This is a genomic window from Massilia sp. FBCC-B171, assembly GCF_059134155.1.
Map to the genome: position 1 here is coordinate 3,475,207 of NZ_CP101443.1, position 909,934 is coordinate 4,385,140.

Annotated in this window: 816 protein-coding genes, 8 tRNA genes, 2 other RNA genes, 5 pseudogenes, 2 riboswitches and 2 other annotated features (1 of these 835 cut by a window edge); of the genes and pseudogenes, 355 read left to right on the plus strand and 476 right to left on the minus strand. The window is 64.6% G+C overall.

What is annotated here, in order from left to right:
- The 5 genes from NMB41_RS15705 to NMB41_RS15725 form a co-directional block, all read left to right on the plus strand.
- On the plus strand, positions 1-389 hold the end of the coding sequence (locus NMB41_RS15705) for a phosphonate ABC transporter ATP-binding protein (protein WP_494378746.1). It extends 424 nt beyond the left edge of the window; 389 of the gene's 813 nt are visible here — the last part of the coding sequence; its start codon lies off the left edge, out of view; its stop codon occupies positions 387-389.
- Positions 390-391: 2 nt separating this feature from the next.
- Entirely contained in the window at positions 392-1,219 is an 828-nt protein-coding gene (locus tag NMB41_RS15710; RefSeq protein ID WP_494378747.1) for a PhnE/PtxC family ABC transporter permease, read from the plus strand.
- The gene (gene phnE / locus NMB41_RS15715) at positions 1,216-2,010 is read left to right on the plus strand and encodes a phosphonate ABC transporter, permease protein PhnE (protein ID WP_494378748.1); all 795 of its coding nucleotides are present in this window, start codon (positions 1,216-1,218) and stop codon (positions 2,008-2,010) included. The genes NMB41_RS15710 and phnE overlap by 4 nt, the downstream gene beginning before the upstream one ends.
- Before the next feature lie 14 nt (positions 2,011-2,024).
- Positions 2,025-2,669: an ABC transporter ATP-binding protein gene (locus tag NMB41_RS15720; RefSeq protein WP_494378749.1), complete on the plus strand. Its 645-nt coding sequence runs from the start codon at positions 2,025-2,027 to the stop codon at positions 2,667-2,669.
- Positions 2,670-2,916: 247 nt separating this feature from the next.
- Positions 2,917-3,204 (plus strand): hypothetical protein, encoded by a 288-nt coding sequence (locus NMB41_RS15725; RefSeq protein WP_192054864.1) that lies wholly within the window; start codon positions 2,917-2,919, stop codon positions 3,202-3,204.
- A 24-nt stretch (positions 3,205-3,228) separates the two neighbouring features.
- Here the strand turns inward: NMB41_RS15725 and NMB41_RS15730 are convergent, their stop codons facing one another.
- The 4 genes from NMB41_RS15730 to NMB41_RS15745 form a co-directional block, all read right to left on the minus strand.
- A complete protein-coding gene (locus NMB41_RS15730; RefSeq protein WP_494378750.1) occupies positions 3,229-3,891 on the minus strand; it encodes a hypothetical protein in 663 nt (220 codons plus the stop codon).
- Between the two features lie 40 nt (positions 3,892-3,931).
- Positions 3,932-4,897: a Ppx/GppA phosphatase family protein gene (locus NMB41_RS15735; protein ID WP_494378751.1), complete on the minus strand. Its 966-nt coding sequence runs from the start codon at positions 4,895-4,897 to the stop codon at positions 3,932-3,934.
- Between the two features lie 276 nt (positions 4,898-5,173).
- Complete coding sequence (locus tag NMB41_RS15740; protein WP_494378752.1) at positions 5,174-6,364, minus strand: GGDEF domain-containing protein; 1,191 nt, start codon at positions 6,362-6,364, stop codon at positions 5,174-5,176.
- The gene (locus tag NMB41_RS15745) at positions 6,358-6,633 is read right to left on the minus strand and encodes a hypothetical protein (protein ID WP_494378753.1); all 276 of its coding nucleotides are present in this window, start codon (positions 6,631-6,633) and stop codon (positions 6,358-6,360) included. Before NMB41_RS15745 ends, NMB41_RS15740 begins: the two co-directional genes overlap by 7 nt.
- A 42-nt stretch (positions 6,634-6,675) precedes the next feature.
- On the opposite strand from NMB41_RS15745, the gene NMB41_RS15750 reads away from it, so the two are divergent.
- The 3 genes from NMB41_RS15750 to NMB41_RS15760 all read left to right on the plus strand — a co-directional run bounded on the left by NMB41_RS15750 (position 6,676) and on the right by NMB41_RS15760 (position 10,772).
- Positions 6,676-7,512 (plus strand): spermine/spermidine synthase domain-containing protein, encoded by an 837-nt coding sequence (locus tag NMB41_RS15750; protein WP_494378754.1) that lies wholly within the window; start codon positions 6,676-6,678, stop codon positions 7,510-7,512.
- Between the two features lie 120 nt (positions 7,513-7,632).
- On the plus strand, positions 7,633-10,482 hold the full coding sequence (locus NMB41_RS15755; protein WP_494378755.1) for a bifunctional diguanylate cyclase/phosphodiesterase: 2,850 nt from the start codon (positions 7,633-7,635) through the stop codon (positions 10,480-10,482).
- Between the two features lie 80 nt (positions 10,483-10,562).
- Positions 10,563-10,772: a hypothetical protein gene (locus tag NMB41_RS15760; RefSeq protein WP_494378756.1), complete on the plus strand. Its 210-nt coding sequence runs from the start codon at positions 10,563-10,565 to the stop codon at positions 10,770-10,772.
- Between the two features lie 51 nt (positions 10,773-10,823).
- Here NMB41_RS15760 and NMB41_RS15765 read toward each other — a convergent pair whose 3' ends face one another.
- Complete coding sequence (locus NMB41_RS15765) at positions 10,824-11,195, minus strand: hypothetical protein (protein ID WP_494378757.1); 372 nt, start codon at positions 11,193-11,195, stop codon at positions 10,824-10,826.
- An 84-nt stretch (positions 11,196-11,279) separates the two neighbouring features.
- Positions 11,280-11,417, minus strand: coding sequence for a hypothetical protein (locus NMB41_RS15770; RefSeq protein ID WP_494378758.1), 138 nt, complete (start codon positions 11,415-11,417; stop codon positions 11,280-11,282).
- Between the two features lie 193 nt (positions 11,418-11,610).
- On the opposite strand from NMB41_RS15770, the gene NMB41_RS15775 reads away from it, so the two are divergent.
- Complete coding sequence (locus tag NMB41_RS15775; RefSeq protein WP_494378759.1) at positions 11,611-11,784, plus strand: hypothetical protein; 174 nt, start codon at positions 11,611-11,613, stop codon at positions 11,782-11,784.
- Between the two features lie 59 nt (positions 11,785-11,843).
- Here NMB41_RS15775 and NMB41_RS15780 read toward each other — a convergent pair whose 3' ends face one another.
- Positions 11,844-12,014, minus strand: a complete 171-nt coding sequence (locus tag NMB41_RS15780; protein ID WP_494378760.1) for a hypothetical protein — start codon at positions 12,012-12,014, stop codon at positions 11,844-11,846.
- Between the two features lie 108 nt (positions 12,015-12,122).
- Entirely contained in the window at positions 12,123-12,302 is a 180-nt protein-coding gene (locus NMB41_RS15785; protein WP_494378761.1) for a hypothetical protein, read from the minus strand.
- A 130-nt stretch (positions 12,303-12,432) separates the two neighbouring features.
- Between NMB41_RS15785 and NMB41_RS15790 the strand changes: the two genes are divergently transcribed.
- Positions 12,433-13,368, plus strand: coding sequence for an alpha/beta hydrolase (locus NMB41_RS15790; RefSeq protein ID WP_494378762.1), 936 nt, complete (start codon positions 12,433-12,435; stop codon positions 13,366-13,368).
- Here the strand turns inward: NMB41_RS15790 and NMB41_RS15795 are convergent.
- Positions 13,337-13,633: a 2Fe-2S iron-sulfur cluster-binding protein gene (locus tag NMB41_RS15795; RefSeq protein ID WP_494378763.1), complete on the minus strand. Its 297-nt coding sequence runs from the start codon at positions 13,631-13,633 to the stop codon at positions 13,337-13,339. The genes NMB41_RS15790 and NMB41_RS15795 overlap by 32 nt on opposite strands.
- A 122-nt stretch (positions 13,634-13,755) precedes the next feature.
- Between NMB41_RS15795 and NMB41_RS15800 the strand changes: the two genes are divergently transcribed.
- A complete protein-coding gene (locus NMB41_RS15800) occupies positions 13,756-14,745 on the plus strand; it encodes a L,D-transpeptidase family protein (protein WP_494378764.1) in 990 nt (329 codons plus the stop codon).
- Positions 14,746-14,770: 25 nt separating this feature from the next.
- Positions 14,771-15,493, plus strand: coding sequence for a M23 family metallopeptidase (locus NMB41_RS15805; protein WP_494378765.1), 723 nt, complete (start codon positions 14,771-14,773; stop codon positions 15,491-15,493).
- An 8-nt stretch (positions 15,494-15,501) separates the two neighbouring features.
- Here the strand turns inward: NMB41_RS15805 and NMB41_RS15810 are convergent, their stop codons facing one another.
- The 5 genes from NMB41_RS15810 to NMB41_RS15830 form a co-directional block, all read right to left on the minus strand.
- Positions 15,502-17,307 carry a M4 family metallopeptidase gene (locus NMB41_RS15810; protein WP_494378766.1) on the minus strand — a complete coding sequence of 602 codons (1,806 nt, stop codon included), beginning with the start codon at positions 17,305-17,307 and terminating at the stop codon, positions 15,502-15,504.
- A 164-nt stretch (positions 17,308-17,471) separates the two neighbouring features.
- Positions 17,472-18,071 carry a hypothetical protein gene (locus NMB41_RS15815; RefSeq protein WP_494378767.1) on the minus strand — a complete coding sequence of 200 codons (600 nt, stop codon included), beginning with the start codon at positions 18,069-18,071 and terminating at the stop codon, positions 17,472-17,474.
- 12 nt (positions 18,072-18,083) lie between these two features.
- Positions 18,084-19,268 carry a zinc-dependent alcohol dehydrogenase gene (locus NMB41_RS15820; protein ID WP_494378768.1) on the minus strand — a complete coding sequence of 395 codons (1,185 nt, stop codon included), beginning with the start codon at positions 19,266-19,268 and terminating at the stop codon, positions 18,084-18,086.
- A gap of 186 nt (positions 19,269-19,454) precedes the next feature.
- On the minus strand, positions 19,455-20,339 hold the full coding sequence (ypfJ, locus tag NMB41_RS15825; protein ID WP_494378769.1) for a KPN_02809 family neutral zinc metallopeptidase: 885 nt from the start codon (positions 20,337-20,339) through the stop codon (positions 19,455-19,457).
- Positions 20,336-20,512 carry a hypothetical protein gene (locus NMB41_RS15830; RefSeq protein ID WP_494378770.1) on the minus strand — a complete coding sequence of 59 codons (177 nt, stop codon included), beginning with the start codon at positions 20,510-20,512 and terminating at the stop codon, positions 20,336-20,338. The genes ypfJ and NMB41_RS15830 overlap by 4 nt, the downstream gene beginning before the upstream one ends.
- Positions 20,513-20,698: 186 nt before the next feature.
- Here NMB41_RS15830 and NMB41_RS15835 point away from each other — a divergent pair, with 186 nt between their 5' ends.
- Positions 20,699-21,646: a methyltransferase gene (locus NMB41_RS15835; RefSeq protein ID WP_494378771.1), complete on the plus strand. Its 948-nt coding sequence runs from the start codon at positions 20,699-20,701 to the stop codon at positions 21,644-21,646.
- Positions 21,647-21,649: 3 nt separating this feature from the next.
- On the opposite strand, the gene NMB41_RS15840 is transcribed toward NMB41_RS15835, so the two are convergent.
- Positions 21,650-23,785 carry a TonB-dependent receptor gene (locus tag NMB41_RS15840; RefSeq protein ID WP_494378772.1) on the minus strand — a complete coding sequence of 712 codons (2,136 nt, stop codon included), beginning with the start codon at positions 23,783-23,785 and terminating at the stop codon, positions 21,650-21,652.
- A 134-nt stretch (positions 23,786-23,919) separates the two neighbouring features.
- Between NMB41_RS15840 and NMB41_RS15845 the strand changes: the two genes are divergently transcribed.
- Entirely contained in the window at positions 23,920-25,131 is a 1,212-nt protein-coding gene (locus NMB41_RS15845; protein ID WP_494378773.1) for a PepSY-associated TM helix domain-containing protein, read from the plus strand.
- A gap of 3 nt (positions 25,132-25,134) precedes the next feature.
- On the opposite strand, the gene NMB41_RS15850 is transcribed toward NMB41_RS15845, so the two are convergent.
- From NMB41_RS15850 to NMB41_RS15875, 6 genes are all read right to left on the minus strand, one after another.
- A tRNA-Ser gene (locus NMB41_RS15850) sits at positions 25,135-25,224 on the minus strand.
- Between the two features lie 453 nt (positions 25,225-25,677).
- Positions 25,678-25,767: transfer RNA gene (locus tag NMB41_RS15855), tRNA-Ser, on the minus strand.
- 71 nt (positions 25,768-25,838) lie between these two features.
- Complete coding sequence (gene serS / locus NMB41_RS15860; protein WP_494378774.1) at positions 25,839-27,134, minus strand: serine--tRNA ligase; 1,296 nt, start codon at positions 27,132-27,134, stop codon at positions 25,839-25,841.
- Positions 27,135-27,205: 71 nt separating this feature from the next.
- The gene (locus NMB41_RS15865; protein WP_494378775.1) at positions 27,206-28,510 is read right to left on the minus strand and encodes a replication-associated recombination protein A; all 1,305 of its coding nucleotides are present in this window, start codon (positions 28,508-28,510) and stop codon (positions 27,206-27,208) included.
- 141 nt (positions 28,511-28,651) lie between these two features.
- The gene (lolA, locus tag NMB41_RS15870; RefSeq protein WP_494378776.1) at positions 28,652-29,272 is read right to left on the minus strand and encodes an outer membrane lipoprotein chaperone LolA; all 621 of its coding nucleotides are present in this window, start codon (positions 29,270-29,272) and stop codon (positions 28,652-28,654) included.
- 133 nt (positions 29,273-29,405) lie between these two features.
- A complete protein-coding gene (locus NMB41_RS15875; RefSeq protein ID WP_494382851.1) occupies positions 29,406-31,889 on the minus strand; it encodes a DNA translocase FtsK in 2,484 nt (827 codons plus the stop codon).
- 192 nt (positions 31,890-32,081) lie between these two features.
- On the opposite strand from NMB41_RS15875, the gene trxB reads away from it, so the two are divergent.
- The 5 genes from trxB (at position 32,082) to NMB41_RS15900 (ending at position 37,704) form a co-directional block, all read left to right on the plus strand.
- Complete coding sequence (gene trxB / locus NMB41_RS15880) at positions 32,082-33,041, plus strand: thioredoxin-disulfide reductase (protein WP_494378777.1); 960 nt, start codon at positions 32,082-32,084, stop codon at positions 33,039-33,041.
- A gap of 28 nt (positions 33,042-33,069) precedes the next feature.
- Complete coding sequence (locus tag NMB41_RS15885; protein WP_494378778.1) at positions 33,070-33,729, plus strand: Smr/MutS family protein; 660 nt, start codon at positions 33,070-33,072, stop codon at positions 33,727-33,729.
- 142 nt (positions 33,730-33,871) lie between these two features.
- The gene (locus NMB41_RS15890; RefSeq protein ID WP_494378779.1) at positions 33,872-36,061 is read left to right on the plus strand and encodes an ATP-binding protein; all 2,190 of its coding nucleotides are present in this window, start codon (positions 33,872-33,874) and stop codon (positions 36,059-36,061) included.
- An 83-nt stretch (positions 36,062-36,144) separates the two neighbouring features.
- Positions 36,145-36,753: a trimeric intracellular cation channel family protein gene (locus NMB41_RS15895; protein ID WP_494378780.1), complete on the plus strand. Its 609-nt coding sequence runs from the start codon at positions 36,145-36,147 to the stop codon at positions 36,751-36,753.
- A gap of 228 nt (positions 36,754-36,981) precedes the next feature.
- Positions 36,982-37,704: a PEP-CTERM sorting domain-containing protein gene (locus NMB41_RS15900; RefSeq protein ID WP_494378781.1), complete on the plus strand. Its 723-nt coding sequence runs from the start codon at positions 36,982-36,984 to the stop codon at positions 37,702-37,704.
- 16 nt (positions 37,705-37,720) lie between these two features.
- Here NMB41_RS15900 and NMB41_RS15905 read toward each other — a convergent pair whose 3' ends face one another.
- Positions 37,721-38,059 carry a P-II family nitrogen regulator gene (locus NMB41_RS15905; RefSeq protein WP_192054780.1) on the minus strand — a complete coding sequence of 113 codons (339 nt, stop codon included), beginning with the start codon at positions 38,057-38,059 and terminating at the stop codon, positions 37,721-37,723.
- A gap of 33 nt (positions 38,060-38,092) precedes the next feature.
- The gene (locus NMB41_RS15910) at positions 38,093-40,141 is read right to left on the minus strand and encodes an NAD(+) synthase (protein WP_494378782.1); all 2,049 of its coding nucleotides are present in this window, start codon (positions 40,139-40,141) and stop codon (positions 38,093-38,095) included.
- A 30-nt stretch (positions 40,142-40,171) separates the two neighbouring features.
- On the opposite strand from NMB41_RS15910, the gene NMB41_RS15915 reads away from it, so the two are divergent.
- Entirely contained in the window at positions 40,172-41,305 is a 1,134-nt protein-coding gene (locus NMB41_RS15915; RefSeq protein WP_494378783.1) for a GNAT family N-acetyltransferase, read from the plus strand.
- A 117-nt stretch (positions 41,306-41,422) separates the two neighbouring features.
- Here NMB41_RS15915 and NMB41_RS15920 read toward each other — a convergent pair whose 3' ends face one another.
- On the minus strand, positions 41,423-41,938 hold the full coding sequence (locus NMB41_RS15920) for a GNAT family N-acetyltransferase (protein WP_494378784.1): 516 nt from the start codon (positions 41,936-41,938) through the stop codon (positions 41,423-41,425).
- Positions 41,935-42,828: a LysR family transcriptional regulator gene (locus NMB41_RS15925; RefSeq protein ID WP_494378785.1), complete on the minus strand. Its 894-nt coding sequence runs from the start codon at positions 42,826-42,828 to the stop codon at positions 41,935-41,937. The genes NMB41_RS15920 and NMB41_RS15925 overlap by 4 nt, the downstream gene beginning before the upstream one ends.
- A 270-nt stretch (positions 42,829-43,098) precedes the next feature.
- On the opposite strand from NMB41_RS15925, the gene NMB41_RS15930 reads away from it, so the two are divergent.
- The 9 genes from NMB41_RS15930 (at position 43,099) to NMB41_RS15970 (ending at position 53,448) form a co-directional block, all read left to right on the plus strand.
- Positions 43,099-45,471, plus strand: coding sequence for a TonB-dependent receptor (locus NMB41_RS15930; RefSeq protein WP_494378786.1), 2,373 nt, complete (start codon positions 43,099-43,101; stop codon positions 45,469-45,471).
- A gap of 101 nt (positions 45,472-45,572) precedes the next feature.
- Positions 45,573-46,445 (plus strand): alpha/beta fold hydrolase, encoded by an 873-nt coding sequence (locus NMB41_RS15935; protein ID WP_494378787.1) that lies wholly within the window; start codon positions 45,573-45,575, stop codon positions 46,443-46,445.
- A gap of 21 nt (positions 46,446-46,466) precedes the next feature.
- Entirely contained in the window at positions 46,467-47,660 is a 1,194-nt protein-coding gene (locus tag NMB41_RS15940) for a substrate-binding domain-containing protein (protein WP_494378788.1), read from the plus strand.
- A gap of 1 nt (position 47,661) precedes the next feature.
- Positions 47,662-48,453 carry an ABC transporter ATP-binding protein gene (locus NMB41_RS15945; protein WP_494378789.1) on the plus strand — a complete coding sequence of 264 codons (792 nt, stop codon included), beginning with the start codon at positions 47,662-47,664 and terminating at the stop codon, positions 48,451-48,453.
- Positions 48,425-49,186 carry an ABC transporter ATP-binding protein gene (locus tag NMB41_RS15950; RefSeq protein ID WP_494378790.1) on the plus strand — a complete coding sequence of 254 codons (762 nt, stop codon included), beginning with the start codon at positions 48,425-48,427 and terminating at the stop codon, positions 49,184-49,186. Before NMB41_RS15945 ends, NMB41_RS15950 begins: the two co-directional genes overlap by 29 nt.
- A 9-nt stretch (positions 49,187-49,195) precedes the next feature.
- A complete protein-coding gene (locus NMB41_RS15955) occupies positions 49,196-50,233 on the plus strand; it encodes a branched-chain amino acid ABC transporter permease (RefSeq protein ID WP_494378791.1) in 1,038 nt (345 codons plus the stop codon).
- A 6-nt stretch (positions 50,234-50,239) separates the two neighbouring features.
- On the plus strand, positions 50,240-51,313 hold the full coding sequence (locus NMB41_RS15960) for a branched-chain amino acid ABC transporter permease (RefSeq protein ID WP_494378792.1): 1,074 nt from the start codon (positions 50,240-50,242) through the stop codon (positions 51,311-51,313).
- A gap of 283 nt (positions 51,314-51,596) precedes the next feature.
- Positions 51,597-52,034 carry a post-PEP-CTERM-1 domain-containing protein gene (locus tag NMB41_RS15965; RefSeq protein ID WP_494378793.1) on the plus strand — a complete coding sequence of 146 codons (438 nt, stop codon included), beginning with the start codon at positions 51,597-51,599 and terminating at the stop codon, positions 52,032-52,034.
- Positions 52,027-53,448 carry a PA domain-containing protein gene (locus NMB41_RS15970; RefSeq protein WP_494378794.1) on the plus strand — a complete coding sequence of 474 codons (1,422 nt, stop codon included), beginning with the start codon at positions 52,027-52,029 and terminating at the stop codon, positions 53,446-53,448. The genes NMB41_RS15965 and NMB41_RS15970 overlap by 8 nt, the downstream gene beginning before the upstream one ends.
- Before the next feature lie 70 nt (positions 53,449-53,518).
- Here NMB41_RS15970 and ppa read toward each other — a convergent pair whose 3' ends face one another.
- From ppa to hemC, 5 genes are all read right to left on the minus strand, one after another.
- The gene (ppa, locus tag NMB41_RS15975; RefSeq protein ID WP_494378795.1) at positions 53,519-54,058 is read right to left on the minus strand and encodes an inorganic diphosphatase; all 540 of its coding nucleotides are present in this window, start codon (positions 54,056-54,058) and stop codon (positions 53,519-53,521) included.
- A gap of 157 nt (positions 54,059-54,215) precedes the next feature.
- Positions 54,216-55,382 (minus strand): heme biosynthesis protein HemY, encoded by a 1,167-nt coding sequence (locus NMB41_RS15980; RefSeq protein WP_494382852.1) that lies wholly within the window; start codon positions 55,380-55,382, stop codon positions 54,216-54,218.
- 34 nt (positions 55,383-55,416) lie between these two features.
- Positions 55,417-56,577: a uroporphyrinogen-III C-methyltransferase gene (locus NMB41_RS15985; protein WP_494378796.1), complete on the minus strand. Its 1,161-nt coding sequence runs from the start codon at positions 56,575-56,577 to the stop codon at positions 55,417-55,419.
- Positions 56,574-57,341: a uroporphyrinogen-III synthase gene (locus NMB41_RS15990; RefSeq protein WP_494378797.1), complete on the minus strand. Its 768-nt coding sequence runs from the start codon at positions 57,339-57,341 to the stop codon at positions 56,574-56,576. Before NMB41_RS15990 ends, NMB41_RS15985 begins: the two co-directional genes overlap by 4 nt.
- 15 nt (positions 57,342-57,356) lie before the next feature.
- Positions 57,357-58,355 carry a hydroxymethylbilane synthase gene (gene hemC / locus NMB41_RS15995; protein WP_494378798.1) on the minus strand — a complete coding sequence of 333 codons (999 nt, stop codon included), beginning with the start codon at positions 58,353-58,355 and terminating at the stop codon, positions 57,357-57,359.
- 165 nt (positions 58,356-58,520) lie between these two features.
- Between hemC and ppc the strand changes: the two genes are divergently transcribed.
- Positions 58,521-61,337 (plus strand): phosphoenolpyruvate carboxylase, encoded by a 2,817-nt coding sequence (gene ppc, locus NMB41_RS16000; protein ID WP_494378799.1) that lies wholly within the window; start codon positions 58,521-58,523, stop codon positions 61,335-61,337.
- A gap of 212 nt (positions 61,338-61,549) precedes the next feature.
- Here the strand turns inward: ppc and NMB41_RS16005 are convergent, their stop codons facing one another.
- The 3 genes from NMB41_RS16005 to rpoD form a co-directional block, all read right to left on the minus strand.
- Positions 61,550-62,359, minus strand: a complete 810-nt coding sequence (locus tag NMB41_RS16005) for a transporter (RefSeq protein ID WP_494378800.1) — start codon at positions 62,357-62,359, stop codon at positions 61,550-61,552.
- Between the two features lie 99 nt (positions 62,360-62,458).
- On the minus strand, positions 62,459-64,354 hold the full coding sequence (locus NMB41_RS16010; RefSeq protein WP_494382853.1) for a methyl-accepting chemotaxis protein: 1,896 nt from the start codon (positions 64,352-64,354) through the stop codon (positions 62,459-62,461).
- A gap of 250 nt (positions 64,355-64,604) precedes the next feature.
- Entirely contained in the window at positions 64,605-67,199 is a 2,595-nt protein-coding gene (gene rpoD / locus NMB41_RS16015) for an RNA polymerase sigma factor RpoD (RefSeq protein WP_494378801.1), read from the minus strand.
- 579 nt (positions 67,200-67,778) lie between these two features.
- Here rpoD and NMB41_RS16020 point away from each other — a divergent pair.
- Genes NMB41_RS16020 through NMB41_RS16035 form a run of 4 tightly spaced genes read left to right on the plus strand, consistent with a single transcriptional unit; the run spans position 67,779 to position 70,993 of the window.
- Positions 67,779-68,339 (plus strand): ProQ/FINO family protein, encoded by a 561-nt coding sequence (locus tag NMB41_RS16020; protein WP_494382854.1) that lies wholly within the window; start codon positions 67,779-67,781, stop codon positions 68,337-68,339.
- A 22-nt stretch (positions 68,340-68,361) separates the two neighbouring features.
- Entirely contained in the window at positions 68,362-68,961 is a 600-nt protein-coding gene (locus NMB41_RS16025) for a 3'-5' exonuclease (RefSeq protein WP_494382855.1), read from the plus strand.
- A gap of 53 nt (positions 68,962-69,014) precedes the next feature.
- Positions 69,015-69,728, plus strand: coding sequence for a c-type cytochrome (locus NMB41_RS16030; protein ID WP_494378802.1), 714 nt, complete (start codon positions 69,015-69,017; stop codon positions 69,726-69,728).
- A complete protein-coding gene (locus tag NMB41_RS16035; RefSeq protein WP_494378803.1) occupies positions 69,725-70,993 on the plus strand; it encodes a c-type cytochrome in 1,269 nt (422 codons plus the stop codon). The genes NMB41_RS16030 and NMB41_RS16035 overlap by 4 nt, the downstream gene beginning before the upstream one ends.
- 245 nt (positions 70,994-71,238) lie before the next feature.
- Here NMB41_RS16035 and NMB41_RS16040 read toward each other — a convergent pair whose 3' ends face one another.
- On the minus strand, positions 71,239-72,153 hold the full coding sequence (locus NMB41_RS16040; protein WP_494378804.1) for a retron system putative HNH endonuclease: 915 nt from the start codon (positions 72,151-72,153) through the stop codon (positions 71,239-71,241).
- 35 nt (positions 72,154-72,188) lie between these two features.
- Positions 72,189-74,465 (minus strand): AAA family ATPase, encoded by a 2,277-nt coding sequence (locus NMB41_RS16045; protein ID WP_494378805.1) that lies wholly within the window; start codon positions 74,463-74,465, stop codon positions 72,189-72,191.
- 445 nt (positions 74,466-74,910) lie between these two features.
- Here NMB41_RS16045 and NMB41_RS16050 point away from each other — a divergent pair, with 445 nt between their 5' ends.
- Positions 74,911-75,387, plus strand: a complete 477-nt coding sequence (locus tag NMB41_RS16050) for a hypothetical protein (RefSeq protein WP_494378806.1) — start codon at positions 74,911-74,913, stop codon at positions 75,385-75,387.
- 61 nt (positions 75,388-75,448) lie between these two features.
- Here NMB41_RS16050 and NMB41_RS16055 read toward each other — a convergent pair whose 3' ends face one another.
- From NMB41_RS16055 to NMB41_RS16070, 4 genes are all read right to left on the minus strand, one after another.
- Entirely contained in the window at positions 75,449-76,741 is a 1,293-nt protein-coding gene (locus NMB41_RS16055; RefSeq protein WP_494378807.1) for a PQQ-dependent sugar dehydrogenase, read from the minus strand.
- Positions 76,738-77,169, minus strand: a complete 432-nt coding sequence (locus NMB41_RS16060; RefSeq protein ID WP_494378808.1) for a DUF2231 domain-containing protein — start codon at positions 77,167-77,169, stop codon at positions 76,738-76,740. The genes NMB41_RS16055 and NMB41_RS16060 overlap by 4 nt, the downstream gene beginning before the upstream one ends.
- A 186-nt stretch (positions 77,170-77,355) precedes the next feature.
- Positions 77,356-78,477, minus strand: a complete 1,122-nt coding sequence (locus tag NMB41_RS16065; protein ID WP_494378809.1) for a type IV pilus twitching motility protein PilT — start codon at positions 78,475-78,477, stop codon at positions 77,356-77,358.
- Positions 78,478-78,732: 255 nt separating this feature from the next.
- The gene (locus NMB41_RS16070) at positions 78,733-79,206 is read right to left on the minus strand and encodes a DMT family transporter (protein WP_494378810.1); all 474 of its coding nucleotides are present in this window, start codon (positions 79,204-79,206) and stop codon (positions 78,733-78,735) included.
- A 165-nt stretch (positions 79,207-79,371) separates the two neighbouring features.
- On the opposite strand from NMB41_RS16070, the gene NMB41_RS16075 reads away from it, so the two are divergent.
- The gene (locus NMB41_RS16075; protein ID WP_494378811.1) at positions 79,372-80,148 is read left to right on the plus strand and encodes a head GIN domain-containing protein; all 777 of its coding nucleotides are present in this window, start codon (positions 79,372-79,374) and stop codon (positions 80,146-80,148) included.
- A 39-nt stretch (positions 80,149-80,187) separates the two neighbouring features.
- On the opposite strand, the gene NMB41_RS16080 is transcribed toward NMB41_RS16075, so the two are convergent.
- From NMB41_RS16080 to purU, 3 genes are read right to left on the minus strand one after another with little or no spacing between them, the layout of a single operon-like run.
- The gene (locus NMB41_RS16080; RefSeq protein WP_494378812.1) at positions 80,188-80,652 is read right to left on the minus strand and encodes a copper chaperone PCu(A)C; all 465 of its coding nucleotides are present in this window, start codon (positions 80,650-80,652) and stop codon (positions 80,188-80,190) included.
- A 26-nt stretch (positions 80,653-80,678) separates the two neighbouring features.
- Positions 80,679-81,224 carry a YaeQ family protein gene (locus NMB41_RS16085; protein WP_494378813.1) on the minus strand — a complete coding sequence of 182 codons (546 nt, stop codon included), beginning with the start codon at positions 81,222-81,224 and terminating at the stop codon, positions 80,679-80,681.
- A 20-nt stretch (positions 81,225-81,244) separates the two neighbouring features.
- A complete protein-coding gene (purU, locus tag NMB41_RS16090) occupies positions 81,245-82,114 on the minus strand; it encodes a formyltetrahydrofolate deformylase (RefSeq protein WP_494378814.1) in 870 nt (289 codons plus the stop codon).
- A gap of 143 nt (positions 82,115-82,257) precedes the next feature.
- On the opposite strand from purU, the gene NMB41_RS16095 reads away from it, so the two are divergent.
- The 4 genes from NMB41_RS16095 to NMB41_RS16110 all read left to right on the plus strand — a co-directional run bounded on the left by NMB41_RS16095 (position 82,258) and on the right by NMB41_RS16110 (position 85,454).
- Positions 82,258-83,283 carry an NADP-dependent oxidoreductase gene (locus tag NMB41_RS16095; protein ID WP_494378815.1) on the plus strand — a complete coding sequence of 342 codons (1,026 nt, stop codon included), beginning with the start codon at positions 82,258-82,260 and terminating at the stop codon, positions 83,281-83,283.
- A gap of 108 nt (positions 83,284-83,391) precedes the next feature.
- Positions 83,392-84,339 carry a hemerythrin domain-containing protein gene (locus NMB41_RS16100; RefSeq protein WP_494378816.1) on the plus strand — a complete coding sequence of 316 codons (948 nt, stop codon included), beginning with the start codon at positions 83,392-83,394 and terminating at the stop codon, positions 84,337-84,339.
- Positions 84,340-84,450: 111 nt separating this feature from the next.
- Positions 84,451-84,831: a KGG domain-containing protein gene (locus tag NMB41_RS16105; protein ID WP_494378817.1), complete on the plus strand. Its 381-nt coding sequence runs from the start codon at positions 84,451-84,453 to the stop codon at positions 84,829-84,831.
- A gap of 104 nt (positions 84,832-84,935) precedes the next feature.
- Positions 84,936-85,454, plus strand: coding sequence for a YgjP-like metallopeptidase domain-containing protein (locus NMB41_RS16110; protein WP_494378818.1), 519 nt, complete (start codon positions 84,936-84,938; stop codon positions 85,452-85,454).
- A gap of 202 nt (positions 85,455-85,656) precedes the next feature.
- On the opposite strand, the gene NMB41_RS16115 is transcribed toward NMB41_RS16110, so the two are convergent.
- The 4 genes from NMB41_RS16115 to NMB41_RS16130 all read right to left on the minus strand — a co-directional run bounded on the left by NMB41_RS16115 (position 85,657) and on the right by NMB41_RS16130 (position 91,688).
- The gene (locus NMB41_RS16115) at positions 85,657-88,791 is read right to left on the minus strand and encodes an efflux RND transporter permease subunit (protein ID WP_494378819.1); all 3,135 of its coding nucleotides are present in this window, start codon (positions 88,789-88,791) and stop codon (positions 85,657-85,659) included.
- Positions 88,792-88,801: 10 nt separating this feature from the next.
- Positions 88,802-90,010, minus strand: a complete 1,209-nt coding sequence (locus NMB41_RS16120; RefSeq protein ID WP_494378820.1) for an efflux RND transporter periplasmic adaptor subunit — start codon at positions 90,008-90,010, stop codon at positions 88,802-88,804.
- On the minus strand, positions 90,007-91,272 hold the full coding sequence (locus NMB41_RS16125; RefSeq protein WP_494378821.1) for a TolC family protein: 1,266 nt from the start codon (positions 91,270-91,272) through the stop codon (positions 90,007-90,009). The genes NMB41_RS16120 and NMB41_RS16125 overlap by 4 nt, the downstream gene beginning before the upstream one ends.
- A gap of 80 nt (positions 91,273-91,352) precedes the next feature.
- Positions 91,353-91,688 (minus strand): hypothetical protein, encoded by a 336-nt coding sequence (locus NMB41_RS16130; RefSeq protein ID WP_494378822.1) that lies wholly within the window; start codon positions 91,686-91,688, stop codon positions 91,353-91,355.
- 165 nt (positions 91,689-91,853) lie between these two features.
- On the opposite strand from NMB41_RS16130, the gene NMB41_RS16135 reads away from it, so the two are divergent.
- From NMB41_RS16135 to NMB41_RS16165, 7 genes are all read left to right on the plus strand, one after another.
- On the plus strand, positions 91,854-92,192 hold the full coding sequence (locus NMB41_RS16135) for an ArsR/SmtB family transcription factor (protein WP_494378823.1): 339 nt from the start codon (positions 91,854-91,856) through the stop codon (positions 92,190-92,192).
- Positions 92,189-92,668 (plus strand): arsenate reductase ArsC, encoded by a 480-nt coding sequence (locus NMB41_RS16140; RefSeq protein ID WP_494378824.1) that lies wholly within the window; start codon positions 92,189-92,191, stop codon positions 92,666-92,668. Before NMB41_RS16135 ends, NMB41_RS16140 begins: the two co-directional genes overlap by 4 nt.
- 45 nt (positions 92,669-92,713) lie before the next feature.
- Positions 92,714-93,457 (plus strand): aquaporin, encoded by a 744-nt coding sequence (locus NMB41_RS16145; protein WP_494378825.1) that lies wholly within the window; start codon positions 92,714-92,716, stop codon positions 93,455-93,457.
- The gene (arsH, locus tag NMB41_RS16150; protein WP_494378826.1) at positions 93,457-94,170 is read left to right on the plus strand and encodes an arsenical resistance protein ArsH; all 714 of its coding nucleotides are present in this window, start codon (positions 93,457-93,459) and stop codon (positions 94,168-94,170) included. Before NMB41_RS16145 ends, arsH begins: the two co-directional genes overlap by 1 nt.
- A 141-nt stretch (positions 94,171-94,311) precedes the next feature.
- Positions 94,312-95,556, plus strand: coding sequence for a hypothetical protein (locus NMB41_RS16155; RefSeq protein ID WP_494378827.1), 1,245 nt, complete (start codon positions 94,312-94,314; stop codon positions 95,554-95,556).
- Between the two features lie 8 nt (positions 95,557-95,564).
- Positions 95,565-95,996 carry a phosphate ABC transporter substrate-binding protein gene (locus NMB41_RS16160; protein WP_494378828.1) on the plus strand — a complete coding sequence of 144 codons (432 nt, stop codon included), beginning with the start codon at positions 95,565-95,567 and terminating at the stop codon, positions 95,994-95,996.
- A gap of 10 nt (positions 95,997-96,006) precedes the next feature.
- Positions 96,007-98,715, plus strand: a complete 2,709-nt coding sequence (locus NMB41_RS16165; RefSeq protein ID WP_494378829.1) for a bifunctional diguanylate cyclase/phosphodiesterase — start codon at positions 96,007-96,009, stop codon at positions 98,713-98,715.
- Between the two features lie 83 nt (positions 98,716-98,798).
- Here NMB41_RS16165 and NMB41_RS16170 read toward each other — a convergent pair whose 3' ends face one another.
- The 6 genes from NMB41_RS16170 to NMB41_RS16195 all read right to left on the minus strand — a co-directional run bounded on the left by NMB41_RS16170 (position 98,799) and on the right by NMB41_RS16195 (position 104,161).
- Positions 98,799-99,356 carry an LOG family protein gene (locus NMB41_RS16170; protein WP_494378830.1) on the minus strand — a complete coding sequence of 186 codons (558 nt, stop codon included), beginning with the start codon at positions 99,354-99,356 and terminating at the stop codon, positions 98,799-98,801.
- Between the two features lie 10 nt (positions 99,357-99,366).
- Entirely contained in the window at positions 99,367-100,053 is a 687-nt protein-coding gene (locus tag NMB41_RS16175) for a TetR/AcrR family transcriptional regulator (RefSeq protein WP_494378831.1), read from the minus strand.
- 89 nt (positions 100,054-100,142) lie between these two features.
- Complete coding sequence (locus NMB41_RS16180) at positions 100,143-100,643, minus strand: phasin family protein (RefSeq protein ID WP_494378832.1); 501 nt, start codon at positions 100,641-100,643, stop codon at positions 100,143-100,145.
- On the minus strand, positions 100,640-101,992 hold the full coding sequence (locus tag NMB41_RS16185; protein WP_494378833.1) for an alpha/beta fold hydrolase: 1,353 nt from the start codon (positions 101,990-101,992) through the stop codon (positions 100,640-100,642). Before NMB41_RS16185 ends, NMB41_RS16180 begins: the two co-directional genes overlap by 4 nt.
- Positions 101,989-103,638, minus strand: a complete 1,650-nt coding sequence (locus NMB41_RS16190) for a GMC family oxidoreductase N-terminal domain-containing protein (protein WP_494378834.1) — start codon at positions 103,636-103,638, stop codon at positions 101,989-101,991. The genes NMB41_RS16185 and NMB41_RS16190 overlap by 4 nt, the downstream gene beginning before the upstream one ends.
- A 1-nt stretch (position 103,639) precedes the next feature.
- On the minus strand, positions 103,640-104,161 hold the full coding sequence (locus NMB41_RS16195; protein ID WP_494378835.1) for a twin-arginine translocation signal domain-containing protein: 522 nt from the start codon (positions 104,159-104,161) through the stop codon (positions 103,640-103,642).
- Between the two features lie 261 nt (positions 104,162-104,422).
- Here NMB41_RS16195 and NMB41_RS16200 point away from each other — a divergent pair, with 261 nt between their 5' ends.
- The 4 genes from NMB41_RS16200 to NMB41_RS16215 all read left to right on the plus strand — a co-directional run bounded on the left by NMB41_RS16200 (position 104,423) and on the right by NMB41_RS16215 (position 107,941).
- A complete protein-coding gene (locus NMB41_RS16200; RefSeq protein WP_494378836.1) occupies positions 104,423-104,890 on the plus strand; it encodes a hypothetical protein in 468 nt (155 codons plus the stop codon).
- The gene (locus NMB41_RS16205) at positions 104,890-105,789 is read left to right on the plus strand and encodes a DUF2145 domain-containing protein (protein ID WP_494378837.1); all 900 of its coding nucleotides are present in this window, start codon (positions 104,890-104,892) and stop codon (positions 105,787-105,789) included. Before NMB41_RS16200 ends, NMB41_RS16205 begins: the two co-directional genes overlap by 1 nt.
- A 306-nt stretch (positions 105,790-106,095) precedes the next feature.
- A complete protein-coding gene (locus NMB41_RS16210) occupies positions 106,096-106,518 on the plus strand; it encodes a post-PEP-CTERM-1 domain-containing protein (protein ID WP_494378838.1) in 423 nt (140 codons plus the stop codon).
- A complete protein-coding gene (locus NMB41_RS16215; protein WP_494378839.1) occupies positions 106,505-107,941 on the plus strand; it encodes a PA domain-containing protein in 1,437 nt (478 codons plus the stop codon). The genes NMB41_RS16210 and NMB41_RS16215 overlap by 14 nt, the downstream gene beginning before the upstream one ends.
- A 65-nt stretch (positions 107,942-108,006) precedes the next feature.
- Here the strand turns inward: NMB41_RS16215 and NMB41_RS16220 are convergent.
- Together NMB41_RS16220 and NMB41_RS16225 are read right to left on the minus strand one after the other, a co-directional pair.
- A protein-coding gene (locus NMB41_RS16220; RefSeq protein WP_494378262.1) for an IS3 family transposase occupies positions 108,007-109,379 on the minus strand; the annotation gives its coding sequence in 2 pieces (ribosomal slippage) (positions 108,007-108,905 and positions 108,905-109,379; 1,374 coding nt in all).
- Positions 109,380-109,445: 66 nt separating this feature from the next.
- A complete protein-coding gene (locus tag NMB41_RS16225; RefSeq protein ID WP_494378840.1) occupies positions 109,446-110,195 on the minus strand; it encodes an RNA methyltransferase in 750 nt (249 codons plus the stop codon).
- 175 nt (positions 110,196-110,370) lie between these two features.
- Here NMB41_RS16225 and NMB41_RS16230 point away from each other — a divergent pair, with 175 nt between their 5' ends.
- The 7 genes from NMB41_RS16230 to NMB41_RS16260 all read left to right on the plus strand — a co-directional run bounded on the left by NMB41_RS16230 (position 110,371) and on the right by NMB41_RS16260 (position 116,288).
- Positions 110,371-111,150, plus strand: a complete 780-nt coding sequence (locus NMB41_RS16230; protein WP_494382856.1) for an inositol monophosphatase family protein — start codon at positions 110,371-110,373, stop codon at positions 111,148-111,150.
- Between the two features lie 211 nt (positions 111,151-111,361).
- A complete protein-coding gene (locus NMB41_RS16235; protein WP_494378841.1) occupies positions 111,362-112,771 on the plus strand; it encodes a DEAD/DEAH box helicase in 1,410 nt (469 codons plus the stop codon).
- A 155-nt stretch (positions 112,772-112,926) separates the two neighbouring features.
- Positions 112,927-113,727, plus strand: coding sequence for a hydroxypyruvate isomerase (hyi, locus tag NMB41_RS16240; protein ID WP_494378842.1), 801 nt, complete (start codon positions 112,927-112,929; stop codon positions 113,725-113,727).
- Positions 113,728-113,781: 54 nt separating this feature from the next.
- Positions 113,782-114,147 carry a VOC family protein gene (locus tag NMB41_RS16245; RefSeq protein WP_494378843.1) on the plus strand — a complete coding sequence of 122 codons (366 nt, stop codon included), beginning with the start codon at positions 113,782-113,784 and terminating at the stop codon, positions 114,145-114,147.
- A gap of 98 nt (positions 114,148-114,245) precedes the next feature.
- Positions 114,246-115,118, plus strand: coding sequence for a hypothetical protein (locus NMB41_RS16250; RefSeq protein ID WP_494378844.1), 873 nt, complete (start codon positions 114,246-114,248; stop codon positions 115,116-115,118).
- 13 nt (positions 115,119-115,131) lie between these two features.
- A complete protein-coding gene (locus NMB41_RS16255; protein WP_494378845.1) occupies positions 115,132-115,755 on the plus strand; it encodes a hypothetical protein in 624 nt (207 codons plus the stop codon).
- 170 nt (positions 115,756-115,925) lie between these two features.
- Entirely contained in the window at positions 115,926-116,288 is a 363-nt protein-coding gene (locus tag NMB41_RS16260) for a TraR/DksA family transcriptional regulator (protein ID WP_494378846.1), read from the plus strand.
- Here the strand turns inward: NMB41_RS16260 and phbB are convergent.
- From phbB to NMB41_RS16285, 5 genes are all read right to left on the minus strand, one after another.
- The gene (gene phbB, locus NMB41_RS16265) at positions 116,285-117,031 is read right to left on the minus strand and encodes an acetoacetyl-CoA reductase (protein ID WP_494378847.1); all 747 of its coding nucleotides are present in this window, start codon (positions 117,029-117,031) and stop codon (positions 116,285-116,287) included. The genes NMB41_RS16260 and phbB overlap by 4 nt on opposite strands.
- 175 nt (positions 117,032-117,206) lie before the next feature.
- Complete coding sequence (locus tag NMB41_RS16270) at positions 117,207-117,767, minus strand: hypothetical protein (RefSeq protein WP_494378848.1); 561 nt, start codon at positions 117,765-117,767, stop codon at positions 117,207-117,209.
- 94 nt (positions 117,768-117,861) lie between these two features.
- Positions 117,862-118,731, minus strand: a complete 870-nt coding sequence (locus NMB41_RS16275) for a M90 family metallopeptidase (RefSeq protein ID WP_494378849.1) — start codon at positions 118,729-118,731, stop codon at positions 117,862-117,864.
- A gap of 28 nt (positions 118,732-118,759) precedes the next feature.
- On the minus strand, positions 118,760-119,503 hold the full coding sequence (locus NMB41_RS16280; RefSeq protein WP_494378850.1) for a glutathione peroxidase: 744 nt from the start codon (positions 119,501-119,503) through the stop codon (positions 118,760-118,762).
- A 211-nt stretch (positions 119,504-119,714) separates the two neighbouring features.
- The gene (locus NMB41_RS16285) at positions 119,715-120,320 is read right to left on the minus strand and encodes a winged helix-turn-helix domain-containing protein (protein WP_494378851.1); all 606 of its coding nucleotides are present in this window, start codon (positions 120,318-120,320) and stop codon (positions 119,715-119,717) included.
- A 462-nt stretch (positions 120,321-120,782) separates the two neighbouring features.
- Here NMB41_RS16285 and NMB41_RS16290 point away from each other — a divergent pair, with 462 nt between their 5' ends.
- Together NMB41_RS16290 and NMB41_RS16295 are read left to right on the plus strand one after the other, a co-directional pair.
- A complete protein-coding gene (locus NMB41_RS16290; RefSeq protein WP_494378852.1) occupies positions 120,783-121,808 on the plus strand; it encodes an OmpA family protein in 1,026 nt (341 codons plus the stop codon).
- A gap of 129 nt (positions 121,809-121,937) precedes the next feature.
- Positions 121,938-122,870: a YihY/virulence factor BrkB family protein gene (locus NMB41_RS16295; protein ID WP_494378853.1), complete on the plus strand. Its 933-nt coding sequence runs from the start codon at positions 121,938-121,940 to the stop codon at positions 122,868-122,870.
- Between the two features lie 73 nt (positions 122,871-122,943).
- On the opposite strand, the gene NMB41_RS16300 is transcribed toward NMB41_RS16295, so the two are convergent.
- From NMB41_RS16300 to NMB41_RS16310, 3 genes are all read right to left on the minus strand, one after another.
- Positions 122,944-124,206 carry an AI-2E family transporter gene (locus NMB41_RS16300; RefSeq protein WP_494378854.1) on the minus strand — a complete coding sequence of 421 codons (1,263 nt, stop codon included), beginning with the start codon at positions 124,204-124,206 and terminating at the stop codon, positions 122,944-122,946.
- 44 nt (positions 124,207-124,250) lie between these two features.
- The gene (locus tag NMB41_RS16305) at positions 124,251-124,565 is read right to left on the minus strand and encodes a BON domain-containing protein (RefSeq protein ID WP_494378855.1); all 315 of its coding nucleotides are present in this window, start codon (positions 124,563-124,565) and stop codon (positions 124,251-124,253) included.
- Between the two features lie 72 nt (positions 124,566-124,637).
- Entirely contained in the window at positions 124,638-125,240 is a 603-nt protein-coding gene (locus tag NMB41_RS16310; protein WP_494378856.1) for a hypothetical protein, read from the minus strand.
- Between the two features lie 194 nt (positions 125,241-125,434).
- On the opposite strand from NMB41_RS16310, the gene NMB41_RS16315 reads away from it, so the two are divergent.
- A complete protein-coding gene (locus tag NMB41_RS16315; RefSeq protein ID WP_494378857.1) occupies positions 125,435-125,890 on the plus strand; it encodes an outer membrane lipoprotein in 456 nt (151 codons plus the stop codon).
- 80 nt (positions 125,891-125,970) lie between these two features.
- The gene (locus NMB41_RS16320; protein ID WP_494378858.1) at positions 125,971-126,369 is read left to right on the plus strand and encodes a hypothetical protein; all 399 of its coding nucleotides are present in this window, start codon (positions 125,971-125,973) and stop codon (positions 126,367-126,369) included.
- Positions 126,370-126,631: 262 nt separating this feature from the next.
- Here NMB41_RS16320 and NMB41_RS16325 read toward each other — a convergent pair whose 3' ends face one another.
- Genes NMB41_RS16325 through NMB41_RS16350 form a run of 6 tightly spaced genes read right to left on the minus strand, consistent with a single transcriptional unit; the run spans position 126,632 to position 129,785 of the window.
- Entirely contained in the window at positions 126,632-127,039 is a 408-nt protein-coding gene (locus NMB41_RS16325) for a hypothetical protein (protein WP_494378859.1), read from the minus strand.
- A gap of 25 nt (positions 127,040-127,064) precedes the next feature.
- Positions 127,065-127,451: a phage holin family protein gene (locus NMB41_RS16330; protein ID WP_494378860.1), complete on the minus strand. Its 387-nt coding sequence runs from the start codon at positions 127,449-127,451 to the stop codon at positions 127,065-127,067.
- A 20-nt stretch (positions 127,452-127,471) separates the two neighbouring features.
- Complete coding sequence (locus NMB41_RS16335; RefSeq protein WP_494378861.1) at positions 127,472-127,804, minus strand: ElaB/YgaM/YqjD family protein; 333 nt, start codon at positions 127,802-127,804, stop codon at positions 127,472-127,474.
- 54 nt (positions 127,805-127,858) lie between these two features.
- Entirely contained in the window at positions 127,859-128,398 is a 540-nt protein-coding gene (locus NMB41_RS16340; RefSeq protein WP_494378862.1) for a ferritin-like domain-containing protein, read from the minus strand.
- Between the two features lie 31 nt (positions 128,399-128,429).
- Positions 128,430-129,353 (minus strand): OmpA family protein, encoded by a 924-nt coding sequence (locus NMB41_RS16345; protein WP_494378863.1) that lies wholly within the window; start codon positions 129,351-129,353, stop codon positions 128,430-128,432.
- Positions 129,354-129,404: 51 nt separating this feature from the next.
- Positions 129,405-129,785, minus strand: a complete 381-nt coding sequence (locus NMB41_RS16350) for a DUF4398 domain-containing protein (RefSeq protein WP_494378864.1) — start codon at positions 129,783-129,785, stop codon at positions 129,405-129,407.
- Between the two features lie 207 nt (positions 129,786-129,992).
- On the opposite strand from NMB41_RS16350, the gene NMB41_RS16355 reads away from it, so the two are divergent.
- The 3 genes from NMB41_RS16355 to NMB41_RS16365 all read left to right on the plus strand — a co-directional run bounded on the left by NMB41_RS16355 (position 129,993) and on the right by NMB41_RS16365 (position 132,720).
- Positions 129,993-132,059 carry an AsmA family protein gene (locus NMB41_RS16355; RefSeq protein WP_494378865.1) on the plus strand — a complete coding sequence of 689 codons (2,067 nt, stop codon included), beginning with the start codon at positions 129,993-129,995 and terminating at the stop codon, positions 132,057-132,059.
- Positions 132,060-132,162: 103 nt separating this feature from the next.
- On the plus strand, positions 132,163-132,477 hold the full coding sequence (locus tag NMB41_RS16360; RefSeq protein WP_494378866.1) for a BON domain-containing protein: 315 nt from the start codon (positions 132,163-132,165) through the stop codon (positions 132,475-132,477).
- A 21-nt stretch (positions 132,478-132,498) separates the two neighbouring features.
- Positions 132,499-132,720, plus strand: a complete 222-nt coding sequence (locus tag NMB41_RS16365; RefSeq protein ID WP_494378867.1) for a YMGG-like glycine zipper-containing protein — start codon at positions 132,499-132,501, stop codon at positions 132,718-132,720.
- 147 nt (positions 132,721-132,867) lie between these two features.
- On the opposite strand, the gene NMB41_RS16370 is transcribed toward NMB41_RS16365, so the two are convergent.
- Positions 132,868-133,599, minus strand: a complete 732-nt coding sequence (locus tag NMB41_RS16370; RefSeq protein ID WP_494378868.1) for a Crp/Fnr family transcriptional regulator — start codon at positions 133,597-133,599, stop codon at positions 132,868-132,870.
- 227 nt (positions 133,600-133,826) lie between these two features.
- On the opposite strand from NMB41_RS16370, the gene NMB41_RS16375 reads away from it, so the two are divergent.
- The 4 genes from NMB41_RS16375 (at position 133,827) to NMB41_RS16390 (ending at position 136,058) form a co-directional block, all read left to right on the plus strand.
- Positions 133,827-134,561 (plus strand): glycine zipper 2TM domain-containing protein, encoded by a 735-nt coding sequence (locus tag NMB41_RS16375; RefSeq protein ID WP_494378869.1) that lies wholly within the window; start codon positions 133,827-133,829, stop codon positions 134,559-134,561.
- A gap of 221 nt (positions 134,562-134,782) precedes the next feature.
- Positions 134,783-135,022 carry a hypothetical protein gene (locus NMB41_RS16380; RefSeq protein ID WP_494378870.1) on the plus strand — a complete coding sequence of 80 codons (240 nt, stop codon included), beginning with the start codon at positions 134,783-134,785 and terminating at the stop codon, positions 135,020-135,022.
- An 88-nt stretch (positions 135,023-135,110) separates the two neighbouring features.
- Positions 135,111-135,257 carry a lmo0937 family membrane protein gene (locus tag NMB41_RS16385; protein ID WP_136223041.1) on the plus strand — a complete coding sequence of 49 codons (147 nt, stop codon included), beginning with the start codon at positions 135,111-135,113 and terminating at the stop codon, positions 135,255-135,257.
- 132 nt (positions 135,258-135,389) lie between these two features.
- Positions 135,390-136,058, plus strand: coding sequence for a YiaD family glycine zipper/OmpA-like lipoprotein (locus tag NMB41_RS16390; protein ID WP_494378871.1), 669 nt, complete (start codon positions 135,390-135,392; stop codon positions 136,056-136,058).
- 1 nt (position 136,059) lies between these two features.
- Here NMB41_RS16390 and NMB41_RS16395 read toward each other — a convergent pair whose 3' ends face one another.
- Positions 136,060-136,266 carry a hypothetical protein gene (locus NMB41_RS16395; protein ID WP_494378872.1) on the minus strand — a complete coding sequence of 69 codons (207 nt, stop codon included), beginning with the start codon at positions 136,264-136,266 and terminating at the stop codon, positions 136,060-136,062.
- Between NMB41_RS16395 and NMB41_RS16400 the strand changes: the two genes are divergently transcribed.
- From NMB41_RS16400 to cls, 3 genes are all read left to right on the plus strand, one after another.
- Positions 136,265-136,732, plus strand: coding sequence for a hypothetical protein (locus NMB41_RS16400; RefSeq protein WP_494378873.1), 468 nt, complete (start codon positions 136,265-136,267; stop codon positions 136,730-136,732). The genes NMB41_RS16395 and NMB41_RS16400 overlap by 2 nt on opposite strands.
- Positions 136,733-136,898: 166 nt before the next feature.
- A complete protein-coding gene (locus tag NMB41_RS16405) occupies positions 136,899-139,040 on the plus strand; it encodes a site-specific recombinase (RefSeq protein ID WP_494378874.1) in 2,142 nt (713 codons plus the stop codon).
- On the plus strand, positions 139,037-140,425 hold the full coding sequence (gene cls, locus NMB41_RS16410) for a cardiolipin synthase (RefSeq protein WP_494378875.1): 1,389 nt from the start codon (positions 139,037-139,039) through the stop codon (positions 140,423-140,425). Before NMB41_RS16405 ends, cls begins: the two co-directional genes overlap by 4 nt.
- A 51-nt stretch (positions 140,426-140,476) precedes the next feature.
- Here cls and NMB41_RS16415 read toward each other — a convergent pair whose 3' ends face one another.
- Both NMB41_RS16415 and NMB41_RS16420 read right to left on the minus strand, forming a co-directional pair.
- A complete protein-coding gene (locus NMB41_RS16415) occupies positions 140,477-141,313 on the minus strand; it encodes a metallophosphoesterase family protein (RefSeq protein WP_494378876.1) in 837 nt (278 codons plus the stop codon).
- Positions 141,314-141,329: 16 nt separating this feature from the next.
- On the minus strand, positions 141,330-142,061 hold the full coding sequence (locus NMB41_RS16420; protein WP_494378877.1) for a phosphatase PAP2 family protein: 732 nt from the start codon (positions 142,059-142,061) through the stop codon (positions 141,330-141,332).
- Positions 142,062-142,194: 133 nt separating this feature from the next.
- On the opposite strand from NMB41_RS16420, the gene NMB41_RS16425 reads away from it, so the two are divergent.
- The 3 genes from NMB41_RS16425 (at position 142,195) to NMB41_RS16435 (ending at position 144,800) form a co-directional block, all read left to right on the plus strand.
- Complete coding sequence (locus NMB41_RS16425; protein ID WP_494378878.1) at positions 142,195-142,407, plus strand: hypothetical protein; 213 nt, start codon at positions 142,195-142,197, stop codon at positions 142,405-142,407.
- Between the two features lie 189 nt (positions 142,408-142,596).
- Positions 142,597-143,604: a sulfate ABC transporter substrate-binding protein gene (locus NMB41_RS16430; protein ID WP_494378879.1), complete on the plus strand. Its 1,008-nt coding sequence runs from the start codon at positions 142,597-142,599 to the stop codon at positions 143,602-143,604.
- 149 nt (positions 143,605-143,753) lie between these two features.
- Entirely contained in the window at positions 143,754-144,800 is a 1,047-nt protein-coding gene (locus NMB41_RS16435; protein WP_494378880.1) for an SDR family oxidoreductase, read from the plus strand.
- A gap of 102 nt (positions 144,801-144,902) precedes the next feature.
- Here NMB41_RS16435 and NMB41_RS16440 read toward each other — a convergent pair whose 3' ends face one another.
- The 7 genes from NMB41_RS16440 to NMB41_RS16470 form a co-directional block, all read right to left on the minus strand.
- Entirely contained in the window at positions 144,903-145,340 is a 438-nt protein-coding gene (locus tag NMB41_RS16440) for a hypothetical protein (protein WP_494378881.1), read from the minus strand.
- 100 nt (positions 145,341-145,440) lie between these two features.
- Positions 145,441-146,517, minus strand: coding sequence for a porin (locus NMB41_RS16445; RefSeq protein ID WP_494378882.1), 1,077 nt, complete (start codon positions 146,515-146,517; stop codon positions 145,441-145,443).
- A 128-nt stretch (positions 146,518-146,645) separates the two neighbouring features.
- Entirely contained in the window at positions 146,646-148,355 is a 1,710-nt protein-coding gene (locus NMB41_RS16450; RefSeq protein ID WP_494378883.1) for a diguanylate cyclase domain-containing protein, read from the minus strand.
- Between the two features lie 180 nt (positions 148,356-148,535).
- Positions 148,536-149,171 (minus strand): class I SAM-dependent rRNA methyltransferase, encoded by a 636-nt coding sequence (locus NMB41_RS16455; RefSeq protein ID WP_494378884.1) that lies wholly within the window; start codon positions 149,169-149,171, stop codon positions 148,536-148,538.
- 238 nt (positions 149,172-149,409) lie between these two features.
- Positions 149,410-149,499: transfer RNA gene (locus tag NMB41_RS16460), tRNA-Ser, on the minus strand.
- A 52-nt stretch (positions 149,500-149,551) separates the two neighbouring features.
- Complete coding sequence (locus tag NMB41_RS16465; RefSeq protein ID WP_494382857.1) at positions 149,552-151,600, minus strand: putative bifunctional diguanylate cyclase/phosphodiesterase; 2,049 nt, start codon at positions 151,598-151,600, stop codon at positions 149,552-149,554.
- 1 nt (position 151,601) lies between these two features.
- On the minus strand, positions 151,602-152,768 hold the full coding sequence (locus tag NMB41_RS16470) for an HDOD domain-containing protein (RefSeq protein ID WP_494378885.1): 1,167 nt from the start codon (positions 152,766-152,768) through the stop codon (positions 151,602-151,604).
- A 256-nt stretch (positions 152,769-153,024) separates the two neighbouring features.
- Between NMB41_RS16470 and NMB41_RS16475 the strand changes: the two genes are divergently transcribed.
- The 4 genes from NMB41_RS16475 to NMB41_RS16490 all read left to right on the plus strand — a co-directional run bounded on the left by NMB41_RS16475 (position 153,025) and on the right by NMB41_RS16490 (position 160,490).
- A complete protein-coding gene (locus NMB41_RS16475) occupies positions 153,025-155,091 on the plus strand; it encodes a carbon starvation CstA family protein (protein WP_494378886.1) in 2,067 nt (688 codons plus the stop codon).
- Positions 155,091-155,288 (plus strand): YbdD/YjiX family protein, encoded by a 198-nt coding sequence (locus NMB41_RS16480; protein WP_494378887.1) that lies wholly within the window; start codon positions 155,091-155,093, stop codon positions 155,286-155,288. Before NMB41_RS16475 ends, NMB41_RS16480 begins: the two co-directional genes overlap by 1 nt.
- A gap of 197 nt (positions 155,289-155,485) precedes the next feature.
- Positions 155,486-158,293: a response regulator gene (locus NMB41_RS16485; protein ID WP_494378888.1), complete on the plus strand. Its 2,808-nt coding sequence runs from the start codon at positions 155,486-155,488 to the stop codon at positions 158,291-158,293.
- Between the two features lie 13 nt (positions 158,294-158,306).
- Positions 158,307-160,490, plus strand: a complete 2,184-nt coding sequence (locus NMB41_RS16490; protein ID WP_494378889.1) for a putative bifunctional diguanylate cyclase/phosphodiesterase — start codon at positions 158,307-158,309, stop codon at positions 160,488-160,490.
- Here NMB41_RS16490 and NMB41_RS16495 read toward each other — a convergent pair.
- Positions 160,476-162,902: a penicillin acylase family protein gene (locus NMB41_RS16495; protein WP_494378890.1), complete on the minus strand. Its 2,427-nt coding sequence runs from the start codon at positions 162,900-162,902 to the stop codon at positions 160,476-160,478. The two genes, NMB41_RS16490 and NMB41_RS16495, sit on opposite strands and share 15 nt — an antisense overlap.
- Before the next feature lie 189 nt (positions 162,903-163,091).
- Here NMB41_RS16495 and NMB41_RS16500 point away from each other — a divergent pair, with 189 nt between their 5' ends.
- Positions 163,092-163,373 carry a hypothetical protein gene (locus NMB41_RS16500; RefSeq protein WP_494378891.1) on the plus strand — a complete coding sequence of 94 codons (282 nt, stop codon included), beginning with the start codon at positions 163,092-163,094 and terminating at the stop codon, positions 163,371-163,373.
- 24 nt (positions 163,374-163,397) lie between these two features.
- Here the strand turns inward: NMB41_RS16500 and NMB41_RS16505 are convergent, their stop codons facing one another.
- The 9 genes from NMB41_RS16505 to ubiD form a co-directional block, all read right to left on the minus strand.
- The gene (locus tag NMB41_RS16505) at positions 163,398-164,192 is read right to left on the minus strand and encodes a DUF2334 domain-containing protein (protein WP_494378892.1); all 795 of its coding nucleotides are present in this window, start codon (positions 164,190-164,192) and stop codon (positions 163,398-163,400) included.
- A complete protein-coding gene (locus NMB41_RS16510; RefSeq protein WP_494378893.1) occupies positions 164,179-165,315 on the minus strand; it encodes a glycosyltransferase family 4 protein in 1,137 nt (378 codons plus the stop codon). The genes NMB41_RS16505 and NMB41_RS16510 overlap by 14 nt, the downstream gene beginning before the upstream one ends.
- Positions 165,316-165,423: 108 nt before the next feature.
- Complete coding sequence (gene recR, locus NMB41_RS16515; protein WP_494378894.1) at positions 165,424-166,014, minus strand: recombination mediator RecR; 591 nt, start codon at positions 166,012-166,014, stop codon at positions 165,424-165,426.
- 1 nt (position 166,015) lies between these two features.
- Positions 166,016-166,306, minus strand: coding sequence for a YciI family protein (locus tag NMB41_RS16520; RefSeq protein WP_494378895.1), 291 nt, complete (start codon positions 166,304-166,306; stop codon positions 166,016-166,018).
- Positions 166,306-166,635 carry a YbaB/EbfC family nucleoid-associated protein gene (locus tag NMB41_RS16525; protein WP_494378896.1) on the minus strand — a complete coding sequence of 110 codons (330 nt, stop codon included), beginning with the start codon at positions 166,633-166,635 and terminating at the stop codon, positions 166,306-166,308. The genes NMB41_RS16520 and NMB41_RS16525 overlap by 1 nt, the downstream gene beginning before the upstream one ends.
- A 35-nt stretch (positions 166,636-166,670) precedes the next feature.
- Positions 166,671-168,845: a DNA polymerase III subunit gamma/tau gene (locus tag NMB41_RS16530; protein WP_494378897.1), complete on the minus strand. Its 2,175-nt coding sequence runs from the start codon at positions 168,843-168,845 to the stop codon at positions 166,671-166,673.
- Between the two features lie 104 nt (positions 168,846-168,949).
- Positions 168,950-170,422: a methyl-accepting chemotaxis protein gene (locus NMB41_RS16535; protein WP_494378898.1), complete on the minus strand. Its 1,473-nt coding sequence runs from the start codon at positions 170,420-170,422 to the stop codon at positions 168,950-168,952.
- Positions 170,423-170,656: 234 nt separating this feature from the next.
- Positions 170,657-170,755: signal recognition particle sRNA small type (ffs, locus tag NMB41_RS16540), an RNA gene on the minus strand.
- 87 nt (positions 170,756-170,842) lie between these two features.
- On the minus strand, positions 170,843-172,327 hold the full coding sequence (gene ubiD, locus NMB41_RS16545) for a 4-hydroxy-3-polyprenylbenzoate decarboxylase (RefSeq protein WP_494378899.1): 1,485 nt from the start codon (positions 172,325-172,327) through the stop codon (positions 170,843-170,845).
- 571 nt (positions 172,328-172,898) lie between these two features.
- Here ubiD and NMB41_RS16550 point away from each other — a divergent pair.
- The gene (locus NMB41_RS16550; protein WP_494378900.1) at positions 172,899-173,714 is read left to right on the plus strand and encodes a transglycosylase SLT domain-containing protein; all 816 of its coding nucleotides are present in this window, start codon (positions 172,899-172,901) and stop codon (positions 173,712-173,714) included.
- Between the two features lie 279 nt (positions 173,715-173,993).
- Here NMB41_RS16550 and nusB read toward each other — a convergent pair whose 3' ends face one another.
- From nusB to ribBA, 3 genes are all read right to left on the minus strand, one after another.
- Positions 173,994-174,464: a transcription antitermination factor NusB gene (nusB, locus tag NMB41_RS16555; protein ID WP_494378901.1), complete on the minus strand. Its 471-nt coding sequence runs from the start codon at positions 174,462-174,464 to the stop codon at positions 173,994-173,996.
- Positions 174,465-174,475: 11 nt separating this feature from the next.
- Entirely contained in the window at positions 174,476-174,961 is a 486-nt protein-coding gene (gene ribH, locus NMB41_RS16560) for a 6,7-dimethyl-8-ribityllumazine synthase (protein ID WP_494378902.1), read from the minus strand.
- A 167-nt stretch (positions 174,962-175,128) separates the two neighbouring features.
- Positions 175,129-176,241, minus strand: coding sequence for a bifunctional 3,4-dihydroxy-2-butanone-4-phosphate synthase/GTP cyclohydrolase II (gene ribBA / locus NMB41_RS16565; RefSeq protein ID WP_494378903.1), 1,113 nt, complete (start codon positions 176,239-176,241; stop codon positions 175,129-175,131).
- A 350-nt stretch (positions 176,242-176,591) separates the two neighbouring features.
- Between ribBA and NMB41_RS16570 the strand changes: the two genes are divergently transcribed.
- Both NMB41_RS16570 and NMB41_RS16575 read left to right on the plus strand, forming a co-directional pair.
- Entirely contained in the window at positions 176,592-179,285 is a 2,694-nt protein-coding gene (locus tag NMB41_RS16570) for a two-component system response regulator (RefSeq protein WP_494378904.1), read from the plus strand.
- A gap of 59 nt (positions 179,286-179,344) precedes the next feature.
- Positions 179,345-182,197, plus strand: coding sequence for a M16 family metallopeptidase (locus NMB41_RS16575; RefSeq protein ID WP_494378905.1), 2,853 nt, complete (start codon positions 179,345-179,347; stop codon positions 182,195-182,197).
- A gap of 69 nt (positions 182,198-182,266) precedes the next feature.
- Here NMB41_RS16575 and NMB41_RS16580 read toward each other — a convergent pair whose 3' ends face one another.
- Positions 182,267-184,210, minus strand: coding sequence for a S9 family peptidase (locus NMB41_RS16580; RefSeq protein ID WP_494378906.1), 1,944 nt, complete (start codon positions 184,208-184,210; stop codon positions 182,267-182,269).
- Between the two features lie 200 nt (positions 184,211-184,410).
- On the opposite strand from NMB41_RS16580, the gene NMB41_RS16585 reads away from it, so the two are divergent.
- A complete protein-coding gene (locus NMB41_RS16585; RefSeq protein ID WP_494378907.1) occupies positions 184,411-185,229 on the plus strand; it encodes a nuclease-related domain-containing protein in 819 nt (272 codons plus the stop codon).
- On the opposite strand, the gene NMB41_RS16590 is transcribed toward NMB41_RS16585, so the two are convergent.
- The 9 genes from NMB41_RS16590 to glyA all read right to left on the minus strand — a co-directional run bounded on the left by NMB41_RS16590 (position 185,193) and on the right by glyA (position 192,011).
- The gene (locus NMB41_RS16590; protein WP_494378908.1) at positions 185,193-185,822 is read right to left on the minus strand and encodes a riboflavin synthase; all 630 of its coding nucleotides are present in this window, start codon (positions 185,820-185,822) and stop codon (positions 185,193-185,195) included. The genes NMB41_RS16585 and NMB41_RS16590 overlap by 37 nt on opposite strands.
- Before the next feature lie 12 nt (positions 185,823-185,834).
- Positions 185,835-186,914, minus strand: coding sequence for a bifunctional diaminohydroxyphosphoribosylaminopyrimidine deaminase/5-amino-6-(5-phosphoribosylamino)uracil reductase RibD (gene ribD, locus NMB41_RS16595; RefSeq protein ID WP_494382858.1), 1,080 nt, complete (start codon positions 186,912-186,914; stop codon positions 185,835-185,837).
- A gap of 41 nt (positions 186,915-186,955) precedes the next feature.
- Positions 186,956-187,516, minus strand: a complete 561-nt coding sequence (locus NMB41_RS16600; RefSeq protein ID WP_494378909.1) for a GspH/FimT family pseudopilin — start codon at positions 187,514-187,516, stop codon at positions 186,956-186,958.
- Positions 187,513-187,953 carry a type IV pilin protein gene (locus tag NMB41_RS16605; RefSeq protein ID WP_494378910.1) on the minus strand — a complete coding sequence of 147 codons (441 nt, stop codon included), beginning with the start codon at positions 187,951-187,953 and terminating at the stop codon, positions 187,513-187,515. The genes NMB41_RS16600 and NMB41_RS16605 overlap by 4 nt, the downstream gene beginning before the upstream one ends.
- Before the next feature lie 21 nt (positions 187,954-187,974).
- Positions 187,975-188,601, minus strand: coding sequence for a pilus assembly PilX family protein (locus NMB41_RS16610; protein WP_494378911.1), 627 nt, complete (start codon positions 188,599-188,601; stop codon positions 187,975-187,977).
- Positions 188,602-188,608: 7 nt separating this feature from the next.
- Positions 188,609-189,541: a PilW family protein gene (locus NMB41_RS16615; protein WP_494378912.1), complete on the minus strand. Its 933-nt coding sequence runs from the start codon at positions 189,539-189,541 to the stop codon at positions 188,609-188,611.
- Positions 189,538-190,089, minus strand: a complete 552-nt coding sequence (gene pilV / locus NMB41_RS16620) for a type IV pilus modification protein PilV (protein ID WP_494378913.1) — start codon at positions 190,087-190,089, stop codon at positions 189,538-189,540. The genes NMB41_RS16615 and pilV overlap by 4 nt, the downstream gene beginning before the upstream one ends.
- A gap of 115 nt (positions 190,090-190,204) precedes the next feature.
- Positions 190,205-190,663 (minus strand): transcriptional regulator NrdR, encoded by a 459-nt coding sequence (nrdR, locus tag NMB41_RS16625; RefSeq protein WP_494378914.1) that lies wholly within the window; start codon positions 190,661-190,663, stop codon positions 190,205-190,207.
- A 100-nt stretch (positions 190,664-190,763) separates the two neighbouring features.
- On the minus strand, positions 190,764-192,011 hold the full coding sequence (gene glyA, locus NMB41_RS16630) for a serine hydroxymethyltransferase (RefSeq protein WP_494378915.1): 1,248 nt from the start codon (positions 192,009-192,011) through the stop codon (positions 190,764-190,766).
- Between the two features lie 106 nt (positions 192,012-192,117).
- Positions 192,118-192,225, minus strand: a riboswitch (ZMP/ZTP riboswitch).
- Between the two features lie 139 nt (positions 192,226-192,364).
- On the opposite strand from glyA, the gene NMB41_RS16635 reads away from it, so the two are divergent.
- The 9 genes from NMB41_RS16635 (at position 192,365) to NMB41_RS16675 (ending at position 198,824) form a co-directional block, all read left to right on the plus strand.
- Entirely contained in the window at positions 192,365-193,111 is a 747-nt protein-coding gene (locus NMB41_RS16635) for an SDR family oxidoreductase (RefSeq protein WP_494378916.1), read from the plus strand.
- 250 nt (positions 193,112-193,361) lie between these two features.
- Positions 193,362-193,766: a tol-pal system-associated acyl-CoA thioesterase gene (ybgC, locus tag NMB41_RS16640; protein ID WP_494378917.1), complete on the plus strand. Its 405-nt coding sequence runs from the start codon at positions 193,362-193,364 to the stop codon at positions 193,764-193,766.
- A gap of 46 nt (positions 193,767-193,812) precedes the next feature.
- A complete protein-coding gene (gene tolQ / locus NMB41_RS16645) occupies positions 193,813-194,496 on the plus strand; it encodes a protein TolQ (RefSeq protein ID WP_192054914.1) in 684 nt (227 codons plus the stop codon).
- Positions 194,497-194,511: 15 nt separating this feature from the next.
- Complete coding sequence (locus NMB41_RS16650) at positions 194,512-194,943, plus strand: biopolymer transporter ExbD (protein WP_494378918.1); 432 nt, start codon at positions 194,512-194,514, stop codon at positions 194,941-194,943.
- 3 nt (positions 194,944-194,946) lie between these two features.
- The gene (gene tolA / locus NMB41_RS16655; RefSeq protein WP_494378919.1) at positions 194,947-195,951 is read left to right on the plus strand and encodes a cell envelope integrity protein TolA; all 1,005 of its coding nucleotides are present in this window, start codon (positions 194,947-194,949) and stop codon (positions 195,949-195,951) included.
- 46 nt (positions 195,952-195,997) lie between these two features.
- Positions 195,998-197,263: a Tol-Pal system beta propeller repeat protein TolB gene (gene tolB, locus NMB41_RS16660; protein ID WP_494378920.1), complete on the plus strand. Its 1,266-nt coding sequence runs from the start codon at positions 195,998-196,000 to the stop codon at positions 197,261-197,263.
- Positions 197,264-197,302: 39 nt separating this feature from the next.
- A complete protein-coding gene (gene pal, locus NMB41_RS16665) occupies positions 197,303-197,824 on the plus strand; it encodes a peptidoglycan-associated lipoprotein Pal (RefSeq protein ID WP_494378921.1) in 522 nt (173 codons plus the stop codon).
- Between the two features lie 96 nt (positions 197,825-197,920).
- On the plus strand, positions 197,921-198,676 hold the full coding sequence (ybgF, locus tag NMB41_RS16670; RefSeq protein WP_494378922.1) for a tol-pal system protein YbgF: 756 nt from the start codon (positions 197,921-197,923) through the stop codon (positions 198,674-198,676).
- 72 nt (positions 198,677-198,748) lie between these two features.
- A tRNA-Lys gene (locus NMB41_RS16675) sits at positions 198,749-198,824 on the plus strand.
- Between the two features lie 115 nt (positions 198,825-198,939).
- Here NMB41_RS16675 and NMB41_RS16680 read toward each other — a convergent pair.
- A complete protein-coding gene (locus tag NMB41_RS16680) occupies positions 198,940-199,335 on the minus strand; it encodes a GYD domain-containing protein (protein ID WP_494378923.1) in 396 nt (131 codons plus the stop codon).
- A gap of 340 nt (positions 199,336-199,675) precedes the next feature.
- On the opposite strand from NMB41_RS16680, the gene NMB41_RS16685 reads away from it, so the two are divergent.
- Positions 199,676-202,363, plus strand: coding sequence for a bifunctional diguanylate cyclase/phosphodiesterase (locus NMB41_RS16685; protein ID WP_494378924.1), 2,688 nt, complete (start codon positions 199,676-199,678; stop codon positions 202,361-202,363).
- A gap of 28 nt (positions 202,364-202,391) precedes the next feature.
- On the opposite strand, the gene NMB41_RS16690 is transcribed toward NMB41_RS16685, so the two are convergent.
- Positions 202,392-204,131: a methyl-accepting chemotaxis protein gene (locus tag NMB41_RS16690; protein ID WP_494378925.1), complete on the minus strand. Its 1,740-nt coding sequence runs from the start codon at positions 204,129-204,131 to the stop codon at positions 202,392-202,394.
- Between the two features lie 257 nt (positions 204,132-204,388).
- On the opposite strand from NMB41_RS16690, the gene NMB41_RS16695 reads away from it, so the two are divergent.
- From NMB41_RS16695 to NMB41_RS16715, 5 genes are all read left to right on the plus strand, one after another.
- Entirely contained in the window at positions 204,389-205,789 is a 1,401-nt protein-coding gene (locus NMB41_RS16695; RefSeq protein ID WP_494378926.1) for an L-cystine transporter, read from the plus strand.
- A 100-nt stretch (positions 205,790-205,889) separates the two neighbouring features.
- Complete coding sequence (locus NMB41_RS16700; RefSeq protein ID WP_494378927.1) at positions 205,890-206,654, plus strand: histidine phosphatase family protein; 765 nt, start codon at positions 205,890-205,892, stop codon at positions 206,652-206,654.
- A 5-nt stretch (positions 206,655-206,659) separates the two neighbouring features.
- Positions 206,660-207,676, plus strand: coding sequence for an NAD(P)H-hydrate dehydratase (locus tag NMB41_RS16705; protein ID WP_494378928.1), 1,017 nt, complete (start codon positions 206,660-206,662; stop codon positions 207,674-207,676).
- A gap of 299 nt (positions 207,677-207,975) precedes the next feature.
- Positions 207,976-208,461 carry a hypothetical protein gene (locus NMB41_RS16710; protein WP_494378929.1) on the plus strand — a complete coding sequence of 162 codons (486 nt, stop codon included), beginning with the start codon at positions 207,976-207,978 and terminating at the stop codon, positions 208,459-208,461.
- A 324-nt stretch (positions 208,462-208,785) separates the two neighbouring features.
- Entirely contained in the window at positions 208,786-209,175 is a 390-nt protein-coding gene (locus NMB41_RS16715) for a hypothetical protein (RefSeq protein WP_494378930.1), read from the plus strand.
- Between the two features lie 53 nt (positions 209,176-209,228).
- On the opposite strand, the gene NMB41_RS16720 is transcribed toward NMB41_RS16715, so the two are convergent.
- The 3 genes from NMB41_RS16720 to NMB41_RS16730 form a co-directional block, all read right to left on the minus strand.
- Positions 209,229-212,471: an efflux RND transporter permease subunit gene (locus NMB41_RS16720; protein ID WP_494378931.1), complete on the minus strand. Its 3,243-nt coding sequence runs from the start codon at positions 212,469-212,471 to the stop codon at positions 209,229-209,231.
- A 3-nt stretch (positions 212,472-212,474) separates the two neighbouring features.
- Entirely contained in the window at positions 212,475-213,653 is a 1,179-nt protein-coding gene (locus NMB41_RS16725; RefSeq protein WP_494378932.1) for an efflux RND transporter periplasmic adaptor subunit, read from the minus strand.
- 186 nt (positions 213,654-213,839) lie between these two features.
- A complete protein-coding gene (locus NMB41_RS16730) occupies positions 213,840-214,259 on the minus strand; it encodes a divergent PAP2 family protein (RefSeq protein WP_494378933.1) in 420 nt (139 codons plus the stop codon).
- Between the two features lie 153 nt (positions 214,260-214,412).
- On the opposite strand from NMB41_RS16730, the gene NMB41_RS16735 reads away from it, so the two are divergent.
- Together NMB41_RS16735 and NMB41_RS16740 are read left to right on the plus strand one after the other, a co-directional pair.
- The gene (locus tag NMB41_RS16735; protein ID WP_494378934.1) at positions 214,413-215,471 is read left to right on the plus strand and encodes a DUF475 domain-containing protein; all 1,059 of its coding nucleotides are present in this window, start codon (positions 214,413-214,415) and stop codon (positions 215,469-215,471) included.
- Between the two features lie 90 nt (positions 215,472-215,561).
- Entirely contained in the window at positions 215,562-215,981 is a 420-nt protein-coding gene (locus NMB41_RS16740) for a DUF8785 domain-containing protein (RefSeq protein WP_494378935.1), read from the plus strand.
- Between the two features lie 196 nt (positions 215,982-216,177).
- Here the strand turns inward: NMB41_RS16740 and NMB41_RS16745 are convergent, their stop codons facing one another.
- Positions 216,178-218,505 (minus strand): coiled-coil domain-containing protein, encoded by a 2,328-nt coding sequence (locus NMB41_RS16745; RefSeq protein ID WP_494378936.1) that lies wholly within the window; start codon positions 218,503-218,505, stop codon positions 216,178-216,180.
- Between the two features lie 120 nt (positions 218,506-218,625).
- Entirely contained in the window at positions 218,626-219,636 is a 1,011-nt protein-coding gene (locus NMB41_RS16750) for a serine/threonine protein kinase (protein WP_494378937.1), read from the minus strand.
- A gap of 92 nt (positions 219,637-219,728) precedes the next feature.
- Between NMB41_RS16750 and NMB41_RS16755 the strand changes: the two genes are divergently transcribed.
- Together NMB41_RS16755 and NMB41_RS16760 are read left to right on the plus strand one after the other, a co-directional pair.
- Positions 219,729-220,421 carry a UPF0149 family protein gene (locus NMB41_RS16755; protein WP_494378938.1) on the plus strand — a complete coding sequence of 231 codons (693 nt, stop codon included), beginning with the start codon at positions 219,729-219,731 and terminating at the stop codon, positions 220,419-220,421.
- Positions 220,422-220,555: 134 nt separating this feature from the next.
- Positions 220,556-223,024 carry a hybrid sensor histidine kinase/response regulator gene (locus NMB41_RS16760; protein ID WP_494378939.1) on the plus strand — a complete coding sequence of 823 codons (2,469 nt, stop codon included), beginning with the start codon at positions 220,556-220,558 and terminating at the stop codon, positions 223,022-223,024.
- Here NMB41_RS16760 and NMB41_RS16765 read toward each other — a convergent pair whose 3' ends face one another.
- Entirely contained in the window at positions 223,025-224,152 is a 1,128-nt protein-coding gene (locus tag NMB41_RS16765) for an HPP family protein (protein WP_494378940.1), read from the minus strand.
- Between the two features lie 194 nt (positions 224,153-224,346).
- On the opposite strand from NMB41_RS16765, the gene NMB41_RS16770 reads away from it, so the two are divergent.
- Both NMB41_RS16770 and NMB41_RS16775 read left to right on the plus strand, forming a co-directional pair.
- Complete coding sequence (locus tag NMB41_RS16770) at positions 224,347-225,384, plus strand: alpha/beta hydrolase (RefSeq protein WP_494378941.1); 1,038 nt, start codon at positions 224,347-224,349, stop codon at positions 225,382-225,384.
- Between the two features lie 118 nt (positions 225,385-225,502).
- Positions 225,503-226,456: an MBL fold metallo-hydrolase gene (locus tag NMB41_RS16775; protein ID WP_494378942.1), complete on the plus strand. Its 954-nt coding sequence runs from the start codon at positions 225,503-225,505 to the stop codon at positions 226,454-226,456.
- Between the two features lie 56 nt (positions 226,457-226,512).
- Here NMB41_RS16775 and NMB41_RS16780 read toward each other — a convergent pair whose 3' ends face one another.
- Both NMB41_RS16780 and orn read right to left on the minus strand, forming a co-directional pair.
- On the minus strand, positions 226,513-228,984 hold the full coding sequence (locus tag NMB41_RS16780) for a hybrid sensor histidine kinase/response regulator (RefSeq protein ID WP_494378943.1): 2,472 nt from the start codon (positions 228,982-228,984) through the stop codon (positions 226,513-226,515).
- An 86-nt stretch (positions 228,985-229,070) separates the two neighbouring features.
- Positions 229,071-229,601 (minus strand): oligoribonuclease, encoded by a 531-nt coding sequence (orn, locus tag NMB41_RS16785; protein WP_494382859.1) that lies wholly within the window; start codon positions 229,599-229,601, stop codon positions 229,071-229,073.
- A 101-nt stretch (positions 229,602-229,702) separates the two neighbouring features.
- On the opposite strand from orn, the gene NMB41_RS16790 reads away from it, so the two are divergent.
- The 6 genes from NMB41_RS16790 to NMB41_RS16815 all read left to right on the plus strand — a co-directional run bounded on the left by NMB41_RS16790 (position 229,703) and on the right by NMB41_RS16815 (position 235,024).
- The gene (locus tag NMB41_RS16790; protein ID WP_494378944.1) at positions 229,703-230,965 is read left to right on the plus strand and encodes a M48 family metallopeptidase; all 1,263 of its coding nucleotides are present in this window, start codon (positions 229,703-229,705) and stop codon (positions 230,963-230,965) included.
- Positions 230,962-231,294, plus strand: coding sequence for a 4a-hydroxytetrahydrobiopterin dehydratase (locus NMB41_RS16795; RefSeq protein ID WP_494378945.1), 333 nt, complete (start codon positions 230,962-230,964; stop codon positions 231,292-231,294). Before NMB41_RS16790 ends, NMB41_RS16795 begins: the two co-directional genes overlap by 4 nt.
- A complete protein-coding gene (gene rsgA, locus NMB41_RS16800) occupies positions 231,291-232,190 on the plus strand; it encodes a ribosome small subunit-dependent GTPase A (protein ID WP_494378946.1) in 900 nt (299 codons plus the stop codon). The genes NMB41_RS16795 and rsgA overlap by 4 nt, the downstream gene beginning before the upstream one ends.
- A 164-nt stretch (positions 232,191-232,354) precedes the next feature.
- Entirely contained in the window at positions 232,355-233,284 is a 930-nt protein-coding gene (gene argF / locus NMB41_RS16805) for an ornithine carbamoyltransferase (RefSeq protein ID WP_494378947.1), read from the plus strand.
- Positions 233,281-233,679 (plus strand): VOC family protein, encoded by a 399-nt coding sequence (locus NMB41_RS16810; protein ID WP_494378948.1) that lies wholly within the window; start codon positions 233,281-233,283, stop codon positions 233,677-233,679. The genes argF and NMB41_RS16810 overlap by 4 nt, the downstream gene beginning before the upstream one ends.
- A gap of 112 nt (positions 233,680-233,791) precedes the next feature.
- Positions 233,792-235,024, plus strand: a complete 1,233-nt coding sequence (locus tag NMB41_RS16815; protein ID WP_494378949.1) for an argininosuccinate synthase — start codon at positions 233,792-233,794, stop codon at positions 235,022-235,024.
- A 56-nt stretch (positions 235,025-235,080) separates the two neighbouring features.
- Here NMB41_RS16815 and NMB41_RS16820 read toward each other — a convergent pair whose 3' ends face one another.
- The 7 genes from NMB41_RS16820 to NMB41_RS16850 form a co-directional block, all read right to left on the minus strand.
- On the minus strand, positions 235,081-235,509 hold the full coding sequence (locus NMB41_RS16820) for a hypothetical protein (RefSeq protein ID WP_494378950.1): 429 nt from the start codon (positions 235,507-235,509) through the stop codon (positions 235,081-235,083).
- A gap of 37 nt (positions 235,510-235,546) precedes the next feature.
- Positions 235,547-237,403 carry a multicopper oxidase family protein gene (locus NMB41_RS16825; RefSeq protein WP_494378951.1) on the minus strand — a complete coding sequence of 619 codons (1,857 nt, stop codon included), beginning with the start codon at positions 237,401-237,403 and terminating at the stop codon, positions 235,547-235,549.
- Positions 237,404-237,431: 28 nt separating this feature from the next.
- Positions 237,432-238,031 (minus strand): SCO family protein, encoded by a 600-nt coding sequence (locus NMB41_RS16830; protein ID WP_494378952.1) that lies wholly within the window; start codon positions 238,029-238,031, stop codon positions 237,432-237,434.
- A gap of 46 nt (positions 238,032-238,077) precedes the next feature.
- Positions 238,078-239,427 carry an HlyD family type I secretion periplasmic adaptor subunit gene (locus NMB41_RS16835; RefSeq protein ID WP_494378953.1) on the minus strand — a complete coding sequence of 450 codons (1,350 nt, stop codon included), beginning with the start codon at positions 239,425-239,427 and terminating at the stop codon, positions 238,078-238,080.
- A 10-nt stretch (positions 239,428-239,437) separates the two neighbouring features.
- Positions 239,438-241,117, minus strand: coding sequence for a type I secretion system permease/ATPase (locus NMB41_RS16840; protein ID WP_494378954.1), 1,680 nt, complete (start codon positions 241,115-241,117; stop codon positions 239,438-239,440).
- Between the two features lie 27 nt (positions 241,118-241,144).
- Positions 241,145-241,849, minus strand: a complete 705-nt coding sequence (locus NMB41_RS16845; protein WP_494378955.1) for a hypothetical protein — start codon at positions 241,847-241,849, stop codon at positions 241,145-241,147.
- 149 nt (positions 241,850-241,998) lie between these two features.
- Positions 241,999-248,406 carry a peroxidase family protein gene (locus NMB41_RS16850; RefSeq protein ID WP_494378956.1) on the minus strand — a complete coding sequence of 2,136 codons (6,408 nt, stop codon included), beginning with the start codon at positions 248,404-248,406 and terminating at the stop codon, positions 241,999-242,001.
- A 677-nt stretch (positions 248,407-249,083) separates the two neighbouring features.
- Between NMB41_RS16850 and NMB41_RS16855 the strand changes: the two genes are divergently transcribed.
- The 3 genes from NMB41_RS16855 to NMB41_RS16865 all read left to right on the plus strand — a co-directional run bounded on the left by NMB41_RS16855 (position 249,084) and on the right by NMB41_RS16865 (position 251,301).
- On the plus strand, positions 249,084-250,106 hold the full coding sequence (locus tag NMB41_RS16855; protein ID WP_494378957.1) for an FKBP-type peptidyl-prolyl cis-trans isomerase: 1,023 nt from the start codon (positions 249,084-249,086) through the stop codon (positions 250,104-250,106).
- A gap of 74 nt (positions 250,107-250,180) precedes the next feature.
- Complete coding sequence (locus NMB41_RS16860) at positions 250,181-250,417, plus strand: hypothetical protein (RefSeq protein WP_494378958.1); 237 nt, start codon at positions 250,181-250,183, stop codon at positions 250,415-250,417.
- Between the two features lie 38 nt (positions 250,418-250,455).
- A complete protein-coding gene (locus NMB41_RS16865; RefSeq protein ID WP_494378959.1) occupies positions 250,456-251,301 on the plus strand; it encodes a Crp/Fnr family transcriptional regulator in 846 nt (281 codons plus the stop codon).
- Here the strand turns inward: NMB41_RS16865 and NMB41_RS16870 are convergent.
- Positions 251,244-251,954, minus strand: coding sequence for an SDR family oxidoreductase (locus NMB41_RS16870; RefSeq protein ID WP_494378960.1), 711 nt, complete (start codon positions 251,952-251,954; stop codon positions 251,244-251,246). The genes NMB41_RS16865 and NMB41_RS16870 overlap by 58 nt on opposite strands.
- A gap of 151 nt (positions 251,955-252,105) precedes the next feature.
- Here NMB41_RS16870 and NMB41_RS16875 point away from each other — a divergent pair, with 151 nt between their 5' ends.
- Positions 252,106-253,095, plus strand: coding sequence for a GGDEF domain-containing response regulator (locus tag NMB41_RS16875; protein ID WP_494378961.1), 990 nt, complete (start codon positions 252,106-252,108; stop codon positions 253,093-253,095).
- 32 nt (positions 253,096-253,127) lie between these two features.
- Here NMB41_RS16875 and murB read toward each other — a convergent pair whose 3' ends face one another.
- Positions 253,128-254,156, minus strand: a complete 1,029-nt coding sequence (murB, locus tag NMB41_RS16880; protein WP_494378962.1) for a UDP-N-acetylmuramate dehydrogenase — start codon at positions 254,154-254,156, stop codon at positions 253,128-253,130.
- Between the two features lie 147 nt (positions 254,157-254,303).
- On the opposite strand from murB, the gene NMB41_RS16885 reads away from it, so the two are divergent.
- The 3 genes from NMB41_RS16885 (at position 254,304) to NMB41_RS16895 (ending at position 258,777) form a co-directional block, all read left to right on the plus strand.
- The gene (locus NMB41_RS16885; protein ID WP_494378963.1) at positions 254,304-254,789 is read left to right on the plus strand and encodes a YajQ family cyclic di-GMP-binding protein; all 486 of its coding nucleotides are present in this window, start codon (positions 254,304-254,306) and stop codon (positions 254,787-254,789) included.
- A gap of 175 nt (positions 254,790-254,964) precedes the next feature.
- On the plus strand, positions 254,965-256,230 hold the full coding sequence (locus tag NMB41_RS16890) for a nitronate monooxygenase (protein ID WP_494378964.1): 1,266 nt from the start codon (positions 254,965-254,967) through the stop codon (positions 256,228-256,230).
- Positions 256,231-256,371: 141 nt separating this feature from the next.
- Positions 256,372-258,777 (plus strand): putative bifunctional diguanylate cyclase/phosphodiesterase, encoded by a 2,406-nt coding sequence (locus tag NMB41_RS16895; protein WP_494378965.1) that lies wholly within the window; start codon positions 256,372-256,374, stop codon positions 258,775-258,777.
- 233 nt (positions 258,778-259,010) lie between these two features.
- Here NMB41_RS16895 and NMB41_RS16900 read toward each other — a convergent pair whose 3' ends face one another.
- Complete coding sequence (locus tag NMB41_RS16900; RefSeq protein ID WP_494378966.1) at positions 259,011-259,949, minus strand: exopolyphosphatase; 939 nt, start codon at positions 259,947-259,949, stop codon at positions 259,011-259,013.
- 318 nt (positions 259,950-260,267) lie between these two features.
- Between NMB41_RS16900 and NMB41_RS16905 the strand changes: the two genes are divergently transcribed.
- The 4 genes from NMB41_RS16905 to NMB41_RS16920 all read left to right on the plus strand — a co-directional run bounded on the left by NMB41_RS16905 (position 260,268) and on the right by NMB41_RS16920 (position 264,868).
- On the plus strand, positions 260,268-261,554 hold the full coding sequence (locus NMB41_RS16905) for a sensor histidine kinase (RefSeq protein WP_494378967.1): 1,287 nt from the start codon (positions 260,268-260,270) through the stop codon (positions 261,552-261,554).
- 93 nt (positions 261,555-261,647) lie between these two features.
- The gene (locus NMB41_RS16910; RefSeq protein WP_494378968.1) at positions 261,648-262,409 is read left to right on the plus strand and encodes a LytR/AlgR family response regulator transcription factor; all 762 of its coding nucleotides are present in this window, start codon (positions 261,648-261,650) and stop codon (positions 262,407-262,409) included.
- Positions 262,410-262,592: 183 nt separating this feature from the next.
- Positions 262,593-263,750, plus strand: coding sequence for a PAS domain-containing sensor histidine kinase (locus NMB41_RS16915; protein WP_494378969.1), 1,158 nt, complete (start codon positions 262,593-262,595; stop codon positions 263,748-263,750).
- 101 nt (positions 263,751-263,851) lie between these two features.
- Positions 263,852-264,868, plus strand: coding sequence for a porin (locus NMB41_RS16920; protein WP_494378970.1), 1,017 nt, complete (start codon positions 263,852-263,854; stop codon positions 264,866-264,868).
- Between the two features lie 63 nt (positions 264,869-264,931).
- Here NMB41_RS16920 and NMB41_RS16925 read toward each other — a convergent pair whose 3' ends face one another.
- Positions 264,932-265,582 carry a class I SAM-dependent methyltransferase gene (locus NMB41_RS16925; protein ID WP_494378971.1) on the minus strand — a complete coding sequence of 217 codons (651 nt, stop codon included), beginning with the start codon at positions 265,580-265,582 and terminating at the stop codon, positions 264,932-264,934.
- Between the two features lie 19 nt (positions 265,583-265,601).
- Complete coding sequence (locus NMB41_RS16930) at positions 265,602-266,540, minus strand: CysB family HTH-type transcriptional regulator (RefSeq protein WP_494378972.1); 939 nt, start codon at positions 266,538-266,540, stop codon at positions 265,602-265,604.
- 168 nt (positions 266,541-266,708) lie between these two features.
- Here NMB41_RS16930 and NMB41_RS16935 point away from each other — a divergent pair, with 168 nt between their 5' ends.
- Genes NMB41_RS16935 through cobA form a run of 6 tightly spaced genes read left to right on the plus strand, consistent with a single transcriptional unit; the run spans position 266,709 to position 272,730 of the window.
- Entirely contained in the window at positions 266,709-268,394 is a 1,686-nt protein-coding gene (locus NMB41_RS16935) for a nitrite/sulfite reductase (RefSeq protein ID WP_494378973.1), read from the plus strand.
- The gene (locus tag NMB41_RS16940; RefSeq protein WP_494378974.1) at positions 268,387-268,944 is read left to right on the plus strand and encodes a DUF934 domain-containing protein; all 558 of its coding nucleotides are present in this window, start codon (positions 268,387-268,389) and stop codon (positions 268,942-268,944) included. The genes NMB41_RS16935 and NMB41_RS16940 overlap by 8 nt, the downstream gene beginning before the upstream one ends.
- 8 nt (positions 268,945-268,952) lie before the next feature.
- Complete coding sequence (locus NMB41_RS16945; protein WP_494378975.1) at positions 268,953-269,669, plus strand: phosphoadenylyl-sulfate reductase; 717 nt, start codon at positions 268,953-268,955, stop codon at positions 269,667-269,669.
- A 25-nt stretch (positions 269,670-269,694) separates the two neighbouring features.
- Positions 269,695-270,633, plus strand: coding sequence for a sulfate adenylyltransferase subunit CysD (gene cysD / locus NMB41_RS16950; protein ID WP_494378976.1), 939 nt, complete (start codon positions 269,695-269,697; stop codon positions 270,631-270,633).
- Positions 270,633-271,940 carry a sulfate adenylyltransferase subunit 1 gene (locus NMB41_RS16955; protein WP_494378977.1) on the plus strand — a complete coding sequence of 436 codons (1,308 nt, stop codon included), beginning with the start codon at positions 270,633-270,635 and terminating at the stop codon, positions 271,938-271,940. The genes cysD and NMB41_RS16955 overlap by 1 nt, the downstream gene beginning before the upstream one ends.
- 13 nt (positions 271,941-271,953) lie before the next feature.
- Positions 271,954-272,730: a uroporphyrinogen-III C-methyltransferase gene (cobA, locus tag NMB41_RS16960; RefSeq protein WP_494378978.1), complete on the plus strand. Its 777-nt coding sequence runs from the start codon at positions 271,954-271,956 to the stop codon at positions 272,728-272,730.
- A 3-nt stretch (positions 272,731-272,733) separates the two neighbouring features.
- On the opposite strand, the gene NMB41_RS16965 is transcribed toward cobA, so the two are convergent.
- Complete coding sequence (locus NMB41_RS16965) at positions 272,734-273,186, minus strand: hypothetical protein (RefSeq protein ID WP_494378979.1); 453 nt, start codon at positions 273,184-273,186, stop codon at positions 272,734-272,736.
- Between the two features lie 289 nt (positions 273,187-273,475).
- On the opposite strand from NMB41_RS16965, the gene yghU reads away from it, so the two are divergent.
- Positions 273,476-274,318 carry a glutathione-dependent disulfide-bond oxidoreductase gene (gene yghU / locus NMB41_RS16970; protein WP_494378980.1) on the plus strand — a complete coding sequence of 281 codons (843 nt, stop codon included), beginning with the start codon at positions 273,476-273,478 and terminating at the stop codon, positions 274,316-274,318.
- 104 nt (positions 274,319-274,422) lie between these two features.
- Here the strand turns inward: yghU and NMB41_RS16975 are convergent, their stop codons facing one another.
- From NMB41_RS16975 to lptF, 3 genes are read right to left on the minus strand one after another with little or no spacing between them, the layout of a single operon-like run.
- Positions 274,423-274,800, minus strand: coding sequence for a sirohydrochlorin chelatase (locus tag NMB41_RS16975; RefSeq protein ID WP_494378981.1), 378 nt, complete (start codon positions 274,798-274,800; stop codon positions 274,423-274,425).
- A complete protein-coding gene (gene lptG, locus NMB41_RS16980) occupies positions 274,800-275,993 on the minus strand; it encodes an LPS export ABC transporter permease LptG (RefSeq protein WP_494378982.1) in 1,194 nt (397 codons plus the stop codon). Before lptG ends, NMB41_RS16975 begins: the two co-directional genes overlap by 1 nt.
- Entirely contained in the window at positions 275,990-277,144 is a 1,155-nt protein-coding gene (lptF, locus tag NMB41_RS16985) for an LPS export ABC transporter permease LptF (protein WP_494378983.1), read from the minus strand. Before lptF ends, lptG begins: the two co-directional genes overlap by 4 nt.
- 68 nt (positions 277,145-277,212) lie before the next feature.
- On the opposite strand from lptF, the gene NMB41_RS16990 reads away from it, so the two are divergent.
- Positions 277,213-278,709, plus strand: a complete 1,497-nt coding sequence (locus NMB41_RS16990; RefSeq protein WP_494378984.1) for a leucyl aminopeptidase — start codon at positions 277,213-277,215, stop codon at positions 278,707-278,709.
- A 358-nt stretch (positions 278,710-279,067) separates the two neighbouring features.
- Here the strand turns inward: NMB41_RS16990 and NMB41_RS16995 are convergent, their stop codons facing one another.
- The 12 genes from NMB41_RS16995 to NMB41_RS17050 form a co-directional block, all read right to left on the minus strand.
- On the minus strand, positions 279,068-279,676 hold the full coding sequence (locus tag NMB41_RS16995) for a hypothetical protein (RefSeq protein WP_494378985.1): 609 nt from the start codon (positions 279,674-279,676) through the stop codon (positions 279,068-279,070).
- Positions 279,673-280,017, minus strand: a complete 345-nt coding sequence (locus NMB41_RS17000; protein WP_494378986.1) for a hypothetical protein — start codon at positions 280,015-280,017, stop codon at positions 279,673-279,675. Before NMB41_RS17000 ends, NMB41_RS16995 begins: the two co-directional genes overlap by 4 nt.
- Before the next feature lie 185 nt (positions 280,018-280,202).
- Positions 280,203-280,811, minus strand: a complete 609-nt coding sequence (locus NMB41_RS17005; RefSeq protein ID WP_494378987.1) for a hypothetical protein — start codon at positions 280,809-280,811, stop codon at positions 280,203-280,205.
- Entirely contained in the window at positions 280,808-281,170 is a 363-nt protein-coding gene (locus NMB41_RS17010; RefSeq protein ID WP_494378988.1) for a hypothetical protein, read from the minus strand. The genes NMB41_RS17005 and NMB41_RS17010 overlap by 4 nt, the downstream gene beginning before the upstream one ends.
- Positions 281,171-281,183: 13 nt before the next feature.
- Positions 281,184-281,594, minus strand: coding sequence for a hypothetical protein (locus NMB41_RS17015; RefSeq protein WP_494378989.1), 411 nt, complete (start codon positions 281,592-281,594; stop codon positions 281,184-281,186).
- Positions 281,581-281,943 carry a glycosyltransferase gene (locus NMB41_RS17020; protein WP_494378990.1) on the minus strand — a complete coding sequence of 121 codons (363 nt, stop codon included), beginning with the start codon at positions 281,941-281,943 and terminating at the stop codon, positions 281,581-281,583. The genes NMB41_RS17015 and NMB41_RS17020 overlap by 14 nt, the downstream gene beginning before the upstream one ends.
- 634 nt (positions 281,944-282,577) lie before the next feature.
- The gene (locus NMB41_RS17025) at positions 282,578-283,000 is read right to left on the minus strand and encodes a hypothetical protein (protein ID WP_494378991.1); all 423 of its coding nucleotides are present in this window, start codon (positions 282,998-283,000) and stop codon (positions 282,578-282,580) included.
- Positions 283,001-283,177: 177 nt separating this feature from the next.
- A complete protein-coding gene (locus tag NMB41_RS17030; protein WP_494378992.1) occupies positions 283,178-284,383 on the minus strand; it encodes a glycosyltransferase family 4 protein in 1,206 nt (401 codons plus the stop codon).
- A 3-nt stretch (positions 284,384-284,386) separates the two neighbouring features.
- Positions 284,387-285,817 (minus strand): HlyD family type I secretion periplasmic adaptor subunit, encoded by a 1,431-nt coding sequence (locus tag NMB41_RS17035; protein WP_494378993.1) that lies wholly within the window; start codon positions 285,815-285,817, stop codon positions 284,387-284,389.
- Positions 285,814-287,913, minus strand: a complete 2,100-nt coding sequence (locus NMB41_RS17040; RefSeq protein WP_494378994.1) for a peptidase domain-containing ABC transporter — start codon at positions 287,911-287,913, stop codon at positions 285,814-285,816. Before NMB41_RS17040 ends, NMB41_RS17035 begins: the two co-directional genes overlap by 4 nt.
- A 669-nt stretch (positions 287,914-288,582) precedes the next feature.
- Positions 288,583-288,771 carry a DUF1653 domain-containing protein gene (locus NMB41_RS17045; protein ID WP_494382860.1) on the minus strand — a complete coding sequence of 63 codons (189 nt, stop codon included), beginning with the start codon at positions 288,769-288,771 and terminating at the stop codon, positions 288,583-288,585.
- Positions 288,772-288,784: 13 nt separating this feature from the next.
- Complete coding sequence (locus tag NMB41_RS17050) at positions 288,785-289,132, minus strand: phiTE_015 family protein (RefSeq protein ID WP_494378995.1); 348 nt, start codon at positions 289,130-289,132, stop codon at positions 288,785-288,787.
- Positions 289,133-289,571: 439 nt separating this feature from the next.
- On the opposite strand from NMB41_RS17050, the gene xth reads away from it, so the two are divergent.
- A complete protein-coding gene (gene xth, locus NMB41_RS17055) occupies positions 289,572-290,336 on the plus strand; it encodes an exodeoxyribonuclease III (RefSeq protein WP_494378996.1) in 765 nt (254 codons plus the stop codon).
- Between the two features lie 50 nt (positions 290,337-290,386).
- Here the strand turns inward: xth and NMB41_RS17060 are convergent, their stop codons facing one another.
- Both NMB41_RS17060 and NMB41_RS17065 read right to left on the minus strand, forming a co-directional pair.
- On the minus strand, positions 290,387-293,299 hold the full coding sequence (locus NMB41_RS17060; RefSeq protein WP_494378997.1) for a sensor domain-containing protein: 2,913 nt from the start codon (positions 293,297-293,299) through the stop codon (positions 290,387-290,389).
- Between the two features lie 120 nt (positions 293,300-293,419).
- Positions 293,420-294,547, minus strand: coding sequence for an ISL3 family transposase (locus tag NMB41_RS17065; protein WP_494378998.1), 1,128 nt, complete (start codon positions 294,545-294,547; stop codon positions 293,420-293,422).
- Positions 294,548-294,620: 73 nt separating this feature from the next.
- On the opposite strand from NMB41_RS17065, the gene NMB41_RS17070 reads away from it, so the two are divergent.
- A protein-coding gene (locus tag NMB41_RS17070) for an IS3 family transposase (RefSeq protein ID WP_494378999.1) occupies positions 294,621-295,843 on the plus strand; the annotation gives its coding sequence in 2 pieces (ribosomal slippage) (positions 294,621-294,909 and positions 294,909-295,843; 1,224 coding nt in all).
- Positions 294,899-295,015 (plus strand) — a sequence feature (AL1L pseudoknot). (Overlaps the previous gene by 117 nt.)
- Before the next feature lie 259 nt (positions 295,844-296,102).
- Here NMB41_RS17070 and prpF read toward each other — a convergent pair.
- The 5 genes from prpF to prpB form a co-directional block, all read right to left on the minus strand.
- Positions 296,103-297,293: a 2-methylaconitate cis-trans isomerase PrpF gene (prpF, locus tag NMB41_RS17075; protein WP_494379000.1), complete on the minus strand. Its 1,191-nt coding sequence runs from the start codon at positions 297,291-297,293 to the stop codon at positions 296,103-296,105.
- An 81-nt stretch (positions 297,294-297,374) separates the two neighbouring features.
- On the minus strand, positions 297,375-299,975 hold the full coding sequence (acnD, locus tag NMB41_RS17080) for a Fe/S-dependent 2-methylisocitrate dehydratase AcnD (RefSeq protein ID WP_494379001.1): 2,601 nt from the start codon (positions 299,973-299,975) through the stop codon (positions 297,375-297,377).
- Positions 299,972-300,511, minus strand: coding sequence for a GNAT family N-acetyltransferase (locus tag NMB41_RS17085; RefSeq protein ID WP_494379002.1), 540 nt, complete (start codon positions 300,509-300,511; stop codon positions 299,972-299,974). The genes acnD and NMB41_RS17085 overlap by 4 nt, the downstream gene beginning before the upstream one ends.
- 6 nt (positions 300,512-300,517) lie before the next feature.
- Entirely contained in the window at positions 300,518-301,669 is a 1,152-nt protein-coding gene (prpC, locus tag NMB41_RS17090) for a bifunctional 2-methylcitrate synthase/citrate synthase (RefSeq protein ID WP_494382861.1), read from the minus strand.
- A 24-nt stretch (positions 301,670-301,693) separates the two neighbouring features.
- Positions 301,694-302,578: a methylisocitrate lyase gene (gene prpB, locus NMB41_RS17095; RefSeq protein WP_494379003.1), complete on the minus strand. Its 885-nt coding sequence runs from the start codon at positions 302,576-302,578 to the stop codon at positions 301,694-301,696.
- Positions 302,579-302,779: 201 nt separating this feature from the next.
- On the opposite strand from prpB, the gene prpR reads away from it, so the two are divergent.
- A complete protein-coding gene (prpR, locus tag NMB41_RS17100; RefSeq protein ID WP_494379004.1) occupies positions 302,780-304,387 on the plus strand; it encodes a propionate catabolism operon regulatory protein PrpR in 1,608 nt (535 codons plus the stop codon).
- A 12-nt stretch (positions 304,388-304,399) separates the two neighbouring features.
- Here the strand turns inward: prpR and NMB41_RS17105 are convergent, their stop codons facing one another.
- Positions 304,400-305,092, minus strand: a complete 693-nt coding sequence (locus NMB41_RS17105; protein ID WP_494379005.1) for an Lcl domain-containing protein — start codon at positions 305,090-305,092, stop codon at positions 304,400-304,402.
- 313 nt (positions 305,093-305,405) lie between these two features.
- Between NMB41_RS17105 and NMB41_RS17110 the strand changes: the two genes are divergently transcribed.
- Positions 305,406-306,794, plus strand: a complete 1,389-nt coding sequence (locus tag NMB41_RS17110) for a pyridoxal-phosphate dependent enzyme (protein WP_494379006.1) — start codon at positions 305,406-305,408, stop codon at positions 306,792-306,794.
- The gene (locus tag NMB41_RS17115; RefSeq protein WP_494379007.1) at positions 306,791-307,969 is read left to right on the plus strand and encodes a trans-sulfuration enzyme family protein; all 1,179 of its coding nucleotides are present in this window, start codon (positions 306,791-306,793) and stop codon (positions 307,967-307,969) included. The genes NMB41_RS17110 and NMB41_RS17115 overlap by 4 nt, the downstream gene beginning before the upstream one ends.
- Positions 307,970-307,984: 15 nt before the next feature.
- Here the strand turns inward: NMB41_RS17115 and NMB41_RS17120 are convergent, their stop codons facing one another.
- The 3 genes from NMB41_RS17120 to clpS form a co-directional block, all read right to left on the minus strand.
- On the minus strand, positions 307,985-309,565 hold the full coding sequence (locus tag NMB41_RS17120; protein ID WP_494379008.1) for a methyl-accepting chemotaxis protein: 1,581 nt from the start codon (positions 309,563-309,565) through the stop codon (positions 307,985-307,987).
- 198 nt (positions 309,566-309,763) lie between these two features.
- Positions 309,764-312,064: an ATP-dependent Clp protease ATP-binding subunit ClpA gene (gene clpA, locus NMB41_RS17125; RefSeq protein WP_494379009.1), complete on the minus strand. Its 2,301-nt coding sequence runs from the start codon at positions 312,062-312,064 to the stop codon at positions 309,764-309,766.
- Positions 312,061-312,363, minus strand: a complete 303-nt coding sequence (gene clpS, locus NMB41_RS17130; protein ID WP_305509342.1) for an ATP-dependent Clp protease adapter ClpS — start codon at positions 312,361-312,363, stop codon at positions 312,061-312,063. Before clpS ends, clpA begins: the two co-directional genes overlap by 4 nt.
- Before the next feature lie 342 nt (positions 312,364-312,705).
- Here clpS and cspE point away from each other — a divergent pair, with 342 nt between their 5' ends.
- Positions 312,706-312,909, plus strand: a complete 204-nt coding sequence (gene cspE / locus NMB41_RS17135; RefSeq protein ID WP_020653506.1) for a transcription antiterminator/RNA stability regulator CspE — start codon at positions 312,706-312,708, stop codon at positions 312,907-312,909.
- 100 nt (positions 312,910-313,009) lie between these two features.
- Here the strand turns inward: cspE and NMB41_RS17140 are convergent.
- From NMB41_RS17140 to icd, 4 genes and pseudogenes are all read right to left on the minus strand, one after another.
- Positions 313,010-313,513, minus strand: a pseudogene (locus tag NMB41_RS17140) (ISL3 family transposase); the annotation flags it as partial.
- A 33-nt stretch (positions 313,514-313,546) separates the two neighbouring features.
- Positions 313,547-315,102 (minus strand): IS3 family transposase gene (locus NMB41_RS17145; RefSeq protein ID WP_494379010.1). Its coding sequence is split into 2 segments (ribosomal slippage): positions 313,547-314,640 and positions 314,640-315,102, totalling 1,557 coding nucleotides; the frame shifts between segments, so codons are not numbered across the junction.
- Between the two features lie 39 nt (positions 315,103-315,141).
- Positions 315,142-315,816 (minus strand): ISL3 family transposase, encoded by a 675-nt coding sequence (locus tag NMB41_RS17150; RefSeq protein WP_494382862.1) that lies wholly within the window; start codon positions 315,814-315,816, stop codon positions 315,142-315,144.
- A 217-nt stretch (positions 315,817-316,033) separates the two neighbouring features.
- On the minus strand, positions 316,034-317,290 hold the full coding sequence (gene icd / locus NMB41_RS17155) for an NADP-dependent isocitrate dehydrogenase (protein ID WP_494379011.1): 1,257 nt from the start codon (positions 317,288-317,290) through the stop codon (positions 316,034-316,036).
- A gap of 161 nt (positions 317,291-317,451) precedes the next feature.
- Between icd and NMB41_RS17160 the strand changes: the two genes are divergently transcribed.
- Positions 317,452-318,027, plus strand: a complete 576-nt coding sequence (locus NMB41_RS17160) for a pseudouridine synthase (protein WP_494379012.1) — start codon at positions 317,452-317,454, stop codon at positions 318,025-318,027.
- 215 nt (positions 318,028-318,242) lie between these two features.
- On the opposite strand, the gene NMB41_RS17165 is transcribed toward NMB41_RS17160, so the two are convergent.
- Together NMB41_RS17165 and rpsT are read right to left on the minus strand one after the other, a co-directional pair.
- Entirely contained in the window at positions 318,243-320,477 is a 2,235-nt protein-coding gene (locus tag NMB41_RS17165) for an NADP-dependent isocitrate dehydrogenase (protein WP_494379013.1), read from the minus strand.
- A 300-nt stretch (positions 320,478-320,777) separates the two neighbouring features.
- Positions 320,778-321,044 carry a 30S ribosomal protein S20 gene (rpsT, locus tag NMB41_RS17170; protein ID WP_494379014.1) on the minus strand — a complete coding sequence of 89 codons (267 nt, stop codon included), beginning with the start codon at positions 321,042-321,044 and terminating at the stop codon, positions 320,778-320,780.
- 209 nt (positions 321,045-321,253) lie between these two features.
- On the opposite strand from rpsT, the gene murJ reads away from it, so the two are divergent.
- Entirely contained in the window at positions 321,254-322,804 is a 1,551-nt protein-coding gene (gene murJ / locus NMB41_RS17175; RefSeq protein WP_494379015.1) for a murein biosynthesis integral membrane protein MurJ, read from the plus strand.
- On the opposite strand, the gene NMB41_RS17180 is transcribed toward murJ, so the two are convergent.
- The 12 genes from NMB41_RS17180 to NMB41_RS17235 form a co-directional block, all read right to left on the minus strand.
- Positions 322,805-323,473, minus strand: a complete 669-nt coding sequence (locus NMB41_RS17180; protein ID WP_494379016.1) for a type II secretion system protein — start codon at positions 323,471-323,473, stop codon at positions 322,805-322,807.
- Positions 323,467-323,847, minus strand: coding sequence for a type II secretion system protein (locus NMB41_RS17185; RefSeq protein ID WP_494379017.1), 381 nt, complete (start codon positions 323,845-323,847; stop codon positions 323,467-323,469). The genes NMB41_RS17180 and NMB41_RS17185 overlap by 7 nt, the downstream gene beginning before the upstream one ends.
- Positions 323,848-323,849: 2 nt before the next feature.
- Complete coding sequence (locus NMB41_RS17190) at positions 323,850-324,347, minus strand: prepilin-type N-terminal cleavage/methylation domain-containing protein (RefSeq protein ID WP_494379018.1); 498 nt, start codon at positions 324,345-324,347, stop codon at positions 323,850-323,852.
- Positions 324,344-326,314, minus strand: coding sequence for a secretin GspD/PilQ domain-containing protein (locus NMB41_RS17195; protein WP_494379019.1), 1,971 nt, complete (start codon positions 326,312-326,314; stop codon positions 324,344-324,346). The genes NMB41_RS17190 and NMB41_RS17195 overlap by 4 nt, the downstream gene beginning before the upstream one ends.
- Complete coding sequence (locus NMB41_RS17200; protein ID WP_494379020.1) at positions 326,314-326,832, minus strand: hypothetical protein; 519 nt, start codon at positions 326,830-326,832, stop codon at positions 326,314-326,316. The genes NMB41_RS17195 and NMB41_RS17200 overlap by 1 nt, the downstream gene beginning before the upstream one ends.
- A complete protein-coding gene (locus tag NMB41_RS17205) occupies positions 326,829-327,392 on the minus strand; it encodes a hypothetical protein (protein ID WP_494379021.1) in 564 nt (187 codons plus the stop codon). The genes NMB41_RS17200 and NMB41_RS17205 overlap by 4 nt, the downstream gene beginning before the upstream one ends.
- Entirely contained in the window at positions 327,389-327,931 is a 543-nt protein-coding gene (locus tag NMB41_RS17210; RefSeq protein WP_494379022.1) for a hypothetical protein, read from the minus strand. Before NMB41_RS17210 ends, NMB41_RS17205 begins: the two co-directional genes overlap by 4 nt.
- A complete protein-coding gene (locus NMB41_RS17215; protein WP_494379023.1) occupies positions 327,928-328,737 on the minus strand; it encodes a hypothetical protein in 810 nt (269 codons plus the stop codon). Before NMB41_RS17215 ends, NMB41_RS17210 begins: the two co-directional genes overlap by 4 nt.
- Positions 328,730-330,427, minus strand: a complete 1,698-nt coding sequence (locus tag NMB41_RS17220; protein ID WP_494379024.1) for a GspE/PulE family protein — start codon at positions 330,425-330,427, stop codon at positions 328,730-328,732. Before NMB41_RS17220 ends, NMB41_RS17215 begins: the two co-directional genes overlap by 8 nt.
- A complete protein-coding gene (locus tag NMB41_RS17225; protein ID WP_494379025.1) occupies positions 330,424-331,611 on the minus strand; it encodes a type II secretion system F family protein in 1,188 nt (395 codons plus the stop codon). The genes NMB41_RS17220 and NMB41_RS17225 overlap by 4 nt, the downstream gene beginning before the upstream one ends.
- Before the next feature lie 33 nt (positions 331,612-331,644).
- Positions 331,645-332,088, minus strand: coding sequence for a type II secretion system major pseudopilin GspG (gene gspG / locus NMB41_RS17230; RefSeq protein ID WP_494379026.1), 444 nt, complete (start codon positions 332,086-332,088; stop codon positions 331,645-331,647).
- A 116-nt stretch (positions 332,089-332,204) separates the two neighbouring features.
- Positions 332,205-332,636: a hypothetical protein gene (locus NMB41_RS17235; RefSeq protein ID WP_494379027.1), complete on the minus strand. Its 432-nt coding sequence runs from the start codon at positions 332,634-332,636 to the stop codon at positions 332,205-332,207.
- A gap of 302 nt (positions 332,637-332,938) precedes the next feature.
- On the opposite strand from NMB41_RS17235, the gene NMB41_RS17240 reads away from it, so the two are divergent.
- The gene (locus NMB41_RS17240; RefSeq protein ID WP_494379028.1) at positions 332,939-333,211 is read left to right on the plus strand and encodes a hypothetical protein; all 273 of its coding nucleotides are present in this window, start codon (positions 332,939-332,941) and stop codon (positions 333,209-333,211) included.
- A gap of 79 nt (positions 333,212-333,290) precedes the next feature.
- On the opposite strand, the gene NMB41_RS17245 is transcribed toward NMB41_RS17240, so the two are convergent.
- From NMB41_RS17245 to NMB41_RS17385, 29 genes are all read right to left on the minus strand, one after another.
- Complete coding sequence (locus NMB41_RS17245) at positions 333,291-333,878, minus strand: NF038129 family PEP-CTERM protein (RefSeq protein ID WP_494379029.1); 588 nt, start codon at positions 333,876-333,878, stop codon at positions 333,291-333,293.
- 11 nt (positions 333,879-333,889) lie between these two features.
- Positions 333,890-336,880, minus strand: a complete 2,991-nt coding sequence (locus tag NMB41_RS17250) for an ExeM/NucH family extracellular endonuclease (protein ID WP_494379030.1) — start codon at positions 336,878-336,880, stop codon at positions 333,890-333,892.
- Between the two features lie 167 nt (positions 336,881-337,047).
- Positions 337,048-338,124 carry a TIGR03790 family protein gene (locus NMB41_RS17255; RefSeq protein ID WP_494379031.1) on the minus strand — a complete coding sequence of 359 codons (1,077 nt, stop codon included), beginning with the start codon at positions 338,122-338,124 and terminating at the stop codon, positions 337,048-337,050.
- Between the two features lie 10 nt (positions 338,125-338,134).
- Entirely contained in the window at positions 338,135-338,872 is a 738-nt protein-coding gene (locus tag NMB41_RS17260; protein WP_494379032.1) for a PEP_CTERM-anchored TLD domain-containing protein, read from the minus strand.
- 166 nt (positions 338,873-339,038) lie between these two features.
- Positions 339,039-340,457 (minus strand): mannose-1-phosphate guanylyltransferase/mannose-6-phosphate isomerase, encoded by a 1,419-nt coding sequence (locus NMB41_RS17265; RefSeq protein ID WP_494379033.1) that lies wholly within the window; start codon positions 340,455-340,457, stop codon positions 339,039-339,041.
- Between the two features lie 10 nt (positions 340,458-340,467).
- A complete protein-coding gene (locus tag NMB41_RS17270) occupies positions 340,468-341,631 on the minus strand; it encodes a nucleotidyltransferase family protein (RefSeq protein ID WP_494379034.1) in 1,164 nt (387 codons plus the stop codon).
- Positions 341,632-341,735: 104 nt separating this feature from the next.
- Complete coding sequence (galE, locus tag NMB41_RS17275; protein ID WP_494379035.1) at positions 341,736-342,740, minus strand: UDP-glucose 4-epimerase GalE; 1,005 nt, start codon at positions 342,738-342,740, stop codon at positions 341,736-341,738.
- Positions 342,741-342,852: 112 nt separating this feature from the next.
- The gene (locus tag NMB41_RS17280; protein ID WP_494379036.1) at positions 342,853-343,623 is read right to left on the minus strand and encodes a WecB/TagA/CpsF family glycosyltransferase; all 771 of its coding nucleotides are present in this window, start codon (positions 343,621-343,623) and stop codon (positions 342,853-342,855) included.
- An 8-nt stretch (positions 343,624-343,631) separates the two neighbouring features.
- On the minus strand, positions 343,632-344,711 hold the full coding sequence (gene wecB / locus NMB41_RS17285; protein ID WP_494379037.1) for a non-hydrolyzing UDP-N-acetylglucosamine 2-epimerase: 1,080 nt from the start codon (positions 344,709-344,711) through the stop codon (positions 343,632-343,634).
- An 86-nt stretch (positions 344,712-344,797) separates the two neighbouring features.
- Complete coding sequence (locus NMB41_RS17290; protein ID WP_494379038.1) at positions 344,798-346,759, minus strand: heparinase II/III family protein; 1,962 nt, start codon at positions 346,757-346,759, stop codon at positions 344,798-344,800.
- Positions 346,756-347,829 (minus strand): glycosyltransferase family 4 protein, encoded by a 1,074-nt coding sequence (locus tag NMB41_RS17295; protein WP_494379039.1) that lies wholly within the window; start codon positions 347,827-347,829, stop codon positions 346,756-346,758. Before NMB41_RS17295 ends, NMB41_RS17290 begins: the two co-directional genes overlap by 4 nt.
- A gap of 133 nt (positions 347,830-347,962) precedes the next feature.
- Entirely contained in the window at positions 347,963-349,246 is a 1,284-nt protein-coding gene (locus NMB41_RS17300) for a phenylacetate--CoA ligase family protein (RefSeq protein ID WP_494379040.1), read from the minus strand.
- Positions 349,228-350,457, minus strand: a complete 1,230-nt coding sequence (locus NMB41_RS17305; protein ID WP_494379041.1) for a glycosyltransferase — start codon at positions 350,455-350,457, stop codon at positions 349,228-349,230. Before NMB41_RS17305 ends, NMB41_RS17300 begins: the two co-directional genes overlap by 19 nt.
- A gap of 123 nt (positions 350,458-350,580) precedes the next feature.
- Positions 350,581-351,435 (minus strand): beta-1,6-N-acetylglucosaminyltransferase, encoded by an 855-nt coding sequence (locus tag NMB41_RS17310; protein WP_494379042.1) that lies wholly within the window; start codon positions 351,433-351,435, stop codon positions 350,581-350,583.
- Between the two features lie 46 nt (positions 351,436-351,481).
- Positions 351,482-353,719 carry a heparinase II/III domain-containing protein gene (locus tag NMB41_RS17315; protein WP_494379043.1) on the minus strand — a complete coding sequence of 746 codons (2,238 nt, stop codon included), beginning with the start codon at positions 353,717-353,719 and terminating at the stop codon, positions 351,482-351,484.
- A 271-nt stretch (positions 353,720-353,990) separates the two neighbouring features.
- Positions 353,991-354,755, minus strand: a complete 765-nt coding sequence (locus tag NMB41_RS17320) for a glycosyltransferase family 2 protein (RefSeq protein ID WP_494379044.1) — start codon at positions 354,753-354,755, stop codon at positions 353,991-353,993.
- Positions 354,745-355,956 carry a glycosyltransferase family 4 protein gene (locus NMB41_RS17325; protein WP_494379045.1) on the minus strand — a complete coding sequence of 404 codons (1,212 nt, stop codon included), beginning with the start codon at positions 355,954-355,956 and terminating at the stop codon, positions 354,745-354,747. Before NMB41_RS17325 ends, NMB41_RS17320 begins: the two co-directional genes overlap by 11 nt.
- Position 355,957: 1 nt before the next feature.
- Positions 355,958-357,466, minus strand: coding sequence for an oligosaccharide flippase family protein (locus tag NMB41_RS17330; protein ID WP_494379046.1), 1,509 nt, complete (start codon positions 357,464-357,466; stop codon positions 355,958-355,960).
- A gap of 31 nt (positions 357,467-357,497) precedes the next feature.
- Positions 357,498-358,988 (minus strand): O-antigen ligase family protein, encoded by a 1,491-nt coding sequence (locus tag NMB41_RS17335; protein WP_494379047.1) that lies wholly within the window; start codon positions 358,986-358,988, stop codon positions 357,498-357,500.
- An 11-nt stretch (positions 358,989-358,999) separates the two neighbouring features.
- The gene (gene epsI, locus NMB41_RS17340) at positions 359,000-359,686 is read right to left on the minus strand and encodes an exosortase-associated protein EpsI, B-type (protein ID WP_494379048.1); all 687 of its coding nucleotides are present in this window, start codon (positions 359,684-359,686) and stop codon (positions 359,000-359,002) included.
- Positions 359,683-360,771 carry an exosortase B gene (gene xrtB, locus NMB41_RS17345; protein ID WP_494379049.1) on the minus strand — a complete coding sequence of 363 codons (1,089 nt, stop codon included), beginning with the start codon at positions 360,769-360,771 and terminating at the stop codon, positions 359,683-359,685. Before xrtB ends, epsI begins: the two co-directional genes overlap by 4 nt.
- Entirely contained in the window at positions 360,772-361,656 is an 885-nt protein-coding gene (gene epsG, locus NMB41_RS17350) for a chain length determinant protein tyrosine kinase EpsG (RefSeq protein WP_494379050.1), read from the minus strand. It abuts the gene before it with no gap.
- Positions 361,657-361,668: 12 nt separating this feature from the next.
- Positions 361,669-363,078, minus strand: coding sequence for a chain length determinant protein EpsF (epsF, locus tag NMB41_RS17355; protein ID WP_494379051.1), 1,410 nt, complete (start codon positions 363,076-363,078; stop codon positions 361,669-361,671).
- A 16-nt stretch (positions 363,079-363,094) separates the two neighbouring features.
- Positions 363,095-363,895 carry a polysaccharide export protein EpsE gene (gene epsE, locus NMB41_RS17360; protein ID WP_494379052.1) on the minus strand — a complete coding sequence of 267 codons (801 nt, stop codon included), beginning with the start codon at positions 363,893-363,895 and terminating at the stop codon, positions 363,095-363,097.
- A gap of 31 nt (positions 363,896-363,926) precedes the next feature.
- Positions 363,927-364,874 carry an EpsD family peptidyl-prolyl cis-trans isomerase gene (locus NMB41_RS17365; RefSeq protein WP_494379053.1) on the minus strand — a complete coding sequence of 316 codons (948 nt, stop codon included), beginning with the start codon at positions 364,872-364,874 and terminating at the stop codon, positions 363,927-363,929.
- Between the two features lie 102 nt (positions 364,875-364,976).
- Positions 364,977-365,981: a GDP-L-fucose synthase gene (gene fcl / locus NMB41_RS17370; protein ID WP_494379054.1), complete on the minus strand. Its 1,005-nt coding sequence runs from the start codon at positions 365,979-365,981 to the stop codon at positions 364,977-364,979.
- Between the two features lie 211 nt (positions 365,982-366,192).
- A complete protein-coding gene (locus tag NMB41_RS17375; RefSeq protein WP_494379055.1) occupies positions 366,193-367,575 on the minus strand; it encodes an undecaprenyl-phosphate glucose phosphotransferase in 1,383 nt (460 codons plus the stop codon).
- Positions 367,576-367,597: 22 nt separating this feature from the next.
- Positions 367,598-368,794: an XrtB/PEP-CTERM-associated polysaccharide biosynthesis outer membrane protein EpsL gene (gene epsL, locus NMB41_RS17380; RefSeq protein ID WP_494379056.1), complete on the minus strand. Its 1,197-nt coding sequence runs from the start codon at positions 368,792-368,794 to the stop codon at positions 367,598-367,600.
- Between the two features lie 320 nt (positions 368,795-369,114).
- Positions 369,115-371,022 carry an ATP-binding cassette domain-containing protein gene (locus tag NMB41_RS17385; protein WP_494379057.1) on the minus strand — a complete coding sequence of 636 codons (1,908 nt, stop codon included), beginning with the start codon at positions 371,020-371,022 and terminating at the stop codon, positions 369,115-369,117.
- A 239-nt stretch (positions 371,023-371,261) separates the two neighbouring features.
- Here NMB41_RS17385 and NMB41_RS17390 point away from each other — a divergent pair.
- Positions 371,262-371,336: transfer RNA gene (locus tag NMB41_RS17390), tRNA-Arg, on the plus strand.
- Between the two features lie 46 nt (positions 371,337-371,382).
- Here the strand turns inward: NMB41_RS17390 and NMB41_RS17395 are convergent.
- Positions 371,383-371,568 carry a hypothetical protein gene (locus NMB41_RS17395; RefSeq protein WP_494379058.1) on the minus strand — a complete coding sequence of 62 codons (186 nt, stop codon included), beginning with the start codon at positions 371,566-371,568 and terminating at the stop codon, positions 371,383-371,385.
- Between the two features lie 389 nt (positions 371,569-371,957).
- Between NMB41_RS17395 and NMB41_RS17400 the strand changes: the two genes are divergently transcribed.
- On the plus strand, positions 371,958-372,392 hold the full coding sequence (locus NMB41_RS17400; RefSeq protein WP_494379059.1) for a hypothetical protein: 435 nt from the start codon (positions 371,958-371,960) through the stop codon (positions 372,390-372,392).
- An 86-nt stretch (positions 372,393-372,478) separates the two neighbouring features.
- On the opposite strand, the gene NMB41_RS17405 is transcribed toward NMB41_RS17400, so the two are convergent.
- A complete protein-coding gene (locus NMB41_RS17405; RefSeq protein ID WP_494379060.1) occupies positions 372,479-372,634 on the minus strand; it encodes a hypothetical protein in 156 nt (51 codons plus the stop codon).
- A 115-nt stretch (positions 372,635-372,749) separates the two neighbouring features.
- On the opposite strand from NMB41_RS17405, the gene NMB41_RS17410 reads away from it, so the two are divergent.
- A complete protein-coding gene (locus NMB41_RS17410) occupies positions 372,750-373,385 on the plus strand; it encodes a DedA family protein (protein ID WP_494379061.1) in 636 nt (211 codons plus the stop codon).
- Between the two features lie 3 nt (positions 373,386-373,388).
- Here the strand turns inward: NMB41_RS17410 and NMB41_RS17415 are convergent, their stop codons facing one another.
- The 5 genes from NMB41_RS17415 to NMB41_RS17435 form a co-directional block, all read right to left on the minus strand.
- Positions 373,389-374,057, minus strand: a complete 669-nt coding sequence (locus tag NMB41_RS17415; RefSeq protein WP_494379062.1) for a response regulator — start codon at positions 374,055-374,057, stop codon at positions 373,389-373,391.
- 53 nt (positions 374,058-374,110) lie between these two features.
- Positions 374,111-378,328, minus strand: a complete 4,218-nt coding sequence (locus NMB41_RS17420; protein ID WP_494379063.1) for a hybrid sensor histidine kinase/response regulator — start codon at positions 378,326-378,328, stop codon at positions 374,111-374,113.
- 180 nt (positions 378,329-378,508) lie between these two features.
- Complete coding sequence (gene ggt, locus NMB41_RS17425) at positions 378,509-380,290, minus strand: gamma-glutamyltransferase (RefSeq protein ID WP_494379064.1); 1,782 nt, start codon at positions 380,288-380,290, stop codon at positions 378,509-378,511.
- A gap of 95 nt (positions 380,291-380,385) precedes the next feature.
- Entirely contained in the window at positions 380,386-381,144 is a 759-nt protein-coding gene (locus NMB41_RS17430) for a 3-hydroxyacyl-CoA dehydrogenase (RefSeq protein WP_494379065.1), read from the minus strand.
- Positions 381,145-381,266: 122 nt separating this feature from the next.
- Positions 381,267-381,884 (minus strand): hypothetical protein, encoded by a 618-nt coding sequence (locus tag NMB41_RS17435; RefSeq protein ID WP_494379066.1) that lies wholly within the window; start codon positions 381,882-381,884, stop codon positions 381,267-381,269.
- 183 nt (positions 381,885-382,067) lie between these two features.
- Between NMB41_RS17435 and NMB41_RS17440 the strand changes: the two genes are divergently transcribed.
- The 6 genes from NMB41_RS17440 (at position 382,068) to NMB41_RS17465 (ending at position 387,048) form a co-directional block, all read left to right on the plus strand.
- Complete coding sequence (locus NMB41_RS17440) at positions 382,068-383,366, plus strand: acetyl-CoA hydrolase/transferase family protein (protein ID WP_494379067.1); 1,299 nt, start codon at positions 382,068-382,070, stop codon at positions 383,364-383,366.
- A 95-nt stretch (positions 383,367-383,461) separates the two neighbouring features.
- The gene (locus NMB41_RS17445; RefSeq protein ID WP_494379068.1) at positions 383,462-383,902 is read left to right on the plus strand and encodes a DoxX family protein; all 441 of its coding nucleotides are present in this window, start codon (positions 383,462-383,464) and stop codon (positions 383,900-383,902) included.
- A 57-nt stretch (positions 383,903-383,959) separates the two neighbouring features.
- Positions 383,960-384,970, plus strand: coding sequence for an acyl-CoA dehydrogenase family protein (locus NMB41_RS17450; RefSeq protein WP_494379069.1), 1,011 nt, complete (start codon positions 383,960-383,962; stop codon positions 384,968-384,970).
- Positions 384,958-385,752: a PIG-L deacetylase family protein gene (locus NMB41_RS17455; protein WP_494379070.1), complete on the plus strand. Its 795-nt coding sequence runs from the start codon at positions 384,958-384,960 to the stop codon at positions 385,750-385,752. Before NMB41_RS17450 ends, NMB41_RS17455 begins: the two co-directional genes overlap by 13 nt.
- Entirely contained in the window at positions 385,733-386,335 is a 603-nt protein-coding gene (locus tag NMB41_RS17460; RefSeq protein WP_494379071.1) for an SAM-dependent methyltransferase, read from the plus strand. Before NMB41_RS17455 ends, NMB41_RS17460 begins: the two co-directional genes overlap by 20 nt.
- On the plus strand, positions 386,332-387,048 hold the full coding sequence (locus tag NMB41_RS17465; protein WP_494379072.1) for a glycosyltransferase: 717 nt from the start codon (positions 386,332-386,334) through the stop codon (positions 387,046-387,048). The genes NMB41_RS17460 and NMB41_RS17465 overlap by 4 nt, the downstream gene beginning before the upstream one ends.
- Positions 387,049-387,061: 13 nt before the next feature.
- On the opposite strand, the gene NMB41_RS17470 is transcribed toward NMB41_RS17465, so the two are convergent.
- Complete coding sequence (locus NMB41_RS17470) at positions 387,062-387,256, minus strand: DUF1059 domain-containing protein (protein ID WP_494379073.1); 195 nt, start codon at positions 387,254-387,256, stop codon at positions 387,062-387,064.
- Between the two features lie 84 nt (positions 387,257-387,340).
- Between NMB41_RS17470 and NMB41_RS17475 the strand changes: the two genes are divergently transcribed.
- Complete coding sequence (locus NMB41_RS17475; RefSeq protein WP_494379074.1) at positions 387,341-387,868, plus strand: DsbA family protein; 528 nt, start codon at positions 387,341-387,343, stop codon at positions 387,866-387,868.
- A 33-nt stretch (positions 387,869-387,901) separates the two neighbouring features.
- Here the strand turns inward: NMB41_RS17475 and NMB41_RS17480 are convergent, their stop codons facing one another.
- The 7 genes from NMB41_RS17480 to NMB41_RS17510 form a co-directional block, all read right to left on the minus strand.
- A complete protein-coding gene (locus NMB41_RS17480) occupies positions 387,902-390,073 on the minus strand; it encodes a sodium-translocating pyrophosphatase (RefSeq protein WP_494379075.1) in 2,172 nt (723 codons plus the stop codon).
- A gap of 180 nt (positions 390,074-390,253) precedes the next feature.
- Positions 390,254-390,910 (minus strand): adenylate kinase, encoded by a 657-nt coding sequence (gene adk / locus NMB41_RS17485; RefSeq protein WP_494379076.1) that lies wholly within the window; start codon positions 390,908-390,910, stop codon positions 390,254-390,256.
- 195 nt (positions 390,911-391,105) lie between these two features.
- Positions 391,106-391,858 (minus strand): 3-deoxy-manno-octulosonate cytidylyltransferase, encoded by a 753-nt coding sequence (kdsB, locus tag NMB41_RS17490; protein ID WP_494379077.1) that lies wholly within the window; start codon positions 391,856-391,858, stop codon positions 391,106-391,108.
- The gene (locus NMB41_RS17495; RefSeq protein WP_494379078.1) at positions 391,855-392,025 is read right to left on the minus strand and encodes a Trm112 family protein; all 171 of its coding nucleotides are present in this window, start codon (positions 392,023-392,025) and stop codon (positions 391,855-391,857) included. Before NMB41_RS17495 ends, kdsB begins: the two co-directional genes overlap by 4 nt.
- Positions 392,006-393,040 carry a tetraacyldisaccharide 4'-kinase gene (lpxK, locus tag NMB41_RS17500; RefSeq protein ID WP_494379079.1) on the minus strand — a complete coding sequence of 345 codons (1,035 nt, stop codon included), beginning with the start codon at positions 393,038-393,040 and terminating at the stop codon, positions 392,006-392,008. The genes NMB41_RS17495 and lpxK overlap by 20 nt, the downstream gene beginning before the upstream one ends.
- Before the next feature lie 49 nt (positions 393,041-393,089).
- The gene (locus tag NMB41_RS17505; RefSeq protein WP_494382863.1) at positions 393,090-393,530 is read right to left on the minus strand and encodes an ExbD/TolR family protein; all 441 of its coding nucleotides are present in this window, start codon (positions 393,528-393,530) and stop codon (positions 393,090-393,092) included.
- Positions 393,530-394,138, minus strand: a complete 609-nt coding sequence (locus tag NMB41_RS17510) for a MotA/TolQ/ExbB proton channel family protein (RefSeq protein WP_494379080.1) — start codon at positions 394,136-394,138, stop codon at positions 393,530-393,532. Before NMB41_RS17510 ends, NMB41_RS17505 begins: the two co-directional genes overlap by 1 nt.
- A 1,250-nt stretch (positions 394,139-395,388) precedes the next feature.
- On the opposite strand from NMB41_RS17510, the gene xseA reads away from it, so the two are divergent.
- Together xseA and NMB41_RS17520 are read left to right on the plus strand one after the other, a co-directional pair.
- Positions 395,389-396,750 carry an exodeoxyribonuclease VII large subunit gene (xseA, locus tag NMB41_RS17515; protein ID WP_494379081.1) on the plus strand — a complete coding sequence of 454 codons (1,362 nt, stop codon included), beginning with the start codon at positions 395,389-395,391 and terminating at the stop codon, positions 396,748-396,750.
- A gap of 111 nt (positions 396,751-396,861) precedes the next feature.
- Entirely contained in the window at positions 396,862-397,440 is a 579-nt protein-coding gene (locus NMB41_RS17520; protein WP_494379082.1) for a superoxide dismutase, read from the plus strand.
- A gap of 65 nt (positions 397,441-397,505) precedes the next feature.
- Here the strand turns inward: NMB41_RS17520 and NMB41_RS17525 are convergent, their stop codons facing one another.
- On the minus strand, positions 397,506-397,904 hold the full coding sequence (locus NMB41_RS17525) for a nuclear transport factor 2 family protein (RefSeq protein ID WP_494382864.1): 399 nt from the start codon (positions 397,902-397,904) through the stop codon (positions 397,506-397,508).
- 87 nt (positions 397,905-397,991) lie between these two features.
- Positions 397,992-400,001: pseudogene (locus NMB41_RS17530) on the minus strand (oxidoreductase); the annotation flags it as partial.
- 130 nt (positions 400,002-400,131) lie between these two features.
- Here NMB41_RS17530 and NMB41_RS17535 point away from each other — a divergent pair.
- The 3 genes from NMB41_RS17535 to NMB41_RS17545 all read left to right on the plus strand — a co-directional run bounded on the left by NMB41_RS17535 (position 400,132) and on the right by NMB41_RS17545 (position 402,924).
- The gene (locus NMB41_RS17535) at positions 400,132-400,662 is read left to right on the plus strand and encodes a PadR family transcriptional regulator (protein WP_494379083.1); all 531 of its coding nucleotides are present in this window, start codon (positions 400,132-400,134) and stop codon (positions 400,660-400,662) included.
- Between the two features lie 110 nt (positions 400,663-400,772).
- Positions 400,773-401,459: a response regulator gene (locus NMB41_RS17540; protein ID WP_494379084.1), complete on the plus strand. Its 687-nt coding sequence runs from the start codon at positions 400,773-400,775 to the stop codon at positions 401,457-401,459.
- A 175-nt stretch (positions 401,460-401,634) separates the two neighbouring features.
- The gene (locus NMB41_RS17545) at positions 401,635-402,924 is read left to right on the plus strand and encodes a YihY/virulence factor BrkB family protein (protein WP_494379085.1); all 1,290 of its coding nucleotides are present in this window, start codon (positions 401,635-401,637) and stop codon (positions 402,922-402,924) included.
- Positions 402,925-402,933: 9 nt separating this feature from the next.
- Here the strand turns inward: NMB41_RS17545 and NMB41_RS17550 are convergent, their stop codons facing one another.
- Both NMB41_RS17550 and NMB41_RS17555 read right to left on the minus strand, forming a co-directional pair.
- Positions 402,934-403,632 carry a hypothetical protein gene (locus NMB41_RS17550; RefSeq protein WP_494379086.1) on the minus strand — a complete coding sequence of 233 codons (699 nt, stop codon included), beginning with the start codon at positions 403,630-403,632 and terminating at the stop codon, positions 402,934-402,936.
- 2 nt (positions 403,633-403,634) lie between these two features.
- Positions 403,635-404,480, minus strand: coding sequence for a MipA/OmpV family protein (locus NMB41_RS17555; protein WP_494379087.1), 846 nt, complete (start codon positions 404,478-404,480; stop codon positions 403,635-403,637).
- 365 nt (positions 404,481-404,845) lie between these two features.
- Here NMB41_RS17555 and NMB41_RS17560 point away from each other — a divergent pair, with 365 nt between their 5' ends.
- The gene (locus NMB41_RS17560) at positions 404,846-406,150 is read left to right on the plus strand and encodes an ATP-binding protein (protein WP_494379088.1); all 1,305 of its coding nucleotides are present in this window, start codon (positions 404,846-404,848) and stop codon (positions 406,148-406,150) included.
- 21 nt (positions 406,151-406,171) lie between these two features.
- Here the strand turns inward: NMB41_RS17560 and NMB41_RS17565 are convergent, their stop codons facing one another.
- The 7 genes from NMB41_RS17565 to ylqF all read right to left on the minus strand — a co-directional run bounded on the left by NMB41_RS17565 (position 406,172) and on the right by ylqF (position 413,508).
- A complete protein-coding gene (locus NMB41_RS17565; RefSeq protein ID WP_494379089.1) occupies positions 406,172-406,486 on the minus strand; it encodes a hypothetical protein in 315 nt (104 codons plus the stop codon).
- Positions 406,483-407,148, minus strand: coding sequence for a thiol:disulfide interchange protein DsbA/DsbL (locus tag NMB41_RS17570; protein ID WP_494379090.1), 666 nt, complete (start codon positions 407,146-407,148; stop codon positions 406,483-406,485). The genes NMB41_RS17565 and NMB41_RS17570 overlap by 4 nt, the downstream gene beginning before the upstream one ends.
- A 271-nt stretch (positions 407,149-407,419) precedes the next feature.
- A complete protein-coding gene (locus NMB41_RS17575; RefSeq protein WP_494379091.1) occupies positions 407,420-408,292 on the minus strand; it encodes a cobalamin-binding protein in 873 nt (290 codons plus the stop codon).
- Positions 408,289-409,101: an ABC transporter ATP-binding protein gene (locus NMB41_RS17580; protein WP_494379092.1), complete on the minus strand. Its 813-nt coding sequence runs from the start codon at positions 409,099-409,101 to the stop codon at positions 408,289-408,291. Before NMB41_RS17580 ends, NMB41_RS17575 begins: the two co-directional genes overlap by 4 nt.
- Positions 409,098-410,147 (minus strand): FecCD family ABC transporter permease, encoded by a 1,050-nt coding sequence (locus NMB41_RS17585; RefSeq protein ID WP_494379093.1) that lies wholly within the window; start codon positions 410,145-410,147, stop codon positions 409,098-409,100. Before NMB41_RS17585 ends, NMB41_RS17580 begins: the two co-directional genes overlap by 4 nt.
- Positions 410,148-410,160: 13 nt before the next feature.
- Positions 410,161-412,155: a TonB-dependent receptor gene (locus NMB41_RS17590; RefSeq protein ID WP_494379094.1), complete on the minus strand. Its 1,995-nt coding sequence runs from the start codon at positions 412,153-412,155 to the stop codon at positions 410,161-410,163.
- Between the two features lie 70 nt (positions 412,156-412,225).
- Positions 412,226-412,455, minus strand: a riboswitch (cobalamin riboswitch).
- A gap of 132 nt (positions 412,456-412,587) precedes the next feature.
- Positions 412,588-413,508, minus strand: a complete 921-nt coding sequence (gene ylqF / locus NMB41_RS17595; protein ID WP_494382865.1) for a ribosome biogenesis GTPase YlqF — start codon at positions 413,506-413,508, stop codon at positions 412,588-412,590.
- A 218-nt stretch (positions 413,509-413,726) separates the two neighbouring features.
- Here ylqF and NMB41_RS17600 point away from each other — a divergent pair, with 218 nt between their 5' ends.
- Entirely contained in the window at positions 413,727-413,975 is a 249-nt protein-coding gene (locus tag NMB41_RS17600; RefSeq protein ID WP_494379095.1) for a hypothetical protein, read from the plus strand.
- Between the two features lie 51 nt (positions 413,976-414,026).
- On the opposite strand, the gene NMB41_RS17605 is transcribed toward NMB41_RS17600, so the two are convergent.
- From NMB41_RS17605 to NMB41_RS17620, 4 genes are all read right to left on the minus strand, one after another.
- A complete protein-coding gene (locus tag NMB41_RS17605) occupies positions 414,027-414,911 on the minus strand; it encodes a hypothetical protein (protein ID WP_494379096.1) in 885 nt (294 codons plus the stop codon).
- 175 nt (positions 414,912-415,086) lie between these two features.
- Positions 415,087-416,343 carry a choice-of-anchor X domain-containing protein gene (locus NMB41_RS17610; protein WP_494379097.1) on the minus strand — a complete coding sequence of 419 codons (1,257 nt, stop codon included), beginning with the start codon at positions 416,341-416,343 and terminating at the stop codon, positions 415,087-415,089.
- Positions 416,333-417,187: a hypothetical protein gene (locus NMB41_RS17615; protein ID WP_494379098.1), complete on the minus strand. Its 855-nt coding sequence runs from the start codon at positions 417,185-417,187 to the stop codon at positions 416,333-416,335. Before NMB41_RS17615 ends, NMB41_RS17610 begins: the two co-directional genes overlap by 11 nt.
- A gap of 202 nt (positions 417,188-417,389) precedes the next feature.
- Positions 417,390-418,322, minus strand: a complete 933-nt coding sequence (locus NMB41_RS17620) for a histone deacetylase family protein (protein WP_494379099.1) — start codon at positions 418,320-418,322, stop codon at positions 417,390-417,392.
- Positions 418,323-418,492: 170 nt separating this feature from the next.
- Here NMB41_RS17620 and NMB41_RS17625 point away from each other — a divergent pair, with 170 nt between their 5' ends.
- The 5 genes from NMB41_RS17625 (at position 418,493) to NMB41_RS17645 (ending at position 424,442) form a co-directional block, all read left to right on the plus strand.
- The gene (locus NMB41_RS17625) at positions 418,493-419,413 is read left to right on the plus strand and encodes an AAA family ATPase (protein WP_494379100.1); all 921 of its coding nucleotides are present in this window, start codon (positions 418,493-418,495) and stop codon (positions 419,411-419,413) included.
- A 10-nt stretch (positions 419,414-419,423) separates the two neighbouring features.
- Positions 419,424-420,422, plus strand: coding sequence for a DUF58 domain-containing protein (locus NMB41_RS17630; RefSeq protein ID WP_494379101.1), 999 nt, complete (start codon positions 419,424-419,426; stop codon positions 420,420-420,422).
- Positions 420,419-422,440, plus strand: a complete 2,022-nt coding sequence (locus NMB41_RS17635; RefSeq protein WP_494379102.1) for a transglutaminase TgpA family protein — start codon at positions 420,419-420,421, stop codon at positions 422,438-422,440. The genes NMB41_RS17630 and NMB41_RS17635 overlap by 4 nt, the downstream gene beginning before the upstream one ends.
- Positions 422,437-423,645, plus strand: a complete 1,209-nt coding sequence (gene mltB, locus NMB41_RS17640; RefSeq protein ID WP_494379103.1) for a lytic murein transglycosylase B — start codon at positions 422,437-422,439, stop codon at positions 423,643-423,645. The genes NMB41_RS17635 and mltB overlap by 4 nt, the downstream gene beginning before the upstream one ends.
- 452 nt (positions 423,646-424,097) lie before the next feature.
- The gene (locus NMB41_RS17645; protein WP_056344418.1) at positions 424,098-424,442 is read left to right on the plus strand and encodes a hypothetical protein; all 345 of its coding nucleotides are present in this window, start codon (positions 424,098-424,100) and stop codon (positions 424,440-424,442) included.
- Positions 424,443-424,652: 210 nt separating this feature from the next.
- On the opposite strand, the gene cysM is transcribed toward NMB41_RS17645, so the two are convergent.
- The 16 genes from cysM to gyrA form a co-directional block, all read right to left on the minus strand.
- Positions 424,653-425,555: a cysteine synthase CysM gene (cysM, locus tag NMB41_RS17650; protein ID WP_494379104.1), complete on the minus strand. Its 903-nt coding sequence runs from the start codon at positions 425,553-425,555 to the stop codon at positions 424,653-424,655.
- A 68-nt stretch (positions 425,556-425,623) separates the two neighbouring features.
- Positions 425,624-426,988 (minus strand): M28 family peptidase, encoded by a 1,365-nt coding sequence (locus tag NMB41_RS17655; RefSeq protein ID WP_494379105.1) that lies wholly within the window; start codon positions 426,986-426,988, stop codon positions 425,624-425,626.
- Positions 426,989-427,091: 103 nt separating this feature from the next.
- On the minus strand, positions 427,092-427,460 hold the full coding sequence (locus NMB41_RS17660; RefSeq protein WP_494379106.1) for a ComEA family DNA-binding protein: 369 nt from the start codon (positions 427,458-427,460) through the stop codon (positions 427,092-427,094).
- 96 nt (positions 427,461-427,556) lie between these two features.
- Positions 427,557-428,534, minus strand: a complete 978-nt coding sequence (rfaE1, locus tag NMB41_RS17665; RefSeq protein ID WP_494379107.1) for a D-glycero-beta-D-manno-heptose-7-phosphate kinase — start codon at positions 428,532-428,534, stop codon at positions 427,557-427,559.
- 17 nt (positions 428,535-428,551) lie between these two features.
- Positions 428,552-429,727 (minus strand): lipopolysaccharide assembly protein LapB, encoded by a 1,176-nt coding sequence (lapB, locus tag NMB41_RS17670; RefSeq protein WP_494379108.1) that lies wholly within the window; start codon positions 429,725-429,727, stop codon positions 428,552-428,554.
- A 36-nt stretch (positions 429,728-429,763) separates the two neighbouring features.
- The gene (locus NMB41_RS17675; RefSeq protein WP_494379109.1) at positions 429,764-430,072 is read right to left on the minus strand and encodes a LapA family protein; all 309 of its coding nucleotides are present in this window, start codon (positions 430,070-430,072) and stop codon (positions 429,764-429,766) included.
- Between the two features lie 299 nt (positions 430,073-430,371).
- Positions 430,372-430,677: an integration host factor subunit beta gene (locus NMB41_RS17680; RefSeq protein ID WP_056344442.1), complete on the minus strand. Its 306-nt coding sequence runs from the start codon at positions 430,675-430,677 to the stop codon at positions 430,372-430,374.
- A 21-nt stretch (positions 430,678-430,698) separates the two neighbouring features.
- Positions 430,699-432,381 carry a 30S ribosomal protein S1 gene (rpsA, locus tag NMB41_RS17685; RefSeq protein ID WP_494379110.1) on the minus strand — a complete coding sequence of 561 codons (1,683 nt, stop codon included), beginning with the start codon at positions 432,379-432,381 and terminating at the stop codon, positions 430,699-430,701.
- 137 nt (positions 432,382-432,518) lie between these two features.
- Positions 432,519-433,181 (minus strand): (d)CMP kinase, encoded by a 663-nt coding sequence (gene cmk / locus NMB41_RS17690; RefSeq protein ID WP_494379111.1) that lies wholly within the window; start codon positions 433,179-433,181, stop codon positions 432,519-432,521.
- 27 nt (positions 433,182-433,208) lie between these two features.
- Positions 433,209-434,546 carry a 3-phosphoshikimate 1-carboxyvinyltransferase gene (aroA, locus tag NMB41_RS17695; protein WP_494379112.1) on the minus strand — a complete coding sequence of 446 codons (1,338 nt, stop codon included), beginning with the start codon at positions 434,544-434,546 and terminating at the stop codon, positions 433,209-433,211.
- Entirely contained in the window at positions 434,543-435,448 is a 906-nt protein-coding gene (locus tag NMB41_RS17700) for a prephenate dehydrogenase (RefSeq protein ID WP_494382866.1), read from the minus strand. Before NMB41_RS17700 ends, aroA begins: the two co-directional genes overlap by 4 nt.
- Complete coding sequence (gene hisC / locus NMB41_RS17705) at positions 435,448-436,569, minus strand: histidinol-phosphate transaminase (protein WP_494379113.1); 1,122 nt, start codon at positions 436,567-436,569, stop codon at positions 435,448-435,450. The genes NMB41_RS17700 and hisC overlap by 1 nt, the downstream gene beginning before the upstream one ends.
- Positions 436,570-436,590: 21 nt before the next feature.
- Positions 436,591-437,661: a prephenate dehydratase gene (pheA, locus tag NMB41_RS17710; protein ID WP_494379114.1), complete on the minus strand. Its 1,071-nt coding sequence runs from the start codon at positions 437,659-437,661 to the stop codon at positions 436,591-436,593.
- Positions 437,662-437,861: 200 nt separating this feature from the next.
- Complete coding sequence (gene serC / locus NMB41_RS17715; RefSeq protein ID WP_494379115.1) at positions 437,862-438,950, minus strand: 3-phosphoserine/phosphohydroxythreonine transaminase; 1,089 nt, start codon at positions 438,948-438,950, stop codon at positions 437,862-437,864.
- A gap of 45 nt (positions 438,951-438,995) precedes the next feature.
- Positions 438,996-439,526, minus strand: a complete 531-nt coding sequence (locus tag NMB41_RS17720; RefSeq protein ID WP_494379116.1) for a DUF2059 domain-containing protein — start codon at positions 439,524-439,526, stop codon at positions 438,996-438,998.
- Between the two features lie 65 nt (positions 439,527-439,591).
- Positions 439,592-442,210: a DNA gyrase subunit A gene (gene gyrA / locus NMB41_RS17725; RefSeq protein ID WP_494379117.1), complete on the minus strand. Its 2,619-nt coding sequence runs from the start codon at positions 442,208-442,210 to the stop codon at positions 439,592-439,594.
- Positions 442,211-442,624: 414 nt separating this feature from the next.
- Here gyrA and ompA point away from each other — a divergent pair, with 414 nt between their 5' ends.
- From ompA to NMB41_RS17770, 9 genes are all read left to right on the plus strand, one after another.
- Positions 442,625-443,338 (plus strand): outer membrane protein OmpA, encoded by a 714-nt coding sequence (gene ompA / locus NMB41_RS17730; protein ID WP_494379118.1) that lies wholly within the window; start codon positions 442,625-442,627, stop codon positions 443,336-443,338.
- Between the two features lie 119 nt (positions 443,339-443,457).
- Positions 443,458-444,159 (plus strand): bifunctional 2-polyprenyl-6-hydroxyphenol methylase/3-demethylubiquinol 3-O-methyltransferase UbiG, encoded by a 702-nt coding sequence (ubiG, locus tag NMB41_RS17735; protein WP_494379119.1) that lies wholly within the window; start codon positions 443,458-443,460, stop codon positions 444,157-444,159.
- 25 nt (positions 444,160-444,184) lie between these two features.
- A complete protein-coding gene (locus NMB41_RS17740; RefSeq protein ID WP_494379120.1) occupies positions 444,185-444,880 on the plus strand; it encodes an HAD family hydrolase in 696 nt (231 codons plus the stop codon).
- Between the two features lie 104 nt (positions 444,881-444,984).
- Entirely contained in the window at positions 444,985-445,608 is a 624-nt protein-coding gene (locus NMB41_RS17745; RefSeq protein WP_494379121.1) for a glycine zipper 2TM domain-containing protein, read from the plus strand.
- A gap of 147 nt (positions 445,609-445,755) precedes the next feature.
- Positions 445,756-446,114, plus strand: a transfer-messenger RNA (tmRNA) gene (ssrA, locus tag NMB41_RS17750).
- 95 nt (positions 446,115-446,209) lie between these two features.
- Positions 446,210-446,737, plus strand: coding sequence for a DUF6538 domain-containing protein (locus NMB41_RS17755; protein WP_494379122.1), 528 nt, complete (start codon positions 446,210-446,212; stop codon positions 446,735-446,737).
- A 133-nt stretch (positions 446,738-446,870) separates the two neighbouring features.
- Positions 446,871-447,677, plus strand: coding sequence for a site-specific integrase (locus NMB41_RS17760; RefSeq protein WP_494379123.1), 807 nt, complete (start codon positions 446,871-446,873; stop codon positions 447,675-447,677).
- Between the two features lie 141 nt (positions 447,678-447,818).
- Entirely contained in the window at positions 447,819-449,222 is a 1,404-nt protein-coding gene (locus tag NMB41_RS17765) for a hypothetical protein (RefSeq protein ID WP_494379124.1), read from the plus strand.
- A gap of 182 nt (positions 449,223-449,404) precedes the next feature.
- Positions 449,405-450,112 (plus strand): hypothetical protein, encoded by a 708-nt coding sequence (locus NMB41_RS17770; RefSeq protein ID WP_494379125.1) that lies wholly within the window; start codon positions 449,405-449,407, stop codon positions 450,110-450,112.
- Between the two features lie 94 nt (positions 450,113-450,206).
- On the opposite strand, the gene NMB41_RS17775 is transcribed toward NMB41_RS17770, so the two are convergent.
- Positions 450,207-450,863, minus strand: coding sequence for a recombinase family protein (locus NMB41_RS17775; protein WP_494379126.1), 657 nt, complete (start codon positions 450,861-450,863; stop codon positions 450,207-450,209).
- Positions 450,864-451,608: 745 nt separating this feature from the next.
- Here NMB41_RS17775 and NMB41_RS17780 point away from each other — a divergent pair.
- On the plus strand, positions 451,609-452,289 hold the full coding sequence (locus tag NMB41_RS17780) for a hypothetical protein (protein WP_494379127.1): 681 nt from the start codon (positions 451,609-451,611) through the stop codon (positions 452,287-452,289).
- Between the two features lie 921 nt (positions 452,290-453,210).
- Here NMB41_RS17780 and NMB41_RS17785 read toward each other — a convergent pair.
- Together NMB41_RS17785 and NMB41_RS17790 are read right to left on the minus strand one after the other, a co-directional pair.
- Positions 453,211-456,495, minus strand: a complete 3,285-nt coding sequence (locus NMB41_RS17785; RefSeq protein WP_494379128.1) for an efflux RND transporter permease subunit — start codon at positions 456,493-456,495, stop codon at positions 453,211-453,213.
- 6 nt (positions 456,496-456,501) lie between these two features.
- Positions 456,502-457,680: an efflux RND transporter periplasmic adaptor subunit gene (locus NMB41_RS17790; RefSeq protein ID WP_494379129.1), complete on the minus strand. Its 1,179-nt coding sequence runs from the start codon at positions 457,678-457,680 to the stop codon at positions 456,502-456,504.
- Between the two features lie 341 nt (positions 457,681-458,021).
- Between NMB41_RS17790 and NMB41_RS17795 the strand changes: the two genes are divergently transcribed.
- The 4 genes from NMB41_RS17795 (at position 458,022) to NMB41_RS17810 (ending at position 459,861) form a co-directional block, all read left to right on the plus strand.
- Entirely contained in the window at positions 458,022-458,513 is a 492-nt protein-coding gene (locus NMB41_RS17795) for an Hcp family type VI secretion system effector (protein WP_494379130.1), read from the plus strand.
- A complete protein-coding gene (locus tag NMB41_RS17800; RefSeq protein ID WP_494379131.1) occupies positions 458,513-458,932 on the plus strand; it encodes a Rap1a/Tai family immunity protein in 420 nt (139 codons plus the stop codon). Before NMB41_RS17795 ends, NMB41_RS17800 begins: the two co-directional genes overlap by 1 nt.
- Entirely contained in the window at positions 458,929-459,423 is a 495-nt protein-coding gene (locus NMB41_RS17805; RefSeq protein WP_494379132.1) for a T6SS effector amidase Tae4 family protein, read from the plus strand. The genes NMB41_RS17800 and NMB41_RS17805 overlap by 4 nt, the downstream gene beginning before the upstream one ends.
- A 90-nt stretch (positions 459,424-459,513) precedes the next feature.
- Complete coding sequence (locus NMB41_RS17810; RefSeq protein WP_494379133.1) at positions 459,514-459,861, plus strand: MmcQ/YjbR family DNA-binding protein; 348 nt, start codon at positions 459,514-459,516, stop codon at positions 459,859-459,861.
- 183 nt (positions 459,862-460,044) lie between these two features.
- Here NMB41_RS17810 and NMB41_RS17815 read toward each other — a convergent pair whose 3' ends face one another.
- The 3 genes from NMB41_RS17815 to NMB41_RS17825 form a co-directional block, all read right to left on the minus strand.
- The gene (locus NMB41_RS17815; protein ID WP_494379134.1) at positions 460,045-460,671 is read right to left on the minus strand and encodes a type 1 glutamine amidotransferase domain-containing protein; all 627 of its coding nucleotides are present in this window, start codon (positions 460,669-460,671) and stop codon (positions 460,045-460,047) included.
- Positions 460,672-460,748: 77 nt separating this feature from the next.
- On the minus strand, positions 460,749-461,048 hold the full coding sequence (locus tag NMB41_RS17820) for a MerR family transcriptional regulator (protein ID WP_494379135.1): 300 nt from the start codon (positions 461,046-461,048) through the stop codon (positions 460,749-460,751).
- 27 nt (positions 461,049-461,075) lie between these two features.
- On the minus strand, positions 461,076-462,005 hold the full coding sequence (locus tag NMB41_RS17825; RefSeq protein ID WP_494379136.1) for a DnaJ C-terminal domain-containing protein: 930 nt from the start codon (positions 462,003-462,005) through the stop codon (positions 461,076-461,078).
- 175 nt (positions 462,006-462,180) lie between these two features.
- Here NMB41_RS17825 and NMB41_RS17830 point away from each other — a divergent pair, with 175 nt between their 5' ends.
- The 7 genes from NMB41_RS17830 (at position 462,181) to NMB41_RS17860 (ending at position 470,601) form a co-directional block, all read left to right on the plus strand.
- A complete protein-coding gene (locus NMB41_RS17830) occupies positions 462,181-462,564 on the plus strand; it encodes a BlaI/MecI/CopY family transcriptional regulator (RefSeq protein ID WP_494379137.1) in 384 nt (127 codons plus the stop codon).
- Positions 462,561-464,357, plus strand: a complete 1,797-nt coding sequence (locus NMB41_RS17835) for a penicillin-binding transpeptidase domain-containing protein (protein WP_494379138.1) — start codon at positions 462,561-462,563, stop codon at positions 464,355-464,357. Before NMB41_RS17830 ends, NMB41_RS17835 begins: the two co-directional genes overlap by 4 nt.
- A 45-nt stretch (positions 464,358-464,402) precedes the next feature.
- Positions 464,403-464,780 (plus strand): MBL fold metallo-hydrolase, encoded by a 378-nt coding sequence (locus tag NMB41_RS17840; protein WP_494379139.1) that lies wholly within the window; start codon positions 464,403-464,405, stop codon positions 464,778-464,780.
- Positions 464,781-464,819: 39 nt separating this feature from the next.
- Entirely contained in the window at positions 464,820-465,299 is a 480-nt protein-coding gene (locus tag NMB41_RS17845; RefSeq protein ID WP_494379140.1) for an MBL fold metallo-hydrolase, read from the plus strand.
- A gap of 44 nt (positions 465,300-465,343) precedes the next feature.
- A complete protein-coding gene (locus tag NMB41_RS17850) occupies positions 465,344-466,747 on the plus strand; it encodes an MATE family efflux transporter (protein ID WP_494379141.1) in 1,404 nt (467 codons plus the stop codon).
- A gap of 94 nt (positions 466,748-466,841) precedes the next feature.
- On the plus strand, positions 466,842-469,061 hold the full coding sequence (locus NMB41_RS17855; RefSeq protein WP_494379142.1) for a S9 family peptidase: 2,220 nt from the start codon (positions 466,842-466,844) through the stop codon (positions 469,059-469,061).
- Positions 469,062-469,404: 343 nt separating this feature from the next.
- A complete protein-coding gene (locus NMB41_RS17860) occupies positions 469,405-470,601 on the plus strand; it encodes a right-handed parallel beta-helix repeat-containing protein (protein ID WP_494379143.1) in 1,197 nt (398 codons plus the stop codon).
- 97 nt (positions 470,602-470,698) lie between these two features.
- Here NMB41_RS17860 and NMB41_RS17865 read toward each other — a convergent pair whose 3' ends face one another.
- Positions 470,699-470,878, minus strand: coding sequence for a CsbD family protein (locus NMB41_RS17865; protein WP_494379144.1), 180 nt, complete (start codon positions 470,876-470,878; stop codon positions 470,699-470,701).
- A gap of 196 nt (positions 470,879-471,074) precedes the next feature.
- Here NMB41_RS17865 and NMB41_RS17870 point away from each other — a divergent pair, with 196 nt between their 5' ends.
- Positions 471,075-472,175: an AI-2E family transporter gene (locus tag NMB41_RS17870; RefSeq protein ID WP_494379145.1), complete on the plus strand. Its 1,101-nt coding sequence runs from the start codon at positions 471,075-471,077 to the stop codon at positions 472,173-472,175.
- Between the two features lie 57 nt (positions 472,176-472,232).
- Here the strand turns inward: NMB41_RS17870 and NMB41_RS17875 are convergent, their stop codons facing one another.
- The 4 genes from NMB41_RS17875 to NMB41_RS17890 all read right to left on the minus strand — a co-directional run bounded on the left by NMB41_RS17875 (position 472,233) and on the right by NMB41_RS17890 (position 477,842).
- The gene (locus NMB41_RS17875) at positions 472,233-472,412 is read right to left on the minus strand and encodes a CsbD family protein (RefSeq protein WP_494379146.1); all 180 of its coding nucleotides are present in this window, start codon (positions 472,410-472,412) and stop codon (positions 472,233-472,235) included.
- 80 nt (positions 472,413-472,492) lie between these two features.
- Complete coding sequence (locus NMB41_RS17880; RefSeq protein WP_494379147.1) at positions 472,493-473,116, minus strand: class I SAM-dependent methyltransferase; 624 nt, start codon at positions 473,114-473,116, stop codon at positions 472,493-472,495.
- Positions 473,117-473,120: 4 nt separating this feature from the next.
- A complete protein-coding gene (locus NMB41_RS17885) occupies positions 473,121-475,184 on the minus strand; it encodes a M13 family metallopeptidase (RefSeq protein WP_494379148.1) in 2,064 nt (687 codons plus the stop codon).
- Positions 475,185-475,208: 24 nt separating this feature from the next.
- Positions 475,209-477,842, minus strand: coding sequence for a M1 family metallopeptidase (locus NMB41_RS17890; RefSeq protein WP_494379149.1), 2,634 nt, complete (start codon positions 477,840-477,842; stop codon positions 475,209-475,211).
- A gap of 274 nt (positions 477,843-478,116) precedes the next feature.
- On the opposite strand from NMB41_RS17890, the gene NMB41_RS17895 reads away from it, so the two are divergent.
- Complete coding sequence (locus NMB41_RS17895; protein WP_494379150.1) at positions 478,117-478,398, plus strand: flagellar protein FliT; 282 nt, start codon at positions 478,117-478,119, stop codon at positions 478,396-478,398.
- Between the two features lie 531 nt (positions 478,399-478,929).
- Here NMB41_RS17895 and NMB41_RS17900 read toward each other — a convergent pair.
- Positions 478,930-480,132: a FimV/HubP-related protein gene (locus tag NMB41_RS17900; RefSeq protein WP_494379151.1), complete on the minus strand. Its 1,203-nt coding sequence runs from the start codon at positions 480,130-480,132 to the stop codon at positions 478,930-478,932.
- Between the two features lie 97 nt (positions 480,133-480,229).
- Between NMB41_RS17900 and fumC the strand changes: the two genes are divergently transcribed.
- The 3 genes from fumC (at position 480,230) to NMB41_RS17915 (ending at position 482,332) form a co-directional block, all read left to right on the plus strand.
- Positions 480,230-481,624 (plus strand): class II fumarate hydratase, encoded by a 1,395-nt coding sequence (gene fumC, locus NMB41_RS17905; protein ID WP_494379152.1) that lies wholly within the window; start codon positions 480,230-480,232, stop codon positions 481,622-481,624.
- Between the two features lie 105 nt (positions 481,625-481,729).
- The gene (locus NMB41_RS17910; RefSeq protein ID WP_494379153.1) at positions 481,730-481,942 is read left to right on the plus strand and encodes an RNA-binding S4 domain-containing protein; all 213 of its coding nucleotides are present in this window, start codon (positions 481,730-481,732) and stop codon (positions 481,940-481,942) included.
- 105 nt (positions 481,943-482,047) lie between these two features.
- On the plus strand, positions 482,048-482,332 hold the full coding sequence (locus NMB41_RS17915) for a DUF883 family protein (protein ID WP_494379154.1): 285 nt from the start codon (positions 482,048-482,050) through the stop codon (positions 482,330-482,332).
- A gap of 105 nt (positions 482,333-482,437) precedes the next feature.
- Here NMB41_RS17915 and bufB read toward each other — a convergent pair whose 3' ends face one another.
- From bufB to NMB41_RS17955, 8 genes are all read right to left on the minus strand, one after another.
- Positions 482,438-484,084, minus strand: a complete 1,647-nt coding sequence (gene bufB / locus NMB41_RS17920; RefSeq protein WP_494379155.1) for an MNIO family bufferin maturase — start codon at positions 484,082-484,084, stop codon at positions 482,438-482,440.
- Positions 484,085-484,087: 3 nt separating this feature from the next.
- Entirely contained in the window at positions 484,088-484,387 is a 300-nt protein-coding gene (locus tag NMB41_RS17925) for a BufA1 family periplasmic bufferin-type metallophore (RefSeq protein ID WP_494379156.1), read from the minus strand.
- Between the two features lie 80 nt (positions 484,388-484,467).
- Positions 484,468-484,659, minus strand: a complete 192-nt coding sequence (locus NMB41_RS17930; RefSeq protein WP_494379157.1) for a YjfB family protein — start codon at positions 484,657-484,659, stop codon at positions 484,468-484,470.
- A 19-nt stretch (positions 484,660-484,678) separates the two neighbouring features.
- Positions 484,679-485,251: a molybdopterin-guanine dinucleotide biosynthesis protein B gene (gene mobB / locus NMB41_RS17935; RefSeq protein WP_494379158.1), complete on the minus strand. Its 573-nt coding sequence runs from the start codon at positions 485,249-485,251 to the stop codon at positions 484,679-484,681.
- Entirely contained in the window at positions 485,238-485,966 is a 729-nt protein-coding gene (locus tag NMB41_RS17940; RefSeq protein WP_494379159.1) for a general secretion pathway protein GspB, read from the minus strand. Before NMB41_RS17940 ends, mobB begins: the two co-directional genes overlap by 14 nt.
- Entirely contained in the window at positions 485,967-487,547 is a 1,581-nt protein-coding gene (locus NMB41_RS17945) for an ExeA family protein (protein ID WP_494379160.1), read from the minus strand.
- Positions 487,548-488,018, minus strand: coding sequence for a hypothetical protein (locus NMB41_RS17950; protein WP_494379161.1), 471 nt, complete (start codon positions 488,016-488,018; stop codon positions 487,548-487,550).
- Positions 488,015-488,200 carry a hypothetical protein gene (locus NMB41_RS17955; protein ID WP_494379162.1) on the minus strand — a complete coding sequence of 62 codons (186 nt, stop codon included), beginning with the start codon at positions 488,198-488,200 and terminating at the stop codon, positions 488,015-488,017. The genes NMB41_RS17950 and NMB41_RS17955 overlap by 4 nt, the downstream gene beginning before the upstream one ends.
- Before the next feature lie 177 nt (positions 488,201-488,377).
- Here NMB41_RS17955 and NMB41_RS17960 point away from each other — a divergent pair, with 177 nt between their 5' ends.
- Positions 488,378-489,709, plus strand: a complete 1,332-nt coding sequence (locus NMB41_RS17960; RefSeq protein WP_494379163.1) for a GIN domain-containing protein — start codon at positions 488,378-488,380, stop codon at positions 489,707-489,709.
- A 69-nt stretch (positions 489,710-489,778) separates the two neighbouring features.
- On the opposite strand, the gene NMB41_RS17965 is transcribed toward NMB41_RS17960, so the two are convergent.
- The 3 genes from NMB41_RS17965 to NMB41_RS17975 all read right to left on the minus strand — a co-directional run bounded on the left by NMB41_RS17965 (position 489,779) and on the right by NMB41_RS17975 (position 491,090).
- Positions 489,779-490,192: a hypothetical protein gene (locus tag NMB41_RS17965; RefSeq protein WP_494379164.1), complete on the minus strand. Its 414-nt coding sequence runs from the start codon at positions 490,190-490,192 to the stop codon at positions 489,779-489,781.
- A 143-nt stretch (positions 490,193-490,335) separates the two neighbouring features.
- Positions 490,336-490,572 carry a helix-turn-helix domain-containing protein gene (locus NMB41_RS17970; RefSeq protein WP_494379165.1) on the minus strand — a complete coding sequence of 79 codons (237 nt, stop codon included), beginning with the start codon at positions 490,570-490,572 and terminating at the stop codon, positions 490,336-490,338.
- On the minus strand, positions 490,572-491,090 hold the full coding sequence (locus tag NMB41_RS17975; RefSeq protein WP_494379166.1) for a DUF2975 domain-containing protein: 519 nt from the start codon (positions 491,088-491,090) through the stop codon (positions 490,572-490,574). Before NMB41_RS17975 ends, NMB41_RS17970 begins: the two co-directional genes overlap by 1 nt.
- A 97-nt stretch (positions 491,091-491,187) precedes the next feature.
- Here NMB41_RS17975 and NMB41_RS17980 point away from each other — a divergent pair, with 97 nt between their 5' ends.
- The 7 genes from NMB41_RS17980 (at position 491,188) to NMB41_RS18010 (ending at position 499,488) form a co-directional block, all read left to right on the plus strand.
- Positions 491,188-492,009, plus strand: a complete 822-nt coding sequence (locus NMB41_RS17980) for an alpha/beta hydrolase (RefSeq protein WP_494379167.1) — start codon at positions 491,188-491,190, stop codon at positions 492,007-492,009.
- Between the two features lie 191 nt (positions 492,010-492,200).
- Positions 492,201-493,076 (plus strand): glucosamine kinase nucleotide-binding domain-containing protein, encoded by an 876-nt coding sequence (locus NMB41_RS17985; RefSeq protein WP_494379168.1) that lies wholly within the window; start codon positions 492,201-492,203, stop codon positions 493,074-493,076.
- Positions 493,073-494,158, plus strand: a complete 1,086-nt coding sequence (gene nagA, locus NMB41_RS17990; protein ID WP_494379169.1) for an N-acetylglucosamine-6-phosphate deacetylase — start codon at positions 493,073-493,075, stop codon at positions 494,156-494,158. The genes NMB41_RS17985 and nagA overlap by 4 nt, the downstream gene beginning before the upstream one ends.
- 8 nt (positions 494,159-494,166) lie before the next feature.
- Positions 494,167-495,177: an SIS domain-containing protein gene (locus NMB41_RS17995; protein WP_494382867.1), complete on the plus strand. Its 1,011-nt coding sequence runs from the start codon at positions 494,167-494,169 to the stop codon at positions 495,175-495,177.
- Position 495,178: 1 nt separating this feature from the next.
- The gene (gene nagZ, locus NMB41_RS18000) at positions 495,179-496,747 is read left to right on the plus strand and encodes a beta-N-acetylhexosaminidase (protein ID WP_494379170.1); all 1,569 of its coding nucleotides are present in this window, start codon (positions 495,179-495,181) and stop codon (positions 496,745-496,747) included.
- A gap of 195 nt (positions 496,748-496,942) precedes the next feature.
- Complete coding sequence (locus NMB41_RS18005) at positions 496,943-498,280, plus strand: hypothetical protein (protein ID WP_494379171.1); 1,338 nt, start codon at positions 496,943-496,945, stop codon at positions 498,278-498,280.
- 137 nt (positions 498,281-498,417) lie between these two features.
- Positions 498,418-499,488 (plus strand): flavodoxin family protein, encoded by a 1,071-nt coding sequence (locus tag NMB41_RS18010; protein WP_494379172.1) that lies wholly within the window; start codon positions 498,418-498,420, stop codon positions 499,486-499,488.
- A 27-nt stretch (positions 499,489-499,515) separates the two neighbouring features.
- Here NMB41_RS18010 and NMB41_RS18015 read toward each other — a convergent pair whose 3' ends face one another.
- From NMB41_RS18015 to rpsP, 10 genes are all read right to left on the minus strand, one after another.
- On the minus strand, positions 499,516-500,310 hold the full coding sequence (locus NMB41_RS18015) for an SDR family oxidoreductase (protein ID WP_494379173.1): 795 nt from the start codon (positions 500,308-500,310) through the stop codon (positions 499,516-499,518).
- Between the two features lie 116 nt (positions 500,311-500,426).
- On the minus strand, positions 500,427-503,168 hold the full coding sequence (locus NMB41_RS18020) for a M16 family metallopeptidase (protein WP_494379174.1): 2,742 nt from the start codon (positions 503,166-503,168) through the stop codon (positions 500,427-500,429).
- Positions 503,169-503,313: 145 nt separating this feature from the next.
- Positions 503,314-503,760: a CBS domain-containing protein gene (locus NMB41_RS18025; RefSeq protein ID WP_494379175.1), complete on the minus strand. Its 447-nt coding sequence runs from the start codon at positions 503,758-503,760 to the stop codon at positions 503,314-503,316.
- A 122-nt stretch (positions 503,761-503,882) separates the two neighbouring features.
- Complete coding sequence (locus tag NMB41_RS18030) at positions 503,883-504,230, minus strand: DUF3579 domain-containing protein (RefSeq protein ID WP_494379176.1); 348 nt, start codon at positions 504,228-504,230, stop codon at positions 503,883-503,885.
- A 90-nt stretch (positions 504,231-504,320) separates the two neighbouring features.
- The gene (locus tag NMB41_RS18035; protein WP_494379177.1) at positions 504,321-505,280 is read right to left on the minus strand and encodes a CobD/CbiB family protein; all 960 of its coding nucleotides are present in this window, start codon (positions 505,278-505,280) and stop codon (positions 504,321-504,323) included.
- 91 nt (positions 505,281-505,371) lie between these two features.
- Entirely contained in the window at positions 505,372-506,028 is a 657-nt protein-coding gene (locus NMB41_RS18040; RefSeq protein WP_494379178.1) for a CoA pyrophosphatase, read from the minus strand.
- 96 nt (positions 506,029-506,124) lie between these two features.
- Complete coding sequence (gene rplS / locus NMB41_RS18045; protein WP_494379179.1) at positions 506,125-506,511, minus strand: 50S ribosomal protein L19; 387 nt, start codon at positions 506,509-506,511, stop codon at positions 506,125-506,127.
- A 125-nt stretch (positions 506,512-506,636) separates the two neighbouring features.
- The gene (gene trmD, locus NMB41_RS18050) at positions 506,637-507,395 is read right to left on the minus strand and encodes a tRNA (guanosine(37)-N1)-methyltransferase TrmD (RefSeq protein WP_494379180.1); all 759 of its coding nucleotides are present in this window, start codon (positions 507,393-507,395) and stop codon (positions 506,637-506,639) included.
- 26 nt (positions 507,396-507,421) lie between these two features.
- Positions 507,422-507,985: a ribosome maturation factor RimM gene (gene rimM, locus NMB41_RS18055; protein WP_494379181.1), complete on the minus strand. Its 564-nt coding sequence runs from the start codon at positions 507,983-507,985 to the stop codon at positions 507,422-507,424.
- Between the two features lie 15 nt (positions 507,986-508,000).
- A complete protein-coding gene (gene rpsP, locus NMB41_RS18060; RefSeq protein WP_494382868.1) occupies positions 508,001-508,249 on the minus strand; it encodes a 30S ribosomal protein S16 in 249 nt (82 codons plus the stop codon).
- A 270-nt stretch (positions 508,250-508,519) separates the two neighbouring features.
- On the opposite strand from rpsP, the gene NMB41_RS18065 reads away from it, so the two are divergent.
- Positions 508,520-508,924 (plus strand): NINE protein, encoded by a 405-nt coding sequence (locus NMB41_RS18065; RefSeq protein WP_494379182.1) that lies wholly within the window; start codon positions 508,520-508,522, stop codon positions 508,922-508,924.
- Between the two features lie 19 nt (positions 508,925-508,943).
- Here the strand turns inward: NMB41_RS18065 and NMB41_RS18070 are convergent, their stop codons facing one another.
- Complete coding sequence (locus NMB41_RS18070; protein WP_494379183.1) at positions 508,944-509,501, minus strand: hypothetical protein; 558 nt, start codon at positions 509,499-509,501, stop codon at positions 508,944-508,946.
- A gap of 376 nt (positions 509,502-509,877) precedes the next feature.
- On the opposite strand from NMB41_RS18070, the gene NMB41_RS18075 reads away from it, so the two are divergent.
- On the plus strand, positions 509,878-511,251 hold the full coding sequence (locus tag NMB41_RS18075; protein ID WP_494379184.1) for an IS1182 family transposase: 1,374 nt from the start codon (positions 509,878-509,880) through the stop codon (positions 511,249-511,251).
- Between the two features lie 143 nt (positions 511,252-511,394).
- Here the strand turns inward: NMB41_RS18075 and NMB41_RS18080 are convergent, their stop codons facing one another.
- The 7 genes from NMB41_RS18080 to NMB41_RS18110 all read right to left on the minus strand — a co-directional run bounded on the left by NMB41_RS18080 (position 511,395) and on the right by NMB41_RS18110 (position 519,710).
- Positions 511,395-513,185, minus strand: coding sequence for an acyl-CoA dehydrogenase (locus tag NMB41_RS18080; RefSeq protein WP_494379185.1), 1,791 nt, complete (start codon positions 513,183-513,185; stop codon positions 511,395-511,397).
- A 191-nt stretch (positions 513,186-513,376) separates the two neighbouring features.
- A complete protein-coding gene (locus tag NMB41_RS18085; RefSeq protein WP_494379186.1) occupies positions 513,377-514,309 on the minus strand; it encodes an electron transfer flavoprotein subunit alpha/FixB family protein in 933 nt (310 codons plus the stop codon).
- Between the two features lie 36 nt (positions 514,310-514,345).
- Positions 514,346-515,095: an electron transfer flavoprotein subunit beta/FixA family protein gene (locus NMB41_RS18090; protein WP_494379187.1), complete on the minus strand. Its 750-nt coding sequence runs from the start codon at positions 515,093-515,095 to the stop codon at positions 514,346-514,348.
- A gap of 182 nt (positions 515,096-515,277) precedes the next feature.
- Complete coding sequence (locus NMB41_RS18095; RefSeq protein ID WP_494379188.1) at positions 515,278-515,535, minus strand: sulfurtransferase TusA family protein; 258 nt, start codon at positions 515,533-515,535, stop codon at positions 515,278-515,280.
- A gap of 248 nt (positions 515,536-515,783) precedes the next feature.
- Entirely contained in the window at positions 515,784-518,393 is a 2,610-nt protein-coding gene (gene alaS, locus NMB41_RS18100) for an alanine--tRNA ligase (RefSeq protein ID WP_494379189.1), read from the minus strand.
- A gap of 203 nt (positions 518,394-518,596) precedes the next feature.
- Positions 518,597-519,367 carry a glycerophosphodiester phosphodiesterase gene (ugpQ, locus tag NMB41_RS18105; protein WP_494379190.1) on the minus strand — a complete coding sequence of 257 codons (771 nt, stop codon included), beginning with the start codon at positions 519,365-519,367 and terminating at the stop codon, positions 518,597-518,599.
- 1 nt (position 519,368) lies between these two features.
- Positions 519,369-519,710: a DUF1294 domain-containing protein gene (locus NMB41_RS18110; protein WP_494379191.1), complete on the minus strand. Its 342-nt coding sequence runs from the start codon at positions 519,708-519,710 to the stop codon at positions 519,369-519,371.
- 157 nt (positions 519,711-519,867) lie between these two features.
- Here NMB41_RS18110 and NMB41_RS18115 point away from each other — a divergent pair, with 157 nt between their 5' ends.
- Both NMB41_RS18115 and NMB41_RS18120 read left to right on the plus strand, forming a co-directional pair.
- A complete protein-coding gene (locus NMB41_RS18115; protein WP_494379192.1) occupies positions 519,868-520,509 on the plus strand; it encodes a hypothetical protein in 642 nt (213 codons plus the stop codon).
- Positions 520,510-520,562: 53 nt separating this feature from the next.
- The gene (locus NMB41_RS18120) at positions 520,563-520,994 is read left to right on the plus strand and encodes a DUF3597 domain-containing protein (RefSeq protein WP_494379193.1); all 432 of its coding nucleotides are present in this window, start codon (positions 520,563-520,565) and stop codon (positions 520,992-520,994) included.
- On the opposite strand, the gene NMB41_RS18125 is transcribed toward NMB41_RS18120, so the two are convergent.
- Together NMB41_RS18125 and trpS are read right to left on the minus strand one after the other, a co-directional pair.
- On the minus strand, positions 520,991-522,040 hold the full coding sequence (locus NMB41_RS18125) for a serine endopeptidase (protein ID WP_494379194.1): 1,050 nt from the start codon (positions 522,038-522,040) through the stop codon (positions 520,991-520,993). The two genes, NMB41_RS18120 and NMB41_RS18125, sit on opposite strands and share 4 nt — an antisense overlap.
- Positions 522,041-522,158: 118 nt before the next feature.
- Positions 522,159-523,190, minus strand: a complete 1,032-nt coding sequence (gene trpS, locus NMB41_RS18130; protein ID WP_494379195.1) for a tryptophan--tRNA ligase — start codon at positions 523,188-523,190, stop codon at positions 522,159-522,161.
- A 487-nt stretch (positions 523,191-523,677) separates the two neighbouring features.
- On the opposite strand from trpS, the gene NMB41_RS18135 reads away from it, so the two are divergent.
- Positions 523,678-525,996 carry a family 1 glycosylhydrolase gene (locus tag NMB41_RS18135; RefSeq protein ID WP_494379196.1) on the plus strand — a complete coding sequence of 773 codons (2,319 nt, stop codon included), beginning with the start codon at positions 523,678-523,680 and terminating at the stop codon, positions 525,994-525,996.
- A 21-nt stretch (positions 525,997-526,017) separates the two neighbouring features.
- On the opposite strand, the gene NMB41_RS18140 is transcribed toward NMB41_RS18135, so the two are convergent.
- On the minus strand, positions 526,018-526,653 hold the full coding sequence (locus NMB41_RS18140) for a hypothetical protein (protein ID WP_494379197.1): 636 nt from the start codon (positions 526,651-526,653) through the stop codon (positions 526,018-526,020).
- Positions 526,650-528,071: a cytochrome P450 gene (locus tag NMB41_RS18145; protein WP_494379198.1), complete on the minus strand. Its 1,422-nt coding sequence runs from the start codon at positions 528,069-528,071 to the stop codon at positions 526,650-526,652. The genes NMB41_RS18140 and NMB41_RS18145 overlap by 4 nt, the downstream gene beginning before the upstream one ends.
- Positions 528,072-528,160: 89 nt before the next feature.
- Here NMB41_RS18145 and NMB41_RS18150 point away from each other — a divergent pair, with 89 nt between their 5' ends.
- The 3 genes from NMB41_RS18150 to NMB41_RS18160 are packed head-to-tail and all read left to right on the plus strand — an operon-like array spanning position 528,161 to position 532,220.
- Positions 528,161-529,093, plus strand: coding sequence for an AraC family transcriptional regulator (locus tag NMB41_RS18150; protein WP_494379199.1), 933 nt, complete (start codon positions 528,161-528,163; stop codon positions 529,091-529,093).
- A gap of 53 nt (positions 529,094-529,146) precedes the next feature.
- The gene (locus NMB41_RS18155; RefSeq protein WP_494379200.1) at positions 529,147-530,922 is read left to right on the plus strand and encodes a cation:proton antiporter domain-containing protein; all 1,776 of its coding nucleotides are present in this window, start codon (positions 529,147-529,149) and stop codon (positions 530,920-530,922) included.
- A 47-nt stretch (positions 530,923-530,969) separates the two neighbouring features.
- The gene (locus tag NMB41_RS18160; protein ID WP_494379201.1) at positions 530,970-532,220 is read left to right on the plus strand and encodes a CaiB/BaiF CoA transferase family protein; all 1,251 of its coding nucleotides are present in this window, start codon (positions 530,970-530,972) and stop codon (positions 532,218-532,220) included.
- Positions 532,221-532,334: 114 nt separating this feature from the next.
- On the opposite strand, the gene NMB41_RS18165 is transcribed toward NMB41_RS18160, so the two are convergent.
- From NMB41_RS18165 to NMB41_RS18210, 10 genes are all read right to left on the minus strand, one after another.
- Positions 532,335-532,661 carry a hypothetical protein gene (locus NMB41_RS18165; protein ID WP_494379202.1) on the minus strand — a complete coding sequence of 109 codons (327 nt, stop codon included), beginning with the start codon at positions 532,659-532,661 and terminating at the stop codon, positions 532,335-532,337.
- Positions 532,662-532,891: 230 nt separating this feature from the next.
- A complete protein-coding gene (locus NMB41_RS18170; RefSeq protein WP_494379203.1) occupies positions 532,892-533,332 on the minus strand; it encodes a hypothetical protein in 441 nt (146 codons plus the stop codon).
- A 160-nt stretch (positions 533,333-533,492) separates the two neighbouring features.
- Positions 533,493-534,119: a hypothetical protein gene (locus tag NMB41_RS18175; RefSeq protein WP_494379204.1), complete on the minus strand. Its 627-nt coding sequence runs from the start codon at positions 534,117-534,119 to the stop codon at positions 533,493-533,495.
- Positions 534,120-534,187: 68 nt separating this feature from the next.
- A complete protein-coding gene (locus NMB41_RS18180) occupies positions 534,188-534,937 on the minus strand; it encodes a hypothetical protein (RefSeq protein ID WP_494379205.1) in 750 nt (249 codons plus the stop codon).
- Positions 534,934-537,669 carry a type VI secretion system Vgr family protein gene (locus NMB41_RS18185; RefSeq protein WP_494379206.1) on the minus strand — a complete coding sequence of 912 codons (2,736 nt, stop codon included), beginning with the start codon at positions 537,667-537,669 and terminating at the stop codon, positions 534,934-534,936. The genes NMB41_RS18180 and NMB41_RS18185 overlap by 4 nt, the downstream gene beginning before the upstream one ends.
- A gap of 152 nt (positions 537,670-537,821) precedes the next feature.
- Positions 537,822-539,039: an MFS transporter gene (locus tag NMB41_RS18190; protein WP_494379207.1), complete on the minus strand. Its 1,218-nt coding sequence runs from the start codon at positions 539,037-539,039 to the stop codon at positions 537,822-537,824.
- Positions 539,040-539,111: 72 nt separating this feature from the next.
- On the minus strand, positions 539,112-539,981 hold the full coding sequence (locus NMB41_RS18195) for a hypothetical protein (protein ID WP_494379208.1): 870 nt from the start codon (positions 539,979-539,981) through the stop codon (positions 539,112-539,114).
- Between the two features lie 14 nt (positions 539,982-539,995).
- A complete protein-coding gene (locus tag NMB41_RS18200; RefSeq protein WP_494379209.1) occupies positions 539,996-540,784 on the minus strand; it encodes a hypothetical protein in 789 nt (262 codons plus the stop codon).
- On the minus strand, positions 540,774-541,289 hold the full coding sequence (locus NMB41_RS18205) for a hypothetical protein (protein WP_494379210.1): 516 nt from the start codon (positions 541,287-541,289) through the stop codon (positions 540,774-540,776). Before NMB41_RS18205 ends, NMB41_RS18200 begins: the two co-directional genes overlap by 11 nt.
- 25 nt (positions 541,290-541,314) lie before the next feature.
- Entirely contained in the window at positions 541,315-541,605 is a 291-nt protein-coding gene (locus NMB41_RS18210; RefSeq protein WP_435761582.1) for a DnaJ domain-containing protein, read from the minus strand.
- 251 nt (positions 541,606-541,856) lie between these two features.
- Between NMB41_RS18210 and NMB41_RS18215 the strand changes: the two genes are divergently transcribed.
- From NMB41_RS18215 to NMB41_RS18225, 3 genes are all read left to right on the plus strand, one after another.
- Positions 541,857-543,611: a glutamine--tRNA ligase/YqeY domain fusion protein gene (locus tag NMB41_RS18215; protein ID WP_494379211.1), complete on the plus strand. Its 1,755-nt coding sequence runs from the start codon at positions 541,857-541,859 to the stop codon at positions 543,609-543,611.
- Positions 543,612-543,772: 161 nt separating this feature from the next.
- The gene (locus NMB41_RS18220) at positions 543,773-545,587 is read left to right on the plus strand and encodes a CHASE domain-containing protein (protein WP_494379212.1); all 1,815 of its coding nucleotides are present in this window, start codon (positions 543,773-543,775) and stop codon (positions 545,585-545,587) included.
- Between the two features lie 279 nt (positions 545,588-545,866).
- Positions 545,867-546,622 carry a glycine-rich domain-containing protein gene (locus tag NMB41_RS18225; RefSeq protein ID WP_494379213.1) on the plus strand — a complete coding sequence of 252 codons (756 nt, stop codon included), beginning with the start codon at positions 545,867-545,869 and terminating at the stop codon, positions 546,620-546,622.
- 87 nt (positions 546,623-546,709) lie between these two features.
- Here NMB41_RS18225 and NMB41_RS18230 read toward each other — a convergent pair whose 3' ends face one another.
- Positions 546,710-546,970, minus strand: coding sequence for a hypothetical protein (locus NMB41_RS18230; protein WP_494379214.1), 261 nt, complete (start codon positions 546,968-546,970; stop codon positions 546,710-546,712).
- A gap of 38 nt (positions 546,971-547,008) precedes the next feature.
- A complete protein-coding gene (locus NMB41_RS18235; protein ID WP_494379215.1) occupies positions 547,009-547,917 on the minus strand; it encodes a sugar nucleotide-binding protein in 909 nt (302 codons plus the stop codon).
- Positions 547,918-547,929: 12 nt separating this feature from the next.
- Between NMB41_RS18235 and NMB41_RS18240 the strand changes: the two genes are divergently transcribed.
- Complete coding sequence (locus NMB41_RS18240; RefSeq protein WP_494379216.1) at positions 547,930-548,958, plus strand: CDP-6-deoxy-delta-3,4-glucoseen reductase; 1,029 nt, start codon at positions 547,930-547,932, stop codon at positions 548,956-548,958.
- An 85-nt stretch (positions 548,959-549,043) separates the two neighbouring features.
- Positions 549,044-550,294 (plus strand): MFS transporter, encoded by a 1,251-nt coding sequence (locus tag NMB41_RS18245; protein WP_494379217.1) that lies wholly within the window; start codon positions 549,044-549,046, stop codon positions 550,292-550,294.
- Here NMB41_RS18245 and NMB41_RS18250 read toward each other — a convergent pair.
- On the minus strand, positions 550,283-550,426 hold the full coding sequence (locus tag NMB41_RS18250) for a hypothetical protein (RefSeq protein WP_494379218.1): 144 nt from the start codon (positions 550,424-550,426) through the stop codon (positions 550,283-550,285). The genes NMB41_RS18245 and NMB41_RS18250 overlap by 12 nt on opposite strands.
- A 12-nt stretch (positions 550,427-550,438) precedes the next feature.
- Here NMB41_RS18250 and NMB41_RS18255 point away from each other — a divergent pair, with 12 nt between their 5' ends.
- Positions 550,439-550,768 (plus strand): HPF/RaiA family ribosome-associated protein, encoded by a 330-nt coding sequence (locus NMB41_RS18255; protein WP_494379219.1) that lies wholly within the window; start codon positions 550,439-550,441, stop codon positions 550,766-550,768.
- Between the two features lie 43 nt (positions 550,769-550,811).
- Here the strand turns inward: NMB41_RS18255 and NMB41_RS18260 are convergent, their stop codons facing one another.
- Positions 550,812-551,627, minus strand: coding sequence for a helical backbone metal receptor (locus NMB41_RS18260; protein ID WP_494379220.1), 816 nt, complete (start codon positions 551,625-551,627; stop codon positions 550,812-550,814).
- A gap of 111 nt (positions 551,628-551,738) precedes the next feature.
- Here NMB41_RS18260 and NMB41_RS18265 point away from each other — a divergent pair, with 111 nt between their 5' ends.
- Together NMB41_RS18265 and sbcB are read left to right on the plus strand one after the other, a co-directional pair.
- On the plus strand, positions 551,739-552,704 hold the full coding sequence (locus NMB41_RS18265) for a GGDEF domain-containing protein (protein ID WP_494379221.1): 966 nt from the start codon (positions 551,739-551,741) through the stop codon (positions 552,702-552,704).
- Between the two features lie 73 nt (positions 552,705-552,777).
- Entirely contained in the window at positions 552,778-554,226 is a 1,449-nt protein-coding gene (sbcB, locus tag NMB41_RS18270) for an exodeoxyribonuclease I (RefSeq protein WP_494379222.1), read from the plus strand.
- A gap of 135 nt (positions 554,227-554,361) precedes the next feature.
- On the opposite strand, the gene pyrF is transcribed toward sbcB, so the two are convergent.
- The gene (pyrF, locus tag NMB41_RS18275; RefSeq protein ID WP_494379223.1) at positions 554,362-555,183 is read right to left on the minus strand and encodes an orotidine-5'-phosphate decarboxylase; all 822 of its coding nucleotides are present in this window, start codon (positions 555,181-555,183) and stop codon (positions 554,362-554,364) included.
- A 148-nt stretch (positions 555,184-555,331) separates the two neighbouring features.
- On the opposite strand from pyrF, the gene NMB41_RS18280 reads away from it, so the two are divergent.
- The 7 genes from NMB41_RS18280 to NMB41_RS18310 all read left to right on the plus strand — a co-directional run bounded on the left by NMB41_RS18280 (position 555,332) and on the right by NMB41_RS18310 (position 560,392).
- Positions 555,332-555,943, plus strand: a complete 612-nt coding sequence (locus NMB41_RS18280; protein ID WP_494379224.1) for a LemA family protein — start codon at positions 555,332-555,334, stop codon at positions 555,941-555,943.
- Between the two features lie 2 nt (positions 555,944-555,945).
- The gene (locus NMB41_RS18285; protein ID WP_494379225.1) at positions 555,946-556,773 is read left to right on the plus strand and encodes a TPM domain-containing protein; all 828 of its coding nucleotides are present in this window, start codon (positions 555,946-555,948) and stop codon (positions 556,771-556,773) included.
- The gene (locus NMB41_RS18290; protein ID WP_494379226.1) at positions 556,773-557,303 is read left to right on the plus strand and encodes a TPM domain-containing protein; all 531 of its coding nucleotides are present in this window, start codon (positions 556,773-556,775) and stop codon (positions 557,301-557,303) included. Before NMB41_RS18285 ends, NMB41_RS18290 begins: the two co-directional genes overlap by 1 nt.
- A gap of 76 nt (positions 557,304-557,379) precedes the next feature.
- Positions 557,380-558,144 carry an SDR family NAD(P)-dependent oxidoreductase gene (locus tag NMB41_RS18295; RefSeq protein ID WP_494379227.1) on the plus strand — a complete coding sequence of 255 codons (765 nt, stop codon included), beginning with the start codon at positions 557,380-557,382 and terminating at the stop codon, positions 558,142-558,144.
- Positions 558,145-558,755: 611 nt separating this feature from the next.
- Positions 558,756-559,067: a hypothetical protein gene (locus NMB41_RS18300; RefSeq protein ID WP_494379228.1), complete on the plus strand. Its 312-nt coding sequence runs from the start codon at positions 558,756-558,758 to the stop codon at positions 559,065-559,067.
- A 79-nt stretch (positions 559,068-559,146) separates the two neighbouring features.
- Positions 559,147-559,545, plus strand: a complete 399-nt coding sequence (locus NMB41_RS18305; protein WP_494379229.1) for a VanZ family protein — start codon at positions 559,147-559,149, stop codon at positions 559,543-559,545.
- A gap of 157 nt (positions 559,546-559,702) precedes the next feature.
- On the plus strand, positions 559,703-560,392 hold the full coding sequence (locus NMB41_RS18310; protein ID WP_494379230.1) for a hypothetical protein: 690 nt from the start codon (positions 559,703-559,705) through the stop codon (positions 560,390-560,392).
- Between the two features lie 86 nt (positions 560,393-560,478).
- Here NMB41_RS18310 and NMB41_RS18315 read toward each other — a convergent pair whose 3' ends face one another.
- From NMB41_RS18315 to NMB41_RS18340, 6 genes are all read right to left on the minus strand, one after another.
- Positions 560,479-561,486 (minus strand): TraB/GumN family protein, encoded by a 1,008-nt coding sequence (locus tag NMB41_RS18315; protein ID WP_494379231.1) that lies wholly within the window; start codon positions 561,484-561,486, stop codon positions 560,479-560,481.
- 201 nt (positions 561,487-561,687) lie between these two features.
- On the minus strand, positions 561,688-563,493 hold the full coding sequence (locus NMB41_RS18320) for a glycoside hydrolase family 2 protein (RefSeq protein ID WP_494379232.1): 1,806 nt from the start codon (positions 563,491-563,493) through the stop codon (positions 561,688-561,690).
- The gene (galK, locus tag NMB41_RS18325; protein WP_494379233.1) at positions 563,480-564,577 is read right to left on the minus strand and encodes a galactokinase; all 1,098 of its coding nucleotides are present in this window, start codon (positions 564,575-564,577) and stop codon (positions 563,480-563,482) included. The genes NMB41_RS18320 and galK overlap by 14 nt, the downstream gene beginning before the upstream one ends.
- Positions 564,577-565,665: a M24 family metallopeptidase gene (locus NMB41_RS18330; RefSeq protein WP_494379234.1), complete on the minus strand. Its 1,089-nt coding sequence runs from the start codon at positions 565,663-565,665 to the stop codon at positions 564,577-564,579. The genes galK and NMB41_RS18330 overlap by 1 nt, the downstream gene beginning before the upstream one ends.
- Positions 565,662-566,720, minus strand: coding sequence for a galactose-1-phosphate uridylyltransferase (gene galT / locus NMB41_RS18335; RefSeq protein WP_494379235.1), 1,059 nt, complete (start codon positions 566,718-566,720; stop codon positions 565,662-565,664). The genes NMB41_RS18330 and galT overlap by 4 nt, the downstream gene beginning before the upstream one ends.
- A gap of 449 nt (positions 566,721-567,169) precedes the next feature.
- A complete protein-coding gene (locus tag NMB41_RS18340) occupies positions 567,170-568,687 on the minus strand; it encodes a dipeptidase (RefSeq protein WP_494379236.1) in 1,518 nt (505 codons plus the stop codon).
- A gap of 112 nt (positions 568,688-568,799) precedes the next feature.
- Between NMB41_RS18340 and NMB41_RS18345 the strand changes: the two genes are divergently transcribed.
- Together NMB41_RS18345 and NMB41_RS18350 are read left to right on the plus strand one after the other, a co-directional pair.
- Positions 568,800-569,675 (plus strand): pirin family protein, encoded by an 876-nt coding sequence (locus tag NMB41_RS18345; protein WP_494379237.1) that lies wholly within the window; start codon positions 568,800-568,802, stop codon positions 569,673-569,675.
- A gap of 79 nt (positions 569,676-569,754) precedes the next feature.
- Positions 569,755-570,786, plus strand: a complete 1,032-nt coding sequence (locus NMB41_RS18350) for an asparaginase (RefSeq protein ID WP_494379238.1) — start codon at positions 569,755-569,757, stop codon at positions 570,784-570,786.
- 1 nt (position 570,787) lies between these two features.
- On the opposite strand, the gene NMB41_RS18355 is transcribed toward NMB41_RS18350, so the two are convergent.
- The gene (locus NMB41_RS18355; RefSeq protein ID WP_494379239.1) at positions 570,788-571,648 is read right to left on the minus strand and encodes a hypothetical protein; all 861 of its coding nucleotides are present in this window, start codon (positions 571,646-571,648) and stop codon (positions 570,788-570,790) included.
- 199 nt (positions 571,649-571,847) lie between these two features.
- Here NMB41_RS18355 and NMB41_RS18360 point away from each other — a divergent pair, with 199 nt between their 5' ends.
- Positions 571,848-572,633: a uracil-DNA glycosylase family protein gene (locus tag NMB41_RS18360; protein ID WP_494379240.1), complete on the plus strand. Its 786-nt coding sequence runs from the start codon at positions 571,848-571,850 to the stop codon at positions 572,631-572,633.
- Positions 572,634-572,635: 2 nt separating this feature from the next.
- On the opposite strand, the gene NMB41_RS18365 is transcribed toward NMB41_RS18360, so the two are convergent.
- Positions 572,636-575,296 (minus strand): hybrid sensor histidine kinase/response regulator, encoded by a 2,661-nt coding sequence (locus NMB41_RS18365; protein ID WP_494379241.1) that lies wholly within the window; start codon positions 575,294-575,296, stop codon positions 572,636-572,638.
- 176 nt (positions 575,297-575,472) lie between these two features.
- Positions 575,473-576,552, minus strand: a complete 1,080-nt coding sequence (locus NMB41_RS18370; RefSeq protein ID WP_494379242.1) for an aldose epimerase family protein — start codon at positions 576,550-576,552, stop codon at positions 575,473-575,475.
- Between the two features lie 105 nt (positions 576,553-576,657).
- On the opposite strand from NMB41_RS18370, the gene NMB41_RS18375 reads away from it, so the two are divergent.
- Complete coding sequence (locus NMB41_RS18375) at positions 576,658-578,544, plus strand: PAS domain S-box protein (RefSeq protein WP_494379243.1); 1,887 nt, start codon at positions 576,658-576,660, stop codon at positions 578,542-578,544.
- Between the two features lie 117 nt (positions 578,545-578,661).
- Here the strand turns inward: NMB41_RS18375 and NMB41_RS18380 are convergent, their stop codons facing one another.
- The 4 genes from NMB41_RS18380 to NMB41_RS18395 form a co-directional block, all read right to left on the minus strand.
- Positions 578,662-580,050, minus strand: a complete 1,389-nt coding sequence (locus NMB41_RS18380) for an HD-GYP domain-containing protein (protein WP_494379244.1) — start codon at positions 580,048-580,050, stop codon at positions 578,662-578,664.
- 91 nt (positions 580,051-580,141) lie between these two features.
- Positions 580,142-581,044 (minus strand): DMT family transporter, encoded by a 903-nt coding sequence (locus tag NMB41_RS18385; protein ID WP_494382869.1) that lies wholly within the window; start codon positions 581,042-581,044, stop codon positions 580,142-580,144.
- A 223-nt stretch (positions 581,045-581,267) separates the two neighbouring features.
- Positions 581,268-581,849: a PEP-CTERM sorting domain-containing protein gene (locus NMB41_RS18390; RefSeq protein ID WP_494379245.1), complete on the minus strand. Its 582-nt coding sequence runs from the start codon at positions 581,847-581,849 to the stop codon at positions 581,268-581,270.
- A gap of 18 nt (positions 581,850-581,867) precedes the next feature.
- A complete protein-coding gene (locus NMB41_RS18395) occupies positions 581,868-583,370 on the minus strand; it encodes a PhoX family protein (protein ID WP_494379246.1) in 1,503 nt (500 codons plus the stop codon).
- A gap of 252 nt (positions 583,371-583,622) precedes the next feature.
- On the opposite strand from NMB41_RS18395, the gene NMB41_RS18400 reads away from it, so the two are divergent.
- A tRNA-Ser gene (locus NMB41_RS18400) sits at positions 583,623-583,713 on the plus strand.
- 468 nt (positions 583,714-584,181) lie between these two features.
- On the opposite strand, the gene NMB41_RS18405 is transcribed toward NMB41_RS18400, so the two are convergent.
- From NMB41_RS18405 to NMB41_RS18420, 4 genes are all read right to left on the minus strand, one after another.
- Positions 584,182-585,404 (minus strand): IS3 family transposase gene (locus NMB41_RS18405; protein ID WP_494379247.1). Its coding sequence is split into 2 segments (ribosomal slippage): positions 584,182-585,116 and positions 585,116-585,404, totalling 1,224 coding nucleotides; the frame shifts between segments, so codons are not numbered across the junction.
- Positions 585,010-585,126: a sequence feature (AL1L pseudoknot), on the minus strand. Its footprint overlaps the gene before it by 117 nt.
- A gap of 28 nt (positions 585,405-585,432) precedes the next feature.
- Positions 585,433-586,020 (minus strand): hypothetical protein, encoded by a 588-nt coding sequence (locus NMB41_RS18410; protein WP_494379248.1) that lies wholly within the window; start codon positions 586,018-586,020, stop codon positions 585,433-585,435.
- Positions 586,021-586,157: 137 nt separating this feature from the next.
- A complete protein-coding gene (locus NMB41_RS18415; RefSeq protein WP_494379249.1) occupies positions 586,158-586,361 on the minus strand; it encodes a hypothetical protein in 204 nt (67 codons plus the stop codon).
- Between the two features lie 7 nt (positions 586,362-586,368).
- Positions 586,369-587,519 (minus strand): IS3 family transposase gene (locus NMB41_RS18420; protein ID WP_494379250.1). Its coding sequence is split into 2 segments (ribosomal slippage): positions 586,369-587,279 and positions 587,279-587,519, totalling 1,152 coding nucleotides; the frame shifts between segments, so codons are not numbered across the junction.
- Between the two features lie 99 nt (positions 587,520-587,618).
- Between NMB41_RS18420 and NMB41_RS18425 the strand changes: the two genes are divergently transcribed.
- Positions 587,619-588,029 carry a hypothetical protein gene (locus NMB41_RS18425; protein WP_494379251.1) on the plus strand — a complete coding sequence of 137 codons (411 nt, stop codon included), beginning with the start codon at positions 587,619-587,621 and terminating at the stop codon, positions 588,027-588,029.
- Positions 588,030-588,163: 134 nt separating this feature from the next.
- On the opposite strand, the gene NMB41_RS18430 is transcribed toward NMB41_RS18425, so the two are convergent.
- Complete coding sequence (locus tag NMB41_RS18430; protein WP_494379252.1) at positions 588,164-588,379, minus strand: hypothetical protein; 216 nt, start codon at positions 588,377-588,379, stop codon at positions 588,164-588,166.
- A gap of 441 nt (positions 588,380-588,820) precedes the next feature.
- A complete protein-coding gene (locus NMB41_RS18435) occupies positions 588,821-589,210 on the minus strand; it encodes a RidA family protein (RefSeq protein WP_494379253.1) in 390 nt (129 codons plus the stop codon).
- A 171-nt stretch (positions 589,211-589,381) separates the two neighbouring features.
- Here NMB41_RS18435 and NMB41_RS18440 point away from each other — a divergent pair, with 171 nt between their 5' ends.
- Positions 589,382-589,591, plus strand: coding sequence for a ParD-like family protein (locus NMB41_RS18440; RefSeq protein WP_494379254.1), 210 nt, complete (start codon positions 589,382-589,384; stop codon positions 589,589-589,591).
- Positions 589,592-589,593: 2 nt separating this feature from the next.
- Complete coding sequence (gene map, locus NMB41_RS18445; protein WP_494379255.1) at positions 589,594-590,361, plus strand: type I methionyl aminopeptidase; 768 nt, start codon at positions 589,594-589,596, stop codon at positions 590,359-590,361.
- Here the strand turns inward: map (NMB41_RS18445) and NMB41_RS18450 are convergent.
- A complete protein-coding gene (locus tag NMB41_RS18450) occupies positions 590,358-591,884 on the minus strand; it encodes a sensor histidine kinase (RefSeq protein ID WP_494379256.1) in 1,527 nt (508 codons plus the stop codon). The genes map (NMB41_RS18445) and NMB41_RS18450 overlap by 4 nt on opposite strands.
- Before the next feature lie 227 nt (positions 591,885-592,111).
- Here NMB41_RS18450 and NMB41_RS18455 point away from each other — a divergent pair, with 227 nt between their 5' ends.
- Positions 592,112-592,432 (plus strand): hypothetical protein, encoded by a 321-nt coding sequence (locus NMB41_RS18455; protein WP_494379257.1) that lies wholly within the window; start codon positions 592,112-592,114, stop codon positions 592,430-592,432.
- 51 nt (positions 592,433-592,483) lie between these two features.
- Here NMB41_RS18455 and NMB41_RS18460 read toward each other — a convergent pair whose 3' ends face one another.
- From NMB41_RS18460 to acs, 3 genes are all read right to left on the minus strand, one after another.
- On the minus strand, positions 592,484-594,775 hold the full coding sequence (locus tag NMB41_RS18460; protein ID WP_494379258.1) for a TonB-dependent receptor: 2,292 nt from the start codon (positions 594,773-594,775) through the stop codon (positions 592,484-592,486).
- 69 nt (positions 594,776-594,844) lie between these two features.
- Positions 594,845-595,216, minus strand: a complete 372-nt coding sequence (locus NMB41_RS18465; RefSeq protein WP_494379259.1) for a DUF2946 family protein — start codon at positions 595,214-595,216, stop codon at positions 594,845-594,847.
- 58 nt (positions 595,217-595,274) lie between these two features.
- Positions 595,275-597,272, minus strand: a complete 1,998-nt coding sequence (acs, locus tag NMB41_RS18470) for an acetate--CoA ligase (protein WP_494379260.1) — start codon at positions 597,270-597,272, stop codon at positions 595,275-595,277.
- A gap of 202 nt (positions 597,273-597,474) precedes the next feature.
- On the opposite strand from acs, the gene NMB41_RS18475 reads away from it, so the two are divergent.
- From NMB41_RS18475 to NMB41_RS18490, 4 genes are all read left to right on the plus strand, one after another.
- On the plus strand, positions 597,475-598,083 hold the full coding sequence (locus NMB41_RS18475) for a TIGR00645 family protein (RefSeq protein WP_494379261.1): 609 nt from the start codon (positions 597,475-597,477) through the stop codon (positions 598,081-598,083).
- Between the two features lie 23 nt (positions 598,084-598,106).
- Complete coding sequence (locus tag NMB41_RS18480) at positions 598,107-599,639, plus strand: fumarate hydratase (protein ID WP_494379262.1); 1,533 nt, start codon at positions 598,107-598,109, stop codon at positions 599,637-599,639.
- A 58-nt stretch (positions 599,640-599,697) separates the two neighbouring features.
- Positions 599,698-600,564: a glutamate racemase gene (gene murI / locus NMB41_RS18485; protein ID WP_494379263.1), complete on the plus strand. Its 867-nt coding sequence runs from the start codon at positions 599,698-599,700 to the stop codon at positions 600,562-600,564.
- A gap of 76 nt (positions 600,565-600,640) precedes the next feature.
- A tRNA-His gene (locus NMB41_RS18490) sits at positions 600,641-600,716 on the plus strand.
- Between the two features lie 135 nt (positions 600,717-600,851).
- Here the strand turns inward: NMB41_RS18490 and NMB41_RS18495 are convergent.
- A complete protein-coding gene (locus NMB41_RS18495) occupies positions 600,852-602,486 on the minus strand; it encodes a methyl-accepting chemotaxis protein (protein ID WP_494379264.1) in 1,635 nt (544 codons plus the stop codon).
- A gap of 187 nt (positions 602,487-602,673) precedes the next feature.
- Between NMB41_RS18495 and NMB41_RS18500 the strand changes: the two genes are divergently transcribed.
- Positions 602,674-603,129, plus strand: coding sequence for a cache domain-containing protein (locus tag NMB41_RS18500; RefSeq protein WP_494379265.1), 456 nt, complete (start codon positions 602,674-602,676; stop codon positions 603,127-603,129).
- An 84-nt stretch (positions 603,130-603,213) separates the two neighbouring features.
- Here NMB41_RS18500 and NMB41_RS18505 read toward each other — a convergent pair whose 3' ends face one another.
- The 7 genes from NMB41_RS18505 to rfbD all read right to left on the minus strand — a co-directional run bounded on the left by NMB41_RS18505 (position 603,214) and on the right by rfbD (position 610,322).
- Positions 603,214-603,651 carry a YXWGXW repeat-containing protein gene (locus tag NMB41_RS18505; protein WP_494379266.1) on the minus strand — a complete coding sequence of 146 codons (438 nt, stop codon included), beginning with the start codon at positions 603,649-603,651 and terminating at the stop codon, positions 603,214-603,216.
- 242 nt (positions 603,652-603,893) lie between these two features.
- A complete protein-coding gene (locus tag NMB41_RS18510) occupies positions 603,894-604,235 on the minus strand; it encodes an energy transducer TonB (protein WP_494379267.1) in 342 nt (113 codons plus the stop codon).
- A gap of 80 nt (positions 604,236-604,315) precedes the next feature.
- Entirely contained in the window at positions 604,316-606,076 is a 1,761-nt protein-coding gene (locus tag NMB41_RS18515; RefSeq protein ID WP_494379268.1) for a methyl-accepting chemotaxis protein, read from the minus strand.
- A gap of 476 nt (positions 606,077-606,552) precedes the next feature.
- On the minus strand, positions 606,553-607,563 hold the full coding sequence (gene dusA / locus NMB41_RS18520; protein WP_494379269.1) for a tRNA dihydrouridine(20/20a) synthase DusA: 1,011 nt from the start codon (positions 607,561-607,563) through the stop codon (positions 606,553-606,555).
- A 219-nt stretch (positions 607,564-607,782) separates the two neighbouring features.
- On the minus strand, positions 607,783-608,007 hold the full coding sequence (locus tag NMB41_RS18525) for a WbqC family protein (RefSeq protein WP_494382870.1): 225 nt from the start codon (positions 608,005-608,007) through the stop codon (positions 607,783-607,785).
- A gap of 98 nt (positions 608,008-608,105) precedes the next feature.
- A complete protein-coding gene (locus tag NMB41_RS18530; protein WP_494379270.1) occupies positions 608,106-609,254 on the minus strand; it encodes a DegT/DnrJ/EryC1/StrS family aminotransferase in 1,149 nt (382 codons plus the stop codon).
- 162 nt (positions 609,255-609,416) lie between these two features.
- Positions 609,417-610,322, minus strand: a complete 906-nt coding sequence (gene rfbD, locus NMB41_RS18535) for a dTDP-4-dehydrorhamnose reductase (RefSeq protein ID WP_494379271.1) — start codon at positions 610,320-610,322, stop codon at positions 609,417-609,419.
- Positions 610,323-610,677: 355 nt separating this feature from the next.
- On the opposite strand from rfbD, the gene NMB41_RS18540 reads away from it, so the two are divergent.
- Positions 610,678-611,808 (plus strand): hypothetical protein, encoded by a 1,131-nt coding sequence (locus NMB41_RS18540; RefSeq protein WP_494379272.1) that lies wholly within the window; start codon positions 610,678-610,680, stop codon positions 611,806-611,808.
- A 192-nt stretch (positions 611,809-612,000) separates the two neighbouring features.
- Here NMB41_RS18540 and NMB41_RS18545 read toward each other — a convergent pair whose 3' ends face one another.
- The 4 genes from NMB41_RS18545 to NMB41_RS18560 form a co-directional block, all read right to left on the minus strand.
- On the minus strand, positions 612,001-612,285 hold the full coding sequence (locus NMB41_RS18545) for a methyltransferase domain-containing protein (RefSeq protein WP_494379273.1): 285 nt from the start codon (positions 612,283-612,285) through the stop codon (positions 612,001-612,003).
- An 81-nt stretch (positions 612,286-612,366) separates the two neighbouring features.
- Positions 612,367-612,615, minus strand: coding sequence for a hypothetical protein (locus NMB41_RS18550; protein WP_494379274.1), 249 nt, complete (start codon positions 612,613-612,615; stop codon positions 612,367-612,369).
- A gap of 363 nt (positions 612,616-612,978) precedes the next feature.
- Positions 612,979-613,245 carry a hypothetical protein gene (locus tag NMB41_RS18555; protein ID WP_494379275.1) on the minus strand — a complete coding sequence of 89 codons (267 nt, stop codon included), beginning with the start codon at positions 613,243-613,245 and terminating at the stop codon, positions 612,979-612,981.
- 108 nt (positions 613,246-613,353) lie between these two features.
- A complete protein-coding gene (locus NMB41_RS18560; protein ID WP_494379276.1) occupies positions 613,354-614,217 on the minus strand; it encodes a class I SAM-dependent methyltransferase in 864 nt (287 codons plus the stop codon).
- A 229-nt stretch (positions 614,218-614,446) separates the two neighbouring features.
- Here NMB41_RS18560 and NMB41_RS18565 point away from each other — a divergent pair, with 229 nt between their 5' ends.
- The 5 genes from NMB41_RS18565 to NMB41_RS18585 are packed head-to-tail and all read left to right on the plus strand — an operon-like array spanning position 614,447 to position 618,719.
- Positions 614,447-615,133 (plus strand): WbqC family protein, encoded by a 687-nt coding sequence (locus NMB41_RS18565; protein WP_494379277.1) that lies wholly within the window; start codon positions 614,447-614,449, stop codon positions 615,131-615,133.
- Positions 615,134-615,186: 53 nt separating this feature from the next.
- Positions 615,187-615,654, plus strand: a complete 468-nt coding sequence (locus NMB41_RS18570) for a GNAT family N-acetyltransferase (RefSeq protein ID WP_494379278.1) — start codon at positions 615,187-615,189, stop codon at positions 615,652-615,654.
- Entirely contained in the window at positions 615,647-616,015 is a 369-nt protein-coding gene (locus NMB41_RS18575; protein WP_494379279.1) for a hypothetical protein, read from the plus strand. Before NMB41_RS18570 ends, NMB41_RS18575 begins: the two co-directional genes overlap by 8 nt.
- On the plus strand, positions 615,907-616,536 hold the full coding sequence (locus NMB41_RS18580; protein ID WP_494379280.1) for a class I SAM-dependent methyltransferase: 630 nt from the start codon (positions 615,907-615,909) through the stop codon (positions 616,534-616,536). Before NMB41_RS18575 ends, NMB41_RS18580 begins: the two co-directional genes overlap by 109 nt.
- Complete coding sequence (locus NMB41_RS18585) at positions 616,533-618,719, plus strand: O-linked N-acetylglucosamine transferase, SPINDLY family protein (RefSeq protein WP_494379281.1); 2,187 nt, start codon at positions 616,533-616,535, stop codon at positions 618,717-618,719. The genes NMB41_RS18580 and NMB41_RS18585 overlap by 4 nt, the downstream gene beginning before the upstream one ends.
- 50 nt (positions 618,720-618,769) lie before the next feature.
- Here the strand turns inward: NMB41_RS18585 and NMB41_RS18590 are convergent, their stop codons facing one another.
- The gene (locus tag NMB41_RS18590; RefSeq protein WP_494379282.1) at positions 618,770-620,107 is read right to left on the minus strand and encodes an IS4 family transposase; all 1,338 of its coding nucleotides are present in this window, start codon (positions 620,105-620,107) and stop codon (positions 618,770-618,772) included.
- 85 nt (positions 620,108-620,192) lie between these two features.
- Positions 620,193-621,700 (minus strand): transposase gene (locus tag NMB41_RS18595; RefSeq protein ID WP_494382871.1). Its coding sequence is split into 2 segments (ribosomal slippage): positions 620,193-620,809 and positions 620,809-621,700, totalling 1,509 coding nucleotides; the frame shifts between segments, so codons are not numbered across the junction.
- A gap of 362 nt (positions 621,701-622,062) precedes the next feature.
- Here NMB41_RS18595 and NMB41_RS18600 point away from each other — a divergent pair.
- Both NMB41_RS18600 and NMB41_RS18605 read left to right on the plus strand, forming a co-directional pair.
- On the plus strand, positions 622,063-622,920 hold the full coding sequence (locus tag NMB41_RS18600; RefSeq protein WP_494379283.1) for a flagellin N-terminal helical domain-containing protein: 858 nt from the start codon (positions 622,063-622,065) through the stop codon (positions 622,918-622,920).
- 85 nt (positions 622,921-623,005) lie between these two features.
- Positions 623,006-623,839: a hypothetical protein gene (locus NMB41_RS18605; RefSeq protein ID WP_494379284.1), complete on the plus strand. Its 834-nt coding sequence runs from the start codon at positions 623,006-623,008 to the stop codon at positions 623,837-623,839.
- A 105-nt stretch (positions 623,840-623,944) separates the two neighbouring features.
- Here the strand turns inward: NMB41_RS18605 and NMB41_RS18610 are convergent, their stop codons facing one another.
- From NMB41_RS18610 to NMB41_RS18640, 7 genes are read right to left on the minus strand one after another with little or no spacing between them, the layout of a single operon-like run.
- Positions 623,945-626,038, minus strand: coding sequence for a flagellar biosynthesis protein FlhA (locus tag NMB41_RS18610; RefSeq protein WP_494379285.1), 2,094 nt, complete (start codon positions 626,036-626,038; stop codon positions 623,945-623,947).
- On the minus strand, positions 626,035-627,168 hold the full coding sequence (flhB, locus tag NMB41_RS18615; RefSeq protein WP_494379286.1) for a flagellar type III secretion system protein FlhB: 1,134 nt from the start codon (positions 627,166-627,168) through the stop codon (positions 626,035-626,037). Before flhB ends, NMB41_RS18610 begins: the two co-directional genes overlap by 4 nt.
- Positions 627,161-627,937 carry a flagellar biosynthetic protein FliR gene (gene fliR, locus NMB41_RS18620; protein WP_494379287.1) on the minus strand — a complete coding sequence of 259 codons (777 nt, stop codon included), beginning with the start codon at positions 627,935-627,937 and terminating at the stop codon, positions 627,161-627,163. The genes flhB and fliR overlap by 8 nt, the downstream gene beginning before the upstream one ends.
- Positions 627,938-628,207 (minus strand): flagellar biosynthesis protein FliQ, encoded by a 270-nt coding sequence (fliQ, locus tag NMB41_RS18625; RefSeq protein ID WP_494379288.1) that lies wholly within the window; start codon positions 628,205-628,207, stop codon positions 627,938-627,940. It lies immediately after the preceding gene.
- 9 nt (positions 628,208-628,216) lie between these two features.
- Positions 628,217-628,981, minus strand: a complete 765-nt coding sequence (fliP, locus tag NMB41_RS18630; RefSeq protein ID WP_494382872.1) for a flagellar type III secretion system pore protein FliP — start codon at positions 628,979-628,981, stop codon at positions 628,217-628,219.
- Positions 628,981-629,322, minus strand: coding sequence for a FliM/FliN family flagellar motor switch protein (locus NMB41_RS18635; RefSeq protein ID WP_494379289.1), 342 nt, complete (start codon positions 629,320-629,322; stop codon positions 628,981-628,983). Before NMB41_RS18635 ends, fliP begins: the two co-directional genes overlap by 1 nt.
- Positions 629,323-630,108, minus strand: coding sequence for a FliM/FliN family flagellar motor switch protein (locus tag NMB41_RS18640; RefSeq protein ID WP_494379290.1), 786 nt, complete (start codon positions 630,106-630,108; stop codon positions 629,323-629,325).
- Positions 630,109-630,526: 418 nt separating this feature from the next.
- Between NMB41_RS18640 and fliE the strand changes: the two genes are divergently transcribed.
- From fliE to NMB41_RS18725, 17 genes are read left to right on the plus strand one after another with little or no spacing between them, the layout of a single operon-like run.
- The gene (gene fliE / locus NMB41_RS18645; RefSeq protein ID WP_494379291.1) at positions 630,527-630,862 is read left to right on the plus strand and encodes a flagellar hook-basal body complex protein FliE; all 336 of its coding nucleotides are present in this window, start codon (positions 630,527-630,529) and stop codon (positions 630,860-630,862) included.
- Between the two features lie 29 nt (positions 630,863-630,891).
- Positions 630,892-632,595, plus strand: coding sequence for a flagellar basal-body MS-ring/collar protein FliF (gene fliF / locus NMB41_RS18650; protein ID WP_494379292.1), 1,704 nt, complete (start codon positions 630,892-630,894; stop codon positions 632,593-632,595).
- Positions 632,576-633,595 carry a flagellar motor switch protein FliG gene (locus NMB41_RS18655; protein ID WP_494379293.1) on the plus strand — a complete coding sequence of 340 codons (1,020 nt, stop codon included), beginning with the start codon at positions 632,576-632,578 and terminating at the stop codon, positions 633,593-633,595. Before fliF ends, NMB41_RS18655 begins: the two co-directional genes overlap by 20 nt.
- Positions 633,592-634,278, plus strand: a complete 687-nt coding sequence (fliH, locus tag NMB41_RS18660; protein ID WP_494379294.1) for a flagellar assembly protein FliH — start codon at positions 633,592-633,594, stop codon at positions 634,276-634,278. Before NMB41_RS18655 ends, fliH begins: the two co-directional genes overlap by 4 nt.
- Complete coding sequence (gene fliI / locus NMB41_RS18665; protein ID WP_494379295.1) at positions 634,275-635,591, plus strand: flagellar protein export ATPase FliI; 1,317 nt, start codon at positions 634,275-634,277, stop codon at positions 635,589-635,591. The genes fliH and fliI overlap by 4 nt, the downstream gene beginning before the upstream one ends.
- The gene (gene fliJ, locus NMB41_RS18670; RefSeq protein ID WP_494379296.1) at positions 635,588-636,037 is read left to right on the plus strand and encodes a flagellar export protein FliJ; all 450 of its coding nucleotides are present in this window, start codon (positions 635,588-635,590) and stop codon (positions 636,035-636,037) included. Before fliI ends, fliJ begins: the two co-directional genes overlap by 4 nt.
- 30 nt (positions 636,038-636,067) lie before the next feature.
- Entirely contained in the window at positions 636,068-637,423 is a 1,356-nt protein-coding gene (fliD, locus tag NMB41_RS18675) for a flagellar filament capping protein FliD (RefSeq protein ID WP_494379297.1), read from the plus strand.
- 10 nt (positions 637,424-637,433) lie between these two features.
- The gene (gene fliS / locus NMB41_RS18680; protein ID WP_494379298.1) at positions 637,434-637,823 is read left to right on the plus strand and encodes a flagellar export chaperone FliS; all 390 of its coding nucleotides are present in this window, start codon (positions 637,434-637,436) and stop codon (positions 637,821-637,823) included.
- A complete protein-coding gene (locus tag NMB41_RS18685; RefSeq protein ID WP_494379299.1) occupies positions 637,816-638,133 on the plus strand; it encodes a hypothetical protein in 318 nt (105 codons plus the stop codon). The genes fliS and NMB41_RS18685 overlap by 8 nt, the downstream gene beginning before the upstream one ends.
- On the plus strand, positions 638,130-639,290 hold the full coding sequence (locus NMB41_RS18690; protein ID WP_494379300.1) for a flagellar hook-length control protein FliK: 1,161 nt from the start codon (positions 638,130-638,132) through the stop codon (positions 639,288-639,290). The genes NMB41_RS18685 and NMB41_RS18690 overlap by 4 nt, the downstream gene beginning before the upstream one ends.
- A gap of 16 nt (positions 639,291-639,306) precedes the next feature.
- Positions 639,307-639,783 (plus strand): flagellar basal body-associated FliL family protein, encoded by a 477-nt coding sequence (locus tag NMB41_RS18695; RefSeq protein WP_494379301.1) that lies wholly within the window; start codon positions 639,307-639,309, stop codon positions 639,781-639,783.
- 14 nt (positions 639,784-639,797) lie between these two features.
- Positions 639,798-640,547: a FliA/WhiG family RNA polymerase sigma factor gene (locus tag NMB41_RS18700; protein WP_494379302.1), complete on the plus strand. Its 750-nt coding sequence runs from the start codon at positions 639,798-639,800 to the stop codon at positions 640,545-640,547.
- Between the two features lie 43 nt (positions 640,548-640,590).
- Positions 640,591-641,502, plus strand: a complete 912-nt coding sequence (gene motA, locus NMB41_RS18705) for a flagellar motor stator protein MotA (RefSeq protein ID WP_494379303.1) — start codon at positions 640,591-640,593, stop codon at positions 641,500-641,502.
- A gap of 3 nt (positions 641,503-641,505) precedes the next feature.
- Complete coding sequence (locus NMB41_RS18710; protein WP_494379304.1) at positions 641,506-642,453, plus strand: flagellar motor protein MotB; 948 nt, start codon at positions 641,506-641,508, stop codon at positions 642,451-642,453.
- Positions 642,454-642,487: 34 nt separating this feature from the next.
- Positions 642,488-642,763 carry a flagellar biosynthesis anti-sigma factor FlgM gene (flgM, locus tag NMB41_RS18715; protein ID WP_494379305.1) on the plus strand — a complete coding sequence of 92 codons (276 nt, stop codon included), beginning with the start codon at positions 642,488-642,490 and terminating at the stop codon, positions 642,761-642,763.
- Between the two features lie 5 nt (positions 642,764-642,768).
- Complete coding sequence (flgN, locus tag NMB41_RS18720; RefSeq protein ID WP_494379306.1) at positions 642,769-643,188, plus strand: flagellar export chaperone FlgN; 420 nt, start codon at positions 642,769-642,771, stop codon at positions 643,186-643,188.
- On the plus strand, positions 643,175-643,891 hold the full coding sequence (locus NMB41_RS18725; protein WP_494379307.1) for a glucosaminidase domain-containing protein: 717 nt from the start codon (positions 643,175-643,177) through the stop codon (positions 643,889-643,891). The genes flgN and NMB41_RS18725 overlap by 14 nt, the downstream gene beginning before the upstream one ends.
- On the opposite strand, the gene flgA is transcribed toward NMB41_RS18725, so the two are convergent.
- Positions 643,881-644,591, minus strand: a complete 711-nt coding sequence (flgA, locus tag NMB41_RS18730) for a flagellar basal body P-ring formation chaperone FlgA (protein WP_494379308.1) — start codon at positions 644,589-644,591, stop codon at positions 643,881-643,883. The genes NMB41_RS18725 and flgA overlap by 11 nt on opposite strands.
- A 72-nt stretch (positions 644,592-644,663) precedes the next feature.
- Here flgA and flgB point away from each other — a divergent pair, with 72 nt between their 5' ends.
- The 12 genes from flgB (at position 644,664) to NMB41_RS18790 (ending at position 654,388) form a co-directional block, all read left to right on the plus strand.
- Positions 644,664-645,023 carry a flagellar basal body rod protein FlgB gene (flgB, locus tag NMB41_RS18735; protein WP_494379309.1) on the plus strand — a complete coding sequence of 120 codons (360 nt, stop codon included), beginning with the start codon at positions 644,664-644,666 and terminating at the stop codon, positions 645,021-645,023.
- Between the two features lie 4 nt (positions 645,024-645,027).
- The gene (flgC, locus tag NMB41_RS18740) at positions 645,028-645,432 is read left to right on the plus strand and encodes a flagellar basal body rod protein FlgC (RefSeq protein WP_494379310.1); all 405 of its coding nucleotides are present in this window, start codon (positions 645,028-645,030) and stop codon (positions 645,430-645,432) included.
- A gap of 2 nt (positions 645,433-645,434) precedes the next feature.
- Positions 645,435-646,106 (plus strand): flagellar hook capping FlgD N-terminal domain-containing protein, encoded by a 672-nt coding sequence (locus tag NMB41_RS18745; RefSeq protein WP_494379311.1) that lies wholly within the window; start codon positions 645,435-645,437, stop codon positions 646,104-646,106.
- A gap of 18 nt (positions 646,107-646,124) precedes the next feature.
- Positions 646,125-647,312 carry a flagellar hook protein FlgE gene (locus NMB41_RS18750; RefSeq protein WP_494379312.1) on the plus strand — a complete coding sequence of 396 codons (1,188 nt, stop codon included), beginning with the start codon at positions 646,125-646,127 and terminating at the stop codon, positions 647,310-647,312.
- 14 nt (positions 647,313-647,326) lie between these two features.
- Entirely contained in the window at positions 647,327-648,052 is a 726-nt protein-coding gene (locus NMB41_RS18755; protein ID WP_494379313.1) for a flagellar basal body rod protein FlgF, read from the plus strand.
- A gap of 31 nt (positions 648,053-648,083) precedes the next feature.
- Positions 648,084-648,869: a flagellar basal-body rod protein FlgG gene (gene flgG / locus NMB41_RS18760; protein ID WP_494379314.1), complete on the plus strand. Its 786-nt coding sequence runs from the start codon at positions 648,084-648,086 to the stop codon at positions 648,867-648,869.
- 29 nt (positions 648,870-648,898) lie between these two features.
- A complete protein-coding gene (gene flgH, locus NMB41_RS18765) occupies positions 648,899-649,525 on the plus strand; it encodes a flagellar basal body L-ring protein FlgH (RefSeq protein ID WP_494379315.1) in 627 nt (208 codons plus the stop codon).
- Positions 649,526-649,537: 12 nt separating this feature from the next.
- Positions 649,538-650,662 carry a flagellar basal body P-ring protein FlgI gene (locus NMB41_RS18770; protein ID WP_494379316.1) on the plus strand — a complete coding sequence of 375 codons (1,125 nt, stop codon included), beginning with the start codon at positions 649,538-649,540 and terminating at the stop codon, positions 650,660-650,662.
- Complete coding sequence (locus tag NMB41_RS18775; RefSeq protein ID WP_494379317.1) at positions 650,662-651,006, plus strand: rod-binding protein; 345 nt, start codon at positions 650,662-650,664, stop codon at positions 651,004-651,006. The genes NMB41_RS18770 and NMB41_RS18775 overlap by 1 nt, the downstream gene beginning before the upstream one ends.
- Before the next feature lie 61 nt (positions 651,007-651,067).
- Positions 651,068-652,438 (plus strand): flagellar hook-associated protein FlgK, encoded by a 1,371-nt coding sequence (flgK, locus tag NMB41_RS18780; RefSeq protein WP_494379318.1) that lies wholly within the window; start codon positions 651,068-651,070, stop codon positions 652,436-652,438.
- Between the two features lie 9 nt (positions 652,439-652,447).
- The gene (flgL, locus tag NMB41_RS18785; protein ID WP_494379319.1) at positions 652,448-653,359 is read left to right on the plus strand and encodes a flagellar hook-associated protein FlgL; all 912 of its coding nucleotides are present in this window, start codon (positions 652,448-652,450) and stop codon (positions 653,357-653,359) included.
- A gap of 3 nt (positions 653,360-653,362) precedes the next feature.
- Positions 653,363-654,388: a hypothetical protein gene (locus NMB41_RS18790; RefSeq protein ID WP_494379320.1), complete on the plus strand. Its 1,026-nt coding sequence runs from the start codon at positions 653,363-653,365 to the stop codon at positions 654,386-654,388.
- On the opposite strand, the gene NMB41_RS18795 is transcribed toward NMB41_RS18790, so the two are convergent.
- From NMB41_RS18795 to aroG, 15 genes are all read right to left on the minus strand, one after another.
- A complete protein-coding gene (locus NMB41_RS18795; protein ID WP_494379321.1) occupies positions 654,385-656,142 on the minus strand; it encodes an ABC transporter ATP-binding protein in 1,758 nt (585 codons plus the stop codon). The genes NMB41_RS18790 and NMB41_RS18795 overlap by 4 nt on opposite strands.
- Before the next feature lie 154 nt (positions 656,143-656,296).
- Positions 656,297-658,129, minus strand: a complete 1,833-nt coding sequence (gene typA, locus NMB41_RS18800) for a translational GTPase TypA (protein ID WP_494379322.1) — start codon at positions 658,127-658,129, stop codon at positions 656,297-656,299.
- Between the two features lie 198 nt (positions 658,130-658,327).
- Positions 658,328-659,248: a tRNA pseudouridine(55) synthase TruB gene (gene truB, locus NMB41_RS18805; protein WP_494379323.1), complete on the minus strand. Its 921-nt coding sequence runs from the start codon at positions 659,246-659,248 to the stop codon at positions 658,328-658,330.
- Positions 659,245-659,673, minus strand: a complete 429-nt coding sequence (gene rbfA, locus NMB41_RS18810) for a 30S ribosome-binding factor RbfA (RefSeq protein WP_494379324.1) — start codon at positions 659,671-659,673, stop codon at positions 659,245-659,247. The genes truB and rbfA overlap by 4 nt, the downstream gene beginning before the upstream one ends.
- A 177-nt stretch (positions 659,674-659,850) precedes the next feature.
- On the minus strand, positions 659,851-662,667 hold the full coding sequence (gene infB, locus NMB41_RS18815) for a translation initiation factor IF-2 (RefSeq protein WP_494379325.1): 2,817 nt from the start codon (positions 662,665-662,667) through the stop codon (positions 659,851-659,853).
- A 46-nt stretch (positions 662,668-662,713) separates the two neighbouring features.
- Positions 662,714-664,279, minus strand: coding sequence for a transcription termination factor NusA (gene nusA / locus NMB41_RS18820; RefSeq protein WP_494379326.1), 1,566 nt, complete (start codon positions 664,277-664,279; stop codon positions 662,714-662,716).
- On the minus strand, positions 664,276-664,764 hold the full coding sequence (gene rimP / locus NMB41_RS18825) for a ribosome maturation factor RimP (protein WP_435759021.1): 489 nt from the start codon (positions 664,762-664,764) through the stop codon (positions 664,276-664,278). Before rimP ends, nusA begins: the two co-directional genes overlap by 4 nt.
- A gap of 328 nt (positions 664,765-665,092) precedes the next feature.
- Positions 665,093-667,075 carry a 23S rRNA pseudouridine(2605) synthase RluB gene (rluB, locus tag NMB41_RS18830; RefSeq protein ID WP_494379327.1) on the minus strand — a complete coding sequence of 661 codons (1,983 nt, stop codon included), beginning with the start codon at positions 667,073-667,075 and terminating at the stop codon, positions 665,093-665,095.
- Entirely contained in the window at positions 667,062-667,796 is a 735-nt protein-coding gene (gene scpB, locus NMB41_RS18835; protein ID WP_494379328.1) for an SMC-Scp complex subunit ScpB, read from the minus strand. The genes rluB and scpB overlap by 14 nt, the downstream gene beginning before the upstream one ends.
- Before the next feature lie 502 nt (positions 667,797-668,298).
- Entirely contained in the window at positions 668,299-669,309 is a 1,011-nt protein-coding gene (locus tag NMB41_RS18840) for a glucokinase (protein WP_494379329.1), read from the minus strand.
- Between the two features lie 151 nt (positions 669,310-669,460).
- Entirely contained in the window at positions 669,461-670,399 is a 939-nt protein-coding gene (locus tag NMB41_RS18845) for a DedA family protein/thiosulfate sulfurtransferase GlpE (protein WP_494379330.1), read from the minus strand.
- The gene (locus NMB41_RS18850; protein ID WP_494379331.1) at positions 670,378-672,147 is read right to left on the minus strand and encodes an ABC transporter ATP-binding protein; all 1,770 of its coding nucleotides are present in this window, start codon (positions 672,145-672,147) and stop codon (positions 670,378-670,380) included. Before NMB41_RS18850 ends, NMB41_RS18845 begins: the two co-directional genes overlap by 22 nt.
- Positions 672,148-672,154: 7 nt before the next feature.
- Positions 672,155-673,171: an ABC transporter permease gene (locus NMB41_RS18855; protein WP_494379332.1), complete on the minus strand. Its 1,017-nt coding sequence runs from the start codon at positions 673,169-673,171 to the stop codon at positions 672,155-672,157.
- Complete coding sequence (locus NMB41_RS18860; RefSeq protein WP_494379333.1) at positions 673,168-674,106, minus strand: ABC transporter permease; 939 nt, start codon at positions 674,104-674,106, stop codon at positions 673,168-673,170. Before NMB41_RS18860 ends, NMB41_RS18855 begins: the two co-directional genes overlap by 4 nt.
- 316 nt (positions 674,107-674,422) lie before the next feature.
- Positions 674,423-675,484 (minus strand): 3-deoxy-7-phosphoheptulonate synthase AroG, encoded by a 1,062-nt coding sequence (gene aroG / locus NMB41_RS18865; RefSeq protein WP_494379334.1) that lies wholly within the window; start codon positions 675,482-675,484, stop codon positions 674,423-674,425.
- A 487-nt stretch (positions 675,485-675,971) separates the two neighbouring features.
- On the opposite strand from aroG, the gene NMB41_RS18870 reads away from it, so the two are divergent.
- Both NMB41_RS18870 and NMB41_RS18875 read left to right on the plus strand, forming a co-directional pair.
- Positions 675,972-678,833: a TonB-dependent receptor gene (locus NMB41_RS18870; protein WP_494379335.1), complete on the plus strand. Its 2,862-nt coding sequence runs from the start codon at positions 675,972-675,974 to the stop codon at positions 678,831-678,833.
- 305 nt (positions 678,834-679,138) lie between these two features.
- A complete protein-coding gene (locus NMB41_RS18875; protein ID WP_494379336.1) occupies positions 679,139-681,799 on the plus strand; it encodes a TonB-dependent receptor in 2,661 nt (886 codons plus the stop codon).
- Between the two features lie 70 nt (positions 681,800-681,869).
- Here NMB41_RS18875 and tldD read toward each other — a convergent pair whose 3' ends face one another.
- The 3 genes from tldD to NMB41_RS18890 all read right to left on the minus strand — a co-directional run bounded on the left by tldD (position 681,870) and on the right by NMB41_RS18890 (position 688,380).
- Positions 681,870-683,330, minus strand: coding sequence for a metalloprotease TldD (tldD, locus tag NMB41_RS18880; protein ID WP_494379337.1), 1,461 nt, complete (start codon positions 683,328-683,330; stop codon positions 681,870-681,872).
- Positions 683,331-683,422: 92 nt separating this feature from the next.
- A complete protein-coding gene (locus NMB41_RS18885) occupies positions 683,423-684,220 on the minus strand; it encodes a carbon-nitrogen hydrolase family protein (RefSeq protein ID WP_494379338.1) in 798 nt (265 codons plus the stop codon).
- A gap of 2 nt (positions 684,221-684,222) precedes the next feature.
- Positions 684,223-688,380 carry a YhdP family protein gene (locus tag NMB41_RS18890; protein WP_494379339.1) on the minus strand — a complete coding sequence of 1,386 codons (4,158 nt, stop codon included), beginning with the start codon at positions 688,378-688,380 and terminating at the stop codon, positions 684,223-684,225.
- A 166-nt stretch (positions 688,381-688,546) separates the two neighbouring features.
- On the opposite strand from NMB41_RS18890, the gene glnE reads away from it, so the two are divergent.
- From glnE to NMB41_RS18910, 4 genes are all read left to right on the plus strand, one after another.
- Positions 688,547-691,291, plus strand: a complete 2,745-nt coding sequence (gene glnE, locus NMB41_RS18895) for a bifunctional [glutamate--ammonia ligase]-adenylyl-L-tyrosine phosphorylase/[glutamate--ammonia-ligase] adenylyltransferase (RefSeq protein ID WP_494379340.1) — start codon at positions 688,547-688,549, stop codon at positions 691,289-691,291.
- Positions 691,292-691,368: 77 nt separating this feature from the next.
- Positions 691,369-692,130: a type I methionyl aminopeptidase gene (gene map / locus NMB41_RS18900; protein ID WP_494379341.1), complete on the plus strand. Its 762-nt coding sequence runs from the start codon at positions 691,369-691,371 to the stop codon at positions 692,128-692,130.
- Positions 692,131-692,516: 386 nt separating this feature from the next.
- On the plus strand, positions 692,517-695,285 hold the full coding sequence (locus NMB41_RS18905) for a TonB-dependent receptor domain-containing protein (protein ID WP_494379342.1): 2,769 nt from the start codon (positions 692,517-692,519) through the stop codon (positions 695,283-695,285).
- A 120-nt stretch (positions 695,286-695,405) separates the two neighbouring features.
- Positions 695,406-696,431, plus strand: coding sequence for an IS110 family RNA-guided transposase (locus tag NMB41_RS18910; protein ID WP_494379343.1), 1,026 nt, complete (start codon positions 695,406-695,408; stop codon positions 696,429-696,431).
- Positions 696,432-696,777: 346 nt separating this feature from the next.
- Here the strand turns inward: NMB41_RS18910 and gap are convergent, their stop codons facing one another.
- A complete protein-coding gene (gene gap, locus NMB41_RS18915) occupies positions 696,778-697,788 on the minus strand; it encodes a type I glyceraldehyde-3-phosphate dehydrogenase (protein ID WP_494379344.1) in 1,011 nt (336 codons plus the stop codon).
- Positions 697,789-697,874: 86 nt separating this feature from the next.
- Entirely contained in the window at positions 697,875-699,872 is a 1,998-nt protein-coding gene (tkt, locus tag NMB41_RS18920; protein WP_494379345.1) for a transketolase, read from the minus strand.
- Positions 699,873-700,102: 230 nt separating this feature from the next.
- Here tkt and NMB41_RS18925 point away from each other — a divergent pair, with 230 nt between their 5' ends.
- Positions 700,103-700,828 (plus strand): 16S rRNA (uracil(1498)-N(3))-methyltransferase, encoded by a 726-nt coding sequence (locus NMB41_RS18925; protein WP_494379346.1) that lies wholly within the window; start codon positions 700,103-700,105, stop codon positions 700,826-700,828.
- Between the two features lie 166 nt (positions 700,829-700,994).
- Here the strand turns inward: NMB41_RS18925 and NMB41_RS18930 are convergent, their stop codons facing one another.
- Positions 700,995-704,147, minus strand: a complete 3,153-nt coding sequence (locus tag NMB41_RS18930; protein WP_494379347.1) for a TonB-dependent receptor — start codon at positions 704,145-704,147, stop codon at positions 700,995-700,997.
- A 544-nt stretch (positions 704,148-704,691) separates the two neighbouring features.
- On the opposite strand from NMB41_RS18930, the gene NMB41_RS18935 reads away from it, so the two are divergent.
- A complete protein-coding gene (locus NMB41_RS18935) occupies positions 704,692-706,329 on the plus strand; it encodes an NAD(P)/FAD-dependent oxidoreductase (RefSeq protein ID WP_494379348.1) in 1,638 nt (545 codons plus the stop codon).
- On the plus strand, positions 706,329-707,180 hold the full coding sequence (locus NMB41_RS18940) for an EamA family transporter (protein ID WP_494379349.1): 852 nt from the start codon (positions 706,329-706,331) through the stop codon (positions 707,178-707,180). The genes NMB41_RS18935 and NMB41_RS18940 overlap by 1 nt, the downstream gene beginning before the upstream one ends.
- 4 nt (positions 707,181-707,184) lie before the next feature.
- On the opposite strand, the gene corA is transcribed toward NMB41_RS18940, so the two are convergent.
- From corA to glnA, 5 genes are all read right to left on the minus strand, one after another.
- Entirely contained in the window at positions 707,185-708,153 is a 969-nt protein-coding gene (gene corA / locus NMB41_RS18945; protein WP_494379350.1) for a magnesium/cobalt transporter CorA, read from the minus strand.
- Positions 708,154-708,220: 67 nt separating this feature from the next.
- Complete coding sequence (ntrC, locus tag NMB41_RS18950) at positions 708,221-709,681, minus strand: nitrogen regulation protein NR(I) (RefSeq protein WP_494379351.1); 1,461 nt, start codon at positions 709,679-709,681, stop codon at positions 708,221-708,223.
- Positions 709,682-709,743: 62 nt separating this feature from the next.
- Positions 709,744-710,835, minus strand: coding sequence for a nitrogen regulation protein NR(II) (gene glnL / locus NMB41_RS18955; protein WP_494379352.1), 1,092 nt, complete (start codon positions 710,833-710,835; stop codon positions 709,744-709,746).
- Positions 710,832-711,344 carry a DUF4124 domain-containing protein gene (locus tag NMB41_RS18960; protein ID WP_494382873.1) on the minus strand — a complete coding sequence of 171 codons (513 nt, stop codon included), beginning with the start codon at positions 711,342-711,344 and terminating at the stop codon, positions 710,832-710,834. The genes glnL and NMB41_RS18960 overlap by 4 nt, the downstream gene beginning before the upstream one ends.
- 151 nt (positions 711,345-711,495) lie before the next feature.
- Complete coding sequence (gene glnA, locus NMB41_RS18965; protein ID WP_494379353.1) at positions 711,496-712,911, minus strand: type I glutamate--ammonia ligase; 1,416 nt, start codon at positions 712,909-712,911, stop codon at positions 711,496-711,498.
- 318 nt (positions 712,912-713,229) lie between these two features.
- On the opposite strand from glnA, the gene NMB41_RS18970 reads away from it, so the two are divergent.
- Positions 713,230-713,688, plus strand: coding sequence for a rhodanese-like domain-containing protein (locus tag NMB41_RS18970; RefSeq protein ID WP_494379354.1), 459 nt, complete (start codon positions 713,230-713,232; stop codon positions 713,686-713,688).
- Between the two features lie 176 nt (positions 713,689-713,864).
- Here NMB41_RS18970 and NMB41_RS18975 read toward each other — a convergent pair whose 3' ends face one another.
- The 4 genes from NMB41_RS18975 to NMB41_RS18990 all read right to left on the minus strand — a co-directional run bounded on the left by NMB41_RS18975 (position 713,865) and on the right by NMB41_RS18990 (position 721,678).
- The gene (locus NMB41_RS18975; protein ID WP_494379355.1) at positions 713,865-715,820 is read right to left on the minus strand and encodes a CocE/NonD family hydrolase; all 1,956 of its coding nucleotides are present in this window, start codon (positions 715,818-715,820) and stop codon (positions 713,865-713,867) included.
- A 61-nt stretch (positions 715,821-715,881) separates the two neighbouring features.
- Entirely contained in the window at positions 715,882-717,273 is a 1,392-nt protein-coding gene (locus NMB41_RS18980) for a TAXI family TRAP transporter solute-binding subunit (protein ID WP_494379356.1), read from the minus strand.
- Positions 717,261-720,497: a transglycosylase domain-containing protein gene (locus NMB41_RS18985; protein ID WP_494379357.1), complete on the minus strand. Its 3,237-nt coding sequence runs from the start codon at positions 720,495-720,497 to the stop codon at positions 717,261-717,263. Before NMB41_RS18985 ends, NMB41_RS18980 begins: the two co-directional genes overlap by 13 nt.
- Positions 720,498-720,841: 344 nt before the next feature.
- Positions 720,842-721,678, minus strand: a complete 837-nt coding sequence (locus NMB41_RS18990; RefSeq protein WP_494379358.1) for an EI24 domain-containing protein — start codon at positions 721,676-721,678, stop codon at positions 720,842-720,844.
- 130 nt (positions 721,679-721,808) lie between these two features.
- Between NMB41_RS18990 and NMB41_RS18995 the strand changes: the two genes are divergently transcribed.
- Positions 721,809-722,162, plus strand: coding sequence for an FKBP-type peptidyl-prolyl cis-trans isomerase (locus tag NMB41_RS18995; RefSeq protein WP_494379359.1), 354 nt, complete (start codon positions 721,809-721,811; stop codon positions 722,160-722,162).
- A gap of 190 nt (positions 722,163-722,352) precedes the next feature.
- Positions 722,353-722,607: an acyl-CoA-binding protein gene (locus NMB41_RS19000; protein WP_494379360.1), complete on the plus strand. Its 255-nt coding sequence runs from the start codon at positions 722,353-722,355 to the stop codon at positions 722,605-722,607.
- Between the two features lie 55 nt (positions 722,608-722,662).
- Here NMB41_RS19000 and NMB41_RS19005 read toward each other — a convergent pair whose 3' ends face one another.
- Entirely contained in the window at positions 722,663-722,944 is a 282-nt protein-coding gene (locus tag NMB41_RS19005) for a polyhydroxyalkanoic acid system family protein (protein ID WP_494379361.1), read from the minus strand.
- A 158-nt stretch (positions 722,945-723,102) separates the two neighbouring features.
- On the opposite strand from NMB41_RS19005, the gene NMB41_RS19010 reads away from it, so the two are divergent.
- From NMB41_RS19010 to NMB41_RS19040, 7 genes are all read left to right on the plus strand, one after another.
- The gene (locus tag NMB41_RS19010; RefSeq protein ID WP_494379362.1) at positions 723,103-724,647 is read left to right on the plus strand and encodes a hypothetical protein; all 1,545 of its coding nucleotides are present in this window, start codon (positions 723,103-723,105) and stop codon (positions 724,645-724,647) included.
- Positions 724,644-724,925 (plus strand): protealysin inhibitor emfourin, encoded by a 282-nt coding sequence (locus tag NMB41_RS19015; protein WP_494379363.1) that lies wholly within the window; start codon positions 724,644-724,646, stop codon positions 724,923-724,925. Before NMB41_RS19010 ends, NMB41_RS19015 begins: the two co-directional genes overlap by 4 nt.
- A 187-nt stretch (positions 724,926-725,112) precedes the next feature.
- Positions 725,113-725,436 (plus strand): ferredoxin FdxA, encoded by a 324-nt coding sequence (fdxA, locus tag NMB41_RS19020; RefSeq protein WP_494379364.1) that lies wholly within the window; start codon positions 725,113-725,115, stop codon positions 725,434-725,436.
- A 140-nt stretch (positions 725,437-725,576) separates the two neighbouring features.
- Positions 725,577-726,674 (plus strand): NAD(P)/FAD-dependent oxidoreductase, encoded by a 1,098-nt coding sequence (locus NMB41_RS19025; protein WP_494379365.1) that lies wholly within the window; start codon positions 725,577-725,579, stop codon positions 726,672-726,674.
- Between the two features lie 299 nt (positions 726,675-726,973).
- Positions 726,974-728,209 carry a polyhydroxyalkanoate depolymerase gene (locus NMB41_RS19030; RefSeq protein WP_494379366.1) on the plus strand — a complete coding sequence of 412 codons (1,236 nt, stop codon included), beginning with the start codon at positions 726,974-726,976 and terminating at the stop codon, positions 728,207-728,209.
- A 163-nt stretch (positions 728,210-728,372) separates the two neighbouring features.
- Positions 728,373-728,984, plus strand: coding sequence for a hypothetical protein (locus NMB41_RS19035; RefSeq protein WP_494379367.1), 612 nt, complete (start codon positions 728,373-728,375; stop codon positions 728,982-728,984).
- A gap of 21 nt (positions 728,985-729,005) precedes the next feature.
- Entirely contained in the window at positions 729,006-729,587 is a 582-nt protein-coding gene (locus NMB41_RS19040) for a hypothetical protein (RefSeq protein ID WP_494379368.1), read from the plus strand.
- Positions 729,588-729,662: 75 nt separating this feature from the next.
- Here the strand turns inward: NMB41_RS19040 and NMB41_RS19045 are convergent, their stop codons facing one another.
- Together NMB41_RS19045 and NMB41_RS19050 are read right to left on the minus strand one after the other, a co-directional pair.
- The gene (locus NMB41_RS19045) at positions 729,663-729,860 is read right to left on the minus strand and encodes a hypothetical protein (RefSeq protein WP_494379369.1); all 198 of its coding nucleotides are present in this window, start codon (positions 729,858-729,860) and stop codon (positions 729,663-729,665) included.
- Between the two features lie 122 nt (positions 729,861-729,982).
- Positions 729,983-730,414: an RcnB family protein gene (locus tag NMB41_RS19050; protein WP_494379370.1), complete on the minus strand. Its 432-nt coding sequence runs from the start codon at positions 730,412-730,414 to the stop codon at positions 729,983-729,985.
- 143 nt (positions 730,415-730,557) lie between these two features.
- Here NMB41_RS19050 and rsxB point away from each other — a divergent pair, with 143 nt between their 5' ends.
- Both rsxB and nth read left to right on the plus strand, forming a co-directional pair.
- On the plus strand, positions 730,558-731,265 hold the full coding sequence (rsxB, locus tag NMB41_RS19055; RefSeq protein WP_494379371.1) for an electron transport complex subunit RsxB: 708 nt from the start codon (positions 730,558-730,560) through the stop codon (positions 731,263-731,265).
- Positions 731,265-731,966, plus strand: coding sequence for an endonuclease III (gene nth / locus NMB41_RS19060; protein WP_494379372.1), 702 nt, complete (start codon positions 731,265-731,267; stop codon positions 731,964-731,966). Before rsxB ends, nth begins: the two co-directional genes overlap by 1 nt.
- 4 nt (positions 731,967-731,970) lie before the next feature.
- Here nth and NMB41_RS19065 read toward each other — a convergent pair whose 3' ends face one another.
- The 7 genes from NMB41_RS19065 to rplU form a co-directional block, all read right to left on the minus strand.
- Entirely contained in the window at positions 731,971-733,575 is a 1,605-nt protein-coding gene (locus tag NMB41_RS19065) for a methyl-accepting chemotaxis protein (protein WP_494379373.1), read from the minus strand.
- A gap of 241 nt (positions 733,576-733,816) precedes the next feature.
- Positions 733,817-734,179: a nuclear transport factor 2 family protein gene (locus tag NMB41_RS19070; RefSeq protein WP_494379374.1), complete on the minus strand. Its 363-nt coding sequence runs from the start codon at positions 734,177-734,179 to the stop codon at positions 733,817-733,819.
- 8 nt (positions 734,180-734,187) lie between these two features.
- Positions 734,188-735,306, minus strand: coding sequence for a glutamate 5-kinase (gene proB / locus NMB41_RS19075; RefSeq protein WP_494379375.1), 1,119 nt, complete (start codon positions 735,304-735,306; stop codon positions 734,188-734,190).
- Positions 735,307-735,316: 10 nt separating this feature from the next.
- The gene (locus tag NMB41_RS19080; protein ID WP_494379376.1) at positions 735,317-735,733 is read right to left on the minus strand and encodes a hypothetical protein; all 417 of its coding nucleotides are present in this window, start codon (positions 735,731-735,733) and stop codon (positions 735,317-735,319) included.
- Complete coding sequence (obgE, locus tag NMB41_RS19085; protein WP_494379377.1) at positions 735,723-736,841, minus strand: GTPase ObgE; 1,119 nt, start codon at positions 736,839-736,841, stop codon at positions 735,723-735,725. The genes NMB41_RS19080 and obgE overlap by 11 nt, the downstream gene beginning before the upstream one ends.
- 105 nt (positions 736,842-736,946) lie before the next feature.
- A complete protein-coding gene (gene rpmA, locus NMB41_RS19090; protein WP_494379378.1) occupies positions 736,947-737,231 on the minus strand; it encodes a 50S ribosomal protein L27 in 285 nt (94 codons plus the stop codon).
- Between the two features lie 36 nt (positions 737,232-737,267).
- Positions 737,268-737,579, minus strand: a complete 312-nt coding sequence (gene rplU, locus NMB41_RS19095; protein ID WP_082493710.1) for a 50S ribosomal protein L21 — start codon at positions 737,577-737,579, stop codon at positions 737,268-737,270.
- Between the two features lie 345 nt (positions 737,580-737,924).
- Between rplU and ispB the strand changes: the two genes are divergently transcribed.
- Both ispB and NMB41_RS19105 read left to right on the plus strand, forming a co-directional pair.
- A complete protein-coding gene (ispB, locus tag NMB41_RS19100; RefSeq protein WP_494379379.1) occupies positions 737,925-738,854 on the plus strand; it encodes an octaprenyl diphosphate synthase in 930 nt (309 codons plus the stop codon).
- 154 nt (positions 738,855-739,008) lie between these two features.
- Positions 739,009-739,085 (plus strand) — tRNA-Pro (locus NMB41_RS19105).
- 68 nt (positions 739,086-739,153) lie between these two features.
- Here NMB41_RS19105 and NMB41_RS19110 read toward each other — a convergent pair.
- On the minus strand, positions 739,154-739,792 hold the full coding sequence (locus tag NMB41_RS19110) for an NAD(P)H-dependent oxidoreductase (protein ID WP_494379380.1): 639 nt from the start codon (positions 739,790-739,792) through the stop codon (positions 739,154-739,156).
- Between the two features lie 225 nt (positions 739,793-740,017).
- Here NMB41_RS19110 and NMB41_RS19115 point away from each other — a divergent pair, with 225 nt between their 5' ends.
- Complete coding sequence (locus tag NMB41_RS19115) at positions 740,018-740,401, plus strand: DUF4398 domain-containing protein (protein WP_494379381.1); 384 nt, start codon at positions 740,018-740,020, stop codon at positions 740,399-740,401.
- A 9-nt stretch (positions 740,402-740,410) separates the two neighbouring features.
- On the plus strand, positions 740,411-741,289 hold the full coding sequence (locus NMB41_RS19120) for an OmpA family protein (RefSeq protein WP_494379382.1): 879 nt from the start codon (positions 740,411-740,413) through the stop codon (positions 741,287-741,289).
- A gap of 102 nt (positions 741,290-741,391) precedes the next feature.
- On the opposite strand, the gene NMB41_RS19125 is transcribed toward NMB41_RS19120, so the two are convergent.
- Positions 741,392-742,024 carry a hypothetical protein gene (locus NMB41_RS19125; RefSeq protein WP_494379383.1) on the minus strand — a complete coding sequence of 211 codons (633 nt, stop codon included), beginning with the start codon at positions 742,022-742,024 and terminating at the stop codon, positions 741,392-741,394.
- A gap of 4 nt (positions 742,025-742,028) precedes the next feature.
- Entirely contained in the window at positions 742,029-743,273 is a 1,245-nt protein-coding gene (locus NMB41_RS19130; RefSeq protein WP_494379384.1) for an ROK family transcriptional regulator, read from the minus strand.
- 128 nt (positions 743,274-743,401) lie between these two features.
- Here NMB41_RS19130 and NMB41_RS19135 point away from each other — a divergent pair, with 128 nt between their 5' ends.
- The 4 genes from NMB41_RS19135 to NMB41_RS19150 all read left to right on the plus strand — a co-directional run bounded on the left by NMB41_RS19135 (position 743,402) and on the right by NMB41_RS19150 (position 746,100).
- Entirely contained in the window at positions 743,402-743,710 is a 309-nt protein-coding gene (locus NMB41_RS19135) for a SemiSWEET transporter (RefSeq protein WP_494379385.1), read from the plus strand.
- A gap of 125 nt (positions 743,711-743,835) precedes the next feature.
- The gene (locus tag NMB41_RS19140) at positions 743,836-744,090 is read left to right on the plus strand and encodes a hypothetical protein (protein WP_494379386.1); all 255 of its coding nucleotides are present in this window, start codon (positions 743,836-743,838) and stop codon (positions 744,088-744,090) included.
- Positions 744,091-744,402: 312 nt separating this feature from the next.
- On the plus strand, positions 744,403-745,152 hold the full coding sequence (locus NMB41_RS19145) for a DUF6345 domain-containing protein (RefSeq protein ID WP_494379387.1): 750 nt from the start codon (positions 744,403-744,405) through the stop codon (positions 745,150-745,152).
- Between the two features lie 3 nt (positions 745,153-745,155).
- The gene (locus tag NMB41_RS19150; RefSeq protein ID WP_494379388.1) at positions 745,156-746,100 is read left to right on the plus strand and encodes a hypothetical protein; all 945 of its coding nucleotides are present in this window, start codon (positions 745,156-745,158) and stop codon (positions 746,098-746,100) included.
- Between the two features lie 18 nt (positions 746,101-746,118).
- Here NMB41_RS19150 and NMB41_RS19155 read toward each other — a convergent pair whose 3' ends face one another.
- From NMB41_RS19155 to NMB41_RS19185, 7 genes are all read right to left on the minus strand, one after another.
- Positions 746,119-748,833: a molybdopterin-dependent oxidoreductase gene (locus tag NMB41_RS19155; RefSeq protein WP_494379389.1), complete on the minus strand. Its 2,715-nt coding sequence runs from the start codon at positions 748,831-748,833 to the stop codon at positions 746,119-746,121.
- 13 nt (positions 748,834-748,846) lie between these two features.
- Positions 748,847-750,061: an NAD(P)/FAD-dependent oxidoreductase gene (locus tag NMB41_RS19160; protein WP_494379390.1), complete on the minus strand. Its 1,215-nt coding sequence runs from the start codon at positions 750,059-750,061 to the stop codon at positions 748,847-748,849.
- Positions 750,058-750,399 (minus strand): nitrite reductase small subunit NirD, encoded by a 342-nt coding sequence (gene nirD / locus NMB41_RS19165; RefSeq protein ID WP_494379391.1) that lies wholly within the window; start codon positions 750,397-750,399, stop codon positions 750,058-750,060. Before nirD ends, NMB41_RS19160 begins: the two co-directional genes overlap by 4 nt.
- Before the next feature lie 10 nt (positions 750,400-750,409).
- Complete coding sequence (gene nirB / locus NMB41_RS19170; RefSeq protein ID WP_494379392.1) at positions 750,410-752,935, minus strand: nitrite reductase large subunit NirB; 2,526 nt, start codon at positions 752,933-752,935, stop codon at positions 750,410-750,412.
- A 21-nt stretch (positions 752,936-752,956) separates the two neighbouring features.
- Positions 752,957-754,249 carry an MFS transporter gene (locus NMB41_RS19175; RefSeq protein WP_494379393.1) on the minus strand — a complete coding sequence of 431 codons (1,293 nt, stop codon included), beginning with the start codon at positions 754,247-754,249 and terminating at the stop codon, positions 752,957-752,959.
- 301 nt (positions 754,250-754,550) lie between these two features.
- Positions 754,551-755,723, minus strand: a complete 1,173-nt coding sequence (locus NMB41_RS19180; protein WP_494379394.1) for a CmpA/NrtA family ABC transporter substrate-binding protein — start codon at positions 755,721-755,723, stop codon at positions 754,551-754,553.
- 19 nt (positions 755,724-755,742) lie between these two features.
- A complete protein-coding gene (locus tag NMB41_RS19185; protein ID WP_494379395.1) occupies positions 755,743-756,378 on the minus strand; it encodes an ANTAR domain-containing response regulator in 636 nt (211 codons plus the stop codon).
- Between the two features lie 160 nt (positions 756,379-756,538).
- Between NMB41_RS19185 and NMB41_RS19190 the strand changes: the two genes are divergently transcribed.
- Together NMB41_RS19190 and NMB41_RS19195 are read left to right on the plus strand one after the other, a co-directional pair.
- Entirely contained in the window at positions 756,539-758,899 is a 2,361-nt protein-coding gene (locus NMB41_RS19190) for a S9 family peptidase (RefSeq protein ID WP_494379396.1), read from the plus strand.
- 76 nt (positions 758,900-758,975) lie between these two features.
- Complete coding sequence (locus tag NMB41_RS19195) at positions 758,976-761,198, plus strand: RIFT barrel domain-containing protein (RefSeq protein WP_494379397.1); 2,223 nt, start codon at positions 758,976-758,978, stop codon at positions 761,196-761,198.
- Positions 761,199-761,463: 265 nt separating this feature from the next.
- Here the strand turns inward: NMB41_RS19195 and NMB41_RS19200 are convergent, their stop codons facing one another.
- Both NMB41_RS19200 and NMB41_RS19205 read right to left on the minus strand, forming a co-directional pair.
- On the minus strand, positions 761,464-762,699 hold the full coding sequence (locus NMB41_RS19200) for a M20/M25/M40 family metallo-hydrolase (RefSeq protein WP_494379398.1): 1,236 nt from the start codon (positions 762,697-762,699) through the stop codon (positions 761,464-761,466).
- Positions 762,696-763,928 carry a urate hydroxylase PuuD gene (locus tag NMB41_RS19205; RefSeq protein WP_494379399.1) on the minus strand — a complete coding sequence of 411 codons (1,233 nt, stop codon included), beginning with the start codon at positions 763,926-763,928 and terminating at the stop codon, positions 762,696-762,698. The genes NMB41_RS19200 and NMB41_RS19205 overlap by 4 nt, the downstream gene beginning before the upstream one ends.
- A 102-nt stretch (positions 763,929-764,030) precedes the next feature.
- Between NMB41_RS19205 and NMB41_RS19210 the strand changes: the two genes are divergently transcribed.
- On the plus strand, positions 764,031-764,969 hold the full coding sequence (locus tag NMB41_RS19210) for a LysR substrate-binding domain-containing protein (protein WP_494379400.1): 939 nt from the start codon (positions 764,031-764,033) through the stop codon (positions 764,967-764,969).
- Between the two features lie 75 nt (positions 764,970-765,044).
- Positions 765,045-766,799, plus strand: coding sequence for an allantoate amidohydrolase (locus NMB41_RS19215; protein ID WP_494379401.1), 1,755 nt, complete (start codon positions 765,045-765,047; stop codon positions 766,797-766,799).
- Here the strand turns inward: NMB41_RS19215 and NMB41_RS19220 are convergent.
- Positions 766,789-767,082 carry a hypothetical protein gene (locus tag NMB41_RS19220; protein ID WP_494379402.1) on the minus strand — a complete coding sequence of 98 codons (294 nt, stop codon included), beginning with the start codon at positions 767,080-767,082 and terminating at the stop codon, positions 766,789-766,791. The genes NMB41_RS19215 and NMB41_RS19220 overlap by 11 nt on opposite strands.
- 122 nt (positions 767,083-767,204) lie before the next feature.
- Between NMB41_RS19220 and NMB41_RS19225 the strand changes: the two genes are divergently transcribed.
- On the plus strand, positions 767,205-767,675 hold the full coding sequence (locus tag NMB41_RS19225; protein ID WP_494379403.1) for a GNAT family N-acetyltransferase: 471 nt from the start codon (positions 767,205-767,207) through the stop codon (positions 767,673-767,675).
- Between the two features lie 21 nt (positions 767,676-767,696).
- Here the strand turns inward: NMB41_RS19225 and NMB41_RS19230 are convergent, their stop codons facing one another.
- From NMB41_RS19230 to aptA, 9 genes are all read right to left on the minus strand, one after another.
- Positions 767,697-768,554, minus strand: coding sequence for a DMT family transporter (locus tag NMB41_RS19230; protein ID WP_494379404.1), 858 nt, complete (start codon positions 768,552-768,554; stop codon positions 767,697-767,699).
- Positions 768,555-768,611: 57 nt separating this feature from the next.
- Positions 768,612-768,941, minus strand: a complete 330-nt coding sequence (locus NMB41_RS19235) for a hypothetical protein (RefSeq protein WP_494379405.1) — start codon at positions 768,939-768,941, stop codon at positions 768,612-768,614.
- Positions 768,942-769,011: 70 nt separating this feature from the next.
- Positions 769,012-770,253, minus strand: coding sequence for a Zn-dependent hydrolase (locus NMB41_RS19240; protein ID WP_494379406.1), 1,242 nt, complete (start codon positions 770,251-770,253; stop codon positions 769,012-769,014).
- Positions 770,254-770,281: 28 nt separating this feature from the next.
- Positions 770,282-771,667 carry a dihydropyrimidinase gene (hydA, locus tag NMB41_RS19245; protein WP_494379407.1) on the minus strand — a complete coding sequence of 462 codons (1,386 nt, stop codon included), beginning with the start codon at positions 771,665-771,667 and terminating at the stop codon, positions 770,282-770,284.
- A 16-nt stretch (positions 771,668-771,683) separates the two neighbouring features.
- The gene (locus tag NMB41_RS19250) at positions 771,684-773,165 is read right to left on the minus strand and encodes an NCS1 family nucleobase:cation symporter-1 (RefSeq protein WP_494379408.1); all 1,482 of its coding nucleotides are present in this window, start codon (positions 773,163-773,165) and stop codon (positions 771,684-771,686) included.
- Positions 773,166-773,292: 127 nt separating this feature from the next.
- Entirely contained in the window at positions 773,293-774,612 is a 1,320-nt protein-coding gene (preA, locus tag NMB41_RS19255; RefSeq protein WP_494379409.1) for an NAD-dependent dihydropyrimidine dehydrogenase subunit PreA, read from the minus strand.
- Positions 774,600-775,970, minus strand: a complete 1,371-nt coding sequence (locus tag NMB41_RS19260; RefSeq protein WP_494379410.1) for an NAD(P)-dependent oxidoreductase — start codon at positions 775,968-775,970, stop codon at positions 774,600-774,602. Before NMB41_RS19260 ends, preA begins: the two co-directional genes overlap by 13 nt.
- A gap of 183 nt (positions 775,971-776,153) precedes the next feature.
- Complete coding sequence (locus NMB41_RS19265; RefSeq protein ID WP_494379411.1) at positions 776,154-777,668, minus strand: CoA-acylating methylmalonate-semialdehyde dehydrogenase; 1,515 nt, start codon at positions 777,666-777,668, stop codon at positions 776,154-776,156.
- A 12-nt stretch (positions 777,669-777,680) separates the two neighbouring features.
- Positions 777,681-778,997, minus strand: coding sequence for an omega-aminotransferase AptA (gene aptA, locus NMB41_RS19270; protein ID WP_494379412.1), 1,317 nt, complete (start codon positions 778,995-778,997; stop codon positions 777,681-777,683).
- 324 nt (positions 778,998-779,321) lie between these two features.
- Between aptA and NMB41_RS19275 the strand changes: the two genes are divergently transcribed.
- The 7 genes from NMB41_RS19275 (at position 779,322) to NMB41_RS19305 (ending at position 783,061) form a co-directional block, all read left to right on the plus strand.
- Positions 779,322-779,909, plus strand: a complete 588-nt coding sequence (locus NMB41_RS19275) for a GNAT family N-acetyltransferase (protein WP_494379413.1) — start codon at positions 779,322-779,324, stop codon at positions 779,907-779,909.
- Between the two features lie 94 nt (positions 779,910-780,003).
- The gene (locus NMB41_RS19280) at positions 780,004-780,255 is read left to right on the plus strand and encodes a hypothetical protein (protein ID WP_494379414.1); all 252 of its coding nucleotides are present in this window, start codon (positions 780,004-780,006) and stop codon (positions 780,253-780,255) included.
- Between the two features lie 2 nt (positions 780,256-780,257).
- The gene (locus tag NMB41_RS19285) at positions 780,258-781,148 is read left to right on the plus strand and encodes a sensor histidine kinase (protein ID WP_494379415.1); all 891 of its coding nucleotides are present in this window, start codon (positions 780,258-780,260) and stop codon (positions 781,146-781,148) included.
- On the plus strand, positions 781,145-781,909 hold the full coding sequence (locus tag NMB41_RS19290; protein ID WP_494379416.1) for a LytR/AlgR family response regulator transcription factor: 765 nt from the start codon (positions 781,145-781,147) through the stop codon (positions 781,907-781,909). The genes NMB41_RS19285 and NMB41_RS19290 overlap by 4 nt, the downstream gene beginning before the upstream one ends.
- 54 nt (positions 781,910-781,963) lie before the next feature.
- Positions 781,964-782,401 (plus strand): VOC family protein, encoded by a 438-nt coding sequence (locus NMB41_RS19295; protein ID WP_494379417.1) that lies wholly within the window; start codon positions 781,964-781,966, stop codon positions 782,399-782,401.
- Positions 782,401-782,655, plus strand: a complete 255-nt coding sequence (locus NMB41_RS19300) for a DUF1272 domain-containing protein (RefSeq protein ID WP_494379418.1) — start codon at positions 782,401-782,403, stop codon at positions 782,653-782,655. The genes NMB41_RS19295 and NMB41_RS19300 overlap by 1 nt, the downstream gene beginning before the upstream one ends.
- 19 nt (positions 782,656-782,674) lie before the next feature.
- A complete protein-coding gene (locus NMB41_RS19305; protein WP_494379419.1) occupies positions 782,675-783,061 on the plus strand; it encodes a VOC family protein in 387 nt (128 codons plus the stop codon).
- A 70-nt stretch (positions 783,062-783,131) separates the two neighbouring features.
- On the opposite strand, the gene NMB41_RS19310 is transcribed toward NMB41_RS19305, so the two are convergent.
- From NMB41_RS19310 to xapA, 9 genes are all read right to left on the minus strand, one after another.
- On the minus strand, positions 783,132-784,169 hold the full coding sequence (locus NMB41_RS19310) for an Imm71 family immunity protein (protein ID WP_494379420.1): 1,038 nt from the start codon (positions 784,167-784,169) through the stop codon (positions 783,132-783,134).
- Between the two features lie 13 nt (positions 784,170-784,182).
- Entirely contained in the window at positions 784,183-785,724 is a 1,542-nt protein-coding gene (locus NMB41_RS19315) for a hypothetical protein (protein WP_494379421.1), read from the minus strand.
- On the minus strand, positions 785,721-788,747 hold the full coding sequence (locus tag NMB41_RS19320; RefSeq protein ID WP_494379422.1) for a type VI secretion system Vgr family protein: 3,027 nt from the start codon (positions 788,745-788,747) through the stop codon (positions 785,721-785,723). Before NMB41_RS19320 ends, NMB41_RS19315 begins: the two co-directional genes overlap by 4 nt.
- 267 nt (positions 788,748-789,014) lie before the next feature.
- On the minus strand, positions 789,015-789,419 hold the full coding sequence (locus tag NMB41_RS19325; protein ID WP_494379423.1) for a cytidine deaminase: 405 nt from the start codon (positions 789,417-789,419) through the stop codon (positions 789,015-789,017).
- Positions 789,420-789,427: 8 nt separating this feature from the next.
- On the minus strand, positions 789,428-790,753 hold the full coding sequence (gene deoA, locus NMB41_RS19330; RefSeq protein WP_494379424.1) for a thymidine phosphorylase: 1,326 nt from the start codon (positions 790,751-790,753) through the stop codon (positions 789,428-789,430).
- 202 nt (positions 790,754-790,955) lie between these two features.
- Complete coding sequence (locus NMB41_RS19335; RefSeq protein ID WP_494379425.1) at positions 790,956-793,334, minus strand: aldehyde dehydrogenase family protein; 2,379 nt, start codon at positions 793,332-793,334, stop codon at positions 790,956-790,958.
- An 18-nt stretch (positions 793,335-793,352) separates the two neighbouring features.
- Entirely contained in the window at positions 793,353-794,309 is a 957-nt protein-coding gene (gene deoC, locus NMB41_RS19340) for a deoxyribose-phosphate aldolase (protein ID WP_494379426.1), read from the minus strand.
- Positions 794,306-795,499: a phosphopentomutase gene (locus NMB41_RS19345; protein WP_494379427.1), complete on the minus strand. Its 1,194-nt coding sequence runs from the start codon at positions 795,497-795,499 to the stop codon at positions 794,306-794,308. Before NMB41_RS19345 ends, deoC begins: the two co-directional genes overlap by 4 nt.
- 18 nt (positions 795,500-795,517) lie before the next feature.
- Positions 795,518-796,363 (minus strand): xanthosine phosphorylase, encoded by an 846-nt coding sequence (xapA, locus tag NMB41_RS19350; RefSeq protein ID WP_494379428.1) that lies wholly within the window; start codon positions 796,361-796,363, stop codon positions 795,518-795,520.
- Between the two features lie 262 nt (positions 796,364-796,625).
- On the opposite strand from xapA, the gene NMB41_RS19355 reads away from it, so the two are divergent.
- Genes NMB41_RS19355 through NMB41_RS19365 form a run of 3 tightly spaced genes read left to right on the plus strand, consistent with a single transcriptional unit; the run spans position 796,626 to position 799,609 of the window.
- Positions 796,626-797,762, plus strand: coding sequence for a carbohydrate kinase (locus tag NMB41_RS19355; RefSeq protein WP_494379429.1), 1,137 nt, complete (start codon positions 796,626-796,628; stop codon positions 797,760-797,762).
- A 16-nt stretch (positions 797,763-797,778) separates the two neighbouring features.
- A complete protein-coding gene (locus tag NMB41_RS19360) occupies positions 797,779-798,696 on the plus strand; it encodes a pseudouridine-5'-phosphate glycosidase (protein WP_494379430.1) in 918 nt (305 codons plus the stop codon).
- 10 nt (positions 798,697-798,706) lie between these two features.
- A complete protein-coding gene (locus NMB41_RS19365) occupies positions 798,707-799,609 on the plus strand; it encodes a LysR family transcriptional regulator (protein ID WP_494379431.1) in 903 nt (300 codons plus the stop codon).
- 9 nt (positions 799,610-799,618) lie between these two features.
- On the opposite strand, the gene pcp is transcribed toward NMB41_RS19365, so the two are convergent.
- Both pcp and NMB41_RS19375 read right to left on the minus strand, forming a co-directional pair.
- Entirely contained in the window at positions 799,619-800,227 is a 609-nt protein-coding gene (gene pcp / locus NMB41_RS19370) for a pyroglutamyl-peptidase I (protein WP_494379432.1), read from the minus strand.
- A 10-nt stretch (positions 800,228-800,237) separates the two neighbouring features.
- A complete protein-coding gene (locus NMB41_RS19375; protein WP_494379433.1) occupies positions 800,238-800,417 on the minus strand; it encodes a hypothetical protein in 180 nt (59 codons plus the stop codon).
- Positions 800,418-800,488: 71 nt separating this feature from the next.
- Here NMB41_RS19375 and NMB41_RS19380 point away from each other — a divergent pair, with 71 nt between their 5' ends.
- A complete protein-coding gene (locus tag NMB41_RS19380; protein ID WP_494379434.1) occupies positions 800,489-801,655 on the plus strand; it encodes an NHL domain-containing protein in 1,167 nt (388 codons plus the stop codon).
- Between the two features lie 20 nt (positions 801,656-801,675).
- Here the strand turns inward: NMB41_RS19380 and NMB41_RS19385 are convergent, their stop codons facing one another.
- Complete coding sequence (locus NMB41_RS19385; protein WP_494379435.1) at positions 801,676-801,978, minus strand: YciI-like protein; 303 nt, start codon at positions 801,976-801,978, stop codon at positions 801,676-801,678.
- A gap of 168 nt (positions 801,979-802,146) precedes the next feature.
- Here NMB41_RS19385 and NMB41_RS19390 point away from each other — a divergent pair, with 168 nt between their 5' ends.
- The 5 genes from NMB41_RS19390 to NMB41_RS19410 all read left to right on the plus strand — a co-directional run bounded on the left by NMB41_RS19390 (position 802,147) and on the right by NMB41_RS19410 (position 808,102).
- On the plus strand, positions 802,147-803,016 hold the full coding sequence (locus NMB41_RS19390) for an alpha/beta hydrolase (protein WP_494379436.1): 870 nt from the start codon (positions 802,147-802,149) through the stop codon (positions 803,014-803,016).
- Positions 803,017-803,404: 388 nt separating this feature from the next.
- Positions 803,405-804,412, plus strand: coding sequence for a BMP family lipoprotein (locus NMB41_RS19395; protein WP_494379437.1), 1,008 nt, complete (start codon positions 803,405-803,407; stop codon positions 804,410-804,412).
- A 97-nt stretch (positions 804,413-804,509) separates the two neighbouring features.
- Positions 804,510-806,039 (plus strand): ABC transporter ATP-binding protein, encoded by a 1,530-nt coding sequence (locus NMB41_RS19400; RefSeq protein WP_494379438.1) that lies wholly within the window; start codon positions 804,510-804,512, stop codon positions 806,037-806,039.
- Positions 806,040-806,044: 5 nt separating this feature from the next.
- Complete coding sequence (locus NMB41_RS19405) at positions 806,045-807,130, plus strand: ABC transporter permease (RefSeq protein ID WP_494382874.1); 1,086 nt, start codon at positions 806,045-806,047, stop codon at positions 807,128-807,130.
- A 3-nt stretch (positions 807,131-807,133) separates the two neighbouring features.
- Entirely contained in the window at positions 807,134-808,102 is a 969-nt protein-coding gene (locus NMB41_RS19410) for an ABC transporter permease (protein ID WP_494379439.1), read from the plus strand.
- Between the two features lie 317 nt (positions 808,103-808,419).
- Here NMB41_RS19410 and NMB41_RS19415 read toward each other — a convergent pair whose 3' ends face one another.
- From NMB41_RS19415 to acsA, 6 genes are read right to left on the minus strand one after another with little or no spacing between them, the layout of a single operon-like run.
- On the minus strand, positions 808,420-809,061 hold the full coding sequence (locus NMB41_RS19415) for a SagB/ThcOx family dehydrogenase (protein WP_494379440.1): 642 nt from the start codon (positions 809,059-809,061) through the stop codon (positions 808,420-808,422).
- 21 nt (positions 809,062-809,082) lie between these two features.
- A complete protein-coding gene (locus tag NMB41_RS19420; RefSeq protein WP_494379441.1) occupies positions 809,083-809,328 on the minus strand; it encodes an acyl carrier protein in 246 nt (81 codons plus the stop codon).
- Positions 809,329-809,340: 12 nt separating this feature from the next.
- A complete protein-coding gene (locus NMB41_RS19425; protein WP_494379442.1) occupies positions 809,341-810,519 on the minus strand; it encodes a dihydrolipoamide acetyltransferase family protein in 1,179 nt (392 codons plus the stop codon).
- The gene (locus NMB41_RS19430) at positions 810,516-811,499 is read right to left on the minus strand and encodes an alpha-ketoacid dehydrogenase subunit beta (RefSeq protein WP_494379443.1); all 984 of its coding nucleotides are present in this window, start codon (positions 811,497-811,499) and stop codon (positions 810,516-810,518) included. The genes NMB41_RS19425 and NMB41_RS19430 overlap by 4 nt, the downstream gene beginning before the upstream one ends.
- The gene (pdhA, locus tag NMB41_RS19435) at positions 811,496-812,515 is read right to left on the minus strand and encodes a pyruvate dehydrogenase (acetyl-transferring) E1 component subunit alpha (protein WP_494379444.1); all 1,020 of its coding nucleotides are present in this window, start codon (positions 812,513-812,515) and stop codon (positions 811,496-811,498) included. The genes NMB41_RS19430 and pdhA overlap by 4 nt, the downstream gene beginning before the upstream one ends.
- Positions 812,512-814,275: an acetate--CoA ligase gene (acsA, locus tag NMB41_RS19440; protein ID WP_494379445.1), complete on the minus strand. Its 1,764-nt coding sequence runs from the start codon at positions 814,273-814,275 to the stop codon at positions 812,512-812,514. The genes pdhA and acsA overlap by 4 nt, the downstream gene beginning before the upstream one ends.
- Before the next feature lie 128 nt (positions 814,276-814,403).
- Between acsA and NMB41_RS19445 the strand changes: the two genes are divergently transcribed.
- From NMB41_RS19445 to NMB41_RS19475, 7 genes are all read left to right on the plus strand, one after another.
- Complete coding sequence (locus NMB41_RS19445) at positions 814,404-817,199, plus strand: AMP-binding protein (protein WP_494379446.1); 2,796 nt, start codon at positions 814,404-814,406, stop codon at positions 817,197-817,199.
- 124 nt (positions 817,200-817,323) lie between these two features.
- Positions 817,324-817,629: a GYD domain-containing protein gene (locus NMB41_RS19450; RefSeq protein WP_494379447.1), complete on the plus strand. Its 306-nt coding sequence runs from the start codon at positions 817,324-817,326 to the stop codon at positions 817,627-817,629.
- A gap of 25 nt (positions 817,630-817,654) precedes the next feature.
- Positions 817,655-818,014 (plus strand): hypothetical protein, encoded by a 360-nt coding sequence (locus NMB41_RS19455; RefSeq protein ID WP_494379448.1) that lies wholly within the window; start codon positions 817,655-817,657, stop codon positions 818,012-818,014.
- Between the two features lie 42 nt (positions 818,015-818,056).
- Positions 818,057-818,632: a hypothetical protein gene (locus NMB41_RS19460; RefSeq protein ID WP_494379449.1), complete on the plus strand. Its 576-nt coding sequence runs from the start codon at positions 818,057-818,059 to the stop codon at positions 818,630-818,632.
- 204 nt (positions 818,633-818,836) lie between these two features.
- The gene (locus NMB41_RS19465) at positions 818,837-819,358 is read left to right on the plus strand and encodes a BCAM0308 family protein (RefSeq protein WP_494379450.1); all 522 of its coding nucleotides are present in this window, start codon (positions 818,837-818,839) and stop codon (positions 819,356-819,358) included.
- A complete protein-coding gene (locus tag NMB41_RS19470) occupies positions 819,355-821,133 on the plus strand; it encodes an adenosylcobalamin-dependent ribonucleoside-diphosphate reductase (protein ID WP_494379451.1) in 1,779 nt (592 codons plus the stop codon). The genes NMB41_RS19465 and NMB41_RS19470 overlap by 4 nt, the downstream gene beginning before the upstream one ends.
- A gap of 316 nt (positions 821,134-821,449) precedes the next feature.
- Positions 821,450-822,616 (plus strand): CapA family protein, encoded by a 1,167-nt coding sequence (locus tag NMB41_RS19475; RefSeq protein ID WP_494379452.1) that lies wholly within the window; start codon positions 821,450-821,452, stop codon positions 822,614-822,616.
- A gap of 433 nt (positions 822,617-823,049) precedes the next feature.
- On the opposite strand, the gene NMB41_RS19480 is transcribed toward NMB41_RS19475, so the two are convergent.
- From NMB41_RS19480 to puuE, 12 genes are all read right to left on the minus strand, one after another.
- Positions 823,050-824,441, minus strand: coding sequence for a hypothetical protein (locus NMB41_RS19480; RefSeq protein WP_494379453.1), 1,392 nt, complete (start codon positions 824,439-824,441; stop codon positions 823,050-823,052).
- A gap of 112 nt (positions 824,442-824,553) precedes the next feature.
- Positions 824,554-825,381, minus strand: coding sequence for a MipA/OmpV family protein (locus tag NMB41_RS19485; RefSeq protein WP_494379454.1), 828 nt, complete (start codon positions 825,379-825,381; stop codon positions 824,554-824,556).
- 73 nt (positions 825,382-825,454) lie between these two features.
- Positions 825,455-825,805 (minus strand): hypothetical protein, encoded by a 351-nt coding sequence (locus NMB41_RS19490; RefSeq protein WP_494379455.1) that lies wholly within the window; start codon positions 825,803-825,805, stop codon positions 825,455-825,457.
- 164 nt (positions 825,806-825,969) lie between these two features.
- Complete coding sequence (locus tag NMB41_RS19495; RefSeq protein ID WP_494379456.1) at positions 825,970-827,022, minus strand: S1/P1 nuclease; 1,053 nt, start codon at positions 827,020-827,022, stop codon at positions 825,970-825,972.
- Positions 827,023-827,050: 28 nt separating this feature from the next.
- Complete coding sequence (locus tag NMB41_RS19500) at positions 827,051-828,754, minus strand: bifunctional metallophosphatase/5'-nucleotidase (RefSeq protein WP_494379457.1); 1,704 nt, start codon at positions 828,752-828,754, stop codon at positions 827,051-827,053.
- A gap of 169 nt (positions 828,755-828,923) precedes the next feature.
- Positions 828,924-832,337, minus strand: a complete 3,414-nt coding sequence (locus NMB41_RS19505; protein WP_494379458.1) for a TonB-dependent receptor — start codon at positions 832,335-832,337, stop codon at positions 828,924-828,926.
- Positions 832,338-832,863: 526 nt separating this feature from the next.
- Positions 832,864-834,378 carry an adenosine deaminase gene (locus NMB41_RS19510; RefSeq protein ID WP_494379459.1) on the minus strand — a complete coding sequence of 505 codons (1,515 nt, stop codon included), beginning with the start codon at positions 834,376-834,378 and terminating at the stop codon, positions 832,864-832,866.
- Positions 834,379-834,631: 253 nt separating this feature from the next.
- The gene (gene guaD, locus NMB41_RS19515) at positions 834,632-835,951 is read right to left on the minus strand and encodes a guanine deaminase (protein WP_494379460.1); all 1,320 of its coding nucleotides are present in this window, start codon (positions 835,949-835,951) and stop codon (positions 834,632-834,634) included.
- The gene (gene xdhC, locus NMB41_RS19520) at positions 835,951-837,042 is read right to left on the minus strand and encodes a xanthine dehydrogenase accessory protein XdhC (RefSeq protein WP_494379461.1); all 1,092 of its coding nucleotides are present in this window, start codon (positions 837,040-837,042) and stop codon (positions 835,951-835,953) included. The genes guaD and xdhC overlap by 1 nt, the downstream gene beginning before the upstream one ends.
- On the minus strand, positions 837,042-839,381 hold the full coding sequence (gene xdhB, locus NMB41_RS19525) for a xanthine dehydrogenase molybdopterin binding subunit (protein ID WP_494379462.1): 2,340 nt from the start codon (positions 839,379-839,381) through the stop codon (positions 837,042-837,044). The genes xdhC and xdhB overlap by 1 nt, the downstream gene beginning before the upstream one ends.
- A gap of 10 nt (positions 839,382-839,391) precedes the next feature.
- The gene (gene xdhA, locus NMB41_RS19530; RefSeq protein ID WP_494379463.1) at positions 839,392-840,855 is read right to left on the minus strand and encodes a xanthine dehydrogenase small subunit; all 1,464 of its coding nucleotides are present in this window, start codon (positions 840,853-840,855) and stop codon (positions 839,392-839,394) included.
- Positions 840,856-840,951: 96 nt separating this feature from the next.
- Positions 840,952-841,899 carry an allantoinase PuuE gene (gene puuE / locus NMB41_RS19535; protein ID WP_494379464.1) on the minus strand — a complete coding sequence of 316 codons (948 nt, stop codon included), beginning with the start codon at positions 841,897-841,899 and terminating at the stop codon, positions 840,952-840,954.
- A 106-nt stretch (positions 841,900-842,005) separates the two neighbouring features.
- Between puuE and uraH the strand changes: the two genes are divergently transcribed.
- From uraH to NMB41_RS19570, 7 genes are all read left to right on the plus strand, one after another.
- On the plus strand, positions 842,006-842,359 hold the full coding sequence (gene uraH, locus NMB41_RS19540; protein ID WP_494379465.1) for a hydroxyisourate hydrolase: 354 nt from the start codon (positions 842,006-842,008) through the stop codon (positions 842,357-842,359).
- A 52-nt stretch (positions 842,360-842,411) separates the two neighbouring features.
- A complete protein-coding gene (locus NMB41_RS19545; protein ID WP_494379466.1) occupies positions 842,412-842,969 on the plus strand; it encodes a ClpP family protease in 558 nt (185 codons plus the stop codon).
- A gap of 233 nt (positions 842,970-843,202) precedes the next feature.
- Positions 843,203-844,456 (plus strand): hypothetical protein, encoded by a 1,254-nt coding sequence (locus NMB41_RS19550; RefSeq protein WP_494379467.1) that lies wholly within the window; start codon positions 843,203-843,205, stop codon positions 844,454-844,456.
- Between the two features lie 9 nt (positions 844,457-844,465).
- Positions 844,466-844,873: a hypothetical protein gene (locus tag NMB41_RS19555; protein ID WP_494379468.1), complete on the plus strand. Its 408-nt coding sequence runs from the start codon at positions 844,466-844,468 to the stop codon at positions 844,871-844,873.
- 125 nt (positions 844,874-844,998) lie between these two features.
- Positions 844,999-846,564 carry a methyl-accepting chemotaxis protein gene (locus tag NMB41_RS19560; RefSeq protein WP_494379469.1) on the plus strand — a complete coding sequence of 522 codons (1,566 nt, stop codon included), beginning with the start codon at positions 844,999-845,001 and terminating at the stop codon, positions 846,562-846,564.
- A 558-nt stretch (positions 846,565-847,122) separates the two neighbouring features.
- A complete protein-coding gene (pilB, locus tag NMB41_RS19565) occupies positions 847,123-848,808 on the plus strand; it encodes a type IV-A pilus assembly ATPase PilB (RefSeq protein ID WP_494379470.1) in 1,686 nt (561 codons plus the stop codon).
- 7 nt (positions 848,809-848,815) lie between these two features.
- Positions 848,816-850,051 (plus strand): type II secretion system F family protein, encoded by a 1,236-nt coding sequence (locus tag NMB41_RS19570; RefSeq protein ID WP_494379471.1) that lies wholly within the window; start codon positions 848,816-848,818, stop codon positions 850,049-850,051.
- 264 nt (positions 850,052-850,315) lie between these two features.
- Here NMB41_RS19570 and NMB41_RS19575 read toward each other — a convergent pair whose 3' ends face one another.
- Positions 850,316-851,476 (minus strand): IS30 family transposase, encoded by a 1,161-nt coding sequence (locus NMB41_RS19575; RefSeq protein WP_494379472.1) that lies wholly within the window; start codon positions 851,474-851,476, stop codon positions 850,316-850,318.
- A 939-nt stretch (positions 851,477-852,415) separates the two neighbouring features.
- On the opposite strand from NMB41_RS19575, the gene NMB41_RS19580 reads away from it, so the two are divergent.
- The 5 genes from NMB41_RS19580 to NMB41_RS19600 are packed head-to-tail and all read left to right on the plus strand — an operon-like array spanning position 852,416 to position 856,010.
- A complete protein-coding gene (locus tag NMB41_RS19580; RefSeq protein ID WP_259213780.1) occupies positions 852,416-852,844 on the plus strand; it encodes a nuclear transport factor 2 family protein in 429 nt (142 codons plus the stop codon).
- A gap of 11 nt (positions 852,845-852,855) precedes the next feature.
- Positions 852,856-853,374: an RNA polymerase sigma factor gene (locus NMB41_RS19585; RefSeq protein ID WP_494379473.1), complete on the plus strand. Its 519-nt coding sequence runs from the start codon at positions 852,856-852,858 to the stop codon at positions 853,372-853,374.
- Complete coding sequence (locus tag NMB41_RS19590) at positions 853,371-854,171, plus strand: anti-sigma factor family protein (protein WP_494379474.1); 801 nt, start codon at positions 853,371-853,373, stop codon at positions 854,169-854,171. The genes NMB41_RS19585 and NMB41_RS19590 overlap by 4 nt, the downstream gene beginning before the upstream one ends.
- Positions 854,168-854,602, plus strand: a complete 435-nt coding sequence (locus tag NMB41_RS19595; protein ID WP_454160720.1) for a DUF305 domain-containing protein — start codon at positions 854,168-854,170, stop codon at positions 854,600-854,602. The genes NMB41_RS19590 and NMB41_RS19595 overlap by 4 nt, the downstream gene beginning before the upstream one ends.
- On the plus strand, positions 854,589-856,010 hold the full coding sequence (locus tag NMB41_RS19600; protein ID WP_494379475.1) for a YncE family protein: 1,422 nt from the start codon (positions 854,589-854,591) through the stop codon (positions 856,008-856,010). Before NMB41_RS19595 ends, NMB41_RS19600 begins: the two co-directional genes overlap by 14 nt.
- Positions 856,011-856,028: 18 nt before the next feature.
- On the opposite strand, the pseudogene NMB41_RS19605 reads toward NMB41_RS19600, so the two are convergent.
- Together NMB41_RS19605 and NMB41_RS19610 are read right to left on the minus strand one after the other, a co-directional pair.
- Positions 856,029-856,438 (minus strand): annotated as a pseudogene (locus NMB41_RS19605) (transposase); the annotation flags it as partial.
- A 317-nt stretch (positions 856,439-856,755) separates the two neighbouring features.
- Complete coding sequence (locus NMB41_RS19610; protein ID WP_494379472.1) at positions 856,756-857,916, minus strand: IS30 family transposase; 1,161 nt, start codon at positions 857,914-857,916, stop codon at positions 856,756-856,758.
- Between the two features lie 171 nt (positions 857,917-858,087).
- Here NMB41_RS19610 and NMB41_RS19615 point away from each other — a divergent pair, with 171 nt between their 5' ends.
- From NMB41_RS19615 to NMB41_RS19650, 8 genes and pseudogenes are all read left to right on the plus strand, one after another.
- Positions 858,088-858,417: a winged helix-turn-helix transcriptional regulator gene (locus NMB41_RS19615; RefSeq protein ID WP_494379476.1), complete on the plus strand. Its 330-nt coding sequence runs from the start codon at positions 858,088-858,090 to the stop codon at positions 858,415-858,417.
- 407 nt (positions 858,418-858,824) lie between these two features.
- Positions 858,825-859,556, plus strand: a complete 732-nt coding sequence (locus NMB41_RS19620) for a TnsA-like heteromeric transposase endonuclease subunit (RefSeq protein WP_494379477.1) — start codon at positions 858,825-858,827, stop codon at positions 859,554-859,556.
- Positions 859,526-861,682: a transposase gene (locus tag NMB41_RS19625; protein WP_494379478.1), complete on the plus strand. Its 2,157-nt coding sequence runs from the start codon at positions 859,526-859,528 to the stop codon at positions 861,680-861,682. Before NMB41_RS19620 ends, NMB41_RS19625 begins: the two co-directional genes overlap by 31 nt.
- Positions 861,683-861,846: 164 nt before the next feature.
- Positions 861,847-862,848 carry a TniB family NTP-binding protein gene (locus tag NMB41_RS19630; protein ID WP_494379479.1) on the plus strand — a complete coding sequence of 334 codons (1,002 nt, stop codon included), beginning with the start codon at positions 861,847-861,849 and terminating at the stop codon, positions 862,846-862,848.
- 97 nt (positions 862,849-862,945) lie between these two features.
- Positions 862,946-863,338: pseudogene (locus tag NMB41_RS19635) on the plus strand (TniQ family protein); the annotation flags it as partial.
- 555 nt (positions 863,339-863,893) lie between these two features.
- Complete coding sequence (locus NMB41_RS19640; protein ID WP_494382936.1) at positions 863,894-864,748, plus strand: hypothetical protein; 855 nt, start codon at positions 863,894-863,896, stop codon at positions 864,746-864,748.
- A gap of 184 nt (positions 864,749-864,932) precedes the next feature.
- Positions 864,933-865,325: pseudogene (locus NMB41_RS19645) on the plus strand (TniQ family protein); the annotation flags it as partial.
- A 390-nt stretch (positions 865,326-865,715) separates the two neighbouring features.
- On the plus strand, positions 865,716-866,723 hold the full coding sequence (locus NMB41_RS19650; RefSeq protein WP_494382937.1) for a hypothetical protein: 1,008 nt from the start codon (positions 865,716-865,718) through the stop codon (positions 866,721-866,723).
- 473 nt (positions 866,724-867,196) lie between these two features.
- Here the strand turns inward: NMB41_RS19650 and NMB41_RS19655 are convergent, their stop codons facing one another.
- The 8 genes from NMB41_RS19655 to NMB41_RS19690 form a co-directional block, all read right to left on the minus strand.
- The gene (locus NMB41_RS19655; protein WP_494379480.1) at positions 867,197-867,643 is read right to left on the minus strand and encodes a YjjA family protein; all 447 of its coding nucleotides are present in this window, start codon (positions 867,641-867,643) and stop codon (positions 867,197-867,199) included.
- Positions 867,644-867,780: 137 nt separating this feature from the next.
- On the minus strand, positions 867,781-867,930 hold the full coding sequence (locus tag NMB41_RS19660; protein ID WP_494379481.1) for a lmo0937 family membrane protein: 150 nt from the start codon (positions 867,928-867,930) through the stop codon (positions 867,781-867,783).
- 158 nt (positions 867,931-868,088) lie between these two features.
- Positions 868,089-868,427 carry a hypothetical protein gene (locus NMB41_RS19665; protein ID WP_494379482.1) on the minus strand — a complete coding sequence of 113 codons (339 nt, stop codon included), beginning with the start codon at positions 868,425-868,427 and terminating at the stop codon, positions 868,089-868,091.
- Positions 868,428-868,666: 239 nt separating this feature from the next.
- Entirely contained in the window at positions 868,667-870,775 is a 2,109-nt protein-coding gene (locus tag NMB41_RS19670) for a hybrid sensor histidine kinase/response regulator (protein ID WP_494379483.1), read from the minus strand.
- Entirely contained in the window at positions 870,775-871,986 is a 1,212-nt protein-coding gene (locus tag NMB41_RS19675; protein WP_494379484.1) for an ABC transporter substrate-binding protein, read from the minus strand. The genes NMB41_RS19670 and NMB41_RS19675 overlap by 1 nt, the downstream gene beginning before the upstream one ends.
- Before the next feature lie 67 nt (positions 871,987-872,053).
- Positions 872,054-873,229 carry an aminotransferase class I/II-fold pyridoxal phosphate-dependent enzyme gene (locus NMB41_RS19680; protein WP_494379485.1) on the minus strand — a complete coding sequence of 392 codons (1,176 nt, stop codon included), beginning with the start codon at positions 873,227-873,229 and terminating at the stop codon, positions 872,054-872,056.
- A 78-nt stretch (positions 873,230-873,307) separates the two neighbouring features.
- The gene (locus tag NMB41_RS19685) at positions 873,308-873,976 is read right to left on the minus strand and encodes an RES family NAD+ phosphorylase (protein WP_494379486.1); all 669 of its coding nucleotides are present in this window, start codon (positions 873,974-873,976) and stop codon (positions 873,308-873,310) included.
- Positions 873,969-874,634 (minus strand): hypothetical protein, encoded by a 666-nt coding sequence (locus NMB41_RS19690; RefSeq protein ID WP_494379487.1) that lies wholly within the window; start codon positions 874,632-874,634, stop codon positions 873,969-873,971. Before NMB41_RS19690 ends, NMB41_RS19685 begins: the two co-directional genes overlap by 8 nt.
- Positions 874,635-874,871: 237 nt before the next feature.
- Here NMB41_RS19690 and NMB41_RS19695 point away from each other — a divergent pair, with 237 nt between their 5' ends.
- From NMB41_RS19695 to NMB41_RS19710, 4 genes are all read left to right on the plus strand, one after another.
- Entirely contained in the window at positions 874,872-875,735 is an 864-nt protein-coding gene (locus tag NMB41_RS19695; protein ID WP_494379488.1) for a prepilin peptidase, read from the plus strand.
- A 4-nt stretch (positions 875,736-875,739) separates the two neighbouring features.
- The gene (gene coaE / locus NMB41_RS19700; RefSeq protein ID WP_494379489.1) at positions 875,740-876,387 is read left to right on the plus strand and encodes a dephospho-CoA kinase; all 648 of its coding nucleotides are present in this window, start codon (positions 875,740-875,742) and stop codon (positions 876,385-876,387) included.
- A gap of 64 nt (positions 876,388-876,451) precedes the next feature.
- A complete protein-coding gene (gene zapD / locus NMB41_RS19705) occupies positions 876,452-877,207 on the plus strand; it encodes a cell division protein ZapD (protein WP_494379490.1) in 756 nt (251 codons plus the stop codon).
- A 17-nt stretch (positions 877,208-877,224) separates the two neighbouring features.
- Positions 877,225-877,416 (plus strand): DNA gyrase inhibitor YacG, encoded by a 192-nt coding sequence (locus tag NMB41_RS19710; protein WP_494379491.1) that lies wholly within the window; start codon positions 877,225-877,227, stop codon positions 877,414-877,416.
- A 239-nt stretch (positions 877,417-877,655) separates the two neighbouring features.
- On the opposite strand, the gene NMB41_RS19715 is transcribed toward NMB41_RS19710, so the two are convergent.
- The 5 genes from NMB41_RS19715 to secA all read right to left on the minus strand — a co-directional run bounded on the left by NMB41_RS19715 (position 877,656) and on the right by secA (position 884,798).
- Positions 877,656-878,957, minus strand: coding sequence for a D-amino acid dehydrogenase (locus NMB41_RS19715; RefSeq protein WP_494379492.1), 1,302 nt, complete (start codon positions 878,955-878,957; stop codon positions 877,656-877,658).
- A 9-nt stretch (positions 878,958-878,966) separates the two neighbouring features.
- The gene (locus NMB41_RS19720) at positions 878,967-879,401 is read right to left on the minus strand and encodes an NUDIX domain-containing protein (protein WP_494379493.1); all 435 of its coding nucleotides are present in this window, start codon (positions 879,399-879,401) and stop codon (positions 878,967-878,969) included.
- A gap of 226 nt (positions 879,402-879,627) precedes the next feature.
- Positions 879,628-880,518 (minus strand): ATP-binding protein, encoded by an 891-nt coding sequence (locus NMB41_RS19725; RefSeq protein WP_494379494.1) that lies wholly within the window; start codon positions 880,516-880,518, stop codon positions 879,628-879,630.
- 7 nt (positions 880,519-880,525) lie between these two features.
- Positions 880,526-881,764 carry a bifunctional glutamate N-acetyltransferase/amino-acid acetyltransferase ArgJ gene (gene argJ / locus NMB41_RS19730; RefSeq protein WP_494379495.1) on the minus strand — a complete coding sequence of 413 codons (1,239 nt, stop codon included), beginning with the start codon at positions 881,762-881,764 and terminating at the stop codon, positions 880,526-880,528.
- Between the two features lie 253 nt (positions 881,765-882,017).
- Positions 882,018-884,798: a preprotein translocase subunit SecA gene (gene secA, locus NMB41_RS19735; RefSeq protein WP_494379496.1), complete on the minus strand. Its 2,781-nt coding sequence runs from the start codon at positions 884,796-884,798 to the stop codon at positions 882,018-882,020.
- Between the two features lie 254 nt (positions 884,799-885,052).
- Here secA and NMB41_RS19740 point away from each other — a divergent pair, with 254 nt between their 5' ends.
- Positions 885,053-885,523, plus strand: coding sequence for a DciA family protein (locus NMB41_RS19740; protein ID WP_494379497.1), 471 nt, complete (start codon positions 885,053-885,055; stop codon positions 885,521-885,523).
- Between the two features lie 95 nt (positions 885,524-885,618).
- Here NMB41_RS19740 and lpxC read toward each other — a convergent pair whose 3' ends face one another.
- The 19 genes from lpxC to mraZ all read right to left on the minus strand — a co-directional run bounded on the left by lpxC (position 885,619) and on the right by mraZ (position 905,780).
- Positions 885,619-886,554 (minus strand): UDP-3-O-acyl-N-acetylglucosamine deacetylase, encoded by a 936-nt coding sequence (gene lpxC / locus NMB41_RS19745; RefSeq protein ID WP_494379498.1) that lies wholly within the window; start codon positions 886,552-886,554, stop codon positions 885,619-885,621.
- A 71-nt stretch (positions 886,555-886,625) separates the two neighbouring features.
- Positions 886,626-887,468, minus strand: a complete 843-nt coding sequence (locus NMB41_RS19750) for a DMT family transporter (RefSeq protein ID WP_494382875.1) — start codon at positions 887,466-887,468, stop codon at positions 886,626-886,628.
- 35 nt (positions 887,469-887,503) lie between these two features.
- Entirely contained in the window at positions 887,504-887,950 is a 447-nt protein-coding gene (locus NMB41_RS19755; RefSeq protein WP_494379499.1) for a GNAT family N-acetyltransferase, read from the minus strand.
- Positions 887,951-888,008: 58 nt separating this feature from the next.
- Positions 888,009-888,515 carry a peroxiredoxin gene (locus NMB41_RS19760; protein WP_494379500.1) on the minus strand — a complete coding sequence of 169 codons (507 nt, stop codon included), beginning with the start codon at positions 888,513-888,515 and terminating at the stop codon, positions 888,009-888,011.
- Positions 888,516-888,699: 184 nt separating this feature from the next.
- Positions 888,700-889,896, minus strand: coding sequence for a cell division protein FtsZ (gene ftsZ, locus NMB41_RS19765; RefSeq protein WP_494379501.1), 1,197 nt, complete (start codon positions 889,894-889,896; stop codon positions 888,700-888,702).
- Between the two features lie 148 nt (positions 889,897-890,044).
- Positions 890,045-891,277 (minus strand): cell division protein FtsA, encoded by a 1,233-nt coding sequence (ftsA, locus tag NMB41_RS19770; RefSeq protein ID WP_494379502.1) that lies wholly within the window; start codon positions 891,275-891,277, stop codon positions 890,045-890,047.
- Positions 891,278-891,288: 11 nt separating this feature from the next.
- Entirely contained in the window at positions 891,289-892,113 is an 825-nt protein-coding gene (locus NMB41_RS19775) for a cell division protein FtsQ/DivIB (RefSeq protein WP_494379503.1), read from the minus strand.
- A 3-nt stretch (positions 892,114-892,116) separates the two neighbouring features.
- A complete protein-coding gene (locus NMB41_RS19780; RefSeq protein WP_494379504.1) occupies positions 892,117-893,073 on the minus strand; it encodes a D-alanine--D-alanine ligase in 957 nt (318 codons plus the stop codon).
- Positions 893,070-894,476, minus strand: coding sequence for a UDP-N-acetylmuramate--L-alanine ligase (murC, locus tag NMB41_RS19785; RefSeq protein ID WP_494379505.1), 1,407 nt, complete (start codon positions 894,474-894,476; stop codon positions 893,070-893,072). Before murC ends, NMB41_RS19780 begins: the two co-directional genes overlap by 4 nt.
- Before the next feature lie 5 nt (positions 894,477-894,481).
- Positions 894,482-895,558, minus strand: a complete 1,077-nt coding sequence (gene murG / locus NMB41_RS19790; protein WP_494379506.1) for an undecaprenyldiphospho-muramoylpentapeptide beta-N-acetylglucosaminyltransferase — start codon at positions 895,556-895,558, stop codon at positions 894,482-894,484.
- Positions 895,555-896,772 (minus strand): putative lipid II flippase FtsW, encoded by a 1,218-nt coding sequence (ftsW, locus tag NMB41_RS19795; protein WP_494379507.1) that lies wholly within the window; start codon positions 896,770-896,772, stop codon positions 895,555-895,557. Before ftsW ends, murG begins: the two co-directional genes overlap by 4 nt.
- A complete protein-coding gene (gene murD / locus NMB41_RS19800) occupies positions 896,772-898,268 on the minus strand; it encodes a UDP-N-acetylmuramoyl-L-alanine--D-glutamate ligase (RefSeq protein WP_494379508.1) in 1,497 nt (498 codons plus the stop codon). Before murD ends, ftsW begins: the two co-directional genes overlap by 1 nt.
- Positions 898,268-899,437: a phospho-N-acetylmuramoyl-pentapeptide-transferase gene (mraY, locus tag NMB41_RS19805; RefSeq protein WP_494379509.1), complete on the minus strand. Its 1,170-nt coding sequence runs from the start codon at positions 899,435-899,437 to the stop codon at positions 898,268-898,270. The genes murD and mraY overlap by 1 nt, the downstream gene beginning before the upstream one ends.
- Complete coding sequence (locus NMB41_RS19810) at positions 899,437-900,807, minus strand: UDP-N-acetylmuramoyl-tripeptide--D-alanyl-D-alanine ligase (protein WP_494379510.1); 1,371 nt, start codon at positions 900,805-900,807, stop codon at positions 899,437-899,439. The genes mraY and NMB41_RS19810 overlap by 1 nt, the downstream gene beginning before the upstream one ends.
- Position 900,808: 1 nt before the next feature.
- Positions 900,809-902,338, minus strand: coding sequence for a UDP-N-acetylmuramoyl-L-alanyl-D-glutamate--2,6-diaminopimelate ligase (locus tag NMB41_RS19815; RefSeq protein ID WP_494379511.1), 1,530 nt, complete (start codon positions 902,336-902,338; stop codon positions 900,809-900,811).
- Positions 902,338-904,113, minus strand: coding sequence for a peptidoglycan D,D-transpeptidase FtsI family protein (locus NMB41_RS19820; RefSeq protein WP_494379512.1), 1,776 nt, complete (start codon positions 904,111-904,113; stop codon positions 902,338-902,340). Before NMB41_RS19820 ends, NMB41_RS19815 begins: the two co-directional genes overlap by 1 nt.
- Positions 904,110-904,385 carry a cell division protein FtsL gene (gene ftsL / locus NMB41_RS19825; protein WP_494379513.1) on the minus strand — a complete coding sequence of 92 codons (276 nt, stop codon included), beginning with the start codon at positions 904,383-904,385 and terminating at the stop codon, positions 904,110-904,112. Before ftsL ends, NMB41_RS19820 begins: the two co-directional genes overlap by 4 nt.
- Positions 904,382-905,344 (minus strand): 16S rRNA (cytosine(1402)-N(4))-methyltransferase RsmH, encoded by a 963-nt coding sequence (gene rsmH, locus NMB41_RS19830; RefSeq protein WP_494382876.1) that lies wholly within the window; start codon positions 905,342-905,344, stop codon positions 904,382-904,384. The genes ftsL and rsmH overlap by 4 nt, the downstream gene beginning before the upstream one ends.
- Positions 905,345-905,351: 7 nt before the next feature.
- Positions 905,352-905,780, minus strand: coding sequence for a division/cell wall cluster transcriptional repressor MraZ (gene mraZ / locus NMB41_RS19835; RefSeq protein ID WP_494379514.1), 429 nt, complete (start codon positions 905,778-905,780; stop codon positions 905,352-905,354).
- Between the two features lie 429 nt (positions 905,781-906,209).
- On the opposite strand from mraZ, the gene NMB41_RS19840 reads away from it, so the two are divergent.
- The 4 genes from NMB41_RS19840 (at position 906,210) to NMB41_RS19855 (ending at position 909,843) form a co-directional block, all read left to right on the plus strand.
- Positions 906,210-906,836 (plus strand): IS607 family transposase, encoded by a 627-nt coding sequence (locus NMB41_RS19840; RefSeq protein ID WP_494379515.1) that lies wholly within the window; start codon positions 906,210-906,212, stop codon positions 906,834-906,836.
- A complete protein-coding gene (locus tag NMB41_RS19845) occupies positions 906,827-908,029 on the plus strand; it encodes an RNA-guided endonuclease InsQ/TnpB family protein (RefSeq protein WP_494379516.1) in 1,203 nt (400 codons plus the stop codon). Before NMB41_RS19840 ends, NMB41_RS19845 begins: the two co-directional genes overlap by 10 nt.
- Positions 908,030-908,132: 103 nt before the next feature.
- Positions 908,133-909,083: an AAA family ATPase gene (locus NMB41_RS19850; protein ID WP_494379517.1), complete on the plus strand. Its 951-nt coding sequence runs from the start codon at positions 908,133-908,135 to the stop codon at positions 909,081-909,083.
- A 64-nt stretch (positions 909,084-909,147) separates the two neighbouring features.
- Positions 909,148-909,843 (plus strand): fumarylacetoacetate hydrolase family protein, encoded by a 696-nt coding sequence (locus tag NMB41_RS19855; protein WP_494379518.1) that lies wholly within the window; start codon positions 909,148-909,150, stop codon positions 909,841-909,843.
- Positions 909,844-909,934: the final 91 nt, after the last annotated feature.

The following is a 909,934-nucleotide window of genomic DNA, read 5'->3' on the forward strand; positions in this document are numbered from 1 at the left end:
TCTATGCGCGGGTCGACCGCCTCTCGGGCGGCGAGCGCCAGCGCTGCAGCCTGGCGCGCCTGCTGCTGTCGAACGCCGAGGCCTTCCTGGTCGACGAACCGATTTCCGCCCTCGACCCGTCCCTGGCGCGCATCACCCTGGCTACCCTGCAGCAGGAAGCGGCCGCGCGCAAGGCGACGCTGGTATGCAGCCTGCATCAGGTCGAGATGGCGCGCGCCCATTTCGGGCGCATCGTCGGCCTGCGCGAGGGACGCATCGTGTTCGACCTGCCGCGCGAGCAGGTGACCGACGCCATGATCGCCGCGCTCTACGAAAACGAGATGGCCGAAGCGCATCCGCACCAGTTGCACGAGCCGCCCGAACGCATCGCCGTGGGCGCCTGCTTCTGAGGATGGCGGCGCCTTCCTTACATCCGGATCCGGCCTGGCGCGGCCGCCTGATTGCCTGCGCCGCCGCGCTGGCCCTGCTGTGGCCGGCGCTCGTCTACAGCGAATTCAAGCCCTGGATCCTGTTCGACCTGCAAAGCCTGGCCGCCGCCGGCGGTTTTCTCTCTGATTTCTTGCGTCCGGCGCATGGGGCCGAATTCCTGATGATGGTGCTGCGCGAGACCTGGATCACGGTGGCCATCGCCACCGCCGGCCTGGCGCTGGCACTGCTGGGCGCGATTCCCGCCACGCTCCTGGTGAGCGAACGGCTCTCGATTTCGCGCCTGGGCACAGGCCGCGTGCGCTGGCCGGCGGCGCTGCTGCGCCAGGGCGTGCGCTGGCTGCTGGTGCTGCTGCGCAGCGTGCCGGAACTGGTGTGGGCGCTGCTCTTCGTGCGCGTGGTGGGCCTGGGGCCGACCGCCGGCGTGCTGGCCATCGCCCTGACCTATTGCGGCATGCTGGCCAAGGTGTATGCCGAAATCCTGGAGTCGAGCGACGCCCACGCCACCGACGCCCTGCTTGCGAACGGCAGTGCGCGCCTGCCGGCCCTGCTCTATGGCGCCCTGCCCGACGCCGCCGCCGAACTGGTCTCCTACACCATCTACCGCTGGGAATGCGCGATCCGCGGCTCGGCCATCATGGGCTTTGTCGGCGCCGGCGGCCTTGGCCAGCGCATGGACGAATCGACCAAGATGATGGCGGGCGGCGAAGTGGCGACCATGCTCTTCATGTTCGTGCTGCTGGTGGCCGCGGCCGACCTGGTCTCGACCCTGCTGCGGCGGAGGCTCGGATGAACAAACCCGCCCTGCCGCCGGCGCCGCCGCGTTCCTGGAGCACGCCCCTGCTGGTGCTGGCCCTGATCGCGCTGATCGTCGCCAGCTTCGCCACGCTGAAGCTCGACCTGGCCGCCTTCTTCACGCCGGAAGCGGTCAGCACCACCAGCGAATTCCTGGGCGGCTTCGCGCCGCCGGAAATGGCCGCACCCTTCCTGCTCAAGACCCTGAACGCGGCGCTCGAAACCCTGTCGATGTCGGCGCTGGGCACCTTGCTGGCGGTCCTTGCCGGCCTGGTGCTGGCGCTGCCGGCGGCCGGGCGCTGGGGCGCCGCGCCGCGCGCCGCCGTGCGCATCGTCTTGAATGTCCTGCGCTCGATTCCGGAACTGGTGTGGGCCGCGCTGCTGCTGGTGGCCGCCGGCCTCGGACCCTTCGCCGGCACGCTGGCGCTCGCCGTCCACACGGCGGGCGTGCTGGGGCGCCTGTTCGCCGACGCGCTGGAAAACGCCGAGCCGGCGCCGGAAGCGGCCCTGCGCGCGAACGGCGCGCCGAGCCTGGCCGCCTTCTTCTATGCCACCTTGCCGCAAACGCTGCCCCAAATGCTCTCCTACACCCTGTACCGCTGGGAGAACAATATCCGCGCCGCGGCCGTGCTGGGCGTGGTCGGCGCCGGGGGCCTGGGCCAGATGCTGAAATACCACCTGTCGCTGTTCCAGATGCAGAACGCCGCCACCGTCGTGCTGGCGATGCTGGTGCTGGTCGCCCTGGTCGATGCGATCAGCTTCGCGCTGCGGCGCGCCCTCACGCGCTAAGTGTAAAAGGATCCATGCTCGAACTCGCCAAGCTCACCAAAACCTATGGCGGACGCACCGTGCTGGCCGCGCTCTCGCACCGCTTCGCGGCCGGCCGCTTCGTCGCCATCATGGGCGAATCGGGCGTCGGCAAGTCGACCCTGCTGAACCTGATCGCCGGGCTCGACGCCCCCGACAGCGGCGAAGTGATCGTCGACGGCATCCACATGGCGGCGCTCGACGACGATGCCGCCACGCGCCTGCGCCGCACGCGCATGGGCTTCATCTTCCAGGCCTTTCACGTGCTGCCGCATCTGACGCTGCAGCAGAACGTGGCGCTGCCCCTGCTGCTCAATGGCGCGGGCACGGCGCGGGCCGACGACATGCTGGCGGCGGTGGGATTGAAAGGTCGCGGCGCCGACTTTCCGCGCCAGCTCTCGGGCGGCGAACTGCAGCGCGTGGCGATCGCGCGCGCCCTCGTGCACAAGCCGGCCCTCTTGCTGGCGGACGAACCGACCGGCAACCTCGATCCGGAAACGGCGGGCGGCATCCTGCGCCTCCTGCGCGACGAAATCCGCGCGAATGGCGCCGGCGCCATCATGGTGACCCACTCGCATGCGGCGGCCGAGATGGCCGATGAGGTACTGCTGTTGACGCGCGAAGGTTTGCGCCCGGCGTGAAGATGAGCGTAAATTCCAAGCGGAAATAAGCACGTTAGACACCGTTCGCGACGAATAGTGCGGCGCCTACCGCACAGGCGTAGTAATATCACAACGACCCGACCGCAGAGGAGCGGCTAACAAAACCTTCAGGACAAGCCGCTTTTGCGGCGATGATGGTTTTGTCAGGCGCTTCCAGCCAACACAATATCGGGCGCTTCCAAAACGGTCCTGTTCCTCAACCAAAGTACGCATTTTGGAGGAGTACATGAACGTACGCCAAAAAAAACAGGAAATGCTGGCCGCAATGCACCGCGCACGCGCCCTCGAACCATCGAGTTTCGTGCCGAACAAGCTGCTCGACACCTTGATCGAAAAACTGCATCTCAAAAATGATGCGGAGCTGTGCCGCGTGCTCGAAGTGCAGCCGCCGATCATCAGCAAGATCCGGCATCGCAAGCTCAACGTGGGCGCGACGATCTTGTTGCGCATGCACGAGAAGTCGAATATCCCGATCCGCGAACTGAAGGAGCTGACCTCGGCCGCGCTGCATTAGAACAGCCGATGCGTGGCCCTTGCGTTACACGCTCGGCGGGCGACCGGTTTTAAGCTGCGGCAGGCTATCGAGTACCTGGCGCAGCGTCGCGATGTCGAGGCGCCCGACCAGGGCCACGCCGATGCGCAGCAACTCGCTCTTCTTGATCTCGAAACCGGCCTTCAGGCAGGCCTGCTTCACGCTGGCCAGCACCGCATATTCACCGTCCGGCATGGTGAAGCTGTCGCGCACCAGGCTTGGCCGCGCACCGGTCTGCGCGGGCGCCGGCGCTGCACGGGTGCGACGGGCCGTCGGCGCTTGTTTGCCGGCCTTGACCAGCGCTTTCGCGGCATTCTTCACGCCGATTGCGGACGTCCTGGCGGGCGTGGCGCGTGCTGTGGTCTTTGCGGGGGGCTTGATCGCTTTCGCAGGCGCTTTGGCCGAGGCCTTGGCTGACGCCTTTGCGGCGCTCTTCGCCGGCGGCGCTTTTGCTGCCGCCTTCGCAGCGCTCTTCGGCGCAGCCTTGACGGCCGCGCTCTTCGCAGCGGCCGTTTTCACGGGCAGGGATTTCGAGGATGTGGCCGCGCGCTTCGGTGCGGCGGCGCTGGCCGGGGTCGTGCGGGCCGCCTTGGCGGCTGCCGGGACTGCTTTTGCCCGCGCCGATGCGGCTGCGGCCGTACCCTTGGCGGGTACCGGTTTTTTGGTCATTGCGTATTCCACTACTTAACAAGGTAAACAATATAGTCGATCAGGCGCATTCCGGGAAGGGGCGCTCCGTTGGCGTGCGCCTGTGCAGTTCGCGGATGACGCCGGCGCGCAGGCCCGTCGGCACCGGCACCAGCTCCTCGATGCCGAGCTCTTCGACCAGCGCCAGCAGCAGCGCCAGGCCGCCGGCCATCTGGGCCGCGCGCGCCGGCTGCTGCGACAGGGCGGCGATGCGCATGAAGCCGCCCTCCTCGACCAGCGCATGGCGCAGCGCGACCAGGCCGGCCGCATGCGCACCGCGCCCGTCGGAGGCCTGCGCCCCGGCCAGTTCGAACAGGGCGCGCACCGTGCCCGAAGCGCCGTAGGCGCGTTGCCAGCGCAGTGCTCCGGCAAGTGCGCCGGCGTCGGCGAAGCGGCTGCGCGAGGACGCCAGCGCCGCCTCGAAGGCCGCCGGCGTGATGCCGTTGCCGAAAAACGCCAGGCCCTGGCGCAGCGCGCCGACGCCGTAGGACTGCACCAGCTCGACCTCGTCCGCGCGCCCGACCACGATTTCGGTCGAGCCGCTGCCGACATCTAACACCAGGCGCCGCTCCTGCGTCTCCGGCAGCGCGCCCGCCACGCCCAGGTAGACCAGGCGGCCCTCTTCTTCGGCGCCCAGCACCTCGACCGGATGCCCGATCGCCGCCTGCGCCGCCGGCAGGAAGGCCGGCGCATTGCAGGCCACGCGCAGCGCCGCGGTGGCGACCACGCGCACGGCGCGCACATCCCAGTTCGCCAGGGCCAGCCTGAACTGGTGCAGGCATGCCAATGCGCGCCCCATCGTCTGCGCATCCAGGCAGCCATCCGCGCCGATCCCCGCACCGAGGCGTATCGGCTCGTTCAGGGTCGCGGCCACCGCCATGGCGCCGTTTTCCCAGCTGGCCACGTGCAGGCGAAAGCTGTCGGACCCGAGTTCGACGGCGGCGTAGAGCGGTGCGGAAAATGTGGGGTATGGAGCGCAAGCTGGCATGGTTCGCCCTGGCTGGAAGAACCCGCAGTGTGCACCGGCTTTGTGACGTACCGATGACTGGATGCCGCAGATCAAAAGCTGCTGGTCGACGTTTACCGTAGGGTGGGTACTCCGTGCCCACGCGTTACGGGCGTGTCTGGCATACGTGGCGCCGACGGTTCGCTCGCACGGCAGCCGGCCACCACGTACACCTTCCGCGGTGCGAGCGGTCGTCACCGATCCAGGTGGAAGCATGCGCACGTAAGGCGTGCGCGGCGGCTAACGATTGACTGAAGCTTAATTTTCCGGCGCGGTCTCGCGTGGCGCGAGGCGAATCGCATTACGCCCGCCTTCCTTGGCGGCGCGCATGGCGCTGCCGGCGCGGCCGAACAGGGTGACGTTGCTGTCGTCCGGGCGGATCGTGGTCACGCCGAAGCTGGCCGTCATCGAGATCATGGCGCGCTCGGTTTTCACGGGCGTGGCCTCGATCGCGGCGCGCATGCGCTCGGCCACGAGCATGGCTTCGTCAGAGCCGGTGCGCGGCAACAGGAGGGCGAATTCGCCTCCGACCAGGCGGCCCAGCAGGTCGCTGTCGCGCAGCTGGCGCTTGCACAGGTCGGCCACGTGGCGCAGCACGACGTCGCCGACCGGATGGCCGTAGCCGTCGTTGACGCGTTTGAAGCTGTCGAGGTCGAGCACGACCAGGGCGGTGGGCGAACCAGGGCGGCGCGCCAGCGCCATCCAGGGCGCGAGCGCATGGAAGAAGCCGCGCCGGTTCGGCGCCTCGGTCACCAGGTCGAGCGTTTCCAGGCGTTCCAGGTCCGCTTGCAGGCGCTCGCGTCCCAGCAGCAGGAAGCCGAAGCCGTTGACCAGCATGAGGAGATAAAAAGCGATGGTCGAGAGCTGGCGCAGCAGGTCGTGCGAAAGCCAGCGCCAGCCGTCGGGCATGACCAGCACCAGGATGCCGCGCGCGGCCACCACCAGCGCCAGGATGGCCGAGACGATGGCCAGCGCGCGCTGCAGCATCGAGGCCTCCTTCCAGCCGCGCGCCAGGGCCGCCGCACCGGCGAGATAAAAGGCGCCGAGGATCAGGGCGGCGGCGAGCGTGCGCAGGCCGAGCGGATCGATCCAGTAGGAGACCAGGAAAATGAAGACGGCGCCGACCGCGAGCGGCACCATGGCGCGCTGCAGATGGCGCCGGTGCGCGGTTTCCCACATGGCGGCCGATTCCGCCGCGACGCCGGCGATCAGGAGGGCCCAGCCGCCGGGCAGCGCCAGCGGCTCGGGGATGACGCGCGCGCCGCCCAGCGCGAGCAGGATCCAGCTTGCCGCCTGCACCTGCTTGGACAAGCCCCAGCTGGCCAGTGCCGGTGCGCGCACGTTGCCGTAATCGAAGAAGAACAGCACGCTGCACAGCGCCAGGTTGCCCAGGGCGAGCACCAGCATCATCGTGGTCGAATCCATGGTCAGCATGGCGCCGCTCAGCATTCGTGCTCCACCTGCTCGGTGCCGTCGCCGACCTTGCTGGCCCAGGCGCTGGCAAAAATAGCCCGTTCGGCCTCGCTTGGCACCTCGCTCCAGAACACGATCAGGGTACCCTTGTGGTCGTGCAGCTGGGTCAGCTTGTCGACGAACTGGGCGTTGCCGGCGCTGTCGGCCAGCGCCATGGCGTAGCCGTAGACGCGATTGAGCCGCTCGATGCGGTCGGGTTCGAGCGCGCTGTTGGTGGCGGTGATCGTCGGGTGATCGAGAAACATACGGAACTCCTGTGGCGGCAAGGGCCAGCTTAGCAGAGTTTCATGCCTGTGAACAAGACGCAGCAGCGGCCGGAAGTTGTCGCATGGCGTGTGTTTACTGCCGCCCTTCTCTTCTATACTGATGCCATGCCCGAACGCGCCGACACCGCCGATCCTTCGCTTCCATCCGTGCCGCGCGTGCGCACCCGGGGCAACCGGCGCACCCTCGAATTCGAGGGCGGCGACATCCAGAGCGAGATGCTGCTGTCGCACCCGGACGCGCTGGTGCTCGACTACGCGCGCGCGATGATGTGCTTTGCCCTGTTCACGCCGCGTCCGCGCCATATCCTGATGGTGGGCCTGGGCGGCGGCTCGCTGGCCAAGTTCTGCTACCGCCACTTTCCGCAGGCCCGCATTACGGTGCTGGAAATCTGCGCCGAGGTGATCGCCCTGCGCGATGACTTCCAGGTGCCGCCCGACGACGCGCGCTTACGCATCGTGCACGCGGACGCCGCCGACTATATAGAGGCCATCCCGGCCAGCGTGGACGCAATCCTGGTCGACGGCTTCGACGCCGCCGGCATGCCCGCCGCCCTCGGCAGCGCGGCTTTTTACCGCGCTTGCCGGCGCGCGCTGCGCGAGGGCGGCGTGTTGGTTGCGAACGTCCTCAGCTACGATCCTGCGCACAACGCGATTGTCGAACGCATCGACGACGCTTTTGAGCGCCGGGTCTGCGAGTTTCCCGGCATTGCCGGCAACAACCACCTGCTCTTTGCCATGCATACGGCAGCCGGCGCCGCCGGGCGCCCCTTCGCACGCCGGCGCGGCCTGGGTTTTTCCTTCTTGAACAAGCTGCTGGCGCGGCTGCTGGTTGCCTGGCTCGCACGGCGGCCTGTCTGATCGCGGCGACACCCGCGTTTTCAGGGCGCCTGGGGTGAGGATTTGTTTGCGAAAAACGACCAACCTATGACACACTCCACTGCTTTGGTGCTCTCAAGCAAATAATTTTCAGGAACCGTCATGTTGCGTCGCCTGCCGTTTTCATTTACCCGCGCGGCGGCCCTCACGCTGGGAGCCGGCCTGGCCGCCTCGACAGCCCTGTTCGTCGGCGTGAGCCATCTCGAATACGACAACCTGGCGCTGTCCTTCGGCCAGCGCGCCGAGCAGCGCGTGGCGACGGTGCGCCAGGGTTTGCACGACGCGGTTGAAGTGGTAACGGTGACGAACCAGCTGTTTGCCCTCGGCGCCCCGGTCACGCGCGCCCAGTTCCATGACTTCACCGCCCCGCTCCTGCTGCGCCATCCCTTCATCAAGGCCTTCAACTACCACCGCATCGTGCCGGACAGCGAACGCGCGGCGGCCGAGGCCGAGTTGCAGCTTTTCATACCCGGTACCGTCATCACCGACGACCTGAGCGGGCGCCGCGGGCCGGCCGGGCGCCGCACCGAGTACAGCATCGTCGACTACCTGGTGCCGCTCAAGGGCAACGAGGCAGCGTTCGGTTTCGATGCCGCGACGCGCCCGCAGATCAACAGCGCCCTGGCCCGTGCCCATGCCGACAAGCGCGCCACCGCCACCCCGCTGTTCCCGCTGGTGCAGGACGCCAATCCGCAGCCGAGCTTCCAGGTGCTGCTGCCCGTCTACGACACCAAGGGACAGCTGACGGGCGACACCGCCGTCGTGGTGCGAGCCCAGGAGCTGGTCAGCATGGCCCTGGCCGGCGCGGGCCTGCTCGACGACAGCCAGATCGTGATGTCGGTGTATGCCGGCGCGCGTCCCGAGGCGGCCGACCTGGTCTTCACCACCAGCATGGACGGCGCGAGGCCGGCGCGCGAGCTGCTGGGCAGCTGGATCGCCCCTGAATTCGACACCCGCATCGTGCGCACGCTCGACGTCGCCGGCCGTCCCTGGCTGGTCGAGGTGGGCATGAAGCCGCGCCCGTTCGCGGCCGACCACCTGGCCTCGCTGGCGATGCTGGCCGGCGGCATCCTGCTCAGCCTGATGACGGCGGCCTGGGTCCAGGCCTCCGGCGAGCGTGCGCGGCGCGTGCAGCAGCTGGTGCGAAAGCGCACCGCCGACCTGAAACGCACCAACCGGCGCCTGGTCGACGACATGGTCGCGCGCGAGCGCACCGAAAAGGCGCTGCAGCAGAGCGAGCAGCGCTTCCGCCAGCTGGTGTCGATGTCCTCGGACTGGTACTGGGAGCAGGACAGCAGCTTCCGCTTCACGATGGTCACCGGCGGTTTTTCCGAAAAGGCCGGCGTGCTGGTCGACCACCTGCTTGGCAAGACGCGCTGGGAATACGTGCCGGCGCTGATCGACACCGAATACGGGCGCAAGCACATCGCCCAGGTGCGCGCCAACCTGCCCTTCACCGACCTCGAATACCAGGTGGTCGACGACAACGGCCAGACGCGCTGGTTCCTGGTCAACGGCCAGCCCGTGTTCGACGAGCTCGGCCAGTTTGCCGGCTACCGCGGCACCGGCAGCGACATCACCGAGCGCAAGCTTACCGAGCAGCGCGTGCACCACGTGGCCCAGCACGACGCCCTGACCGGCCTGCCGAACCGCTCGCTGCTGCAGGACCGCCTGAGCCAGGCAGTGGCGTACACCAGCCGCAGCGGCAACCCGGTCTGGGTCATGCTGATCGACCTCGACCGCTTCAAGTTCGTCAACGACAGCATGGGCCACAAGGCCGGCGACGTGCTCCTGATGACGGTGGCGGCGCGCCTGCGCTCGTCCCTGCGCGACGCCGACACCGTGGCGCGCCTGTCGGGCGACGAATTTGTCGTCATCGTCTCCGAGCGCGGCGACCAGGAACTCACGCCCGACATCGTGCAGCGCGTGATGAATGCGGTCGCCCAGCCGGTCATGCTCGGCACCAAGGAATTCTTCGTCACCTGCAGCATCGGCGTGGCCGTGTATCCGAGCGAGAGCACCGACGCGGACACCCTGATCGAGCATGCCGACATCGCCATGTACCGCGCCAAGAAACTGGGCCGCAACAACTTCCAGTTCTATACGCCGGCCATGAACGAGGAATCGCTGGAACGCGTGCGCATCGAGAGCGCGCTTCGGAATGCCGTCGAACGCAACGAATTCGTCCTGTATTACCAGCCCCAGCTCGACATGAAGACCGGCAAGATCTGCGGCATGGAAGCGCTGATCCGCTGGCAGCATCCGGAACTGGGCATGGTGCCGCCGGGACGTTTCATCAGCATTGCCGAGGAAACCGGGATGATCGTGGCGATCGGGGCCTGGGTGTTGCGCACCGCCTGTGCCCAGAACAAGGCCTGGCAGGACGCCGGCTTCGACAAGCTGCGCGTGGCCGTGAACCTGTCGGCGCGCCAGTTCGGCGCGGCCGACCTGATCGAGAACCTGGCCGGCGTGCTGCTCGATACGGGCCTCGAGCCGAAATACCTGGAAATCGAGCTCACCGAAAGCCTGTTCATGAGCGACATCACGCCGGCCGTCGACCTGCTGCACCGCATGAAGGCGCTGGGCGTGAACCTGTCGATCGACGATTTCGGCACCGGCTACTCGAGCCTGTCCTACCTGTCGCGCTTCCCGATCGACGTGCTCAAGATCGACCGATCATTCGTCGCCGACATCACGCGCGACGCCAACGACGAAGCCATCGTCACCTCGATCATCGCGCTGGCGCACAACCTGAAGCTGGCAGTGATCGCCGAAGGCGTGGAAACGGGCGAGCAGCTCGACTACCTGCGCCGCCATGGCTGCGACGAAATGCAGGGCTATTACTTCAGCAAACCACTACCGGCGCACGAGTTCGAGCAGCTTCTGGTCGAGGGCCGCGGCCTGGCGCCCCACGAAATCATCACGCCTGAGCCAGCCATCCCGCAGATTTGAAGGATTATTCCTACAAGATTGTGGCATTTTGGATATCGTTGTTCTACAATAGGAATGTCTCTATTGCAACGTGCGGGAACATGATGAACATCGAAGAAGTACAAACGCAGCAGTCGGCAAATGCACGCGTGGTGAGGACCGATTCGCGCACGCGCGACCTGGTCAACCAGGCAGTGGCCTCGATTCCAACGCTCGGCTTGCAGCGTGCCGCCGAGTTTCTTGCTGCGATGAATGTGCCGGCGGAGATAGCCGTGCGCACGCTGGTGTATCCACACCGCCGCCGCCGCTAGGGCGCGGCAGCCGGCAGTGCATCAGCCCCTGCAGGCGCAGGGGCATCCAACTTACTTCTTTGGTTCTTGCGCCTGAATATCGGCCAATGACTCCAGGCCGCGTGGCGTGACCTCGAAGCCGCCTTCCTCGCGCGGCACGATATGCGACTTGCGAATAAGGAATTGCGCGACGTCGCCGGCCACCGTTGCGGCCGGATCCTGCGCAAGGCTCGTCAATGCTTCGATACAGGCGCGCAGGAACAATACCTGCTGGCCCTTCTCCGTCAGGTCCAGCTTGCCGTCGCGCGCATAGGCAATCATCTTCAGGCCGGCCAGGCGCTTGGCATTACGCCCGACGCAGGCGTTGACCCGATCGGTACGCGCACCGCGCCGGATGAATTCGAGGGCGTTGTACTCGTCTGTCGTCAGTTTTTCGTTCTTCATTACCGCTCATTTAACTTGCTGGGCAGCCATGGTAACCGCCATGACGCGCCGCGGCAACCAATGAACGCCTGAGCGTTCTACTACTCAGCGCAAAGTGCGCAATGCGATCCACAGCAAGCCGGCGCCGACGATGGCCCCGACAGCCAGTACGCCCTGGAAGCGGCGCGATGCGAAACCGGTGCTCCGGCCCAGGTAAATCTTGTTATGCAGCGAATTGCCCATCTGAGTCTCCGTCGTGTGTCAGTAAAATCCATGAGTAGATATTATAAAAAAACTCACACAATGGGAACGTTCGGCAACGTACATAATTGTAACGATCTGTGTTTTTCAGCAAGATTGCCACACTCTCGTATTGCGCGCCGGAGCTAGGTCGCCACTGTTAGGATTGTTCTAACATCGAACAGGAGGAAGCACCATGAATCAATCGCGACAACCAACCGACCCGGCAGCCAACGGCGGCGCCATCCTGCATGAAGACGACATCGGCAGCGGCGAAAAAACGCCGGCGGAGAAGGAAACCGAAGAGATGATCAAGGAAATCCCGCCCCTGAAGGGCACCAACGGCAGCGAGCAGCCCCCAAAGGACTGAAGCAGGACTGCAGCGACAAATGAAAGCGCCACCCTCGGGTGGCGTTGCTGTTTCTAGCGCTAGTGCGCGCGGATCGGCGGCTCGGGGATGACGGGTTCTTCGACGGGTGCATGTACCGGATCGGGTACGTCGTCGGGAACCGGAATCGTCGGTGGCGGCTGCTCCGGGTCGGGTGTCGAATGGGCATGCAGGGCGCCGCGGCTGCCGTCATGCGGGGCGATGGTATCCATCAGCGTCTCTCCAAAAATGTCCGTACAAGCGGCGCCATGGCCGGGAGGGGCGCGGCGCCGCAAGGATGCCGGCGGCCGCGATGGCGGCCGGCAGACTGTTCGTGCAGATCAGTGGTTTTGCTTCTGCTTGGCGCCGCCGCCGGCGCCTTCGTTCGAGCCGGCTTTTTCACGCGACATGTGATCGTGGCTGCTCTTGTCCTCTTTGCCTGCGCGCTGCTTGGCCAGGTCTTCTTCCGACATGCGGTCCGACTGCTTGCTCTGGTTGTCGTTGGCTTTCGATTCATTCATGGTGGTTCTCCCGTGGTGGTTGAAAACGTTGACGTTTTGTGCAGACTAGCATGGAAGAACTTCGCAGGTTTTCAATCGTGCGCATCATTAAAACATGGGTATAGTGCATGTTTTCGGTCCCCGTTTACCTATGAAAATCCGCCTCCTTCCACTGCTCACCCTTCTTCCGGCCCTGGTGTCGGCTGCCCCGATGAAACTTGCCGACTACATGGCCCTGACCGGCCCCGCCCCTGCCGCGCGCGTCGCCTATGGCGCCGCCCCTTCCCAATACGCCGAGCTGTTCCTGCCGAAAGGCGCCGGCCCCTTCCCGGTCGCCGTGCTGGTGCATGGCGGCTGCTGGACCGAGAAGTTCGGCGGCATCACCCAGTTGCGCAGCATGGCCGGCGCCCTGGCCGAACGCGGCATCGCATCCTGGAATGTCGAATACCGCCGCGTCGACGAAGCCGGCGGCGGCTATCCCGGGATGTACGAAGACATGCATGCCGCGCTCGACACCCTGGCCGCGCAAGCAGGCCCGCACCGCCTCGACCTGGAACGGGTGGTGGCGGTGGGCCATTCGGCCGGCGGCCAGCTGGTGCAATGGATTTCCGGGCGCGCGCGCATTCCGGCCTCGAGCCCCCTGCACCGCACGCGCATGCTGCCGGTGCGGGCGGTCGTCAGCCTGGGCGGGCTTGCCGACCTGCGCGGCGAACGCGAGCTGATCAAGTCGAGCTGCGGGCGCGATACGCCGGAACTGGCCGGCCAGCCGAGCTCCGTGCGGCCGGACGTCTATGTCGATACAAATGCGGCCGAGCTGATGCCGAACGGCAGCCACACGATCCTGGTGACGGGGGAACTGGATACGATCTCGCCGCCGCGCGTGGCGCATGACTACGCCGCGCGGGCGCGCAAGGCCGGCGACAGCGCGGAAGTGGTGATCCTGCCAGGCGCGAGCCACTACGACGAAGTCGCGGCGAGTTCGCCCTCCTGGCCGCTGGTGGCGGCGGCCATCGAACGCGCGCTGGCGCAGCTTGGCGCGAACAGCAAGGAAACGATCAGCCCCGCCGCTTCGCCAGCGGCGCGCTGACGACGAGGTCGGAGGTCGCCACGGCGACGCAGGGCAAGAGGTAGTCTTCGCGCTTTTCCTCGATCGACAGGCCGGGCCAGTCGACCAGGTAGCGCACCGTTCCGGCGCTGAGCCGGCACAGGCAGGTGCGGCAGGTGCCGTTGCGACAGGAATTGGGCAAGTCGATGCCGGCCGCCTCGGCCGCCTGCAGCACCGTGGCGCCGGCCGCGGGAAAGCTGCAGCCGAGGGGGTCGAGCGTGATGATGTGGGAAACGTCGTCGGTCATGAGAGGATTGTAGCGCCGCCGCGGCGAGCGGAGGCGCCGATGCCTGAGTTCGTTAGCGAACAGACCGCTGAGTGTGGCGCGCCTACGCTGGGGTTTCCTATCGTAAGTATTGCAGGTGCCAAATGAAAAAACTCGTCGCTCCCCTCCTTCTCGCCGTCCTCGCTGGCGCCCTTCCCTTTGCCGCCAGCGCTGCCAAGCCTGCGCAACAAGCCGCCGCACAAACGGCCCAGCAGCCGGGTGCGGCAGACGCCACGCAGGAACGCAGCGAATTCGACCGCCTGCTGCGCGCCCAGGTCCTGCTCGACCGCATGCACTTTTCGCCGGGCGAGATCGACGGCGCCTATGGCTCGAACATGCGCCAGGCGCTCTCGGCCTTCCAGAAATCCCGCAGCCTGGAGGCGACCGGCAAGCTCGACGAAGCCACCTGGAATGCGCTCAACACCGACACAACGCCAACGCTGACCAATTACGTGTTGACCAATGAGGACGTGGCCGGTCCCTTCCAGCCGATTCCTGAAGACATGATGGAAAAGGCCAAGCTGCCGAAACTCGGCTATGCAAGCTCTGCGGAAGGCCTGGGCGAGAAATTCCACGCCAGCCCCGAGCTGATCATGCGCCTGAACCCAGGCAAGAATTTGACGAAGGCCGGCGAGCAGATCGTCGTGCCGAGCGTGCACGGCGGCCCTGCCCTGCCTGCCGCATCGAAAGTGGTGGTGAGCGACAGCCGCAAGGTGCTGATGCTGTTCGACGCATCCGATCGGCTGATCGCGCAATATCCGGCCTCGACCGGCAGCGAAAATGATCCACTGCCGGTGGGCAATTGGAAGATCAACGGCGTGCATCCGAATCCGACCTACTATTACAACCCGAAACTGTTCTGGGATGCCGAGCCGGGCGACAAGAAGGCAAAGATCGCGCCGGGACCGAACAATCCGGTCGGCGTGGCCTGGATCGACCTGTCCAAGGAACACTACGGCATCCACGGCACGCCGGTCCCGAAATTCATCGGCAAGACCGAGTCGCACGGCTGCATCCGCCTGACCAACTGGAGCGCCGCCGAAGTGGCAGCCGTGGTGGCAGCGGGCACGGCAGTCGTCCTGCAGCAGGAATGATTTTTACTAACGGGGAGGTTTGCTCATGAAGTGGCTGCTCAGCTTTGTGCTTGGCGTGGTCGTCGGCGCCGGCGGTTTGTTTATCTATCTGCGCGAGATTGCCGACGCGCCAAATCCGATCATCACCGACGGCGGCGCGCTGCCGGCGCCGCCGAGCGATCCGCCGGCCGCGGCCTTGCCGGCAGCGGCCCCTGCGGCCGCGACGGGCGATCGCCTGGTGCAAACCGACCTGTCCGATGCCAGCCTGCCGATCCGCCCTGCGCCGCAATCGACGACGGCGCCCCCGGCCGCGCCGGAACTGGGCGCCGGCGGCAGCATGCCGAACAAGCTGCTGGTGCCGGTCGAGGGCGTGGCCTATGCCAAGCTGACCGACACCTTCGACCAGCCGCGCGGCCAGGAACGCCACCATGAAGCGCTCGACATCATGGCGCCGAAAGGCACGCCGGTGCGCGCGGTGGCCGACGGTAAAGTGGTGAAACTGTTCGAGAGCAAGCCCGGCGGCACGACCCTGTACCAGTTCGATCCGAGCGAGCAATACGCCTATTACTATGCCCACCTCGACAAATACGCCGACGGGATCAAGGAAGGCATGCAGCTCAAGCGCGGCGACCTGATCGGCTATGTCGGCGTGACCGGCAACTCCGACCCGAACGCGCCGCACCTGCATTTCGCCGTGGTCGCCCTGACGCCCGAGAAGCAGTGGTGGAAAGGCACGCCGGTCAATCCGTACCCGCTGCTGTCGGACTGATCGCCTGCTTATTGCGCGGCCGCTGCCGGTTCCGGCGCGGCCGTTTCGTCGACGTCGGCTCCCACATTGATGGCGGCGTAGGCCCGCTGCACGGCCACCGCCTCGCGGCTGGCGGCGCCATATAATTCCTGCGCCGCTTCGATCATCTTGGCGCGCGCATCGGCGTAGTTCGTGCTCGAGGTGAACTTGGTCGTGTTCGCCTTGAACCAGATTTTGAACGCCTTGTCGGTGCCGATGCCGCTCATCGCGCCGGGCGACTTCACCAGGTATTTGCTGTAGTAGTCGCCCTTCTTGTCCTCTTTCGATCCCTGCGACAGGAAATAGAACATCCGGTTGTTCGGGCCGCTGCTGTAGTGCACGTCCAGGCGCCGCAGCGAGGTGCTCCAGGCGTCCGGGCTGCTGCCGTCCTTGCTGGGGCGGTACATCCAGCGCAGGGGCGTGTTGTCGCGGCTGATTTCGGTGCCGAGCATCCAGTCGTTGCCCGTCGATGGAATACTCTCGCCGGTGCCGCCGGCGCGCGCATAGGCTTCGACCACTTCCCCGCCGATGTCCGAACTCGATTCGTTCAGGCCGCCCGATTCGCCCGAATACACGAGGTCCGAGGTGGCGGCGGTGACGCCATGGCCCATCTCGTGGCCGATGACGTCGATCGAACCGAGGCTGTTGAAACTCGAGCCGTCGCCGATGAACATGCAGCGGCAGGTATCGCTGTAATAGGCGTTGTCGTAGGCGGTGTTGACGTGCACGGCGATATAGGTCGACGTGTTCTTTCCGTCCAGTGACTGCCAGCCGAGCACGTTCTTCAGCGCGTCATAGGTATTCATCAGCCCCCACATGGCGTTCACCGCCGCGGTCTGGCCGTTGGCGTCCGTGGTGCTGCCGCCGCGGATGTACTGCTTGCCGTCGCCCCAGGTGTTGCTCGCGTTGGTGTACATCTCGCCGGCCTTGCTGCTGCCGTTGGCGTTCGTGATCGCCATCGCGCCATAGGTGCCGCCGGTGCCGCGTTCCGGATCGAGCATGCGGTAGCTGCCGTTGGCGAAGGTGGTGCTGATCGGCACCTCGCCGTTGTATTGGCTCTTGCCCACCCCCACCACATTCTGCAGCGCGCTCCAGCGATCCAGGATGCGCCCGTCCTTCGCGCTGACGATGGTGTCGTGATAGTGCGGATGGTCGCCGCGCTGCATGCGCGTGCGCACCAGGTAGGCCAGCTCGTAGCGCTCGACGACTTCCTGCACGTCGAGGGCATTGAGTTCTCCTTCGAGCTTGTTCACCGCGCCCGGCAGGCGTTCGATCTTCATGACCGGATAGACCAGCAGTTCGGCGCTGGGCGGCACGACATGGGTAGCATCCTCGCCGGCGTCGGCCAGCGTGGCGCCCACGGCGGCATCGATCGCGGCCTTGGGCGGTACCTGCGGCTTGACGTTGAAGTCCTGCGTGGCCGCGCCCAGGCGGTTGGCGCCGCCCCGGCCCAGGTGCAGGCGGCGGTTCGATGCCGATTCGGAAACGATCGCGCCCGCCGCGTCGATCACCACCACCGACTCGGAACCGAACACCCGCACGCCCTTGTAGGTGTGGGCGGCGCGCACCACCTGCGTACCCTGCACGCCGGGATGCTGCTGGGCGACGGAGAAGCCGTGGTTATTGTCCAGCCCGCGCGCCGCGCGGCCCTGGGCCAGCTTCGCCACCAGCGCGGCCGTGGCCGCGACGGAGGGCGTTGCCGGCGCACTCATCATCGGCGCCGGCGCGGCGGCCGCGCAGGCACCGGCAATCAGGAGGCTCAGGGGAGTGACCAGCAGGCGGGTACGAAGTTTCATCGCGTCTCCATTCGAAAATTCCCGGCAGGAAAGGGCCGGAGATCATCGAAGTGTGGACGAGTGTCAAGAAAAGGATTTGCTCAAACGCAAGAAGCCCCGCACGCTGCGCAGCTGCGCAACGGCGGGGCTTTATCTATGCACCCGGCTGGACGGGTGCGGCTGCTTTAATAGTCGTCGTTGTCGCGACGGCTGAGCAGGTAATACGCCGCGGCGCCCACGGCGCCGGCAATGGCCACCTTCTTCGCCAGGCCGGCCTTGTTGTGCTGCCACTCCGATTTCAGGCCCATTTCCCCGAGGATGTTCGGCACATGGCCATGCGCCAGGTCGTCGACGATGCCTTCGACGACATTGATGCGGTCGGCGCCCAGCAGGATCAGCCAGTGGCGCAGGTCGTTCTCGGTGTACTTGAAGGCGGCGCGCCGCAGCATGCCCGACAGCCCGGACGGCGGCTGGGCCGTGCCGTGCAGCTGGGTGATGCCGGGGCGCTCGTTCGACACCAGCACCTCGACCCGCTGCACCTGGGCCTGGGGTTCGGGCATGTCGGCCGGGGTGTAGCGCGGCGGCGTGCGCTCCATCGGCACCGCGGGCCGGTTCTTGTGGTCGAGGTCGGCTCCCCAGCCCTTGATGTGGCCCATTTCCTCGCGCGTCTTGCGGTGCTGGCGCAATTGCGGCTGCACCGGCAGGTGCTCGTGGTGGCCATGGGCGTGCGCGTCCTTGCCCTCGTTGTCGTGGCCGATATGGACGGTCATGTCGCGGTTATCCATGCGTGTGCCTCCTTAGATCGATACGCTGGCCGTCACCGCGCGCACTTCGTGGGCGCGTGGCGGGATCAGGATCGGCTTGATGCAGTTATCGAGTTTGCTCGAGAAGATGTGGTACGCGTCCGCCACGTCTTCCAGCGGAATGCGGTGGGTAATGATCTGCTTGGGATCGATGTGCCCGGCGCGGATGTGCTCGATCAGGCGCGGCAGGTGGCGCTTGACGCTGGCCTGGTTCATGCGCATCGTGATGCCCTTGTTGAGCGCATTGCCCATCGGGACGGCATTGAAGGTCGGGCCGTACACGCCGACGATCGAGACATTGCCGCCCTTGCGCACCGAGTTGATACACCAGTGCAGCACCGTCGCCGCACCCGCCTGCATCTTCATCAGGCGCCCGGTGACCGTTTGCGCCATGCTGCCGGCGGCGTCGCCTCCGACGGCATCGATGCAGACGTCCGCGCCCAGCCAGTCCGTCATCTTCTTGATGTGCAGGGCCATGTCGCCCACGTCCTTGAAGTTCACGACCTCGCACTGGGCGTAGTGCTTGACGAATTCGAGGCGGTACTCGACTTCGTCGACCACGATCACGCGCCCGGCGCCGAACAGCCAGGCCGACTTGGCGGCAAAGATGCCGACCGGGCCGGCGCCGAACACGACCACGGTGTCGCCCTCCTTGATGTCGCCCATTTCGGCGGCCTGGTAGCCGGTCGGCAGCGCATCGGTCAGCAGCACCGCGTCGTCGTCGACGATGTCGTCGGGGATCTTGATCGGACCGACGTCGGCCATCGGCACGCGCACGTATTCGGCCTGGCCGCCGTCGAAGCCGCCGGCCGTGTGCGAATAGCCATAGATGGCGCCGACCGCGGTCGACATCGCATTCACGTTGTGGCAGTTACCGTAGAGTTCTTTCTGGCAGAAGAAGCAGGAACCGCAGAAGATATTGAAAGGCACCAGCACGCGGTCGCCCACCTTCAGGGTTTCCACTTGCGAGCCGACCTCTTCGATGATGCCGATGAACTCGTGGCCGAAGGTGTGGCCGACCCGGGTGTCCGGCACCATGCCGTGGTAGAGGTGCAGGTCGGAGCCGCAGATGCACGAGCGGGTGACGCGCACGATGGCGTCGCCCGGGTGCTCGATGACGGGATCGGACTTGTGGGTCGCACGGACGCGGTAAGGCCCCCGATAGTTCATTGCCAGCATAAATTCCTCCTCGAAAGTTTTGCGTCACTCATTTGTCGATGAGTGCGTAGAACCTTAAGTTATGTCAAAACGCTATCGAATGCGATAGGCGCACGACAAGGAACCCATGTTTTGTAAGGCGATGTAGACGGAAGATAGGCAGATGTTCGCAGCAGGAAACCGACAATTCCTGCTGGAACCCCTTTATTAAAGCGTGCGCGCCTCGAAGGTATTGCACTGCTGCACGTCACCCTGCTCGAAACCACGCTTGAACCAGCGCACGCGCTGCTCGGAACTGCCGTGGGTGAAGGAGTCCGGCACCACCGTCCCGCGCGACTGGCGCTGAATGGTGTCGTCGCCGATGGCCGAGGCCGTCGCCAGCGCGCTTTCGATGTCGCCCGTCTCGAGGAAGGCTTCCTTCTGCTGGGTCTTGTTGGCCCAGACGCCGGCGAAGCAGTCCGCTTGCAGTTCGAGACGCACCGACAAGGCATTGCCTTCGGTTTCGGAGGCCTGGGCCTGGGCCCGGTTCACCTGGTCCGACACGCCCACGAGCTTTTGCACGTGGTGGCCGACTTCGTGGGCGATCACATAGGCCTGGGCAAATTCGCCGCCGACCTTGAAGCGCTCTTCCATCAGGCGGAAGAAACTCAGGTCGATGTAGACCTTCTGGTCGCCCGGGCAATAGAAGGGACCGCTGGCCGCATTGCCGGTGCCGCAGGCAGTCGGTACGCGGCCTTCGAACAGCACCAGTTTCGGCGCCTTGTAGGTGCTGCCCTGGGCCGCGAAGATCGGCGTCCAGGCGTCCTCGGTATAGCCCAGCACGGTACGCACGAAGCGCGATTCGCGGTCGTCGGCCTGGGGCGCGGCCGGGTCGCGCTGCTGCTGCACCTGGGGCGCCGGTCCTTCGCCGCCGCCCATCATGCCGATCACGGTGCCCGGGTCGACGCCGAAGAAGAGCGAGGCCACCAGCGCGATGGCGATCGTGCCGATGCCGATGCCCTTGCCGCCGATGTTGAAGCCGCCGCCGCCGCCACCGCCACCGCCGCGGCGGTCCTCGACATTATCGCTCTCGCGGTCGCCTTCCCACTTCATTTCGGCCGCCGCAGGTTGGACGAATTCATGTTTTCGCGTGCATCTTTCATGCGGAATTCGTCGTCCAGCGCCAGGCCGGCGCGGGCGTCGTCGTTGAGGCTGCGTTCATGGCGTTCGCGCTCGACTTCGCGGTCGAGGCGGACACGTTGCTGGTCCGGGAAAAGTGGCTTCATGGCTGTCCTTGGTTCGCTTGTTTTGTGATCTTGTCGGCACCCTTGCCAACTTGAATATGACTGGAGTATGGACGTGCCGCAGAAAAAGGTATGTTCGGGTATTCACATAAGCGCACGCGCGCAGTCATCGTCCGCTTTGTACGCCAGCGTACAGAGAACCCGATGACCATGCCGCATGCTGCCAGCATGACCGCCCCCCCCATCGATACCGAGACCCTGCTCGCCCTCGGCCAGGCCCTGCAGCAAGCAGGCTATCAATTCACGACCATCACCCCAAGCACCCACCGGCGCGTCAACGCCCGCCCCGAGAACGCCTGGGCGCGCGACCTGCGCGGGGTGTTCGGCTGGAGCCGGCCGTTTCGCGCGGACACGCTTCCCGCCGAGCTGGTAATGCTGATGCGGCGCGCCGGCGTGCTGGACGAGGACGGCGACGTACTGCGCGCCAGGGTGCGCGCTTCGACCATCGGCACGCGGCTCTACTTCCACTCCGCCTTTCCCACCCATGCCGAGGATTCGGTCTTCTTCGGCCCGGACACCTACCGCTATGTGGCGGCTTTGATGCGGGCCATGGAAACATTGAGCCCGCCGCGCCGCGCGGTCGACATCGGCGCCGGCGGCGGGCCGGGCGCCATCGAAGTGGCGGCGCGCTTTCCCGAGGCCGAGACCTTTGCCGCCGACATCAACGACCGCGCGCTGGAACTGGCCGGCGTGAACGCGCGCCTGGCCGGCGCTTCAAACGTAGAAGCACGCCACAGCGACCTGCTGAAAGACCTGGACGGCGAATTCGACCTGGTGCTGTCGAACCCGCCCTTCATCCTCGACCCGGACAAGCGGCGCTACCGGCACGGCGGCGACATGCGCGGCGCCGGCCTCTCGCTGCAGATCGTGGATGCGGCCCTGGCCCGTCTGCGTCCCGGCGGGACGCTGCTGCTGTACACGGGGGTGGCGATCGTCGATGGGGTCGACGAATTCCTGGAAACCATACGGCCGCGGCTCGACGCCGCCTGTGCGGAGTGGACCTATGAAGAGCTGGACCCGGACATCTTTGGCGGCCAGCTCGATAGCGACGGGTATGAAGAGGTGGAGCGGATTGCCGCGGTGTGGCTGCGCGCCGTCAAGCGCGCAGCTGCATAAGACTTAGAAGGTGCGGTTCCAGTTGACGGCCAGCGTGCGTCCGCGGCCGGCATAGGTGCCGGCTGCATCGAGCGCCGCCGCCGACTGCGCGTAATAGCCGACATACTGCTTGTCGAACAGGTTTTCCATGCTGACGCCGAACTGGCCCCAGGACGTGTTCCAGGTTACGGCGGCGTCCGCCAGCGTGTAGCCGACGAAATGCTCTTCCAGCCTGGCGGTGCCGACCTGGCGGCCAATGTTGATGTCGCGGTCGAACAAATGGGCCGCCTGCAGGCGCAGCTGGGCTTGGGGAGCGAAGCGCCAGTTGGCGCCCAGCACCGCCTTGTCCGGACCCTGCGAGCGCGCGCCCAGGTCGAGGTCGAGCGGCGCGCCCTGTGCGGCGGCGGTCTTGCCGTCGGTGACGGCATAGGTGCCGAACAGCGACCAGTCCTTGGCCGGACGCCATTCGCCGTTCGCTTCCCAGCCCTTGACGACCGTCGGCACGCGCTCGACCACGCCGACGCCGGTGGCGACGATGCGGATTACGCTGCCCAGTTTCGAGCGCGAGTCGTAGCGCGAAAAGCCGACGTGGCCCTGGGCGCCGCGCCAGTTCAGGCCGATTTCATTATTCCGGGTGACGATGGGCTGCAAGGAAATCAGGTTCGACACCGACTGCCCGTTCGTATTCACGCCGCGCAGCACCAGGCCCGCGTCGGGCAAGCCGAAGCCTTCGGAACTCGCCGCGAACACCGACCAGCCCGGCGCCACGCGCCACACCGCGCCGATGTTGTGCACTGACTTGGAGAACTCGGCCGAGCCACCCTGGACTTGCCTGCGTCCGTAGGCAGCAAGCGTGGTGTAGGTGTCGACCTCGAGCTCGGCGTTCTCGCGGCGCACGCCGGCGCGCAGGGTCACGGGGCCGATTTCGTATTCGAGCTGGGCGAAGGGCGCCAGCGATTCGAACTTCAATTCCGGCACCCAGGTGCGGCCTGTCGCCGCCAGGCGCTGCAGGGTGTGGTCTTTCAGGAAGTCCAGGCCAGCCGTCACTTCCAGGCCGCGCACCAGCGTATCCGGACGCACATAGGTCATGCGCGAGCCGAGCTTGTCGGCCACGATGTGCGACTGGTCGAAGAGCGTATTGTTGGGCGCGATGCGGGTGTCCTGGAAGGTCACGGTATTGGTCGCGCCATACAGGGACTCGAAATCGTGCTTGAACAGCTGTACCGTCAGGGCGCCGCCGGCCAGGGCCGCATGGCGGTAATCCAGGCTGGCGCTGCGCACCTTGTTGCGGGCCGGGTCGCCAGGCGGCCTGCCTTCGACGGAGGTCGTGGTCACGCCCTGGGCCACAATGCCCGGTTCGTTTTTGTAGTCGCCGTCGCCGGCCATGTTGAAGCGGTTGACCGACAACTGAATGCGCTGGTCGCCGAAGTTGTGGCCGATTTTCAGGAACAGGTCGTCGCCGTGCGAGTCGAGCGTGTCGCCCTGCACGCTGTCGATGCCCAGGCGCCGGCCGTTGCCGTCATAGCCCATGCCGCGCCGCTGGACGCTGGCATAGCCCAGCAGATCAAAGGCGTCCGACTTGTGGCTGACCGAATAGCCGGTCTTCCAGTCGAGGCTGTCCGAGCGGAACTGGGAGGCCGCCCGCACGTTGACGCCGAAGCGCGTGCCGTCCGCCTTCGGGGTTTTGGTGATGTAGTTGATGATGCCGCCGGTCGCGCCCAGGCCCTGCACCGCCGAAGCGCCGTTGATCACTTCGATGCGTTCGATGATCGCGCTGTCGGCGAAATAGCCTTCGCGCATGCCTGCGCGCAGCGGGTTCGACTGGGGAATGCCGTCGAGCAGGATCAGCGGCTGGCGCCCGCGCAGCGATTCGCCGGTCGAGGTCATCTTCTGGCGGCTCGGGGCATAGCCCGGGATATAGGTGGCCAGCGCCTGCGAAGGGTCGTCGGCGATCAGGTACTGGGTCGACAGCTCCTGCTGGCTGATGACCGACACCGCGCCCGGGATCTTGTCGACCGCCTTGGCGCCGCGCGTGGCGGTGACGATGACGGTTGCCGTGTCATTCACATCCGCGGCGTCTTGCTGGGCGAACGCGGGTGCGGCAGCCATGAAGGCGCAGGCGGTGCCGACGGCGAAACTGATGGGCTTAAGCGTGGTCATAAAGAATCTGGTACCGGAAAAGTGTGAGACTTTTCTACTGGGCAATGTAAAATGAGAATGATAACGATTCCTATTTGGAACAGCAAGCGATAACCCATCTATTTATCCAGCCCCTCATGTCGACAACGAAATCTTTGACACGCACCCTGCACCTGTGGGCCGGCCTGGTGTTCGGCACTCTGCTGGTCCTGCAGGGTCTCACCGGCAGCATCCTGAGCTGGCGCCACGAACTCGACGCCGCGCTCAATCCCGGCCTGCTGCAGGTGGCGCCGCCGCCCGGCACGCGCCAGGGCGAGACGCTGCGCGTGGCCCCAGGCAAGGTGCAGGCGGTCAACACGCGGCTGTCGGAGGCCCCCGGCTATGGCCGCCCGAACATGCTCATGATTCCGGAGCATGCGGGCGACGTCTTCATCGCCTGGTACCGGCCGGGCAAAACCAGCTCGCTCTGGCAGCAAGGCGTGACGCGCCAGGTGATGGTCGACCCGGCCAGCCTGCGCATCCTGGGCGAACGCAACTGGGGCGAAGCGGGAATGAGCCGGCCTCTCGTGCTGCCCACCCTCTTCCACCTGCATCACTATTTGCTGACCGGCGACGGCGGCAAGGTCGTGGTCGCGGTCGAGGGCCTGGCGCTGCTCTTGCTGTCGATCACCGGCATCATCGTCTGGTGGCCAAAGTTCACGCGCTCGGCCTTCTGGCATGCGATCACCTTCCGCCTCGGCAGTTCCTGGCCGAAGCTCAGTTTCCAGCTGCACCGCGCCGCCGGTTTCTATGTCGCGCCGGTGTTCCTGCTGCTGGCCGTATCGGGCGTCTACTTCAACATGCCGGGCTGGGTGACGCCGGCCGTCGGCGCCCTCGGCAGCATCACCCCGAACGAGAAGCCGGCCAACCGCAGCGCGCCCGGACTTGCCCCGCTGGCGGCGCAGGACGTGGTTGCGGCGGCGCAGGCCCTGTTTCCAACAGGACGCGTCTCGCGCCTGAGCTTCCCGGCCAAGCCGGGCCAGCCCTACGAAGTGCGCGTGCGCCAGCCGGGCGAGATGCGCCACGGCGACGGCGCCACCCGCATCACCATCGATTCCGGCGACGGTGCCGTGCTGCGCGTCGTCGATCCGCTGACCATGCGTGAGGGCGACCGCTTCCTGTCATGGATGTTCCCGCTGCATACGGGCGAAGCCTTCGGCACCGCCGGGCGCGTGTTCATCAGTTTTATCGGGCTCATGCCGCTGGTGTTTTTCGTCACCGGGCTGGTGATGTGGCTGAAGTTCCGGCGGCCGAAGCAAGGCAAGCGCGGAGCCGACGAGAAAATACGGACGAAAAAAAAGCTCCCGGTCGGGGAGCTATTTTCCTGATGCTGGCGGAGAGGGTGGGATTCGAACCCACGGTACGATTTAACGTACGCCTGATTTCGAGTCAGGTACATTCGACCACTCTGCCACCTCTCCTGAATCGGTGTTGCGGTCGCTGCAAGGCTGGCATTATAGCGGTCGGTTTTCGCTAGCGCAAGGAAATGATGTCAGAGGCATACACCAGAACGGCTCCCTGCGGGAGCGCGGTACGGGGGTGGGATTCGCCCACGTTCCGCGGGCCGCCCCCTCGCTTGCAAGCAAGGGGCTTCGAATCCCACACGCGAAGCGCGCAGGCGCTTCGCTCCTCTCCGCCAGCAAATAAAAAAGGCCCCCAAAAACTGGGGGCCTTTTTCATTGTCAGAGGCATACACCAGAATGGCTCCCTGCGGGAGCGCGGTACGGGGGTGGGATTCGCCCACGTTCCGCGGGCCGCCCCCTCGCTTGCAAGCGAGGGTCTTCGAATCCCACACGCGAAGCGCGCAGGCGCTTCGCTCCTCTCCGCCAGCAAATAAAAAAGGCCCCCAAAAACTGGGGGCCTTTTTCATTTACTGGCGGAGAGGGTGGGATTCGAACCCACGGTACGATTTAACGTACGCCTGATTTCGAGTCAGGTACATTCGACCACTCTGCCACCTCTCCTAAATCGGTGTCACGGTCGCTGCAAGAGACCAGCATTATAGCCAGCCTCTTCCGAAAACGGAAGAGCTATTTCAGGCGGCAGGTGCCAGGCGTTCGAGGCCGCCCATGTACCCACGCAGCACTTCCGGAATCACGACACTGCCATCCGCCTGCTGGTAATTCTCCAGCACCGCCACCAGGGTACGTCCCACGGCCAGGCCCGAGCCGTTGAGCGTGTGCAGCAGTTCCGGCTTGTTCTGCGCGTTGCGGAAACGCGCGCCCATGCGGCGGGCCTGGAAGGCTTCCATGTTCGACAGCGAAGAAATCTCGCGGTAGGTGTTCTGCGCCGGCAGCCACACTTCCAGGTCATAGGTCTTGGCCGAGCCGAAGCCCATGTCGCCGGTGCACAGCAGCATCACGCGGTAAGGCAGGCCCAGGCTCTGCAGGATGAACTCGGCATGGCCGACCATCTCTTCCAGCACCGCGTCCGACTGTTCCGGGTGGGCGATCTGCACCATTTCGACCTTGTCGAACTGGTGCTGGCGGATCATGCCGCGGGTGTCGCGGCCATAGCTGCCGGCTTCCGAGCGGAAGCATGGGGTGTGCGCCGTCATCTTGATCGGCAGCGCGTCGAGCGGGACGATCTCGTCGCGCACGACGTTGGTCAGCGTCACCTCCGAAGTCGGGATCAGGTAGAAGGTCTCGCCCTCGCCTTCCGCGCCGCCCTTCTTCACCGAGAACAGGTCTTCTTCGAACTTCGGCAGCTGGCCGGTGCCGCGCAGCGAATCGGCGTTGACCATGTAGGGCGTGTAGCATTCGAGATAGCCGTGCTTGTCCGTGTGCGTGTCGAGCATGTACTGGGCCAGCGCGCGGTGCAGGCGCGCGATGCCGCCCTTCATGACCGAGAAGCGCGAGCCGGTGATCTTGGTCGCGGTTTCAAAGTCCAGGCCCAGCTTCTCGCCGATGTCGACGTGGTCCTTCGCTTCGAAATCGAAGGCGGGCGGCGTGCCGACCTTGCGCACTTCGACGTTGCCCGTTTCGTCCAGGCCGGCCGGGACCGATTCGTGCGGCAGGTTCGGGATCGATTCCATGAACTCGGCCATCTTGCGCTGCACCTCGGCCAATGCGGCTTCGTTGGCTTTGAGCTCGTCGCCCAGACCGGCCACTTCCGCCATCACGCCGGAGACGTCTTCGCCCTTGCCCTTCAACATGCCGATTTGCTTCGACAGCGAATTGCGCTTGCCCTGCAGTTCTTCGGTACGGGTCTGGATCGACTTGCGCTCGGCTTCGAGCGCGTTGAAGCCAGCCACGTCGAGCTGGAACTTGCGCGCGGCCAGGCGGGTGGCGACGGTGTCGATGTCTTTGCGAAGGAGTTGGATGTCTATCATGTCGGAGTCAAGGCAGCAGTATGTCGAAAACGCAATTGTACCAAGCGGGCAGCGGTTCTTGACGCCGAGTTTTACGTCCCGTTCGCGTCTTCATCGAGCTGGCGCAGGAAGGCCAGCTTGTCCGCCACCTTCGCCTCCACCCCGCGCGGCACCGGCTGGTACCAGCGCGGCTCCGGCATGCCGTCGGGCAGGTAGGTTTCGCCGGCGGCGTAGGCGTTCGGCTCGTCATGGGCGTAGCGGTAGGCGTGGCCGTAGCCGAGCTCTTTCATGAGCTTGGTCGGGGCGTTACGCAGGTGCACCGGCACCTCGCGCGACTTGTCCTTGCGGATAAACGCCATGGCCGCGTTGAAGGCGTTGTAGCCGGCATTGCTTTTCGCCGCGATCGCCAGGTAGACGACGGCCTGCCCCAGCGCCAATTCGCCCTCCGGGGAACCCAAGCGCTCGTAGGTGGTCGCGGCGTCGTTGGCGATCTGCAGCGCGCGCGGGTCGGCCAGGCCAATGTCTTCCCAGGCCATGCGCACGATGCGGCGCGACAGGTATTTGGCGTCCGCCCCGCCATCGAGCATGCGGCACAGCCAGTACAGGGCCGCGTCCGGGTGCGAGCCGCGCACCGACTTGTGCAGGGCCGAAATCTGGTCGTAGAAATTGTCGCCGCCTTTGTCGAAGCGGCGCGAGTTCAGGGTCAGCGCGTTGTCGACGAATTCACCGGTGATCGTCGTGATGCCCGTCGTTTCGGCCGAGGTCTTGGTCTGTTCCAGCAGGTTCAGGAAACGCCGCGCGTCGCCGTCGGCATAGCCGATCAGCGTACTAACCGCGATCTCATCGAATTTCAGGTGGGCGAGCACGCGTTCCTGGGCGCGCTTGAGCAAGAGGCGCATTTCGTCGTCGGTCAAGGCTTTCAGCACGTACACCTGCGAGCGCGACAGCAGTGCCGAGTTGACTTCGAACGAAGGATTTTCGGTGGTGGCGCCAATCAGGGTGACCAGGCCCGACTCGACAAAAGGCAGCAAGGCATCCTGCTGCGATTTGTTGAAGCGGTGGATCTCGTCGATGAAGAGGATGGTGTGCTTGCCGCGCGCCAGGTACTGCTCGGCCTGCTCGACCGAGGCGCGGATGTCCTTCACGCCCGACAGCACGGCCGACAGCGCAATGAATTCGCAGTCAAAAGCATAGGCGGTCAGGCGCGCCAGCGTGGTCTTGCCCACGCCCGGCGGGCCCCACAAGATCATCGAATGCGGCTTGCCGGATTTGAACACCAGGTTCAGCGGCTTGCCGGGACCGAGCAGATGGCTCTGGCCGATGACTTCGTCGATGGTGCGCGGGCGCAGGGCTTCGGCCAGCGGCGCGGCGGGTTCGTTTCGGAACAAATCATCCACGGCGGCCTCCGCCGGCGCGTGGACGTGAAAATTTGGCTGGAAAGTTGTGCATGCGGCTAGTGTAGCCGATGCGCCGGGGCCCGCGCTGCACACGGCCTGCGCCGACGCACAAACAATTGTTTTATATATTAAAACAATTGTTTACTGTTTATTGACCTCGGCACCCTTCGGAATCTCGAACTTGAACTGCTGCGCGCCCAGCGATGGATTGCGCTGGAAGCTGGTGAATTTCAGCACCGAGGTCTGGCCGAAAGTGTCCTTCAGTTCCATCGCTTCCGGCAGGCCGTTTTTCAGGCCGATGCTGATCTGCTCGAAGGTGGTGTCCTTCGATTTCGGCACGGCGTTCAGCCATTCGAGGCCGTCGCGGGTGCCCGCTTCGGTCAGGGTGAAGTTCTTTTCCAGGTCGTTGCTGCCGAACAGGATCGCGGCCGGCGAGGAGCCGAGGGCGTTGCCCAACTTGCGCACGGTGACCTGGTTCAGGTCCTTGTCGTAGATATAGAGCTGGTCGCCGTCGGCCTGCAGCAGCTGGTCGTAGGGCTTCTGGTAGTTCCAGATGAATTTGCCGGGGCGGGCGAAGACGAAGCTGCCGCTGGAGATCGGGGCGATCTTGCCGGTCTGGGATTTGCGTTGCTGTTGCTGGGTGAATTCGCCCTTGGCGGCCTTGGTGGTGGCGACGAAGGATTTGAACTGGTCGAGCGCGGCCGCGTGGGCGGCGCCCGAGATGGTCAGGGTGGCGATCAGTGCGGCGATGGTGGTTTTCATGTTGTTTGGCATCGTGGTCCTTTATTGAGTGTGCGGCGTGCAGGGGTACGACCGCGTGGGCACAAGTGCCCACCCTACGCTGCACAACGTAATCGGTCGGTGCGGGAGCAAACAGGCCGCTACAAAAACCTGCTTACTCCGCCTGGGTGGCCGGCACGAGGATGTCGCGGTTGCCGTTGCTTTGCATGGGCGAGACGACACCGCTGTTTTCCATCTGCTCGAGCAGGCGGGCGGCGCGGTTGTAGCCGATGCGCAGGTGGCGCTGGACCAGGGAGATCGAGGCGCGGCGGTTTTTCAGCACCACGGCCACGGCCTGGTCGTACATGGCGTCGGCCTCGCCGCCGCCTTCGCCGGCCGGCATGCCGTCGCCGCCCGTCGCACCCTCTTCCAGCGTGCCGCCTTCCAGGATGCCTTCAATGTAATTCGGCTCGCCCATCGATTGAAGATGTTTTACAACTCGATGCACTTCTTCATCCGACACGAAGGCCCCGTGCACCCGCACCGGCAGGCCGGTACCCGGCGGCATGTAGAGCATGTCGCCCATGCCGAGCAGCGCTTCGGCGCCCATCTGGTCGAGAATGGTGCGCGAGTCGATCTTCGAGCTCACCTGGAACGCGATCCGGGTCGGGATGTTGGCCTTGATCAGGCCGGTAATCACGTCGACCGACGGCCGCTGGGTAGCTAAAATCAAGTGAATCCCCGCCGCGCGCGCCTTCTGCGCGATACGGGCGATCAGCTCTTCCACCTTCTTACCGACGACCATCATCAGGTCGGCCAATTCGTCGATGATGATGACGATGGTCGGCAGCTTTTCCAGCGGCTCCGGATTGTCCGGCATGATCGAGAACGGATTCGGGATGTGCTCTTCGCGTTTTTGCGCGTCCAGGATCTTGGTGTTGTAGCCGGCCAGGTTACGCACGCCGAGCTTCGACATGAGTTTGTAGCGGCGCTCCATCTCGTTCACGGCCCAGTTCAGCGCGTGGCCGGCCTGGCGCATGTCGGTCACAACCGGCGCGAGCAGGTGCGGGATGCCTTCGTAGACCGACATCTCCAGCATCTTCGGGTCGATCAGGATCAGGCGCACATCAAGCGGATCGGATTTGTACAGCAGCGACAGAATCGTGGCGTTGATGCCGACCGATTTACCCGAGCCCGTGGTACCGGCCACCAGCAGGTGCGGCATCTTGGCCAGATCGGCCACCACCGGTTTGCCGGCGATGTCCTTGCCGAGAGCGACCGTCAAATTCGAGGTGGAGTCGTTGTAGACCTTGGAGCCGACGATTTCGGTCAGGCGCACGATCTGGCGCTTCGGGTTCGGCAGTTCCAGCGCCATGTAGTTCTTGCCGGGGATGGTTTCCACGACGCGGATCGAGGTCAGCGACAGCGAACGCGCCAGGTCGCGCGCCAGGTTGACGATCTGGCTGCCCTTCACGCCGGTCGCCGGTTCGATTTCGTAGCGCGTGACGACCGGGCCCGGGAAGGCGGCCACGACCTTGGCATCGACGCCGAAGTCCGACAGCTTCTTCTCGATCAGGCGGCTGGTGAATTCGAGTACTTCGACCGAGACCGTTTCCTGCACCGGCGGCGGTTCGTCCAGCAGCGACAGCGGCGGCAGGGGCGAGTCGCCCGGCAGGTCGCGGAAGAGCGGCGTCTGCTGCTCTTTCACCGCGCGTTCGCCCTTCGGCACCGTCATCATCTGCGGTTCGATCTTGATCGGCGCAGGCTCCATCGGCATGGTCTGGGCAGCCGCCGCGCCCGGGGCGGCAGGCGCCGAGAGCGATGGCGCCACGCGCACCGGCGCACGCACCGGTTCGTGATCATCGTCGTCGTCAAACTGCGGCTCGGCGCGTCCGATCGCCGCCGGCTTCTCGACAGTGCGGGCACGCTCGGTGACCACGGCTTCGTCGCGCTTGACGGCCGCCACTTCCCCCTGGCGCCGGTCTTCGCGGTCTTCGACGCGCATGCGGAACCAGTCCATGGTCGATTCGAACAGCTCGCCGATGCGCTCGGCCACGGCCAGCCAGGAGACGTGGAAGAAGAGCGAAAAACCCAGGCCGAAGAGCAGCAACAACAGCAGCGTGGCGCCGGTGAAGCCGAAGGCGACCTGCGAGGAATGGCCCAGCAGCTGGCCCAGCACCCCGCCCGGCGCGCGCGGCAGTTCCACGTCCCAGGACCACATGCGCAGGTATTCGAGGCCGACGCTGCCGGCGAACATCAGGCCGAAGCCGATCCAGCGGACGATGAATTCGTCCTGGTGTTCCGGTTCGCTTGCCGAGGGCAGCTTGTCGGTCAGTTTGCGCCAGCCGCGCCAGACGGCGCGCAGGAAGAGCGCTCCCCACCACCAGGCGGAGAAGCCGAATATGAACAGCAACAGGTCGGCCAGCCAGGCGCCGGCCTTGCCGCCGAGGTTACTAATGCTGGCGACGGTATTCGCGTGCGACCAGCCCGGATCGGCCTTGTTGTAACTCAGCAATATCAGCACGAAGTACAGGAAGGCGACGGCCATGGCGATCCAGCGCGCTTCCAGCAGGAGGCGGGCGAGACGGCGCGGCATCGGCGACCGTGGGGCCGGATGACGGGGAGGGATTGGGGTTTGTGCGGGACTCTTCTTGCTCATGCTGCCAGGGCTGATGTGTTCGCCATTTCGGAATCCGATCATTCTAAGGCATATGGCGTCGCGAGGCCCGTGATTCATGCTGAGATAGGTTCTCTTATGCATCATCGTCTATAATCTCGGATGCATTGGGCGCCTTGATTTGTGTCTACTTCGCCCCCAGTTTCCCATCTCTTACCTCACTACCTGCACCCCATGACCACTAAGAAACACGCCAAAGTCCTCATCCTCGGTTCCGGTCCTGCCGGCTACAGCGCCGCCGTCTACGCCGCACGCGCCAATTTGAGCCCGATGCTGGTGACCGGCGTCGAACAGGGCGGCCAGCTGATGACCACGACCGATGTCGAGAACTGGCCGGGCGACCCGCTGGGTGTGCAGGGTCCGGAGCTGATGGCGCGCCTGCTGCAGCACGCCGAGCGCTTCAATACCGAGATCGTGTTCGACCACATCCACACGACCTATTTGAACGAAAAACCGATCCGCCTGGTCGGCGACTCGCATGAATTCACCTGCGACGCCCTGATCATCGCCACCGGCGCCTCGGCCCAGTACCTCGGCCTGGAATCGGAAACGGCCTTCATGGGCCGCGGCGTGTCGGCTTGCGCCACCTGCGACGGCTTCTTCTACCGCAACCAGGAAGTGGCGGTCATCGGCGGCGGCAATACCGCGGTCGAGGAAGCGCTCTACCTGGCCGGCATCGCCTCGAAAGTCACCCTGATCCACCGCCGCGACAAGTTCCGCGCCGAGCCGATCCTGGTCGACCGCCTGATGCACAAGGTCAAGGAAGGCAAGATCGTGCTGGAACTGAACCAGACGCTGGACGAAGTCGTGGGCGACCAAAGCGGCGTGACCGGCCTGAAAATCCGTTCGACCGATGGCGCCGTGCAGAAGGACCTGACCGTGCACGGCCTGTTCGTGGCGATCGGCCACAAGCCGAACACGATGATCTTCGACGGCCAGCTCGACATGCACAACGGTTACATCAAGACCAGGAGCGGCACCGAGGGCATGGCGACCGCCACCAGCGTGCCGGGCGTGTTCGCGGCCGGCGACGTGCAGGACCACATCTACCGCCAGGCGATCACCAGTTCGGGCACCGGCTGCATGGCCGCGCTCGACGCGCAGCGCTACCTGGAAGCGCTCGAAGATTCCTGATGCGTGAGAAGTAGCGGAGATGGCGGGCATGAAAGACTTTGCCGACCTTAAATCCTTGCGCGACCAGCTCAAGGAAGACGAACGCCTGCGCGCCATCGCGCAGGCCGAACGCGAAAAACGCGAGCGCATCGCGCGCGAACGGGCCGTCGAGTTCCGCAGCGCCATGGACGGCGTCAGGAAGATGCCGGAATCGAACCGCTATATCTACCGCCCGGTTCAGGAAGCGCTGCTGCGCGAGAAGCCGGAGCGCCGCTTCCTGTCGCAGGATGAGGACGACGCCCTGGTGCTGCAGCAGTCGCTGTCGGACGGCTTCGACGTCGACGGCCTGCTCGACGACGACCCGACCCTCAGTTATGCAAAAGATGGCGTCGGTCCCGACGTCGTCAAGAAGCTGAGAAAACGCCACTGGCCGGTCCAGGACGAACTCGACCTGCACGGCATGACGCGCGATACGGCGCGCGGCCAGGTGGGCGATTTTGTCCGCCGCTCGGTACGGCGCGGCGTGCGCTGCGTGCGCCTGATCCACGGCATCGGCTACGGCTCCCCGAACGGCGAACCGGTGCTGCGCTCGGTCGTGCACAGCTGGCTGGTGCAGCTGGACGAGGTCGTCGCCTTCTGCGTGGCCAGCCGGGCCGACGGCGGCAATGGCGCGCTGATCGTGCTGCTCAAGCCGGCGCTCGACCACTGATGCTGGGTGAATACAACACTCGATGCAGGGCAATACTGTTGAGGCGACACCGGAGTGGCTGGCATTGTAGAATTCGTCAAATATTGCCGGCTGCGGCGCCAACCATAAGGGAAATCCATTGAAGTCAAGTACGATCGTTCCTATGTCCGCGGCGCCACTGGTCGACCTGCAATCCTGCGCGGACGAGCCGATCCACATCCCGGGCTTCATCCAGCCCCATGGCTTCTTGCTGTTTTTCGCGCCGGACGGCACGCTCGAAGGATGGAGCGCAAACGTCCCGGCTGAATTATCGAACCTGCAGCCAGGCCAGCATTTCGACCGCCTTCCCTTGCCGGCGCTGGCTGCCGAACTCCTCGAAGAGTGCGTTGCCTGCCAGGTCGACGGCGAATGCGCGCCGGCCTTTATTGCCGTTGAACTCGGCACTATCCAGTACGACTGCATCGTGCATGCCACGCGCGGCCGCATCATCGCCGAATTCGAATCGCGCGAGGTCGCGGCCGACACGGTGGCCCTGTTCGCGGTCAAGGCGCACAGCTCGATCGAGCGCGTGCGGCGCCAGAAAAGTATCGACACCCTGCTCGAGACGGCGGTGCGCCAGGTGCGCGAATTTACCGGTTTTGATCGCGTCATGGCCTACCGCTTCCGCGAAGACGACAGCGGCGACGTCGTGGCGGAAGCGCGCCGCGAGGACCTGGTGCCCTACGTCGGCCAGCGCTATCCAGCCAGCGACATCCCGGCGCAAGCGCGCCGCATGTATATCCTGACCACGCTGCGCATGATCGCGCAAGTCGGCTACCAGCCGGTGCCCCTGCTGGGCGCGCCCGGCGCGCTGCCGCTCGACATGAGCTACAGCGTGCTGCGCAGCGTCTCGCCGATCCACATCGAATACCTGCAGAACATGGGCGTATGCGCCTCGATGAGCGTCTCGATCGTGATCAACGGTCGCCTCTGGGGCCTGCTGGCCTGCCATCACATGGCGCCGAAACAGGTGCCCTACCCGATCCGCATGGCGGCCGACGTGCTGGCCCAGGTGATGGCCTCGACCATCCAGAGCATCGAGGCGCGCCAGGACGCCGAGCAGGTCGAACAGGCCGCGCGCGTGCGCACCAGCCTGGTCGAGTCGTTGCTGATCGACGAGGAGCCGCTCGACGCGCTGGCCCACCATGCCGAGGCCTTGCAGGAAGCGACCGGCTCGCATGCGATGGTCTGCGTCCACAACGGCAAGGTCATCAGCTTCGGCGCGATCGAACGCGCCACGGCCGAGGCCATCGTGCGCGCCCTGCCTGTCGACGCCAGCGACCTGCTGGTGCGCGACAAGCTCGGCGACTGGCCGGCGGAGCTGCAGCCGACGCTTGGCAAATGGGTCGGCATGCTGGCGCTGCCCTTCGACCCGCCCGGCGGCGGCTGGTGCCTGCTGCTGCGCACCGAGCAGATCGAGCAAGTGTGCTGGGCCGGACGCCCTGAAAAGACGGTCGCCCATGGTCCGCTGGGCGCGCGCCTGACCCCGCGCGGCTCCTTCGACGCCTGGCAGGAAACCGTGCTCGGACGCGCTCAGGCGTGGCAAGCGCCAGTGCAGAGCAATGCCCGGCTGATGCTGTCCGAACTGCTGCGCGCGTCGAACGCGCGCCGCGCCCAGACCGAATCGACGCGCGCCCAGCTGCTGGCCATGCTTGGCCACGACCTGCGCGACCCGCTCCACTCGATCAACATGGCCGGCACCCTCCTCGAGCGCGGCAACGGCGGCGGCAACCAGCCGACCCTGGGCAAGCGCATCCAGTCGTCCTCGAACCGCATGCAGCGCCTGATCGGGCAGGTGCTCGACATGAGCCGCATCGATGGCGGCTTGGGTCTCGGCATCCTGCTCGAGCCGCTCGACCTGGCAGAGCTGGTCGAGGACATGGTCGAGGAGATGCGCCTGGCCTGGCCGGACATCACCTATGAATACACGAATCCCGGGACGACGCTGGTGCGCGCCGACGCCGGGCGCATGTCGCAGGTGTTGTCGAACTTGATGAGCAATGCGCGCCACCACGGGCAGGTCGGCCATCCGATCCGGGTGCGCCTCCTGTCCGGCGCCGGCTGGGCCACGCTGGAGGTGGCGAACAACGGCACGCCGATTGCGGAAGAACTGGCCTCGACCCTGTTCAATCCCTTCAAGCGCAGCTCGCTGCACAACCCGCAGAACCGCACCGGCATGGGCCTGGGGCTCTACATCGTGGCCTCCATCGTGCGCGAGCACGCGGGCGAGATCAGCTACCGGCATGAAGGTGGGCAGGTGGTGTTCAGCGTGCGCCTGCCGCTGGCGGAAACCGAGCGCGCCGGCGCGACCTAGGTTTTTCGTAGGGTGGGCACTTGTGCCCACGCGGGCTCTGCCGCATGTTAGTCTAGCAACATGCCCACTGAATAGCCCGCTGCATGACCCTCATCAAGTTCATCGAAATCATGGCAATCCTGGTCGGCGCATTTTCCGGCTTCATCGAAGCGCGCCGCAAGCGCATGGACCTGGTGGGCGTGTTCACGGTCGCCTTCATCGCTGCCTTCGGCGGCGGCACGCTGCGCGACATCCTGCTCGACCGGCGCCCGCTGTTCTGGGTCACGCACCAGGAATACGCGATCCTGATCTTCGTGCTGGCCCTGATCGCATCTCCCCTGATCCGCACCCTGCGCCACATCGTCTCCGAACGCCTGATCGTCATTGCCGACGCAGTTGGCCTGGGCCTGTTTTCGATTGCAGGCGTCTCGGCCGCGCTGGACGCGAACATGCCGATCTTCATCGCCTCGATGATGGGCGTGATTACCGGGATCTTCGGGGGCGTGCTGCGCGATATCGTCTGCAACGAAGTACCGATGGTGTTCCGCGACGGGAAACCATATGCGCTGTGCGCATTCCTCGGCAACTGGATGTTCCTGCTGATGGGGCTCTACACCGACGTCTCGCACGATTTCGCGCTGTGGACCAGTGCGCTGTCGATCAGCGTGATGCGGCTCGCGTCGTGGAAATTTGATCTGCAGATGGGGCGCTGAGGCCGCTGCGCCCGGCCAGGTTGTTGCGATTTCTCACCGTGTGTTTAGCAACCGGCAACGAACGATTAATACCGGAAACAACATTCATCCTGTAACTATTTGTCGAAAAAACTTACATCTATGCAGCGGCCGTCGCTATTCATCCTGCATACGCCCTGTATTTACGCATGGCACGCGTATTGCTCTTCGCTTAATGCCAGCACTGGCACATAACTAACGGGAGAGATCGTGTTAAAACTTAAAAAAATCGTCTGTGCCGCCACACTTGCCCTCGGGCTCCCCGGCATCGCCGCAGCAGTCCCGATCGTGCTCGATTTCGAAGGCGTCGCCGACCGCGCCTCGGTCAATAATTTCTACAATGGCGGCACCGACTCTGCTGGCAACAGCGGCATCAACTATGGCATCAATTTTTCATCCCGCAGCCTGGGCACGATTGATTCCGACGCTGGCGGCACCGGCAACTTTGCCAACGAACCCTCGGCGAGTACGGTCGTTGCCTTCCTGGTGGGGGGCTCTGCGATCATGAATGTCGCGGCCGGCTTCGACACCGGATTTTCCTTCTTCTACAGCAGCGCCGAAAATGGCTTCGTCAACGTTTTCGATGGCCTCAACGGCACGGGCAACTTGCTCGCCTCGCTGGAACTGCACGATAATATCGACGCTTGCGGCGGCGACCCGAGCGGCACCTTCTGCCGGTTCACGGCCGTCGGCATCACCTTCGACGGCATTGCCCGTTCGGTAGACTTCGCCGGCGCCACCAATAACATCGGCTTCGACAACATCACCCTGGGCAGCTTCACGCCGGGCCTGCCGGACATTCCGGGCGACCCGGACGAACCTGATACGCCGGACACGCCGGGCGAGGTGCCGGAGCCGGCCACCCTGGCCCTGTCGCTGCTGGGACTGGCCGGCCTGGCAGCCGCGCGCCACCGCGCCCCGCGGGCGGCGTAGAGGCTGGCGGGCTTGATTACACCGCGTCCGCGCCGGTCTCGCCGGTACGGATGCGAATCACCTGCTGCACGTCCTGCACGAAAATCTTGCCGTCGCCGATCTTGCCGGTGCGGGCGGCCTTGATGATGGCGTCGACCACCTGGTCGACCACGGCGTCGTCCACCACCACTTCGATCTTCACCTTCGGCAGGAAGTCGACCACGTATTCGGCGCCGCGATAGAGTTCGGTGTGGCCCTTCTGGCGCCCGAAACCCTTCACCTCGGTGACCGTCAGGCCGGTGACGTTCACGTCGGCCAGCGCTTCGCGCACTTCGTCGAGTTTGAACGGTTTGATCACGCACGTAATCTGTTTCATGTCTGCTCCAGTTAGTATTGAAAGTCGTCGAAATCAGTCCGGAATATTCGCCAGGTCGTCGAGCCAGACCGTCGCTTCCGAATCGCTCGGGGCGCGCCAGTCGCCGCGCGGCGAGAGCGAGCCGCCGTTGCCGACCTTGGGGCCGTTCGGCACGCAGCTGCGCTTGAACTGGCTGGTCTTGAAGAAGCGCCACAGGAAGATCGAGAGGTTGCGCTTGATCGCGGCGAGGTCGTATTCGTTGCGCGATCCATGCTCGTCGGGCCAGCGGCCCTCGCCCTGCGCGCGCCAGGCCGAGTAGGACAGGAAGGCCACTTTCGAAGGCGTGAAGCCGTAGCGCAGGATGTAATAGAGGTTGAAGTCCTGCAGCTCGTAGGGCCCGATCACGTTCTCCGTGATTTGCGCCGGCTTGTCGTCGCCTTCCTTGCCCGGCACCAGCTCGGGACTGATCGCGGTATCGAGCACGTTGAGCAGCACCTGCGCGCCGCCCTTGACCACGGCGCCGGTTTCGGCCACCCAGCGCACGAGGTGGGTAATCAGGGTCTTGGGCACGCTGGCGTTCACGTTGTAGTGCGACATGTGGTCGCCCACGCCGTAGGTGCACCAGCCCAGCGCCAGCTCGGACAGGTCGCCGGTGCCGATTACGATCGCGTTCAAATGGTTCGCAAGCCGGAACAGGTGATTCGTGCGCTCGCCCGCCTGTACATTCTCGAAAGTGACGTCGTACTGTTCCTTGCCGTCGGCATAAGGGTGGTTAAGGTCCTTGAGCATCTGCAGGCAGCTCGGGCGGATGTCGATTTCCTTGGCCGTGCAGCCCACCACTTCCATCAGCGCGTGCGCCTGCTGCAGCGTGCGTCCGCTGGTGGCGAAGCCCGGCATCGTGAAGGCGAGGATATTCGTGCGCGGCAGGTTCAGGCGGTCCATCGCGGCCGCGCAGACCAGCAGCGCATGCGTCGAATCGAGCCCGCCCGACACGCCGATCACCACCTTCTGGATTCCGCTCGACGACAGGCGCTGGATCAGGGCCTGCACCTGGATGTTATAGACCTCGGTGCAGCGCTCGTCGCGCAAGGCGCGGTCGGCCGGCACGTAGGGGAAGCGTTCGATCTCGCGCGCCAGCGGCAGCGTTGTCTCGAAGGGCAGGGCCAGTTTGACGCGCTGGATGCGGAAGGCGGCCACTTCGGCCGCATGGCGGCGCGCCGACTGGGCGAAGGTGGTCGCGCGCATGCGTTCCTGCGACAAGCGTTCGAGGTCGACGTCGGCAAAGATGATGTGCGACTCGTCGAGGAAGCGGGCCGACTCGGCCAGCAGCTCGCCCTTTTCGTAGATGATCGCCTGGCCATCCCAGGCCATGTCGGTGGAGGATTCGCCGCGCCCGGCCGAGGTGTACAGGTAAGCGGCCATGCAGCGCGCCGACTGCTGGCTCACCAGCTGGTGGCGGTAGGTGCTTTTTCCCACCAGGACGTTCGAGGCCGACAGATTCACCAGCACGGTCGCGCCGGCCATCGCCGCGAACGAGGACGGCGGCACCGGCACCCAGACGTCTTCGCAGATCTCGACGTGGAAACGCAGCAGCGGCAGGTTTTCCACTTCGAAGACCTGGTTCGCACCAAAGGGCACGGACTCGCCGAACAGTTCGACCGCATCGACGGCGGCGCATTCGGCGGCCGAAAACTGGCGCGATTCGTAGAACTCGCCATAGTTCGGCAGGTAGCTCTTCGGCACCAGGCCGAGCACGCGCCCGCCGGCGACGACAGCCGCACAATTGAACAGCTGGTGATTGACCCGCAGGGGCAGGCCCACTACCATCGCAAGGGGCAGCGTGTTCGATGCCTCGACGATGGCGCGCAAGCCTTCTTCGCATGCATCGAGCAAGGCCTTCTGGTGGAACAGGTCGTCGCAGCTGTAGGCGGACAGGCCCAGTTCCGGAAAGGCCACCAGGGCCGCGCCCTGCCCGGCCGCCTGGCGTGCCAGCGTCAGGGTTTGTTCGACGTTGTAGGCCGGGTCGGCGATGCGGCAACGCGGGATGGCCACGGCCACGCGCGCGAAGCCGTGGGAATACAGGTTGTAGAATCGGTTGTTCATGTGGTGCCCTGAATAGGTATAAGAGCAATTTTGAATTATCGCACGCATATCGTATCTTCCCTGTCCGAGATCGGGAAGGCAGCCTGGGACGGCTTGCTGGCGCAGCAAGCAGAAGCGAACCCCTTCCTGTCCTACGCTTTTCTCCATGCCCTGCACGAGTCAGGCAGCGCATCGCCCGAGACCGGCTGGCAGCCGCAATACATCGCGCTCTACGATGGCGACACGCTGGCGGCGGCCCTGCCGCTGTACGTGAAGGGCCATTCCTACGGCGAGTACGTGTTCGACTGGGCCTGGGCCGATGCCTACCAGCGCCATGGCCTCGACTACTACCCGAAGCTCTTGTGCGCCGTGCCGTTCACGCCGGTGGCCGGCCCGCGCCTGCTGGCGGTCGATGCCGACGCGCGGGCTGCATTGATTGCCGTGCTGGTGGCCACGCAGCGCGCGACCGAGGTCTCGTCGACCCACATCCTGTTCCCGCCCGAAGCGCATGCGCGCCAGCTGCAGGATGCCGGCTTCATGCTCAGGAGCGGCGTGCAGTTCCACTGGCTCAATCCTGGCTACGCGAATTTCGACGAATTCCTCGCCACGCTCGAACAAAAGAAACGCAAGAACATCCGCGCCGAACGGCGCAAGGTACGCGAGGCCGGCGTCACCATGCGCCGCGTGCGCGGGGCCGACATCACGGACGCCGACTGGAAGCTGTTCAACCGCTGCTACCGCCATACCTATGCGGCCCACTACTCGACGCCCTACCTGAACCTGGATTTCTTCCGGCGCTTAGGCAGCACCATGCCCGAGAATATCCTGCTCGTGATCGCCGAGCGCGAGGGACAGGCGATCGCGGCCTCCCTCGTGCTCCACAGCGCCGACACGCTCTATGGGCGCTACTGGGGCGAACTCGAACACGTGCCCTGCCTGCATTTCGAGGCGGCCTATTACCAGCCGCTCGAGTTCTGCATCGAGCAAGGCATCAAGACCTTCGAAGGCGGCGCCCAGGGCGAGCACAAGATGGCGCGCGGCTTCCTGCCGACCCGGACCTTCTCGGCGCACTGGCTGGCGCATCCGTCGTTTGCGGATGCGATCGAACGCTTTCTCGAGCGTGAGGCGGGCGGGATCGACGACTACATGAATGAGCTGAACGAGAGGAATCCGTTCAAGGGATAAGTCCGCGGCTGTTGCATATCGTAGGGTGGGCACTTGTGCCCACGCGGTGCGGCTGTCGAACAGTCGATCAGTCGATCGGCACGCATCGGCATGACCGCGTGGGCACAAGTGCCCACCCTACAACAGCTTCAGCGCTGCCGCGATCCGATCCGCCTGCAGCACATAGCGCCCGTACGGCACACCCCTGATCGGCGCCAGGTCGCGGTCGCGCTGGAAGCCGATGGCGCTGTACATTCGCAGCGCCGACGCCATCAGCGGCGTGGTATGCAGCCCGATTGCCGGCGCACCGGCCGCCTGTGCGCAGGCGAGGCAAGCAGCCACCAGCTGCCGCCCAACACCCTGCCCGCGCGCTTCGGGCGCCACGACCAGCATGCGGATCACCGACCAGTCCTCGGGAAAGACCGCACTGCGCGGCCTGCCGGGACCGATGTGGACCACCGCGCCGACGACGATCCCGTCGCACTCGGCCACGAACAGGTCGCCATCCGCGGCCAGGTCGGCCATGCGCCCGATCCCCTCGATGAAGCTGGGCCAGTCGGCATACGCCCCCTCGTACTGTGCAAACGCGGCCCGCGCACGCGCATTTACCCATTCCTTGTCCGCGGCCGCAAAGGGCCTGACGATGCAGTTCATACGAACAGCGAAGGCTGGCTGTCCGCGTAATCGCGCAGCAAATTCCACACCACCTTGACCCGCCGCAGGCGGTACAAATCGGTCGGCGCGGCCAGCCAGAACGAGCGCTCGGCGAAGAAGCCCGGCAGCACCGGCACCAGCTTGCCGTCGTCGGGCACCGCATAGGGCGGCGCCATCATCAGGCCCATGCCGAGCGAGGCGGCCTCGATCTGCGCAGTCATGCCCGAGCAGCACAGGCGGCGGCGCGGGGTGAAGCCGAGTTCGTCGAGATAGGACAGCTCGCGGCTGGCCAGCGTGTCCTGCACGTAGTCGACGAAATAATGCTGGGCCAGGTCGGACTGCTGGCGGATCGGCGGGTGCTTGTCGAGGTAGATCGGCGAGGCGTACAGGTAGAAGCGAAACGAGGCCAGGCGCGTGACCATGTAGCGGCCCGTGGTCGGCGGGTCGAGCATCACGCCGAGGTCAGCCTCGCGGTTGGCCAGGTTGGCGAAACGCGGCAGCGCCAGCAGGTCGATCGTCAGGTCCGGGTTCGCATCGAGCAGCCCGACCAGCAGCGGCGCCACCACCTTCACGCCGAACACTTCCGGCACGCCCAGGCGCACCACGCCGTGCGCCGCCACCTCGGCCCCGCCCAGCTGCTCGGCCGCGGCCAGCGCCGCCCCTTCCATCGCTTCCGCATGCGGCAGCAGCGCCAGGCCCATTTCGGTCAGCTCATAGCCTTCGCGCGAACGGTCGAACAGGGTGGTGCCGAGCTCTTTTTCGAGGCGGTCGATGCGCCGCGCCACGGTGGTGTGCTCGACATCGAGCCGGCGCGAGGCGCCCGACAAGGTACCGGCACGCGCCAGTTCGAGGAAGAATCGGAGATCGGTCCACTCAGGCAAGGTATTCATCGGAGCATTGTCAAATGTCAATGCTGGCTATTGTGCACCAGTGCACATTCCTCCGGCAATCTATTCCCATATGCATGTTTGAGAGCACACAAATTGTGCACTTGCAGCATTCCTCCTGCATGACGGCCGCCCCAGCATGGTGCAGGGAGCTGTGCATTCACGCACAAGGGGTGGGCGCTGCCTTGTCTTTTCAGCCAGACAGAACAGGTGCACACTGCTCTTCGTGCGATTCCGAGCATGCCGCCATATCAAAAAACTAGGAGACAAGAAATGCGTGTTAGTAACAACAAGCTTGCGCTGTTGAACCGTTCTGCCATTTCCACCGCCGTACTGCTGGCCATCTATGGCGGCCCGGTCGGAATCGTCCATGCCCAGCAAACCGTAGGAGCCCAGGAAACGCAGGCCGGCGCCATCAACGCCGACGGCACCGTCAACAAGGTCATCGTCACGGCGCGCCGCCGCGCCGAACTGATCCAGGACGTGCCGGGCGCCGTCACCGCGCTCTCGGGCGCCGAGCTGGAAAAGCAGGCCATCCCCGACATCACCGCCCTCACCGAAAAAGTCCCTAACACGACGCTGAAAGCCTCGCGCGGCACCAATACCACGCTGACCGCCTTCATTCGCGGCGTCGGCCAGCAAGACCCGGTCGCCGGCTTCGAGCAAGGCGTCGGCATCTATCTCGACGACGTCTACCTGGCCCGTCCACAGGGCGCACTGACCGACATCTATGACCTCGAGCGCATCGAAGTGCTGCGCGGTCCGCAGGGCACGCTGTACGGCCGCAACACGATTGGCGGCGCTGTCAAGTACGTGACCCGCAAGCTGGCATCGAAGACGACCTTCGACGTTAAGGCCACCGTCGGCAATTACGGCCAAAAAGACCTGGTTCTCAAAGGCAGTGTCCCGGTCTCCGACATGCTGCGCCTGGGCGCGACGGTCGGCACCTTTAACCGCGACGGCTTCGGGCGCAACGTCGTCAACGGCCGCGAAAACTACAACAAGGACGTGCTGGCTGGCCGCTTCAGTGCCGAGCTGACCCCGACCAGCGACCTGTTCGTGCGCTTCACCGCCGACAAGACGGTCGACAAGTCCGAACCAAAGCAGGGCTACCGCCTGACCGCGGGCCCGGCCCCTGCCAACCTCGCTCCGCTGGGCGACTTCTACGACACCCGCGCCAACCTGTATGCGGTCAATGGCCACGAGTCCGAGGTGACCACCGAAGGCCAATCGCTGCTGCTCGAATACACCATCGACCCGACCCTGTCGGTGAAATCGATCACCGCTCACCGCAAGTCGCTCTCGTATGCCCCGATCGACTTCGACTCGCTCAATACGCCGACCTGGGAAGCGCCGTCGATCTACAGCGACAAACAGACCAGCCAGGAATTCCAGCTGACCTACACCGGTTCGCGCGTCCAGGGCGTCGCCGGCGTGTTCTTCATGAAGACCAACGCCTTCAACGAATTCGACGTGCTGTACAACGCAGCCGGCGGCCTGTCGCTGCTGACCCGCGACGACATCGACACCAAGACCTGGGCCGTGTTCGCCGATGCCAGCTACAGCCTGACCGATACTTTCAACATCACCCTCGGCGGCCGCTATACCAACGACCAGCGCGAGGCCGCCATCTTCAAGCGCACCTACCTCGGCCTGGCCGGCTCGCCGAACCTGGGCAATCCTGCCGCCATTCCCGCCGCCGCACCGAACACCGACCTCGGCCCGAACGACCTGCACCGCACCGACAAGAAGTTCACACCGAAGGTCGGCTTCGGCTGGAAGCTGGCGCCCGAACATAATGTCTACAGCACCTTCGCCAAGGGCTTCAAGGGCGGCATGTTCGATCCGCGCATGGACCTGGTCGCCACCGGCGGCCCGAACAGCGCGGCCTCGCTGGTCAAGCGCCAGGGCGTCGAGCCGGAGGAAGTCAGCACCATCGAGCTGGGCCTGAAGTCGGCGCTGAACGGCGGCCGCATCCAGACCAATGCGGCGGTGTTCTACACCGACTACAAGAACGTGCAGGTGCCGGGCTCGATTCCGACCTTTAACGCGGCCGGCGCCGTGAATGGCTTCGCCGGCAGCCTGACGAATGCCGGCAAGGCCAAGATCAAGGGCGTGGAACTGGAAGCGATCGCCTACGTGACGAACCAGTTGAGCGTCAACGCGATGTACAGCTTCATCGACGCCAACTACAAGGAATGGTTCGTCGCGAATGCCACCGGCCTGGTCAACATCGCGCCGAACACCGAATTCCAGAACACGCCGCGCAACGCCGCCAATATCGGCGTGAACTACGACTGGCCGTTCGCACTCCTGGGCCGCAACGGTTCGCTCAGCCTGGCCAACAGCCTGTCGTACAAGAGCAAGGTCTACCAGACCGAGATCGTCAGCGCGCCAGGCATCCCTGCGCTCGATCCGACCGTCCCGGGCAACCTGGCGCTGGCCCAGAGCGGTTATACGCTGTGGGATGCGGGCCTGGTGTGGACCAGCGCCGACCGCAAGATCCAGTTCGGCCTGCATGGCCGCAACCTGGCGGACAAGCGCTACAAGGTGGCAGGCTATAACTTCTCGGGCTTCTTCAACACCGTAACCGCGTTCTACGGTGACCCACGCACCGTGCGCGCAACGCTGAACTACAAGTTCTAACCTAACCCGTCGATGGAAAAAGAGGTGCCTGCAAAGGCGCCTCTTCTTCAGGCACGCCTGTAGGCCGGCGTGACTATCCTCCTCATTGATTACGGGGCCACATGTCCACCTACACTGAAATCAGCTTTACGAGCGATGATGGCCTGCGCCTGTACGCCCGCGATTACGCCCCTGCCTCGGGTCCCGCGCGCCTGCCGGTCGTGTGCCTGCACGGGCTGACCCGCAATTCGGGCGACTTCGACGAACTGGCGCCGCAGATCGCCAGCCTCGGGCGGCGCGTGATCGCACCCGACGTGCGCGGGCGCGGCCACTCCGCACGCGATCCGAACCCCGACAACTACAACCCGGTCGTGTATGCCGGCGACGTCGTCAAGCTGCTGCGCGACCTGGGCATCGCGCGCGCCGTCTTCATCGGCACCTCGATGGGCGGCCTGATCACGATGACGCTGGCCGTGCGCCACCTCGAACTGATCGCCGGCGCGGTGATCAACGACGTCGGCCCGGTGCTGTCGGTCAAGGGCCTGGCGCGCATCGCCGGCTACGCGGGCCGCTGCAATACGCTCGCTTCCTGGGACGATGCCGCCGCCTACCTGAAGGACATCAACGCCTGCGCCTTCCCGGACGCGCCCGACCAGGAATGGGGCAAGTGGGCGCGCCGCGCTTTTGCCGAGGACGAAACAGGCAAGCTCGCCTTGCGCTACGACCCCAGTATTGGGATAGCATTGCAAACAGGTAAACTGCGCCCGACTTCGCTGGCCGGTCGCCTCGCCTTCAAGCGCCTTGCGCACAAGCGCCCGGTGCTGCTGGTGCGCGGCGTCCTGTCGGACCTGGTCGAGCCGGAACAGGCAGCATGGATGCGGCGTGCAGCGCCGACGATGCAGTACACCGAAGTGCCGAACGTCGGCCATGCGCCGATGCTCACCGAACCGCAAGCCCTGGAAGCGATTCGCGCCTTTCTGGCGCGGCTTCCTTAAAACAGAACCACAGGAGACAGCATGAACCACTTGATCAAGCCCCTGAGCGCAGCCCTCATCGCCGCCTTTGCCGCCACCGCCGCGCCCTACGCGCTGGCCGCCGACCTGAAGATCGCCCTGATCGCGGGCAAGACCGGCGCCCTCGAGGCCTATGCCAAGGAAACCGAGACCGGCTTCATGATGGGCCTGGAATACCTCACCGGCGGCAAAATGGAGATCGGCGGGCGCAAGCTCAAGGTCATCGTCAAGGACGACCAGAGCAAGCCTGACCTCGGACGGACCCTGCTGGCGGAAGCTTATGGCGACGACAAGGTCGACATCGCGGTCGGCACCTCTTCGTCCGGCTCGGCGCTGGCCATGCTGCCGGTGGCAAAGGAATACAAGAAGGTGCTGATCGTCGAACCGGCCGTGGCCGACGCGATCACCGGCGACAAGTGGAACAAATACATCTTCCGCACCGCGCGCAGCTCGATGCAGGACGCGATGGCCGCCGCCAGCACCCTCAAGGGCGGCAGCGTCGCTTTCCTGGCGCAGGATTATGCCTTCGGCCGCGACGCGGTCAAGGCCGGCAAGGAAGCCTTGAGCGCAACCGGCAGCAAGGCCAAGGTGGTGCACGAAGAGTATGCGCCGGCCGCCGCGACCGACTTCACGGCGCCGACGCAGCGACTGTTCGACGCGCTCAAAGACAAGCCGCAGCCGCGCGTGCTGGGCATCATCTGGGCCGGCCCGAACCCGATGAACAAGATCGCCGACATGAAGCCCGAGCGCTTCGGCATCTCGCTCGCACCAGGCGGGAACATCCTGCCGGTGATGAAGACCTGGAAGAACTACGCCGGCACCGAAGGCACTGTCTATTATTACTACGCCTTCCCGAAGAACAAGATGAACGACTGGCTGGTGGCCGAACACACCAAGCGCTTCAAGGCGCCGCCCGACATGTTCACCGCCGGCGGCTTCGCCGCGGCCAGCGCCGTGTTCACCGCATTGTCGAAAGTCCCGAGCGGGAACAGCGAGCAGCTGATCACGGCCATGGAAGGCATGAGCTTCGAGACGCCGAAAGGCCCGATGAGCTTCCGCAAGGAAGACCACCAGGCGCTGCAGTCGATGTACCACTTCCGCATCAAGAAGGACCAGAAGAACGAATGGGACTTGCTGGAACTGGTGCGCGAAATCCCGACCGCCGAGCTGCCGCTGCCGATCAGGAACAAGCGCTGAGATGGACGTGACAACGCTACCAGCAGCGCAGCAGCCCTCGCTGTCGACCCGCGACCTGACGATCCGCTTCGGCGGGCACGTCGCGGTGAACGCGGTGACGGCCGACTTCTACCCCGGCACCTTGACGGTGATCGTCGGCCCCAACGGGGCCGGCAAGACGACCTATTTCAACCTGGTCTCGGGCCAGCTGCCGGCCACCTCGGGCAGCGTCCTGCTCAAGGGCGCCGACGTCACGCGCGCGGGCGCGGCACGGCGCACGCGGCTCGGCATCGGCCGCGCCTTCCAGTTGACGAATCTGTTCCCGCTCCTGACGGTGATCGAAAACGTGCGCCTGGCGGTGCAAAGCCGCGCGGGCGTGGGCATGAACATGTTCTCGGTCTGGTTCGGCCACAAGGAACTGATCGAGCGCGCCGAACATTACCTCGAGCGCGTGGCCATGCTGGCCAAGCGCGACATGCTGGTCGGCGCCCTCTCCCACGGCGACCAGCGCAAGCTGGAAGTGGCGATTTTGCTGGCGCTCGAACCCGACATATTGATGTTCGACGAACCGACCGCCGGCATGAGCGTGGACGAGGTGCCGGTCGTGCTCGAGCTGATCCACACCGTGAAACGCGACGCCAACAAGACCGTGCTGCTGGTCGAGCACAAGATGGACGTGGTACGCCAGCTGGCCGACCGCATCATCGTGCTGCACAACGGCACACTGGTCGCCGACGGCATCCCCGGCGAAGTCATGCAATCGAAGATCGTACAGGAAGCCTATCTTGGAACACCCGAAACCGAACCCGCCTGAACTGGCCGTGCCTGACGCGCTGCTTACGCTCTCCGGCGTGCACACCCACATCGGCCAGTACCACATCCTGCAAGGCGTGGACCTGGTCGTGCCGCGCGGCGGCCTGTCGGTCCTGCTGGGCCGTAACGGCGCCGGCAAGACCACGACCCTGCGCACCATCATGGGGCTGTGGCAGGCCAGCGCCGGCAGCATCAGCTTCGACGGCCGCGACATCACGAAAATGGCCACGCCCGACATCGCGCGGCTGGGGATCGCCTACGTCCCGGAAAGCATGGCCGTGTTCTCAAGCCTGACGGTACGCGAGAACATGCACCTGGCCGCGCGCAACGGGCCGATGGACCAGGGGCGCATCGACTGGATCTTCGGCTTCTTCCCGGCCCTGAAAAAATTCTGGAACTACCCGGCCGGGAATCTTTCGGGCGGCCAGAAGCAGATGGTGGCGATCGCGCGCGCGATCGTCGAGCCGAGAAAGCTGCTGCTGGTGGACGAGCCGACCAAGGGCCTGGCCCCGGCCATCGTGCAAAGCCTGATCGCGGCCTTCCGCGAGCTCAAGGACACCGACACCACCATCGTGCTGGTCGAGCAGAACTTCAATTTCGTGCGTTCGCTCGGCGACACCGTCAGCGTGATGGACGACGGCCGCGTGGCCCATGCCGGCACGATGGCGGCGCTGGCCAACGACGACGAGCTGCAGCAGCGCCTGCTCGGCCTGTCGCTCGACTCCCACCAATAGGATTCATCGATGAGTGCAACCCTCCCTCGCGTGCAAGCGGCTGACCTTAAGCCCGATACCCCGCTGCCCTCTGCGCCGCGCGACATCGCGCCGCTGCTGCTCGTGCCCGTGCTGGCCTTGGCCATGCTGCCCCTGATCGGCAGCTTCCCGACCTGGGTCACCCTGACCGTGGCCGGTCTCGCGATGGGCATGATGATCTTCATCATGGCCAGCGGCCTGACCCTCGTCTTCGGCCTGATGGACGTGCTGAACTTCGGCCATGGCGCTTTTGTGTCGGTCGGCGCATTTACCGCCACCATGGTGCTCATTCCAATGCGCTGGGCGCTGGAAGCCGATTCGCTGCTGCTCAACCTGGGCGTGCTGGGTCTGGCCGTGACGCTGGCGATGGTGGTCACGGCGCTGCTTGGCTGGGCCTTCGAGCGCATCATCATCATGCCGGTCTACGGCCAGCATTTGAAACAGATCCTGATCACGATGGGCGGCATGATCGTGGCCGAACAGCTGATCAACGTGATCTGGGGCGCCGAAACCATTCCGCTGCCGCTGCCCACTTCCCTGCGCGGCGCTATTTTCATCGGCGATGCGGCGATCGAAAAATACCGCCTGCTGGCGGTCGTGGTCGGCCTGGTCGTGTTCGCGGTGCTGTTCCTGACCCTGAACCGCACCAAGATCGGCCTCCTGATCCGCGCCGGGGTAGAAAACCGCGACATGGTCGAAAGCCTGGGTTACCGGATCCGGCGCCTGTTCGTGGCCGTGTTCGCGGCCGGTTCCGCGCTGGCGGGCCTGGGCGGCGTGATGTGGGGCCTGTACAAGGAAACCCTGTCGGCCGCGATGGGCGGCGAGACCATCGTCATGATCTTCATCGTCATCATCATCGGCGGCCTCGGTTCGGTCGGCGGCTGCTTCATCGGCTCGATCCTGATGGCGCTGGTGGCCAATTATGCCGGCTTCCTGTCGCCGAAATTCGCACTGGTCTCGAACATCGCCCTGATGATCGCGGTGCTGATGTGGCGTCCGGCCGGGCTGTATTCGAAAGTGCGAGGCTAAGACCCAATGAACCGACTTCTCTCCGGCGACCTGCCGCGCAGCCGCATCCTCACCATCGTGCTGCTGCTGGTGTTCCTGGGCCTGGCCTTCGCCCCCTTCCTCACCAGCGGCGCGCGTCCGCTCAACACGGCCGCCACGATCTGCGTCTACATCGTGCTGGTGGCTTCCTACGACCTGCTGCTGGGTTATACCGGCATCGTCTCGTTCGCGCACACGATGTTCTACGGGATCGGCGCCTACGGCATCGGCCTGGGCCTGGCCTCGGTCGACGAGCCGACCTGGTCGGCGGCGCTGACGGGGCTGGGCCTGGCGCTCTTGCTGGCGCTCGCACTGGCGTTTGTCGTCGGCCTGTTCGCCCTGCGCGTGCGCGCCATCTTCTACGCGATGATCACGCTGGCCGTGGCGTCCTCGTTCGCGGTGCTCGCCTCGCAACTGTCGGACTTCACCGGCGGCGAAGACGGCAAGACCTTCAGCGTGCCGGAAGTGCTTTCGCCAGGCTTCACGCTGTTCGAAAACGAGGTGTTCGGGCGCGCCATCGATGGCAAGCTGCTGACGTATTACTTGGTCTTCTTCGGCTGCCTGCTGCTCTTCCTGTTCCTGCTGCGCCTGGTGAACTCGCCCTTCGGGCGCGTGCTGCAGGCGATCCGCGAGAACGAGTTCCGCGCCGAGGCGCTGGGCTACCGCACCGTCGTCTACCGCATCTGGGCCAACTGCCTGGCGGCCCTGGTGGCGGCGCTGGCCGGCGCGCTGATGGCGCTCTGGCTGCGCTACGTCGGTCCCAAGACCTCGCTCGGCTTCGAGGTGATGACCGACATCCTGCTGATCGTCGTCATCGGCGGCATGGGCACGATGTACGGCGCAGTGGTCGGCGCCGCGCTCTTCATCCTGGCCCAGAACTACCTGAAGGAACTGATGGCGCATGCGTCAACCGCGACGGAAGGCGTGCCGATCCTTAGCGCCGCCCTGCATCCGGACCGCTGGATGCTGTGGCTGGGCGTGCTGTTCGTGTTGTCGATCTACTTCTTCCCGATCGGGATCGTCGGCAAGCTGCGCCTGCGCAGCCATCTCGCCCGGCGCTGACCCGTTTCCCGCGGACGGCGTCCTGCCGTCCGCGCCCGCGCCGTGCACCATTATGGTGCATCGCCCGCTCCCCCGCTAACCACATCCAAGCCAGATCAAGGTTGGTGATCGTTCAACTCCTATGATGAACCGAGCCCGCACTGAACCAGCGCGGGCCCGATACGGTCTGAATCGTGACGGCGAAGCCTGAACCGCCGGCCTACTTATTGCCGGCCCCTGGCCTGGGCGCGCCCTGCTTGATGCGCCGCAAGCCGTCGATCTGAAGCTTGAGCGGAGACCCACCATGTTCTACAAAAAAACCCTTGCTATCCTGCCGTGCGCCGCGCTGTGCGCCGGCTTGTCTTCACCAGTCCTGGCCCAGCAGCAATCCGGCACGGCGCAGCCCCCAGCCGCGCAAGCGGGAACGACGCAGTCCGGCATGGTCGTCGTACGTGACCCCCAGACCGGGCAGCTGCGTGCCCCCACCGCCGCCGAGAGCCGTGCGCTGGCGCCGCCACCGTCAGCCGACATGCGTGCCGCGCAGGCGCCGCCGGCCATGGTGACCCATCCCGGGGGCACCCGCCAGGTGCACCTCGGCGAACGCGGCCTCGTGTACTCGGTCGTCACGCGCGGCGCCGACGGCAAGCTCGTCGAACAGTGCGTGCATGGCGCGGCGGCGGCCGACAAGGCCGTCCACGCTCCGGCCTCCACCCAGCAGAACGAGGAACATCGCCATGATTAAATCCGCACTGCGCAGCATGTCCGCCTTCGCCCTGTCCTGCGCCGCCTTCGCCGGCGCCCAGGCCGCCACCATCACCATCGTCAACCAGAACGCGCCGGGCATCGGCTTCAACGATCCGACACCGGCCATCCCGGTCGGCGGCAACCCCGGCACCACGCTCGGCCAGCAGCGCCTGATCGCCTTCCAGCACGCGGCCGACATCTGGGGCGCAACGCTCACCAGCAATGTGCCGATCCGCGTCGGCGCTTCGTTCGTGCCGCTGTCCTGCACCGCCGACAGCGCAGTGCTCGGTTCAGCCGGCGCCAACGAAATCTGGTCCGACTTCAGCAACGCCCCGCGCGCCGCCACCTGGTATCCGAGCGCGCTGGCGAGCAAGCTGTCCGGCACCGACCAGTCCAGCCCGGGCGAGCCGCACATCATCTCGCGCTTTAATTCGCGCCTCGGCCTGTTCCCCGACTGCCTGCCCGGCCCCGGCTTCTATCTTGGCCTGGACAACAATGCCGGCCCGGCGATCGACCTCGTTACCGTGCTCCTGCACGAAATGGGCCACGGCCTGGGCTTCCAGACCTTCACCGACGACGAGACCGGCGCGCCCCTCCAGGACCTTCCTTCGGTCTGGGATCACTTCCTGGTCGATAACCGCACCGAGCAGACCTGGGTCAACATGACGCCGGAACAGCGCGTGGCTTCGGCCATCAGCCTGAACCGCTTGTCCTGGAACGGCCCGAACGTCACGGCGGCCGTGCCGGCGGTGCTCGATCCACGCTCGCGCCTGACTGTCGCCGGCAAGGCCGCCGGCAAGGCGGCCGGCAACTACGCGGTGGGCGATGCCTCCTTCGGCCCTGCGCTCGGACGCAAGCCCGTCAAAGGGCAGCTGATGCCGGTCGTCGACCAGCCCGACGGTACGGGCCTGGCCTGCGCGCCTCTGTCCAAACGCAATGCCTGGGCGGTGCGCGGGAATATCGCCCTGGTCTCGCGCGGCACCTGCGGCTTCGTAGACAAGGCGCGCAACGTGCAGGCGGCCGGCGCGATCGGCATGGTGGTCGCGGACAATGCGCCCGGCGAGCCGACCGGCATGAGCGGCGACGATCCCGCCATCAGGATTCCCGCGGTGCGCGTGACGCAGGACGCCGGCATCAAACTGCGCGGGGCGCTTCAGGGACGCTCGCGCAACCGCTCCGGCGTCGTCGCCAGCCTGGGAGTCGATCCGCACCGCCTGGCCGGTGCCGACACACGGCGCCGCATCCTGATGTATACCCCGAACCCGAATCAGCCGGGCTCGTCGGTGTCTCACTTCACGACCGATTCCAAGCCGAACCAGCTGATGGAGCCGTCGATCAATTCCGACCTGTCGCACCTGGTGACGCCGCCGCAGGACCTCACCTACCCGCTGTTGCGGGACCTCGGCTGGTAAAAGGCACGCAGCAATAAAAAAGGCCCGGCCACCCCAAAGGGTGCCGGGCCTTCTCACGCGCGCAGGCGTATTACTTCTGTGCCTGGGCCTTGTAGGCTGCGACGCCGTTGACGATCTCTTCCTTGGCCGCGTCCGGACCTTCCCAGCCTTCGATCTTGACCCACTTGCCTTTTTCGAGGTCCTTGTAATGCTCGAAGAAGTGCTGGATCTGCTGCAGGCGCAGGTCTTGCAAGTCCTCCGGCTTTTGCCAGTGGCTGTAGATCGGCAGGATCTTGTCGACAGGCACGGCCAGGATCTTGGCATCGCCGCCGGCTTCGTCGGTCATCTTCAGCACGCCGATGGCGCGGCAACGCACTACCACGCCCGGGAACAGCGGGAACGGGGTGATCACCAGCACGTCGCACGGGTCGCCGTCGTCGGACAGGGTTTGCGGCACGTAGCCGTAGTTGCACGGATAGTGCATCGCGGTACCCATGAAGCGGTCGACGAAGATCGCACCCGTGTCCTTGTCCACTTCGTACTTGATCGGATCGGCGTTCATCGGGATTTCAATGATGACGTTGAAGTCGTTCGGCACATCGCGGCCGGATGGGACGTTGTTCAGGCTCATGGGTCGTTCCTTGGTTGCTGAAGATTCAATAAAGGGGAGCATTATATCGAATAGGCATGAGCTTGTGCAGCGTAGGGTGGGCACTCCGTGCCCACGCGTGCAGCCTGCACGGTGATGGCCGGGACTTTCGTGGAACGAAGCCAACACCCTCCGGCGATCACAAAATATTCGCCAGCGCACTCTGCCGATAATGATTCGCCGCCGGCGCCTCCTGCCCCAGCGCCTCGTGCAGCTGGGCCAGTTTCAGGTGGATGTCGCGCACCATGTTCGAGGCGGTGGCGTCCGACAAGGCCTGCTCCAGGTAGCGCTGGGCCTTGCCCCAGAGTTTCTGGCGCAGGCACAGGGCGCCGAGCGTGAGCGCCAGTTCCGCATCGTTCGGGCGTTCGCGCAGCCAGGTTTCGCAGTGCTCGATCTGGGCCAGCAAGGTCGGCGAGCCCGCCGGCCCCGCCGCGTCGCGGTAGGCGCGCAGCACGCGCTCGTCCCAGCCGGCGCGCAGGGCATCCTCGGCGATGACGCGTGCTTCGTCCTGCAGGCCGCTGGCATTGAAGGCCTGGGCGGCGCGCGCGGCAATATACGGCTTGGTGCGGTCGCTCGAAGGCACGCCGGCCCAGACGCGGCGGATCGCTTCCGGGTCGCGCCCTTCTTCCGACAGCAGCGCCTCGTAGGCCAGCTCGCGCAGGCGGCCGGCGAGCGCCGGGTGCAGCGCCTTGCGCTTGTCCAGGATGCGCACCAGGCGCAGCACTTCCGGCCAGTTGCGCGCCTGCTGGTTCGCCTTCATCGACCATTGCAGGGCGTGGATGTGGCGCTGGCCGCTGGCGTTCAGTTCCGCCACGGCGGCCAGCGCCGCTTCCGGCTGGTGGTCGTCGACCAGCAGCTCGATGATCGTCATCAGGCGCGCGGTTTTCAAGCCGTTGTCGTGGGCCACGCCGGCCAGCCAGGCATCGCGCCGGGCCGGTTCGCGCATGCGGTGCGCCGCGCGCGCGCCGATCAGGGCGGCCAGGGCCGCGTTCTCGGGCAGGTCGGCGGCGCGCATGGCGGCTTTTTCGGCGTGGCCAAAGCGGCCCTCGAATAAAGCTTTCAGCGCGTCGCGCAAGCCCTTGTTGCCGTCGCGCTCGCGTTTGCGCAGGCGGTAGGCGGCCACGCGGTCGGGCATGCGCAGCGCCGAGACAACCGCGCGCGCCAGGCCGTACAAGGTCAGGAACAGGAGCCCCATCAGCACCACGAACAGGTTCAGCGACATGTCGATCCGGTGCGGCGGGTAAAACAGCACCACGTTGCCCGGATTGAAGCGCGCCGTCACGGCGATGCCGATGGCCGCGGCCATCAGGGCGACTAACCAGAGAAGTAGACGCATTTTATTAAGGCTTCTTGTAGTTGCGCACGGCGTTCAGGCTGTCGGCCAGCGTCGGCATCTCGATCGCGAGATTGTTCGCCTGCACCTGGCGCAGCGCCGACTGGGCTTGCTGCGTGGTGCGGGCGCGCGTGTCGAAATACTTGTCCAGCGTCTCCTGGGCCGCCCTGAGATCGCCGGCGAAGGTCGTCTCGTCGCGCGAGAGCAAGGCCAGGCGCGCGTTCAGCAGGCGCAGCTTGAGGTTCTCGCGCACGAAATAATTCTGGTCCGGCGAGAGCATCAGCGCTTCGGGCGTGTTCACGCTGCGCACGCGGATCAGCTGGCGCACGTCGTCCCACATTTCCGCACTCCAGTTGCGCCAGGTGGCGAGCATGCGCTCGCCAATGCCCATCGCGGCGTCCGGCGTGGCGGCTCCCGCGGCCGCTTTTTGTGCACGCTCTTCGCGCACAGGTGCGGCCGGCAGCAGCGGCTTTTCGCCCGAGAGCAGCGGCAGCGTGTCGACCTGGGCGATGACGCTGTCCAGGCGCAGGGCCACGCCCGCGAGATCCACGGCCGGGGTGGCCTTGAGTTTCTCCAGGTCGGACGCGATCGCGCGGCGCACGATAATGAATTGCGGCTTGTCCGAGCGCGACAGCGAACGGTCCGCGTTCTGCAGCGCGATCAGCGCGCCCTGCACGTTGCCGGACAACTGCAACTGCTGGCTGGCGGTGGACAGCACCTGCTCGACTTCCGACAGCGCCCACTCGTCGCGGCTCTTCGACAAATCCTGGTAGAGCTGCTCCAGGGCGAGCTGCTGGCTCTGGTTTTCCAGCTGGCGGCTCTCGAGCACGCCCACCTTCAGCTGCAAGGCTTTCGATTGCTCGACGACGTCGCGTGCCAGCGAGGCCGTTTCGGCATTCACCTCATTGCCTTTTTGCAGGCTGCGCGCCATTTCGTGGCGCAACGTGTTGATGCGGCTGTGGCTCGACCAGGTCTGTGCCATCAAGAGCACGGCCAGGGCGATCACGGCCAGCGGCAGCGGGCGCGTGATCTGCTCGGCCAGGCCCGGGCCGGCGCGGCGCTCCGGAGCGCGCGGGCGATACGATTCAGGCGCCGGCGCGGGAGGCGCAGGGTGGGCGGCGGGTGGCTGCGTCGGTGGCAGCTCTGGTTGGTTCGGCAGTTCGTTCATTTTTGAGATTGTAACGCGGCAAGCAAACGCTCGTCGCCCGAGCCGGTAAGCGTCACCTGCGCCAGCCCGAGCGCCTGCGCGGTGGCGGCAATCCGGGCGTGCGGCACGATGACGTGCTGCTGTTGCATCTGGAGGACAAACGCATCGCCGAGCTCGGCCAGCAGGCCGAACAGCCCGCGCAAAGCCTCCGAGCTCGTGATTATCCAGTCGTTCGGCGCGGCCAGCAAGGCGTGCAGTTGCGCGGCCAGTTCAGGCGTGAGCGCCGGCACGCTGCGCCGGTAAGCCGGCACCACGTTGACAGCAGCGCCGGCGCCCCGAAAACCGTCGGCCATCAGCTCGCGCCCGGCGTCGCCGCGCACGATGAGCACCTGCTTGCCCGCCAGCGCGGCCAGGTCGAGCGAAGCGAGCAAATTCTCGGAGTCGCTGCGCGTCGGATCGAGCGGCCCGAGGATGGTGGCGTTATTCGCGTCCAGCCCGTGCCGTGCCAGCGCCGCGCGGCTGCCCTCGCCCAGCACGGCCAGCGCCACCTGGCGCGGCCACTGTTCGATATGCGCGAAGGCCGCGTCGATGGCGTTCGGCGACACAAACGCGACCAGCGCGTAGCGCGGCAGGTCGGCCAGCGCCGCCGCCAGTTGCGACTGGTCGGCCAGCGGCGCGATCTCCAGCAGCGGCAGCAGCACCGGCGTACGCCCGAGCGCCGCCACGGCCTCGGCCAGGGCCTGGCCTTGCGCGCGTGGCCGGGTGATGATGACCTGGCGCGGCATCAGCCTGACACGGCCTCAGACATCGGCCGCGGCCTCCTGCCGGCAGACGGCCAGGATCGCCTGCGCATCCTGTTGTTCGAGCAGGCTCGACACCTGCTCGCCGAGCAGTTCCGGCTGGTCCGCCGGGCCGCGCAACTCGGCGAACGCGCTGCGCGTGCCGTCGGGCGTGGCGACCATCGCGCGCAAATGCATCTGCGCGCCATCGACCGTCGCGTGCGCGGCCAGCGGAATTTGGCAGCTGCCTCCAAAGATCTTCGAGACCTTGCGCTCGGCCAGCACGGCGTGCAGCGTGTCCGCATGGCTCAGGGGCGCCAGGATGGCGTGCAGGTCGACGCCGTCAAGACGCGCGCCGCTCGCCACTTCGATCGCCATCGCGCCCTGCCCGGCCGCCGGCAGGCTGACTTCTGGGTCGAGCACGCTGCGGATGCGCTGCGGCAGGCCGAGGCGGATCAAGCCCGCGGCGGCGAGGATGATGGCCGCGTACTCGCCGCGATCGAGTTTGCCCAGGCGCGTATCGAGATTGCCGCGCAGGGGCTTGATGACCAGCTGCGGGTAGCGCGCCGCGACCAGGGCCTGGCGGCGCAGGCTGCTCGTGCCCACGACAGCGCCGGCCGGCAGCTGGTCCAGGCTGGCATAGTCGTTCGACACAAAGGCGTCGCGCGGATCTTCGCGCTCGAGCACGGCCGCCAGCGCAAAGCCTTCGGGCAGGTCCATCGGCATGTCTTTCAGCGAATGCACGGCCAGGTCGGCGCGGCCCTCGGCCATCGCCACTTCGAGCTCCTTGACGAAGAGGCCCTTGCCGCCTACTTTTGACAGCGTGCGGTCGAGGATCTGGTCGCCGCGCGTCGTCATGCCGAGGATGCTGATTTGGCAATCTGGATATAATGCGGCGAGACGATCGCGCACGTGCTCGGCCTGCCACATGGCCAGGCGGCTCTCGCGCGACGCGATGATCAGCTGTGCCGGCAAGCGTACTGCGGGTTTCTGCTCCTGCTCCTGTCCCTGCTGCGTCATGTAATAGCTTTCAAAACGAATGTTCCACTGTCGTTGCGCCGACCGGGCCGATGCCAGTAAGAGCGCTTGCGAAGAATCACAAATTTTAGCATGCGCCCTCCCTCACAACATGGCCGACCGCCGTGTCTATTTTGGTGTACCTGACAACTGAGAACAGTGGCCGATATGGATAACCCCGTTGCACCCGAAACGAATGCAGGCGCCGACAAGGACGCCCCGTTAAAAGAAGACATCCGCCTGCTCGGCCGCCTGCTCGGCGACGTGCTGCGCGACCAGGAGGGCGACGCCGTCTTCGACGTCGTCGAAACCATCCGCCAGACCGCCGTGCGCTTCCGGCGCGACGCCGACCCCGAGGCCGGCGAAGAACTGACTTCGCTGCTGCACAAGCTCACGCGCAACCAGACCATTTCGGTGGTGCGCGCCTTTTCCTATTTTTCGCACCTGGCCAACATCGCCGAGGACCAGCACCACAACCGGCGCCGCCGCGCGCACCTGCTGGCCGGTTCCAGCCCGCGCGAAGGCAGCGTCGGCCACGCCCTGGGCAAGCTGCGCGGCGCCGGCGTCGACCAGAACACGGTCGAGACTTTCCTGCGCAACGCCCTGATCGCACCGGTGCTGACGGCCCACCCGACCGAAGTGCAGCGCAAGTCGATCCTGGACGCCGAGCACGACATCGCGCGCCTGCTGGCCGAACGCGACCAGCCGCTGACGCCCAAGGAGCAGGTGCGCAACCTGCAGCTGCTGCAAGCGCGCATCGCTACGCTGTGGCAGACGCGCATGCTGCGCTACACCAAGCTGACGGTGGCCGACGAGATCGAGAACGCCCTCTCCTACTACCGCATTACCTTCCTGCGCGAGCTGCCGGCGCTGTACGACGACATCGAAGACGAGATCGGCGTCCAGTACCACGGCAGCGCACCGCAGCTGGGCGACGCGGCCTATGTGCAGATGGGCAGCTGGATTGGGGGCGACCGCGACGGCAACCCGAACGTGAACGCCGACACCATGCGCCACGCGACGATGCGCCACGCCACCACCATCCTCGACTTTTACCTCGACGAAGTGCATGCGCTGGGCGCCGAGCTGTCGACGTCGACCCTGATGGTCGACATCACCCCGGCCATGCAGGCGCTGGCCGCGCGCTCGACCGACCAGTCCGAGCACCGCGCCGACGAACCCTACCGGCGCGCCCTGATCGGCATGTACGCGCGCCTGGCGAGCACCGCGCGCGAACTGGGCGCGACCAACATCCTGCGCAAGGAAGTCGGCCACGCCGAGCCCTATGCGGACGCAGCCGAGTTTGCGGTCGACCTGAACGTGCTGGCCGAATCGCTGAAGCTGAACCACGGCGCCATGCTGGTCGTGCCGCGCCTGGCGGGCCTGATGCGCGCGGCGCACATCTTCGGCTTCCACCTGGCCTCGCTCGACATGCGCCAGACCTCGGACGTGCACGAGCGCGTGCTGGCCGAATTGTTCGAAAAGGCCAAGGTCGAGGCGGACTACGCGGCGCTGTCGGAAGAGGACAAGGTCAAGCTCCTGCTGCTTGAAATCGCCCAGCCGCGCCTGCTGTATTCGCCCTTCGAGACTTATACCGACGAGACCCAGTCGGAGCTGGCCATCGTGCGCGCCGCGCGCGAGATCCGCCAGCGCTACGGCGTGCGCGCAATCCGCAACTACATCATCTCGCACACCGAAGCGGTATCGGACCTGCTGGAAGTGCTGCTGCTGCTGAAGGAAGCGGGCCTGGTGCGTCCGTCGGCGGGCGTGTCGGACGTGATGGTGATCCCGCTCTTCGAAACCATCCCCGACCTGCAGCGCGCCGGCGACATCATGGAAGCCTGGATGGCGCTCGCGCCCGTCACGCGCATCGTCCACAACCAGGGCCGCCTGCAGGAAGTCATGCTGGGCTATTCGGACTCGAACAAGGATGGCGGCTTCCTCACCTCGAACTGGGAGCTCTACCAGGCCGAATTGAAACTGGTCGACGTATTCGAGCGCGCCGGCGTCAAGCTGCGCCTGTTCCATGGCCGCGGCGGCACCGTCGGGCGCGGCGGCGGTCCGAGCTACCAGGCGATCCTGGCGCAGCCGCCGGGCACGGTGAACGGCCAGATCCGCCTGACCGAACAGGGCGAGATCATCGCCTCGAAATTCTCGAATCCCGAGATCGGCCGGCGCAACCTGGAACTGCTGGTGGCGGCCACCCTGGAAGCGAGCCTGATGCCGCATGCGCTCGAAGGCGAGAAGGCCGAGCAGCTTGCCGTGTTCGAAGGCGTGATGGCCGAGCTGTCGCAGCGCGCCTACGCGGCCTACCGCGACCTGGTCTACGAAACGCCGGGCTTTACCGACTACTTCTTCGCCGCCACGCCGATTGCCGAAATCGCGGAACTGAACCTCGGTTCGCGACCGGCTTCGCGCAAGTCGACGCGCCGCATCGAAGACCTGCGTGCGATTCCCTGGGGCTTCTCCTGGGGCCAGTGCCGCCTGCTGCTGCCGGGCTGGTACGGTTTCGGGGCGGCCGTCGCGGGCTGGCTGCAGGAAGACACGGGCGGCGAGCGCCTGGCGACGCTGCAGACCATGTTCCGCGAATGGCCCTTCTTCGCCACCCTGCTCTCGAACATGGACATGGTGCTGGCCAAGACCGACCTGGCGATCGCCTCGCGCTATGCCGGACTGGTGCCGGACGTGGCGCTGCGCGAACGCATCTTCAAGCGCATCGCCGCCGAACATGGCGAAACGCTGCGCCAGCTGGAAGCGGTCACCGGCGCCAAGGAGCGCCTGGCGGCCAACCCGCTGCTGGCGCGCTCGATCCAGAACCGCTTCGCCTATCTCGACCCGCTGAACCACCTGCAGGTCGAGCTGATCCACCGCCACCGCGCCATGTCGCGCAAAGTCAGCGAAGGTGGAGAGATGGATCCGCGCGTGCACCGCGGCATCCATTTGTCGATCAATGGCGTCGCCGCGGGCTTGCGCAACACGGGATGATGTCGTGCTGACGGTGGCGTAACGTAGGGTGGGCACTCTGTGCCCACGCGGACGTATGCGCCGCGTTGGCGGCATTACGGCCGCACCGCCCGCGAATCGGAAACGTATGCGGATGATCCGCCATGACCCGTTCGACTGGATTGCGTTATCGCCGCGAGCATACGCCAACATGACGCACGCTTTCGCGTGGGCACAGAGTGCCCACCCTACGGTTAGCGCCTGATCGACAGCCCCACGGTGAAGCTGGCGTAGGGCGTGCGATGGTTCAGCCCACGCGAAAACATCGTATCGATCTGAAGATCGTTCGACAGGAAGTAAGCGGCGCCGACGTCGAAGCGCGCCTGCGTGCCGCCATGCCGGCTGCGCGCGATCTGCGGCAGCGCGACTTCCACAAACCCATGCAGGCGTTCGCTGAAGCCCTTTTCCAGCACGACGCCGAAGATGCCGTAGTTGTAGCGGCCGCTCTCGTCCCTGTTTTCGACAGCCAGGCCGGGCATGACGCCCAGTTCGAACTCGCCCGGCAGCTCCCACTCGCTGACCACGCGCAGCCCCGGCCGCACGCCCTCGCCGCGCAGGCGTGCCGACCCGGTCGGCAATTCGGCGTCGACCAGGACAGACATCGACGGCCGCATGCCGCCTGCATCGAGCACGTGCCAGTTGAAGCCGATCGCCGTATCGGCATAGCCGGCAAAGCTAGCGCGCTCGCCGCTGGCCTTGTCGCGGCGGTGCTGCACGGTGCGCCCTTCGCTTTCGATGCGCAGTTCGACCGTGTCGCTCAAGCCGACACGCAGCAGGGTCGGCATCGAATAGGTGCGTTCGTGTTCGTCGGCGCTGCGTTCGCGCTCGACCAGGAAACCGGATTCGAGCTGGACCCTGCCCTTGCCGACGACTTCACTCGTCTCGACCAGATCGGGGCGGTCGCTCACGAGTTTCCCGTCGTTCTCCTGCGCCCCTGCGGCAGCGCAGGCAAAGGCAAGCAGCATAGCGCAGGCGGCGGGATGGATTGCAGTTCTTCGGGACATGCTCAGCTCCTGGCGGTCGGTCAAACCGGCGGACCGACCGCCGGCGAGCTGACAATTTTACAACTGCCGCCCTCGCCAGGCTCGCCCGATTGGAGGAGCTCAGTCCCCGGCAGGCGCCGCCAGCAAGCGGCGCCCTGCCGGCTGCGGCGCGGCCGCATGCCCTTCTTCTTCCAGCTTGAAGACACTGACCACGCGCGCCAGCGTCGCGGTCTGTTCTTCCAGCGCGCTGGCGGCAGCCGCCGCTTCCTCGACCAGGGCCGCGTTCTGCTGGGTCGCATCGTCCATCGTTGCGATCGACTCGTTGACCTGGCCGATGCCCTGGCTCTGCTCGGTGCTGGCCGCATCGATCTCGCGCATCAGGTCGGCCACGCGGCCCACCGCCTGCACGATGCCGGTCATGGTCGCGCCGGCCGCATCGACCAGGCGCGTGCCCGCTTCGACCTTGCTGCTCGAGTCGTTGATCAGTTCCTTGATTTCCTTGGCCGCCGCGGCCGAGCGCTGGGCCAGGTTGCGCACTTCGCTGGCGACGACCGCGAAGCCGCGGCCCTGTTCGCCCGCGCGCGCCGCTTCCACGGCCGCGTTCAGGGCCAGGATGTTGGTCTGGAAGGCGATGCCGTCGATCACGCCGATGATGTCGGCAATCTTGCGCGAGCTGTCGCTGATCGATCCCATCGTGGTCACGACTTCGCCCACCACCTGGCCACCCTTGTGGGCCTGGTCGCTGGCCGACACCACCAGGGTATTGGCCTGGCGCGCGTTGTCGGCATTCTGGCGCACGGTCGAGGTCAGTTCTTCCATGGCGGCCGCGGTTTCTTCCAGGCTCGAGGCCTGGGCTTCGGTACGGCTCGACAGGTTCATGTTGCCGGCGGCGATTTCGCTCGATGCGCCGGCAATGGCGTGGCTGCTGCGCCGCACTTCGCTCATCGTGTGGTTCAGCGAGGAGACGAAGCGGTTGAAGGCGTCGGCCAGCAGCCCGACTTCGTCGCCGGATTCGACCGGCATGCGGCGCGTCAGGTCGCCCTTGCCGTCGGCGATTTCGCCCAGCATGGCCGCGGCACGCGCGACCGGTGCGGCAATCGCGCGGCTGACCAGGAAGATGACGAACATGCCGATGCCGCCGCCGACGACGCCGGCAACCAGGGCTGCGATCGTGGCCGAACGCGCCAGGTCGCCCAGCACTTCGGACTCCGGCACCTGGGCGACGACGTACATGTCGAGTTCCGGGACATACGAGGATGCGAAGATCAGGCTTGCCTGGCCGGCAGCGCTCTCGGCGTGAGTGAATTCGCTCTTGTTGAACAGCTGCGCGATCAATGCGCTCGAGAAGCCCGGCAGGTCCTTCATGTTGTGCTCGCCATCGGAGAGCTTCGCTTCGCGGTGCAGCACGATGGTGCCGTTCGGCCGGGCCAGGAACACGTGGCCGGACTTGCCGACCTTGTGGGCGCGCACGGCGTCGGCCATCGCGTTGACCGACAGCCCCAGGCCCGCCACGGCCAGCTTGCCGTCGCCCGCGTCGACCCGGGCGTTGATGAACAGCTTCATTTCGCCGGTTTTCGGGTCCGGGTCGAGGTTCAATGCGTAGGGCTTGCCGGTGGCGAGGAAGGCGTCCATCCAGGCGTCGCGCGGATTACCCTTCTCCATCATGTAGCTCAGGCCGGTCTGGTCCATGAATTTCATCTGGCTCGGCGAGGCCCAGAACACGGTGGCGGCCTTGTTCACCTCCTTCATTTTCGCCGCGTAGGCGCGCCACGCATCGAGACCGGCATCGGCCAGGTTGTCGCGTTCCCAGGCATGCAGGAAGGTGTTGTTCGCCACCGCCATCGAGGCCGTGGCCGGGCCGCCGATCTGGCGCAGGATGTCGTTGCGGATGGCGCCGACGATCGCCGGCAGTTCCTGCCCGACCGCGCGCTCGCGCAGGCCCTTGCCGGTCAGCGCGACGCTGAGGGTGGAGGAAAGGACAAGGAAGAGCAGCAGGCAGGCGGCCATGCTGAGCATGAGCTTGGTTTTGATCGACGAACGACGGAGAATCTGGGCGAGCATGGTTGGTGGGAGTTGGAGAGAATTGAAGGGAATATTGCCTTGCAGCATGTTCCCGCGCCCTCGCCCATGCGTCAACTTGTTTACCGAAAAGCGTTTATACAGTTTTAAGGAACTGTTGTGATTCGGTCGGATTGATAGTGAACACGCAAGACAAAAAAAATGCCGCTCAGCGAATGAGCGGCATTTTCATCAAGCCAAGCAAGGCTTATTTATCATGCAGGAAGGTCTTGAGCTTGTCCGAACGCGACGGCTGGCGCAGCTTGCTCATGGCCTTCGCTTCGATCTGGCGAATACGCTCGCGCGTCACGTCGAATTGCTTGCCGACTTCTTCGAGCGTGTGGTCGTTCGACATCTCGACGCCGTAGCGCATGCGCAGCACTTTCGCTTCGCGCGGGGTCAGCGAGTCCAGCACTTCCTTGATCACGTTGCGCATCGAGGCGTGCAGCGCGGCGTCCAGCGGCGCCAGGGTGGTGTTGTCCTCGATGAAGTCGCCCAGCTGCGAATCGCCGTCCTCGCCCATCGGGGTTTCCATCGAAATCGGCTCTTTGGCGATCTTCATGATCTCGCGAACCTTGTTCTCCGGCATTTCCATTTTCAAAGCCAGGGTTGGCAGGTCCGGCTCGCTGCCGGTTTCCTGCATGATCTGGCGCGAGATGCGGTTCATCTTGTTGATCGTCTCGATCATGTGCACCGGCACGCGGATGGTGCGGGCCATGTCGGCGATCGAACGCGTGATCGCCTGGCGGATCCACCAGGTCGCGTAGGTCGAGAATTTATAGCCGCGGCGGTATTCGAATTTATCGACCGCCTTCAAGAGGCCGATATTGCCTTCCTGGATCAGGTCGAGGAATTGCAGGCCGCGGTTAATATATTTTTTAGCAATGGAGATCACCAGACGCAAATTCGCGACGGTCATTTCGCGCTTGGCGGTGCGGGCGCGCTTCTCGCCGGCCGCCATCTGCTTGTTGATCTTGCGCAGGTCGGCCAGCGGCAGCGCCACGCGCGCCTGCAGGTCGATCATGCGCTGCTGCAGTTCCTTGATGGCAGGCAGGTTACGGCCCAGCACGGCGCTGTACGGATAAGCGCAGTCGACTTCGCGGTCGCCCCAGGCCAGGTCGGTTTCATTGCCCGGGAAGACCTTGATGAAGTGGGCGCGCGGCATGCCGCAGCGGTTCACGCAGATGTCGAGCACGGCGCGCTCGATGGCGCGCACTTCGTCCATCTGGTGGCGCAGCGTGTCGCACAGCTTTTCCACGACTTTCGCGGTGAAGCGGATGCCCAGCAGCTCGTTCGAGATGATGTCCTGCGCCTTTTCATACGCAGGCGAGCCGTAGCCGCTGGTCTTGAAGGCGTGGCCCATGCGGTCGAACTGCTCTTCGATCAGGGCGAATTTTTCGAGCGCGCCGCGGCGCAGCTGCGCCAGCTGCTCGGTCGAATAGCCGGCCGCGCCGCCGGCGGCGTCGCCGTCTTCTTCCTCTTCGACTTCTTCCTCTTCTTCTTCGTCCTCATCCGAGGCGGCAGCCTTGGGAGCGGCAACGGGTGCCGGCGCAGGCGCGCCGCTGTCGTTGTGGTCGACGAAACCATCGACCACTTCGTCGATCTTCATTTCGTCGGCGGCGATCTTGTGCGACAGCGAGATGATTTCCGAAATCGTGGTCGGGCAGGCCGAAATGGCCTGGACCATGTCCTTCAGGCCTTGCTCGATGCGTTTCGCGATCTCGATTTCGCCTTCGCGCGTGAGCAGCGAGACGGCGCCCATCTCACGCATGTACATGCGCACCGGGTCGGTCGTGCGGCCGAAGTCGGAGTCGACCGTCGACAGCGCGGTTGCGGCGGCGGCTTCGACTTCGTCTTCGCTCGTCGGCGTCACGGCATTGTCCGACAGCAGCATCATTTCCGCTTCCGGCGCGCGCTCGTAGACGGCGATGCCCATGTCGTTGAAGGTCGCGATAATGCCTTCGATCGCTTCCGGATCGATGATGTTTTCCGGCAGGTGGTCGTTGATCTCCGCATGGGTCAGGTAGCCGCGCTCCTTGCCCATGTTGATCAGGTTGCGCAGCTGGGTGCGGCGCTTTTCCAGTTCCACTTCCGAGAAGCCCTGTTCGGTGCCCAGCGTCGGCATGCCCTTGGCCTTGCGCTCGCGCGCCTTCGACACGGCCTTCAGTTCGGCGCGTTCGACGGCGTTCAGCGCCGCGACTTCGTCGTTTTCCGGCGTGAACTCGCTTGGTTTGCGGCCACGGCGGCCCGGCACCTTCACTTGCGGGAGCAGGTAGCCGGTGGTGTCGACCGCGGCGAGGGTGGCCGCGTCGGTGGTCTGGCTGACCGAGCTGCCGGCGGTCTGGATCACGGTCGCCAGCGGCTCGACGCGACGCGCGACGCGGGCCTTGCCGGCTTTCGGGGCTTCTTCACCGCTTGCTTCCGGCGCTGCCGGCACTGCCGCTTCTGGCACAGGTGCTGCCGCTTCAGCGTTTTCGCTTGCCGCCAGGGCGGCCAGTTTCGAGCCGCGCTTGCGCACGATCACCGGAGCCGCTGCAGGCGCTTCCTGCGCTTCGACAGCGTCGGCGGCCGGCGCGACAGCGAGCTCGGCCATTTCCGCTGCCGGCGTCTCCGTCCTCGCCTCATCGGCCTGGGGCTTGATCGCAGCCAGGCGCGAACGCGTCTTGACCACCGTCACCTTGGCCGCCGCTTCCGTTTCGAGGAAGTAGGAGGTCGCGGTTTTCGGCACCGCCAGCTGCGCCGTGGCGCTCTTGGCCGGCGCTTTCTTTGCGGTCAGTGTCAGTGTCTTGGCGGTGTTCTTCATGAAAAGCTCTCCTGTCGAGGCGGGTGCGCGCCTGCGAGGTCAAATGGGCACCACGGCCTGCAGGCGGCCGCGGTTAAAGTGTCGGGAAGGGCCCTAAATCAGGGCGGACAAGCCGTAAATCAAGCGCGGCCTCACCTGCGGCGGCATGCGGCGGGGCCGGATGCGCAATAAGCAGGAATAAAGAAGGCAGTGGTCAGGATCGCGGTGTGCATGTCAAAACGAAAAAAAGCCCGTCGGCTGGGAAACGGGCTTGCATCTATCTTTCTGGATTCAAAAGACGGGACAGGCAACAGTATGCCTCAAGGCAAGAATTGGTGATAATTGATATATCGGATAAGCGATATAACCAAATCACATATTGTTGCTTTTCAGTCCACGAATGGCTCTCCAGTCCTTCTGCGCCGACGCAAGCCGTGCGCAAGGCAAGAGGCGGATCATACACGATTTCGCGAATGCAGGCGCCACCCTGCGCATGACGAACGGTCACACTCGCCTGCTCAGCAGAAGTCACACGATTGGCAGCGCACTAGTGCGGGCCAGCATGCTATCCTTCGGATTCCTGTTATTACCATGAAGTCAATGAATACCATCAGTTCTGCCGCCGAGTCCGTCGACGCCAACACCCCTTCCCCAGCCCAGACCCCGAACACTGAGGCATTGATTCCGCAAGACGCGGTGGAAAGCAATCCTGATGCCGCTGTTGAAACGGCTGCGGCTTCCGCGCCGGCCGCAAGCGCTACGCCAGCCCCGTCGGCACGCGCCCTGCTCAAGCAGCTGCAGCAGCAATTCCCCGCCTTCCGCGATTGCCTGCCGCTGGCCATCGGCATCGACAAGCAGCTGCTGGCACGCATCCCGGGCCTGGACCGCAAGGCCATGCGCGCCGCGCTCGGCATCCACACCGGCTCGATGCGCTACCTGCGCGCGATGGAAAAGGCCACCGTGCGCTACGACCTCGACGGCGTGGCCGGCGCGGAAGTGACCGACACCCACCGCCTGCACGCCAAGGAACAGCTGCAGCTGCGCTTCAAGAAGGAAGCCGACCGCAAGAAGGCGGAAAAGGCTGCCGAGGCCGAAGCCGAAGCTGCGCGCCTGCGCCAGGAAAAGCTGCAGCAGCTCGCCTCCAAGTTCTCGCGCGGCTGATCGAGTGGCAGTGAGCGGCCCGATGGGCGACATTCCCGAAGCCGAAGAAGCGCTGCCGCCCTACGAAGGCATCGCCCTGGCCGACGTCGTGCTCGTCAAGTCCGACGCCGAGGCGGCTGCTGCCCTGGCGGCGCTCTCGATGTCGGACGTCGTCGGTTTCGACACCGAATCGAAACCCACCTTCGCCAAGGGCGAGGAGTCGACCGGCCCGCACCTGGTGCAGCTGGCCACCGACAGCACGGCCTACCTGTTCCAGATCGGCGCCCGGCCCAATGCCGTCAACGTCGACCTGCTGCGCGCGGTGCTCGAGGCGCCCGGCATCCTGAAGGTGGGATTTGGCCTGGGCGACGACTTGCGCCGCCTGCGCAGCAAACTCGGTATCGAAACGCAAAACGTGGTCGACCTGTCGACCACGCTGCGCCGCCGCGGCGAACGCAATACGCTCGGCGCCAAGACCGCGGTGGCACGCTTTTTCGGCCAGCGCCTGCAAAAGTCGAAACGCATTACCACCACCAACTGGTCGCTGCCGCGCCTGTCGGAGCAGCAGATCCGCTACGCGGCCGACGACGCCCACGTCGCCTTGAAAATCTATCGCCACTGGCGCGCAAACCCACCAGGTTGAGTGAGCCAATGCGTTGTCGGTTATCATCCTGTCATTGATAACCTGGATGTCGTATGCCGCTCCCTGCACCGCTACGTTTTTCAGCACTACTGTTCGCCGCCCTGCCCGCATTTGCCGCGGCCCAGGGAGGCGTCACTGTCCCCGATACCCTTGAACAGCGCATCGCCGCCTGCATCGCCTGCCATGCGCCCAAGGATGGCGCGGGCACCAGCGTGGGCGGCGTGTATTTCCCGCGCATCGCCGGCAAACCGGCGGGCTACCTGTACAACCAGCTCGTGAACTTCCGCGACGGCCGGCGCCAGTATCCGCTCATGACCTGGATGGTGACCCACCTGCCCGACCCCTACCTGCATGAAATCGCCGGCTATTTCGCGAGCCAGCATCCGCCCGTTCCGGCACCGGCCGCGCCCCTGGCGCCGGCGGCCGTGCTCGAACGCGGCCAGCGCCTGGTGCGCCAGGGCGACCCGGCGCTGAAGGTTCCGGCCTGCATCGCCTGCCACGGCCAGCAGTTGGCCGGGGTCGAGCCGGGCATTCCGGGCCTGCTGAACCTGCCGCGCGATTACGTCAACGCCCAGTTCGGCGCCTGGCGCAACAAGGTGCGCCGCGCCCATGCGCCCGACTGCATGGCGACCATCGCCGAGCGCCTGGGGCCGGGCGACGTGGCCGCCATCTCCGCCTGGCTGGCCGCCCAGCCGACGCCGCCGGGCGCGCGGCCCGCCGAGCGCCTCACGCAGCCTTTGCCGATGCCTTGCGGGAGCGCGCCATGAAGCGGCGTTTGCTCCTTGCCCTGCTCGTGCTGCTGGCCGTAGCGCTGGCGGCGGTCGTCATCGCCTGGCCACGCGAAGAATTCATCGCCTCGCGTGCACCGGGCGACCACGCGGCCACCAACGCCAACCTCGCGCGCGGCGCCTACCTGGCGCGCGCCGGCGACTGCATGGCCTGCCACACCGCGCGCGGCGGCGTGCCGTATGCCGGCGGCCGCGTGCTCGACACGCCCTTCGGCCGCCTGCTGGCCCCCAACATCACGCCCGAGCCGACCACCGGCATCGGCAACTGGACGCCCGACGACTTCTGGCGCGCCCTCCACAACGGCAAATCGAAAGACGGCCGCCTGCTGTATCCGGCCTTCCCCTACACGAACTACACCAAGGTGACGCGTCTTGACTCGGACGCGCTCTTTGCCTACCTGCGCAGCCTGCCGCCGGTGCGCCAGCAAAATGCGCCGCACGAGCTGCGTTTCCCCTACAACCAGCAGCTCACCCTGGCCGGCTGGCGCCTGCTCTACTTCAAGCCGGGCGTCCAGCAAACCGACACCGCGAAGGACGCGCGCTGGAACCGCGGCGCCTACCTGGTCGAAGGGCTCGGCCACTGCGCCGCCTGCCACAGCACGCGCAACCGTTTCGGCGCCACCGACAGCACGCTCGGCGGCGGCCTGATTCCGACCATCGGCTGGTATGCGCCTTCGCTGACCTCGGAAAAAGAAGCGGGCCTCGGCACATGGAGCGAGGCGCACATCGTGCAGCTGCTGGGCACCGGCGTGGCGCCCGGCGCCAGCGTCACCGGGCCGATGGCCGAGGTGGTGGTGCAAAGCCTCCAGCACCTGAGCCATGACGACCTGGGCGCGATGGCGACCTATCTGAAGTCGCTGCCCGCCACGCCCGCACCCGCACGCCCGGCCGCGCCGCAGCCGTCCGAGCAGCTCATGCTGGCGGGAGAAAAGCTGTATGGCCAGCATTGCGCCACCTGCCACGGCGAGCGCGGCGAAGGCAAGGGGCCGTATCCGGCCCTCGCCGGCAACCGCGCCCTGACCTTGGCGGAACCGGTAAATGCGATCCGCGTCGTGCTCAACGGCGGCTTCGCGCCTGGCACCCAGGGCAACCCGCGCCCCTATGGCATGCCGCCCTTCGGCCATGCGCTCGGCGACACGGAAGTGGCGACGCTGGTGAGCTTCCTGCGCGCCAGCTGGGGCAATGCGGCAGAGCCGGTGTCAGCTGCGCAGGTGAACCGCTACCGCAGCGTGCCGCTCGACTAGATTTCTGCACAAGACCTGGACGAAAGAAAAGGGGAGCAACGAAAGTTTTAATTTTAAAGATCTCGTCGGATGCAGACGAAACTGCCTCGTCTGGGAATACGCGTATTTATATACACACCTAAGAAATTCAATGTTAGCTGCAAATCTATAGGCGCCATCAATTTTTGCTGTTCCGCATCAGCCACGCTTAACAAAAACAGCGCATTATTCGCGACCGACCATTGTTAGATAGTAAGCAGCGCTCATCAAATTAAATCCCGAAGGTCGACCCCTAGGGATTTCAAATCAGCAAACTCATCATTTTTTTCCCCGTCCAAGATGTAGTTCCTTAGCATGCCAAGATATGGCGCGCTCTTTCCAAACATCTCTAGCATCTGAGCCTGCAACTTACTGATCTGATCTAGGTTCTCATTGATCTTTTTTCGCGATACGCGACAGGACACCAACGTATTATGATTTCCCAGAAGAAATCTCATAAGCCCAACGTAATAGACAAAATTATTGAGGCATTTTTGCCGCTCCTCGACCAGCAATTTTCTTTGTAATGCATAAACGTCAATTGAGGTTTTAGCTTTCCGTCCTCTGAACGCAGATTCACTATGCACAGGATGTATTAAACCATTTAGATCATATCTAAGAAGCTTTTCTGGATCTTCCTTACACGGGTCGATCAAGAGCCTCACTCGCTCTTCTGCCGATAAATCACTGCTATGTTTTCTTACTCTTTGCCGCTCATCGTCTAAAGGGAATTGGGCACCTTTTCCTAGCCGAATACGGGCAGCCTGCCCAGGAACCGAATGATTCCGCACCCGATTGCAGTCCACACAGGAAATAAGTAGGTTCGCCCAATTAGCTGCGAGCCAAAAATATCCCGGGTAAAGACTCCTCACTCCATTATCAATTTCAGCTTTTGGCCGGAAATGCTCTACCTCTTTAGGCGTAACGTGAGCATAATTGCTTTCGCAGTATGCGCATTTGCCGTTAAAAACTAACTCCAATTCATGGGCGAGCTCTACATCCTTGTATAGTCGGAAAGTAAACCCTTTGTCGCAAAGCTTAACGTTTTTTGCATAATTAAGTTTATTTGTAAAAAAAGTTCTAGCTCTATCAATCTCATTTTCTTCTGGCGATTTTATCGAGGCTGAAGGCCGAAGATACATCGTAATCTTCGGGCATTTCGGTCGTTTTATGTAAATCAAGTCTTTGGGCCCTTCACAGCAGCGACGTTTCCCTCCCAGATGTCCGAAATCTGCTTAACAGCTTCGTCATTAAGATTTACGCGTGGAATTTTTTTCTTAATAGTACCATCCACAATTAATTTATCAATTGCATGGTACATTAGCTGTTCTCGGAGAGTACCACCAAAATATTTTCTATCCTTTAGTTTATCGGTAAGCTCGATTAGACGAGCCGCCTCCACGGGTGTCCTCGTTACTTTTGCTAGAAGTGCATAGTATTCATCGAAATCACGTTCAACTTCTTCGTCAAATGTCGTATTTAAACCAAAGAATTCTGAGGTGAGTATTTGATCGATTCTAAAATCAGCGGGAGATGGCAAATCAGTAATTGCGACGACCTGCTGCTCAAGATCTCGCTTCAGGACCACTACCTCTTTCTGCCCTAACCCACGCAAACACAATGGATCATGAGTTGTAGAGATGAATTGAACGCCAGGCAAAGCACGGCGTAAGCTCCCGACAATACGCATCTTCCAAGTTGGATGTAAATGAGTACCTATTTCATCCAGAAGCACTATACCTTCAGCATTGGAAAGCGTTTTCCACAAGCGTTGTCCTACTTCAAGTATATCCATGGTTAAAGCCACGACCGACTGATAACCGTCACTTAGATGCCTTAACAAAAACTTTGGGCGATGGAGGTTAACAAATACTTCTCCATTTATTCGCGAGAACCTTGTATCTTCTGGCAATGAAAGAAGATCTTTCAGTGCCAGAGCCATGACGTCAAAATTGTTCTCACTGGCGTTTAACAGCACTGAGTTCGCGTCGGCCAACGCGACAAATGGGTTAAACAAGTTTCCAGTTCGAATAAACTCTCCTCGTCGACTCACACTAATTCCCCTAGGCAATAAGCGGGTAGCCCCGTATCCCAATAACATAACTTGTGCATCCCATTGCTCCCCTGATATAAGCGGGCCTTTCCTGGAGACACTGACTGTCGATATATTCCCGCTTGGACTGACAAACTTGATTGCACCTTCGATGAAATGAACTTGATGAGGCCGATCAAACCCTGTCACTTTTACAGTTATCCGCCCACTTTTGCACCGGTAGCGTATGAAATCAGAGGGATTAATATTTTGCTCAGAAATTAGTTCAGTGAAACGTTCTGGCCCCATCAATGCGACTGCGACAGATTGAAGCACAGAGCTTTTCCCAGTCCCATTTTCACCTAACAGCATGAGCCAAGGGGTTTTTCCTTCCTCAGCAACCCGTAAATCAAGTTCAAGTTCCCGGATACTTTTTATGTTTTTAATCGAGATGTGTTCAATTAATCGACTTTGAGATCGATACATCTCGCGTCCCTTTTCAGTATCTAGCGAGTATGCTGATCGACGAGCATGGTATACTTTATATGACTGCTTGGCCTCATCAATCGTTTTTCTAGATCTTACACCAAGCGTTTGTCTAAGATTTTTTCCCAAAAACCGTGACACATCGACTTTTTTTGAGAAGGTGCCGACGATTTGACGCGCCATGCCAGCATACTCATGGTCGTTAGATACGTAAGACCGTATCTCCGCTGCAATCGACTCGTATTTGCCCCCACTCATTACATTATCGGATTCATCCTTTGAAACCTCCTCCTTGGCGAGTTTAAGAAGAAATAGCAGCCTTTGCGCTAAGGTTTTTCGAGCCGCGATCAACCCTGGACGATTTAAACCCAACAAATCGATGGTCATTTGAGCGCGTTTATACTTGCTTGCAACCGTCCCATCCAGGTCAAAGATTAAATATTTCTCAACAGGATCCACGCAAGGATTCAATATCAGAGGAGTCTCAAGGGTTTCCTCACCTTCTCTAAAGGCTCGTTTTTTTTCATCCTGCAATGGAAAGCGATTACCTTTTCCATGAATGGATGCGCCATACTTGCGCGGTCGATTGCAATCAACACAGGTTAATAAGAGGTTATCCCAGCTACTTGCAAGCCACCAATATCCAGGATGATTTTCACTTTCGACTACTGGCGCCTTCGGGCGATAGTGTTCGATGTCTGCTACTGAACCTGAGTTCAACCTTGATTCGCAGAATGCACACTTCCCGTAGAAAAGAATAAATAAAGCGTCGAGAACCTCAGGATGACGATATGCTTCAAACTTAAAACGTCGCTGAGAATTCACTCGATTTTTGAAAAATTTGCGGGCAGCCTCACGTTCTGTAGAAGCGAATGATTCCGGGCTTTCCGAAAGAACTTGAGGGGTCAGTACACTTGAGCGATCAATACTAATCAAGGATTTTCCAATGCGTTATTTTAGGTCAAGGCGTAATTTTTTGGGCAGCAGCTACTTACTGCCACAGATAGAGGGTCTTATTAGACATTAAGTTCAGACATGCTGCATACCGAGGCCCCAATATGAAGCTATTTCGCGCTGATAGGACTGGTGTGACCCTTGCCCGCGCCTAAGTTGCACCTTGTGTACCAGGAGTGTACTGGCTTTGTTGCCGCCATTGCAAGCAGGTGGTTCAGGCACACACTCTAGGCTATGAAAATTCGAGTGTGGGACTGAGCCGGTGCATTCGCTGGATGGTGGAACTCGGACAGAGATTAAAGCATGAAAATTGACTTAGCCTAGCTTACGACTGGGTGCTGTTCGTTGGAGCGTGCGTGGCGACGTTATTACGACGGATCCTTACAATTGGAAGTTCGAGCAACTTCAATTTAAGTAGGAATCAAAGATGACAAAAGCCCGCAGCCTCCTCCCCTCCGCCCTGATCGGCGCCGTCGCCAGCGCACGCTCGATGACGCCCATGGCCACCATTGCCGCCGCACGCCTCGCTCACCGCGATACGCCGGGCGAACTGTTCCTGCTCGACCGCCCGACATTCAAATACGGCGCCATGCTGATGGGTGTCGGCGAACTGTTTGGCGACAAGATGAAGTCGGCGCCCGATCGCACTGTGTTCCTGGGTCTGTTGGCGCGCGTGATGAGCGCCGGGATTGCCGGTGCGGCATTGGCGCCGCGTGGCGAAGAAAAGGCCGGGGCCGCGATTGCGGTGGCAACAGCCGTGCCGCTGGCCTACCTGACCCTGGCCGGGCGCAAGCAAGCCATGGCGCGCATCGGCCAGACCAAGAGCGGCCTGATCGAAGACGCGCTGATCGTCGCCGCCGGGGCGGCAATCGTGGCGCTGGCGACCAGGTCGCAGGACAAGTAATTTATATGCAGCGCCTACCGGGCAGGCCTGGCCTGCCCGGTAGGCGCTAGCCAGTTGCAGGCTAGCGGTTGCGGACCACCCGCCACACCGTGTTCGCCAGGTCGTCCGCGACAATCAATGCCCCGCGCGGATCGACCGTCACGCCCACCGGCCGGCCGCGCGTCTTGCCGTCGGCATCGCGAAAACCGGTCACGAAGTCGACTGCCGCACCAGCGGGACGCCCATTCGCAAACGGCACGAAGATCACTTTATAGCCGACCGGATTCTGGCGGTTCCAGCTGCCGTGCTCGCCAACGAAGACGCCGTTGGCAAACGCCTCGCCCATCTCGGGCCGCGAAAAGTCCAGGCCGAGGGCGGCGACGTGCGAGCCCAGGCTGTAATCGGGCTTGATGGCGGCGGCCACCTTCTTCGGATCCGACGGCATCACGCGCGGATCGACGTTCTGGCCCCAGTAGCTGTAGGGCCAGCCGTAGAAGCCGCCTTCCTTCACCGAGGTCAGGTAATCCGGCACCAGGTCAGGTCCCAGTTCATCGCGTTCATTGACCACGGACCACAACTGCCCGGTGCCCGGTTGCATCGCCAGGGCTGTCGGATTGCGCAGGCCCGTCGCGAACGGCTTATAGGCGCCTGTCGTGACGTCGATCTGCCAGACCATGGCCCGGTCGACTTCCGCTTCCATGCCGCGCTCGGTGATATTGCTGTTCGAGCCGATGCCGACGTACACGAAGCGCCCATCCGGGCTGATCGTCATCGCCTTGGTCCAATGGTGGTTGATCTCGGACGGCAGCTTCGCGATGGTGGTTGGCGCGCCCTCGGCCTTGGTCTGGCCTTCCTTGTAGTCGAAGCTGACCAGCGCATCCTGGTTGGCGACGTAGAGCTTGTTGTTAGCGAAGGCCATGCCGTAGGGGGCGTTCAGGTTTTCAGCGAAGACGGTTTTGAGCTCGTACTGGCCGTCGCCATCGGCGTCGCGCAGCAAGGTCAGCCGGTTGCCGCCCTTGACCTGGGTATTGCCCTTGGCCTTGATGTAGCCGGCAATCACATCCTTTGGCTTGAGCTTGGCCGCGCTGCCGCCACGGCCTTCCGCAACGAGGATATCGCCGTTCGGCAGCACCAGCGTCTGGCGTGGAATCTTCAGGTCGGTCGCGATTGCCGTGACGGTGAAGCCCTGGGGCACCGTGGGCTTCTGACTGCCCCAGGCAACCGGCTCGGCGATTTTCATCTTGGGCAGCAAACCGCGTTGCGGTTCCGGCAGCTTGGGATCCGGACCGTAGGCTTGGGTGGTGTTGGCTTCGTCGCTGCATGCGGCGACCAGCAGGGTCATGCTCAATAAGGTCAGTGCGCTCTTGCGGTTCATTTCACACCTCCCGAGCGTGCGTTCAATCCCACCCACGCCGTCATGACGATCAGGAGGCATACGATGGCCGACAGGACCAGGCCCGACGGCATGACTGCCCAGGCATCCTTGGCGTGCTGGAAGGCGTTCACCAGTCCTAGCACCCAGGTCACCAGGAGCAGCACGAAGTACACCAGGGGCTGCCCCGATTTGCGCTCGGCGCGGATCAGATTTACCAGGGCAAACAGCAGCGCCAGCCCGGCAAACAGCAAGCCGCCGGCGATGAGCCAGGATGCGAAGTTACTCCACTGAATCTGGTAACTCTTGAAATAAGCGAGGTCGCTCAGGAATGCGCCGAGAAACAGGGGGACGGCTCCGGCAAGCAGGATCGCGTGAAGCGGGCCTGGCCGGTCGCGATAGGTCGGGCTGACCGTGGCGGCAGAAGACATTGAATGGTCCTTGATATGATTTGGTTATACAAATCATATCGCCTATGCAAATGTGTTGTCGCATAGTTGATTACCATTCCCCACTTCGAGGGCTGGGGTCAGGTCTGACATTCAGACACGAGCTCAACTACAAACAGCCAATGACGGCAGAGCTTGTGTCCGAATGTCAGACCTGACCCCAGCTTTTCACATCAGATCGGCGAAGCCAACGCGGTCGGTGGTGGCCGCGCGCGCATCGTCGATGCCGATCTTGTGGCTCGACAGGAGCCGCTCGAGCGAGGCGTTCATCGTGTGGCAGCCGGGGTCGCGTCCGCTGTTCATGTGTTCGCGCAGCGCGCCCAGTTCACCGTCCTCGATCAGGCGCACCACTGCCGGGCTCGGGGTCAGGCATTCGGTGGCCAGGTGGTAGCGGTTGCCTTCGATCGAAGGCAGCAGCGCCTGGCACAGCACGCCGCGCAGCGCATGGGCCAGCGCCTGGGCCTGGGCGTCGGAATTGCCGAGCAGGCGCAGCATCTTCTGCAGGCCCATCTCGGTCGAGCGCGCATGCAGGGTCGCCAGCACCAGCGGGCCCGATTCGGCCAGGGCCAGGGCTTCCTGGGCCGTCTGGGCGTCGCGGATCTCGCCGATGACGATCACGTCCGGCCGCTCGCGCAGCGCGTCCAGGGCGCCCAGGTAATAGCTTTCGACGTCGCCGTCGATGCCCACTTCGCGCTGGGTGATGATGCATTTGCGCTGGGGGATCAGGGTCTCGACCGGGTCTTCGATGGTGATGATGTGGCCCGAGCGGCGCTTGTTGATCTCGTCCAGCATCGATGCGATCGTGGTCGACTTGCCCTGGCAGGTGTCGCCAATAATGAGAACTAAGCCGCTGGTGAGGCGCGCGAATTCCTGCGCATCGAGGTCGAGCCCGAGGTCGGCCAACGCCATCGGCTCTTTCGGGAAGCGGCGGATCACGCAGCCCAGGCGCTTCTTGCCCTGGAAGGTAAAACAGTTGGCGCGGATGCGCGCCGTGTGCAGGTCGATCGAGCGGTCAAACGCCCGGTCGGCAATCCGCTCGGCCCAGTTCGGCTCGATGACTTCGAAGAATTCTTCCAGTTCCTCGCGCGTGATCGGCGAGTCGGTGACCGCCACCAGGCCCTTCGGCTGGCGCAGCATCAGCGGGCTGTTCTGGTGGATGATGACGTCGGAGAACACCAGGCGCGAGTTCAGCAGGTGCAGGATCTGCTCGACCAGGGTGCCGAAGACCGGATGGTCTTCGTTTTCGACATACGACAGCGTGGGGATTTGCGAGGACTGGTGGAATTCCATCTTGGCGCGGTTCTCAAATGAGGGTGTCGTTCAGACAATGTCGCTCATTATAGAACCATGCTCGTCAGAAATTGCAGCTGCTGGATAGAAATTGTTTGGAGCCTGCCACAGTAGACCGGGGGAAGCTTATGGCGATGCCTGGCAAGCGCGGGCAAGGCGCGAGGAGGCCGCATGGCTGGGCCATGCAACGACGAGCAACGCAGCCCCCGCTTGCCAGGCGCGCCACAAGCGACTCCGGGCTGCTGCGGCAGGTTCCTAACGTGCCAATGCAGCAACAATCCGGTCGCCGAACAAGGTTAGCGCCACGCCGGCCACGACCACCAGCGCGCCGGCCATCCGAATCGGCGAGACATTGCGCACCGCCATCTGCACCAGGCCGAAATGGTCGATCGCCATCGACATGATCAACTGGCCGGCGATCACCAGCACCACCAGGTTCAACAAGCCAATGCGCGGCGCCAGGAACACGGTGCCGAACACGAAGGCGGCGCCGAGCATGCCGCCGGTCAGCTTCCACAGCGGCTGCTGGGTCAACAAGGCGAGCGACTCGCCCACCCCGCCGCGGGCAAAGGCCGCGACGCCGAGCACGACCGTGCCGACGCTGAACGAGATCAGCGCCGCCACCACCGAGTTGGCGTGCAGCGCACCGGCAAGCTGGCTGTTGACGGCCGCCTGGACCGAAATGAAGATACCGACACAAAAGGCCAGGACGAACAGGGCCGCATTCATAATGAATCCTTAACACGCGTTGCCGCAACAAAAAGGGCAAGATTGTAGTGGAAGTGGGGCGGACGTGCAGCCTGGCCGCGTTCCTGCGCAGTCTGTCGCAATGTTGAAGCAGCCGGGCGGGTCCGGGGCTAGAGTCTCAGCATCGACAACCCTGAGGACAAGATCATGAAAAAGGCTTTCTCCAGCTTCGCCCGCCGCACCCTGCTCGCCGCCTGCATCGCCGGCAGCCTGGCCGCCACCGCCCATGTCGCCGCCGCGCCCTGGGACTGGGGCGGCGAACAGGTGCAAGGCAGCGGGCGCATCGTCAAGCAGGTGCGCCAGGTCGGCAATTTCAATGGCCTCTCGCTGGGTTTGCCGGGCCATCTCGAACTGCGTATCGGCAATAGCGAAGGCATTACCATCGAAGCGGACGACAACCTGCTGCCGCTTGTCGAGACCGTCGTCGAAGGCGGGACACTGAAGATCCGGCCGACCAAGCGCAACCTGAACCTGCGCTCGGAATCGATCCGGGTCGTGGTGCAGGCCCGTTCGATCGAGCGCCTGGCCCTGGGCGGCGCAGGCAGCATCGACGCCGACCCGCTGCGCGGGCGCAAGCTCGACGTCGACCTGGGCGGTTCGGGCACGATCCGGCTGAAAGGCGTCGAGAGCGACACGATGGCTGTGTCGCTCGGCGGCAGCGGCGACCTGCAGGCAGCACGCGGTACGGTCGGCAAACTCACCGTGTCCATCGGCGGCTCGGGCGACGTCGACCTGGGAAAGGTACAGACCAACAGCGCCAGCGTGACGATTGCGGGCTCGGGCGAAGCGACGGTCTGGCCGCGCAATGAACTGAGCGCGACGATTGCCGGCTCGGGGGACGTGAATTATTACGGCGATCCGAAGGTCAGCAAGTCGACCGTCGGATCGGGCGGCGTGCGGCGCATGGGCGCGTCACCGCAATAAGGATTTGCAGGGTGGCCGGGAGACCCGTCCACCCTACGATCAATGCTGGTGCGCCGTTGCCGCAGCCGGCGCCACATAGGTCATCGGCTGCACCTTGGCCTCCACCGTCACGCTGCTGCTCTTTTTCGCCCCGTCCTGCACCACCAGCGTCACCGGCACGGTCTCGCCTTCCTTCAGCTGGCGCTTCAGGTCGAACAGCATCACATGGTAGCCGCCCGAGGCCAGGTTCACCGCTTTGCCCGCCGGCAGATCGATGGCGTCGACCTGGCGCATGCGCATCGTGTTGTTTTCCATGGCCATCTCATGCAGCTCCGCGCGGCCCGCGGCCGGGGTGCTGATGCCAACCAGGCGCGCCGCCGTCGCTGATTGCACGCGCATGAAGGCGCCCGAGGCTTTCTGGTTCGGCACCGTGGCGCGCACCCAGGGGTCGCTCACGGTCACTTGCGCCAGTGCGCTGGTGGAAAACAGGCCGGCGGCCAGCAGGGCGGAGAAAAGACGGGTCATGGTGAACTCGAAAAAAGTGAAACGGCTCAGGCAGCCGCCGCCTTGAAGCTCTCGCGCTCGACCAGCACCGTGTCGACGCTGTCGGTCAGATAAAGCTGCGCATCCTGGATCGTGCATTGCAGCTGCATCGAGCGCTTGGCCAGCCGCGCCAGGGCTTCGCTGGTCTCGGCCGGGATATTGATGACGGTGAGATTGCGTGCCCGCTCGAGCTTGTTGGCGATGCCCTTCCACCAGATGTGGCTGGTCGCGCTGTAGCAGTACACATACACGTGCTCGGCACGGCCGCAGGCTTTCAGCAGGCGCTTTTCGTCCGGCTGGCCGACTTCGATCCAGGTCTGGATCGCGCCAGTCAGATCCTTCTGCCACAGGTCCGGCTCGTCGGTATCGAACAGGCCTTTCGTGAATGCCAGCGCTTCGCTCGCGTGCAGGGCAAATGCGAGCAAACGGATCATCACGCGCTCGTCGGTTTCGGAGGGATGGCGGGCAATCGTCAGCCCATGCTCCGCGTAATAGTTGCGGTCCATGTCCGCAATCTGGATGTCTGCCTTGTAGATCGTCGCCTTGAGAGCCATTGATACGATAAAACCTATAGTTATTTGAAAACGACCGTGCGGTCGCCGTTTTGCAAAATGCGGTGTTCCACGAACCACTTGACCGCGCGCGCCAGCACCACGCATTCGACGTCGCGCCCGATCGCGGTGAGTTCCTCGATCGTCATCGCATGGTCGACCCGCTCGACGTCCTGCTCGATGATCGGACCTTCGTCGAGTTCGCCCGTCACGAAATGGGCTGTCGCGCCGATCAGCTTGACGCCGCGCGTGTGGGCCTGGGCATACGGCCGCGCACCCTTGAAGCTCGGCAGGAACGAGTGGTGGATATTGATCGCCCTGCCCTGCAAGGCATTGCACAGGCCCGGCGACAGGATTTGCATGTAACGCGCCAGCACCACCAGGTCGATCTTGTGCATGTCGAGCAGCTCGATGATGCGCGCTTCCTGCGTCAGCTTGGCCTCGTCGGAAGTACCCGTCGCCAGCGGCAAGTGGTGAAACGGGATATTGTAACTTGCCGCAAGCTGGTAGAACTCCATATGGTTCGAGACGATCGCCGGAATCTCCACCGGCAGCAGCCCGCTCTTGTAGCGAAACAGCAGGTCGTTCAGGCAATGCCCGATTTTCGACACCATGATCAGCACGCGCGGCTTGGCCTTCGCATCGTTAAGCTGGCCGCGCATCGCGTTCGCTTCGCACAGGGCGGCGAAGGCGCCGCGCAGGTCGGCGTCCAGCACCGCAGTGTCTTCGAGCGCGAAGTGCACGCGCATGAAGAACAGCTGCGACTCCGGGTCGCCAAACTGGGCCGAATCGATGATGTTGCAGCCGTGCTCGGCCAGGAAGCCGGCCACGCGCAGCACGATGCCGCGCTGGTCGAGGCAGGACAGGGTCAGGATGTATTCCGGATGCGTCATGGTGGGGCGGTCGTGTTGAAGAAGGCTCCGGCATTGTCGCACGGCTTGCAAAATGGGCCATACAAAAACATGCCCGGAAAAAGCGCACGACCGTCCTTTTTTGGGTATAGTTGGCAGTTCAAACAACACCATGGAGAGACAACATGACGCAAGCCACCAACGACCAATTCCTGCTGGCCGCCCGCCCGGTCGGGATGCCCAAGGACAGCGACTGGCAGCGCGCCACGCCGCCCCTGGCCGAGCTCCTTGAGGGCGAAGTGCGCGTCAAGATCCTCTACATTTCGCTCGACCCGGCCATGCGCGGCTGGATGAACGACGCCCGCTCCTATGTGCGCCCGGTCGCCATTGGTGAGGTCATGCGCGCCGGCGGCGTCGGCGTGGTGACGGAATCGAAGTCCCCGAAATTTGCCGCCGGCGACCACGTCATGGGCGTGATGGGCGTGCAGCGCTACTGGACCGGCGCGGCCGACGACAAGGGCGCCATGCTGGCCAAGGTCGACCCGAACGTTGCTCCCCTGCCGACCTGGCTCAACGCACTCGGCATGCCGGGCATGACGGCCTATTTCGGCCTGCTCGAAGTCGGCCAGCCGAAGGCGGGCGAGACGGTGGTGGTGTCGGGCGCGGCCGGTGCGGTCGGGATGACGGTCGGCCAGGTGGCGAAACAGCTGGGCTGCCGCGTGGTCGGCATTGCCGGCGGCGAGGACAAATGCCGTTTCGTGGTCGAAGAACTGGGTTTTGATGCCTGCATCGACTACAAGGCAGGCCCCGTGCAGGCCGGGCTCAAGCAGCACTGCCCGCAGGGCGTGGACGTCTATTTCGACAACGTCGGCGGCGACATCCTCGACGCCGTGCTTACCCGCATCAACATGAAGGCGCGCATCGTCATCTGCGGCGCGATCTCGCAGTACAACGCCACCGAAGCGGTCAAGGGCCCGGCCAACTACCTGGCGCTGCTGGTGAACCGCGCCCGCATGGAAGGCATGCTTGTCACCGACTATGCCGCCCGCTATCCTGAAGGCGTGGCGACGCTGGCGCGCTGGATGAAGGAAGGCAGTTTCAAGAGCCGCGAACATATTGTCGAGGGCTTCGATACCTTCCCCTCCACGCTGCTGATGCTGTTCAGGGGCGAGAACCTCGGCAAGCTGGTGCTGAAGGTGGCCGACGCCTGAGTTATTTCTGGACCTCGCTTGCGCCAATCGCTGGCGCAAGCAAATTCCTCTGAACTTGATCGATCCTGCGGCGTCTACTGAGACTTCAGTATTTACGCCGAGGATGTCATGCCTGCCTTTGTTCCTGCCTTACCCGACCTGCGCACCCAGTTCGAAGCGCAGGTCGACTTCCTGCACCAGGTATCGCGCCACACGGTCGACACCCTCAAGCAAGTAAGCGACCTCAACCTGCATATGCTGCGCCGGCAGCTCGACGACGGCGTTCGCCTCGGGCGCGCGCTCGCCTCGTCCAGCGACCCTGCCCAGATGGGTGCGCTGGCAATGCGCGGCATTCCGTCCGCGGCCGACGCCTGGCGCGCCTGGCACAGCGCGCTCATGAGCACCCTCACCGCGAGCGGCGCCACCCTCGCCCACGACGCCAACGACGGCAGCTGGCAAGCCGCCCGCAGCGCCGCCGGCGCGGCCCGCACCCCCATGATCGACCCACCCCAAGGAGAAGCAATGGCATCCATTGGCAGTAACCAGGACAGGCCGGCAGACGCGCTCGCGCTGCTGCGGGCCGAACACGAACAGGTGCTCCTGCTGTTCGCACGCTACGAGAGCCTGCGCGGCCTGGAAGACGCGGAGGAAACGATGGCCGAACTGGTCGACGACCTCTGCGAAGCGCTGGTCAGTCACACCATGATCGAGGAAGAACTGTTTTATCCGGCGCTGCGCGCGGCCACGGGCGACGACGAATTGTTCGACGACGCCGAACTCGAACATGCGGGCGCACGCGAGCTCATCAGCCAGCTCGAAGTCATGTACCCGGGCGACGAGCATTTCGACGCCACGCTGGCAGTGCTGTTCGAGGAAGTGGCGCACCACATCGCCCAGGAAGAAGGCGAGATGTTCGCGCTGGCGCGCACGGCCGGCGTCGACCTGGTGGCCCTCGGGCAGCGGCTGGCGCTGCGGCGCGCCCAGCTCGACGAAGACCTGAGCGCGCCGCCCACCGCCTTCGACGGCGTGCCCGTGCCGCACGAGGGCAGGCGCACGCCGCCGCGCGCGCCGGACTGAGGGCGGCGCGCGCATGGATGGGGAACTAAGAGAGGAGCGTTGTCTCTAACCGGACGAGCGCGGCAATGTGCGTTCACTTCCACTTGACTGCAGGGCAACCAGGAGAACGACATGGCGACAAGCAAGGAGAGCGGCAAGGGCGCGGGCAGCTCCGGCGGCAGCGCGCAAAAGAGCGGTGGTGGCAGCGGTAACGGTCCGGCAAAACGTGGATTCGCGGCGATGGACCAGAACCAGCAGCGCGAGATCGCCAGCAAGGGTGGCCAGGCCGCGCACCAGAAAGGCACGGCGCACGAATTCGATTCCGAGGAAGCGCGCCGCGCAGGCCAGAAAGGCGGTGAGGCAGTCAGCCGCAACCGTGCACACATGGCCGACATCGGCCGCAAAGGCGGCGAGAGCCGTCAATCTGCCAGCCGGGCGGCGGCGGCGGCGGCGGCCAGCGGCAACGCCGCGGCGCCAAAAGGCGGCAATCGCCAGGGAGGCAAGGAAAGCTGATGCACCGCCGCGCCGCCAGAACGGTGGCGCGGCGTAAGCGCAGCGTCGGGTCATGCGGCGCATGCGGCTGCAGGAGCGCGGCGGCTATGCTAAAGTCCCGCCCCATGTCCGAACTCCGCTACCTCACCGCCTATCCCGACCAGCTGCGCCAGCAAGCCGCCGCCCTGCTCCAGGAAGGCCGCCTTGGCACCCTGCTGCGCTCGCGCTATGCCGGCGCGCACGGCCTGCGCACCGACCGCGCCCTGTACGACTACGTGCAGGACCTGAAGATCGAATACCTGCGCAACGCCGAGCCGATCGCGAAAGTCGCCTACGACAGCAAGATCCACGTGGTGCAGCATGCCCTCGGCCTGCACACCGCGATCTCGCGCGTGCAGGGCAGCCGCCTGAAGGCGAAACACGAAATCAGGATCGCCAGCGTGTTCCGCGACGCCCCGCTGGAATTCCTGCGCATGATCGCCGTGCACGAACTGGCGCACCTGAAGGAAAAGCAGCACGACAAGGCGTTCTACAAACTGTGCTGCTGGATGGAGCCGCAGTACCACCAGTTCGAGCTCGATTTGCGGCTGTATCTCACCCACATGGAACAGACGGGCGAGCGGCTCTGGGGCGACGCCGCCTGAAGCTGGCCTGGGTTCGTGGGGCTGTTGCCTGAGGCGTTATTGGTTCGTCCAATCCGCGTGGGCACAGGTGCCCACCCTACGGAACACGCCAACAGCGAGTTCATGCAAAACCCGGATCGTTAACCCTTTCCGTAGGGTGGGCACCTGTGCCCACGCGGATTCAAGGTACCGATAACAGGACAGGCAACAGCCCCACAAACCATCACGCCCTCCCGCGCCCTGCCCTGCCGCCATGCGCCCAGACATACAGCACCGGCAAGATCAGCAGCGTCAGCAAGGTCGACGACAGGATCCCGCCGATGACCACCGTCGCCAGCGGCCGCTGCACCTCCGCTCCGGTACTCGTCGCCAGCGCCATCGGCAGGAAGCCGAGGGAGGCGACCAGCGCCGTCATCAGCACCGCCCGCAAGCGTGCCTGGGCGCCCTCGCGCATGGCCTGCTCGGGCCCATGGCCCTGCTCGCGCAGGGAACGGACGAAGGCGATCATCACCAGGCCGTTGAGCACGGCAACCCCGGACAAGGCGATGAAGCCGACCGAGGCCGAGAGCGACAGCGGCAAGCCGCGCAGCCACAGCGCCAGCACGCCGCCGGTCATGGCGAACGGAATGCCGCTGAAGACCAGCAAGCCGTCCTTGACGCTGTTGAACATCAGGTACAGCAGCGCGAACACGAGCGCCAGCGCCGCCGGCACCACCAGGCCCAGGCGCGCGCTTGCCGCCTCCAGGTTTTCGAACTGCCCGCCGAGGCTGAGCCAGACCCCCGCCGGCAGCTTCACCTGCACCAGGGCCGCCTTGAGCTCGGCCACGAAGGATCCCAGGTCTTGCCCCCTGACGTTGGCGGTCACCACCACGCGCCGCTTGCCGTTCTCGCGGCTGATCTGGTTTGCTTCCGGCACGAAGCTTAAGGTGGCAATTTCGGACAAGGGAATGCTGGCCGCGCGTCCTCCCTGCGCCGGGAGCGAAATCGGCAGCTGCCTCAGGCTGTCGACGTCGTTGCGCGCCCCTTCGGGCAGCCGCACCGTGATGGCAAAGCGCCGGTCGCCTTCGAACACCATGCCGACATCGCGCCCGCCCACCAGGGTGCCGAACGCTTCCTGCACATCCGCGACATTGAGGCCATAGCGCGCCGCCTTGATGCGGTCCACCGTCAGCGTGAGCGCGGGCAGTCCCTCGGTTTGCTCCACCTTGACTTCAGAGGCGCCGGACAGCTTGCCCATCGCGCGCGCGACCTGCTGCGCCGTTGCCGCCATCGCGCCGGCATCGTCGCCGAATACCTTGACGGCGATGTCGCTGCGCACGCCCGAGATCAGCTCGTTGAAGCGCAGCTGGATCGGCTGCGAGAACTCGTAGTTATTCCCGGGAATCCGGCCCGCCGCCTCGGCAATCGCTGCGACCAGCTGCGCATGCGACTTGCGCGGCTTCGGCCATTGCGCCTGCGGGCGCAGGATGATGTAGCTGTCGGCAGCGTTCGGCGGCATCGGATCGGTTGCCACCTCGGCGGTGCCGACACGGGCGAACATGCGCTCGATCTCGGGAAACTCCTTGAGCAAGGTGCGCTCCAGGTGCTGCTGCATCGCCACCGATTGCGCCAGGCTGGTGCCGGGAATACGCATGGTGAGCACCGCCAGGTCGCCTTCGTTCAGGTTGGGCGCAAACTCGGTGCCCAGCCGTGTCGCCAGCATGCCGGACAACAGCACGCAGAGCGCCGCGAAGGTTAATGCAACCGACCGGTTGCGCATTGTCCAGTCAAGCGCCGGCCGGTACAGGTCGCGCGCCTTGTGCATGAGCTTGTTTTCATGCTCCGCCACGCCCTTGCTTACGAACAGCGCCACCGCCGCCGGCACGAAGGTGACCGAGAGCAGCATTGCCGCGACAAGTGCCATGACGACGGTGATCGCCATCGGATGGAACATCTTGCCCTCCACGCCGGACAGCGCAAAGATCGGGAGGTAGACCGTCATGATGATCAATTGGCCGAACAACAGCGGCCGCCTGGCTTCGGCGGCGGCCGCCGCAACTTCCGCGAACCGCTCTTCCCGGCTCAGGAGCCTGCCCGCCGCGCGCTGGGCCAGGCCGAGACGGCGGATGCAGTTCTCGACGATGACGACGGCGCCGTCGATGATGATGCCGAAGTCGAGTGCGCCGAGGCTCATCAGGTTGGCGCTGACGCCGGCGTTGAGCATGCCGGTAAACACCATCAGCATGCTCAAGGGAATGACCAGGGCGGTGATCACGGCGGCGCGCAGGTTGCCAAGAAACAGGAACAGGATGGCGATCACCAGCAAAGCGCCTTCGAGCAGGTTCGTGCGCACCGTCGCGATCGCCTTGTTCACGAGCACCGAGCGGTCGTACACCGGCAGCGCCTGCACGCCCGCGGGCAGCGAGCGGTTCACGTCGTCGAGCTTGCGGCGCGCGGCTTCCGCCACGGCGCGGCTGTTTTCGCCGATGAGCATGAAGACGGCGCCGAGCACCACTTCGCGCCCGTTTTCGGTCGCCGCACCGGTGCGCAGCTCGCGGCCGGGCTCCACGTCCGCCACATCGCGCACCCGGACCGGCGCGCCCTCCACCACATCGAGGACAATATTGCGAATCTCTTCGAGCGACTTGACCTGGCCGGGCGTGCGCACCACGAACTGCTCGCCGCCACGCTCGATATAGCCGGCGCCTGCATTGGCATTGTTGCGGTCGATGGCGTTGACCAGGGTCGCCAGCGACAGGCCATGCGCCGACAGCTTGGCCAGGTCGGGCGCCACCTGGTATTCCTTCAGGTAGCCGCCAATGGTGTTGACCTCGGTGACCCCGGCCACGCCGCGCAATTGCGGCGCCACGATCCAGTCCTGGATTTCGCGCAGGTCGGCCGGGGTGTACAGGCTGCCGTCAGGCTTGCGCGCGCCCTCCTTCGTCTCCACGGTCCAATAGAAGATTTCGCCCAGGCCCGTTGCGGTCGGCCCCATCGACGGCTGGACGCCGTCCGGCAGCTTCGCCTTTGCCTCCTGCAGGCGCTCGCTCACGAGCTGGCGCGCAAAATAGATGTCGGTGCCGTCCTTGAATACGACCGTCACCTGCGACAGGCCGTATTTCGACAGCGAGCGGGTCTGCTCGAGCCGGGGCAGGCCGCTCATCAGGGTCTCGATCGGGAAGGTGATGCGCTGCTCCACCTCGAGCGGCGAGTAGCCTTCGGCGCCCGTATTGATCTGCACCTGGACATTGGTAATGTCGGGAACGGCGTCGATCGGCAAGCGCCCATAGCTGTAGAGTCCCGAGGCCGCGAGGCAGGCGACGGCAAAGAGGATCAGCCAGCGCCGGGCGATGGAAAGTTCGATTATTTTCTGGAACATGGTTGCCCGCTCAGTGATGCTCTGCTTCGGCTTTGCCGAGGTCTGCCTTGAGCAGGAAACTGCCGCTCGCCGCGTAGTGCGCGCCGGCCGCCAGGCCGTCGACGATCTCGGTACGTTTTCCGTCCGAGCGCCCAAGCGTCACGCCGGCCGGCCGGAAGCCGCCGGCCGTGCGCACGAAGACCACGCTGCGCTCGTGGATGGTCTGGATGGCCTCGCTCGCCACGCTGACCGGCACACTGGCTTGCTGTCCCAGCAGGTCGACGCTTGCCAGCATCCCGGGCCGCAGGCGCAGTCCCGGATTGCTGAGCTCCACCCTGGCCGTGGCCATGCGCGTCGCCTCGCCCAGCACCGGGCCGACAAAAGCGACCTTGCCCTCGCGTTCCTGCGGCTGCGCGTTGATGCTGACCCTGGCCGGCATGCCCGTGGCAACCTGTGCCAGGCGCTCCGCGGGCACGGCCGCTTCGACCCAGACCCGCGACAGGTCGGCAATCGTGAGCAGCGCTTTGCCCGGGTCGACGGCCTGGCCGGCGACCACCGGCTTGTCGAGCACGATGCCGCTAAAGGGCGCGCGCACGGTGACGCTCCCGGACACCGGGCCGCCGCCCGCAATCCCGAAGGCGGCCAGGCGCTGCCTGGCCGCCTGGGCGCCGAACTCGGCCTCTTTCAAGGCGGCTTCTGCCGCGTCGAGGTCCTGGCGCGCCGAGATGCGCTGCTCCCACAGGGTTTTTTCGCGCTGATAAGTCGTCCGGGCCAGCGCCAGCCGCTGGCGCGCACTGGCCTCCTCAAGGCGCCACTGCGCCACCTCGGGACTCTGGATGACCACCAAGGCTTGCCCCTGCCTGACTGCGGCGCCCGCCGACACCGGCACCGACTGCACCATGCCGGCGGCGGGCGGCGCCAGCGCGACCGTGCGCTCGGCGTCGACCTTGACCTGCGCCGGCAGATGCAGGCGCTCGCGGATCATTGCGGGACCGGCGCTGTCGATGGCGATCCCGTTGGCCTTGATTTGCGCCTCGGTCATCGCGATGCCTCCCTCCCCGGCGGCCCCGGCTTTTCCCTCGGCGGCGTCTTCGTGGCGATCGTCATGGCCGTGCGAATCGGCATGCGCATCGTGGCCCTGCCCCGAGCTCTGGCCGGGCGCCCGCCACAGCATCAGGGCGGCAAGAACGGCGGCGACCGCGCACATCAGCGCGATCAGGATTTTTTGTTGCTTGGTCATGGGTACGATCCCGGTTCGGTTGATCTGTCTTGTTCTGCTATGGGAGCGGCGCCGGCCAGGCGTTCGATGTCGGCATAGGCGCGCCAGGCCTCGAGCAGCGCGTTCGCATGGCGCGACCGGGACTGGACCAGGGTGCGCTGGGCGTCGAGCACGTCGAGGATGGAGAATTTGCCGTACTCGAAGCCCTTCAGGGTCAGCGCATACGCGGAATCGGCACTGGGAAGCACGTCCTGGCGCAGCAGGCTGGCCTGCGTGCGCGCCAGGTCATAGCGGGTCCAGGCGTTCGCCAGCGCCGCGGCGGCGGCAAGCTCGGCGGCGGCCAGCTCCTCCTGCGCCCTTTCGGTTCGGCGCAATGCCGCCCCGAGCCTGCCCTGGTTGCGGTTGAACAGCGGCAGCGGCACGGACAGGCCGATGACGCCCTGGCGCGCGCCGGCGCCGTCCTCCTTTTGCGTGCCGATCGAAACCGTCACATCGGGAATCCGTGCGGCCCGTTCGACCTCGGCCTGCGCACGCTGCGTCGCGAGCACGCCGCGTGCGCGCCTCACCGCTGCCGATTCGCCGCCTGCGGCCAGCAGCGCCGCCAGCGGCTGGACTGCGGGAAGCTGCTCGGGCTGGCCGGCGGCCAACACCATCGCGTCGGCCGGCATGCCGATCAAGGCGGCCAGCTGCGTCCTGGCGATGGCGAGCGCACCATTTGCCTGGTTCAGTTCGCCCGCCGCGTCGACGGCGGCAAGGCGCGCCTTCGTCTCGTCGATGGGCGAGATCTTCCCGGCCACGACCCGCTTGCCGGCGACCTCCACGCCCTGGCGCGCCAGCTCGACCAGCGCGCCTGCCAGCGTTTGCCGCTCCTGGGCGACCAGCACGCCATAAAAGCCGGCGACGACCTCGGAGCGGATCTCCTGGCGCCGCGCCGCCAGTTCGCTGCGGGCCAGGCCGGCTTCGCCTTCGGCCACGGCAAGCCGCGCCCGCCGCTTGCCGCCGAGTTCGATCGGCTGCCTGATCTGGACCGTGGTGGTCCTGTTGCCGGCTTGGTGGCCTTCGCGCAGGTAGTCCAGCTCGGGGTTCGGATACGCGCCCGCCTGCTGGACGGCAGCTTCGCTTGCCGCCACTTCGTGGGCCGCGGCGCGCAGTGAGGGCTGGTCGAGGGCGAGCCGGATCGCGGCCGGCAAATCGATGGGCGCGCTCCGGGCGGCGGCGCCGCAGCACCAGGCCATGAGGGATACGGCGGCCAGCATCGGCAGCCACTTGGGTTGGATGGTCATCTGTACTCCTGAAAAAAATGTCGTTCAGGCGCGCAGGACCGCGCGAGCCGGATGGCTCGCCAATGGGAAGGGCCTGCGCGCTAGTGAGCGGCAGCAGGCCAGTTGGGCCGCTCGGGGCGGCTTGCCGGCACCGAGCTCAGGAAGGGAATCGGGGAAGTAATCGCGGCCGTGTGACGGGCCACGGCAGGCGGCGCATTGACATGCGACGAAACGGCCGAGACCTGCGCGAACACGCAGGCCGGACAGTGGGGATCGGCCAGCGCCGCGTCGGCCTCGTCGTCGAGAAAGACCGGTTCGGCCGTGGGCGCGCCCTGCTTCTGGGCGGTGCCGTGATGGGTGACGCCGATTGACGTCATCACGCAGCACTGGTCCGCCATGGCCAGGGAGACCTGGAACGGATAGATCAGCAGGAGCATGATGAGAAGCCAGCGGCGCATCGGATTCGAGTCAAGGAAGTCGAACTGCCATCATACTTGTTACTCCGGCATCCGGCCATCGTGGCGGTCAATTCGATATTATTTGAAATGTCGTAATGTTGTCATATACTGGTGCCATCATCGCAGCATCACACCGGAGCTTTCATGGACACGAAAACCGTATTGGCCGCGCTCGCCGCGCTGGCGCAGGAATCGCGCCTGAGCGCCTTCCGCCTGCTGGTGCAAACCGGTCCGCAAGGGCTGGCGGCCAGCAAGATCGCCGAGCAACTGGGCATCGCGCCCTCCTCGCTCTCCTTCCACCTGAAGGAGCTGGCCCACGCGGGCCTGGTCGTGGCGCGGCAGGATGGCCGGTTCGTCATCTACAGCGCCAATTTCGACACCATGAACGGCCTGCTGGCCTTTTTGACCGACAACTGCTGCGGCGGCGCTCCGTGCGCGCCGGCCGGCACCGCATGCATTCAACCTGAACTGGAATTTTCATGAACGTACTGATCCTCTGCACCGGCAACTCCTGCCGCTCCATCCTGGGCGAAGCGACCTTCAATCACCTGGCCCCGGCCGGCTGGCATGCCCTCAGCGCCGGCAGCAAGCCCGCGGGTTACGTGCATCCACGCTCCCTGGCCCTGCTCGAGCGCGAAGGGATCAGTACCGAGGGCTATCACAGCAAATCCTGGGATGACTTGCCGGTGACGCCGGACATCGTCATCAGCGTCTGCGGCAATGCCGCCGGCGAGGAATGTCCGGCTTACCTGGGCCCGGTGCTGCGCGCCCACTGGGGCGTGGAAGATCCGGCCCACGCGACTGGCACCGACGCGGAGATCGATGCCGCCTTCATGCATGCCTACCGCACGCTGCGCAAGCGCATCGAAGCCTTCTTCTCCCTGCCCCTGGCCGAGTTGCAGCAGGACCGGGCGCGCCTGAAGGCCGAGCTGGACCGCATAGGCAGCCTGCAAGCCTGAGCCGGAGAAGCACATGAACGCTTTAATTATTCGCGGCGTCCAGCCATGACGCTGGCACGGCGCCTGGTGGCCGAAGGACTTGGGACTGCGCTGCTGCTGGCGGTGGTGGTTGGTTCGGGCATCATGGCCGAGCGCCTCGCCGGCGGCAACGTGGCCATCGCCCTGCTGGCCAACACCATTGCAACCGGGGCCGGCCTGGTGGCCCTGATCCTGATGTTCGGCACCATCTCGGGTGCGCACTTCAACCCGGCGGTGACCCTCTCCGAGGCCTGGCAGAAAAATGTGCCGGCGCGCGAGGTAGTGCCCTATATCGCAGTGCAGGTGGCAGGCGCGTTTGCCGGCGTGGCCGCGGCGCACGGCATGTTCGATCAAGCGCTGTTTTTCGCTTCAACCCATGCGCGTACCGGGCCCTCGCAGTGGTGGAGCGAATTCGTCGCGACCTTCGGCCTGGTTGGCGTCATCATCGGCTGCTCGCGCAGCCGGCCCGCCAGCACGCCGTTTGCCGTGGCGGCCTATATCACGGCGGCCTACTGGTTCACCGCCTCGACCTCGTTTGCCAACCCGGCCGTGACCCTGGCGCGCAGCGCCAGCGATACCTTCGCCGGCATCAGGCCGGTGGACGCGCCTGGATTCATCCTGGCCCAGCTGGCCGGCGCCATGGTGGCGACCCTGGTCTTCTGCTGGCTGTATCCGGCGCCGCCGCCGGCGGCAACCGTGGGCGGCACGGTCGCGCCGGGCGACTTTGCCAACACCGCCCAATCCACTTCCCCTAACCAAGCGAGTACCTGATGCCTCTTTCCGACCTGCCGAATATCCAGGAACACCTGCTCGACCTGCCCGACATGGCCAAGCTCGCGCCCCAGGGTGAGCTGACGCATCCGCCGCGCATCCTGCTGCTGTATGGCTCCCTGCGCGAGCGCTCGTTCAGCCGCTTTCTTGTGTTCGAGGCGGCGCGCATCCTCGAGCACTTCGGGGCCGAGGTGCGCATCTTCGATCCGATGGACTTGCCGATGGCGGGCAGCGTACCTGAAACGCACCCGAAAGTCGTCGAACTGCGCGCCTTGTCGCTGTGGTCCGAAGGCCAGGTCTGGTGCAGTCCCGAGCGCCACGGCGCGGTGACGGCCGTCATGAAGAACCAGATCGACTGGATCCCGCTCGAGCAAGGCGCGCTGCGCCCGAGCCAGGGCCGGACGCTGGCGGTGATGCAGGTATGCGGCGGCTCGCAATCGTTCAATGTGGTGAACACGCTGCGTTTGCTGGGCCGCTGGATGCGCATGTTTACGATCCCGAACCAGTCCTCGGTGCCGATGGCCTACAAGGAGTTCGACGAGGAAGGCCGCATGCGCTCGTCCGCCTACTACGACCGCGTGGTGGACGTGATGGAGGAACTGGTGAAATTCACCCTCCTGACGCGTGGAAGCACCGATTACCTCACCGACCGCTACAGCGAACGCAGCGAGCGCGCACGCCAGGCCATCGACCGCCAGCTGCAGAAAATCTGAGCCGTCGTTTCCTTGCGGGCAATGCAATTTTCGTTGCCATGTAACAACGCTTGCGCCGGGTCAAATCGTTTCCATGCGTAAATATATCGACTTGACCCGGGGTGGTCCGCTACAGTCGCCGGACCCGAACGAAAGCGATCCATGTTTTTCCCATCCACTGCCCTGTCCCTGCCCGCCTGCACGGGCGCCGTCCTGATTTCCCTGGGGAGCCCTGCCTGCGCGCAAACGGCCCCAGACTGGAAACTGTCGGGCTTCGGCACCGTGGGCGCAGTCCACTCGAATGAGCGCCAGGCCGATTTCGTCGCCTCGGTCATGAAGGGTGACGGCGCCGGACGCAGCGCCGGCTGGAGCCGCCACGTCGACAGCCGCCTCGGCGGCCAGCTCGACTTTCGGTTTGACGCCCGCTGGTCGGCGGTGGTGCAGGTCGTGTCCGAGCAGCGCCTCGACTACAGTTACCAGCCGCGCGTGGAATGGGCCAACCTCAAATACCAGGTGACGCCGGAACTGGCCCTGCGCTTCGGGCGCATCGCCCTCCCCATGTTCATCGCCGCCGACTACCGCAAGGTCGGCTACGCCTATCCGTGGATCCGCACGCCGATCGAGGTGTACCGCGTCCTGCCTCTTGGTAACAGCGACGGGGTCGACCTCAGCTGGCGCTGGAATGGCGAAGCCATGCGCAGCACCACCCAGCTGCTGTACGGCCGCACCGACATGCCGCTTTTCGACGGCGCACGCCTGCGCGGGCACGGTATTGCCGGGTTTTCGCATACGGTCGAGCGCGGGGCATTGAGCGCACGCGCCTCGCTCATCACGGCGCGCCTGTCGGTAAGCCTGTTTCCGGAACTGTTCAGCGCCATCGACAGCTTCGGCGCCCAGGGCCGCGACCTCACCCGCCGCCTGAAGGTCGAGGACAAACGTGCCTCGGCCATGAGCATCGGCCTGAACTACGATCCGGGCCGCTGGTTCGCCATCGGCGAAGCCGGCTACAGCAAGGTCGACGGCTACCTCGGCGGCACCCGCTCGGCCTACCTCAGCAGCGGCTGGCGCCAGAATAATTTCACGCCCTACCTTGGCTATGCCCGGGTCCGGGGCCGCTTGCCGGACGGGCCGACGCGGCTGGAACTGGGCGGCCTGCCGCCGGCCTACGCGGTAGCCGGCGCCGGCCTGAATACGGCGCTGGCGGCGATGATGCGCGCGGTGCCGTCGCAATCGACCATCAGCGCCGGCCTGCGCTGGGATGTCGCCTCGAACCTTGCGCTGAAACTCCAGCACGAGCGTGTCACGACGCGAAACGGCTCGCGAGGCATGTTCATCAATTCGGTCCCCGACTACCAGTCCGGGCGCACGGCGCAGGTGACCAGCGCCGCCCTCGACTTCGTCTTCTGAGGGCCGGCATGACACGTCAACCAATCAGGCTGCTGGCAGCCCTGCTCTTCGCATGCTGCGCCAACCTGGCGCAGGGCGGCGAACTCGTTGTGGTCGTCTCGGCGCGCAGCCAGGTCGAGTCCTTGCGCACGGAACAGGTGGCCGCGATTTTCCTGGGCCAGTCGCCGCGTTTTCCGAACGGGGCGCTCGCCACCGCGCTCGACCAGCCGGTCGGCTCGTCCGAACGCGACCAGTTCTACGCCCGCGTGGCCGGCAAGACGCCCGCCCTGTTGAAGGCCTACTGGTCGAAGATGGTGTTCACCGGCCGCGGCCAGCCCCCGCGCGAGCTGGCCGGCAGCGCCGCGGTGCGCAAGGCGGTGGCCGACGATCCGGAGCTGGTCGGCTACATCGAGCGCGAGGCGCTCGACCCGAGCGTGCGCCAGGTATTGCTGGTGCGCTGAAAGGACACCCATGTTTTCACGCCCCCCAACTCCCCGCATGCAGGCGCAGCGCTCGACGCTGGCGCGCTGGCTCGGGCGCGGCCTCGACACCCACATTTCGCTGCCCCTGTTCGCGGCCCTGCTGGTTATCGGCCTGTGGATCCTGACGCTGCGCGTGATCGACGCCGACCGTGCCGCCGCCGCGCAGGCGGTTCACGCGGCCACGCTCGAACGGGTCGAGACCTATGAAGCGCAGATGGCGCGCAGCCTGAACGGCATCGACCAGACCCTGAAGGTACTCAAGTACGCGGTCGAACTGAACGGCGCTGCGGGCGCGATTTCCGCGCTGCGCGAACAGGGCCTGCTGCCGCCCGGCCTGGTGTTCGTGGTGGCGGTGACCGACCACGAGGGACGCGTCGTCGCCAGCAATCCGGACGGCGATACGCACGACGTCTCCGGCACCACCTATTTCCTCTACCACCGCAACAACAACCTCGGCCTGCCTTTTGTGGGCGCGACCGTGGGCGACAGCGCGAAAGCCGAACCGCACCTGCACTTCACGCGCCGCATCAACGATGCCGCCGGCGCTTTCGCGGGCGTCGCCATCGTCGAAGCCGACCCGTCCTATTTCACCAGCGCCTACGAACGCTCGCGCGACGGCGAACAGGGCATGCTGGGCCTGGCCGGCCTCGACGGCCAGATGCGCGCGCTGCGCGTCGGCGAGCGCGTGACCTGGGGCCAGCGCATCGAACTGGGCACGGCCAGCGGCGCCGTCAGCCTGCACAAGGGCCCGGACGGCGTGCAGCGCTACACCAGCGTGCAGCGCGTGCACGGCTTCCCGCTGGCAATCGTGGTCGGCCTGTCCCAGCAGGAGCAATTCGCGCCCTTCGAGCAGAAGCGCCGCAACTACCTGCTGGCCGCCGCCAGCGCCAGTGCGCTGCTGCTGCTGGTGGTGGGCGTGATCGCGCTCTGGGCCTGGCAGCTGGCGCGGGTGCGGCGCCGGGCGCGGCGCGCGCAGGAAACCTATGCCGCCGCCTCCGAAGGCAGCCTGGACGCCTTCTTCGTGCTGCGCACCGTGCACGGCCCCGGCGGCGCGGTGCTCGACTTCGTCGTGGAGACGACCAATTCGCGCGCCGAAGGCCTGGTCGGCCTGCCGCGCGCGCAGATGGAAGGCATGCTCCTGTGCGACATGCTGCCGCACTTTCGCGGGAACGGAATTTTCGACGACGTTGCCCTCGTCGCGCTGGACGGCCAGCCGCGCGAAGGCGAATGGCAGAGCAGCTCGCGCCTGTCGACCGGCCGCTGGCTGCACCGCCAGGTGGTCGCGGTCGAGGACGGCGTGGTCGTGATCGTGCGCGACATCAGCGAGCGCAAGCAGGTCGAAGCGCGCATCTTCCACATGGCGCACCACGACGAGCTGACCGGCCTGCCGAACCGTAACCTGATGCACGACCGCATCGAGCAGGCGATCCACAATGCCGAGCGCCATGGCGATGCCGTCGCCCTGGCCTTCGTCGACCTCGATGGTTTCAAGCTGGTCAACGATGGCCTGGGCCACAAGGCCGGCGACGAACTGCTGAAAGTCGTCAGCAAGCGCATCGGCGCCTGCCTGCGCCGCAGCGACACGCTGGCGCGCTTCGGCGGCGACGAATTCGTGATCCTGCTGCCCGACCAGGGCCGCGATCCGCAGGCGCTGGCGCCGCTGCTCGAGAAGATCCGGGTCGCCGTCACGGAACCAGTCCAGGTGGCCGGCCAGTCGGTCCAGGTCAGCTGCAGCATGGGGGTGGTGATGTACCCGCGCGACGGGATCGACGCCAATGCCCTGTTGATGAACGCCGACGCCGCGATGTACCGCGCCAAGGACCTGGGCAGCAACAACGTCCAGTTCTATGCGCGCGAGATGAATGCCAGCGTCGAGGAAAAACTGGTGCTGCTCGACGGCCTGCGCCAGGCGGTGCAGGCAACCAGCGATGGCGCGCTCGATAACGGTTTCCGCCTGCTGTACCAGCCGAAGGTCGACCTGCGCACCGGGCGCGTGTTCGGCGTGGAAGCGCTGATCCGCTGGCAGCATCCGGAGCACGGCATGATCGCGCCGCAGCGCTTCATCGGCCTGGCCGAGGAAAGCGGCCTGATCGTCGAGATCGGCGACTGGGTGGTGCGCGAAGCCTGCCGCCAGGCGCGCGCCTGGGTCGATGCCGGCCTGCCTCCGGTGACGATGTCGGTGAACGTGTCGGCGCGCCAGTTCGGGGAAGCGCGCCTGGTCGAGCGCGTCGCCTGCGCCCTGCGCGACACGCGCCTGGCGCCGGAACTGCTGGAACTGGAAGTGACGGAAAGCCTGATCATGCGCGACCTGCAGAAATCGGTCGCGAAGATGCGCGAGCTGGAGGCCATGGGCGTGTCGCTTTCGATCGACGACTTCGGCACCGGCTACTCGAGCCTGTCGTCCCTGAAGACCTTCCCGATCAGCCGCCTGAAGATCGACAAATCGTTTGTCAGCGAACTGGCCGACAACCCGGACGACCAGGCCATCGCCATGGCGGTGATCTCGCTCGGCCACAAGCTCAACTTGCGCGTGATCGCCGAAGGCGTCGAAACCGAGCAGCAGCGCGCTTTCCTGCGCGAGCACGATTGCGACGAGATGCAGGGGTATTTGTTCAGCAAGCCGGTGCCGGCGGAGGCGATCGTGGATATGCTCGAAGCGTATGCGCTGGAGCTGGAGCTGGAGCTGGCCGCGGCGTAACGCGGCTTTTAACAGTACTGCACTGCTTGATCAGACCCGTAGGGTGGGCGGGGAACCCGCCCACCCTACGGGTCTGCTCGTCATCAATTGGTCGTTGACGACGCCGCGTCGCGCAACCGCCGCACCAGCGCTTCCGGATCCGCATCCACCTGCATCATCTCCCCGTGCCCTTCGCGCACGAAGCCCTCTTCGACCTGGTGCTTCACGAAGCCCATCAAGCCGTCGTAGAAGCCGCCGACATTGAGCAGGCCAATCGGCTTGGCATGGATGCCCAGCTGCGACCAGGTCACCATCTCGAACAGTTCTTCCAGCGTGCCGAAGCCGCCCGGCATGGCAATGAAGCCTTCGGACAGCTCGGCCATCATCGCTTTGCGCTCGTGCATGTCCTTGACCACGAACAGGCGCGTCAGGCCCGCGTGGCCGACTTCGCGTTCGACCAGGGCGCGCGGGATGACGCCGGTGGCTTCGCCGCCCAGGCGCAGCACTTCGTCCGCGATCACGCCCATCAGGCCGACCTTGCCGCCGCCGTAGACGAGGGCGATGTTGTGCTCGACCAGCACGCGCGCCAACTGGCGTGCGGCGTCGGCATACAGGGCTTGGGCGCCGTTCGAGGCGCCGCAGTAGACAGCGATGGATTTCATGGGGATTCTACTAAGTTGGGTCGCGGCCCTCGTCGGGCAGCTTCTTCAAATATTCTTCGGACAGCTTCTCGAACAGCAGGCTGGTATCGCCGCGCAGGTAGGGTCCGAGCATCGACAGCACCTGGTAGCAGCCGCGCGCCAGCGCATCGGCGATGGCCTGCTGCTCGCTGTACTTGCGCGGGTTGCGCACATATTCGTAGGACAGCCAGTAGGTCGCCACCACGACCATATTGGTCGCCATCGCGCCGATCTGCTGGTCGGAGGCTTCCAGCGACTGTTCGCTGCGCAGGTCTTCGCAGAGCTGGCGCGCGACCTTGATCTTGTGGGCGAGGATGGCCTTGAAGTGCAGTTCGAGCTTGCGGTTGCGCGAGAGCAGATCGTTCAGGTCGCGGTAGAAGAAGCGGTAGCGCCAGATCAGTTCGAACATCAGGTGCAGGTAGAGCCAGACGTCTTCCATGTTCGAACGCCGTCCCGCCGGCACCGTCAGGATGCGCTCGATCTCGGCTTCGAACTGCACGAAGATCGAATTGACGATGTCGTCCTTGTTGCGGAAATGGTAGTACAGGTTGCCGGGCGAGATATTCATCTCCTCGGCAATGACGGTCGTCGTGATGTTCGGCTCGCCGAACTCGTTGAACAGCCTGAGCGAGAGCTCGAGGATGCGTTCACGGGTACGGCGTGGAGCTTTCTGTAGCATGGAAGGCGGCGTAGGTGGTGTCACCCGCAAGCATATCACTGAACCGCAGGCCGACGGCAGCGTATTGGCACGGTCGTGCCAATTTCAGCTCAGCCGGCGCTGCCTTTGGTCGTGCGGCCCTTGGCGGCCGGGCGTTTGGCGGGCGGCTTGGCTGCGGCGGCTTTCTTCGGCGCCGGCTTTGCGGCCTGCTTGCGCAGCTGCTCGCCGGCCAGCTCGGCCACCATGCGCTCGAGTTCGTCGATGCGGTGGTTCAGCGCTTCCATTTCGCTGCGCGCCGGCACGCCGATGGTGGCCAGGGCGCGCGCCACGCGTTCCTCGAACACCTGTTCGAGCTTGCCCCAGGTGCCCGTGGACCGGCGGCTGGAGCGCTCGGCCTTGCGCGCGACCGTGTCGGTCGCATCCTCGACCTGGCGCGCGCGCTTTTGCAGCTCGCTGCCGTCGCGCACCAGGCGGGTGAATTCGCGCCCGCCGGCCTGCTGGGCCTTGGCAAACGCCCCCAGGCCGGCCTGCCAGATCTGCTGCGCCGAACTGCGCACCGCGCGCGCGAGCTCTTCTTCTTCCTGCTCGAGTTCCTTGATATTTTTTGTCATCGCTTCCTCATGCTGTGCTCACCCGCATTGTAATCGGCACGCGCGCGCTGCGTGGCGAAGGCCTCGTGCAGCAGTGCGAGTAAAGCGTCCAGGCGCCAGGGCTTGGGGTGGAAGGCGTCGGCGTCGCGCCTGGCCAGCGCCGCGGCAATCGCCGGATCGTCGGGCGCGCCCGAGAGCAGGATGCGAAAGCTGGCCGGATCAAGCCGGCGCGCCTGCGCCAGCAGTTCCGCGCCGCTCATCGCCGGCATCAGGTGGTCGCTCAGGATGACGGCCACCCGTTCGCGTTCCAGCAGCGTCAGCGCTTCTGCCCCGTCGCTTGCGCTCAGCACGCGCCAGCCGTGGCCCGCGACGGCATTGGCCAGCATCTCCCGCATGAAGGGGTCGTCGTCGACCAGCAGCAGGACCGGCGCCGCCTCGGCGCGCAGCGTGAGCGCGCCCAGCTCCTCCATCACCGTATCGAGCACGCGCCCGGTGCAGCCGAGCGCCACGTGGCCGACGCCGCCCAGCGCGATATTGCGCGCACCCGGCAGTTCGCTCGAGGTCTGCGGCGAGACGATGTTGTCGTGGTGGCTGAAGATGGAAGTGACCAGGGCGCGCCGCGCGGCATCCTCGTGCTTGCCCAGTTCCTGCAGCCAGTCGCAGGCCGCGCCCTTCACGCGCCGCATTTGCGCGGCGTTGGCGCCCAGGCCGAAGCTGGCCAGGCCCGTGCCGTGGTGCGGCGTGCCGAGCGTGATCAGGCGCGCCACGCGCGCGCTGCCGTGCACGCGCATCCAGGCGCGCGCCACCAGCCCGCCCATGCTGTGGGCGACGATCGCCACCTGGGCCGCGCCGGTGGCCGCGCACAGGTCTTCCACCGCGTTCTGGATGAGGGGCACGTAGTCGTCGATCGCGCCGTCCACCGGTTCCAGGTCGATGCTGGCGTGGCTGATGAAATTGCGGTCCAGGCGCGGCACCAGATAGCTCCAGTAGCCGCTGTTGCAGCCATAGCCGTGCACCAGCAGCACGGGTACGGCGGTCGACTCCGGATGGATGCGGCGCCAGGCGGCGGCGCGCGGCATGAACCAGGAGCTGTTGAGCATGCTGGCCTTGAATTCCCCGCCCAGCAGACCCAGGCGAGCGCGCGCCCCGAGATGAAATTCGCGCGGGGTCGGGCTGGCGTAGCAGGCGCTGAGCAGAAAATTGTTCATGTTGATGACCAGGCGCACCAGCACCACGCAGGCCAGCCCGAGCGCGGCCGCCGCCCAGGGCGCGGCATCGAACCAGTACCAGGCCGACCAGGCAATCGCGACCGCGCCGGCGGCCTGCACCACCAGCAGCACGCGCAGCATGCGCCGTGCGCTCAAGCTCATGCCGTCACCCTTGGCGCCGGCTTGCCGGTGAGGCTGGTGGCCAGGCCGCTCGCCAGGCGCGCCGTGATGCCGTAGATCGAGAGCTGCGGATTGGCCCCGATCGAGGTCGGGAACAGCGAGCCGTCGTGCACCGACAGGTTGGCCAGTCCCCGGTAGCGGCCGTCGGGCGCGACGACGCCGCGTTGCTCACTGCCGGCCATCGTGCAGCCGCCCATCACGTGGGCCGAGGCCACGCGCGTCATGTGCAGCTGCTGCGGCAGGGCCGCGATGGCGCGCTTCGCTTCAGCCCAGGAGGTATAGGGGCGCGCCGTTTCGTGCGCCGGCTGCACGGAGGTCGCGCCGGCGGCGAACTGGATTTCGGCCATGCTGAGCAAGGCGCGGCGCGCGCCGTCCCAGAGGAAATCGTTGAGCGGATAGTCGAGCACCGCGGCGCCGTCCTTGAGCTGCACGGCGCCGCCGGGCGACTCTTCATGGAAGCCGTCGCGCAGCAGCGCCAGCATCCCCTGCATGTGCGGGAACTGGCGCATCAGCTCCGCGTGGCCCTGGCCGAAGCCGTTCAGGGTCGTCGCCAGCAGCACCGGATGCAGCGGCGGGGCTTCGAGCTTGTAGCCGATCGCGCCGTCGATCGGCGCGGTGTGCAGGAAATGGTCGGAGTAGACGGTCTGCGGGGCACCGGCCCAGGCCTCGACGGGCTGCCCGAAAATGCCGGCCGAGATCAGGGTCGGATGCAGGAAGGTGCGCTTGCCGAGCAGCCCATGCGGATCCGGCGCGCCTGAACGCATCAGCAAGGCCGGCGAATTGATGGCACCGCCCGCCACGACAAAATGTTTGGCGCGCAGGCGCAGCACGCGGCCGGTGGCGGCCACGCCGTCCTGCGAGAGCGCGCTGCAGAGCAGCTCGTCGGCGTGCTCGCCGCGCAGCACAAAACGTTCGGCGCGCGCACGCGTCACCAGCGTGGCGCCATGGTCGAGGGCGGACGGGATGGTGGTCACCAGCATCGACTGCTTGGCGTTGGTCGGGCAGCCCATGCCGCAGTAGCCCAGGTTCCAGCAGCCCTTGACGTTGCGGCGGATGAAGCCCGATTGGAGGCCGAGCTTGTCGAGGCCCTGCTTCAGGAGGCCGTTGTTTGCGTTGGGCGGCGCCTGCCAGTCGCTGACATGCAGGCGCGCTTCCATCATGGCGAACCAGGGGACCAGACTGTCGGTCGTGTAATCGGCCAGGCCGAATTGGTCGCGCCAGTAGTCGAGCGTGAGCGTGGGGGTGCGAAAGCTCGAGGTCCAATTGACGGTGGTCGAGCCGCCCACGGTGCGTCCCTGCAGGATCTTGACGCCCTTGTCGAGCGTCTGGCGCGCCGCCGACTCCTGGTACAGCGAGGGATAGGCATCGGCCTCGCGCATCTTGAAATCGGACGAGGAGCGCAGCGCGCCTTCTTCCACGATGAGGACCGACAGGCCGGCGAGGGCCAGGATTTCGGCCGTCACGCCGCCGCCGGCGCCGCTGCCGACGATGACGACGTCGGCTTCCAGGGTGCGGTCCGCTTGCAGCGAGGCGGCATCGACGATCTTCCAGCCGCGGGCCAGGCCTGCGCGGATCGGGTCGGGAATGATGCCGGCCTTGCCCGCCAGGTGAATGGGCTGGTCGTTCATGTCAGGACAGTTCCTTCATCGGGCCGGGATAACCGATCGCGCCCCAGCTGGCCGGCTGCGCGTACCAGGCCCCCAGCGACAGGTCGTGCAGGGCGCCGTAGGCGGTGCGCAGCAAAGCGAAGCGGTGCAGGCGCCAGTCCTGCAGGAAGGCGCTCACTTCTTGCGGGTCGGCCATGGCCCAGCCGCCCGATACTCCGGTGAGCAGGCGCCGCGCAGGGGCCAGGGCGAGCAGGCCGAACAGGTCCTGCACTTCCTTCTGCACCGCCAGCGGCAAATTCGAAATCGCGGTATGGACGCCCTCGACCGTGCGGGAAACCGCAGCGCTGCGCTCGGCTGGATCGGCCGGCAGCGCGCCGGCGAGCACGGCGGGCACGATGGCGCCCAGCGCGGCGCGCGCCTCGCCATCGAGCACGAAGCGTTGCGGGCGCGGCGTGTGCACGGCGCGGTAGATGCCGCCGCCGGCGGCCAATACCACCGTGGCCAGCAAGCCGGCCTTCAGGAAGGACCTGCGGTTTGTCTCCATCTGACATCCTTGTGGTTTTTTAGCATAGTGTACGCCAGCCCGGGGCTGCCGAAACCGCGTGGAACTAGAGGAAATCGTCGGAATGATGGCCGTTCGATCGCATGTGCAAATATGCTTTGCATGTGGGGCTCGCCATGCAAATTTTGTTTGCATCGCGCGACGCGCTGCCGGGTATCGCGGCGCACAGCCGGCGACAAGCCTTCTCAAGCGCGCGGCGGCCTTGTACCATGTCGGCATTGAGCTCTACTACGAAAGCACCACATGACCACTTCCCTCCTCTCGCGCGCCGCCCTGCTGGCCGTCTTCACCGCCGCCTGCGCCCTGCCCGTCCAGGCCGCCAGCACCGCCGCTTCGTCCGCTTCCAGCGCGGGGTCGGCGTCCTCGGGCAGCGTGTCCGATTCGATCGGCTCCTCGAGCGACAGCGGGGGCGACGACAAACGCGTGGCTGCCGGTGAATACCGCGTGATCGACGTCGCCGCCGCACCGGGCAAACCCGGCACCACGCGCATGACCCTGCACGCGGCCGCCGCGGGCGCCAGGCAGGAATTCACCCTCGACGTGCCGAACCGCGCCCTGGCGCAGCGCGCCGTGAAAATGGGCGAGCTGGTGCAGGTCAATGCGCGCGAATACGGCTACGAATTCGCCCACGCCGACAGCAAGCAGGCCTTCTTCCTGGCCCTCGAAGACAACTGGTACCGCGAACTGGGCTCGCAAAAAGTCGCGATCTGATGCGCAAGCGCCATCGGGCGCTGCTGGCGACGTTCGCCTTCTGCGCCAGCGGCAGCGCCTGGGCCGGCCTGCCGGCCTTCTGCGAGCGCGGCAAGGAAATCAGCGCCGCCGACCAGGACCGCGTGCTGCGTTTCGCCGGCATCGTCAAACGTGAGCTGGTGCAGTCTGGCGAGCGCGTCGCCCTGGTCTCGCGCGCCGGTACCGACCTGAGTCGCTTTGGCCTCCTGTATTCGCACGCCGGCATCGCCCTGAAAGACAATCCCGCCAGTCCCTGGGCCGTGCGCCAGCTGTATTACGCCTGCGACGAATCGCGCCCGCGCCTGTTCGACCAGGGCGTGGCCGGTTTTGCGCTCGGCGCCGACGCACCCGGCCGCGGCCATATGTCGCTCGTCTTCCTGCCCGAGGAGGAAGGCGCCCTGCTCGAAACAACCGCGCTCGACAAACCCTTCGCCCTGTCCCTGCTCGCCGGCCGGTACAGCGCGAACGCGTACGCCTTCGGCACGCGCTACCAGAACTGCAACCAGTGGGTGGCCGAGCTGCTCGCCAGTGCCTGGGGACGCCTGGACGGCCGGCATGCCCCGCGCGAGCAGGCGCAAGCCTGGCTGCGCACGCAGGGCTACACGGCGGGGCCCGTCAAGGTCGGATCGCACGCCATGATGTTCGCCGGCCAGTTCGTGCCGCTGCTGCACGTGAACGACCATCCGGTCGAGGACATCCACGCGCTGGCGCTGCAGGTGAGCGTGCCGGAGTCGATCGAGGCTTTTGTGCACGCCAAGGCGCCTGGCGCGCGGCGGGTCGAGCTCTGCCACGACCGCGAGCGCATTGTCGTGCGGCGCGGCTGGCAACCGATCGGCGCCCAGTGCCGGCCTTTGCCGGGCGATGAAGTGATCGCGCTGTAGCGGCACAGTCCTGGCGCGTATTTTTGCCAAATAAAATTCTGCCGCGCAACAAATTTACCGTTTGATATCTCAAGGACGCCACACTTTCGTGGCGAAAATATCATGCGGGCTCGTCATCACAGATTGCGTCATCTCCCTGTATTAGCCAAATAATATTCACGGGTTATTAGTCATAACAATATAAAATTTTTCATCAACATGTTCAATTTGTTTGGCGTGAAAGCTATAGTCGCTTCGAACCGGCGCCAAGACCGCGGAAATAAACGATTCACCGATCGAAGTAAATTTTCCGAGAGACAATTGCACATGCACACCCCCGCATTTACCCTGCGCAGCATCGTCGCCATCGCGGCGATCGCGCTCACCGGTTCGGCGTTCGCCGCCGGACAGGACGGCCAGACCGTTCACAAGGACCCACGCACCGGCAAGATCCGCAACGCGACCGCCGCCGAAGCCAAGGAGCTGAACGACCTGCGCGCCGCCGACCGCGCCGCCCAGAAGGCGGCCCGCAAGGCAGCCGGTGCGCCGGCCGCGGGCGTCGTGCGCCTGCAGCAGAACGGCATCGTCGCCGCCCACGTGGATGAAGAGTCGATCGTGTACTCGGTGATGCGCCGCACTGCGGACGGCAAACTCGAAGCCGATTGCATCCACGGCAAAAGCGCCGCCGAACACGCCTTGCACCACGCAGTGACCACGCCATCCAAGGAGCACCAGCATGAAACTGAATAAGCGCCCGAACCTGACGCTGCTGGCAGCAAGCCTGGCCCTCTCGTTTGCCGCTGCGGGCACCGCCCAGGCAGCCGCGACGATCGTCATCAACAACCTCAACGCGCCTGGCGTCGGCTTCAACGATACGACCCCTGCTACCCCGGTCGGCGGCAATACCGGCACCACGCTCGGCCAGCAGCGCCTGATCGCGTTCACCCACGCGGCCAACATCTGGGGTGCGACGCTCACCACGAACGTGCCGATCGTCATCAATGCCCAGTTCCGTCCGCTGACCTGCACCGCCACCGGCGCCGTGCTCGGCAGCGCTGGCGCCACCCAGGTGTTCGCCGACTTCCCCGGCGCGCCGAAGGCCGGCACCCTCTACTCGTACGCACTGGCAAACAAGCTCTACGGCAGCGAGATTTCGGATACCCCGGGCGCCCAGATCAACGCGAACTTCAATTCCGAGCTGGGCAAGCCGAATTGCCTGGCCGGCAGTTCGTTCTACCTGGGCCTGGATGCCAACGAAGGCAACAACATCGACTTCGTCGCGACCCTGCTGCACGAAATGGGCCACGGCCTGGGCTTCCAGACCTTTACCAATGGCGCAACCGGCGCCCAGTTCGCCGGCTATCCATCGGTGTGGGACCACAACCTGCTCGACAACACGACCAACAAGCTGTGGGTCAACATGACCAATGCCGAGCGCGCTGCCTCCTCGCTCAAGCCTTCGGGCCTGTCCTGGACCGGCGCCCGCGTGACCGCGGCCGTGCCGTCGGTGCTGGCCGCCACGGCCCAGCTGCGCGTCGTCGGCGCCGGCGCCAACGCGCCTGGCGGTGACTTGTACGCGGTCGGCCAGGCCGATTTCGGTCCGAAGCTGGACAACTCGCCAGTGACCGGCCAGATCGCCGCGGTCGCCCTGCAAGCGGACAGCCCGGGCTCTGCCTGCACGCCGTTCAACGCGGCCAATGCCGAAGCGGTGCGCCGCAAGATTGCCCTGGTCAGCCGCGGCACCTGCGGCTTCACGGTCAAGGTCAAGAACGCGCAGGACGCGGGCGCCATCGGCGTCATCGTGGCCGACAACGCACCGGGCGCCGTGACGGGCCTGGGCGGCGCCGATGCAACGATCACGATCCCGGCGCTGCGCGTGACGCAAGCCGACGGCGCCCTGATCGCTGCCGGCCTGACCAAGCCGAACGGCAATACGGCCGGCACCGTGGCCAAGTTCGAGCTGTCGAAGACCTCGCTGTCGGGCGCGGATGCCCAGCGCCGCATCACGATGTTCACGCCAAATCCGTACCAGCCAGGTTCGTCGGTCTCGCACTACAACACGACCGCCACCCGCAACCAGCTGATGGAGCCATCGATCAGCGCCGACCTCACCCACGCGGTGACGGCGCCGACCGACCTGACGTTTGAACTGTTCAAGGACATCGGCTGGTAATCCAACCGGCTTGAATGCAAAAACCGCCTGTTCTGAACTGACCCCATAAAGTTGGACGGTTAAATCTAGTCAGCTGCAAAGGGCTGGGTTCTGTATTGAACAGGACTCAGCCCTTTTAGCTTCATCTTGATGCGGTCGTAATTGTAGTAGCGGATGTAGTTCTTGAGACCGGTTTGCAGTTCGTCGACGCTGCTGAATTTGTTCAGGTAGAAAAACTCCGACTTCAGCACGGCAAAGAAGCTTTCCATGGCGGCGTTGTCCAGGCAGTTCCCCTTGCGTGACATGCTCTGCTCGACGCTCTTCTGCCTTAAGGCCCGTTGGTAGGCCGACATTCGATACTGCCACCCTTGGTCCGAATGCAAGATCGGCTGGTCTCCCGGGTTGAGCTTTTTCAGCGCCTTTTTGAGCATGCTGCCTACCAGGCTAAATTCAGGCCGCTTGGCGGTCTCGAAAGCGATGATCTCGCCGTTGTACAAATCCATGACCGGGGACAAATACAATTTTTCGCCGGCCACATTGAACTCGGTGACGTCAGTCACCCATTTCTGATTGATGCACGTGGCCTCGAAGCGCCTTTGCAGAACATTTGGCGCAGCACTGCCCACTTCTCCTTTGTACGAGCGGTATTTCTTGGGTCGAACCAGTGACTTCAGGCCGAGCTTACCCATCAGGCTTTGCACCGTCTTGTGATTGACCTTCGTACCAAGCTGTCGAATGGCTGCCGTCACGCGCCGGTAGCCATAGCGCCCTTTGTGGCGGGCGAAGAGCGTACCGATCTGCGTTTTCAAGGCTTCGTACTTATCGCCCGTCTGAGCTATTTTCTGTTGATAGTAGAAGGTGCTGCGCGCCAAACCAGCCAGCTTCAGCAGGCCGGCAAGAGGGAAGTGTCGCCTCAGTTCAATGACTACTTGCGCTTTTTGCGCGTTGTCGTCCGCTGCTGTTGCTGCGCTTGAACCAAGGCTCTCAACTTTTTTAGGTAAGCTACCTCCATGCGCAGCTGGTTCACCTCAGCGACCAACTCTTCATGGGTACGGCCAGCTGCATCAGGCAGCGCTTCTGTTTTTGTATCCGGCACTTGAGGCATTTTCTTTGAACGGCCGCGCTTGCGCGGCGTCAGCGTTTCTAGACCGCCCGCATCATAACAGCGCTTCCATCGTCCGATGCATCCAGCGCTGCGAATATTGAATAACGCAGCAGCCTCCGCATTAGAAAGCTCATCGGCCCGCATGCGCTGTATCACTTCAAGTCGGAACTGTGCACTGTAATGGCTGAACTTCTTCTTCAGCCCATCAGCCCCATGGGCGCGGTACAGCTTCACCCAAGTCTCCAGGCTCTTGCGTGGGACATCGTGCAACTCGGCCAGCCGCTGATACCCCATCGTCCCGTGCAGATACTCGCGGACGACTTTGAGCTTGAGTTGCTCATCGTATTTCGTCATGAAAAACCCCCAAAAGTTGTGTCCAACTTTTGGGGGTCAGTTCATTCGCAGGCGGTTTTTTTTGGTCTAGCGCTTCAGGATCTGGCGTGCGATCCCGCGCAGAATATTCACTTCCTCAGTTTCCAACTGCGTGCGCGAAAACAGGCGCTTCAAACGCGGCATCAGCTTCTTCGGATTATCGGCATTCAGGAAGCCGATCGACACCAGCGCCTCTTCCAGGTGCACATACATGCCTTCGATCTCGGTCACGCTCGCCGCACTGCCGTGGAAACCAACCGGCGTTTCCAGCACGCCGTCGCCGATCCCCGCCATCCGGCATTCATAGGCCAGCACCTGCGCCGCCTGCGACAGGTTCAAGGACGAGTAGGCGGGATTGGCCGGAATATTAATCAAGACATTGCACTTCTCGACAATCTCGTTCGGCAAGCCAACCCGCTCGTTGCCGAGGATGAGGGCCGCCTTCACCTCGCCCTGCCCTGCCGCGTGGCCCGCAAACGCGCGCGGCGTCCACACCGGCGGCGAGAATTCGCGCAGCCGGGCCGAGACGGCGGCCGCGAAATTGCAGCCCTCCAGTGCTTCACCAATACTGCCGACGACGCGCGCGTTCTGCAATACGTCGAGCGCGCCGCTGGCAAAGGCGACCGCTTCCGGGTCGTTCACAAAGTCGGCGCAGCGCGGCGAAACGAGCACGAGTTCGGTAAAACCCATGGTTTTCATGGCACGCGCGACCGAGCCGATATTGCCGGCGCGGCTGGTTTCGACGAGCACGAAGCGTAGGCGGGTGAAAAGAGACGTGTCGGAATTTGGCGGGTTCATTTAAAATAGCGCTATCGCGCGGCAACGAGCAATTGAACTTCTGGCATCAAGGGCCGGGATTTTAACGGGTTCCTTGCCGCTTTGCTCTTTAATTCAATTCAATCTCGACGGTGCACGGCGCTTCATGCGCGGTGGGCGTCAGCGTTTTTTTCAGGGAAAAGATCACATGCATCCAATGCTCAATACGGCCATCAAGGCCGCACGCCGCGCCGCCACCGTCATCAACCGCTCGTCGTTCGATCTCGACCGGATCGAAATCTCTGAAAAACAACATAACGATTTCGTCACCGACGTCGACGTGGCGTCCGAGCAGGCCATCGTCGAGACCTTGTTGAAAGCTTACCCCGACCACGCCATCCTCGGCGAAGAGTCGGGCGCCTCGCGCAACCTGAACGACGACAGCGAGTTTGTCTGGATTATCGATCCGCTCGACGGCACCACCAATTTCCTGCACGGCTACCCGAACTACTGCATCTCGATCGCGCTTCAGCACAAGGGCGTGATCACCCAGGCCGTCATTTACGACCCGGTCCGCAACGACCTGTTCACCGCCACCAAGGGCGCCGGCGCCTACCTGAACGACAAGCGCATCCGCGTCAAGAACCACGACCGCATCGGCAAGGCCCTGATCGCCTCCGGCCACGGCGCCGATCCGCGCGCGCTGGCCGAATACCTGCGCATGTACGAAGTCGTCGCTTCGCGCTGCCACGGCATCCGCAGCAGCGGTTCGGCCGCACTCGAACTGGCCAACGTGGCCGCTGGCCGCGTCGATGCCTATTTCGAAAAAGGCCTGAAGATCTGGGATATCGCCGCCGGCTCGCTCCTGGTCACGGAAGCGGGCGGCATCTGCGGCGAGTTCAGCGGCGAGTCCGCCTACCTGAACAAGGGCGACATCATGGCCGCCGGCCCGAAGGTATTCGCCCAGTTGGTGCCACTGATGGTCCCGTTTGCGTAATTAGCGTAAAATAGCGGTCTACCTTGCCGCCGTGACGCAGTGCACACGGCGGTATCCCATGCCTTCCAGTATTTCCACTGCGCAACAAAATCACTATAATGCTCCGGCTTGACGGATGACCACGTTGTAACGTGGCCCGCTGCCCTGCACCTGTTCCGATCCTGGCGCCGCTTGCGCCGGCGGCGGAATCAAACCTTACCAGAAGAAATCAATGACCTTTGCTACCCTCGGCTTGTCCGATGCTATCGTTCGCGCCGTCACCGAACAAGGCTACACCGTCCCGACCCCGATCCAGGCACAGGCGATTCCCGCCGTCCTCGGTGGCGGTGACCTGCTCGCCGGCGCCCAGACCGGCACCGGCAAGACCGCCGGCTTCACCCTGCCGCTGCTGCAGCGCCTGTCGACCGACGCGGTCGGCGCCGCCTTCACCAGCAAGAACTCGCCACGCCGCATCCGCGCCCTGGTCCTGACCCCGACCCGCGAACTGGCGGCCCAGGTCGAGGAAAGCGTGCGCCTGTACGGCAAGTACACCAACCTGAATTCGGCCGTGATTTTCGGCGGCGTCGGCATCAACCCGCAGATCAAGCTCCTGAAGCAAGGCGTCGACGTCCTCGTCGCTACGCCGGGCCGCCTGCTCGACCACGTCGGCCAGCGCACCGTCGACCTGTCGAAAGTCGAAATCCTGATCCTCGACGAAGCCGACCGCATGCTCGACATGGGCTTCATCCACGACATCAAGAAAGTGCTGGCCGTGCTGCCGTCGAAGCGCCAGAACCTGCTGTTCTCGGCCACTTTCTCGGACGAGATCAAGGCCCTGGCCGACAAGCTGCTGAACAACCCGGCCTCGATCGAAGTCGCGCGCCGCAATTCGACCGTGGAAGTGATCGCCCAGAAGATCCACCCGGTCGACCGCGACAAGAAGCACCCGATGCTGTCGCACCTGATCAAGGAAAACGACTGGAGCCAGGTGCTGGTGTTTACGCGCACCAAGCACGGTGCGAATAAACTGGTCGAGCAGCTCGGCAAGGACGGCATCGGCGCGATGGCGATCCACGGCAACAAGAGCCAGACCGCCCGCACCAAGGCCCTGGCCGAGTTCAAGGACGGCAGCCTGCAGGTGCTGGTCGCCACCGACATCGCCGCGCGCGGTATCGACATCGACCAGCTGCCGCACGTGGTCAACTACGACCTGCCGAACGTGCCGGAAGACTACGTCCACCGCATCGGCCGTACCGGCCGCGCCGGCGCCACCGGCGAAGCCGTGTCGCTGGTCTGCGTCGACGAGCACCAGATGCTGAAAGACATCGAGAAGCTGATCAAGCAAACGCTGCCGCGTCACGTGATCCCTGGCTTCGAGCCTGACCTGAACGCCAAGGCCCAGCCGATCCAGCTGCGCAGCGGCGCCCCAGGCCATGGCGGCCGTAGCCGTGCACCCGGCGGTGGCGGCGGTGGCCGCGGCCAGGGCGCACCACGCAGTGCGGCCCCAGCCGGCGGCGCGCGTCCGGCCGGCAACGGCGGCGGTGGCCGTCCAGCCTCGGCTGGCGGCGGCGGCAACCGCGGCGGCAATGCCGGCGCCCCGCGTTCGGCCTCCGCGCCGCGCACGGGCGGCCGTGGCCGCTAAGCGCTTGCGCGAGTCCTTCTGAAGACAGCCCGGAACTCCCGGGCTGTTTTTTTATGCGCATCCGGTCTCGGCTGACCCTACCGCACGATTGGGCGAGGGCTGCATCAAGCGCGACACGGTGCTACGATAACGGGCTAACAACATTCGAGACCGCCATGCCCAAATTCGCCGCCAACCTGAGCACGATGTTCACCGAGCTCAGCTTTCTCGACCGCTTCGCCGCGGCGCGCGAAGCCGGGTTCGACGCCGTCGAATTCCAGTTTCCCTACGCCTGCGAGCCGGAATGGATAGCCGGGCGCCTGGCCCGCTACCAGCTCGAACTCGTGCTGCACAATTTTCCTGCCGGCGACTGGCCGGGCGGCGATCGCGGCATGGCCTGCGATCCGCGCCGCATCAGCGAATTCCAGGACAGCGTCGAGCTCGCCCTCGACTATGCCGACGAACTCGGCGTCAAACAATTGCACTGCATGGCCGGCATCCTGCCGCCGCACGTGCCGCGCGAGCGCGCCCACGCCACCTATGTCGCCAACCTGCGTTTCGCCGCTGCGGCCCTGAATGAAAAAGGACTCGACCTCCTGATCGAGCCGATCAACGACCGCGACGTGCCCGGCTATTTCCTGACCGGTTCGCGCCAGGCTGCGGCCGTGATCCGCGAATGCGCGGTCGACAACCTGTTCCTGCAATTTGATATTTATCATGCGCAGCGCATGGAAGGCGACCTGGCCAATACGCTGCGCGAGCTGCTGCCCCTGATCCGCCACATCCAGATCGCCGATGTGCCGGGGCGGCATGAACCAGGCACGGGCGAGATCAATTTCCCCTACCTGTTCCGCGTCCTGGACAAGCTCGGCTACGAGGGCTGGGTCGGCTGCGAATACACGCCCAAGGCCGGCACGCTCGAGGGACTCGGCTGGCGCGGCCTGCCCATGCCCTCGCCCGCGCTGGCCGGGAACTAGACAAGCCGCACGCGCTGCGGCACCATTGCCTCCTTACCAACAAGGAGAACAATCATGATCCAGGGACTGCGCACCGTCATCTATCCCGTCACCGAACTGGCGCAGGCGGCCGAATGGTACGGACGGGTGCTCGACAAGGCGCCCTATTTCGACCAGCCTTTCTATGTCGGCTTCGAAGTCGGCGGTTTCGAACTGGGCCTGATCCCGGACGGGGTGCCCGGCAGTACCGGCGCCACCGCTTACTGGGGCACCCAGGATGCGCAGGCGGAACTGGCGCGCCTCGAAGGCCTGGGCGCCACCGTCGAGTCGCCGCTGGCGGACGTCGGCGACGGCATCCGTGTCGCCACCGTACGCGACCCGTATGGCAACCTGTTCGGCATCATCGAAAATCCGCACTTCGACCGTGCCAAGGTCGCTTGATTTGACCTAGTAATTGATCCAATGCAACGCCGCTTCCTGCGGCGTTTGCCAGAATGGGGTCTTTCCGTCCGGCATCTTCGCCGGTTCGAGAGGACCCGATGACATCCTTCCGACTTGCCCTCCGCATTTCCTTCGCATCCAGCCTGTTCGCCGCGAACCTGCTGCTGGGCGGCTGCGCTTCGACAAGCGGCCCGGTCAGCCTGGTCGAAGTGCGCGAATTCGCCGACGCCTCGGCCAAGCTTGGTGGTTATGGCGAACTTTCGCGCCGCTACCGCGACACCTATGAGCGCGAACAGCCCTACCTGCCGGCGTCGAGCGACAAACTGGCGCGCGAAAACGACGCCAAGCGGCGCGCCGTGTACGAGGATTTCGTCAGCGTGCAAAAGGCGCTCGTGCTCTACATGCAAACGCTGAGCCTGCTGGCGGGCGACGCCCGCTACGACCTGACCGAGCGCATCGACGACCTCGGCAACGGCCTGAAAGCGAACGCCGAATCGGGCTTGCAGCAGCGCCATGTCGCCGCCTACACGGGTTTAACGCGCCTGCTGACCCGGGCGATTGCCTCGGGCTACCAGAACCGCAGCGTCGAAACCATGGTGCGCGACGGCGATGCCGACGTCCAGACCCTGCTGGAGGCGATGATCTCGCTCACCCGCCTCTACTACAAGACCAACGAGAATGAAAAGAAGACGATCCTCGGCATTTTCGACGTCGAGATTCCTTTCGCCAAGGGCCGCGACGACCGCATGCTGGTCACCCTGGCCAAGGTGCATTACCTGAACAAGGCGAGCGAGTACAAGCTGATCGACCGCCGCTACGACCTGGCCTTGCAGGGATTGACCAAGGTGGCGCTCGGGCACCAGAAGCTGCGCGAAAACCTGCACAAGCTGTCGCAGGAGGACGTCAAGCGCATGCTCGGCAATTACGGACGCGACCTGCGGATGATCCGCGACGGCCTCGCGGCCCAATGACCAGGGAGACTGTATGGCGAACGAAACGAAATCCAAGGGCGATGCCACCGACATGGCGATCGACGCCGTCGCCGGCGCCATGGCCGGCGCCGTCTCGCAAGAGCCCGGCGCCGCCCAGGCAGCTCCCGCCAAGGCCGGGAGCACACCGGCGGCCAAGGCGGCAGGCGCACCGGCGAGCGCCGCCAACGGCGGCCTGGCCAGCGTGGCGCAGATCGTCGAACTGGCCGACCAGCTCTCGGCCTGCGCCGACCAGCTGCACGAACGCATCATGCGCGACATCCGCGCCTACGACGGCGGCATCGTGCCGGCCCATGTGCAGGCCACGGCGCGCGCCTTGCTCGAGGACGAGTTGCTGCTGCGCCAGCGCGCCAACGGCCTGTACGCCGACGCCGCCACCTATGTGGTCAAGTCGCTCGGCAAATCGCAGCAGAACGTGGTGGCGCTGACGAGCGCCGCCTCCGAGAAGATCCGCAAGATCGCCCTGATCGGCGACATCACCGGGCTGGTGGCGGGCCTGCTGCACCTGGCGGGCGCCGCGGCAACCGGCCAGGCCGCCTCGGTGATTGTGGCGCTCGACAAGATCCATACGAATATCAAGGCCATCGAGAGCCACAAGGCGCCGGCCAAGCCTGCCTGAGCCCGCCGCCGCGTTCGTGTGCGGATGCGTGTGCGCCCATGTTCTTTGGGCGCACATCGCGCTACACTAGCCCCACACCAGTTCATGTGGGAGGTCGCAATGAACGGCTTTTCCTGGCTCCGGCCATGCGCATGGCTTTGCGCTGTCCGCCGCTGACGCGCACATTTCCCATGAACACGCTCGATGCAGGCCAGTTGGCCCAGTTGCGCGCCGCGCTCGAAGCGCAGCTCAGCGCGCTCAGCCGCACCGACGAGCCGCCCGTGCTGGACGGCACGCGCGATTTACCCGTTTCCGAAGTCGAAACTTCGCCCGCCGACAAGGCCACGGTACGCCTGTTGAACGATCTTGCACTCGAGGCCGCCGGCCACCACGCGGCACAGATGCAGGTCCTGCGCCACGCCCTGGCGAAATTCGAGGACGGTAGCTACGGCCTGTGCGAGGAGTGCGGCGGCGACATCGGTTTCTCGCGCCTGCAGGCCAGGCCCGAGGCGCGCCTGTGCATCGGTTGCCAGACGCGCCTGGAGCGGCGTTAGCGCATGTGCTGGCCGCCATTGATCGCAATGTCGGCGCCCGTGATGAAGCCGGCGGCCTCGGAGCACAGGTAGCCCACGAGCGCTGCGACTTCGTCCGGCTCGCCGAGGCGGCCGAGCGGGATTTGCGGCAGGATTTTCGTCTGCATGATGTCCTGCGGCACGGCCTCGACCATCTTGGTGCGCAGGTAGCCGGGCGAGACGGTGTTGACGGTCACGCCGTAACGCGCCGTTTCCAGCGCCAGCGCCTTGGTGAACCCGTGCATGCCGGCCTTGGCCGCCGCGTAATTGGTCTGGCCATAGGCGCCGCCGTTCGCGTTGACCGAGGAGATGTTGATGATGCGGCCCCAGCGCTGCGCCGTCATCGGGCCGACGGCCTGGCGGCTCATGTGGAAGACGCTGTCGAGGTTGGTGCGCAGGACGGCGTGCCAGTCATCGAGCGTCATCTTGCGCAGGCTGGCGTCGCGCGTGATGCCGGCGTTATTCACCAGCACGTCGATGCGGCCGAGTTCATCGAACATGGCGGCCATCATCGCTGCGCAGGCACGGTCGTCGGTCACGTCGAGGCGCCAGGCGCGAAAGCGGTAGCCTTCGTCGCGCTGGGCGGCCAGCCAGCCTTCGGGCGAGGGATTCGAGGGCGAATAGGTGGCGGCGACCGTAAAGCCCATGTCCTCGAGCTGGCGGCAGAGTGCCGTGCCAAGTCCGCCCATGCCGCCCGTTACCAACGCAACCTTGTTCTTGTCCATGTCTTCCCCTTGTCATATGCGGCCGGATGGCCGAAAGCGACAAGTCTAGGAGTCCGGACGAGGACGCCTTTGACATGGATCAAAGTTTACAAGACTGTCGAGCGCGCATTAGCGCTGTGCTCATGACGAGGCCGCTTGCGCCCGGATCGCAACAGTGCTCCGATCCGGGCGGCATTTATCCTGCGTGAATAATGTCGGGCGGCAGGGAGGCATCAAAGTCAGCCCAGTCGCCATTGACGATATTGCCGCGCGCGCGTTCGATCTGAACGGCGCCGAGACGGTGGAATACGTCCACTGCACGCGACTCCTCGCCCGCATCGTCGAAGGCAACCGCGACCAGCATGCCGGCCTTGCGCTGCTCGACCGGTGCACGGCCGCCCTCTTCGCCTTCGCCGGCTTCCTTCATCTTGGTAAAGCTGAACAGCGAGCCGACGTGGGCGCCGACCAGGCCGCCGACGATGGGGCCGGCCGGCCCGGTGAGGGGGATGGTGGCAGCGCCGATGACGGCGCCCACCGCGCCCCCGGTGGCGCCGCCCTGCAGCACGCCCAGCGGCGTTTCCTTGGCGCCCGGGGACAGCAGGTTATCGCCGCCGATCGGCGTCATGTCGTGCTGGCCCGCCTGGCTGAGGTAAAAGGTGCTCAGGCGCGCTTCGCTGAAGCCGGCCTGGACCAGTGCCTGGGACGCGGCATCGGCCTCGTCCTGGGTTTGAAAATGCCCTGCAATAATGAAAGACATCGGTTTCTCCCGCATCGTTATCGTTAGTTACCCAGCATGCGCCTGCCGGGCCAGGCGCTCTGTACGCAAACGCACACAGTTCAGGGCCGAACGATCAGTGCCACTGCCCATAGGCCATTCCCTCGACCTCCGGCTGCGGCGCGGGCGCCGCTTGCCAGGCGCGCGGGTCGATCCGGTAGTATTTCAGGAATTCGTCGTAAAGGGCCGGGTGGCGCGCGGCGAGCCGGTGCGGCTGCTCGAAGAAGGCTTCGGTGGCGACCGCGAAGAACTCGGCCGGGTTGGTCGCGCCATAATGGTCGAGCACGCCCTCATGGCCGAACCAGGCATCGTGGCGCAAGGCCGCGAAATCACGCGAGAGCACCTCGGACCAGCTGCGGTAGCGCTCCTGGCTGCCGAGATAGGGCGCGCCGTTCGTGGTGCCCGATTCGCTGTCGAGCTGGTGGGCAAATTCGTGCAGCACCACGTTGTGCGAGGGTGGCTCATCCATGCCGGCGCGGCGCACGTGGTCCCAGGACAGGATGACGCGGCCGTCGCCCCAGGATTCGCCCAGCAGGTCCTGGCGCTCCTCGGTGACGACGCCCGCCGCGTCGACCTGGCGCCGCGGCACCAGGAAGGCGCCCGGGTAGACCAGCACCGCGTTCAGGGTCGGATACACGGCCTCGCCGCGTGCGCCCAGCAAGAGCAGGCAGGCCTGGCCGGCAATCGTCAGGCGCATTTCCTCGGTGATCTCGAGGCCGGCGCAGCCGACGAAGGTTTTTTCATGCAGAAAACGCCGTACCAGGCGCCCGAGCCGGGCCTGCTGCCCCGCATCCATCGCCCGGTACTGGTCGACGTTGCGCGCCAGGATCGCCAGCTCGGAGGGTGCCAGCGGCCGCGCCAGGGCGCGCCGCAGGCGCCAGCGCGGCACGCCCCAGGCCAGCAGGCCCGCGGCCAACAGGGCTGAGACGGTCAACAAGGCTTCCATCACACCACTCCTGCAATAGGCCCTTGCTTCATGCGGCGGCCAGGTGAGCGTCGAGTTCGTCCGCCCCGCCGATCAGGCGTCCGCCGATGAACACCTGGGGCCAGGTCATGCTTCCGCTGACCGCGCGCAGGACGCTGGTATTGATTTTCTGGTCCTGCGAGATCTCGGTATAACGCAGCTGGCGTTCCGAGAGCGCCGCCTTGGCACGCGCACAGAAGGGGCAGCCGGGGCGCGAGAAGACGACGATCGGTTCCGGCGCGCGCGCCTCTGGATTGATGTGGCGCAGCATGGTGTCGGCGTCGGACACCTTGAACGGGTCGCCCTCGCCCTCTTCCTCGATGAAGACCTTCTCGATGATGCCGTCGCGAACCAGCATCGAATAACGCCAGGAACGCATGCCGAAGCCGAGCTCGCGCTTGTCGACCAGCATGCCCATGCCGCGCGCGAAATCGCCATTGCCGTCCGGGACGAAATTGATGGCGTCCGCTTCCTGGCCCTGCTTCCATTCGTTCATCACAAAGGCGTCATTGACCGAGAAGCACAGGATATCGTCGATGCCATTGTCGCGAAACACGCTCGCCAGTTCGTTAAACCGCGGCAGATGGGTGGACGAACAGGTGGGCGTATAGGCGCCCGGCAGGGAAAACACGACGACCGTCTTGCCCTTGAACAGGGCGTCGGTGGAGAGGTCGCGCCAGTCGTTGTCGAGACGGGCCTTGAAGGTGACCTGGGGGACGGCGTGGCCTTCCAGCGATTCGGCAGTTGGCAGCATGGGGAACTCCTTGGATGGGAAAACATGGCGGGATCGCCTTCGTGCGCAGGTGGGGACTGTTGCAGGCTTTTCAATATTGCGGCGGGGAGCTAGCAAGAGGGAATGTAAACGGCAAACGCCGCGCAGTGCGCGGCGTTGGCTTGACGACAGCGATCGTCGATTACGGGAAAGTGCGCCGGGTCTCCACCGCCGCGCCTTCCGTCAGGCGGTCTTACTTGCCGATCTGGCTGGGCGCCGGGCCGAACAGGGCGGCAACCAGCGGATCGCGGGTGACCGGGCTGCGGTTCACGCGGATGGCGTAATGGGTGTCGTCGGCCAGGATGTGGAAGTGACGGCCGCTGCCGGCCATGCTCTGCTCGCGCAGGCCTGGACGTTCCTTGCGTGGGGCGACGCCTTCGCGCTTTGGCTGGCAGATCGCGGCGAGGAAGGCTTTCACGCGTTCCTGGTCTGGGCAGATCTGGTAGACAGCCTTGCCGAGATAGGTGGCGGTGCCTTCGATGTAGCGGGCCAGTTCGATCACGCCGGCTTCGCGCAGGTCGCGGATGTATTTGCGGGCGCCGGACGGCGAGAACTTCAGGAACCAAGCGATTTCGTCGGCCAGCATTTCGTGGGTCGACAATTCGTTGATCAGCTTTTGCATGTTCTCGATCCGACGCTGCGTGGCAGAGGTCGACCGCACGCGCTCGATCGGCGCCAGCGAGATGGGCGCACGTTCGGTTGGCTGTGGCGGGACGCGTTCGATCAGCGCTGAATTGCTGGAAGTGTGCACTGCGCCTACGTCGCCTTGCACCGCGTTGTGATGAGTCGTTGCATGCATGTTGGTTTACTCCAATAAAGAGAGAGACTGGGAGGTCCGGGTCGCTGTGTGTGGTCTGACACTCTGACAACACCTCGGGTTCCGCTTAACTGGCCTCAAGATTGCCTGTGTCAGCATTGCCGGTCTGTGCGCCATCCCACATTGGCTAAATTCCTCCAAGCATTCTGTTAATCCTGTCTTTACGGAAACTCAGTCAACAGTTGAGAACTCGATAGTTGTCGCAAAAACACAACAGATTTCAACAATTTATTTTGAAAGAATTTAACTGAAGAAATTACACGAATTCTCTTCTCTATATAGAGGGGAAGATATTCGGAACGCATATTGTTGTAATTTTGTCACTCATCAATAAAGCTAGGTGCGCTAGCGCACCGACCCTGCGGAACTCGGACTCGTATCCTTCACTCCAACATCACTGCTTAGCACGCGATGTCACCAACTTTTTAACTTATGGAGTTTCCTGTGAACAATACGAAGAAGATCGCCCTGGCTGTCGCCATGCTCTGCGCCACCGGCACCACGATGGCCCAAGAAATCAATCCATCCTGGTACATCCAGCCTAGCGTCGTGGCCATGAAGCCTGACGCAGACTTCGGCACGGACGAGCGCGACATCGGCGGTGGCCTGAAGTTCGGTAAAGCCATCAACCAGCTGTGGGACGTCCAGATCGGCGGCACCCACGTTCGCACCGAAGAAGGTTCGGCACGTTATCGCCAGACCGTCATCGGCGCCGATGCGCTGCTGATGCTGTCGCGTTCGAAAATCCGTCCATTCGTCCTGGTCGGCGCTGGCGTCGAGCGTGACAAGGTCGAAAACAACTTCCGCAATGTCAGCAAGAACTCGCCTTACATCACCGCCGGTATTGGCGTCCAGGCCAGCCTGACCCCACAGCTGTCGCTGCAAGCCGACCTGCGTTCGGTGCGCGGCTTCCTGCGTCATGACGAGCTGTATGGCTTCTCGCGCAGCAACAACAAGTACCTGACCGTCGGCCTGAACTATGCGTTCAACCCGCCTCCAGTCGCCGCAGCGCCAGTGATGGCACCGGCACCAGTGATGGAAGCACCAGCACCGGCGCCAGCGCCGGCACCGGTCGCGCCACCGGCACGCTTCGAGAAGGTCACCCTGTCGGCCACGAAGATGTTTGAATTCGACAAGGCAACCCTGATCATGCCGGCGCCACGCCTGGACGAGATCGCAGCTGCCCTGCAAGCCGATACCAGCATCACCAATGTCGACATCACCGGCTACACCGACCGTCTGGGTTCGGAAAAGTACAACCAGAAGCTGTCGGAGCGTCGTGCTCAGGCCGTGCGCGAATACCTGGTCGGCAAAGGTGTCGACGGTAGCCGCCTGAACGCCATCGGCAAAGGCGAAGCCAATCCAGTGGTCAACTGCACCGAGAAGAACCGTGCTGCCCTGATCACTTGCCTGGAACCAAACCGCCGCGTTGAAGTCGAACAGATCACGATCGAAAAGCGCGTGAACTAATCGGCTTTCCAGCCATGACGCACCTTCTGGTGCGGCTCAAGGGGTACTTTGCCTGGTCTTTCCAAGGTCTCACGACACTGGAATGACTTGGGGCCAGGTGCCCCTTTTTCATTTTCTCGGAGAGTCTTTATGGATACTGTCAGCAGCGACAAAAAACAATGGTTCCCCTACTCGCGCCAGATCGTCCACATCCTCAAGTGCGCGGTTACCGAATGGCTGGCCCACCGCGCCGCCAGCAAAGGCGCGGCCCTCGCGTTTTACACGCTGTTTTCGATGGCCCCGATCCTTGTGCTGGTCATTGCCGTGGCCGGATTTTTCTACGGTGCGGAAGCGGCACAAGGCCAGCTCATGAGTGAATTGGGCGGACTGGTCGGCAAGGACGGTGCCACCACCATCCAGGCCGTGCTGGCCGGCGCACAGGACAAGGAAACTGGCAAGTTCGCTACCATTGTCGCCACCGTGCTGCTGCTGGTGGGCGCCACCAGCGTGTTTGCCGAGCTGAAAGACAGCCTGGACGAAATCTGGGCGGTGCCCGCGCCGAAAGACGCCGGCTGGTGGGACATCGTACGCACCCGCGTGCTCTCGTTCGGCCTGATCCTGGTGCTCGGCTTCCTCCTGCTGGTGTCGCTGGTCGTGAGTGCAGCGATGGCCGTGGTCGAGAACTACATCGGCGGCGTCTGGAAGGATTCGGCCGTCATCCTGGGCTGGATCTCGTCGGGCGTCGGCTTCCTGGTCATTGCCATCATGTTTGGCACCATCTACAAGCTGCTGCCGCGTATCAAGCTGTCCTGGCATGACGTGATCATCGGCGCGCTCGGCACCGCTGCCATGTTCACCTTGGGAAAATTCTTGATCGGACTGTACATCGGCAACAGCGGCGCGGCCAGCAGCTTCGGCGCAGCCGGCTCCCTGATCGCCCTGCTGCTGTGGGTGTACTACTCGGCCCAGATCTTCTTCCTCGGTGCAGAGTTCGCCCGCCAGTACGCGCTGCAACTGGGCAGCTTGCGCCACAAGCCCGATCACGTAACGGGCGCCGACCAGGCGAAGAAACGCACGGCTTGAGTGGTTTGATCGGTGCAATGCAAAACGGCGCGGAGTCCACATGGATCCGCGCCGTTTTGAATGGAAGAGCAAGCTACTCGCCGAGCAGCTCCGCCACGACCTCCATGCCCTCGACCCGCTCGGCCACCGTCTTGAGGATCACTACCACCGGCACGCCCAGCAATAAACCCCACATGCCCCATAGCCAGCCCCAGAACAGCAGGCTGACGAACACGGCCGCCGGGTTCATCTTCGCAATCTTGCCGGTCATCCAGGTCGTGACGACCATGCCGACCAGGGTGGCGATGCCCATCGACGCGCCGGCGACCAGGATCACCATGCGCAGCGACTCGAACTGCATGAAGGCGACCAGGCCGGTGGCGGCGGTGATCAGGAGCGGGCCGAAGTAAGGCATCACGTGCGCCACGCCGGCGAAGATCGCCCAGGCGCCGGCATTGTTCAGGCCGATCGCGCGCAGGGTCACCCACATCAGCAACGCCAGCAGGATGTTCGTCACCAGGAGCATGAACATGTAGTTCTGGATCGAGGTATTGATGTCGTCCAGGATATGGACCGTGACTTTCTTGCGCGTGAGCGAAGGGCCCGTGAGCTTGACCAATTTACGCTTGAAGGTGTCGCCCGCCAGCAGCAGGAAGAACACCAGGAACAGCACCATCGTGGCCTGGGTGACGAAGGCGGCCAGGCCGACGGAACCGGCCAGCAGCCAGTCGGTGACGCGGAAGGCCGGCGACGGCGGCTGCGACACGGTCGGGCGGCGCTGGATCAGGCGCGCGTCCTTGTTCTGGCCGACGCTTGCGGTGGCTTGTTCGATTTCGGCGGCGGCTTTGCGCATCTGGTCGATGGTCGAACCCTGCCCGCTGGCCGCGCCCGAGATCAGCTTCGTCACCTTCTGGGTGAGCGTCGGCAGTTCGTCGATGATGTTGAAGAATTCGTCTTGCAGGCGGTACATGGTGGCACCCAAGCCGCCGATCAGTATAGCGGTGACGAGGGTCGCGCCGATGACGCGCTTGATATGGATGCGCTCGAGCCAGCGGACGACAGGGCTGAGGGTATAGGCAATGAAGATGCCGAGCAGGAGCGGCACGAAAAATTTTTGCGCCCACTGGAGTGCGAATACGAAGGCAACGGTGGCCAGGATGCCGAGCGAAAGACCGCGGGCATTGACGTGGATGGGCAGGCGCAGGGCGCCGGAGTGCAGGGTAATGTCGTCAGGAGAGCCAAGACCGGACCCGTTGAGGGGGTCCGGCTTCGCGGCATCGGTCATGATGACCGATGCCTCCGGAGCGGCGGAAGAGTTCGGCTCGGCTGGAGCCGAGCCAGGACTGGCGAGTTGCATGTATTAGCCAAATAAAAGTTGCCGGACCGCCGCCCGGGAGCGGATTACTTCACGCGGATGTCGTTCTTGACCGACGTGACACCCTTCACGCCGCGTGCCAGCTCAACCGCGCGCTGTGCATCGCCTGGCTGGGCAACGAAGCCCGACAGCTGGACGTCGCCCTTGAAGGTTTCGACGTTGATTTCGGTGGCTTTCACGGTTGGATCAGCGGCGAAAGCTGCCTTCACCTTGCCGGTGATGACGCTGTCGTCGATGTATTCGCCGGCGCTGGCTTTTTGCGGGCCCGAAGCGCAGCCTACCATGGTCATTGCGAGTGCGCCTGCGAAGACGGCGGTGGCGAGACGTTGGGTGATTTTCATGATGATCCCTTTCTTTCGTTGGTCAAAGTCAAAGTTGCTCTGGGTTGCTCGAAAATGAGCGAATCCGGTACGTTACTTGCCGTACGCGGTTTTTGCGGCGTCGACGCACTGGTCTTTCGCCGCGCCGGCAAACGCGTCGCACTTCTCGAGTGCGACCCGGTATTCCGCCGTCAGTTTGTCTTCACGCGCATTGCTGCGCGCTTCGATCATCTTGCGATCCGCGGTGGCATCGGCCTGGGCGGCAATCAAGGTCGCCTTGGCCTGCTTGATGCACACGTCGCGGGTGTTGCCCGTTACCGCGCCGCAGCGTGCCTTGTCGCGATCGTAGTTCGCGTCGGCAATGCGCATGCGTGCCTGGGTATAGGCTTTCAGGGTGTTCTTGTAAGCGGCGCCCGCTTCTTCCTCGACCCGCACGCGTTCGGCTTTCGCCTCGGCGGCGCAGACCTCGCGCGGATTGCCGGTTACGGCGTCGCAGCGTGCTCTAGCCACCTTGTAATTGGCGGCGGCCATGTCGCGGGCCGTGTTGTAAGCCGTCTTGGCGTCCGGCACTGCAACGGGCTGAGCCGCCGACTGCGGGACGGTAACTGCAACCGGCTGGGCCCGTGCATGGGCGGACCACAGCATGGCGGCGCCGATAATGAGCAGGGCGTGGACGTTTTTCATCTTGGTTGTCATGTTCTTGTTCTCCGTGTGGCTTGACCTTGAGTGATGTTTTACGCCGATCGCGGCAGGTCTTCTGTACGCTGTCGAACACAACAGGAGATGTCGGATAGATAATATTAATCTGGCAATTCACCGTGCGTCATCGCACAGACCGCACTGTTGCGTGCTCGTATTCTTGACTCACACCTTTTTGCCAGGAGAACAATATGAAGACACCACGCACCCTCGCCGCCGCAGTCATCGCCGCAGTCGCCCTCCTCTCGGGCTGCGCCAGCTCGCCGTCGAACAATGGCTACAGCAGCGGCTATAACAACACCGCATCGATGGGCTACGGCACCATCGAATCGATCCAGGTGACCCAGGCCGAGAACCGCACCAGCGGCGGCGGCGCGGTCGTCGGCGCGCTGGTCGGCGCATTGGCGGGTAACCAGGTCGGCAGCGGCAGCGGCCGTACGGCAGCCACCGTGGCCGGCGGCGTCGGCGGCGCCCTGGTTGGCAACAACATCGAAAAGAACCGCAATGCAGGCGGCGGACAGGAGATGTACCAGCTCAATGTGCGCATGGATAACGGCGAATACCGCACCGTGGTCCAGGACAGCGTCTACGACCTGCGCGTGGGCAACCGCGTTCGCCTGGTCGACGGCCGCGTCTACCGCTACTGATCGCGTGTGAGCACCGAAGCCGGTGCCTGATGCAAGACGGGCCGGCATTTGCCGGCCCGTTTCATTTTGTGGAGATCATCATGAAGAGTCTGTCCAACAAGAAGCAGCTGCTCTGCGCCGTCCTGCTCGCCGCCTGCAGCAGCATGGCCGCGGCCCAGACCGCGCAAGATGCGGCGCCGCCCGCTGCGGAGAAGAGCAACGACGCGATGGTGGCGCCGGCTGCCGCGACCAAGCAAGCACGCGAAATCGCCCAGGGCGACCCGGCGCGCTGGCATCGAGAAGACGCAAGCGCCCAGGAACGCTGGCGCACGCGCTCGAAGGAAATTGGCGCCGCACTCGACGAAGCGAAAAACGCCTGCCGCCAGGGTCCGGCGGCGCAGCGCCCAAGCTGCCTGAAGGCGGCCCAGGCGACCTGGAAGGAAGAGATGGGCGCAGCCCGCCTCGAGGCCGGGGTGCAGCAGAAAACACAGACACGCTAGTACATGCCGCTGCACCCGGCGCACGCCGCGTCGCGCGCGAAACTGGGACAGATTGTCTCAGTTTCGCGGCACTCCCCTGCGGCCCGATGCGGACCGACAAAAAAAGACGGCGTCCAATCAAAGATTGCGACGCCGCTCAAGCCCCACCATATTCTGTAAAACCGACTACTGCAACCATCATGCGCCAGCCCCTGCGAGCGTGGCGCCCGATAGGGGCCGAAGCGCACTGGAAAGGCGGCCCAGGGCCGCCTTCCGGCCAGTCTCAGAAGTCGTGCTGCGCGCGACGCTTCTTCATGTACCAGCCAACCGCGCCCATCAACACGGCGCCTGCCAGAGCCGCTTTGCCCATCCGGCGTCGACGCACGAAATTATATGCAGTCATGGCGTAAGGCAGCAGGACCGACACGCTCGTACCAGTGGGTTTCAGCAGAGCATCTGCCCTGGTTCGCAACGCCCATGTCGCCTGGTCCAATGCAGAATGTAGCATGACTTCGGGCCGCGCACTGTGCTTTACCTGTGCCTTCGCGTAGCTGACGCCGGCGCGATAGAACTCGCCCTCGCGCAGCAGCTCGGCCTTGCGCTTGACCGGGTCCTGGCTGTGCTTGTGGCCAGCCAGTCCGGTCGGCTCGTCCTTGTGGCCGTGATGATCCTTGTGCTCGTGTTTTTCCATCGTGTTCCCCCAGTAGGTGGCTGCTTTACAGCAGCGCGTCGCGGTCGTTCCGGAGTTCGTTCATCGTTTCCGGGAAGGCGAGCTTGCCTTGCTTGAGCATGGCCAGTCCCTTCATCACCAATGCAACCGTGATCGCCAAAAACACCAGGAACATCACCAGCAGGATCTTCCAGCCCCAGCTCTCCCAGGCCAGCATCACGATCGTCGCGGTGCCGTAAGCCAGTGCGAACCACACGGCCAGAACGGCGCCGGCGAAAATCGCCAGCAGTTCGATCGCGTGGTTACGCACTTCCGACATCTCGAGCGCCGCCAATTCCACGCGCGACACGATGAGGCCGAACAGGTTTTTCGCCAGGCCGGAGATGCCGCCCATGAGTCCAGGACCATGTACGACGGTTTCGGTCTTTTCCATGGCGTTATCTCCGGCGCGAATTATTTACGACCCAGGAAGATGCCGACCAGCAGGCCGACACTCGCTGCGGCAACGACGGTACGCCATGGGTTATCTTTAACATAGACATCGGCGGTCTCTGCCAGTTCCTTGCTCTTGATGACTGCTTGACCTTGATACTGGCTGGCCTTGCCCATGGCGCGGTCCAGCAGTTCCATGCCGCGCGAACGCAGTTCGTCTGCCTTGTCGCCGGTCAGCGAAGTGGCGGCCGACAGCAGCGCCTGGGCGTCCTTGACCAGGACCTTCATGTCGGCGCTGGCATTGGCCAGGTTGGTATCGATCGAGTGGCCGGCGCGGGTGGTGGTGTCTTGCATGGTGAACTCCTGTTGTAGGTTGTGGTTAGTAAAAAAGTGATGCAGGCGCGACGATCACGGCACGAGAAAATCGTGCATGTCGTCGGCGTGTTCTTCTTCGACAGCAAGGATCTCGATCAGCATCTGCTTCGTGGTCGGATCCTTGTCGCCGATTGCCAGGATCATCTGGCGGTAGGACTCGATCGCAACGCGCTCGGCGATCAGGTCGGCGCGCACCATGGCCTGGGTGTCTTCCGACTCGTCGTACTCGGCGTGCGAACGGGCCGTCAGCGTGGCCGGGTTGAAGTTCGGCGAGCCATTGAGCTGGACGATGCGTTCGGCGATGCGGTCGGCGTGCTCCTGCTCCTGCTGGGCGTGCTCGAGGAACTCCGCTTTCAGGGCGCCGTTGTTCGGGCCGCTGACGGTGAAGTAGTGGCGCTTGTAGCGCAGCACGCACACCAGTTCGGTGGCGAGGGCGCTGTTAAGCATCGCGATAACCGCTTCGCGGTCGGCCGCGTAACCGTCGGTGACGGCACCGTCATCGAGGTTGGCCGCGGCGCGGCGGATGGCCTCGACATCGAAGCCATGCGCCAGGGAGCTCATGTTCTGTTCCATGATGTTTCCTTAAAAAACCGGGTCAAGCCGCTCAGCGGGCGGCCGTACGCGCTGGAATCGGCGCGTTCTCGTTCGACAGCACGATCTCGACGCGGCGGTTCATCTGGCGATCGGCAGCCGTATCGTTGCCGGCAACCGGGTAGGCTTCGCCATAGGCCTTCATGGCGATGCGGTCACGTCCGACGCCCATGCCGCCCAGGGCGCCGGCGACGGCATTCGCGCGGCGCTGCGACAAGTCCTGGTTATAGCTCGAGCTGCCGGTGCTGTCGGTAAACCCTTCGACCAGCACAGTGCGCTCCGGGTTCTGCGCCATCACGTCGGCCAGCTTGCGCAGGGTCGACATTCCGTTCGGCGTCAGGTTCGCTTGACCGGTGGCAAACAGCACGTCGCCGATGGTCACGACCATGCCGCGTTCGGTTTTCTTCGCGTTCAGCTCGACCAGCAGGACTTCGAGCTTGGCGGTGCGCTCGGCCATCGCGCGGGTCTGCTCCTGGGCCATGGCGGCCTGCTGCTGGGACATCGCTGCCTGCTGCTGGGCGGCGGCGGCGGCGGCCTGGGCTTCGGCGGCCTGGCGTTTTGCACGATCGGCTTCCGCGGTGCGGGCTTCGAGCGAAATTTCGGTGCGCTGGCGCGATGCGTCGGCGATGTTCGCCTCGGCCGCTTTGGCGCGAGCGATTTCCTGGGCGGTGGCGATCTTCTGCTTGGCGATATAGGCCAGGCGGTCGATGTCTTCCAGGCTGTCCTTCTTGGCCGCGGCCACGTTGGCGGCGTTCAGGGCATCGCTGGCCTGCTTGAATTCCAGCGGCGCGTAGCTCGTCACCTGCGGGTTATTGCTGGCAACAACGAAATCGGCGCGGGCCTGGTCCAGCTGCGCGGTGGTGGTTGGCGTGCTGCTGCAGGCGGCCAGCAGGATGGCGCTGGCAAATACTGCGGGCTTGAAGAAACGTGGTGTCATGATGATCCCCTTCTCGCGGGGCGCCCGAGGGGCGCCGGCGCATGTGTGTGATTATTGCGAATTGGTGCGGTCGACTTCCTGGCGCAGCACGCGCAGGTCTTCATTCAGCGCGTTCGACGCGGCGGTGGCCTTGGCCGAATTGGCCTTGCTCTGCGCCAGCTGCGCATCTGCCTGGGCCTGCATCGCCAGTTCGCGTGCCAGCTTGTAGTCCTTGGCGGCGAGGGCTTCGTTGGCGCGCATCATCTTGGCGCGCGCTGCCGTGATCTCGGCCGGAGCCAGGTCGGCGGCGCCGGCCTGCACTGCATTGTCGACCGCATTACGCGACACCGCGACGTCGGCCGTGGCCGGGGCCTTCTGGCTGGCGCAGGCGCCCAGCGCCAGTACCGCGGCAATGGCCGCGGCGCGGCCCAGCTGGTGCATTGAACGATTCATGTCCATTTCTTTCTCCTGAGATGTAAGCAACTTGTTAACGTTATAAGCCCGTTATCGGCCGCGTTCGGTTCGGTGCCGCACATAGATTGCACATCGCGGGGGGCCAGGGGCTACTCATCCGGCGCACCGTGCGACACCGCACATTGATGACCACCTCGTTTGCGCTAAGCTTGGTCGCCAGACCGATACTCAAATTGAAGGATCGTCATGCCCGATACCACCTCCCAGCGCGACCCCGTCCAGAAGCATGGCGGCAAAAAGAAAAAGAAAATCCTGCTTGCCCTGCTGGCCACCCTGATCGCGATCCCGATCATCGCCATCATTTTCATCCTTACCTTCGACTGGAACAAGGCCAGGCCCTGGCTCAATGCGAAGGTGAGCGAAGCCATCGAGCGTCCCTTCGCGATCCGCGGCAACCTGGAGGTGGAATGGGAAGTGCCGGCCAAGCGCATGGCCAAATCCGACCGCCACCTGCGCGACTGGCTGCCCTGGCCGCACCTGATCGCCAACGACGTTCACGTCGGCAATCCTGCGAGCATGAAGCAAATGGACATGGCGCGCGTGAAGCAGTTCTCGTTCTCGCTCAATCCCCTCAAGCTGATGCACCACACCATCGGCATTCCCGTGCTGCGCTTCGATGCGCCTTATGTCGAACTGCAGCGCACCGACAGCACCCACTACAACTGGGTCTATAAAAAGAAGGACACCGCGTCGAAGTGGGAGCTCGACCTCGAGCGCATCGTGCTGACCGACGGCGTGGTGCGCGTCGTCGACGCAGTGACCAAGGCCTACGTCACGGCGAACGTGCGCACGCTGGGCAAGGACACGAAATACGGGATCGGCTTCAAGGTCACGGGCAGCTATAACGGCGTCCTGGTGACGGGTGGCGGCAAGGTGGGCCAGGTGCTCTCGCTGAAGGATCAAAACACGCCCTACCCGATCCAGGCCGACCTGCGCAGCGGCCCGAGCCGCATCGCGGTCGAAGGCACCGTCACCAGCCCGGCCAAACTCAAGGCCGTCGACCTGCAGCTGGAGCTGGCCGGACGCAGCATGGCGCGCCTGTACAACTTCACCGGCATCACGCTGCCGGAGACCCCCGCCTTCTCGACCTCGGGCCACCTGAAGGGTGAGCTCGACCGCGAACATGGCCGCTGGACCTACGACAACTTCAAGGGCAAGGTGGGCTCGAGCGATATCGGCGGCAAGCTGGTGTATGAAGGCGGCAAGCCGCGTCCCAAGTTGTCGGGCAATGTCTCGACGCGCAAACTGGTCTTCTCCGACCTGGCGCCCCTGATCGGCGGCGACTCGAACGCGAGCAAGAAGGCGCGCGGCGTCGAGACCGTGCAGCCGGGTGGCAAGGTGCTGCCGGTGGAGGAATTCCGCACCGAGCGCTGGAAGGCGATCGACGCCGACGTGCGCTACGCGGCCGGCCAGATCATCCGCGACAAAGCGCTTCCGATCAGCAAGCTGTCGACCCACCTGATCATGAAGGACGGCGTCATCACGCTCGCCCCACTCGACTTCGGCGTGGCCGGCGGCACGCTGCGCTCGACCATCCGGATGGACGGCAGCGGCGCCAAGGGCAACACGATCGCCGCCACGGCCAAGGTCAGCGCGCGCCACGTCCAGATCAGGCAGCTGTTCCCGACCATCGAGAAGATGCAGGCCACGGTCGGCCAGATCAACGGCGACGCCCAGCTCTCGGCCACCGGCACCTCGGTTGCGGCCCTGCTCGGCTCCTCGAACGGCGAAGTCAAGGCGCTGGTCAACGAGGGCACGATCAGCAAGATGCTGCTCGAACAGATGGGCCTGAACGTGGGCAACATCATCGTCACCAAGCTGTTCGGCGACAAGCAGGTGCAGATCAATTGCCTGGCCGCCGACTTCAATGTCAACAAGGGCGTCATGCAGTCGCAGGTCTTCGTGGTCGATACCGAGGAAGCCATCGTCGGCGTGAACGGCACCATCAATCTCGCGAACGAGCAAATGGACCTGACGATCAAGCCCGAGACGAAGGCCCTGCGCCTGTTCACGCTGCGCGCGCCGCTGTACGTGCGCGGCCCGTTCAGCAAACCCGATGTCTCGGTCGACAAGGGCGTGCTGGCCCTGAAAGCCGGCGGCGCCGCGGTGCTGGCGACGGTGGCGGCGCCGGTGGCTGCCCTGCTGCCGCTGATCAATACCGGTCCGGGCCAGGACAGCGATTGCGCCCGCCTGGTGGCGCTGGCCAAGGAACGCCCGACCGCGCCGCCGCCTGGCCAGGCAAAGAAACGCTGATGAGTAAAACTGCGTTTCTGTGTGTTGTCTAACAGACTCTTCACTACGTGGGCTTTACTCTGGAGCCAACGCTGAAACAGGAACACGGCCTCAAGGAAACCGCATGACGCATTCGAAACCGGCCCTGGCCTTGCTGGCGGCCCTGATGTTCGGGGGACCACTAGCCGGCTGCGGCAGCACCGCCGGCCTGCTGGCGACAAGCCCGAAGGTGGACGATTCCACCATCACGCTTGGCGTCACGGAGGCCATCAAACGGAGCACCGAACTCGTCACCGCGGACATTGATGTCGCTACCAGCGAAGGCATTGTCCAGCTGAGCGGCTATGTCAGCTCAGCGGAAAGCGTGGCAACCGCAGCGTCGGTTGCACGGACAGTAAAGGGCGTGAGATCGGTCAGGAATGACCTGCGCCTGAAGTAAAACCCACCCAAGGAGAACAGCATGAAAAATATCAAACATCTGGCAGTGAGCGCTACCCTGGCAACCCTGGCCCTGGGCCTGACCGGTTGCTCGAGCATGTCGCATCAGGACAAAGCCACCGCAGTCGGCGCAGGCGCCGGTGCAGTGATCGGCGGCGCCCTGACCGGCGGCAGCCCTGCAGGCGTGGTCGGCGGTGCAGCTGTCGGCGGCGTGGTCGGCAACCAGGCCGGCAAGACCAACTAAATTTTCACCTTGTAGTACCGCACGGCAAACACACACACACGAAACGCCCCGCTTGCGTCCTGCGCAAGCGGGGCGTGACGTTTGTGGGGCCGGATATTCGAGTTTGCGTGTGTTCGTTGAACGCGTGGGCGGGAAGACCCGCCCACCCTACACGAATGCGCTCGACAGGGCGCTCGCGCCGGCTTCCTTGACGATCTCGTAGCAGGTACACGAGGCCGCGGCCAGCCCTTCGGCATCGAGGATCTCGATATTGCCGCGGCTGTAGATGATCAACCCCTGCTGCTGCAGCGCGCTGGCTGCCTTGGTGACGCCGACGCGGCGCACGCCCAGGGCGTGGGCCAGGAATTCGTGGGTGAGGTGGAATTTATCGGACTGCAGGCGGTCGCGCGTGATCAGGAGCGAGCGCGCCAGGCGTGCTTCGAGCACGTGGAAGCGGCTGCAGACGGCGATCTGGATGGCCTGCGCCAGCAAGGTGTCGGTGTAGCGGTACAGGACCCGCTGCAGGGCGCCGTTGCGGGCGAATTCGGTGCGAAAGGCCGCGCTGTCCATGCGGCTGGCGCTGCCGGGACGCTGCACCACGGCGCGCACCTGGGCCGATTCGTGGCCGAGGGCGACGGTGGCGCCGAGCATGCCTTCGCGTCCCACCAGGCCGACCTCGAGCGTCATGCGCCCGCCGGCCACGCCCAGCAGCGAAATGAGGCAATCGTGTGGAAAATAGATATGCTTGATCGGCTTGCCAGCCTCGCCCAGCACCTCGCCGGCCTCGACGTGAACCTGGTCGAGCATGGGCAGCACCTGGGCAAGCTCCTGCGGCGGGAGCGCGGCCAGCAGCAAATTGGCGTTGTGCTCGGCGACGTCGGGAGAAGCAGCAAAGTTCATCGAACCCTCGCAGTAAAATAAGAAGCCCGTCGGGCCCGGCAGGTGCCGGGACGCGTGACGGATACATTTGCAAACAATTTCGATCAGGTTAAATGCTCTGATAGGGGGCGTATGTTCGGTGACGCACGGAATACCTTGTTGTTCCTAGGGACAATGTTTACATCGGCAGGCAGCATGCCCGCCGCCGCGGAAAGCGTACGCCGACCGCAACTATCGGAGAACAAGCCATGAACAACATCCCCACTCCACCGGCCCGCGCCCAGCACCATCCCCTGCTCCTGCTCGCGGCGCTTGCCGTCCTGCTGTTCTGCCTGGTGGGCACCGCGGCCATCATGGGCTGGATCCCTTCCTCGATCGGCGGCAATGCGAGCCGCCAGCTGAGCGATGCCGAGCGCGCCGCGCTGGCCTCGACCATGCCGCCGGCCAGCCAGGCCGTACCGCTCGCGCCTGCCGCCAGCATGGCGCAGCTGGCGCCGCAAGGCGGCGCGTATGCGCCTGCGCCTGCCGCCCCGGCCTACCCGTCGCAGCAGCTGGCACAGGGCTATGCCGAGGAGCGTGAACCCGCCCCGGCACCGCGCACGGTGGTGAAATCGAAGCCGGTGCAGGTGGCGGCGGCCGAACCGAAATGGTGCGGCAATTGCGGCAACGTCGAATCGGTGCGCGCCATCAAGCACCGCGCCCAGGGCAGCGGCCTGGGCGCCGCGGGCGGCGCCGTCATCGGCGGCCTGCTGGGCAACCAGGTCGGCGGCGGCAGCGGCCGCCAGATTGCCACCGTGGCCGGTGCGGTCGGCGGCGCCGTGGTGGGCAACCAGGTCGAAGGCAACATGAAGGCGACCACCAGCTATGAAATCCGGGTGCGCCTGGACGACGGCACCCTGCGCACCTTCCAGCAGACGAGCCAGCCGCAATGGCGCAACGGCGACCGCGTGCGCATCGTCAAGGGCCGCCTGCGCGCTGCCTGATGCCACGGGGCCGGCAGCGCCGGCCTTCTTCGCAGTCCCCTCAAGACCCGGCCGTCCCCCAGGACCGCCGGGTCTTGATATTTTCCTCAGTGCAATGTGCGCCACCGCACGGAAATACTGTTGAGCTAGAACGACAATGGATGAGCGCCACAGAAAGCGCTCGCACGCACCGGCGTGCAGCGGCAAACGCCGCTCATCCAACTTCGTAAAAGGGGAACACCATGAACAGCCTTGCATGGATCGGCATCATCGTCTGGGGTCTGGTCGTCACGGGTTTCGGGCTTGTTTCAGCCACGCCGCTCGAGCACCCGGGTGAACTGGCGGCGCACGACGTCTTCTTCCTCGTCAGCGGGGGCCTGCTCACCTGCCTGATCGGCATCGTCGGCCTGCTCGGTTTCATGGGCTGGATCCCGGGGCTCGGCAGCACGGGCTTGCGCAGCGAACAAAAATCTCGCGCATAATGTACGCCAGCGAACGGTTGTGCTGAGCTGAAGCACCGATACTGGATTCACGGCGCCACATGGCGCAAACCCAGTGAGGAGTCTCATCATGCTCTATACCATCGCTATTGTTCTGATTGTCTTGTGGCTGCTCGGCCTGGTTACCTCGTACACCATCGGCGGCTTCATCCACATCCTGCTCGTCGTTGCCGTCATCATGATCCTGGTGCGCCTGATCAGCGGCCGCGGCATATAGCAGATCGCATGCAATTTGAAACTGGTTGTACCAACCAGGCAGCACCCGCAGTAGCCTGACCAATCCGTTTCGCGGTCGTGCCCCCTGGGCGCGCCTACGAAACGGATTTTCTTTTTTTCTAGGAGATCCACTATGCGTACTAACTTCACCAAATCCGCTGTTGCAGCCACCATCCTCGCCCTGGGCGTTTCCGGCTGTGCCGACATGAGCGCCACCCAGCGCGGCACCGCCACCGGCGCTGGCGCCGGAGCGGCCCTCGGCGCGCTCATCGGCGGAACGACCAGCGGCGGCGGCGGGAGCCGCGCTGCAAAGGGCGCCGTCATTGGCGGCGCTGCCGGCGCCGTCATCGGCAACATCTGGTCGAAGCGCATGGAGCAGCAAAAGCAGGCCATGGAACAAGCCACGCGCGGCACCGGCGTGGAAGTATCCCAGACCGCGGACAACCGCCTGAAACTGGCCATCCCGAGCGACGTGTCGTTCGACACCGGCCGTTCGGACATCAAGCCGAACTTTGCGCCTGTGCTGCAGCGTTTCGCTACCACGCTCAACGAGAATCCGGCGACGAACGTCGTCATCATCGGCCACACCGACAACACCGGCAGCCCGAGCGTCAACCAGCCGCTGTCGGTCGACCGCGCAGCGCGCACCCGCGACTACCTGTCGGGCCGTGGCGTGAATCCGGCGCGCATCACGATCGAAGGCCATGGCGAGCGCGAGCCGGTTGCAGCCAATACCGACAACGCAGGGCGCGCACGCAACCGCCGCGTCGAGATCTATGTGGCCGAACCAGGCCGTGGTTGATTCAGTTGATTAAGTAATGAACCGATAGCCAGTCATAAGCTTGTCTTATGCCCGGCAGTCGGGAAAGCCGCCCCGTGCAAACCGGGCGGCTTTTTTCATGAGCACGCGCAAATGGCAGTCGGGCTTTGTTTTCGGCGCCGCAAGACAGGTGCGTCGCGGTGGCGGGATAGTGTTGCTTCATTTCGGCAACATTTCCTTTCGCCATCATGCCCGATACCTGCGCTCCCGATTCCGCCCTGTTCGATGCCGCCGGCGACGCCCCTGCCCTCTGGCGCCCGTCCGCCGTGGCCGCCTGGAGCCTGCTGTTCACGCCCGTGTTCGGCTCCTGGCTCTTGATGCACAACTGGACCGTGCTGGGCCAGGCCAGGGCCGCGCGCAGCGCCCGGCGCTGGCTGCTGGCCAGCCTGGCGGTGCTGGTGGTGGAAGTGCTGGCCGTGGCGGTCACGGAACGCGTCCGGGGCACCACGCCGCTGGCGCAATTGATCGCCCTGGCCTGGCTGGGGCTGTGGCTGCTGGCGGCGGCGGCGCCGCAATGGCGCCTGGTGCGGCGCCGCTTCGGGCGGCGTTATGCGCGGCGGGGCTGGAATGGGGCGCTGGGCATGGCGGCCGTCGGCGGCCTCGCGTGCTGGACGGCCGGGTTCATGCTGACGAGTTTGATGTTGGCGTTTACTTGAAAACTCCCTTGCGGCGCTGGCATTTCCTTCGCCCATGAAGTCGCCGTAACCCCCTCCCGTCCCCGCCTTACCACACCGCTGCGCCATCTCCCTGCTGTGTACGCTGCCGTACCAATCCTGGCGGCCCCAGCGCGTACACTGTCGTCTACAGGGAAACGGAAATTGTATGCTTGACATTCTTGAACGCATCGACCCGCACAGCGACCGCATCGACTTGCTGATCGAGCTGGTCGATTGCTTGCGGCCGCGGCGGCGTCATCGCGACTATGCGCGCGCGGCCGTGCGCACGCTCACACAGCTGCTGCGCGGTAATCCCGCGCAGGCCTGGGCGCTGCGCAGCTATATCGTGACCCTGCTCGAAAAACGCCGCCACACCAGCCTCTACAGCGACATCGGCATCCTCTCGAACGACGGCTTCTTCACCGAACTCAAGCGCCGGATCGCCTGGCGCCTGCTGCCGCCCGCGCTCGACGACCTGTATCTGTCGGACGCGCTCGACCAGGTGCTGTATGCCGAAGAAGACCACCGCTGGATCCGCTCGGTGCCCGACGCCGACTGGCTGGCCCTGTTCGACGTCGTCGCCGACGCACCGCTGCCGCCCGACGCCGCGCCGGGCCGCGCGCGCCTGGTCACGACCATGGGCATGCTGGACGCCATCCGCACCCTGTCCTGCCGCATCTGCGCGCTGGGGCTGGAACCGCGCCTGGTGCACAGCTACAGCGAGATCGAGGATTTCGACTCGCCCTTCCTGATGCAGAATATCGAGGTCAACCAGTACCTCGACGAATACGGGCGCTTCCTGGAAGGCGGCATTGCCCATCCGGGCGACCCGCGCCACCTCCTGGTCATGCTTGACCAGTGCGACGAGGTGGTGGCCAAGATCCGCCGCAATTCGCTGTCCTTCGGCACCAGCGTGGCGCTGACCTATGTCCTGGTCGCCATCACGCAGAGCATCGAACGGCTGCACAAACTGCTGTTCCTGGTCGACGTCAGCGAGTCTGCGATCGAAGAAGCACCCGGCTTGCTGAGCGCCCCGCAGGACGCGCCCGAGGCCTTCGAGGGCGCGCCCTCCGAAAGCCGCGCGATGGTGGCCACGCCCCGCCAAGCCCAGGAGCGGCCGCCCAGCGCCCAGCGGGCGGCGGCACTGGCCCTGGCCCAGGAACTGGTCGAAGCCCACAACACCAAATACCAGGTGCGCGGCCTGTTTCGCGACAATATCCACCTGCTGGCGCGCAACGTCACCGAAAACGCCAGCCGCACCGGCGAGCATTACATCGCGGAGAGCCGCGCCCAGCTGCGCAGCATGTTCAAGGCGGCGGCCGGCGCCGGCTTCATCGTCGGCTTCATGGCGATGTTCAAGATTTTGCTGGGCTACCTGCGCGCCGCGCCCCTGGTCGAAGCCTTCCTGTTCAGCATGAACTATTCGTTAGGCTTCATGCTCGTGCACATGCTGCGCTGGACGATCGCGACCAAGCAGCCGGCCATGACGGCCCAGCGCATCGCCGCCGGCCTGCACAGCCCGGACGGACGCAGCATCGATTTCGACCGCATGGCCGAGCTCGTCAACAAGGTGTTCCGCACCCAGATCGTGGCCGTGCTCGGCAATGTGCTGCTCGCCTTCCCGACGGCGCTGCTGATTGCGATTGCCTACCAGCAGATGATGGGCAATCACCTGGTGTCGCCCGACAAGGCGCTGCACCTGCTGCACGACATCGATCCCTTCGGCACGCCGGCCCTGCTCTACGCGGCCATTGCCGGGGTCTGGCTGTTCGTGGCCGGGCTCATCTCAGGCTATTATGACAACAAGGCGCTCTACACGCGCATGGGGCAGCGGGTGCGCCAGCTGCGCTGGCTGGGAACTCTGCTCGGGATCGAGCGGCGCGACCGCCTGTCGCGCTATGTCGAAAACAATCTCGGTGGCCTGATGGGTAATTTCTTCTTCGGCATCCTGCTCGGCACCACCGGCACGGTCGGCTTCCTGCTCGGGCTGCCGCTCGACATCCGCCACGTGACCTTCTCGACGGCCAACTTCGCCACCGCCCTGGTCGGCCTCGACTACCAGATGAGCTTGCCGATGGTGGCGAATGCCGCGGCGGGGGTGGCGCTGATCGGCGCGGTCAACCTCCTGGTGAGCTTCAGCCTGGCCCTGTGGGTGGCACTGCGCGCCCGCAAGATCCAGTTCAACCGCAGCATCCTGCTGCTGCACGCACTCGGCCGGCGCTTCCTGTACGCGCCGATCGACTTCTTCATCGGGCCCCGGGATGTCGATAGCATCGACATCCCGGTCTCCACAAGGGAAAACAAATGAACAAGCAACCCGTCAAATGGTGGATCGCCGCCCTCGTGCTGGTCGGCGCGATGGCGTCCTGCCGCACCCTGCCCGACGCCGACACGCTGCCCGACACTGCGCGCAAGACCAATCCGACGATCGAGCACGCGCGCGGCCCCATGTCGAAGGGCCAGACCTCGGCGCTGCTGCAGCGGCGCTGGGCGAGCGCCACCACCGACCTGAAACAGCTGGCGGTGCTCGAAGAACAGGCCACCGGCCTGCCCCTGATCGCGGGCAACCAGGTGCAGCTCCTGTTCGACGGCCCGGCCACGATGCGCGAGATGATGGCCGCCGTGCGGGGCGCCACCGCCACGATCAACCTGGAAACCTATATCTTCGACCAGGACCCGATCGGCCTGCAGTTCGCCGAACTGCTGATGGAAAAGCGGCGCCAGGGCGTGGTCGTCAACGTCATGTACGACAGCGTCGGCACCTTCGGCACGCCCCAGGAGTTCTTCGACCGCATGAAGGCGGCCGGCATCAGCATGGTGGCCTTCAACCCGGTCAACCCGGCCAAGGCCAAGGGCGACTGGTCGATCAACAACCGCGACCACCGCAAGCTGATGGTGGTCGACGGCAAGGTTGCCTTCACCGGCGGCATCAACATCAGCAGCGACTATGCCAACAGCTCGCTGTTCCGCTCGCGCAAGAAGCCGGGCAATGTCGACAAGAACAAGATCGGCTGGCGCGACACCCACGTGAAAATCGAAGGCCCGGCCGTGGCCACGCTGCAGTGGGCCTTCATCAACGCCTGGGTGCGCCAGGAAGGCGGCGAACTGATCACCAGCGACTACTTCCCGCGCCTGGCCCCGGCCGGCGGCAAGTTCGTGCGCGTGCTCGCCACCGAGCCCGAAGGTCACTCGGAAATCTACAAGTCGCTGATGGTGGCGATCAACGAAGCCAAGAAATCGGTCCACATCACCTCGGCCTATTTCGTGCCCGACCAGCAGATCGTGGACGCCATGATCGCCGCTGCAAAACGCGGCGTCGACGTGAAACTGGTGCTGCCCGGCGTGTCCGACCACGGCCTGGTCATGTACGCGGGCCAGGCGTTCTACGACCAATTGCTGGCTGGCGGCGTGAAGATCTTCCAGTTGCAGGTGGCGGTGCTGCATGCCAAGACCGCGGTGATCGACGAAGCCTGGTCGACGATCGGCTCGGCGAATATCGACCGCCGCAGCTTCATCCACAATTACGAATTGAACGTGGTGATCATCGATCCGTCCTTCGGGCGCGAGATGGAAAGCGCCTTCAACGAAGATTTGCGCGATTCGAAACAGGTGACCCTCGAGCAATGGCGCAACCGCCCCTGGGCCGACCGGGTCAAGGAGTGGGCATCGCGTTTGACCGAGTACTGGATCTGACGTAAAAGAAGGCCGGCTTCTCGCCGGCCTTCCTGTTTCTGCTACCGGGATTTACAAGCCGGCGGCCATCATCCCCTCAGCGGCCGGCGCCCATACGTTTCCGCTGCGCAGGAATTTTTCCGTGAGAATGACGCGGAAGGTATTCGTCAGCGCATCCCAGCCATAGCGGTCGATCTCGACCCGCTCGTGCTCGATGCGCAGCAGGTTGAAGGAGTTGACTTCTCCCCTGCCCCGGGTCGAGGTTGCCGTGCCGGCCTGCACCACCAGCGCGGCATAGGCGTCGATCTGGTAGCGCGAAGCCGTGCTGGCCGCATGGCTGACGTGCATGTGCCCGGCCAGCAGCACGTCGACGCCGCATTCGGCGAAGGTCTCCATCGCCATCTCCGCGCGGTCGACCAGGTCTTTTTCCTCGAACGTGGTCGGCAGGTCGAACGGATGATGGGTGACGACGATGCGGGTGATGTGCGGGGCCAGGCCCGCGAGCTGGGTGCGGATGCCCGCCACCTGCTCCTTGTTCAGGCGCCCGTCCTTGATCGTCAGCGAGCGCGCCGTGTTCACGCCCACGACCGCGATTTCATCGTCCGTGAAAATCGGGTCGAGGTCGTCGGTGATGTAGCGCTTGAAGCGGTCGAGTGGCTTCACGAAGCGGCGGAACACGTTATACAGGGAAATGTCATGATTGCCCGGCACCACGATCTGTGGCCCCGGCAAGGTGTCGAGGAAGGCGCGCGCCTCTTCGAACTGCTCGGTGCGGGCGCGCTGGGTCAGGTCGCCCGACACCACCACGACGTTCGGCGCGATCGAATGGATCAGGTCGCGCAGCGGACCCAGCAGGGTTTGGTCGACACGTCCGAAATGCAGGTCGGACAGGTGGATGATTGTTCGCATCAGGATTCCTCGGTCATCAGTATTCGGTTTGTCGGGCACGGCCCGCCTGGCGCTGGCGCAGCGTGGCCACGCCAGTGACGCAGATCGCCAGCCAGGCACAGCCCTCGAGCATGCCGGCCAGTACGTCCGACAGATAATGGGCGCCCAGGTAGAGGCGCGAGCCGGCCACCAGCAGGACCATGGCGCAAGCGGCGATGACGATGGCGGCGCGCGCCTGCCAGCTGCGCGCACGCCGCGCCAGGTAGCAGGCCAGCACGCCGTACAGCAAGGTCGCGGCGACCGTATGGCCGCTCGGGAAGCTGTAGGTGGAGAGCGTCAGGATCGGCTCGTCGAAATGCGGGCGCGCGCGCTCGAAGGTGTGCTTCATCGCCACGTTCAGCAGCATGCCACCCGGCACTGCCGCGATCAGGGTCAGCATCCAGTGGCGGGCATCGCGCCGCACCAGCCACCAGCCGGCCAGCGCCGTCAGGCTCAAGACGCCGGGCGTGCTGTGCAGGTGCGTCACACCGAGCAGGAAATTGCGCACTAGCGCGCTGTCGTGGGCGTGCGCATGCAGCCAGGCGGCCAGGCGAAGGTCGAGCTCGGTGATCGGCGCACCATCGACGACCGCCCCGGCGATGCGCGCGAAGCCGGCCATCGCCAGCAGCAGCGCCAGCACGCCCAGCGTCAGGTGCAGGCCGAACTCCTCCTGCGGCGAAAAGCGCGCTGCGGCGAAGCGGTGCAGGCGGGTGGTCAAGGACTTGTTCATCAAACGTGGACCATGGCAAAAAAACTACAGTTGAAATTTTTTACTGGTGTTATGTACAGTAACTGTGGATTTATACAGTGGTTATGCTATCCTGTTTTCACTGACCAACATAAATCAAACAAGGGAAACGTCAATGACCACTCTGAACAACTCTTTCGGCCTGGAATACGCTCCTGCACCTTTTCTTATGCGCATCGGACGCCGCGAAATCCTGATCACCCGTGACTTCCGCAAACGCTTCTACCCGATCAACCCGATCATGGAATGCGATACCGGCATCGAGGCTGGCCACGTCGAAGTCTTACTTTTCGGCCGCTGGTTGTTGATCCTGTCGAAAGCACACTGAGCTTTGGCATCAGCGGGCATGCGCTGGCACAACGCCAGTATCGCCCGGCTGGCGGCTTATCGCCAACGCGCACGCTCCAGGCGCCACGGTTGAAAATCGCATAACCATAGCTGAAATCATTCGTTTTCTTCGGATGAGCGGAGCAATACCCTAGTGGTAACCCTGTTCTAACTCATCCGAAAGAAACGTATGTTCAAGAAACTTGCTCAATCGCTGGTAGCCGTTGCGCTGCTGGCCCAGTCCGCCGCATTTGCGGCCGACGTCACGCTGCTCAATGTCTCATACGACCCGACGCGCGAGCTGTACCAGGATTTCGACAAGGCCTTCGCCAAGCACTGGAAGGCCAAGACGGGCGACGACGTCACCGTGCGTCAATCTCACGGCGGCTCGGGCAAGCAGGCGCGCGCGGTGATCGACGGCTTGACGGCTGACGTTGTCACCTTGGCACTGGCTTACGACATCGATGCTATCAGCGAACGCGGCCTTATCGCGCACAACTGGCAGGATCGCCTGAAGAACCGCAGCGCGCCTTACACCTCGACCATCGTGTTCCTGGTGCGTAAAGGCAATCCGAAAGGCATCAAGGACTGGGGCGACCTGGTCAAGCCGGGCGTTTCGGTGATCACCCCGAACCCGAAAACCTCGGGCGGCGCACGCTGGAACCACCTGGCAGCCTGGGGCTATGCCCTGCGCCAGCCGGGCGGCAGCGAAGCGACGGCACGCGAATTCATCAACAAGCTGTATAAAAACGTGCCGGTGCTCGACTCGGGCGCGCGCGGCGCCACCACGACCTTCGTCGAACGCGGCATCGGCGACGTGCTGCTGGCCTGGGAAAACGAAGCACTGCTGGCCCTGCGCGAACTGGGCCCGGGCAAGTTCGAGATCGTCGCGCCGTCGGTGAGCATCCTGGCCGAGCCGCCGGTGGCCGTGGTCGACAAGGTGGCCGACAAGCGCGGCACCCGTCCGGTAGCCCAGGCTTACCTGGAATACCTGTACAGCGACGAAGGCCAGGACATCATCGCCAAGAACTACTACCGTCCATCGGTCGAGAAGTTTTCGCGCAAGTACGCCTCGCAATTCCCGAACATCAAACTGTTCACCCTCGACCAGGTGGCCGGCAACTGGACCACTGCCCAGAAAGCCCACTTTGCCGATGGCGGCGTGTTCGACCAGGTGTACAACCCAAGCAAAAAATGACTTGAAATCGGCGCCATGGCCACGACTGTAGTTCATTCGATCGATGCAATTCGATCAGCTGGACTTACAGCGCGTGGCCTGCTCCCTGTACGCCCCGAGCGCGAACAGGGAGCGGTCCTTCCCGAACCTGCCCGTGGAAAGGAAGCCTCATGTCAGCCAAGCTTCGCAACATCAATGAACAGGTAATCGTCATCACCGGTGCCAGCAGCGGCATCGGCTTGACCACCGCCCGCATGGCCGCCGAACAGGGCGCCAAACTCGTCCTCGCCGCGCGCAATGGCGAGGCTCTCGACCAGCTTGCCAGCGAACTGCGGCGCCAGGGTTGCCAGGTGGCGACCGTCGTTGCCGACGTCGGCAACGCGCAAGACGTCGAGCGCATCGGCCAGACCGCCCTCGAGCGCTACGGCCGCATCGATACCTGGGTCAACAATGCCGGCGTCGGCACTTTCGGACGCCTCGAAGACGTGCCGCTGGAAGACCACCAGCGCCTGTTCCAGACCAATTTTTGGGGCGTGGTAAATGGCTCGCTGGAGGCGGTAAAGCGCATGAAACAGCGCGGCGGCGGCGCCCTCATCAATGTCGGCAGCGAAGTCTCGGATGCCCCGATTCCCCTGCAAGGCATGTATTCGGCCTCGAAGCACGCCGTGAAAGCGTTTACGGAATCGCTGCGCATGGAATTGCAGAAAGAAGAGGCGCCGATTTCGGTCACCCTGATCAAGCCGGCCGCGATCGATACCATGTTCGCCGTGCACGCCAAGAACTACATGGAGAAGGAAGCGGCCTTGCCGGCGCCGGTCTACGCGCCCGACATCGTGGCCAAGGCCATCCTGCATTGCGCACGCCATCCGAAGCGCGAAGTGTACGTCGGCGGCGCGTCGAAACTAGTCTCCGCCGGCCACGCCCACATGCCGCGCCTGCTCGACCGCTATGTGCGCGCCACCATGTTCAGCCAGCAAAAATCGAAATTCGACAAGATGCCCGGCCGTCCCGACGCCCTGCACGCGCCGGATCCGTCCAACGCCCTGCGCGAGCGCCAGGGCGTGACCGAGCGCAGCGTCAAGGAAACCTCGGCCTACACCACCCTCAGCCTGAACGCCAAGCCGCTGTGGACCGCCCTGCTCGGCGGCGGCGCCCTGTTCGCGGCCTGGAAACTGGCCCGGCCGCAGATGGCACGCCGGCGCCTCGGCCACCTGTAAGCCAGAGGGAGGGACGAAAAAAGGGCGCGCAAGAGTTGCGCGCCTTTTTACTGGCCGTCACCGGCTCCGGTAAACGCGCCCTTCAAGCGGCGCGCACCACCCTTATTTCTTGTCGTCGGCGCCGATCGGCGGCCGGCTGGCCAGGAAGTCGGTGTCTTCTTCCGTCAGCGGCAGGTCGGGAATCGATTCGATGCGGTCGGTGTCGATGTCGGCGCCATCCTTGACCACCGTATCGCGGCCCGCGGAGGCGCGCTCGCCGGTGCCGCCTACGTCGCTGTCGCTGGAAAAATTGGCATCGCCGACGTCAGGTCCGGCGGTGTCGCCGGCGTGGCTCATTTCCATGTCGGATGTCGTGCCTTCGTCCAGGTGCAGCACCTGGTCGTCGTCGAGGTTGGTCGAGAAGCCCGGGCCGCCGACCACGTCGCTGCCGGTGTCGGACGTGTCGCTCGGACCCAGCGAATCGATGCCATGGCCCTTGCCAAGGCTGCGGTCTGGACTTTCCGGAAAGTTGTCCGGATCAAGGGTGCTAATACCAGTCATGATGCCTCCGTGAAGATGGTTGTCGGATAGTTCAGAGATAGTGTCAGGCTACAGGCAATTGCCCGCGCGCGTCGCAGCGCAGGCCCGGCGTCGCGACGCATCAAAACGCGTGGCGCATGCCGATGTTAATGGCCGAATTGCCGCTGCCGCGCTCGCTGGCGTTGCCGACCGTATAACGGGCGCCGTTGCGGTTCTTGATGTGCGAATAGGCGGCATAGAAATCGGTGCGGCGCGAGATCGCATGGCTGGCGCCCAAGGCCACCTGGTTGGCGTCCTGGTTGGCCAGGTCGCGGTCGTCCTTGCAGATATAGGAAGCAAGCAGGGTCGTGCCCTGGCCGAGGGGGACCGCCAGGCCGAACAGGCCGTCGCGGCTGTTGCTCGATGCGGTGCGCGCCAGTCCCGCCGCGGCATACGGATTGTCGGGATTGAACAGGGGCGAGCCGCCCCAGCCACGGCTCAGGCTGTAAGCGGCGTAGGCCGTGCCCCAACCCAGGCGCAGGTTCGCTGCCAGGATGGAATTGCGCGCCACGGTGTCGTTGCTGGTCTTGCTGTTGAGCTGGACACGCACGGCGTTCTGGTTCTGGTGGGCGGCGCGCACCGTCAGCGGCCCCGCCTCGATGCCGACCGTCATGCCCCAGGCGCGGCCTGCCGGCGAGGTGTCGACTTTTTCCTTGAACGAATACGAGGCGCCGGCCGACACGCCGCGCCTGAGTGCGCCGTAATACTGGACGCTGTTGTCGGCGCGGCGTCCGCCGCCGATCAGGTTGCTTGCACTGCCCGCCATGCCGCCCTTGAACGGGTCGCCGACATCGGTCAGTGCCAGGTATTGGAGGTTGTACTGGCGTCCAACGGTCACGGCGCCGTATTCGCCGGCCAGGCCGACATAGGCCTGGCGCCCGAACACGCGATCGTCCGGGGCGCTGCGGCCGGTATCGAGCCGCACGCCGCTCTCGAGCGCGAAGATGGCTTCCACATTGCCGATCGGCTCGCGGCCCTGGATGCCGACATACGATTCGGATGCCAGTCCGCTGCCGACCTGGGTGGCACAGGTACCGGCGCAACCTTTCTGGCCAACGACGCCGGCGTCGATCACGCCATACGTCGTGACGCCGCCCTGCGCACAGGCAACCGCGGCACTTCCTCCCAGCACTGCAAATGTGACTAACGACTTAAGCATCGGCGTATCCTCTCTACGCCTCTACATTACCCCGCCCAGACAGCTTCATCTGTCGAATGTCGCACATACCGCTGACTAGTTAGGCTCGTCTTTATGTAGGCAAATTCTGACGTTTCGAAAAAGTAACCTTATGCTGCCAGCGCAACTGTGTTCTTGCCGCCACGTTTCGCGGCGTACATGGCGCAATCGGCGCGGGCCAGCCAGGTGTCCAGATCGTGCGCATCGCCCGGCAGGTGCAGTGCCACGCCGATGCTGGCGCCGACGCTCACGGTGGCGCGCTTGAGGGTGTAGGGACTGCGCAGCGCTCCCAGCAGATTGTCGGCTTTCTCATAGGCGTCATCGGCATCGCCCAGGCTCTCGAGCACCACCACGAATTCGTCGCCGGCCAGGCGAGCGACCAGGTCGGTCTTGCGCACGGCGTCGAGCAGCCGGGCGCCGAACTGGCGCAGCAGCTCGTCGCCTTCCTCGTGGCCATGGGTATCGTTGACGCTTTTGAAGCCGTCCATGTCGAGGAACAGCAAGGCGCAGGGCTTGTGGGCGCGCGCGGCGCGGTGCATGGCGTCGGGCAAGGTCTGCATCAGGGCGCGCCGGTTCGGCAGTCCCGTCAGGGCGTCGTGCAGCAGCAAGGCCTGCAGTTCGGCGGTGCGCGCGGCGACCGTGCTCTCTAACTGGTGGTTCATCGTCTCGAGCGCGCTGCGGTGTTCTTCCTCGCTGCGCACCAGTTCGCGCATCGCGCGCGACAATACCTGTGCCTCATGGAAGCCGTCGACCACCGGAATGTCGGCGGCCCGCCCGCCGCGGCGCGTGGTTTCGACCGCCTGCTCGATCGCGCCGCCGAGCGCATCCATCGGCCGCGTCAGGCGGCGCGCCAGCAAGGCTGCGCAGCCGGCCAGCACGATCGCCATCAGCACGCTCAGCCAGATCATGCGCCGCTCCAGCACGCGCGCCCCGGCCAGCGCCGCATCCTCGGTGTGGCGCACCAGCACCGCCCAGCGCAGCGTCGACGGATCGCCGTCGGTACCGGTGCGGCTGTAGCCGGTCAGGTAGACCTTGCCGTCCGCTGCCTCCTCGCGCAGCGAACCGGTACCCCCTGCCAGGGCCAGGCGCAGGCTCGGGCTATCGATCTTCTTCTCGACCAGCTCCTCCGGTCCCAGTAGCACGGTGCCGTCGGCGCGCACCACCAGCACCTCGGCGCCGTATTCGCGCAAGGCGGGCGTGAGCAGCTGGCGCGCGCGGTTGCGCACCCATTGCCAGCTCATGTGCACCCCCACCACGCCATGCACGGCGCCGTCGTCGCCGGCCAGCGGCGCCGACATGTCGATGAAGCGCCACGGATCGCTCGCTTTCGGCAGCAGCTTGTTCAGCAGCAGGGCCGGGTGGTAATCGGTCGCGTGCGCGCCCTTCAGGCCGGTCTGGAACCAGGGCCGGGCATCGACCTGCGCGCCTTCGAGCATTTGCCCGGTGGCCACCCTCACCTTGCCTCGCGCATCGGCCACGCCGATCCAGGCGTAGTCGGCCACCGCGCGCTGGAGCGATTCGAGCACGCGGCGGGTTTCCTCGGGTTTTTCGTAAGAGCGAACCTGGGGCAATTCGGACAGCAGCTTGACCGTCACGATCGCGTTGCTCGTCACCCGGTTGAGCGCATCGCGCATTTGCCAGGACAGCTGCTGCAGGCGCAGCTGCGCTTCCGTGCGTGCCTGCTTGTGCGCGAAATGGCTGACCAGGGCAAGGTGCAGCAAGACCGTCAGGGTGACGGCGATGCTGACGGTCAGCATGGTAATGGTCGCCAGGCGCAGGGGACGTCGCGTCGCCTCGGGGGCGCGAACCGGGTTCTTCATGCGGTGAATTCGTCGAAAGAATCGGACATGATAGCCATGAGCACTTGTCCGAACAATAAAATTGTGCCCGAAGGCACTAATTGTCTACGAATTCGACGAAAGCGCATTGAGGATGCCAGCAAAGCAACAATGGGTGTCGCGCGCGGCGAAGCGATGTCACAAATAGCGAAGCAAGGCGGCTCAACGCGGGTAAGTAAACCCGGTGCGGATATCCATCGGCGCCAGCCGTTTTCCCTCGCGCACCATCAGCTTCTGGGGCGGCTCCTCGCCGGCGAGCGCGCGTGAGAAGACGGCCAGCCCCTCGCCCTGGCGCAGCAGCTCGTCGCAGCGTTCGTACACATTCGGGCAACCGGTTTCCTTCAGCAGCGCCTGCACGACTGCCACCTTCCACAGCTCGACGCCGGCCGCGTTGAACTGGCAGACCAGGTAGCCTTCCCGGCCGCCGTAGCTGTGCACCAGCAGGCCCGGCAAGCCGTCCTTTTCGCCGTCGACCAGCTGGAACAGTTCCTGCGGATCGGCAGTGACCCAGGGGCCGGTCCGGCGCTGCAGGGCGGCCTGGACGCGGCGCTTGATCAGCGCGTGGTCGATCGGTTCGTCTTCGCGCAGGGTCCAGACGCGGGCGGCGATCTGGGATTTGGCGTTGTAGGCGGCGCGGGCGAGGAACTGGCGGGAAGAAGACTGGATCGTGGCGGTGGCGCCGGGTTTCTTCAGCTCTTGCGGTTTGCCGTCGATGCGTTCGATGGCGGAGAGGTAGATCCAGGGGTCGCCGGCGAGGATGGACTTTTCTTTGCCTTGTTTGATGGTGATGATGAGCATGTTTGGCTTTCGGTTTTCTGGGCTGGATAATACAGCAGGCCGCTACTGCCTGATCAGAGGTAGAACGCGCGCCTGCGGCGGCGCGGGGCTGCCCGCTGCGCGGGCAGCAGATGGGCGATTCGGAGAGGGCTGGGCAAGTATGCCCAGCCCTTCGATTCTCACACGGGGAGCGCGCAGGCGCTCCCCTCGCTTCCGACAGGCAACAAAAAACCGCCCAAGGGGCGGTTTCTTTGTTTCCTGGCGGAAGCGGTGAGATTCGAACTCACGAACGGGTTCCCCCGTCGGCAGTTTTCAAGACTGCTGCCTTCAACCACTCGGCCACGCTTCCTGAAGTCCGGCATTATACATAAATCATTCTATGGAGGGCAGGCAATCGCCCCCTACTCCACCAGCAGCCAGTTGTCGCGCAGCCCCTGTTCGAACCTCGCCGCCGGCAGCGGCGCCGCGTACAGGTAACCCTGCACCTCGTCGCAGCCCGACTCGCGCAGGAATGCGAGCTGTTCCAGCGTCTCGACGCCCTCGGCGATCACGCGGTGCCCAAGCTGGCGGCCGATGCTGATGATGGTGCTGGCAATCGCGCAGTCGCTGGCGTCCAGCGGAATGCCGGTCGTGAACGAGCGGTCGATTTTCAGGGTGTGGATCGGGAAGCGCTTCAGGTAGGAGAGGCTCGAGTAACCCGTGCCGAAGTCGTCCAGCGAGAGCGCGACGCCCAGCGCATTGATGCGGTCCATGATGCCGATCACGCGGTCGATGTCGTGCATCAGCGTGCTCTCGGTGATTTCCAGCTCGAGCCAGCAGGCGTCCAGTTCGTAGCGCGCCAGGGTGGCGGCCACGCGGGTCGGCAGCGACTCGGTGAATTCGCGTGCCGAGACGTTCACGGCCAGGCGGAACGGGCGCAAGCCGGCGCGCTGCCAGACCGCGGCCTGGGCGCAGGCCTGCTCCAGCACCCATTCGCCGACCTGCACGATCAGGCCCGTCGTTTCGGCCAGCGGGATGAATTCGATCGGCGGCACCAGGCCGCGCTCCGGATGGTTCCAGCGTACCAGCGCTTCGGCGCCGATCAGGCGGTCGCTGCCGATCTCGAACTTCGGCTGGTAGTACAGCAGCAGTTCGCCGTGGCCGAGCGCGTGGCGCAGGCCGGATTCGATGCGCATGCGCTCGTGCATGCCCTGGTTCATGTCGAAGCTGTAGAAGGCGACGCTGTGGTCCGGGTTGGCATGGCCTTGCTTGGCGCGCGCCATGGCGATGTCGGCGTTGCGCAGCAGCGTGTCGGCTTCCATTCCATCCTGCGGGAAGACGCTGATGCCGACGCTGGCGCCCACGCGCAGGTCGTGGCCTTCGATCAGGAAGGGGGCGTCGAGCGCGCACTGCAGCTTCTGGGCCACGGTGGTGGCCTCGAAGTGCTGGCGGATGTCGAACAGGCCGACCGCGAATTCGTCGCCGGCCAGGTGGCCCACCACGTCCTCTTCGCGCAGGGTGGCGCGAAAGCGCGCCGCGACCTGGCGCAGCAGTTCGTCGCCGATGCGCCGTCCCAGGGTGTCGTTGACCATCTTGAAGCGGTTCAGGTCGATGAACAGCACGCAGCCGGTGGCGACGTTCCTCTGCGCGACCATCAGCGCCTGGTCGACCAGGCGCGCGAACAGGGTGCGGTTCGGCAGGCTGGTCAGCTCGTTGTAATAGGCCAGGTGGTGCAGCCGCTCCTCGGCCTGTTTGCGCTCGGTGATGTCGGTCAGGTAGGCGATCAGGCCGACCGGGCGTTCTTCCAGGTCGCGCAGCGGCGTGAGCGACAGGCTGGCCCAGAAGACCTCGCCCGATTTCTTCCGGCGCTGCACTTCCATCATGCGCCCGCCGCCTGCGGCAAAGCCGTCCGGCAGGCTCTCGTCCTCGTCGACATACAGGAACAGGATGCTCTGTCCCACTGCCTCGAGCGACGAATAGCCGAACAGGCGTTCGGCGCCGCCGTTCCAGCTGGTGATGTAGCCCATCAGGTCGAGCGTAAGCACCGACTCGTGGATCTGGTCGAGGATTTGCGACTGCTGCGCCAGTTGCGCTTCGATGCCGGCATAGGCGTGGGTCGCGCGGCGCGCCAGCGAGTGCACCTGCAGCAGCGTGCCGGTCAGCGTGGCGAGACCGGCCAGCTTGCGCCGGTCTTCGTCGTCATAGCCGCCGCGCCCGCTGACCTCATAGCAGCCATGGTAGGCGCCGTCGGTATGGATCTCCTGCACCAGCATGCCCGGCGGCGCGGCGCAGGGTTCGGCGCCGTTCGGCGCCAGCGGGTCGACCGGCACATAGCGCCCTTCAGGGCAGGCCAGCAAGGCGCGCGCGATGCGGCCCAGTTCCGCCGCCAGCGCGTCGCCGCGCAGGCGCATGACGGCCTGGCTCAGCGCGGCGCTGCAGGCGACGAAATCGTGGGTAGGCAAGGCCAGCACGTCAGACATTGCGGCCCACCTGGATTGCCCAGTGATGCGCGTGCAGCTGGCTGTCCCACCAGGTGGCGGCGTCGACCTGGGCGCGTATCAGGGCCGCGGCGTCGGGGCCGCGCTCGGTCAGCAGCAGGCGCTGGCCCAGCACGCCTTCGCGCGCCAGCAAGGCGCCCGTCACCGCGTCGGGCAGCTGCAGGTTGGCCAGGATCTCGCGCATCGGCATGCCGAGCAGGCGGTCGAGCAGGGAAAAGGCGCCGGTCATGAAGGCCAGGTCCTGCGCATCGCGCTCGCCGCCCTCGCGCTTGCACAGCATCTCGAGCTGGCCGGCGCGCAGGGCCGCCAGCGGCAGCAGCAGGTTCGGCAGGCCGTCGGCGCTGCTCCTCGCATACAGCAGCAGCTGCAGCCAGCGCTGCAGCTGGCGCCGGCCAAGGACCGCAATTGCCTGGGCATAGCCGGTGATCGTGGTGTTGACGGCAAACGCGGCCGAATTGACCAGCTTGAGCAAGTGGTAGGACAGCGCCGGATCCTGCTTGAGCAGGAGTTCGATTTCGCGCGAATCGGCGTCGGTGGCGAGCAGGGCCAGGAGGCCCAGGATGCGGCGGCGCGAAGTGCCGTCCTGTGCATGCTGGCCGCTTTCCATGGCCAGCGGATAGTCGCCGCTGAACCAGCTGAAGCCGGCGCGCATGCATTCCACCAGGCGGGCCGCGCTGTCGACGCCATGCGCCAGGTGCGGGCCGTACAGCGCCAGCAGGCTTCCCGCGGGCGGCGCGGCTTCGCGGCAGTCCTGCGAGACGGCGCGCAGCTGGGCCGGACGCGCCACGCCAGGCGGCAGCACGCCGTCGAGCATCACGCGGTAGCCGGCATCATGCAGGGCGGCCAGGCGCTGGGCCGTGCCCTCCTGCGCCAGCGCGGCGGCGGTAAAGCTCAATACGACCCGGTTCGGCGGCAGCAGGCCGAGTAGATTGGGCGTGAGCAGGGCCGGGTCGGCCAGCAGCAGCACGCAGTCGAGGGGGGCGACCGCCGCCAGCAAGTCGGGGGTGCCGAACAGCGCCGGCACCAGTTCGGGCAGGCTGCCGTCCATCATCTCCATGCGCAGCGCCACCCACTCGTTCTGGCCATTGGCCACCGCGTGCATGCGCACCAACGGGAGGGTTGTAAGGTCCAGCAAGGCCATTGGCGTCTTCGTTGGTAGGTAGTCGGACAATATTAGTCGACCAGATAATCAAATGCAATGAGAATGTTTCCATATGGATACATTTACCAAGGGATAATACGTAGTTATTTTGCTACTACCGGCGGTTAGAATCATGCGCTTGCCGTTCCCATAATAGGGCAAGATACGGGTCGGATTCCCCTTTGTCCATGCAGGCGTTCTCGTCAGCGTGGGTGGATGCGCCGCACCCTTTCGCATAACGACTTAAGGAGCCACCATGAAAAGCCTCGGAAATCGACTCGGCTGGGCGGCGCTCTCACTCCTCGGCGCAGGTGCGCTCGCTTACGTAGCCCTGCGCCGCGGCGAGTCCATCAACGCCGTCTGGGTGGTTGCCGCTGCCGTCTGCGTCTACCTGATCGCCTACCGTTTCTACAGCCTCTACATCGCCACGAAGGTGATGGGGCTCGACCCCGCCCGCCAGACCCCCGCCTACAAGTACAACGACGGCCTCGACTACGTGCCGACGAATAAATATGTGCTGTTCGGCCACCACTTCGCCGCCATTGCCGGCGCCGGCCCGCTGGTCGGTCCCGTGCTGGCGGCCCAGATGGGCTACCTGCCGGGCATGATGTGGATCCTCGCCGGCGTCGTCTTCGCCGGCGCGGTGCAGGACTTCATCGTCCTGTTCATGTCGATGCGCCGCGACGGCCGCTCGCTGGGCGAACTGATCAAGTCGGAAATGGGCGAGATCCCGGGCATCATCGCCCTGTTCGGCACCTTCATGATCATGGTCATCATCCTCGCTGTGCTGGCGCTGATCGTCGTGAAAGCCCTGACCGGCTCGCCATGGGGCAGCTTCACCGTGATGGCGACGATCCCGATCGCGCTGTTCATGGGCATTTATTCCCGCTACATCCGCGTCGGGCGCATCGGCGAAATTTCCTTCATCGGCTTCATCCTGCTCATGCTCGCCATCGTCGCCGGCCAGTGGGTGCACGATTCGCCCGTGCTCGGCCCGATGTTCACCTTCACCGGCACCGAGCTGACCTGGATGCTGATCGGCTACGGCTTCGTCGCTTCCGTGATCCCGGTCTGGCTGCTGCTGGCACCGCGCGACTACCTGTCGACTTTCCTGAAAATCGGCACCATCGTGGCGCTGGCCATCGGCATCCTGCTGGTCGCCCCGCACATGCAGATGCCTGCCGTGACGCGCTTCGTCGACGGCTCGGGACCGGTCTGGTCGGGCAACCTGTTCCCCTTCCTGTTCATTACCATCGCCTGCGGCGCCGTGTCGGGCTTCCATGCGCTGATCGCCTCGGGCACCTCGCCCAAGATGATCGAGAACGAAACCCACGCCCGCTTCATCGGCTACGGTGCGATGCTGATGGAATCGTTTGTGGCCATCATGGCGCTGGTCGCCGCATCGACCATCGACCCGGGCATCTATTTTGCGATGAACGCGCCGGCGGCGCTGCTCGGTACCACGGCTGAATCGGCCGCCGCTGCCGTCTCGAGCTGGGGCTTCGTGATCACTCCCGACGCCCTGACCCAGATGGCCAAGGACGTTGGCGAGCACAGCATCATTTCGCGTGCCGGCGGCGCCCCGACGCTGGCGGTCGGCATGGCCAATATCCTGTCGAACGTCATCGGCGGCAAGGCGATGATGGCCTTCTGGTACCACTTCGCGATCCTGTTCGAGGCGCTGTTCATCCTGACCGCGGTCGATGCCGGCACCCGTGCGGGCCGCTTCATGCTGCAGGACCTGCTGGGCGCCTTCGTGCCCTCGCTGAAACGCACCGAATCGCTCCCGGCCAACTTGCTGGCCACGGGCCTGTGCGTCGCCGCCTGGGGCTATTTCCTGTACCAGGGCGTGGTCGATCCGCTGGGCGGCATCAATACCCTGTGGCCGCTGTTCGGCATCGCCAACCAGATGCTGGCCGGTATCGCGCTGATGCTGGGCACCGTCGTGCTGTTCAAGATGAAGCGCGGCAAATACGCCTTCGTCACCGTCATCCCGACCATCTGGCTGCTGATCTGCACCCTGACGGCGGGCTGGCAAAAGATCTTCCACGAAAACGTGAAGGTCGGCTTCGTGGCACATGCCCAGAAGTTCCAGGCCGCCCTGGATGCGGGCGAGGTGCTGGCGCCGGCCAAGTCGCTCGACCAGATGCGCCGCATCATCTTCAACGATTATGTCGACGCCACGCTGGCCGGCTTCTTCATGGTGGTCGTCCTCGCGGTGCTGTACTACGGCATCCGCACGGTGATCAATGCGCGCAACAGCGCCAGCCCGACGGTGAAGGAATCGCCCTTCGTCGCCGCGCCTTCGCCCCAGGTGCCGTAATGTTCTCCACCCTCGCCCAGGCCGGCCGTTATCTCGGGCAAAGCATGCGCCTGATGGTCGGCCTGCCTGAGTACGACACCTACCTGGCGCACATGGAGCGCGAGCATCCGGACAAGACGGCGATGACCTACGAGGAGTTTTTCCGCGAGCGCCAGGAAGCGCGCTACGGTTCCGGGCGCAGTGGCGGCTGTTGTTGACGGGAGGCCGGCCATGCCGGCCTCCTGAACCGCTCCCCAACGCCCCCATCCCTCCCGCCTTGCGCCACCGCAAGGCCACCCCCTCCCCTCCCACGTAATATTTTTTCTTGCAGGAATTTGCATTTCTGCAAGGAGGGCATGCGCGTGCTGGACCGCGCAGGCCCGTGCCGCCATGCCGCTCCTGCACACTTGCCTCCATGCCGAACTTCGCGCGTTCCAGCCTGTACCGCAAACTGACGACGATGTCGCTGCTGTCGACCGGCACCGCCCTGCTGTGCGTGTTCCTCGCCTTCTCGGTCGCCTCGGTGGTGAACAAGCGCGAGAACGAAGGGCGCCACCTGTCCTCGCTGGCCGGCGTGGTGGCCACCAGCAGTGCCGACGCGCTGATCTTCAACGACCCCACGCTGGCGCTGACCCTGCTCGTCTCGCTGGAGGCGAAACCCGAAATTTCGCGCGCCGCCCTGTACGACCGCAAGGGCAAGCTGTTCTCCTCGTACAGCTCGCCCTCGCATGCGACCGAGAAGCCGGCCCCCATGCTCGAGGCCGTCGATGAAGCCACGCTGGCCGCGGCCAACTTAGAGGGCGGCAAGCTCACCTCGGCGCGCCTGCGCCTGTACCGGCCGGTCCTGGGCGGCAAAGCCCAGGTCGGCGTGCTCGTGATCGAACTCGACCTACTGCCGATGTGGCGCGACATCCTGCACAGCGTCGGCGTGCTGGCCGGCGCGATGTGCATCTCGCTGCTGGTGTCGCTGGTGCTGGCGCGGCGCTTCACGCGAGGCATCACCGATCCGGTGACGCGGCTGATCCAGGCGGCGCAAAACGTGTCGGAGAGCCAGAACTACACGCTGCGGGTGCCGCATACCCGGCGCGACGAACTGGGCAAGCTGATCGACAGCTTCAACGACATGCTGGCCCAGATCGAAGGCCGCGGCGCCGCCCTCACCACGCACCGCGACGAACTCGAACGCCAGGTCTCGGTGCGTACCGAGCAGCTGGAACGCGCCAAGAACGCGGCCGAAGCGGCAAGCCGCGCGAAAAGCGCTTTTCTCGCCACCATGAGCCACGAGATCCGCACCCCCATGAACGGCGTGCTGGGCATGACCGAGATGCTGCTCGGGACCAACCTGAGCGAAGCCCAGCGCAACTACACGCGCCTGGTCAAGCGCTCGGGCGAGCACCTGCTGGTGATCATCAACGACATCCTCGACTTCTCGAAGATCGAGGCCGGCAAGCTGACCATCGAATACATCAACTTCAACCTGTGGGACCTGTTAGAGGACATCCACACGGTCTACACGCCGCAGGCCCAGAACAAGGGCATTGCACTCGACTTCGACATCGCCAACGACATCCCGGTGGCGATCTGCGGCGACCCCAACCGCCTGCGCCAGATCATGGCCAATTTGCTCGGCAACGCGATCAAGTTCACCGAGCAGGGCCGCATCGAAGCGCGCGTGCGCGTGGCCAGCGAAGACAGCCAGGCCGTGATGCTGCGCTTCGAGGTGATCGATACCGGCATCGGCATTTCGCGCGAGGCGCGCGGGCGCCTGTTCGAGGCCTTTTCCCAGGCCGACGATTCGACCACCCGCAAGTTCGGCGGCACCGGCCTGGGCCTGGCGATCTCCAAGCAGCTGGTCGAACTGATGGGCGGCGCGATCGGCGTCGACAACGGCGCCAAACAGGGTTCGGTGTTCTGGTTCACGGTCAGCTTCGACAAGCGCCGTGTCGATCCCGACGCGCCCGGCGGCCAGCAGCAGGTGCAAGGCGGCATGCGCGTGCTGGTGGTGGACGAGGACGAGACCACGCGCATCGCGCTGGAACGCCACCTGACGGCCTGGAACCTGGCCTGCGAAGGCGCCGCCAGTGCGCGCGCCGCGCTCGAGCTGCTCGGGACCCGTGCGCGCGCCTGCCAGCCATTCGACGCCGCCATCATCAACATGGAACTGACGCACTCGAGCGGCCTGCTGCTGGCGGCGACCATCAAGGCCGATCCGCTAACGCGCCCGACGCGCCTGATCCTGCTCAGCCCCGAGCGCGTGGCGGCCGACCCGGTCCAGCGGCGCGAAGCGGGCGTGGCCTACCAACTGATCGAACCGGCCCGCGCGGCCGACCTGTTCGCCTGCCTCGGCACCCGGCCGCGCGGCCTGACCGCGCCGGCGCCGCACTTCCTGCCGCCGCCGCAGGTCCCGCGCGGCGATGGCAATGCACGCGTCCGGCGCGTGCTCCTGGCCGAGGACAATCCGGTCAATATCGAAGTGGCGAAAGCCATGCTCGAGAGCCTGGGTTTGCAGGCCCAGGTCGCACAGAATGGCCGTCAAGCGCTGGAGGCCGTGCGCAACGAGACCTTCGAGGCGGTGCTGATGGATTGCCAGATGCCGGTGATGGACGGCTTTGCCGCGACCTCCGAAATCCGCCGCGAAGAGCAGGACGCCGGCCGTCCGCGCACGCTGCCGGTGATCGCGATCACGGCCAATGCGCTGCAGGGCGACCGCGAGGCTTGCCTGGCCGCCGGCATGGACGACTACCTGTCGAAACCGTTTACCCAGGCGGAACTGGCCGGCGTGATCGGCCGCTGGATCGCCTTGCCGCTCGCCGCCAGCGTGCACCACGACGATGCCGCGCCGACCCTGCCCGAGGCGGCGCGCGAGGTGATCCAGCGCGACGTCATCAACGCCAAGGCGCTGGAGAACATCCGCGCGCTGAGCCAGCACGGCGGCGACGCGCTGGTGCGCAAGGTGATTGCCGCCTATGTCGGCGACGCCCCGCAGCACCTGCGCACGCTGCGCCAGGCCGTCGGCGGGCAGGATGCCGCTACCGTGCGCCGGGTCGCGCACAGCCTGAAGTCGGCCAGCGCCAACGTCGGCGCCGACACCCTGGCACGCCTGTGCAGGGACCTCGAACAAATGGGCCGCAGTGCCAGCGTGCTGGGGGCGGCGACCCTGCTGACCGACATGGAAGAAGAGTTCCAGGCGGTGCAGCAATCACTGAACGCCATGATGGTCTAGAGAAGGAAACACGATGTCAGCCTCCCCTTCCCCACAACGCGGTGTCGTGCTGGTCGCCGATGACGATCCGGTGATGCGCCTCCTGATGCTCGAGATGCTGCAGCAGGTCGGGCTGGACGCCATCGAGGCCGAGGACGGGCGCCAGGCGCTGTCCCTGGCGCGCGAACACCGTCCCGACCTGATCCTGATGGACGTCGAGATGCCGCACCTGGACGGTTTTGCCGCCTGCCGCGCGATCCGCCGCGGCGACGGTCCCGGCGCTTCGGTCCCGATCGTGATGGTCACCGGCGGCGACGACATCGAGGCGGTCACCAGCGCCTACGAGGCCGGCGCCACCGATTTCGTCTCGAAGCCGATCAACTGGCCGATCCTCGGCCACCGCGTGCTGTACGTGCTGCGCGCCAGCGACGCGATCGCGCGCCTGCGCATCGCCGACGCCCAGAACCGCGCCGTGCTGGCCGCCATCCCCGACACCTTCTTTCGCATGAACCGCGACGGCTTCTATCTCGACTACGAGCCGGGACGCGGCTTCCCGAGCCGCGAGCGCGATGGCGCCGTGCCCTTCACGACCGAGCGCTGTGTCGGGCGCCACATCACCGAAGTGCTGCCCAAGGATATCGCCGGGCGCATGATGGAGCAGCTCGGAGAAGTCTTGCGCAACCAGCAGATCCGCTCGATCGAATACGAGCTGCTGCGCTTTGGCGCGACCCAGCATTTCGAAGCGCGCCTGGTGGCGACCGGCCCCGCGGAAGTACTGGGCCTGGTGCGCGACATCAGCGAGCGCAAACGCAGTGAAGAGCAGATCCGGCGCCTGGCCTATTGCGACAGCCTGACCGGCATCCCGAACCGCCAGGCTTTCCTGGAGACGCTCGAGCGCGAACTGCAGCGCTCGAAAGTCGGCAACAAGAAATTCGCCGTGCTGTTCATGGACCTCGACGCCTTCAAGCGCATCAACGACACGCTCGGCCACAACGTCGGCGACCATCTGCTGAAAATCGTCTCGGAGCGTTTGCGCGAAACCATCCGCCCGAGCGACCTGGTGTCGCGCAGCGAAGCGTCGCCCGGCTCAGCGCTACCCGGCGAAGCGGCGCCTAGCGAATACTCGAACTCGGCCACCAACCTGGCGCGCCTGGGCGGCGACGAATTCACGATCCTGATTCCCGACCTCGAGCGGGTCGAACATGCACTCAACGTCGCGCACCGGGTCAAGGAAGCGATGCGCCGGCCCTTCCTCATCGACGGCAACGAGATCTTCGTTACCGCCAGCATCGGCATCTCGCTGTTCCCGGAAGACGGCGACGACTGCAATTCGCTGCTCAAATTCGCCGACACGGCCATGTACCACGCCAAGAACTGCGGCAAGAACAACGCCAAGCTGTACAGCTCTTCGCTGACGATGCAGATCATGAGCCACGTGAAGCTCGAAGTGGGCCTGCGCAAGGCGCTGCAGAACGACGAACTGTATTTGCTGTACCAGCCGCAGCTCGATGTGCGCTCGCTCGAGATCGTCGGCGTCGAAGCGCTGGTGCGCTGGCGCCATCCCGAGCGCGGCATCATTTCGCCGACCGAATTCATCCCGCTGGCCGAAGAGACGGGCCTGATCGTGCCGATCGGCGAATGGGTCCTGCGCACCGCCTGCAACCAGGCGCGCGCCTGGCAGCGCGCCCTGCACCGCTCGGTGCGCATGGCGGTGAACCTGTCGGCCAAGCAGTTCAAGGACGAGAACCTGTCGCAGATCGTGCTCTCCGCGCTCGACGAAACCGGTCTCGATCCGAAGCTGCTGGAGCTGGAACTGACCGAAGGCACGCTGATGGACGACGCCAAGGCGACCCTGGCCACCCTGGAACAGCTGCGCGGCATCGGCGTCTACCTCTCGATCGACGACTTCGGCACCGGTTACTCGTCGATGAACTACCTCAAGCGCTTCGACGTGCGGTCCCTGAAAATCGATCGCAGCTTCATCTGCGGCCTGCCGCAGGATTCGGAGAACGCGGCCATCACGCGCGCCATCATCGCCATGGCCCATGGCCTGAAAATGGCGGTGGTGGCCGAAGGGGTCGAGACCGACGAACAGCTGGTCCTGCTCGAAGAATACGGCTGCGACCTGGTGCAGGGCTTCTTCCTCGGCCACCCCTCCAGCGCGGAGGCGATCACCGACATGCTCGGGCCGGTGCGCCTGGTGCTACCGGCGCCCTGAGACCGCGGGCGTCAGCGTGAGCGTATGGCGCGCTGGCCCGGGCAGGAGCGGCACCGGGCGGCCGCGCACCCAGTCGGCATGCCCGTGCAGGAAGAAGGGCGAGAGCGGATGGCCGCTCTGCCCGCCCGGCATGTTGTAGAGTCCCGCCTCCTCGCGCCCCGGCGACACCGTCATGCGTTCGGACTGGCCGAACTTCGGGCCGGCCACGCGCGGCATGTGGGCGTCGCCGGCCAGCTGGTCCGGCGGCACGCCGAGCCAGCCTTTCAATAGCGGCATGGCCAGCGCGATCGGGTGGGCAACAGCGGCCGTGTTGCGCGCGCCCCAGGTCGCTTCCGCCAGCGGCACGCCCTCCTTCTCCAGCTCGGCGAGCACACGGTCGACCGCCGCCAGCTGGACCTCGCGCCAGTCGCGCCGCCCCGGGGGCAGCCAGCCGGCCGGCTGTTCGTCGAGCAGGCGCGTGAGCACGGCCGGCCAGCGCGGGTTCGCCAGCGCCATCGTCGCCTTCGGATCGAGCGCCGCCAGCTGCGCGTTGACGCCGGCAAAAGCCAGGTCGTGCAGCGCCCACATGAAACTGCGCGCCAGCCGGTAGCCGACCGAGTCGACGTCGGCGCGGCCGTTCCAGCTGGTCGCGAGCAGGCGCCGGAAGGCGGCGCGCTGCGGCTGCCCTTCGAGCGCCGCCTTGTCGAGCACAGCGAGCGCACGCTCGCGCCACAGTGCGATAAACAGCGCGCGGTCGTCGAGCGCCACGGCAAAGGCGCCCTGCTCGTCGGTGCGGGGCCCGAGCCGGCGCAGGCGCTCGGCAAGCTGGCTGCTGCGCGCGCCCAAATCGAGGCCGCCGTCGCCGATCAGGCTGGCCGCGGGACCGTGCAGCTGGCGGCTATTCGCGGTAGAGAGCTGGCCGTCGGACGGATTGAGCACGCGCGGATAGGCTTGCGGCGCAAGCAGGCCGTCCCAGGGCGGCGTTGCCGTGCCTGCGGCGAGCGGAAAACTGGCGCCGGATCTGTCGACTGCGCCCTCGGCCGCGCGCCGCGGCAGGCGGCCGGCGATGGTCCAGCCGATATTCCCGGCGGCGTCCCCGGCAATGAAATTCTGGGCCGGGATGCCGTCGGTCGCGGCGATCGCCAGCGCCGCGTCGACCGTCGCCGCCCCTTCCAGCTGCAGGTGGTTCAGGTTGAGCGCACCCGGATCGTGCGCGACCCAGTGCACTGCCCAGGTTCTGCCGCCGGCTTCGCGCAGCGGACCGAAGGCGCTCTCGCGCACCACCAGCCGCTCGCTCGGCGCGTCCTTCACGGCGATCGTTTCGACATGCTCGGCCGGGCGCTCCCAGCCCTTCGGCGTGCGCACCTGGCCGGGCCGCGCGGGATCGACGGCGACTTCGACCAGGTCGAGGTAGTCGCCATAGCTGTTGGTAAAGCCCCAGGCGACCTGGCCGTTGCTGCCGGCGATGATCAGGGGCGGCGCGCCGGGCAGGGTCACGCCGACCAGCCGGCGCTCGCCGCCTTGCGCGTGCGGCACCGTGAACGCCAGCCGGTACCAGATGTTCGGCAGCTGCAGGCCCAGGTGCATGTCGTCCGAGACGATCGCCGCGCGCGTCGTGCTGCGGCTGCCGGCGATCGCATAGTTGTTACTGCCGACCATCTCGCCGCGCTCGAGCAGCGCCAGCGGCGCCGCCGGCCTGCCCGCCCTGCCCCACCACGTTGGCGCGGCAGGTGGCATTGGCGCATCCAGCGGCGCGAGCATGTTGTCGAGCGCCGCGTCCCAGCGCGAGGCCTGCGGCAGCAGGAAGGCCAGCTGCGCCGCGTCGCTGTGTTCGCGCAGCCAGCCGCGCGCCAGCGCGCGCGGCTCCTGGTTGCCCTGCAGGTCGATGAACATCGCCCATACCGCCAGCAGGCAATCCTCGGCACGCCAGGGCGCGGGCGGGGTGCCCGTCAACAGGTATTCGAACGGCCGGGCGCCGAGCGCCTGCAGGCCGTCGTTGACGCCGCCGGCGTAGCGCTCGATGAAGGCGCGTTCGGGCGGCGCCAGCGCTGCCAGGGCGCGTATGGCGCGGGCGCGGAAGCGGTGCAGGCGGCGCGCGCGGTCGAGCGGCAGTGCGCGCGCACCGAACAGCGCGGCCAGTTCGCCACCGGCCGTGCGGCGCAGCAGGTCCATCTGGAAGTAGCGCTCCTGGGCATGCACGAAACCGGTGGCATAGGCCACGTCGAGCCGGCTGGCGCCGCGGATCAGCGGGACGCCGGCAGCATCGCGCGCAATCGTCACGGGCGCCGCCAGTGCGGGCGCGGCCCGTGTGCCGTCGAGCTGCGCCAGGCTGGCGCGCAGCAGCAGCCAGGCGGCAAGCAGGCCCAGCAGGGCCAGGACGATGAAGGCCAGCGCCAGGCGCAGGCTCCAGGTTTTCCAGCGGCGTGGCCCCATCGCTCCCCCGCATTACTTTTTCGATGCGGACGATCTTGCCAGAAAAACCATACCTGAGCCAGCTTTCGGGCACATTCCATGCGGGGCGCATGGCGGCCTGAGGGTGTGTCCGATTGGACCGGATCGAGCAGTGTCCTGAATCTTGCGCTAAGCTCGAAACCAGGGAAGTTCACTGCAAAGGAGCTCGCTATGCGTACAACGATCGTACTGGCAGCGGCAGTGCTGCTGAGCGCCTGCGCCACGCCGCAGGAACGCGCGGCGCGCAAACAGGCGGAGATGGCCGACATGATCATCGTCTACGGCCCCGCCTGCGAACGCCTCGGCTATGCCCCGCAAAGCGACCAATGGCGCAGCTGCATCATCAGCCTGAGCACGAAGGACGAGGTGCAGCGCTACGGGGGCTATGCCGGGTACGGCGGGCCCTGGCACGGACGCTATTGGGGTGGCGGGTACTGGGGCCCGGGCTGGTAATAAGCTGTCCCAGCAGGATGCGTTCTAGGCCGCCAGCAGCCGCTTCGCACACTCCGCTTTCGTGACCGCCTCGCGCGTGGCCAGCATGCGCTCGACCAGGCACTGCGCGTGGGAGACCAGGCGCGGGTGGCGCACGTCGGGCGGATGCAGACTCAGGCGCATGAGCGGCGACTGCGCCATGCAGCGCGCGGCCAGGCTGGCGGCAAGCGGCGAGAGCACCCGGCCGGCCGGGTTGCGGGCGGTGTAGACGAGCGAGGGCGCGAACACCGACCGTCCCTGGCGCAGCAAATGAAAGCGCGTGAAGGTCGTCGTGTACGAGAACGCGAACTCGGGCAGCACGCGCCAGGACTCCTCGCCCAGCAGCCAGGCCGGCGGCACGAAGCCCGAGACCGGCCAGTCGCGCTGGCGGAACCATTCCAGGCCCAGCGCAATGCGCTCGCGCGCCTCGCTCGCCGCCAGTGCCGCGAACTCGCCTTCACGCTGGGTATAGACGCCGCGCAGGAAGCGCTGGCGCAGGCCGGCCGAGCGTTCGGCCGTATCGAGATGGGTGAGCCCGTGCAGCGCCAGTTCGTCGCCGCGCGCCAGCGCCGCATCGAGGCCGGCACGCATGGCGCGCTCGTCGTGCTCCTCGCCTGGGCGCGCGTGATAGCGCGGCACCACCAGCCAGGTCAGGCGGATGTCGGCGGCATGGCGCATCGCCCGCGCCAGGCGCGCGCATTCTTCCCAGGTGGCGGGCGCGACGTCGTGGATCGAGACGCAGAGCATGGGCGGCTCGGCGGCCAGCTGGCGCGCTCGCGATGGGAACTCAGTCGGTGACACAGATGCTCCTCGCCCCCGGCTCGTCCTGCCCGCGCGTGCCGAGCACGGCGTTATAGCGCCGCATCACCTGCGGCAGGATCTCGTTCCAGTCGTAATACTCGGCCGCCTTGCGCCGCGCATTGGCGCCCAGCAGGCCGAGGTCGCGTTCGTAGATGGCTTCGATGGCGCCGGCCAGGCTGTCGACGCAGTTCGGCCGGAACAGGATGCCCGTCGCTTCGTCGACCAGCTCGGCCACCCCGCCGCCGGTGGTGGCCACCACCGGCAGGCCGCAGGCCATCGCTTCGAGCACGATCAGGCCGAAGGTTTCGCAGTCGCCCGGATGCACCAGCACGTCGCAGCTGGCCAGCAGGCGCGCGAGATGGCGCTGGTTGCGCTTGAACGGGAGATAACTGACCTGCGGGTAGCGCGGCAGCTCGATGCCGCCGCCGATCATGAGCAGGTGATACGGCCGGCCGAGTTTGCGCACCGCCTCGATCAGGAGCGGCAGTTTTTTCTCCTGCGTGAAGCGCCCGGCATACACCAGCAGGCGCGCATTGGCCGGCAGGCGCAGGTGCGCGCGCAGGGTGTCGACCCGGCGCGCCGGATGGAAGGTGCTGCTGTCGATACCCAGCGGCTGGTGGCGCGCGTCGCGCACGCCCATCTCGTGCAGCTGCTCGACCATGGCGCGGCTGGGCGCGAGCACGAGGTCGAACTGGCGGTACAGGTGGGAAAGGTATTTGCAGGTGACGCCCTCGGCGGTCTGGCCGAAGCGCGGGCGCACCAGGCGCGGCAGGTCGGAATGGTAGAAGGCGATTGCCGGCACGCCGAGCCGGCGCCGCAGCCGCAAGGCCGCCCAGGCGCTGTGGCCGGCGTCGCCCGCTTCGATCAGGTCGGGCCCGGCCTGGCGCAGCAGGCGCGCCGGAGCGCGCACCGAGGTGGGCATGCGAAAGCCGTTGATGCCGGGCAGCGCCATGGCCGGCACGCGCACCAGCGCCGGGGCGGCGCCGCCGCTGTCGACATTCGGGCTGAGGATGGTGTGCTGGACGTGGCTATTGCTCGCCAGCCAGCGCGCCTTGGCATTCAGATAGGTGCTCACGCCGTTGCCTTCGGCGGCGTAAAACATCGTGATATCGACGAGGTGCATGCTTGCGGGGTCCATTGAACTAGACCCACGATAGCAGCGGCGTTTCATACGCGATTGCGCACACGCAAATGGCTACCGCCGCTCGATCAGCGGGATCATGTCAGAAGATTATGCACTGCGGCGATCGAGCATGGCGCGCGCGATGGTGCCCGCGTCCACGTACTCGAGCTCGCCACCGACAGGCACCCCGCGCGCGAGGCGGCTGACCCTGAGCCCGCGCGCCTTGAGCATCTCGCTGATGTAGTGGGCGGTGGCTTCGCCCTCGTTGGTGAAATTGGTCGCGAGCACGACCTCCCCCACCACGCCGTCGGCCGCGCGGCCAACGAGTTTATCCAGGTGCAGGTCCTTCGGACCGATGCCGTCCAGCGGCGACAGGCGTCCCATCAGCACGAAGTACAGGCCTTTGTACGTCAGGGTCTGTTCGATCATGATCTGGTCGGCCGGCGTTTCGACAATGCACAGCAGCGTACGGTCGCGCGCCTCGTCGGCGCACATGTCGCACACTTCGCTGTCGGCGAAGGTATTGCACATGGCGCAGTGGTGCACCGAGTCGACCGCCTGGTAGAGCGCGCGCGAGAGCATCGCGGCGCCTTCGCGGTCGTGCTGGAGCAGGTGGAAGGCCATGCGCTGGGCCGATTTCGGGCCGATGCCGGGCAGGCGGCGCAGCGCCTCGGTCAGGAAGTCGAGGGACTTGGACATGCTAGCGCGCGCGCCAGGCGGACAAGGCCTCGGCCGTCATGCTCGGGGTGAATTCGGTGATCTCGTAGCGCGCCAGGCTAGCCAGCGCGAACGGGTCTTCGCTCAGTATGCTTTCCAGCGCAGCGCGGCTGGGCGCGTGCGCGAGGATGATGCCGCCGTCGCGCGGCACCTTGGCGCCCGACATCAGAAACACACCGGCTGCGTATTGCGCGGCCAGGTAGTCGCGGTGCGCGGCCAGGTGTGCGTCGACTTCCGTCAGGGGCGCCGTGTAACTGAGCGAAACAATGAACATTAGAAGGGCATCTTGAAGCCAGGCGGCAGGCCCGGCATGCCGGCGGTCAGGCCGCTCATCTTCTCGGCGGAGGTCGCTTCGGCCTTGCGCACGGCGTCATTGAAGGCGGCGGCGACCAGGTCTTCCAGCATGTCCTTGTCTTCGGCCAGCAGCGATGGATCGATCTGCACGCGCTTGACGTCGTTCTTGCAGGTCATCGTGACCTTCACCATGCCTGCGCCCGACTGGCCTTCGACTTCGATCAGGGCCAGCGCGTCCTGCGCCTTCTTCATGTTGTCCTGCATGGCTTGCGCCTGTTTCATCAAGCCTGCGAGCTGGTTCTTCATCATGGTGTGGTTCTCCAATTAATCGTTGAAAGGGGTGGTCAGACCGGCGGGCGCACCGAGCCGGGCACGACAAAGGCGCCCAGCACGCGCTCCATCTCCTGGACGAAGGGGTCGCCGGCGACAATGGCTTCAGCCAGGCGCTGGCGCTCTTCGCGTGCGGCTTTCGCCTCGGCGCTGGCCGTGTACCAGACCGGACCGATTTCGGTTTCGATGGTGATGCGCTTGCCGGCAAAAATATCCTGCACGGCCGCTTGCAGCTTTTCGCTGTTGCCGCTGGCGCGCAGGGTGTCGACCGGCACGCGCAGGCGCAATATCGCCGAACCGGCGTCGGCATGGCAGTCGATCAGTTCGGTCTGCAGGGCCAGCTGCTGCGACACGCCGCGCAGCGGCAGGCGGGCGGCCAGCGCCGGCCAGTTGCCGTCCCAGTCGAGTTCCGGCACCGGGGTGACGACGTAGTCATGGGCAGGCTTGGCCGGCGCACGCGCTGACACCGGCGCGCTGACGGGCGGCGCCACCGCGGCGGCGGCCGCTTCGTTGGCAACGGCGGTGTCGTGGGAAAATTCGGTGACCCAGGATGGCGGTTCGTCTTCGGCGGCCTCGTTGCCCACGCGTGCCTGCGCTTGCGGCTGCTGCTGTGCCTGCGCCTGTGCGCCTGATTGGCCCCAGGGCGGCGACGTTCCCGGACGGGCGGCGGCGGCGGGTGCCGAACCAGCGGCCGGCGGCGCCATGCGCGCACCTGAAGCGCCGGGCGCTGCGCTTGGTCCCACATTGATTGGACGTGCCGGCGCCGGCGCTTCGGCAGGCGCAGCGGCCGCAGGCGGATTGTCGGCACCCGGGCGCTTGGGTGGCGTACGCTGGCCCGAGGCCGCGCGCGCCGCTTCGAGCGCCGCGTTGATCGCGGCGCGGGCCGAATTCATGGCCGGCGCCGGATTGGCGGCAGCGGCAGGAGCGGCGGGAGCGGCCGCGGCAGCCGGCGGCGGTGCGGCCGGACGCGGCGGCGCGCTGACAGGAGCCGGTGCGGCTGCGGCCGCGGCCGACGCCGCGCGTCCCACCGGCGCGGCGGCGCGCGGTGCAGCCACGGCGCTCGGCGCAGCGGTGCGCTCGGCGCCGCCCTGCCCCGGACGGAAGGCCAGCATGCGCAATAAAGTCATCGTGAAGCCGGCGTACTCGTCCGGCGCGAGTCCGATCTCGTTGCGGCCGTGCACGGCGATCTGATAGAAGAGCTGCACTTCCTGCGGGTCGAAGGCCTCGGCCAGGCGCAGGATGTCGGCCAGCTCCGGCAAATCCTGCGGCACCGCGTTCGGTACCGATTGCGCCAGCGCGATCCGGTGCAGCAAGGTGCCGAGGTCCTGCAGCGCGCCGTTGTACGACAGGCTGCGGCTGGCCATCTCGTCGGCCACGGCCAGCAGGTCGGCGCCGTTTTCCTGGGCCAGCGCATCGAGCAGGCGCACCAGGTAGGACTGGTCGAGCGCACCCAGCATGCCCTGCACCGCCTCCAAAGTGACGGCGCCGGCGGCGTAGGCGATGGCCTGATCGGTCAGCGAGAGCGCGTCGCGCATCGAGCCGTGCGCGCCCTGGGCCAGCAGGCGCAGCGCCGGCTGTTCGAAGCTCACTTCTTCCTGGCCCAGGATGTTTTCCAGGTGGCCGACGATGTGACCTGGCGGCATTTGCTTCAGGTTGAACTGGAGGCAGCGCGACAGCACCGTGACCGGGATCTTTTGCGGGTCGGTGGTGGCGAGGATGAACTTGACGTGCTCGGGCGGCTCCTCGAGCGTCTTGAGCATCGAGTTGAACGCGTGGTTGGTCAGCATGTGCACCTCATCGATCATGTAGACCTTGAAGCGCGCATTGCTCGGTGCGTAGACGGCCTGCTCGAGCAGCTGGGCCATTTCGTCGACGCCGCGGTTGGAGGCGGCGTCCATCTCTATATAGTCGACGAAGCGCCCGGCATCGATCGCGCGGCAGGCTTCGCAGGCGCCGCAGGGCTGGGCCGTGATGCCGCCCTGCCCGTCCGGGCCGATGCAGTTGAGCGACTTGGCCAGGATGCGCGAGAGCGTCGTCTTGCCGACGCCGCGGGTGCCCGTGAACAGGTAGGCATGGTGCAGGCGGCCGGTGCCGAGCGCGTGGGTGAGCGCGCGCACGACGTGCTCCTGGCCAACCAGCGTGTCGAAGTTCTTGGGGCGGTATTTGCGGGCGAGGACTTGATAGGACATACAGCGATTTTACCGCAGTTGGGCTTAGGTGCGAACTTTCCCGGCTGAGGGAAAGTTCGCCCGGCAGGCTTGACAGGGCGGCAAACCGGCTGGCTTTTTTCGAATCAGGCGGCCAGCAAGGCCGGGCGCCTTGTGCTGCCCTGGACTGCGCCGTTTGCACCATCCAGGTGGAACACCGCCACCACCTCGGCCAGGTGGCTCGCTTCGTCTTTCAGCGCGCCGGCCGCGGTCGCCGCTTCGCGCACCATGGCCGCGTTGTTGCGGGTGTCGTCGTCCATCGCGCCGATGGCCTGGCTGATGGCCGCGATCTCCTGCGCCTGCTCGCGGCTGGCGCCGCTGATCTCGCCGATGATGCCCGAGACCTTGTGCACGCTCTCGACCACTTCTTCCATCGTGCGCCCGGCCTGCTGGGCCAGGGTGCTGCCGGCGCTCACTTGCACCACCGACTCTTCGATCAGGGCCTTGATCTCGCGCGCGGCGCCCGCCGAACGCTGGGCCAGGTTGCGCACTTCGCTGGCGACCACGGCAAAGCCACGGCCCTGCTCACCCGCACGGGCCGCTTCGACGGCCGCATTCAGGGCCAGGATATTCGTCTGGAAAGCGATGCCGTCGATCACGGAAATAATATCGCCGATGCGGCGCGAGGAGGCGTCGATCGCCTGCATGCGTTCGACCACCTGGCTCACGACCTGGCCGCCGCGCGTGGCCACGTTCGAGGCGGACCCGGCCAGCGCATCGGCCTGGCGCGCGTGTTCGGCATTCTGGCGCACGGTGTCTGTCAGTTCCGCCATCGAGGCGACGGTGGCGCGGATGGCGTCGGCCTGGCGCTGGGTGCGCTGGGACAGCTCGGCATTACCTTCGGCAATCTGGTGCGAGGCGCTGCTGGTGGTGTGCACGCTGCGCTGGACGCTGGCCAGCGCCCGGCCCAGCAAGGCGACCACTTCCTGCAGTGCGCGGCCGCTGTCGCTTTGCGCCGGCAGCTGGGTGCGCAGGTCGATCGCGCCGTTGGCCGCTTGCAGCGCCGCGACGCTGACGCGCAATTCGGCCGACTGCACCGCTTCTCGCTGCAGGATCCGGGCCAGGTAGCAGAGCACGATGGTTTCAGCCACCACATAGCCTGCATGCACCAGCACGATGCCGATGCCTGGCTCGACCAGGCAGCGCACGCCATAGCCCATCTCCTGCAGGTAATTAAAGGACAGGTGGTGCAGTGCCGTCAGGCCGGCCGCGGCGACGATCACGGTCCAGTCGCGGTAGCACAGCAGGAAGGCAAGCGCCACGAAGAGGCCGAAGTGCAGCTCGTCGCGCCCGCCGCCCTGGTGGATATGCAGCGCGCACATGACGATCAGGGCCAGGGCGGTGGCAAAGCGCGTCACGCGCGCGCCGCCGGCGGTCAGCATCAGGACGGTCGGGATGGCGGCGGCGGGAATACCCACCGCGAGCGCCCAGCCCAGCGTGTCGTGCATGCCCGAGAGAGCGAGGGCGACGGCGAACATTGCCCACAGAATCATCACCATCAAGCGGTCTGCCCGGTGCGAGTGCTGGCGTAGTGCTTCGTCCACGTGCAAGTTACTCATCCTGATCCTCGATTTATTGGAATTATTGAAGAGACAGAGAATACAGCAATATTGTTGCCGCACAGAACTATAATTAACAGAAAAACGGGACAATGCTGTCCCGGCAACTACCGAATTTGACGAAAAAACAATTGTTTATTCAAGTCCAACAAATGTTCGTGTCGCGCGGCGGATGCGCGCGACAAAACGGCAGCGCGGTGCTGGCGAAAGATCGATGGGGGGGATAAAAAGGAAGGAGGCGAGCCTGATCTGCGGCACTTGCGGTGAACGGCTTTGGCTGCTTCGTTCCCGACCTGACCAGGTAAACCATGCCACAATGCGCAGGGGCCCGCCAGACCGCATTATAACCGAGGCCACGCGGCTTGTGGCGCGGTTTTTATTCTGGCCAGAAACGGGCGGCGTGCGCCGCCCTCCTCTGCATCAAATGCCCAGCTCCTGCCACAGCGTATCGATGCGCGTCTTGATTTCCGGCGACATCGTGATCGGCGTGCCCCACTCGCGGTTGGTCTCGCCCGGCCACTTGTTGGTGGCGTCGATCCCCATCTTGCTGCCCAGCCCGCTGATCGGCGAAGCGAAGTCGAGGTAATCGATCGGCGTATTATCGACCAGCACCGTGTCGCGGGTCGGATCGACCCGGGTCGTGATGGCCCAGATGACTTCCTTCCAGTCGCGCACGTCGACGTCCTCGTCGACCACGACGATGAACTTCGTATACATGAACTGGCGCAAGAAACTCCAGACCCCGAACATGACGCGCTTGGCGTGCCCGGCGTACTGCTTCTTCATCTGCACCACGGCCATGCGGTAGCTGCAGCCTTCCGGCGGCAAATAAAAGTCCGTGATCTCGCTGAACTGTTTTTGCAGCAGCGGAATGAACACTTCGTTCAGCGCCACGCCCAGCACGGCCGGCTCGTCCGGCGGCTTGCCGGTATAGGTCGAGTGGTAGATCGGGTCGCGCCGCATGGTGATGCGGTCGATGGTGAAGACCGGGAAACTGTCCTGCTCGTTGTAGTAACCCGTATGGTCGCCATACGGCCCTTCCATCGCATGCTCGAAGCCGGACGGGTGGTTCGCATCCGGATAGATATGCCCTTCCAGTACGATCTCGGCGGAGGCCGGCACGCGCAGCTCGCTGCCGATGGCTTTGGTGAGCGTCGTGCGCTGGCCGCGCAGGAGGCCTGCGAACTGGTATTCCGACAGGCTGTCCGGCACCGGCGTCACCGCACCCAGGATGGTGGCCGGATCGGCGCCGAGGGCCACGGCCACCGGATAGGGCTGGCCCGGATTGGCGATCGCATGCTCGCGGAAGTCGAGCGCGCCGCCGCGGTGCGCCAGCCAGCGCATGATGACCTTGTTCGGCCCCAGCACCTGCTGGCGGTAGATGCCCAGGTTCTGGCGCTTCTTGTTCGGTCCCTTGGTAATGACCAGGCCCCAGGTAATGAGGGGCGCGACGTCGCCCGGCCAGCAGTGCTGGATCGGCAGCCGAGACAAATCGACGTCATTGCCTTCCCAGACGATGTCCTGGCAGGGGGCGCCCTTCACTTCCTTCGGCGCCATGTCCCACACGGCTTTCACGAGCGACCCGAGACCCATGAGGTCCTTGAAGCCGCGCGGCGGCTCCGGCTCCTTCAGCCGCGCCAGCACGTGGCCGATGCGGCGCAATTCGCTGACGCTGTCGGCGCCCATGCCCATCGCCACGCGTTGCGGCGTGCCGAACAGGTTGGTCAGCACCGGAATAGTGTGCCCGGTCGGATTTTCGAAGAGTAGCGCCGGTCCGCCGGCGCGCAGCACCCGATCCGACACCTCGGTCATCTCGAGATACGGCGAAACCGGGGCAGTTACACGCTTTAAGTCGCTATTTAGTTGCAATTGGGACATAAAATCCCGAAGATCTGAATATTTCATCAAGTTTTGCTTGTTTTTTCGATTGCTTGCGGTTAATCAAATTGCGCCGCCAAGTGTTTGATTTGGCAAGGTATTGCTGAGCTCAATGGCGAAAAGTCAGATCTAAAAGTAATAAAGCGCAGTCGTGCTAGTATTGACTTGGTATAAACGACCTCCTACAATCGCACCTACTTGATGAGACGGCCATTTTTAAAAGCAGATTGTAGCCGCTCTCATAACTTCACGGGGTCGGGGCCCCAACGACATTTTTAAGGAGTGTTTCCTCCAGGCTTCTGCCTGAACCCCCGACACAGTTGTTGAGCCACTGGACCATCCCCATCGGGAATCGGCCAGCTGAAGCAAAGCAATGACGGCGTTTTGGCCTTCCACACTTGGAGGCCCTGACGATTTTTCTGATGCACGGCATTGGTAACCACCGTAGCGCTTCAAGCGCCACGACGGGATCCTTTTCGCCGCGACAAAGGGGACTTCGATGAGCAAAAGTTTCATCGGCACGAGCGCAAAGCTCGTCCAATCCATGGCCAGCCAGCCAGTCACGTTTTCACAAGTGAGCAAAACGGTACGCGGTCTCATGACCACGATGCAACACACCCTGACCGCGTTCGGTCTCTCGGCAGTGGCGGTACTTGCCCTGCTCTACACGAACCCGGATGCAGCGAAAAAGGTTTCTGAGTTCTTGTATCCAGAAACGACCGCCGCTTCCGCACCTGTTGCCACCATCGTGGCCGCCGCCCCAGCGCCGCTCCAGGACGTCGCGGTGGCAACGACGCATGACCAGCTCGAGGTCAAGCACCTCGGCAACAGCAAGCAGCAGCAGAACGTGACCTCCTGGCTGGCCAAGCGCTACCGGGTGGCAGGCGACGCGGCCAACATGCTGGTCTCGACGGCCTACATGACGGCCCACGAGATCAAGCTCGACCCGCTCCTGATCCTGGCCGTGATGGCCATCGAATCGGGCCTGAATCCCTTCGCGGAAAGCGCGATGGGCGCCAAGGGCCTGATGCAGGTGATGGCAAAGGTGCACCATGACAAGTTCCAGGAAGTCGGCGGCGCCCAGGCGGCCCTGAATCCGGTTGCCAACATCCGTGTCGGCGCCCAGATCCTGAAGGATTACGTCAAGCGCACCGGTTCCATTGAAGGCGGTCTCAAGACCTATGTCGGCGCTGCCGACATGGAAAGCGATTCCGGCTACGGGGCCAAGGTGCTGGCGGAATACCACCGCCTGAAGCAAGTTGCCGGCGGCAAGAAGGTCCCGACCACCAATGTCGCGCCTCCGACCCAGATGGTGGTGAAAGCCGCCCCTGCCGCAGCCAAGCCGGCGGCCGCGCCGAAGGCCGAGGAGCCAGTCGCCGCCGAACCGCATGCGGAAGCGCTGGCAACGCTGTAAGCTGTCACGACAGGACGTTCGCGTCACCTGGCCACCGCTTGCGGTGGCTTTTTTTATAAGTGCCTGCGTCGAGGTAATCGTAGGGTGGGCTCTTGAGCCCACGCGGTATCCCGTATGCGCGTCGCACCGCTCTCCGGAGACGACATGCCAGCGCATCGGCACGGCCGCGTGGGCACGAGTGCCCACCCTACGATTTGCAAACGCACCGTCCAACAAAAAAGCCACCGCGCCCGAGGGCAACGGTGGCTTTTCGCCATCCCTACTATATATAGCTGGAAATCAACGCCGGGCGTCGGCGCCGACCTCTTCCGGACGCAATTGCGAAGCCAGCTTGTCGAGCACGCCATTGACGTACTTGTGGCCATCGATACCGCCGAAGGACTTGGTCAGCTCGACCGCTTCGTTGATGACGACGCGGTAAGGGATTTCCGGGTGGTTCTTCAGCTCGAACGCGCCCAGCAGCAGCACGCCGTGCTCGATCGGCGACAGTTCGGCCACCGTGCGGTCGATCAGCGGGGCGATCGTCTCGCGCAGCGCGACCGAGGTCGCGATGGTGCCGTTCAGCAGGGTCGAGAAATACTCGCCGTCGGCCTTGTCGAAACCGTGGGCGGCGCGGATGTTGCTGGCCACCTGGGAGGATGGCTCGTTATTGAGCAGCCATTGGTACAGGCCCTGCAGCGCGAACTCGCGCGCGCGGTGGCGCGGGGTGCGGTTCTTGCTCGGGTTGGCGTGGGTCGTCTTGTCGGTCATGATCGTCCTTCTTACTCTTCTTCTTCCTCAGGGTGCAGCTCTTCCAGCGCCAGCAGCAGGTTGGCCATCTCGACCGCCACCTTGGCCGCGTCGGCGCCCTTTTCGGCCATGCGCACTTCAGCCTGCTCGTCGGTCTCGGTGGTGAGAATGGCGTTGGCGATCGGGATGCCGTAGTCCAGGCCGATGCGGGTGATGCCGGCGCCGGACTCGTTCGAGACCAGCTCGAAGTGGTAGGTCTCGCCGCGGATGACCGCGCCGAGCGCGATCAGCGCGTCGAACTGCTGGGTCTCGGCCATCTTTTGCAGGGCCAGCGGCACTTCCAGCGCGCCCGGCACGGTCACGTGCAGGATGTCTTCGTCGGCCACGCCCAGACGCTTGAGCTCGGCGAGGCAGGACGACAGCAGGCCATGCCCGACGTCGGCATTGAAGCGCGCCTGCACGATACCGATGCGCAGGTCCTCGCCTGTCATGTTGCTTTCATAAGTTCCTACCGTCATGGCTGCCCTCTTTCGTATTGTCTTTAAGTGATTATGAATCCTACAGCGTCTCGAAGCCTCGAGAAACCGTAGCGAGCGGAAGAAATTTCGGTCGAGAAGCGCAGCTGTACAAATGTACAGCGAGCATCGCAGACCGAAAGTTCGACGCGCAGTAGGTTTATCGAGGCTTAATCCACAGGATTCGCAATGTAGCCTGTGACTTCCAGGTCGAAGCCCGTCATCGACGGCATCTTGCGCGGATTGGCCAGCAGCTTCATCTTGCCCACGCCGAGTTCCTTCAGGATCTGGGCGCCGATGCCGTAAGTACGCAGGTCCATCGTCGCGGCGCGGCCGGTCGGGCGCGCACCCGGCGCGTCCAGCGAACTGAACTGCGCGAACAGCTGCTCGGCCGTCTCGCCGCAGTTGAGCAGCACGACGACGCCGGACTCGCTCTTCTTGATCGCTTCCATCGCCGAGGCCATGGTCCAGGAATGGGTCGTGGCGCGGTGTTCCAGCACGTCCAGGATCGAGACCGGCTGGTGCACGCGCACCAGGGTTTCGACCTCGCGTTTCAGTTCGCCATGCACCATCGCCAGGTGGGCGCTGCCGCTTGGCTTGTCGCGGTAGGCGATCAGCTTGAATTCGCCGTGCGCGGTGTTCAGGGTGCGCTCGGCCACGCGCTCGACCAGGCTCTCGTTCTCGCTGCGGTAGTGGATCAGGTCGGCAATCGTGCCGATCTTCAGGTTGTGCTCTTTTGCGAACTCGATCAGGTCCGGCAGGCGCGCCATGGTGCCGTCTTCCTTGATGATCTCGCAGATCACCGAGGCCGGGGTCAGGCCGCCCATCTCGGTCAGGTCGCAGCCCGCCTCGGTGTGGCCGGCGCGCATCAGGACGCCGCCCTTGACCGCGCGCAGCGGGAAGATGTGGCCCGGCTGGACCAGGTCGTCGGGCGTGGCGCCCTTGTTCACGGCAACCTGGATGGTGCGTGCGCGGTCGGCTGCCGAGATGCCGGTGGTGACGCCTTCGGCCGCTTCGATCGAGACCGTGAAATTGGTGCCGAACGAGGTGCCGTTGCGGCTCGTCATCATCGGCAGGGCAAGCTTGTCGCAGATCTCTTCGGACAAGGTCAGGCAGACCAGGCCGCGCGCATGGCGGATCATGAAATTGATCGCCTCGGGCGTGACGAAGTCCGCCGCCAGGACCAGGTCGCCCTCGTTTTCGCGGTCTTCTTCGTCGACCAAAATGACCATGCGGCCGGCGCGAAGTTCGGCAACGATTTCCTGGGTGCTGGAGATAGACATGCGGATTTCCTTGAAACGGTGACGCGTCGTGCGTAATCCGCTATTTTAAAGGATTTACCGGGTTTCAACCGAGTCGATGGAGAGAACTCGGCAGGACATTTTCGCCTGCAAGCCGAAATTGAACACGCTATCCGTTGCGCAACAGCAACATATTACAGTTGTTCAAAAACAATTGTTAATTCCTATGTTTTAATATGCAACTTTGTGGTGTTTGCGACATCCACAGGATTATGATTGATCGCAATCAGGTCTAACGTGCCGGCGTGCTGCCGCGGGCGCATTCATGGAGTTGTCATGCTGGTTTCGAATTTTGTCCCCCAGGCCACTGCCGCAGCGCGAAAGAGTCATTGATGGCCACCATTCTGATTGTCGATGACCGTCCGAGCAACCGTGCCTACCTGCTGGCCCTGCTCGGCTTTACCGAACACCGGCTGCTCGAAGCCGAAGACGGCGCCGCGGCCCTGCAGCTGGTGCGCGCCGAGCACCCCGACCTGATCATCACCGACATCCTGATGCCGACCATGGACGGCTACGAGTTCGTCCAGCGCCTGCGCGCCGACCGCGCCCTGGCCGCCACCCGCGTGATCTTCTATTCCGCCGTCTACGCCGAGCGCGAGACGGTGGCCATGGCGCGCAGCTGCGGGGTGCAGACCGTGCTCTCCAAGCCGTCCGACCCGCAGGACATCATGAATGCGGTCAATGCCGAGCTGGGATTGTCGGCAGCCGCGGCTCCGCAGGACGCTGCGGTCGCAACGCGCAGCGCGGGCGGCTTCCTGCCCCCGCCCGTCACGCCACCCGCCGACAGCCGCCTCGCCGCGCGCCTGGCCGCGCTCGAAGATATGTCCCTGCACATGGCCGGCGAACGCCGCGCCGAGGGCCTGGTCGAGGTCTTCCTGCAGGCCGCGGCAAGCATCCTCGACGCCGACCAGCTGGCCCTGTGCCTGCTCGAGGGCGACGAACGCACGGTCCGCCACCTGAGCGCGCGCGGCCTCGACCATGCGCTCCTGCTGCCGCATGCGACCGGCACGCGCCTGCCCGGCGCGCTGCTGCAATCGCGCCAGGCCCTGCTGCTGGCCAAAGGCGACCCGCTGCTGGGCACCCTGCCGCCCGGACTGCCGCGCTGCGGCTCCTTCCTCGGCCTGCCGGTGCGCTGCCTGCGCAACCTGTATGGCTGGGTGTACTTCGTGCGCGCCCCAAGCGCGGCGCCCTTCGGACTCGAAGACGAGCGCTGGGCCCTGGTCCTGGCCGCGCACCTGGCGCTGGCCTACGAAAGCCTGAACCTGTACGGCGTCGTCCAGCGCCACGCGGCCCAGCTGCAGCTGGAAGCGACCGCCCGCGCCCAGGCCGACGCCGCCCTGCGCGAGAGCGAACACCGGCTCGAGCTCGCCCGCCAGGTCTTCGACAGCACCCAGGAAAGCATCATGATGACGGACGCCTGCGCGAACATCGTCGCGGTCAATCCGGCCTTCGAGCGCATCACCGGTTTCCGCGAAGCGGACGTGATTGGCCTGAACCCGCGCGTGCTGCGCTCGGGCCGCCATGAAACGCTCTTCTACCGCGCCATGTGGGAGGGCCTGGAACAGAACGGCCAGTGGCGCGGCGAAATCTGGAACCGCCGGAAAAACGGCGAGGTTTATCCGGAGCGCACCAGTATCAGCGCAGTGCGCGACGACGAAGGCAAGCTGACAGCCTATGTCTCGGTCTCGACGGACATGTCGGCCTTGATCGCGGCCCACAACCAGCTCGACTTCCTGTCGAACCACGACGCCCTGACCCTGCTGCCGAACCGCTCGCTGTTCCACGACCGCCTGCAGCAGTCGATCGCGGCGGCGCGGCGCGACGGCAGCCAGCTGGCCCTGCTGCTGGTGAACGTCGACCGCCTCTCGCGCATCAACGACAGCCTCGGGCACGCCGCCGGCGACACCCTGCTGCGCGAAGTGGCGCGCCGCGCCAGCGACATCGCGTGCGCCGCCGATACTGTCGCGCGCCTGTCGGGCGACGAGTTCGTCCTGCTCACCAGCTGCGAAGATACCGAGGACATCATCCTCAAGGCCCAGCGCCTGATCGAGGCCATCGCCCAGCCGTTTGCGGTGGACGGGCACGACGTCGTCGTCACCGGCAGCATCGGCATCAGCGTCTTCCCGCGCGACGGCGACGCCCCCGGCGACCTGCTGAAAGCCGCCGACGCGGCGCTGGCGCACCAGAAGGACGCCGGCCGCAATGGCTTCCGCTTCTTCAAGGGCGAGATGAACGCCCAGGCGATGCGCTGGCTGGCGCTGGAAACGCGCCTGCGCCGCGCCATCGGCCAGGCCGAACTGGCCCTGCACTACCAGCCGCAGTTGGCGCGCGTGTCCGGCGAGGTGCTCGGCATGGAAGCGCTGCTGCGCTGGCACAGTTCGGAACTGGGCCGCGTCTCGCCCGCCGATTTCATCCCGCTGGCCGAGGACACCGGCCTGATCCTGCCGATCGGCGACTGGGTGATCCGCCAGGCCTGCCTGCAGAACAAGGCCTGGCAGGATGCCGGCCTGCCCTGCGTGACGGTGGCGGTGAACGTCTCGGCGCACCAGTTCAAGGCCGGCACCGTGCCCGCCGTGGTGCGCGCGGCTCTGGCCGAATCCGGCCTGGAAGCGCGTTATCTTGAAGTCGAACTCACCGAAAGCGTGATGATGGGCGACACCACGGCGGCCGAAGCCCAGCTGGCCGAGCTGCGCGCGATGGGCGTGTCGCTCTCGCTCGACGATTTCGGCACCGGCTACTCCTCGCTCGGCTACCTGTCGCGCTTCTCGCTCGACAAGCTCAAGATCGACCAGGCGTTTGTCCGCAACATCACGACCGACCCGCGCAGCGCCGCCATTGCCCAGGCCACGATCGCGCTGGCCGAAGGCCTGTCGCTGAAGGTGGTGGCCGAAGGCGTCGAGACGATCGCCCAGCGCGACTTCCTCGGCAAGATCGGCTGCGAAGTGCTGCAGGGTTATCTCTACAGCATGCCGCTACCGGCGCGCGAGATGGAAATGCTGCTGCAGGCGGGACGCGTGAACGTTTGAAATCCTGGCGCGCTCTCCCGTTACAATGGCCGCTCGACGCCATTCAACGGAAGACCCCGATGTTCTTTCAACACCTACGCAGCGCCTGCCTGGCCGCAGCCCTCCTCTCGGTATCGTTTGTCGCAAGCGCCGCCCTCAAGCTCGATGCGCCCATTCCCGTCGGCCCGCAAGTCAAGGTCGGCAAGCTCGCCAACGGCCTGACCTATTACGTCCAGAAGAACGCGCGCCCCGAACGCAAGCTCGAATTGCGCCTGGTGATCAAGGCCGGCTCGATCCTGGAGGACGAGGACCAGCAGGGCCTGGCGCATTTTGTGGAGCACATGGCCTTCAATGGGTCGACCAACTTCAAGAAGCACGAGCTGGTCGACTATCTGCAATCGATCGGCGTCAAGTTCGGCGCCGACCTGAATGCCTACACCTCCTTCGACGAAACCGTCTATATCCTGCCGATCCCGCTCGACCGCCCGGAAAACCTCGGCAAGGCGTTCCAGGTGCTGGAAGACTGGGCGCATGGCCTGGCCTTCGACGAAGCCGTCATCGAGAAGGAGCGCGGCATCGTGCTCGAAGAACTGCGGCTCGGGAAAGGCGCGGGTGACCGCATCGGCAAGCAGATTTATCCGAAGATCTACAACGGCTCGCGCTATGCCGAGCGCCTGCCGATCGGCAAAGAGGAAGTGCTGCGCAACTTCAAGCCCGACACCCTGCGCCGCTATTACCGCGACTGGTACCGGCCCGACCTGATGGCGGTGGTGGCGGTGGGCGACATCGATCCGAAGGCGATCGAAAAGCTGGTCAAGGTCCACTTCTCGAAACTCAAGAATCCGAAGCCCGCGCGCCCCCGCGTGTACGCCGAGATCCCGCGCCGCGAAGAGACCGAAGCGGTCGTCGTCCAGGACCGCGAGGCCGGCGGCAACAGCATCCTGGTGCGCTACCCGGTGCAGCCGGTGCGCGAACCCGACACGGTGCGCGGCTACCGCGAGCAGCTGGTCGAAAGCCTGTTCGCCAGCATGCTCGGCTACCGCCTGGTCGAACTGTCGCAACTGGCCGAGCCGCCCTTCCTGGGTGGCGGCAGCGCCTTCGGCAAACTCACGCCCTTCTACAAATCCTTCAATGCCAGCGCGGCCGTCGGCCCGGGCGGCGCACCGAAAGCGATCGAGGCCCTAGTGCGCGAAAACGAGCGCGCGCGCCGCTACGGTTTTGGTGCCGGCGAATTCGACCGCGCGCGCAAGAACCTGCTGCGCACTTACGAGCGCCTGTACAGCGAGCGCGAGAAGACCGACTCGGGCGTGTATGTCGCCGAATACCTGCGCAACTTCCTGCAGCAGGAACCGATTCCCGGCATGGCCGCCGAATACCGCTACGCCAGCGAAATGCTGCCCGGGATCACGCTCGACGAAATCAATGCCTATACGCGCCGCACGATTCCGGCCAACTCGGGCAAGCTGGTGATCTATACCGGCATCGAGCAGCCGGGCAGAGCGCCGCCGCAAGGCGAAGCGCTGCTGGCGGCCCTGGCCGCGGCGGAAAAGGCCGAGGTCGCGCCCTACGAAGAGAAGTCGCTCGGCACCGAGCTGCTGGCGCAGCCGCCGAAAGCGGGCAGCATCGTGCTTGAATCCGTCGACAAGACGCTCGGCCTGACCCGGTTGACGCTGTCGAACGGCGTCAAGGTGATCATGAAGCCGACCGATTTCCGCAACGACCAGGTCGTGATGAGCGCGGCGCGCTTCGGCGGCCAGAGCCTGTATGGCGAGGACGACATCCTGAACGCGCGCTACGCCAACGCGATCGTCGCCAGCATGGGGCTGAAGGATTATTCGCCGCTCGACCTGTCGAAAGTCCTGGCCGGAAAAGCCGCGGCAGTGACGATGGGCGTGGGCGCCTACAGCGAAGTGCTGGGCGCGTCCTCCGGCGCGACCGACATCGAGACCATGCTCCAGCTCCTGTGGCTGCGCTTCGACGCCGTGCGGCGCGACGAAGACCTGTTCAAGTCCTTCATCGGCAAGCAGGTGGAAGCGGCGCGCAACCGCCTGGCCCAGCCGGGCGCGCGCTTCGGCGACACCGTCGTCGCCGCCCTCTACGGCAACCACCCGCGCGCACCGCGTCCGCTGCGCCCGGAGGAGTTCAGCCAGATCAGCCTGGAACGCAGCATCGCGATCTACCGCGAGCGCTTCTCGAGCGCCAAGGACCTCACCTTCGTCATGGTCGGCAGTTTCGACCCCATCAAGGTCAAGCCACTGCTGGCCACCTATCTCGGCAGCCTGCCCACGCCCGACCTGCCGACCGCCTGGCGCGACGTTGGCCTGCGCCCGGTGAAGGGTGTCGTCAAGCGCGCCGTCTACAGCGGCAGCGAGCCGAAAAGCACGGTGTCGCTCACCTTCACGGGCGAGGCGCCCTTCTCGGAGCTCGAGCAGATGCGCCTGCAGGCGCTGGTCGAAGTGCTCAACATCCGCATCATCGAGGTCCTGCGCGAGCAGCTCTCGCTGATCTACGGCGGCAGCGCGGGGGCCTCGCTGGCGCGCATCCCCTACGGGAACTACACGCTGGCCGTGACGCTCCCGACCGGCCCTGAAAACGTCGACAAGGTGCTGGCCGCCACCTTCGCCGAATTCGAGCGCCTCAAGCGCGAAGGCCCGACGGCGGCCGACCTCACCAAGGTCAAGCAGAACTGGATCCAGAACCACCGCAAGGCGCTGCGCGAGAACGGCTACTGGCTGGGACGGATCCAGTCCGCGCTGCTGGACGGGACCGACCCGGCCGCGATCCTGACCCACGAAGAGCGCGTGAACGCCTTGAGTGCGGCGGAGGTGCAGGAGGCGGCGCGGCGTTACCTGAATACGGAGAATTACGTGCAGGTGGTGCTGTATCCGGAGAAAAAAGTAGAAGCAGTGCAGGCCGCTAATCAAGCGAACTGAAACGAAGGGACGTAGGGTGGGCGGGTTCCCCGCCCACGCGTTCAGCCAGTGCCGGCGTTTCCGTGCGATTCATTTCAAATACTTCTCAAACCACTCAATCGTCCGCCTGCGCTGATCAAGCTGATGCTCCGGCTTGCGAATCGCATGCCCTTCCCCATCGTAGATCACCAGCGCGGTCGGCGTGCCGATCGCGCGCAGGCCGTGCCAGAACTCCATCGACTGCGCCGCCGGCGTCTCGACGTCGCGCTCGCCCACATACATCAGGGTCGGCGTCGTCGCATTCCTGATCGACTCGATCGGCGAGGCCGCGCGGTAGACCGCGGGGTCGTCGTACATGGCGGCGCCAAAGAAGGGCACCATCCACTGGTCGATGCCGTTCTGGCCGTAGTAGCTGATCCAGTTGGCGATGCCGGCGCCGGCCACCGCCGCCTTGAAGCGCTTGCTGTGGGTGACGCCCCACATCGTCATGAAGCCGCCATACGAGTGGCCCATCAGGCCAAGGCGTTCGCCGTCGACGGGCGCCTCCTTGATGACCGCATCGACCCCGGCCAGGATGTCGCGCCAGTCGCCGCCGCCGAAGTCGCGCCGGTTCGCCTGGGTGAAAGCCAGGCCCTGGCCGAAGCTGCCGCGCGGGTTCGGCTGGAACACGTAATAGCCGCGCTCGACCAGTTCGCGCACCAGCGGGTTGCCAAAGTCGCCGGGAGCGACGAACCGGGGCGTGGCCGCCGATGCCGGGCCGCCGTGCACCAGCACGATCATCGGATGCTTCCTGCCCGCCTGCGGCTTCTTCGGCCCGATCAGCCAGCCCTGGCTGCGCATGCCCTCGTTGGTCCAGGTCAGGCTGCGGCTCGCCACTTGCGGCGCGAAGCCGGCATTGTCGCGCGTGACCGGCAACAGCGTGGGCAGGCGGCCGGCGACGATGCGCGGCGCCGTTTCATAGGTTTCGTGCACCGAGACCGTCGAGCTGCCGTCACCGCTGAAGACGAAGCGCCCGGCGCTCGAGCCATTCGCCGTCACCGCGCCGCGCCAGAGGGCGCGCGTGGTGCGCGCCGCCGGGTCGATCGCAACGACCGCCATCTCGCTGCCCTGCAGGGCTGAGGCCAGCAGGCCGCTGCCGCGCCAGGCCAGGCCGTTGAAGGAGCCGGGATAGTTCGGCGTCACGTCGACCGGCTCGCCCCCGGCGAAGGGCACCGTGAAGACGTTGCCGCCGACCGAGCCGAAGTCGCTCATCAGGCCGCCGACGAAGGCGACCGTCTGGCCGTCGGGCGAGAGGTGCGGCAGGCTGGCCTGCATCTTCGGGGCGGCGATGACGCGCAGCGCGCCGCTGTGCACGTCCACATGGCCGAGCGTGGCCACCCACCAGTTGTTGTCGCCATTCCCCCTGGCGCTGGTGGCGACGAAGCCGCGCCCGTCCGGCATCCAGTCGTATTCATAAACATAAGCGTCCGGCGGCGACACCAGGCGCAGCGTGCCGCCCGCGCTTGGGACCAGGGCGATGCGCTGCGCGTCGTCGCTGATGCCGATCTCGCCGACCTGGCGCGCGCCCGCCTCCACGGCGCCGGTCTGCTTCTTTGCGTCGACGGTGGCCAGCAGCGCGATGCTGGCGCCGTCGGGGGCCCAGCGCGCGGTATTGGCCACGCCCTTGACGCTGGCCGCGGCAGTGACCTTGCCTTCGCGCGCCACCCACAGGGTCGCCAGGCCCGCCGCGCGGTCGGCGCCGATGAAGGCGAGGGCCTTGCGGTCCGGCGACCAAGACGGGAAATCATAGGAACAGGTGGCGCAGGGGTCGTATTCGGCGGTGATCCTGCCGCTGGCGGCGTCGCGCACGACGATGCGCGCGTGCGCACGCTGGCCGGGAATGCCCGGGTCGCTCGATTCGATCGCGGCGATCGCTTCGCCGCCGCTGCTGATCGCCACCTGGCGGTATTCGCGCATCGATGCGCCCTGCGCCGCTGCCGCGCCAAGCAACACTGCCACCAGCGCCGCCCGCGCCATCCTGTTTTCAACGCTCATCGCTTCTCCTCGGTCCGGCCGCCGCGCCTTGTGCGGGCAAGCTCATGTTTGATTTGCTGCGCAGTCTACGCCCATTTGCCTGAGTCTGGAGCGCAACAAATTGGATGCAGACGGGATAATCTTGCTTGCCCTTAATGAAATCGATGTTGATTTATTGACGCAGAGCTAGAGTTGAAATTCGAGTTCAGGAGGAGTTGACCATGATCTACAAGGATGGCGACAACAAGATGCCGGTGGTCGCGATTTTGCAGCGCATGCTGGCGCTGGCAGGTCCCGACAAGCGGCCGCTGATCGAGCGCGAGCTGCGCATGATGCGCGCGGGGATAGCCGCCGAGCGCGAGGCGACCGGCCTGATCGACATGTACCTGAAAAACGCCACGCGCACGGCGGTCGTGCACGACCTGCGGCTGGTGTCGAAAGATGGCGAGGCGGCCCAGATCGACCACCTGCTGATCCACCGCTCGCGCCGCTTCTACCTGCTCGACACCAAGCAGTTCGCGCAGGGCCTGAAGATCACCGAGGAAGGCGACTTCCTGCGCTGGAACGAGGCGAGCAAGCGCCTGGAGCCGATGCCCTCGCCGCTGGACGCGCTGGCGCGCCAGGTCTCGGTGCTGCGCGACGCGCTCGAGCCCCTCGGGATGGACGATGCGCCGGTCGAGACGCTGGTGCTGCTGGCCCCGAATGCGCGCATCGACCGCCCGCGCCGCTTCGACAGCGCGCGCGTGATGAAGGCCGACCAATTCATGGAAAAGCTCAACAACGGCGCCGACCAGTCCCAGGTCGTGGCGGCCCTGGGCAACCTGAACCGGACAAGAATGCTTGATTCCATCGGCGACATCGCACAGCGCCTGATCGCCCTGCACCGCCCGTCGACGGCGGACACCATGGCCCGCTTCGGGCTAAGGCGCGATGCCCAGCCGGCACAGCCGGGCGACCCGGCAGCGCCGGAAGCGGAGCCCGACAACACGCTTGAAGCCGGAACTCAGAGCTTCGAAGCCGACAGCATGCGCTCGACGTAGCGCGCGATCAGGTCGATCTCGAGGTTCACTTTCGAACCGGCCTTCAGGTGCTTGAGCGTGGTGACTTCGATCGTGTGCGGGATCAGGTTGATCGAGAAGCGGCAAACCTTCGCGCCATCGAGCGCCAGGTCTTCCACCCGGTTCACGGTCAGCGACACGCCGTTGACCACCACCGAGCCTTTATAGGCAAGGAATTTGGCCAGTTCCTGCGGCGCGTCGATGACCAGCTCGCGCGATTCGCCCACCGGCTCGAAGCTGTGCACGGTGCCCAGGCCATCGACGTGGCCCGACACCAGGTGCCCGCCCAGGCGCTCGGCCAGGGTCAGCGCCTTTTCCAGGTTGACTTCGCCCATGGCATCCAGGCCGGCGGTCTTGCTCAGGCTTTCGCGCGACACGTCCACGCAGAAGCTCGACGTCGTCTTTTCGACGACCGTCATGCAGGCGCCGTTGATCGCGATCGAGTCGCCCAGGCCGACGTCCGCCAGCGGCAGGCCGCCGGCGTCGATCTGCAGGCGCACGCCGGCGTCCAGGCCACCGGCCAGGGGGGACACCGAGTTGATGTTGCCGACGGCGGCGACGATTCCAGTAAACATGCAGCGATTCCTTCAGGTTGATTGTTCGGTTTGCAAGCGCGCGAGGATGCGCAGGTCGGCGCCGACCGGCGTCACCGCATGGAAGCGCAGCGCGATCTTGTCGGCCAGGCGTGCCGGCGGCGGCAGCGCGAACATGCCCTGCCCGGCCCCGATCAGGGATGGGGCAAGGTAGACCAGCAGCTCGTCGACGCAGCCTTCGCGCACCAGCGAGGCGTTCAGCTTCGATCCCGCTTCGACGTGCACTTCGTTGATCTCGCGCCGGCCCAGTTCCAGCATCAGCGCCGGCAGGTCGACCTTGCCGGCCGCGTTGGCCAGCAGGATGACCTCGTGCCCGGCCGCGCGCAGCAGCGCTTGTTTTTCCGCGTCCGGTACGGCAGCGACGATCCAGCACGGCGCGCCCTGCAAAATACGGGCGTCCGGCGCGATGTCGAGGCGGCTGTCGACGATCACGCGGCGCGGCTGGCGCGGCGTGTCGATGCCGCGCACCGTCAGCTGCGGATCGTCGGCCTTCACGGTGCCGATCCCGGTCAGGATCACGCAGGCGCGCGCGCGCCAGGCATGGCCATCCTGGCGCGCTTCCGGTCCCGTAATCCACTGGCTCTCACCGTTCTCGAGCGCCGTCATGCCGTCCAGGCTGGCCGCCGTTTTCAGGCGCACCCAGGGCCGGCCACGGCGCATGCGCGAGAAGAAGCCGATGTTCAACTCGTAGGCCGCGTCGGCCAGGAGGCCGGAGGCGGTCGCGATGCCGGCCGCGTCCAGCTGTGCCATGCCACGCCCGGCCACCAGCGGGTTCGGGTCGCCCATCGCGGCCACCACGCGTCCGAGTCCCGCTTCGATCAGCGCGTTCGAGCACGGCGGCGTGCGGCCGTAATGGCTGCAGGGCTCGAGCGTGACATAGGCCGTCGCACCGCGCACATCGTTTCCGCGCGCGGCGGCGTCGCGCAGCGCCTGGATTTCGGCATGGGCCTGGCCGGCCGGCTGGGTGTGGCCGGCGCCGATCACTTCGCCGCCGCGCACGATCACGCAGCCCACGCGCGGGTTGGGGGCGGTGATAGTCATGCCCTTGGCGGCCCATTCCAGGGCCAGCGCCATGGCGTCGGTATCGGTATCGATGTGCACAGTGTCGTTCTTGGTCAGTCCAGGGAGGGCGCGTCGGCGCCGTCGCAGTTGTCGTCGCGCGCCGGGTTGCAGGCGCGCGCCCGGCCCAGCATGTTGATTTTAATACGCCGCGCCGCGCCGCCGTGGAACAGCGACAGCGTGCCCCAGCGCGCCGCGGCGCTGCTGGCCGCGCTGCAGCTGCGCCCGGCGCCATTGTAGGCGATGTAATACGGCGCTGCAGGACTCGTGAAGGCAAAGGCGCTGCCGAAGCCCTCCGCCAGCGCCTCGTGCACGGCCAGGACTTCGTCGCCCGGGCCGGGCACAGCGTCGCCGTCGCGGTCGACGAAGACGCGCCAGCCCTGCGCCCAGTCGACCCCGGCCGGGTCGCGCGGCACGACGAGGACGCGTTCGTTGCGCGCGATCGCCTGGGCCCGCGCCAGGCCGATCGCGCCGAACAGGTCGTGGGTAGCGGTGCGCAGCTGCTGGGCGCGCAGCAGGCCGGCCAGGTCGGGCAAGGCCACGCCCACCAGCACGGCGGCAATCGCGGTCACGACCAGCAGTTCGGGCAGCGAAAAGCCGGCCCGCGCCCGCCTCATGGCCAGCAGCGCTTCGACGGACCGCTGGCGCCCTGCTCGCCCGTGCTGAGCAAGGTCAGTGCGCCGCATTCGGCATCGCGAAAGCGAACGTCGACGTTCGCGGTGCCGGGACGCGCCCGCAGCTGCACGCAGTCGCGCAGCGTGCGCGCCGGGCAAGCCTCGGCATCGAGTTCGTAGAAGCTGGCGCCCGCCGCCGTTCCCGACCACCACGGCAAGCCCGCCACCGGCGCCGCGCTCGAAAACGCGATATAGCTGTGGTGCAGCGCGTGGTGCTGCTCCTGCTGCTGCATGGCCATGATCAGCGCGACCTTGCCCTCCATGCGCCGGGTCTTGGTGAGATAGGCGGCGTAATTCGGCCAGGCGATGCTGGCCAATATGGATACGATCAACAGCGCGACCAGCACTTCGATCAGGGTGAAACCGCGCATGCGCGCCATCGTCGTCTCCTCGGGAATGGGTCAATCGGATGCGGCCTTGTGCAGCGCCGGCCAGTTGGCGATCTCGCGCCAGCCCATGCGCCTGCCCGGCTGGCCGCCGGCGGCGCGCCGGTAATGGCCCTGCAGGACGACGACGGTGGCCGGGTCGGCGCCCACGCCGAGCGCGGTGATGCGAAACAGGGGCTGTGCGCCCGGCAGCAATTCGACCAGGTAGCGCGGCGCGCTAGCCGGCAGCGTGCCGAAACCCGTCGGCAGCGTTCGCCCGCTGAAGCGGCCGTATTCGACGCCCGCCTCCCCGGCCAGGTCGGCCGCCTGCCAGGCCGGCGGCGCCTTGCCCTGCGCCGGTTTGCACAAGCCCGCCATCTCGGCCTGGCCGCGGCAACGCTCGGAAAACGCATCCGCATCGATTGCGGCGAAAATGGCGGTGCGCGGCGACGCGGGCCCGGCGGCGCCGTCGATGTCGCGCTCGGCGTCGCGCAGCGCCGCTTCGGCCGCCGCATGTGCGACCTGGCGGTCGCGTTCGTAGCGCGCGGACTTGGCCCCGGCCAGCGCCGCGCGCGCCGCCGACAGCGACATCATCGACAGCGCCAGCATCAGGACCAGCATGGTGACGAGCGCGGCGCCGCGCTCCGGGCCGGCTATTCTCATGACCGGTTCAAGGCTGGGCCGCGCCGACCGCGAACACGGCGCTGAACAGCCGCCGCGACGGCGCCGGGCCGCTGCCGCTCAGCTGCGCCTGCGACAATTGAACGCCCGCGTCAGCACCGGCATGGGCAGCAGCATAGACCGGGCCGAACAAGGCGTAGGCCGCCGCCGGCATGGGCGCGGCCGTGGGGCGCTCCCCGTGCAGCAGCAGGGCTACCTGCACGCTGGCCACGCGCTTCCACCAGGTCTTTTCGTTCAGTTCGGCCTGGCCGCCGCCGGCCAGCGGCAGCGCCGCGTCCAATGCGGCCAGCGCGCTCGCGTTCACGTAGCGGTTCGGAATGCCGTCCGGCGGCGTGTCGGTATCGATGCCATACAAGACCTGGAAACCGTCGACGCCGGCCACGATCGCGTCCGCGCTCCAGTTGGCGGCGCCCCGATACTTGCAGCGCAGCTCGGCCAGGCCCTCGCTGTTCTTCGCGACATAGAAGATGCTCCAGCCCTCCTTGGCTTCGTGCACGGAGAAGCCGGCGCAGTTGATCACGCTGCCGTCGCCATCGGGCGCCGCGCCCGCGCCCGGATAACGCACCGCCAGCACGTCGCTGCCGTTCACGGCCGCGTCCACCGGTTTGTCGATGCCGCTGGTCGCCTTGCCGAGCGACTGGCCGTCGAGCCCCGCAAGCGGCGCCGGCAAGGCCTTGACGGGCGCGGCGCTGATCCGTTCCCAGTCGATGAAGGCGCCCTGGCGCACCGCGCGCCCGATCAGCGCCAGCGCGTAGCGCCCGCCGTCGTCGATGCCGGCCGCGTCTTCATGGGCGACATAGGCCCGGTTCGCGCCGATCATCAGCACGCCGCCGGCCAGCAGCACGCCAAGGCCGAGCGCCAGTGCGACCAGCAGTTCGGCAAGGGTAAGGCCGCCTTGAGCGCTCAGGCGAGGCGCGATCATCCCGCCACCACCATGGCAATGAAGGGCGCCGTCTCAGGCGCGGCTTCGCCCGCGCGCGCCGGCAAGCGCCAGCCCAGCTTGACCACCACCGGCGCATTGCCGCTGCCGCTGCAGGCCCACGTGAACGCCTGCAGCGTGGCGTCCCAGCCGCCGTCGTCGCGGCAGACCGCAATGCGCCCGCCGGGAAAGGCCGCGTGCACGATGCGCGCCGCGTCATAGAGGTCGTGCGCGGCCAGCTGGGCCGGGGCGCAATTGGCGGCGCCGAAACACTGCACGGGCGGCGGCGTGGGCGCGCCCGCAAGCGCGTCGTACTCGAACTGGAGATAGGGGTTGGAGGCGTCGGGCAGCGCCATTTGGGCGGCGTTGACGCGCATGCGCGCGCCCAGCGAGGCGGCGAGCTGCACCGCTTCGGATTCGAGCGCGGCCTGCTGGCGCAGGCGCGCCGCCGAGATCTGCGTGGCCGCCGCACCCACGACGCCCAGCGCCAGCACGCATAGCGCGACCAAGACCTCGACCAAAGTAAAACCGCCAGGACGACAGCGCAGCAAGGCACACCTCCACAGTTCAAGCGCGTCAATTCGCGCGAGCTGCGAAGTTATCAGTGAGGGTAAGGACGCGCCTGCGCTGGCTCAAGCGTGCGCGGGCTGCTTAAAACGACTTGATCTACTTGCGGGGATGGCCCACTTCAGCCAGGGCTTGCTGGAACTCGGCCAGATCCTTGAAGTCTTTATAGACGGAGGCAAAGCGGATGTACGCGATCTCGTCGAGGCGCTTGAGCTCCTGCATCACGAGTTCGCCGACATAGCCGGTATCGACTTCGCGCCGGCCGCTGGTGAGCAGCTTTTCCTCGATCGAGGCGACGGCGGCGTCGATCGCTTCGGCGGACACCGGGCGCTTGCGCAGGGCCAGCATCAGGCTGCCGCGCAGCTTGCTGCTGGCAAACTCGGCGCGGCTGCCGTTTTTCTTGACGATGATCGGCATCGACAATTCGATGCGTTCGTAGGTCGTGAAGCGCTTGTCGCATTGCACGCAGCGGCGCCGGCGGCGGATGGCGTCGCCCTCCTCGGATACGCGCGTATCGAGGACCTGGGTGTCTTCATGCTGGCAGAACGGACATTTCATGGGGCGCCGGTGATGCTCGTGAACCTGTGATGCGAAGGAACGGCGTCCGGATGCCCGGCGCCGTTCCTGAACTCTACTACGTCTGAAACAAAAATACTGTTTACGCCGCGTACACCGGGTACTTGTCGGTCAGCAGCTTGACTTCAGCCTTCACACGCTCGATGGTGGCAGCGTCGTGCGGGTTGTCGAGCACGTCGGCGATCAGGTGGCCGACACGGGTCGCGTCTTCTTCCTTGAAGCCGCGCGTCGTGAAGGCCGGGCTGCCCAGGCGAATGCCCGAGGTCACGAAAGGCTTTTGCGGGTCGTTCGGGATGCCGTTCTTGTTGCAGGTCATGTGGGCCTGGCCGAGGATGGCTTCCGCTTCCTTGCCGGTGAGGCCTTTCGCGCGCAGGTCGACCAGCATCACGTGCGATTCGGTACGGCCCGACACGATGCGCAGGCCGCGTGCGATCAGCGCCTCGGCCAGGGCCTTGGCGTTCTTCACGACTTGCTGCTGATACTGCTTGAACTCGGGCTCAAGGGCTTCCTTGAAGGCCACGGCCTTGCCGGCAATCACGTGCATCAGCGGACCGCCCTGGATGCCCGGGAAGATCGCCGAATTGATCTGCTTCTCGAACTCGGCCTTCATCAGGATGATGCCGCCGCGCGGGCCGCGCAGCGACTTGTGCGTGGTCGAGGTCACGAAGTCGGCAAACGGCACCGGGTTCGGGTACTCGCCGGCGGCGATCAGGCCGGCGTAGTGGGCCATGTCGACCATGAAGTACGCCCCGACTTCCTTGGCGATTTTGGCGAAGCGCTCGAAATCGATGCGCAGGGCAAAGGCCGAGGCGCCGGCGATGATCATCTTCGGCTTGTGCTCGCGCGCCAGGGCTTCCATGGCTTCGTAATCGATGTCTTCTTCCGGGGTCAGGCCGTAGGACACGACGTTGAACCATTTACCCGACATGTTCAATGCCATGCCGTGGGTCAGGTGGCCGCCTTCGGCCAGCGACATGCCCATGATGGTGTCGCCAGGCTTGAGCATGGCGAAGAACACGCCCTGGTTGGCCTGCGAGCCCGAGTTCGGCTGCACGTTGGCGGCTTCCGCGCCGAACAGTTGCTTGACGCGGTCGATCGCCAGCTGCTCGGCGACGTCGACGTATTCGCAGCCGCCGTAGTAGCGCTTGCCCGGATAGCCTTCGGCGTACTTGTTCGTGAGCTGGGAGCCTTGTGCTTCCATCACGGCCGGCGAGGTGTAGTTTTCAGATGCGATCAGCTCGATGTGGTCCTGCTGACGGGTGTTTTCTTTCTGGATGGCGCCCCACAGTTCCGGGTCAACCTTGGCCAGCGTGTGATCTTTTGCAAACATGAACAGAACTCCAATCGATAAGAAACCGGACAACGGCAGTGTTGGATCGGCACGAGGCCGGCAAACGACAGGCGCGCTGCATCGACAAGATGCGCGCGAACCCATTGTCGGTTGCCCAGGCGAACGGCGGATGAAATCTCACGCTCCCCGGTGGGTGCCCACCTTGCCCCAGCGCTGAGAGCGCCTGGGATTTTCGCCAGTTACGTGAGACATAAATGGACTGGGGATTGTATGTGAACTGCCCGCTTAGGGCAAGGAAAGCCCTGCCAGCCTGATAAGCTGGTCCCTCCCCGGTCAACATGGTCATTTCGGCTACAATCGCATAAAAGCACCCGCCAACCGAGGAATCCACCATGATCGTTTTCATCACCGGCGCCTCTGCCGGATTCGGCGCCGAAATGGCGCGCACTTTCGTCCGCAACGGCCACCAGGTCGTGATGGCCGCGCGCCGCATGGAGCGTCTCGATGCGCTGGCCGCCGAACTGGGCGAATCGGCGCTGCCGGTCGAACTCGACGTCACCAGCAAGGCCTCGATCGAGGAAGCGCTGGCCATGCTGCCCCAATCCTGGCGCCAGATCGACGTCCTGATCAATAACGCGGGCCTCGCGCTCGGCACCGAGCCGGCCCACAAGGCGCCGCTGGACGACTGGGAAACCATGATCGCCACCAACTGCAAGGGCCTGGTGACGATGACGCGCGCCCTGCTGCCGGCCATGGTCGAGCGCGGCAGCGGCCTGGTGATCAACCTCGGCTCGGTGGCCGGCCACTACCCCTACCCGGGCGGCAACGTGTACGGCGCGACCAAGGCCTTCGTGGAACAGTTCACGCTCAACCTGCGTGCCGACCTGGTCGGCACCGGCGTGCGCGCCACCAACCTGGCGCCTGGCCTGTGCGGCGGCACCGAGTTTTCGAACGTGCGCTTCCATGGCGACGACGCGGCCGCGGCTAAAGTGTATGAAGGCACGACGCCGCTGACGGCCAAGGATATCGCCGAGACCGCCTACTGGATCGCGACCCTGCCGCCGCATATCAACGTCAACAGCATCGAGATGATGCCGACCTGCCAGGGCTTCGCGCCGTTCAACATCAAGCGGGTATAAAACCGGCGACGATGGCGAGGATACCCGTAGGCTGGGCGGCTCTGCCGCAACCGCGCCGTGCGCCCGCGATTTGATAATTGTGAGAAAGTGTTACAGTTATTGTCCTGACAGCGACACCTCTCGTCTACTAAGCCGCGCCTGACAAAATTTCAACGAATACCCCAAGCGAGCTGCCCGACTGGTGTGTTCGCTGGCGTACATATGCGCGGATAGCGTAAAATGTTTCCTTTTATCACTTATGGCAGATCAGATGCCTTCGCTTTTCACCTGGACAGTACGGGTTTATTACGAAGATACGGACGCAGGCGGTATCGTGTTCTACGCGAACTACCTGAAGTTTTTCGAACGTGCGCGCACCGAATGGCTGCGCGCCGCCGGCGTTGACCAGCATGCCCTGATCGAGCGCGAAGGCGCTGCGTTCGTCGTCAAGAACGCGACCATCGATTACCACGCCCCTGCCAGGCTCGACGATGAAATCACCCTGACGCTCGCCATCGAAAAGCTGGGCCGTGCGTCCATCGCCTTCATCCAGAAAGCCTACCGCGGCGAGCTGCTGCTGGTCGAAGCGAGCGTGAAAGTGGGCTGCGTCGACATCGCCACCGTGCGGCCGCGCTCGCTCCCCGGCGACGTGGCTGATAAAATGCGTGCCGCTTGATCCATTCAACAAACTGCTTATTTGCCGCTTATTTTCTAATTAACCGATGACACCAACCCACGACCTCTCCTTCCTGGCTCTTATCAGCAACGCGCACCTGATCGTGCAGCTCATCATGCTGTTGTTGCTCGTGCTGTCCGTGGTCAGCTGGTCGTATATCTTCCGCAAACTGTTCGCCATCCGCGCCGCCCGCCGCCAGACCGAGCAGTTCGAGCGCAGCTTCTGGGCCGGCGGCAACCTGCACACCCTGCACCAGTCGGCTTCGGCCCAGCGCGACCAGAGCGGTCCGCTGGCGCGCATCTTCGAAGCCGGCATGGGCGAATTCATCAAGGGCAAGCAAGCCTCGCGCGACGCGCTCGACATGGGCGCCGTGCTCGACGGTTCCCGCCGCGCCATGCGCGCCGCCTTTCAGCGCGAGCTCGACGGCCTCGACCTGCACCTGAACTTCCTGGCTTCGGTCGGTTCCGTATCTCCCTACATCGGCCTGCTCGGCACCGTCTGGGGCATCATGAACGCCTTCCGCGGTCTTGCCAGCGTCCAGCAGGCAACCCTGGCCGTGGTCGCGCCCGGCATCGCCGAAGCGCTGATCGCCACCGCGATCGGCCTGTTCGCGGCCATTCCGGCGGTGGTTGCCTACAACCGCTTCACGCATGACATCGACCGCCTCGCCACGCGTTTCGAGAGCTTCGTCGAGGAATTCTCGAACATCCTGCAGCGCCAGTCGCGCTGATCGAGAGGATTCACCATGGCTTTTTCCAGCAGCATGCGCGGCGGACGCCGCAGCAAACTGAAATCCGAAATCAACGTCGTGCCCTACATCGACGTGATGCTGGTGCTGCTCATCATCTTCATGGCGGTGCCGGCCAACGTCACGCCGAACGTGGTCAACCTGCCAGGCGCGGAAAAGTCTTCGCTGCCGCCGGACACCTATATCCACATCACGGTGAAACCGGACGCCACGCTGTCGATTGGCGTGAGCGGCAAGGAAACGATTGCAGCCGAATCGATGCCGGACCGCAAAGCCCTGCTCGAGCGCCTGCGCGAACTGCACGCGAGCAACCCGGACTATCCGGTGATGATCGCGGGCGACCGCGAAAGCAAGTATGCCGACGTAATCGAACTGATTTCCGAAGCCAAGAAGCTGGGGATCAACCGCGTCGGCCTCGCGACGAAATAAGTAATGTCCGCAATGAAGCCAGCCACCAACGGCGCCCAGTACACGCTGCCGCCAGAACCGAACCGCATGCCCGCCATCCTGCTGGCGCTGGCGGTGCACGCCCTGCTGCTGGCCTTCTTGTGGATCGGCGTGAACTGGCAGAAGGCCGAGCCGCCCGCGGTCGAGGCCGAAGTCTGGGACATGAAGGTCGAGTCGGCCGCCGCACCGGCATTGCCGGCGCCACCGCCGCCGGAAGTACGCGAACCGGAGCCGGAGCCGACCCCGGTCCCGCCTGTGCCTGTGCCTGTGCCTGTGCCTGTGCCTGTGCCGAAAGTCGCCGAACCGGAACCGGTCAAGCCGGCCGTGCCCGACATTAATCTCGAACGCGAAAAGAAACTGGCCGAGCAGAAGAAGCAGCGCGAACTGGAAAAGCGCGAGCTGGAAAAGAAAGAACGCGAAGAGCTGAAAGCCAAGGAACTGGCCGACAAGAAGGCCGCGGATAAAAAGCTCGCCGAGAAAAAAGAACTCGAGAAGAAAGAGCTCGAGAAGAAAGCCGAAGCGGACAAGAAACTGGCCGCCGAAAAGCTCGCCGCCGACAAGAAGAAGCTTGCCACCGACAAGGCCGCGAAAGCGAAAGCCGACGCCGCCGAACAGGCCAAGCTCGACAAGCTGCGCGACGAGGAACTCAAACGCATGATGGGCGCCGCCGGCAGCACCGGCAGCGCGCAGAAGTCGAGCGCGCCGAAAATCGATGCTGGTTATGTCGGCAAGATCACGGCCCTCATCAAGAGCAACACGACGTATGCCGGCAGCCTCGATGCGCCAGGCAATCCGAAAGCCGTGTTCAAGGTTGAGCAATTGCCCACCGGAGAGATCCTGTCGGTGCGCCTGACCAAGAGCAGCGGTGTGCCTGCCTTCGATGAGGCAGTTGAGCGCGGTATTAACAAATCGACACCACTACCAAAGAAAAAAGATGGTACGGTGGAGCGCACCCTCGTGGTCAATTTCTCCATGAAAGACCTGGACTAAACACAGCCGAAACCTGAGCTGAACAATTTTTCCGAGAAAAGAACGCATGAAAAAACTTCACTATTTACTGTTTTCCGCCACCCTGGTCATCGGGTCGGCGGCCAATGCACAGCTGCAAATTGAGATCGCCGGCGTCGGCAGCAACCAGATCCCGGTGGCCGTTGCGGCCTTCGCCGACGAATCGATCGCCCCGGCCCAGGTCTCGGCCGTCATCCGCGCCGACCTCGAACGCAGCGGCGTCTTCAAAGTGATCGACGCCGGCCAGGTCATCAGCGACAGCGCCAGCATCGATGCCAGCGCCTGGAAAGGCCGCGGCGCCGACGCACTCGTGGTCGGCAGCGTCCAGCGCCAGCCGGATGGCCGCCTGGCCGTGCGTTACAAGCTCTACGACACCGTCAAGGGCAGCCAGCTGTCCTCGCTGGGCGGCGAAGTGCAGCCGAAATACACGCGCCTGCAGGCCCACCGCATCGCCGACGACGTGTACGAAAAGCTGACCGGCAGCCGCGGCATCTTCTCGACGCGCATCGCCTACGTGAAGGAAAACCGCGCCGGGCGCCAGTACGCGCTGGCCGTGGCCGACGCCGACGGCGCGAACGAGATCGTCGCCGTCAGCGGCCGCGAGCCGATCATCTCGCCGGCCTGGTCGCCCGACGGCGGCCGCGTCGCCTACGTCTCCTTCGAAGACCGCAAGCCGGTCATCTACATGCAGGACCTGGTCACCGGCAAGCGCCGCGTGATTTCCAATGAAAAAGGCAGCAACTCGGCGCCGTCGTGGTCGCCGGACGGCAGCCGCCTGGCGATCGCCCTGTCGAAGTCGGGCAGCTACCAGGTCTACATCGTCGGCGCCGACGGTTCCGGCCTGCGCCGCCTCTCCAACAGCAACGGCATCGACACCGAGCCGCAATTCTCGGCCGACGGCCAGAGCATCTATTTCACGAGCGACCGCAGCGGCGGCCCGCAGATCTACAAGATGAGTGTTTCGGGCGGCAACGCTACCCGCGTCACCTTCAACGGCAACTACAACATCAGCCCGCGCGTTTCTCCAGACGGCAAGACCCTGGCCTGGATTTCCCAGCGCGACGGCGGCTACTCCCTTTACGCGAAAGACCTGGCCAGCGGCCAGGAGCTGCGCCTGGCCGATGGGGCCACCGAACCGAGTTTTTCGCCGAACGGCAAATACATCATGTATGCGAACAAAGGCGGCGGGCGTGCCTCGCTGGCTGTCGTATCGACGGATGGTCGGGTCAAGCAGCGCTTGACTACGAACGCGGGAAACATTCGGGAGCCCAGCTGGGGTCCCTTCATGAAGTAAAGAAGTAAATCATTACCAACCAAGACCAGGAGAAAACCCATGCGCAACGTTAAGAGTGTAGCTTCCATCATCGCCACTGCAGCCCTGCTTGCAGCTTGCAAAACGCCAGCACCAGCAACCGACACGCCAGTCGTCGAGCGCCAGCCGACCGCCCCTGTCGCCACCGATACCCGCGACATCCGTCCAGTGGAAACGGCTACCGTCGATCCGCTGAACGACCCGAAAGGCGTGCTGGCCAACCGCAGCGTCTACTTCGACTTCGACAGCTATGTCGTGCGTGAAGATGGCAAGCCGGTCGTCTCGAACCATTCGAACTACCTGAACCAGAACAAGTCCCGCAAGGTCCTGATCCAGGGTAATACCGATGATCGCGGCGGCAGCGAATACAACCTGGCCCTGGGCCAGAAGCGCGCCGAAGCCGTGCGTCGCTCGATGTCGACCCTGGGCGTAGCCGAGACCCAGATGGAAGCCGTGTCGCTGGGCGAAGAAAAGCCGAAGGCAACCGGTTCGGGCGAAGCCGCCTGGGCTGAAAACCGTCGTGCAGACATCGTCTATCAGTAATCCTTAAGCTTAGTTGAATTGACAGCGGGGGCGGGAGCAGTGCAGACTGCTACCGCCCCCGTTTTTCATCGCAACACAAGATAGAAAGAATACGACATGATCAAATGGTCCCCGTCCCGTCTTGCCTGCCTGGTGCTGGCCGCCTGGCTGCCGCTGCAGGCATCCGCCGGCATCCTGGACGACGATGAAGCGCGCCGCGCCATCCTCGACCTGCGTGCGAAAGTCGACGCCATCACGCGCGACCTCACCACCCGCCTCGACGCCAAATCGGACAAGACCGCCACGCTCGACATCCTGAACCAGCACGAGCAGACCCTGGCCGAGATCGCCAAGCTGCGCGGCCAGATCGAAGTGCTGGCCAACGAAGTGTCGAAAGCCCAGAACAGCCAGCGCACCCTGTACGCCGACCTCGACGCCCGCATCAAGAAGCTCGAGCCGCGCGCCGAGACCATCGATGGCGAAACGGCGCAGGTGCTGCCCTCGGAAAAGCAGGCCTACGACGCCGCCATGGCCAACTTCACCGCGCGCGACTACAAGGCCGCAGCAAGCGCCCTGCAGGACTTCGTGAAGCGTTATCCGGAATCGGCCTACGCCGCCAACGCCCAGTACTGGCTCGGCAACGCCTATTACGCCCAGCGCGACTACAAGAACGCGATCGCCGCCCAGGAAGTGGTGACCACCACCTACGCCAGCAGCGCCAAGGCCCCGGACGCGATGCTCAATATGGCCACCAGCTATGCCGAACTGAAGGACAAGGTCAAGGCCAGGAAGACCCTGCAAACCCTGGTCTCGAAGTTCCCGGATTCGCAAGCCGCGCAGTCCGCCAAGGACCGCCTGGCCGCGCTAAAGTAAGGCCGCACAGCAATAATTTGGGGCCGCACGTTTGACAGCGCGACGGCAGCGCCCTATAATCTTGCTTCTTTCGGGTCGTTAGCTCAGCTGGTAGAGCAGCGGACTTTTAATCCGTTGGTCGCAGGTTCGAATCCCGCACGGCCTACCACGAATGCTCAAGAAGCCCACGAATTTCGGTTCGTGGGCTTTTTGTTTTCTGGTCGCGCTTAGTGAACAAAAACGCCAGGCACGGCCTGGCGTTTTTGTTTCTGCAATATTCCCGTTCATTCATTTCGACCTTGCGCACCTGACCTAAGATGCCCGCCCTCGCCTTCCCAATTGGCGACCTCGGGGGCCATGTCATAGCCCGGTGGACGATAGCTCACGGTCTTGGTCACGGCCGCATCGATTTCCTGAGGCGTCAGCAGCACCGTCGTCTTGCACGTGGTGATGCCGGAGGCATCGACCCTGAGCGCCAGCGCCGCGGCGGTAGCGTTGTCGGGAAGCTCGCCGATGATGACGACATCCCTGTCGCCGAACACGAAATAAAAGGCTTCGACCTTCCCGCCTAGCGAGTGGAATAATTGATCGACAGCCTCGCGCCGCCGCGTGCCGCCTTCCTTCAGCAGGCCCTTGATCCCCTCGCTGAGATAACTCGCTTCAACCAGATACTTAGCCATGTGAAGTCCTTCCAGAATCATCTTCCCGACGGAAGAATTCGCTTCATGCGCTTGCCGGCGGTGCTCGGCTGCCGCCGTATCGCCCGGCCGCCGGTTTGCGTCGACCTATGTTTGACAGTTCGCAGGGCGCGGCGGTTCAACCAGTGCGTGTGTGAGCAGCCAACTGAGTTCGCTCGCCCTCTACTTACCCCTGTTCAGTTACTCGCGTGCCAGCATTGCGCACCTTATTGCATAATTGTCGCAAGGCATCCGCAACGCCGGCCGCCCGGATAGCGGCGCTTCCCCTACAATGCAGCATGGCCCATTTACCACGCCCACGAGGCAGATCGATGCGTCGAACATGACATCACGCGGTCCTTCCCCGCCTACCGCCACGCCCACGCCGCCCCTGCGGCTCGGCCCCTATTCGCTGGCAAGCCTGGGGACCCTGACCGCGCTCCTGATCCTGGCGCTGGTGCTCGGCACCGGCGCCATGCTCCAGGTCAGCTACGAGGACGCGCTGCGCCAGCAAAAGACGACGCTGCGCAACCTGGCCATCGCCTTTGCCGCGCAGACGGAGATCGTGGCCCGGGCTGTCGACCAGGCCATCGGCCAGGTCGAGCGCAGCTACAAGCCGGGCAAGGGCGGGCAGCCGGCGCGGCTCGATTATTTCAACGAAGAAGGCGCGGCCCAGGAGTATCTGCTGGGCGTGTATGTGTTCGACCTGCAGGGACGCCTGCTGGCGCACGGCGCCCCTGGCAGCGCCGGACCAGGCGTGCCCCCGCCCGCCCCACCCGCGCCCGCGTTGTTGCGCAGCGGGACGCTGCACATCGGCATCACGCAAGTCGATGCGAAAACCGGGCGCGGCATCATCCAGGTCGCGCGGCCCTTGACGGACAGGGCCGGGCGGCGCATTGGGTCGGTACTGGCCCTGGTCGATTCCGAGCGCTTCGAACGCATCTACAGCCTGGTCGAACTGGGCGAAGGCGGTTCGGTGACGCTGTTCCACCGCGATGGCACGATGCTGGTACGCGGGCCGAGCTACCCGGCAGGGATCGGACGTTCCTTCCGTGATACCCCCCTGTTCCAGACCTACCTCCCGGCCAGCGAGCGCGGCACCATCGAAGCGGCAAGCCCGCTCGATGGCCAACCCCGGCTGTATGGGTACGATGCCGTCACGAATTATCCGCTCGTGATCATCAGTGGCATGAACAAATCCGTGGCGCTGGCATCCTGGTACGGCCGCTTGTGGACGGCCGTGTCGCTGCTGGTGCTGGTGTGCATGGTGGTGCTGTTCCTGGCCTGGCGCGTGGCGCGCGACACGGCCCGCCAGCGGGCATTGATCGCCAGGCTGGAAGCGAGCGAAGCGCGCGCGGGAAAGAGCGCCGGCTATCTGGCGGCGATCCTGAACGCGGTGCGCACCCCGATCTGGGTGCTCGACAGCTCGCGCCGGGTGGTGATGTGCAACGAGGCCTTTGCCCGCTTTGTCGGACGCCCGGCGCAGGAGATCGCCGGCCACGAGGAAGCGAACCTGCTCGACCCGGGCAGCGTGTTCGAACGCGCACGCCGCTATGCGCTGGTGCTGGGCGGCGGCCGGGCCGACGAAGCGCCCGCCATCGTCAAGGACAGCAGCGGCGACCCGCGCACGGTGATCCAGCAAACCTCGCAGTTGCTCGACGCCTCGGGCCAGGTCCAGCTGGTCAACCTGCTGACCGACGTCACCGAGCGCGAACGGGCCGAGGCACACCTGGCCTACCTGGCGAACTTCGATGCGCTCACCGGGCTGCCGAACCAGAACCACTTCCGCCACCTGCTGGGCGCCGAACTGGCCGATGCCGCGGCCAAGGGCACCCAGCTCGGCACCCTGGTGGTGTCGCTGGCCCGCCTGCACGAAATCAGCGACCTGCTCGGGCACGAGGCCGGCAATGCGGCGCTGCGCGAAGTGGGCGCCCTGTTCCAGTCGCAGTTGCCGCGCGCGGCCGGCGTGGCGCGCATCAAGGACAACGAGTTCGCGATGGTCGTGCATGCCCACCACGGGCGCAACGAGCTGGAGGAATTCGCGATCGCCCTGCACCGGCGCCTGTCGAACGTCTTGAGCGTGAACGGACGCGAGTTCTTCCTCGGCCCCATGGTCGGGGTCTCGGTCTTTCCCGAGGATGGACAGGAAGCGGACGAATTGTTCCGGCGCGCCGACAGCGCCCGCAACCGGTTTGGCGCCGACGGCGACACCATTCACTTCTTTTCCGAAAGCGCGCAGATCGACCTCGACGAGCGCCTCACGGTCGAAGCGCAACTGCGGCGCGCGCTCGAACGCGGAGAAATGCGCATGGTCTACCAGCCGAAGGTGGCGATCGGCTCCGGGCGCATCGTCGGCCTGGAGGCGCTGCTGCGCTGGAATAACGGGGAACTGGGCGAAGTCTCGCCGGTGCGCTTCATTCCGCTGGCCGAACGCACCGGCCTGATCGTGCCGATCGGCGCCTGGGTGCTGGAAGAAGCCTGCCGCCAGGTGGCGCGCTGGAATGCCACGGGGGCCGAGCTGAAAGTGTCGGTCAACCTGTCGCCGCGCCAGTTCGACCAGAAGGACCTGATCCCGATGGTCGAGCGCTGCATCCGCGCGAGCGGCATCGACGCCAGCTGCCTGGAACTGGAAATCACGGAGACGACCCTGATGAGCCGCGAAGGCGAAGTCGACGTCCTGATGCACGCGATCCGCGCGCTCGGCGTGGAACTGTCGGTCGACGATTTCGGCACCGGCTACTCGAGCCTGGCCGCGTTGAAGCGCTTCCCGGTGCAGCGCCTGAAGATCGACCGCGCCTTCATCCGCGACCTGGGCCGCGACGACGACAGCGCCGCCATCGTGCGTTCCATCATCAACCTGGCGCGCAACCTGAAGCTGGCCGTGGTGGCCGAAGGCGTCGAGACCGAAGAACAGCTGGCCATCCTGCGCGGCCTGGCCTGCGACGACTACCAGGGTTTCCTGTTCAGCCGCCCGGTCGAAGCCGAGGCCGTGCGCGCACTGGTGGAACAGAACCGCGCGGCCTTCGCCTGAACGCCACGCGGTTCTCTACTCGCTTGCCTTAGAACTCTTCCCAGCCGTCGGCCGTCGTGGCCGGCACCTTGTCGGCGGCAGGCGCCTTGACCGGCGCCTTGACTGGCGTTCTGGCTGGCGACTTGACCGGCGCGGTGCGCGCCGCCGGCTTGGCCAGCTGAGGACGCGCCGTTGCCTTGACTGCGGCCGGCGCCGCTGCAGCGACCGGTGCCTCCAGCACGCCGGCGCTTCCCGCGATGCGGAAGGCGCCCACGGTGTGCGCCAGCGTCGCCGCTTCCTGCTGCAGCGACTGCGCCGCCGCCGAGGCCTCCTCGACCAGCGCTGCATTTTGCTGGGTGGTCTGGTCCATCTGGACGATGGCCACATTCACCTGCTCGATGCCGGCGTTCTGTTCCTGGCTGGCCGCGCTGATCTCGGCCATGATGTCGGTCACCCGGCCGACGCTCTCGACGATTTCCTTCATCGTCGCGCCGGCCTGGTCGACCAGGGCCGTGCCATGCTGCACCTTGCCGACCGAATCGTCGATCAGGCTCTTGATTTCCTTGGCCGCCGAGGCACTGCGCTGGGCCAGGTTACGCACCTCGCCCGCCACGACCGCGAAGCCGCGGCCCTGTTCGCCGGCGCGCGCCGCTTCCACGGCGGCGTTCAGCGCCAGGATGTTGGTCTGGAAGGCGATGCCGTCGATCACGGCGATAATGTCGACGATCTTTCCGGCCGACGTGTTGATGCCGCCCATGGTCTCGACCACCTGCGCCACCACGGCGCCGCCCTTGCCGGCGATCGTTGATGCGGAACCGGCCAGCATGTTGGCCTGGCGTGCATTGTCGGCATTCTGGCGCACGGTCGAGGTCAGTTCTTCCATCGAGGACGCGGTTTCTTCGAGCGCCGCGGCCTGCTGTTCGGTGCGCGCGGACAGGTCGAGGTTGCCGGCGGCGATTTCGCCGGAGGCGGTCGCCATCGTGTCGGTGCCGGCACGCACCCGGGTCACGATCTGCACCAGCGAATCGTTCATGTCGCGCAGGGCGCCCATCAGGCGGCCGGTCTCGTCGTTGGAACGTACTTCGATGTGCTGGGTCAGGTCGCCCTGGGCCACGGCGCCGGCGATCTTGATCGCTTCTTCCAGCGGACGCACGATGGCGCGCACCAGCAGCCAGCCCAGCACGGCGGCGAAGGCCAGGCCGATCACGAGGCCGGCGAAGCAGACGATGCGCACGATTTCCGCGATGTCCTGCGACTGCTTGAAATTGCTGGCGGCGACGTCGGTCTGGATCTTGATCAGGGCGGCGAGCTCCTGGCCCATCGGGATGGCCAGCTTGTGCATCGGACCGTTCATGCGCGCACCGGCGCGGTCGACGTCGCCCTCGCGCAAGGCGGCGATGATCGGCTTCATGGCCATTTCCTGGAAGCGCGCGCGCGAGGCCGCGAACTGCTGGCTCAGGCGCTTTTCGTCGTCGGCCATCTTGCTCGCCGCATAGGCGTTCCACGCCTTGTCGGCCACGGCCGTGTTAGCGTCGACCTGGTCCAGGATGGGCGCAGGAGGCACGCCGGTCTGGATCGCCTTGCCCACCAGGATCTGGTTCAGCATGACGACGCGCTCGATGTCGGCCAGCTGGGTCAGCGCGACCAGGCGGTTGTCGTACATGCTCTTCATGGCATCGTTCGCCTTCTCCAGGTTCAGGATGCCGATGGCAAAGCCGGCGACGAGTTCGATGGCGAGAAAACCGATGACGAAAATCAGGCGTGTCTTGATGGTAATGTTCTTGAACATGATTCGACCGCTAAGGTAATAAGTAAATCGGAGGCGCTCAGCCCTGCTAATTGGATTATAGAAACTTACGAATCCCCAAGGAAACACTATCGGATATCTACACTGTATTGATGCGAATCGTGGCCTGCGGGCAACAGAAAGATGGCAGGTAGTCAAGCATCCGGATTGAAATGACAAGCCCGCCTTCCTGCGGCCCCGGTGATTTGCCTATAAAATGCTCCGAATTAATTTCCGCACACCTTGCTCTGAAGGCCGTCATGACCCTGCCACTGATTCTGAACCTGGCCGTCGCCCTGCTCGTCTGCGCCCTGCTCTACCGCATGCAGGCCAGCCACGCCTCGTTCACCAAACGCGTCTTCACCGGCCTGGGGCTGGGCGTACTGCTGGGCGCGGCGCTGCAGGCGATCTACGGCGCCGGCTCGCCCGTGATCGCCGCCACCAATGCCTGGCTCGACGTGCTGGGCAGCGGCTATGTGAAGCTGCTGCAGATGATCGTCATTCCGCTGATCATGGTCTCGATCATCGGTGCCATCCTCAAACTGCGCGACGCGGCCTCGCTCGGCAAGATCAGCGCGCTGACGATCGGCATCCTGATCGCCACCACCGCGGTGGCGGCGATGATCGGCATCCTGATGGCCAAGCTGTTCGGCCTCACGGCGGTGGGGCTCACGGCGTCGGCGGCGGAAGTGGCGCGCGGCGAATACCTGCAGGGTTCGCTCGCGACGGCCAAGGACATCTCGTTGCCATCGATGCTGCTGTCGTTTATTCCAGCCAATCCCTTCCTCGACATGACCGGCGCGCGCAAGACCTCGACCATTGCGGTCGTCTTCTTCTCGGTGTTCGTGGGCATTGCCGCCACCGGTATCGCCGTCAAGAAACCGAACGAATTCGCTTCCTTCAGCCACTTCGTGCACGTCGCCCACACCATCGTGATGCGCATGGTGACCCTGGTGCTGCGCCTGACGCCCTATGGCGTGTTCGCGCTGATGGTCAAAGTGGTCGCGGGGTCGAGCCTGCAGGACATCCTGAACCTGCTCGGCTTCGTGCTGGCCTCGTACAGCGCCCTGATCCTGATGTTCGGCGTGCACCTGCTGCTGGTTGCCATGTCCGGCCTGAACCCGGCACGCTTCTTCAAGAAAATCTTCCCGGTGCTGGCCTTCGCCTTCACCTCGCGCACCAGCGCCGGCGCCATTCCGATGAGCGTGGCGACCCAGACCACGCGCCTGGGCACGCCGGAAGGCATTGCCAACTTCGCCGCCTCGTTTGGCGCGACCATCGGCCAGAACGGCTGCGCCGGCATCTATCCGGCCATGCTGGCCGTGATGATCGCCCCCACCGTCGGCATCGACCCGTGGACCGCGAGCTTCATCCTGCCGCTGCTGGCCATCGTCGTGTTCGGCTCGATCGGCGTGGCCGGCGTGGGCGGCGGCGCCACCTTCGCCGCCCTGATCGTGCTCTCCGCAATGGACCTGCCGGTGGCGCTGGCCGGTTTGCTGATCTCGATCGAGCCCCTGATCGACATGGGCCGCACGGCGCTGAACGTGAGCGGGTCGATTACGGCCGGCACCCTGACCTCGCGCATCCTCGGCAGCACGGACATGAAGGTATTCAATAGCGACGCGGAAACCAATCTGGACGGCGAAGAACAAGCCGCTTAGCAATTAGAAAATGTTAATAGTTTGCGCACGGAATCGTGCGCGGACCCCTTGTCGAATCCGTCTATGATGATGACATGTCAACATCAACGGCGGACCGGTAATGGAACAAAAGTGGCCTCAGGAAATTTGGCTGATCAGGCACGGACAGAGCGCCGGCAACGTCGCCCGTGACCTTGCCGAAGCCGCCGCCGGCCACGAAATCGACATTGCCGAACGCGATGTCGATGTGCCGCTGTCCGAGCTGGGCATTCGCCAGTCCGAGGCCCTGGCGTCCTGGTTCGCCAGCCTGCCGCAGGCCGAGCGCCCGAACGTCGTGCTGCATTCGCCTTATGTGCGCGCGGCCGAGACCGCCAAAATCATCATCCGCCGCCTCGAGCGCGATTCGCTCCTGGCCATCAATGCCGACGAGCGCCTGCGCGAAAAGGAATTCGGCATCCTCGACCGCCTGACCACGCACGGCATCGCCCACAAATATCCCGACCTGTACGCCCAGCGCCAGCACGTCGGCAAGTTCTATTTCCGCCCGCCCGGCGGCGAAAGCTGGGCCGACGTCATCCTGCGCCTGCGCAGCGTGCTCGATACGCTCAGCCGCGATTACTGCCACGAGCGCGTCGTCATCGTCGCCCACCAGGTGATCGTCAACTGCTTCCGCTACCTGTTCGAACGCCTCGACGAGGCGACCATCCTGGCGTTCGACCGCGCCGGCGACGTGCCGAACTGCTCGGTCACCTCGTATTCCTTCGATCCGATCCAGGGCAAGCATGGCCGCCTGGTGGTTCGGCTCGTCAATTTCGTCGCCCCGCTAGAAGACACCGGTACCCCGGTGACGGTCGGCAAAGACATGCCCACCGCGCCGAAAGCCTGATCCCCATGAATGCCGCCGTGTGCCCCACCGATGCCGCACCTGCCGTGCACGATGTCACCACGCAACTGTTGCGCGCGTGGCCGCTGCCCATGCCGGGCGACGACGGCGACAAGGAAGAACGCGGCCACGTGCTGGTGCTGGGCGGCTCGCGCGAAATACCGGGCGCCGTGATCCTGGCCGCCACGGCCGCGCTGCGCGCCGGGGCCGGCAAGCTCACTGTCGCCACGGGCGAGAGCGTCGCCCAGCTGGTGGCGCTGGCCATGCCCGAAGCGCGCGTGATCGGCCTGGCCGAAACCGAGGCCGGCGGCTTCCTGCCTGACGCAATCGCCCGCCTCGACCCGCTGGCCGACCGCGTCAACGCCATCCTGATCGGCCCGGGCATGCAGGACGAAGCGGCGGCGGCCGAACTGGTGCATGGCCTGCTCGACCGCCTGCACGGCAGCAACACCGCCATTGTGCTCGATGCCTGCGCCATGGGTACCCTGATGTACACGCCGCCAGCGTGGGCGCCGGGCGAAGCCTTCCGCTTTCGCGAGCCCGTCATCGTCACGCCGCATTGCGGCGAGATGGCGCACCTGACCGGCATCGAAAAAACAGATATCGTGTCCGGACCCGACGCCCGGGCGCTGGCCTCGGCCGAGGCATGGAACGCCGTCGTCGCCCTGAAGGGCGCGCGCACAGTCATCGCCTCGCCGCAGGGAACAATGTGGCAGCACGAAGGCGGCAATGTGGGCCTGGCCATTTCCGGCTCGGGCGACACCCTGGCCGGCATCATCGCCGGGCTGGCCGCGCGCGGCGCCGCGCTCGAACAGGCCGCCTGCTGGGGCGTGGCGCTGCATGCGCGCGCCGGCGAACGCCTGGCTGAACGCATGGGCGTGCTCGGCTACCTCGCCCGCGAGATCCCGAACGAGATCCCGGCGCTACTCGAATCGATTGCCGGCCGCAAGGCAGGCAAGCAGGAGGAGCCAGGCCAGCCCGGCTCCCGCAACGACCATCCGGCCAACGCCGGGGGACTGGTGTAAACGGAAGCCGTTTTAACCAGTATCAAACTCCGCACGCTATATCGCGGAACAAAGCAAGAAGTGCGCGATTCGACGAACTGGCGTTCATCACGGCAGTCTAATTTTTACAGTCGAATTCGTGCACTGAATGGGGCCGCGTGTTGCGTCGGTTCCCTAAGGTTTTTGCCAATGAACACATGCATCGGGTAATCGATGTTGCCAACAAGAGGTTCATGGCAAAACCGAACTGGCGCCGTTGTTCTCCACCGCCTCACCTGGAGAAAACGGCACAAGATAGACGTGAACGAGGAGTTTAAACAATGAACGCAATGACCAAAGCACCAAAAATCCTGCTGACCGCCGCCCTGCTCGCATCGATGCTGGGCGCATGCAAGAAGAACGATACGGCCGGCACCGCTGGCGACACGTCGGCAACCTCGCCGACTTCGACCTCGGGTACGAGCGGCACCACGGGTACCACCGGCACCACGGGTGACACCACCGGCACCACCGGCGCCACTGGCACCACCGGCAGCGGCGCAATGGGCACCACGGGCGACACCACCGGCACCGGCGCGACCGGCACCACCGGCGCCATGGGCACCACCGGCAGCACCGGCACCATGACCGACCAGAGCGGCGCAGGCGCTGCAGCTCCGACCGGCGCGACGGGGACCACCGGCACCAGCGGCACCTCGGGCACCACCGGCGTGACCGGCGCGGGCGGCACCACCAACAATACCGACTCGACCGGCACCGGCAGCGCCGGCGCGGGTACCACCGGTACGACTGGCACTGGCCGCTAAGCAGCGTTGTTTGTCCACAAACCGGAGCCCCACAACGCGGGCTCCGCGTTTGCGTCTGGCCGGCGGCTTTCATGCCGGTTCTGACATCCAGCTTGCCCGTCCGGCCGGCTGGCTATCTTCCCCCGCCCCTACAATGTTTCAGCATTCCCCACGTCTTCCCGCGCTCCGCTGCCGTAGGCCGCGTCGCCTGCGCGCACCGACTGGCCTGCTTTGTCAAACAGCGCACAGTGAGGCCCGGGTGCGCCATGCCACAATCAAGGCAATCCCGCCACCGCTTGCTTTCAGCACGCGGCAACGGCATGCCATCGAACAAGGAGCCTCACCATGAACACCATGCACAACGTACCGAAAATCGTCCTGACCGCCGCCCTCCTCGCCGCCATGCTCGGCGCCTGCACCAAGAAGGATTCGGGTGTCGGCGGCGCCGGCGACGCCGCCGAAGTGACCAGCAGGACCGAAGGCTCGGGCGCCGGCGCGGCCGCCGGCGTCAGCGGCGCCACCGGCAATGCGGGCAATGCCGGCCTGTCCTCGACCGACTACAGCACCAACAACACGCCACGCACCGTCGGCAAGGAAGACAGCACGGACAAAGCCAGTATGGGCGCAACGGGCGGCGCCAGCGGTTTCGACGGTGTCAAACCGGTTGACGGCAGCGGCAAGACCACCGGAGGCACCGGCAACACCACCGGCACCGGCCCCGCGCCGACGAAATAAGGAAGCAAAAAAAACCCGCTTGCGCGGGTTTCTTTTTACCTGGGCCGGAACAATCAGACCCCTTCGGTCACCTTCATGGCGGGCGCTTTCGCCAGCGGCACCGGCTTGGGCTGCGCGCGTCCCGTCGCGAAACGGAAACCACGCATGACCAGGCGGTACAGCAGGCGCACGAAGACCAGCGTCAGGATCGCTTCCACGAAGGTCGCCAGGAAGGCCAGCAGCGCAGGATACCGCGCGGCGCGCCGATGGAACTTGGCGACCATGCGGTCACGCGCGATCTCGATGCTGTCGTAGAAGGTCGGCACGACCAGCAGCGTCAGGAAAGTCGAAGTGATCGTGCCCCCGATGATGGCCACGGCCAGCGGCTGATAAAACTTGCCGTCCGGACCCAGCGCCAGGGCCACCGGCAGCATGCCGGCGATCAGCGCGAAGGTCGTCATCAGGATCGGGCGCAGGCGCATGCGGCCGGCCTTCATCAGCGCGTCCTCGCGGTCATAGCCTTCCGCTTCCAGCGCACGGGCCGCATCGAGCAGCAGGATCGCGTTCTTCGCCACCAGGCCCATCAGCATGATGATGCCGATCATGCTCATCAGATTAAGGGTGCCGCCGGTCAGCAGCAGTGCCAGCACGACGCCGATCAGGGACAGCGGCAGCGACATCATCACGCCCAGCGGCGCGGTGAAGGAGCCGAACTGCATCACCAGGATCAGGTACATCAGGCCGATACCGCCCAACAACGCGGTGATCATCGCGCCGAAGAGGTCGGCCTGGTCCTTACCGGCGCCGCCGAGCGCCAGTCCATACCCTGGCGGGAAGTCGAAGGTCTTGGCCAGGGCCATGGCGTCCTGCGTCACTTCGCCGTTGGAACGGCCCTGGGCATTCGCTGACACGGTAATCACGCGTTTGCCGTCCTTGTGCACGATTTCCGAAGGACCTTTGCCCATGCTGATGCGGGCAATTTGCTCGAGCGGCACCATGGTGTTGGTGCCGGCGATCAGGATCGGAAGGCGCTCGATATTTTCGATGTTGACGCGGTCTTGCGGATGCAGGCGCACCGCGACGTCGCGCGTTTCGCCGGTCGGGTCGACCCAGTCGCCTACTTCGATGCCCGCGAACGCAACGCGCAAGGCGGTGGCGGCGTCGCCCACCGACACGCCCATCGAGTTGGCCAGGCCACGGTCGAGCTCGATCTGCAGCTCGTTCTTCGGATCCTGCTGTGACAGCGTGACGTCGACCGCACCCGGGACCTGGCGCAGCTTTTCCATATAGGACGAGGTCAGCTCCATGAGTTTGCGCGAATCGGGGCCGGTGAATTCGATCTGCACCGGCTTGCCGTTGCCGTTGAGGTCGTCAAGTACGGTGTACTCGGCGCCTACCAGGCCGGCCACCTTGACGCGCAGCTCGGCGGCAATTTCGGAGGCACTGCGCTTGCGGGTGTTGCGCTTGCCGATCTCGACATAGATCTGGCCGCCGTTCGGGCGCGCCACGACGTCGGTGGCACGCACATCCTTCATCGCCAGCGCCAGCCCTTCCGCCTGCTGCATCTTCAGCTTGGCGTAATGCAGGCTCGACGAGGCAGGGGTGCGCACCTCGATCATGATCTTGTTGCCGTCGCCCTTGGGCAGGAAGCTCGAGCCGCCGAAGAAGTACTGCAAGGCGATCGCGCCGGCGAAACTGGCCACGGCAATCGCACCCATCCAGCGGCGGTGGTGCAGCGCCCAGGCAATCACGTTGCCGTAGCGGGTGGCCTGATGGTCGAACCAGTGGTTAAAACGGGCCAGTACCTTCGAAATACCCTTTTTCGGTGCATGGTGGTGGCCGGGAGGATCGCCCCAGTAGGCCGACAGCATCGGATCGAGCGTGAACGAAATGAAGAGCGACACCAGCACCGAACAGGTCACGGTCAGCGCAAACGGACCGAACCATTCGCCGGAGATGCCTGGCATGAAGGCGACCGGAATGAACACGGCCATGATCGAGAACGTAGTGGCAGCCACGGCCATGCCGATTTCCGAGGTACCCACCAGCGCGGCGGTGCGGCGGTCGGCGCCCATTTCCATGTGGCGCACGATGTTTTCCCGCACGACAATGGCGTCGTCGATCAGCACGCCGATCGCCAGCGACAGACCGAGCAGGGTCATGAAATTGAGCGTGAAGCCGCACAGCCAGACGGCGATGAACGCGGCCAGCACCGAGGTCGGCAGCGACAGCGCGGTGATCAAGGTCGAACGCCATGAATTGAGGAAGGCGTAGACCACGAACACGGTCAGCACGGCGCCGAAGATGAGCGACTCGATCACGTTGTTGAGGCTGCTTTGTGCTTCCTCGCCGCCATCGCGGGTGATCGTCAGTTCGGTGCCCTTGGGCAGTTCCTTGTTGATCGCGGCGACTTCCTCGCGCACCCGCTTGGCAATCGAGACGGTCGATGCCTCGCGCGAGCGGACGATCTGGATGCCGACGTTCGGGTTGCCACTGTGAATCGAGGCGCTGTCGATGTCGGCGAAGCCGTCCTGGATTTCGGCCACCTGGTTCAGGCGCACGATGGTATCGCCGCTGCGCTTGACCACGATCTGCGAGAAGTCTTCCGGACGCTCGATGCGGCCGATCAGGCGGATACCCTTCTCGTCCATTTCGCCGCGCACCTTGCCGACCGGCGCATTGGTGTTCTGGTTGCGCAGCGCATTCGCCACTTCCGACACCGAGACATTGTATTCGCGCAGCTTCTCGGCGCGTAGCAGCACCGAGAGCTCACGCCGCAGGGCGCCGTTGACGCTCACCGTAGCAACGCCGTCGATGCCGCGGAAGCGGTCGGCCAGCTCGTCTTCGGCCTGGCGCGACAGCTCGGCATGGGATTGCCCTTTCGAGGACAGCGCCAGGCCCATGATCGGGCGTGCGGAAGGGTCGACGCGGCGCAGGATCGGCTCGCGCATCTCGATCGGCAGCTTGTAGCGCACCGCCGAGATGGCGTTGCGCACGTCGTCGGAGGCCTCGATCAGGTTACGGTCGAAGTCGAATTCCATCACCAGGGTGGCGCTGCCTTCGTTCGCATAGGCAGTGACTTCGGTCACGCCCTGCACGCTTTGCATCTGCTTTTCGAGGCGGTCGACAATCTCGCGCTCACTGGTCTCGGGCGATGCCCCCGGGTAAGGAATGTTGACCACGATCACCGGAATGTCGACGTCGGGTTCCTGGTTGACGCGCAGTTTGGACAGAGCCAGCAGGCCCATGCACATCATGCCCAGGATCAGCACGATCGTCGCGATCGGCTTTTTAACTGAGAAATTGGACAGGAACATGGCTTATTTACCTTCGACCGGCTGTGGCGCGACGCTGGCAAGGGTCTTGCCGGCGCCCTGGGCGGCACCGGTCAGTTCGACCTTCTGGCCATCCTTCAGGTTCGAGCTCGGGTTGCGCAGCACGGTGTCGCCGGCGGCCAGGCCCGATTTGATCTCGATGTTGCCGGTGCGCTGGTCGCGCATGCCGGTCTGCAGGTCGACTTTCGACAGCAGGCCGCCCTTGACGCGCCAGGTGTAGGTCTTGTCGCCGGCTTTCACCATGGCGCTTTCCGGCAGCATCAGGACGTTCGAGCTCTCGGCGTCGATCCGCCCCTCGGCGTACAAGCCCGCAACGCGGGGTTGTTCGCCAGTTAAGCCGACCAGCACCTCGACCTGGCGCGTGATGTCGTTGGCCGAGGCGTCGATGCGTTTCACGACGCCCGTGAACTGCTGGGTGCCATAGCCGTTGATGTGGTACTTGACCGGCTGGCCGACCTTGATCGTGCTGATCTTGTCGGTCGACACGCGCCCTTCGAAGCGCATGCTGGCCGGATCGATGACCTTGACCAGTTCCTTGCCGATGGTGGCGGTGTCGCCGCTGGAGACCTTGCGGTCGCTGACGATGCCGTCGAACGGCGCGCGCACCAGGGTGCGGGCGATCTGCTGGCGTGCCAGCGCGGCACGGCTCCTGGCGGACGACAACTCGCTCTGGGCGGTGTTGCGGCGCACTTCGGCTTCGTCCTGGGCCGCGGCCGAGGTCATGCCCGAGGCGCGCAGGGTTTTCAGGCGTTCGAGCTGGCGGTTCGCCTGGTCGAGCGCCTGGCCTGCCGCGCGCACGCCGGCATCGGCCGAGACCAGGGTGTCGCGGATCGCGGTTTCGTCGAGTTTGACCAGCAGGTCGCCTTTCTTGACCGGCTCGCCGTTTTCCTTGAGTACCTGGAGTACCACGGACGAGACTTCGGCGCGCAGGTCGGCGCGGCGCTCGGGCTGGATCGAGCCGGTAATCACGGGGCCGGAGGCGAGCGAATCGTTGGAGACCGTCAGCAAATCCTGGGGAGCGACCAGCAGCTGGCTTGGCTTGGTGTCCTTCTGGTCGGCGGAGGCGGTGGTCTTGCCGTCTGCCTTGGCCGGATCCTTGGCCTCCTTGCTGCAGGCGCCGAGAGCGGACGCGATGGCAAGGACGAGTAGAGTGTTGCGCAGCATTGAGGAATCTCCCGAGTTGGACGCTGGTGACGTATTTATAGAATTTGGATGGAACATGTCAGCGCGCAGTATCTAGGAGGCGGCCCAACCCGTCAATTGACGATCCCGCCCGTTGTTATTTTGGTGGGATGAACTGCGAAATGGTGCGATGAGCTGCATGCATTTCGGAGGACCTGCAGGGAGGGATCAGCCGCCGAAGAGGGCGTGGATCAGGAAGCCCATGCCGACGCCGGTGACGATGCCGCCACCGATTTCGACCAGCGTATGCCCCATGCGCTCGCGCAGCGTGATGTGGCCGGTGACGGCAATGGCCAGGCGATTGATCGCCGCGGCCTGGCGGCCGACGTGCTGGCGCAGGCTGTTGGCGTCGATCATGACGATGAAGGCCAGGGTGACGGCCACGCCGAAGGCCGGGTGATCGATGCCTTCGCGCAAGGCGATCAGGGTCGCCATGCTCGTGACGACCGAGCTATGGTTGCTGGGAAAGCCGCCATTTCCAACCAGGTTGAAGGCCCAGCGCCGCTGGCGCGCACTGCTGATCAGGAATTTGATCGGCCCGACGACCGCCCAGGTCAGGAAGGGCGTGATGAGGTAAGTAAAGTCCATGAAATCCTTGTCTGGTAGGTACATATGCCGGGCAGAATTATCGCAGAAGCAATGCGCTACGGCGACCTGCGCTGCGCCGCCCTGCCCCGGCTACGGTTAAGATTCCTGAAACTGTGGCATTTCAACCAATAAAGCAATCGTAAGGATGCGGCCATGCGCCATTTCAGGCTTTCCTTTGCCGTCACCATCGCACTGATGGGCGTCGCGGGCTGGTGGGGCTACACCCATGGCGGCATGCATGGCCTGCTGAGCGCGCTGTGGATCACGGCGGTGCTGGGGGTGCTCGAAGTCTCCCTCTCCTTCGACAACGCGGTGGTGAATGCCTCGGTGCTGCGCCACTGGAACGAATTCTGGCGCAAGCTGTTCCTGACCGTCGGCATCCTGGTCGCGGTCTTCGGCATGCGCTTGCTGTTCCCGCTGGTGATCGTCTCGGTCGCCACGGGCCTCGGCCTGGTCGACGTCTGGCACATGGCGATCGACACCCCGAAGGAATACTCGCGCCACCTGATGGAGCACCACGCCGAGGTCTCGGCTTTCGGCGGCGCTTTCCTGCTGCTGGTTTTCCTGAACTTCCTGTTCGACAGCGAAAAGGAACTCCACTGGCTGGGCTGGATCGAAGAGAAAGTGGGCAAGTACGGCTCCGAAGGGCTGGCGATCCTGCTCACGCTGCTGGCCGTGTGCGGCGCGATGAGCCTGATGATTGAGGAGCGCAAGCTGGCCGTGCTCATCGCCGGCGTGGTGGGGGTGCTGGTGTATGTGGGGGTCGACTTCATCAGCAGCTTGCTGGAGGAAAAAGAAGAAGACCCGAGCGTGGGCAAGATGATTTCCCAGGGCAGCATCGGCGGCTTCCTCTACCTGGAAGTGCTGGACGCTTCGTTCTCCTTCGACGGCGTGATCGGCGCGTTTGCGATTACCAACGACGTCGTCATCATCATGCTGGGCCTGGCGATCGGCGCCATGTTCGTGCGTTCGCTGACCGTGTTCCTGGTATACAAGGGGACGCTGCAGCAATTCGTCTACCTGGAACACGGCGCCCATTACGCGATCGGCATCCTGGCGCTGATCATGTTCGCCAGCGTGCACTACCACATCCCGGAATGGTTCACGGGGCTGTCGGGCCTGGCCTTCATCCTGGTCTCGCTGTGGTCCTCGATCCGGCACCGCAAGCGCAGCGAACTGGAGGAAACACATGGCAAGGAGGAGATTGCTTAAGAGTGGATTAAACGGGTGCGCTGCCATTTTGACAATCGGGCGGCGCGTGGCAGAATGAGGCCCATCCTTACTGACTGAACCCACCACATCATGCCGAAAGCCCTGCCGCGACGCGCCGTCGCAATCCTGCTGTCCCTCGTCGCCGCCCTGGCCGTGATCATGGCGATCTACACCTGGTTCACGCTGACCTGGTCGTATTCCGAAGGCACGCGTGCCGGCTACCTGCAGAAGTTCTCGAAAAAAGGCTGGCTGTGCAAGACCTGGGAAGGCGAAATCCTGCTCTCGAGCATGCCGGGCGCGATTCCCGAGCGCTTTACCTTTACCGTGCGCGAGGACAGCCTGGTGCAGAAGCTGCAATCGACCATGGGCCAGCGCGTCGAGATCAGCTACGAACAGCACAAGGGCGTGCCGACCGCCTGCTTCGGCGAGACCGAGTATTTCGTGAATAGCGTGAATACCGGGCCGCAGTCGCCGGTGTCGCCGAGCGAGGCGCCGAAGGTGGCGCAGTGATATTCAAGGCATATCACCACCAATGAGTGATATGCAAATGATATCAAGCGAAGGGACGTAGGGTGGGCGGGTCTCCCGCCCACGCGTTCAACGCACGCATGCACAGCCGAAACGTTCCTGCCTTGCGTCTCTACACTGTTTGAACGCGTGGGCGGGGAACCCGCCCACCCTACGGGTATATCGGTAACGTTTCCGCTTATTCCCCGACCGACCTGCGCTGGTGCATGATCACCTCGGCCAGCCTGGCCGCGGCCTGCTGCGCCGACGGCTGCTTCTTGAGCCGCCCCAGCACTTCGCGGGTGATGTTTTCCGATGCCGTGCGCTGGCGCAGTTCGGCCTGGCGCTCGTTGACGGCGTCTTCGGTCGCCGACAGCTCGGCCGCCTGCTCTTCCAGGCGCTTCGTTTCCAGTTCCAGCAACTCGCGCCGGGCGTCGGCCATCTGCTGCGTGGTCGCGGCGGTGCGGCGCTGCATGTCGGCGTGGGCGCGGGCGTGTTCCAGCAGCGCGCGCTGGGCGTCGCGCTTGTCGAGCGCCGCCTGCGCGGCGCTTGATTCGGCCAGCTCGTGTTCGCGCGCCAGGCGCGCCGTTTCTTCCTCGGCTTCCTGACGCACGCGCGCTGCCAGCGCCGTTTCCTGTTCCGACGCCAGGCGCGCCGCCGCCGCCGCGTTGGCGCGCGTATCGCGCTCGAACTGCTCCTGCTGCGCGGCCAGCTGCTGCTCGGCCAGCGCCAGCGCTTCGCGCCCCGCTTCGACCGCCAGCCGTTCGGCTTCCAGCGCCGCCTCGGTGGCCGCCAGGCGCGCCTGTTCGACGGCCGCGCGTTCGCCCTGCAGGCGCGCCAGTTCGGCGGCAAGCTGGGCTTCGGCCTGGGCCGCCGCCGCCGCGGCTTCTTCCTGCGCCGCCGCTTCTACCAGCTTGGCCGCTTCCAGCTGCTGGGCTTCCAGCGCCGCCTGCTGGGCGTCCTGCGCGCGGCGCTCGGCCTCGGCCTGCTCGTGCAGGGCGGCTGCCTGGGCCGCCTCAGCCTCGGCACCGGCAGCCGCCGCCTGGGTCAGGGCGCGTTCGGCCTGCTGCCGTTCCTGCACCTGGGCCAGGGCCAGGCTTTCCGCGTCATGGCGGGCGCGTTCGGCGTCCGCCAGCAGCGCGGCTTCGCGCATGCGCTGCTCGGCCAGGCTGGCCGCCTGCTGTTCCTGTTCGATCGTTTCACCGGCGAGCGCCAGTTCGGCCTCCTGCGCCGCGTTGCTGCGGGCGCGCGCATCGGCCGCAAGCCGGGCCTGGGCCGCGCGTTCCTCGGCCAGCGCGCGCTCGCGCTCCTGCTCTCTGGCGTCGACTTCGGCCGCCAGCGCGGCCTGGCGGTCGGCCTCGGCGCGCTCGCGTGCGTGCGCAAACGCTGCCGCTTCGGCCTGCAGGCGCACTTCCACCTGCTGGCCCGCTTCGTGTTCGGCTTCGGCGCGCGCCAGGGCGATTTCGCGCAGCTTGCGGTCGGCCTCGATGCGCGCTTCGGTCGCCACCGCGATACGGGCCTCGGCGTCGCGCCGCGCTTCGGCGGTCGAGGCGGCGGTCTGTTCGAGGCGCTCGCGGTGGATCGCGGCGTCGCGCAATTCCTTTTCCAGCTGCAGGCGCGAACGCAGGGTGTCGGCCGCGATCTTGGTCGAATCGGCCTGCGACCGGGCGATCGATTCGCGCTCATGTTCGACGTGGGCCAGCGCGCGCGCTTCCTCCAGCGCGCGCGCTTCGGCCGTGGCGCGGGCGAAGGCGGAACTGAGCGCCACCTGGTCGGCGCGTTCGCGCTGCAAGGCCAGTTCCAGCGCTTCGGCTTCGACCTGCGCCAGTTTTTCGGCGGTCTGGCGCGCGGCTTTTTCGGCCCGTTCGCGCTCGCGCGCCAGCACGGCAACGCGCGCGTCGGCGCTGGCGCTGTGCAGCACTTCTTCGCGCGCGGCCTGCACGGCGGCGACGCGTTCGGCGGCCTGGCGCCGGGCTTCCTCGGTTTCGACCAGCAGGTCTTCGGCGGCGCGCGCGGCTTCCTGGGCCATTGCGGCCTCGGCTTCCATTTGTTCGGCGGCGCGGCGGCGCGCTTCGTCGGCGGCGCGCGAACGCGCCTCGACCGCAAGGCGCCCTTCGGTGTCGGACTGGACCCGGGCGCGCAGCTCGGCCGTCTCCAGGCGCATCGCTTCCAGGCGTTCGCTCGACGCCTGGGCGGCAGCGCGCAGGGTTTCCAGGCGATCGCGATTGAGTTCGATGACTTCTTCCGAGGCCTGGGCGTTGGCCAGGGCCGCGGCGGCGGCGGCGGCGTCAAGGGCGGCGCGCTCCTCGGCCAGCGAGCGGGCGCGCGCCTCGGCGTGGGCGCGCGTTTCGGCGGCGACGTTGGCCTTGGCTTCGGCTTCCACACGGGCGATCGCTTCCTTGATCGCCGCCTTTTCCAGCGCGCCGCGCTCGGCTGACGGCGCCGGCGCCGGGACGTGCTGGAGCTGCGAGGCCGGCATGTCGATGGTGAAGTCGGTATCGTCGTCTGGTGCTGGGGCTTGTTCCATGATTGTTCTCGTTGTGGCGGCGCGCAGTTCGGGCTGTTTCATTATCGGCGAAACCGGGCAATCATGGCACGCCGAACTGCACCGTGAAAGACGCGCAATTCAAGGCTTGAACCTGGCGCGTCAGACTGGCCACAGGGGCGGCTCGTCCATGAGGGCGACCTGCTCCCTCAGCTCGAGAATACGGTCCTGCCAGTAGCGCTGCGTATTAAACCAGGGGAAAGCCGCCGGGAAGGCCGGATCGTCCCAGCGCATCGCCAGCCAGCCCGCATAATGGATCAGGCGCAGGGTGCGCAGGGCTTCAACCAGGTAGAGCTGGCGCGGATCGAAATCGCAGAAGTCCTCGTAGCCGGCCAATACGTCGGCCATCTGGCGCACCATGTCCTGGCGCTCGCCCGAGAGCAGCATCCACAGGTCCTGCACGGCCGGGCCCATGCGGCTGTCGTCGAAGTCGACGAAATGGGGTCCGTCGCCGGTCCAGAGCACGTTGCCGCCATGGCAGTCGCCGTGCAGGCGCAGGGCCGGCAGTTGGCCGGCGCGCTCATAGCAGCGGGCCACGCCCGCGAGCGCCTGCTCGACCACGCTGGCATAGGTCGCGCGCAGTTCCAGCGGGATGAAGTCGTGCCTGAGCAGGAAATCGAAGGGCTCGCGCCCGAAGGTCTGGGGATTGAGTTCCGGGCGCAGCGCATACGGCTTGACGGCGCCGACGGCATGGATGCGCCCGATGAAGCGGCCCATCCATTCCAGCGTATCCGGGTTGTCCAGTTCCGGCGCCCGTCCGCCGCGGCGCGGGAAGACGGCGAAGCGGAAGCCCTCGAATTCGTGCAGGGTGCGCCCATTGATGGTCATGGCCGGCACCACCGGAATTTCGTGCTCGACCAGTTCGGCCACGAAGGCATGGTCTTCGAGGATGGCGTCGTCGCTCCAGCGGTTCGGGCGGTAGAACTTGACCACCACCGGCTCCTGCTGGTCGCGGCCAACCTGGTAGACCCGGTTTTCATAGCTGTTCAGGGCCAGCAGGCGGCCGTCGCCGAAGAGGCCGACGCTGTCGACGGCGTCCAGCACCCGGCTGGGGTCGAGCCTGGAAAACGGGTGCGCCGGGCTTTCCCCTGCTGAAGTAGACTCTTTATCCATGTCGTCATTGTACGGCGCGGCGCCTTTATTTAGTACGCATACCGCCCGCAAGCGTTAAACTGGCAGACTTCACTGAATTAAGAGCCCCAACCATGCAACTCGAACAGCCCCTGAGCGAAAAAGAATTCGACGAACTCGACCAGTTCCTCCTCTCCGAGCGCAGCCCGGAAGATGCGATGACGATGGACACCCTGCACGGCTACCTGACCGCGATCGCGATCGGGCCGGAAACCATCATGCCGGCAGAATGGCTGCCGCGCGTCTGGGGCCAGGAAGACGGCGCCGCGCCGAAGTGGAAGAACGCCAAGGAGGAGGAACGCATCCTCAACCTGATCATGCGTTTCATGAACGAAGTCCTGATCACCTTCGAAGTCGCGCCGAAAGAGTTCGAGCCGCTGTACTGCGAACACGAACACAATGGCCAGACCCTGATCGACGGCGAAGCCTGGTGCTGGGGCTTCTGGGAAGGCATGGAACTGCGCCCGGGGTCGTGGGAGCCGATCTGGAAGTCCGAGGTCGCCGAACTGATGCGCCCCCTCTATCTGCTGGGCGCCGACGAGATCGAGGAAGCGGAACTGCCGCTGGTCGAAGACCCGGCCAAGGCGCACCAGCTGGCGCTCGAGATCGAAGCGAACCTGCCGGCCATCTACCGCTACTGGCTGCCGCTGCGCAAGGCCGCGGTCGAAACCGTGCGCCACGAGACGCCCAAGCCGGGCCGCAACGACGACTGCCCTTGCGGCAGCGGCAAGAAGTTCAAGAAGTGTTGCGGCGCCGAGACGACCTAAGCGGCATGCGTAAAAAACCGGGATTTTCCCGGTTTTTTTTCGTCCTGGCGCGATCCGTTTGCGCCGCGCTCCGCATACCGGGCCACATGCGCGTATCATCTTCGGACTTAACTTTTTTTTAACAGACCACGCCGATGAACGCGCCCTTCCCTGCCCGCACCGAACGCGAGCGTCTTGCCGCGCTGGACGCCTACGGCATCCTCGACACGCCGACCGAGCGCGCCTTCGACGACATCGTCGCCCTGGTCGGCCAGCTGCTCGACGCCCCGATCGTCGCGGTCAACCTGCTGGCCGAGGACCGCCAGTGGTTCAAGTCGGAGCTTGGCCTGGGCACGCGCGAAATGCCGCTCGACGATTCGATCTGCAAGTTCGCGCTGCTGCAGCCGGACCGGATGGTGGTGCCCGATACCCTGCTCGACGCGCGCTTCGAGCACAATCCCCTGGCCACGGGCGCGCCCGGGCTGCGCTTCTACGCCGGCGAGCAGCTGGTCACGCCCGAGGGCATGGTGCTCGGCACCCTGTGCGTGCTTGATCTCGCGCCGCGGCCCGCGGGTTTGAGCCCGCAGCAGGCGACCGTACTCGAAACCATGGCGCGCCAGGTGATGAGCCTGATCGAACTGCACAAGGCCCTGCGCGACCAGCAGGCGGTCCAGGAAGAGTTGCGGCGCGAGCGCGACCACTGCCAGCGCCTGTTCGAAGGCATGGACGAAGGTTTCGTGCTGCTCGACGCGCAATTTCGCCTGCGCCAAATTAATACCGAGGCGCTGCGCTACGAGACACGCAGCGCCGAGGAACTGCTGGGTCTCACGCACTGGGAAGCCTGGCCCGGTTCCGAGGATTCGTTTTCCGCCCATCAGTACAGGCACGCGTTGGCGGAGCAGGTGCCGGTCAACTTCGAGCAGAACTACATTTTCCCCGACGGGCACAGCTACTGGCTCGACATCCGCGCCATGCCGGCCGACGACGGCTTGGCCGTGTTTTACCGCGACATTACCGAACGCAAGGAAACCGAGGCGGCCTTGCGCGCCAGCCAGGCCCATGCGCTCGAGACCGCCGGCCAGGCCGAGCGCGAGCGCCAGCGCCTGGGTGCCCTGCTCGAAGCGGTCCCGGCCGGCATCATCATGGCCGATGCCAACGGGGCGGTGGTCCATGTGAATGCCGAGAACCGCAGGATTTGGGGCCTCCATCCAACGCCGGCCGGCATCGAGCAGTATGTCGAATGGAAAGGCTGGTGGGCCGACGGGTCCGACAAACACGGCCAGCCGCTGGGCATGGAGGATTGGGCGATAAGCCAGGCGCTGGCGGGGATCCCTTCTCCGCGCCAGGTGATCGAAGTGGCCTCTTTCGACCAGCCCGCCAAGCGCCGGATCGTGCTGAATTCGGGCGCGGCGGTCCGCAACGACGCCGGCGAGATCATCGGTGCGGTGGTGGCGCAAATGGACATCACCGACCGCATCAAGGCCGAGGAAGCGCTGCGCCAGGCCGACCAGAAGAAGGACGAATTCCTCGCCATGCTGGCGCACGAACTGCGCAACCCGCTCGCGCCCATCACCTCGGCGGCGGCCATCCTCTCGAACCAGGCGATCGACGCGAGTACCGTGCGCCGCACCAGCGCCATCATCGCGCGCCAGGCGAAACACATGACGGGCCTGATCGACGACCTGCTCGACGTCTCGCGCGTGACGCGCGGCCGGGTCGACCTGACCAGCACCGAAATCGATATCAAGGACGTCATCGCCGACGCCATCGAGCAGGTGCGCCCGCTGGTCGAAAAGCACGCGCACCGGCTGCTGGTGCAGCTCGCGCCCCTGCCCTCGATCGTGCTGGGCGACCGCAAGCGCCTGGTGCAGGTGATGACGAATTTACTGAGCAACGCCGCCAAGTACACGCCCAACGGCGGCGCGATCGAAGTGCTGCTGGAAGCGGACGGCGACACCCACCTGATCACGGTGCGCGACAACGGCATCGGCATGAGCCCGGAACTGATCGGCGACGCCTTCGAGCTGTTCTCGCAGGGCAAACGCAGCCTGGACCGCAGCCAGGGCGGCCTGGGGATCGGCCTGGCCCTGGTGAAAAGCCTGTTGCTGCTGCATGGCGGCACGGTCGCCGTGGACAGCGCCGGACTCGATCGCGGCACCCGTTTCCGCGTGCGCCTGCCGGCGCTGGCGCGCGCTGCGGCCGACGCGGGCGCCATCACGCCGGCGGCGAACCCCGGCGCGCCGGCGCAGCTGCGCATCGGCATCGTCGACGACAACGAAGACGCGGCGGCCACGCTGTGCATGTTCCTGCAGGCCTACGGGCACGAGGTGACGACGGCGCATTCGGGCCGGCATGCCTTGCGCGACTTCCCGGCCTTCGGCCCGGACGTCTGCCTGCTCGATATCGGCTTGCCCGGGATGGATGGTTTCGACCTGGCGCGCGCCCTGCGCGCAGCACCCGAGACGCGCGGCGCGGTGCTCATCGCCATTACCGGCTATGCCCAGGAAAAGGACCGCCACGAGGCGCGCGGCGCGGGGTTCGACGAGCTGTTTGCCAAGCCGGTGGACCTGAACGCGCTCAATGCCTTGCTGGTGCAGGTGGCGCAGCACCGGCTGGGGCGTTAATCAGGCGGCCGTTTCCAGCCGCTCCTCGCACAGCGCCGCCAGCAAATCGGACTGGCTGACCAGCCCCACCATCACCCCATCCTTCTCCGTGATCGCCACCTGGTGGTAGCCCCCGTCGCTCAGCAGCGGCAGCAGCTGCGCCAGCGGCGCGTCGACCGCGAGGGCGGCCACGCGCTGCTGCATCGCATCCTGCACGCGCAGGGCGGCGCCCGGCACCAGCTCGCGCAGGCGCGCGCCCCAGCCGGCCTGGCGCAGCAGGTCTTCCTGGGCCAGCACGCCGCGCAGGTGGCGCGTCTCGTCCAGCACCGGCAGCGACTGCAGGCGGTGGCGCAGCAGCAGTTCGCGCGCATGCGCGAGCGTGTCGCGCGGGGACACGAACACGATTTGGGTCGACATCAGCTCGCCGCAGGTGCGCTCCTTGAAATGGCGGTGCAGCGCCAGCTGGCGCGCGTCGTCGACGATGGCCAGCAAGTCGTCGCGGCTCACGTCGAGCACTTCGCCATAGCGCACCAGGGCCGCTTCCAGGTCTTCCTCGGTGATGCCCAGGCGCGCGTTCGGCGCCGGATCGCCCGTGCCGTGCAGGTTGCGGTCGGCCGCATGCTGGGCGTGCGGATAGCGCCGGCCGGTGAGGTTGTTGTACAGGAGCGCCGCCAGCACGATCAGGATCGAATTGAGCGCCACGGGACTCAAGGCAAACATCCAGCCGGCGTCGAACACCGCATGCCCGCCGAGCACCGTCGTCAGGGCCACCGCCCCGCCCGGCGGATGCAGGCAGCGCAGCGCGAACATGGTGCCGATCGCCAGGCACCCGGCCAGCGGCGCCGCCAGCAGCGCGTCCGGCACCAGGTGGGCGCAGGCGTAGCCGATCAGGGCCGAGATGGTATTGCCGCCCACGACCGCCCAGGGCTGGGCCAGGGGGCTGGACGGCACGCAGAACAGCAGCACGGCCGAGGCGCCCATGGGCGCGATCAGCCAGGCGGCAAGGCCGGGCGCCAGCACATGGGTCAGGAGCGCGGTGACGAACAGGCCGATGCAGGCGCCGAGGGCCGCGCGCAGGGGCTCGAACTTGCCGGTCGGAAGAGGCTGCGGCAGGAAGCCGTGCAGCCATTGGTTAAATGTTGCGCGCATAAAACATTAATGAAGCAAAGAGCACAATTACACCACAAACCCCCGCCTGCCCGCAGGAGGCGCCTGAATCATCAGATTTGTCAAATGCGCGTTCGCGCACGGACGGACCAGTTCGCTTCAGCGACGCTGTCATTCGTGATCATGGACGGCGCACCGCGCCGCGTGATGTCAAATTCGATAATTAAGGAGCCTTTATGAAAGCAATTCCACTGACGCTGATCGCCGGCGCAGCCCTGCTCGCCACCAGCGCCTGGGCCCAGACGCCTGCCAAGGCACCGAAGGCCGAACCGCACATGCAGAAGGTGCTCGACGCCCATGCTTCGCTCAATCCGAAGCCGATCGAGACCTTGACCCCGGAAGAAGCGCGCAAGCAGCCCACGCCGGCCGACGCGGTGAAAAAGGTCCTGACCGACATGAAGAAATCGACCGCGCCGGAACCCGGCGTGACGATGACGACCAGGACGATCGGCAGCGGCGACGCCAGCTTCCCGATCCATGTTTTCACGCCTGAAGGCAAAGGCCCGTTCCCGGTGATGGTGTACTACCACGGCGGCGGTTTCGTGATCGCCGACACCAAGGTGTATGAGGCCAGCCCGCGCGCATTGGCCAAGATGGCGAACGCGATCATGGTCTCGGTCGACTACCGCCGCGCGCCGGAACATCCATTCCCGGCCGCGCCGAACGACGCCTTTACGGCCTACCAGTGGGTGCTCGCGAATGCGAAGGAAATCAACGGCGACCCGATGCGCGTTGCAGTCGGCGGCGAGAGCGCGGGCGGCAACCTGGCGACCGTGGTGTCGATGATGGCGCGCGATAAGAAGGTGGCGCTGCCGCTGCACCAGCTGCTGGTCTACCCGGTCGTGAACGACGACATGAACACGCCTTCGTACAAGCAGAACGAGAACGCCAAGCCGCTGAACAAGGCGATGATGGGCTGGTTCTTCAAGCACTACCAGGGCGACCCGAAGAGCCCTTACGCGCTGCCGATGAAGGCCGCCTCGCTCAAGGGCCTGCCGCCGGCCACCATCATCGCGGCCGAGATCGATCCCCTGCTGTCCGAAGGTAAAGCCTATGCGGACAAGCTCAAGAAAGATGGCGTGACGGTCAGCTACAAGGAATACAAGGGCGTGGCGCACGAGTTCTTCGGCATGGGCGCAGTCGTGCCGAAGGCGAAGGAAGCGGAGCAGTTTGCGGCGGACGCCTTGAAGAAGGCGTTCGCGGCGAAGAAGTAAGCGTACAGCGCGCGGCGTCCCGGCGCCGCGCGTTTTTACCCATGCATATCACCGCCATCAACCGATGATGTACGATAGGTAAGGCTGTCATATCGACCACAACATCACTGGAGACTTCATGTCCGCACCATTTACACGCATCGCCCTGGCCGCTGCCTGCGCCGCCTTCTTAGCCGCCCCCGCTTTCGCCGCCGCGCCGATGGCAAAAACCCCGGCCCCCGGCTACTTCCGCATGATGCTGGGCGAGTTCGAAATCACGCCGCTGTCCGACGGCACGGTCGACCTGCCGGTCGACAAGCTGCTGACGCAAAAGGCCGACAAGACCAATAGCGCGCTGACCAAGGCGCACCTGAAGGCGCCGCTGGAAACTTCGGACAACGCATACCTAGTCAATACCGGCAGTAAACTCATCCTGATCGACACCGGCGCCGGCGTGCTGTTCGGGCCGACCCTGGGCAAGATCCAGGCGAGCATCAAGGCGGCCGGCTACACCCCGGAACAGGTGGACGAGATCTACCTGACCCACATGCACAGCGACCACCTGGGCGGCCTGACGGCGCAGTCGAAAGCGGCCTTCCCGAACGCCCTCGTGCGCGCGGCAAAAGCCGAAGCGGACCAGTGGCTCAGCCAGGCCAACATGGACAAGGCGCCGGAAGACGGCAAGGGGACGTTCAAGAATGCGATGGCCGCGCTCGACCCGTATGTCAAGGCCGGCAAATTCAAGACCTTCGAGGGCGACGCCGACCTCTCTCCGGGCATTCGCGCCCAGGGCGGGCACGGCCACACGCCGGGCCACACGACCTATGTCATCGAAAGCGGCGGCCGCAAGATGGTCGCGATCGGCGACCTGATTCACGTGGCGGCGGTGCAGTTCGAGGACCCGGCGGTGACGATCGGTTTCGACGGCGACCAGAAGGCCGCCGCAAGCGCGCGTAAAAAACTGTTCGACGCGGCGGCCAAGGATGGCGCCCTGATCGGCGGCGCCCACCTGCAGTTCCCGGGCCTGGGCTACCTGCGCAAGGAAGGCAAGGGTTATCGCTTCATTCCGGTGAACTACACCCAGATGCGCTGAACAAATCGGGGGTTATGTAGGGTGGGCCGGGCCGCGAATGGCACTCCGTGCCCACCCTACGCCGCCTGCGCCGCGGGACGGATCGTGGCCAGCAGCTTCATGAGCCGGTCGATATCGACCGGTTTCACCAGGTGGTGCGCAAAGCCGGCCGCGAGCGCCGTCTTGCGGTCGTGTTCCTGGCCATAGCCCGACACCGCGATCAGCACGCTGTGCGCCGTCTCCGGCTGCGCGCGCAGGCGCCGCGCCAGCTCGTTGCCGTCGACCTCGGGCAGGCCGATGTCGAGCAGGCAGGCGTCGGGCCGGGCGCTGCGCGCCAGCTCCAGCCCGCGCAGCGACTCGTGTTCGATGAAGACTTCATGGCCTGCGCCTTCGAGCAGCATCGCCAGCGTGGTCGCGGCGTCGACATTGTCGTCCACCACCAGCAGGGTCAGCGGCGCCGCGGCATTGACGGGCGAGGCGGCCTGCGGCGCCTGCGCGGCGGGGCTGGCCGCCAGCGGCAGCGTGACGGTGAAGCTGCTGCCCTGCCCCAGGCCGGCACTGGCGCACGACACCGCGCCGCCGTGCAGTTCGACCAGGTTGCGCACCAGCGCCAGGCCGAGGCCCAGGCCGCCCTGCGAACGGTCGGAGCTGCGCTTGGCCTGGGCGAACAGGTCGAACGCGCGTTCCAGCAGCTCACGTTCCATGCCGATGCCTTCGTCGCGCACCGCCAGCACCAATTGACCGTCCACCGCCTGGGCGCTGACGTCGATCGCGCTGTCATCGGGCGAATACTTGACCGCATTGCCCAGCAGGTTGGACATCACCTGCACCAGGCGCGCGCGGTCGCCTTCGACCACCAGCGGCAGGCCGGGCAGGTGCAGGGTCAAACGCTGGCGCCGCGCCATCAGTTGCGGGCGCACCTGCTCCACGGCCTCGTCGACGATGGCGCGCACGTCGAGCGTCGTGCGTTCCAGTTCGATCAGGCCTCGCGTGACGCGCGAGACGTCGAGCAAATCGTCGACCAGGCGCGTCATGTGGCGCACCTGGCGGCCGATGATGGCGCTGCTCTGGCGCACCCGGGTTTCGTTGAGCGAGCCCATGTCGAGCAGCATGGCCGCCGCGCTGATCGGCGCCAGCGGGTTTCGCAGCTCGTGCGCCAGCATCGCCAGGAATTCGTCCTTGCGCTGGTCGGCCTCGTTCAGCCCGGCCTCGGCCAGTTTGCGGTCGGTGATGTCACGGAAGAACACGGCGATGCCGCCGTCCTGGGTCGGGAAGGCACGGATTTCATTCCAGCCCCCGCGCCCGTCGATCTCGGGTACCCGGTATTCGACGGAACCCGCTTCGCGCCGCGCCATCGCACGGTGCAGCATGTCGCCGGCGTTCGTTCCCTCCACCTCCGGGAACAGCGCGAAATGCTGGTGCCCGATCACCTCGTCGGCACGCTTGTGGCAGATGCGCAGGCCCTCCACGTTCATATTGGTGATAGTCCAGTCGGGCGCCATCAGCGCGAAGCCCTCGACCATGGTATCGAAGATATAGCGGCTGCGGTCGCGTTCGGCGCGCAGTGAGGCCTGAGCGCGCGCCGCTTCCAGTGCGGACCAGGTGCGTTCGGCGGTGTCGCGCGTCAAGCGCGCATCGTCTTCGGTCCAGTGGTAGGGTTCGGCGCGGTGCAGGCTGAGGATGGCGGCGAGGCGCTGGTCGCGCACCAGCGGCACGGTGATCGATGCGCCGATGCGTTCGTCGCGGTAGCGCTGACGAAATCCGGCCGTCACTGGATCGTTGGCTGCGTCGTTGATCACGAGGGTTTCATCGCGGCACAACACCTCGATCAGGGCGGGACCGAAGTCGTCGATTGGGAAGCGCCGGGTCGACAGCTCGGCCATGCCGTCGATGGTCCATTGGCAGGCCGTGACGAAGGTGGCGGAGGCACTGTCCACCTCGCAATACAATGCGCGCGACAGGCCCAGTTCCGCGCCCAGCAATGCGCTGGCCGTGGCCAGCACCTCCTCCGGCGAGCGCGAGGGCCTCAAGGCGTCCGACAGCTTGAGCGTGATCGCGGATCGGCGTTCGGCCAGTACGCGGCTGGTCGTCTCCATGACGGTACAGTACATGCCCGCCACGTTCCCGGCGCCGTCGTGCAGCGGGGAATACGAGAACGTGAAATAACCCTGCTCCGGAAAGCCCTGGCGCTGGACGACCAGGGCCAGGTCTTCGTAGAAAGCGGACTTGTTCGATAGCGCGCGGTCGATGATCGGCACCAGGTCATCCCAGATCTCGGCCCACACCGCCTGGAAAGGCTGGGCCAGGGCAGCCGGATGCTTGGCGCCGAGGATGATGGCATAGGCGTCGTTGTAGAGGAAACGCAGCTCCGCCCCCCAGGCGACAAACATTGGAAAGGCGGAATTGAGCGCCATGCCAACGGCAGTGGCCAGCTCCGGCGGCCAAGTGTCGGGGTGCCCGAGCGGGGAATCGGTCCAGTCGTGCGCAGCATACAAGGCGCGCACACCGTTCAAGGGAAATGGAGCGTTATTGGTCAGAAATCCGGACATGTCTGGATTGTCCCACAGTCAGGCAATGACCGGAGCGCAGCTTACTCCGATGCATTGCCTGATCGTCCCAATTTACGCCTTGCGTATCACAGTTTAATAAAGTGCTCGCGGTAATACTTCAGCTCTTCGACCGATTCGATGATGTCGGCCAGCGCCGTGTGCTTTTGGTGCTTCTTGAAGCCCGAAGCCAGTTCCGGCTTCCAGCGGCGGCACAATTCCTTGAGCGTCGACACGTCCAAGTTGCGGTAGTGGAAGAAGGCCTCCAGCTTCGGCATGCCGCGCGCCATGAAGCGGCGGTCCTGGCAGATGGTGTTGCCGCACATCGGCGACTTGTTCGACGGGACGAAATTCTTCAGGAACGCAATCAGGGCGACTTCGGCATCGGCTTCGGTAACGGTCGAGGCCTTCACGCGGTCGATCAGGCCCGACTTGCCGTGGGTGCCCTTGTTCCAGTTGTCCATCTTGTCGAGCGTCTCGTCGGACTGGTGGATCGCGAAGACCGGGCCCTCGGCCAGCACATTCAGGTGCATGTCGGTGACGACGACGGCGATCTCGATGATGCGGTCGGTATCGGGGTCGAGTCCGGTCATTTCCATGTCGACCCAGACCAGGTTCATGTCGTTCGGACGCTGGGCGCTGGCAGGGACTGCGGAATTGGTTGGGTGTGACATAATTCTCTCTTTGCCTAATCAATCCTGCATTTTCTCACAGGCACAGAATGTCTTCACTCGCGTTTTCGGTTTTGTTCGTCGTTTTCTTCGTGCTCACGCTGGGGCTGCGCTTCTGGCTGGCCAACCGCCAGATCCGCCACGTGCTGCGCCACCGCGCCAGCGTGCCGGCCGAATTCGCGCCCAAGGTCTCGCTCGAGACCCACCAGAAGGCGGCCGACTACACGGTCGCGAAAACCCGTTTCGGCATCGCGGCCCTGCTCTGGGGCGGCCTGGTGCTGGTCGGCTTTACCCTGCTCGGCGGCCTGCAGGCCCTGTCAAACGCCCTGCTGCCGGTGGCCGGCCCCGGCATGACCCATCAGCTGCTGCTGGTGGCCGCCTTTGCCGTCCTGTCCGCCGTGCTCGACCTGCCTTTCGAATATTACCGCCAGTTCGTGCTGGAAGAGCGCTTCGGATTCAACAAGATGAGCGTCAAGCTGTGGATCGCCGACGGCATCAAGGGCGCGGCTGTCGGCGCCGTGATCGGCCTGCCGCTCTTGTGGGTGGTCTTGAAGCTGATGGAGTCGACCGGATCGCTCTGGTGGTTCTGGACCTGGCTGGTCTGGAGCGGCTTTCAATTGCTGATGATGGTGCTCTACCCAAGCGTGATCGCGCCGCTCTTCAACAAGTTCACGCCGCTGTCCGACGAAAGCCTGAAAAGCCGCATCGAAGGCCTGATGGCGCGCGTCGGTTTCGCTTCGAAAGGCCTGTTCGTGATGGACGGCAGCCGCCGCAGCGCGCACGGCAACGCCTATTTCTCGGGCTTCGGCGCGGCCAAGCGCATCGTCTTTTTCGACACCCTCATCGAGCGCCTGGCGCCGCACGAGATCGAAGCGGTGCTGGCGCACGAGCTGGGCCACTTCAAGCTGCGCCACATCGTCAAGCGCATCGTCGTCATGTTCGCCCTGTCGCTGGCCTTCCTGGCGCTGCTTGGCTACCTGAAGGAGCAAAGCTGGTTCTACACGGGCCTGGGCGTCGCGCCGCTTCTGGACGGCCCGAACGACGCCATGGCGCTGCTGCTGTTCATGCTGGTGCTGCCGATCTTTACTTTCCTGTTCGGGCCCTTGAGCGCGATCACCTCGCGCAAGCACGAATTCGAGGCCGATGCCTTTGCGGCCAAGCACAGCGATGCCGGCCACCTGATTTCGGCCCTGGTCAAGATGTACGAGGACAATGCCTCGACCCTGACGCCCGATCCGCTGCACTCGGCCTTCTACGATTCGCACCCGCCGGCCTCGGTGCGCATCGCCCATCTGAACGGCGCGCAAGCATGAACCCGCGCGAACAGCATTGCACCCACGGTGCGCCGGCCCTCGACGCCGAGGCGCTCACGGCCCTGCTGGCGCAGCTGCCAGAGTGGCAGCTGCACGCGAACCGCATCGTGCGTTCCTACGAATTCAAGGACTACCACGAGACCATCGCCTTCGTGAATGCGCTGGCCTGGATGGTCCACGCGCAGGACCACCATCCCGACCTGACGGTGCGCTACCGCCACTGCGTCGTCGCCTACACCACCCATTCGGCGGGCCATGCGGTTTCGCTGAACGACATTATCTGCGCTGCGAAAGCCGACGCAATCTACGAAGAACGGACACGCGCATGAGCAAGCAGCCGGACCTGAGCGGTACCATCATTGCGGCGCACGGGCGCCATTACCTGGCCGATGCGAACGGCGAAAAACTCCAGTGCGTCACGCGCGGCAAGAAGACCAATGTCGCCGTCGGCGACGTGGTGCACCTGGTGAAAACCTCGGACAACCAGGCCGTGATCGAAAAGATCGCCGAGCGCACCACCCTGCTCTACCGCTCGGACCAGTACAAATCGAAACTGCTGGCGGCGAACATCTCGCGCCTGTTCATCGTGATCGCCACTGAACCGGGCTTCGCCGACGATCTGGTCTCGCGCTCGCTGGTGGCGGCCGAAGCGGCCGGCATCGAGGCCCACCTGATCCTGAATAAAACCGACGTCGAAGACCTGCTGCCGCGCGCACGCGAACGGGCCGACGTGTACGGCCGGCTCGGCTATCCCGTTCATGAAGTCTCGGCGCGCGCCAATCCGGAGCATGCGCTGGACGTGCTGCGCCCTTTGCTGGCCGGCCAGTCCTCGATCTTCATCGGCCAGTCGGGCATGGGCAAGTCCTCGCTGATCAACCTGCTGGTGCCGGATGCCGACATCGCCGTGCGCGAAATTTCGGCGGCGCTCGACACCGGCAAGCACACCACGACCTTCACCCGCCTGTACTGGCTGCCCGACGGCGCGGCGATCATCGATTCGCCCGGCTTCCAGGAATTCGGCCTGTACCACCTGAGCGAAGGCATGCTGGAGCGCGCTTTCGTCGAGTTCAAGCCTTACCTGGGCGGCTGCAAGTACTACAACTGCCGCCACCTGGCCGAGCCGCAATGCGCGGTGCTGACCGCCCTGGCCGAAGGCAAGATCGCACGCCACCGGCACGAACTGTATGGCCAGCTGCTGCACGAGTCGGCGCAGACGCTGTATTAACCAACAGCTGGGGTCAGGTCTGACATTTGGACACGAGCTCTGCCGTGGACAAGAAATCGTCGGGCGCGACGGCCGCAACGCCTGAGGCCGTGTCCGAATGTCAGACCTGACCCCAGCCTTGAAAACCACTATAATCGGAGGGATACCTTCCTCCGCGAAACGATATGCCAGGCTCCAACCCGATCAAGCATTTCCTGCAGTTCTCCGACTTCTCGCTCGACGAATTCGAATACGTGATCGAGCGTGCGAAGGTCATCAAGCGCAAGTTCAAGGCCTACGAGGTGTACCACCCGCTGGTCGACCGCACGCTGGTGATGGTGTTCGAGAAGAGTTCGACGCGCACGCGCCTGTCGTTCGAGGCCGGCATGCACCAGCTTGGGGGCGCGGCGATCTACCTGAACACGCGCGACAGCCAGTTGGGACGCGGCGAACCGGTCGAAGACGCCGGCCAGGTCATGAGCCGCATGTGCGACATCATCATGGTGCGCACCTTCGGCCAGGACATCATCGAGCGCTTCGCGGCCAATTCGCGCGTCCCGGTGATCAACGGCCTCACCAACGAACACCATCCCTGCCAGGTGCTGGCCGACATCTTCACCTTCTACGAGCACCGCGGCCCGATCGCCGGCAAGACGGTCGCCTGGATCGGCGACGCCAACAACATGCTGTATTCCTGGCTGCAGGCGGCCGAAGTGTTCGGCTTCCACCTGAATATTTCGACGCCCAAGGGCTACGACCTGGATCCGGCGCTGGTCTCGACCACCCGCTACACCCGCTTCGAGAATCCGTCGGACGCCTGTATAGGCGCGCACCTGATCAATACCGACGTCTGGACCAGCATGGGCTTCGAGAAGGAAAACGCCGAGCGCCTGAAGGCCTTCGATGGCTTCATCGTCGACAGCGCCAAGATGGCGCGCGCCACGCCCGACGCGATCTTCATGCACTGCCTGCCGGCCCACCGCGGCGAGGAAGTCTCGGCCGAGGTCATCGACGGGCCGCAGTCGGTGGTCTGGGACGAAGCCGAGAACCGCCTTCATGTGCAGAAGGCGCTGATCGAATACCTGCTGCTGGGCCGCATCGAAGGGCAATCGTGATCGACCACACCGGCATCATCGTCAGCGAGGTCGCCCGCAGCCGCAGCTTTTATACCGCCGCGCTGGCGCCCATCGGCTACACGGTCCTGGCCGAGATCCCGGCCGCCGTGACCAAGTCGACCGACGTAATCGGCTTCGGCGAAGCGCCGAAACCCGATTTCTGGATCTCTGGCGCGAGCGCCGAGCGCCCGGTGAACCACCCGCCGCTGCACGTGGCCTTTCGCGTGACGAACCGCACCCAGGTCGACGCCTTCTACCATGCGGCGCTTGCCGCCGGTGGCCGCAACAACGGCGCGCCGGGCCCGCGCCCGCATTACCACCCGAATTATTATGGCGCCTTCGTGCTCGACCCGGATGGCCACAATATCGAGGCGGTCTGCCACGAGCCGGCATGATTTTTTTGACCGTTTTTTTTTGAACGACTGACACCACGCTTTGTTTGATCGTTGGCCCGCCAGGGCCAGCTGACCATTTAAAACCCCACCTCCCCTCCACACTGGAACCTCCATGAGCGACATCAAAAAAGTAGTTCTCGCCTACTCCGGCGGCCTCGACACCTCCGTCATCCTGAAATGGCTGCAAGATAATTACGGCTGCGAGATCGTCACCTTCACCGCCGACCTCGGCCAGGGCGAAGAACTCGAGCCGGCGCGCGCGAAAGCCATCAAGTTCGGCATCAAGCCGGAAAACATCTACATCGACGACGTGCGCGAAGAATTCACGCGCGATTTCGTGTTCCCGATGTTCCGCGCAAACACCGTCTACGAAGGCGAATACCTGCTCGGCACCTCGATCGCGCGTCCCCTGATCGCGAAACGCTTGATTGAAATTGCGAACGAAACCGGCGCCGACGCCGTCTCGCACGGCGCGACCGGCAAGGGCAACGACCAGGTGCGCTTCGAGCTCGGCGCCTATGCACTGAAGCCGGACGTGAAAATCATCGCCCCATGGCGCGAGTGGGACCTGCTGTCGCGCGAAAAACTGCTGAAGTACGCGGAAGACGCGGGCATCGCGGTCGACATGAAGCACAAGAACGGCGGCGCGCCTTATTCGATGGACGCCAACCTGCTGCACATTTCCTTCGAAGGCCGCCACCTGGAAAACCCGAGTGCCGAAGCCGAAGAATCGATGTGGCGCTGGACCGTGTCGCCGGAAGCGGCGCCCGATCAAGCCGAATACCTGGACATTGAATACGAGCGCGGCGACATCGTCGCCCTGAACGGCAAGCGCATGTCGCCAGCCGAAGTGCTGACGGAACTGAACCGCGTCGGCGGCAAGCACGGCATCGGCCGGCTCGACCTGGTCGAGAACCGCTATGTCGGCATGAAGTCGCGCGGCTGCTACGAGACCCCGGGCGGCACCATCATGCTGCGCGCGCACCGCGCGATCGAATCGATCACGCTCGACCGCGAAGTGGCGCACCTGAAGGACGACCTGATGCCGCGTTACGCCAGCCTGATTTATAACGGCTACTGGTGGGCGCCGGAACGCGTCGCCCTGCAGACGCTGATCGACCACACCCAGGCCACCGTCAACGGCTGGGTGCGCGTGAAGCTCTACAAAGGCAACGTGATCGTCGTCGCGCGCGACTCGAAGACCGATTCGCTGTTCGACATGAACATCGCGACGTTTGATGAAGACGGCGGCGCCTACAACCAGGCCGACGCCGGCGGCTTCATCAAGCTCAACGCGCTGCGCATGCGCATCGCGGCCAAGGCACGCGCCAAGCGCGGGCAGTAAAACTGGCCGCACCATGAAGCCGCCTGCGGGCGGCTTTTTTGTTGGCAGCGTGGCGCCTATGTCCTGCTGCACCATCCCAGCCTGAGCCGCAGCAAGGTGAACTCGTCCGGCATCCCGTCCGCGCCGGGCCACGCGTCCCCCTTGGCATACGCCTCCATGTAACGGCGCAAGCGTGCCGGGCTGGTAATGGCTGGCTGCAGGGTCAGTGAATACAGATAGGCGTCGCTGGCACCCGCCCCGGGCAGATGGCGGGCGGGCGGCAGGCACAGGCTGGTGCTGTCGGCGTACTGCAGGTTCAGGACGGCCAGCCGCCCCGACACGAGATCATTGCAGAAATAAACATCGCGCCCAACGTGGGTTTGCAGCGTGGGTGTCGAAAACCGCGCCACCAGCTGCTTGCGGTGCACGGCCGGCATGACCCGGGCCGCAGGGTTGAGCAGCTGTGCGGCCGCAGCAAAGGCTAGAAAAGATCTGCGTGTCTGCATATTGCCGTCCTTGCCTCCATGTAGATATCGTGTACCCTCAAGGCACGACGTCGAACCGCACCATCATGTGATGATCCTCATGGATCGTGTTATGGCAGTGCATGATGTACTTGCCAACGAAATCCTCGAAGCAGATCAGGATCCGCACCACTTCGCCCGGCTTGAGCTCGAACACATCCTTTCGTCCCCGTTCGTGCGGCGGCGGCGGCACACCATTGCGCGACAGGATGCGCGCTTCTTCGAAATGGATGTGCACCGGATGGCTCCAGCTGCCCTTGCCCTGCAGCTCCCAGATTTCGTCCACGCCGCGCTTGATGATCGCGGCCGGCCTGGTCACGTCGAACAGCTTGCCGTTGACTGTCCACAAATCGTTTTCGCGGTCGAACTCCCAGCGCCTGACTTTCGTTCCCGGCAGCACCACCGCACGGCGCAAGGGGCGCAGGACGGACGGCACCTGGCTCAGGTCCGGTTCCGCCGGTTCGGCGTCGACATCGAAGCGCAGGATCTGGGTGCCGGGCGTCAGGCGTCTCCCGGTGGGACCGCGTCCGTCCAGGTGCTCGAGCCGGTTTACCAGGTAGACCTTGCTGCCGAGCGGGAATCTGGAAAAATCGATGACGATATCGCCGCGTTCCGCCGTTGCCAGGCGCAGCCGGTCTGTATAAATCGGGGCGGTCAGCAGGTTGCCGTCATTGGCGATGTGGTGGAATTTCTGGTCGGCGCCGTTGTACACCAGGTAGAACTCATAGAAGCGCAGCGCTGAAGCGTTCAGCGCGCGGAAACGGTACTTGCGGCGCTCCACCGAAAAATACGGCTGGATCTTGCCGTTGACGCAGAACTTGTCGCCCACCATCCCTTCCGGGTCGAACTGGTTGAAATACAGGTAACCACCGGAATCGAAGCTCTTGTCCTGGAACATGACCGGGATATCGTACTTGCCGACTCCGCTCGGCAGGCGCAGCGCACCGGCGCGCGTGTCGCGCTCGTTGCCCGTGTCGAGGCCGTCGAACACGAGGTAGAAGCCGGCCAGTCCCTTGTACACATTCGGCGCCGTGAATTCCATGCGGTGGTCGTGGTACCAGAGGGTGCCCAGCGCGCCTTCCGGGTCACCATCCGTGTCCGGGAAGTCATTGCTGTTTGACAGCTTGTTCGGATAATGGTGGTCCTTGAACTTGCCGGCGCGGGTGATGGTGGGTCCGAATTTCGTGCGGCTGAAGTAGTCCCCGGGAAAGCCGTCGCTTTCGGACGGGGTATGGCCGTTGTGCACGTGGGTCGAAATCTCGGGCGAACCGAAGCCGGTGGAATCGTCCGGCAAATCGTTCTCGATGCGCACCAGGATCGGCTCGCCATACCATGCGACGAATGTCGGGCCCGGCAGCAGGCCGTCGAAGCCCCAGATGTCCTGCTCCGGCAAGTGCGGATGGAAGGAATGCGAGCCCTTCTTCGCGCGCAGCCGGTAGAACTTGCGCGGCGGGTACTTCTCCCAGACCTGGTGCGGCAGGCGCCCCGCTTCGTCCTCGACAGGATCCTTTTCCGGCGCCGGGCTCAGGCTGCTTTCCGGCTCCTTGACTTGCGGGATCGGTAGCGCCACCATCCAGGGCGGCGTCGCCGGTGCCTTGCCGACTCGGCTTTGCATGAAGTCGTCGCGCACGCTGCTTGTCGTTGCCTGGACCGGAGCCGTCGTCAGCGTCGCCGTGCCCGATGCTGCCGGCGCCTTGGCCGCGGCGGCCGGGGCCGCCTGTGCGGGGGCGGTTGCGGGTGCCAGGTTGGCGTTGTCGCGCACGGCTGCCAGTACTGCGGCGCCGGCCGCGGCCAGGCCGCCCGTCACCGCCCAGCGCCGGGTGTTCTTTGATTCCTTCGCTTCTTTCAGTTCTTTTGTCTCATCGGATGTGTCCATGATGCTTCCCCAGGTTTTTTGTCTTGCCTTACATGTAGCCGGAAATCGAGTTGACGATCTGCTCCGGCGCCGCAATGGCCGGGATCATCGACCAGCGGTCGCGCCCGGCGTGGCCGATGCGCAGCATGCCGGTATGCTGTTTCAGGTCGCTGTCGGCAACGGTGTCGAGCGAATAAAAACCGAGCCGCAGGCGCAGCAGCTCGACGTGGTCCGGTTCGCCCGTCAGGTAGGTCCAGCCGCGCCTGGCCCCGAATTTGTCCATGTAGCGGCGCAGGTCGAGCGGCTTGTCGATCGCCGGCTGCAGGGTCAGCGAGTACATGAAGACGTCCTTGCCCACTCGCCCGCCCAGCAGCTCGTGCACGCGCAGCAGGTTGGCCGTATTCGCCGGGCACAGGTTGCTGCAGTTCGCGTACATCATGTTGATGACGACCAGCCGGTCCCTGACCAGGTCGTCGTAGAACCGGACGTGGCGGCCTTCGTGGGTCTGGAGCGCCACATTCGGCGGGCCGCGCCCGTCGTCGTCCGGCAAGGGGGTCGATGCCGGCGTCAGCGCGCCGGCATGCCTGAACGCCGGGTAGAGCAAAGGTGTGGCAGCCGCCGCCGCCAGGAAGGTCCTGCGCGATTTCATGATCTTCTCCCTCGTGGTTGATAACACTGCCTGCTTGCGACCCTGCCTACAGCTGGCGCCCCGCCTTGCGGAACGTCGACATGATCGGCTCGACCAGGTACTGCAGCGGGGTCTGGTCTGCACCGTCGATGTAGACCTCGGCAGGCATGCCGGCCTGCAGCTTGACCGCATGGCGCGCATCGATCGCCTTTTCGTCGGCCGCCACCAGCACGCTGAAATACGCCTGCCCGGTCGCCTTGTCCGCCAGCCGGTCGGCCGAGATATACGTCACCTCGCCATCGACCATTGGCGCGCTGCGGTACTTCAGCGCCGTGAATTTGACGCGCGCCTTCTGGCCCAGGTGGACGTGGTTGATTTCCTCCGGGCGGATACGCGCTTCGAGCATCAGGCGCGCTTCCGACGGCACGATCTCGGCGATCGAATCGCCAGAGCGCACCACCGCCCCCGGCGAAGTGAATTTCAGGTCGATGATTTCCCCGCTGGCGGGCGCGACCACGACCTGGCGGCTGGCCGCGTCGTTGGTTTTGCGCATCTCCTGGTCGATGTCCGTCAGGCGCGCCACGCTCGCCTTGACCTCGTCGCTGGCCGTCTGTACGTAGGCGTTTTGCAGCGAGCGGATGCGCAGGTCAATGTCGGCAATGCGCTGGGCGGCGCGCGCCAGTTCCGAGCGGCGCTCGTCGGCCTTGGCTGCGTAATCGGCCACGCCAGCCTCGATCTGGGACAGCTTGGCGGCCGAGATGAACGAGTCGCGCTGCAGGCCGCGGTTCAGTTCCAGGTCCTGGCGCTGCAGCGTCAATGAACGCTCGATGTTGGCGATCTGGGCGCGCAGCGAGGCCGCTTCGCTGCCGATCTGCTGGCGCTGGGTGCGCAGCAGCGCCACTTCGCTCTCGAGCGAGGTGCGGCGGCTGGCAAACAGGCTCGCTTCCTTGGCCATCGCCTGGGCAATGCGCGGGTCGCGCTCGGCCGCCTCGCGCAGGTCGTCCGGGAACTGCAGGCTGGCCATGCGCAGCTGCTCTCCTTCCAGCCGCGCCAGGCCGGCGCGTTCGACGATGGCGCGGTAGGCGAGCCGGTTGCGGTCGACGTCGACCCCGACGTCGCCCAGGATCAGCACCGGTTCGCCGGCACGCACGCGCTGGCCGTCGCGCACCAGCACCTGGCGCACGATGCCGCCTTCGAGGTGCTGGATCGGGCGCCGGTTCAGGTCGACCTTGACATAGGCCGGGGCCACCACCGCCATCGCCAGCGGCGCGCTGCAAACCCAGGCCCCCATCGGCACCAGCGCCAGCAGGAAAATCGTCAGGCCGAGGCGGCCCAGGCGTTGCCCCTGAGCGCGGCTGCCGAGCGACTCCAGCTCGCCCATCGTCATTGCGTTGTTCATCATCAAAGGGTTGTTCATGGTTGTCTCCTCAGGCGGCGCTGGCGGTGTCGACCACGGCCTGCGCCTGTTGCCGCATCTCGCGCATCACGTCGGCCGCGGCGCCGTAGCGCTTGGCGCGGCCGTTCTCGAGTACCAGGATCTTGGTGACGTGCGCAATCAGGGACGGCCGGTGCGTGACGATGACCGTGGTGACACCGTCCACGCGCAGGGCGCTGACCGCGTGGGCAAGCGCCAGTTCGCCGGCCCCGTCCAGGTTCGAATTGGGCTCGTCGAGCACGACCAGGCGCGGGTTGCCGTACAGGGCGCGCGCCAGGGCGATGCGCTGGCGCTGTCCGGGCGACAGGCGCATTCCGCCCTCGCCCACCAACGTGTCGTAGCCGTCGGCGAATTCGACGATCATGTCGTGGGCGTTGGCGCGTTTGGCCGCGGCGATGACGCGTCCGGAGTCGACCTCCTCCAGGCGGCCGATATTGTCGGCCACGCTGCCATCGAACAGCTCGACGTCCTGCGGCACGTAGCCGATCCACTGGCCCAGCTGGGCCCGGTCCCAGCGCGCGACGTCGGCCCCGTCCAGGCGTACGGTGCCGGTCGCCCCGGTCCAGACGCCGATCAGGAGCCGGGCCAGGGTCGATTTGCCGGCCGCGCTGGCGCCGATGATGGCGAGCGACTCGCCCGGCTCGAGCGAGAGCGCCAGGTTGTAGAGCACCGGCTTGCCCGAGCTCGGCACGCGGTAGGACAGGCTCTCGACCTGCAGCCGCCCGGCCGGGCATGGCAGCGCCACCTGGGCCGGGCGGCCGTTTGTATCGAGCTCGGCCAGGCGGCGATAGGCGGCGCGGCCGTCGGCCAGCGCGCGCCAGCTGCCGACCAGCTGCTCGACCGGCTGGAGGGCGCGTCCGAGCAGCACAGTGGTGGCGATCATGATGCCGGCCGAAGCTTCCTGGCTGATGACGAGCCAGGCGCCGAGCGCCAGCATCGCGATCTGGATCGCCTGGCGCAAAAAGCGCGTCAGGGCGCCAAAGGCCACGCCGGTGCGACCGGCGCTGTCTTGCAGGGAGGCCACCTCGACCTGCAGCGCGCGCCAGCGGCCCAGCAGTCTGCCGGTCATGCCGAGCGCCTGCAATACCTCGGCATTGCGCAGCGAGCTGTCGACATAGCGCGCGGCGCGCCTCCCGTCCTGCTGCAAGCCTTCGATGGCAGCGCGGCTGCTGCGGTGGTTGGCCCAGGCCAGCACCAGCATCAGGGACACCGAAAGCAGTGCGCCCAGGCCCAGCAACGGGTGAAAGCTCCAGATCAGCACCACGAACAGCGGCGCCCAGGGAGCGTCGAACAGCGAGGCGAGCGCGTTCGAGGAAAGCACCGTCTTGAGCGTGCCGAGGTCGCGCATGCCTTCCCCCACAGCGGCGTGCGGCGTGCGGGCGGCGCGTTCGACCAGCGATTCGACCAGCGGGCGCGCCAGCTGCTCGTCGGCGATGGCCGCCAGCACGCCCTGCAGGCGCTGGCGTACATAGTCGAGCAGCAGCATGACGATCATGGCGACGGCGGTACCGGCCAGCAGCACCACCAGCGTTTCACGACTGTGCGTGGTCAGTACCCGGTCGAATACCTGCAGCATGAACAATGCCGGGATCAGGTAAAGCAGGTTCACGCAGAAGGAAAACAGCCCCATGTACACGAGCAGGGGTCGCAGCTCTCGCCAGACTTGTTTCATGACGGTCTCCTGGAAGCAGCGTTTGAATTACGCCTGGCCGTCCCCGGTACCGGCACGTGGCGCAGCGTGGCGGCGCGCGCGCACGCGCCAGAGAGCGATGCCCGCCAGGGTGAAGGACATCAGGATGCTCGGTTCCGGAATCGGCGCGTCCTGCAAGCCGCCCAGCCGGATTTGCCGGATATCGGCGATGTTCGACGCGGAGAAGATCGATATGCCGCGCAGCAGCGTCTCGTTGTCCGCCTGGATCGTCAGCACATTGTTGCCGTTTCGCAGTTGCTGCTGGAAGCTGGCCGTGCTGCCGTCGAAGGCGGTGACGAGGATGTCGGCAAAGCGCCCCACCGGGTTGCCCGCCACCTGGTCGACACGCAGGTTGTAGAAAATGGTGGTGAAGGCGCCATCACGCACCTCGATGCCCAGCGCGCGCAGCGCGCCGTCCGTGGCCCGCACCGTGGGCGGAACCGCAGGCGTAGCGGTCGGGTTCTCGAAGGCGATCAGGAGTTCCTCGGCCGAGATGTCGACCAGGTAGTCGGTGCGTCCGGCGATGCCGGTGACGGTGGTGGCCGGCCCAAGGAAGACGCCGGCCCTGGTCGGGTCGAAGCGCACGTTTTCCACGGTTCCCGCAGTGGGGGTGACGCCCGGGCTGAAGATGACGCCAGCCTGGACACTGCCTGCCATCAGCACTGCGGCCAGGCACAGGCCGGCGCTGCGGAACGACTTCTTGACGATTTGCATGGTGATACCCCTAGTTTGGTATGTGTCGCTGTAGTTTTTACGGTTCATTTCCCGGCACGACGCCACCGGCGTCGGTGCCAGGAATGCTGCTTGCTGCCTGCCTTGCTGTCTCCTTCTTCTTGCCTCCTTCTTCTTGCCTCCTGTTGAAGTTATGCCCCCGCCAGCGGCGCCGCGGTCAGGCCCTGGAAGACCGGCACCGTGCCCCCGCTGAGCAGGAAGTCGTCGATCGTCAGCGCCGACAGCTCGCCCACGCCCTGCAGAACGAAGGAACCGGAGAGGCCGATCGTCACCCGTGTATCGAGACCGAGGTCGAGGAAGGTCACGCCCGAGGCAAAGCTGGCCGCGGTGATGCCCAGCCCCGAGATGTCGAGCAGGTCCTGGCCACCGGTCGCGTTGGCGTCGAATCCGGTGATGGTGTCGGCACCAAACGGGCCCGGACCGAAGACGAAGATGTCGTTGCCCTCGCTATCCTGGATCACGTCGTTCCCCGCGCCTCCCTCCAGCCGATCATTGCCGGCGCCGCCGCGCAGGATGTCGTTCCCGGCGCCCCCCTTGATGATGTTCGACAGCGCGTTGCCGGTCAGCGTGGCCGCGGCGCCCGTCTGCGTCAGGTTTTCGACGTTGGCACCGAGCGTGTAGGCAGTGGACGTGGAGAACACCGTATCGGTGCCGGCCCCCAGCCCTTCCTGGACGAGGTCGGCCGCGACATTGACGAAGTAGCTGTCGTTGCCGGCGCCGCCGCGCAAGGTGTCGTTGCCGGTGCCGCCATTCAGGCTGTCGTTGCCGTTGCCGCCGGTGATGGTGTTGGCCAGGTTGTTGCCGACTCCGGTGAAGTTGCCGCTGCTGATATAGGTCAGGTGCTCGATGTTGTTGGCCAGCGTGAAGCTCGCTGCGCTGGCCATCACGTGGTCGGTACCGGCGCCGGCCGCCTCGATCACGACATCGGTGGACGAATCGACCATGTAGACGTCGTTGCCGCCGTTGCCGCGCAGCGTGTCGTTGCCGGTTCCGCCGTCGAGACTGTCGTTGCCGGCACCGCCGATGAGGGTGTTGGCCAGTTCGTTGCCTTCGCCGACAAAGTCGCCGCTGCCGATAAAGGTGAGATTTTCGATATCCGACCACAGCGCATAGCTCTGCAGCGTGGTCTGGACCGTGTCGGTACCTTCGCCACCGAACTCGACTGCATCGTCGAGCGCCTCGTCGATGATGTAGATGTCATTGCCTCGTCCGCCGAACATGACGTCAACGCCTGCGCCGCCGTCGAGCCGGTCGTTGCCGATCCCGCTCACCAGCACATTGCTCAGCGCGTTGCCGGTACCGGTGAAGTTGCCGCTGCCGGTGTAGGTCAGGTTCTCGACGGCGCCGCCGAGTACATAGCTCGCCAGCGTCGTGGCCACGATATCGGTGCCTTCGCCGCCGGCCTCGACCACGGTGTCGCCGGCGCTGTCGACGATGTAGGCGTCGTCGCCGCTGCCGCCGCTCATGGCGTCGAGCCCGTTCCCGCCGTTGAGCGTGTCGTTGCCGACGCCGCCTTCCAGCACATCGTTGCCGGCGCCGCCGGCCAGCATGTCGTCCCCGTCCAGGCCGAGCAGGCGGTCGTTGCCGCCCAAACCATCGAGCACGTCGTTGCCCAGGCCGCCAGTGATGCCGTTGTTGCCGTTGTTGCCGTTGCCGACGAAGTTGCCGGTGCCGGTGTACACCATGTCTTCGATGTTGTTCGCCAGCGAGAACGAGCCAAGCGACACACGCACCGTATCCTGGCCCTGGGTCAGCGCCTCGACCACGGTGTCGCCGCTGTCGCTGACGATATAGGTATCGTTGCCGATACCGCCCACCATCCGGTCCGCGCCCGCACCGCCGTCGAGGATGTCGTCGCCGCTGCCGCCGGTGATGACGTTGGCCAGCGCATTGCCGGTACCAAGGAAGGCGCCGGCGCCGGTAAAGGTCAGGTTCTCGAGGTTGGCGCCCAGGGTGTAGGCGGCCAGCGTCGTCTCCACCGTATCGGTGCCGCCGCCGTCGGCTTCGTTGATGACGTCTTCCAGGTTGTCCACCACATAAGTATCGAGCCCGGCGCCGCCGGTCATGACGTCGGCCCCGGCTGCGCCGTCGAGCCTGTCGTTGCCGGCCAGGCCAACGAGCTCGTCTGCCCAGGGCGTGCCGACCAGCGTATCGGCGAGGGCCGTGCCGGTCTTGTTGTCGCCGACCGGCGCCGTCGCGTCGGAATACACGACGCGATTGACGCCGGCGAGGTCCCTGAAGCTGGCCATCAGGCGCAGCTCGAGGCCGACCTGGGCCTGCTGCGGCACGAAGGTGAGTCCTGTGGCGCCGGCGATGTTGACGTAACCGGCACCGCTCCTGACTTGCCACTGGTACGTGACCGCCGACTCGGCAACGCCGCTGAATTGCGCGATCGTGCCCGGCAGGGCCGTCAGCGCACGCAGCTCGGTCGGGGTCGTGTCGCTGATGGCCGGTTCCCCGGTCAGGTTCATGATGCGGTCGCTGAACTGGAGGCGCTCGATGTTGCGGATGCGGTCCGTGCCGTCGGCCGCGGTGCCGCGCAAGTGGGCCACGGTCCAGGTACCATCCTCGTTGCGGGTGATGTCGTAACTGGCGCGCAGGTCGGAATAGACGGCAGTGTCGATGTCGTCGGCCGCGGTCTGCGGCTGCAGGATCTCGCGCACGATCACCAGCTGACCGGGGTTGATCTCGCCCGACAGCATGCGTGTCTTGAGATCGGCGATGGTATCGACCGAGAACAGTTCCTGCGTCGGATCGAGGCGGTCGCGCACACTGACGCGCACGTTGAGCCAGGCGTCGCCATCGATCAGGTCATTACCATTCTTGCCGGTAATGCGGTCGCTTCCGCCGCCGCCGATCAGGATGTCGGCGCCCGTACTCGGGTCGAACACGACAGCCTCGCCATTGGCCTCTGCCGGTCTTCCGAGCAGCTCCTGCAAGCCATTGATCAGCGCGACGTTCTTTTGCAGCAGCATGCTGTCGGTGGTGGGCGCGCCGATGATGCCCCCTCCGCCATCGCCGGCGGCGCCGGTCGGCCGGACGGTGCCGGTCAGGACGTCGTCGAACTTCCAGCCCGACAAAGCTTCGACCGAGTCGAAGCGGTCACGCAGGATGAACGGCTCCTGCTGGCCGAACAGCGGGATGCCGAGGTCGGAATTGGCAGCCACCGGATCGCCCTTGTGGATGGCCCAGTCGAAGCCGAGCATGCCGTTGCTGCGCTGGATGCCGGCGCCCTGCACCATGATGTCGTCGCCGGACTCGCCGTCGTAGTCGGTATCGTTGCCCTGGCCATTGAGGACATCGTGGCCGATGATGCTGCTGTTGAAGAACAGCTGCGAGTTTTCGCCGGACAGGCCGTCGAAGCCTTCGCCGCCCTCGATCCAGTCGTCGCCCTCGTTGCCCATCAGGACGTCCGGGCCATTCCCGCCGATCAGGAAGTCATTGCCTTCGCCGGCGAAGATTTCGGTGAAGTCGGGGCCGACGATGAAGAAGTCGTTGCCGGCGCCGCCGAACACGATGTCGTTGCCGGCGCCGTTGCTGATGACGTCGTTGCCGTTGTCGCCGCGCAGGAAGTCCGCGGCCCCGGCCGGGGTGCCGTGGTCGGTGATGATGTCGTCGCCGTCGCCGCCATGCACCTGGTCGGCTTCGTCGCCGCCGTCGAGGATATCGTTGCCGGCATCGCCCCAGAGCGTGTCCATGCCGCGCCCGCCCTTGATGATGTCGTTGCCGGGCGTACCACCCAGCACCACGTGGTCGGCGCCGTCGTAAGCGTAGATCAACTGGCCGCCATCCGCGTGGCCGTCGCGGTCGACGTCAGCGCCGGGAGCTACCCGTGTGACGAGGGAAGTGAAGGCATTGAGCACCGGATTGTGGCGGCCCGGGTCGCCATTGTTGTTCGCGCCGATGCCGGTCAGCTGGTCGGACTGGTTCATCTCCAGCGTATAGCTTGGCGCGGTGAACAGCAGCGCAGGCAGGTGGGTCGTGCTTCCGGTGGCGCCGAGGTCGGTATTTCGCATCACCATGGCCGAGAACAGGTTGGCCTCGAGCTCGTTGAGCATGTTCAGGCCCTGGGTGCGGCTCAGGTAGTAGAAGCGGTCGCCGTTCTGCAGCTTTTCCATCTGCGACTCGAACACGAAGTTGAAGGTCGGCGCCAGCATGCCGCCGAACTCGAGCTTGGCTTCGGCGAGGCCGCCGATCCAGAAATCGACCTTGTTCAGGCCGGTTTCCTGCGTTTCCCAGCCATCGGTGCTGTTGAGGAAGGCGACGCGGTCGGCTGGTGCGAGGTCGACGCTGCCGTTCTTGTCGAGGTCCATGTCGCCCATCACCAGCAGCGTGGCGGCGGCGCGCTTGCCGGCCACCGTCGTCTCGGCCAGGATGGTCGGGTGCATGCCGTAGGCGGCGATGAAGTTGATGATCGAGGCCGGGTTCTTCATGTGTGGCGCGAAATCGGCCCAGCTGGTGTAGGGCTTCAACTGGGCGTCGCCGGTCATCTCGAAGAAGGCCCTGCGCGCCTCGTTGAAGCTGGGCGCGCCGGTGTCGCGGGCACGGGCAATGTTCAGCGTGGCGAGATCGAGCGGCAGCCCGACCAGGTTGTTGCGCAGTGCGTCGGTGACGAATTCGTCGATCTCGTTGCCGACCTGGCGCGACATGCCGCGCACGATCTGGCCGATTGCCAGGCTCGGATCGAGGGTGCCGTCCTTGTCGAAGGCGATCGGATTGAGGAAGGCCTCGATCAGGCCGATGTCGCTCGACTGCAGGTCGCCGTCCAGCCGCGCCACCGTTTCGTTGAGCATCGAGTGCCCGAAGCGGTACACCACGTTAGCGAATTCTTCCATGATGGACGGATCGATATCGGCCGAATTCGAGAACACGAAGGGATCGATGCTTGGCTGCACCGCCCGCGCGAATTCCTCGAACACCATGTGCTGGTACTGCATTTCATTGGCGAAGCGGCCGGCCTGGAACAGGCGCTCGCCGTCCCACTGCAGCGCGGCGATGCCTGCCTCGGTGGTCGGGACGGCGTCGATGTCGACTGCCAACCACTCGTTGATGACGGCCAGGTCGCCGCTGCCGAGGATGGTGTGCTTGTAGTCTTCAACCAGGCGGTTGTGCCCGTCGTGGAAGATGGCGTGGATGGCGGTCAGGCCGATGTTCTCGTTGCCGCGGCCGTCGCCGGTGATGAAGTGGCGGCCAAGCAGCTCGTCGTCATAGGTGCCGGCTGGCTGGGCCAGGAATTCACGGTTGGTCGCGGACGTCGGCTGGGATGGGTCGTAGCCGGGATTCCGGATCGGGCCCGCCTCGCCGTCGAGGTCGGCCGTCATCGGCACGGCAGGCGTGTGCCGCATGCCGTCATGGTCCCAGGTGCCCGGCGCGGCCGTGTGCGCGATATCGTCGAGGAAGGCGTGACCGGTGCGCAGCGTGTTGGCCGGAAGCGAGGTGCCGAGGCCGCCGTTGTCGGCAGGATTGGCTTCGATCAGGCCGGTGTCGGTGACGATCTGCACGAAGCCGTTCGGCCCGCGCAGGAATTCGCCGTAGCGGTCGGTCGCCAGCAGCGGCACGTTGAAGATGTCGGTATCGGTCAGGCGGATGCCGAGCATAGTGGCAGCCTGGGCCTTGACTTCGGCCCAGTTGCCGATCCCGTGCTCGCCGTCGATCAGGCGGCCGGTGGCCAGCGGCTTGTTCCCCACCATCTGGTACTCGCGCAGGAAGACCTGGTGCGATGGATGCGAGGTATAGGTCTGGTTCTGGTCGATGAAGGGTGTGGTGGTGTTCAGGTGGCCGGTCAGGTCGTCGGGCGTGCCCATCTTGCCGTCGGGGCCGGGATGATTGTTGGAGGCCCGCGTGAGCACCATGAAATTGGTCTGACTGCCCGCGACGTACAGTGGATCGTCCGGCTGCAGCGGCACGAAGACGGTGCCGCCGCCCTTGCTGATCAGGTCCAGGCCATGGTCGAAGAACTGGCCGAACAGCGCCATCATGCCGTTGAACGGGGGCGACAGGCCGATGTCGGGCGACTGATTCGGAATGGGCAGCGTTCCGGCGGCGGTTGTGTCGACATCCTCCATGCCGGGAAAGGTGGCGATGTCGGCGCGGTCTTTGGCGGCAGCGACGGCGGCCGGATTCGTGTTCGTCTGGTCGACGATCAGGTTCGAGATCAGGCGGGGCTGCGAGTCGAACACCATGTTGCCGGGATTGGTCTGTGCGTAGCTGGTCGGGGTGGACGGCGCGCCAGGCGGCAGGAACATGGCCGGCACGTTTTCCGCGTCATGCCAGACGCCCGCGATCAGGCGCGGCATGATGTTGTCCGCCGCGCCCATGCGCTCCATGCCGGGGAGGAGGCTATTCCAGGTGCCGTCCACCGTGCGCAGGCCGTGCGGCAACAGGGTGCTGCCTACCAGCTCGCGCAGCACGTCGCCGTTGACCGAACCGTCGGGGTTGGTACTGGCTTCCGAAATCTTGATTTGCTTGAGGATAAACGCGAGGTCGTCGAGATTGACGTTGAAATTGTACTGCGAATTCGGAGGCTGACTCTGTGACATGGTATTTCCCCTAGGATAGATTGGACCACGTTGCATTATTCGATCGCCCGTCATTGACGTCGTATGGTTCCATGCTAAATCCACCTCCCCCTGAACCGTCGGGCAAAGGGGTGCCCTTACGCCTGGTTAGGCATTCGAAGATGAATGCGGCACGCAGGAATAACCAGTAGTGACAGTCGGTGTATTTACTAAATTAACACATAAATTTACGCAATCTGCATAAAAATTTAGGTGTTCCAAAACCCCCACAACGTCAAATTTTCGTTCCATAAATTATAACTATCGTTAAAATTTTGATCATAGTCATGTAGGAAGGAGCCTACAGGTTAAGTAGGAAGCCGAAATGACGCGGTTTACGAATGTCGATCACTACGCCCCGCAAAGCGTGACGTCGACGCTGACTGGCGTGTAGGCCTCATATTCAGGGTGCATAAACGTTTTACTGACCTTGGAGTCACATTTCTCCAGTTGCGCTTTTTATGATTGCGTGTCCAGAATACAGGGGGCACGCTCTTTTTCGTCAATTACACGGTGGGCTTTATATAGGCTCGCAATTGAATTCTAGAAACAAATATAACGATAAGTAGCTGGGCCTTGTCCGGCCCAGTTGATATAAGGCAATTCCAAAACCGGGGGAGATAATGATGCCTGCACTATTGCCTGATAATCGGTCCCGCTTGCCGGACACTGCACTGCTCGTGTTTTTGTGCCTGGGATTGAGCGGCTGCGGCGGCGGTGGTGGTGGTGGTGGCGCAAGCGCCGGTACGAACACCGCCAGCGTCAACCCTCCGGTGACCGTGCCCCCGCCGCCGCCGAGCCCGACCACCCTGGCGCCCTACGTCGGTACCTGGTACGGCCCCTGCCAGGGCCGCATGCAGGACACGGCGGTCGTGACGCCGTCCGCCGGCGGCGCGAATGCGGTGCAACTGAACCTGGTGCGCAACTTCCACGCCACCGATAACTGCACGGGCGCCGTGGCCGGCACCGAGACCCTGAGCGCGGATTTCTCGCTGGCCTACGGCAGCACGACGACAGCCGGCGCAATCCTCAGCGCGGGCGCAGCAGCGCAGCAGGTGCCGCTCGACCTGGTGACGATCACGATTCCCGCTTACACCCGCACCCGCAGCGGCCCGGCGGTGACGGCCAGCACGAATGCGGCCGGCGTGCGCACATGGTGTATCGCGTATGCCGACGGGCCGCTGTGCAGTACCGACGCCGGGCTGCAACCGGCAGCGAATGCGGCCGCTGCGCTCACCCTCGACAAGGGCGACCTGGTGCTGCTCTCGCCCGCGGGCGGCGGCTACCTCGCGGACGCGCGCTATACCAAGGAGCGCGCGACCACAACGCCCGGCCAGGGTCCGGCTTTCCAGCGCATCGACACCGTGCTGGGCACGGGCGCCATTGCCAGTTCGGGACGCACGCTGACAGTGAATTACACCGGATGGCTGTATGACGCGACCAGGCCCGACTTCAAGGGCGCCCAGTTCGACACCTCCGCCGGCAAAACCCCCTTCAGCTTCCGGCTTGGCGCCGGCCAGGTGATTGCCGGCTGGGACCAGGGTCTGCCAGGCATGCGGGCGGGTGGCAAGCGCACCCTGATCATCCCGGCCGCGATGGCATATGGACGCGCGGGTAGCGGAACGTCGATTCCGCCGGATGCGCCGCTCATCTTCGAGGTCGACCTCATCACCGTGCAATAGCGCGACCGTTCGACCCGGCCGCCCGTGCCGGGAAGCGGCAATGCAGATCCTGGGGAGAGATGGTGGAGAACGCGTTGACAGAACGCCGCGGGGATCGGCGCGCCGATCCGATCCTTGCCACGCTGGTCGATGTGGCCATTGCGTACCGCGACAACCTCGGTTTTACCGTGGCGCAGGCGTTTTTGCGTGAAACCGGCGTGCCCGAGGCACTGGCAAAGCGCGTGCTGGACGGCACTGCGAGCGCGCGGGCAACAGTGCCGCGCCGGCGGGCCGGGCAGACACTGTCCGCCCGGGCTGCATCCCCGGCCTGACACCGCCCGGCCGGGCGCATCTCATACAGGAGGCAATCATGGAGCAGCAGCAAGGTTCGGTAACAGCCCACCGGCCGCAGGCGGCATCGTTGAGCTATCTCCAGGCAGGACGCCAGTGCCAGGGCCCCCTGTGGTCCACGCTGGAGGAGGTGTGTGCGTTGCTGCAGGTTCCTGCCGCCTCGCCCGCTTCGGCCAGGGTGCTGTTCCAGCGGGTGCAGTGCAGCACCGGGCAGCGGATCCACCGGATGGGCCAGACCTTCGACACGCTCCATGTCATCAATGCGGGCTTCCTGAAAACCGCCGTGGTCGACGAGGCCGGCAACGAACAGGTGCTGTGCTTTCCCATGAAGGGCGACATGATGGGCATGGACGCAATCCACGGCGGCACGCATACGTCCGAAACGCGGGCGCTGTCGGACTGCGACCTGATCCTGCTGCCGTTCGCCCGGCTGAACAATCTCAGCCGCGTGACGCCGGATATCGAACACCTCATGGTCCACATGATGAGCCGCGAACTGGCCCTGCGCCAGGCGCTCGTCGGCATGCTCGGCACCCTGTCTGCCGAAGCGCGTGTCGCCCGTTTCCTCGTTGCGATGTCCGACCGTTATGCCGCGATGGGCTACTCGAGCACAGCCTTCAATTTGCGCATGACACGCCAGGAGATCGGCAGCTATCTCGGCCTGACGCTGGAAACGGTCAGCCGTACCATCTCGCTCTTGAACGAATCCGGTCTGATAACCGTCCACCATCGCAGCATCTGCATCATCGATGCGCCAGCACTGAGGGCGCTGCGCCGCCTGGACGCGGCGCAAGCGCAGCCAGGCCCTCAGGCGTCGCGCAAATCCGCGACCGCCTGGCGCCCGAAGCCTTCGGCCAGCAGGTAGTCGACCAGCTTGCGCGCGCAGTCTTCGGGTGCGGCCAGCGCTCCTTCCTGCTTCATCTGGACGAACCGCTCCTTCATCGGAAAATTCGACGCGGGCGTGGCGCGGATCTGCGCCTGCATGCCGGTATCGATCACGCCCGGCGCCAGGCTGGTGCAGCGCACCGTGGCGTCGCCATCCTGCAGCACCGCTTCGGCGTGGCGGTCGAGCGCGGCCTTGGTGGCGCAGTAGACGCTCCAGCCGGGGTAGGCATTGCGCCCCGCTCCGCTCGAGACGTGCAGGATGCGCCGTTCGCCGCGGCTGGCGCGCACCACGGCCGCCGCCAGCGCCAGCGGCGCGGCCACGTTCAGGGTAACAGCGCGCAGGCAGTCGAGCGGGTCCTGTTCGGCCAGCGGCCCCACCGGGCTCACGACGCCGGCATTGTTGACCAGCAGCGTCGCCCCCTCGTCGCCCAGCCAGCTTGCCAGCGTATCGCTGGATACGAAGGCGGCCAGGGCGGCGCTGTCGGAGAGGTCGACCTCGACCTGGGTCAGCAAGGTCGCATCTGCTGCGGCGCGGCCGCGCGCCAGGCCGAGCACGGGGATGCCGCGTTCGATCAGTTCGGCAGCGATGGCGGCGCCGAGCCCCTTGGTGTGGCCGGTAACGATGGCTTTCATGTTCTCCCCTTGATGAAATGATATTGAAGGATAGCCGAATGCGGGCGGCCGCCGCAGACCGTTGTATGCAGACAGGCAAAGTAGGCGTGATGCAACATTTTGCAAGTTCCTCGGGGTAGAATGGGGCCGCCCTGTCTACCGTCCCCATCAGATGCCTTCTGCTACTGCCTTTGCGTCACTGAACAGTCCATGCCGCGTCCTGCTGGTAGGCGCGCCGCCGTTTGCCGGTGCGCTGCGCGAGATGCTGGCCGGGGCCGACGATATCGAACTGGTGCTCACCGATGCCGCCCAGGCGCTGGGACAGGCTGCGGCCCTGCGTCCCACCGTGCTGGTGCGCGCACTGGGCGGGCGCGAGGACAGCGGCGACTTCATCCGCGCCTGCCGCGCCAGTCAAGCCTTCGGCAGCCTGCCCTTGCTGGTGCTGGCGCCGAATGCCGGCAACGCCGGGCGCGACGCGGCCTTTGCCGCCGGCGCCAGCGACTACCTGGCCGAACTGCCGACCCGCACCGAACTGCTGGCGCGCCTGCGCTACCACGCCCAGGCCAGCCAGGCCGTGGCGGAACGCGAGGACGCCCTGCGCCGCCTGGCCGAGACCCAGGCGCTGTTGGCACGCGCCCAGGCCGAACTCGACCGCATCGATGGCGTCGACGGCCTCACCGGCATCCCGAACCGGCGCCGCTTCGACCAGGTGGCACAAGGCGAATGGCAGCGCGCACGGCGCAACGGCCAGCCGCTCTCGCTGCTGGTGTGCGACGTCGACAGTTTTGGTTACTTCAATCACCGCATGGGACGCGAAGCGGGCGACCTGTGCCTGCGCAAGATGGCCGGCGTGCTGACCGGCCAGCTGAAACGCCCGTCCGACCTGGCCGCGCGCTACGACGGCAAGCAGTTCGCGATCCTGCTGCCGGACACCGGCCTCGATGGCGCGGTGCAGGTGGCCGAAGCCTGCCGCACGGCGCTCGAGCGCCTGGCGCTGTCGCATCCATTGCCGGAGCGGCGCATCGTGACGATGTCGGTTGGCGTGGCCTCGACCGTGCCGTCCGAGGAAAGCGTGTTCGACGCGGTGCTGGCGCGTGCCGGCGAGGCGGTGCAGGCGGCCAAATCGCGTGGACGCAACCGCGTGGCGGCTTTCCGCGCCTAATTACCGCATGGAGTCAGGACTCCACCCTACGTCTAGACGAATACCGGTTCCGGTTCCAGTTCCACACCAAAGCGTTCCCGCACATCGTGCTGGATCGCGCGCGCCAGCGCCTGTACTTCCGCCCCGGTCGCTCCGCCATTGTTCACCAGCACCAGCGCCTGCTTCGGATAGACGCCGGCCGCGCCCAGCTGTTTGCCTTTCCAGCCGCACTGGTCGATCAGCCAACCCGCCGCCAGCTTTTCGCTGCCGTCCGGCTGCACGTGGTGCACCAGCTGCGGGAAGCGCTCCAGCAAGGCCGCGCAAGCGGCTGCCGGCACCACGGGATTCTTGAAGAAGCTGCCGGCATTCCCGATCTCGGCCGGGTCGGGCAGCTTGCGGCGCCGGATCGCGATCACGGTATCGCTCACCTGGCGCGGCGTCGGCGCAGTAAACCCCGCGGCCTCGACGGCCTGGGCCAGCTCGGCATAGCGCAGGTTCGGCTGCCAGGCGCGCGGCAGGGCGAAGGTGACATCCAGCACAATGAGATTCACCCCGGCCGCGTGCTTGAAGACGCTGTCGCGGTAGCCGAAGCGGCAGTCAAGCGCGCTCAAGCTGCGCTGCGTGCCAGTGACCATGTCGAACACGGTCAGCGAATGGAAGACGTCCTTGATTTCCAGGCCATAGGCACCGATGTTCTGGATGGGCGCCGCGCCCACGGTGCCGGGAATCAGGGACAGGTTTTCCAGTCCGCCCAGGCCTTGCGCGAGCGTATAGTCGACGAACGCGTGCCAGTTTTCGCCGGCGCCGGCGCGCACCAGCACCTTGCCGTTTTCTTCGCCGACAATCTCGCGCCCTGCGATCGCCATGTGCAGCACCAGGGCCTCGACATCCTGCGTCAGCAGCACATTGCTGCCGCCGCCGAGGACGAAGCGCGGCAGGCTTGCCAGCGCGGCGTCGGCGTGCAGGGCGCCGAGTTGCGCCGCGCTGGTCACGCGCAGGTAGCGGCGCGCGCTGGCGGCCAGGCCGAAGGTATTGAAGGCTTGCAGCGGAACGTCGTGTTCGATCGGGAGTGCGATAGGCATGAGGTATGAACGGTCGAGAGGGCGAAATCCGGGTGATTATAGAGGCTGGGCTAGCCCGTCCGGCAAAAACGGTCGTTCTATTCTTGCTAGTCCGTTAAAATACTGCCACTCGCAAATTCAGCCTTACCTAAATAAAAGGAAACCACCATGCCATCGTTTGACGTGGTCTGCGAAGCAGACATGGTCGAAGTGAAAAACGCCGTCGAGCAATCGAACAAGGAAATCACCACCCGCTTCGACTTCAAGGGCAGCTCGGCCAAGGTCGAGCAAAAGGAAAAAGAACTGACGCTGTTCGCCGATTCCGACTTCCAGCTCAGCCAGGTGTACGACGTGCTGGTCAATAAAATGACCAAGAGGAAAGTTGACGTGCGCTTCCTCGACGAGGAAAAGGTCGAGAAGATCGGCGGCGACAAGGTCAAGCAGCTCATCAAGGTGCGCAACGGCATCGAGACCGAGGACGCCAAGAAGATCACCAAGGCGATCAAGGAAAGCAAGATGAAGGTGCAGGCCAGCATCCAGGGCGAAACCGTGCGCGTCACCGGCGCCAAGCGCGACGACCTGCAGGCCGCGATGGCCCTGCTGAAAAAGGACATCCTGGACCTGCCGCTGGCATTCAACAACTTCCGCGATTAAAAATCATGCTCGAATGCGAACCGGGGCAGCGCTCCGTTTCGCGCGCCATCTTCGATCGCTGCACGCCTCGCGCTGCCCCCTTTTTGCTTGGGGTAGAATTGAGGCTGAACAAACTCGCTCGAATCAGGCTGCATAAAATTTGAGCCAGAGCAACTTCGGTAGTCTAAGGATAGCAATGAAACGTGTTGATGATTTCCGCCTGCGTCTGGGCAACAACGAATACGTGCCCATCATGATTGGTGGAATGGGCGTGGATATTTCGACCTCCGAGCTTGCGCTGGAAGCGGCGCGCCTGGGCGGCATCGGCCACATCTCGGACGCAATGGTGCAGGACGTCTCGGACCGCAAGTTCGAAACGACCTTCGTCAAGGACAAGACCAAGCTCTACAAATTCAACATCAACAACATGGACAAGGCGGTCGTGAAGTTCGACCTCGAGCGCCTGGCCGAAGCGACGCGCCTGCACGTGGGCGCGACCATGGCGGCGAAAAAAGGCGATGGCCTGATTTTCGTGAACTGCATGGAAAAGCTGACCATGAATGCGCCGAAGGAAACCCTGCGCACCCGCCTGGCGTCGGCGCTGGACGCCGGCATCGACGGCATCACCATGTCGGCCGGCCTGCACCTGGGTTCCTTCGAGCTGATCAAGGATCACCCGCGCTTCCGCGAAGCCAAGCTCGGCATCATCGTGTCTTCGGTGCGGGCGCTGCAGCTGTTCCTGCGCAAGGTCGCCAAGCTGAACCGCCCGCCCGATTTCATCATCGTCGAGGGTCCCCTGGCCGGTGGCCACCTGGGCTTCGGCTTCGACTGGAAGAACTACGACCTGCACCTGATCATCGACGAGATCATCGCCTACATGCGCGCCGAGAACATCGATATCCCCCTGATCGCGGCCGGCGGCGTGTTCACCGGCTCGGACGCGGTGGCCTTCCTTGAAAAAGGCGTGGGCGGCGTGCAGGTGGCGACCCGCTTCACCGTCACCCGCGAGTGCGGCATGCCCGACAGCGTCAAGCAGGAATACTTCCGCGCCAGCGAAGAAGACATCATCGTCAATGGCATCTCCCCGACCGGCTATCCGATGCGCATGCTGAAAAGCACGCCGGCCATCGGTTCCGGCATCCGTCCGGGCTGCGAATCCTACGGCTATCTGCTCGATGCGACCGGCAATTGCGCCTACATCAATTCGTACAACCGCGAAGTGCTGGCCAATCCGGACGTCAAGAATCCGCCAGTGATGGACAAGACCTGCCTGTGCACGCACATGCGCAACTACAATTGCTGGACCTGCGGCCACTACACCTACCGCCTGAAGGACACCACGCACAAGCTGGCGAACGGCGACTACCAGATCATGAGCGCCGAGCACGTGTTCAAGGATTACCAGTTCAGCGTCAACAATGAGATCGTCCTGCCGGAAAAGCTGGAGAGCGCCGCGGCTTGAGGCCCTTGGGCCTTTTCCCCTTCGAAAAAAGCCACGCTCAGCCGTGGTTTTTTTGTTCTGGAACAACCGCGACAGAAGTTCGGGAACGGGTGTAGGCTAGGCTAGTCCAACTGAGGATGCCCACTTTCAAAGGCGCCCAGCATGACCATGCCCGTACCGACTGCCAATGCGGCCTTCCTTGTCGATGAGGGAGGCATCATTGCGACCTGGAACAATGCGTGCGCAAAGCTGCTGGGTTTTTCCGCCGAAAATGCCATCGGGCACGCATTCGGTAATCTCCTCGTCGGAACCGACCCGAGGGACTGGGGCGCGCGCTGGCACGGGCTCGCGGAGAACCATGGCCATTCCAACCAGGTCGTGCTGCGCCATGCCGGCGGTACCACGGTGGCGGCCAACCTGGCGCTCCAGCCCCAGACCGGCGCCGACGGCGTCACGCGTTTCTGGGTGGCGGCCATCGACAATGTGCACGACGACGACACGCCCGATTCGGTACTGGTCGGCCGCACCCCGCTGGCCGCCCTCGTCGATTTCCTGCCCGGCACCGTTTACGCCCTGAACCGCGAGGGCCGCTTCGTGCTCTGGAACCGCAACCACGAACGCGTCACCGAGCTCGCCCCCGAAGAGATGGCCTCCGCCACCGCGCTCGAGCTGTTCGACTTTGAAACCCGGCCGCTGATCGCCGAGAGCATGCGCCGCGTCTTCGAGGACGGCGAGGAAGTCACGATCGAGGCCGACGTCATCGCGCGCAGCGGGCGCGAGACGCCGATGCTGCTGTGCGGCGCGCGCGTCAACTGCAATGGCGGGCAATATCTGTTCGGCATGGGCATGGACATCACGGCGCGGCGCCGCCAGGAACGCATGCTGCGCCTGCGCGAACGGGCCTTGCATGCGGCCAGCAACGGCATCGTCATCACCGGCATCGACGGGGCCGACTGCCCGATCGAATACGTCAACCCGGCCTTCGAGCGCATCACCGGCTACAGCGCCGACGAAGTCATCGGGCGCGATTCGCGCTTCATGGAAGCGCCGGGCATGGACACGAACGAGCGCTTCCAGGTGCAGGAAGCGATCGCAGCGCACCAGGCGGTCAACGTGGTATTTCGCAACATGCGCAAGGACGGCGAACTGTTCTGGAACGACCTCTCGATCACGCCGGTCCTCGACGAACACGGCGTTACCACCCATTTCATCGGCGTCATTCTGGACGTCACGGCAACCAAGCAGCGCACCGCCCTCCTCGAGCACGAGGTCAACCACGACCCGCTGACGGGCCTGGCCAACCGCAACCTGCTGTGGGACCGCCTCGACCAGGCGCTGCATATGGCGCAGCGCCAGAAGTCGCTGGTCGGCGTCCTCCTGATCGACCTGAACAATTTTAAAAGCATCAACGACACCCATGGCCACGAAGCGGGCGACGTGGTGCTGAAGGTCGTCGCCCGGCGCCTGCAGGCCTCGGTGCGCGACAGCGACACGGTGGCGCGCCTGTCGGGCGACGAATTCGTGCTGGTGCTGGTCAACCAGCCCTCGCTGCGCTACACGCTGCGCATGATCGAGCGCCTGCGCCAGGGACTGACGCAGCCGGTCAACTTCATGCACAAGGAGATCGAAGTCGGAGCCAGCCTGGGGGTCGCGGTCTATCCGCACGACGGCCTCACCGCGGTCGACCTGGTGCGCTCGGCCGACGTCGCCATGTACCACGCCAAGGCCACCGGCCGCAACGAGATCTACTTCTTCTCGAACGACATGAAATCGACCACCGAGGCCCGCCAGCGCCTCGACGCCTCGATGTCGCACGCGATCGAACGCGGCGAACTGTTCATGCTCTACCAGCCCTGCATCGACCCGAGGAGCGGCAAGGTGGCCTCCTTCGAAGCCCTGCTGCGCTGGCAGCACCCCGAGCACGGCGTGCTGCTGCCGTCAGGCTTCCTGGCCGAAGCCGAAGAAAACGGGCGCATCGTCGAATTCGGCGCCTGGGTGCTCGACCAGGCCTGCGCTTTCCTGTTCGACCTGAAAAATCTGGGCGTGACGGACGTGCCCGTCACGGTGAACGTGTCGGCGCGCGAATACGGCCAGCAGGGTTTCGTGGCGGGCATCGCCTCGCGCCTGGTGGCCTATGGCCTCACGCCCGGCAGCCTGCAAATCGAACTGCGCGAGGAAGCCGTCAACCGCAATCCGGGCCAGGTGCGCGACCTCGCCACCCAGCTGCGCCAGCTCGGCCTGACGCTGTCGATCGACGAATTCGGCCAGGGCATGACCGACCTCGGCTTCCTGCGCGAGCTGTCCGTGGGCCAGCTGAAACTGTCGAAAAACGCCGTGCACGCCATCCTCGCCGACGAACCCGAGGGCGACGGCGGCACCATGGTGCGCACCCTGATCGACATCGGACACAACCTCCGAATGCAGGTGATCGGCGAAGCGGTCGAGACGCGCGCGCAGCGCGATTTCCTCACCATGCATGGGTGCGAGGCGCTGCAGGGGATGCTGCTGAGCGAGCCGATGACGGTGGAGGCGGCGCGGGAGCTGGTGCGGGATCGGATGCCGGCTTAGTGGGGCTGGGTTCGCTACAGTTTGTGGGGCTGTTGCCTGTGGCGTTCGTGGTGTTTTTAATCCGCGTGGGCACGGGTGCCCACCCTACGAGATACGGTACGTATCCGGGTTTCGTATGACCTTGCCGTTATCGGTAACCGTAGGGTGGGCACCCCGTGCCCACGCGGATTAAAAACACCGCGGAAGGAACAGGCAACAGCCCCACCCCACCCGCACACCTCTTTCAACGAACCCTAACCTTCGCTCGTAATCCGCTGAATCAAGGCCCCCAGCACATCCTCCGCCATCGCATTATCCACCTGACAAGTCCCCGCATTCTCATGCCCGCCCCCGCCATACTCGAGCATCAGGCTGCCGATATTGGTCCTGGAGGTCCGGTTCAGGATCGATTTGCCGGTCGCGAACACCGTGTTCTGGTTTTTCAGCCCCCACAGCACGTGGATCGAGATATTCGTCTCCGGGAACAGCGCGTAAATGATGAATCGGTTGCCGGCGAAGATGGTTGTCTCTTCGCGCAGGTCGAGCACGACCAGGTTGCCGTGCACGCGCGCGCAGCGGCGGATCTGTTCCTTGCACAGGTTGCTGTGCTCGAAATAGAGTTTGGTGCGTTCCTGCACGTCGGGCAGGGCCATGATGGTGTCGATCGAATGCGTGCGGCAGGCCTCGATCAGTTCCATCATCAGCTGGTAGTTCGAGATGCGGAAGTCGCGGAAGCGCCCCAGTCCCGTACGCGCGTCCATCAGGAAGTTGAGCAGGTTCCAGCCGGCCGGCTCCAGCACCTCTTCGCGCGAAAAGCGGGCGCTGTCGGCCTTGTCGACGGCCGCCATCATGTCGAGCCAGGCTACCGGGAACACCTTCTGGCCGCCGTAGTGGTCCCAGACCACGCGCGCCGCGGACGGCGCTTCGGGCTGGATCACGTGGTTGGCGCGCAGGCCGGTATTGCGGATGGTCTCGGACAGGTGATGGTCGAACGCCAGGTGCGCGCCCGCCACATAGGGCAGGTTGGTCGTGATGTCGCGGTTCGTGATCGCGATTTTCCCGTCCTGCATGTCCTTCGGGTGGACGAACAGGATATCGTCGATCAGGTTCAGGTGCTTGAGCAGGACCGCGCAGACCAGTCCATCGAAATCGCTGCGGGTAACGAGGCGGAATTGTTTTGGAACGGCAGACATCGGCGGACCCTTTCGTCGAAAAAGCGGTGAGATGTGTTTTTATCATACCGCGCAAAGTTTCCCGCCGTCAGTTTTGGTCTTGATTTTTGCAGGGACTTTTAGCCAGCGACAAGCGGTCCTGGCGCCACCGTATGCATTCCACGCCCCGCATCGTGCAGGCTGTCGCAAAGCGCATGCGGCGCCGTGTGCCGGCAGATAAAGTTGCGACATTCCAACAACCTGGATGCCATGGAATGCCATTTGGATAAGGCAAACCGGCACCGGGTAGCGGGGACGCGGTACACTCGCTCCGCCCACGAATCGATGACAAGACCTGACATGCAAGCGCGCAGCTCCACCCACCACTATTTTTCCGGCGTCCTGTCGTCGCTTTACCGCGCCTTCGACGCCGTCGCCACCTGGGTCACCCAGCTGTCGTGGTGGAAATTCTTCCTGTTCGCCGCCCTGACCCTGATTGCCGGCGCCATCTTGCAGGAAGAATTGTTCTCCGGCGGCGAAGTCGAGATTGCCGCCAGCGAGCGCGCCGCGCGGCGCGACCAGACCAGCATCGTGATCGACGACAGCGGCATCCGTTTCAATCCCCGCAACAAGCCGAAACCCGGCACGCCCGAGTCGCCGCCCCTGCCCCCGGCGCCGCCCGCGCCGGACGCCCCCGCCGCGACGCCGCCGGCCCCCGGCACCGGTTCCGGCAGTGCGCCGCTGGCAACGGCGCCCGACCTGGCCTTGCCGAAAGGCGCCCATCCGGGCAGCGACGCCGTCCACATCGAATTGCCGCCGCAGATCGCCGAAGAATTGTCGGTGGCGATCGAAGGCGCCGTCGACGATGCGGCCGAAGCGAAAGTGTCGCGTTATCACAAGCAAGCATCGACTTGGTTCAACAGCTTCGTGCTGCTGCTGGTGATGGCGCTGTTCGGCATCAAGGCCCTGATGGGCGGCAAGAAACGCGCCGAACAGCAGACCCAGAGTGCGAACGCCGCCGCCGAGCGCGAATCGATGCAGCGCCAGCTGTCGGAAGCGAAGATGCAGATGATGCAGGCGCAGGTCGAGCCGCACTTCCTCTTCAACACGCTCGCTTCCGTCGAGCACCTGATTGAAACCAATCCGCCGCGCGCCTCGGCCATGCAGCGCAGCCTGATCCAGTACCTGCGCGCGGTGCTGCCGCAAATGCGCGACAACACCCTGGTGACGAACCTGGGGCGCGAAGTCGACATGGTGACGGCCTACCTGGACTTGCTGAAAATGCGCATGGAAGAACGCCTGACGGTCGACATGCGCATCCCCGATGGCCTGCGCAGCGCAGCCTTCCCGCCGATGATGCTGCAGTCGATGGTCGAAAACGCGATCAAGCACGGTCTCGAATGCAAACCCGAAGGCGGCACCCTGAAAATTGTCGCCGACGTCGCCGACCACAAGCTGCGCATCACCGTCACCGACGACGGCGTCGGTTTCGGCGTGGTGCCGAGCAACGGCACGGGCCTGGGCCTGCCGACCATCCGCGAGCGCCTGCGCCTGCTGCACGGGGAAGCCGGCCAGCTGCACATCGCCGCCAACAGCCCGAGCGGCGTGATTGCGATGGTCGAGGTTCCGTATCAGGTTGGACGCTGAGTGCGCTCCTGAAAATCGTGGCGACTGCCGGCCTTGCCTGCGGCGCCGTTTCGTTGAATAATTGTCACTCCCTTTTTCCGCCAGGACCGAACCATGCCGACCGCAATTATTGCCGATGACGAAAGACTGATGCGCGACCAACTGCGCATGCGCCTGGAACAGGTGTGGCCGGAACTGGACATCGTGGGCGAGGCGAAAAACGGCGAGGAAGCGGTCGAACTGGTCGGCCAGTGCAAGCCCGATTTCACTTTCCTCGATATCCGCATGCCTGGCAAGACCGGCATCGAAGCGGCGCGCGAAATCGGCGATCGCAGCCAGATCGTGTTCGTCACCGCCTACGACCAGTATGCGGTCGAGGCCTTCGAGCGCGGCGCCGTCGATTACGTGCTGAAACCCTCGGAACCCGAGCGCCTGAAGGTGACCGTCGAACGCCTGAAGGCGCGCCTGGACAAGCCGGGCCTGGTGGTGAACGACAGCGTCACCGCCATGCTGTCGCAGCTGGCCGAAAAAATCGCCGCACCGAAGCCGAAGCATTTGCAATGGATCCAGGCCAGCATCGGCCAGGACTTGCGCATGATCCCGGTCGAGGACATCCTGTTCTTCCGCTCGGACGAAAAATACACCTGCGTGCAGACGGCGAGCTTCGAAGCCCTGATCCGCAAACCGGTGCGCGACCTGGCCGACGAACTCGACCCGGCCCTGTTCTGGCAGATCCACCGCGCCACGCTGGTAAACGTGAACGCCATCGAAGGCGTGACGCGCGACATCCGCGGACGGCATCTGGTGCTGGTCAAGGGCAGGTCGGAGAAGCTGGAAGTGAGCCGCAGCTTCCTGCATTTGTTCAAGCAGATGTAAGCCCTTGGCTTCGGTATGACGTACGGGATTATTAAGGGCCATTGGCCTGAATGACCCCATACGATGCACCACCGTCCCGGACTCATCCGTCCCGCTTGTCGTCCCTCAAGCACCCCTCTCCCCGCCCGCCGTATCGTAGCGTTTGGTCCGCATGCGCGGACATTACCGCAGGCGTCTATCCACATGAAACAACAGCACAGTGCGCGCCCACGCGGGCGCGGCCTGGCGATGCTCGCGCTTGGCTTCCTGGGCGGGCGTTTGCTGGCCCGGAGCAAGGGCAACGGCGCGGCCGAGGGGCCGGGCCACGACAGCCGGCGCATCGTCCACAATGCCGGCGAAGCGATCATCGCTGCCGACGAGAACAGCCGCATCGTGCTGGCCAATCCGGCCGCGGCCAGCATGTTCGGCGTGACGGTGGCGCAGATGGAAGGCAGGCCGCTGTCCGATTTCATCCAGGCGCCGCACACGATTGACGCCAAACCGCTCGATTATTTCCAGGCCGATGGCCGCGCCGGGCGCCGCGGCACCGATTACGCCGGCATGGGCCTGCGCGCCGGGGGCGAACCCTTTGCCATCGAGGGCTCGATCGCCGATACCACGCAGGACGGCGGCACCGTCTACACCATCATCCTGCGCGACGTCTCGGCGCGCCAGCGCGTGCAACGCAAGCTTGCTCGCTCGCACGACCAATTGCGCCAGCTGTCGTCGGCGCTGCAGACCATCCGCGAAGAAGAACGCACCCACATCGCGCGCGAACTGCACGACGACCTCGGCCAGCTGCTCGCCTCGCTGCGCATGGACCTGACCCTGCTGCAGGAAGCCTGCGGCAATACACCAAATGCCTTGCACCTGATCCAAGGCATGGACGGCAACCTGCTCACCGCCATCACCTCGCTGCGCCGCATCGCGACGAATTTGCGCCCACGCGCCCTCGACGAAGGCGGCCTGTTCTTCGCCCTGCAAGGCCTGCGCGACGATTTCGTCGAACGCCACGGCATTGCCTGCCAACTGCTGGCCGACGAAGCGGAATTGCGCCTCGACGACCAGGCCAGCACGGCGATCTTCCGCATCGTGCAGGAAGCGCTGACCAACATCGCGCGCCATGCGCAAGCGAGCCAGGTGACGATGAATTTTTACCGCATCAACAGCGAACTGTTGATTACCATCCGCGACGATGGCCGCGGCATCCGCGAAGAAGACATGGAAAAGGCCGCGTCGCTGGGCCTGATCGGCATGCGCGAACGGGTCTGGGGCCTGAACGGCGACATCACCATCAGCGCCGACGAAGCGCCGGGCACGCGCATCGATATCGTTCTCCCAGTAAAACACCACCTCGTTTAGCAAGCTGTCATCAGCCGGAAATATTGCTTCGATAAGATTCGCTGGACCTTGAGTTTGCCGCAAGCCAACTCAATCCTTCGTCACCCTTATTGGAGATCTTCATGCAATACAAAGCCCTGGCCGCCGCGCTGATCACGACCCTTCCGCTGTTCGCGTATGCGCAGACCAACGTCACCGTCTACGGCGTCATGGACGCGGCCATCGCCAGCGAGGATTCCGACGCACCGGGCGAAAATCGCCGCACCGTCATCAACTCGGGCAACCAGTCGAGCAGCCGCCTGGGCTTTCGCGGCACCGAAGACCTGGGCAATGGTCTGAAGGCGATCTTCAACATCGAAGCCGGCGTCGCACTCGACACCGGCGCGGCTGACTCGGCCCTGTTCGGGCGCCGCTCGGTGGTCGGCCTGCAAGGCGGTTTCGGCCAGCTGACGGTGGGCCGCGAATACAGCCCGATCGCGTCGGTCGCTGCCGCTACGGACGTCTTCGGCCAGGGTTTCTACGGCAGTAACTTGTCCGCGTTCAACGCCAACCGCCTGACGCGCCGCCTGTCGAACTCGGTGAACTTCAAGAGCGCCCCGATGGCGGGCTTTTCCCTGCTGGCGGCCTACTCGGCCGGCGAGCGCGCCACCGACGGCCCGTCGGGCAACCTGATGGGCGTGGCGCTGGAATATGCGAAGGGTCCCTTCTACCTGGGCGCCGGCTACCACGAACTGGAACGCCTGGCGACTGAGGACGACAAGGAACTGGCTTTTGGTGCCGGCGTCAAGCTGGGCGACTTCGACATCAAGGCCAACTACCTGTCGGCCGACCAGGCCGGTGCGAACAACGAGTTCGAGCAGATGAACCTGGGCGCGGCCTACACCATGGGTGCGAACAAGTTCTTCGTGAACCTGCAGCGCAATGAAATCGAAAGCGGCGCCAAGGGCGATGCCTGGGCCGTGGCCTACAGCTACGCGCTGTCCAAGCGCACCAACGTGTACACGAGCTACGGTTCGATGCGCAACAACGAGCGCGCCGTGTTCGGCCTGAACTCGTCGTCGACCAACCTGACGCCGGTGGCGACCGCGCTGGGCGCCGATCCGACCGCGTTCACGGTCGGTGTGCGTCACGCGTTCTAAATCTGAAGGTGGAATGAAAAACGCGCGTGCACAGGATGCACGCGCGTTTTTTTTATTGCCCGCTTACTTCAAGCGGCAGGTCAGGATCCAGAAGAACTCGATCCGCTCGATCTTGATCTGCTTCACGGCATCCCCCAGGCGCTTGCGCAAGGCGCTGTCCGACGGGTAGCTCTTCGGCACTTCGATCCGTTCGCCCTCCGGCGTGGTCAGGATCTGGTAGGTCGTCCCGTCCGCATCCGTGCGCGCGATGGTCTCGCTGAAGCCTTCGACGAAGGCATCGTCCAGGATCACCAGCAGCACGTCCTTGCCCAGGCGCTTCTTCAAGGTCGCCAGCAGTTGCTCCTGCTCTTTCTTGTTCAGGTGCGCCCACAGGAAGCTGACCAGCACCGCCGAAAACTTGCCGATATCTTCAGGCAGGTCGAGGGCATCCAGCACGCGGAACGTGACCTTGCCTTCGGTCATCGGACGCTCGCGGGCGATGTCGACCAGCGAGGGGTTAATGTCGACAGCCAGCACCGAAGCCGCCGATTCGGCCGCCACTTCGGTCCAGAAACCGGTGCCGCAGCCCAGTTCCAGCACCGTGTGCCCGGCAAGGACGTTGCCGAGGTGGATGCTCATGTCGTCGATGTCCTCGTCCATGTCCGGCTCGAGGTATTTGTCTTCGAGGGCTTCGCCCAGCAGGGCATAGTATTTTGCTACGTGTTGATTGTTCATGGTTCGCGTCTAAAAATGCTTACAGCTCGTAGTTTTCGCCGCCGCGCATTGCGGCTTCGACCATCTTGCGCGTCAGGCTCGGGGCCAGCAGCTCGATGAAAGTATAAATATAACTGCGCAGGTAGGCGCCCTGCTTTACCGCCACACGCGAGACGTTCATGCCGAACAAATGCCCGACCGGAATCGTGCGCAGGTTGCGGTCGCGCTCCGGATCGAAGGCCATGCCGGCGATGATGCCCACGCCCATGCCCAGCTCGACATAAGTCTTGATGACGTCGGCATCGATCGCCTCCAGCAGCACGTCGGGTTTGAGTTCGCGCAGGTTGAACGCGTGGTCGATCTTGCTGCGCCCGGCAAAGGCCGCGTCATAGGTGATCAAGGGGTAGCCGGCGATTTCTTCCAGCGAGACCGCTTTCGAGCGCAATAAATCGTGTTCCGGCGGCACCACCACCACGTGCTCCCACTGGTAGCAGGGCAAGGTGACCAGCCCATCCATCGCGGCAATGGCCTCGGTAGCGATCGCCAGGTCGGCCTGGCCGCTCTTGACCATGTCGGCGATCTGCTTCGGATTGCCTTGCAAAAGAGACAAGCGCACCTTCGGGAACTTGACCATGAAAGCCTGCACCACTTTCGGCAGCATGTAGCGCGCCTGGGTGTGGGTCGTGGCAATCGTAAAACTGCCGCTGTCGTGGGCCGCGTACTCCTTGCCGATGCGTTTCAGGCTTTCGATCTCCTGCATGATCAGCTCGACCGATTCCAGCACCAGCCGGCCCGGCTCGGTCAGGCCGCGGATGCGCTTGCCGTGGCGGGTGAAGATGTCGACGCCGAGCTCTTCTTCGAGCTCGATGATGGCCTTCGACACCCCGGGCTGGGACGTGAACAAGGCCTTCGCGGCATCGGTCAGGTTGTAGTTCTGGCGCACGGCCTCGCGCACGAAACGCAGTTGGTGAAGGTTCATTCCTGTTGTTGTCTGATGGTATGGAAAACGTCAACCCGTATTTTATGCGATTGCTTATGCCCCTACCGTATATAAGCAAATAAATTGTCAGTCGTTTGGAATAAAGCCCCCTGGGCGTACCATTCAGGCTAGCTAAGGGGTACTCATACCCGTCCTATAGGATTCCACATGTACCGTTACGACCAATACGACCATCTCATCGTCCGCGAGCGCATCGCGCAATACCGCGACCAGGTTGCGCGCCGCCTGAACGACGAGCTGACCGAAGAAGAGTTCCTGCCGCTGCGCCTGCAAAACGGCCTGTACATGCAGCGCCACGCCTACATGCTGCGCATCGCGGTGCCCTACGGCCTGCTGTCGACCGCGCAAATGCGCATGTTCGCCCACATTGCCCGCAAGTACGACCGCGGCTATGGCCACTTCACGACGCGCCAGAACATCCAGTTCAACTGGATTGAGCTGGAACAAACGCCGGATATCCTGACCGACCTGGCCTCGGTGGAAATGCATGCCATCCAGACCTCGGGCAATTGCATCCGCAATATTACGACCGACGAGTTCGCCGGCGTGGCCGCGGACGAGATCATGGATCCGCGCCCGTTCGCCGAGATCCTTCGCCAGTGGAGCACTTTCCACCCAGAATTCATCGCCCTGCCCCGCAAATTCAAGGTTGCCATCAATGGCGCCGTGGAAGACCGCGCCGCGATCGCGATCCACGATATCGGCCTCACGCTCACCCATAACGAAGCGGGCGAAGCCGGCTTCAAGTTCATGGCCGGCGGCGGCATGGGCCGCACGCCCATCATCGGCAGCGTGATCCGCGACTTCCTGCCCTGGCAGCATCTGCTCACTTACACCGAAGCCGTGATGCGCGTGTACAACTCGTACGGCCGCCGCGACAACAAGTACAAGGCCCGCATCAAGATCCTGTTGAAAGCCCTGGGCGTGGAAGAATTCTCGCGCCTGGTCGAAGAAGAGTGGCAAGACCTGAAGGATGGCCCGGAAACATTGAGCCGCGAAGAATACGACCGCGTCGCGGCTTATTTCGAAGCGCCTGCCTACGCCACGCTCGAGAACATCGATCCAGTCGCAGCCCATGCGGACAGCAAGCCCTTTGCGAACTGGCTCAACCGTAACGTCAAGCCGCACAAAGTGCCGGGCTATGCCTCGGTCGTTCTGTCGCTGAAGAAAACCGGCGTGCCGCCGGGCGACGCGACCGCCGAGCAAATCGATTTCGTGGCCGATCTGGCCGACAAGTTCAGCTTCGGCGAACTGCGCGTGACCCACGAGCAGAACCTGGTGCTGGCCGACGTCAAGCAGTCGGACCTGTTCGAAGTCTGGAGCCTGGCCAAATCGAAGGGCCTGGCTACGCCGAACATCGGCCTCTTGACCGACATCATTTCCTGCCCGGGCGGCGATTTCTGCTCGCTGGCGAATGCGAAATCGATCCCGATTGCCGCCGCCATTGCCGAGCGTTTCGACAACCTCGACTTCCAGCACGACATCGGCGACATCGAACTGAACATCTCGGGCTGCATCAATGCCTGCGGCCACCACCACGTCGGCTCGATCGGCGTGCTGGGCGTCGACAAGGATGGCAGCGAGTGGTACCAGGTCTCGATCGGCGGCGCACAGGGCAATAACTCGGCGATCGGCAAGATCATCGGCCCGTCGTTTGCCGGCGGCCAGATGCCGGAAGTCGTGGCGCGCCTGTTGCAGGTGTATGTGCAGAACCGTTTCGAAGGCGAGCGTTTCGCCGAGACGGCGCAGCGCCTCGGTATCGCGCCATTCAAGGAACACGTGTATGCCACGCCGATCGCGGCGGGCGAACTGGTTGGGGAAGACCATGCTTGAAGCACATAAAGAAATCATCAAGGGCCGCGAAGTCGTCGCTGACGACTGGAGCGTGCTGCGCCTGGCCGAAGGTGACACGCCGGAAGCCGTCGTCGTCCCTGAAGGCAAGGTCATTGTCCCGTTGACGGTCTGGCTGGCGCAGAAGGACGCGCTCATCAAGCGCGCGGAACTCGGCGTCTGGATCGCCGCCGACGAGCGTTTCGAAGTCCTGAAGGGCGAGTCCGACCGCTTTGCCGTGATCGCCGTCGATTTCCCGAAGTTCAGCGATGGCCGCGGCTATTCGATCGCCTACAACATCCGCAAGCGCCTCGCTTACACGGGCGAACTGCGCGCCATCGGCGACGTGCTGCGCGATCAACTCTTCTCGATGTCGCGCGTGGGCTTCAATGCCTATGCCACCCGCCAGGACCGCTCGATCCACGAGGCCCTGAAGGGTCTCACCGTGTTCTCGGAAACCTACCAGGCCTCGGTCGACCAGCCGCTGCCGCTGTTCCGCCGCAAGGAACGCGACGTGCCGCTTGAGCACAGCGACCTCGGCGCCGGGATCTGAGGTCGAGCATGAGCGATCTCGCCCTCCGCGTCGCCGACACGCAAGCCATCCTGGCGCGCATCGCCGCCGACTTCACGCCGGCCGTGTTCGCGTCTAGCCTGGCGGCCGAAGACATGGTGCTGACCGACTTGATCCTGCGCGCACAGCTGCCGATCGGCATCTTCTCGCTGGAAACGGGCCGCTTGCCGAAGGAAACCCTGGCCGTGCTGGACGCGGTGAAGGCGACCTATGGCTATGAAGTCGCCCTGTTCCGCCCGGACCCTGCGGCGGTGGACCGCTACGTGACGCAGAACGGCCTGAACGCTTTCTACGACAGCGTCGAGATGCGCAAGGAATGCTGCCGCATCCGCAAGGTCGAGCCGCTCGGGCATGCCCTGGCCGGCAAGAAGGCCTGGATCACGGGCCAGCGCCGGGCCCAGTCGAGCACGCGCGCCGAACTGAACGTGCAGGAAGACGATGCGGCGCACGGCATGGCCAAGTTCAATCCGCTGGCGGACTGGAGCGAGGCCGAGGTCTGGGAATACATCCGCGCCAACAATGTCCCGTACAACGCCCTGCACGACCGCGGCTATCCGTCGATCGGCTGCGAACCCTGCACCCGCGCCGTCCAGCCGGGCGAGGACGTGCGCGCCGGACGCTGGTGGTGGGAAAACCCCGAGTCGAAGGAATGCGGCCTGCACGTGGTCGACGGCAAACTCATTCGCATCAAATCCGTGGCCGCCTGAGCCACAAGAACGAACAAGGCAACTCATGACCAAGCTCTCAGACAACGCCGGCATCCTGGCCACCGTCAACGCGCGCCACCTCGACGCCCTCGAATCGGAAGCGATCCACATCCTGCGCGAAGTGGCGGCCGAATGCAGCAATCCCGCCCTGCTGTTCTCGGGCGGCAAGGACTCGGTCGTGCTGCTGCGCCTGGCCGAAAAGGCTTTCCGTCCAGGCAAATTTCCCTTCCCGCTGGTACACATCGACACCGGCCATAATTTCGACGAAGTCATCACCTTCCGCGACAAGCGCGTGGCCGAACTCGGCGAGCGCCTGATCGTCGGCTCGGTCGAAGACTCGATCAAGAAGGGCACCGTCCGCCTGCGCAACCCGGCCACCGACTCGCGCAACGCGGCGCAAGCCGTGACGCTGCTGGAGACGATCGCCGAACACGGTTTTGACGCCTGCATCGGCGGCGCCCGCCGCGACGAAGAGAAAGCCCGCGCCAAGGAGCGCATCTTTTCCTTCCGCGACGAATTCGGCCAGTGGGACCCGAAGGCCCAGCGTCCGGAACTGTGGGACCTGTATAACACCCGCGTCCACCCGGGCGAAAACATGCGCGTGTTCCCGATTTCGAACTGGACCGAACTGGACGTGTGGCAATACATCGCGCGCGAAAAGCTGGAACTGCCGACGATTTATTTTGCGCACCAGCGCCAGGTGATCCCGCGCAACGGCCTCTTGGTGCCGCTGACCCCGCTGACGCCGGCGAAAGAAGGCGAAACGGTCGAGACGCAAACCGTGCGCTTCCGTACCGTGGGCGACATCAGCTGCACCTGCCCGGTATCCTCGGACGCATCGACCGTCGAGTCGATCATTGCCGAGACAGCCGTGACCCAGGTGACCGAACGCGGCGCGACCCGGATGGACGACCAGACCTCCGAAGCCTCGATGGAAAAACGCAAGAAGCAAGGATATTTCTGATGAACGCGCTGAACGATAAACTCACCCAACACAGCCTGCTGCGCTTTATCACGGCCGGTTCCGTCGATGACGGCAAGAGCACCCTGATCGGCCGCCTGCTGTTCGACAGCAAGGGCATCTTTGCCGACCAGCTGGCCGCCGTGTCGCGCTCGAAGCACAAGCGCACCGTGGGCGACACCATTGACCTGTCGCTGCTGACCGACGGTTTAGAGGCCGAGCGCGAACAGGGCATCACGATCGACGTGGCCTACCGTTATTTTGCGACCCCGAAGCGCAAGTTCATCATCGCCGACACCCCGGGCCACGAGCAGTACACCCGCAACATGGTCACCGGCGCTTCGACCGCCGACGCCGTGATCATCCTGGTCGACGTCTCCAAAGTGAAGCTGCGCGAAGACGGCGGCGTGGATTTGCTCATTCAAACGAAGCGCCATTCGACGCTGGCCCACCTGCTGCAGATCGAGCACGTGATCGTGGCTGTGAACAAGATGGATTTGATCGGCTACGACCAGGCGATCTACGACCGCATCGTCACCGCCTACCGCGAATTCGCCGATTCGCTCGGCCTGAAGGACGTGACCGCCATTCCGCTGTCGGCCTTGGCCGGCGACAACGTCGTCGACCGGTCGGAGAAAATGGACTGGTACACGGGTCCTACCCTGATCGAGCTGCTGGAAAACATCACGGTCTACGACGAAGCGCACGATGCGCCCTTCCGCTTCCCGGTGCAGCTCGTCGCCCGCCACAATGGCCATGAGGCGAACGACTTCCGCGGCTACATGGGCCGGATCGAGTCGGGCAGCGTCGCCGTCGGCGACAAGCTGGTGGTGCAGCCTTCGGGCCAGAGCGCGACGGTGAAAGAAATCCTGACCTTCGACGGTTCGCTCGACACCGCCGCGGCAGGCGCATCGGTCACGCTGCTGCTCGAGGAATACCTGGACATTTCGCGCGGCGATACGCTGGCCGGTGCAGGCGCGCCTGCGACCCTGCTCAAGCAGGTGGTGGCGGACGTGTGCTGGATGTCGGACGAGCCGCTGGACGCCCGCCGCAAGTACTGGATCAAGCACGGCACGCGCCAGACGGCGGCGAAAATCACGAAAGTGGACACCCTGCTCGACATCAATACCCAGCAGCGCCATCCTGCCGAGGGCCTGAAGCTGAACGACATCGCGCGCATCCACCTGAACGTCCAGCAGCCGCTGGCGGCCGACGCCTATGCCGACATCCGCGCAACCGGCGCCTTTATCCTGATCGATGAAGTCACGCACCAGACTGTTGCTGCGGGTATGATTCGCCTGGGTGAATAACACAGGAGCGGCCATGGCCTTGCTTGAAGATCCACTGCCGGCGCGATCCGGCAGCTCCGGCAAGGTCTGGCTGGTCGGCGCCGGCCCCGGCGCCGCCGACCTGATCACCGTGCGCGGCGCGCGCATCCTCGCGCAAGCCGATGTCGTGCTCTACGACGCCCTGGTGACGCCGGACATGCTGGAACTGTGCGCGGGCGCCGAGCTGATTTCCGTCGGCAAGCGCTCGGGCCAGCGCTCCACCGCGCAGGACGCGATCAATGCGCTGCTGGTGGACTGCGCCTTCAAGTTCAAGCGCATCGTGCGCCTGAAAGGGGGCGATCCGATGCTGTTCGGGCGTGCCGACGAGGAGTTGCGCGCACTCGAAGCCGAGGGCATCGAGGTCGAGATCGTGCCTGGCATTACCACCGCGGTCGCTGCGGCCGCCGCCACCAAGCAGCCGCTGACCAAACGCGGGGTCGCGCGCAGCGTCGCCTTCTTCACCTCCAGCACCGGCCCCGACCAGCCGGAACACGCCGCCCTGCCCCACACCGACACCATGATCCAGTACATGGGCGGGCGCGAGGCCGCCGCCACCGCCGAACGCCTGCTGGCGCAAGGCCGCCCGGCCGGAACGCCGGTGGTGGTGGTGGAAAATTGCAGCCGTCCGGACGAACGCATCGAACGCCTGCTGCTGTCGGACCTGGCGAAGGGCCTGCACGCGGCGCACGGTCCGGTGCTGGTGATGATCGGGGAAGCGCTGCGCTTGCGCGAACATCAGCCGGCCCTGGCACAGCAGGCCGCCAGCGACTGAGCTTCAGCCCGGGCAAGGCCCGCGGGTGCTGTCGTACTCTTCGATTTGCAGCAGCAGCCGGTCGGCCGCCGCGTGGGTGTCGGCATTGACCCGGTTCAGGCGCGCGATCGCCGCCTCCAGGCGCTTGCCGGCCCGTCCCGCGCATTCGCGGCTGTGCCAGCGCGCCAGGTCGCGCCGCATCCCGCTCAATTCTTCCTTCAGTTCGCCCAGCATGCGGCGCAGGCTGCGGTCCGCGTCGACCATCCCCGGAACGCTGCCCGCGTGCAGGCGGTTCGACAGGCGCGTGATCTTGCCGCCCATTGCGCCCACGCGGCGCGCGGTGGCGTCGATGTGGCGCGCGCAGCGTGCCTGCGCGAACAGGCCGCCCGGCAGGCGCAGGCCTTGCCAACAGGCTTGCTGGCCCGCCTGCGGATGCAGGAGCCTGGCGATGATCTGCTTGACGAAGTTTGCAAGCATGGGAGTGGATGGTTGGATGGAATGGAGTCCGTTGGGAAATGCCCGAGCAGTGTGGAAGGCTTCGCAGGGGCTGTCAAACCGCTCGGCGATACCCTGACATGATGCGGAACAATCCTACGGCAGATGGCTGCAAAGCTTGCCGGTGTATCAATGGAAAACAGCCGATATTGGACATTCGCGGGGCGCGCCGACGCAAATGCGCGGAGTCGGGTAAGCTCCTCGTTCAGGAACGACAAGCCGCGCGCGTTCGCATGGCGCATGCGCATCCGACAACGACAAGGAGACATCGATGACCGAACAATCGAACTACGTGCCGGCGAAAGTCTGGACCCCGCCGGCCGCGCCCGGCGGCATGTTCGCCAACATCAACCGGCCGGTCGCCGGCCCGACCCACGAGGCCGAGCTACCGGTCGGCAAGCACCCGCTGCAGCTGTATTCGCTGGCCACGCCGAACGGCCAGAAGGTCACGATCCTGCTCGAAGAGCTGCTCGCGGCCGGCCACAAGGACGCCGAATACGATGCCTGGCTGGTACGCATCAACGAAGGCGCGCAGTTCTCGAGCGGCTTCGTCGAGGTGAACCCGAATTCGAAGATCCCGGCGCTGATGGACAGGAGCGGTCCCGAGCCGGTGCGCGTCTTCGAGTCCGGCGCGATCCTCTTGTACCTGGCCGAGAAATTCGGCGCCTTCATCCCGACCGCCCTGCCCGCGCGCACCGAGACGCTGAACTGGCTGTTCTGGCAAATGGGCGCCGGCCCGCTGCTGGGCGGCGGCTTCGGCCACTTCTACGCGTATGCGCCGGAAAAACTCGAATACCCGATCGACCGCTACGCGATGGAAGTCAAGCGCCAGCTCGACGTGCTCGACCGCCAGCTGGCCAACAACCAGTACATTGCAGGCAGTGAGTACACGATTGCCGACATGGCGATCTGGCCCTGGTATGGGGCACTGGTGCAGGGCGAGATCTACGAGGCGGGCGAATTTTTGTCGGTGCACGAGTACAAGCACGTCAAGCGCTGGGCCGACGAGATCGGCGCGCGTCCGGCGGTGATGCGCGGGCGCAGGGTCAACAAGGTGCGTGGGAAGCCGGCGGAGCAGGTGCCGGAAAGGCATTCTGCGGCGGACCTGGATTGATGTAGGGTGGGCTCTCCGAGCCCACGCGGTGATACGCAACGGCTCCGATGTCGTGCTCGATGTTCTCGCCGTCGCGTATCACCGCGTGGGCACAGGTGCCCACCCTACGAAATCGACCGGACACAATAGTCCGTCATGGCGGCCAGTACACCCGGATCTTCCCCGACGGCGTCGGCCACCGTCAGGCGCAAGCCCGGATGCGCGGCCCGCAAGCCTTCGGCCAGCAACGGCAAGTCACGTAATAAATGCCCGCCCTGCCCCAGGAACACCGGCACGATCGTCACGTCCTCGACGCCTTCGAGTATTAGCTGCGCCACCGTCTCCGGCAAGCGCGGCTCCATCAATTCCAGGAAGGCGAGGCGCACCACGCAATCGGGCAGCCGCGCGGCGGACGCATCGCGCAGGCGCTCGAAAGGCGCCGCCCATGAAGCCGCGCGGGCGCCATGGGCGAACAGGACCAGCGCTTTGTTGATTGGTTCCATCAGTGACGCTCCACCCAGCGCAGCGCGCCGATTGCCAACAGCAGGAACAGCAGGCTCGGGGCCACGGCCGTGAAGATGGACGGCCAGGCCGAGAGCATGCCCAGGTTCGAGAACAGAGAATTGATCAGGATGAAGCCGACGCCGATCATGATGCCGATGAAGATCTTCAGGCTCACGCCGCCGCTTCGCGTGTGGAGGTAGGCAAACGGCAGCGCCAGCGCCATCAGCACGAAAATTGCGAGCGGGTCGAAGATCTTCTTCCAGAAGGCGATGCGGAAACGTTCGCTCTCCTGGCGGTTTTCGACCAGGTGGCGCGAATACACAGCCAGTTCGTTGGCCGACATGCGTTCCGGATCGCGGCGCGAAACCTGCAGGATCTTGGGCGTGATTTCCGAGGCCAGGTCGAGCGTGGGCAGCTTGCGCGTGGCGACCGCGCTGGTCTCCTGGCCATAGGTGCTCTGGATGGTCTGGCCCTGCGGCACCGGTGCGCCCGGCAGGGGCAGCGTGCGGCTGTTGGTGAACTGGGTTTCGCTCACGTCCTTCAGGCGCCAGATGCCGTTGCCGCTGAAGGTCGCGCTGGTGGCCGTGATCAGGGCGCGCATGCGCATCGCCTTGTCGAATTCGTAAAGGCGCACGTCGATCAGCTGGCCGTCCGGGCGAATCTCGCGCGCGTTGAAGAAACGCGAGCCGACCGCCTCGCCGCGCGCGCCGCCGGCGCCTTCGGCGTAGACGTTATCCTTGGTCCACATCCCGGAGCGGAATTCCGAGGCCAGCGTCGCGCCCTTGGCCGACAGGCGCACCTTTTCCGCCAGCGGCGCGGTGCGCGGCGTGATCAGTTCGCCGAAGACGAAGGTGACGATCACCAGCACGATGCCGATCTTGAACAGCATCCAGCCCGCCATGCGCGTCGACATCGAGGAGGCGCGCATGATGGTGAATTCCGAGCTTTGCGCGAACTGCGAGAGCGCGTAGATGGTGCCGATCAGGGCCGCCACCGGCATGACCTCGTAGACGTGCCCGGGCAGCATCAGCGCCACGTACAGCAGCGCGTGCTGGAACGAGTAGTTGCCCTTGCCGACCGAGGGCAGCTCGGAGGTCAGGTCCATGAAGGAGATCAGGCCGAGGAAGGCGATCAGCACGAAGACGACCGCCTGCAGGATGTTGACCGCGAAATAACGCTGTAAAACTTTCATCGGGACTCCACCGCGGCTGGCAGCTGCGCGTGCTTCTTGCGCAGGCGCTGGCGCTTCCAGGCATTGATCAAGACCAGCGGGTGGTAGTGATGGTTCACGTTCAGGCGCCACGCGAACAGGGCAACGACGATCGCCGCCACGATCAGGTGCAGCGGCCACCAGGCCAGGGCGAAATCGATCTTGTCGCGCTTGACGCTCGCCTCCACCATTTTCACCAGGTTGTTATAGGTGAAGAAGATCAGGAGCGCGAGGATCAGGTTGGCCGAGCTGCCGGCGCGCGGGTTCACGAAGCCCAGCGGAATGGCGAGTAGCACCAGCAGCAGGCAGACGATCGGCGCGGAGATGCGCGAAAGCAGTTCGGAGCGCGTGAAGCGGTTCTCCACCGCCAGCAGCGCCACGGTCGACATGGCAGCGAGCGGCACCTCGGCGCCGAGCACGGGGACCTTGGTCGCCACGCGCATGCTGTAGCGCTCGAACTCCATCGACTGGAAATCGGCCTGGCCGGGCACGCCCTGGTAGCGGCGCCCGTTTTTCAGCACCAGGTACTGGCCGCCCTTGCCGTCCGGTTCGATCACGCCTTCGCGCGCCACGACGATCGAGCTGTCCTTGTCCTCGGTGCTGCTCACAAACACGTTCTTCACCACGGTCGACCCGCTGGTGCTGCCTTCGACAAAGAACACGCGGTCGCTCGAGGACGATTCGCGGAACTGGCCGGGCGCCACGCGTTTGAGGTCTTCGCGCTTTTCGAAGCGCTGAATGAATTCCGCGCTCTTCATCTTGGCCCAGGGCGCCACCACCAGCGACAGCGCGCCCACGATCAGCACCATCGGCACGCCGAAGGTCAGCACGGGACGGATCCAGGCAAGCAGCGACTGGCCCGAGGCGAACCAGACGACCATTTCGGAATCGCGGTAGCTGCGCGTGATCGCGACCAGCACCGAAATAAAGCTGGTGAGGATCAGGACAGTTGGCAGATAATTCACCGATTGAAATGCAATCAATGCGACGACGTCGCCGGAATCGACCCGTCCGCCCGCGGCGCGGCCGAGGATGGCGATCAGGGTCCAGGTGACGGTCACCGTGAACAAAACCGTGAAGGTTGCCCCGGCTGCGCTGGCCAGTTCACGATGCAGGGCGCGTTGAAAAATCATTCGATAGTTATAATTGCAGGTTGAGCAGTGGTCTAGCCAGATGCGCACAAAACGAAACGGAGAATCAAATGGACTTTAGCATAAAAGCATTCGACACCAAGAACACCCTGACCGCGGCCAAGACCGGCTGTGTGGCAGTGGCGGTGTTCGAAAACAAAAAACTGTCGCAGGCTGCGAAAGCCCTCGATCAAACCGGTGAAATCACTGCGGCACTGAAGTCGGGCGACATCACCGGCAAGGCCGGTTCGACCCTGCTGCTGCGCGGTGTGGCCGGTGTGGCCGCACAGCGCGTGCTGCTGGTCGGGATGGGCGCGGACGAGGCGGTAAGCGAAAAGAATTTCATGAGCGCGGTCGGCGCGACGTTCAAGGCATTCGCGTCGCTGGGCGCGGCAGACGCCATTATCGCATTTCCGATGACGGAAGTGAAAGAGCGCACGCCTGAGTGGGCCACGCGCGCGATCGTCGTCGCCGCCAACGAGAGCGAATTCCGCACCGACGCGCAAAAGAGCAAGAAGGATCCGGTCCAGGCCGGCGTGCGCAAGATCACCCTGGCCCTGCCGCTGGCCGACAACGCCGCCAAGGCCACGCTGGCGCAGGCCACCGCGATCGCCAACGGCATGAACCTGACCAAGGAACTGGGCAACCTGTCGCCGAACGTCTGCACCCCGACCTACCTGGCCACGGTGGCGCGCAAGCTGGCCGACGACCATGGTTTCGAGGTCGAAGTCCTCGAGCGCAAGCAGCTCGAAGCCCTGAAGATGGGTTCCTTCCTGGCCGTGGCCAAGGGCAGCGACGAAGCGCCGAAGTTCATCGTCCTGAAGCACATGGGCGGCAACAAGAAGGACGCACCGGTGGTCCTGGTCGGCAAGGGCATCACCTTCGACTCGGGCGGCATCTCGCTCAAGCCCGGTCCCGGCATGGACGAAATGAAGTACGACATGGGCGGCGCCGGCTCGGTGCTGGGCACCTTCCGTGCGATCGGCGAGATGAACCTCAAACTCAATGTGATCGGCATCGTCGCCACCTGCGAGAACATGCCCTCGGGCCGCGCCACCAAGCCGGGCGACATCGTCACGTCGATGAACGGCCTGACCATCGAGATCCTCAATACCGACGCCGAAGGCCGCCTGGTGCTGTGCGACGCCCTCACCTATGCCGAGCGCTTCAAGCCGGCCGCCGTGGTCGACATCGCCACGCTCACCGGCGCCTGCATCGTCTCGCTCGGCCACCACAACAGCGGCCTGTTCACGCGCCACGACGCGGCGCACGATGCGCTGGCCGAGGAACTGCTGGACGCGGGCAAGCAGACCGGCGACGGCGCCTGGCGCCTGCCGATCGGCGAGATCTACAACGAGCAGCTCAAATCGAACTTCGCCGACCTGGCCAACATCGGCACGCCCGGCGGCGCCTCGATCACTGCAGCCTGCTTCCTCGAGAACTTCACCCGCAACTACACCTGGGCCCACCTGGACATCGCGGGCACGGCGTGGAAGAGCGGCGCGGCCAAGGGCGCGACCGGACGTCCGGTGCCGCTGCTGACGACCTTCTTGATGAACAGGGTTTGATGCGCTTAGCTTGACATGGAAACGGGCCGCTCGATGCGGCCCGTTTTTTTTGGGGTGCTGGATTACCGAATGCGTCGACCATGCCTGCGAACGGCATGCCGCAGCTGAAAGATTCGGTCAGCTGCGCGCCTTCGACGAATTCGCCCTCAAACCACAGGGTCCAGATTCATTGATAAAACGGCTGCCGTTCGGATCGGTCAGCGGATTTTTCAAGACGACCGGGTCTCTCGCCCCTCCAGATCGGCATACGACGCTACGGTGGTTGCAACCAGTTTGCTGAGCTTAGCTATATCGGTGATGGCCATTCTCTTCTTTCAGGTTAGTAATTTTTGAATGAATACAAATGAGATGCGTTGTCTCATTCTGTCGATGCCTGGGGTCCGGCATAAAGGGCACGCGCGAACCGGTCGTAGATATCAGGCTTCAGCTTGCAGCTCTGTGAGGTGGGCGCATGCAGGATCACGTTTTCCGGCTTGGTCCACTCGTAATAAAAGTAGGTGAGGCTCGCCGCGGGTTTTCCGCTCGCCAGGTCGGTGATCAGTTCCTGGTTCCGCTGGAAGCGCTCGTCGTGCGGGAATACCTTGCGCACGTATTGGAACTGGTAGCGCACTGGCTGCGTCTCGTCGGCGGGCGACAGGATGAATTCGCCCGGCCGGTTCGGATCGCGCACCGCATCGAACCATTTGCCCTGCTTGTCCGGGACCCGAACGAAGGCGACATGTCCGAACGAAAAGGGCCGGCGGTACCGGTCGCTGCTCTGCCCAGAGATCGGCTCGTCGACGATCCAGCCGACATTCTTCTCCAGCCGTTCATAGACCCTGTAGCCGCCCTCTTCCTTGCACAGCGCCTCGAATTTCCTCTGACCGGTCGCGGAATCCCGGTTGTACAGAAGTACACCGAGTATCAGCAGGACTAGAAAGCCACCCGCCACATAAATGCGTCGATTGCTTCGGAAGGTGCCGATCATGCCGCTGCTTCCCGCCGCGCCGCAGGCAGCCCCGGCAAACGTCGGTAAGCCGCAATTCCAGCGCCGACCGTGTAACAGTGGCGCACCGACTGCCCGGCGCGCGCGCGGATATCGGCGCAGTCGTCCGGCGCCACCAAGATCTGTCCGACCTTGTAGCGATTGATCGCTGCGATGTCGTACTTGACGAAATCCGGCTCCGGAATAAATTCGTTAGCAAATGCCATGGTGTTCTCCAATTGAATCGATACTTCTGGCAGGTAAGCTGCGCAGCGGCGTGCCATTTTTTGGGTCATCGGCGCGCAATCAATATTCAGCATGCTGAGGTTGTTTCGCGCATCCATCGTTCAGTTCGGTCGTGCACGCCCAGCAGCGCGCGGTAACGCGTCACGCCCTGCTGGCCCCCGTCAGGTCGCCATACGACGCGACGGTGGTTGCAACCAGTTTGCTGAGCATAGCGATATCGGTGATGGCCATTCTCTTCTTTCAGGTTAGTAATTTTGAATGAATACAAATGAGATGCGTTGTCTCATTCTGTCGATGCCTGGGGTCCGGCATAAAGAGCACGCGCGAACCGGTCGTAGATATCAGGCTTCAGCTTGCAGCTCTGTGAGGTGGGCGCATGCAGGATCACGTTTTCCGGCTTGGTCCACTCGTAATAAAAGAAAGTGAAGCTCGCCGCGGGTTTTCCGCTCGCCAAGTCGGTGATCAGTTCCTGATTGCGCTGGAAGCGTTCGTCGTCCGGGAATTCATGACGCAGGTATTGGTACTGGTAGCGCACTGGCTGCGACTCATCGGCGGGCGCCAGGATGAATTTGCCCGGCCGGTCCGGATCGCGCACCGCATCGAACCATTTGCCCTGCTTGTCCGGGACCCGAACGAAGGCGACAGGCCCGAACGAAAAGGGCCTGTGGTACAGGTCGCTGATCTGCCCGGCGATCGGCTCGTCGACGATCCAGCCGACATTTTTCTCCAGGCGTTCATACACCCTGTAGCCGCCGTCTTCCTTGCACAGCGCCTCGAATTTCCGCTGACCGGTCGCGGAATCGCGGTTATACCAAAGTACACCGAGTATCAGCAGGATCAGGACGCCACCCACCCGATAGACGCGCCGATTGCTTCGGAAGGCGCCGATCATGCCGCCACTCCCCGCCGCGCCGTAGGCAACCCCGGCAAACGTCGGTAAGCCGCAATCCCGGCGCTGACCGTGTAGCAGTGGCGCACCGACTGTACGGCGCGCCCGCGGATCTCGGCGCAGTCGTCCGGCGCTGCCAAGATCTGTCCGACCTTGTGCGTGATCGCCTGTGCATGGTCATTCATCATCTCGCGAATGATGCCGCGTACAGAATCTCCACCCTGCGTCACGCTGCCGCGCGGATAGCCGGCGGCAGACTCAATCGAAAGCTGCTTGACGAGCTCCTTCAACTTGTCAGCGGTATCGTATTTGGCCGGGTTGTTCTTCAGCTCATCAAGAGCTTGTTGCGCTGTGTATGCCATTGTTGTCGTCCGCTCAGAAATTGAAGGTGGCGTTGCTGCTGATGCGTGGCGAGTTTACGCCTGCGCCCTTACGGGCAGTCAGCGCTTCCTTTAAATCGGAGAGAATCTCGCTGCGTTGCGTCTGCAAATGCGGCGGCAGCTTCAACTTGAGCAAAACATAGTGTGTCCATCCAGTGAGATCGGGCATCGTGTCACCCGTCTCGCGCAGTTCCAGTTCAATCAGGTCGCCCTTCCAGTAGAGCGAGTAGCCATGGTCTCCCGCAAATTCAAATCGACCGGAGAAAACGCGGCTCAGATAAATATCGCGCGCACGATCGATGGTCAATTCCGCATCGCTATCGCTCTTGTTGTAGCGAAAATTGATTGCTGCAATGCCGTATTTGACGAAGTCCGGCTCGGCAATAAATTCGTCAACAAATACCATGGTGTTCTCCAATCAAATCGATAATTCTGGTAGGTAAGCTGTGCAGCGGCGCGACATGTTTCTCTTTTTTTTGTAAATCCATCGTTCGGTTCAGCCGTGCAACCCAAGCAGCGCGGTAGCGCGACACGCCCTGCTGCATCGAAAAATGCGCGCGCACGGACGCGGCGGCGCCCAGGCGCACGGCCTGCGATGCGTCCGGATTCTCCAGCACGCGTGCTACGCGCTCGGCAATGGCATTCGCATCGAAAAAATCCACCAGCCAGCCGTTCTCGCCGTCGCGCATGACTTCCCGCACCGGCGCGGTGTCCGACGCCACCAGCGCGCAGCCGCAGGCCATCGCTTCAAGCATGGACCAGGACAGCACGAATTGAAAGTTGCTTGAGTACTGACGTCGGCCGAATACACACCAGCGCCGTTACGAGTGGTCAGTGCTTCTTTTAAGTCGGACAAAATCTCGTCGCGCTTTTCGTTCAGATGGCTAGGCAGCTGAAATTCAAGCAAAACGTATTCCCTACGTGCGGTGAGATCGGGGTACGTTTCGCCCTGTTCACGCAATTCAAGTTTAATTAGGTCGCCTTTCCAGTACAGCGTATAGGTGTGGTCACCGGAACACTCTTCCCGACCTGCAGCAACTTCGCGGAGATAGATATCGCGCTCACGGTCAATAGTCCAGTGCGACCGAAAATCGCTCTTGAGGTAATAGCGATTGATCGCGGCAATTCCGTATGTAACGAAATCTGACTCCGGTATAAATTCGTTAACAAATGCCATGGTGTTCTCCAGTCGATTTAATAGTTCAGGTGTGGCGCTACGCGGCGGCGTGCAATGTTGCTAGTCGCCAACGCATAATCAATATTCAAAATGCTTCTTCATATTCAGCAATGCTTCCTTGGCGGTGACATCTGCAGGAATGTTTTGCAAAAGTGCTATTGCGGTTTCGTAAGTAATCGTCATGTTCTTGTGTTGTACGAAAATAAAGGCGCTTATACGTCCAGGGTCAGCGAAAACGGAAAGCCGCTGGAATAGATGCCACCGTTCTTGTATGCGAGCAATGCCTCACGAAGCACTTCGATAATCTCGTCCCTATGTGCTTCCAGGCGGGCTGGCAGGTTGATGTAACGAAGCGCCTTGTGTCCTGTGCCAGGTCCATTCAAGCGTCCTGTCGCTGACAAGTTATCGATGCCGATCTCGATCAGCTCGCTGTCAAACCACAGGGTCCAGATACCTTGGTGAAACAGTTCGATTTCGCGCGGGCCATTGGCGACTTGGCGCAGATAAATGTCGCGTTCCCGATCGATCGTCCACTGCCCGGAGCTAGTGCCGCCGACGACGTAACGCTTGTCGATTTCCTTGATGCCATAAGCCGCACTCTCCTGTGGCGAGATGTATTCATTTACGAAGGCCATGCTGTTCTCTACAAATTCAACAATGTTGATTGAGCAAACCGTGTTCGTGCACCCTGTCAGATCGCGATACGCGTCACCGTCTTCACGCAGTTTCAGGTTAACTTGACGAAATCCGCTTTCGGGATCAATTCGGTAACAAATGCCATGGCGTTCTCCCAATCGAATGAATAGTTCAGTTCAAGTGCGTAAGCCAAGCAGAGCGCGATAGGCCTGCACGCCCTGCTGGATCGAAAAATGCTCACGCACGTCGCGGGCAGCGCGCAGGCGCAAGGCACGCGACGCGTCCGGATTCTCCAGCACGCCTGCCACGCGCCCGGCAATGGCATTCGCATCGAAAAAATCAACCAGCCAGCCGTTCTCGCCGTCGCGCATGACTTCCCGCACCGGCGCGGTGTCCGACGCCACCAGCGCGCAGCCGCAGGCCATCGCTTCAAGCATGGACCAGGACAGCACGAAGGGATAGGTCAGGTAGACGTGGGCGGCCGATACCTGCAGCAGGCTGCGGTAGGCCTCGTAGGGGATCTTGCCGAGGAAGTGAACGCGGTCCGAACGCAGGTTCAGCTCGCCCAGCATTTTTTCGCGCCAGTTCGCCGCTCCCCGTGGTTTGCTGCCATAGCTGACGTCGTCGCCGCCGACGATCACCACCTCGCAACCGGGATGGCGCGCCAGCAGCAGCGGCAGCGCGCGCATGAAACTGTGGAAGCCGCGGTAGGGTTCCAGGTTGCGCGCGACATAGGTCACGACCGGGTCGCCCGCACGCAGCACCTTCCCGGTCGGCAGGGTGAAGCTGGCCAGCGGATCGGCTTGCATGAATTCGGTATCGATGCCTTCATGCAGGACCGCGATCTTGTCCTGGTAGGCCTGCGGATGCAGGTGCTTCTGCCAGGCGGTCGGGGCCACCGCCGCGTCGCAATGTTCCAGACTCATCAGGAGCAGCGCATTGCGCGTGCGGATGCGCGCGGCGTCGTCGAGCGACATGGGGAATTCCGGATCGAAGCCGGCATCCGCGCCGCGCGCGTGGTAATAGAATTCGCAGAAATGCACGAGGCGCGCGCGCGGAAAGACGTCCTTCACGAAGAGCGTCTCGCCCCAGCCCGGGTGGCCGAGGACGACGTCCGGCACGAAGCCTTCGCCCGCCAGCTGCTGCAGCAGCCGCGCCACCGCCTGGCCGTACACGATGCCCGATTCGAACGGCCTGGCGTAACGGTGGGTGCTCGCGGCCGGCGCGCGCTCGATCGCATAGGTCAGCAGGCGCGCGCCGGGCAGTCCGGGGCAGCCCTGCTTGCCGATGACGACGAGCGAGACGTCCGGGTCGCTCGCCAGGTTGCGCGCGAGTGCGCGGAACTGGCCCGGGAAGTTCTGGTGGATGATGAGAATACGCACGGCTTATCGCTCCCTGGCCGCTTCCTGGGTTGCCTTGCGCACCGGCGAGAGCAGGTACTCGAGCACGGTACGCTTGCCCTGGCTGATCTCGGCCACGACCTGCATGCCGGGCGCGGTGACCAGCACATTGCCCTGGGCGTCGACCAGGGTTTGTCCGGCCAGCCGGATGCGCGCCTTGTAGGTACCGCCTTGCTGCGCGCCGGCCGCATCCTGCTGCCCGTTGGCGTTTTGCTGGTAGGGCAGCTCGCGCGCGTCGGCGCTCAGGCGGATTACCCTCCCGCTCAGCATGCCGTGGCGCTGGAACGGATACGCGGCCAGCTTGATCTGGACGTGCTGGCCAACGTGGACGAAGCCGACGTCCTCGTTCTTGATCGACACGTCGGCGTAGAGCTGCTCGCCCTTCGGCACGATCGTCAGCACCACCGTGCCCGGCTGGACCACGGCGCCGACCGTGGTCGTCGCCAGGTCCTTGACCGTGCCGCTTTGCGGCGCCTTCAGTTCCATCAGGCCTTCGCGATACGCCGTCTTGTCGAGCGCCGGCTGCAGCTGGGCGATGCGGGCGCGGACGTCGGCCAGCTCCTTTTGCAGCTCGGACTGGTAATTGCTATGGATCTGGCTCAGGCGCATTTGTTGGGCCGACATGGTCGAATCGAGCGCCGCCACCGTGGAGCGCTGGGCGTCCAGGTCCTTGGCCTTTTCGAGCGCCTCGCGCTGCCGCTCCGCCGTCGCCAGGCCGCCGTAGAAGCCTTCTTTTTCGAGGCGGCCGTAGGATTCGGCCACCTTGGCATAGACCGGCAAGGTCTGTTCAAGTTTGCTAAGAATTTGGGCGGCACTCCTGCGCTCATGCTCGGCCTTGGCCAGGATCGCCTGTTCCTGCGCCACGCTGTCGAGGAAGGCCTTGCGGTGCGCGCTGTACTGGCTCTGCACCTGGGCGGTCAGTTGCGGGTTGTCGCCGGCCTTGAACGGCATGGGCCGCCCGGCCAGTTCGGACTCGATGCGGCGCACCTGCAAGCGCTGGATGGCCAGATCGGAGGCGACACCGGCCCCTTCGGCTCGGGCTATCGTGGTGTCGAGCCGGGCCAGCACCTGGCCGGCCTGCACACTGTCGCCCTCTTGCACCAGCAACTGCTTGACCACGCCCGACTCGGCCGGCTGCACCACCTTCAGCAGGGTTTGCGGCACCAGTTTGCCTTCGGCGCTGGCGATGATGTCGATCTGGCCGACGCTGGCCCATACCAGCAGGACCAGCACCAGCAGCGCGACCACCCACAGCACGATGCGGCGCATGGTCTCCGGCGCTTCCTGCTCGACCAGCTTGAGCGGGTCATGCCAGCGGTTCGGGACGCGCAAGGGAATCACCTGGGCGGTGGACGGCGCCGTCGCGGACGCCGCCGCTGGAGCGGCTTCCTGCTGCGCCTGGTTTATCGGATTCATTGCGGCTCCTTTGTCATCGGCACGGAACGCACGGTCGGACGGCGCGTCGCATCACCCGCGGGTGGACTTGCCTGCGGCATCAGCTCGGCCCCGCTGGCGGTCAGGCGGAACACGGCGTCCACCTTCAGTCCTTTCGGCAAACCGTGCGTGATGAAGATGAGCGTCACCTTGCCCCGCAGGCTGTTAATGGTGTGGGCGAATTGTTCGGCGGTAGGACCATCGAGCGCACTGGTGGCTTCGTCGAAGACCAGGATGCTGGGACGCTTGAGCAGTGCGCGGGCAATCGCGATGCGTTGCTTCTGGCCGCCGGAGAGCCCTGCCCCGCGCTCGCCGATCTCGGTCTGGTAGCCTTGCGGCAGCGCTTCGATGACTTCGTGGATTTCGGCCATCCTGCAGGCAGCGGTAATCTGCTGGAAGCTCGCATCCGGGCTTGCCATCTGCAGGTTGTCGTAGATCGTGCCGGAAAACAGCGTCGTCTCTTGCGGCACCACGCCGAAATAGCTGCGCAGCTCATTGGCCGCGAGGTAGCGGATATCGACGCCGTCGATCAGGATACGTCCCGCGCTCGGTTGGTAGAAGCCTTGCAGGAGCTTGGCCAGCGTGCTTTTGCCGCAGCCGCTGGGACCCATGATGCCGATGGCTTGGCCGGGCTGGATCGTGAGCGACAGGTTCTCGTAAACCTGCGGCAAGTGCTCACCGTATTTGAAGGCGATTTGCTCGATCTGCACCAGGCCGCGTTTGACGGTATTGCGGGCCGGGACGACCGAATAGGGCTCGACCGGCGCGTTCATGAGGTCGCCCAAGCGCGCTACCGCCAGGCTCGCTTGCTGGAATTGCTGCCACAGGCCGACGAGACGCAGCACCGGTTGCGAGAGACGCCCGGAAAACATCTGGAAGGCCACCAGCATGCCGATGGTAAAAGTACTGTCGTTCATGACGGTATAGGCGCCAATGCCGAGAATAAGCAGGGTCATCAGCTGCTCAAGCAGGTTCGATGCGGTGTTATAGCTGTTCGAGAGCTGCTTGGTGACGAAGCCGGCACGCAAGTAGGCCGCCAGGTAACCGCTGTAGCGGCTGTTCAACTGCGGCTCGAGCTGGAGCGACTTGACCGTTTCGAGGCCGCCGACATACTCGGTCAGGAAGGCTTGGTTACGGGCGCCGAGGAGGAACTGCTCTTGCAGGCGCGACTGGAACATAGGCGCCACGATCAGGCTCAGGATGACGATCACGCCGATCACGGCCAGCACGATCAGGGTCAGCGTCACACTGAAATAGAACATGATGCCCACGAAAATCAGCAGAAAGGGGCAATCGAGCACCAGGGTCACAGCAGCACTGGCGACGAATTCACGGATGGTTTCGACACCATGCAGCCTGGCGGCGATGACACCGGTCGGGCGATGCTGGAAATACATCGGCGGGAGTTTGAACAGGCGCTCGAATACCGATGCGCCCAGGACGGCATCGACACGATTACCCGTGTGCAGCACGAGATACTGGCGCAGCCATGACAGCCCTGCTGAAAAGAGCATGAACACGGCCATGCCGGCGACCAGCACGACCAAGGTGCTCTGGCTTCGGTGCACGACGACCTTGTCGATGATTGCCTGAGTGAACAATGGCGTTACGAGGGCAATCAACTGGATCACAAAAGAGCCCAGCAGCACTTCCTGCCAAAGCTTCTTATGTTTCAACAGCTCGGGCACGAACCATGAGAAACCGAATTTACGCGCCTGCCGTGACTGCTCTTCGCTGTCCGGATCGACAGCGGGATCATGCTGGGGCGTTACCCGGCTGACTTGGCCGCGGTAACGCGCGCCGAACTCGTCGACAGGCACCGTCACCGGCGTATCGTCGCCGCATTCGATCATCAACACCTGTCGGGCATCAGCTTGCAGTACCAGTGCCGGCACGACCACGGGTCCATGCTCCGAGGCAGACGTCGGCGACGGCGCCAGCCAGGCAACGATCGGAAACGCCTGCTTATGAATTTTACCGACCGCGCACTTGCGCAGATTCGCTTCGAAACCGAACGCATCAGCAGCAGCAATGAACGATGCGACGGAATGCGGCGCTGCGAGCTGCTGGCGGGCCAAGTCTGACGAATACGGTTTGCGATGCATCCCGCATATGCTTTGGAGAGCCCAAAAAAAAGGCGGCTTCCTCGATCTTCCATTCTTTCATTACCTGAGCCTTGGACAATCACAGCGTCGCGCCCCAGGTATCGAGAAAGGCGCGCCATGCCGCTAGGTGTCTTAATTTTAAACAAGGCCGGATGTTACTGTGTGCCAACAACTAAGGCACGGAAAAAATATGCTAGCTGAGGGGACGTTTTTACCACAGTCTTCGGCAGCTGTGCAGGCTCGCTGTAATACCTGCCAAACCGATAAGACCTTTACCAATCGCAGCGGAGGCAATCATCACAGACTGTAACGTTCAATCCCGCGGTGCAGGTGCTGCGTGCATTCACATGTGAGTTTTCGTAATAATCAAGAAATTTCCGACGAATCAGACATTCCTGTTGTCAAGAAATATTTTTTACGTAGGGAAGCTGCTTGGCCACATAATCACCTGAATCACTGGCTGGCAGCGTTGGGCGTGGAATCGGCCGATGGAATGAAAACGGGCCGCTGAAGCGGCCCGCCTTGAATCGAGATTTGCAGCGGGCAGGCTGATGGCCCGACCGCCGATGAGATACGACACTAGCCCGCAGCTGAAATATTATTTCACCGACCGCGCTTCCATGAAATATTATTTCATGCGGCTTAAGACACCGGCGCGAAGCGCGGCACCATCAGTCCCTCGACCTCGATGAGTTCGAAGAACACCGCCTTCGGGCGCGCCCATACCGACCCGTCATGGGCCCGGTAGATGATCATCGGCGTGAGATCGGCCTCGAGCGTGGCCTCGCAGACCAGCTCGTAGAGACCGCCCTTGTAATGCCGGTACTGAATCAAGCCTGCACCTTCACGCCTGCTCGGCCGTAGCCTTCTGCTTCTTCTTCAGGCTCTGGATGACCTTCAGCACCCCTTCGATGCCGGTGTCTTCGTCCAGGTCGCTGAAAGCGTCGAGCACTTCATTGAGTACGCGGTTGCGTACTGCGGCCTCGTCCGGCTGCACCGCCTTGGCGGCAGCTTCGGCACCGGCAAACTTCGACGGCGCGGCGTCGGCGGCCTTGGCGCCGTGCGCCAATGCTGCCTGCCAAATCACCCAGCGGCGCTGGGTTTCGTAGACGAGGTATTCCTCGGGCTTGTCCTCACGGCGACGAACGATGTGGCCATCGCGCTGGGCCCATGCTTCAAATGCACTGCGCATCTCTGTCCTTTTCTTATGGGTACCAATACTCGCTATAGAAACAGCAATATTTCGCCATAGTACCATTTCATTACTAAAAGCCTTGCACGAGTGAATCTCAATCGTGCGCATGACGGCGGAGGCCGCCAGTCAGGATAGTACAGTGCGCGTTATGTAAAAACAACTGAATATTACCTATAAGTAATAATAGGGGATTGTGAGATCTTCTCCCCCAGCTGTTACATATTGCTAGAGCTTAATATCATCCATGTGAAAGGACAATATATTTTAAACCACAAACTTGTCGCCGGAGCACTGCGCTTGTAATTTGAGCACGCAAACTACAACGCGTCCACACAGGCTTGCGTTGCGAGAAAAGTTGCAGGAATTTCTCCTGCCGTCGATACTGCGCGCAGTCGCGGCGGGTGGTCCGCCGCGTGACATTTACCACGCGCCGACAATGAAAATAGCAACCTGGAACGTCAATTCGCTGAAGGTACGCCTTCCCCACCTGCTGCGCTGGCTGGAAACCAACCCGATTGACGTGCTCTGCATTCAAGAGACCAAACTCACCGACGATAAGTTCCCGGTTTCGGAAATTAATGCGGCGGGTTATCAAGTCGCCTATACCGGCCAGAAAACCTATAACGGCGTCGCCATCCTGTCGCGCCTGCCGATCGAGGATGTCGTCAAGAACAACCCGCTGTTCGAGGACGCCCAGCAGCGCATCATCGCCGCCACCATCGGCGGCGTGCGTTTCGTCTGCGCCTATATCCCGAATGGCCAGGCGGTCGATTCGGACAAGTATGTGTATAAAATGGCATGGCTGAAAGCCCTGCACGAATGGCTGGGCGCCGAATTGCGAGCGCATCCGCAGCTGGCTCTGCTTGGCGACTACAACATCGCGCCGGAAGACCGCGACGTGCACGACCCGGTCGAATGGGAAGGCAAGATCCACTGCTCGGCGCCCGAACGCGCCGCCATGGTCGCGCTGGTCGACCTGGGCCTGGCCGACTCCTTCCGCATGTTCGAGCAGCCGGAAAAACAGTACAGCTGGTGGGATTACCGCATGCTGGGATTCCGCCGCAACCGCGGCCTGCGCATCGATCACATCCTGCTCTCGCCTGAGCTGGCCAAGCGCTGCACGGCCTGTCACATCGACCGCGAGCCGAGGAAGTGGGAGCAGCCGTCGGATCACACGCCGGTCATCGCCACAATCGAGTGAACGTGCGTTGAACGCGTGGGCGGCAGAGCCGCCCACCCTACGTCCCGGATTCAGACAGCCGGGGCAAGCACCCTGCGCTGGTCCTCGACCAGCAAGGCTTGCGCCGCGTTCGCATCGAGCGCGCGCGCGAACAGCCAGCCCTGCACATACTGGCAGCCGTAGTCGCGCAGGAGCGCGAGCTGTTCCTCGGTCTCGACGCCTTCGGCGACCACCTGCAGCTGCAGGCTGCCCGCCAGCGCCATGACGGCGGCGACGATCGCGCGGTCTTCGCTGCTTGCCTCGAGCTCGCGGATGAAGGCGCGGTCGATCTTGATCTTCCTGACCGGGAAGCGTTTTAGATAGGCCAGGCTCGAGTAGCCGGTGCCGAAGTCGTCGATCGACAGGCGCATGCCCATGCGGTTGATCTGGTCGAGGATTTCGAGGGTCTGCTCGCCGTGCTGCATTAGCGCCGTTTCCGTGATCTCGAATTCGACCAGGGCCGGATCGATGCCCGTCTCGTCGACGATGCGCTTGATCGAGGCCACCAGGGCGCGGTGCATGAACTGGCGCGCCGACAGGTTGATCGCCAGCGGCACCGGCGCCAGACCCGCGCGCTGCCAGGCCATGCTCTGCTCGCAGGCGCGCCGGATCACCCATTCGCCGACTGGCACGATCATCCCGTTTTCTTCGAGCGTCGGGATGAAGTCGTCGGGCAGCACCAGGCCATCGTTCTGCGCATGGCCCGGACGGCGCCAGCGCAGCAGCACCTCCAGGGCATGCACGCGGCGATTGGCCATGTCCATGATCGGCTGGTAGAAGGGTTCGAATTCGCCGTTGGCCAGCGCCTGGCGCAAATTCGTCTCGAGCGCGAAGTGCCGCTCGGCCGCGCCGTTCATGCGCTCGGTGAAAAACTGGTAGTTATTGCGCCCGGCCGCCTTGGCCTGGTACATCGCCGCGTCGGCGTGGCGCATCAGGAGGTCGACATCGAGGCCGTCGTCCGGATAAATGCAGATTCCGATCGAGGGCGAAATATGCAGGCTGTGGCCTTCGAAGCGCACCGGCATGCCCAGCACGTCGATGACCTTGTCGCCGATCACACTGCATTCGTCCTGGGTGCCCACGCCCGGCATCAGCACCACGAATTCGTCGCCGCCCAGGCGCGCCACCGTATCGCTGGCGCGCACGGCATGGCACAGGCGGCTCGCGACTTCCTTCAACAAGAAGTCGCCGGTCGCGTGGCCGAGCGAATCGTTGATCGTCTTGAAGCGGTCGAGGTCGAGGAACATCACCGCCAGGCGCGTGCCGGCACGTTGCGCGGCGAGGATGGCGCGTTCCAGCCGGTCCGACAGCAGCGCGCGGTTCGGCAAGCCGGTCAGGCTGTCGTGGTAGGCCATGTGATGCACGCGCGCCTCGGCCTGGCGCCGTTCGACGATCTCGTCCTGCAGCAGCGCGTTGGCGCCGGCCAGTTCCGCCGTGCGCGCCGCCACGCGCAGTTCCAGTTCGTCGCGCGCGCGGTGCACGGCATCGGTGGCCTCGTGCTGGGCGGTGACGTCGTCGACCAGCCACAGGCTGCGTCCGCCCGGGTCGTTCTGGTCGAAGGGTCGGCCCGACAGGCGGCCCCAGAAGGTGACGCCGTCGCCGCGCACCAGCAGGCGCTCGCTGACGCTCACGCGGCCCGCCGCGAAGTCGCGCGCCGTGTCCAGCCGCGCCGCCTGCCAGCCTTCGGCATCGGGATACAGCGAGCGGATCGACATGCCGTTGATCGAGCCCGTCCCGCACCCGAACAGCTCTTCCATCTTGCGGTTGCCGTGCAGCGTGTGGCCGTTCTCGACGACGGCGATGCCCAGCACCGCGGTGTCGAAGATGGCCTGGTTTTCCTGCAGCGCCTCGCGCAGCGCCTGCTCGTCGCGGCGCTGGCGCGTGCGGTCCTTCACGATCCAGACATAGCCCTGCGACACGTCGTCGGGATCGACCGGATAGCCGATGATCTTGCCCCAGACCGGGCTGCCGTCCTTGCGCGCCAGTTCGGCCTCGGTTTCATAGGTCTGACCGGCGGCGAACAGCGGATAGGCGGCAGCGGCCATGCGCGTGAAGTCGTCGACGCTCGGGTGCAGGCTTTGCACGGGCAGGCCGATCGCTTCGTCCGCGGCATGGCCGAACATGTCGACGAAGCCGGCGTTGATGCGCCGCACCCGCTGGTCATGCGTGAACATGATCGCCAGCGAGGCATTGTTCATCAGGGCCAGCAGTTCGCGCCGCGCCTGGCGCGTTTCGCTCACGTCCTCGATGATCCAGATGGTGCCCGCTTCGCGCCGCCCCGGCACCACGGCGCTGGCGCGCACCCGGGCCCAGAACAGCGAGCCGTCGCGGCGCCGGAACTGGCATTCGCTTTTCTCGAACATCAGGCCCTGGGCCAGCGCGGCGAAGGCCTCGTCGCGGAACTCGTGATAGACCTCCTGCGAGGCGAACATCTCGCCGGCGTCGCGGTCGGCCAGTTCCTCGACGCTGTAGCCGATCATCTGCGCCAGGCGCGGATTGCATTCCTTGAGCAGGCCCGGCTTGGTAAACACGATGCCGACCGGCGCATGGTCGAGGATGGCTTTCTGCTCGCGCATGGTGGTGCGCAGCGCGCCATGGCTGCGCTCCCAGGCGCTGACGTCGGTGAAGACAAAGGTGGCGCCGGGCGCGCCGCGGCCCGCCGGCAAGGGCTTGGCGCGCACCACGACGGCGACTTCCTCGCCATCGACGCTCAAGGACGTGCGCCAGCACCGTTCGCTGCTCGTGGCGGCAGCCAGTTCGGCGCCTGCCAGCTGGGCCGCCTCGCCGCAAAACAGGTCGAGCAGGGATTTCCCCTCGGGCGAACAGCCGGCCAGCAGCGCCATCTCGGCATTGGCCGCGACGACAACGCCCAGCGCATCGCAGGCGCAGGCGGGCGCCGCGATCAAGTGTAGCGCGTCGGCCACGACGCCAAGTGTATTCGACATTCTGTCCATGACCAGGTGTTCCCTGTAGGCGCGCTCTCTCAGGCGGAACGCTCCATTGTTGCAGAATGATAACTTAGTAAGTACGTAATCTCTACAAAGTAGTGACAAAAAAAAGGTTCATCACGGATTTCCGGGAAACGCGGCTTTGATCTTGAGGAAGAAGAAGTCGCTATCCCGGTAGCCGTAGGCCATCCGTTTCATTACTTTGATACGGTTGTTGATGCCTTCGAGCTGGCCGGTATGCATCGGCCAGCGCAGCCGTGCTGCGATGCCTCGCCAGTAAGGCTTGAGCTTTGCTGCAAACTTTCTGAGCGGTTCGATTCCGCTGTCGCGCGCCATCTTGAGCCAGTTGCGCCAGGCGAGAAGCCACCGCCAGCCGCCCGATGTCTGCCAGAGTTCCTTGAGTGCTGTCTTCATCACGTACACCGTCATTAAGGCCTGGTTGGCGGCAAGCAGCTCGTCCAGATTAGCCTGCTGGGCTGGCGGGACGTTTTCCCGGTTGCGCAGCAAAAGCCAACGAGAGCGCTTGACGACTTTGCGCTGAGGGCGGTCGTCGCGCAGGCGGTTTGCCTCGTCGACCCGTACCCGGTCGATCACCTCACGGCCGTACTTGGCAATGACGTGAAACAGATCGTAGACCACGCGCGCCTTCGGGCATTGCTGCTGTACTTCCAGGTCAAAAGCGGTATTCATGTCCATTGCGACGGCTTCGATGTTGGCGCAGCGGTCGGGGCCGAGCCATTCGAAGAACGGACGGATGGCCTCGCGGCTGCGGCCCTCGCCGACCCACAGTACCCGCCGGCTGTCCGCATCGAGCACGACAGTGGCGTAACGATGCCCCTTGAACAGCGCGAATTCATCCATGACAAGCCGCGTTGGCTGCGCTGCGGGCAAAGCAGCCAGTTCACGTTCGAGCTTGGCACGCTCGATAGTGCGCACCGTCTCCCAGTGCAGCTGCGCCAGTTTGCACACGTGGGCAACTGGAAGCTTCTCGCACCACAAGCCGACAAACTCGGCCAGGGAGCGGGTCACCCGGGCATGGCGATCGAGCCACGCCACGCGCTCGACCCTGGTGCCGCATGTGCTGCATTTCAGACGACGCAGTGGCACCCGCAGCCGTACCGGCTTACCCTGCATCGGCAGCTCTCGGATGATGCGCGTCGCGCCATCGTGCACCTGGTAGCAATGCACGCCGCACCCGCCACAGACCATCGCTGCGCTCGCATCCCGCCGCAGCGTAATCCACACGACATCGTCCTTCACATCCAATTTGAATCGCCCCGGGTTTTGTAGAGGCTCCATTGTTTGAGAGAATGGAGCTATGAAAAAGCAACCCAAGTATTCCCCCGAAGTCATCGAGCGCGCCGTGCGCATGGTCAGCGAAGCCGGCAGCCAGTACCACTCGCAGTGGGCCGCAATCACGTCGATCGCTGCCAAGATCGGCTGCACACCGGAGACGCTGCGCCGCTGGGTGCGCCAGCAGGAGCGTGATACCGGCCAGCGCCCAGGACCAACCACTGCCGAAGAGGAGCGCGTCAAGGCGCTCGAGCGAGAAGTGCGCGAGCTGCGCAAGGCAAACGAGATCCTTCGCTTGGCGAGTGCGTTTTTCGCCCAGGCGGAGCTCGGCCGCCACTTCAAGCCGTGAGGGCTTTCATCGACCGGTACCGCCATGCCTACGGTGTCGAGCCGATCTGCAAGGTGATGCAGGTCGCGCCGTCGGGCTATTGGCGTCACGCTGCGCAGCAACGCAACCCGGCACTGCGCTGTGCCCGCGCCCAACGCGACGACGTGCTGAGCGGCGACATCGAGCGGGTGTGGCAGGCGAACCTGCAGGTCTACGGAGCTGACAAGGTTTGGCGCCAGCTCAGGCGTGAGGGAACGGAGGTGGCCCGCTGCACCGTGGAGCGCCTGATGCGCAAGGCCGGGCTGCGCGGCGTCATGCGCGGCAAGGTGGTACGCACGACGGTTGCCGATGCAAAGGCCCCATGCCCGCTCGACCGCGTTAATCGACAGTTCAAGGCCCAGCGACCAAACCAACTGTGGGTCAGCGATTTCACCTACGTCTCGACCTGGCAGGGTTTCGTCTACGTCGCGTTCGTCATCGACGTCTTTGCTCGAAGAATCGTTGGCTGGCGCGTCAGCAGCTCGATGCGGACTGACTTCGTGCTCGATGCACTGGAGCAGGCGCTGTACGCTCGTCAGCCCGAACGGAACGAGCTGGTCCATCATAGCGACAGGGGCTCGCAATACGTATCGATAAAGTACAGCGAGCGACTGTCAGAAGCCGGCATTGAGCCGTCTGTTGGCAGCAAGGGCGACAGTTACGACAATGCACTGGCCGAGACCATCAATGGGCTTTACAAGGCTGAACTGATCCACCGCCGCGCTCCCTGGAAAACGCGTGAGGCCGTCGAACTGGCCACGCTGGAATGGGTGTCCTGGTTCAATCATCATCGACTGCTGGAACCGCTCGGCTATATACCGCCAGCGGAAGCTGAGGCAAACTATTACAAGCAACTGAGCAGTCAAGCCGTCGCGGCCTGACTCACACCAACCGGCCTCCACGAAACCCGGGGCGATTCAATTTGGTAGCGGTAAAGCCTTCCCAGAACGGGAGGCTGAGACTATGATCTGGCATGAGAGCGGTAGGTTGAGTTGGTTGGGTTTGGTCGCACAAACACAATAACTCTTCCTTACCGCTCTCTTGCGTTTACAACACGGTCATCCCGGAAATCCGTGATGAACCAAAAAAAAGCCCGGCGACTGCACAGGGCAGCGGCCGGGCCGGTGGCGGCGCGGGAGTTTAGAAGGCGTCGCCCGGCACCCGCACCCAGCCTTCCATCAGCACGCGCGCGCTGCGGCTCATCACCGCCTTGGTGACGCTCCATTCGCCTTCGACCTGCACTGCTTCGGCGCCCACGCGCAGGGTGCCCGAGGGGTGGCCAAAGCGCACCGCATCCGGTTTGCCGCCGCCGGCCGCAAGGTTGACCAGCGTGCCCGGCACGGCGGCCGCGGTGCCGATCGCCACGGCGGCGGTGCCCATCATCGCGTGGTGAAGCTTACCCATCGAGAGCGCGCGCACCACCAGGTCGATGTCGGTGCTGGCGACCTGCTTGCCGCTCGAGGAAACGTAGTCGAGCGGACGCGCCACGAAAGCGACCTTCGGCGTGTGCTGGCGCCCCGCCGCCTCGCCCGTGTCCTTGATCAGGCCCATGCGCACGGCGCCGTGCGCGCGGATGGTTTCGAACATGGCCAGCGCGCGCACGTCGCCATTGATCGCGTCCTGCAGTTCGGCGCCGGTATAGCCGACGTCTTCGGCATTGACAAAAATGGTCGGGATGCCGGCGTTGATCATGGTCGCCTTCAGGGTGCCGAGACCGGGCACCTCGAGCTCGTCGATCAGGTTCCCGGTCGGGAACATGGAGCCGCCCGCGCCCTCCTCGTCGGCCGCCGGATCCATGAATTCGAGCTGCACTTCGGCCGCCGGGAAGGTCACGCCATCGAGTTCGAAGTCGCCCGTTTCCTGGACGGCGCCGTTCGTCACCGGGACGTGGGCGATGATGGTCTTGCCGATGTTGGCCTGCCAGATGCGCACGGTCGCCATGCCGTCCTGGGGAATGCGTTCGCGCGCGACCAGGCCTGCGCTGATCGCAAACGAACCGACCGCCGCGGACAGGTTGCCGCAGTTGCCGCTCCAGTCCACGAAAGGCTTGTCGATCGAGACCTGGCCGAACAGGTAGTCGACGTCGTGGTCAGGGCGCGTGCTTTTCGAGAGGATGACCGTCTTGCTGGTGCTCGAGGTGGCGCCGCCCATGCCGTCGATCTGCTTGGCGTAGGGGTCGGGGCTGCCGATGACGCGCAGGAGGAGCTTGTCGCGTGCCGTTCCCGGAACGCGCGCGGCTTCAGGCAGGTCGTCGAGGCGGAAGAAGACGCCCTTGCTGGTGCCGCCACGCATGTAGGTGGCGGGGATGTTGATTTGGGGGGTGTGTGGCATATTGTTGGTTCCAATTCCAGGGATGTAGGGTGGGCGGGTCTCCCGCCCACCCTACGGGTTCCCAGCGACGTCTCAGGTCATTTACGCGGCGACTTTAGACGACGCCAGGAAGTCCTGCGCAAAGCGCTGCAGCACGCCGCCGGCTTCGTAGATCGACACCTCTTCGGCCGTGTCCAGGCGGCAGATCACCGGCACCTCGACGCGCTCGCCGCTGCGGCGGTTGATCACCAGCGTGAGCATCGCGCGCGGGGTGCGCTCGCCGATCACGTCATAGGTCTCGGTGCCGTCCAGGCCCAGGGTCAGGCGGTTCACGCCCGGCTGGAATTCGAGCGGCAGCACGCCCATGCCCACCAGGTTGGTGCGGTGGATGCGTTCGAAGCCTTCGGCGGCAATCGCTTCCACGCCCGCCAGGCGCACGCCCTTGGCCGCCCAGTCGCGCGAGGAGCCCTGGCCGTAGTCGGCGCCGGCGATCACGATCAGCGGCTGCTTGCGCTCCATATAGGTCTCGATCGCTTCCCACATGCGCGTGACTTGCCCCTCGGGCTCGATGCGTGCCAGCGAACCCGCACGCACGGTGCCATCAAGATTGCGCACCATCTCGTTCTTCAGCGTCGGGTTCGCAAACGTCGCACGCTGCGCCGTCAGGTGGTCGCCGCGGTGCGTCGCGTAAGAGTTGAAGTCCTCTTCCGGCAAGCCCATCTTGAACAGGTATTCGCCGGCGGCCGAATCCATCATGATCGCGTTCGACGGCGACAGGTGGTCGGTCGTGATGTTGTCGCCCAGGACCGCCAGCGCGCGCATGCCGGTCAAGCTGCGCTCGCCCGCCAGCGCGCCTTCCCAGTACGGCGGACGGCGGATGTAGGTGCTCTGCGCACGCCAGTCGTACAGCGGCGAGACGGCCTCGCCGTCGTCGGCCACGCGCGCGAACATCGGCGTGTAGACCTTGCGGAACTGCTCGGGTTTCACGCTCTGCGCGAACACGGAATCGATCTCTTCGTCGGTCGGCCAGATATCGGCCAGGCGGATCGGATTGCCTTGCTCGTCCAGGCCCAGCACGTCCTTCTCGATATCGAAGCGGATCGTGCCCGCGATCGCGTACGCAATCACCAGCGGCGGCGAAGCCAGGAAGGCCTGCTTGGCGTACGGGTGGATGCGGCCGTCGAAATTCCGGTTGCCCGACAGGACGGCAGTCGCATACAGGTCGCGTTCGATGATCTCCTGCTGGATGACCGGGTCGAGCGCGCCGCTCATGCCATTACAGGTGGTGCAGGCAAAGGCGACGACGCCGAAGCCCAGCTTTTCCAGCTCGCCCATCAAGCCGGCTTCTTCGAGGTAGAGCGAGACCGCTTTCGAGCCTGGCGCGAGCGAACTCTTCACCCAGGGTTTACGCAGCAGGCCGAGCTTGTTGGCGTTGCGTGCGATCAGGCCCGCCGCGATCATGTTGCGCGGATTATTCGTGTTGGTGCAGCTGGTAATGGCGGCGATGATGACGGCACCGTCGGGCATGCGGCCCGGCTCGTTTTCCACCACGCCCGAAATGCCGCGCGCGGCCAGTTCCGAAGTCGGCATGCGCTTGTGCGGGTTCGACGGACCGGCGATATTGCGCACCACCGTCGACAGGTCGAAATGGAGCACGCGCTCGTAGTCGACGTTCGTCAGCGTGTCGGCCCACAGGCCCGTCTCTTTGGCATAGCTCTCGACCAGCGCCACCTGCGCATCTTCGCGGCCGGTGAGTTTCAAGTAGTCGATGGTGCGGTCGTCGATGTAGAACATCGCGGCCGTGGCGCCGAATTCGGGCGCCATGTTGGCGATCGTCGCGCGGTCGCCCAGGGTCAGGTTCGACGAGCCCTCGCCGTAGAACTCGAGCCAGGCCGAGACGACTTTGGAATTGCGCAGGAACTCGGTCAGCGCCAGCACCACGTCGGTCGCGGTGATGCCCGGCTGTGGTTTACCGGTCAGTTCGACGCCGATGATGTCCGGCAGGCGCATCCAGGACGCCCGGCCCAGCATGACGCTCTCGGCTTCCAGGCCGCCCACGCCGATCGCGATCACGCCCAGCGCGTCGACCATCGGGGTGTGCGAATCGGTGCCGACCAGGGTGTCGGGGAAGGCGATGCCGTCCTTGACTTGCACAACGGGGCTCATGCGCTCGAGGTTAATCTGGTGCAGGATGCCGTTCCCGGGCGGGATCACGTCGACGTTCTTGAAAGCCTTCTTGGTCCAGTCGATGAAGTGGAAGCGGTCTTCGTTGCGGCGGTCTTCGATGGCGCGGTTCTTTTCGAAAGCGTCCGGATCGAAGCCGCCGCATTCGACGGCCAGCGAGTGGTCGACCACGAGCTGGGTCGGCACCACCGGGTTCACCAGCGCCGGATTGCCGCCCTCCAAAGCGATGGCGTCGCGCAGGCCGGCCAGGTCGACCAGGGCCGTCTGGCCCAGGATGTCGTGGCAGACCACGCGCGCCGGGAACCAGGGGAAGTCGAGGTCGCGCTTGCGTTCGATGAGCTGTTTCAGGGACGGCACCAGGGCCATCGGCTCGCAGCGGCGCACGAGGTTTTCGGCCAGCACGCGCGAGACGTAGGGCAGCTTGTCCCAGGCGCCGGCTTCGATACTATCGACGGCGTCGCGCGCATCGAAGTAATGCAGGTTGGTGCCGTGCAGGGGTTTGCGGTAGGCGTTGTTCATGATTGTGGTGTTACCAGTGAGAGTTGTCGGTGCTGCTTGGCGCAGTAGATCCCGTCATGGAGGAAGGCGTCCGGCTCGCGGCCAAACTGAACGAAGCCGAAGCGCTCGTACAGCCCTTCGGCTGCCGTATTGCCCTCGCTGACCGTGAGCGTGATCTGGCGCAGGTAGCCGAGCGCGCGTGCGGAATCGATCAGATGCGCGACGAGGGCTGCGCCGATGCCGCAGCGCTGGCGCCGGGGGTCGACGACCAGCGCGTTCAGGCTGGCCGAGTGGCGAATTTTTTCTCCGTCCTGCGTGCGCAGGCAGATCGCGCCCACCAGGTCCGTGCCATGGAAGGCGCCGAACCAGTATTCGCCCGCCTTTGCCAGCCTCGCTTCGGCCCACGACAGCGGCTGGGCCAGCGCTTCTTCAACCGAAGGACGGAAAGCGTGCGGAAAGGCGCGCAGGCCCGCCAGCCGCAGCGCGCGGTACTGCGCGGCATCGGCAGAGCCGAGCCGGCGCAGCAGGAACGCGGCAGTGGGCGGATGGTGAAGCATGTGCGGTCAGGTACGGTCGGCGATCGGCACGAACTGCAGGTCTTCCGGACCGACATAATTCGCGCTCGGGCGGATGATCTTGTTGTCGATGCGCTGCTCGATCACGTGCGCGGCCCAGCCGGACGTGCGCGAGATGACGAACAGCGGCGTGAACATCGCGGTCGGCACGCCCATCATGTGGTACGAGACAGCCGAGAACCAGTCCAGGTTAGGGAACATCTTTTTGACTTCCCACATCACCGATTCGAGGCGCTCGGCGATGTCGAACATCTTGGTCGAACCGGCCGCCTGCGACAGCGAACGCGCCACTTCCTTGATGACGACATTGCGTGGATCGCTGATGGTGTAGACCGGATGCCCGAAGCCGATCACGACTTCCTTGTTTGCCACGCGGTTGCGGATGTCGGCTTCGGCTTCGTCGGCGTTCTCGTAGCGCTTCTGGATGTCGAGCGCCACTTCGTTGGCGCCGCCGTGCTTCGGACCGCGCAGCGCGCCGATGGCGCCGGTGATGGCCGAGTGCATGTCGGAGCCCGTGCCGGCGATGACGCGCGCGGTGAAGGTCGAGGCATTGAATTCGTGCTCGGCGTAGAGGATGAGCGAGGTGTGCATCGCTTTCACCCACTCTTCGCGCGGCGCGTGGCCGTGCAGCAGGTGCAGGAAGTGGCCGCCGATCGAGTCGTCGTCGGTTTCGGTTTCGATGCGCTTGCCGTTATGGCTGTAGTGGTACCAGTAGAGCAGCATCGAGCCGAACGATGCCATCAAGCGGTCCGCGATGTCGCGTGCGCCCGGCACATTGTGGTCGTCCTTTTCCGGCAGCGTGCAGCCCAGCGCTGAGACGCCGGTGCGCATCACGTCCATCGGGTGGCTGGCGGCCGGCAGCGCTTCGAGCGCCAGTTTGACCGATTGCGGCAGGCCGCGCAGGGATTTGAGCTTGGCCTTGTAGCCTTTCAGTTCGCCGCTGTTCGGCAGTTTGCCGTGCACCAGCAGGTAGGCGATCTCTTCGAATTCGCTGGAGGTGGCGACGTCGAGGATGTCGTAGCCGCGGTAGTGCAGGTCGTTGCCGGTCTTGCCGACCGAGCACAGGGCCGTGTTACCGGCGGTGACACCCGACAGGGCGACGGATTTTTTTGGCTTGAAGGCTGGTGCTTGTTCGGTCATGTCGATCTCCAGTTCAGGTTTCAATTATTTTTTCTGCGCAGCGAACAGTGCATCGAGGTGCTGTTCGAAGTCGTGATAGTTGATGCGGTCGTACAGCTCGGCGCGGGTCTGCATGGTATCGAGCACGGCCTTCTGGCCGCCGTCGCGGCGAATCGCAGTGTAGACGTTTTCGGCGGCCTTGTTCATGGCGCGGAAAGCGGACAGCGGGTACAGGACGATGCCGACGTCGGCCGTTTTCAGCTCATCGACGGTGAACAGCGGGGTCGCACCGAATTCGGTGATGTTGGCCAGGATCGGCACGCCGACCGCCTTGGCGAAGCGCGAATACATGCCCAGGTCCGTCATCGCTTCCGGAAACACCATGTCGGCGCCCGCTTCGACGCAGGCCACGGCGCGCTCGATGGCGGCGTCGATGCCTTCCACTGCCAGCGCATCGGTGCGCGCCATGATCACGAAGCTCTCGTCGGTGCGCGCGTCCACTGCGGCCTTGATGCGGTCGACCATTTCCTGCTGCGAGACGATTTCCTTGCCCGGACGGTGGCCGCAGCGCTTGGCGCCGACCTGGTCTTCGATGTGGATGGCGGCGGCGCCGAACTTGATCATCGATTTCACGGTGCGCGCGACGTTGAAGGCCGAGGAACCGAAGCCGGTGTCGACGTCGACCAGCAGCGGCAGGTCGCACACGTCGGTGATGCGGCGCACGTCGGTCAGCACGTCGTCCAGGTTCGAGATGCCGAGGTCAGGCAGGCCGAGCGAACCGGCGGCGACGCCGCCACCGGAGAGGTAGATGGCCTTGAAGCCGGCACGCTTGGCCAGCAGCGCGTGGTTCGCATTGATGGCGCCGACAACTTGCAGCGGGGATTCTTCCTGGACGGCGATACGGAACTTGGCGCCTGCGGATTGGATCATGGGGTCTCCTGGGGTGATCGGCAAAATAATGTCCTATGCATTGCAAGGAGCGTGCCAGTATGCCTGCTGCTGTTGGACCTGCCGAAAACGACATCGTTTCAATCACTTAGCGCGCGCGGTGCTCAGCTTTGCGACAGCGCAGTGTTTCAGTTTTGCGTTCCAGATGAAACAAGTGGAACACTGTTGCAGTAGAATTGCAACATGCGCCCTCTTCCCCCTGCTTCCCAAGACGCCGACAAGCCCGTCATCTGGACCGTCTCGGTCTCGCGCCTGTCCGAGCTGTTTCGCGACATTACGCTCGAGTACGACCACCTTGCCACCATCGAGCCGATCGACCTGGGCTTCGACGAAGCGACGCGCCACATCCGCGAGCGCATGGCCAGCGAACGCTGCGACGTCGTCATTGCCGCCGGCTCGAACGGCGCCTACCTGAAAGGCCGGGTCTCGGCGCCGGTGATCGTGGCCAAGGCCAGCGGCTATGATGTGATGGGGGCGCTGGCGCGGGCACGCAAGGTATCCAGACGCATCGGCGTGATCAGCTACCAGCAGCCGCTGCCGGAACTGGCCGAGTTCAGCGCGACCTTTGGTCTACCCGTCGCCCAGCGCAGTTATGTCACGCGCGAGGATGCGCGCGCGGCGATGGACGAGATGAAGGCGGCCGGCATCGAGGTCATCGTCGGCGCCGGCCTGATCACCGACCTGGCCGAGGAAGCGGGCCTCACCGGCATTTTCCTGTATTCGGCCGCCTCGATCCGCCAGGCCTTCGACGACGCGCTCGAGCTGGCACGCCTGACCCACCTGGAAGCGAACCGCATCCGGCGCGGGCCCGCCAACGAGTCGCGGCGCGCGCGGCGCGGCCTGAACGACCTGCGCGGCGAGTCCGAAGCCATGGAGCGCTTGCGCCAGACGGTGGTGCTGTATGCGCGCTCGCCGGCCACGGTATTGATCCATGGCGAGACCGGCAGCGGCAAGGAGCTCGTCGCCCAGGCGATCCACCGCGAAGGGCCGCGCAGCCTGGGGCCGAACCGGCCGTTTGTGGCGGTGAATTGCGGGGCGATTGCCGAGTCGCTGCTCGAATCCGAACTGTTCGGCCACGAGGAAGGCGCGTTTACCGGCGCGCGGCGCGGCGGCCACGCGGGCCTGTTCGAGGCGGCGAACCGCGGCACCTTGTTCCTGGACGAGATCGGCGAAATGCCGCTGGCGCTGCAGACGCGCCTGCTGCGGGTGCTGGAAGAGCGCGAAGTGATGCGGGTCGGCGGCACGCGGCCGGTGCCGATCGACGTGCGGGTGGTGAGCGCCACCCACTGCGACCTGGAAGCGCGGGTGCGCGAGGGACGCTTCCGGGCCGACCTGTTCTACCGGCTGGCGGTGCTGCGCCTGGCCCTGCCGCCGCTGCGCGCGCGCCTGCCTGATATCGTGCCGCTGGCCGAATGGTCGCTCAAGCAGTCGCTGGCGGCGCTTGGCGCGAAGCCCCATCCGAACCTGCACGCGGAGATCAATGCCTGCGCGCCGCTCCTGCTGCGCCATGCCTGGCCGGGCAATGTGCGCGAGCTGCGCAACCTGATGGAGCGCCTGGCGCTGTTCCTCGCGGCCGAGCCGCTGCAGTCGCTGACGCCGAATTTTTTACTGGGGATTGCGCCTGAACTGGGCGCTCCGGAGGCCGCGCTGACGCCGGCGCTGCCGGAGACTGCGGCCGGCGAAAGCATCGCCGCCGTGCTGGCGCGCTTTGGCGGCCAGCGCGACGCCGCCGCGCGCCACCTCGGCATCAGCCGCACGACCCTGTGGCGGCGGCTGAAGGCCGAAACATAAACGCCCTGGCGATTACTTCATGCAGGTGACGTAGGCCTTGTTTTCCTTCGGGTAGGCATTCGATGCGCCGCTGCCGAGGTTGACCGCGAAGTGCGTGTCGGCCGTGCTGCCGGCGGTCGCGCTCCAGGCGTCGCCGGTCGCCCAGCCCTGCCCGCTCAGCGTGCCGGTCGCGACCAGGGCCGCCAGCTCGAATTGTCCCGGCAGCTTCCAGCCGGTCGTGCCCTGAATCTTCGTGTTCTTGCAGTAGGCGTCGGCCTGGGCCCAGGTCAGGGCGACGGTGGCGGGCATCCAGACCGCGCCTGAGCTTGTCACATACCCTGCCGTCGACGCAGGCGCCACGCACTGGCCGTTTTCGTTGACCAGCGGCGCCTCGCACACCCGTTTCGCGACCGTCAGCACGGTGCTGGTCGAGGTCGGGTTGTAGCTGCCCAGTTCCCCTTGCCGCGCCGTGATGGTGGCGGTGCCGGCAACGCCGACGGTGACCGTGTCGCCCTCGATGGTCGCGACGCGCGTGTCGCTGCTGGAGTAGGAAAAGGCCGCAGGGCTCTTGGAACTTGGCGCCGTCAGCTTGAAGGGCGCATCGCCTTCGGTCTTGCTGATCGCAGGAAATTCGCCGAGCTTGACGCCGTCATCGCTGCCGCCACAGGCGGTCAACACGGTGAATACGCAGACAGTAGCCAGGGCAGAGAGACGGTTCATGGTCATGGAATGTGTGAACGTGGAAAGATGATGCTCCAGTATAACAGTTGCCTATGGAGCAATTTCAGGATTTTTTTCGGGCGAGCCACTCTAGCGCCCGCCGACCCGTCTACCCGTGACAAAGCGCATATCCATCCTCGTTTATCTTATTTATTAGATAACGATACCTCGTGCTAAGGTGCGCCCGTCACAACACGCGCCAGTGCAAACCATCGCGCCCGAAACCGCCGTACCATGTTCTTTTCACACAGGCCGGACGCCCATCTGCGTCCGCTTATCTGCGTTCGCGGCGCCCACAAGGCGCCTTCCTGGAGGCATCATGCAACGCCCACTGCAACATGCGTCTCAAGCAGCAATTTTCTCTTTGATCGGCAATACCCCGCTGGTGCAAGTCACCCGCATGGACACCGGTCCATGCCAGCTTTTCTTGAAACTGGAATCGCAAAACCCCGGCGGCTCGATCAAGGACCGCATCGGCCGCGCCATGATCGAGCAGGCCGAACAGGACGGCAGCCTGAAGCCCGGCGGCACCGTGGTCGAGGCCACCGCGGGCAATACGGGCCTGGGCCTGGCGCTGGTGGCCCGCATCAAGGGCTACCGCGTGGTGCTGGTCGTGCCCGATAAAATGGCGGCCGAAAAGATCCTGCACCTGAAAGCCCTGGGGGCCGAGATCCACCTCACCCGCTCCGACGTCGGCAAGGGCCATCCCGAGTACTACCAGGACTATGCCGCCCGGCTGGCGCGCGAGATTCCGGGCGCCTGGTTCGCCGACCAGTTCAACAATCCCGCCAACCCGCGCGCCCACGAAACCACGACCGGCCCGGAACTGTGGGAACAGACCAGCCACGAACTCGACGCCATCGTCGTCGGCGTCGGCTCGTCGGGCACCCTCACCGGCCTGTCGAACTATTTTGCGCGCGTCCAGCCCGCGCTAGAATTCGTGCTGGCCGATCCGAAGGGCTCGATCTTGGCCGACTACGTCAACACCGGGCATCTGGCGAAAGAAGCCGGTTCCTGGGCGGTCGAAGGCATCGGCGAAGATTTCATCCCCGGCATTGCCGACCTCTCGCGCGTAAAGAGCGCCTACACCATCAGCGACGAGGAAAGCTTCGGCACCGCGCGCGCCCTGCTCCAGCATGAAGGCATCCTGGCCGGCTCCTCGACCGGCACCCTGCTGGCCGCCGCGCTCAAGTATTGCCGCGCACAGACCACGCCGAAGCGCGTCGCCACTTTTGTCTGCGACACCGGCACCCGCTACTTGACCAAGGCCTACAGCGATGGCTGGATGGTCGACCAGGGCCTGCTGCAGCGCCCCAAAACGGGCGACCTGCGCGACCTGGTCGGGCGCCGCTTCGACGCCGGCGAAGTCGTCACGGTCAGTCCGGGCGACACCATGCTCACCGCTTTCAATCGCATGCGCTCCGCCGACCTGGCCCAGCTGCCCGTGATCGAACACGGCCGCCTGGTGGGCATCGTCGACGAATCGGACCTGCTGCTGCACGTGACGACCGAACCCTCGCGCTTCCAGACCACGGTGGCCAGCACCATGACGCGCGAGCTGCAAACGCTGGCGCCGTCCGCCAGCATGGCCCAGCTGCGCGAAATCCTGGACCGCGGCCTGACCGCCGTGATTGCCGATGGCGAGCGCTTCTACGGCCTGATCACCCGCTTCGACCTTCTCAACCACTTGCGCAGGACCTTATCGTGACTTCACCCGACAACAAACTCCACCTGTCCACCCGCGTCATCCACGGCGGCCAGTCGCCGGAGCCAGGCACCGGCGCCGTGATGCCGCCGATCTTCGCCACCTCGACCTTCGCCCAGCAAAGTCCGGGCGTGCACAAGGGGCTCGACTACGGCCGCTCGCACAACCCAACGCGCTGGGCGCTCGAGCGCTGCGTGGCCGACATCGAAAGCGGCAGCGGCGCCTTTGCCTTCGCCTCGGGCCTGGCGGCGATTTCGGCCGTGCTCGAACTGCTGCCCGCCGGCTCGCACATCGTGGCCGGCGACGACATGTACGGCGGCACCTACCGCCTGTTCGAGCGCGTGCGGCGCAAGAGCGCGGGCCACCACTTCACCTACGTGAACCTGGCCGATCCCGAAGCACTGGCAGCAAGCCTCACGCCTGAGACGCGCCTGGTCTGGGTCGAGACGCCGACCAATCCGATGCTCAAACTGGCCGACCTGGCGGCGATTGCCCAGCTGTGCCGCGCGCGCGGCATCATCACCGTCTGCGACAACACTTTCGCCAGCCCGATCAACCAGCGCCCGCTGGAACTGGGCATCGACATCGTCGTGCACTCGACCACGAAGTACATGAACGGCCATTCGGACGTGATCGGCGGCGTGGCGGTGGTCGGCAATGCGGCGCACCATGCGGAGTTGCGCGAGCAGCTCGGTTTTATTCAGAACGCGGTGGGGGCGATCCAGGGCCCCTTCGACAGCTTCCTGGTGCTGCGCGGGATCAAGACCCTGGCCCTGCGCGTGGAGCGCAGCAATGCCAATGCGCTGGCGCTGGCCGAATGGCTCGAGCGCGAGCCGAAGGTGAGCAAGGTGTATTACCCGGGACTGGAAACACATCCCCAGCATGCGCTGGCGCGGCGCCAGATGAGCGGTTTCGGCGGCATCGTTTCGATCGAGCTGGCATCAGACTTGCCCGGTGCGCGGCGCTTCCTGGAAGCGTGCAAGGTCTTCACGCTGGCCGAAAGCCTGGGCGGTGTGGAAAGCCTGATCGAGCATCCGGCCCTGATGACGCATGCCACCATCCCCCAAGCCCAGCGCGCGGAACTGGGCATCAGCGACACCCTGATCCGGCTCTCGGTCGGGATCGAGCATGTGGAGGACCAGCGCGCGGATTTGCAGCGCGCGCTCGCCGCGGTCTGAGTCAGGTCATCTGCCTCAGGCCGGCGCCAGCAGGCGCGGCGCGGCGAGCGGCCGGCGCACCTGGAAGGTGCCGACCAGCCGCGACAGCGCCGCCGCCTGGCCGCGCATCGATTCGGCGGCCGCCGCCGCCTCTTCCACCATGGCCGCGTTCTGCTGGGTCGACAGGTCGATCTCGGCGATCGCGCGGCCGACCTTGCTCACGCCGTCGGCCTGCTGTTCGCTGGCGCCGTGGATCGCCTCCAGCAGCGTGGCCACTTCCCGCACCTTGCCCAGCACCACGCGCATGGTGTCGCCCGCGCCCTGCGCGATGCCGGTGCCGGCGTCGATCTCGCCGCTCGATTGTGCGATCAGCTGTTTGATTTCCTTCGCCGCCCCGGCGGAATGCTGGGCCAGGTTGCGCACTTCGGCCGCGACCACGGCAAAGCCGCGTCCTTCGGCGCCGGCCCGCGCCGCCTCGACGGCGGCGTTCAGGGCCAGGATATTCGTCTGGAAGGCGATGCTGTCGATCATGCCGGTGATGTCGACAATTTTGTCCGCCGAGGCCTTGATGGCTTCCATGCGCGCGACCAGCTGGGCCACGGCGGCGGCGCCCTCGCCCGCCACCGTCGATGCCGACCGGGCCAGCAGCTTGGCGTCGCGCGCGCTGTCGTTGTTGCTGGCGATGGCGCCGCTCAAGGCCTCCATGGCGAGCGTGGTCTGGCGCAGGGCGCCGGCCTGGCGTTCGGTGCGCTGCGACAGGTCCTGGTTGCCCGCCGCGATTTCGTTCGAGGCCGCGTCGATGCCGAGCGCGCCGCGCAAGACCTCGCTCACGGTCGCGGAAACGCCGCCGGTCATGCCGTTGAGCGCATCGAACAGGCGCCCGAGTTCGTCGAAGCGGCGGTGGCGGATGACCGGGCGCAGGTCGCCGCGTGCGACCGCTTCGGCCAGGCTGACCGCCTGCTGCAGCGGGCCGACGATGCTGTTCGTGAGCAGCCAGCCAAGGCCGGCGCCTCCCGCCAGCGCAGCCGCGCCCAGTGCGAGCAGCAACAGGCGGCTGAAGGCGGAGGCCGCGGCCGAGTCGTCGGCCAGGCTGTGCGCCTGGCGCGCCTGGTGCTGCAGCAGCGCTTCGAGGCTGGTGCTGTAGCGGGCGAAGGCGGGTTCCAGCGCGCGCGCCAGCAGTTCCTCGGCTTCCTGGGTGCGCCCCAGGTCCTTCGCGGCGAACACGGCTTTGGTCGCGTTCGCAAGCGCGGTCTTGTGTTCGTTCATGGCGCGCAGCAGCGCCTGTTCCGCGCTGGACGCGGGCAGCGCGCGCATCGCCGCTTCGATCGCGGCGGCCTGCTTCTCGCCGCCCTGCAGCTGTTCCTTGTAGAGGTCGGCCAGTTCCAGGCTGTCGCTGCGCGCAATCGACATGCTGCGCAGGCCGTTCAGGCGCGCCACGCCCAGCAGGTCGGAGGCGAGCTGCTGCTTGGCCAGCTTGTCCTGCACCAGGTCGCGCGTGATGGCGTCGGCCGCCTGCATGCGCCAGAGGGCGACGGCAGTGATCAGAACCATGAGGAGGGAGACGAGGAGGAAGGAGCCGAGGATCTTGGTGCCGGTCTGGAGTCTGGTGGAGAACATGCGCTTTGGCTTGGGTGGGAATTGCCCTAATGTAACTAGCGAATGTGACCACTGTATGAATGCCGGGCGCTGATCATCGTCACCCCACAAGAAAACGCGGACGAAAGAACAACACCCTACAAGTCTAGTAACTTATAGGGTGGAGGGTGACCATCTCATTAACCGCGCACCAGACGCGGTTTTTTGTGAGGGCAGAGCTTACTCGATCTCGACCGTCTCGGCCGGGGCCGGCGGCGGCAGTGCGTCCCCTTCCGGGAACTCGAGCGTGACTTCGTCCTTCTCGTTCAGGTCGACCGTGATGCGTCCACCGTTGACCAGGCGGCCGAACAGCAGCTCGTCGGCCAGGGCTTTGCGGATCATGTCCTGGATCAGGCGCGACATCGGACGTGCACCCATCTGCGGATCGAAGCCCTTCGCGCCGAGGAACTTGCGCAGCTTCTCCGTGAAGATGGCTTCCACCTTCTTCTCGTGCAGCTGCTCTTCCAGCTGCATCAGGAACTTGTCCACGACGCGCAGGATGATTTCCTCGTCCAGCGCGCGGAAGCTGATGGTCGCGTCCAGGCGGTTGCGGAACTCCGGCGTGAACATGCGCTTGATGTCGGCCATCTCGTCGCCTGCCGCCTTGTTGTCGACGAAGCCCACCGAACGCTTGGTCAGGCTTTCGGCGCCCGCGTTCGTGGTCATGACGATGATCACGTTGCGGAAATCGGCCTTGCGCCCGTTGTTGTCGGTCAGCGTGCCGTGGTCCATCACCTGCAGCAGGATGTTGAAAATGTCCGGGTGGGCCTTTTCAATCTCGTCCAGCAGCAGCACCGCATGCGGCTTCTTGGTAATGGCCTCGGTCAGCAAACCGCCCTGGTCGAAACCGACATAGCCCGGCGGCGCACCGATCAGGCGCGACACGGCGTGACGCTCCATGTACTCCGACATGTCGAAGCGAATCAGCTCGATGCCGAGGATGAAGGCCAACTGCTTGGCCACCTCGGTCTTGCCGACACCGGTCGGACCGGAGAACAGGAAGGAGCCGATCGGCTTGTCCTGCTTGCCCAGGCCCGCGCGCGCCATCTTGATGGCGGACGCCAGCGCATCGATCGCAGGATCCTGGCCGAAGACGACGTTGCGCAGGTCGCGGTCGATCGTCTGCAGCTTGCTGCGGTCGTCCTGGTTGACCGTTTGCGGTGGAATGCGCGCGATCTTGGCGATGATTTCCTCGATCTCGGCCTTGCCGATGGTCTTCTTCTGCTTCGACTTCGGCAGGATGCGCTGGGCTGCACCGGCTTCGTCGATGACGTCGATCGCCTTGTCAGGCAAGTGACGGTCATTGATGAAGCGTGCCGCCAGCTCGGCCGCCGTGGAGAGCGCCGACGACGAATACTTCACGCCGTGGTGCTCTTCGAAGCGCGACTTCAGGCCGCGCAGGATCTGCACGGTCTGCTCGACCGTCGGCTCGTTGACGTCCACTTTCTGGAAGCGGCGCGACAGTGCATGGTCTTTCTCGAACACGCCGCGGAATTCCGTGAACGTGGTCGCGCCGATGCATTTCAGCTGGCCGTTGGCGAGCGCAGGCTTCAACAAATTCGATGCGTCGAGCGTGCCGCCCGAGGCCGAGCCGGCGCCGATGATCGTGTGGATCTCGTCGATGAACAGGATGCCGTTCGGCGTGTCCTTCAATTGCTTGAGGACGGCCTTCAGGCGCTGCTCGAAGTCGCCGCGGTATTTGGTACCGGCCAGAAGCGCACCCATGTCGAGCGAGAACACGACCGCGTTCTGCAGGATCTCGGGCACTTCTTCCTGGACGATGCGCCACGCCAGGCCCTCGGCAATTGCCGTCTTGCCCACGCCAGCCTCGCCGACCAGCAGCGGGTTGTTCTTGCGGCGGCGGCACAGGATCTGGATCACGCGGTCGACTTCTTCCTCGCGTCCGATCAGCGGATCGATCTTGCCGTCGGCGGCAGCCTTGTTCAGGTTCTGCGTGAACTGGTCGAGCGGGCTTTCTTTCGTTGCCCCTTCGACCTGCGCTTCTTCCACGCCTTCCGACGCCTTCTGGCTGTCGATCTGCTGGTCCTTGCGCACGCCATGCGAGATGAAGTTGACCACATCGAGACGCGTTACGCCCTGCTGGTGCAGGTAGTAGACGGCGTGCGAGTCTTTCTCGCCGAAGATCGCGACGAGCACATTCGCGCCCGTGACTTCCTTCTTGCCGTTCGAGGCCGACTGGACGTGCATGATCGCGCGCTGGATCACGCGCTGGAATCCGAGCGTCGGCTGGGTGTCCACCTCGCCCGTGCCGGGCACGGTCGGGGTGTTGTCACCAATAAAATTGGTCAGGGTCTTGCGCAGGTCATCGATATTGACCGCGCATGCACGCAGGACTTCCGCGGCCGAGGGATTGTCGAGGAGCGCAAGCAGCAGGTGCTCCACGGTAATGAACTCGTGCCGTGCCTGTCGAGCTTCGACAAAGGCCATGTGTAGGGATACTTCAAGTTCCTGCGCAATCATACTTCCTCCATCACGCACTGCAGGGGATGGCCCGCCTTGCGCGCATGCGTTAAGACAAACTCCACTTTGGTACACGCTATATCTTTGGAAAACACGCCGCACACTCCTTTACCATGACGGTGTACGGAAAGCATGATCTGCGTCGCCGTCTCGCGATCCTTGTTGAAGTACTCCTGAATGATTGCCACCACAAATTCCATGGGTGTGTAGTCATCATTCAGCAACGCCACCTGATACAGGGGCGGTGGTTTTACGACTTGCCGCTCCAGCAGCTGTTCGGTATCTTGCTTGGTTGCCATGGGCGTATTCTAAAGCGTTCAAGGATGCTGCAAAGCGGAAATATCAGACACTGAGACCAGCTCACTTCGATTCGCCTTCATCTTACTTGTTTTCCGTTGATAGCGCAGATGGCGTTCCGTTTGCCGAAATCAAGGGGGTCTGTAGAGCGTCTATGCAATACGTATGAAAAAATTAACAACAGTCGCATCAAAGGGCTTGACTTCAAAACTTAGTGCATCAACAATGGTTACATTGACATGGTCCCCGGAACGTGTTGATAAGAAGTGAGCAGGCTGAGGAGGGGGCAAGAAGCTTCTTGCTTTTATGGCTCGTGTGATTTGTTTATATTTGAAAGTTCTTTTATGGCAACTGGTACTGTTAAGTGGTTCAATGATTCCAAAGGCTTTGGCTTCATCACTCCAGATGACGGCGGCGAGGATCTGTTCGCGCATTTCTCCGCAATCAACATGAACGGTTTTAAGACCCTCAAAGAAGGTCAGAAAGTCCAATTCGAAGTCACGCAAGGCCCTAAAGGCAAGCAAGCTTCCAACATCCAGGGCATGTAATTCCGCCCACGGAAGCGAGAAACCCCGCTCCAAGCGGGGTTTTTTTTCGCCCATGCACACTGAATAATACCCTGCCCCGCCAGGTATAAAAAAAGGTTCATCACGGATTTCCGGGAAACGCGGCTTTGATCTTGAGGAAGAAGAAGTCGCTATCCCGGTAGCCGTAGGCCATCCGTTTCATTACTTTGATACGGTTGTTGATGCCTTCGAGCTGGCCGGTATGCATCGGCCAGCGCAGCCGTGCTGCGATGCCTCGCCAGTAAGGCTTGAGCTTTGCTGCAAACTTTCTGAGCGGTTCGATTCCGCTGTCGCGCGCCATCTTGAGCCAGTTGCGCCAGGCGAGAAGCCACCGCCAGCCGCCCGATGTCTGCCAGAGTTCCTTGAGTGCTGTCTTCATCACGTACACCGTCATTAAGGCCTGGTTGGCGGCAAGCAGCTCGTCCAGATTAGCCTGCTGGGCTGGCGGGACGTTTTCCCGGTTGCGCAGCAAAAGCCAACGAGAGCGCTTGACGACTTTGCGCTGAGGGCGGTCGTCGCGCAGGCGGTTTGCCTCGTCGACCCGTACCCGGTCGATCACCTCACGGCCGTACTTGGCAATGACGTGAACGGTGTTTGTCAACGTAGTTGTCGCGTCATCTCACGCAACCTGCTTTGATTCTTCTGGCCGAATCCGTTCCGGATTCAACCAGACATGATCGTCCAGATTCCAGTTTCTGACACCCCGCGACCAGCGCTGCGGATGGCGGCTTCTGGCCTGTCGATACACTTGTTCGCGATGTTCCAGGATCGCTCCGGCTTGACCACCGTGGCGCTGTGCCGGCGTCACGAATTTCAGGCCGCTGTGCTTATGATCCTGGTTGTACCAGCGCACGAATTTCTGCGTCCATGCGCGTGCGTCCTCCAGCGTCTGGAACGGCTTACTTGGGTAATCCGGGCGATATTTGCAGGTTCTGAACAGCGACTCGGCGAACGCATTGTCGTTACTCACGCGGGGCCTGCTGAACGACGGTGCAACGCCTAACTGTTCCAACGTGGCCAGCATTGTCGAACCCTTCATTGCGCTGCCGTTGTCCGAGTGCAGAACCAGCGGCCGGCCCGCCAGGCCTTCGGCCAAGCTGGCCCGGCGCATCAGCCGCGCTGCCGACTCTGCCGATTCCGCCTCATGGACTTCGTGACCGACGATTTTCCGGCTGTAGATGTCGAGCACCATGTACCAGTAGTGGTACTTGCCCTTGATCGCGGCCGGCAGCCACGTGATATCCCAACTCCAAACCTGGTTTGGCGCCACGGCGCAATGGCTTGTGAGCACGCGAGCACTTGGCTTCTTTGCCTTGCCGCGATGCTGCTGCTGCGAAGCCGCCTTCAACACGCGGTAGAAACTCGATTCCGATGCCATATAAACGCCGCGATCGGCCAGCGTCGGTACGATCTGGCTTGGCGGCAGGCTGGCGAACTCCTCGCTGTTGGCGACAGCGAGAATCTCGGCCCGTTCGTCCTCACTGAGCTTGTGGGCAGGCTCTGGCCGCGCACTCGTCGGGCGGCTGTCGGCAGCTACAGCAGCGTCGCCGTCGCGCACCCACCGCTGAAACGTACGCAGGGTAATGCCGAGCTCCTGGCAAGCCGGTGACAACCGACTACCTGCTGCCTCTGCTTCGCGGATCAACGCAACACACGACAGGCGATCTGGGACGCTGATCAGTCTTCCTCTTTGTCCCCCCAGATCGCCTGGGCTTTTTTTCGCAGGATCAGCAGCGCTGCCGCCTCGGCCAAGGCCTTCTCCTTGCGCTGCAAGTCCCTCTCCAGCTGCTTGATGCGTTTCTTGTCTTCCTTCGATTGCGTCTGCTGACCGCGCACCTGCTGCGCCACGTTCACGTTAGCCGCCATGCACGCAGCCCGCCACGTGGCGATCTGCTCTGCGAAAAGCCCCTTGCGGCGGCAATACTCCGACAGCTCGCTTTCGTTCAGCGCTGCTGTTTCGAGCACCACCGCGAACTTGTCCTCCGAAGTCCATTCCTCAGCATTTTTCTCACTACCTGGCACCGGCGTTCCTTGATTACGAAGTTGACGGCGCCAAGTATAAAGCGTCTGCTCGGTGATCCCACTCTCACGGGCCAGTTCCGACACCACCCGGTTCTGGGGCGGCATCATCTGCCGTAGTAACGCTTCTTTTCGTTCTGCTGAATACTGCTTCACACGCTCTCTCTTGCCCGTCCCCGGTATGGCTTTACTTCATCAAGTGACGCGACAACTATTCTGACACCGGGGGTGAAACAGATCGTAGACCACGCGCGCCTTCGGGCATTGCTGCTGTACTTCCAGGTCAAAAGCGGTATTCATGTCCATTGCGACGGCTTCGATGTTGGCGCAGCGGTCGGGGCCGAGCCATTCGAAGAACGGACGGATGGCCTCGCGGCTGCGGCCCTCGCCGACCCACAGTACCCGCCGGCTGTCCGCATCGAGCACGACAGTGGCGTAACGATGCCCCTTGAACAGCGCGAATTCATCCATGACAAGCCGCGTTGGCTGCGCTGCGGGCAAAGCAGCCAGTTCACGTTCGAGCTTGGCAAGCTCGATAGTGCGCACCGTCTCCCAGTGCAGCTGCGCCAGTTTGCACACGTGGGCAACTGGAAGCTTCTCGCACCACAAGCCGACAAACTCGGCCAGGGAGCGGGTCACCCGGGCATGGCGATCGAGCCACGCCACGCGCTCGACCCTGGTGCCGCATGTGCTGCATTTCAGACGACGCAGTGGCACCCGCAGCCGTACCGGCTTACCCTGCATCGGCAGCTCTCGGATGATGCGCGTCGCGCCATCGTGCACCTGGTAGCAATGCACGCCGCACCCGCCACAGACCATCGCTGCGCTCGCATCCCGCCGCAGCGTAATCCACACGACATCGTCCTTCACATCCAATTTGGTAGCGGTAAAGCCTTCCCAGAACGGGAGGCTGAGACTATGATCTGGCATGAGAGCGGTAGGTTGAGTTGGTTGGGTTTGGTCGCACAAACACAATAACTCTTCCTTACCGCTCTCTTGCGTTTACAACACGGTCATCCCGGAAATCCGTGATGAACCAAAAAAAAGCCCGCCTTTAAAAGACGGGCCGATCATGCATTGCGACTGTTTATTGCATCTGCTCGATCATGACCTCGCCGAACCCCGAGCACGACACCTGGGTCGCGCCTTCCATCAGGCGCGCGAAGTCATACGTGACGCGCTTCGAGGTAATCGCCTTTTCCATCGACGAGATGATGAGGTCGGCGGCCTCGAACCAGCCCATGTGGCGCAGCATCATCTCGGCCGACAGGATGAGCGAGCCCGGGTTGACGTAATCCTTGCCGGCGTACTTGGGCGCGGTGCCGTGGGTGGCTTCGAACATGGCGACCGAATCGGACATGTTCGCGCCCGGCGCGATGCCGATGCCGCCGACCTGGGCCGCCAGGGCGTCCGAGATATAGTCGCCATTCAGGTTCAGGGTCGCAATCACGCTGTATTCCGCCGGGCGCAGCAGGATCTGCTGCAGGAAAGCGTCGGCGATCGAATCCTTGATGGTGATATCGCGCCCGGTACGCGGATTCTTGAATTTGCACCATGGGCCGCCGTCGATCAGTTCGGCGCCGAATTCTTTTTGCGCCAGTGCGTAGGCCCAATCGCGGAAACCGCCTTCCGTGTATTTCATGATATTGCCCTTGTGGACAATCGTCACCGAAGGCTTGTCATGATCGATCGCGTACTGGATCGCCTTGCGCACCAGGCGCTCGGTACCCTCGCGCGAAACCGGCTTGATGCCGATGCCCGAGCTTTCCGGGAAACGGATCTTCTTGACGCCCATTTCCTTGGTGAGGAAATCGATGACCTTCTTGACGCCTTCGGAACCGGCCTCCCATTCGATGCCGGCATAAATGTCTTCCGAGTTTTCGCGGAAGATCACCATGTCGGTCTTTTCGGGTTGCTTAAGCGGCGACGGCACGCCGGCGAAATAGCGCACCGGGCGCAGGCAGACGTAGAGGTCGAGTTCCTGGCGCAGCGCGACGTTGAGCGAGCGGATGCCGCCGCCGACCGGCGTGGTCAGCGGACCCTTGATCGAGACCACGTAATCCCTGACCACGTCCAGCGTCTCCGGCGGCAGCCAGACGTCCGGGCCGTAGATGCTGGTCGACTTCTCGCCGGCAAAGATTTCCATCCAGCTGATCTTGCGCTCGCCGCCGTAGGCCTTGGCCACGGCCGCGTCGACCACCTTGAGCATCACCGGGGTAATGTCCGCGCCGGTGCCGTCGCCTTCGATGTAGGGGATGACCGGGTTCATCGGCACGCTGAGCGAGAAGTCGGGATTGACGGTGATCTTCTGGCCGTCGGCGGGTACGTTAATATGTTGGTACATCGTGTTCTCCCAGGTGGACGCGGCGAACTGCGGCAAGTTCCGCTAGTCCTCTATAAGACATAAAATGGCGACTTGCATTATGCACCACTATTTTGCCAGATGCCACGCCGCGGCGGCCAGCGTTTCAGCCGCCCTTCCCGCTTTTGCCCCAAACATAATTCATGCCGCTTATTCTCTTCAATAAACCCTTCCAGGTGCTGTGCCAGTTTTCGCCGCAGGAAGGCCGCGAGTCCCTTGCCGACTACCTCACCATTCCCGGCATCTACCCGGCCGGCCGGCTCGACGCCGACAGCGAGGGCCTGATGCTGCTGACCGACGATGGCCCCCTGCAGCACAAGATCGCCCATCCCGACCACAAGGAAGCGAAGACCTACCTGGTGCAGGTCGATGGCGTGCCGGATGCGGATGCCCTGGCGCGCCTGCAGGCGCCGATCGACCTGGGCGACTTCGTGACGAAACCGTGCCGCGCGGTGCGCATCGCCGAACCGGACTGGCTGTGGCCGCGCAACCCGCCGATCCGCGCGCGCCAGGACAAGCCGACGAGCTGGATCGCGATCACGCTGGAAGAAGGCAAGAACCGGCAGGTGCGGCACATGACGGCGGCCGTCGGGCTGCCGACGCTGCGGCTGGTGCGCAGCAGTATCGGGCCGTTCAGTTTGCAGACGCATCCCCTGATGCCGGGGGAGTTTGTTGAGGTGCCGGTCGCGGCACTGCGTTCGAATCCCGCTAAACGTTGAGATATACCCGTAGGGTGGGCGGGTCCCCCGCCCACGCGTTCAGCTAGCGGATGAATACCCGCGACGGCAGCGCGAACGTGCGTTGAACGCGTGGGCCTCGGCGGCCCCGCGGTCACCCGCCCACCCTACGTCCCAAGTTCAGACGTTTCGATCAGACGTAAAAAAACCCGCCGCCCCTTTCAGGACGGCGGGTTTTTCACTGTCAGCCCAAAGGCTTACTTGCCCAGCGATTCAAGCGCAGCATTGAAGGTCGCGCTCGGGCGCATGATCGCCTTCACCTTCGCTTCATCGGCCTTGTAGTAGCCGCCGATGTCAGCCGGCTTACCCTGCACTGCCAGCATCTCGGCAACGATCTTCTGCTCGTTCTCAGCCAGGTTCTTGGCCAGCGGCGCGAAGTAAGCGGCCAGTTCGGCATCTTCCTTCTGCGCGGCCAGTTCCTGGGCCCAGAACAGCGACAGGTAGAACTGGCTGCCGCGGTTGTCGAGCTCGCCGGTCTTCGGCGAAGGCGACTTGCGGTTGTCCAGCAGCTTGCCGGTTGCGGCATCTAACGTCTGCGCCAGGACCTTGGCCTTGGTGCTGCCGGTCTTGATGCCGAGGTCTTCCAGCGACACGGCCAGGGCCAGGAACTCGCCCAGCGAATCCCAGCGCAGGTGGTTTTCTTCGGTCAGCTGCTGCACGTGCTTCGGAGCCGAGCCGCCGGCGCCGGTTTCATACATGCCGCCGCCGGCCATCAGCGGGACGATCGACAGCATCTTGGCGCTGGTGCCCAGTTCCAGGATCGGGAACAGGTCGGTCAGGTAGTCGCGCAGGATGTTGCCGGTCACCGAGATGGTGTCCAGGCCGCGGCTGACGCGTTCCAGCGTGTAGCGCATCGCGCGCACCTGCGACATGATCTGGATGTCCAGGCCGGTGGTGTCGTGATCCTTCAGGTAGATGCGCACCTTCTTGATCAGTTCGTTCTCGTGCGGACGGTACGGGTCGAGCCAGAACACGGCCGGCATGCCCGAGTTGCGCGCGCGCGTCACGGCCAGCTTGACCCAGTCGCGGATCGGCGCGTCCTTGACCTGGCACATGCGCCAGATATCGCCCTGCTCGACGTTCTGCGACAGCAGCACTTCGCCGGTGGCGACATCGGTGATGTTGGCGACGCCGGCTTCGGCCATCTCGAAGGTCTTGTCGTGCGAGCCGTATTCTTCGGCCTGCTGGGCCATCAAGCCTACGTTCGGGACCGTGCCCATGGTCTTCGGATCGAAGGCGCCATGCCATTTGCAGAAGTTGATGATCTCCTGGTAGATGCGGGCAAAGGTCGATTCCGGGATGACGGCCTTGACTTCCTTGAGCTTGCCGTTGGCGTCGTACATCTTGCCGCCGGCGCGGATCATGGCAGGCATCGAAGCGTCGACGATGACGTCGTTCGGCGAATGGAAATTGGTGATGCCCTTGGTCGAGTCGACCATGGCCAGCGCCGGACGGTGTTCCTGGCAGGCGTGCAGGTCGCGCTCGATTTCTTCGCGCTGCGAGGCAGGCAGGTTGGCGATCTTGTTGTACAGGTCGGCCATGCCGTTGTTGACGTTGACGCCGAGGCTGTCGAACAGGGCGCCGTGCTTTTCAAACGCTTCCTTGTAGAACATGCGCACGCAGTGGCCGAAGACGATCGGGTGCGAGACCTTCATCATCGTCGCCTTGACGTGCAGCGAGAACAGCACGCCGGTTTCTTTCGCATCCATGATCTGCTGCTCGTAGAACGCAAGCAGGGCCTTGCGGCTCATGAACATCGAATCGATGATCTCGCCGTCCTGCAGCTTCACGCTTGGCTTGAGCACGATGGTCTGGCCGCTCTTGGTGATCAGTTCCATCTTGACCTCGCGCGCGCCCTGCACCGTCAGCGATTTTTCGCCGTGGTAGAAGTCGCCGTGGGTCATGTGCGAGACGTGGGTGCGCGAGGCGGGCGACCATGGCGACATCGAGTGCGGGTTCTTGCGTGCGTACTCTTTGACGGCGCGCGGTGCGCGGCGGTCCGAGTTACCTTCGCGCAGGACCGGGTTCACGGCCGAACCGATGCACTTGTTGTAGCGTGCCTTGATCGCTTTTTCTTCGTCGGTCTTGGCGTCGGCCGGGTAGTCAGGCAGGTTATAGCCCTTCTCCTGCAGTTCCTTGATCGCGGCGGTCAGCTGGCCAACCGAGGCGCTGATGTTCGGCAGCTTGATGATGTTCGCATCCGGCTCGAGCGTCTTCTTGCCCAGTTCGGCCAGGGCGTCCGGCACGCGCTGCTCAGGCGTCAGGTTCTCCGGGAAGGCGGCCAGGATACGGGCTGCGACTGAAATGTCGCTCGACACGACGTCGATGCCGGCGGCCTTGGTGAAGGTGCTGACGACAGGCAGGAAGGCGTGGGTTGCCAGCAGCGGCGCCTCGTCGGTCAGGGTGTAGATGATGGTCGGATTACTGCTCATGAGCTTTTTCCTCGGTTCTCGCGAAAGGTTCGCGATCTATGAATCTTGATAAGTAACGCTGGTCGTCCCGAAGACCTCTACAGCGGCCAAGTCTTCTATAAGACATAAGACGAGCGTTTCACATTATGCACCAGTATTTTACTAGGCGCTACAGCTTTAGCAAGCACCGGGGCAAGGAAATCGCATTCCGGAACCGGATAAAAAACACTCCGAAAGCGGAAAAACCCGCCGGGCATGCACCGGGCGGGTTCTTCTTCCACTGTACTGCCAGCGCGGCCGAGGCCGCGCGCCAACCGGCTATTAGGCCGACAGGGCTTTCAGGGCAGCAGCCAGGCGGCTCTTGTGGCGAGCGGCCTTGTTCTTGTGGATGATCTTCTTGTCAGCGATGCTGTCGATGGTCGAGACCGACGACTGGAAGATGCTGGTTGCTGCAGCTTTGTCGCCTGCCTGGATGGCTTTGCGGACGGCCTTGATGGCGGTGCGCAGGGTCGAACGCTGCGAGCTGTTGTGTGCGTTTTGCTTAACTGCTTGACGAGCGCGTTTGCGCGCTTGTGCGGTATTTGCCATGGAATTTCCTAAATCGGGGTCAAGTTGCGTTTGCAAACATTAGCGAGTCAAACTGGCCCATTCCAGTGCCTGCCAAAACATTGTGTCTGCCAACAGAATTCAGTACAGCCCACGATTATAGCGAAGGAATCCACTACCGGCAATTCATTCTTGCTATTTGGCGCCACAGATGCCGCGCAGGGGGTGTTGCCCAGCTATAATCTCGCCCCATGAATCTGCTCAAGACCCTCGCTGCCATTTCCAGCATGACCATGGTGTCGCGCGTGACCGGACTGTTGCGCGAAAGCCTGTTCGCCACCGCCTTCGGCGCCTCGAACTTCACCGACGCCTTCAACATCGCCTTCCGCCTGCCGAACCTGCTGCGCCGCCTGTTTGCCGAAGGCGCCTTCTCGCAGGCCTTCGTGCCGATCATTACCGAATACAAGACCAAGCACGGCCAGGAAGCCACCAAGACCCTGGTCGACCATGTGGCCACCGTGCTGATCTGGGCAACCCTCCTGGTCAGCATCGCCGGCATCGTGGCCGCGCCCGTCCTCATCTACTGGATCGGCGGCGGGCTGCAGCGCGAACCGGCCGCCTTCGACGCCGCCGTCGTCATGACGCGCATGATGTTCCCCTACATCGCCTGCATGGCCTTCGTCGCGCTGGCCAGCGGCGTGCTCAACACCTGGCGCCAGTTCAAGATTCCGGCGATTACGCCGGTGCTGCTCAATCTGTCCTTCATCTTCGCCGCCCTGGTGCTGGCCGATTATTTCGAGCAGCCGATCTATGCCATGGCCGTGGGCGTGTGCATCGGCGGCGTGCTGCAGGTCGCGCTGCAGATCCCTTCCCTGTTAAAGATCGGCATGCTGCCGCGCCTCTCGGTCAATCCGCTGGTCGGCCTGCGCGACGCCGGCGTGCACCGCATGCTGGGCAAGATGGGGCCGGCCGTGTTCGCCGTGGCCGCGGCCCAGATCAGCCTCCTGATCAATACCACCATCGCCGCCTCGCTGGCGGCGGGCGCCGTCTCGGCCCTGCAGTATGCGGACCGGCTGATGGAGCTGCCGACCGCCCTGCTCGGCGTGGCGCTGGGGACGATCCTGTTGCCGGGCCTGGCGAAAGCCAATACCGAAGGCGACACGCTTGAGTACTCCTCGCTGCTCGACTGGGGCCTGCGCCTGACCTTCCTGCTGTCCATTCCGGCCGCGGTGGGCCTGGCGACCCTGGCCGAGCCGATGATCGCCACCCTGTTCCACTACGGCGCCTTCGACAACCAGGACGTGGCCGCCTCCTCGCTGCCCCTGATGGCCTATAGCGCGGGCCTGCTCGGCTTCATCCTGGTCAAGACGCTGGCGCCGGCCTTCTTCGCGCGCCAGGACGTGAAGACGCCGGTGCGCATCGCTGTCGGCGTGCTGGTGGTGACCCAGCTCCTGAACCTGGTCTTCGTGCCGACGCTGGGCGTGGCGGGCCTGGCGCTGTCGATCGGCGTGGGCGCCTGCATCAACGCGGCCCTGCTGTACGCGGGCCTGCGCAAGCGCCGGATCTACGTGCCGCAGCCGGGCTGGGGCAGCTTCTTCTTCAAGCTGATGGTGGCCGTGACGGTAATGGGCGCGGTCGCCTGGTTCGCCCAGGCCCAGTTCAACTGGATCGCCATGCGCGCCCAGCCCTTCCTGCGCGCCGGCGCCCTGCTCGCCATCATCACGGCCTGCGGCATCAGTTATTTCGCCGTGCTCGGGATGCTGGGCTTCCGCCCGCGCGACTTCAAGCGCCGCTCCAAGTAATCAAGAACCCGACACCGTCTGCCCGGCCGGCGGCGTTTCGGGTTCGGCCGGCGCCTGTTCCGGTTCGGGCTCGGGCTCGGGTTCGGGTTCGTTCGCTGGCGCCTCCGGCGGCGGCGGGTCCGCAGGCGCCGCCGGAGGCAAGGCAGGCATCTCCAGCGGTGGCGGCTTGATCCCCACCGGCGCCCCTGCCGGCACCACGCCAACTCCCGCCGTGAACTTCCACTCCGACAGATGCTCCTTGTTCTCGAAGCCGGCAAAGCGCGCGTCGAAATTCGCCAGCTTCAGCGGCTGCGCCTGCGACAGGCTGTAGACCGCCAGCACCCCCAGCTTGTCGCCCTGGTACTGCACGCCCCACTCGGTCGATCCGGTGATCGGGTCGACGAAAATCTTGCGCAAGTGGCGCCGGGTGCCGGGAAAGCGCGGGTCCCTCAATAAATCCTGCAGCGTCGGCGGCACCGGCGCAAAGCCCTGCGGCGTGGCCGCGGCATAGCTGCGCAGCGCTTCGCCGAAGGCGGCGCCGATGTCCAGCAGCTCCTGCTCGGCCTGGGCGCGCCGGAGCAGGCCATCGACCTTCAGCGTCGCCGCCCCCACCAGGCCCAGGATCGCGACGAAGACCACCAGCCCGACATAGGTGAAGCCGGCCTGGCGTGACAAGCGGCGCGCTACCATTGCGCGTAAGGCCGGCCGCGGCGGTCGTTCCCCGGCGCGCCGCTATGGATGTCGTAGACCGCGCCCGGCGCCTGGCCCTCCTCGGGCGGGGCTATGATCCAGCCGCTGTCGGATTCGAGGATCGGGTCGACCGGCAGGCGCGCCAGGTATTTTTTCTCGACCAGCTCCTCGAGCGAATCGGGATAGCGTCCGGTGTCGGCATGGTACTGGTCGATCACGGCGCGCACGCTGCGCAGGTTGTCCTGCAGGATGGTCTCCTTGGCGCTGTCCACGCTCGGGAAGAAGCGCGGCACGGCCAGCGTCAGCAGCAGGGCCACGATGGCCAGCACCACCAGCAATTCGATCAGGGTGAAGCCGCGTCTGAGCTTGCGCATGCTTACCACCGCCCGTAGGGAATGCCGTTCAGGCCAATGCGGCCGGACGCCGAAAACACGTCGTACACGTCGTCGCCCTCCTTCGGCTCATTGGCCTCGCTGGCGTAGCTGCGCTTGCCCCAGGTCGCGCCGTCTTCCAGTTCGGGGTCGGGCTGGAAAGGGTCGCGCGGCAGGCGGCGCAGGAAGTAGATCTTCGCGCCTTTCGGGCTGCGCAGGTCGCGCACGCCCTCGACCAGCAATTCCAGCGTGGCCGGGTAGCCGGTCGCGCCGGCGGTTTTTGCGATGCGGCCTTCGTCGGCGGTGCGTTTATAGGCGTCGATGGCCTGGCGCATCTCGCGCAGCGACTGGCGCAGCACTTGCTCGTTGCGGCGCTGGACCACGGTCTGGCCGACCGGGATCACCAGGGTGGCCAGCAAGGCGAGGATGGCCAGCGTGACCAGCAATTCGATCAGCGTGAAGCCGCGCCGATGCGATCGTGCGTTGAACGCGGCCAGGCTCATTGGACGGGTGTGGTGACCGGTTGGGGAACGGGCGTGACCTGCACGCCGGGCGGCACCGTGTACGGCGCCGGCGGCATGCTCGTCGGCAGCGAGAGCGGCATGCCGCTGACCGGCGCAGGCGGGGGCGCGGCAGCCGGCGCCACCGGCACGGCGACGGGCGGCGGCACAGGCCGCGCACCCGGCTGCACCGTCGGCAGGCGCACGGCGGTATCCGGACGGCGGCGGAAGCTCGCTTCGGTCCCGGCTGAAAACTCCGATGCGCCGGCCGCCGGACGCTGGACCGTGCGCACCAGGTGCGGCGTGATCGAGAGGACGATCTCGGTCTTGTCGTTGGCATCGCGCGTGCTGCCGAACAGGCGGCCCAGGATCGGCAGGCTGCCCACGCCCGGCACCTTGCTGCCGCTGCTGCGCTCTTCGCTGTTGATCAGGCCAGCGAGCACCTGGTTCTCGCCATCCTTCAACTGCAGCATGGTCGCCGCCGAGCGGGTGCCGATGCGGTAGGCGACCGAGCCGTTGTCGGTCTGCACCGTGTCGACCAGGTTGCTGACCTCGAGCGAGATGCGGATGCCGACTTCGTTGTTCAGGTAAATGGTCGGTTCGACGTTCAGGGTCAGGCCGACGTCGACATAGGTGATCGACTGCGAAAAGAAGTTGCCAGTCGCGCCAGGCGACACATTGGTCGTGATGTTCGGCACCTTGTCGCCGATGACGACCTTGGCTTTTTCCTTGTTGCGCACGCGGATGCGCGGATTGGCCAGGGTGTTCGAGTCGGAATCGGTCTTGTTGGCGTTGACGGTCGCGCGCAGGCCGGAGACGCCCACCAGGGAACTGTTCAGGCCACGCAGCTCGTCGATCGAGATCGGCGTGCCGCTGGTCCCGATCAGCGGCACAATGCCGAGGCTCTGCGGCCAGGCCACGCCCAGGTCCATGATGCGCGAACGCTTGATCTCGAGGACTTCGACGTCCAGCATGACCTCGGATTCGGCCACGTCCTGCAGCGCGACGAGCTGGGTTGCGAGCTTGATCGCCTCGGGGCTGTCGCGCAGGATCACGAGGTTGAGCTTTTCGTCGACAACGACGTCGCGCGATTTCAGGATGGTCTTGAAGGTGTTCGCGATGCTCTTGGCGTCGGCGTTCGCCAGGTAAAAGGTCTTGACCGTCAGCTCCTGGTATTCCTTGAGCTTGGCGGGGTTGTTCGGGTAGACCAGGATCGTGTTGCCGTCCATGACCTGGCGCTCGAGCTGGTTCGTCACCAGCAGGAAGTGCACGGCGGCGTCCACCGTGCTGTTTTTCAGGAAGATCGAGGTGCGCGCATCGGAGCGCACGTCCTTGTCGAAGATGAAGTTCAGTCCCGAGTGGCGCGCGATGATCTCGAAGATCTGGCGCAGCGGCGCTTCGCGGAACTCCAGGCTGATGGGCTTGCGAAAAGCCGCGGCCAGCGCGGTGTCGGCGGCCGGCGTTGCCGCCTTCTCGTCGAGCTCCACCAGCAGCAGGCGCGCCGCTTCATGACCCGGCCGCTCGGTGAGGATGGTGGCCAGCTTCTGGCGCGCAGCGTCGGTATCCTTCTTCTCGAGGTCGAGGCGCGCCGCATCGAACAGGGCCGCGTGGCGGCGGTCGGCCTCGAGCTGGCGCAGGCCGGCGCGTCCGCGTTCGTTGGCCGGATCGATCTCGAGCACCTTCAGCCAGGCGGCGCGCGCGGCATCAAGGCGCCCGGCCGCCAGCTCGCGCTCGGCCTGCTCGAGCAGGCGCGTGGCGCTGGCATCGCGTGCGCGCAGCAGGGCCACGCGGTACACCGCATTGCCCGGATCTGCGGCCACCGCTTCGCGGTATTTCGCCAGGCCCTCACTGACCTGTTCCTGCGCGACCAGCGCATTGCCTTCCTGGTAGGCGCGCTGCGCCGTGCAACCGGCCAGCAGCGCGCTAGCTGCGAGCGCGCCGGCGAGGGCAACCATCCGTGACAGAACCATTACTCGAATACTCCAATGTTGAGCTGCTGGACCTGGTTCAGCGGCAGGTAAGTCAGGGTCATGAGGGGCGGCGCGATGCGCTCGACGCGCCAGGCGCCGTCGAGCACCACGCCGTCCGTCGCGAGATGGGTACGGTTGCCGCTGGCCAGGAACACCTGCCACTTGCCGTCTTCGAGCGATTTACCAAGCACGGTAAACGGCAGCGGCGGCGCAACGGGCGGCGGCGGCGGCGCCGGTTTCGGGGGCGGCGGCGGTGGCGGGGTCCAGTCCTGGCGGCCGAAGAGCGCATCGGCGCCAGCCGCGTCGCCCTCGCCGATCAGGGTCCCACGCGGCACCAGGCGCGCGATCACGGGCATGGCTTTTGCGGGCGCCGTCGCCGCACGTACGCTGCGTACCGGCGCGGCTTGCGGACGCTCGACCGCTTCGGCCAACTCGCCTTCGGGACTGCGGTCGCCGAAGGCCAGCAGGCCTGCTGCCAGCACGAGCGCGGCGCCCATCGCCATGTGACGCGGCTTCATCGCGGCGCTCCCGGAGCGTCCAGCAGATACAGGGTGAAACGCAGGCGCGCTTCGACATTGGGCTCGCCGATGCTGTCGCGCTTGAAGCTGATGTCGTCCAGCGCCGCGTAGGGAATCGCGCGCAGCGCCAGCAGCGAGAACTGCCAGACCTGGGCGTAACTCCCCTTCACCGGCAAATCGATCTGGTAAGTATGGAGCTGGGCATTGCGCTCGACCCCGCGCTTGTACTCGCCCTGGCGCAGCACCAGCCCGGTCCTGGCGGCGAGCCGGAAAAGGACCGCAAGCTGGGGCTCGACATTCGCCTGGCGCCCGAGCGCCGTGCGGAACAGGGCCAGGTTGCCGGCCGCGCCGCCGCCAATTTCCAGGGGCGCCACAACGGGCGGCGGCAGCCTGGCGGCGCGCCGCGCCTGTTCGCGTTCGGTCTCGAGCGACTCGCGCGCCGGCGCCACCCAGGCCAGGGCCGCGATTCCCGCCGCGCACAGCAGGACGGCGCCGATCGCCACCGGGTGGATGGCGCGCAGCGCGAGCCGCAGGCGCAGCCAGGCAGTCGTCAAGCTCATGGCGTGCCCCAGGCGGCGTCGAGCTGGAAGCGCAGCGGCCGGTTCGGGTCCTGTTCGACCACTTCGTGGCGCACCAGGGTGACCGCGCCGAACAGCTTGCCTTCCCCGAGCGCCGTCACATAGGCCAGCATGTCCTCGCTGGTCCTGGTCTCGGCGCTGATGCGCAGCACGCGTTTCTTCGCGTCCGGTTCCAGCGCCAGCAGGGCGACGCTGGCTGGCGTGGCCGCGCGCACGGCGTCGTGCAGCGCGCGCCATGGCAGGTTCAGCTTCGCGATGGCGCCGTTCACCGCCGCCGCTTCCGGTTCGCTGATCGGGGACTGTTGCGGCACGCTCGCCTGCACCGGCACGGCCGCGCGTGCGCGCAGTGCCGCCAGCTGGGCGTCGACCTCTTCGCGGGCCTCGCGATAGTCCTGTACCTGCACCAGTGCAGCCGAGCAGAGCGCCAGGCCGCCAAAGGCCGCGCCCCAGGCGGCCCGCGGCGCCCGAAACAGCGTGCGGCGCAGGCTGGGCGGGGCGAAGTCGACACGCACGCGTTTCATGCCTCGCTCCCGGTGCAGGCCAGGCGCACGGCGGCAGAAGCGTCCGGCGCATCGCCGCCCAGCAGCGTGCAGGCGAATTTCAGGCGTCCCTCATGGCTGGCCCAGCTGCGCGGCGCAGTGCCGCAGACCTGCAGCCGCTCCGGACGCCCTATTCCGAGGCGCAGCACTTCGCGCGCAACATGGCTCTCGAGCCAGTCGCGGCCGGCCCCGGGCGGCACCACGGCCGTGCGCAAGGCCGCCAGCTGCGCGCCGTCGTAGGCGGCCAGGCTCAGCACCTGGCCATGCACGAGGCCAAACCAGGCGCCGGGCCGGCGCAGCTTGCGCCAGCCGTTCAGCGCGGCGACAAACTGCGGCACCACCTCGACCAGCGTGCAGCGCGCCTCGCGCGCGCATTGCGCCAGGGTGTCGAGCAAGGCAGCCGGCAAGGCGGCGGCCAGGAAGGGTTGCGCCGCATGCCAGTCGGCGGCGATGGTCCAGCCGCCTGGGGGCGCACCGAACAGGCCGGCATAGCGCATGGCGGCGGCAGCCTCCAGGTCGGCGGGACTGGAAGCTTGCGGCGGCGGCGCCACCTGCCACATGCGCGCCAGTTCGTCGGCCAGCACCACGCGCAGGGGCCAGCCGGCCACTTGCGCATCGGCCAGCAGCGCGCGCAGGTTTGACGCCAGCGCCTGCACGTCGTGGGCGCCACCGATGCGCAGCCCGGCCACGACGGCGTGGCGCTTGCCGAACCAACTGTCCGTGCGCACCAGGGCCAGGCTGTCGTGGTCCAAGCCCAGGCGCAGCGCTTGTCCGGGCAGTCTACGCATGCTGGGTCACCCGCTTGATTTCGTCGAGGGTGGTGGCGCCGCGCCGCACCAGGTCGAGCGCGGCCAGGCGCAGGCTGCGCGTGCCGTTCGCGTGCGCCGCAGCCTTGATGCGGCGGATCGGCTGCTTGTCGACGATCAGTTCGCGGATCTCGTCGTTCAGCGTCAGGATTTCGGCGATCGACCGGCGGCCCTTGTAGCCGGTGCCGCGGCAGTCGCCGCAGCCCTTCCCGCGCATGAACACGAAGTCTTGCACCTCGCCGCGTTCGAGCCGCGCCGACGCCAGTTCGGCGTCCTCCGGCACGTACTGCACCGCGCAATGCGGGCAGTTCATGCGGATCAGGCGCTGGGCCCAGATGCCGTTCAGGGCCGACACGAAGGCGTACGGGTCGATCCCCATGTGGGTGAAGCGCCCGAACACGTCGAACACGTTGTTGGCGTGGACGGTGGTCAGGACCAGGTGGCCGGTCAGCGCCGACTGCACCGCGATCTCCGCCGTTTCGCGGTCACGGATCTCGCCGACCATGATCTTGTCCGGGTCGTGGCGCAGGATCGAGCGCAGGCCCTTGGCGAAGGTCAGGCCCTTCTTTTCGTTGACAGGAATTTGCAGGATGCCGGGCAGCTGGTATTCGACCGGGTCTTCGATCGTGATGATCTTCTCGCGCCCGTTATGGATCTCGGTCAGCGCCGCGTACAGCGTGGTCGTCTTGCCCGAGCCAGTGGGCCCGGTCACCAGCAGCATGCCGTAAGCCTCCTGGGCCAGCATGCGCAGCGTCGCCAGCGAGGGTGCGTCGAAGCCCAGCGCTTCCAGGGTCAGCGCGCCATAGGCTTCAACCATGGCGCGCTTGTCCAGGATACGGATGACCGCATCCTCGCCGTGGATGCTCGGCATGATCGACACCCGCAGGTCGATCTCGCGCCCGCCGGACTCGACCCGGAAGCTGCCGTCCTGCGGAATGCGGCGCTCGGCGATGTCGAGTTCGGCCAGCACCTTCAAACGCGAGATGATGTGCTCGGCCAGTTCGATGCCGCCGACGCTGGTGGCGTGATCGAGCACGCCGTCGACGCGGTATTTGACGGCTAGTCCCGTGGACGTGCTCTCGAGGTGGATATCCGAAGCGCCGGCTTTCAAGGCGTCGTACAGCGTCGAATTGACCAGCTTGACGGCCGGGCTGCCCGCTTCCGAGACCGAGGCAAACGACAGCACGGCCGCCGTCTTGCCGTCGCGCCGGGCGTCGCCGCTGCTGGGCGCGAGCGTGTCGACCGCGCGCGCCGAGGCTTCCTGGCGCGTCAGGTAGGCCTGGATGTCCGACGCCAGCGCCAGGCGCAGGTGCAGCGGAGAACGCGGCGTGGCGCCTGCCTGCGCCGAGAGCCAGGTCTGCTGGTCGAGGTCGAAGGGGTCGGCGATGACGCCGGTGACCTGGCCGTCCGCGGCGCGCAGCAGCACGCAGTGGCGCGACAGGGCCTGGGCCAGCGGCAGCAGGTCGAAAGCCGGCTGCTGGCTCAGCATCTCGGCCGTCTCCATCACGCACAGGCCAAAGGGCTCGGCCAGCGCGGCGACCAGCTGGCGCCGCTCGAACCCGGTCAGGGCTTCGAGTTCGGCCACCAGCGCGCGCTGCGACTGGCGCGATTGGGCACGCGCGCGTGCCAGCAGCGCGGAATCGAGCGCCAGGGTCACGACATCGCCTCTCAAGACATATCCCCTGCCAGGTCGAAAATCGGCATGTACAGCAGCACCACGATGGCCCCGACCACCAGGCCAATGGCCGCCATCAGGAGCGGCTCGAAGGTGCGCGTGAAACGGTCGATCCAGCGGCTGATCTCGCCGTCGTAGAAGGCGGCCGACTGGGTCAGCATCGGTCCCATGTCGCCGGTGCGCTCGCCGACGCGCAGCATGCGCAGCGAAATCGGCGTGGTCAAGCCATAGGCCTCGAAGGCGTCCGAGAGCGGGCGGCCCGATTCGATGGCGGCGCGCGCATTCGACAGGGCCGTGCGCAAGCTGGGCGACACCATCGCCTGCACGGTGTCGATCGCGCCGACGATGGTGATGCCGCCTTCGGTCAGCATGCCGAGCGTGAGATACAGGCGCGAGAGTTCGTAGATGCGGGCCCGTTCGCCAATGCCTGGCAGGCGCGCCAGCAGGCGCGGGATGCCGCCGCTGCGCAGCAGCCGGCGCACGCCGACGAAGGCCAGCGTCGCCAGGGCGATTGCGGCGAGCAGGATGGCGCTGCCGTGCTGCGCCGCGAACTGGCCCCAGTCGAGCAGCAGGCGGCTCATCCACGGCAGTTCGCGCCCCGCGCCCTGGTAGACCTCGGCGAAGCGCGGCACCACATAGCCGATCAAAAAGCCGCTCACGGTGCCGCCCACGCACAGCAGGATCACCGGATAGATCGAGGCGCTGACGATTTTCGAGCGCACCGTGTCGATGCGCTGCTGGTAGTCGATGTAGCGGGACAGTGCGCGCGGCAGGTCGCTCGTGCCTTCGGCGGCGCGCACGATGCCCACGAACAGCGGCGGGAACAGCGCGGCCTGTTCGGCCAGCACGCTGGAAAAGCGCTTGCCGTCGCGCAGACCCGCCAGCAGGCGTTCGAGCACGCCGCGCGCGGCCGGATTGGCTTCCTTTTCCAGCAGCGCCTCCAGGCCTTCGACAATGCCCAGGCCCGCGTTCAGCAGGGCCAGCAGCTCCTGGCTGAACAGGACGAGATCGAGTTTCGGTCCACGCGCGCGCGCGAGACGCGCCCCGCCCTGCGCCTTGATCGCGCTGACGAACAGGCCTTGGGCTTCAAGCTGGCGCCGCGCGTCGGCTTCGTCGAGCGCGTCGATGACCACGTTCGTGATCGTCAGGTCGGGCGCGAGGGTGCGGACTGCAAACTGCATGAAGGCCTGCCAGGGTAGGAAGTGGAGATGAAATCAGAGCGAGGAGATGTCGGCGTTGTCGCCGGCGCCGCCAGGCTGGCCATCACGGCCGAAGGAAACGATCTCGTATTCTCCCTTGCTGGCGGGCGAACGGTATTGATAGGAATGGCCCCAAGGGTCGGACGGCACGCCCTTCTTGAGGTAGGGGCCGTTCCATTTCAGGCCGGCGCTGGCGGGCGCGGTCATCAGCGCACCCAAGCCTTCTTCCCCAGTCGGGTAGCGCCCGACGTCGAGGCGGTAGGTGTCGAGCGATTTTTCGAAGGCGTCGATCTGGGCCTTGGCGATGGTGACTTCGGACTTGCCGAGCTGGGAGAAATACTTGGGACCGACGTAAGCGGCAAGCAAGCCGATGATGACGATCACGACCAGCAATTCGAGCAGCGTGAAGCCACCCGCGACAAGGCGCGGCGACAGGGACTTGCGGGTTACGACTTGCATCCAGACACTCCTGAGTTGACCGTTTGATCAAACCCGTGAAGCGTATCACGGCAATATACTCCAGGCAACCAATCTGGCGCCCGGAGCGCGTGCTTTTGCACAGCCGCAAACAAGTCTCAGCGCACCAGTTGCGCCTCGCCCAATTGGCAGGTATTTGCCCGGCAAGCCGCAGGCGGCGGCGTCAGCACGCGGCAGTTCGAGATCCTGCCCGAACTGTCGTTGCCGGCCTGCTGCTCGGTCTTGTAGCGCTCGGCCAGCGCCTGCAGCTCACCCGCGCTGGTCTTCGCATTCGACCAGGCGAGGAACCCAGCCGGGCCGCCGCAGGCCTTGGCGCCGATCGGCAATACCTGGCATTGGCTGTCGCTGGTGCACTCGGCCTTGCCGATCATTGCCTGGATCTGGCCCAGGGTGCCGGACGCCGCCGGCGCGGCCCCTGACGGCACGGGCTGGTCAGCGGCCGGGGCCGTGGCCTGTCGGGAGGCCGGGCCATCGGCCCGGGTGGTGCAGGCCGCGCAGGCCAGCAATAAGAGGATGGCAAGTTTTTGCATGGGCTCATCATACCGCCCGCCCGAGCGGGGTCAAGCGTGCGCGGGGGCACTGCCGGAAACAGGATGAGGTCAAGCACTTGGGAGGCTGTGGAAAAGATGCCACACGGCAATATTCGAGGACAGGTGAGAACTTCTCTTTTCTCGTAGGATAGTTCCTACTAACACCATTCAACTTCTTCTATCGTGCGCTTATCGTGCGTTCAATATCTCCCATCTTCATCGATCTATTTAGAAAGCAATTGATCTTCAGAAAGATTCTCCGCTACAATTAAAGCCATCACTGACGAGCCCGCCTCTACACCATGAAAACCTTCCGCCTGCCTAGCCTTATCAGCATCACCCTGATCGCCGCTGCGCTCAGCGCCTGTGGAGGCAGCGTGCCCGAGAACGCCGTCCCCGCCGTGCAGACCGCGGCTGCGGCCAAGGTCGTCGACCTCTCTATCGACCCGGCCGCCGCCGGCCAGATGCCGGCGCCCGATTGCGCCGACCAGAACTGCAGCGGCCTGCGCATCATCGACGGCAATGCCGAAGCCTTCCGCATCGATGCCATGCGCCGCGCCGGCCAGGGCAGCTAAGTCCTCGCCGAGGTGACGAAATAAAAAAAAGGCACATCCGGCCTGCGCCGGATGTGCCTTTTTGTTTGCGACTGTCTGCTTACTTACGGCGTGCGCGCAGGGTCGAACCCATCAGTGCCAGGCCGAGCGCCAGCGAGGCCAGCGTCGCCGGTTCCGGCACTTCGACCAGGCGCACGACCTCACCACCGACGCTCACGCCAACGGCCGTCTCCGGCAACAGTTCGAAGCTGGCCAGGTTGCCCTCCACCAGCAGGTAGCTGCCGAAGTCCGGGGTGTACAAGGCGACACCGAGCGTGGTCCCGTCACCGAATGCGTCGACGTCGCCAAAGGACACGTCGAACCCGAAGCGCCCGCCCAGGTTGACCTCCTGGGTGAACGCGTTGAAGGCGCCGCTGTTACCCAGCAGGACGCCCAGCGCGACATCGCCGCTGGCATCGCCCTCGAGCGTGCTGCCTGGGCCGAAATCGCCGTAGAAATTGCTCAGCCTGGCGCTGGCCGTGGCCGAGCTGCCCAGTCCAAGGAAGGTGAAGTCGAGCAGGCCCTGGCCTTCCAGGGGCGCGGTGTCGAAGCTGACCCGGTAGGTCGGGCCGGCAAAGGCGGCACCGGCGCCGGTGACCAGCATCAGCGCCAGCAGCGCACGGGTGAACAGGTTTTTCAGATTAAACATGGATCAGTTCCTTAGAATGTGCCGTTGATCAGCTTCGCGGTGTAGCCAATGCTGGTTTTCGATGGATTGGTGAAGGTCGTGGTCACGGTGACCGAAGCGCCGGCCGCAAGCGACGTACCCGGCAGGGTCAGGTAAGGTGCACCGCCCTGCTCGCCGCTCTTGCCGTCGAGCGTGACGCCGGCCGGCAGGGCTTGCAGCACCAGGTGCAGCGGGCCATTGAGCGCCGCGCCGCTGGTGTTGGTGATCTTCACGGTGCCGCTGTACTTGCCGGTGACGCGGTTCATGGTGATGCCCGAACGCAGCATCGTGCTCGACGCCGTCACGTCGGTAAAGGTCGCCGCCAGGTTCAGGCTGACCACCACCGGGTCGTGGTCGGAGGCGCGGTAAGGATCGGCCTGGTACGGATCCTGGCCGGTCGTCTCGAGGTTGTAGTCGATCGCTTCCGGCTCGTCGGCATTGTTATGCCATTCGGTCACGCCGGCCACCTGCGCCGACAGGCTGCTGCTGGCCAGTGCGTGGTCGAGGTAACCGCTCTCGCTGCCGAACACATACGAATACGGCACGCCATGCGGACGCACGAAGCGCTCGATTTCATTGACATAGCCGGCGGCGTTGAGCAAGCGGATCGGGTCTTCCATGCCGTAGGCATTCATGTCGCCCACGACCAGCACGTCCGGATCGTTGGCAGCGGCCACGACCTGCGGCAGGAAAACATCGCGCAGGCGCGCGGCTTGCTCGACGCGGGTGGCGTTCCAGCAGCCCTGGCCGTCGCCGCTGTCGGTGTTGCCGGCTCCACCGCCGCAGCTGCCCTTCGATTTCAGGTGGTTCACCACCAGCGAGAACTTGCCGCCGTTGGCCGCCTTGAAGGTCTGGGCGATCGGCGCGCGGTTGTTCACGCTATGGCCGTCCGACAATGCGGCGCCCACCAGGCTCACCGCGGTCGGCTTGTAGATCATCGCCACGCGGATCGCGTCGGTGCCGGTCGCGGCCGGCTTCGGCACGACGGCATAGGTGCCGGCGCCCAGCGCGCCATTGAGTGCATCGACCAGATAAGTCACGGCGATGTCGTCGTTGTTCTGGATTTCCATCAGGCCCACGACATCGGCATTGACCGCGGCCAGCGAGGCGACGATCTTGTCGCGCTGGCGCACGAATTCGGCCATGTTGTCGGCGCCGCGGCAATTCGACTTGTTGGTGGTCGTGCCGATCTTGCAGCCCTGGCCAGTGCGGCCCCAGGCGTCGTTGCCGTTGGTGAAGGTGGTGAAGAAGTTCAGCACGTTGGCGCTGGCCACCCGCACATTGCCTGCGGCAACAACTGGCGCCGGGAGACGCGCATTGGTGCGCGAGAAGCGCGGCGTGACGGTCGGCTGCAGCTTGAAGGCCGCGCCGACGTCGCCGCTGGCGCCGAAATCGAGCACGCCGGTGAGGTCGGTGACGGTGTCGCCGCTACGCACGGTGCCGTCCTGGAACAGGTAAGGAATGCTGGCCGGCGCGACGAAGATGCCGTCGTCGAGCACGACGACGTTCGCCGCATTGCTGGCCGCCAGGGCGCGCGCTTCAGGCGAACCCGGCGCGTAGCGGTTGGTCGGGATTTCGCGCCGGCCGCTGGACAAGGTCAGCTCGCCGCGGGTGCCGAGCGAGGCATTGCCGTTGACCGTCAGCGGCGTCGTGAAGCGCACCAGCATGCCCTCGAAGCGGGCCAGGTCGTCGTTCGGCATCTCGACATTGGCCGGGCTGATGCTGCCGGTTCCGATCTTGGTAGTGGCGCTGAGGTTGGTCAGTTCGGTGTAGGAGCGCGTTGCGCCGCTCGGGGAGTATTCGGTGACGGTGCCGGTGACGCGCACCAGGTCGCCCACGGCCACGCCGGCGTTCGAGCCGAACACGAAGATGCCGTCCGAGGTCGCCGGGTTGCCGTCGCCATTCGCGTCCTGCAGGAAGTAGCCGCTGCCGACCAGCGCGGTCACCACGCCCTGGGTCGTCTGCACCGAATTGGCATAGGCGCTCTTCGGCTCGGCGCCCTGGATCTGCGGGATCGTCAGCTGGCCGGCGACGCGCACGGCAACCGTGCAGCTGGCGTTCTGGCCATCGTTGTTGCCGAAGTTGATGATGACTGGATAGTTGCCCGCGGCGACATTGGCCTCGACATTCAGGCTGGCGCTGGCGCCGGCCCCGATACCTGATGCGGCCACGACATTGCGCAGCTCGATGCCGGCGACGGCGCCGGACGCCAGCACGATGCTGTTGACGATGCTGTCCTTGTCGCTGGCCGTGATGGCCGCGCTGCCTGCGCTGCCCTGCGCGACCTGCAGGCTGGCTGGGCAGACAGGCACGATCGGCTGCGCCGGGGTCGGGACCGGGTCCGTGCCGCCGCCCGGGCAGACCTTGAAGTCCGAGCCCTTGTGACGCGGGAGGGGTGTCGGCACGACGCTGAAGTCGTTCCGATTGTGATCGGTATCGGTGCAGCCGTCCTCGGCACGCTGGAGCGCGCTGATCGCCGATGGCGATGCCGCCGCCTGGGTTTCGCTCAGGTTGGCGGTGCCGTAGCCGACCAGGTCAATGATCGCGTCTTGCGTCGTGCTCGTCATCTGGACCGTCGTGGCGGCCAGCGCCACCTTGCCGGATCCGGCCGCCATTTGCACGCTCCACTCATGGTTGACGTCGGGGAGCGCGCTGCCGCCTTGCGTTTGCACCGTACTTGCTACCAGAAAGTATTGGCCCGGCTGCAAAGTCACGTCCGGCAAGACCGTCGTCGACGACCAGGTGCCCGCCGTCGCCGCATACTGCAGGCTCTTGCCCTTCAGCCCGACAACATCCTTGCTGCGATTGAACAGTTCGACGTACTCGCGGTTATAGGTCGCGCTGGTGCTGCCGGCACCGCCGAAGACCCGGCTGATGACGAGATCGGGCGAGGCGGCAAACGTGTTCGTCGACAATCCAGCCAGCAGCGCGGCCAGGATGGTGAGCCGGCCGGCCGGCGTGTTCGTTGCAACGTGCATTTTCATGGGCGTCCTGAAGAGATGAGGGGGCAGAATTCTTGTTGTCTATGCTGCTAGGCATTTTATTACCAGAAATAATTTTACGGAGACAATTTGACCGGAGAATGACATGTTGCAAGGCGGACTTTCTCCGAATGAGGTATGCCGACAACACATTGATTCCACGGAGAAACTTAGCGCACGGGCGTGCGGGAGCGGGGCCGGAACGGTGCGGCCAGCGGTTCGCCGATGAAGACGCCCTGCGCCGGCCAGGCGACGCTCTTCCAGTAAGCTTCGATGGCGGTGTCGCCGTTCAGGTAATGGCGCAGCAGCACGGACGGGTTCGGAAACTTCTGCCAGTGGTTGCAGGGTTCGCCGACCGTGCCGTAGCTGGCCGTGGCGCCGGCCGACAGCCAGCGCAGGCTGCTCATCTGGCCGCCACCCTGCAGTTCGCCGCCGTGCGAGGTCAGGTGGTCGGCCAGCGCCCCCGGCACGAAGCGCACGCTCTCGAGCCGCTCGACCTGGGCCTTGCCGAGCTGGTAGACCAGCACGTCGCCGGCATCCTCGAGGGCGTCGGCCTGCAGGCGGTGGACGGTCAGCTCGTGCGCGGGACGGTAGCCGGGCGCGGGAAAGAACATGGCGCGGGCATTGCGCGCCGCGTCCGAGGTGCGCAGGTACCAGGCGTGGACGGGCATGCGGCGCATGCCGCTCACCGCCCCGCGGTCGATCAGCGCCCTGGCGTGCTCCTGCGATTCGATCGGCAGCAGCATCGACAGGCGCAAGCCGTGCCGGCTGAAGGGGCCGGCGCCGAACGCGTTGAAGTAGCTGCTGGGCCGCGCGGCGCCGCAGGTGTTGGCGCACAGGGCTGCGTCGTAGCCCAGGGTATAGGCGCCGGTGATCCCGTGGCAGCCCACCTTCCAGGGCGCGGTCCAGACCATGAGTACAGCCTCGATTTGCGGCCCGAGGCGGCTGTCGATCTCTTGCTTCAGTTGGCGAAAGCGCTCCGGCGTCATGGCGGACGGGCGGCCCGGGATGCGCACATGGACGACATTCGCCGCGGGGATCGCGCGCCGGCGCTGGTAATAGGCGCCGATGGCGACGCTGTCCGGGTCGTCGTCGTTGATGACGATGGCCAGCTGGCCTGCCTCCAGGCCGGCTGCCGGCGGCGCGGCGGGCGCGTCACCCGCCCTCGCCGGGCTCGGCGCGATGCATGCCAGCAGCAAGGCCAGCGGAGACGGGCGCAGGGACGCCGCAGGCGTGCATCGGAGCATGGGCCGCCTGTCAGGCGGGCATGACGTAGCTCACCTGCGCCGGGCGCCCTGCTCTCTTCCTGCGCGCCATGGCCAGCGCCACCAGGCCCAGGCCGCCCGCCAGCATGGCCGCCGCCGCGGGTTCGGGAATCGGCGAGACCGCATAGGCTTCCATGGCATCGATCGCAAAGAAGCGTCCGCCGACCGAGCCGTCGATGATGCTGCGCCCTTCCCCGGCCGGGTCGCCATAGCTCAGGCGCCAGGACAGGGCCGTGTCCAGGGATTCGTCGACGAAGAGGTCGGGGCCGGCGCCGAAGGTCGGGCCCTGGTCGATCGCATTGAAGGTCTGGAAGCTGCCCTGGCTAGGCAGCTCGAAGCTGCTCGGCACCTGGCGGTAGACGGCCGGCGCCGTGTAATTGAAGATGAAGGCGCTGCGCTGGAAGTCGCGCTGCGTGAAATGCCAGCCGTCGTCGCTGTCCCAGCTTTGCGGGTTGTAGCCGCCCACCAGCCAGGCCTGGCCCGCCGCATCGCTCACGCGCAGCAGCGTGAAGCTCGGCCCGCGCCCATCGGCGGCGGCATGGAAGTCGGGCGCGCTGTCAGCCGCCCCCTGGCGCGTGTAGATGTTGTCGAAAATCTGGTCGCCGGCCCCAAGCCAGCGTTCGAGCTGGCCTTCGAGCACGGGATCGAGCGGCGGCGCGCCGGTCTGGGCGGCGGCCTGGGGTAGAGCCAGGGCCAGCGCAAGCGCAGCGCTGGCTAGGAGCGTCTTCATGATCACCTCCTGACGGGGTTCACTGACCATCCATTGTATGCCGCAGCCGCAGCGGGCTTCACACTGTTGACTTGGAAACCTTGTTCAAAATGGGGTGGCGCGCGCCAGGAAAACGGACGAAAAAAAACGGACATCGCTGTCCGCTTTTTCCTCGCCTCAAGCGTGCTTACGAACGCTTGTAGATGTCCTCGAAGCGGACGATGTCGTCCTCGCCGAGGTAGCTGCCGGACTGCACTTCGATGATGTGCAGCGGCAGTTTGCCCGGGTTCTCGAGGCGGTGGTTCATGCCGATCGGGATATAGGTCGATTCGTTCTCGGACAGCAGGCTGATCTTCTCGCCGCAGGTGATGCGTGCCGTGCCCGACACCACGACCCAGTGCTCGGCGCGGTGGTGGTGCATCTGCAGCGACAGCTTCTCGCCCGGCTTCACCGTGATGCGCTTGACCTGGAAACGGTCGCCCGCGTCGATCCCCTCGTAGTGGCCCCACGGGCGATACACCTTGGTGTGGTGCAGGTGTTCGGTCCGTTCCTTCGACTTCAGGTGGTCGACCACCTGCTTGACGCGCTGCACCGCGTTCTTGTGGGCGACCAGCACGGCGTCGTTGGTCTCGACCACGACGATGTCTTCCAGACCGACCACGGCCACGATGCGGCTTTCGGCGCGCACCAGCGAGTTCTTCACGCCATCGAGGTAGACGTCGCCACGCTGCGAGTTGCCGTGTTCGTCGTGCGGCTGCACTTCCCACAAGGCCGACCAGGAGCCGACGTCGCTCCAGCCGATATCGGCCGGGACCACGACTGCATTGGCGGTGTGCTCCATGACGGCGTAGTCGATCGAGTCCGACGGGCAGCTCGAGAAGGCGGTTTCGTCAAGGCGGCAGAAATCGAGGTCGCGGTAGCCTGCGGTGACGGCCTGTTCCGCAGCGATTGCAATTTCCGGTGCAAATTTCGCCAGTTCGGTGAGGTATTGCTCGGCGGCGAACATGAACATGCCGCTGTTCCAGTAGTAGCCGCCATCGGCCACGAAGCCTTCGGCGGTGGCCAGGTCCGGCTTTTCGACAAAGCGCTCGACCTGGTAGCAGCCGTCGCAGTCCGGGAGGGCCGTGCCGCGGCGAATATAGCCATAGCCGGTTTCCGGCGACTTCGGCACGATGCCGAAGGTCGCCAGGCCGCCGCCCTGCACCAGGCTTGCCGCACGGGTGACGGCTCCCTTGAATGCTTCGGCGTTGTCGATCACGTGGTCGGCCGGCAGCACCAGCATGACCGCTTCAGGATCGATCGACTTCAGGAAATGGGCAGCCGCGGCCACCGCCGGGGCGGTATTGCGGCCAACCGGCTCGAGCAGGATCCCCAGCGGCGTGATGCTGGCTGCGCGCAGCTGCTCGGCCACCATGAAACGGTGGTCGTTGCCGCACACAACCAGTGGTGCCATCAGCCCCGGCAGGCCGGCCACGCGCAGCGCGGTGTCCTGCAGCATGGTCTTGTCGGCGACGATCGGCAGCAGCTGCTTCGGCAGCACGGCGCGCGACAAGGGCCACAGACGGGTGCCGGCGCCGCCGGAGAGGATCACTGGGTAAATTTTCATGCGGTGCTTTCTATCGACTTTTACCGGTTGTTACGTGTTGTTGGCCTACGCCTTCTTTTCGGCTGCTGCGGCGGCGGTCGCGCGCATTCAGCCACTCTTCGGAGCTGTACTCGGACGCGTGCTTCATTTCCCCTGCGCGGTCGACACTGTATTCTTTAAACACGATCATTTCGTTAAGCGTTACATCGTGCAACACACGAGTATATTCAAACAATACACTCCTGACAACTTCAGCGCCCTCGCAAATATGGCTGCCGTGGCCAATCCACGTCGGTCCGACGATATGCACACCCGCTTCGATACGAACGCCCGAACCGATGTAGACCGGGCCTTCGATGGTGGTGCCGTTCCAGTCGATGCTCGTGTTCAGGCCAACCCACAGGCCCGGTTCGATCTGGGTGCCCGGAACGTCCATGTGGTTGACTTCGCCGGTGAGCACGGTTTGCAGCACTTCCCAGTAGTCGGACATGGTGCCGATATCGAGCCAGTTGAAGGGCCGGCCCTGGGCATAGAACGGCAGGCCGCGCTCGGCCAGCAGCGGGAACAGTTCCGAGCCGATGTCGAAGGCGACGCCCGACGGAATCAGGTCGATCACTTCCGGCTCGAAAATATAGATGCCGGTGCTGATGAAGTTCGACTTGGCGTCTTCCTGGTTCGGCTTTTCCTGGAACTCGGTGATGCGCCCTTCTTCGTCGGTGACGACCACGCCGTAGGCGGACACTTTGTCCCACGGCACTTCCTTGGTGATGACCGTGGCCATCGCGCCCTTGCGCCGGTGTTCGAGCAAGGCAGCCTTGAGGTCGAGGTCGATCAGCGCATCGCCGCACATCACGATCGTGGTGTCGTCGAAGAAATGGCCGAATTCCTGGATCTTCTTCATGCCGCCGGCCGAGCCGATCGGCTCGGGCACGATGGTGCCGTCATCGGTGGTATAGCCTTCGAAGGAATAGCCGATCTGGACGCCGAACTGCTCGCCCTCGCCGAAATACTCTTCGATCTTTTCGTGCAGCCAGCTGACGTTGACCATGATTTCGGTCACGCCATGCTTTTTCAGGTGGTCGACCAAGTAGGCCATCACCGGTTTCCCGAGCAAGGGAATCATCGGTTTCGGGAGGTCGTACGTGAGCGGGCGAACGCGCGTGCCCTTGCCTGCCGCGAGAATCATTGCTTTCATCAAAACCATCCTTATTCTGTGTGCTGCCGGGAGCGCGCTGCCGAACGTCGTCAGCGCCGCGGCCCGGATTGTCTGGTTGACGCTGTCATCGGCGCCGTGCGAATTCAGGCCTTGGCGGACATCGTCTGGTAGCGCCAGGTGTCGGCGCACATCTGGGCGACGTCGCGCGTGGCAACCCAGCCCAGTTCGTCGCGCGCGTGCGCCGGATCGGCGTAGCACTTGGCGATGTCGCCCGGACGGCGGTCGACGATCTGGTAGGGCACCGGGCGCCCGCTGGCCTGCTCGAAGGCGCGCACCATTTCCAGCACGCTGTTGCCGTGGCCGGTGCCGAGGTTATAGGTCACCAGGCCCGGGCCTTGCGCCAGTTTGTCGAGCGTCTTGACGTGGCCGATCGAGAGGTCGACGACGTGGATGTAGTCGCGCATGCCGGTCCCGTCCGGGGTCGGGTAATCGCCGCCGTAGACCGACAGCTTTTCGCGCTGGCCGGTCGCTACCTGGGCGATGTAAGGCACCAGGTTGTTCGGGATGCCCGACGGCGACTCGCCGATCAGGCCGCTTTCATGGGCGCCCACCGGGTTGAAGTAGCGCAGCAGCGCGATATGCCAGTCCGGCTCGGCCTTGATCAGGTCGCGCAGGATGTCTTCGATCATCAGCTTGCTGCGGCCGTAGGGATTGGTGGCCGACAGCGGGAAGTCTTCCGTGATCGGGACCGAGGCCGGATCGCCGTAAACCGTGGCCGACGAGCTGAACACGATCGTCTTGACGCCGAATTTCGCCATCGTCTCGAACAGCACGACGCTGCCGGAGACATTGTTGTCGTAGTAGCGCAGCGGCTGCGCCACCGATTCGCCGACCGCTTTCAGGCCGGCGAAGTGAATCACGGCGTCGACCTTGTGCGCCGCAAAGGCCGCTTCCATGGCTGCGCGGTCGCGGATGTCGGCTTCGACGAAATCGAAGGACTTGCCCGTGATTTTCTGCACCTGGTCCTGGACCGAGCGCCGGGCGTTGGAGAGATTGTCGACCACGACCACGTCGTACCCGGCATTTTGCAACTCGACGACAGTATGGGAGCCAATATAGCCCACGCCGCCGGTAACCAGAATCTTCATTGTCGTTACTCTCTAAACAGTTGTTGCGCGCCTGTTTGCGGCGCTCAAGAACGGCAATCGTTACCGTTCCCCTCTTTGTCTTTCGGCCGCGGTTCTGTGACCGCGTCATCCCTTACTTCGTGCGTCCCGCGGAACGCCTTTTTCTTGCCTCGGCCGCCTCTTTGACCAGGAGCCCGATGAAGGCCATGTCCTCGATAAAATAGCGGCGGAACATGCGCCGCGGCTCCTGCAAAAACCGGTAAAACCATTCCAGTCCGGCGCGCTGCATCCAGCGCGGGGCACGCTTGACGCGGCCGATGGCCACGTCGAAGGTGCCGCCCACGCCCATGGCGAAAGGCACGCGCATGGTTTCTTGCCAGCGTCCGAGAAATTGTTCCTTCTTGGGCGAGCTGATCGCCACGAACAGCAGGTCGGCGCCGCTGGCCCTGACCTGCTCGGCCACTTGCGCTTCCTCCGCTTCGCCCTGCCAGTAGCCGTCGCGCCAGCCGGCAATGACCAGCTGCGGGTAACGGCGCCGGTAGGTCTCGGCCACCGCCCCTACTACCTCGGCACGTGCGCCGAGCAGAAACACCCGCCAGCCGCGCTCGTTCGACCTGCGCATCAGCGCTTCGAACAGGTCGACCCCGGCGACCCGCTCCTTCAGGGGACTCCCCAGGAGGCGCGAGGCCCACACCACCGGCATGCCGTCGACGTTGACCAGTGCGCAGTCATTGATGATGCGGCGCAGTTCTTCGTCGCGGCTGGCCTTGACCAGCTTGTCCACATTCACCACCACGTGCTGATGGGGCTTGCCGGAGCGGATGAATTCCTCGATACGACCGAGGGTCTCCTCCATCGACAGGTTGTCGATCCTGCAGCCCATCATCGTGATGGCGGGGGTCATCGCATTTCCTATGCCATTTTGCGCGCCAATTCGCGGGCCAGTACTTCCACGATGCGTTCGGCGGCCTTGCCATCCCACAGATGCGGACGGCGGCCCTGCTTGCCGTCGCCGCGCAAGACCTTGCGCGCTTCCAGCATGATTTTTTCCGGATCGGTGCCAGCCAGCACGTTCGAACCCTCTTCCACCGTCACCGGACGCTCGGTGTTCTCGCGGATGGTCACGCAGGGCACGCCCAGGGCCGTCGTCTCTTCCTGCAGGCCGCCGGAATCGGTCAGCACCACGGCCGCGTCTTTCCAGAGATTGAGGAAGGCCATGTAGGCTTGCGGGCCGGCCAGGGTCACGTTCGGACCGAGGTCGATGCCGAATTTTTCGATGTTGGCGCGGGTACGCGGGTGCACCGGGAAGATCAGCGGCAGTTCGCTCGCGATTTCCTTGAGCGCGCCGGCGATGCGGGCGAACATGACCGGATCGTCGACATTGCTCGGACGGTGCATGGTGACGACGCCGTAGCGCCCGCCGTCTTTCTGCGCGGTAGCCTTGAAGGCGGCGGTCTCGAAGCCGGAGGTATCGGCGCGGGTCAGCTTGTCGGCCTGGAACAGGACATTGTCGACCATCACGTGGCCGACGTAGTGCACGGCCGAATCGGGCTTGCCTTCGCGGCGCAGGTGTTCGACGGCGGCCGGCTCGGTGGCGAAGAACCAGTCCGAAATGCTGTCGGTGACGAGGCGGTTGATTTCCTCGGGCATCGACATGTCGCCGCTGCGCAGGCCCGCTTCGACGTGGGCGACCGGAATATTGAGTTTCTTGGCGACGATCGAGCAAGCCAACGTGGAGTTCACGTCGCCGACGACCAGCACGCCGGCCGGGCGCTCGGCCATGCACAGTTCCTCGAAACCGACCATGATCTTGGCGGTTTGCTGGGCATGGCTGCCGCCGCCGGCGGCCATGAAGACGTCCGGCTGCGGAATGCCGAGTTCCTCGAAGAACACGTCGTTCATTTCGCGGTCGTAGTGCTGACCCGTGTGGATGATTTTGAACGACAGCGCCGACTGTGCCTGCAGGGCACGCACGATCGGAGCGATCTTCATGAAATTGGGCCTAGCGCCCGCGACCAGATAAATAAGCATGTTCAGACTTCCCTATACAACTCTAATAATTATGAAAGATTAACGACTTAAAAAAACGTTATTGTAAACCTGCACTCCACCGGAACGGCGGACGATACGGTTGAGATACGCAACACGTCGCTCGGTTCCTTCGCTTCGTAGCAGCGCGAATACCAGCCCAGCGGCGGGTTCTCGGCGCCGCGCACGAGTTCGAGTTTCAGGTCGGCGCCGCTGGCCTGCATCTGCAGGGCAAAGCGCTTGCCCCGCACGTGCAGGCCGGTGCTGGTCAGGCGCACGTTCAGTTCCGGTGCGAAATGCCAGAACAGCTCGAGCGGATGGGCCTTTTTCGCAGCCACCTCATCGCGTACCACCAGGGTGCTGGTTGCGGCGTCGAAACGCACGCTGCGCAGGTGGCGCACCGGGTCCGACAGGCGCGCGTATCCGTCGTGCGAACCGCGGAAATCGAATTCATGGGGCGAGGCCGGCATGCGCTCGATGCTGGCGCGCGCCTTGCGCAGCCACATGAAACGCCCGCCCGAGACCGACTGGTCGCGCCCGTCCACGCGCACCGTATTGTGCGCCGAGGTGCCGCGGAAGTAATCGCGCCACTTCTGGTCCTGCCAGTACGAATAGGTGCCCGGGTCGACCAGCACCTGCTCCCCCGCCACCGACAGCGTCATCGACAGGGCGTCCGCATGGCCATGGGCGGCGATGCCGAGGTAGCCGAGCGGGCCGCAGTCGAGCATGCCCTTGATTTCGTTCTCTTCGCCGAACTGCGAACCGAACAGCAGGTAGCCGCCGTCCGGAAAGGCCCAGCCTGTATCGGATTCGTGCGGGTCGGCATCGGGACGCTTGCCGGGCAGCGCGTGCAGCAGCCAGCGCACGCCCGCGTGCTCGGCTGCCTGGGCGCCGAACACGGTCTCGCCCAGGGCCAGCAGTTGGGCCGCGCGGTCGCTGCCGGCCACGTCCAGGCGGAACACGCTGCCGTCGTCGCTGTCGCCCACCATCGGCACATGCCCGCCGACATCGCGCACCGAGCGCAGGAAGCGCAGCGCGCGCTGCAGCACGCTCCAGTAGGTGCGCGAAAACGCGACATCGCAGGCCTGGCCGACCAGGCCGGCAACGAACAGGAACTCGGCCGAGAACACGTGGTAGCCAAAGGCTTGCTCGCGGTTCACGCCGTCGAGCGAATACTGCAGGCGCGCCTGCTGCTCGAGTTCGCGCCGCGCCTGCTCCATCCAGGCGCCGGAGGCCTTCCAGCAGGGCCAGACCGAGGCGGCGACAAACAGGCCCGTCAGTTCGCCGATCAGGTGGTTGTTGGCCGAGGAATGGCGCGACAGGTTGCGCGAGATGGTGCGGCAATGGGCATGGATGCTATCCAACCAGTCGGTGCGCAGGCGCTGGCCCGACTCGCCGGCGAAGAGCGTGCTCGCCTCGCCGCCCACCAGTTGCCACAGCAGCGCCCAGTTGACCAGGCGGATGCCCAGCTCCATCGGGCTGATCCAGTTCGGACCGGTGAGCGGCGGACACTGGTCGAGCCAGCTGCGCAGCTGCTGCTCGAGCGCGTGCAGCCAGCGCACGTCGCCGGAGACGCTCCAGGCTTGCGCCAGGCGCACGAGATGCAGGTGGCGGTTCAGTTCCCAGACGTGCTTGATGTCGCCGACCAGCTCGGGGTTGTCGATGGCGATGTCGCCGGAAAACACCGAAGGACCGGTGACGCCGCTGTCCGGATCGCGGTTCCAGACGGTCGGCACGCCGACGTCGAAACTGCGGTCGGCGAACAACACGACGTGGCCGGCGCAGATGCGGTCGGCCTCGGCCAGCAGCGCGTCGACCTGGGCCGGGCCCAGCATGGGTGCACCGTGGACGTTGAAGGTGCGTGCCCGCGGCAAGGGAGCGGGCGCTGCGCGCAAGGCGGCCCCGCGGGCCATTTTCGCGCGTGCCGCCTGGCGCACCCGGTAGCCGATTTCGGCCACGGACATGCAGCGCAGACGATTCACCCACCAAACCATGCGTACTGTTGCGTTCATCGTGTCCCCGCCAAATCGTTATAGATCGCAGTCAACTGGCTGCAGATCACCTCTGTTGAATAGTGTTGCGCTACCCGCGCGCGTGCGCGTATGCCGAGTTCTTCCTGCAAGCGTGCATCCTGGAGGATACGCCCCAGCGCCGCGGCCAGCGCTGCGCCGTCGCGCGGCGGCACCAGGAGGCCATTCTCGCCGTCGTGCACGGCCTCGGGAATCCCCCCGACCGCGCTGGCGACCACGGCCTTGCCTGCCGCCATTGCCTCCAGCAGCGCCATCGGCAAGCCCTCGGCATGCGACGGCAGGCAGAAGACGGCAGCGCGCGCCAATTGTTCTTCGCGTGCGGCGGCGTCGAGCCAGCCGGTGAATTCGACCCGAGCGCCGATGCCGCGCTCGCAGGCGGCGCGGCGCCATGCTTCCAGCTCGCCGCTTCCGGCCAGCACCAGGTGCAGGCGCGGGAAACGCGGCGCCAGCAGCGCGGCGGCGTCCAGCAGTTCGGCCACGCCCTTGGCAGCCTCGACGCGGCCGAGGAAGAGGATGCGGCCGGGCTCGGCACGCCCGGCGCGCAGCTGCGGCAGCGGCACCGCATTCGGCACCACGGTCACGCGGGCGCGCGGCGCGAAGCTGCGCAAGAACCCGGCCCAGCCTTCGGTCAGCGCGATCACGAGCGAACTGCGCTCGAGCGTATGGCGGATCCAGCGCCGCAGCAGCGCGTTCGATTTGACGGTGGCGAACTGGCGAAAGCCCCCGCCGTGCAGGTGGAAAATGGTCTGGCAGCCGGCGCAGCGCGCCAGCCACAGCAGCAGGGACTTGCGCGCGAAACTGCCGTGCGAGGACGCATGCGCGTGCACGATGGCCGGCCGGCGCCACAGGCAGGCCTGAACAGCCTGGCGAAAGCCGCTGGCCGCCGCCGCCAGCCTGGCCGCCAGGCTGCCCTCGCAGTGAGTGCTCACATAGCGCACCGAGGCGCTGTCGAACAAACCGCCGGCACGCAAGACCGCCACCAGCGCCGCGACACCGCCATGCCCCTCGGGCGCGGTGCCCAGCATCAGGATGCGCGGCGCACGCGCTTTCATGCGCACGCCCCGGCAGCGGAGGGTGCTGGCATGCTGAGCGCGTGTGATCTGATGGCGGGAGACGGTTTCACTATTCTTAATAAAGGTACAATATTTCGATCATACATCAACTGTTGCCCCTTCCGCGCACGGTTCAGCCTTCCACGGCCAGAAATTCGAACTTGCCGTTCGGGCCGCGCGCAATCGCGGCAACGCGCTCGACCACGACCTCCACGCCCGGTACGCGCAGCAGGAAAGCCGCCACCAGCGCGGCCTCGTGCGTGGCCGTAAAGCCCTGCGTGGCGACGATCCGCAAGCGGAACCTGCCGTCGCTGCCATACAACACCTGGCCCTCGATCAGGTGCCGGTCGTGCCCCTGGAACACGCGGTCCAGGCGGGTGATGATGCGCCCGTCCGGCAGGGTCACGCTGCGCTCCTGGCGCCCGATGACGCGCTCGACCGTCGGAAACACCCGCCCGCAGGGGCAAGGCTTGCCGTCGCCCGGCACCACCCGGTCGCCGGTGCGGTAGCGCTGCAGCGGCATGGCGGGGTTGTTCAGGGTGGTGCCCACCAGTTCCCACTCCCCGCTTTCGCCCGCCAGCAGTTCGACGCCGCCATAATCGGTGAGCACGTGATAGCGGCCGCGTTCGCAGGTGCCGATCGCCGCCACCCGCTCGGCCTGCCCGTACCAGTCGAAGACACGCACGCCGAAGGCGCGTTCGACCAGCGCGCGCACGCCGGGCTCGAGCGTTTCGGACGAGGTGAGCACGCCGCGCAGCGCCCTGCCGCGGTAGCGCCGGCCATGCGCCTCGAGCCAGGCCGCCAGCGCGCCGACCGAGGACGGGTAGGCGTGCAGCACCACCGGGTCGTAACGTTCGAGCGCGTCGATGTAGGCGCCGATGGAAGACTCGGACAAGTGGTAGGAGGACATCAGCAGCATCCTGCCGAACCAGTCATGGCACCAGTAGCGGGCATCGAGCGGACGGTCGGCGCAGACGATGTCGCCGCGGATCCAGGCCCGCCGCTGTCCGGGACGCCAGCCGATCCAGCGCAGCTGGCGCTGGATGAAACCTTCTTCGCGGATCACGGCGCCCAGGGTCTGCACCAGCGTCAGGGGCGTGCCCGAGGTGCCGCTGGTACGGATGGCGTTGCGCAGCAGCGAGCCGGGCGCACGCCGGCGAACGAAACGCTCGGGGTGGCTGCGCAACATGGTTTTGGTGACGAAGCGCGCCGCCGGATCGGCGCGGCGCAGCCGGGTAGCGTCGGGCGCGACCTGTACCCCCAGGCGCCAGGCGCGCAGCAGGACGTCGCGGTTGAGGCGCGCCGCCGAGCGCTCGTGCGCAAGCAGGCTGGGGTAGACCAGCAGACGGCCCCACAGGCCGCGCAACAGCGTGCGCACCAGGGAGCGCAGCGTGGCCTTCAGCGACCAGGTCCACATGGCGTCAGGATCCGCTGATAGGCGCTTGCCACCTCGCGCGCCAGGATGTCGTAGGTGCGGTGCGCCAGCACCCAGGGCGGGCCGCGTTCGGCGCAGCGCGCCGCCAGCGCGGGCTCGCGCAGGAGGCGCAGCGTGGCGTCGGCAAAGGCGTCGGCCTGCATCGGCACGCACAGGCCTGCGCCGCTTTCCTCGATCACCCGGCGTTGGTCGGGGATGTCGTTGGCCACGCCCGGGATGCCCAGCGCCAGGTATTCGACCAGCTTGGTCGGTGAGGACACGTCGAACAGCACCCCGCGCGGAATCGGCGACAGGCCCACTTCGGCCCGCACCGCATAGCCCAGCGCCCGCGCCTGCGTCAGCCAGCCCGTGAACAGCACGTGGTGGCCGAGCCCGCGCCCCGCAATGGCATGGCGCATCCAGACCATTTCGTCCGGCGAAGGCGCCTCGCCGGCGATCACGAGCAGCACCTCGGGCAGTTGCAGACGCAGGCGCTCGGCCACGTCGAGCAGGAAGTCCGAGCGGCGCGACCTGGCCACCCGCCCCAGGTAGAGCACGACACGCCGGCCGGCAAGGCGCGGATCAGTGCTGGGCTTGATGGCGGCGCGGTCGAACAGGGCGGCGTCGACGCCCATCGGCACCGGCGTCATGCGGCGAGGCGCGATACCGCGCGTGGCGAGCCAGTCGCGCATGGCCTCGCTCTGGACAAACACGTGGTCGGCGCGCGGCAGCACCAGCCGGTAGATGACGGGACGCGCAAGCAAGGCGCGCAGCGCATGCCCGCACCATGCCAGCAGCCGGTATTGCCGCAGCAGCGCATCGCGCCGCACCTCGAAGCCTTCGACGATCGGAAACGACATCCAGTAGACAAAAGGAAGATGCAGCAGCCGCGCCGCCAGCAGGCCAAGCAGCGCACTGCCCACCTTGTCGCGCACCTGGATGCAGTCGGGCCGCGCGCGGCGCCAGGCGCGCAGCAGGCCGAGCGCATCCCAGAGCGGGGCCAGCACGCTGGCGAAGCGGCTGCGCAGGCTGCCGACGATGTGCATTCCGCCAGCGCGCCAGGGCTTGCCGTCGAGGCTGCCGCCCTGCCCCACCAGCTCGGTCTGCACGCCGTGGCGCGGCATCTCGGCGCCGAACAGGGTGGCGAGATCGGCGCGCAGCGGCGGCAGCGGGTCGCGCACGATGAAGGCAATCGAAAATGGGCGGGTGCGCATGGAAGCCTTGTCGAGGTGTCGGTCGATACTAGCGCACGGCCTTCGCAACCGGGCCGGCCGGCGGGCAAGCGCGCGGGGCGCGCGATTGAGGGCGATCAAGGAGCAAAGGCCAGCCGGCGCTGGCTAGTCCGGATCGGCAGCCCCGGCGTCGAGCCGCGCGCGCAGGCCGGCGCTTTTCTCGCCCTCGAGCTTGCGGCAAAAATGCGCGCCCGAGGCGCGGATGCGCGCGAAGTCGGCGTCCACCAGCACTTGCGGATTGCGCGCCGCGCCGGCCGGCCATTGCACATACCGGTAATTGCGGCCCAGGACCCGGTCCCTGGCGGGCGATGCCATCACCAGTGTCTGGAAAAACATTTCGTCGGCACACAGCACCGTGCGAAAAAACCGCGCCAGCTCGGGGCGCGCATCGGCCAGCGCCAGCAGTTCGGCCAGGCAGGCGCGCGAGAGCGTCCACCAGGTCGAGCCGCCGTACGGCTGCAAACCCGCGGGAAAGCGGCGCGTGCGGCGCAGCAGGCGCAGCGCGCGGTTGGCCAGCGCGCAGGCCAGCCGCAGCGGCAGCGCACTGCCCTCGCGATAAAAATACTGGTAGCGGTAGGCGGCCGGCCAGCCCCCGGGGCCGATCGGCACGGTGTCGATCAGCTCGACGCCGCGGGCGGCCGCCAGCGCCGCCTTCAGCGCGCCCCTGGACAGCACCGGATAGTCCTGCGCCGACAGGAACACCAGCTTGTCGAAGTCCGGCTCGCGCGCGAGCACGTAGCGCAGCGAGGCAAGCGTGGCCTGCACCTGGCTGTAGCCGCCCCAGCGCACGTCCACGCGTGGCGCGACCTGGTGCGCGCGCCGGTCGACCAGCGCGGGATCGACCTGCCACTTGCGGTCCAGGTGCAGGTAGAGGGCGAACTCCGGGTCGCACAGGCGCGCCACCAAGGCATTGAGCTGGACCAGGTCCTTGTGCGCATGGATCAGGAAAACCTGTTTCATGATTCCCTCCGCACCTACTCTAGCGCGGCCTGGCGCCCGGCTGCGTTCAATTCAACGTGACACTTTGCCCCGCAACAGTGACGGTACGCACTGTGCCGGACGTGCTCACCTGCACCGCCGGGCGCTTGCAGCCGACGTCGAGCAGCACCAGGAATTCGGCGACCGACTTGCCGTCGTTCGGCAGGTAGAAGGCGCCATGGTCTTCGACCACGTTGGTCTTCGCTCCCGGACCGATCCACTGGGAAAAACTGGCATTCGCGTTCAGCGAGCGCACGCATACCGACTGGCCGTTGATCGCGATCTTCACCGCGCTCGGGCTTTCGACCGTCATCGCCACCGGGGCATGCAGGTTGAATTCGTAGGTATGCGGAACCGTCGCCGACAGGCGGTCGCGCACCAGGATCGCATTGCTTGCATTGCGCAGGTGCCAGACCTGGCGCTTGGCCATCGTCAACTGGCCGCCATAGGCGGCGGTGGCATCGCCTTCGGCAAAGTCATAGCTCGGCTGGGCGGCAAAACCGATGATCTTGCCGTTGCGCTGGAGCTGCTCGCGGTAGCCGGTCACCAGCTGGCCCTTGCCGCCATCGAAGGTGATCGAATTCTGCGAACGGGTCTGGTGGTACCAGTCGCTCCAGTAAGGCGAACCGTACCAGTCGTACCAGCCGGCCTTCACCAGCAGCGGCTGCCCGGCCACCGACAGCAGCAGGCCGTTCTGGTCGCCATGGCTGTGGTTGAACGAGCCGTAGGGGCTGGACTTGAAGAACAGCGAGCTGCGCGCGGTCGAACCGATGTCGCTGTGCATGGCGACCCAGCCGATGCTCGGGTAATACGCGCTCGAGGACGGCGGCGAGAGGACCTTGGTGTCGGCCACCGGCATCGGGTATGGCGCCTGCAGCAGCGAGAGCGTGTCTTCGGTGCCGCCCAGTTTCGAAACATACCAGGCCGCGCGCGGCGAGACCATGCGCGAACCGAAGGCGTGGAAGACGCGGGTGTCGGGCTTGGTTTCCGAACCGTCGCCGAAGGCATGGATTTTCGAACCCGGCGGCGTGAACTGCGTCGCGAAATCGAGGAAGCCGAGCGCCCAGGGCTTGGCGTAGAAGTTCACGCCGGTTGCCTGCGTGAGCGGATCCCACAGCTGCACCAGGTAGCCGGCCGCGTATTCGGCATAGGCGGTGCCGTTGGCAAAGCCGCCTTCCGGGCCGGCCCAGGGCGACGGCGCATTGGCGTAGGCGCGGAAGGAGAAATCGAACCACTTCTGCGCTTCGGGAATGTCGCCCAGCGAGAGCGAGGAAATGAGCACCAGGAACACCAGGCTCGTGTTGCCGTGCGAGTCGAACGGGTACTGGTCGAGGCGGCCGTTGTCGCCGGCCAGGTTGCGGTAGATTTCCTCGGTACGCACCCGCACCGTTTCGAGCCAGCGCGCCTTGCGCGCGGCGTCGAGGTCTCCCGCGAGCGAGTCGATTGCCTTGATCAGCGAGACCGAGATCTGGCGCGTGGCCTGGTCCTGGTTGACATAGCTGGTCGGGCCTTTCGGATCGAGGCTGGCCAGCTGGTCGCCCCGGCGCAGCGCCTCATTCAGGAACAGCGGATCGCGCTTCATGCGCCACATCGCGCTGGCCGCTTCGAGCTGGCGGCTCGCTTCGTTGATGCGCTGGCGGATGTCGGTCTGCTGCGCGGCCATGGCGGCCGTGAGCGGGGTCAGGATCGTGATTGGCCAGCGCCCGTCGACGAGGTTTGGCAAGGCATTCATCTGCAGCTTGATCTCGTTGGTCATGCGGCTGACGTAGGGATCGAGCTCGGCCTTCTTGCCCGCGCTCCAGGTCGAATACAGCGTAAACGACGGCGGCAAGGCGCGCGGACGCGACTTGGACGCGATGCGTGAGCGCAGCGTGGCGTTATCGGGCACTTCGAACACCGTCGAGCGGGTCGTCAGCGAAAAACTGCGCGCCGTCGACCAGTCGCTGCTGCCGCTGGGACGCACGCGCCAGGTGTAATTCCCGAGCGGCAGCGCCTTGGTCGGCAGATACCAGTTGCGTTCGACCACGGCGACGATCGGCGCGCCGCCGGCGGGGGTGATCTCGATGTCATAGGCGGCCGGGCCGGTCGGATGGCGCGCCCAGGTAAAGCCGGGCGGATTTTGCGCCTGGATGGCGCCGCCTGCAGGACCCGGCTGGACGATCAGCGGATCGCTTGCCAGTGCCCAGTCCGCGTGCGCGTTGAGCGACAGTGCACACAGCGATGCCAGGGCAAGGGCCTGGACCAGGCCGCGAAGATGGGATTTCATGAATGATGCTCCGAGAACGATGGATGACTTCCGGCGGACCTGTGGTCCGCACACTGCTGGAACAGCGTATTTACGTAGAGCAACGCTGTTCGACGCAAAATGATGTTACCGCAGTAAGAAATTGAACAAAGGCAACTTTTTATCGGAACTCATCAATTTCTCAGGTTGCCTCATGGAAATACAACGCCGGAGCAATACAGTTGTTTGTCCTAGATTTCACAGTGCTAATAGCTGTGTTTTGTTCACAAAGTCAAAGCGCCAACATGCCTTGTCAGCGGGGATCGGCACTTGCCTTGCGCAAGCGATGCATGCGCTTGAGGTAACGCAGGCAATACATGGCGAAGGCCAGCGGCGCGCGCCCTGCGTGGCGCCGCCGCACCCGGAATTCTTCCTGGCGCGCACGCAGCTTGTTGGCCGACGAGACGCTGCCGGCGTGTTCACGGAACACGGCCAGGGTCGCGTCCAGCTGCGCCGGGGCGGCCAGGGCGCCCAGGCGCAGCCAGAGGTCGATGTCCATCGCGTAGCGCAGGCCGGGATCGAAAGCGCCGACGCGCGCGAACCATTCGCGGCGCACGAAGACGGCTGGATGGGCGATGCTCACGCGTCCCGCCGCGTAGGCCTGGTAGCTGTAGGGGCGCATCGGGAAGGGCGGCACGAGGCGCCCTTCCTTTAATACCTGGATCTTGCCGACGACCCAGGCGGCGCCGCTCCCATCGAACTGCCGCGCTACTTGCGCCAGCACCTCGGGGCTGGCGTAATAATCGTCAGCGTGCAGGTGGGCGACGATCGCGCCGCGCGCCGCCGCGATACCCTGGTTCATGGCGCGGCTGATCCCGCCGCCCACGTCGCGCAGGATCCGCTTGTTGCCGGGATAGGCGGCGAGCATGTCCAGGGTGGCGTCGTTTGACCCGCCGTCGACGAACACATGCTCGAAATCGCGCCAGGTCTGGCTTTGCAGCGAGGCCAGCGTGTCGCCCAGGGTGGCGGCGCTGTTCCAGGTGCAGGTGACGATCGAGAAGCGCGGTTCATTCGGCATACAGGTCCACCAGGCGGGAAATGACGATGGCGGCGTCGGCGCCGAAGCGCGCCGCCAGCAGATGCGGCCATGGCGGTGCCGCCAGGGTGGCGTGCAGGCGTTCGACCAGCTCGACCATGGTGTCGGCCAGCTGCAGCTGTCCCGGGTATTGCTGGTAGCCGGCCAGTTCCGGCGTGCCGCCCCGCGCCAGCGCCAGCACCGGCTTAGCCAAGGCCAGGGCTTCGAGCACCGTAGTGCTGCATGCCTCCTCGCACACCGAGGGCACGACGCAGGCATGGCTGCGCGCGGCCAGGGCGAGCGCCGCCGGATAGTCCTGCCAGCCGAGGAAGCGCACCTGCGCACCGGCGTGGCGCTCCTCCAACGGCGCGCGCTCGGGGCCGTCGCCGGCGAGCGTGATGACGGCATGCGGCGGCAGCCGGCCGCTGGCCGCGGCCAGGAATTCTCCAAAACCTTTGCCGGCATCGATGCGCCCGACCAGGGCCACCTCCCCTGCCCGCGCCGCCGGCGCGCCTTGCGCCGCCTGGCGCAGCGCCGCGTAGTCGACGAAATTCGGGATCACGCGGCAGCGTGCCAGGTCGGCGCCCGGCACCGCGCGCATGAACTGGCGGCGCAGGAACTCGGACACGAAGACCGTCTTGTGCCTGGCAAATGCGCGCGCGCTGGCATGGCGGTAGCCATCGACCGCCATGGCCGTAACCGCTTGTCGCAGCGCGCCTGCGCCCGGCCCGATGCAGGCGCTGCAGTCGCGCGCATTGCGCGTCGTGCACACGTCTCCATCGCGAAAGCGCAGGTGGACCAGGCACTCGCTGCCCTGGTCGTGGCGGGTCTGCACGAAATTGATGTGGGGGTCGACGTACTGGCCAAGCAGCGGCAGGTGGCCGTGGTAATGCACGACATCGAAGTTGGCGGCATGGCGCTCGAGGGCGGCCGCGATCTTGCGGGCGAAATAGGGGCGTTTCAGGGGATTGAACACGCCCAGCTGCTTTTCCTTCCAGCCCGGATGGGCGAGATCGAAGCCCGGGACGAACCGGCCCCGAAAGCCGATCTGCGCCGCTCCCCCCTCCGGAGCGCAATCGTTGCGCCCCAGAATCTGTACCGCATGGCCGCGCGCCAGCAAGGCATTGCCAAGCGTGACCACGTGCTTGCCCAGGCCGCCGATGCGCTCGCCTGGCAAGTCTTCGGAAACGAGGAGGATGCGCATGCTACCAGCCACCCGCCAGCGCCTTGACGCGCGCCCAGGCCCAGCGCCGGTCGACCGGCTCGGCGACGAAGGTCATGCCGAAGAGCGTCAGCAAGGCCGCCGTGGTGGCCGCGATCAACACGAAATCGACCGTGCCGCGGTCGAACATGCGCTCGGCCAGGGCGGCGCCCAGCGCGACGGCGCCGGCCGCCCCGAACCCGGGCAGGTAGGCATGCTTGCACAGGCGCGCGAGGCCGGTCGGCACGGTGCGGCCATGGACGGCCACCAGAAAGGCCAGCGTGAACACGATCGATGCGGCCAGGTGGCCCCAGGCCGCGCCGGCGATGCCCCAGCCGGCCACCCCGAGGTAGACCATGCCCAGCCCGGCCAGCGCACGCGCCACCGCGAACAGGCCGGACAGGCGCGGGTGGCCCATGCCGTCGTTCACGAGCGATGGCAGGCTGGTGAGCGAATCGACGAATTGCGAACAAGCCATCAGGGCCAGCACGATGGCGCCGCTGCGAGCAAAGCCAGGGCCGATCCACAGCGCCAGCAAGGGGTAGGCAAAGACGGCCAGCAGCACCAGCATCGATGCGTTCAGGTAGACGACGTAGCGTGTCGCCTTGATATAGGCACGGTCCAGCCGCGCCAGCTCGCCGCCGGCCGCCATTGCGCTCGCTGCCGGAAAAAAAACGCCGGAGAGGCGAAAGCTCAGCCCCAGCACGCGGTTGGCCAGGGTCGCCGCCACCGTGAAGTAGGCCAGGCCGGTGACGCCCACCAGCGCGCCGATGATGAGTTTGTCGGCATGCGCATACGACAGCGCCGCGAAGCGCGACAGGAAGGACCAGGCGGAAAAGCCGAGGATGTTCGCGCGCAGGCTGCGCTCCGGCCAGCGCCAGCGCAACTGCGGCAGCAGGCGCCGGACGCCGCGCCACAGCACCAGGCAATGCAGGGCGCTGGCAAGGATCCGCAGCAGGATCACCTCGAACAGGCCCTGCCCCGCCAAGAGCACCGCGACCGTCAGCAAGGGCACCAGGGTGCCGAACACCATTTCGATCAGCCCCGACACGTCGAAGCGCATCAGGCCCTGGGGCACGCTGTTGAGGTAGCTTTGCAGCTGCCCGAACAGGAAGCCGAGCGCGGCCAGTTGCAGGCAGGCGATTGCTTCCTGCATCAGCGCGGGCGGCACGGAAAATACGCGCGTCACCAGCGCCTGGGCGCCGGCGTAGATGGCGAGCGCGCCGGCCAGGCCGATCAGGGCGTAGACGACCAGCCCGAAGCACATGGTCGCCGCGACCCGGTCGTGCTCGCCGCGCGCATGCTGGCCGGCGATGTACTTCACCGAGCCGGCCGTGACATTGATGTCGATCACCGCAAAATAGCCGACGATGGCCGTGACCAGCGAGTACAGGCCGTATCCGGCGTCGCCCAGCCCGGCCACGACCAGGGGCATGGTCGCCAGCGCCGCCAGCGCCGGTACGGCGGCGCCGAGCAGGTTCGCCCAGGCGTTGCGATACAGGCGCAGGTTCATGGCGGATGGCCGGCGGCCGGCGCGCGCGCCATCATGCCGGCGCCACGTCGGGACGCAGGCGCACGTGGGTGCTGCGCGTGGCGGTGGCGGGAACGCTGCCGGCCGCCAGCGCCACATATGGCAGGGCCAGCGCAAGGGCCAGCATCTGCGTCGTGCGCACCTGGGGAAATGGCGTGCCGATCAGGAGGTCCGGGATCATGAAGGCGACGGCGGCCACGCCCGCCGTGCCCAGGCCCAGCAGCTCGGGCGGCAGGGTGCGCAGTGCATGGCGCGCCGCCAGCACGAAGGCCCATACCGTGCCGACCAGCAGCGCCAGGCCCGGCAAGCCGCTCTTGAGGGCGATGTGCAGCACGCCGCTGTGCACGAACAGGCCTCCGTCCGGATTGGCTTGCCAGGAAATCTGCTGGTAGCCTGTGTAGCGGCCCCAGGCGCCGATGCCGGTGAAGGGCCGCGCCAGGATGTCGGCCAGCACCAGTTTGAGTTCCAGCACGCGCTCGCTTTCGGGACCGAAGCGGCCCGACTGCATGTCGTAGAACAGGCTGGCCAGGCCCTCGCTGCCACGCGTCTGGCCAAGGCGGCGCAGGGCCGCGTAGCCTAGCGCGCCGCCCACCAGGGGCAGCGCCGCCAGCACCAGCTGCACGCGGCGGCGCAGCGGAAAGCGCAGCAGGACGATGGCACAGCCGCACACGAACCCGATCCAGGCGCTGCGCCGGAAGGACAGCACGATGCAGGCCGCCGTCGCCAGCAGCGTCAGCCATTCGAACGCGCGCCAGACCGGCCGGCCCGCCGCCGCGGGAGCGCCTGCCGCCGGCACGATGGGAGCCGGGCGCGGCCCGAACAAGCCCATGGCCGCGATGGCGCACGCCATCATGCACAGCATGCTGTCGTTGATGTCGAAAAAGGTAAGCCGGATCCGGATCGCATTCATGTTCGCATAAACATTGTTCGGGTCGCCGCCGAAGGCCGCCCAGCGAGCCAGGCCGTACAGGGCGCGCACCAGGCCGGCCAGCATGATGAAGCGCCCCAGCTCGATCGCATGTTCGCGGGTGCGGAAGGCGAGCAGCATCAGCGCGATGAGCGGCCCCATCCAGACGATATTGGAAAAGCCCGAGGGCGCCAGGGCCTCCTTCGGCGGCACGCCGGCCAGCACGGCCGCGCCGAGGTGGGCGCACAGCAGCGCCGTCCAGCCCCAGAACCAGGGACGCAGGTTGCAGGGCGCTGCCGTGCCGTGCGTGAAAATGGCCGCCACCCGCGCGCAGCACCAGGCACCGAGCATGGTCCACAGCACCACCGGAAACAGTAGCAGGCCGGAGCCGCGGCTGTAGACGCCGGGCGTCACGAACAGGGCGAGGCTGCCGTAGCTGGTGGAGGTGATCCAGAAGAACGCGCACAAATACGGGTAGACCAGCAGGCGCGGCCATACCAGGCCGAGCCCGGCGGCCAGCAACCCGGCCAACGCCAGCATCACCACCACCACGAAGGGCAGCGAGCTGAAGAAATACTGGAGGACGGTAGCGGACATGGCGGTCAAGCTCAGCGGGCGCCGGAGCCGATGAGGCGGACACGGTCGGCCGCGCCCAGCGCGGCCAGCAATTCGGCGATGAAGCGGTCTTGCATGCGCCAGGCGCCGGGCTCGTCTTCCGCAATGCTCGATACCCGCACCAGCATGCCGTCGGGAATCTCACCGGACAAGCCATAGGCCAGGCGGCGCAGCTTTTGTTCGATGCCGGAGCGGGTGGCGTGTTCGCCGATCGTGATCCAGTAGGTAATCGGCTCGTTGCGTTCCTGCTGGCGGGCGACCAGCCGCTGCACCGGCAGCGGCCCATACGCCGTCGCGAGGCGGTCGCTGCCGTCGCGGATCAGCTGGAAACCCTGGGCCACGTAGCAGACCTCGGGCAGGTGCAATTGCAGGGCCTTGCTCTGGTCGCCGCCATAGGCAATCGACAGCATCACACGCCGCCCTGCCCCATCGACATAGGTGCGCGACAGGGTCTGGTCGTAGATCTTCGCGAGCACGCCCTGCTGCTCGGGGTTCGGCGTGAGCGGAATGATATGCGGATCGATGCGCCAGGACCCGAAGCGGGCCGGGATCATGGCCTCCAGGCTGAACGCGGCCTGGGCTTGCGCGGCTTTCGGCGTTGGCGTCAGGGCCACGGTCAGGGCCGAGGTGACGGCCATGGCGGCGCCGAGCACGAGGCTGGCAAAGAAGCGCCGGCTCATTTGCGCCACCTTTTGCCCCGCCTCTTGCCCCGCCGTGCGCCGCCGGTACGCCGGCGCGCAGCCCATTGCAGGCTCGAGTCCACCGCCAGGATCAGCGCCAGCGCCGTGAGGAACAGCACCATGCCGGCAAACCCGTGCAGGAAGCCCTGCCCGGCGGCGTCGCCCAGATAATACGTGACCAGGGTCAGCACGATCACGCGGATGACGTTGGCCGAAAACGAAATCGGGATGATCAGGAGCGCCAGCCCGACATTGCGAAACGCCGACGGGTGGCGCATCAGGTTCAGGTAGAACAGCCCGAGCGCTTCGAGCGTGAGCAGGGTTTGCAGGCCGGCGCAGGCATCGGCCACGAGCAGCTGGTACTGGCCGATCTGCAGGATGACGCCGGAGCGGGCCACGGGATAGCCGGCGGCGAACAGGATCTGCTCGGTGGCCCAGGAGACCGCCATTTTCATCGGCATCGTCACGGCAGCGACGAATTCGCTCGGCAGCGGCACCATGAACAGCATGAAAAAGAAGGGAAACCAGAGCACGCGCAGCGCGCGCACGCCGCGCTTGACCAGCACGATGGCGGCCAGCGCGAGGACGATGGCGCCGATCTCGAACATCAAAATGTGCTGGGTGCGCCCGAGCAGGTGCAGCAGCAGGCCGAGGATCAGCACCGGCCAGCCCATCGCCGACGCGTCAGGCTCCAGGACACGCACCTCGGGCCACTTGCGGTAGATCAGCCACAAGGCCAGGCCGAAAATCATCGGCCCGTGTCCCTGCTCCTCGCCGATCCAGGCGCCGGTGAACAGGTCGGCAAAGGTGGGCAGGAACAGCAGGGCCAGGCCGAGCCAGATGGGCCACCATTCCGGCAAGGCTTCGCGCAGGCCGGCGCGCAGCCGGTCGAGCACGTCCTGGGGCCGCGCGCCGGCCCGGTCGCGTTGCGGGCCGCTGCCGAGCGTGCCGGTGCCGGTGCCGGTGCTGCTGCCGGTGCTGCTGCCGGCGCCACTCGCGCGGGCCGGTTCGGCGCCAGGCGCTGCGCTCTTGCCGCTGCCTGGCGCGCCTGGCAGCGCGACGCCGGAGCGTGCGTCCCCGTTCACTCAGAACTCCATCACGACGGCGCCGACGATTTCGGCCCCCGCCTCGACCAGCTGCTCGGCCATGCGCGCCACATCGGCCACCCGCGTATGGTCCTTGCGCGCGGCCAGCAGGACCCCGCCTGCCTGCCCGGCCGCGGCCAGCGCATCGGCGCCGGCGCCGAAGGGCGCCAGGTCGTAGAGCACGATGTCGTAGCGGCTCGAAAGCAAGGTGTGCAGGCTGCGGAAGGCTTCGCGGCTGAGCAGCTCCTGCGGATTCGGGGGCACGGTTCCGGCAGGCAGCACCGACAGGTCGACGAAGTCGGGCACGCGCACGATGACGTCGAGTCCGGTACGCCCGGCCAGCAGGTCGGACAGGCCCTGGCGCGGCTTGAGCCCGAAGATCTCGTGCTGGTGCGGGCCGCGCAGGTTGGCGTCCACCAGCAGGGTCTGCTCGCCAAGCTGGGACAGGACGACCGCGAGGTTGGCCGCGAACAGGGAGGCGCCATCGTCCGGGTCGGCGCCGACGACGGCCAGCGCGCGCTGGCCGCGTGCGAACCAGCGCAGCATCAGCTGGCTGCGAATCGCGCGCAAGGCCTCGACCTGGGGCGAGAATGGCTCATAGGCGGCGACCAGCCGCGCCGAATAGCCGGCCTGCCCCGGCAGCACGTAGGGATAGGCGAACTGGCGGGCCAGCGCCTGGCGGATGTCGTCCTCGCCCACCAGGCCCAGGCGCAGCGCCGCTTCGCCATAGCGGATGCCGAGGTCACGGTGCATGCGCAGCACGCGCTCGGCGTCCTCCGGCGTCAGCTTGCCCGCCTCCTGCAGGAGCATGCCCATGCGTGAATCGGCGACGTCGACGGCTTCGGCCGCATCGAGCGGCAAGGATGACAGGATCGGTGAATTCATCGCAGCGTCCTTTCAGTTCAGGCGCAGGGGCCGGCGTGGTCCGATCAGGGCGCGCAGGCCGGTGCGCCGGGGCGCCGCATGCCACTCGATGGTGCCGAGCACGGGAATGCCAAGCAGCTCCTGCATGTCGCCGCCCGACCTCACTGGACGCTGCAGCAATTCGAGCAGCAGGGCCAGCCCCAGCCCCAGCACGGTGCCGAGCAGGATCGCGACGAGCGTATTGAGCAGCACACGGGGACCGGACGGCTCGCTCGGCGCCACCGCCGGATTCAGGACCGCGATGTCCGACTGTTCGGCCTGGGCCTCGATCCGGGTTTGCGAGAAGCGTCCGCTGGCGGAGTCAAACGCGCGCTGGGCGCTGTCGAGGTCTTTGAGCATGACGCTCAGTTCGTCGCGCGTACGGTTCAGTTCGAGCACGCGCGTCTTTTGCGCGGCCAGTGCGGCGCGCAATTGATCTTCGCGCTGGCGCAGCACTTGCGCATTGCCGCCGACACTCTTCGAGACCATGCCGAGCGCCGCATTCAGGTCAGAGCGCATCTTGTCGACCTCGGCGCGCGCGGCCTGGTATTGCGGATGATTGCTGCCGTAGCGCGCCATGCCCTCGGCCAGCTTGGCCTCGGCCGCGGCCAAAGCGACGCGCAGGTTCTGGATCAGCGGATTGTTGGCCACGTCGGGCGAGTTGGCGGCGCCGCTGCCCGCCATCCGTTCGCGCGAGGTCGCCTCGAGCGCCGCCGCCTGCGCCGCCACCAGCTGGGTCGACAAGTCGTTCAGGCGCGACAGTTCGACGTCGACGCGGTTGTTGTCCAGGCTGACGATGCCCTTCTCCTGCTGGTATTTCGACAGGCGCGCCTGGGCGTTTTCCACGTTGTCGCGCAATTGCTTCGTCTGTTCGTTGAAATAGGACGCGGTCTTTTTCATCGGATCGGTCTTGAGCTGCACGCTGGCGTTCTGGTATTGCTCGGCGAACGCGTTCGCCACCGCTGCGGCAAAGGCGGGGTCGGCGCCCTTGAAGCTGATCTCGACCACGCTCGATTCGCGCGCCGGCTTGATGTCGAGCCGCCTGAGCAGCAAGTCCGCGAGCCAGTCGCGTACCGTTCCCTTGCCCTCGGTCGCTTCCTGGAACTGGGCGAGGACGACCGGGCTGGTGGCCAGGCGCAGCCGGTCCACCACGCGCAGGGCCACGTTCTTGCTGCTGATGATGTCGATCTGGGTCGCCATATAGCCCGGCAGGAGCTGCCCCGGCATCGTCACGCCGGTCAGTGGATCGACGCCCTTGTAGTTCAGCAGGACCGACGCGGTGGCGGTATAGGTCTTGCTCTGCACCAGGCTCCAGCCCAGCGCAAGCAGAACGGTGGCGAACAGGCTTGCCAGGATCAGCCGGCGGCGCGCACGCAGCAGGGACAGGAATTGGCGCAGGTTCATGGCAGCTCCGGTCGGCTCAGAACCAGCTCTCGCGCACGGTGATCACGTCGTCGACCTGCACCGGGTCGCTGGCGCGCACCTCGAGCGTGACGGGACGCCCGTCGGGATCGCGCCGGGTGATGCGCATGCCGCTGTCGCTGCCGCGCTGCGTAAGGCCGCCACCGGCCGAGATCGCTTGCTGGACCGTCATCCCGCGCTCGATGCGAAACGCACCGGGCCGCTGCACTTCACCCGTCACATAGGCGCGCGGCGCCCGCTCGACAAAAATGATGTCGCCGCCGGCCACCTCGACGTCCTTGTCGAGCTCACCCTTGCGCACCATGTCGACGATGTCGATCGTCTCGCGCGTGGTCTTGCCGTCGCGCGTGCGTACCAGGCTGATCAGGTCGCTGCCCTCGGCGCTGACGCCGCCCGCCATCGCCAGCAGGTCGAGCACCTTGCGCCTTCCTTCGACCGGGTAGCGCCCCGGCCGGTTGACCTGGCCCAGCACCGACACCTGCTGGCTCGCCAGCGTCGTGACCAGCATGTTTACTTCGGCCTTCTTGAGGTAGCCGCCTTTTTCCAGCAGGCTGCCGATTTTCTTTTCAGCCGCCGCCACCGACATGCCGCCCACGGCGACCTGGCCGAGCAAGGGAAAGGTGATCGCGCCGCCTTCGCTCACGCGCGTCTCGACCGACAGGTCGGGGCTGCCGTAGACGGACAGGCGCACCACGTCGCCCGGGCCGAGCAGCACTTCGGCCGCCACGGCAAGTCCTGGGCCGAGCCCTGCGCCAAGCGCCAGCAGGCCGGCGGCAATCCAGTGTGCAAATGTCTTCATGATCGCTCCTCGCTGAATCCATCCATTGCGCTTACTTCAGGCCGGCGACGCCACGGTCGAGTGCGGCGTTATCGGGTACGGGCTTGTTGGCGGCGCCTGCGGCAGGCGCGCTCTTGCGATCGAGCGCCAGGTCCTTGTTCAGGTATTCGATCTTCGCGCCCTGGCGCAGGCGTTCGACTTCGGCCGCCGCCAATTCCTTGTTCTTGCGGGTGACGAGAAACTGCGCGATCTGGGGCGCGGCGACCGTCAGCGGCACCGGCGCGTCGCGCACCTCGGCCAGCGACAGCAGCATGGCGCGTTCGCCCTCGCGCACGCTGAACAGCTGGCCCTTCTTCATGCCCAGCAGCTTCTTTGACAGGGCCGCATTGAGGTCGGCGGTGCTGCGCGTGACCTGGGCGCGTCCGTACTTGATGCCTTGCGCATCGAGCCAGACAGCCACTTCTTCGAGCGAGCGCGCGCCGTCGGCCGCCGCACGCACGTCGGGCGTGAGGTCGGTTGCGGCGAGCGTGAGCTGCTCCATGCTGAACTGCTTGCGCTTGTCGAAGAAATCGGGGTGCTCCTTGTAATAGGCCTCGACTTCGGCCGGCGTGGGCGGCGGCAGCTTGGCGAGGCGCTTTTGCATGTAGGCCTGGGCCACGATCAGCGAACGCGCCCGTTCGATCGCCCCCATGACCTTCGGGTCGCGGTCGAGCTTTTCGCCCACGGCCGCGCGCTCGAGCAGTTCGCGGTCGATCAGCGCCTGCAGCAATTGTTTGCTGGCCTGCTGCTGGCGGGCCGCCGGAACGCCCGCGCGCTGCAGCTCCTCGTTCAATTGCAGGACCGTGATCTCTTCGCCATTCACGTTGGCCAGCGCCTGTCCGGGCTTGGCCGGCGGCGCCTTGTCGCCGCAACCCGATAACGGCCCCAGCACGAGCAGCACCAAAGCGGCGCCCCAGCCCGCCCTGCTTCGTGTTCCTTCCCTGCGAGCGATAGTCAACATAGGTCCTCGACAATGATGAAAGCGCGCCCTCCCCGCATGCGGGGATGGCGGTGAAGGCGCAGCCGGCCGCGGGCCGGGACGGCAATCGGCGCACCTGCCGCATCAGGCCGCGACATCGGCGACCTGCGCTGCAAGAAAGGCCGCGTAGGCGTGCTGCAAACCTTCGCGCAGCGGCATGCTGGCGCTCCACCCGAGCGCGCGCAGTTTCGATACGTCGAGCAGCTTGCGCGGGGTGCCATCGGGTTTGCTTGCATCGAAGACGATGCGCCCCTCGAAACCAACGACCTCGCGCACCATCTGGGCCAGGTCGTGGATGCTGACGTCCAGGCCGGTACCGACGTTGATGTGCGAATGCATCGGGTCGGTGCTGCTCGCGTAGTCCTCGGGTGCCAGGTTCATCACATGGACGCTCGCTGCGGCCATGTCGTCGACATACATGAATTCACGCATCGGCTTGCCGCTGCCCCAGATCACGACCTCGCCCGCCCCGCTCGCCTTGGCATCGTGGAAGCGCCGTACCAGCGCCGGGATCACATGGCTGTTTTGCGGATGGTAGTTGTCGCCCGGTCCATACAGGTTGGTTGGCATCACGCTGCGAAAATCGGTGCCGTACTGGCGGTTGTAGCTTTCGCACAGCTTGATGCCGGCGATCTTGGCGACGGCATACGGCTCGTTCGTGGGTTCGAGCGCGCCTTCCATCAGGAATTCCTCGCGAATCGGCTGCTGCGCCAGGCGCGGATAGATGCAGGAGGAGCCAAGAAACAGCAGGCGTTCGACGCCGGCGCGCCAGGCTTCGTGCACGACATTGGCCTGCACCATCAGGTTGTCGTAGATGAACTGCGCCGGATAAGTGTTGTTGGCATGGATGCCGCCGACCCTGGCCGCGGCCAGATACACCTGGTCGATGCGCTCGCTGCGAAAGAAGGCCCGCACCGCAGGCTGGTCGGTCAGCTCGAGCTCGTCGTGCGTGCGCATGACGATGGTCGAGTGGCCGCGGGCACGCAGGGCGCGCACGATGGCCGATCCAACGAGGCCGCGGTGGCCGGCGACATAGATACGGGGCTCTGGATGACTCAACGCTTCCTCCGATCCGGTTGTATTCGCCATGACGATGCCCACAATGGCGGCACTCATCTTCAAACGGGACGCCGTGCCAGCGTACCTGTCGTGGTCTGCGCGCTTCTTGACGAGCATCGCCGTTTTCTGGGGAACCAAAACCGCCGAGCGCAATCGGACAGCGCGGGCGCGCACGCCATGAAAGGCAATCTCAGGCAGGCGGCGGCTGCCCTGCGCTTAAGCCGCGTTGAAGGGCTTGGCCTCAAAACGCGTTCTCACGCGTCAAAATTACGCGCACTGTCTTTAAAATGATCCACAGGTCGAGCCATACCGACCAGTTGCGCAAATAGTCGAGGTCGTACTGGATGCGCGCTTCCATCCGGTCGAGCGTGGCCGTCTCGCCGCGCAGGCCGTTTACCTGGGCCCAGCCGGTAATGCCAGGCCGCACCTTGTGGCGCAGCATGTAGCCTTTGATCAGTTTTCTGTACTGCTCGTTGTGCGCGACAGCGTGCGGCCGCGGCCCGACGATGCTCATGCTTCCCTGCAGGACATTGACGAATTGCGGCAATTCGTCGAGCGAGGTGCGCCGCAGGAAGCGCCCGATCGGCGTCACCCGCGCGTCGTCGCGGCGCGCCTGGACGATCTGGCTGCCGTCGTCGAGCGTCCACATCGAGCGGAATTTGTAGACCATGATCTCCTCGCCATACAGGCCGTAGCGGCGCTGGCGGAAGATGACCGGCCCGGGCGAGGTGCACTTCACGGCGAGCGCGATCGTCAGCATCAGGGGGGCCAGCAGGATCAGGATGATGCTGCCGAAGACGATGTCGCTGGCCCGCTTGATCATGCTGTTCAGGCCCATGAAGGGGGTCTCGCGGATGGCGATGACGGGCATGCCGCCGACATTGTCGAAGCGCGCCTGCATCAGGTCGAACACATACACGTCCGGCAGGAAATAGACCGACGCGGTGGTGTCCTGCAGTTCGTCGATGAGGCGGCGGATGCGCGGCTGGCCCGAAATCGGCTGGCTGATGAAAATGAGCTTGATGTTATTGCTGCGCACGTAGCCGATCAGGTCGCCCACCTGGCCGAGCACCGGATGGCGCAGGCCCGGCGGGTGGCGCACCCTGGCGCGGTCGTCGAAGAAGCCGTGCATCTGCATGAACAGGTTCGGATGAAAGTCGCAGATGCCGGCGAATTTTGCCCCCACCTCATTGGCGCCGACGACGATCACCGAGCGCACTTCGTGCCCGCGGACAGGCCGCCCGGCCGCCCGCCGCACCAGGATATGGCTGACCAGCAAGGTGATGGGCGTGGCGATCGCCCAGGCCAGCAGGACGCGTTCGTCGTAATAATATTTGAGGCCGCTGGCCGAGCCGAGGAAGTACAGCACGCCGATCGTCACGCACCAGCCGAACACGGTATCGCGCGCATAGGCCAGCATGCGTCCGCTGCGCCAGGTGCGGTAGGGATCGACGTGCTGGTAGACCGCCGAGGAGATGAAAAAAGCGAGGATCATCAGCACCAGCGAATAGCCCGAGAAAGGTTCGCGGAAAACGAGCGAGGACACATACAGCGAGCCCATGATGATCAGGGGATCGAGTACGCGCTGAAAGAACGAGATGAGCGGAATGTCGTTGACGGTCATCGCAGGGAGAGTCGGAACGGCGTCAGAACTGCGCGCTGGCGTTGATGACGAAGGTGTTGGCCTTGAAGTCGCCGATGCCGAGCACGGGCGAGCCGCTGCGCGACTGGTACAGCCACGCCGCCGACAGCGTCAGCTTGCGCCGGACCAACCAGCTTGCCTTGAGGCTGGCCGAGCGCAACGAATCGTCCAGGTCGCCGGACGTAGTGAAGCCCGCGCGCGGCTTGTAGTCGCGCTTCTCGTAGACGGCGTCGGCCTCGACCCGAATCTTGCCGGTCGCGTCCCAGGTGGCGCTGGCGCTGACGCCCTTGTTCTGCGTATAGCTCACCAGGGTGCTCTCGAGGGGCGCGAAATCGCGCCATACCGACGCGCGTGCGCTGAGCTTCCCGCCCGGTTCGTAGAGCAGCGTGAAGCGGCCATTCGCGCCGCTCGTGCGCCCGGAGCCGAACGAAGGCTGGGTGCGCCGCGCATAGCCGGCCAGGCCCTGGATCGTGGTCGTGCCGGTCGCCTTCCAGTCGACCCGTACCTTCAGCTCTTCCTGATCGAAGTCGTCGGTCAGAAAGCCCAGGGTGGCCGGACGCGGGTTCGGATAGCTGCCCTCGATGCGCCGCAGCACCAGCCCGACGGTGCTGCCGCTGGGCGCCAGGTAGCGCCCTTCGAGTTCGGCGACGTCTTCGGTGCGGTCGTTGAACGATTGCGCTGCCAGCTCGTAATCGAACTTGTCGCGCGCCAGTGCGGCGCGTGCCTCCCAGCGCGGATGCAGCTTCCAGGCGCCGTCGAAAAACCCGCGGCGCTGCTCGCGCAGGTTGCGCTGATCGCTTTGGAAGTCGGTGTACGGCGCCAGCGTTTGCGCATAGGTGGCGCCGAGCTTTCCCGAAAACCGGTTCCCCAGCTGCCAGTACCAGGTCGCCTGCGCATCCTGCCCATCGTAGTCGAGCTGGCGGAAATGGTCGAACTTGACTTTCGAGAGCTTGGCGACGGCCAGCACGCGCTGGCGCCGGATGGACTTGTCGTAGGTCGCGCCGACCTCGAAGGTGGTCCAGGAATCGGAACGCTGGTCGTCGAAGGCCGGCGCGCCGTCGGGAACGCGCAGCAGGTTGTCGTCGTGCGCCCAGCCCAGACGGCCGTACAGCGCGAGCGGGGTCTCGGGAACGGCTGCGGCAGGAAGAAGGACCATCGTGCCGGCCAGGAAAGCGAGCGGGTGCAGGCGAAATCTCGACATGGCAGGTGTCTTTCGAAAGACATTGCGAAACCGGATTGAGGCACTGAGGCAATGCAAGGCGGGACGAAGCGCAAAGCCGTGCACCAGTAGAGTTCTGACCGCCGCGCGGACGCATGAGTTCCACCCGCGCGTTTGACGCAAGGGGACAAACGCATCGATGCAGATGCTAAGGTTTAGCGAGTGAGATGCCGGTCAGGAGCGACCGCAACGATGGGTTCGAAGGTGCGCTGGAGGCACACATCCGATGGCGGGACGCAAGGCGCGTCCGCCGTCAGAGAGGCCTCGGGCCGGTAGCCCGAGGCGGTGCAAGGCGGAGAGTCTTATGCCTCGCCGCGCGAGCGCGCTTCGATCTTTTCCCAGCGCTCGAGGGCGTCGAGCAGCAGTTCGTCGATCTCGGCATAGCGGGCGTTGATGCGGCGCGCGTCGGCCGGGTTGGTCTTGTAGAAGTCCGGGCCGTTGAGCTGGGCGGTGATGGCCGATTGCTCGTCCTCGAGCGAGGCGATCAGCTTCGGCAACTCCTCCAGTTCGCGCTGTTCCTTGTAGCTGAGCTTGACCTTCTTGGCGGCAGTATCAAGCACGGGCGATTCGGCGGCCTTGGCCGGCTTGGGCGCGGCAACGGCTTGCTGCGGCATGGTCGCCTTGACGCGTTCCCAGTCGGTGTAGCCGCCGACGAATTCGCGCCACATGCCTTCGCCTTCGGCAACGATCACCTGGGTCACGACGTTGTCGAGGAAGGTGCGGTCGTGGCTGACGAGGAAGACGGTACCGGTGTACTCCTCGAGCAGCTCTTCGAGCAGTTCCAGGGTATCGATGTCGAGGTCGTTGGTCGGCTCATCGAGCACCAGGCAGTTGGCCGGCTTGGCGAACAGGCGCGCCAGCAGCAGGCGGTTGCGCTCGCCGCCCGAAAGCGACTTGACCGGCGAACGGGCGCGCTCGGGCGCGAACAGGAAGTCGTTCAGGTAAGTCATCACGTGCTTGCGCTGGCCGTTGACCTCGACCCAGTCGCTGCCCGGAGCGATGGTATCGGCCAGGCTCGCCTCTTCGTTGAGCTGGGTGCGCATCTGGTCGAAGTAAGCAACGTTGAGCTTGGTGCCCAGGCGCGTGGTGCCGCTGTCGGCTTTTTCCTCGCCGAGGATGATCTTGAGCAGCGTGGTCTTGCCGGCGCCGTTCGCGCCGATCAGGCCGACCTTGTCGCCGCGCAGGATGGTGCCGCTGAAGTTCGAGACGATCACCTTCTCGCCATACGACTTCGAGATGTTGTCGAGTTCGGCGACGATCTTGCCGGAACGCTCGCCCATGCCGACGTCGAGCTTGATCTGGCCCTGGGTGTCGCGGCGCGCGACGCGTTGATCGCGCAGCGCTTCCAGGCGGCGTACACGGCCTTCGTCGCGGGTACGGCGTGCCTGCACGCCCTTGCGGATCCAGATTTCTTCCTGCGCCAGGAACTTGTCGAACTTGGCGTTCTCGACTTCTTCATTGGCCAGCAGTTCGCGCTTGCGTTCCTGGTAAGTCGTGAAATTACCTGGGAAGGACAGCAGGCGGCCGCGGTCGAGCTCGATGATGCGCGTGGCGACATTGTCGAGGAAGCTGCGGTCGTGGGTAATGAACAGGACCGAGCCGCGGAAGTCGCGCAGCAGGCCCTCGAGCCACATGATCGACTTGAAGTCGAGGTGGTTGGTCGGTTCGTCGAGCAGCAGCACGTCCGGTGCCGACACCAGCGCCACGGCCAGGGCGACGCGTTTCTGCATACCGCCGGACAGCGTTTTCATTTGCGCGTCGGCATTCAGGCCCAGCCGGTCGAGCGTGGTGTCGACCTTGTTGCCCAGATTCCAGCCATCGGTGGCGTCGAGCTTGACCTGAATGACGTGCATGCGTTCCATCAGCGCGTCGTCGTCGCCCTGGCCGAACTGGCCGGTCAAGGCTTCGTACTCGGCCAGCATGCCTTGCAGTTCGCCCATGCCGGCGGCGACGGCGTCGAACACGGTCGACTCCGGATCGAAGGTCGGCTCCTGCTCGACATAGGCGATTTTGATACCTTGCTGCATGACGAGCAGGCCGTCGTCGAGCTTGAAGCGCCCGGCGATGGTTTTCAGCAGCGAGGACTTGCCGGTGCCGTTGCGCCCGATCAGGCCGACGCGTTCGCCGGTTTCGAGGGAAAAGTCGGCATGGTCGAGCAGCGCGACGTGACCGAACGCGAGTTGCGCGGACGAGAGGGAAATGACAGCCATAATCTTAGTGAACTGGCCACGCGCAATCGTCTGGAAGACAACCCGTGTGGCGGGGGAAAGGTGAAAGAAGCCGCCATTGTACCGATTGCGGCGCCGACACTTCCAAGAGTCTTCCAAATAAGCCGGTTTCGTCGGCTATAATTGCACTCGGTTCACGATACCGGCCTGCTGTGCAGGGTCCGCTCGCCGAACTGCAGGCCCTGCCTGCTTGTCGTGCCGCCAACGGCGTCACGTGCGTCCTCCCCGTAGCACAATGGATAGTGCACATGCCTCCTAAGCGTGGGATACTGGTTCGATTCCAGTCGGGGGGACCACCACCTGCAGACCAGCTGGTCTTCTCTATTACCGACCTCCGTGAATTCAACTGTCGAGCTTGCGTGTCTTGTCGCGAGCTTGCTCCTCTGGAGTCAGGGGTACAAACGGTCCTTGCATACGGCGCTTTAAATAACGCTCGCCATCCGAGGAATTAAAAGCCTTCCACAACTTAATGGCGACGTAGACAATAAAAACGACAGCAATCGTTAGACCAATTGCGCGTACGTTCATTGCTTTCTCCTCAAATATCAGTTTCAGGGCTGATTGCAACCGCTCGTAAAGGCTCAGTGTACGAAGCGAGTATTATCAAGACAAGCGCCAGCCGTCATGCAGTGACGCCCAACCAAGATGAAGTGTGATACCTGCCGTTCCACACTGCCGGCTTCCCGACAACAGAACCTTTTTTGTATCAACGCTTTAGCTTAACCTCAAAAAGTAATTGAATCCAGTCGGGGGAACACCTCCAAATCATTCTTCTTGAGAATCGATGACTTACCCTATTCCGATAAAGCCTCGATAATAGTGTCATTACCCACAGCGCGCTCATTCTTGCGTAGCAAATCGTTTTACATGGCAGTACAATCAGTCGGTAATTTTTTGCTAACTCATTGGAGCTGGTCATGAAATGTACAGGACTGAGTCTGGCCGCCATGGCCTGGATTTCCGTTGCGTCCGCATATGCCCAACAGACTGCGCCGGCCATCGGCACTGCCGACGCCATGCAAGCCGATGCTGGGCAAGCCATCTCGACCGTGACAGTCACGGCGCGGGGCTTCCACATGGAGCCGGCGGAGTTCAAGGATTACGAGTACTCGTACAACCTCAGCAACGGTGAGGTGGTGCGTTTCAGCCGCAAAGTCGGGCGTTTCTACGCGTCCTTCCACGGCCAGCCGAACGTGGAAATCTTCCCCACCGCGGCCGACCAGTTCATGACCAGGGATGGCGCCAGATTGCGCTTCACGGAAGACGGCGACAAGCTGAGCATCGACCACTATGAGTTGCTCGCGCGCGCAGCCGGCATGCCAATCGCCGCCGTCGCGGGCGCTCCGAAATAAGCGTGCGCTTGAAAAGCTAAGCGCTGCAGTTTCACCTGTTTGCAAGCATTCTCAGTCCAATGTCCCTGCTGAGAAAGTACCGGTCCCTACTTTTTATTGATTACCCCGGCGCCGATGACAAGCAGCGCCGCTCCTACACCCGAAAACGCCGATTGGCGCATCACTGTTGCCGCGATAAAAAACATCACGCCGGATGCGATCAGCAGCCGGCCTGCGAGTTTGTTGTTCCGATGGTCTTTCAAGCAACTCTCCTGTCCTTTAAATGACTGTCAGTGCGCCGCAAGCATCTCACGGTTGCGCGGCTCAAAGCCCAGTCCGGTATATGATCGCTCCACCTGAGCCTGTGTGGAGTGTACGATGTTCGAGTTCATTACCGAGTTTTTGGAAAAAAGCGGCTATCTGGGCGTGTTTGCGCTGATGGGGCTGGAAAATATTTTTCCGCCGATTCCTTCGGAAATGATCATGCCCTTCGCCGGCTTTGTCGTCGCGCGCGGCGACCTGAACCTGGTTGGGGTGCTGCTCGCCGGCACCGCCGGGTCGGTGGCGGGCGCCCTGCCCTGGTATTACGCGGCCCGCGTGTACGGCTGCGAGCGCCTCAAGCGCATTGCCGGGCGCCATGCGCGCTGGCTGACCGTGAGTCCCGACGACATCGATACGGCGCTCGCGGCATTCAAGAAGCATGGGCGCAAGGCGGTGCTGTTCGGCCGGCTGATTCCCGCCGTGCGCACGCTCATTTCGATTCCTGCGGGCCTCGGCAACATGTCGCTGGGCCAGTTCCTGCTGTATTCAAGCATCGGTTCGCTGGCCTGGACCGGTTTGCTGACGGCCGCTGGTTTCCTGCTCGAGAATAATTACAAGGATGTGGCGAAGTATGTCGACCCGGTCTCGAAGGCCGTGCTCGGGGGCATGCTGGCCTGGTATCTATACCGCGTGATTACCTATCGCAAGCCGGCCGAGACCAACAGCCGCAAGAAGGAACACGAGACTCAGTAAGGTTCAGACGGCTGCCGCCTGGCGCACCACCGCGCTACGTGCCTCCAGCAGCGCCTGGGCGACGGACGCGACGCCCGGGGACGCTTCGGCGCGGGCCAGCGCCGCTGCCGCACGGCGCAGTCCCAGCATGGCGCAGCCTTCGCGCAGGCGCCGCAGGCGTTCCAGCGCCGCAGCCGTGTCGCCCTGCGCCAGGGCGGCCTCGAGCGCTGCTGCGGCCTCGCTCAATTGCCGCTCCAGGCCGCCCAGGTAGAGCGCCAGGCGCGCCGCGTCGATGCCGAGGCGCTCGGTGCTGGCCGCCGGCGTCTCGTCGGCCTCGAGCGCTATCAGGTGCGGGCGCAAGCCCTCGATCCGGAAAGGTTTGTGGACATAGCCGTTGGCGCCGAGGGCCTCGGCCTCGCTGATGGTCGCGCCGTCATTGGCTGCCGACACCAGCACGAAGGGCAGGCCGGCCAGTCCGGGCGTGCTGCGCACGAGCGCCAGTAATTGTGTGCCAGACATGTTCGGCATGCGCAAGTCGCAGAACACGATCGCGGGCTGCAGTCCCGCCTGCAGCTGGCGCCAGGCGTCGGCGCCATCCTCGGCTTCGAGAATGTCGTAGCTACCGCAGTTGTCGACCAGATGCATCAGCATCATGCGCGACACCACGTCGTCGTCCACCACCAGCACCTTCATTACCGCCCCCGGAAATTTGTTGCTCTAAAGAACATTATACGACGCCTTCCAGATCAGGCCGGCAGCCGCTCGAAGCTGCCCAGCAAGGTCTCGAGCCGTGGCAGCGCCGCTTGCAGCTCGGCCAGCAGCCCACGGTCGGCCGCCGCTTCGAGCGCCGCGCACAGGTCGGCCAGTTCGCCGGCGCCCAGGTGGGCGGCGCTGCCGCGCAGGCCGTGCAGCACGCGGGCGCTGGCTTGGGCGTCGCCCGCTTCCAGGGCCGCGCTCAGTTCAGCACAGCGGCGCGGCAGGTCGGCGGCGAAGGCCGCGCGCATGCGGGCATGCAGGGTGGCGGCGCGGTCTTCCACCTTCGGCGCCGGCGCGCTGGCGCCGTCGACGCCGAACATCGCATCGAGTTCCGCGGTACTCGGCCGGGCCGCCTGCATGGCCGGCAGGTCGATGCCGCGCTGCAGCTGGCGCTCGATGGCGCGGCTGAGTTGATAGTGCAGCGCCGCTTCGTCGATCGGCTTGGCCAGGAAGCCGTCCATGCCGCAGGCGAGATAGCGGTCGCGGTCTTCGTCGCTGGCGTTGGCGGTAAGCGCGACGATCATCAGGTGCTGGTCGAGCACGGGCGCGTCGAGCGTACCGCCGGCGCGGATCAGGCGCGTGGCCGTGGCGCCGTCGATCTCCGGCATGCGCCCGTCCATCAGGATGATGTCGAAGCGGGTGCGCGCACAGGCGGCCACGGCGAGCGCGCCGTTCTCGACGACTTCGATCTGGTGGCCCATTTCCTCGACCATCATGCGGGCGATGATCTGGTTGGTGGCGAAATCCTCGGCGCACAGCACGCGCAGGCGATGGGTGTGCGGCAGGCGCGGCGCGTGCTCGACCGTCGGCGGCTCGGCGCCGTCCGGCAGCGGCAGCACGAAGCTGAAGGTGCTGCCTTTCCCCTCTTCGCTGGTCACGCCGATCGTGCCGCCCATCAGCTCCACCAGCTGGCGACAGATCGCCAGGCCCAGGCCCGTGCCGCCGTAGCGGCGCGTGGTGGTGGTGTCGGCCTGCTCGAATTTCTGGAACAGGCGCGGCAGCGCCTGGGATGTGATACCGATTCCGGTGTCTTGCACCGAAAAACGAATCATGTGCTGCAGGCCGCCGGCCTGGTCTTCGGCGCGGCGCTCGACGCGCAGGCTCACCTGCCCGCTCGGCGTGAATTTGAAGGCGTTGCCGACCAGGTTGATCAGGACCTGGCGCAGGCGCGTGGGGTCGCCCATCACGAAGCGCGGCAGGTCTTCGCTCAATTCGATCGCAAAGCCGACGCTGTGCGCGGCCGCCTGTTCGCCGAACAGCCCGACCACATTATTGATTGCGGCATCGAGTGCGAAGTCGATGTTCTCGATGCTGAGCTTGCCGGCCTCGATCTTCGAGAAGTCGAGCAGGTCGTTGATGATCGCCAGCAGCGACTGGGCATTCGCCTGGCCGCGCGCGATCTGCTCGCGCGTGCTGTCGCGCACCCCGCCGTCGCGCAGCGCGAAACCGAGCATGCCGATCACGCCGGCCAGCGGCGTGCGCATCTCGTGGCTCATGTTGGCCAGGAATTCCGACTTCTGGCGCGCCGCGTCCTCGGCGCGCTCCTTGGCCAGCTGCAGGCGCTGCTCGTTTTCGTAGAGGGCGCGGTTGGCCCCGGCCAGCTCGTCGGTATTGCGCCGCACTTCGCGCTCGCGCTCGCGCAAGGTCGCGGTCTGCTGTTCGAGCAGGCGGTTTTGCAAGGCGATTTCCTCGGTGCGTACGCCCACCAGTCGCTCCAGGCGCGCCGTCTGGCGCGAGAGGCTGCGCACGCGCAGCGCGTAGCCGCCGTAGCAGGCGCCCAGCAGCAGAAGCAGGCCGGCACTGCGGAACCACCAGGTGCCCCAGACCGGCGGCTCGATCGTGATGGCGAGCGTGGCCGGGGTTTCGCTCCAGACGCCGTCCTTGTTGGCGGCGCGCACCCGGAACACGTAATGGCCCGGATCGAGGTTGGTATAGGTGGCGAAGCGCTTGCCGGCGTCGGTGCTGACCCAGGCCTGGTCGAAGCCCTCGAGTTTATAGGCGAAGCGGTTGCGTTTCGGGGCGGCGTAGTGCAGGGCCGAGAATTCGAGCGAGAACACCGAGTGCTGCGCCGACAGGGTAATGGCGCGCGCGTTTTCGACCGGGCCCGCCAGCAGGCCCGGGTAGGTTTGCACCGGGCGGTTGAAGATCTGGATGCCGGTGATGATCGCGCGCGGGGCGATGCGGTTGTGGCGCAGCGCCTTCGGATTGAAGCCCGTGACGCCGTTGAAGCTGCCGAAGTACAGGGTGCCGTCGGGCGCGCGCAGGGCTGATCCGTCGAAATAGGCGCCGTCGGTGGTGCCGTCGGCCGAGGTATAGCTGCGCCAGCTGTTGCTGGCCGGGTCGAAGCGCGACATCCCGTTCGTGGTGCTGATCCAGATGACGCCGTCGTCGTCTTCCAGGATCGCCGCCACCGAATCGTCGACCAGGCCGTCGCGCGTCGTGTAGCGCACGAAGCTGACCGAGCCGTCGGCGGCGGTCATCATCTTGTTCACGCCGACCGCGGTACCGACCCAGATATTGCCGGCCTTGTCTTCCAGCAGCGCATGGACCTCGTCGTGGCTGATACTGGCCGCGTCGAAAGGATCGTGGCGGAAATGGCGGAAGCGCTTGCTGCTGCGGTCGAGCAGGTCGAGGCCGTTGAACGACCCGACCCAGAGCCGCCCGCGCCGGTCTTCCAGCACCGGGCGCACCACATTGTCGGACAGGCTGGCCTGGCGGCCCGGATCGTGGCGGTAAGTTTCCAGCGCGCCCGTGCGCGGGTCGAGCCGGTGCAGGCCGCCGCGCGTGGAAATCCAGACTGCGCCATCAACCCCGAGCGTGAGCGCCCGCACGTTATTGGCATTCACGTCGCCCGGCACCAGCACGCGGCGCGTGAACCTGCCGCTGGCGAGGTCGAAACGGGTGATGCCGGTGCGCCCGCCGATCCAGACGATGCCGTCCTTGTCGCGCAGGACGGCATTGATCGACGGGTCGATCGGGCTGTTCGAATTGCCCGGCTCGTGGCGCCAGGTGCGGTAGGCATCGTCGCCGCTTTTGGCCGGATCGTAGAGTTGCAGGGTGCTGGCGCTGGCCAGCCAGAGCTTGCCCGTGCCGTCGTTGTCGATCGCGCGCACCCGGTTGTCCGCCGGTTTGCCGGGGCCGTCATAGTCGCGCAGGATGCGCGCGAAACCGCCGCTGCCGAGATCGACGCGCGAGACGCCGCCATACCAGGTGCCGACCCAGAAGGTGCCGACCCGGTCGTGAAACAGCGAGGCGATGTGGTCGTCCGCGAGGCTATGCCTGTCGGTGAAGATGCGGCGCTTGACGTCGAAGCGGTCTTCGGCCGCGTCCCAGCGGTACAGGCCGTCGTCATGGCCGCCGACCCAGACCTGGCCCTTGCCGTCGTCGTACAGGGACGAGATCCAGACGCTCGGGATGCCGTCCTGCGGGCCATAGCGGCGCGGCACGGCGCCCGCCGCACCGAGCGACATGCGTTCCAGCCCGCTCAAGGTGCCGATCCAGAGATTGTCGCTGGCGTCCGCCAGCAGCGCATGCACCGCCGGACGCGCGCCGGCGGCAAGCGCATGGTGCTCGAAAAGCAGCATGTCGGGCGCCAGGCTGTCGAGGCCGGCGGCGGTACCGATCCAGAGGCGGCCCCCCTTGTCGCGCGCCAGGGCGTTGATGTCGTCGCTGACCAGGCTGCGCGGGTCGCCCGCGGCATTGTGCCAGGTCGTGAAGCGGCTGCTGCGGATATCGAAATGCTGCAGGCCGTCGGCGGTACCGAGCCAGAGGCCATCCTTGCCGTCGTCGGTGATGGCGCGCACGTGGAGGTTGCCGTTGCCGCGCCGGGCCGGCTCGTCCGGCCGGTAGTGGCGGAAGCCCTGGATCGCCGGGTCATACAGGTCGAGGCCGCCGTCGGTGCCGATCCACAGGCGCCCTTTCGGGTCCACATGCAGCACGCGCACCCAGTTGTTGCCCAGCGTCGTTGGGTCGCCGACGACGTTGCGGAAGTTGATGAAGCGGTAGCCGTCGAAGCGCGACAGGCCGTACTGGGTGCCGAACCACATGAACCCGTCGGGGTCCTGGGTCATCGCCAGCACCGATTCCTGGGCCAGGCCGTCGTCCACGCCCAGGTGCTCGAAGCGCAAGGTCGGGCCCGGCGCCGCCAGCACCGGCAGCCCGAACCCGCCGGCCAGCGCCAGCAGCAAGGCGAACAGCAGCGCCCTCATGCGGCGCGCGCAGGAACGGGCAAGCCGGCGTCCGGGATCCGGATCAGGCAGGCATGCAGCGGCCGGGAAAGGTGCTTCCCGGCGCCGGCGGCGAAGTAACAGGTAGTTGGTTGGCGGTCCACTGCGCAAGGTTAGCAAACAAAGCAGAGCCTGAGGGCAATAATTAACTTTACGCTAATGCTAATCGCCTTTTGCAACGCCCTCGCGTCGCGGATCCGCACCACCGAACCACCAGGGCTCGCCGTGGATCGGCAGGCGCATGATGCCGTGCAGGCCGGAATTCTGTTCGCTCTGGCGCACCGCGTGTCCGCGCGCCTTGAGGGCGTCGAGGGTCGACTGCGGGAAACGCCCCGCTTCGAGTTCGGTCGGGCCATTGCGGCTGCCGAAGTTCGGCAGGTTGATCGCCTGCTGCACGTTCAGGCCCCAGTCGAGGGTTCCGACCAGTACCTTTGCCACATAGTTGATGATGGCCGGACCGCCGGGCGAACCGACCGCCAGCACCAGCTGCCCGGTCTTCTTGTCGAAGACGACGGTGGGCGACATGGCGCTGCGCGGACGCTTGCCCGCTTCGACCCGGTTCGCCACCGGGCCGCTCGCATCGCGCGAATCGAAGGAAAAATCGGTCAGCTGGTTGTTCAGGATGAAGCCGCCGACCATCTGGCGCGAACCAAAGGCGTCTTCCACCGTCGTCGTCATCGACAGCCCGGCGCCGTGGCCGTCGACCACGACCAGGTGCGAGGTCGAGGGGGTCTCGATGGCGTTGTCGCGGCCCCAGGCGACGTCCAGTCCCAGGGGATTGCCGGCCGGGGCTTCGCCCAGCGAACGCTCGCCGATGAGAAGCGCGCGTTTGGTGAGGTAGCTCTTGTCGATCAGGGCCGGCAAGCCGCGCCCGGGAAGCGGCACGAAATCGGTGTCGGCGGCGTAGCGGTTGCGGTCGGCATAGGCCAGGCGCCCGACTTCCGAGAACAGGTGCACGGCGTCCGGTCCGGGCACGCCGTCCGTCGGCGCGAGTTTCGCCATGTCGCGCGTCTCGAACATGCCGAGCATCTGGGCCACGGCAATCCCGCCCGAGGACGGCGGCGGCATGCCGCACACGGTGTAGGCGCGGTAATCGCTGCAGACCGGCTCGCGCACTTTGGGCCGGTAGTCGGCGATGTCTTTCGCCGTGAGCAGGCCCGGATTGGTCGGGTGCGCCTTGACCTTGGCGGCGATGTCGCGCCCGATATGCCCTTTATAAAAGGCGTCGGCGCCGCCGCGGGCGATCTCGCGCAGGGTTTTCGCCAGCGCCGGATTCTTCAGTATGTGTCCCGCTGGCCAGGGCTGGCCGGCCGGGTCGTAGAAATAGGCGGCCGCGGCCGGATCCTTGCGGATGTGGGCGTCCCAGGTCAGGAGGCCGTTCAGGCGCGGGCTGACCGCGAAGCCGCGTTCGGACAGGCGGATGGCGGGCGCGAACAGGGTTTTCCAGGGCAGCTTGCCGTGCTGCTTGTGGGCCAGCTCGAGCATGCGCAGCACACCCGGCGCGCCGACCGAGCGGCCACCGACCACGCCCGTGGTGCGCGAGACCGGCGTGCCGTCGGTATTCTGGAACAGGTGTTCGTTGGCCGCCATGGGCGCGGTCTCGCGGCCGTCGAAGGCTTGCACCTTCTTGCCGTCGTAATGCATCAGGAAGGCGCCGCCGCCGATGCCCGAACTTTGCGGCTCGACCAGGGTCAGCACCAGCTGGGTGGCGATCGCGGCGTCGATGGCGGTGCCGCCCTTTTTCAGGATCTCGTAGCCGGCCTCGACCGCCAGCGGATTGGCCGCGGCGACCATGTATTTGCGCGCGGCCCAGCCAGCCTTGTCGGCATAGCCGGTGGCGATTTCGGGGGCGCGCTGGGCGGTGTCCTGAGCCAGTGCAGTCGTGGAAAGCGGCGCAAACGCCAGCAGTGCCGCCATGCAGGCGAGCGTCTTGAACTTGATCATTGGATCTCCAAAAGCAAAACGGGCGCGCGACCTGCGTCGCGCGCCCGATACCGTTGGCATCCTACATCAAATTATCGGATGGAACAGTTGCGGCCTTATTTTGGCTGCATGCGGATGGCGCCGTCGAGACGGATCGTCTCGCCATTGAGCATCACGTTTTCGATGATGGCTTTCGCCAGGTGCGCATATTCCTTCGGCATGCCGAGGCGCGGTGGGAAGGGCACCATCTTGCCCAGCGAATCACGCACTTCCTGCGGCATGCCCATCAGCATCGGGGTTTCGAAGATGCCCGGGGCGATCGTCATCACGCGGATGCCGCTGCGCGCCAGGTCGCGTGCCATCGGCAGGGTCAGGCCGACCACGGCCGCTTTCGAGGAGCCATAGGCTGCCTGGCCGATCTGGCCGTCGTAGGCCGCGACCGAGGCCGTGTTGATGATGATGCCGCGCTCGCCGTGTTCCGCGCCTTCGGTATTGCCCATCGCTTCGGCCGCCAGGCGCGCCATGTTGAAGGTGCCGACCAGGTTGATGTTCACGGCGCGCTGGAACACGTCCAGCGGGTGTGGGCCATCCTTGCCGACGGTTTTCACGGCCGGCGCGACGCCGGCGCAATTGACCAGGCCACGCAGCGTGCCCATGGCCACGGCGGCGGCCACGACCGCCTGGCCGTCAGCCTCGGAGGTGACGTCGCACTTGACGAACTGGCCCTTCAATTCCGCAGCCAGCGCAGTGCCGGCGTCCACCTGCACGTCGGCGATGACGACCTTGCCGCCCGCTTCCGTGATCATGCGCGCCGTCGCGGCGCCCAGGCCCGACGCGCCGCCGGTGATGATGAAGACATTATTCTGAATTTGCATGGTTTCTCCTCGTTCCTTTATTAGCGTTCTGTTTTGACGTTTACGTTAACGTCAACCGGGAGGATTGTAGCGAACTTTTGGCGGGAAAAACCAGCTTTGTCGCAAAACCAGCCCGCCAGGATTCAGAAGCATTGCATCGTATTCCCGCTGCGGGTGCACAGGCGCCCGCCGCTGCTGACGGCGGCATTCCCGGCGCCCGTGTTGTAGGTCGTGCCATTGGTATCGGTGCAGACCCCGCCCAGGCAACTGTTGATCTGGGCCGGCCCCGGCACCACGGGCGCCGGCTGGGCCGGCGGCGGCGCCAACCGGGGGGCGCCGAGCGCCACGACCGGCACCACGTCGACCTGCTGGGGCGCAGAACGGCGCGCCGACCGGTTGGCGCCCTTTTTCTGTTCCTTGCCCTTGCCGGCCTTGGCCGGGTCTTTTGGCTGCGGAGCGACCCTGGCCGAGGGATCGGGTTCCAGGGGCCGCGCCGACGGATTGGCGCCGGCCTTTTCTTCCTGTGCTTGCGGACTCTGTTCAAGCTGGGCGCCCGGCTCGGACTTGATCGGCTGCGGGTGCAGCACGGGTCCGTAGCTGGGGCCGGTTGGCGCCGGCGTGCGCTGGCGCTCGGCCTGCGTTTGCGCCTGCCCTGCCTGGGCCTGGGCTCCCTGCGCGGCGGTACTGGCCGCCAGCGCCACCAGCAGCGCCACGGCGATTTGAACGGCGCGGTGCGGCCTGGAATGTTTTGCGTGCTTCATGATGGCGTCTCCTGGCGGTTTGCCGATGAAAGAATTATCTTCCGCCAGGCAGGCGCATGGCGCGCGCTTTCGCCCGCCCCGGCCGCATGCAGGCAAACTGTCATGTCCGCGTCAGCTTCGCGCGTTAGGCTAGGGGAAATGCGCCCGGCGAGGCGTGGCAGGCTTTAGACCATGGAGACCCACATGCAGACCGTACAGCAGCTCTACGACGCCAAACGCGGCAGCGCCCTCGAGGCCCTGGCGCACTTGCGCGACGACGACATGATCATCGTGCCCACTGGCGTGGGCGAACCGCCGGCGCTCCTCACCGCCTTGTCCGAACAGCGCACGCGCTGGCGCGGCATACGCGTGGCGCAAATCCTGGCCATGCGCAAGTACGGCTATTTTGACCAGGACACGGCGCAGCACGTGCGCCACGCCGCCCTGTTCTTCGGCGGCGCCTCGCGCGCCAGCGGCCAGGGCGGCTGGTGCGACTTTATTCCGAACTATTTTTCCGAGATCCCGGCACTGATCGAGCGCGAGCTGATGCCGGCCGACGTGGTCTTCGCCATGGCCTCGTCCATGAACGCGCAGGGCTATTTCGCCCTGAGCCTGGGCACCGACTACACGATGGCGGCCGTGGCCAAGGCGCGCGTCGTGGTGCTGGAAGTCAATCCCAACGTCCCCTTCGCGCACGGACACTGCCACGTCCACATTTCGCAGGTCACACACCTGGTCGAGAGCAGCGACCCCATCCTCGAAGTCGGCTTGCCGGCCATTGGCCCGGTGCAGGAAGCGATCGGCAAATTCGTGGCCGACATGATCGAGGACGGATCGACCCTGCAGATCGGCTACGGCGGCATTCCGGACGCGGTCGTGATGCAGCTGACCCATAAACGCGACCTCGGCGTGCACACTGAAATGATCGGCGACGGCATCCTGACGCTGGTGGAAAGCGGCGCGGTCACCAACAGCAAGAAGACCCTGTTGCCGGGGAAGATGGTGGCGACCTTCGCGCTCGGCTCGCGCCGCCTGTACGAATTCATGCACCACAACCCGATGCTGGAAATGCATCCGTCGAATTTCACGAACGATCCCTATATCGCCGGCCAGAACGACAAGCTCATCTCGATCAACGCCAGCCTGCAGGTCGACCTGCTCGGCCAGTGCGGCAGCGAAAGCATCGCCCACCTGCCCTATTCCGGCACCGGTGGCCAGGTCGACTTCGTGCGCGCGGCCAACCGTTCACGCGGCGGCAAGTCCTTCATCGTGCTGCCCTCCACAGCGAAAGACGGCACCATCTCGCGCATCGTCCCTGTGCTCACGCCGGGCACCCACGCCACCACCAGCAAGAACGACGTCAACTACGTGGTCACCGAATACGGCGTGGCCCAGCTGCGCGGCAAGTCGGCCAAGCAGCGGGCGCAGGAACTGATTGCGATCGCGCATCCGGATTTCCGGGCCTCGCTGCGCGCGGAGGCGAACCGGATGTGCGTGTTCTGAGATAGCAGGCAGGCGCGGCAATCACGCGGCAGCGCAGCGCCCGCCATGCCATCATGGGCGATCGCCGCCGCCGCGGCCTTTGCCATGGACGCCGCATGCCTGACCAAGCCCACCGCCTGATCCGCGCCCCTGCCGGCGCCGATGCGCGCCCGTTCAGCCGTGGCCAGGTCGCCGGACTGGCGTTCGTCTTCCTCTGGTTTTTCATCGGCGGCATCCTGCATTTCGTGGCGACCGATATCGAGGCAAGCATCGTGCCGCCCTGGTTCCCCTGGCCGGTGGCGGCGGTGCTGGTCAGCGGCGTGTTCGAACTGCTGGGCGCGTTCGGCATCCTGGTGCCGGCGACGCGCCGGGCGGCCGGCATCGGGCTGGTGCTGCTGACGCTGGCCGTCACGCCGGCGCATGTCTACATGCTGCAAGCGCCTGAACTGTTCCCGGTACCGCTGTGGGCGCTCTGGCTGCGCCTGCCGGTCCAGGCCGCCCTGCTGTGGCTGATCCTGTGGGCCACCTGGCGTGGAAACGGCGGACGCGCACGGTAGAAAACGCTACCCGATGAACATGATACGATGCAATTTTTACAATGCATTGCCCCGGTCATGGAACCCAGCCACAGCGCCCCCTCCCTGCACGCACACCTGTCCGAGATGGCCGGCATGGAACCCGGCGCGGCGCTTGGCCGGCTGGTGGCGGCCGGCTGCGATCGCCTCCCCCTGCCCGGACATGGGGCGACACTGGCCCGCTGGCGCGCCCTGGCGGCCGTCGGCGCCCACGACCTGAGCCTGGCGAAACTGTTTGAAGGACACACCGACGCCCATGCCATCCTGCACGAAGCCGGTGCCGCCCCGGGCGGACGCGACGCCCTGTGGGGCACCTGGTGCGCCGAGCCGCCGGACGCACGCCTGCTCCTGCAGGCTGCACCCGGCGGCAAGGCCGTGCTGCGCGGACGCAAGGCCTGGTGCTCGGGCGCGCAAACGGTGTCGCACGCGGTGGTCAGCTGCTGGAACGAGGCCGGGGAGCCGATGCTGGCCGCGCTCGACCTGGGCCAGGACGGCGTGCGCGTGACCGGAGACGGCTGGCATGCGGTCGGCATGCAGGGATCGGGCAGCGTCGACGTGCTGTTCGACGGCGCTGCCGCCACGCCCCTGGGCGGACCCGGATTCTATGTCGCGCGGGCCGGGTTCTGGCATGGCGGGGCCGGCGTCGCCGCCTGCTGGTTCGGCGGCGCGACGCGCCTGGCCGACGCCTTGCGCGCGCGCCTGGCCAGTCAAGCCGACCCGCACCGCCTCGCGCAACTCGGCGAAGTGTCGGTCGCCCTGGGCGCCAGCGCGGCCCTGCTGCGCGAGGCGGCCGCGGCAATCGACCGCGCGCCCACGGCGGACGCGATGCTGGCGGCGCTGTCGGTGCGCCTGAGCGTGGAAGCTGCCGCCACGGCGACCCTCGCCGCCGCCGGCAAGGCGCTCGGGGCGGGTCCTTTGTGCAAGGACCCGGCGCTCGCGCGCCTGGTCGCCGACTTGCCGGTGTTTATGCGCCAGAGCCATGCCGAGCGCGACCTGGAAGCGGTCGGACGCATCGTCGCCGCCGCAGAGGAGCTGCCGTGGACGCTGTAATCGCGGCCCGCCGCATTGAAGGCGACGGCACCCCGGCGGCGGCCTGGCGCGGCGACCCGCAGCTGCAGGCGGTGTTGCCGCTGTCGGCCGAGCGGCTGCTGGCCGCCTGCGCCCGGGTGGTGGTGGTCGCGCCCCACCCGGACGACGAAATCCTGGCCTGTGGCGGCCTGCTGCAAGTGGCCGTCGAGCACGGCTTGCCGCAGCTGCTGGTCGCGGTCACCGATGGCGAGGCGAGCCACCCCGGGTCGGACCAATGGACACCCGCGCGCCTGCGCGAACAGCGTCCGCGCGAAACCCTGGCGGCGCTGGCCTGCCTTGGCATCGCGCATCCCCGCCTGCAGCGCCTGGGGCTGCCCGACGGCGGCGTCGCCGCGGCCGAGGCCACGCTGGCCGCGCGCCTGGGCGCCATCCTGCGCCCCGCCGACCTCGTGGTCACCACCTGGCGCTACGACGCCCACCCCGACCATGAAGCCTGCGCCCGCGCCTGCTTCGCCGCTGCGCGCGCCTGCGCCGCCGCCCTGTTCGAGGCGCCGGTCTGGGGCTGGCACTGGAGCGCGCCCGGCGACGGGGCGATGCCGCTGGCGCAGGCGCGCAAGCTCGTACTCACGCCGGCCATGCTGGCGCGCAAACGCGCCGCCCTGATGTGTTTTAAAAGCCAGCTCGGCCTAGAGGGCCGCGCCGAAGGCCCGGTGCTGACCGCGCACGCGATCGAGCGCATCCTCCACCCTTTCGAACTGTATTTCCATGACACCGGACCCGTCCATGCTGCAGCAACACTTTGAAGCCCTGTACGCTGCCAGCGACGACCCCTGGGAGGTCAGGGCGCGCTGGTACGAGCAGCGCAAACGTGCGATCCTGCTCGCCAGCCTGGGCAAGCAACGCTACCGCAGCGCCTTCGAGCCCGGTTGCGGCAATGGCGAAATGACGGCCGCCCTGGCGCCGCGCTGCGCGCGCCTGCTGGCCTGCGACGGCGCAGCGGCGGCGGTCGCGGCGGCGCGCAGGCGGATCGGCGAACACGGCGCGGCAACCACGATCGAACAGCGCAGCCTGCCTGCGGACTGGCCCGCCGGCGCCAGCTTCGACCTGATCGTCATGAGCGAACTGGGCTACTACTTCGAGGCGGCGGCGCTGGACGCGATGCTGGCCCAGGCGCGCGCCAGTCTCGGGGACGACGGCGAACTGGTGCTGTGCCACTGGCTGCACGATTTCGGCGACCGCGTCATGCCGACCGCCGACCTGCATGCCCGCGCCGGCGCCTTGCCGGGCCTGGTGCGCACGCTGCGGCACGAAGACCAGGACTTCCTGCTCGAAGCCTGGCGCGCGGCGCCAGGGGCAAACGCAACGACAAGCGGAGCGGCATCATGATCGGCATCGCGGTCCCCGCCCATAACGAGCAGGCCATGCTGCAGGCCTGCCTGGCCTCGCTGCTGGCGGCCGCGCGCGACCCTGCGCTGGACGGCGAAGCGGTCTGCGTGTGCGTGGTGCTCGACGCCTGCGACGATGGCTCGGCCGCCATCGTGGACGCCCAGCGCGCCGCATTCGCGGCGGCCAGCGTCGCGCTCGACTGCATGGAGGTCGGCGCGCGCCAGGTCGGCATCGCGCGCGCCGCCGGTGCGGCGCGGCTGCTGGCGCGTGGCGCCCGCTGGCTTGCCTTCACCGATGCCGACACGCGGGTGTCGCCGCACTGGCTGGCTGCGCAATTGCGCCTGGGCGCAGACGTGGTGTGCGGCTCGGTGGCGGTCGACGACTGGTCGCCGCACGCGCAGAATGCCGAGGCGCTGCGCGAACACTTCGCGCGCACCTACCAGGACCGCGATGGCCACCGCCACATCCACGGCGCCAATCTCGGCGTCTGCGCGCTCGCCTACGTCGCCGCCGGCGGCTTTTCGGCGGTCTCCTGCCACGAAGACGTGCTGCTGGTCAAAGCGCTGGAAGCGAACGGCGCCCGTTTTGCCTGGAGCGCCCAGCCGCGCGTGTTTACGAGCGCACGCACCGACGCGCGGGCGCGCGGCGGCTTTGGCGATACGCTGCTGGCGGTGATGGCCAGCGCCGCGCCGCAAGCCGGCGCCGCAGGGTAAGCCGTACGCCGTTTCAGGCGGGCGGCTGCCCCTCGTGCATCGTCTGCTTCAGCTGCTCGCGAAATTCCGGCGTATCGCGGTGGCCGTGCACGCTTACCGCGTGCTGGACTGCGACCGCCATCAATTCCTGCTCGTTGTCGGCCGCAATCGTCACTGAGCAATTTGTGACGCTCGGAAACTCGCGGCAGTCGATGTACTTGCGTGCCATGATGATCTCCTCAGCAGGTGCTTGATCTCCTCAGTGTATGCGCTGTGGGCCTTGATTCAAGCAAGCTCGACTATAGGAGAAACGATGAACGACAGCATCAGGATCGAAGAACACGACCATCTGCGCGGTTCGCGCGACGCCCAGGTCACCCTGGTCGAATACGGCGATTTTGCCTGCCCCTATTGCGCCAGGGCGCATGCCGCGCTGGCCGAACTGATGCAGCAGCACGGCGAACGCGTGGCGCTGGTCTATCGGCATCTGCCGCTGGTCGACCTGCACCCGCTCGCAATGCCGGCAGCGCAGGCGGCCGAAGCGGCCGGCGCCGAGGGTAAATTCTGGGAGATGCACGACGTCCTGTTCGAGAGCCAGGGCATGCTGAGTGAAGATGCGCTGCCTGCCCTGGCCGCGAACCTGGGCCTGGACCCGCAGCGCTTCGCCGCCGAACTCGACGGCGGCAAACATGCCGCCCGGATCGAAGAGCAGGCCGGGCAGGCCCGCGCTTTCGGCGCGCGCGGCACGCCGACCTTCTTCATCAACGGCGAGCGCTATCAGGGCGACTCCGACCACGCCTCGCTAGCCGCGGCGCTGAAGAAGGCGCTGGGCGAAGGCTGAGGGCAAGCGGCGCGGCCGCCTGCCCCGCCACGGTTACCTTTGTGCCGGAACGCGCGGCTCCTGCGCCATTGTCGTGCGCGCCGCTGCACTGGCCGGCGCCATGACCGGGTGCATGGCAGGTTTCACCGACATCTTCAGCTGCGCGATCGCGGGATCCGACACCGCCACCCAGCCCGCCGCCGGCAGCAGCGGCACCATCAGCAGCGCGACGATGTTGATGATCTTGATCAGCGGATTGACGGCCGGCCCCGCCGTGTCCTTGTACGGATCGCCCACCGTGTCGCCGGTGACGGCCGCCTTGTGCGAGTCCGAGCCCTTGCCGCCGAAATTGCCGTCTTCGATGTATTTCTTGGCATTGTCCCAGGCGCCGCCGCCGGTCGTCATCGAGATCGCCACGAACAGGCCGGTGATGATGGTGCCCATCAGGAGTCCCCCGAGCGCGGCCGGTCCGAGCAGCATGCCGACCGCGATCGGCACCACCACCGGCAGCAGCGAAGGAATGATCATTTCGCGGATCGCCGAGGCGGTCAGCATGTCGACCGCCTTGTGGTATTCGGGCTTGCCGGTGCCGGCCATGATGCCGGGAATGTCGCGGAACTGGCGCCGCACCTCGACCACCACCGCGCCCGCTGCGCGCCCCACCGCTTCCATCGCCATCGCCCCGAACAGGTAGGGAATCAGGCCGCCGATGAACAGGCCGACGATCACCATGGGATTGGATAACTCGAAGGCCTGCGACATCCCTGCCGTATCGAGCGCGTGCTTGTAGTCGGCGAACAGGACCAGGGCGGCGAGACCGGCCGAGCCGATCGCATAACCTTTAGTGACGGCCTTGGTGGTGTTGCCCACCGCGTCCAACGGGTCGGTAATGGCGCGCACCGAGTCCGGCATGCCGCTCATCTCGGCGATGCCGCCGGCGTTGTCGGTGATCGGGCCGTAGGCGTCGAGCGCGACGATGATGCCGGCCATCGACAGCATCGAGGTGGCGGCGATCGCGATTCCGTACAGCTGGCCGAGCTGGTAGGCCACCAGGATGGCGATGCAGACCACCAGCACCGGATACGCCGTCGACTTCATCGACACGCCCAGGCCGGCGATGATGTTGGTGCCGTGGCCGGTGGTGGAGGCCTCGGCGATGTGGCGCACCGGCTTGAAGTCGGTGCCGGTGTAGTACTCGGTGATGTAGACCATCAGGCCGGTCAGGACGATGCCGACGATGGCGCAGCCGAGCATGCTGGCACGCATGGGGGCGTCTTCCCACACCAGCCAGGTGACGGCGATGAAGCCCAGCAGCGACAGCCCCGCGGCCCACCACAGGCCGGTGTACAGGGCCGACATGATCTTTTTCCCCGGACGCGCGCGCACCATCGAACAGCCGACGATCGAGCCGATGATCGAGACCGCGCCCAGCAGCAGCGGATAGACGACCGCCGCGCCGTTCTCGCCGCCGACGAGCAAGGCGCCCAGCAGCATGGTCGCGATCAGGGTCACGACATAGGTTTCGAACAGGTCGGCCGCCATGCCGGCGCAGTCGCCGACGTTGTCGCCGACGTTGTCGGCAATCACGGCGGGGTTGCGCGGGTCGTCCTCGGGGATGCCGGCTTCGACCTTGCCCACCAGGTCGGCGCCGACGTCGGCGCCCTTGGTGAAGATGCCGCCGCCCAGGCGCGCGAAGATGGAGATCAGCGAGGCGCCGAAGGCCAGCCCGATCAGGGGTTCGATGACGGCGTGGCGCGTCTGGGTGCCGTCGGTGGTCGAGGTCAGGAACCAGTAGAACAGGGTCACGCCCAAGAGGCCCAGGCCGACCACCAGCATGCCGGTGATCGCCCCGCCCTTGAAGGCGACGCTCAAGGCCTCGTTCAGGCCGGTGGCGGCGGCCTGGGCGGTGCGGACATTGGCGCGCACCGAGACGTTCATGCCGATGAAGCCGCAGGCGCCCGACAGCACGGCGCCGGTAAAGAAGCCGGCCGCGGTGCGGGCCCCGAGCAACACGTAGATAGCAACCAGCAAGACCAGCCCGACGATGCCGATGGTGCGGTACTGGCGCCCGAGATAGGCCGAAGCGCCTTCCTGGATCGCTTGCGCGATTTCCTGCATGCGCGCGTTGCCGGCGTCCTGCCGGAGGATCCAGGTACGGGCCCAGAGCCCGTAGAGTACCGCGATGACGCCGCATGCCACGGCAAACGCGAGATAGTTTCCAGCCATATCGTCCCCTTAGTTTTTAGATCAAGTCACAACCACACAACGAAAGATGCTTCACCGGTTGGCGAAGCAGTCTGCCTCACTGCGTACTGCAAATCTTTGATACAAACCTATCGTGCGACGGATGGTCTTAGGCGTCATCCGGGCCAAAAAAAAAGCGGACATCGCTGTCCGCTTGTTGTCTTACGCCGAGAGCGCCGCGAAAGCCGCGTCCCGTACTTGTTCGACTGGTCCCACGCCCGAAATCTTGCGGTATTTCGGGGCGCCGGGCAGGCCCGACTGGGCCCAGTTGTTGTAGTAGCCGAGCAGCACTTCGGTCTGGTTATGGTAGACCTCGAGGCGCTTCTTGACGGTTTCTTCCTTGTCGTCGTCGCGCTGCACCAGCGGCTCGCCGGTGATGTCGTCGACGTTGTCGACCTTCGGCGGGTTGAACTTGGTGTGGTACACGCGACCCGAACCCGGGTGCGAGCGGCGGCCGCTCATGCGTTCGACGATCAGTTCGTCCGGCACGTCGATTTCGAGCACGTAGTCGACGTTGATGCCGTTGTCCTTCATGGCGTCGGCCTGGGCGACGGTACGCGGGAAGCCGTCGAACAGGTAGCCATTCGCGCAATCGGCTTCCTTCAGGCGGTCTTTCACCAGCCCGATCATGATGTCGTCCGACACCAGCCCGCCTGCGTCCATTACTTTTTTCGCCGCCAGGCCCAGCTCGGTGCCGGCCTTGATCGCCGCGCGCAACATGTCGCCGGTGGAGATTTGCGGGATATTGTATTTTTCCTTGATGAAGTTAGCCTGGGTGCCCTTACCGGCGCCAGGCGCTCCTAACAGAATGAGACGCATGAAAAATTCCTAAGACGGATGTTGAAATTTGTGTGTGTTGGCAACGACTTGCGATTGATGCATATCTGACTACCTTGGTACGAAACTTACCACAAAAGTAAGCCTTAACGCCAATCCCAGCGCTTACGACGATAGGTTTATTGAGCTCGCACAGTCGGTCTGGGAATCAATTTCCACACCGATCAATACGTGCAGTCAGGACGCATACTTGAGACGCACCCGCGCCAGGTCTTCCGGCGTATCGACACCGGCCTCAGGCGCGCTATCGGTGACGTGCACCGCGATCGGATAGCCATGCCACAGCACGCGCAATTGTTCCAGCGCTTCGATCTGCTCGAGCGGGGCCGGTTCCAGCCCCGGATAGGCTTGCAGGAAGGCGTTGCTGTAGGCGTACAGGCCGATATGGCGCAGCGGCGCATAGCCGGGCGGCAGCGCTTCGCGCGTGGCGGCAAAGGCGTCGCGCGCCCAGGGGATGGTGGCGCGCGAGAAGTACAGCGCCCTGCCCGCCTTGTCGAGCACGACTTTCACGACGTTCGGGTTGAAGACCTCGGCCACGTCCTGCAGCGGATGGGCGCAGGTCGCCATTGGCACGTCAAGACTGATGCGGGCGGCGCAGGCGGCCAGCAGCGCCGGGTCGATCAGCGGCTCGTCGCCCTGCAGGTTGACCACGACCTCATCCAGTCCCAGGCCGAGCTCGCGCGCCACTTCGGCGATGCGGTCGGTGCCGGACGGATGATCGGCACGGGTCATGCGCGCGTCGACGCCATGGGCCGCGCAGGCGGCCAGGATATCGGGGTGATCGGTGGCCACGACGATGCGCGCGGCGCCCGATTCGCGGGCGCGTTCGGCCACGCGCACCACCATCGGTTTGCCGCCCAGGTCGGCGAGCGGCTTGTTCGGCAGGCGGGTCGAGGCCAGCCTGGCGGGAATAATGACTGTAAAGCTCATACCGCTTCGATCTTGCGCGCCTGGTCGGCCCACATGATCGGGATGCCGTCGCGCACCGGGAAGGCCAGGCGGTCGGGGCGGCACGTTAGTTCCTGGGCCTTCTTGTCGAATTCGAGCGGTCCCTTGCACAACGGGCAGACAAGGATATCAAGCAGGCGAGCGTCCACGACATTTCTCCACAATATGTTCGGCCAGCGCAGGGTCGATGCGCGCGCTGACCGGGACCACCCACAGCCGTGGATCGTCCTTCAGGTTTTCAAGTTGCCCACATTTTACTGCATCCTTCTCCGTGATCAGGATGACATCGGCGTCCACGTGCGCAAACGGGTTCTCGCGAAAATCGTAGTGGTCGGGCAAGGGCAGCTCGGCAAAGTTCAAGCCGGCGCCGCGCAGCAGGGTGAAAAAGCGGCCCGGGTTGCCGATGCCGGCCGCCGCCAGCACGCGCTGCCCGGCAAAGGCGGCGAGTGGGCGGCGCTGCGCCGGGTCGAGCAATTGCTCGGCAAACTCGCCGACCAGCTGCATCCGGAACGGCTCGCCACCCACGCTGGCGGCCAGCTGCGGCGTGATCTCGGGCGCATTCACGACCGTGACATCTCTCCGGCGCGACGGCGCCTCGCGCAGCGGCCCGGCCGGCAGCAGCCAGCCATTGCCCACCCCGCGCCCGTCGAACAGCAGCACTTCGACGTCGCGCGCCAGGGCGTAATGCTGCAGGCCGTCGTCGGTGATCAGGACGTCGACTTCCGGATGGGCGCCAAGGAGCGCCCTGCCCGCCTCAAACCGTTTGCGCGCGACCACCACCGGCACCCCGGCGCGGCGCGCGATCAGGAGCGGCTCGTCGCCGACCTCGAGCGTGCTCGAGTCGAGCGTCACCGCGCGCGGCGCCTCGCCCTCGGCCCCATGGCCGCGCGAGATCACGCCGGGCTTGAAGCCGGCCTCGACCAGGGCTTGCGCCAGCCAGATCGTCAGCGGCGTTTTCCCGGTCCCACCAATAAAGATATTGCCGACCACAATGACGGGCACCGGCAGGCGCCCTGCCTTCAGGATGCCCGCGCGGTACAGGCCGGCGCGCAGGCTCGAGAGCGCGCGAAACAGCAGCGAGACCGGCCACAGCGCGCAGGCGAGCGGCCCGCGGCGCAGCCAGGCGCGCGTCATGATCGATTCGAGGGAATTGTTTTTTGACATAGGGAGAGCGGGAGCAGCACCGGACGGCACTGCTCCCCGCCGGCGCTGCTTATTTCTTGCCGCCGGTCTGGGCGGCAAAGGTCAGCTTGTCGTAGCCCGCCACGCGCGCCGCTTCCAGCACGTTGATCACCATCTGGTGCATGGCGAACTGGTCGGCATTGACGATGACGACCGGGTCCGTCACCGGCTGGCCGTTCGGGCCGGAGCGGGCCGCCGCCTTCAGGTCCTCGGCCAGGCCGGCCACGCTGTTGAAGGCCACCGGCGTGTTGTTGACCGTGTAATTGCCCTTGGCATCGATCGTGACATTGATCTCGAAGGGCTTCTCGGCCACCTTGTCGGCGTCGGCCGTCGGCAGCGTGATCTGCAGCTCGGTGAACTTGCTGTAGGTGGTCGACACCATCAGGAAGATGAGGACGACCAGCAGCACGTCGATGAACGGGATCAGGTTGATCTCCGGATCCTCGCGCTTCTGGCCGCGGCGGAAATTCATCATTTGCGCGCCCCGTGGACGACGTCGACGAATTTCACGGCCTGCAGTTCCATGTCGATGATAAAGCTGTCGACCAGGGCGCGGAAGTGGCGGTAGGCCACCAGGGCCGGCATCGCGATGGCGAGACCGAAGCCGGTGTTATACAGCGCCACCGAAATGCCGTGCGCGAGCTGGGCCGGATTGGCGCCGCCGGTCGCGTTTTGCGAACCGAAAATCTCGATCATGCCGACCACCGTGCCGAACAGGCCCATCAGGGGCGCGAGCGAGGCGATGGTGCCGAGGGTCGTCAGGAAGCGTTCCAGCACGTGGGCGACGCCGCGGCCGGCCTCCTCGATCGACTCCTTCATGACCTCGCGCGGCGCGTCGACATTGCGCAGCGCGGCAGCGAGCACGGTGCCCAGCGGCGAGTTCTGCTCGAGCGTCTGAATGACCTCGGGGGTGGCTTTTTTATTCCGATGCACCTGGATGACTTCGGCGAGCAATTGCTTGGGCAAGATCTTTTCGCGGCGCAGGTAAATCAGGCGTTCGATGATCAAGGCCAGGGCGACGATGGAAGCAATCAACAACGGCCAGATAGGCCAGCCGGCGGCTTGAAGAATGGCGAACAAGTGAACTCCTGAAGAATGAAGGTAACGATGAGAAGCGAATTCGGCAATGTAGCAAGTTGCCAGCGATGCGGCAAGTGCAGTTCTGCACAAGTTCTGTGGATAAAATTGTGTGCAAGGCTTTGTTCCACATCAAAGCATGTTGATTTAAAAGGGAATTTTTCCTCTGCGCAATAATGCAGCACAGGTGGAAACGCGGGCTTTTGACGTGTCGCTGGGAAAGGCGGAGCCCTGCCGCAGCCTATGACTTGTAAACATTTTCTGTGGATAAAATTGTGCGCAATGCTCAATCGCCAGCCTTAACTCATTGATTTAAATCAACATAGTGGCGACGATGAAAAATGCAGCATGCCAACTCCCCCCCTCGTCGATCGAAATCCTGCCCCAGGTTTCCCACAATTTTTGTGGACAAAATTGTGAGCAAGCGCATCCTATGGATAGTAAGCCATTGATTTTAATCAAGAAACCGGTGCTGGCGCGAAATTGAGCAAGGGCGCTTATCCACACTGCATCCAGTCCGAGCGGCTTTGCTAGCAGGGTGTGAGCCAAGCATCTTGTGGCCGAGCGCGTCTTTGCACACTTTCTGTGGAAAAGAATGTGTGCAAGCCTGCTTGTGCTGGCTTAAGTACTTGATTCGATTCAGATTAAGGTGCGTGCCAGTTTTAGTGGCAGGCCCTGCAATCGTATGGACGCCTGGCCCTGCCTGCCCGTCCTGGGATTTCGCACAGGCAGGCGCCCAGCTTGTTCTGCACATTTTCTGTGGACAAAATTGTGAGGAAAGGTCTTGAGCGAGCACAAACACCTTGATTTCAAAGGGAAATTTACCCGTGCATAAATATTCGGCATCGGGGCCAATTTGGCATATATCCGTTGCCTCAGGGGTTCTTTTGGCATCGAATGCGTGGGTCAGGGAGCAAACCGCCGTGTTAGCGCATTCTGTGCACACAAACTGTGGAAAACAATGTGCGCAAGATCAGGGACGGCCAGTTAAGTACTTGTTTTTAAACAACAAACCTCTGCCTGCCCGCTTTTGCGGCAGTGGACAAGTTATAGTGACTAGTTCCCCACATTTTCTGTGGATAAGATTGTGTCCAACTACCCACAGTGCATCTTAAGTTCTTGATTTTAAACAAGTCACCCTGGGCTGCCAGCAAATGAGGCGTCTTGCATAGCCAGCCGATTCCGTTCAAAAAGCCCTTGTCGGCGCGCCTTGCTTATGACATAAGCTTCCCTCCACCGTCCGCAACAGAGCCATGCTGAACAATCCCGATTCCGACGCCACCTTCGCCGCCGCGCCCGTCCTCACCGTCTCCGCCCTGAACGCCCAGGTGGCGCGCCTGCTCGAGCGCTCCTTTCCCCTGACCTGGATCGGCGGCGAAATATCGAACTTCACCCGCGCCAGTTCCGGCCACTGGTATTTCACCCTGAAAGACGACGCGGCCCAGGTGCGCGCGGTGATGTTTCGCGGACGCGCCCAGTACGCCGGCTTCGTGCCGCGCGAGGGCGACAAGGTCGAGGTACGCGCCCTGGTCACCCTGTACGGCGCGCGCGGCGACTACCAGATCAATGTCGAAGCGATCAGGCGCGCCGGCGTGGGCCAGTTGTATGAAGCCTTCCTGCGCCTGAAGGAAAAGCTGTCCAGCCAGGGCCTGTTCGACCAGGACCGGAAGCGCGCCCTGCCCCTGTTCACGCGCTCGATCGGCATCGTCACCAGCCCGCAGGCCGCCGCCCTGCGCGACATTCTCACCGCCCTGAAGCGCCGCGCCCCGCATGTGAACATCGTGCTGTATCCGGCGCCGGTGCAGGGCCAGTTCGCGGCCGCCAAGATCGCCGAGGCCATCATGACCGCCTCGCAGCGTCAGGAAGTCGACGTGCTGCTGGTCTGCCGCGGCGGCGGCTCGATCGAAGATTTATGGAGTTTCAACGAGGAAGTCGTGGCGCGCGCGATCGCCGCCTGCAGCATGCCGGTGATTGCCGGCGTCGGCCACGAGACCGACGTCACCATCGCTGATTTTGCCGCCGACATGCGCGCCGCCACGCCGACCGCAGCCGCCGAACTGGCCGCCACCCCGCGCGACGACTGGATGGGTTCGCTGGCGGCGGACGCGACCGACCTGCGCCGCGCCATGCGGCGCCAGCTGTCGGAAGCGAACCAGGGACTCGACAACCTCAGCCGCCGCCTGCTCAGCCCGACGGCCCAGATCGCCCACCAGCGCCTGAAGCTGCGCGCGATGGCCTCGAGCCTGACCCACGTGGTGCGCACGCCCATCAACCGCGGCGGCGTGCTGCTGGCGCAGCTGCAGCAGCGCTGGGGCCGCCACCGGCCCGACGTCCGCTCGCTGCGCGCCCAGCTCATCTCCGAGGGCCGCCACCTGAACGCGAGCCTGTGCAGCGCGGTCAAACAGCGGCGCGACGCCCTCGACGCCCTGTCCGCCCAGCTCGAACTACTCAATCCGCAGCGCACGCTCGAGCGCGGTTATGCGATCGTCAGCAATGCCCAGGGACAAGCCTTGCGCTCACCGGACGAGATCAAGGCACGCCAGGTGCTGACCGTCCGCCTGGCCGAGGGCAGTGCCGAAGTGAAGGTGTCGAGCGTCCAGGCCCGGCTCGAATAAGCAAGCCTGAGACCGCGATTGGTAGCAAACGAGCAGCACCTGCCCATCCGGTTTAAAATATGCGCCGTTTCCGAAGAATTAATTCGTTGCCAACCAATAAAGGAATAAGACATGGAACATACTCTGCCACCACTGCCGTACGCCAAGGATGCCCTGCAGCCGCACATCTCGGCCGAGACGCTGGAATACCACTACGGCAAGCACCACGCGACCTATGTGACGAACCTGAACAACCTGATCAAGGGCACCGAGTTCGAGAACATGTCGCTGGAAGAAATCGTCAAGAAGTCCTCGGGCGGCATCTTCAACAATTCGGCCCAGGTCTGGAACCACACCTTCTTCTGGAACTGCATGACGCCAAACGGCGGCGGCGCGCCAACCGGCAAGGTCGCTGACGCGATCAACGCCAAGTGGGGTTCGTTCGACAAGTTCAAGGAAGAGTTCTCGAAGTCGGCCGTCGGCAACTTCGGTTCGGGCTGGACCTGGCTGGTGCAAAAGGCCGACGGCGGCGTTGACATCGTCAACACCTCGAACGCGCACACCCCGCTGTCGACCGACGACAAGGCCCTGCTGACCTGCGACGTCTGGGAACACGCCTACTACATCGACTACCGCAACGCCCGCGCCAAGTTCGTGGAATCGTGGTGGAACCTGGTCAACTGGGAATTCGTCAACAAGAACCTGGCGTAATTCCAGGCACGCTTGAATGACCTCCACGGCCCGCTTTTGCGGGCCGTGTTGTTTCCGGCGGAGACTTAAGCCTTCACACCTTTCATCGCAGCCAGATAAGGCGCCAGGCGCTTGCCCATCTCCTCTCCCAGCGCCTGCAGCCCGCTCATCGGCCGCACCATCACCTCGAACTCGACGATCCTGCCTTCGTCATCGAAGCGGATCATGTCGATCCCCTTGAGTTCCTTGCCATTCACCTTGGCCGAGAATTCCAGCACCACGCTCAGCCCGTCGGCGTCGACGAACTCGCGGCCGTAAGTAAAGTCTTCGAACACCTTGACCACCGTGCCGAGGATCAGCTGCACCGCTTGCGCGCCGGGATAAGGCGAGTAGGCCATGGGTGAACGGAAAACGGCCTTCGGGTGCAGGATGGCGGGCAGTTCCGCGAGGTCTGCGCGGGCAACCATCGCGTGCCATTGCTCCATGCTTGCCGCCACCGCGGGCGCCAGGCGCTGGGCAGAGCCGCCGGCCGGGGCAGACGCTTGCGCCGGGGCGCTGGTATCGAAGCCCAGGGCCAGTTCGGTGCCCTGCTTGATCGCGCGCTTGGCGTCGAGTTCCACCGCCTTGTCGGCGCCGCCGATCAGGTGCACGCCGCAGCCCGCCGCCAGCAAATCGGCCTGTAGTTCGCGCTGCGGGTCCTGGCCGGCGCACAGGATGACGTTGTCCACTTCCAGCAGCAAATCCTTGCCGTCGACCGTGATGTGCAGGCCGGCGTCGTCCACTTTCCGGTAGCTCACGCCCGGAATCATCTCCACCTGGCGGTTCTTGAGCGAGGTGCGGTGGATCCAGCCGGTGGTCTTGCCCAGGCCTTCGCCGACCTTGCTGGTCTTGCGCTGCAAGAGGTAGATCTTGCGCGGGATGGCGCCGATCTGCGCCTCGATGACGCCGCCACGCGCATTGCCCGTGGTGTCCACGCCCCATTCGGCGAAGAAGCGGGCCGCATCCAGGCTCGGGCTGATGCCTTCGTGCAGCAGATATTCGGAGACGTCGAAGCCGATGCCGCCGGCGCCGATCACGGCCACCGTCCGGCCTACCGGCTTCTTGTCGCGCAGCACGTCCAGGTAGCCCAGCACCTTGGGGTGGTCGACGCCTTCGAGGGCGGGCGTGCGCGCCAGCACGCCGGTGGCCAGCACCACGTGCCGGAAGCCCGCACTCACCAGTTCCTGCGCGCCGACCTTGCGTCCCAGCTGCAGCTTCACGCCGGTCAATTCGATCTGGCGCGCGAAATAGCGCAGCGTCTCGGAGAACTCCTCTTTGCCCGGCACCTGTTTGGCCACGTTGAACTGGCCGCCGATCTCCTGCGCGGCGTCGAACAGGGTCACCTCGAAGCCGCGCTGCGCGGCCGTCGTGGCGAAGGCCAGGCCGGCCGGGCCGGCGCCGACCACGGCGATGCGGTCCGTGCTGGCGGCCGGTTTCTGGATGAGGATGGTCTCGTGGCAGGCACGCGGGTTGACCAGGCAGGAGGTGATCTTGCCGCCGAAGGTGTGGTCCAGGCAGGCCTGGTTGCAGCCGATGCAGGTGTTGATCTCGTCGGGCCGGCCGCTAGCTGCCTTGTTAACGAAATCGGCGTCGGCCAGGAAGGGGCGCGCCATGCTCACCATGTCGGCAAATCCTTCAGCCAGCAGCTGCTCGGCCACTTCCGGGGTGTTGATGCGGTTGGTGGCCACCAGCGGAATGCCGACCTTGCCCTTGAGTTGTTTTGTGACCCAGGCAAAGGCGGCGCGCGGCACCTTGGTGGCAATCGTCGGGATGCGCGCCTCGTGCCAGCCGATGCCGGTGTTGAGGATGGTCACGCCCGCCTGCTCCAGGGCCTGGGCCAGCGCGATCACCTCTTCGGTGGTCGAGCCGCCTTCGATCAGGTCGAGCATCGACAGGCGGAAGATGATGATGAAATCGGCCCCTACGCGCTCGCGGGTGCGGCGCACGATCTCGAGCGGGAAACGGATGCGGTTGGCATACGAGCCGCCCCAGTCGTCGTCGCGCTGGTTCGTATGCGCGGCGATGAATTCGTTGATCAGATAGCCCTCGGAGCCCATGATTTCCACACCGTCATAGCCCGCGCTCTGAGCGAGGGCGGCGGCGTTCGCGTAGTCCTCCACCGTCTGCACCACTTCTTCGGCAGTGAGCGCGTGCGGTCGGAACGGGCTGATCGGCGCCTTGAGGGCGCTTGGCGCCACCAGTTCAGGGTGGTAGGCATAGCGCCCGAAGTGCAGGATCTGCATGCAGATCCTGCCGCCGGCCTCGTGCACGGCCCGGGTCACGACCTTGTGCTTGTCGGCTTCGAGCTGGGTGGTCATGGCGGCGCCGCCCGGCATTGGACGGCCGCGCTCGTTGGGGGCGATGCCGCCCGTCACGATCAAGCCGACCCCGCCCCGCGCGCGCTCGGCGTAGAAGGCGGCCATGCGCTCGAAGCCGTCCTTCGCCTCCTCCAGCCCCACGTGCATCGAGCCCATCAGGACGCGGTTCTTGAGGGTCAGGAAGCCCAGGTCAAGCGGGGCCAGCATGTGGGGGTAAGCGTTCATCGCGTGTCCTTTAAGGAAAAAGCGTCGGGAAACCAGTAAACTATGCAACCAGTTGCATTAGTCTAGAGCGCCCTGCGCATTTGTGCAACCAGTTGCATAGAGCCGCTCCTTGCGTTTAGACTGGCCGCCTATGTCGCTCTCCCACGCCGTCCTCACCTCCCTGCTCGAAAAAGCCACCTCCGGTTACGACCTGGCCCGGCGCTTCGACAAGTCCATCGGCCATTTCTGGCACGCCACCCACCAGCAGATCTACCGCGAGCTGGCGCGCATGGAGGCCGCGGGCTGGATCGAATCGAGTTCGGCGCCCGATGCCGGCAAGACCCGCAAGCGCGAATACCGCGTGCTGCCCGCCGGGCGTGCCGAACTGGTTCGCTGGGCGCATGCGCCCTCGCCGCCGATGGACCTGCGCGACGAATTCATGGTCAAGCTGCGCGCCGATGCGAGCCTGAGCGAAGTCGACCTGCGTCCCGAACTGCGGCGCCAGATCGAACAGCACCAGGCGCAGCTGGCCCACTACAGGGCCATCGAAGCGCATGATTTTCCGCCTGGCCGCGCGCTTGCGCGCGAAGCACGCATCCAGCACATGATCCTCAAGAAAGGCATCCTGTACGAAGAGGTGTCGATCGGATGGGCGCAGGAGATGCTGGACGTGCTGGCGTAGGCTTTCCTCCACTGTCGATTTGTACCGAAATGTCTCCAACTGTCGGCGCAATGTATGAATCGTGCGTCAAGTCGATTGCTTCGATACAATATCGGGCGAAGGAGAACAGCATGTACCGAGTACTACTGGTGGAAGACGATGCGCGCCTGGCCGAGCTCGTTACGGAATATTTGTCCGGCTACGAATTCGCGGTCGAACTGGTCACGCGCGGCGACCATGCGCTGGCGCGTTTCCAGTCCTTCGCGCCCGATGTGGTGGTGCTCGACCTGATGCTGCCGGGGCTGGACGGGATGGTGGTGTGCCGCCAGATCCGCGCCCTGTCCGAGGTGCCGATCCTGATCCTCACCGCACGCGAAGATTCCTACGACGAAGTCTCGGGCCTGGAACAAGGGGCGGACGATTTCGTCAACAAGCCGGTCCAGCCGCGCGTCCTGCTGGCGCGCCTGCGGGCCCTGCTGCGCCGCACCCAGCCCAAGACCGCGCCCGACAGCGGCGAGCTGGTGTTCGGGGCGCTGCGCATCGTCGGCGCCGACCGCACGGTGTACTGGCGCGACGAACTGTGCGTGCTTTCGAATACCGAATACAAATTGCTGCTGGTGCTGGCCGAAGCCGCCGGACGGGTGCTGTCGCGCGACGAATTGCTCAAGAAAATGCGCGGCATCGAGTTCGACGGGCTCGACCGCAGCATCGACAACTGCATCTCGAAATTGCGCCGCAAGTTCGACGACGCCAAATCGGAAAAGATCAAGACAGTCTGGGGCGAGGGTTACCTGTTTTCGCCCTCGGCCTGGAGCTGAGCCAGAGATCTTATTGCGCGGCCCGCCTCTCCGGCAGCACCGCGACAAGTTCGTCATCGGCTGAGCACTCGCACATTCCCAGCGCTTTCTGCTTCTGCATAAGGTGAGTCACCGCACCGAACCGTACTAATGGAAGGCTTACGGTAAAGCGTCTACAACGAAGAAACCAAAGAAAATGAGCCATTTTGCCGTCACGCCAAGGCCGCAGGAAGCCGAAACTTGCGTAGCTGCCGCCGAGTCAAGAACGAACGAGCAATCCAAGGTGCTGGAATCGAAGACTTCAGACCTGCTTTCCTCCCGGCTTGTGCGTGGCGCCGCTTTACTGGGAATCGCCGCCGCGGGCTATGCTCTCGTCAGACGCAAAAAACCCCATATAGCCAACATCGCACCAGAACGCAGCGACGACACTGGCAATATGCTGAAGGTGGGTAGTTTTCTTGTATCCCTGGTAGCGTCTTTTGCTTCGGCCATGAACAATGCCAGCGTCGACGCATCCCCCGCGGTCCAGAAAGGAACCGAACATGTTCCGACGCGTTCAAAGGACTGCAAATCCGATACGAAGGATGCGGAACCAACTACAAGCACGCCCCCGCGCCCCAAGTTCGAGCAAACCTCGGCGAGCTGGATCGGCAGGCAGTGGCAAATAGTGCGGGCGGCAGCAAACGCATGGATGGATGATTACGCGCCGAGTATGGGGGCAGCGCTTTCGTATTACACGCTGTTTTCCCTGGCACCGCTACTGGTCCTCATCATCGCGATTGCCGGGATGGTATTTGGACAGGACGCTGCGCAAGGAGCAATTATCGCGCAGCTTCAAAGCATCATGGGCAAGGATGGAGCGACGGCTGTGCAGGGCTTGCTGCAAGCCGCGCGTGAACCGTCCACCGGGATTGTCGCCAGTATCGTTGGCGGCTTTCTTTTACTGCTGGGCGCAACTGCGATTTTCGCCGAGCTGCAAACTGATCTGGACCGCATTTGGCAGGTGCCAGCGAAAGAGAAACCGTCGGGCCTTTGGGGTTGGTTGCGCAGCCGCGTACTCTCCTTCGGATTGGTTCTCGGACTGGCTTTCATGCTGATGATTTCACTCGTCGTCAGCGCTGCGCTCGCAGCGTCAAGCGAATGGTTGAGCGGGGGAGCAGCGGAAAGCGTTTTGGCAAATGGTTTGAATTTTATTGCGTCGTTCGCCCTCTTCACGGTTCTGTTCGCGATGATCTACAAGATCATGCCGACCGCGAAGATATCCTGGCACGATGTCTGGATGGGGGCCGCAGTAACAGCCTTGCTCTTCAACGTAGGTAAATCGTTGATCGGGTTATACCTTGCAAAATCGAGCGTGGCCTCGGGCTTTGGCGCAGCCGGCTCTTTCGTGATTCTCGTCGCGTGGTTCTACTATTCTGCGCAGATTTTCCTGTTCGGCGCTGAATACACGTGGGTGTACGCAAACAGCAAAGTACGGAACGGATAACTCGGGTTCTTAGTCGAACAGCGGCACGATCGCCAGCGGCGGGTAGCTGGTGACAAGCTGCACCCGCTCGCTGCCCGCGAAGCGGTACAACACGGTCGGGAAGCTGTCGTCGGCGTCGCCGGGGAAGCCCACGCTGGAGGTCACCGCCAGCGTCGCATCGCTGCCATCGGGCCGGTGCACGCGCACGCCGATCTCGGCGACCCGCTTGGCGAAGACGAAGCGCACGCCGCCGCACTGGCGCGTGCGCAGCGAGCCGTCGCGGTAGCGTGCAAAGCCGAGCGCCTGCTCGCAGGCCGCGCGCAGTTCGCCGTCCTCGTACACGCCGTCCGGCTGCAAGGCGATCGACACGCGCGGACGCACACTGAAGCTGCCGATCTTGCGGCTCAGCAGCAAGGCGACGTTCTCGTCGTAGGCGCCCTTGAGCAGCGGGAACGGGGTGCGTCCGAGCGGATCGAGCGGCAGGTTGACCTGGTTGGTTTTGCCGGCCAGCGTCAGCTGCACGCCCTCGAAGGACGCACTGCGGTCCTGCGCGGCGACCTGCAGCTGGCTTTGCAGGAAGTTTTTCTGCCCGCCATATTTTTCGAACACCACCATGGCGCGGTAGGCGTCACGGTAACTGACCCAGTCGCCGGCGCGCGCCTGCGCGCACGCAGTCAGGGCGAACAGCGCCAGGGTGCAGCAGGCAGTGAAGTGGCTGGCCAGTGGCATCGTCAGAAGCGGTAGGCGATGGCGGTCGAAACCGTCAGGTTGGTCGGCCGCAGGGCGAGCGGGCTGTGGCGGGCACTACCCAGCAGGCGCGTGGCCTGCAGCTGCGAGGTCAGCATCCAGGAGGGCGACCAGGCCCAGTTCCAGCGCGCGCCCAGGCGGGCATCCTTCAGTCCCCCGCCGGCATCGAACATGGGGTTGCCGCTGCTGAAGGAATCCATTTCGCTGACGCCGAAAAAGGCCATGTTGTAGCGCCGGTTGCCGAACCCCAGGCCGGCGTCCAGCGCCAGGCGGTGGTGCGCGCCGATGTTAATCGCCAGGCGCTGCACGCCGAGCTCGAGCTTCAGGCCGTCGCGCGCATTGCCGGCGCCGTACAGCAGGCTGCTGGTGAAGCGCCATTCGGGCGTCAGGTAATAGTTCAGGAAGCCACCGCCCTGCAGGCGGCTGTGGATCGCCGGCATCCCGCCCAGCCGGTTATCGCCCTCGGTAACCATTGGCATGGCGACCAGCTTAAAGTCCATGTCGCCAATCCCGCCGGCCCCGCCACCTTCGCCATCCACGTCGCGGCGCGGCTGCAGTTCCAGCAAGGGACCGAATTCGAGCTGCGGCGTGCGCGCCAGATGGATGCCGGCGCGCATGCCGGACACGAAAGCGCCATTGCTCCACTGGACCTGCAGCACCGGCAGCAGCTTGCGTTCGGTGTCCCTGGCGCCCTGGTAGCGCGGGCCTGAGACCACGCCCAGCCCGACATACATGTCGCGGCTGCCGTCGGGCATCGGGTTGGTCGCCGGCATCTGCGCATGGGCAGCGCTCGATACGGCGGCAAACGCGAGGGCGGAAAGCTTGGTCATGGATAAAGAAATCGGAAGCGGAGGTGCCAGTATTTTACGTTGAGGCAAGCCCAGCTCCCAAATGTCGTGTGTTCCCGTGTGCACATAATTGGCAGCGGCCGCTTCAGGCAGGGCGACAAGGTGGTCACGCGTCAACTGACGGCAACCGGAATAAAAAAACCCACCGACACTCGCATGTCGAGTGGGCAAACGGAAAACTGTAGGAATAATCTTAACGCGCATCAAGTTTTCAAATTCTTCTCAGTTGTCGAGTAATTGTCATGAATTTGTAAGCCACCATCGTGTTGCTTGCTCCGATACAATGCCGTCGGGAGAAAAACAATGTTTTTGAGACGAGCAGGCAGGCTGGCGATGGGAGGGCCCGGGTGAACCGGATCTTTTTCCGTTTCTTCATGCTGGTCATGCTGTCGATCACGGCCGCGACCTTCGTCATCTATTTCGCCATGAGCCGCCTGTTCGGCGACCCGATGGAAGACATTGCGCGGCGCCAGGCCTCGGCCCAGATCTTCCTGATCGAGCAATACGTCGACGCCGCCCCCGCCGACGAATGGCTGGCGCGCCTGAACCGGGTGCGCGAAATCTCCGACACCCGCTACGACCTGGTTCCGCTGCCGACAGCCCGTACCTTCCTGCCCGCCGCCAGCCTGGGCGCGCTCGACCGCGGCGAAGTCGTGCTCGACGTCGACGGCAAATCCTTCTATCGCCGCGTCGACCTGAAGGGCGAGCGCTATATCGGCAGCGAAGACGAGGTCCTGCACGCCCAGGACTTGCCGATCGACGTCAGCCTGGCGCTGCAGATGGAAGCGGTGCGCTACGTGATCGTGGCGCTGGCCCTGCTGCTGCCGATCGCGCTGTGGTCGCGCTCGCACTGGCAGGGCTTGCAGTCGCTCTCGCGGGTGGCCGACGAATTCGGCGCCGGCAAGCTGTCGGCGCGTGCCCGCATGCAGCCCTCCGCCAGCATCTACCCGCTGGCCGAACGGATCGACCACATGGCCGACCGCATCGAAGAACTGCTGGTGTCGCAAAAGAACCTGCTGCACTCGGTCTCGCACGAGCTGAGAACGCCGATTGCTCGCCTCGAATTCGCGCTCGAACTGCTGGGCGCGAAGACCGACGACCCTGCCCTGCACACGCGCATCGCCGCCATGGAAGGCGACCTGTCGGAACTCAACAGCCTGGTGAGCGAGCTGCTCGGCATGGCGCGGCTCGACAGCGGCCAGGCGCTGCAGCTCGACGCGGTGGATGTCGCGGCGCTGCTGCGCTCGATCGAGGCGAGCCTGCCGCCGGGACAGCCGGTCCTGGCGATCGACTGCGCGCCGGATGTCGGGACGATCGTGGCCGATTCACGGCTGCTGGCGCGGGCGCTGTCGAACCTGCTGAGGAATGCGCAGAAGTATGCGGCCTCGGCAATCCGGGTGACGGCGCGCCGCGACGGGACGCGCGTGACGATTTCGGTCGAGGATGACGGGCCGGGGATTCCGCGCGAGGAGCGCGAACGCATCTTCGAGCCGTTCTACCGGCTCGACCGCAGCCGGGACCGGGCGACCGGGGGCTTCGGGCTGGGGCTGTCGATTGCACGCAAAGCCGTGCTGCTGCACGGCGGGGCGTTGCAAGTGGGGGACTCGGCGCTCGGCGGGGCGCAATTGACCGTGGTGTTGCCGCAGCGGTGATCGCGGCACACACTCACAAAATTACTTTACCTCGGGCCTGAGGTGCGTGAAGCCGTACCACAGGTGTTCCCACCAGTGGTCGCGCGAGCGCACGGTGTACAGGCAGGCCTTGTCGACACCGCTCTTGAAGACCGGGTCGGGACACTTGTTCGTCATCAGGGCGTGGCGCTGGTTTTCCGCGTTCACGAGGGCGATGCAGAGCCAGAGGACAAGGCCGAACAGGATGACGACGAGCGACCAGGCAATGTGGTTGACATGGCTGGTCTCGAACAAATTCTCGTCCCGAGGGCGGGCGCCCTCGTAGAGTTCGAGGACTTTGCGTTCTCCGTCGCTCATTTCGTGGCGGCTGCCTTCGCGACCAGCGCGTCGAGTACCTGGAAGTGCGCCTGCAAGACCTGGGCGTTCCCTTGGATCTTGAGCTTGTCAGCCACCTGTCCCGGCGAAGTCTGGTACTTGCCGTCGACGACGATCGTCGGGGTACCGGACACCTGGTAGCCGGTGGCGAGCTGCGGCTGGCGGCGCAGCTTGGTCATGACGCCGAAGGAATTCCAGGTTTCCATGAATTTGGCCTTGTCGATGCCGTTCTTCGCGACCCAGTCGATGATCTGCTCGTCCTTCATCAGGCGCACGCGCTGGACGTGCACGGCCTGGAAGATCTTGGCATGCATTTCCTCTTCCTTGCCCATCGCCTGCAGCGTCAGATGCAGGTGCGCTTCCGGATCGAGCGCACCCTGGAACGGCAGGTGGACGCGGCGCAGGACAATCTTGTCACCCTGCTTTTTGACCCATTCTTTCAGACCAGGTTCCAGCGCATAGCAGGCCGGGCAGTGGTAAGCGAAGAATTCGACCACTTCGACCTTCTTGCCGACCGCCTGGACCGGCTGTGGCGTGGCCAGCGTCGTGTACTCGACGCCGTTTTGCGGATTGGTAGGCGATGCGAAGGCGGTGCTGGCGACCAGGCTGGCGGCAACGAGAGCGAAACGCAGGGAACGGCGCATAGGAATCCTTGGTTTTGTAATTGAAGAAATCGACCGCGAGATTAACACTTTTTTGCGCGAGCCTCAGGGCCTGAAACGTTTTTTTGCATTTGCTTACCGCTGTAACGGGTGCTTAGAGCCTATTCCTGTAGGCCGGAGTCGCTGTTGGCGCGCCTGGCAAGCGGGGGCTGCGTTGCTCGTCGTTGCATGGCTAGCCATGCGGCCTCCTCGCGCCTTGCCCGCGCTTGCCAGTCATCGCCAACAGCTTCCCCCTGCCTACAGGAATAGGCTCTTACCGCCGTGCGCGGGCCTCTTCCAGGCGGGCGCAGAGCGTGGCAGCGCCGTCGGCCACGCGCGGGCCCGGGCGGGTCAGCAATTGCTCGTCGAGCGTAAACAGGTTCTTGCGGCGCACCGCCGTCATGCCACCGAAGGGCTGCCAGATCGACAGGCCGCGGTCCTGCGGCGTGTAGAGCTTGCCGCCGAGGATGACTTCCGGATCGCGCTGCACGACCGACTCGACGCTCACTTGCGGCGCGATGGTTTTCAGGTCCGCAAAGATGTTGCGCCCGCCGCAGAGGCGGATCGCATCGCTGGCGATCTGCTCGCCGTTGAGGGTGTACAGCGGATTGTCCCAGGCCTGGTAGAACACCGACACCGGTGGCCGGCGCCCGTAGCGTGAACGCAGGCTGCCGACCTTGGCGCGCAGCCGCGCCGCCGCCGGTACGGCGATCTTTTCCGTGCCGAGCAGGCGCCCGAAGCGCTCCAGGCTCGTTGCCACCGTTTCGAGCTTGCGCGGCTCGCTGTGGAAGACCGGAATGCCCAGGCTGGCAAGCTGGGCGATCTGGCGCGCCGTATTCCCGCTTTGCCAGACGATCAGCAAATCCGGCCGCAAGGCGATCACGCGCTCGAGGTCGATCTGGCTGTCCGAGCCGATTAAGGGAATCATGCGCGCTTCGAACGGATAGTCGCTGTAGTTCATGGCGCCGACGATGCGCGCGCCGCCGCCGGCCGCGAACACCAGTTCGGTCACATGCGGCGCCATCGAGATCACGCGCTGCGCCGGACGGGCCAGCACGACGCGCTTGCCGCTGTCGTCGACCACGCTCACGGCGGCCTGGGCAGTGGCACAGCACAGCGCCAGCAGCGCCAGGAAAATCGATTTCATTCAACACTCCGGATGTTGGGTTGCCGGGCGGGCGGCGCCGCCGGCAGGAAGATGGTGCGTCCTTCATGTTTGAGGACGGCGATCGGGTGGCCGAGGCAAGCGCCAAGCAGGTCCGCGCACATCACCTCGCGCACGGGGCCGGCGCGCCACTGGCCGTCGCCGTGCAGCAGCAGCGCATGGGTGGCGCCGCTCCAGGCCAGGTTCAGGTCGTGGCCGACACTGACCACCGCCCTGCCCTCCTCGCGGCACAGGCGCGCCAGCAGGTCGGTCGTCGCGACCTGGTGCGCGAGGTCGAGCGCATTGGCCGGCTCGTCGAGCAGCAGCAGCGGCGTGTCCTGGGCCAGCAGCGCCGCGATGGCGACCCGCTGGCGCTCGCCGCCGGACAAGGTGCGCACGTCGCGCTGGGCCAGGTGCAGCACGTCGAGGGTGCGCAGCGCCTTTTCGGCGGCCGCGTGATCGTCGCTGCCTTCCCAGTAGCGGTCGGCGTGATAGGGGTGGCGCGCCATCAGCACGGCTTCGATGACGCGGTAGGCAAAGGCGTCGCCGCGCGCCTGGGCCAGGTAGGCGCGTTCGCGCGCCAGCGCCGGCAGCGGCCAGCTGGACAAGGCCTCGCCGGCCAGCTTGATGCTGCCGGCATCCGCCGCACGCAGGCCGGCGAGCGTGCGCAGCAGCGTGCTTTTTCCCGCGCCGTTGGGGCCGATCACGCACCAGTTCTCGCCCGGGGCAACGCGCCAGTCGAGGCCTTCGACGAGCAGACGCTCGCCGGCGCGCAGGCCCAGCTTGACGGTCTCGATTCGGGTTTCGCTCATCGCGCGCGCAAATGCAGTTGGTGCAGCTGGAACAGGAACACGGGCACGCCGATCAGCGAAGTCAGCACGCCCACGGGCAGCTGCTGGGGCGCCAGCACGGTGCGCGCCAGCGTGTCGGCCAGCACCAGGAAGCCGCCGCCGGCCAGCACCGCGGCGGGCAGCAGGATGCGGTGGTCCGGCCCGAAGGCGTGGCGGCAGGCGTGCGGCACCACCAGCCCGACAAAGCCGATGCTGCCGCCGGTGGTGACGGCGCAGGCCGTCAGCAGGCCGGAACAAATAAACAGAAAGCGGCGCAGGCCGGCCACGTTCACGCCCAGCGTGACGGCGGCGTCGGCATGCAGCGCCATGACATTGAGCGCACGCGCCTGGCGCAGCGCCAGCAGCAAGGCGCCGGCCAGCACCACCCAGGGCAGCAGGCGCCAGGAACTGCCGGCCAGGTCGCCGATCATCCAGAACACCATGCCGCGCAGGCGCGACTCGGGCGCCACCGACAGCATCAGGGTGACCAGCGCCATGCAGGCCGAGGCCAGCACCACGCCGGTCAGGAGCAACACGCTAGGATCACCTGCATGCGCCCCCGTGGGCGCCGCGCCGCGCCCGCCGCCGAGATCGCGCCGCGCCAGCAGGTACAGCAGCAGCGAAATGCCCACCGCGCCAGCCAGGGCGCCGGCGTCGACCAGCCACAGGGCCGCGCCGAACAGGAGCGCCGCCAGCGCGCCGACCGCGGCGCCCGCCGACACGCCCAGTACATACGGGTCGGCCAGCGGGTTGCGCACCAGCGCCTGCATCATCACGCCAGCCAGCGCCAGCGCGGCGCCGGTGGCGAAGGCGCTGCTGGCGCGGCCCAGGCGCAGGTCGAGCAGGGTCGCGGCCATGCCGCCTGGCGCGCCGCTGAGCAGGCTGGCAAAAGCCTGCGGCAGTTCGGCCAGGGGCAGCGCCACGGAACCGGCCAGCCCCGCCCCCACCAGCGCCGCCAGCGCGCAGGCGCCGAGCAGCGCCAGCGTGGTGCGCCGGCGTGCGGGAGAACTGGCGGTGATGGCGCTCATCCTCGTCTACGAATCAGAAGTCGTAGCGCGCCGACAGTTTCAGCTGGCGGCCGTTGCTCGGATAGATGCCGCTCTCGCAGCCGAAGGCCTGGCTGAAGTACTTGCGGTCGCCCAGGTTCAGGCCATTGACGGCCAGTTCCCATGCGCCGAGCTTGATCGCATAGCGCGCGTCGAAGGTGGTGTACGACGGGATGCGCGCCGCGCAATCGTTGGCGAAGTCGCTGCCGTAACGCTGCTTAGCCACGTACTGGGCGCCGATGTCGGCACTCTGGCCATTGCTCGGGAGCCAGGCCAGGCGCGCGGTGAGCACGTTCTTCGGCACCAGCACCATCTCGCGGCCGGCGTTCGGGCCGCCCGTGAATTCGGCTTTCACGTGCTGCACGTGGCCGGAGAGACGCAGGTCGGCGCCGAGGTCGGCCTGGGCGTCGAGTTCGAACCCCTGGCGGCGGGTCGGATCGAGGTTGGTATTGGCGCCGCCGAAGCTGCCGAACAGGGTCGGATCGAAGAAGATCTCGTTGCGCAGGCGGTGGCGGAACACGCGCGCCGACACCTGGCGCGCCTTGTCGCCGACAGTCACGCCGAGCTCGAGGTCGCGCGAGGTCTGCGGTTCCAGCAGGCCGTCGCTCGAGCGGAAGTTGTTCTCGTCGGCGTTGGCGATACGGTAGCTGCGTCCTGCTTTTGCGTGCACGGTGACGCCGGCCAGTGGATCGATGCTGCCTTCCACGGTCCATGCATTGAGCGACCTTTCACCGGACGGCACGCCGCCGAACGGATTGCCCGGTTCGTAGGCCAGCGTGTCCTTCTTGTCGAAGCGCTCGTGGCGTCCACCCAATGCCAGGCGCGCGTTGGCGGCACCGGCCCAGCGCATTTCGTCGCGCAGGTAGACGGCGCGCGTATCCTGCTCGAAGCGCACGCCAAGGTCGGTGCCCTGCTTCCAGCGCGTGAGGTCGACGCCGGCGACGAACTCGTTGAGCAAGGCGCCCGAGCGCTTGATGTGGCGCAGGCGCGGTGAGAACTGGGTCTGGCGCGTGAAATAGTCCACTTCGCTCACGTAAGCGACGCCATCGAACTCGTACGCGTAGTGCGCGCCGACCTCGCGTTCGCGGTGCGACAGCTCGGCGGCCAGTTCGAGGTTGCCGATGCGGTGCTCGGCAAAGGCCATGACGCGGTCGGTATCGAGATTGCCGAAGTCGTCCGGGGTATTCGTCTGCTCCGGGTCGGTCTTGAACTGGCTCAGGGTCAGGGAGCCGGGAAAGCGCGATTCCTGGCGCGCGGATTCAAGACGCAGGCCCAGGCGCGTCGCGTCCTGCGCCCACTGGAAGCCGCCGCTGACGGCCTTCTGGCGGAACTTGCTGTTGCTGCGGTCGTTGTCGGTGGCCTGGTTGGCTGCCGCCAGGTCGAAGGACAGGGGACCCATGCCGTGGCGCAGCGACAGGCGCGCATCGTGCTGGTCGAACTGGCCGCGCTCGAGCACGAGCGCGCCGTGGTAGCCCGCTTCGCTGCCGCGCTGGGTGATGATGTTGATCACGCCGCCGGTGGCGCCTTCGCCGTACAGCACGCTGCTGCCGCCGCGCACGATCTCGATGCGCTCGACGGTATCGATCGCAATCCCGGCCAGCACACTGCCGGCCAGTTCGTTTTCGTTCATGCGCACGCCGTCGACCAGCACCACCAGGTTCTGGCTGCTGTTGGTGCCGAAGCCGCGCAGGTCGAGGCCGAAGTCGGGCGAGCCGTCCAGGCTCTGGCGGCCATACACGCCGCCGATCTTGCGGATCGCGGCATTGACGTCACTGACGCCGGCGCTGCGGATCTCGTCGGCGGTAATCACGGTGGCGCCGATGGCGGGCAAGGCGGCGTCGCTCGGGAAGCGCGCGCCGGTCACGTGGACGGTGGAGATGGGCTCGTCATCCGCATGGGCGGCGCCACCAAACAGGGACAGGAAACAAGCGCAGGCCAGCGCGATCGGCTTGATCGCCGGCGCGCTGTTCGAAACAGCAGCAAAAGTCATGGTGTGGTTCTTCGATAAGGAGCATCCGCCCTGCGTCCCCGCAGTTCGGATTCAACGGACAAAGCAAATAGCCTGTCCACCTGTCCTGGCCGGTATCCGGGCTAGCAAGTCGGGGCCGCCTCACCTTCCTGTGCCGGGGCACAGTGGTCTTCGAGGGGGCCAGTCGCCGGGGCGACGCTTGTTTTACCGTTGCGGGGGCAGCACACGTTGGCCGGACGCCGGAGGCGCCGTGGCTTCGTGTTTCCCGTTTAACTGCGTGTGCGGATTGCGCACGCGGGCACCAGAACGGGGTGCATTATATATCGGACAAGAGAGAAAGCGCCGGCAGATCATGCGGCCAACGCGTGGACTCGGGAGTCCGGTGACCCCGTCATTGAGGCCATTGGCCTCAATGACCCCTACGATTCTCGGCGCTCCCACACCGTCTTTACATCATGTCCCGCGCTTGCCGCGTGCGGCCTCTTCGGCCTTGGCCGCAGCCTTTTCGGCAGCGAGACGCTCCTTCTCCGCCTTCTCCGCCGCGTGCATTGCGAGGCGCACGGCGCGCGATTCCGGCGTCTCGAGGCTGATGCGCCCGATCGCGCCGCTGCGGTAGTCATGCAGCAGCACGTGGGCCGCTTTCTCGACGTCGAACTCGCCGCCGCGCATGCGGAAGCCGCGCCGTGCGGCGACCTGCTCGACCACGCCGATGCCGTCCAGGCCCTCGGTCTTGAAACCGTAACGCGCGGTGAGCAGCTGCGGATAGCGCTCGAGCAGGACGTCACCCAGGAAGAAGGCGACCTCTTCCTCGATCAGCGCATTGGTGCCGATCGCGTGACTCGCGGCCAGCATCAGGCCGTCGCTCGGCATCTCGATCTTCGGCCACATCAGGCCCGGGGTGTCGACCAGCACCGTGTGCTTGTCGAGGTAGAGCTTTTGCTGGACCTTGGTCACGGCCGGCTCGTCGCCGACTTTGGCCACGCGCTTTTTCAGGAGGGCGTTCATCAGCGTCGATTTGCCGACGTTCGGAATGCCCATGATCATGATGCGCAGCGGCTTGGTCGGCACGCCGCGGTGCGGCGCCAGCGACAGCGCCAGGGCCGGGATGCGCGCAACCTCGAGCGGCTTCTTGGTCGTCAGCGGATAGGCCGTCACGCCGGACTGCGCGTCGTAATAGGCTTTCCAGGCGGCGGTCGCGTTCGGATCGGCCAGGTCGGTCTTGTTCAGGATTTTCAGGATCGGGCGCTGGCGGAACTTGCGCATGCGGTCGACCATCGGGTTGCAGCTCGCCTCGGGCAGGCGTGCGTCGAGCACTTCGATCACGAGATCGATGAATTCCATCTGCTCTTCCGCCTGCTTCTTGGCTGAGTTCATGTGGCCCGGGAACCATTGTATCGACATGCTGTGCTTTCAAATTCTGCGAACGAGGCGGTATTTTACGCTCTAGCTTGCCCAGCGTCCCGGGACAGTGTGGTTCTGTTTCCACTAGGAATGATTTTGACTTGATCCGTTGCAATATCGAGTCAATCCGGACGCGCACGATGGCGGGACGGCCGCTGTGGCCGCGATGCAGTCACGTCATGGAGAACGTCATGGGTTTCGCGCGCAACGTCGAGGTATGGATTTTCGGGGCCCTGGCGCTCCTGGTGCTGGCAGCTTGCCTGGATGGGAAGAGCGAACGGGCGCCGCCTGCGAGCCGGGCCGGCGTGGTGCCCGAAGTGGAACTGGCGCAGCCCCAGGCCGGCGCGGCGCAGCCGATGTATGTGGTGTACGTGGTAGGCAAGCGGCCGAGCGCGGCCGAGAAAAAGCGGATGGCGCGCCCTGGCGCCGCCGGCGCGTGAACACGGGCGGGGAAATCCGTCCGCGACCGATTTCCCCTCTTCCAGGTCCCTTCAGCGCGCCATCGATTCCATGTCGCGCCGCACCAGCGAGGTGATCCCGCTCCAGTTGCCCCCGGTGTAATGGCCGTAATCCTCGCCGTCGTCGCGGAACACGACCGAGTGGAAAGCCCACTTGGCGCGCCCGCCCTGGTTCGCGCCCGACCCCAGCGTCAGGTCCTTGCAGAACCAGTCCCCCGGATTGCACAGCGTACTGCCGCCGCTGCCCGCAGCGCCGCCGGCGCTGTGGTAGGCCACCACTTCGTCGTCCTGGCCCGGCAGGGCCCACGAGTAAATGGTGCCCCTGGCTCCCGCGTAGCGGTAGAACCAGATGCCGCGCGTGTCGTTGTGGTTGTAGAGGGCGCGCGCCGTGCTGACCTTGTGCTGGTGGACCATGTCTTCGCTCGTGGTCCAGGCGCCGATGTCGGCCAGTTCGCTGCCGCCCGACGACCCCGCCGCCACCCTCACCCAGCGAATGTTCCAGCCGGTCTGCACCGTGCCGTCGGCGTCGCCGCACTCGCCCGCGGCGTTGGCCACGGCATTCTTCTTGGGGCGCCAGGTGCCGCCGTAATTGGCCAGCGTATAGCCCAACAACATGTCGCCGGCGCTGTGGACGGCGATATAGCACCAGTTGCCGCCGGTGCAGAAGCAATCGAGGGCGTTGCGGATGGTGCCGCTTTGCGAGGCGACCCCGCTGCGCCCATCCCAGTTGACCGATTTTTTATTCACGCCCGCGGCCACCTCGCTTGGGCCGAAGTAGCTGAAGTCGTCGTAGTTGCCGATCGCGCCGCCGCCGGTGCGGCCGTGGATCCAGAGCGTGTAGTTGGTGGCGCTCGCCAACCCGGCGGCAAACAGGCCGGGCAGGCACAATGAAACGGCAAGGCGCGCGGAACGTCCCATGTCATCCTCCATTGTTTAGGAAATTGGTGGCAGTGGGGCGTGGGAACGGCCGACCGCGAACGGCCATTCTTGTGACAAGGAGGCCGGCGCGTCAATGGCGCACCGCAGGACGTGGCTCGAACAATACCGAACAGCGGATCAAACCCGGCGCCGCCGACAAGGGGCGCCGGGTCGTCTATTTCACTGGCCCGCAAGCGCTCGGCGGCAGCGGCTGCGATGGATCGAACGTCGCCAGCGCCGAGGCGGCGCTCTTGCGGTCCCTCGCGAACTCGTCCAGATGGCGCTGGCGCTCTTCGCTGCTCCATTCGGCATCCGACACGCCCTTCATCGAGGTGTTGCGGCTGGTGAGCACCGGACCCTCCAGGCGCGGCATCAGCTCGCGGTCGGGGTCGACGTTTTCCTTGAGCAGGTAGCCGTCGACGTCGCGCAGGGTCAGCGGCAGCACGGGCGCGCCGTCGACCATCAGCTTGCCGAACACGACCAGCTTGATGTCGTTCGGACCCGGCCCCAGCACCTCGTTGAAGGTGGCCAGTGCGAACGGGCGGCCCTTCGCATCGTCGACGCGGCCGGTAACGATGTAGCGCCCCGGCTGGCGCACGTCGGCGCGCAGCACGAAGGCCAGGGAACCGTCTTCCATCGCCTCGCGCGGCGCACCGGCCCAGACGGCCGGCACCTTCGGCGAATATATCACGTCGAAGATCACCGCGCCGTTCTTGCCGTTCACGGTGTAGCGCACTTCGGTGCGGATGGTGCCGTGGAAAACGCCCAGGCCGGTCTGGGCCGGGGTCAGCACGCCGGTGAAGGCGCCGTCGCCCGCGGCCGGATCGGCGCCGCTGCCGTCGTCGGTGAAGGCCAGCGGCACCTGGCTTGTTGCGCGGCCGCCCGTTGTCACCATGCCGGCGGCAATCGCGCGCGTGACCACCAGCGGCAGCACGGCACCCTTCGGCTCGATCGCGCGCAGCGAGAACGCGACCGATTCGCCGGCGGCGAGGTAGACGCGCGACTGCGAGGTCTGGATCAGGATGTCGGGATTGCCGCGCCGGTCGTCGCCGCGCATCGGGTTCGTTTCCAGCACCGGCTTGTTGGGATAAGCCTGGTCGGTATTTTGCGACATCGGCCGCGAATGGGCCGGGTACATGCTGCCCTCGCGGTAGCTGCAATAGGTGTGGTCGGTCAGCGCGTAGTGGTCGACCAGCTGCTGGCGCTGGCGCGCGCGTTCGCCCGGCAGCGCCGCTGCCGGCTGGCCGTCCACCTGGCCGAAGAACTGCGGGCCCTGCGGCGCGCCGCCGGTGGCGACGGCCGCGGCGGGGCCTGGGGGCGCGTCGCTTTTCACGACGAGCCAGCCGATCAGGACCAGCAGCGCCAGGACCAGCACTGCCGGTCCCCAGCGCCGCAGGCCGCCGCGGCCCGCTTGGGATGGATCAGAGGGCACTGTTCACCACGGCGCTGCGCACGACCCCGACGATGCCGCCCCAGTTGCCGTTCGCATAGTGGTTGTAGGCTTCGCCATCGTCCCGGAAACTGACCGAGTGATAGCTCCATTTCTGGCTGCCGCCTTCGTTGGCGGCCGTTCCCAGCGTCAGGTCGTTGCACAGCCAGTCGCTCGGATTGCAGTAGGACCCGCCTCCGCTGCCCGACACGCCCCCGGTGCTGTGGTAGGCCACGGCCTCGTCGTCCTGGCCCGGCAGGACCCCGGAGTAGGCCGTGCCCTTGGCGCCGGCATACATGTAGAACCAGACGCTGCGCGTGGTGTTGTGGTTGTACATGGCGCGCGCGGTGGAGGTTTTCAGGTCCTGCACCAGGGGTTCGGAGGTGGTCCAGGAGCCCACGTCCGACAGCTCCGAGCCGCCGCCCGCGCCGGAAGCGGCGCGCACCCACTTGATGTTCCAGCCGGTCTGCGCGGTGCCGTCGCTGTTGCCGCACACGCCGGAGGAATTGGCGACGGCATTTTTCTTGGTACGCGCCGAACCGCCGTAATTGGCCATCGTGTAGCCCATCATCAGGTCGCCGGCGCTGTGGGTGACGACATAGCACCAGTTGTTTCCGGTGCAGAAGCAGTCGAGCGCGTCGCGGATCTTGCCGCTTTGCGAAGCGATGCTGCTGCGCCCGTCCCAGTTGACGGATTTCTTGTTGATGCCGGCGGCCGTGGTGCCTGGCCCCCAGTAGGTCCAGCTGTTGTAGTTGCCGACCACGCCGCCGCCGGTACGGCCGTTGACCCAGAGCGTGTAGTTGGTTGCTGCTGCGAAGCTCGACGCCGCCAGGAGGCAGAGCGCCATTACCATTTGCAAGGCTTTCTTCACAATATCTCCTCGTTTTTTGAGTTGACGCCTGTCTCGGTGCCTTTTGCTGCCGGCAGAGCCAGGCGCAGCCGCGTCTTGCGGCTCAGCCGAATGTATGCCTGAGCTCGCTAAGAGTCAATTGAACAAGGGATAGCAGGATATTGCGTTGTATCGGCGCAAAAGCAAATATTATTTGCTTTTAATCAAGTTCCGCGAGAACTTTTAGGTGTGCAACGACACTGCGGCCGAGTGCCGACAGTTCGTAGCCGCCCTCCAGGCAGCTGACGATACGCCCGCCCGCGTGTTCGCGCGCAACCGCCATGATCTGGCGCGTGATCCAGGCGTAGTCCGCTTCGACCAGGGCCATGCCGCCCATGTCGTCGTCGCGGTGGGCGTCGAAGCCGGCCGAGATGAAGATCATCTGCGGACGGTGCGCATGCAGCGCCGGCAGCCAGTATTCCTGCACCACCTGGCGCACGACGTCGCCGCCGCTCCTGGCCGGCACGGGCACGTTGACATTGGTGGCGGTGATCGGCTCCGGGTCGGTGTTCGGATAGAACGGGTGCTGGAAAAAGCTCGCCATCAGCACGCGCGGGTCGTCGCGGAAGGACTCCGCGGTGCCGTTTCCATGGTGGACGTCGAAGTCGACGATGGCGACGCGCTCCAGGCCGTGCGCTTCCATCGCATGGCGCGCGGCAATCGCGACGTTATTGAAGAGGCAGAAGCCCATCGGCTCTTTTGGCGTCGCGTGGTGTCCCGGCGGGCGGATCGAACAAAAGGCGTTGCTGATGTCGCCCGCAATCACGGCGTCGGTCGCAGCCAGCGCCGCGCCGGCCGCGCGCAGGGCCGCGTCATAGCTGGCGTGGCACAGGAGGGTGTCGGCGTCGAGCGGATAGGTCTCGCCCGGTGTCGTCGGAACATGGTCGCGCACCAGCGCCAGTGCGCCTTCGGTGTGGTTGCGCAGGATGGCCGGGACTTCGGCCAGGGGCGCCAGGCGGCGTTCGAGCAGGCCGTCCAGGCGCGCCAGGATCAGCTGGTCCTCGATCGCCTGCAGGCGGCTCGGGGACTCGGGATGCCAGTCGCCCATGTCGTGTTTGAGACAGTCGGGATGGCTGTAGATTGCTGTGCTCATGATCGTGCGCTTGTGGTTCTTCCCTGCTTGCTGCTCAGCCATACACCGGGATGTCCGGTTCTCGCATAGAATCATCGGGAGAAGGTGTGCCGCCGCCTGGAAAGAAGAGTTGCCAATGGCGCTAATCTACCATGCCGCCTCCGGCCCCGCAGCATTCTATTGGAAGCCATATGTTCAACAAATTGCACGCCGCCGCGCGCCAGGTCGGCCAGATCGTGGTCGGCAAGGACCAGCAGGTACGCCTCGCCTTTACCTGCCTGCTGGCCGGCGGCCACCTGCTGATCGAGGACGTGCCCGGCGTCGGCAAGACCACGCTGGCGCATGCGCTGGCCCTCTCGCTCGGCTTGAAATTCAACCGCGTCCAGTTCACCAGCGACCTGCTGCCGGCCGACGTGGCCGGCATTTCCGTCTACGAGCGCGAGAAGAACGGCTTCGCCTTCCACCCCGGCCCCATCTTCACCCAGGTGCTGCTGGCCGACGAGATCAACCGCGCCACGCCGAAGACCCAGTCGGGCCTGCTGGAGGCGATGGAAGAGCGCCAGGTCAGCACCGACGGCGTGACGCGTCCCCTGCCCGAACCCTTCTTCGTCATCGCAACCCAGAACCCGGCGCACCAGGTCGGCACCTTTCCCCTGCCCGAGTCGCAGCTGGACCGCTTCCTGATGTGCTTATCGCTTGGCTATCCGGACGCGGCCGCCGAACGCGCGCTCCTGATGGGCGAAGACCGGCGCGCCATGCTGCGCTCGATCGAGGCCGCCATGAACCCGCTCGAACTGATCGACGCCCAGCAGGCGCTGCGCGCGATCCACGCGTCAAGCTCGCTGATCGACTACGTGCAGGCGTTGGCCCAGGCGTCGCGCTCGGGCACCCTGTTCGCCGAAGGCCTGTCGCCGCGCGCCGCGATCGCGCTGCTCCAGGCCGGCCGCGCCTGGGCCGCGCTCGAAGGCCGCGACCACGTGCTGCCGGAAGACATCCAGGCGGTGCTGGTGCCGGTCTGCGCGCACCGGCTGCGGCCCGTGAAATCGGCGCAGGGCATGGCGCTGGCCAGCCGCGACCTGGTGCTGCAGCTGCAAAAATCGGTGCCGGTCTAGGATCGATGCCATGGCGCGTTCCAGCCTGACCCGGCGCCTGGGCCTGCAGATCGGCGAGCGCATCGGCCCGCGCGCGCTTGACGCCGGCGAGCTGCTGCTCGGCCAGCGCCGCATCTACATCCTGCCCACCAAACCGGGCCTGGGTTTCGGCGCCCTGCTGCTGGTGCTGCTGACCGGTTCGATCAACTACAACCTGGGCCTGGGCTATGCGCTGACCTTCCTGGCGCTGTCCTGCGCGCTGGTCGACATGGTGCTCACCTGGCGCAACCTGGCCTACCTGCGCCTGTCGGTACAGCGCGTGCCGAACGTGTTCGCGGGACAGGAAGCCATTTTCCATCTGCAGCTGCGCAACACCACGGCCCGTGCCCGCTACGCGATCCTGGTCGACCTTGCCGCCGCCGGCGAGGCGCGCCACGCGCTCGACGTGCCGGCCAACGGCAGCGCCTCGGTGCGCCTGGCCCTGCCGAGCGAACAGCGCGGCTGGCTGGACGCGCCGCGCTTGAGCCTGGCAACGCGCTTTCCGCTCGGCCTCTTCCGCGCCTGGAGCTACTGGCGTCCCGACGCGCGCGCCCTGGTCTATCCCTTCCCCGAAGAAGGCGCGCCGCCGTTGCCTCAGGCCGCGGCGAGCAGCCGCATCGACGGCGCCGGCCATGCGGGCGAAGACGATTTCGCCGGCGTGCGTCCCTACCAGCCGGGCGACCCGCTGCGGCGCATGGCCTGGCGCCAGATCGCGCGCCTCGACCCGCAGGACGGCGGCCAGCTCGCGACCAAGCATTTCGAAGGCGGCGCGCGCGAGGAGCTGGTGCTCGATCTCGCGGCCCTCTCGCCGCAAATCGATCTCGAACTGCGCCTGTCGCGCATGACGCGCTGGGTGCTGGAAGCCGAAGGGCGCGCCCAGCCCTATGCCTTGCGCCTCGGCACCGAGCATGTCGATGCCGCGAATGGCCTGGCGCACCAGGCGGCCTGCCTGCGCGCGCTCGCCCTGTACGGCCAGGGAGGCGCGCGATGAAGGCGCTGCTCGCGCGCCTGGCCGCCCTGCCGCGCGACAAGACCGACACCCTGCTGCTGCTGTTTGCGGCCCTGCTGGTGCTGGCGCCCCATGTGTCGCACCTGCCGCTGTGGGTCTCGCTGCTGTGCGGCCTGACCCTGCTGTGGCGCGCCACGATCACGCTGCAGGGCAAGCGCATGCCGCCCAGCCTCTTGCTGCTGCCGCTGGCGGGCGCCGCCATGTTCGGCGTCGCCCACAGCTACAACACCCTGCTCGGGCGCGATGCCGGCGTGGCCATGCTGGTGCTGCTGGTTACCTTCAAGATGCTGGAGATGCACGCGCGGCGCGACCTGTTCGTGGTGGTCTTCCTGTGCTTCTTCCTGGTGCTGACGAATTTCTTCTACGAGCAGGGCATCGGCACGGCGCTGTTGATGGCCTTGTCGGTGCTGGCGCTGCTGACGGCCCAGCTGAGTTTTCAATTCACGGGCGCCGTGCCGCCGCTGCGCCAGCGCTTCCTGATGAGCGCCAAATTGCTCGGCCTGGCCGCGCCCATTGCTTTCGCCTTGTTTTTCCTCTTCCCGCGCATCGAAGGGCCGCTCTGGGGCATGCCGGGCGACGCCAGCAGCGCCCGTTCGGGCATGTCCGAGACCATGGCGCCGGGCACGATGGCGAACCTGGCGCAATCGGGCGAACCGGCCTTCCGGGTGCGCTTCGACGGCCGCATGCCGAACCAGGAGCAGCTGTACTGGCGCGGTCCGGTGCTGGGCGCCTACGACGGGCGCACCTGGACCCGGCTCGACGCCAGGCTGGCGCGCCACACGGCGCAGCAGCCGCTGTCGCTGGTCGTCACCGGCAAGCCCCTGCATTACGAAGTCACGCTCGAACCCTCGTACACGCGCTGGCTGTTCGTGCTCGAGATGCCGCAGCGCCTGCCCGAACTGGACGGGAACATCGCCAACGTCTCGGGCGAATTCGAGCTCACCACGAGCTTCCCGGTCGAGACGCGCCTGCGCTACCGCGCCACCTCCTACCTCGGCTACCGGATGCAGCCCAAGGGCTTGCCGGAAGACGCCGGTCACTGGCTGCAGCTGCCCGCCGAGACCAACCCGCGCGCCCTGCTCGCCGGCCTCGAACTGCGCGCCCTGCCCGACCCGGTCCAGCGCATCGAGGCCGTATTGAACAGCTTCCGGCGCGACGACTACGTCTACACGCTGAACCCGCCGCTGCTGGGGCGCGACGCCGTCGACGATTTTTTGTACGGCAGCCGCGCGGGCTTCTGCGAACACTTTTCGGGCGCCTTCGTGTTCCTGATGCGCGCGGCCGGGGTGCCGGCGCGCGTGGTCACCGGCTACCAGGGCGGCGAACTCAATCCCATCGACGGCTTCGTCACCGTGCGCCAGTCCGACGCCCATGCCTGGGCCGAAGTCTGGCTCCCGCGGCGCGGCTGGGTGCGCGTCGACCCGACCGCCGCGGTGGCGCCGGAACGCGTGCGCAGCGGCCTGAATGGGGCGATTCCGCCGCGCGCGCCCTTCGGCATCGAAGGACTGGGACGCTTCATGCAGTTGGGCGGCGACACCCATCCCTGGGTCGCGCAAATGCGCTACGCCGCCGGGGCGGTCAACAACGGCTGGAACCAGTGGGTGCTCAATTACAATCCGCGGCGCCAGGCGAGCCTGGTCGAGAGCGTGCAGTCCTCGCTGTCGACGGGACTGGGCTGGCGCATGCCAGTCTTGCTAGCTTCCCTGATAACTGTGTTGCTGCTCTTCCGATTCTTCCAGCGGCGCCGCGAAATCGACCCGGTCCATGCGCTATACTCGGCCCTGTGTTCGCGCCTGGCCCGCATGGGTCTGGCGCGTTCGGCAGATGAAGGCCCGAGCGCCTACGCCGCACGCCTCGAGGCGGCGGCGCTGCTCGCACCAGCCGCGCAAACGGCGGCCTGCGAGTTCCTCGGGCGTTACAGCGCCTGGCGTTATGCGCCGCGCCGCAACGACCCGCATCTGGCCGCGACCCTGAAGCGCTTACTTTCGCAAGTTAGATGAAACAGTTCGTATCACTTCTCACAGCACTTGTTGTTGCAGCAGCCCCGATCCTCGATGCCAGCGCCAGCGCGAAGCATCCGCCCTCGAAAGCAAAGATCGCGAAGGCCAAGGCCGGCAAGGCGAAACCTTCTCCTTCCAAACCCGGCCCCAAGCTGCCCAAATCGCGCAAGGCTGCCGCCGCGGCTGCGGTTGCCGTCGCGGCGGTCGCCGCCGTGTCCTCGATCGACTACGCCGGCGAACAAATCAATTTCAGCGACTGGCAAGCCGTGCGCGACTTCGTCGACGAGATGGTGGCCAAGCACGGTTTCGAGCGCGGCGCACTGGAAAACCAGATGCGCCAGGTGCGCTTCGTCGAATCGGCCGTCCAGCTGGTCAAGCCCGCGCCGCCCGGCAAACCCAAGAACTGGCAAGCCTACAGCGCTCGTTTCATCGAGCCGATCCGGATCAACGCCGGCCTGCGCTTCTGGAACGAGAACGCCGCCGCACTGGCACGCGCCGAAGCGGCCTATGGCGTGCCGGCCGAGATCCTGGTCGGCATCATCGGCGTCGAGACCGTGTATGGCCGCGACACCGGGCGCTTCCGCGTGCTCGATACCCTGACGACTTTGGCCTTTGCCTATCCGGAAGCGCCGAACAAGGCGGCGCGCAGCGTCTTCTTCCGCGGCGAACTGGAAAATGCGCTGCTGCTCGCGCGCCACGAAAACATCGATCCCTTCACCTTGTTGGGATCGTTTGCCGGCGCGGTCGGCATGCCGCAGTTCATGCCCGGCAATGTGCTGAAATATGGGGTGGATTTCGACGGCGACGGCCACATCGACCTGCGCGGTTCGACCCAGGATGCGATCGGCAGCGTCGCCAACTTCCTGATCGAACACGGCTGGAAGCCGAGCGACACCGGCCCCAACGTGATTCCGGTCGACGTCGCCGCGCACCGTGCCTGGGAACCGCTGCTCGAACGCGGCCTGGCCGCGACCCTGCGCGCGGACGAGCTGACGGCGGCCGGCGTGGTGTCCCCGGTGGCCTTGCCGGCCGATCGCCTGTACGGCCTGGTCGACCTGCAAAACGGCGCCGAGGCGACCGAGTACTGGGTAGCGAACGATAATTTCTTTGCCATTACCAAGTACAACCGCAGTTATTTCTATGCCATGTCGGTGATCGACCTCGGCCGGGCCGTGCGCGAGGCACGGGACGCGCAGACATTGTAGAGCTGGTGTTATTGTCAATAAATTGTAACAACCTGTAACTGCGCTGCCGCCTTTTTTCCTTCAGGCAGCGCCCTTTACGCCGGGTACTCCCCCGGTGTATCTCCTCCCGCCGCGTTTCTGTACTCTATGGAAACATTCAACGGCGCGGCATACCCCCACTTTTGTTAGCATTCGTGCATATCATTCTGAAACGTGTGGCACGCAACTTGTGTTTCCTCTACACTTAAATTTAATTAAAAAACAATTATTTTTTCAGTGAGATTGTGAGAGAATTGCATTGCGGCTATTGTTGCGATTAGACAACAGGGCCGAGGCTTCGCACCGAATTCTATTGCTCATAAGTACTAGAGTCGAAATTAGTTGTACAATTGAGTAGATTTTTTCGAAAGAACTTCCGGAATCGAAACGCCGCAAGCGATTTTCGTCAACCCAAAATAGGAATATTTGAAATCATGACAAACCAAGTCGGCATTGATATGAGCAGCGATGCGGAGTCGGATGAACTGTTGCAATACAACCCGAACCGCCTGCTGGACACCCTGATCGAGAACCTGCGCCTGAAGAACGACGCAGCCCTGTCGCGCGCCCTGGAAGTTGCGCCGCCAGTGATCTCGAAGATCCGCCACCACCGCCTGCCGGTCGGCGCATCGCTCCTGATCCGCATGCACGAAGTGAGCGACCTGTCGATCCGTGACCTGCGCTACCTGATGGGCGATCGCCGCAACAAGTTCCGCATCAGCGACAAGCAGTTCAAGCCAAAAGAAGGCGCGTCGCCTTCGGCATCGAGCGGCGAGTAATACTCACGCAATTCTCACGCGGCCCGGGTTTTCTTGGGGCCGCATGAGATTGATGGACGAAAAAAATGGGGCGATCCAATCGCCCCATTGGTCATTGCCTCATCATCCTAGAGCGTGTGAAAATCCTTCAGGGCAAGGCGCATCGTCGAAGACAGTACGCTAGTACGGCGAGACGATGCAACGCCGCCATGGAGGATTTCTCACACGCTCTCAGGCCGGGAATACGCCGGTTGAGAGATAACGGTCCCCGCGGTCGCAGACGATGAAGACGATCGTCGCATTCTCCACGGTCTGCGAAATGCGCAGCGCCACTTCGCAGGCGCCGGCGGCCGAGATGCCGCAGAAAATCCCCTCTTCCGCCGCCAGCCGGCGCGCCATCTGCTCGGCTGCCGCCTGGCTGACGTTTTCCACCTGGTCCACGCGCGTCTTGTCGTAGATCTTCGGCAGGTAGGCTTGCGGCCATTTGCGGATGCCCGGAATCGACGAACCTTCCTCGGGCTGGGCGCCGATGATGCGCACCGCTTCGCTCTGCTCCTTCAGGTAGCGCGACACGCCCATGATGGTGCCGGTCGTGCCCATGGCGCTGACGAAATGGGTAATGCGCCCGTCGGTATCGCGCCAGATTTCGGGGCCGGTGGTCTGGTAGTGGGCCAGCGGGTTGTCCTGGTTGGCGAACTGGTCGAGAATGATGCCCTTGCCTTCCTTCTGCATCTGCTCGGCCATGTCGCGCGCGTATTCCATGCCTCCGGTCTTGGGCGTGAGCACGATCTCGGCGCCATAGGCGGCCATGCTCTGGCGCCGCTCGATCGACAGGTTGTCGGGCATCAGGAGGATCATCTTGTAGCCGCGGATGGCGGCCGCCATGGCCAGTGCGATGCCGGTGTTGCCGGACGTCGCCTCGATGATGGTGTCGCCGGGCGTGATCTGGCCGCGCTCCTCGGCATTCTTCAACATCGACATCGCCGCGCGGTCCTTCACGGAGCCGGCCGGGTTGTTGCCCTCGAGCTTGCCGAGAATGATGTTGTTGCGCGCAGCGGCATCCGCCCCGCCCAGGCGCACCAGCTGCACCAGCGGGGTATTGCCGATCGTATCTTCGATGGTTTTGTAGGCCATGCTTCTCTCTTGCAGTTCTTTAAGCTGCCATTCTAAACCGGGACGCAAGAGCGCGCATGGCCGGGTGCTTAACGCAGCGGCACGGGATCGGTGGCGACGCTGACGTTGCCGTCCTTGTCGACCGCCTGCACCCCGAAGAAGACGTTGTCCTTCGACAGGCTCACGGTGGCCTCATTCACGTTGCCGACCCACTTGGCGCCCTGCCAGCCGGCCGCCGTCGTCTCGCGCCAGACGATGCGGTAGCCCGCGAGGTCCGGTTCCGGATTGGCCTGCCACACCAGCGTCGTGTCGTTCACGAGCTTGTCGGTGCGCACCTTCACGCCCTGCGGCGCGCCCGGGGCCAGCGCCAGCGAGGCGAGCGTGGCGGCGTTCACCTTCGCCACCCTGGCCGTGTAGCCGGCGTCGACGAATTCCATCAGGTCGCCATACACCTTGCCGCCTTCGGTGCGCAGGTTCTGGTGCTGGTGCGCGAAGTCCTCGTTTGGCTCGGTGAAGCGCAGCGCCGCATAGCCCTGTTCGAGGAAGGGCATGTGGTCGCCCCCGCGCAGGTAGCGGTCGTGACGCTGGATCACGTTGACCTTGAAGCCTTTCACATAGCGCTCGCCCTGCTCCTTGGTGTGGCGCGCGAGCTGGCGCGAGGGCGAATCGTTTTCGCCGCCGGTGGCCACCAGCTGGCGCACGGTCTCGCTCATCTCCTTCGTGGCCGGGATGCCCTGGGCGAACAGGCGCACCTGCTTGTTGTCGACGCGGCCGTCGTCGGCGCGCGCGCTGCCGATGATGTCGTTGGTGAACATGCCGGCCACGTTCAGGTTGTTCGCGCGCGCCTGCCTGGCCCAATGGCCGGCGCCGAGCAGGCCCTGCTCTTCGGCGGCGACCGCCATGAAGACCAGGGTCGCATCGAACTTGTACCTGGCCATCACGCAGGCCATTTCCATGACGGCGGCGGTGCCCGAGGCGTCGTCGTTTGCGCCGGGGGCCTGGCCGGCCGCGTCCATCACGTCGGTGTTGCGCGAATCGTAGTGGCCGCTGACGACGTACAGGCGCTCTTTCGACGCATCCTGCGTGCCGGGCAGCGTGGCGACGACGTTGACGATCTCGGTCGGGCGCGAGATGCGCGCCGAGACCGGGGCGATGTGGCTGTCAAAGGCTACTTGCAGGCCAGTTCCGGCGCCGCAGCGCTCGAGCTCGGCCTTGATCCAGCGGCGCGCGGCGCCGATGCCGGTCGTCTCGGAGCTGGTGTCCGACATCGTGTGGCGCGTCTCGAAGGCGACCAGCTTGCGGATGGTATTGTCGATGCGTTTCGGCGAAATTTCGGCGACGATCTTGCTGATTTGCGGCTGGCGGCGGGAGAGGTCGGGGGCGGCGGGGGCAGCGATGGCGCTGCTGGCGAACAGACCGGCGGCGAGGCCGGCGGCGATGCGTGGGGAAGGCATGAGAATCCTTGAAAATCAATGCTGTCGATTTTCCATCTTCTCATGCCGCCCCGGGTCTTTTCCGTACTTACATGCAAATATACCCGGGGATAAACAGCGACGATTACATCGTTTTCGCTTCGGTCGGCTTGGCCTTGGCATCCTTGGCGGCAACCGGCGCGGCCTTGGCGGTCTTCTCCGGCTTGGCGGCGGCAACCTTGCCTTCCATGGCCTTGCCATTCACCTGCAGACCGGCTTCGGACAGCTTGGCTGCCTTCTTGTCGCCGACGCCCTTGACGCGCTTCTGGAAGTCGGCCCAGTCCTTGAACTCGCCCTTAGCGCGCTCGTCGAGGATAATCTTCGACATGGCCGGACCCACGCCTTTCACGCTATCGAGGGCGGCGGCATCGGCCTTGTTGACATCGACCTGGGCGAATGCGAAACCGGTCGAAGCGACCAGCGCGGCAATGGCAATCATCAGTTTCTTGATCATCGGGTGTCTCCATTCAGGAAGTCGGACAGCGGATGCCGTCCTGTCCGGTTTAACGCGCGGCACCCCAGAATGTTGACACGATTCCTTTAATTTAACTCAAGCCGCAAACAGCTCGTCGCGGGTCACCGTGGCCGTGCCGAGCTTGCCGACGACGATGCCGCCGGCGCGGTTGGCCGTGGCCAGCGCCACGTCGAGCGGCGCGCCTGCGCCCAGCATCGCGGCCATGGTCGCGATCACGGTGTCGCCGGCGCCCGAGACGTCGAACACTTCGCGAGCGTCGGCGTTCACGTGCAGCACCTCATGTTCCGTGTAGAGGCTCATACCCTCTTCCGAGCGCGTCAGCAGCAGCGAGTCCAGCCCCAGTTCGATGCGCAGGGCCTGGGCTTTCTCGGTGAGCTGCTCTTCGCTCTTCCAGCTGCCGACGATGCGCTTCAATTCCGATTTGTTCGGCGTGAGCATGCTGGCGCCCGCATAGGGCGAAAAATCGTCGCCCTTCGGGTCGACCATCACGATCTTGCCGGCCGCGCGGGCGGCGCGGATCATCTCGGCGACGTTGACCAGGCTGCCCTTGTTGTAGTCCGAAAAAATCAGCACGTCGTAGTCCGGCAGCAGCGCCTTGAACTGGGTCAGCTTGTCGCGCAGGACGTTCTCGGTCGGCGCATCCTCGAAGTCGATGCGCACCATCTGCTGCTGGCGCCCGATCACGCGCAGCTTGATGATGGTGGAGATGGCTGCGTCGCGTTTCAGGTAGCTGTGGATGCTGGAGTCGCGCAGCAGGCTCTCGACCTGGGTACCCGCCTCATCCGCACCGACCACGCCCAAGAGGCCGCTGTGGGCGCCCAGGGCGGCCGCGTTGCGCGCCACGTTGGCGGCGCCGCCGAGGCGCTCCTCGCGGCGCTCGATGCGCACCACCGGCACCGGGGCTTCCGGCGAGATGCGCGAGACGTCGCCGAACCAGTAGCGGTCGAGCATGACGTCGCCGACGACGAGCATGCGCACGTTGTCCAGGCGCGGGGCGGCGGTGTGGAGATAGTCTGCGCCGTCGAGCAGGCGGATCGGGGTCGTGTTGGTCATCGGCTTGCGTCGGTCAATTAATTGATTACATTGAGTTCTTCGGTACGGCGCGGCGGGTAGGTCTCCCAGCGGCTGCAGCCGGGGCACTGCCAGTAGTACTGGCGCGCCTTGAAGCCGCAGTGGCTGCACTGGTAGCGCGCCAGCTTGGCCGTGTAGCCGTGGATCAGGTTCTTCACCATCGACAGCTCTTCCCAGATATGGGCCGGCGCGTCCATCAGGCGCGCTTCGAGCAGCTTGTCCAGGCCGAGCAGGGTCGGATTGCGGCGCAGCTCGTCCAGTATCAGCTGTTTGGCAGCGTCGACGCCGTCGAGTTCAATCACGGCCTTGAAAACGACTTCGATCAGGTCGATCGAGGACGCTTCGGCAAGATAGGAGCGCAGCAGGTTGACGCCTTCCTGCGGACGGCCGACGCGGCGGTAGCCGTCCATCAGGCGCCCGGCCACCAGGGCCACGTGCGGCACGCTTTGCTGCTCGACGCGCTTCCAGGTGGCGATCGCGGCCTCGACTTCGCCCTGGGCAAGCAGGACGTCGCCCAGCAGCATGGTCGCGCGCACGCTGTTGCGGTCGGCGTGCAGGGCTTTATCCAGCAAAGCCATCGCGTCGGCCAGGTCGCTCCTGACCAGGGCGTCCTGGGCCAGCTCGCAATAGAACTGGGCGATTTCCTTCTGGCGCGCGCCGGCGCCGGAGGATTGCAGGCCGGCGGCGGCGTCGATGGCGCGGCTCCATTCCTTTTCGCGCTGGTAGATTTCCAGCAGCGCGCGCTGGGCCTGCACGCTGTAGCTGCCGTCGACCAGGCCATTGAAGGTCTCTTCGGCGCGGTCGAGCAGGCCGGCTTTCAAATAATCCATGCCCAGTTCGTACTGGGCCTGGGCGCGCTGGTCGAGCGGCAGGTCCGGGCGCGCCAGCAGGTTCTGGTGGACGCGGATGGCGCGTTCGATTTCGCCGCGCCGGCGGAACAGGTTGCCGAGTGCGAAATGCATGTCGGCCGTTTCCGGGTCGAGCGTGACGATCTCGATGAAGGCGTCGATCGCTTTATCCGGCTGGTCGTTCAGGAGCAGGTTCAGGCCCTTGAAATAGGCCCGCGGCAGGGTGCGCGATTCGGACAGGATCTGTTTGATGTCGACCCGGGCGGCGATCCAGCCGAGGCCAAAGAAGACGGGGACGGCGAGCAGCCACCAGGTTTCAAATTCCATGGGTTCTTATTCTTGGTTGATGAGCGCGACGCGCGCTCAATGGGGCACGACGGCGACGGCGTCCGCCGGCGGCTGGGCGCTGCCGGTACCGGCGGCGCTCTGCAGCGCCTGCACGGTGTTCTTGTGCTGCGAAGCTTCGCGGCGATGACGGAACACGGTCGGCGTCAGGGCCAGGATGCCGAGGGCGGCGCCGGCGATGAAGAAGGCGAGCAGCATCAGCACGAGCGGGCCACGCAGTTCGTAGCCGAGGAAAAAGTTCAGGTCGACTTCCTGCGTGTTCTTCAGCGCGAAGCCGAAAAACAGGACGAACAGGATAAATCCCGCGATGGTGGAGACGAATTTCATCTGGTGGGCCTGGCGGTGGGAAGTGCAAAGGCGCAGTGTCGCATATCTGCAAGTTTATTTCAAAGCTGAGGGAATTTATGGCAGCGTTTAACGGAGGGACGTAGGGTGGGCGGGTCTCCCGCCCACGCGTTCAGATTAGGTATGAAATGCCTGCGCGGCTATTCGTACGTTCGTTGAACGCGTGGGCGGGAGACCCGCCCACGCTACGGGTCCAATTCAAACGTACGGTGAAACGATCGACGAAAAAAAACGGCGCCCAATGGACGCCGTTCTCTGTTGCCTGCACGTGGCAGACGACTTCAGTCTTCGATAATCGGTTGCCCGACCATCGCGTCGACCCGCTCGCGCAACTGCTTGCCCGGTTTGAAGTGGGGTACCCGTTTTTCGGGCACCATCACCTTGTCGCCGGACTTCGGGTTGCGGCCGATGCGGGGCGGACGGCTGTTGAGCGCAAAGCTGCCGAAACCACGGATCTCGATGCGCTGCCCGGTCGCCAGGGCGTTGGTCATCGCGTCGAGGATGGTCTTGACTGCGTACTCCGCATCCTTGGCGACCAGCTGAGAATAACGCTCAGCCAGTCGTGCAATCAGCTCGGACTTTGTCATCTGGTCGCCTCAGGCAGACAATTAGTTCTTATTATCGAACTTGGCCTTGAGCAGCGCGCCCAGGCTGGTGGTGCCCGATGCGGCATTGCTGTCGCTCGAGGTCGACAGCTTGGTCATCGCTTCCTGGGTCTCGACATTGTCTTTCGCCTTGATCGACAGCTGGATGCTGCGAGCCTTGCGATCGATGTTGATGACCAGAGCTTCGACGCTGTCGCCAACCTTCAGGTGGGTGCCTGCATCTTCAACGCGGTCACGCGAGATTTCCGAAGCGCGCAGGTAGCCTTCGACTTCTTCGCTCAGGGCGATGACGGCGCCTTTAGGCTCGACCGACTTGACGGTACCGGTCACCAGCGAGCCCTTGTCGTTCATGGCTGCGAAGTTGTTGAACGGGTCGCCTTCCAGTTGCTTCACGCCCAGCGAAACACGCTCGCGCTCGACGTCGATGGCCAGAACAACAGCTTCCAGCTCGTCGCCCTTCTTGAAGCGACGGACAGCTTCTTCGCCGGCTTCGGTCCACGACAGATCCGACAGGTGCACCAGGCCATCGATGTTGCCTGGCAGGCCGATGAAGACGCCGAAATCGGTGATCGACTTGATCGAACCACGGACTTTGTCGCCCTTCTTGTGGGTCATGCCGAAATCGTCCCATGGGTTCGCTTTGCACTGCTTCATGCCCAGCGAGATACGGCGACGCTCTTCGTCGATTTCCAGGACCATGACTTCGACTTCGTCGCCGAGCTGCACGACTTTGTTCGGGGCCACGTTCTTGTTGGTCCAGTCCATCTCCGACACGTGCACCAGGCCTTCGATGCCCTGCTCGACTTCAACGAACGCGCCGTAGTCGGTGAGGTTCGTGACTTTACCGAACAGGCGGGTGCTCTGTGGGTAACGACGCGACAGGCCGGTCCAAGGATCGTCGCCCAGCTGCTTGACACCCAGCGAGACGCGGTTCTTTTCCTGATCGTACTTGAGGACCTTGGCGGTGATTTCCTGGCCAACCGACAGCACTTCCGACGGGTGACGCACACGACGCCATGCCAGGTCGGTGATGTGCAGCAGGCCGTCGATGCCACCCAGATCCACGAACGCGCCGTAGTCGGTGATGTTCTTGACGACGCCGGTAACCACGGTGCCTTCTTTCAGGGTTTCCATCAGCTTCTGGCGCTCTTCGCCCATCGAAGCTTCGATAACGGCGCGGCGCGACAGAACGACGTTGTTACGCTTGCGGTCGAGCTTGATGACCTTGAATTCCAGGGTCTTGCCTTCGAACGGGGTGGTGTCCTTGACCGGACGGGTGTCGACCAGCGAACCCGGCAGGAATGCGCGGATGCCGTTGGTCAGGACGGTCAGGCCGCCTTTGACTTTACCGTTGACGGTACCGGTGACGATCTCGCCCGATTCCATTGCTTTTTCCAGAGCCAGCCACGATGCCAGGCGCTTGGCCTTGTCGCGCGACAGGATGGTATCGCCGAAACCGTTTTCGAGCGATTCGATGGCCACGGAAACGAAGTCGCCGACAGCGACTTCCAGTTCGCCCTGGTCATTCTTGAATTCTTCGATAGGAATGAATGCTTCAGATTTCAGGCCGGCGTTGACGATCACGAAGTTGTGATCCAGACGCACGACTTCGGCGGAGATGACTTCGCCCGAGCGCATGTCTTGACGCGACAGCGACTCTTCAAACAGGGCGGCAAAGCTTTCCATACCGGAATCTTGGGTAGTTGCAGTAGACATAGGTTATTTACGAGTTAGCCAGCAGGACCGTCGATAGTGCGATCCTGAACTGGGTCAGGTTGATACAACACCCCGGCAAACCACGCACAGGGGCACTTTTACAACACTTACAGGAGCGTATACCAATGGAGCACTTGCTCCACCGCCTCATCGACCGTCATGTCCGACGTATCGAGGATGTACGCGCCTTCCGCGGCGACCAGCGGGGCGACGGTGCGATGTGTATCGCGTTCGTCGCGCGCCTGCAAATCAGCCAGCAGACCTTCCATGTTAGCAGAAATTCCTTTGCCAATCAATTGCTTATATCGCCGCTCAGCCCGCGCTTCGACGCTGGCGGTGAGAAACACTTTCAATCGTGCGTTGGGGAAAATCACGGTCCCCATGTCGCGCCCGTCGGCCACCAGGCCAGGCGCCTTGCGAAAGCCCAGTTGCAGGGCGTAGAGGGCCTGGCGCACGCCCGGGAAGGCCGCGATTTTCGAGGCATTGTTGCCCACGTCCTCGGCCCGGATCAGCTCGCCCACTTCTTCGCCGCCGAGGAAAATATCCCCGTTCGAAAATGTTGCCGGCAGCTCTTGCGCAAGCCGTGCCACCGCCTGCTCATCGTCCAGCCCGACGCCCGCGCGCATGGCGGACAAGGCCGTCAACCGGTAGAGCGCGCCCGAATCGAGCAGGTGGTAGCCGAGCCGGTCGGCGACGCGCGCCGCGACCGTACCCTTGCCGGAGGCGGTCGGGCCATCGATCGTGATGACGGGGATATGGGAGTTGGGCATTGTTTACCTCTTATTTAGAACACGCATTTAAAACAATTCGTTGCGCGCGATACCTGCGAACGCTTCGAAGTAGTCGGGGAAGGTCTTGGCGACGCATTTCGGATCGTTGATGCGCATCGCGTTGCCGCGGCGCGCCTTGCCGTCGAGCGAGGCCAGCGAGAAGCACATCGCCATCCGGTGGTCGTCATAGGTGTCGATCGTGGCCGGCAGCAGTTCCTCGGGCGGCGTGATGCGGATGTAGTCCGCGCCCTCTTCCACCGTCGCGCCCACCTTGCGCAGCTCAATCGCCATCGCCGCCAGGCGGTCGGTTTCCTTTACGCGCCAGCTGGCGATATTGCGCAGCGTGCTCGGACCGTCCGCATACAGCGCGGCCACGGCGATCGTCATCGCGGCGTCGGGAATATGGTTGAAGTCGGCGTCGATGGCCTTCAATACGCCATTCCCGCGCGCCTCGATCCAGTTCTCGCCGCGGGTGATGGTCGCGCCCATGCGCTCGAGGGCGTCGGCAAAACGCACGTCGCCCTGGATGCTGTCGCGCCCCACGCCCTCGACCCGCACCGGCCCGCCGCCGATCGCGCCGGCCGCCAGGAAGTAGGAGGCCGAGGAGGCGTCGCCTTCGACGTGGATGGTGCCCGGACTGGTGTAGCGCTGGCCAGGCTGCACGGTGAACGAGGCCCAGCCGTTCTGCTCGACCGTGACGCCGAAGCGGCGCATCAGGTTCAGGGTGATCTCGATATAGGGCTTGGAAATGAGTTCGCCGACGACGTCGATCGTCACCGCATGGCCGCGCGCCATCAGGGGCGCCGCCATCAGCAAGGCGGTCAGGAACTGGCTCGACACGTTGCCGCGCACCGACATGCGATTTGCATGGATGTGGCCACGGCGAATGCGCAGCGGCGGGAAGCCCTCTTCTCCCGTGTATTCGATTTGCGCGCCGATTTCGTTCAGGGCCTCGACCAGGTCGCCGATCGGGCGCTCGTGCATGCGCGAGACGCCATGCAGGGTGTAGTCGCCGCCGATCACGGCCAGGGCAGCCGTCAGCGGACGGATCGCGGTGCCCGCATTGCCCATGAAGAGGTCGGCCTCGCCGACAGGCAGCACGCCGCCCTGGCCATGCACGACCACCGTGCGCTCGTCGACTTCATCCCACCCGATGCCGAGCGAACGCAGCGCGCCCAGCATCACCATGGTGTCGTCGGACGCCAGCAGGTCGTGGATCGTGGTCGTGCCTTCGCACAGGGCGGCAAGCAGCAGCGTGCGGTTCGAGATGCTTTTCGAGCCCGGCAGGCGCACCGTGCCCTCGACGTGCATCACGGGCTCGAGGTCGATGTGCTGCGGGTAGTGTTTTGGTATTTGCTGCGTCATTCGGGTTCCTGGATCTGGGGCGGAGATGGCTCTGCGGTTTCGATGGCATCCGTCCACGAGCGGCGCGCGCGCTGCGCATTCGTATAGATGGCTTCGATGCCGGCGCCATCCTGGTCGGCGAGATGCCCGCGCAATACTGTCAATTGTGCCAGATATGCATCAAGCTCGGTGAGGAGCGCATCGCGGTTCGCCAGGCTGATGTCGCGCCACATTTCGGGCGAGGAGCCGGCAATCCGGGTGAAGTCGCGAAAGCCGCTGGCGGCATACTGGAACAGCTGGTCCGCATGCGGCTTGTTGGCGATGTCGTCGACCAGCGCAAAGGCGAGCAGGTGCGGCAGGTGGCTCACCGCCGCGAACACGCGGTCGTGCTCTTCCGGCGTGAGGGTATGGATGACCGCGCCGCACAGGCGCCAGGCGGCGGCGACCAGGCCGACGTCGCCGGCCGCGTTTTCAGGCAGCGGCGTGATGACGGCCTTCTTGCCCTGGTAGAGCTCAGGCAGCGCCGCATCGGGACCATTCGATTCGCGCCCGGCGATCGGGTGCGCCGGCACGAACTGCCTTACCTTCGCGCCGAGTGCGGCCCGCGCGGCGGCCACGACATCGGACTTGGTGCTGCCCGCGTCGGTGATCACGGTACCCGGCTCCAGCCAGGGCAGGAGCGAGGCGAGGATGGTCCCGGTCTGGGCCACGGGCGCGGCCAGCAGCACCAGGTCGGCGCCGGCCATCGCTTCTTCGGCCGAGTCGGTGATGCTGTCGACGATGCCCAGCTCCAGGGCCCGTGCAAGCGCTTCTTGCGAGCGCCCCATGCCGACCACCTGGCGCGCGGCGCCCGCCTTTTTCAGCGCCAGCGCGAACGAGCCTCCGATCAGCCCGACGCCGATGACGACGACTTTGCCGAGTATCACGGCAATGCGCTCGCGCTTGACAGCGCTCGCTTCAGCGCCTCGATGAAGGTCGCGTTCTCTTGCGGCAGGCCGATCGAGATGCGCAGCCATTGCGGCAAGCCATAGGCGCCGACCGGACGCACGATCACGCCTTGCTTCAAGAGCGCCGTGTTCACGCGCGCACCGGCGCCATCGTCGCCGCCAACCCGCACCAGCACGAAGTTGCCGAAGGACGGCACGTATTCCAGGCCGAGCTCGTCGAACGCCGCCGTCATCTGCTTGTAGCCTTCGGCATTGTTCTGCGCGCCCTTGGCCAGAAACGCTTTGTCGTTCAGCGCCGCCACTGCCGCCGCCTGGGCCAGCGAATTGACGTTGAAGGGCTGGCGGATGCGGTTCATCAGGTCGGTCACCGCCGGCTGGGCGATGGCAAAGCCCACGCGCAGGCCAGCCAGGCCGTAGGCCTTCGAGAAGGTGCGCGAGACGATCAGGTTCGGGTACTTGCGCACCCACTGGCTCGACTCGAACTGGTGCTCGGGCGCCAGGTATTCGTTATAGGCTTCGTCGAGCACGACGACCACGTTCGACGGCACCTGCTGCAGGAAGGCTTCGATCTCGGCCGCGCCGATGAAGGTGCCGGTCGGGTTGTTCGGGTTGGCGACATACAGCAGGCGCGTGTCCGACTCGATGGCGGCGGCCATTGCTTTTAAATCGTGGCCATACTTGACGGCCGGGACGACGATCGCGCGGGCGCCCACGCCTTGCGTGGCCAGTGCGTAGACCGCGAACGAGTACTGCGAGAACACGACCGACTCGCCCTTTTGCACGAAGGCGTGGGCGGCGATTTCCAGGATGTCGTTGCTGCCGTTGCCGAGCGTGATCCAGTCGGCGGGCACGTCGTAGCGCTCGCTGAGCGCCGCCTTCAGGTCGAAACCGTTGGCGTCCGGGTAGCGGCCAAGGTCTGCGGCGGCTATCGCCATCGCGGCCTTGCTCGACTCGGGCACGCCGAAGGGGTTTTCGTTGGAGGCGAGCTTGACGATGCTGGCTTCGTCGAGACCGAATTCGCGGGCGACTTCTGCGATGGGTTTGCCGGCCTGGTAAGGGGCGATGGCGCGAACGTATTCTGGACCGAATGTCGACATGGGGGCACTCTCAAATAAGAATTAAAGGCCGACCGGGTAGGAACCCAGCAGCTTGAAAAAGGCGGCGTTGTTGTGCAGTTCTTCCAGGGCCCGCTTCACGGGCGCATCCTGGCGGTGGCCTTCGACATCGACATAGAAGTAGTACTCCCAGGTGCCGATGCGCGCCGGGCGCGATTCGAAACGCGTCATCGACACGCCGTGCGTGGCCAGCGGTGCCAGCAGTTTATACACGGCGCCGGCGGTGTTCGGCACGGCCAGCACCAGCGAGGTGCGGTCGCGCCCCGAGGGATTGGTTTCCAGGCTGCCGATCACGACAAAACGCGTGCGGTTGTGCGGGTCGTCCTGGATGTGGGCCTGCACCACGCCGAGCTGGTACTGCTCGCCCGCCATCTCGCTGGCAATCGCCGCGATGGTGGGGTCTTTGCTTGCCATCACGGCCGCCTCCGCGTTCGAGGCGACCGCGCGGCGCTCGACGTCCGGATGGTGCAAATTCAGCCAGACCTGGCACTGGGCCAGCGCCTGGGAATGGGCGCAGACCACGGTCACGCCCTCCATGCTGCCGGTTTTGGTCATCAGGCTGTGGTGCACGGGGATCGAGACTTCGCCGCTGATCACGGTGGTGGTTGCCAGCAGCAGGTCGAGCGTGCGGTTGATCGCGCCTTCGGACGAGTTCTCGACCGGGACCACGCCGAAGTCGGCGGTACCCGCTTCGGTGGCGCGGAAGACTTCGTCGATCGAGGCGCACGGCAGGCCGGCCACGGCGCTGCCGAACTGCTGGTACACGGCCTGCTCGCTGAAGGTGCCGGCCGGGCCGAGGTAGGCGACGGTGACGCGTTTTTCCAGGGCGCGGCAGGCGGACATCACTTCGCGGAAAATGGTTTGCACGTCCTGGTTCTTCAGCGGGCCCGGGTTGCGCTCGGCCACGCCGCGCAGCACCTGCGCTTCGCGCTCGGGACGGAAGACCGGGGCGTCGGTTTCGGCTTTCACGTGGCCGACTTCCTGGGCGATGCGGCCGCGCTGGCTCAGCAGCGCGAGGATTTGCGCGTCGATGGCATCGATTTGTTCGCGCAGGGGGGTGAGTTTGTCTGTCATGGTTGTTGATTCGTTGTTCGTAGGGTGGGCACTTGTGCCCACGCGGTCTCACCGGATGATCTGTTGCGGCTCATCCGATAACGAGGCATTCGCCTGATGATTGGTGTGGTTGCAAACGCCGTCCCGCGTGGGCACAAGTGCCCACCCTACGAATCGCGGTTCATTGACACGACGATCCATTCGGGACGCACCAAACCGGTTTATCTACCCGCAAACTCGTTCAAATAATCGACCAGGGCCTGCACCCCTTCGATCGGCATCGCATTGTAGATCGACGCCCGCATACCCCCGACGGACTTGTGGCCCTTCAGCTGCAGCAGCCCGCGCGCCTTCGCGCCGGCCAGGAATTGCTCATTCAGTGATTCGTCGCGCAAATAGAACGGGATATTCATGCGTGAGCGACATGAAACGTCCACGCGGTTGCTGTAGAAGTCGTCAACATCGAGGGCGGCGTACAGCAGGCGCGCCTTCTCGATATTACGCGCTTCCATCGCCGCCACGCCACCCTGGGCTTTCAGGTGCGCGAACACGAGCCCGGCGATGTAAATGCTGTAGGTCGGCGGCGTATTGAACATCGATTCGTGCTCGGCCACGTTCTTCCAGTGGAAGGCCGACGGGCAGATCGGCAGCGCGTGCTCGAGCAGGTCTTCGCGCACGATCACCAGCGTCAGGCCGGCCGGGCCAATGTTCTTCTGGGCGCCGGCGAAGATGACGCCGTACTGCGCCACGTCGACCGGGCGCGAGAGGATGTGCGAGGACATGTCGGCCACGACCGGCACGCCTTCGGGCGCCTGCGGCACGAAGTTGTACTCGACGCCGTCGATGGTTTCGTTGGTGCAGACGTGCAGGTAAGCCGCGCCCTCGGTGAGCTTCCAGGCGTCCTGCGGCGGCACGTAGGTAAAACCTTCGGCCTGGCTCGAGGCGGCCACGTTCACTTGCGCATAGCGCGCCGCTTCCTTGATCGACTTGCCGGACCAGGAACCGGTATGAACGAAGTCGATGGTGGCCGGCTCGCGTACGCGTCCCAGCAGGTTCAGCGGAATGACGGCGTTCTGGCCGAGTCCCCCGCCCTGCATGAACAGGATCTTGTAGTTGGCGGGCACGGCCAGCAGCTCGCGCAGGTCGGCCTCGGCCTGTTTGTAGATCGAGATGAATTCCGGGCCGCGATGGCTCATCTCCATCACCGACATGCCGCTGCCGTGCCAGTCGAGCATTTCGCTGGCCGCTTGCGCCAGCACTTCCTTGGGAAGGACGGCCGGGCCGGCCGAGAAGTTGAAGATCTGGGTCACTGGCTTGCCTGCTCCTGTCTGCTTGATGATTACTCGGTTACTCGGTTACTTGGGACGCTTGCCCTGGACGATGGCCATCATGCGCTCCTTCACCAAATCCTGGGTCAGCTGGTTCGCTTCCTGCATCACCTGTGGAATGGCGGCCTGCATTTTCGCCGCCACCGGGCTCTTGTAAAAGACCAGCAGCTCGTTCACTTCGGCCTGCGTGAACTGGCGCGCATACAGCGGCACGGTGCGCTCGAAGATCTCCTCGGCCAGCTTCGGATCGGCCAGCATGCGCTGCCCTTCCTGCGCCACGCGCTGGCCGTCGTTGGTGACGATGGCCAGCTCGGCCTTCCTCTGGTCGTCGGTGATCTTGGTGTTGGCGTTGACGCGATCGGTCAGCGACCGCGCGATTGCCTGCGGCATGACCTGGGCCATCTGCTGCAGGCGCCCCGCCAGCTGCTCGCGGTATTTCATGTGGACCAGCAGTTCCCGGACGCTCTGGAGCTGGGCGGTATCGGCCTTCGCCGGTGCCTGGGCCAGGGCGGGCGCCGACAGGACCAGTGCGGCGCACAGTGCAAGAAGACGTTTCATCGACAACTCCAGATTGGGCAGATCAAAAAACAAAGGGAGGGCAGCGCCCTCCCTCGTCGGGGTTGTTACTCCGGCGCGGCTTCGAGCTCGACCTCTTCCAGGTCGGTCTCGACGATGCGCTGCAGGCCCGACAGCTTGGTGCCGTCTTCGACCGCGATCAGGGTCACGCCTTGCGTGGCGCGGCCCATCTCGCGGATCTCGGACACGCGGGTGCGAATCAGCACGCCGCCGGTCGTGATCAGCATGATCTCGTCGCTGACGTCGACCAGGGTCGCGGCAACCACTTTACCGTTACGCTCGCTGGTCTGGATCGCGATCATGCCCTTGGTGCCGCGGCCGTGGCGGGTGTACTCCGTAATCGGGGTACGCTTGCCGAAGCCGTTCTCGGTGGCGGTGAGGACCGACTGCTGCTCGTTCTCGGCCACCAGCAGGGCGATCACGTTCTGGCCCTCTTCCAGGTTCATGCCGCGCACGCCGCGCGCGGTACGGCCCATCGGACGCACGTCGTTTTCGTCGAAGCGCACGGCTTTACCGGCATCCGAGAACAGCATCACGTCGTGCTGGCCGTCGGTCAGCGCGGCGCCGATCAGGAAGTCGCCCTCGTCCAGGTCGACCGCGATGATGCCGGCCTTGCGTGGATTGCTGAAGTCCTTCAGCGGCGTCTTCTTGACGGTGCCCAGCGACGTCGACATGAACACGTAATGGTCTTCCGGGAAGGTGCGGTTTTCGCCCGACAGCGGCAGGATGACCGTGATCTTCTCGTTGTCCTGCAGCGGGAACATGTTCACGATCGGCTTGCCGCGCGAATTGCGCGAACCCTGCGGCACTTCCCAGACCTTCAGCCAGTACATGCGGCCGCGGTTCGAGAAGCACAGCATGTAGTCGTGCGTGTTGGCGATGAAGAGCTGGTCGATCCAGTCTTCGTCTTTCGTCGCCATCGCCTGCTTGCCGCGACCGCCACGCTTTTGCGCGCGGTATTCGGCGATCGGCTGCGACTTCATGTAGCCGGTGTGCGACAGGGTCACGACCATGTCCTGCGGCGTGATCAGGTCTTCGGTATCGAGGTCGCTCGCGTTGTGCTCGATGGCCGAGCGGCGCGTGTCCTTGCCGTTCTCGGCGTAGTCGTTCTTGATCTGGACCATCTCGTCGCTGATGATGGTCGTGACGCGCTCCGGACGCGACAGGATGTCGAGCAGGTCGGCGATGTGGGACATCACTTCCTTGTACTCGTTGACGATCTTGTCCTGTTCCAGGCCGGTCAGGCGCTGCAGGCGCATCTGCAGAATTTCCTGCGCCTGCTCGTCCGACAGCTTGTACAGACCGTCCTGCTGCATGCCGTAGTGCTTCGGCAGGTGCTCGGGGCGGAAGGCTTCGACGCCGCCGATGGTGCTGCCTTCGGCGGTACGCAGCAGCATTTCGCGCACCAGCGACGAATCCCATGCACGCTGCATGAGTTCCATCTTCGCCACCGGCGGCGTCGGCGCGGCCTTGATGATGGCGATGAAGTCGTCGATGTTGGCCAGCGCAACGGCCAGGCCTTCGAGCATGTGGCCGCGTTCGCGCGCCTTGCGCAGTTCGAACACGGTGCGGCGAGTGACCACTTCGCGGCGGTGCGACAGGAAGCACTCGAGCATCTGCTTGAGGTTCAGCAGCTTCGGCTGGCCGTTGACCAGCGCCACCATGTTCATGCCGAAGGTGTCTTGCAGCTGGGTCTGCTTGTACAGGTTGTTCAGCACCACTTCCGGCACTTCGCCGCGCTTCAGCTCAATGACCACGCGCATGCCCGACTTGTCGGACTCGTCGCGGATGTCGCTGATGCCTTCGAGCTTCTTGTCGCGCACGTTCTCGGCGATACGCTCGAGCAGCGACTTCTTGTTCACCTGGTACGGCAGCTCGTCGATGATGATCGCGATGCGGCCGCCATCCTTGCCATATTCTTCGAAGTGGGTCTTGGCGCGCATCACCACACGGCCGCGGCCGGTGCGGTAACCGTCGCGCACGCCCGAGACGCCATAGATGATGCCGGCGGTCGGGAAGTCCGGCGCCGGGATCAGCTCGATCAGTTCGTCGATCGTGCAGTCCGGGTTGCGCAGCAGGTGCTGGGCGCCGTTGATGACTTCCGACAAATTGTGTGGCGGAATATTCGTCGCCATGCCGACCGCGATGCCGGAGGATCCGTTGATCAAGAGGTTCGGGATCTTGGTCGGCAGGACGGTTGGTTCTTTTTCCTTGCCGTCATAGTTCGGCTGGAAGTCGACCGTGTCCTTGTCGATGTCGGCCAGCAGTTCGCTGGCGATCTTGTCGAGGCGGCACTCGGTGTAACGCATTGCCGCCGCGCTGTCGCCGTCGATCGAGCCGAAGTTGCCCTGGCCGTCGACGAGCGTGTAGCGCAGCGAGAAATCCTGGGCCATGCGCACGAGGGTGTCATAGATCGACGAGTCGCCGTGCGGGTGGTACTTACCCATGGTGTCGCCGACCACGCGCGCGCACTTCACGTACGGGCGGTTGAAGTTGTAATTACTCTCGTGCATCGAGAAGAGCACGCGGCGGTGCACCGGCTTCAGGCCATCGCGCACATCCGGCAGCGCACGGCCCACGATCACGCTCATCGCGTAATCGAGGTAGCTCTTGCGCATCTCTTCTTCGAGGGAAATAGGGACTGTTTCTTTTGCGAATTGATCCATTGTGCGGGTCGACTGCTTTCAGGCTAATGGTTATGAGTTCCAACCAATGATTCTACCATGCACCTATACGGTGGGCGACATTTGCAGCAGCGGCCGGCACGCGGCGGGGCCGCCGCCCTCCTTTTCGGGCAATTATTGATTTGACACATGCTTGTCATAAACATTCGTCAAGCTGGCGTGCGCTTCCAGTACGTTGTTGCGCAGAAACAACGTACTGATTTATCATGCACCACGATTGCGCAAACGCAGGTCGTATGGATATAGCGAGTGTGGCAAAATGGCCGAGAAGTTAATTGCTTGTTTCATAATGCGAAACGAACACAGCGGCAAATGATGTTAATATTCTGCCTACGTTGTCGTAAATGGAAAAAGTTTCGCAGCGAAAAGAGATAAAACCCGAAAGGATCAAAAAATATGAAGAAGATTGCAACCCTCATGCTCGCAGCTTCGGCAGCGATGGCTGGCAGTGCGTTCGCACAGAGCGCACCTCCGTATGCGCCGCTGACGACCGACATCCAGGCGAACAAGCCGTACAGCGCGTACGTCCAGGACAGCCGCGGCGTGATCGCGCGCGATCCTTTCGGCCTGTGCTGGCGTACCGGCTACTGGACCCCGGCCGATGCGGTTCCAGGCTGCGACGCCCCACTGTGCGTCCCACCAGAGAAGCTCGAAAACGGCAAGTGCGTCGCTCCGCCGCCACCACCGGTCGAAGCCGCACCAGCGCCTGCTCCAGCACCTGCACCAGCGCCGGCACCAGTGCCGACCTCGGAAAAGGTAAGCTACTCGGCTGACGCCTTCTTCGATTTCGACAAAGCCGTCCTCAAGCCAGAAGGCAAGAAGTCGCTCGACGAGCTGACCTCGAAGCTGGGCGACATGAACCTGGAAGTCATCATCGCCGTCGGTCACACCGACTCGATCGGCACCGATGCCTACAACCAGAAACTGTCGATCCGCCGCGCTGAATCGGTCAAGGCCTACCTGCAGAGCAAGGGCATCGACGCCAACCGCGTCTACACCGAAGGCAAGGGCGAGAAGCAGCCAGTTGCTGAGAACAAGAGCTCGGCTGGACGCGCGAAGAACCGCCGCGTCGAGATCGAAGTCGTCGGCACCCGTACCCGCCAGCAGTAATCTGCACGCGGTACAAGAACCCCGCTTCGGCGGGGTTTTTTTTCGCCTGTACCCTTGCCGCATGTTTTAATGGGCACGCGTCCGTCGCAGCCCGATATTTCCCGTTATTATTCCGACCTATGACTACGAACGCCGATCCTCTCGAAATCAACAAATTCAGCGAGCTGGCCCACCGCTGGTGGGACCCCACCTCCGAGTTCCGCCCGCTGCACGAAATCAACCCGCTGCGCCTGGAATGGATCAACGCGCGCGCGCCGCTGGCCGGCAAGAACGTGATCGACATCGGTTGCGGCGGCGGCGTGCTGTCCGAATCGATGGCGCGCAAGGGCGCCAAGGTCACCGGGATCGACCTGTCGAAAAAAGCGCTGAAGGTCGCCGACCTGCACGGCCTGGAATCCGGCGTCGACGTGCGCTACAAGCTGATCGCCGCCGAAGACATGGCGCTTGAAGAACCCGGCCAGTACGACGTCGTCACCTGCATGGAAATGCTCGAGCACGTGCCGGATCCGGCCTCGATCGTGCGCGCAGCCGCAGCCCTGGTGAAACCGGGCGGCCACCTGTTCTTCTCGACGATTAACCGCAATCCGAAGGCGTATTTGCTGGCCGTGATCGGCGCCGAATACGTACTGCGCATGCTGCCGCGCGGCACCCACGACTACGGCAAATTCCTGACCCCGGCCGAACTGTCGCAATTCGTGCGCGCCGCCGGCCTGCAGGTAGAGGGCATGAAGGGCCTGACCTATAACCCGCTGACCAAGATTTATTCGCTGAACAACGACACCGATGTGAACTACATGGTGGCCTGTACCAAGCCTCTGTAAACCAAGCCTCTGAACGCCTGATTCGATGACCTCCCCTGCTCTGACCAAGGCACCGCGTGCCGTCCTGTTCGACCTCGACGGCACGCTGGCCGACACCGCGCCCGACCTGGCCGCCGCCGTCAACTGGCTGCGCACCGAGCGCGGCCTCGATCCCACGCCCTACAGCGTGCTGCGCCCGACCGCCTCGGCCGGCGCGCGCGGCATGATCGGCGCCGCCTTCGGCCTCGCGCCGGGCGACGAAGGCTACGAAGAATTGCGCGTCCAGTGGTTCGACCGCTACCAGTCGAACATGGCTGTCGAGAGCGAACTATTCGAGGGCATCGACGCACTGTTACAAGGCATCGAGGACGCCGGCATGGCCTGGGGCGTCGTCACCAACAAGCCGGCGCGCTTCACCGACCCCCTGATTCCGCAAATCGGCCTGGCGCACGCCGGCTGCATCGTCTCGGGCGACACCATGCCGCACGCCAAACCGCACCCCGCGCCCCTGCTCGAAGGCGCACGCCGCCTCGACATCGCACCGAGCGCCTGCTGGTATGTGGGCGACGACCTGCGCGACATCGAAGCCGGCCGCGCGGCCGGGATGCCGACGGTGGCCTGCGCCTGGGGCTATTGCGGCGCGATCGAACCGCAGAACTGGGGCGCCGACTTCCTGTGCGCCACGCCTTTGGAGCTGTTGGAACTGCTGCGCAGCGTGGCCCAGGCGCGCGCCACCGCCTGAGTACTTACATCTGATTACGATTGATACCGGTTTCTGTCTACCGTGTAACTGTCGTAATCCGTAATCTGCATCCATCGACAACGCAACAACAGATGGAGCAGACCATGAACACCACCGCAACCGCCACCCGCATTCATCCTTTGATGGCCACCGCAGCCGTGTCGGTCATCATCGTCAGCCTGACCGGCGCCGCCGCCATCACCGGCATGCTGCCTTCGTCGCGCAGCGCTCCCGAGCCGCAAGCCTTCGTGCAGCCAACCGCCGGCACGCTCGCACCGATCGCCGCAGGCCAGTTGCAAGCCGCCGCGCCGAACCAGTACCCACAAGCCGCACCGATGGTGGTGAGCGCCGCGCCAGGCACGACGACCTATATCCAGTCGGCCAACAACCCGTCGGCACCGGTCGTGATCGTGAAGCAAGAGCCGGCGCCGGTCGTGAAGAAGACCGTGACGCAACCGCGTGTGGTCGAGCGCGTCGTCGAGCGCCGCGTGGTCGAGCATCGCCCTGCCCGTCCGGCAACGCGTTACGAAGAACCGACCTACCGCGCCCCGGCGCCTGCTCCGGCACCCGCCCAGCCAAGCTATGTCGGCATCGGCACCGGCGCCGTCATCGGCGGCCTGATCGGCAACCAGGTCGGCGGCGGCAACGGCAAGAAGATCGCGACGCTGGCCGGCATCATCGGCGGCGGCTACCTCGGCAACGAAGTCGCCAAGCGCGCTGGCCAGTAAGTTCGATCTGGTTACGCCGGTCGAGCACGGTAGGGTGGGCTCTCGAGCCCACGCGTTTTACGTGTCGTTGAAGACCCGACCGTCCCCGTCGGACGGACGATTTGATGCGCTACACACCGGCTCCGATTGGAGTACAATGTGTTCGTTGGGGGCGACCTGGTTTCGACGTGGGTTGCAAAGCAGCGCAGGGCATACCGAGGACTGGTTACCTCGTAAATACATCCAGAAATCAATAACTGCAAACGATAACTCGTACGCACTCGCAGCTTAATTGCTGCTAGCTCTACACTACCTCGCCTCTGGGGTGGGCCGCAAGGCAAGTAGAGTCATTTACAGAGGCTAGGACTCAACCGGGTTACTTGGTTGCTTCCGAAATTTAAGGTAACTCGCTGGTACGCAGGGTGCACATCCCCGTCGTGCCGGCTAAATTAAATGATAGTGCTAAGTATGTAGAACTGTCTGTAGAGTGCTTGCGGACGAGGGTTCGATTCCCTCCGCCTCCACCAAGTATTCCGATAAACCTCTGATTCGTCAGAGGTTTTTCATTTTCTGCTCTCCGGTTTTGGCTTGTTCACCCAAAGTGAGCACCCCAAGAGACAGAATGGCAATCCGACTACCTTCTCATCTGCACCGCGCCCGATCCGGCATACTGCACTTCCGTATAGCAATCCCGCCAGACCTCCGAATCCACTTCAAGACCCGCGAAATCTACCGCAGCCTCCGCACCGCCAACGTGCGGGAGGCAGCCACGACCGCCCAGGCGCTCTCGCACTCGCTTAAGCAGCTCTTCTCCCAAATTCGTACCGGAACTATGTCTGAATACAAAAACTCGCCTCCTGGGCGGCTTGGTGGCCTCGACCTTGGCCTTATCATGGAGTTCCACTTCGACACGGTGACGCCGACCAAGAAGACTGTGAGATTCCAGACCGAACCGCACGACACGCCGGAAATGGTCTCCGCTGCCCTGGCGGCAATCAATGGCACCGGTGGCGCTGGCACACAGGAACTGAAGAAGTCCACGCCCCTATTCTCTGAACTCGTTGAGGACTACAAGCGCGACCGGCTCGCTGCCGGTAGTGGATACCGAAAACCCAGGACGAGAACCTGGCGGTCTACAAGCTGTGTCTGACCATCATCGGTGACCTTCCGATCGGTGACATTGGCGATGACAAGGCGCTGACTTACGTTGAAACGCTGAAAAAGTTGCCCGCGAACATGAACAAGATGCCGGCATACAGAGGTCCATCAGTGAAGTCATCGCCTTGAACCCGTCACCGATGGCGACGCGGACAATCAACAAGAGTCTTGAGCGGATCAGCAGCCTATTCAAATTCGCCACATCAAAACCCAAGTATGACCTGCGCTACAACCCATTCGGCGGGCGCAGCCTGGACGAAAGCGATGTACAGCAACGCGAACCATTTACGGTAGTTGAACTTACCAGGCTGTTCGGCGCGGTCGAACACGCTCAACGCCGGTACAAGACGGCCTACAGCTATTGGCTACCGCTAATGGGGCTGTTGACTGGGGCGCGCCTGAATGAGCTTTGTCAGCTTTACCTATCGGACTTCGAAGTCATTGGCGGCATCGACTGTATCAATATTCAGGACGCCGAAGATGGACAGCGAGTCAAGAACAAGAGCGCCCGGCGCCTCGTTCCTGTTCATGACAAGCTGATCGAAGTTGGCCTGATACGGTACGTTGAGCGACTGCGCGCCCAGGGCCACGACCGCCTTTTTCCGACGCTGGAACTCACCGAAGACGGCTATGGCAAGATGCCGTCAAGATGGTTTGGCAGGTTCAAAAATCGGTGCGGCATCACGGCAAAGCATACAAAAGTTTTTCACTCATTCCGGCACACGTTCATATCGTCAATACTAAACAACAACGTGCCAGAAACGGACGTCGCGCCCATTGTGGGCCATGAAGGCATACTGGTGACCTCGAAGGTATATTGGAACGTTAAGGACCCAGCGAAGCGTAAACCAATCGTTGAAAATTTCCAGCCACACCCAGACGTCTGGCGCCTGGTTCCAAAAATCGAAGATATTGTGATTACAGGCGAGTAGACTATGCTGCCCCCTGTTTGTCAGATCGAGTGATGTGATAGCGCAGACCTAGACTGACAACTGCTGCCCGATCAGGTAAAGTGATCCTGCGTGGCGTCTGGATGGTAAATAAATTGGCCCCTAATTTTTGCGAAATCTAACTTGACTGGAGTATTGATGGGGCAGCCTGATCGTGATTCTGTAATATCCGCATTGAAAAACGGACGTTTTGATGATTTGGTTGGCGAATTTGAAAACGAATGGCTAGAGTGCAAAGGGCAGCCATACGACCTCACTAGAGAAGATCAAAAGCTTGAGTTAGCCAAAGATACCACTGGCTTGGCGAACGCTGGAGGTGGTCTCCTTCTACTAGGTTACTCAACAAAGCGTAGTGATATCCACGGGGAGGATCAAATTCATGAAGTTCGAGCGTTTCCCGAAGATCGCTTTCGTCAGTCGCAGTATGAGAGTGCACTGACCACATGGATTTACCCACCAATTGATGGTGTCGAGATTTTGAAGCATCAAGTTTCTCTTGATCCATCATATATTGTTGTGTCTATAAATGTACCGAAAGTGGCAGGTCCTAACAGTCCAGTATTAGTCGCAAAATCAATGCTGGACAGCAATCGTAAAATTGAAAACCTAGTAGGGTATTTCGTTCGGAAGCAATCGCATGTAGCACATTATGATGTCAAACGAATTCAAGCATTGCTTCGCGATGGCTTACGGTACGACGCAGATATACGTGAGAATTTCTCAGCATTGCACAATGCTATTGAATCTTTACGTGGACATACACCCCCCCAAGTTGCAGCCATATCTCATGAGGAAATAACCCGTGACGTACAGGAAGCCCTGATAGCAGTGCAATTGCAGGAAGATCCATCGATCATTCTGACTGCTGTTCCCGGCCGCGCCCTGAACTTGGCTGGACTCTTTGAGTCGACTTCATCTGAATTGGTCAGACTTATCGAATCCCCACCACAAGTGCGTTCGTTCGGATTCAATCTGGGAACTGGAGAGAGATCAAAAATAATTAAAGGGAAAGTTCGACGTGCTGTTGAAGTCGGATATAAGGCAATTGAAGTGCACCGGAACGGCCTTGTTATATTTGTTAGCGATGGGGGAGGCAATGGTCTATGTTGGGGACGTCCAGAACGACAACAACAGTCATTCCTAATCAACCAGATCGCACTGATCGAATATGTTTATTTATTTTGCATCTTCTCTCGTTCAGTGCACTTTTCGCAAATGCAGGAAAATGAAAAAGTTATCCTAGGTGCGGAGCTTTCGAACCTGTCGATGAACGGAAATCCGCCGAAGCTGGAGCCAGGACACCCAGGCAGGTTCGGGGGGTTTAGTTCTCCGAAATCTGCTCCTGAAGGGTCGGGTAAGTTCACCTGTGAAATCAATTTATCGACCTCACCAGAGCGAGCCGCTTTTCTTCTATTGTCGGAAATATATATTTGGTTTGGCATTGAAACAGACAAGATACCTTTAACAAAACTGGATCCTAATCAAGAACAAATAATCGACCGTGACGCGCTTCGCGATTACTCGTGAAGTGTTTTAAGACTCCGCCCTAGCACTACGATATAAATCGACCGGCGCCAACTGCCGAGCCTTGAACGTCGCTTGACGAATCAGAAGAAGTATTAGTGCGATCTAAACTGACAGCTAACAGGCAGCAACAGGAGTTAGGACGATTGATAGTTGCCTCATCAACTTTCGAAAGATTAAACACTATGCATGAAGAGATTTCCCCACAATTGTTAGCAGCAGAATTCGACAGCATTATTCGCACCATGCCCGACCGAAAAACGATCCGCCATGACCTACCCCAAAATCATGAGTGGTTGGGCCAAGCGGCTGCATTGGTCATGATGGCTGATACTGTTAGAGGAACATTTTTTAGGCAGCAGATAGACCGGCTTTACAGCATGAGTGGTGACCCAAACGCCGCAGTGCAATCTATCATCATCACATTACAGCAGTGCAGGAGCGAATGGCGTCTTAAATCGGGAGGGCCGCTTACTGTCGCGTTCGAACCGGGGAGGCAGTTCGATTACTTCGATGAAATTCGTAAAATTCTTGAGAGTGCAACTTCGGATGTGTTTGTGGTCGACCCTTACGCAGGAGCCGAATTCGTTGGACGTTACATTCCCCATATAAAGAAAGGCGTCGCAGTGCGTATGCTTGTAGAGAACCAAATCACGCAAGTGAGATCTGCAGCCGAGATGTTCACAGCGCAACATGGCACGGCTATCGAAGTTCGAAAGTCGAAAAACATGCACGACCGCTTTATTTTTATTGACCGTCGCGATTGTTATACGAGCGGTGCTACGTTTAAAGACGGAGCAGTGAAATCCGCAACAATAATCACGCAGATTACCGATGCATTCGCGCCAATGTTGCAAATATACGAAGATGCATGGGGAGTTGCGACCAGCTAGTACAGTAACGCAAGCGTAGATTGTCTAACGCGCATCTTGGATCTGCCCTGGTGCGCGAGCTAGAACACGATCTGCCCAGGAGCACTTGGTTAACTTATTCCGCGCGCGCCAGGACCCGGGAAACCGCCTTAGCGGTCCATTTGCCGCCCCGCATAGTCGGCATGTTGGTTATGTTCAAGGCGCCGGCGATCGCGCTCATGCTCATGCCCTCTTTCAGATTCCCGATGATCCCCAGGACGCGCTCGGAGAATTCAGCAGAGGCCGCGGCATTGGCAGCGGCGCCCTTCGCCTGAGCTTCACCCAGGTTCTTTTGATTGCCCAGCTTTCCAGTCCCTACTTTCGACTTGAGCACCGCCTTCGTGCGCTCGCCGATCATCTTGCGTTCCTTCTCACCCAGCGCGGCATACAGGTGCAGGACAAACGGATCTACGTCCGCGCCCAGCTCGGCCACGATGAAGGGAACACCCCGAACCATCAAATCGCTGATGAATGCTACATCACGGCTCAAGCGGTCCAGCTTGCTCACGATCACTGGACAACGCAGCCGACGCCCCTCTGCAAGCGCAGCGGCCAGCTCTGGACGGTATGCAAGCGCCAGCTTGGCACTTGCAACTTCTCGATACTCGCCGGCGATCTGAAAGCCCTCTGCGGCACAGAACCGCTCGATAGCATCCTTTTCCGCATCTAGGCCCAGGCCGCTCTTGCCCTGCTCTGAAGTGCTGACCCGGCGATAGATGATTGCTTTTTTCATAAGTTTCCTCTGATTGTGTCAACTCTTCATGACGGTATTGCGGATAGCTAGGATAGCTAGGATAGCTCCGATATCCCAGCTCTCCCTCCTTCGGAATCCGGCCAGGCGGTGTAGTGGACCTGGCACACCACGCCAGGGAGAATGCGGCGCTGCGCGACCAGGTCGGCCGGCTCGAGCACGAACTGTTCTGGACGAAAGTCTCTCAACGCAACCTGGATGAACTGAAATCGAAATGCACCCAACCAGCCTGCAGGGATTGCAGGTTCGCGGCGCCCGCCCAAGGCTACCAGCTGGGCCAATGCCGCCGCCGCACCCAGTCCCGGGGCAAGTTGTAGAATAAGGCGCCGGCGTTGGCTCGCGTTCTCTAGCATTGAACGGTCCTGTGGTGGCTCCACACCCGCCAGGCGCCGCCCAAGGTCGTGTGCCGCAAGCCGAGCATCGCGCACCGACCAGCTACCGAGGTCGCCCCGGTATTTCAACAGGCCCAGCAAGCGATAGAAAAGCCAGCGCTGAGTTGAACATCTGCTAAAGTTGGTGTTCCTGGGAGATAACAATGATTAGGGATCTTGGTGTAGTCAATTTCAAATGCCCGACGTGCCAAGCAGGTGTCACGGAGGTGTACAGTCCGGTAAACATATATTCACTTAATTATCAGCATCCTCAAACGCATTACGAAACGGATCTCCCGGTACAGTGCCCGTTCTGCAGGAGTGCGTTTTCGGTTCGGGTCAAGCATATAGCCGCATTGACTTGGATTGCAGATCTTCCGGAATATCCCGAGGTAGCTGTCACCTTCGAAGACAGGGCCGCAAGCACGGACTGGCTGTCGCTTTATCCTCCTGATGATCCATTCGCAGTCTGGACAGAGGCGTATCACCGGCTCGGTGACATTATCGCAGCGTACGGCATAGGCGGTCGGAGCGAGCAGCCGGAACTAGGTGATGTGATTAATCGTATGGTGTTTTCTGGGGCGATTGCTGCGATGGAGGCGTTCTTGGGCGATATGCTGATACAGACCGTCATGTCGAATCAACGCGTGCTTGATCGTTTACTACTCGGCGATGATGGAGTAAAGCAAGCGACAGAGCTTGCGAGTAGGCAAGGTCCTGAATTCGTCAGAATTAAAACGCGCGAATTCTTGGCGGGACGTTTGTACCATCAACTCAACAAAGTCGGTAAACGTTATCTTATAGCCCTTGAAGTCGATATTTTCCCTGACTCGGATACCTTGGATCGGCTGAAAACTGCTGTTAATACGCGTCATGACATTGTCCACCGCAACGGGAAGACAATGGCTGGGGCCAATGTGGAACTCAGCACAAGCGAAGTGGCAGCAGTTTTGACCGATTTGAATGACTTTGCATTTTTTGTTGTCGGCGCAGTTCACTGGTCTGTCAATCGTCAACCTGAAGTAGAAGGTTCTTGACAGTACCCATGCGGGTTACAGAAGATTATTCGCTAGACGGCGGCTCCACCACCAAGACCTCCATGAAGTGCCCGCGTGACGTCGATATGGTGCAGGGTGGCGGTCAATAAGGTCAGGGAGGAAAACCACACGGCCCACCTGCGCACCAACCAGCGGCCCCACGCGACCGCGTTCAAGGCGCCCAGCATGGCCGGCAGCCCGAACACATACCTGACGATCAGCGCGGCCGCCCACCACGGCATCGGGCAATGGCCCAGCTCGCAACTGGGTCGCGCGGGCCGCCAATCTGGCTGGCCACGTTCACCCAGTGACGGTTTTTTCATCCTTCACAGGCGGCGATAGGGGTGTTATTGCCCAAAGGGTTGCTGTAGGTTGTCAAATTCTGAGAAAGCGGCATCCCAGGCGACGCGGTGACCCTATAGAATCCCCAAGCTCGCACCCCAAGTGGGGTGCTTTTTTTGAGCCAAGCCGGGGTAGGCAGCCTGTAGAATCAGAGAGTTACGGAACAGATGGTGGAGGTTGGAGACTCCCTCCGCCTCCACCACCGCACAACGAGAACAGCCCCGCTGGCTTACGCCAGCGGGGCTGTTCTCGTTGTGCGGTGTTGTTTGGGCGGAGGGAATCGAATCCGAGTCCGGCACGGACGAGTGGGGTGAACAGGGGTTTCGAGCTGCGCAGCAGCGAGCCTGTGAACGACCTTGCGCATGCAAGCGCAAGGTCCCTCCGATTCGCCTGACTAAAGAAAATCGCGCAGCGATTTTTGCAGTACAGAGCCTGACTGTCCCACAAAGCTCAATACCAAGAGAAACCAGGATTTCCCCAACCCATTTCTATCGCTCGCTGCTATCGGACCTGACCTGATTCGCTTATCGAAATCAGAGCCTGCCCGCCGCCAGAATCCCGATCAGCTCAACGGTCGCTTCAGGACTGGTCCTTGTCGGGGGTAGACTCCTCGCCAGGATGATAAGGATGCGCCGACGCATCGCATTCGGCGCGCACTTGCGCCGCATGCTTGCGCCGCCGCGCCGTGCTCAGGCGCAGCAGCATGTAGAACACCGGTGTCAGGAAGATACCGAACAAGGTGACGCCCAGCATCCCCGAGAACACTGCAATGCCCATCGCCCGCCGCATTTCGCTGCCGGCGCCGCTGCTGATGATGAGCGGCACCACGCCGGCGCAAAACGCAATCGAGGTCATCAGGATCGGGCGCAGGCGCAACCGGGCCGCCTCGATCGTCGCGGCCAGCGGAGGCTTGCCGGTCTCTTCCAGGTCCTTTGCGAACTCGACGATCAGGATCGCATTCTTGCAGGCGAGCCCGACCAGCACCACCAGCGCCACCTGGGTGAAGATATTCAGGTCGCCCGGCTGCAGGAACGGGGGCTGGCGCGATAGCCAGACGCCGGACAGCGCCGCCAGGATGCTCATCGGCACGATCGCGACAATTGCCAGCGGCAGCGTCCAGCTCTCGTACTGGGCGGCCAACACCAGGATCACCAGCACCAGCGACAGCCCCAGGACTGCCCCGAGGGTGGGGATCCTGGCATCAAGGCCGGGCAGCGCCACGTCGCGCGTAAGCCGGTCCTGGTACGACAACTCGGTCCATTCGTAGCTGATGCCGCGCGGCAGCGCGGCCAGCAGGCGCTCGATTTCCGATTCGGCCTGGCCGCTGGAAAACCCCGGCTTCGGCGCCCCGTTCAGGTCGGCCGAGGGAAAGCCGTTGTAGCGCGGCACGCGGGTCGGCCCGAAGGTCGCGCCGACCTTGATCAGCGCGGCCAGCGGCACCATGTCGCCGTCCCGGTTGCGAATCTTGAGCGCGCCGATCGACTCGGCGTTGGCGCGGTACGGCGCATCCGCCTGGACGATCACCTGGAAGATCTTGCCGAAACGGTTAAAGTCATTGACATACAGGGAGCCCAGGTAGACCTGCATCGCGTCGTAGATGTCGTTCAGCGCCACGCCCATCTGCTTGGCCTTGGTGCGGTCGATGTCGGCCAGTAGCTGCGGCACGTTGATGTCGTAGGTCGAGTACGGCGTGCCGATCGACGAGTTCGGGTCGGCATGGATCTGGCCGAGCGTGCCCCACGCCGCGCCGTACAGCCCCTGCTCGCCCACCCCGCTGCGATCCTGCAGCTGCAGCTTGAAGCCGCCCGAGGTGCCCACGCCTTCGACCGCCGGCGGCGGTACCACGAACATCCGCGCCCCCTTGATTTGCTGGAGCTCGCCATTGACCCGGGCCAGGATCGCGTCCTTGCCGAGGTCGGCGCTGGTGCGTTGCTCGAAGGGCGCGAGGCCGAAAAAGACCACGCCCTCGTTCGGCGCGGCCGAAAAGCCGGCGATCGACAGGCCGGGGAACGCCACTGCGTCGGCGATGCCCGGCACCTTGAGCGCGATGTCGCTCATGCGCCGGATCACCGCGTCCGTGCGCTCGATCGACGCGCCGGCCGGCAACTGGGCGATGCCGATCAGGTATTGCTTGTCCGGCGCCGGCACGAAGCCGGTCGGCACCCGCGTGAACAGCAGCGCGGTGGCCGCCAGCAGCAGCAGGTACACCAGCAGCGCGGGCAGCTTGTGCCCCAACAGCTGCGTGACGCCGCGCTGGTACCTTTCCGTGAACTGGTGGAAGTGGTGGTTGAAACGCCGGAACAGCGGGCCCAATACCCGGTCGAGCGCGCGTGTGAGGCGGTCCTTGGGCGCGTCGTGCGGCCGCAGCAGGATGGCAGCCAGCGCCGGCGACAGGGTCAGCGAATTAAATGCCGAGATGATGGTGGAAATGGCGATCGTGATCGCGAACTGCCGGTAGAACTGGCCCGACAGGCCCGGCACCAGCGCAAGCGGCACGAACACCGCGCACAGTACCAGGGCAATCGCGACGATCGGCCCGCTCACTTCCTGCATCGCCTTGATGGTGGCGGCGCGCGCCGTCAAGCCGTTCTCGATATTGCGCTCGACGTTCTCGACCACCACGATAGCGTCGTCGACCACGATCCCGATCGCCAGCACCATGCCGAACAGGGTCAGGGTGTTGATCGAGAAGCCGAGCACGAGCAACACTGCGAAGGTGCCGATGATCGATACCGGCACAGCCACCAGCGGAATGATCGACGCGCGCCAGGTCTGCAGGAACAGGATCACCACCAGCACCACCAGCACCACGGCCTCGATCAGGGTAGCCACTACTTTTTCGATCGAGGTCTGCACGAAGCGGGTCGGGTCGTACACGATGCTGTAGCCCACTCCGGGCGGAAACGACTTGCTGGCATGCGCCATCAGCGCGCGCACGTCCTTCGACAGCGCCAGCGCGTTGCTGCCGGGGGACTGGAACACCGCGATCGCCGCCGCCTCCTTGTTGTTGAGCAGGCTGCGCAGCGCATACGTGTTGGCGCTCAGCTCGACCCGGCCGACGTCCTTGATGCGCACCAGCGCGCCGGTTGCCGGATCGGAACGCACGATGATGTCGGCGAACTCCTGTTCGGTCGCGAGCCGGCCCTTGGTATTGATCGGCAGCTCGAAGTCGCCGCCGCGCGCCGCCGGCGGCGCGCCGACCACGCCGGCGGCGACCTGCGCATTCTGTTCGCGGACCGCCGCCACCACATCGCTGGCGGTCATCGAGCGCGCGGCCAGCTGTTGCGGGTTGAGCCAGATGCGCATCGCGTAGTCGCCCGCCCCGAACAGCTGCACGCTGCCCATGCCTTCGATGCGCAGCAAGTCGTCGCGCAGGTGCAGCCGGGCGTAGTTGCGCAGGTAGAGCGCGTCATGGCTGTTGTCGGGGCTGGTCATGTGCACCACCATGGTCAGGTTGGGCGCCTGCTTCTCGGTGGTAACGCCGATCTGGCGCGTGATGTCGGGCAAGCGCGGCAGTGCGCGATTGATGCGGTTCTGGACCGATGTCTCGGCCGCGTCGGGATTGGTGCCGATGGCAAAGGTGACGGTCAGGGTCATCTGCCCGTCGCCGGTGGACTGGCTTTCGTAATACAGCAGATGCTCGATGCCGCCAATCTGTTCTTCCAGCGGGGCGGCCACGGTCTCGGCGATCACGCGCGGATTAGCGCCGGGGAACTGGGCGCGCACCACCACCTGCGGCGGCGTCACGCTGGGATACTCGGCGATGGGCAGCAGGAAGATCGACAGGCCACCGATCAGGAAAATGAACATCGACAGCACCGTGGCGAAGCGCGGCCGGTCGATGAAGGAGCGCGCGGTATCCATTGCCGCCTAAGGCCCCGGGCGCGCGGGCCCGGCCGCGCCGGGCGCGCCGAGCGGCAGGCCGTGCTCGTCCGGCGTCACCTGCTGCGGCGTCACCGCTGCGCCGGGTGTGGCGCGCTGCAGGCCGTCCACGACGATGAGCTCGCCGGGCTTGACGCCGCTGACCACGCGCATGCCGTCGATCAGCGCGCCGGGCTTGACTTCGCGCGCCTCGACCCGCTGGCCGGGGCCCACCACCAGCACCAGCCTGCGGGTCTGGTCGACCGTGATGGCGCGGTCCGGCACCAGGGTCGCTTCGTACGGCTTCCCTGCGCCGATCCGGATGCGCGCCGTCAGGCCCGGTGTGAGCCGGCCATCGGCGTTGTCGAATACCCCGCGCAACTGGATGCTGCCGGTGGTCGGGTTGAGCTGGTTGTCGACGAAGTCGATTCGCCCCGTATGTGGAAACCCCTCCTCGTTGAACAAGCCCATCTGTACCTTCGGTTCTGCCTGGCGGTTCGCTGCCGCCTGACCGTACTTGAGGTAGGCAGCCTCGCTGGGCTCGAAGTAGGCGTACACGCGGTCGGTCGAGACGATGGTGGTGAGCACCGGGTCGTTGACGCTCACCAAATTGCCCACGGTGACCGCCTTGCGCGACATGCGCCCGGTGATCGGCGCGACGATGCGGGTAAATTCGAGGTTCAGGCGCGCCGTGGCGAGCGCGGCTTCGGCCGCGCGCAGGCTGGCGGTGGCGTTCTGCGCCGAGGCGCGCAACTGGTCCACTTCTTGCTGGGAAACAGCGTTGGCCGCCAACAAGCGCTCGCCGCGCGCCGTCAGGATGCGCGCCAGTTCGCCCTGGCTGCGCGCCAGCGCGACGTTGGCCGCGGCGCGCGACACCTCTGCTGCGAACGGGCGCGGATCGATGGTGAACAGCACCGCGCCCTGGCGCACCTGGTCGCCATCGCGGAAATGGATGCGCTCGAGCGTGCCGGCCACGCGGGAGCGCACATCGACCTGGTCGGGGGCGGCCAGCCGCGCGCTGTACTCGTCGACCTCCTCGACCACGCGGCGCGTCACCGGCGCTACCACCACTGGCGGTGGCTTGGCGCCCCCAGGGGGCTGCGCCGGCGCCTCACGGCCGCAACCGGCGCAGGCCGCTACCAGCACGACCAGCATCGAAAGCAGCAGGATTTTGCGAACCAGGTGCATGTCTCAACTTTCCAGCCGCAGTCCTCAGCTGACTTTGAGTTGCCGGAAGGGTCACCGATCTGGTTGGAGTCGAATCAAGCGCAGTGGTTCGCTGGGCGTGGCCAGGGAGGCCTGATGAAGTTGCGCCCGGAGGGAATACCTACGCATTTAACGTTTCGCCGGGTTGCATCTGTCTCAGCCCACCCCTCCTTTGCATTCCCGCCGGCATATCGCCCGCGCAGTTCCTCCGCACAACCCTATACAGCGTCCCATTGATCTCCCCCGCTCGCCCACTTGACCCCATCCAACTTGCATAAAGCGCAACAAACCCAGAATGCCATATCCCCAATAACGGAGGCACCATGGCAGCAGACTTCTACCTGCACCTCGAAGGCATCAAAGGCGAATCCACCGACTCCAAGCACCCCGCCTGGATCGAGTGCACCTCCGTCAACTGGTCCATCACCCAACCCAAAAGCGCCACCGCATCCACCAGCGGCGGCCACACCGCCGAGCGCGCGGACCTCAGCGAAATCACCATCAGCAAGCTGGTCGACCTCGCATCGCCCATGCTCGCGCAGCTCTGCGCCTGCGGAAAAACGATCTCAAAAGCCAGGATCGAGATGCAACGCGCCGATGGCCAAGGCGAGCCAATCAAATATTTCGAGGTCGAGCTCGAAAACGTGCTGATCGCCCACATCGCTCCGGCCTTCGCCGGCGGCGGCTTCCCGGGCGAAAGCCTCGGCCTGAAATTCTCGAAAGTGCGCTGGAAATACACCCAGCAGAAAATCGGCGGCGGCAGTAGCGGCAACACGGCCGGCGGCTGGGACCTGGCCACCAATAGGATCGCGTGATGCGTGCGCCGATCCTCTTCCTGCTCATGGCGGCCGCGCCCGGTCTCGCCCAACCGGCAGCACCTTCCGCGCAGATGACCGGCGAGGCCCTGGTCAAGCTGATGGGCAATGTGGATCCGGCCCTGGTGTCGTGGTCACCTGCCAGCCCATTTCGCACGCGCGCCATCGCCGCCGAATACATCGACATGTCGAACGGCGAATTCGTGCGCGGCTTCATCCAGGCCATGCACGATGCCACCCGGGGAAAAGAGTGGTGCCCGGGCGCCCAGATCAGGCCGTTGCCGCATGAGATGGAGGCCGATGCGCGGCACGCGCTGCAACGCCTGCCAGCCGCCGAACTGAAGCGCGGAGCGGCGGACCTCATCGTGGCGGTCTGGCGCAAGGCCTGGCCCTGCCCGGGTCAGCGGAGGCAGCCATGAAAGTTCCATACGCCAACCTGAGGATGCACTTCCCGGACACGGACAGCGTCGAACGCGACGAGCTCTACCATTGGATCGGCTACCCACAGAAGATCAACGACCCGAACTTCTACAACACCTGCGCAATCCGCATGAGCCTGGCCCTGCTCGGCGCCGGCTACCCGAATCCGGGCCAATGGCCGGTCGTGGCCGGCAAATACAAGGGACGCGCCATCGAAACGCAGCAGCGCCGGCTCAGCACCTGGCTGACACGCCACGTCGGCCAGTCTGAGAAATTCAAGGACGGCCAGTCAGCGGAACGTGCGATCGGCGAGCGGCGCGGTATTGTCTCGTTCTTCGGCATCTACGGCGGCGCCCGGCCACAAGGACACATTGCCATCGTCTCGAAGGATCGGTGGGGTAGGTATCTACGCTGTGGGAACGAGATCGACGGGACGGCGACCGGCTGCTACTGGTCATCGCGCGAGGTGTGGTTCTGGCCGCTGGCGTAGGAGACTAAGGGAAAGTTATGGCGTACCATCGTTGAAATAGCTGCCAAGAAAAACGACAGAAATACTCAACCTCGATCGAAAGTACAGTGCATGAATTTTGAAGCCGCCAAATCCCTCTGCCGCAGTTTCCCCGGCGTCCTTGAGGACACCAAATGGGGCAACGACATCGTCTTCTCCGTCGGTGAAAAGATGTTTGCCGTGACCAACCTGGGCGAGGCGACCGGCATGAGCTTCAAGGTCGAGGACGACCGTTTCCTCGAGCTGACGGACCGGCCGGGCATTATTCCGGCGCCCTATCTGGCGCGGGCAAAGTGGGTGTATGTGGAAGATGCGAAGGCGCTCAGCGATGAGGAGGCGGCGCAGTTGTTGCGCAGGTCGTATGAGCTGGTGTTTGGGAGGTTGACGAAGAAGTTGCAGCGGGAGATTAGCGGGGCGTAGCAGTTAATCTGAACGCGCGCGTTGTCCTCTGCGATGGTACGTGGGGCTGTTGCCTGTGCCGTTATTGGTGCGATTAATCCGCGTGGGCATGAATGCCCACCCTACGGGACAAGGAGCGGGCCAAGAACATAAAGGACACGCCAGTGGTCGAAAGTCAAAACCACCGGCGCGCTCCATGTTCACTTACGACGACGGCCCCAAATCCGCTATTTCCGGAGAAATCATCATCTCCTTCAACAAGGCATCGTTAAACGCCGGAATATCATCCGGCGTGCGGCTCGTGATCAGCTTTTCATCGATTACCACTTCCTGGTCGCTCCATTCGGCCCCTGCATTCTTCAGGTCGTCCTGGATCCCGGGCCAGCTGGTCAGGCTTTTCGACTCGGCGATGCCGGCGTCGATCAATACCCAGGGCGCGTGGCAGATCGCGGCGATCGGCTTGTCTTCATCGTAGAAGTCGCGGATGAAGGCGATCGACTCGACGCTCTTGCGCAGTTCCAACGGATTCTTTTCGCCGCCCGGCAGCACCAGGGCGTCGAAGTCGGCCGGCTTTGCATCGGCAATGTTCATCTCGACGCGGAATTTGTCGCCCGGCGCGTCATGGTTCATGCCCTGCACTTCCTCGCCCACGGCTTTCGGAGAGATCAGGATCACCTGCGCGCCGTGCTGTTCCAGGAAAGTGCGTGGCCCGGTGTACTCGACCTGCTCGACGCCATCCGTCATCAGGACGGCCACGCGCTTGCCCACCAATTCCCCGCCCGCCGCCTTCTCGCCTTCGGGGTCCGGCACTTGCACCTGTTCCACTTCCATGTGACCTCCTCAATGTGATCGTTTGTGAATAATCTGACATTGATTTTAGGAGGACACCAGCGTCTATGGCGCGCGCTTCAGGCGTCCTTCAGGCCGAGGGTGCGCAGGCGGGTCCGCAGCCGCCGTACCTCGTCGGCGAGATCGATCACCAGCGCCGCGAGATCTTCGTTGGCATCGAAATGCCGCTCCAGTTCGAGCAGGCGGCGCGCCCGCGCCAGGTCGCTGCTGCGAAAACGCAGCACCGCTGCGTCGCCCAGCACGCCGGCCTGCACATGCCGCACTACCCAGTCCGGCTCGACCTGGCAGGCACGGGCCAGCTCCTCCATATTCAGGGCCACCTCGTCGAGCAGCACCCCGGTCACAATCTGGTTCCCCATCATGGTTCGCTCCTCCTCAAACAAGACTCATTCGGCACGCGGATTAAACGCAAGATCGCGTGCCATGGCCTGGTAGATCGCCCGCGCTTTGTCGTTATTCGCCGGCGGCAGCACGACATCCAGGATCAAATACAGGTCGCCCGGCGGCTTGGCCGGAATGCCCCGGCCCTTCAGGCGCAGCTTGCGTCCGCTCTGGGAGCCGGCGGGGATGGTCACCTCGACCGTGCCGGAAGGCGTCGGCACGGCGATCGGGCCGCCGAGCGCGGCCTCCCAGGGCGTCACCGGCACGTTCTCGTACACGTGCGCGCCTTCGATGCGGTAGCGCGGATCGGGCGCGAACGCGATTTCCAGATACAGGTCGCCAGGCCCGGCGCCGCCATGGCCTTCGTGGCCCTGACCTGCCAGGCGCAGCTGCTGGCCCGGCGTCACTCCTGGCGGAATGTTCACGCTGAGCGTTTTTTCCTGCATCGTGGCGCGCCCCGATCCTTCCTGCCGCGGCACGCGCAGGCTCACGGTGCGTGTGGCGCCGCGGTAGGCGTCGGCCAGGTCGATCGTGATGGTGGCGTGGATATCGTCGCCGCGCATCTGGAAGCCGCCGCCACGGCGTTGGCGTCCGACGTGCGCAAACAGGTCGGAAAAGAAGTCGTCGGCCCCGGCCTCGGCGCCGGCTCCGGCTCCGGCTCCGCCGAAATCGTAGTGCTGGCCCCAGTCCGGCGGCGGGCGGAATTGTTCGCCCGCGTGGTGGCTACGCCCCAGCGCATCGTAGGCCGCGCGCTTTTCGGCGTCGCCCAGCACGTCGTAGGCTTCGTTGATTTCCTTAGTCTTCGCGTCGGCGTCTCCGTGACTGCTGACATCCGGGTGGTACTTGCGCACCATTTTCCGGTACGCCTTCTTGATCTCGTCCGCGCCCGCGCCCCTGTCGACGCCAAGGGTCTGGTAATAGTCCTTGTATTCCACAGTGCACTCCCGGAAGGTTGCTCTTTCCCTGCCAGATGGGGTCAGGCGTCGCGAATCTAAAGTTTCCGCTCACTTGCGGGACCGTGCCGCACGCTTGGTACAAACAGACGCCCTTTGACGGCTTGTGACAGTTGTCGCATAATTGCGACCACAATCAAATATTTAAGATCGCACCATGTCCGTCCCCCTGATTACCGAACTGAGTCTGTTGAAGGCCTTGTGGCGCCAGCAGCCCCTGAGCGCGCGCGAAATCCACGAGCGCGTCCAGGACGAACTCGGCTGGTCGTTTTCGTCGACCCGCAAGACGCTCGAACGCATGCTGGAAAAGGGCATGGTCAGCCAGCAGGTGCGCCACGGCGTGCAGGTGTATGAGGCGGTGCTGGAAAAGGTCGATACCCTGGCCGCCTTTGCGCACGATTTCGGCAAGCGCGTGATGGAAATCGACGCGCCGCTGCCGGTCACGATGTTCACCGGCAGCAAGCTCGTTGACGCGCAGGAGCTCGCGCAGCTCGAGCAACTGCTGCAGCACTGGCCGGACGACGCGGACGCGTCCCCATGACATCTATTGAACTTGCGCTGGCGCGGCTCCTGCTGGCCGCGGCGGGCTCGCTGCTGGCTGGCGGCGCGATCTGGGCCGTGGCTGCGCTGTGCCGCAGATGCCTGCCTGCGCTTTCCCAGCAGCGCTCGTTCTGGCTATTGGGACAGCTGGCGGTGGCGGCGGTGTTCGCGGCAATGCTGTTGCCGCCGGCCGAACGCCTGTGGGTGGTGCCCGTAATCGAGATGGGAGAGCGCATGCCGGAGCAGGCCGCTGCGGCGTCCGCCCCGGCGGCGCACCCTGCCGCGGCGGCCGCGACCAAGCCGGCATCCGAATCCCGGCACGCCTGGCTGCGCGATGCCGCTCTCACCTGGCTCGCCCTGTACCTGCTCGGCCTCGGCCATGCGCTCTACCGCTGGCGGTGCGGCCAGCGCGCGCTCGATGCGCTGGCGGCCAGCGGCGGTCCCCTTGCCGAACTGGCCGCGCATGCGGGCCTGGCCGCGCAGGCGCACGCCTCGCTGCCGGCCGTGATCGAAGTCGACGCGCCCATCTCTCCGATGCTGCACGGTGTGTTCAAGCCGCGCCTGCTGCTGCCGCGCCACCTGCGCAGCTTTGATCCCTTGCAGCAGCGGCTGATCGTCGAACACGAACTGGCGCACTGGCGCCGCCACGACCTGCGCTGGAGCGCGGCGGCCCTCGCCTTGCAATGCCTGTTCTGGTTCAATCCCTTCATGCGCCTGCTGCGCGCGCATCTCGGCTGGGCCCAGGAACTGGCCTGCGACCGCGATGTGCTGCGCCAGCGGCCCCAGGGCGAGCGCAAGGCCTATGCGGCGGCGCTGCTTGCGCAGCTGAAGCTGCAACAGTGCCCAACGGACATGGCGCTGGCCTTCGGCACCAGCGCAGGACCGCCGCTGACGATGCGCATCAACCTGATCCGCACACCGATGGCGGCCCAGGGCGCCTGGCCGCGCGCTGCCGCATTCGTCTGCCTGGCGGCGGTGGCAGGCGCCAACATGGCTCTGCAGCCGGCACTCGGCTGGCAGGCCGCCGGCGGACCGGGTACGCCGGCGTGGTCATCAGCCGGGACCGGGGCGCCGCTCGATTGCACGCTCATCATCGATGCCGACAGCGGCGCCGCCATGGTCAGCAAGGGAAGCTGCGACCAGCGCGCCACCCCGGCCTCCACCTTCAAGATCGCCATCAGCCTGATGGGTTTCGACAGCGGCGTGCTGCGCGACGAACACACGCCTTCCCTGCCCTACCAGCAGCGCTATGCCGCCTGGAATCCGTCCTGGCGCCAGGGCACCGATCCGGCGCGCTGGCTGCGCGAATCGGTCGTCTGGTATTCGGACGAAGTCAGGTCGCGCCTGGGCGCGCCGGCCGTGCGCGGCTATGTCGAGGCATTCGGCTACGGCAACCGCGGCCTTTCCGATGTAGCCGGCGCCGCGGATACGGCGGCGCTGTCCGAGCTCAGTCCCACGCTCAAGATTTCGCCGGTCGAACAAACCGTTTTCCTGCGCAAGCTGGTCAAGGGCAGCCTGCCGGTATCCGCCCATGCCCACGCGATGACGGCGCGCCTGCTCAAGGTTCGGCGACTTCCGAACAGCTGGGAGGTCTACGGCAAGACCGGCACGGCCATCACACGGCGGCCGGACGGCGGCGAAGACGCGGTTGGCTGGTTCGTCGGCTGGGCCAGAAAAGACGGCCGCACGCTGGTGTTCGCGCGGCTGCTGGAGCAGCCGGTGCGCAGCGATGGCCACGCCGGCCCTTTGACGCGCGACGCTTTCCTGGACCAACTGGCGCGCAGCACGCTGTAACGCAGCCCCGCTGGGGTCTCTTCACGACGCATCGAGGCGTTTAACATGAAAAAAATATCTGTTTGCTTGTCCGCTATCGTGATTGCAGCCTCCCTGGCGACCGCCAGCGCAGCAGACTGGTACGCGCCGCAGGAACCCTTCGCCGTCTACGGCAATACCTATTACGTCGGCACAGGCGGGATCAGCGCGCTCCTGATTACCTCGCCGGCCGGCCATGTCCTGATTGATGTCGGCGGCCCCAAGTCGCCGGCGCAGATCGTGGACCACATCCGCACCCTGGGATTCAAGGTCGAGGACATCCGCTACATCCTCAACTCGCATGCGCACCACGACCATGGCGGCGGCATTGCGGAGCTTCAGAAGCTGAGCGGCGCCACGGTATTGGCGAGTCCGGCTTCGCTGGACATTCTCGCAAGCGGCTAGGCGGACAAGACCGATCCGCAATTTCCCGGCCTCGAGCCAATGACACCCGTCGCGAAGCTGCGTGCCGTCAATGACGGCGAAGTAGTCCGGCTCGGCCCCATCGCGCTGACCGCGCACTTCACACCCGGGCACACCAAAGGCGGCACAAGCTGGACCTGGCAATCGACGGAAAACGGACGCACCGTTAATATGGTCTACGCCGACAGCCTGTATGCCTTGTCCGGCCAGAAGGTACGCTTCAGCGCCAACCCGGGCTTCCCGAATGCGAAAGCCGCCGTCGAGGAATCCATCGCCACGGTCGCTTCACTCAAGTGCGACATCCTCGTGGCCGCGCACCCGGAACTGGGCGGTTTGTGGGAGCGCAAGGCACAGCAGCCGGCACGCGGCAATGCCGCCTTCATCGATCAGGACGGGTGCCGCAACTACGCGGCCAAGGCCCGCGCCTGGCTGGCGAAAACGCTCCTTGATGACGCGGCGGCTGCGAAAAAAGGCAAGGCGGTCCCGTCCCACCAGCCTTAGCCTTTAGACAGTAAAATCACGGGTTTCCCGCCCGTGATTTATCCATGACTTCCACCTCCACGCTCCCCGCCTCGCCCTCGGCCGTCCGCCTCGAGATCGCCACTTTGTGGAAGCTGTCCTGGCCGATGCTAGTCGGCCAGCTGGCCACCGTCGGCATGGGTGTGGCCGACGTGGCGATGACGGGGCACGTGAGCGCGGAGGAGCTGGCCGCCGTCTCGCTGGGCGCCTCGGTGTGGTCGATCGTGCTGGTGACGGTGATGGGCATCATGATGTCGATCAATACCGTGGTCGCGCACGAAATCGGCGGCGGGCGCTACGACAAGATTCCGCATTCGGTGCGCCAGGCGCTGTGGAAAGGTCTAGGGGTCGGCATGCTCGCCCTGATCGCGACCAACCTGGCCACGCTGTTGTTCGACCATATCGGCATGGACCCGCAAGTCGCCGACCGCGCCGCCCTGTTCCTGCACGTGACCAGCATCGGCATGCCGGCCTTCGCCTGCTACCGCGCCCTGTACGGCTATACGACCAGCATCAACGAGACCAAGCCGATCATGGTGATCGCCATCCTGGGCCTCTTGTTCAATATCGGCAGCAACTGGCTGCTGGTGTTCGGCAACTGGGGTTTCCCGCAGCTGGGCGCGGTCGGCTGCGCAGTCTCTACCAGCGCAGGCATGTGGCTGATGCTCGTCGCCATGCTGGCCTGGGTAAAAGTGTCCCCGGTCTACCGCCAGACCTACCCCTTTACCGGCTGGGAAGGCCCGGACTGGAAGGAAATTCGCGACATGCTGCGCCTGGGCCTGCCGATCGGCGTGACCTATTTTGCCGAGGTCAGCGCCTTCGGCCTGATCAGCCTGCTCGTCGCGCGCTTCGGCGTCATCCAGGTCTCGGCGCACCAGATCGCGCTCAATTTCGCGTCGCTGGTGTTCATGGTGCCGCTCAGCTTCGGGATTGGCCTGCTCACCCGCGTCGGCCAGGCGATGGGCGAAGGCAATCCGCTGCGGGCCCAGTTCGTCTCGCGCGTGGGCGTCGGCATGTCGGTCGCCTTCGGGGTGCTGTCGGCCGCCTTCATCGCCCTCTTCCGCTGGGAAATCGCGCGCGCCTACACCTCCGACCCGGCGGTGCAGGAAGCCTGCGTGCACCTGCTGCTGTTCGCGGCGCTGTTCCAGCTGTCGGATGCGACCCAGGTGGCCACGGCCTCGGCGATCCGCGGCTACCAGGTCACGCGCCCGCCGATGATCATCCAGCTGGTCGCCTTCTGGGGTTTCTCTCTGCCGCTGGGCTATATCCTCGGTATTGCACCGGCCTGGTTCCCCTTCTCGCCCGCCGTGCCGATGGAATCGACCGGCTTCTGGATCGGGCTGGTGCTGGGGCTGACGATTGCCGCCGTGCTGCTGACCTGGTCGATGGAACGGCTGTCGCGCCGGAAAGCCGCCGCTGTAACTGATTAGCACTGTCGTATTCACTGCGTAAGTACTGCTTTTGCAGATGGAGTCTGGTATCGTCTCGTGCGTTGCATAAAGCTAACTTTCAACGAGACAAACAATGCGCCTTCTCCTCTGCCTCCTGGCCGCTCTTGCGGCAGCGCCCGCATCCGCGGAACGCCTGACGCTCGACCGCATCCACGGCGAAACTTCACTCGCCGGTCCCGGCGTGAAAAACGTGCGCGTGTCGCCTGACGGCGAACGCGTCACTTTCCTGCGCGGCCGCACGGACAATCAATTCCAGCAGGATCTGTGGGAATACAACATGAAGGACAAGACCACGCGCCTGCTGGTCGACTCCAAGAAGCTTGTGCCCAACGAAACCCTGTCGCTCGAGGAAAAGGCGCGCCGCGAACGCGCCCGCACCGCCAGCCTGTCCGGCATCATCAACTATACCTGGGCACCGAGCGGCAAGCAGCTGCTGGTGCCGATCGCCGGCGACCTCTACCTGGTCGATGTGGCGCAGCCGGATGCGGCACGCAAGGTGGCATCGGGTAACGTGCTCGATCCAAAGATTTCGCCGAAGGGCCGCTACGTTTCGTTCGTGCGCAACCAGAACCTGGTCGTGATCGACCTGAAGACGGGCGCCGAGCGCCAGCTGACCCAGGACGGCAAGGGTACCGTGCACAACGGTGAAGCCGAATTCGTGGCCCAGGAAGAAATGGACCAGACCACCGGTTACTACTGGGCGCCGGACGATTCCGCCGTCGCGTACAAGCGTTACGACGAAGCACCGGTGCCGGTCGTGCGCCGCTTCGAAATCTTCGCCGACCGCACTGAAGTGATCGACCAGCACTACCCTGCCGCCGGTGATCCGAACGTGCTGGTGGACCTGTTCATCGTGTCGCCGGAAACCGGCGTCTCGCGCAAGATCGACCTCGGCGCCGAGAAGGACATCTACCTGGTGCGCGCCGACTGGAGTGCCGACAGCAAGACCCTGGTCTACCAGCGCCAGACGCGCGACCAGAAGCGCCTCGACCTGATCGCCGTGAACGCCGCGACCCTGGCCCAGCGCACGCTGCTCTCCGAAACCTCGAAGACCTGGGTCAGCATCCACAACGACCTGCACTTCCTGAAGAACCGTTCGGCCTTCATCTGGGCTTCCGAGCGCTCGGGCCGCAACCACCTCTACCTGTACGACCTGAACGGCAAGCTGCTCAACCCGATTTCGAGCGGCGAATGGGGCGTCGACAACGTGCTGGCCGTCGACGAAGCTGCCGGCAAGGTCTATGTGTCGTCGAATAAAGACGCGGTGATCGACAAGCAAACCTATGCGCTGGCCCTGAACGGCAGCACGGCCGGCAAGCCTGCGCGCATCACCGCCGGCGACGGCTGGCACGAGACCAAGTTCGCGAACAACGGCAAGATCTTTGTCGATACCTTCTCGAACCCGACCACCCCGCCGCAAGTGTCGATCCGCCGCGCCGATGGTGCGATGGTGCAATGGCTGGAGCAGAACGAGCTGAACGGCAACCATCCGTTCGCGAAATTCCTGCCGGACCTGCTGCCGACCGAATTCGGCACGATCAAGGCGAAAGATGGCCAGACCCTGCACTACTCGATGATCAAGCCGGCCGGCTTCGACGCGAGCAAGCGCTATCCGGTCTTCCTGTTCACCTACGGCGGGCCGCACTCGCAGCGGGTCACCCGTACCTGGGGCAATTATTTTGACCAGTACATGGCGCAGCAGGGCTTCGTGGTCTTCCGTCTGGACAACCGTGGTTCGAGCCGCCGCGAACGCGCCTTCACCGACGTCATCTATAACAACCTCGGCAAGAACGAAGTCGAAGACCAGGTCACCGGCATCGACTGGCTGGCGCAGCAGAGCTTTGTCGACGCCAAGCGCGTCGGCGTGTTCGGCTGGAGCTATGGCGGCTACATGACGCTGCGCCTGCTGGCTGCGGCTTCGGACAAGATCGCGATGGGCGTGTCGGTGGCGCCGGTGACCGACTGGGCACTGTACGACACCCACTACACCGAGCAGTTCGTGGGCGGCACGCCGAAGTCGGATCCGGCAGCCTATGCCCGCAGCGGCGTGTTCGCGCACCTGGACGGCATGAAGTCGCCGCTGTTGCTGGTGCACGGCATGGCCGACGACAACGTGCTGTTCTCGAACACGACCCGCCTGATCGACGAGCTGGTCAAGCGCAACGTGCAGTTCGAGCTGATGACTTATCCGGGCGCCAAGCACGGCATCTCGGGCCGCAGCAGCCAGCGCCACGTGTTCGGCCTGATCGAGGGCTTCTTCAAGAAGAACCTGGGCGGCACGCAGCCGAAATAAGACCACAGGGTCTGCTTCACGCGAAACCGGAACGCCGCAGGGCGTTCCGGTTTTTTTTGTGGCATTTAGCTCAACAGTTGCCGCGAAGTCTAGATAATTTCTGACAAGTCAACAATAAGTCAACTAAAAATGTCTCGTATACCCCACGGTATACAACTTTTTTTTGTCGATGCATTTGCCATCAAATGCATATTTTTCCTAGGAGAATTGAATTCTGAGCTCATCAATATAGCTTTGCGGAAATAAAATCTATCCGCACGGAATTAATTCCTCGGGGTATTCTTCGTGTTCCTGATCTAGCGACACGTTTTAAAACGAACACGCACCAACCGAGGACACTCCAATGCAAGCCATCCGTACCAGCGCCACCCGCCTTTCGTTCACAGTGACCGCCGTCATCCTGGGCGCCGCAATCGCGGCCCCGGCAGCGGCCGCAACGCTGAGCGTCGGCGCAGGCAAAACCTACGCGACCCCATGCAAGGCTTTCGCCGCTGCCAAGACCGGCGACATCGTCGAGATCCAGGCCGCCACCTATTCCGGCGACGTCTGCGGCATCTACGCCAGCAACCTGACCATCCGCGGCGTCAACGGCCGCCCGAAGATCGATGCCGCCGGCAAGAACGCCATGGGCAAGGCAACCTGGGTCGTCGTCGGCAGCAACATCAGCATCAGCAATGTCGAGATGTACGGTTCGAAAGTTCCTGACCGCAATGGCGCAGCCCTGCGCTTGGAAGGTACCAACTTCACCCTGCGCAACTCCTTCCTGCACGACAATGAGAACGGCATCCTGAGCGGCCAGAACCTGAACAGCACGATCACGCTCGAGAACAACGAGTTCGGCCACAACGGTTATGGCGACGGCTACAGCCACAACGTCTATATCGGCAAGGTCGCCAAGCTCTACTACCGCTACAACTTCTCGCACGACGCCAACGTCGGCCACAACCTCAAGACGCGCGCCGTCTACAACCTGATCACCTACAGCCGCTTCTCGAGCCTGCGTTCGGGCGAGACCGGCAGCACCGCCGCCGGCAAGCCAAGCTACGAGATCAATGTGCCGAATGCCGGCACCACCTATATCGTCGGCAACGTGATCATGCAGCCGTCCTCGCACAACAACCCGAACATGATCGCGTACGGCGAAGAAGGCGCGACCAACGGCAAGCAAGACCTCTACGTGGTCAACAACACCTTCCTGAACGAAGACGCATCGCGTGGCTACTTCGTGATGGTGGGCAAGGGTGTCACGACGCCGGTCAAGCTGATCAACAACCTGTTCAGCGGCACCGGCACCCAGAGCACTCAGGTTGCCGCCGTCAAGAAGACCAACTACCACTCGCTGGCGCCGAGCTTCGTGAACCGCGCGGCCTATGACCTGCGTCCGCTGGCCAACGTGCAGATCACCAATGCCGGCTCGGTTCCTGGCTACGCGGCCGATGGCCTGAATCTGAAGGCGGTGAACAGCTACAAGCACACTGCGCTGGCAACCCCGCGTTCGACCATCGGCGCGATCGATATCGGCGCCTACGAAGTCCAGTAAGCACCGCCCGCCAGTGCGCGGCTGAAAAACAAAGGCCCCCGGCGTCGTGACGCCGGGGGCCTTTGTCATTCGCTCACCGCACAGGGCGGTGCGAGAATCAGCGGGTTGCGTCGTTCAGCTTTTCCTTGGCGTCGCCAAACTTTTCCTGGGTCTTGCCTTCGACCTGGTTCTTCAGGCCCTTGGCTTCCTGCTCGGTGCTACCGACCAGCTTGCCGGTTTCTTCCTGAATCTTGCCGCCGATGTCTTGCAGTTTGCCTTCGACTTGGTCTTTGTTCATGATGATCTCCTGGTGTAATAAGGCGCTGTCGGATGACAGCGCGATGGGTTCAGATTACGCCCGAGGCCGAGCGCGTTCCGTGCGTGCGTTCACATAACTCGGGAATATCTTGAATCCGCCCTGGAGCTCATCCATGCGCCGGTTCGGCTTTACAAATGCTAATGTTTCATTATTCTTTTGCTAATGAAAGCCGATCATGCGTGAACCTGCCCATCTCCCCGTCCCGCCTGCCGAAAAACCGGACGACGCCCCGGAACCGCAGCGCAAGCTGGCCAAGCGCACCGCCCTGGTCGACGGCATCAGCGTGCTGTTCATCCTGGGCCTGGCAGCCATCTGGTTCGCGTCCGACGCCCTGCTGCTGGTGTTTGCCTGCATCCTGTGCGCGGTATTGCTGTATGAACTCTCAAGCAAGCTGTCCGACCGTATCAAAATCAAACGCGAGTTTGCGCTGGCGCTGGTGGTGCTGCTGCTGTTTGCCACCATTGGCCTTGGCGGCTGGGCCATGGCGCCCCAAATTTCCGAACAGTCGGCCAAGCTCGCCGAAACGGTGCCGAAATCGCTGGCGCAGCTGCAAGGCGTCGTCAACGAGTACCCTCTGCTGAAAAAGGCGCTGGCGGGCCTGCCGCCGCCCGAGCAGATCGTCAAGCAGATGTCGCAGCTGATCCCGAATGCGGGGCTGTTCTTCGGCGGGGTGCTGGGCGCGATCGGCAACGTCGTCATCATCCTGTTCGTCGGCATTTATTTCGCCGCCTCGCCGCACTTGTATACGAGCGGCCTGATCAAGCTGGTCCCGCAATCGAAGCGCCCGCGCGCGCGCCAGGTGCTGCACAAGATCGGCCATACGCTCTCGAGCTGGCTGCTCGGCAAATCGGTATCGATGCTGATCGTCGGCACCGTCACCTCGATCGGCCTGTCCCTGCTCGGCGTGCCGCTGGCGCTGATCCTCGGCATCATTGCCGGCCTGCTCGACTTCGTCCCCTATCTGGGCCCGATCATGGCCGGCGTGCCGGCGGTGCTGATCGCGTTTTCGATCAGCCCGGACCTGGCGCTGTACACAGTGCTGCTGTTCGTGGGGGTGCAGCTGGTCGAAGGCTATGTCCTGCAGCCGCTGATCGAATCGCGCGCGGTCGACCTGCCGCCGGCGCTGACCATCGTCATGCAGCTCGTATTCGGCGCCCTGTTCGGGTTCGCGGGGGTGGCCCTGGCCACGCCGCTGGCCGCGGGCTTGAAGGTGCTGGTGCAGATGCTGTATGTGGAGGATGTGCTGGGGGACAAGGTCGAGGAGGAGAAGGCGTAAGCAGCAACAAAAAAGCCGCGACAGGGTCGCGGCTTGGTTGCTAATGCGGTGGAGAAATCAGCGGTTCCCTTTTTTGACCACATCCTTCAGGTCGCCCACTTTTTCCTGCACCTTGCCTTCGGCCTGGTTCGACAGCCCTTCGGACTGCTGCTGGCGACTGCCGACAGCTTCGCCGACCTTTTCCTGGATCTTGCCGCCGATGTTCTTGGCCTTACCCTTGATTTGGTCCTCGTTCATGATGAGTCCTCTTCAAATGAAAAACGAAGCTTCACCTTAGGCCCGATGAAACTTCGTTTCTGTTCGCTGGCTAACATTTCCTACATGATGGGCCGGCGCCACACACTCGCCAGCCAGGGTTGCTGCTCGCGCGGCAAACCCGGTGGGCGGTAGTAATGGTGCAGCGGCACGAACCCCGCGCCGACCACATGGCGTTCCCAGGTCGGGTAATCGTAGTAGCTGCCATAGCGCGGCCCATTCCAGCCCTCCTCGTTGTGCCCGCGCGGATTCGAGCTGAACAGCACGCCACCCGGTTTCAGCGTGGCATACAGGGCGGCCAGCACCCCGTCCAGGGCGGCGCTCGGCACATGGAAGAGCGAAGCGTTTGCGAAAACGCCGTCGAAGTAGCCGGGCGGCAAGTCGAGGTGCAGGAAATCCTGGTGCCAGACTTCGCAGCCGCTGTATTCGCGCGCCATGGCGGCGAACTCCGCCGCGCCATCCAGCCCGATGGCGCGGTGCCCGAGCGCGCTGAAGGTTTTCAGGTCGCGCCCTGGGCCGCAGCCAAGGTCGAGCAGCGTGTACGGCGCCGGCGCTTCGATGGCGCCCAGCAGGGCCGCGATGTTCTGGCTGACATCGTGGTCGATGGTGCCGGCAAAGAACCCTTGCGCATTGCGGTCGTAATGCGCAAGGGTCAGCCGGGAGATCTGGTCGAGATCGTCGGTCATCGCATTACCAGATCTTCACCCGGTCCTGCGGCGCCAGGTAGAGCGACTGCCCCGGCTTGACGTCGAAGGCCTTGTACCAGGCGTCCAGGTTGCGCACGATATAGGTGCGGTACTGGGATGGCGCATGGCCGTCGGTCATCACGGCGCGGCGCAGCGAGGCTTCGCGCGCCTTGCTGCGCCAGGCCTGGGCGTAGCCGGTGAAGAACTGGCGGTCCGCCTCGACGGTCTTGCCCGAGGGCGTGGTCTTGAACGCGTCGTAGGCCGCTTCCAGGCCCGCCAGGTCGGCCAGGTTTTCGCTCAGCGTCAGCTGGCCGTTCACCGCCAGGTCCGGGAAGGGTTTATAGGCGCCGTACTGCTCGACCAGCTTGTTCGAGGCAGTCTTAAAGTGCGCCAGGTCTTCCTTGGTCCACCAGTCGCGCAGGCGTCCCTGGGCATCGAACTGGGCGCCCTGGTCGTCGAAGCTGTGGCTGATTTCATGGCCGATGACCGAGCCGATCGCGCCGTAATTGGCGGCATCGGACCCTTTCGGATCGAAGAACGGCGGCTGCAGGATGGCGGCCGGGAAGTTCATCGCGTTTTGCAGCGGCAGGTTCACGGCATTGACCAGCTGCGGCGGCATGGCCCATTCGGTACGGTCGGGTTTGCGGCCCAGCTTGGCGAGCTCCTGCTGGTAGTGGTATTCCTCGGCGCGCACGGCGTTCCCGAAGGCGTCGCCGGCGACGATCTTGAGGCCGTCGTAGGACTTCCAGCGCTCCGGATAACCGATGCCGACATACATCGACGTGACCTTGGCCTTGGCCTGGGCGCGGGTGGCCGGCGCCATCCACTCGAGCTTGTCGATGCGGCGGCTGAAGGCATCGATGATGTTGGCGACCATGGCCTGCACCCGCGCCTTGTTCTCGGCCGGGAAGTACTTGGCGACATAGATCTTGCCGACGGCTTCGTCCATCGCGCCATTGGTGGCGCCCAGGGCGCGCTTCCAGCGTGCCGACTGCTGCGGCGTACCGCTGAGCGTCTTGCCGTTGAACTCGAAACGCTGGTCGTTGAAAGCTTTCGGCAACAGGCTGGCGTACTGGTTCAGCTTGTGGAAAGCCATGTAGTCGCGCCAGGTGGCGACGTCGGCGTCAGCCAGCAGCTTGGCCGCGCCGACGATGGCGCTCGGGTGGTAGACCTGGAAGCGGTCCTGCTTGCCCAGGCCCGCGGCCTTGAAGAAGGCGGCCCAGTCGATGCCCGGCGCCTTGGCGGCGAAGTCTTTCAGGCTCCACACATTGTTCGACTTCTGGATGTTCGCCGAATCTTCGCGCGTGGCATGGGTCTGCGCCAGCGCCAGCTCGAGTTCGAAGACGCGCGCGGCGCGTTCGTCGGTCTTGTCCATGCCGGCAAGCTTGAGCATCGCGCCAATGTGCTGCTGGTACTTGGTACGCAGCTCGGCCATGCGGGCATTGTTTTCCAAGTAGTAGGCGCGGTCAGGCAGGCCCAGGCCGCCCTGCAGCAGGTAAGGCAGGTTGCGCGACGGCTCGGTCAGGCCCTGGGCGACCCAGAGGCCGAACAGATTTTCGGTAAAGAAATTGGTGGCGTTCAGCGGGTCGACGTCGGCGCGGATCGAGCCGCCCAGCGCGCGTACCAGCGCGGCCTTGTCCTTGATGCCGGCGATCGATTTGAGCATCGGCTGGACCGGCGCCAGGCCGCGTTTCTCGATACCGGCTTCGTCCATGTAGGCCGCATAGAAATCGGCCACCTTGCGCGCTTCGCCGCTGGTGTTCTTGTTCGCGCCGAGCTCCTCGATCATCTTCACGATACGGGTATTCGTCTCTTCGGCCAGCGCGCCCATCGCGCTCCAGGAACCGCGGTCGGCCGGGATCTCGGTTTTCGCGAGCCACTCGCCGTTGGCGTAGGTGAAGAAATCGTCGCCCGGCAGCACGGTCATGTTGGTGCTGCGGGTGGCGGCGGCCTTGTCGGCGGGCGCGGCCTGGTTGGCTTGGGCCAGGGCGACGCCGGGGGCGGCGAGCGTGCTGCCGCACAGGGCGAGAACGGCGGCGGTGCGAATGAGTGTCCAGCGAGTCTTCATGCTTTTCCTTTGAATGAACGATAGTTACTGTTGCGCTGCCTGCAATGCGGCACGGACTTGCGGCAGCAGGCGCGCCTTTTGCGCCGCGCGCACGCGAATGCCATTTCCCACCCGACGAGCTTCGACCAGCGCGTCCGGGCCGAAGTTCTGGCCTACATAGCCTTCCATCATATCCGCATGACGCGTGTCAGAGGACCCGGCGACGACCGAAGCGAGCGCGCGGTTGCGGCCCACGGCATCGGTACTCTTGAGCAGGACCTCGCGATTGGCGACGGCGAACTGCCAGGCCTGGTCCGGATGTTCGCGCCCGACGCTGGCCACGATCACGCTGGCGAGGTTGGCCGGCACCTGCGGCGAGATGGCCATGCGCAGCGTATTTTCCGCCAGCGCCGGATCCTGCACCAGCGTCAATGCGCCGCCAAAACGGTTGCGCTCCTCGTCGGTGCTGGCCGCGGCCACCTGCTTGCCCAGGGCCGCATAGGTGGCCCCATCGGCATAGCGGCCCACGGTATTGACCACGAAGTCGAGCATCTCGGGGCTGACCGAGGCCGGGTCGGCCTGGTAGCGGACAAACCGCTGGCGTGCTTCCTGGATCGCCCGTTCGTCGCCGGCACGCGCCAGGGCTCCTGCCAGCAGTGCGCGCAACTGGCGCTCTTCGGCCGACTCGCCCGCCTTCGGCTCCCAGCCCAGTTTCGCGAAGCGCGGCTGGATGAAGTTGATGAGGAAGCGCCGGATCAGCGCCTGCTCGGGTTCGCCGCGTGCGAGACGCTCGAGCGTACCCAGGTTCGACAGGATCGACTCCCAGACCGCCAGGCGCGGCTCGTCGCCGTACTTGGCCACCAGCGCGACATAGCCACCCAACTGCATGCGCCCGTTCGAGACCAGGCTCCAGGCGTCGAGCAGCAGTTTCAGGCGGGTCGCGTCCGGCAGGCGCGCGGCGTCGATGGCCAGGGCGTCGAAACTGGCGCGATCGTACTGGATGCGGAAGAAGCCGACGCTGTGCGGATCGACCACCAGGGTGCCGTCGCAGCTGCCCTGGGTCAGCGTCGTGCTGCGCCCCGACAGCAGCGTGTACCAGGCTTTGCCGTTGACGGTGCCCACCTGCAGGGGCACGCTCCAGAGCCGGTTTTCCTGCGCCGGTTCGTCGAGCCGGTACTGTTCCTGCGACAGCGTCACCTGGCGCTTGCCGTCCACGCAAGCCTGGCTGACCGAGATCAAAGGGTAGCCAGGCTGCGTGGTCCAGTCGGCGGCAAGTTTACTCACCGGCTTGCCGGAGGCTTTCTCGATCGCCGACCACAGGTCGGCCGTGGTCGTGTTCGAATACTGGTGCTTGGCCATATAGGCACGGATGCCTTTGCGGAACTGATCCTCGCCCACATAGGCTTCCAGCATGCGCAGGAAGCCCTGCCCTTTGACATAGGTGATCGAATCGAAGGCGCCGGCGGCCTGCTCTTCATTGTCGATACGGGTCTGGATCGGATGCGTGGTCTTGCGCGCGTCGAGATTCAGGACGCCTTCGCGCTCGGCGATGCCGTCCAGGTGCGGACGCCATTCCGGATGGAAGTGCTCGGTGGCCTTGGCCGCCATCCATGAGGCAAAACCTTCGTTCAGCCAGAGGTTGTCCCACCAGGCCATCGTGACCAGGTTGCCGAACCACTGGTGCGCCACTTCATGGGCGTTGACCTCGAAAGTGAGTTTCTTGGTGTCTTCCGTGCTCTTTTTCGGGTCGTACAAGAGCGTCGACTCGTTATAGACGATGCCGCCCCAGTTTTCCATCGCACCATTGAAACCACCGGGAATCGCGATCTGGTCGAGCTTGGCCAGCGGATAGGGCACGCCGAAGTAATTGTTGTAGTAGCGCAGCAGGTCCTTGGTGGCCTGCAGCGGGAAGGCGGTCGAGCCGAGCTTGCCGGCGGTGGTGACGATGCCGATCTCGACGCCATCCTGGCGCGCCGATACGCGCTCCATTTCGCCCGCCACCAGCACCACCAGGTAGCTCGGCATTTTCGGCGTCGGCGCGAACGAGATGCGCTGCAGGCCGCCGGCGAGCTTTTCCTGCTTCTCGACCGGGGTGTTCGAATAAGCCTTGAAGCTGGCCGGCACGTCGACCGTCAGCTTGAAGCGGGCGCGGAAGGCCGGCTCGTCCCAGGTCGGCAGCATGCGCCGGGCGTCGGACGGCTCCATCGTGGTGGCGACCAGTTTCTTCTCGACGCCGCCCGCCTTGTAGCCCACCTGGAACAGGCCGCGTCCTTCGCGGTTGATCTGGCCGCGGAATGTCAGCGACAGCGAATAGCGGCCCCGCGCCAATGGCGCGCCCAGCTCGAAGGCCAGGGTTTCCTGTTTTTCGTCGAGGACGGGCGTCAAAGCGCGTTCGGCCATGCCGCGCCCGGACAAGGCGGCGCGGTCGATGGCGAGGTTGGCGGCGTTCAGGACGATGCGCCGGGTCGGACGCAGCACCTCGATCTCGACGCGCTGCTCGCCGCGGAAGGTGTCGGCGGCGATGTCGGGGACCAGGTGGGCGTCGTAGAGCAGCGGAATCACGTCCTTGGGCAGCTTGCCCGGCGTGTCGGCGAACGAGAACGGCGCTTCGGCCTGCGCAGGGGCGGCCAGCGCCAGGGTCAGTGTCAGGGCAAGGCCGGCGGCGCGTGGGTGTCTCATGGTTTCCTCTCTTGTTCTTTTAATATTGATACGGTGCCGCGCCTGGCGCAGCGACCCAGCACGCACTCTAAGGGAAGCGGCAAGCCGGCGGCCCCGGAATGCGACAGACGGCAAAAAGGAGCGCTGGACTGCAAAAACCGGCGCCTGCGGCGTTGCCGAAGCGATGAGAAAAATTTTGAATTATTTTTACGAGCCGCCCTAAAGTTCCGGCGAACTCTGCCGTAAAAAGAGGACAACCGGTAATCCGGCCGAAAAAAATTGTCGCGGTGCTCACATGACCTCCAACGAAGTCCTCACGATGTACGAAAATATTGCTGGTCTGACGGGTCAGATGGCCTCGGCCGCGCAATCGGGTGACTGGAATGGTTTCGACAGCCTGAAGGCGCAATGCGCCGTGCAGGCAAGCGCGACGGCAACCGGCGTGCCGGCCCTGGAAGGCAGCAAGCGCCAGCGCAAGATCGACCTGCTGAAACAGATCATGGCCAACGACCGCGCGGTGCGCGACGTGACCGAGCCTTGGATGGGCCAGCTTGACCGCGTGATGCGCGCGCACTGAGCCGCCTCCCCTCTTTTGCAAGAAAGCGCCTGCGGGCGCTTTTTTTATTGCTCGCGCAAAAGCGTCGCGCAAACAAAAAGGCGCCCGAAGGCGCCCTGGTGCTACGGAGAAGACCCCGTATGAATTCGGAGAGCAACACCAGGTAATCCCGATGTCGCCTCTTTTGCCGGTTGCATCCGGCGTCCGCTGCCGCTGTTGGCAGATGACCGCTTCCGAAGACAGGCGTCTCGCGACGTACATCCGGTACCCGCGCCACGCTATCGGTGGTGGCTGCGCCGGACTCTGTTCCGTTTTGTGGTTTTGACAACCAACGGATTGAGTATAGCGCAAATTTTACTGTTGTGTAGACCATTCGTGCGCGCCCTGAAATGCGGTCTGAAACGGAGGGACGTAGGGTGGGCGGGTTCCCCGCCCACGCGTTCAGCCGACCACGAATCATCCCGGGTATAAGACTTTCGCGGATGAGCCGCCGTCGCTTGAACGCGTGGGCGGGGGACCCGCCCACCCTACGGTCAAGCTCAGGCGCAGACTTTACTCAGCCTGTTCCGCCACCGGCTCGACTGCCGCCGGCGCCGCTCCCTTGGCGCGTCCCGGCATCAGGCGCGCTTTTACCGCCGCCATGAACTTCGGCTTGGGCTCGCCCTCTTCCGCCTCCGGTTCCCCCTTGGGCGGCTTGGCCGGCTTGTGCTCCGGCGGGATCTTGTCGAAGCGCGAACGCTTGCGGCGGCGCAGCAGCGCCAGCACCAATCCGGCGATGGCGCACACGGCTGCCACACCGGCGCCGATCAGGAGCCAGGGCGTTTCCGATGCCGGCGCGAGCGGCTCCACTTTCTTCGGCTTGCGGTGGATGCGCGGTGCGCCCTTGGGTGCGTCGGTCGCTGCCGGACCAGGCGCGGCGGGAGCGGCCGCGGCGGGTGCAGCGGGAGCGGCAACAGGCGCAGCGCCCTGCAGCAGCTTCACTTTTTGCTCGAGCTTGCCGAGTTGCTGGTGCAGCGATGCATTCTTTTCGCCCAGCGCGACGCAGGCGTTCAGGTGTTCGCTGGCCGGCTGCGGGGCGCAGCTCGGAGCCTCGGCCGGCGGCGGCGTGGGGACCGGAACCGCGGCCGGCGCTTTCTTCGGCACCGGCTTCGGCGCGGGTTTCGCCACTGCCTTGCGCACGGGCGCGGGCGCTGGACGCTTGCTCTCTTCCACGTATTCTTCGCCGGCATGCAGGGCGGCGGCCGGGCGCGGCACCGGAACGGGCTTCTTGACCGGCACCACGGGCTGCGGCGCCGCCGCTTTGACAGGCGCGGGCAGCGGCGCAGCCAGCACCGGCGCCGGCACCGGCACCGGGGCAGGCGGCGCGGGATTCGGATCCGGCGTCAGCCACAAAGTCACCAGGCGCACGCTGCGCTGGCCGCCGTCCGTCAGTTCTAGATAGACGTGCAACATGCGGCGCTCGACCGGCTTGAGCGAGGTCAGATGCAGGAACTGGCGGCCCTCGCGCCTTATCACAGTCATGTTCAGGCTGGAGAGTACCGGCGGCATGGCGATGTTCGCGCCCCGGTACACGTCCGGGTGGGCGAGGCGCACGGCAACTTTGGTGGCGGGGTCCTCGACCAGGGTCAGCTCGACGTCCGCCACGAGCGCCTGCCCGATATGCGAGCGCACCTGGGCCTCGCCCAGTTCGGCGGCCTGGCCGGCAGCCGTTGCAGAGGCAAGGAGGAGTGCTGAAAGTATCTGGGAGGGGCGCATCGCCATAGTCGGGAAGAATTTGTAGCCTAAGCGTAATTAACGGGTGTTCGGATACACTCTTTAGCTCCAGCATCGAAATAAATAACAGGACACCGTCATGGAAAACCGGATAGAAAAAGACAGTTTCGGCCCGATCGAGGTCCCGGCCGACCGCCTCTGGGGCGCCCAGACCCAGCGCTCGCTGCACCATTTCCACATTTCGACCGAACGCATGGCGCCGGAACTGGTTGCAGCGCTGGCCCAGGTCAAGCGCGCCGCGGCAGCGGTGAACCGTTCGCTGGGCAAACTGGCGCGCGACAAGGCCGACGCCATCATCGCCGCCGCCGACGAAGTGCTCGACGGGCGCTATCCGGACGAATTCCCGCTGGCCGTCTGGCAGACCGGTTCCGGCACGCAAAGCAACATGAACATGAACGAAGTGCTGGCCAACCGCGCCTCCGAGCTGATCGGCGGCGAACGGGGCGAGGCGCGCCTGCTGCACCCGAACGACCACGTCAACATGGGCCAGTCCTCGAACGACATCTTCCCCACCGCCATGCACGTGGCGGCGGCGCTGGCGGTGTCGAAGGACGTGCTGCCCTCGCTGGCACGCCTGCGCGCCACCCTGCTGGTCAAGTCGCGCGACTTCGACGACATCGTCAAGATCGGCCGCACCCACCTGCAGGACGCCACACCCTTGACCCTGGGCCAGGAGTTCTCGGGCTATGTCGCCCAGCTCGAATTTTGCGAAGGCGCGATCCGCGCGTCGCTGCCGGGCCTGCTAGCGCTGGCCGCCGGCGGCACGGCGGTCGGCACCGGTCTGAACGCCCACCCCGAATTCGCCCCGCGCATCGCCGCCGAACTCGGTTCGCGCACGGGCCTGGCCTTCAAGACGGCGCCGAACAAGTTCGCGGCGCTGGCCGGGCACGAAGCGCTGGTGTCGAGCCATGGCGCCTTCAAGACGCTGGCCGCTGCACTGATGAAAATCGCCAACGACGTGCGCTGGATGGCTTCGGGCCCGCGCTCGGGACTGGGCGAAATCACGATTCCCGAAAACGAGCCGGGCAGCTCGATCATGCCGGGCAAGGTCAATCCGACCCAGTGCGAAGCGCTCACCATGCTGTGCTGCCAGGTGTTCGGCAACGACGTCGCGCTGACGGTGGGCGCCTCGCAGGGCAACTTCGAGCTGAACGTGTTCAAGCCTATGATCGCCCACAATTTCCTGCAAAGCGCGCGCCTGCTGGCCGACGGCATGCGCTCCTTCGAAGAGCACTGCGCGCGCGGCATCGAACCGAACCGCGAGCGCATCGGCGAACTGATGGAGCGCTCGCTGATGCTGGTGACCGCACTGGCCCCGCACATCGGGTATGATGCCGCCGCGCAGATCGCCAAGCATGCGCAGCACAAAGGCATCACGCTGCGCGAGGCGGCCCGCGAATCGGGCCATGTCAGCGAGGAACAGTTCGATCAGTGGATCGTTCCGATGGACATGACGCGTCCGGATCCGGAATAACGCAGCGCCAGGTTGGCGCGCCGCGCCGCGATGACCGGCGCGCCTGCGCACATCTTTCTGGCGAGCCCAACCGTGCGCCCACTATTTAATCACTCCGAGTATATTATGCAAAACACAACTTTCGAACTGACATCCGAGTTCGTCGAACTCAACCAGCTGCTGAAACTGGTCGGCCTGTGCGATAGCGGCGGCGCCGGCAAGAACATCGTGGCCAGTGGCGTGGTGTCGGTCGATGGCAAGAAAGAGCTGCGCAAGACCGCAAAGATTCGCACCGGCCAGACTGTGAAAGTGGGCGACGTGCGGATCTCGGTGCAGTAGGAGGGACTACCGGCCTCGACCGCGCACGTTTGCGCGCAGACAAACGCGACGGGTAGTCCTTGTTTATATTTTAAGGCGTAATCAACCGGCCTGAAGGTGAACGCAATGGAAACCCCGGAAGTGAACTCGCAAACGCAGGAACGGCTGATCGGCGACCTGCGCCTTGTCATCGAAAACGCGCAAGAGCTGCTGAAGAACACCGATCAGTACACTAGCGTCCTCTACCAGAACGCGCGTGCCAAGCTGGCCATGGCCCTGAACGCCGCCAACGAAGAACTAGAACGCTTCGAAGACGCGCAACTGGGCCGCATGATGGAAGCGACCCGCCAGGCCGTCGAGGCTTGCGCCGGTTTGTCCGGCGAAGAGCGGGTCCTGCGCGCTTTCCATTGAGCTCGGCGCGGCGCCGCTGCGGCGCCGCGATCCATCTTTCGGCGCCTGCATTGGCGTCTTGAACTGCCCTGCCCGCTTTGCCGATCCCCGCGCTGTCTCCGTCGATTAATCCGTAAGACCGCCGAATACGCCATACCGCAGCCACTGCTGCAAGCGCGCGGCCACATCGAATTCCTCATCTGCCTCGAAGGCGGCGTCGAGCGCGTCGCCGAAACACGCGCCCTCTTCCAGGCGCCGCAGCGCAAGCCAGGCAGCGCGGTCGAGCGGCAGCACCTGCGCCCGCCAGCCGGAGCGCACGACCAGGCCGAAGCACGGCGTCGCCATCTCCTCCGGAAACGCCGGCCCGCCCTCCTGATGCGCCAGCCACAGCGCCACCGTGGCCCAGGGACTTTCGTACAGCGCACAGGCCGCGTGCAAACTGAACCCGTGCGCCTCGAGTTGCGCCGGCGCGAGCGGTGCAAGCTCGGCGGCAGTGAGGACAGGCGCGTCGGAAGCATAGTGCGCACCATGCAGCAGCCACTCGAGCCGCGCCATGTCGGCCATGTAAGGGTAATCGGCCAGCGGCGCAAAGCCGGCAATGAATTCAGCCAGCGCGGCGCCGAAGCGGTTCAGGTCGGCATCGCTTGACGGGTGCGCCTTGCCATAGGCGCGGGCCAGGGCCGCGAAGAATTCCTCGCCCACCAGCGCCTGGACCGCCGGATAGGCATTGGCCAGCGCCCGCTTCCAGTTGCCGCCCAGGTTGCCGCGGTAAATCGCCAGGCGGCGTGCGAGCTTGCCGGCGTCCTCGCCCCCGGCCAGTACCCCGGCCAGCGCCGGCTCGTGCGCGCTGTCGAACAGGGCGGCGCCGAACGCAGCCTGCACGGCTTCATGCGCGGCCGGTGTCACCCGGTCTGGAGCGGCAGGCAAAATGAAAACGGCCTGCTGCGCCGGCGCGGATGCGGCAATGATCGCCTGCGCCTGGCTCGCTTGCGCGAGCAACACCGACAGCGCGGGAATTTCGCTATCCCACTCGACCAGCGTCGGCACGCGCCCGAAACGTTCGAGCGCGGCCCGGTACAGCGCCCAGACCGGCTCGGCGATTTGCGCGCCATGGTGGTCGATCACGACATCGCCCAGGTCCAGGTGGCCGCCGAGGTGGATTTCTCCCACGGCGCCGCGCGGCAAGGCCGCGATGGCCGCCAGCGCATCTTCGCCGTGGTTGCGTTGGTTGACGTAGAGGTTGTTCACGTCGAGCAGGATGGCGCAGCCGCTGCGCCTAGCCAACGCGGCCAGGAACTCGGCTTCACTCATGGCGTCCGCCCGAAAGCGCACGTAGGTGGAGACGTTTTCGACCAGCAGCCGGCGTTTTAATGCGTCCTGCACGCGGCCGACGCGTTCGGCCAGCAGGTCGAGGGCGGCCTCGTCCAGCACCAGCGGCAGCAGGTCGTTCAGCTGGCGGTCGCCTATCGCGCCCCAGCACAGGTGCTCGGAGATGAGAAAGGGTTCGACCTGTTCGGCCAGCAGGCGCAAGCGTTCGAGGTGATCCAGGGAAAATCCCCGGGCCGAACCCAAGCCGAGGCCGACGCCGTGCAGGCTGACGGGATAGTCGCGGCGCAATGTGCGCAGCACCTCCCAGTCGCGCCCGGAGCGCGACAGGACGTTTTCGCTATGGACTTCGAGCCACCCGATGCGCGGGCGATCGTCGAGGAAGGCGCGGTAATGCGGGGCGCGCAGCCCGACGCCGACCAGGCCGGGGTCAGCCGGCGTGTGCACGGCTCAGCGTGCCGGCGGCGGTGGCGGCGACGCCGGTGGCTGGGTGGACGGCGCGCTCAGCTTGCCGCCCGCCTTTTCGCAACTGCCCTTCGGCACCGATTTCCATTCGGCCGGATCGTTGTCGACCTGGGCCATGCCGGCACAACCGTGGGTGGCGGTGCCGCAATCGTTCTGGCCGACCTTGGCCACGCCATAGCAGCGTTCATGGTCGGGTTTGCTGCCGTGCGTGGGGGCGTCCTGGGCGGCGCTGGCGGCGCAGATGCCCGCGAGGGCGGCGGCGATGGCGGCTTGGCGTTTGTTCATGGAAGGTGTCCTGTCGAGGGAAAGGGTCAGCCCGGCAGGATAACGCGGCCGCCGCGAGACGGCAACCGCATGGCGCAGTATCAGGCCGTGGTGTTGATCTTGTTGCCGAGGTGGGGCGGCAGGTTCTGCGGCGGCTGGATGCCCTCGAGGATCTGGGTCATATTCGTCTTCTGCATGTCCTGCTGCTTTTTCAGCATGGTCACCGCGACTTCTTCATTGCGCCCGGTCTCGGCGATGGTGGTGGACAACTTGGCGATGCTGGTGACGTCCATGACGGTCTCCTGTTGAGGGTTATCCTCTGTTATCGGCTTGTTCTGCGGAAACTTTAGCCCTGATTACCAACCATTCACTGAGCCACTGCAAGACGGCGTCCGGCGTGTTCAGGTCGATCCAGGCCGGCCCCGCGCCGCCGGGCGCCGGCCCGTCGGAGGCCACGGCCACGACCAGCGGGTCGTCCGGAAACAGGGGCGGACGGCCGAGCGCGGGCCGGTAGACCTCGAGCTTGGGCAGCGGCTCCCATTTATAGCCTTCGACCAGGGTCAGGTCGGCAGGCGCCAGGCGCGCCAGCTGCTCGGCCAGGGGCGGCTCCCCTTCCCCGCGCAGCTCGCGCAGGATGGCGTAGCGGTAGGGCGAAGCGATCATCACCTCGGCCGCGCCGGCCATGCGCAGGCGCGCGCTGTCCTTGTGCGGCGGTTCGAGTTCGATGTCGTGGTGGCTGTGCTTGACGACGTTTACGCGCAGCCCGCGTGCCGCCAGCTTCGAGACGAGGAATTCGAGCAGCGTCGTCTTGCCGCTGCCCGACCAGCCGACCACGGCCAACACTACCGGCGCGGGATGCCGGGCCACCGGATCAGTAACCGACACGGTAGCGGGTGCCCCGGTAATTCATGACGGCGTATTTCGGCATCAGGCGCTCCAGCACCAGGCCGGGCGCCACTTCCTCGCCTTCGCGGCGCAGCGTCTTGTCGATCAGGAGCAACCGGTCCGCCGGATTGGGCGAATAGATGTAGCCGCCGACCGCCACTCGCGGTACCTCACGCTGTATCGCCTCGGGCAATTGCTGCAGCGTGCGCAGGTTTTCTTCAGGAACCGGATCCGGCGCGCGGGCGGGCGCGGCAGGCGCCGGCGCAGGTGCGGGCAGGTAGACGGGCTCGGGAACGGGGTCGCGCACGGCGGCCGGGCGTGGCGCCGGGGGAGTCGGAACGGCACGCGTTGCAGGCTTGGGCGCGGCACGCTGGGGAGCAGCCGCGGGCGGCTCGGTTGGGGCAGCATCGCGCGCGGGCGCCGCGTCGGCTGCCGGCAGTGCCGGCGCGGCAGGCGCCACGACCAGCGGTGCAGCGGGCGTCGCCGCCTGCGCCAGCACCGCCGCCTCCCCCTGCGGCGCTTTCGACCGCAAGACGAGTCCTGCCGCCAGGCCGGCCAGCGCCAGGCCCACGCCCAGGCCGATCAGCAGCGGCTTGCGGTTCGGGGCGCGGGCGGCCGCCGGGAGGTGGCCAGGTGCCGGCGCATGGATATCCGGCGCATTGCCCAGCTGGCGTTCGGCTTGCGCCTTCTTGAGTGCTTCGAGAATGTACGACATTTAGTGTCCCGTCCCGGTGGCGGCGAGCAAACGCGGCTCGGCGACCCCGGTCAGCTGGTTGAGGCGCATGTAGGTGCGCGGTCCGGCCACGCCGTCCGCCTTCAGGTTCTGCTTGGCCTGGAAGCTGCGCAGCAATTCCTGGGTGCGCGCATTGAAGGGCTGCTGGGCCGGCGGCGCGGCCGCCTTGCCGAGCTGGGCCAGGCGCGCGGCCAGCCAGTCGACGTCGGCGCCCTGGTCGCCTGGCGCCAGCTGGTCGCGGAAGGCGCGCGGCATTTTCCAGAAGGTCGTGTATTCGCCCGTGAAACGCGGCACCAGGGCGGCGAGCTCGACCCGCTCGCGCTTGCCGCCGGCGAGCAGGGTCACGCTGCGCTCGTCCATGCTGCTCAGCACCGCATAGCTGGTGCTGCGCCCGTCGCGCAGCGCAATCACCGCCGGCCGGTCGAGCTGGCGCAACTCGTAGATGCCGCCGCGCCCGGCGTGGCAGCGCAGGTCGACCCGGATCGCCGCCTGGCAGGGTTCGCCCGCAGGCAAGGCCACGCCCCAGAGCGCGCCGAGGGCGCGCAAGGCCGCCGCTTCGTCGCTGTGCCCGGCCGGCAGCTTGACCAGCAGTGCGGTTGCGGCAGCCGGCGCCGCCGCGGCCGGCAGCGCGGCCGGCGGTGCGGCGCGATGCGGCAGCACTTGCCAGGCCGCGGCCGCACTCAGGGCGGCGCCAGCCAGCAGGCCGCCGGCCACCAGGGGCCAGCGCGCGCTACGCGCAGGGGCCGTGGTTTCGCCCGCAAATACTTCCTCGGCCGCCTTGCGCAGAATCAGGCGTGTGACTTCCCGGCTGTTTTCGACATAGGCGCCCAGCAAGGCGCGGTCGCACAGCAGGTTGATGCGGCGCGGCACGCCGCCCGTGATGGCGTGCACCAGCGGCACGATCGCATCGGGAAACACCGGCGCGCCCTGCGACCCGGCCACCGCCATCCGGTGCGCGATATAGGCGCCCGTCTCCGCTTCGGAAAGCGGCCCCAGGTGATAGCGGGCGATCACGCGCTGGGCCAGTTGCTCCAGTTCCGGCCGCGCCAGGATGGTGCGCAATTCCGGCTGGCCGATCAGGATGATTTGCAGCAGCTTGCGCTCGCTCGTTTCCAGGTTGGTCAAGAGGCGCAGCTGTTCGAGCACCTCCGGCGCCAGGTTCTGCGCTTCGTCGATGACGAGCACGTTGTTCTGCCCGCCCGCGTGCGAGGCCAGTAAATACGCATTGATGGCGTCGACATAGCCCTTCACCCCGCCCTGCCCGGTGGGCGCATCGATGCGGAACTCTTCGCAGACCGATTGCAGCAGTTCGCCGACCGAGAGCTTCGGGTTGAAGATATAGGCCAGGCGGCAGTTGTCGGGAATCTGCTCGATGAAGCAGCGGCAGACCGTGGTCTTGCCCGCGCCAATTTCGCCGGTCAGCAGTACGAAGCCGCCGCCACTGTTGATGCCATACAGCAGGTGCGCCAGGGCCTCTCGGTGGCGCTCGCTCATGAACAGGTAACGCGGGTCGGGGGCGATCGAAAACGGCGCCTGCTTGAGCTGAAAATAATTCGTGTACATCTAGCGGCCTGGCGGGAGAGGTTTATACCTGGCGCAGTATATTTTGGATTTGCCCTGGTGATAAGCGATGACGCTACCAGGCTTCGAAACCCTCAATGAATACTGCGAAGCATCGACTGCGGTGTGGCGCAGTCCGGTGGCCGCGCGGATCGCTTCTGCAAGCTCATCCGGCGTGCTGTCGATCACGGCGGCAATGAAGACGGTCGGGTCGGTGTCGTCGCTGACCATCAGCTCGAGCACCGGCTTGCCCCACAGGGTCGCATCGCCCTTGAACCAGAAGGCGCCGCCTTCGTGCTTTTTAGCCGGACCGAACGCGGTCGTCAGGTAAGAGTGAAAGTAGGCATTGTCCAGCTGGCTGCGGCACAGCAGTGCGCTGCCGATGACGGGATTGAAGGTCGAGGGCAGCGCCTGGGCGGCGCAACAGGCGAACGCCAGCAACGCGCCGGCCGCGGCGCGGCGCGCACCGCTCACAGCTTCGACAGCCAGTTGCGGTTGGCGGCGATTTTCGCCTTGGCCGAGGCCGGCAAGGCCTCGTAGCAGCCCGGATGCTGCTTGAGCGCGGCCTCGCGGACCTCTTTTTCGAGGCCGTTCACGATAAACACGTAGACGTTGACGCCTTCGCTGTTCTTGCGCGTGCCCATGTAACGAATCACTTGTTTCTCCTCACTCGAGATGCGCATTATGACACTTGCCGCCTCGGACGCGCAGCAGAGTCCTGCGTTTTCACCGTTGATACCCCGATTTCGCACCTCCGTCGCCTGGCCCGCGCACGCCGCCCCCGCTTGACTTATCGTTCATGCTCCAGCCCCACAACAATAACAGGGACATCCATGAACATCCGCATCAAGCACCTCGCCCTCGCCTCTGCCGTGCTGTGCACGGGATTGATCAGCACCCATGGCGTCGGCGCCGAGGAGCAGCGCAGCGCCGCCACCGTCGAGCAGCGCGCGGTGACCGGCTTCAACGCCATCGAACTGGCCGGGCCGTTTCGCGTCATCGTGACCGAAGGCGCGCCGCGCCTGGAACTGTCGGGCGATCCGAAACAGCTGGCCGAGATCGAGACCGAAGTACGGAATAACACCCTGGTCGTGCGCCAGCGCCCCCGCACCGGCATCAACATTAGCTGGGGCAAGCGCGACAGGCCGGAAACGGTCGTGCGCATCGCGGCCTCCGGCCTGAAAAGCCTGGTCAACAGCGGCGGCGGCGATGTCGAACTCGACGCGGTGGGCGGCGAACGCTTCGTGCTCGCCTCCACCGGGCCGGGCGACGTCCGTGCGCGCGGCGCAATCAAGGTATTCGACGTCACCAGCAGCGGCAGCGGCGATGTCGACCTGCGCCAGGTCAAGGCGAACGACGTGGCGCTGACCATGTCCGGGCCTGGTGGCGTGCGCCTGGGCAGCGTCGGCAACGACTTGTCGGCGCGCATCAGCGGTTCGGGCGACCTGGACGCGCTGGAGCTGCGCCTGGCGCGCGCCGTGGCCCGGATCAGCGGCCCCGGCAACGCGACCCTGCGCGGCAAGGCGCGCGAGTTGCGGATCGAGCTCACCGGGTCGGGCGATCTCGACGCCTGCGACCTGCAGGCCGAACAAGTCAGCAGCCTGCAGCGCGGACCGGGCAATGCCTGCGTCGCCGGCAGCATCCGCGAGTTCAATGCCGAAGTGCACGGCTCGGGCGACCTGGAAGCGCGCGGCTTGCAGGCCGGGCGCGCCGTGCTGCGCATGACCGGCCCGGGCAACGCAAGGCTCAGCGGCAGCGCCGACGAGCTGCGCGCCGACATGAACGGCTCGGGCGAGCTCGACGCCGACGACTTGCGCGTCAAAAGCGCCATGCTCGACAAGCGCGGTCCCGGCGATATTACGCTGTCGCGCGTCACTGACACCCTCGACGCCTCGCTGCAAGGATCGGGCGACATGCGCGCCACGCTCGAGGGCAAGCGCGTGATGCTCAAGATGCGCGGCCCCGGCAACGTCGAGCTCGTTGGCCGCGCCGAGCGCATCAGTGCCGAGCTGACGGGTTCGGGCACGCTGCAAGCACGCCGCCTGAGCGTGCGCCAGAGCGACATCAGCGTGCGCGGGCCGGGCAGCGCCTCGGTCAACCAGGTGCGCGACGGCGGCGAGGAACTGGTGCTGGTCGAGCGTGGCGGGCGCCGCCAATCGAATTAAGATCTGCGCATGAAAAAAGCACGCTGTCCTCGCGGGCAGCGTGCTTTTTTCGATCCTCCGGCCGCGGTCTTAGCGGCGGCAGCTCAGGTTCAGCGTTTCGTTCTCGCGCGCCTGGACGCGCAGCGGCTCGCTGTCGCCGCAACGGTAGACAACGTTCAGGCGCTTCTGGACGTTGCGCGCAGGATCGCCGCACAGCTGGTTGCCGGCGATGACGTTACCGCCGTTGCGCTCGGCTTCCTGGCGCACCGCCTGGCGCGCATCGCACATGGCGCCACGTGCGCCATAGTCGGCCTGTTCGATGTGCAAACGGTTGCGCCCACCGGGACGCCCGCCCCGGTCGTCCTGGGCGGCGCGCATGCCGGCGGCATAGCCGTCGTCGTAGCCACGTCGGTACTCGTTGCTCTGCGCGAACGAGGAAGCGGACGCAGCGGTCAAGGCCAGCACGGCGCCGATCTGCATGAGGTGTTTGGTGGCAAGTCGCATTTTGTTCTCCGGATACGGTTAATGGATGGATGCTATCGTGCAGCCTCGGCCCGCTCTGTACGCATGCCCACAGTGTGCCAGTGAATGTTGAGAAAATGATCGATGGCACTGTAAGAAGAGTGTCAATCTGTAAGCTGGCAGGCTTACAGGTCGGGACCTTCGTCCAGCTGCGCATCGCCCGGCACATATTCGATGATGTCGCCAGGCTGGCAGGCGAGCCGCTCGCAGATCTTCTCAAGCGTGGAAAAGCGGATGCCTTTCACCTTGCCCGACTTGAGCAGGCTGAGGTTCTGTTCCGTGATGCCGACATAGGCGGCCAGCTCCTTCGATTTGACTTTGCGCTGGGCCAGCATGACGTCGAGGTGGAGCACGATGGCCATCAGACGAAGCCCTCGTTCTCTTCGGCGATCCGGCGTGCCTCGTGCATCATCGATGCGACCACGAAAAACAGCGTGCAGATCAGCACCAGCATCAACTCCTCCGAAGAAACGCCCACATTCACCGCGCGCACCGGACCTCCGAAGCCATGGCGCCACACGAAGGCGCGCAGCGCCGGTTCGATCACGGTCAGCACCAGGCTGCCGAGCAGGCAGGCGGCGAAGGCCTTCATGTGGCCGACGGTGCGCCGGGCAAACATCTGCCCGCCGGAACAGGCCTGCAACATGCGGTCCAGGCGCAGCAGCGCATAACCGAGCAGCAGCAAGGCGGGCAGCGCGCACAGGATGCCGGCCCAGCGCAAGCCCGGCGCCAGGGCGGCGACGGTGTGCGTGCCCATCCCGCGCGGATAAAAACTCATCGCGACAGATCCAAGCTGGGTCGGCTCGGGCGCAACCCAGGCCAACAGGAAGTAGGCAAGCTGCAAGAGGCCGAGGGAGGCCGACAGGACTCGCACCCACACGATGTGCTTATTGATTGACTTATCGTTATTCATTAACTTATTATCGTTTCACGTTAATTTTTTACCCCATAACAATCAGTATATATCAGGAGGCGTGATGCGAACTTCGTTGCTGGCGGTATTCATGACGGCGTGTGTAATCAGCGGATGCGCCCAGGTGCGCGTGACCGAAGCGCATTTCATCCGGCCCGATGCGCCAGGCACCGCCGCCAGGGCGCGCCTGGCCGGCGCCGCCACCGACCTGACCGTCGCGGGACAGGACGGCGCCGCGCTGAACGGCGTGCTGCTCGAACAGGCAGGCAGCAGCAGCACCATCCTCTACTTCGGCGGCAACATGTTCCACCTCGACCAGCATGGCGACGAGCTCATGCCGGTGCTGGCCGCCTGCGGCACGAACGTCGCCGTCTTCGACTACCGCGGCTATGGGCGCAGCAGCGGCAAACCCACGGTCGCCAACATGCAGGCCGACGCGCTGGCCATCTTCGACGCATTGCAGGCGCGCTTCCCGGGACGCGTGATCGTGCACGGCCAGTCGCTGGGCAGCTTCATGGCGGCCCACGTCGCCGCTACCCGGCCGGTGCTGGCGACGGTGCTGGAAACGACGGCCACCAGTGTGGAGGAACTGGTCGAATCGAACATCCCCTGGTATGCCTGGCCCTTCGTCCAGATCGAGATCGACCCGTCGCTGCGCCAGGTCGACAACCGCAGCGCAGCAACCCGCCTGCAATCCCCAACCCTCGTCATCGCGGCCGGCCAGGACAGGATGACGCCGCCGCGCCTGGGCAAGCGCGTGTTCGATGCGATTCCCCGCCAGGACAAGCAGTTGCTGATGCTGGAAAACGCGGGGCATAACGGCGCCCTGCGCACCGAGGAGGCGGGCGCCGCCTACTGCAAGTTCGTGCGAAGTGTGCAGCCTTAGCAAGCGCATGCTGCTCAACCATACCAGTTTGCATACCAGATCCAGCGCCGCCATCTCATAGGATGGCGACCCCATTTCATTTGCGATGGAGTCAACTCCAAAGGGCCACTTTCAATACCAATTAAATACCTGTTGACAAGCTCAACCCGCCTCCCTATAGTGCCCTGACCTCCCCTGGCACTCATTTCCCCATGATCGAATACCTCATCGGCGTCGATGGCGGCGGCACCGGCACCCGGGTGCGCCTGGCCGATCCCAACGGCGTCGAACTGGCGCAAGCCAGCGCGGGCCCGTCCGCCCTCTCCCACGGCATCGCGAATGCCTGGACCACCATCCTGTGCGCCGTCGGCGAAGCCTGCGCGGTGGCCGATATCGGCTCGCCGCCCCTGTCCTCGATGGCGATCGGCCTGGGTCTCGCCGGCGTGCACAACAAGGACTGGGCGGCCCAATTCGTGGCCGCCGATCCCGGCTTTGCGGCGCTCGTGCTCGATACCGACGGCTTTTCTACCCTGATGGGCGCGCACGGCGGCCAGCCCGGTGCAATCGTCGCGATCGGCACCGGCAGCGTCGGCGAAGCGATGCTGGTCGACGGCACCAAGGTGGAAGTGGGCGGCTGGGGCTTCCCGGCCGGCGACGAAGCCAGCGGCGCCTGGATGGGCCTGCGCGCGCTGAACCACATCGAACAGGTGCTCGATGGCCGCGTGGCCGGCGGCGCCCTGGCAGTCGATGTGATCGCGGCCTGCGGCGGCAACCGCGACGCGGTCCAGATCTGGCTCGGGCGCGCCAACCAGACGGCCTATGCCGGCCTGGCGCGCTTCGTCGTCATGCACGCCGAGACTGACCCGGTGGCGCGCGCGATCCTCGAACACGCCGGACAGGAAGTGGCGCACATTGCCGACGCGCTCGACCGCAGCCACACGCTGCCGCTGGCCCTGTGCGGCGGTCTCGGAGAAGTCCTGCGCGCCTGGCTGCCGCAGGAAACGCGCGCACGCTGCCTGCCGCCCCAGGGCGACTCGGCGCGCGGCGCCCTCTTCATGATCGAACGCCACCTGAAGGACTCCCGATGAAAGGCAATATCCTCACCCCCGACGGCTGGATCCATGGCGAGCTGCGCTTCGGCGCCATGATAGCCGCCATCGCGGGCAGCAGCGCCAACCCGGACGAGAATAGCGACGACTACATCCTGCCGGGCTTCATCGACGTCCACGTGCACGGCGGCGCCGGGCGCGACATGATGGAAGGCGGCGACGCGCCGCACGTGATCGCCGCCCTGCACGCCAAGCACGGCACGACCAGCCTCTTGGCCACCACGATGACGGCGCCACCCGAGGACATCGAGCGCGCATTGACGGCCATCGGCGCGGCCTGCAAGGCGCGCGGCAAGGGTGAAGCGCGCATCCTCGGCGTGCACCTGGAAGGCCCCTATATCAACGCAGCCAAGCTGGGCGCCCAGCCGCCATTCGCGAAAGAAGCCACGCTGGCCGAAATCGAAAAATACGAACGCCTGGCGCCGATGCGCGTGATCACGGTCGCGCCCGAGATCCACGGCCACCTGGAACTGGTGCGCCACCTCGCCGACGAGGGCGTGCGGGTCCAGATCGGCCACACCAGCGGCTCCTACGAAGACGGCGTGGCCGCGCTCGAACACGGCGCGGCCGGCTTCACCCACCTGTTCAATGCGATGCCGGGCCTGCACCACAGGGAGCCAGGCATGGTCGGCGCGGCGCTGGCCCATGCGCAGTACGCCGAGATCATCCCCGACCTGCTGCACGTGCATCCGGGCGCGATCAAGGTGGCGCTGCGGTCGATCCCGCAGCTGTTCTGCGTGACCGATTCGACCGCCGCCGCCGGCATGCCCGATGGCGAATACATGCTGGGGCGCCAGGTCGTCCACAAATGCATGGGCGGCGTGCGCCTGGCTGATGGCACTCTCGCCGGTTCGACGCTGACCATGGATGGCGCGCTGCGCAACCTGGTGAAGATCGGCCTGTCGATCGCGGAGGCGTCGCGCCGCGTCTCGACGAATGCCGCCGACTACCTCGGGGAATCCCTGCGCGGACGCCTCGCCCCCGGCTGCCATGCCGACTTCGTGGTACTGGACCGCGACCTGAACCTCAAAGCCGTCTATATCGAAGGAGTACCACTGTGACCTCGCTCATGCTGCAGGAAGCCATGTCCGCCGGCGACTGCGTCGCCCTGCAATTATCACAGGACGTGGAAGCGTATGCGCAGCTGGGACGCACGCTGCGCGAAGCGAATTTCAACAGCGCCGTCACCGTGGCGCGCGGCAGCTCGGACCATGCCTGCGGCTATGTCGCCTACCTGATCATGTCGCGCATGGGGCGCCTGGTTACGTCCTTGCCGATGTCGCTCGTCACGCTGTACAGATCGCCGCTGGTCACGCAGGGCACGCTGGCGATCTCGATCTCGCAATCGGGCCAGAGCCCGGACGTGGTCGAACCGATCACCTATTTCCGCGACGGCGGCGCCACCACGGTGGCCCTGGTGAACGACGCCGAATCACCGCTGGCGCAGGCCGCCGCCTGGGCCATGCCGCTCCACGCCGGCAAGGAGCAGAGCGTGGCCGCGACCAAGAGTTTTATTACGAGCCTGGTGGCCGGCGCGCGCCTGGTGGCCGAGTGGCAGGACGACCCCGAACTGAAAGCCGGCCTGGCCGCCCTGCCGGACGACCTGCGCGCAGCGTCGAAGGTCGACTGGACGGCGGCGCTTCCAGTGCTGGCGCCGGCGCGCAACATCATGGTCGTCGGGCGCGGCATCAGTTTCCCGATCGCGCTGGAAGCGGCCCTGAAATTCAAGGAAACCTCGGCCCTGCAGGCGGAAGCCTTTTCGGGCGCGGAGATCAAGCATGGCCCGATGGCGCTGATCGAAGACGGCTATCCGCTCCTGATCTTCGCCACGCGGGGACCGGCGCAGGCCGGCCTGGTCGCACTGGCGCTCGAGATGCGCGGCCGCGGCGCGCGCGTGCTGCTGGCCGCGCCCGAGGATATTCTCGAGCGCGACCTGACCCTGCCGGTGGCCGCCACGCCCGACCTCGACCCGATCGTCGCGATCCAGGCCTTCTATGTGATGGCGGCGCAGCTGTCGAAAGCACGCGGCATGGACCCGGACCGCCCGCGCCACCTGAGCAAAGTCACCAGGACCAACTGATATGGACGAGCTGAAAAAAATCGCCGGGCAGCTGATCATGGTGCGCCTGTTCGGCACCGAACTCGATGACGACACGGCAGCCTTCCTCGCGCAGAACCGCGTGCGCGGCGCCTGCCTGTTCCGTCAGAACATGGTCGACGCCGGCCAGCTGGCGCGCTTGACCGGCGCCCTGCGCGCCGTGATGGGGCCGGAGGCGCTGATCGCCCTCGACCAGGAAGGCGGCGCCGTGGTGCGCTCGACCTGGGTGCCGGCGCCGCCCTCGGCGATGGCGCTGGGCGCCGCCAACGACCCGGTACTGGCGCGCGAAGTCGGCGCGGCCGTGGCGCGCGCTGTGCGTTCGCTCGGCTTCAACTGGAATTTCGCGCCGGTGCTGGACCTGAACAACAACCCGCACAATCCCGTCATCGCCGAGCGCTCCTTCGGCGCCGATCCCGACACCGCCACGCGCATTGCGCTGGCCTGGATGGAAGGCAGCGAAGCGGAGGGCGTGGCCTGCTGCGTCAAGCACTTCCCCGGCCACGGCGACACCCACGTCGACTCGCACCGCGCGCTGCCCACCGTCGACAAACCGCTGGCGGAACTGGAGCGCTTCGAATTCGCGCCCTTCCGGATGGCCGCGCAGGCGCAGCACCCGGCGCCGGCGATGATGACCGCCCACATCGTCTACCCGGCGCTGGACCCGGAGTATCCGGCGACGATGTCGCGTCCCATCCTGACCGGCATCCTGCGCGATCAGTGGCAGTACCAGGGCGTGATCATCACCGACGGCATGGACATGCATGCGATCGCGCATCGCTTCGGCGTCGGCCAGGCCGCCGTGCGCGCGCTGGTGGCCGGCGCCGACATGGTGATGGCGATCGGCTCGCGCGCCACGCAGGAAGAGACAATCGATGCGATTGCCGCGGCGATCGCCTCGGGCGAATTGCCGATGATCGAGGTCGAGGCGCGCCTGGCGCGTTTGGCCACGCTGGCGGCCGCGCACCCGGCCGGCGGCGTGGCGCGCCCCGCCGCCGGCATCGCGGCCGCGGCCAGGTGCGAAGTGATGGCCGGCGAGGCGCCGGGCGCCGACGAAGCGCCGATCTACAGCACCGATGCCGACGACCGCGCGCTGATGGCGCGCGCCTGGCAGCGCGGCTTGAGCAGCCGCGGCGCTGCGATCCGTCCGGCGCCGGGCAGCCGCGTGCGCCTGGTGGCGCGCCAGGACGTGGTCAGCGACGGCGTGTCGGAAGCGGGCGTGCCGGCGGCCAGCATTGCCGCTTCGCTGGCCCAGCTCTTCGAGGTCGAGCTGGTGACCTTTGCCGACGCCGACACCTTCGACTGGAGCGCGCTGCCGCAGGACGGGCGCTTCACGATCCTGGCCTCGACCTCGCGCCGCCGCTACGGCCCCGGCGTGCGCGCCAGCTGGCATCCCGACCTGCACCTGGCGCTGTGGAACCCCTACCAGGCGCTCGACTTCGATGCCCCTGCCCTGATGACCTATGGCTTTGCCGCCCCGGCCCTGGCGGCGGTCAATGCCTGGCTCGCGGGCGAGATCGAGGCCACCGGCCAGTGCCCGGTGCCGGGCTTCTGACGGCCGGCCCCGCTGCGTTACCGTGCGTCAAACACGGTAACGCAATGTAACCGCAGCCCCGCCTGCCACGCCCCTGCGGCACAATTGCGCCGCAGGGTCCCGCCCGTTTATGGGACAATGCGCGTTTGCTCAAGCTTGGCAAAAACGCCATCTTGCCGCGGATTTGTACCGCTCATCTTTTTAGAAGGATCATTCATGTCCCATTTCCGCCTCGCTCGCCTTTGCCTGCTGCTGGCCGCCGTCGGCCTGAACAGCGCGCCTGCCCTGATGACGAGCGCGCATGCCCAGAAGGCTGCCGCGCCCGCGGCGCCGGCAGCCAACACGGTGCGCCCGGAGCTGTTCAAGCTGCTCGACTCGACCATCATCCAGCAGCTGATCAACACCAAGAACGCGGCCGAGCTGCAGACCCGCATCACCCAGGCCGAAGCGATTCCGAACAGGTCGCCGTACGAGAACTACATCCTGAACCGCATCAAGATGGCGCATGCCTCGATGACCGGCAACGATGCCGGCGTGCTGACCTCGGCCGAAGAAGTCGTCAAGTCGGGCTTCGAGCCGCAGGAAAACTCGGCCAAGCTGGTGCTGGCCATGGCCAACATCCAGTACAACGCGAAGAACTACGCTGCCGCAGCCGAGCAGCTCAAGCGCTATGAATCACTGGGCGGCAACATGGCCGAAGCCCGCGCCCTGCAAATTCGTGCCCAGTACCTGAACAAGGACTACACCGGCGCCAAGACCCAGCTCCAGCAACTCATCGCCGAGTCTGAGAAGGCGGGCAAGGCTCCGTCGCAGGAAGACCTGAAGCTGCTGCTGAGCGCCGCGCACGAGTCGAAAGATGCCGCCACCTACGAGTCGACCATCCAGAAGATGGTGTCCTACTATCCGACCGACGAGTACTGGACCGAGCTCATTCGCGTGGGCGTGATCCGCAAGCCGGGCTTCGACCAGAACAACTACCTGCCTTTGCTGCGCCTGCAATTTGCAGCCACCAAGGTGATGCGTGAAGAAGACTATGTCGACCTGGCCGAAACCGCCCTGCGCGACGGCTTCCCGACCGAAGCGAAGAACGTCGTCGACGCGGGCTACGCCGCCGGCGTGCTGGGCAAGGGCGCGAACGCCAAGGCCCACACGACGCTGCGCAACCGTGCCGACAAGGGCGCTGCCGACGACGCCAAGAACATCGCTGCCGGCGAAGCGGCCGCATCGAAGTCGAAAACCGGCGCCGGCCTGGTCAACCTCGGCTGGGCCTATTCCACGATGGGCCAGCACGACAAGGGCATCGGCTTCATCCAGCAGGGCATCGCCAAGGGCAGCCTGAAGCAGCCCGACGAAGCCAAGCTGCGCCTCGGCGCGGCCCAGGCCAAGGCCGGCCGCAAGGACGACGCGATCAAGACCTTCGAAAGCGTGAAAGCCGGCGGCGGTTTGTCGGACATGGCGCGCGTCTGGATCGCCTCGCTCAAGCAGCCAGTCGGCGCAGCGGCGCCGGCAACGGCTGCCGCGGCACCGGCGGCAGCTCCGGCGGCAGGCAAGTAAGCTTCAAAGCCTCAATGGAAAGCGGGCGAGCGCGAACAGCGCCACCCGCTTTTTTTATTGCGGCGACGGTTCGCCATCGAACATCGGCGCCAATCATCCCGCGCGCATAATCGGCCTCTCAACTTGGAGGGTGATTCATGACGACAGTGCGTACCGGCCAGGCCCCGCCACGACTCGAGCGCGAGGAGTTTCGTCGCAAGTTCATGGACGGTTTTTTCGATCCCGCCTACGAAGAGGTTGCGGGCCAGCTGGCCGCCGTCGAGGAAGTGGCCTGGCAGGCCTATCTCGACAAGCGCAAGGCGCCGCGCACGGTGAAGGCGGGCCCCGGCTTCGCCGATCCAGATTACGACCTGTCGATCGAATGGAAGGCCGCGCGCGAGCGCCTGCTGGCGGCCGAGCTGCACCAGAAAAATCCGGACACGCCCAGCCGCATCCTCCTGATCAACGCCTCCGCGCGCAACGACGGCAGCTGCCCGGGCGAGATGTCGAAGTCCTGGCGCCTGACGAAGATCGCACGCGACGCGCTGGCCGCCTGCGGCGTCGAGGCCGACCTGCTCGACCTGTCGCGCCTGACCTCCGACTACGACCGCCATATCCATCCCTGCAAGGCCTGCGCCTCGACCGCGATGCCGCTGTGCCACTGGCCGTGCAGCTGCTATCCGAACCACGCCGAGCGCCAGACCGGCGACTGGATGAACGAGATCTACGAACGCTGGGTCGCCGCGCACGGGGTCATCATCCTGACGCCGGTCTACTGGTACCAGACGCCCTCCACCCTGAAACTCATGATCGACCGCCTGGTCTGCGCCGACGGCGGCAACCCGGACCCGAGTTCCACCCATGGCAAGGATGCGCGCAAGGCCAAGGAAATCGAGATGGCCGGCTGGGACTACCCGAAGCACCTGGCCGGGCGCGCCTTCGGCGTCGTGGTGCATGGCGACGTCGCCGGCATCGAAGGCACGCGCCGTTCGCTGTCGGACTGGCTGAACTGGATGGGACTGGTCGACTCGGGCAGCTTCGGCGCGCTCGACCGCTTCATCGGCTATTACGAGTCGTATGCCGAGAGCCACGAGGTGCTCGACCGCGATACCGACGTGCAGGAAGAAGTGCGCAACGTGGCGCGCGCCGTGGCGCTGACGGTGCAGGATTTGCGCTCCGGGCGCGTGGTGCCGCAGGCGGCGAAGCTGAAGGCGCCGCGGCCGAAATGATGGGCGCCTCATGCCGGCGCCCGATGCTTAAATTGCGGTAAAGCCGCCGTCGACGGAAAGTTCGTGTCCCGTCACGAACGAGGCCTGCTCGGAACACAGCCACAGCGCGGCGTTCGCGATTTCGGCCGGCTCGCCGAAGCGTCCCATCGGGTGCGCCGCGCGCAGTTTCTTCTCCAGCCCGGGCTCCCAACCCACGGCGCGCGCCAGCATCGGCGTGCGCACGGCGCCGGCGCACAGCGCGTTGACGCGGATGCCCTCTTTCGCATGCTCGAGCGCCGCGCTCTTGGTCAGGCCCGCCAGCGCGTGCTTGCTCGCCGCGTAGACCGCCTGGCCGGGTGCGCCGACGGTGCCGAAGGCCGAGGACAGGTTGACGATCGCCCCGCTGCCCTGCTTGCCCATCTGGCGCAGCTGGTATTTCATCGACAGCCAGACGCCCTTGACGTTGACGTCCATGATGCGGTCGTAGCTGGCTTCTTCGCAGTCGGCCAGCCTGGCGCCTTCTTCGAACAGGCCCGCGCTGTTGACGGCGCAGTCGATGCGGCCGTAGTGATGGACGGTCTTGTCCACCATCGCCTCGACATCAAGCGCGCGCGTCACATTCACCGGCACGAACAGCGCCTTGCCGCCGCTCTCGACGATCATCGCGGCCGTCGAATGGCCGCCATCGACGGCGACGTCGGCCACGACCACCGATGCGCCGGCGCGCCCGAAGGCCAGCGCCACCGCGCGCCCGATGCCGCTCGCGGCGCCCGTCACCAGCACGACCTTGCCGGCAAACGAAATCCCGGCCTGATGTTGTTCCTGCTCTTTCCTGCCCTTCATGCAGCTGCTCCCACTCGCGTGTCGTTGCCTGATGTTAGATAATGCCAAAGAGCAACATTCTAACGTCTGGAGGCGGATTCACCAAGTTGGTGCATGTTGCAAAACGGCGTCCCCGATCATGGCGCGGGCTTGACTTTATCCTGGTCGCCCGCCATTACCACCGACAGCTGCGCCGGATCGATCGCCTTGCGGAAGGCCGCATTCAGCTGCGGCAGCGTGACGGCCATCAGTTTGGCCTCGAACTGGCGCGACCATTCGTAGGTGCGGTTGCGGTACAGGTAGGAGGTCCAGCCTGCGGCCAGGGCGCCGTCGTCGGCGCGGGTCTGCTGGCGCTGCTGTATCAGGCCCGACTTGGCGCCGGCGAGTTCCGCCGCGGTGAAGCCGTCCTTCACGGCGCGCGCCAGCTCCGCGCGGATCGCGGCGTCCAGGCGCTGCAGGTTCTGCGGCGCGGCGATCGCGCTGATACCGAAGGCGCCTGCCCGGTCCAGGTCTCCTGCTTCGAGCTGCGAACCGCCGCCGTAGGACAGGCCGTCCTTCTGGCGGATGCGGTCCATCAGGCGCGAACGCAGGCCGCCTTCGCCGAAGATGTAGTTAGCGAGCATCAGGGCCGGATAGTCGGGATCGTCGATGTTCAGGTCGAGGTTCAGGCGCGCCGTATAAAAACCGTTTTCCTTGTCGGGCGTGTTCAGCGTCGTCTTCAGGGGGGCGATCTCGGCGTGGCGGCGCAGGACCGGCGCCACGTTGGCCGGCGCTTTCCAGGCGCCGAACAATTCGTCGACCAGCGGCACGATGGCGGCGGCGTCGAAGTCGCCGACTATGGCCATCTCGGCCGGCACGCTGCCGTAGAACTCGCGGTGGAAGGCGCGCAGCTCGTCCAGGCGCGCGGCGGTCAGTTCGGCCAGGTCGTCGTCGAAACTGTTCGCATGGCGCACGTCGCCTTTCGGGTAGAGGTCGAAATGGCGCGCCAGCACGCGTGCGGCCACCGCCTGCGGTTCGGCGCGGCTCGCTTCCAGCGCGACCAGCGACTGGCGCCGCAGCTGTTCGAATTCGTTCGCCGGGAAGGCCGGCTCCTTTAATACGTGCGCCACCAGGCGAAGCGCCTCCGGCAGGTGTTCGCGCGTGGTCTGGAAATGGGTCAGGCCGCCGGCGATTTTCAGGCGGTCGAATTCGTCCGAGAGCTGCTCGCGCGTGTAGCGGCTGGTGCCGCGCATGAGCATGGCGCCGGTCAGCTCGGGCACGGCGCCCTTGCCGAACAAATTCTTCTCGTCGCCGATGTGCTGGCGCAGGCTCACCGTCACCGCCTCGCCGCGGTTCTTCTTGGGCAGCAGGGCCAGCTTCACGCCGCGCGCGGTCGTCAGCTGCGTGCGCTTCATGATGTTGTCCTGGGTCGGCTCGAAGTCTTCCGAGACCAGGGTCGAGGCCTGCGGCTTGAAGGTCTTGAGGATGCTCTCCACGCTCGGCGCCGGCGGAATCACGGCGCGCTGCGGCGCGTCTTCGGGCAGGAAGATGCCGGTGACGCGGTTGTCGCGCCGGAAGTAGCGCTTCGCCACGCCCGCTACCTCGTCCGGCGTGATGGTCTTGATGCGCTCGCGGCCGGTGAAGAACAGGCGCCAGTCGCCCAGCGCGATCGTTTCCGACAGCGCGACGCCGACCCGCTGCGGATCGTTCAGGCTGCGCTCCATGTCGTTCTCGTACATGCGGCGGATGCGCGCCATCTCGTCCTTGGTCGGCGGCGTCGCGCCGAAGTTTTCGACCGCCTCGGTCAGGGCCGCGCGGACCGGCTCGAGCGCTTCGCCCTTCTTCACCACCGCGCCGATGTATTGCAGGCCCGGCGCGTAGCCGGTTTCGCCAAAGGTAAACACCTGGCTTGCCTTGCCGGTTTCGACCAGCTGCTTGTGCAGGCGGCCGGTTGGCACGTCGCCCAGGATGGCAGAGGCGAAGGCCATCACGTCGCTGTCGTCGTGCAGGCTCGATGGCACTTTATAGCCGAGCATGACGATCTGGACGTCGCCCTGGCGCCGCACGGCGAAACTGCGCTCGCCATCCTGGGTCGGCTCGACCGTCCAGAAGGCGGGCAGCGTGCGCTTCGGTTTCGGGATGGCGCCGAACAGGCGCGCGACTTTGGCCAGCGTGGCGTCCGGCTCGAACTTGCCGGCCACCAGCAGCACCGCATTGTCGGGCTGGTACCAGGTGCGGTAGAAGGCTTGCAGGTTGGCGATGCGGACGTTCTCGATGTCGCTGCGGTTGCCGATCGTCGAGCGGCCGTAGCTGTGCCAGTCGTAGGCGACGCTCTGCATGCGCTTTACCAGCACGCCGGACGGCGAATTCTCGCCGCTTTCGAACTCGTTGCGCACGACCGTCATTTCGGAGTCGAGGTCCTTCTTGGCGATGAAGGCGCCGGTCATGCGGTCCGCTTCCATCTGCAGGGCCCAGTCCAGGTTCGCCTGGGAGGCCTGGAAGACTTCGTAGTAATTGGTCCGGTCGAGCGAGGTGGTGCCGTTGAAATCCATGCCGCGGTCGGCGAACTGGCGCGTGATGTCGGGGTTCTTCTTCGAGCCCTTGAACAGCAGGTGTTCGAGCAGGTGCGCCATGCCGGTCTCGCCATAGTTTTCGTGGCGCGAGCCGACCATGTAGGTGACGTTGACGGTGACGGTGGGACGCGAGCTGTCGGGGAAAAAGAGTACCTTGAGCCCATTCGCCAGGCGGTATTCGGTGATGCCTTCGACCGAGGCGCCGAGCGTGACGCCTTTGGGCAGCGCAGCGGCGGGTGCGGCCAGCACGGCGCCGGAAACGAAAAAGGCAAACGCGCCCGCGCTCAGGTGCGCGGTTAGGGCGCGCTGGGTACTCGTCAAATTCATGTCATCCCGCTGGTATCGTGCGCGGCCTGGTGCCGCGCGCCAGCGGCGATGGTAACAGATGGTTGCGCGGGATGATGCCGCCACGCACTAGTATGGTGCGCGGGAGCGGGACAGCTTGTCCTGAAGTATCAGGTGCAGATGATGTCTAATGCCTGGCGCGCTTTTCGTGGGCTTGTTGACTCCCGCTGATGCGCGACAGGTCGCCCATTTCCTCGGCCAGGAATTCGAGCAGGTCGTCGGCGCTGACGATGCCGGCCAGGCCGCCGCTCCTGTTCACCACCGGCACCCGGCGAATGCCGCGCACGCGCATGTGTTCGATGGTCTGGTAGACGTCGTCTTCCTCGCCGCAGGTCAGCAGGTCGTCGCTCATGATGTCGCCTACCTGCAGGCTGGCCGGATCGAGGCCGAGCGCGACGACCGAGACGACGATGTCGCGGTCGGTGAGGATCCCGACCGGAATTGCCTCGCCGTTGCCGTCGACCACGACCAGGTCGCCCACATGGTGCTTGCGCATCAGGAGCGCGGCGCCCTGCACGGTTTCGTCGCGGCTGCAGCTGATGGTCTGGATGGTGCAGATGTCGCTGATGTTCATGGTGCTCTCCCCCTGCTATTGGTGTCGCCGGCATACGTGGATGCGGCCGCGTAGACACCCAAGTATCAACCTAGTGCAACAACGCGCGTGAGGTTTGATCTAGATCAAACGCTTTTGGGAACTCAGACCTTGGGAACGCCAGGCAATTCGACAAAGCAGGCATCGACCACTTGCAGGTCGTTGTCTTTGGCAAAGTTAATGACGAAGTGATAGGCCAGCGGTTCGGCCTTGCGCAGCGCATTGTTGACGACCACGGCCTTGACGCCGTTGACGACGGTCGGGTGGACATAGGGGGAGAACTGCAGGTGGGCGTGGCGGCCGCCGCTGCCTTCGGGTCGAAAGCACGACATGACCCCGCACAAGCGCTCCGCCCAGTCGCTGGGGCGGAACTGCTTGCCATTGTTCGTGAGGCCCAGGATGAAGAATTCGCCGACGGCGCCTTCGGTCCCGGTATGCGGTAACTCGGCCATAGTGCTGCGTGCTGATACAAGAATGCTGCGTGGAGGAGAGCCAGTATTATATCTTATAGAAGACTTGGGGACGAGCTTGTCTCGACAGCTTCAGCCCAGCCAGGCCATACTGGAGAGAAGCAACAACAGAATCATCCATAGTATCAGGGCGCGCCAGACAAGTCCTACCGTGCTTTGCAGTGCGCGCAGGCTCGGTTCTTCGCCCGGCAGGACGTCGGTGTCGGCGTCGCTCAGGTCGACCATGGCGGCATCGGCCGGCAGCAGCTGGGGCGCGTTCTCGTTCGGGGTGCCCAGGCGCACGCCCATGGCGCCGCCGCCGGCGGCCAGGATGATGCCGCGCGACTCGTCGGCCCAGCGGTTGGCAAAATTGCGCCAGGCGTAGATGGCGTCCTCGAAATTGCCGACCACGGCAAAGGCGATCGCGGTCAGGCGCACCGGGATCCAGTCGATCCAGTAAAAAGCTTTCGCCGCGAACTGGCCGAAAGCTTCGTTGCGCATGTGCTCCGGTTCGTTCCAGGCACGCGCCAGGTATTCGGAGACGCGGTACAGGACGGCGCAGGCCGGGCCGGCCGGCATCAGGAACCAGAAGAACACGCCGAACACGCTGCGGTGGGTTGTGATGAGCGACTTTTCGACGGCAATGCGGGCGATCTCGGCGGCGTCCATGCCGACCGTGTCGATGCGCGCCCACTCGGCCAGCAGCGCGCGCGCCGTGGCTTCGTCTCCGCTGTTCAGGGCCAGCTGGATCGAGGTGAAATAATGGCTGTAGTGGCGGAAGCCCAGGGTCAGGTAGACGATGGCGACGTTCCAGGCAAAGGCCAGGAACACGAGGCCGAAGTATTGCAGCACCCAGTACACCAGCGCGACCGGCACGACCAGGACCGTCATCATCAGGAACCAGCCCATGCGGCCATTCTTCGGCTCGCCGGCATTGAACCAGCCTTCGATACGCATCGCCAGGCCCTTGATCCCGCCATAGACCTGGTTATCCGCGCGCAGCGGTTTGAGTTGCTCGATCAGCAATGCGCACAGGATGGAAAAAAATGTCATGCAAGTCCTTCTTTTGTTATGGCAATACCGCGCTGCCCGCTACGATAGCGCAGGTCACCGCCATAATCAAATCGGGAGTCGCAACAACTGTTCAGGTGCGCAGGAAATGGAACAGATTGCGCAGCATGCCGGCCGTCGCGCCCCAGATAAAGAAGCGCTCATACGGCATCGCATAGAAGTTGCGCCTGCCCTTCCCTTCGGGCAGCTCGACCGACATGCGGTGGTGGTGCATGCCGTTCATCAGGAAGGCGAGCGGCACTTCGAAGATTTCGGCCACCTCGCCCGGGTCGGCAATCAGCTCGAAGGGCGGCTTGACCAGCCCGACCACGGGCGCGACGCGGTAGGCGCTGCCGGTGATGTAGTCGGGCAACACGCCGACGATCGACACGTGGCGCCGGTGCAGGCCGATTTCTTCTTCGGACTCGCGCAGCGCGGTTTCGATCGGCGAGGAATCGAGCTCTTCGGCACGCCCGCCGGGAAAGGCGATCTGGCCGGCATGGCTGGTCAGATGGTCGGTACGCAGGGTCAGCAGGACGCTCAGGCCCTCGGGACGCTCGACCAGCGGTATCAGCACGGCGGCGCGGCGCAGCTTGAAACCCGGCGTGATCCAGGACTCGTCCGGACTTTCGGGCTCCCAGGCCAGGCGCGAGCGGGCGAAGCGCGCGCGCAGGCCCTCCACCGTCAGGAAGGCGGGGTCGACGGCGGCTTCGCCGGCGATGGCGTCGACCGGCAGGCGGGATGGATCCATTAGAACCTTAACCAAAAGCATTTCTCCTGGTTATCACTGTAAACCATAAAGAAAAAGGCATCCCGGGGGATGCCTTTTTTTACTCCACAGACGCGATTACTTAGCGACTGGGGCGGTTGCGACCTTGCGCTGCGGCAGCTTTTCTTTGATACGTGCCGATTTGCCCGAACGCTCACGCAGGTAGTACAACTTGGCGCGACGCACGTCACCGCGGCGTTTCACTTCGATCGAAGCGATCAGCGGCGAATACAGCTGGAACGTACGCTCGACACCTTCGCCGGACGAGATCTTGCGAACGATGAAGTTCGAGTTCAGGCCGCGGTTGCGACGCGAAATGACGACGCCTTCGTATGCCTGGGCGCGCTTGCGGGTGCCTTCGACGACGTTGACGTTGACGATCACGGTGTCGCCAGGTGCGAAATCAGGAATCTTGCGGCCGAGGCGCGCAATTTCTTCCTGCTCGAGTTGTTGAATCAGATTCATTCTTGTGACTCCGTTAACCATCTTGCTGGCACGTATCGAAAAACTGCGACGCCCAGTAGAGGATGGGGTTGAACGTACGAGCAACATGCCCACACGTTTCGCACCATATTGGTGCATTTTCGACTTCACTCCGCAGGACGGAGCGAGGTCAGAAACTTTTCGTCGGCCGGCGTCAACTGGCCCGCGGCGCGGGCCTGGTCCAACAATTCCGGCCGTTTCATCCATGTCGCCTCCAGCATACGCTGGCGGCGCCACTTCGTAATTTCAGCATGGTTCCCGCCCATGAGCACTGGCGGTACCGGCACGCCCTCGTACACGTCGGGGCGGGTGTAGTGCGGCGAATCGAGCAGGCCGTTGACGAAACTGTCCTCGACCGCCGAAGCGTCGTCGCCCAGTACACCGGGCAAGAGCCGCACCACGGCATCCATCAGGGCCATCGCCGGCAATTCGCCGCCGGAGAGCACGAAGTCGCCGAGCGAAATTTCCTCGTCGACGATGCGGTCCAGCAGGCGCTGGTCGACCGCTTCGTAGCGGCCGCACAGGATGACCAGGCCCGGCTCATCCTTCAACGCCTTGACGCGTTCGTGGGTCAGCGGCTTGCCTTGCGGCGACATGAACACCACGCGCGGCGGCGGCAGGCCACGTTCGACCTGGCGCGCCTTGGCCGCATTGATCGTCGCCTCGAGCGGCTTGGCCATCATCACCATCCCGGGGCCGCCGCCGTAAGGGCGGTCATCCACGGTGCGGTGACGGTCTGTCGTGAAATCGCGTGGATTCCATAACGTCAGGCCCCAGCGTTCCTGCTCGAAGGCGCGGCGGGTCACCCCCGACTGCGTTAATGCGGCAAACATCTCGGGAAACAAGCTCACGACGTCAAATTGCATCGGGACCTCGTCTCGACAGGACCGGGTTAATAGTCCAGACCCCAGTCCAAAGTAATCTTTTTCGCTTTCGCGTCGACGTGTTTGACGAACTGGTCCACAAACGGAACGAGGCGCTCGGGCGCCTTGTCTTTGCTTTCCTGCTCGGGCACGGGCTCAATGCGCAGAATCGACTGCGGACCGTTGCTCATCATGTCGATGACCTTGCCGAGGGCTTCGCCCTGCAGGTTCACGACATCCATGCCGATCAGGTCGGACCAGTAATACTCGTCTTCCTCGAGCGCGGGAAACTCGGAGCGCGATACGTGCACGGCAGCGCCTTTCAGCGCCTCCGCCGCATCGCGGCCCGCCATCCCGACGAGGGTGGCGATCACGTCGCCGCCATGCATTTTCGTGGTCCGTACGCTGACGGACCGCAGGCTCGGTTTATCGAGCCACCAGGTTTTAATATTCAGCAGCGCATCGGCATCGGCCGAGAACGGCGTGACGCGGATGGCGCCGGCAATGCCATAGGCACCGGCAACATACCCGACCTGGGTCAGGTCGTCAGGGGCTTGCGCCCCGCTGGCAACGGAGGCAGCTGAATCGGTCAAACCTGGAACCTTGCTTTAGGCTGCTGGGGTCTGCTGAGCAACCAGGCGAGCAACGGTTGGCGACAGTTGTGCGCCAACGCCTTGCCAGTAGGCCAGACGATCAGCGGTGATACGCAGGGCCACTTCGGCGCCCGAGGCCATCGGGTTGTAGAAACCGATGCGCTCGATGAAACGGCCATCGCGACGGTTACGCGAATCGGTTGCAACGATGTTGAAGAACGGGCGCTTCTTGGCGCCTCCACGAGCTAAACGAATAACGACCATAATAATTCCAAAAAGTTGTGCTGGACGGAGAAAGCCGACGATTATAGCGCGCATGCCCCAGAGCAGCAAGGGATTATGATAAGAGGCGGACAACAAGGCGCGCGGTCCCGGCCGAATCGAGCATTATCCGCTATTTTCAGCCCGACCGCCACCTGCCGCTGATCTCCCCCGCCCGATCTTTCCAGATTGATACATTGCATTTACATAAAAAGTAATGCTTATGTCACGTTTATGAACGATACTTTGCTCTTTCGTGTAACACATCCGTTCATGGCACATAAGAACAAGACGCTTGCTACCGCCTTGGCGCTCACCCTGGGAACGCTGGGGGCGCATCGCTTTTACCTGCATGGCGGCGTCGACCGCATCGGACTGCTGCATGCCAGCAGCCTGCCGATCGCCGGCCTTATTTTCAGCAATGCCAGCCACCTTCACTCCTTCTATGCGCTGCTGCCGCTGCTGATATCGAGTATCGCGGCATTTATCGAAGCCCTGGTCATTGGCCTCACGCCCGACGACAAATGGGATGCGCGCTTCAATGCCGCGACCCGCTCGAACTCGAACTGGATCCTGGCCATCCTCCTGGTGACAACCCTGCTGATCGGTACGACCGTGCTGATCGGCACCATTGCCCGCCTGTTCGACCTGATGTACACGGGCGGCGCCTACGGTTAACGAGGCGCCTTCCCTGCCCTCACAGATCGGCCGGCCAGCGGTACTTCGGCAACACGGCCGGCGCCGCACCGCTGACGATCACGATTTCCCGATGCGGCACCAGCTCGAGCGCGGCCGGATCGCCGGGATAGCGCGACAGCGTGTCGTTCTGGATCAGGTAGAAGCGCACCGGCCCGGCCAGGCCGGCCGTCGCGTTCACGCCCAGCGGCTGGTTCCATAACGCAAAAAACTGCGCCAGCGTGAAGCGCTTGGCCACGTCGGCTTCCATGTGCACCATGCCCGTGACGTCGTGGACGTGCAATTCATAGGTACAAGCGCTGCGGCCCAGGTTGTCGGGCAAGCCGAGCCGCACCCCTTCCTTGTAGATCGATACCAGCGCATGCTGGTGGTAGCCGATGGTCCCGGTGCACCCCACGCCGCCTACCGGCGCCTGGCCCGCCGGTGCGCTCCAGCTGGGCCAGCCAGGCTGGCTGTTGCTGGTGGCGGCGGTGAGATCGGTAAAGGCCGCGGCCAGCACGGGTTCCGGTGCGGCGGGCTGGGTTGGCGGGGCCGGCTGGACAGGAGAGGGATTGGTCACGACGCCCGCCAGGTCGGAGCTGCCGCCACCGCCACAGGCAGCCAGCAAGACGAGGGCGACCAGGGCCAGAAACGGCCATCGGTATGTGCGCGTAAAGTATTTTTCACTGTGGGCTCCAGGTATGGATGGGGTAAAACGACTTTACGAACGCGGCCGTAAATTTCCGTTTAACCTGGATCAAGCTCAGCGGATTGCGCATCCGCTTCCCATCAAGACATAAAAAAAGCGACCCGAGCAGGCTGTGTAAATAGTCTGCGTCGAAGGTAAACCAACAAAGCCTCCCGAGGTCAAACTCGGGAGGCTTTGTTCATTCCGGGGGGGGCAGATGGCACATCGAAGAGGTGAAAGCAGGACACAGGCGGCGTTGTTCCCCGTCATGCTCGACGATCTGGTAGGGCCCGATGCGCTGGTACGGGTTATCGACGCCTGGATCGGGCGCCTGAATCTGACGGCGCTGGGCTTTTCGAAGACCCAGGCACAGCGCATGGGCCGTCCACCCTATGATCCGGCTGATCTGCTCAAGCTGTACGTATGCGGTTACCTCAATGGTGTGCGCTCGTCCCGTGCTCTGGAACGAGAGTGCCATCGCAACGTCGAAGTGATGTGGCTTCTTGGCCGACTGGCCCCGGATCACAAGACTATCGCAGAATTCCGGCGCGAGAACAGTGCCGGCCTGGTCGCCGTGTCGGCCTCTTTCGTCCAGTTCGCACGCCAGGCACGACTCATCGAGGGAGAGTTGGTTGCGATCGATGGCAGCAAGATTCGTGCAGTAGCATCGAAGAAAGCCCTGGCCCGCAAGGTCGATTTGCAACGCACGCAGCAGGCCATTGCCGAGGAGATCGCCGGCTACCTGTCGCGGCTGGACAATACAGACCAGGACGAGATCGGTGAGACAACGGACCGCAAGGCTGTGCAGGCTGCCTTGACGCGACTGCAGCAGCGACAAACGGAAATCCACGGCGAGATCGACCGGATGGACGGCAGCGAGTCGACGCTGTCGGTGCAGGGTGAGCCGCAGGCACGGGCCATGAAATCGTTGCACGGGGCTCCCGGCTACAACCTTCAAACGGCGGTTGACGCCCACAGCCATCTGATCGTGCATCACGAAGTGTGCAACGACACATCCGACATCAAGCAACTCGCTCCGATGGCGCAGGCAACAACACAGGTGCTGGACGCTGTTCCCGCAGTGGTGGCCGATGCCGGCTACGCTAACGCAGACCACTTGCAATTGCTGGACCAGGCTGGCCAAAAGGCATTCGTCGCTACGCTCGAGAGCGGCAATCCCCGGGGCAAAGGACAATACTACCGCCTCGAGACCTTCAGTTACGACCGCGAGCGCGACTGCTATGTATGCCCAGCCAACGAACTCTTGCAGCGCAGACAGGTCTTGCGCAAGGAGAAAACCGTGGTGTACGCAGCCCCGGCCGAACGCTGCAGGGTCTGTATCCTCAAGCCGCAGTGCACTGGCGCCAAGCAGCGCTTTGTATCGCGGTTACTCAATGCTGATGCCGTCGAGGCCAATGCACGCCGTGTCGCACAGCAACCGGAAATGATGAAGCTGCGCCGCCGAACCGTCGAACACCCATTTGGCACCATCAAACACGAAATCCTGCGCAACGCGCGCCTGTTGATGCGAGGTCTGAGCGGCGCTAAAGGCGAACTGAGCCTGGCGGTGCTTGCATATAACCTGAAACGCGTGACCAACTGGAAGGGCGCTGGTTGGACCCTGGCTGCCATCAGGGCCTGAGGGCTTTTACGTCTCCCCAAAAAAACAATGCCCCGCAAGATGCGGGGCATTGTTTTTCACTGCTTGCACTCTGCAGACTATCTACACAGCCTGCGAGGGCCGCTTTTTTAGTCTGGCGCCAGGAGGGACTAGCCCTCCCGCGATCAGAACTGCTCGAGGTCCAGCGCCAGCACGCCGGCACTGCCTTCGACAATCGCCGTACGCAAGCCGCCCGCGCTTGAGAGGATGTGGTCGGCGAAGAAGCGCGCGGTGGCGATCTTGGCGCGCAGGAAGGCGGCATCGCCTTCGCCTGCATCGAGCTTTTGCTGCGCGACCAAGGCCGCGCGCGCCATCTGCCAGCCGCCCAGCACGATGCCGGCCAGCTTCAGGTAAAGCACCGAACCGGCAAACACGCCCTTGATATCAAGCTTGACGTTGGCGACGACGTAGTCGACGACTTCTTCCAGTGCGGTCGAACCGAGCGCCAGCTGCTTGCCGATCGCGGCAAAATCCGCGCCCTGCACTTCAGCCAGCGCGGCTTCGGTCGCACGCACCTGGGCGATGATCGATTTCGCCACCGCGCCACCATCGCGCACGGTCTTGCGGCCGACCAGGTCGTTCGCCTGGATGGCGGTCGTGCCTTCGTAGATCGTCAGGATCTTGGCGTCGCGGTAGTGCTGCGCGGCGCCCGTCTCTTCGATGAAGCCCATGCCGCCATGCACCTGCACGCCGTCGCGCGCGACGTTCTCGCTCATCTCGGTCGACCAGCCCTTGATCACCGGGACCAGGTATTCGTAGACAGCGAGATTGGCTTTGCGCGTCGCCTCGTCGGCGTGATAGTGGGCGATATCCGAAATGCCGGCGCCGACATAGGCCAGCGCACGCGCAGCCTCCGTCTGCGAACGCATCGACATCAGCATGCGGCGCACGTCCGGATGGTGGATGATGGCGACCGGACCGGCAGAGCCAGCCAGGTCGCGCGACTGCACGCGGTCCTTGGCGAAGGCCACGGCCTGCTGGTAGGCGCGGTCCGCCAGGCCAATGCCCTGCATGCCGACGCCGAAGCGTGCCGCGTTCATCATGATGAACATGTATTCCAGGCCGCGGTTTTCTTCGCCGACCAGGGTGCCGATGGCGCCGCCGTTGTCGCCGAACTGCAGCACCGCGGTCGGGCTGGCCTTGATGCCCAGCTTGTGTTCGATCGAGACGCAGTGCGCGTCGTTGCGCGCGCCCGGCGTGCCGTCCGCGTTGACCATGAACTTCGGCACGATGAACAGCGAGATCCCCTTCACGCCCGGTGGCGCGTCCGGCGTACGGGCCAGCACCAGGTGGATGATGTTCTCGGCCATGTCATGCTCGCCGTAGGTAATGAAGATCTTGGTGCCGAAGATTTTATAGGTGCCGTCGCCCTGCGGCACGGCGCGGGTGCGCACGGCGGCCAGGTCCGAACCTGCCTGCGGCTCGGTCAGGTTCATGGTACCGGTCCACTTGCCGGTGATGAGCGGCTCGAGGTAGGTGGCTTTCTGTTCGTCGGAACCTGCTGTGAGCAAAGCTTCGATGGCGCCGTCGGTCAGCAAGGCGACGAGCGCGAACGAGATCGATGCGGCATTGAGCATCTCGGTGCATGGCGTGCCGACCAGTTTCGGCAAGCCCTGGCCGCCGAATTCTTGCGGATGCTGGATGCCCTGCCAGCCGGATTCGCCAAAGGCCTGGAAGGCGACCTTGAAACCGGCGGAGGTGGTGACCTGGCCGTCGTGCCAGAAGCTCGGGTCCTTGTCGCTCGGTTTGTTCAGGGGCGCGACGACTTCGCCGCAGAAGCGCGCATTCTCTTCCAGCACGGCGACGACCGTGTCGGCGGTCGCGTCTTCGCAGCCGGGCAGCTGGCTCACCTGCTGCATACCGGCCAGTTCGTTCAGGACGAACAGCATGTCTTTGATCGGGGCTTGGTAGCTCACGAGTCTCTCCTCAGATTTTTGGATGTAAAACAGGCCACGACAGCCGGTATTTGCCGGACCAGCGTGGCCTGAATTTTGTTCTTGTAGGGTGGGCACTCGTGCCCACGCGGTTTACGTGCGGATCAAACATCGTACCGTTACCTGGTCGCGACGGGTGAACCGCGTGGGCACAAGTGCCCACCCTACGTTGCTTAACCGAGTTCCTTGACGAGCTCTGGAATGACTTCGAACAGGTCGCCAACGAGGCCGTAGTCAGCCACCGAGAAAATCGGCGCTTCCGGATCCTTGTTGATGGCGACGATGGTCTTCGAATCCTTCATGCCGGCCAAGTGCTGGATCGCGCCCGAGATACCGACGGCGATGTACAGCGATGGCGCGACGATCTTGCCGGTCTGGCCAACCTGCCAGTCGTTCGGCACGTAGCCGGCATCGACGGCGGCGCGCGAGGCGCCCATGGCCGCGCCCAGCTTGTCGGCCAGCGGTTCGAGCAGCTTGAAGTTGTCGCCCGAGCCCATGCCGCGGCCACCGGAGACGATGATCTTGGCAGCCGTCAGTTCCGGACGGTCCGATTTCGCCAGCTCACGGCCGACGAAGGCCGACTTGCCGAAGTCGGCAGCTGCAGCGATCGATTCGACGGCGGCCGAGCCACCGGTGGCAGGGGCCGAATCGAAGCCGGTGCCGCGCACGGTGATGACTTTGATGGAGTCGGTCGACTGCACGGTGGCGATCGCGTTACCGGCGTAGATCGGGCGCTCGAAGGTGTCGGGCGAATCGACCTTGGTGATTTCCGAGATCTGGGCGACGTCCAGCTTGGCGGCCACGCGCGGCAGGATGTTCTTGCCGTAGGCGGTGGCTGGCGCCAGGATGTGCGAGTACGAAGCGGCCACGGCCAGGATCTGCTCGGCCACGTTCTCGGCCAGGCCGTCGGCGAAGTATGGCGCGTCGGCGACCAGCACTTTGGAGACGCCGGCGATTTGCGCGGCGGCTTCGGCGGCGGCGCCGCAGTTCGAACCTGCGACCAGCACGTGGACGTCGCCGCCGCATTGAAGCGCTGCGGTTACCGTGTGGTGGGTGCTGCCTTTCAGCGAGCCATTGTCGTGTTCAGCGATAACTAATGCGACCATGATGTTTCCTATTATTTAGTTGACGGCAATGGCCGCTCAGATGACTTTGGCTTCGTTGCGCAGCTTGGCGACCAGCGTGGCGACGTCCGGCACCTTGATGCCTGCCGAGCGCTTGGCCGGCTCGACGACCTTCAGGGTCTTCAGGCGCGGGGCCACGTCGACGCCCAGGTCTTCCGGCTTGATCGTTTCCAGCGGCTTCTTCTTGGCCTTCATGATGTTCGGCAGCGTGACATAGCGCGGCTCGTTCAGGCGCAGGTCGGTGGTGATGATGGCCGGCAGGGTCAAGGAGACCGTTTCCAGGCCGCCGTCGACTTCGCGCGTCACGGTGACTTTGCCGTCTTCCAGCACGACTTTCGAGGCGAAGGTGGCTTGTGGCCAGCCCAGCAGGGCCGCCAGCATCTGGCCGGTCTGGTTCGAATCGTCGTCGATCGCCTGCTTGCCCAGGATGATCAGCTGCGGCTGTTCCTTGTCGGCCAGCGCCTTCATGATCTTGGCCACGCCCAGCGGCTCGGTCTCGCCATTGGTTTCGACCAGGATGCCGCGGTCGGCGCCAATCGCCATGCCGGTGCGCAGGGTTTCCTGGCACTGCGGCACGCCGATCGAGACGGCGACGACTTCGGTGACCTTGCCGGCTTCCTTCAAACGGGTCGCTTCTTCGAGCGCGATTTCATCGAACGGGTTCATCGACATCTTGACGTTGGCGATATCCACGCCGCTGCCATCGGACTTGACGCGGACCTTGACGTTATAGTCGACCACGCGTTTGACGGGTACCAGGACTTTCATAGGTGTGCCTTTGAAAAATTGAAGAGGTCTAGAGTGGCCTAGATTATAAGAGATAAACAGCTTCAGGGCTAAATTAAAGCACGATCGTGCGATTTTTGGCTAGAGGGATGCTTCCAAAAATCTGCGATCGAGGAAAACAGGGGATACGACGGGGCATTTCCTGCCCCGCCGCTTGAGGCGCCTTACTTGCGGCGCATCAGGAAGACGAATTCGCCATTGCTGTGCGAGTGGGACAGCAGCGCGTTGCCGGTCTGCTTGGCAAAGGCCTGGAAGTCGCGGACGGAACCGGTGTCGGTGGCCGTGATGCGCAGCACCTCGCCGGACGCCAGCTCAGCCAGCGCCTTCTTGGCTTTCAGGATGGGCAGCGGACAATTCAGGCCGCGTGCGTCCAGGTCCGCCTGGAAGTGAATCGTGTCAGTGTCGAGAATGGTGTCGCTCATCGCATGCCTGCCTAGGTGGTGATACTGATTGCATACTACTCCAATTCCCGGATTATGACGCGCCGCACCAAAATAGTCACGAATTGTTGCGTGCGCGCACCGGAATGGGTACGGGGAGAAACATCGCCCCTAGTAAGGATGACGTAAGCAATGCAGGATGGATGAGCGCAGATGCACCATTTCGGTGCGATTGAGAAATAATGACGTCGGGTGGGCGGGGAACCCGTCCACCCGACGAACGTTTGCTGTTACGCGCGTTCGCCGACCCAGGCAGCCACGCCAGCCAGCGCCGCCGGCAGGCCCGACGGATCGGTACCGCCCGCCTGCGCCATGTCAGGACGTCCGCCGCCCTTGCCGCCCACTTGCTGGGCCACAAAGTTGACCAGTTCGCCGGCCTTGACCTTGCCCGTGGCATCCTTGGTCACGCCCGCGATCAGGCTGACCTTGCCGTCCACCACGCTGGCCAGCACGATGGCGGCCGAGCCCAGCTTGTCCTTGAGCTTGTCCATCGTCTCGCGCAGGCTCGTCACGTCGGCGCCGTCCATCGTCGCGGCCAGCACCTTGATGCCATTCACATCGACCGCCTGGTTGACCAGCTCGTCGCCCTGGCCGGAAGCCATCTTCGACTTCAGCGCCGCGACTTCCTTCTCGAGCAGTTTCACCTGGTCCTGCACTTGCGCGATACGCGACGGCAGTTCTTCCGGCGCCGTCTTGAGGGCGCCGGCAGCGGCCAGCAGCTTGGCATTGGTCGCCTGCACCCATGCCAGCGCGCCCTCGCCCGTCACCGCTTCGATGCGGCGGATGCCGGCAGCGACGCCGCCTTCGGCCACGATCTTGAACAGGCCAATGTCGCCGGTGCGGGTCACGTGGACGCCGCCGCACAGCTCTTTCGAGGAGCCGATGTCGAGCACGCGCACTTCGTCGCCGTACTTCTCGCCGAACAGCGCCATCGCGCCATGTTTTACGGCGTCGTCGAAGCTCATGTTATGCGCTTGCGTCGGATGGTTCTCGAGGATCTCGCGATTCACGATCGTCTCGACCTGGGCGATCTGTTCCTGGGTCACCGGTGCGTTGTGGCTGAAGTCGAAACGGGTCTTGTCCGGGTCGACCAGCGAGCCCTTTTGCTGGACGTGCGAGCCGAGCACTTCGCGCAAGGCTTTGTGCATCAGGTGGGTCGCCGAGTGGTTGCGGATGGTGCGGGCGCGCTTGGCCTGGTCGACCTGGGCGTCCACCGTGTCGCCCACTTTCAGCGAACCGCTGCGCAGCACGCCGTGGTGGCCGAACACTTCCGCCTGGATTTTGAGCGTGTCTTCGACTTCGAACTCGCCGCCAGTGGCGCGGATCGAGCCATGATCGCCCACCTGGCCGCCGGATTCGGCGTAGAACGGCGTCGTGTCGAGGACGACGATGCCTTCCTGGCCGGCTTTGAGTTCCTGCACCGAGACGCCTTCGGAATACAGCGCCAGCACGTGGGTGTTATGCACCAGCGACTCGTAGCCGACGAACTTGGTCTTTTCGCCTGCGTATTCCACCTTGGCGGCCATCTTGAACTTGCCGGCGGCGCGTGCCGTCTTCTTCTGCTGCTCCATGGCGGCGGTGAAGCCGTCAACATCCAGCGTCACGCCGCGTTCGCGGCAGATGTCGGCCGTCAGGTCCAGCGGGAAGCCGTAGGTGTCGTACAGCGTGAAGGCGGTGCCGCCATCGAGGTTCTTCGCATCCTTGGCCAGCTGGGCTTCGAGGATCTTCATGCCGTTTTCCAGCGTCTCGCCGAAACGCTCTTCCTCGGCCTTGAGCACCTGGGCGACGCGCTCTTTTGCATCCGTCAGTTCCGGATAGGCGGTGCCCATTTCCAGGTCCAGGTCTTCAACCAGCTTGAAGAAGAATGGACGGGTCTGGCCCAGCTTGTGGCCGTGGCGCAGTGCGCGGCGGATAATACGGCGCAGGACGTAGCCGTGGCCTTCGCTGCTCGGGATGATGCCGTCGACGATCATGAAGGACGCCGCGCGGATGTGGTCGGCGATGACTTTCAGCGAATTGTTGTTCAGGTCGGTGGCGCCGGTTTCACGCGCGGCAGCTTTGATGAGCGCCTGGAACAGGTCGATCTCGTAGTTGCTGTGCACGTGCTGCAGCACGGCGGCCAGGCGCTCCATGCCCATGCCGGTGTCGATCGACGGCTTCGGCAGCGGCGTCAGGGTGCCCGATTCATCGCGGTTGAACTGCATGAAGACCAGGTTCCAGATCTCGATGAAGCGGTCGCCGTCTTCCTCGGCCGAACCGGGAGGGCCGCCCCAGATGTCGGCGCCGTGGTCGTAGAACACTTCGGTGCACGGGCCGCAAGGGCCGGTGTCGGCCATCTGCCAGAAATTGTCCGACGCGTAGCGCGCGCCCTTGTTGTCGCCGATGCGGATGATGCGCTCTTTCGGCACGCCGATCTCGTTGGCCCAGATGTCGTAGGCTTCGTCGTCCTCGAAGTAGACGGTGACGGTCAGCTTCTCGGCCGGCAGCTGGTAGACCTTGGTCAGCAGTTCCCAGCAATAGTTGATGGCGTCGCGCTTGAAATAGTCGCCGAAGCTGAAGTTACCCAGCATCTCGAAGAAGGTGTGGTGACGCGCGGTGTAGCCGACGTTTTCCAGGTCATTGTGCTTGCCGCCGGCGCGCACGCAGCGCTGCACCGAGGTCGCGCGCGAGTAGGGGCGCGAATCGAGACCGAGGAAAACGTCCTTGAACTGCACCATTCCGCTGTTGGTCAACAACATGGTCGGATCGTTGCCCGGCACGAGGGGGCTGGAGCGTACGATCGAATGGCCCTTGGACTCAAAGAACTTGAGGAACTTTTCGCGAATTTCGGAAGATTTCATGTTGGTGGGTGCGGAAAGAGCGCAGTACGGTAGATAAAGCAACGATTATAGCGGGAATCAGGCGAAATCCGGCGCGGTTAGTGGGGCTGTTGCCTGTGGCCTTATTGGTGTGCGCAATCCGTAGGGTGGGCTCTCCGAGCCCACGCGGATTCAAGATACCGATAACAGAGCAGGCAACAGCCCCACCCCGCCCGCACACCGCCCTACGCGAAATCCGGCCCAATCAGGTCGATACGATCGGTGCAGAAAGCCTCGACGCCCCAGCCCAGCAATTCACGCGCCCGCGCCGGATCGTTGACGGTATAGCAAAACAGCCCGAAGCCGGCCGCCCGCACCTCCTGCGCCAGCTGGGGCGTGAGGTGCTTGTGGTTGGTGTGGATGGCGACCGCCCCCACCTCCTGCGCACGGCGTTCCCAGTCGGGCGGCAATTCGCTCATCAGGCAGGCGCGCGGCACCTGGGGCGCGACTTCGCGTGCCGACTCCAGCGCCAGCATGCTGAAGGACGAGAGCAGCGGCACCGCCGCCAGGTCCCCGCGCGCGATCTCGTCGGCAAACAGGGCCGCGGCGATGCGCGCCACCGTGCCGCCGGTTTCCAGCTCGTACTCGGGCGCCGGCTTGATCTCCATGTTCATCCACACGCCATGCGCCTTGCAGAAGCCGGCGAACTCGACGAACAAGGGCACCGGCTCGCCCTCGTGCTCGCGTGCGAACCAGCCGCCGGCATCGAGCAGCGCCAGTTCGGCCGCGTCGTAGTCGTAGACATTGCCGGAGCCGGCCACCGTGCGCCCCAGGTAGGGGTCGTGCATCACCACCGGCACGCCGTCGCGCGCCAGCATGATGTCGTATTCGATGGCGCGGTAGCCTCGCTTGAGCCCCTCGCGCAGGCCGGCCAGGGTGTTTTCCGGCGCCAGCACGCCGCCGCCGCGGTGGGCCAGCACGCGCGGGTAAGGCCAGGAGCCGGCGGGCAATGCCATGTCAGCCGGCCGCCAGCCGCGAGGACAGCCAGAGGAAGCCGACGATGTTGGCCACCACGGTGACCCAGAACATCTGCCTGAACGAACGCTTGGATGTTTTATGGCGCAGCCACTGCTGGGCCAGCAGCGCGCCTGGCCAGCCGCCCACCAGTCCCAGCAGCAGCAAGCTGCGCTCGGGCGTGCGCCAGTTGCCGTTGCTGGCAGCCGACTTGTCGATCGCGTAGGCAACGAAGCAGGTGAGGCTCGTGATCAGGTAAGCGCCGGCCACCAGCCAGGGCAAATCCCAGACCAGCATGGCGGCTGCATAGATGGCGGCAAACAGATAAATGGGCAGATAGTGCATCTCGTCAGCTTAGCGCGCTGCGCGTGCAATTGCTAGTCGGCACCGATGCGCCTGCTTATCTGCCTGATTGTGCCTACTACGTTCGATACCGTACCGAGTCGCGCAAGCGTGCGCCCTACCCTCGTCCTTCACCTTGTCATTCAAGCAGGAGAACACCATGGCTTTCGATTTGGGAAATTTGTTGCAGCAATATCTGGGCGGCGCACAGGGCGCCAACACTGGCCGTCCCGAGGAAGACTTCGACCGCGTCGCGCAGGAAGCGCCGCGCGAAACCGTCGCGCAGGGCGTGACCCAGGCCTTGCGTTCGGACCAGACGCCACCTTTCCCGCAAATGGTCGGACAGATGTTCGGTCAAAGTAACCCGAACGAACGCGCCGGCATGTTGAACCAGTTGATCGCTGCCGCAGGCCCTTCCCTGATCGGCATGCTTTCCGGCCGCGGCGGTGCGGGCGGACTTGGCGGCCTGGGCGGCGGCAGTGGCGGCCTGGGCGGCGGCAGTGGCGGACTCGGGGGACTGGGCGGCATGGCCGGCGGTTTGGGCGGACTGGGCGGCATCCTCGGCGGCCTCCTGAACGGCGGCGGCAACGGACAGCAACCGCAGATCACCCCAGAGCAGGCCTCGCAAATCTCGCCTGAGGAAGTACAGGAAATCGCCAAGAAAGCGGAACAAGAAAACCCGAGCGTGGTCGATCGCATGGGGGACTTCTACGCCCAGCATCCGAACGTCGTCAAGGGACTGGGCGGCGCGGCACTTGCCATCGCCCTCGCCCACATGGCGTCGAACATCCAGCGCCGTTAATTCGTCGCCATTCAGCCGTTTTTACTCACCCACCAACAACAAAGGAGCACTCCATGGGCATTCTGAGCAATATTTTCAACAAGATCTTCCCGAACTCGAACTCGGCCAAAGAAGCAGCAGCAAAAGCCCAGGCGCAAAATGCGCCAGCCGCGCCGCGTCCGACGACGACGGCGGCGCCGACCGCTCCTGCTGCACCGACCGCAGCCCCTGCCCCTGTAGCGATGGAGGAAGTCGACGTCGAAGTCATCCTGAACGCCAAGCTGCAAGCCTCGGGCCAGCAGCTGAACTGGCGCACCTCGATCGTCGACCTGCTGAAATTGCTCGACCTCGACAGCAGCCTGCAGTCGCGCAAGGAACTGGCAGCCGAGCTGCATTACACGGGCGATACCAGCGATTCGGCCTCGATGAACATCTGGCTGCATCGCCAGGTGATGAACAAGCTCGCTGCCAATGGCGGCAAGGTGCCGGCTGACCTGAAGGATTAATCAGCCAGGCTGGTATTCGCGGCGGTTCCGCAGGCAAAGCAGAACCGCCCGAATGCGTTTTTGCGCGTAGCACATCCCCCGCATCGGTTGAACAGGCCGATGCCGCAGTGCGGGCAAAAATCGGTCGCGCCGTCTTTCAGGTCGACAGAGCGCTCGCACCCAGGGCACACGCCCTTCCCCAGCCGCACCAGCACCGTGTCGTAGCTTAGCGTCAGACGACGCTGCACGTCCGGCAGCGCTTCGCTTTCCTTCTGGCGCGCCAGATAGCGCTGCAGCGCTTGAATCGCATAGCGCCCCGCCACCACCGTCACGACAATTCCCACGATGTAACGCACATAGCCGCCGTAACTCGGCAGGTAAGGCACCAGCTCGAAGAAAAATGCGAACAGCGCGAAGAAGATGAAGCCCCAGGCAAAGGGCCACGAGGGGCCCTTGCGCTTGTGCTTGAACAGCCAGCCCGCGGCCAGCAGCAACGGCAGCGTCAATGCCAGGCGGTAGGCGAAGACGCGCAGGGTCAGCGCCTCGTAGGCGTCTGCCTGTTTGGCCCGCGCCGGGCGTTCCAGGTCGGCGCGGCGCCGCGTTGCGCGCTCGGCCTGCTGGCTCGCGTCGAGCAGCTCCTGGCGCTGCACTTCCACCGCCGCGAGCGCGCGCCGCTCCTCCACTTCCAGGGCGTCGAGTGCCCCAGTCCGGACAATCAGTTCCTTATCCTGCTCCGGACGCGCCGTCACGCTGCGCGTGGCCAGCCAGTTGTGAAAGCTGGCACGCGCGGAGCGGGTATCCGACTTGGCGACTGTGTGCTTTTGGGCCGCCTGGTCGTGGCGCTCGCGGGCGGCTGTCTTGCGCTTGTCGGCCTCTTCTTCGTCGGCACGCAAAGCGGCCAGCTGCGCCGGATCGATGAATTGTTCGAGGGTCGGGGGCGCTTCGACATCGGCCATGTTCTCGACCAGCTTCCCGCCCAGGCCGATGAGAAAACTGGCGAATGCGAACGCTACCAGCCACAGGGCCCGGTGCAGCCATGTCTCGGTCAGGCGCAATCCTTTGCTCATGATGTCCTCCGGTGTTGATGAAACCGGAGATTCTCATGACGCAAGGCGCCGCGCCAAGCGCAGGATGCGCAAGGCGCGTGGGGCGATACGCGCGGGAGCGCGGTATGCCCCTACCACATCAGAAGTACGACAAACCCAGCGCGCGGCGCACCTCGTCGACGGTGCCGGCCGCCACTGCGCGCGCCTTCATCGTGCCTTCCTTGAGCATCTGCAGCACTTGCCCCTTGTCCTTCGCGAATTCTTCGCGGCGGGCGCGGATCGGCTCGAGCATCTCCTGCAGCACGAGGTCGAGGCGCTTCTTGACGATGCTGTCGCCCAGGCCGCCACGCGTGTAGTGCGCCTTCATTTCTTCCAGCGCGGCCTTGTCGGTGTCGAAGGCGTCCAGGTAGAGGAAGGCGACGTTGCCCTCGACGTGGCCCGGGTCCGAAACCTTCAGGTGCAGCGGGTCGGTGTAGACCTGTTTCACGGCGGCGCGGATCTGGTCGGGGGTGTCGCCCAGGTTGATCGTGTTGCCGAGCGACTTGCTCATTTTCGCCTTGCCGTCGATGCCGGGCAGGCGGCCGATTTCCGGCACCAGGGCCTTGCATTCGACCAGGATGTCCTTGTTCACCAGGCGGTTGAAGCGGCGCACGATCTCGTTGCACTGCTCGATCATCGGGATCTGGTCTTCGCCCACCGGTACCAGGGTGGCCTTGAAGGCGCTGATGTCCGAGGCCTGGCTGACCGGGTAGGTCAGGAAGCCGGCCGGGATGTCGCGCTCGAAGTTGCGCAGCGCGATTTCGGTCTTGACCGTCGGGTTGCGTTCCAAACGGGCGACAGTCACGAGGTTAAGATAATAGAATGTCAACTCCGCCAGCTCAGGAACCTGGGACTGGATGAAGATTGTCGAGCGTGTCGGATCGATCCCGACGGCGAGGTAATCGAGCGCCACTTCGACCACATTCCGGTGTACCTTGCCCGTGTCATCCATGTTGTCGGTGAGCGCCTGGGCGTCGGCCAGCATCACGAACTGTTGATACTCGTTTTGATAGGCAACGCGATTGCGCAGGCTGCCCACGAAGTGGCCGAGGTGCAAAGGACCTGTCGGACGGTCGCCGGTGAGGATGACGGGTGCGGGCGCTGCTGGGGAACTGGTTGCTGGGGAGGTCATTGCATTTCCTAGTCTGTGCCCCGATCCCGCCGCGCCAAAAAAAACGCCACCTGAATCGAGGCGGCGTTCATGTGAGTCACATCTTCTCGTCTGGGCCGCGCGTCGTCAGCGGCGCCACCAGGTGCAAAGGGAGAAATGTGGGTTGATAGATTTCATGGATGGCATGTTTGCAGGTTGACGGCGCGCTGTCAACCGGAAGTGACTCCGAGAACCGTCGCGAGCGGAAGGAGCTTTGGCTGAGAAGCGCAGCTGTACGGTTGTACAGCGAGCATCGCAAGCCGAAGATCCGACGCGCAGCAGGTTATCGGAGTCACTGCCAATGGGCCGCGACATGGGGAAGCGGTTACTGACCATCGTGAATGAGGGCGGCATCGCTCATCCGTAAAAAAAACCAGACAGTTCCAAGAGGTCGATTATTCCGAACTTTATCTTTTCGGCGACCGTCTAAAAGTATTTTGTTGTTAAAATTCTAACAAGTGGTGAAATTATGAATAACACGAGCCTGAACAGCCAACCCCGCCCACTCGAATTATGGGGCGGCCTTGAATGTACTGTTAACCGTGTGCAAGACGAGTATTTCAGCCAGCTCGACCGCAATGGCCACGCACTACGTAATTGCGACATCCAGCGTTTCGCCGACACCGGCATCCGCGCCATCCGCTACCCGATCCTGTGGGAGCGCACGGCACCCGATGGCCTCGCCACGGCCGACTGGTCCTGGCCGGACGAACGCCTGCCCGCCCTGCGCGACGCCGGCGTCACGCCGATCGCCGGCCTGCTCCACCACGGCAGCGGCCCACGCGATACCAGCCTGCTCGACCCTGCCCTCCCGGAACGCCTGGCCGAGTATGCCGGCGCCGTCGCCGCGCGCTACCCGTGGCTCGAGTACTACACCCCGGTCAACGAACCCTGCACCACCGCGCGTTTTGCCGGCCTGTACGGCGTCTGGTATCCGCATGCACGCGACGACCATAGTTTCATCCAGGCCCTGCTGATCCAGTGCCGCGCCGTCGTGCTCTGCATGCGCGCCATCCGCGCCGTCAATCCGAATGCCAAGCTGGTGCAAACGGATGACCTCGGCAAGACCTACAGCACGCCGGAACTGGCCCATGTCGCCGAGTTCTACAACGAGCGCCGCTGGCTGGCCTGGGACCTGCTGTGCGGAATGATCGGCCACGACCACCCACTCTGGAATTACCTGATCCGCTCGGGCGCCAGCGAAGCCGACCTGCTCTGGTTCCGCGACAACACCTGCCCGCCGGACGTGATCGGCGTGAATTACTACGTCACCAGCGAACGCTGGCTCGACCACCGTCCGGAGCGCTACCTGCCGCACCACCGCGGCATGGCCGACGGCGTCCCCTGCGCCGATATCGAAGCGTCGCGCGCGCTGGCCACGCCGACGGCCGGCATCGGCCCATTGCTGACCGAAGTCTGGGACCGCTACCGCCTGCCGATCGCCATTACCGAAGCCCACATCGACGCCAACCGCGAAGACCAGTTGCGCTGGCTGCTGGAAATCTGGCAGGCGGCGCAGACGGCCCGCAAGAATGGCGTCGACCTGCGCGCCGTCACCGTCTGGTCGCTGCTCGGCTCCTTCGACTGGAACAGCCTGGTCACACGCAACGCCGGCTATTACGAGCCGGGCCCGTTCGACGTGCGCTCGCCCATGCCGCGCCCGACCGCGCTGGCCGCGATGATGCGCGAGCTGTCTTCCGGGCAGCCGCTGTCGCACCCGGTGCTGCGCGGCCAGGGCTGGTGGCGCCGTCCGGGCCGCTTCCTGTGCACGCCGGTCGCCACCCCGGCTGCCCTCACCTCGATCTCGGCCGACGGCCACCGCCTGCTGGGCGCAGGCGTCGCCCCGATCCTGATCACGGGCGCCACCGGCACCCTGGGCCGCGCCTTTGCCCGCGTCTGCCAGAAGCGCAACCTCGCCTACAAACTGCTGTCGCGCCATGACATGGACATCGCCGACCCGGCCTCGGTCGAACGGGCCCTCAGCCACCACAAGCCCTGGGCCCTGATCAACACGAGCGGCTATGTGCGCGTGGACGATGCAGAGAACGAAGTCGAGCGCTGCATGCGCGAGAACACCCATGGCGCCACCGTCCTGGCCGAAGCCTGCGCCCGCCATGGCGTGCACCTGACCACCTTCTCGAGCGACCTCGTATTCGATGGCCGCAAGGAGGCGCCGTATGTCGAGAGCGACCCGCTCACGCCGCTCAACGTCTACGGGCGCAGCAAGGCCGAATCGGAAGCGGCCGTACTAAGCGAGCACCCCGGCGCCCTGGTCGTACGCACCAGCGCCTTCTTCGGCCCCTGGGACAAGCACAATTTCGTGACCCTGGCGCTCAACGCCCTCGAGCGCGGCGAAACCTTCGTGGCGGCCGACGACATGACCGTCTCGCCGACCTATGTGCCGGACCTGGTGCACACCTGCCTGGACCTGGCGATTGACCGGGAAAGCGGCGTCTGGCACCTGAACAACGGCGGCTCGGTCAGCTGGTTCGATCTGGCGAAACTGGCGGCCGAAAAAGCCGGCATCGATGCTTCAACACTCGTGGCCCAGTCCTCCAGCACCCTCGGCATGACGGCTGCGCGCCCGAACTACAGCGTGCTGCACAGCGAACGCGGCGTGCTGCTGCCACGGCTGGAAAACGCGCTCGATCGTTACATCGAACTGCGCAATGTGATCGATCCGGAGTACGAGGAACTGGCCAGGACCGCGGAGACGCGGGTACCCGCCGCCAGCGGCCGTCGCCAGCAGGAAGAGACGCCGGCCGAAGCGGTGCACGGGCGGTTCTGAGCCAATCGAGCTGGTGGTGATTTACGGATGCGTCGCCCCCGCCTGCGCGGGAAAGGTGTCCAAGTACTTTTGCGGCACCTGGTACGGGTACAGCCCGCCCATCAGCGCCACCACCACCAGGCTTGATATCACAATGCCCGCCGACAGCGGTAAAGCCACGGCCAGCGCACGCACCCGTGGCGCCGGTCCTGCACGCCGGGCCAGCGCACAGCCGAGGTGGGCGAACACAGCGGCCACCGCCAGGAAGTAGTAAGGCACGAAGAACAGCTGATACGGCCAGATCTGCAAGCCAGCCGCGGCGAAGTGGACATTGGTGTCCAGATCAAGCATGGTCCGTCCGGCCAGCACCGCCCCCACATGAATCAGGAGGAACAGCGCGAGGTAGGCGCCGGAGGCTGCCTGCAGCCAGGCCAGCCATCCTGTGCGCCGCTTCCAGCCAGCTTGCACCAGCCACAGGCCGCTGCCGGCCTGCCCGGCTGCACACAGCAGCAGCACCATCTCGATGAGCGGCTGCCGGTACGCCAGGCGCGCCGCATCCATGAAGCGCAGGTGCGCAGCGATTCCCACAAGAGCGGCCAGATGATTGGCCAGGTGGGCCAGCACGAAGACCGTCACGACGACGGCGCAGCCCCGGTGCAGCCTGCGTACGGCCCTCATGCGGCGCGCCGCGTCAACATCAGGTGCAGCGCATGGCGCGGGCGCAGCGTGATCTTGAAGACGGGTTCGGGCGGCGCCATGCCCTGTGGCGGCGCCACCGTAAAGCGCTGCAGGAACATCGCCGCGATCACCAGCATCTCGGCCAATGCCAGGTGCTGCCCGATGCACACGCGCGGACCGGTCCCGAAGGGCATGAAGGCGCCGCGCTCGATGCCGGGCGCATCCTCGGCGAAGCGCTCCGGACGAAATGCCTGCGGATCCGGGAACAGGCGCGCGTCGCGCTGCATCAGCCCGAGCGGCACCATGAACATGGTCCGCGCAGGGAACTGCCAGCCCCCCAGCACGACCGGTCGCTGCGCACGGCGCGACAGCAGCACCGGCGCGGCCGGGTACAGGCGCTGGGTTTCCTGCAGCGTGCGCGCGAGCTGCGCCAGCGCGAGCATATCCTGCGGCGTCGGCACCCTGCCCTGGAGGACCGCGTCGACTTCAGCGCGCGCCGCGTCCTGCGCCGCCGGATTGGCGGCCATGCACCAGGACCACCAGGTCAGGGTGGCGGCCGCCGTTTCGTGGCCGGCCAGGAAGGCGGTCATGCATTCGTCGCGCACCGCCTGCAGGGGCCAGGCCGCCGGATCGCCCGTGTGCAGGGTCAGGAGCCGGGTCAGCAGGTCTTGCGGCCAGGCGTCCTGCGCCATCTCCAACCGCGCCTGCAGATGGCGCTCGATCAGCGTGCGCAGCACGGCCATGGCGCGCCGCTTGCCGCGCTTCCACGGCATCGCATCGGGCCAGCTCGCCGGCCAGAACATCTCGGCGTTGCCGGCGACCGAGACCGTGTGCACTGCGCGTTCGGCCAGGCGCGCATCGGCGTCGGCTTCGCTCGAAAACATCATGCGCAGGATGACGTCCATGCCGAGCGAAGTGAAGGCGCTTTCGATCGGCCAGGGTGCGGCGCCCGTGCGCCACCCGGCGAAGGCCTTATCCGCCGCGGCGCCGATGACGGGCATGAAGGATTGCACGGCCTTGGGCGCGAAGGCTGGCTGCAGGGCCTGGCGTTTCGCGCGCCAGGCCTGCCCTTCCGCCGTCAGCACGCTGTGGCCATGCAGCTGCGACATCACCTGCACGCCGCGCTCCCAGCGCACCAGGGCCTCATGCTGAGTCACCAGCAGTTCGCGCACCAGCGCCGGTTCGGTGACCACGATCTGGTGCTCGGGCCACATCCTCAGGTGCACCAGGGGGCCGTAGCGCTGGCGCCAAACTTCGAGCGTGCCGGGCAGGTCGCGCGACATGCGCCACAGGAGGCCCCATCCGGTCAGGCCGGACGGCGGCCCGGGCGGCCAGCTGCCGGGCGGGTGCAGGGGGAGGGGCGCAACCGGGTCGGGCTGGCCGGCGTGGGGGCAAGTAGCGGTCGTGGTCGGGTTCATGCAGCGCAGTGTCCGCCGCTTCCAGGCGCGGGTATTGTACGAAAACGACATGACAATCTGACAGATTTTACTTGCTATACTCGGCGGCCATGGACTCCGGACTCCCCTCCTCCCTTGCCGTGCCGTCGCCGCTGGCGCGCGCACCCCGTGCGGCGCGCAGGCCGGGCGCCGCGCACGAATGGCTGCGGCTGGCGCCGGCGTCGCTGCAAGGCGCCCTGGTAGCCCTGGCCGGACGCGACACCCGGGATCTGGACCTGGACGGTGCGCAGCGCCTGTCGCATTTTCCGGCCTCGCCGCTGGTGACGATTTCCTGGTTCCGCGATGTCGACGGCGGCCTGGTGACCGATAGCCCGGACGGCCCGCGCTGGCAGCCCTTCAACGCGCGCGTGGTGGTGTCCGGCAGCTGGTCGCACCCGTCCGTGAGCTGGACGCCCACCACCGGCTGCGGCTACATCGCCTGCTTCAATGCCGACGCGGCGCAGGCGCTGTTCGGCCTGGACCTGGCCGCAATCCAGGAGCGCTTTGTCCCCGCTGACACGGCGATCGACCCGGAATTCGCGCCGCTGTGGGATGCGCTGCTGGCCGCCGGCGACGCCGAAATACTGCCGGTGCTGGAAAGCCATCTCGCACGGCGCTGGCAGGCGCTCCAGGGCCGCTCCTCGCAGCACGCGTCGCTGCGCCAGATGGGCCGGCACTGGGTCGAGCGCCTGGCCTGGCAGGCGAACCAGTGGGCGCGCGTGCACAGCCCGCGCCATGTGGAACGCCGCATCAAGTCCTTCAGCGGCCGCTCGCTGCGCGAGTGGAACAGCCTGGTGCGCACCGAAGGCCTGTTCTTCGCCGCCCGCGAGCGCCACGAGGCGGGACTTCCCTTCGACTGGGCCACGCTGGCCCTGGACCAAGGCTTTACCGACCAGGCCCACATGATCCGCAGCGTCAAGCGCATCTGCGGCTTTTCGCCGACCGAATTCGCCGAGCGTTTCATCGAGGACGAATCGTTCTGGATGTACCGGCTCTGGGTCTGACTGCGGCGTTATAGAATGCCGGGGCCACCCCTCAACCGCAAAGGCGCCTCCTCGTGCAAGAGCAACACGCTTTCCCGTTTTTTCGGGAAATCATCCTATTCCTGATCCTCGCCGGCATCCTCATTCCCACGCTGCAGCGCCTGCGCATCAACCAGGTGCTCGGCTTCCTGGCCGTCGGCACCCTGGTGGGTCCCTTCGGCCTGGGCCTGCTCGCAACCCAGTTCCCCTGGCTGGCCTGGCTCACCTTCCCGAGCGGCCAGGGCATCTCGATGCTGGCGGAGATCGGCGTGCTGTTCCTGATGTTCATGATCGGTCTCGAACTGTCGGCCGCGCGCCTGTGGTCCTTGCGGGCCTGGGTGTTCGGCGCGGGCACTGTGCAGGTGCTGGCCAGCGCGCTGCTGATCGGCGGCGCCCTGGTGCTGCTCGGCCAGCCCTTTGCGACTGCCGCCATCCTCGGCCTGGTGCTGTCGCTTTCCTCGACCGCCGTCGTGATGCAGCTGATGAGCGAGCAAAACAGCGCCGGCAGCCGCCTCGGCCAGGCCGCGTTTTCCGTGCTGATGCTGCAAGACCTGGCCGTGGTGCCGATCCTGATCGTCATCGGCGTGCTGGCGCGCGGCGGCGGCGATGGCGCAGCAACGCTGGCCTTCGTCACGCTGGCCAAGGCCGCGGGCGCCATCGCACTGATCTACGTAGTCGGCCGGCGCGTGATCCACCCGCTCTTCAAGGCCTTCGCGCGCCACCGCCAGCCGGACGTGTTCATGGCGCTGATCCTGCTCAGCACCTTCGGCATCGCCGGTTTGTCCAGCGCGGCCGGCCTGTCGATGGCGCTGGGCGCGCTGATCGCCGGCCTGCTGCTGGCCGAGACCGAGTTCAGGCACGAGGTCGAGCTGATGGTCGAGCCCTTCAAGGGCCTGCTCATGGGCCTGTTCTTCATGACCGTCGGGATGGGCATGGACACGCGCCAGATCGTCGAAGCGCCGCTCTGGCTGGCCGCCGCCGTGGCCGGCCTGGTGTTGACCAAGGCGCTGGTCGTCACCCTGCTGTTTCGCGCCGGGCGGCTGCCCTGGGGCCGCGCCATGGAAGGCGGCCTGCTGCTGGCCCAGGGCGGCGAGTTCGCCTTCATCGTGCTTGGCTACGCGGTGAGCGCCAAGCTGCTCGACCCTGCCCTCGGCGCGCGTGTCCTGCTGGCCGTCGGCCTGTCGATGTTCATCACGCCGCTGCTGGCGCGCCTGGGCCGCGCGATCGGCGAAGTCGGCGAACGCACGGCGCACGAACAAGCCGCTCAGCACGACGAGGGCGCACTTGCCGAAGCCCGCGGCCGCATCATCATCGCCGGCTTCGGGCGCGTCGGGCAGCAGCTCGCCAAACTCCTCACGGCCCAGCAGATTCCCTTCATCGCCTTCGAGAACAATGCGGCCATGGTTTCGAAGCTGCACGCAGAAGGCATGCCCGTCTACTTCGGCAACGCAGCGCGTCCGGAACTTCTGCGCCTCGTGCACGCCGACCAGGCGCCGGCCATCGTCCTGACGATGGACAACCCGTCCTCCGCCCTGCAGGCCGTGCGCGGCATCCGGCGCGAATTCGCCGAAGTGCCGCTGTTCGTGCGTTCGCGCGACGAGCGCCATGCGCGCTCGCTCAAGCGCGCCGGCGCCACGGTAGTGGTGCCGGAGACCCTGGAGGCGAGCCTGCAGCTGTCGGCCTTTGTGCTCGAATCGATGGGCCTGGACGAGCGCACCGTGGACGACATCGTCGACCGCGAGCGCGACCTGTTCGCCGAGCAGCTCAATGACGCCGGCTTGCGCGAGCCGGGGCACCGCACGTCCGACTGAAAACCGCCCGCTATAATCGGCTCTTCGACAACCATGGCAAGAACATCATGACCGATTCCGCTCCTGTGAACGCTGCGCCGAAGGCGCTGGGCCATATCCGCGTGCTCGACCTGTCGCGCGTGCTGGCCGGCCCCTGGTGCTCGCAAAACCTGGCCGACCTCGGCGCCGACGTCATCAAGATCGAGCGTCCCGGCTGCGGCGACGACACGCGCGCGTGGGGACCGCCGTATGCGAAAGACGCAGACGGAAAGGACACGAGCGAAGCGGCCTACTATTTGTCGGCGAACCGCGGCAAGCGATCGGTGACGGTCGATATCGCCAGTCCCGAAGGCCAGGACCTGATCCGCGAACTGGCGCGCCATGCGGACGTGGTCATCGAAAACTACAAGGTCGGCCAACTAAAACGCTACGGACTCGATTACGACGCGCTGAAAGCCGTCAAGCCCGACCTCGTCTACTGCTCGATCACCGGCTTCGGCCAGGACGGCCCGTATGCGCACCGCGCCGGCTACGATTTCCTGATCCAGGGCATGGGCGGCCTGATGTCGGTCACCGGCGAACGCGACGAGCTGCCCGGCGGCGGCCCGCAAAAAGCCGGCGTCGCGCTGACCGACCTGATGACCGGCATGTACGCCACCATCGCGGTACTGGCGGCGCTGACCCACCGCGACCGCACGGGCGACGGCCAGTACATCGACATGGCCTTGCTCGACACGCAAGTGGCGATGTTGGCGAACGTCGGCAGCAATTACCTCAACAGCGGCAAGGCGCCCAAGCGCTGGGGCAATGCTCACGCCAATATCGTGCCGTATCAGACCTTCGCCTGTGCGGATGGGCACATCATCGTCGCCGCAGGGAACGATGGCCAGTACCAAAAATTCGTCGAGGCCGGTGGACGGCCGGAGCTGGCGACGGATCCGCGCTTCGCGACCAACCCTTCACGCGTCGCCAACCGCGACGTGCTGGTGCCGCTGCTGGCGCAGATGGTGGCCACGCGTGGCCGCGACGCGTGGATCGCGCTGCTGGAGGCAGTGGGCGTGCCCTGCGGGCCGATCAACGACGTCGGCGAAGTCTTCGGCAATGAACAGGTGCAGGCGCGCGGCATGGCGGTCGAGCTGGCGCATCCGGCGGCCGGCAAGGTGAAGCTGGTGCGCAGCCCGATGAAGATGTCGGGCACGCCTGCGACCAGCGACAAGGCGCCGCCGCTCTTGGGCCAGCACACCGACGAGGTGCTGCGCGATGTGCTGAACCGGAGCGGCGACGAGATTGCGGCGCTGCGCGCACGCGGGGTGGTGTAAGCGGCCTTTTGTGGGCGTGGTACGCCGGCACATGCATGCCGGCGTGTCCTGCTCCGCGTTTTCCGGTCAGGCGCGTCCTGCGTTCGGCCGGGGTGACGGATTGGTAGAAAGCGCTTAGTGCAGCTTGTGCTTGAAGTCGGACAGCTCGGCGTGCACGCGGGTGACGACCGCCTCCACATGCGCCGGCATATGCGGCGAGGACCGGCTGATGCGCTTGGCCTCGTCGCCCATGTCTTCCAGGCTGTCGACGCACTCAACGATCCGTGCCTCATCGTTCGACTGCATCACATCACGCGCCTGCTTCACCTCCCGCGAAATGCGCTCGATACAATCGCGCATCTCCGGCGGCGTGTCCTGCGACGCTTTGCAGGCCTGCTCGGCTTCGCCGATGGTCTGCTGCAGGTGGTTGTAGCGCTGCTGGATTTCGTTGGCTTGCAGCATGATGACCTCCTTAAAAAAGAGAGCGGTTTATTTTAGCGCTGGATCTAAAAGGGGTGCGCGCGGTGGGACGAAACCGTTAATTAGAATCGGCTGCAACCTATACGCTCGCCAAGGCTCAGCAAGCCAGCTCTAGAGCTTGCGTCACTCTAATCACACGCTTCGCCGATCTCACTGATCTGCCACCGCTTCCCTTTTTAACTGAGAATTACTTCGCGAACACACGCCTCATTTCAAAAATATCGCAAATAAAGTTTCTTAGACTCAACACGAATACTGGCGTCCCACGCTTGTCTCTTTGCCATGATTCTATCGGCTAGTGCATCAGTTGGCTTCAACCGTTCAACCTCATCTTCCTCGCCAGTCCCACTTGAGTGAATTGTCACCGACTTAGGCATCAGACTCACGATATAAGTACGATCATCTTTCGTATTCGATGAGCACAGAATAGTACTAATCGCACGCCAGGCCCCATCTTGGTCAAAGGCCACAACACTTGACGTGGCATCGAAGATTTTCTTTCTTTCATCTGGCTTGCACACATTCGAATAGCTTTCACCGTGCATTACCAAATCCGGATCTTTCTCAACTGGCTCAAACGCCAAGCACGGAAGAGAAAGAAATATGGCCATAATAAAAACCTCAAGGCGAGGGCTAACTTTAAGGTTTTTCATTTCAGGCTCGATTTGGATATTTGCGTTCCACGCAAGACCGGCGGCGAGTATTTATTGCCCAGTTCGTGACTTCGGCTTACCGTTTGAACATCGGTCATTTCACCGGTCGACTCAATGCTCATTCGTACGATTAAGTTCGCCGCCAAGTTAGGTCAGCAGCCTACTGCGAACCACGTAGCATCACGATCGCATGAAAACTGGTCGGAAAGCGCTCATCGATTTTTACAACATCGGCTCTTGCTTCAATCCGGAGACTAAAATTCTCGATCTTCTTGTGTGCGAGATAAAACACCAGAGGGTCTTTAATTCTTTCTCCCTCGCGCCGCTCCTGCGTTACGTGCTGCAATTTAAAGTCTTCGAAAATCGAGTGCGGCAAGTTCATCAGGTACACTCCAGCAGGGAAGTTACGCGGATGGACGGTTAATCCCGCTTTTCCCCAAGGAGCATTCTCGCGCTCTCGCTGGAAGCTGGCAGACATACCCTTCATCCGAAAATTTTCGCCATGAAATGATTTCATCGTTTTGATCGGATCTTCTGGATTCTTCGGCCAGCGAAATTTACCGACTCCGAGAATTTTGCTCTCTTCCGCTTCGAGTGATGATGACTGATCCATTACTCTAATCATTGCCGTTACGACGTCAGATACATATGACCTCTGCTCATCGTTGAGCGGAACGACTGCTGGAATCTTCCAACTTTCGATGTCATCGTACATTGTCAAGATCCGAACTTTTTCATCATTCAATTTATTCGACATAGGAATAATTTTTCTATGGGAGTCGTTCATAAATATTCCACGCAAAATAACGACACCTAAAATTAATAAGAACACCAAATACGATGCTCCTCTAACTTTCATAAACTAACTCCAAAAACAGGATCAGCTCGAGCGAAGCGCGGCACAGCAAAAATGGGGTCGTCTTCACCAACAACCGGAATCCACTCGCCCTCAACATCTGCCTTGAACAGTGTCTCAGTGTATCGAGACTTCAGGTTTCTATGCCATTTGTAGGGATTAACGGCGTAAACGAATGGGGAATTCATCACACCGCTGTGTTTCACCCAACCGGACCCGCCTACTGTGGGCACATCGGCTTCATCCAGTGCCTCCTTCGCGGTTTCTGCGCAGGTATCATTCAATAATGCAGAATACTGCACGCTTCCATTGTATATTTCCAATCGCAGCTCATTAATCTCCTTCTCGAGCACTTCGGCCTGTGGTTTGAAAATTGGTATCTTAAAAGCCTTAACCGGCTCCGTTATACCGTAGTCCGCTGTAGCTGGTCGTGCATTTTTCTGTCCATCTTTTTTTGATGTCATCACCCGTCCTTTGTTAAACCAACCGAATTTACCCATCCCGGCCGGCCCAAAACTCAATGAGCTTCGAATCGTTACGTTCTTTACAAGATAAATAAATGCGTGCCCATAGTCTTTAGCTAAGTCGTGTATTTCGTTTACAAAGGCATTTGGGTTGTTTACTTCAAAACCGACAACCACATAATAACTATCCAGCGATACCTGAGCACGCTTTTTATTTTCCGTCGGTGATGTCCTTGAAGATCCGAGCGAAAACCAGGATTCGGTAGTCTTGCTTTTTTTAGTCATACACACACCTCGATCGTAAGGTCTTCTTCACTTTCGGTGCCGATCAGATGGGTTTCGCCTTTTTCATTGGTTCGCCCGTATTGATAGGTACCGTCCGCGTATTTAACTCGGTACGCAATATCGGCGAGCGGTTTTCCACTTACGCTATCGCTTAAAATAAAAGCCTCGTCAAATACATTGATCTTATTGTCGGGAAGCCTCACTAATGCTGTCGAAAAACGGGCTGGGCTAGCAAACAAATGCTTCCCCCCTTTCACCGAAAACTTCCCCGGACAAGCAAACGTAATATCGCCCCCCTCCAGCGTCACCGCCGACTGCCCCGCCTGCAGCACGATTTTTTGCTTGGCCTTGATCTCGATGCAGTCGTTCACCGAAATCACCGTAATTTCCTTATCCGCCAGGATTTCCAGCCCATCCGTATGCGCCTGCAGCGACACGGCCCCATTTCCGGCAATCGCCTGGATTCCTCCCCCGTGCGTGAACAGGCTGGCCGCGTTGGCCGCCACCGACGACACCGTATGCCCCGCCGTCATGTGCAGGTCCGACTGCGCCGTCCAGTTCAACTGCTTCCCGGCGTAGACAACGGTAGACGCCGGCGTGGACCAGTTGATGCTGGCCGCCGAATCCATCAGCACGATGGCCGTGCCGAACTTTTCGACCGGCTGCGCGGCGTCGAGGTCGCGTGAGCCGCTCTTCGCCTTCTGTGCCCCCTGGCCGTTGACGGCCGCGGTGTACTTGCCCTTCTCCTTGGGATCGACCTGCTCGATGAAGTCCGTTTGCGCCTTGGCTGCCTCCTTGCTGAACAGGGCCTGCTGCTGCGCTGCAGCTTCGCCCAGCGTCTTGCCGAGTGCTTGTGCCCCCTTCAGCAGCGACATCGCTTCAAGCGCATCCATCTGCGTCGAGCTCACCCCGCAACCCTGCTGCGAACGCGCGCTGGTCGACAGCAGCACGCCTTCCCCACCACGCACAACACCCCAGGCATCGGTGCGCAACTCGAAACCGCTGCCGCGGTAGGCGCCGCGCTGAGCCGATCCGGGTGATTGCTGGACCAGGTAACCGAGATTGAGCTGCGTGCTGGCGGTACTCGTCGCGAGGCGCGTGCGGACCTGTCCGGCGGTGTCGTCAAGCTGCCACTGGTTGTAGCCGCCGCCATCGAAGTTGTGGCTGTGGATGCCCGACAGCGTGCCCGCGTGGTCGATGCCGGAATCGACGCCGGCGGCGAAGGGCGGCAGGTCCGATCCGGTGAACAGCTGGGCCACGATCACGGGACGGTCGATGTCGCCTTCGATGAAGTCGACCAGCACTTCAGTACCCACGCGCGGGGTGAACAGCGTGCCCCAGTTGGGACCGGCCAGCGCTTCGGCGACGCGCACCCAGGTGCCGGAGCGTTCGTCGCCCGGCGCGCAGCCCTCGCTGTCCGTGTCGTGCGCCAGCCCTCCGGGATTGGGGCGTGCACCGCGCTGCCAGCCGAACTGGATGCGCACCTGGTGGTCGCGCGTGCTGGTGGAAACGGAGTCGGATAGGCCGACAACAAGAGCGCATTGCGCACCGGGTGCGGTGATGGTCACCGGTGCGGCGGTCTGCGCCGGAACGATGGCGACCGTATCGCGCACGCAGCCGAAGCTGTTGCGGTAGGTTCCCTTCTCCACTTCACCACGCGCCGCCGCAGCGATGCCGGTATCGAAGTTGTTGCGCGCTTCATGCCGTACCCAGAGCACGGTGAAGGCGTTCTCGCCCTCGGGATAGCGGTCGTGCTGGGTCAGCTGGAAGCCATGCCCGGCGGCCAGGCGACGCACGGCGCCGGTGCCTTCGAATGCCTTGTTGTCCAGTTCGAGCGCCTGCAGCATCAATTCGCTGTGCGTGTCGGCGGCATCAACCGTGCTGGCGATGCGTTCGCCGCTGCCGTCGAAGAGCCACAGCGTCGGCAGCTCGCCCGCATCAAGGTTGGAGCGGTGTTCAAAGGCGGGAGCGAGCAGCTGCGCCGGATCCCAGCTGCTGATCGCCACCGCGTTGGCGGCGAGGGTGCGGCGCGCGCCGAAGCCGTCGATGGCGTCGTCGCGCTCGGTGGCGCGCACGCCGTGAAAGCGGATGCTGTCGCCGCCTGGCGTCGCCGGCGCCTGCGCGCGGCTGTCGAAAATGACAAGGCGGTGGCGTCCCTGTGGTTCGTGCTCGAAGCGCCAGCTCAGGCCCTCCGAGGCCAGCAGGCGCATGAAGAATGCGAGGTCGCTTTCGCGGTACTGGGTGCAGATCGCGCGCGTGGGCAAGTCCTGGGTCAGGTCGAAGTCGAAGGCGACCTGCGGGTAGTCGGCCAGCAGTTCGGTGATGATGTCGCGCGCGTTCTTGTCCTGGAAGATGTAGCTGTCGCGCCGCTGTGCCAGCAGCGCCAGCGCCGGCTCCAGGCGCAGGCGGTAGCGGGCGACGCCGCCGTCGGCGCCCAGCCATGCGGCGCCGGTACACAGGCCGTGCCAGCTGCGGCGGCTGCCGTCGGGCTGCAGGAGGCCGAGCGTCAGCTCTTCGCCGATGAATTGCGCGATGTCGAGGTCGGCCGAGGTACTGAGCGCATCGACGTCGAACCAGAACAGTTCGTTGACCGCCTCGCGGCCTTCGAAACGCTCGGCGGCCAGCGACTCCGGCAGCTCGCTGTCCTGGCTGCTGGCCAGGGTAATGAGCCGTGCGTGCTGGGAGAGGCCCGTGCCGAACAGGCCGAGGGTGGGAAAGCCGGGCGCGTTCATGCTGCCGCCTGCGGGGTGCGCATTGCCATCCGGTGGACTCCTTCGTCAGAAGAATCGACGGCAAGCTGGACACTTGCCAACCGTCGATGTTACCGGACGTAAAGATGGCGATGCTGCCTGCAGGCATGACCTGCATCAAGAATTCGGCGAGTTCAGCCGGGCGGCACAGGCGTCCCCGCTTCGAGCGGCGCCAGCCCGCGCAGGCGCAATGCGATCAGCATGGCGCCGGCCAGCACGAACCCGAGCAGGCCGACGACGCCTGTCCAGCCGCTCGACTCCCACATGAAGCCGCAGACCCAGCCGACCACGCTCGATCCGAGGTAGTAGAAGAAGAGGTAGAGCGCCGAGGCCAGCGCCTGCGGTGCGCGTGCGCGGCGGCCGACCCAGCTGCTCGCGACCGAGTGCGAGGCGAAGAAGCCGAAGGTGTACAGGCCGACGCCGACGACCACTGCGACCAGGTTGCCGAACAGGGTCAGCAACAGGCCGGCGAACATCACCGACATCACCAGCCACAGCACGTTGCGGCGGCCGAGGCGGTCGGCCAGCTGTCCGGCCCATACCGAACTGAAGATGCCGAGCAGGTAGAGCACGGACAAGGCGCCGACCGCGCTCTGGCGCAGGTCGAATTCAGGGCCGAGCAGGCGGTAGCCGATGTAGTTGTACAGGCTCACGAATGAACCCATCAACAGGAAGGACAAGGCGAACAGCCAGGGCAGTCCGGCGTCGCGCATATGCCGGAGCACGCCTTTGGCCAGGTTGCCGGAGCCGACGTGCGCGGGACGAAAGCGCTTCGAACCCGGCAGGCTGCGCCAGAACTCCCAGGCCGCGTACAGCCCGGCCGCGCCGAGCACGCCGAGCGCCACACGCCAGGACCAGAAATCGCTGATGACCGAGGCCAGCACGCGTCCGGACATGCCGCCAAACGCACTGCCGCTGATGTACATGCCCATCGACAGGCCAAGCGAGCTGCCTTCGATTTCTTCGCTCAGATAGGCCATGGCGACGGCCGGCATCCCGCCCAGCATGAAGCCGAGTAGTCCGCGCAGGATGAGCAACTGGGTGTAGTCGCTGGTGAAGGCTGCCAGCAAAGTCAGAACGGCGCCGCTGAACATGGAGGCGACCATCAGGGGTTTGCGGCCGAAAAGTTCGGACAGCACGCTCGAGACCAGCAGCGAGATGGCCAGTGCGGCGGTGGAGATCGACAGGGACAGGCTGCTCTGGGCGGGCGTGAGGGCGAAGTCGCGCGCCAGGAGCGGCATCAGCGGCTGCACGCTGTAGAGCAGCGCGAAGGTGGAAAAGCCACCGAAGGCCATGGCGCGGTTGATGCGTTTGAAGTCGGCGCTGCCGGCGGCAATGGCGGGAGAAGTCATGGATACATGATACCGAAGAATCGCAGCAGGCATGGTAGGGCAAGAGCGGAGCCCGCCCGAGCCCGCCAAGCCTTATGGATACTCGGTATCGAGCTCCGACCCCACATAATTCTCGAGCTCCGCAATGAGCTGCGTCATCGGCGCCTTGGTGCGGATGTTCTGCAGGACCGTGCAGTGTTCGCGGTACGAAGCAACCCGTTCGGCGACGATCGCGCGGTGCGGCGCCGGCACCTTTTCGAGGAAGGCGGCCCAGCCGGTTTCGTAGTCGGGATTGTTCTTGCGTACCGCTTTCACGAAGCGCTCGAAATCCTTCTGGCCGGCGCGCGCATGGATGGTGCCGCCGTCGACCGCGAAGATGGTGGCCAGCGCAATCACGCCTTCGGCGTTCAGGTCCGGATCGTTGACCGGGCCCTCGAAGTGGTTCTTGCGCAGCCACTTGGCCGCATTCACGATGGCCAGCACGCCTTCGCGCTGGCGCACCTGGCCGAGGTAGCGGTCGTAGCCGGTCCAGGTCTCGCCCGGATCGGCCGTGCAGATGTCGACGAACAGCTCTTTCAAGCGCCGGCCGGAATACACCGGGTCGTTGTCGTATTCGCCGACCAGGCTGTCCTCGGGCAGGGCCGACAGTTCGCGGATCATGCGGAACCCCGCCTGGAACACGTACTCGGCGCCGTCGGCGATCAGGATGTCGAGGGCGGTTTCGTCGGAGTCGTCGTCGACCAGGTGTTCCAGCCCGAGCGACATGCCGCCAACCGTCAGCAGCAGCGCGCGCTGGATGCCTTCGGCGGTGCGGTCGTTGGTGAACTTCTCGGCCACCATCGCGGTGATGGACGCAAGCTCGTCGGCCAGGCCGATCGCCTCTTCGGCGTCGGCATGGGTCGGCAGCAGCTTGATCGCACGCACCAGGCGCGGCAGCTTTTCAATGACGATTGCTGGCAGCATCGATGGCAATCCGCTCACGAAAAGATGTCCGAACCGATGCTCTTGCGCGCGCTGCGGCGTGGCTGGGTGCGCACCGACGGCACCTGCTTGCGCAGGCGGTACAGCAAGTCGCGCGTGCTGCGCTGCTGGAAGTTCGGGTCTTCGTCCGGGTCGTCCGGGAACTCGGCTTCGGCCATTTCGTTGCTGTGCCTGAATTCCGGGAAGAGCTCGATCAGCGAACGTTCCCAGCCGTCTTCGCTGGCCCTGGCCAGGTCGATCGCCATCGGGATGATGTCGCTGTCGGACGAGGTCTGGCCCGTCACGTAGCGCCCTTTCAGGTTGATTTCGCCGGCCACTTCCATGATTTCTTTCGGCGCGAGCGACCACAGGATGGCGAACACGGTCGCGCCGTGGTCGGTGGCCGAGGCTTCATGCAGCAGCTCGTGGCGGCGGTCTTCGTCGTCGGTAGCGTAGACCACGCCATGCACGTGGTTGAACAGGCCCTCGGCGATCCGCTCCGGGTCGTCCTCGATCATGTTGTCGGGCCAGGTGGCGGCCATGTAGGCCAGGCTGTCGGCCCAGGCTTTGGGCGGCACCAGCAGGGTCGCCAGCGAGGTCTTGCCGCCGTCGAAGCCGGCCAGGTGCAGGGCGGTGACTTGCGGCGGCAGCGTGGACAGCACTTCGGTCACGGCGTAGTCGCCGTGCTCGTCGGCTGCTTTCGAGAACGCCTCTTCAGCGTGCCCCAGCGAGCCGGCCAGGACCAGCTCACTGACCTGGCGGGTCAGTGCGGGCAGGTTGGCGCCATTGTTTGCGTTATCGCTCATCGCGTTCTCCTTCGCCATCAAAGATGCCTGTGAAGTCGTCCGAGACCATGCCGTCTTCCTCGTCCTCGTCGTCGCCCTCGTCGCCTTTGGCAAGCTGGTCGAGCGACTGGTCGTCGTCTTCCCAGCGCTGCTGGTGCTTGTAGAGGAAGGCGGTGATGATCGCCTGGCGCGCAAGCTCGGGATGGTTGTCGGTCATCGATGCATACATCGCAGCGCCCTCCTCGCCCGTGCATTCGGCCATGGCGAACACCTTGTCGGCGCCGTCGCCTTCGTAATCGGCCGCCTCGCGCAGCAGGCCCTTCGGGTCGAGGAACTTGATCTTGTCAACGAGGGCGAAGGCCATCAGGTTGACGTCGTCGATGCCCGAACCGCCGGCATACTCCGACACCAGGGCGTCGACCATCATCTGGTAATTCTTCTTGTTCGGCGGGTCGCCCAGCGTGCCTTCGATCTGGCCCTCCAGCTCGCGCGACTGGTAGGCGAATTCGGGATGTACTCGTTTCATGTTGTGTCCTGTATGGGGGAGAGCTTCAGACCTGCAGCGTGACGCCGTTGAGCGCGAACAGCGAGCGCCACAGCTCGAAGGCTTCGGCTTCGGCGTCGAGCACGATGCGGTGGTTCACGCTCTGGTTGTATTCGTCGCGTTTGGCGGCATCCGACAGGATCTCGTAGGCCTTGGTGACGGCCTTGAAGCGCGCCTCCGCACCCGGCGCATCGTTGCGGTCGGGGTGATAGCGCATCGCCAGCGAGCGATAGACCTTCTTGATCTCTTCGTCGCTGGCATTCGGCGCGACGCCGAGGATCGCGTATAAATTTTCCACTTTGGAACTCTCCGGCTGGTGCCTGACAAACGGCAAAACGAGATTATCCTATAGAAAACGCCAACGTGACAGCGGCGCCGGAACGCGCAACTGCCCTGCGCTCGCTCGCCGGCAGGCCGATGCCGACCAGGAATGCCTCAGTATGATCCCTGCATACGAGGCGAACCGTGCGCTCGGCCACATAGGCGGACCCTGCCCCGGGCCGTCTACGGTAAAATGTCCATTAACTTTACCTATCCAAAACACCATTCATGAGTAACGACAAGAACAAGGCAGCGGCAGCGCCTGTGCCCCCGTCTAATTTCCTGCGCTCCATCATCGATCATGACCTGGCAGCCGGTGTTCACACCCGCGAAGGCATGCCTTCGGTCATTACCCGCTTCCCGCCGGAGCCGAACGGCTACCTGCACATCGGCCACGCCAAATCGATCTGCCTGAATTTCGGCCTGGCGCGAGACTACTCGGGCCGCTGCCACCTGCGTTTCGACGACACCAATCCCGAAAAAGAAGACCAGGAATACGTCGACACCATCATGGACAGCGTCAAGTGGCTCGGCTTTTCGTGGGAACAAGGCGGTGAGGAATTCCTGCATTACGCCAGCGACTATTTCGATACGCTCTACGCCATCGCCGAGTACCTGATCCAGCAGGGTGTTGCCTATGTCGACAGCCAGAGCGCCGACGACATGGCGAAAAACCGCGGCAATTTCGGCACGCCGGGCACCAATTCGCCCTTCCGGAATCGCCCGATTGAAGAATCGCTGCAGCTGTTCCGCGACATGAAAGCCGGCAAGTACAAGGACGGCGAACACATCCTGCGCGCGAAGATGAGCGAAGACGCGATGTCCTCGCCGAACATGACGAACCGCGATCCGGCCCTGTACCGCATCCGCCATGCGCACCACCACCGCACGGGCGACGACTGGTGCATCTACCCGATGTACGACTACACCCATCCGCTGTCGGATGCGCTCGAGTCGATCACCCATTCGATCTGCACCCTGGAATTCCAGGACCACCGCCCGTTCTACGACTGGCTGATCGCCACCGCGACCGAAGGCGGCTTCTTCACCCCGCCGGTGCCGCGCCAGTACGAAATGTCGCGCCTGAACCTGACCTATGTTGTCATGTCCAAGCGCAAGCTGCGCCAGCTGGTCGACGAAGGCATCGTGTCGGGCTGGGACGACCCGCGCATGCCGACCATCGTCGGCCTGCGCCGCCGCGGCTATACGCCGGAATCGATCCAGCTCTTCTGCGAGCGCATCGGCGTCTCCAAATCCGACGGCTGGATCGACATGAGCACGCTGGAAGGCGCGCTGCGCGACGACCTCGATCCGAAGGCGCCGCGTGCGATCGCCGTCCTCCGTCCTTTAAAACTGATTGTGGACAACTTCCCTGAAGGCGAAGCGCATGATTGCACCTCGCCGGTCCACCCGCACCACCCCGAGATGGGCGTGCGCAGCTTCCCGTTCACGCGCGAACTCTGGATCGAGCAGGAAGACTTCATGGAAACGCCGACCAAGGGCTATTTCCGCTTCACGCCGCCCGTGGGCGACCAGCCAGGCAGCCGCGTGCGCCTGAAGTACGGCTATGTGGTCGAGTGCACCGGCTTCGACAAGGATGGGGACGGTAAAGTTACCGCGGTGCACGTGAATTATTTCCCGGACTCGAAATCGGGCACGCCGGGCGCGGACAACTACAAGGTCAAGGGCAACATCACCTGGGTCAGCGCCGCCTCCGCCCTCGAAGCGGAAGTGCGCCTGTACGACCGCCTCTTCCTCGATTCGCAGCCGGACGCCGGCGGCAAGGACTTCAAGGCCCTGCTCAATCCGAACGCCCTGGAAACCGTCACCGCCTACCTCGAACCGGGCATGGCGGCGGCCACGCCCGAGCAGCGCTTCCAGTTCGAGCGCCATGGTTATTTCGTTGCCGACCAGGTTGATTCCCAGCCGGGCAAGCCGGTCTTCAACCGCGTGACGACCCTGAAAGACAGCTGGGCCAAGTAAGCGCACTTGCTGCCAGCAGATCCCGCCCCGGGCTAGCCGCGGCGGGATTTTTTTATGTCCAGTTTCCGCTTCGCTCCAACTATCAGGCCTGCTAGGTTTCAGCCAGGACGGCTTGGGCGATTCTGATCCACATCAAACAGGATTAATTCCTTGGACTGCACATGGCCGACTGGCTGACCAAACTCAAGGCGATCAGGCTCAACTCCTGGCTCGGCGCATTGCTGTCGCTTGGCGTCGGCGCGGGCCTGTACGTCGGTACCGGCCAAGCCATCGAAAACGATGCGCAGATCCGCTTCACGCACATGGCGCGCAACGTCCAGTCGACCCTCGACAGCCGGATCAAGACCTATGCCGACTTGCTGCGCGGCGCCTCCAGCCTGTTCCTGACGACCGACGAGGTCACGCGCGACGCGTTCCGCCGCTACGTGGCGGGGCTTGACCTGGTTCACCAGTTCCCCGGCATTGAGACGATTAACTTCGCAGCCCATGTCACCGATGACCAGCGCGCCGAATTCGAGGCCCGGATGCTGCGCAATGTCGACGGGCGGCGCAATTTTTCGATCGTGCCGGCCGGCCGCCGCCCCGAGTACACGCTGCTCACGTTTATCGAGCCCAGCAAGATCTGGGCCGACCGCATCGGCGTCGACCTGCAGGCGCGGCCCGCCGTGGCAATGTCGTTGGGGTATTCGCGCGATACCGGTGAAGTGTCGACCTCGGGCACCCGGGTGGCCTCCACACCCAGCGGCCTTGGCATGCGCATGCCCGTCTACCGCCCTGCCATGCCGCTGGGCGACGTGGCCCAGCGCCGCGCCGCCTATCTCGGTTCGGTCGGCGTCGGCTTTTCCGTCGAGCGCCTCGCCCAGGGCGTGCTCGACAACATGTCGAAAGCGACGACCCGGCTCATCATCTCCGGCATGAGTCCGGTCGAGGAACCGGGTGGTCCGCCCGGCGTGTACCAGCGCGCCGTTTACTTCGACAACCAGCCCAACGCATTGCGCAACGATGCGGAGGTGTTCCGGGCGCTGCTGCCCGTCGGCGTCAGCGGACGCGGCTGGGACATCGATTTCAGCGTAAGCAAGCGCAGCATGTATTCGGAAATCGATACCGTCCTGCCCTGGGTCGCCATGCTCGCCGGCGTGATCGGCACGTCCTTGCTGTATGCGCTCTTCCAAACCCTCAGTTCCTCGCGCCGGCGCGCCATCGTGCTGGCGGAGGACATGACAAAGGAATTGCGTGCCAGCGAAACGAAGCTGCAGCGCACCAACGAAAACCTGCGTCGCCTGGCGGCCCATGCCGAAAGCATCAAGGAAAGCGAGCGCAAGCGTATTGCGCGCGAAATCCACGACGACCTTGGACAAAACCTGCTGGCGCTGCGCATCGAAGTCGACCTGCTGGCCTCGCGCACCGGACGCCATCCACGCCTGCACACGCGGGCGCGCTGGATGCTCGAACAGATCGACGCCACGATTAAAAGCGTGCGTCAGATCATCAACGACCTGCGGCCCCATGTCCTCGACCTTGGCCTGACCGCCGCGGTCGACTGGCAGATTGCCGAGTTCCAGCGCCGTACGGGACTGTCATGCGAGCTGGTGCCGCACAATCACGACCTGCACGTGAGCGATCGCTGTGCAACCACCCTCTTCCGCATCCTGCAGGAGTCCCTCACGAATGTGTCGCGCCATGCGCGTGCCACGCTGGTGCGTGTGGAACTCGCGGCCGACTCGGAATCGATCTCGATGACCGTCAGCGACGACGGCATCGGCCTGCAAAAAGCAGGCGGCCTGAAGCCCGGATCATTCGGCCTCGTCGGCATCGAAGAGCGCGTCCGTATACTCGGCGGCAAGTGCGTCATCAGCAGCCCCCGAAATGCCGGAACGACCGTCCATGTATCGATTCCCACGGCCGAGAACCTGCTCTCCATCGCCCCCCTGCCGGCCCAGGCCAGCAGCACGCGCACGCCGGTAGGCAGCTTGTAGGCACCCGCGGTAAATCCCTGTAGGTGGGTTGTCGCCAGGCTGTCGGCAGCCGCCATGCGCTTGTAGGCGGATTTACCACAGGAAATTAGTTGACGGCTCTCAACTTGCGGTAAATCAACGATTTCCGGAAGCTTGGGGTAGAGAATTCATATCAATGCTTCTCGTCAACAACCGCCCCAGCGATAAGGAGGACCAACCATTCGCCAGCACGACTCCATCGAACACATGCGCCAAGCAAACAAAAAATAACGATGCAGTATCCAAACAAAAGGATGAATCATGATCTCGAACAAAGATGTCGACCTCATTTCCGCGCTGGACCTGAACCCGATCAAAGTCAAACTGATGCACAAGGAATCCGGCGAAGGCTGGTCGCTGGAAAGGGCCAATGCAATGGAAGTCGAGTACCGCCGCTTCCTGTACCTGATGAAAGCCTTCCCGGCCGAGCAGACCGCCCCCCTGGTCGACGTCGACACCTTCTGGCATTACCACATCCTCGACACCATGAAATATGCCCGCGACTGCGCGCAGGCCTTCGGATACTTCCTACACCATTATCCGTACATCGGGCTGGAAGGCGAGGATGGTACCGAGGTGCAGGCGCAGGCCGGCGACCGGATGCGCGCGCTGTATGAGTCGACCTTCGGTGAAGCCTACATGCGTTCGTATGGTGCGGACGCTGCCTGGTGCGGCCGGGCCCCGGTGAAGGCAGAAGCGGCACAAACCGCCTGGTGCGGGCGTGCTCCCGAAGCCGCAGCTGCGGATGGCGCAAACACCGCTTGGTGCGGCCGTGCCCCCGAAGCTGCGAACACCGCATGGTGCGGCCGTGCGCCTGAAGCCGCGAATACGGCATGGTGCGGCCGTGCGCCCGAGGTGAGCGCCGAGGCCGGCAAGGCGGCATGGTGCGGCCGTGCACCGGTCAAGGCCGAAAACGCAAATACCGCCTGGTGTGGACGGGCTCCGGTGGAGGTAGAGGCGGCCACGGTGCAGAGCGCCTGGTGCGGCCGCGCCCCTGCCCTTGCACTGGCGGCTTGAAGGGCGCCGCTCCCGGCCCATGAGGGCGGAACGACGTTAGCCCCCCCTTACCCGCTTGCCAAGGCCCCGTTCGCGGGGCCTTGTTCTTTACGGCTTCTTGTGACGGGTGCGCAGCTGTTGGCGTTCCTGGGTGCGCTGCTTGTTCTGCTTACCCTCGAACAAGGCGGCGGCTTCTTTCTTTGCCTGCTCGATGGTGCGCATCGCTTCGTGATCGTCATGCGCGACAAAATAATCGTCGGCCTGGGCGTCGACCACCAGCTTGATCGCCGCCTCGTCGTCGAGTTCGTACATTTCGGTGAGCAGGGTCGTGATTTCGTCGAGGAATGCTTCGTAGGTCAGGGTCGTCATGGTGTCGGGTCTTTGTAAAATGCTTTTCGGGAGGGGCGCTATTCTACCAGCGGCCACTGCGCCAGCGCGTGCTGGACGTCCGGATAGCGCAGGCGCACGCCGAGTTCGCGGCGCAGGCGGGTATTGTCCAGCTGCCGCGATTCCGACATATACGACATCAGCACCGGCGACACCACTGCGCGCAACTCGGCGCGCGGCAGGCGCGGCGGGCGCGGCAACTGCGCGGCGTCGGCCACCGCATCGAAATAATCGGCCATTTTCAGGCGCGTGTCGTCGCTGGCGTGATAAACCCGCCCGGGACGCGCCCGGAACAGCGCCAGCGCGACGATACGCGCCAGGTCGTCGGCCTGGATGTGGTTTGTATACACATCGTCTTCTTCGCGCAGCGCCGGCGTGCCTTCGCGCAGGCGTTTCATGGGGAGCCGGTCGATCGCGTAAATGCCGGGCACACGCACGATGGCCGCACTGCCGCCGCTGCGGATCGCCCAGGCGCGCAGCACGCGTTCGGCGTCGACGCGGCGTGCGGCACGCGCGTTTTTTGGCGCCACGGTGCGCGTTTCGTCGATCAGCGCCCCGCCGCAATCGCCGTAGACCCCGCTCGTGCTCACGTACACGAGGTGCGCCCCCGCGGGTAGAATGGCGGTCACATTGCGCGTGCGAACATCCAGCGCCCCTTCCGGCCGCGGCGGCGCCAGGTGCACCACATACGGCGCCAGGCCACGCAGGCGCGCCAGGCTGGCCGGCTGGTCGAGGTCGGCAAGGATAGGAACGGCCCCGGCGGCGCGAATCGCCGCGGCGTGGACCGGATCGCGCGTCACCGCGAACACGCGAAAGCGCGCACGCAGCAGCGGCAGCAGGCGCATGCCGACGTCGCCGCAGCCGAGCAGGAGCAGGCGCGGACGTCCCAGGCGGTGCCTATTGCTGTAATTCATTTTGTAGAAGTTCATTTTGAGGATTGTATGACGTTCCAGATCACTGTCCAGCCCAGCGGCACCCAATTTGCATGCGAGGACGACGAAACCGTGCTGGCGGCCGCGATCCGCGCCGGCGTCGGCCTGCCGTATGGCTGCAAGAACGGCGCCTGCGGTTCGTGCAAGGGCAAGGTTCTCGAAGGTGCGGTCGCACACAAGCCGCACCAGGCGCGCGCCCTGACCGAGCAAGAAAAGCTGGGCGGCATGTCGCTGTTCTGCTGCGCCCTGCCCGAAGGCGACATCGTGATCGAGGCGCGGGAAATTGGCGGCAGCAGCGATTACCCGATCCGCAAGATGCCCAGCCGCGTGCAATCAATCACGCGCGCCGCGCCCGACGTCGCCATCATCACGCTGCAGCTGCCGGCCAACGAGGCGCTGGCCTACCGCGCCGGCCAGTATGTCGAATTCATGCTGAAAGACGGCAAGCGCCGCGCCTACAGCCTGGCCTGCGCGCCGACCCTGGAGCGTCCGCTCGAACTGCACATCCGGCACCTGGCCGGCGGCCTGTTCACCGACCACGTCTTCGGCGCCATGAAGGAACGCGACATCCTGCGCTTCGAGGGGCCGCTCGGCACCTTCTTCCTGCGCGAGGAATCGGATAAACCGATCGTGCTGCTGGCCTCGGGCACCGGTTTCGCGCCGGTCAAGGCGCTGGTTGAGCACCTGATGCACCTGAAGTCGACCCGTCCGGTGCGCCTGTATTGGGGCGGACGCCGTCCGCAAGACCTGTACATGGACGAACTGTGCCAGGCCTGGACCACGACCATGCCGGACTTCGCCTACGTGCCGGTGATTTCGGATGCGCTGCCGGAAGATAACTGGACGGGCCGCACTGGCTTCGTGCACGCGGCCGTCATGCAGGATATTCCGGACCTCTCTGGCTACCAGGTGTATGCCTGCGGCGCGCCGGTGATGGTCGAAGCGGCGCGCAATGAGTACACCGCGCAGTGCGGCTTGCCGGCGGATGAGTTTTTTGCCGATGCGTTTACAACCGAGGCGGACCTGGCGTCGGAATGACGCGCTTGTAAAGTGGACGGGGCTCAGCAACAGCAGGTAAAACCGGGCACAATTGGCAACTTCGCGCGAGTAAAGTTCCCCTTTCATGTCCCTGCTTTCCCCGTCCGGCGGCCTGGCCGTCCTGCGCAACCGTAACCTCTCCTTCTACCTCTCGGCCCGCTTCCTCGGCACCCTGGCCGTCCAGATGCAAAGCGTCGCGGTCGGCTGGCAGGTGTATCAAATCACCGGCAGCCTGTTCGACCTCGGCCTGATCGGGCTGGCCCAGTTCGCGCCCTTCCTGATTCTGATCCTGTGGGCCGGCCACGTCGCCGACCGCTACGACAGGCGCAAGATCATCGTGCTGTGCATGCTGACCCAGCTGTTGGTGAGCGGCCTGCTGCTCGCGTTTACCGCCAGCGGCAGCCGGGTCGTCTGGCCGGTGTTCGCGGTGCTGGTGCTGTTCGGCAGCGCGCGCGCCTTCATGATGCCGGCCTCGCAGGCGGTGCTGCGCAATCTGGTGCCTGATAAAGATTTCGGCCAGGCCGTCGCGCTGGCCTCTTCCACTTTCCACGTCGCGGTGATCGCCGGCCCGGTGCTGGGCGGCCTGCTGTATGTGTTCGGCCCGACCGTCGTGTACATGGTCTCGGCCGGCCTGCTCCTGATCGCGACCTTGCTGATGGCCTCGACCACAAGCGCGCCGCAGGTGCGCAGCACGGCGCCCGTCAGCTGGCATACCTTGCTGGAAGGCCTGCGCTTCGTGAGGTCGCGCCCGATCGTGCTGGGCGCCATTTCGCTCGACCTGTTCGCGGTGCTGTTCGGCGGCGCCACGGCGCTCCTGCCCGCCTATGCGCACGACGTGCTGCATGCGGGGCCCACCGCGCTCGGCTGGCTGCGCACGGCGCCCGGCGCGGGCGCGGCGCTGTGCTCGATCCTGCTCGCCTTCGTGCCGATCCGTCGCCATGTGGGTGCCTGGATGTTCGGCGGGGTCGCCCTGTTTGGCCTGGCCACGCTCACCCTTGGCTGGACCAGCAATTTCACGGTCGCCCTGGTAGCCCTGTTCGTGCTGGGCGCCGGCGACATGGTCAGCGTCTACGTGCGCCACCTGCTGGTGCAGTACGAAACGCCCGACGAGATCCGCGGCCGCGTCAGCGCAGTCAATTCGGTCTTCATCGGGGCCTCGAACGAACTGGGCGAATTCGAATCGGGCGTCACCGCCGGCTGGTTCGGCCTGACGCGCGCAATCCTGCTGGGCGGCGCGGCAACCCTGGTCGTCACGGGACTGTGGGCAGTGCTGTTCCCGGTGCTGTCGAAAATGGATCGCTTTCCTCATCACAAGGAAGACGGATTACCCAAATAGCGTACGGGACGCGGTAAAAATAGCAAAAAGTGTAAGATCGGCTTCAAGATCTTTGATAAGGGAGCCATCTTTATGCAAATCAATGTCAATACTGACCGTACCATCGAAAAACACCAAGGTCTGGATGAGCACGTCGCATCCGTTGTGGAGAATTCCATTGGTCGTTTCGGCGAGCAAATCACCCGCATCGACGTGCACCTGAGCGATGAAAACAGCCAGAAGCAACTCGACGGCGGCAACAAGTGCATGATGGAAGCCCACGTTGCCGGTTACGCACCGGTGGTCGTCACCGAACACGCGGTTAACCTGCACCAGGCCATTACCAATGCCGGTAACAAGCTCAAGCGCGCCCTCGACAGCGCCCTGGGCCGCCTGGCCGACAAGGGCCGCCGCGAACCGCTGCCGCTCGACATCATCGATACCGAAGACGAGCTCCTGCCTGAGCAGGAAAAGAACCTCACCAGCGGCGTGTAAGAACGGCGCTGGAAAGAACAAGCGCGGCCCTGGCCGCGCTTTTTTACGCCTGCTCCCCTTCCAGCATCGCGCGCAAGCAGCGCAGATAGCGCAGTCCCGGCAGCGCCCGGCTGCCATACCAGGACATCATTTCCCCATCGACCAGGAACACCGGAATGCCGAGCTGCTTTTCGAGTGCGTCCGCATGCGCCTCGGTAAAACGGTAGGGTTCGGTCGAGAGCAGCACCGCATCGAGTCCGGCCACGAGTTCGTTCGACCAGGCGAAACGCGGATAGCGGCTCGCATCCGGCAGGTCCGGCACGCGCCAGCCGAGTTCGCCCAACATGCGCGCAATATAGGTGTCGCCGGACACGCTCATCCACGGGTCCTGCCAGATGCAGTACAGCACGGTGCGCGCCGGCCCGGCAGGCGCCGCTTTCAAAGCCGCGTACTCGGCCTCGAAGGCGGCGCACCAGGCTTCGGCTGCCTCTTCTGCCCCGAAGATACCGCCGATGAGCCGCGCCAGCGCCAGGTTGTCGCGCGGCGCCAGCGGATGGGTCACGACCATGTGCGGCACGAATTCGGCCAGCACGTCGAAGGTCGGCTTTTCGTTCTCGTCGATGTTGACGATCACATGGGTCGGCGCGAGCGCGCGGATCTTCTCGATGTTCACGTCCTTGGTGCCGCCCACCTTCGGGATCGCGGCGACCGTTTCGGCGGGGTGGATGCAAAAGCCGGTGCGTCCGACAATCCGGGCCGCGAGACCCAGGTCGCACAGCAATTCGGTAATCGAGGGAACCAGCGAGACGATGCGCGCGCCGGGCGCCGGCGCATGCGCGGTGCCGAGGGCGTCGATAAGGGGGGCAATGGAGGCGGTCATGGGCGGTATTGAAACACTCCTGTTTCGGAAACGCCAGCGGGAACCAAGCGGCCAATGGTTTATCATGCATTCATTCATTGCAGCCAGCCCAGCTACCACGCGGAGGAAAGTTTGAAACTTATCGGACCATTTCGGGATTCCGGCTACTCGGTCGAGAGCCTGGAGCTGTTTCGCGGCGCCGACACGCTAGCCGCCGCCGTGGCGCTGGCCGATTGCGACGTGGTGCAGCTGGCCGAAGGCGAACCGATCGAGGATGCGGTGCGCGCGCGCCTGTACATCGTGCTGTCCGGCATGCTGGAAGTGGAAACCGATGGTCATACGGGCAGCGCCGACGGCAACGTGAACCGCATCATGCCGGGCGAAAGCGTGGGCGAGCAATCGGTGCTGGACGACGCCGCCAACCTGGACGCCGTGCATGCGGTCGAGGAAACGCAATTGCTGGTGATCGAATCGAAGCTGGCCTGGGAACTGATCGACGACTCGAACGCGGTGGCGCGCAACCTGCTGCGCCTGATGTCCTTCCGCATCCGCGCCGCCAATGCCCTGCTGCGCCGGCGCCAGAAGCTTGGCGAGTTCTACCGCCAGCTGTCGCTGAACGACACGCTGACCGGCCTCTACAACCGCACCTGGCTGGCCGACATGCTGCCCAAGCTGGTGGGCCGTGCGCGCACCCAGGGCAGCCCGCTCGCGCTGCTGATGGTCGACCTCGACAACTTTAAAAAATTCAACGATACCCACGGCCACCTGGTCGGCGACGCGGCCCTGTGCGCCGCGGCCAACGTCATCCGCGACGGCTTGCGCCCGTCCGACTTTGCGGTGCGCTATGGCGGCGAGGAACTCATGGCCGTGCTGCCGGAAACGACTGCCGAGCTGGCCCGCATGGTGGCCGACCGCCTGTGCCAGCAAATGCGCGAAGTGGTGCTCTTCCCCGACATGCGCGTGCCGATGCCGCACCTGACGGCCTGCTTCGGCGTGGCCGTGCTGGATCCGGAAGGCGACGAGATGAGCCTGATCGAAGCGGCCGATGCCGCCCTCTATCGCGCCAAGGACGCCGGCCGCAACTGTGTGAGCGTTTGATTGACGGAACGCGACCACGCATCGACAATCCGTGCCACGCTTGATGGTCACGACCGGCACCCACAATAAAACGATGAGCACACACACTTTCCTCTGGCACGACTACGAAACCTTCGGCGCCCAGCCGCGCCGCGATCGTCCGGCGCAGTTCGCCGCGATCCGCACCGATGCCGACCTGAACGAGATCGGCGAGCCGCTGATGCTGTTCTGCCAGCCGGCCAACGACTATTTGCCCGATCCGCAATCCTGCCTGATCACCGGCATCACGCCGCAGCAATGCCTGGAACTGGGCGTGCCCGAGCACGAATTCGCGCGCCAGATCGAGGCCGCATTTGCCGAACCTGGCACGGTGGGCGTCGGCTACAACACGATCCGCTTCGACGACGAAGTCACGCGCTTTTTGTTCTGGCGTAACCTGCTCGACCCGTATGCGCGCGAGTGGCAGCACAATTGCGGCCGCTGGGATTTGCTCGACGTCGTGCGCATGACGTATGCGCTGCGTCCGGATGGCATTCAATGGCCGACCCATCCCGATGGGCGCCCGAGCTTCCGCCTGGAAGACCTGACCCGCGCCAACGGCCTGTCGCACGAGTCGGCGCACGATGCGCTCTCCGACGTGCGCGCAACCATTGCGCTGGCCCGCCTCATTCGCGACAAGCAGCCGCGCCTGTTCGACTTCTGCCTCGAGCTGCGGCGCAAGGACAAGGTTGCCAGCGAAATGGGCCTGCACCTCGAGCGCGGGTCGCGCCAGCCCTTCCTGCACGTGTCGGGCATGTTCCCGGCCGAGCAAGGGTGTCTCGGCCTGGTCTGGCCGCTGGCCCAGCATCCGAGCAACAAGAACGAAATCCTGGTCTGGGATTGCCGTCACGATCCGTCGGAACTGTTCGGACTGGACGTCGAGACGATCCGGCAGCGCCTGTTCACCCGCACGGCCGACCTGCCGGAAGGCGTGACGCGCCTGCCGATCAAGAGCGTGCACCTGAACAAGTCGCCGATGCTGGTCGGGAACTTGAAGACGCTCAGCAGCGCGATGGCGACCCGCTGGGGCATCGACCTCGAGCAGGGACGCGCGCACGCCCAGCTGGCGGCAAATGGTCCCGACATGGCGGCGGTGTGGGCGCAGGTCTACCAGAAGCCGGCGGCATCGAACGACACCGATGTCGACGAGGATTTGTATGGCGGCTTTGTCTCCAACAACGACCGCCGCAAGCTGGAATCGCTGCGCATGCAGACGCCGGCCCAGCTGGCATTGGTGCGGCCTTCGTTCGAGGACGAGCGCCTGGCCGAACTGCTGCGACGCTACCGCGCCCGCAATTTCCCGGAGACGCTAAGCGAAGCGGAAATGGAAGCCTGGGAAGAGCACCGTGCGGCGCGCCTGTTCGACGGGGCCGGTGGGGCGAGGACGGTGGATCAGTTGTTTGGCGAGATCGATGCGCTGTCGGAGACGGCGGATGAAAGGGCCGAGGAGATTCTGGGCGTCTTGTATGAGTATGTGGAGGCGATTGCGCCGAGCAGGTATTGAGGCTTGTGGGGCTGTTGCCTGATGCGTTATCGGTAGGTTGAATCCGCGTGGGCACAAGTGCCCACCCTACGAGCAGCGTTATCGGGCGAGTTCAAACGAAATCCGGTTTCGTTTGAACGCGCCGATAACGTCACCTTACCCCCGATACCGGTTGATCTCATCCCGCGTCTCGCGCGCCACCCGTCGCGCGGCCGCCGCGAAATCTTCCCCTGCTTCCGGCGCCGCATACAAAATCGCGCGCGAGGAACTGATCATCATCCCCACCCCGCCAGCCGTGCGTCCCGCGCGCACGGTCGCTTCCACGTCGCCCCCTTGTGCGCCGATCCCCGGCACCAACAAGGGCATGTCGCCGACAATCGCCCTGACCTGCGCCAGTTCTTCCGGATAGGTCGCGCCCACCACCAGCGCGCACTGCCCGTTGCGGTTCCATTTTTCGGCGACCATGCGCGCCACGTGCTGGTACAGCGGCACACCGCCCACGTCGAGGAATTGCAGGTCCGAGCCGCCCGCGTTCGAGGTGCGGCACAGCACGATCACGCCGCGGTCGGGCCAGCCGAAATACGGCTCGACCGAATCCGACCCCATGTAGGGACTGACCGTCACCGCATCCGCGCCGTAGCGCTCGAAGGCTTCGCGCGCGTACTGGTGGGCGGTGGCGCCGATGTCGCCGCGCTTGGCATCCAAAATCAATGGGATCTGCGGATAAGTCTCGCGCAGGTAGCGGCAGATCTGCTCGAGCTGGTCTTCGGCGCCGAGCGCGGCGAAATAGGCGATCTGCGGCTTGAAGGCGCAGGCCAGGTCGGCCGTGGCGTCGATGATGGCCTTGCAGAACTGGACAATTGCGTCCGGTTTTCCTTGCAGCTGCGCAGGCAGGCGCGCCAGGTCGGGATCGAGTCCGACGCACAGCAGCGAATCGTTGCGGGTCCAGGCCGCGGAGAGTTTGTCGATGAAATTCACGTTGGGCCCCTTGTATGGTGTCTTTGCAAACCCGGTATTGTACGCGCCGCCGGGCACGGCCCCTCGCTGCGGCCCGGAGCGTGCGACCGGAATTGACTGACTAATGTATATTTTTGACTATTCGACAACTCGCAATGGACAGGACATCATGACGCTTTCCGTATTCTCGCGCTGGACTCGCCTGCTGGCGGTGGCAACACTGGCAGGCTCGCTGCTTTCGGGCTGCGGCTACAACGATTTCCAGACCAAGGACGAAGCCACCAAGGCCGCCTGGGGTGAAGTGGTCAACCAGTACCAGCGCCGCGCCGACCTGATTCCGAACCTGGTCAACACGGTCAAGGGCTATGCCTCGCACGAACGCGAGACCCTCGAAGCCGTCACCCGCGCACGCGCCGCCGCCACCAGCTTCCAGATCACGCCGGAAGTACTGAACAATCCGGAAGCGTTTGCGAAGTTCCAGCAGGTGCAGGGCGAACTTTCCAGCGCGCTGTCGCGCCTGATGGCCGTGTCCGAGGCCTATCCGAACCTCAAGGCCGACACCAGCTTCCGCGACCTGCAATCGCAGCTCGAAGGGACCGAGAACCGCATCACCGTCGCGCGCCAGCGCTACATCGCTTCGGTGCAGGACTACAACGTCACCGTGCGCAAATTCCCGACCAACCTGACGGCGATGATCTTCGGCTATGAAGCGCGTCCATCGTTCACGGTCGAGAATGAAAAAGCGATCTCGACCGCGCCGACGGTCAACTTCGGCAAATAACGATGGCGCTGCTGCGTACCCTGTGGCTGCTGGTGCTGGCGTTTGCCTTGGCCGCACCGGCGCAAGCCCAGCTGAAACCCGTGCCTGCGCTCACCGCGCGCGTCACCGACACGGCCGGCATGCTCGACGCGACCCAGCGCCAGCGCCTGGAAGCGATCCTGGCCGAGCACGAGGCGAAAAGCGGTAACCAGATCGCCGTGCTGCTGGTCAAGTCGACCGAGCCGGAAGCGATCGAGCAGTTCGGCATCCGCGTGGCCGACGCCTGGAAACTCGGGCGCAAGGGCGTGGACGACGGCGTGCTGCTGATCGTCGCGCGCGACAACCCGAGTGCGCTGCGCCGCCTGCGTATCGAAGCCGGGCGCGGCGTGCAAGGCGTGCTGACGGATGCGCAATCGAAGCGCGTGCTGCAGGACGTCATCGCACCGCATTTTCGCCAGAACCATTACTACGAGGGCCTGGTCGCAGGTGTGGGCGCGATTTCCACCCTGTTGAACCAGGAACCGTTTCCCGAGCCGGCGCAGCAGGTAACACCGGCAAACGCGGGTTCAGAAGGACAAGGAGGCGGGATCGGTATGTTTGGTATCTTGATGTTGGTAATTGGTTTCATGCTGGTGCGCTCGATGTTCAAGCCACGCCGCTCGCGCCTGTCGCGCGGCGGCTGGGGCAGCGGCGCCACCGGATTCGTGCTCGGCAGTATCCTCAGCAACGCCGGACGTGGCGGTGGTGGCGGCTTCGGCGGCTTTAGCGGCGGCGGTGGCTTCGGCGGCGGCGGCGGTTTCGGCGGCGGCGGCGGCAGCTTTGACGGCGGCGGCGCCTCGGGAGACTGGTAATGGCAGATCACATGACCCACGAATCGTTCGGCCAGCGCTTCAAACGCGTGCTGCGCCACTGGGGCTCCAGCCGTGCAGACGCCCAGCGCGCCTTCCCTGAAAGCACCTTGAGCGCTGCCCAGCAGGCCATCGCGGCCGGCGAACAGACCCACCGCGGCGAGGTGCGCTTCATCGTCGAAAAGTCCTTGCCGACTGACGAAGTTTGGGACGGCATCACCAACCGCCAGCGCGCCCTGGCCCTGTTCGCCGACTACGGCGTCTGGGATACCGAGGACAATTGCGGCGTGCTCATTTACGTGAACCTGGCCGAACACAAGGTCGACATCGTGGCCGACCGCGGCATCGACCGCAAGATCGACGAGGCAACCTGGCAGGCCGTGTGCCGCACGATGACCGAAGGGTTCAAGCGCGGCGACTTCCATGGCGCCACGCTGGCAGCGATCGAGCAGGTCAACGCGCTGCTGCGCGAGCACTTCCCCGCCAAGGGCGCGCGGCCGAACGAGCTTCCCGACAGCCCGATAATGCTGTAAGCACCTGAGGGGCTGCTTTCCCGGAGTTCGGACCTGCCGCTACAATGTCGGCAACCGAACTCCCTGAAAGCGCCCCATGAAACTCGCCGAAAAAATCGCCCTCGTCACCGGTGCCAGCCAGGGCATCGGCCTGGCCTGCGCCCAGCGCCTGGTGCGCGAAGGCGCACGCGTGATGCTGGCCGACGTGCGTCCGGAAGTGGCGGACGCCGCCGCCGCGCTGGGCGATGCCGCCCGCTATTTCGTCGCCGACGTCAGCCAGAAATCCGACGTCGACGCCCTCTTCGCCGCGACCTTCGCCGCCTTTGGCCGGGTCGACATCCTGATCAACAACGCCGGCGTGACGCACGCAGCCGATTTCCTCGACCTGCGCGAGGAAGATTTCGACCGCGTCATGCGCGTTAATTTGAAATCGATGTTCCTGTGCAGCCAGGCGGCCGCGCGCGACATGGTCAAGCGCCAGAGCGGCTGCATCATCAACATGTCGAGCGTGAATGCCGAACTCGTGATCCCGAACCAGGTGCCGTATGTGATCTCGAAAGGCGGCGTCAACCAGCTCACGCGCGTGGCGGCCATCGGCCTTGCCCAGCACGGCATCCGGGTGAATGCCATCGGCCCCGGCACGATCCTGACGGAACTGGCGAAACAGGCTGTGCTGTCGAGCCCGGAAGCGCGCCATACGATCCTGTCGCGTACGCCCCTGGGACGTTGCGGCGAGCCCGAAGAGGTGGCCTCGATTGCCGCTTTCCTGGCCAGCGACGACGCTTCGTACATGACAGGACAGACCCTGTATGCCGATGGCGGCCGCATGCCGCTGAACTACACGGTACCGGTGCGCGAATAGCGAAGGCAGGTGCAGCGCGCGGCAACGAACTCAGCAATATTCACGGAACGTATGTCTGGTATCAGAATTTGCAATTAGACAAATATATCGCGGCGCAACATAATGCACCTGTCTCCACTATTCTCCTCCAAGAAAATAGTTTTAAGCCCGCTCATGAAGCGGGCTTTTTTTTGCCCGGCGTTACGCGAGCTCTTCCAACTGAGTAGATTATCTGGCAGGTCAATCGTTCGCCGCAGAGGTCGAATGCTTGCGCTAGGTCATACTCAAGTAACAAACGACTCCTATACTGGGTTCATCTGCAGTACACGCAACCGATATGCCTGACTGCAGACAGGTGTGTAGCGCAAACGCGCTACACACCCACCGAACAAAGGTCTCTTGGCCCGATCTTGGGTTGTGCCCATCAATCTCTGGTGGGCATTTTTTTATTCAGGCTTTGTTCAATAACTTTTCAAGATGACCCGCATTGCATAAATGTGAAGACCGGCCTTGAAGCTTGTGTTCTTTTGACTATGATGAAGTTCCTGCGCCGTCGCGCGGTGCACGCAAGCGGGGTTGCCAACATGATCCCAAGGCGGAGGCTGTTATAACCAGACAAGGGAGCCAGACCGATGAATGTTCAATCCTCTGAAAAGCACGCCGAACACGTATCCGCCAGTCGACGCCAGCACGACGACGTCGATTGCCTCGTCCTCAGCGAACTCAATCCACTGGTCGTGGTCGATCACCTCGAGGGCGAGCAGACCACGCTGACCCTCCTCACCTTCGGCAACGTGCGCGAAGTTTGTCCGAAGTGCCAGCAGCGCAACCTGAAACTCGTGCTGCGCCAGACCTCGGTGCGCATGGCCCATTTGTTCTGCGCCGAATGCGAGAGCTGTTTCGACGCGCGCTACGCCGACGGCGCCCCGGCGCTCACCATCTGAGGCTGGTTCCGAAGTCCCGCCGTGCAAGCGCACGGCCGCGCGCCGTGGTATGGTTGCCGTTTTTTCCAGCTCGTCAGCCATGCCGCATTTCCTGTACTTCCCCCTGCTCGACCCACGCCTGAACAAGCTGCGCCACGCGGCAGCGGTCCTCCTCTTCATCTCGATCCTGATCGGCGGCTCGATTCCCGGCGCGCGCGCCAATATCGGCGACTACGCTCCCGGCGTGGTATTGCATTCGAGTGCGTATGCGGTGCTGGCCTTCCTGTGGTTCACCGGCAGCCGCGGCAGTGCAGCGAGCCGGACCCTGGCGACCGTGCTTGCCATCGCGGTCATGGGCGCGATCGACGAATCGGTCCAGAGCTTCTTCCCCTACCGCGGCGCCGACGTGCGCGACTGGATGGTCGACTGCATCGCGGCCATGGTCGTCTGCGCGATCCTCTGGCTGGTCCTGCCGAAGGCGGCACTCCAGCGCCGCTGAATCCGGCTCGCTGCCCATTTCTCTGAAACACCTCAGCTTGATCTGGCTCATGCTGCACCCGAGTCAGCTGGAACGTCGTGCCCGTTTGCGCCTCTTACCACAGTGGCAGACCTCACCGTCACGCACACCCACTGACAAAATCAACGGAGGATCGATCATGAAACAACAACATCAGAGCGTGGTCCTGGCGGGCTTGCTGGCCATGGCGCTCGCCTTGTCGGGCTGTAAATCCATGCGCGGCGGCGATGCGGGCGATACGGGCAGCAGCAGCGGCGCCAGCGGCAGCAGTTCGCAGGGAAGCTCAAGCGGAACCTCGTCCGGCAGCCCAACGGGCAGCGAAGCCGGCTCCACGGGCACGGGCACCAGCTCGGGCACCTCGGGCAGCTCCGGCACCTCGGGCACCTCGGGTACGAGCGGCACCACCGGCAGCACCGGCTACGACCAGTCGGGGGCCTCGTCGGCCGGCACCACCTCGAGCAGCACCACGTCCGACAGCGCCGCCACGGGCAGCTCGGCCGGCACCGTGTCCGACACCGCCAGCGGCACTGCTACACAAGGCGCTTCCGGCGCCGGCGCCGCCACCGCGTCGAGCGCGAGCCCGAACAGCACGGTCGTCTCGATCGAGCTGGTGCCGCGTACCAGCAGCGGCATCGGCGGCGCCGGCACGGTGGCCGGCGCGGCAGTGGGCAGCAGCGGCACCGCCGGCAGCTCGGAGACGTCCGACCGCGTCTACCGCGTCACCCTGCGCATGGACGACGGCAGCACCCAGGTCATCACCCAGGAAACCACGCCCGACTTTCGCAGTGGCGACCGCGTGAACATCACCGGCGGCGCCATCCAGCGCTGACCACACCGGCAGCCGGCCCCGTGCGCGGTGCGGACGGGGACCTGGCGTATCCAATCAAGTCGTCAGGCCGGCTGGGTACAGCGCTGTCAATACACGCGCTCGACCAGGTAACCGCGCTGCGCCAGCAACTGCGGCAAGCCATTGTCGCCGAGCAGGTGCAGCAAGCCGACGCCGACGAACAGGACGCCGCCCTCGGCCATCAATTGGTCGATCTGCGCCGCCATGTCCGGGTTGCGCCGGCCGAGCAGCTTGCGGCGCGTGAAGTCGGCCGTTTCCGAGGCGCCGGCGGTGGCCTCGTGCAGCACGGCGTCGAGTGCGGCAACGTCGCCCGAGCGCCAGGCTTCGATCGCACGCTGCGCCCGCTTGACCAGGCTGCCGTCGAGCAGGCCATCGAGGGTTTCACGCAGATAGCGTTCGGATTCGATCGTGTTCATGCTGTCGAACAGGCCCAGCTGGAACTCGGCGCTTTCCAACTGCGCCACGCGCGCGCCGCGCCGCCGCGCCTCGTCCAGCAGGGCATTTTCGACGCCGTCGCTGCGGCGGTAGCCTTGACGTTCCAGGGACATGCCGAGCAGCAGGTTGGCGATCAGCCAGGGTTTCAGGTGCGCCATGCTGGCCAGGCTGACGCCTTCCAGATGCAAGGCGGCGCGCAGGCGTGCCAGCGTGTCGGGCGAAACGTGGCGGGCAATCCCGTCGCCGGGCGCGTAGCGGCCGTGCCGGTCGAGCGCGCGCACGAAGTCCTTGGAGGCCCGGGTATCGAGCTCGACCACGACGTGATCGGCGCTGCCCAGCACGCGCTCGGCCTCGGGAGCCATCGGATAGAAGGAGCGCTCGCCCACGTGGACGGTGCCGAACAGGTAGGCGACGCGGCCCTTGCCGCTGATGCGATAGAGTCCGCCGTGGTGGCGCGCGGCCACCGGTGCCGGGCCGGGCAAATGATGCGCGGCCGCGTACTCGCCCGAGGCGAGCGGACCGGCGGTAGCGGTGATGGTGGTGGTAAGCGTCAACACGAACGCCGCAAGCGCGGCGGGCAGGCATTTCGGCGCGTGCCGTTTTAGCTGGGCGCGCGCGAACGCGGCAAGCAGGGCAGGCAAGCGAGGCGGCGCAGATGTTCCCATGTGCTCACGCGTTCACATGCTGGCCGGCACTACCGGCAGAAGCGACGGTACCTGGCCAGGCAGCCGCATTCATACTGTCCTTCATTGACCTGCCAAAACGGGCGTTCGATACACTGCCATGCTAGCGCATCGCGGGCGCCGGTGGGCGCCCGCGATGCAATTTTTTCCGACTGCAGCTCAGGACGGATCGAGGTCCACGCCGCCCCCGGCTTTCACCGGGTTCAGCTGCGCATTGCGCGTCGCGGCCGAAATCACTTCGAGCGGCAGCTTGGGCGTGCGGTCTGCATTGAGCAAACCATTCGCTTCCTGGAAGGTATCGGCGAACTGCGTGTAACAGAAGCCCGAGAACATGAAGGTCTCGTTGACCACCTTCAGCAGCCCGCGGTAGAGGTTATGGAAACCGTCGGCCGTGGTCGAGCGCGAATAGCCCCAGGTGCCCTCTTCCGGCGTGCCGCGGGTGTCGAAGGCGATGCCGCCGAATTCCGTCAGCACGATCGGCTGGCCGCGGTGCGGGAAGCCGTCCAGCGTCAGGATGCGGCCGCCCGGACGGCGTTGATCGAACAGGGTGCGTACCGGGTCGCTCACTTCATAGCGTCCCTTGACCTTTTCCGGATCGCAGTCGTAATCGTGGATGCCGAGGATGTCGGTGGCCGAGGCTTCCCAGCCATCGTTGCCGATCACCGGGCGCGTCGCATCGAGCGTGCGCGTCAGGTGGTACAGCGCCTCGACGGCATTGCGATGTGCCTGCGTCAGCGTCAGGTTCGGCACGCCCCAGGATTCGTTGAACGCGACCCAGACGATGATGCAAGGGTGGCTGTAATCGCGGTCGATCGCCTCGGTCCACTCGCGCACCATGCGCGTGATCGCCTTCGGGCTGAAGCGATAGGCCGAGGGCATCTCTTCCCATACCAGCAAGCCCAGTTTATCGGCCCAGTACAGGTAGCGCGGGTCTTCGATCTTCTGGTGCTTGCGGACGCCGTTGAAGCCCATCGCCTTGGCCAGTTCCACGTCGCGCCGCAGGTGCTCGTCGGACGGGCCGGTGAGGAAGGATTCCGGCCAGTAGCCCTGGTCGAGCACCAGGCGCAGCTGGTATGGCCTTCCATTCAACATCAATCGGTCGCGGTTGATCGCGAACGAGCGCAGCGCCGTATAGGACCGGATGCGGTCGACCACGCGGTCGCCGCAGCGCAGCGTCACCTCGGCGTCGAGCAGGGTCGGGCGTTCCGGGCTCCACAGCAATTCATTGCGCGAGTCATCGATGCCCGGGTCGGACAGCGCGATCTTGCGGTTTGCTTCGCCGCCCAGCAGCTTGTAATGGTCGTCGGCCAGCAGGTGTTCGCCATGCCAGATTTTGACCTCTATAAACATGTCGTCGCGGATCTCGCCGCCGGCGAAGACTTCGCAGCCGATTTCGAAGGTCTCGAAGATCGGCGTCCACTTCAGCTTGGCGATGAAGGTCTTTTCGACCTGCTCGACCCAGACGGTCTGCCAGATGCCGGTGGTGCGCGGGTACCAGATCGAATGCGGTTCGAGCAGCCAGTCCTGCTTGCCGCGCGGCTTGGCCAGGTCGGCCGGATCGTCCTCGACGAAGACGGTGACGGTTTGCTTGCCGTCGGCATTCATGGCCGTCGTGATGTCAGCCGAGAACGGCGTGTGGCCGCCCTCGTGCTCGGCCACCAGCTGGCCATTGACCCAGACCCGCGCGAAATAGTCGACCGCGCCGAAGTGCAGGATGGTACGGCCATCGGTCGGCATCACGGTAAACTCGCGCTCGTACCAGCAGAAGCGGTGGAAACCGGTGTCGCCGATGCCCGACATCTTGGTTTCGGGCGCGAACGGCACCTCGATTTCGTGGGTCCAGCCGGGCAGTTCGCCCGGCAGCTTGCAGGCCATCTCGTCGTCGAAACAGAAGCGCCACTTGCCGTTGAGGTTAATCCAGTTGTCGCGTACCAGTTGGGGACGTGGGTATTCAAACTGACTCATTGTGATCCTTTCGTTCAGCCGGGACCGGGATCAGGAGGCTGCCCTGACGTCCGTTCCTGTTGTATTCGTTGAGGGCGGCTTCGGCCGCCCGTTGCGCATGACCCGTCTTGCACAGCGCCACGCAGGCGCCGCCAAAGCCGGCGCCGGTCAGGCGCGCGCCGACCACGCCCTCCTGGGCGCGCAGCAGCTCGCACAGTTCGTCGAGCTCGGGGATCGACACTTCGTAATCGTCGCGCAGGCTGACATGCGATGCGTTCATCAGTTCGCCGAAGCGCTCGGCCGACACGCCGGCCGCCGCTTCCAGCACGCGCAGGTTTTCCTGCACCACGTGGCGCGCACGGCGGCGCAGCGGTTCGGGCAGGCTTTCCACCGCTTGCGGGTCGGCGACGTCGCGCAGGGCCGTTACGCCGAGCTTGCGCGAGGCTTCCTCGCATTCGGCGCGCCGTTCGTTGTACTTGCTGCCGGCCAGTTTGCGCGCAATGCCCGAATCGATCACGATGATCTCGACGCCTTGCGGCAGAGGCGCGAGCCGGTGTTCCAGCGTGCGCGCATCGATGAACAGCATGTGCGATTCGTCGGCCAGGCTCGAGGCCATCTGGTCCATGATGCCGCAGTTGACGCGTGCGTATTCGATCTCGGCGCGCTGGGCGATGCGCGCCAGCTTGACGTCATCGAGCTCGAAACCGAGCAGCTGGCGTAGCGCGCGCAGCGTCGCCACTTCCAGTGCGGCGCTCGAGGACAAACCGGAACCGACCGGCACGTCCGTCGAGACCCAGACCCGCAGCGGCGGCACGACCACGCCTTCGGCTTCGACCAGGCGGATGCAGCCTTCGATATAGCTGCCGAAGCCGGACGGCGCGCTGGCGTCGGGTGCGAACGTGACGTTCGCGTCGAGCGTGCTCGAATAAAAATGGAAGTGGCCGTCGTTGCTGGCGGCAAGCGCCACCGTCGTGCGCTGGGGCGTGGCCACCGGCAGCATGTAGCCGTCGTTATAGTCCGTATGTTCGCCCAGCAGGTTCACGCGTCCGGGTGCGGATGCGTTGACCTCGGGCGAACCGCCGAAGAAGGATTCGGTCGTCACCATCAGTTAGTCTCCAGCCAGAGGGGACGCTGGCGGCCATGCACGGTTACGGCGGGCCACTGCGGATCCAGGGTCAGGTTGTCCAGTCCCTGCGGCCCGAGGAGGAAGGTGTCTTCGATCTTCAGGCCTGCAAAGCTGGGGTTGAATGCGAAGGCCATGCCCTCTTCCAGTTCGGTCGCGGTGCTGGCGGTGGCGACGATCTCGCGCGCCAGGTAGCCGGTGATGCCGCCCTGGTGGTGTTCGTTGATCGCCTGCTGGCGGTCGGCATGGTTGTAGGCCGCGGCAAAGGCGTGGTACACGGCCGACAGCGATTTGCCGGGCATGACAGTGGCCAGGCCAGTGGCCTCGACTTCCATCAGCGCCTGCTGGTCCTGCGGTGCCGGGCCAAAGCTCACGAAGCGGGTCAGGTTCGCATACAGGCCATGCCGCCGCGCGCAGAACACCAGCATCGCGCGCGATCCGATCGGTTCATGCGAGGGCGTCGGATGGCGGTAGGCCGGCAAGCGCCGTTCGCCGGCGGCCAGCAGCAGGGCCGGATGGATGCCGCGCCGCCACAGCGCCGCGGCGCCGGCACCGGCCAGCTCGTACTCGGTCCAGTCGGGACGCGCGGCGCGCATGGTTTCGCTCATCGCTTCGGCAGCCTGGCGTCCCAGCAGGCGGTAGCGCTCCTGCTCGGACCCGGTCAGCACCAGGCGCCGCTGGCGCAAGGCGTTCGGCAGCGGCTGCTCGTTGCCGTGCGGGCGGTCCGACAGCACCAGCCCATCGCCGGCCACGCCCAGTACATAGCGTGCGCGCAGTTCGACCTGTGCCCAGGGCGTGACGTGGAAGGTGAAGCCCGTGGGCACCTCTTCCTCGCGCAGGCGCGCCGCTTCGATCTCGTCGGTCAGGATGACGGCTTCGTCGCGCGTCACCAGCACTTCGGCCACGCCCAGCTCCGCCGTGTGCAGCACCGCGCTCGAGCCGCCGGCCGTGGCCCAGGCAAACCAGTCGATGCCGCGCAGGCAGATCGCCGCCGCGCCCGTCGCCTCGAGGAATTCGCGCAGCAATCCCAGCTTGGCCGCCACCTCGGCGGCGCGCGTCGTATCGTTCATGCGCCCTCCAGCGAAACGCTGACCGCCTGCAGTTCGGCCGCCGTATTCTCGGGCAGCACGTCCATCGCGAACATGCCGGCGCCAAGCTCGGTGCCGGCCAGGTATTTCAGGCGGTCGCGCGAACGGTAAGGCGGATAGAACTGCGCGTGCAGCTGGGTTTCAGGATGCGCCATGCCGTCGGTCGGCGCCTGGTACCAGGCCATCAGGTAAGGGAAAGGCCGGTTCCACATGGTCTCGTACTTGAGCAGCACGGTCTTCAGGCAGCGTGCCAGGCTGGCGCGCTGCACTTCGGACAGCGATGCGAAATCCTGGCAGGGCGCGGTGGGCAGCACCCAGACCTCGTAGGGATAGCGCGCGCAGGCCGGAACGAAAGCGATCGCATGCTCGTCCTGGAACAGCACGCGGCGCCCATCGGCCGCTTCGTTCTTGGCCATGTCGCACAGCAGGTTGCTGCCATGCTGCAGGAAATACTCGCTCTCCTGGGCCAGCATGCGCGCCGGCACCTGCGGCACGAAGGGATAGGCATAGATCTGGCCGTGCGGATGGTGCAGCGTCACGCCCACTTCGGCGCCGCGGTTTTCAAAAGGCAGCACGTATTCGATCTGCGGATTGGCACCGATGCGGCGCGTGCGTTCGCCCCAGACCTGCAGCAACAGTTCGATGCGCGAGAGCGGCAAATGCACCAGCGCCGTGGTCGGGTCCTGGGTGAACACCACTACCTCGCAGTGGCCGTTGGCGGGCGCCGTCGGCACCGTCAGGTGCGGCGGATCGTGCGATTCGAGGGCCAGCGAAGGGAAACGGTTATCGAACACGGCGATTTCGTAGTCGCCCTGCGGCAGCTCGGTCGGGTTCGCTGGGTCGCGGGTCACCGCCAGCGGGTTGTACTCGGGCGGCGGCAGGAAGGTGCGGTTCTGGCGGAACCCGGCATAGGTCACCCATTCGCCGCGCAGCGGATGCCAGCGCAGGTGGGGATTGGCATTCATCGGGTCAGGGAACGGGCTGGGCGCAACGATTCCATCGGCGTTGGGGATGGGCCGGTTGCTGTACAGGGTCATGCTTCGTCCGTCGGGCTTCGTCAGTTCTTTACTGTGCATGGCATCGCTTTATGTCGGCAGATCACAGGCAAAATACGTGCGGCGCAGGCGATCACGACCCTGCGTACGCGGCTAGGGAGTGATCCTAACATGGCGTTTACGCCACATTTTCCGCACAGAATGTATGTTTTTTCCAACAGTTAATGACTCAGCGGCCCTGCCGGGGCGGGTATTCACTTGCGGGATGCGCCCCTCCTATGAAAACGCCATCCGGGGCCTATCCCAGCCGGGTGTCCACGAGGCTCTTGTAGGCCCAGACCTACAAAACTAGTAGAAGTATTTACGGGGTTTGGCAAGACAAACACTGACAAGCCCAACCGGAGCGTCGCCAGGGAAAGCGGCCCCCTGCGGGCCCTTGTGGTAGCAAAAGAAACCCGGCGCAGGACGCGCCGGTGTCAGGCGACGAATGCTTATTTCGCCAGCTCGGCCAGCACGGCAGTGTACATCTGCAGGTTCAGCAATAACTGTTTCAGCGTGATGAACTCGTGCTCGGAGTGGCCCGTGTAGACCTTGCCCGGCATGCCAGGGCCAAAGCTGACCGCATTCGGGAACAGGCGCGAGTTGGTGCCGCCGCCGATCGCCACGGGCTTGGGGTCCTTCATGCCGGTGAAATAGGAAAACACGTTCATCAGGATCGGCAGTTGCGGCGCGTCCTTGCGCAACCAGGGCTCGCTCGTCCTCACCGTGATGTTCGCCAGCGCCAGGTTGCGGCCCTGCCATTCGGCCAGCGCGGCATTGACTTCGTTTGTCAGCTGCTCGATGCTCTTGCCTTGCGGGCGGCGCAGGTTGAGCGACACCTCGATGCCCTCTTCCTTCTGGCGGATCACGGTCGGCGCCACCGTCATCCGGCCCATGAAGCTGTCGCGGTAAGCGATGCCGCCGAATTTTTCACCATACAGGCCCGTTCCCACCATCTGGTTCAGGTAGTTGACGGCTGCGCCGGCGGTCGTGTTCGGCCAGGGCTGCACCGCCAGCGCATCGGCCAGCATCGCCACCGCGTTGACACCGTCTTCGGGTTTCGACGAGTGCGCCGAGACGCCGCGCGCCCGCACCTCGAGGTCCGCCCCCTTGCGCGCAAAATCGTAGCGCATGCCTTCCTGCCCGGCGCCGCGGGCGCGCACCTGGGCCTCGATGGCGGCGCTCGCGTTGGCGATCGTCGCGTTGGCGTCTTCCGGAATCTGGCTGCCGAAGAAGCCGCCGCCAAAGGCGGCAATGTGCGCTTCGCCCACCGGCACCGCCACCGCGTTCGCCTTCGTGAAGGTGACGGCGATCGTGCCCGAGGCCTTCTCGGCCACCACCGCCGGATACTCGGCGTCGAGCGTGATGTTCATCTGCGGCGGCTCGTGGGTTTTCAGGAAGTCGACCAGCGGCTGCCAGTTCGATTCCTCGCCCATGTACACATACAGTTCGATCCGTTTCGACAGCGGCAGCTGCTGGTCCTTGAGCGCCTTCATCGCGTACAGGGCGGTGGCGATCGGGCCCTTGTCGTCCTCGGCGCCGCGCGCCAGCAGCTTGCCCGGCTCGCTCGTCTGGTCGAGCACGAAGGGCGACTTCTTCCACTTGCTCGGGTCGACCGGCTGGACGTCGCCGTGGGTGACGATGCCGACCCGCTCTTCGCCCTTGCCCAGGCCGATGACGACCACCCAGCCATGGTCGGCGAAGTCGAAACCGAGACGGGTTGTCTCAGTTTTCAGGTAATTCTTGAATGCGATGTGCTGCGGATCCTGGTCCGACGGGATCTTCGGGTCGGCCACGGTATTGAAGCTGACTAGGCCGGCGAGCGTTTTCACAACATCGGTGCGGTAGGTCGTGACGGCATATTTGGCGGCCTTCACGGCGGCCGGACTGGGCACGGCCGGCTGGGCGGCGTCGGCCCCGCCGTGCACGGCGAGGGCCAGCATCAGGCTGGCGAGGATGGTGCGTTTCATGGTCTCGACTGTCTCCATTGCATAAGCGCAACGAGTCTAGCACAGAGGCGTTCGACTCAATCCGCGGCATTCCGGTATCGTTACAGCCAACCACAAGACCAACGAGGAACGCATGAGCACGACTATGAGCGACAAACTGGTGCGCCGCATCCACCCGGCACTGCGCGACGATATCGGCGACCTGATCACCCAACGCCCTGTTCCCAGCGCGCACCTGGACCAGGTCGATCCCTTCCTGTTCCTGAACCACCACGGCCCGCAAACCTATCCGCCGCACAACCGCGGCCTGCCTTTCGGCCCGCATCCTCACCGCGGCTTCGAGACCGTCACCTTCATCCTCGAGGGCATGCTGACGCACAAGGACAGCGCCGGCCACGAGAGCATCATCCGCGCCGGCGGCGTGCAGTGGATGACGGCCGGCAGCGGCCTGATTCACGCCGAAATCTCGCCGCGCGAATTCCTCGACACCGGCGGCCCGCTCGAAATCCTGCAGCTGTGGGTCAACCTGCCGCCGCACCTGAAAATGACGCAGCCGGCCTACACCGGGCTGCAGAAAGAAGACATCCCGGCGCTGTCGCTTGATGACGGCCGCGTCACGCTGCACCTGACGGCGGGCGAATGGGAAGGTACACAGGGACCGGTAAAGTCGCTGACCGGTGTCTTCATGAGCACCATCGAATTCAAGGCCGGCGGACGCCTGCGCGTGCGCGATCTCGCGCAGCGCAACGTCTTCCTGTACGTCGTGCGCGGCGCGCTGCAGGCCGGCGTGGCGGACGACCGCATCAGCGCCTTCCACCTGGTCGAACTGGGCCACGAAGGCGACGAGGTCGAGATGACGGCGCTCGAGGACAGCGTCGTCCTGTTCGGCCACGCCGAGCCGATCGGTGCGCCGGTGGTCTCGCACGGCCCCTTCGTGATGAACTCGCGCGCCGAGATCGAGCAGGCGATCCGCGACTACCAGGCCGGCAAATTCGGCGCACCGATGTAATGACAGGGGCCAGACGTGGCGACATCCTCGCCACGTCTCGATTAGAGTAGCCGGATCGACTACCTCACGAGATCCGCGCATGCACGCTGTCCCTGCCGTTCCCCTCGCCGCCACCACGCGCGGCTACCCTGCCACCGGCTACACGGTCGAAAACGTCCACGCCGGTTCGATCGCCGTCGTCGATGCCGAGGGCCGCTTGCTGGCCTGGGCCGGCGACCCGCAGTACCAGACCTTCACGCGCTCGGCCCTGAAACCTTTCCAGGCCCTGCCCTTCTTGCTCTCGAACGGACCCGAAAAATTCGGCCTGGCGCAGGACGAGCTTGCGCTGCTGTGCGCCAGCCATTCGGGCGAAGAAAAGCACCTGGCCGGCGTGCGCGCAATCCTCGGCAAGATCGGCCTGGACGCCGGCCAGCTCGAATGCGGCTGCGGTGCGCCCCTGTACTACGAAACGAATAACCTGCCCGTGCCGCAGGACCAGGCCTGGACGCCGCTGCACCACAACTGCTCCGGCAAACACAGCGGTTTTCTCGCCTGGTGCCGCCAGCATGGCGCGCCCACCGCCGGCTATGTCGAACCGGATCACCCGCTGCAGCGCGCCATCCGCGCGGCGCTGGCCGACGCCGTGAACCTGCCCGAATCCGCGCTGCCTTCCGGCATCGACGGCTGCTCGGCGCCGAATTATGCGCTGCCACTGGCCAGTCTCGCCCACCTGTACGCGCGCCTGGCGCAAGGAAGCAGCGACCCGCGCCTGGGCAATGCGCTCGGACCGCTGTTCGATGCCATGACGGGGCGGCCCGACATGGTCTCGGGCACCGAGCGCAGCGACCTGGTGTTGATGACGGCGGGCGGCGGCGACTGGGTCGCCAAGATCGGCGCCGACGCGGTGCAGGCGATCGGCATCCGCTCGAAGGGCATCGGCATCGCCATCAAGGTCGCCGACGGGAACAACCGCGCTCTGCACACGATTACCTATAACGTGCTCGATCAGCTGGGGCTGCTCGACGAGGGCAGGCGCGCGGTGCTGGAGCGCTTCCGCCAGCCGCTGATCAGGAATGCGCGCGGGATGGTGGCGGGGGATATTCGGTCGCTATTTACGCTGCAGTACGCTTGATCTAACTCACCAGCCGCCTGAGCATCCCCGCCAGCGGCTCGAGCACGTCCTTGTCCGTCCAGTAGCTGTTATGTGACAGCGGATTCCAGCTCTTGAGCATCCACCCCACCGCGCCCTGCCCCGCATTCATGACGCGGTCCTCGACCAGGGTGCGGTAGCCGTTCGACAGCGACTGCAGCGGCCAGCCGAGCACGTCGTCCGGGTCGTACAGGTTCAGCCAGTGAAACAAGGGCGTCGGCGGCGCGATCGGCTTGATGTGCATTTCCTTGTGGGCGGCAACGAAAATCGGGATGTTGCAGCCGGTCGTCACCAGGGCGCTGCAGGTGCCGGCGGCCAGGAACTGCTTTTCGCGCTCGCTGAGCAGGCGTCCCAGCGCCGGGCGCGACCAGGCGTCGATGTCGCGCCAGATGCCGGCGTCGACGCGTCCTCCGCCAAGCGCCTTCTGCGCATCGTAGATATAGCTCGACAAGACCTGGCAGCCCAGCGAATGCGCGAGGAAGACAACCGGCATCCCGGGATTGGCGGCGTGGGCAGCGAGCAGTGCGCGGGCGATCTGGCCTTGCGCCAGTTCGTAGACCGAGCCGGAATCTTCCTTGCGGTTCTCGAGGCCGGCGGCGTCGGCAAAGCCGAACAGCATGAACTTGCGCAGCTCGTCGTAATGGACCTTGCTGCCGCTGTCGACCCGCTCCCAGACCGTCTGCTCGTTCTTCTGCAGGATGTCCTGGTAATACACGGAAAAGAAGGCGGCGCGCTCGCGCAGCGCCGGACCGAGCCGGGTGCGCATTTCGCCGAACACGCCGGCCGCGTAGTCGCGCGGCGTCTCGCCCATTCCGTGAACCGTGATCAATGCGACCTGGGCCATGATGTTCTCCCTGGAGTGTAAGAAACGGCCTCATCAATGAAGCAAATTCCTAGCTCCAGCTTACCACCAGCGGCAAGCTCACGGCTGACGTCACACGAACGACACCGGCATTTCACATTTATGCTTTACCGAATTTGTTATAGGAACTATAATTTTCTAAAACATAACTGCATTTGTTCAATTATATGTGCACCTGCCCGTGACGCCGCTCCTGTTTCCCGCCTATGTGGACGCGATCCGCACGCTCGACCTGGCAGCGATCGCCTCGCCAGCCGCCTTGCCCGAGCGCTTCCTGCTGGCCCGCGACGGCCGGCTGAGCGTGCATTACATCCCCTTCGAACACGTCAACACGCAGGCCCGGGTCGTCGTCGTCGGCATCGCCCCTGGCTTTGCGCAATGGAAGAATGCGATGGCCGAGGCCCAGCGCCAGATGGCGGCCGGCGCCAATCAAGCCGAGCTGCTGCGCGCGGCGCGCCTGGCAGGTTCTTTCAGCGGCGCGATCCGGCCCAATTTCGTCGCCCTGCTCGACGCCATCGGCGTGCAGCGCTGGCTCGGCATCGCCAGTTGCGCCTCGCTGTTCGACGCCGACGCCCACCTGGTGCAGATCAGCGCGATCCTGCGCCATCCGGTCTTCGTCGACGGCAGGAACTACAGCGGCACGCCGGGCATGGCGAAGCTGCCCTTCCTGCGCGAACAGGTGCTGCGCTACTTCGCGCATGAAGCGGCCCAGCTGCCGGACGCGCTCTACATCCCGATGGGCGGCAGCGTCGCCGAGGGCCTCGACTGGCTGGCGCGCGAGGGCGTGATCCGGCGCGACCGCATCCTGCACGGTCTGCCCCATCCGTCCGGTGCGAACGCCGAACGGGTCGCCTACTTCCTCGGCCGCAAGGAGCGCACGACGCTGTCCTCGCGCACGAATGCGCGCCAGATCGATGCCGCCAGATCCACGCTCCTGGCCCAGATGGCAGCCCTCGGAGAAGTATAAGTTCAGGCCTTGCTGGCAGCGGCCTGTAGCAGGCGCACCAGCGCCGCGATGTCCAGCGGCTTGACCAGGTGGTGTGCAAACCCGGCTTCGCGTGCCCGCGCACGGTCGCGCTCCTGGCCGTAGCCGGTGGCGGCGATGAGCACCGCGTCGCGCGTTTGGGGCTGCGCGCGCAGCAGGGTGGCCAGCTGGTAGCCATCCATGTCGGGCAAACCGATATCGACCACCATCGCGTCCGGCGCCTCGCGCAGGGCGCGCCGCAGCGCGCTGCGTCCCGAGTACTCGATCATTACCGTATGCCCCTGGGCCTTGAGCAGCATGGCCAGGCTGTCGGCCGCGTCGGCGTTGTCGTCGACGACGATCACGCGCAGCGGACGGAAGGCCTGGGCGCCCGCAGCTCCGCCAGCTGGCGCCGCATCTGCCTCCGCCGCGCACGGCAAGTCGATCGTGAACACGCTGCCCAGCCCGACGCCGTCGCTGTGGGCGCTGACCTCGCCCCCATGCAGTTCGACCAGCTTTTTCACCAGTGCCAGGCCCAGCCCGAGTCCGCCCTGCGAGCGCGCCAGCGTGCGTGCGCCTTGCGTGAACAGCTCGAACACGCTCGGCAGCAGATCGGGCGGCATGCCCGAGCCGTTGTCGCGCACTTGCAGCCGCGCGCGCCCATGGTGCAGGGCAACCGAGACGCGGATGGTGCCGGCCGGCGGCGTGTACTTGGCCGCGTTGTTGAGGATGTTGGCCACGGCCTGGATCAGGCGCGTGGCGTCGCCACGCACCAGGGCCGGGCACTGCGGCAGGTCGAGCTCGACCCGGTGCGATTTTTCTTCGATCAGCGGCTGCGCCTGGTCGAGGGCGCTGCGCACGACGTCGCACAGGTCGACCTCGTCCACCTGCAGCGTCACCAGCCCGCGCGTCACGCGCGAGACGTCGAGCAGGTCGTCGATCAGGCGGCTCATGTGCTTGACCTGGCGCGCGATGATGGCGCTTGCCTGGCGCACGCGCGGCTCGTCGCGAAACTGCATGCCCAGCAGGGCCGACGAGCTGCTGATCGGCGCCAGCGGGTTGCGCAGCTCGTGCGCCAGCATCGCCAGGAACTCGTCCTTCATGCGCGACAGGCGCTCGGCCTCGACCCGCGCCGCGCGCTCGCTTTGCAGCAGGGCGTCGCGTTCGAGCGCAGACTTGCGCGCTGCCTCGTAGAGGCGCGCATTGTCCAGCGCCACCGCGGCCTGCGCCGCCACGCCGGCGACGATGCGCTCGGTGCGTTCGTTGAACACGGCCGGCGCAGGGTGGCCGAAGAACAGGCCGCCCAGCACCGCCCCCGAACGCGACACCACCGGCACCGCCAGGTAGCTGCGCACCTCTTCGCCCCCTTCCGGCATGCCGAAGGGCCGCGCCTGGCCATAGCGCGGATCGTGCGTGACGTCGTCGCTGCGCACGGAGACCTGCCCCTGGAAGATGGTGTCCAGCGCGGCCGCCGCGCCGGCCGGATGGCCGAAGGCCTCCCGCGGCGCGCCCGACACCGTGAAGCGCAGCGCACTCTCGCCGCGCGCATCCTGGGCGGTATAGAAAAAGGCGCCGAAGCGCGCGCCGCTCAACTGGGTGCCGGCATCGGTGACGGCCCGCAGCAGCATCTCGCCGCCCTGCGTCGAGGCCAGCGCCTGGCCGGTGCGGTTCAGCACTTCCAGGATGCGCGTCTCGTCGCGCAGGGTTTCCTCGACGCGGGCGCGGCGCACCGCCTCGCGCGTCTGGCGCGCCACGTCTTCGGCCAGCGCCACCTCGCGCACACTCCAGTCGCGCGGCGCCGCCTCGATCAGGTAGAAGATGGCCGCCAGACGGCCCGCTTCGATGATCGGCACCACGATCATCGCGCGCGCCTCGATCTCCCCGAACCCGCTTGCATGCGATGCCGCCAGCGGATCGCCGGCGACGTCGTCGATCTGCAGCACCTGCCCCAGGCGCAGGCGTTCGATCAGCGCCGGGCCGAAGCAGTCGAGCGCGCGCGTCTGGCAGGCCAGGCTGGCGGTCCTGCCGTCGGACCAGTCGCGCCCGATGCGCACCGTGTGCCCGGCCGGATCGATCTCGCCATAGCCCGCGCGTCCCACCGCCAGGTGGCGCCCGAGCAGGCTGCTGGCCGCTTCCATCACGTCCACCGGGTCGAGCAGTTCACGCAGGGTCGCACCCAACTTGAGCTGGAAGCGGTGCTGCTGTTCGGCCAGCACGCGCGCCGTGGTGTCGGTCAGCACGCACACCACGCCGGTTACCTCGCCCTGCTCGCGCAGGGGCGAGGCCGACAGCGTGACATAGCGCCGCAGTGCCCGCCCCGCCTGCACGACCTCCAGCGCCAGGTCCTCGACCAGCGCGGCCTGGCCCGCCAGGCTGGCCTCGAGCACCGGCATCACGCCGGCCCAGCTGTCCGTGAACGCATGCGGCAGGGGCTGCCCGAGGAAGGCCGGATGGCGTTCGCCCAGGAGGGCGATGCAGGCATCGTTATAGACCAGGCGCAGCTCCGGACCCCAGGCTGCGAACATCGGAAAGCGCGCCCCGAGCATCAGGTCGACCGTGACCCGCATGCCGTCCGGCCAGGGCCTGTTGCCGCCTGCGGCAGGTACCGCGGCGCGCAGCAGCGCCCGTACGCCGACACGGTCGGCATCGCGGGGGCTGGCGCGCATCGATCGATTCATTGTAGGAATAATCCCGTGGGCGGCGGTAGGAATTTTCCGATTATAGCGGCCGCAGCCGCGCGGAACACGCCTTCGGCAGGCTGGCGTGTCCGGGTCATGCAGGGGGGATGAAACCGATGCGCCGCGCATGGAAAACGTGGCGGCTTCGACTCAGTCAGGCGTTTTTAATCGGTTGAAAAGCGAAAGCGCGATTCGGTCGCATACACCTCGCCCGGACGCAGGATCGTGTTCGGAAATGCGCTCTGGTTGGGCGAATCCGGGAAGTGCTGCGGCTCCAGGCAAAAGCCGCTGCGGTGGGCGTAGGCCTTGCCCTTGCCTGCGAGCGAACCGTCGAGGAAGTTCCCGCTGTAGAACTGCACGCCCGGCTCCTGCGTGAACAGTTCGAGCACGCGTCCCGACACCGGATCGCGCACGCGCGCCGCGCGCGACAGCACGCCGGGCGCGGGCTTGTTCAGGACGAAGCAGTGGTCGTAGCCGCCGCCGTTGCGCAGCTGTTCGTCCGCCTCGCCGATGCGCGCGCCGATCGTGGCGGGGGTGCGGAAGTCGAACGGCGTGCCGGCCACCGGCGCCAGGCTGCCGGTCGGGATCGAATCGGCATCGATGGGGACAAACTTGTCCGCTTCGATCGTCACCTCGTGGCCGAGGATGTCGCCGCCGCCGGCCAGGTTGAAATAGCTGTGCTGGGTCAGGTTGACGGGCGTGGCGCGGTCGGTCACGGCCTCGAAGCGCACGACGATTTCGTTATCGTCGTTCAGGGAATAACGCACCGTCGCATCGAGCGTGCCGGGGTAGCCCTGCTCGCCATCGACGCTGCGGTAGGCCAGCACCAGTTCCCCATTCTCGACACGCGCGCGCCACAGCACGCGATCGAAACCGGGCGCGCCGCCGTGCAGGTGGTTCTTGCCGTTGTTGACCGGCAGCTGATGCTGCTCGCCGTCGAGCGTGAAGCGCCCACCTGCGATGCGGTTGCCGTAGCGGCCGATCAGGGCACCAAAGTACGGGCTGTCGCCGCGATAGGGTTCCAACGTGTCGAAGCCAAGCGCCACGTCCTGGAATACGCCGGCGCGGTCGGGCACGTGGATTTCGGTGATGATGCCGCCAAAGTCGAGAATCCTGACGGTCATCCCGGCGCGGTTGGCCAGTGTGAAGATGCTGACCTGGCTGCCGTCGGGAAGCTGGGCGTAGGGGGCTTGTTCGATTACGCAATGCACCTGGTCGTATCCTTGCTTGTCTGTGGTTGGCACGATCCTAGCACGGTCAAAAGTAATGTGGCCACGGCGATCTGCTACAGTCACGCTGACCGCCACCATGCAAGGCGGGTAGCACCTTGCACGTTTGGACAGGAACCCATGTCAGCAGCCAGCCATCCGCCCGACGAACTCGAACGCCAGCAGTTGCTCAAGGCGCTCAACCTGCTCGATACCGAGGACGAGGAGGTCTTCGACCGCGTCACCCGGCTCGTGAGCCGCCTGTTGAAGGTCCCGATCGTCCTGTTCTCGCTGGTGGACGAGAACCGCCAGTGGTTCAAGTCGCGCGTCGGCCTGGATGCGCAGGAAACGCCGCGCGAATTCGCCTTCTGCGCCCACGCGCTGCTGCAGGACCAGCCACTGGTCGTGGCCGATGCCACCAGCGACGCGCGCTTTGCCGACAACCCGCTCGTCACGGGCGCCCCGAACATCCGTTTCTATGCCGGCGTGCCAATCCGCACCACGGGCGGCCTGGCGATCGGCACCCTGTGCGCAATCGACGAGCAGGTCCGCGTACTCAGCGCCGACGAGCTCTGCATCATGATCGACCTGGCCGACATCGTGCAAAAGGAAGTGCAGTACCGCGAACGGCTGGCCGTCGCCGGCCGCCTCATGCAGCGCTCGGAGGCGGTGCTCGGCGCCAGCGAAGCGCGCTTTCGCTCGATCTTCGACCTGGCCGGCACCGGCATCGCGCTGGTCGCGCCGAGCGGCAGCTGCATCAGCGTGAACGATTCCCTGTGCAGGACGCTCGGCTATTCGTCAGCCGAACTGCAGCGCCTGACCTTCCAGGACGTGACCCATCCCGCCGACATCGATCTCGACCTCGACCTGCTGCGTCAACTGCGCGCCGGCGAGATCGGCCAGTACCAGCTGGAGAAGCGCTACATCCGCAAGAATGGCAGCATCGTCTGGGTCAACCTGAACGTCAGCAAGAAGGAGAACGAGGCGGGCGAGATCGAATACCTGATTTTGATGATCCAGGACATCAGCGCCCAGAAGGAAGCGGAGAACGCCCTCTCGGCGCTGCGCGCCGATCTCGAAACGCGCGTGGCCGAACGCACCGTCGAGCTGCACGAGCGCGAACTGGAACTGCGCAGCGTGATCGAAAACGCGAACGACGCCTACATCGGCCTGGACCAGGACGGGGTCGTCACCGTCTGGAACCGCGCGGCCGAGCAGACCTTCGGCTACAGCGCCCCGGAGGCGATCGGCACGCCGCTCGAGCGCCTGATCATCCCCGAGGACATGGCCGACGCCCACCGCGGCGGCATGCTGCGCTATGTGACGACCGGGGTCTCGACCGTGCTGGGCAAGCGCCTGGAACTGCCGGCGGTGCGCAAGGACGGCTCCTCGCTGATCGTCGAAGTGCGCATGAGCGTGCTCGAGCGGCATGGCCAGAAGACGTTCTCGGCCTTCCTGCACGATATTTCGGAGCGCAAGGAAGACGAGGCGCGGCGCGAATACGAGAGCCGGCACGACGTACTGACGGGCCTCTTGAACCGGCGCGCCCTGCTCGAGACGCTGCCGATCGCCCAGTTGCGCGCGGCGCGCAACGGCAAGAGCATGGCCCTGCTGTTCATCGACCTGGACGGGTTCAAAGCCGTCAACGACGATTTCGGCCACGACGCCGGCGACACGGTATTGCGCGCGGTGGCGGCGCGCCTGCTGGAGGTGGTGCGCAAGACCGACAGCGTGTTCCGCCTGGCCGGCGACGAATTCACCGTGCTGCTCGAGGCGATGAGCGATACCCTCATGGACGCGCGCCAGGTGGCGCACAAGATCATCGCCGAACTGGGGTTGCCGGTGGCGATCGACGGCAGCTTCGCCAGCGTGGGCGCGAGCATCGGCATGGCCGTGTTCAAGCCGGACGCCAGCACCGGCCCGGAAGAATTGATCAAGGAAGCGGACCGCCAGATGTATGCGGCCAAGCGCGCCGGCAAGGGGCAGGTGTTTCCGCTGCCCGACGATGCGGCCGATCCGAGTATCTGACGCATCGTAGGGTGGGCACTCCGTGCCCACGCGTTACGTGCGCATGCTTTCACCTGCGGCACCGCCACGTGGATACGAGACGTGCGTACCGCGTGGGCACAGAGTGCCCACCCTACCTTAGGCGGCTGGCGCCAGTGCCGCCAGAGGCACGCGTTCGATCGCGCGCTTGAGCGCATCGAAGCAGCGCGCGTCGATCGCCGTGCCGACCGTTTTTTCCATCATCTCGAGCGCCTGCGGCACGGGAATCGCGCCGCGGTAGGGCCGCTCGGCGGTGATGGCGTCGAAGATGTCGGCGGTGGTGATGATGCGCGTTTCGATGTCGATCTGGTCGCCCGACAGGCCGCGCGGATAGCCGCCGCCGTCCAGGCGTTCATGGTGGGCGCCGGCGATGCGGCCCAGTTCCGCAAAGGCTGAAATGCGGCCCAGGATGGTCTCGGTGTAGGCGGCGTGCGCGCGCACCGCGGCCCATTCGTCGCGGTCGAGCGCGCCGGCTTTATCGAGCACGCTGTTGCTCACGCCGAGTTTACCGACGTCGTGCAGCAGCGCGCCGCGCTTGAGCCAGCGGCGCCGCTCGGCGGACAGGCCCAGTTCTTCGGCGATCATGTCGGTGTAGAGCGCGACGCGGCTGCTGTGGCCACTGGTGTAGGGGCTTTTCGAGTCGACCACCTGGCCAAAAGCGGCGGCGATGTCGTCGAGGTAGTCGTCGTCGAGCGGGATCGTGTGTTCGGCCGGCTCCATCGCGAATACCGTCTGGTCGATCTCTTTCGAGACCAGCATGTTCCAGAAGGCCTCGTTCTTGGCCACGCGCTCGAAGGCCGCGACCAGGCGCGGATCGAACCAGCTGCCGCTGCGTGCACGCGCTTCCTTCAGCGCCGCCGCGCGCCCGCCTTCGGCATGGAACACGTCGATCACCTGCGCCAGCAGCGCGATGCGCGAATACACGGGAATGGCTTCGCCCGCCAGCTGGGCCGGCTTGCCTTTGCCGTTGAAGTGCTCGTCGAGGCTGTAGATGCCGGCCGCAACCCGTTCCGGGAAACGCAGCAGGCGCGCGATGTCGGCGCCGCGCGAGCAGCGCGTAACGATCATCTCCTGGGCGATTGCAGGCCCGTCGCGCAGGATCGTCATCACGCTACGGAAGCGCTCGGCCAGCCCTGCTTTCAGGCCGGTGTGCTTGAGCACGAAGCCGAGCACCTGCGGCAGGCTGTCGCCGACCGTCTTGAAGCCGCGCTTGAAATCGAGGTCGTCGGTCAGGTACAGCTCGCAGATGCGCGCGGCATTGCTGCTGCAGCCGAGGTCTTTCAGGAGCAAGGTGTAATACAGCTCCCACAGCTGCTCCTGACTCATGCCCGCGTCGCGCCCGATGTGCATGCCGATCCAGCAGACCCGCACGCAGTGCCCGTCCGGCTGACCCTCGGTGATGTCGAGTGCGTAGCTAAGCGATCCGATCAGCTCGGACAATTTCATGTCCGTCGGTTGGGTCGAGGCGTTCTGCGGTAATCGGTCCATGGCTCGAAAGATTGCCTGATTGAAAGAACTAATTGTACGCGGCAAGATGACGCCGTGCGCGTCACCCGCATCGAAACGAACTGTTCTGTCGTCAGGCTACCACGCCCTGCTGCCGCGGCGTCGCGTGCAGGCGTACCGACCAGGTCACGCCCAGCACCAGCAGGACGATTGCGACCAGTTCCAGGGGGCGCGGCCCCTGCCCGCGCCAGGCGAAACCGTAGAGCATGGCCGACACCGTCTCGAACAGGATCAGCTGGCCCGTGAGGGTCACCGGCAGGCGCCGGCTGGCGATATTCCACAGCTGGTTGCCGATCACCGAAGCGCCCAGGGCCAGCATGCCGTTGTACACCCAGAACAGCAGCCAGTCGCGTCCCGGCGCGGGGCTTTCGGTAACGCCGGCTTGCGCCAGCAGCATGGCCGCCGCACCGATCGGCAGGGCCACCAGGCCGCTCGCCAGGCCATAGAGCGACGACCACTGGCCGCCGCTGAATTGGGGATTGCGTTTCAGGTAGCGCGCATTGTCGAGCGCGTACCAGGTCCAGCAGGCCAGCGCGCCAAAGGCGCAGGCCAGGCCCAGCACGGTCGAGGACATGGGCGCCCCGCCTGCCTGGGCGTGGCTGAAGGCATCGATATTGATGCAGGCGATCGCCACGCCGATGATGAGCAAGGGCGCGGCCAGGCGCCTGAGCGGCACGGCGCCATGGTCGCGCCGGCCCAGCAGGGTGACGGCGACCGGGATCAGGCCGATGATGAGGGAAGTCGGCGCCACGCCGGCCAGCTTCACGCCCAGCGCGAGCAGCATGTAATAGACCAGGTTGCCGGACAGGGCCTGGCGCAGCAGGGCCAGGTAGTCACTCGGCGCGAGACGCGGCAGCAGGCGGCGCAGGCCCGGCAGCATCAGCCCGAGGGAGATCGCGCCATACGCGGTGTAGCGCCCGACGGCCAGCTCGACCGGGGAAAAATTCGGCAACAGTTCGGGGACGATGAACACCATGCCCCACAAGGCGCCGGCCAGCACGCCGCACAATACTCCAGTCAACACAATCGCTTCCCATCGCCAGATGCGGCGCCCTTGGGCCTGCCGCGAAACCACGATTGTGCCAGAGCCGCTCCCGGGCCGTGCACCGGGCCCGGGCTTCGGCGCTGCGCTTTCGCTCTAAAACGAAGCGCCGCCCAACCGGCCGGGAGGCCGGCGCGGCGGCGCCTTTGCTCTTTTGTCAGCCTTGGCGGCGCCGGCGCGCCGCCATCAGCCCGGCCATGCACAGGGCCGGCAGCAGCAATGCCAGGCTCGACGGCTCGGGAACCTCGGCGCTGATGGCAAAGGTGTCGCCGACGGCCAAGCCGCGGGTGTCGAGGAACCAGTCGGTCTTGTCGTTGAACGCCAGCGGGTTCCCGAAGTGGAATTCGGCCCACTCCGGCGAGGCGAACGTGATGCCGGCGTAATCCGAACTGGTCGTGACCCCGCCCAGCGTGCCGAAGGTGGGAGTCACGCTGCCGACGGCGAGGAAGGAAATCCCGGTCAGGTTGACGTGGAAGCCCTTGAGCGCCATGCCGCTCAGGTTGCGTACGATGGCATTCAGGGTCAGTGGACCGGCCAGGTCTTGCGCCTCGATTTCGAAGCGCAGCGTCGTTGGGCTCAGTTGCGCCAGGTCGAGGTCGAACGAGACCGCACCAGGAGCGCTGTAGTCGGTCACCGTATTGGCGGCTGGGCCGGTGGTGTTGAGCAGGAGCGCGGCATTGGCCGGGCCGCAGAAGGACAGTGCAGCGGCGAGCGCGGCGGTAAATTTAACGAGTTGCATGATTTTTCCCTTTGATGGTTACAGCGGACCCTTGGCCCATGGGCCGGCGATGGCGAAGGTGATGCCGGGCGTCTGGATGTTGACGAACAGGTAGCGCCCGGTCGGATCGAAACAGGCGCCGGCGAACTCGTTGCCGCGGTGGTCGCCCGCCAGGCCCGCCTGCTTGCCGGCGCCCTGCAGCTGGGCCGCGTCCAGGTTGATGTTGTTCTTGGCGAAGATATAGGCATCGCCCTGCCCCGTGATGCCCATCAGGCGCTGGCCGAAGCCGAAGGGGTCGGTGGCGGCGGTGGAAGCGTCCTCGCAGATCAGGATCGCGTTGCGCGGGCTCACCGTCAGGTTGTCGCCCATATTGCCGACCAGCTGGCTCGGGCTCGAGTAGATGCAGGTGAGCACCTGGGTTGCCAGGTCGAGTTCCCAGATCGCCCCGCGCGACACGGCGCCGCCGGCCGTATCCATCACATACATTTTGCCCTGCGCATACCAGATGCCCTCGCCCCGGTTCATGCGCAGCGCGCCCAGCTGCCAGCCCTGCACGAAAGGACCTGCCGCATTCGTGATGGCGACGCCGGTCTGGCCGACGGCATTGCCGCGGTTCGCATCCGGATCGGCGACCGGCACCCATTCGAGCTCGTAGCGCGCGTTCAGCGGCGCCGTGCCCAGGTTCACGTTCGGCATGCCCTTGACCTTCGCCATTTGCAGCACGCCGCCCATGGCGAGCGAACCGGGCGCACCGTTCTTGATGTCCGGCACATAGCGATAGAAGCCGGACTTGCCCGAGCTGTCTTCGGTCTCGTAGACGTTGCCGGTAGCCGGATCGACCGCCGCCGCCTCGTGCGCGAAGCGCCCCATGCCGATGATCGGCAACCCGGTCGTGCGCGCCGGATCGGCATTCACTTCGAACACATAGCCGTGCTTGCGGCCGGAGGCGCTGACGGCATCCGAGCCGACTTCCTCGCAGGTAAGCCAGGTCCCCCAGGGCGTGATGCCGCCAGCGCAGTTGGTTTGCGTGCCGCCCAGGCTCGGCGTCATGCTGAGCCAGTTCCCGTCGCGAAAGACCAGGTTGGTGGTGCCGCCGCCGAACTTGTTGCCGGTCGTCGTGGTGCTGGTGCCGTTGTCGTAGACGCCGGGCGCATTGATGAAATTTCCCGCCGAAGTGGCGCCGATTTCGTGATTGCGCACCAACACCAGCTCGCTGCTGCGCCCCACCTTGCGCGCAACGACGACACCCATGCCGTCATGCCCGCCCGGGCAAGGCATCCCATTGGCCATCGTATCGCCGCGCCAGCCGAAGCTTTTATAGGTAAAGCCGGGCGGCAGCTGCAGCAGCGGCAAGCCAGTCGTCATGTCGGCCACGGGGCGGATCGCGCCGTAGGGGCTGTCGACCAGCGCGGTAGCGCCATTCGCAGCGCGTGACTGCTGCGACTGCAGCGCGATGAACGCGCCCACGAAGGGCAAAGCCGAGACGCCGGCGACGCCCTTGAGCAAATTGCGCCGTGACGGCGAGAGGTTCTGGTAGGTCATGCTGGGCATTCTCCGAGTAGGTTCGATCGTGCCGGTGTTCTGCCGGCATGGACTGTTTGCTGAATCCGGTTACAGCCCTGCTGCGCAGCGGGGATGCATGCATTACAACAAACAAAAATGTCCGGTCGATGACAGCAAAATGACAAGCTTGAAATTTTGCTGGCTGGAGAGCTGGGGGAAGAGGCGGGAATGTGCTTGAACTGACGAGAATTGTTGCTATAATAGGCGGCTTCGCGAAAGCGAGGCATTGCAGGAGAGATGGATGAGTGGTTTAAGTCGCACGCCTGGAAAGCGTGTGTAGGTTCATAGCCTACCGGGGGTTCGAATCCCCCTCTCTCCGCCAAGATTTCAGCTTAGACGTAAACCCTTGATTTCAAAGGAAATATCGTCCCGTCAAAGAACCAAGTTGGAGTGCTGACTTGGAGTACCCCTAGTCTCCGATTCCAAACATCATTGATCGTTTTCGGTCGTGCTGAAGCCATCCCTGCCATCCCCTTGGCGAACTTTTTCTTGAACCAGTTGCAGTCGAATAAGCGTCGACTCCCCGCATTCAACACACGCAATTGGCAACGCATCAGGAAAGCGAAGTTTCTCCACAACTTTCGTTTGGATAAGATTCGTATTCGAACATGCTTTACAAACTACTGGAATCAACCTTCGTACGTACGTGATTTGATCGTCTTCACGACTGACCGTATACGTGTCGTCACACAACGGATTGAAACAGTTGATGACTTGTCCAGCCTTGAGCAAGTCAGCGTTACGCCGTACCTGAATCGCCCCGGGTTTCGTGGAGGCCGGTTGGTGTGAGTCAGGCCGCAACGGCTTGACTGCTCAGTTGCTTGTAATAGTTTGCCTCAGCTTCCGCTGGCGGTATATAGCCGAGCGGTTCCAGCAGTCGATGATGATTGAACCAGGACACCCATTCCAGCGTGGCCAGTTCGACGGCCTCACGCGTTTTCCAGGGAGCGCGGCGGTGGATCAGTTCAGCCTTGTAAAGCCCATTGATGGTCTCGGCCAGTGCATTGTCGTAACTGTCGCCCTTGCTGCCAACAGACGGCTCAATGCCGGCTTCTGACAGTCGCTCGCTGTACTTTATCGATACGTATTGCGAGCCCCTGTCGCTATGATGGACCAGCTCGTTCCGTTCGGGCTGACGAGCGTACAGCGCCTGCTCCAGTGCATCGAGCACGAAGTCAGTCCGCATCGAGCTGCTGACGCGCCAGCCGACAATGCGCCGAGCGAAAACGTCGATCACGAAGGCGACATAGACGAAACCCTGCCAGGTCGAGACGTAGGTGAAATCGCTGACCCACAGTTGGTTTGGTCGCTGGGCCTTGAACTGTCGATTAACGCGGTCGAGCGGGCATGGGGCCTTTGCATCGGCAACCGTCGTGCGTACCACCTTGCCGCGCATGACGCCGCGCAGCCCGGCCTTGCGCATCAGGCGCTCCACGGTGCAGCGGGCCACCTCCGTTCCCTCACGCCTGAGCTGGCGCCAAACCTTGTCAGCTCCGTAGACCTGCAGGTTCGCCTGCCACACCCGCTCGATGTCGCCGCTCAGCACGTCGTCGCGTTGGGCGCGGGCACAGCGCAGTGCCGGGTTGCGTTGCTGCGCAGCGTGACGCCAATAGCCCGACGGCGCGACCTGCATCACCTTGCAGATCGGCTCGACACCGTAGGCATGGCGGTACCGGTCGATGAAAGCCCTCACGGCTTGAAGTGGCGGCCGAGCTCCGCCTGGGCGAAAAACGCACTCGCCAAGCGAAGGATCTCGTTTGCCTTGCGCAGCTCGCGCACTTCTCGCTCAAGCGCCTTGACGCGCTCATCTTCGGCGGTAGTAGCTCCGGGACGCTGGCCGGTATCACGCTCCTGCTGGCGTACCCAACGGCGCAGCGTCTCCGGTGTGCAGCCGATCTTGGCAGCGATCGACGTGATTGCGGCCCACTGCGAGTGGTACTGGCTGCCGGCTTCGCTGACCATGCGCACGGCGCGCTCGATGACTTCGGGGGAATACTTGGGTTGCTTTTTCATAGCTCCATTCTCTCAAACAATGGAGCCTCTACAAAACCCGGGGCGATTCAACCAGTGTTCCGCATCCAAGACATTCAAAGCTGTTTCCCGGTCCTATTGACCCCATGATCAGGGTTTCCGCTTCGAAAGTTTTGAACAACTTCACCGCTTCTGCCAATTTTCCTTTGATGGCATCCGGCCTGCCATACATTGATAGCGGTTGCTTTTCCTCTGGGAGGCTGATGTGAAGGGCAACCTTGGATAACGCTTGCCAGAGGCTGTGAACCTTGTTGATGTTGAAGCCAATCTGCTGCCCCACTTTGACGTATTCAAACTTTTCGTAGTCGGCTTGGGTCTTCGGTTCTTTGCCCTCTTGGACGGACTCTGTTGATATGCTTAAGGTCAGTCCAGTGGCGATGTTCTCATTTGCTTCTTCAGCAATCTGTTTGACCACTTGTGCCGGAGTCCATTTCTTCAAATCCGCACGGGCAATGTAGTTATGTGAGCTCAGTAGCCTGTCATAACAGATTTGTTCGATGGTTAGGCGGCATTCCAGCGCGGCATATGTCAGAGACTGTGTACTGCCGTTTGCCATCAGTTCTTCGACCAGTGCAATTCGTTTCTTAATATCAATCATTTGGGATGGCTTTCTGTAAAGCAACAGCCTCGACGGTCAGACCAAGCCGGCACCGGTAGTTAAATTTGACTCAGATTAAACACTTGACTACCTGAGGCTTTTTGACGCCCTCAAGGTTGCCTGAGGGCGCACATCCGTTAGAACTCGTCAGACACCTCAGGCTCATCGAAGTGGTAGTCCTCGGGATCAATCCCGTGCATCCTCAGGAAGTGGTCAGTAAGATTGCTGTTGTACTTCCTTACAGCCTCCCAGAACAACTCAGGCTTCCGTTTGAACTCCCCACCAAACGTGTCACTGAGCGTCTGGGCGACCTCTGCGACCCGCTTGTTATGAATCGCCACGAGTTTCCTAGACACTCGCGAGCCGCTTGAAATACTGCTTTTCATACTCGACCGGCGACAAGTCATTGCTGAAGCTGTGCCGGCGCTTTGGATTGTAAAACATCTCGATGTAATCGAAGACATCCTGCTTTGCTTCTTCCCGGGTGCCGTAGGTCTTGCGTCGGATTCGTTCCCGTTTTAGGAGCTGGAAGAAGCTCTCGGCCACGGCGTTATCGTGGCAGTTCCCACGCCGGCTCATGCTCTGCTGCAGGTTATGCTCGTCCAGAAAGTCGCGCCAGTCGTAGCTGCTGAATTGGCTGCCCTGATCGGAATGCACCATCACTGTATTCTTGGGTTGCCGGCGCCAGACGGCCATCAGGAGCGCATTCATCGCCAGCTCGCGATCGATGCGTGAACTCATCGACCAGCCAATCACCTGGCGCGAGAACAGGTCCAGTACAACAGCCAAATAAAGCCAGCCTTCGTAAGTGCGAATGTACGTGATGTCCGTCACCCATACCCGGTTCGGTTCCTGCACGTCGAATTGGCGCTGTAGATGATTAGGCGCCACCAGCGAAGGAGCACCGCCGCGTTTGTATTTGCGCTTGGCGTAGCCGGTTTGTGAACGAATCCCGGCCGACCTCATGAGTCGGTGGACACGATTGACGCCGCATTGTTCACCGAGCTCGCGCAGATCGTCGCTGACTTTGCGGTAGCCGTACACGCTGCCGCTTTCCAGCCAGGACTCCTTGATGGGAACCAGGAGGCGCTTGTCTTCCTTGGCTCGTTTGCTTTCAGGGTTAAGGCGCCAGGCATAGAAACCGCTCGGATGCACCTCAAGCACTTTGCACAGCCGGCGCACGGGGAATTGGTCCTGTAACTGAGCAATTAAGGTGTACCTTACCCGGACGTCTTGGCAAAGTACACCGCGGCCTTTTTCAATATGTCACGCTCCTCCGTGACGCGCTTGAGCTCGGCCTTCAGGCGCCGCATCTCGTCTGACTGAGCATCGACAGCCTTGCGCTCCGTCTCGGGCACGCCGTAGCGCTTTGTCCAGGCGTACAGGCTATGGATGCTGATCCCGAGCCGGGACGCTACGTCGCTCGCCGGGTGACCGCCCTGCGCCACCTGCTTGACCGCTGCAATCTTGAATTCTTCTGTGTACCGCTTACCGCTCATATCTTCTCCTTGTGCCCGATATTATGGCTCAGGAGTGTCTACGATAGTCGTGGCGATTCAGGCATCAACTGGGTATTCCTCCCGGCCGGCATCCGCCTTTTGGCAACCCTGCTGTTTGGATTCGCCGGTTTCGTAGGCCTGCTCCTGGCAAGCATCTACCTCAACTTCCAGCATTTCGTCTTCGAAAACAACGTGCGTGCCGTAACCGGCGCAGTCGCCGCAGCCGGTGGACCGTACCTGGCCTATCTTTTTGCAAAACACTGGTTCGACCTCGGCCCACGCCTTAGAAATCTCACCGCCCAGCGGCTCATGTTCACCGGCCTGTTATGCGGCCTGATGAGCCCTGTGTTCCACCATGCGTTCACGTGGGTTCATACCGGACTGGTCGACTGGACTGCGCTTATCGCCATGATCACCGGCGATATAGTCGGCATTCTCATCGTGCTGAGTATCGCGAAGGGTTTGATCAAGCTTGCTGATCCTCGCGATGTGGATTCCCATCTTTATTAGAAAAGCGGGTTCCCGTCTCTGGCCTTATGGCGCACTGCTTGTTACTGCCCGCAACTGGCCGAGTAAGAATTTTTCAGTAGCGACCGCTTACGACCGACCCAAAGCAGACGCACGATATTCAGTTCCGCAGTTGGTCACAGAGGTTCAGACTTGTCGCTTCGTTGATCTGCCTCGAGAGTTAATCCGATACGTTTCTTCTTCTTTTTCACGACGACAGTCTGCTCTTGAGTCGGCTTGGTCGCTGGTGGTGGGGCCACTGGCATAGGAAAACCAAGAAAAATCATAATCAAAAAGATTGGCAAAAGCGCGAAAAACAGCGGTCTCTTCCAATTAAGTTTGTTTTTAACCATGGCCAGTACGTGGTGTTTAGACCGCCGAATACAAGCACAGGGGGAGACTGCTTTTGGCCCATCGCGGTCGCGGCTACCAAAGAATTTTAGTTAGTTGTTTGTCGACCAGTTCAGCCTCTTTAACCAAGCTGGTTACAAAAAAACGCCCCAGAAGGAGGTGCAGTTGCTCTTCCATCTGCTCGTAATCAAAAGGAACGTCTAGCGACATTGTCCAACGCCTGGATTGTGAATAGCTACAAAACTGCTGTAGCTGTAGAAAAACTGCAGTTTGCGCGTACACAGTGTCATTCCGCGGCCATCTCACCCGTCGTAGAGAACTGCTCTTGGCCGCTTGCAGACCTATTGCAGCGTCCGCTTACGACCCGGCAGCAGACCTGCCTTGCCCTTCGCTTGTGCCAAAAACCATGACCTTAGGGCAGAACGAGTACGCACAGTAACTGGCTACCCTTCCAGATTCCTAAGCGCCGTAACCTCAATCTCAATTTTCATCCGCGCATCCGCCAGCCCCGCCGAAATCATCATCGCCGCCGGCCGCACATCCCCAAAATACTTGCGCAGCACCGGCCAGCATTGCTCGAACTCGCCCGCATCCGGAAGCACGTAAGTAACGCGGACAACATCCTTCAGACTGGCACCCGCCTGCTGCAAGGCCGATTCGATATTCAGCAAGCATTGCTCCGTCTGCGTCAGCAGATCGTCCGATATCGACATGTCGCTGTAATCGAACCCGGTAGTCCCAGACACGAATACCCAGTCCCCCGCCACAACAGCGCGCGAATAACCGATTTGTTCTTCAAAACGCGAGCCGGAGCTGATCAGTGTCTTTTTCATTTTCTTCAGAAGAGGGAGTTGGCCCGCTGCGGGCCTTGACATGGCTCAGTGTACGAGAGCTGTTGAAATCCAGGCAAGGAGTCGTTGTTCAGCAAACCAGCAAACTACGCTTGCCATGCCACCGAACCAGTATATATACTTCGTATACGTTTCATATATTCGGAGAGCCAAATGGGCATCGTCAACATTGAAGAAGAGCTGCACGACCAGCTTCGCAAAGCCAGCACCGTCACCCACCGCTCGATCAACGCCCAGGCCGCGTTCTGGATCAGGATCGGCCTGCTCTGCGAAATGAACCCAACCCAAAGCTTCAACGAGATCATCACCAGGGAACTGAGAAACGCCGGCGTCGAACCGCAAGCGATGACGGCGGCCGCCTAGCCATGACCAAGCGCCCCGAAGAAATCGCCCTGATGGCCACCGCCGGCAAATTGCTGGCGGACGTGTTCGGCCACCTGGATCAACTGAACCTGATCGGCATGTCGACCATGCAGGTCAACGACCTGGTCGACAGCCTGATCGTCAACGAACTCGAAGCCCGTCCCGCCAGCAAGGGCCAGTACGGCTATGCTTACGCGCTCAATTCCTCGCGCAACCACGTGGTGTGCCACGGCGTCCCTTCCCCGACCGAAATCCTGCAGGACGGCGACATCGTCAACTTCGATATCACCCTGGAGAAAAACGGCTACATCGCCGACTCCAGCAAGACCTATCTGATCGGCAAAGTGAACCCGCTGGCGGAACGCCTGGTGCAGGTGACCTACGAGGCTATGTGGAAAGGCATCAAGGCCGTCCGTCCGGGCGCGCGGCTGGGCGATGTGGGCCATGCGATCGAACGGCATGCCCTCAAGAACGGCTATTCGGTCGTGAAGGAATACTGCGGCCACGGCATCGGCCGCGAAATGCACGAGCCGCCCCAAGTGCTGCATTGGGGTAAGCCGCAAACAGGGCTGGTGCTGGAGGAAGGCATGGTCTTCACCATCGAGCCGATGCTGAACCAGGGGCGGCGCGCGGTACGCACCGAAGACGACGGCTGGACGGTCGTCACGCGCGACGGGCAACTGTCCGCCCAGTTCGAGCACACGGTGGCCGTGACCCGCAATGGCGTGCGCGTGCTCACCTTGCGCGCCGAGGAAAAACTGCGGGCTTAGCCTGCCCGCGGCAGCACGACCGTAAACGTCGTTCCCTGCCCGGCACCGTTGCTTTCCGCCCGCACCGTTCCGCCGTGCAGTTCGGTCAGGCGCTTGACCAGCGCCAGGCCCAATCCCAGGCCGCCCTGGCGGCGGTCGGGCGTGAGCGTCGCCTGGGTAAAGGTCTCGAATACGTGCGGCAGCAAGGCGGCGTCGATGCCGATGCCGTTATCGCGCACCGCAACCGCTACCTGCTGCGCGTCGGTCGTCAACTGCAAGGCCAGCGCCCCGCCCTCCGGGGTGTACTTGGCCGCATTGTTGAGCAGGTTGGCAATCACCTGCACCAGGCGCTTGTGGTCGCCCAGCACGACCACCGGCTCCGGCAGCAGCTCGAGCCGGCATGCATGTCCCTTGCGCTCGATCGCCGGGCGCACCTGTTCATACGCATCGTTGATCGCCGTGCCGATGTCGACGGCTTGCTGCTCGAGCGTCAGCTGGCCGCGCCCGATGCGCGAGACATCCATCAGGTCGTCGACCAGGTGCACCATGTTGTCGACCTGGCGCAGGATCATGCTGCCGACCTTGTCGATGCGCGTCTTGTCGGGGTCGCGCATGTGGTGCAGCACCTCGGCCGCCGACTGGATGGGCGCGAGCGGATTGCGCAGCTCGTGCGCCAGCGTGGCGAGGAAAACGTCCTTGCGGTCGCGCTCCTCGCGCAGCTGCTGCAGCGCGTTCTGCAAGTCCTGCTCGGCGCGGGTGCGGGCGACGTCGATCTGGTACAGGCGCCAGGCGAAGCGCCAGATCAGGAGCCCCAGCAAGACGATGGTGCCCCACGCCAGCAGGGGCAGCAGCGTTTCCGCGTCGTACAGGCCGGCATGCAGGGCGATCACGGCACAGACGGCCAGCACCACCGGAATGGCCAGCGCCAGGAACAGCAGGCGCCGCGCGATGCGGGCGCTGGGCGAGGAGCCCCCGATGACCATCATGATGCCCTCGCCGGGCCGCAGCATGAGGGCGCCACAGGCAAGCAGGATGGCTGCCGCCGTCGTCGGCAAGGACACGCCCTTCCCCGGCAACATCTCGTACAGGCTCGTCTCCTGGGAAAAGTAGCCGGCGAAATTGAGCAGAGCCAGAAGGAGTACGGCGACGATCCCGATCTGGGCAAGCTCGACGTGACGGTCGCGCGCCAGCAGGGCAAGTGCGGCGCCGAGTATGCTGAAAAGGCTCGAGGTCAGGGGCGCCGACAGGCTGAGCGCCGACTGCGCGCCTGCGTAGGAGAGCAGCCAGGGCGCCGGCGCGGCGCCCACGATGTGGCATGCCAGCATGAACAGGCTGCCGGCGCAGACCAGCAGGCCGAGCGCGGCTGCCACGCCGGAGGGCGCAGGATGGCGCGCCTGGAGCCACAGGCTGGCGGTGCTGGCCAGCACCAGCACGGTCGTCGCCGGCACCATGCGGGGCAGGCTTTCGAACAGCGACAGCAGCAAGGGAATATCGAGCACCCAGCCGATTGCATTGGCCATGCCGAGCAGGAGGCAGGCTGCCACGCTCAGGTAAAGCAGTGGCGGCCGGGATGGAGACGTTGGCAAGGCGGAACTCACAGCTGAGAAATAGCCATTGTAATCGCTTGCGCGTGCACAAATGCCATTGCTTGCTGCTGCGCGATCGACGGCTTGGCAACAAGGAAGCGACAGTTCATATTTACCGGTTGAAGCCGTCCCCCAATGATGGCAAACTGACAGCTGGCCACACCCTTCCATCCAGGAGAACGACAATGAACACCATGGCAGGCGGCAACGCACCAAAGCACATCGGCGGCAAGCAATTCCTGCGCGTCCTCCTCGGCACGGCGGCCATCCTGCTGATTCCGTTCGTCGCCATGCAGTTCACTCGCGAAGTCAACTGGACTGCGAGCGACTTCGTGATTGCCGCCATCCTGCTGGCGGGCACCGGCCTGCTGTTCGAGCTGGCTTCGGCGAAACTGCGTACGCGCAAGTCGCGTTTGATTGCCATTGCGGCGATCGGATTCTGCTTCGTGTTTGTCTGGGCCGAGCTGGCCGTGGGGCTGGTGGGAAGTCCGTTCGCCGGCTCCTGAGCCGAGAATCAATCAATCAACAGGCCGTCCTCGGGACGGCCTTTTTCATTCCTACAAGTCGTACTTCAACTCCGCCAGGAAGGTGCGCTGCGGATAAGGATGGAAGTTCCAGTACTGGTAGTTGTTCAGGTTATCGATCCCCAGCGCCAGGCTCCACTGGGCATTCAGGCGGTAGGTGGCGCGCAGGTCGGTGGTGAAATACTTGCTGGCGCCCTGGTAGGCAAAGCCGTTGGGGTCGGAATTATCCAGGGTCGAGAACTGCTTGCCGCTATAGCGCGCGGCTAGCGTCAGTGCGAGCCTGTCGTTGACGCGGTAGCTGGCCACGCTTGTCGCGCGCCACTCGGGAATGCGCGGCTGGCGCTTGCCGATGCTGGCCGGGAAGTTGGGGTTGTCGTCGATCGTCGAATCGGTCCAGGTCAGGCTGGCGTTCAGGTCCAGGCCGGCCCAGCGCACGTCGGCCGCGCCATAGGCCAGCTCAAACCCTTTGGTCTCGATGCGGCCGACGTTCTGCACGTTGGTGACATTCGGCACGACCAGCACGTTGGCCTGCGAATACAGGGCGTCGCGGGTGCGCTCGCCAAACGCGGTCAGGCGCAGCGATCCGGTCTCGAGCTTGCGCTCGGCCGTCAGTTCGCCGGTCCAGGAGCGCTCCGGGGCCAGGCCCGGGTCGTTATTGATCAGCACGCCAACATTGTTCACGCCGCCCTGGTAGAGCTCGGAAACAGTCGGCATGCGCACCGCGCGTCCAAGCGAGGCTTTCATGGTCCAGTCGGGCGTGGCCTGCCAGGCGAGCGCCGCCTTGGGCGAGAGGTAGTGCTCGCTGCGCCCGCCATGCGCCACGGTCGTGACGGCATTCGCCGTGCGGCCGTCGCTCGCTTCCCAGCGTTCCAGGCGCGCGCCGAGCACGACTTTCCACTGCGGGGCGAAGCGCCAGGTGTCCTGGGCATACAGGGCCTGGGTTTGCGTACGCCCGCCGAAAGCCGCGTTGCGCGCACCTGGCGCGCCGTCGATCCAGTTCCTGGTGGCGCGTTCGATGCTCTCCAGCTTGTAGGCTTCGCGCTGGTAGCCGAACTCGACGATGTGGGCGCCATGCATTCCTTGCGGGCGCCAGATGCCTTTGGCGGCGAAGGTGTTCCAGCCCGTGCCGCTGCCGTCGACGATGCGCCCCGCCCCGCCGTTCAGCGCGCCCGGCAGCGCCACCGTCGCGGCGCGCAAGCTGTCTTCGTCGTAGTCGTACAGGCTGGCCGCCAGTTCCCAGTCGAACTCGCCTTTGGTATAGCTTTTGACCGTCAAGCCGTGCATCACGTGGCGCAGTTTTTCGTTCGAGACGTTGAAATCGGTCTGGCCGAGCGTATAGGTGCGCCCGTCTATCGTGACCGGGCCGCTGTAGACCGGCTGGCCCGCGCCGTTGCGCAGGTAGCTCTCTGGCCGGCCTTCCGAATCGTTCTGCCACAGGCCCAGCACATAGGTCGCGCGCAGCGTCGGCGAGACGTCGTAGGCGAGCTTGGCCTTCAAATGGTCCTGCACCGTGCTGTACTGCGTGGCCGTTCCCAGGATCAGCCAGTCGCGATAGCTGCGATCCTGCCCCGGCACCGCGCCGCGCACGCTATCGGGGTTGCCAGTGGCCGTGCCGGCGCCCGGCAGGCGGGTGACGAAGGTTTGCGGCTGGCCCTCGCTGTCGTTGCGGCTGAGGTCGATGAACCAGGACCAGGCGCCCTGCCGGTTGCCGAGCGACACGCTGCCCTGGCGGCCGTTGAAATCCTCGCGCGTGTTGTAGAGCCGGAAGGGCTGATGCGAGAGCGACAGTTTCGCGTGCGCCTCGAAGCGGCGCGGCATGCGCGTCACGTAGTCGACCACGGCGCCGACCGAATTGCCGCCGTAGGCCGCCGAGAACGGTCCGTAGAGCACGTCGACCCGCTCGATTTCCGATGGCGTGACCATGCCCCAGCGCGGCGCGAAGGTGGCGCCGTTGCCGAGGTAGTTCGACAGCAGGATGCCGTCCGCATACACGGCCGAGCGCGCGCTGTTGCCGGTGCCCGAGGCCCGCGTCGAGAGCACGGCGTGGTTGTAGTCGCCGATGTAGCGCTTGCGCACCAGCAGGCTCGGCAGGTATTTGAGCGCGTCTTCCGCATCAAGGGCGTTGATGGTGCGGGCAATTTCCGCGGCGGTGATGCCCTCGATGGTGGTCGGGATCTGGGTCGGCAGCGAGGTCGGGCGGTTGCCGGTGACGATGACCGTGCCCATCTGTTTCACCGGCGCGGCGTCAAGCGTGTCCTGCGCGAGGGCATTGGCGGCGAACGCAGCCAGAATGGCCAGCGCGAGTGGAGTTTGTTTCCGTTTCATGGGAGTTCCTGTTCGTACGATGCGAACGCAGCACACGCCACTTGGCATGCGCTACGGTACCAAGGCAAATCAGGAAAGGACGGGTGGTCCGCGCGAGCGGGTTGCGGCCCAGTGAAACAGCGGCTCGGGAGCCTGGTAGAACAGCGAAGGCAGCACGGCGCCGCCAATGGCGACCAGCGCCGCCGGCGTTGACGGCAGCAGGCAAGGCGCGTGATGCTGGTCGGCGCAATACGGGCAATGCTTGAAGGGATTGGGACCGAGGTCGATGGTGCTGCTCTTCACGTCGGTCAGGGTATGGCCGACGGCGCTACAAATCGGAAATTCGATGGCCTGCGCGCTTGCAGGCACGAAGGCATGCGACAGCGTCGGCGCGAGCGCGCCGAACAGCATCGCCAGGCCGGCGAGCCACGCAATCAGGGCATGTCGAAAAATCCGTGTCATGCCTGAAGTATAACGAAAACGGCCTGCGTACGGGACGCAGGCCGCGCCGCAACAACAATCAGGCAGATTCCTTGAGCTGCTCGAGAATCGCCGGGTTTTCCAGCGTCGACACGTCCTGGGTAATCGTTTCGCCCTTGGCCAGCACGCGCAGCAGGCGGCGCATGATCTTGCCCGAACGCGTCTTCGGCAGGTTGTCGCCGAAACGGATTTCCTTCGGCTTGGCAATCGGTCCGATTTCCTTGCCGACCCAGTTGCGCAGCTCGGCGGCCAGCTTCTTCGCCTCGTCGCCGGTCGGACGCGGCCCCTTCAGCACAACAAAGGCGCAGATCGATTCGCCCGTGGTTTCGTCTGGTTTACCGACCACAGCCGCCTCGGCCACGATCGGGTTGGCCACCAGCGCCGACTCGATTTCCATGGTGCCCATGCGGTGACCCGAAACGTTGAGCACGTCGTCGATGCGGCCGGTGATGGTGAAATTGCCCGTGTCCTTGTTGCGGATCGCGCCGTCGCCAGCCAGGTAGTACTTGCCACCCAGTTCTTCCGGGAAGTAGCTGGTTTTAAAACGCTCCGGGTTGTTCCAGATGGTGCGGATCATCGACGGCCATGGACGTTTCACGACCAGGATGCCGCCCTGCCCGTTCGGCACATCGACGCCGGCCTCGTCGACGATCGCCGCCATGATGCCCGGCAGCGGCAGCGTGCACGAGCCCGGCACCATGGGCGTCGCGCCCGGCAGCGGCGTGATCATGTGGCCGCCGGTCTCCGTTTGCCAGAAGGTGTCGACGATCGGGCAACGTTCCTGGCCGACGTTCTTGTAGTACCACATCCAGGCTTCCGGATTGATCGGCTCGCCCACCGAGCCCAGCAGGCGCAGCGAGGACAGGTCGTAGTTCTTCGGGTGGACTTTTTCGTCCACATCGGAAGCCTTGATCAGCGAACGGATCGCGGTTGGCGCCGTGTAGAAAATGCTGACCTTGTGCTTGGCGATGGTGTCCCAGAAGCGGCCCGCGTTCGGGAAAGTCGGCACGCCTTCGAACACGACCTCGGTAGCGCCGACCGCCAGCGGACCGTAGGCGATATAGCTGTGGCCGGTCACCCAGCCGATGTCGGCCGTGCACCAGAACACGTCGTCCGGCTTGATGTCGAAGGTCCATTTCATCGTCAGCGCGGCCCACAGCAGGAAGCCGCCGGTCGAGTGCTGGACGCCCTTCGGCGTGCCGGTCGAGCCCGAGGTGTAGAGGATGAACAGCGGGTGCTCGGCCTCGACCCATTCCGGCTCGCACTCGGCGCTCTGGCTGTCGACCAGCTCGTTCAGCCAGAGGTCGCGCCCCTCGGTCCAGGCGATGTTACCGCCGGTACGCTTGTAGACGATGACGTCGCGGATGGTGTCGCAGCCACCCAGGGCCAGGGCTTCGTCGACGATGGCTTTCAGGGGCAGCGACTTGCCGCCGCGCTGCTGCTCGTCAGCAGTGATGACCGCCACGGCGCCGGCGTCGATGATGCGTTCCTGCAGCGACTTGGCCGAGAAACCGCCGAACACGACCGAATGGGTCGCGCCGATGCGGGCGCAAGCCTGCATCGCAGCCACGCCTTCGATCGACATCGACATATAGATGATGACGCGGTCGCCCTTCTTGATGCCGCGTGATTTGAGGCCATTGGCGAACTTGCAGACGCGCGCGTGCAGCTCGCGGTAGGTGGCGCGGGTGACGGTGCCGTCGTCGGCTTCGAAGATGATGGCCGTCTTTTCGGCATTACCGTTCTGCAGATTGCGGTCGAGGCAGTTGTAGGAGGCGTTCAGCTGGCCGTCGGCGAACCATTTATAGAAGGGCGCATCGGACTCGTCGAGGGTGCTGGTAAACGGCTTGTGCCAGTCGAGGTGTTCTCTAGCCAGGCGGGCCCAGAAGCCTTCGTAGTCGCTGGCCGCTTCCGCGCACAGCTTGTCGTAGGCGTCCATGCCTGCAATGGCGGCCTTGGCGGTAAAGGCTGGCGGCGGCGGGAACACGCGGTGTTCCTGCAAGCCATGGTTTTCCTGCTTGGTCTCGGTCTCGGACATGCTAGTCTCCATCGTAGTAGTTTTATCAGACACCATAGGTGCGCCCGCTTACTGCCCCCTTACAGGAGATCGATCGGCCCACCTGCCCTATTCAGGTGCGATTTTACCAACCCTCAGGCAAACCGACGCGGCCATCTGCAAGCGCGCGCCAGCCGTGTAAAATGATGGGCTGTATTTCGTCCGAACCCTGGAGCCGCACCCGATGTCGCAACAAATCCCAAGCAATGGACCACCCAAGCTGACTCCCCTGAACCGGCTGATCTTCTCCAGCCGCTGGCTGCAGTTGCCGCTCTATCTGGGCCTGATCCTGGCGCAGTGCGTCTACGTGTTCCATTTCTGGGTCGAACTGAAGGACCTGATCGGCGCCGCAATGGGCAATGCCGCCTCGCTCGCGCACATCCTTGACGTCGTCACAGTCAGCGGCGCGGCCCGGCCGACCAAGCTGACCGAAGTGACGATCATGCTGGTCGTGCTGGGCCTGATCGACGTCGTCATGATCTCGAACCTCTTGATCATGGTCATCGTCGGCGGTTACGAGACCTTTGTCTCGCGCATGAACCTGGAAGGCCACCCAGACCAGCCGGAATGGCTGTCGCACGTGAACGCCTCGGTGCTGAAAACCAAACTGGCGATGGCGATCATCGGCATCTCCTCGATCCACCTGCTGAAAACCTTCATCAACGCGGCGAACTATTTGCCGGCAACGATGATGTGGCAAACCATCATCCATTGCGCGTTCCTGCTGTCGGCGATGGCGATTGCCTATACCGATCGCATCGTCATGACGACGCACCAGTCAAAGAACCATTAATTCATCTACACACGAGAATTCCCATGACCGTCATCAAACAGGAAGACCTGATCGAATCCGTCGCCGCTGCGCTGCAGTACATCAGCTATTACCACCCGGCTGATTACATCCAGCACCTGGCGCGCGCCTACGAGGCCGAGCAGAGCCCGGCAGCAAAAGACGCGATCGCGCAGATCCTGACCAATTCGCGCATGTGCGCCGAAGGCAAGCGTCCGATCTGCCAGGACACGGGCATCGTCAACGTCTTCCTGAAGATCGGCATGGGCGTGCGCTTGGAAGGTTTTAGCGGCACCGTCACCGACGCCGTCAACGAAGGCGTGCGTCGTGCGTACAACTTCGAGGACAACAAGCTGCGCGCCTCGATCGTGGCCGACCCGCATTTCGAACGCAAGAACACGAAGGACAATACCCCGGCCGTGGTCCACATGGAACTGGTCGAAGGCAATACGGTCGACGTGAAAGTCGCAGCCAAGGGCGGCGGCTCGGAAAACAAGACCAAGTTCGTGATGTTGAATCCTTCCGACTCGCTGGTCGACTGGGTCATGAAGACCGTGCCCCTGATGGGCGCCGGCTGGTGCCCACCGGGCATGCTCGGCATCGGCATCGGCGGCACCGCCGAAAAGGCGATGCTGATGGCCAAAGAGTCGCTGATGGAAGACATCGACATGTACGAGCTGAAGCAGCGCGGCCCGCAGAACAAGACGGAAGAACTGCGTATCGAGCTGTGCGACAAGATCAATGCGCTCGGCATCGGCGCCCAGGGCCTGGGCGGCCTGACGACTGTGCTGGACGTCAAGATCAACATGTACCCGACCCACGCGGCATCGAAACCGGTCGCCATGATCCCGAACTGCGCGGCCACCCGCCACGCCCATTTCGTGCTCGACGGCTCCGGCCCGACCTATATCGAACCGCCGGCACTGTCGAGCTGGCCTGACGTGCAGTGGATGCCGGACACCCAGAAATCCAAGCGCGTCGACCTGAACACGCTGACGAAAGAAGAAGTCGCTTCCTGGACGCCGGGCCAGACCCTGCTCCTGAACGGCAAAATGCTGACCGGCCGCGACGCCGCGCACAAGCGCATCCAGGACATGCTGGCCAAGGGCGAATCGCTGCCGGTGGACTTCACGAACCGCGTGATTTATTACGTCGGCCCGGTCGACCCGGTCGGCAGCGAAGTCGTGGGTCCAGCCGGCCCGACGACGGCGACGCGCATGGACAAGTTCACCGACATGATGCTGGAGCAGACCGGCCTGATCTCGATGATCGGCAAGGCCGAGCGCGGCCCGATTGCGATCGAATCGATCCAGCGCCACAAGTCGGCCTACCTGATGGCGGTCGGCGGCTCGGCTTACCTGGTCTCGAAAGCGATCAAGTCGGCCAAGGTGGTCGGTTTCGAAGACCTGGGCATGGAAGCGATCTACGAGTTCGACGTGCAGGACATGCCGGTGACGGTGGCGGTCGATTCGACCGGTACCTCGGTGCACAACACCGGGCCGAAGGAATGGGCGGCTAAGATCGAATCGCTGAAGGGCATTCCGGTCAACGCGATCTAACCCGTAGGGTGGGCGGCTACGCCGCCCACGCGTTCAACGCACGTTGGCATACCCACTCATGCTCCCTGCACACCGCCCCGACGCCCCCATCGGCATCTTCGACTCCGGCGTCGGCGGCCTGTCCGTGCTGCGCCACATCCGCGCGCAGCTCCCGCACGAACACCTGATGTATTTCGCCGACTCCGGCTTCGCCCCCTACGGCCCCAAGCCGGAACCGGTGGTGGCCGAGCGCGTGCTCGCCATCGGCGATTTTCTAGTCCGCCAAGGCGCAAAAGCCATCGTCGTGGCCTGCAATACCGCCACCATCGCTGCAATCGCCCTGCTGCGCGAGCGCTATCCGGCCCTGCCGATCGTCGGCGTCGAACCCGGCCTGAAACCGGCCGCGGCCGCATCAAGCAGCAACACGGTCGGCGTGCTGGCCACCGAAGTCACGCTCAGCGGCAAAAAATTCCTGCTGCTGCGCGACCAGATCGCCGACAGCACCGGCGCCCGCTTCCTGCTCCAGCCCTGCCACGGCCTGGTGGACCAGATCGAACTGGGCGAACTCGACTCGGACACCACGACCACCCTGCTGCGCCGCTACATCGAGCCCCTGCTGGCCGAAGGCGTCGACACGCTCGTGCTCGGCTGCACCCACTACCCCTTGGTGCAGGCCTCGATCGAACGCGTGATCGCCGCATATAGCGACCGTCCCGTCACCCTGATCGATACCGGCGAAGCCGTCGCACGCCACCTTGCGCGGCTGCTGGCCGCCGGCGGCATCGCGCGTGAAGCAAGCGGCGCACCTGCCCGCCTGGACGGCTACACGAGCGCCAGCGCGACTGCCCTTTCCGCCGCCTTCTCCAGCCTGCTCGGGCTCGATCCACCCACCCACGAGGTGATCCGGGAGCCTGGCGGCGAGATCTTGATCGAACAGAACAAATAGATTTGCCAGTTTGCTTTGAAGTTTGTATAATCTTGCTCTGTCTCGGCAGTGCAGAGATAGAAAAGCAAGACCAGTGGTGGCTGTAGCTCAGTTGGTAGAGTCCAGGATTGTGATTCCTGTTGTCGTGGGTTCGAGCCCCATCAGCCACCCCAAGAATTCGTTGTAAAAGAAAGGGTTACATGCTTCGGCGTGTAACCCTTTTTTCATTTCCGGCGCCGTCTTCCGGAAACGCGCACGAAAAAAAGGCTGCCGCAGCAGCCCTCCTCCAATCCATCCCCAGACGCGGATCAGAACTCTTCGCCCGCCATGGCCAGCTGGCGCAGAGGCGCCGCCTTCCTCGCACCCGCCGGGGCAGCCAGCGCCAGGCGCGGCTGCGTATCGTCGAGCTTGAACACGGACACCAAACGTGCCAGTGCGGCGGCCTGGTCTTCCATCGCCTCGGCCGACGCGGCAGCCTGCTCGACCAGCGCGGCGTTCTGCTGCGTGGTCTGGTCCATCTGGCCGATGGCCTGGTTGACCTCTTCGATGCCGGCGCTCTGCTCGGCGCTGGCCGAGCGGATCTCGGCGATGATCTGGGTAACGCGGTGCACGCTCGAGACGATTTCGTTCATGGTGCTGCCGGCTTCGGCCACCAGGGTGCTGCCGACGCCGACGTTGCTCACCGAGTCGTCGATCAGCGCCTTGATTTCCTTGGCGGCGGTGGCCGAACGCTGCGCCAGCGAGCGCACTTCGGACGCCACCACGGCGAAACCGCGGCCCTGCTCGCCGGCGCGCGCGGCTTCCACCGCGGCGTTCAGCGCCAGGATATTGGTCTGGAAGGCGATGCTGTCGATGACGCTGATGATGTCGACGATCTTCTTGGATGACGCATTGATCGAGCCCATGGTGGCCACGACCTGCGCCACCACTTCGCCGCCGCGGCGCGCCACGCCCGACGCCGACTCGGCAAGCTGGTTGGCTTGCTGGGCGTTGTCGGCATTCTGGCGCACGGTGGCGGTCAGTTCTTCCATCGAGGACGCCGTCTCTTCCAGGGCGCTGGCCTGCTGCTCGGTGCGGCTCGACAGGTCGAGGTTGCCGGCGGCGATTTCGCGCGAGGCGGTGCCGATGCTGTCGGTGCCGGTGCGCACGTCGCCGACCATGGTGGCCAGGCTGTCGTTCATCTTGCGCAGCGCCGCGTACAGGCGCGTGATCTCGTCGCGCCCGCTCGCTTCGATCTGCGAGGTCAGGTCGCCTTCGGCCACGCGCTCGGCAATCGAGACGGCTTCGTGCAGGGGGCCGGCGATGGTGCGCGTGATCAGCCAGGCGAACAGCGCGCCGGCGGCAATGGCCAGGGCGCTGACCAGCAGCGTGATTTGTTTCAATTGCAGGTCGTGCCCGGCGGCTTCGGTCAGCACGGCGCCGGTTGCAGCATTCGATTGCGTGACCAGCTGGTCCATTTCCGCCATGGCGGCCTGGTTCAGCGGGTCGATCTGGGTGACGATGGTCTTGACGGCGCTTTCGCTATCGAAGGCCATTGCCTGGCCCAGTGCTTCCTTGAACGGCTTTTGCAGGGCGGCGTCGATGCGGGCGATTTCGGCCAGGCGCTGCTTCTCAGCCGGGCTCAGTTCGAGCGCCAACAGCGCGGCGCGTGCGCCGTCATAGCCGGTTTGCAACTGCTTGATGCGCTGCTCTTGCTTTTGCATGGCCGCTACATCGCTCTGCAGGCCGATATTGCGGATGGCGATGCCGCTTTGCAGCTGGGCGCTCTTCATCGTGGCGACCAGCACGGTCTTCTTGTTGGCAGCCTCGATACCCGTGGTCAGGCGGTCGCGGTTGGAATTGCTCAGTACGGTATTGATCAAAACAACGACGGCCAGGAGCGCCAGCAGCGTGCCGAAGCCCGCCGCCAGTCGAGTGCCGATACGTAAGTTTCGGAAGTTCATTTATTTTGCCCCTAAGTAAGTTTTTTCTGTATTCTATATTGATGCAGGGCAAAAGAATCAGGCCTTACATGCTGCTTCGGCCTTATTCAAAATAAGTGTTGCGATTCGGCGACTGCCCCTTCAGCGATACGAGTTCGTGCCGATACCTACTTCACGCAATCAAGCGTTTTACCCGTAAAGGATGACTATGAAAGCATTATTCCGTACGCTGGCCGTGTCGGCAGCTCTGATCATGGCGGCACCGGCATTTGCTGCAGACGGCACTCAGGAAGAGGCCACGGCGATGGTCAAGAAGGCAGTCGCCCATCTGAAAGCCAACGGCAAGGACAAGACCCTGGCCGAGATTTCGAACAACAAGGGCCAGTTCGTCGATCGCGACCTGTACATCTCGGTCTACGACATGAAAGGCACGGTGCTGGCGCATGGCACCAACGGCAAGCTGATCGGCAAGGACGTGTCGGCCCTGAAGGATGCGGACGGCAAGGAATTCATCAAGGACATCGTGGGCAAGGCCAAGGCCGCCGGCAAGGGCACCTCCGATTACAAGTGGCCTAATCCGGTCACCAAGGAAATCCAGGCCAAGACCGTGTACTTCGAAAAGGCCGACGATATGGTCTTCTCGAGCGGTTACTATCGCAAGTAATCCCGGGTTTAACGGGAACGAAAAAAAAGCCACCGCAAGGTGGCTTCTTCATTTCCGGGTCCGGCTTGCGCCGGCCCTTCCCGATTAATAACGATTCGGGTTGTTCGGACGCGCATCGTCGCGGTTGCGCACGCCATCGCCGTCACGGTCGCGGTTCGGGCGGTCGGCGTAGTTCGGGATGCCGTCGCGGTCGCGGTCGCCGTTCGGGCCGCGGTTCCAGCCGCCGCGCTGCATCACCCAGCCGTCGCCATCGCGGCGCCATTCAGGGCGGGCATAGACGTAGCCGACACGGACACGCTCGTGGTGGCCCTTGACCCAGGTGTAGCGGCGGCCATTCCAGTTCCAGTAGCCCGGAATCCATTCATAGCCGCGGCGTGCCGCAGGGACTGCTTCGCGGCGCAGCGCAGGCGGCGCCTTTTGTACGACGATGACTTCGGTACGATTGTGCTGAGCTTGTGCAACCGGCGCGAAGGCGGCCGTGCTGATGATGGCGGCGGCAACAGTGAAGAGGATCTTTTTCATGGTAGTGCTCCTTTCGGTTCGGTGTGAGATCACTATAGCCAAACGTTCCGGCGCACAATAGAACTGATGCAAGTGCTTACAATCGATACATTTGGCTGGATTCCATTAACAAACTGGAAACCTTATGCTACCCCGCCGGGCGTTTTTCCAGCGCACGGACGAGTCCGCCAGTAGCGCCCCCTCCACAAAACAAAACAGCCGGCACAAGGCCGGCTGTTCTTCACGCGCGATACGGCAGCAGATTAGTCGAGCTTCCATGCGTAGTCGACCTTGGCCCAGGTCTGGGCTGGTGCGCCATCCTTCATGCCCGGCTTGAATTTGCATGCCGTCAGGCCCTTCTTGGCGGCATTGTCGAGGCCCTTGAAGCCGCTCGACTTGTCCAGCTTCGAATCGGCGACGCTGCCGTCGGCGTTGACGAGGAACGACATCGAGGTCGTGCCCTGCTCTTCGTTCATCAGCGAGGCTTTCGGGTATTCGACCTTGCACTTGGAAGGGTCGAACGACGCTGGGGTTTCGGCGGCGAAGGCCGAACCGGCGAAGGCGGTGAAAGCGAAGGCGATGATGCTCAGGGTAGTTTTTTTCATGATTGTCGTTCCTGTTAAGTTTTGTTAATCAGCCGCTGACTGCTTGCGGTCTTTCAGTGAGTCCGGCGGATCGCCGTAATTTAAAATTCTTCCCAGTCGTCGGTGCCGGCGGTGACCGGTGCCTTCTTCGGCTTGGCTGGTGCTGCTGCTGCTGCGCTCTTCTTGACGGGAGGGCGCGCCGGGCGTGCCGCCGGGGTGCGCACTGCCGGCAGGGTCGCCACCGGTGCTGCTGCTTTTGCCGGTGCTGCCAGGGTCGGCTCGATGTTCTGCGCTTCGCCTTCGACCAGCCTGAAGATGCTGACCACGCGGCTCAGTTCACCGGCCTGGTCCTGCAGGCTCTGGGCGGCGGCTGCCGCTTCCTCGACCAGGGCCGCATTCTGCTGGGTCATGCTGTCCATCTCGATGATCGACATGTTCACCTGCTCGATGCCGGCGCTCTGCTCGGCGCTGGCATTGGCGATCTCGCCCATGATGTCGGTCACGCGTTTCACGCTCGCCACCACTTCGTCCATCGTCACGCCGGCCTGGCCGACCAGCTTGCTGCCGCGCTCGACCTTCTCGACCGAGTCGCCGATCAGGGTCTTGATTTCCTTGGCGGCGGCCGCCGAACGCTGGGCCAGGTTACGCACTTCGGAAGCGACGACCGCGAAACCGCGGCCCTGCTCGCCGGCACGTGCCGCTTCGACCGCGGCGTTCAGCGCCAGGATGTTGGTCTGGAAAGCGATGCCGTCGATGACGCTGATGATGTCGGCGATCTTGTTGGCGGAGCTGTTGATCTCGCCCATCGTGCCGACCACTTGCGAGACCACGTCGCCACCCTTGCGGGCCACGTCCGAGGCGCTGGCCGCTAGCTGGTTGGCTTCACGGGCATGTTCGGCGTTCTGCTTGACGGTGGTGGTCAGGGTTTCCATCGCCGAAGCGGTCTTTTCCAGCGAGCTGGCCTGCAGTTCGGTACGCGAAGACAGGTCGATGTTGCCGGCGGCGATTTCACGCGAGGCGGTGCCGATGGTTTCAGTGCCGCGGCGCACCTGGCCGACGATCGTGACCAGGCTGTTGCGCATTTCGTTCATCTCGGCCAGCAGGCTGCCTTTATCGGCGGTGCGGGTATCGATGGCAATGGCCAGGTCGCCGTGGGCGATGCTGGTGGCGATCTTCGCCGTGTAGTCCGGCTCGCCGCCGAGCTGCTTGATCAGGCCGCGGGTGATGAACCAGGCTGCCGCCACGCCCATGGCAACGGCGGCCACCAGCATGAACAGCATGAAGTCGCGGGTGCTGGCGAAAGCGGACTCGGCATCCTTCTGGCTCTGGGCGCTTTGTGCGTCTTCCATGGCGACCAGCTTGTCGAGCGCTTCGGTCCACTTCTTCTGGACTGGACGCACTTCCTTGATCATGACGCGGGTCGCGCTCATGGCGTCGTTGGCCAGGTAGAGCTCGGAAGCCTTGGCGATGGCCGGCATGGCGGCCGCTTCGTGACCCTTGATTTCAGCGAGCAGGGCTTTCTCGGCATCGCTGCCGTTTGCGCCGAAGATGCCGCTCAGCTTTTTCTGTGCTTCGTCGTACTTGGCCGTCTGTTCCTTGAACTTCTTGAGTTCCGGTTCCATCTCGGTGGCTTCGGTCATCAGGGTCAGCACGCGCAGCGAGGCCAGGCGGTCAAGCACGTTGTTGCGCATTTCGATGACGGCGCGGCTCGACACATTGTTGACGCTGACCACGTGGTCGAGGCGGTCCTGGATCTGCGCCATGCGCACGATGCCGACCGTGGTGACCGCAACGAGCAGCACCAGCACCAGGGCGAACCCCAGTCCCAGCCGCATGCCAACCTTCATCTTCGATAAATTCATTTCGCTTCCCTGGCTTGTTGATCTGATTGCTTCGTAAGGCCGTCGGTCGACGCTGCATTCCTAACGGCAATTATTTCCCTTAGGATAAATCAAAAGCTGGCCGCCGAGGCTCCGAAACTGTGCAAAGCAAAAAAATGCTGTCTGGCGGCATACGTCTGCTGCAAATTTTCAATCCCACGAGTGAAATTATGAATTGGCTCTTGCTGCAGAGCAAGCTCGGGATTGACCTGTCTACACAAATCGTCATTTCCGTGTAGTAAATTTCCTACACGCAAGATAAACAGCACGTTCGTACTTGTCTAGCCAACCACAGTCTATGGCCCAGGGCAATCGTCATGGTGACTCTGACAAGGCGTTGAGCGCACCGTGCGGCAACATGGCGGCACCACCAAGGTGCGCCGGCGTTCAGAAGGGAGATGAAAAGGAAGAAAAAGCCAGGCAGGCGGCGGCTTGCCGGCCCCTGCCCTGCTTGCAAATTACATGCTGCGGATCTGCGCTGCCGCCTCGAGCAGCAGTTGCGGGTCGGCCGTGGCCAGTTTTTTCGGGTCCGACAGCATCTGGCGGAAGACGCGCGCGCCCGGCAGGCCTGCGGTCAGGCCCAGCATGTGGCGCGTGATGCTGTTGAGCTTCAGGCCAAAGCCGCCGTATTGCGCGAGCTGCTCACTAATATAAGGGACCATCGCGGCCAGCACTTCGGCGCGCGTTTTCGGCACTGCCGTATCGCCATAGAAGCGCGCATCCCAGTTCACCATCGAATAGGGGTTGTGGTAAGCCTCGCGCCCGAGCATGACGCCGTCGAGGTGCTGCAGATGCAGCGCGATTTCGTCGTCCGTCTTGATGCCGCCGTTGATGATGATTTCCAGCGCGGGAAACTCGCGCTTGAGCTGGTAGGCCACTTCATAGCGCAGCGGCGGGATCTCGCGGTTTTCCTTGGGCGAGAGCCCTTTGAGCACTGCATTGCGGGCGTGGACGATGAAGGTGCGGCAGCCGGCATCCGCAATGATGCCGACGAAATCGCGCACGAAGCCGTAGTCCTCGTTCTTGTCGATGCCGATCCGGTGCTTCACCGTGACGTCGATCGAGACCGCGTCGCGCATCGCTTTCACGCAGTCGGCCACCAGCTGCGGCTCGTTCATCAGGCAGGCGCCGAAAGCCCCGCGCTGCACGCGTTCGGACGGGCAGCCGCAATTGAGGTTGATCTCGTCATAGCCCCACTCCTGCCCCAGCTTCGCCGCTTTCGCCAGGTCGGCCGGCTCGCTACCGCCCAGCTGCAGCGCGATCGGGTGCTCGATCCCGTCGAAGCGCAGGTGGCGTTCGACGTCGCCGTACACCAGCGCGCCGGTGGTCACCATCTCGGAATAGAGCCAGGTGTGCTTCGTGATCTGGCGGTGGAAGACGCGGCAGTGGCGGTCGGTCCAGTCCATCATGGGCGCAACCGACAGGCGGCGTCCGCTGGCCACGGGCGTAAGAGTTGTTTCGAGAGTCATGGTGCGAAGAAGGGTTCGAGGGCGGCAGCGATGCGCCGCGCATGCGGTAGGGGTAACGGTATTGTACCGCAGCCTCAAGGGGCCGCGCGGACACGGCCGTCCATGGTCGCACGTCGTGCACCCCACCACTGAGTTCGTCAGGTCACCAGGCGTATTGCACCATCTCGGCTACTGCCGAGGACGTGTCCGAATGTCAGACCTGCTCCTGGCTACCGGAATTCAATCCCCAATCGTTGTTCGTCGCGACGGAGGCCCGGCTGAAACCCGGCACCAGGCTGTTGCGGCCATGGCGTACGGCGCCATCTTTTCCTTCCACAGTTCGCCCGGCTGCACGTCGATCTGGTTGATCTTAAGGAACGGGCTCGCGCCGGATAGCGGAATCGTAAAATAAGGCACCGTACCGTTCAGATAAAGGCGGTTGCGGTTGATCCAGCCGTTCTTGATGAAATTGACATCGTCGTAGAAGACAAATTTGTCGACGAACGCAGCAAGCTGGAAATACCCTTATATGGAAATAAAGTAGGGCTGCATGATGGCGAGTCTCATTGGCCGGCCCCTGCAATGACATCGACCACGCGGCGGACCTCGTCATCGGACAGGTTCGGATAGATCGGCAAGCACAAGATTTGCCGCGCCGCCTTGGCCGCAACTGGCAAGTTGCCCTGCTGGGCAGATGGCATACCGCGGTACATCGGAAAATCGGTAATCAGTGGGTAGAAATAGCGCCGGGCATAGATGCCCCGCGTTTTCAATTTCTCATACAGCGCGTCGCGGTCGAGAGCAAAACCGGATTCGACGAAAACCGGGAAATACGAGTAGTTCGAAACGGTATGCCCAGCGGTGCCCAGGCACCGGATGCCAGGGATATGCGCCAACATGTCCCTGTACATGCGGTCGATTTCACCGCGGCGGGCAATGGCACGGTCAACGCTTTTGAGCTGAAGCATGCCGAACGCAGCATTGATTTCGCTCATTTTGCCGTTGATCCCGGGCGCCACGACCGTCAATTCATCGACAAATCCGAAGTTTTTCAAATGATCGATCCGCAACTTCGTCTTTGCGTCCGGGCAGATGATGGCTCCCCCTTCGAAGGTATTGAAGACTTTGGTCGCGTGAAAGCTCAGCACCGACAGGTCACCGTGCTTGAGCACGCTTCCATCCTGCCCTTGCACACCGAATGCATGCGCGGCGTCGTAGATGACCTTCAGGTTGTAGTTGTCGGCAATTTTTTGAATGGCTTCGACATCGCAAGGGTTGCCATAGCAATGGACGGGCATGATCGCCGTGGTGTGCGGCGTGATGGCGGCTTCGATTTTTGCGGGGTCAAGATTGAGCGTGTTCGGATCGACGTCGACAAACACAGGTTTGATGCCGTTCCAGAGTAGCGAGTGAGCCGTTGCAACGAACGAATACGGGGTCGTGATGACTTCACCGGTAACGCGCAATGCCTGCAATGCGGTAACGAGGGCAATGGTCCCGTTGCTGAACAAAGCCAGATGCTCGACGCCGAGGTACTCGCACAAGGCACGCTCGAGCTGTTGATGGAAGGGGCCGCCATTGGTCAGGATCTTATTGTCCCAGATCTGCTCCAGGTACGGATAGAACTCCTCCAATGGAGGCAGGAACGGTTGGGTGACGTAAATGGGTTTCTGGTCGTTCATGATCACTTTCGCCTCGCTGTCGCCTTCCATACCCGCTCCCCTGTTCGCTCATCCGCCATGCAGTACCGCATTATCGCTGGTATTGCCGCACGACTATAAGGGGAGCACGAAGGGAAAACCCTGCCAGTTCGATGCTCGGCGCTGCGACCGCCCCCTCGGCCGGGCCAGGATCAGCCCTTCCCGTCCGGCGGCTCATAACCGGCCAGTTGCAGCCAGCTCGGCGACGAGGCGATCGACATGGTCGCGCCAGTACGGCATCCGGAGACTGAAGGTGGTTTCGAACAATCGGGTGTCGAGGCGCGAATTGCGCGGGCGCGCGGCAGGCGTCGGCCATGCCTGCGTGGTAACCGGCAGCACCGATTCCGGCGTCGCCTGGAGCCGGGCACCTCTGGCGAGCGCCTCGGCCAGCACGTGCTGCGCGTAGCCGTGCCAGGTCGTGGCGCCGGCCGCCGCGAGGTGATAGGTGCCGGACATGGCGCTCGCTGCCGGGCCCGCGCCGCGCAGGCGGTGCAGCGCCAGCGCCGTGGCGTCGGCGATCAGCTCGGCGCTGGTCGGCGCACCATACTGGTCGGCGATGACGTTCAGGCTGTCACGCTCCTTCGCCAGGCGCAGGATGGTAGTCGGGAAATTGCCGCCACGCGCTGCGAAAACCCAGCCGGTCCGCAAAATCAGGTGGCGAGCGCCGCTGGCGCGGATGCGCTGCTCGCCCTCGCACTTGGTACGCCCGTAGACGGACAATGGGTTCGTCGCATCGCCCTCGGCATAAGCACCCTCTTTCGCGCCGTCGAACACATAGTCGGTCGAATAATGCACGAGCCAGGCGCCGCTGGCCGCGGCTTCCTCGGCCAGCACGCCCGGGGACAGCACATTGACATTGTGACAGGTGGCCGCCTCGCTCTCTGCCTTGTCGACGGCCGTATAAGCCGCGGCGTTGACTATTATGTCCGGGCCGAAAGCGGCAACTGGCGCGCGCAGCGTTGCGGGATGCGCGAAGTCGGCGTCGGCGCGGCCAAGGGCGCGCAACTCGCCGAGCGGCGCGAGCGCGCGCTGCAGTTCCCAGCCGATCTGGCCGTCTCTTCCAAACAGGAGTATCTTCATGCCTGTTACTGCTTTTCTATTTTCCGACGGAAATTCTACGTGCAAAGCCAAAGGCTTCGGTTAAATCTGCCTGGATAGCCGGCGTTTTGCCCGACTGCGTCGGACTGCGAGCAAGTCGCGCGGCAACCCTGACTCGGATCGCCTGATTGCTCTCGCTGTCTCCTTGCAGCTAAAATAGCCGCAGAGAAAGTCCGCGGCGGACGCCTGGAGCTACACGCGGCCTGGAACGACCATACCGTGTTTGCAAATCGATGGCATGACACGTCCCCCCCCACTTTACCCCATAAATATGAGCATCGTAATACTTAACTGGCAAGGGGGGGAGAACGATCCCTTCACCTATTTCAGCACATGCATGAAGCAGGCGTTCGAGCGGATGGGGCGTCCGACGCACGTCGTCAATCTCGACGATTCGATGACGTCCAGGCTGATTGAACTCGACAACAAGGGTATCGATTTTGCCATTGTATGGCAGGGCCTGGGCCTGCAGCTTGGCGCTACGGACAGCGACCCCACTACCATCTGGGACAAGCTGAAGATACCGGTAATCAGCTATCACGGCGACCACCCATGCCACATGCCGATCAATCACAAGGCCTTGTCGCCCTGGGTGCAGCATATCTACAGCGCGGCTTCGTTCGCCATGTTCGCGAATGCGCACATTCCGCGCCAGAACGCTGCAACGTTCTTTCCGGTGCCTGCGGTGTATAGCAATGGCGTCAAAGGTGAATTCAAGGGGGATTTCTTCGTCTTCCCCAAGAATCTCGATGATCTCGACGCGACGCTGACCGGGTGGCGCGGGCAAGCGGATCGCCTGGTCACATGCTTCCTGCTCGAGGCCGCGGACGCGATCATCGGCGAATTCAGGAACGGCAATCGTACGAGTCATCACGACATCATCGACGGCATGCTCAATCCGGAGATGATGGCGGCGCTCTGCGCGGACCTGAATAGCTCGGAGATGTCGATACGTTTTCACATCCATTCGCAGCTCGACAAAATTCACCGCAACGCGGTTGCCGAGCACGTCGTCAACGATCTCAAGGATGTGCCGCTCAAAATCTACGGGAGGGGCTGGGAGCGTTTCCGTGGCAGGCGGAACCCGCATCACGAATTTCTCCAGTTTGACGCGATGTCGGACAACGCGTTCCAGTTTGCGTCCCAATACGGCATCATCGACGCGGCGCCGATTCACGATGCCTTGCACGACCGTACCGTTCGTGCGGTCTCCAACCGGGCGGGCTTCCTGATGGGATCCAATTGGTCGTACGAGACCTTCCTTGGCGGCGACTACGGCAACCTGTTCTTCGACGGCGCCGCCGGCGAGTTACGCGCCCGCGCAGAGCGCGTCATGCAGTCGCCCGAGGCCCACCGGGCGCAGTGTCGCGACTTCGCGCTGCAATATCAGCACCACTTCTCGCTCTTCAGTTTCGTCAAGTACTTCGAGGGAATAAGCGACACGATCAGGGCGCGCGCAAGGGCGTGATCGGCAACGCCCTGTCGCAATAGCGTTCTGCGATCGCTTTCAAGGAGCCCGCGCCCCGAGACCAAACCCGCAATCGCTGATAACGGCAGGCTGCGGAAACGGTCCAGGCGGCGGTGCGGGTTGCCGCTCCAGACTACGCCGACGCGTGGACGGGTCTTTTCTCGCTGCACTACGGCCCAGGCCGGCATGACGTTATAAAACCAGTGGGTAGTCGGGCTGAAACTGTGGAGGTGCAGGCCATGCCGTTCGGCCAGCGGGGCCAGACTGCGCGCCGAGAACAGGCTGGCCGTTGCGCGGCGCGGCATACCACCAGGTCAGGCGCCCATGCGGCACGATGTTGCCGTCACTGACGACGGTCGAGAACAGCACCAGGCATTCCTCGTCCATCAGAGTGCGCAAGTTCGTCATCAGGCTGTCCGGGTCCGGGACGTGCTCGAACACTTCGAACGAGGTGATCAGGTTGAACTTGCCGAGCAATTCGGGCCTCGTGCCGTCGCCCGGGAAGGGATCGAAGCTGGCCGTGTTCCAGTCGTGTACTGGTGAGAGCGCGAGAAAGCGCTACCTTAAACCTGATTCACTTAATACCAGATCAGGGTCAGCAAGCGAGACGAGCCGGTCGGCTACGTTGTCGCGCATCTCGATGACCGCACGGCTCGACACCTTGTAGACGCTGACCACATGGTCGAGACGGCCCTGGATCCTTGCCATGCGCAGGACGACCACCACGGTGATCGCAGCGAGCAGCACCAGTACCAAGGCAAAGCCCACTCCCAGCCGTATGCCGACTTTCGTCTTCCATAAAATCATTCGCTTTCCTGTCTGCTGATCGGATTTGCTTCCCGGATGCCCTTCACCAGAAGCTGCATTCTATTGCCATAAGTTTCCGCAAGATAATCAACAGTGCGTCGCCATGGCTCCGAATTTTGGAGGTGGTCTTGCATCAGGGCAAGCAAGCACTCGACTTGTCTACACGAACGCAAAGAGAACGAACGTTTTTATGGCGATCGCCGCAGTAAGTGGGCTATGGAAAACAAAATAGTCGGAAAGACAGCGAAGTCTTGGTAGTGCGGGAGGCATCAGGCGTACGGTCTGGCATGCCGGCATGGCAGCAGCGGCGGGCGGAAAGAAACAGCCGGCGGCGATCGTGCGGCCGCCCGCCGTGCAGGAGGATTACAGCGAGCGAATCCGGGCAGCCGGCTCAAGCAGCAGTTGCGGGTCGGCGCCGGCCAGCTTCTTCGGATCCGACAGCATCTGGCGGAACGCCCGCGCGCCCGTCAGGCCCAGCATCTGGCGCGTCATGCTGTTGAACTTGAGGCCATGGCCGCCGTACTGCGCCAGCTGTGCCGTGATATACGGGCCCATCGCCGCCAGTACCTCGGCGCGCGTCTTCGGCGCAGCATCGTCGCCATGGAAACGGGCGTCCCAGTGGGAATGCAAGCGCGGTGCCGGCGTTAAGGACGGGTGGCCATTGCTACCTGTGTTCACCTCGCTGAAACCTTGGGCAAGTCCCAGGCTTGCTGGCGCCGAGGTCACCTGCACCTGTTCTCAGAACCCTTTCCAATAATCGACAAAGCCCGATTTATAATGGAAATACCGGGTCTGCACCTCCCGGTTTATCTTGTCGATTTGCTCTTCCAGGTCCTGTGAGCGCGGGTGAGCTTGTTTGAACAGGAACCAGCTTTTCGCTTGCGGCGAGTAGACAGACGCCGTATACCCCCATTGCTCCATCAGTAACGCCATACTTCTATTGGTATGGAAAGCAGTATGGACCATTGGAGTGATGTAGAACCAGTTTGGATCTTTCGGTACTCGCTCGCAAACGACCGTGTGGAGCATCAAAACGCCATCATCTGCAACGAGATTGTTGACCTCGTCCAAGGCTTGCCGGTCGAGCACGTGCTCGAACATCGCGCTGTTAATCACCAGCTTGTGCTTCCCGCCCTCGTCCGCGACATACTCGAGGTTTTCGTCGTCGCTTCGAACATAGCGGTCGAATATTTTGATCCGGAGATTCAGGTACTTGGCCAGAAATTTGGACAATGTGCCATAGCCTGCGGCGTAGTCGAGGGTCCGGTCGATATCCACCAGGTTGTTCTTGCTTAGCATCGCTAGCGCCAAGGCCTGCTCCGCATAAGGGGGCTGGTTGGTTGTTTGGCTCTCCACATCATTCTCCCAATTATGATGCCAACTCGAATTGAGAGTCGACCACTCACTTGAGGTCATTTCCTGATGGGTCTTCGAAATCACAAAGCCGCAGTTTCCGCATTTCCAGTAATCGACTTTCAACCCTGCTGGAAAGGGACTACCCGGGTAGCCGGAATAATTCTTCGAGAAAAAATACTCGGTATTGGACTGACAGACCAAGCAGCGATGCTGCCCGTCCTCCTGTTTAGATGCATGAGGTGACATAGTGAACCAGTTGCGTTCCTGGACGATTATTGTAGAGATGCGTCGGCGAGTGGCGTGCCGCTGCCGGGACGTCCGCAGCGGGAGCAAAAAAAATTTCCTTACGGCAGTTTAACCCATGGCCACCCACGTTACAATTCGCTCCATGCAATCAACCTTGAGGAAACCAGACACGTTGGCCAGGCCGCCGTCAAGCGACCCAGCAGCTACGCGGCCCTTGACGCTAGCAGTCATGCAGCCCTACTTCCTGCCTTACATTGGATATTTTCAGCTGATCGCGGCGTGCGACCTGTTTGTTGTATATGACAACATCAAGTACACCAAGAAAGGCTGGATCAACCGGAACCGGATGCTGCGTGATGGCCAGGACGTCATGTTCTCCCTGCCGCTGCAAAACGACGCCGATCACCTGGACATCGACCGGCGTGTGCTGGCGGCGGCGCCCGATCCGCCAAAATGGCTGGCCCAGCTTAAGGGAGCGTATCGCCACGCGCCCTTCTTCGCGCAAACGCTGCCGCTGCTCGAACAGATCGCCGAATGCCGGGAAGCCAATCTGTTCAGTTACCTGCACCATGCCCTGCTGGCGACCTGCGCCCACCTGGATATTCGCACCCCGATCCGCGTTTCCTCGAGCGTCGACATTGACCACCAACTGAAGAGCCAGGAAAAGGTACTGGCGCTGTGCGGAGCACTCGGCGCGAACACTTACATTAATAGCAGGGGCGGGATGGACCTGTACCAACCCGCGGTGTTTACGCAACGCGGTATTGCACTTCGCTTTATCGGCTCCAGACCACTCGTGTATCCGCAGTTCGACGGCGCCCCGTTCGTGCCCTGGCTGTCTATCGTCGACGTCCTGATGTTCAATCCACTCGATGTGGTCCGCCACTGGGTGCAAACCCATGTCGAGTGGCTCTGACCAATGATCCAGTGCAAAACGGTGGTCAGCTTGAACCTTTGCGCATCGCGACGATGACCGCCGAGATCACCTACCGGCACGACGCTGCCAGCCTGGAGCAGGTAACTGCGCTGCTGCGCCACACCGACGCGAGCTTCGTTCCGCCGCTGAGCAGCCGGGTCGACCTGGCGGCCTACGCGCACAAGATCGTGAGCCATGCGGTGCGCCTGGAAGCATGGCACGGCGCCGAGCCGGTGGCATTGCTGGCCATGTACTGCAACGACCCGGCCAGCGCTACCGCCTACATCACCAGCGTCAGCGTCGCGCCGGCCTTTGCGCGGCGCGGCATCGCCAGTGCGCTGCTGGCCGCCGGCATGGCGCATGCCCGCGCGACTGGCATGCGCGCCATCGGGCTCGAGGTCGATACCAGCAACGAGGCCGCACGGCGCCTCTATGAAACACACGGCTTTGCCGCGACCAATTCGTGCGGACGGAGTCTCCAGATGAGTCTGCAGCTATACACGAGGAATGAACATGAGTAAGGGACGCGACTACAACGTCGAAATGCAGGACAGCACTGGCCGCAAATACGCGTATGGCTTCGACTTCGACGTCATGCATCCTTACATGATCCGCTCCTTCGAGCCCTTTTTCCGGCCGGGCAGCCTGCTCGAACTGGGCAGCTTCAAGGGCGCGCTCACGCGCCGCCTGCTCGCCCACTCCGACGACATTACCTGCGTCGAAGCGTCGGATGAAGCGATCAGGGGGGGGCGCGGGCCGAACTGGGACAGCGGGTGCACATCATCAACGCGCGTTTCGAGGATGTGCAGCTGCCACAACGCTACGACAACATCGTCTTCACCCATGTCCTCGAGCACCTCGACGACCCGGTCGCGGTACTGAAGCGCATCAACGCCGAATGGCTCGCACCGGGAGGTCGCCTGTTCCTGGTCTGCCCCAACGCCAACGCGCCGTCGCGCCAGATTGCGGTCAAGATGGGTTTAATCGAGCACAACAGCAGTGTCACGCCGGCCGAACGCGAGCATGGCCACCTGCGCAACTACAGCCTCGACACGCTGGAACGTGACGCGGTCGCCGCCGGGCTCGTGGTGCGGCAGCGCTCGGGGATCTTCTTCAAGGCGCTGGCCAATTTCCAGTGGGACCGTTTGCTGCAAACGGACATCATCTCAGCTGAGTATCTGGATGGTTGTTACGCAATGGGCCAGCAGTATCCCGACCTGTGCGCGAGCATTTTTTGCTGTGCGAAGCCGGTCCGCCGCCGCAACCGGGCGAATGAATTTTTTAACGCACATTTTGCGATAAATTCCATGGCAATTCCTGCATCAGCAACAGCCAAAGCCGGCATCATCGCGTCCCTGGCGATTTACAATATCGGCCGACACCATTTCCTCGCAAAAATATGAATTCACCTGTCCCGTCCCCCTCCACCACGGCCCGCACTGCCGCTAACGTTGAACTCGAACAGCACCGCCAGGCCGTCCGCCGCAACCCGCGCGATGCGAATGCCCATGCCCTGCTCGGCCTGGCGCTGCTACGCCAGCGCGAACTGGCGGAAGGCGTGGCCGGGCTGCGCCGCGCGCTCGAACTCAATCCGAAAGTGAAGGGGCTGCACGCCGTGCTGGCGGCCGCACTGTTCGAGATGGCGGCCTACGAAGATGCGGCGGCGGCCTACCGCCAGGCATTGCGCTTCCAGGACGCCGTCGACCTGCACCAGGGCCTGACCGATACGCTGCTGCGCCTGGGCCGCCACGACGAAGCGGAAGCCAGCGCGCGCCGCGCGGTCGCGCTGGCGCCCGGGAATGCCACCATCCTGCTGACGCTGGCCAGTGTGCTGCACGCCAGAGAGCAGAACGAGGAACTGGTCGCTGTACTGCAGAGCATGCTCGCGCTCGAGCCGGGGAACGTCGATGCGCGTTACGACCTCGGGCACCTGTTATATGGCATGCACCGTTACGAGGAAGCGCTCGCCTGCCACCAGGAGGTGGTCGCGCGCGCCGCGGGCCATGTCAAGGCACACCGCTACGTGGGCCTGTCCCTGCGCAGCCTGCGCCGCAGGAGCGAGGCGATTGCCGCGTTCGAGAACGCCATTGCCCTTGCCCCTGACGACGCCCAGCTGCTGGCCGACCTCGGCGCCACCCTGCAGATGGATGGCCAGATGCCGAGCGCGGTGGAGGTGCTGGAGCGTGCACTGGCGCTGGAACCGCATAACGGCATGGGCTTGTTGGCACTGACCCAATCCCGTTTCGCGCTCGGCGAATGGCAGGAGGCCTTGCGCCTGGCACGCGTGACCATGGAGGCCAATCCCACACCAGAAATCCACAGCATGCTGCTCTTCATCCTCAGCCACTGCTGCCTTGACGCCGACGAGCTGACCCGCGAACACTTTGCCTATGGCGAACGTTGGGAGCGCCCGCTGCTGGCGCAGCGCCAGCCGCACGGCAACGAGCGAGATCCGCTGCGCCGCCTGCGCATCGGCATCGTGTCGGGCGACCTCTACCGCCACGCGGTCACGAGCTTCGTGGCGCCAGTGTTCGAGGCCCTGAAGGACAGCCAGCAGCTCGCCCTGCACGTCTTTTACAACAACAACGTCGAAGACGAGACGACGCGCAAGCTGCGCTCGGAGGCCGCAGCCTGGCACCCGATCATGCATCTCGACGACGACGCGGTCGAACGCCTGGTCCGCGACGACGGCATCGACATCCTGATCGACCTGTCGGGCCACTCGGCCCTCAACCGCCTGCCGCTGTTTGCCCGCAAGCCGGCACCGGTACAGGCTACCTGGATCGGCTACGCCGGCACCACCGGCCTGCAGGCCATGGACTACATCCTGTTCGACCGTTTCCAGGCCCCGAACGGCCGCTACGACAGCCAGTTCACCGAAAAGATCGTCGACCTGCCGCTGGGCGCACCTTTCCTGCCGTTTGCGGGCGCACCGCCGGTCAACGATTTGCCGGCACTGTCGAACGGTCACCTGACCTTCGGCAGCTTCCACCGCGCCAGCAAGCTCAGCAGGGAAGTCATCGCACACTGGTCCAAACTCCTGCATGCAATACCGGACGCGAAAATGCTGCTGGGCGGCCTGCAGGCCGGCATCGACGACGTACTGGTCGACTGGTTCGAGGCCGAAGGCATCCCGCGCGAGCGCCTGCTGCTGCGCGAGCGCAGCAACATGCAGATATACCTGCAGCAGCACCACGATGTCGATATCTGCCTCAGCCCCTTCCCCTACACCGGGTCGACCACCATTGGCCACGCACTGTGGATGGGTGTGCCCACCCTGTCGACCGTGGGGGCAACCAATCCGAGCCATGGGGCGGCGACGTTCATGTACCACCTTGGCTTGGGTACCTTCATCACCGAGGACGACGAGATGTACGTCAAGCTCGGTGTATTCCTGTCGCAAAATGTGGGAGCCCTGGCCGCGATGCGCGCCTCGATGCGCGAGCGTTTCGCGAACTCGGCTGTTGGCCACCCGAACGTCGCCGCGGCCGGCCTCGAACTGGGGCTGCGCAAGATGTGGCAGCGCTGGTGCGCGGGCGAAGCGCCTGCCGCGCTGCGGGTAGACCTGTCCGAACTGGCAGACTGACCGGACATCACCCTGTCCGATGGCAAGGCCGGCTATATGCCTAATGCCAGTCAGTTAAGCTGACTGGCATTTTTTGTTGGGTATTTGACTCTCATGGGTTTAACGACTCTTGGGTAGGATCGTTTTCGACGCTCAGGAAGAAGATAGGCACGAGCTTGGCTACGCAGCCATGCAAGACGTTTAGGGAAGGTGCCAGGCGTTTGTAAAGGCCAATGATACAGAGCTGTGGTGATAGCCAGAGCTAGCCATTGAAAGCTTAGACGTTGTGGCGGTACCTTTAGCTCATCGGCCATCTGGGCTATCTCATGGCGCAAAAGGTTGTAGGCAATGAGCACTCCCCATACTTCCTGACGAACCAACTCTGGCAGCTTGCTGCGCAGGACAGGGGCAGTCTTCAGCATGCCCTGCTTAATCTCTCTAAATCCAAGTTCGATTTCCCAGCGTTGAATGTAATGCGCGGCGATGTCGCGAGCCAGGAAACGCCGGGCATCGCACAAAGACGTCAAGAACTGTCGCTGCTGTCCACCAACCATGCATCTGATGAGCCTAGCCTGCCAATGTGTTGGCAGATCAGGGCGCAGTTGGCGCGCCTGCTGCGATACGGGTAGACGTACCAAGTAGTCGTCCGGAGAAAATTCGTGCACGACTTCGTAGCGCAATGGTGTCTTGGCGCGCATGAGCCAATGCCTTTGCTCGCCCGCCTGCTGCCAATCGAGTAGAAACGCAGCAGAGAAGTAGGCGCGATCGAAGATCGTCAGCGAATTATCCGGGACTTTTTGCACGAGTGGCTTTGCAAGAGTAAGTTCGCCGGTAAGGAAGTCGCCAAAACTGGCACCACGAACCAAGTGGTTATAGGTATCCATCAAACACACAGCGCGCAGCTGCGGCCAAGCACCACTGCCGCCGCCGCCATTGGGGTGAGCAAATTGTGCAGCATTGGCCGGCGTATCGGGAATTGACCAGACTACGCCATCAACTGCGTAGGTGCGTAGGCCTTGAAAAAGCTCTCGGTTCGGCGTGTCCTGATTACTCCACGTACTTGCCAACCGCTCGAACAACCATGCCAGTGGTGCTTCCCCCAGCCGTTCCCGTCCAGCCACTGCGGCACTAGGGACGGGCGCAGTTGAAGTCGGACCCTCAGCAAGATCAAGCTGCTGCACGATGTGCCATATCGGTTCGTTGCGAAACAAGGCGAGGCCGATAACTAGCCAAACCATGCGCTCTGCAGGCAAACGACGGCGTCGAACTGAAACGGTCTTGGTTTGCTGCAGCGCTTCATCGATCCAAGTTGGATCGATCAGACTGGCAAAACGGTCGAACTCATGCGGTGCCAGGGTTGCTGCATAGTCCATGTCGAGTTGGAGAGCCATAATGAAAAACGGATTCACGTTGATCGTGAATCCGTTTTAGTCGCTGCCGTCAGCTCGTCAAGCCCTTAACTGACTGGCATTAGGCTATATGCCGGCTTTTTTTCTAGGAAAGCAAAGTCAGCTTGTCGATTTCCAGCTCAAGCATTGCAAGGTAGTGCTCGGGATGTTTGCGGAAGCGGCAGCGTAGGCGGCGCGCGTTGTGTCGCTGTTCGAGTTCGGCGCGTCGTGCGCGCCAGCGTGCATGCGGCACGCTGGCCAGCATTTGCACCGTCACCAAGGCGTCCCGCGTGTACAGTGACGCCGGCACGCGCACACTGCCGTCGGTCACGAGTGAGGGGGACGCGACTTTGCGCCCACTGGCTCGTCGCTCGTGATAGCGCACGCGGCCAAACGTCTGCTCCAGCGCATTGTTAGTACGTGGCAGGTCAGCGATCCGGTAGCAGTAAAACAGATTGTCACCGTAACTGCGTGTCACCTTGAGGAAGTGCTGCGCCGATGCGCGTAGGGCTGCGGGCACGTCGGCCCCGTCCAGCCCTTGCAACCATTGGTCGTAGCGCCGCCGTACTGTCTGCGTGCTTGCGCCGTCTGCATTGTCCAGGATAGTGCTGGCCTGGCGCACCCATTGCGCGCCTCGCCTCACCTCTGGCCACAGCGGCGCGCAGTATGCAAGGGCGCGTTGCAGGATGCCTTGGAGTCGCTTCAGCGTGGCCGGCGCCCCCTTTTTTTGCCTGCTGTTTCCAGGCTGGTTTCGATCTGTTCTATTCGCTCAGCCAGCTGCAATCCGGAAAACGCCAAGGGTGGCCGGGCGTCGTCGGTCATGGCACTGCGCACGGCCGCGCAGTAACCCAGCACCACGTCGTCGCCGGCATCGGTTTGATGCTCGGCCGAGCGCTCGATGCTACGCACGTCGCGCACGCGTTTTTTCAATTCCTTTTTAGCGTGGCGGTCCGCTTCCCATATCGGCCGCGCTGCCTCGCGCAGATAGTGGAACTGGCACAGCTGGTGGGGCACGTCCGGTAAGGCTTGGGCAACTGCGATATGCAAGCTGTTTTGCCCGTCGGAGAGCACGGCCACCACGGGCACCGGCAGCGAGGCGGCGACATCCTCGATGAGTGCGCGCAGTTCAGTGCTTGCCGACGAAAGCAGGCTGCGCGCGCACAGGATTGTTCCGGACAGGACGTCTCGCACCACCCACAGTACTTCGTGACCGACATCGGGCTGCAGGCCATCGACGGCGAGGATGACGCGTCCCTGCGCTGACAGCTGGGACGCGCGCTCCGGAAGCGTCTCCAGAGCCAGGCTTAACAAAAGATCGTACTGGGCCAGCAGGTTTTGTGTCGTGCGCAGCGCCAGCGACACGCCTTCCTGTTCCAGTTGCGCGTGGATTTCCGTGCATGAGCGATGCTCGCGGTAGCGCAACTGCCCGACGCGCAAAACGACGTCCAGGCCAAATTCCTGCGCCGGCAAGGCCCAGTGGCCTTCGTCCTCGGGATGGTAGGGATGATGGAAACAGGTGCAGCCGGCGTGCTCGCAGCGACGAATGGACAGGTGCAGGCGCACTAGTCCACGTCGGGTCATCAGCTTGCGCTTTTTGGTGTACGCCACCGACATCGGCTGCCCACATGCCGGACAGGTGAGCATGCAAGGGGTAAGCCGGACTTCTTCGACCGGCTCGGCTCGGGCGGTATCACGGGACATGGCGTTCTCCCTAACTCAATCCGCGTTAGACCTTCAACGCATCAAGTTGTGCCAGCCAAGCCCCTTTTGCTTTCCTAGTTTTTTTTGGGCGGATGGCGGGACGCGCCGGCAAGACTTTTACAGGCCCTAAAAATAAATTTAAAAAAATTTCCGTACGGCACTTAATGACTTCAAGAAATCCGTCGTCTTGTACTTGTGAGAGCGAGACAAACTCGACTGAAATCTCACCGAACGCACCGCCGAACCGAACTTTACTGAATCCCTAGGAGCCTACCATGCTGAGCCTGCACACCAACACCGCTACCCTGTCCGCCCAGTCGTCGATCGGCAAGACCCAATCGTCGCTGTCGACCTCGATGACCCGCCTGTCGACCGGCTACCGCATCAACTCGGCAAAAGACGACGCCGCCGGCCTGCAGATCGCCTCGCGCCTGAAAGCCCAGACCTCGGGCATGGCCGTCGCAATGCGCAACACCCAGAACGCCACCGCGATGCTGCAGACCGCCGACGGCGCGCTGGACGAAGTCACCAACATGCTGGTCCGCATGAAGGACCTCGCTACCCAGGCAGCCGACGCTTCGTCGACCGCAGCTGACCAGACCGCGATGCAGTCGGAATTCGATGCACTTGGCAAAGAACTGGGCAACGTCATGAAGAACACCACCTTCGGTGGCAAGACCCTGCTGGTCGCCGGCACCGTCGCTTCCTCGATGACCTTCCAGATCGGCGCATCGGCCAGCGAAACCATGGCTGTCGACCTGAGCGCTGACATGACCTCGGTCGGTACCGCCCTGACCTCGGCCACGGCCAACTACGCCGCGGCCGCTACCGGCACCGAACTGACCGCCGCCGGCGCCGCTAACGGCGCGATCACCAAGCTCGACACTGCGCTGGCATCGGTCAACAAGGTGCGTTCGGGCCTCGGCGCTGCGTCGAACCGCCTCGAGCACGTGTATAACAACCTGTCGAACATCAGCAGCAACACCAAGGCGGCAACCGGCTTGATCATGGACGTCGACTTCGCAACCGAATCGTCGAACATGACCACCAAGCAGATGCTGATGCAAGCTGGCACCGCAATGCTGAAGCAAACCAACAGCATGTCGTCGATGGTCATGTCGCTGCTGCAGTAATCACGGCTACCCCCGGCTGACTCAGCCGGGCGTATCATGGGCCAGCCGATTTTCGGCTGGCCTTTTTTTATACCTGGATCGCGCCATGAACCCGCTCTCGCTCTCCGCTCCCCTGCTGCCCCCTGTCACGCCGCCGCTGCAGGCAACTGCCATTGCCGCCATCGCGCCGGTTGCCCTTGCAGCCGCTGAAAGCTACCTGCCGCTGCCGCAGTCGCAGCCGCTGGTCAATCCTCAGCCTGCCGCGAACGGCGCCGAGCAGCAGGACGGCGCGGCGATGCGTCCCGACCAGGTCTTCATGTCGCGCCAGATGATTTTTGCGCAGGCCGACGGGCGCACCCTGGCCGGCAACTGGCGTTCGATGGTGGGCAATTACGGCGCCAGCCTGATCGAGCGCGAGCTGCGCGCCCGTGGTGGCGCCCTGCCCCCGACCCTGATGCTGGTCGGCCAGAACGGCCGCGTGCCGCAGCGCGCCCTGGAGCACCAGCTGCCGGCCGACGCCTGGCGTTTCACGGTGCATGCGGGCAGCGCCCAGGCGCAGCATCTGCAGGTCTTGCGCAAGGCCGCCGATGGCGGCGCGGGCCGGCGCCGCCGTCCGCGCGCGGCGCTGCGCCTCGAACTGGCGCTGGCCGACGGCAGCCACGTCGCGGTGCAGGTCGAGCCGGCGCCGGGTGGCGTGGCAATCGAGATGGCGGCGCCCGACGCGGCCGTGCTGGCGCGCCTGCACGCCTTGCAGCCGGCGCTGGACGCGGCGGTGGAACGCGCCGGGCTGGTGGTGGTGCGCTGGAGTTTCAGGACGGGCGTCGCGCCGGCCGGGTCGGCGCACGCGACGCTGGCGGCGGAGGATGCGGCGGAGGTGCTGACCTTGCCGGTGTTTCGGGCGGTGGCGGAACTGGCCTTGATGCTGCCGGCGCAGGGGTGAAATTTTATTTCACCAGGGCGGCTTCGGTGAAAGGATATTTCATTCGGGCGTTATCGGTTCATATGCAACGCGTGGAGTCACGACTCCACGCGTAACACCGTCTCCTTACCCCACCGTCCCCACAATCGACACTTCCCGGTTCTCGGGAATCTCGTTATACGACAGCACATTCAAGCCCGGCGCGAACAGCTTGGCGTAGCGCGCCAGCAGCGGGCGCACCTGCGGCAGCACCAGTAACAGCGGCGGCGTGTGCTGCTGCTTCATCTGCTCGCGCGCGACCGGCATGTTGATCTGCAGTTGCGACAGCAGCTGCGGGTCGATCGGGTAGTTATCCAGCGCGACCTTGCCGCCTCCGCTCTGGCGCGCCTGGTTCAGGGAACCGAGCAGCATGTTCTCCAGTTCGGCCGACAGATTAAAGGCCGGCATGTCCTTCTTCTTGCCGAACATGGTCGAGACGATCTGGCGCCGCAATGCACAGCGCACTTCGGCCGCCAGCAGGATCGGATCCTTGGTCGTCTCCGACGCATCCAACAGCGTCGTGCCGATGACGACGATGTCCTTCAGCGACACGCCCTCGGCCAGCAGCACGCGGTACACGCGCAGCAGCTGGGTGTGGTTCAGCGCCTTTTCCAGCGCGCCCGACAACTTGGGCGACAGCGCATTCAGGCGCTCCATCAGCGCCGGCACGTCTTCGTGGCGGAACAGTTCGTGCAGGTGGTCGCGGATGATCTTCGAGCAGTGGGTCGCGATCACGCTCGGCACCTCGACCACCTGGTAGCCCAGGCCCAGCGCATGGCCCTTCTGGTCCGGCGTGATCCAGGTCACGGCCATGCCGAAGGCCGGCTCCAGGCCCGGGATGCCATCGAGTTCGCCATACACGTTCGGCGACGGGATCGCCATCAGGTGCTCGGGATGGACTTCGCCCTCGGCCACCACCACGCCCGACAGGCTGACCGAATACTGCGAAGGGCGCAGCGCCAGGTCGTCGCGCACGCCGATCGCGGGCAGCAGCACGCCCATCGATTCGGACAGGCTCTGGCGGATGCCCTTGATGCGCTTGGTGAGCTGCTCGCCCTGCGCCTTGTCGACCATGCCGACCAGTTTATAGCCAACCGCCACCGAGATCGGCTGCACCACCGGCAGCTGTTCCCAGTCCAGGTCCGGTGCGCGGTCGTCGCGCAGCGCCGCCTCGATGGCGGCCACGCCCGAGGTATCGGCCGGCTGCACGCGGGTGTGCAGGCGATAGCCGGCATAGCCCAGGGCCGCGGCGAAGACGGCGAAGGTAATGAAGGGCATGCCCGGGATCAGGGCCAGGATGATCATCACGCCGGCAGCGGCGAACAGGGTCGGCGGCTGGGCCAGCAGCTGGTTGCCGACCTGCTTATCGAGGTCGCCGGCTTCGCCGATGCGGGTGACAAGAATCGCGGCGGCCGACGACAGCAGCAGCGCCGGGATCTGCGAGACCAGGCCGTCGCCGATGGTGAGCAGTGCGTAGACCCGGAAGGCGTCGCCCAGCGGCAGGTCGTACATCAGCGCGCCGATGGCGATACCGCCGATCAGGTTGATGATCAGAATGAGGATAGAAGCTACAGCGTCGCCGCGCACGAACTTCGAGGCGCCGTCCATGGCGCCGTAGAAGTCGGCTTCGGCCGCGACGTCTTTCCTGCGCTGTGTCGCCTTTTCCTGGTTGATCAGGCCCGCGTTCAGGTCGGCGTCGATCGCCATCTGCTTGCCCGGCAGCGCGTCGAGGGTGAAGCGCGCCGACACTTCAGAGATACGTTCCGAACCCTTGGTCACGACCACGAAGTTAATGATCATCAGGATGATGAACACCACCAGGCCGACCACGAAGTTACCGCCGATGACGACGTTGCCGAAGGACTCGATGACGTTACCGGCGGCGTGCGTGCCCTCGTGGCCATGCAGCAGGACGATGCGGGTGGAGGCCACGTTCAGCGCCAGGCGCATCAGCGTGGTCCCGAGGATCACGGTCGGGAACACCGAGAAGTCGAGCGGGCGCTTGGCCGAGACGGCGACCAGGATCACGATCAGCGACAGCACGATGTTGAAGGTGAACAGGACGTCGAGCAGGATCGGCGGCAGCGGCAGCATGATCATCCCGAGCAGCATCAGGATGAAGATCGGGGCGGCGTACTTCTGGCGCCGCAGCTCGGCGACGAAGGCGTTCAGGGAATTCATGAAGGTGTTACCTCGCTCAAATGAGATGGCACGGCCACGTCAAGGGGGAATCGTGGGGGCGCGGTGCGCCGGCCGTCACGGAAAGCATTCAATTGCAGCACATAGTTCAGCACTGCCGACACGGCCTGGTACAACTGGGCCGGAATCTGCTGCTGCACCTGGCTGGTGTTATAGATCGCGCGCGCCAGCGGCGGCAGCGACACGGTCTCGATCTTGTGTTTCGCGGCGATGCGCCTGATGTACAGCGCCATCTCGTCGACGCCCTTGGCCACCACATAGGGCGCTTCGGCGCGGTTCGTATCGTACTTCAGGGCCACCGCATAGTGTTCGGGATTGACGATCACCACGTCGGCCGTCGGCACCGTCTTGTTCACGTTGCGCTGGGCCAGCTGGCGCTGCAGCTGGCGGATGCGGCCCTTCACTTCGGGACTGCCCTCGCTGGTCTTGTGTTCCTGCTTCTGGTCCTGCTTGCTCATGCGCTGGTTTTTTGCGAACTGGAAGGCCTGGATCGGCACGTCGAGCACGGCGAAGATCACGAACACGGCCACCAGCGCGAACAAGGCGTCGAACATCATGGTCCCGCCGCGCACGATGGCGTCGCCCAGGGGCAGGCGCTGCAGGTCGACATAGGCCGAGACGCTCGACTGCGTCACATGCACCAGCACGAAGCCCAGCACCACGGCCTTGGCCACCGAGACCGCGAACCCGACCAGGTGCTTCTGGCTGGCCAGGTTGCCCAGGTTTTTCATGGGACTGAGGCGGTCGGCCTTGGGCGCCATGTTCTTGCCGGAGAAGATCAGGCCGCCCGGCACCAGGCCGGCGACGATGATCGCCAGCGGCACCACGGCCAGCGGCAGCACCATCTTCACGAACAGCATGGCGGCGGCCATGAAGACCACCGACATCGCATTTTCGATCGCCCCGGTTTCGCCCAGCGGCACGAAGACGAGCCGGAACAGGGAGCGGAACGATTCCAGATAATCCGGCAGCATCAGCGTGAACATCTTGAGGCTGACCAGGATGCCGATCGCGGTCGACAAGTCCTTCGAGCGGACGACCTGCCCTTCCTCGCGCGCCTTCTTCAGCTTCTGGGCTGAAGCCTTTTCGGTTTTGTCGCCGTTGTCAGACACGGGCTGCCCTCATCTGTTGCTGCAGCATTTCGAGCACCGCATTCGTCAGCTGGATGTAGTGCTCGGGGATGAAGCGCACCAGCTGCACCAGCATCATCAGGCCGAAGATGGTCACCAGCGAAAAACCCAGCGAGAACAAATTCAGCGAGGGCGCCACGCGGTTCAGGAAGCCGAAGCCGATCTGCACCACCATCGTCGAGAACACGATCGGCAGGGCCAGCAGCATGGCGGCGGCGAACACCCAGCCCAGGTTCAGCGCCACCGTCTGCAGCGCCAGCGACCCCAGGCCCTGTCCCACCGGCCAGGCATGGAAGCTTTGTCCCAGCACGCTGGTCAGCACCAGGTGGCCGTCGATCGCGAAGAAGACGAAGATCGCCACCAGCGCCAGCAGGCTCGAGATCACGTCGGACTGCTGGCCGTTGACCGGGTCGTTCATCTGCGCCATCGAAAAGCCGATCTGGCTCGAGGCCAGGAAACCGAGCATCGAGATCGCCGAGGTGGCGAACTGCAGCGCAAACCCAAGCACGCCGCCGATCACCGCCTGCTCGAACATGGCGACCACGCCGGCCAGCGAAAACGGATCCGGCATCACCATGTTCTTTGTGAGCGGCAGCATCAGGAAGGCCAGCACCAGCGACAGCAAGGCGCGCACGGGAATCGGCACCATGCCGTCGCCGACCGCCGGGGCCGAGGACAGCAGCGCCATGATGCGGCAGAACGGCCACCACAGCGCGCCGATCAGCGGCATCAGGTAGCTGACGAAATCCATTTAGCTCGCGATCGTGGCGGCGCGCTGGAACACCGACACGCAGTAATCCATCAGGTAGCCGGTCATCCAGTGGCCGGCCAGGATCAGCACCACCAGCGTCACCATCAGGCGCGGCAGGAAGCTCAAGGTTTGTTCGTTGATCTGTGTGGCCGCCTGCACCACCGCCACCAGCAGGCCGATCAAGAGGCCCGGGACCACCAGCACCATCACCAGCAGCATCACTACGCGCAGCGCTTCGGCGACCAGGTCCACCGCAACATCTGGACTCATCGATTACTCCTAATAGCCGTGAATACTGCCGACCAGCGTGTTGACGGTCAGGGTCCAGCCGTCGACCAGCACGAACAGCAGGAGCTTGAACGGCAGCGATATGACCAGCGGCGAAAGCATCATCATGCCCATCGCCATCAGCACCGACGACACCACCAGGTCGATAATCAGGAAGGGAATGAAGAGCATGGCGCCGATCTGGAAGGCGGTCTTCAGTTCGGACAACACGAAAGCGGCCAGCTTGACGGTAAAGGCGCGGTCCTGGGGCTTCAGGTTCGGCGCTTCGCCGGCCAGGTGCGCGACCTGGGCCAGCGCACTCTTGCTCGTCTGCGCCAGCATGAAGCGCGACAGCGGCACTTCGGCCGTTTTGAGCGCCTGCTCGAGGCCGATCTTGTTCTGGTCGTAGGGAAGGAAGGCTTCGTTCCAGACCTGCACCCCGATCGGGCGCATGACCAGGATCGTGAGGATCAGCGCGATGCCGGTGACGACGCGGCTCGGCAGGCCTTGCTGCAGGCCCAGGGCCTGGCGCAGGAGCGAGAGCACGATCACGAAACGCGTGAAGCTGGTGGTCATCATGACCAGCACCGGCAGCAGGCCGAGCAGGGTCATGAGGACCAGGATCTGCGACTTGACGCTCATCCCGGTATTTGCGCCGGGGATGACGCCGGCCATCAGGTCTTGCGCGCCAGCGGGCGCGGCTAGCATGGCGAGAGCGGCGCCGGCCAGCAGGGAAGCGGTCGCACCGCGGCGCAGTGCGCCGCTCTTGAACAACATCATGCCGTGATCAGGTCGAGATTCAAGCCGTCGAGATCGATCACTTTCAGGCCGTACTGTTCGCCCGACACCACCACTTCGGCGCGGCCGATCGGGGTGCCGTTGACCTTGATGATCAGCGGCTCGCCGGCCACCGCGTCCAGCGGCAGCACGCTCGCCGGACCCAGGTCCATCAGGTCCTGCAGCGAGATGCGGGCCGAGCCCACTTCCAGCGTCAGGGTGACCGGGATGCGGCGCATCATCTGCGGCAGGCGCGCATTGCGCACTGCGGGCGCGCCGATCTCCACGTTGTCATCGAGGAGGACGTCGACAGCCAGTTGCTCGTTGAGGTTCATGTCCATTTATTCAGCGTCTTCAAAAGAGGTTAAACACAGCTTGCCTTTGTGCTCGGCGACTGCCGCCGTGAACAGGCGCGCATCGTCGAGCAGGACGTCGGCGCGGCCGACGGAAACCGGGATCACGTCGCCCACCTTCAGGCCGAACAGCGTTTCGAGAGTGATCTCATGCGTCACCAAGCGGCCGTCGAGCTTGACCTTCAGGCCGGTGCCGATCGATTCGCCCGAACGCGGCGCGCGTTGCGGGCGCTCAGGCTGCAGCGCCTGCAGGATCAGGCCCATCATGCGCGCATCCGGCGCGATATAACAGCGCGCCGTGCTGCCCCCCTGCGGTTCGCGCAGGGTGATGGCCAGTGCCCAGGCATTCTTGCCCGGCACGGCGGAAGCCACCGGCGACAGCGGCGCCGCGGCCAGCTCGACACCGGCCGCACTGGAGGCGACGCGCACGCGCATCGCCAGGACTTCCGACAACTGCTGCGTCAGCGTGTGCGCCAGGCGTTCTTCGGTGGCGGTGATCCGCTCGCCCACCGGATCGCGCAGCGCCCGGGCCGGGCCCTTGCCGCTGTAGCGCGCTTCCAGCAGGCCTACCACCAGAGCACGTTCGAAGGCGACGGCGGCGCTGCCATGCGGGCCACTCATGCCGAGCCAACGCAAGGCACTGCTTTCGGGCGCCCGTTCGAACTCGACCTGGGCCAGTTCGAAGCTGCTCCAATAGCGGCGCCAGCCGGGAGCGGACAGCATGGCCGTCATGTCCTCGGCAAAGGCGCCCGCGAAAGCCGGGAGCAAATGCACGGGCCGGCCTAATAAAGCCGGATCGAGCACTTGATGCGGACGCGCTTGAACAGTTGAATTGTTAATCGGCATAAATGACGAATTGATGAGGGCTAAAAGGGGCGTGTTTTTATTTCATTCCCGAAGGCAACAATTATACCTGCTTCGATGTTTCCGATCACTTGATATTCCTCTTTGAATTCTCCATTGCCCTACGGTAAGATCGTATCTTGATTTGCACGGCTTCCTAGGGAAAAGTACTGCTCCACGAGCGAGGATCGTGAACTTGCCCGGAGTTTGAATAAAGCTTTGATGCAGCTTTTACATGCGCAATATTTAACAATTGACGCAATGAAACACGATTTTAGTCATCAATTGTCGCAAAAAAGCTACTAAGCCTGTCACCCACAAGCAACATCGACCGCATAGGATTTAACAAATGGGAATTGAATTAGCCGGCCACATCAAAGCCGACCTTGCCGCACTGACAAACGAAGCGCAACGCCTGGCGATTGCACCATCTGTCGAAATGGCAACGCCAGCAGCGCAAACCGACTTCTCTTTCGCCCAGACGATGAAGAATGCGATCCAGAGTGTCGACGCGCAGGATCAAGCCGCGGCCGTCAAGATGGCCGATGTCGACAGCGGCAAAAGCGACGACCTGGTCGGCGCCATGCTCGCCAGCCAGGAAGCCAGCCTCTCCTTCTCCATGCTGATGCAAGTGCGGAACAAGGTCATGGGCGCGATGGATGAACTGATCAAGCTGCCGGTCTGACGCAGTTTGACTCAACGGAAAAACACAACGTGATTTCGAAACTCAAGAATGCCTTCGGCGGCGCAAGGCTCGGCGCGATGCCCGGCCTGCCTCCCCTGCTCCGCAACAACATGACCCCGCTGCTGGTGCTGGCTGTCGTCATTACCGCCGCCGTCATGATGTTCATGTGGCAGGACCAGGCCAATTACAAGCCGGTCTTCGGCGCGCGCGAAAAAGTCGCCGCGAGCGACATGATGACCGTGCTCGAAGCCGAGCAGATCCCTTACCGCATCCATCCGGAGAGCGGCCAGGTGATGGTGCCGTCGAACGAACTGGGCAAGGTGCGCATGCTGCTCGCGGCCAAGGGCGTCGCCGCCCAGCTGCCGGCTGGCCTCGAGCTGATGGACAAGAACGATCCGCTGGGCGTGTCGCAGTTCGTGCAGGACGTGCGCTTCCGGCGCGGCTTGGAAGGCGAGCTGGCGCAAAGCATCCTGACGCTCGATTCGATCGCCTCGGCGCGCGTGCACCTGGCGATCGCCAAGACCAATTCCTTCGTGGCGGGCGCCTCGGACCAGAGCTCCGCCTCCGTCGTGATCGCGACCAAGCCGGGCAAGACGCTGGGCAACGAGCAGATCGCGGCCATCGTCAACATGGTCTCGGGCAGCGTTGCCAGCCTGTCGCCGGCGCGTGTGTCGCTGGTCGACCAGGCCGGCAACTACCTGTCCTCGCGTGTCGACCTGTCGGAAGGCTTCGACGGCGCCGGCCAGGGCGATGCCGCCGCGCTGCGCGTATCGAACGAAGTGCGCGCCAACGTCAACGAGCTGCTCGGCCCCGTGCTGGGCGCGAACAACTTCAAGGTCAGCGTCACCGCCGACATCGACAACGACAAGATCGAAGAGACCCAGGAAAAATACGGCGAAGCGCCGAAGGTCACCAGCGAAGCGATGCGCGAAGAGATGGAAAAGAGCCGCCTCGCGATGGGTGTGCCGGGCACGCTGTCGAACCGTCCGCCGGTGCCTGCCGATCCGGCCGCGCCTGGCGCAGCAGCCGATGCCGCCGCCGACAAGGCGGGCGACAACAACAACTCGCGCAAGAACGCGACCACCCGCCAGTACGCCTACGACCGTGCGATCACCCAGATCAAGCGTTCGCGCGGCCGCCTGCGCAAGCTGTCCGTCGCCGTGGTGCTGAACAACGCCAGCGCCGCGAATGCCAAGACCGGCTACACGCCTGCGGAACTGGCGAACATCGAGAAAATCCTCGCCGGTGGCCTGGGCATCAACGCCGAACGCGGCGACGTGCTGGCTGTGTCGAGCCTCACCTTCCCGGCCCCGGCAGCCATCGAGCCATGGTGGCAGGAGCGCGACACCATCGTCGACGCCACCGGCTACGGCCTCTGGATCGTCGGCGCCCTGCTCGCCTATCTGCTGCTGGCCCGTCCAATGCTGCGTACCGTCACGGCGCGCATGGCCCCGGCCCTGCCGGCGCCTGGCACCACGGGTGCAAGCGCGGCTGCGCTGCCGAACGCCGCGGGTGCCGCGCCGATCGACGCTGCCGTCGCTGCCCTGCCTGCCGGCAGCGGTGTCGCCGCCGTCGTGCCGCTGCTGGAAAACTATGATCTGCCGCCGGCCGGTTCCGCCGTGGATGTGATGGTCGATCACCTCAAGGTGCTTGCCGGGAAAGAGCCGGAGCGCGTTGCCGAAGTCGTCAAACAATGGGTGCAGAAGAAAAATCATGGCCGAACTGAACAATAACGCCGAGGGCACCGCCCTGACCCCGGTCGAGCAAGCTGCGATCGTCCTGCTGTCGATCGGCGAAGAGCCGGCCGCCGCCGTGCTGCGCTGCCTCGAGCGCGACGAACTGATCGAACTGACCCAGGTGATGTCGCGCATGAGCGGCATCAAGGTCGACTCGGTCAAGTACGCGGTCCAGAACTTCTTCGACGACTACCGCGAGCAAAGCGGCCTGCATGGCGCCTCGCGTACCTACCTCAAGCGCTCGCTCGACCTGGCGCTGGGCAGCGACATCGCCAACAGCGTCCTGAACACGATTTATGGCGACGCGATCCGCCCGATGATGGCGCGCCTGCAGTACGCCTCGCCGAAATGGCTGGCCGAATTCATCTCGCACGAACACGTGCAGATGCAGGCGGTCTTCCTCGCCTTCCTGCCGCCGGCGCTGGCCGGCCAGATCATCGAGGGCCTGCCGGAAAACAGCCGCGACCTGGTGCTGCTGAACCTGGCACGCCTGGACGAGATCGACCGCGACCTGCTGAAGGAACTGGAAGACCTGGTCACGCGCTGCCTGTCCGCGCTCGACACCCAAAGCGCGAGCGTTGAAGGCGTGCGCCAGGTCGCCGAGATCCTGAACCGCCTTCCGAACAACCGCGCCGGCATGGTCGAACTGCTGCGCGCCCACGATCCGGACGTCGTGTCCCAGATCGAGATGTCGATGTACGACTTCTTCATCCTGTCGCGCCAGACCGAGCAAGTCATCACCCGCCTGCTCGACGACATTCCGCTCGAGCAGTGGGCGATTGCCCTGAAGGGTGCCGAGCCTGCGCTGCGCGATGCGATCCTGTCGGCGATGCCGAAGCGCCAGGCGCAGTCGTTTGAAGACCTGATGCGCCGTTCGGGCCCGGTGCCGATGTCGCGCATCGAGCAGACGCGCAAGGACATCATGGTTGCCGTGAAGGCGCTGGCCGATGCCGGCGAAATCGACGTGCAGCTGTTCGCCGAGGCTACCGCGGAATGAAGCAGTTCCGGCCTTTCCACTTCCCGCCCCTGCACCAGGTTCGCGCTGCGAACGGGACCCTGTCGAGCACCGGCCATGAAGCGCCGATGCAGGAAGACTGGGACAGCACGCTGGCAGCCGGTTTCCGCCAGGGCCAGCAAGACGGCTATGACGCCGGCTTCGAAGAGGCGCGCGCCGCAGGTTACGCCGCCGGCCAGGCCGAGGGCCTTGCCGCCGGGCTGGAAGAAGGCCGCGCCGAGGCGCTGGCCCATCTCGAACAGATCGGCAAGCCGGTCGACGCTGCCCTGAAAGCGCTGAAAAAGCTGAAGAGCGATTTCAAGACGGCGCAGCGCAAGGAAGTGGTCGACCTGGTCGGCAAGATCGCGCGCCAGGTGATTCGCGCCGAACTGGCCCTGCAGCCGACCCAGCTGCTGGCCCTGGTCGACGAAGCGCTGGCCGCGATGCCGCCGGCACGCGACACCATCGAAGTGCTGATGAATCCGGAAGAACTCAAGCGCGTGAGCGAACTCGATCCGAAGCGCGCCAAGAAGTGGAATTTGCTGGCCGATCCTTCGCTCATCCCAGGCGAAATCCGCGTGAAAGCGGGCGACCATGAAGTCGACGCCGGCTGCCAGGGCCGCCTGGCCGCCTGCATGGACCAGGTGCGCGAGGCCCTCGCCGCCCCTGAAGAGGAACAGGCATGACAGCACTGCTCGACACCCTGCGTTCGCTCGATATCGGCGCCGTGCCGGTCGCGACGCCAACCGGCCGCCTGGTCGGTGCGCAGGGCCTGCTGCTCGAATCGGTCGGCTGCAAGCTGCACACGGGCCAACGCTGCCGCGTCGAACTCAATGACGGCGGCTGGCTCGATGCCCAGGTCGTGGGTTTCCGCGACAAGGTGTCGTACCTGATGCCGTTCAAAAAAGCGAACGGCCTTGCCACCGGTGCGCGCGTGCTGCCGGAAAAAACCGCCGCCAGCCTGATGATCGGCCCGTCGTGGCTGGGCCGCATGGTCAATGGCCTGGGCGAAGAAATCGATGGCCTGGGCCGTCTCGGCGGCGACCAGCCGCTGAACTTCACGCCGCCGAAGGTCAATCCTTTGCGTAAAACCCCGGTCGACGAGCCGCTCGATGTCGGCGTGCGCGCGATCAATTCGATGCTCACGCTGGGCAAAGGCCAGCGCGTCGGCCTGATGGCCGGTTCCGGCGTCGGCAAATCGGTGCTGCTCGGCCTGATCACGCGCCAGACGGTGGCCGACGTGATCGTGGTGGGCCTGATCGGCGAGCGTAACCGCGAGGTGCGCGAATTCGTCGAGAAGTCGCTTGGGCCTGAAGGCCTGAAGCGCGCCGTGCTGGTCGTGGCGCCCGCCGACGAGTCGCCGATGATGCGCGTCATGGCCACGGAACTGTGCCACTCGGTCGCGGCGCACTTCCGCGACCGCGGCCAGAACGTGCTGCTGCTGGTCGACTCGCTGACCCGCTATGCCATGGCGCTGCGCGAAGTGGCGCTGTCGCTGGGCGAGCCGCCGGCCACGCGCGGCTATCCACCCTCGGTGTTCTCGAACCTGCCGCAGCTGGTGGAATCGGCCGGCAATGGCGAGAACGCCGAAGGCAGCATGAGCGCTATTTATACCGTGCTGGCCGAAGGCGACGACCAGCAGGATCCGGTGGTCGACACGGCACGCGCGATCCTCGACGGCCACATCGTGCTCACGCGCGAACTGGCCGAGGCCGGACACTATCCGGCCATCGACGTCGCCCAGTCGATCAGCCGCTGCATGGCGCAAGTGGTTACGCCCGAGCATTCGAACGCGGCGCGCAAACTCAAGGCTGCCATGGCCAAGCATGCGCGCGTGCGCGACCTGATTCCGCTGGGCGCTTATACGCCGGGCGCCGATCCGGAAACCGACCGCGCGGTGCGCCTGCAGCCGCAGATCGAAGCCTTCCTGTGCCAGGGCACGCGCGAAGGCGCGCCGCTCGAGGACTGCGTGCCGCAACTGCAAGGGATGATGGCATGAACCGGCGCGACCAGATCCAGAGCCTCGATACGCTGGTCCAGCTGCGCAGCCTCGAGGTCGACAAGCTGCAGACCGAGCTCGCACGCCAGGAAGCGACCCGTGCGCGATACCAGGCCAACCTGGCACGCCTCGATTCGCTGGCCGAGGGCAGCGGCGCATCGGGCAAGTGCTCGGCCGGACTATTGGCGCCGGCCCTGGCCCTGAACTGCGGACACTACAAGCAGGCCGTGTTTGCCATGGCCGACCATCACCGTACCGACCTCCAGCTGCACGAGGCGAACATGGCGGTCTCGCAGCGCAACCTGGCGCAAGCCTGGACGCGCCGCGAACTGCTGGGCAAGGTGCTCGAGCAGCAGCACGACGCACTGTCGCGCGAGCGGGAACGCGCTGCGCGCAAGCGCGAAGACGAAATCGCCACCCAGTCGTGGCTGGCAGGACGGGCATAAGCCCGGCAACACGGAAAACAAGGAGAACCAATGGCAAGCATCGGCACCAACTACGACCCGACAACGACGGCCCAGGCACTGGCGGAAAGCGTCACGGCGGGACGCCAGCAGACCCTGAAACGCCAGAGCGATACGGCCATCGCCGTGCAGAAGGCCCTGGCTAGCCTCAGCTCGACGCTCTCCGCTTTCCAGACCAGCCTGTCGAGCCTGACCGGCACCGGCAAGACGCTGGCGGCCAACAGCGCCGTGTTCAGCGACACCACCATTGCCAGCGCCACCGCGACGCCCGTCGCGGCGGCCGGCACCTATGCCTTCTTCGTCGAACAGATCGCAGCGTCGCACAAGGTGTCCTACGGCGGCATGACCGACTTCACCGGCAAAGGTTCGATGACGCTCGGCGTCGGCACCGGCTCGTTCACGATCGACCTCACGACCAAGGCCACCTGGACCGTGCGCGACCTGGCGGCGGCGATCAATGGCGCTACCGGCAACACCAGTCTGTCGGCCTCGGTCGTCACCACCGGCACCACCTCGGAACTCGTGCTGAGCTCCAACGCCACCGGCGCGGCCAACACCATCAGCGTCAGCACCAGCGGCAGCGCGGACGCCGCCTTGAAGACGAAGATCAACGTGACGCCGAACCTGCTGTCGGCGGCGCAGGACGCGATCGTGCGCATCGGTTCGAGCACCGGTACCAAAATCACCCAGGCCAGCAACACCTTCAGCGTGATCGATGGCGTCAGCATGACGCTCACGAAAGCGCAGGCGGCCGGCAGCGCGCCGGTGACGCTCACGGTCGCGGCGGACGCTTCGAAAACGACGGCCAACGTGCAAGCCTTCGTGGACGCTTATAACAAGCTGAAGTCGGCGGTCGACGCCCTGGTGAACCCGGCCGACGCGAAGAGCGGCGCCGCCGGCGGCGCCTTTGCCGGCGACAGCGGCGTGCGCGCCCTGCGCGACCGCCTCGTCAGCCTGTTGCGCGGCACCGGCGCCACCAGCCTCGCCGGCTTCGGCATCATCGCCACGCGCGAGGGCACGCTGGCGGTCGACGGCGCCCGGCTGACCAAGGCCATGACGGCCAACCCGACGGGTCTCGACACCCTGATCGGCAGCAGCAGCAGCACCACGCCGACTGGCATCGCCGGCAAGCTCGACACCTACCTGAAGATGTGGACCAACAGCACCAACGGTCAAATCGGCAACCGCAAAACGGCAGTCGTCAAGCTGCAGGATACCCTGGCGGATCGCCAGATCGCCCTCGACCGCCAGTTCGACAACGCCTACGGACGCTACCTGAAACAGTTCACAGAGCTGCAAACCGTTCAAAGCAGCATGTCCTATAACACCTCGCTGTTCGACGCTTTGTTCAGCAGCTCAAAAGATTAAACTCATAGCCATGTCCTATCAAGAAGCCTACGGCAATTATCACGCTGTCAACCTCGACTCGCAGACCTCGCGCGCAACACCGGTCGAGCTCGTTTTGCTGCTGACCGACGGCCTGCTCGACGAGCTGGCGCGCGTGCGCGGCCACATCGTCGGCAAGCGTTACGAACAAAAGGCGGTCGGCATCGACAAATGCTGCGAAATCATCAACGGCCTGTCGAGCTCGCTCGACTTCGAGAGCGGCGGCGAAACGGTCGTCAACCTGGCCAACCTGTACGACTTCTGCTCGTCGCGCCTGCAAGGCGCCGGCATCAAGATGGATCCGGCCATGGTCGACGAAGTGGTCGGCGTGCTGACGACGATTCGCCAGGGCTGGCAAGGCGTCCAGGAACGCAATGCCTAGGAGCGCTGCAATCGGCAAGCTGGCCGCCGCCTTCACCGAAGCCGGCGCCGCAAGCGACTGGGAGCGCCTGGGCGCACTGGCCCGGGCGCTGGCGCCGCAGTTGTCGGCGCTCGGCGAACGTGGTGCGTGGAGCCGCACTGAGCTGGCCGCACTGGCGCAGTTGCGCGCGGCCCACGACGGCGCCGCTGCAGCCTGCGCCGACGCGCTGGAACTGCTCGCCGCTCGCCTGGCCGACATGCGTCACAACAAGGATGGCTGGATCGCATATGCGCTCTCCGGCGACACCGAACTGGCCGGACAACAAGAATGAACCTGAACCTGACGAACCTGAACCAGCCGGCGCAGCCTGCCAAGACCGCAGCGCCGGCCGCAAACGATGCCGCCGCACCTGTCGCGCCTGACGCGGCTGCTGGTGCCGCACCGGCACCGGAGGCCGCGGCCCAGACCTTGGCCGCGGCCCAGCCTGCGCTCGCATTCGCCCAGTGGCTCGGCCTGGAGCAGCTGGTACCTGTGAACGTACAAGCCACTGCCGCTAGCGCCGCGCCGGATGCCGCGCCTGTCGACGCCGAGGCCCCGGCCGACGAGCAGCAGCACCATGCCGACGCCCCCCTGCTGGGTGCGATGTCGATGTCGATGCCGCTGATGCCGGTTGCACAAGCGACGCTGGCCGCCGTCGTCGCCGCGCTGCCGGGCGTACCGAACGCAAAAGAATCGGCGCCGGCCGCCGATACCGGGATTTCGCTGCCGCTTCGTGACGCGACGCAGGGCCGTGAAGGCCGCGCCGAACAGGCCGCCGCCCCGGCAGCCCTGCCGCTGGCCGACACGCCGCTCCAGGCAGCGCCGTCGGCGGCGCCGAAGGCCGCTGCCGCGGCGCTGCCGATGCCGGCAGAGACGCAGGCAGCGCGCGCCGACGCGCCGCAAGACCAGGCGGCGCCGAACACCGAGCGTGCTGCCTCGAATACCGCCGGCATTGCCGCGCCGGCAGCGGCCGCCAGCCAGCGCACGGCCGACACCGTGACGCTGTCGGGTCCACCGACGGCATGGCGCCAGACCCTGCAGGAAGCGCTCGGCGAGCGCTTGCAGCTCCAGGTCGGCAAGAACGCCGAGCAGGCCGTGATCCGCCTCGAGCCGCCGATGCTGGGCAAGGTCGAGATCGCGATCCGCCACAGCGCCGGTTCGCTCGAGGTGCATATCTCGGCAACCCACGGCGAAGTGCTGCGCCAGTTGCAGAGCGTGAGCGAAAACCTGCGCAACGACCTGGCCCAGCGCCAGTTCAGCGACGTCTCGGTCAACGTGGCGCCGGCACCGCGCGCCGCCAACGGGGCGCCGATGTTCGCCGGCGGCGAAGGACGCGGCCGCCAGCAGGATGGACGTCAACCAGAACAAGACCCGGGCAATGCCCTGGCCGAAGCGAATACCGGCAACGCCCCGTTCTCGCTGAACGGACGCGGCCAGGGCCGCAGCTAATTAATAGATCGAAACCATGAACAGCAAGCTCAAGATGATTCTCGGCGTGTTCGCCGTCGTGTTGGTCGCTGCCGGTGCAGCCGGCGGCGCCATGTGGTGGATGAAGTCGCAGGAAGCGCCGCATGGCGCGCAGCTGGCGGCCAAGGCGGCGCCGAAGAAGGAAAAGTCGGATGTACCGCTCAAATACGTCACGCTCGACAAGGTGATCGTGATGCTGCGCCGCGCGCCCAACGAGACGACGACCCATTACATGTCGACCGACCTGGTGCTGGCCACCGATGCCAAGGGCGAGAAGCCGACCAAGGAACACCTGCCGCTGCTGCGCGCGATTGCCGTGCGTTCGCTGTCGTCTCTCACGCTGGCGCAAGCCTCGAGCATGACGGTCGAGCAGGTCGCCGCGCAACTGAACAACACCTTTGATGCCAATTATGCCAGCGAAGAACGGGAAAAACCGTTCGGCGAAGTCATGATCGGCAAGCTGATCGTCGAATAACGCCTGGGGACCACGTGGCCTTTTCAGACAACTACGCCGACTACGCCGATAGCTCCGGTGCCAGCGAATACCACGGTGCGTCCGTGGCCGCCGGCATGAGCGCGCGCGAAGAGCAGCAGCACCTGGTGGCGTACACGCCGCTGGTCAAACGCATCGTGCGCCAGTTGAATTCGCAGGTATCGGGCGTGATGTCGCGTGAGGACATGGAGCAGATCGGCCTCATGGGCCTGCTCGAAGCCCTGCGCCGCTACGGCGCGCCCGACACCGGCTTCGGCAGCTTCGCCTCGCTACGCATCCGCGGCGCCATCCTCGACGAGCTGCGCCGCCAGGACTGGCGTCCGCGCACCGTGCGCCAGGATGCGCACCGCGTGCGTGACGCCCTGCGCGCCCTCACCCGCAACCTAGGGCGCGAACCGACTCCGGAGGAAGCGGCCGATTCGCTCGGCATCACCCAGGAAGCCTATTACCAGCACCTGCTCGACGACGGCGCCGAGGAAATGCTCAGCTTCGACGAAGTGCTGCAGGAAGCCACGGACCAGGCCAACAGCACGGCCGGCCCGGAGGAGGCCTTCATGGTGCGGCGCAGCCTGGAACAGGCACTGGGCGCGCTGTCCGAACGCGAGCAGCGCGTGATCCAGATGATTTACGAGTTCGAACTGAGCTACAAGGAAATCGCCGCCGTGCTCGACCTGTCCGACGCCCGCGTCTGCCAGCTCAACAAGAGCGCGCTCAGCAAGATGAAAGCGGCCCTCGGGGCCCGTTGAAAAGAAAAGAAACAATCATGATCTTCATCCAGAAAGGCCAGTCATGCAGCAATTCCTAGGTTTATTCATCGTGCTCGGCTCCGTCTTCGGCGGCTTTGCACTGATGGGCGGCACGGTCACTGCGATCTGGCACCCGATCGAGATCCTGATCATCGTCGGCGCCGCCTTCGGCGCCCTCGTGATCGGCAACGAAAAGCACGTGCTGGCGGAAATGGCGCACCAGCTGAAAAAGATCGCGTCGCGTAAAAAACACGATTCCGAATTCCAGCGTCAGCTGCTGCTGTTGATGTACGAACTGCTGCAACTGGCCGCCGGCGGCCTGAAGGCACTCGACGCCCACGTCGAAGCGCCGCGCGAGAGCGCGATCTTCCAGCGCTACCCGCGCATCCTGGACGAGCCGAAGCTGCTGGCTTTCATCGTCGACAACTTCCGCCTGATGGCGATGGGCAAGATCAACGCCCACGAACTGGAAGGCGTGCTCGAGCAGGAACTGGAAGCGATTCATGAAGAACTCATGCAGCCGTCGAAGTCGCTGCATAAAATCGCCGAAGCCATGCCGGGCTTCGGCATCCTGGCCGCGGTTCTCGGCATCGTGATGGCGATGTATTCGGTATCGGAAGGCGCCGATTCGGGCGCGATCGCGGAAAAAGTCGGCGCGGCGATGGTCGGTACCTTCATCGGCATCTTCTTCTGCTACGGCCTGCTCGACCCGATTTCGAACATGATGAAGCAGCTCGTCAACGGCGAAGCGGCGACCATGGAAACCGTGAAAGTCGTGCTGTGCACCCACGTGGCCGGCAAACCTGCCCTGCTCGCGATCGATGCCGGCCGCCGCCTGATCCAGCTGAACACGAAGCCGAGCTTCGCCCAGCTGGAACAATGGATCAACGCAATGGGCGGCGACGACGAATCGCAGAACAAGCGGCGCCGCAACAGCGATCGCATGACGGGGTAAACAGTGTCCAAGCTGAACGACAAGCACCACGAGCAGACCATCATCAAGCGTGGCGGCGGCAAGCACGACCACGACGAGCACGGCGGCGCCTGGAAAGTCGCGTTCGCTGACTTTTGCCTGGCCCTGCTGTCGTTGTTCCTGGTGCTGTGGCTGATGGCCGCGCGCGAAAAGGAAGCGATCCAGAACATGACGAAGGACGCCGCCGCCGGCCAGCTCGAGGGCCCGGGTAACCGTCCCGAAATCGCGACCGCCCCGCGCGGCAGCCTGATCGAGCGCTTCCCGACGCAGCATGACGGCATCGGGCCCGCCCAGGGCACGGGCGCGACGAGCGACACGCGCGTCTCCTACGATTCGCCCGCCGACCTGGACAAGCTGTCGAAGAAGCTGGAAAAGATGAGCGAAGACGCGGGCCTGGCGGCCAACCTGCAATCGGAAATCACGCCCTACGGCCTGCGCGTGATGCTGCACGATACCGACCGCCAGGGCATGTTCATGCGCGGCAGCGCGCTGCCGACCGGGCGTTTCGCGCGCCTGCTGCAGAAGATGGCGCCGCTGTTCGCGCAGATGGAAAACCAGATGCTGATCGTCGGCCACACCGACTCGGTGCAGTACATGTTTGCCGAGAAGACCGGCATGTCGAACTGGTCGCTGTCCTCGAACCGCGCGATGGCGGCACGCGCCCAGCTGCTTCAGGGCGGCATGCGCAACGACAGCGTGCTGCAGGTGGTCGGCATGGCCGACCGCGCGCCGCTCGACGCCAAGCGTACCGATGCCGGCATCAACCGCCGCATCGAACTGATGATCCTGACGCGCGCCCAATCGCGCTCGGTGGCGGCGATGTTCGGCGCACCGGGCGCCACCGAGGCGCTGCTCGACGGCGTGTCGGTCAGCGCCCCCGGCGCCGGCAAGGCAGGCGATACGACAGCCCTGCGCGGCCAAATGGCGAAATAACATGACGATTCAATCGAAAACCCGAGGTAACCGCATGAAAATCACTGGAACCGGCGCTCCCACGATGACGCCTGCGATCGGCGGCGCTGCCGCCGGCGCGGCGCCTGCAGCCCCTGCCGCGGTCGCGGAAAGCAGCGCGCCGCTGCAGTCCGACGTGCTGCAGCCGGCCGCCAAGGCGCTGGCCGCCCTGCCCGATTTCGACGCCGCCCGCGTGGCTGAATTGCGCGACGCGCTGGCCAAGGGCGAGCTGCCCTTCGACGCTGGCCGTCTCGCCGGCCTGATCCAGCGCTTCCACGGCGGACGCGGATGAGCCGCATGACCCGTCAACAGGCGGTTTCCGCCCTGGCCGAGGGCATCGGCCAGGACCTGGACGCCGCCAACGCCATCCACGCCCTGCTCGAGCGCCAGTTCCAGGCCGCGCTGCGCCACCAGGGCGCTGAAATCGGCGCCCTGGCCGAGGAACTCGCACCGGCCCTGGACGCAATGGACGCGCGCCGCAACCAGCGCGTCGCCCTGGTGCGCGCACTGCACGGCCAGGACGGCACCATGAGCGCTTTCATCGCCGCCCAGACTGAACCTGGCCGCGCCAAACTGGCCGCCGCCTGGAGCGAACTGGAACGCCTGGTCGTGGCCTGCAAGCTGGCCACGACGCGCAACGGCAACCTGCTGGCGGAACAATTCACGGTCATGCAGCGCGTGCTGCACGGCGGAGACGGTACCTATGCGCCACGCTGATTTTTCGACCTCATCGATCTCGGCCACGCTGCCGGCCGCATCGACCCGGCCGACGGCCGCCATCGGCGGCGGCAGCGGCTTCGGCCGCGCATTTGCCGACGTCCAGGGCGAAGTCGCCGACTTCATCCAGAACGGCGGCGGCGCTTCGGTGCCCGACCTGACGCCCGAAGGCAGTCTCTGGCACGCACGCAGCGCGGCAGCGGTGCTGGGCGCGCCGGAAGCCGAGGGCTCGACCAGCGAAGAGCAGCAGGCATTCCTGGACAACATCGCGCCCTGGGCCAAGGAAGCGGCCGACAAGCTGGGCGTCGCACCCGAGCTGGTGCAGGCGCACGCCGCGCTCGAATCGGGCTGGGGCCAGCGCCCGATCCGCAACGCGGGCGGCGACAGCAGCCACAACCTGTTCGGCATCAAGGCCGGCGGCAAGTGGGATGGTGCGACCAGCGAGACGGCCACCACCGAATACGTGGGCGGCGCCGCGGTCAAAACCAGCGCCAGGTTCCGCGCCTATCCGGACGGCGCGGCCGCCTTCCGCGACTACGCCCAGATGCTGCTCGATAACCCGCGCTACAAGGGCGCGATCGGCGCCGGCAGCGACGCCAATGCGTTTGCCCAGGGCCTGGCAAAAGGCGGCTATGCCACCGACCCGGCCTACGCCGCCAAGCTGGCGCGCCTGGCCGGAAAACTGCAGGGATCTAACGGTTGAGGCGGGGCATATCGGTCGGTTCCACCGTGCCGGGTGCGGTGACGCGCATGCGCAGCGTCTGCCCGCTGGCGCTGTTCTTCACCCGGATCGTTGCACCTTTGGCACCGGCATCGAGCGCTTCGCCGGCCGTGCTGACTTCGATTCCCTCGATCCGCGCAATCATCACGACGGCGTCCCCCCGTTTGACCAGCACCGGTGCCGTTAGCGAACTGTTACGCAGAACGTCTCCAGCGCGCAACGATCTGCGGCTGGTTTGCCCTACAGCATCAATTGGAGCGACCACTGGGTCCGCAATGCTGGTAATGTCACGTTGCCCTACGGTAAGATGGGCGTCGGTAATCAATTCATTGGCAGCGAGCGGCGTCGCGATCACCACCACGGACGCGGAAATACGCGCCCGCACGATGTATTCCAGGCGGCTGGCCCCGGCCTGCGGACAGCGAACCGCAAAACGCATCCGGCTTGCCTGCCGGGTATCGAGTGTGTCGACCTCGACCGGTCCAGGGCAATGCGGGGCCACGCGCGGCGGCACCACGGTCAGCTCGAAGCGGGCGTCCGCGAGGCCCGAAGCCGCGGCCTGGGTTTCCAGCTGGGTGCGGGCAGCGTCCTCGACCTGGCTGGCGATGGACGGCGCAGCGAAGGCCGGCATGGATGCGAACACGATGGGCAGGACAAGAAAACGAGCGGCACGAACGGTCATTGCAAGAAACCTTGGCATTAAAGAGTTACCCATTCTAACGAAACAGACTGCAGTTCACGACGGAGATCGACCATGACGATTAATTTTAAGGACGCACTCGGCGTTCACGCGGATGCGCTGCAGGTGCGCGCCGAGCGAACCAAAGTGCTGGCCGCGAACATCGCCAACGAAAGCACGCCCAACTACAAGGCGCGCGACGTCGACTTCGGCGCCATGCTGCAGGAACGTGCGGATCTGGAAAACGGCGAGATGGCCATGCTGGACGCCGAAACCCTGTACCGCACCCCCTTCCACCCTAGCGCCGACGGCAATACCGTCGAAATCGGCGTCGAGCAGGCAGCCTTCTCGCAGAACGCCTCCGATTTCCAGACCAGCCTCACCTTCATCAACATGAAGCTGCGCGGTCTGGCCAGAGCCATCGACGGACGTTAATCATATGAGCTTCAAAGACATCTCGACTATCGCCGGCTCGGCGATGACGGCGCAGTCGGTGCGCCTGAACACGATCGCCTCGAACCTGGCCAACGCCGATACCGCCGCCCCCTCCGAAGCCGAAGCCTACCGCGCACGCAAGCCCGTCTTCGCCGCCGTCATGGAAAACGACGCCGGCGGCCGTGTGCAGGTACTCGACGTCGTGCAAAGCGCCGACCCGGTACGCAAGGTCTACGAGCCGGGCAACCCGCTGGCCAATGCCGAAGGCATGGTCGTCTATTCCAACGTGAACTCCGTGGCCGAAATGGCCGACATGATGTCCGCCTCGCGCGCCTTCGAAACCAATGTCGAAGTGCTGGGCCGGATCAAATCGATGCAGGCCTCCCTGCTGAAACTGGGCGAAGGCTGACCATGCTGACCAATAATTCCCTCGCAAGCGCGAACAACGGCGCCGCCGGTACCGGATCGGTGTCGGCCAGCGCGGACGTGAGCGCGACCAAGGACATGTTCACCAAGCTGCTCGTGGCCCAGATCCGCAACCAGGATCCGCTGGCCCCGTCCGACCCGAGCCAGTTCGTGAACCAGCTCTCGCAGCTGTCGCAGACCGAAGCGCTGCAAAGCCTCTCAAAAACCACCAGCGCCAGCGGCAGCGTCCTGCAAAGCCTGCAGGTACTGGCGATGGGCGGCCAGGTCGGCTCGCAAGTGACGGTCGCCACTGACCGTGTGCGCGTCGACGGCACGCCGCTGACCGGCAGCATCAGCCTGCCGTCCGCCGGCAGCGCCAACCTCGTGCTGACCGGCGCCGATGGCCAGAACCACAGCGTCGCCCTGCCCTTCCACAACGGCGGTGCACAAGCATTCACGATCGACCCGGTTGCGCTCGGCCTCGCGCCAGGCAGCTATGCGATCTCGGCCAAGACCGCCGAGGGCGCAGCCGTGGGCGTCGAAATCGCCGGCACGGTGAGCAGCGTGCGCCTGTCGGGGTCCGGTTCCGTTGTATTGCAGGTGGCTGGTGTCGGCGACGTCGACCCGTCCGCCATCACTGGTTTCAACGGCAAGGCCTCGTCGGTCGCCGCCAACTAAATATTCAAGGATTACGCCATGAGCTTTAACATCGCCCTCTCCGGTATCCAGGCCATCAACGAGCAGCTGGAAGCCGTTTCGAACAACATCGCCAACTCGAGCACCTACGGCTTCAAGAGCAGCCGCGCCAACTTCTCCGCCATGTACGCGGGCGAACAGGCGAACGGCGTCGCGGTCGGCTCGCTGACCCAGAATATCGGCACCAACGGTTCGGTCGAATCGACCGGCCGCTCGCTCGACGCCGCCATCGAAGGCCGCGGCTTCTTCGTGACCCGCGATTCGCAGGGCTCGATGTCGTACAGCCGCGTCGGCATCTTCGCCGCCGACAACGCCGGCAACCTGATCGACGCCGCCGGCCGCAAGGTGCAGGGCTATGGCCCGACCCTCAACGGCACGCTCGGCACCATGGGCGACATCAAGATCCCGACCGGCCAGATCGCGGCCAAGGCCTCGACCAGCGTGAAGTTCGTCGGCAACCTGTCGGCCGACTGGAAGCCAATTCCGGCCACCCCGGCCTTTAACGCCAACGACCCGGCCACTTACAACATGGTCAAGCAATCGGTCCTCTACGATTCGCTCGGCACCCAGCACACCGTGTCGCAGTACTTCGTCAAGACCGGCAGCAATGCCGTCACCGTGCACTACGGCTTCGACGGCGCGGCCCCGGCCGCCACCAAGGCCTTGAGCTTCGACTCGCTGGGCCAGATGCCGGCAGCGACCAACAGCGGCCCGCTGACCCTGACCCCGACCGGCGGCGCAGCCCCGATCACCTTCTCGGTCGACTACGCCGGCACCACCCAGTTCTCCGGCGAAGCGACCAGCACCACCAACAGCACCGACGGCTATGCTTCGGGCAACTACGTCGGCGTCGAGCTGGCGGCGGACGGTTCGGTCGTGGCGCGCTACAGCAACGAGCAAAAGCAGACCGTCGGCACCATCGCCCTCGCCACCTTCGGCAACGAAGGCGCCCTGACCGCCACCAGCGACACCAGCTGGGTGGCCAACGCCGCCTCGGGCCTGGCCCTGCTGGGCACCCCAGGCGCTGGCCTTGCGGGCAAACTCAATACCGGTGCGCTCGAAGGCTCGAACGTCGACATCACTTCGGAACTCGTCGGCCTGATGACTTCGCAGCGTAACTACCAGGCCAATTCGAAGGTCATCACGACCGAGAACCAGATGATGCAAGCCCTGATGCAGGCACTGTAAGCGGACAAGACGCCATGGATAAACTGATCTTCACCGCCGTCTCCGGCGCCGAGCACACGCTGCGTGCCCAGCAGGTCCACGCGAACAACCTGGCGAATATGGACACGCCGGGCTTTCGCGCCAACCTCGAACTGGTGACGACCCAGTCGCTCGGCGGCTACGGCTACGACGACGTGCACATGGCGAAAACCCAGGCCGACGCCATCTCGACCAAGCCCGGCACCGTGCGCGAGACCGGCCGTCCGCTGGACGTGGCGATCAACGGCAACGGCTATTTCGCGGTCGAATTCAACGGTGCCGAAGCTTACACCCGCGCCGGCGCGATCGACATCGACGCGAACGGCGCGCTGTCGGTGTCCGGTCGTCCGATCCTGGGCGAAGGCGGCCCGATCGTGCTGCCGCCCCACTCGGCAGTCGAAATCGGCAACGACGGCACGATCTCGGTGATGGCCGAAGGCGCGGCCACGATGCAGGTGATCGACAAGCTGCGCCTGGTGACCGGCGAAGGTCCGGAGCTGACCAAGAACGAAGCCGGCCTGATCGTCGCCCGCAATGGCGACCAGCTGCAGGCGGACGCCAACATCACCGTGCGCGGCCGCGCGCTCGAAGGCAGCAACGTGTCGGCCGTCGAAGAGATGGTCGCAACCATGGCCCTGAACCGCAGTTTCGAACTGCAGATGAAGCTGTTCCAGACTGGCGACAAGATGAATGAAGCGGGCAACCGCTTACTCGGCGCTTAATCAAGCCCGCCGACTACCCAAGGAGAATTTCATGAATCCAGCAATGTGGATCAGCAAGACCGGTGTTCAGGCGCAAGACGCCAAGCTGCAAGCCATCGCCAACAACCTGGCTAACGTGAATACGGTCGGCTTCAAGCGCGACCGCGTCGTGTTCGAAGACCTGCACTACCAGGTCGACGCCCAGCCGGGTGCGCAGAGCGCCGACAACACCGTCTCGAACGGCGTCCAGCTCGGTAACGGCACGCGCCTGGTCGGCACCCAGAAGGTGTTCACCAACGGTTCGCTGCAAACGACCAGCCAGCAGCTCGACGTCGCCATTTCCGGCAACGGCTTCCTGCAGGTGCGCCGCCCGAACGGCGACGCCGCCTTCACCCGCGCCGGCCAGCTGCAGATCGACGCCAACGGCACCCTGACCAATGCCCAGGGCCTGGCCCTCGTCCCCCAGATCACCGTGCCGAACAACGCCACCGCGATCACCATTGCTGAAAACGGCACCGTCTCGGCCACCGTGCCCGGCCAGTCCGCTCCGACCGAAATCGGCGCGCTCACGCTCACCGGTTTTGTCAATCCAGCCGGCCTGCTGGCCCTGGGCGAGAACCTGTTCGCGGAAACCGGCGCCAGCGGCGCGCCGACCGAAGGCCGTCCGGGCGATGGCGCACTCGGTAAACTCAAGCAAGGCGCTCTCGAAGGTTCGAACGTGCAGGTCGTCGAAGAAATGGTCGACATGATCGCCGCACAACGTACTTATGAGATGAATACCAAAGTGTTGTCGGCGGCTGACAATATGCTGCAATACCTGGCGCAGGCGGCCCGATAATGAACCGTTCTAGCCTTGCGGCAACTATCATGGCCTTGTTGCTGGTTGGCTGCGCCTCGCGCGCGCCAATCGCGGCAGCGCCGGATGAAGATGCCGTGCCGGTGACCCGCAACGTGCAGCGCGGCGTTTCGGGCGGCGTGTTCAGCAGCGATGCGCTGTCGCTGACTTCGGATGCGCGCGCTTACCGCGTCGGCGACGTGGTCACCGTGATCCTGCAGGAGACCACCCAGGCCAGCAAGCGTGCCGGGACCAGTTTCAGCAAGGGCTCGTCGGTGGGTGTTTCGCCGCTGGGCATGCTCGGCAAGACCTTTGCCAAGACCGCGATCGACGTCTCGGCCGACCGCAGCTTCACGGGCGATTCGACCAGCACCCAGCAAAACGCCCTGTCCGGCGCGCTGACCGTGATCGTGCAGGAAGTGCTGCCGAATGGCCTGCTGCGTGTGGCTGGCGAAAAGAACATGACCCTGAACCAGGGCGAGGAATTCGTCCGGTTGAAGGGTTATATACGCGCCGCCGATGTGGACGCCGACAACCAGGTGTCGTCGCTGCGCGTGGCCAATGCCCGCATCGCCTATTCGGCGAAAGGCGTGCTGGCCGATGCCAACTCGCCAGGCTGGCTGACCCGTTTCTTTACGGGCCCGTTCATGCCGTTCTAATCTAGGAAGAACATGATTCAGTTTCGAAGCACTGCCCTCGTTTCCCGTATCATATTTGCCGCCGCGCTCGGTCTTGCCGCGGCCGTGCCCGCGCAGGCCGCGCAGGCGCTGCGCAATCTGGTCAGCATCGAGGGTGTGCGCGAAAATCCCCTGGTCGGTTACGGCCTGGTGGTGGGCCTGAACGGTTCCGGCGACTCGACCCAGGTCAAGTTCGCCAGCCAGTCGGTCCTGAACATGTTGAAGCAGTTCGGCGTCAAGCTGCCTGAAGGCCAGGACGCCAAGAACAAGAACGTCGCCGCCGTGATGATCTCGGCCGTCTTCCCGCCAGGCTACCGCCGCGGCCAGGCGATCGACGTCACCGTCTCGTCGCTGGGCGACGCCAAAAGCCTGCGCGGCGGTACCCTCCTCATGACCCAGATGCGCGCGGCCGACAACGAAGTCTACGCGCTGGCCCAGGGCAACCTGGTGGTCGGCGGCCTGTCGGCTACCGGCAAGAGCGGCTCCTCGGTCACGGTAAACACCCCGACCACCGGCCGCATCCCGAACGGCGCCATGATCGAGCGCGAAATCGCCACCGATTTTTCGACCCGCCCGCAAGTGCTGCTGCGCCTGCGCCACCCGCATTTCGAAACCGCCACCAATGTGGTCGAAGCGATCAACCGCCGTTTCGGCCAGGTCGCGACCACCGCCGACGGCACCAGCGTCGAAGTCATCGCCCCGAGCAATCCGACCGAGCGCGTGGCCTTTGTCGCCAAGCTGTCAGCCCTGGTGGTCGAATCGGGCATCGAAGTGCCGAAAGTCGTCTTCAATTCGCGTACCGGCACCGTCGTCATCGCCGACGGCCTGCGCGTGAAATCGGCCGCCGTCACCCATGGCGCGCTGAAGGTCGTCATCTCCGAAAGCTCGAACGTCAGCCAGCCCGGCCCCCTCTCGCGCGGCCAGACCGCCGTCACGCCGCAGTCGCAATTGTCGGTGCAGCAGGGTTCGGGCCAGATGTTCAAGTGGCCGCCGGGCGCCAAGCTGCAAACGATCATCGACGTGGTCAACAGCCTGGGCGCCTCGCCCGACGACATCATGGCGATCCTGCAGGCCCTCGACCAGGCCGGCGCCATCGAAGGCGAACTGGTGGTGATCTGATGGACCGCGCCACGCCCCTGAACCCTTTCCTCGCCCAGCCCGGCGTCCTGAAACCGGATGCGGTGTCGCCCGCCGCGCTTGATGCCGCCCACGTGGCCCAGGCGACCAAGGCCGCGGTCGAGTTCGAAAGCTTCTTCATCTCGCAGATGTTGAAGGACATGCGCTCGACCACGCGCGAAATGGCCGACGAAGACAGCGTCTTCAAGGACAAGGTCAACCAGGACATGCAGGACATGGCCGACGGTCTCTTCTCCAAGCAGATGGCCGGCCAGCGTGCCTTTGGCGTGGCGGACGCAATCCTGCGCCAGCTGCTGCCCGCAAAAATTACTCCCGGCAACACTTAATAATTGCTGGTAACTGGTCGCCTGTTCAGTATAGGCCCCTAGTTTCTCGAGAAAGATCTCCATGACCATCATGACCAACGCCCTGTCGGGCGCGCTTGCTTCGCAGATGGCGCTGTCGGCCACCAGCCAGAACATCGCCAACCTGCAGACCAAGGGCTATACGCGCCAGGCCGCGCTGCTGTCGGCCGTCGGTGCCGACAACAGCGGCAAGGCCGTGGGCAATGGCGTGCAGGTCAGCTCGCTGCTGCGCTTCTCGGATGGCTATAAAAGCCAGCAAATGTGGCGCGCGGCGGCCGAAACCGGCCAGTATTCGCAGACCCAGCCCTACCTGACCCAGCTCGAACGCGTGATGGGCGACGATACGGCCAGCTTATCGAGCGCGGTCGACCAGTTCTTTTCCTCGCTCAACGCGGTCGCCGGCGACAACGCCACCTCGACCCCGCTGCGCCAGCAAGTGCTCACCGCGTCAAACCTGCTGGCCCAGCGCTTCAACAGCCTCAACAACGTCTACAACGCCCAGCAGCAGTCGGTCAGCCAGCAGCGTAGCGCCATCGTGGACTCGGCCAACACCAACATCGACAAGATCGCCGCCCTGAACGCCCGCATCACGCAAGCGAACGCGGTCGGCGCGCCGGCCTCGGCCCTGATCGACGCGCGCGACCTGGCGATCGACGAACTGAGCGGCCAGATGGCGCTGGAAGTGTCGGACCAGCCGGGCGGCGTGCGCGACGTTTCGCTGAAAACCGGCCAGGCCCTCGTGATCGGCAACGTCGCCGGCGACCTGAAGGCCATCGGCGGCGTCGGCGCCCAGACCTTCTCGCTCACCTTCGCCTCGACCACCTTCGGCCTCGATGCCGCGAAACTCGGCGGCCAGCTCGGTGGCCTGACCGTCTACGAACAGGACGTGCTGCGCCCGATGCAAAAAGGGACCGAAGACATCGCACGCCAGCTGTCCGAGAAGGTCAACACCCAGCTGACGGCCGGCTACGCGATGGACGGCACGGCCGGCAAAGCGCTGTTCACCTTCACGGCGGGCGCGACCAACATGCTCAACGTCGCCGCCAACTTCGAACCGACGGACCTGGCGTTTTCCAGCGACGGCACCCAGGGCGACACGGGCAACCTGCTCAAACTGGTGGGCATCAATGGCCAGACGATCAACGTCACCGGCCTGGGCAACGTGCTGATCTCCGACGCCGACACCCAGCTGGTCGGCAAACTCGGCGTCGTCAGCCAGCAGAACCAGGCGGCCCTGGCCACCGCCCAGACCATGCGCAGCCACGCGGTCGAAGACTGGCAGGCCACCAGCGGCGTGAACCAGGACGAGGAAGCCGTCAATCTCGTCGAATACCAGAACATGTACCAGGCCAACATGAAAGTCATGTCGGTCGCCAATTCCCTGTTCGACGCCACGCTGGCGATGATGGGTTAAGGAAGAATCATGCGCATCGCTACCGCCCAGTACCAGTCGAACATGAACCAGTCGCTCCAGCTGAACCAGGAGCGCCTCAGCAAGCTGACCCAGCAAATGGCCACCGGCAAACGCATCCAGGTGCCGTCGGACGACCCGGTCGACAACGTGCGCCTGTCGCGCCTGCAGCGCGAGGAAGCCGCGATTACCCAGTACCGCGACAACATCGCGTCGATCAAGATCCGCCTGTCGAAAAACGAAGGCTACCTCGGCGGCATGGTCAACGACATCGTCGCCGGCCGCGACCTGCTCGTCTGGGCACTCGACGGCAGCAACACGCCGGCCGACCTGCAGGCAATGGCCAGCCCGCTCCAGGCATTGCGCGACAGCCTGCTGTTCAGCGCCAATACCGTCGACCAGGAAGGCCGCTACGTCTTCTCGGGCACCAAGACCTCGACCGCGCCGATTGCCTATGACGCGACCGCCGCCGTGGGCGCGCGCTACAGCTACGCCGGCAACACCAACGAGCAGCGCGTCGTAGTCGGCAATGGCCTGACCCAGGTCGCGAACGACAACATGAAGGGCATGGAGCAGCTGCTCAACCGCCTCGACGCGACCATCGCCAAGCTGGCCGACCCTGCCCTGAACGTCAACGACCCCGCCACCCGCACGGTGCTGGAAGCGAACCTGGTCGGTTTCGACGGGGCGCTGAACATGGTGACGAGCAAGATCGCCGTCCTCGGCGGCAAGCAGAACATCCTCGACACGCTCGACACGAATCATGGTAACGTCAGCCTCTCGAACCAGATGGCCATCACGGACATCGGCCAGCTCGACATGGGCAAGGCCGCGACCGAACTCAATGGCTACTCGACTGCCCTGCAAGCCACCTACAAGGCATACGGCCGGATCGGCACCCTGTCCCTGTTCTCCGCACTGTAATCGATGAACACCACCCTGCGCACCGCCCCCGCCCCGCTTCCAGTCAACACAACGGTCAACACCGGCGCCGCAAAAAGCGCGCCGGCGCTGGTGCGCGCCCAGCCCCAGCAAGAGCCCGACGCCGTCGGCATACGCCAGTCGGTGCGCCCCGCGCCCCACACGGCACTGCGCCGCAACCAGGGCAACTGGGACACGCGCCTGCAAAGCGACGTCGCCAGCGCCCAGCAGGCGCGCGACTACCTGAACCAGGTCGCCTCCCAGCTCGAATCGGTGAAGGCGGCCCTCTCGGCCAAGATCGCCGGCATGAAGAGCGGCGCGCGCGACCTCGAGGCGCGTGCCCGCCAGCTCGGCGCGACCATTGCCGCGCGCGGCGCCCAGGCCGGCGGCTCGGTCGACGCCCAGCTGTCCTTCTCCGACGGCATACCGGCGCAGCAGCGCTTTCGCATCACGGGCCTCGACACCGCCATGCTGCAGGCGGCCGCGCCCGTGTCGCTGGCCTTCTCGGTCGGCGGCGCCGGCGGCCCGCAGCTGTCGGCTGCCTTCGAAGCGGACATGACGCAGGAACAGATCGCTGCGCGCCTGGACCGCACCCTGGCGCCGGTCAACGTGCGCGCCGGCCTCGACAACCAGGGCCGTATCGAATTCATGACGCCGGAAGCGAACTGGCCGCAGGTGCGCGACAGCATCGCCATCTCGGGCCGCGGACGTGTGGCCACCGAGACCGTCGCGCCCCAGGTCAACCTCCAGGACGTCGGCAGCGGCAACGCCGACGCATTGCGCCAGAGCCTGCGCGAAGTCGTGCAGGCCCTGGAACGCGTGCGCCGCTCGCAGGACGCCGCCAGCGCGGCCCTGAGCGCGGCCACGCTGCGCGCGGCGCAATCGGAACTGACAGCCGAGGATCTCGCGCTCGGCGCGCAGGATTTCGCTTCGACGGCGGCGAGCCACGATTACGAGTCGCTGCTGGCGATTACCTCGGCGCTGGTGGGCGTGAGCCGCGAGCGCGTGTTGGCACTGCTCGGGATACGCTAGGCGTCAACGCCGGCAGGCGCCGGCCGCTCCCCGATCTGCTGGCGCCACATCGCGTAATACAATCCCCTCACCTCGAGCAGCTGCGCATGCGTCCCGCTCTCGACGATCACACCCTTTTCCAGCACAAAAATCGTATCGGCATGCATCACGGTCGAGAGCCGGTGCGCGATCAGGATCGTCATCTGCGCCGCCCGCCGTGAGATCTCGCGTACCGTGTTCGTGATCTGCTCCTCGGTGATCGAATCGAGCGCCGACGTGGCCTCGTCGAAAATCAGCAGCGCCGGTTCGCGCACCAGCGCGCGCGCGATCGACAGGCGCTGCTTCTCCCCGCCCGAGAGTTTCATCCCGCGCTCGCCGATGACCGTGTCCAGCCCTTCGGGCGAACGCTCGAGCAGATAGGCGCAGGACGCCTTCTCCATGGCCGCCACAATTTCCTCATCGGTCGCGTCCGTTTTTACGAAGCGGATGTTCTCGCGTATCGTCCCCGCGAACAGGTAGGTTTCCTGCGTCACGAACCCGATCTGGCGCCGCACCCGGTTGTAGCGCAGGTCGGTCGTGCGCACGCCGTTGTACGAGACCTCCCCCGCGTTCGGCGTGTACAGGCCCACCAGCAGTTTTACCAGCGTCGACTTGCCCGAGCCGGAAGGCCCGACGAAGGCGATCGTCTGTCCCAGCGTGGCCGAGAACGAAACGCCGCCCAGCGCATCCTCCTGCGCCCCCTTGTGGCGAAAGCGTACCTCATCGAATTTCAATTCGGTCAGCGGCCCGATCTCGACCGGATCAGGCGGGCGCCGCTCCACCGGCTTGTCCATCAGCGTCTTGAAGTTCAGGAGCGACGCCTCGGCTTCGCGGTGCGCGAGAATGATGTTGCCCAGCTCCTGCAGCGGCGCGAAGATCGACACCGAAATGAACTGCATCGCGATCAGTTCACCCGTTGTGAGCACGTCGCGGAAAATCAGCCACAAGAGCGCAAACAGGATCGCCAGCTTCAATAAACTCAGCGTCGAACCTTGCAGGAAGGAGAGCAGCCGGATCCGCTTTACCTTTTCCATCTCGAGCGCGAAGATGGCGTCGGTCTGGCTGCGCAGGCGTCGGATCTCCGGAAAGGTCAGCCCCAGGCTTTTAATCAGTTCGATATTGCGCAGCGACTCGGTGATGAAGCCGGAGTTGCGGTTCGTCTCGCGTGTAATCGAGCGCTGCTGGGTCTTGATCTCGCGGCTCAGCAAACCCGTGAGCCCGCCCAGCACGACTACTCCCACCAGGAACACGGGCACCAGCAGCCAGTGCTTGTTGATCGCATACCAGGCCAGGAAGGTGACGCCGACCAGGGCCGCAAAGGCCGTATTGATGAAGGTGTTGATCAGGCGCTCGCTGTCGGCGCGCACCTTCTGCAACAAGGAGAGCATTTCGCCGCTGCGCAGGTCTTCGAACTCCTGGAATTTCAACCGTAATAAATGCCGCAAGCCGTCGTTGAAGATGGCCACGCCGAGCTTTTGCACGACCAGGCGCGTCACGTATTCCTGCAAGGCTTTCGCCAGGCGCGAGAGCACCGCCACCAGCACGGCAATCCCGAGCAGGCGCATCACGCGCGGCATCAGCTCGGCGTCGGGCAGGCGCGGGCCGTTCACGAGGTCGATGATGGTGCCGAAGATGATCGGGTCGACCAGGGCCAGGATCTGGGCGGTGGCGGCGAAGAGCAGGGCCAGCAGGCCCAGGCGCCAGTGCGGTTTGAGGTAGGTCCAGAGGATGCGCATGGGGGCATCTTAGCAATCCCGAACGAATGCCCGCACACGGATGAGACGGGCACCGGGCGCCGGAACGAAAAAAACCGCTGCCCGCATTCGCATGCGGTGACAGCGGTTTCTGAACAAGGCCGGTTACACCGGGCCTTGTTGATTTACTGTTGGATTAGCCCTCGCGGTTTGCCTTCTTGCGCTCGTGCTCTTTCAGGTAGCGCTTGCGCAGGCGGATCGACTTTGGCGTGATCTCGACCAGTTCGTCGTCCTCGATGAACTCGACTGCGTACTCGAGCGACATCTGGATCGGCGGCACCAGGCGCACGGCTTCGTCGGTACCCGACGAACGCACGTTGGTCAGCTGCTTGCCCTTGATCGGGTTGACGACCAGGTCGTTGTCGCGCGAGTGGATGCCGATGACCATGCCTTCGTACACCGGATCGTTGTGCGACACGAACATGCGGCCGCGGTCCTGCAGCTTCCAGATGGCGTAGGCAACGGCGGCGCCGTCATCCTGCGAGATCAGCACGCCGTTACGGCGGCCGGCCATTTCACCGCGGGTGTTGTCGACAGGCGCGTATTCGTGGAACACGTGGCTCATCAAACCGGTACCGCGGGTCAGGGTCATGAATTCGCCCTGGAAGCCGATCAGGCCACGCGCAGGGATCAGGTACTCGAGACGCACGCGGCCCTTGCCATCCGATTCCATGTTCTGCAGGTCGCCACGGCGGCGGCCCAGTTCTTCCATGACGCCGCCCTGGTTGACTTCTTCGACGTCGACCGAGAGGTTCTCGAACGGCTCGTGGCGCACGCCATCGACCATCTTGAAGACCACGCGCGGACGCGACACGGCCAGCTCGAAACCTTCGCGGCGCATGTTTTCGATCAGGATCGTCAGGTGCAGTTCGCCGCGGCCCGAGACTTCGAAGATCGTGTCGTCGTCGGTAGGAGCCACGCGCAGTGCGACGTTGGCTTTCAGTTCGCGGTCGAGGCGGTCACGCAGCTGGCGGCTGGTGACGAACTTGCCTTCGCGGCCAGCCAGTGGCGAGTTGTTGACCATGAAGTTCATAGTCAGGGTCGGCTCGTCGACGGTCAGCATCGGCAGCGCTTCCGGGGTGTCCGGTGCGCAGATGGTCGAACCGATGCCGATTTCGTCGATACCGTTGATCAGGCAGATGTCGCCGGCGACGGCTTCGTCGACCAGCACGCGCTCGAGGCCCTTGAAGTTCAGCACCTGGTTGATGCGGCCCTTGATCGGGGCGCCGTCAGGGCCGTTCATGACGATGACGTCCTGGCCGGTCTTGACGGTACCGCGGTTGACGCGGCCAATGCCGATCTTGCCCACGTACGACGAGTAGTCGAGCGAGGTGATTTGCATCTGCAGCGGGCCTTCCGGATTGTCATCACGGACAGGAACGTGCTGCAGGATGGCGTCGAACAGTGGCTTCATGTCGCCGCTGCGGACGTCTTCGGTCAGGCCGGCGTAGCCGTTCAGGCCCGAAGCGTAGACGACCGGGAAGTCGAGCTGCTCATCGGTTGCGCCGAGCTTGTCGAACAGTTCGAAGGTCTGGTTGATGGCCCACTCGGCGCGCGCGCCCGGACGATCGACCTTGTTGACGACGACGATCGGCTTCAGGCCCAGGGCCAGTGCCTTGCGGGTCACGAAGCGCGTTTGCGGCATCGGACCTTCCTGTGCATCGACCAGCAGCAGCACCGAGTCGACCATCGACAGCACGCGCTCGACTTCGCCGCCGAAGTCGGCGTGGCCTGGGGTGTCGACGATGTTGATGTGGGTGCCTTCGTACTCGACAGCGCAATTCTTCGACAGAATGGTAATGCCGCGTTCTTTTTCGAGGTCGTTCGAGTCCATCACGCGGGTTTCCACCGCCTGGTTCTCACGGAAGGTACCGGACTGGCGCAGCAGCATGTCCACGAGGGTGGTTTTGCCGTGGTCGACGTGGGCGATGATTGCAATATTACGAATTGCGCGTTTGGTATTTGACATGTATTTTCAGCGTGATGTGCGTGATGGTACGGATGTGTCCGAGCTTGCCAATTTCGGAAACCGCGTAGTATAGCACGTGGATGTGAGCTTTCTTCGGAAAAGGCCCGCAATTTCAAGAGCTTGCTGAGTTCCGTAGGGTGGGCACCCCGTGCCCACGCGGAACGTGCCGCTGTGTTGGCGTGTTTTTCAGCCCTAAGCTTATTGCGTGAACGCGATCAGGCGCTCCGGCGCCAGCACCGCATACTCCTGCAAATTCGCCGTTCCCAGCAATTTGCCCTCGCAGTACACGCGCACCCTGCCCGGCTCGGTCGGCATAATGACTTCTTCCTTGCCCAGCGCCAGGCGCTGGCCGTTCAGGAAGCGCTTCGCCAGTTCCGGCGTCAGCTCGACCGCCGGGAAGGTCGACAACAAGGCATCGACCGGGGCCAGCAGAGATAAAGGTTCGGCATGCGCCTGCAGGTCTTCCAGCGAGATCATGGTCTCCGCCGTGAGGGCGCCGACCTGGATCCGGCGCAGCGCGTTCAGGTGGGCGCCGCAGCCCAGGGCCGCGCCGATATCTTCGCCCAGCACGCGCACATAGGTCCCCTTGCTGCAGGTGACGCGGATTTTCAGCATCGGCGCTTCGTATCCGACCAGTTCCAGACCGTGAATCGTCACCGGCCGCGCGTCGCGCTCGAGCGTGATGCCTGCGCGCGCGTATTCGTACAAGGCCTTGCCGTCGCGCTTCAAAGCCGAATACATCGGCGGCACCTGCAGGATCGGACCACGGAAGCGCGCCAGCGCCGCTTCGATCTGTTCGATCGTCACGTCCACCGGCAGCGTTTCGATGGCTTCGCCTTCGGTGTCGCCGGTGGTGGTCATGATGCCGAGGTGTACCGTCGCATCATAGGTCTTGTCGGCTTCCAGCAGGTCTTGCGAGAACTTGGTCGCTTCGCCAAAGCACAGCGGCAGCAAGCCGGTGGCGAAAGGATCGAGCGTGCCGGTGTGGCCGGCCTTCTTCGCGTTCATGACGCGCTTGGCGCGGATCAAGGCGTCGTTCGAGGACAGGCCAACCGGCTTGTCGAGCAGGAGCACGCCGTCGACGAGGTCGCGCGGCTTTTTGGGCGGACGTGCGTTCACTTTGGCTCGGTATCCGATTCCGGCGCGGCGGCGGCGCTGCCGTCGTCGAAGTCGGCCGCGCGCACGGCGTTGGCCTGGTCGATCAGTGCCGACATCTCGATGCCGCGCGAAGTCGAGGTGTCGTGCATGAAGTGCAGCGCCGGCAGCGTGTGGATGTGCAGGCGCTTGCCGAGCATGTTGCGCAGGTAGCCGGAGGCCTTGTTCAGGCCTTCGAGCGTCTGCTTGACTTCTTCCTTGCTGTCTTTGAGCAGGGTGAAATAGATCTTGGCGTGGGCGTAGTCGGGCGTGAGCTGCACTTCGGTCAGCGTGATCATGCCGACGCGCGGGTCCTTCAGTTCGAAGGCGATCAGTTCCGACAGGTCTTTCTGGATCTGGTCGGCGACGCGCAGGCCGCGCTGGGGGATGGTTTTGCTGTGTTTAGCCATGGTAATTAACTTGGTTTTTCTGACGATGGTACATCGATTGGGCGACGGTGGGCGTTCGAGCGGATATCCGCGTGGGCACGAGTGCCCACCCTACCGTGCGCTGCAGCCAACGGTAAAAAAAAACGCCATCGGCTGGGCACTGGGCCCGGCGGATGGCGCTTTTTACTCGCGCTTGGATTACAGCGTACGTGCCACTTCGGTCACTTCGAACACTTCCAGGACGTCGCCAACCTGGATTTCGTTATTGTTCTTCAGCGAGAGGCCGCACTCGAGGCCGGCGCGCACTTCTTTGACATCGTCCTTGAAGCGCTTGAGCGAGTCGATCTCGCCAGTCCAGATGACGATGTTGTTGCGCAGCAGGCGGACCGACGAGGTACGCTTGACGACGCCATCGGTCACCAGACAGCCGGCAATCGCGCCGACTTTCGAGACCAGGATGACCTGGCGAACCTCGACCTGGCCGGTGATGGTTTCGCGCTTCTCCGGTGCCAGCATGCCCGACAGTGCGGTGCGGATTTCGTCGATCGCATCGTAAATGATGCTGTAGTAACGAATGTCCACGCCGTTCGCTTCGGCCAGCTTGCGGCCCTGGGCGTCGGCACGGGCGTTGAAGCCGATGATGACTGCCTTCGATGCCACTGCCAGGTTGACGTCCGACTCGGTGATGCCGCCGACCGCCGCATGGACGACCTGCACACGCACTTCCGAGGTCGACAGCTTCTGGAGCGAGTTGACCAGGGCTTCCTGCGAACCCTGCACGTCGGTCTTGATGATCAGCGGCAGGTTCTTGACCTCGCCCTCGGCCATCTGTTCGAACATGTTTTCCAGCTTCGCTGCCTGCTGCTTGGCCAGCTTCACGTCGCGGAACTTACCTTGACGGAACAGACCGATTTCACGTGCTTTACGCTCGTCGGCCATGACCATGACTTCTTCACCGGCAACCGGCACTTCGGTCAGGCCCTGGATCTCGACCGGGATCGATGGACCGGCTTCGGAAATCGCCTTGCCGTTTTCGTCGAGCATTGCACGAACGCGGCCATAAGCGGAACCTGCCAGCACCACGTCGCCGCGGCGCAGGGTACCCGATTGCACCAGGATCGTCGCGACCGGGCCACGGCCCTTGTCCAGACGGGCTTCGACCACCAGGCCACGGGCTGGCGAACCGACCGGTGCTTTCAGTTCCAGCACTTCGGCCTGCAGCAGCACCTGCTCCAGCAGCTCCTCGATACCGGTACCGATCTTGGCGGACACCGGCACGAATGGCGAATCGCCACCGTATTCTTCCGGCACCACGCCTTCGGCAACCAGTTCCTGCGTCACGCGGTCGGTGTTCGCACCCGGCTTGTCGATCTTGTTGATCGCGACAACCAGTGGAACGCCGGCAGCTTTTGCGTGAGCAATGGCTTCCTTCGTTTGCGGCATCACGCCGTCGTCGGCAGCAACGACCAGGATGACGATGTCGGTCGCCTTGGCGCCACGGGCACGCATTGCGGTGAACGCTTCGTGACCCGGGGTATCCAGGAAGGTGATCATGCCGCGCGGGGTGTCCACGTGGTATGCACCGATGTGCTGGGTAATGCCGCCGGCTTCGCCTGCAGCCACTTTGGCGCGGCGGATGTAATCGAGCAGCGAGGTTTTACCATGGTCGACGTGACCCATGACGGTGACCACTGGAGCACGCGAGGTCGACTCGAACTCGGCGTGTTCGCCCTGGTCGGCCAGCAGCGCTTCCGGATCGTCCTCGGCGGCAGCGAAGGCTTTATGGCCCATCTCTTCCACCAGGATCATCGCGGTTTCCTGGTCCAGCACCTGGTTAATGGTGCACATCTGGCCCAGCTTCATCAGCTGCTTGATGACCTCGGAGGCCTTCACCGACATCTTGTGGGCGAGTTCGGCCACGGTGATCGTTTCAGGGACGTGGACGTCCTTGACGATCGCCTCGGTCGGCGCCTGGAAGTTGGTTTCGCGGTCGTCATGCGACGATCGACGGCCACCACTACGGCCACCGCTGCGCCAGCCGTCACGGCCACTCGGCGCGCTCGGACCGCCACGGCCCTTCGGACCGCTCGGCGCGCCACGCTTCTTGGCGTCGTCCGACCAGGTCGAGGACACATTGGCCGACTTGATCGACTTCTTGTCGCCCGGCTTCTTGTCGCCCGGCTTGGCGGTACCGTCCGCCGGCTTCTTGTCGGCAGGCTTGTGCAGCGTGCCGGCAGGTGCGGCCGGCTTGGCCACGACCGGTGCTGGAACTGGTTCCGGCGCCTTGATGACGCGGCGCGGCTGCGCCATCATCAGCTTGATCTGGGCCACTTCGTCGGCGACGGCCTTGCGTGCCTTCTCGGTGGCGGCAGCGCGCTCGGCGGCTTCCTTGGCGGCTTCCGTGGCTTTCGCCTTCGCTTCGTCGGCGACGGCCTGCTTGGCCTGCTCGCCTGCAGCCGAACTGGCGGCAGCGGTGGCGGCGGCTTCACGCTTGGCTACTTCCGCAGCGTCGCGCTTGGCCTGGTCTTCAGCAGCTTTAGCCTGCTCGGCACGCTCGGACTCGAGCTTGGCCAGGCGTTCCTGCTTTTCACGCAGGTCCGCTTCCTGGCGAGCGACGAGCTCGGCATGACGGCGCGATTCTTCCTCGCGGCGGGCGATTTCGGCTTCGTCGACGACCGCTGCGGCAGGCGCCGCAGGGGTAGCGACGACGTCGTCACGCTGGACGAAAGTACGCTTCTTGCGTACTTCCACCTGGATCGTGCGCGACTTGCCGGATGCATCTGCCTGCTTGATCTCGCTCGTTTCCTTGCGGGTGACCGTGATCTTTTTCTTCTCGGTCGAATCAGCTGCCCCGTGGGTACGGCGCAGATGATTGAGCAGCTTGTCCTTATCATCCTTTGACAAGGGATCTGACGTCGAGCTTTTCTCGACGCCGGCAGAACGCAGCTGCGTCAGCAGCAAATCTGCAGGCATCTTCAGTTCGGTGGCAAATTGGGCTACGTTGTTACTCGCCATTCAGTCCTCTTTTCTATGTGTCGCGGAGATGATAAAGATTTGCAAATTATGCCTTGGCCGTTTCTGCCAGGCTCCAGGCTTTCGCCTGCAGCGCTTTGACGCGGTCATCATATTTACTGTCGACCAGCTTCATCTCATCGTCGGTCACATCATTAAATTCGTTCTTGATCAGTTCACGGGCGCGGTCCGACGACAGGGCCAGGATGGCACCGAATTCGTCGTAGGCAAGACCTGCGAATGCTTCCACCGTCTTGATGCCGGCCAGTCCAAGCTTGCCTGCAGTCGTACGGTCCATGCCTTCGAGGTTGACCAGCTCCTCTTCCATGCCTTCCAGACCCTCTTCCGAAGCGATCGCCTCGGTCACGAGAGCGTCACGGGCACGGGTACGCAATTCGTTCACGGTCTCTTCGTCGAAGGATTCGATTTCCAGCATTTCCGAAATCGGCACGTAGGCGATTTCTTCCAGGCTCGAGAAACCTTCCTCGACGAGGATATCGGCCACTTCCTGGTCAACGTCCAGCTTTTCCATGAACAGCGTGCGAATCGACGCCGTTTCCTGGGCCACCTTGTTGGCCGATTCTTCGGCCGTCATGATGTTGATCTTCCAGCCGGTCAGTTCCGACGCCAGGCGCACGTTCTGGCCCGAGCGGCCAATCGCGATTGCCAGGTTCTCTTCGTCGACCACGACGTCCATCGCGTGCTTTTCTTCATCGACCATGATCGACGAGACATTCGCCGGCGCCAGGGCGCCGATCACGAACTGGGCCGGATCGTCCGACCACAGCACGATGTCGACGCGCTCGCCGCCGAGCTCACCGGTCACGGCCTGGACGCGCGAACCGCGCATGCCGACACAGGTACCGATCGGGTCGATGCGCTTGTCCGAGGTGAACACGGCGATCTTGGCGCGCACGCCGGCATCGCGGGCAGCGGACTTAATGTCCAGCAGGCCCTGCTCGATTTCCGGCACTTCCAGTTCGAACAGCTTCATGATGAATTCCGGCGCGGTACGCGACAGGATCACCTGTGGGCCGCGCATATTGCGGTCCACGCGCAGGATATAAGCACGGACGCGGTCGCCGATACGCAGATTCTCTTTCGGGATCATCTGGTCGCGCGGCAGGCGCGCTTCGATCTTGCCCGATTCCACGATCGCGTCGCCGCGTTCCATGCGCTTGATGGTGCCGGTGACTAAAGAGTCGCCGCGCTCGAGGAAGTCTTGCAGGATCTGCTCGCGTTCGGCATCACGCACGCGCTGCAGGACGACTTGCTTGGTGTCCTGGGCGAAGCGGCGGCCGAAGTCGACCGATTCAACCGGCTCTTCGATGTATTCGTCGACTTCGATGTCGGGAATTTGTTCTTTTGCTTCGAAATGCAGGATTTCCTGGTCCGGCAACTGCATGCCGGCTTCATCGGGAACGACGTGCCAGCGGCGGAAAGTTTCGAACTCGCCCGTGTCGCGATCGATGTTCACGCGAATGTCGACCTCGCCTTCATAGCGTTTTTTGGTGGCCTGGGCCAGGGCGAACTCGAGCGCCCCGAACACCACTTCCTTATCGACGTTTTTTTCGCGCGCAAGCGCATCAACCAATAACAAAATTTCGCGACTCATGCTTTGCGACTCCTAAAATCCACCTGCGGCACCAAACGTGCCTTGTCCAATTCGGCCAGCGTAAATTCCAACAACGCCAGCCCATCTTTGCCTTCAAATTCCAGACCGATCTTGTCGCCTTCCGGCGCGACCAGGATGCCCGTGAAGGTCTTCCGGTTCGCGGCGCCCGGCATGGCGACATGCAGCTTCACCGTGCATTCATGGCCGGCGAAGCGCTCGAAATCGGCCAGGGTGCGCACCGGGCGGTCCAGCCCGGGCGACGAAATCTCGAGACGTTCGTAATCGACGTTCTCCACCGTCAGCACGTGCGACAACTGGCGACTCACCATTGCGCAGTCCTCGACGGAAATCAGGCCCTTCTCTTCCGCGACAGCAGCCGGGAAATCGATAAACACGCGCAGCACACCGCGCTCGCCGCGTTCGACATCAACGAGGTCATAGCCGAGGCCACCGACTGTCTTGGCGATCAAATCAAACTGCTGCACGACACTTCTCCAAGGGCTTTAAAGCGTTTTACCAAAAAAAAAATGGGCATCTGCCCATCTTTTGTATTTACAACCCAACCAGATGAAAGCACTTGCACCAAATTAATACTCGGGAAGGACTTCGATTAGGCTGCAGATTATAACGTATTCAAGGGCACGCTGCAATCGACATACCATTTTATGAGCAAGCGAACAACGCCCGCGCACGATATTAAAGTCGAAACAGGTCGTATCAGGAACACAAGGGCTCGCGGACCGGAAACAAGGCACCCCGGAACAGCGTCACCGTTACGTCATCCGCAAAACGGACGACGCAACGGCCACATTCCTAGCCCCGGCGTCCGCGACGCGGCAAACCCGGCTCGGCGCCGCGCGAACCACCACCGCCGCGACGGGCGCCGCCGGCATTGCCGAAGCCAAACGTCGTCTGCAGCGGGTCCGGCTGGCGCGGACGGCTGCTTGCACCGCCACCGCCACCACCGCCCGGACGACCGGAAGCGCCGCCGCCGAAACCGCCGGCATTGCCGCCACGGCCCTTGCCGCCACCACCACCCGCCGGGCCACGGCCCGCAGGCGCCTGGCCGCCACGCGGCGGCGCGCCGACGCGCGCTGCCTGCGGACCGAACGGATCGACGTTGCGGTTGGCGTCGGCACGGTCGATGCGGTTGCCGTCGGAACGGCGTGGATCGGCCGGTGGACCACCCTTGCCGCCTTTGCCCTTGTTGTCGCCGCCGCCGGCACCCTTCTTCTCGATGCCGAAGGCCGACATGAAGCTGCGCACGTCGTTTTCTTCCAGCTCTTCCCAGCGGCCGCGCTTCAGGCCCGAAGGCAAAGTCATGGCGCCGTAGCGGGTGCGGATCAGGCGCGAGACGGTCAGGCCGACGGCTTCGAACATGCGGCGCACTTCGCGGTTGCGGCCTTCGCCGATCACCACGCGGTACCACTTGTTGATGCCTTCGCCGCCGCCGTCGGCTATTTTTGTAAAGTTGGCCAGGCCGTCTTCGAGTTCGACGCCGGCCAGCAGCTTCTGGCGCATGCCTTCTTCCAGCTCGCCCAGCGTACGCACGGCGTACTCCCTGTCGATGTTGTAGCGCGGGTGCATCAGGCGGTTCGCCAGGTCACCCGAGGTCGTGAACAGCAGCAGGCCTTCGGTGTTGAAGTCGAGGCGGCCAACGGCCAGCCACTTGCCGGCCTTCATGGTCGGCAGGCGGTCGAAGACCGATGGACGGCCTTCCGGATCGTCATGGCTGACGATTTCGCCGGCCGGCTTGTGGTAGACCAGCACGCGCGGCGGCTTGCTGCTGACCTTGCGATGAATCAGCTTGCCGTTGATGCGCACGGCATCGGTCGGCAGGATGCGCTGGCCGATGTGGGCCGGCTCGCCATTCACCGACACGCGGCCGGCAACGATCAGGTCTTCCATGTCGCGGCGCGAACCGAGACCGGCTTCGGCCAGCACCTTGTGCAGCTTCGGCGCGTCGTCGTCCGAGGTCAGGTCGCGGCGCACGGCTTTCTCCTGCTGGCCACGGCCGCCTTCGTTGGCGTCGAAGGCATCCGAGGTAACGAAGGAGAACACGGCGTCGGCATCGCTCGGCTTGGCGCCGGGCTTGCCCTTGGCGCCGGGTTTACCGCCCTGGCCACGGCCGCCCTGCGCGTTCGGCTGCGCATTGCGCGGCGCGCCCTGGCCAGCAGATTGCGGCGCAGAATTCGACGCGCCGCTGTGCGGCGCGCCTTTGCCGTTCTTGCCCTTGCCTTTACCGTGGCGCGGCTCGCGGCGGACTTCGCCGCCCTGCTCGTCCTGGGCTTGCGGCTGCTGCCCATCGGCAGGCTGCGCGTCGGCTGCCTCAACTGGTGCAAGCACCGGCTGGCGTGCTTCGCGCACGGCGCGCAGTTCGCGCATCTGGCGCGGACCGCGCGGCTTGCGCGGGCCCTGTGCATCGGCGCCAGCCATGTCGGCAGCGGCCGGGGCTGGCGTGGCGGCCGGCTGTGGCGCGGCTTCCGTTGAAGGTGCTGCTGCCGCTTCGGCCGGCTTGGCCTTGGCCGCGGCGCGCGGCTTGCGCACGGAAACGCGCGGCGGTACAAATTCTGCCGCTGGCGCGGCCGCGGCCGCTGGTGCCGCCGCTTCGGCGCCGGCAGGCGCGTCGGCAACAGCGGCCTTGGCGCGGCGCTTCGGCTTGTCGGCCGCCGGTGCGGCCTCGCTTGCTGCTGCGGCGGGAGCTGCTGCTGCGGCTGCCTTGGTGCGGCGCTTCGGCTTGGCCGCCTCGTCCTTGCCCGGTTGGGCAGGCGTGGCATCGGTGTCAGTTGGATTCATCGTTCGTTTCGTTGTTGTTGACCCTGTCCACGCCGTAGGCCGGTTGCGGGTCGTGTATCGGGACTTCAACGGGTGAAGTAACTTGTTCGTCGTTGGCGGCCGCTGGCGGCTCGGCCTTGTCAAAATTCTCTTGCAGCGCCGCTTCCAGCGCCTCCAGGCTGCGCCCGTCCTGGGCGTCGGCAATACTATCTAGCGGAGGCAATTGCCCCAGCGAAGCCAGGCCAAGGTCGTCGAGGAATTGCCTCGTCGTGCCCAGCAAGGCCGGCCGGCCGACCACTTCGCGGTGGCCGACAACGTCGATCCAGCCGCGGTCTTCCAGCATCTTGATCGTCTGCGAATTGACCGCGACGCCGCGGATTTCCTCGATGTCGCCGCGCGTGACCGGCTGGCGGTAGGCGATGATCGCCAGTGTTTCCAGCGTGGCCCGCGAATACTTCGGCGGCTTTTCCGGTGTGACGCGGTCGAGATAGGGTTTCATCTCGGGGCGGCTCTGGAAGCGCCAGCCCGATGCCAGGCTGACGATCTCGATGCCGCGGTCTTGCCAGTCGTGGCGCAATTCTTCGAGCAGCAGCTTGATGGTGTCGCCCCCGACGCCGATGCCGAGCACGCGCCCGTTGGCGTCGACGTCGGCAAACAGCTTCTTCATGCCGTGCAGCGTCATCGGCTCGCGCGCGCACAGCAAGGCGGTCTCGAGGATCCGCTTGGCCTCATCAGTCTTCATTCTCGATATCGTCAGGCTCGTGCTATCAAACAATAACGCGCCCGGCAGATACCGGCTGGCCGTCGTCGGCGCAGCGCAGGCATCGATGCCAACGCGGTTCGCAGTGCTGCTCGCGCAGCTACTTCTTTAAACAGGAATCAAGGGCCCGCGCTTGGACGCGGCGGGCGGAATAACGGTGGCGGGACAGGACCCGGCCACAGAGCTGCTCGCGTGCCAGGCGGGCGGCCTACGAGCATGTGAAAAAATCGCCATGGCGGCGTTGCATCGTCTCGCCGTACCGACGTACTGTCTTCGACGATGCGTCGGGCGGCCGCATCCCTTGCCCTGACAATTTTTTCACACGCTCTACAGATGATTATTCAGCGAAACGCGGATCTGGCATGCGGCCTTGAGGTGGGCGCACCATGACAACATCGACATCGTTTCTTTCAACTGCGGGCCATTGTAACCGATAAAACCCTGGTGCGGCCACTTGCGCAAGGGGTGCGCGGCCGCGTTGGCTTCAAGCCGACAGTTTTTCCGCCAAAACAGCGGACACACCAAGGAAAGCCGGATATTCGGCTGTGATCACGTAGGTAGGCACTTGGGCCAGGTAGGAAACGAAGCGGCCCTTCTGTTCGAAGCGCTCGCGGAAGCAGGAGGCAGCGAAGCGTTCTCCGAGGCGCGGCACGATGCCGCCGCCGATATACACGCCGCCCTGGGCGCCGAGCGTGACGGTCAGGTTGCCGGCGATGGTGCCGAGCATGCCGCAGAACACGTCGAGCACCTGGTCCGACAGCGGGCACTCCCCGGCCAGGCCACGGCGCGAAATTTCCGGCGCCGGCAAGGGTTCGGCGGCCAGCCCCTGCGCGTGCGCGAGCGCACGGTAGATCAGTTCGACCCCGGCGCCCGACAGGAAGCGCTCGGCCGAGACGTGGTCGAACTCGCGCCAGGCGTATTGCAGCACGGCGACTTCGAGTTCGTTGGCGGGCGAAAACGTGACGTGGCCGCCTTCGCTGTTGAGCGCAATCCAGCTGTCGCCACTGGGGATCAGGCCCGAGACGCCCAGGCCGGTGCCTGCGCCCAAGAGGCCCAGCGGCGCCCCGGCACGCGGCGCGCCGCCGCCGACCTGCACCTTGCCGGACTCCGGCAAGTGGGGCAGCGAACGCGCCAGCGCGTAGAAATCATTCACGACCAGCAGCGTCTCGAGTCCAACTTCGCGGCGCACCGCCTCGATCGAGAATTGCCAGTGGTGGTTCGTCATGCGGATCTGGTCGCCATCGACCGGATTGGCGATCGCCACGGCCGCGTGCGCCACTTTGCCGGCCGCCTGCACTGCAGGCAAGGCCAGGTAGGCGCGCATGGCGTCGGCAAAAGTCGCGTGATCGCCGCAAGCGAGCACTTGCACCGCCTCGAATTGCCCCGGCGCCAGCTCGAGTGCGAAACGCGCATTGGTGCCGCCGACATCGGCCAGCAAGCGTGCGCTTTCGAAGGGAACGGCGGTGGAGAGGTGGGCAGGCAGAGAAGCAGTCATCGCAGGACACGGCGTTAGGGATGTCCAAGCTTACTGGATTTCTTTGCTGACTTACAAGAAGATTTTGTAGTTTAGGTACAAGGACTCCGTGCCATTGACGCAGGAAATCCACGGCATTGAGGTAGTACGACTACGTCTTCTGGGGAACTGCCTAAGCGGCGGCGGCGTTGTCGGCGTCCGGATGCTGGGCATGCCAGGCATCGAGCCCGCCATGCAGGGGCCGGGTACGGTGAAAACCGTTGGCCAGGAACTGCTTGGCGACCTGGGCCGCCGTGACATCGTTCGGGCAGCTGCAGTAGACGACGATGTGGCGGTCCTTGTCGAGGCTGGCCATCAGCTGGCCCGGTTCGCAGTCGTTGTACAGGAGCGCGCCGGGAATGGCAGCTGCGAGGTCCTGGGCGGTGGCGCTGCGCGCGTCGATGATGAGCGGATCGTGGCCGCCGTCGATCAGGGCCAGCAGTTCGCCGATGGCGATGCGCGGCACGGCCAGCGTGGCGCGGTGGCGCCGCCGCTCCACATATTTGTAGGCGATGAACAAGGCCAGCAGCCCGCCCAGCACCGTCAGGGCGGCGCTGCCCATGGTTTCCAGCATCACCAGCACGCGGTCGAGGCTGTCGTGGAAGATCGCCCCGAGCGCTATCCCGGTGCCGCCCCAGAGCAGCGCCCCGGTGGCGGAAAAGCCGAGGAAGGTGCGCGTGCGGGTGCCGAGCGCACCTGACATCGGCGCGGCGATCGTATTAAAGCCGGGAATGAATTTGGAGACCAAGAGCGACTTCGGGCCGTAGCGGCGGAAGCGGTCTTCGGTCTGGTTGACGCAGGAATCGGGCGACAGGGAAATGCGGCACAGCAGGCTCAGCACGCGCTTGCCGTAGAAGCGCCCGGCGCGGAACCAGAAATAGTCGCAGATCAGGCAGGCCAGCAGCACGGCCAGCAGCGCCACCTGCCAGCTGGCCCCGCCCTGCATCGCCATCGCACCGGCCAGCACCAGCACCGGGAAAGCGGGAATCGGCAGGCCGAACTGCTCCAGCAACACGGTGCCGAAGACGAGGAAGACACCGTGGTTCTGGATCAGGAGGGAGAGCTGGGACATCCGCCCATGGTAGCCCAAATCGTCTTTCCCGGCGCGCGGGGCAGCGCTTTTGGCAAGTTACGCGATACGGGAATCGCGGCCAGCAGGGATTGCGTATAAGGATGCTGCGGATTGCGGTAGAGCTCGTCCGAATCGGCCATTTCGACCACCCTGCCCTGGTGCATGACCATCACCCGGTCGGCGATGTAGCGCACCACCGACAGGTCGTGCGAGATGAAGATATAGCTCAGCTTGTACTCGTCCTGCAGGTCCTGCAGCAGGTTCAACACTTGCGCCTGCACCGAGACGTCGAGCGCCGAGACAGACTCGTCGCAGACCAGGATCTCGGGCTTCATCGTCAGGCAGCGGGCAATCGCGATGCGTTGGCGCTGGCCGCCGGAAAACTCGTGCGGATAGCGGTGAAAAGCCTGGGCTGGCAAGCCTACCCGTTCCAGCAAAGAATGCACCATATTGGTGCGTTTTCGGTCATCCTCTCCGATGCCATGGATGCGCATCGGCTCGAGCAGGATCTGGCCGACCGTGAAGCGCGGGTTGAGCGAGGCATACGGATTCTGGAAGATGATCTGGATCCGCCGTTTATAGGCCGCATACTCGCGCGCCGGCATGGCGAACAGGTCGCGTCCATCGAACAGGGCGCTGCCGCCGGTGGCCCGGTGCAGGCGCAGCAGGGTCAGGCCAACGGTGGTCTTGCCGGAGCCGGATTCGCCGACCACCCCCAGGGTCTTCCCGCGCGCCAGCGTGAAGGACACGTCCTTGACCGCGTGAAAGACGCGCTTGCCGAACAGTCCTTCGCGCAAGCTGAAACTCTTGGCCAGGTTGTTCACGACCAGCACGTTTTCATCGCCGGCCGCATACCCGCGCGCACGCTGCGGCAAGGCGGCCAGCGGATCGCTGCGGCCACTGAGGAAATCGTCGATCACCGGCAGCCGGACCGGACGGCTGTCGAGCGTCGGGCGGCAATGCAGCAGCGCGCGCGTATAAGCATCGCGCGGGTCCTTGAACACTTGCGACGCGCTGCCCTCCTCGCGCACTTCGCCATGGCGCATCACGATCACGCGGTCGGCAATTTCCCCCACCAGGCCCAGGTCGTGGGTGATGAACAGGACCGCCATGCGGTGCTTCTTTTGCAGCGCCGCGATCAGGTCGATGATGGTTTTCTGGATCGTCACGTCGAGCGCGGTGGTCGGCTCGTCGGCAATGAGCAGCTTCGGCTCGCAGGCAATGGCCATCGCGATCATGACGCGCTGCTGCTGCCCGCCCGACATCTGGCCCGGGTAGGCGTCGATCTTGTTGGCCGGATCGGGAATGCCGACCTCCTCCAGCAATGCCAGCGTGCGGGCGCGCGCTTCGCGCGTGTTCATGCCCATGTGCTGGCGCAGCACTTCGCCGATCTGGAAGCCGACCGTGAAGACCGGGTTCAGCGAAGACATCGGCTCCTGGAAAATCATCGCGATGTCCTTGCCGCACAGCTTGCGCCGCTCGGACACCGGCAGCCCCAGCAGTTCGCGCCCATTGAACAGCACGCTCGAACGCGGGTCGACCAGCGTCGTCTCCGGCGGCAGCAAGCCCATGATGGCGAGCGAACTGACCGACTTGCCGCTGCCGGATTCGCCCACCAGCGCCACCGTGCTGTTATGCGGCACATCGAAGGAAATGCCCTTGATCGCCTCGACCGTGTTCTTCTTGTCGACGCGAAACGCAATGCGCAGGTCGCGCACTTGCAGCAGCAGGTCGGATTCAATACTCATGCCTGCCTCATTTGAGTTTCGGGTCGAGCGCGTCGCGCAGCGCATCGGTGAACAGCGAAAAGGCCGTCACCAGCAGCGCCATCGCCCCGGCCGCGGCCGCCAGCTGCCACCACTTGCCGAGCATCAGTTCGTTCTGCGCCTCGTTGAGCATGCTGCCCCAGGACACGGTGCCGACCGGCACGCCGAAGCCGAGGAAGGACAAGATCACTTCGGCCTTGATGAAGCCGACCACCAGGATCGACAGCTGCACCAGCGCCACGTGCGAGACGTTCGGGAAAATGTGCGAAAACATCTTGCGCCAGTGCGAGGCGCCGATGGCGTCGGCCGCCATCACGTATTCGCGCGCCTTGTGCTTGATGTACTCCGCGCGGATCAGGCGGTAAGGCCCGGTCCAGCCGGTCAGGCCCAGGATCAGCACGATCGTCGTCACGCCCTTTTGCTGCAGCACGGCGGCCACGGTGAGGATCATCAGGATCGAGGGAATCGACGTAAAGATGCTGTAGAACCAGTTGAACAGGTCGTCGACGACGCCGCCGAAATAGCCCGACACGGCGCCGAACAGCGTGCCGAGCGCGACCGCGACCAGGGCCGCCACCAGCCCCACCACGATCGAGGTCTCGCCGCCCTTGATGGTTTTCTTGAGCACGTCGTGGCCCCATTTATCGGCCCCGAACGGCAGGGTCAGCGCTTTCGCACGCGGCGGGTGCGTGGCCTGGACCTCGGCCTCCAGCGCTTCGAGCTCGGCTGCGAGCGGATCGAAGGCATTCGGCGGCGCCGGCGCCTGCGGGCGCGCCAGCGCGGCGGTGGCGGCGTCGGGCCCCACAAACGCGGGCGGCGCGTAATTCACCGCCACCTCCTCTTCCCAGTCGTTCGCGATCAGCCCCGCGCTCGAGAGCGCCAGCATCAGCAGGAAAGCGCCGACCACGGCCAGCGCCGCCATCGCGACGCGGTCGGCGCAGAGGCGCCGCCAGGCCAGCATCCACAGGCCGGGAGAAACGGCGTTCTCGTTCACGGCCGCCCTCATTTGAGTTGCACGCGCGGATCGACCGCGCCATACAGCAGGTCGGCCAGCAGGTTGAACACCATGGTCGCGGCCGCGACATACACGGTGATGGCTTTGATGACGGGAAAATCGCTGCGCTCGACCGCCAGGATGACTTCGCGCCCAATGCCGGGAATGCCGAAGAAGCGCTCCAGCAGGAAGGCGCCGATCAGGAGTGCCGGCAGGTTCGCCATCACATGGGTGATGATCGGAATCGCCGCGTTTCTCAGCACGTGGACCCATACGATGCGGGTTTCGCTCAAACCCTTGGCGCGCGCCGTGCGCACATAATCCTGGTGCACTTCGTCGAGGACAAAACTGCGGTAGAGGCGCAGGGTCGGCGCGATCGATACCGCCAGGCCAATGATGATCGGCAGCAGCGCATAGCGCAGCAGGTTTTCACCCAGACTATTCCCCCAGCCCTGGACCGGAAACAGGCCCAGCTTGTAAGCGAAAAAATACTGGAACACCGAGATATAGACCAGGATCGAGATCGACATGCCGACCGTGCAGGCCACCATCACGGCGCGGTCGGTGAGCGAGCCGCGCACGAACGCAATGCCCAGCGCCAGCGCGATGCCGAACAGGGTTTCGAGGAGGGTCAGTGGCACCAGCACCGTCAGCGAAGGGCCGAGCCGGCTGGCGATGATCTGCGACACCGGTTCGCCCGTGCTCCAGGCGTTGCCGAAATCGAAGCTCAGGATTTGTTTGACGAAAATCCAGAGCTGCACGTGCCAGGGCTGGTCGATGCCGAGCTGGGCGCGGATGTTCTCGATCGCCGCCGCATCGGCCATCTTGCCCGCGAGCAGATACGACGGATCGCCGCCGACCCAGTTGAACAGCACGAAGACGAGCACGATGACGCCCGCCATCGTCGGCAGCATCTGCCACAGCCGCCGAATTATGTAAGCCAGCATGGACCTTCCCTGGTGGCCGGCGGGTCACAACGCGCTCGGCCGTAAGAAAACGCTCACGATAACGCAAATCGGCGTTGCCGGGCCATGAGCTTATGTTGTGGTCCGATAACCGGGAATGTCGCCGCTGTGCATGTTGGGTTTGAACGCGTGGGCGGCGCATGCGCTGCGTCAGCGCACGCACCTCGGTATAGCCGACCACCCTACGTCCCATGCACAGACCCGTAGGGTGGGCGGCTCCACCCGAGCGCGTGCACCACGACAGCTGGAGCGCCGCCCACGCGTTCAACCACAACCCGCACAGCCGCGCCGCATGCCCTTAGGCGTCCTCGCGCAAGCGCCGCTGGCGCACCGCCGCCGCCAACCCTTCCAGCACCCCGATGCTGGTTTCCCAGTCGATGCAGCCGTCGGTCACCGACTGGCCATAGGTCAGTTCCTTGCCCGGCACCAGGTCCTGGCGTCCGGCCAGCAGGTGCGATTCGATCATCACGCCGACGATGCGCTCGTCGCCGCCGGCGATCTGGCGCGCGATGTCGGCGCACACTGGCACCTGGTTTTCGGGCTTTTTCGAGCTGTTCGCATGCGAGGCGTCGATCATCAGGCGCGAGGCCAGGCCGAGCGCCGCGATCTGCTTGCAGGCGTCGTCGACGCTGGGCGCATCGTAGTTCGGAGTTTTGCCGCCGCGCAGGATGATGTGGCAATCCTCGTTGCCGGCGGTCGAGACGATCGCCGAATGCCCGCCCTTGGTCACCGACAGGAAGTGGTGCGGCTGGGACGCGGCCTTGATCGCCTCCACCGCGATCTTGATGTTGCCGTCGGTACCGTTCTTGAAGCCGACCGGGCAGGACAAACCGGAAGCGAGCTCGCGGTGCACCTGGGACTCGGTGGTGCGCGCGCCGATCGCGCCCCAGCTGATCAGGTCGGCGATGTACTGCGGGCTGATCACGTCGAGGAATTCGGTGCCGGCGGGCAGTCCCATCTCGTTGACGTCGCGCAGCAGCTCGCGCGCCATGCGCAGGCCGTCGTTGATGCGGAAGCTGTTGTCCATGTAAGGGTCGTTGATCATCCCCTTCCAGCCCACCGTCGTGCGCGGCTTCTCGAAATACACCCGCATCACGATCTCGAGCTCGCCGGCGAAGCGGCGCCGCTGTTCGACCAGGCGCCGCGCGTACTCGAGCGCGGCCTTCGGGTCGTGAATCGAGCACGGGCCGATTACCACCATCAGGCGGTCGTCCTGGCCATGCAGGATGCGGTGCAGCGCCACTCGGGCCGCGCTGGCCGTTTCCTCGGCCGCGGGCGTCACCGGAAACTCGCGGATCAGGTGCGAGGGCGGCGTCAGTTCCTTCATTTCGCGGATGCGTAGATCGTCGGTACGTGGCATGCGTTACTCCGTTCGTTTATCTGGCCTGCAAATGAAAAAACCGCCATCGCTGGCGGTTTCGTGTCGTTCGGTCTGTGTTCGCTGATGCGTGAACCTGCCGCTACTCCACCGCCTGAAGGCTGGAATGGCTAAACCAAAAATAGCGGGTAAAGAAAGCAGCGTGGCGCATGGGGAATCCGAAAAGGTTGAATTGACTATAACCCCTGGCTATGAAGATTGGCAAGGATTTTGTCGCAGTGCGTCATTTGCCGATTGTTCTACAGGGCACCCGTCAAGCGGTTGCGTCAAACCGACAGCTTTTTGAACGCGCTGCTCAACATTGAGAGATATCAGATGTCGTGTTGCCTTCAATGCAAAAGTCGGGGCAAGCCCCCGTCCGATTGCAGTTTCCTTGAAATGGATCAGCTCGCTTCGATCCTAGGCATGAGGCAACGCAAGATCCGGCCATGCGGACAGGGATTATTTCACACGACCCCTGGAGTTCGACATGATTGAGACCTTGTTATCCCGCTCCGTGCGCCGCCTGTTCGCCGGCAGCGGCGCGATCGGCCTGGCCCTGCTGACCCATCCGCCGGCACAAGCGCAGGACACGGCCGCGCAGCCGGTGGCGCGCGTGGTCGTCACGGGCAGTAACATCCGCCGCGCCGAAGCCGAAACCGCCTCCTCGGTGCTCACCGTCAACCGGGCCGACATCGAGCGCTCCGGCAAGAGCACCGTGGCCGAACTGCTGCAAACCCTGTCGGTGGACAACCAGGGCTCGGTGCCCGCAAGCTTCGGCAATGGCTTCGCGGCCGGCGCCTCGGGCATCTCGCTGCGCGGCCTGGGTACCGCTTCGACCCTGGTGCTGCTCAACGGGCGGCGCATCGCGCCCTACGGCCTGGCCGACGACGGCCAGAAAGTGTTTGCCGACCTGAACGTGATCCCCACCGACGCGGTCGAACGCGTCGAGATCCTGAAGGACGGCGCCTCGGCCATCTACGGCTCGGACGCGATTGCCGGCGTCGTCAACATCATCCTGCGGCGCGAGTTCAAGGGTACCGCCGTGCGCGGCTCGCTCGGCATCACGGAGGAATGGGATGGCGAAGAGCAGAATTTCGCCATCACCCACGGCTTCGGCGACATCGAGCGCGACGGCTGGAACGGGCTGCTCAATTTCGAAATGAAGCGCCAGAACGACATCTGGCTGCGCGAGCGCTCCGGCCGCGACCACATCGGCCGCATCGACCTGCGCCGGTGGGGCTATTCGGCCCAGCAAGCGCTCGGCGGCACCGGCGCCATCACCGGCAACAACGCCTCCGGCAGCGCCATCAACGGCAACGTGCGCAACCCGACCACCCTCGATTATTTCAATCGCGGCAACCTCGATCCGGCGACCGGCTTCTCCCGAACCTTCCCCGGTGCGGCGTGCGCGAACCTCACCGACCATCCCCAGGGCGACCCCGGCGGCGGCTGCCTGATCGATTCGACCCTGACCTACAACCAGATGCTGCCCCAGCAGGAGAACTACAGCCTGTTCGGACGCGGTACCTGGCGCCTGCGCCCGGAGATGGAGGCGTACAGCGAACTGAACCTGTACTCGAGCAAGACCACCTCCTCGACCACGCCCAGTACTGTCAGCGCCAACGTCGGCTACCCGGGCGGCCCGGTCAGCAATGCAGGCGTGCAGTTCGGCGCCGCCCATCCGGACAACCCCTACTTCGGCGCGCCGGCGCGCCTGCGCTACCTGGCGGGCGACGTCGGGCCGCGCGAGTCGAGAATCGATTCCTTCTTTATCCGCGCACTGGCCGGCTTGAGGGGAACCCTGGCCGGCTGGGAATTCGACAGCTCCCTGCTCTTCTCGCGCAGCAATGTGGAGAACTCGCGCCACGGCTTTCTGCAGCGCGACGTCACCTTCGCCATGCTCGACCCGAGTGCCGCCAACATCGCCGCGGCGCTGGCCACCAGCCCGGCCTATGCGGCACTGCCGATCGGGACCGTCTGGCGCATCGCCGAGAATGCGGGTCTGAACAGCCCCGGCGTCTACGAGGCGATCTCGCCGACGATTTCGAACGACGCCCATACCAAGATCATCCAGGGCGACGTCAAGGCCACGCACGAATTCGGCAAGCTGCAGGGCGGCCCGGTCGGCGTGGCGGTCGGCGCGGAATGGCGCCGCGAGGAGACCGAACTGCAGCCGACCACCGGCACCGAGCGCGGCAACGTGATTGGCCTGGGCTACTCGGCCTATAGCGGCGCACGCAACGTGTTCGCGCTGTATGGCGAAGCGCTCGCGCCCGTGCTGCCCGGCCTTGAAATTACCGGCGCCATGCGCTGGGACCATTTCACCGATGTGGGCAGCTCGTACACGCCCAAGGTCGGCGTCAAATGGCAGCCTTCGCGCCAGCTGGCCCTGCGCGGCACCTTCGCCAAGGGCTTCCGCGCGCCGAGCGCCGCCGAAAACGGGGTCGGCGGCCTGGCAGCCTTCTCCACCGCCGCCGATCCGCTGCGCTGCGGCCTCGGCGTGGAAGCGGCCTGCGACCCGGCCGCGATTGCCGTCATCACTTCCCCCAATCCGGCGCTGTCGCCGGAACGCTCGAAGAGCTATAACTTCGGCATCATCTGGGACCCGCTGCCGCGCGCCAGCATTTCGGTCGACTTCTGGCGGATCAAGCGCAAGAACGAGATCAACCAGGAACTGATCGACGTCGCCATTGCCAACGGCCAGGTTGCACGCGACCCAAGCACGGCCGAGGCCGGCATTCCCGGCGACCCGGGTGCGATCACGGCGGTGTTGGCGAACTACGTCAACTCGTCCTCGACCGAGGTGCAAGGCATCGACGTCGACGCCCGCTACACGCTGCGCCTGCCTGACGCCTGGGGCAACCTCCTGCTCGACGGTAAATGGACCTTCCTCGACAAATGGCTGCGCAGCGAGCGTGACGGCAGCGAGCGCGACTTCGCCGGCACCCACGGCAACTGCGACGTCACCAACTGCATCGGCACCCCGGACCACCGCATCAACCTGCGCGCCGCCTGGGACTATCGCGATTGGCGCGTGGCCCTCAACGCCAATTACCGCGGCCCGCTCGACAACGTGCTGTTCAAGGGCGACCCGGATGGCTGCGCCAGCAGTTTCTCCAACGGCCAGGATGCGCCCAGCGGCTGCGAACTGGCCTCGTTCACGACCTTCGACCTGGTCGTGAAATGGAAACCACGGCCTGGCTGGGAAGTGTTCGGCACGATCGAGAACCTGTTCGACAAGGTCGCGCCGCTCGATCCGCTGACCTACGGCGCCCAGGCCTACAACCCGCTCGACTACGCCGGTGCCGTCGGGCGTACCTTCTCCCTGGGAGCACGCTACACCTTCTGACCGGGACTGCAAGACCTGGACCCGGCTGCATCGCGTGCGCGGCCGGGTCCGCGCCGGAGGTCACCACATCGCATGGTGTGGCGCCCGCGTCACGTTCATCCGCACGGTTTATCGCGCCGCATGCGGGCGACGCAAAACGCCGCCTTTCTTGATCGAAGTCAGCCGTAGCGCCGGGTGAAATGCAAGACTCGTCCCGACTACCCCAGCGCCCGGACCTTGTCCATGCTCTCGATCAATTTCCCAAGCGATGCATGTTGATCCGGCCAGGAGCGGGGAATAAATAAACCCCATTCCAGGAGCCGGAAATGAATGAAACCATCTTGTCCCGTACCCTGCGCCGCCTGTTCGGCGGCCTCGCTGCGGGCCTGGGCCTGTTTGCCTGCCAGATTGCGCAAGCGCAGGACACGAGCGGCCAGCCGATGCAGCGCGTCGAAGTGACGGGCTCGTCGATCAAGCGCCTGGCGGTGGAAACCTCGCTGCCGATCACCACCATCCGCGCCGCCGACTTCGCCAAACAGGGCCTCTCCACCGCCCAGGACGTTCTCAATACCATTCCCATGAACCAGACCCAGACCGTCAGTTCGTCGGCGGTGGGCTCCGGCACCGGCGGGCGCTCGAGTGCCGACCTGCGCGGCCTGGGCGGCGACAAGACCCTGGTGCTGCTCAACGGCCGGCGCCTGGCGAACCACCCCTATTTCGCCGACACCGTCGACCTGAACATTATCCCGATCGCCGCCCTCGAGCGGGTCGAGGTGCTGCGCGACGGCGCTTCGGCCATCTACGGCACCGACGCCATCGGCGGCGTCATCAACTTCATCACCAAACGCTCGGTCGAAGGCGCCGCGCTCACGCTCGAGGGCTACGAGCCGCTGCGGCGCGGCGGCGGCAGCGAGCAGCGCATCAACCTATCAAGCGGCCTGGGCAACCTGGGCCGCGACGGCTACAGCATGTTCGGCGTGCTCGACTACCACCAGCAAAGCGCGCTGCGCGCCACCGACCGCAGCTTCTCGCGCACCGGCGTGCGGCCCGACCGCGGCATGAACGAGGTCAGCCGCACCACCTTCCCGGCCAACTTTTTCTCCGACCTGGGCGTGGCCGGCAACCCGTATTTCGCCACCGGCTGCCGCCCGCCGGACACGCTGCCCGCCACCGACGGCGACCCGGTCTGCGAATTCGATTACACCCAGTATGTCGACAACGTGCCGGAAACACGCCAGTACAGCGCCATGGGCAAGTTCAACCGCCAGTTCACGCCCGAACACACCGGCAGCGTCGAACTGCTGTGGAGCCGCAGCACCAACGAGTCGCATGTGGCGCCGCCGCCCTTGTCGAACATCGGCCTCATCATGACCGGCGCCAGTCCCTACTATCCGGGCGCCGGCATCACGCCGGCCTTTCCTGGCCTGACTGGCGAAAACCTCGACATCAGCTGGCGCCCTGTCGAGACCGGCGGGCGCCTGAACTACGACAGCAGCCGCACCGTGCGCCTGCTGGCGAGCCTGGAAGGCGTACTGGCCGGCTGGGACTACAACACCGCGATCTCGCACTCCCTGGGCCAGGCACGCAGTTCCTTCCGCGGCGGCTATGTGATCGACCAGCGCATCATCGACGGCGTCGGCGCCGGCATCCTCAATCCCTTCGGGCCGCAAAGCCCGGACGGTGCCACCTTCCTGCAGGACTCGCTGCTGCTGGGCGAATACCTGCACGCCCGCATCCACAGCAGCGCGGTCGACGCACGCGCCAGCCGCGAACTGATGGCGCTGCCGGCCGGCCCGCTCGGCTTTGCCCTTGGCGCCGAGTTCCGGCGCGACCGCGCCAAGTACTTCATCAATCGCGATCTGGCCGGACAGGCGTCGAGCTCGGGCTTCGCCGACGCCCAGGACCAGTCGGGCCAGCGCAGCATCGCCGCCATCTTCACCGAATTTAACGTGCCGGTCATCAAGGACCTGGAACTGAACTTCGCCGGCCGTTACGACCATTACACCGACGTCGGCGACAGCTTCAACCCGAAGGTGTCGCTGCGCTACCAGCCGGCGCGCCAGCTCCTGGTACGCGGCTCGTTCAACAAAGGCTTCCGCGCGCCGACCCTGTTCGACCTGTTCGGCCCGCAGTCGACCACCAACAGCTCCGACACCTACGACGACCCGCGCCTGTGCCCGGGCGGCGTGGCCATCCCCGGCGCCAACCCAAACATCGTCTGCGGGCAGCAGCAGAACGTGCGCGGCGGCGGCAATCCGAACCTCGAGCCGGAGCGCTCGCGCACCTGGAGCGCCGGCCTCGTGATCGAGCCGATCCCGGCGCTGACCGTGTCGATCGACTACTGGAACATCAAGCTCGAGGACCAGATCAACGCACTGGCCGAGCAGACCATCTTCGGCGACCCTGTGCGCTACCAGGACCTGTTCGTCTACAACGCGGCCGGCAACCGCCTGGAATACGTGCTCGACATCACCAGCAACCTGGGCGAAGTGCACACCCGCGGCCTCGACCTGTCCGTGCTGTACCGGCTGCCGCGCAACCCCTTTGGCAACGTCAGCCTCAGCCTGGACGGCACCTACGTCAACAAGTACGACTACCAGAACGAACGCGGCGGCCCGTTCACCGAAAACGCCGGGCGCTACGCCGACGCCAACCCGGTCTTCCGCTGGCGCCACAACCTCCTGCTGACGCTGGTGAAAGGGGACTACGCCTTCAACCTGTCGAACCGCTACATGTCGCACTACGACGACCAGAACACGGCCGTGGCGCCCGAGTTCGCCAACAAGGTCGAGCATTATTCGACCTGGGCGCTGTCGGCCACCTACACCGGCAACAAGCAGTTCGAGCTGACGGCCGGCATCAAGAACCTGTTCGACGAAGAGCCGCCCTTCACCAACCAGGTCACCAACTTCCAGCTGGGCTACGATGCGCGCTACGCCGACCCGCTGGGCAGGACGGTATATGCGCGCCTGACCTACAAGTTCTGACTGGCTGCAGCGAGTGTGCCAAAAAAAAATGCCCGGCAGTGCCGGGCATTGTTCAGCGCAAGCGCAACAGTTATGCGGTACCGCCGACCGTCACGCCGTCGATGCGCAGCGTCGGCTGGCCGACGCCGACCGGCACGCTCTGGCCTTCCTTGCCGCACACGCCCACGCCCGAGTCGAGCGCCATGTCGTTGCCGATCATCGAGATGCGGTTCATCACTTCCGGACCGTTGCCGATCAGGGTCGCGCCCTTGACCGGATAGCTGATCTTGCCGTCTTCGATCATGTAGGCTTCGCTGGCCGAGAACACGAATTTGCCGTTCGTGATGTCGACCTGGCCGCCGCCGAAGTTCACCGCGTACAAGCCGTTCTTGACCGAGGCCAGGATTTCGGCCGGGTCCTTGTCGCCCGCCAGCATGTAGGTGTTCGTCATGCGCGGCATCGGCAGGTGGGCGAAGGATTCGCGACGCGCGTTGCCGGTGACCGGCATCTTCATCAGGCGCGCATTCATCGTGTCCTGGATATAGCCTTTCAGGATGCCGTCCTCGATCAGCGTCGTGCACTGGGTCGGATTGCCTTCGTCATCCATGTTCAGCGAACCGCGGCGGTCCTTCAGGGTGCCGTCGTCGACGATGGTGACGCCCTTGGCGGCCACGCGCTGGCCGATCATGCCGGCATACGACGACGAGCCCTTGCGGTTGAAGTCGCCTTCCAGGCCGTGGCCGACCGCTTCGTGCAGCAGCACGCCGGGCCAGCCCGGTCCGAGCACGATGGTCATCGGGCCGGCCGGGGCCGGACGCGCTTCCAGGTTCACCAGCGCCGATTTCACCGCTTCGGTGGCGTAGCGGTCGAGAATCTCGTCGTCGAAATAGCCGTAGTCGAAACGGCCGCCGCCGCCGGAGGAACCGGTCTCGCGCCGGCCATTCTGCTCGGCAATGACGGTGACCGAGACGCGCACCAGCGGGCGGATGTCGGCGGCAAGCACGCCGTCGCTGCGCACCACCAGCACCACGTCGTATTCGCCGGCCAGGCCCGCCATCACCTGCACCACGCGCGGATCCTTGGCGCGCGCCATCTTTTCGACGCGCTCGAGCAGGTTCACCTTGGCGGTGGCGTCGAGCGAGGCGAGCGGGTCGCGCGGCAGGTAGAGCGAGCGCCCGCCGGTCGGCAGCGTGCTGCTCGCCACTTTCACGCGGCCGGCGCCGGCGCGCGCGATGGTGCGGGTGGCCGCCGCCGCGTCCAGCAGCGCGGATTCGGAAATTTCGTCGGAATAGGCAAAGGCCGTCTTCTCACCCGAGATGGCGCGCACGCCCACGCCCTGGTCGATCGAGAAGCTGCCGGTCTTGACGATGCCCTCTTCCAGGCTCCAGCCCTCGCTCTTGGTGAACTGGAAATACAGGTCGGCATAGTCGACCTTGTGGGTGAACATCGTGCCCAGGGTACGCAGCAACTTGCCTTCGTCCAGGCCAAACGGCGTCAGCAGCACATCGCGTGCGACTGCCAGGGAGGAGAGGTTCGGTTCGAATGGGGTCATTTTGCGTTTTGTCTCGTGTGGATGCGGGCATTGTGCCATATCCGACCGGTTCGCACCGATGCGGGCACGGCGTTCGTGGACGGGACGGTGGGCTACATTTTTCGATGGCGCAAAGCCGGCAGGCTCTCGCGCACCGAGTCCAGGAAGGCGGCATCGAGCTCGCCCGACACCACGCCCTCGCCTTCGCGCAGCACCGCTTTGACTTCGCCCCACGGATCGACCAGCATGCTGTGCCCGAAGGTGCGGCGCCCGTTGGCGTGAGTACCGCCCTGCGCCGAGGCCAGCACATAGCACTGGTTCTCGATGGCGCGGGCGCGCAGCAGGACTTCCCAGTGCGCGCTGCCGGTGGTGTGGGTAAAGGCGGCCGGCACCACGATCAGCGCGCATTCGCCCATTGCCCGGTAGAGCTCGGGGAAGCGCAGGTCGTAGCAGACCGACAGGCCGACCCGTCCGAACGGGGCCTCGAAGCTGCCCACCGCCGCGCCCGGCACGATGGTGCGCGCCTCGTCATAGGATTCGCTTCCCTTGTTGAAACCGAACAGGTGGATCTTGTCGTAACGCCCGACCGAGGCGCCCTGCGGGTCGTACACGAGGGTCGTGTTGAGTACCTTGCCCGACTCGTTCGACACCAGGGGCAGCGTGCCGCCGATCAGCCAGATGCCATGTTCGCGCGCGAGCTGCCCCATGCAATCCTGGATCGGACCCGCGCCCTCCGGCTCGGCATGGCGGACCTTGTCCGTGTCGCTCATGCCCATGATCGGCCAGTACTCGGGCAGGGTCACCAGGGTGGCGCCGGTGGCGGCCGCTTCGCCTACCAGGCGGCGCGCAGTGGCGAGGTTGTGGCCGACATCGGGGGTGGACACCATCTGGACTGCGGCGACGCGGGTCATCGTTATTCCTTCGCTTTGGCGGCCGCCTGAGGCGGCGGGTTGTCGAGTTTGATTATGGTAGGCGATTTCCACGGTCCCGTAACGCGCATCTGATAAGTCAGCGCCTTCATCACCGGTGCACGCAGGAACAGTTGCGCCAGGTAGGAGCCGAGGCCGATGACCGGGTTCACCGCCAGGCCGTAGACCAGCGGCCCGGTGCCGAGGTTAAATTCGGGAATCACGACCACGCGCAGGTCGGTCGATTCGTTGGCGATGTCGGCCGTGCCTTCCATCAGGATGGTCGCGGCCACGCCATGCATCTTGAGGTTGTCGGTCTTGACCACGCCGCGCGTGATCATGGCGTTGGCGCTGATGCCGTCGAAGGCCAGTCCTTCCGAGAACACGTCGTGGAAATCGAGCTTCAGCAGGCGCGGCAGCGCCTGCAGGCTGAGCACGCCGAGCAGCTTGGCCGCACCCGGGTCCTGCTTGAGGAATTGCCCGCCGCCGACATTGAGCTCGATCTGGCCCGACAGGGTCGGAATGTCGAGCGCATACGGCACGCCGTTCCAGGACAGGTCGCCCGAGAGCTTGCCCTTGCCGCGGCGCAGCGTGTCCGGGAAACCGAGGCGGTCGAGCAGGCGCCCGGCATCGATGATGTCGAGCGTGAAATTCATGCCGGTATTGCTCTTGCCATCCTTCGCCAGCCAGCGCCCGGTCGCCTTCAGCTGGCCGTCCGGGTTGGTCACGGACAGGCGGTCGATGCGCCATTCCTTGCCGGCCAGCGCCTGCACATTGCTCGCTTGCAGGTCGAGGCGCCCGAACTGCTTGTTGAAGAGTTCGAAGCGCTCGGCGACGATGTCGAGCGCCGGGATGCTGGCGCTGGCGCCGCGGTTCGACTCGAGCAGCTCTTTCACTTCGGCCGCCTGCGATTCGGGAATCACGAGCGAGGCCAGGCGCGCCGTGACCTTGCCCACGCCCTGCCCCTGCCCTTCGCTCCAGGTGAGGTAGCCGGTGGCCTGGCGCGAATGGATGTTCGCCTGCCAGACATTGCCGCGGTGCGAGGCGCCGACCACGACGTCGGCCATGCGGCGCTCGTTGATGAACAGTTCCGAGGCGCGCGCGGCGATCGTTGTCGGCAGCACATACTGGGCGAAATTCGGTCCGCCGGGACTGCCGGGCGCGGCGCCCGCCTCGTCCTCGCCGGCAATCGCGCGCGCCGTCGCCAGCCAGGCGTCGACATTCAGGGATTTCATGTCGACGTTGATCATCGTGCCCTCGTCCGGCTCGGGCGCCGGCAGGTTGACGCCGATGCCGCCCCGTTCGACTACCCAGGCCCCGCGCGGGGCCTTGCTGCGGACATAGCGCGCGGCAACGGCATTGCCGAGCGAGAGGCGTAGTTCGTCGCGCCCGGCGCCCTCAGGCGTGGTGGGCGCGCCGTTCAGCACGAAATGCAGCGGCAAGGCGTCGGACTCGGCTTTTTTGAGCGGCGCCGGAAACGCCAGGCCCAGGCCGGCCAGGTTCGAATCGAGCGTGACGCCCAGCTGGTGGTCGCGCACGGTAATGGCGCCGCCATAACGCGTGCTGCCCGACATGCGGGTGGCCAGGCGCGCCACCGCGGGCGCCGGCGCGTTGTTGCGCATGCCATCGGCCGACAGGGTGCCGGCCAGGCGGATCGCGATCGATCCGTCCGCCTGGGTGCCGCCGGACAGCGCCAGCGGCCCGCCGAGGACGGTCGCGCCGACGCCGTTCAGGTTCACGCCGTGCTCGGTGAATTCGACCTTGCCGTGCGCCGCGACCAGGGGCGGCAGGTCGGGGAAGAGTTGCACGGTATTGTCCTGCAGCTGCAGGGCGCCCTGCACTTTGGTCTGGACCAGGTTCGCCAGCGGCATCTGCAATTTCAGGGCGAGACGGGCGTTGCCCGTGCCTTGCGTGGGTTCGGTGAAGTGCCCGATCCAGCCCAGCACCGGGCTGGCCGCGACATAGCGCAGGAAGTCCTGCAGCGCGCCGGCGGCGCTGCCGTCGATATCGAGCAGCATCTCGTGCGAACCGAGGTTCGGGATGACCGCCTTCACGTTCGACAGGTTCAGGCCCAGCGTGCGCAGGGTCTCGCCATGGATTTCCATGCGCGCGCGGTCGAACACGATGCTGCCGTTGATGGCCTCCGCCAGGGGCCACTGGACCCGGTTCTCAAGCGTGCGGTGGCCCGGCGCGTATTCGAGCACGGCATTCGACAGGCGCCCGGCGACGCGGAATTCGCCGCGCGCGCGCTCGGCCGCGTTCTCGGCGCGGAAGGGAAACTCGGCCAGGTCGCCGCGCAGGCGCAGGCGCACGTCGTTCAGCATGCCGCCCTGCAGCGCCGCGCTCAGCCAGCCACGCAAGCCCGCCGGCGTGGCCAGCGGCAGGAAGCGCCCGACCTGGTCGATCTGGAAGCCGTCCAGGGTGCCGGTGATGTCGGCCACGCCCGGCCCATGGCCTGGGCCGAGCGGCAGCAGGTGGCGCCCGGCCAGGCTGCCGCGCAAGGCGCCCTGCGCGAACTCGAGCTTGTCGACTTCGACCAGCAATTGTTCCTGCGGCTGGTAGGTCCAGCGCGCGCCCAGCGCCAGCCGGTCGAAGGGCATCGAGGGCTCCGCGAACCAGGCCGGCATGCGCAGCGCCAGCGCGCTCGCATCGATCGTAATGCTGCCGCCCTTGTGGGTGGCGTCGATCGTGCCGGAGACGTTGTCGAAGCCCGGCAGGGCCGGCAGCGCCGGGCTCGCGGCAACCCCTGCCCCCGCGGCCTGGGCCGGGCGCGCCGCCTGCGGCTGCAGGCTCAGGCCGGCGACCCGGCCCTTGACGCGGTAGGCGGCCAGCTGGGGGTACTGGCCCTCCCAGGAAGCCGAGAAATCGAGCAGGCGCCCGCGTGGCGCGAAGTCGGCCAGCATGCGCCGCTGCGGGCTGGACAAGGGCAGCTGCGCAGCCAGCTCGGCCAGCGTGGCCAGGTCGACCTGGCGCGCCTGGATCGACACCTGCTGCGCCTTGCCGGCGCGCGCCGGCGTGAAGGTTTCGGTCAGCGTGGCCGGCGGCAGCGCCCGGCCGTCATGGGTCGTGACCATGAAGTTATCCAGGCTGAGCGTGTGGCCGTTGGCCCCGAAGGTGGGCTTGCCGTCTTCCTTGCCCGGCACCAGGGTTTCGCGCGCCGACAGGCGGCCCGATACCCGGGCCAGGCGCAGCGCCGGCAAGTCGGGTTTTACGCGCGCGGCCACGCCCGACAGGGCCAGGTCGGCGGTGAAGCCGGCCAGGCGCGCCTGGTCGAGCGTCATCCAGGCGCGCAGCGAACCGCGGCCCTGGGTCAGCGAAAACGGATAGTCGACGTAGCGGCGCCAGGCGGCCAGGTCCGCTGCGCGCAGGTCGGCGTAGAGTTCGCCCTTCCACCGGGCGATGTCCGACGCCTGTCCGCCGAAGCGCGGATGGGTGAACTGCGCGCGCACGTCGAGCGGCTGGGCCAGTTCGGGGGGCGGCGTGGCCGTCATGGCAAAGCGGTGCCGGGTCCAGTGGTTGTGCAGCACCACGCCCACGTCGCGCAGGGTCAGGAGCGGCGCGCCGCGCTGGGCATCGGTCCAGTCGATGCGCCCTTCGCGGATCAGGATCTCGCGCTGGCGGAACACCCAGTCGCCGCCCGGGCCGGCCGTGTCCTGTTTCGGGTAGACGCGGATGCCGGCGACCTGGATCACGCCGTCCGGATTGCGCCGCACGTCCAGTTGCGGGCGGATCAGCTCGATCGACTCGAAGCGCGGCTCGGCCGCGAACACGCTCCACCAGGAAAAGGTCGCCGACACCGACGGCAGCGCCAGCACCTGGCGCCCGGCCTTGTCGGTCAGGGTGACGTCGCCCAGGAACAGCGCCGGGTGCAGGCCGCTCCAGGTGGCGTAGATACGGGCAATGGCGACCTGGTTGCCGAGCGCGCGGCTGGCGGCGCGCTCGATGTCGTCCTTGTACAGGTCGATGTTCGGGAGGATCGCGTAGCGCAGCGCCAGGAACAGGATGCCCAGCCCGAAATACACGAGCAGCGCCAGCTTGACGACGAAGCCGAGCACATGGTGCGAAGCGAGGTTGGCATAACGGTAGGCGGCACGCAACCGCCGCCAGCGCTCGGCCAGCGGTACGGGCGCCGCCGGGGGCGCCTGCGGTTCCGGATTTTGCATCAAGGTGCTAATAAGAAAAGGCTCGCCGTAGTTAATTCTTTAATATAAGAGCGCTTGCTAGGATTGCGGCGTCTACCTTACCATCCTGCTGACCGGGGCAACACGGCGGGCAATTCTACCGCATGCTGCTTGTCGGAACGCTTTTACATTCGTACCGGACCACCTGATGACCCCTGCTCCCGCCTCCAGCGCTGCGCCCTGCGCGCCTGCCTCCGCCTCGCGTTTCTACCAGCGCTGGATCGCCGCCGCCCCCGATCGTGAAGAGCGCGTCGCGCAGCTGGCTCAATTATCGCTGGCCTGCCCGGATTTCGGCGCGTTATTGAAGCATGAGCAGGCGGCCGGCATTCCCTTGCCGCGCGCCATGCGGCGCGTGCGCAATCTCTTGCTGGCAGCCCTGATCCGGCGCGAGCTGACGGGCGCATCAAGCCTGGACGAGGTCGTCAGCGCCATGACGGGCCTGGCCGACTTCGCCATCCAGACCCACCTGGCCGACCTGATGGCCGAACTCGTCGCCGCCCACGGCATGCCGGTCGGCGCCGAATCGGGCCGTCCCCAGGAAATGATGGTGCTGGCGATGGGCAAGCAAGGCGGAGGCGAACTGAACGTGTCGTCCGACATCGACCTGATCTTCGTCTATCCGGAAGACGGCGAGACCGCCGCCGGGCCGGGCCAGCGCGAGCTGTCGAACCACGAATTTTTCATCCGCCTCGGACGGCGCCTGATCGGCGCGCTGTCGGAAGTGATCGAGGACGGTTTCACCTTCCGAGTCGACATGGCGCTGCGCCCGAACGGGAACTCCGGGCCGCTGGCGGCAAGCCTGAACATGGTCGAGGAATACCTGATCGTGCAGGGCCGCGAATGGGAACGCTATGCCTGGGTCAAGGCGCGCGCCGTCACCGGCTCGCTTGATGACATCGCGGCCCTGGACGCGATCGTGCGGCCCTTCGTGTTCCGGCGCTATCTCGACTTCGGCGTGATCGACGCGATCCGCAACATGCACGCCCAGATCCGCGCCGAAGTGAAGCGCCAGGAACGCCTGCACCCGGACCGCAGCAACAACGTCAAGCTCGGGCGCGGCGGCATCCGCGAAATCGAATTCCTGGCCCAGGTATTCCAGCTCATTCGCGGCGGGCGCGACCCCGCCCTGCGCGAACGGTCCACCCGCGCCACGCTGCGCCTGCTGGCCGAGCGCGAGCTGATGACGCCCGAGACCGTCGAGCGGCTGCTGGACGCGTATACCTTCCTGCGCAACCTCGAGCACCGCCTGCAATACCTGGAAGACGCCCAGACCCACACCCTGCCCGCGATCGAGGCCGACCGCCTGGTCGTGGCCGGAATGATGGGCCTGCCCGACGTCGCGACCCTGCTCGAGCGGTTGGAAGAACAGCGCGCCTTCGTGGCCGCCCAGTTCGACGACATGTTCGCCGACAAGAGCGCGCCCGCCGGCGAGGAAGGCACCGAACTCGAAGCGATCGCGGCCGACCCGGAAGCGCTGGCCGCGATCGAGGCCCACCTCGCGGCGCTGGGCTACGACGATCCGGCCGGCGGCGCCCGGCGCCTGGCCGCCACCTGGGCCGCGCCACGCCTGCAAGGCCTGCCCGACGCCAGCCGGGTGCGCCTGCTGGCGCTGGTCAACCTGGCGCTGCCGCAGGTGGCACGGGTGGTGGTGGAAGCCGGTGTCGGCAGCCATGGCGCAACCCTCGGGCGCCTGCTCGACTTTTTGGAAGCCATTGCACGGCGCTCGGCCTATTTGTCCCTGCTGACCGAATACCCGCACACGCTCGAGCGCGTGATCCGCATGATGCATGCCAGCGGCTGGGCCGCCACCTTCCTGACCCTGCATCCGATCCTGCTCGACGAACTGCTGGACGACCGCGGCGCCGGGATCGACGCGCCGGATGTGCTCAGCGCCAGCCTCGACGCCCAGCTCGGCGAAGCCATTGGCGACACCGAGCGCCAGCTCGACATCCTGCGCGAGAACCACCACGCCCAGCTGTTCCGGCTGCTGGCCCTGGACCTGGCCGGCGAACTCTCGGTCGAACGCCTGGCCGACCACCTGTCGGCCCTGGCCGACGTGATCGTTGCCGCCACGGTGCGCTGGGCCTGGAAGACGGTCACCACCCGCCACATCGAGGTGCCGCGCTTCGCCGTCATCGCCTACGGCAAGCTCGGCGGCAAGGAGCTGGGCTATGTGTCCGACCTCGACGTCATCTTCCTGTACGACGACGAGGACGACATGGCGCCGTCGAACTACGCCAAGCTGGGCCAGCGCTTCATCACCTGGATGACCGCGCATACCCCGGCCGGGATCCTGTTCGACATCGACACGGCGCTGCGCCCGGACGGCGCCAGCGGCATGCTGGTCAGTTCGCTGGGCGCCTTCGAGCGCTACCAGCACAACGCGGCCTGGGTCTGGGAACACCAGGCGCTCACCCGGGCGCGCTTCTGCGCCGGCGACGAGACCATCGGCGCGCGCTTCGAAGCGATCCGCGAAGCGGTGCTGCGGCGCGACCGCAGCGCCCAGGCCGAAGAGCTCAAGGCCGACGTGCTCAAAATGCGCCAACGCATGCACGAGGCCTACCCGAGCCGCAGCACGCTGTTCGACCTGAAGCAGGACACGGGCGGCATGATCGACATCGAATTCATCGTCCAGTACCTTGTCCTGCGCCACGCCTCGCAACATCCGCAGCTCACGGCGAACGCCGGCAACATCGCGCTGCTGCACCGCAGCGCCGAGCTGGGACTGATCGACCCGGCCAGCGCGGGGGCCGTGGCCGATGCCTACCGCGCCATGCGCAAACTCCAGCACCAGCTGCGCCTGCAAGGCAGCGAAGCGCGGGTCGAGGCCTCAGTGGTGGCGCCGCACGCCGCCGCGGTGACGCAACTGTGGCAGGCGATCTTCGGCGCCTGAGGCGCCCGCCAACCCTGCCGGCTACGGTATCATGGCCGACTGCGCGGCAAGGCCGCCCACACGAAAGCACGAGAACAATGGCAATCAAACTCAAGAACGACAAAGACATCGCAAAAATGCGCGTGGCCGGCCGCATGGCCGCCGAAGTCCTGGAAATGATCAAGGAATACGTCGTCCCGGGCGTCTCCACCGAAGAACTCGACAGGCGCTGCCACGACTACATCCGCAAGGTGCAGAAAGCCACGCCCGCGAATGTGGGCTATCACGGCTTCCCGAAGACCCTGTGCACTTCGGTCAACGGCGTGGTCTGCCATGGCATTCCGAGCGAGAAGGACATCCTGAAGGACGGCGACATCGTCAACATCGACGTCACCGTGATCAAGGACGGCTGGCACGGCGACACCAGCCGCATGTACTACGCCGGCACGCCGAGTCCGGAAGCGAAGCGCCTGGTCGATACGACGTTCGAATGCATGATGGCGGGCATCCGCACCGTGCGCCCTGGTTCGCGCCTGGGCGACGTCGGCCACGCGATCCAGAAGCTGGCGGAAAGCGCCGGTTATTCAGTGGTGCGCGACTACTGCGGCCACGGCATCGGCCGCGTCTACCACGAAGACCCGCAGGTGCTGCACTATGGGCGCCAGAACACCGGGCTGCTGCTCAAGGAAGGCATGACCTTCACGGTCGAGCCGATGATCAATGCCGGCGACGACGAAGTGTCCCAGTTGGACGACGGCTGGACCGTGATCACGCGCGACGGCTCGCTGTCGGCCCAGTGGGAACACATGATCGCGGTGACCTCGCACGGGTTCGAGATCCTGACGCCCTGGCCGACGTAATCGCCGACAGCAATTGTCATCGCATAAGCCTCCCGTCACAGCGGGAGGTTTTTTTTCATCAATCAAACATGCCGCCTGTCAATACCCCCAGTCCTCTGCATGTAAATACGCCTGAATATATGGAAAAAGCATTTTAGTTGTATATCCATCACAAAAGAAAATATTTTTCGAATTGCACCTGCGTGTCACTTGACTGTAATAATTTATTTCTTCAGATTAAGTGCCTGAGACACTTATGCGTCTAGCCTCGCAAAATGGGTCGTCACTAAAATACTGGAGAAATTTTGAAATTACATAGCGTTAGCAAGAAAACCGTGCTGGCAGTCGCAGTCACCCTCGCATGCTCCCAGATGGCAGCCGCCCAACAACAAGAAAACGGTCAGCCGATGCAAAAGGTGTTCGTCACCGGTTCGAACATCGCCAGGATCGATGCCGAGACGGCGACCCCGGTCACCATCATGCGCCGCGACGACATCGTGCGCACCGGAGCCAATTCGGTCACCGAACTGCTCAACACGCTGACAGCCTCGACCGGAAGCCTGACAGACATCGGCGGCAGCAACTCGTTCGCTGGCGGCGCCTCCTCGGCTTCGCTGCGCAACCTGGGCAAGCAGTCGACGTTGATCCTGCTGAACTCGCGCCGCGTGGCGCCGTATGCACTGGCCGACTACAACGAAGTCTTCACCAACCTCGACTCGCTGCCGCTGGATGCCATCGAGCGCGTCGAAGTGCTGCGCAACGGCGGCTCGGCTGTCTATGGTTCCGACGCCGTCGCCGGCGTCATCAATATCATCACCCGCAACGATTACCGCGGCGTCCAGCTGAAAGCCAGCCAGAGCGAGTCGCTGGAAAACAGCAAGTTCAAGACCCGCACCGCCAGCGCCACCGGCGGCATCGGCGACTATGCCACCGACGGCTACAATGTCCTGGCCAACGTCGAACTGTTCAAGCGCGACGACGTGATGTGGCGCTCGGTGGTCGACGACATCAACCCGATTTACGGCGAGAAGTTCACCACGGTCGCACCGGGCAGTGGCCGCATGTTCGGCAGCCGCGGCGCGCCGTCCTCGTTCAGTTATCCAGGCAACATCCTGGGCTACGGCGGCGGCGGCGGCCCGGTAGCCGGCTGCGCCACGGTCGCATCTGGCCTGTGCCAGTACGACCGCTTCTCGCGCTTCCAGGCCATCCCTGAAGCCGAACGCGTCAACGCCCTGTTGTCGGGCAAGCTGCGCATCAACGACAAGGTGGACGCTTTCGCCGAGGCCCTGTTCTCGCGCACTGAAACGACTTACCAGAGCGCCTTCCCGACCTACGACTCGACCGGCGCCGACGCAGTCTGGGGCAACCCGCAGACCGGCGAACGCCTGAACTTCGCTTATTTGTCGCTCCCGGCAACCCACCCGTTGAATACCCTGGGTGAACCGGCTGCCCTGCGCTACCGCTTCGCCGATGCGGGCGGCAGCGAGACCATCAAGAGCTCGCAGTATCGCGTGCTGACCGGCCTGAAGGGCTCCTGGAACCAGTATGACTGGGAAACCGCTGTCGGCGTGATGGGGAGCAAGACCAAGTCGCGTGGCCGCGGCACCTTCAGCGCAAGCGGTTTCAAGCAAGTGGTTGGGGACAACTCGCAGTTCGATGCGGACTACACGCCGCTCGACCCGAACTTCTTCAACCGCGACTACAAGATCGGCCAGCAGAACTCGGCACAGACGCTCAACACCCTGTTCCCTGAATACGGCTACGACGGCAAGATCACCCAGACCTTCCTCGACGGCAAGGTCAGCGGCGAAGTCGCAAAATGGGGCGACCGCTCGATCGGCGCCGCGGTTGGCGCTGAAATCCGCCACGAGAAATTCGTGATCAACCCGACCGCCAACCTGCGTTCCGGCGACATCGTCGGCAACGGCGCAGCCAGCGCGGATGCCAAGCGCATGACCGGCGCTGCGTTTGCCGAGGTCAGCGTCCCGGTGACCAAGACCTTTGAAGTCACCGGCGCCGCGCGCGTCGACAAATACGAGGACTTCGATGCCCACGTCTCGCCGAAGCTGGCATTCCGCTGGGAAGCGGCCAGGAACGTGCTGGTGCGCGGTACCGTCGAGTCGGGATTCCGCGCCCCGAACCTGACGGAAAGCGCCCAGTCGAGCAAGTTCGCCTTCGACAACGGCGTGGTCGATCCGCGCCGCTGCCCACAGGCCCTGGCCCTGGCCCAGGACCTGCGTGCGCGCGCCGATGCCCTCAGCAGCAACGATCCGGACACCGTGCTGCTCAACGCACGCGCCGATACGGTCGAAGGCGCCGAATGCGCCGCCGGCGTGTTCAGCAATGTGCGCAACAACCCGGACCTGAAGCCGGAAACCTCGCGTAGCGCCACGCTGGGCGTCGTGTTCGAGCCGATCAAGGGCTATAACGTCGCCCTCGACTACTGGCGCATCGAACGCAAGGACGAGATCGGCCTGAAGTCGACCGACGACCTGCTGGCGGCGGAAGCCGACCAGGCTGCGGGCGTCATCGAGCGTGATGCACTCGCCAACGACAAGACCTTTACCGCCGCCGAGCGCGCGCAGTACGGCGTCACCACCGGCGCCCTGGTCGGCACCTCGGGCATGTTCGAGAATGTGTCCAAGACCAAGACGAGCGGTGTCGACCTGACCGCTTCCAGCCGCTTCAAGACCCCGCTTGGCCGTGTCAACGTCGATGCCAACCTGACCTACCTGCTCGACCTGCGCTACTTCAGCCCTACGCTGGGCGGCTACGGCGACAACCTCGCAGGCCGCTACGGCTCGCCGAAAGTCGTGGCCAACACGACCTTCGCACTCGACACCGGCAACTTCTCGAACGCCCTGCGCGCCAGCTACGAAGGCAGCACGGAGCTGCGCGACGACTTCTACGACGAAAGCTACACGGTCGAGGGTTGCGCCGCCCGTGGCTGGTCCGAGTCGGAGTGCCGCGTCGGTTCGTACGTGCGTTGGGACTACACCATGGCCTACCGTGGCTTGAAGGGCTGGACCCTGACGGCCTTCGTGCGCAACGTCTTCAACCACCGTCCACCGGTCGACCTGCGCAGCTTCTCGAGCGACGGTGGCGGCGTCATCCCGCAAAGCGTCCAGGACGTCCAGGGCCGTAGCCTGCGCCTGACCGCGGAATACCGCTTCTGATCGTGTTGTAGCAAAGTAATAAGAGCGGGCGCTTCGGCGCCCGCTTTAATGAGATGGTCACCCTCCACCCTACAAGTTACTAAACTTGTAGGGTGTTGTTCTTTCTGGACGGAGGCCATCATGCAGGACGTTACGCTCATCGGCATCGACCTCGGCAAGCACAGCTTTCATGTGCATGGCCAGGATCGCCAAGGCAAAGCCCAGCTGCGCAAGAAGTTCGGCCGTAAGCAGCTCATCGAGTTCCTCGCCAAATTCCATGCTTGCACGGTCGTTATGGAAGCGTGCGCCGGTGCCCATCACATGGCCCGGCTGCTGGCCGGCTATGGCCACGAGGTCAAACTGATCTCGCCGCAATTCGTCCGCCCCTTCGTCAAGAGCAACAAGAATGACTTCATCGATGCCGAAGCCATCTGCGAAGCGGCATGCCGTCCGTCGATGCGTTTTGTGACACCAAAAACGGAAGCGCAACAATGTCTGTCGGCGCTGCACCGGGTGCGCGAATTGCTGGTACGCGAGCGCGTCAAGGCAAGCAACCAGATCCATGGATTTCTTCTGGAGTTCGGCATCAGCCTGCCGGTTGGCCATGCGGTGATTCGACGCTTGCCTTCCGTGCTGGCAAAGCAAGCTCTGCCAGCACGGCTGATAGCCCTGCTCGAGCGGTTGCACAGTCACTTCAAGTATCTCGACGAGCAGATCGCCGATATCGAGAAAGAGCTGAACCGGCAGCTACAGGACGACGACTTGGGACAGCGCCTGATGTCGATACCGGGCGTCGGGCCGATCACGGCCAGTGTGCTCGCTGCTGAAGTGGGCGATGGCAAGCAGTACGGTTGCGGCCGCGACTTCGCCGCATCAATTGGATTGGTACCGCGGCAGTACAGCACAGGCGGCAGGAATAACCTGCTGGGCATAAGCAAACGCGGCGACAAGAACATTCGGCGTTTGCTCGTGCAATGCGCCCGAGCGTACATGCAGCATCTGGAGCGCCAAACCGACCGTCTGGCGCAGTGGGTGCGCTCCATGCTGATGCGGCGGCACTCGAATGTCGTTGCGTGCGCCCTGGCCAACAAGCTGGCACGGACGGCCTGGGCAATCGCCGCGCACCACACGGAATTCAAACGACAAGAGGCCGTCATGGTGGCATGACGACCTCTTGAGCTTACTTCAATACCTACCTGGTTTTGCGACTGCTGAATTGGATGACGTAAACGGCACACCGGCCTGACGGATAACCTGGCATAAAAATCGGCTCCTGTAAGCCGACGGTTTTTTAAGGACCGACAGGCGCGACTCTCATCGTGGCGCGGAGCAAGCCTCCAAGCAGACGCCGGATAGATTTGAGCAAGCCACTACATCATACAAAAAATCAGGGTTGCAAAAAGGAGGGTGGCCATAGATTTTTATGGGCGCGCCGCCCGGTTGCCGAATGCGTTTGCGCCGGACGAAAAAAAACCCGCGGCTTCGGCGGGTTTCCAGTCGCGATTGCTGCAGCTTACTTCGCGTTCATCAGCGCGACGGTGGTGTCCAACATGCGGTTCGAGAAGCCCCACTCGTTGTCGTACCACGAGGAGACCTTCACCAGGCGTCCCGAGACCTTGGTCAGGGTCGAATCGAAATTCGACGATGCCGGGTTGTGGTTGAAGTCGATCGACACCAGCGGCTCGGTCTGGTAAGTCAGGATGCCTTTCAGGGCGCCTTCCGAAGCGGTCTTCAGGATCTGGTTGACTTCGTCCACCGTGGTGTCGCGCTTGGCGATGAAGGACAGGTCGACCAGCGAGACGTTGATGGTCGGCACGCGGATCGCGAAGCCGTCCAGCTTGCCGTTCAGCTCAGGCAGCACCAGGCCGACCGCGGCGGCGGCGCCGGTCTTGGTCGGGATCATGCTCATCGTGGCCGAACGCGCGCGGCGCAGGTCTTCGTGCATCACGTCCGACAGCACCTGGTCGTTGGTGTAGGCATGCACGGTCGTCATCAGGCCGGTTTCCAGGCCGATCGCGTCGTTCAGCGGCTTGACCAGCGGGGCCAGGCAGTTGGTGGTGCAGGAAGCGTTCGAGATGACGGTGTCGCTGCTCTTCAACACGTCCTGGTTGACGCCGAAGACGATGGTCGCGTCGACATCCTTGCCGCCCGGTGCCGAGATGATGACCTTCTTGGCGCCGCCCTTCAGGTGGGCCGAAGCCTTTTCCTTGGTGGTGAAGAAGCCGGTGCACTCCAGCACGACGTCCACGCCGAGCTCGCCCCATGGGATTTCGGCAGGATTACGCTGCGCGAAGACGCGGATCGAATCGCCGTTGACGATCATGTTGTCGCCTTCGACCGTGACGGTGCCCGGGAACTTGCCGTGGGCAGTGTCGTAGCGGGTCAGGTGGGCGTTCGACTCGGCGTTGCCGAGGTCGTTGATCGCGACGATCTGGATATCCTGCTGTTTACCGCCTTCGTAGAAAGCGCGCAGGATGTTGCGGCCGATACGGCCATAGCCGTTGATGGCAACCTTGATGGTCATACTATTTGCTCCTGATTAAAAAAAACCGTTAGCAGGTAGCGGGACACCGGTCCACGACCGGTTCCCGCCACGACCTCTATGTATACTTATCCAGCGATGACAGCTTTGGCCTTGGCCACGACGTTCTCGACGGTGAAGCCGAAGTGCTTGAACAGCACCGGCGCCGGGGCCGATTCGCCGAAGGTGTCGATGCCGACGACCGCGCCTTCCAGGCCGACGTACTTGTACCAGAAGTCCGACACGCCGGCTTCGATGGCAACACGTGGCGTGCCGCGCGTCAACACGCTGGCCTTGTAGCCAGCATCCTGACGGTCGAAGACGTCGGTCGATGGCATCGAAACGACACGGGCGGCGATGCCCTCGCCTGCCAGCGCATCGAAGGCTTTCACGGCCAGCTCGACTTCCGAACCGGTGGCGATCAGGATGACCTGCGCGTTTGCCGCGTCGCGCAGCACGTAGCCGCCCCTGGCGACATCGGAAATTTGGGCTGCATCGCGTTCCATGAACGGCAGGTTCTGGCGCGAGAAGATCAGGGTCGACGGACCATCGCGGCGCTTGACTGCCGCGCCCCAGGCCACTTGCGATTCGACCGTGTCGCACGGACGCCAGTTGTCCAGGCCCGGGATCAGGCGCAGCGACGAGACGTGCTCCACCGACTGGTGGGTCGGGCCGTCTTCGCCGAGACCGATCGAGTCGTGGGTGAACACGAACAGCGAGCGGATCTTCATCAGGGAGGCCATGCGCAGCGCATTGCGGCTGTAGTCCGAGAAGGTCAGGAAAGTCGCGCCGAACGGGATGAAGCCGCCGTGCAGGGCGACGCCGTTCTGGATCGCGGCCATGCCGAATTCGCGCACGCCGTAGTTGATGTGATTGCCCGGAATGCCCGAACGCACGGCGACGATTTCTTTCCAGTTGGTCAGGTTCGAACCGGTCAGGTCGGCCGAGCCGCCCAGGAATTCAGGCAGGGTCGCGGCCAGCGCCTGGATCGCGTTCTGCGAGGCCTTGCGGGTAGCGATGGTTTCTTTTTTGTCAACGCAGGCGGCAACCGCCGCGGCCAGCACATCGTCGAAATTGCCCGGCAGTTCGCCCTTCATGCGGCGCTCGAGTTCGGCGGCCAGCTGCGGGTGCTCGGCGCGGTAAGCGGCGAAATTCGCGTTCCACGCGCTTTCCAGTTCGGCGCCGCGCGCTTTCGCGTCCCAAGCCTGGTAGATTTCGCCAGGAATGTCGAACGGGATCGGGTCCCACACCAGGTGCTGGCGCACGGCCGCAATTTCCTTGTCGCCCAGCGGCGCGCCGTGGACTTTATCTCCGCCTTCCAGGTTCGGGGCGCCCTTGCCGATGATGGTCTTGCAGCAGATCAGGGTCGGACGGTCCGACACTTTTGCTGCCTCGATCGCGGCCGAGACTGCCGCCACGTTGTGGCCGTCGACTTTCGGGATCACGTTCCAGCCGTAGGCTTCAAAACGCTTCTGGGTGTCGTCGGTGAACCAGCCTTCAACGCGGCCGTCGATCGAAATGCCGTTGTCGTCGTACAGCCAGATCAGCTTGTTCAGGCACAGGGTGCCGGCCAGCGAGGCCACTTCGTGCGAGATGCCTTCCATCAGGCAGCCGTCGCCCAGGAATGCATAGGTGTAGTGGTCGACGACGTCAAAACCCGGACGGTTGAATTCATACGACAGCAGCCATTCGGCCAGCGCCATGCCGACCGAGTTGGCGATGCCCTGGCCCAGCGGGCCGGTGGTCGTTTCCACGCCCGGGGTGATGCCCACTTCCGGGTGACCCGGGGTCTTCGAGTGCAGCTGGCGGAAGTCCTTCAGGTCGTCCATCGAGACCTCGTAGCCGGCCAGGTGCAGGAGCGCGTAGTGCAGCATCGAGCCGTGGCCGTTCGAGAGCAGGAAGCGGTCGCGGTTCATCCAGCCTGGATTGGCCGGGTTGTGGCGGTAATGCTTGTCCCACAGGGCGACGGCGATTTCAGCCATGCCCATTGGCATGCCCGGGTGGCCTGAGTTGGCTTTCTGGACAGCGTCCATTGCCAGCGCGCGGATTGCGTTGGCCATCAGGGTGGTGGTTTGCATAGATGTCATGTTTGGCAAGTCTGAATTGGCAAGTCTGAATTGGAAGGCGGTGGCGGTACGGCAAGCCGTAACCCGGTATTCTACCAGAGCCCCGCTGCCTATTTAAAACGCGTTCAGACAAAAGCTCATGCGCCCACGCCGGCGGACGGGGGCACGGATCGACGAATGGCAACGGCGCAATTGGTCGCCGCGTGCAGGCGCTTTACAATGCAGCCTCTCTTATCATGCGCAGGAATTCCATGCCCCGTTTTTACTGTCCCCAGCCGCTCGCTGCCGGCGCCATCGTCGACCTGCCCGAAGGCGTGGCCCACCATTTGCACGTGGTGCGCATGCAGAGCGATGCTGCGGTAACGCTGTTCGACGGCCGCGGCGGGCAGTACGAGGCAACCCTGCTCTCGGTCGACCGCAAGCGCGCCACGGCCCGGGTCGACGCCTTCGACGCGCGCGAGGTCGAGGCGCCATACCGCATCACCCTGGCCCAGGCACTGCCTGAAGGCTCGAAAATGGACTGGATCATCGAAAAAGCTGTCGAACTCGGTGCCGCCGCGGTCCAGCCGCTGGCGGCACGGCGCAGTGTCGTGCGCCTCAGCGCCGAGCGTGCCGAAAAGCGCATGGACCACTGGCGCGGCGTGATCGTGGCGGCGTCCGAGCAAAGCGGACGCAACCGGCTGGCCGAGCTCGCGCCGCTGGCCGAGCTGCCGGCCTGGCTGGCCCAGCCTCCGGCCGGACCGGTCATCCTGCTCAGCCCGCGCGCCACCACCTCCCTCGCCGGCTGGGCCCGGGAGAGCGGGCCGCAGGCGGCCACGCTGCTGATCGGGCCGGAAGGCGGCTTCACGCCCGAAGAGGAAGCCGCGGCGCTCGCGGCCGGCGCCCTCTCCATGTCGATGGGGCCGCGCGTCCTGCGCACCGAAACGGCGGGCCTCGCCGCGCTATCGGTCCTGGCCGGGGCCTGGGGTGGCCTCTGAAGCGCCGCTGAAACGGACTTGCGAGGGCCGGCCGCAGTGTGGTCGGCCATTTTTTTTGTTCGGTGCCAATGAAAAATGCCGTTCAGCTTGCACTGAACGGCATGACTCCCAAGAGAGTGTTCCTGCATCCTGCCACCGTCCGCGAGGACGGTGGGCAGGTCAGCTATTAGAACTGATGGCGGTATTCCACGGTGAAGCGCATGTTGCGCTCGGTTGCCGTGGTACGGATTTCGCCGTAGTCGGCTTCAACCGTCTCGCCCGAACCGTCGTCATACGTTTCGATGCGTGCCAGGCCGGTCTGCGAGTTGAACGCGTTGAACACGTCCAGCTTCAGGCCCAGGCCCTTGATGAAGGCCGGGTTGTACGACAGGCTCAGGTCGAGGCGTTTCTCAGTCGGCAGGCGGCCGAGGCTGCCACGCGGGGCTGGACGGCCATTGCACCAGTAGTATTCTGCGCCGTAATGCGAGCCGCCGAATTCTGCGCCGAACGGATCGTTCAGACCTTCTTCCGAATCGACGTTGGTACCCAGGCAGGTCTTAGGACGACCCGACTGCATCAGGGCGTTGTAGCCCAACGACCATTCCGGATTGATCTGGTAGAAACCATACAGCTTCAACTGGTGCTTGCGGTCGTTCGGCAGCAGGCCGTACGAGTAAGCAGCAAATTCCGGATAGTCCCAAGCAGCCGAGGTGCCGACGTCGGTCTGACCGGTGTCCGAACGGGTCTGGCCTTCCATGTTGCCTGCATTGCGCGACAGCGTGTAGTTCAGCTTGGCGTACCAGCCGTTGCGGAACGGGTGCTCCAGGAACAGGTCCAGTGCCTCGTATTTGCGCTTGGCTTCAGGGAAGCCCAGTTCAGCAGGGCTGAAAGTCACGTACTGGCCTTTGCCGGTGACCAGCGGGTTACCTGCAGCGTCGTGGCCGTCGATCCAGATCGTTGCCTCTTCACCCGGGTTGAAGATGTAGCAGTTGATGAAGTCCTTCGACACGACAGGAATGCCGCGATCGCGTGCAGCGACAAACAGGCGACGGGTGTCGCAGCTGTCATCGATACCAGCGCCGAGCTTGCGGTAGGTGACCTTGGCACCGAAGTTCAGGTCCGGCGAGTAGGCACGCTCGAAGCCGAGGGTGATCTCATCCTGGTAGTTGGACTTCAGGTCCTTGACCACGACCGAGCGTGGGTTCTTGGCCTGGCCGTACTCCGAGTCAGGCGACAGCGGCGCGGTGATCGCGTTCAGGCCGGTTGGAACGCCGGTGACTGGATCGATGCCCGAGTAGGTGAAGTCCTGGCGGGTCAGGGTCGAACGCGATGCGGCGCGCGCTGCAACGCCGGTTGGCAGCTGCAGGAAGTAACGTCCAGCGCTACCGAACACTTTCAGCGAAGCGTCGCCGTTCACGTCCCACGAAGCAGCCAGGCGCGGAGCGATCTGGCGCTTCTTCTCGATGAACTTCTCGCCGTCGCCGTTCGAGTTCGAGTACTGGTCGTTACGCAGGCCCATCGTCAACAGCAGGTTCTTGTTGACCTGCCAACGGTCTTCGAGGTATTGCGCCGACTGGGTTGCTTCCGCGTCGGTGATACTGCTGAAGATCGTCTGCGTGACGTAGTAGCCGCGTGGACCGAAGCCGCCGAAGCCGCCTGGCGCGCCGAACTGGCCCGATGCCAGCGGCGTTTCGTTGAACTCGTCGCCTGCAGGGACTTTACCGTAAGTGAAGCTCGATCCGCCCGAACGAATGACACCGGCGTTCGTGACGTTCATTTCGTTGTGGTCGATACCTGCACGCAGCGTGTGGTCGCCGAGCTTGTACTCGACGTCCAGGCGCAGCGATTTCACGCCCGACTCACCCGGCTCCGTCAGGTTGCCCGGGTAGCGGTTCATATTCTTGTACAGGTTCTGAGCAGCCAGTTCAGGAACGCGGCGCGCCACGGTAGGAACACCAACCGATGGCGGCAGGCCTGGCACACCGAAGGTATTGTAGTCGACGCCGCGCTTGCCTTTGAGCTCGCCGTACATGGCGGTCAGGGTCAGGTCGTCGGTCAGGTTGCCCGTGTACTTCAGCGAGTGGATGTTTGCACCGTTGGCACCAGGGTTGCGGGTCTTCAGGTCACTCCACACGGTGTCGTTTGGCGTACCGTCCAGGTCTGCCAGCGCATACGGATTGGCCGCATTGAGCACATAGCCTACACGGCGCTGGCGTTCGCGGTTGTCCGAGCCGATCGAGGTCCACTCGAGACGGTGGTTGTCGGTCAGGTTCCAGTCAAACTTGGCGGTGTAGCGAATATCCTTGGCGTTACGCTTGTTCCAGCCATCGCGGCCGATCGTGGTGCTTTCGGTGCCGCTCACCAGATCCAGGTATTCGCGGTCAGTTGCAGTCGCGTCGGCCGCGACGAACATGAACAGCTTGTCCTTGATGATCGGGCCACCAACATAGAAACCAGCCTGATGGATGTTGGTATTGTTGTTGTCGCGGCGATAGTGCAGGGTGCCGTCGGTGCCTTCGTTATCAGCAAAGCCGGTATTCGGATAGTAGATGTTGGCGCGGTCCGAACGCAGTTCTTGCGGGTTAATGCTGTACATCGCGCCGGCTTCCCAGCGGTTGGTACCGCTCTTGGTCGTGACGTTCAGCACGCCGCCGATGGAACGGCCGAACTCGGCGCCGAAGCCGCCGGTGATCACGGACGACTGGGCAATCGCGCCGAATGGCAGTTCGATCGAGCCCAGCTGGGTCAGCGGGTTGGTGACAGGGAAACCGTTCACGTAGAACGAGTTTTCGGACGCGCCCGAACCGCCGAACGATGCGCCGCCGTAGGCAGCGTCAGCTTGCGTGGTGTTCGGTGCCAGCAGCGCGATCGAGGTCAGGTTGGTCTGTACTGGGAGGCGAGCCAGTTCACGCGCGGTGAACACGGCGCCGTTGTTGGTGTTCGTCACGTCGATGCGCGAACGGGTCCCGGTGACCTTGACGACCTGCGTGCCGGCGGCAGGCGCGGCAGCGGTGAAGGTGGCTTCCGAACCCTGACCGATCACGACATCGACTTCGGTCGAGCTGGCAACCTGGCCATTGCGGACCAGGTCGACACGGTAACGGCCGATTGGCATGGCGGTCGCCTGGTAGCGGCCCGATGCATCCACACCGAGGGTACGCTTCAGGCCCGTCTCGGTGTTCGTCATTACGACGGTGGCGCCGGCAGGTGCTTCAACGTTACCGTAGATGATACCGGTGGCGTTCGACTGTGCCATCGCTGGCGGGGCAACGGCAACACCGAGCGCCGTGGCGCTGAAGGCGATGAACAATGCACGTGCTAGTACAGTTTTTTTCAACATGTGATTTCCCAATTTATAGCGTCTCTTGTGGATCGGCTCGTTTTTTTTCCAGATTTCTACAAATCACTTGGCATTGTAAATACTCAATACTTCCTCAATCTTTCTGCTCAAGAGATTGATTGACCTCAAATTTCGGTTGAATGCGCCCAAACGTTATCTGATCGAAACATCAAACCATAGCAAAAGTACCAATGTCAACGATCAACTATTTTTAGCGTGCATAGAAACAACACTTTGCTAAAATCATATAATTGGCAACAAATGCTTCTCCCTGAACTGATGCGTTGCAGCACCGCAGCGCTCCAAGATCTTCCTCGTGCGCACCCTTGCGGTGCATGGCAAGAATTTTTCGATTGCCACCTGACCAAGGTGCGATGACTGCCCTTCTGATATTGCATCGCAATAAAGCTGAGCGTCAATACTGTATTCCAGCGGCCCCTGCCCGTGGATCGAAGTGCAGCCTGAAGCCAGTGCCGGGTTAAAATACGCGTTTGCCAGCCGCTCCCTATGCGGCACAGTGCTACCGCCCCATCCGGACTTTTCCATGCTGCGAATTAACGAACTCAAACTCCCCCTCGACCATCCCGACCACGCTCTGCGCGACGCCGTCCTCCAGCGCCTCGGCATCGCGGTCGGCGACCTGATCGATTTCACCGTCTTCAAGCGCAGCTATGACGCGCGCAAGCGCGCTGCTATCGTGCTGATCTACGCGGTCGACGTCGAGGTGAAGAACGAGGCGGCGGTGCTGGGGCGCCTCAAGGGCGACCAGCACGTCCTGCGCTCCCCTGATACCGGCTACAAATTCGTCGACGCCGCGCGCCCGCCAGCCGGCACGCCGCGTCCGGTCGTGGTCGGTACCGGTCCCTGCGGCCTGTTCGTCGCGCTGATCCTGGCGCAGATGGGCCTGAACCCGCTGGTGCTCGAGCGCGGCAAGGTGGTGCGCGAGCGCACCGTCGACACCTTCGGCTTCTGGCGCAAGCGCAAGCTCGACACCGAGTCGAACGTGCAGTTCGGCGAAGGCGGCGCCGGCACCTTCTCGGACGGCAAGCTGTACAGCCAGGTCAAGGACCCGAAGCACTACGGACGCAAGGTGCTGACCGAGTTCGTGAAGTCCGGCGCGCCGGAAGAGATCATGTACGTCAGCAAACCGCACATCGGCACCTTCCGCCTGGTGAAAATGGTCGAGCAGATGCGCGCCGAGATCCTGTCCCTGGGCGGCGAATTCCGTTTCGGGACGCGCGTCGACGATGTCATCATCAGCGAAACCAACGGCGTGCGGCAGGTACGCGGCATTGTGCTCGCCAATGGCGAGCACATTCCGACCCACCACCTGGTGATGGCGGTCGGCCACAGCGCGCGCGACACCTTCGAGATGCTGTACGAGCGCGGCGTCTACGTGGAAGCAAAGCCCTTCTCGATCGGCTTCCGGGTCGAGCATCCGCAGTCGCTGATCGACGTCTGCCGCTTCGGCCCGAACGCCGGCAACAAGATCCTGGGGGCTGCCGATTATAAAATCGTGCACCACGCCTCGAACGGGCGCTCGGTCTACAGCTTCTGCATGTGCCCGGGCGGCACGGTGGTCGCCGCCTCGTCCGAAGAAGGCCGCGTCGTCACCAACGGCATGAGCCAGTATTCGCGCAACGAACGCAACGCCAACAGCGCCATCGTTGTCGGCATCACGCCCGAGGATTTCCCGGGACATCCGCTGGCGGGCATCGCCTTCCAGCGCGAACTCGAGTCGCGCGCCTTCGTCCTGGGCGGCAGCACCTATGACGCGCCGGGCCAGCTGATGGGCGATTTTGTCCGCGGCGTGGCCTCGACCGAATTCGGCTCCGTCATCCCTTCTTTCAAGCCGGCGGTGCACCTGACCGACCTCGCCCCTTCCCTGCCTGAATATGCGATCGTCGCGATGCGCGAAGCGTTTGTCGCGTTCGACAAGCAGATCAAGGGCTATTACAAGGAAGACGCGGTGCTGACCGGCGTCGAGACGCGCACCTCGTCGCCGATCCGCATCAAGCGCCGCGACGACGACCTGCAAAGCCTGAACACGCGCGGCCTGTTCCCGGCCGGCGAAGGCGCGGGCTACGCCGGCGGCATCATGTCGGCGGCGATCGACGGCATCCGCGTGGCCGAAGCCGTGGCGCTGGCCATGGGCGTGCCGGTCCCGAGCCTGCAAGCCTGATGCAGGCGCCCGCGGGCAGGCTCGCGCCCCTTCTCGCCATCGTCGGTTCGCTGATCTCGGTGAATGTGGGCGCGGCCTATGCCAAGGGTATGTTTGCGCTGGTGGGCAGCGCCGGCATCACAGCCACGCGCGTGGGACTGGCGAGCATCCTGCTGCTGGCCTTCTGGCGTCCCTGGCGTGCGCCGCTCGGGCGCAAGGATGCGATCAACGTCGCGATCTACGGCATCATGCTCGGCATGATGAACCTGCTGATCTATGCGGCGTTCGCACGCATTCCGATCGGGGTGGCGATCGCCATCGAAGTCATCGGCCCGCTGGCGGTCGTGGTGTTCTCGTCGCGTCACGCACGCGACTTCGCCTGGGTGGCCTGCGCCGGCTTAGGCCTGTGGCTGCTGGCGCCCACAAGCCCCGGGGCCGCCGCCCTCGACCCGGTCGGCGTGGCCGCGGCGCTGGTCGCCGGCTTCTGCTGGGCCATGTACATCGTCTTCGGCAAGCGCGTCTCGACGCTCAAGGGCGGGCATGTGGTGGCCTGGGGGATGTTCGCCGCCGCCCTGTGCACGGTGCCGGTCGGGATCGCGCAGGCCGGCAGCGCGCTGTTCGCGCCCCAGGTGCTGATCGGCGGCCTGGTGGTGGCCCTGCTCTCCTCGATCCTGCCCTATTCGCTGGAGATGATGGCCCTGTCGCGCCTGCCGCGCCGCGTGTTCGGCATCCTGGTCAGCGCCGGCCCGGCCGTGGGCGCGCTGGCGGGCTTCCTGGTGCTGGGCGAAGTGTTGACGACGACGCAGTGGCTGGCGATCGGGATGATCGTTGTCGCCACCGCAGGCAGCGCGGCGACCGCGGGCCGTGCTTGAGCCTCTATAGCCAGCCCGACTTCCTGAATCGGTAGTAAAGATAACTGCAAACGCCGATCATGATGCCGACCGCCGTCGGATAGCCATACTTCCACTTCAGCTCCGGCATGAATTCGAAATTCATGCCCCAGATTCCCGCAAAGGCCGTAAACACGGCAAAGATCGCGGCATACGCGGCGAGCTTCTTGTTGACGTCGTTTTCTTCGATCGTGACCATCGACAGCGTGACCTGGATCGCGGTGGCGATGGTGTCGCGGATAGCGTCGAGGCGCCCCGAAATGCGCTGCAGGTGGTCATGGACGTCGCGGAAGTAATTCTGGGTATCGCAGGCCAGTGTCGGCACCCGCCCGCCATCGAGACGGCCGATCGCATCCATCAGGGGAATGACCGCATGACGCAGCACCAGTGTCTTGCGCTTGAGGTCATACAGACGCTCGATGTTGTCACGCTGGGCGCCCTGCCCGACGAAGATGCGGTCTTCGATCGCCTCCAGGTCCGACTCGAGCATGTCGACTACCGGAAAATAGCGGTCGACGACGGCGTCCATCAGCGCATACAGCACGAAGCCGGACCCCATCTTCAAAAGATGCGGCTCGCGCTCGGCGCGGGCGCGCACGCCGAGAAAACCCAGGGCCGAATCGCGCCGCACCGACAGCACGTAATTCGGGCCGGCGAAGACCGCGACTTCGCCCGACGTCAGTTCGTCGCCGTTCAGGTTCACGGTATGGACGACGGCAAACAGCGAGTCGCCGTACTCCTCCAGTTTCGGGCGCTGGTGGCCGCGCAGGGCATCTTCCACCGCCAGCTCGTGCAGGCCGAATTCCTCCTGCATCTTGAGCAGTTCGTCGGGCATGGGATCGCGCAGGGCGACCCAGACGAAGCAGCTCGGTTCTTTCAGGTACTCGCTGATATCCTCAACGGGGATATCGGACAGTTTTTTGCCTTCCTGGTAGGCGACGCAGTTGATCAGCATGAGGTGCAATGGATGGGAAAACGATGCGAGAGCTTACACCATCGCGCCCGTCCATTGCGCCGCGCCCTTATTCCTCGCGCGCGCCGTCGATGCCGAGCTCCACGATCTTGCGCGTGATCGTATTGCGCCCGATCCCCAGGCGCATGGCCGCATCGTTCTTGCGCCCGTGCGTGTGCTTGAGCGCCGTCTTGATCAGGGCCGACTCGAACTGCTTGCCGAGCGTGTCCATCACTTCGAACTGGCCGGCGCTGAGCATGCTGGCCGCCTGCAGCTCCAGGAGGCCAATCCAGCCGTCCGGCGTGGGCGGCATCGACAAGGGCTGCGCTGTTCCCCCTTCGGCCAGCGGCGGCGCGGCGTACGTCACGCCCACCGGCGGCGCCTGGGTCAGGTCGCGCGGCAAATCCTTGACCTCGACCGTCTGGCCGGGCGCCATCACGGTGATCCAGTTGCACAGGTTTTCCAGCTGACGCACGTTACCGGGCAGTTCCAAGCTTGAGAGGAAACGCATCGCGCTTTCGCTCATGCGCTTCGGTTCGACGCCCAGTTGGTGTGCGCTCTGCACCAAAAAGTGGCGTGCCAGCAGCGGGATGTCCTCAACGCGTTCGCGCAGGCTCGGCAAGCGCAGGCGGATCACGTTCAGGCGGTGATACAAATCTTCGCGAAACAGGCCGTCGCGCACGCGCTGTTCCAGGTTCTGGTGGGTCGCCGCGATCACGCGCACATTCGCTTTCACCGGCTGGTGGCCGCCGACGCGGTAGAAGTGGCCATCCGACAGCACCCTGAGCAAACGCGTCTGCAGGTCGAAAGGCATGTCGCCGATTTCATCCAGGAAGAGCGTGCCGTCCTCGGCCTGCTCGAAGCGGCCGCGCCGCATCGCCTGCGCGCCGGTGAACGCGCCGCGCTCGTGCCCGAACAGTTCGGATTCGAGCAGGTCCTTCGGGATCGCGGCCGTGTTCAAGGCGATGAACGGCTGCTGCGCGCGCGGGCTGTGCTTGTGCAGCGCCCGTGCAACCAGCTCCTTGCCGGTGCCCGACTCGCCCGTGATCAGCACCGTCACGTTCGACTGCGAGAGGCGCCCGATGGCGCGGAAGACTTCCTGCATCGCCGGCGCCAGGCCCAGGATTTCGGGCGTCTCGGCAGGTGCGGCTTCGACGCTCGCTTCGCGCAGGCTCTCCTCCAGTGCACGCCGGATCAGCGAGACGGCCTTGTCGATGTCGAAGGGCTTGGCCAGGTAGTCGAAAGCGCCGCCCTGGAACGAGGCGACGGCCGAGTCGAGGTCGGAAAAGGCGGTGATGATGATAACCGGCAGGCCCGGGTGGCGCGCCTTGACGGCCTGCAGCAGGTCGATGCCGGATTCGCCCGGCATGCGGATGTCCGATACCAGCACCTGCGGCGCATCATTCTCGAACGCGGCTAAAGCATCGCGCGCGTTGGCGAAGCTGCGCGTCTCGAGATTCTCGCGCGCCAGGGCTTTTTCGAGCACCCAGCGGATCGATGCGTCGTCGTCGACAATCCAGATTGGTTTCATGTAGGTCGTGCTTTCCGCAGTAGATTCGTCGTGGACACGGCCCAATCGCAGCTGCCCGCTCCTTATGGGAGCGGCAGCAGGATCCGGAAATCCGTCAGTCCAGGCCGGCTTTCGCACTCGATCATCCCCAGGTGCTGCTGCACGAAGGTTTGCGCCAGCGTCAGCCCCAGGCCGCTGCCGCCATCCCTGCCCGACACCAGCGGGTAGAAGATACGGTCGCGGATCTCGGGTGCGATGCCCGGTCCATTGTCGATGATATGCAAGTCTAATGCCAGGCCGTAGCGGACCTTCGCCAGCGTGACCTGGCGCGCCACCCGCGTGCGCAAAACGATCTCCGCGTCCCCGGCCGCAATCCGGCTTGCTACCGCCTGCGCGGCGTTGTGGACGATGTTCAGGACGGCCTGGATCAGCTGTTCCTTGTCGCCCCTGAACTCGGGGATCGAGGCGTCGTAGTCGCGCCGGATCGACAGGCCGTTCGGGAATTCGGCCAGCACCAGCGAACGCACGCGCTCGCAGACTTCGTGGATGTTGACGTCGCCGACGATGTGGGGTTTGCGGTGCGGCGCCAGCAGCCGGTCGACCAGGGTTTGCAGGCGGTCGGCTTCCTTGATGATGACCTGCGTGTATTCCTTGAGCTCGCCCAGATGCAAAGGCGGCAGCTCGAGCTCCAGCAATTGCGCGGCGCCGCGGATGCCGCCCAGCGGGTTCTTGATCTCGTGCGCGAGGTTGCGAATGAGTTCCTTGTTGGCCTGGCTCTGGTCGAGGAAGCGTTCCTCGCGGTCGAGCTTCAACTGCTGCACGTTTTCGCGCAGCTCGATCAGCACTTCGCCGTTCTCCAGGCTGCTGGCGATCGAATGCACGTGCAGGGTTTCGCGGCCCTGGCGCTCGAGCGCGAGGTCCTGGCGCAGGTCGGCATACTGGTGGGTGCGGGTCTGCTCGCACAGGGCGGCCAGTTCGTCGCCATTCGAGAACAAAGCCGACAGGGTCTGGCGCGACAGGGATTTGAGCGAGGCGTCGAGCATGTTCTCGGCCGCCGGATTGGCATAGCGCACGCGGTCGTGCGGGTCGACCAGCAGCACGCTCGACGCAAGCAGCTCCAGGCCGGCAAAGCGGCCCGGCTGGGCTGCGCGCTCGAATTCGGTCATGGGACTCATTTGATGTTGGCGATCTCGCGCCGCAGCGCTTCGATGTTGCGTTCGGTGCGGCTGATGTCGTCGCGCATGCTGGCTACGCGCTCCTGGTATTTGGCGTAATTGCGCTCATTGCCCTGGCGGTCAGGCTCGCCGTTCTTGAAGACTTCGCGCAGGCTGGCCAGCTTCGCCTCTTCGGCGCGCAGCTCGTCGTTGAGGATGCCGCGCCGGTCGTCGTCGCGGGCGCGCTGCTGCGAGGTGTCGACGCGCGGGAAGTTCGACGGACTCGGGCTGGGCGCGGCAGCCGGCGCCGCACTGCCGGTGCGCGCCGCGGCCGGGGCCGGGCCACGCCGTTCGACCGGCGCCGGGATATAGCCCGGCAGGTCGAGCGCCTTGCAGCCCTTCTTGCCGGTATCGGTGAACTCGACGCGGCCTTGCGCATCGACGCATTTGTAGACCGTGGTTTGTGCCTCGGCCGCGCCGCTGAAGATTACGCCGGCAGCGAGGGCAAGCCGGGTCACACTGGTTGTCATACGCATCAGTAGAAGCTGCACTGAGAAGTGTGCGAGGTGGAGTTGAGCCGAATATACCGCATCCATAAAAAAACGCGGGGAAAGCCATCGGCCCTCCCCGCGTTTGTTACCTGCGCTTACAGCTTATGATGCCGTAGCGCAACAGTACAGATTACGACGAGTAGTACATGTCGAACTCGACCGGGTGCGGGGTCATGCGCATGCGCTGCACTTCGCCCATCTTCAGTTCGAGGTAAGCGTCGATCATGCTGTCGCTGAAGACGCCGCCGCGGGTCAGGAACTCGCGGTCCTTGTCCAGCGCTTCGAGGGCTTCTTCGAGCGATGCGCAGACCGTCGGGATCAGCTTGTCTTCTTCCGGCGGCAGGTGGTACAGGTCCTTCGAGGCGGCTTCGCCCGGATGGATCTTGTTCTGGATGCCGTCCAGGCCCGCCATCAAGAGCGCGGCGAAGCACAGGTAGACGTTGGCCAGCGGGTCCGGGAAGCGCACTTCGATGCGGCGGCCCTTCGGGTTCGGGACGTGCGGGATGCGGATCGAAGCCGAACGGTTACGGGCCGAGTAAGCCAGTTTCACCGGCGCTTCGTAGCCAGGCACGAGGCGCTTGTACGAGTTGGTGCCCGGGTTGGTGATCGCGTTCAGCGCCTTGGCGTGCTTGATGATGCCGCCGATGTAGAACAGCGCCGTTTCCGACAGGCCGGCATAGCCGTCGCCCGCGAACAGGTTCTTGCCGTCTTTCCAGATCGACTGGTGCACGTGCATGCCCGAGCCGTTGTCGCCGTTGATCGGCTTCGGCATGAAGGTTGCGGTCTTGCCGTAGCTGTGGGCGACGTTCCAGACCACGTATTTCAGGTTCTGGGTCCAGTCGGCGCGTTCGACCAGGGTCGAGAAGCGGGTGCCGATTTCGTTCTGGCCGGCGCCGGCCACTTCGTGGTGGTGCACTTCGACCGGGATGCCGAGCGATTCGAGGATCAGGCACATTTCCGAGCGCATGTCCTGGAAGCTGTCGACCGGAGGGACCGGGAAATAGCCGCCCTTGACCGTTGGACGATGGCCGCTGTTGCCGCCCTCGGTCGTCGCATCGGTCGACCACGAGGCTTCGTCGGAATCGATCTTCACGAAGCAGCCCGACATGTCGATTTTCCAGCGGATCGAATCGAAGATGAAGAATTCAGGTTCCGGACCGAAGAAGGCGGTGTCGCCCAGGCCGGTGGACTTCAGGTAGGCTTCGGCGCGCTTGGCGATCGAGCGTGGATCGCGGTCATAGCCCTTGCCGTCCGACGGTTCGATCACGTCGCACTGCATGAACATGGTCGTCTCTTCCATGAACGGGTCGATGTTCGCGGTCGATGGGTCCGGCATCAGGATCATGTCCGATGCTTCGATGCCCTTCCAGCCGGCGATCGACGAGCCGTCGAAGGCGTGGCCCGACTCGAATTTGTCGAGGTCGAAATGCGACACGGGGACAGTGACGTGCTGCTCTTTACCGCGGGTATCCGCAAAGCGGAAATCCACGAACTTCACTTCGTTGTCCTTCACCATCTGCATCACATCTGCCGCTGTCTTTGCCATGCGTTTCTCCTAAATAAAATGGGGTGCCGATTCAGGCGAGATCGTTTCCGACCCGTCAACCTGCCTGCGACATGCTTGCAGGAATATATGCAGGAACCATGCCAGCGTTTCCGGCATGAGCAAATGCGCTATCGTTCTTTGGAAAGCCGTGAGTTTAACCATAAAATCTTCTTCGATATGCAAATATTCAATGGTGCAGCCCCGCTCGCCATTTGCACCATTTTGGTGCAAATCACGATAAGCGCACCATTTTGAGGCAGCGCGCACCGTTTCGGCAAGCGTGCGCCAGCGCGGTGCGAACCAGACAAGGACCTTGATATGAAAACGACCAAAGACATTCTCGACGCCGCACGCGCGCGCACCGCGGGCCAGCCCTATGCGGGCGCCGTCACCCCGGACGAGGCCTTCATGCTGCTGCAGGCCGCGCCCAACGTAAAACTGGTCGACGTGCGCACCAACGCCGAGCGCGATTGGGTCGGCCGCGTGGCGGTGCCGCAAGGCCAGCACCTGGCCATCGAATGGGCAACGTACCCGGGCGGCCAGCCGAATCCCCAATTCGGCGCGCAACTGGAAGGCATCGCCGGCAAGGACGAGATCCTGCTCTTCCTGTGCCGCTCCGGCGTGCGCTCGCGCCACAGCGCGCGCGTGGCGACCGAACTGGGGTATGCGAATGCGTTCGATATCCTGGAAGGCTTCGAGGGCGACAAGGATGGCGAGGGGCACCGCAAGACGGTCGGTGGATGGTGCAAGGCGGGATTGCCCTGGGTTGGGGCGTGAACCGGCAAACGATGCTTTAAACCCGTAGGGTGGGCGGCTATGCCGCCCACGCGTTCAACGCACGGTTGAATAGTCGCGGCTGATCCTGGGCTGGTTGAACGCGTGGGCGGCGTCGAGGCAGCGTGCATTCATCCTTTCAGGTCTAGCCGCCCACCCTACGTCCTACGTCGCCCCGGTTAGTTAGCGGGCAGCACCATCACCTGCAGCCCCGACGCCGCATCCGGCGCGCGGTACACGCGCTGGGTCGCCTTCTTGAAATCCTCAGGTTTGGCTTTCGGGATCGACGTAAACGTCTGCGGATTCAGGTCGACCAGCGGGAACCACGAACTCTGCACCTGCACCATGATGCGGTGGCCGCGGCGGAAGGTGTGGTTGACCTGGCCGATGCCGAAGCTGAGCGCCTCGACCTTGCCAGGCACGAAGGGCTCGGGCTTCTCGTAGCTGTTGCGGAATTTGCCGCGCAGCGGATTGCCGCGCACCAGCTGCTGGTAGCCGCCCATTTCCACTTTGGGCGCCGCAACGTCGCCGCCCTTGTGTTCAACGGGCGTTTCCGGGTAGGCCGCCGGATACACGTCGATCAGTTTCACCACCCAGTCCGCGTCCGTCCCGGTGGTCGAGACGAACAGCTTCGGCGTCACCGGGCCGGCGATCGTCACGTCTTCTTCCAGCACCTCGCTCTGGTAGACCAGCACGTCGGGACGGGTCGCGGCGAAACGCTGGTCCGAAACCATGTATTCCTTCGGCACGCCGGTGGCCGCATAGGCGATGAAGGGCACCGGCTTCTTCGGGTCGGCGACGTATTCGTCGTAGGCGGCGCCTGATGCCGCCGGCTGCTTCCATTCGAGCTTGCCGTCGGCGCCGAAATACAGCGTGCGCGGTTTCGCCTGTGCCGGCGGCCAGGCCGCGTAGCGGCGCCAGACATTGCTGCCGGTTTCAAAGGCCGTGACTTCGGCGATCGCGCGTTCGGGTTTCGCGCCCTTCAGGTGCTGCTCGAAGAAGGGAAACTGCAGCTCCTTGCGGAAGTGTTCCGAGGTCTTGCTGTCGAAGCTGACGTGGCCGAGGCGTGCGCCCTCGCCGCGCGCCCAGCCGCCGTGCACCCAGGGACCGATTACCAGGCTGTTGACGATGCCCGGGTTCTGCTTTTCGATCGCGCTGTAGGTCGTGAACGGCCCCTGCAAATCTTCCGCATCGAACCAGCCGCCCACGGTCAGCACGGCCGCCTTGATGTTCTTCAGGTGCGGAGCAATGGCGCGCGACTGCCAGAAGGCGTCGTAGGTGTCGTGTTCGATGTTCGGCATGAAGAGCGCGCGCTGCTGCTCGCTCATGCTGGCGGCGATGTTCGACAAGGTGAGGCGCTTGAGAAAGAAGTCGTAGCCGCTGGTGGTGCCGTAATCGAAGTCGGCCCAGGTCTTGGGCAGCGGCGTCGGGTTCGGCGCGTCGGTGAAGGCGGCGTAGAAATCGAAGTTCGCGGCCAGCATGAAGGCGCCGCCATGATAGGAGTCGTCGCCCATGTAGAGGTCGGTCACCGGCGCCTGCGGCGAGGCGGCCTTGATGGCCGGGTGCGAATCGATGATGCTGGCCGCCGTATAGAAGCCCGGATAGCTGATGCCGTGGATGCCGACTTTGCCGTTATGGTGAGGGACGTTTTTGAGCAGCCAGTCCACGGTGTCGTGCATGTCCTGGCTTTCGATGCCTTCGCCCGCCGCCCGTTTGGCCTGGGCATGCGGCGTCATCTCCTGCCACTTCCCTTCCGACATATAGCGCCCGCGCACGTCCTGGCTCACGAAGATATAGCCGGCGTCCTCGAACTCGCGCGACGGGCCGATCCGCTCGGGGAACCAGTCGACGCCATAGCGCAATTCTCCCTGCGCCTGGACGCCGGCGCTGTAGGGCGTGCGCGACATCAGGAAGGGGTAGCTGCGGCTGCTGTCCTTCGGCACGTACACGGTCGTAAACAGCCGGGCGCCGTCGCGCATCGGGATGCGGTATTCGTACTTGGTATAGGTTTCGCGCAGGTTGCGCTTGGCAACCGGTGCCTGCGCCGCGCCGTCGTAGCCGGCAGCCTGCGCAGGCGCGGGACCAAAGGCGAGCGCCATGCACAGCGCAAGGAGGGGAAGCGGACGACGGATCATGGTTTCCTTCAGCAACGAATACACGGGGGCCGCCAGTGTAATCGTATTTGAACGGAAATTGTTATTCGGGCAAGCCGTCGTCGGCCGTGGCCGTCGCCTTCAGGCGCTGGCGCACGATGTTGATGTGCCCGCGCAGGCCGTACAGGCCGTCGGCATAGGCCAGCGGGATCGAAATGTGGTTCACTTGCTCCTCGATCTCGTCCAGCCGGTGCAGCAGCTCGGCGCGCACGGTCTCGCGCTGCGCCTCTTCCACCCGCTCCCAGGCTTGTTCCACCGCGCGCAGTTCGCCATACCAGCGGTAGACGCGCGAACGCACGCGCCACACGTAGAGTGGCGGCACGATTTTAGAGAGCGGAATCACCAGCGCGGCCAGCGCCACCACCACGACCCAGAGCCGCTCGAACAGGTTGGCTACCCAGAACCGCATGTAGCGCTGCAGGAAGGGCGGACCGTCGCGGTAGTATTTCGCCGCTTCCTCGGCCACCGGGATCTCGGTGAATTTCGGCGACGGGAACTGGCCCTGCTGCTGGAACCACCCTGCCCCGCCGTGGATGTCGGTCGCCGCTTTCACGAACAGGTCGATCAGCGCCGGATGCAAGTCCTCGCGCGCCACCAGGGTGGCCGTCGGTGCGATCAAGTGGTAGTCCTGCGCCGGGATGTCGCGCCCGAGATCGACGATCCCGCGCGGCAGCGTCACGTGCGTGAGGAAAGGCAGGCGCCGCGTATATGCGTCGGCCTGCGAGAAATTGAAGAGGCGGATGCCCGGGGTCTGCAGCAGCATCTGGATCAGCGGCGCTTCCGGCGCCGAGCTGAAGACGAGACCGTCGATGCGCCCTTCCAGCAGTTCGACGGTGGCCGACGTGTTCTCGAGCGCGCTGATGGTCAGCTCCTGCGGCTCGACGCCGTTCACCGCCAGCACTTGCCGGAACAGGTTCGGCACGCCCGTGCCTTCCGGCCCCAGGTTGATGCGCAGGCCGCGCAATCCGGTCAGGTTGTTCGTTTTGACGCTATCGCGTAAAAACAGCCAGACCGGTTCGGTGAACAGGCTGCCCAGCGAGACGAGACCGAGCTTGCCCGCCTCCTCCTCGCTGGTCGAACCACTCTGCACGAAAGCGATGTCGGCCTGCCCGCTGCGCAGGCGTTCCAGATTCTGCAGGGAGCCCAGGGTCGGCTGGAGGGCGACGCTGATCTCGTCCTTCTTCAGTGCAGCTGCGTATTGCGCACCGAAGGCCTGGTAGGCGCTGTTGTCCTGGCCGGTCGCCAGGCGCACGCTGCGCGGCGGCGCCGGGTCGACCAGCAGGTAGGCGGCGATAAAGGCCGCGGTGACGAGGATGATGGTCGGCCCCGAGGCGACCAGCAGGTCGCGCAGCGAGACGAAAGAAAAATTGCGGATGCTGGAAACGGCGCGCCGGCTGGCCTGGCGCGCCTTGTCACCCGCACTCAACGTACGCACTGGCGCGTTGCGCCCACGCTGCCTTGCGGCGGTTCGATCATCGGCATCAGGCTTGGCGCCAGCGTGACGAGAAGCTGCGAGGGCAGCGCGCTGGTGAAGTCGTAATTTTCCGATTGCGGACCATGCACATAGGCCGTCATCGAACCGTAGAAGCGCTCGCCGATGTTGAACACGAAGGTCGCCGAGCGGTTCACATAGCGCGACTCGATCAGGCGCCCGCCGCGTGCATAGACGTCGAAGCGCTGGTCGCCGGTACCGGTCTTGCCGCCCACCGCAATGACGTTGCCGTCGGCCGTGGCAAAAGCGGTCTTGACGCGCTTGGCGGTGCCGTCCGAGACCACGCCGCGAATCGCATCGGCCACCGCGCGCGCCACTTCCGGCGCCAGCACGACTTCATGCTCGACCTTCTTCGCACGCTTGACCAGGGTTTCGTAAGGCGTGCCCTTGGCGAAGTGCAGCGAATCGATGCGCTCGACGGGTTTGCGTACGCCGCCGTTGATGATGATGCCCATCAGTTCGGCCAGCGCGGCCGGCCGGTCGGCCGAGGCGCCGAGCGTGGTCGCGTAGGACGGCACCAGCGAATCGAAGGGATAACCCATCTTCTTCCACTGGGCGTGGATCTTGAGGAAGGATTCGACTTCCAGCAGGCCCGCGATGCGCTTGTCCTGGGCGTTCTTGCGGTTGGTCTTGAAGAGCCAGGAATAGACTTCCTGGCGCTCCTTGACGCTCGCTTTTACCGCTTCGCTCCAGCCCGGTTTCGGATGGGTGCGCAGGTAGCCGACCAGCCAGAGTTCCAGCGGATGGACCGAGGCGACATAGCCGCGGTCGGCCAGCGACATGGTGGCCGGGGCATACTGCGCGTACATCTTCTCGATGCGTTCCGGGTCGACCTCGTTGGGCAGCGCGGCGTCGATGAAGGCGCCGAATTCCTGCAGCGTTGCGTTGGGAGCGATCGTGCGGTGCACGGCGGCCAGTTTCGAAGCGGCCGGACGCACGCCCGCCAGCAGCAGGGCCTGGGCTTCGGCCCCGGTCTTGCCCTTGTACTTGTTCCAGAATTTCGCGAGGAAGGTCTTGCCTTCGGCGTCGGCGAAGCGGGCCAGGTATTCGGCGCGGCGCGGATCGTCGGCGTCGGCCAGCAAGGCGGCCGAGGAACCCGGCAGCTGGAACATGTAGTAGCGCGCGACGTCGCGCATCATGCGCACGAAGACCAGGTTGGTCGACTGCTGCAGCGCTTCCTGCACCGTCATGATCTTCGCATTGTCGAGTTTACTGAAGTTGCCGAAGTAGTGCAGGCCGCCGCCGGTGAAGAAGCCTTCGCCCGGATTGGCCGAATACTTGCGCGCCATCGCGGCGGCCAGCATGGGGGTCAGGCCGCGGTCGGCATTGGCCGGCAGCGCCTGGAAGTATTCCACGCCCCACTGGCTCATGCGGTCCTTCGGATCGATGCGCGCTTCGCGCAGCGACTTCGGATCCATTTCGCCGTAGCGCTTGTGCAGCTGGTCGACGATGTCGAGATAGGTGACGAGGGTGCGCAGCTTGGCCGTCGAGCCCAGGTCGAGCTTGGCCTGTTCGTTGATGTCGAGCGGCTGGTCGTAGTTATCGGTCTGCACGCGCAGGTAGTTGACGTTCTCGCCGCGTTCCATCAGCGTGAAGCTGTAGACCACTTGCGAGGGGTCGCCGTTGCCGAGCAGGCCCTTGCCGGTCAGGCCCGCTTCCGCCGCCGCTTCCGGCGTGGTGAGGCGGCGCAGCGCCGCGGTCACGGCTTGCTGGGCTTCGGCGTCGAGTGTCGAGACGACCGACATGTCGAGGCGGTCGAGGTTGTACAGGCGCGGTTCGCCCAGCAGGTAGCCGAGGTGGTTGCGCACCGCGTTCGAGGCCTTGCGCGAAACGAAGGCGTTCGCGGCCGGCGCTTCGACGCCGGAGCCGAGCGCCGGTTTCAGTTTGACGGCGAGCGCGGCGTCGCGCAGCTGCGGCGTGATCACGCCGGCTTGCGCCAGCACGCGCAGGTGGCTGTTGGTGAGCGTCTCGAGGTCGGCTTCGCCGGCGCCCAGATAATAGGCCGGGCGGCGCTGCGCGATCATCAGCGACAGCGCTTCCTTGTAGACCAGCACCGATTCCGGCGTGTCCATGCGGCCCTTGAGGGTCTGGCTCACCGTGTTGAAATCGCGGCCGTACCAGACCCACATGCCGTCGCCCAGGCCATTCACTTCGCCGTAGCCTGATTTTGCCGACAGCGGCACGGTGTTCAGGTAGTCGAGCACGATCTGGCGGCGCGAACCGGTCGTGTCTTCGCCGTCGCGGTAGGCGCGCAGCGTGGCCGAGGCCATCTGGATCAGTTTGTCTTCCAGCGAGGCGGTGCGCCCTTCCGGCGAGTGGCGGTATTTTTCGATCTGCGTGGCCAGGGTCGAGCCGCCGGCGACGCGCCCGCCGCTGCTGATGCCGATGGCACTGAGCGACTTGTCGAACACGGCTTTCGAGAAGCGGTCCCATTCGACGGCCGGATTGCGTTTCGGGTAGGCCGGGTCGAGCAGCTCGCGGTTCTCGATGAAGAGCAGGCTCTGCACCAGCAATTGCGGCGTGTCGTCGAAGCGCTCGTAGAAGCGCTCCGGGAAGCGCGAGGCGAACAGCGGCTGGCTGCGGCAGTCGAGGATCTCGAGGCCGGTGCGGGTCTTTTCGCTGTAGGTGGCGAACAGGCCGCGGTCGGCCAGTTCGAGCATCTTGGGCGACATGCGTGCCTGGGAATCGATCAGGTAGTCGCGCGTCTGCAGCTTGGTGAGGAAGGCCGGCAGGTGCGAATAGCCGAGGCGCGCGTCGTACGGGCTTTCGGCCGGGAAGCGGATCGCATCGCTCGTGCCCTTTTCCATGCGGTAGTGCACGTCCTTCATCATGCCGGCGAAGATTTTCGCCTGCAGCGTCGAGGTACGCGTTTCGTAGACCGCATAGACGGAGCCAGCGGCGACGACCACCAGCAGCAGGCCGAACAGGATGAGCTTGCCGCGGCCCTTGCCTTTCGGCGGCTCGCCTTCGTGCTCGGGTTCGGCCGTGCTGCCGGCGGCGTCCTCGGGCAGCTGGTCCGGCGAGGTCGCGGCTTCCGTCACCAGCGACAGGTGAGGAAGCGGCGCTTCCGCTGCCGCATCGATGGCGGGCGCGGCATTGCCGTCGGCTTGTCCGCGCAAGGCGCGAAATACGTTACGGGGCCGTTTGAAACGGCGGGTGCTTTCCATGATGGCTCAACCGGTTTGAATCGTAATTCCTGCAATCCCTGTCAACCTGCTCGCCATCCCTGCTGCCGGTCTGTTCGAGTAATTGAGGTGGTCTTTTGTTAACTGTGTGATGCTTATGTCAGCGCCCGATTTTGACTCGTTTTTTTCAGCGCTCCCAAGCCATCATTCCACCACATCAACAGGTTTTGCATGAAGTCCTGTTCAAGAAATTTGACCTGCCCGGATCTTTTTCGCAAAAAAACAACGGCAGAGTTAGCTCTATGGCATTGATGCCTACAAGCATTGGTATTGCCTCCCTACACAGCACCATTTTTTGGTACGGACGGCCTTTTTTTCAGGCGGCGTCAAGCGGCCAGCGGCGCGTTCGCATCCTGCCGGCGCAGGTCTTCCAGCACCTGCAGACAGTAGTACTGGAACCATAGTCCGGTGAACAGGAAAATCAGCACATACAGCCAGGCCGACAGGATCGCCAGGAAAGGAAACAGCGCCATCGCCAGCACCGCGCCGCCCATCCAGGCGATTCCCGGCAGCGCGCCCAGCACGCCCGAGACCATGCCGATGCCGAGCAGGGGCCAGCGGTACCGGTGCATGATGGCGCGGCGCTCGTCGGTGCTGGCATGCGCGGCCAGCGCGTCGTAGCTCATCACGCGCGAAGACACCCAGCCCCACAGCGCCGCCTGTACCGCGACCGCCAGCGGCGGCACCGCATACAGCGGGATCGTGCACACCCACAAGAGCGCGAACACCAGCACGCTGGTGATGTTCATCCAGATGCTGCCGGCGAAGCTGCCGCCCTCCTTCTGTTCGAGCTTGGGGAACTGGCGCCGGCTGACGTATTTCTCGATCGCCGGCATGGCGAACACGCCCATGAACAACAGGGCCGAGGCAATCATCAGGGGAAGCAGCAGCAGGATCGCCATCAGCGGCACCACGACCACCTTCAGCATGCCCAGGCCCAGCGTGGAGAGCCAGCTGCCGCTGGCCTGGAACCAGCCGTATTCGCGGAACAGGGCGTCGAGCCAGTCGAACAGCGCCGGCCCGAAGGCCCACAGCAGGCCGCCCCAGACCAGCAGCGACAGCAGCAGCGGCACCAGCGACAGCACCATCATGCGCGGGGAGAATCCGGCGCGCAGGGCGCGTGCCCAGGCGGTAAAGGGGCCGTTCAGGTGGGATGCAGGCATGGTCGTGAAGGTCCCAATATCAAAATACCATTGTAGACGGGTTTCGCGGGCGGGCCGCCGCGCCGCGCTGGATGGCAGTTTTGCGGGGCATGCACTACAATCCCCGTTCACAGATTATCGAGGGAACAACATGTCCACTACCACCACTTCCGGCCTGCAATACGAAGACACCGTCGTCGGCGAAGGCGCCGAAGCCACAGCCGGTGCCTACGTCACCGTCCACTACACCGGCTGGCTGCGCAACGACGACGGCACCGCCGGCGCCAAGTTCGATTCCAGCAAAGACCGCAACGATCCGTTCCAGTTCCCACTGGGCGCCGGTCACGTGATCAAGGGCTGGGACGAAGGCGTGCAAGGCATGAAGGTCGGCGGCGCGCGCCGCCTGACGATCCCGGCAAGCCTGGGCTATGGCGCCCGCGGCGCCGGCGGCGTGATCCCGCCGAACGCGACGCTGATCTTCGACGTCGAACTGCTGGCCGTCTAAGCAGCACCCGCCCTGCCGCGCCCCCCGATGGCGGCGCTGCGGGGCCTGACGCCGCGCGTCGAGCATCCCCTCTAAAGTGGCGCCTCAAAACGCGCTATCTCCTGCCGCGTGCGCTAATATGGCCGCGCGCATTGCCTTACAGACAATGCACCGACATCGCACCACCATGCAACCAGACACAGGAGTTTTTATGAGCTTGCAAGACCAGTTTACCCAGGCCCAGGCCGATTCGAAGAACCTGCCGGAACGTCCGGACAACATGACCTTGCTGAAGATCTACGCGCTCTTCAAGCAGGCCTCGACGGGCGACGCCACGGGCGAGCGTCCGGGCTTCACCGACATGGTCGGCCGCGCCAAGTTCGACGCGTGGGATGGTTTGAAAGGCACCTCGAAAGAGGAAGCCATGCAGCAGTATGTGGATTTGATCGAAGAACTGAAGGGCTAAGCCTTTCGTGATGGGCCGGGACCGCGCAATGCGTCCCGGCCACCCACGAAACCGATCACGCCGACGCGAAAATCCGGCGCATCTTGTCCGTCACCTTCGCCTCGATCGCGGGACGAAACGCACTCATCAGCAGTCCCAGCCTGATCTGCAGCGCCGCGCGCTGTTCGCCCAGGGTCAGGGCGCCTTCGACGCCGCTGCGCTCGAAACGCAGTACATCCCCTTCCCAGCGCCACTGCATGCCGAATTCGGCGGCCACTTTGTCGGCCACCTGCTGCGCCGCGGCGCGTGCCCGTTCCGGGCTCAGGTTGTGTTCCTGGACGATTTGAATGTCGGCCATGTGTGTTCCTTTCTTCTGCTGATGCGCTAGACAATCCGCCATGATGCCAGTTGCATCGCTCAGATACCAGTCCGCTACGCAATTGATCCTAGTCAAAACCGCTTCCGTGGGGCGCGCGAGAATCTGTTGAGGTATCTCAATCATGCGAGGATTGCGCCATGGAACAACGAGCACTATTGCCGGATGACCCCATTACTTTCGAACGCGATCAGCCGCCGGTCGCCTTTGTTCCCACCCCGAGCGCCGCCTATCGCCAGCACCGCAAGGCAGCCCAGCTGCTCGACCAGCCCGGCGCCCCGCGCGGCACCGGCGCGCCGCCCGATGCGGGCGTGCCCCTGCCGTATGCCTTCGGCGCACGCGTGCTGATGTGGAAGCAGGATCCCTCGGTGCTCGACATGGGCACCCGCAAAGCCTTCCTGCCCGGCGTGGTGCTGGCCGGCCCGCGCGACGCCCGCATTGCTTCCGGGGACCCCGGCATCAGCCCGGTCGAGCCGAACGCCTTCGGCGACTTCGTCACCATGCCCGACACGCCCCAGTTCGACGCCGTCCACACCTTTGCCGTGGTGCGCCAGACGCTGACCATGTACCAGCGCTCCTTATCGTCCGCCGGGGCCGAGATGCCGCTGCCCTGGCAGTGGAACAGCAGCATCGACACGGCGCCGCTGCACATCTTCCCCTACGGCTTGCCGAACGTGATGAACGCCTTCTACAGCCGCAGCCAGAACTGCCTGAAGTTCGGCGACTTCGTGCCCTCCGGCCAGAAAGAGCGGGTCTTCACCTGCCGCTCCTTCGACATCGTCGCCCACGAAACAGGCCACGCCGTGCTCGACGGCCTGAAACCCCACTGGCTGCTGGCCGATGCCCCGCCGCAAACGGGCGGCCTGCACGAAGCCTTCGGCGACCTGACCGCGATTTTCCTGGCCCTGTCCCAGCTCGACCAGTGCGAAGCGGTGGTGGCCCAGACCAAGGCGCGGCTGCACGACAAGACTTTCCTTGCCGATATCGCCGAGCAGTTCGGCCTCGCGCTCGGCGGCACCACGGGCCTGAGGAATGCCGACAATGATTTGACGCTGTCCCAGGCCGGCACCCAGGTGCATGCGATCTCGCAGGTGTTCACGGGCGGCGTCTACGACATCCTGGCCGACATCTTCGGGCTCGAGCGCAACCCGGCCTTCGAGGACGACGCCGCCGTCCTGCACCGGGTGGCCGCCTGGCTGCGCGGCCTGGTGCTGCGCGCGCTGGTGGCCGCGCCCGACATTGCCGCCACCTATGCCGACGTCGTCAACGAAATGCTGCGCCTGTGCGTGGAAGACGGCAAGCCGGCCACCTATCATGACGCGATCCGGCACCAGTTCACGATCCGCGAGGTCGTCGGCGAGGAAGTGGCTGACGACACGCCCGTCCCCGCCGAGCCTGCCGGGCCGACCGCCGCCGCGGCCCCCTGCTTCAAGCGCCTGAGCGCGGTCGTCTGCGACGAACCCGGCGCCCAGCAGGACCGGCGCGCCTGCTGCGGCACCATGAACCTGGCCGAGTACTACAACATCGAACGCGTGCTCGACCTCGAGGCGCAGGCGCTGGCGCGCTGGTGCGCCGAGCGCGGACGCAACGGCCCGGCCGGCGAAGAGTTGCCGCTCGACGCCCCGCCACCGTCCGGGGACCAGTCCCGGGCCGCGCTCGTGGCGCCGGTCGCGGCGCTCCCATGAGGATCCACGCCACCATGGCCGGCGGCTTCGCCGGCATCGAGCGCTGCGTCGACATCGACACGGCCTGCCGCCACGACGGCGCCGCCCTGGAAGCGCTGGTGCGCCAGGCCGACTTCTTCGGCGCCAGCCCGCCGCACGCGGTCGGGGCCGACCTGCCGACCTGGACCATCACGGTCGAGGATGGCCAGCGCTGCCATTCGGTCCTGCTGGCCGACGACGGTTCGCTGGACGCGGCCGGCTGGCCGGCCTTGCTGGCCCATCTGCGCTCGCTGGCCTGAGCGTAGCAGCCCTGCCCCGCCCGCCGAGGGCCAAATCGCGCGTCGTGCATCACATTTGCTTATGTATATTGTGTCTAAGCGTGATTTGTAGGAAAGCTCGAATTGCCCTAGAATACAGTGCTTTGCCATGTTGGCGGCCCCTCGATGCGCCCTAACGCTGCGGCACCCCACCATAGATAGGACTGTTATGACCCACGTTGTCACCGAATCGTGCATCAGCTGTCGTTATACCGACTGCGTCGATGTATGCCCGGTCGATTGTTTCCGGGAAGGCCCGAATTTCCTTGCGATTGACCCTGACGAGTGCATCGACTGCGCCGTGTGCGTGGCCGAATGCCCGGTGAATGCGATCTATGCCGAGGAAGACGTGCCGGGCGACCAGCAGCAATTCATCAAGATCAATGCCGACCTGTCGCGCAACTGGCCGTCGATCACCAAGACCAAGGCGGCCCTGCCCGACGCGGATCAGTGGAAAGACGTCAAGAACAAGCTGGAACAGCTGGCCCGCTAATCCAGGTTTTGTTGCGCTTGCTGGGGCCGGTTTTCACCGCCGTCAGCAAGCGTGCGTCATCCATGGCACACTAGCGGCCATCGCATGAACGGGCAGTGCTTCAGCGCCCCTCTATTCAAAAATCAACAGGACCATTGCGCATGACTATCAGTGCCACCCATGATGCGGGCAGCATCGCCCCCAACAGTTCGTTCGCCGGCGCCATCGACGCCGATGCCGTCATCATTGGCGCGGGCCCGGTCGGCCTGTTCCAGGTCTTCGAACTCGGCCTGCTCGAGATCAAGGCCCACGTCATCGACTCGCTCACAGCCGTCGGCGGCCAGTGCGTCGAGCTGTATCCCGACAAGCCGATCTACGACATCCCCGCCGTGCCTGTGTGCACCGGCCAGGAACTGACCGACAACCTGCTCAAGCAGATCGAGCCTTTCGAGCCGACCTTCCACCTGGGCCAGGAAGTGACGACCGTGCAGCGCCGCGAAGACAACCGCTTCAATGTCGAGACCTCGGCCGGCACCCGTTTCATCACGAAAACCATCTTCATCGCGGCCGGCGTCGGTTCTTTCCAGGCGCGCACGATCAAGGTCGACGGCATCGACAAGTTCGACAACACCCAGCTGCACTACCGCGTCAAGGATCCGAGCCAGTTCGAAGGCAAGAACCTGGTCATCTGCGGCGGCGGCGACTCCGCCCTGGACTGGGCCCTGAATTTCGTCGGCAAGGCCGAGTCGGTCGTGCTGCTGCACCGCCGCGAAGACTTCCGCGCGGCCCCTGCTTCGGTGGCCAAGATGAAGGCCCTGTGCGACGAATATGAAATGCAGCTGATCATCGGCCAGGTCACCGGCTTCGACGAAACCGACGGCAAGTTGACGGAAGTGAAAGTCACCGGCGCCGACGGCGTTACCCGCCGCGTGCCGCTCGACATGCTGCTGGTCTTCTTCGGCCTGTCGCCGAAGCTCGGCCCGATCGCCGAATGGGGCCTGGACATCGAACGTCGTCAACTGAAGGTGGTCGACACCGAGAAGTTCGAAACCAACGTGCCGGGCATCTTCGCCGTGGGCGACATCAACACCTACCCGGGCAAGAAGAAGCTGATCCTGTCGGGCTTCCACGAAGCGGCCCTGGCTGCCTTCGGCGCGGCGCCCTACATCTTCCCCGACAAGAAGATCCACATGCAGTACACGACGACCTCGCCGAAACTGCACAAGATCCTCGGTGTCGAAACGCCAGTGTTCGATTGAGCACGACCGTTCAGTTACAGGAATACGACAGTGCCCCGGTCCTCCGGGGCATTTGTTTTTATGTGTGCCGCATCACCGACGGCCTAGCAAAATCGGGTGTATAACCGCATTACGCGTGGACCAAACAGGGTTTGCATGAGCTTATGATGGAAACGGATATTTCCACCCGTCAAGCAAGTTATCCTATAATTGGTTGATTAAATTTCGCGCACTGAGTACGGAGCCAACACGGCGTTCATACGAGGCGCAAGGGTCCGGGCAACGCGTCCGGACAACACGCACCATACGAAGGAATTACTATGCTTTATCAATTGCACGAGATGCAACGCTCCTTCCTGACCCCGCTGATGCAATGGGCGGATGCGTCGTCGAAGCTGTTCTCGAACCCGGTTTCCCCATTCGCCCACACACCGTTCTCGCAGCGTATCGCCGCGGGTTACGAGCTGATGTACCGATTGGGCAAGGATTACGAAAAGCCGGCCTTCGGCATCGACACCGTCGCCATCAAGGGCGAGCCGGTCGCCATCAAGGAGCACGCAGCGGTCACCAAGCCGTTCTGCAAACTGGTGCATTTCAAGAAAGACCTGCCGGAGGCGGCGTTTGCCGCACTGGCGCAGCCGACCGTCCTGCTGGTCGCCCCGCTGTCGGGCCACCACTCGACGCTCTTGCGCGACACCGTGCGCGCCCTGCTGCCGGACCACGACGTCTTCATCACCGACTGGATCGATGCGCGCATGGTGCCCCTGTCGGACGGTCCGTTCCACCTTGATGACTACATCTATTACGTGCAGGACTTCATCCGCGCCCTCGGCCCGGACGTGCACGTCATTTCCGTCTGCCAGCCGACCGTGCCGGTGCTGGCCGCGATCTCGCTGATGGCCAGCGCCAACGATCCGAAGCTGCCGAAAACCATGACCATGATGGGCGGCCCGATCGACCCGCGCAAGTCGCCGACGGCGGTCAACGACCTGGCCACCGAAAAGCCGTTCTCGTGGTTCGAAAACACCGTGATCTACGCGGTGCCGGGCAACTACCCAGGCTATGGCCGCAAGGTCTATCCGGGCTTCCTGCAGCACGCCGGCTTCATCGCCATGAACCCGGGCCGCCATGCCCAGTCGCACCGCGAGTTCTACCAGCACCTGATGCGCGGCGATGACGAGTCGGCCGAAAGCCATCGCCAGTTCTACGACGAATACAATGCCGTGCTCGACATGCCGGCCGAGTACTACCTCGACACGATCAAGACCGTGTTCCAGGAATTCCGCCTGCCAAAAGGCACCTGGGAAGTCGGCGGCAATCTGGTGCGTCCGCAAGACATCAAGACGGTCGCCCTGCTGACCATCGAAGGCGAGCTCGACGACATCTCGGGCGCCGGCCAGACCCAGGCCGCCCATGACCTGTGCAGCAGCATTCCGGAAAACATGAAGCGCGACTTCGTGGCGCCGAAGGCCGGCCACTACGGCATCTTCTCGGGCCGCCGCTGGCGCGAGACGATCTGCCCGAAACTGGGCGAGTTCATCCGCGAATTCGGCTGATCTTTCCCAACCGCGGCTGACCCAGCCGACGCCCCGCCAGCCTGCACGGCTGCCGGGGCTTTTTTTTCGTCTGTGACAAAGGGAGAGATTTGCAGCTTAGCAATACGATATCCTCTGGCTACCGGCTTTTTGCCGCCTAAAAACTATTCAGGGGATTTCTACGATGACTACTGCATTTGCACGCCCGCTGCGCCGCGCCGCCAGCGCCCTGCTCCTGGCCGGCTCTGCGCTGCTGACCGGCTGCGCCAGCTTTTACGTCGACACCGCCACGCGCGAGGTGCCGGTTGCCCAGTTCAAGAAAGTCGGCACGCCGAAACCGGTCGCCTTCAGCTTTGAATTCCAGTCGCGCGGCGCACCGAATGCGCGCGCTACCGAATTCCTGCAAGCACAGGTGCAAGAGCAAGTAGCCAACAGCGGCCTGTTCTCGACGCTCGGCGCAGGCAGCGACAGCGCGCGCCTGAATGTGCAGCTCAACAACATGCCGCTGACCGGCGAAAACGCCGCAGGCAAGGGCTTCGTGACGGGCCTGACCTTTGGCCTGGCCGGCAATGTCGTCACCGACGTCTATGAATGCAAGGTCACCTACCTGCCTGCGGGCCAGGGCACGCCGGTCGTGACCACCGCGCGCCACGCCATCCACACCGCGCTGGGCAACACCGCCGCGCCGGCCAATGCCGCCAAGTCGGCCAGCATGGAAGAAGCGATCCGCACCATGACGCGCCAGGTCGTGGCGAACGTGCTGAACGACCTGTCGCAGCAAACCACCTTCAACTAAATTTCAACCAAGGATAACAACATGAAGCGTTCACCATTTCGCCTGTTTGCCCTCTTCACTGCTGCCCTGATCGCGGTGCAATTGACCGGTTGCGCCACGCCCATGGGCGCGCCGCAGGCCAGCATCGACAACACCACCAAACTGCGCGGTGCCGGCCTGGCGCCGGCCAACCTGGGCAGCTTCACGCTGGCGCCGGGCCAGTCCCCCAGCGTCGACCAGGGCGTGGGCCTGCGCGGCTCGAAGGTGCATTCGCCCTACAACGACTCCTTCGCGCAGTATCTGAAGGAAACGCTGCGGGTCGAACTCGATGCAGCCGGCCTGCTCAATGCCAGCTCGCCCACCGTCATCAGCGGCACCCTCACCGAAAGCGATGCCGATGCGGCGATCGGCACCGGCACCGCCAAGCTTGGGGCGCGCTTCGTCGTCACCCGCGGCCAGACGGTCGCTTATGACCGCACCCTGCGCGCCGACGCCAGCTGGGAATCCTCGTTCGTTGGCGCGGTCGCGATCCCGCTGGCAGCAGGCCAGTACCAGGGCCTGTACCGCAAGCTCGCCGGCCAGCTGTTCGAAGATCCGGAGTTCCGCAAGGCACTGGTTCAGTAAGCGGCCACTACCAAATAAAAATGCCACGACATGTCGTGGCATTTTTTGTACTGCCGATGCTTTACGGTTGGCCGGTTACACCGCGTCTTCGCGCCGGTCGTCGCCGCGGGCGAAGTCAGGGTCGGCTTCTTCATCGTGGCCATCGCGGCGGTCGCCGTGGCGGCGGTCGTCGAGGGCTTCTTCCTGTGGTGCGCTGTCGCCCCCGCCCGGCGTGTGCGACACGATGCCGGTAGGATCGGGTTCAAGCAAGGGGGCGATAATCCATTCGTTCATATGTTCTCCTGTGAGCGTTGGCTGCGTGACGCAGCCCATGCCCACATTAAGCCATCGGCAGCGGATCGCATCTGTTCGATATGCCACTTAACCAAATAGCATCCCCATTTCTTTGTGCCGCGTCAGTTACCGAGGAAGACGTTGGCGATCAGGCCGGTAGCAATCGCCGCCAGCACGTAGTCGTTGCCGACCTGCACCCAGTGGTGTCCGCGTGGCGGCGCGCTCAGGCGGTGCGAACGCCAGTTGTCGACCACATACTGGCGGTTGTGGTAGTTCGACGGCAGGCGCTGGCCACGGTAGAGGTCGTGGCGCGGGCCGGCGCCGCGGTTGCGGGCGCGGTCGTCGCGGCGGTCGTCACGGTAATCGCGGCGCGCCTCGCGCCGGTCGTCGCGGTAGTCGCGGCGCTCTTCGCGCTGCTCGTTGCGGTACTCGCGGCGGTCTTCGCGGCGCTCCTGGGCGCGATCGTCGCGGTAGCCGCGGTCCTGGGCAGTCGCCGGGACGCTGGCGGCAAACATCAGGGCAATCATCGCCCGAGCAATCATCTTCTTCTTCATGGCTTACTCCCGCGGTTGGGGCCGACAGGCACGCCGGCAAGGACTCCAGTAAGCCATGGTCCGGGCAATGTTTCTGTACGCTTCCCCCACGCAAGCGACGAGCTCGCCAAGGCGCTTCGCGTTGGCTGCGCTTTTGTCGGATAATGACGCCTTTAGCCCACCTCCGCGCCGTGACCAAGACCCTTGCCGACCTGATCGAAGACCAGCTGCCGCAGACGCAATGCACGAAATGCGGCTATCCGGCATGCCGGCCCTATGCCGAAGCCATCGCCAGCGGCGAAGCCGAGATCAACCAGTGCCCGCCCGGCGGCATGGAAGGCGTGCGCCGCTTGTCGGCCGTCACCGGACGCAAGGTCATCCCGATCAACCCGGCCAACGGCGTCGAGCGTCCACGCCCGGTCGCCTTCATCGACGAAGCCCTGTGCATCGGCTGCACCCTGTGCATCCAGGCTTGCCCGGTGGACGCGATCCTGGGCGCGGCCAAGCAGATGCATACCATTTTGCCGAGCCTGTGCACCGGCTGCGACCTGTGCGTGGCGCCCTGCCCGGTCGACTGCATCAGCATGGTGCCGGTGACGGGCGAAGCCACCGGCTGGGCCGCCTGGTCGCAGCAGGCGGCCGACGCGGCGCGCGCACGCCACGACTTCCGCACTGAACGCTTGAAGCGCGAGCGCGAGGAAAACGATGCGCGCCTGGCCGCCAAAGCGGTCGAGAAGATGCGCGAAGTCACCGCCGAGGCGACGAATACACCCGAGGAACTGGCCGAGAAGGAGCGCAAGCGCGCCATCATCGCCGCCGCCATGGAGCGTGCCCGGCTGCGTGCGGCGCCTCCCGAGGATAAGACAAACTAATGAACCCGGCCAAACGTTTAGAAATATTTACGCGCTTCCGCGCCGCCAATCCGCATCCGACCACCGAGCTGGAATACACGACGCCGTTCGAACTCCTGATTGCCGTGCTGCTGTCGGCGCAGTCGACCGACGTCGGCGTGAACAAGGCCACGCGCCGCCTGTATCCGGTCGCGAACACGCCGCAGAAGATCCTCGAGCTTGGCCTCGACGAGCTGAAAACGTATATCTCGACCATCGGCCTGTACAACACCAAAGCCAAGAACGTGATCGCGACCTGTGAAATTCTGGTGCAGCAATATGGCGGCGAGGTGCCGCGCGCGCGCGAAGCGCTGGAGTCCCTGCCGGGCGTGGGCCGCAAGACGGCGAATGTGGTGTTGAATACGGCGTTTGGCGAGCCGACCATGGCGGTCGATACCCATATCTTCCGCGTCTCGAACCGCACCAACATCGCGCCGGGCAAGAACGTCGACCAGGTCGAGATGAAGCTGCTGAAATTCGTGCCGAAGGAGTTTTTGCAGGATGCGCACCACTGGCTGATCCTGCACGGCCGCTACACCTGCGTGGCGCGCCGGCCGAAGTGCTGGAACTGCATCATCAACGATTTGTGCGAGTTCCGCGCCAAGACGCCGGCGCCGCAGGGGTTGATCGCACCGGCGCCGGTGCCGCCGGTGCTGCCGGCGGACGCTCCGGTCCAGGCCTGATTCCTCAGGCGGCAGGCAAGGTGCGCGGCACGCCGCGGGCGAAGGTTGCCGGCGCATCGTTGGCGGCGTAAGACGCGCCCGAATCGCCTTCGAGCTTGAACACGCTCACTACCTTGTTCAGTGCCACGGTCTGCTCGCGCAGTGCATGCGCCGCCGCTGCCGCTTCCTCGACCAGTGCGGCGTTCTGCTGGGTCGCGCCATCCATCTCGGTGACGGCCCTGTTCACTTGCTCGATGCCGGCGCCCTGCTCCGCGCTGGCAGTGCTGATCTCGCCAATGATGTCCATCACGCGTTGCACGCTGGTGACGATCTCGGTCATTGTGGCGCCGGCCTCGTTCACCAGCACACTGCCGGCCTCCACACGCTCGACCGAGGCGTTGATGAGCAGCTTGATTTCCTTGGCCGCCGTGGCAGAGCGCTGCGCCAGGTTGCGCACTTCGGAAGCCACGACGGCGAAGCCGCGGCCCTGCTCGCCGGCCCTGGCCGCTTCGACCGCGGCGTTCAGTGCCAGGATATTGGTCTGGAAAGCGATACTGTCGATAACGCCGATGATGTCGACGATCTGTTTCGCCGAATCGCTGATCGACCCCATCGTGGTGACCGCGCGTTCGACCACGGCCCCACCTTTGACCGCAACGTCGCAGGCGCTGATGGCGAGCTGGTTGGCCTGGCGGGCATTGTCGGCGTTCTGCTTCATGGTCGATGCCAGTTCTTCCATCGACGAGGCGGTTTCCTCGAGGGCGCCGGCTTGCTGCTCGGTGCGCGCGGACAAATCCATATTGCCTTGTGCGATTTCTCCGGAGGCCACGCCGATTGTCTCGGCGCCGCTGCGCACGCGGGTGACGATCTGGGTCAGGCTCGTGTTCATGGCTTTCAGGGCGCCCAGTAGCTGGCCCGTTTCGTCATTCGATTTGACATCGATCCGCGCACGCAAATCGCCGCCTGCCACCGTGGTTGCCACCATCACGGCGTGGTTGAGCGGGCGCACGATCGAGCGCGACAGCATGAAGCCTGCGGCGATCGCGGCGGCCGAACCGAGCAGCATCGCCAGCGTGCTCAGCATGGTGGCGCGCTCGCTGCTCGCGTCGGCGTGGGCAACGCTTTGCATGGTGCTGGCGACGATTTCCTCACGCGCCTTTACCAGCAGTTCGGAAGGTGCACGGTCCTTGCCCTTGACCGCCTGGTCGCCGGCGCTCGCATCGAAAGCGGCTGCTTCGAATGCGGCATAGCCCTTGCGGTAATCCTGGCCCATCTGCGTGTGCGCACGGTCGAACTGCGCGATCAGCTCACGCTGGGATCCCGCCGGCAGCGCCGCGATCAGCGACTTCGCCTGTTGCGCAACCTTGCCCTCGCTTTCCTCGAAGGCTTTCCAGTACTTGAGGCGCTGGGCGTCGTCCTTGCCGCGCAACAGGGTGTTTTTCCATTCCTGGATCTGGGTTTTAAAGGTCGACAGCAGGGTCTCTACACCCTGGGCATGGCTGTAACTGGCCACGGCACCGTGGTAAGTAGAAATCGAACGATTCAGTTCACGCATGCCGAAAAAGCCGGCGCAGGCAACGACGAGGGCGACGGCGGCGAAGCAGAGGGGGAGTTTACGGCTCAGTTTCATTGTGGTCCGTGCAGAGAAAAGGTTGCGCTGGCGTCCTGCACCGGCATCTGCGGCAAGCAGAGTGCATAGTCAGGACGGATATAACCACTCTACAGTGGGTTATAGCAGTGCGGCAACGACAAGTTCCCATCGACATCATCAATCACACGAGGATGTCAATCGGCCACAACAATAGTTAATCGAATTATATGTGGTGTTTTGGCCGTTTCACCAAATATGCACCACATTAGTGCGCGAGCGATCAGCCTTCGAGCAGGGTCGTCGAACCGGTCGCAAACGAGGCATTCTGAATGCGCCCGTCGACGACTTCATACACGCACAACATCTCGAGCGTCCCCAGCCCGTCGGGTAAATTGCGCGTTACGATTTCGAGATCGGTGACAATATTCCCCAGCACCACGCGGCTGAGCAGGCGCGCGTGCAGGTCGGCTTCGGCAAAGCGCAGGACATAGCGCGCCCGGATCGCATCGATCCCTTCGGCCAGCATCGGTCCGTGCAGCGTGAACTGACGCGCGTCGGACGCATAGGTCAGCATCAGGGCGTCGATGTCTTTGGCGTTATAGGCGTCGAGCTGTGCCTGGACTACGGCGGCGGGATTGATCATAAAAACTTTCAAAGTAGGACTAAATTGTCGCGGTGGACCAGTTCCGGTCCCTCGATATAGCCGAGGATGGCTTCGATTTCGCGCGAGGAGTGGCGCATGATGCGGCGTACTTCGCCGCTGGTATAGCTGGTCAGGCCGCGCGCAATCGGCAGGCCCGCTTCGCTGACGCAGGTAATCACCTGGCCGCGCCCGAACTCGCCCTTGACGGCAAGCACGCCGATCGGCAGCAGGGACTTGCCCTCCTGCGTCAGCTTTTGCACGGCGCCGGCGTCGAGCACGACCTCGCCCGCCGTGTGCAGGTGGTCGACCATCCACTGGCGCCGCGCGGTCAGGCGCGTGGTGGCGGCGTTGAGTTCGGTGCCGATGGCTTCGCCCTGCGCCAGGCGAGTGAGCACTTCCGGCTCGCGGCCCCAGGCGATCACCGTGTGGGCGCCCGAGCGCGCGGCGCGGCGTGCGGCCAGCACCTTGGTCAGCATGCCGCCGCTGCCGATATTGCTGCCGGCGCCGCCGGCCATCGCCTCCAGGCTGGCGTCGCCGGCCTGGGCGCGTTCGATCAGCTGTGCGCCTGGATCCTTGCGCGGATCGGCGGAATACAGGCCGCGCTGGTCGGTCAGGATCACCAGGGCGTCGGCTTCGATCAGGTTGGCGACCAGGGCGCCCAGGGTGTCGTTGTCGCCGAACTTGATCTCGTCGGTGACGACGGTATCGTTCTCGTTGATGATCGGGACCACGCCCAGCCGGAGCAAGGTCGTCAGGGTGGCGCGCGCGTTCAGGTAGCGTTCGCGGTCGGCCAGGTCGGCGTGCGTGAGCAGCACCTGCGCGGTCTTCACCCCATGCGCCTTGAAACTGGTCTCGTAAATTTGCGCGAGGCCCATCTGGCCGACGGCGGCGCAGGCCTGCAGTTCATGGATGTCGTGCGGGCGGGAAGTGAAGCCGAGGCGCAGCATGCCTTCGGCGATCGCGCCCGAGCTGACCAGCACGACTTCCTTGCCGAGGGCGCGCAGCGCGGCGATCTGGTTGGCCCAGCGCGCGATGGCGTCGTGGTCGAGGCCGCGGCCTTCATTGGTGACGAGCGAGGAGCCGACCTTGACGATGATGCGGCCGGCGGCCTGGATGACGGATTTCATGGCGAGAGTCTCATGGTGTAAGTCCGACCTTCCGCGGGCGTAAGGCCAGCAGGCCCAGGCCCACCAGCAATTCGATCCCGCATACGACGAACAAAACCCCGCGCGGCAGGCCGATCGCGAATGCCGCGACCAGGCGCCCGGCCGGCTGGGCCAGCAGGAATAATGCAACGAGATCGCCGAGGATGGGCTGGTCGCCCCGCCTTGCTGCAAGCAGTGCCAGTCCCGCGGTGGCGAGACGGACGCCGACATAGATGGCGTAGAACTGGCTGTAGCCGTTCACGCCAACGAGAAACACGCCCATTGCCGTTGCGACCATGTCCGGGTCGAGCATGGCAACGAGCGCCGCCAGCGAACTGACGGTGGCGACCAGCTGCAGGAGCTGGCCGCGCGCCCACGCACGGGTGAGCCGAAAACCCTTAGTCTTCAAGGATCTTGAAGCGAGGATCGTCCGGATCGATCGAGACGATGCCGCGTGCCTCTTCGGTCATCTGCATCGTTTCATCGACGCGCACATCCTGCGCGCGCTTTTCTTCCAGGTGCATGTAGATCGCGTTGATCAGTTCCTGGCAGCCTTCGCGGTTCAGGGCCGAGATCTCGAAGAAAGGACCCTTCCAGGCCATCTTCTTGATGAAGTCCTTGACGCGCTTCTTGCGCTCTTCTTCCGGCACGACGTCGAGCTTGTTGAGCACGAGCCAGCGCGGCTTGTTGAGCAGGTCCTCGTCGTACTTCTCGAGTTCCTTGATCAGCGCTTTCGCTTCTTTCACCGGGTCGACGGTGGCTTCTTCGAACGGCGCCATGTCGACAATGTGCAGCAGCAAGCCGGTGCGCGCCAGGTGACGCAGGAACTGGTGGCCGAGGCCCGCGCCTTCGGCGGCGCCTTCGATCAGGCCCGGGATGTCGGCGATCACAAAACTCTTTTCGTGCGACACGCGCACCACGCCCAGGTTCGGGTGCAGGGTCGTGAACGGGTAATCCGCGATCTTCGGCTTGGCGTTCGAGACGGCCGTAATGAAGGTCGACTTGCCCGCGTTCGGCATGCCCAACAGGCCCACGTCGGCCAGCACCTTCAGTTCCAGGCGCAGTTCGCGGCGTTCGCCTTCCTTGCCCTCGGTCTTTTGACGCGGAGCACGGTTGGTCGAGGTCTTGAAGTGGATATTGCCCCAGCCGCCCTCGCCGCCTTTGGCGAGCATTTCGGTCTGGCCGTGTTCGGTCAGGTCGGCGATGATCTCGCCGTTGACGTTATCGATGATCAGCGTGCCGACCGGCATGCGCAGATAAACGTCGTCGGCGCCCTTGCCGTAGCAATCGGAGCCGCGGCCTGGTTCGCCGTGGCGGCCATGGTGGGTTTTCGAATAGCGGAAGTCGACCAGTGTGTTGATATTACGGTCTGCAACCGCCCAGATCGAGCCGCCCTTGCCGCCGTCGCCGCCGTCCGGACCGCCGAATGGACGGAACTTCTCGCGCAGGAACGAGGCGCAACCGTTGCCGCCGTCGCCCGCAATGACTTCAATTCTTGCTTCGTCGATAAACTTCATTTTTGACCGCCAAAAAACTAAAAAGGCTCTACTGTAAGCAGAGCCTTTCGATGGAAGGCTTGCGCCTTACAAGGATGCGCCGCTCGAAGCGGCGCTTTACGTCAATTACGCTGCGACTGCTTCAGCAGCTTGAGCAGCAGCGACGACGGTCACGAATTGCTTCGAGCCCACGCCTTGCTTGACGAACTTCACAGTGCCGTCGACCAGCGCGAACAGGGTGTGATCCTTGCCCATGCCGACGTTGGTGCCTGGACGCACTGGGGTACCGCGTTGACGGATGATGATGCCGCCGGCGTTGATCACCTGGCCGCCATACACTTTCACGCCAAGGCGCTTGCTTTCTGAGTCGCGGCCGTTACGGGTAGTGCCGCCGCCTTTTTTGTGTGCCATTTAAGTACTCCTTGATGACTTTGAAGAGAGGGGCAATTAGCCGTTGATCGAAACCACTTGGATTTCGGTGAAGTTCTGGCGGTGGCCCTGACGCTTCTGGTAGTGCTTACGACGGCGCATTTTGAAAATGCGGACCTTGTCGTGGCGACCATGGGAAACGACCTTCACCAGAACCGTAGCACCTTCAACCAGGGGAGCACCAAATTTGATGCTCTCGCCCGCGCCAACGGCGAGGACCTGATCGATCGTGAGTTCGGAACCAATGTCTGCCGGTATCTGTTCTACTTTAAGTTTTTCACCAGCGACAACTTTATACTGCTTGCCACCGGTTTTTATGACCGCATACATGATTGAAAACCTCATCAATTGTTTAATAAAAATCCCTTCGGCGACGTACGTGCCGTGCTTCTCTGGTGCCGGGGAACAGGGAATTATACACGCTTCGGTCGCGTGCGTCAAAAGCCGGGATCGCCCCGCTTCTGTCGTGGTATCTCGGCAACGTCGCGCCCCTGCCGGGCGCACGCCTGATACTTGGCGCAATGGCACGACTCATGCGTGCATGTCGTATAATCGCCGCACCCTAGCACCTCAACAGCCTCTCAACCGCAGCTCAACGATCACAGCAGGTTCGCCTTGTCCGCCGCTACCCCTCACGCCCAACAGAACTCCATCACCCAATCGATCGCAACCGACATGGACGCGGTCAACACGGTGATCCGCCAGCGCCTGCATTCGGAAGTGAGCCTGGTCAACCAGATCGCCGAGTACATCATCAGCGCCGGCGGCAAGCGCATCCGCCCCGTGCTGGTGCTGCTGCTGGCAAATGCGCATGGTTATCGCGGCACGGCCCACCATGAACTGGCGGCGGTCGTCGAATTCATCCACACCGCGACCCTGCTGCACGACGACGTGGTCGACGAATCCTCGATGCGCCGCGGCCGCCAGACGGCGAATGCCCTGTTCGGCAATGCCGCTTCGGTGCTGGTGGGCGACTTCCTGTATTCGCGCTCCTTCCAGATGATGGTCAGCCTGGAAAACATGCGCGTCATGCAGATCCTGTCGGACGCCACCAATGTGATCGCCGAAGGCGAAGTGCTGCAGCTGCTGAACATGCATGACCCGGACGTCAGCCACGAGAGCTATTTAAAAGTGATCCGCTCGAAGACCGCCAAGCTGTTCGAAGCGGCCGCCGAGCTGGGCGCCCTGGTCGCCGGCGCGAGCGCCGCCCAGGTAGCCGCGGCCGGCGAATACGGCCGTTCGCTGGGCACCGCGTTCCAGTTGATCGACGACGTGCTCGATTACGCCGGCGACGCCGCCGAAATCGGCAAGAACGTCGGCGACGACCTGCGCGAAGGCAAACCCACCCTGCCCCTGATCTATCTGATGGAACACGGCACCCCGGAACAGCGCGAACTGGTGCGCAGCTGCATCGAGCAAGGCGACGAGCAGCATTTCGACGCCGTGCTGGCCGCCGTCACCTCCAGCGGCGCCCTCGACTACACTCGCCGCGAAGCCGAAACGGCCGCCCGCCGCGCCGCGGAATCGATCGCCGACCTGCCCGACAGCGAGTACAAACAGAGCCTGTTGCAGCTCTGCAGCTTCGCTGTTGACAGGAACCACTGAGCAAATTTATATTTATATCTCCCGGGGCGCCGGTTTTAAAAGCGTCTGACAACACCGTCAGGGCAAGGCGCATCGTCGAAGACAGTACGCTAGTACGGCGAGACGAATGCAACGCAGCCATGGCGATGTTGTCAGGCGCGTGCCTCGAACCAGTCGGGGTGTAGCTTAGCCCGGTAGAGCGCTACGTTCGGGACGTAGAGGCCGGAGGTTCGAATCCTCTCACCCCGACCAGACAATGAAAAGCCAGACCAGGCGTCAGCCGGTCTGGCTTTTTTCATCTATCCAGGATGGCTTGTTGCCTACGCCAACTCGGTGACGAACTGCGACAACGGACGGCGCACTTTCTTCAGGTCGACGAGCCAATCGCCTTCATCCGCACGATAGCCAACAGGCAAGAGGACCACCGAACGCAATCCACGTTCACGCAGCTTCAGGATCTCGTCGACCTTGGCCGGATCGAAACCCTCCATCGGGGTGGCATCTACTTTTTCCTCAGCGGCAGCAATCAGCGCGCTGCCGAGGCCGATGTAAGCCTGACGTGCGGCGTGCTCGAAATTGGTCTGGGCGTCGCGTTGCGGGTAGGTCGACAGCAATTGCTGGCGGTAGGCTTCCCAACCTTCGTTTCTGATGCCGCGCTCGGCGTTCACCAGATCAAACATCGCATTGATGCGCTCTGCCGTATAAGTATCCCACGCGGCGAACACAAGCAGATGCGAGCATTCCGTCACCTGGGCCTGGTTCCAGGCATGCGGCCTGATCTGTTCACGCAGGGCATCGTTCGTCACTACCAACATCTCGTACTGTTGCAATCCACTGGAACTGGCCGTCAGGCGTACCGCCTCGAGAATGCGGTCGATCTTCTCTTTGGCGACCTTTTTGGCAGGATCCATTTTTTTGGTGGCATAACGCCACTGCAAGGTTTGCAGGAGATCAGACATGCAGATTTCTTTCTATGTGAAGTGAATGACGCACCATGATGCCGGACTCGGCAGTTTCTTGCCGAGCAGGGCTTCATTTGGCCGCAGCGCTACTTCACTTCACCGCCTGATTCGTCGCGTACATCCGGCCGCTGACCTCGAACAGTAGTCCTTTGGTCTCATTGAAGAACGGTCATGTCTCGATAATGATGAAATTTTCAATGCAGATCTCTCGGGAGGTCCGACATGATGCTCGCTCATCGTTTTTATCATTCGTCACGGGTGTTGGCGGGATGCCTCCTTCTTGGCTTGACCGGATGTGCCAACGAGGCATTGAACCAGCAGCTCGCCACCAGCCGGGAGGCCGTCGATCAGGCGAAGACGGTAGGTGCGGCGGAAACCGCGCCTGCAGAATTCGATGTCGCGGTCGATAAACTGAATCGCGCCAACATCGCGGCCAAAGAGCGGCGTGAGGTCGATGCGAAGCGCCAGGCCCAGCAGGCCCAGGTCGACGCCAATCTGGCTCGCGCGAAGACCGATTCGACCCAAGCCAGGATTGCGTCCGCCGAACTGGCAAAGAGTAATCGGATATTGCGCGAGACACGCAACCAGGCCAACCTGAACCAGTAGAGGTGAGAGATGAACCACATCATCCGATCGACTACCGGCGCGATTGTTGCCGGCATGATCGTAGCGGGATGCTCGACATCCCCGCCGGCGTCCGACGTAGCGGCCGCGCAGACAGCCATCGGCAATGCCGGACAAGCTGTGAACAGTGCGGCAGCCAATCCCCACGTGGCCAAATACGCACCAGGCGAACTGGAACGCGCAAGCGATTCACTGCGCCAGGCCACCACTGCGTGGAATGACAAACATGACCTTCCCGCCACCACGCATCTCGCTTACCTTGCGCAGCAACGCGCAGCGACAGCGCAAGAACTTGCAAACCAGCGCGCTGCGGAAGAAGCACTGACCGTTGCGGTTGCGGTTGCGGAGCGGGATCAGGCGGTGTCGGTTGCGGCTGCAGAAAATAGTCGCAAAACGGGCGCAAGCCCGGAGCAGGACGAACAGAGCCTTGCAGGTTTCGTCACCGGAACAGCGAAGCTCCCAGCCAACGCCATGCCCAAGATCGATGAGTTGGCCACCACCTTGAAAAACAATCCCGAGCAACATGTCATGATCGAGGGGCATACGGACAATGTCGGCGATCCCGCTTATAACCAGGCCTTGGCCTTGAAACGGGCAGAAGCGGTGCGTAAAGCCCTGGTGAGCCGCGGGATCGACTCCAGCCGCATTGCCGTCCGGTCACACGGTGAAGAGAATCCGCTGAACACCAATGACACGGGCATCGGGCGCTGGGAAAACCGGCGTGCCCAGGTCATCGTTGGCGATACGGACACGCGCATGGTCGGATCTTCGCAAGGCGCGGGCGCGGCGACGTCGAGCGGGCAAGGCGAGCAAGGCACACAAAGCGGACAGAAGAAACAAAGCGGGCAAAACGGGCCAACCGGGCAGTGATGCCTGGAAACACGGAGGTTCGAATCCTCTCATTCCAACCAGTTTTTCTGCTTTACGCAACACATCAGAACACCGCACTGGGCAGCCACGGACAGGTGCTCGTCAACGCTTCGCGCCTGTTACCTTTCCATAGACAAATGCATCCTCGAATTCCTTCGAGCGCAGCACTACCGCCGCCTCTGCCTGCATCCTCGCATGACCATCGGCCCATTCCTTCAACTGGAGCAGGGCCGCATCGATCTTTGCATAGCAGTCCCGCAGGTAGGCCGTTCCCGCCAGGCAGTCGGCTTCGGTCGATATATCGAATTGCTCGACCAGATGGTGAATCAGCTTGTTCCGAATATCCTTCAACTCGTTGAGGCCGGCAACGGTCTGCCGGTACCGTTCAGGCGTCATCGCTATCGTGAATTGACTCCTGAACAGCGGTTGCTGAACAGTTTCATCTGTATCGAGCCTTTCAGCGGTTTCGAGGCTGCCGTCGGACAGGTGCTCGTCTGTAAACATGCGGATCAGCTGACCGAGCGTCTTGGTTTGCTGCGCAGCGGTCTTGCGCGATTGCGCTTCGGGCAATCGCTCTGGATGCGCCGTGATCGACCCGCTGGCGACCAGCGCTTTTAACGCGCGTTCATACTGCTGGATCCGCAACATGCAGCGTCCAAGTTGCTGCTGCATCTCGCGCTGTGCAATTGCCGCAGGATGCGCGACGGCGGGATCTGGTCCGATGCTTGTGTTCATGTGTTCATCTCCCCGCCTTCAGGAAGGTCTCATGCCCCGGCGCGAAATTCGCATGCAGCGGCAGGTAGGCCGCGCCGATCACCTTTGCATCGCGTCCGATGGCGCCGGCAATGAGCTCGGGCCGCATGACCCCCTGCCAGCTGTAGCTGCCCAGCGCCACACGCACGGCGTCGATCAGCGCTTCCAACAAGGGCGCGCCGACCGCGCCGTCGACGATCACGCCATCGAGGTCGAGCAGGCAGCTCGAGGTGTTGATCGAGAAGGCGATGGCACTGGCCGCCTCCTCCAGCCAGCGCCGCGTCACCGGCGCCCAGGGCGCCTGCAGCAGGCGCGGGTCGGCGGCGGGCAGGCTTTCCAGTCCAACCGCCGCCAGCATGTCTTCCAGCGTCGCCAGCGAGGCCGAGGCCAGCAGCTGCTGCACGCCGCCGGGACGAATACCGTCGGCCACGCCGAGCGGCATCGAGCCGATCGCGCCTGCATTGCCGTAGACGCCGGCGTGCGGCTGGCCGTTGATCACGAGGCCGCCGCCGATCAGGGTGTCGACGAACACGTAGAGATAATTCTTCAGGTGGCGCCCGCGTCCGGCCACCAGTTCGGCCACGCAGGCGGCAGCCGTGTCCTTCGCGAAGACCACCGGCAGGCGCGTCATGCCCTGCAGGCGCTCGCGCATGTTGGTGCGGGTCCAGGCGTCGGCGTCCTGCGGCGACAGGCCGACCAGCTCGCGCCAGCCGCCGAAGGCCAGCGGCGCGGCCAGGCCGATGCCGCTCACGCGTGCCGTCTTCTCCACGCCCAGCTGGTCTTCGATGCGCTCCAGGTGCTCGCCGATCTCGCCGAAGACGGCATCGACCGAGGGCGCGCCGTAGACAATCGACTTGCGGTAGCGCGGCGCGCCGGTGAAATCGATCAGGGCCACGTCCAGGTTGCGCCGGCCGATCTGCACGCCGATTGAAAAGGCGCCGTCGGGATTCAGGGCAATCGGCTGCGAAGGCTGCCCTATCCGCCCGCGCAGCGAATCGCGCTTGACGACGACGCCCTCGATCAGCAGCCGGTTGATGATCACGGAGACCGTTTGCGTGCTCAGCTTGGTCAATCGCGCCAGCTCGGCTTTCGGGAGGCTGCCGTGCAGGCGGATCGCATGCAGTACGACGCGCTCGTTGAACTCGCGCATGCCGGTCTGGTTCGAACCGAGCATGCGCGGCGCCGTAGCGGGATCGATGGCCGGCGTCGTTGATGGGAAGAGCGTGAGCATGCGGGAGGAGGAAAGCAGCGAAGCGAAGCGTCGAGTATAATTTTTCAGCTTAAGTAAATCAATGTGATTTATTATTTCCGTACCATGTTGTGTCAGAGAGACGCTGCATTCACAGCACAAGAGGCCCCATGCAATTCGATATCACCCTGGTCGGCTACCTGGCCGCCTTCTGCACCACCGCCGCCTTCATCCCCCAAGTTGTCCTCGTCTGGCGCACCCGCAGCGCACGCGGCATTTCGATGGGCATGTACTCGGCCTTCTGCTTCGGCGTCTTCCTCTGGCTCTGCTATGGCATCGCCATCGAGGCCTGGCCGATCGCCATCAACAATGCCATCACCCTGGTGCTGGCGTCGAGCGTGCTTGTGATGAAATGGCGCTTCGAGCGCACCGAGCAGCGTGCGCTTCCAGCCGCAGGCGGTCATTCGCGGAACGGATAACGCAAGATTGGTGTCCTGATAAATATACGTTCTGCTTATCGTGGACATCACGAACTGAAAGTATATTTATATCCCCAAGGAATTTATACTGCACTGCAACATCACAGTATTTATTGGAGCGACACATGAACGCAGCAACGATCACCCAAGCGCAAGACAAAGGCCTCTTCTCCGACCTGTTCGCCGCACTCCGCACTTTCTCGGAACAGCTGTTCGCCGCACAAGGCGGCTGGCTGGTCTCGCGCCAGGCAGGCGTCAACCGCGTGCCCTACGCCGTCTCCGAGCGCGATGGCCGCGCCGAACTGTTCGCACTGGCAGCCGACGCCGACAAGCATTCGCCGAACCTGGCCGCCGAACTGCGCTGGCTGGCAAACCGTTAAGCAACAGCTTCCGTTATCGCAACGCCGATAACTGAATGAATTTCAAGCGGGCCGTGCTGACAAGCACGGCCCGCTTTGCATTGCCCCTTCGTATTTCTCTCCTCGCCTCCCCCTTCCTTTCCTCGTGCCACCGCTTTGTCTGCGCCCCGTCCATCAAGCTGTCCGCAGCGCCTGAGGCGGCTGATCTACAGCAGAGCCTGACCAAAAAGCGGCCGCTACTGTGGTGAGTGCTGCGCCGTGCACCGACGCGCTGTTGCCGCCGTAGGTGCTCTTTCTCGGCGCACATTGACTGCTGAAAAAAAGGAGATTGCCATGGCAAGGTTCGGAATCGAAGCGATCCGATACTTCAACCATGCGCGCGCCGCTGGCGTGAGCACGGCTGGAGATCTGACCTACACGTTCAACCGAAGTAACGGATTCGACGCGAAGCTGCGCGCGGCCGGCCACACCCGGGCGTTTTACTGGGCCAATACCGACTGCTGGGAAAACGACATCCGCGATGTCGACCAGGGCGGCGCCGACCGCAGCTGGGTCGACGATGTCGACCTCTACTGGCAGGAGACGCATGGCGGCCATGAAGAAGACGGCCGCGCGCGCATGCTCTACGATGCGCCGCGCACCGAATGGCGCACGTATTCGAACCGCTGGCAACTCGGCGAGGACTGGAACAACGAATGGGTAATGGCCTATTCCTGCGAGACCGTCAAGCGCGACCGCGTGACGGGCCTGTGGAACATCTTCGCGCGCATGCACATCTATTGCGGCGCCTGGGAAACCATGTGGGACGGCATCACCACCGACGAGTGCGGCGAGGACGTCGCCGACAACCTGACCGACGGCGACACGGTCTGCCAGGCCTGGCATAACGGCGTGTCGGACTGGTATGTCGACAATCATCCGATCACTGTCTGCGTCGGCAATGCGGCCACCTGGAATAACGGCGCCATCCGCTGGGACTTGTCGACGCTGAACCGCGATCACCTGTGGGGCCACGGCAACGTCGAAGCCGACCTGCCCCCGGCCCAGCAGGCCTGCATCCTGTGGTACTGGACGGAGGGTTGAACCATGAATGAGCAAACCTTGATCGACAGCCTGGCCTCCGATTGCACAGGCTACCCCAACCGCGCCGATGTCCTGGCGCTGCAGCCTTTTACCCAGGACGAGGTGCGCGCCCGCGCCAGCCGCTTCCTGTCGCTGATCGAAGAAGTCGACCACTGCGCGCATGACCGCGCCAATTTCGTCACCCGCGCCGACCGCACCCTGGTGCAACTGGCCGGCGGCGCGCGCGCCGTGGTCTATCACGCTTCCGGCGCACTCCAGTTCCATGCCGGGACGACGCCCTTCACGGCGCCCTTCGAACGCGTCGAAGAGCACGCCGTGCTCACGCGCCTGGTAACCGAAGCGGCGCAGCGCCTGCGCGTGGCCGAGTGGGCGGGCGAGAACGGGAGCCTGGCGTTCGAACGCCTGTTCCAGTCCAAGGGCCAGGGCGCGGACCGCGAGGACCGACTCGCCGAAGCGGTGCTGTTCCGGGCCACCGGCGCCTGGCGCCACGCGCTCGGCGGCATCCCGGTGCTGGGTGCGGCCTCGGTCGCGCTGACCCTGTCCGGCGACGGCAGGCTGGATGCATTGGCGCTCAACATCCGTCCGGGCGTGGCCGAAAAGCTCGACAGCGCCGCGGTCGTGGCTCCTGAGGTGGCCGCGCGCCAGATCGCGGGCCACCTTGCCAGCGTGCTTGGCAAGGCCAAGGAGCGTTTGCCGGACAAGGTCATCGCTTCGCAGACGATGCGCTTCGGTTACCTCGACCTCGGCAAGCGCAAGGCGCAGCGCGTGCTGGCGCCGGTGTATCTGGCCCAGATCGTGCTGCGTCACCGGCTCGAGACGCAAGGCTATGTGTTCGCGGTGCCGGCCACCGAACGTTCTTATCTTGAGCTGCCGCTGTTCGGCACCGAGACGAGCGCGAACCGTTCGCGTACCGGCACCGGCGGACCTTGCAAGGACCACGTGTCTTGAAACTGGCCCCTGGCGGCGTCAGGCTGCGGCGCCGCCAAGTTGTTCCTCCACCAGCAGCCTGGCGATCTCGGGCAGGCAGGAGCCGCAGTTGCCGCCTGCCTTCAGGCAGGCGGTCACCGCGGACGTGCTGCGCAAGCCCTGCTTGCGAATCGCCGTGCAGATCGTGTTGCGCCCGACCCCGAAGCAGGAACAGACCGTCGGGCCAGGATCCGGTCCCAGTTGCGGTGCACGCCCGGCCAGCAAGGTGGCGCGGTCCTGAGGCGCCAGCGTCTCCTGCTGGAACAGGCCGGCCAGCCACTGGCGCGGCGGCAGCGGCGCGGCGCGGCGCGCCACGAACACGCAGGCCTGCAGGCGCCCTTCCGTCAGATGCGCGGCGCGGTACACACCGGCGCCGGCATCGTCGTATTCGATCCAGTCGGCCTGCGGGTCCACCCCCAGCACCGTGCGCGCCCAGTCGGCGTGCGCCGGGCCGCGGCCAGCGAGTTCATAGCGCACGAAGCCGTCGCCCTGCACCCGCGTCCAGTTGGCCACGCCCTCGACCGCCAGCGCGGTGCGGCTCAGCACAAAGGCCTGCCACTCGACCACAAAAGGTTCGACCCGCACCGGCGTGTGCTTGAACTCGGGCTCGCCCGAGACCGGATCGACCGAGGGATTGACGAGCGCGCCGACGCGCGCATCGGACGCCGTCTGGCCGCTCCAGTGGATCGGTGCGAACACGCTGCCGCGCGCGATGCCACCGCTGTGGGTAACGCGCGCCACCATCGCGCCCCAGCGGCTGGTGACCCGCGCCAGCTCTCCTTCGCGCACGCCGCACAGCAAGGCGTCGTTCGGGTGCAGGTCGATGAAGGGCTCCGGCGTGTGGCTGGCCAGGCGCGGCGACTTGCCGGTGCGCGTCATCGTATGCCACTGGTCGCGCATGCGGCCGGTGTTCAGGGCCAGCGGGAAGTCGTCGTTGACCGCATGCGCGGGCGCACGCGGGGCGGTGGCGATGAAGCGCGCCTTTCCGCTGGCGTGGGCAAAGCGGCCGTCGCCGAACAGGCGCATCGTTTGCGTCAGCGCGCCGGCCTGATCGCGCAGCACCGGCCACTGGATCGGTTCAAGGGCATCGTAGGCCTGGCGGCCCATGCCGGCTAGTCCCGAGATATCGAAGGCGCGGCGTCCAGCCTCGCCGCTGGCATTGCGCCAGCCTGACAAGCGCGCATGCTCGTCGAAAATCGCATGCGCGCCCTCGTAGTCGAAACCGGAAAAACCCATGCGCCGCGCCACTTCGCACAGCGCCCACCAGTCCGCGCGCGCTTCGCCCGGCGCCGGCAGGAAGGCGCGCTGGCGCGAGATGCAGCGTTCGGAATTGGTCACCGTGCCATCCTTCTCGCCCCAGCCCAGCGCCGGCAGCAGCACGTCGGCGTGGACATTCGTGTCGGTGCCTTCCACGATGTCGCTGACGACGACCAGCTCGCACTTGTCCAGCGCGCGTTTGACCTGGTCGGCGTCGGGCAGGCTGACCAGCGGATTGGTGGCGATGATCCACACCGCTTTAACGGTTCCCTCCTCCACCGCGCGGAACAGGTCGACCGCCTTCAGGCCCGGCTTCGACGCGATATCGGGCGCGTCCCAGAAGCTGCGCACCGCTTCACGCTGGGCCGGATTATCGAGCTCCATGTGGGCGGCCAGCATGTTGGCGAGACCCCCGACTTCGCGTCCGCCCATCGCATTCGGCTGGCCGGTGAGGGAGAACGGGCCCATGCCCGGCTGGCCGATGCGCCCGGTCAGCAGGTGGCAGTTGATGATGGCGTTGACCTTGTCGGTGCCGCTGGTCGACTGGTTCACGCCTTGCGAGAAGGCGGTGACGACTGTATTCGTGGCGGCGAAGCCTTCGTAAAAGGCGAGCAACTTGCCCTGGTCGACGCGGCAGATGCGTGCGACCTGCACCGGGTCGCTGCAATCGACATCGGCCGTTGCCAGCGCCGCGTCGAAGCCTTCGGTATGCGCCGCAACGAAGCCGGCATCGCCGTGGCCATGCCGCGCCAGGTAGCTGAGCAGGCCATTGAAGAGCCAGACATCGGTACCCGGCTTGATCGGCAGGTGCAGGTCGGCCGACTCGCAGGTGGCCGTGCGGCGCGGGTCGATCACCACGATCTGCACACCCGGCCGCGCTTCCTTCGCGCGCAGGATGCGCTGGAACAGGGTCGGATGGCACCAGGCCGTGTTCGAGCCGACCAGCACGATCATGTCGGCCAGTTCGAAGTCCTCGTAGCAGCCCGGCACTAGGTCTTCGCCGAAGGCGCGCTTGTGGCCGGCCACGCTTGATGACATGCACAGGCGCGAATTGGTGTCGATGTTGGCGCTGCCGATAAAGCCTTTCATGAACTTGTTGGCGACGTAGTAGTCCTCGGTCAGGAGCTGGCCGGAGACGTAGAGCGCCACCGCATCCGGGCCGTGCTCGGCAATGATGGACGCAAAGCCGCCCGCCACGCGTGCCAGCGCCTCATCCCAGCCCGCGCGGCGCATGGCGCCGTTCTCGCGCAACATGGGGTGCAGCAAGCGCCCGTCGAGGTCCAGGGTTTCGCCCAGCGCCGCGCCCTTCACGCACAGGCGGCCCTGGCTGGCGCTGTGCTCGGGGTCGCCCGCGATGATCGGGATGGTGCCGGGTCGCACAGTGGCGGTCACGCCGCAGCCGACGCCGCAATATGGACAGGTGGTACGCACGGTCTGCACGGGCAGGGTCATGTCCATCGTCATTCCTCTTTTATGGGGCGGGCGCGCACAGCGCTTCGCCGAACAGCAGGCGGTCGCGAAAACTTGAAACGTCGGCGCCGCGCTGGATCAGGTCGAAATACCAGGGACCGTCGCCGACGTCGCCCACCAGCACGGCGCCGGTGACGCGCGAGCCTTCGAGCACGAGGCGCTTGTAGACGCCCGAGCTGCGGTCGCGCAGCACCAGCTCTTCCGACCCCACGCTGCCGGCGATGTCCCCGGCCGAATACAGGTCGATGCCGGTCACCTTCAGCTTGGTCGCGGTGGCGGCCTGCACATAGCGGCGGTGCCCGGCGCCGGCCAGGTGGGCCGCGCAGACGCGGGCCTGCTCCCACACCGGGGCCACCAGGCCGAAAGTGGCGCGGCGGTGCTGCACGCATTCGCCGACGGCGTAGATGCGCGGATCATAGGTTTGCAGCGTGTCGTCGACGACAATCGCGCGTTCGCAGTGCAGGCCGGCCTCGCGCCCGAGCGCCACGTTCGGGCGCACGCCGGCGGCCATCACGACCAGGTCGGCTTTCAGTTCGCTGCCGTCGGCGAAGCGCACGCTTTCGACTTTGCCTTCGCCTGCGATCTCGCTGGTCTGGGCGTCGAGCAGGATGCGCAAGCCCGCGCGTTCGAGCGAGTCCTTCAGCAGGCGCCCTGCCTCGCCGTCGAGCTGCTGGTTCATCAGGCTCGCGGCGACGTGCACGACGGTGACGTCCATCCCGCGCCGCATCAGCGCGTGCGCCCCTTCCAGGCCGAGCAGGCCGCCGCCAATAACGACCGCGCGCCCGCCATGACGCGCAGCTGCGAGCATCGTATCGACGTCGTGCAGGTCGCGAAAGCCGACCACGCCCGGCAGCGTATTACCGGGAATCGGCAGCACGAAGGGCGTGGAGCCGGTCGCCAGCAGCAGGCGGTCGTAGGGCGCTTCCATGCCGGAGCGGGCGACGACGACGCGGCGCTTGCGGTCGATGCGCGCCACCGGGTCGCCCGCATGCAGGGTGATGCCATGTTCGGCATACCAGGCGCGCGGATGGAGCATGATCTCGTCGACGTTCTTGTCGCCAGCCAGCAGCGGAGACAGCAGCACGCGGTTGTAGTTCCCGTGCGGTTCGGCGCCGAAGACCGTGATCTCGTAGAGCTCGGGGGCGAGTTTCAACAGCTCCTCGACCGTGCGCATGCCGGCCATGCCGTTGCCGACCACGACCAGGCGCGGCTTCATGCCGAGACCCACACGGTACCGTTTTCGACCCGCACCGGAAAACTGCTCACCGAATGCGCCGGCGCTTCCAGGCATTCGCCGGTCGCCAGATCGAAGTGGTGCTTGTAGATTGGCGAGGCGACCACGATCCGTTCGCCCAGGCTGCCGACCAGGCCGCGCGAGAGCACGGCCGCGTTCGAATTCGGGTCGTAGTTATCGATCGCGAACAGCTGCTTTTCACCGACCCGGAACACGGCCACCTGGCGGCCATTGAGCAGCGCGCAGACGCCGGTGTCGGGAACGATCTCGTCGAAGGCGCAGACGGCGTTCCAGGTATTGAGTTGGATGTCTCGGTGCATGGTGTGCTCCTTAGTTGACGACTGCGATCGGGATCGTGCGGCGGCGTTCTTCGATGGTGGCGGGGCGCACCTGGCCGCGCTCGGGCATGAAGACGACGTTGTCGTCCTGCGCCGGGCTGTTCACGAAGTGGCGGAAGCGCTTGCGTACTTCCGGGTCTTCCACCGCGTTCTTCCACTCGCAGGCATAGGTATCGACCACCGCCTGCATGTCGGCTTCGAGCTCGTCGCCGATGCCGAGTTTGTCGTCGACCACGACCTGCTTCAGGTAATCCAGGCCGCCTTCCAGGTGTTCGCGCCAGGTGCTGGTGCGCTGCAGGCGGTCGGCGGTGCGCACGTAAAACATCAGGAAGCGGTCGACCAGTTTCACGACCGTCGCTTCGTCCAGGTTCGAGGCGATCAGCTCGGCGTGACGCGGTTTCATGCCGCCGTTGCCGCACACGTAGAGGTTCCAGCCCTTGTCGGTGGCGATCAGGCCGACGTCCTTGCCCTGCGCTTCGGCGCATTCGCGGGTGCAGCCGGAGACGCCGAATTTCACCTTGTGCGGCGTGCGCAAGCCCTTGTAGCGGTGTTCCAGCGCGATGGCAAAGCCCGCGCTGTCGCCCACGCCGTAGCGGCACCAGGTCGAGCCGACGCAGGATTTCACCGTGCGCAGCGACTTGCCGTAAGCGTGGCCGGACTCGAAGCCGGCGGCGATCAGTTCTTCCCAGATCGGCGGCAGCTGGTCGACGCGCGCACCGAACAGGTCGACGCGCTGGCCGCCGGTGATCTTGGTGTAGAGATTGTATTTTTTGGCGATCATGCCGACCGCGATCAGGCCGTCTGCCGTGACTTCGCCGCCCGGCATGCGCGGCACGACAGAATAGGTGCCGTCCTTCTGGATATTGCCGAGGAAGTAGTCGTTCGAATCCTGCAGGCTCGCGTGCTCGGGTTTCAGGACGAAATCGTTCCAGGTCGAGGCCAGGATATTCGCGGCGACCGGCTTGCAGATGTCGCAGCCCAGGCCCGTGCCGTGCTTGGACAGCAGTTCGCCGAAGCTGCGGATGCGGCCGACGCGCACCAGATGGTGCAATTCCTGGCGCGTGTGGTTGAAGTGTTCGCACAGCGCGCGGCTGACGGTCACACCTTGCTTGGCCAGTTCGGCATTGAGCACTTGCGTGACCAGCGGGACGCAGCCGCCGCAGGCCGTGCCGGCGGTGGTGCACTTTTTCAGGGCGCCGATGCTGGTCGCGCCATCCTGCACGGCCGCGCACAAGGCGCCTTTCGAGATATCGTTACAGGAGCAGATCTGGGCGCTGTCCGGCAGTGCCTCGACGCCGAGGCCGCGCTTCGGCGCGCCGCTGGCCTGCGGCAGGATCAGGCTTTCCGGCGCTTCCGGCAGTTCGATGCCGCTCAGGGCCATTTGCAGCAGCGTGCCGTATTCGGCAGCGTCGCCCACCAGCACGGCGCCCAGCAGGCGCTTGCCGCAGTCGCTGACGACCAGTTTTTTATAGGTCTGGCGGCGCTCGTCCAGGTACTGGACGCTGCGGCTGCCGGCAGTCGCCCCGTGGGCGTCGCCGATGCTGGCCACGTCCACGCCCATCAGTTTCAGCTTGGTGCTCAGGTCGGCGCCGGCGAAGCCGCCCGGCGCGCCGAGCACGTGACGGGCGGCGGTGCGCGCCATGTCGTAGCCGGGGGCGACCAGGCCGAACAGCTGGCCCTTCCATGCCGCGCATTCGCCGACGGCGTAGATGTGCGGATCGGACGTGAGGCAATCGTCGTCGATGGCGACGCCGCCGCGCGGGCCGAGCGTCAGTTCAGCGGCGCGGGCCAGCTCGTCGCGTGGGCGGATGCCGGCCGAGAACACGATCATGTCGGTGTCGAGGTGGGTGCCGTCGGCGAATTCCATGCGGTGCGTGCCTTCTTCGCCGTCGACGATGGCCAGTGTGTTCTTGCCGGTATGGACCGTTACGCCGAGTTCCTCGATACGGCGGCGCAGCACGCCGGCGCCAGAATCATCGACTTGCACCGCCATCAGGCGCGGCGCGAACTCGACGACGTGGGCTTCCAGGCCCAGGTCGCGCAGCGCCTTCGCGCATTCCAGGCCGAGCAGGCCGCCGCCGATGACGACGCCGGTGCGCGAACGGGCGCCGCATTCACGCATCGCTTCCAGGTCTTCGATGGTGCGGTAGACGAAACAGTCGGTACGCTCGCGGCCCGGGACCGGCGGTACGAAGGGAGAAGAGCCGGTGGCCAGCACCAGCTTGTCGTAAGGGAGAACTTCGCCGTTGGCGAGCGTCACCTTGCGTTCCGCGCGGTCGATCGCGACCACCTTGGCGTTCAGTTTCAGGCTCAGGTTGCCGCGTTCGAAAAAGCCCGGTGCGACCAGCGACAGGTCTTCCGCCGTTTTACCTGCGAAGAATTCGGACAGGTGCACGCGGTCGTAGGCCGGGCGTGGCTCTTCGCCAAGCACCGTGATGTGCAGGTGCGGCGCGGCTGCGGCGAGCGACTCGACAAATTTGTGGCCAACCATGCCGTGGCCGATGACGATGATGTTCATGCTGTTCTCCTCATTTTCCAACTAGGCACGCGCCGCGCCGGCGACGGTGGCGGTACTGCTGAAACGGGCGCCGAGTGCGCACAGGCTGGCGACGACGACGAGGCCGCCGAGGATCATCAGGGTCTCGCGCACGTTGCCGGTCCCCTTCATCAAAAAGCCCGCCAGCACCGCGCCGACGTTGCCGCCGGCGCCGACGATGCCCGCCACGCCGCCGAGGGCCGTGGGCGCAACAAACGGCACCAGCGCATAGGTCGCGCCGCAAGCCATGTGGGTGAAGAGGCCAAAGATCAGCATCGCCAGCAGGGCAAAGGCGACGCCGTCGGCGTTCGCGAACCAGAGCAGGCCCAGGCCTTCGCCGATCATCAGCACGAACAGGACCGTGACGCGGCTGTTGAGGTCACCGCGCGCTGCGCTGCGGTCCGACAGCCAGCCGCCCAGGGCCCGGGCGAACAGCGCCAGCAAGCCGAAGCTGCCGGCCGCCATGCCGGCTGCGCCGAGCGAGAGGCCATAATGGTCGACGTAATAGATGGCGGCGATGTTGTGGATGAAGATTTCGATGCCGAAGCAGGCGCCGTAGGTGACGAACAGGAGCCAGGCGCGGTGGTTGCGGCAGGCCGCCTTGAAGCTGGCCATGCCGCCCTTGCCGCCGCCCTCGAAGGGGATGCCGGCCGCGCGCAGCTCGCTGAAATTACCGCTCGGGCAGTCCTGGGTGTAGCGCCAGTAGACGGCGGCCATGATCAGCATCGCCACGCCCGGCACGATCAGCGCGATGCGCCAGCCCAGGGTTTCGCTCACGCCCGCCATGACGAGTGCGCCCAGCAGCAGCGGCATGGCCGCCTGCGCCGCGCCGCCGCCGGCATTGCCCCAGCCGGCAGCGGCCGCGTTGGCGGTGCCGACCACTTTTGGCGCGAACATCACCGAGGTGTGGTACTGGGTGATGACGAAGCTTGCGCCCACCGCGCCGATGCCGAGGCGGGCCAGCAGGAAGGTTTCGTAGCTCTGCGCAAAGGCCACGCCCAGCACCGGAATGGCGCCGAAGGCCAGCAGCGCCGTGTAGGTTTTGCGTGGACCGTAGCGGTCGCACATCGGGCCGACGATCAGGCGCACCAGGATGGTGATGGCGACGGCGGCGATGTTGATGTTGGCGATCTGCGCCACCGACAGGCCGAATTCCCCTTTAATCACCGGCATCAGCGGCGCGCAGGCGAACCAGGCGAAGAAGCAGATGAAGAAAGCGACCCAGGTCAGGTGGAAGGCCCGCATCTGGGGCGTATGGAAATCGGTGAGTGTGATGCTGCTTGCTTTGCTGGCCATGGTATCCCTCGTTCATGAAAACAAAACGGCGTCCGCGTCCCGTGGTGGTCACCAGGGAGGCGGACGCCGTTGTCCGAAAGGCCGGTCCAGCATTGGACCAACTAATGTGCTGCTGAAGGGATCGTCGTTGATCCTGACGGGGTAGTTGCAAGAGCCGTGCCAGACCCCAGGCGGGGCGGAGCGCTTAGGAGATTCGGGAGGGCGCTACATTGCAGTGCACAATGCGCTGAAATGATGCGGAACGCCGCACTGCGCTGGTTGCTGCATCATCGCGATGCAAGAGATAGACCGTAGGGTCGGCTCAGGCGTTGGCGGGCTGCGCGTCACGCTGGTGAATGCCGAACGCTTCCACATACCCAGCCGGATCGCTCCCATCCCACACCCTGCCATCCATCAGCCTGCTGCTGCGCATCTCACCCGAAGGCACGTCCACGCCGGCCAGCAGCGCCGCCTCGCGATACACGTCCACGTGATTGACCGCCTGCGCCACGCCCAGGTAGTCGGGGTCTTCGCGCAGCAGGCCCCAGCGCCGCTGCTGGGTCAGGAACCACATGCCGTCCGACAGCCAGGGGTAAGTCGCCTCGCCCTCGCCGAAGAAGCGCAGGCCGGGAAAATCGGCCTGGCGCGGCACCAGGCAGGCGCGCAGCAGGTCGATGTCGGCATGGACGAAGGCGGGGCTGGCCAGCACTTCGGCGGCCGCTTCGCGGTTGGTCGGCGAGCTGTCGAGCCAGCGCGCCGTGTCGAGCAAGGCGGCGACCAGGGCGCGGCAGGTGTTGGGGTGGCGGGCGACAAAATCGGCGCGTGCGCCGAGCGCCTTGCCGGGATGGTCGGGCCAGACCTGGCTGCTGGGCGCGACCAGCACGCCGCTCGCTTCGATCACCGCGCGCCGGCTCCAGGGCTCGCCCGCGCAGAAGCCGTCCATGTGGCCGGCTTCCAGGTTGGCCGCCATCTGGCTCGGGGGCACGGTGACGAGCTGGGTCTGGGTAAGCGGATCGATCCCGGCGGCGGCCAGCCAGTAGCACAGGAACATGGCGTGGTTCCCGGTCGGGAAGGTGTGGGCGAACGTGTAGCGGCGCGGCTGCTCGCGCATCAGTTGGGCCAGCCCGGCGCCGTCCGTCACGCCAGCCGCGGCGATGGCGCGCGAGAGCACGATCGACTGGCCGTTCTGATTCAGGTTCATCAGCACCGCCATGTCGCGCGCGGCGCTGCCGATGCCCATCTGCAGGCCGTACAGCAAGCCGTACAAGGCCTGGGCGGCATCGAGCTCGCCGCTGGTCAGGCGGTCGCGCATGCCGGACCAGGAGTGCTGCTTTTCCAGCACCAGCTTGACGCCGTATTTTTCGTCGAAGCCGAGGATGGAGGCCATCACCAGCGGCGCGCAGTCGGCCAGCGGCATGAAGCCGATCTTCAGTTCTTCCTTCTCGGGACGGTCCGATCCAACGCTGTATGCGCCCTTGCCTGCCAAGCCTGTCATGCGGTTCCTTTCGCCGGGTCTAACCCAGCAAGTCCTCGACGTCGAGGATGCGCTGCGCGATCTCGGCCAGTCTCATGTTCTTGTTCATCGCCAGGCTGCGCAGGCGGCCGTAGGCTTCGTCTTCGGTCAGGGAATGGCGCTTCATCAGCACGCCCTTGGCGCGGTCGATCACCTTGCGCTCGGCCAGCTTCTGGCGCGTGTCGGCCAGTTCGCCCAGCAGCTTCTGTTCGCGCCTGAAACGCGCCAGCGCCACGTCGAGCACCGGGCGCACCCGTTCTGCGCGCAGGCCGGCCACGATATAGGCCGAGACGCCCGCCGCCACCGCCGCTTCCATGGTCGCCGCGCTGTCGTCCTCGGTGAAGAGCACGATCGGGCGCCGTTCTTCGCGCGTGGCGATCACGATGTGTTCGAGCACGTCGCGGGCGTCGGACTCGCTGTCGACGATGATCAGGTCCGGCTGCAACTGGGCGATCCGCTCGGGCAGGAAGATGTCCGGCGGGAGCGAAGCGACGATGTCATAGCCGGACTCGAGCAGGCCGACGCGCAGCGCCGCGCTGCGGCAGGCCTGGGCGGCAAGGGCGGCGTCGCCGGCCTGTTTGTCGCCGCTGGTGACGACGACGATGCGCAGGCTGGGGGATGGGTCGGCTCGTTTCATGCACTGCAACATGCAAGAAACGGGCCAAGGACTGAACATCCGACGCCAAGTGCTTGTGAAATTTCTCGGCTCAATATCCCTGCTACATGTTGGCTGCGCTAGAATGCATTCGCATTTTTCTGGCTAGAAAGCACTTCCTTTCACTCACTCGATACCCACGATGCGACTTCCTGCACTGACTTTCCTTGCTGCGCTTTCCATCCTGCCTGCTGCGGCAGCAGCGCCCGCGCCTACGCCCATCAGCCTCGACCAGGCCATGGCCCATCCGGACTGGATCGGCAATCCGGTCGAAGCGGCGTGGTGGGGCTGGAACGGCAAGGACGTGTATTTCAAGCAGAAGCGCACCGGCTCGCAGCTGCGCGACACTTTTCTCGCGCGCCAGAACGGCGTGCAAAAAGTCGCCGACGCCGAACTGGCAACGCTCGACAGCCCGGCCGTGGTCTATGACCGTGCGCACACACGCACCATTATGGTGCGCAATGGCGACCTGTTCGAGCGCGACCTGAAGACCGGCGCACTGGTTCAAATCACGCGCGGCGTGAAAGCCGAGGACCCGCAATACGCCAGCGACGAGCGCGCGGTGCAGTTCCGCGTCGGCCACGACTGGTTCGGCTGGGACCGCGCCAGTCGCCTGCAGGGGCCGATCGCCCTGCCCCGCGCGGCCAAGGACCCAGCCGTGCAGGATCCCGACGCGCTGCGCGACATGCAGCTGCGCCTGATCACGACCCTCAAGCGCGCCAGGGACGACCGCGACGCCGCCCGCGCCCGCAGCGAGGAAGAGCGCCGCTTCGATCCGACGCGCGCGCCAGGCCCGGTCTACCTGGGCGACAAGGTCAGCATCGAAGGCAGCGCCCTGTCTCCGGATGGTCGCTACCTGGTGGTGGTCACCGCCGCCAAAGGTACGGACAAAGGACGTGTCGGCAAGATGCCGCGCTACGTCACCGAATCGGGCTATGAAGAGATGGACGACCAGCGCACCCGCGTCGGGCGCACCAATCCGGCGCCGCACGCGCTGAAACTGATCGAGCTGGCCACCGGCAAAGTGCAGGACCTGTCCTTCGACGCCCTGCCCGGCATCGCGGTCGATCCGCTGGCCAAACTGCGCGCCGAGGCCAAGCTCGATCCCCTGAAAGGAAACCGCCCGCTGCGCATCGCCGACCGCGACGACGCCGTGCGCTGGAGCCTGGACGGCAAACTGGCCGCCGTCATGCTGCGCGCGGTCGACAACAAGGACCGCTGGATCGCCACCATCGACCTCGCCGCCGCTAAACTCAAGCCCCAGCATCGCCTGAGCGACGAGGCCTGGGTCAACTTCGACAACAGCGACTTCGGCTGGCTGCCGGACAACCGCACGCTCTGGTTCACCTCCGAAGAAAGCGGCTACGCGCACCTGTACACCCAGGCGCTCGACGGCCGTGCGCGCGCGCTCACCAGCGGCAAATGGGAAGCGACCGACATCCAGTGGAGCGTGGATGGCGGCACCGCCTACCTGCTCTGCAACCGCAAGACCCCGGGCACCTATGAAGTGTGCGCCGTGAACGCCCAGGACGGCGCCACGCGCGAAGTGACCGCCCTGTCGGGCGTCGAGCGCTTCGTGCTCTCGCCCGACAGCCGCAAGCTGCTGGTGCATTATTCGTCGAGCTATATGCCGGCCCAGCTGGCCGCGGTGCCCGTCAGCGGCGGCGCGGCCGTGAAGCTGACCGATACGCGCACGGCGGAATATAAAGCGCGCAACTGGATCCAGCCCGACTACGTGGCCGTGCCTTCGAGCGACGGCGGCGACCCGGTCTGGTCCAAGCTGTACCGCCCGGCTAACATGGTGCCGGGTAAGAAATACCCGGTCGTGATGTTCGTGCACGGCGCCGGCTACCTGCAGAACACCCATCAACGCTTCCCTGTCTACTTCCGCGAGCAGATGTTCCACAACCTGCTGGTCGAGAAGGGCTACATCGTGCTCGACATGGACTACCGCGCCTCGCAGGGCTATGGCCGCAACTGGCGCACCGCGATCTACCGCCAGATGGGCCACCCGGAACTGGTCGACTATCAGGACGGCGTGCGCTACATGGTGGCCAACCACCAGGGCGATGCCGCCAATGTCGGCATCTACGGCGGCAGCTACGGCGGCTTCATGACCTTCATGGCCCTGATGCGCGCGCCGGAGATGTTCAAGTCGGGCGCGGCCCTGCGTCCGGTGACCGACTGGACCACCTACAACCACGAGTACACGGCCAACATCCTGAACACGCCCGACCTCGATCCGCAGGCCTATAAAATCTCGTCGCCGATCGAATACGCCGACAAGCTGCAGGGGAACCTCCTAATCGCGCACGGCATGGTCGACGACAACGTGTTCTACCAGGACTCGGTGCGCATGGCCCAGCGCCTGATCGAGCTGAAGAAGGACAACTGGGAGCTGGCCAGCTACCCGCTCGAACGCCACGCCTACACCCAGCCGGAAAGCTGGTTCGACCAGTACCGCCGCATTTATAAGCTGTTCGAGCGCACGCTCAAGCAGTAGTGCGGTACAAACGAGCGCCCTGCGGGGCGCTTTTTGTTTTACTGTTCGGTTTCGTTTTCCGCTTCGATCGACTTTCATGACGCTTTCCCGCCTGCCGCTCTACCTTCGTTCCGCCCTCTTCGCCGCGCTCTGCTGCGGCGCCGCCCATGCCCAGGAGGCACCGGCCTTCGTCGGCCTGCCGTCCACCGGCCAGCTCGACGCCAGCCGTGTGCTGGACGAGCGCCATGGCGCGTCCGGACGGGACAAGGAAGAGGCAAAGGAAAAGACCACGGGCCAGGAGAAAGCCGCACGTCCGCGCGCGAAAGGCGCCGCCATCCCCACCGGCGGCATCACCGGCGTCCTCATCGAAAGCACCGCGCGCGAGGACCAGGCGAACGTGCCACTCAGCTTCGGCCAGGTATTCGCCAGGGGCGACCTGCCGCGCGGCGCGGCGCTGGCGGGCAAGCTGGCCGACGGCACGGTGCTGCCGCTGCAGCTCGACGTCAAGGCCAGCCACCCGGACGGCTCGGTGCGCCACGCCGTCATCTCGGCCATCCTGCCGCGCCTGGGCGCCGGCAAGGACATCGGCCTGGCGCTGGTGAAGAGCGCGAAGAAGGCCGAGAACCCAGGCGCGCCAAAACCCGGCGCCGGCGCCGACACGGTCGTTACCATCGTCGTCGACGGCGCGCGCTACACCGCCTCGAGCGCCGCCGCGTTGAAGGGCCCGCAGGCGCAGGCCTGGCTGCATGGTCCCATCGTCACCGAACTGCAGGGCGCCGCGCCCCTGGTGGACGCGAAGGGCGCCGAACACCCGCACCTGGCGGCGCGCTTCGCGCTGCGCTGGTATGGCGCGGCGAAGAAGGCGCGCGTCGACGTCGTCATCGAGAACAACTGGGCCTATGCGCCCGACCCGCAGAACATCACTTACGACGTGACGATCATGGCGGGCGGCAAGCAGGTCTACGAGAAGCGCGGCCTGACCCACTACCACCATGCGCGCTGGCGCAGCCTGGCCTGGCTGGGAGAGGCGCCCGACCTGCACCTGCGCCATGACACGGCCTACCTGATCGACTCGCGCGCGCTGCCGAACTATGACCGCTCGGTGGCCGTGCGCGAGCGTGCCCTTGCCACGCTGGCGTCGAACTGGGGCGGCTTGACGACCGAACCGATGGGCGTCGGCCTGGCCGCACCCGCGATGCCCGCCCCCGGCGGGCGCCAGGACATCGGCCTTCTGCCCGGCTGGGCTGCGGCCTATCTGCTCAGCATGGACGAACGCGCCAAGACGGTCACGCTCGGCACCGCCGAACTGGCCGGCAGCTGGCCCATCCACTACCGCGACCAGCGCACCGGCCGGCCGGTCAGCCTGCTGGACTATCCGTACATGACACTACTGGGCAACAAGTCCGACACCCGCAATCCGAAAACCGGCAAGCAGGAAGCTTTCCCGGCCTGCCGCAAGGACCTGTGCAAGACGCCGCTCAAGCCGGACGTGTCGCACCAGCCAGGCTTCGCCTACCTGCCCTACCTCGTCACGGGCGACCATTACTACCTGGAAGAGCTGCAGTTCTGGGCCATGTACAACCTGTTTTCGTCGAATCCCGGCTACCGCAGGAATGTCCAGGGACTGCTGGCGCCGGAGCAGGTGCGCGGCCAGGCCTGGGGCCTGCGCACGCTCGGCCAGGCGGCCTACATCACGCCCGACGCCGATCCGCTCAAGCGCGACCTGAACACGCTGTTGGACAGCAACCTGGCCTGGTACAACGCCGAGTACAGCAACAACCCCGCGGCCAACAAGCTGGGCGCGATCGTCAATGGCTATGCCGTGGTCTACAAGGAGAAAACCGCGCTCGCGCCCTGGCAGGACGACTTCTTCACCGCCGCCGTGGGACACGTGGCCGAACTGGGCTTCAAGGAGGCCGAACCGCTGCTGCGCTGGAAAGCGCGCTTCCCGATCGGCCGCATGGTGGGCGACGGCGCCTGCTGGATGGCTGGCGCGAACTACACCTATACGGTGCGCGCGGCGCCTGGCGCGCCCTACTTCGACTCGATCAAGGACGCCTTCGCCGCCACGGTCGGGCGCGAGGCGGCAGAGCTGCCCTGCACCGGCAGCGAAATGGCGGCGGCCTTGAAACAAAAGGTCGGCGACATGGGCGGCTACGCGGCCGCCGTCAGCGGCTTCCCCTCGAACATGCAGCCTGCTCTCGCCTATGCCGCCGACGCCGGCGGCGCCGCCGGCCGCAAGGCCTGGACCGTGTTCATGGCGCGCGGCGTGAAACCTGATTATGGCGAGGGTCCGCAGTTCGCGATCGTGCCGCGCTGACGGCAGGTGACGCAGGGAAGAGACATAGAACCGTAGGGTGGGCACCCCGTGCCCACGCGTTACGTGCCTGTCTGGCATACACTGCGCTGACCGCTCGCTCGCACGGTATCCGGCGCCCAGGTACATCTGCTAAATGGCAGTCAGACCGTACGAGCGATTCGTCATGGGTGCAGGTGAAGCGTGCGCATGTAACGCGTGGGCACAGAGTGCCCACCCTACGGTACGCCACGGTCCCCGACAAAATGCGGTCAGAGCGATGCCAGCGCTACACAGACAGCAGATCGAACAGCGTCAGCGCCACCACCTTGGTCGCCTTGCGCAGATCCTCCAGCGCCAGCTTCTCGTCCGCCTTCTTCGCATTCGATTCCGGCACGGTCCGCGGTCCGGCGCCATACATCACCGCCGGAATGCCGCGCTCGCCGTACAGGCGCGCGTCCGCATACAGGGGCGTGCCGACGGCGGGGATGGCTTCGCCGAACACGGCCTGGGCATTGCGCTGCAGGCTCTGCACCAGCGGCGCGGCGCCGGCCAGCGGACGCAGCGCCTGCGACAGCAGCAGGCGCCGGATCTCGACCCGGATCCCGGGCAATCCCTCTACCGCCTCCTCGATCAGCGCGCGCACGCCCGCCTCGACCGCAGCCGGATCTTCCTCGGGAATCATGCGGCGGTCCATTTTCAGCACCACCTTGCCCGGCACGACATTGGTATTCGTGCCGCCATCGATGCGCCCGACCAGCATGGTCGGCGAGTCGATGCCGGCCACCGCCGACTTGATCTTTTTAAGCTCCGGCAGCTGGCCGTAGATCGCATTCAGGATGCGCGTGGCGGCCTGCAGCGCGTCGTGCGCGGTCTCCGGCATCGCACCGTGGCCGGCCTTGCCGTGTACCGTCACCTCCAGTTGCAGGCAGGCGTTGTGCGCGGTGACGACCTGGTAGCTGAAGCCGGCGGCGATCACCAGGTCGGGTTGTGTGAGCTTTTGTTCGAGCAGCCAGCCCGGGCCCAGCAAGCCGCCGAATTCTTCGTCATACGTGAAATGCAGCTCGACGCCGCCTTTCAATGTCAAGCCAAGCGCTTCGAGCGCGCGCACGGCGAAGATATAGGTCGCGAAGTCGCTTTTGGACACCGCCGCCGCGCGCCCGTACAGATAGCCATCCTCGATCTCCGCGCCATACGGCGGATGGACCCAGCCCTCGCCCGGCGGCACCACGTCGCCGTGGGCGTTGAGCGCGACGGTTGGCCCGCCCGCGCCATACGGCCGGCGCACGATCAGGTTGGTGATGCTCTCCATGCCGTAGTCGCGCACCTGCTGCACCGGCACGGCGTGGCGCTCGGCCTCCCAGCCAAAGCCGGCGACCATGCCCGCCACGGCCTCGGTATGCGGTGCGTTATTGCCGGGCGGGGTATCGGTCGGGATGCGCACCACCGACTGTAAAAATGCGACCTGTTCGTCGAAGTGGGCATCGATCCAGTCGAGCAGTTGCTGTTGCGTGGAGGTGCTCATTGCTTGGCTCCAGTTTTGGCACCGGCTTCGAACCAGGCGCCGACCTGCGCCCGCTCGGCGTCGGTCATGTGGGTGAGGTTCGCCAGCGGCATCGCTTTCAGCTGGACCGTCTGCTGGTAGATGCGCGCCGCGTGCTGGCTGACGAGTGCGGGCGAATCGAGCATCACGCCGGCCGGCGCGGCGGGAAAGCCCGGCTGGGTCGGCTGGACCGCATGGCAGCTGACGCAGCGCTGGCCGACGATGGCGGTCACCTGGGTGAACTGGGCCGCCGCGTCCAGCCCCGGCTGTTGCGCGACGGGCGCTTTTGGCGCGATCAGCACCGCCAGCACGGCCAGCAGCGCCACCCCGGCGGCCGGATACTTCCACTCGACGCGGCCCTTGTGGCGCAGGTTGAAGAAGTGGCGGATCAACACGCCCGCCGCCATGATCACCGCCAGCACCGCCCAGGCGTGCTCGTGGCGGTAGGTCATCGCGTAGTGGTTGCTGATCATGAGGAAGAGCACCGGCAGCGTGAAGTAATTGTTGTGGACCGAGCGCTGCTTGGCGCGGATGCCGTAAACGGGATCGGGCTTCTGGCCGGCCATCATGGCGTTGACCATCTTGCGCTGGCCGGGGATGATCACATGGGCCACGTTGGCCACCATGATGGTGCCGATCATCGCGCCAACATGCAGATAGGCTGCACGCCCGCTGAGCAGGTGGGTGAGAACGTAACTCGCGGCCACCAGCAGCACGAAGATGACGGCGCCGAAGGCCAGGTCGTGCTTGCCCAGCGGTGACTTGCAGAGCAGGTCGTAGACCAGCCAGCCCACTACCAGGCTGCCAAGACCGATGCCGACCGCCTGCCAGCTGGTGAGGTCGGCCACGCTGCGGTCGACCATCATCGCCTGCGCGTTCAGGTAGTAGACGATGAACAGCAGCGCGAAGCCCGACAGCCAGGTCGAATAGGCTTCCCATTTGAACCAGTGCAGTTCCTTCGGCAGCGTGGCCGGCGCCACCAGGTATTTTTGCGGATTATAAAAGCCGCCGCCATGCACGGCCCAGAGTTCGCCGGCCACGCCTTTTTGCGCCAGGTCGGACCCCGGCGCCGGCGGCCGGATCGTGTTGTCGAGCCAGACGAAATAAAAGGAAGCGCCGATCCACGCGATGCCGGTGATGATGTGCAGCCAGCGCACGAGCAGATTGAGCCATTCGAGGCCGTAGGGCCCCAGGTGTCCGAACACGTCCATGCATAGTCCTTGTCAGTATTTCATTGACGATAGCCCGATTTCATTTTGTTCAACATGAAACTTGACGTATATTCGACATACCCAATTGCATATATACCAAACATGGCCGCCCTGCCCCAGCACCTGGATATCCACCTGATCCGTATCCTCTACCTGCTGCTGGTCGAGAAAAACGTCTCGCGGGTGGCCCTGAAACTGAACCAGCCGCAGCCCTCGATCTCGGCCTCGCTGCGCAAACTGCGCGAACTGACGGGCGACCCGCTGCTGGTGCGCGGTGCGCGCGGCATGGTCCCGACCCAGCACGGGGAAAGCCTGCTCAAACCCGCCAAGCGCATCCTCGACGAGACCGAGAGCCTGTTCATCAAGAAGTCGGCCTTCGTGCCCGAGGAAGCGGCGCGCACCTTCCACATCGCCGCGCCCGACTACCTCGACACCCAGTTCCTGCCCAACGTGGTGGCCGCCGTGCGGCGCGGCTCGCCCAACAGCCGGGTGGCGATCCACGGCATGGGCGCGGGCGCCGACTACCTGCGCATGCTGTCGGACGGCGAAATGGACCTGGTGATCGCCAACTGGGACGAGCCGCCCGCGCACCTGCACATCTCGAAACTGTTCGAAGATCCGATCGTCTGCACCATGCGCGCCGACAGCCCGTACGCCAAGCGCACTGCGGCCGACGCCATGACCATCGAAGACTACCTCAGTTTGCCGCACGTGGCGCCCTCGCAGACGCTGCCGGGCTACCACGGCGTGATCGACTCCTTCCTCGCGCGCCAGGGCATGCACAGGAAGATCGCGGTCGAGTCGCCCTATTTCGGCCTGATCCCCTACATGCTGACCCAGACCGACCTGGTACTCACCACCGGGCGCCAGTTCATGCGCTTTTACGAGAAGACGCTTCCGCTCAAGACGTTTACGATGCCATTGAAATTCCCGCCGATGCGCTTCTACCAGCTCTGGCACCAGCGCGTGCACCAGTCGCCGGAACACAAATGGCTGCGCGACCAGGTGAGCCAGGCGGCGCGCGCGCTGATCCAGAAGTAGGCGGTATATCCGCAGCCTGATAATGGAACCACGCGCAGGATTTATCATCGAACGCTTGACCACCCGAGGCCGACCATGACCACGCTTGCAAGCCTGAACTCTCTTGACGATGCCGCCTTTGCCGCGGCCCTGAACGGCATCTACGAGCACTCGCCCTGGATCGCCGAACGCGCGGCAAGCCGGCGTCCGTTCGCCACCCTCGCCGCGCTCAAGCTTGCGCTGCAGGAGGTGGTCGGCGCAGCCAGCGAGGACGAGCGCCTGGCGCTGCTGCGCGCCCACCCCGAGCTGGCGGGCAAGGCGGCCATTGCCGGCGAGCTGACCGAAGAGTCGACGGGCGAACAGGCCGCATCCGGCCTGAACCAGTGCAGCGCCGAGGAATACGCCTGCCTGCAGCAGCTCAACGGCGAGTACAACGACAAGTTCGGCTTCCCCTTCATCCTGGCCGTGAAAGGCCCGACCGGGCGCGGCCTCACGCGCAGCGCCATCATCGACACCTTCGCCCGGCGCCTGAAGAATGCCCGCGCCGGCGAGCTGGCCGAGGCCCTGCGCCAGGTGCACCGCATCGCCGAGATCCGCCTCAACGTCCTGCTCGATGTCGTGCCTTCCATGGGCGCGCAGGTGATGGACTGGTGCGAAACGATCGGCGAGTGGAGCGATGCCGAGACGGGCCTGACCTGCGCCTACCTGACCCCCGCGCACCGGCGCACGGCCGCGCGCATCGTCAACTGGATGATCGACGCCGGCATGGACGCGCACATCGACGCGGTGGGCAATGTGGTCGGACGCTACGCCGCGCTCGACGTGAATGCGAAATCGCTGATGACGGGCTCGCACTACGACACCGTCATCAATGGCGGCAAGTACGACGGGCGCCTGGGCATCCTGCTGCCGATCGCGGTCGCGGCGCACTTGCACGCGCGCGGCGAGCGCCTGCCCTTCCACCTGGACGTGATCGGCTTCGCGGAAGAAGAAGGCGTGCGCTTCCGCAGCACCTTCCTCGGCAGCAGTGCGATCACCGGGCGGTTCGATCCGGCGCTGCTGGACGCGGTCGATGCGGACGGCGTCACCCTGCGCGAAGCGATCGTCTCAACGGGCCACGATCCCGCCACGATCCCCGCCCTTGCGCGCAAGCCCGATGAGCTGCTCGGCTTCGTCGAAGTCCATATCGAACAGGGACCGGTGCTGCTCGAACGCGGCCTGCCGGTGGGCGTGGTGACGGCGATTGCCGGCAGCTCGCGCTACCTGGTCGAACTGACGGGCGTGGCCAGCCATGCCGGCACCACGCCGATGGGCTTGCGGCGCGATGCGGCCGCCGCCGCCGCCGAGATCGTGCTGCTGGTCGAGGGGCGTTGCAGCGGGGTCGCCTCCCTGGTCGGTACCGTCGGCCAGCTCGAAGTGCCGGGCGGTTCGGTGAACGTGATTCCGGGCGCCTGCAAGCTTTCGCTCGACATCCGCGCCGCCGATGACGCCGTGCGCCTGGCGGCCGTCGACGATATCCTGGCCGGGATCTCGGCGATCTGTGCGCGGCGCGGGATCGAGGAAAAGCTGTGGAAGATCGTCGAGGCCGATGCAGCGCCCTGCGCGCCGCACCTGATGGATTTGCTGGGTGCGGCAGTCGAACGCCAGGGCCTGCCGCGCTTCGATTTGCTGTCGGGCGCCGGTCACGACGCGATGCAGATGGCGCAGCTGACCGAGGTCGCGATGCTGTTCACGCGCTGCGGCAATGGCGGCATCAGCCACAATCGGCTCGAGACGATGACGGCGGACGATGCCGAGCTGGCGGCGCAGGTGCTGCTCGACTTCCTGCGCCAGCTCGAGGTCAAGGAGTAAGTGGGCGCCTGGCGGTACCGGGAAGCGTGCCGCGTACTGTCAGCACGATGGACAGGCCAATCGACGCCAGCAGTAGCGGACCGGCCAGCCGCTCTCCTCCCAGCAGCATCAGAAAGCCAAACCAGAATCCGATGGACCAGAGCAGGCAGCAGGCGATCAGCTTGAAGGGATTGCGCGGCGCGGACGATGCAGCCTGCATGATTTGCGGTGCGCCGCAGACCGGGCAGACTGGGGTGCCGTCATGCGGGCCGCTGGCACAACCCGGGCAATACACCATGTCCATGTTCGCTCCTCCATCGATCGGGATGTCATGCGCGAAGAAAAGATTACGTGGGCTGCAAGTCGGGGCCGTGATTGCTGTCATTGCCAGCTTAAAGCCATCGTTGGCTGTGTCAAGGAACACACATGATCACTTTGCGGCCAGCCCTCGGTGACGACATAGAAGCACTCTGGGCACTGCGTACCCGCGCGGTCGCGCATGCATGCGCGGGGCATTACAGCGAGGATGTACTCGCAGTCTGGCTCGCCTCCCCGGTACCCGACTCCATGCCGGGCTTGTTCGCTGAGGGCGGGGGCATTGTCGCGATCGAGGATGGCAGGATGCTGGGCTACGCGGTATGGAATGCGGCCAGCGGCGAGGTCGACGGGTTGTTCGTCGAACCGGCGCAGCATGGGCGGGGCATTGGCGGCATGCTGATGCAGGCTGTCGAGCAGGCGGCACGTTCGGCTGGTAGTGAGCGCTTGCTTCTCTCGGCTTCCCTGAATGCCGTGCCCTTCTACCAGCGCGCCAGTTTTGTTGCCGTGCGCGAGGAGATGTATCCGCACCGGTCGGGGATCGGGATTCCGTCGGTGTACATGGAGAAGCTGCTCGCTTAAATTTACACGCTAGCAGTAAAACTATTTACCCCGCCTGGCCAGCACCAGCGCGATCCCGCCCAGGACCGCCAGCGACGCCAGCACCAGCCGCATTGTCACCGGCTCGCCCAGCCACAGCACCGCCCCAAACGCGGTGATCACCGGCACCGATAGCTGCACCGTCGCCGCCCGCATCGCCGTCAACCCGCGCAGCGCCGTGTACCACAGCGCATACCCAACACCCGAGGTCAGCGCCCCCGACACCACCGCCAGCCCGATCCCCGCCGCATTGGCATGCGCGACTCCCATAAACGGCAGCCACGACACCAGCGCCAGCGGCGCCGCACGCAGGAAGTTGCCGGCCGTGGCGCGCAGCGGGTCAGGCGCACCGCGTCCACGCAGCGAATACACGCCCCAGGCCGCCCCTGCCAGCGCCATCAGCGCCGCGCCCAGCAAGGGCGGCGCACTCACGCCGGGCAGCACCAGGTAGACCAGCCCCGCCGCCGCCAGCGCCAGAGCGCACCAGGCCGGCATCGTAAAACGCTCGCCGCCGCGCAGCGCCCAGCCGAACATGGTCAGCTGGACGGCGCCGAAGAGGATCAGCGCGCCGGTCCCCGCGGGAAGGCTGACATAGGCAAACGAAAAGAAGGCGACATAGGCGAACAGCATCGCCGCCGAACACCAGTCGCCGCCCGCCGGCCCGCTCCCGGCGCGCAGGCGCACGATCAGCGCCAGCGCGAGTGCGCCCGACACCACGCGGACTGCGCCGAAACTGGCCGGATCGATGCCGCCGCCTGCCAGCGCCAGGCGGCACAGCAGCGAATTGGCGGCAAAGGCGAGCATGGCGGTTGCCGTGAAGGCAAGCGTCGCCAGATGCGGCCTGCCGGCGGGTTCAAGCATGGCGCGCCAGCGGCCGCCTGGCCAGCGAATCGCTCCCCGGCAGGCAGGGCGCTGCGCTTACTCGTACTCTGGCGGCGGCGCTCGCCTGGCGCTGGCGCGGCTCTTGAGCCAGTCGCGCCCGCCCGCGTTCAGCGCCTTCGCCACGACCGCCGGCGGCAGGCTGTACACCGTCGCCCAAGTGGCGCGGCCATCGGCGCCGTTCGAGGGAAAGCTGCTCGTCTCGATCGGCCAGTTGTATTTGCGTTTCAGGGTGCGGACGATGGCCGCCAGCGTGACGCGGCCACGCAGCGGCTCGGCGCCGGTCTGGTCTTCGTCGGACAGCAGCACGGCCAGCACGGCGCCACGCGCGGTCAGCGGACCGGGAAAGGTAGGAGATTTGCTCGGCATGCGGGCATTTTAGCCGCGTTTGCGCCAGGTCCGTGCACGCCGGCATGCCCACCTCCCCCCTCAGGATTCGTCAGGACGCGAGTTTGGCCCGCTCCAGCATCGCATGCAGCAGCACGTTGCATCCCGCCTCCAGGTGCGCCGGCTGGGCATCCTCGATCTCGTTGTGGCTGATGCCGTCCTTGCAGGGCACGAAGATCATGCCCGACGGAGCGACGCGCGCCGTGTAGATGGCGTCGTGGCCGGCGCCGGACACCACGTCCATCGTCGAATAGCCGAGCTTTTCGGTCGCGGCGCGCACGGCATCCACGCAATCGGGATGGAAGGGGCAAGGCGGATAGTAGGAGACGCGTTCGACCTCGATGCCCAGGCCCGACTCCTGCCGCGTCTTCGCGACGAAGGCCAGCATTTCCTCGTGCATCGTATTGAGTAACTCGTCGTTCACGTTGCGCAGATCGATGCTGAACTTCACTTCGCCCGGAATGACGTTGCGGCTGTTCGGGAACACCTGCACCATGCCGACCGTCCCGCGGCCGTAAGGCGGATAGCGGTTCGCAATCGCCACCACTTCCTGCATGATGGTGGTGGCCACCTGCAGCGCATCGCGGCGCAGGCCCATCGGGGTCGGGCCGGCATGCGCTTCCATGCCCGACACCGTGCAGTCGTACCAGGACAGGCCCATCACGGCCGGCACCACGCCGATCACCTTGTCGGCGTCTTCCAGCACCGGGCCCTGCTCGATATGGGCTTCGAAATAGGCGCCGATCGGATGCCGACCGGGTTCCTCGTCGCCCAGGTAGCCGATGCGTTCCAGCTCCTCGCGCACGGTCTTGCCGTCGACGTCCTTGGCGGCGTAGGCCGTCTCCAGACTGAAGGCGCCGCAGAAGACGCCGGAGCCCATCATCACCGGCACGAAGCGCGAGCCCTCCTCGTTGGTCCAGAATGCGACTTCGACCGGGGCTTCGGTGACGATGCCGTGGTCGTTCAAGGTGCGCACCACCTCGATCCCGGCCAGTACGCCGTAATTGCCGTCGAACTTGCCGCCGGTGGGCTGGGTGTCGACGTGGCTGCCGGTGACGATCGGAGGCAGGCTGTTGTCGCGGCCGGCGCGGCGCATGAAGACGTTGCCGATCTTGTCGATGGTGACCGACATGCCCGCCTCGCGCGCCCAGCCGACGACGAGGTCGCGGCCCTGGCGGTCGAGATCGGTCAGGGTGAGGCGCTTGACGCCGCCCTTGGGTGTGGCGCCGATTTGCGCCAGTTCCATCAGGGAGTCCCACAGGCGTTGGCCGTTGATGCGCAGGGTGTCGGGCATGTTTTTTTTCCGGTGTGGAGTTGGCGGTTTACAGCGGCGCGAAGGCCGGCCGGTCGATGTGGCGGCCGGCGCCCTCTTCCGCGCGCAGCTCGCCGCGCTCGAAAACGAGTTTGCCGGCGTGGACCGTGTGGGTCGGGATGCCGCGCACGGTGCGCCCTTCGAAGACGTTGAAGCCGCCTTTCGCGAACTGGGTTGTACTGGAGATCGTGCGCGTGCCGTTCGGGTCCCAGACGACGATGTCGGCGTCGGCCCCGGCGGCGATCACGCCCTTGCGCGGGTACATATTAAAAATCTGGGCCGCGTTGGTGGAGGTGACGCGCACGAATTCGGACGGGGTCAAGGTACCGGAATTCACGCCCGCGTCCCAGACCACCGCCATGCGTTCCTCGACGCCGCCGCAGCCGTTCGGGATGCGCGTGAAGTTGTCCGCGCCGGCCGCTTTCTGCTCGGCGCAGAAGGTGCAGTGGTCGGTCGCGGTGGTGTGCAAATTCCCCCCGCGCAGGCCCTGCCACAGCGCCTGCTGGTGGTGCGGGCTGCGAAACGGTGGGCTCATCACGTGGCCGCGCACGAAGTCTTCGTCTTCGCTGGCGTACACGCTGTCGTCGATCACCAGGTGCCCGGCCAGCGCTTCGCCATACACGCGCTGTCCCTTGGCGCGGGCGCGGGTGATGGCCTCGAGCGATTCGGCGCAGGACACGTGGACGATGTAGACCGGGGTGCCGAGCACGTTCGCAATGGCGATCGCGCGGTTCGCCGCTTCGGCCTCCGCTTCCGGTGGACGCGACAGCGGATGGGCGCGGGCGCCGGTAATGCCCTTCTGCAGGAGCTCCTGCTGCAATTGATAGACCAGCTCTCCGTTTTCCGCATGCACGGTCGGGATCGCCCCGAGTTCCAGCGCACGCCTGAAACTTTTTACCAGCGTTTCGTCGTCGGCCATGATCGCGTTTTTATACGCCATGAAGTGTTTAAAGCTGTTCACGCCATGCTCGCGCACCAGGGTGCCCATGTCCGCATGCACCGACTCATCCCACCAGGTCACTGCAACATGAAAAGTGTAGTCGCCGGTCGACTTTCTCGCCCAGCCGCGCCAGGTGTGGTAGGCCTCCATCAGCGACTGCTTCGGGTCGGGAATGACGAAGTCCATGATCGTCGTGGTGCCGCCGGCCAGCCCCGCCGCGGTGCCGGTGAAGAAATCGTCGGCGGTGACGGTGCCCATGAAGGGCAGCTGCATGTGGGTGTGGGTGTCGATCCCGCCCGGCATGACGTACTGGCCGCTGGCATCGATGACGGTGGCGTTCGCGGGGGCGTCCAGCTGCTCGCCGACGGCGACGATCTTGTCGCCATAACAGAGCACGTCGCCGCGGAAGGCGCGGTCGGCGTTCACGATGGTGCCGCCGCGAATAATCGTCGTCATGGACATCTCCAGTAGGTCAGGAATTGGCAGCCGGGTGCAGTGCAGGCACGCTGCGCCCTTTCATCATCAGGCCGTAGGCAAGGCCGGAAATCAGCACGCCCACGAACCAGGCATAGGTATAGATGGTTTTGAAGGTCGCGCCGACGTCCGGGAACGAGGCCGGAAAGGCCGCGTTCAGGAAGCCCGGGATGTTCGGCGCCACGCCCAGGCAAAACGCGACGATCGCCGCGACGTTCCAGCCGCTGCCATACGAATAGATGCCTTTGTTCCGGTACAGCTGGTCGACGTCGAGCGTGGTCTTGCGGATGAAGTAGTAGTCGATGATCATGATGCCGGCGATCGGCCCGAGCAGCGCCGAATAACCGATCAGCCAGGTGAAGATATAGCCCTGGGTCGTCTCCAGGATCTTCCAGGGCATCATCACCAGCGCGATGCCGGCCGTCAGGTAGCCGCCGGTGCGGTAGCTGATCTGTTTCGGGGCCAGCGCGGAGAAGTCATAGGCCGGGCCGACCAGGTTGGCCGCGAGATTCACGCTGACGGTGTCGATCAGGAGCACGATCAAGGCGATCAGCACCGCGATGCCCGTCATGCGGCTGGCGACATCGACCGGATCCCACAGTGCCTTGCCGTACAGGACGACGGTGGCCGAGGTCACGATCACGGCCAGCGCCGCCAATAAACCCATCGGCACCGGCAGGCCGATGGTCTGGCCGATGATCTGGTCGCGCTGGGTTTTGGCGAAGCGCGTGAAGTCGGGAATGTTCAGGGCCAGCGTGGCCCAGAAACCGACCATGGCGGTGAGCGACGGCCAGAAGGTGGCCCAGAACTGGCCGGCTTTCTTGCCGCCTTCGACAAATTGCGAAGGCTGGTCGAGCAGCGGGCCGAAGCCGCCCGCCTTGCTGTGCACCCAGCCGAGCAGCACGAAGCAGATCGCGATTTTCAAAGGGGCGGTCCAGGTCTCAAGCTTGCGGATCGATTCCATGCCGTGCACGATGAAATAGAACTGGATCGCCCAGAAGGCCAGGAAACAGAGCAGCTGGCCGAGGTTGATGCCAAGTCCCGCAATCGGTTCGCCGCCCACCGGATGGCCGGCCATCACGCCCAGCAGCGTGTAGATCATGCTGCCGCCGAACCAGGTCTGGATGCCGTACCAGCCGCAGGCGACGATCGCCCGCATCAGGGCCGGCAGCTTGGCGCCGGAAGTGCCGAAAGAGGCGCGTGCGAGCACCGCGTAGGGAATGCCGTATTTGGTGCCGGCGTGGCCGATCAGGAGCATCGGCAGCAGCACGATGGCATTCGCCAGGAAGACCGTCCAGACCGCCTGCCAGCCCGACATGCCGGCTTCGATCAGGCTGGCCGAGAGCGTGTAGGCGGGAATGCACATCACCATGCCGACCCAGAGCGCGGCGAAGTGGTACCAGCGCCAGGTGCGCTGGGCGGCGCTGGTCGGCGCCAGGTCGTGATTCCAGAGTTCGGTGTTGACGGGGTGTTGCGTCAAGGTAGGATTCTCCAAGCGGGTTTCTCCAAACAGGTTGCGGTTGCTGGTGCAACCCAGTGTAGCGCAAACAAAATGTCAGTCGCGAGCACTTGCCGGCGGCTGGCCGCCCGCAACTACCCGCCCCCGCTCAGGCCGTTTCGATCGCCGCCACCGTGCCCACGATGCTCAACACCGGCTGGATTTCCGCGCGCGGATTGCGCGGGTCCTGGGTCCAGTTCATATAGGGCTTGCCGGTTTCCTGCGGCACCATCGTGATGCAGGACTCGACCGGACAGGTGATTTCGCACAGGTTGCAACCCACGCATTCGTCGCGGATCACTTCGTAGCGGCGGGCACCGTTTTCCAGCACCGAGCGGCCGATGGCCTGGTGCGAGGTGTCTTCGCAAGCCACAAAACACTTGCCGCAGGCGATGCACTTGTCCTGGTCGATATGGGCGATGGTCTGGAAATTCATGTCCAGGTATTTCCAGTCAGTCGTGTTCGGCACCGCCTTGCGCGAGAAGGCGGCGATATTCGCGTAGCCCTTCTCGTCCATCCAGCGCGACAGGCCGTCCTTCATTTCCTCGACGATGCGGAAACCATGCAGCATCGCCGCCGTGCACACCTGCACCGAGCCGGCGCCGAGGGCGATGAATTCGGCCGCGTCGCGCCAGTTGCCGATGCCACCGATACCGGAGATCGGCAGGCCCGCGGTCATCGGATCGCGCGCGATCTCGGCCACCATGTTCAGCGCGATCGGCTTGACGGCCGAACCGCAATAGCCGCCATGGGTGCTGGCGCCGCCCACCTGCGGGAAGGCGACCATGGTATCGAGGTCGAGATGGGTGATCGAATTGATCGTGTTGATTAGCGAGACCGCGTCCGCCCCGCCGGCCAGTGCGGCCCGTGCCGGCGCACGCACGTCGGTGATGTTCGGCGTGAGCTTGACGATGACGGGTAATCGGGTGTGCTTCTTGCACCAGCTGGTGACCATCTGCACGTAGTCGGGTACCTGTCCCACGGCCGCGCCCATGCCGCGCTCGGGCATGCCGTGCGGGCAGCCGAAGTTGAGCTCGATGCCGTCGGCGCCGGTCGCTTCCACCAGCGGCAGGATCGCCGCCCATGGCGCCTCTTCGCAGGGCAGCATCAGCGAGACGATCATCGCGCGGTCGGGCCAGGCCTTCTTGACGGCGGTGATTTCGCGCAGGTTGATTTCCAGGCTGCGGTCGGTGATCAGTTCGATATTGTTAAAGCCGATGACTTCGCGGTTCTTGCCGTAGTGGGCCGAATAGCGCGACGAGACGTTGACGGCCGGCGGATCTTCGCCCAGCGTCTTCCACACCACGCCGCCCCAGCCGGCTTCGAAGGCGCGCACCACGTTATAGGCCTTGTCGGTGGGCGGCGCGGAGGCCAGCCAGAAGGGATTCGGGCTCTTGATGCCGCAGAAATCGATGCTCAGGTCGGCCATGCTGCCCCCTCCAGGATGTCGTTGTGGATCGCCAGCGCGGCCAGTTTGCCGTGCTGGACCGCCTGCACCGTCAGGTCCTGCCCGGGCGCCACGCAGTCGCCGCCGGCGTAGATGCCGGGCACTCTGGTGCGCAGCGCGCCGTCGACGGCGATCCGTTCGCCTTCCTGCCACAGGCCCTGGGCCAGCGTGTCGAATTCGGACGGCGCCGCCATCGCCTGGCCGATCGCCTTGAAGACGGCATCGGCGGCAATTTCGATGAAGGCGCCGGTACGCGCCAGCCTGCCCTCGTCCATGCGGGTTTCCTCGAAGCGCATGCCGGCCACGCGGCCCGCATCGTCGACCAGCACTTCCAGCGGCGAGGCCCAGGTTTTGATACGCACGAAGTTCAGCTTGGCGATCTCGATCTCGTGGCCGGTCGCACTCATGGCGTCGAAACCGCGGCGGTAGACCAGGGTGACCTCGTCGGCGCCGAGACGCTTCATCTGCACCGCCATGTCGATCGCCGTGTTGCCGGCGCCGATAACGATGGCGCGGCGCGGCACCGGCAGCAGGGACAGGTCGCTGGCCTGGCGCAGCGCGGCGATGTAGTCGGTGGCGGCCATGAGGCCGGGCGCATCCTCGCCGGTGAGGCCGAGGCGGCGGCTGGCGCCCAGGCCAATGCCCAGGAAGACGGCGTCGAAGCGCGCATGCAGGTCGTGAAGCTGCAGGTTGTCGCCGAGAGCCTGGCCGTACTGAATGTCGATGCCGCCAATCGAAAGCAGGAAGTCGACTTCCTGCTGCGCAAATTCGCCGGGCAGCTTGTACTTGGCGATGCCGTACTCGTTCAGGCCGCCGGCTTTCGGCTTGCTCTCGAAGACGACGACCTCGTGGCCCAGCATGGCAAGCCGGTGCGCGCAGGACAGGCCTGCCGGGCCGGCGCCGACCACGGCGATGGTCTTGCCGGTCGATGGAGCACGGGCGAAGGGATGGCCGTCGAAGCGCGCGTTATCGACCGCGTGGCGCTGGAGCAGGCCGATCTTGACGGGCTCGCGCTCGGCGAAGTGATTGCGCACGCAGGCGTCTTCGCACAGGATCTCGGTCGGGCAGACGCGCGCGCAGCTGCCGCCGAAGATATTCTGCTGCAGGATCTTGACGGCGGCGCCGTTGATGTTCTGGTCGTGGATGTTGCGGATGAAGCTGGCCACGTCGATGCCTGTGGGGCAGGCACGCTGGCAGGGGGCGTCGTAACAGTAGAGGCAGCGCGCGGCTTCGATGGCTGCCTGGCGGCTTGTCAACGGCGGCGCCAGGTCCGTGAACTGCGCCGCGAGCGCGCCGTGCGAGTCGGCGGCCGGCGGCAGGTGCTGGAGAGTCTCGATCATGTGCATCCCTGGTTTTTGTTGGAGTGCTGGTGTTCGACTGCTTCATGCGGGTGCTGCTGTGGTGCTGCTTGCCCTTCGATTTGTGGTGCGGCTGATCTTGCTGCGCGTATCACCGCGTGGGCACGGGGTGCCCACCCTACCCCTCCGATAACGTTCGCGAGATGCGAACGTTATCGATGCGGGTTATTTCATCTGCGGGAACGCGAACTCGACGCCGGAGCTTGCGGTATTCGGCCAGCGCTGCATCACCGCCTTGTGGCGGGTGTAGAAGCGCACGCCTTCGGGACCGTAGGCGTGGTGGTCGCCGAACATGCTGCGCTTCCAGCCGCCGAAGCTGTTGAAGGCCATCGGAACCGGCAGCGGGACGTTCACGCCGACCATGCCGACCTGGATCTGGCGCACGAATTCGCGCGCAACGCCGCCGTCGCGCGTGAACACGGCCACGCCGTTGCCGTATTCGTTGGCGTTGATCAGCTCGACCGCGCTGCCGACGTCCGGCAGGCGCACCACGCACAGTACCGGCCCAAAAATCTCTTCCTGGTAGATGCTCATCTCGGGCGTCACATGGTCGAACAGGGTGCCGCCAACAAAGAAGCCATTTTCATAGCCTTCGACCTTGTGGCCGCGCCCATCGACCACCAGCGTGGCGCCCTGCTCCACGCCTTCGCCGATCAGGCGTTCGATGCGCTGGCGCGCTGCCTGCGTGACCACCGGCCCCATCTCCATGCCCGCGCCCATGCCCTCGCCGATTTTCAGCTTGGCCGTGCGTTCGGCCAGCGTGGCCACCAGCTTGTCGCCGGCGTCGCCGATGGCCACGGCCACCGAGATCGCCATGCAGCGCTCGCCGGCCGAGCCGTAGGCCGCGCCGATCAGTGCGTCGACCGCCATGTCCATGTCGGCGTCGGGCATGACCACCATGTGGTTCTTGGCGCCGCCCAGGGCCTGCACGCGCTTGCCGTTGGCGCTGCCGCGGGCATAGATGTATTCGGCGATCGGGGTCGATCCGACGAAGCTGATGGCTTGCACGTCGCGGTTGTCGAGCAGCGCATCGACCGCCACCTTATCGCCCTGCACCACGTTGAAGACGCCGTCCGGCAGCCCGGCTTCCTTGAGCAGGCGCGCATGCAGCATCGAGGGCGACGGATCGCGTTCCGACGGTTTCAGCACGAAGGTATTGCCGCAGGCGATCGCCACCGGGAACATCCACATCGGCACCATGACCGGGAAGTTGAACGGCGTGATGCCGGCCACCACGCCCAGCGGCTGGCGCATCGACCAGGCGTCGATGCCGCGCGCGATCTGGTCGGTGAACTCCCCTTTTAATAGCTGCGGAATCCCGCAGGCGAATTCGACGATCTCGATCCCGCGCGCGACTTCGCCTTGGGCGTCGCTGAAGGTCTTGCCGTGTTCGCGCGTGATCATGGCCGCGAATTCGTCGGTGTGCTGCTGGCACAGCTGCAGGTATTTGAACAGGATGCGCGAGCGCGCCAGCGGCGGCGTCGCGGCCCAGGCCGGGAAGGCGGCTTGCGCGGCGAACACCGCGGCATTGACTTCGTCGACGCTGGCCAGCGTCACCTTCGCGCATGGCTCGCCCAGCGCCGGGTTGAAGACGTCGGCATAACGCTCGCCCGCCGTGTCGACGACCTGGCCGCCGATGAAGTGGCCGATAACGGGGCAACTGAGTTCAAGTTGGTTCATGTGTTGTCTCTTCTAGTCCAGGGTCTTCAGTACGTTAGCCAGCTTGCCGAACAATTCGTCGATGTGCTGTTTCTCAAGGATGAGGGGCGGCGACAGCGCGATGATGTCGCCCGTGGTGCGGATCAGGATGCCGTCGGCAAAGGCCTTTTTAAAAGCCTGGAAGGCGCGCACGCCCGGCTTGCCGGGAATCGGTTCGAGCTCGATGCCGGCGATGAGGCCAATGGTGCGGATGTCGATCACGTGCGGCAGGCCCTTCAGGGCATGCACCGCATCTTCCCAGTACGCCTGCACGGACTTCGCGTGCTGCAGCACCTGCTGGTCCTGGAACACCTCGAGCGTGGCCAGCGCGGCTGCGCAGGCAACCGGGTGGCCCGAATAGGTATAGCCGTGGAACAGCTCGATGCCGGCAGGGGCGTCCATGAAGGCGTCGTGGATGAATTTTTTGCTGAATACCGCACCCATCGGAATGACGCCGTTGGTCAGCCCTTTTGCTGTCGTCATCAGGTCCGGCTCGACCTCGAAATAATCGGCTGCGAAGGGCGTGGTGAGGCGCCCGAAGCCGGTGATGACTTCGTCGAAAATGAGCAGGATGCCGTGCTTGGTGCAGATCTCGCGCAGGCGCTTCAGGTAGCCTTTGGGCGGCACCAGTACGCCGGTGGAACCGGCCACCGGTTCGATGATGACGGCGGCGATGGTCGAGGCGTCGTGCAGCGTGACCAGGCGCTCGAGTTCGTCCGCTAGCTCGACGCCAAAGTCGGGCTCGCCGCGCGAGTAGGCGTTTTTCAGCAGGTTGTGCGTGTGCGGCAGGTGGTCGACGCCGGTGAGGAGCGGGCCGAAATGCTTGCGGTTGGGGCCGATGCCGCCCACCGACAGGCCGCCGAAGCCGACCCCGTGGTAGCCGCGCTCGCGCCCGATCAGGCGCGTGCGCCCGCCCTCGCCGCGCGCCTTGTGGTAGGCCAGCGCCATTTTGAGAGCGGTATCGACCGCCTCGGAACCGGAATTGGTGTAGAAGACGTGGCCGAACTTGTGCCCGGTGTAGTCCATCAGTTTTTCGGCCAGGTCGAAGGCTGCCGGGTGGCCCATCTGGAAGGTCGGCGCGAAATCGAGCTGGCCGATCATCTCGCGCACCGCGCTCACGATCTTCGGCTGGGCGTGGCCGCAAGGCACGCACCAGAGGCCAGCGGTGCCGTCGAGGATCTGGTTGCCGTCGACATCCTTGTAGTACATGCCTTCAGCCGAGACCAGCAGGCGCGGATTGGCCTTGAAGTCGCGGTTGTTCGTGAATGGCATCCAGAAGGCAGACATTGATTCGGGTCTGGACTCGTTCATGCAGGCTCTCCCTTGTTTTTGGTCTGAATCAGAAAACGATGAGGCAATCATAACAATGTGCACGCCGGGGCTGCGAATGTAAAGTCTTCACGCCGCCGGCGTAAATATTGATCGTTGCAAAAATGCAAAAGATCCTGCTGATCCGGTAATATAAACGCAGGCCGCAATGCCGTCATATCAATTCGCTTATATGCGAAGTCAGCGGCGGCAAACAAGCATGCTAAATCACCCGGCATGCAGCCAGTGTAAGAATGCCAACACCTTTGATTTAACGCAAACTCAACCATCGCGGGTAAGGGACCGCGATGCCGATGGAGGACCGCCATGCCCGACACCCTGCCACCCGTTCTCAGCACTGCCCGCCTGAGGCTGCGTCCGTTCAACGAGGACGATGCCCCGGCCCTGTTTCGGGTTTTTTCCGACGACGAGGTCGTCCGATTCTGGTCGGTTGGCGCCTGGACCGAGCTCGCCCAGGCCCAAACGATGATAGACGACGCCCTGGCCGCCTACCGCGAAGGCGGCCTGTACCGCTATGCGATCGCACTGGCCGACACGGACGAACTGATCGGCATCTGCAACCTGCGCGGCTTCTTCGAGCAGAACCGCCGCTGCGAACTGGGCTATGCGCTGGGCAGCGCCTGGTGGGGCCGCGGCTATGCGGCGGAGGCCCTGGAAGCCCTGCTCGGCCACGCCGTCGGTGCGCTCGACATGAACCGCATCGAAGCCGACATCGATCCGCGCAACGAGGCCTCGGCGCGCCTGCTCGAACGCCTCGGCTTTCGCCAGGAGGGCTATATGCCGGAACGCTGGATCGTCCATGGCGAAAAGGCCGATACCGCCTTCTATGGCTTGCTCCGCCGCTATTGGGACGAGCGCGCGCTGTCCCGTTCGTCGCCCGGCACGACCGGTTAGCCCCCGGAATCGGCGCTTCGTCGCAGTAGGCTCGCCGGGGTGTTTCAGGGCGATTAAAGTGTCTCCATTCACCTTCCATACGAGGAGCACACGCATGAAAACGACCACCTTCCGATCCTTCGCCGCCGAACTCGAAGATGCCGCCGAGCGCTGCATGCGCCTGCTGCGCGGCGGCCTGCGCACCTTCTCCGCCCTGCCCTGGCCGGCCCTGCTGCTGGCGGCAATCCTGACCGCCTGCGCCATCGCCGTCATTCCGACCGCGCTGGTGCTGTTCGCGATCTTCCTGGCGATCAAATACGCGGTGCTCGCAATCAACGGCGACAAGACCACCCCGCTCGAGGACTGACCATGCAAGCCAGCCAGATCAACCGGGCCCTGGATTTCACGCGCGATGCTTGCCGGGAGGCGAGCAAGCTCGGCTGGACCTTTTTCGACTGGCTGGCCGTCGTCGAATGGCGCCAGCTCGCCATCACCTGGCTGCTCGCCTTCGTCTTCTTCGTCCTGGTAAACGCGCCGGAACCGGCGCTCTGGTACATCTTCATTTCCTTCGGCATCAAGGTGCTGGCCGGCGGCAAGCGCCGTGCCGACCTGGTGGCGAAGGATGCAACGTTGAAGGCCGAGGTCGCCACGCTCGAGCGGCGCCTGACCGAAGCACAAATGGCGGCCCTGCAAGCCCAGGTCGAACCGCACTTCCTGTTCAACACCCTGGCGCTGATCGGCCGCCTGATCGAGACCGATCCACAAGAGGCGGCCAAGGTGCACGCCCACCTGATTTCCTACCTGCGTTCGAGCCTGCCGCAAATGCGCTCCGCGGGCGGCGCCACGCTCGGCAAGCAGCTCGAACTGTCGCGCGCCTATCTCGCGATCATGCAAGCGCGCATGAAGGAGCGCCTCGCGCTGCGCTTCGAGGTGCCGGACTTCCTCGGCAGCGCGCCCTTCCCGCCGATGATGCTGCAAACCCTGATCGAAAACGCGATCAAGCATGGCCTGGAGCCGAAGATCGAAGGCGGCACCATCACGGTGCGGGCCCGGGTCGATGGCGCCATCCTGATCGTCGACGTGTGCGACGACGGCATCGGCATCGACCTGCATGCGGACGACGGCGTGGGTCTTGCGAATATCCGCGAACGCCTGCACCTGCTGTATGGCACCCGCGCCGAACTGGTGATCGAAGCCCCGCCCGGCGGCGGCGCCTGCGCCTCGGTGCGCATTCCCTACCAGATGATGGAGGGTGCATGATCCGCCCAACAGCCCTGATCGCCGACGACGAAGCGCCGATGCGCGAGCAGCTGCGGGCGCGCCTGCTTGAAGTGTGGCCGGAACTCGAGGTGGTCGCCCTCGCCTCGAACGGCATCGAAGCGGTCGACATGGCCGCGCGCCACCAGCCGCAGATCGTCTTCCTCGACATCCGCATGCCCGGCATGGGCGGCATCGAAGCCGCGCGCCAGCTGTACGACCGCTGCCACATCGTATTTGCCACCGCCTACGACCAGTACGCCGTCGACGCCTTCGAGCAAGGCGCGATCGACTACCTCCTCAAACCAGTAAGCGCCGAGCGCCTCGCCACCACCTGCGAGCGCCTGCGCCAGCGCCTGCAGAAGGAGCCGCAGGACATCGGCACCCAGCTGGCGCAACTGGGCAGCCTGCTCCAGCAGGGCGCGGCGCCCAAGCGCAGCTACCTGCGCTGGATCCAGGCGCAAGTGGGCGGCAGCCTGCGCATGGTGAGCACGCGCGAAATCCTGTTTTTCCAGTCGGATGAAAAATACACGCGGGTGCAAACGGCCACGGCCGAACTTCTGATCCGCAAAACGCTCAAAGAACTGGCCGACGAACTCGACCCCGACGAATTCTGGCGCATCCACCGCTCGACCCTGGTGCGGGTGGACGCCATCGCCGAAGTCGCGCGCGATCTGCGCGGACGCCAGATGCTACGGGTGCGCAATTACCCGCATGAACTCGAGGTAAGCCGGAACCATTCGCACCTGTTCCAGCAGATGTGATGTTGCGCCTGGGCGGGTGTAGGATGAGTGACCTTTTCGCTACCGGAGCCTGAGATGCCTGTGATTCCGAAGAACACGATTGCCACCGTTACTCCCTGCCTGTGCTACCGCGACGCCCATGCGGCCATTGAGTGGCTGTGCGAAGTATTCGGCTTCGAACGCCACCTGGTCGTCGATGGCGAGAACGACACGGTCGCCCACGCCCAGCTCTCCTTTGGCAACGGCATGATCATGCTTGGCTCGGTACGCCCGGACTCCGCCTACGGCGCCCTGCTCGCCCAGCCCGACGAGATCGGCGGGCGCCAGACCCAGACGATTTACCTCACCGTGAACGACGCCGACGACGTGCATGAGCGCGCCGTGCGGGCCGGCGCGGCGATCGTCGTCCCGCTGACGGACGAGGAGTATGGCGGGCGCGGATTCACCTGCCGCGATCCCGGCGGGCATATCTGGAGTATTGGGACGTACGACGCGTGGCAGGAGGAAGCCTGATGCTCGCCCTGCGTCCAAACTGCGAATGCTGCGACCGCGACCTCGCGCCCGATTCGCGCGACGCGTTCATCTGCAGCTTCGAATGCACCTATTGCCGCGACTGCGCCGAAGGCGAACTTGCGGGTACCTGCCCAAAATGTCGCGGTGAACTGGTACGGCGGCCCGTGCGCCCGGCCGCAGCCTTGCTGAAATATCCGGCGCGCACGGAGCGCACGGCAATCAAGGGCCGCGCCACCGAAACCAAGGAAAGCTGAACCGTCGAAAGGAGCCGTCATGTCACGTGCTGTACATTTCGAAATCCACGCCACCAACCCGCAGGCGCTGATCGATTTCTATTCCAATGTATTTGGATGGTCGTTCAGCAAATTTCATACTGGCGAATACTGGATGATCACGACGGGACCGGACAGCCAGCCCGGCATCAACGGCGGCCTGTTGCCGCGGCCAGGACCGGCACCGGGGCCGATGGCGTCGCCGAATGCGTTTGTGATTACGGTGGATGTCGACGACCTGGATGCGGCGATGGCCAAGGCGCAAGGAGCGGCAGGCATGCTGTGCGTGCCGAAGATGGCGATTCCTGGGGTGGGGTGGCTGGCGTACTTCAAGGATCCGGATGGGAATATATTTGGGATGATGCAGATGGATGCGGGGGCGGGGTGAACGTAGCGCGGCCTCTTGATAAGCCATCGTCGCGAGCTCACTTGTTTTGTACGGAACGCCCGCCTGCGTCTCAGTCCTTGCCTACCCATATCCAAGTGACATCACGTCCTTCATGTTGAGGTAGCTTGTCCCCGCGTTGGAAGCGTTGTCGCACGTCCAGTCGGTCTGCAAGAGCCCATGAACCCGTCCTGGATGCCATCTGTTCGCTGCTCTGCCGCACAAGCGGATCATGGTCAACAAACACAGGGGGCGGGACCTCCATGGGTGCCATGGGCGGAAAGTAGCAGTTCTCTTCAACGGGTATTGTCCCATCGAGATATCGCGTGTCTTCCCAAATGAGACGCCATACTGCGGGACGAACGATCAAGCCTCCATCAGCGTCGTCAACATTCACCACCTTCGGGGCGGAGGCGCCCTCCAACAAATAGTTCATGCAGCCATCAGGCACCTGCGGTTCAAAGATTCCGTAGCAGGGAACGGGTTGACCGGTATGAACACTTACTTCTCTTACCGGGATCGGGACGTCTGGGAGGTTTACTGGAAATGGCACAGTTCGATCGAGACGATCCATAGCTTCCACACTCCAAAAATCATGTGCTGGAGGCTCTGCCTGCATCGACTCCACGATGCCTGCGGTTGCTTTTACATATACCGACGCATCGTCGATCGCTTTAGTCATTTCCTTGACGTATTTCCCCTGAAAATAAACGTCGCCCTGCGGCCCGTGATTAACAAGAGCAGTCCACCAATAATTCTGGATATTTAGAGCATCATGAAGCACACCCCGATCGGAATAACGCCATACGCTACGATCTCCGATCCGTAGTCGAGACAGGCCCTGTTCGTATAAAACCTGAGCCTTGAGCACCTGTATATAGAATTGATCCCAATGCGTTGCCCATTCGGGATTCGCCCCACGCTCCAAAAAAGTCGGTTCCTCTTTAACTTGAAGTTCGAACATCCCGGCAAAATTATCGAATGCCCTCGCTCTGGCCTCCCACGCCGTGTAACTACTTTTGCGTTTGAGGTACCAAAACAGCCTGCGACGGTCATTTTCGCCCATGTCTTTTGCAGTCCATTTCGACTTGAAGATGTCAAAGATACTCACTGTATTCCCTCTGCTATTTTGTGCGTTCATTTTTGGCGGTTGCTTGAGCCGTTTGTTGAGCAACCTTACTTTGCTTTTCAGTCACGCCAAGCCGCTCCACAGCCGAGGCAGACGGAACAACAGTTTCCCCGTAACCGATAACTCCATTGTGTCCGCTCCATCCACTCGGACGTACCTCGATAGTTATGCCGTTCGATAGCAGGACCTTTCCGCCTCCGGATTTTGCCAATTTGTTGACGGTGTCGAAGTCCCCTGGGCCGAAGACTGGCTGTTTGAAGTCGATGACTGCTTGACGGGTCCCACCCTCTAGGTACTGCCCACTGATCGACTTACTATATTGTTCCGATACCGTACTGGTGCATGCCGGCACCTTTACACCTGATGGTATGTGCATGATGCACAGATAGCCGTTGTGATTCCACTCATCAAGCACCGCTGCGGGACCACGCCACTCTGAGGCGGCAGAAGGGGGCGGCCCGACCCCCCAAAATGCGCCCACTGGATAGGATTCTCCGACCGGAACGCCGTGTGTTATGCCGGCTGGTCCAAATGAGCGGTACACGGTTGTCCCACTCAACAAATCGTTCGATATTCTCCCTGATGCGGCAGCAACCTTTGGATAATAAATTCCATCGTCTGAAACCCGGTCAAGGAGGTTGGGGAATCCAGGCTCATATTTGTACACCTTTGATATTTCCTTGGCATTCGATACAGGCGCCAAGTTTTGAGGATATTTACCTGCATGTCTTACGAGCTTAGTTGTTTTACCTTCCAGCAGTCTCGCTTCCTCGACATATGTCACGGTCTTTTGGCCGGTTTGCGCAAACATAACTTCTGATCGACTCGGCAATGGCTTACCGCCGGACCGGACCAGCGTTTGCAGTTGTTGAAGGCTTGAGTGAAGTTCACGCAGCGCCTGCGGGATCATCTTCTCCCCGAGTACCTTCAGCTGTTCAAAACTATGCGAAAGTTGCTCCATCCTCGCAACAAAACTTTGAGGAAGAACGGAATGGAAACGCAATGCATAACGATACGTCGTAACAATAAATACGTCACAAAACGCGCGAAATTTCGACAGAATCTCAGCTTGATAGGAAAGGACATTCAGACTTTTAAACCAGGCTTCTGCGTTTTTATGACCGATGCGATTAAGGAAATGAACAATATCAGTAGCCACTTGTGCGGCAAGTTTACTGTTCTTTGCGCCCGTGTTCGCCACCTTCAGCGCAAGACGCCCAACTCCTTTGATTACGCCACCAACGACCGGAATGAGGGCAAAGATCAGGATAACAAGCAGAACCCACTCCGCCGTTTCCTCACGTTTTTGCGGATCGTTGGCCAGGCCACTTCCAACCGCAATTAAGTCGCGGGCGGCGGTAACATCGCCGACCAGCGGAATCATGCCGATTACAGCATCAGTAATTATTTGAGAAACAGTTTGTTTTTCGTTGAACGCGCCCTGCACGGTTCCCCATAACCAACTCCCTACTTCTGTTGCAGCGAGTTTGAATTCTTTAACTGATAAAGCGCCGGGAGGAGATGAGGAATCTCTCATACCTCACCTTTGTTGTCTGGCGCATATTTGGCAATCAAGCTGTCGATATCTCGTGAATTAGGAGCAGGCTTATGATTGGGAGTAGGTGTCATATCCTTCCGCTGATACGGTCCCGGCATTGAACCAAACCACACCTCGGCCGCACCAGGTGGGATATCACTGAGGAGACTGCTCCCCTCACCGTCGAGTTGGCCGGAACGACTACTTCCATCCGCGAACCGAACAAGAAACGGAGCACCGACGAGTGGTTCGTCGTCGTGATATCGGCGCTCAATCACCAAGGAATTGGGTTTGAGAACGCTCGAGAAAAAGCTCGTCCGAGGGAAGGAGCTGGTTTTAGGCCCTGCAAGCTCTTTGGTTGATGCCTTGAACTCGACTTTTCCAGGAGCATGCAGTTCGATATCTCCGCCGCTGAGCTTGATATATGCTCCTTGTGCTGTTAAAAGTACATGTTTCGCTGCAGCGACGCTGATTGTCTTAGCAATGCTGGCGACGGTAACGGCCTTGTCCGCAGTGATGTGTGTTGACCCATCCTGGCTCTGGCTGCTCACCTTCCCGCTCGCCGCATGCAACTTCAGTCCCACCTCCTGGTTCGGCTTACTCTTGTTCGACGCCTTCCCATAGGTGAACAGGCTGATCCCGCCAACCACCAGCGTGGATGAACCGCCTTGCGCCGCGAAGTTGATGTCCTGCCCAGCACCAATACTGCCGGTCGTACCCGCCGAAAGAACGACATCGGCCGGCGTGCTGGCAACGATGCCGGCCGGGCTCGACAGCTGAAGATGCGGCGCGCTGTAGGCCACGGCCTTGCCCTGGTCTGCGCCATCGACCGCATTCAAGGCCTCGACGCTGTGCGCCATCTGCTTGATAGCCGCAAGTTCGGCCGGCGCAGACTCATCCTTCAGCTTGGCATTGTGCTTCTGCGCCTGCGTGGCCAGATCCGTATGCAACTGCAGGCTTTCCTCGATCTGCGACAGCGCCTCGCGCGAGTCGAGCTGGCTGCCGCTGCCCCCGTTGCGTGCGTCGGCCGACAGCAGCAAGCCCTGCCCTGCCCGCAGCGCGGCGCTCTGCGCTGTCTTCAATTCGGCGCCGAAGCCCGCTGCACCCAGCAGCACGTTGTCGCTCTGGTGCCGCAGTTGCCCCAGGTTCAGCTCGGCCGCGCCGTCGTGTGCCTTCGTATGCCGCTGCAAGGCCAGGCGCGACTGGCCGGGGGTGTCGTCGAAGACCAGCTGGCTGTAGGCGCCGCTGCCGTCCTGGCTCGATTGCATGGCTTGCGTCTTGATGCCGGAAAGGACGGCCGGATGCGCGTTGCCGCCGCTCTCGCCGGGGAACCAGGGCATGGCGTTGCCGGTCGCGGCGCCTGCGCCGTGGCCCACCTGGTTGTGCTGGGCGTCCAGCTGCCCGCGGCCGTTGTAAAGGCTGCCGATCACGACGGGCCGGTCGATGTCGCCGTCGAGGAAGTCGACCAGCACCTCTTGCCCGATACGCGGGATCATGTTGCTGCCCCAGTTGGCGCCGGCCAGCGGCGTCGCGACACGCACCCAGGTGCCGGCCGTGTCGTCGCCCGGGGCGCCGGTGTGACCATCGGGATGCGGATGCTGGGCGCGGCTGTGGCTGGCGGCGCCGCGCTGCCAGTGAAACTGCAGCTTGATGCGGTGATCGCGGTCGGTGTGGATGGTCGCGCCTGGCGGTCCGACGACGATCGCCGTCTGCTGGCCACGCACGGTTGGCTTCGGATGCAGCAGGCGGCCGTGCTCATCCGTGCCGCTGCTGCGATAAGGCAGGCTGGCCGGAATGGCATCGATGCGATTCCGGTACAGCGGGCGCTCCTCGGCCTGCGTCCCCTGTGCACGCAGGCCGGGTTCCTGGGCAACCGCAAGCGCCACGGCACCTTTGCCCAACAGCCTGGCGACGCTACCAAGGACGTCGGCGCTCAGGTTGTTATGCATCAGGTGAACGGTGCGGACAATCGCGAACGTGCGTGCATCGTCGTGGTCCAACTCATCAAGCATGGCGTGACCGCGCAAGGTGAACGTCGTGCCCGGGGTGAAGCTGCGCACCGTGCCCGCCGCCACATGCACTTGCTGCTGCGCCTCCAGCGCCTGCACCTGGTTGCGCGCGATGCGTTCTGAGTGTTCGCGCGTGGACCAGGCGTACACCCCGGGCGCGTCGCGGCTGGCGAGCAGGGGCGCGTCGGAATTGCCGGCGCCGATGCTCGCCTGGCGCTGGCGCACCGTGCGGTAATCCCAGCTGCCCAGTTCGATCGCGTTGGTCGACAGGCGCGACTCAAAGCGCCAGCGGTCGATGCTGTCGGCGCGCATGACCGCGCCTGGTTGCGTGAAGTCGACGACGGTCTGGGTATTCGCGGTAAAAGCGCCGTTGTGGTCGGCGATTACCAAGGTATGACTGCCAAGCGAGGGGCTGCCTGGTGCGCCGCTGTGTTCGAAGAAGTAGAACAGGCCTTCTTCGAGCATGAGGCGTTCGGCGAAGGCCCAGTCGCTTTCCTGGTACTGGGTGGTCAGGCTGCGCTTTGGATACACGCTGCGGTCGGCGAGCTCGAAGCGCCATGCAGGCACGAGCGTGCCGCGCCCGGCGTAGCTGCGAAATACGGCGTCGAGGATGTCGAGCACCGTCATGTCCTGGAAGACGCGGCTGTCGCGGCCGAGCGCCAGGAAGCTGGTCCATGGCGCGAGCGTCAGTACATAACGGGCGAATCCGCCGTTTGCGCCGGTCAACTCGGCGGCCGTGATGTGGCCATGAAAGGGGCGAAGTGCGTCGTAACTGGTGGCGGTCAGCAGTTGCAGCAGCGCAGGCTGGCCGAGCAGGCTTTTCAGGGGGATGTGCGCATCCGGCGACAAGGCATCGATGCGAAAGCTGTAGCCGCGGCTGATGGCCTCTTCTCCGCGCACGCACTCGGCCAGCAAATCCGCGCCGGCTGGCGTGGTCAGCCTGAGCAGGCGCGTGTCCTGGGTAAAACGGTTGAACGACGCGAACAGACCGGCGGCGTCGGGTTGGTCCGGCATTGATCTCTCCCATGAAGAGCGCATACGTCAGGGCGGCAGTGCAAGCGTCCTGCGTAGGCGCAAGTGAACCTACCGATTACACGCCGAGATCGTGGTTTTGCTCTTGAGGAAGATCAGGCGGTTTGCCGCCGGGAATGCGATGCGCCGCTGACACCACAGCGGATTCGGGAAGATGGAAGGTGGGAGTTCGGAATGATCCGAATTCGATATAAAAAAAGCGCTGCGACGTTTCCGTGCAGCGCTCTCCAGGGTCTGGCGATCAAACGATCAGGTGTTCAGATCACGCCCGCCAAACGCGTTCGGCAGCTGGGCCGCCGCCGTCGTCTCGAAGACGTCGCCCGTCAGGTTGGTCAGCACGACCGGCAGCGCATTGCCGCCCAGCTCAAGGATGACCTGGCGGCAGGCGCCGCAGGGGGCGATCGGGTCGTCGGTCTGGCCGATCACGGCCAGGGCCGTGAAGTCGCCTGGCTTGTAGCCGCTGGCAATCGCGCTGAAGAAGGCGGTACGCTCGGCGCAATTGCACAGGCCGTAGGAGGCGTTTTCGACGTTACAGCCGCGGAAGATGCGGCCGTCCTTGCATTCCAGGGCGGCGCCGACTTGGAATTTCGAGTAAGGCGTGTAGGCCAGCTCGCGGGCGGCGCGGGCTTCGTCGATCAGTTTTTGATATTTCATGGCGGTCCTTATGCGGGACGAATGGTGCGGTGGATCATCGGCGCGGCGGCGACTTTTTCAGCGCCGATCTGGTAGGCGGCCTGCACCTGGCGCACGGCCTGCTCGGCAGCTTGCTGGGTGCGGGCGTGGACCATTGCCAGCGGCTGGCCGACGGCGATCCTGTCGCCCAGTTCAACGAGACCCGTCAGGCCAACGGCGAAGTCGATCGTGTCTTGCGGACGCACGCGCCCGCCGCCCAGTGCAACAACCGCCAGGCCCAGGCCGCGGGTGTCTACGGCGGTGGCGTAGCCGGCTTGCAGGCCTGGCGCGGGCACGATGACTGGCGCGGTTTCGAGGTAGGCGTCCGGCTTGTCCATCAGGTCGGCCGGGCCGCCGAGTGCTGCGACCATGCGCGCGAAGCGTTCGGCCGCTTCGCCCGAGTCGAGCGCGGCCTGCAGCTTGGCGCGTGCCTCGGCGTCGTTCGATGCCAGGCCCGAGATGACGAGCATCTCGGCGCACAGCGCCATCGTCACTTCGTGCAGGCGTGCCGGGCGTGCCTTGCCGGTCAGGTAGTCGATCGCGACGCGCACTTCAACGGCGTTGCCGGCGGCGTGGCAGAGCGACTCGTCCATGCCGGTCAGGATGGCCGAGGTGCGGGTGCCGGCGCCATTGCCGACGCTGACGATGCTCTCGGCCAGTTCAACCGATTTTTCGTAGCTCGGCATGAAGGCGCCGCTGCCCACTTTCACGTCCATCACCAGCGCATCGAGGCCGGCCGACAGCTTTTTCGAGAGGATCGAGCCGGTGATCATGGCCACCGATTCGACGGTGGCCGTGGTGTCGCGGATGCTGTAGAAGCGCTTGTCGGCCGGCGCCAGCTGGGCGGTCTGGCCGATGATGGCGACGCCGACTTCTTTCACTACCTTGCGGAACAGTTCAGGATCGGGGACGGTGCTGTAGCCGGGGATCGAGTCGAACTTGTCGAGCGTGCCGCCGGTGTGGCCCAGGCCCCGGCCGGAGATCATTGGCACGAAGCCGCCGCAGGCAGCGATCATCGGTCCGAGCATCAGCGAGACGACGTCGCCGACGCCGCCGGTCGAGTGCTTGTCGACCACCGGGCCTGGCAGGTTCATGGATTTCCATTCCAGCACCTGGCCGGAATCGCGCATCGCCAGCGTAAAGGCGACGCGCTCGTCCATGTTCATGTCGTTGAAGTAGACGGCCATGGCGAGTGCTGCGATCTGGCCTTCGGTGACTTCACCGCCGGGGATGCCGCGCACGAAGAACTGAATTTCTTCGGCGGTCAGGGTGCCGCCGTCGCGCTTTTTGCGGATGATTTCTTGGGGGAGGAACATGGTGATCTCTTTCGAATTTGGTGGTGCGCGGCTGCGAACGCTTCGTTAAACGACGTAGGGTGGGCGGGTTCCCCGCCCACGCGGTGATCGTTAGCGTATGCCGGACCGAGCACGCGATCGGAGGCTTTAACTATCACCGCGTGGGCGGGAGACCCGCCCACCCTACCCGTTACGTTTCACGCGCAACGGTATTCATACAAATTTAGACGCCGTACGGAATCCAGACATTCTTGACTTGGCTCGCGTGCTGCAGCACGACACGGCCGCAGGCCTGCTTCGCATCGAACCAGTCACGGCCCTTGGCGCCGCCGACCCAGGTACGCTTCAGCGTCTCGGAGGACAGGCGCTCGACTTCGGCGCAACCTTCCGCCGAACCGTCGTGGCGCCACAGCGCATCGACGTCGCCGTGAGTGGCCAGCGTGCGGGCCAGTTCGTCGGCCGAACCGGTGACGATGTTCAGTGCGCCGCCCGGCAGGTCGGAGGTGTCCAGCACCTGGTACAGGTCGGTGGCGGCCAGCGGATGCGCTTCCGACGGCACGGCGATAACGCGATTGCCCAGTGCCAGCGCCGGAGCGACCAGCGAGATAAAGCCCAGCAGCGGGTTCTCATTCGGGCAGATCACGCCGATCACGCCAACCGGTTCGTTCAGTGCGACGGTGATGCCGTGCATCGGCGGCTGGTGGGCCGCGCCATCGTACTTGTCGGCCCAGGCCGCCCAGTAGAACAGGCGTTCGATCGAGGCGGCGACTTCGCGCTGCGGGTCGCGCACGCCGGTCATGGCGGCCAGACGGGCTGCGAATTCCTCGGCGCGGATGGCCAGGTTTTCGGCGATGTAGTACAGCACCTGCGCGCGGTTGTGCGCGGTCGCCTTCGACCAGCCGGCGGCCTTGTGTGCTGCTTCGACGGCGTTACGGATGTCCTTGCGATTACCCTCGCCAACGTCGGCCAGGAAGGCGCCGTTCGCGCCGTTGATTGCGCGGCTGTAGGCGCCGTCAGGGCGGGCTTGCTTGCCGCCGATGTAAAGCTTGGCGGTGCGGTCGACAGCGAACGGGCTGCCGGCTTCCGACGACTTCACTTTGCCTTTTTCGGCATGGACCGGTGCGGCTGGACGTGCATCTTCCGACAGCGGCGTCAGGTACTCGTACATGCCCTCTTTGCCGCCTTCGCGGCCGAAGCCCGATTCCTTGTAGCCGCCGAAGCCGCAGGCTGCGTCGAACTGGTTGGCGGTGTTGATCCACACGACACCGGCCTTGATCTGCGGCGCGACGTCCAGCGCCAGCGAGATCGATTCCGACCATACGCAGGCGGCCAGGCCGTACACGGTGTTGTTCGCCAGCTGGACCGCTTCGCCCGGGGTGCGGAAGCTCATCGCGACCAGCACCGGGCCGAAGATTTCGGTCTGGGCCACGGCGGCCGAGGTCGAGGCGCCGGTGATCAGGGTCGGCAGGTACCAAGAGCCGGCTGCTGGCGCTTCGCAGCTTGGTTGCCAGATTTCGCAACCCTCGGCACGGGCGGCTTCCACCAGGCCGTGGATGCGCTGCTGCTGCACCGGGTCGACCAGGGCGCCGATGTCGTTCGACTTGTCGAGGGGCGAGCCGACGCGCAGGTTCTGCATGCGGGTTTTGACCTTGGCGATGAAGCGGTCGTAGACCGATTCCTGCACCAGCAGGCGCGAGCCGGCGCAGCAGACTTGTCCCTGGTTGAACCAGATCGAGTCGACCAGGCCTTCGACGGCTGCATCCAGATCAGCGTCGTCGAAGACAATGAACGGCGACTTGCCGCCCAGTTCCAGCGACAGCTTCTTGCCGCTGCCGGCGGTCGCTTTGCGGATGATGCGGCCCACTTCCGTGGAACCGGTGAAGGCCAGCTTGTCGATGCCAGGATGGTTCACGATCGCTTCGCCGACACTGCCGTCGCCGGTGACGATGTTGACCACGCCCGCCGGCACGCCGGCCTGCTGGCAGATCTCGGCGAACAGCAGCGCGGTGAGCGAGGTGTACTCGGCCGGCTTGAAGACGATGGTGTTACCGGCGGCCAGCGCAGGCGCGATTTTCCAGGCCAGCATCAGCACCGGGAAATTCCAGGGGACGATCTGGCCGACGACGCCGACGGCGCGGTAGTCGGCGAATTCTTCCGACTGCAGCTGGGCCCAGCCGGCGTGATGGTAGAAGTGGCGCGCGGCCAGCGGCAGGTCGGCATCGCGCGTTTCGCGGATGGTCTTGCCATTATCGAGCGTTTCCAGCACCGCGAACAGGCGCGAATGCTTTTGCAGCAGGCGCGCGATCGAGTACATGATCTTGGCGCGGCCATGGCCACCCAGTGCGACCCAGCCCGGCTGCGCGCGGCGCGCGGCTTCGACGGCGCGGTTCACGTCGTCCGAAGTCGCCTGCGTTACCTGGGCCAGCTCGACGCCGTCGGCCGGGTTGGTGGTGGCGAAGGTTTGGTTCGCGTCGGTCCACGCGTTTTCGATGAAGAGGCCGAAGCGGCGTCCATGCTGGTCCAGCCACGCCTGTGCTTCTTTGGTGCTTTCAGGTGCGGGGCCGTAATCCATAGTTTGCAAAATCTCGTTAATTGTTGGCATGACGAATCCGTTCGGTATTTAAGGTTGCGCGTGGCGATGTGCGGCCGAGTAGGCGCCGGTCACGTAGTGCTCGAGCTGGCGCTCGATGTCGGTCATCAGGCTGGATGCGCCGATGCGGAACAGGTGCGGCTGCAGCCAGTCGTTGCCCAGCTCTTCCTTCATGACGGTCAGGTACTGCAAGGCGCTCTTCGCGGTGCTCACGCCGCCCGCCGGCTTGTAGCCGACCTGGAAGCCGGTCTGCTCGTAGTATTCGCGGATCGCACGCGTCATCACCAGCGACACGGGGATGGTGGCGTTGACGCCTTCCTTGCCGGTCGAGGTCTTGATGAAATCGGCGCCGGCCATCATGCAGACCCACGAGGCCTTGGCCACGTTGTCCAGCGTGACCAGGTCGCCGGTGGCGAGAATGGCTTTCACGTGGGCTTCGCCGCAAGCCTGGCGGTAGGCCAGCATCTCGTCGTACAGCGCCTGCCAGTTACCGGTCAACACATGCTGACGGGTGATGACGATGTCGATCTCGGTCGCGCCCGCGGCGACGGAGAGTTCGATTTCGCGCAGCTTGGTCTCGAGGCTCGACAGGCCGGCCGGGAAAGCGGTCGACACGGCGGCGATCGGCAAGCGGCCTTGCAGGATTTTGACGGCCGGCGTGATCATCTCGTGGTACACGCAGACGGCGCCGGTGGTCAGGGTTTCTAGGCCCAGCGCTTGCATCAGGTCGGCGCGCAGCGGGCGCATCGCCTTCATGCACAGGCGCTCGACGCGGCCCGGGGTGTCGTCGCCACCGAGGGTGGTCAGGTCCATGCACTGCACGGCGCGGATCAGCCAGGCGGCCTGGTATTCCTTCTTGACCGTACGGCGGTTCGCCAGGCTGGCGGCGCGGCGGTCGGCCGCATTGCGGTTGACCTTGATGCTGTTTACCCAGCCGAGGTCGAGGCCGACGGCGGTGTTTCGTTTGAAGTCCAGGTTCTGGGTCATAGCAGTGCGGTTCCGTTGGAGAGAGGTTTGACGCCGAGGTGTTTGGCCAGCGTGGCGCCGATGTCGGAGAAAGTCGGTGCGATCGGGAGTTCCTGCGGCGCGACGTTCGGGCCGAAGAAGATCATCGGGATGTGTTCGCGCGTGTGGTCCGAGCCCGGCGCGGTCGGGTCGCAGCCATGGTCGGCGGTGATCACGACCAGGTCGCCGTCCTTCAGTTTCGCCATGAATTCGGGCATGCGCGCGTCCAGCTCGTGCAGCGCGTTCGAATAACCGGCGACGTCGCGGCGGTGGCCGAAGTGCATGTCGAAGTCGACGAAGTTCACAAACGACAGCGATTTTTCAGGGGCTTCGTCGGCCACTTCCAGCAGGCGGTCGAACAGCGCCATGTTGTCGACGCCCTTGATCAGGCGCGTCACGCCTTGCGCGGCGAAGATGTCGCTGATTTTGCCAAGGGCGATGACTTCGCCGCCCTCGTTAGCAACGTGGTCGAGCAGCGTCGGCGAAATCGGCGGCACGGCGTAGTCGTGGCGGTTCGAGGTGCGCTTGTACTTGCCCTTCTCGCCCAGGAAAGGACGCGCGATCACGCGGCCGATGTTATAGGGTTTAACGAGTTCATACGCCGCTTCGCAGACTTCGTACAAACGATCGAGACCGAAGTGTTCTTCGTGCGCGGCGATCTGCAGCACCGAGTCGGCCGAGGTGTAGAGAATCGGCTTGCCGCTCGCGACATGCTCGTCGCCCAGTTCGTCGATGATGGTGGTGCCTGAAGCGTGGCAGTTGCCCAGCCAGCCGGGAACGCCCGTCAGTTCCTGCAGTTTATCGGTCAGCTCTTTCGGGAAGGACGGCACGGTCTTTGGAAAATATCCCCAGTCGAACAGCACCGGCACGCCGGCGATTTCCCAGTGGCCGCTCTGCGTGTCCTTGCCGGTCGACTGCTCGCGCGCGACGCCCCAGGCGCCCGTGAAGCCGTCGCGCTGCTCGAAACCGGCGGCCCATTCGCCGCTCGCCTTGTGCGCGGCTGCGGCCAGGCCGAGGCGCTCGAGGTTCGGCAGCGACATCGGCTTGCCTTCTTTCGCGGCCCACTCGGCGATGTGGCCGAAGGTATTGGCGCCCGTGTCGCCGTATTTGTCGGCATCGGGCAGCGCGCCCAGGCCGAAGGAGTCAAGCAGGAGGATGAATGCGCGTGACATGGATGTCCTCGACGTGAGTTAAGCGGCAGTAGCGCGCGGGATCGAACCCAGGCGCTCGGTGAACGAGTGGATCAGGGTGACCAGGTCCTTGGCGGCGATGGCCGCGTACTTCAGGGTCTGCTCGTGCGAGAGCGCGAATGGGCTCAAGCCTTCGGCCAGGTTGGTGATGGCCGAAATGCCGACGACCTTCAGGCCGCAGTGGCGCGCCGAGATCACTTCCGGCACCACCGACATGCCGACCACGTCGGCGCCCATCGTGCGGAAGGCGCGAATTTCGGCCGGGGTCTCGAAGTTCGGACCCGGCGCGGCGAGATACACGCCTTCGGCGATGGTAATGCCCTTATCAAGCGCGGTGGCTTTCACCAGTTCGCGCAGTTCGGCATCGTAGGCATTGGCCATGCTGAAGAAACGCGGGCCGAAGCGCTCGTCGTTCGGTCCGGCCATCGGGCTGCCAGGCAGCATGTTGATGTGGTCGTTCAGGACGACGACGCTGCCGGCATCGACTTCAACGCGCAGGGAACCGGCGGCATTCGTCACCAAGAGCATTTCGCAGCCGAGCAGCTTGAAGGTGCGCACGGCGGAGGTCATCACGTTGGCGCCATAGCCTTCGTAGAAGTGGCCGCGGCCCTTCATGCACACCACCGGCACGCCGGCCAGGGTACCCAGCACCAGTTCGCCCGCGTGGCCATGGACGGTGCTGATCGGGAAGCCAGGCAGTTCCGCATAGCTGATCGAGACCGCGTCCAGCATCTGTTCGGCGAGCACGCCGAGACCCGAACCGAGGATCATCGCCACACGCGGGGCGAATCCAGGTTTGCGGGCGCGAATGATGTCGGCGGCTTCGAATGGGGTATTGCTGGACATGAGGGTTCCTTGGCGTGTATCTGATAAGTGGGAGCGGTCGTGCGGGCTTGCGGAAGAAGCGTCGGCCCGGCGCCGATGAGGGGCGAGCGGGGCCAAATAATTATTAGAACTATGCATTATCGTGGATATGTATGGCAAATACCATTTCGCTTGCTCATTTATATGAGGGTCGAATAAATCGACTTGTATTCAGTCTGGAGCGCGTAGTCAGAACGCTACACTTCGCTGCGACGCCGATTAGCGATGGACTCGATCCAAACATTTGTCTATCATTGACAAACATTTGTTTAATAGTGCGCCGACCGTGACCGAATCCTCGAAAAAAGAACAGTTGTACGCGCTGATCCGCGCCAACCCGTTCATCGCCCAGCAGGAGATCGCCGCCGAACTGAGCCTGTCGCGCTCGGCCGTGGCCGGCTATATCGCCACCCTGGTGCGCGAGCGGCGCCTCCTCGGGCGCGCCTACGTGCTGCCCGACGACCGGCCGATCCTGTGCGTCGGCGCGGCCAACCTCGACCGCAAGCTGCGCACGTCAAGCCCGCTGGTAATGGGCACCTCGAATCCGGCCAGCGCCGTCGAATCCTTCGGCGGGGTAGCGCGCAACATCGCCGAGAACCTGGCGCGCATGGGCGCGGCGGTGGCCCTGATCACGGCGGTCGGCAGCGATTCGTCGGGACGCGCCCTGCTCTCCCACGCCGAAGAACTTGGCATCGACACGCGCGGTGCATTAAGGCTCGACGATGCCGGCAGCGGCACCTATACCGCGGTACTCGATAGCGACGGCCAGATGGCCGTGGCCCTGGCCGACATGGCCCTGTACGACCGCATCACCCCGGCCTTCCTCGCCCTGCGCCAGCAGCAGCGCGCGACCTGCTCGCTGATCGTGGCCGACCTGAACCTGAGCATCGAGGCGATCCAGACCCTGCAGCAGGACGCGGCGCGCGACGGCGTCGACCTCGTCATCGTCGCGGTGTCGGAGCCGAAGATGAACCGGCTGCCGGCATCGCTGCTTGGGGTGCGCCTCCTGATCCTGAACGAAGGCGAGCTCGCTGCGCGCCTTGGCCGCAGCGTGAACGGCGACGCGGAACTGGCCGCCGCCTGCGCCGAACTGCAGGCGCAAGGCGCGCGCGACCTCATCGTCACCCTCGGCGCGCGCGGCGTGCTGATCACCGGCGCGAACGGCACGGTCGAACGCCTGGACGCGCCACCGGCCGAGGTGGTCGACGTCACCGGCGCCGGCGACGCCTTCGCCGCCGCCGTTTGCCTGTCGCTGCACAGCGGCGGCTCCGACCTGGCCCTGGCCTGCCGCCGCGGCCTGGAGTTATCAAAAATGACCATCGGCTGCATTGAGACCGTCTGCCCGCAACTGGCGCCCGAATCCTTCGGCGCCCTTATCTAAAAGTATCGGAACCATCATGCATTCCTTCCTCTTGCTCTCGCCCGAAGTGGCTGCCGCACGCACCGCCGGTCTGCCCATCGTCGCACTCGAATCGACCATCATCTCGCACGGCATGCCGTATCCGCAGAATGTAGAAACCGCGCGCAAGGTCGAACAGATCATCCGCGACGCCGGCGCCGTGCCGGCCACGATCGCCATCATGGACGGCAAGATCTGCATCGGCCTCTCGGAAGACCAGCTGGAGCAGCTTGGCACCGCACCGGACGCCATCAAAGTGAGCCGGCGCGACCTGGCCTATGTGCTGTCGCAGCGCCTGCTGGGCGCGACCACGGTCGCGGCGACCATGATCTGCGCGCAGCTGGCCGGCATCGAGGTCTTTGTGACCGGCGGCATCGGCGGCGTGCACCGCGGCGCCGAAACGAGTTTCGACATCTCGGCCGATTTGCAGGAACTGGCCAGCACCAGCGTCGCAGTGGTCTGCGCCGGCGTGAAATCCATCCTCGACATCGGCCTCACCCTCGAATACCTGGAAACCCACGGCGTGCCGGTGGTGAGCGTCGGCCAGGCCGGCTTCCCCGCCTTCTTCACGCGCGACAGCGGTTTTAGCGCCGACTTCCAGCTCGACAGCGCCGAACAACAGGCCAACTTCATCCGCACCAAGTGGCAACTCGGCCTGCAGGGCGGCGTCGTGGTCAGCAATCCCGTGCCGGCGCAGTTCGCGATGCCCAAGGAGGAGATCGACCGCATCACCGAACAGGCTTTACAGGAAGCGGGCCAGCAAGGCGTGACCGGCAAGATGGTGACGCCCTTCCTGCTGGCGCGCATCAAGGAGCTGACCGGGGGCCGCAGCCTGGCCACGAATATCGCGCTGGTCGAGCACAACGCCCTGGTCGGCGCGCGCCTGGCCGTGGCCCTGAACGCACAAGCGAAATAAGCCAGCCACCATGTCGATCGACCTGAAACAGCTGAAATACTTCCTCGCCGTGGCCGAGGAAAAAAGCTTCAGCCGCGCCGCCGAACGCCTGCACATCTCGCAGCCGCCCCTCTCGCAGCAGATCATGAAGCTCGAAGCGGAACTGGGCGTGCGCCTGTTCGCGCGCACCACCCGCAGTTTCGAGCTGACGGTCGCCGGCAAGGCATTGATGGTGGAAGCGTCGGACCTGCTGGGCCGCATGCGCATGACGATCGACACCATCCGCCAGATCGACCGCGGCGAAGTCGGCCGCCTGCGCGTGGGCATCGTCGGCTCGGCGATGTGGGGGCCGATCCCGAGCCTGCTCGAGCGCTTCCAGAGCGAGTTTCCGAAGGTGACCTGGACCATCCACGAACTCGGGCCCGACGAGCAGTTCGAAGCGCTGCGTTCGAAACAGATCGACGTCGGCTTCTGGCGCGAGCCGCGCCTGGACGAAGAAACCCTGAAGAACGCGCACCTGCACCAGGAGCTGTGCTTCCGCGAGAACGTCTGCGTGGCCGTGCACAAGAACCACGCGCTGGCCCGCCGCGAATTCATCGACCTGGTCGACATCGCCAGCGAGCCGATGCTGACCCTGCACCTGAGCCAGTCGGCCGAACCGCGCTACCTGATCCAGTGCTGCATCAACGCCGGCTTCCAGCCGACGATTTTCCAGGAAGCGGCCGAGCCGCAGACCCTGCTGGCGATGGTCGGCGCGGGCCTGGGCGTGGCGCTGATGCCGGAGACGACCAGCCGCATCGGCTGGCCGGGCGTGGTGTTCGTGCCGATCCGGCACAATGCGCCGTCGGCGAATTTGTACATCAGCTACACCAGCCAGGACGATGCGCCGGTGGTGCGGGCGTTCTTGAAAATTTTGAAGCCGGACGGGGGTTGAGGCGATGCGTTAACCACGCACCGCTACTTCCATCGCAATACGCAATCCTTCGATCATCTCGCTCAGGGCCATCGACGGCGCACCGTCGATCATCGCCGCCTGCTCCGGCAAATACGGCACGTGCATCAGGCCGCCAGTCACCGCTTTCCCCTCCAGGTGATGCATCAAGCCATAAAACACGTGATTGCAAACAAAGCTTCCCGCCGTCTCCGATACCGAGGCCGTCAACCCGCGCGCGCACAGCGCATCGACCATGGCGTCGACCGGCAGCGTCGCGAGATAGGTCTCCGGGCCGTCGATCACGATCGGCGTATCGACCGGCTGCTGTCCCTCGTTGTCTTGAATCGGCGCATCGTCGCAATTGACTGCGACGCGTTCCACCGTCAGCTCGGCGCGCCCGCCCGCCTGGCCGACGCAGAGCACGATGCCGGGCCGGATCTCGTCGACCGCGCCGCACAGGACCCGGGTAGCCTGGCCGAATACGCAGGGCAGTTGCAGGATTTCGACCATATAGTCTTCGTCCACCCAGCCCCTGAACCTGCGCACCGCTTCCCAGGCCGGGTTAATCGTCGCTCCGTCGAATGGTTCGAAACCCGTCAGCAGCACAGTTTTTTTCATGGCGATCGCTTCACAGGAAGTAGAGGACGATGCTTGCCGCCCCGATGGCAGCCATTACAGCAGGAGTGGCAGCGTATTGTCCAACCAGCGTGGGTAGGCCGCTATCGCCACCGACATGGACACTGTGGCGCGCGCGCCGCAGCTTCGCCAACTCAGGCATATGCACCCATGCACGCTTGATCGCGCTCATGGTTAGCGCTTGATCCGGGATTAATCTCGTGGCACAAAGGGCAGGAAGCCCTCCCACTATCAGGAGACATCATGCGCCTTCCCGACTTCTTGCCTGCCTTGCAGCGCCTTGCCAAACGATTGGGTCCCCTGGCCCTGTGCGCGGGACTGGCCGCCTGCGGCGGCGGTGTGGCCATTGGCGTCGGCTATTCCGATTTCGACGACGACGACGACGACCATCCGCACAAGCCGCCCCCGCCCAACGGGGAACCCGGCGTCTTCCTGATCGCCGGCGGCCTGTGTGCCACCTGCGGAGGCTCGCTCGACGGCTCCGGCTCGAGCGCCCGTTTCGACGGCCCTGACGGCATCGTCAACGCGCCCGACGGCAACCTGTATGTGGCCGAACGAAACAGCAACACGATCCGCCGGGTCTCGCCCCAGGGCGTGGCGACGACCTTCGCCGGCAGCGCCGGCGCGGCCGGCAGCAGCGACGGCGCCGGGAGCGGCGCGCGCTTCAATGAGCCCTCCCGGCTCGAAGCCGACGCCGACGGCAACCTGTATGTAACCGATACCGGCAACTCCCTCATTCGCCGCATCAGCGCGGCGGGCGCGGTCACCACCCTTGCCGGCGCCGCCGGCGAGTGCGGCAGCGTCGATGGCGACGCCCGCACGGCGCGCTTCTGCGCTCCGCAAGGCATCGCGATGGACCGCCAGGGCGTGTTGTACGTGGCCGATACGCAGAACCACACGATCCGGCGCATCGACCGCGCGAACGTGGTCACCACGATCGCCGGAGTGGCGGGCGCCTGCGGCAGCAGCGACGGCAACCGGAGTGCGGCGCGCTTTTGCGAGCCGCAGGACATCGAGGTCGACTCCGCCGGCTACGTCTACGTCGCCGACACCGCCAATTCGACGATCCGCGAAATTTCGCCGTCCGGCGAGGTGCGCACGATCGCCGGCGCGGCGGGACAATGCGGCAGCGCCGACGGCACTGCAGGCAATGCGCGCCTGTGCCGCGCGGCCGGACTCGCGCTCAATGGCAGCGGCAGCCTGTTCGTGGCCGATACCGGCAACGGCACGATCCGCCGCATCACCATCTCGAACGCCGTCAGCACCGTGGTCGGGGTGCCGGGGAACCAGAACAATGTGCTCGGCCCCCTGCCCGGCGGCCTGAACATGCCGCGCGGCATAGCCGTATTCGGCCCCGGGGCGCTGGCGGTCACCGCGCAGAACCTGGTGCTCAAGACGGTACCGCGCTAAGAGCCTAAGCGGCGGGGAGCTTAATCCGGGCGAACCGGCGTGGCGGCCAGGTCGCCCACCACCGTATTCCAGCGGCGCACATGAAAAGCGCGCACCAGGCCATTGATGACGTAGGGATCGGTGGCGGCAAACATCTGGGGCGTCTGCGGCGTGTCGCAGCTGAACACGAGCAGGGCGCGGTCGGCGGGCTCATCGAGCGCGCCGGCCAGCACGAGCTCGCCCCGCTCCTGCGCTTCCCAGGCCAGCTTCAGGTGGGCATTGCGAAATTCGGCGCGGCGCTCCAGGTAATCGGGGGCGAGGTCGTAGGTGAGCAGGAAATGCACGGGAATTCCTCCATTGTTGGATAGGCAAGCCGAGCGGCCCATGTTACCCGATGCTGCTTCGGCCCGTTTGTAGCGAAAAACATACTTTCCCGCCGACCAACACGCATGCTGCAATGCATGGCGAAATGGCGCACAGAACATCTCGAACCGACGAGGTAGACTGTCGCCATGAACACATCGAAAAAAATGGCGGCGGGGATGGCAGGGTTTGCCAGCGTGTTGTGGCTGGGGCTCACGGCCGCGGTTGCCGCGAACCAGCGCCGGCTGGTGTTCAACCCGACCATCGTCCCCGAAGTAAACAGCCCGCGCAGCAGCGGCCACCGTACCCGTCCCATCGTGCTGCGCGCCAAAGACGGCACCCGCCTGTGCGGTTGGCTGATGACGCCGCGTACGCCCGGCCCGCGCCCGGCGGTGCTGTATTTCGGCGGCCGCTCCGAAGAAGTCTCCTGGGTCGTGCGCGACGCCGGCGCCATGTTCCCGAACATGACGGTGCTGGCGCTCAATTACCGCGGCTACGGCAATTCGCACGGCATTCCCGACGAAACCCTGCTCGTCGAAGACGGCTGCACCCTGTTCGACTGGCTCGCCGCCCTGGGCCAGGTCGATGCGCGCCGCATCGCCGTCATCGGGCGCAGCCTCGGCTCGGGCGTGGCCGTGCAGGTGGCCAAGGAGCGCGCGGCGCACTCGGTGGTCCTGATTACGCCTTACGATTCGATCCTGGCCATCGCCAAGAAAAAATTCCGCGCCATGCCGATCGAGTACATGCTGCGCCACCGCTTCGAGTCGATCAAGCACGCGCCCTCGCTGAAGGTGCCCACCTATGTGCTGCGCGCCGAGCGCGACGATATCGTGCCGCACTCGCATACCGACCAGCTGTGCGAAAAGCTCGCCAACCTCATCCTCGACGATGTCGTGCCCGCTTCCGACCACATGAACATCCCCTACCTCGAAGCGACCCAAAGCCGCATCGCCGGCTTCCTGGCACAGCGCTTCAGCCAGCCCCTGCCGCCTCCGGAGCTCATCCAGACTGTGGCGTGATGGAAAAAATGCCGAAACTTGTCGGCATTTATATTTCCACCGAATAAATTGCCAAGTAAAATCGTATTTGCCTTGCATCGGCAGGCTGATGCATATTTGACAGGTTAAGCTGCGCCCGGTTTTTTTGACCCCGGGATCGCGTGGCGCATGGCCGATCTCCTCCGATTTTGCTGTTGTGATGACGCGACATTCGCGCGCGCAACGCCTCGGTGGAAGGCAGAACGATACAAATCGTAACCACATGAAATGTCGGGGACTGACACAATCCGCACGGCATCGCTGCCGCGCCCGCAATGAAATGCATGGCGCGCCGAGCCTTGCCTCTAGGCCGTCCCTCCCAACGCAGCCGTTGCGCCGGGTACAATATCGAAATTCCAGGAGCTCATTCATGAAATTCAAGCAACTTAGTGTGACGATTGCGGCACTGTGCGTGTTCGGCGGCGCGAGCGCTGCCGCCCCGGCTGGCGCGCCAAAGCTGGGCATCGTCTACGACGCCGGCGGCAAGTTCGACAAGTCGTTCAACCAGTCCGCTTTCGAAGGCGCCGAGCGCTTCAAGAAAGAGACCAACATCCCGTTTATCGAAGTCCAGGCCAATAGCGACACCCAGGCCGAGCAGGTGATGCGCGGCCTCGCGCGCAAGAAAATCGACCTGATCGCCGCGATCGGCTTCTCGCAGACCCAGGCCGTGGCCAAGGTCGCCAAGGAATTCCCGAAAGTGAAATTCGTCCTGATCGATTCGATCGCGCCCGGCGCGAACGTGAACTCGATCATGTTCAAGGAACAGGAAGGCTCCTACCTGGTCGGCGTCGCCGCGGCCATGGCCTCGAAGTCCAAGAAAGTCGGTTTCGTCGGCGGCATGGACATTCCGCTGATCCGCGCCTTCGCATGCGGCTACAGCCAGGGCGCGAAAGCCCAGGCGCCAAAAATCGAGATCATGTCGAACATGGTCGGCACCACCAGCGCTGCCTGGAACGACCCGGCCAAGGGCGGCGAGCTGGCACGCCAGCAATTCGACCGCGGCGCCGACGTCGTGTTCGCCGTCGCCGGTGGTTCGGGCATGGGCGCACTGCAGATGGCCAAGGAAAAAGGCAAGCTGGCGATCGGCGTCGATTCGAACCAGAACTACCTGCACCCGGGTTCGATGCTGACCTCGATGGTCAAGCGCGTCGACCTGGCCGTGTATGACTCCTTCATGCAAGTGAAGAACAACACCTGGAAGGCCGGCACCACCTACAAAGGCCTGAAGGAAGGCGGCGTCGACTGGGTGCTGGACAAGGACAACCGCAAGGTCGTCTCGCCCGAGATGGAAAAGCGCGTCAATGGCGTGAAGGCCGACATCATCAACGGCAAGATCAAGGTCATCGACTACCGCGCCGGCAGCAGCTGCCCGGTCTAAGCTTCAACGTATCAAACAAAGAGCGCGCCGCACCGGGTTTTCCGGTCCGGCGCGCTTTTAAATGAATGCATTCACTTCTTCTTCACTACACATCGCTATGCAGCCAGCCGTAGAATTTCGCAACATAAGCAAGGCCTTCGGGCCGGTGCAAGCGAACGCTGACGTCAGCTTCACGATCGCCAAGGGTTCCATCCATGGTGTCATCGGGGAAAATGGCGCCGGCAAATCCACCCTGATGAGCATCCTGTACGGCTATTACCATGCCGACAGTGGCCAGCTCCTGATCGACGGCCAGGCGCGCTCGATCCGGAACAGCCAGGAAGCCATCGACCTCGGCATCGGCATGGTGCACCAGCACTTCATGCTGGTCGAGAACATGACGGTGCTCGACAACGTCATGCTCGGCGCCGAGGGCGGGGTCAGGCTGGCGAATAAACGCGGCGAAGTCGAAGCCAAACTGCGCGAGATCTGCACCCGCTACCGCCTCGACGTCGATCCGCTCGCGACCATCCACGATCTGTCCGTGGGCGCCCAGCAGCGCGTCGAGATCCTCAAGCAGATCTACCGCAGCGCCAACATTTTGATTCTCGACGAGCCCACCGCGGTTTTGACTGCCCAGGAAACGGCCTCGCTGTTCGAAATCCTGCGCCTGTTCAAGGACCAGGGTAAGACCATCATCCTGATCACCCACAAGCTGCAGGAGATCATGGACATCACCGACCAGGTGACGGTGCTGCGCGCCGGCCGCGTGTCGGGCGCCGTGACCACCAGCCAGACCTCGAAAGAGCAGCTGGCCAACATGATGGTGGGCCGCCCGATCGAGGGCAACCTGCCACGCAAAGCTTTCAGCCCGGGCGCTTCCGTGCTGAACGTGAAGAACCTCCAGCTGAAAGACGCGAACGGCGTCCAGCTGCTGGCCGACATCGACCTGAACGTGCGTGCCGGCGAAATCGTCGCCATTGCCGGCGTCTCGGGCAACGGCCAGAGCGAACTGATGGAAATCCTGGCGGGCATGCGCCTGCCCACTTCGGGCCAGGTCGAGTTGGAGGGCAAACCCCTCCCCTTCGGCCGCCGCACGCATGCCGACGGCTTGCCCGCCACCTTCCGCAATCTCGGCATTGGCCACGTGCCGGAAGACCGCCTGCGCGATGGCGTGATCAAGGATTTCTCGGTGCTGCAAAACACCGTCTTCGGCTACCAGGAGCGCGTGAAAAACCGCTGGGGCCTGTTCGACTTCGACGCCATTGCGAAACGCTGCGCACACCTGCTGCAGGCCTTCGACGTGCGCCCGAACAATCCGGACCTGCGCATCGGCCTGCTCTCGGGCGGCAACCAGCAAAAGGTCGTGATCGCGCGCGAAGTCTCGGCGCAGCCGAAACTGATGCTGGTCGGCCAGCCGACGCGCGGCGTCGACATCGGCACCATCGAATCGATCCACACCCAGCTGCTGCGCCTGCGCGACGAAGGCGTGGCCATCCTGCTGGTGTCGGTCGAACTCGAAGAAGTGCGGGCGCTGGCCGACCGCATCGTCGTCATGTCGAGCGGACGCATCACCGGCGAACTCAATATCGACGAATTCGACGCCACCCGCATCGGCCTCTTGATGGGCGGGATGCACAAGTCATGAAACAGATGAAAACCACCGAACTGCCACGCTGGGCCACGGGCTTCGTCCTGCCGCTCCTGAACCTGCTGTCGGCGCTGCTCGTCGCCGCGCTCGTCATCCACCTGCTGGGCGAAAGCCCGGCCGAATCGATGAAGATCCTGATCGACTCGGCCGTCATCAATCCGGAAGGCCTGGGCTATACGCTGTTCTACGCCAGCACCTTCATCTTCACGGGCCTGGCGGTCTCGATCGCGATGAAGGCAGGCCTGTTCAACATCGGCGCCGAAGGCCAGATGTATTTCGGCGGCCTGGGCCTGACCCTGGCCGTCCTCGCCTTCGACGCCACGCTCTCGCCCTGGCTCCTGATCCCGCTGGCGATGCTGGGCAGCGCGATCTTCGGCGCCCTGTGGGCCTTCCTGCCGGGCTACCTGCAGGCCAGGCGCGGCAGCCACGTGGTGGTCACGACCATCATGTTCAACTTCATCGCCGCCAACCTGATGAACTTCATCATCGTCAAGGCCCTGCTGCCCGAGGGCGAGCAGAACCCGGCCAGCCGCGTGTTTGCAGACAGCGCCGCCCTGCCCACCCTGAACACCTGGTTCTCCTTCTTCGGCGACTCGCCCCTGAACATCGGCTTCCCGATCGCGATCGTCGCACTCGCGGTCTACGGCGTCATGGTCTCGCGCTCGAGCTGGGGCTACGAGCTGCGCGCCACCGGCCTGAACCAGCACGCCGCCCACTACGCGGGCGTGCGCATCAGCCGCATGATCATCGTCGCGATGCTGATCTCGGGCGCGCTGGCCGGTCTTGCCGCGGTCAACTCGATCATGGGTTCGACCCACTACCTGAGCCTGAACTTCCCGGCCGGCGCCGGTTTCGTCGGCATCGCGATCGCCCTGATGGGGCGCCAGCATCCGGTCGGCATCTTCCTGTCCTCGGTGCTGTTCGGCGCGCTGATCCAGGGCGGGTTCGACCTCTCATTGGAAAAACCGAACATCCCGGTCGAGACCTTCGTCTTCATCCAGGGACTGATCATCCTGTTCTGCGGCGCGATGGAAAACTTCTACGCCAGGCCGCTCCTGAAACTGATCAACGCAACACGCAAGGGATAAGCCATGGAATTCTTCGATTTCGCGGGCGCCATCATCGTCTCGATGATCCGCAGCGCGCCGGTACTGATGTTTGCGGCGCTCGCGGGCCTGTTCGCCGAACGCAGCGGCGTGGTCGACCTCGGCCTCGAGGGCAAGATCCTCGCCTCGGCCTTCGTGTCGGCCGCCGTCGGCTACACGACCCAGAACCCCTGGCTCGGCATCGCCGCCGGCATTGCCGTCTCGGTGGCCATCGCCATGGTGCAGGCCTTTGTCTCGATCACCCAGAAGGGCAACCAGCTGGTGGCCGGCATCGCCATCAACATCGCCATGAGCGGCCTGACCTTCGTCGTCGCCCAGTACATCTTCCAGCAGGGCGGCCGCACGCCGGACCTGGGCGAGGCGCGCCTGTCCCGGGTGGTGGTGCCGGGCACCGAGCTGGTCGCCGATGTGCCTTTCCTCGGCTGGTTCTTCAAGGACGTGCTGGGCGGGCATACGCCGCTGGTCTACCTGGCTTTTGCCCTGCTGCCGCTGGTGCACTGGGTTGTCTACCACAGCCGCTTCGGCCTGCGCCTGCGCGCCTGTGGCGAAAACCCGCATGCGGCCGATGCCGCCGGCGTCTCGGTCGAAAAGACGCGCTACATGGCGATGTTTGCCGCCGGCGTCCTGTGCTCGTTCTCGGGCGCCTACTTGTCGATCGTCCAGAGCGGCTTCTTCCTGCGCGACATGTCGGCCGGCGCCGGCTACCTGGCGCTGACCGCCCTCGTGTTCGGCAACTGGCGTCCGCTGCACACGGTGCTCGGCTGCCTGATGTTCAGTTTTTTCACGGCGGTGCAGATCCAGCTCGAAGGCGTCGACCTGCCGGTCGTCGGCCGCATCCCGGGTTCGCTGATCCAGATGATTCCCTACGTGGTCACCGTGATCGTGCTGGCGGGCCTGATGGCCAAGTCGGTGGCGCCGAAGGCGATCGGCAAGCCCTTCGTGAAGTCGCGCTGATTCAAGCGTATGACTTGTCCTTAAATAGGTTGACGGGTCGACGCCTTTTTCGTTACCCGCAAGTCAGATGCTACAGACGACCGGTGCACCGCATCGAATGACTGGCCGTCGCACATTTCGACGCATGACCGGCGTTGGCGCCACCCGCACGCTCGACATGTCGAAGGCGGCGGTGTCGGACAACGTGCCAGGAAGGTATGCAGCTCGTTCGTGAACTTGACCGGATTCTTGAAAGCCAGGAAGTGGTCGTCCTGCTCTCCTGGGCCTTGTACACATACAGTTGCCCGCGGGTGGCATGCACACGCGGGGGAACCGATCTACTTCGGATAGCCAACCGTCTGCGACAGCAGCACTTCCTGATCGTGTGTCAGGCCGAGCGCTTCGGCGATCGCCTCGCGGTCGATCCAGGCCCGGATCACCGTAGCCAGGCCGTTCGCGGCGGCGAACAAATAGACGTTCTGCGCCACCGCGCCGGCCGCCGTGTACGCGTACGCGGCGCGCTTCTCCACCGGAACCAGCCGCAGGCGGGCATGGTCGGCCACGTACACCAGGTCCAGCGGGGCGTCGTCCACGAAGTCCTGATAGCCGGTGACCCTGCGCAGGTCGTTCGGCGCGGCCAGTTCCAGGCGGTGCCGCTGCGGGTCGTAGCGGTATGCGCCGCCCGGGAGCGCGACGAAGACGTCGATCTCCTGCGCGTTCATCGCCGACGGCGCGGTGCGCCCGCCGTCCGGCCGGTTCACTCCATAGCCGGCCCACAACAACGCGGACAGCAGCGGCAGCGCCAGTTCGTGCGGCGCGAACGCGCGCGACGAACGGCGTGCCGCCAGCGCCTCCATTAGCGGCATGCCGCCCTTGCACTGGGGCGCCGGCAGCGCGATAGCCGGTGCGGATTCCCCCAGCGCCGGCCTGGGCCGCAAGCGCCCCATTTTGCCGAGCGCCATCTTCGTCAAAGTATTCATCGCATTGTCCCCCAAGCCTGCTCAGCCCAGCCTGGCGCCCAGGTAGCCGGCCAGGTCGTCGAGCGTGCGCAGGCGGCCGTAATCGGATTCCGGAATGTCGACCTTGAAACGGCCGTGCAAGGCGATCAGGAAATTGAGCCAGTCCATCGAGTCGAGGTCGACCTGCTCGCGCAGCGGCCGGGCGCGCTCCAGGGCGGCCGGGTCGATTTCCGGCGCGATCGAGGTCAGTTCCGCCATCACGCCCGCCAGCACATCCTGCTCGTTCATGGTTCCTGCTCCTCACAGTTGGTCCGGGCGCTGCAGGCGCTCGCGCAGGTTCACGAGGAACAGCGCGCCGCGGTGGCCGTCCGACACCCGGTGGTCGGCCGCCAGGCTGGCGGTGACGAGCGGCATCGTGGACAGGCCGCCGTCGCTGGCCCAGGGCCGCTCCACGATCCGCCCGAAACCGACCAGCGCCACCTGCGGCGGATAGATGACGCCAAACACCGCCTCGGCGCCCTGCTCGCCGAGGTTGGTGACGGTCACGGTCGGCTCCGACATCTCGGAGCTGCGCAGCGAGCCGGCGCGGGCACGGCGCACCAGGTCGGACAGTTCGCGCATGAGCTGTTCGAGCGGCTTGGCGGCGACGTCGTGCAGCGCCGGCGCGACCAGGCCGCCCTGACGCAAGGCGATGGCCACGCCCACGTGCACCTGATCCGAGCCCTGGTGAGCGCCGTCGCGAAAAAAGCCGTTCAGGTCGGGGTAGTCGCGCAGCGCGAGCGCGACCGCTTTGAGCTGCAGCGTGGCCATCAGCAGGCGCTCGGTGACGGGGCGGCTGGTATTGGCTTCGGCCAGCCACTCCTGGGCACGGCGCATCGGCACGGTCTCGCTCAGGTAGTAGTGGGGAATCTCGCGCTTGGAACGGCTCATGGCGGCTGCGATCGACTTGCGCATCTCGCGCTGGCGATCCGCCGGCGCCTGCCCGGACGGGGCGGCCGCGATCGCGCGTTCGACGTCCTGCAGCGTGACCGCGCCGCCGGCACCGGTCCCGGCCACGGCGTCGACGTCGATGCCGGCCTCGTGGGCACGCCGGCGCGCGGCCGGCGATACCGGGCGCCGGCCCGCCGCAGCCGGAGCCGGAAGCGCCACAGCCGGAGCCGCCGCGGCGGCTGCCGGCATGGGCGCTGCCTGCGCAGCCGCCGCACCGCTGCGCTGCGCTGCACGCGCATGCTCCGCCGATTCGCCCGGCTCCAGCAGGGTCGCCAGCACCGCGCCGACCGGCACCGTCTCGCCGGGCTGCACCACCAGCTCGAATACCGTCCCGTCGTTCCAGGCTTCGACGTCGACCGCGGCCTTGGACGTGTCGACCACCGCCACCACCTGGCCGCTGTGGACAGCGTCGCCGGGCTTGACCTGCCAGGACAGCAGCTTGCCCTGGTCCATGTCGGAGCCGAGCGAGGGGAGCTTGAATTCGATCATGCCCGCCCCACCAGTGCGCGCGCCGCGTTCGCAATGCCCTCGGCTTGCGGCAAGGCGGCCAGTTCCATGTGGCGGGCATACGGTACCGGGACTTCGGCGCCGCACACGCGCTCGACCGGCGCATCGAGGTCATAAAATGCGTTTTCCATGATGCGCGCAACCACCTCGGCGGAAAGCGAGCCGCTCTTCCAGCCTTCATCGATCACCACCGCGCGCCGCGTCCTGCGCACCGACCCGAGGATCGTGTCCGCGTCGAGCGGCCGCAGCACGCGCAGGTCGATCACCTCGGCCTCGATGCCGGCGGAGGCCAGCTGTTCGGCCGCCTGCAAGGCTTTCGGCAGGCAGCCGCCATAGGCGACCAGGCTGACGTCGCGGCCGGCGCGGCGCACCGCGGCGCCGCTGATGGGGCACGACGACGGCGGCGGCGCGTCGCCAAAATCTTCCTCCATGTTGTACAACTGCGCATGCTCGAAGATGATCACCGGATCCGGGTCGGCCAGCGCAGGCCCCAGCATGCCGCGCGCGTCGGCCACGGTGGCCGGGGCCAGCACGCGGATGCCGGGGATGTGCGCATACCACCCTTCCAGGCTGTGCGAATGCTGGGCCGCCAGTTGCCGTCCCGCGCCGGTCGCCATCCGGATCACCAGCGGCACGCCGAACTGGCCGCCGGACATGTGCCGCATCGCGGCCGCGGTGTTGACGATCTGGTCCAGCGCCAGCAGGCTGAAGTTGACGGTCATGATTTCGACGACCGGGCGCATGCCGCCCAGCGCCGCCCCGATCCCCGCGCCGACGAAGCCGAGTTCGGATAACGGCGTGTCGCGGATCCGCTCGGGCCCGAATTCGTCGAGGAAGCCTTTCGACACGGCGTACGATCCGCCATACTTGCCGACATCCTCGCCCATCAGGAACACGCGCGGGTCCGCCAGCAGCGCCTCGTGCAGAGCCGCGCGCATCGCCTCGCGGTAGCTCATCTTCATGGCGGCGCGCCCCCGCCGAGCAGGTCTTTTTCGAGGTCCTCGACCGGCTCCCAAGGGGCGGCCTCGGCAAAGGCAACCGCCGCCTCGACTTCGCGCCGCGCCGCGGCATCGAGCGCCAGGAACTCGTCTTCGCTCAGCTTGCCCTCGCCCTTCAGGCGCGCCGAGAAAGCGTGCAGCGGGCCGTGCTCTTTCCACGCTTCGATCTCGGCTGGGTCGCGGTAGAGGTCGGGGTCGAACATCGAATGCGCGCGAAAGCGGTAGGTCTGGCATTCGAGGAAGAACGGCCCCGCGCCGGCGCGCACCTGGCCGGCGGCGAGCGTTGCCGCCTCGTGCACCGCGAGCACGTCCATGCCATCGGCCTTGCGCACCGCCATGTTGTAGGCGGCCGCCTTGGCGCACAGGTCGGTCTGCGACTCGGAACGCGCCAGCGCCGTGCCCATCGCGTAAAAATTGTTCTCGCAGATGAACAGCAGCGGCAGCTTCCACAGCGCGGCCAGGTTCGCCGTTTCGTGGAACAAGCCCTCGGCCATCGCGCCCTCGCCGAAGAAGCAGGCGTTCACGCGCGCCGCCCCCTGCATCTTGTCGGCCAGCGCCAGCCCGGCCGCCAGGGCGATGCCGCTGCCGACGATCGCGTTGCCGCCATAAAAATGGCGGTCGCGGTCGAACAGGTGCATCGAGCCGCCGCGACCGTGCGAGCAGCCGGCCAGCTTGCCGAACATCTCCGCCATGATCGCGTTCATGGGCACGCCGCGCACCAGGGCGTGCCCATGCTCGCGGTAGGTCGCGATGACATTGTCTTCGGGCGCCAGCGCATGCAGGGCGCCGGCCGCGACCGCCTCCTGCCCCACGTACAGGTGCAGGAAGCCGCGGATCTTGCCGGCGCCGTAGAGCTCGGCCGATTTTTCCTCCATCCTGCGGATGCGCTGCATGTCGGCCAGCAGCGCGTGGCAGAACGCGCGTTCGCGTGGCGCGCTGGGCGGCCAGGCGGTGGACAGGGCGGCCTCGGCCGGGTTCATGAATTGGCCTCGAGGGTGGAGGTGTCGCCTTCCGGCAGGCCCAGTTCGCGCGCCTTGAGCAGGCGCCGCATGATCTTGCCGCTGCGCGTGCGCGGCAGCGAGGCGACGACCTCGATTTCCTTCGGGGCCATCACCGCGCCGAGCCGGGCGCGCGCATGGCCGAGCAGCGCCTTGCGCAGCGGCTCCGAATCGACGTGGCCGGCACGCAGCGAAACGAAGGCCTTGACGACTTCGCCGGCGGTCGGGTCGGGCTTGCCGATCACGCCGGCCTCGGCAACCGCCGGATGCTCCATCAGCGCGCTTTCGACCTCGAACGGACCGATCAGGTGCCCGGCCGACTTGATCACGTCGTCGCTGCGGCCGACGAACCAGAAGTAACCGTCGGCGTCGCGCCGCGCCAGGTCGCCGGTCAGGTACAGGTCGCCGGCGAAGCACTTGCGGTAGCGTTCCTCGTTGTTCAGGTAGCCGCGCAGCATGCCGGGCCAGCCGCGGCGCAGGGCGAGCTCGCCCTCGACGTCGGGCTCGGAGACGACGGCGACCTCGCCTGCGTCGTCGCGCCGCACGATGCAGGCCTCCACGCCTGGCAGCGGGCGCCCCATCGAGCCGGGCTTGATGTCGAAGCCGGGCGTGTTGGCAATCATGATGCCGCCGGTCTCGGTCTGCCACCAGTTGTCGTGGATCGGCAGGCCCAGCACCTCCTGGCCCCACCAGACCGCCTCGGGATTGAGCGGCTCGCCGACGCTGGCGACGAAGCGCAGGGCCGGGAAGGCATAGTTGCGGGGAATGGCATCGCCCGCCTTCATCAGCATCCGGATCGCGGTCGGCGCCGTGTACCAGACGCTCACCCGCTCATCCTGCAGGATGCCGTACCAGCGCTCGGCATCGAAGTCGGCGGCATCGACGATCGAGGTGACGCCGTGCAGCAGCGGCGCGATGATGCCGTACGAGGTACCCGTGACCCAGCCGGGATCGGCCGTGCACCAGAAGATGTCGTCCGGATGCAGGTCGAGCGCGTATTTTCCGCTGACCCAATGCGTGAGCACCGCGCCGTGCACGTGCAGGGCGCCCTTGGGCGTGCCTGTGGTGCCGCTCGTAAAGTGCAGTAAAGCGAGATCCTCGGGATCGGTCGGCGCGATCTCGAAGCGCTCCGATGCCGCCGCAAGCAACTTCGCCAGGTCCCCGGTATCGGGAAGCGGTTCGCCGCTGCCTTCCTCGCGCACCAGCAGGACGTGGCGCAGTGCCGGAAGCTGGGCGCGGATCGGCATGATCTTGCGTCGGTACAACGACTCGGTCGTGACCAACACGCGCGCGTCGCCGATGGTAATGCGGGTCGCGATCGGTTCCGATCCGAACGCGGAAAACAGCGGACAGGCGACGCTGCCGTTCTTGAAGCTGCCGAGAACGGCGATGTAGAGTTCGGGGATGCGACCGGCCAGCACGAACACGCGCTCGCCCTTGCCGACGCCGAGCGTGCGCAGCACGTTGGCGAAGCGGTTGGTCAGCAGGGAAAGTTCGAGGTAGCTCAGCGCATGGTGCTGCGCGAGCCCGAGGAAGCGGAACGCCGCTTTGTCGCGCAGGGGACCGCTTGCGTGCCGGTCGAGCGCCTCGTGCGCGATGTTCAGCCCGCCGTGCGGCAGGCCCGCCAGTTCGCGCTGCGCCGCGGTCCAGGAGAACGCGGCGCGCAGATCGTCGTAGTCGGTCCAGTTGGGCGTGACCTGGTTTGCTGCATTGTCCTTGCGGATGATCGAAGGCCGTGACACGACTTCCTCCGTACTCGCAAACTCGGGATCATTGTGCGGCGCGCCGGCCGGTCGTGTCAATAGGATGCGCGGCCCAGCCGCAAGCGCGCGGGGCGGAACTTTGCCCTGCTCCGACATGTCGCATTGACGTGAGCGACACCCCCCTTCTCGCCGCAAGGCCTGCGCACGAGCAATTGCTGACCATCGTAGGCCAGCTCGCGGAGGAGACGCATCCCGGCCACCCGTGCACCGTCACCCTGCGCACCTCGTTCGAGCGCGACCTGGGGCTCGACAGCCTGGCGCGCGTGGAATTGATGCAGCGGGTGGGCAAGGCCTTCGGTTCGGAACTCCCGGCCGCAGCACTGTCCGAGGCCGACACGCCGCTGGCGCTGCTGCATTACCTGGGAACCTCGCCCCAGGCGCAGGCGGCGCAAACCCTGGCGGCATTGCCCGGCCCGCACGCCGTGGGCCTGCCCGATACCGCACGGACCCTGGTCGATGTGCTCGAATGGCACGCGGCGCGCCAACCGGACCAGGTCCACATCCTGCTGCATGACGAGCGGCACCAGGAGCATCCGCTGCGCTACCGCGAGCTCCTCGATGCAGCGGCCGGCGTCGCAGCGGGCCTTGCCGCGCGAGGACTCCAGCCCAGGCAAACCGTGGCCCTGATGCTCCCTACCGAACGCGACTATCTCGCATGCTTTTTCGGGGTGATGATCGCCGGCGGCATTCCGGTGCCGATCTATCCGCCGGCGCGGATGGCCCGGATCGAAGAGCATTTGCGGCGGCATGCGCGCATCCTGTCCAACGCCGAGGCGGCGCTGATCGTCACCGTGGACCAGGCCCGGCCGGCCGCCCTCATGCTGCAGGCCGCGGTGCCGAGCCTGGCGGCGATCCTGACGCCGGCCGACCTGCACGCAGCGCCGGCGCCATCGCGCTATCGCCCGCAAGGCAGCGACATCGCCTTCCTCCAGTACACCTCGGGCAGCACGGGCGATCCCAAGGGCGTCATGCTGACCCACGCCAACCTCCTGGCGAATATCCGCGCGCTGGGGCAGGCGGCGCAGGTGACGCCGCGCGACATTTTCGTCTCCTGGCTACCGCTTTACCACGACATGGGCCTGATCGGCGCCTGGTTCGGCTCGCTGTACCATGGCATCCCGCTGGTGCTCATGTCGCCGCTTTCCTTTCTCGCAAGGCCGGCACTGTGGCTGCAAACCATTACCCACCACCACGGCACCCTGTCCGCCGCGCCGAACTTCGCCTACGAGCTGTGCGTACGGCATGTCGGCGACGACGCGCTGGCCGGGCTGGACCTGTCCAGCTGGCGCCTCGCCCTGAACGGCGCGGAGCCGGTCAGTCCGGCGACCCTGGACGCATTCGCCGCGCGCTTTGCGCCTTGCGGGCTGCGCCGGCAGGCGATCACACCCGTGTACGGCCTGGCCGAATCGTCGGTCGGGCTGGCGTTTCCGCCACTCGAGCGTGGGCCGCGCATCGACCTCATCCGGCGTGAGCCCTTCACACGCCTGGGCATGGCCGAGCCCGAGGCCGGCGACGACGTCGCCACCCTTGCCATTGCCAGTTGCGGCCGCGCCCTGCCCGGGCACGACATCCGGGTCGTCGACGCGGCCGGCGCCGAACTGCCGGAACGCCGGATCGGGCTCCTGGAGTTTCGCGGGCCTTCCGCGACCGCGGGCTACTACCGCCATCCCGAAGCAACGCGCGCCCTGGTGCGCGGCGGCTGGCTCGATTCGGGCGACCATGCCTACATGGCGCAGGGCGAGGTCTACATCACGGGCCGCGTGAAGGACCTGATCAAGCGCGGCGGACGCAACCTGTATCCCTACGACCTGGAGGAAGCCATCGGCAAGCTGCCGGGCATCCGCAAGGGATGCGTGGCCGTGTTCGCCAGCCCCGACCCCGCTACCGGCAGCGAGCGCCTGGTGGCCATGGCCGAGACCCGGGAGCGCGACCCCGCCGCGCGCACGAGCTTGCGGCGCGCGATCAACCAGGCCGCGATCGACGTGATCGGCATGCCTGCGGACGACATCGTCCTGGCGCCGCCGCATGCGGTGCTCAAGACGTCCAGCGGCAAGATCCGCCGGCTCGCCAGCCGGGAGGCGTATGAGCGCGGCGCGGCAGAGCGGCCCGCCGCCATGCCGTGGCTGCAGGCCCCACGCTTCGGCGCGCGCGTGGCCGCCGCCCGGGCCCGGGTCGGCGCGCGGCGCCTGGCGGCATGGGCCTACGGCGCCTATGCGTGGGCCGTCCTGGCCGCGCTGGCGCTGCCTTGCGGTGCGGCGGTGATCCTGCTCCAGCGGCCGGCGCTGGGCCGGCGCATCGCCCGCTTCGGCGCGCGCCTGTTGTTCCGCCTGACAGGCACGCCGCTGTCGGTTATGGGGACCGATCGCCTGCCGTGCGCGCCGCACGTGCTCCTGGTCAATCACGCCAGCTACCTCGATGCCATCGCGCTGACCGCACTGTTGCCGGCGGTGCCGGGGTACACCTATGCCGCGAAGCGCGAGTTCGCGGATCAGCCGGCGATGCGCAAGCTCTTGAGCGGGCTCGGCGCCGTGTTTGTCGAGCGCATCGATGCCAGGCGTGGAGCGCAAGACGTGGAATGCATGGCCGCGGCGCTGCGGCGCGGCGAGAACCTCGTCGTCTTCCCAGAAGGAAGCTTCAGCCGCGAGGCGGGCCTGAAGCCCTTTCATGCGGGCGCATTCATGGCCGCGGCCCTGGCTGCGGCGCCGCTTGTGGTGGCTGGCCTGCGGGGCACACGGGCTGCCTTGCGTGACGGAACATGGTGGCCACACCACGTTCCCATCGCGTTCGAAGTCGGTCCGGTGCTGGCACCGTCCGGCCCTGGCTGGCGTGCTGCCGTTAGCCTCAGCCTGACGGCGCGCACGGCGATGGCGACGCTCTGCGGCGAGTTCGCTTCTCCCGCCTGATGCGATTCACGGAGACGAAAGAAAGACTGGCGTTCAAAAACGCGTTTGAGCACACGCAAACCTTCCGCATCTTGCATGGCTAACGTGACTTGATCGAACCACACCTGTCTGAAGGAGAAACGCCGTGCAAACCTTCATACTCCTGACCCGCCTGTCGCCAGAAGCCCTGAAATCTCCCGCGTCCATGGAAGATGTCGAGAAACAGGCTGTCCGGCGCATCGAGCAAGCGTGCCCCGACGTCAAATGGCTGCACAACTATGCGCTGATGGGGCCGTATGACTATCTCGACATATTTACGGCGCCGGACATGCATGCGGCGCTGAAGGTGTCTGCGATCATCCGCAGCTTCGGCCGCGCGCACTCGGAAGTATGGGGCGCCACCGACTGGAACAGCTTCAAGGACATCCTGCATTCGCTACCGACGCAATGACGGCCTGCAAGGCGCACACCGTCCCATGGCCCACTTCGACGTGTTCAACGGCGACGCCGATGGCCTGTGCGCGCTGCACCAGCTACGGCTCGCCGCACCTTGCGCCGCGACCCTGGTCACCGGGGTCAAGCGCGATATTGCCCTGCTCGGGTGCGTCGATGCGCAGGCGGGAGACTCGGTGACGGTGCTCGATGTATCGATCGACGCCAATCGCAAGGCACTGCTGTCGTTGCTGGAACGCGGGGTGTCGGTGCAGTATGCCGATCATCACGTCTGCAACAGCATACCGGTTCACCCGGGATTGCAGGCACTCATCGATACCGCGCCGGACGCTTGCACCGGCAGCATCGTCGACTGCTGGCTGGGCGGCCGATACCGGGTCTGAGCGGTCGTCGCCGCCTTCGGGGACAACCTGGCCCAGGCGGCAGTGGAACTGGCGCAGCCGTTGGCGCTGCAAACGAAGCAGATCGGGCGCCTGCAGGAACTCGGTGAGTGCCTGAACTACAATGCCTATGGCGAGCGCGAGGCCGACCTGATGATACACCCCGCCGCTCTGTATGCCATCCTGCATCGCCACGCCGATCCGTTCACCTTCATCGACACGGAACCGGTGTTCCAGCTCTTGCGCAAGGCGCGCAGGCAGGACCTGGAACTGGCACTGCACGTTCGCCCCTACGCGTCCTGCCCGGATGGGGAGATCGTCATCCTCCCCGACACGGCGTGGAGCCGGCGCGTGCGCGGCGCCTACGGCAACGCGCTTGCCACGCGCCACCCGCACCGCGCGCATGCCATCCTCACGCCGGATGCCCACGGCGACTACACCGTCAGCGTCCGCGCGCCGCTGGCAACCATGCGCGGCGCGGACCGTCTCTGCCGCCTGTTTCCAGGGGGCGGAGGCCGTCCCGCAGCCGGAGGCATCAATCATCTTGCGCGCGACCAGTTAAGCGCGTTCATCCAGGCTTTCGGACAAGGTTGGCAAGCCCGGCGCGACCTCGATCGCTGACTCCGCTTGCATCCCCGTTCGCAAGGAGAAGTCCGCAATTTATACAACCCGAGCTTCCCGGGTCAGACCAGGAAGACGGCGGCCAGCACTTTCATGTGCAGGGCAAATCCAGAAAAGCATGCGTGACGCTTTGAGATAACGCAAAGGCGCCATGGCGGCTGTGAGCGCACGATGCCAGAACTGTCTTTACGAAGGAGCTTGGTCATGAACCAGCCATCATCCGGCTTTCGGCCGGGCCAGCATCTCGAGATCCTCGACGACCCGATCCACGACCCCTACCAGGCGCGCCTCAAACTGGCCTCGCCCACCGTCTGCGGGGAATGCGGCGCCCTGTATGCCGATGGGCGCTGGCAGTGGGCGCAGGTGCCGCCCGGCGCCGCCACAGAGACTTGTCCTGCCTGCCTGCGGATCCGCGACCGGCAGCCGGCGGGCTACGTCACCATCGATGCCGCGCTCGCCGGACGGGACGGCGCCGCCATCGTCGCGCACGCCCGCAACCTGGAAGCGCGCGAGAATCGCGAACATCCGCTGCAACGGATCATGGCGATCGATTCCGTCGACGAGACCGGCAAGCCTGGCGGTATGTTGCGCATCACGACCACCGACCCGCACCTCGCTCGTGCGCTCGGCGTGGGCATCGAACAGAGCTTTCATGCCCAGGCCCAGTATGCGTACGCCAAGGGAGAGCACCTGCTGCGTGTCGACGTGACACCCCTGCCGCCATGAACGACGACACCATCCTGCGCGAGCCGATCAGCCGCATGCTGTGGGAACAGCGATACCGGCTGGCACAAGACGGTCACGCGGTCGAGCCCACCATCGAAGCTGGCTGGGAACGCGTCGCCCTGGCCCTGGCGGCGGCGGAAACCCACGACCGCGACGGCTGGCGCAGCCGCTTCCTCGATATCCTGCACGGTTTTCGCTTCCTCCCGGCAGGACGGATCCTGGCCAATGCGGGCAGCGCCCGCCCCCAGACCCTGCTCAACTGTTTCGCGTGCGGCACCCTGCACGACTCGGTCGGCGGCATCTTCGGCGCACTCACCGAAGCCATGCTCACGCTACAGTCCGGCGGCGGCGTCGGCTGCGACTTCTCTCCGCTGCGCCCGCATGGCACGCCAGTAGCGGGCAGCACAGCCGTGGCCTCCGGCCCGCTTCCCTTCATGGGCATTTGGGACCATGCCTGCGCGGTGATGGGTTCGACGCGCGAGCGCCCAGGGGCAATGATGGCCCTGCTGCGCTGCGACCATCCCGACATCGAACGCTTCATCGACGCGCGCCGGCCTGGCAACGGCCTGGGCCATTTCACGCTGGCGGTACTGATCACCGACGCCTTCCTCGATGCGGCCGAACGCGGCGCGCCGTGGCCGCTCGTATTCCCGTCCGCGCCGGGCGCGCTGCCCCCAGGCACGGCGCTCTGCGAGCGCGACCTCCCCGGCGGCGCCGGCGCGACCACCTGCGTCGTGCAGCGCACCGTCGACGCCCGCGCACTCTGGAACCGGATCAAGGCCGCGGCCTTCGACACCGGCCATCCCGGCGTACTGTTCATCGACCGCATCGAGCGCCAGGACAACCTGTACTACGACGAACGAATTGCCGCCGCCGATCCGTGCGGCGGCGTGCCGCTGCCGCCGCACGGCGCCTGCAGCCTGGGTTCGATCAACCTCGCCGCCCATGTCAGCGATCCTTTCGGTGCCCACGCCCGGCTCGATTTGCAGGCGCTCGACGCCACTGCGGCCGTGGCTGCGCGCATGCTCGACAACGTCTACGAGCTCACTCCCTTCCCGCTGCAGGCGCAGAAGCACGCCGCCCTGGCCTCACGCCGGCTGGGCCTGGGCATCACGGGACTAGCCGATGCACTCGCCATGCTGGGTATGGACTATGGGTCGGAGCAGGCGCGCACGATCGCGGCCGAGACGATGCGCCGCGTTTGCCTGGCCGCCTACCGCAGCTCGATCCAGCTCGCGGCCGAACGAGGACACTTTCCCGCATTCGACCTGGAGCGCTACCTGCAGGCGCCCTTCGTACGGTGCCTGCCCGACGAGCTGCACAAGGAGATCCGCCGCCATGGGTTGCGCAACAGCCACCTGACGGCGATCGCGCCCGCCGGGTCGATCAGCCTGCTGGCCAATAACACCTCATGCGGCATCGAGCCCATGCGCATGCTGCACGGCGAGCGCTCCCTCCCCGGCCAGCCGAGCGTCGCCGTGCAGGATTACGCGTGGACCGTCTTCCGCGAGCGCTGCGGCGCGCAGACGCCGCCTCCACCGGCGCTGGCGCGCGCCAGCGAGGCCGGCGTCGCCGCCCAGCTCGATATGATGGCTGCCCTCCAGCCCTGGGTCGACCAGGCCATCTCGAACACCGTGCGCATTCCCGCCGGGCTGTCCGTCGAGGACTGCGGCGCAGTGTTCGACGATGCATGGCGCCAGGGCCTCAAGGGCTGTTCGATGTACCGTACGGCGAGCGCACAGCCGGCGGCCGGCGAAGCCGGACTTCTTCCCTGAGTCTCCGGGTTCGCAAGCGCGCAGGGCCGGATGCAGCGCGAAATCGCAGGGCCGCTGCGGCCGTCGTCGTCACGGCCCGGCGCCGGGCGCGCCTGGCCGCGGAGCAGGCTTGTGGACCAGCACCGGCACCCGGCTGTGGCGCAAGACGTTGAGCGTCATACTGCCCGGTCACCGCCCGGTATCGCCCTTCCGTCCAGACCTGACAGCCTCGCCGCATGGCGGGCGTGGCCGGCAATGCGTCGCATTCGCCGACGTCTCGTGTCACACTTCCAATGCGGCCGATCCAGGGCCGGCGTATCCATGAAGGAGCATCGTCATGCCAACGCAAGCACGCTCTGGCCGCATCACCCTGTTCTTGTGTGGCGACCTCATGACCGGGCGCGGCATCGACCAGATCCTGCCGCACCCCGGAAAGCCGCGCCTGCTCGAACCCGGGGTGCGCTCGGCAGTCGGCTATGTGCAGCTTGCCGAGGAGACAAACGGCCCGATCGGCCGGCCGGTCGACTTTGCCTACATCTGGGGCGATGCCCTCGATGCCCTGCGCCGTGCCGGGCCGGACCTGCGCATCGTCAACCTCGAGACCGCGGTCACCGCCAGCGAGGATGCCTGGCCCGGCAAAGGCATCCATTACCGCATGCACCCCGCTAACCTGCCCTGCCTCGCCGCCGCCGGCATCGACTGCTGCGTACTGGCCAACAACCATGTGCTGGACTGGGGCACGCAAGGTCTGAAGGAAACGCTCGACAGCCTGCGCAGCGCCGGCATCGCGACGGCCGGCGCAGGGCTCGATGCGGCCGGTGCCGCGGCTCCGGCCTTGCTCGATGTGCCGGGCAAGGGCCGGGTATGGGTGTTCGCGTGGGCCATGGAAGACAGCGGCGTGCCCGCGGACTGGCGTGCGGGTCCGTCCCGCGCTGGCGTGAACATCCTGCCCGACCTCAGCGCGCGCAGCCTCGAGTCCATTGCGCAACAGACACGCGCCGCAAAGCAGGCCGGCGACCTGGTGCTGGCATCGATTCACTGGGGCGGGAACTGGGGCTTCGGCATCTCGCGGCGGCAACGCGATTTCGCCCACGGCCTGATCGACACGGCCGCGGTGGACCTGGTCCATGGCCACTCGTCGCACCACGTGAAAGGGATCGAAATCTACCGCGACAAGCCCATCCTCTATGGCTGCGGCGACTTCCTGAATGACTATGAAGGCATCCGCGGTCACGAACGATTCCGGGGCGACCTGGCGCTCATGTATTTCCCTACACTGGACGAGGGCCGACTGACGCGCTTTGCCATGACGGCCACCCAGACCCGCCACTTTCGGGCGAACGCGGCCCCGGAGTCCGGAGTACGCTGGCTGATGGAGACGCTGAACCGGGAGGGACGGCAGTTCGGCGCGCTCGTGGACAGGCTGGGAAGACATGACCTGCTGCTGGTGCGTGCTCCGGCGGCCGCATCGCCGACAGTGCCCCCTCCCTGGAAGCCTGGGTAGATGATTGTTATTTCTTCCGAAGTTGTCAGCGCTTGATTATCTGACTCGGTTTGACTTTCGTACTGGTTAGTTACGTTTTTGACGTGGTACGTCACACGCGCCGGCCGTTTCGCCGGAAGGCGGAAGCGCCAATATGAATGGGATATGCCGAGCGACATGGAACACAAGCAGCATCGTGCAAGTCGATCACGCCACGGTTCCGGAACGGCCCGCAACGATGCCGGTCACGCTCAACAGCAGCGCAAGCAGATGGGGACCGGAATCGTCACGAGGAACGGCAGTTCTTGGCGCGCCACACGCGGTTCGAGGCTGGACGTCAAGCCTGCCGCAGGAGCCCAGGTGGCGTCCTGCAGGTCGGCGCCGTCCTTGCCAGCGTACGTGACTTGTCCTTCAATAGGTTGACGGGTTGACGCCTCTTTCATAAACTCCTGGCTCAGGGCGTCGACGTGGCCTGCTTCAGCGCCGTGCCGCCGGCATCGAGCTTTTGCAGCACGTGCTGCTTGCCGCTCCTGGCCGCATGCCAGGCCGGCAGCACGCGAAAGGTCAGCGCCAGGTCGTAGTCGCCGGCGACGCTGCCGGTGTCCATCGGCTCGTCCCCAAGCCGGTTCTGGAACCAGCGCAGCCAGGCGGCGGACCCGGGCGCCGGCGAATTCAGGTAGGGCGCGCCGGCGTTCGGGGCGCCCTCACGCTCGGGCGGCATCAGCGGCAGCAGGAAGGAACTCATGCCTTTCGCCGGATTGGCGGCATTCCACTGCGAGGCCCCATGGCAGCTCAGGCAGGACGAATTGGCGGCGCGCCGCAGCAGGCTGCGCCGCCCTCCCGCCACGAACGAGATGTCGTTCACGCCATGGTCGTTCGGGCCGGACAGGCGCCCGCCCCAACCCAGGGTTTCGGTGGCGTACAGCGGCGCGTTCGGATTGATCCAGGTTTCGAACAGGGGCGCACCCGGATTGGCGGCGCTGTCGACGCGCGGGTCGTTGCCCCATTGCGCGCCCAGCGGCACCATCTGGTCCCACACGCCGCGGCTGCCCGGACGCGTCGCGCGGTCGTAGACCAGGGTCGTGAAGACCCAGCCGGTCTGCGGCGCCGATTGCGTGTCCTTCACCACGATATCGACCTGCATCAGGTAGCCCTTGCCCAGCGTCGCCCGGTCGAATTCGCCGGTGGTGGCGTTCGCCGTCATCATCATCGGCCAGGCCAGCGCCCCGCGCATCGCCGGCCATTCGGCGGGGCCGGCGGTGGCAAACGCCAGCTTCACCGTGATCGATCCTTCGGCGTACTGGGTGGCCTTGCCGCCCAGCTGGGGCGCGTGCGGGTCACGCCAGATGGCGCCGATGGTCTGCGCAGCGGTGCGGTTGTAATAGGTGAGCACGTAGGTGGTGAACGGTTTACTCAGGCCGCTCTTCGGGAACAGGCTGTCCTCGATGCGTTCGACCCCGACCAGCATGCCCCTGATCGGCTCGCGCTGCGATCCCAGCCAGGGATCGTTGTACCAGCCGCGCCGGCCGGCGTCCCACTCGCCGTCGCCGGCCAGCAGCGCCACCATGTCGCGCGCGACGTGGTCCTTCAGCGCCTGGGTATAGGCGGGCGCATTCGCGCTGCTGATCGGCAGGTTGCCGATCGCGGTACGCCAGGGCATGTGCGGCACCGGCAATCCGGACGGGTAGTCGTGGCTGAGCTTGAACAGCGGCCCGGCGTAGTCGGCGGGCGCAGGCAGGCGTCCGTTATGGTCGAGGTAAGGGTCGGGCGCGGCGACGGCCGGCAGTGCGCACAGCACGCCGGCCACCGCCAGGCAATAGCAAAGATACAGGGTTCGAATGCGCATGTTCGTTTCCTAAAAGGAAGTGAAAACAGCCCATTCTTCCGTGCAGCAGGCCTGGCGGCTTGCGAAGGAACAAGGTCTAGCGAGAAGGGTCTACTTGGCGCCTCAGTGCGTCTCAGTTGCTGGTCAGGGCGGCCGAGCGCTTGATGGTCCAGGACAAGCCGAAACCGACCGACAGGCCGTTGTTACGCAGGTGCAGCGGACTGTCTTTGTTGCTGCCGACGCCATAATTCTCCGCCCGCAAGAAGCCGTAGACGCGCAAGTCCGGGTTCACGACGCGTGCCGCGAACACGCCGGCGCGCACCAGGATCAGGCCGGCGTCGGCGCCATAGGCCGGCCGCGTGGCGGTGGCAAACTCCGGCCGCACTTCATAGAAATAGCGGTTGATCTTGCCGTCGCCGACGACTGCCGCGACGTGGGTGTCGAACAGCCATTTACCGTCGGCGCTGCGGCGCTCGTAGACCAGGCGCGGTTCGAAGGTATAGCCCTGGTGGCGCAGGCCGCTGCGCACTTCGATCACCGCGCGCAGGGGCAAGTCCGCGCGCAGGCTGCTCTGCGCATCGAAGCGCGCCAGGCGCAGCTTCAGGCGGGGACCGAACTCGGCCAGTCCTCCCAGGTCCGGCATGCCGGCGCGGGCGGCGACGTCGTCCGAACGGGCGGGCAGCGAGGCGGCCAGGCCGACGTCGAGCTCGGCGGCATCGGTACGGAATACGCGCGCGCCGATGCCGCTCTGGTCGGCGCGAAATACCTTGCCGCGATAGATAAATAAAGGCAGGGCCAGGCCGCGCGTCTCGCGGTCCTCGGCGCCCGGATACGAGGGCGTGCTGACGGCGCCGCCGGCCACGCCCAGCTCCCACAGCGGCTGTGCAGGCGCACCCGAAGTTTGGGCGTGGGCAGTGGTCGCGGCCAGGCAGGCCAGGCTGGCAAGGAGATGGCGTTTCATGCGGTATCCGGAAAAATCGGCGCGGCGCGCCGGAACCGCCATTCTAGCCGTGGCCGGGCTACTCAGCCGCACATCAGGATGGAATATGGCCGGCCCAGTCGCGCAGCCGCTCGGCCGCCATGTCGCCGCTGAAGCCATACGCCAGCACCGGTTCTTCCAGATGCATCATGCTGCGCAAAATATGCGCGCTCCAGGCCGGGCTGTCGAGCACCTGCGCCAGCTTGGCATCCTCGCCGCGCAGCAGGAACAGGCCATGCACCTGGCTGCCGTTCGGCCACAACAGTACCTGCTCGAAGGACTCGATCAGGCCGTCGGCGCGCAAGCCCTCGAGATAGGCGACGAACTCAGGATAGTGACGCGCACTGAGGCTTTCCCTCCCAGGCAGCGAGCGCTTCCAGGAATACATGACAGTATTGATAGTCACAATCCTCTCCCCCCCTGCCGCCGCAGCGGGACAGTCTTGACGGCAAGGATCAATGACGAACGCGCCGGACAAAAAAATGGAGCCGCCAGCACTCCGCTGCGGCCCCATTCTCGAACGGGGTCTCCCCCTTCGTCTGATCTGGCGCAAAGGTGCGCCCGCCTTCCTTAACCGTAGATGGCCTTGAGCACTTCAGCCAGCTTGTAGCCGCCCTTGATCAGCTGTTCCTTGGCAATCTGCGAGCTCGGCACCGGGTAGTTAGCCGGCACTTCCAGCGAGAAGGTGTAATAGGTCTCGCCTTTTTTACTGACCTGCGGCGTGATCTTGCCAGGCACCACGTCGGCGTAGGCGAACTTCGAGACCACCAGCGAGTCGTCGGCCCACTGATAAGGCCAGGTCGCCGGGTCGCCGCTGTTGGCCTTGATCGCCGGCTTGCTGTCGATCGCGAACTGGGCGAACTGCCCGGGCGTTTTCATCTGGACGCGGCGGAAGGCGTAGTCGACCGTGGTGCTGTCCCAGTAGGAGTGGAAGGGTTTGGTCAGCGACTTCGGCACCCCTTCCCGGATCGGCTTCGGCTCGCCCGGCGGAATCAGGTTCGCGCTCAGCTGGGTCAGCTTTTCGTCGTCCAGCAGCAGGTTGTTGCCGCCGCGCGAATCGAAGATCGCGGCTTCGTCGACTTCCGCATGCGTCTTCGGGACCACGAACTTGCCCTCCTTGGAAACAAAGGCCGCGCCCACGTGCAGCGGCTGGTGGATGTCGCCGGTCATGTGGGTGAGCAAAATCAGCGCCTGGCGCTTGGTGAACTTGTGCGGGTTCAGGGCCGGGTCGGTTTTACCCTGCAAGACGGCGATGGCTTGCTTGAGGGTCTGGACGATGTCGACTTCGCTCGTGCCGACGCCGTGGTCATGGTAGCGCTCGAGCTGGAAAGGCACGTCGGTGTAGTGGTATTCGCTGTGCTTCGGATTGGCGGTGGTGTAGTCGACCATTTCCGGCGACTGCGGGCCGCAATAGGTACCCTTCACGCAGTCCGGCCAGTTGGCGATCGACTCGAGGGACTCGCCCGGCAGCAGCAAGGCGGCGATCTGCTTTTCCGCTTTCGTGCCTTTAAGCAGTTTGTCGGCGATGGCGCCAACCGCGCGGTGGCCGTCGCCGCCCCAGGCCAGGGCGTCGATCGACGTGAAGGCGCCGGCAAGCGCGAGGACACAGGCTAGTTTTTTCATGGATTCTCCGTAGTAGGACGGTACAGCGTTATGGTTGTGCGCGCAGTTTGTCGATGCGCACCGAGGGCGCCAGCGCGGTTGCATTGCCGCCCGCACCCGGATTCTTGGCGATGTAGTCGCTCAGCGCATCGAGGTCGACGATCTGGGTGTCGACCCGGTTCGTGCCCTTGGCGAACTCCGGGAAATTGTCCCCGCCTTCAGCCAGGAAGTTGTTGGCGACCACGCGGTAAATCTTGTTGTCGTCGACCGGCGCGCCATTGAACTTCAGGCTGCCCGGCACGATGCGCTGGCCCAGCGGACGCTTGTCGTCCCAGGTGTAGGCGAGGCCTTGCGAGACTTGCAGGATGGTGGCGCTCGAGGCGCTCGGACGTTGCCATTGCTGCTCCAGCAGGCGGCGCAGTTGAAGACCGGTCAGGTCCAGCACGACCAGGGTATTCCCGAAAGGCAGCACGGCCTGGGCATGGCCGAAATTGGTGGTCAGCGCCGCATCCGAGGTCTCCAGGTCCTTCCGAATGCCGCCATTGTTCATGAAGCCGATCTGCGCGCCTTGCGCACGGGTCGCGGCCAGCACGGCGTCGGCGATCAGGTTGCCCAGCGGCGACTCGCCCGCCTCGCTGGCCTTGCGCACGACGCTAGCCTCCCCGAGCTTGCCGAGCGGACGGGCCAGCGCGGCGCGGCTGCGCTCTTTAACATTGGCGAGGTAGGCGCTCACTTGCGGATCGGCCGGGAACAGTTCCGGGTTAATGACGATATTGCGCACGTCGATGCTGGCCACCGTACCGCTGACGGGATCGACCTGCATGGCGATACGCGACAGCAGGTGCCCGGCCGCGTCGGCCTGGGTCACGACGCGGCCGTCGACCTTGCACAGGTAGCCCTGGTGCGAGTGGCCGGTAATGACCAGGCGGATCGCCGGATCGAGCCTTTTCACGATGTCGACCACGCCGCCGGTCAAGCCCTTGCACTCCTGCTGGTCCGGCGCTTCACTGGTCTTGCCGCCTTCGTGGATCAGGGCGACGAACACCTTGGCGCCATCGGCGCGCATCTGCGGCAGGGCCTTGTTGATGGCGTCGGCTTCATCGATGAAGTCCAGGCCCGCAATGGCCGAGGCAACCGCCACCGAGGCCGTGCCCTGCAGCACGGCGCCGACCACGCCGACCTTGACGCCTTTTACATCCTCGACGCGGTAGGCCGGCATGAAGGGTTTTCCCGTCGCGCTGTCGAGCACGTTCGCGGCGAGATAGGTAAAGCGCGCGCCGCCATAGTTCGGCATCAGTTTGCAGGCCTTGGCCGGGCGCGGCGAATCGCAGCCGCCGGCCTGCTGGCGCAGCAGTTCCTTGCGGCCCTGGTCGAATTCATGGTTGCCCACCGACGACAGGCGCAGGCCGAGCAGGTTCATCGCTTCGATGCTCGGCTCGTCGGCCCACATCGAGGACAGCGCCGGGCTGGCGCCGATCAGGTCGCCCGCGCCGATGAACAGCAGGTCCTTGTCTTCCTTGCGCCAGGCGGCCAGCGCGCCGCTCAGGGCTTCGATGCCGCCGGCGCGCAGGGTCTCGGTCTTGCCGCTGACGGCGCTGGTATAGGTGTACTTGCTCGGTTCCAGGTTGCCATGAAAGTCATTGATCGCAACCAGGTTGAGCGTAACCGGACCCGACGCCGGGGTGGCGCAACCGGCTGCCAGCACGGCCAGCGCCAGGGCGAAAGGTGCGCGGGCGCGCGAAAGAACGGACATGGAAAACCTTTGCTGAGGAAGTCGGAAAATCGCCCTGTTGAGGCTGCCGAATTATTGCACGTAGGACCGTTGAAGGCCATCTTTACGCCCTCTCCCCGTCCAACCTTCAAACGAAAAAACGGCCGGTGTTGCCACCGGCCGTTTCTAGCTTGCTACCGCGTAGAACGAGTTAGAACTCGTAACGCGCGGTAACCTGGACTGCCCACTGCGATTCGCCCTTGTTCTGCTTGACGATGTAGTCTTCGACCGCGTCGCGGACGTTGTAGACATACTTGCCGTCTTGCATACCTGCGTACTCGACGAAGTCGCGCTGGTTGGCGCCGCCACCGCTGAAGAAGCCGATTTCGCGGATACGGCCGTAGCGCTTGTTGATCATGTTACCAACGTTCATGAAGTCGAACACCAGCACGCCTTTGTTGCCCTTGAACAGGCCAGGCACTTCTTGCTGGATACGCATGTCGAAGCTGTTGGTCCATGGCGAGAAGCCGCTGTTACGCTTCGTCACGCCGCCGGCCGCGTTCTTCAGGTCCTTGTTGTCGTTGACGATGTCCCAGAAGCGCTGCTCGTTGACCTTGCTGGTCGCGGTGTCGCCACGGAAGATGACTTCGCCCGAACCGAAGGCCGTTGGGATGTACATCAGGTCATTGCCCTGGTAGTCATCGCCGTTGGCATCGTTACGGAAGGTCCAGCTGTATGGCTTGCCGGCACGGCCTTCATAGAACACGCCGAAGGTGGTCTTCAGGGTGCCGAAGAACGCCTTTTCCCAGCTCAGCGATGCATTCACGCGGTCCTTGACCAGGTAAGCCGAGTTGGCAGCCACGTCTTCGTTCGGATTGAAGGTCGCGCGGCCGCCGTAGTTCGAACCCGAGGTCGAGTTACCGGCGTTGCTGACTTCAGTCGCGTCCGTGTAGGTGTAGGCTGCCGACCAGCGCAGGCCACGCGCACGGCTGTTGCTCAGCTGGATGGTCGCGGTGTTGCCGCCGCCCTTGTCGGTCTCGGCCACTGCGATCACATTGGCGAACGAAGCGTTGCTGAGTGCCTTCGGACGATGGCCTGCGCAGGCGCCGCTGCTCGAGAAGCTGCCGTTGGTCTGGAAGCAGCTTGGCGTGTAGCCGGTTTCGGTCCAGAACATCTGGCGGCCGTCCGGACCGATGCGGGTCGGTGCGCCCAGGTTCAGGTGCTGGAAGTAGACGCCCTTGTTCACGTCGGTACGCATGTACTCGAGGCCGATGACCATGCCGTACCACGGCAGTTCATGTTCGACGGCCAGGTTGGCTTTCCACACCGACGGCTGGCTGATGCCAGGCATCAGCACGTCGACCGCCGCGGCAGGCGTCGAACCAGGGATTGGCGCCTGGTTGTTTGGATCCGGGCTGAACACGCTGTTCGTTGGCGTGCAGGCGCTGCCGACGAAGCCGCAACCGACCAGGGTGGTGACCATGCCGTTGTTGGCGAATGGATTGCCCAGCCAGACGTTCAGGGCCGAACCCGAGAACAGGCCGATGCCGCCGCGCAGCTGCGTGGCACGTGCGGTATCGAAGCGGTAGTTGAAACCAAAGCGCGGCTGGATCAGGTCGTCGCTGTCGATGGTGACGGTGTTGTCCAGGCCGAAGCCGCCGGTTTCGCGCACGATACGGTTCGGCACCGTGTTATAGGTACCGGCAACTTTCGGGCCCGCCACTGTAGCGTTGCGCAGCGGACGGTCGTCGGTCGAGGCACGGTCGTAACGAACGCCGAAGGTCATCTTCAGGTTCTTGTTGAACGACCAGGTATCCTGCAGGAACAGACCAGTGTTGACCAGCGTCCAGTTGGCAGTCGCTTCGCCCAGGTTGCGGCCCGGACGTGCTGCCTGCGCCTGGTATCGATCTGCACGGCCGCGCTCAAAGTTCTCGAGCACGGCCTTCTCGACGACGGTCGGGTCGGTACAGGTGACGGTTGCGGCGAAGTTATAGGTGTACTGGGGGTTCGAATTGACGCAGTTGAACTCATAACGGCCCTTCGTGTCCTGCAGGAAGCTGTTATAGATCTCATTGCGCGCGTAATCGGCGCCGAACTTCAGCTCGTGGTCACCCTTGACCCAGGTGGCGCCGGTGTAGGCGTCCCAGGTCGTGGTGTTGAGTTCGTTCATGTGGCGCGCGCGCTCGGTACCGAAGTACAGGTTGCGGTTACCCGTGGACGTTCCCTGTGGCGCGCCGGCTGGCAGCGTGCCTGGGAAGATCATCAGGATCGACGGCAGGTTCGAGCCGGTGGTGTAGCTCTTGCCGCTGTCGCGGCGCGACAGTTTCACTTCGGTCGAGAAGTTCGGGGTCCAGTCGCTGAACAGCTGGCCGACCGACGACTCGAAACGCTTGTCTTCGGTGTACAGGTAGGACGACAGCGCCAGCGAGGTGGCGTTGAAGTTCGGGTAGAACGGCTCGACCTGGTCGGTCTTCTGCCAGCGGAAGCTTGCGCGGTGGTCGTCGTTGATGTTCCAGTCGATCTTCAGCAGGCGGTCTTCGACTTCCGTCGCGCCGTTTGGCACCTCGGTGCTGCCGATGTCGATGCCGTACTTGTCCTTGGCGATGCGCTGCACCGAGGCGATGGTTTCAGGGCGGAGACCGACATTGGTCAGGCTGCTGCCGATCGGGCCGAAGTCAGGCGTGGCCTTGGTGCTCTTCGAGTTTTCGGCGCTGGCGAAGACGAACAGCTTGTCCTGGATCAGCGGGCCGCCCAGGGTCAGGCCGGTCGTCGTTTCCTTGAACGGCGCAGGCTCGGTGTACGTGTCGTTCGACACGTTGTAACGGTCGCCGACCATCTTTTCGTTACGGAACACATGATAGACGCTGCCATGCCACTCGTTGGTGCCCGACTTGGTGACGGCGTTGATGTTCGCGCCGGTGTAACCCTTCTGGGTCACGTCGTAGTTCGAGATATTGACCTGCACCGACTGGATCGCATCGATCGAGATCGGCTGCTTGTTGGTCGGCAGGCCGTTCGATTCCAGGCCGAAGGTGTCGCTGATCGAGACGCCGTCGATGGTGATCGAGTTGAAGCGCGAGTTCTGGCCGCCGGCCGAGATCGCACCGTTTTCCTTGTCGGTCTGCGACAGGCGTGGGTCGTTACGTGCGTAGTCCGCCAGGCTGCGTGCGATCGACGCCTGGGCAACCAGCTCGGCGCGGCCGATGTTCGTGCCCGAACCCATGTTCGAGGTGTTGAACTTGCTCGAGACGCCCTGGCCGGTGACTTTGACGACCTGGACGTTGCCCAGGGTGCCATCGACGCTGGAGGTTTCAGCCAGGTTGGTGAACACGTTGTCGACTTTTTCGACGACGCCATCCTTGGTCATGGTGATCGTGTACGGACCACCGACGCGCAGGCCGCGCGCAACGTAACGGCCTTCGGCATCGGTCGTGACCGTGCTGACAGAACCCGACTCGGCGTGGCGAATTTGAACCTGTGCGCCCGCAACCGGCTTGCCATCTGCGCCAGCGACGCGGCCGCCAATGGCGGAGGTAGTGTTCTGTGCGAAAGTCGGCGCGGCCGACAGTGCAATCGACAAAGCCAGCGCCAGCTTCGTGAGCCGGATCTGTTTTTGAGTGATCATTATTAAAACCCCAAAATAGACTTAATAGTTATGTGGACGCCCGAAGGGCATCCTTCTTTACACGTACTGCAACCCTGATTGCCCGGCCGCAGGCACAGCCTTTGGTGAAGCCGGGCGGATTGTAGGGAGGAAATATGTCATCCCCATTACCGCCCTTAAAAAAACAACAAGCACATTTGCCAACTAATCAAATATGCATGAGCCTCCTGCCTCAGACAAATTCCTTTTTGCTTGCGTATTTATAGTGATGGCCTATAAATCGCCCCAAAAACGGGCTTGGCGCGCCTTGCATGGTGTTCACCGAGCAAAATCACAAGGCGGAATTATACGGAAGGCATTCTTAGCTGAAATATTTTGATAAATAAATTCGACATTCGCCCCACAGGCCGCGGGGATTTGTGGCGACTTGACCACAAACATTAGCATTGCACTAACTTTCGTCTGTTCCACGATGGTGCAGCGCATGGTGCGTACACTGTGGAGCATCAACAACGGCAGCTTGCGCCGCCGTTGTTGATTGAGCACATTACCTGGCCGTGCGTCGTGCCGGCACAACGGTTTTGACCAGTCCCGCCACCTCGGTTTCGAAGCGGGCGAAGCGCGCATCGAGCTGGCGCGTCAGGCGCGTCTTCTCGGCAGCCGGCAGGAAAGCGTAGCGGATGCTGTTGTACGAGGTCTTTTTCATTTCCGCGTAGTCCGGCTTGTAGCGGCTGGCGAACAGCACGTATTCCTGCGACAGCGTGTGGCGCGTAACGCCGGCGTCGTCGGTCGAGATCACATACGGCACGCCATATTTGCGGTACAGGGTCACCGGATGGTTCTCGCCCTTGATGCCGCTGATGAAGGCGTTCGAGGTCAGGTTGATTTCGACCGGGATGTCGTCCTGCCGCATCTTGCGCAGGATGGCCGTGGCATTCGCCTCGTGCGCCAGGTCGATGCCGTGGCCGATGCGGTCGGCGCCGGCCACCATCAGGGCCTGGTCGATGTGGAACTTCAGGCCTTCCGGCGGCACCTCGCCCATGGCCAGTTCGCCGGCGTGCATCGCCACCTTGACGTCCGGATAGACCTTTTTCAGGAAGCCGAACATCTTCATGTGCAGCGTGTAGTCGCGCATCGAGACATTGGTGCTTTCCTGGCCGACGATGTTCACGCCCACGACCTTGCCGCCGCCTGCCGCCGACTTGAAGGCGGCGACCATCGAGGAAAACACCTGCGAGGGGTTCAGCAGGCGCAGCACATAGGTCTGGTAGCGCATCGTGAAGTTTTCATCGTCGATGCCGGCGGCCGCTTCGTCGATCTTCGCGACGAAATCGGCGATCGCTTTCGCAAACGCGGGATCTCGGTCCAGGCCTTCCATCGCACGGCGCAGCTCGACGTCCAGGGCCGCGTCGTCATTCACCAGCTGCCAGGCGCGCGCGTCGAATTCGGCATTCGCCACGGCCGGCGCCATCTTGAACATGGTTTCGATATAGCCGACGTTCTCGGCGATCGCCCGCTTTTTCAACGCCTGCAGGCCTTCGGCGAAGTTCGCGTTCGAGACCGGGCCGAAATAGCCGAAGGTCTGGAAGAACAGGCGGTCCGGCGGCGGCTGGAGGGCGCCGTGGTTGTCGAAGTCCTTGTTCGACCAGCGCTGCACCAGTTCGCGCCAGGTGTAGTCGTCGGCGTACACCTCGGTGCTCGAGAGGCAGGTGCGTTCCTTGGCCGGCTTGGCGCGCTCGGTGGCGACGACGGCCTTGTCGGTTTCGACGCGGTAGGTCGACTTGTTCACGCACAGGCCCTGGCGGTCGAGGAAGTCGAGGTATTGCTCGACATAGATCGCGCCCGAATAATGGTGGTGCAGGTCGCCGCCCTTGGGCATCTGCGTGAAGAACATGGTCAGCTCGGCCAATTTTGGCTCGGCGCCTGCGATCAGGCTTGCGTAATGGCGGGCGGTGGCCGCTTCATTGGCCTGGCGCGAGGCCGTGACCGGCTCTTTGGCCATCGCGGCGGATGGCGCGGCGATGGCCAGGGCGATCAGCAGGCGGCTGACATTGTTCTGCATGACGGGACTTTCGTGGTGGGTTGAAGGTGCCGCGCAACTCTAACTGCTTCGTTCAAGATTGGCAATGCGGGGGGTATGCTGGCGGAGGTGGGGCTGTTGCCTGTGGCGGTATCGGTGTTTTGAATCCGCGTGGGCACGGGGTGCCCACCCTACGGGACACGCTACGTATCCGGGTTTCGTATGATCTCGCCGTTGACGGTGACCGTAGGGTGGGCACCCCGTGCCCACGCGGATTCAAGGCACCAACAACGTATCAGGCAACAGCCCCACCCCGCTCATGTACCTTCACACCCGCCGCATACGTCGCCCGAATCGCCCGGTCGTCGCCCAACAGCGCCAGCGCGAACAGCTGTTCCTCCAATGAATTGCAATGCGAACTGCGGCGCGCCAGCAGCGGCGTCGACTTCGGATCGAGGACAATGAAGTCCGCTTCCGCCCCAACGGCAAAGCTGCCGATCGTGCCTTCCAGGTCCATCGCCCGCGCCGCGCCCAGGGTCGCGAGATAGAACATGCGCAGCGCCGGCAGGTAGCTGCCCTTTAAACGCGCGACCTTGTAGGCTTCGTTCATCGTCTGCAGCATCGAGAACGAGGTGCCGGCGCCGACGTCGGTGCCCAGCGTGACCCGCGCCCCGGCGCCGTCGGCTTTTTCGAAGTCGAACAGGCCGCTCCCGAGGAACAGGTTCGAGGTCGGGCATACCGACGGGGCCGACCCGGTGGCCGCCATGCGCGCGAAGTCTTCGTCGTCCAGCCAGATGCAGTGGCCGAAGAGCGCGCGCGGGCGCATCAGGCCATAGCCGTCATACACGCCGAGATAGCTGCGCGCCTGCGGATACAGCTCGCGCACCCAGTTCACTTCGTCCTGGTTTTCCGAGACGTGGGTCTGGATGAAGGTGTCCGGATAAGCCTTGGCCAGTTCGGCGATGGCCTGCAATTGGGCCGGGCTCGATGTGGGCGCGAAGCGCGGCGTGATCGCGTACAGCGAGCGCTTGTGCTTGTGCCACTTGTTGATCAGGGCCTCGCTCTCGCCGATCTGCCCGTCCGCATCGCGCAGGAAGTCCGGGCAATTCCGGTCCATCAGCACCTTGCCGGCCACCATGCGCAGGTTGCGCGCTTCGCTGGCTTCGAAAAAGGCGTCGACCGACTCGCGGTGCACGGTGCAGTAGACGACGGCGGTCGTGGTGCCGCAGCGGGTCAGCTCGTCGAGGAAGAACTCGGCGGTGGCGCGCGCGTGGACCGGGTCGGCGAACTGGCGCTCGGTCGGGAAGGTGTAGGTCTCGAGCCAGGGCAGCAAACCGGGCGCCGGCGAGGCGATCATGTCCGTCTGCGGATAATGGATGTGGGTGTCGATGAAGCCGGGCGTGATGATCTGGCCGCGGTAGTCGTGCGGCGTGACGCCATCCGGCAGCGTCGCCGCCAGCTGCGCATAGTCGCCGGCGGCCTTGATGCGGCCGTCCTCGACGACCAGCAGGCCATCCTCGAACCAGGAGTACGCATCGGCGGCAAAGGCCGGGTCGGCGTGAAAATGCAGCAAGCTCGCACGGTAGGCTTGCACGGTAGTCGGTACGGTGGACATCAGTTCAATTCCGGAGAAACGTCAGGGTGGCTGGGGGCGCCGTTCTCACGGCCCTCCCAGACGGTGAGCAATTGCGCCGCGACGGAGGCGGCGATCACGGCCGGCGCCTTGCCGGCGATGCCGGGCAGGCCGATCGGGCAGACCATGGCCTCGATTTTATGGCCGGCGATCCCGCGCTCGCGCAGGCGGTGCTCGAACTGGCGGCGCTTGGTATCGGACCCGATCAGGCCGAACCAGTCATGGCCGGGACGGGACAGTATCGCGTTTGACAAGCGCAGGTCAAGTGCATGGCTGTGTGTCATCACCAGGAAAGTGGTGCCGGGCGCGGCCTCTTCCGCCATCGCCTCGGGAATGTCGGTGGCCTCTATCGTCACGTTGGCGGGAACGTCCGCCGGGAACAGGTCCTCGCGCTCGTCGACCCAGGTGACGCGGCAGGGCAGCTCGGCGAGCGCGCGCACGATGGCCGCGCCAACGTGGCCGGCGCCGAACAGCATCAGGTGTGCGCGCGGGGCGAGGATGGCGTCGACGAGCCAGCGGCGGCCGTCGGTATCGGTGAAGACGTGTGTGCCGCGGGCGCGGTCGAAGGGTGGAACAGGAGCCCCCGCCAGTTGCACGCCATCGGCCTTGAACAACGCCCACGTAGGGTGGGCGGGTCCCCCGCCCACGCGTTCAGCGCGCGCATGAACATCGGATTGCCCGTCAATGCCAGCACCGGTTGAACGCGTGGGCGGCAAAGCCGCCCACCCTACGGGCATGACGCGCCATGTATCGGTATGGCGCCGGCCGTCGAGCACGACGCACTGATCCCGGTCCGTCACCTCGAACGCCAGGTGCGCAATCCCCCCGCAGCACTGGCCCAGGCTCGGCCCCAGCGCGAAGCGCTCCAGCCGCGGCGCCCCGCCCTCTTTCAGCATGCTGCGCGCAATCTCGATCGCCCGGTGCTCCAGGTGTCCGCCGCCGATCGTCCCGGCAAAGGCGTCCTGCATGACGAGCATCTTCGCGCCCGGCTCGCGCGGCACCGAGCCTTCGACGATGGCGACCGTGACCAGCACGGCCGGCGCCCGCAGCGCAGCTTGCAGCCAGTCGTCCATCAGGCCTGGCCGCTGACGGCGGCTACGACGACAGCGATGGCGTCGAGGATTTCTTCGCTCGTGGCCGGCGCGTTCAAGGGCGGATTGACCTTGTGGCCGCCGACGCTGGAGATGGCATCGCGAATTGCGAAGAACACCGAGAACGGCAGCAGCAGCGGCGGTTCGCCCACCGCTTTCGAGCGGTGGATGCTGTCTTCGACATTGCTGTTCTCGAACAGGCGCACGCGGAAATCCTGCGGGCAGTCGGACACGCCCGGGATCTTGTAGGTCGAGGGGGCATGCGTCATCAGCTTGCCGCCCTCGTTCCAGCAGAGTTCCTCGGTGGTGAGCCAGCCCATACCCTGGATGAAGGCGCCTTCGACCTGGCCCAGGTCGATCGCCGGATTAAGCGACTTGCCGGCGTCGTACAGGCAGTCGGCGCGCAGCAGCTTCCATTCGCCGGTCAGCGTATCGACCACGACTTCGGACACCGCCGCGCCGTAGGCGAAGTAGGAGAACGGGCGGCCGTTCATGGTCTTGGCGTCCCAGGACAGCCCGGGCGTGGCATAGAAACCGTCGGACCAGAGCTGCACGCGCGCCAGATAGGCTTTTTGCACCAGCGCCGGGAACGGCACTTCCATCTCGTTGACGAAGACTGTATCACTTGCAAAGCGCACGTCGCCGGCTTCACCACCGTACTGGGCGGCGGCGAAGGCGGCAAGTCTCTCCTTGATCTGGCGCGCCGCATCCTGCGCCGCCTTGCCGTTCAAATCGGCCCCGGTCGACGCCGCCGTGGCCGAGGTATTCGCGACCTTGCTGGTATTGGTGGCAGTGGCGCGCACATGGTCCATGTCCACGCCCAGTTCGTGCGCGACGACCTGCATCACCTTGGTGTTGATGCCCTGCCCCATCTCGGTGCCGCCGTGATTGACCATGATGGAACCGTCGACATACACGTGCACCAGCGCGCCCGCCTGGTTCAGGTGGGTGACGTTGAAGGCGATGCCGAATTTGACGGGCGTGAGCGCCAGGCCCTTTTTCAGCACTTCGCTAGTGGCATTGAAGGCGGTGATGGCCTCGCGCCGTGCGCGGTAGTCGCTCGAGGTTTCGAGTTCGGCCACCAGTTCGTGGATGACGTTGTCGACCACGGCCTGGCCGTAAGGCGTGACGTTGCGATCAAGCTTGCCGTAAAAATTGACCTTGCGGATGTCGAGCGTATCGACGCCGCGTTCGCGCGCGATCTCATCCAACACGTATTCCATCGCGATCGCGCCCTGCGGGCCGCCGAAGCCGCGGAAGGCCGTATTCGACTGGGTATTGGTCTTGCCGCAGGCGGCGCGGATGTCGACGTCCGACAAATAATAGGCATTGTCGTAGTGGCAGACCGCGCGCGTGGCGACCGGGCCGGACAGGTCGGCCGAGTAGCCGGCGCGCGAGACCATGTCGACTTTTGCGGCCAGCACGCGCCCCGCTTCGTCGTAACCGACTTCGTATTCATAGTAAAAACAGTGGCGCTTGCCGGTGACGAGCATGTCGTCGTCGCGGTCGGCGCGCAGTTTGACGGGACGTTTCAGCTTGTTCGCCGCAATGGCGGCGGCGGCGGCCCACAGCGCCGACTGCGATTCCTTGCCGCCGAAGCCCCCGCCCATGCGGCGGCATTCGACCACGACGTGATGCGAATTGAGGCCCAGCGCATGCGCGACCACGTGCTGCATCTCGCTCGGGTGCTGGGTCGAGCATTGCACCAGCATGCCATTGTCCTCACCGGGAATGGCGTAGGCGATCTGGCCTTCCAGGTAAAACTGTTCCTGGCCGCCGACATACAGCTTGCCCGCGACCTTGTGCGGCGCGTTCGCGAAGGCGGTTTCGGCGTCGCCGCGCGCCAGGCGCATCGGCGGCACGACGTACGATTGGGCGGCGTGCGCCTCCTGCGGCGTGAGGATAGCCGGGAGTTCTTCGTACTCGACCTGGGCCAGGCGCGCGGCGCGGCGCGCATTGTCGTGGGTGTCGGCGACGACAATAAAAATCGGCTGGCCGACGTATTCGACTTTGCCATCGGCGAGGATCGGATCGTCGTGGATGATCGGGCCGCAGTCGTTGGTGCCGGGGATGTCGCGTACCGACAGCACGGCCACCACGCCGCGCGCCGCGCGTACGGGCGCCAGGTCGAGCGAGAGGATGTTCGCGTGCGGCTTGCTCGACAGCCCCAGCGCCGCATGCAGCGTGCCGGCCGTCTCGAGAATGTCGTCGGTATAGGTGGCCTGCCCTAACACGTGCAGCGTCGCGGATTCGTGCGGCCGGGCGCGGCCGATCGCGCTCCACGCCGCCGCCTTGATTGCTGGTGCGCCTGCGTCGTTCATGCTGATCTCCTTACGCGGCTGCGAATGCGTTGACTGCGCTTGGCGGCAGCGGGTTCTCCAGCCGCGTCTCGAGCCAGAAGCGGCGCAGCAGATTTTGCGCGGTCTTCATCCGATAGCTGCTGGAGGCGCGCATGTCCGACAGCGGCGCGTAGTCCTGCGCCAGCGCGGCCATCGCCTCCACCAATGCGGCTTCGTTCCAAGCGCGGCCGGTCAACACCGCCTCGGCCTGCGCGGCGCGTTTCGGCGTGGCCGCCATGCCGCCGAAAGCGATACGCGCTTCGGTCACGACGACGCCATCGAGCGTGAGTGCAAAGGCGGCGCAGACGGCCGAAATATCCTGGTCGAAGCGCTTGGCCAGTTTATAGGTGCGAAAACGCACGCCATCCTGCGGCAGCGGCACGCGCAGCGCGGCGACGAATTCATCAAGCTGCATATCCTTCTTCTGGTAGCCGAGATAAAAGTCTTCGAGCGCCAGTTCGCGTTCGCCGCCTGCGCCGCGCAATACCAGGCGCGCGCCGAGGGCGATCAGCCAGGGCATCGAATCGCCGATGGGCGAGCCATTGGCGACATTCCCGCCCAGCGTGCCGGCGTTGCGGATCGGGAGCGAGGCGAAGCGCTGCCACATCTCGCTCAATTCATCCGGATAGTGACGGCACACAGCCGCGTAAGCATCTTGCAGCGTCACGCCGGCGCCGATCTCGAGCATGCCATCGGCTTCGCGCACGGCCTTCAATTCAAGCACGTTGCCGATATAGATGATGTCGTTCAGTTCGCGCATCTGCTTGGTGACCCAGAGGCCGACGTCGGTCGAGCCGGCCAGGATCAGTGCCTGCGGATGGGCACTGCGCAGCGCCACCAGTTCAGCGAGCGTGCGCGGCGCATGGAAGCTGCGGCCTTCATATATGTAGGTCGTGCCTTCGCTGCGCTGGAGCATGAGCAGCGCCTCACGCACCGCGCCGCGGTCGAACTCGGCGCGCGGCAATTCGACCATGCGCCCGGCCGCCTCGATGATCGGGCGGTAGCCGGTGCAGCGGCACAGGTTGCCGGACAGGGCGTCGTCGACCTGGCAGCGCGAGGGAGCTTGCCCTTCCTGTTTCAGGTACATGCCCCACAACGACATCGCAAAACCCGGCGTGCAGAAGCCGCATTGCGAGCCGTGGCAGTCGACCAGGGCCTGCTGGACCGGGTGCAGGCGCCCATCAGGCAGCTGCAAGTCTTCGACCGTGAACAAGGCCTTGCCGTCGAGCGTGGGCATGAACTGGATGCAGGAATTGACCGCTTTCATTTCCAGTTGCCCGTTTTCGAGCGAACCGATGACGACCGTGCAGGCGCCGCAATCGCCCTCGGCGCAGCCTTCCTTGGTGCCGGTGCAGCGCAAGTCCTCCCGCAGGTGCTGCAGGATGGTTTGCGTCGGCGCCACATCGGTCACGGCGTGGACGGCGTTGCGGAAATAAAAGCGGATCGGTTCGGCCATGCTTGTCTCGGATTGTGCCCAGCGTGAAGGATACTCCCTCGCGGCCCCGGTAAACTATATCGAATAATGGATTTTGATTATCATCGATTCCATATATCAGCCGCTGAACGGATGGGTCTTTTTCCAGTGCTCGGCGATGTCGATGCGGCGCGTGACCCACACGTGCTTGTGCTGCACCACGTAATCGAGAAAACGCGCCAGCGCCGCAGCGCGTGCCGGGCGGCCGGCGATGCGGCAATGCAGTCCGATCGAGAGCATTTTAGGCGCGTTCAGGCCATTCGGGTCGCCTTCCGCATACAGCACGTCGAAGGCGTCTTTCAGGTAGTCGAAGAACTGGGTGCCGGAATTAAACCCCTGCATGGCGGCAAAGCGCATGTCGTTGGTGTCGAGGGTGTAGGGCACGACCAGGTGCGGGGTTTCGATCGCCGCACCGTCCGGCCCGGTGTGCGCGACCTTTTGCCAGAACGGCAGGTCGTCGCCGTAATAGTCGGCGTCGTATGCGAAGCCGCCGTGCTCGACGACCAGGCGCCGCGTGTTGGGCGAATCGCGCCCGGTGTACCAGCCCAGCGGCGCGTCGCCAGTCAATGAGCGCAGAATATCGACCGCCTCCGCCATATGGGCGCGTTCGGTGGCTTCGTCGACGTTCTGGTACGAAATCCAGCGCAGGCCGTGGCAGGCGATTTCGTGGCCCAGCTCGCGGAAAGCGGCCACCGCCTCGGGATTGCGCTGCAGCGCCATCGCCACGCCAAACACCGTCAGCGGCAGTTTCCTCTCCTCGAACATGCGCAGCAGGCGCCAGAGGCCGGCGCGCGAACCGTATTCGTAGAGCGACTCCATGCTCATGTGGCGCATCGGGAAAGCCTGCGCCCCTATGATTTCGGATAAAAAAGTCTCCGAAAACGGATCGCCGTGCAAGGTGGAGTTCTCCCCACCCTCTTCGTAGTTCAGCACGAACTGCAGGGCGATGCGGGCTTCGCCGGGCCATTGGGCATGCGGTGGGGTGCGGCCGTAGCCGATCAGGTCGCGCGGATAGTCTGGTGCCATGGAGCTCTCGAGGATGAGGGATATATCGCCGATCATATATTGACGCAACAGCATCGGTATATGATCAGGAAGATAGACACTTTCACCACCTTCGTATAGGGGAACCATGGGCAAACTCAGCACCCACGTACTCGACACCGCGCACGGCCGGCCGGCCGCCGGAGTGGCCATCGAGTTGTATAGCGTCGACGGGGAAAGCCGCACCTTGCTGCTGCAGACGACAACCAATCAGGACGGCCGCTGTGATGCGCCGCTACTTGAGGGCATTTTCCTGGCCGCCGGGCGCTACGAACTGGTCTTTGCTGCCGGCGATTATTTCGCGGCCCAGGGCGTGGCCTTGCCGGAACCGCGTTTCGTCGACCGCGTGACGATCGCTTTCGGCGTGGCCGACCCAAGCCAGAATTACCACGTGCCGCTGGTGGTCACGCCCTGGTCGTATTCCACCTACCGGGGCAGCTGAACGCCCTTGCCTGCAAAAAATTGCTATCCTGAGCCTTCAGACAGGAGGGCCAATGGCTTTGCACATTGTTCATTTCATCGGACCGATCAATCACAACTCGGCCTGTAACGTCCGCAACTTGTGCCTGCAGGCACTTCAAAACGGCGCGACCGAGATCGAGCTGCACATGTCGACCGAAGGCGGCAACATGACGGCCGGCTTCGCACTCTACTTTTTCCTCAAATCTTTGCCGATTCCGCTGACCACCTTCAATATCGGCAGCGTCGAATCGGTCGGCGTCGTTATCTTTCTGGCAGGAACCAAGCGCTATGCCTGTCCGGGCGCGCGCTTCCTGGTCCATCCACTGCATTGGGGCTTCGGCAACCTCGTGGCGGCCGACCATTCGCGCGTCTCGGAGTGGCGCGAATGCCTCGATTTCGACGCCGAACGCTATGCGGCCATTTTCGACGAGGCAACCAAGGGCGCGGCCGAAACCCATGATATCCGCCCTCACCTGTTCGGCAATGCCCGGATTTACACGGCTGAGCAGGCCGTGCGCGCCGGGCTGATTGATGAAGCCGTGCAGGCCCGCCTGCCCGAAATGGGGGCGACTTCGCATTGGTGGAATTAAATAATATTTGTTTATGAAATCTTGTTAATAGACTATCGTTACCGGATTTTCTGTTTCTACAAAACAACAGCGCGCGATGTATGTACGGGTATTTATCCTACATCAGCGCGCTTTTTCTTGTCAGTACTTTTGCCGCATGGATAGAATCATTTCCGTCACTTCATGCAACCGCGTGCAAGTGCTTCAAACAAGAAGTAAATCTTATAAACGCAGCATCTGTTACAGGTTGTCTTATGAATAAGCAGATTTTCGCCGCCGTACTGGCCTTGCCGTTGGCACTCTCCTCGGCCTTCGCGCAAGAAGCGCAAGGCCCAACAGTCAAGATCAGCGGCTTCGGCACTGGTGCCCTGACGTGGACCAACACCGACGCAGCCGAGTTCGGCCGTCCAAACCAGGCCACCGGCGCCAAAAAGGATCCACGCACCGGCGTCGACTCGAACCTCGGCCTGCAGGCTGACGTCGGCATCAACAGCTGGCTCTCGTTCACCGCGCAAGGCCTGGTACGCCGCGACGCTGAGGACGACTTCGGTGCTGAACTGGCCTGGGCCTTCGCCAAGGCCCGCTTCAACGACCAGTTCAGCATGCGCGTCGGCCGTATCGGCCTGCCGGCATTCATGATTTCGGATTACCGCAACGTCGGCTATGCCAACACCTTCCTGCGTCCTCCGGTCGAGATGTACTCGCAAGTGCCGTTCAACGGCTTGGACGGTATCGACGCCACCTACCAGCACAGCTTCGGCGACACCAGCGTCACCGGCCAGCTGGCCTACGGCAGCACCGAAGCACCGATCGCCGGCGGCGTGACCGCCAAGAGCAAGAAGATGTCGGCCCTGAGCATCGTTGCCGAACACGGCGCGTTCACCGCCCGCGTCGGCCGCGTCGATTCGACGGTCTCGATCAGCGGCTCGGCCAGCCTCAACACGCTGCTCGCTGGCTTGCGCGCAACCGGCACCGGCTACCGTTTCCCGCAACTGAACGCGATGGCCGACCAGCTCGACCCGACCGAGAAGAAAGCCTCGTTCACCTCGGTGGGTCTGGGCATGGACTGGAACAACATCGTTGTCCAGACCGAATTCGCCAAGCGCAAGGTCGATGCCTATATCAATGACACCAGCTCCTGGTACGTGATGGGCGGCTATCGTATCGGCAAGGTCCTGCCTTACTTCATCCAGAGCAAGATCTCGATCGACGGCTACCCGGCCAATGTCGTGCCTGCTGCCTGCCCTGCCGGCTACCCTGCAGCCTGCACCCCGACCCTGGCCGCACTGAGCGCCGGCGCCAGCCGCCTGCCGTACACCGGCCTCGGCCAGGGTGCGCAAAGCTCGACCTCGATCGGCGTGCGCTGGGACTTCTACCGTTCGCTGGCATTCAAGGCGCAGATCGATCGCGTCAAGCCAGCCATCGGCAGCGGCCTGATGCTGAACCCGAGCGACGGCTTCAATCGTGACGTGACCGTTGGCGCCGTCGCCATCGACTTCGTTTTCTAAGGACACGCCATGAACAAACTGTTGAAAGCGGCTGTCGCCGCCACCGTCCTCGCCGTTTCGATGCCGGCACTGGCCGAAGTCGTCGTCGTCGTCAACCCGAAGGCTGCTGAAGCGACCATGTCGAAAGACCAGATCGCCCAGTTCTTCCTCGGTAAGTCGAGCAGCATGACCCCGATCGACCAGCCTGAAGACGCGCCGATCCGTGGCGAGTTCTACAAGAAGGTGACCGACAAGGAAGCCTCGCAGGCCAAGGCCCTGTGGTCGAAGCTGGTCTTCACCGGCAAGGCCACGATGCCGAAGGAAGTCGCCAACAGCGCCGCCGTCAAGGCCGCCGTCGCCGCCAACCCGAAAGCCATCGGCTATATCGAGAAAAGCGCTGTCGACGCGACCGTCAAGGTTGTCTTCACCGCGCCGTAAACAAGACGAGAAGCGTTATCGCTGAAGTCCAGCCCTGCCCGCTCCCCAGCCGGCAGGGCTTTTTAGCTGAAACAGTACGCACAGTCGGTTGTCATTGTCAGCAGCACGTGGAGAGAGACGAGAACATGAGCATCAAACGCAGGATTTGGGCACTACCGGTCATTTCGACCCTGATTTTCGGCCTCGGCGTTGGCCTGTCCGCGACCATCGCGAACGACGCCCTGAAGTCGATCAATTCCACCGAGCGCACCGATTATCCGGTGCTCGACGCATCGAAAACGCTCACGCTCGAAGTCAAGGAGATCACCGACGGCCTGCGCGACGCAGTCACCGAAGGCGACAAGGAGCGCATCGAGGTCGTCGGCAAGCAGGCCGAGGCCATCCGCGCCCACCTCAAGCAGTTCGGCGCGATCGACGGCCAGGCCGGCAACGGCGCGCGCCTGCTCAAGGAATTCAACGATTACTATGCGCCGGCGCTGTCGGCCGCGCGCATCATGCTCGAACTCGAACAGGGCGACCCGCAAGCCGTGGTGCCGAAGATGCAGAGCACCCTCGCGATCCTCACCAAGGATCTCGACCAGACCCAGGCGAAAGCCAAGGAGCAGTTCGCCGCCGGCATCGCCAGCAGCGCCGCGAACGTCGACCGCGTGATGTGGACCATGATCCTGACCGCGCTGGTGGTCATCCTGAGCCTGGCCATCGTGTCGTGGTTCGTGGTGCGCACGATCTGGCAGCAGCTCGGCGGCGAGCCGGAATATGCCCGCGAAATCGCCCGCGCCGTTGCGGCCGGCGACCTGGCGATGGAGATCCATACCGACGCCAAGGACAGCACCAGCCTGCTCGTCGCACTGAAGGACATGCGCGCGCGCCTGGCGACGATGGTCGCCGAGATCAAGAGCTCGGCCGAGACCATTGCTGTCGCCAGCGCCGAAATCGCCAGCGGCAATGCCGACCTGGCCGGCCGCACCGAATCGCAGGCCTCGAGCCTGGAGCGCACCGCGCGCGCCATGACGGACCTGACCGGCGCCGTGCGCCAGAACGCGGCCAACGCCAACGAAGCGAACGCACTGGTGGTCTCGGCGACCGACATCGCCACCCGCGGCGGACAAGTGGTGGGCGGCGTGGTCAACACGATGGGCGACATCAATACCTCGGCCAAGAAGATCGTCGAGATCATCTCGGTCATCGACGGCATCGCCTTCCAGACCAACATCCTGGCGCTGAACGCGGCGGTCGAAGCGGCGCGTGCCGGCGAACAGGGCCGCGGTTTCGCGGTCGTGGCCGGCGAAGTGCGCAACCTGGCCCAGCGCAGCGCAGCGGCAGCCAAGGAAATCAAGGAACTGATCGGCGACTCGGTCTCGAAGGTCAACGCCGGCAGCGCGCTGGTCGACCAGGCCGGCGTGACGATGGGCCAGATCGTGGACTCGGTCAGGAAGGTGCACGACATCATGGCCGAGATCACGCTTGCGGGCCAGCGCCAGAGCGAAGGCATCGAAGACATCGGCCGCGCCATCGACAGCATGGACGAAATGACCCAGCAGAACTCGGCCCTGGTCGAGGAAGCCTCGGCGGCGGCGGAATCGCTTACCGAACAGACCGGCCAGTTGAACGGCGCGCTGTCGGTGTTCAAGCTGGCCGAGCAAGGCAGCCACGCGATCAACACCCGCCCGGCGCCGCTGGCACTGCGTTGAACCACCCGCGCACGCTTGCGTGAAGTCCATACCGGCGCCTGAGGGCGCCGGTATTCTTTTGTGCTTGCCGAAGGGACGTAGGGTGGGCGGCTCTACCCGGGTGGCTAACGATCACGCTGCGGTTGCGCCGCCCACGCGTTCAACGCACGGCAGATCAATCGCGACAGATCAAGAGCCGGTTGAACGCGTGGGCGGGAAACCCGCCCGGTGAACCCGTCATCGAGGCCCTTGGCCTCAATGACCCCTACGGGTCGGTTCACCGTCACCGGGGCGTGAAGCCGTGGCATTAAAACAAGACTGTTAAAGCCAACGCTATACACGCCGACAACAGCTGTTAGCCCCGCGCCAACAAACCCGGCACACGGGGCGTCATGGCTTTTCGACTACGTGGCGCGTACGCATCTAAGTCAAGTTGAAACGCTTTACAAAGTTGATGCCTGTAGGCATCATCCGAGGAGTCTGCCGCCTCGAAACAGCCTGGTGCGGCCCTCTTGTTGTACCTCTAATTACACGGCGCATATGGCAGCAGTCCTCCCGAACCCGACTTCAGGCACACCGATGTCAGGTTTGGCGCGCGCGCTGGTGCAGGCCGGACGGCTGACGGCGGCGCAAGCCGATGCCCTGCAGAAGAAGGCCGCGGGCGACCGCACCGCCTTCATCGACGCCATCATCGCCGACAAGGCGCTCGACGCGGCCTCGCTGGCCGCCTTCTGCGCCGAGACCTTCGGCTATCCGCTGCTCGACCTGGCCACCTTCAGCATCGAGGCGCTGCCGGCCGGCGCGATCGACGCCAAACTGATGGCGGCCCAGCGCGTGGTGGCACTGGCCAAGCGCGGCAACCGGCTTTCGGTGGCCATTTCCGACCCGACCAATACCCAGGCCCTGGACCAGATCAAGTTCCAGAGCGAGGCCGCGGTCGAGCCGGTGATCGTCGCCCACGACGCCCTGCTGGCCCTGCTCGCGAACCTGACCAAGAGCGCCGAGCAAGCTTTGGGCGACCTGGCCGGCGAAGAAGGCGACATCGAGTTCGCCGAAGAAGAGCAGACCGCCACGCCGCTGGAAGCGACCAACGAAGTGGAAGACGCGCCGATCGTGCGCTTCCTGAACAAGATCCTGATGGACGCCGTGAACCTGGGCGCCTCGGACATCCACTTCGAGCCCTACGAAAAATACTACCGGATCCGCATGCGCGTCGATGGCGTGCTGCGCGACCACGCGATGCCGCCGCTGTCGATCCGCGACAAGCTGGTCTCGCGCATCAAGGTGCTGGCCAAGCTCGACATCTCGGAAAAGCGCGTGCCGCAGGACGGCCGCATGCGCCTGATCCTGTCGGCCACGCGCACCATCGATTTCCGCGTCAGCACCCTGCCGACCCTGTTCGGCGAAAAGACCGTCATGCGTATCCTGGACGCGACCCAGGCGCAAATGGGCATCGACGCCCTCGGCTACGACCCCGACCAGCGCGAACTGCTGCTCGGCGCCATCTCGCGTCCCTACGGCATGGTGCTGGTGACCGGCCCGACCGGTTCCGGCAAGACGGTCTCTTTATATAGCTGCCTGAATGTCCTGAACAAACCCGGCATCAACATCTCGACCGCGGAAGACCCGGCCGAGATCAACCTGCCCGGCGTGAACCAGGTCAACGTCAACGACCGCGCCGGCCTCACCTTCCCGGTTGCGCTGAAATCCTTCCTGCGCCAGGATCCGGACATCATCATGGTCGGCGAGATCCGCGACCTGGAGACAGCCGACATCGCGATCAAGGCCGCCCAGACCGGCCACATGGTGTTTTCGACGCTGCACACCAACGACGCGCCGTCGACCCTGACGCGCCTGATGAACATGGGCGTGGCGGGTTTCAATATCGCCTCCTCGGTGATCCTGATCACGGCGCAGCGCCTGGCGCGCCGCCTGTGCACCTGCAAGCAGCCGCTCGAGATGACGCGCGACGCCTTGCTGGCGGCCGGCTACCGCGAAGGCGACCTCGATTCCGACTGGAAGCCGTATGGCCCGGTCGGCTGCGAACGCTGCCTCGGCTCCGGCTACAAGGGCCGCGTGGGTATCTACCAGATCATGCCGATTTCGCCCGCGATCGAGGCGCTGATCCTGGCCAGCGGGAACTCGATGCAGATCGCCGCCCAGGCCGAGAAGGATGGCGTCAATTCGCTGCGCCGCTCGGGCCTGCTGAAAGTAAAACAGGGGCTGACCAGCCTCGAAGAAGTGCTTGGTTGCACGAACGAATAGGATTCAGATGGCTACCTCCCTCACCACCCGCGGCCGCGGCGGCGCGCAAATCAAGGAAGCGGTCTACGCCTGGGAAGGCAAGGACAAGTCCGGCAAGACCGTGCGCGGCGAACTGCGCGCCGGCGGCGAGGCGATCGTCAACGTGACCCTGCGCCGCCAGGGCATCATGGTCACCAAGGTCAAGAAGCGGGTCTACCGCAGCGGCAAGAAGATCACCGACAAAGACCTGACCATGTTCACGCGCCAGCTGGCGACGATGATGAAGGCCGGCGTGCCGCTGCTGCAGGCCTTCGATATCGTCGGCAAGGGCCACGCCAATCCGTCGATGTCGAAACTCGTGCTGGATATCCGCGCCGACATCGAGACCGGCACCAGCCTGAACAACGCCTTCCGCAAGTACCCGCGCTATTTCGATCCGCTGTTCTGCAACCTGGTCGGCGCCGGCGAACAGGCCGGTATCCTGGAAGACCTGCTGCACCGCCTGGCCGTCTACAAGGAAAAGACGCTGGCGCTGAAATCGAAGATCAAGTCCGCCCTGACCTACCCGATCGCCATCCTGGCGGTCGCCTTCATCGTGGTCGCCGTGATCATGATCTGGGTGGTCCCGGCCTTCAAATCCGTGTTCGCCAGCTTCGGCGCCGACCTGCCGGCGCCGACCCTGATCGTGATGGGAATGTCCGAATTCTTCGTGGAGTGGTGGTACCTGATCTTCGGCTCGATCTTCGGTTCCATTTACTTCTTCTTCCAGTCCTGGCGCCGCTCGCTGAAAATGCAGCAGGCCATGGACCGCCTGCTGCTGCGCCTGCCGATCTTCGGCGACGTGATCCGCAAGGCCACCATCGCGCGCTGGACCCGCACCCTGGCCACCATGTTCGCCGCCGGCGTGCCCCTGGTCGAAGCGCTCGACTCGGTCGGCGGCGCCTCGGGCAACGCGGTCTATCTCGACGCCACCCGCCGCATCCAGACCGAAGTCTCGACCGGCACCAGCCTGACGGTGGCGATGCAGAACGTGAACGTCTTCCCCAGCCTGGTGACCCAGATGGTCGCGATCGGCGAAGAATCCGGCGCGCTCGACGGCATGCTGGGCAAGGTCGCGGACTTCTTCGAAGACGAGGTCGACGAAGCCGTCGCCGCCCTGTCCTCGCTGATGGAGCCGATGATCATGGTCATCCTGGGCGTCCTCATCGGCGGGCTGGTGGTGGCGATGTATCTGCCGATCTTCAAGCTCGGTTCGGTGGTGTAAAACCCAAAGTGTAGGTTCTCAGAATACTTCGCAGTGTCTCAGAAAACTTCGCAGTGAGTTCGCGGTGTTCTTATGTAGTTCGCAGTAGCTCTACATCTACCTGACGTAGAGCTACTGCCTAGCACCTTTCTCCACGAACATTCTTCGCTGACCGATAATTACGAGGCTGAAAAAAATCACCTTCTGACCGATTGCTGATCTATTGCGATGTCCGCTAATGCCCCATAACGGACGGTTCGGTAGCGTCCGCTTACGACCTTGGATTCAACCGGTCGACGCAACAAGTTGGCTGAATCGTTCAGCGGGTGTTTGGTATTCTAAAGTCTTCCTTGGCCGTTCGTTCAATTTGCGGGCTACCTCGTTAAGCTGGGCCTGCGAGTACTCGGAGATATCGATGCCTTTGGGGAAATACTGGCGCAGCAGTCCGTTGGTATTTTCATTGCTACCACGCTGCCAAGGGCTGTGCGGATCGCAAAAGTAGACATCGATGTCGGTTGCCATCGTAAAGCGTTTGTGGTCGGCCATCTCCTTGCCACGATCCCAAGTCAGTGATTGATAGAGCTCTTGGGGTAGCTGACGAGCGTTATCAATCAATGCGTTGATTACTGTTTCGGTATCTTTGCTCGCGACTTTTACCAGCATCACGTAACGAGTATGGCGCTCGACGAGGGTGGCGATCTGGCTGTTTCGGTCTCCAAACATCAGGTCTCCTTCCCAATGGCCCGGTACAGCTCGGTCCTCCACCATGGCAGGGCGTTCGCTGATCGATACCGTATCCCTGATCCTGCCGTGGTTATCTTTCTTTTGCGTATGATGACGCGATCGGCGCATGACCCGGGTTCGCCGAAGATGCTCCAGCAGCTCCTTCTTCAGCGCACCACGGGCTTGAATGAAGAGGCTGCGATAAATCGTTTCATGCGACACCTGGTAATCCTCGTTGCCTGGAAACGTATGCTTGAGCCACCCGGCAATTTGCTCTGGCGACCACTGTAGTTGGAGTTTACTAGCCACAACGCGCGCCAACACGGGATTGTCCACCAACTTGCAGCACTTGGGACGATGGGCTCGCTTCCAGGCAGCGGCGTCGGCACAACCAGCTCGATAGCTCGTCTTGCCACCATTGCGACTGATCTCGCGGCTGATAGTAGAAGGTGCTCGTCCAAGTGATTGAGCAATCCGACGGATGGGTTGACCAGTGGCTAGCGAGCGCGATATTTCTTCCCGCTCAGCCAAGGTCAAAGCCAATCTTGAGCGCTGCCTTTGTGCAGGCCGGATGCCGCCAGACTCGGCAAGAATTCGCTGTATCGACGAGTGGTTTCGATCGAACAGCTGGGCAATTTGCTGAAGTGATTCACCCTTCTTCCAGCGCTCCCACATGAGCGCCTTCTGGGCTTCCGTATAATAAATCCTCGGTTTTTGCTTCATCTGCAACACTCCTTCTGCTTACGCAGAGTTTAGTGTGTTGCGTCGACCGGTTGAATCCAAGACCCAAAGCAGACCTTATGCACGATGTCGAGACAACAAAGCTTCAGCTAGTTCTGCACCTCTACCGGAAGCATGAGCCGCCGACGGAGGTCTTCCCTCGTACTAAAAGCGTATCGAAAAAATGAACTGACCTCATTGCGCGGACTCTAAACGCAGTTGAGATGGAAACAAAAATAACGTCTTGCCCGTCGCCTGAAGAGTATTAATCCACATTCGACATAGATCAAAGCTATTCGAATCGTTGCATCGCCTTGCGCGAGGTTGTTGAACGACTTCCCAAGGCGAGGCATTGATCCGCAATGGGTGGACAGCCGGTCCTACCAGAGTTAGTAGCTCCATCGGACACGCTAGCATCGGGCTGACCCGACGGTCGGTCTGTTGTACGTATTCGAGCTCTGTATGTAACGCCGGCGTACAGCATTCGTACCAGCACACTCACAGGTATTTCTAGTTTAAGCCGGCGCCGACATCCGCTGGACTTTCGAAAGCCGCCGTGTACGCACCCCGTATCCCCTTTAGTGCCACAGATCGTCGTTGAACTCGCGTTGAACGCTGCCATACACAGCGCTGTGATGTCTGGCCTGCTCACCACCGTAATGTCGGAACTGTTGGCCGCTGCGGACCTGCATGCCCGACTGTTGGCGCGTCCAGCGTGACCTCGCGGCGCGCACGTTTTCTATGCTGCGCCATCCGGAGCGCTACCGTAGTCGTGCCACCGCGACGTTCGAAAACGTAATTCGTGCACGTGAAATCACGGCAGGCTGCTGCTCTAGCGGGCAGACGAAAAAATAAATGCGCTGAAATGGAATAAAGCAGCTGCAGATCCGTTCACCCAAGTAGGAACAGCTCGTTCTATCACATCCACCCAGGGAGCCCACCATGAAAACTGCACCTCTTGCCCTTCTACTTGCCATCACTGCTGGTGTCACACATCCGGCCTTCGCAGGACCGGCCCTCGACGCCGCCCAGGCACATATTGCGGCAGTCGGCGCCAGCGAGCGTGCCGCCATCGTGCGCGACTACGCCGACGACGCGCGCTTGACCTGGGTAGGCGGCCCGCTGGACGGCACCTATACCGGCCCCGTAGCCATCGGCGCGGTTTGGGACAAGTTCGGCGCTGCGGCCGGGCCGGCCCGCGTGACCGTCATGGGCATCGACGAAACGGCCAACCCGAAGGGCGCCACAGTGGTTGCCACCGTACGCTTCGACGGGAAAATCCAGGTCAAGGTACGCTACGTGCTGACCTACCGCGACGGCAAGCTTGTGAACGAAACCTGGCAGGTCGATCCCAAACCGGCCGCCAACTGATCCACGAAACGATGCGAACCTTGCCACCTGACGCCGGCGAGCAGCTCCTAGCCTGTATCCCGAGGCTGCGGCGCTATGCCCGCGCCTTGGCCGGGGATCGCGCCGACGCCGACGACCTGGTGCAGGACACGGTGGAACGTGGCTGGGCCCAGCTCGCTGCGTGGCAGCCGGGCAGCGACATGCGGGCCTGGCTGTTCTCGATCATGCATAACGTGCGTATCGATCAGGGGCGGCGGCGCAAAGTGCCAACCGAGCCGTTGGACGACGAGACACCCCAGACCGCTGGGCCGGAACGCGCCTCTGCCGGCCTCGAGCTGCGCGACCTGGGCGCCGCGTTGCGCCTGCTGCCGGAGGAGCATAGGGAGATTCTGCTGCTGGTTGGACTCGAAGAAATGCGCTATGAGGACGTGGCGCTGACCTTGGGCCTCCCGGTCGGGACCGTTATGTCGCGGCTGTCGCGCGCCCGCGAGAAACTGCGTGTATTGATGGAAGGCCGCGCCCCCGTCGTTGGCCTGAAAGTCGTCAAATGAGTATCTTCCCCATTACTGAAGCCGACCTGCACTCCTATGTCGATGGCCGCCTCCCTTCTGCCCGCATGGCCGAAGTCGAAGCCTATCTTGCAGCGCACCCGGATGAAGCAGATCGGCTGCAAGTCTACGCGGCCCAGAACGCAGCCCTGCACGCCCTGTTCGATCCAGTGCTCGAGGAAATCGTGCCGTCGCGCGTTAGTGCGCCAGTGCGCCTTGGGTGGCAGTGGCGGTGGCAAAACCTGGCCGCGGGGCTGGCTATCGCCGTGCTCGGCGGCGGCGCGGGCTGGGGACTGCGCGGCGCAGCCGACCACGACCCGCGGCTCGCGTCCGATTACACCCGTCCCGCCTTCAGCCAGCCAGCCAGGGGATTGGCGCATCAGGCCGCTGTTGCTCATGTGGTGTACAGCCCCGACGTGCGTCGCCCGGTTGAAATCGGCGCAGAACAGGAAGATCAGTTGGTCGCATGGCTATCGAAACGGCTTGGCAGCAAGATTCATCCACCGCGTCTCGGCAAGCTGGGCTACGAGCTCATCGGCGGACGCCTGCTGCCTGGTACCAGCGGCCCGGTGGCCCAGTTTATGTACCATGACCGCACTGGCCAGCGCCTCACGCTGTATGTTTCTAACGAGCAGGCGCACAACCGCGATACGGGCTTCCGTTTTGCTGCAGAAGGTCCCGTCAACGTCTTCTACTGGATCGACGGCAAATTTGGCTATGCGCTCTCTGCCGGCATCGACAAGGGAGAACTAGCGCGGGTGGCAAGCGCCGTCTACGAACAACTGGAGACACCCGTATGAAATTCTCGCAACTGTTTACCGCAGTACTCTGGAGCACTGCGGCGGCGGCTCAGGGCCAGCCAGCGCCACTTCACAATCATGGTGGGAGCGCACCACCTTACTTCGTCGCCAGTAGCGACAGGCCCTACGCGGCGCTGGCGGGCGACGCCATGGCGATTATGGACCAGGGCATGCGGCGCGCGAATACCAATGGGGTTCCAGAGCACGACTTCGTCACGATGATGATTCCGCATCACCAAGGCGCCATCGACATGGCCAAAGCCATCCTGGTGCATAGCAAAGATCCAGGACTTCGTAACCTGGCCCAAGGAATTATTGTCGAACAGCAAAACGAAATCAAGATCATGCAGGCCTGGCTACAACGCTACCAGGCCTCCCGTAGCAAGCCGCAAAAGACCTCCACCGAAAAGGACTCACATGTACACCAATGAAATCCGCCGAGCGAGCACAAGCGCCTCAATTGCTATTGCCCTCGCTTCTCTCGTCGCGCTGGCAACGCCCGCCTACGCGCTTCCCGGCCCCCAGGATCGTGTCTACACCGCGGACCAGAACAGCAATACTGTCTCGGTCATAGACCCGTCCACGAATACCCTGCTGGGCCAGATCCGCTTGGGCAACCAGCGCCCCGACGTGCTCTCGCCACTGTATAAGGGCGAGATCAACGTGCACGGGCTGGGCTTCTCGCCTGACCACAAGACACTGCTCGTCGTGTCCAATGGCTCCAATTCAGTCACCTTCATCGATACCGCGACCAACAAGGTCAAGGGCGTGACCTACATCGGCCGCTCGCCGCACGAGGGCTTCTTCACGGCCGACGGGCGTGAGGTCTGGGTCGTGGTGCGCGGCGAAGACTACATCTCGGTGATCGACCCAGCCACGTTCAAGGAAAAGCGCCGTATCCAAACAACTGGCGGACCCGGGATGGTGCTGTTCCATCCGAACGGTAAGCTCGCGTTCGTAGTGTCGAGCTTCAACCCGACCGTCGACGTCATCGACGTCAAGTCGCACAAGGTCGTCAAGCGCATTCCGGTGACGAGCCCGTTCTCACCCTTCCTGCAGTTCACTCCGGACAACAAAGAAGTCTGGATGACCCATAAGGACGTCGGCAAGGTCACCCGCATTGACACCGCTACGCTTGCTGTCAAAGGCGTGATCGACACCGGCTTCATCACCAATCACCTGGCCTTCGTCAAGACCGACAGCGGCACGCATGCCTATGTAACGGTGGGCGGCGAAAACGTCGTTAAGGTCTTCACTACCGGCAACGCGCCGGCACTGGTGGCGAGCATCCCCACTGGCGCTCTGCCTCACGGAATCTGGAGCTCAGATGATAGTAGCCGTCTCTACGTCGGCCTCGAGAATGGCGACGCCGTCGAGGTCATCGACAGCGCTAGTAACAAGGTCATCGCGCGCGTGCCGGTTGGACAAGCGCCACAGGCACTGGTCTATGTTTCGAAGGCAGCACCCGACGGGGGGGGCAAGGCCAACCTCAGTCCGCGCGCGAATAGCGAGCCACTCAACATCGCGCTCAAGCCGGCCAACGGGGATGCGGCAGGATCGGTCGTGGCACGCAACTTGGGCGTTACCGATGCGCTAGAGGTAACGCTGCACAAGCTCAAGCCGGAAACTGTGTACAAGGTGTACGCCAGCGGCCAGGCGACGCCGGTAGCCAGTTTTAGGACAAATCCGAAAGGCATGGCCAATGGCACGGCCATCGGACCAATGCGCGAAGTCGTCGGAAACCTTTCCGCCAAGCAGGGAACGGCCAGCCGCATTCTAGTCATGGAAGGCGATGTGCCCGCAGATCCGGGCAAAGCGGTGCTGATGAGCATGCAATAAGCCGGCAAGCTTAAGTTTCTAAGCAGCCAGAGCCTGAGTCCTGTATTGAACAGGACTCAAACCTTTTAGTTTGAGTTTGATTCGGTCGTGATTATAGTAATGAATGTAATTAACGGGGCGTCGCGTAACGCATCTACGCTATCGAATTTCTCGAGGTGAAACAACTCGGACTTGAGCACGGCGAAGAAGCTCTCCATGGCCGCGTCGTCAAGACAGTTCCCCTTGCGGGACATGCTTTGGACAAGTTGGCGCTCTCGAAGTTGGAGCTAAAGGGCTGGCATCCGGTAATGCCATCGCTGATCCGAATGCAGCAGTGGTTTCTCATCAGGTGCAAGCTTGTTCAGCGCTTTTTTTAGCATTGAGTCCACTAGTTCAAAAGCAGGACGTCTGCCTATTTCGAAAGCGACGATCTCGCCGTTGTACAGGTCAGCAAACCAGCCGTAGGGAACAACTGCCTTAGTTCTTGCACTGCTTGCGCTTCTTCTTTAGCGCTTGCTTTGGTTAGGCTTGAACTAAGGCTTGTAACTTTTTTAGGTATGCCAGCTCCATTCGCAGCTGATCTACCTCGGCCACCAACTCTTCGCGGCTGCGCTGATATTTGTTTGGTGGAGTATCTACATTTGGCACTACGATTGCCATAGAATTTTGTGTTCCCCTCCGGCGTAAGGTCAGCGCCTCGATGCCTCCCGCTTGATACGCACGCTCCCAAATGCCAACGGACGAATGACCGCTTATGGCCTTGGATTCAACCGGTCGACGCAACAAGTTGGCTGAATCGTTCAGCGGGTGTTTGGTATTCTAAAGTCTTCCTTGGCCGTTCGTTCAATTTGCGGGCTACCTCGTTAAGCTGGGCCTGCGAGTACTCGGAGATATCGATGCCTTTGGGGAAATACTGGCGCAGCAGTCCGTTGGTATTTTCATTGCTACCACGCTGCCAAGGGCTGTGCGGATCGCAAAAGTAGACATCGATGTCGGTTGCCATCGTAAAGCGTTTGTGGTCGGCCATCTCCTTGCCACGATCCCAAGTCAGTGATTGATAGAGCTCTTGGGGTAGCTGACGAGCGTTATCAATCAATGCGTTGATTACTGTTTCGGTATCTTTGCTCGCGACTTTTACCAGCATCACGTAACGAGTATGGCGCTCGACGAGGGTGGCGATCTGGCTGTTTCGGTCTCCAAACATCAGGTCTCCTTCCCAATGGCCCGGTACAGCTCGGTCCTCCACCATGGCAGGGCGTTCGCTGATCGATACCGTATCCCTGATCCTGCCGTGGTTATCTTTCTTTTGCGTATGATGACGCGATCGGCGCATGACCCGGGTTCGCCGAAGATGCTCCAGCAGCTCCTTCTTCAGCGCACCACGGGCTTGAATGAAGAGGCTGCGATAAATCGTTTCATGCGACACCTGGTAATCCTCGTTGCCTGGAAACGTATGCTTGAGCCACCCGGCAATTTGCTCTGGCGACCACTGTAGTTGGAGTTTACTAGCCACAACGCGCGCCAACACGGGATTGTCCACCAACTTGCAGCACTTGGGACGATGGGCTCGCTTCCAGGCAGCGGCGTCGGCACAACCAGCTCGATAGCTCGTCTTGCCACCATTGCGACTGATCTCGCGGCTGATAGTAGAAGGTGCTCGTCCAAGTGATTGAGCAATCCGACGGATGGGTTGACCAGTGGCTAGCGAGCGCGATATTTCTTCCCGCTCAGCCAAGGTCAAAGCCAATCTTGAGCGCTGCCTTTGTGCAGGCCGGATGCCGCCAGACTCGGCAAGAATTCGCTGTATCGACGAGTGGTTTCGATCGAACAGCTGGGCAATTTGCTGAAGTGATTCACCCTTCTTCCAGCGCTCCCACATGAGCGCCTTCTGGGCTTCCGTATAATAAATCCTCGGTTTTTGCTTCATCTGCAACACTCCTTCTGCTTACGCAGAGTTTAGTGTGTTGCGTCGACCGGTTGAATCCAAGACCCAAACCGGACGTTTAACCCGGGGTAGAAGGCCAACCGTGGGTAATGCACCAAAAGGTAACTGTATGTCGATCCGCGATTGGAAATGTGATGACCCCAGCAGCAGCTTGTGTGGGCCACCGCGACGAGCGAAGCGCTACGTGTGCTTGAGGGCAAGTGGAAGATCGTAATCATTTTCCAGCTCTTCGCCGCAAAGCAGCCGCTGCGGTTCTCAGAACTTCAGCGCCGCGTTGAAGGCGTAAATCAAAAAATGCTGATCCAACAACTCAAGGAGTTGGAAAAGGACGGGATCGTCATACGAGAAATCTATCCGCAGGTGCCGCCCAGGGTCGAGTATGCACTTAGCGACATGGGGCTGGCGCTCGGGTCGTCGATTGAGTGTCTGATTGACTGGACGTTCATGCGTCGAGAGGCTCTTCATGCCAGCGCGGCATCGTGATGCGAACAACACGGGCAAGATGCCGAGCCAGCGGCGTTGATTGCAAGCTGTTCATTCGTCTACTTTGGGCAGGGCTGGCAGCCGTAGCGAGCTCATATAACACTAGCGGCCTAAAATCCTCAGCGTACGATTACCCATTTCCCATTTCCCCAACATCGAATCGACTATCGAACGACTGCTTTTGGCCTCCCGGTAATGTCCAGCCCTCGGTAAAATTTAATGAAAAACTTCTTGTCATCACAATGTAAGCGTCTAAGCTGAAACAAGTACTCGATACCCAAAGGCCACGGTGAGGAGCAGCAAACAAGTGGGCTGACGATGTTTAATTTCGAAAATACGGTTTCGAAGGCTCAGCTTTGTGGATCGGTATCTCGACAATCCATCGGCCAATCGTCACAACTGCACCCATGGCAACTCTCGGAATCACGTATAAAACGGGCGCCGGTAGACTGCTTACTCAGCACAAACCTCGGCAGTTCATCACGCGCGCTCTCGACGATGATATCCAAGCTGTACGCCTTCCTACTGCCTACAAGGGACAACGGCATCTTCCCGGCTATCAATGGATGTCCCGAATGAATGCGCTTGTGGCCTACGAGAGCAGGCTCGAGATGACGATATTGTTGCAGTTAGATTTCAACAAAGCAGTTTCGCATGTGACCTCGCAACCTTTCGTCCTGCATTATCAACACGAAACCAAAATCTACCGGCATACGCCTGATTTCTTCGTCAGATACAGTGATGGCAACGGCGAAGTAGTGAATGTTAAACCCAGACAATTTGTCCAAAGGGAAAAAAACGTACGCGCCTTTGAGGCATGTCGTAGCGCCGCGATCGAAATGGGATGCGCATACAGCACCCGGTCCGAGTTGGAGGCCATATATCTCGCAAATCTCGGATGGTTGGCAGGCTACCGCCGCCCTCCTGCAGGCCTAGAAATTTACGTTGAGTCAATCGTTAACGCTATCGAAGGCCAGACACCAATCCAGGAAGTGCTTGCTCGCGTCGAAGCCAACACCGCATTAGCTCAGCCCGTCTTGTACCATCTGCTATGGACCGGTTGGCTTGCCTCCGATCTATACAAACGCTTGTCGAAACAGAGTCTGGTTTGGGTTTCGAAACCGATCGGGCCATCATGAATCTGACGGCGCCCCTCGCTGTAGGCTCACGCATCCAGTTTGACGGTCAACCGTGGACCGTAGGCAGCTTTTTCGGCTCGACCGTTCAGTGCCGCAACCAACAGGGCAAGACTGCGGTTCATGACATTGCATTCCTCGTGGCATCTCCGGGGTTCCGAGTTCTCGACGACGTAGAGCTGCCGGCAGCGAACGCACTAGTAACCTTCCCAGACAACGTCGCCAAAGCCTCATTGCGTCAAGCAGAAACGCTTTTGGGGCATTTGAACGAAGTCGAGTGTGGTTACAAATCGGGAAATCAGGAAACGGCACAGCCTGAAGAGCCGCGCTTGGAATACGACCCTGTCGGCAGCACACTTAGCCAGCGGATGGAAGCGAAGTCTCAAGAAACTGGCATTTCCACTCGAACTCTTTGGGAGCTAAAGGCCGCATACAAACGCAGTGGCCTTTACGCACTAGTAGACAAACGCCAGGTCAGTTCCGGCCGGAATAACGTCACGGACCATCGTGTGGTAACCGCCCTGCATCAGGTGCTTGAGGAGCACCGTGACAAATCAAATGTCACCGACAAGCGGCTTATTGCATTAACGGAGGAACGCCTACACGACCTCTACCCGGACGAAAAGATTCGTTTCCCATCTTCGCAGACCATGTATCGACTACTTGCTCGCGACCCGCGGGGGCGCGCAGCTTCCAAGTCAGCTAAGCGGCGACGAAACGATGCCAACCGTCCAGAGAGCACGTATCGGCATCAAGTAGCGACCCGCCCCGGCGAGTTCGTTCTGATTGACTCAACGCCATTTGATGCATTTGCGCTTGACCCAGTGACGTTCAAATGGATACAACTGCAACTTACCATCGCAATCGACTTGTTCTCGCGGTCAATCGTTGGGTGGCGTTTCACACCTGTTAGCACGAAGGCAGTTGACGCTGCGCTTCTACTCTACGACATAATTCGTCCTAAGTTGATGCAGCCGGGCTGGCCAAAAGAGGCGCGATGGGCCTATCTAGGTGTGCCTGAAAACCTCGTGGTCAAGCTAGTTGAGAAAGAACCCGAGGCCGGAATTGCCGGGGTACCCCTGCTCCACCCTGAGACTATTGTAGTCGACCATGGGAAGGCCTTCATTTCGAACGCTTTCAAGGATGCTTGTGCTCGCCTCGGCATTAATCTGCAGTTAGCACGAGTATACACACCGACCGACAAGTCTCAGGTCGAACGCATCTTCCGTAGGATCCGGGAGGACTTTATTGAAACCCTACCTGGGTATAAGGGCCCGGACTTGTACTCCCGTGGTGTGAACATCGAAGACGATGCATTTTATTTCGTTGACGAAATAGATGCGAAATTTGCGGGCTGGGTAGCCATCCGATACCAGCGAAAGCCACACAAAGGATTGTCGATCCCAGCGGTGCCGCTACTGAAGATAAGTCCAAATGAGATGTACGAGGAAGGTCTTGCTCGGGCTGGTTTTGTCCACGTAGTCTCGAGTGAACTCATGTATTACGAGCTTCTGCCAACTGAATGGCGAACCGTCCAGCATTACGGGGTGGAATTGCGCGGGCTGCGCTACAACGCCGACATTCTGCACGATTACCGGAATACACAATCTTCATGGGGAGGAGTGCACGCAGGCAAATGGCCGATCCGATACGATCCCCGCGACCTTTCGCGGGTCTTCTTTTTTGACGAACCCTCATCACAGTGGTGCGAGCTCCCATGGATCCATGAGCTCGCCGAAGAACGGCCATTCAACGAAGCGACACTAAGCTTTGCAAAGGCTTTACTTATCAGACGCGGTGGCAACACGTCCGATGTTGACGAACTGGCCGAAGCACTGAACGGACTTCTGGATCGCAGGTCTATTCCAAGCGAGAGCGACAAAAAGGAGCGTCGGCTCGCGGCGATTAACGTGATGCATAGCCAGCAAGTGCAGCGAGACCAGCCCACCCTCAAACGAGAAAAAACCGCACCGGACGAGGAAGTTCTGCTGGTATCAAATGGCCCAATCGAGGGAAATAGGACCATTTTCATGGAAGAGAAAACGCAGGTCGGCACCAGGGATGAGATTGTCCCGCTCCGTACCGTCGACGAGGCGATGGAAGACGACGATGACGAACTTGGTTTCTAATACTATTGCCTGATCCAACTATGCACCCTAAATCTGTGTCGGCAAGATCGACAGCTAAGATCTCATATCTTTCAAAGTCCGAATTTTCACCATTTCCCGAACGCTCGATCCGAACGTATGAAGACTGGCACGCGTACGCGACGAAGTCGGAGCCGGCCAAACCCATGATGCCTACACGTGCTGCAATCGGCTCGATGTCGAGCGCAGAAAGAAGAGAATTCAACCAGATAAGAAGGGTATATCACGAGGGCTTTGGGCCACTACTAGTACCGGACATGGAGGAGATTCATGAGGCTGCACTCCGGCTTGCCCGCCAGAACTTACGAGCGCAGCCCGGGGCCCGGCCCGGCTTGATCCTGGATGGAATTAGCACCGTTGGCAAATCTACGATAGCCATGCAGTTAGGCAGGCGCTACGAACGGCTTCTGACTAAAAATCATACTATTACGCGCACCCCAACTGGTAATGTTTTCCTTCCAGTTGCATTCGTCAACCTGCCAGGCGAAGTTAGCATTATGAATTTCAACTACTTGCTCGCCCGATTTTATAATATCCCCTTTTCCAAAAAAGTAAAAGAAGGCGAGCTTACTGATCGCATTAAAGAGCACGCTGCAGATTGCTGCACTTCGATGGTTATTCTTGACGACATACATTTCCTGCGGGTTAAGAACCGCTCCCACGAAACAGTTAACAACCACTTCAAGCACTTAGCAAATTCCATTTCTGCAACATTCGTCTATGCAGGAATTAACGTGGAAGGGAGCGGCCTGCTCTCTGAAGGAAATAAGCCTGAAAACAAGATACTTTCGCAGACAGCTCATCGCTTTAAGAGATTCGAACTACTTCCTTTCGACTACAATCAAACAGAGTCGAGGGGAGATTTTCTTAAAGTACTTACATCATTTGAAGATAATTTACTGCTTTTCGAACAGACCAAGGGGTCGCTTGTCAGCATTACCGCAGAATACATTTGGGATCGTACTGGTGGCTTCATTGGCCCAATGTCAGCCTTGATCCGAGAGGGGGCGGCGCTTGCGATCAAACGGAAAACTGAGCGAATAACAATAAATCTTCTTGAGGATATTAAGCTTGATTTTGACTCAGAGCAGCAGTTCAAATTAAACATGAAGAAATACCGAGCTTCTGGGCAACGGTCGCAAGAGTGATGGCTATCTTACAACCGAACCTTGGCGGTACTAACTAGCGGGCAGTAGCGAAAATGGATCGGTACTATTTACCCTCCTCCGGCAAGTAAAGGCAAGCATGAGCGTATTACGCCCACTAACTAGGCTGACGCCACCGTTGCCCGGGGAATCGTTCACGAGTTACATTGATCGTCTTGCAGCTTTCCATAAAGTGGATCTCCTCGTGATGTTACGGTACCTAGGCTTAATTGGTGCGGAACGACACCAGCGCATATACGGGTACGGCATCCTTCTAGATGAGGACAGATTGCAAAATTTTGGTTTTGCAACTCAACTGCCCTGCCCTATTGTCACCGGAATGCTTCTGTCTTCGTACGATGGTGTTGCAATCGACTTAACTGGGGTGGCCCCTAATGCTCCAGAACTACTACGCCGGCGCGCGGTTTCAGAGTGGGCCTACTTTAACGGGTCCCACGCATGCCCGCACTGCATCCAAGAAAACGAAGGGGCGTGGCAACTTGCATGGAAGCTCCCTTGGTCATTCGCTTGCGCGAAACATCAGTGCTACCTTGTCCCACGATGTCCCAGTTGCAAACGAAGATTAGCAAGCGGACGACGCGATCGAACGCTTACGCCGCTGTTCGTCCGCCGGGTACCCGAGCCAGGACGTTGCAATAATCCGCCACCGGATGGAATTGGTCGCTTGGGCCGCGGCTCACTTCCTTGCGGCTATGACCTGACCAACATTCCAACACTAGCGCCAAGTTTAGACACCCTGCGCGTTCAATTGCTATTAAACGATCGCCTTAGTGGGGAACCGGTAGTTCTCTCTGGTCTACAGATCTCACCACTGCAATATTTTCGTGACCTGCGTGCACTCTGCGCATTCATACTCTATTGCGCAGAGCCTGATGACCTTGGTGATCATCCCGCGCCGGAGGAGCTTGCGTTCAGGACTTTCGCTGAGGAACGAGAGCGAATTTTGGTTGCTCGAAAGGAGTCTCCAACCCCGCGCAATAGCGAACGAACCCGTTTGGTTTTTGCGCGACAGGAGAGCCCTGAGCTCATGGCCGCCATTGCTCGACATGCTACCGGAATTCTTGAATTCACGGAGGCCCCGGCCACAGCAGCATTTTTACGAAGACTTTCCGAGAGGTTGATCGCGAGAACAAAGGAGCGATGGGAAGTTATCAAGTTCTTCGGTTTCAGCAACCGTCTCTCTCTTTTAATTGAAAAGAACACAGCGTCAGGCAGCCATTTCGACCGGGCTATTGGATTTAGGGCGGTTACCTCACGCGAAACTTTGCCTTCGTTCAGGCCGCAGCACGTTCCCCAATTGCTGTGGGAAGATGAGTTTGGCCGGAGGTTCAAAGATTTCTTTCCACACGTACAAGAAGGTTCTGCGCGGCGCTTTTGCGCTATGGCGCTAGTGAAGTTGTGCGGCGAGCATACGTGGGAGCAGTCAGCACTGGAACTCCAGTTACCAGTCAAAGCAGGAGTCAAGATGGCCAACCAGTGCATGACAATCCTAGGAGCTAGCGGGCTCAAGGAAGAATTCAAGAAAGCGTTACACGACACTGCAATCAGTCTGTCGAAGAGACAAGACATTGTGGATTACCGCGTACGTCGAGAGATGTTTTCGAATTTTTCCGATATTCCGACCGAAATCTGGTCAGAAATTTGCCGTGCCGCAGACATCACAGTTGGACATCCTGGCCGCCGTAGCAAATATGCGGCCATTTGGCTGTGGAGTGAGCTGACAGGTGGCGATTGGAGACTGGCGCCAGGATTAGCAGGCGAGAACACGAAATCTGCGCGCACTGTCTATAACAGGTTGAGTGTGACAATGATGCCCCGATTAGCGCGGCAGCTAAGCGCCTACGGCTCATCTCTACTACAAGCGCCGACACAGCTTAGCTGAGCATACCGCAGCAATGCAATTGTCCAACCAGGCCTCAAGAGGAATCGTAAGACGCACCTAGTCTCGCGCAATGGCCTTAGGGTGAGGTCAATTCATGCACAACGCCACCATTTGGCGCCCACAGTCGAGCATCAACGCGCAGTCATAGGATGAAGGAGCAAGCTTCGATGGGAAGGTCCGCAATATGAAGCCTGTCAGGGCACTAACGAGGCTCCTCACCCCAGTCCGAGGAGAGGCGTTTGCTAGTTACATCGATCGGTTAGCCGATCTCCACAAGGTGACCCGCGCAGTAATGCTCGAATGGCTAGGTTTCTTCGAGGAAGGGCGATATTACTACATTCGCGGATTCGGTGTCGTACTCGACAATGCTATGTTGGAACGCTTTAGCACTGCTACGCAAATGCCCCAACATATTGTAGGAGAAATGCAACTCGCCTCTTATAAGGGGCTTGCGCTAGATTTATCAAAGATCGATCTTAACTCGTCGGATACGTTACGCGTCCTTCCTGTCTACGAATGGGTATATTTTTCCGGGTCCCATGCATGCCCCCATTGCCTGCGCGAGAAACACGGAGCATGGCAACTAGCATGGAAGTTTCCGTGGACGTTCGCTTGCGTCAAGCACAAATGCTACCTAATATCACATTGCCCGGCGTGTGGACTAAGATTAGCACTGGGCGAACGTGCTTTGGCGGCTCCATCTAGGTCTTGGTTAAAGCATATACCCCAAGCTGGCTATTGCAATAACTCCCATCGCGTTACCACTGATGGGAGTATTTCGCTGTGCAATTGTGATTTGACGAATGTCCCGACGATACACGCAAGCAACTCAACGCTAAAAGTTCAAAACCTCTTGAACGGATATTTGAGTGGAAAGGATGCAAAGGCGTTCGGTAGCTGCGTTTCACCGTTAGAATACTTTCGTGACTTGCGCGCTCTTTGTCAACTCATGCTCTTTTGTGTGGAAATGGAAGACTTTGACTTCCTTCCTCCCTATGAAAAATCGGCTTTCGAAAAATTTGCAGATGAGCGGAAAAATTTAGCGGCCGCAACATCAGATTATGGCCGTCGCGAGGCAAGCCCGGAAAGTCCAGAATTAATGGCTGCCCTCACACGACTCACCACCTCGATTTTAGCGTCAGACGCTGCCACAATGGCGGTATCGCTAAAACCGCTCACTGATCGCTTTTGCGCAAAGCTGCGACATCGGTGGATTGGATTTAGAGCATATGGATTTAGTGAGCGCTTAGCTTCGGTAATTAGTAGGAATATGGGAGCAACCGGTATTTTCGACTACACCGTTGGCTTTAAATCAGCAGAAGCACGTGAGATGCCAATTTCGTTTGGACCGCAGCATGTCCCCCCATTGCTTTGGCTGGACGACTTTAACCGGAGCTTTGCAGTATTCTTCCCACACATGAAGCCAACAATAGCAAGACGTTTTTGTTCAATGGCGCTTGTGAAGCTTTGTGGTCAATATAGTTGGGCAGAGTCAGCACGCCAACTCAAATTAACTGAGAATTCCGAATTTACATCCGGTTGTGGCTTGGAGGCCCTACGCGAGACGGGCGCTCTTCGAGAATTTGCCAAAGCGCTGCGCGAGGTGGCCCAACGTCTGTCCAACGATCCGGATCGGATCGATTATGCCTCACGTCGAGATGTCCTCTCGAGCCTTATCGAAATTCCATATGAACACTGGATAACGATTTGCCATGACGCAGGCATCAATTCTGGTAGGGCCGGTATCAGAAACATGTATGCGGCAATTTGGCTATGGGCAGTGCTTACAGGAAGCGAATGGAGATTCGCACCGGGACTTGTAGGGGAGAGAAGAAAAGGCCCCACGAACAAGATCTCTTTAACTGGATCGAAGCCTAAGGTTTATCTAATGTCTTGCAAGGATTTCCTCCCCAAGGTGGCCCCTTTGTTGCTTGCCTATGGGTCCGAATTACTTCAACAGAACTCGGTACGTTGAGCTTCGCCTGCCGTTCGCTTCTCACATGAGCTCACAGGTCGATCCCATAGCACCTGGACCAGCTGTATGGCTTCGTGCGCCCGGCCGTAGCGATCTGCGCTCGACGGGAGGCAGCGGCCATCCTCGCTGCTCGATGTCACGGCGTTCCGGCCGGCACGGCCATGGCTCAAGACCACCGGCCTAAGGCGCGAACGGCGGCCTAGGAGAGAGTCCACAACTTGCGAGCGCCTAAAACTGCTTAAATACGAGTGTCCACTCTTGACTGCGCGTTCAATTAAACGCAGTGCATCAGTACACTGTTTCACGCTGGCAGCAGCGTCACAGTCGCACCGTAGAAACTGCGAAGTTTTATGAGAAAAGCTACTGCAGGATGGCGGAGAAGTGTCTATGGAGCGGGGGATGCTACTGCAGGATTCTCTGAGTTCCTACACAAAGCGGATGTGTTGGCCTGCCCTCCCGGAAGTCATCGCCCCTCACAGCAGGGATTTGGCCTGGGAGAGTATCTGGTCACATATCTGCTTCGAGGCCTGCGCCTGGAGGCCGCCTCCGCTCAAGTCGAGCTGCTTGCCGTCGCCGCTTTTCAGCAAACCCTGCGCGCCCTCGGCGTAGCCACTGTCGGGCGCAGGCGTTCCCCCGAGCTTGCCCATCAGTTTGTCCTTGACCGAGGACGATTCCTCGCCTTTGAGGAAACTGTTCTTAATGCAAAACTGCAGTAGGCCGGCAATGTTGCCAGTACTCCCGGGCAGTGCGCCGCCAGAGAGCGCGCTGCCGAGGCCGTCCAATTTCCCCAGCCCGCTCGCCTTCCCGGATTGTTGTCCCGGCTTTAGCAGGTCCTCGACCTGCGCGTGAATGGGCGTTGCGAGTACGAGGCTTCCAAGCACTGCCGCGGCAATAGCGACGCGATGCATCCGGGTTTTCATGGAGTCCTCCCACTAACGAAGGCCGCCAGTCTGCCACCGGAAAGCCGAGGCGCCCATTGCCCCTTGGTCCAATGGATCGACCAGAACCTGCGCCCGCCGCCATGCGGATCGGGCCACAGGGCGCTGCTGCGCGCTGGTCAGAGTACCTTGCGTCCGCTGATGAGGCGCACCAGGATGACGATCACGGCGACGACCAGGAGAATGTGGATCAGTCCACCGGCAGCCACGGAAGTGACCATGCCGAGAAGCCACAGGATGATGAGCACGATAGCGATGGTATAGAGCATTTTTAACTTTCTGAAAGTAGGAAGGCGGGTAAGTGACTGCAGCCTGGGCAAACTACCCGGTGCCTGTAGCCCATGACCCATCTTGACGGCTCCTCTCCACTTCTTCAGTGCGTTGCCGAACGGAACAGTTAATATTTAACCAAGGATTTAACCAGGCTTCAGTCTTCCAGATTGGTCAACTTGGCCAGGCAGCGGCGCGGGAAATTGTCGAGTCCCTCGGAAACGAGCGCGTCATCCTCGCACAATACGCAGGCATCGAGCAGCAGCCGGATCTTCGCAATCCGGTGCCCCTGGGCGAGGGCCAGGGCGAGGCTGGCGGCTGCAGGCCAGCAAACTGACACCGAATTCGCTCGAAGCGTGTACGAGACGTCCGTCGGGTTCTGGACGATCTTGCGCATCCGTTCGATGCCCTCGCGTGACTCGCTCATCAGGACGGACACATCGGTCATGAGGAACTCTGGATCCACCTGTTCGCGCAGCATGGCGATCCGCGTCACGGATTATTCGCTGTCATATTTTTCACTGGCGGAGTCCAAGGCTGTATGTACGCGTTATGCGGTGCGCAAAAGCAATAGCGCAATTGATCACTGCCTTGCTCTACAACTCGTATCGAATTACAGGCTTGGAAGTACGTGTGCTGTTCGCGGCCTTGCGCCGGCGGGCAGATTGTGGAAAGTTGACCCGTGGCGGCGCGGCCGCGCGCCTGTTGATGTCGATGCTGCCCGTCGACTGCTTGTTATTGCTCCTGTTCGGCTGCTGTTGCCCCGTGCATCCGCGCGATGGTATCGGTCAGTTCCTCCGCCCGCACCGGCTTGACCAGGTGCGCCGCGAAGCCGGCCTCGCGCGACATGCGCCGGTCCTGCTCCTGCCCATAGCCACTGACCGCAACCAGGGCAGCCTCGGCGCAGCACGGCAAGTCCTTCAGGGCGGCGGCCAGCGCGTGTCCGCTCATGTCGGGCAAACCGATATCGAGCAGGATGACGTCGAAGCCGTCCTGCCCCGCGCGCGCCAGCGCGGCTTGCGCCGAATGTTCGACCGTCACCCGATGCCCGGCCGTCTCCAGCACCATGGCCAGCGTGCGCGCCGCGTCGACATTGTCGTCCACCACCAGGATACGCCTTGCCTGTGCGAGGGCCGGCGCGGCAGCGGCAGGGACGGCAGCAAGCGCCTGGCCGGCATCGGCCATCAGCGGCAGGCGAATGATGAAAGTGCTGCCCTGGCCCGCGCCGCTGCTGCGCGCCTCGACAGAACCATCATGCAGCTCGACCACCTTCTTCACCAGCGCCAGGCCCAGCCCGAGCCCGCCCTGCGCGCGGTCCGGCGTGCGCTCGCCCTGGGTGAACAGGTCGAACACGACCGGCAGCAGGTCGGGCGCGATGCCGATGCCGTTGTCGCGCACCTGCAGTACCACGCTCTCTCCCTGCCGCTGCAGCGACACATGGAGTTCGCCGCCCTCGGGCGTGTACTTCGCTGCGTTGTTGAGCAGGTTGGCCGCCACCTGGATCAGCCGGGTGCGCCCGCCCGATACCAGCAGCGGCTGCGGCGCGAGGTCCAGCGTCAGCGTGTGGCGCCGCGCTTTGATCACGGGCACGATCTGTTCCACCGCTTCGCGCAGCACGGCGCCCAGTTCCACCCTGGTCTTCTCGATCGTGACCAGGCCGCGGGTGACGCGCGAGACGTCCAGCAAGTCGTCCACCAGGTGGGTCATGTGCCGGACTTGGCGGCCGATCACTTCGCTGGCCTCCTTGATCCGCGGTTCATGCGCGTACAGCATGCGCAGCAGCTGGGCGGCGCTGCTGATCGGCGCCAGCGGATTGCGCAGCTCGTGCGCCAGCATCGCAAGGAACTCGTCCTTGCGCTCGTGCTCGCGCTGCTGGTGGGCCTGCTGGCGGTGCAGTCGGTCGAGCATCTGGTTGATGGATTTTGCGAGGGTGATCGTTTCGCTGCTGCCGGCCAGTTCGGCGCGCTGCTCGCCGATGCCATCCTCGCCCAGCCTGGCCGCGAACTGTTCGAGCTTGCGCAGGTCCTGGGTCAGGTTCAACGAAAAGCGCGAACCAAGCAGGAACACGAGCGCGGCAAGCAGCGCCGCGATGCCGCCGATCAGGCCGTACTGGGACCAGGGTGTCTCCAGTATCGCGTGGCTCACGGACCGTTCGGTATGCAGGTTCAGGCCGAGGTGGCGGAATGGCTGGGGCACCGTCACCGGCAGGTCGAGGCCAGCCACGCGCGTGGCCGCCGGCGCCTTGCCTTTCCACGTCAATGCGGATGCGGGCGTGGGCCGCAGGTCGGCCACCCGCATCTTGTAGACCAGCGCGCCCTCCGGCGTATTGGTGCGCGAGTAGCGCAGCAGGCTGACGCCGACCAGTTCCGCATCCTCGCCCGCGCCGAAAATGGCCGCGCTCTCGAGCCCCTCGTCGATGAGCGAGCGCAGCCAGGCCAGTTGGGACGGATCGAAGCGCTCGACGCCGTTGCCCGCGATCGGCTTGGCTTCGAAATCGGTAAACAACACCTGCACCGGAATGCCGTTAATCTGGCGCAGGCCGTTCAGGAAGGGGGCCAGATAGGTTTCCCGCCCAGCGCTGTCGACCAGGGCGGTCGCCAGGATCGGGCTGTCGGCCACTTCGTCCATGCGCGCGGCCAGCGTGGCGAGGTTGTTGCCGACGGTGCGCGCATTGAACGCGGCCTCGCGCTGCTGCAGCAGTGCGACGGCCGCTTCATGCTGGCGGTTAACCAGCCAGAACGAGGCGGCCGCCACCAGCAAGACGGCGACGGCCGTGATGACGGCCGATGCGACCGCAAAGCGCTGGCTCAGGCTCCCTGCGCGTAGTCGTGTCCAGTAACGCATCAATCGGCCGTGGGAACCAGCACGCCGTCCGCACGGTAGCGGGCGATCAGCAGTTCCCGCGCGCTGAGGGCTTCATGGCGGCCAGGCGCGAACGGCGGCGCGTAGACCTTGACCAGTCCCCGGTGTTGGCGCAGTTTTTCCAGGGCGTCGCGCACCGCCTTGCGGTCGGTGCTGCCCGCCAGGTCGATCGCGCGCGCCAGGATGTGCATCAGGTCATAGGCATGCGCCACGCCGACCGGCCCATCGATGTCCTCGACCTTGCGGATTGGCGACACCGCCGCCAGGCTTGCCATGAAGCGCGCCAGCGCTCGTTTGTCCGCCTTGAAGAAAGAAAAAGTCTGGATGACGGAAAAATCGACCTGGTTCAGCGCGGGCCCTGCCTGCCTGACGAATTCGCCGCCCGTCACGCCCCAATGGCTGAGGACCGGTATCCGTTCGGCTTGCGGCAAGGCGGCCACTTCGCGCACCAGCACCGCCGCTTCATCGTCGTTGGCGACCAGGATGATCGCTTGGGCCCCGGCATTTCGCAGTGCCTGGTAGCGGGCCACCAGGGTCTGGTCGCGCCAGTTGTACCAGGCGCTCTGCACGATTTTGACGCCCTTGCTGGAGGCGACGAATTTTTCCGCAGCTGCCAGGTTGCTGCGCCCCCAGGAAGTATTCGTCAGCAGCAGCCCGACCCGCCCCAGGCCGCGCTTCCTTGCCGTTTCGAGCAGTTTGGGCATGGCCAGGCTGTCCCGCAGCGACAGGCGGTAGACGTAATTCGGGCGCATGCCGTTATCGACGATCATGTCGGCCGACGACCACGGGGCCATGAACAGGGTTTTCGTCGCTTTCAGGGTCGGCAGCTCTTCGATGATCACCGGACTGAACCGGCCGCCGAACACGGCGACCAGGCCGGGCATGCGCGCGAACTCTTCGATATTGCGGATGCCGCGCGCCGGGATCGAACGATGATCCTTGGTCACGAGTTCGACCGGCCTGCCGCCCAGCACGCCGCCCGCACGGTTGATCTCGCCGATGGCGCTGCGCAGGCCCAGTTCCACCGCCTGGGCCGAGGTGCTGTTATCGAGGCCGAATTCGGCGTCCAGCCCCACCCGTACCGGCACCGGCGCGGCCGCGCCCGCCGCGCCGCCGAGCGACAAGGCGACCAGGACGGCGGCGCAGTTGCCGATAAAGAGAAGGCGGGTACGAAACGTGTGCAAATTCGACATGACGGTCAGGAAAAGCTGAGGTCGAGCATTGTAATGCGTAAATAAAACGGGGGCGACCCGTTTGACGTCAGCGCGCCACATCCTTCATGAAGATTCCGAGCCGCCTGAGCGCTTCTTTCAGGTGCCCGGCGCTGGCCGCATACGACAGGCGCACGTAACGGTCCGCGCCGCAACGGCCGAAGTCCTTGCCCGGCGTGAGCGCGACGTGCGCTTCCTCCAGCACGCGCTCGCAGAACTCCCATGCGCTCAGGCCCGTCGCGCCGACATCGATGTAGACGTAGAAGGCGCCATCCGGCGGCACCGGAACCGGCAGGCCGATACCGGCCAGGCCCTTTAACACCAGTTCCCGGCGACGTCCGAATTCGACCCGCCGCTCTTCGCAGACCGCCAGCGAGGCCGGCGTGAAGCAGGCCAGCGCCGCCTGCTGCGACAGGTGCGAGGCGCAAATATAGTAGTTCTGGGCCAGGCGCTCCATGGTCGGCACCAGTTCTTCCGGCACGACGGCCCAGCCGAGGCGCCAGCCCGTCATGCCGAAATACTTCGAAAAACTGTTGATGACGATGGCGCCATCGTCGACAGCCAGCACCGTCTGCGGCGGCCTGCCCGCGGCATCGCGGTCGCCCAGGTTCAGGTAGATCTCGTCGACGATGCGCCAGGCGCCCTGCTCGCGCGCCCAGTCGCAGATGGCGCGCAGCTCGCCCGGCGGCACCGAGGTGCCGGTCGGATTCGAGGGCGTCGCGATCATCAGCCCTTGGGTGGCCGCCGTCCAGTTGGCGCGCACGCTATCGACACTTAACTGGAACCGGCTGGCGGCATCGGTGCCGACCAGCTTGACCTGGGCGCCGAAGCTGCTCAGGAACTGGCGGTTGCAGGGATAGGAAGGGTCGCCCACGATTACTTCGTCGCCGGCATCGACCAGCGCGGCGGTTACCAGTAGCAGCGCGGCGGACGCGCCGGCGGTGACGATGATCCGGTTCGGAGAAATCGCGATGCCATGCTCGCGCAGGTAGAAACCGGCGATCGCCTCGCGCAAGGCCGCCGTACCGAGCGCGCCGGTATACGGCAACGGGCCGCCGACGGCCGTGCGCGCCGCTTCCAGCACGGCGGGCGGCGGGCCGAAATCGGGCTCTCCCAGGTTGAGCTTGATGACCTTAATGCCTTGCGCTTCCAGCGCGGCGGCGCGCTTGCCGAATTCCATGGCGAAGAAGGGGGCGACCGACTGGGCGCGTTGTGAAATTTTCATGGTGCTCGTTCGATAGTGGCGGCTGGTTCTGACGATTCTATAGGTCCCGCGCCGGCAGCACAGCAAACGACGCCATTCTCAGCTCCTGCCCGGCACGATATCCACCCCGATCTGCTCGGCCAGCGCCAGCAGCTCGCCATACGCCACCGGATCACTGAGCAGGCTGCGCGTCGGCGCGCCGGGGCTCAAGACCCCGTCCGCGATCCGGTCGCCAAACAGGACCACCGCCAGCGCACTGTTGTCCTGGCGCGAAATCCAGCACAGGCCCTGCACTGCCGGGAACTGCGCGTGGATCGCCACGGCCCATTGCCGCGTGACCGGATACTGGTCCTTTTCGGTATCGATCAGGCTGTTGCGCGGGACGCCGAGCTTGCGCAAGGCCTTGCTGCCGAGGTCGGCCAGCAGCAGGTCGCGGCCTGCGCTGAACTGCGAATGCCCTTGCCCGGCGAGCTTGCCCTTGTCCCAGGACTTGAAGCCGGCGGCAAACGGCACGTCGTGGAACACGCTTTCCATTGCGGCGCAGGCGAACGTGGAACCGCCGTAGAGCGTGGGAATGGGCGTGCCGCCGGCATCGGCGATGGGACTGAAACGCGCGTTGCCCCTGAGGCCGGGATTGAACTGGACCGCGCCATAGTCGAGGTGATGGACGCGGTGGATGGTCAATCCCTTCGGCCAGCGGGTGGTCGTGATGTGCAGCGTGGGCGGTGGCAGGGCTGCGTCCGGCCTCTCGGCCGAAGCCTTAACCATGCAGCACGCCTTCGCATTCGTCGGCGGCGGCGGCGATCACGCGCTCGGGCGCGAGGGCGAACAGCTCGCGCGGCGTTTTTCCGCCGAGGTAGCTGTTGGTGGACATGAACCAGTAGGCCAGGCCCCAGCTGTCTTTCATGTCGCCGAAGGTCTTGATGAGCTGCGCGAGCGGCTTGCGCGGGCGGTAGCCGGCCTGGGGGTCGAGTCCGTAGCTGGGAAAATAGTCGATGCCGTTGTGGCGGATGGCGAAGATGGCGCCGTCGCGCTTCCATTTGTTGGGCTGGGCGCTGGGGTTGCTGGCGCTGAAATTCGCTGCCGAGGCGATCTCGGCCGCCGTCATCCAGTCGCCGCTGTCGATGACGGCGGTGCGGGCGCGCGCCAGCATGGCCGCTTCCTTGAGTTCGTTGGGCGTGGGCGGCACCTTCGGCACCAGTGCGTCGACGATCGCTTCGAGCGATTCGCGGTGGTGCTTGCCGACGATGGTTTTGACGAGGTCGGCGATGCTGGCAAAGGTTTGCGCCATCGCAGCCGCTTCGCGCGGCGTGGCGTGGGCGATGCTCACTGCCACCACCTGTTCGGCAGCCGATCCGTCCAGACCCCTGCTGACCTCTCCAGGCTTGCCGGCAAGGGTAGAAATACCGGGGACTCCGTATTCCATGACGCGCATGCTGCCTCCTGCTGAGATTAGATTGGGTTGGACGAATTCATAATAACCCATATAACCAGCTTGTGCCAGCGCGGGTACTGGCGTCAATCAAAGCTGGCTTGGAAGCCTGCACTAACAACAAACCTGGCAGCAGACTAGCCTGCAACGCAAGCTTCCTTCGCAAAATCACCCGAAACCCCCTAAAATAGGTTGTTCTACGGAACCATTTATCACTTTCGGAAGCCTGCATTGGAAACTTTACTTTTCGCCGCACCGGGCCTGCTCGGTCCTACCCTGGTTGCCGGCCTGCTGGGCCTGTTAGTCGGCAGTTTCCTCAACGTGGTGATCCACCGCATCCCGAAGATGATGCAGCGCGAGTCCGACAATTATGTGGCCCATGAAAGCGGCAAGGAATTGCCGCACACCGAGCGCTACAACCTGATGGTCCCGCGCTCGGCCTGTCCGCATTGCGGGCACCAGATCACGGCCATGGAAAACATCCCCGTCGTCAGCTGGCTCGCCCTGCGCGGCAAGTGCAGCCAGTGCAAGGCGCCGATCTCGGCGCGCTACCCGGCGATCGAACTGCTGACCGGCGCCCTGTCGGCCTTGCTCATCTGGAAATTCGGCAGCGGCGTGGCCGGCATGGCGACCCTGCTGTTCGCCTGGCTGCTGGTCGCGATGACCTTCATCGACGTTGACACCCAGCTGCTGCCGGACGACCTGACCTTCCCCCTGCTGTGGGCCGGCCTGCTCGTCAACCTGAACGGCACCTTCGTGCCGCTGCAGGACGCCGTCATCGGCGCAGCCGCCGGCTACCTGGTGCTGTGGGCCGTGTACTGGATCTTCAAGCTCGCAACCGGCAAGGAAGGCATGGGCTATGGCGACTTCAAGCTGCTGGCCGCCCTGGGCGCCTGGCTCGGCTGGGCCATGCTGCCAACGATCATCCTGCTGTCCTCGGTGGTGGGCGCCCTGGTGGGCATCAGCCTGATCGTGTTCGCCCGCCGCGGGCGCGACAAGCCGATTCCCTTCGGCCCTTACCTGGCCGCCGCCGGCATGATCGCCCTGCTCTACGGCGAGCAGATCGGCGGCATTTTCCAGGGCGTCTTCGGATAAGCACATGGAACCAGGCCAGACACCTGCATTTTCCGTCGGCCTGACCGGCGGCATCGGCTGCGGCAAGACGACGGTGGCCGACATGTTCGGCGCGCTCGGCGCTTCGCTGGTCGACACCGACGCCATCGCCCACGCCCTCACCGCGCCGCACGGGGCCGCCATGCCGGCCCTGGTTGCCGAATTCGGCGCGGATTTCGCGACGCCCGACGGCGCCCTCGACCGCGCGAAGATGCGCGAGCTGGTGTTTGCCGACCCCGGCGCCCGCGCGCGCCTGGAAGCGATCCTGCATCCGCGCATCCGGGAAGCGACCGCGGCGGCAGCGGCGATCGCCACCGGTCCCTACGTGATCTTCGTGGTGCCGCTCCTGATCGAGTCCGGCAGCTGGCGCGAGCGCGTCACGCGCGTGCTGGCGATCGACTGCCCGGAGGAGACGCAAGTCGCGCGCGTGATGGCACGCAATAACCTGTCGGAATCCCAGGTACGCGCCATCATGGCGGCCCAGGTGACACGCGCACAGCGCCTCGCCGCGGCAGACGATGTCGTGCTCAACGACGACGGTTTGGCCGCTTTACAGCCCCAGGTCGAGCGCCTGCACGCGTTTTATCTGGCCGAAAGCCAGCGCCTGGCCGCTTCAACGATGAACGGTTTGTAATTTTGCTCCGCATGGTTCAGAATCACGGAGTTGCTCGCCAGCCCACATTCAGGGGAATGTCACTTTGATCGTCTACGAATATCCTTTCAACGAGCGCATTCGTACTTTGTTGCGGCTGGAAGACCTGTACGAGAAATTCAAGTTTTTCGTACGGCAGGAACATCCCATGCAGCACCACGTCGCGCTCTCGACGATCTTCGACATGCTGGAAGTGGCCGGCCGCGCCGACCTGAAATCCGACCTGCTGCAGGAACTCGAACGCCAGAAGCAAAGCCTGCTGGCCTACCGCAGCAACCCGAACGTCGCGCCCGAAGCGCTGGACGCCATCCTTGCCGAACTCGACCAGGTCAGCAGCGCCCTCGCGGCCAGCCAGGGCAAGACCGGCCAGAACGTGCGCGACAATGAATGGCTGATGAGCATCCGCGGCCGCACCATCATCCCCGGCGGCGCCTGCGAATTCGACCTGCCCTCCTATTACGCCTGGCAGAAACGTCCGTTCGAGCAGCGCTACGCCGAGATCATGGGCTGGTTCGGCCCGTTGACGCCGCTGTGCGATGCGCTGGCCCTGGTGCTGCGCCTGCTGCGCGATTCGGGACGCCCGACCAGGATGGTCGCCACCTCCGGCAGCTACCAGCAAATGCTGCAAGGAAAGGTCTACCACATGCTGCGCCTGGGCCTGGACGAGACGCTCGGCGCGATTCCCGAGATCTCGGCCAACAAATATATGCTGTGGGTGCGTTTTACCACCCAGGGCGGCGACCTGAAGCCCAAGTCGCTGGAAGAAGACGTTCCCTTCGAGCTCACCCTCTGTAATTTTTAACGTTCCAAAGTACCGCCATGACCGTTGTAGCCTGCCCCACCTGCGCCAGGAAAGTCGAATGGACCCCGGAAAACAAATTCCGTCCCTTCTGCTCCGAGCGCTGCAAACAAATCGACCTGGGCGCCTGGGCCGAAGAGAAATACACCATTCCGGGTGCTGCGCCAAACGAGCTGCAGGACAATCCGCTGAACGACGAAGACAAGCACTGACCTGGCCCCCACTGATTTACCGTAGGGTGGGCACTCCGTGCCCACGCGGACATTCGCGCCGTGTCAGCCGGTGAACGCGGCCATCAAACCAGCACACCACATACGCTATCGCGGATCATCCAGACCCGTCTCCATTGTGCCGCGGGCGTGGCCGCGGCGTAGCAAACATGACGCGACGATCCGCGTGGGCACGGGGTGCCCACCCTACAACGGCGATCGGTCCACAGGTTTCGGACGGATTACGCGGTGACCGTAATCCCGCCCGGCACCAGCACCGGTTTGTTGCGGCGCCCGTAGCGGTCCATGAACAGGCCTTCCAGGCCGATCTCCGGCTGGCGGCCCGAGACGATGTCGGCCAGCACGCGGCCGGAACCGCAGGCCATGGTCCAGCCCAGGGTGCCGTGGCCGGTGTTCAGGAACAGGTTGCGGTAAGGCGTCGGACCGACGACCGGGGTGCCGTCCGGCGTCATCGGGCGCAGGCCGCACCAGAACTCGGCCTTGCTGACGTCGCCGCCGCGCGGGAACAGGTCGGTCACCGAATGCTCCAGCGTGTCGCGGCGCGCCTGGTGCAGGGTCAGGTCGTAGCCCGCCAGTTCGGCCGTGCCGCCGACGCGGATGCGGTCGCCCAGGCGCGTGATTGCCACCTTGTAGGTTTCGTCCATGATGGTCGATTCCGGGGCGCCGGCGGCGTCGGTGATCGGCACCGTGATCGAATAGCCCTTCACCGGATAGACCGGGATGTGGATGCCGATCTGTTTCAGCACGAAGGGCGAATAGCTGCCCAGCGCCAGCACGAAGGAATCGGCCTTCAGCTCGCCTTGCGAGGTCACCACGCCGGTGACCTTGTCGCCTTCGATGGAGAGGCGCTTGATCTCGACTCCGTGGCGGAACTTCACGCCCAGTTCTTTCGCCATCTCGGCCAGCTTCTGGGTGAACTTGAAGCAGTCGCCGGTCTCGTCGTTCGGCAGCAGCAGGCCGCCGAGGAACTTGCCGCGCACATTGGCCAGCGCCGGTTCATAGGCTTCGCAGCCGGCCGGATCGAGCACTTTATAGGGCACGCCATACTGCTCGAGCACGGCGATGTCGGTGGCGGCGCCATCGAGCTGCTTCTGGGTGCGGAACAGCTGCAGGGTGCCCTGGCTGCGCTCGTCATAACTAATACCGGTGTCGGCGCGCAGCTGGACCAGCACGTCGCGGCTGTACTCGGCCAGGCGCACCATGCGGCCCTTGTTGATGGCGTAGCTCTTGTGATTGCAGTTGGCCAGCATCGAGAGCATCCACCGCCACTGGTTCGGATCGAGTTTCGGGCGCACCACCAGCGGGCTGTGCTGCATCATCAGCCACTTGACGGCCTTGGCCGGCACGCCGGGGCCGGCCCACGGGGATGCATAGCCGGGCGAGATTTCGCCGGCGTTGCCATAACTCGTTTCCATGCCGGCGGCCGGCTGGCGGTCGACGACCGTGACGTCGTGCCCTGCCTGGGCCAGGTAATACGCCGTGGTGGTGCCGATGACACCACTACCCAAGACGATGATTTTCACAGGGATCCTTCAACAGATTGGTTGACTGCTTTCTTGCCCCGCATAGCGCAGCTGATCGAGCCAGGCGAGCAGGGGGATGGTTGCGGGCAGCAGCGGGGTAAGGCCGACTGTCCCTTGCCACGCAAAGGCCTGGCCTTCCAGGCTTTGCGGTTCGCCGCGCCAGTCGCGGCTGATATAAAAATGGAGCCGCACATGGGCGTGCTCGTAGACGTGTTCGACGCAGCACCACTGCTCGGCACTCTGGATCTGGACGCCCAGTTCCTCGACGAATTCGCGCTGCAGGGCGGCAAAGATCGCCTCGCCCGCTTCGACTTTACCGCCGGGGAATTCCCAGTAGCCCGCATAGGGCTTGCCGGCCGGGCGCTGGCCGAGCAGCACGTCGCCGTTCGCGCGCATCAAGATGCCGACCGCCACATCGATCGGCCGGGGAGTGACTTCCTGCATGGCGGGTCCGTCCGGAAAATCCGATATTGTACGCCAGGCTGATGCTTAAAGCATGGGCAGCGTCGCTGTGTGCGATACAAAAAGGAGAGTGGGAATAACTCAAATGCATAGACCGGTTGAACGCGTGGGCGGGAAACCCGCCCACCCTACATCCTGCTAACTATGTATCGTGGCTTCAAGCGGAGGGACGTAGGGTGGGCGGGTCTCCCGCCCACGCGGTGATAGGTCAAGCTGGATCAGCCGCGCCTGGAAGCTTGCCCGCGAAATCCTTGGCGAACTGCCACGCCACGCGCCCGGAACGCGAGCCGCGCCCCAAGGCCCATTGCAGCGCCTCGCCGCGCGCTGCCTCGATCTGCTCCGACGTGCAGCCAAAACTAGCCAGCCAGTGCGCCACGATTCCCAGGTAGTCGTCCTGCCGGAACGGATAAAACGACAGCCACAAGCCAAAGCGCTCGGACAGCGAAATCTTCTCTTCCACCGCTTCTCCCGGATGCAGCTCGCCGTCGTCGCCGTGTTTGTAGCCGGTGTTGTCCGCCATCTTCTCGGGCATCAGGTGGCGCCGGTTCGAGGTGGCGTAGATCAGCACATTGTCGGACTGGGTCGCGATGCTGCCGTCGAGCGCCACCTTCAGCGCCTTGTAGCCGGCCTCCCCCTCCTCGAACGAGAGGTCGTCGCAAAAGATCACGAAGCGTTCGGGACGGCTGGCGACCAGGTCGACGATGTCGGGCAGGTCGGCGAGATCGGCCTTGTCGACTTCGATCAGGCGCAGGCCCTGGCCGGCAAAACCGTTCAGGCAAGCCTTGATCAGCGAGGATTTGCCGGTGCCGCGCGCGCCCGTCAGCAGCACGTTGTTGGCCGGCCGGCGCGCCACGAACTGGCGCGTGTTCTGCTCCAGCTGCGCTTTTTGCGCCTCGACGTGCTGCAAGTCCTCGAAGCGGATGGTGGATGCATGCAGCACCGGCTGCAGGTAATTGCCGCCGCCGCTGGCACGGCGGCGCCAGCGGAAGGCGGTCGCCCGCTTCCAGTCCGGCTCGCGGCCGGACGCCGGCGGCAGGATCGCCTCGACCCGCGCCAGCAGGCTTTCGGCGCGGTGCAGGAACTGTTCGAGCGGCGTCATGCGAACTTTACGAGCGGTAGTCGGCGTTGATGCTGACGTAGTCGTGCGACAGGTCGCAGGTCCACACCGTAGCGCTCGCGTCGCCGCGGCCAAGGGTCACGCGCACCAGGATCTCGGCCTGCTTCATGACGCGCTGGCCATCGGCTTCCTGGTAAGCCGGATTGCGTCCGCCCGCTTTTGCCACCAGCACCTCGTCCAGGTAGAGGTCGAGTTTGGTGACGTCGAGGTCGTCGACGCCGGCATAGCCGACGGCGGCCAGGATGCGGCCCAGGTTCGGGTCGGAAGCGAAGAAGGCGGTTTTTACCAGCGGCGAGTGGGCGATCGCATAGGCGATCTTGCGGCACTCTTCCAGGGTTTTACCCTCTTCCACCGTGATGGTGATGAACTTGGTCGCGCCTTCGCCGTCGCGGATGATCTGCTGCGCCAGGTTGCGCGAGATGTCGGTAACTGCTTCCTTCAGGGCTTCGTAATCCGGACCGGACGCTTCGTTCACGGCCAGGCTGCCGGCGCCGGTGGCAATCAGCATGAAAGAGTCGTTGGTCGAGGTGTCGCCGTCGATCGTGATGCTGTTAAACGACCGGTCGGCCGCGTACTTCACCAGTTCGTCGAGCACCGGCTGCGCCACTTTTGCATCGAAGGCCAGGTAGCCCAGCATGGTCGCCATGTTCGGCTTGATCATGCCGGCGCCCTTGCTGATGCCGGTCATGGTGACGGTGTGGCCGCCGATGCTCACCGTGCGCGACGCCGCTTTCGGCTGGGTGTCGGTGGTCATGATCGCTTCGGCGGCGTTGAACCAGTTGTCCTCCGTGAGGTTGGCCACCGCGGCCGGCAGGCCGGCGACGATCTTCGCCACCGGCAGCGGCTCGAGGATCACGCCGGTCGAAAACGGCAGCACCTGCTGCGCGTCGCAGCCGAGCAGCTTGGCCACTTCGGCGCAGGTGGCCTGCGCATTGGCCAGGCCCGGCTCGCCCGTGCCGGCATTGGCGTTGCCGGTGTTGACCACCAGCGCGCGGATCGGCTTGCCACCGCTCTGGACCGCTGCCAGGTTGGCCTTGCTGACCTGCACCGGCGCGGCGCAGAAGCGGTTCAGGGTGAACACGCCGGCGACGGTCGCGCCTTCGGCGAGGCGCATGACCAGCACGTCCTTGCGGTTGGGCTTCTTGATGCCGGCTTGGGCAAAGCCGATCTCGATACCGGCGACTGGTTTCAGGTCGGCGGCGACAGGCAGGGGGGAATTCACGGCCATGGTGGTCTCAGTGGAAAGATTTCGAATCCGATATTGTACTGCGCCCCGCCCCGTGGGTGCGCGCCAAGAAAACCTGGGGTCAGGTCTGACATTCGGACACGACCTCTGCCTTGCTTGGTTTTGTATGGTTGAGGCCGTGTCCAGATGTCAGACCTGACCCCGGCATCCGACGTGAGTGCGCTCCCCAAGAACACCTGAACAGCTTAAAAAAAAGGCGCCCCGCAGGGCGCCTCTTCGACTCATGACAACCGGCTTACGCCAGCTTGCCGTGACAAGCCTTGAACTTCTTGCCGCTGCCGCAAGGGCATGGATCGTTGCGGCCGACCTTCACACCCATGTAGGTGCTGTGGTCTTCGCCCGTGACCGGCGTGGTGCCCGGATTGGCGACCGGCGCCAGCAACTCTTCGGGCGCAGCCGACGGATTGAAGTCGGCGTGCTGGTAGTTGATGTTTTCCAGGTGCGCCTGCTGCGCCGCCATGGCCGCTTCCGCCGCCTCGACTTCTTCGCGCGACTGGATACGGACCGTCATCACGGTGCGAATGACTTCGTTCTTGATCTGGTCGAGCATGCTGCCGAACAGCTCGAAGGCTTCGCGCTTGTATTCCTGCTTCGGGTTCTTCTGCGCATAGCCGCGCAGGTGGATACCCTGGCGCAGGTGGTCGAGCGCCGCCAGGTGTTCGCGCCAGTGGGTGTCGACGCTCTGCAGCATGACGTTGCGCTCGAAGCCGCCGAAGGAATCCTTGCCGACGACGTCGATCTTGGCGTTGTACGAAGCGTCGGCCGCGGCCAGCACCTTTTCCAGGATGTCGTCGTCGTTCAGGTTCGGCTCGTCGACCAGCATCTGCTCGAGCGGCAGGTCCAGCGCCCATTCGGAGGCCAGGGTCGACTGCAGCGACTTGATGTCCCACTGCTCTTCGACCGATTCGGCCGGCACGTGCGCGCGCACGACGTCGGTATAGGTGCCGGCGCGCAGCGATGCGATCAGTTCCGAAATGTCGGCCGCTTCCAGCAACTCGTTACGCTGGGTGTAGATCACCTTGCGCTGGTCGTTGGCGACGTCGTCGTATTCAAGCAATTGCTTCCTGACGTCGAAGTTGCGCGCTTCGACCTTGCGCTGGGCGGTTTCGATCGAACGGGTGACGATGCCCGCCTCGATCGGCTCGCCTTCCGGCATTTTCAGGCGTTCCATGATGGCGCGCACGCGGTCGCCCGCGAAGATGCGCAGCAGCGTGTCGTCCAGGCACAGGTAGAAGCGGGACGAGCCCGGGTCGCCCTGGCGGCCCGAACGGCCGCGCAGCTGGTTGTCGACGCGGCGCGATTCGTGGCGCTCGGTGCCGACGATGTGCAGGCCGCCAGCGTTCACGACGTGGTCGTGCAGAGATTGCCATTCGTCGCGCAGCTGCTGCGACTGAGACGCTTTGTCCGCTTCCGACAGCGTGTCGTTCGCTTCGATGATCTGGATCTGCTTCTCGACGTTGCCACCCAGGACGATGTCGGTACCGCGGCCGGCCATGTTGGTCGCGATGGTGATCATCTTCGGGCGTCCCGCCTGGGCGATGATTTCCGCTTCACGGGCGTGCTGCTTGGCGTTCAGGACGTTGTGCGGCAGGCCGGCCTTGGTAAGGATGCCGGACAGCAGTTCCGAGTTCTCGATCGAGGTGGTGCCGACGAGCACAGGCTGGCCGCGCTCGTAGCAATCCTGGATGTCGATCAGCATCGCGTTGTACTTTTCCTGCGCCGACTTGTACACCTGGTCCTGGCGGTCCTTGCGCTGCGAAGGACGGTTCGGCGGAATGACGACGGTCTCGAGGCCGTAGATTTCCTGGAATTCGTAGGCTTCGGTATCCGCCGTACCGGTCATGCCGGACAGCTTGGCGTACATGCGGAAGTAGTTCTGGAAGGTGATCGAGGCCAGGGTCTGGTTCTCGTTCTGGATGCGCACGCCTTCCTTGGCTTCGACAGCCTGGTGCAGGCCGTCGGACCAGCGGCGGCCCGTCATCAGGCGGCCGGTGAATTCGTCGACGATCACGACTTCGTTGTTCTGCACCACGTAGTGCTGGTCCTTGTGGTACAGGACATGGGCGCGCAGCGCCGCATACAGGTGGTGGATCAGCGTGATGTTGGCCGCGTCGTACAGCGAGGCGCCTTCCGGCAGCAAGCCCATTTTCGTGAGGATGGCTTCGGCGTTCTCGTGGCCCGCCTCGGTCAGCAGCACGGTGTGCGCTTTCTCGTCCTTGATGTAGTCGCCCGGGACTTCGATGACGCCCTTGCCGTCCGAGGTCTCTTCGCCGACCTGCAGGATGAGCTGCGGCGGCACTTCGTTGATGCTGTGGTACAGGTCGGTATGGTTTTCGGCCTGGCCAGAAATAATTAACGGCGTCCGCGCTTCATCGATCAGGATCGAGTCGACCTCGTCGACCACGGCGAAGTTCAGGCCGCGCTGCACGCGTTCGCGCGCTTCGTAGACCATGTTGTCGCGCAGGTAGTCGAAACCGAATTCGTTGTTCGTACCGTAGGTGATGTCGGAACCGTAGGCGCCCTGCTTGGTGCCATGGTCCATCTGCGACAGGTTCACGCCCGTGGTCAAGCCGAGCCAGCCGTACAGGCGGCCCATCGAGTCGGCGTCGCGCTGTGCCAGGTAATCGTTGACGGTAATGACGTGCACGCCCTTGCCGGACAGCGCATTCAGGTAGACCGGCAGGGTTGCCATCAGGGTCTTGCCTTCGCCCGTGCCCATCTCTGCGATCTTGCCTTCGTGCAGGACCATGCCGCCGATCATCTGGACATCGAAGTGGCGCATCTTGAGGACGCGCTTGGCCGCTTCGCGGCAGACGGCGAAGGCTTCCGGCAGGATGGCGTCGAGCGTTTCGCCCTTGGCGACGCGGTCCTTGAATTCGGGGGTCTTGGCCTGGAGGTCGGCGTCGGACAGCGCTTCCATCTGCGGCTCGAGCGCGTTGATCTGACGCACGGTTTTTTGATATTGCTTGAGCAGCCGCTGGTTGCGGCTACCGAAAATCTGGGTCAGTAATGACATGCTAAGTTTCTTAAAAAGACGCCGCAAAAAGAGCCAGGGGTGATATCAAACGAGATACCTACTCAAGACCGACGGTGGCATAAAGCGAGTGATTTTATCATGCGATGCGGCCACACTTGGGGATGATAGGCATGATAACAAGTGTCATGCGCGAAAGAATGTTGTCAAATTGCCTTGCCCGGCAGCGAATGGCGCGTCCTTGGGGTGCTTATGGTATGTTGCGGCCTTGTAGTCCATACTTTTTCCCTCCCCCGATGCATATCTACGGCACCCGCAACCGCAACACCTCGTTTGGCGTCACGGACTTCCTGCGCGCAAACGACCGCATGGCCAGCCTGCTGCCGACCGCCATGCGCATGGCCGACCTGCAGCGCGACGTCGGGGTTGCCCTGCCGGCCATTGGGGACAATTGCGACGTGCTCTCCTTTCAGGATGGCTTGCTGATCCTTGCCGTGCCGAGCTCGGCTGTGGCTGCGCGCCTGAAGCAGAACTTGCCGAAGTTGCAAAGTGTTCTATCGGCGCGCGGCTGGCAGGTGACGATGCTGCGCCTGAAAGTGCAAGTCACGCGCGCCATGCCGCCGCAGGTGCAAACGCGCGTGCTGGAACTGCCGCCGACGGCGGTCGACGCATTCGAGGAGCTGGGGGATAGTTTGGCGGATACGCCGCAGAATGCGGCGCTGGTGGCGGCGGTCAAACGATTGGCGGCGAAGCGCCGCGGCGGTTAACACCGCGACGCCGAGCGGAGGGACGTAGGGTGGGCGGGTTCCCCGCCCAACCTACGGGTATGCCAGACGCGTCGCAGGTTTAGAAAAACCCGAAATTACGTCTGCGCCCATTCCTGGCGCATCTGCTTCAGATACGACGCCGGCGCCCCTTCCGCCCCATCGAAGGACACGATCTCGTACGCATCCGGCTGCGCCAGCAAGGCGCGCAGCAGGTCGTTGTTCAGCGCATGCCCCGATTTGTGCGCCTCGTAGGCCGCCAGCAAGGGATGCCCGATCAGGTACAAGTCGCCGATCGCGTCTAAAATCTTGTGGCGCACGAATTCATCGTCGTAGCGCAGGCCGTCCGCGTTCAGGATGCGGTATTCGTCCATCACGATCGCGTTTTCCAGCGAACCGCCACGGGCCAGGCCCATGCCGCGCAGGCTTTCCACGTCCTGCATGAAGCCGAAGGTGCGTGCGCGCGCCACGTCGTGCACATAGGACACGTGGGCGAAATCGACCGTGGCGTTCTGCATCGTGCCGTCCACCGCCGGGTGGTTGAATTCAATGAAGAAATCGAGCTTGAAGCCGTCGTGGGGTTTCAAACGCGCCCACTTTTCGTTGTTGCCACTGCCATGGCGCACTTCGATTTCTTTTAATACGCGAATAAATTTCTTCGGCGCTGACTGGTCCTGCACGCCGGCTTGCTGCAGCAGGAACACGAAGGACGAAGCCGAGCCGTCCATGATCGGGATTTCCTCGGCCGTGACTTCGATGTACAGGTTGTCGATTCCGAGGCCGGCGCAGGCCGACATCACGTGTTCGACGGTCGAGACGCGCGCCCCGCCCTTGATCAGCACCGAGGCCATGCGCGTGTCGCCCACGACTTCGGCGCTCGACGGGAATTCGACGACCGGGTCGAGGTCGACGCGGCGGAACACGATGCCGGTATCGACCGCGGCCGGGCGCAGCGTCAGTTCGACCTTGCGGCCCGAGTGCAGACCGACGCCGACCGTGCGCACCAGTTCTTTGATGGTTCGTTGTTTGAGCATGGAACGATTATATCGCCGCTTGAAAATCGGTGCCGGGCTCGGCCCTTGCAGGACAGCAACTCAGCCTTGGCTCAGGGATGTTCCGATTCGACGTGCACCTTCTCGTGCCGAATCAAATAAATGCCGCTGCCGATGATGATCGCCGCACCCACCAGCGTGTACTGGTCGGGCAGCGCCTGCCACAGCAGCCAGTCGATCGCCACGCCCCAGGCCAGCGCCGAATATTCGAAGGGCGCGACCACCGAAGCTTCGCCGTGGCTGAAGGCCTCGGTGATCGCCAGCTGGCCGAAAAAGCCGGAGATGGCCAGGCCGACCAGCAGCCACACATGGGCCGGGTCGAGCGCGACCCAGTTCGGCGCGGCCAGGGTGGTGGCGCCGATCGACATCAGGAGCATCAGCCAGAACATCATCTGGCGCGTACTGTCGGTGCGGGCCTGGACCCGCGCGGCGATCGCCGAGATGGCGTAGCAGACCGCCGAACCGAGAATCGCCAGCCCGCCCAGGGTCAGCATCCCCTCGCCTTCCGGGCGCAGCACGACCAGCACGCCGCCCAGGCCGACGAAGATCGCGATCCAGCGCGCCAGGTTGACGGTCTCTTTCAGGAAGAATACCGACATCGCCGTGATCAGGGCCGGCGCGATGAAGAAGATCGAATAGGCTTCGGCCAGGCTCAGCTTTTTCAGCCCGAAGGCGAACAGCGACAGCATGGCAATGCCGAGCCCACCGCGCAGCAGGTGCAGCGGCCAGCGCACGCGCAGCATGGTGCCGAAGCCGCCGCGCCAGGCGACATAGGCGCACACCAGCGGCAGGGAGGAGAGCGAACGCAGGGCCGCTACCTGCATCGACGGATAATGCGCGGCGAGCAGCTTCATGGCCGTGTCCATCAGCGAGAACATGAAGACGGCGATCAGCATCGCGTAGATGCTGCGCAGGTTGCCGGTGACACCACTCACAGGCGCTTTTCCATGCAGATGTCGTCCGCACCGATGGCGCCGTCGTAGGGCGCGCAGCGGGTGAAGCCGAAGCGCTCGTACAAGGCGATCGCTTCAAGCTGGCGCGTTCCGGTGGTGAGTTTCAGTTCGTGCACCCCGGCCGCCAGCGCGTGCAGCGCCAGCTGGTCGAGCAGCGCGCCGCCTATGCCCTGCCCGCGCGCGAGCGCATCGACGACCATGCATTTGACTTCGCCATAGCCCTCACGCCGCTTCAGCGCGATGCAACCCACGGCCCGGCCGGCGTCATCGCGTGCGACGAGAAAGCGCGCGTCCGGCTGCTGGAAAGCGGCGAGCGGCAGCGGCGCATGGGCGGATGCGGGATACAGGGCGGTGTGCAGCGCACGCAGCTGCGCGAGCAAGGCAGCCACCTCAGGTTGGTCGGGGGATTCGGGTTCGATATGCATGGGCGTACAGAAGAAAAACGGCGCCGCAGCGCCGTTGGGGTAAAACAAAGCCGGAAGATCAGCCCAGTTGCGACAGCATCGTTTCGGCATTCGACACGTCGAAGCTGCCGCCCTGCTCCACGTTCAGCTGGGTGACGACGCCGTCCTCGACCAGCATCGAGTAGCGCTGCGAGCGCGTGCCCATGCCGTGCTTCGAGAAGTCGGCGTCCAGGCCGAGGGCCTTGGAGAACGCGGCGTTACCGTCGGCCATCATGCGCACGATGCCGGTCGATTTCTGTTCGCGGCCCCAGGCGCCCATGACGAAGGCGTCGTTCACCGAGATGCACCAGATTTCGTCGACGCCCTTGGCCTTCAGTGCATCGGCGTTCTGGACATAGCCCGGCACGTGCTTGGCCGAGCAGGTCGGCGTGAAGGCGCCTGGCAGGCCGAAGATCGCGATCTTCTTGCCCTTGGCCAGTTCGGTGACCTGGAAGGTATTCGGACCGAGCGCGCAGCCTTCGGTTTCGGTTTCGATGAATTCGGCCAGGGTGCCTTCCGGCAGGCGGTCGCCAATCTTGATGGTCATGATGTCTTCCTCAGATGTTGTTTTGGAATCCCGCCAGTATGCCTGATGCGCCGCCGGCTTGCACGGGGTGGACCAGATCAGCATGCCGCTGACCCGTAGGGTATATCGCACACGTTCTGTAGACATAAAAAAACCGGGACCGGAGCAATGCTCCGATCCCGGCTTTTTACTCAAGCCTTTAAGCTTAGTCGGCTTGCTTGCGCAGGAAGGCCGGAATGTCGTAGGTCTCGACGCCATTGCGCTGCATTGCCTGCACCTGCTCCGATGCCTGCTCGCGGCGCCACACGGCTGGCTGCTTCATGCCGGCGTCGCCGCCGACGCTGGCCTGGCCCATGGTGACGCCGGCGGTGACGGCGGCGGTACCGGCCATCATCGGCGCGTTGTAGGTACCGGTGCGCAGCACCTGCTGTGGCTGCACCAGCTGCATCTTCTTGGCTTTGCCCAGGCCCGTCGCCACGACCGTCACGCGGATCTCGTCGCCCATTGCGTCGTCGTAGGCGATGCCTTGCGCGATCGATGCGTCGGGAGCGGCGAAGGCGCGCACGGCGGCCATGACTTCCTTGATTTCCTTACCCTTCAGGCCACGGCTTGCGGTGACGTTCACCAGCACGCCCTTGGCGCCCGACAGGTCGATACCGTCGAGCAGCGGCGAAGCGACTGCCTGTTCGGCGGCCAGGCGCGCACGGTCCACGCCCGACGCGGTCGCGGTGCCCATCATGGCCTTGCCCTGCTCGCTCATGATGGTCTTCACGTCGTTGAAGTCGACGTTGATGTGACCCGGCACGTTGATGATCTCGGCGATACCGGCAACCGCGTTGTTCAGGACGTCGTCGGCATGCTTCATCCAGTCGAGCATCGATTCATCTTCGTAGATGTCTTCCAGCTTTTCGTTGAGGATGATGATCAGCGAGTCGACGTGCTTGGACAGTTCTTCCAGGCCCGCTTCGGCGATGTCCATGCACTTCTGGCCTTCGTACGAGAACGGCTTCGAGACCACGGCCACCGTCAGGGCGCCCATCGTCTTGGCCACTTCGGCCACGATCGGTGCGGCGCCGGTGCCGGTGCCGCCGCCCATGCCGGCCGCGATGAAGACCATGTGCGCGCCGCGCAGGGAATCTTCGATACGCGAACGGGTCTGCTCGGCCAGTTGGCGGCCGACTTCAGGACGCATGCCTGCACCCAGGCCCGACTCGCCGATCTGGATGATGTTGTGCGCACCCGAAACCGCGAGCGCCTGGGCATCGGTGTTGGCGGCGATGAACTCCACGCCGGACACACCTTTGTTGATCATGTGCTGCACCGCGTTGCCGCCTGCACCGCCCACGCCGACGACCTTGATCACCGTTCCCAGTGCTGCGTTATCGACCATATCGAACTCCATGATGTGACTCCTAATTTTCAAAGTGCTATATCCATGCACCAAACCTCACAAGGTTATCAGGCCTAGCGCATGGATACTGCTTAGTATTATAAAAAATATGTGTTTTGTATCGAATCGAAGACGCTAATTTGAGTCTGCTGCTTGCTGCTTAGAAATTCCCCAAGAACCATTCCTTCATACGCTGCCACACCGCCTTTACCGAGCCATCCTGCCTAGTCACGATGTGGCCCCGCAAATACTGTTTTTTCGCTTCCAATAACAGGCCGAGCACCGTCGCGTAGCGTGGGCTGCGCACGACGTCGGCCAGCTGGCCGCGATAATCCGGCGTGCCGAGGCGCGTCGGTTTCAGGAACATGTCTTCCGCCATCTCGATCATCCCCGGCATCATCGAGGTGCCGCCGGTGAGCACGATGCCCGACGAGAGCACGCCCTCGTAGCCGGACTCGCGCACCACCTGGTGCACCATCGCGAACAGCTCTTCGACGCGCGGCTCGATGACGGCGGCCAGCGCCTGGCGCGAGAGCGAACGCGGACCGCGGTCGCCCAGGCCCGGCACCTCCAGGGTCTCGCCCGGATCGGCCAGCACCTGCTTGGCCACGCCGTAGCGCAGCTTGATTTCTTCGGCTTCGCCAGTCGGCGTGCGCAGCGCCATCGCGATGTCGCTGGTGATCTGGTCGCCGGCGATCGGGATCACGGCCGTGTGGCGGATCGCACCGTCGCTGAACACGGCGATGTCGGTCGTGCCGCCGCCGATGTCGATCAGGACCACGCCGAGTTCCTTCTCGTCGTTCGTCAGCACCGCGTCGGCCGAAGCCATCGGCTGCAGGATCAGGTCCGACACTTCCAGGCCGCAGCGGCGCACGCACTTGACGATGTTCTGCACCGCCGACACCGCACCGGTGACGATGTGCACGCGCACTTCCAGGCGGATGCCGCTCATGCCGATCGGCTCGCGCACGTCTTCCTGGTTGTCGACGATGAACTCCTGCGGCACCGTGTGCAGCAACTGCTGGTCGGTCGGGATGTTGACCGCCTTGGCCGTCTCGATCACACGCGCCACGTCGGTCTGCGTGACTTCCTTGTCCTTGATCGCCACCATGCCGCTCGAATTGAAGGAGCGGATATGGCTGCCGGCGATGCCCGCATAGACATTCCGAATCTTGCAGTCGGCCATCAGCTCGGCCTCCTCGAGCGCGCGCTGGATCGATTCGACGGTGGCCTCGATGTTGACCACAACGCCTTTCTTCAATCCCTTCGACTCGTGCTGACCGAGGCCGATGACCTCGTGGCGTCCGTCGGACATCACCTCGGCCACGACCGCCACCACCTTCGAGGTGCCGATGTCGAGACCGACGATCAGGTTTTTCGCGTCTTTTGTCATTGCTCGCCTGCTTAGATGTTCTTTGTTGTCTTGTTAGTGGGAGGTTTCTTTTTCTTCGCCGCGGCCTTCACAGGCTTGGTGGCATCCGCCGGCACACTCAAGGCCGCGGAGGACAGCGCCAGCCCGTTCGGGTAGCGCATGTCGATCGTATCGATGCGGCCTTCCTGCAGCCGGGCGACCAGCTGCGGGTAGACCCCGACCAGGCGCTGCACGCGTGCCTTGACGGAATGCTTGTCGTGCTCGCGGCCGAGCTCCACGCTCATGCCGTTGTCCAGCTTGACGGTCCAGGCGTAGCGCGAGGACAGCGCCAGTTCCTGCGGCACCAGTTTTACAGGCGCGAACCAGGAGCGCAGTTCGGAAAAGCGCGCCAGCACGTCCTTCTCGCTGCCGACAGGCCCGACAAAGGCAGGCAGCTCGTGGTCGTCGTCGGCCTCGGCGAGGTTGGCGGTGAAGACATCGCCCTTCACCGACAGCAGGCGTCCCTCGCCCCAGGTCCCGAGCGCTTCGTGCTCTTCCACTTCCACGATCAGGCCATTCGGCCATTCGCGGCGCACCGTTGCGCGGCGCACCCAGGGCACGGCTTCGAAAGTCGTGCGCACCTGCTCCAGGTCCGTGGTGAAGAAATTCCCGCGGATCTTGCCAAGCACGCTGTTCCGGACCGTCAGTTCGTTCACATGCTTCAGGTCGAGGCGGTAGATGCTCTCGACCCGCACTTCGCGCAGGGTGAACATCGGCCGCTGCGACAACCACCACACCCCCGTCGCGATACCGGCAAGCAGCGTCGCCGCCAGCATCGTGCTGGCCGTGGCGTTGAGGGCGCGTGCGTCATGCCACATCGTTCAGCCTTGTGCCTTTACCATCTTGCAGCGCGCCGAGCGCAGGATCTCGATGCACAGGTCTTCATAGCTGATCCCTTCGGCGCGCGCGGCCATCGGCACCAGCGAGTGGCTGGTCATGCCCGGCGACGTATTCACCTCCAACAGGAAGGGGCGCATGTCGCTCTCGCGCACCAGCACGTCGACCCGGCCCCAGCCTTCGCAGCCGAGCGCGCGGTAGGCGTCGACCGCGTGCTTCTGGATCTCGGCGGTCAATGCGGCGTCCAGCTTGGCCGGGCAGTGGTACTGGGTGTCGTCCGTAAAATACTTGTTCTGGTAGTCGTAATTGCCTTCCGGCGCCACGATCTCGACGATCGGCAGTGCGCGTGCATGCTTGCCGGAGCCGAGCACCGCAACCGTGAACTCGCGGCCGGTGACGAATTCCTCGGCCAGCACGGTCTCGTCAAAACCCAGGGCCAGCGCGACGGCGGCCTCGAACTGCTCGGCCGCTTCCACTTTCGTGATGCCGATGGTCGAGCCTTCGAGTGGCGGCTTGACGATCAGCGGCAGGCCGAGGTCCTGCACGATCGCGTCGAGGTCGTCGTCCGGGGTGACGGTGGCGTAGCGCGGGGTCGGGATGTTTTTCGACAGCCAGATGATCTTGGTCGTGATCTTGTCCATGCCGACCGACGAGGCCATGACGCCGCTGCCGGTGTAGGGAATGCCGAGCTGCTCGAGGGCGCCCTGCAGGCTGCCGTCTTCGCCGTAGCGGCCGTGCAGCGCGATGAAGACGCAGTCAAATTTTTCAGCGGCCAGTTCGGCCAGCGTCCGCTCGGCCGGGTCGAAAGCATGCGCGTCGATGCCGCGGCTTTTGAGGGCATGCAGCACGCCGGTGCCGGACATGATGGAAACGTCGCGCTCGGCCGAACGGCCGCCGAACAGCACGCCGACCTTGCCAAAATTGGTGATGGTGTCGCTCACGATGCACCCTTTTCAGAATTCAGTTGCTCAGTTAATTGACCGGGAACGCCGCTGATCGAGCCCGCGCCCATGGTCAGCACGACGTCGCCGTCCCGTACCGCCTGGAGAATCGCGGCGGGCATCTCGGCGATCGTTTCCACGAAAATCGGTTCGATCTTGCCGCCGGCGCGCAGCGAGCGCGCGAGGGCCCGGCCGTCGGCCGCGACGATCGGCGCTTCCCCTGCGGGATACACTTCCGACAGCAGCAGCACGTCCGGTGCGGAGAGGACCTTGACGAAGTCTTCGAACAGGTCGCGCGTGCGGCTGTAGCGGTGCGGCTGGAAGGCCAGCACCAGGCGCCGGCCCGGGTAGGCCGCGCGCGCCGCGGCGACCGTGACTTCGGTCTCGACCGGGTGGTGGCCGAAGTCGTCGACCAGGGTAAAGCTGCCGCCGCCTTCGAGCTTGACGTCGCCGTAACGCGTGAAGCGGCGGCCGACGCCGCGGAATTCGAGCAGGCCCTGCGCGGTGGCGGCGTCGTCGATGCCGATCTCGCGTGCGATCGCAATGGCCGAGCAGGCGTTCAGGACGTTGTGCATGCCCGGCTGGTTCAGCACGAATTTGGTGTCCGCATAGCCGTCCTGGCGCACCGTGAAATGCATGTGCACGCCCTCGGCGTAGGCGTCCAGGGCGCGCACTTGCGCGTCTTCCGAGAAGCCGTAAGTGGTGACCGGTTTGGTCACCTGCGGCAGGATCGAGCGCACGTGGCGGTCGTCGATGCACAGCATCACGCGGCCGTAGAACGGCAGGCGGTGGGTGAAGTGCACGAACGCGGCCTTCAGTTTTTCGAAGTCGTGCTCGTAGGTTTCCATGTGGTCGGCGTCGATGTTGGTGATCACTTCGATCATCGGCGACAGGTTGAGGAAGGAAGCATCCGACTCGTCGGCTTCGGCCACGATGTAGTCGCCGGTGCCGAGCTTCGCGTTCGCGCCGGCGCTGGTGAGCTTGCCGCCGATGACGAAGGTCGGATCCAGGCCACCCTGGGCCAGCACCGAGGCCACCAGGCTGGTGGTCGTGGTCTTGCCGTGGGTGCCGGCAATGGCGATGCCGCGCTTCAGGCGCATCAGTTCGCCCAGCATGATCGCGCGCGGCACCACCGGAATCTGCGCGCTGCGCGCGGCAATGACTTCAGGGTTCGCTTCGTTGACGGCGGTCGAGGTCACGACGGCGTCGGCGCCGAGGATGTGGTCGGCCGCGTGGCCGAGGTAGACGCGCGCGCCCAGGTCCTTCAGGCGGGCGCTGGCCACATTGCTGCCCAGGTCCGAGCCCGACACCTTATAGCCGAGGTTGAGCAGGACTTCGGCAATGCCGCTCATGCCGCTGCCACCGATGCCGACGAAGTGAATGTGTTTGATCTTGTGTTTCATTGTTTTTATTTGTTCTGAGCCAGTTGTTCGAGCACGTCTGCAATTTCGTTATTCGCGTTGCGCTTGCCGACGCCATGCGCCGCCTGCGCCATTGCCAGGCAAGCCACGCGGCTCGTCCCCTGCAGCAGTTCGGCGACCCGCTGCGCCGACAAATCGCCCTGCGCCAGGTGGACCGCCGCGCCTTGCTGCGCCATCCAGAGCGCGTTGTCGCGCTGGTGGCTGGTGGTACTCGCCACGAAAGGCACCAGCACGCTGGCCACGCCCGCCGCCGTCAGTTCGGAGACGGTGATCGCGCCGGCGCGGCAGATGACCAGGTCCGCTGCCGCATATGCCGCGGCCATGTCGTCGATGAAGTCGACCACGTTCGCCTCCACGCCCGCCTGCTTGTAGGCCATGCGCAGCGCTTCGATGTTCTTCTTGCCCGACTGGTGGGTCACGACCGGGCGCACATTGGCGTCGATCAGGGCCAGGGCCGCCGGTACGCTGTCGTTCAGCACTTTCGCGCCCAGGCTGCCGCCGACGACCAGCACGCGCAGCGGGCCCGTGCGGCCAGCGAAGCGTTCGGCTGGGACCGGCAAATCGAGGATCGCCTGGCGCACCGGATTGCCCGTGACGACCGCCTTGCCTGCTGCATTGCCGAAGTCGGCCGGGAAGCCGAACAGCACGCGGCTTGCCAGCGGGGCCAGGGTCTTGTTCGACAAGAGCAGCGCCGCGTCGGCATTCACCAGGGCCAGCGGAATGCCGCGCGTGCGCGCCATCAAGCCGCCCGGGACAGTGACATAGCCGCCCATGCCGAGCACGACGTCGGGTTTGCGCTGTCCGAGGAAACGCAGGCAGGCGCCGAAGGAGGCGGCCATCTTGAAGGCGCCGGAAATCGTGTGCTTGAGACCCTTGCCGCGCAGGCCGGCGAAATCGATGGTGTCCATCTCGATGCCGTGCTTGGGCACGAACTCGCGTTCCATGCCGTGCGCGGTGCCGAGCCAGGTGACGGTCCAGCCGCGCGCGCGCATGGTCTGCGCAATCGCCACGCCCGGGAAGATGTGGCCGCCGGTACCGGCTGCCATGATCATCAGCTTTTTCATAGCCGCCCTCCCCGCATCAGGACGCGGTTCTCGTAATCGATGCGCAACAGGATCGCAAGACCCACGCAGTTGATCACGACGCCCGAGCCGCCATAGCTCATCAGGGGCAAGGTCAGCCCCTTGGTTGGCAGCAGGCCCAGGTTCACGCCCATGTTGATGAATGTCTGCACGCCGATCCAGATGCCGATTCCTTTCGCGGTCAGGCCGGCGAAGAACTGGTCGAGCGCGATCGCCTGGCGGCCGATGTCGAAGGCGCGCTTTACTAACCAGTAGAACAGCGCGAGCGTGACCAGCACGCCGACCAGGCCCAGCTCTTCGCCGATCACGGCCATGATGAAGTCGGTATGCGCTTCCGGCAGGTAATGCAGCTTCTCGACGCTGTTACCCAGGCCCACGCCGGCGATCTCGCCGCGGCCGAAGGCGATCAGCGAGTGCGTCAGCTGATAGGCCTTGTCCAGCGCATTGTCTTCCTGCCAGGGGTCGAGGTAGGCGAACATGCGCGCGCGGCGGAATGGCGAGAGCGCGATGATCGAGGTGAAGATCACGACCAGGATGGCGCCGATGCCGCCGAACCAGATCATGTTGAAGCCGCCCAGGAACAGGATGCCCATCGCGATGCAGACGATGACACCAAAAGCGCCGAGGTCGGGCTCGAGCAGCAGCAACAGGCCGACCACGCCGATCGCAAAGGCCATCGGCATGAAGCCCTTGGTCAGCTTGTGCATGTACTGCTGCTTGCGCACCGTGAAGTCGGCGGCGTACAGCACCGCGACGATCTTCATCATCTCGGACGGCTGCAGGTTGAACACCTTTAAGGATAACCAGCGCCGCGCGCCGTTCACGACCACGCCGACACCGGGAATCAGCACCAGCATCAAGAGCACCAGGGTCGCCACGAACATCATCGGGGCGAGCTTTTGCAGCACGGCGATGGGGATGCGGAAGGTGACCCAGGCCGCCGTGATCGCAGCGACGATGAAGGCCATCTGGCGGTACAGGAAGTATTCGTGGCGACCCAGCAGGTGCGCGAACTTGGGCGAATCGGGCAGCGCGATCGAAGCCGAATACACCATCACCATCCCGAACAGCATCAGGATCAGGGTGACCCAGACCAGCGGCTGGTCGTAGTCCATCATCTTGGATGGGCGCGAACGTTCGGCAATCGCCGCTTCGCTGGCGGAGCCGGAAAATTTGAAGGGAAGCTGGAAGGCCATCAGAGCTCCATTCCCTTGTCGAGCGCGATCTCGCGCACCGTCTCGACGAACACCTGCGCGCGGTGCGCGTAGTTGGTGAACATGTCGAGGCTGGCGCAAGCCGGCGAGAGCAGCACGCTGTCGCCCGCGCGTGCGAGACCCGCAGCGCGGCGCACGGCCTGCGGCAGGTCTTCCAGGTCGAAGCACGGCACGCCCGACGGTTCAATCGCCGCCTTTACGGCCGGGGCATCCTTCCCGATCAGCAGCACGGCGCGCACATAGCGCGACACGGGTTCGGCCAGCGGCGTGAAGTCCTGGCCCTTGCCGTCGCCGCCGGCGATCAGGACGATCTGCTGGTCTTCGCCGGTGAAGGCTTTACCGAGGCCGAGCAAGGCGGCGACAGTGGCGCCCACATTCGTGCCCTTGCTGTCGTCGTAGTAATCGATGCCGTCGATGGTGGCAACCAGTTCCACCCGGTGCGGTTCGCCCGCGTATTCGCGCAGGCCGTGCAGCAGCGGCGCGAGCGGCAGGCCGGCGGCGCGGCACAGGGCCAGCGCGGCCAGCGCGTTCGAGGCATTGTGCAGGCCGCGGATTTTCAGCGCATCGGCCGGCATCAGGCGGTTCACCGTGGTTTCGACCGGCGGCGCGACTTCGCCCTTTTTCAGTTTCTTTTCGACTGCTTCGGCGGCGACGGCATTCGCCAGCCACAGCACGCCGCGCTCGTTGACGATGCCGAAGCTGTTCGCTTCCTGCGGCTCGCCCGTGCCAAAAGTCAGCTGCGGCACGCCAGGTGCGGCCATGCCCATCACGGTGGCGTCGTCGCGGTTCAGCACGCGCGTGGTCTCAAGCCCGAAGATGCGCGCCTTGTCCGCCGCATAGGCCGCCATGTCGCCATGCCAGTCGAGGTGGTCCTGGGTGATGTTCAGCACCGTCGCGGCGTCCGCGTTCAGGCTGAAGGTGGTGTGCAGCTGGAAGCTGGAGAGCTCGAGCACCCAGGCTTGCGGCAGCTTGTCTTCCGCCAGCGCTTCGCGCAGCACGTCGAGTGCCGCCGGGCTGATGTTGCCAGCCACGCGGGTCTCGAAACCGGCGCGGCGGCACAGCAGGCCGGTCAGGCTGGTGACGGTGGTCTTGCCGTTGGTGCCGGTGATGGCGATGACTTTCGGCGCGTAGGCGCGCTCCTGCTTCAGGCTTGCGAGCGCTTGCGCGAACAGCTCGATCTCGCCCCAGACAGGAATGTTCGCTGCCTGCGCGGCCGGCATGATGCTCGCCAGTTCCTTGTTCGGCGCCAGGCCCGGGCTGACGGCGACAAAGTCGACGCCCTCGACCAGCGTTGCATTGAACTCGCCGCCGATGAATTCGGCGCCAGGTACCGCTTCGCGCAAGGCGCCCAGGCGCTGCGGCTCGCCCCGCGTATCGGCCACGCGCACGCGTGCGCCGCATTGGCCGAGCCATTGCGCCATCGCGAGCCCGGATTCTCCGAGCCCCAGGACCAGGGCGAGTTTGCCGTCGTAGTTCATTAGCGCAGCTTCAGGGTCGACAGGCCGATGAGGACCAGGACCATCGTGATAATCCAGAAGCGGACCACAACCTTGGTCTCCTTCCAGCCTTTTTGTTCGAAATGGTGGTGCAGCGGCGCCATCAGGAATACGCGCCTGCCGGTGCCGTAACGCTTCTTGGTGTACTTGAACCAGGCCACCTGGATGATCACCGACAGCGTTTCGGCCACGAACACGCCGCCCATGATGAACAGGACGATTTCCTGGCGCACGATGACGGCGATGGTGCCGAGCGCGCCGCCGAGGGCCAGCGCGCCGACGTCGCCCATGAACATCTGCGCCGGGTGCGCGTTATACCAGAGGAAGGCCAGGCCGGCGCCCGCCATCGCGCCGCAGAAGATCAGCAGTTCGCCGGCGCCCGCGATATGCGGGATGAACAGGTATTTCGCGTAGGTGGCGTTGCCGGTCAGGTAGGCGAACAGGCCCAGCGCGCCGCCCACCATCACGGTCGGCATGATGGCCAGGCCGTCGAGGCCGTCGGTGAAGTTGACCGCGTTCGAGGTGCCGACGATGACGCAATAGGTCAGCGCGATGAAGCCCCACACGCCCAGCGGATAGCTGATGGTCTTGAAGAAGGGGACGATCAGGTCGGCTTTGGGCGGCAGGTCGAGCGAGAAGCCGGACTGCACCCAGGCCAGGAACAGCTGGGCCACGCCCCATGGGGTCTTCGCCGAGACCGAGAAGGCCAGGTAAAGCGAAGCGATGATGCCGACCAGCGACATCCAGAAGTATTTTTCGCGCGAGCGCATGCCTTCCGGGTCCTGATGGACCACCTTGCGGTAGTCGTCGACCCAGCCGACGGCGCCGAAACCGAGGGTGACGATCAGCACCGGCCAGATCAGGCGGTTCGACAGGTCGCACCACAAGAGCGTCGAAATCGCGATCGAAATCAGGATCAGCACGCCGCCCATGGTCGGGGTGCCGTGTTTTTTCAGGTGGGTCTGTGGGCCCTGGGTGCGCACTGCCTGCCCCACCTTCATCTCGGTCAGCTTGCGGATGACCGCCGGACCGGTGAACAGGCCGAGCGCGGTCGCGGTGATCGTGGCGAACACCGCGCGGAAGGTGATGAAGTTAAAGACACGCATCGGACCGATATAGTCCTGCAGGTATTGTGCGAGCCAGAGAAGCATTAGTGGGCGTCCTTGCTGATAGGTGTGGATCCGGTCAGGTGATTGACGACGCGTTCCATCTTCATGAAACGCGAGCCCTTCACCAGCACAGTTGCCTCAGAATTGCCGCCCAGTTGCTTGTCCAGTGCTGCCAATAAATCGTCAAACTGCTCTACATGTACTGCACCGCTTGCGACGAGGTGGCGCGAAAGCTCACCCGTTGCCAGCACCGTTTCGATGCCGCGGCTTTGCGCGTAAGCGCCAATCTCTTCGTGGAACTCGCGTCCCTGCGTGCCGACTTCGCCCATGTCGCCCACCACCAGGATGCGTGGCGCCGGATAGCTGGCCAGCACGTCGATCGCGGCGCGCATCGAATCCGGGTTGGCGTTATAGGTGTCGTCGATCACGAGCGCACCGTTGGCGGCGCGCTTTTGCTGCAGGCGCCCGCCCACCGGCGCGAAGGCTTCCAGGCCGCGCACGATCACGTCTTGCCCGATGCCGGCCGCCAGCGCACAGGCGATTGCGGCCAGGGCATTGCGCACGTTGTGCTCACCCGCCGCCGCCAGTTTCAGCGTGAACTCGCCGCCTGGGACCGTTACTTTCAAATTGTTACCGAATCCGGTGCTTTCATACGACGCGTACACGTCGCAGGCCTCGTTCAGGCCGAAAGTCAGGCTGCGGCAATGCGCTGCCAGTCCCTGCCACAGGGCCGTGTAGGTGTCGTCGCCCGGGTAGACGGCGACGCCATCGGCTGGCAGCGCGGCGAAGACCGAACCATTTTCGAGCGCCACCGCTTCCACGGTGTGCATGAATTCCTGGTGCTCGCGCTGGGCGTTGTTGACCATCGCGACCGTTGGCTGGGCAATCGCGGCCAGGCGCGCGATCTCGCCCGGATGGTTCATGCCCAGTTCGACCACGGCCGCGCGGTGCGCTGCTTCCAGGCGCATCAGCGTCAGCGGCACGCCGATCTCGTTGTTCAAATTACCTTGCGTGGCCAGGCGCGCTTCTTCACCGAAAGCGGCAGCCAGGATCGCCGCGATCATTTCCTTGACCGTGGTCTTGCCGTTGCTGCCGGTGACGCCGATCAGGGGAATCGCGTATTCGCGGCGCCACTGGTTCGCGATCTGGCCGAGTGCCGTCAGGGTGTTCGGCACCACAATGGCCGGCAGGGTCCAGCCTTCCGGCAGGCGCTCGACGACGACTGCGGCGGCGCCGTTGGCGGCCACCTGCGCCAGGAAGCCGTGGGCGTCATGGATTTCGCCGCGCAATGCGACGAACAGCGCGCCGGCATTCGCCGTGCGGCTGTCGGTCGTGACCTTGTCGAAACTGGCGTCAGCAGTGAGCTGCGAGCCGGGCATCGACGCGATCAATTGGGCGAGCGTACCGCGCATGCTAGTGGGTCCTCATCATGGTGAGCCGCGCGCTCAAGGCCAGCGCAGCGTGGTCGGCGTCGGAAAACGGCAGCTTCTTGCCCTTGATTTCCTGGTAGGGCTCGTGGCCCTTCCCGGCCAGCAGGATCACGTCCTGTTTATTCGCCTGCTTCACGGCGGCCAGGATGGCGGTGGCGCGGTCCTCGATCGCCTGGTGCGGCGCACCCGCAGGGTCCATGCCAGCGACGATCTGCTCGAGAATCGCATTCGGTTCTTCACTGCGCGGGTTGTCGCTGGTGACGATGACCTGGTCGGCCGCTTGCGCGATCGCGCCCATCTGCGGGCGCTTGCCCGGATCGCGGTCGCCGCCGCAGCCGAACACGCACCACAGCTGGCCGCCACGCTCGGTCGCGACCTGACGCAGCGCGCCCAGGGTTTTTTCCAGCGCGTCGGGCGTGTGTGCGTAGTCGATCACGACCAGCGGCGCATCCTGGCCGCCGACCTGCTGCATGCGGCCCGGGGCCGGCAGCAGGGCTTCGATCGCCTCGACCGCGTTTTTCAGCGCGAACCCCTTGGCCAGCAGCGCGCCCAGCACGGCCAGCGCATTGCTGATGTTGAAGTGGCCGACCAGCTGGGTCTTCACCAGCAGGCTGGCACCAAGCGCGTCGAGCTGGAATTCGCTGCCCGCCGGGCGGCTGCGTTTATTCGAGGCGCGCAGGATCGTGACGCCTTCGATGTCCGGCTGCGCGGCTGCATCGTGCAGCGTGTAGCCCGTGATGGCCAGCGCAGGATTGGTCGCGCGCAGGTGGGACACCAGGCGCTGGCCAGCCGGATCGTCGAGGTTGACGACGGCGGTGCGCAAGCCCGGCCACTCGAACAGCTTGATCTTGGCCGCTTCGTAGGCCTGCATGTCGCCGTGGTAGTCGAGGTGGTCGCGGGTCAGGTTGGTAAAGATCGCGACGTCGAAATGCAGGCCCGCGGTGCGCCCTTCCACCAGGCCGATCGAGGACACCTCGATGGCCAGCACGCGCGCTTTCGCTTCGCGCACCGCGGCCAGGCGGCTGGCGAGCAGCACGGCGTCCGGCGTGGTGTAGCCGGTGACGTTGAATTCGGGTTCCGCATGGCCCTTGAACATGGCCACGCCCAGGGTGCCGATGACGGCGGCGGTCTCGCCCAGCTTCGCGAACGCCTGGCCGAGCCAGACGGCGCAGGAGGTCTTGCCGTTGGTGCCGGTGACGCCCACGGTGAACATGTCGGCGTCGGGCTGGCCGAGGCAGGCGTGCGCGATCAGGCCGGCCTGGGCTTTCAGCTCTGGCACCGCCAGGTGCGGGATGGCGACGGCGTCGTCCCAATCGAAATCGCGCTCTTCGTAGACGACGGCCACGGCGCCATTGCTGACGGCGGAGGCGATGAAGCGGCGTCCGTCCGCGGTTTCGCCGGGATAGGCGAAGAAGACGTCGCCCGGCTCCACCTGGCGCGAATCGGAAACGAGCCTGCCGCCTGGTGCGGCGGCAACGACCCATTGGCAGATCTCATGCTGGCTTGCTGCCATTACAGGCCCTCCTCGAGTGGTTCTTCCGGAATGATGATGTCGGTGACCGACGAATCCGGAGGGATGTTCGCCGCCCGCAGCGCATTGGCCGCCAGGTCGGCGGCGGTCGGCGCGGCGACGTTTCCGCCTTGCCGCAGCGCGCCCCGTGGGTTGTCGACCATGACGGCGATGATGAAGCGCGGCTTGGACATCGGCGCAATGCCGACGAAATAGCCGATGTTGTCGGTGCGCGAGTAACGGCCGTTGACGATCTTCTCGGCGGTGCCGGTCTTGCCGCCCACGCGGTAGCCCGCTACCTGGGCCCTGGACGCCGTGCCTTCCGGACCGACCACCGATTCGAGCATCGTGCGCACCTGGGCCGCGGTCTTCGGCGAGATCACCTGCTGGCCGACCGGCTCCTCATTCACCTTCACGAAGGACAGCGGAATGATGTCGCCGTTGCGGGCGAAAATCATGTACGAGCGCGCCATCTGCAGCAGCGACACCGACAGGCCGTGGCCGAAGGCCATGTTCGCGTATTCGATCGGCTTCCAGGATTTCCATGGGCGCACGCGGCCAGCGGTTGGGCCTGGGAAGCCGAAGCGCGGCGCCTGGCCGTAGCCGACCTTGGTGTAGAGCTCCCACATTTCCTGCGGCGGGATCATCTGGGCGATCTTCACCACGCCGATATTCGACGACTTCTGGATGACGCCGCTGGTGGTCAGCATCGGCTTCGGGTGCAGGTCGCGGATCGGGCGGCCGCCGACGACGATGCGTCCGGAGCCGGTATCGAACACGGTATTCGGGGTGATGCGCTTCGTATCCAGGCCGAGCGCGACGGTCAGCGGCTTGATCGTCGAGCCGGGCTCGAAGGTGTCGGTGATGACGCGGTTGCGCAGCTGGGCGCCGGTGAGCTTCTTGCGGTCGTTCGGGTTATAGGTCGGGTAGTTGGCCATGGCCAGCACTTCGCCGGTGTGCACGTCGAGCACGACGGCCCCGCCGGCATCGGCGTTGAACTTCTCGACCGCGTTCTTGACGCTGGTGAAGGCGATGTACTGGAGCTTGGAATCGACCGATAAAGTTAAGTCCTTGCCGTCGTGCGGCTCGCGCGAAAAGCCCAGGTCTTCGACGATGCGGCCCAGGCGGTCCTTGATCACGCGGCGGCTGCCCGGCGCGCCGACCAGCGACTTCTGCTGGGCCAGCTCCATGCCTTCCTGGCCCACGTCTTCGACGTTGGTGAAGCCGACCATGTGGGTCATGACTTCGCCCTGCGGGTAGAAGCGCTTGTATTCCTTGCGCGTATCCAGGCCCGTGATCTTGAGCTTTTCGATTTTCGCGATGACGTCCATCTCGACCTGGCGCTTCAGGTAGACGAAGGTGCGGTCGGAATCGAGTTTTTTACGCATCTCCGCTTCCGGCATCTCGAGCAGGCGGGCCAGTTCGGTCAGTTTTTCCGGCGGCGAGGCCAGCACGTCTTCGGGAATCGCCCAGACGGCCTTCACCGGCAGCGACGAAGCCAGCACCTGGCCGTTGCGGTCCATGATCTTGCCGCGCGTGGCGGGCAGTTCCAGCGTGCGCTCGTAGCGGCTCTTGCCCTGCTTTTGCAGGAACTGGGTCGACATGCCCTGCAGCCAGAGCGCGCGCAGGCCGAGCGCGGCGAAGGCCGCGAACAGCACGAACAGCACCACGCGCGAGCGCCAGTCGGGCAGGCGCACGGCCAGCACCGGGCTCTTCGAAAAGGCCATGCCCTTCGACGCGGCGACGCGCCCGGTGGTGAACGGCTTGTCGCGTTTCATCGCGCACCCTCCGCCATCAGGTACTGGGTACGGGCCGGGGTCAGCGGGGTCATGTTCAGTTCAGTGCGGGCGATCTGTTCGATGCGTTCGTTCTTGCCGAGGGTGGACTGGTCCAGCTGCAGCTGGGCCCAGTCGATGTCGAGCTGGCGCGAGGTCTGCTGCAGGCGCTCGAGCTCGATGAACAGATGGCGCGCCTGGTAGCGCGCATTCACCAGCGTCAGGCCGCAGGCGATCAGGCCGGCCGCCAGCATGATGTTGAGCTTGTTGCTCATCGCGCCACGTCCTCCAGGCGCTCGGCCACGCGCAGCACCGCCGAACGGGCGCGCGGATTGGCGGAGACTTCCTCGCTTGATGGCTTGATCTTGGCGATCAGTTTCATTTGCGGCTGCGGCAGGTCGACGGCGCGGATCGGCAGGCGGCGGTCCGGCTGCGGCACGTTGGCTTTACTGGCGAAAAATTGTTTGACCATGCGGTCTTCGAGCGAGTGGAAGCTGATCACGGACATGCGCGAGCCGGGCGCGAGCATGGCGTAGGCAGCCGTCAGCCCAGCCTCGAGGTCCTCAAGCTCTTTATTGACGAAAATCCGGATAGCCTGAAAGGTACGGGTGGCCGGATCCTTGCCTTTTTCCCGAGTCTTGACCGTGTTTGCCACGATTGCGGCAAGCTGGCGTGTGCTTGAAATTGGTTCGACTGCCCGGCGAGCAACAAGCGCCTTTGCAATCTGAAAAGCAAACCGTTCTTCCCCATATTCACGTATAACCTTTTCCAGTTGTTGTTCGGTCGCCGTGGCTATCCATTCGGCGGCCGAGAGTCCGCGTGTCGTGTCCATCCGCATGTCGAGCGGGCCGTCGTTGCGGAAACTGAATCCGCGTGCGGCGTCGTCGACCTGGGGCGAGGAGATGCCCAGGTCGAGCAGGATGCCGTCCACGTGCGAGACGCCCTGGGCGGCGAGTGCCGAGCCCATGGTCGCGAAGCTGTCGTGGACGATCGAGAATCGTGGATCGCCAATCTGTTCGGCGGTGGCGATGGCCTGCAGGTCCTTGTCGAAGGCGACCAGGCGCCCGGCCGGGCTCAGGCGCGACAGGATCAGGCGGCTGTGGCCGCCCCGGCCGAAGGTGCCATCTATATAGAGACCGGAAGCGCGCGGACCCGTCAGGTCGAGCGCATCGACTGCTTCATCAAGCAGCACCGTGCGATGCAATAGTTCGGGCACCGGAGTGTCAATCGTCATCCGTGCCTCAGAAAGAGAAATTGGAAAGTACATCGGGCATGCCGCCGGCGACGGCGGATGCCTCATCGGCGGCGAGCTTGGCGGCATCCCAGATTTCGAAATGGGTACCCATGCCGAGCATCATCACTTCTTTTTCCAGGCCAACGGCGGCGCGCAGCTCGGGCGCGATCAGGGCACGGCCGGCGCTGTCGATCTCGACATCGCAGGCGTTACCAAGGAAAATGCGCTGCCAGGCGCGGGCCGACATGGGCCAGGCGGCGATCTGGTCGCGATGGGTTTCCCAGACGGGACGGGGGAACAGCAACAGGCAGCCGTGCGGGTGCCGGGTCAGCGTGAGGCGGCCTTCGCATTGAAGCGCGAGGGCGTCACGATGCTTTGCCGGGATTGACATCCGGCCTTTCGCATCGAGATTAATCGCAGACGCGCCTTGGAACACGTAGAAGCCTAGCTTGGAGAGTTATCAGTTTAATTGTTTTGCGCGCCGGGAGACCTGAATTTCTCCCACAAAACTACACTTTTTCACACTGTTTCCCACTTTAGAGGAAGCGTTGTTGCTGGTCAAGCGAATTCCAGTAGGAAAAACCCGAATTTTTCTAATGAAATGAAGGACTTAGCGCGCATCGCTGAAGTAGCGTCAAGACAAAATATCTCGGAAAATTAAGCACTTAGGTAAATGTGTGAAAGTCTTACCTCATCTGGACAGACCCGGGACATCGTTGCTTTTTGGAAAATTATTTCTGCGCTGGTAGGTCTGCAGCGTTTTTCGGCAGGTACCGCACTGCACAGCGGGAAATTGCGGATTCATGTAGGACGGGTTCTTACAGTAAAGAAGGAACCTGCTCTTCTCTAAGCAGTCTTACTCAATATGAGCAAGCTCGTTCCCATCGCTGCGGCGGCCAATGCCCTGGGTGTCTCGACCAGCACCCTGCGCCGCTGGGAGGTGTCGGGCCGGCTTGTCCCGTCCAGGACTGCTGGCGGCCAGCGCCGCTACGATCTCGCCGCGCTGCGTCCGGACTTGGTGCGTGCAGTGCTGGCGCCCCACCGGACAATCGCCTACGCCCGGGTGTCGAGTCGCGACCAGATTGGCGACTTGGAACGCCAGAAGCAAGTGCTCGAGTCGTACTGCGCCAGCCAGGGCTGGACCTTCGAGGTGATTGCCGAGCTCGGCTCGGGGATGAATTACCACAAGAAAGGCTTGAGACGGCTGCTCGAGGCGGTCTTGGCCGGCGACATCGGCCGCCTGGTGCTCGTGCACAAGGACCGACTGCTGCGCTTCGGCGCCGAACTCGTCTTCGCGCTGTGCGAGGCTAAACAGGTCGAGGTCGTGATCATCAACCAGGGCGAGGACGCAACGTTCGAGGAGGAGCTCGCCAGCGATGTGCTCGAGATCATCACCGTCTTTTCCGCCCGACTCTACGGCAGCCGCAGCCACCGGAATCGCCGGCTGATCGAAGGGGTAGAACGGGCCGTGCAGGAGGCGCAATGCTCGTAGCGCATCGCATCCGGCTCGATCCGAACAGGGTGCAGGCGACGCACCTCGCACGCGCCGCCGGCGCGGCCCGCTTCTCCTACAACTGGGCTCTAGCCGAGTGGCAGCGGCAGTACACTGCCCACAAAGCCGACCCGGCGCTGCCGGCGCCGTCGCAGCTGTCGCTGCGGCGCCAGCTCAACGCCATCAAGCGCGAACAGTTCCCGTGGATGCTCGAAGTGACGAAGAACGCGCCGCAGATGGCGATCATCCAGCTCGGGCGCGCCTTCGAGAACTTTTTTGCCAAACGCGCGCGCTACCCCACTTTCCGCCGCAAGGGCCGCGACGACCGTTTCACCCTGTCGAACGACCAGTTCACGGTCGACGACCGGCGCATTCGCATTCCCAAACTCGGCTGGGTGCGCATGCGCGAGACCCTGCGTTTTACCGGGCGGATCGTGTCGGCCGCCGTGTCGCGCACCGCCGGCCACTGGTATGCCAGCATCACGGTCGACGCACCTGACCGGTCCCTGCTGCTCGCCGAAAACCAAGGCGCGGTCGGGGTCGACCTGGGCGTGTCGGCGCTGGCCACGCTGTCCACCGGCGAGGTCGTGACCGGGCCGAAGGCGCTGCGCACCATGCTGGACCGGCTGCGCCGGCTGGGGCGCGCCCTGATGCGCAAGGTAAAGGGCTCGCGCAACCGGGCGAAGGCGAAGCTGAAACTGGCACGGCTGCACGCCAGGATCGGCAACCGCCGGTGCGACGCCCTACACAAACTGACCACCGGCATCACGCGGCGCTTCCACACAATCGGCATCGAGGACCTGAATGTCTCGGGCATGCTCGGTAACCGCAGGCTGGCGCGGGCGATCGCCGACATGGGGTTTGGTGAGGCGCGGCGCCAGCTCCACTACAAGGCGGCCTGGCGTGGAGGCCTGGTAGTGGTGGCGGATCGCTGGTACCCAAGCAGCAAGATGTGCTCGTGTTGCGGTGATCGGCTGGCTACGCTCGGGCTGGGCGTGCGCCGGTGGACATGCCCGAGCTGCGGCGCCGTCCATGACCGCGACCACAACGCGGCAATCAACCTAAAGAACATGGCGGTCAGTTCGACCGCGTCTGCCTGTGGAGGGGAAGGCCCTGGCCTTGTGCGTATGCGCAGGGTGAAACCGGTCCCGGCGAAGCAGAAATCCAGCAGCAAGGTTAGGTTTGAGCAGTAACGGCCAGCTTTGCGTAAGTTTGGAAGAACGGTTAGGATTTCTCATCGCCCCGCAGTTCGGCGAAGGGGAGCGTAGAAGTTGCTTTAGTGGCAAGGAGATCAACGTGAGTCTTACACTAGCCCGCACCCGTGCCGTGTACGACCTGCTCGACGTACAGGACGCCCTTGATCGCAGCCGCGGCCGCTCGCCCGAGCTCGAAGCCTTCTACGAGCGCATGCTCGATACCGGGCCCGAGCGCTTCGTCACCACGCCCTCCTCGACCGACGCGCTCGCACCCCTGTTCGAGGAATGCCCGAATTTCGACGCCGTGCTCGACGACCTGGCGCGCTACCTGCGCCTGGCCCACGCCGGCAACAAGGGGTTCAATGTGATGCCGATCCTGCTGCTGGGCGACCCTGGCGTCGGCAAGACCCATTTCGCCAAGCGCCTGGCGCGCGCCATGGGCACCGATTGCGAGCTGATCAGCATGAACGCCCTTTCCGCCGGTTTTGTTATCACCGGCAGCTCGGCCAGCTGGCGCGGCGCCAAATGCGGCAAGGTCGCCGAGCGCCTGGTGCGCGGCCAGTACGCCAATCCCGTGGTCGTACTCGACGAAGTCGAAAAGGCGAGCGGCTCCTCGCAGTCCGATCCGCTGGCCGCCTTGTACCAGTTGCTGGAACCGGAAACCTCGAAGGCCTTCCGCGACGAATTCATCGACGTCGAGATCGACGCCAGCCAGATCTTCTGGGTGCTGACCGCCAACTCGACCGACGGCATTCCGGCGCCGCTGCTGAACCGCATGGCGGTCTACGAGGTACCGGCGCCGACGTTCGAGCAGGCGGCCGGCATCGCCCAGCGCATGTATGCGGCGCTGCTGGTGGAACTCAATCTGTCCGGGTTCGATGCGCGCCTGGCCGATCCTGTCCTCGACAAGCTGGCGCCGGTCCCGCCGCGCGACCTGCGCAAGCTCCTGCTCGACAGCCTGGGCTATGCGGTGGCCGATGGCCGCGCCCATGTCGCCCCTGGCGACGTGCGCTTGCGGGCGGTCCCGGGACGGGGGCGGATGGGCTTTTGAGAGGATCCTCCACGGATCGCGGCCGGGCGCTAGAATGAGCTCATATCGTCAACCAGAGAGCCCCATGACCGAGTTTGCCTTCACGCCGCCTGCCACCCCTTCCCTCGCCGTCTTCGGCAGCAGCGCTCGCTTCCCGATCCGCCGCGTCTTCTGCGTCGGCCGCAACTACGCGACCCACGCGCGCGAGATGGGGAGCGATCCGGACCGCGAGCCGCCCTTCTTCTTCACCAAGCCGGCCGATGCCGTCGTCCCGGCCGAAGGCGCCCTGCCCTATCCGCCGGCGACAAAAGACCTGCACCACGAGATCGAACTGGTGGTCGCCCTGCGCTCGGGCGGCACCGACATTCCGGCCGACGAGGCGCTGGCCAAGGTATGGGGCTATGGCGTGGGCATCGACCTGACGCGGCGCGACCTGCAGGCAGTGGCCAAGGACGCGGGCCGGCCGTGGGACATGGCCAAGGGTTTCGACGCTTCCGCGCCCTGCACGCCGCTGCGCCCGGTGAGCGCCTTCGGCCATCCGAGCGAGGATGCCTGCATCCGTATTTCCGTCAACGGCGAGGTGCGCCAGGATGGTGCTTTGTCCGAGATGATCTGGCCGATTGCGGACATCATCAGCCACCTGTCGCGGCTGGTGACGCTGGCGCCGGGGGATTTGATTTTTACGGGGACGCCGGGCGGGGTTGGGGCATTGCAGCCGGGGGACCGGGTGCATGGCGAAGTGGCTGGCGTCGACGAATTCGACCTCGAAATCGTCGAATAACCGTAGGGGTCATGGGGGCCAATGGCCTCCATGACGGGTTCACCGGGCACTCCGTGCCCACGCGGAACGATGCGCTGACGCGGCTCATTTA

Excerpts from the sequence above, each read along its gene's own strand:
- NMB41_RS15710 (WP_494378747.1), top strand. The coding sequence starts at position 392 with ATGGCGGCGCCTTCCTTACATCCGGATCCGGCCTGGCGCGGCCGCCTG.
- phnE (WP_494378748.1), top strand. The coding sequence starts at position 1,216 with ATGAACAAACCCGCCCTGCCGCCGGCGCCGCCGCGTTCCTGGAGCACG.
- NMB41_RS15720 (WP_494378749.1), top strand. The coding sequence starts at position 2,025 with ATGCTCGAACTCGCCAAGCTCACCAAAACCTATGGCGGACGCACCGTG.
- NMB41_RS15725 (WP_192054864.1), top strand. The coding sequence starts at position 2,917 with ATGAACGTACGCCAAAAAAAACAGGAAATGCTGGCCGCAATGCACCGC.
- NMB41_RS15730 (WP_494378750.1), bottom strand. The coding sequence starts at position 3,891 with ATGACCAAAAAACCGGTACCCGCCAAGGGTACGGCCGCAGCCGCATCG.
- NMB41_RS15735 (WP_494378751.1), bottom strand. The coding sequence starts at position 4,897 with ATGCCAGCTTGCGCTCCATACCCCACATTTTCCGCACCGCTCTACGCC.
- NMB41_RS15740 (WP_494378752.1), bottom strand. The coding sequence starts at position 6,364 with ATGCTGAGCGGCGCCATGCTGACCATGGATTCGACCACGATGATGCTG.
- NMB41_RS15745 (WP_494378753.1), bottom strand. The coding sequence starts at position 6,633 with ATGTTTCTCGATCACCCGACGATCACCGCCACCAACAGCGCGCTCGAA.
- NMB41_RS15750 (WP_494378754.1), top strand. The coding sequence starts at position 6,676 with ATGCCTGTGAACAAGACGCAGCAGCGGCCGGAAGTTGTCGCATGGCGT.
- NMB41_RS15755 (WP_494378755.1), top strand. The coding sequence starts at position 7,633 with ATGTTGCGTCGCCTGCCGTTTTCATTTACCCGCGCGGCGGCCCTCACG.
- NMB41_RS15760 (WP_494378756.1), top strand. The coding sequence starts at position 10,563 with ATGATGAACATCGAAGAAGTACAAACGCAGCAGTCGGCAAATGCACGC.
- NMB41_RS15765 (WP_494378757.1), bottom strand. The coding sequence starts at position 11,195 with ATGAAGAACGAAAAACTGACGACAGACGAGTACAACGCCCTCGAATTC.
- NMB41_RS15770 (WP_494378758.1), bottom strand. The coding sequence starts at position 11,417 with ATGGGCAATTCGCTGCATAACAAGATTTACCTGGGCCGGAGCACCGGT.
- NMB41_RS15775 (WP_494378759.1), top strand. The coding sequence starts at position 11,611 with ATGAATCAATCGCGACAACCAACCGACCCGGCAGCCAACGGCGGCGCC.
- NMB41_RS15780 (WP_494378760.1), bottom strand. The coding sequence starts at position 12,014 with ATGGATACCATCGCCCCGCATGACGGCAGCCGCGGCGCCCTGCATGCC.
- NMB41_RS15785 (WP_494378761.1), bottom strand. The coding sequence starts at position 12,302 with ATGAATGAATCGAAAGCCAACGACAACCAGAGCAAGCAGTCGGACCGC.
- NMB41_RS15790 (WP_494378762.1), top strand. The coding sequence starts at position 12,433 with ATGAAAATCCGCCTCCTTCCACTGCTCACCCTTCTTCCGGCCCTGGTG.
- NMB41_RS15795 (WP_494378763.1), bottom strand. The coding sequence starts at position 13,633 with ATGACCGACGACGTTTCCCACATCATCACGCTCGACCCCCTCGGCTGC.
- NMB41_RS15800 (WP_494378764.1), top strand. The coding sequence starts at position 13,756 with ATGAAAAAACTCGTCGCTCCCCTCCTTCTCGCCGTCCTCGCTGGCGCC.
- NMB41_RS15805 (WP_494378765.1), top strand. The coding sequence starts at position 14,771 with ATGAAGTGGCTGCTCAGCTTTGTGCTTGGCGTGGTCGTCGGCGCCGGC.
- NMB41_RS15810 (WP_494378766.1), bottom strand. The coding sequence starts at position 17,307 with ATGAAACTTCGTACCCGCCTGCTGGTCACTCCCCTGAGCCTCCTGATT.
- NMB41_RS15815 (WP_494378767.1), bottom strand. The coding sequence starts at position 18,071 with ATGGATAACCGCGACATGACCGTCCATATCGGCCACGACAACGAGGGC.
- NMB41_RS15820 (WP_494378768.1), bottom strand. The coding sequence starts at position 19,268 with ATGCTGGCAATGAACTATCGGGGGCCTTACCGCGTCCGTGCGACCCAC.
- ypfJ (WP_494378769.1), bottom strand. The coding sequence starts at position 20,339 with ATGAAGTGGGAAGGCGACCGCGAGAGCGATAATGTCGAGGACCGCCGC.
- NMB41_RS15830 (WP_494378770.1), bottom strand. The coding sequence starts at position 20,512 with ATGAAGCCACTTTTCCCGGACCAGCAACGTGTCCGCCTCGACCGCGAA.
- NMB41_RS15835 (WP_494378771.1), top strand. The coding sequence starts at position 20,699 with ATGACCGCCCCCCCCATCGATACCGAGACCCTGCTCGCCCTCGGCCAG.
- NMB41_RS15840 (WP_494378772.1), bottom strand. The coding sequence starts at position 23,785 with ATGACCACGCTTAAGCCCATCAGTTTCGCCGTCGGCACCGCCTGCGCC.
- serS (WP_494378774.1), bottom strand. The coding sequence starts at position 27,134 with ATGATAGACATCCAACTCCTTCGCAAAGACATCGACACCGTCGCCACC.
- lolA (WP_494378776.1), bottom strand. The coding sequence starts at position 29,272 with ATGAAAACCACCATCGCCGCACTGATCGCCACCCTGACCATCTCGGGC.
- NMB41_RS15875 (WP_494382851.1), bottom strand. The coding sequence starts at position 31,889 with ATGAGCAAGAAGAGTCCCGCACAAACCCCAATCCCTCCCCGTCATCCG.
- trxB (WP_494378777.1), top strand. The coding sequence starts at position 32,082 with ATGACCACTAAGAAACACGCCAAAGTCCTCATCCTCGGTTCCGGTCCT.
- NMB41_RS15885 (WP_494378778.1), top strand. The coding sequence starts at position 33,070 with ATGAAAGACTTTGCCGACCTTAAATCCTTGCGCGACCAGCTCAAGGAA.
- NMB41_RS15890 (WP_494378779.1), top strand. The coding sequence starts at position 33,872 with ATGTCCGCGGCGCCACTGGTCGACCTGCAATCCTGCGCGGACGAGCCG.
- NMB41_RS15895 (WP_494378780.1), top strand. The coding sequence starts at position 36,145 with ATGACCCTCATCAAGTTCATCGAAATCATGGCAATCCTGGTCGGCGCA.
- NMB41_RS15905 (WP_192054780.1), bottom strand. The coding sequence starts at position 38,059 with ATGAAACAGATTACGTGCGTGATCAAACCGTTCAAACTCGACGAAGTG.
- NMB41_RS15910 (WP_494378782.1), bottom strand. The coding sequence starts at position 40,141 with ATGAACAACCGATTCTACAACCTGTATTCCCACGGCTTCGCGCGCGTG.
- NMB41_RS15920 (WP_494378784.1), bottom strand. The coding sequence starts at position 41,938 with ATGAACTGCATCGTCAGGCCCTTTGCGGCCGCGGACAAGGAATGGGTA.
- NMB41_RS15925 (WP_494378785.1), bottom strand. The coding sequence starts at position 42,828 with ATGAATACCTTGCCTGAGTGGACCGATCTCCGATTCTTCCTCGAACTG.
- NMB41_RS15930 (WP_494378786.1), top strand. The coding sequence starts at position 43,099 with ATGCGTGTTAGTAACAACAAGCTTGCGCTGTTGAACCGTTCTGCCATT.
- NMB41_RS15935 (WP_494378787.1), top strand. The coding sequence starts at position 45,573 with ATGTCCACCTACACTGAAATCAGCTTTACGAGCGATGATGGCCTGCGC.
- NMB41_RS15940 (WP_494378788.1), top strand. The coding sequence starts at position 46,467 with ATGAACCACTTGATCAAGCCCCTGAGCGCAGCCCTCATCGCCGCCTTT.
- NMB41_RS15945 (WP_494378789.1), top strand. The coding sequence starts at position 47,662 with ATGGACGTGACAACGCTACCAGCAGCGCAGCAGCCCTCGCTGTCGACC.
- NMB41_RS15955 (WP_494378791.1), top strand. The coding sequence starts at position 49,196 with ATGAGTGCAACCCTCCCTCGCGTGCAAGCGGCTGACCTTAAGCCCGAT.
- NMB41_RS15960 (WP_494378792.1), top strand. The coding sequence starts at position 50,240 with ATGAACCGACTTCTCTCCGGCGACCTGCCGCGCAGCCGCATCCTCACC.
- NMB41_RS15965 (WP_494378793.1), top strand. The coding sequence starts at position 51,597 with ATGTTCTACAAAAAAACCCTTGCTATCCTGCCGTGCGCCGCGCTGTGC.
- NMB41_RS15970 (WP_494378794.1), top strand. The coding sequence starts at position 52,027 with ATGATTAAATCCGCACTGCGCAGCATGTCCGCCTTCGCCCTGTCCTGC.
- ppa (WP_494378795.1), bottom strand. The coding sequence starts at position 54,058 with ATGAGCCTGAACAACGTCCCATCCGGCCGCGATGTGCCGAACGACTTC.
- NMB41_RS15980 (WP_494382852.1), bottom strand. The coding sequence starts at position 55,382 with ATGGCCGCGGCCATCGGCATCGCCGTGACGGCGCGCTTCAATCCGGGC.
- NMB41_RS15985 (WP_494378796.1), bottom strand. The coding sequence starts at position 56,577 with ATGAACGAACTGCCGAACCAACCAGAGCTGCCACCGACGCAGCCACCC.
- NMB41_RS15990 (WP_494378797.1), bottom strand. The coding sequence starts at position 57,341 with ATGCCGCGCCAGGTCATCATCACCCGGCCACGCGCGCAAGGCCAGGCC.
- hemC (WP_494378798.1), bottom strand. The coding sequence starts at position 58,355 with ATGACGCAGCAGGGACAGGAGCAGGAGCAGAAACCCGCAGTACGCTTG.
- ppc (WP_494378799.1), top strand. The coding sequence starts at position 58,521 with ATGGATAACCCCGTTGCACCCGAAACGAATGCAGGCGCCGACAAGGAC.
- NMB41_RS16005 (WP_494378800.1), bottom strand. The coding sequence starts at position 62,359 with ATGTCCCGAAGAACTGCAATCCATCCCGCCGCCTGCGCTATGCTGCTT.
- NMB41_RS16010 (WP_494382853.1), bottom strand. The coding sequence starts at position 64,354 with ATGCTCAGCATGGCCGCCTGCCTGCTGCTCTTCCTTGTCCTTTCCTCC.
- rpoD (WP_494378801.1), bottom strand. The coding sequence starts at position 67,199 with ATGAAGAACACCGCCAAGACACTGACACTGACCGCAAAGAAAGCGCCG.
- NMB41_RS16020 (WP_494382854.1), top strand. The coding sequence starts at position 67,779 with ATGAATACCATCAGTTCTGCCGCCGAGTCCGTCGACGCCAACACCCCT.
- NMB41_RS16025 (WP_494382855.1), top strand. The coding sequence starts at position 68,362 with ATGGGCGACATTCCCGAAGCCGAAGAAGCGCTGCCGCCCTACGAAGGC.
- NMB41_RS16030 (WP_494378802.1), top strand. The coding sequence starts at position 69,015 with ATGCCGCTCCCTGCACCGCTACGTTTTTCAGCACTACTGTTCGCCGCC.
- NMB41_RS16035 (WP_494378803.1), top strand. The coding sequence starts at position 69,725 with ATGAAGCGGCGTTTGCTCCTTGCCCTGCTCGTGCTGCTGGCCGTAGCG.
- NMB41_RS16040 (WP_494378804.1), bottom strand. The coding sequence starts at position 72,153 with ATGTATCTTCGGCCTTCAGCCTCGATAAAATCGCCAGAAGAAAATGAG.
- NMB41_RS16050 (WP_494378806.1), top strand. The coding sequence starts at position 74,911 with ATGACAAAAGCCCGCAGCCTCCTCCCCTCCGCCCTGATCGGCGCCGTC.
- NMB41_RS16055 (WP_494378807.1), bottom strand. The coding sequence starts at position 76,741 with ATGAACCGCAAGAGCGCACTGACCTTATTGAGCATGACCCTGCTGGTC.
- NMB41_RS16060 (WP_494378808.1), bottom strand. The coding sequence starts at position 77,169 with ATGTCTTCTGCCGCCACGGTCAGCCCGACCTATCGCGACCGGCCAGGC.
- NMB41_RS16065 (WP_494378809.1), bottom strand. The coding sequence starts at position 78,477 with ATGGAATTCCACCAGTCCTCGCAAATCCCCACGCTGTCGTATGTCGAA.
- NMB41_RS16070 (WP_494378810.1), bottom strand. The coding sequence starts at position 79,206 with ATGAATGCGGCCCTGTTCGTCCTGGCCTTTTGTGTCGGTATCTTCATT.
- NMB41_RS16075 (WP_494378811.1), top strand. The coding sequence starts at position 79,372 with ATGAAAAAGGCTTTCTCCAGCTTCGCCCGCCGCACCCTGCTCGCCGCC.
- NMB41_RS16080 (WP_494378812.1), bottom strand. The coding sequence starts at position 80,652 with ATGACCCGTCTTTTCTCCGCCCTGCTGGCCGCCGGCCTGTTTTCCACC.
- NMB41_RS16085 (WP_494378813.1), bottom strand. The coding sequence starts at position 81,224 with ATGGCTCTCAAGGCGACGATCTACAAGGCAGACATCCAGATTGCGGAC.
- purU (WP_494378814.1), bottom strand. The coding sequence starts at position 82,114 with ATGACGCATCCGGAATACATCCTGACCCTGTCCTGCCTCGACCAGCGC.
- NMB41_RS16095 (WP_494378815.1), top strand. The coding sequence starts at position 82,258 with ATGACGCAAGCCACCAACGACCAATTCCTGCTGGCCGCCCGCCCGGTC.
- NMB41_RS16100 (WP_494378816.1), top strand. The coding sequence starts at position 83,392 with ATGCCTGCCTTTGTTCCTGCCTTACCCGACCTGCGCACCCAGTTCGAA.
- NMB41_RS16105 (WP_494378817.1), top strand. The coding sequence starts at position 84,451 with ATGGCGACAAGCAAGGAGAGCGGCAAGGGCGCGGGCAGCTCCGGCGGC.
- NMB41_RS16110 (WP_494378818.1), top strand. The coding sequence starts at position 84,936 with ATGTCCGAACTCCGCTACCTCACCGCCTATCCCGACCAGCTGCGCCAG.
- NMB41_RS16115 (WP_494378819.1), bottom strand. The coding sequence starts at position 88,791 with ATGTTCCAGAAAATAATCGAACTTTCCATCGCCCGGCGCTGGCTGATC.
- NMB41_RS16120 (WP_494378820.1), bottom strand. The coding sequence starts at position 90,010 with ATGACCAAGCAACAAAAAATCCTGATCGCGCTGATGTGCGCGGTCGCC.
- NMB41_RS16125 (WP_494378821.1), bottom strand. The coding sequence starts at position 91,272 with ATGACCATCCAACCCAAGTGGCTGCCGATGCTGGCCGCCGTATCCCTC.
- NMB41_RS16130 (WP_494378822.1), bottom strand. The coding sequence starts at position 91,688 with ATGCTCCTGCTGATCTATCCGTTCCAGGTCTCCCTGGCCATGGCGGAC.
- NMB41_RS16135 (WP_494378823.1), top strand. The coding sequence starts at position 91,854 with ATGGACACGAAAACCGTATTGGCCGCGCTCGCCGCGCTGGCGCAGGAA.
- NMB41_RS16140 (WP_494378824.1), top strand. The coding sequence starts at position 92,189 with ATGAACGTACTGATCCTCTGCACCGGCAACTCCTGCCGCTCCATCCTG.
- NMB41_RS16145 (WP_494378825.1), top strand. The coding sequence starts at position 92,714 with ATGACGCTGGCACGGCGCCTGGTGGCCGAAGGACTTGGGACTGCGCTG.
- arsH (WP_494378826.1), top strand. The coding sequence starts at position 93,457 with ATGCCTCTTTCCGACCTGCCGAATATCCAGGAACACCTGCTCGACCTG.
- NMB41_RS16155 (WP_494378827.1), top strand. The coding sequence starts at position 94,312 with ATGTTTTTCCCATCCACTGCCCTGTCCCTGCCCGCCTGCACGGGCGCC.
- NMB41_RS16160 (WP_494378828.1), top strand. The coding sequence starts at position 95,565 with ATGACACGTCAACCAATCAGGCTGCTGGCAGCCCTGCTCTTCGCATGC.
- NMB41_RS16165 (WP_494378829.1), top strand. The coding sequence starts at position 96,007 with ATGTTTTCACGCCCCCCAACTCCCCGCATGCAGGCGCAGCGCTCGACG.
- NMB41_RS16170 (WP_494378830.1), bottom strand. The coding sequence starts at position 99,356 with ATGAAATCCATCGCTGTCTACTGCGGCGCCTCGAACGGCGCCCAAGCC.
- NMB41_RS16175 (WP_494378831.1), bottom strand. The coding sequence starts at position 100,053 with ATGCTACAGAAAGCTCCACGCCGTACCCGTGAACGCATCCTCGAGCTC.
- NMB41_RS16180 (WP_494378832.1), bottom strand. The coding sequence starts at position 100,643 with ATGACAAAAAATATCAAGGAACTCGAGCAGGAAGAAGAAGAGCTCGCG.
- NMB41_RS16185 (WP_494378833.1), bottom strand. The coding sequence starts at position 101,992 with ATGAGCTTGAGCGCACGGCGCATGCTGCGCGTGCTGCTGGTGGTGCAG.
- NMB41_RS16190 (WP_494378834.1), bottom strand. The coding sequence starts at position 103,638 with ATGAACGACCAGCCCATTCACCTGGCGGGCAAGGCCGGCATCATTCCC.
- NMB41_RS16195 (WP_494378835.1), bottom strand. The coding sequence starts at position 104,161 with ATGGAGACAAACCGCAGGTCCTTCCTGAAGGCCGGCTTGCTGGCCACG.
- NMB41_RS16200 (WP_494378836.1), top strand. The coding sequence starts at position 104,423 with ATGACCACTTCCCTCCTCTCGCGCGCCGCCCTGCTGGCCGTCTTCACC.
- NMB41_RS16205 (WP_494378837.1), top strand. The coding sequence starts at position 104,890 with ATGCGCAAGCGCCATCGGGCGCTGCTGGCGACGTTCGCCTTCTGCGCC.
- NMB41_RS16210 (WP_494378838.1), top strand. The coding sequence starts at position 106,096 with ATGCACACCCCCGCATTTACCCTGCGCAGCATCGTCGCCATCGCGGCG.
- NMB41_RS16215 (WP_494378839.1), top strand. The coding sequence starts at position 106,505 with ATGAAACTGAATAAGCGCCCGAACCTGACGCTGCTGGCAGCAAGCCTG.
- NMB41_RS16225 (WP_494378840.1), bottom strand. The coding sequence starts at position 110,195 with ATGAACCCGCCAAATTCCGACACGTCTCTTTTCACCCGCCTACGCTTC.
- NMB41_RS16230 (WP_494382856.1), top strand. The coding sequence starts at position 110,371 with ATGCTCAATACGGCCATCAAGGCCGCACGCCGCGCCGCCACCGTCATC.
- NMB41_RS16235 (WP_494378841.1), top strand. The coding sequence starts at position 111,362 with ATGACCTTTGCTACCCTCGGCTTGTCCGATGCTATCGTTCGCGCCGTC.
- hyi (WP_494378842.1), top strand. The coding sequence starts at position 112,927 with ATGCCCAAATTCGCCGCCAACCTGAGCACGATGTTCACCGAGCTCAGC.
- NMB41_RS16245 (WP_494378843.1), top strand. The coding sequence starts at position 113,782 with ATGATCCAGGGACTGCGCACCGTCATCTATCCCGTCACCGAACTGGCG.
- NMB41_RS16250 (WP_494378844.1), top strand. The coding sequence starts at position 114,246 with ATGACATCCTTCCGACTTGCCCTCCGCATTTCCTTCGCATCCAGCCTG.
- NMB41_RS16255 (WP_494378845.1), top strand. The coding sequence starts at position 115,132 with ATGGCGAACGAAACGAAATCCAAGGGCGATGCCACCGACATGGCGATC.
- NMB41_RS16260 (WP_494378846.1), top strand. The coding sequence starts at position 115,926 with ATGAACACGCTCGATGCAGGCCAGTTGGCCCAGTTGCGCGCCGCGCTC.
- phbB (WP_494378847.1), bottom strand. The coding sequence starts at position 117,031 with ATGGACAAGAACAAGGTTGCGTTGGTAACGGGCGGCATGGGCGGACTT.
- NMB41_RS16270 (WP_494378848.1), bottom strand. The coding sequence starts at position 117,767 with ATGTCTTTCATTATTGCAGGGCATTTTCAAACCCAGGACGAGGCCGAT.
- NMB41_RS16275 (WP_494378849.1), bottom strand. The coding sequence starts at position 118,731 with ATGGAAGCCTTGTTGACCGTCTCAGCCCTGTTGGCCGCGGGCCTGCTG.
- NMB41_RS16280 (WP_494378850.1), bottom strand. The coding sequence starts at position 119,503 with ATGCTGCCAACTGCCGAATCGCTGGAAGGCCACGCCGTCCCCCAGGTC.
- NMB41_RS16285 (WP_494378851.1), bottom strand. The coding sequence starts at position 120,320 with ATGCATGCAACGACTCATCACAACGCGGTGCAAGGCGACGTAGGCGCA.
- NMB41_RS16295 (WP_494378853.1), top strand. The coding sequence starts at position 121,938 with ATGGATACTGTCAGCAGCGACAAAAAACAATGGTTCCCCTACTCGCGC.
- NMB41_RS16300 (WP_494378854.1), bottom strand. The coding sequence starts at position 124,206 with ATGCAACTCGCCAGTCCTGGCTCGGCTCCAGCCGAGCCGAACTCTTCC.
- NMB41_RS16305 (WP_494378855.1), bottom strand. The coding sequence starts at position 124,565 with ATGAAAATCACCCAACGTCTCGCCACCGCCGTCTTCGCAGGCGCACTC.
- NMB41_RS16310 (WP_494378856.1), bottom strand. The coding sequence starts at position 125,240 with ATGACAACCAAGATGAAAAACGTCCACGCCCTGCTCATTATCGGCGCC.
- NMB41_RS16315 (WP_494378857.1), top strand. The coding sequence starts at position 125,435 with ATGAAGACACCACGCACCCTCGCCGCCGCAGTCATCGCCGCAGTCGCC.
- NMB41_RS16320 (WP_494378858.1), top strand. The coding sequence starts at position 125,971 with ATGAAGAGTCTGTCCAACAAGAAGCAGCTGCTCTGCGCCGTCCTGCTC.
- NMB41_RS16325 (WP_494378859.1), bottom strand. The coding sequence starts at position 127,039 with ATGGAAAAACACGAGCACAAGGATCATCACGGCCACAAGGACGAGCCG.
- NMB41_RS16330 (WP_494378860.1), bottom strand. The coding sequence starts at position 127,451 with ATGGAAAAGACCGAAACCGTCGTACATGGTCCTGGACTCATGGGCGGC.
- NMB41_RS16335 (WP_494378861.1), bottom strand. The coding sequence starts at position 127,804 with ATGCAAGACACCACCACCCGCGCCGGCCACTCGATCGATACCAACCTG.
- NMB41_RS16340 (WP_494378862.1), bottom strand. The coding sequence starts at position 128,398 with ATGGAACAGAACATGAGCTCCCTGGCGCATGGCTTCGATGTCGAGGCC.
- NMB41_RS16345 (WP_494378863.1), bottom strand. The coding sequence starts at position 129,353 with ATGACACCACGTTTCTTCAAGCCCGCAGTATTTGCCAGCGCCATCCTG.
- NMB41_RS16350 (WP_494378864.1), bottom strand. The coding sequence starts at position 129,785 with ATGAATCGTTCAATGCACCAGCTGGGCCGCGCCGCGGCCATTGCCGCG.
- NMB41_RS16355 (WP_494378865.1), top strand. The coding sequence starts at position 129,993 with ATGCCCGATACCACCTCCCAGCGCGACCCCGTCCAGAAGCATGGCGGC.
- NMB41_RS16360 (WP_494378866.1), top strand. The coding sequence starts at position 132,163 with ATGACGCATTCGAAACCGGCCCTGGCCTTGCTGGCGGCCCTGATGTTC.
- NMB41_RS16365 (WP_494378867.1), top strand. The coding sequence starts at position 132,499 with ATGAAAAATATCAAACATCTGGCAGTGAGCGCTACCCTGGCAACCCTG.
- NMB41_RS16370 (WP_494378868.1), bottom strand. The coding sequence starts at position 133,599 with ATGAACTTTGCTGCTTCTCCCGACGTCGCCGAGCACAACGCCAATTTG.
- NMB41_RS16375 (WP_494378869.1), top strand. The coding sequence starts at position 133,827 with ATGAACAACATCCCCACTCCACCGGCCCGCGCCCAGCACCATCCCCTG.
- NMB41_RS16380 (WP_494378870.1), top strand. The coding sequence starts at position 134,783 with ATGAACAGCCTTGCATGGATCGGCATCATCGTCTGGGGTCTGGTCGTC.
- NMB41_RS16385 (WP_136223041.1), top strand. The coding sequence starts at position 135,111 with ATGCTCTATACCATCGCTATTGTTCTGATTGTCTTGTGGCTGCTCGGC.
- NMB41_RS16390 (WP_494378871.1), top strand. The coding sequence starts at position 135,390 with ATGCGTACTAACTTCACCAAATCCGCTGTTGCAGCCACCATCCTCGCC.
- NMB41_RS16400 (WP_494378873.1), top strand. The coding sequence starts at position 136,265 with ATGCCCGATACCTGCGCTCCCGATTCCGCCCTGTTCGATGCCGCCGGC.
- NMB41_RS16395 (WP_494378872.1), bottom strand. The coding sequence starts at position 136,266 with ATGATGGCGAAAGGAAATGTTGCCGAAATGAAGCAACACTATCCCGCC.
- NMB41_RS16405 (WP_494378874.1), top strand. The coding sequence starts at position 136,899 with ATGCTTGACATTCTTGAACGCATCGACCCGCACAGCGACCGCATCGAC.
- cls (WP_494378875.1), top strand. The coding sequence starts at position 139,037 with ATGAACAAGCAACCCGTCAAATGGTGGATCGCCGCCCTCGTGCTGGTC.
- NMB41_RS16415 (WP_494378876.1), bottom strand. The coding sequence starts at position 141,313 with ATGCGAACAATCATCCACCTGTCCGACCTGCATTTCGGACGTGTCGAC.
- NMB41_RS16420 (WP_494378877.1), bottom strand. The coding sequence starts at position 142,061 with ATGAACAAGTCCTTGACCACCCGCCTGCACCGCTTCGCCGCAGCGCGC.
- NMB41_RS16425 (WP_494378878.1), top strand. The coding sequence starts at position 142,195 with ATGACCACTCTGAACAACTCTTTCGGCCTGGAATACGCTCCTGCACCT.
- NMB41_RS16430 (WP_494378879.1), top strand. The coding sequence starts at position 142,597 with ATGTTCAAGAAACTTGCTCAATCGCTGGTAGCCGTTGCGCTGCTGGCC.
- NMB41_RS16435 (WP_494378880.1), top strand. The coding sequence starts at position 143,754 with ATGTCAGCCAAGCTTCGCAACATCAATGAACAGGTAATCGTCATCACC.
- NMB41_RS16440 (WP_494378881.1), bottom strand. The coding sequence starts at position 145,340 with ATGACTGGTATTAGCACCCTTGATCCGGACAACTTTCCGGAAAGTCCA.
- NMB41_RS16445 (WP_494378882.1), bottom strand. The coding sequence starts at position 146,517 with ATGCTTAAGTCGTTAGTCACATTTGCAGTGCTGGGAGGAAGTGCCGCG.
- NMB41_RS16450 (WP_494378883.1), bottom strand. The coding sequence starts at position 148,355 with ATGAAGAACCCGGTTCGCGCCCCCGAGGCGACGCGACGTCCCCTGCGC.
- NMB41_RS16455 (WP_494378884.1), bottom strand. The coding sequence starts at position 149,171 with ATGCTCATCATCACCATCAAACAAGGCAAAGAAAAGTCCATCCTCGCC.
- NMB41_RS16470 (WP_494378885.1), bottom strand. The coding sequence starts at position 152,768 with ATGGCCTTGCTGGACCTTACAACCCTCCCGTTGGTGCGCATGCACGCG.
- NMB41_RS16475 (WP_494378886.1), top strand. The coding sequence starts at position 153,025 with ATGAAAAGCCTCGGAAATCGACTCGGCTGGGCGGCGCTCTCACTCCTC.
- NMB41_RS16480 (WP_494378887.1), top strand. The coding sequence starts at position 155,091 with ATGTTCTCCACCCTCGCCCAGGCCGGCCGTTATCTCGGGCAAAGCATG.
- NMB41_RS16485 (WP_494378888.1), top strand. The coding sequence starts at position 155,486 with ATGCCGAACTTCGCGCGTTCCAGCCTGTACCGCAAACTGACGACGATG.
- NMB41_RS16490 (WP_494378889.1), top strand. The coding sequence starts at position 158,307 with ATGTCAGCCTCCCCTTCCCCACAACGCGGTGTCGTGCTGGTCGCCGAT.
- NMB41_RS16495 (WP_494378890.1), bottom strand. The coding sequence starts at position 162,902 with ATGGGGCCACGCCGCTGGAAAACCTGGAGCCTGCGCCTGGCGCTGGCC.
- NMB41_RS16500 (WP_494378891.1), top strand. The coding sequence starts at position 163,092 with ATGCGTACAACGATCGTACTGGCAGCGGCAGTGCTGCTGAGCGCCTGC.
- NMB41_RS16510 (WP_494378893.1), bottom strand. The coding sequence starts at position 165,315 with ATGCACCTCGTCGATATCACGATGTTTTACGCCGCCGAAGGCAACGGC.
- recR (WP_494378894.1), bottom strand. The coding sequence starts at position 166,014 with ATGTCCAAGTCCCTCGACTTCCTGACCGAGGCGCTGCGCCGCCTGCCC.
- NMB41_RS16520 (WP_494378895.1), bottom strand. The coding sequence starts at position 166,306 with ATGTTCATTGTTTCGCTCAGTTACACGGCGCCCCTGACGGAAGTCGAC.
- NMB41_RS16525 (WP_494378896.1), bottom strand. The coding sequence starts at position 166,635 with ATGATGAAGAACCAGCTCGCAGGCTTGATGAAACAGGCGCAAGCCATG.
- NMB41_RS16530 (WP_494378897.1), bottom strand. The coding sequence starts at position 168,845 with ATGTCCTATCAAGTCCTCGCCCGCAAATACCGCCCCAAGAACTTCGAC.
- NMB41_RS16535 (WP_494378898.1), bottom strand. The coding sequence starts at position 170,422 with ATGAGTAACTTGCACGTGGACGAAGCACTACGCCAGCACTCGCACCGG.
- ubiD (WP_494378899.1), bottom strand. The coding sequence starts at position 172,327 with ATGAAATATTCAGATCTTCGGGATTTTATGTCCCAATTGCAACTAAAT.
- NMB41_RS16550 (WP_494378900.1), top strand. The coding sequence starts at position 172,899 with ATGACCACGATGCAACACACCCTGACCGCGTTCGGTCTCTCGGCAGTG.
- nusB (WP_494378901.1), bottom strand. The coding sequence starts at position 174,464 with ATGACCGACAAGACGACCCACGCCAACCCGAGCAAGAACCGCACCCCG.
- ribH (WP_494378902.1), bottom strand. The coding sequence starts at position 174,961 with ATGACGGTAGGAACTTATGAAAGCAACATGACAGGCGAGGACCTGCGC.
- ribBA (WP_494378903.1), bottom strand. The coding sequence starts at position 176,241 with ATGTCTATCTCCAGCACCCAGGAAATCGTTGCCGAACTTCGCGCCGGC.
- NMB41_RS16570 (WP_494378904.1), top strand. The coding sequence starts at position 176,592 with ATGGCCACCATTCTGATTGTCGATGACCGTCCGAGCAACCGTGCCTAC.
- NMB41_RS16575 (WP_494378905.1), top strand. The coding sequence starts at position 179,345 with ATGTTCTTTCAACACCTACGCAGCGCCTGCCTGGCCGCAGCCCTCCTC.
- NMB41_RS16580 (WP_494378906.1), bottom strand. The coding sequence starts at position 184,210 with ATGAGCGTTGAAAACAGGATGGCGCGGGCGGCGCTGGTGGCAGTGTTG.
- NMB41_RS16585 (WP_494378907.1), top strand. The coding sequence starts at position 184,411 with ATGATCTACAAGGATGGCGACAACAAGATGCCGGTGGTCGCGATTTTG.
- NMB41_RS16590 (WP_494378908.1), bottom strand. The coding sequence starts at position 185,822 with ATGTTTACTGGAATCGTCGCCGCCGTCGGCAACATCAACTCGGTGTCC.
- ribD (WP_494382858.1), bottom strand. The coding sequence starts at position 186,914 with ATGGCGCTGGCCCTGGAATGGGCCGCCAAGGGCATGACTATCACCGCC.
- NMB41_RS16600 (WP_494378909.1), bottom strand. The coding sequence starts at position 187,516 with ATGAGGCGGGCGCGGGCCGGCTTTTCGCTGCCCGAACTGCTGGTCGTG.
- NMB41_RS16605 (WP_494378910.1), bottom strand. The coding sequence starts at position 187,953 with ATGGCGCGCATGCGCGGTTTCACCCTGATCGAAGTGCTGGTCGCGCTG.
- NMB41_RS16610 (WP_494378911.1), bottom strand. The coding sequence starts at position 188,601 with ATGAGAATAGCCGGCCCGGAGCGCGGCGCCGCGCTCGTCACCATGCTG.
- NMB41_RS16615 (WP_494378912.1), bottom strand. The coding sequence starts at position 189,541 with ATGATCGCGCCTCGCCTGAGCGCTCAAGGCGGCCTTACCCTTGCCGAA.
- nrdR (WP_494378914.1), bottom strand. The coding sequence starts at position 190,663 with ATGAAATGTCCGTTCTGCCAGCATGAAGACACCCAGGTCCTCGATACG.
- glyA (WP_494378915.1), bottom strand. The coding sequence starts at position 192,011 with ATGTTTGCAAAAGATCACACGCTGGCCAAGGTTGACCCGGAACTGTGG.
- NMB41_RS16635 (WP_494378916.1), top strand. The coding sequence starts at position 192,365 with ATGATCGTTTTCATCACCGGCGCCTCTGCCGGATTCGGCGCCGAAATG.
- ybgC (WP_494378917.1), top strand. The coding sequence starts at position 193,362 with ATGCCTTCGCTTTTCACCTGGACAGTACGGGTTTATTACGAAGATACG.
- tolQ (WP_192054914.1), top strand. The coding sequence starts at position 193,813 with ATGACACCAACCCACGACCTCTCCTTCCTGGCTCTTATCAGCAACGCG.
- NMB41_RS16650 (WP_494378918.1), top strand. The coding sequence starts at position 194,512 with ATGGCTTTTTCCAGCAGCATGCGCGGCGGACGCCGCAGCAAACTGAAA.
- tolA (WP_494378919.1), top strand. The coding sequence starts at position 194,947 with ATGTCCGCAATGAAGCCAGCCACCAACGGCGCCCAGTACACGCTGCCG.
- tolB (WP_494378920.1), top strand. The coding sequence starts at position 195,998 with ATGAAAAAACTTCACTATTTACTGTTTTCCGCCACCCTGGTCATCGGG.
- pal (WP_494378921.1), top strand. The coding sequence starts at position 197,303 with ATGCGCAACGTTAAGAGTGTAGCTTCCATCATCGCCACTGCAGCCCTG.
- ybgF (WP_494378922.1), top strand. The coding sequence starts at position 197,921 with ATGATCAAATGGTCCCCGTCCCGTCTTGCCTGCCTGGTGCTGGCCGCC.
- NMB41_RS16680 (WP_494378923.1), bottom strand. The coding sequence starts at position 199,335 with ATGGCTAAGTATCTGGTTGAAGCGAGTTATCTCAGCGAGGGGATCAAG.
- NMB41_RS16685 (WP_494378924.1), top strand. The coding sequence starts at position 199,676 with ATGACATCACGCGGTCCTTCCCCGCCTACCGCCACGCCCACGCCGCCC.
- NMB41_RS16690 (WP_494378925.1), bottom strand. The coding sequence starts at position 204,131 with ATGTTCAAGAACATTACCATCAAGACACGCCTGATTTTCGTCATCGGT.
- NMB41_RS16695 (WP_494378926.1), top strand. The coding sequence starts at position 204,389 with ATGACCCTGCCACTGATTCTGAACCTGGCCGTCGCCCTGCTCGTCTGC.
- NMB41_RS16700 (WP_494378927.1), top strand. The coding sequence starts at position 205,890 with ATGGAACAAAAGTGGCCTCAGGAAATTTGGCTGATCAGGCACGGACAG.
- NMB41_RS16705 (WP_494378928.1), top strand. The coding sequence starts at position 206,660 with ATGAATGCCGCCGTGTGCCCCACCGATGCCGCACCTGCCGTGCACGAT.
- NMB41_RS16710 (WP_494378929.1), top strand. The coding sequence starts at position 207,976 with ATGAACGCAATGACCAAAGCACCAAAAATCCTGCTGACCGCCGCCCTG.
- NMB41_RS16715 (WP_494378930.1), top strand. The coding sequence starts at position 208,786 with ATGAACACCATGCACAACGTACCGAAAATCGTCCTGACCGCCGCCCTC.
- NMB41_RS16720 (WP_494378931.1), bottom strand. The coding sequence starts at position 212,471 with ATGTTCCTGTCCAATTTCTCAGTTAAAAAGCCGATCGCGACGATCGTG.
- NMB41_RS16725 (WP_494378932.1), bottom strand. The coding sequence starts at position 213,653 with ATGCTGCGCAACACTCTACTCGTCCTTGCCATCGCGTCCGCTCTCGGC.
- NMB41_RS16730 (WP_494378933.1), bottom strand. The coding sequence starts at position 214,259 with ATGGACTTTACTTACCTCATCACGCCCTTCCTGACCTGGGCGGTCGTC.
- NMB41_RS16735 (WP_494378934.1), top strand. The coding sequence starts at position 214,413 with ATGCGCCATTTCAGGCTTTCCTTTGCCGTCACCATCGCACTGATGGGC.
- NMB41_RS16740 (WP_494378935.1), top strand. The coding sequence starts at position 215,562 with ATGCCGAAAGCCCTGCCGCGACGCGCCGTCGCAATCCTGCTGTCCCTC.
- NMB41_RS16745 (WP_494378936.1), bottom strand. The coding sequence starts at position 218,505 with ATGGAACAAGCCCCAGCACCAGACGACGATACCGACTTCACCATCGAC.
- NMB41_RS16750 (WP_494378937.1), bottom strand. The coding sequence starts at position 219,636 with ATGGATAAAGAGTCTACTTCAGCAGGGGAAAGCCCGGCGCACCCGTTT.
- NMB41_RS16755 (WP_494378938.1), top strand. The coding sequence starts at position 219,729 with ATGCAACTCGAACAGCCCCTGAGCGAAAAAGAATTCGACGAACTCGAC.
- NMB41_RS16760 (WP_494378939.1), top strand. The coding sequence starts at position 220,556 with ATGAACGCGCCCTTCCCTGCCCGCACCGAACGCGAGCGTCTTGCCGCG.
- NMB41_RS16765 (WP_494378940.1), bottom strand. The coding sequence starts at position 224,152 with ATGCGCGCAACATTTAACCAATGGCTGCACGGCTTCCTGCCGCAGCCT.
- NMB41_RS16770 (WP_494378941.1), top strand. The coding sequence starts at position 224,347 with ATGAAAGCAATTCCACTGACGCTGATCGCCGGCGCAGCCCTGCTCGCC.
- NMB41_RS16775 (WP_494378942.1), top strand. The coding sequence starts at position 225,503 with ATGTCCGCACCATTTACACGCATCGCCCTGGCCGCTGCCTGCGCCGCC.
- NMB41_RS16780 (WP_494378943.1), bottom strand. The coding sequence starts at position 228,984 with ATGTCCGGATTTCTGACCAATAACGCTCCATTTCCCTTGAACGGTGTG.
- orn (WP_494382859.1), bottom strand. The coding sequence starts at position 229,601 with ATGAACCTGGTCTGGGTCGACATGGAAATGACCGGACTCGACCCCGAT.
- NMB41_RS16790 (WP_494378944.1), top strand. The coding sequence starts at position 229,703 with ATGTCTTCACTCGCGTTTTCGGTTTTGTTCGTCGTTTTCTTCGTGCTC.
- NMB41_RS16795 (WP_494378945.1), top strand. The coding sequence starts at position 230,962 with ATGAACCCGCGCGAACAGCATTGCACCCACGGTGCGCCGGCCCTCGAC.
- rsgA (WP_494378946.1), top strand. The coding sequence starts at position 231,291 with ATGAGCAAGCAGCCGGACCTGAGCGGTACCATCATTGCGGCGCACGGG.
- argF (WP_494378947.1), top strand. The coding sequence starts at position 232,355 with ATGCCAGGCTCCAACCCGATCAAGCATTTCCTGCAGTTCTCCGACTTC.
- NMB41_RS16815 (WP_494378949.1), top strand. The coding sequence starts at position 233,792 with ATGAGCGACATCAAAAAAGTAGTTCTCGCCTACTCCGGCGGCCTCGAC.
- NMB41_RS16820 (WP_494378950.1), bottom strand. The coding sequence starts at position 235,509 with ATGCAGACACGCAGATCTTTTCTAGCCTTTGCTGCGGCCGCACAGCTG.
- NMB41_RS16825 (WP_494378951.1), bottom strand. The coding sequence starts at position 237,403 with ATGGACACATCCGATGAGACAAAAGAACTGAAAGAAGCGAAGGAATCA.
- NMB41_RS16830 (WP_494378952.1), bottom strand. The coding sequence starts at position 238,031 with ATGAAATCGCGCAGGACCTTCCTGGCGGCGGCGGCTGCCACACCTTTG.
- NMB41_RS16835 (WP_494378953.1), bottom strand. The coding sequence starts at position 239,427 with ATGAACAACCCTTTGATGATGAACAACGCAATGACGATGGGCGAGCTG.
- NMB41_RS16840 (WP_494378954.1), bottom strand. The coding sequence starts at position 241,117 with ATGAAACAAGTCTGGCGAGAGCTGCGACCCCTGCTCGTGTACATGGGG.
- NMB41_RS16845 (WP_494378955.1), bottom strand. The coding sequence starts at position 241,849 with ATGCAAATCGTCAAGAAGTCGTTCCGCAGCGCCGGCCTGTGCCTGGCC.
- NMB41_RS16850 (WP_494378956.1), bottom strand. The coding sequence starts at position 248,406 with ATGTCACAGAGTCAGCCTCCGAATTCGCAGTACAATTTCAACGTCAAT.
- NMB41_RS16865 (WP_494378959.1), top strand. The coding sequence starts at position 250,456 with ATGGAGCAGCAGCAAGGTTCGGTAACAGCCCACCGGCCGCAGGCGGCA.
- NMB41_RS16870 (WP_494378960.1), bottom strand. The coding sequence starts at position 251,954 with ATGAAAGCCATCGTTACCGGCCACACCAAGGGGCTCGGCGCCGCCATC.
- NMB41_RS16875 (WP_494378961.1), top strand. The coding sequence starts at position 252,106 with ATGCCTTCTGCTACTGCCTTTGCGTCACTGAACAGTCCATGCCGCGTC.
- murB (WP_494378962.1), bottom strand. The coding sequence starts at position 254,156 with ATGCCTATCGCACTCCCGATCGAACACGACGTTCCGCTGCAAGCCTTC.
- NMB41_RS16885 (WP_494378963.1), top strand. The coding sequence starts at position 254,304 with ATGCCATCGTTTGACGTGGTCTGCGAAGCAGACATGGTCGAAGTGAAA.
- NMB41_RS16890 (WP_494378964.1), top strand. The coding sequence starts at position 254,965 with ATGAAACGTGTTGATGATTTCCGCCTGCGTCTGGGCAACAACGAATAC.
- NMB41_RS16895 (WP_494378965.1), top strand. The coding sequence starts at position 256,372 with ATGACCATGCCCGTACCGACTGCCAATGCGGCCTTCCTTGTCGATGAG.
- NMB41_RS16900 (WP_494378966.1), bottom strand. The coding sequence starts at position 259,949 with ATGTCTGCCGTTCCAAAACAATTCCGCCTCGTTACCCGCAGCGATTTC.
- NMB41_RS16905 (WP_494378967.1), top strand. The coding sequence starts at position 260,268 with ATGCAAGCGCGCAGCTCCACCCACCACTATTTTTCCGGCGTCCTGTCG.
- NMB41_RS16910 (WP_494378968.1), top strand. The coding sequence starts at position 261,648 with ATGCCGACCGCAATTATTGCCGATGACGAAAGACTGATGCGCGACCAA.
- NMB41_RS16915 (WP_494378969.1), top strand. The coding sequence starts at position 262,593 with ATGAAACAACAGCACAGTGCGCGCCCACGCGGGCGCGGCCTGGCGATG.
- NMB41_RS16920 (WP_494378970.1), top strand. The coding sequence starts at position 263,852 with ATGCAATACAAAGCCCTGGCCGCCGCGCTGATCACGACCCTTCCGCTG.
- NMB41_RS16925 (WP_494378971.1), bottom strand. The coding sequence starts at position 265,582 with ATGAACAATCAACACGTAGCAAAATACTATGCCCTGCTGGGCGAAGCC.
- NMB41_RS16930 (WP_494378972.1), bottom strand. The coding sequence starts at position 266,540 with ATGAACCTTCACCAACTGCGTTTCGTGCGCGAGGCCGTGCGCCAGAAC.
- NMB41_RS16935 (WP_494378973.1), top strand. The coding sequence starts at position 266,709 with ATGTACCGTTACGACCAATACGACCATCTCATCGTCCGCGAGCGCATC.
- NMB41_RS16940 (WP_494378974.1), top strand. The coding sequence starts at position 268,387 with ATGCTTGAAGCACATAAAGAAATCATCAAGGGCCGCGAAGTCGTCGCT.
- NMB41_RS16945 (WP_494378975.1), top strand. The coding sequence starts at position 268,953 with ATGAGCGATCTCGCCCTCCGCGTCGCCGACACGCAAGCCATCCTGGCG.
- cysD (WP_494378976.1), top strand. The coding sequence starts at position 269,695 with ATGACCAAGCTCTCAGACAACGCCGGCATCCTGGCCACCGTCAACGCG.
- NMB41_RS16955 (WP_494378977.1), top strand. The coding sequence starts at position 270,633 with ATGAACGCGCTGAACGATAAACTCACCCAACACAGCCTGCTGCGCTTT.
- cobA (WP_494378978.1), top strand. The coding sequence starts at position 271,954 with ATGGCCTTGCTTGAAGATCCACTGCCGGCGCGATCCGGCAGCTCCGGC.
- NMB41_RS16965 (WP_494378979.1), bottom strand. The coding sequence starts at position 273,186 with ATGCTTGCAAACTTCGTCAAGCAGATCATCGCCAGGCTCCTGCATCCG.
- yghU (WP_494378980.1), top strand. The coding sequence starts at position 273,476 with ATGACCGAACAATCGAACTACGTGCCGGCGAAAGTCTGGACCCCGCCG.
- NMB41_RS16975 (WP_494378981.1), bottom strand. The coding sequence starts at position 274,800 with ATGGAACCAATCAACAAAGCGCTGGTCCTGTTCGCCCATGGCGCCCGC.
- lptG (WP_494378982.1), bottom strand. The coding sequence starts at position 275,993 with ATGAAAGTTTTACAGCGTTATTTCGCGGTCAACATCCTGCAGGCGGTC.
- lptF (WP_494378983.1), bottom strand. The coding sequence starts at position 277,144 with ATGATTTTTCAACGCGCCCTGCATCGTGAACTGGCCAGCGCAGCCGGG.
- NMB41_RS16990 (WP_494378984.1), top strand. The coding sequence starts at position 277,213 with ATGGACTTTAGCATAAAAGCATTCGACACCAAGAACACCCTGACCGCG.
- NMB41_RS16995 (WP_494378985.1), bottom strand. The coding sequence starts at position 279,676 with ATGATCGGCACCTTCCGAAGCAATCGACGCATTTATGTGGCGGGTGGC.
- NMB41_RS17000 (WP_494378986.1), bottom strand. The coding sequence starts at position 280,017 with ATGGATGCGCGAAACAACCTCAGCATGCTGAATATTGATTGCGCGCCG.
- NMB41_RS17005 (WP_494378987.1), bottom strand. The coding sequence starts at position 280,811 with ATGATCGGCGCCTTCCGAAGCAATCGGCGCGTCTATCGGGTGGGTGGC.
- NMB41_RS17010 (WP_494378988.1), bottom strand. The coding sequence starts at position 281,170 with ATGGCATACACAGCGCAACAAGCTCTTGATGAGCTGAAGAACAACCCG.
- NMB41_RS17015 (WP_494378989.1), bottom strand. The coding sequence starts at position 281,594 with ATGGTATTTGTTGACGAATTTATTGCCGAGCCGGACTTCGTCAAATAC.
- NMB41_RS17020 (WP_494378990.1), bottom strand. The coding sequence starts at position 281,943 with ATGCTTGAAGCGATGGCCTGCGGCTGCGCGCTGGTGGCGTCGGACACC.
- NMB41_RS17025 (WP_494378991.1), bottom strand. The coding sequence starts at position 283,000 with ATGGCCTTCGTAAATGAATACATCTCGCCACAGGAGAGTGCGGCTTAT.
- NMB41_RS17035 (WP_494378993.1), bottom strand. The coding sequence starts at position 285,817 with ATGAATCCGATAAACCAGGCGCAGCAGGAAGCCGCTCCAGCGGCGGCG.
- NMB41_RS17050 (WP_494378995.1), bottom strand. The coding sequence starts at position 289,132 with ATGCGCAGTGCATTTGAAGCATGGGCCCAGCGCGATGGCCACATCGTT.
- xth (WP_494378996.1), top strand. The coding sequence starts at position 289,572 with ATGAAAATAGCAACCTGGAACGTCAATTCGCTGAAGGTACGCCTTCCC.
- NMB41_RS17060 (WP_494378997.1), bottom strand. The coding sequence starts at position 293,299 with ATGTCGAATACACTTGGCGTCGTGGCCGACGCGCTACACTTGATCGCG.
- prpF (WP_494379000.1), bottom strand. The coding sequence starts at position 297,293 with ATGCCACACACCCCCCAAATCAACATCCCCGCCACCTACATGCGTGGC.
- acnD (WP_494379001.1), bottom strand. The coding sequence starts at position 299,975 with ATGAACAACGCCTACCGCAAACCCCTGCACGGCACCAACCTGCATTAC.
- NMB41_RS17085 (WP_494379002.1), bottom strand. The coding sequence starts at position 300,511 with ATGCTTCACCATCCGCCCACTGCCGCGTTCCTGCTGCGCCGGCTCGGC.
- prpC (WP_494382861.1), bottom strand. The coding sequence starts at position 301,669 with ATGACCGAACAAGCACCAGCCTTCAAGCCAAAAAAATCCGTCGCCCTG.
- prpB (WP_494379003.1), bottom strand. The coding sequence starts at position 302,578 with ATGATCCAATCCGCAGGCGCCAAGTTCCGTATCGCCGTCCAGGAAGAA.
- prpR (WP_494379004.1), top strand. The coding sequence starts at position 302,780 with ATGCGCCCTCTTCCCCCTGCTTCCCAAGACGCCGACAAGCCCGTCATC.
- NMB41_RS17105 (WP_494379005.1), bottom strand. The coding sequence starts at position 305,092 with ATGACCATGAACCGTCTCTCTGCCCTGGCTACTGTCTGCGTATTCACC.
- NMB41_RS17110 (WP_494379006.1), top strand. The coding sequence starts at position 305,406 with ATGCAACGCCCACTGCAACATGCGTCTCAAGCAGCAATTTTCTCTTTG.
- NMB41_RS17120 (WP_494379008.1), bottom strand. The coding sequence starts at position 309,565 with ATGTTCTCCACCAGACTCCAGACCGGCACCAAGATCCTCGGCTCCTTC.
- clpA (WP_494379009.1), bottom strand. The coding sequence starts at position 312,064 with ATGATTGCGCAGGAACTTGAAGTATCCCTACACATGGCCTTTGTCGAA.
- clpS (WP_305509342.1), bottom strand. The coding sequence starts at position 312,363 with ATGGCAACCAAGCAAGATACCGAACAGCTGCTGGAGCGGCAAGTCGTA.
- cspE (WP_020653506.1), top strand. The coding sequence starts at position 312,706 with ATGGCAACTGGTACTGTTAAGTGGTTCAATGATTCCAAAGGCTTTGGC.
- icd (WP_494379011.1), bottom strand. The coding sequence starts at position 317,290 with ATGTACCAACATATTAACGTACCCGCCGACGGCCAGAAGATCACCGTC.
- NMB41_RS17160 (WP_494379012.1), top strand. The coding sequence starts at position 317,452 with ATGCCGCTTATTCTCTTCAATAAACCCTTCCAGGTGCTGTGCCAGTTT.
- NMB41_RS17165 (WP_494379013.1), bottom strand. The coding sequence starts at position 320,477 with ATGAGCAGTAATCCGACCATCATCTACACCCTGACCGACGAGGCGCCG.
- rpsT (WP_494379014.1), bottom strand. The coding sequence starts at position 321,044 with ATGGCAAATACCGCACAAGCGCGCAAACGCGCTCGTCAAGCAGTTAAG.
- murJ (WP_494379015.1), top strand. The coding sequence starts at position 321,254 with ATGAATCTGCTCAAGACCCTCGCTGCCATTTCCAGCATGACCATGGTG.
- NMB41_RS17180 (WP_494379016.1), bottom strand. The coding sequence starts at position 323,473 with ATGGTAGCGCGCCGCTTGTCACGCCAGGCCGGCTTCACCTATGTCGGG.
- NMB41_RS17185 (WP_494379017.1), bottom strand. The coding sequence starts at position 323,847 with ATGCGCAAGCTCAGACGCGGCTTCACCCTGATCGAATTGCTGGTGGTG.
- NMB41_RS17190 (WP_494379018.1), bottom strand. The coding sequence starts at position 324,347 with ATGAGCCTGGCCGCGTTCAACGCACGATCGCATCGGCGCGGCTTCACG.
- NMB41_RS17195 (WP_494379019.1), bottom strand. The coding sequence starts at position 326,314 with ATGGTTCTGTCACGGATGGTTGCCCTCGCCGGCGCGCTCGCAGCTAGC.
- NMB41_RS17200 (WP_494379020.1), bottom strand. The coding sequence starts at position 326,832 with ATGAAGCCGCGTCACATGGCGATGGGCGCCGCGCTCGTGCTGGCAGCA.
- NMB41_RS17205 (WP_494379021.1), bottom strand. The coding sequence starts at position 327,392 with ATGAGCTTGACGACTGCCTGGCTGCGCCTGCGGCTCGCGCTGCGCGCC.
- NMB41_RS17210 (WP_494379022.1), bottom strand. The coding sequence starts at position 327,931 with ATGAAACGCGTGCGTGTCGACTTCGCCCCGCCCAGCCTGCGCCGCACG.
- NMB41_RS17215 (WP_494379023.1), bottom strand. The coding sequence starts at position 328,737 with ATGCGTAGACTGCCCGGACAAGCGCTGCGCCTGGGCTTGGACCACGAC.
- NMB41_RS17225 (WP_494379025.1), bottom strand. The coding sequence starts at position 331,611 with ATGCAGTTTGCAGTCCGCACCCTCGCGCCCGACCTGACGATCACGAAC.
- gspG (WP_494379026.1), bottom strand. The coding sequence starts at position 332,088 with ATGCAAGTCGTAACCCGCAAGTCCCTGTCGCCGCGCCTTGTCGCGGGT.
- NMB41_RS17235 (WP_494379027.1), bottom strand. The coding sequence starts at position 332,636 with ATGCAAAAACTTGCCATCCTCTTATTGCTGGCCTGCGCGGCCTGCACC.
- NMB41_RS17240 (WP_494379028.1), top strand. The coding sequence starts at position 332,939 with ATGAAAACCTTCCGCCTGCCTAGCCTTATCAGCATCACCCTGATCGCC.
- NMB41_RS17245 (WP_494379029.1), bottom strand. The coding sequence starts at position 333,878 with ATGTTTAATCTGAAAAACCTGTTCACCCGTGCGCTGCTGGCGCTGATG.
- NMB41_RS17250 (WP_494379030.1), bottom strand. The coding sequence starts at position 336,880 with ATGAAAATGCACGTTGCAACGAACACGCCGGCCGGCCGGCTCACCATC.
- NMB41_RS17255 (WP_494379031.1), bottom strand. The coding sequence starts at position 338,124 with ATGCTCCGATGCACGCCTGCGGCGTCCCTGCGCCCGTCTCCGCTGGCC.
- NMB41_RS17260 (WP_494379032.1), bottom strand. The coding sequence starts at position 338,872 with ATGAAGACGCTCCTAGCCAGCGCTGCGCTTGCGCTGGCCCTGGCTCTA.
- NMB41_RS17265 (WP_494379033.1), bottom strand. The coding sequence starts at position 340,457 with ATGAAAATTTACCCAGTGATCCTCTCCGGCGGCGCCGGCACCCGTCTG.
- NMB41_RS17270 (WP_494379034.1), bottom strand. The coding sequence starts at position 341,631 with ATGAAAGCAATGATTCTCGCGGCAGGCAAGGGCACGCGCGTTCGCCCG.
- galE (WP_494379035.1), bottom strand. The coding sequence starts at position 342,740 with ATGAAGATTCTGGTTACCGGCGGCGTGGGCTATATTGGCTCCCATACT.
- NMB41_RS17280 (WP_494379036.1), bottom strand. The coding sequence starts at position 343,623 with ATGACCCCCGCCATCACGATGATGGGCTGCAGGATCGACAACCTGTCG.
- wecB (WP_494379037.1), bottom strand. The coding sequence starts at position 344,711 with ATGAAGATCGCTCCGATCGTGCGTGCCCTGCAGGCACAGTCGGCGCTG.
- NMB41_RS17290 (WP_494379038.1), bottom strand. The coding sequence starts at position 346,759 with ATGAACGCAACAGTACGCATGGTTTGGTGGGTGAATCGTCTGCGCTGC.
- NMB41_RS17295 (WP_494379039.1), bottom strand. The coding sequence starts at position 347,829 with ATGAAAGCGCGTGCGCCGCGCATCCTGATGCTGGGCACCGCGCCCGAG.
- NMB41_RS17300 (WP_494379040.1), bottom strand. The coding sequence starts at position 349,246 with ATGTGGACCTGGTCGCTGAAGGCCACGCTGCGCTCCCTGGTGCGCACG.
- NMB41_RS17305 (WP_494379041.1), bottom strand. The coding sequence starts at position 350,457 with ATGCGCACCCGCCCATTTTCGATTGCCTTCATCGTGCGCGACCCGCTG.
- NMB41_RS17310 (WP_494379042.1), bottom strand. The coding sequence starts at position 351,435 with ATGAAACAGGTTTTCCTGATCCATGCGCACAAGGACCTGGTCCAGCTC.
- NMB41_RS17315 (WP_494379043.1), bottom strand. The coding sequence starts at position 353,719 with ATGAAATCCCATCTTCGCGGCCTGGTCCAGGCCCTTGCCCTGGCATCG.
- NMB41_RS17320 (WP_494379044.1), bottom strand. The coding sequence starts at position 354,755 with ATGCCGAATGAACCGCGCTTCTCGATCGTCACCTGCACCTGGAACAGC.
- NMB41_RS17325 (WP_494379045.1), bottom strand. The coding sequence starts at position 355,956 with ATGCGCATCCTCCTCGTTTCCGAAGACTTGCCAGGCGAGCGCATCGGC.
- NMB41_RS17330 (WP_494379046.1), bottom strand. The coding sequence starts at position 357,466 with ATGAACCTGCGCCTGTATCGCAACGCCTGGGCGAACCTGCTCGGCGCC.
- NMB41_RS17335 (WP_494379047.1), bottom strand. The coding sequence starts at position 358,988 with ATGTCCGCTACCGTCCTCCAGTATTTCTTCAGCTCGCTGCCCTTCGTG.
- epsI (WP_494379048.1), bottom strand. The coding sequence starts at position 359,686 with ATGAGCCGGCGCTTCTTTGCCAGCCTCGTGCTCGGCGCCGCCATGGCC.
- epsG (WP_494379050.1), bottom strand. The coding sequence starts at position 361,656 with ATGAATTCACCGATCCTGTCATCCTTGCCGCTCGATGCGGCCGAAGCC.
- epsF (WP_494379051.1), bottom strand. The coding sequence starts at position 363,078 with ATGAACCTGCGCCAATTCCTGTCCCTGCTGCGTGCGCGCCGCCGGCTG.
- epsE (WP_494379052.1), bottom strand. The coding sequence starts at position 363,895 with ATGAAGACATTTGCACACTGGATTGCCGCCGGCCTGCTGGCGCTTGGC.
- NMB41_RS17365 (WP_494379053.1), bottom strand. The coding sequence starts at position 364,874 with ATGTTGACTATCGCTCGCAGGGAAGGAACACGAAGCAGGGCGGGCTGG.
- fcl (WP_494379054.1), bottom strand. The coding sequence starts at position 365,981 with ATGGCGAATACAACCGGATCGGAGGAAGCGTTGAGTCATCCAGAGCCC.
- NMB41_RS17375 (WP_494379055.1), bottom strand. The coding sequence starts at position 367,575 with ATGACCGTCAACGACATTCCGCTCATCTCGTTCTTTCAGCGCGTACTC.
- epsL (WP_494379056.1), bottom strand. The coding sequence starts at position 368,794 with ATGTCGAGATTTCGCCTGCACCCGCTCGCTTTCCTGGCCGGCACGATG.
- NMB41_RS17385 (WP_494379057.1), bottom strand. The coding sequence starts at position 371,022 with ATGGCTGTCATTTCCCTCTCGTCCGCGCAACTCGCGTTCGGTCACGTC.
- NMB41_RS17395 (WP_494379058.1), bottom strand. The coding sequence starts at position 371,568 with ATGAACGTACGCGCAATTGGTCTAACGATTGCTGTCGTTTTTATTGTC.
- NMB41_RS17400 (WP_494379059.1), top strand. The coding sequence starts at position 371,958 with ATGAAATGTACAGGACTGAGTCTGGCCGCCATGGCCTGGATTTCCGTT.
- NMB41_RS17410 (WP_494379061.1), top strand. The coding sequence starts at position 372,750 with ATGTTCGAGTTCATTACCGAGTTTTTGGAAAAAAGCGGCTATCTGGGC.
- NMB41_RS17415 (WP_494379062.1), bottom strand. The coding sequence starts at position 374,057 with ATGAAGGTGCTGGTGGTGGACGACGACGTGGTGTCGCGCATGATGCTG.
- NMB41_RS17420 (WP_494379063.1), bottom strand. The coding sequence starts at position 378,328 with ATGAGGGCGCTGCTGTTCGCCTTGCTGCTGGCGCTGGCCGGCGGGTTC.
- ggt (WP_494379064.1), bottom strand. The coding sequence starts at position 380,290 with ATGATCAAGTTCAAGACGCTCGCCTGCATGGCGGCACTGCTGGCGTTT.
- NMB41_RS17430 (WP_494379065.1), bottom strand. The coding sequence starts at position 381,144 with ATGCAAATTCAGAATAATGTCTTCATCATCACCGGCGGCGCGTCGGGC.
- NMB41_RS17435 (WP_494379066.1), bottom strand. The coding sequence starts at position 381,884 with ATGAAGCACGCAAAACATTCCAGGCCGCACCGCGCCGTTCAAATCGCC.
- NMB41_RS17440 (WP_494379067.1), top strand. The coding sequence starts at position 382,068 with ATGCAGACCGTACAGCAGCTCTACGACGCCAAACGCGGCAGCGCCCTC.
- NMB41_RS17445 (WP_494379068.1), top strand. The coding sequence starts at position 383,462 with ATGCCTGACCAAGCCCACCGCCTGATCCGCGCCCCTGCCGGCGCCGAT.
- NMB41_RS17450 (WP_494379069.1), top strand. The coding sequence starts at position 383,960 with ATGGAACCCAGCCACAGCGCCCCCTCCCTGCACGCACACCTGTCCGAG.
- NMB41_RS17460 (WP_494379071.1), top strand. The coding sequence starts at position 385,733 with ATGCTGCAGCAACACTTTGAAGCCCTGTACGCTGCCAGCGACGACCCC.
- NMB41_RS17465 (WP_494379072.1), top strand. The coding sequence starts at position 386,332 with ATGATCGGCATCGCGGTCCCCGCCCATAACGAGCAGGCCATGCTGCAG.
- NMB41_RS17470 (WP_494379073.1), bottom strand. The coding sequence starts at position 387,256 with ATGGCACGCAAGTACATCGACTGCCGCGAGTTTCCGAGCGTCACAAAT.
- NMB41_RS17475 (WP_494379074.1), top strand. The coding sequence starts at position 387,341 with ATGAACGACAGCATCAGGATCGAAGAACACGACCATCTGCGCGGTTCG.
- NMB41_RS17480 (WP_494379075.1), bottom strand. The coding sequence starts at position 390,073 with ATGGCTGGAAACTATCTCGCGTTTGCCGTGGCATGCGGCGTCATCGCG.
- adk (WP_494379076.1), bottom strand. The coding sequence starts at position 390,910 with ATGCGTCTCATTCTGTTAGGAGCGCCTGGCGCCGGTAAGGGCACCCAG.
- kdsB (WP_494379077.1), bottom strand. The coding sequence starts at position 391,858 with ATGAGCTTTACAGTCATTATTCCCGCCAGGCTGGCCTCGACCCGCCTG.
- lpxK (WP_494379079.1), bottom strand. The coding sequence starts at position 393,040 with ATGTCAAAAAACAATTCCCTCGAATCGATCATGACGCGCGCCTGGCTG.
- NMB41_RS17505 (WP_494382863.1), bottom strand. The coding sequence starts at position 393,530 with ATGAATTTCCGCCGCGGCCAGAAGCGCGAGGATCCGGAGATCAACCTG.
- xseA (WP_494379081.1), top strand. The coding sequence starts at position 395,389 with ATGCTGAACAATCCCGATTCCGACGCCACCTTCGCCGCCGCGCCCGTC.
- NMB41_RS17520 (WP_494379082.1), top strand. The coding sequence starts at position 396,862 with ATGGAACATACTCTGCCACCACTGCCGTACGCCAAGGATGCCCTGCAG.
- NMB41_RS17525 (WP_494382864.1), bottom strand. The coding sequence starts at position 397,904 with ATGGAGCAATGGCACGCGATGGTTGCCCGCGCAGACCTCGCGGAACTG.
- NMB41_RS17535 (WP_494379083.1), top strand. The coding sequence starts at position 400,132 with ATGTCGCTCTCCCACGCCGTCCTCACCTCCCTGCTCGAAAAAGCCACC.
- NMB41_RS17540 (WP_494379084.1), top strand. The coding sequence starts at position 400,773 with ATGTACCGAGTACTACTGGTGGAAGACGATGCGCGCCTGGCCGAGCTC.
- NMB41_RS17545 (WP_494379085.1), top strand. The coding sequence starts at position 401,635 with ATGAGCCATTTTGCCGTCACGCCAAGGCCGCAGGAAGCCGAAACTTGC.
- NMB41_RS17550 (WP_494379086.1), bottom strand. The coding sequence starts at position 403,632 with ATGCCACTGGCCAGCCACTTCACTGCCTGCTGCACCCTGGCGCTGTTC.
- NMB41_RS17555 (WP_494379087.1), bottom strand. The coding sequence starts at position 404,480 with ATGACCAAGCTTTCCGCCCTCGCGTTTGCCGCCGTATCGAGCGCTGCC.
- NMB41_RS17565 (WP_494379089.1), bottom strand. The coding sequence starts at position 406,486 with ATGAGCGACGGAGAACGCAAAGTCCTCGAACTCTACGAGGGCGCCCGC.
- NMB41_RS17570 (WP_494379090.1), bottom strand. The coding sequence starts at position 407,148 with ATGCGCCGTTCCCTGCGTTTCGCTCTCGTTGCCGCCAGCCTGGTCGCC.
- NMB41_RS17575 (WP_494379091.1), bottom strand. The coding sequence starts at position 408,292 with ATGAAATCGATTTTCCTGGCGCTGCTGGCGCTGTGCTGTGCCACTGCC.
- NMB41_RS17580 (WP_494379092.1), bottom strand. The coding sequence starts at position 409,101 with ATGAGCGAAACCCGAATCGAGACCGTCAAGCTGGGCCTGCGCGCCGGC.
- NMB41_RS17585 (WP_494379093.1), bottom strand. The coding sequence starts at position 410,147 with ATGAGCGCCATCACCGCCAGTTCTCCCGCACGCCGGCGCACCACGCTG.
- NMB41_RS17590 (WP_494379094.1), bottom strand. The coding sequence starts at position 412,155 with ATGACTTTTGCTGCTGTTTCGAACAGCGCGCCGGCGATCAAGCCGATC.
- ylqF (WP_494382865.1), bottom strand. The coding sequence starts at position 413,508 with ATGAACTCAGCCAAGAAGCAGGCGGAAGAGCAGATGGAATTCATCGAT.
- NMB41_RS17600 (WP_494379095.1), top strand. The coding sequence starts at position 413,727 with ATGGGTTTCGCGCGCAACGTCGAGGTATGGATTTTCGGGGCCCTGGCG.
- NMB41_RS17605 (WP_494379096.1), bottom strand. The coding sequence starts at position 414,911 with ATGGGACGTTCCGCGCGCCTTGCCGTTTCATTGTGCCTGCCCGGCCTG.
- NMB41_RS17615 (WP_494379098.1), bottom strand. The coding sequence starts at position 417,187 with ATGGCGCTCTGCCTCCTGGCGGCGTCGAGCTTCGCAGCAGCAACCAAC.
- NMB41_RS17620 (WP_494379099.1), bottom strand. The coding sequence starts at position 418,322 with ATGAGCACAGCAATCTACAGCCATCCCGACTGTCTCAAACACGACATG.
- NMB41_RS17625 (WP_494379100.1), top strand. The coding sequence starts at position 418,493 with ATGTTCAACAAATTGCACGCCGCCGCGCGCCAGGTCGGCCAGATCGTG.
- NMB41_RS17630 (WP_494379101.1), top strand. The coding sequence starts at position 419,424 with ATGGCGCGTTCCAGCCTGACCCGGCGCCTGGGCCTGCAGATCGGCGAG.
- NMB41_RS17635 (WP_494379102.1), top strand. The coding sequence starts at position 420,419 with ATGAAGGCGCTGCTCGCGCGCCTGGCCGCCCTGCCGCGCGACAAGACC.
- mltB (WP_494379103.1), top strand. The coding sequence starts at position 422,437 with ATGAAACAGTTCGTATCACTTCTCACAGCACTTGTTGTTGCAGCAGCC.
- NMB41_RS17645 (WP_056344418.1), top strand. The coding sequence starts at position 424,098 with ATGACAAACCAAGTCGGCATTGATATGAGCAGCGATGCGGAGTCGGAT.
- cysM (WP_494379104.1), bottom strand. The coding sequence starts at position 425,555 with ATGGCCTACAAAACCATCGAAGATACGATCGGCAATACCCCGCTGGTG.
- NMB41_RS17655 (WP_494379105.1), bottom strand. The coding sequence starts at position 426,988 with ATGCCTTCCCCACGCATCGCCGCCGGCCTCGCCGCCGGTCTGTTCGCC.
- NMB41_RS17660 (WP_494379106.1), bottom strand. The coding sequence starts at position 427,460 with ATGATCAAGAAACTGATGATTGCCATTGCCGCGCTGGTCGCTTCGACC.
- rfaE1 (WP_494379107.1), bottom strand. The coding sequence starts at position 428,534 with ATGACCAACACGACCCCGATCCGCCTGCTCGACGGCGCAGACTATCTC.
- lapB (WP_494379108.1), bottom strand. The coding sequence starts at position 429,727 with ATGGAATTTGAAACCTGGTGGCTGCTCGCCGTCCCCGTCTTCTTTGGC.
- NMB41_RS17675 (WP_494379109.1), bottom strand. The coding sequence starts at position 430,072 with ATGAAATTCGTCTCCACCATCGCGGGATTTATCCTGTTCGTCCTGTTT.
- NMB41_RS17680 (WP_056344442.1), bottom strand. The coding sequence starts at position 430,677 with ATGACAAAGTCCGAGCTGATTGCACGACTGGCTGAGCGTTATTCTCAG.
- rpsA (WP_494379110.1), bottom strand. The coding sequence starts at position 432,381 with ATGGAAAGCTTTGCCGCCCTGTTTGAAGAGTCGCTGTCGCGTCAAGAC.
- cmk (WP_494379111.1), bottom strand. The coding sequence starts at position 433,181 with ATGCCCAACTCCCATATCCCCGTCATCACGATCGATGGCCCGACCGCC.
- aroA (WP_494379112.1), bottom strand. The coding sequence starts at position 434,546 with ATGACGCAGCAAATACCAAAACACTACCCGCAGCACATCGACCTCGAG.
- hisC (WP_494379113.1), bottom strand. The coding sequence starts at position 436,569 with ATGTCGACATTCGGTCCAGAATACGTTCGCGCCATCGCCCCTTACCAG.
- pheA (WP_494379114.1), bottom strand. The coding sequence starts at position 437,661 with ATGACAGACAAACTCACCCCCCTGCGCGAACAAATCGATGCCATCGAC.
- NMB41_RS17720 (WP_494379116.1), bottom strand. The coding sequence starts at position 439,526 with ATGAAACGTCTTCTTGCACTGTGCGCCGCACTGGTCCTGTCGGCGCCC.
- gyrA (WP_494379117.1), bottom strand. The coding sequence starts at position 442,210 with ATGGATCAATTCGCAAAAGAAACAGTCCCTATTTCCCTCGAAGAAGAG.
- ompA (WP_494379118.1), top strand. The coding sequence starts at position 442,625 with ATGAAGAAGATTGCAACCCTCATGCTCGCAGCTTCGGCAGCGATGGCT.
- ubiG (WP_494379119.1), top strand. The coding sequence starts at position 443,458 with ATGACTACGAACGCCGATCCTCTCGAAATCAACAAATTCAGCGAGCTG.
- NMB41_RS17740 (WP_494379120.1), top strand. The coding sequence starts at position 444,185 with ATGACCTCCCCTGCTCTGACCAAGGCACCGCGTGCCGTCCTGTTCGAC.
- NMB41_RS17745 (WP_494379121.1), top strand. The coding sequence starts at position 444,985 with ATGAACACCACCGCAACCGCCACCCGCATTCATCCTTTGATGGCCACC.
- NMB41_RS17755 (WP_494379122.1), top strand. The coding sequence starts at position 446,210 with ATGGCAATCCGACTACCTTCTCATCTGCACCGCGCCCGATCCGGCATA.
- NMB41_RS17770 (WP_494379125.1), top strand. The coding sequence starts at position 449,405 with ATGCATGAAGAGATTTCCCCACAATTGTTAGCAGCAGAATTCGACAGC.
- NMB41_RS17775 (WP_494379126.1), bottom strand. The coding sequence starts at position 450,863 with ATGAAAAAAGCAATCATCTATCGCCGGGTCAGCACTTCAGAGCAGGGC.
- NMB41_RS17785 (WP_494379128.1), bottom strand. The coding sequence starts at position 456,495 with ATGGATACCGCGCGCTCCTTCATCGACCGGCCGCGCTTCGCCACGGTG.
- NMB41_RS17790 (WP_494379129.1), bottom strand. The coding sequence starts at position 457,680 with ATGCACCTGGTTCGCAAAATCCTGCTGCTTTCGATGCTGGTCGTGCTG.
- NMB41_RS17795 (WP_494379130.1), top strand. The coding sequence starts at position 458,022 with ATGGCAGCAGACTTCTACCTGCACCTCGAAGGCATCAAAGGCGAATCC.
- NMB41_RS17800 (WP_494379131.1), top strand. The coding sequence starts at position 458,513 with ATGCGTGCGCCGATCCTCTTCCTGCTCATGGCGGCCGCGCCCGGTCTC.
- NMB41_RS17805 (WP_494379132.1), top strand. The coding sequence starts at position 458,929 with ATGAAAGTTCCATACGCCAACCTGAGGATGCACTTCCCGGACACGGAC.
- NMB41_RS17810 (WP_494379133.1), top strand. The coding sequence starts at position 459,514 with ATGAATTTTGAAGCCGCCAAATCCCTCTGCCGCAGTTTCCCCGGCGTC.
- NMB41_RS17815 (WP_494379134.1), bottom strand. The coding sequence starts at position 460,671 with ATGGAAGTGGAACAGGTGCAAGTGCCGGACCCCGAAGGCGAGAAGGCG.
- NMB41_RS17820 (WP_494379135.1), bottom strand. The coding sequence starts at position 461,048 with ATGGGGAACCAGATTGTGACCGGGGTGCTGCTCGACGAGGTGGCCCTG.
- NMB41_RS17830 (WP_494379137.1), top strand. The coding sequence starts at position 462,181 with ATGTCCGTCCCCCTGATTACCGAACTGAGTCTGTTGAAGGCCTTGTGG.
- NMB41_RS17835 (WP_494379138.1), top strand. The coding sequence starts at position 462,561 with ATGACATCTATTGAACTTGCGCTGGCGCGGCTCCTGCTGGCCGCGGCG.
- NMB41_RS17840 (WP_494379139.1), top strand. The coding sequence starts at position 464,403 with ATGAAAAAAATATCTGTTTGCTTGTCCGCTATCGTGATTGCAGCCTCC.
- NMB41_RS17845 (WP_494379140.1), top strand. The coding sequence starts at position 464,820 with ATGACACCCGTCGCGAAGCTGCGTGCCGTCAATGACGGCGAAGTAGTC.
- NMB41_RS17850 (WP_494379141.1), top strand. The coding sequence starts at position 465,344 with ATGACTTCCACCTCCACGCTCCCCGCCTCGCCCTCGGCCGTCCGCCTC.
- NMB41_RS17855 (WP_494379142.1), top strand. The coding sequence starts at position 466,842 with ATGCGCCTTCTCCTCTGCCTCCTGGCCGCTCTTGCGGCAGCGCCCGCA.
- NMB41_RS17860 (WP_494379143.1), top strand. The coding sequence starts at position 469,405 with ATGCAAGCCATCCGTACCAGCGCCACCCGCCTTTCGTTCACAGTGACC.
- NMB41_RS17865 (WP_494379144.1), bottom strand. The coding sequence starts at position 470,878 with ATGAACAAAGACCAAGTCGAAGGCAAACTGCAAGACATCGGCGGCAAG.
- NMB41_RS17870 (WP_494379145.1), top strand. The coding sequence starts at position 471,075 with ATGCGTGAACCTGCCCATCTCCCCGTCCCGCCTGCCGAAAAACCGGAC.
- NMB41_RS17875 (WP_494379146.1), bottom strand. The coding sequence starts at position 472,412 with ATGAACGAGGACCAAATCAAGGGTAAGGCCAAGAACATCGGCGGCAAG.
- NMB41_RS17880 (WP_494379147.1), bottom strand. The coding sequence starts at position 473,116 with ATGACCGACGATCTCGACCAGATCTCCCGGCTGACCCTTGCGCATTAC.
- NMB41_RS17885 (WP_494379148.1), bottom strand. The coding sequence starts at position 475,184 with ATGAAGACTCGCTGGACACTCATTCGCACCGCCGCCGTTCTCGCCCTG.
- NMB41_RS17890 (WP_494379149.1), bottom strand. The coding sequence starts at position 477,842 with ATGAGACACCCACGCGCCGCCGGCCTTGCCCTGACACTGACCCTGGCG.
- NMB41_RS17895 (WP_494379150.1), top strand. The coding sequence starts at position 478,117 with ATGACCTCCAACGAAGTCCTCACGATGTACGAAAATATTGCTGGTCTG.
- NMB41_RS17900 (WP_494379151.1), bottom strand. The coding sequence starts at position 480,132 with ATGCGCCCCTCCCAGATACTTTCAGCACTCCTCCTTGCCTCTGCAACG.
- fumC (WP_494379152.1), top strand. The coding sequence starts at position 480,230 with ATGGAAAACCGGATAGAAAAAGACAGTTTCGGCCCGATCGAGGTCCCG.
- NMB41_RS17910 (WP_494379153.1), top strand. The coding sequence starts at position 481,730 with ATGCAAAACACAACTTTCGAACTGACATCCGAGTTCGTCGAACTCAAC.
- NMB41_RS17915 (WP_494379154.1), top strand. The coding sequence starts at position 482,048 with ATGGAAACCCCGGAAGTGAACTCGCAAACGCAGGAACGGCTGATCGGC.
- NMB41_RS17925 (WP_494379156.1), bottom strand. The coding sequence starts at position 484,387 with ATGAACAAACGCCAAGCCGCCATCGCCGCCGCCCTCGCGGGCATCTGC.
- NMB41_RS17930 (WP_494379157.1), bottom strand. The coding sequence starts at position 484,659 with ATGGACGTCACCAGCATCGCCAAGTTGTCCACCACCATCGCCGAGACC.
- NMB41_RS17940 (WP_494379159.1), bottom strand. The coding sequence starts at position 485,966 with ATGTCGTACATTCTCGAAGCACTCAAGAAGGCGCAAGCCGAACGCCAG.
- NMB41_RS17945 (WP_494379160.1), bottom strand. The coding sequence starts at position 487,547 with ATGTACACGAATTATTTTCAGCTCAAGCAGGCGCCGTTTTCGATCGCC.
- NMB41_RS17960 (WP_494379163.1), top strand. The coding sequence starts at position 488,378 with ATGAACATCCGCATCAAGCACCTCGCCCTCGCCTCTGCCGTGCTGTGC.
- NMB41_RS17965 (WP_494379164.1), bottom strand. The coding sequence starts at position 490,192 with ATGCGACTTGCCACCAAACACCTCATGCAGATCGGCGCCGTGCTGGCC.
- NMB41_RS17970 (WP_494379165.1), bottom strand. The coding sequence starts at position 490,572 with ATGGCCATCGTGCTCCACCTCGACGTCATGCTGGCCCAGCGCAAAGTC.
- NMB41_RS17980 (WP_494379167.1), top strand. The coding sequence starts at position 491,188 with ATGCGAACTTCGTTGCTGGCGGTATTCATGACGGCGTGTGTAATCAGC.
- NMB41_RS17985 (WP_494379168.1), top strand. The coding sequence starts at position 492,201 with ATGATCGAATACCTCATCGGCGTCGATGGCGGCGGCACCGGCACCCGG.
- nagA (WP_494379169.1), top strand. The coding sequence starts at position 493,073 with ATGAAAGGCAATATCCTCACCCCCGACGGCTGGATCCATGGCGAGCTG.
- NMB41_RS17995 (WP_494382867.1), top strand. The coding sequence starts at position 494,167 with ATGCTGCAGGAAGCCATGTCCGCCGGCGACTGCGTCGCCCTGCAATTA.
- nagZ (WP_494379170.1), top strand. The coding sequence starts at position 495,179 with ATGGACGAGCTGAAAAAAATCGCCGGGCAGCTGATCATGGTGCGCCTG.
- NMB41_RS18005 (WP_494379171.1), top strand. The coding sequence starts at position 496,943 with ATGTCCCATTTCCGCCTCGCTCGCCTTTGCCTGCTGCTGGCCGCCGTC.
- NMB41_RS18010 (WP_494379172.1), top strand. The coding sequence starts at position 498,418 with ATGACGACAGTGCGTACCGGCCAGGCCCCGCCACGACTCGAGCGCGAG.
- NMB41_RS18015 (WP_494379173.1), bottom strand. The coding sequence starts at position 500,310 with ATGAAGGGCAGGAAAGAGCAGGAACAACATCAGGCCGGGATTTCGTTT.
- NMB41_RS18020 (WP_494379174.1), bottom strand. The coding sequence starts at position 503,168 with ATGAATTTGACGAGTACCCAGCGCGCCCTAACCGCGCACCTGAGCGCG.
- NMB41_RS18025 (WP_494379175.1), bottom strand. The coding sequence starts at position 503,760 with ATGAACATCAGCGACATCTGCACCATCCAGACCATCAGCTGCAGCCGC.
- NMB41_RS18030 (WP_494379176.1), bottom strand. The coding sequence starts at position 504,230 with ATGGCCGAGTTACCGCATACCGGGACCGAAGGCGCCGTCGGCGAATTC.
- NMB41_RS18035 (WP_494379177.1), bottom strand. The coding sequence starts at position 505,280 with ATGACATTTTTTTCCATCCTGTGCGCATTGCTGATCGAGCAACTCAAA.
- NMB41_RS18040 (WP_494379178.1), bottom strand. The coding sequence starts at position 506,028 with ATGGATCCATCCCGCCTGCCGGTCGACGCCATCGCCGGCGAAGCCGCC.
- rplS (WP_494379179.1), bottom strand. The coding sequence starts at position 506,511 with ATGAATCTGATTCAACAACTCGAGCAGGAAGAAATTGCGCGCCTCGGC.
- trmD (WP_494379180.1), bottom strand. The coding sequence starts at position 507,395 with ATGCAATTTGACGTCGTGAGCTTGTTTCCCGAGATGTTTGCCGCATTA.
- rpsP (WP_494382868.1), bottom strand. The coding sequence starts at position 508,249 with ATGGTCGTTATTCGTTTAGCTCGTGGAGGCGCCAAGAAGCGCCCGTTC.
- NMB41_RS18065 (WP_494379182.1), top strand. The coding sequence starts at position 508,520 with ATGGCACATAAGAACAAGACGCTTGCTACCGCCTTGGCGCTCACCCTG.
- NMB41_RS18075 (WP_494379184.1), top strand. The coding sequence starts at position 509,878 with ATGCTCGACGATCTGGTAGGGCCCGATGCGCTGGTACGGGTTATCGAC.
- NMB41_RS18085 (WP_494379186.1), bottom strand. The coding sequence starts at position 514,309 with ATGGTCGCATTAGTTATCGCTGAACACGACAATGGCTCGCTGAAAGGC.
- NMB41_RS18090 (WP_494379187.1), bottom strand. The coding sequence starts at position 515,095 with ATGAAAGTCCTGGTACCCGTCAAACGCGTGGTCGACTATAACGTCAAG.
- NMB41_RS18095 (WP_494379188.1), bottom strand. The coding sequence starts at position 515,535 with ATGAGCGACACCATTCTCGACACTGACACGATTCACTTCCAGGCGGAC.
- alaS (WP_494379189.1), bottom strand. The coding sequence starts at position 518,393 with ATGAAATCTTCCGAAATTCGCGAAAAGTTCCTCAAGTTCTTTGAGTCC.
- ugpQ (WP_494379190.1), bottom strand. The coding sequence starts at position 519,367 with ATGGCATTGCCCGCCGGCTCCTGGCCTTACCCGCGCGTGCTGGCCCAC.
- NMB41_RS18110 (WP_494379191.1), bottom strand. The coding sequence starts at position 519,710 with ATGCACTATCTGCCCATTTATCTGTTTGCCGCCATCTATGCAGCCGCC.
- NMB41_RS18115 (WP_494379192.1), top strand. The coding sequence starts at position 519,868 with ATGGCTTTCGATTTGGGAAATTTGTTGCAGCAATATCTGGGCGGCGCA.
- NMB41_RS18120 (WP_494379193.1), top strand. The coding sequence starts at position 520,563 with ATGGGCATTCTGAGCAATATTTTCAACAAGATCTTCCCGAACTCGAAC.
- NMB41_RS18125 (WP_494379194.1), bottom strand. The coding sequence starts at position 522,040 with ATGAGCAAAGGATTGCGCCTGACCGAGACATGGCTGCACCGGGCCCTG.
- trpS (WP_494379195.1), bottom strand. The coding sequence starts at position 523,190 with ATGACCTCCCCAGCAACCAGTTCCCCAGCAGCGCCCGCACCCGTCATC.
- NMB41_RS18135 (WP_494379196.1), top strand. The coding sequence starts at position 523,678 with ATGAATAACACGAGCCTGAACAGCCAACCCCGCCCACTCGAATTATGG.
- NMB41_RS18140 (WP_494379197.1), bottom strand. The coding sequence starts at position 526,653 with ATGAGGGCCGTACGCAGGCTGCACCGGGGCTGCGCCGTCGTCGTGACG.
- NMB41_RS18145 (WP_494379198.1), bottom strand. The coding sequence starts at position 528,071 with ATGAACCCGACCACGACCGCTACTTGCCCCCACGCCGGCCAGCCCGAC.
- NMB41_RS18150 (WP_494379199.1), top strand. The coding sequence starts at position 528,161 with ATGGACTCCGGACTCCCCTCCTCCCTTGCCGTGCCGTCGCCGCTGGCG.
- NMB41_RS18160 (WP_494379201.1), top strand. The coding sequence starts at position 530,970 with ATGACCGATTCCGCTCCTGTGAACGCTGCGCCGAAGGCGCTGGGCCAT.
- NMB41_RS18165 (WP_494379202.1), bottom strand. The coding sequence starts at position 532,661 with ATGCTGCAAGCCAACGAAATCCAGCAGCGCTACAACCACCTGCAGCAG.
- NMB41_RS18170 (WP_494379203.1), bottom strand. The coding sequence starts at position 533,332 with ATGAAAAACCTTAAAGTTAGCCCTCGCCTTGAGGTTTTTATTATGGCC.
- NMB41_RS18175 (WP_494379204.1), bottom strand. The coding sequence starts at position 534,119 with ATGAACGACTCCCATAGAAAAATTATTCCTATGTCGAATAAATTGAAT.
- NMB41_RS18180 (WP_494379205.1), bottom strand. The coding sequence starts at position 534,937 with ATGACTAAAAAAAGCAAGACTACCGAATCCTGGTTTTCGCTCGGATCT.
- NMB41_RS18185 (WP_494379206.1), bottom strand. The coding sequence starts at position 537,669 with ATGAACGCGCCCGGCTTTCCCACCCTCGGCCTGTTCGGCACGGGCCTC.
- NMB41_RS18190 (WP_494379207.1), bottom strand. The coding sequence starts at position 539,039 with ATGACTTCTCCCGCCATTGCCGCCGGCAGCGCCGACTTCAAACGCATC.
- NMB41_RS18195 (WP_494379208.1), bottom strand. The coding sequence starts at position 539,981 with ATGCTGCCAGCAATCGTCATTGAAAAGCTGCCGCGCCTGGTGCGTGCG.
- NMB41_RS18200 (WP_494379209.1), bottom strand. The coding sequence starts at position 540,784 with ATGAGCGATAACGCAAACAATGGCGCCAACCTGCCCGCACTGACCCGC.
- NMB41_RS18205 (WP_494379210.1), bottom strand. The coding sequence starts at position 541,289 with ATGAAACGAGTACATCCCGAATTCGCCTACCAGTCGCGCGAGCTGGAG.
- NMB41_RS18215 (WP_494379211.1), top strand. The coding sequence starts at position 541,857 with ATGAGTAACGACAAGAACAAGGCAGCGGCAGCGCCTGTGCCCCCGTCT.
- NMB41_RS18220 (WP_494379212.1), top strand. The coding sequence starts at position 543,773 with ATGGCCGACTGGCTGACCAAACTCAAGGCGATCAGGCTCAACTCCTGG.
- NMB41_RS18225 (WP_494379213.1), top strand. The coding sequence starts at position 545,867 with ATGATCTCGAACAAAGATGTCGACCTCATTTCCGCGCTGGACCTGAAC.
- NMB41_RS18230 (WP_494379214.1), bottom strand. The coding sequence starts at position 546,970 with ATGACGACCCTGACCTACGAAGCATTCCTCGACGAAATCACGACCCTG.
- NMB41_RS18235 (WP_494379215.1), bottom strand. The coding sequence starts at position 547,917 with ATGAACTTCTACAAAATGAATTACAGCAATAGGCACCGCCTGGGACGT.
- NMB41_RS18240 (WP_494379216.1), top strand. The coding sequence starts at position 547,930 with ATGACGTTCCAGATCACTGTCCAGCCCAGCGGCACCCAATTTGCATGC.
- NMB41_RS18245 (WP_494379217.1), top strand. The coding sequence starts at position 549,044 with ATGTCCCTGCTTTCCCCGTCCGGCGGCCTGGCCGTCCTGCGCAACCGT.
- NMB41_RS18260 (WP_494379220.1), bottom strand. The coding sequence starts at position 551,627 with ATGACCGCCTCCATTGCCCCCCTTATCGACGCCCTCGGCACCGCGCAT.
- sbcB (WP_494379222.1), top strand. The coding sequence starts at position 552,778 with ATGAGCACACACACTTTCCTCTGGCACGACTACGAAACCTTCGGCGCC.
- NMB41_RS18280 (WP_494379224.1), top strand. The coding sequence starts at position 555,332 with ATGACGCTTTCCGTATTCTCGCGCTGGACTCGCCTGCTGGCGGTGGCA.
- NMB41_RS18285 (WP_494379225.1), top strand. The coding sequence starts at position 555,946 with ATGGCGCTGCTGCGTACCCTGTGGCTGCTGGTGCTGGCGTTTGCCTTG.
- NMB41_RS18290 (WP_494379226.1), top strand. The coding sequence starts at position 556,773 with ATGGCAGATCACATGACCCACGAATCGTTCGGCCAGCGCTTCAAACGC.
- NMB41_RS18295 (WP_494379227.1), top strand. The coding sequence starts at position 557,380 with ATGAAACTCGCCGAAAAAATCGCCCTCGTCACCGGTGCCAGCCAGGGC.
- NMB41_RS18300 (WP_494379228.1), top strand. The coding sequence starts at position 558,756 with ATGAATGTTCAATCCTCTGAAAAGCACGCCGAACACGTATCCGCCAGT.
- NMB41_RS18305 (WP_494379229.1), top strand. The coding sequence starts at position 559,147 with ATGCCGCATTTCCTGTACTTCCCCCTGCTCGACCCACGCCTGAACAAG.
- NMB41_RS18310 (WP_494379230.1), top strand. The coding sequence starts at position 559,703 with ATGAAACAACAACATCAGAGCGTGGTCCTGGCGGGCTTGCTGGCCATG.
- NMB41_RS18320 (WP_494379232.1), bottom strand. The coding sequence starts at position 563,493 with ATGAGTCAGTTTGAATACCCACGTCCCCAACTGGTACGCGACAACTGG.
- galK (WP_494379233.1), bottom strand. The coding sequence starts at position 564,577 with ATGGTGACGACCGAATCCTTCTTCGGCGGTTCGCCCGAGGTCAACGCA.
- NMB41_RS18330 (WP_494379234.1), bottom strand. The coding sequence starts at position 565,665 with ATGAACGATACGACGCGCGCCGCCGAGGTGGCGGCCAAGCTGGGATTG.
- galT (WP_494379235.1), bottom strand. The coding sequence starts at position 566,720 with ATGACCCTGTACAGCAACCGGCCCATCCCCAACGCCGATGGAATCGTT.
- NMB41_RS18340 (WP_494379236.1), bottom strand. The coding sequence starts at position 568,687 with ATGAAACGCACCATCCTCGCCAGCCTGATGCTGGCCCTCGCCGTGCAC.
- NMB41_RS18345 (WP_494379237.1), top strand. The coding sequence starts at position 568,800 with ATGAGCACGACTATGAGCGACAAACTGGTGCGCCGCATCCACCCGGCA.
- NMB41_RS18350 (WP_494379238.1), top strand. The coding sequence starts at position 569,755 with ATGCACGCTGTCCCTGCCGTTCCCCTCGCCGCCACCACGCGCGGCTAC.
- NMB41_RS18355 (WP_494379239.1), bottom strand. The coding sequence starts at position 571,648 with ATGGCCCAGGTCGCATTGATCACGGTTCACGGAATGGGCGAGACGCCG.
- NMB41_RS18365 (WP_494379241.1), bottom strand. The coding sequence starts at position 575,296 with ATGCGCGCCAGCCCCCGCGATGCCGACCGTGTCGGCGTACGGGCGCTG.
- NMB41_RS18375 (WP_494379243.1), top strand. The coding sequence starts at position 576,658 with ATGTCAGCAGCCAGCCATCCGCCCGACGAACTCGAACGCCAGCAGTTG.
- NMB41_RS18380 (WP_494379244.1), bottom strand. The coding sequence starts at position 580,050 with ATGGACCGATTACCGCAGAACGCCTCGACCCAACCGACGGACATGAAA.
- NMB41_RS18385 (WP_494382869.1), bottom strand. The coding sequence starts at position 581,044 with ATGGTGTTCATCGTCCCCGAACTGTTGCCGAATTTTTCCCCGGTCGAG.
- NMB41_RS18390 (WP_494379245.1), bottom strand. The coding sequence starts at position 581,849 with ATGCAACTCGTTAAATTTACCGCCGCGCTCGCCGCTGCACTGTCCTTC.
- NMB41_RS18395 (WP_494379246.1), bottom strand. The coding sequence starts at position 583,370 with ATGACCTACCAGAACCTCTCGCCGTCACGGCGCAATTTGCTCAAGGGC.
- NMB41_RS18410 (WP_494379248.1), bottom strand. The coding sequence starts at position 586,020 with ATGATTGATATTAAGAAACGAATTGCACTGGTCGAAGAACTGATGGCA.
- NMB41_RS18430 (WP_494379252.1), bottom strand. The coding sequence starts at position 588,379 with ATGGTTAAAAACAAACTTAATTGGAAGAGACCGCTGTTTTTCGCGCTT.
- NMB41_RS18435 (WP_494379253.1), bottom strand. The coding sequence starts at position 589,210 with ATGAAAAAGACACTGATCAGCTCCGGCTCGCGTTTTGAAGAACAAATC.
- NMB41_RS18440 (WP_494379254.1), top strand. The coding sequence starts at position 589,382 with ATGGGCATCGTCAACATTGAAGAAGAGCTGCACGACCAGCTTCGCAAA.
- map (WP_494379255.1), top strand. The coding sequence starts at position 589,594 with ATGACCAAGCGCCCCGAAGAAATCGCCCTGATGGCCACCGCCGGCAAA.
- NMB41_RS18455 (WP_494379257.1), top strand. The coding sequence starts at position 592,112 with ATGAACACCATGGCAGGCGGCAACGCACCAAAGCACATCGGCGGCAAG.
- NMB41_RS18460 (WP_494379258.1), bottom strand. The coding sequence starts at position 594,775 with ATGAAACGGAAACAAACTCCACTCGCGCTGGCCATTCTGGCTGCGTTC.
- NMB41_RS18465 (WP_494379259.1), bottom strand. The coding sequence starts at position 595,216 with ATGACACGGATTTTTCGACATGCCCTGATTGCGTGGCTCGCCGGCCTG.
- acs (WP_494379260.1), bottom strand. The coding sequence starts at position 597,272 with ATGTCCGAGACCGAGACCAAGCAGGAAAACCATGGCTTGCAGGAACAC.
- NMB41_RS18475 (WP_494379261.1), top strand. The coding sequence starts at position 597,475 with ATGTCGCAACAAATCCCAAGCAATGGACCACCCAAGCTGACTCCCCTG.
- NMB41_RS18480 (WP_494379262.1), top strand. The coding sequence starts at position 598,107 with ATGACCGTCATCAAACAGGAAGACCTGATCGAATCCGTCGCCGCTGCG.
- murI (WP_494379263.1), top strand. The coding sequence starts at position 599,698 with ATGCTCCCTGCACACCGCCCCGACGCCCCCATCGGCATCTTCGACTCC.
- NMB41_RS18495 (WP_494379264.1), bottom strand. The coding sequence starts at position 602,486 with ATGAACTTCCGAAACTTACGTATCGGCACTCGACTGGCGGCGGGCTTC.
- NMB41_RS18500 (WP_494379265.1), top strand. The coding sequence starts at position 602,674 with ATGAAAGCATTATTCCGTACGCTGGCCGTGTCGGCAGCTCTGATCATG.
- NMB41_RS18505 (WP_494379266.1), bottom strand. The coding sequence starts at position 603,651 with ATGAAAAAGATCCTCTTCACTGTTGCCGCCGCCATCATCAGCACGGCC.
- NMB41_RS18510 (WP_494379267.1), bottom strand. The coding sequence starts at position 604,235 with ATGAAAAAAACTACCCTGAGCATCATCGCCTTCGCTTTCACCGCCTTC.
- NMB41_RS18515 (WP_494379268.1), bottom strand. The coding sequence starts at position 606,076 with ATGAATTTATCGAAGATGAAGGTTGGCATGCGGCTGGGACTGGGGTTC.
- dusA (WP_494379269.1), bottom strand. The coding sequence starts at position 607,563 with ATGACTCTCGAAACAACTCTTACGCCCGTGGCCAGCGGACGCCGCCTG.
- NMB41_RS18530 (WP_494379270.1), bottom strand. The coding sequence starts at position 609,254 with ATGGAAGGCGACAGCGAGGCGAAAGTGATCATGAACGACCAGAAACCC.
- rfbD (WP_494379271.1), bottom strand. The coding sequence starts at position 610,322 with ATGAAGATACTCCTGTTTGGAAGAGACGGCCAGATCGGCTGGGAACTG.
- NMB41_RS18540 (WP_494379272.1), top strand. The coding sequence starts at position 610,678 with ATGAAGCAGGCGTTCGAGCGGATGGGGCGTCCGACGCACGTCGTCAAT.
- NMB41_RS18550 (WP_494379274.1), bottom strand. The coding sequence starts at position 612,615 with ATGATTTTATGGAAGACGAAAGTCGGCATACGGCTGGGAGTGGGCTTT.
- NMB41_RS18560 (WP_494379276.1), bottom strand. The coding sequence starts at position 614,217 with ATGTCACCTCATGCATCTAAACAGGAGGACGGGCAGCATCGCTGCTTG.
- NMB41_RS18565 (WP_494379277.1), top strand. The coding sequence starts at position 614,447 with ATGCAGCCCTACTTCCTGCCTTACATTGGATATTTTCAGCTGATCGCG.
- NMB41_RS18570 (WP_494379278.1), top strand. The coding sequence starts at position 615,187 with ATGACCGCCGAGATCACCTACCGGCACGACGCTGCCAGCCTGGAGCAG.
- NMB41_RS18575 (WP_494379279.1), top strand. The coding sequence starts at position 615,647 with ATGAGTAAGGGACGCGACTACAACGTCGAAATGCAGGACAGCACTGGC.
- NMB41_RS18585 (WP_494379281.1), top strand. The coding sequence starts at position 616,533 with ATGAATTCACCTGTCCCGTCCCCCTCCACCACGGCCCGCACTGCCGCT.
- NMB41_RS18600 (WP_494379283.1), top strand. The coding sequence starts at position 622,063 with ATGCTGAGCCTGCACACCAACACCGCTACCCTGTCCGCCCAGTCGTCG.
- NMB41_RS18605 (WP_494379284.1), top strand. The coding sequence starts at position 623,006 with ATGAACCCGCTCTCGCTCTCCGCTCCCCTGCTGCCCCCTGTCACGCCG.
- NMB41_RS18610 (WP_494379285.1), bottom strand. The coding sequence starts at position 626,038 with ATGAATTCCCTGAACGCCTTCGTCGCCGAGCTGCGGCGCCAGAAGTAC.
- fliR (WP_494379287.1), bottom strand. The coding sequence starts at position 627,937 with ATGGATTTCGTCAGCTACCTGATGCCGCTGATCGGCGCGCTGTGGTGG.
- fliQ (WP_494379288.1), bottom strand. The coding sequence starts at position 628,207 with ATGAGTCCAGATGTTGCGGTGGACCTGGTCGCCGAAGCGCTGCGCGTA.
- fliP (WP_494382872.1), bottom strand. The coding sequence starts at position 628,981 with ATGTTGTTCAAGAGCGGCGCACTGCGCCGCGGTGCGACCGCTTCCCTG.
- NMB41_RS18635 (WP_494379289.1), bottom strand. The coding sequence starts at position 629,322 with ATGGACATGAACCTCAACGAGCAACTGGCTGTCGACGTCCTCCTCGAT.
- fliE (WP_494379291.1), top strand. The coding sequence starts at position 630,527 with ATGGGAATTGAATTAGCCGGCCACATCAAAGCCGACCTTGCCGCACTG.
- NMB41_RS18655 (WP_494379293.1), top strand. The coding sequence starts at position 632,576 with ATGGCCGAACTGAACAATAACGCCGAGGGCACCGCCCTGACCCCGGTC.
- fliH (WP_494379294.1), top strand. The coding sequence starts at position 633,592 with ATGAAGCAGTTCCGGCCTTTCCACTTCCCGCCCCTGCACCAGGTTCGC.
- fliI (WP_494379295.1), top strand. The coding sequence starts at position 634,275 with ATGACAGCACTGCTCGACACCCTGCGTTCGCTCGATATCGGCGCCGTG.
- fliJ (WP_494379296.1), top strand. The coding sequence starts at position 635,588 with ATGAACCGGCGCGACCAGATCCAGAGCCTCGATACGCTGGTCCAGCTG.
- fliD (WP_494379297.1), top strand. The coding sequence starts at position 636,068 with ATGGCAAGCATCGGCACCAACTACGACCCGACAACGACGGCCCAGGCA.
- fliS (WP_494379298.1), top strand. The coding sequence starts at position 637,434 with ATGTCCTATCAAGAAGCCTACGGCAATTATCACGCTGTCAACCTCGAC.
- NMB41_RS18685 (WP_494379299.1), top strand. The coding sequence starts at position 637,816 with ATGCCTAGGAGCGCTGCAATCGGCAAGCTGGCCGCCGCCTTCACCGAA.
- NMB41_RS18690 (WP_494379300.1), top strand. The coding sequence starts at position 638,130 with ATGAACCTGAACCTGACGAACCTGAACCAGCCGGCGCAGCCTGCCAAG.
- NMB41_RS18695 (WP_494379301.1), top strand. The coding sequence starts at position 639,307 with ATGAACAGCAAGCTCAAGATGATTCTCGGCGTGTTCGCCGTCGTGTTG.
- motA (WP_494379303.1), top strand. The coding sequence starts at position 640,591 with ATGCAGCAATTCCTAGGTTTATTCATCGTGCTCGGCTCCGTCTTCGGC.
- flgM (WP_494379305.1), top strand. The coding sequence starts at position 642,488 with ATGAAAATCACTGGAACCGGCGCTCCCACGATGACGCCTGCGATCGGC.
- flgN (WP_494379306.1), top strand. The coding sequence starts at position 642,769 with ATGACCCGTCAACAGGCGGTTTCCGCCCTGGCCGAGGGCATCGGCCAG.
- NMB41_RS18725 (WP_494379307.1), top strand. The coding sequence starts at position 643,175 with ATGCGCCACGCTGATTTTTCGACCTCATCGATCTCGGCCACGCTGCCG.
- flgA (WP_494379308.1), bottom strand. The coding sequence starts at position 644,591 with ATGACCGTTCGTGCCGCTCGTTTTCTTGTCCTGCCCATCGTGTTCGCA.
- flgB (WP_494379309.1), top strand. The coding sequence starts at position 644,664 with ATGACGATTAATTTTAAGGACGCACTCGGCGTTCACGCGGATGCGCTG.
- flgC (WP_494379310.1), top strand. The coding sequence starts at position 645,028 with ATGAGCTTCAAAGACATCTCGACTATCGCCGGCTCGGCGATGACGGCG.
- NMB41_RS18745 (WP_494379311.1), top strand. The coding sequence starts at position 645,435 with ATGCTGACCAATAATTCCCTCGCAAGCGCGAACAACGGCGCCGCCGGT.
- NMB41_RS18750 (WP_494379312.1), top strand. The coding sequence starts at position 646,125 with ATGAGCTTTAACATCGCCCTCTCCGGTATCCAGGCCATCAACGAGCAG.
- NMB41_RS18755 (WP_494379313.1), top strand. The coding sequence starts at position 647,327 with ATGGATAAACTGATCTTCACCGCCGTCTCCGGCGCCGAGCACACGCTG.
- flgG (WP_494379314.1), top strand. The coding sequence starts at position 648,084 with ATGAATCCAGCAATGTGGATCAGCAAGACCGGTGTTCAGGCGCAAGAC.
- flgH (WP_494379315.1), top strand. The coding sequence starts at position 648,899 with ATGGCCTTGTTGCTGGTTGGCTGCGCCTCGCGCGCGCCAATCGCGGCA.
- NMB41_RS18770 (WP_494379316.1), top strand. The coding sequence starts at position 649,538 with ATGATTCAGTTTCGAAGCACTGCCCTCGTTTCCCGTATCATATTTGCC.
- NMB41_RS18775 (WP_494379317.1), top strand. The coding sequence starts at position 650,662 with ATGGACCGCGCCACGCCCCTGAACCCTTTCCTCGCCCAGCCCGGCGTC.
- flgK (WP_494379318.1), top strand. The coding sequence starts at position 651,068 with ATGACCATCATGACCAACGCCCTGTCGGGCGCGCTTGCTTCGCAGATG.
- flgL (WP_494379319.1), top strand. The coding sequence starts at position 652,448 with ATGCGCATCGCTACCGCCCAGTACCAGTCGAACATGAACCAGTCGCTC.
- NMB41_RS18790 (WP_494379320.1), top strand. The coding sequence starts at position 653,363 with ATGAACACCACCCTGCGCACCGCCCCCGCCCCGCTTCCAGTCAACACA.
- NMB41_RS18795 (WP_494379321.1), bottom strand. The coding sequence starts at position 656,142 with ATGCGCATCCTCTGGACCTACCTCAAACCGCACTGGCGCCTGGGCCTG.
- typA (WP_494379322.1), bottom strand. The coding sequence starts at position 658,129 with ATGTCAAATACCAAACGCGCAATTCGTAATATTGCAATCATCGCCCAC.
- rbfA (WP_494379324.1), bottom strand. The coding sequence starts at position 659,673 with ATGGCTAAACACAGCAAAACCATCCCCCAGCGCGGCCTGCGCGTCGCC.
- infB (WP_494379325.1), bottom strand. The coding sequence starts at position 662,667 with ATGGCGAGTAACAACGTAGCCCAATTTGCCACCGAACTGAAGATGCCT.
- nusA (WP_494379326.1), bottom strand. The coding sequence starts at position 664,279 with ATGAGTCGCGAAATTTTGTTATTGGTTGATGCGCTTGCGCGCGAAAAA.
- rluB (WP_494379327.1), bottom strand. The coding sequence starts at position 667,075 with ATGAATCCAACTGACACCGATGCCACGCCTGCCCAACCGGGCAAGGAC.
- scpB (WP_494379328.1), bottom strand. The coding sequence starts at position 667,796 with ATGAAGACTGATGAGGCCAAGCGGATCCTCGAGACCGCCTTGCTGTGC.
- NMB41_RS18840 (WP_494379329.1), bottom strand. The coding sequence starts at position 669,309 with ATGACTGCTTCTCTGCCTGCCCACCTCTCCACCGCCGTTCCCTTCGAA.
- NMB41_RS18845 (WP_494379330.1), bottom strand. The coding sequence starts at position 670,399 with ATGTCCCAGCTCTCCCTCCTGATCCAGAACCACGGTGTCTTCCTCGTC.
- NMB41_RS18850 (WP_494379331.1), bottom strand. The coding sequence starts at position 672,147 with ATGAGTATTGAATCCGACCTGCTGCTGCAAGTGCGCGACCTGCGCATT.
- NMB41_RS18855 (WP_494379332.1), bottom strand. The coding sequence starts at position 673,171 with ATGAGGGCGGCCGTGAACGAGAACGCCGTTTCTCCCGGCCTGTGGATG.
- NMB41_RS18860 (WP_494379333.1), bottom strand. The coding sequence starts at position 674,106 with ATGCTGGCTTACATAATTCGGCGGCTGTGGCAGATGCTGCCGACGATG.
- aroG (WP_494379334.1), bottom strand. The coding sequence starts at position 675,484 with ATGCCACGTACCGACGATCTACGCATCCGCGAAATGAAGGAACTGACG.
- NMB41_RS18870 (WP_494379335.1), top strand. The coding sequence starts at position 675,972 with ATGATTGAGACCTTGTTATCCCGCTCCGTGCGCCGCCTGTTCGCCGGC.
- NMB41_RS18875 (WP_494379336.1), top strand. The coding sequence starts at position 679,139 with ATGAATGAAACCATCTTGTCCCGTACCCTGCGCCGCCTGTTCGGCGGC.
- tldD (WP_494379337.1), bottom strand. The coding sequence starts at position 683,330 with ATGACCCCATTCGAACCGAACCTCTCCTCCCTGGCAGTCGCACGCGAT.
- NMB41_RS18885 (WP_494379338.1), bottom strand. The coding sequence starts at position 684,220 with ATGACCCGCGTCGCCGCAGTCCAGATGGTGTCCACCCCCGATGTCGGC.
- NMB41_RS18890 (WP_494379339.1), bottom strand. The coding sequence starts at position 688,380 with ATGCAAAATCCGGAACCGCAGGCGCCCCCGGCGGCGCCCGTACCGCTG.
- glnE (WP_494379340.1), top strand. The coding sequence starts at position 688,547 with ATGACCCCTGCTCCCGCCTCCAGCGCTGCGCCCTGCGCGCCTGCCTCC.
- map (WP_494379341.1), top strand. The coding sequence starts at position 691,369 with ATGGCAATCAAACTCAAGAACGACAAAGACATCGCAAAAATGCGCGTG.
- NMB41_RS18905 (WP_494379342.1), top strand. The coding sequence starts at position 692,517 with ATGCAAAAGGTGTTCGTCACCGGTTCGAACATCGCCAGGATCGATGCC.
- NMB41_RS18910 (WP_494379343.1), top strand. The coding sequence starts at position 695,406 with ATGCAGGACGTTACGCTCATCGGCATCGACCTCGGCAAGCACAGCTTT.
- gap (WP_494379344.1), bottom strand. The coding sequence starts at position 697,788 with ATGACCATCAAGGTTGCCATCAACGGCTATGGCCGTATCGGCCGCAAC.
- tkt (WP_494379345.1), bottom strand. The coding sequence starts at position 699,872 with ATGACATCTATGCAAACCACCACCCTGATGGCCAACGCAATCCGCGCG.
- NMB41_RS18925 (WP_494379346.1), top strand. The coding sequence starts at position 700,103 with ATGCCCCGTTTTTACTGTCCCCAGCCGCTCGCTGCCGGCGCCATCGTC.
- NMB41_RS18930 (WP_494379347.1), bottom strand. The coding sequence starts at position 704,147 with ATGTTGAAAAAAACTGTACTAGCACGTGCATTGTTCATCGCCTTCAGC.
- NMB41_RS18935 (WP_494379348.1), top strand. The coding sequence starts at position 704,692 with ATGCTGCGAATTAACGAACTCAAACTCCCCCTCGACCATCCCGACCAC.
- NMB41_RS18940 (WP_494379349.1), top strand. The coding sequence starts at position 706,329 with ATGCAGGCGCCCGCGGGCAGGCTCGCGCCCCTTCTCGCCATCGTCGGT.
- corA (WP_494379350.1), bottom strand. The coding sequence starts at position 708,153 with ATGCTGATCAACTGCGTCGCCTACCAGGAAGGCAAAAAACTGTCCGAT.
- ntrC (WP_494379351.1), bottom strand. The coding sequence starts at position 709,681 with ATGAAACCAATCTGGATTGTCGACGACGACGCATCGATCCGCTGGGTG.
- glnL (WP_494379352.1), bottom strand. The coding sequence starts at position 710,835 with ATGAGTCCCATGACCGAATTCGAGCGCGCAGCCCAGCCGGGCCGCTTT.
- NMB41_RS18960 (WP_494382873.1), bottom strand. The coding sequence starts at position 711,344 with ATGACAACCAGTGTGACCCGGCTTGCCCTCGCTGCCGGCGTAATCTTC.
- glnA (WP_494379353.1), bottom strand. The coding sequence starts at position 712,911 with ATGGCAAAGACAGCGGCAGATGTGATGCAGATGGTGAAGGACAACGAA.
- NMB41_RS18970 (WP_494379354.1), top strand. The coding sequence starts at position 713,230 with ATGAAAACGACCAAAGACATTCTCGACGCCGCACGCGCGCGCACCGCG.
- NMB41_RS18975 (WP_494379355.1), bottom strand. The coding sequence starts at position 715,820 with ATGATCCGTCGTCCGCTTCCCCTCCTTGCGCTGTGCATGGCGCTCGCC.
- NMB41_RS18985 (WP_494379357.1), bottom strand. The coding sequence starts at position 720,497 with ATGGAAAGCACCCGCCGTTTCAAACGGCCCCGTAACGTATTTCGCGCC.
- NMB41_RS18990 (WP_494379358.1), bottom strand. The coding sequence starts at position 721,678 with ATGCCTGCATCCCACCTGAACGGCCCCTTTACCGCCTGGGCACGCGCC.
- NMB41_RS18995 (WP_494379359.1), top strand. The coding sequence starts at position 721,809 with ATGTCCACTACCACCACTTCCGGCCTGCAATACGAAGACACCGTCGTC.
- NMB41_RS19000 (WP_494379360.1), top strand. The coding sequence starts at position 722,353 with ATGAGCTTGCAAGACCAGTTTACCCAGGCCCAGGCCGATTCGAAGAAC.
- NMB41_RS19005 (WP_494379361.1), bottom strand. The coding sequence starts at position 722,944 with ATGGCCGACATTCAAATCGTCCAGGAACACAACCTGAGCCCGGAACGG.
- NMB41_RS19010 (WP_494379362.1), top strand. The coding sequence starts at position 723,103 with ATGGAACAACGAGCACTATTGCCGGATGACCCCATTACTTTCGAACGC.
- NMB41_RS19015 (WP_494379363.1), top strand. The coding sequence starts at position 724,644 with ATGAGGATCCACGCCACCATGGCCGGCGGCTTCGCCGGCATCGAGCGC.
- fdxA (WP_494379364.1), top strand. The coding sequence starts at position 725,113 with ATGACCCACGTTGTCACCGAATCGTGCATCAGCTGTCGTTATACCGAC.
- NMB41_RS19025 (WP_494379365.1), top strand. The coding sequence starts at position 725,577 with ATGACTATCAGTGCCACCCATGATGCGGGCAGCATCGCCCCCAACAGT.
- NMB41_RS19030 (WP_494379366.1), top strand. The coding sequence starts at position 726,974 with ATGCTTTATCAATTGCACGAGATGCAACGCTCCTTCCTGACCCCGCTG.
- NMB41_RS19035 (WP_494379367.1), top strand. The coding sequence starts at position 728,373 with ATGACTACTGCATTTGCACGCCCGCTGCGCCGCGCCGCCAGCGCCCTG.
- NMB41_RS19040 (WP_494379368.1), top strand. The coding sequence starts at position 729,006 with ATGAAGCGTTCACCATTTCGCCTGTTTGCCCTCTTCACTGCTGCCCTG.
- NMB41_RS19045 (WP_494379369.1), bottom strand. The coding sequence starts at position 729,860 with ATGAACGAATGGATTATCGCCCCCTTGCTTGAACCCGATCCTACCGGC.
- NMB41_RS19050 (WP_494379370.1), bottom strand. The coding sequence starts at position 730,414 with ATGAAGAAGAAGATGATTGCTCGGGCGATGATTGCCCTGATGTTTGCC.
- rsxB (WP_494379371.1), top strand. The coding sequence starts at position 730,558 with ATGACGCCTTTAGCCCACCTCCGCGCCGTGACCAAGACCCTTGCCGAC.
- nth (WP_494379372.1), top strand. The coding sequence starts at position 731,265 with ATGAACCCGGCCAAACGTTTAGAAATATTTACGCGCTTCCGCGCCGCC.
- NMB41_RS19065 (WP_494379373.1), bottom strand. The coding sequence starts at position 733,575 with ATGAAACTGAGCCGTAAACTCCCCCTCTGCTTCGCCGCCGTCGCCCTC.
- NMB41_RS19070 (WP_494379374.1), bottom strand. The coding sequence starts at position 734,179 with ATGATCAATCCCGCCGCCGTAGTCCAGGCACAGCTCGACGCCTATAAC.
- proB (WP_494379375.1), bottom strand. The coding sequence starts at position 735,306 with ATGAAATCCGTCATCCAGGCCGCCGGCCGCATCATCGTCAAGGTCGGC.
- obgE (WP_494379377.1), bottom strand. The coding sequence starts at position 736,841 with ATGAAGTTTATCGACGAAGCAAGAATTGAAGTCATTGCGGGCGACGGC.
- rpmA (WP_494379378.1), bottom strand. The coding sequence starts at position 737,231 with ATGGCACACAAAAAAGGCGGCGGCACTACCCGTAACGGCCGCGACTCA.
- rplU (WP_082493710.1), bottom strand. The coding sequence starts at position 737,579 with ATGTATGCGGTCATAAAAACCGGTGGCAAGCAGTATAAAGTTGTCGCT.
- ispB (WP_494379379.1), top strand. The coding sequence starts at position 737,925 with ATGGACGCGGTCAACACGGTGATCCGCCAGCGCCTGCATTCGGAAGTG.
- NMB41_RS19110 (WP_494379380.1), bottom strand. The coding sequence starts at position 739,792 with ATGTCTGATCTCCTGCAAACCTTGCAGTGGCGTTATGCCACCAAAAAA.
- NMB41_RS19115 (WP_494379381.1), top strand. The coding sequence starts at position 740,018 with ATGATGCTCGCTCATCGTTTTTATCATTCGTCACGGGTGTTGGCGGGA.
- NMB41_RS19120 (WP_494379382.1), top strand. The coding sequence starts at position 740,411 with ATGAACCACATCATCCGATCGACTACCGGCGCGATTGTTGCCGGCATG.
- NMB41_RS19125 (WP_494379383.1), bottom strand. The coding sequence starts at position 742,024 with ATGAACACAAGCATCGGACCAGATCCCGCCGTCGCGCATCCTGCGGCA.
- NMB41_RS19130 (WP_494379384.1), bottom strand. The coding sequence starts at position 743,273 with ATGCTCACGCTCTTCCCATCAACGACGCCGGCCATCGATCCCGCTACG.
- NMB41_RS19135 (WP_494379385.1), top strand. The coding sequence starts at position 743,402 with ATGCAATTCGATATCACCCTGGTCGGCTACCTGGCCGCCTTCTGCACC.
- NMB41_RS19140 (WP_494379386.1), top strand. The coding sequence starts at position 743,836 with ATGAACGCAGCAACGATCACCCAAGCGCAAGACAAAGGCCTCTTCTCC.
- NMB41_RS19145 (WP_494379387.1), top strand. The coding sequence starts at position 744,403 with ATGGCAAGGTTCGGAATCGAAGCGATCCGATACTTCAACCATGCGCGC.
- NMB41_RS19150 (WP_494379388.1), top strand. The coding sequence starts at position 745,156 with ATGAATGAGCAAACCTTGATCGACAGCCTGGCCTCCGATTGCACAGGC.
- NMB41_RS19155 (WP_494379389.1), bottom strand. The coding sequence starts at position 748,833 with ATGGACATGACCCTGCCCGTGCAGACCGTGCGTACCACCTGTCCATAT.
- NMB41_RS19160 (WP_494379390.1), bottom strand. The coding sequence starts at position 750,061 with ATGAAGCCGCGCCTGGTCGTGGTCGGCAACGGCATGGCCGGCATGCGC.
- nirD (WP_494379391.1), bottom strand. The coding sequence starts at position 750,399 with ATGCACCGAGACATCCAACTCAATACCTGGAACGCCGTCTGCGCCTTC.
- nirB (WP_494379392.1), bottom strand. The coding sequence starts at position 752,935 with ATGAACATCATCGTCATCGGCCACGGCATGGTTGGCCACAAATTTGTC.
- NMB41_RS19175 (WP_494379393.1), bottom strand. The coding sequence starts at position 754,249 with ATGGCCAGCAAAGCAAGCAGCATCACACTCACCGATTTCCATACGCCC.
- NMB41_RS19180 (WP_494379394.1), bottom strand. The coding sequence starts at position 755,723 with ATGACAGGCTTGGCAGGCAAGGGCGCATACAGCGTTGGATCGGACCGT.
- NMB41_RS19185 (WP_494379395.1), bottom strand. The coding sequence starts at position 756,378 with ATGAAACGAGCCGACCCATCCCCCAGCCTGCGCATCGTCGTCGTCACC.
- NMB41_RS19190 (WP_494379396.1), top strand. The coding sequence starts at position 756,539 with ATGCGACTTCCTGCACTGACTTTCCTTGCTGCGCTTTCCATCCTGCCT.
- NMB41_RS19195 (WP_494379397.1), top strand. The coding sequence starts at position 758,976 with ATGACGCTTTCCCGCCTGCCGCTCTACCTTCGTTCCGCCCTCTTCGCC.
- NMB41_RS19200 (WP_494379398.1), bottom strand. The coding sequence starts at position 762,699 with ATGAGCACCTCCACGCAACAGCAACTGCTCGACTGGATCGATGCCCAC.
- NMB41_RS19205 (WP_494379399.1), bottom strand. The coding sequence starts at position 763,928 with ATGGACGTGTTCGGACACCTGGGGCCCTACGGCCTCGAATGGCTCAAT.
- NMB41_RS19210 (WP_494379400.1), top strand. The coding sequence starts at position 764,031 with ATGGCCGCCCTGCCCCAGCACCTGGATATCCACCTGATCCGTATCCTC.
- NMB41_RS19215 (WP_494379401.1), top strand. The coding sequence starts at position 765,045 with ATGACCACGCTTGCAAGCCTGAACTCTCTTGACGATGCCGCCTTTGCC.
- NMB41_RS19220 (WP_494379402.1), bottom strand. The coding sequence starts at position 767,082 with ATGGACATGGTGTATTGCCCGGGTTGTGCCAGCGGCCCGCATGACGGC.
- NMB41_RS19225 (WP_494379403.1), top strand. The coding sequence starts at position 767,205 with ATGATCACTTTGCGGCCAGCCCTCGGTGACGACATAGAAGCACTCTGG.
- NMB41_RS19230 (WP_494379404.1), bottom strand. The coding sequence starts at position 768,554 with ATGCTTGAACCCGCCGGCAGGCCGCATCTGGCGACGCTTGCCTTCACG.
- NMB41_RS19235 (WP_494379405.1), bottom strand. The coding sequence starts at position 768,941 with ATGCCGAGCAAATCTCCTACCTTTCCCGGTCCGCTGACCGCGCGTGGC.
- NMB41_RS19240 (WP_494379406.1), bottom strand. The coding sequence starts at position 770,253 with ATGCCCGACACCCTGCGCATCAACGGCCAACGCCTGTGGGACTCCCTG.
- hydA (WP_494379407.1), bottom strand. The coding sequence starts at position 771,667 with ATGACGACGATTATTCGCGGCGGCACCATCGTGAACGCCGACCGCGCC.
- preA (WP_494379409.1), bottom strand. The coding sequence starts at position 774,612 with ATGGCCGACCTGAGCATCGATTTCTGCGGCATCAAGAGCCCGAATCCC.
- NMB41_RS19260 (WP_494379410.1), bottom strand. The coding sequence starts at position 775,970 with ATGATCGAGACTCTCCAGCACCTGCCGCCGGCCGCCGACTCGCACGGC.
- NMB41_RS19265 (WP_494379411.1), bottom strand. The coding sequence starts at position 777,668 with ATGAACCAACTTGAACTCAGTTGCCCCGTTATCGGCCACTTCATCGGC.
- aptA (WP_494379412.1), bottom strand. The coding sequence starts at position 778,997 with ATGAACGAGTCCAGACCCGAATCAATGTCTGCCTTCTGGATGCCATTC.
- NMB41_RS19275 (WP_494379413.1), top strand. The coding sequence starts at position 779,322 with ATGCCCGACACCCTGCCACCCGTTCTCAGCACTGCCCGCCTGAGGCTG.
- NMB41_RS19280 (WP_494379414.1), top strand. The coding sequence starts at position 780,004 with ATGAAAACGACCACCTTCCGATCCTTCGCCGCCGAACTCGAAGATGCC.
- NMB41_RS19285 (WP_494379415.1), top strand. The coding sequence starts at position 780,258 with ATGCAAGCCAGCCAGATCAACCGGGCCCTGGATTTCACGCGCGATGCT.
- NMB41_RS19290 (WP_494379416.1), top strand. The coding sequence starts at position 781,145 with ATGATCCGCCCAACAGCCCTGATCGCCGACGACGAAGCGCCGATGCGC.
- NMB41_RS19295 (WP_494379417.1), top strand. The coding sequence starts at position 781,964 with ATGCCTGTGATTCCGAAGAACACGATTGCCACCGTTACTCCCTGCCTG.
- NMB41_RS19300 (WP_494379418.1), top strand. The coding sequence starts at position 782,401 with ATGCTCGCCCTGCGTCCAAACTGCGAATGCTGCGACCGCGACCTCGCG.
- NMB41_RS19305 (WP_494379419.1), top strand. The coding sequence starts at position 782,675 with ATGTCACGTGCTGTACATTTCGAAATCCACGCCACCAACCCGCAGGCG.
- NMB41_RS19315 (WP_494379421.1), bottom strand. The coding sequence starts at position 785,724 with ATGAGAGATTCCTCATCTCCTCCCGGCGCTTTATCAGTTAAAGAATTC.
- NMB41_RS19320 (WP_494379422.1), bottom strand. The coding sequence starts at position 788,747 with ATGCCGGACCAACCCGACGCCGCCGGTCTGTTCGCGTCGTTCAACCGT.
- NMB41_RS19325 (WP_494379423.1), bottom strand. The coding sequence starts at position 789,419 with ATGAAATATCAAAAACTGATCGACGAAGCCCGCGCCGCCCGCGAGCTG.
- deoA (WP_494379424.1), bottom strand. The coding sequence starts at position 790,753 with ATGTTCCTCCCCCAAGAAATCATCCGCAAAAAGCGCGACGGCGGCACC.
- NMB41_RS19335 (WP_494379425.1), bottom strand. The coding sequence starts at position 793,334 with ATGCCAACAATTAACGAGATTTTGCAAACTATGGATTACGGCCCCGCA.
- deoC (WP_494379426.1), bottom strand. The coding sequence starts at position 794,309 with ATGACCCAGAACCTGGACTTCAAACGAAACACCGCCGTCGGCCTCGAC.
- NMB41_RS19345 (WP_494379427.1), bottom strand. The coding sequence starts at position 795,499 with ATGTCACGCGCATTCATCCTCCTGCTTGACTCCTTCGGCCTGGGCGCG.
- xapA (WP_494379428.1), bottom strand. The coding sequence starts at position 796,363 with ATGTCCAGCAATACCCCATTCGAAGCCGCCGACATCATTCGCGCCCGC.
- NMB41_RS19360 (WP_494379430.1), top strand. The coding sequence starts at position 797,779 with ATGCATTCCTTCCTCTTGCTCTCGCCCGAAGTGGCTGCCGCACGCACC.
- NMB41_RS19365 (WP_494379431.1), top strand. The coding sequence starts at position 798,707 with ATGTCGATCGACCTGAAACAGCTGAAATACTTCCTCGCCGTGGCCGAG.
- pcp (WP_494379432.1), bottom strand. The coding sequence starts at position 800,227 with ATGAAAAAAACTGTGCTGCTGACGGGTTTCGAACCATTCGACGGAGCG.
- NMB41_RS19375 (WP_494379433.1), bottom strand. The coding sequence starts at position 800,417 with ATGAGCGCGATCAAGCGTGCATGGGTGCATATGCCTGAGTTGGCGAAG.
- NMB41_RS19380 (WP_494379434.1), top strand. The coding sequence starts at position 800,489 with ATGCGCCTTCCCGACTTCTTGCCTGCCTTGCAGCGCCTTGCCAAACGA.
- NMB41_RS19390 (WP_494379436.1), top strand. The coding sequence starts at position 802,147 with ATGAACACATCGAAAAAAATGGCGGCGGGGATGGCAGGGTTTGCCAGC.
- NMB41_RS19395 (WP_494379437.1), top strand. The coding sequence starts at position 803,405 with ATGAAATTCAAGCAACTTAGTGTGACGATTGCGGCACTGTGCGTGTTC.
- NMB41_RS19400 (WP_494379438.1), top strand. The coding sequence starts at position 804,510 with ATGCAGCCAGCCGTAGAATTTCGCAACATAAGCAAGGCCTTCGGGCCG.
- NMB41_RS19405 (WP_494382874.1), top strand. The coding sequence starts at position 806,045 with ATGAAAACCACCGAACTGCCACGCTGGGCCACGGGCTTCGTCCTGCCG.
- NMB41_RS19410 (WP_494379439.1), top strand. The coding sequence starts at position 807,134 with ATGGAATTCTTCGATTTCGCGGGCGCCATCATCGTCTCGATGATCCGC.
- NMB41_RS19415 (WP_494379440.1), bottom strand. The coding sequence starts at position 809,061 with ATGAATACTTTGACGAAGATGGCGCTCGGCAAAATGGGGCGCTTGCGG.
- NMB41_RS19420 (WP_494379441.1), bottom strand. The coding sequence starts at position 809,328 with ATGAACGAGCAGGATGTGCTGGCGGGCGTGATGGCGGAACTGACCTCG.
- NMB41_RS19425 (WP_494379442.1), bottom strand. The coding sequence starts at position 810,519 with ATGATCGAATTCAAGCTCCCCTCGCTCGGCTCCGACATGGACCAGGGC.
- NMB41_RS19430 (WP_494379443.1), bottom strand. The coding sequence starts at position 811,499 with ATGAAGATGAGCTACCGCGAGGCGATGCGCGCGGCTCTGCACGAGGCG.
- pdhA (WP_494379444.1), bottom strand. The coding sequence starts at position 812,515 with ATGAACCCGGCCGAGGCCGCCCTGTCCACCGCCTGGCCGCCCAGCGCG.
- NMB41_RS19455 (WP_494379448.1), top strand. The coding sequence starts at position 817,655 with ATGGCCCACTTCGACGTGTTCAACGGCGACGCCGATGGCCTGTGCGCG.
- NMB41_RS19465 (WP_494379450.1), top strand. The coding sequence starts at position 818,837 with ATGAACCAGCCATCATCCGGCTTTCGGCCGGGCCAGCATCTCGAGATC.
- NMB41_RS19470 (WP_494379451.1), top strand. The coding sequence starts at position 819,355 with ATGAACGACGACACCATCCTGCGCGAGCCGATCAGCCGCATGCTGTGG.
- NMB41_RS19475 (WP_494379452.1), top strand. The coding sequence starts at position 821,450 with ATGCCAACGCAAGCACGCTCTGGCCGCATCACCCTGTTCTTGTGTGGC.
- NMB41_RS19480 (WP_494379453.1), bottom strand. The coding sequence starts at position 824,441 with ATGCGCATTCGAACCCTGTATCTTTGCTATTGCCTGGCGGTGGCCGGC.
- NMB41_RS19485 (WP_494379454.1), bottom strand. The coding sequence starts at position 825,381 with ATGAAACGCCATCTCCTTGCCAGCCTGGCCTGCCTGGCCGCGACCACT.
- NMB41_RS19495 (WP_494379456.1), bottom strand. The coding sequence starts at position 827,022 with ATGAAAAAACTAGCCTGTGTCCTCGCGCTTGCCGGCGCCTTCACGTCG.
- NMB41_RS19500 (WP_494379457.1), bottom strand. The coding sequence starts at position 828,754 with ATGTCCGTTCTTTCGCGCGCCCGCGCACCTTTCGCCCTGGCGCTGGCC.
- NMB41_RS19505 (WP_494379458.1), bottom strand. The coding sequence starts at position 832,337 with ATGATCACTCAAAAACAGATCCGGCTCACGAAGCTGGCGCTGGCTTTG.
- NMB41_RS19510 (WP_494379459.1), bottom strand. The coding sequence starts at position 834,378 with ATGCAGAACAATGTCAGCCGCCTGCTGATCGCCCTGGCCATCGCCGCG.
- guaD (WP_494379460.1), bottom strand. The coding sequence starts at position 835,951 with ATGTCCACCGTACCGACTACCGTGCAAGCCTACCGTGCGAGCTTGCTG.
- xdhC (WP_494379461.1), bottom strand. The coding sequence starts at position 837,042 with ATGGACGACTGGCTGCAAGCTGCGCTGCGGGCGCCGGCCGTGCTGGTC.
- xdhB (WP_494379462.1), bottom strand. The coding sequence starts at position 839,381 with ATGAACGACGCAGGCGCACCAGCAATCAAGGCGGCGGCGTGGAGCGCG.
- xdhA (WP_494379463.1), bottom strand. The coding sequence starts at position 840,855 with ATGGCCGAACCGATCCGCTTTTATTTCCGCAACGCCGTCCACGCCGTG.
- puuE (WP_494379464.1), bottom strand. The coding sequence starts at position 841,899 with ATGGCACCAGACTATCCGCGCGACCTGATCGGCTACGGCCGCACCCCA.
- uraH (WP_494379465.1), top strand. The coding sequence starts at position 842,006 with ATGGGCAAACTCAGCACCCACGTACTCGACACCGCGCACGGCCGGCCG.
- NMB41_RS19545 (WP_494379466.1), top strand. The coding sequence starts at position 842,412 with ATGGCTTTGCACATTGTTCATTTCATCGGACCGATCAATCACAACTCG.
- NMB41_RS19550 (WP_494379467.1), top strand. The coding sequence starts at position 843,203 with ATGAATAAGCAGATTTTCGCCGCCGTACTGGCCTTGCCGTTGGCACTC.
- NMB41_RS19555 (WP_494379468.1), top strand. The coding sequence starts at position 844,466 with ATGAACAAACTGTTGAAAGCGGCTGTCGCCGCCACCGTCCTCGCCGTT.
- NMB41_RS19560 (WP_494379469.1), top strand. The coding sequence starts at position 844,999 with ATGAGCATCAAACGCAGGATTTGGGCACTACCGGTCATTTCGACCCTG.
- pilB (WP_494379470.1), top strand. The coding sequence starts at position 847,123 with ATGTCAGGTTTGGCGCGCGCGCTGGTGCAGGCCGGACGGCTGACGGCG.
- NMB41_RS19570 (WP_494379471.1), top strand. The coding sequence starts at position 848,816 with ATGGCTACCTCCCTCACCACCCGCGGCCGCGGCGGCGCGCAAATCAAG.
- NMB41_RS19575 (WP_494379472.1), bottom strand. The coding sequence starts at position 851,476 with ATGAAGCAAAAACCGAGGATTTATTATACGGAAGCCCAGAAGGCGCTC.
- NMB41_RS19580 (WP_259213780.1), top strand. The coding sequence starts at position 852,416 with ATGAAAACTGCACCTCTTGCCCTTCTACTTGCCATCACTGCTGGTGTC.
- NMB41_RS19585 (WP_494379473.1), top strand. The coding sequence starts at position 852,856 with ATGCGAACCTTGCCACCTGACGCCGGCGAGCAGCTCCTAGCCTGTATC.
- NMB41_RS19590 (WP_494379474.1), top strand. The coding sequence starts at position 853,371 with ATGAGTATCTTCCCCATTACTGAAGCCGACCTGCACTCCTATGTCGAT.
- NMB41_RS19595 (WP_454160720.1), top strand. The coding sequence starts at position 854,168 with ATGAAATTCTCGCAACTGTTTACCGCAGTACTCTGGAGCACTGCGGCG.
- NMB41_RS19600 (WP_494379475.1), top strand. The coding sequence starts at position 854,589 with ATGTACACCAATGAAATCCGCCGAGCGAGCACAAGCGCCTCAATTGCT.
- NMB41_RS19610 (WP_494379472.1), bottom strand. The coding sequence starts at position 857,916 with ATGAAGCAAAAACCGAGGATTTATTATACGGAAGCCCAGAAGGCGCTC.
- NMB41_RS19620 (WP_494379477.1), top strand. The coding sequence starts at position 858,825 with ATGGCAACTCTCGGAATCACGTATAAAACGGGCGCCGGTAGACTGCTT.
- NMB41_RS19630 (WP_494379479.1), top strand. The coding sequence starts at position 861,847 with ATGATGCCTACACGTGCTGCAATCGGCTCGATGTCGAGCGCAGAAAGA.
- NMB41_RS19640 (WP_494382936.1), top strand. The coding sequence starts at position 863,894 with ATGGCCGCCATTGCTCGACATGCTACCGGAATTCTTGAATTCACGGAG.
- NMB41_RS19650 (WP_494382937.1), top strand. The coding sequence starts at position 865,716 with ATGGAAGACTTTGACTTCCTTCCTCCCTATGAAAAATCGGCTTTCGAA.
- NMB41_RS19655 (WP_494379480.1), bottom strand. The coding sequence starts at position 867,643 with ATGAAAACCCGGATGCATCGCGTCGCTATTGCCGCGGCAGTGCTTGGA.
- NMB41_RS19660 (WP_494379481.1), bottom strand. The coding sequence starts at position 867,930 with ATGCTCTATACCATCGCTATCGTGCTCATCATCCTGTGGCTTCTCGGC.
- NMB41_RS19670 (WP_494379483.1), bottom strand. The coding sequence starts at position 870,775 with ATGCGTTACTGGACACGACTACGCGCAGGGAGCCTGAGCCAGCGCTTT.
- NMB41_RS19675 (WP_494379484.1), bottom strand. The coding sequence starts at position 871,986 with ATGTCGAATTTGCACACGTTTCGTACCCGCCTTCTCTTTATCGGCAAC.
- NMB41_RS19680 (WP_494379485.1), bottom strand. The coding sequence starts at position 873,229 with ATGAAAATTTCACAACGCGCCCAGTCGGTCGCCCCCTTCTTCGCCATG.
- NMB41_RS19685 (WP_494379486.1), bottom strand. The coding sequence starts at position 873,976 with ATGGTTAAGGCTTCGGCCGAGAGGCCGGACGCAGCCCTGCCACCGCCC.
- NMB41_RS19690 (WP_494379487.1), bottom strand. The coding sequence starts at position 874,634 with ATGGAATACGGAGTCCCCGGTATTTCTACCCTTGCCGGCAAGCCTGGA.
- coaE (WP_494379489.1), top strand. The coding sequence starts at position 875,740 with ATGGAACCAGGCCAGACACCTGCATTTTCCGTCGGCCTGACCGGCGGC.
- NMB41_RS19710 (WP_494379491.1), top strand. The coding sequence starts at position 877,225 with ATGACCGTTGTAGCCTGCCCCACCTGCGCCAGGAAAGTCGAATGGACC.
- NMB41_RS19720 (WP_494379493.1), bottom strand. The coding sequence starts at position 879,401 with ATGCAGGAAGTCACTCCCCGGCCGATCGATGTGGCGGTCGGCATCTTG.
- NMB41_RS19725 (WP_494379494.1), bottom strand. The coding sequence starts at position 880,518 with ATGACGCCGCTCGAACAGTTCCTGCACCGCGCCGAAAGCCTGCTGGCG.
- argJ (WP_494379495.1), bottom strand. The coding sequence starts at position 881,764 with ATGGCCGTGAATTCCCCCCTGCCTGTCGCCGCCGACCTGAAACCAGTC.
- secA (WP_494379496.1), bottom strand. The coding sequence starts at position 884,798 with ATGTCATTACTGACCCAGATTTTCGGTAGCCGCAACCAGCGGCTGCTC.
- NMB41_RS19740 (WP_494379497.1), top strand. The coding sequence starts at position 885,053 with ATGCATATCTACGGCACCCGCAACCGCAACACCTCGTTTGGCGTCACG.
- lpxC (WP_494379498.1), bottom strand. The coding sequence starts at position 886,554 with ATGCTCAAACAACGAACCATCAAAGAACTGGTGCGCACGGTCGGCGTC.
- NMB41_RS19750 (WP_494382875.1), bottom strand. The coding sequence starts at position 887,468 with ATGCTGATCGCCGTCTTCATGTTCTCGCTGATGGACACGGCCATGAAG.
- NMB41_RS19755 (WP_494379499.1), bottom strand. The coding sequence starts at position 887,950 with ATGCATATCGAACCCGAATCCCCCGACCAACCTGAGGTGGCTGCCTTG.
- NMB41_RS19760 (WP_494379500.1), bottom strand. The coding sequence starts at position 888,515 with ATGACCATCAAGATTGGCGACCGCCTGCCGGAAGGCACCCTGGCCGAA.
- ftsZ (WP_494379501.1), bottom strand. The coding sequence starts at position 889,896 with ATGGAGTTCGATATGGTCGATAACGCAGCACTGGGAACGGTGATCAAG.
- ftsA (WP_494379502.1), bottom strand. The coding sequence starts at position 891,277 with ATGACAAAAGACGCGAAAAACCTGATCGTCGGTCTCGACATCGGCACC.
- NMB41_RS19775 (WP_494379503.1), bottom strand. The coding sequence starts at position 892,113 with ATGTGGCATGACGCACGCGCCCTCAACGCCACGGCCAGCACGATGCTG.
- murC (WP_494379505.1), bottom strand. The coding sequence starts at position 894,476 with ATGAAACACAAGATCAAACACATTCACTTCGTCGGCATCGGTGGCAGC.
- murG (WP_494379506.1), bottom strand. The coding sequence starts at position 895,558 with ATGAAAAAGCTGATGATCATGGCAGCCGGTACCGGCGGCCACATCTTC.
- ftsW (WP_494379507.1), bottom strand. The coding sequence starts at position 896,772 with ATGGCCTTCCAGCTTCCCTTCAAATTTTCCGGCTCCGCCAGCGAAGCG.
- murD (WP_494379508.1), bottom strand. The coding sequence starts at position 898,268 with ATGAACTACGACGGCAAACTCGCCCTGGTCCTGGGGCTCGGAGAATCC.
- mraY (WP_494379509.1), bottom strand. The coding sequence starts at position 899,437 with ATGCTTCTCTGGCTCGCACAATACCTGCAGGACTATATCGGTCCGATG.
- NMB41_RS19810 (WP_494379510.1), bottom strand. The coding sequence starts at position 900,807 with ATGCGCGGTACGCTCGCCCAATTGATCGCGTCGATGCCCGGCTCGCAG.
- NMB41_RS19815 (WP_494379511.1), bottom strand. The coding sequence starts at position 902,338 with ATGGCAGCAAGCCAGCATGAGATCTGCCAATGGGTCGTTGCCGCCGCA.
- NMB41_RS19820 (WP_494379512.1), bottom strand. The coding sequence starts at position 904,113 with ATGAAACGCGACAAGCCGTTCACCACCGGGCGCGTCGCCGCGTCGAAG.
- ftsL (WP_494379513.1), bottom strand. The coding sequence starts at position 904,385 with ATGAGCAACAAGCTCAACATCATGCTGGCGGCCGGCCTGATCGCCTGC.
- rsmH (WP_494382876.1), bottom strand. The coding sequence starts at position 905,344 with ATGACGATTGACACTCCGGTGCCCGAACTATTGCATCGCACGGTGCTG.
- NMB41_RS19840 (WP_494379515.1), top strand. The coding sequence starts at position 906,210 with ATGAGCAAGCTCGTTCCCATCGCTGCGGCGGCCAATGCCCTGGGTGTC.
- NMB41_RS19845 (WP_494379516.1), top strand. The coding sequence starts at position 906,827 with ATGCTCGTAGCGCATCGCATCCGGCTCGATCCGAACAGGGTGCAGGCG.
- NMB41_RS19855 (WP_494379518.1), top strand. The coding sequence starts at position 909,148 with ATGACCGAGTTTGCCTTCACGCCGCCTGCCACCCCTTCCCTCGCCGTC.